The organism is Pristimantibacillus sp. Z349TD_6, assembly GCF_056173205.1.
On the sequence record NZ_CM149662.1, the window covers coordinates 3,633,503 to 4,556,248 of the forward strand.

Here is a 922,746-nt window from a genome sequence, read left to right on the forward strand (position 1 = left end):
GCATTCTTATCGTAGACGACGCAGCTTTCATGCGCATGATGATTCGTGACATTTTATCAAAGAACGGCTACGAAGTCGTCGGTGAAGCCCAAGACGGCGCACAAGCAGTGGAGAAGTACAAGGAATTGAAACCTGATTTGACAACAATGGATATTACGATGCCTGAGATGGACGGAATCTCCGCTCTGAAAGAAATTAAAAAAATTGATAGCAATGCTAAAGTAATTATGTGTTCAGCAATGGGTCAGCAAGCAATGGTAATTGATGCGATTCAAGCAGGCGCAAAGGACTTCATCGTCAAACCGTTCCAAGCTGATCGTGTAATTGAAGCGATCAAGAAAACACTCGGATAACGGTTAGACATTATGTTTAACATAGCTTCGCGCATTTCAATGGTGTCTGCTCTTGGGATGGCGATTTGGCCACAATTTGCGGCTGCTGCGGCACAAGGCGGCAGCAGCGCAAACGATGAAGGACAAATGATGTTTACCGGAACAAATGATCTAGCGGGCAACATGATTTGGGTTATCGTATCGCTTGCCATCGTTATCGTATTAATTATTTTAGTCATTAAATGGTTGTCGCAGCGCAATCGCATGTGGGGAACGAATCGATCGCTTCGTTCACTTGGCGGTATTGCGCTAGGACAGAATAACTCGTTACAAGTCGTCGAGATTGCTGGTCGGATTTATATCGTTGGCGTCGGCGAGAACATAACTCTAATTGACAAGCTAGATGATCCTGAGCAAGCAAGTGCTGTTATTTCAGCGCTGGAGCGTCAACAGGAATCGGCTTGGTCAAAGGATCTAGTTTCACAAATACTTAAGAAGTTCAAAGATCGCAACAATCCGAATGGGTCTGATCCTACGAACGAGCAGTGGAACAAGACGTCTTCCTTTCAGGATTTGTTGCAAAATAAGCTTAGTCAGCAAGCTGACCGCAAGCAGCAATTGGAATCGTTATTGCATGAATCTAAATCAAATGAACGGTTGATGGATGATGAAAAATAAGTGGTGGATATCAATCGTTGTTGTTCAATTGCTTGCGATGTTATTACATAATCAAGCATTTGCCGAGCCGTTACCCGACGTATCCATCAATATTGGCAACGGAAGCGGTGACACGCCCGATACTAGCGCATTATCCATTCTTCTATTAATTACAGTACTAAGTATCGCACCAGCGATTATGGTGCTAATGACAAGCTTTACTCGAATCGTTATCGTTCTGGGCTTTGTAAGAACATCGCTTGGAACACAGCAAATGCCACCCAATCAAGTGTTGATTGGACTGGCAATGTTCCTAACCTTCTTTATCATGGCTCCAACGTTCTCTCAAGTAAATGATGTTGCATTGCAGCCCTATTTAAAAGGTCAAATCTCTCAAACAGAAGCTTTTAAGGAAGCCTCCGTTCCGATGAAGAAGTTTATGTTCTCTCATACGAGGGAAAAGGACTTAATGCTTTTTATGAATTATACGAAAACAGAGAAGCCGGCTTCATTTGAAGAGATTCCGATCACAGTACTAATACCTGCATATGCCATAAGCGAGCTGAAAACAGCTTTTATAATGGGATTTATGATATTCATTCCGTTTCTAGTCATCGATATGATTGTCGCAAGCACATTGATGGCAATGGGGATGATGATGCTGCCTCCTGTTATGATTTCCTTGCCGTTTAAGATACTACTATTTGTATTGGTAGATGGATGGTATTTGATCGTAAAATCTTTGTTATTAAGTTTCAACACGTGATACTAGCAGGGAGGGACGTTTGATGAGTACTGATTTCATAATCGGGTTGGCCAGCCAGGCCGTATTCGTTGTTTTGAAAGCCAGTGCACCAATGCTCGTTCTTGCTTTGGTCGTAGGGTTACTAGTCAGCATATTTCAAGCAACAACACAGATTCAGGAGCAGACGCTGGCATTTGTTCCGAAAATTGTAGCGGTTTTCGTGTCCATCATCATTTTTGGCCCATGGATTCTAAATACGGTTATCGACTTCACTTACAATCTGCTGAACAATCTTCATAATTACATCGGTTAGGTTGTGAGTGTATGAACGCGATCGTACAGGGTTTCCCTATTTTTTTGTTAATCTTTTGTCGAATAACTGCGTTTTTCGTCGTAGCGCCTGTTTTTTCGTCGCGAGGCGTGCCGAATGTTTTCAAAATTGGGCTCGGATTTTTTATCTCGTTTATCGTTTTCTTAACGTACGGTGTGAAGCAGACGATGGTTCCGGACGCTGAATATATTTTGGTTCTGGTTCGAGAAATATTGGTCGGCGTACTGCTTGGGTATGTAGTCTACTTGTTCTTCACGGTCGTTCAGACCGCGGGAGCCTTAATGGATTTGCAGGTTGGTTTTGCAATGGCAAATATCGTAGATCCCCATACAGGTACGTCAGCCCCATTGCTCGGCAATTTTAAATACATGATGATCTTAGTTGTTTTCTTAATGATGAACGGTCATCATTTTTTATTAACAGGCCTTATGGACAGTTACGAATGGATGCCTTTGTCCAATGATTTATTTAGCCGAATAATGAGCGGCAGCATTACTGATTTTTTAACAAGAACATTCGCAAACACGTTTTTGCTGGCCATTCAAGTGTCAGCGCCTTTGGTAGTAGCGATGTTTCTGACGGATGTTGGATTAGGCTTCTTAACCAAAACCGCTCCTCAGTTCAATGTTTTTGTAATCGGGATACCTCTAAAGCTAATTATAGGCATGATTTTGCTAGTGTTGTTAATGCCAAGTCTTGCTGGCATATTCGAAAGATTGTTTTCCATCATGTTTGATGCTTTGGAGCAGTTATTCGGTATCGTGCAAGGACCGCCGCCTGACGTGAAATAGGAGGAAGCTTCCCATGCGAAATTACCGTCTAGAGCTTGATTTGCAGCTTTTCAGTCAAGAGAAGACTGAGGAAGCAACTCCGAAGAAAAAGGATGAAGCAAGAAAAAAGGGTCAAATTGCAAGATCGGCTGATTTGCCGGGTTCATTAATATTAATTTTTGTTTTTATGAGCTTCATTATGATGGGCAATTATTTCAAGACACATATCATGATGCTCTTCGGCAATCTGTTTGAAGACTGGCTGTTGATGGATGTTACGACAGGCAACATTATGTCGCTCTTCAATGATGTAGCAATTGAAATGCTGCTAATCTTACTGCCAATCTTTGCGGTAACCGTTCTTGTCGGTGTCCTCGGCAACGTTGTACAGTACGGTTTTTTGCTAACCGGTGATCCTCTAAAAATGAAATTAAGCAAATTGAACCCGATCAACGGCTTTAAGCAAATTTTTTCAGCTAAAACAGTAGTCGAATTTTTGAAAAGTGTTTTAAAACTGCTTATTGTAGCAGTGCTTGTATATATGACCATATCGAAAGAATGGAACCGTATATTAGTGCTTGCTAGCTTGCCAATCCAACAAATATTTAGTTTTACCGCTGGTTTAACGATAAAACTAGGAATAGAAATTGGTGTTGTGCTCGCCGTACTCGCATTAGCAGATTTTTTCTATCAGCGTTATGAGCATAACAAAAGCTTGAGAATGTCTAAGCAGGATATTAAGGATGAATACAAAAAATCTGAAGGTGACCCGATCATTAAGAGCCGCATTCGTGAGCGTCAACGCAAAATGGCCATGCAGCGTATGATGCAAGAGGTTCCTAAAGCGGATGTCATCATTACCAACCCTACACACTTCGCTATTGCATTGAAATATGATGCAACCAAAATGGAAGCGCCAAGAATCATCGCCAAAGGCATGGATCATGTAGCGCTTCGCATTAGAGAAATAGCGAAAGAAAACGGTGTTGTGACAATGGAAAATAAACCGCTTGCCAGAGCGCTTTATGAACGAGCGGAGATTGGGGATGTCATACCTCCAGATCTGTTCCAAGCTGTGGCTGAGGTGCTCGCATATGTATATAAGATGAAAGGCCGATTGAAATCATAACACTACGGGAGGTGGAGGCGTCATGAAAGCAAAGGACTTTGTAATACTATTTGGCGTAATTGGAATTGTACTCATGATGATAATCCCGATCCCAGTCCTACTACTCGATATACTCATCATTTTAAACATTTCGATAGCATTGATGATATTACTTATTGCAATGAATACAAAGGAAGCTCTTGATTTCTCTATATTTCCGGCAATTCTACTAATCACTACCTTATTCCGACTTGCGCTGAACGTTTCTACCACTAGAAATATTTTGTCACATGCGGAAGCAGGGGAAGTCGTTGCTACGTTTGGCAGCTGGGTTGGCGGTGGAGAAATTGCCATTGGATTTATCGTCTTCCTCATTCTCGTAGTCGTGCAGTTCATCGTTATTACGAAAGGTTCTGAACGGGTAGCGGAAGTTGCAGCACGATTCACGCTCGACGCGATGCCGGGTAAACAAATGAGTATTGATGCAGATTTGAACGCTGGTTTGATTAATGAACATCAAGCGAAAGCACGTCGTTCCAAAATCGAACGTGAAGCGGACTTTTACGGGGCAATGGATGGTGCCAGCAAGTTTGTAAAGGGTGATGCGATTGCTTCCATTATCATTCTAGTCATCAACTTAGTTGGCGGATTTATCATTGGTATGGCGATTCATGGCTTGAGCTTTGGCGAGTCGCTTTCGACGTTCTCGATCCTGACAATTGGTGACGGTCTCGTCAGCCAAATACCTGCATTGCTTATTTCCACAGCTGCTGGCCTTATCGTAACTAGAGCAGCATCAGAGGGGAATTTGGCAGAGGATGTAACCGCTCAGCTATTCAAATACCCGAAGCTGCTATTTATTGCAGCTGGAACAATCGCTTTGCTAGGCCTTACACCAATCGGACCATTAAGAACTTGGCCATTCGCTATTATGCTGGCCTTTGGCGGCTGGTATATGCAGAAAGCTATACATAAGCAACAAGAGCAAGAAGAAATGCTTGTCGAAGAACAGCAAATTGAAGAGGTTCGCAGTCCAGAGAGTGTAATTAGCCTCTTGCAGGTCGATCCGATTGAATTTGAGTTTGGTTATGGTCTTATCCCACTTGCGGATACGCAGCAGGGAGGAGATTTGCTTGATCGAATCATTATGATACGCAGGCAATGTGCGCTGGAGCTTGGGCTCGTCGTACCAGTCATCCGGATAAGGGATAACATTCAACTGAAGCCAAATGAGTATGTCATCAAAATTAAAGGCAACACCGTCGCTCGGGGCGATTTGCTGCTTAATCATTATTTGGCCATGAGCCCGGGATTTGAGGATGATTCGGTCGTTGGTATTGAAACAACTGAACCAGCCTTCGGATTGCCTGCGATTTGGATTGATGAGCAAATGAAGGAACGTGCCGAACTTTCCGGCTATACAGTCGTTGACCCGCCTTCAGTCGTTGCTACACATTTAACTGAGATTATTAAGCGACATGCACATGAGCTGATTGGACGTCAAGAAACGAAGCAGCTCGTAGAAAATGTAAAAGAGTCTTATCCTGCGCTTATTGATGAACTTATACCGTCTATTCTTACCATTGGTGACGTACAAAAAGTGTTGTCGAAGCTTCTAAGAGAAAAGGTGTCTATACGAGATCTTGTTACTATCTTTGAAGCATTAGCGGATCATGGAAACTATACGAAAGACCCTGATATATTGACAGAGTATGTACGTCAGTCGCTATCAAGACAAATTACACAGCAGTTTTCATCTGGTAGCGATACGTTACGAGTGATAACAGTAGGACCGCAGCTTGAGAAAAAAATTGCTGAATCTGTGCAGCAATCGGATCAAGGCAGCTATATTGCACTAGATCCCGTTTCCACTCAACAGATTTACCAGAAGCTCAATGAGCATGTAAATCGTCAGATCCAAGCTGGCCAACAGCCTGTTGTGCTCGCATCACCTACCATTCGGATGTATTTGAGACAAATTGTGGAGAGAACGATGCAGGATGTACCCGTACTTTCTTACAGTGAGCTTGAACCAAATATTGAAGTTCAGAGTGTCGGGGTGGTGAATCTATGAGAGTAAAACGATATGTCGTCAGTGCATTGCCAGAAGCGGTCTCTCTGATTCGAAGCGAGCTTGGGAAAGATGCAGTTATATTGAATACGAAGGAAATTAAAGTAGGCGGCTTTATGGGGATGTTTCGTAAGAAAAAGATGGAGGTTATCGCCGCTATCGAATCGAATCAAGCGAATCAATCGAGTCCCCAAGCAAAACCTCAGCGAAACCCGGATCCTCAAGTGGATGCGGTCGTTGAGCAAATTTTGCAAACGGCGCAGCGAACAGCAACGGCTGTAATGGAGCCGCCAAGCGTTCAAGCAGTTTCTTCAGTACCGATTGCAGAGCTTCAGAAGGACAAAATAGAACGAGAGCAATTCATCATCGATGAGATTCGAGATTTAAGAGAATACATGTTAAAACTCTCGAAACAGCAAAACAATCTTATTTCTATGTCAGAGCACTTGATTGCACTGAGAGAACACTTGATAGAACAAGAAATGGAATTGCAGTGGATTGAGCGTTTGATACAAGCTATTTCTGACAAAGAATCCGAAGCAAAAATTGTCTTTTCAAAGGAACAAATATGGGAGCATGCGGCAGAGCTGCTGCAAGAGTGGCTGCAACCCTACAGTGGCAGCAGCATTAGCAGCCAAGTAAGAGTGGTTCATTTTGTTGGTCCAACCGGTGTTGGCAAGACGACGACTATTGCGAAGCTTGCAGCTGAACAAACAATCAAGCAGGGCAGGAAAGTGGGGTTCATTACTTCGGACACCTACCGAATTGCAGCTGTGGATCAACTCAGAACTTATGCCAATATCTTGAACGTGCCGCTAGAGGTCGTTTTCTCGCAGATGGATTTGCCCCGTGCTTTCAAGCAGCTTGAAGAACGAGAACTCATTTATATGGATACAGCTGGGAGAAACTTCCGCAGCGAGCTTCATGTATCAGAGGTCAACAGCTTGCTTCAAACGACCGAGGCTAACGAAACGGTGCTTGTGCTTAGCATGACTGGCAAGACGAAAGATATGTCAGCAGTAGCCAATCATTTTTGCAAATACGGCGTTCGAAAAGTGTTGTTTACAAAGCTTGATGAAACATCGGTTTACGGAGCAATTTTTAATCTAATTATGAATTTTGAATTGCTTCCTACCTATATGGCGAGTGGGCAGACCGTTCCGGACGATATCGAGAAGTTTCAAGTGGATTCATACGTTAAGCAACTGCTCGGGAGCAATAGTTTATGATGGATCAAGCTGAAGCATTACGTAATTTAGTCAAGCAGCAGGAGCTTCAAGATGAAGGCCGCACGACTCGTGTAGTGACGGTAACGAGCGGTAAGGGCGGAGTTGGAAAGTCGAATTTCAGCTTGAATTTTGCATTAGCGCTCCAACGATTGGGTAAAAAAGTGCTCGTTTTTGATGCAGATATCGGAATGGCCAACATTGATGTGCTTATGGGCGTTTCGTCCACGTACAATTTGTATCATCTGCTCAAGCAGGAGAAAACAATTTGGGAAATCGTGCAGGAAGGTCCGGAAGGGCTGAGCTTTATTGCAGGTGGATCTGGTTTTAGAGATTTGATGGATTTGTCTACAGAGCAGCTTGACCGTTTCGCTGATGAGATTAGCAAGCTGCATGGCAGGTATGATGTAATCTTGTTTGATACTGGCGCAGGCCTATCGAAGGAAACGGTTAAATTTATAACTGCAGCGCAAGAAACAATCGTTGTGACAACGCCCGAACCTACTTCAATTACAGATGCTTACGCATTAATTAAGATGGTTAAAGCGATGGAGGTGGATGTTCACTTCAAATTAATTGTCAATCGAGCCGCTGATTTCCGTGAAGGAAAACAAACCGCTGATAAAATTAGCATGGTTGCACACAGGTTTCTTCAATCCGATTTGCCGCATCTTGGTATTTTGCCGGATGACCCAAATGTGTCAAAAGCTGTGAAGCGTCAAGTGCCCTTTACTGTAGCCTATCCTGGAAGCGAAGCATCCGTTGCTATTGACCGGATCGCTAAGCAATTTCTTGAAATACCACAGAATACTGCAATTAACGGCGGTGTCAAAGGATTTCTGCATAAAATGTTCAGACTCTCAAGATAATCCTTTGGAAGTGAGGAGGAAATGGAATGGTTCCTTATCGCGTACTAGTTGTAGATGATTCCGCATTTATGCGAAAGATCATTAGTGATTTAATCATTCAAGATTCACAGTTTAAGATCGTAGCTACAGCTAAAAACGGTCATGAAGCAATAGAAGCAGTTCGTGAATGGAAACCGGATGTCGTTACCTTAGATCTTGAAATGCCGTTAATGAACGGAATTGACGCATTGCAGATTATTATGAAGGATCATCCAACTCCTGTAATAATGCTCTCAGGTATAAGCGAAGACAATACAAGAGAAACGATTAAAGCACTCCAATTTGGTGCATTCGACTTCATTAGAAAACCTTCTGCAACGATCTCAAATGATATTCGCCAAGTTGGAGAGGTTCTGCTTGAGAAATTGCGTATCGCAGTATTAACGAAGCGTTATCAGCCAGTGATTACGATTAGCGAGAAACAAGAAACAAAAGCAGATGATAGCAGCTTGCCAAAAGCGAAAAAAGAAGTAGTTTCGAACAACATTTTACACCATGAGGAGCTGCCGTTTGAAGCCTTGTCTACTTCTGCTAAAGATCGGAACAAATTGCCGTTCAAGAAAGCGGAAGATAAACAAGGGCAACAACGCTCGGTTCCCCCTTTACATAATAAGCTTATAAGCAATATGCAAGATGAAGCAAAGCCTAACGATGCCAAATCTAAGATTGCACCTCGCAAATCAGTCGAAAAGGTACCGCAGGCTGAACCTAAATCTCATTTCACTGAGCCACCTTCAACAAAAAAAGCAAAGACAGTCCAGACAGCTTCTACCTTTAAACATATCGTAGCCATTGGAACTTCGACAGGCGGTCCTAGAGCATTGCATGAGGTAATCACTTCTTTGCCAGCTGATTTCCCAGCACCGGTGCTTATCGTACAGCATATGCCTCCCAAATTCACCAAATCGTTAGCTCAGCGGCTAGACAGCTTTAGCGAGATTCATGTCGTAGAAGCAGAGCAGGGAGAGAAAGTAGTTGCTGGCGTTGCCTATATCGCACCTGGCGGCTTTCATATGGAGCTTGTCAAAGATGCTTCTAGCTACTCGATTGCCCTCACTGAACAGCCGCAGCGCAACGGACATCGTCCTTCTGTAGATGTATTGTTTGAATCCTTGGCTGAATATCGCGAACTGAAGCGTCATGCGGTCATAATGACAGGCATGGGCAGCGATGGGGCGAAGGGGATGAAGCTGTTATCCGAATGTGGAATTGAAACGACCATAGCAGAAGCTGAAGAAACCTGTGTCGTTTATGGAATGCCGAGATCGGCTGTTGAAGCTGGATGTGTGAGTAAAGTATTGCCACTGCAGCATATTGCATCGCAACTGAAGCAAGCAGTGCTGAAATAGATAGGCTAGAATGGCTTCACCATACTAACAGGAGGTGCTAGGAAATGGATATGAATGCCTATTTATCGATGTTTATCGATGAATCTAATGATCACCTGCAATCCTTGAATGAAAATTTGCTTCGTCTGGAAAGCGAGCCTGAGGAGCTAAGTATCGTTCAAAATATATTCCGTTCAGCGCATACGCTCAAAGGAATGTCAGCTACGATGGGTTTTGAAGATTTAGCAGCGCTGACGCATGAAATGGAAAATGTGCTTGACCTCGTTCGCAACAGCAAGCTAAAAATGGACAGCTTTATTTTTGACACTTTGTTTAAAGGGTTAGATGCGCTTGAAGCAATGGTTCAGGATATTGTGGACGGCGGTACAGGAAAAGCGGACGTTACCTCGATCGTTGAATCGCTGCAAATCATCTTGAAAAGCGATTATAGCGCAAGCAAAGCGACTCAGGCTCCAACCGTAGCGGCTAATGCACCAAGTGCTGCAGAATCAAGCGCATCAGGGGCGATGCTGCTTGATGAGTTTCAATCTTCGATTTTGCTTCAATCGATAGAAACAGGACATAACGTTTTTCATATTCAAATCGCTATTCGCGATAATTGCTTGCTAAAAGCCGTTCGTGCTTATATGGTATTTGATTTGCTAGAGCGCAATGGTGAAGTTATTAAATCAGATCCGTCCGTTCAAGACATTGAACAAGAAAAATTCAATTTCACTTTTACGGTGTTTACGATTTCACGCTTGCAGCAGGAAGATCTTCAAGCACAGCTGCTCAATATTTCAGAAATTGAATCCGCTGTTGTCACTTCTTTGGATGCAGAGTCTTTAGCCGTGCTCGGCCAATCTAACGCAGCTGCGGCAGTAGAGGTTGTCGAAGTTGCTGAACCTGCTGCACCGCAATCCGAAGCGGCAGTTACATCTGTTGAAGCAGCAAAAGGACAAGCTCGATCGGCACCTGCTGCCAGCACACCAGCTAATGTGTCGAAGACGATTCGTGTAGACATTGAGAGACTCGATACGCTCATGAACTTGTTTAGCGAATTGCTTATTGACCGGGTTAGGCTGGAACAGCTATCTAGTGAAATCAAACGCAGTGATTTGACTGAAACTGTGGAACATATGGCGCGCGTGAGCTCTGATCTTCAAAGTATTGTACTTAAGCTTCGCATGGTACCTGTGGATTCTGTATTCAATCGTTTCCCTCGTATGATTAGAGATTTAGCAAAATCGCTAGACAAAAAAATCGATCTTGTTATTACAGGAGCCGATACGGAACTTGACCGTACGGTTATCGACGAAATTGGAGATCCGCTTGTTCATCTATTGCGCAACTCGGTTGATCATGGAATCGAAACGGTGGAAGAGAGAATTGCAGCAGGCAAGCCAGAAACCGGTACGATTTTCTTGCGCGCGTTCCATAGCGGAAATCATGTCTTCATTGAAGTGGAAGAGGATGGCCGCGGCATACACCATGAACGAGTTCTAAAAACAGCCATTAAAAATGGCGTCGTCACGGCTGACGAAGCAAAACTGCTGACGCCGGATGAAATTAATATGCTTATTTTTGCGGCAGGCTTCAGTACCGCAGATAAAATTTCGGACATATCCGGACGCGGTGTTGGTCTAGACGTCGTTCGTTCAAAAATTACTTCTCTAGGCGGAAACGTAACGATAGATTCTGCATTTGGTAGAGGAACGAAATTTTCTGTTCAATTGCCGCTTACGCTATCCATTATTTCCGCAATGCTGATCAAGCTGGGGTCGGAGAAGTATGCTATCCCATTGTCTTCGATCGTTGAGACAGGCATTATCCGCAAAGAACAAATTCTTCAAGTGCATGGCAACAAAATGATAGAGTTCAGAAATACCATCATACCTCTAGTATCGCTAAGCAAAGTGCTTGACTCTCCTGATTTTAATGAGAATGACGAGCTTGAAACGGAAATTGTAGTCGTTCGTAAAGGCGAGAAGTGGGCAGCAGTAATGGTCGATGAATTTATTGGTCAAAGTGAAATCGTGCTAAAAACGCTGGGCAAATATTTAACGAATATTAAAGCAATTTCCGGCGCAACGATACTTGGCGATGGTTATGTCGCATTGATTATCGATCCGAATGCACTTATCAAATAGGGAGGTTTTTACGATGGGAGAAGAATTAAAGGTTATCGTGTTTGCACTAGGCAGCGAAGAGTATGGAATTGAAGTAGACAAGGTCCGTACGATTGAAAGATTGTCTCCAATTACACGCGTTCCGAAGACAGCTACTTTTATTAAAGGGGTTATTAACCTTCGCGGTGTGGTCGTTCCTGTCATTGACCTGAGAGGCAGATTCAATCTAACGGAAACGGCAACTACAGAAAACTCAAGAATCATTGTTGTTTCAGTGGCTGACATCGAAGTTGGATTCATCGTAGACTCGGCGAATGATGTCATCGACATTGATACAGATACGATTGATTTGCCGCCCGAAATTGTTGGAGGCATTAAAGCTAAATACTTAAGAGGCATTGCAAAGCTTGGTGAAGGTCGACTTCTCATCATGCTGAACTTGTCCGAAGTGCTCAACAAGAATGAAATAATTCAACTTGAGCAGCTTGAGGTATAACTTGTGAACCTTTTTAGCCGCTTTGAAGCATTTGAATTAGATGTATTGAAAGAAGTCGGCAATATTGGAGCAGGCAATGCTGCTACGGCATTATCCCGTTTGTTAGATAAGCCAGTTGATATGGCGGTGCCGAAGGTAAGTTTGCTTCCATTTGAAGAAGTGGCGGAGCGTGTTGGCGGTTCGGAAAAAATCGTCATTGCTGTTTTTCTTCGAGTGGAGGGAGAAGCTCCCGGCAACATGTTTTTTATCATTGAAGAAGATTCGGCAAGGCGATTGTTGCGTCAACTGCTTTCCTTAAATATTGAAGAGCAGGACGGTTATTCAGAAATGGAACTGTCTGCTCTTTGTGAGATTGGCAATATTTTAGCAGGTTCTTATTTATCTTCATTAGCTGATTTCACTCATTTAGCAATGGCCCCCTCCGTACCCGCTATAGCAGTAGATATGGCAGGTGCCGTGCTTAGCTACGGTTTAATGCAATACGGAGAGATGGGGGACTCGGCCCTACTTATTGAAACGACCTTTTTGGAGGATTGTCAGTCGCTTGAAGGACATTTTTTCCTCATTCCAGATCCAGAGTCGTTTGAGAAAATTTTTAGGGCTTTGGGAGTCGTTAGCGAATGATACAACAAAATTTGGTCAAAGTCGGCATGGCAGATTTAAATATTGCAACGGATGGGGCGATACTCAAAACGACCGGCTTAGGTTCATGTGTTGGACTTACCTTGTATGATCCAACGCGAAAAATAGCCGGTATGGCACATGTCATGCTGCCATCTTCAGACATTGCCCGTGAGACCAAAATGAATCTAGCTAAATATGCAGATACCGCCATACCCGAGCTGCTTGATCGAATGATAGCAGCAGGTGCATACATTGAACGCATGAAAGCTAAGATGGCTGGTGGAGCTCAAATGTTTGCTATGTCTGGACACAGTGATTCGCTAAGAATTGGCCCGCGCAATGTTGAATCCTGTACAGAAATGCTTAGAAGATTCAAAATTCCGATTATCTCTCAAGATACGGGCGGAAATTTTGGTAGAACGATAGAGTTTGACAGTACTAGCGGAATGCTTTCCATAAGAAGTGTGCAATTTGGAACAAAGGAGATTTAAAAATGTTCGGAACATGGCGATGGAATGTCGTATTTGGAATTTTCGGCACCGTGCTTACGGTAGCTTTCTCAATCGGTAACAATCCGATTACTGTTATGCTGCTTAGAAGTATGTATGCTTTCATCGCTTTTTTTGTTCTTGCGTATGGAGTACGGGCAATATTGGCATACATCCTTCAACCGCCAGCACTAATAGGCTCGGAAATTGAAGATGAAGAAGGAAAAGGCAGTCAGCTAGATTTACAGACACCTGATGAGTCAGAAGATATCAATCAATTGTTGAAATCACAGATTAAAGATGGTGCCGGCAAGCAGCCAATCGAAACACAGAAAGATGATGCAAGCGATTTTCGTCCGTTAAATCCTCCGCAATTGTTAAATACAAAAAATACACAGCCTGAAGAATTGGTTAAAGCCATTCGTCACCTGACAGGAGAGTGAGTCGATGATTGAGCAGAAGACCCCTCATTTGACAAACTTGCAGATGTGGCAAGCCTGGAGAGAACAAGGCGATTTGGAAGCGAAAAAGACGTTGATTGAACAATATTTGCCGCTGGTTGATTATGTAACGAATCGAATGGCCATTGGACTCCCAAAAAACGTCATTAGAGATGACCTTGCAAGCAATGGCGTAATGGGTCTTATTGACGCAATTGAAAAATTTGATTACGGCCGCGGCTTGCAGTTTGAAACGTATGCATCATGGCGCATTCGCGGCGCTATAATAGATGGCTTAAGACAAGGCGACTGGGTCCCGCGTTCTGTGCGAGAGAAGGCCAAACGAGTAGAAGAGGCATATCAGCATTTAGAGCAGCAATATTTGCGTTCTGTGACAGATGCAGAAATTAGCCGCTACCTTGATGTAACGGAGAAAGAATTCATTAATATGCTGCAAGATATTGCGGTAACAACGGTCTGCTCATTGGAGGACCCGATTCGTGAAGAGGAATCGGAGACAAGAATGTCTTTGCTAGTGGACGATAAGGCGAAAAACCCGGATCATAAGGTTCATGAGTTTTATTTGAAAGAATCATTGGTTAAAGGGATTGAAAGACTTACGGAAAAGGAACGAACAGTCGTTTCTCTCTTCTATTATGAGGAACTATCATTAAGTGAAATTGCTGAAGTAATGTCACTATCACCGTCGAGAATATCCCAGCTCCATTCTAAAGCGATTTTGAGGCTGCGAGGAGCTTTGGCTAAGCATAAAGATCAACTCATGCAACATTAAAAGGGGGGAGCTACGTGGAAAATCTTCAATTAGAATCATACCTACGCATACAGACATCTGCCGATAATTTGTCTGCATTTTTAACCTTTAGCAGGATTTCGGACGAATTCGAATGTAACGGCGATGAGCTAGAACGATTCTTGCATAGCAAGGGGATCGTTTTTGGCCTTCGTAAAGAAGTTCTGAGTCAGATTGGCACTAATCCTCTCGCATATTTCAAAGAACAAACACTTGTTGCGCAAGGGCAGTCTCCTACACCTGGTAAAGACGGATATGTGAAGCTAGTTTATGATATGGATAAAAATGTGAACGCCCCAACGGAGCTCGAGGATGGGAAGGTTGACTTTAAAGAAGTTGTTCAGTTGAAAAATGTCAAGCGTGGACAATTGATTGCTGAGCGATTCGAGCCTACAGCAGGTCCTGTTGGCAGGACGGTAACGGGAGAAGAAATTGCTCCAAGGCTTGGCAAGCACGTTAGATTTAAAGTAGGCAAAAATGTCGTTTTGAACAATGAGCAGACGGCTATGTATTCGGCAATTGACGGCTTGATTTCGCTTACTGAAAAAGAAAAAATTAATGTGTTTCCTGTTTACGAAGTAAACGGCGATGTGGATTACAGTGTCGGCAATATTGATTTTGTTGGTACAGTAGTCATCAGAGGCAACGTTCTTAGCGGATTCAGGGTTAAAGCTTCGGGCGATATCCGAGTTATTGGCGGAGTTGAAGGGGCAGAAATCGAATCAGAAGGCTCTGTTGAAATTACAGGCGGAATATTGGGAAGCAACAAAGGTTTTGTAAAAGCTGGACGAAACGTCCGGAGCTCATTTATACAAGAAGGCAATGTTATCGCGGGCGAAGAGGTGCTGGTATCTCAGAGCATCATGCATTCGCATGTAAAAGCCGGAAAAAATGTTGTGTGCTCAGGCGCAAAAGGATTGATCGTAGGCGGACTTGTACAAGCAGGTGACCTTGTCAGCGCGCGAACCATTGGCAACTCGATGTCCACAGCCACAACCATTGAAGTAGGCGTAAACCCTGAATATCGTTCGGAGCTGCTCGAGCTAAGAACGAGGCTAAGGCAGAACATGGATAATTTAGATAAAACGGATAAAGCGCTAGTTATTTTGGATCAATTAGCTGTGACAGGGAAATTAACTCCTGAGAAGCTGGCATTGCGCGTTAAGCTGACCGCCACAAAACGTCAGACCGTACTTGAGAATGATGAGACGAGAAGCCGTATTCTTGAGATAGAGAAAACGCTGGAGAACACAGATCGATCGAAGATCGATGTCAGCAATATTGTATTTGGCGGAACAAAAATTGTAATTGGCAGGTACACAAAGTTTGTGAAGGATTCAGCGCAGCGGGTGACCTTCCGTTATTCCGAAGGGGATATCGTCTTAGTTCCTTATACCAAATAACGCTTGAAATTGATGAATGGCGCAAAGGGGTGAGCAGATATGACGTTCAAATCCATTGATTTGCAGATGTCTGTACCACGAACGCAAGAATTCAGCGGCATGCATGGACAAGCGATGCATAAACCTGTAGCTGATCAGAATACGTTGGCCAATCAGTCTGCCAAACAAACAGAGCTATTAAGAGGGAAAAACACAGCGATCGAGCAATCAAACGGCCTTCATATTCGCAGTGATCAAGAAGGTCAACAAGGTAACGCTTATCAGCAGGCAAAACGTAAGCGTACACAGTTATCCTCGGATGTTGATGAACAGGAGGCGGCTCCTACACATCCGTACAAAGGCCATAGGCTTGATATTAAGTTATAAAATGAAGGCATCCAATGAAAGGCAGGCTATGAACGATGCAGCCATACTTGCAATATATCGTATTACTAGGAGCGGTTGTTATTGTCGGTGCCTTTGTAATGCCTCGTAAGAAGCAGGATACAGCTCTACCGTCACAATCGATGCAAAACATGGAAACCGCGCTGGAGCAGTTTATGGAGAACATGGAGAAGGACAATGAGGATCTTGTGCTCCTCGTTAGAACTGCTCAGCAAGAATCGAAATTAGATGCGGATCGCAAGGAGCAGCGTATTGTAGAATTGGAGCGGAAATGCGAACAGCTCACAGAGCAGCTGCAAAAGAAAATGTCCGAGTCCACGGCCTATGTGCGTCCAGTGGAACCCCCATTGCCAGCGGTCTCATTAAATTCGAATCAACAACTTGTTAAAGATGCGCCTGTTGTTGAACATATTATAGAAGAGACAGTGCGGATGAACACCATCCAGGACAGATATAAAGAGCTGTTTACACTTTATGAGCAAGGGAAATCGATTGAAGCGATATCCAAAAAGCTTGGTATGAACAAAGGTGAGGTACAGCTTATTATACAGCTCGCTAAGCAGGAGGATTCTGTCCATGCTTAAAAGTCGAGTATTTCTTATGGGATTAGGTGCAGGCATCATCATTGGCGCTTTGTTGTTCCAGCTGATGCTCTCTGGCGAGCAAAGCAGGCAAAGGCTTAGTGACTTAGGAAAAGAGTCAGATGAGAAGCTTTACACTCAACTAGAAGTTGATGCTTTGTTAAAGGCAAATCAAGACTCGCTTCAGCTTAATAAGGACAACACAGGGGGACAGGAGACTAAGCCTGCTGATGATTCTGACAAGGCTAAGGAGCAGACAAGCGAGGCGAAGACTGATAAAGCTGCGCCTACGGCAGTCCCTGTTCAGGAACAGTCAAAGGTCAAGCATGTTATTAGAATTAAAGCAGGCTCTAGCCTGACGAATACAGCAGAGCTTCTTGCTTCAAATAAAATTATTAAAGATAAAACCGCTTTTGTATCAAAAATGAAAAAGTCAAAGAAGCTGGTTCGCGCCGGTTATTTTTTGTTTCATGAGGAGATAACGGTTGAAGAAGCCATTCGGATCGTAACCGGTGAGCCTTTAACATCTTCAGAAGTAAATCTTCTAACTGCCAACAAAAAATAGCTATCCTATCTTTTCTGAAACGATTGTTGCATGCGATGTGTATTTATGGTATATTAATTCACGGTGTTAAAAACGCACGCAGGTCAATTTTGTCAAACGGTGCTTCCGCCCGGCGGAAGTTTTGACGAAAGATGCGACTAGCGGAGGAGCACTAAAAAAACCATTATAGGAGGTGTTGGAGAAATGGCGGTTATTTCCATGAAACAGCTACTAGAAGCTGGGGTACACTTCGGTCATCAGACTCGTCGTTGGAACCCGAAGATGGATCGTTATATCTTCACAGAAAGAAACGGGATTTACATTATTGATTTGCAAAAAACGGTGAAAAAAGTTGACGAAGCGTACAACTTTGTTAAATCGATCGCTGCAGACGGCGGCACTATGCTGTTCGTAGGTACGAAAAAACAAGCTCAAGATTCCGTTAAAGAAGAAGCAGAGCGTTGCGGCAACTTCTACATCAACCAACGTTGGTTGGGCGGTACTTTGACTAACTTCCAAACGATTCAAAAACGTATTGATCGTTTGAAACAACTTGAAAAATGGGCTGAGGACGGCACTTTCGAGGTTCTACCTAAGAAAGAAGTTATCATCCTTAACAAAGAAAAAGACCGTTTGGAAAAATTCCTTGGCGGTATTAAAGGAATGAAAGGTTTGCCAAGCGCGTTGTTCATTATCGACCCACGCAAAGAGCGTATTGCTGTTGCAGAAGCTCGCAAACTTGGTATCCCAATCGTTGGTATCGTTGATACGAACTGTGATCCAGACGAAATTGACTACGTAATCCCAGGTAACGATGATGCAATTCGTGCCGTTAAGTTGTTGACTTCGAAAATGGCTGATGCAATCGTTGAAGCTAACCAAGGCGAACAAACAACGGCTTAATTTAAAGGCTTTAATTAGTCAACAAAGGGTGGTCAGATGGTGATAAACCTCTCACTGCCCTTTTTTTGAATGTAAATCACTAAAAAAACAATTAATGATTCTCGAAGCTACATAGACTTCGTGAAACCTATAGGAGGGCTTACAATGGCAGTTAGTGCTAGCGCGGTAAAAGAGCTTCGTGAAAGAACTGGAGCTGGAATGCTTGATTGCAAGAAAGCTTTGGACGAAACAAACAATGACGTTGAAAAAGCAATTGCAGTACTTCGTGAAAAAGGTTTGGCGGCAGCAGCAAATAAAGCTGGTCGTATTGCAACCGAAGGCGTAGTTGAATCGTATATTCATGCAGGCGGCCGTATCGGCGTTATCGTTGAAGTAAACTGTGAAACGGATTTCGTTGCAAAAACGGATCAATTCCGTGAGTTTGCAAGAGACGTAGCTATGCAAATCGCTGCAGCTAACCCTAAATTCGTTAGCCGTGACGAGGTTTCTTCTGAAGAGCTTGAAAAAGAGCGCGAAATTTTGAAAGCTCAAGCACTTAACGAAGGCAAGCCTGAAAAAATCGTTGAAAAAATGGTTGAAGGCCGCATCTCGAAATACTACGAAGAGTTCTGTCTTCTTGAGCAATCGTTCATTAAAGACCCAGACAAAACAATCTCCGTATTGCTTAACGAAAAAATCAGCAAAATTGGTGAAAACATTTCCATCCGTCGCTTCGTTCGTTATGAGCTTGGTGAAGGTCTAGAGAAAAAAGTTGACAATTTCGTTGAAGAAGTTATGGCTCAAGTTAAACATTAATCCGAACGCACAGGCGGGGCGGGGCGTCCGCCCCGCCTGCTTGTATGATTAGAACATATTTGAAGGACCTCATTTACTGAGGTGCATGATGGAGGTATTAACGTTGGAGCATCCTGTGTATAAACGTATCGTTTTGAAAGTAAGCGGTGAATCATTGTCTGGTCAGGAAGGTTATGGCATTGAAGCGACGGTCATATCTTCGATTGCTGATCAGGTGAAGGAAGTCGTAGCACTTGGCATAGAAGTAGCCATCGTTGTCGGAGGCGGCAACATTTGGCGTGGAATTGCAGGTTCTGCAAAAGGCATAGACCGTGCAACAGCTGATTACATGGGAATGCTGGCTACTCTTATGAATTCACTTGCACTTCAAGATGCACTGGAACAAATCGATGTACCTACTCGCGTACAAACATCGATCGCGATGCAACAAATCGCTGAACCGTACATCAGACGTCGTGCTATCCGTCATTTGGAAAAAGGACGCGTCGTTATCTTTGCTGCAGGAACTGGTAATCCGTTTTTCTCAACAGATACAACAGCAGCGCTTCGCGCAGCTGAGATCGAAGCAGAAGTAATATTAATGGCGAAAAACAAAGTGGATGGCGTATATTCTGCTGATCCATTTAAAGATAGCACAGCTGAGAAATTTGAGGAGCTTACATACCTCGACATGCTTAACCGTAATCTAGGCGTAATGGATTCAACCGCAGCTTCACTTTGCATGGATAATAATATTCCTCTTATCGTATTTGCGATTACAGAGAAAGGGAATATTAAACGCGTCGTGCTGGGTGAGAAAATCGGAACGATAGTGAGAGGAAGTGCGAAATAATGCCACAAGAGCTGAAAAAAAACGCAGAAGAACGTATGGATAAAGCGATTTCCGCGCTAAAACGTGATTTGTCGTCTTTGCGCGCTGGTAAAGCTAATTCATCTTTGCTTGACCGTATTCAAGTGGAATACTACGGCGCAATGACGCCTGTCAATCAACTTGCTAACATCAGTACGCCAGACTCTCGTACGTTGTTCATTCAACCATGGGACAAATCGTCGATGGCGGCAATCGAGAAAGCGATTATGAAATCGGATCTTGGACTAACACCTTCCAATGACGGTGCATCGATTCGTCTTTCTATCCCACCGCTTACAGAAGAGCGCCGGGCAGAGCTTGTGAAAACTTCGAAAAAGCTTGGCGAAGATGCAAAAGTAGCTATTCGCAATATTCGTCGGGATGCTAATGACAGCGTGAAAAAACTTGAGAAAACAACAATTTCTGAAGATGAATCACGTGGTCACCAAGAGGATATTCAGAAGGCAACTGATAAATTTATTGCTGAAGTAGATAAAGTGCTTGTTGCCAAAGAAAAAGAAATTATGGAAGTATAATAATCTCTGGGCCCCTCCGATAGGTGGGGTTTGGTTTTGATTTCGGTTGGGAGGAAGTAAGATGATCGAGCGACTTTGGGCCAAATTAGGCAAATCGTCCTTACAGCCGACTGATTCTGTGGCCTCAGAAAATGTGCCTGAGCATGTTGCAATTATAATGGATGGGAACGGCCGTTGGGCTAAAGATCGTGGATTGCCACGTATGGCTGGTCATCATTCCGGCATGAAAGCGGTCAAACGTATTACCATTGCAGCGGATCGGTTAGGCGTCAAATATTTGACGTTATATGCGTTTTCAACGGAAAACTGGAAGAGACCTAAAGCTGAAGTGGATTTTCTTATGAAGCTTCCGCAGCAATTTCTTGAAATTGAATTAGAAGAATTGATAGCCAACAACGTGCAGGTTCGCATGATGGGGCATAAAGAGGATTTGCCTTCATTTACGATTAGTGCAGTTGAAGAAGCCATTATAAAGACCGCTAACAATACAGGGCTAGTTCTAAACTTTGCCTTAAACTATGGAAGCCGTAAGGAAATGCTTGAAGCTGTGAAAAGCATCGCATCAGAGGTTCAGCAAGGAAATCTTGCAATCGACGATATCGATGATAAAGTAATGGCTGATCGTTTGCTTACAAGTGGATTGCCCGATCCAGATTTGCTCATTCGTACAAGCGGTGAATTGCGTTTAAGTAATTTTATGATGTGGCAGCTTGCTTATAGTGAATTGTGGTTTACGGATGTGTATTGGCCTGAATTTACGGAAGCGCATTTTCAAGAAGCGATTTTGGAGTATCAGCGCCGCGCGCGTCGATATGGTGGATTGTAGCTTCAAGCGACGGAGTGTGACTTTTCATTGAGACAACGATTGATTACTGGAATTGTAGCAGGTGCAGGCTTCATAGGTTTAACAATAGCAGGCGGATGGTTGTATACAACTCTCCTCGTATTGCTAGCTATTATTGGTTTTACTGAATATGCGCGAATGAATGGTGTAGCATGGTCGCATCCGTCAACTTTGCTCGGATATGCGGGTGTGCTACTGTTTGTGCTTCCATGGTCTGATTGGGGAATTGTTATTCCATCTTTCCTGACTATTGTTTGGATGCTGGCCTTCTTGCTGCTTGCCCTAACCGTGATTACCAAAAATAAAACGACAATTGATGGCGCCGCACTTATGTTGCTAGGCGCTTTATATGTAGGTTACGGCTTTTCAGCAATGGGCGAAGCTCGTCAAATTGAGGAGCATGGCCTATTGTGGACGTTTTTGTCCTTTGGCTGCATTTGGGCTTCGGATATCGGTGCTTATTTTACTGGACGAGCCATTGGGAAAACGAAGTTATGGCCATCAATCAGCCCGAACAAAACGATCGAAGGCGCCTTAGGCGGCGTTTTGTTATCCTTAATCGTATCGGCAGTATTCGCACTCACAATGCCCGATTTTATTGATTTGCCAAAGGCTTTGCTAATCGGTTTAATTGCCGCTGTAGCTGGACAGTTTGGGGATTTGATTCAATCTGCTTATAAACGTGTGAGAGATATAAAGGATACAGGTACGCTTCTGCCAGGACATGGCGGAGTGCTGGACCGATGCGATAGCTGGCTAATCGTGTTTCCACTGTTAGTGCTTACTGGGCTGCTGCCTGTATAAGTCAGGAGGATTTTGTGTGAAAAAAATAAGTATATTAGGTTCGACAGGTTCAGTCGGAACACAAACGCTAGACGTTATTGCCCATGATCCTGATCGTTATCAGGTTGTTGGCTTGTCCGCTGGTGCGAATGTCGATTTGATTATAGAGCAAGCCAAACAATTTAAACCTTCGCTCGTTAGCTTGGCTTCCAAAGCAGACGCAGAAGCCGCTCGTCCCCATATGCCGCCTGGAACAAAGGTTGTCTATGGCGAAGAAGGACTTGTTGAAGTAGCCGCTGGGACGGACGCTGATGTCGTTGTGACAGCAATTATGGGAAGCAGAGGGCTGCCGGCAACTTTGGCGGCGATTGATGCGGGGAAAATGATTGGTTTGGCGAACAAAGAGACACTCGTAACAGCAGGTCATATCGTAATGGAACGTGCGAAAGAGCGCGGAGTATCGATTTTGCCGATAGACAGTGAACATTCCGCGATTTTTCAATGCTTAAACGGCGAAGATCGCAAATCTATCAATCAAATTACATTAACAGCCTCCGGCGGCTCCTTTCGTGATCGCACAAGAGAACAGCTTGAGGGTGTAACCGTAGCTGAGGCGCTAAATCATCCCAATTGGTCGATGGGCGCAAAAATTACGATTGATTCAGCGACTATGGTTAATAAAGGGCTAGAAGTTATTGAGGCAAGATGGCTGTTCGATGTTACATACGATCAAATAGGTGTCATTATTCATCCGGAGAGCATCATTCATTCTTATGTGGAGTTTACCGATCACAGCATAATCGCGCAGCTTGGAATGCCGGATATGCGAGTACCGATTCAATATGCGTTGTCATATCCGCAGCGGAATGTAACCCCGACAAGCAGGCTGAACCTGGCACAAATCGGAAAGCTGCATTTTCGCGAGATGGATTTTGAAAGATATCCATGTCTAAGGCTGGCATTCGAGTGCGGGAAGCTAGGTCAATCAGCTCCTGCAGTATACAATGCTGCAAACGAGGTTGCGGTGGCACGGTTTTTGAAAGGTGAAATTACGTTTCTTGACATTGAACGGATATTGGAAACGGTCGTTGGCAAGCACGAAGCAGCTGATATCAATGATTTGCAGATGATCTCAGAAGTGGACGCTTGGGCAAGACAGCTGGCCCAATCCGTATAATATCGGTTAAATTCCGGTTCTCTTGTATCGGACGGGAGAATAATGATAATCTATGTACAGGCCGTAACGAACAGGAGGCTTCAGCTTAATGCACATGATTCAAGTTGTTTTCTTGACCATACTCGTTTTTTTCGTGATCGTAACGATCCATGAATGGGGTCATTACTATTTCGCAAAACGCGCAGGCATATTGGTGCGAGAATTCGCAATTGGCTTCGGGCCGAAGCTTTTTTCGGTAAAACGTGGCGAGACGAGATATACGCTTCGATTAATACCTGCCGGCGGTTTCGTTCGAATGGCGGGAGAAGATCCAGAAATTGTTGATGTCCAGCCCGGTCAAACGATCGCGGTTCGTCTGAAAGACAATAAAGTGACTAGACTTTATTTGGATCGTCTTGATGACCGCAGCGGTGTTATTCGCGGAGAAATCGTTGCCATCGATCTTGAGCGCAAGCTATCTGTTACACTTGACGTAGAAGGGGAAAACGAGATTTTCTCGGTACACCCTACTGCTTTGATGATCACAAAAGGCAAAGAAACACAAATCGCGCCGCTTGACAGACAATTTGGCAGTAAAACAGTAGCGCAGCGTGCACTTGCTATTTTTGCTGGCCCTATGATGAACTTTGTGCTCGCATTTGTATTGTTTGCTACCTACATTCAGCTAGCAGGTGTTCCTGTTGAGTCTCCTGATAAGCTGCTTGTTAATGAAATATCAGAAGGCATGCCAGCTGATAAAGTAGATTTGAAAAAGGGCGATGTCATCGATGCTGTCAACGGGATCAAAATCGGAGCTGATTTTGATAAAATGATCGCGATTATCGGTAAATCACCGAATGTTCCTGTTAAAATGGATATTATTCGTGACGGCAAAGCTCAGCAGGTTGTTATAACACCTGAACCGAACAAAGAGGGTGTAGGCAAGGTTGGGATCAGTGCGGCATTGCCAACACGTCCGGCTACTTTCTCTGAAACGTTCACAGGCGCAGGCAAGCTCATGAAAAATATGACAGTAAGCATTTTTGAAGGCTTCAAGAAGCTTATTTTCGGAGAGTTCAAGCTTGATGATCTTGGCGGACCTGTGCGAACAGCAGAAGTAACGAGCCAGATTGCTCAGCAAGGCATTGCACAGTTAACATCTTGGACAGCGCTGCTAAGCTTGTATTTAGGAATATTTAATTTGCTGCCGATTCCTGCCCTTGATGGAAGCCGCCTCATATTCCTCGGAATTGAAGCGATTAGACGTCGGCCGATTGATCCGAACCGTGAGAGCATGGTACATTTTGTCGGTTTCGCGCTCATCATGTTATTAATGCTCGTAGTAACTTATAATGATATTTTACGATTGGTAAAAGGGGAGTAAATAGTCGCTTATGTCTAAGGATAAACAGTTTGTTACAGAAATCACGCCTCAAAGCGAGGATTTCTCCAGATGGTATATTGATGTTATTAAAAAAGCCGAGCTTATGGATTATTCGCCTGTAAGAGGCTGTATCGTGTTCCGTCCTGAGGGCTATGAGCTTTGGGAAAATATTCAGCGTGATCTGGATCGCCGCTTTAAGGAGACGGGACATCGCAATGCGTATTTCCCGCTCTTTATACCTGAGAGCTTTTTCCAGAAAGAAAAAGAGCATGTTGAAGGCTTTAATCCCGAGCTGCCTTGGGTAACTGAAGCAGCTGGTGAGAAGCTCGAAGAACGCCTTGCAATTCGTCCAACATCGGAAACGATGTTTGGGCACATGTATTCCAAATGGATTCAATCGTACCGCGATCTTCCGCTGCTCATTAACCAATGGGCAAACGTCGTTCGCTGGGAGAAGCGCACAATGCCATTCCTTCGTACGAGTGAGTTTTTGTGGCAAGAAGGCCATACTGCGCATGAAACAGAAGAGGAAGCGCGTCAAGAGACGATGCAGATGCTTGATGTTTACACGCAGTTCGTTGAAGAATTTCTTGCTATCCCTGTAATCAAAGGTGAAAAAACGCCTTCTGAGCGGTTCGCTGGTGCGGTTGATACGTATTCGATCGAAGCGATGATGAAGGACGGGAAGGCTGTTCAAGCCGGAACATCGCATTATTTGGGTACGAAGTTTGCAGTCGCTTTTGATATTAAATTCCTTGATCGTGAGAATACATTGCAATTCGCTCATACAACTTCTTGGGGCGTGAGCACAAGACTAATCGGCGCCCTTATTATGGTTCACGGCGATGATCGAGGTCTGGTGCTTCCTCCTAAAGTTGCTCCAACACAAGTGGTTATGATTCCAATTGGCCCTGCAAAAATGCGCGAGCAGGTTGTTGGCCGTGTGGATGAGCTATATGCAGAGCTTAAGAAAGCCGGTATTCGCGTACGCGTGGACGATCGTGCTGACGTGAGCCCAGGCTGGAAGTTTAACGAATATGAGATGCGCGGTGTTCCACTACGCCTTGAGCTTGGACCGCGTGATATGGAAAATGGACAAGTTGTGCTTGTTTCCAGAGTTACTGGAGAGAAGCGTATTGTACAGCAAGCTAATCTTCTTGCAGAAATAGAAGCTATGCTTGAAGAAACGCATCAAGAAATGTTTAATCGTGCGAAGCAGTTCCGTATTGACAACTCTCGTTCGGTTGAAACGCTTGATGAAATGAAAAGCTTTTTGGAAGAACAGCGCGGCTTCGTAGAAGCTGGCTGGTGCGGCTCTGCTGCTTGCGAGAAGCAGGTCAAGGAAGAAACTGGAGCGACAAGCCGGAATATTCCATTTGCCCCGGAATCGCACAAAGAAACATGTCTCGTATGTGGAGATCCATCCAAACATACTGTTGTATTTGCAAGAGCTTATTAAGGACTGAAGCTAGTTCGGTTCGGATCTTAAGGAGTGGTATTTTATGAGCCAAACCGCAAAAAAACGGCAGAGTTTTGAAATGCTTTTACAGCATATTCAGCTGCCGCAAGAACTTATACAAACCTATTTTCAAGATGGATATATAGATCAAGTTATCGTTAGCAACAGCAATCAAGAATGGACGTTTTGCATCCGCAAAACGTCCATGGTGCCTTTACAGGCCTATAACGGGCTATGCCAAGCGGCTAGAATGAAGTTTGAGTCTATCGCTGCAGTCAGTTTCTTGCTGATTTATGATCCTGTTGTAGAGACTGAATCCATTGTGCTGCAATACTGGGGCTTGTTCATGGAGTGGGCACAGCGCGAGGTCGCTTCCGTAAATGGATGGCTGCAGAAATCTTCGATCAATGTTGAAGGTGACTTGCTAACGCTGTCTCTTCTTGACAATACGGGATTGGATCTCGCTCGGAAGAAACGATTGGATGAAGAAATTATTCGTTTCTTTAATGAGAATTTCCAGCGCGCATGCAAAGTGAAAATGATCGTCAGCGAATCCAGGCAAGAAATTTTGGATGAATTCTCCCTTCGTATGGTGCAGGAAGAGCGGGAATATGTGCAGGAGCTGATGGCGAGCGCGCAATCCGAGTCTGAGCTCGTCGATGAGAGTGAAATCAAGCTGGCGGTTGGTTATGATATTCGGGAAGAGCCGGTTCCATTGATGAATATCATCGAGGAAGAGAAAAAAATTACAGTACAAGGTGCGGTATTCGGCCTCGAAGTGAAAGAGCTTCGTAACGGAAGCACATTGTTTACGTTTAACGTAACTGACTTCTCCGACTCTATCGCGATGAAGATGTTTGCGAAGACGAAGGACGATGTGAAAATATTGAACCAGCTTGCCAATGGCAAATGGGTCAAAGCTCGCGGCCGCATAGAATATGATCGCTTTATGCAAGAACCGGAGCTTGTGATGATGCCGAATGATTTGCATGAGGTCAGAACACCTGCTGAGCGTATGGATAAAGCGGAAGAAAAGCGTGTCGAATTTCATCTCCATACAACCATGAGCGCTATGGATGCGGTAACTCCGGTAGATGTCTATATAAAGACGGCTGCCAAATGGGGACATAAGGCGATTGCAGTAACGGACCATAGCAATGTTCAATGTTATCCGGATGCGAATAAGTCGGCCAAAAAACACGGCATAAAAGTGCTTTTTGGTGTTGAAGCGAACATCGTGAACGACGCAGTGCCAATGGTGCTGGAATCAAGACCTGAGCCGCTTGCGACAGCAACTTATATTGTTTTCGATATAGAGACAACGGGCCTTTCCGTTATTAATAACAAAATTATCGAGCTTGCCGGCGTTAAAATGCGTGATGGCAAAGAGATTGATCGTTTCTCTACCCTTATTGATCCGCATGAGAAAATTCCTTACCACATTACGCAGTTGACTAACATCAATGATGATATGGTAAAAGGGCAGCCGGATATTGAGCCTAAGCTTAGAGAATTTATTGAATTCATTGGTGATGATGTTCTCGTCGCCCACAATGCAAGATTTGATATTGGTTTTATTCAAGCCAACTGCAAAGCTTTCGGCATGCCGGAAGTGAAAAATCCAGTGCTCGATACGCTGGAGCTTGCTCGATTTATTTTTCCAACGCTCAAAAATCATCGTTTGAATACGTTAGCAGATAAATATAAGGTTAGCCTCGACAACCATCACCGCGCTGTAGACGATTCCCTTGCTCTTGGCGGCGTGTTGTATGGCTTGATTGCAGATGCAGCTGAGCGAAATATTACGAATCTACATCAGCTAAATGACTATGTGGGCATTGATTTATCTAATTCTCGGCCTTTCCACAGCAATATTTATGCACTTAATGCGGTTGGGAAGAAAAATTTATTCAAGCTTATTTCTATTTCGCATACAGAACATTTCAAACGGGTAGCTACAATTCCAAAAACGAAGCTTGTTGCACACCGTGAAGGCTTGCTCGTTATTTCTGGTTGTGAGAAAGGTGAATTTTTCGAAACGGTTCTAAATAAGTCGTATGAGGAAGCGCTGGAGGTTGCACGTTTCTATGATGTGCTTGAAATCCAGCCGATTGATTTCTACATGCACTTAGTTGAGAAGGGGCTAGTAGGCAGCCGAGCAGAGATTGAGCAGGCGCATCGCCGGATTTGCCAAATCGGGGATGAGCTGGGCAAGCCGGTTATTGCTACAGGAAACGTACATTACTTGAATCCGCGCGACAAAATGTATCGTGACATAACGATTCATGGGATTACCGGTTTTAGCCCGCTTAAGAGTATACGCAAACCAGATGCTCATTTTCGTACAACGGAAGAAATGCTGGAGGAATTTGCATTTTTAGGTGAAGCTAGAGCACGTGAGGTCGTCATTACGAATACAGTAGAGCTTGCTGATCGATTTGAGCCGTATGATATGTTCCCGACGGGATTATTTGCTCCAATTATTGAGGGTGCCGACGAGGAAATTCGCAACACCTGTTATGACACAGCGAAGTCGATGTATGGGGAAGATCTTCCTCAGGTCGTTATCGACAGGCTGGAGAAAGAACTTATTCCTATTATCAAATTTAAGTTCTCTGCCAACTACTTGATCTCGGAGAAGCTTGTTAAGAAATCCAATGCAGATGGTTATTTGGTCGGATCAAGGGGATCGGTTGGCTCCTCGGTCGTTGCGACATTCCTGGGTATTTCAGAGGTTAATCCGCTGCCTGCCCATTACTTGTGCAAAAACTCGGATTGCAAGCATAGCGAATGGTTTTTGGACGGAAGCATTCCAAGTGGATTCGATTTGCCGGACAAATTATGCCCGAAATGCGAGAAGCCAATGAAAGGTGAAGGACAGGATATTCCGTTCGAAACCTTCCTAGGATTCAAAGGCGATAAAGTTCCCGATATCGATTTGAACTTCTCCGGGGACTATCAACCGATAGCCCATAACTATACGAAAGTATTGTTTAGCGAGAAGTGTGTGTTCCGCGCAGGCACGATTGGTACGGTTGCAGAAAAAACCGCTTATGGCTTCGCGAAGAAATATGAGGAAGAACATAGCAAGAAATGGCGCGGTGCGGAGCTTGCGAGACTTGCGAGCGGCTGTACCGGCGTAAAACGAAGCACGGGACAGCATCCAGGCGGTATCGTCGTTGTTCCCGATTATATCGATGTTGAAGATATAACACCGGTTCAATTTCCAGCAGACGATGTGAATGCGGAATGGAAGACAACTCATTTTGACTATCACGCGTTTGATGAAAACTTGCTTAAGCTCGATATTCTGGGGCACGATGATCCGACAATGATGCGGATGCTGCAGGATTTGACTGGCGTTGATCCAACATCAATTCCGATGAACGATCCTAAAGTCATGAGCATGTTCAACTCCACCAAAGCACTTAACGTGCCAGGCGAGCAAATTCGCTCTTCGGTAGCTACTTACGGAGTGCCGGAAATGGGAACGAAGTTCGTTCGTCAAATGCTTCAAGAGACGCAGCCTTCATCGTTTGCCGATTTGCTGCAAATTTCCGGATTGTCTCATGGCACGGGAGTTTGGCTAGGAAATGCACAAGAGCTGATCAAGAACGGCACTTGCAACATCAAGACGGTAATTGGTTGCCGGGATGATATCATGTTGTTCTTGATCTATAAAGCTGGAATGGACGCTGGACTTGCATTCAAAATTACGGAAAGCGTTCGTAAAGGTAAAGGCTTGACGCCAGAGTGGATCGAAGAAATGAAGCGATGCAAGGTGCCGCAGTGGTACATTGATTCTTGCCTGCGCATCGAGTATATGTTCCCGAAAGCACATGCCGCGGCCTACGTAATATCGGCAGTTCGCACCGCCTATTTTAAGCTTTATCATCCAATAGAGTATTACGCTACTTACTTTACAGTAAGAGCGGACGATTTCGATTTGGAGCTGCTTTGCCAAGGATATGATGCGATCTTGCGTAAGCTGATCGAGATTGAAGCCAAAGGATTTAATGCGCTCCCTAAAGAGAAAAACATGGTGTCACAGCTGGAAATGTCACTTGAGATGACAGCGCGCGGCTTCTCCTTTAAGCCGATCGATCTATATCGTTCTGACGCGACGAAGTTTCTTGTAGATGGGGATTCCCTTATTCCTCCATTTGCTGCGATTGCGGGAATTGGCGATAACGCCGCACGTAATATCGCAGCCTCAAGAGACGATGGCGAGTACTTGTCAATCGAGGATTTCCAAATGAAATCGAAGGCGACAAAAACGATTATTGAGGTTCTTGGAAACATGGGCTGCTTCCGTGGATTGCCTGAATCTAATCAGCTTTCACTGTTCTAGAAGCGGCTTGAATAGAAAAGATTTCTTGTCACTATAGTGCGGTTATGTTATAATTTTTCTGGCAATGATGATTATAAAGACTTTGATGCAGAAGAGTGGGGAAACCCACTCTTTACGTTTTGTTAATGGCAAAATGGCATAGTGCGTATAAACAGGAGGTCAACTGAATTTGAGTACATCCAAAATCAAAGCCGCTGTCCAGGAAATGGTTTTACCATACCTCAGCAGCAATGGATTTGAACTGGTTGATATTGAGTATGTAAAAGAAGGAAGCAATTATTTCCTTCGTATTTTCGTAGATAAAGAAGGCGGCATCGACATCGATGACTGCGGTCGTATCAGCGAATTCATAAGTGAGCAATTGGACAAAAACGATCCAATTACAGATGTTTATTTCTTGGAAGTATCTTCCCCAGGAGCAGAAAGACCGCTTCGGAATGAAGATGAAGTACGTAAAGCAATCGGTAAGCACGTTTACATAACGACATATGAACCGATTAGCGGCGCTAAAGAATTTGAGGGGCTGCTACTTGCATTTGATGGAGAAAATGCAGTCGTTCGTACAGCCAAAAAGGAATATACCATTCCTTACGATAAGGTGGCTGGCGCCAGACTCGCAATCGTGTTCTAAATATTCGTTTCTATATTGAAAGGGGGAAATCCAGTCCAATGAGTATGGATTTTATTGAAGCACTACAAGAAATAGAAAGAGACAAAGGGATTACCAAGGATGTGCTCCTTGAAGCCATTGAGGCTGCTCTTATCTCCAGCTACAAAAGAAATTTTAATACCGCTCAAAATGTACGCGTCGATATTAACCGTCATACTGGTGTTATCAAAGTATACGCCCGCAAGACTGTTGTTGATGAAGTACTAGATCCGCGTCTGGAAATTACAGTGGAGGCTTCAAGAGAAATCAATCCTCATTATCAGCTTGACGATATTGCGGATATTGAAGTTACGCCGCGTGATTTCGGACGTATCGCTGCTCAAACAGCGAAGCAGGTCGTTACTCAGCGTATTCGTGAGGCTGAGCGCGGACTGATTTATAATGCTTTTATCGATAAAGAGGAAGATATCGTTAACGGTATCGTTCAACGTCAGGATGTTCGCAATTTATTTGTGGATCTAGGCAAGGTTGAGGCTGTATTGCCTTTGACTGAACTTATGCCAACTGATAAGTTTAAGCATGGAGACCGCGTGAAGTCGTATATCACGAAAGTTGAGAACACGACTAAAGGTCCTCAAATCATTTTATCCCGCACGCATCCTGGCCTTTTAAAACGTTTGTTCGAGCTTGAAGTGCCTGAGATCTATGACGGAGTAGTAGAAATTCGTTCGGTTGCTCGTGAAGCTGGCTTCCGTTCAAAGATTGCGGTTCATTCCCGTAACTCCGAGGTTGATCCAGTCGGTTCATGTGTTGGCCAAAAAGGACTGCGCGTTCAGACGATCGTAAACGAGCTTAAAGGTGAAAAAATCGATATCGTTCGTTGGTCTGAAAGCGTGGATGAATATGTTGCGAATGCTCTTAGCCCTTCAAAGGTGCTAGAGGTTATCGTATTCGAACAAGAGAAGATGGCCAGAGTAATCGTGCCGGATTACCAACTATCGCTTGCGATCGGTATTAAAGGTCAGAATGCAAGGCTTGCTGCCAAGCTGACTGGCTGGAAAATCGATATCAAGAGCGAAACGCAGGCAGAGCAGGAGTATGGACGTCCGAAATCAATGACTACGGTCATGCATCAGGATTCAGTATCCATCGACTAATCTGAATTTTTCAACAGATACGCGTCAATTCAGCTGGCAGAGGAGGGGTGTACAATGAGACCGAGAAAAGTACCGCTTCGCAAATGCGTCGCTTGTCAGGACATGATGCCGAAGAAGGAACTCATTCGGATTGTGCGGACACCGGCCGAAGAGGTGCAGATTGACCTGAAAGGCAAACAAGCTGGCCGCGGTGCATATTTATGCGGTAAAGTCAGTTGCTTTAAATTAGCGAAGAAATCCAAGGCGCTTGATCGAGCACTGAAGCAGCATGTTGGTGAACACATTTACGATCAACTTGAGCAGGATTTTATAGCGGTAGAGGAACAGTTTATTGCTGGTAAGGAGCTGATAAGCGATGAAGCAGAATAAGAGCTTATCACAGCTTGGCATGGCAATGCGTGCCGGAAAGCTGATTACAGGCGATGAAATTGTCCTCAAAGCTGTAAGAAATAAACAAGTGCATCTCGTTATCCTTGCAGGAGATGCTTCAGACAATACGAAAAAAAAGTTTCGTGACAAATGCAACACCTACGGAATACAACTCGCCGAAGCATTCGACCGTGAGCAACTAGGAAAGGCGATTGGTAAGCCAGAACGGGTTGTAATAGCGGTAACCGATGCGCAATTCGGAAAAATGATTGCGAGTCATCTGAGCCATAATACGGAGGTGGATCATATTGGACAATAAACAAGACAGCAAGGACAATAAAGATAAGCTGCGCGTTTACGAGTATGCCAAGTCACTTAATATGAGCAGCAAAGAAATCATAACGATCCTAAAAAGACTTGATTTGCCAGTCAATAACCATATGAGTGTCATGGAAAACGAAATGGTAAATAAGGTTGAAGGTTTTTTCCGCAATATTAAACAAAATGCAGCTGCAAAGCGCGCGCAAGAAACAACAAATGTAACGGTTTCTTCCGCTCAACCTACTGCCAACAAGCCGCAATCGCAGCAGCCACAGCAGCAGGAGAAGAAGCCGCAGCCAGTACAAGAAAATAAAAATACGAATCAAGACAGACAGGGGCCTATGAATTCTATTAATACGAAACCACAAACAACCCAACAGCAGTCAGAACAAAGACCAGCAGGACAACAATCAAGTCGTCCAGCATCACAATCAAGCAGCAACCGTCCTTCACAAGGCAGTTCTAATTCGAGCCGTCCAAGCCAAGGACAAGGCGGACAAGGCAATCGCCCAGCGGGTTCTAACGCGGGTTCAAGCCGTCCATCACAAGGTCAAGGCGGTCAAAGCAGCCGTCCAGCATCATCTGGACAAAGCCGTCCTTCACAAGGCGGACAAAGCAATACAGGCAGCCGTCCAAGCGCTCCGCGTTCAGACGCAAGCAGCCGTCCAGCACCATCGGGCCAAAGTCGTTTCGACTCAAAGCCAGCACAAGGACAAGCGCGTGGTAACGACAACAGAAACGCAAGACCTGGCCAAAAAAGATTTGAAGACGGCAAACCAGGCGGCTTCAGAGGCAACAATGGCCGTGGTGGTCAAAAAGGTCGCGGCGGCAAGTTCCAACAACAACCGCCACGCGAGAAAATTGACAATACGCCAAAGAAAATTATTGTACGCGGTACAATGACTGTTGGCGAATTGGCAAAATTGCTGCATAAGGATGCATCAGAAGTTATTAAAAAACTGATTTTCCTTGGCGTAATGGCTACGATCAACCAAGAAATCGATATGGATGCGATTCATTTGATCGCAACAGACTACGGGGTAGAGGTTGAAGTGAAAATTCCTGTTGAGGAAGACTCCTTCGAGACCGTAGAAGAAACAGACGAAGATGAGAATTTGGTTACACGTCCACCGGTTGTTACTATTATGGGTCACGTTGACCACGGTAAAACAACTTTGCTTGATGCCATTCGCAAAACGAATGTAACAGGCGGAGAAGCCGGCGGAATTACACAGCACATCGGTGCTTACCAAGTCGAAATTAACCATAAAAAAATTACGTTCCTCGATACACCTGGTCACGAAGCGTTTACGCTTATGCGTGCACGCGGTGCACAGGTTACGGACATTACGATCATCGTAGTAGCAGCTGATGACGGTATCATGCCGCAAACGGTTGAAGCCATCAACCATGCAAAAGCAGCTGGCGTTCCTATTATCGTAGCGGTTAACAAAATCGATAAGCCAGAAGCGAATACAGAGAAAATCAAACAAGAAATGACTGAATATGAACTCGTTCCGGAAGAGTGGGGCGGCGACACTATTTTCGTCGAAGTTTCCGCAAAACAAAGAATTGGTCTTGAAGGCCTTCTTGAAATGATTTTGCTCGTTGCTGAGATGAATGACTACAAAGCTAACCCGAACAAACGCGCTCGCGCTACTGTTATCGAAGCTGAGCTTGATAAAGGTAAAGGTCCTGTTGCACGTATTCTCGTTCAACACGGTACTTTGAAAATTGGAGATGCTTTTGTTGCAGGTAACTGCTTCGGCCGTATTAGAGCAATGGTTAATGATAAAGGTCGTCGCTTAAAAGAAGCAGGTCCTTCTACGCCAGTAGAAATTACTGGTCTAACAGAAGTTCCATTAGCTGGAGATCCGTTCATGGTATTTGAAGATGAACGCAAAGCTCGTGATATTGCTGAACGTCGTTCCATTAAACAACGTCAATCGGATATGGGTGCGAATACACGCGTAACGCTTGATGATCTGTATAACCATATCAAAGATGGTGAAATTAAAGATCTGAACGTTATTATCAAATCCGACGTTCAAGGTTCTTCCGAAGCACTTAAAGGCTCGCTCGCAAAAATTGAAATCGAAGGCGTTCGCGTAAAAATCATCCACAGCGGTGTTGGCGCGATTACAGAATCGGATATCATTTTGGCGTCAGCTTCCAATGCTATCGTAATCGGATTTAACGTTCGTCCTGATCCACAAGCAGAAGCAACGATTGCACAAGAAAAGGTTGACGTTCGTATGCACCGCGTTATCTACAACGTAATCGATGAGATTGAACAAGCAATGAAAGGCATGCTTGATCCAATCTACAAAGAGGTTGTTATTGGCCACGCTGAAGTTCGTAACGTATTTAAAGTGACTAAAGTTGGCGCAATTGCAGGTTGTATGATTACTGACGGTAAAATTTCTCGCAACGCTGAAGCACGTTTGGTTCGTGGCGGTATCGTTGTCTTCACAGGCAAAATTGAATCCCTAAAACGTTTCAAAGACGATGCTAAAGAAGTTGCAGCAGGCTATGAGTGCGGTATCACGCTTGATCGTTTCAATGATGTTCGTGAAGGCGATATTATCGAAGCGTTTGTCATGGAATCAGTAGAGAGGTGAGTAAAGCATGGCAAAAATCCGAGTAGGGCGGGTCGGCGAACAGATTAAAAAAGAGCTGAGCCAAATTATACAAACAGAGTTGAAAGATCCTAGAATCGGATTCATTACTGTAACAGGTGTCGAAACTTCGAGTGATCTTTCACAAGCAAAAGTATATTTAAGCGTGCTTGGCAGCGAAGAGCAGAAGGAAGCGACGCTTAAGGCACTAGCGAGCGGAACTGGATTTATTCGCACAGAGCTTGGCAAGCGCATGCGCCTTCGCCATACACCCGTATTGCTGTTCAAGTTTGACAGCAGTATTGAATATGGCAGCCGCATCGAGGCATTGCTTGAAAACATCAATAATGGGAATTCAGCTCGATGATGAATCAAAGCAGCTATTCGATGCAGCTAGATGAAGCGCTGGCGTTCATGAAAACTTACGATCATTTTTTGGTCGTATCACATGTACAGCCTGACGGTGACGCTATTAGTTCTACTGTTGTCGTAGGCTGGATGCTTGAGAAACTTGGAAAGTCGGCAGTGCTGATTAATGAAAGCGAGCTGCCGTCCAGACTTCGTTTCTTGCATCAATTTGATTCAATTCTAAAGTACAAGCGCGATGAAACTCAGCAAACTTTTGATGCCATTATTTCGATCGATTGTGCGGATTTCAAACGCATTGGAGAGGTAGCGAGCAGCTTTGCACCAGATGCAAAGCTGCTTAATATCGATCATCATCCAACAAACAATGGATTTGGCACCGTAAATGTTATACGAGCAGAAGCTGCGGCTACTGTTGAAATATTGTATGATTTAATCGAGAGGGCAGAAATCGCCTTAGATGTGAATTGCGCAACAGCAATCTACACCGGTTTATTGACCGATACAGGCGGGTTTCGTTATTCCAATACGAGTCCGCGTGTCATGGAGATTGCCTCGCATTTGCTCGCTTTAGGCGTGTCCGGCAATGAGCTCGCTGATCATCTTCTTGAGAAAATGACCATGGCTAAGCTCAAGCTTCTCCAGCTCGCGCTCAATCGCCTCACATTTACGGATAACTTAGAGATCGGCTGGGTCTATATTGGCAAAGATGATTTGCGCAATACAGGTGCTGTTCCTGAAGATCTAGAAGGAATCGTGAATTATGCGCTTAATGTGGATGGAGTTGAAGTCGGCATTCTATTTAAAGAAACGGAAGACGGTGCAGTCAAAGCAAGCATGCGTTCAGCAGGCAAAGCCAATGTAGCCGCAATTGCGCAAGCATTCGGCGGTGGCGGTCATGTGCGTGCAGCAGGATGCCGGATTGAAGGTTCTTTAACGACCTCGATTGAAGAGCTAGTGGAAGCAGTAAGAAAGGCGTTGATTTAAGCGATGGACGGCATTTTGGCAGTTTGGAAGCCTGAAGGCTGGACTTCTCATGATGTGGTTGCAAAAGTACGCCGAGTGCTAAAGATGAAGCGAATTGGTCATACAGGAACGCTTGATCCTATGGTTACGGGTGTATTGCCGCTATGTCTTGGGCGTGCAACGAGAGTAGTCGAATATGTGCAAGAGCGGCCTAAGTCATATGAAGCCGTATTGCAGCTTGGCATTGCAACAGATACAGAGGACATAACGGGTACAGTTATTGCGCGGCAATCGCCAATATCGGTTACAGAAGAAGATGTTCGCCATGCACTGTCGCAGTTTTTAGGCGAGATCGATCAAGTACCTCCCATGTATTCCGCTGTCAAAGTTGATGGCAAGCGATTGTATGAGTTAGCTAGAGAAGGAAAGACCGTTGAGCGCAAATCGAGAAAAGTAACGATTCATCAAATAGATCTCATTGACACTCAGCTCGATCTTGATCAGCCTCAGATTTCGTTTTCTGTCGTTTGTTCAAAAGGTACATATATTCGCACGTTATGTGTGGACATCGGCAAAGCACTAGGTGTTCCTGCTACGATGGCCCATTTGACGCGAACGATGTCAGGCGGTATTACAAAGGAAAGCTGCTTGACGCTTGAGCAAATCGAGCAATTGCAGCAATCCGGTGAATTAAGCGGACATATCATTTCCGCCGATGAAGCCATTACCCATTTGGATCGTGTGACGATTCCAGAATCGTTTGGGAAACTTGCACTGCAAGGACAGAAAGTTAGTCTCAGCCATTCCGTCGAACATGCAGCATTGATTGTAGATGGACAACTTATACGTCTTTATAATGATCAAAGCTCGTTTCTAGGTATTTTTCAGATTGATTTGAATACAAATGTTTTCAAGCCAATCAAAGTGTTTTCGGCTTAGCTTATCGTTGTAGAAAGTTAATAGGAAATGCAGGTGCTTCAGCGTTGGAAATTATTCCATTAAGTTTTCCTTTAAACGGTTTGTCCACGTTGTCGCTGGACAAACCGCTTTCCATAGCAATCGGTCATTTTGACGGGGTTCATCGCGGACATCAGAACGTGATTCGCCAAGCTGTAAATGCGGCGAAGGAATCCGAGATGCTATCAGCGGTTTTGACATTTGATCCTCATCCGAAGGAAGTTCTCGGACAAGGTGAGCAATATTATCGTTGCCTTACGCCTTTTGATGCGAAGACAGCGTTATTTGCAGAGCTTGGCGTAGATCTTGTATTCATTATGAAGTTTGATCTTGAGTTTGCTTCAGTATCACCTGAGCGCTTCGTTAATGAGGTTCTGCGTACACTCCGTGCTAAGCAGGTCGTTGTTGGCTTTGATTTCAACTTCGGCCATAAAGGCTCAGGTAGTGCAGAGACTTTGAAGCAGCTGGCAGAGCCTGATATTTCTGTTCATATCATTGAGCCTTTGATCGAGAACGGTGTAAAAGTAAGCAGTACTTATATCCGTGAAGCACTTGAGCAAGGTGATCTTGAACTGGCAGAACGATTGCTTGGCAGGCCATATGAAGTTGAAGGGATCGTTGTTCATGGGGACAAAAGAGGTCGGACGATCGGGTTCCCAACAGCAAACCTGCAATTTAATGCCCCATATATCGCGCCAAGGCTTGGCGTTTATGCGGTAATGGCTTGGATTGGTGATACCGCATACCCTGGTGTTTTAAACTATGGCTTAAAACCAACCTTTAATAAAGATGAGCTGAAACCTGTAATGGAGGCTCATTTGTTTGACTTCAACAGCGATATATACGGTGAGCAGATGCGTTTGCAATTGCTATCGTTTATCCGTTCGGAGAAAAAATTCAATTCCATTGCCGAGCTTGTTGAGCAGATTGGATCTGATTCTGAGCAAGCGAAGGCGATCCATGGTTACAACTAACTGATCGTATAAACCATTTGTGTAAACGAATGTTGGGCATTCTTTATTTATGATCCTCGACATTCGTCTACCTTATGTGTTATACTATACAACGTTGTAAGTAGTCATACATTTTGTGTGACATACGGACAAACTTAACCTTAGCTTGGATGTCCGATCTCACCGACGGCTTCGAGGCTAATGGCGATTATCAAGAAGGAGGTGAATTAGGATGGCAATTACACAAGTACGTAAAAACGAACTGATTGAGACGCATAAGACACATGCAACTGATACGGGTTCCCCGGAAGTTCAAGTGGCTATCCTGACTGAAAACATCGTTAACTTGACTCAACATTTGCGGGAGCACAAGAAAGATCATCATTCCCGTCGTGGTTTGCTCAAGATGGTAGGTCAGCGCCGTAAGCTGCTTGCATACCTTAAAAACAATGATGTTAGACGTTACAGCGCATTGATCGAAAAACTCGGCCTACGCCGCTAAAACATGCGTAAAGAAAAGCAACCTGGTTGTCCAGCCGTCCGGGAATAACGGATGAGCGGATTCGGGTTGCTTTTTGTAATAGGGAAACACTCGGAATAAACTGCCAATTAGCAGTGAAATAGACTAATCGAATAACTATTAGGAGGGATAAAATGGTACAACGAATTGAGATGATGGTAGGCGGAAGACCGCTATCCATTGAAACCGGCCGCCTTGCGAAGCAGGCGAATGCAGCAGTCACTGTTCAGTATGGTGATACTGTCGTATTGTGTACGGTAACAGCTTCAGCAGGTCCGAAGGATCTGGATTTCTTCCCATTGACTGTTAACTATGAAGAACGTTTGTATGCTGTTGGTAAAATTCCAGGTGGATTCATTAAACGTGAAGGCCGTCCAAGCGAGAAGGCGATTTTGTCCAGCCGACTTACGGACAGGCCTATTCGTCCGTTATTCCCTGAAGGCTTCCGGAATGACGTTCAAGTTATGAACATTGTAATGAGCGTGGATCAAGATTGTTCACCAGAAATTGCGGCTATGATCGGTACTTCTGCTGCACTATCCATTTCTGACGTTCCTTTTGACGGTCCAATTGGCGGAGTAAATGTGGGTCGTGTTAATGGCGAATTCATAATTAATCCGACGGTGGAGCAAAGCGTAGAAACGGATATTTTTGTAGTTGTCGCAGGAACAAAAGATGCGATTATGATGGTGGAAGCAGAAGCAAACGAAGTTTCTGAAGCAGTAATGCTTGAAGCGATTATGTTTGGTCATGACGAAATCAAAAAGATCGTTGCAAAAATAGAAGAGCTGCAAGCTGTAGCCGGCAAACCGAAAATGGAAGTTAAGCTACATACTGTAAATGAGCAAGTGAATGCTGATGTTCGCGCTTATGCTTCTGCTGGTTTGGTTGAAGCGATTAAGGTTGAAGAAAAGCATGCTCGTCAAGAAGCAATTGACGCAGTTAACAGCGCAGCAGTTGCTCACTTTGAAGAGCAATATATCGATACGCCAGAACTTCTCTCTGATGTTAAAGAAGTTCTTTATGACATCGTGAAGGAAGAAGTACGTCGTCTTATTTCTCATGATAAAGTTCGTCCAGATGGCCGTTCGCTTGATGAAATTCGTCCAATCGATTGTGATGTGGCAATTTTGCCTCGCACACACGGAACAGGGCTGTTTACTCGTGGACAAACACAAGCACTAAGTATTTGTACGCTTGGCGCAATGGGCGACGTTCAAATTTTGGATGGCATTTCGCCTGAAGAAACAAAACGTTTCATGCATCACTACAACTTCCCGCCGTTCAGCGTTGGTGAAGCTCGACCGCTTCGTCCGCCAGGTCGTCGTGAAATCGGGCATGGTGCTCTCGGAGAACGTGCACTTTCCAAAGTTATTCCATCTGAAGCTGATTTCCCTTACACGATTCGTCTTGTTTCGGAAGTTTTGGAATCTAACGGTTCTTCTTCACAAGCAAGCATTTGCGCAAGCACACTTGCTATGATGGATGCAGGCGTACCAATCAAAGCGCCAGTAGCTGGTATTGCTATGGGTCTCATTAAAGATGGCGACCACTTTGCAATTCTTTCTGATATTCAAGGGATGGAAGATCATCTCGGCGATATGGACTTTAAAGTTGCAGGTACAGCTGAAGGCGTTACAGCTATTCAAATGGATATCAAGATTGCCGGCATCAACCGCGCTATTTTGGAGCAATCGCTTGAACAAGCTCGCCAAGGCCGTATTTTCATCCTAGGTAAAATGCTCGAAAGCTTGCCGACTACTCGTCCAAACTTATCGAAGTATGCACCGAAAATTTTGACGCTTCGCATTAATCCGGACAAAATCCGTGATGTTATTGGCGCAGGCGGAAAAATCATCAACAAAATCATTGAAGAAACTGGCGTGAAAATCGATATCGAGCAAGACGGAATGGTATTTATCGCTTCTTCAAACGAAGAGATGAACCAAAAAGCTAAATCGATTATCGAAGGTATCGTTAAAGAAGTGGTTGTTGGTGAAATTTATATGGGTACGGTTAAGCGCGTTGAGAAGTTCGGTGCTTTTGTTGAAATTTTGCCGAACAAAGATGGACTTGTCCATATTTCTCAATTGTCGAATGAACGTGTTGCAAAAACAGAGGATGTCGTTAACATTGGCGACCAAATCAAAGTTAAAGTAACCGAAATTGACGGACAAGGCCGTATTAACTTGTCTGCCAAAATTTTGATGACGCCAGAAGCATCGCCGCAATAAGCTTTTAATGCTTGGCGGTCCTATAAATAAGAAGAAAAGAGACAGATTTGATCTGGCTCTTTTTGTTTTTTAAAGCGACATCCGATCACCCTCTTGCCCAGTCGCTGCATATTCTCGTCCTACTTTTCATACATATGAATTAACATGCCGAAATAAGGTCAAGCTTAGGAAGCGTGCGAGGACTTATATGGGAGTGGGAATAATGATGCTTAGAAAAGCAGCTGCAATTGCGGCAAGCATGCTTCTAGTGCTTGCATTCGTCAGTATGAACGACGACATATCAAAATTTCTCTCTTCTTTAAAATATGATAATAAAATGGTTTATGCACAATATTCTTATACGCAATCGGAGAAGCAGAGGCTGCTGAACATTATTTCAGAAGAAGCAGATAAGCTGAACATTGCGCCAGTAGACGCGCGGATTGATCGCGTTTGGAGAGCTATTCCAGGGTATAACGGCTTGGAAGTCGATGTGGATAAAACGCTCGAAGCTGCATTGCTCGCTCCGCCTTCTCAAACCATTCCTTATGTATATAAAGAGGTTGAACCCGAAATCAGTCTTAATGATCTTGGACCACATCCGATTTTTCGCGGCAATCCCAACAAAAAGATGATATCGCTTATGATCAATGTCGCTTGGGGCAATGAGTACATAGATTCCATTTTAAAAACACTTAAACGTGAAAAGGTGAAAGCTACCTTCTTCCTTGATGGCAGCTGGCTAAGTAAAAACGCTGATGTTGCTAAGCAAATACAAGCTGAAGGACATGAAATGTCTAATCATGCGTATACTCATCCTGATATGAGTGCGATTAGCAGGGAAGCGCAGTACAATCAAATAGCCAAAACCGAAGCTTTATTAAAATCGAGCTTGAACGTAAACAACAAATGGTTTGCTCCGCCTTCGGGCTCTTTTAATCAAGCTACTGTCCAGATCGCCGAGGAGCAGGGGTTAAAAACGGTGCTGTGGACCATTGATACGGTTGATTGGCAGAAACCGCCGGCAGATGCCGTTGTGCGCAAAATTGCAGCGAAATTGGAGCCTGGAGCGCTAATATTAATGCATCCTACAGCCACAACAAGAGATGCGCTGCCTGGCATAATTGCTACAGCTAAATCAAAAGGCTACGCGATAGGAACGGTTAGTGAGACGCTTTCCTCCAAGCGGATTCCCGTTGAAGTTGAGGGAGCGGACTGATTCTGCTATAGTAAAAACATTCATGTTTAGAGTCACATGTATATGATGTCAGTTTTGTAAGGCAAAATGATGAGACGTATAATAATGATAATTTTGCTGCACAAAACATGAGGAGGACTACTGATGAACAAATACACACTTAGCAATGGATTGCGTGTTGTCGTTGAATACATACCGACAGTAAGATCAGTATCGTTTGGCATATGGGTCAAAACGGGCTCACGCAATGAGACGCCAGAAAATAACGGCATCTCCCATTTCATTGAACACATGCTGTTCAAAGGCACTGAAAGCCGCACATCAAAGGACATAGCGGATTTATTCGATGGTATAGGCGGAAATGTCAATGCGTTTACCTCGAAGGAATATACGTGTTATTTTGCCAAAGTGCTAGATGAGCATTTGCCGCTTGCTGTGGACGCACTCTCGGATATGTTTTTTAATTCCCAATTTGATCCGGAAGAATTGGCGAAAGAAAAAAATGTTATTCTAGAGGAAATATCTATGTATGAGGATACTCCGGATGATAAGGTGCATGACGAAGCTTCTCGCGCAGCATTCGGTGAGCACCCTCTGGCTTATTCAATACTGGGGCTTGAGGATCGTTTGACTGCCATGACCTCCGATACGCTTCGCGGGTATATGAATGATACGTATACACTTGAGAATGTAGTAATCAGTGTTGCGGGCAATGTTGAAGAGCAGAGCTTGCTTGCGTTAATGGAACAATATTTTGGAAGCTTTAAGAATAGCAAGCCAGCTTCATCCATCATTACGCCTCCTTCATTTCATGGCGATTATTTGTTTTACAAAAAGAAAACAGAGCAAAACCATTTATGTGTCTCTTTCCCAGGTTGCTCGATTACCGATTCAAATTTATATGCCATGATTCTTCTTAACAATGCGATAGGGGGCGGAATGAGCTCGAGGCTGTTCCAAGAAATAAGAGAGAAGCGCGGACTCGCGTATTCTGTCTATTCCTATCACACTTCCTATGCGGATACTGGCTTGTTTACTTTATATGCTGGAACGGCGCCTAAGCAAACGAAGGAAGTGCTTGATTTAACGATGGAGCAGATGAACGAGCTGTCTGTAAAAGGATTAGGCGAGGATGAACTGCACCGCGGCAAGGAGCAATTGAAGGGCAGCTTGATTTTGAGCTTGGAGAGCACGAGCAGCAGAATGAATCGATTGGGCAAAAACGAGTTGATGCTCGGTCATCATTACACGCTTGATGAGCTGTTGAAGCGTATCGATTCGGTGCAGATGTCAGATGTAGTTGATGTTACGAAGCGTATGTTGGCTGCTCCTTTCTCCGTTGCAATGGTCGGAACGAATGATAAAGCAGCAGCAGAGCTCAGGAGGGATCAATTTGTATCAAGTTCAGTTTAAACGATTAGAAGGAAATGAAGATATAGCCATACCGAAAAAAATGTCCGAATGGGCAGCTGGCTTTGATCTGCAAGCTTCTGTAGGAGAGCCTGTTGTATTGCAGCCTGGCGAGCGTAAGCTTATTCCTACCGGCTTTGCAATGGCAATGCCCGGGGAGCTTGAGGCGCAAATTAGACCGCGCAGCGGCCTTGCGTATAAGCATGGCATTACTTGCTTGAATTCACCAGGAACGATTGATGCGGACTACCGAGGAGAAGTGAAAGTACTGCTCGTCAATTTAGGCGATCAGCCGTTTACAATTACGCGCGGGGAAAGAATAGCTCAAATGGTATTCCAACTCGTGCCGGCAGTTACGATTATAGAAGCTGACGAGCTGTCTGACACCGTAAGAGGTGCCGGCGGGTTTGGACATACTGGCGTTTAAGCGATTTGAATTCATAAATTAGTATTAAGAAGATCGGGCATATGCCCGATCTTTTTTTCTTTTTCACCCCGCTCTGGGCGCAAGCATAAGATGATCTAGAGCTATTAGCAAGAAAGGAGTGAAGCTTAATGCTAACAGGCGTTCAAGTGTTGCTGCTTGGTGGTGATGCAAGGCAGCTGGAGGTAATTCGAAAGCTGACTGAGCTTGATGCTGCTGTCACAGTTTCGGGTTTTGACGGCTTGCATTCGTCACTCGACGGGGCGGTACAGGCGGAGTTCGAGGAACAGCTTTTTGAATCCGTCGATGCGTTGTTATTGCCTGCCGTAGGCACTGATGATCAAGGGATCATCCAGAGTGTTTTTAGTGACCGACAAATGCAGCTGGCAGACAGCCATTTTGCCAAGCTGCCAAATCATTGCACTGTATATACAGGAATGGCGAAGCCTTATTTGCGTCAGCTATGCGAGCAGTATTCACTGTCGCTCGTTGAGCTGTTTGATCGTGATGATGTTGCCATATACAATTCAATTCCGACAGCGGAAGGCGCCTTAATGATGGCCATTCAGAATACGGATATTACGATTCATGGGTCTTCTTCTATGGTGCTTGGTTTCGGTAGAACAGGCTTTACAATGGCACGAACACTCCAAGGTTTGGGGTCCAAAGTGAAGGTCGGTGTAAGGCGTTCAGAGCAGTTCGCAAGAGCGGCAGAGATGGGTTTTGAGCCTTTCTACATCAGTGGTTTATTGCATCATGTGAGCAATATTGACTTGCTTTTTAATACAATTCCGACTATGATAGTCACAGCACAAATTATCGCAAATTTACCTTCGCGAGCCGTCATTATTGACCTCGCATCGAAGCCTGGCGGGACAGATTTCCGCTTCGCTGAGAAGCGTGGCATTAAAGCGATGCTCGCACCCGGACTACCCGGTATCGTCGCACCGAAAACAGCTGGACGTATCATAGCGGATTGCTTATCTCAGTTGATTTTGGACGATACGATTAAGCGGGGGAATGGGATATGAATTGGTCTGGAATTACGGTGGGTTATGCGTTGTCAGGCTCACATTGTACGTTTGCTGAAGTTATGCCTGAAATTAAGCGGTTCGTCGATGCGGGGGCCAATGTGGTGCCGATCGTTTCGAATACACTTATGACAACGGACACTAGATTTGGAAAGTCCGAGGATTGGCAAACACAGTTAAAAGCGATTACCGGAAATGAACTTATTTCGACCATTGTGCAGGCGGAGCCACTTGGGCCTTCTAAGCTGCTGGACGTTCTCGTCATAGCACCTTGCACAGGAAATACGACAAGCCGACTTGCAAATGCGATAACCGACAGCGCAGTACTTATGGCTGCTAAAGCCCAAATGCGCAACGGCCGTCCGCTGGTTCTTGCTATTTCGACAAATGATGGACTTGGTTTAAATGCCGCTAACATAGCGAAGCTATTAGTGGCTAAACATATTTATTTTGTACCGTTCGGCCAAGATAACCCGGTGCAGAAGCCTAATTCGCTTGTTGCCAGAATGGATTTGGTCTTGGAAGCATGCGAAGCTGCCCTCTCTGGCAAACAGCTGCAGCCTCTGCTTGTCGAACGTCATTCATGACACACGGATAGAGGGGAGACGACAACAGATGTCGTATCAGAGATTGTTTAACGTTGCAGTTGTTGGTGCAACAGGCGCAGTAGGAGAACAAATACTGAAATTACTTGCTTCCAGAAACTTCCCGATCCGAAAGCTTAAGCTGTTGTCGTCTGCTCGTTCAGCCGGCACAAAAATTACATTTAATGATCAGGAGCTTACGGTTGAAGAAGCAAAACCGGAAAGCTTCGAAGGTATCGACATCGCATTGTTTAGTGCAGGAGGCGATGTTACTAAAGCATTGGCTCCACATGCAGTTAAACATGGTGCAGTATGTATTGATAACACGAATGCATACCGCATGGACGAAAACACACCGCTTGTCGTTCCTGAGGTTAATATTGAGAAGGTTAGCGAGCATAAGGGCATAATCGCTAATCCGAACTGCTCGACCATTCAAATGGTAGTAGCTCTTAAACCGCTACAAGACCGTTTTGGCATTTCGCGTATTATCGTTTCCACTTATCAAGCGGTATCTGGTGCTGGAAATCTTGCCATTGACGAGATGCTTCGTCAAACTGCAGCTTCACTTCAAGGTGAAAAGATAAACCCAGCTATTCTTCCCGTAGGCGCATTGCCGGTTAAGCATCAAATTGCATTTAATGCGATTCCGCAAATTGATAAGTTTCAAGAGAATGGTTATACGCTTGAGGAAATGAAGATGGTTCGCGAAACGAAAAAAATTATGGGTGACGAGTCTATTCAGGTTACAGCTACATGCGTGCGAATTCCTGTCGTTTACGGTCACTCGGAATCTTTATATGTTGAGCTCAAAAACGACTACGATTTGGAAGAGGTTAAGCAGCTGCTTGCAGATGCACCGGGCGTTACGCTCGTTGATGATCCTGCTAATCAGCAATACCCGCTTGCGACTGATGCCGCCGGTAAGCCGGATGTATTTGTTGGTCGCTTGAGACGTGATCTTGGTTCGGATCGCGGACTTAATATGTGGATCGTCTCCGATAACCTGCTCAAAGGAGCAGCATGGAATGCTGTTCAAATCGCTGAACATATCGCAAGAGGTTAATATATTAAGTAAAAGGTAGTAAAGCTTGCTTCTTCCCTGGATCGATCATGGAGGATTATAATATGCGCATCCTGATTCAAAAATTCGGGGGCACCTCTCTTTCTACCGATCATGCCAGAGAACACGTAATTAGTCATATTACCAGAGAACGCAGCAGTGGCTTTGCTGTAGTCGTAGTCGTTTCTGCTATGGGGCGTAAGGGAGATCCTTACGCAACGGATACCTTGCTTCAGGTTATACGTGATAATGGCGACAGGCTGCCAGCGCGTGAGCGAGATATGCTGCTAGGCTGCGGAGAAATTATTTCCGCAGCCGCTTTATGCAGCTTGCTCATTGCGAGAGGCATTCCTTCCGTTGTCCTAACCGGAGGACAGGCGGGCATGATTACTGACGAGCAGTATGGGCAAGCCCGAATCAAAGAGATTCGGCCAGATAAGGTGCTTCATCATTTACGTGAAGGAACCGTAGTAATCGTAACAGGTTTTCAAGGAAGCACAGCATTAGGAGATACGACAACACTTGGCCGCGGCGGAAGCGATACTTCAGCTACAGCATTAGGTGCTGCGCTGCGCGCTGAAATGGTCGATATTTATACGGATGTTAACGGAATTTTAACGGCGGACCCTAGATTAGTCGAGGAGGCGAAACCGCTTCCTGTCGTAAGCTATGCTGAAATATGCAACATGGCAAGGCAAGGAGCTAAGGTTATCCATCCTCGTGCCGTTGAGATTGCTCAGCAGGCTCGTATACCGCTCCGCGTTCGTTCTACCTTCTCAAATGAAACAGGCACATTAGTAACTGATTCAGCTGAGCTTAAGGCTGAGCTGGCGGTTAAGGATCGTCATGTTACAGGAATTGCCCATGCATCAGGGATTACTCAAATATCAGTAAAGGCTATTGAAGGCCGAAATGATGTGCAGCTGCAAGTGTTTCAATCTATGGCTAAGCATCATATTAGTGTTGATTTTATTAATGTAACGCCAAGCGGTGCAGTTTATACCGTATTTGATCATGATGCTAAACGTGCAGTTGATGTACTGAAGGAATGCGGCTTTGCACCTTCAGCTATTAAAGGCTGTGCTAAAGTATCCGTCATCGGCGGTGGTATGAATGGAGAGCCAGGCGTTATGGCGCGTATCGTGGAAGCGCTGACGGAGCAGGGCATTTCAATCATGCAATCGGCTGATTCTAATACAACGATATGGGTGCTCGTACGTGAAGCGGATATGGTAGAGGCACTTCGTTCTCTGCACGCGAAGTTCGAGCTTCATCGATAGAGCAACTTTTTTGGGAGGAATTCAGATGGAATTTGGAAGACTAATTACCGCAATGGTAACCCCATTTGATGCGGACGGTCATATTGATTGGGAAACGACAGCAAAATTAATTGATTATTTGATTGAGGAGCAGCAAAGCGATAGTCTTGTCGTTTCAGGTACGACTGGCGAATCACCGACGCTCTCCGATGAAGAAAAACTGGAACTGTTCCGATTCGCTGTTAAGCATGCGAATGGTCGTTGCAAAATCATTGCTGGTACGGGCAGCAACAACACAGCCCATTCCATCCATCTGACAAAAGACGCAGAAGCAGCTGGCGTTGATGGCATTTTGCTTGTAGCTCCATATTATAACCGTCCTAGTCAAGAAGGACTTTATCAGCACTTTAAGGCTATTGCTGAAGCAACAAAATTGCCTATTCTTTTGTATAATGTGGAAGGTCGTACGGGAGTCAACATCTCTGTCGAAACGACGCTTCGCTTAGCACAAATCGACAATGTTGTGGCGACAAAAGATTGTGCTTCAACAGATCAATTAACTCAAATTATTAGTGGTGCTCCTGTAGGTTTTAAAGTATACAGCGGGGACGACAGTGCTACACTGCCTGCTTTAGCTATTGGAGCTTACGGAATCGTTAGCGTTGCGGGACATGTCGTTGGCGCGCAAATGAAACAATTAATCGAAGCCTATGTGAACGGAAACGTTCAGGAAGCTGCTCGAATAAATGGTATTTTACATCCAATTTTCAGAGGTTTATTCTATTGTCCTCATCCTGTACCTAATCCTGTGGCCGTGAAATTTGCACTTGGCTTAAAAGGTTTGCCAGTTGGAGGAGTTAGACTTCCGCTTGTTACTGTGACCGAGGCTGAGGCCGCATTCTTACGCAATTTACTGGTGTAAATACACGTAATCGTTGATTGCAGCCGGTGCATCCAGCATCGGTTTTATTTTTTTGGGAAGCATATTGCATAATAGCAATATCGTGTTTCACTTGTATTCCAGCTTTTTCTTCATGTATAATGATTTCAAGTGACTGGGTGCGGCAAATATTTGGAAATGAAATTAACGTCAGAGCGGCATCTGACGATAACAACGCATAGGTAAACAATGTTCGGCATTAATTACCTATGGATCCGTACAAAATAAATATTGCTTTTCCATATTACGACAATCTTACGAGGCCATTATAGCTTCGCAATAATAATTAGATGCTTACGGAGCCGTTCGCTTCGAAATATTTAAGAAAATGCTTACAAAGCTATTTTGCTTCGAAAATTAACCCAATGATTACGAAGCGAATTTCGCTTCGCAAAATTTTAAGGAGGAAAACACTTGTCTAAGAAGAACAACCAGGATAAATTGCTCATTTTTGCACTAGGCGGAGTTGGCGAGATCGGGAAAAACATGTACGTCATCCAATATAACAATGATATCGTTGTAGTTGACTCAGGACTTAAGTTCCCTGAAGAGGACATGCTCGGAATCGATATTGTTATCCCAGACATCTCTTACCTAACGGAAAATCGCGACAAAGTTCGCGGAATAATTATTACACATGGTCACGAGGATCATATTGGCGGTTTGCCTTATGTACTAAAAAGCTTAAATGTGCCATTATATGCAACAAAACTAACACTCGGACTTATCGAAGGAAAATTGAAGGAAGCGGGCTTGCTCGGGGAAACGAAACGTATTCTCATCAATGCAGATAGCGAAATTCAATTAGGCACGATTCGTGCATCCTTCTTCAGAACGAACCACAGTATTCCAGATTCCGTAGGTGTTAGCTTGGATACACCGGAAGGTACTGTTGTTCATACAGGTGACTTTAAATTTGACCATACGCCGGTGAATGAGCAATTTGCTGACTTGCAGCGTATCGCTGAGATTGGCAAACGCGGCGTTTTGGCTCTATTGTCAGACAGTACAAATGCTGAACGTCCAGGATACACACCATCTGAAGCACAAGTTGGCGATAATCTAGAGGATATTTTCCGCAAATCATCACAACGCGTTGTCGTAGCAACTTTTGCTTCCAATGTACACCGGATTCAACAAATTATAAATGCAGCTATTGCAACAAAACGTAAAATTGCGGTTGTTGGCCGCAGTATGGTTAACGTTGTAGGTATTGCTTCTGATCTTGGCTACTTGAATATTCCAGAGGGAATGATTATTGAGCCGGAAGAAGTAAACAAATTAGCTGCTGATCGTGTTGTTATTTTGTGTACAGGCAGTCAAGGCGAGCCGATGTCGGCGCTTACTCGCATGGCACGTTCGACACATCGCAAAGTAGATATTTTACCAGGCGACACCGTCATTATTGCGGCAACACCGATTCCGGGCAACGAAAGATATGTTGGTCGTACTGTTGATGAATTATTCCGCCTTGGTGCAAATGTTATTTACGGAAATGGTTCCGTTTCAGGCGTTCACGTATCTGGTCACGGCAGCCAAGAAGAACTTAAGCTTATGCTTAACTTGATTAAGCCAAAATACTTCATTCCTATCCACGGTGAATATCGTATGCTTCGTCAGCATGCGAAGCTTGGAGAAGCAATCGGAATTGAGCGTGAGAACATCTTCGTTATTGATAACGGTGATACAGTTGAGTTCCAGAACGGCAGCGGCCGCAAAGGCTCGAAAGTACAAGCAGGAAACGTATTGATTGATGGATTGGGCGTAGGCGATGTTGGTAACATTGTATTGCGTGATCGCAAGCTTTTGTCGCAAGATGGCATTTTGGTCGTTGTTGTTACATTAAGCAAGCAAGATGGCGCGATCTTGTCTGGTCCAGATATTATTTCTCGCGGTTTCGTTTATGTTCGTGAATCCGAAGGTCTTCTTGATGAAGCCAATCGCATCGTAACATCGACGCTTACACGTTTGATGAATGATAAAGTAAATGAATGGGCATCGCTCAAAACGAATGTGAAGGATGCGCTGGGTCGTTTCTTGTACGAGCAGACTCGTCGTCGTCCAATGATTTTGCCAATCATTATGGAAGTTTAACATATAAGTAATTAATGAAAAGAATCGCTTGTCCTTTCCGCAATTGCCGCGGCGGACACAAGCGATTCTTTTTTTATGTAAAAACCGAAACCGTTTCTGCTTGGTTTGTCAAATCAAGAGATCTAGACTGTATTTTGTATAAATTTTTGACCAGACCTCATACTATGACGAGCATCATCATAAGAGGGGGATATTTAAATGAATGGTCACACAAACATGCAGTTTACTTCAGAGCAGCCTGAACAGCCTATTCCAGACGATAAAAAAAAGACGAATGCTGTTGTCGAAACGATTCAGCAGCTTGGTCAGACAGCGGTTCCTGCATTGACGGAATCCAATATCTTTTGTATGACCATCATTGGGCAAGTGGAGGGACATCTCGTTTTGCCTCCGCAAAATAAAACGACAAAATATGAGCATCTTATTCCACAACTCGTAGCAGCTGAACAAAATCATAAAATTGAAGGTGTGTTTATCGTTCTGAATACTGTAGGCGGCGATGTTGAGGCAGGACTCGCAATAGCTGAAATGATTTCATCACTCAGCAAGCCAACCGTAACGCTCGTGCTTGGCGGAGGACATTCCATAGGTGTTCCGATTGCCGTAGCTGGCGATATGTCATTTATTGCAGAGACAGCAACGATGACGATTCATCCAATTCGTCTAAATGGTTTAGTGATCGGTGTACCACAAACCTTTGAATATTTGGATAAAATGCAGGAGCGCGTCGTACGATTTGTAACTTCGCACTCGAACGTGACGGAACATACATTTAAAGAGCTCATGTTCAAGACGGGGGAGCTTACTCGGGATATAGGAACTACGGTTATTGGATCTGATGCAGTCAAGCATGGTCTGATTGATGCCGTTGGCGGCTTGGGTGAGGCGTTAAAGGAATTAAACCGAAGAATTGAGGCTTCCAAGCTCGGCAGAATTGAGGTGAATATCCAATGACACTTTATACGAATATGCCTCTTGAGGTTGTGCTGGAGGGCTTTAATGACGAAATGGAGCAATCGCAAGAGGTATGGTCAAATGGTGTAAAGATGCAGGTGACTCCCATCGCACCGGGAATGGGGAAAATTATTCGATTATTAGATTGCAGCCTCGACGATTATCTCAATCCAAATTTAATGCCGGGCACCATTGTGAATTATAAATAAGGAACAAACAAATGTTCGTGCAAATGTCTCATAGGAACATTTGCCCACCTATGGTATAATCTTTTACCAGAGGTGACGGATTTGGCAAAGAAAAAGAGACGTAAAAAATCAATTGGCACAAACTTAAAATATGAAGTATATGGTATTTTGCTTATTACAATTTCAATTATTGCCCTCTCTGGAGAGGCGGCTGTCGGGCGCTCGTTATCCAAGCTGTTTGGGCTTGTGCTCGGCAAGTTTTATTTTGTATTAGCACTAATTGGGATTGTCATTGGACTTGCGGTCATGATCAAACGCGCTTGGCCTAAAGGATGGACGAACAAGCGAACAGGCTTGTTTATCATGGTGCTGGCGTTTACACTCATGAGCTCCATATCTGAAATTGATCAAAAGCTGAGCCCTACGGTTGATTTGACAGGGTCGAGTATTTTTAATCAGCTTAGCAGCGATTTGAAATTATCTTTAATAAGTGTACCGGCCGAAAATGATTTACCGATCAGAGACAAAGAAATAAGCGGTGGTTTTGTAGGCGCTATTCAATATTCATTATTTTTCTCTTTGTTCGGGTATTATGGCGCGAAGCTTATTATGTTTGTTATGTTCGCGATCTCTATCATGCTTATGACAGGTAAGTCGTATGTGGAGTTAGGGAGATTGGTTACGACTCGTGGCAATCGTATGTTCAAGCTGCTTGCAGCTAAATGGGAGAAGAGGGCTTCCCTGCGTGCTGCCGCAGCAGCACAAGCGAGTGCCAACGTTGGACAGGCTGATTTCGATGATGATGATGAAACAATTGATGACGATCATGAAAGTTATGTTGCTGCTCCTCCTAAGAAGAAGAAGAGAAGATCCTTGTTTTTCTCTTGGAGACAGGATCAAGATGAAGAAGAGTCTGATATATCCAGTCATCCGCAGGATGAATGGGTGTTCGAGCCAAATGGAACGGATACACTTGCAAGCGCAAAGCCTGCCTGGCAAAATGATTTCGAACCGCCTTGGGAGAAATCCGGCGCTGATTTACATACAGATTTGACTCCAGATATACATGAGCATGACAGCACGCCGCCATGGGAAAATGCTGGTGATGGTCTTATAATCGACCATGAGCCGCTTGTACCTAATCGTGATGAAGCATGGAACCAAACGAATCCTATTCAGGAATTAGCCGATTCAGAGCTGCTTAACGATACTCTGGAAGAGGCTGAGGATGATGATACGGATCTATTGGAGCCTGAAATAATCGCGGCTGGTGCTAATTCTTCAGAAGCGCTTGTGTATGAGGAAGATGTGGAGCAACCGATTCCGAAACGTCCTATTGCCGAAGAGAACGCACCTAAGCCTTACCTGCTGCCGCCTTTTACGCTGCTTACTAAACCGAATTTAATGAGTAAAAATGCAGATGCGTCCGACATGTACGACTCTCGCCGAAAGCTGGAGGCAACGCTGGAAAGCTTTGGCGTACGTGCCAAGGTACTGGATGTTGTTCGCGGGCCAGCAGTAACGCGATATGAAGTTCAGCCAGCAACGGGCGTTAAGGTTAGCCGAATTGTTGGTTTAACGGATGATATCGCTCTTGCGCTAGCAGCTAAGGATATTCGGATGGAAGCGCCGATTCCGGGGAAATCAGCCATAGGGATAGAAGTACCAAATATGGAGGTCTCCGTCGTAACGATGCGCGAGGTAATGGAAACCACTGCGTTTCAAAATGCTGCATCCAAATTGTCTATCGCGTTCGGCCGAGATATATCGGGACAGACGATCGTAGGCAACTTAGCCAAAATGCCCCATTTGCTTGTAGCAGGTGCTACAGGTTCGGGTAAATCCGTTTGTATTAACGGCATTATTACGAGTATTTTGTATAAGGCTGCGCCAGACGAGGTTAAATTTCTTATGATTGACCCAAAAATGGTTGAGCTGAACGTATACAATGGGATTCCGCATTTGCTCGCTCCTGTTGTTACGAATCCTAAGCGTGCTTCTCTGGCTCTAAAGAAAATTGTTGTTGAGATGGAAAGCCGCTATGAGCTTTTCTCCAAATCCGCAACTCGCAATATCGAAGGCTACAACAATTTAATGGCCGATAATCCTGCAGCTGTTCTTCCTTATATCGTTGTTATTGTGGACGAGCTTGCTGACTTGATGATGGTTGCTGCAAACGATGTAGAGGACTCCATTGCAAGGCTTGCTCAAATGGCGCGTGCAGCTGGCATTCATCTTATCATTGCAACGCAGCGGCCATCAGTCGATGTCATTACGGGCGTTATTAAAGCGAACATTCCTTCCCGCATTGCTTTCGGCGTATCTTCTCAGGTAGACTCCCGAACCATTCTTGATATGGTTGGAGCGGAAAAGCTGCTTGGTCGCGGTGATATGCTTTTCTTGCCAGTTGGAATGTCGAAGCCGATCAGGGTGCAAGGAGCCTTTTTATCCGATCAGGAAGTAGAATCATTAGTAAACTACGCACGCGGTCAAGCCGAAGCGCAGTATAAAGAGGATCTTGTACCGGAAGTTGAAGAGGAATCAACGGATGGGAACGAAATGCTGGACGAGCTTTATGATCAGGCAGTGCAAGTGATATTGGAAGCGAAGCAGGCATCTGTTTCCTTGCTGCAGCGGCGGATGAGAATTGGCTATACTAGAGCGGCAAGATTAATCGACCAAATGGAGGCTCGCTCTATTGTTGGTCCTTATGAAGGCAGTAAGCCGCGGGAAGTATTAATTACACTCGATCAATTTCAAGCTGGAAGAGCTAGCTCATAATTTCCGAAGTTTGCAGAAAACGGAACGAAGTGCATAGAAGTGGGATCAACTTCTCATACTAAAGTTAGGTAACGCTACCTTAAGCGAACTAACTTGCAAGAGAAAGGCAGATCCCATCATGAGAAATCGTTTGATTTTGGTGACCTCGATTATCGTGCTGTTGTTGTTCGGTTCCTTTTCGTTACTGAGCGGAAAGCATGACGGAGTAAAGGAAACGTTCAGCAACGCCACCTTAACGGTAGGCTCAACTGGACAAGACGTAAAAGAATTGCAAGGACGGCTAAAGCACCTCGGTTATTTTAAAGGTGATATAGACGGGAAGTTTGGATCGAGCACAAAAAATGCAGTCACATGGTTTCAATGGAAGTTTGGGCTTAAATCGGACGGTATTGTCGGTGCCAAAACAAAGCTGAAGCTTTGGGAAGCAACAAAAAAATGGACGCCATCAGCAGCAGCCCCGCCTGCTTCCGGTTCTAATTCTGGCGGTAAAGAAGATGCTGGTTCTTCCGGCAATAAGGCACCCATTGGAGGTTCTAACCGATTAGGCTTGTCGGAAAATGACATACAGATAATGGCTAATGCCGTATACGGTGAAGCAAGAGGTGAGCCGTATGAAGGCCAAATCGCGGTTGCTGCGGTTATCATTAACCGTATGAAGTCTCAAAGTTTCCCTAACACGATTTATGGCGTCATCTTTCAGCCTGGTGCCTTTACAGCGGTTGCTGACGGGCAAATTTGGCTCACGCCTAATGCGAAAGCGCGCGAGGCAGTTATGGATGCCATTAACGGCCAAGATCCTTCTGGCGGTTGTCTTTATTATTTCAATCCAGAAACAGCAACCTCGAAATGGATCTGGACAAGAACACAAATTAAAACAATCGGCAAGCATATATTCTGTATGTAACTATAAGCCATTCTCGAAAGGAAGCAGCCGTTACTGCCTAGTGCAGCAGTGGTTGCTTCTTCCATTTCCTATAGGTTAGAATGGTATAGTGATTTGTTTAATGGAATAGATTTACTCTATAACGCGCCGTTGAAAGGAGCAAACCGAGTGTCCACATTTGAAAGAGGGCAGCTGCAGCGCATTCGTCTGCATGTATTGCCTACAAAACGATTCAAAACGTTTGCCATTTCGTTATTTGCGGGACTTTCACTTGAAGAAGCAACAGTAACACCGGTTGCTCTTATTCCGTTTGTACTGAGAAGAGGCACGGCGAAATTACCAGAAACGATTACTTTTCGTGAGAAGCTTGACGATTTATATGGAGCAGGCTTTGGGTTTGATGTATATAAAAGAGGCGACTCTCAGATCGTCCAATTTCGAATGGATGTCATAAATGATGAGTTTGTTTCATCCGATACTCCACTTCTTGCAGAATCGCTGCAATTTCTAGGTGATGTAATAACAGATCCGCTCATAGATCAGAATGGTTTCCATCAGAAGTATGTAGATGCCGAGAAAACGACGCTCAAAAAACGTTTAGAGGCGATCGTAAATGATAAAATTCGATACGCCGCTGAGCGCTGCTTGGAAGAAATGTGCGCGGATGAGCCTTATCGTTTGCATCCACTAGGCAAGCTTGCTGAAATCGAATCCATTACCTCATCTTCACTTTATGATTCCTATTTGCAGTGGCTGGATAATGCAGCGCTCGACTTGTATGTCGTTGGAGATACGACGCTTGAGGAAGTAACGAAGCTTGTGTCGAGCGCCTTCAAGCTGAAGGATGGTTCACCATCTGCTTATTCAACGCCTAACATCCACCACCCTGTTAAGGAAGTAAAACAGGTTACAGAACGGATGGAAGTGAGTCAAGGTAAGCTGAATTTAGGACTTCGTACGGGAGTCGGGTATGTTGACGATGCTTATCCAGCTGCATTAATGTACAACGGCATCTTAGGCGGATACCCTCATTCGAAGCTTTTCTTGAATGTCCGCGAGAAAGAGAGCTTGGCTTATTACGCTGCATCCCGTCTTGATGGACATAAAGGGTTATGCACAATTCAATCCGGAATTGAGTTTGCAAATTACGAGCGAGCGGTTGCGATTATTAAAGAGCAGCTTGAAAGTATGCGTCAAGGAAATCTCTCGGAGCTTGAGATGAACCAAACCAAGGCGATGATATCCAATCACCTTCGTGAGCTTCAAGACTCAGCATATGAGATGATTGCTTATGATTTTAATGGCGTGTTAACGGGTAAAGATCGAAGTGCAGAGCAGTTGCTTGAACAGGTTCAAGCGGTAACAGCTGAGGATATCGTTAAGGTTGCAGAGCAAGTACAGCTCGATACGATTTACTTTTTGCGCGATCGAAAGGAGGCATAAAAGGTGCAAACCCTAAATTATCCAAATGTTCAGGAAACTTTGTATCGTGAAGTGCTTGATAATGGACTTGAAGTTATCGTGCTTCCGAAGGAAGGCTTTCATAAAACGTACGCGACATTTTCAACAAAATATGGTTCCGTTGACAACCGTTTTTCAGTTGGCAGCCAGCCGCCTGTAAAAGTGCCGGACGGTATTGCACATTTCTTGGAACATAAAATGTTTGAAGAGCCTACAGGCGATATTTTCGCAGTATTTGCCTCTCAAGGTGCATCGGCTAATGCCTTTACGAGCTTTGACCGAACCGTATACTTGTTTTCGGCAACGGAGCAAATCAACGCTAATTTAGAGACGCTTATCAATTTTGTTCAGAACCCTTATTTTACGGATACAAATGTGGAGAAGGAAAAAGGGATCATTGAGCAAGAAATCAATATGTACCGCGACAATCCGGATTGGAGAGTCTATTTTGGATTGATTGATGCGCTTTATCATGAGCATCCTGTTCATATTGATATCGCCGGCACTGTCGAGTCCATCAGACAAATAGATAAGGAAACGCTATATCGCTGTTATGAAACGTTTTATCACCCATCAAATATGTTGTTATTTGTTGTTGGCGGAGTGAAGGCGGAGGAAGTATTCCAGCTTGTCCGCGACAATCAAAATAGCAAGTCGTTTGAACCTCAAGGACCGATTGAACGTTATTTCGAGAAAGAGCCGGAAACAGTGAAAATTGCGCGCAAGGTAACGGAGCTTCCAGTATCATTGCCTAAATGCATGCTGGGCTTTAAAGAAAAGCAGACAGGTCTTGAAGGGGAATCGCTTCTTCGTCAAGAAGTAACGACCAAGCTGATGTTGGATGCTTTGATTGGACCTAGCTCTAAGCTTTATCAGCAGTTGTATGAAAATGATCTGATCTCTGATTCATTTGGAAGCGAGTATAATTCGAGCACGGGTTATGCTTTCTCCGTTATCGGCGGAGATACTCCAAATCCTGATGAGCTTATTAAGCAAATCCGAACAGCGGTTGAAGCCGTTTTGGTAAGCGGTATTGAGCCTACTGCTTTTGAAAGATCCAAACGTAAAAAAATCGGTGGATATTTGCGTATGCTTAACTCCCCAGAAGCAATTGCCGGTGAATTTACAAGATATCGATTCCGTGACAGCGACATGTTCGACGTCCTCGATTTCTATGAGAAATGTACACTTGAACAAGTGAATGAACGGCTCCGCGAGCATTTTGATTTCGATCAGCTTGCAGTTTCCATTGTGGAACAGCCTTCAAAATGAAGACGCTCCAACAGATGACGGTTCTTATTACGGGGGGAAGCCGCGGCATCGGAGCAGCTATTGCTAAACGATTTGCAGCGGAAGGCGTAAATATCGTTATCCATTACTTGCAATCTCATGAGACAGCAAATGAAACGGCGCGGATGTGTATGGCTCTTGGCGCGAATGTGTTAACCATTTCTGCTGATCTGCGCTCTAAGGAGCAGCTGGAGCGGATGCGGGAGAAGCTGGAGAGCCATAATATGCTTCCCGATATATTGGTTAATAATGGCGGAATTTCACATTATGGCATGTTAATGGATGTGACAGAGGAAGAATGGGATGATGTGATGGCGGTCAACCTCAAAGGAATGTTCCTTTGTTCGCAGCTATTTATGCCGAATATGATTGCACAGCGCTTTGGCCGCATCATAAATGTTTCTTCTATTTGGGGAATGTCAGGAGCTTCGTGCGAGGTTCTCTATTCCACGACGAAGGGTGGCATGAACGCCTTTACTAAGGCGCTGGCGAAAGAGCTGGCGCCGACAGGCGTTACGGTCAATGCGGTTGCTCCTGGTGCAGTTGAGACAGAAATGATGGATGGATTCAATGCGGAGGAAAAGGCAGCTATTCAGCAGGAAATTCCGGTTGGACGTTTTGGTTCAACAGATGAAATTGCCTCACTTGTTTATTTTCTTGCACTGCCGGAATCTTCCTATATTACGGGCCAAGTCATTAGTCCGAATGGCGGATGGCATACGTAGTCGGTGGCTGCTGCTTCTTGGGACAAGCTTGTTGCATAATTAGAACAGTGTTTACGCATCATATGACTGTTGATGATTTTTTTCTATACCCTTAGGAGGCGAAGAAACATGTCAACCGTACTTTCTAATTTTGCAACATGGAAGCAATTTTTGGCAGAGCGCGTATCGCAAGCCAAAAAAATCGGCATGACGGAAGAAACGATTTCAAGCTTAGCTTACGAAATCGGTACTTTTCTCGACGAGAAGGTCGATCCGAAAAATGAGGAAGAACGCGTATTGAAGCAGCTATGGGACGCTGGCGATGAAGCAGAACGCAAAACACTTGCATGCTTAATGGTCAAGCTCGTTCAGGAAACTTAGCAGCAATCGTACGAAATCGTCATCTTCCTTAACAGAAGCAGAAACAGAAGAGCCTCCTCTAGGAGGCTTTTCTGCAATGTTTCTTTTTGGGTTGCAGGATTGTGACGAAACTTGTAGAATTATGTTTCATGATGTATGTAATCTTCTTTTACATACTTCTACAAGAACAGGTTTAGGACGGTGACCGCATTGGAATCGAAACAATGGTACATGGAATACAAAATACATAAAAACCGCCCGGGATTACTTGGAGATATCGCCTCATTGCTCGGTATGCTTGAGGTTAATATTATGACAATTAACGGTGTGGAAGATAGAACAAGGGGCATGCTGCTTCAAACTGACGATGATGAGAAGATTGAATTGCTTGGCAAAATGCTGCAAAAAGTAGATAATATTACTGTTAACAAACTGAGAACGCCTACAATTGTAGATATTTTGGCAGTGCGCCATGGACGCTACATTGAACGTGATTCTGATGATCGCAAGACGTTTCGTTTTACACGCGATGAGCTGGGCATTTTGGTCGATTTTTTGGGTGAAGTGTTTAAACGAGACGGCAATCAGGTTATAGGAGTAAGAGGGATGCCGCGAGTTGGGAAGACGGAATCCATTATTGCAGGAAGCGTATGCTCGAACAAACGATGGTCCTTTGTGTCCTCCACCTTATTGCGCCAGACGGTTAGAAGCCAGATGTCAGAGGACGAAATGCAGCCAAATACGATTTTTATCATTGATGGCATCGTCAGTACGATTCGTTCAAATGAAAAGCATTACAGCTTGCTTCAGGAAATTATGGCTATGCCATCAACTAAAGTAATTGAGCATCCGGACATATTTATTAAGGAATCCAATTACGATTACAGCCATTTTGATATTATTGTTGAATTACGGAACAACCCAGATGAAGAAATTTCTTATGAGTCCTTTACAACTAACTATACAGACGATTTCTAATCGGAAGGAGGCCGTCTCATGTCTGACTTAGGAGAATTGCTTCGCAAGGCGAGAGAGCAACGTGGATTAACGCTTGACGATATTCAAGAAACGACAAAAATTAGAAAACGGTATTTGGAAGCGATTGAAAGTGGAGACCACACGGTTTTGCCTGGTCCTTTTTATGTACGAGCATTTGTGAAAAATTACTCAGAAGCTGTTGGGCTTGATCCGGACGAAGTGCTTCGTTTGTATCAGCATGAGGTGCCTGCAGCGCCGGTAGAACAAATATCTGAGCCGATTGTATCAAGATCACCAAGACGTGTGCAGTCCCAGTCTTCAGAAAGACTAGGGAAAATCGGCTTCAATGTGATGATGTGGTCGTTTCTTATTTTAATTGTTGTCGTCATCTGGGTGTATGTTATTAATAATGACACAGGTGGTGCCAAACAAACCGACAACAATACCAATATCACGGAAGTTTCAAAACCTCCAGCTACGAATGAGGGAGGAACCGCGGGTGGCAACGAAAACACGCCAACCGACAATCCAACGCCGCCAACACCAACACAAGCACCAACGACGGTTACTTTCGGAAGCAAAGTAGGCAAAGCGGATCAATATGATATCGGTCCTGTTGGCGTTGCCCATAAGGTTGAGGTTAAAGTGAGCGGCGGAAGAAGCTGGTTAGAGGTACGTTCAAACAGCAATCAAGGCGAGAAGCTTTATTCTGCGAATGCTGAGGACGGCAGTGTTGAAACATTTGAACTTACGGGTCCGCTTTATATCAATGTTGGTAGAGCAGATTTAACGGAAATTAAGGTTGATGGGGTTATTGTTCCTGACGGGGACAGAGCGGGCTCGAAGAAGCTGCTGCTTAAACCTCTAATTGACGAAAACGCTGCAACAGGTGGAAATACTGATACTGGAACTGAATCTGGCACTAACACAGATACAGGTACGGGAACGAATCAAACGAAAACGGAATAATGATTACCGTAACAAAGGAGAGATTAAATTGGCATCAGAAAATGCATTTGATATTGTATCCAAGGTGGATATGCAAGAATTAGCCAATGCGATTAAGCAGGCGGAGCGGGAAATTGAAACACGCTTTGATTTTAAAGGCAGCAAGAGCTCCATTGCACTTGAGAAGGAAGATCTTGTTGTTGCTTCAGAGGATGAGTATAAGCTTAAGAGTGTGCTGGACATTTTATTATCCAAAATGGTAAAACGCGGAGTTCCAATTAAAAATATGGACTACGGGAAAATTGAGGGTGCTTCCGGTAATACGGTTCGTCAGCGTATTAAGCTAAGACAGGGTATTGAGCAGGATGTTTCAAAAAAAATTAATATTCTTATCCGCGATTCAAAGCTGAAGGTAAAAAGCTTGATTCAAGGCGACCAACTGCGCGTTTCCGGAAAAAGCTTAGATGATTTGCAAGCTGTTATGAAGCTGCTTAGGGAAGCAGATTTGCCTGTAGAGCTTCAATTTACTAATTATCGTTCCTAACAAGCAAAAACGCCTTCAGCGTCCTCTGGATGCTGAAGCAGCTTTGGCGAAGAAATATAAGATGAGTAGGTACAAAATATATACTTTCTTATATTTAAAAAGGCTTCGTTTCATCGGTTTCCGAGAAACGGAGCTTTTCGTTTTGGTAAAGCCAAAGATGAAAAATGAGGCTTTAGCCGCTTTTGACACGTGTAATGGCATGTATTATACTTATTTAGACAGCTTTACAGTTGGATCTGGGGGATACATAGATGAGAGAAAAAACACATGCGGTCACTCAAAGCTGCTTAACAAATGAATTGCAGCTGGGACAAAAATCTGATTTTTTTTACAAACAAAGGGTTCGCGTAACGCACACCTATGAGTTAGATCGATCTGAGGAGGGAATTGCGTGAATCTGGCGAACCGCATTACACTAGCCAGAATATTTTTGGTGCCGGTTATTATGTTTTTTCTGCTTATTAAAGTGGATTTGGGGTCGTTCACGATTTCTGACTTCTCCATTACATACAATCAAATTGCAGCGGCACTCATTTTTATTGTGGCAGCAAGCACAGACGGTCTAGATGGTTATATTGCAAGGAAAAACAAAATTGTAACTAACCTCGGCAAGCTGCTTGACCCTTTGGCGGATAAGCTTCTCGTGGCGGCAGTTCTCATTTCACTTGTTGAAATGGATAAACTTAATGCGCTGATTGCCATTGTTATTATCAGTAGAGAGTTTGCTGTTACAGGCCTTCGTCAAATCGCACTTTTAGAGGGTTCTGTTATGGCTGCCAGCACTTGGGGGAAATGGAAGACGGCGATTCAAATTACGATGATTATCGCTCTTCTTATTAATAATTTCCCATTCAATTTTATTGATTTTCCATTCGATGTTGTTGCAAGCTGGGTAGCAGCTGCTATTACAGTTTACTCAGGCATTGATTATTTCTTGAAAAACAAACATCTGATTCCGGTAGAATAATGGTAAAGCATCTTTCCGTCAAAAAGGGGAGATGCTTTTGCTTATATGTCTTTAATTACTCATACATTTGAATATGAAGGAGAACTTGAATCATGAAAGCAGAAATTATTGCAGTCGGGACAGAGCTGCTGCTCGGGCAAATTGTTAATACGAATGCTCAATACTTATCGCAGAAGCTTGCAGAGTTAGGTGTAGACGTCTATTTTCAGACTGTAGTTGGGGATAATTCTGCTCGCCTGAGGCAAGCCATTGAGATCGGCAGAAGCCGTGCGGATTTGCTTGTTTTTACTGGCGGACTCGGACCAACACAAGATGATCTTACAAAAGATGTATTAGCTGATTATTTGAACCGTGAGCTGAGTATTCATGAGCCGTCTATGTCCGCAATTGAACAGATGTTCAGCTCCCGCGGTATTCATATGGTGGAGAGCAATCGTCGTCAGGCTTTGATGATCGATGGCGGGGTTCCGTTGGAAAATACTACGGGCTTAGCTGTTGGCAACGGTTTGTCTGTTGATGGAACACTTTATTTGCTGCTGCCGGGACCGCCGCGTGAAATGAAGCCGATGATGGAAGATGCCGGTGAACGGTGGCTGCGTTCGATGTTGGGAGAGGCCAATCCGCTTTATTCTCGCATTTTAAAGTTTGCGGGGATAGGTGAATCCAATCTCGAAGCTAAGCTTCTGGATCTGATTGATGGGCAGCTTGACCCTACGATCGCACCATATGCAAAGGAAGGCGAGGTTTCGATACGCGTATCGACCAAAGCGAGCTCTTCCATTGAGGCTGATCTGAAAATCGATAAAAGTGTGCAGCAGATTAAGGATCGGGTAGGCGAATATTTGTATGCAGAGCAGGATATCCCTCTGGAGGAGGAGGTTATACACCTGCTGAGAGCCTCAAGACGCAAGCTGGCGAGCGCGGAAAGCATTAGTGGGGGTTTGCTTGCCGAGCTAATTACAAACGTTCCTGGAAGCAGTGGAGAGTACGTAGGAGGGGTTGTCACCTACACCAATATAATGAAGCATCATTTGCTCAGCATTCCGATGACTCAACTTGAAGGCGAAGGGGCTCCTGGAGCGATTAGCGATTCGACTGCCGCTTTAATGGCAGAGCGGGTTCGAGAACTCTCCGATGCTGATTTTGGCGTTTCTTTGACAGGGGTTGCTGGACCAGCGCAATCAGAAGGCAAGCCAGTGGGGCTTGTCTATGTAGGAATTGCCGAACGCGGCAAACCGACCGCTGTTCATACGCTGAATTTGAGCGGCGGCAGAGGCATGATCAGAATGCGAGCAGTAAAGTCTGCTTTGTATCGTTTGTGGCTTGCGCTGCAAGCACGGTAATTTTGCTGATTAGGAATGGCAGAGGCATGTTTGGCAAATGGATGATTGCCATAAATAATGTTTGTCAATTGACGGTTTGACCGTTATAATAAAGCTTAGTTATCGGAAGAACCGTAGCGAAGATTACCTTTGCTGCGGTTTTTTTATGTCCATTTAAGGGGGCGAAGCGAAAAGGCGAATGTATGTTCGAAAAAATGCTTGTCAACCTGCCGGAAAAAAGGTATCATAAAATTATAAATAAAGAAGGATGTGAGTTTCTTGTCGGATCGTCGCGCTGCACTAGAAATGGCTTTGCGTCAAATTGAGAAACAATTTGGTAAAGGCTCCATCATGAAATTGGGAGAATCCACACACATGCAAGTTGAGACCGTGCCTAGCGGTTCGCTTGCTCTAGATATTGCTTTGGGAATAGGCGGATTACCGCGTGGACGGGTTATCGAAATATATGGACCAGAATCTTCTGGTAAAACGACAGTAGCGCTTCACGCGATTGCTGAGGTTCAAAAAATTGGCGGACAAGCTGCCTTTATCGATGCCGAGCACGCGCTTGACCCGCTTTATGCAAGTAAGCTTGGTGTAAATATTGATGAACTATTGCTTTCGCAGCCTGATACAGGCGAACAAGCTTTGGAAATTGCCGAAGCTCTTGTAAGAAGCGGCGCGGTAGATATTATCGTTATTGACTCCGTTGCGGCACTCGTACCGAAAGCTGAAATCGAAGGCGACATGGGTGATTCTCACGTAGGTCTTCAAGCTCGTCTGATGTCTCAGGCTTTGAGAAAACTATCGGGAGCAATTAGCAAATCGAAAACAATTGCGATCTTTATTAACCAATTGCGTGAGAAAGTCGGCGTTATGTTCGGTAACCCCGAGACAACACCAGGCGGACGCGCATTGAAATTCTACTCGAGCGTACGTCTTGACGTTCGTCGTATTGAGACGCTGAAGCAAGGCAATGACATGATAGGTAACCGTACTCGTATTAAGGTTGTTAAGAACAAGGTTGCTCCACCGTTTAAGCAAGCTGAGGTGGACATCATGTACGGCGAAGGTATTTCCAGAGAAGGTACGCTTGTTGATATCGGTGTTGAGATGGATATCGTTCAGAAGAGCGGAGCATGGTTCTCTTACAATGGCGAGCGTCTGGGCCAAGGTCGTGAGAATGCGAAGCAATATTTGAAAGATCACAAGGATGTTGCCGAAGTTATTGAAAAGCAAATTCGCGATGCGAGCAACTTGTCTGCAGCAGCAACTCAGGCTAATTTCAAACCTGATGAAGACGATGAAGAGTTCGAAGATCTAGAATAAATTGTCCGGCAATTATACGTGTTGATGCTTCGCCGTCCTGTTAGGGACGGCGAAGCTGTGTTTAGAGAGGATGTACCGTATGACCCAAAGCCATTCAAGAACCGAAGAAGAATGGATGATATTATCCGTTAAGCAAGACAAAAAAGAACGGAAGTTATACCATCTCTTTGCCGAGTCAGAGAAAGCTATTCTGTCTGTGCATGAAGATATATTGATTCGTTATCGATTGACCAAGGGACAAGTTGTAACCGAAGCTCAGGCCGATGAAATACGAATGGAAGATGAGCGTTATCGGGGATATATAATGGCTATCGCATATTTGGGAGCTAGACCGCGAACGAGAAAGCAGATTGAGCAATATTTGAATCGCAAGTTTTTTGAAGCTGACAATATTCAGTATGCCCTTGACCGTTTAGAAAGAGAGCATATTGTGGATGATGAACAATATGCACGCCAATTTGCGACCAGCCGGCTTAAGAATCGCTTAAAGGGTCGACGGTTCATTCAGCAAGAGCTGCAGCAGCGAGGCGTGTCGAAAGAAGCCGCAGCAGAAGCAATCGGTTCACTGGACCAGAAAGTGGAATTAGCATCTGCTAAGAAGGCTGCGGAGAAGAAATGGCGATCTTTAAAAGGCGAACCATTTGAGAAAAAACGTAAGCTTATGGGGTATTTAATGCGCAGCGGCTTTCCGGGAGATATCGTGAAAGATGTGATAAAGTCGATCGATCTGGATGGGGAAGAAGACTCATTCGAGGAAGATGATGGGCTTTTGCTTGACAATTGATTTTACGAAAAGATAAAATGAGGTTGTATTCCTTCATTATTGAATCAATTTTCCTTCCAAAAGTTGATTCAATACGATTATTTTCGTCAAATTAGTAAATGTTTAAACGGTTTGAAGCCGGTTGAAAACCTAATATCATCCCAAGCAGTGCCTTGGTGTATGCAACAAGGAGGTGAACAAGATGCCTAATGAGATCATTTGGATCTTGATCTGTCTCTTTGTTGGCGCAATATTCTTTGGGATTGGTTATTTTATTCGAAAGTCGATTGCCGAGGCCAAAATTTCAAGTGCTGAGCAAGCTGCTATTGTAATCGTAGAAAATGCGAAAAAAGAAGCGGAAGCTCAGAAGAAAGAAACTGTGCTAGAGGCAAAAGATGAAGTCCACAAACTTCGTTCCGAAGCCGAGAGAGACATTCGTGAACGTCGCAACGAGGCTCAACGTCAGGAAAGACGTTTGCTCCAAAAAGAGGAGTCGCTGGATAAAAAGTTAGAAGCGCTAGAACGCAAAGAAGAAACTGTAGCCAACAAAGAAAAACGGATCGAAGAAACGCAAGAGCAGATCGACTCCATTTACAAGCAACAGTTAAGTGAATTGGAACGTATATCGAGTCTGACAACGGAAGATGCGAAATCGATCATTTTATCCAATGTTGAACAGGAAGTACGACATGAGACAGCACAGATGATTAAAGAGATCGAGCAGCAAGCGAAAGAAGAGGCCGATAAGAAAGCCCGTGATATTATATCACTAGCTATTCAGCGCTGTGCGGCAGATCATGTGGCAGAGACGACGGTTTCCGTCGTAACCTTGCCTAATGAAGAAATGAAAGGCCGTATTATTGGGCGTGAAGGCCGTAATATCCGTGCTTTGGAAACATTGACTGGTATCGATCTTATTATCGACGATACACCGGAAGCGGTCATTTTATCTGGTTTCGACCCGATAAGACGCGAAATTGCCCGCACTTCTTTGGAAAAGCTTGTGGCTGACGGTCGTATCCATCCTGCCCGCATTGAAGAAATGGTTGAAAAATCTCGTAAAGAAGTGGATGAGCGTATCCGTGAATACGGTGAGCAAGCTACTTTCGAGGTTGGCGTTCATAGCTTGCATCCGGATTTAATCAAGATTTTAGGTCGATTGAAATATCGGACAAGTTATGGTCAAAACGTGCTGAAGCACTCAATGGAGGTCGCTTACTTGACTGGATTGATGGCAGCAGAGCTTGGTCAAGATGTTACGCTCGCAAGGCGTGCAGGCTTGCTGCATGATATCGGCAAAGCGCTTGACCACGAAGTTGAAGGATCACACGTTGAGATCGGCGTTGAGCTCGCTAAGAAATACAAGGAGCATCCTGTCGTTATTAACAGTATTGCCTCCCATCACGGTGATACGGAAGCCACTTCCGTTATCGCGATGCTTGTAGGAGCAGCAGATGCATTGTCCGCTGCACGCCCTGGAGCTCGTCGTGAAACGCTTGAAACGTATATCAAACGTCTGGAGAAGCTAGAAGACATTTCCGAATCGTTTGAAGGCGTTGAAAAATCGTACGCGATCCAAGCTGGCCGCGAAGTGCGCGTCATGGTGCAGCCAGAGAAAATCGATGATACAGAAGCATTCCGACTCGCTCGTGATATTACGAAAAAAATCGAGAGCGAACTTGATTATCCGGGACATATTAAAGTTACGGTTATTCGTGAGACACGCGCGGTTGAATATGCAAAGTAAGTAAACAAAAAAATATAAGCTTTTCAGAAAAGTGGCTGCTAGTTAGCCACTTTTCTGTTTGCAGGCGTACAAAAAAGGAAGTGTAAAGAATGAACGTATTATTTATCGGCGATATCGTAGGCAATGTAGGAAGAAGCGCGTTAAAGCGAGTACTGCCAGCACTTAAAAGTAAATATAACCCTCATATTATTATTGCGAATGGCGAGAACGCCGCTGCTGGGCGTGGGATTACAGCAACCATTGCTAAGGAATTTTTCGAATGGGGAATCCATGGCATAACGATGGGCAACCATACGTGGGATAATAAAGATATTTTTGAATGGATCGACGACGAGCCGCGCTTGGTTCGCCCAGCAAATTATGCAGAAGGCGCTCCTGGACAAGGCATGGCTTTTATTAAGGCTGGCGGAAAGCAGCTTGCTATTATTAACTTGCAAGGCCGCACCTTTTTACCGCCAATCGATTGTCCATTCCGCAAAGCGGACGAATTGATCGAAGAGGCAAAAGAGCAAACGAACAATATCCTCGTTGATTTTCATGCGGAAGCAACCTCGGAGAAAATCGCGATGGGATGGCATCTCGATGGCAGAGCTTCTATTGTGCTTGGCACGCATACGCATGTACAAACGAATGATGATACGATCCTGCCTGGGGGCACGGCTTACATAACAGATGTTGGCATGGTTGGCCCTAAAGAAGGAGTACTTGGCATGGAGCGAAACGCCGTTTTGCATAAATTTATTACGCAGCTGCCGGTTCGTTTTGTAGTGGATGAAGGAAAGTGGCATTTGCATGCAATCTCTGTTCAAATCGATGATGCGACGGGTCAGGCACGGAAAATCGAGAAAATTCGTCTTACGGAAGATGAATGGCTTCTGATGTAATACTATGATTCTAGTGAAAGTTCTGACAATTCAGAACAGTTTGTTAATATGCGGAATAAAAGCAGGAATTTTTTAAACTCCCTCGAATACTATTTAAAAGTGGAATCCATCCAACAGTCCAAGGGGAGGTTCTTTTTATGGATGTATTAAAAGTTTCAGCAAAGTCCAATCCAAATTCCGTTGCAGGTGCGCTAGCTGGCGTTCTTCGTGAACGTGGTGGTGCGGAGCTGCAAGCCATTGGTGCTGGTGCGTTAAATCAAGCGATCAAAGCAGTTGCGATTGCTCGTGGATTTGTCGCTCCCAGCGGGGTGGATTTAATTTGTATACCGGCTTTTACTGACATTGTTATCGATGGGGAGGATCGAACAGCAATCAAATTGATTGTTGAACCTCGGTAGCAAGTCCAAGCGGCGTTAAGCTGTAAGCCAATTGGATTAAAAAACAATCGTTCGCCTGTTTACGTCGTAGACAGGTTTTTTTGCTGCAAATTATAAACGGTGAGGTGCGTCTATGAAAGTGGTAGATTTCCATTGCGATGTGCTATGCAAACTGTTGATTGATGAAAATTTATATTTTCAAGGCAATAAGCCCGGCAAATTAGATGTTACATACGAGCGTTTAAAGGCTGCAGGAACGATCTTGCAAACTTTTGCAATCTATATTCCACAATCAATGAATGGTCGACTAGAGCCGATTTTGGAGAGTGTAGATCGTTTTCACCAAATGGTGTTAAGCTGCGAGGACATGGTGTGGGTAAGGACAACCCATGACTTGGATTCTTGTATTAAGGATGGAAAAATCGGAGCATTACTGTCGCTTGAAGGTGTTGATGGTCTTCAAGGCCAAATGTCGCTGCTTCGCATCATGCATCAATTAGGCATACGTGCAGCTGGAATGACATGGAATCACGCGAATTGGGCTGCGGACGGAGCGATGGAGCAGCGCGGCGGGGGCTTGACCGCAAAAGGGAAATTGCTAGTAGAAGAATGCAATAATTTGGATATACTAATAGATGTATCACATTTATCTGAGCGTGCGTTCTGGGATGTTGCTGAGCTTTCCAAGAGACCGATCCTAGCTTCTCATTCAAATGCAAGAGCAATCTGTGATCATCCACGTAATTTGAGGGATGCCCAAATTGAAAAAATAATTGAGATGCAAGGAGTAGTCGGGGTTACTTTTGTGCCTTGGTTTGTATCCAGCGCGGAAGTCGTTGTCATTGATGATTTATTGCGTCATATTGAGCATATTTGTGAGCTAGGCGGAGCATCGCATATAATGCTCGGCTCTGATTTTGACGGAATTGATAGTTATATGAAACAATTAACGCATCCTGGAGAACTCTTTAATCTTCAAGAGACACTTCTCAAACGTTATTCTGAGCAGCAAACCGAACAGTTTATGTCCGGTAATGCACTTCGTTTTCTTCGGGAAAATCTCCCTTTTAACTAAAATGAATTCGATCTATTTGCGGTATGGGATTGATCGAAACAAACTATGCTTATATTAAGCGTTTACATCTTGATTTTTATAGATATGCGCTTTAAACTTGTTGTGACTGTTATGAATTATACTATATAATTACTTGATGAAATAGAATATTGCACGTTTTAGACAAAGAGGAGTTGGGCATTTTGATTAGTCAATTGTCTTGGAAGATCGGGGGACAACAAGGTGAAGGCGTCGAAAGCACAGACCGGATTTTTTCCACGGCGCTAAACCGTTTAGGCTATTATTTATATGGATATCGTCATTTCTCCTCGCGGATCAAAGGCGGACATACGAATAACAAAATTCGTATAAGCACGAAGCCGATTCGTGCTATTTCGGATGATTTGGATATTTTGGTTGCTTTTGACCAAGAAAGCATTGATTTGAATGCGAAGGAATTGCGTCTAGGCGGCGTTATCGTTGCAGATGCAAAGTTTAACCCAACGATACCTGAAGGCATAGATGCTAGACTGTTTGCAGTTCCGATTACGAAGATGGCTGAGGAGCTAGGCACTTCATTAATGAAAAACATGGTTGCCTCAGGCGCTTCTTGGGCGCTTCTTGGTCTTCCGCTTGAAGTATTCAATAAAGCGGTTGAAGAAGAGTTTGGACGCAAAGGCGCAGCTGTTGTAGAGAAAAATATCGAAGCAGTAAAAAGCGGGGCTGAGTTTGTGCTGGAGCAAGCGGGCGGACCGCTTGACGAATTTAAGCTAGATGAGGCTGACGGGCAGCAGAAGCTGTTCATGATCGGCAATGAAGCAATCGGTCTAGGTTCTTTGGCAGCTGGTTGCCGTTTGATGGCGGCTTACCCGATCACACCAGCTTCCGAGATTATGGAATATTTAATTAAAAAGCTTCCGAAATTCGGCGGAACAGTCGTGCAAACGGAGGATGAAATTGCAGCGGTAACGATGGCGATTGGTGCAAACTATGCTGGCGTTCGCACAATGACCGCTTCTGCGGGTCCTGGGCTGTCCCTAATGATGGAGGCTATTGGACTTGCAGGCATGACAGAAACACCGCTGGTCATCGTTAATACGCAGCGTGGCGGTCCTTCAACGGGTCTACCTACGAAGCAAGAGCAATCGGACTTGAACGCAATGGTTTATGGTACACATGGAGAGATTCCAAAAATCGTCATTGCCCCTGCTTCGATTGAAGACTGCTTCTACGATACGATTGAATCGTTCAATTTGGCTGAGGAATATCAAGTACCGGTCATTCTGATGACAGATTTGCAGCTGTCGCTTGGCAAACAATCTTGTGATCAGCTTGATTACAGCAAAATTGAAATCAAGCGCGGCAAACTAGTCGAGAATGTGCCTGCACTTGAAGGCCACGACTTGTTTAAACGCTATGAGCTAACAGAAGACGGCATTTCCCCACGTGTATTGCCAGGCGAGAAGGGCGGTCTGCATCATGTGACAGGCGTAGAGCATGATGAAACTGGACGTCCATCGGAGAATGCAATGAACCGTCAGCACATGATGGATAAGCGGTTGAATAAGCTGAATGATATGTACATTCGTGATGCTATTCGTGTTGACGCGCCTCATGAAACGCCTGATTTGCTTATAATCGGTATGGGTTCTACTGGCGGCACGATTGATGAAGCTAGAAGCTTGCTTACTCTAGATGGCGTGAAAACGAACCATATCACGATTCGTCAAATTCATCCGTTCCCAACTAAACCTCTGCTTCCTTACTTGCAAAATGCGAAAAAAGTAATTGTCATCGAAAATAATGCAACCGGACAGCTGGCAGGACAAATTAAAATGCATGCTGGTTTTGCAGAAAAAATCGATAGCTTGCTTAAATACGACGGTAACCCATTTTTACCTTCCGACGTTCACAAAGCATGTAAGGAGTTGAGTTTAGATGGCAACGTTCAAAGAGTTTAGAAATAATGTAAAACCTAACTGGTGCCCGGGCTGCGGAGACTTTTCTATTCAAGCGGCGATTCAACGTGCAGCAGCTAACGTAGGTCTAGAACCTGAGAACCTAGCAGTTATATCAGGTATTGGATGTTCAGGCCGGATCTCTGGCTACATTAACGCATATGGATTCCATGGCATTCACGGCCGCGTGCTGCCTATCGCACAAGGTGTAAAGCTGGCTAATCGCGAGCTTACCGTAATCGCTTCAGGCGGAGACGGAGACGGCTTCGCTATCGGTATGGGGCACACGGTTCACGCGATCCGTCGCAACCTGAATGTGACTTATATCGTAATGGATAACCAAATTTATGGCTTAACCAAAGGTCAAACATCACCGCGCAGCGCGGAAGGCTTCAAAACAAAATCGACGCCGGAAGGCTCGATTGAGTCGACGCTGTCACCGCTTGAGATTGCATTGTCTGCGGGTGCGACATTTATTGCTCAATCATTCTCGAGTGATTTGAAGCAGCTGACGAAATTAATCGAAGAGGGAATCAACCACGAAGGTTTCTCCTTGATTAATGTATTCAGCCCATGTGTTACCTTCAACAAAATCAATACGTACGACTGGTTTAAGGAAAATATCGTGAACTTGGAGCAATTCCCTGATTACGATCCAACAAACCGCGTGCAGGCGATGAACAAGATTATGGAAACAAACGGCATGCTTACAGGACTTATCTATCAGAATAAAACGCGAAAAGCCTATGAAGATTTGATTACAGGCTTCAAGCCCGAGGCTCTAGCTAAGCAAAATATCAAAATCACCCCAGAAGAATTCGATAAGCTTGTTGCCGAATTTAAATAAGTGGTATGATAAGCATGCGGCCAAAAGGCCGTATGCTTTTTCTTTCAACTCTGTGGAAAACAACAAAATTAAATCAGGAGAGTGACAACATGATACATAGAGGAGTACCAATCGGAGTATCTGCAAGACATATTCATTTATCACAGGAGCATGTTGAAATATTGTTTGGGGCAGGTTATGCATTAACTGAAATGAAGCCATTGTCTCAGCCAGGACAATACGCTGCGAATGAAACGGTAGCAGTTGTTGGTCCAAAAGGAACATTTGGAAAAGTAAGAATTCTCGGACCTGCACGGAAAGAGACGCAGCTCGAGGTATCGCGTACGGACGCATTTGCGTTAGGCGTTAACCCGCCAGTTCGGGAATCCGGTAATACAAAAGGCTCTGCAGGCATTAAGCTTCAAGGACCTGCTGGAGAGGTTACAATCGAAGAGGGCGTCATTGTAGCGGCTCGTCATATTCATTTCCACACAAGCGATGCTGAGCGGTTTGGTATTGCGGACAAGCAGTCGCTGCGGGTTCGTTTCGCCGGCGAGCGCGGTGTCGTATTCGAAAATGTTGTTGCACGTGTATCTGATCAATTCGCACTTGATATGCACATCGATACAGATGAAGCAAATGCAGCAGGCGTGAAAAACGGAGATATGGCTGAAATCATAGATTAGTCAATAAAAAAAACAGCTTCCCTGTCGTCATAGACGATGAGGAAGCTGTTTTTTTTGTTTGTAAAAATGGAATTAATGTCCCATCATCATGGATACTTCAGGTTTATTCTCAGCATTGGTGCCATCCTCTTGCTTCGGTCTGCGAAGCAGGAAGGCAGTGAGGGCGCCAACGATTGAAATGGAAGCCAAGATGAAGAACGTATCTCCGTAAGAGGAGTACACTACATTTGGTCCTGGGTTAGTTACGCTGTAATGCTCTACTCTGCTAGCGAGAATCGTCGACAAGCCGGCGATTGCAAAGGAAGTCATAACCTGCTGCGCAGCTGCTGTCAGCGAGGTTACGCGACTAACGAGCTCCTTAGGAGCGGATTGCATAATATGTGTGTTAAGCGGCATCATCGACAAGCCCATACCTGCACCGAGAAGAGCAATCGGAATCATAAGAGTGAGAAGAGTCGTGTCCGCTGAAAGCTGGCTAAGGATGAAGCCTGCAATCGTAACAATGGATAAACCGGCAATGACGATTGGACGAGCTCCGAAACGGTCAAACAGCTTGCCGCCGATCGGCATGAAGATACCTGCTGCTAAAGCTTGTGGAAGCAAAATAAGTCCAGTATCAAATGCGGAGTAACCTTTGGCGATTTGCAAGAAAATCGGAATCAAGAATAATGTTCCGAATAATGCGATTTGAACAATCCACTGCAAAATAATGCCGCGTGTGAAATTGCTTGATTTAAAGACGCGAAGCTCAAGCAACGGTTCCTTGCGCTTCAGTTCTATGATGATGAAGAGGATAAGCGAAATACCGCCTACTATCATTCCGATCAAAGCTTCAGGCGAAGTCCAGCCGCTGCCTGCGCCGCCTTCACCGCCGCCAGCAGAGCTTACGCCATAAGCAAGACTGGCAAAAGCAAGTGGGGCAAAAATCATACCTAAAAAGTCTAGGGAAGGAACATGTTTGCGTTCAATTTTTGGCAAGGTGCGAAGCCCTACGATAACGGCAATGACACCAATCGGAAGATTGATAATAAATATCCAATGCCAAGATACATAGTCAACGAGCCAGCCTGCTACTACAGGGCCAAGAGCGGGAGCTAACAGCATTGGAATACCGATCATACCCATAACTGCTCCTTGTTTGCCAGGAGGGCTGAGTCTAAAGGTAAAGGCCATTGCGATTGGAGCAACCATACCGCCGCCAAGACCTTGAATGATACGGAATACGATAAGCTGTTCAGCGGTTGTTGCTAATGCACAAAGGCCGGAACCAATCGTAAACATAATGATTGAGAACAAAAAGACTTGTTTGGCGCCAAAACGATCTGACATCCATCCCGCAAGCGGAATAACAGCAGCTTGTGCAAGTGCATAACCCGTAATGGTCCACTGAACAAGTGACATCGAGCTTTTGAAGTCGGCCATTAAACCTGGCATAGCGACATTCATTGCGGTGCCGTCCAAAATAACCATGAACATACCGACGATAATGGCAATCAGCGGTGCAATAATATTGCGCATGGACATCGGATCACCAGCAGGTGAAGCTTTTTTTGAAGCTGAAGCCATTTTATTTCCTCCTATCCAAATATGAGGGTCTATCCAACTATTGTTGACCTCTGTGTACCAGCAGGCTACAATGAAAGGTGACCGCTTCTATGAGCGGACAATTGTCCGCATTACTGAATAATAAAGACGAATGGGGCAATTGTCAATCGTAAGATTTGTAAACGCGGAAAAAGGAGATAGGAACGATGACTGCACCAGAAAACAGCAGAACGAAACAAGCGCTCAGCAAAGCGATTTTGCGTACGGCTAATCACTTGTTTACGGAGCATGGGGTAGAATCGGTCAGTATGCATCAAATCGCCAAATCAGTCGGTATTGGACAAGGCACCTTGTACCGGAGGTATTCAAACAAAGGTGATTTGTGTATGGATATGATGAAAGAGAATTTTGAAATTTTCATCAATGAGATCGACGCGTATTTGACAGAAGGGGCTATGCTGTCCGTACATGAGCGATTGAGCGGAGTTATGCGCAAAATTATAGCGTTTATCGATAAGGAATCGAAATGGCTTGGCGTGATGCAATCTTTTAATAAAATTGAACTTGAACATCCTAAAGGTGATTTTTTCCAGTCACCGCCTTATCTTTATTTGCATACTGTTCTGCGCAGCTTGTTTGAGGAAGCAATGGAGAAAGAGCAAATTAAGCCTATTGATCCTTGTTATGCTGCTCATTCCTTTATATCCATTCAATCCCCGCATACGTTTAGGCAATTGCGGTACGTGATGGGCTACACTTGTGAAGAAATACAGGACCGGTTTTGCAAGACATTTATTGATCCTTTATTTCGTTAATTGATTAGTAATGTAAAAGAGAGGACAGCGTATATATGCTGTCCTCTCTTTTATTTGTCTTGAAATTATAGCTGATGCGCAGTCAGCACTGGAGAAATAATGAATAGTGTATCTTCGTTGTTGGTCGGCCTAACTAAGATCGGTTTATTTTTTCCTGTAAATCGCAACATCACTAGTGTGCTGTCAATCGCTTGCAAAATATCTCTCATATATTTTCCATTGAAAAAAACAACAAGCGGCTCACCAAAAATAGGGCTAATGGCAAACTTTTCGGAGACATCGCCTATCTCAGCTGCTGTAGCAAATAATTCGACTTCACAAGATGAAATGCGCATCCCGATGGCATGTGTATCACTAACGAGCAAGCTGACGCGTTGGACGGCCCGAAGAAAAGGTGCAGTGTTCATCGTTATTTCGGTTGAAAAGGTTTGTGGCACCAATCTTTCAATTATAGGAAATGTGCCTTGAATAAGCAGCGATTGCATACTGAAATTTAATGTGTTGAAGGAAATGACCTGGTCTGAAATTGAAATTTGTGTTTTGCTAGATCCATCTGACAGCATTTTGGAATAATCGGACAAATGTTTTGCTGGAATAACAAACGGAACTGAATCTAAGCTGTTTTCACTTAGATTTGAGGTGCTTGTAGCAAGCCGAACGCCATCGGTAGCAGAAAGCCTTAGCTTTCCATTAATGGTTTGACAAGAAATGCCTGTCAATATCGGTTTCGCTTCAGAAGTGGAAGCTGCAAACGAAACTTGCTTCACAATCTTTTTAAATTCTATATTATTGATTTGAAATTTAGCTGTATTCTCCAAGCTGCGCATATCTGGAAATTGTGAAACATCCATTGTAGCCAGACTGTATGTAGAATGATCTGATTCAATATGTATGAAATTATGTTTTAACACTGCGAGTTTCACTTTGCTTTCAGTTGAAAAACTGCGGACAATATCGAGCAAAAGACGAGCGGGGATAACTGTACTTCCTTCTTTATCAATTTTAAGCTGGTCACAATGACTAGGGATAACATATTGAAGAGCCATTGAAGCATTGCAGGCTGTGAGAGAAAGACCGCGAGCTCCGGCTTGCATTTTAATCCCTGTAAGAATAGGGGAAACTGCTTTTAATGCCAAACCAGCAGCAATATGCAGAAGTCCAATATGCAACGATTGCTGTCTCACTTCAACAAACATGGTTGTCACCCGTCTTTACAATAATTTGTCGTGTGTATTTAATGATGACTCTATTATTCCGCGAATTACTTCAGATCTGGAGAGACCAGATGTTTTGCAACGATTTTCAAGCTCGCTCCAGACCTCATTGGTGAGCGTTAAAGATATCTTTTTAGTCTCCCCAAATCCCTTTCTTCCGGCACCAGTACGAGGTCCTCCACGGGAAAACATGATGGAAACCTGTCCTTCTTCGTCGGGCACAGCAATTTTTATTTTTTTTCCTGCCATAAAACTACTCCTTTTTCGTTTGAATAAGGTTACTCCAATCAATAATTTATATATTAACTTTAGCATGTAAATTATGACATTGCAATGTGGGTTATAAAACATAAATCAAGGGCCATTTGAATAACTGCCATTTGGCTATACATAGCAATAAAAAAGATAGTAAAAGAAAGAAACCATTTCTATAAGCTTTTTTTGATTTGCTTGTGATGGATTAGGCGGGGGCGTTATGATATAATTTCTAATTGATATGTTCAAATGAATAAAAATAATTAATAATGGAAATTGCAGATAAAGGAAGTGAATCCCCATGACGAAGGAGACCAAAAGCACACCAGACTTAAAATCTGGCACGGGTGTTAAGGACTACTCCAAGTATTTCGATTTTTCGGATGCAAAGATTTTACGAGAAGAAGATGGCATGACTACCGTTCGAATTAAAGGTCGGAATATACAAATCAACTCTGCTCCCAATCACAAGGATGAGAAGAAGCGTGGCAAAGAGGATATCGAGGTGCATTATGACTTTGCGATTCCTGCTGAGCTTCGATCGATGGGTATAGGTAAGTTTTATTTAATCCAAACGTATGGCTGCCAAATGAACGAGCATGACACCGAAGTCATGAAGGGCATGTTCGAAGAAATGGGTTATACAGCTACGGAGGATCGAAATCTTGCAGATGTAATCTTACTTAATACATGTGCCATTCGTGAGAATGCCGAAGATAAAGTGTTTGGCGAGCTTGGCCATTTGAAAGCGCTGAAGACGGAGAAACCGGATTTGCTGTTAGGTGTTTGCGGCTGTATGTCGCAGGAAGAATCGGTTGTAGGACGTATTTTGCAAAAGCATTCTTTTGTAGATATGATCTTTGGTACGCATAACATTCATAGACTTCCGTACTTGCTGCAAAATGCTTATTTCAGTAAGGAACTGGTCGTTGAGGTATGGTCCAAGGAAGGCGATATTATCGAAAATATGCCTAAGAAACGCGAAGGAATGCGCGCTTGGGTTAATATTATGTACGGATGCGATAAGTTTTGTACGTATTGCATCGTGCCATATACACGCGGGAAAGAGCGCAGCAGACGTCCAGAAGATGTCATTGCTGAAGTGCGCGACTTAGCTAGACGAGGATTTAAAGAAATTACATTGCTTGGGCAAAATGTTAATGCTTACGGCAAGGATTTTGAAGACATCAACTATCGCTTTGGCGATCTGATGCATGATATGTCCAAAATTGACATTCCGCGTATCCGCTTTATGACGAGCCATCCGCGTGATTTTGACGATCATTTGATTGAGGTGCTTGGAACAGGCGGCAATTTGGTTGAGCATATTCATTTGCCTGTTCAGTCCGGCAGCACCGAAATATTGAAACGAATGAGCCGCAAGTATACTCGCGAGATGTATCTAGAGCTGGTTGCTAAAATTAAAAAAGCAATACCGGGCGCGATGCTCACTTCAGATATAATCGTCGGTTTCCCTGGTGAAACAGACGAGCAGTTTGAGGATACGATGACGCTGGTGAAAGAAGTTGGCTTTGATTCGGCTTATACTTTCCTTTATTCTCCGCGTGAGGGTACACCTGCCGCTAGTATGGAAGATAATGTTCCGCTAGAGGTGAAAAAAGCTCGTTTACAGCGTCTCAATGCACAGCTAGCTGCAAATGCGAGAGAAAAGAATGAGCAGCTTCGCGGTGAAATTGTCGAGGTTCTCATTGAAGGCGAAAGCAAAAACAACGCTAATGTCCTTTCCGGACGGACGCGTACGAATAAATTAGTTCATTTGGAAGGTCCAAAGGAATGGGTTGGCCAGTTTATTATGGCTAAGGTTACCGAGGCGCAAACTTGGTATATCAAAGCCGAAAGTATAGAACAGGATGCACAAGAAGCCGTTAGCTAACGGTAAAATAGGAGAGATGACAAATGGCAGAGCAGCATACAGCAGAAAATCAAGCAGAGCAATGTGACCATGATCATGAGCATGGCGAGGGCTGTGGAATTCCAAGTTTCCATACTCGGGATCTCATCGTTCGCGAAGATATTTCGAAAAAAGCAAAAGAATTAGCGAATCTCATCTTTACTTCTGAGGAAGTACAGCACTACCGCCGCGCAGAGCTGCAAATTAACGGCAATGAGCGTGTGCAGCAGTTGATTACAAAAATTAAGAAAAAACAAAAGGAAGTTGTTGCTTTCGAAACCACTTTCAAAAATGCAGACATGGTTAAAAAGATCGAAGGCGAAATGGAAGAGCTGCAGGACGAGCTTGACGGCATTCCTATCGTGTCCGAGTTCCAACAAAGTCAAAGCGACATCAATTATTTGCTTCAGCTCGTTATTTCGATCATCCGTGATACTGTGTCTGAGAAAATCAACGTTGAGGATGCGTCAGAGCCAGCTCCTGAAGAGTGCAGCGACTAAAATAAGCTAGACCAGCGTTATAAGCCGTATGTTTTGCAGCTCCTTTTTTGGGATGCAGACATGCGGCTTTCATTTTTACATATGAAATGTTACTTTTTTCAAATTAACATAACTGGCGGAAGGGATTAATCCAAATGAAGTATAGACAAATAAACCAAAACACTGAAGAAGATTTTCAAGATTTAGAATTTGACATCATTGAAAGTCATGAGATAAATCATCGAAATTATTTTCTTGTGCATGGTCAATATGGAAATGAAATTGTTGGCTTTGAAGTGCTAATAAATAATGATATGATTCCTGGATGGAATCAGGGAGAAATCAATCAAGAGGCATTTTATTTTGAAGGAATAACGCTTAAATCAATTGGTAAAGAATCAGATGCGTTCATTAAGGCTTTGTTGGAGCTTTATGGCTATGAGGGAGAGTTAAAGTGTGATGATGAAATCTCATTTACATGTTTTGCACTAGAGGGTGACCCTAGAAATATTGCAAATGAAGATATTAAATTTAAGGTCTTTTTCGATGATAATAATGAGCTTGATTTGTATTGCGAAATATATATGAATATATCGGTACAGAATAAGGTTTTTGAATTGAAAGAAAAGGATACTGAATATCGCGGGAACATTTTAAGAACTTTAGGAAAGTAACTCGCGAGGCATTTCAAAGTAGATGTCTAAAACAAAAACCGCTTTATTCCGATTCAAAATGTATAATCGGAAAAAGCGGTTTTTTGCTTTCATAGCGCAGCGGTTTTAAACGTTAAATGTCGTTTTCTCTTCGCTGTTTCTTACGGTTGACGAGCGTATGTGGACAATGTAAGGTGTTAAAGAGGTTGCTAAAATAGCGCCTGCCAATGATTTTAGTGCATCACCGATAATGAACGGATAGAATCCGACCGTCATCGCTTTCTGGAACGAAAGGTCCAGAGAATTCATAAGCCATGGAATGCCTGGAATGTATGAGGTGATGGAGCTGAATAGCTCGAAAATGATGAAAAAAACAATAAAAGCTAAGGCTTTATTTCCTTTGGACGTGTTACTGCGTAGAAATCCGCCAATCGCTAGGCTAACCAATAGCGAACAGAACGGGAAGGCGAATATAAAGCCGCCAGTAGGTCCTGTAAGATGAGGGATACCGCCTTGCCCGCTAAATAGCGGCAGGCCGATAGCAGCAAGCAAAATGACGATAAATATGCTGAGGAAAGCGTTGCGCGGCGTTAGAAAGAGACCGGCTAATCCAACAGCTAAGGTTTGAAGAGTAATCGGGACGAATGAGCCGCCGAACTTAATTGTCAAAGAGCTCATGACGATAAACAAAGCTGCGAACAAAGAAATAAAGACGAGTGAGCGAATGTTGCTGGTTTGCATAATGATGCTAGTCTCCTTTATGTACTTGCGATAATATTGTTAACCATTTATATTTAAAACAGGTTAACAAATCGAATTGTAGCATAGCCTATCGTTTTCGGGAAGAGGTTGGGTGAAATTTTTTGAGTCAGAGCATTCAGGTACAATTGAAGCAGGTTACCGTTACGCCTCCAGCAATAGGTGAAGGACAAAAACGGAAACCAATAATAAGAGATATTTCGCTTGTTATAAAAGAGGGAGAATGGATTACTCTGCTTGGCTGCAATGGAAGCGGGAAAAGCACAGTTGCGAAAGTAGCTGCTGGTTTTCGGGTAGCAGGCGTCAGCGGTCAAGTCTTAAGGAACTTTCATACTGCTGCAAAGGGGAAGCCGATTCCAATTGTTATGCAGCAGCCTGAGGCAGCGATGATCGGGGCAACGCCGCTCGAGGATATTATTGTCATGCTGGAGCAGAATGAGCAGGAAGCGGCTAGTATTCGATCTGAAGCCGAACACGCGCTGCAAAGAGTAGGCATGGGTGAGCGAATGCATCAACCGATTGAAACCCTATCCGGAGGGCAGAAGCAGCTCGTTGCGATAGCTGGGTGTTTGGCACTAAAAGCGCCAATGCTTGTGCTTGATGAGGTAACAGCGATGCTGGATCCAGAAGCAGCCATCTCTGTGCTGGAGCAAACGAGAAGTTTGCAGCAAGCCGGAATTACGGTCATTTGGATTACGCAGAAGCTGGAGGAGCTGCAGGCGGGAGATCGAATCGTTGCGATGAATGCCGGTACGATTATGTACGATGGCGGGGTAGAAGAATGGTTTGCTAGATCGGCTGCGGGAGCAAGGGATAGTTTTTGTGAGCAGCTTGGTTTGGAGGCTCCTTATTGTGCTCAGGTGGCATGGGAGTTAGAGGAGCAGGGTGTGAAGCTTTCTCCTTTTCCGTTCACAGCAACTATGCTGGCAGAGGCGGTGAAGCAATATGGGCGCTGACTGGCAGTTAAACGGCGTTAGCGTGCACGCGGAGAATGACAATGAAAAACAGCTGCTAAAAGAAGTACATACGTCCTTTAAAGCAGGTGAAATCACACTTTTAATCGGGCGAAATGGTGCTGGTAAGTCAACGCTGCTTGAGACATTGGCGGGCATACGATCGATTCAAAGCGGAAATATTGAGCTTGGCACCGATCAGCTATGGATGGAGAATGGCCGCCGCAGCCGTCTAAATCCAGAAGTGGTGCTTAAGCTTGGCATATCGATGCAAAATGCGGAGTCACAGTGGTTTGCGTCATCTGTACGAGAAGAAATGGTTTATTCTCTTAAGCCATATACGCTCGATTCATCCATAATCGAGGAGAGAATCGCGGAAGCTCTTGCGAGAGTAGGGCTTCCAGTGGAGCTGTTGGAGCGAGATCCATGGACGCTCAGCGGCGGTCAGCAGCGACGGCTGTCACTCGCCTGCTTATTGGCGTGTGAGCCGGATTGGCTGCTGCTGGATGAGCCGACGGCGGGGTTAGACGCCGGCGGTATTCGCCGCTTGTGCGCGGTGCTGGAAGCGCACAGGGCGGCGGGGTGCGGAGCGGTCGTGGCAACGCACGACCTCGACGCGCTGCTGCCGCTGGCGGACGCGGTCGCCGTTGTTGACGGCGGCACGGTCCGCGCAGCGGCTAAGGCGGCGGCGATAGCGCATGCCGCCTCTGCGCCGCAGGCGCTTCGCGCGCTGGACGCGCTGCGCGAGGAAGCGGCTATGCCGCTGGAGCAGTTCATCCAGCGCGCAGACGCGGATGAGGCGCCTTGGCCGGCGCCGCAAGAGCTCGCTGCGGCGATTTCAATTGCACTCGCGAGTCGAGACAGCCAGAAATCAGGAGCAGCAGGCGTTGTTTTAACAAATGCTTTAGCAAGCAGCATAGATACTGAGCACAACAAGCCAAACACGTTTTCAAAAGAAGAACCAAAAGGTAAACTCGCTGAAAAAACGTTAACAGAGGTTTCTCAATTAGGAGCCGCCAAACCATCGGTTTTGCTTCGTTCAAATTATTTTGATCCTCGTGCGCTTATACTCGTTTATTTATTTCTATCTGCGAGCATTTTTGCGCAAAAAACAGCATTGGAGCTAACGGTCGCAGCTGTTTCAACGATATTGCTTTTAATTCCGTTTCGAACACTTATTTGGCCTTGGAGACGAGTCATTCGCGCGTATGCCATTATGATTATTATTTTTTGCGTAATAGCAGGCATTGGCATTCGTCCGCTTTCCTTTGATTTGGACAAGGTTTGGCCAATAGTTATCCGATTAGGCAAGCTTTTGTTAATTATGCTTTTAGGCCTGCCAATGCTAAAGCTGATGACGCCTTTACGACTTCAGCGCTCGCTTGAGCAAACCTTTGGTTTCCTAGAGAGACTGAAGGTGCCCATTCATTCCTTTGCAATCATCGTCACTCTTATTTTTCGGTTTATTCCTTTACTCACAGGAGAATGGGAACGGTTTGCGAAGCTGGCTCATGCGAGAGGAAAGGCAGTTACGCCTCTTAAGACGGTACCGATGAAAAGGCTTCTACCGATTCTGATTCCCTACGTACGTTCAATATTGCGTCTTGCGGAGCAAATGGCGGATGCGCTTGAAGCACGCGGCTTTGGTTATGCGAAGCGAAAGCCGACGTATAGCTTTCGGCTTCGCTTCGGACGAGCAGATGCTCGTTTAATGAGTATTGCAGCAGCAGCAGGCTCATTTCTATTTCTTATTGCTGTATTGTTTTAAAAGAGGGATAACCTGTGAAATCCAACGTCCATCTTCATCAGCAAGCAGCGTATGCCATCCGTGCAGTGCTGCTTGCTTTGTGTTTTTAGGATGATCATCAACAAATAAAACAAAGCTGTCAGGCGGCAGCTGTTCATTTACTTTGTCAAAAATAGCCGGATGAGGTTTTTGGAGTGCTGCTTCGCTTGAGATCGTAATACTTTTCAAATAAGGCTTGATAGGTGTAATGATGGGTTCAACCCATGCAGGTAAATGATTGCTTAACACATGAATATCAGCAACAGCATTCCAATTACCGATTTCTGCAAGGGCAGGGAGCGGCAGTAGGCATCTATCGATAAAACTTCTGGTTTGCGCACTAGTTAAGTTTGGCGTATATTCAGCAATCCAGCTCCAAAATTGTTTCTCTGTTATTTGGCCTGTCCATAACCGCTCGCTAATTTGCTGTTTATATTCGGAGTAAAGTTGTTCTTCAGAAACGATCGCTTCCGCAGCTAGCAGCTGCCAGAAGAGCGGCGACAGGTTTGTCGCCAGCACGCCTCCAATATCGAGAACGAGCTGCGGCTTAATCATCCGCTTACCTCCTCTGCATGATTCGTGCGCGCGGCAAACTTAGCTTTGCGATCTGACATCGCCCACTTGATTACAAGTGCAAATGCGACAGCTCCAAGCAGCGAGCCAAATAGGAAACCTCCGTTCAAGCCCCAGCTTTCATTTAACCATCCAGCAAGGAAAGGTCCAGAGAACATTCCAATGGCATATAGCGCTTGATATAAGCCCATTGCTGTTGCACGGCCAGGAAGCTCGACATCTCGAATCGCCAGTCCCAGCAAAAGCGGCATATGTAAGCCTTGCGCAAAACCATTAATCGCCTGCGTTGCGACAAGAACGCCAAAAGAATCCGCAAACACCATAGCTCCTGTACAAATGGTACTCAATATAAAGCCAGTGCCAATCGTACCCCAATAGCCGAATTTAGGCGTAAACCACCTCGCTGTAACGAGTGAGGCAAAAGCATGGGGGAGCATAAAAGAAAATACGAGCAAGGTGAGCTTCAGACCGTCTGCACCCATTTCTTGTGCTTTGAGAGGTGTAAATCCGAACATCGTTATAAAAAGAATGCCATGAGCAAGGATGGACAACAAAGAAACCTGCAGCAATGTTTTAGTTTTTACCACATTTTTGATCATGGCAAACGACATTCCTGGCTGTTCCTTCAGCTCCGAGCGGGGCTCTTTCAGCATGAAAGCAAGCACTAGACCAAGGACAGCAATGACAGCGCCTACAATAAATGGAGCACTTGAGCTAAAACCATCCGTTAACCATCCGCTAAAGAGCATGCCAATCATTTGTCCGGATACCGTCATCACGCTTATATTGCCCATAGCACGACCTGTCTGCCCGGCTCCAAAATAGCTGGCGTAAAGCACAGTGAACGCGACCCAAGTAGATGCGCAAACGCCTGCCATCAATCTGCCAGCAAGCGGCCATACCCATGAATCAGGGATGAGGAACAGCAAGCAGCTTATTGCTGCGGTTAACATTCCTAATAGGATGAAAGGCTTGCGCTTTCCGAAACGATCTGACAAAATGCCAAGCGGAAATCTTACGAACATTTGGACAAAACCATAGCTTCCAAGCACGATGCCGATAAAAGGCAAGGACAATCCCCGATCACTAAGGTAAGGTGAAAGCGTAGGGACATATACATACATGGAAGTCCAATATAAAATGGTTATAGTAGTAAAAAGCAATCTTTGTGCTCCAGAGATTTGATTCATCGTTGTGGAAGCCCCCTTCGCTTTCACTTTATCGCAAGTCTGGTTCGGTTGTCACTTCCTATTTTGGACGTTATAATGAAAACTTTGTACAGCAAAAAACGTATTAAGCAGACAACTATGATTATTATTACAAGAAAAAAACACTAACTGATGAGGAGAATGTTCATGCAAACAGAAAAACGCAAAACAAAAAGCTGGATGAAAGAAGTAAGAGAATGGGTCGTCTCACTTGGTATTGCCGTTGTTGTAGCGCTGCTGTTCCAAAACTATGTCTATGCTCAATCGGAAGTACATAATGTATCTATGCAAAATACACTGGTCGCTGGACAACGATTAATCGAAGACAAATGGTCTTACCGGCTTCATGAACCTCGTCACGGCGACATCGTTATTATTAGCGGGCCAGAGAGCGATTTGCGTTTAATTAAACGTGTCGTAGGCTTGCCTGGCGACGTGGTTGATATACAAAACGGGGAAGTATATTTGAATGGCGAAAAAATCGAAGAGCAATATGTTAAGGGTCAGACCGTAGCTGGCAGTGTTTCAGTGCCTTTTACAGTTAAAGAAGGACAGCTGTTTGTTATGGGTGACAATCGCGAGCATAGTATGGATAGCCGTGAACTTGGTCCAATTGCTAGATCCAGCATCGAAGGAAAAGCCGTATTCCGGATATGGCCGCTGCCTAAGTTCGGTACATTAAGCGAATAATTATTTTATATCATTAAATAAAAACGTCATTAATTAAATGAACAACATCATCAAACGTAATACTTTTGTAAGAAATGGTTACAAATTCGTTTAGAAATAGCCGTTATGATTAACCATAGAAACAACGACAGACACATACTTAACAAAAAAGCAGCAGCGAGGCGTGAACAGGATTGTCCATTCGAGTAAAGCTGTATATGTCATACTTGGCGATGATTTTTGTACCGATCATATTAATGAGTGCTTTTATGATATTTATCTTTTATGCTCGCGGAGTTGAGGATGTTCGCCATTATTATGAAAATGAGAACAGAGAGCCTTATCTTCAAGCCTTGGTGTATGGCGAATTATCCTACGTGCTTCGCAACGATTCCGGCGAGCTCGAGAAGAAGGAATACGTAGCCGAAATTCAAGAGCGATTAGGCAAGCTATGGGCTGGACTTCTTATTTCCAGGGATGGGAAGATTACTTCTGTAGCGCCTTTCTTGGAGCAGACAGCTGTTCATGCGGATTGGCAGCAATTATTGGACGAGCCGCCTTTGAAGGTTGCATTTAATTCATTTCGATTCGAAACGAGTACCGTCGATTTTATTTATCCTGATGGAGGAGAAGGTCGTGCGGTTCTGTTCCGGCGAAATGATACGGTTCCTATCTATTGGAGACCGGTCGGCACAGCTTTCAGTTTAGCTTTTATTGGATTAACGAGCTTGCTGCTTACTTACTTTGTATCACGCAGCATCATTCGTCCCATTAAGAAACTAGAAGCCGCAGCTCTGCAAATTAAGGATGGCGATTTGTCGCACAAGGTTGAGGCCACGACGAAGGGTGAAATCGGACAGCTAAGCATCGCGTTTGAGGATATGAGGGTAAGATTGAAGCAGTCGATTGATCAAAGCCTTCAGTATGAGGAAAACCGAAAAATGCTGCTCTCGCACATCTCACATGATTTGAAAACGCCAATATCTGCGATTAAAGGGTATGTTGAAGGGATCATGGACGGCATTGCGAACACGGATGAGAAGCGGAAGCGCTACATGGAGACGATTTATCGTAAAGCTACAGATATGGATCAATTAATTGATGAGCTGTTCCTATTCTCGAAGCTTGATCTTCAAACGGTTGCCTTTGATTTTAAAGTGATGGACATTAAACGTTACTTGGAATATTTTTTGGATGAGCAGCGGTTTGATCTGGAAAAATCAGGGGTAGGATTGCATTATATCGAGCATGGTTCTGATCCGCTGATGATCGCAGCCGATCCTGACAAGCTAAGCCGTGTTTTAACTAATATACTGAACAATTGTGTCAAGTATATGGGACAATCTACTGGTCTCGAAAAACATAACATCGTTGTTCGAGTAACAGAACTGGAGGAGCACGCTCTGATTGAAATTGAGGATTCAGGTCCCGGCATTGAGAAGGATGATTTGCCTTATATCTTCGATCGTTTCTATCGCGCGGAGCAATCACGCAATTTAGAGACAGGTGGAAGTGGTCTCGGTCTTGCAATCGTCAAACAAATTATTGAAGGGCACGGCGGTACGGTCTGGGCGGAAAATGCAGAGCATGGAGGTGCGTTGTTCTGTCTGAAATTGCCTAAGTCAGTATCCGTCAAAACGGTGGGTGGTCATGAAGAGCATACTAATTATTGAAGATGAGAAAGCCATTGCCGAGTTGGAACGAGATTACTTGGAAAGTTACGGTTTTAACGTTCAAATTGAAGGGAGAGGTGATATAGGGCTTGAAAAAGCGCTCGAAGGAAAGTTTGATCTTATCATTTTGGATGTAATGCTCCCCAAAATCGACGGCTTTGAAATTTGTCGACAAATTAGACAAACGATCAATATTCCAGTGCTGATGGTAACCGCGAAAAAAGAGGATATTGATAAAATACGAGGATTAGGACTTGGCGCTGACGATTATATGACCAAGCCCTTCAGTCCAAGTGAGCTGGTAGCACGCGTGAAAGCTCATTTGGCTCGTTACGAGCGTTTGACAGCTGACAAAGGGGAGCGAGGCGAGCATATTCGCATACGCGGATTGTTTATCGATAAACCTTCACGAAGAGTCATGATTCATGAGCAGGAAGCGATGCTTACTTCAAAGGAATATGAGCTTCTTCTGCTTTTAGCGTCACACCCTAATCGCGTATTTGAGAAAGAAGAGTTGTTTGAACGAATTTGGGGGCTTGATTCAAATGGAGACGCAGCTACGGTTACGGTTCATATTCGAAGGCTGCGTGAGAAAATTGAGCATGACCCGTCCAAACCTCAATATATAGAAACAATTTGGGGAGTGGGCTACCGTTTTAAAGTATAGATAGAAGATGAGGAGTGGAAGAGATTGAAGAGCATCATCCGATTTTCGCTTAATAACAAATTTGCTTTGTGGATTTTGACGCTGCTTGTGTTATTTGCTGGTCTTTATTCAGGAATGAATATGAAAATGGAAACATTGCCCGATATTACGGTTCCAATCGTAAGCGTCACAACGGTATTGCCGGGTGCTGCACCTGAAGAGGTAATGGAGAAAATTACGAAGCCGATTGAGCAGCGGACTCGCAATCTTAAAGGTGTTAAAGTTATTAGCTCAACATCCTATGAAAATGCTTCATCTGTCGTTATTGAGTACTCCTATGAGACAGATATGGAAAAGGCGGAAGCGGAAGTTAAAAATATCCTCTCCGAGATTAAGCTTCCAACAGGAACGCAAACCCCATCCGTTTCACGGATCAGCTTGAATGCATTCCCTGTCCTAGCGATGAGTATCTCCAATGAAAAGATGAATTTGGAGCAGCTTACGAAGGAAATCGAAGAAAATGTATTGCCGCGCTTTCAAGGCATTGAAGGTGTAGCGAGCATTCAAGTTTCTGGACAAAATGTTAAGGAAGGTGAACTATCCTTCAAAACGGATAAGCTAAAGCAAATCGGCTTAACCGAAGAGATGGTGAAAGGCATCATCCAAGCGTCAGCCATTTCTGTACCGCTAGGTATTTATGAATTTGGCGAGACAGAGAAGGCACTGGTCGTTGATGGGAACATAACGACAGAGAGTGATTTGAAAAACTTAGTCATCGTGCCGGGTGTTAAGCTTAGCGATGTTGCTGATTTAAGCATCGTAGGCAAAGCAGAGTCTATTTCTCGTACGAATGGCAAAGACTCCATTGGATTTAACGTCGTCAAAGCGGCTGATTCCAATACGGTTGACGTTGTTAATAATGTTAAAGCAGAAATAAAAGAACTTGAAGGCAATAATGATGGTTTGTCTATTGTAACGACACTTGATCAAGGCAAGCCGATCGAGGATTCCGTTCACACGATGTTAAGCAAGGCGGTAATCGGCGCATTGTTCGCTGTCATTATCATTATGATATTCTTGCGCGATATTCGTTCCACGATTATTGCTGTCGTTTCGATTCCACTTTCCATCCTGATCGCTCTCCTGATTTTGAGCCGGATGGATATTACACTGAACATTATGACACTTGGTGCGATGACCGTTGCAATTGGGCGGGTAATCGATGACTCGATTGTCGTTATCGAGAATGTATATCGACGAATGGCGCTCCCTACAGAGAAGATGAAGGGCAAGGAATTAATTCTTGATGCGACGAAGGAAATGTTCGTACCGATTTTGGCTTCCACAATCGTAACGATTGCCGTATTCCTGCCTCTTGGACTTGTTTCGGGCATGATTGGTGAAATGTTCCTGCCGTTTGCATTAACGATTGTATTTGCTCTACTAGCATCATTGCTTGTTGCCATTACGGTTGTTCCAATGCTGGCGCATATGATGTTCCGCAAAGGGATGAAAGCTGGCAAGGCGCATCACGATAAGCCGGGCCGCTTAGCGGAATGGTACAAAGGTGTACTTCGCTGGTCGCTTGATCATAAATTGGTTACTTTTGGTTTAGCAACACTTCTACTGATCGGAAGTTTGTTCCTGCTCCCAGTGATTGGAACGAGCTTCATCGCAGGCGACGAACAGAAAATGATGATTGTTTCCTACAATCCAGCACCTGGAGAAACACGTGAACAGGTAGAGAAAATGGCTCTTGAAGCTGAAAAGAAATTGCTCGATCGTGAAGGTGTTTCAGTCGTGCAATATGCAGTTGGCAGCCAAAATCCATTTAGTCCTGGAGCTTCAAAACAAGCGTTGTTTAACTTGAGCTATGATGAGGATTATGCTGGTTTTAATGCTGAGAAAGAAAAAATTGTACCTATGCTGCAAGAGCTAGGCGGCAAAGGCGAATGGAAACAGCAGGACTTCGGAGGCGGAGGTCTTGGCGGATCGGGCATATCGATGCTTGTGTATGGTCCGGATATGAACACGGTCCAACCGATCGTGGATGACCTTATGAAGAAGCTTGCAGATCATAAGGATTTGAAAAATATTGATTCCAGCTTATCAGAGACGTATGAGCAGTACCGCCTTGTAGCTAATCAAGAGAAGCTTAGTCAAAACGGATTAACAGCAGGCCAGATTGCAATGGCGCTTAGTCCGGTTCGCGAGCGTCCCGTTCTGACGACAGTTGAAGTGGATGGCGAGGAATTTAACGTTTATGTGAAGGTTGATACTAAAACCTATACGAATAAATCAGATCTAGAGAATGTGAAGTTGACTACTCAGTTAGGTACTGAAGTTGCTTTGAAAGATGTCGTGACTATCGAAGAAGGTGAATCACCGAATACGATAACAAGACGTGATGGTCGTATGTATGCTGAGGTTTCAGCAGATGCAACTTCATCTGACGTCGGCAAGGTTTCGACAGAATTGCAAAAAATGATTGATGAGACTGATCTTCCTGCTGGCGTCGATATCGAAATGGGCGGAGTAACAGAGCAGATCAATGAGTCATTTATGCAGCTAGGCCTAGCAATGCTTGCAGCGATTGCTGTCGTTTATCTCGTGCTTGTCATTACATTTGGTGGAGGACTTACACCATTCGCAATTCTGTTCTCTCTTCCGTTTACGATTATCGGTGCACTAGTAGCACTGTTAATTGCAGGAGAAACACTGAGCGTTACCGCAATGATTGGTGCCCTGATGCTCATAGGTATCGTAGTTACAAATGCGATCGTCCTTGTTGACCGTGTTATTCAAAAAGAGAGAGAAGGTCTTTCCGTCCGCGAATCACTTATTGAAGCAGCGGGTACACGTCTTCGTCCGATTCTAATGACGGCGATTGCAACCGTTGGTGCATTGCTTCCGCTTGCATTTGGATTTGAATCAGGCGGTTTGATTTCTAAAGGTATGGCGGTTACCGTAATTGGCGGCTTAACGAGCTCAACACTGCTCACGCTCATTATTGTACCTATCGTTTATGAGTTCTTGAACCGTAAACGCAAACCACGCACTGCAGAAGAAGCATAACGATTCGAGATAGCAGAGAGGCTGTCACAAGGTCATTGACCTTGTTGACAGCCTCTTTTTTTAGTTGTTCCGTTTACATATTGGGCGACTGGGTAATTGGATTAGTAACACTAGCGGAGCTTTTTTCATACGTATATGTCATGAACGATTATCGGCATATGACCAGTTTGGGTTGTTCTCATTTTCATTTCCTATTTTGTGAATGCCGATGATCATCACATGAACATATAACGGAGGCTACTAAGATGAATGAATTTAAGAATGATCTTCAAAATTTGAACACGGATGCATTTAAATCGAGTGGAATGACGCCGAATGCGAGTCAAGGCCAAATGGATCCCAATAATGCTCGGTTGTGTATTGGATTTTGTATTGGATTTTGTATCGGCTTTTGTTCATGCGGCGGCTGTGGCGGCTGCGGAGGTTGTGCAAGATGCGGTGGCTGTGCTCGCTGCGGAGGCGGCTGTGCCCGCTGTGCTGGCTGTGCCCGTTGCCGTTAGTCAACTATTGAGATGTAAATAGAAGGTTCAAGACACCCCTGCAAACGCTTTTCGGGATGCAGGGGTGTCTTTCTATGCGAGTGCAGGTATGACGGACAAATAGCCTTACATATCTTTATAGAGGAACTCTTGTTACGAAAAGCCAGATTTCAAAATAAGGAGGAATGAATTTTGGATCCTTCTATGCGCCTTAAAGTGAGAGGAGATACTTTTTTTCTCCCGAGCTCGGACGGAAGTGTCTATTTCCGCAATAATATCGGTTCATTTCGGATGGAAGGCAGTACGATTGATCAATGGATAGAGAAATTAATTCCGGTGTTTAATGGCGAGCATTCGATGCATGAAATAACGGATGGATTGACAGATCAATACCGTGATCATGTTTATGAGATTGCAAAAGTATTGTATACGAATGGTTATGTCCAAGATGTGAGTCAGGATAGACCGCATCAGCTTCCGAGCCATATTGTTAAGCAATATGAGGCTCAGATTGAATTTTTGGACAGCTTTGATGGGTCTGGGGCATACCGTTTTGAGCTGTTTCGAAAGTCCAGCGTACTTGTTGTTGGGAACGGGAATTTTTTGGTGTCAGTAGTGAAATCATTACTTGAATCCGGCCTTCCTCAGTTTCACTTCATCAATATGAACACGGAAACGAAGGGACCTAGTCGAATTACGGAGCTGGTACACCATTACAGACCATTCGATTCAGAGGTCAAGGTGGACGAGATCAGCTTGCCGAAGGATGGCGGAGTGGAATGGTCGTTAGTAATACAGCAATACGATGCAATATTTTATGTGTCAGACACAGAAGGGGAAGCTGAGCTTCAATCTCTTAACCAAGTATGTCGACAAAATAATAAAGTGCTGCTGCCGGCTGTAATTCTAGGTCAGGCAGGTTTAGCTGTTCCGCTTACGTATTCAATTCCGGAGGGTGACTGGGAATCAGCAAGGCGCAGAGTCCATTATGCTTCTATTTATGAGGAAACAAGTGATTATGCTGGTTCATCTGTCGCGGAATCGCTGCTCGCTAACGTGATCGTTTTTGAATGGCTAAAAACAGCTGCAGGTGTAACGAAATTAGAAAATAATAAACTGTTTCTGCTGAACCTAGAGACGCTGGAAGGCAAGTGGCATCCGTTTCTTCCCCATCCGTTAGTCAATGAAAAACAAATGGCGAAGAAGGTTGAAGATTATGAGCTTCTGTCGGAAGAGAGCACAGGAAAACGTGATCCAAGCGGTTTGCTCCCTTTCTTCAGTCAGTTAACATCCATGGAGACGGGCATCTTTCATATTTGGGAGGAAGGAGAGCTGCGTCAACTGCCGTTGTCGCAATGCCGGGTTCAGTCCGTTGATCCGCTGTCAGAAGGCCCAGCGCTGCTGCTCTCGGAAATTATATGCAACGGTATTAGACATGAGGAGGCACGCAGAGAAGCGGGGCTAGCTGGAATTGAATCTTATGTGTCGCGTATGGCCAACATTTTCATCAGCCAGACGTCTGAAAATGGCTCTGCATTAGAGCCTGTGCTTATGAGCGTAGGAGCAGGGGTAACGATCGAGGAGGGCGTCTGCCGCGCTTTGCAAAAGTATTTATCCGAAGAATGGATAAGGCTATACGAAGCAGAACCTCCTTCGATCACACCGATTAAGCTTAGTCATATTGAGGATGAACGATGTCGTTACTATATAAATGCGCTAACCACGATGCAAGGATCACCTTCCTTTGGCATCAGTGAGACTGTAATTGGTTTTCCAGTTGTATGGCTGAGAACAAACGGTTGCTGGTATCACGCAGTTGATTTAAATGAAACGAGAGCACTTCGCAGAGTTTTATTGGGCGCTTTGCTGGACATTCAGAACAAAGAATCTCTCTTTAAAGGGAAAATAAATCAATTGGCTTCTGTAAATGTGAAGGAAGACGAAGTGATGAACCTCTCCATAACCGAGTGTGATCCATTTGAACATCGAGAGGTTCTGAAGAATGCATTGATGCATCTACAAAATAACCAAAAGCGTCTTCTTGTGTATAACTTAACTTCGGAAGCTTTTTTCAATGAGGAGCTAGCGGGAGTATTCGGCATCTCGCTCCGAGAGGAGACAGAAGAGTGAGCGCTAAAATGGCAATTGTGGGAGAAGGGCTGCTCGCAGATTACGTAACCGATCTATTATCTGAATTTTGTCAGGTTGAACGAGTGAGCGATCTGTCGTTTGGTGTTCCAGAAACGGCAGAGCTTGCGCTCGTACTGAGTGATGGCTATGATTCAGCTTCTCATCTGATGGCAGAGGAAATGTTTAAGCAATCGGGGACTCCATGGCTGCGCGGCTTTGTATCCTTTGGTGAGGGCGTAATTGGTCCGCTTGTCATTCCCGGGACAGCAGGCTGCTCGCAGTGCGCTGATCTGCGGCGTTTGATGGCTGGAAATGATCGGAAAGAAATGTGGGAGCTGCAGCATCTTTTTATGCACGGTGAAGTTTATCCGGATATTTGGTCTTCTCGAAGCGCTCTTCTGCATGTGGCTCATCATATTGCTGTTGAAGCTGAACAATTCCTCCTTAAAAACAAGGCTCATCTTGAAAATCGTGTAAAGCTGGTACATTTGCAAACGCTCAACAGCTCGGTTCATTTTTATTTGCCTGATCCGCTTTGTACGATTTGTGGAGAAATACCTGATGATTCGGCTATAGGTTCGCGAATTAAGCTGCATCCAAGCCCAAAAATTAGCGAAAATAGCTATCGAACTCGTTCGATGAGTGAGCTGAAAGCTGTATTAGCCAATGATTATTTGGACAATCGCACAGGGTTTTTGAACGGAAAAATGATTGATCTGATGTCGCCATTTGCGGATTCGAGCATTATTTTACCGATGTTTTCGGGAGATGAAGGCTGCGCTGGCCGTACAAATTCTTTTGCAGACAGTGAAATGACAGCAATACTAGAGGGTTTAGAACGTTATTGCGGTATATCGCCTAGAGGAAAGAGGACGGCGGTTCATGACAGCTATGAGCATTTGAGTGAGATTGCTCTTGATCCCGTTCGGGTAGGCGTTCACGAGAAGGAACAGTATGAGCGTCCCGATTTTCCGTTTCAACCATTCGACCCGAGCAGAAAAATCGATTGGGTGTGGGGTTATTCGTTTTTGCAGGAGAAGCCTATTCTCGTGCCGGAACTGCTCGCTTATTACAGCTCTGGCTGCGGCCATGGATTTGTATACGAAACCTCAAATGGCTGTGCGTTAGGAGGCAGCTTGGAGGAAGCTATTTTTTACGGAATACTGGAAGTAGTAGAACGGGATTCATTTCTCATGACCTGGTATGCACAGCTTCCGCTAGTTCCTATAGATCCTTATTCCTCCGGAGATCTGGAATTAACCTTAATGGTGGAGCGTTTACGTGATGTCACCCAATATGATGTCCATTTATTCGATTCGACGATGGAGCATGGCATTCCGAGTGTATGGGTGCTTGCCAAAAACAGAACGGAAAATGGCGTTAATATGATTTGTGCTGCTGGGGCGCATCCCGATCCGGTGCGGGCAGCAAAAGGAGCCATCCATGAGATCGCGGGCATGCTGCTCGCTTTTAATGAGAAGTTAGAAGAAAACCGTGAGCAGTATGAACGCATGCTTCATGATCCTTTTCTAGTACGGCAAATGGATGATCATTCGATGCTGTACAGCTTGAAGGAAGCTGAGGAACGGTTGAACTTCCTTCTTCAAAATGAGAGGCCGCTCCGTACATTCGAAGAGGCATTTAAACCAAGGCCAAAGCATGCGGATTTAACAGATGAATTAAACGTATTCCTCAAAGTTTTCCGTGAATTAAATTTAGAAGTTATCGTTGTTGATCAAACGACGCAGGAAACGCTGAGAAATGGGCTCCATTGTGTAAAGGTGCTCATTCCAGGGATGCTCCCGATGACGTTTGGTCAACATCTTGTCCGCTTGAGAGGACTTGAGAGGGTGCTGCGAATACCAGCTGAGCTGGGTTACGTCAAGGAGAGGTTAACGCATGAGCTGCTTAATCCTTATCCGCATCCGTTTCCATAAGCACTATCTGCTGTCATGCAGTGGATCTCGGCGAGTTGGCACTTAGGAGGGGAGATATGAGTCTGAAGGCTTTTTTGCACCAATTGCAATATGATCCAGACAAAACCAAACCTCAAGATGTGGAAATCGATTGGGATAACGCTCCTCTACCGTACAAATTATATCGTCATGTACCGGTATTTCCTCTCGCTTCGGATGTTCCGCTTACTTTAACGGGCAAACGGGAGCATACGATGCCAACGCTACGGGATATAGGACATTTTCTTTGGTATACGTTCGGGATGACACAGCTTAGCCAATCTGTTCTTGAACAACATACAGGGGAGGAATGGGAGGACTCCTTGCAGCTTTGTAGACGTTTTGTTCCATCAGGCGGAGGGCTGTATCCAAGCGAAGTATATCTTTATTTGAAGCTGGAAGAATTACCTAACGGAATTTATCATTATGATGTGGCACATCATCGTTTGGTGCTGCTGCGTGAAGGCCAATTTGATCGGTATTTGAGTAATGCGTTAGGTGATCGGTGCGACATAACAAACGGCTTCGGAGCTGTATTTGTGTCTACTTTTTTTTGGAAAAACTTTTATAAATACAATAACTTCTCTTATCGATTGCAGGGATTAGATGCTGGCTTGCTCGTTGGCCAGCTGCTTGAAGTAGCGAAACGTTTTGACTTTGAGGCGGGTGTTTACTTTCAGTTTCTTGATGGTGCCATCAATCATATGCTTGGGCTTCCTGATACAGAAGAAAGTGTTTACGCTGTGATTCCTCTTGCGATTGATGCAAATATGGAATGGTTCCACCATGGTGATAGCGCTGAAAAAAATATTTCTTCAGATGAATTATGCAGTATGCTTCCGTTAATTAGACATGAGCACTACATCCGATCAAAAAAGGTATTGGAATATCCGTTGCTGATTAAGCTAAATGAAGCCTCCATTATGGAATCCGCACGCGCGTTTAAACTGCTTGAGGCGCAGCAAATACTAGCCAGCAGTAGCGATGTTTTTGCTTTACCGAGTGTAAATCGAATGACGTATGATTTAGCATCGGTATGCAGGCAGCGCTACTCGCCAGAAAATGAATATGTATTGCATACCGTGAGTCTAACAGATTTGGCAGCACTATTGCAGGAGATCATGATTTCTTATAGGTATCGTAATGATTTGGATAGTTTAGTGCGAAGTCCATCGTCGCGCGTCCATTTATATGGCTGTTTTTATGGTGTTGATGGGATTCAAGATGGAGCGTATTACTATGATGACGCGGCTCACGCGTTGCAGCTTGTCCGTGTGGGTGACCAAAGGCCATGGCTTCAGTATGGCATGTCTTTGGATAACGTAAATTTATTCCAGGTGCCGCTTACTTTTCATGTGGCAGGTAATCTGGAGCATTTTCATAAGGAGCTTGGCTTTCGCGGCTATCGTATTCAACAAATGGAAGCGGGAATGCTCGTTCAACGTTTGCTGATTGCTGCTTCCGCATTGAGGATGGAAGGTCGACCGTTGCTAGGCTTCGATGTTAGCTCCATGAATGAGCTTTATGGATTAACGCCAAATGGACTAACGAGTCTTATTCAAATCCCTATTGGCCCATGTCGACCTCGTTCACGACTCGAAGGCAGTTTGTCGCAATAGTTGATGAGGAGACAAAAGGGCAGATTGAATGATGGCAATCATTCAATCTGCCCTTTTTATGTTTTGCTTTTTTAACCGTTTGGCTGCTCGGCTGCCGCTTTCTTCTGATGCTCCCCGGCTGGTTGGCATGTAACTGGGAAGCAAACATGGTGCGGATGGTGATGCATCATAGGGTGGAACCAAGCATGATGATAATCTAAAGTTGAGAGCTCCCATCCATCATGAGGATGATGGTGATCGTAGTGCATATGCTCATCCCACATCTCATGCATCATGGGATGATAATCATCCATCATGTGATGAAAGTGATGCATATGGTGGAAATCCTCCATCATCGGATGAAAATCATCCATCATGGGATGGAAGTGATGCATGTGGTGAAAGTCATGAAAGTCGTGCATGTACGGATAATGATGCATTAGACTCAAATCAACACAGCAATGAGCTGGAGCGGGAGCCGTCTGTGCATTCACAGTTTCCGGTCCCACATTGGCCTGGGCAGGACTTGTTTGCATTTGTTGATAGTACTCAGGCATAACAGCCGATTGTGGCATATAAGATTGATTGCGTATCATGGTGTGCCTCCTTTTTATCATACTCTACAATATGCTTTGAATGAAAAAAGGGCACTTATCCCTATAAATTGGGCTGCAGCCTTTAGAAGTGAAGAATAGGACGAAGCAAAGAGGGTGACGCTAGTACCATCTCAATCCATGAAATAGGTGGTTGCAAAATGATAATTAATATTGTAATTAAGGCTGTGTTCGCACTGCTTAGCTTTACGCATACGGAAGTGTTTGCGACAGAAGCGGTTCAATTGCATGCGGAGCCGTCCTACGCAAAGTGGGGAAAGCTGGCCATGCAAGAAACGTCAAAAGCATACGAGGATGCTTCGATTGTCAATTACAAATACGAAGGAAGAAAAAAGCTTGCTAATGGAGAGTCAGAGGAAAGTTTTGTTCTAATGTTAAATAAAGATGCCAAGCAATTCGCTATTCGCGTTACGATTAGAATAAACACGATTACGGACAGACTCATAGATGTGGAATTGAAAGAGCTAATGAATGGAACTTAATTGAAACAAAACAGCTGCCAGCTTCGTAATATAAGCAAATGTTTTAAATACACGCTTCTTTATGAAGCGAGAGGAGCATAATGATGCTAATTTCAACAACACCAACAATAGAAGGCCGTCCAATTCAAGATTATATAGGAATCGTAACAGGAGAGGCGATTATGGGTGCAAATGTCGTTCGTGACTTTTTTGCATCAATTACAGACATCGTTGGAGGACGCTCCGGTGCGTATGAGAGCAAGCTGAAGGAAGCACGTGACGTAGCCATTGATGAGATGAAAAATCAAGCCGCTAAGATTGGAGCAAATGCAATCGTTGCGATCGACATTGATTATGAGGTTGTGCGTGAAGGAATGTTAATGGTAGCTGTCAGCGGAACAGCAGTACGCCTGTAAAATAATTTACCGTAAAATTGGAAAACGATAAAACTATGATCATCTTAAGCACAGCTTATATGATCAAGTTTTGTCGTTTTTTTTTTGTATTTTATGATTATTTAGAAAAAGAAGCAACAATTCAATTGTAAAATCCGTTAAAATAAGGATGTGTATAAATGGAAGATCAAGTAAAGAGAGGGGTCAAATGGTGAACTGTTTTATTCATTTAAGAAATCGAACCATCGCATACGCGGTCATGATTAGTTTGATAGCAGCTTTCTTAGCGGGAACTGGCAACGCACAGGCAGCAGCAACGGAGAAGGGAATTTCATTGGAAACGAGTGTCGGATTTCAGGGCTACATGAAACAATCCGAATGGTATCCTGTACGGCTTACTCTGACAAACCAGACAGCTGAGGATTTGAAAGGTGAAGTGGTTATATCTATAGTAGGGTCTAATGACTTGATCATACCCACAGAGCTGCCTCTAGGCACATCCATACAATTAACAGCATCTATTCAAGGCGAGCTTCTTAATCGGAGCAACAGTAAAATACGTTTTTTTAAGGACTCCTATAAATCTGGCAAACTTATTCCGATTTTCGGCAACGATTACATAAACGCAAGAACAGCCAACAGCTACACCATTGGTGTCATATCTCGTGACCCGGATACTTTGAATTTTATGCCATCGTTAAATCAACGAGGCTACGAAATAACGGTCATTCCGATTGCGCAGAAGGAACTGCCCGGCGATCCCATTTTACTCAAAACATTCAATACGATCGTTATCAATGATATGCCAACCACGGGCTGGGAAGAAGCACAGGTTAAAGCCATAACGGATTGGGTACAGCAAGGCGGTACACTAGTGTTAACTGGAGGAGTAGGCTATGGCAAAACGGCAGATGCCTTTAAACAGATTGCACCATTAGAATCGTCAGGCACATCGACCATATCCAGCGCGGATTCACTTGCCAGCTTCGGAGGTACCGCACTTGCACTTGAAAAACCTTTGGTCGTCTCGACAGGTCATATAATAGATGGCAAAACGGAGCTTGCTGAGAATGGCCTGCCGCTTGTCGTATCCCGTGAACATGGATTTGGGAGCGTTATTTATATCGCTTTTGATCCATCACTTGAGCCTATGTCTACATGGACTGGCAGCGCGACGCTATGGGCGAAGGTGCTTAAAAAAAATTTGACGCCGCTTCAGCCTGGCATGGTGAACATCAACAATAATATGAAATGGAATATTGAAAGTATTATAGATGAGTTCCCGTCGATTAAACCGCCCAACTTTATGCTGCTAATGTGGATGTTTATCGGCTATATGATCATCACAGCGCCAGTACTGTATATAATTTTAGCTAAGGCAGATCGCAGAGAGTGGTCGTGGTGGCTTATCCCTGCTTTTTCTGTTATGACCGGTTTTGCAATCTTTTTCTTTGGCGCTGAAGATAAGCGGAATTTATCAGCCCATACGATTGAGATCATAGAGTTGACTGGACAAGGAGACGCCGTACGATCGGGCGCAACTGCGGTGTTCATTCCAACTGGGGGTACAGTGACTGCGGAATTTGATAAAAGAGTAAATTTATCTTTTTACACCATTTACAATCAAAGTGGAAATCAGACTATGGATGATAAAACGCAATTGATTTCCGAAAATGATTCGACTACAGCATTATGGCGCTCCGTTCCCTATTGGTCGACAAGGAAACTATGGATAGAAAAGCAAACGATGAGCAGTGATACGGGGCAGCTAACCCTTGCTTATAAGCAGGTTAGACATGCAATTGAGGTAACTGCTACTAACAATACGACAACTAATCTTACGAATGTTTCTATGCTAATCAATGGGCAAGCTCAGCTCTTTGGCGATTTGAAGGTCGGCGAGAGCGGGCAAACGACGATTACAACGAGTACGGTTAATCAATCAGGTTATTTCCCTTATGGACAGATGATGTTTCCTAATCCAACTAACAGAGGCAATGACGGGTATAATCGAGAGCGACAGCTTATAGACAGCTTTGGGAATCGAAACAATGGCGGCATTGTCCCGCCGGAGCCTATAGTGGTTGGCTTTAGCACTGATCATGAGCAGAATTACAAGGTAAACGGCGAAACGATAAAGACTGATAACTTGAAGCTGTGGGTTCAAAAGGTCGATACCTCTTTTATCGATGGGAATCGTGTCATCGTGCCAGCAGGTCTTATTAATCCCATTATTACAGAGAATGCCACGAGTCAATTGCAGCACTACGGGAACGGTTCTTATTTTGTAGGCGATGGCGAGCTTATATTTGAATATATTTTGCCAAATGATCATGATGCTGTATATGATCATCTCGAAATCCTATACAACAACAGTACAACTGCTTCAAATCTCACATTGACTGTCTGGAACGAGAAAGAAGGAAATTGGACAGATCCAAGCAAAGCTGCAGCAGCGCCAAAAGAGTATTTGATTAACAATCAAATTGTTCGTATGAAGTTTTCGGTCATTGGTTCTGTGGACATGACTTTACCGCAGATTGCTTTAGAAGGAGAGATACTGAAAAAATGAGCAAAAATCACGAAATAGAGATCATTAATGTGGAAGTGCCTAAAACGGAACCTGCGGAACAACCATCAAATGATGCGCCTCTGGTTCCGATGATTGAGATCAAACAGCTTTCCAAAACATTCGGAACGTTTCAAGCGCTTAAATCAATTGATCTAACGATTCCAAAAGGAACGGTATTTGGTTTTGTTGGGCCCAATGGGGCGGGAAAATCAACGACGATGTCTATTCTTGCGACATTAATGATACCCACCTCAGGCATTGCAAAAGTAGACGGATTTGACGTGACCAAACATCCGCATGAGGTGCGTAAGCGAATTGGATATATGCCGGATTTTTTTGGTGTGTATGACCAATTCAAAACGTTAGAATATTTGCATTTCTATGGCGCCAGCTATGGTATACCGAAGGCGGAGCGGGAGCAGTTGATTCCGCAATTGCTGGAGCTGGTCAATTTGAGCGATAAAAAAGATGCTTACGTTGACTCGCTGTCTCGGGGTATGAAGCAGCGGCTTTGCTTGGCACGCTGCCTCGTTCATGATCCAGAGCTCCTTATTTTGGATGAGCCTGCTTCCGGCCTTGATCCTCGAGCACGGATTGAGATGAGAGAAATATTGCGAGAGCTGAAGTCAATGGGGAAAACGATCATCATTTCTTCACATATATTGCCTGAGCTCGCCGAAATGGTAGATGAAATCGGCGTCATTGAGCATGGTGAAATGATTGCGATCGGAAATGTCGCAGATATTCAAAATAGATTGCGTGTCAAACGTTTCCTGCATGTGAGATTAGTTGATCGGGAGTCAGAAGCGGAGTTGTTTTTGCGTGAACGCCCTTATGTTAACCGAATTTTCCGAGATGATCGTGGAATACAAATTCACTTTGGCGGACAGGATGCCGAGCAATCGCTGCTCCTTCATGAGCTGGTTGCAGCAGGTTTTCAGCTGATATCCTTCAGTGAAGCGCAGACGAATCTTGAGGATGTGTTTTTGGAAATTACGAAAGGGGGAGACGGACTCGAATGAAGGAGCAATCCGCGGCAAGAGATGGCCGAACGAGCTGGCGCCACCAGCTTATCAATCCCGTACTCAATAAAGAGTTTAAGCTTAGAATGAGGACGCCTCGCGCGATGTGGACGCTGTTCTTTTACTTATTTGCAATCGGCTTAATGGCTTTAAGCGCTATTTATTTAACTGAAGTAACTTCTGGACGAGGACAGTCCTATAATCCTGAGCAAAGCAAGATTTTGTTTTATTTTATGAGCATGGCACAGCTTGGTTTGATTGCTTTTATGGCACCGGGCCTTACTTCTGGTGTTATTAGCGGCGAACGCGAGAAGCAGACCCTTAATTTGCTGCTCACGACGCAGCAGAGCTCAGCAACGATTGTGCTTAGCAAGCTTGTATCGTCACTAAGCTTTATGGTACTGATTGTGATCAGTACGATTCCTGTATACAGCATGATCTTTTTGTATGGCGGAATCTCGCCAGAACAGCTCTTTCTCGTTTTCTTGTTTTATTTATTTATTATGTTTGTACTCGGTTCCTTCGGCATATTATTCTCGACATTATTCAAGCGAACAATGATTTCTGTCATTGTAACGTATGGCGTTACGTTGTTTATGTTTGGCGGAACAGCATTATTATTTATTGTACTCGTAGGCGTGATGGAGCAAATGCCGCAAACGACTACAAATGCTTATAGCTGGATCGGTCATATTATTGCCTTGAATCCTGCGGCTGCTTTGTACAGCATTTTAGATCCGCTCGTCTCAAATCAAGCCTTTTCTGTGAATTCGATTGGACAGAAAGGGTATAATGCGCCGCTTGCATTGTGGCAGGAGTTCATTATTATCTATACGCTTCTCTCCATCCTTGCTCTATGGCTCGGCATTCGTAGACTTCGTCCTCGTTTGAGACGGAAATAATGCTTGAAAAATAAATTATAGTTACGAAAGTGAGAGCTGTGAAGCAAATCATGCTGTAGAGTAAGGTTTTGCTGCGCAAATGATGCTTACGAAGTAAAGTTTTGCTTTGCAAATAATGCTTACGAAGTAAAGTTTTACTGCGCAAAACTTATAGGAGGGCCAGTTATGCAAAGGAAGTCGTTGGTTGAACTGCTCCAGCCTGTTAGACGCAGGTTGACAATGTTTACAGTGAGCCGTTATGCGCTGATAGGTTTACTTGGAAGCAGTGCTGCTGGCCTTTTGCTGCTTGGTGCAAGCAGGCTGTGGCCTATTCTGCATGTTCGACTGCTTGTGTTCATCATTGCTAGTTTAGGTTTCGTTGCTGGTGCGGGCATTGGATTATGGAAGCGTGCTTCCTTAAGGGAAGCAGCTAGAATGATGGATAAACAAGTAACTGAGGATGCGATATCGACAGCTCTTGATGGGTTAATGCGTGAAGAAAATCAGGCTCATCCGATCGTTATGATGCAGCGAGAAGTGGCAACAGAGGCTGCTGATAAATATGTGAGCGGATTACATTCTTCGCTGCCGTGGCCAGACTGGCGAAGCTGGCGTTTACTCATCTATAGCGCAGCTGCTGTATGGATCGTTTTGGCGATACTGCTATTCCTGCCTAATTCTCTTGACGAACGAGCGGAAGCGCTCGCAGTGGCTAAGGAAAGGCTTGTGGCGCTGGAGCAAGAAACGGAGAAGCTTACTGATCTCGCGGAGGCAGCAGAGCTGCCAGAGGATCAGAAGCAGGAGCTGCTTAAACCACTGAAGGAGCTTCGCAGCAAGCTCGATTCGCTGGGCAGCGATGGAATTGAGGCGCTAGAGCAGCTGGAGGCTGCGATTAACAAGCTGGAATTAGCAGCTGAAGCGGCGCAAAAAACGGCGAAGCGGTTGGAAGCTGCGGCGAATGCGATGAGCAATGAGCCAAGCCTGCGGCAGCTCGGCCAAGCTTTACAGGACCGAGACGCCGCAGGCATGCAGCAAGCGATCGACGCGATGCGATCGCAGCTGCACCAACTGTCGCCAGCGCAGCGTGAAGCGCTGGCGAGTGCACTTGAGCGGCTGGCGGCAGAGCAGCCGCAAGAGCAGAGCGCCGCACAGCTTGCTGCGGCGCTTGAACAGGCGGCGCAGCAGGCGCGCGCCGCAGGTGATGCCGGGGCGGACGGCGGAGCCGCCTCGGATGGCGAGAGCGCCGGCGATGCACTCGCGGCGCTTGAGAAAGCGCTCGCCCGCGAATTGTCGCAGGGCGAGCTGGAGCAGTTGGCCCGAGGTATGGCGGGCCAGCTCGGGCAAAGCGGGCAGCAGCTGGCACAGCAGCTTGCTGCGGAAGGCGCCGCGGGCGTAACGCCCGGCACTGGCTCTGGCTCTAATGCTGCATCCGGCACTGGCAATGGCACTGGATCTAGCTCTGGCTCTGGCTCTAGCTCTGGCTCTGGCTCTAGCTCTAGCACTGGCACTGGATCTAGCTCTGGAACTGGAACTGGCTCAGGTTCTGGCACTGGCACTGGATCTAGCTCTGGCACTGGATCTAGCTCTGGAACTGGAACTGGCTCAGGTTCTGGCTCTGGCTCCGGTTCTGGTTCTGGCACTGGCTCTGGTTCTGGTTCTGGTTCTGGTTCCGGATCTGGCTCTGGCTCCGGTTCTGGTTCTGGCACTGGCACTGGCTCTGGTTCTGGTTCTGGTTCTGGCACTGGCTCCGGCTCTGGACCAGGAGCTGGCACAGGAGCCGGCGGCAGAAATTTGATCACAACGCCTCGTACGATGCAAGGCTCCGGTAATGTGCAACAGGATGGTGGTCCTTCATCAGGGGGGCAGATTGTTAATGGCGGTCAATCCCCGATGATCGATGGAACGACACGTCCTTATGAGGATGTCTATAACGAATATGCAGCAGAAGCGAAGCAATCGCTAGGACGCTCTCAGCTGCCTGATAGTATGCAGGAGAAGGTTAAGCAATATTTTGATCAAATTCAACCGAACCGATAATGGAGATGATCCGATATGATTGAATCCAAAGCACAGTTAGATGAGGCAGCCGCGCGGATTGCTGCATTGAAAGAAGAGATTGGCCGTGTCATCGTCGGTCAGCAAGCCGTTGTGGAGCAGCTGCTCTGGTGTTTGTTTGCCGGGGGTCATGCCCTTCTCGAAGGAATACCAGGCCTTGGAAAAACGATGCTGATCCGCACTGTTGCGGATTGTATCTCTTTGCAGTTTTCTCGTATCCAATTTACGCCTGATTTAATGCCTTCGGATATTACGGGTACAACATTGATAGATTTTGGTACCCAAGGGGCAGCCGCACATCGGTTTCAAGCAGGGCCGATTTTCGGAAATTTAGTGCTCGCTGATGAAATCAATCGGGCGACGCCCAAAACACAAAGCGCATTGCTGGAAGCTATGCAAGAGGGTACGGTAACAGCAGGCGGGGAGACGCATCAGCTGCCAAAACCTTTTTTTGTGCTGGCTACCCAAAATCCGATAGAACAAGAGGGAACCTATCCGCTGCCTGAAGCGCAGCTTGATCGTTTTTTGCTCAAAATCGGAGTGGATTATCCAAGCCGCGAGGAGCTTAAACAAATCGTGCTCCGCACAACTTCAATTACTCAGCCCAAAGTATCGGTTGTTCTTTCCGCGGCTGAATTAATGGATCTGCAGATGTCCGCTAAACAGATTTTAGTCGCCGATGAGGTGCTTGATTTAGCGGTTAAGGTTGTTATGATGTCGCATGCTGACGAGCCTGACGCACCTGAAGAGGTGAAACGATACGTTCGATTCGGAGCGGGACCGCGTGCTGTTCAAGCCATTATCGCTGTAAGTAAAGTTAGAGCATTGTCAGCTGGAAGGCTGCATATTTCTTGGAATGACATTCGGCAAACGGCTTTGCCGGTGCTTCGGCATCGACTCGTGCTTAGCTATGAAGCACAAGCGATGGGCATGTCGAGCGACCAGATGTCCGAAGCGATTTTAACAGCTGTGGAGGCCGCGCGATGAGCGTGAGCAACGAATCAGCAAACTCATCACAGAATGGCTATTCTCCATCTGCCGGACTTTCGAATCAGGAAGCTTTAAAGCTATTATTTCCTAATCTATCTTTTCTAACGGAGCTTGAACGAATGCGTATTCGTGCAGGCAACCGCATCAAAGGCATGCTGGCAGGCAAAAGGCGCTCCAGCTCGCTTGGCGGATCGCAAGAATTTGCTGATTATCGGCCTTATTCATCCGGTGATGATATCCGCCGAATAGATTGGAATGTTTACGGCCGAACAGGCAAAGCGTTTATTCGGCAATATTGGGATGAACAAGAGCTGCAGGTTAGCCTCTACATCGATGTATCTCAATCCATGGCTTTTGGGCATTCAGATACAAACAAGCTTCCATATGCATTAAGACTAGCTGCATGTTTAGGGCATATCGCACTTTGCGGAGATGATCGAATATCGGTGCGTTTGTTTCGTGATACGATCATTAGAGAGCTGCAGCCGCTGCATGGGCGTGTTTCTTCATCAAAGCTTTTTCATTTTTTAGCAGATGCCATGCAGCAGCTGGAGAGGGATAGCGATTCTTCTTCCCCTGCCGAAACAAAATTCGTTAACATGGCAGCACCATTCCAGACGGCAGCTGCATTGCCGAGGCGTTCTGGTTCAGCGTGGGTACTTACAGATGCTATGTTTGAACAGGGAATCGAAGAGACTCTCATTTCGTTAACAGCAGCAGGTCAACAGGTTGTGCTGGTACATCTATTGTCGCCTGATGAGTTGAGCCCCGATTTGAGCGGAGAACTCAACCTAATTGACAGCGAGCTGGGGACGGGAAAGGAAGTAGCGATAGGTCAAAAGCTGCTTCAGGAATACCGCAGTGCGGTTGCAGGCTATCAAGATGAACTGAAGAGCATATGCGCAGCACGCGGCGCCTCTTATATTTTCGTGAATACTGGCGTTCCATTAGAGGAAACGGTTAGACACGCTTTTTTATCCTCGCATGTACTTAACAGCTAGTTCTAAATTTACTGCTTTATAAGGTTTTGGCATATGTACTTTCCTAGCTCTCTTTAAAGCATGATTAGAATGGATTGGAGGGTATTGGATGCAGTTTTTGTCCGTGGCATCGGCTTGGTTTGCATTTGCGTTGCCAGCTATCGCTGCCATGTATATCCTAAAGAGAACCTATAAGAACCAGCATATCGCTAGTCACCTTTTATGGAGACGGGTATTGCAGGAGCAGGAAGCGAATCGGCCATGGCAAAAGCTCCGCAGCCGCTGGCTTCTCATTTTGCAGCTGCTCGTTGCGATAATACTCGTTTTCGCTTTAATGGAGCCAATAGTCTTGAGGCAGGCAGCACCAGCTGGTCATGCTGTCCTCCTTATTGATCGTTCTGCAAGCATGTCGGCAAAAACAGGAGACATCAATCTTACTGCAAATACAAGCCTTGAATCAGCAATAGAAGCAGCAGAGATCTGGCTTGACAAACAATCAAGTGCTCGGTTGATTACGATTGTTGCCACAGGCGCGCAGCCTGAAGTGTTGACGAATCGCCAAAGAAACAAAGAGCAGATGAAACGACAACTGCAAGCGATAACTCCTTTTTATGGAAAAACAGATCATACCGCAGCCCTTTCGTTAGCAGATTCTTTGTTGCAAGAGGATTCAAATGGAGAGGTCGTAATTTTTACAGATGGCCAGTGGTCAGATGCTGCAGAAGCCAACAAGCTCAACCTGCATGCAAAAGTTGAGCGTGTAATCATAGGACAAGCGAGCTCTGACAGCAATGTATCGCTTTTATATTTTGGCATCAAAGCAGATTCGAACGATAACGGTAAAAGTGTGGGTATGATTACGATTCAAAATGACAGCAAGCGGGAGCAGACAGTAACGCTTGATGTATTCGCTGCAAATGATGAGAGTGACGTAAAAAAGCAGAATCTAGCTGCAAATCGAACCGTTATTGTTCCAGCAGGCGAGTGGGAAAGCGTGGAGATCGTCGATCTTCCTCCAGCCCTTTATTACAAGGCCAGAATTGAACAACGCATGGATGCTGTTGTCATTGATAACACGGCATTTCAATTCCCGACAATTCCAAGTGCTAGGCAAGCACTTCTCATTTCGGAAGGAAATTTGTTTCTGGAGAAAGCACTTCAGCTGGCAGGCGTACAAACGGTAAAAATAAGTCCAGACAGCGCCGTTCCAACAGGTGAGCAGGTTAATAAGCTGGATTGGATTATTTTGGATGGGATGAATGAACGGCTGATGGCCGACGCTGAATGGTCCCTGCTGCTTAATTCAAAGCCGCTATGGATGATTGATCATCCCGATCAATCGGGTGAAACAGCAAGCATTCCAACGAACACGAGAGTAGAGAAGAAGGAGCATCCCCTTACGACTTATATCACATTTGCTGATACGCATATTGGTCGAATGGAGAAGCCTGATGCTTCAGAACTCTCATGGGGAGAGCCGGTACTTAGCTATGGAGGAATTCCGGCAATTTATGCAGGCAAGGAGAATGGCAAGGCGAAGCTGCGCTTTACTTTTAATTTTCAAGATACAGATTTGCCGCTTCGGCCAGAGTTTCCGATTCTTATCCTTCAAGCTGCACAGTGGATGAGCGGCGGTTCTCACCTTGAGCTTGGTTCTGTCATTGTAGATCAGTTAATGGAAATTTCTCTACATACGAATACGGTCAAAGCGGTTTGGGAGGCGGTTGAGCTTACAGGAGGAGACTCCCGAGCTGAGCGTGCGCTGCTTCGTCAGTCAGCAGAGCTTGATTTGGATTCAGCTGGATTATATATCGCACCCTCCATTCCAGGGTTATACCGCCTCGTGGAAAGTGACAAAGAACAAATGGCTGTAAGCAGTCGGTTGCTCGCTGTCACAGTTGATCATGAGGAGCTTCAGAATAATGGAGCCGATGTAGGGGTGTTTTTGCCGAACGCAGCCTCTGAGCTCGCTCCAGCTCCCGGCATAGATCGTTCAACAGAAGAACAGCAGATATCATTGCAATTGTATTTTGCGATTCTATTGCTTTTCATAATGGCAGCTGAATGGGAGGTGTATCGCCGTGGGCTTTCAGGCTGAGTTCCCGCTCGCGTTTTTATTGCTGCTTCCTTGGCTTTTATATATCGTTTGGATGTTCAAAATGACCCTTCGACTTCGCGGCCGCAGAAAAATAATGTCTATTGTCACACGATCAACTATACTGTTACTCCTGATTGCAATTGCGGCTCAAGTCCAGCCGTTTATTGAGCGTGAGCAGCGCAGCCTCGTTTTTGTCGCTGACAGGTCAGAGAGCATGCGAGCCGATAAGCGTATAGGCAAGTGGATAAATGAGGCGTGGACTGCTAAAGAAGAAGCTGATCGGGGAGGAATCATTTCTTCTGGGTTGAATGCGGCAGTTGAACGGACGTTTACGGATAAGGGCTTATCAGTGGATGACGAGTTTAATTTCCAAGCGAATGTCAATCGGAACTATACCGATCTGTCACAGGGGCTTCAGTTAGCAGGAGCTATACTGCAAAAAGAAGGCGGAGGACGTATTGTTCTGCTCTCTGATGGTGCAGAAACTACAGGTGATGTGCTTCGACAAGCACGTATGCTCAAAAATGCAGGTATTTCAGTCGATGTGGTCCATATCAACACTTCGGTTGTAACGGACACCTCGATTGAAGAACTGAATGTACCGGCAGCTCTTAAGCAAGGGGAGACCTTTACCTTTGAGATTGCCATTAACAGTACATTTGCGGGTCAGGCGCAGCTGCGACTTTTTGCAGATGATACTGAGCTTTCTGTATCGGATATTCAGCTTGAAAGAGGCGGAAATCGTTATTCGCTGCAAAGTGTTGCACTGGACCCGGGCTTTCACCGTTTTAGAGCTGAAATATTTACGGCAGGCGATGAACAGCCGGCAAATAATACAGCACATGCCTTTAGCCGGGTAAGTGGTCCACCAAATGTATTAATTGTGGAAGGCGTCCAGGACTCCTCAGCTAACATAGAAGCTGCGCTGCAAGCTTCCGTCATCCGTTACGAGACGATCATGCCAGAGCAATTGTCGGTCGAGCTAGCACAATATGCAGCATATGACAGCATTATTTTGAATAATGTATCCGCTGCGCGAATAGCGGAGAAGCCGATGGAATGGATTGCAAAAGCCGTTAGCGATTATGGGGTAGGCTTGATGATGGTCGGAGGTGACGAAAGCTTTGGGCTTGGCGGTTATTTCAAAACGCCAGTTGAGCGTGCGTTGCCCGTATATATGGACTTGCAAGGAAGAAAACAAATTCCATCGCTAGGACTTGTACTCGTCATTGATCGATCTGGAAGCATGTCGGATGGCAAGCTTGACCTTGCGAAAGAAGCTGCCATGCGAACGATTGAGCTGCTGCGAGATACAGATACAGTAGGAGTAGTTGCGTTTGATTCTTCGCCTTGGTGGGTTGTAAAGCCGACGAAGCTTACTGATCGCCAAGCTGTCCTTGATCAAATCCAAAGCATTCAGCCTGAAGGAGGCACCGAAATATTTTCAGCGCTGAATGAAGGTTATGAAGGTTTAAATAAGCTTGACGCACAGCGCAAGCACATGATTTTGCTGACGGATGGTCAATCTTCAACGAATGCCAACTACAATACGATTACAGATGCAATGAATGAGAAAAAAATGACGCTGTCGACAGTTGCTGTAGGAGAAGGTGCCGATCAAAAACTGCTTGAGCAGTTGGCGAAAAATGCCAAAGGACGGTATTACTTTACGAAAGACGAAAGCACGCTTCCCGCTATTTTTAGCCGAGAGACCGTGATGATGTCTAGAACGTACGTCGTGGAGCAAACCTTCACCCCAAGTATCGGTAAAGCAGGAGAGTGGTCTTCCCTTTGGCGCAATGGATTGCCTGCAATCCATGCCTATATAGCAACTACGCCGAAAAAAACAGCTGAGATTGCATTATGGACACCCGAAGGCGATCCACTTCTCGCACGTTGGTCTTATGGTTCTGGAAGGGCAGTTGCATGGACAAGCGATTTAAGCGGAAAATGGTCAAGCCAATGGGTGCAATGGGCGGAACTTCCTAAAGTTTTCGTTGATTGGGTAAAATGGACGTTTCCCCAGTTTGAGCGTGCACCCTATTCCATTACTGCACAAGTGATTGGTAATGAAGCAAAGCTAACCGTTCATTCACAGGCGGAGGGAGTAGGGGCTGACAGCAAGCTTTCCGCAGGCATCCTGAATCAAGAGGGAGAAAGCGAACGGAAGCGGTTAATGCCAGTGGCACCTGGTGAATTTGAAACGAAGCTAACGGTTACTGAACCCGGTGTTTATTTGGCGCAGATTGGCCAAGGGGATAGTCATTCGTCTATTCAAAATGGGAATACGGCAGGATTTGTGATCCCTTATTCGCCAGAATATCGAATCGCAAATCAGGATGGATTAAAGCTGCTTGAACAGGTGGCCGCCACAACTACTGGAAGAATTTTAGATCCAACAGACCCAAAGCAAGCCTTCCAATTTGAACCTGATCGTACACGGCAAGTTTATAACTGGACACATAGCCTTCTCGTGGCAGCACTGCTGCTATGGCTGCTTGATATCGCCATTCGCAGATTGTCTATTTCATGGAATCGTGGCTTTCAGCTGCTTATCCAAACAATTCGTAGAAAAATGAAATTATCAATCGAGCGAGATAACGAAAGAGCTTTAAGTGACCATTCGTCAAGCTCTGTGAGTCGTTTAAAGGAAAGAAAGTCAGAAGCAGTCCGTTTTTATAGCGGAGATAACCCTCCACGAAATCGTGAAGAAAAAGGTCAATCGGGAGAGGCTTCGGGCAAACGAGACGATGAGAAAAAAGTGAACGTTTCTATTGCAAGGAACACGAGCTTACAAGTGCCAACCAAAGAGGTGGAGCGCGCGCAAGAAAATGATCCCCGTGTTGCAAGAGAACTAGATTCGAGTCGAGCTAATATGCAAGGCAAAGCAGATAACGGAGCCACGATCAATCGTCTGCTTGCAGCGAAAAACAGAAAGAAGCGTTAGTATACTACTATTAATGCGGAGGAGGTGCCCAATTGAACACAATAAAAAAAGAGCACCGAATGGAAAGTATTCGTTTTTTTGTCCAAGAATTGATTTCATCAATCAATAATGAGGCAAAAAAACAAGAAGCGTCTATTCATCTATTCGGCGTTGCTAGCTTGGCCTCCATGTTGGCAATGAAAAGAGGACAGGATGCCGAGCTCGCTTCAATCGCAGCATTGCTTCATCGATATTATGATTACAAAACCGGTATTAGTGAGTTTTCTGGTCTTAACAGTGCGGAGTCCGTACGACCTTTTATTCGGGATTTGGATCTGTTTACGAAGGAAGAGCAAAATACAATTCTTAGAGCGATCTTTTATTATGAAGACAGAAGCAGAAGCCAAGGGCCGTATGAAGAAATTTTAAAGGACGCCTATTTATTGCAATTGTATCTTCACCAGCCAAATCATTGTTTTGGTCAGGACGGGAAAAATAGGCTTGAAAAGGTATTAAATGAACTTATGATTCCTGCAAGTTTTGTTGGAGCGTTAATAAACTGTGATACTGGCGGGACGGATGAGCGTTCAACTACGCGCGAGCTGCTTGCTGACATCGCAGAGTCGCTTGCGGGTAAAGATATTATTGGCGTGCCTGGCGATGAAAGGTATAGAGAAATATGCCGATATTGGCCGGACTCTGATATCCATAAAGTGTTGAAAAATAGCTGGTGCGCTGCATTTGTTTATTATTGCTGCAAATTAGCCGGCTTTCGTCTCCCCATTCGTTACCCGAATGGTGTTTGTCGTTTCGCGGGTGTAGCTGCTTGGCTGGAATGGGCACAACTGCCTGAAACCGGTTTTTTTTATAAGGATGGGCAGAATGGATTTACACCTCAGCGAGGCGATAACGTCATTTACGATAAGCTGCTATCTGATGAGCCTCATGATCATATTGGCATTATTTTGAGTCGCGAGGATACTCAGATACTCGTAGCCGAGGGTAATCGAGACAATCATAACTACTCAGATGTTTTTTACAGGGAGAGACAACGCTTTATACTGGGATACATACGGATAAGCAATGACTACCAGTATGAATGGTGCGGCGAGTACATTCCAATTACTTAATGCTATTAATGATTAAGTAGGTTAATCAAGATAGACATGAGCTGGCCATAGCGTTACAATGCTTGTAAATGAAAATTTAAATGCAGCGCTTGAAGGGATGGGTAACATGTACTCAGAGATTACGACAGCCGAGTTAGAGAGCCAGTTGAAGGAAGGTAAAACCTTAAATCTAGTTGATGTTCGTGAAACAGAGGAGTGGCAAGAAGGCCATATTAAAGAAGCACGCAGCATCCCGCTTTCGGTGCTCCAAGAGCGGATTGATGAGTTTCAGCAAGGGGAAGAAGATATCATTATTATTTGTCGCAGCGGCGGCCGCAGCGGGAAAGCTTGTGATTACCTCGAATCTCAAGGTTATAAAGTTGTAAACGTAGCTGGCGGCATGCTTCAATGGCAAGGCGAAGTAGCTACTGGAGAATAATAGAATAATAGGTTTCTAAAAAAGCCCATTGCGGGCTTTTTTTATTTGCATATTCGAATGAAGGAATAGATCACCTGAGGTAAAAGTATCAAATGAATATATCTATTGTTTCTCTTGCTGCGATTAACGAAATCAAGCTATATTTAATCCGAATTATAGGGGGGCTTGATTATGTCGCACACGAAACCGAGCGTATCGATTCAAGAAGTGAATACGGTGCTGCAGCGTCACTTTGGAAGCGAAGCAAGCCATATTAAGGCTAATGAGGGCGGTAATTTCAGCAGCGTTTTTTTCTTCGAATGGGCAAATGAACCATATGTGATACGCTTCAATTCATCCAAGGAATCATTTCTGCAGGAAGAGACGATTTCAAATCTGCTTTCTTCACAAGAGCTGCCTTATCCGAAAGTTTGTGGTATCGGTGAAGAGCGGCATTTCTCCTATTGTATTTCAGAGCGAAAGCTTGGAATCGTACTGGCGGATTTGCAGGCCGAGCAAAAAATGGCCGTTGTCCCCGATTTGGTTCATGTCATTTCCAAGATGAATCAGGTTCAATTAGGACAAACAACAGGATATGGCCCGGTCGTCGACGGAAAAAATGGTCAATATGCGGATTGGGAGTCATTTGTAGCAGCGTTTTTTGCAGAGAATCAGGAGGGAACCTTTTGGGAAAACTGGCATGAGCTGTATCAGAAGACCTGTTTAGAGCGTGATGTTTTTGAAGAGATATATTCGAGGCTGATGGCATTTTGCAGCTATAACGGAGCGCATAGACATTTTGTTCATAATGATTGTCATGAGTGGAATATTATTTCTGATGGCAGCAGCATTACCGGAATTATAGATGCAGGGTTCATCTACGGGGACTTTATGATCGATATAGCGACGATAGAAGAAGCAGTACCTGGTATAGATTTGGGCGAAGCATTCCGTGTTCATTATGAGCATTTAGGCAAACCAATTGAAAACTTTAAAGAACGGCTTATTGGAGCACGATACTTTAAAGGTCTGGACGGTCTTCGTTTTTTTGCGAAAATGGGCTGGGATCATGCTTATATCGAGCTTCGCGATAAGCTGCTATCTCTCCCTAAAGGGTAAATCATTAGAATGCCTCTCTACACACGCAGAGACATTTGCACATATAATGAGAACACGCAACTGACAACATGCTGACGGTTTTTGTGCAGTTTGGATATATTTTTATCACCATTTGAGGTATCCTTAGAATCACATTGTTTTTTAGAAAAATACTTCAGGCATCATTGTCCATGAAGTAAAGGATTGGGTGATTGAAATGATTGTTATCAAGACGAATGAAGAAATAGCAAAGATGAAAAAAGCTGGTGAAATTTTAGCTGCTTGCCATAGGGAGCTGCGCACATTTATTCAAGCAGGCAAAACGACATTAGAGATTGATAAATTTGTCGAAGCTTTTTTGCAAAAGAATGGAGCAACTCCTGAACAAAAAGGATATCACGGCTACCCTTTTGCAACATGCGCCTCAGTTAATGATGTAATATGCCACGGTTTTCCAAGTGAGCGGGCATTAGTCGATGGTGATATCGTAACCATTGATATGGTAGTCAACCTAGACGGTTGGTTAGCAGATTCCGCTTGGTCTTATGCAGTCGGCAATATATCGGAAACATCGCAAAAGCTGCTTGATGTGACAAAGGAATCCATGTATAAAGGGATAGAGCAGGCTGTAGTGGGAAACAGAATCGGCGACATATCTCACGCGATTCAAGTTTTTGCTGAAGCACAAGGCTTCTCGGTTGTAAGAGATTTTATAGGTCACGGAATTGGTCAGAAAATGCATGAGGAGCCTCAAGTGCCTCATTATGGCCCGCCGAATCGTGGTACACGTCTAAAAGCCGGGATGGTTTTGACAATTGAGCCTATGCTTAATACTGGGAAATACCACAGCAAAATCGATGAAGACGGATGGACGGCTAGAACGATCGATGGCGGTTTATCTGCGCAATACGAGCACACGCTTGCTATTACAGAAAATGGTCCGATTATTTTAACCGAGCAATAGATGTAATAAATGAACAGACTATAGCAAATTAATATGGCCTAAAGGCCACTACTATAAATTTCATTGTACTTGGCCTGCGTGCCTGTTTGTTTCTAGTGGAACAACGGGTCACAGGCTTTTTTATTTTGTAGAACAAAATTCTAAGTTTAGAAACTGTCCCTAAAAGGGCGTGAGTGAGCGGACTTTTATCGATGCAGAAAGAACCTTCCAAATCACTGTGAAAGTGGAAATAAAGGTTCTTTTTTCGATCATTAATATATGTAAAACTTGGTTATGGATTCCGAAGTTAACTTTTTGGAACACCCTTCTTTTGAAACATTTTTTAATGACAGGTTACTTTTTTAATAGAAAGAGTGTCTTATTACATATCTGGTAGAAGTGAGGCTTCATGCATATTTCGGATAAACGCATCGATATTCAGATGAACATCTTGAAGAGAGGGATGAGCCATATTGAGCAAAAAAATGGGATATATGTTATTGGGTGTTTTCTCTTTGCTGCTTGTCATTTTTTTATTCAACTGGCTTAGAACAAATACTGACAATTTCGGAATGCTGCAGAGCTTCTCTGTGACGATTAATAATCAATCAGATTATGATATCGTTTCGGTTGAAACTGGAATTATTTCAAGCCTTGAAAAGCATAGCTATGCAAAAATAATTAAAGCTGGCGACACGGTTCGAATAAAACCGCAATTGAAATTAACAGGTGAAGGTGCCGTATACTTGAAATATACCGATGACAGGGGAATGACGAAGGAGACTGTTGCTTGCGGTTATACTGAATCCCTTTCTGGGAGCACGAAGTTAACCATTGATAATAATGGAGTTGCAGAAAATGAACAAAAGTGCATGTAAAACTTGTTGAACTCTCAAATGTGCAGGTTCCGTATTTACAATTTTTAATTAAACGTAATGATAATAATGGTTAAACCTTTTTTTCTCATTTGTGAGATAAGGGTCTTTTTTGTGCGGATAATTGCTGACTACGTTGGGTGGAACTCATCCCTTGTAAACTGTGAATCTGTGAATGAAGCCATAGCAGTCTTAATTGCAGCAGTGGAACTGTTTGAGAGCAAAGTAGAGAAAGCTGCTATTTCGAGTGCTAAAGCTGGATTGTTGAAATTCCAGGCTAAAGCCGTGGATAAGGCGAAGCAGGTCGCTTTCAAAATTTCTGCTGAGCAAGTACAAGCTGCGAAAACGGCAGGTATTTCTGAGGATAGGAAGCTTGAAGTACTTAAGAATATAAGTACAATTAATGGCATGGGCAATGGCAGCTTTGCACCAAATCAAACGGCAAGCCGTGCACAAGCAGCTGTTATTTTATATCAGTTGCTGAAAAATTTACGAAATAACTTCTATGAATTTCTATTAGAAATGAGTTAAAAAAGAGCCGATAAGATGTTTGTTGGGATATGAGTGCTGGACCCATTCGGGGGCCGCCCATATACAACTCTTCTTAACGGCTTTTGGTTTATTTTCCAACTAGAACGAAAACGTTGCCATCAGGGGCTTCGAATACAGCGACATGCCCAGACTCCGTAGCAAAGGGTGTTCTAATCCATTGAATTTCTTCATTTTTGCTTAACTCGTTGTGTGCTTCACGGACATCTTCAACCAGAATTTCAACTTCAGTAAATTTGTTGTCAGGATGATTGCTAAGAACAAGTTCAGAGCTGTCCTTCATTGGAAATTTTAGACCGATAATTTTCCAAACAAACCCATCCTCTAATGCTCGTTCTATTTTCCAGCTTTCTGTTAGACCCATCGCAGTGTAAAAGGCAAGAGATTTCTCAATTTCGATCGTGTGAATGCAAACGCACTCTAGTTTCTTAAACATCAGGTCCAACTCCTTTGTTATTAACAGGAACATATGTTCTATAAAAGATTCTGCTATTTTCCATATTGAAAAGCAACCATTAGCAGTATTATACTTTTTATGGATTGGGGGGAATGTAGGCATGCTTGAATTCTTGTATCACTACTATGATGAATCGACGGGTCCATTCCGCAATTTATCAGACTTAAATCCAGAGGAAGCAGATCGTGTTTTAAACGAAATCATTGTTCAAAATAAAGGCTTCGCCAGCAAACGGTCCGCGGATTATCTGAAAATTCGACGGAGTCTCGAATTAAAAGCAAGAGATTTATTTATAGATAAAGGCGGTATGCCCATTCGGAAGTTTCCCCATTATATGACTCTCGGGGAATGTCCATGGCTCTTAGAATGGTATCCAGCAGGTAAAGTACTGCAAGTTCCAATTTCGAATTTCGAGTCAAATACGATTAGTTTTACTTATGGAGATTTGTTTCCAACGATGAGGTTCCAAGACAGAAAGCCTTATCGAGGTCAGCTCTATACTATGAACGAGATCTTTGAAGTAATAAGAGAATTTGGATTGCCACAAGAATGGAATGCCAAGGGAGAAAGAGGACCAGAAAGATACATCGAAGTGCAAGTGTGGGATGATGAACCGTTGAACAAATGGAAGTTATAGTTCGAAAAATGCAGCGAGACTTGACACCGCCATACACTTCCTGTATAAATACTTCTAAGCATATGAGTTAGAAATAACAACATTAGCGATTGGGACAGTAGTCTAGGACCGATAGTTGCAGCGAGCCGGATTAGTGGAAGCCGGTACGGATGTCTTAGATGAAGCGGGCCCATGAAATGGTTTGCCGAAACGAACGAAGTTACTTAGTAGGCAAATCCGGTCAATGACCGTTACGAAAATGAGGGGTCAAGCTGCTTATCAGGCTTGGCACTTAGAGTGGTACCACGGGATCTTTATGGCTCTCGTCTCTTATTTTAGAGACGGGGGCCTTTTTTATTTTGATAATAGGAGGAATTACAATGATTCATAAGCTGATTATTGGAGCAATTGAAGAAATAACGCTAGGCATGCTGGAAGAGGGACGTACAGAGCGACCTGAAAATCTCAAAATTGCGGTCGAGCATCCCGTTAACTTAGCGCATGGCGATTATAGCAGCAATATTGCGATGCAGCTTGCTAGGCTTTTAAAACGTGCGCCTTCATTGATTGCAGACGACTTCAAACAAAAATTAATCAAGCATCCAAGTCTTTCCTCATCCATAAAAAGGATTGAAATTGCTTCACCTGGGTTTCTTAACTTTTATGTGAATTGGACTTGGTGGGCAGTCAATACAGATCAGCTATCTTCGCAGAAAACGACAGTTAACAAAAAAGTGCTTGTTGAGCATACATCTATCAATCCAAATAAATCAGCGCATATTGGTCATTTACGTAATTCCTGCGTAGGCGATACGATTGCGCGAATGCTGAGAAGGACGGGGCATCAGGTTGAGGTGCACAACTACATTGATGATCTAGGCAACCAATTAGCGGATACGGTGGTAGGCATTCTTCAGACAAAGACGGTGCTGCCTTATGAGCGTTTTGGAGATTTTTGCTGGGATACGTATTCAAGCATTAATCGAGCTTATAAAGAGCAGCCAGAATTGCTTGAACAACGTACCAAGGTTCTTGCAGAGCTGGAAGAAGGGCATTCGAATTTAGCATGGATGGGCTTGTTGGTCGCAGAAAGAATTGTACGCGAGCATGTCGAGGAAATGAAGCAGTTTGGCATCACGTATGATGTTCTGGTATGGGAAAGCAATATTGTGCGTGAAGGCTTCTGGGCTCGCGCGTTTGAACTGCTGCAGTCAACGGGAATATTCCGCAAGGAAACAGAAGGGAAGCTGAAGGGCTGTTATGTGCTGAAGCATTCTGATGAAAACGGAGAACAAGAGGAACAATCGGATTTCCACGCAGATAAAGTGCTCGTTCGCTCAAACGGAATTTTGACTTATACGGCTAAAGATATTGCTTACCATCTGTGGAAGTTTGGATTGCTAGATAACGATTTCCGTTACCAGAAGTTTTCTGATGGCCTGTGGTCAACGCATACGAGCGGTGTAAGGAAAAAAATCGGTCATGCGGATATGGTCATAAATGTAATTGATCAGCGCCAAGAGTATCCGCAGGCTATGGTTAAACAAGCATTGCTCGCTTTAGGTTTTCAGGAGCAAGCAGAGCAGTTAAAGCATGTCAGTTATGGTGTTGTCGCATTAAGCCCTAATACGGCAAATGGTTTAGGTATCGATACGTCAGATGGCAAGCATGCGTATGCGATGTCAGGCAGGCAAGGAATCGGCATAAAAATAGCGGATTTCTTAGTAAGAATGGAACAAATCATAGACGCAAAAAGATCCCGTAAAGGCGGCTTGGCAAGTCGTACGATAGCAGCAGCATCGATTCGTTATTACTTGCTTCGTTTTCATTTGCAAACAGAGGTTGTGTTTGATCTTGATCAAGCAACCGAAATATCCGGCAATACAGGTGTTTATCTGATGTATACGTATGCTCGCTCCAGCAGTATTTTGAAGAGAGCAGGCGACACTGAGTTTAACCCACAAGCTCTAGCTGAAATTAGCGATCTTGAGATGCAAGAGCATTCATTGCTGAGACAATTAGCTTATTGGCCAGAAACGCTGGAAACTGCCGCTTTGGAGCTGTCACCTAATCAGCTTTGTACGTATGTATATGAGCTTTCCGCATTGTTTAACCATTTCTACGCTACATGTCCTATTTTGAAGGCTGAAGGCTCAGCGAAAAGCTTGCGTATTTGGCTTACCGAGCGTTATAAGCAAACGATGCAGGATGCACTTCACATACTGGGGCTTCCAGCGCCAAATAGAATGTAAACAGATGTTCCAATCATGCAATTGGCTTGCCCGTCATATAGTTTAACGCAGAGGTACAGGCATTAACAGCGATGAACGAAGGGCGGGTGCTGCAAATGGAGCAGGTACATGATAATCAGGTAGAGGATAGCGACCTTACGATAGATTTTGCGGTTCAGGGCATGAGCTGTTCAGCTTGTGCGGCAAGAATAGAGAAAGCAGTCAGCAAAATGGATGGTGTTCAAATGGCTGCCGTCAGCTTTCCGCTTCGCACCGCTTGGGTGCAGTTTAAGCCTGAGCGGCTCGGAGCGAAACAAATTGCTGAGCGTGTCAAGCAATTAGGTTTTGAAGCGATGCTTAATGAGACAGCTAAAGAAGGCTTGCACAAGGAACATCGTATTTTGAAGCTGCGACTCATTGCTTCAGCAGTGCTTACGTTGCCGCTATTAACCGGGATGATGCAGCATTTGCCATTTTTAAGGCCGATGCTTGATTATTTGCCAGCTTGGCTCACTATTCCATGGCTGCAGCTCATCCTTGCGACGATTATTCAATTCGTTATAGGCTTGCCTTTTTATTTCGGTGCATATCATGCGGTACGCGAGCGAAGCGCCAATATGGATGTGCTTGTTGTCATTGGAACGACAGCCGCTTATTTGTACAGCCATTATGTGGTATTTCAGAACGGCTTGTTTCGGCCGCTCTCAGAGGTGGCTGCTCATGCACCGCCATTGTATTTTGAAACTTCTGCTGTCGTAATCACAGCTGTCCTGCTGGGTAAATACATTGAAGTTTCCGCCTCGCTGCGTGCGCAGCGCGGATCGGACGGCTTCGGCAAGCTGCAAAGTCAGACGGCGGCTGTTGAACGGGCAGGTGAAGTGTTACATATTCAGACCGAATTTGTTAGAGCGGGCGATATTGTTATCGTACAGGCTGGTGAAACGATTCCGGTCGATGGCATTGTATGCGGCGGTCACTCCGCAACCAACGAATCATTGCTAACAGGCGAGAGTCTGCCGATTGCAAAGCGGGAAGGCGATCAAGTGTGGGCGGGAACTTGGAATGAAAGCTCACAGCTTCGCATTCGTACGAAGGCGGCAGGCCATGATACAATGCTTAACCGCATACAGGAGCTTGTCCGTCAAGCACAACGCTCGAAATCAGCCATTCAGCGAAATGTAGATGCGGCTGCAAGCTGGTTTGTTCCTGTTATGCTTTTCTTCGCCGTAGCAACGATTTTTATGTGGGGATTATATCTTGAGCCGGGGAATTGGAGTCGAGCATTCATATGCGGCATTGCTGTTTTATTAGCAGCTTGTCCATGCGCGCTTGGTCTAGCCGCACCGATCTCACTTGTCATTGCAGCCAGCAGACTTGCGAAGCAAGGCATTATTACGAAGGAAGCGGGTGCGCTAGAACGTTTGGCAAGTATACAAACGATCATTTTTGATAAAACAGGAACATTAACGGAAGGCAAGCCTCATATAAGTGCTTCACTAGCTATTAAAGGAAGCCGTAATGCTTTGCTGAGATTAGCGGCAGCTGCTGAAGCGGACTCCACACATCCGCTTTCAAGAGCAATTGAGAAGGAGGCGGTCAGACTAGGGCTTATTATTCCAGCTTCTAGTCATCATGTTTTCACGCCAGGCGGAGGCGTTGAAGCGATAATTGAGGAGCAGCGCTTCGCTATCGGGAACGCTCGTTTTGCAGCAGAACGCCAATGGACTATGAGCGTCGATATCATTGCTTTCGCAAGGCAGCGCGAGGATTTTGGAGAAACCGTGCTATATGCAGCAATAGACGATCAGATTGCTGGTGCAATCGCATTTAGCGATAAGATAAAGGAAAACGCGAGAGAGACAGTGAAAGAGCTTAAAAATTTAGGGGTTTCCGCTGTTCTAGCGACAGGTGATCACAAGGCGCCGGCATTTGCTGCTGCAAAAGCGGTTGGCATTACAAGCATCCATGCTTCCATGCTTCCCGAGGGCAAGCTGGCACTGGTGGAGCAGTTAAAGCGTCGCGGCAAACGAGTCGCAATGGCAGGGGATGGATGGAATGACGCACCGGCATTAGCCGCAGCCGATGTTGGCTTAGCAATGGGTGAAGGAACAGATGCAGCGCTTAGCGCAGGCCATATGACGCTGCTTTTCTCTCGTCTGCACGCCATTCCAGAAGCGATTCGAATTAGCCGATTAACGATTCGAAATGTGCGTCAAAATCTAACCTTTGCTTTCCTATACAATGTTATCGTCATCCCTTTTGCTGCTTTTGGTTTGCTTGAGCCTTGGATGGCTGGAACAGCGATGGCGCTAAGCTCTGTTTCTGTTGTAAGCAATGCGCTTCGGCTTTCTGGTCAGTTGCAAAGCAAGAGCCGGGTTGGTGCAATAAGATGACGCTGACTTGGCAACTGATTGGATTCATTATTTTAACAGGCTTATTCAGCGCACCTCATTGCATTGGTATGTGCGGGGGGATTGTATCAACCGTCTCATTAAACTCCTCAGCGCCAGTCAAAAAATCAATGCTTCTATATAATACAGGTCGCATTCTCTCTTATTCCTTATTAGGGGCTGTAATGGGAACAGTAGGTTCTTTTGTGGATGTCGCAGGTAAATTTGCAGGGGTTCAAGGATTGGCATCCATTATTGGCGGCTGTTTCTTGCTGCTCTGGCTTTGGCGGAGATTTCAGCTGCCGCTCATGAACCGATTGTCTAGCTTTCTGCACAAACGGTTAGTAGTCGGTACTTCTCGCTCTGCTAAGCAGGAAACGTTCCATTTGCTGGCAACTGGAATAGCCTTCGGATTTTTGCCGTGCGGCTTAACTTATGCGATGCAGATGACGGCAGCCTCCACTGGTTCAGGACTTGAAGGCGCGGCTGTCATGGCCTTGTTTGGGCTATCGACTTTCCCTGCTTTAGCGGCAGCCGCGTCCATTGCTGCTTTTGCCAATAAGAAATGGCGGCGATTTATGCGTAAAGCAAGTGTAGTCACGGCGATTGCTGTGGGTGTCATCTCAATTTTGCGCGGTCTTGCGGTGAATGGTGTCATACCGTCGATTAATCCATGGCTTTGGTAAATTGCTAATATGCTAATTTGCTAATGAACCGCTCGCAGTAATCGGTCGATGGTATACGTTTGGTCAACCGTCTTGAGTGTTAGAGTCGCTTTCCATGTGCCAGCCATCAGTGGTACGCCTTCGCCCGTATACGTTCCAGGGTCAGCTTCCGTCATTTTAAACTCGTAATCGCCGCATACCATATCCATCATCTCAAGCTTGACTGATAGCTCAGCTCCTTGTAATGGGGCGCCCGATAGATCTGTAAGCTCGATTTTAAATAAATTATTGTGAAGCACCTTTGCTGGATAACCATCGATGGACCACTTAGCTTCGCCTTTGTCGAAGAGATGCTCCGTCATGGGCGGCGTTAATTCTTCGCCTTTACGTAGCCAAGTAAAAACTATGCCAACGACGATTGCTATAACCAGTAAAATGATAGTGAATTTTAGCAGGTTATAATTTGGTTTGTGTTCTGCTTTCATATTTAGGAAAGAACCTCCTTTATGAGTTGCATATTCTTTAGTTAGATTCATAAAAAGAATGAGTGTTGTAAAGGGATGTATTAAATGCTATTTGCTATCAACTTGCGATACGAATGGTAAGAAAAAAAGCATAGCATGGGCGAAGAAGTTGCAAGGAGAGGTAACGGACATCAGATACGCTATTGTGCTTATTTTGACTTTATACGTAACCGTAACGGACATAGAAGCCCTTATTTGGCTTCACAAGTTGGTTTTTAGCTTCCATTTGCACAAATAGCGGATCCTATGTCCGTTAGACTCAAATATGGGCCTTTTTGTTGAAAATAACGGAATATATGTCCGTTAGGAGGTAGCGAGAAGCTAACGTACACCAGATACGTTATTTGATCAATTTGGCTGTTTTCGCAACTGTAACGGACATAAAAGCCCTTATTTGGCTCCACTAGTTAGTTATTAGCTCTCTTTCGCCTAAATAGCGGATCCTATCTATATAGCCCCCTAATCCATTTGGACACTCCCACTCCTTTCAGCTACACTAAATTTATGGTGGGGGAATGACCAGTGAAAAGACGATTTAGATGCCCGGTTGAAGCGAAAAAGGAGCTTGTTGTAGAAGTGTTAGCTGGTTACCGTACGGAGGTTGTGGCCAGAAAACACGGTATGTCTCCTAAGACGCTTAGCTGTTGGGTTCGTCAATATCAGGATGAGGTGGGGGAACTTATGGCGAAAAGACATGACGATGAAAATAAACTAAAAAAGGATGCAGCCAAGCTGGAAGCCTTGCAGCTTAAATATGATCAAGCAATAAAACAGCTTGGAGAGAAAGAATTGGAACTAAGCATTCTCAGAGATTTGGTAAAAAAAAAGCACCCAGACTGGAGACAGCGTTAACATGGATTGAGCGAGGCTATCCCGTCCGAACGGTATTGCGCATCTGTGACCTACCTCGTTCAACGTATTACTACCGCCTTCAACATCCAGATCGATGTCATCCCAAAGGAAAGGGGCGGCCAATTCCGGGCTATTCCTATGATAAAAGTGGCAACGTCGTCTTGGATGCTCGCATTAAAGGCTGGCTTCGTGTTCTCATCAAAGGACCTAATGCTGCATTCGGCTACCGTAAACTAACCGTCCTATTACGTCGAAAATACCAACTCGTCATTAATAAGAAGAAGATCTATCGACTGTGCAAAGAGCTCCAAATCCTTGCTCCTCAGCGAGAGGCAGCGAATCCCGTACCGAAACGAATAGCCAATAACCGCGTAGTGGACGGTCCTAATCAACTATGGCAGCTGGATATTAAATACGGCTATGTAGCTGGTCAACGGCGACACTTCTATCTGGCAAGCATAATTGATGTATTTGACCGTGCCATCATCTCGTATCATCGAGGCAAAGCCTGTAATACGAACGACATAATAACGGTGGTACAAAAGGCGATTTTGAAGCGCAACATCCACGAGCAAGCACACAAATTGGTTATCCGAACCGACAATGGTCCGCAGTTTATAAGCAAGGCTTTCTATACGTATTGTGAGCAAGCCCCGCTTGAGCACGAACGTATTCCGAACCGTTCACCTAACAAGAACGCCTACATCGAATCGTTTCACAGTATTTTGGAACGAGAATGTTACCAACGTCATTGCTTTGAGACCTACGAAGAGGCATTCACGGAAGTAGATCGGTTTATCCGTTATTACAACCAAGTCCGTATTCATGGAAGTCTTCAGGACTGGTCGCCTTACGAATATTTACAGTTGATACTTTCTGAAAAACTAATGCCTAAAAAAATTGCATTATAATGCGATTGAAAAAGAATGAGTGCGCATGTGTCCAAATTTAGGGGGTTAACCCGCTATGTCCGTTAGACTCAAATATGCGCCCGATTCTTGAAAATAGCGGAATGTATGTCCGTTAGGAGGTTTGAAGTGACTATTGTGAAAAGTTAACGGACACCAGATACGTTATTATGCTCATTTTGGCTGAATACGCAACCGTAACGGACATAGAAGCTCTTATTTGGCTCCAAGAGTTAGTTTTTAGCTCCCTTTTGCCTAAATAACGGATCCTATGTCCGTTAGACTCAAATATGCGCCCGATTTTTGAAAATAGCGGAATGTATGTCCGTTAGGAGGTCTGAAGTGACTATTGCGAGAAGCTAACGGACATCAGATACGCTATTGTGCTCATTTTCGCTGTTTTCGCAACTGTAACGGACATAGAAGCCCTTATTTGGCTCCACTAGTTAGTTATTAGCTCTCTTTTGCCTAAATAGCGGATCCTATGTCCGTTAGACTCAAATACGCGCCCGATTGTTGAAAATAGCGGAATGTATGTCCGTTAGGAGGTCTGAAGTGACAATTGCGAAAAGTTAACGGACATCAGATACGTTATTGTGATGATTTACGCTACTTACGCTACTTTAGCTGCAACGAATATAGAAGCCCCCCTTATTCGGCTCCATGAGTTAGTTTATAGCCCCTTTTGCCAAAATAGAGGAGGATTCTATGTCCGTAAGATCCCAATATGAGCCCGTTTTTTTGAAAATTAAATCTTGCTGCTCAGTTAAGTCCAAGGCTAATCGCACTTGTCATGGTTAAAAAAACGCGCGCTAAGAAATAGACCCATTACGTTACCTATGCGGCAAATGAGTGAAGCAGAACGTCGATAATTAGGATGAGTATGGCATGGATGTCATTAGACAAATAGAACAAGACGTTGTATAGTAACAACGGATCATTTTATAGATGGTGGAAGGGGATAGATGCACCATATCTTCACCTGCATGATCCGATATTGTTGGAGAAGCTGTTCGCTTAGCCTAATTAGAAAAAGCGTATACTAGCATTTCTGACTCAAGGTCGGGGATGCTATTTTTAATATGATATATGACGCAGGAGGAGTAAGGAAAATGAAAAGGTTACATAAAAGCACAATGAAAACGCTAGTAGGTTTGCTGCTCGTGATGATGCTCGTATTCACAGGAGCATGCGGTGCAAATAAGGACACGGTTAACGAGCCGGGAAAAACAACGAACAATGCTGGTCAGGCTGCAACTAACGAGCCATCCACGGCGAATGATTCGACCGTTTATCCGCTAACTTTAAAGGATGATACAGGTACGGAAATTACGTTTGAGCAACAGCCAACTAAAATTGTCTCGCTTGCTCCTAGTGAAACTGAAGCTATTTATGCAATCGGCTCTGGTGATCGTGTTGTAGGTGTTGACGAGTCAAGCAACTATCCCGAGGAGGCAGCAAGCAAGGCAAAGGTTGGCGATATGACAACGAATATTGAAGCTGTTGCAGCTCTCAATCCGGATCTCGTGCTGGCGTCTTCTTCAATGAATGGAGAGGCAATCACGAAGCTCAGAGAACTGAAAATTCCAGTCTACGCGACAGACCCTCTCACGTATGATGCAGTTATTGCCAAAATCGAAAATTTAGGTCATATTATGAATAAACAATCCGAAGCGGCTGAGGTTGCTGGCCACATGCTTTCTGTGAAGCAACAAGTTTCGGATGCAGTTAAGGATGCAGTGAAAAAGAAAGTGTATTTAGAATTTTCCCCAGGCTGGACCGTTGGATCTGGCACATTCCTTGACGAATTGCTAGTACTGGCTGGCGGCGAAAATGTTGCTGGAGCTGCCCCAGGCTGGTATGAGGTGAGTGCGGAGTCGATTGTTACTCAGAATCCCGAGCTTATTATATACCCTGCATTGAAGGAGGACCCGAATCCGATTGTTGTTGGCATTGAAAGCCGTCCAGGCTGGAATGTCATTGATGCGGTGAAAAATAAGCAAATGCATGCAGTAACGGAGGACCCGCTTGTTCGTGTAGGGCCGAGACTTGCAGATGGTTTGCTGGAGCTTGCGAAAGTGATTCACCCGGATCTCGTAAAATAATGATGACCTATAAATTAGTTTGGTATGGAGGAGCAGCTATGCTCCTTCTTGCTGTTTCTATCGTTGTAAGTTTGTCGATTGGCTCGGCTGGTATTTCCATTCGAGATGTTTGGGGTATTTTGCTTCATCAGCTGCCCTGGCTTGCCGATAACTCTGTCCCTTATACAACTGCCGAAATAGCGATTGTCACGCAAGTACGTCTATCGCGTATTTTGCTTGCCGTCCTCGTTGGAGCTTGTCTTGCACTTGCTGGCACGGGCTTTCAAGGGGTTCTTCGAAACCCGCTGGCTGATCCCTATACGCTAGGAGTATCTTCGGGGAGCTCGGTTGGTGCTTCGTTCATTATTCTATTCGGCTTGCAGTCAGCGATTGGCATGTGGACGATACCGCTAGTTGCTTTTGCCACAGGAACCTTGACGCTGCTTGGTGTTTTTTGGCTGTCACGCAACAAGGGTGTTATACATATTGAAACGCTTATTTTATCAGGGGTTATCATCCAGTCTTTTTTAGGCGCTTTTGTATCCTTCATGGTGTCCGTCTCAGAGGGCGTCGTGAATCAAATTTTGTTCTGGTTAATGGGATCGCTTGCGATGAGAAGCTGGGAACATGTATATATGCTTATTCCTTTTCTCGCGGTAGGCTTTCCACTTCTGCTTGCATATGGGCAATCCCTCAATTTATTTGTGCTCGGTGAACGCCATGCAGCGCATCTTGGCATCCATGTCGAGAGAACGAAGCTGATCGTCTTAATCAGCTCGACCTTGCTGACGGCAGCAGCAGTCTCTGTTTCTGGTGTAATTGGTTTTGTTGGGCTCGTGGTTCCACATCTCATTCGTTTGCTCGTTGGCCCCGACTATCGATTAATTACCCCTTTATCGGCTATCGGCGGGGGTATATTTATTTTATGGGCTGATACGCTTGCGCGCATGGCGCTGACGCCTAAGGAAATACCGCTTGGCGTTGTTACGGCTCTGCTTGGTGCGCCATTTTTTGCGTATTTGCTGCATCGGCGAAAGCTGAAGCAAGGAGGGGCGTTATGATTGAGGTGCGCAGCATCGTTCAGACGGTGCAAGGGAGGACGGTACTCAATAAGCTTTCCTGCTCATTTCAAAAAGGGCGGATGTACGGTGTTATTGGACCTAATGGCGTAGGCAAATCAACGCTGCTGCATGTATTGTCAGGCGTTGAACAGCCGGTGCAAGGTGAGGTTTTATTCGAGGGGCAGAGCATCTCCGCATATCCAAGAAAACAAATTGCACAAAAGATGGCGGTTTTGCAGCAAAGCGGGTTGCCTCAGGTAGGATTCTCTGTGCGTGAGGTGGTTAGCATGGGAAGATACCCTTTCCAAAACTGGCTTGGCAGCGATATACATGATTCAGAGGAAATTATAGCTAAAGCGATAATGACCATGGGACTCGAAGAGCTGTCGCATCGCAAAATGGATCAACTAAGCGGCGGTGAACGTCAACGTGTTGCCTTGGCAAAGGTTATGGCGCAGGAGCCCTCTATTATATTATTGGACGAGCCCACGACTTATTTGGACATTGGTTACCAAATTCAGCTTTTGGATACGGTACGTGCTTGGCAGCGTGAACGTGAACTGACCGTTATTGCTGTCCTGCATGATCTTAATTTGGCTTCGCTATATTGCGATGAGCTTGTCGTTCTTCATGAAGGCAAAGTTGCAGCAGCTGGAACACCCAGGGCGGTCATAACTGCTGGTCTAATCAATCAGGTTTATCAGGCCGATACAATTGTAATTGCCCATCCTGTTACGGGTGCACCGCAAATATTGCTCCAACCGAATATGAAAATATAAAATATTATAAAACGTTTGAAGGAGTTATGAAATTGAAACATGCATTGGAAACTCAGCTTGCAGAGACGATCAAACAAATCAAACCATTTAATGAAGAGGCCGCAGAACTAGCTGTGAAGCATTCAGATTCATTGACGAAACCGCCAGGCAGCCTCGGCAAGCTAGAGACAATCGCCAGGCAGCTTGCAGGCATTTCAGGCGAGCTGTGGCCGGATTTGTCACGTAAAGCCGTTATTGTCATGGCGGGTGATCATGGAGTATGCGATGAAGGAGTCAGTGCGTTTCCACAAGCGGTGACACCACAAATGGTGCTCAACTTCCTCAGCGGAGGAGCTGCTGTCAATGTGTTGGCAAGACAAGCCGGCGCAGATGTTGTTTGTGTGGATATTGGTGTAAATGCGGATTTGGAGCATGAGATGTTAGTGAGCCGTAAAGTGGTGCGGGGGACGGCTAATATGGCCAAGCAGCCCGCGATGACACGCGAAGAAGCCGTCCAAGCTATTATTGTTGGCATTGAAGTGGTTAATGAGCAGGTGCAGCGCGGCTGCCGTTTGTTTGCAACAGGCGAAATGGGTATTGGCAATACGACAGCCAGTGCGGCGTTAACGACCGTATTGACGGGCCTATCTCCTGAGGAATCAGTCGGCCGAGGAACCGGCATAAATGATGAAAGCTGGGCAAATAAAGTACGGGTAGTCAAACGCGCAATTGCTGTCAACGAATTGGACCGCGCTAGTGTCGATCCAATCGATGTGCTGGCTAAGGTTGGCGGTGCAGAAATCGCAGGACTTGTTGGCGTTATTATCGGAGCTGCAGCAAACGGCTGCCCAGTCGTCATCGACGGATATATTTCATCTGCTGCGGCGCTTGTCGCATCGCGGATAGCGGAGCAGACGCTTCCCTTTATGATTGCTTCTCACCTCTCTCAAGAGCAAGGTCATTTGAAGCTGCTTGAATCAATAGGCTTGCTTCCGATGATGCAGCTGGAGATGCGGCTTGGCGAAGGCACTGGTGCTGTATTATGTTTTCATTTTATAGACGCTGCGCTCCATCTCATGAATGAAATGGCAACATTTGAGAGTGCAGGCGTATCCAAAGGTTAGGTGAGCGTGAATGACAATTCTAGTAACGGGCGGAGCAAGAAGCGGGAAGAGCGGATTCGCCGAGCAGTATGCGATGAGGGTTGCAGCCCGTGGATTTTATATTGCGACCTGTCAGCCTTATGATACGGAGATGCGCGAGCGAATAGGAAAACATCGCAAGGATCGTGAGGATTCAGGCTTCCGCTGGCAGACCATCGAGGATCCGCATGAAGCAGCAAATGTGCTTTACAGATTGAAAGAGCAAATGGATAAAGAAATTTCAAACGGACAGCAGCCTGCTGTCGTCTTGCTCGATTGCTTAACGTTATGGCTGACAAATTGGCTTATGCGAATAGAACAAGAATCGTATGAAGATACGAGGCTGAAAATGGAGCAGCAGAAACTTATCGAAGCTATTTCCAACTATCCATATCCATTAATCATTGTCACCAATGAGGTAGGAGATGGCATTGTTCCGGCATATCCTCTAGGCAGGCTTTTTCGAGACGAGGCGGGGAGGTTCAACCAACAGATTGCTGCGATATGCGAGCGGGTTTTTCTCGTCACCGCAGGCATACCAGTTGAATTGAAATCGCAAGCTTTTAACTGGGATCAATTATGATGATTTATTCAATAAAGGAGCTCCTGCTCCTCGCAGCGGCAGCCATTGCAATAGATTGGATCGTTGGCGATCCGAAATGGCCAACTCATCCCGTCATATGGATAGGCAGGCTCATTCGACTGCTGGAACGTTTGCTTGCTCCAGAACGATTGAAGGAACATCCGGCTGCTGTAAGAGGCTTAGGTGTAGTGTTGACCTTTGTCACACTCGTTGTCAGCTGCGGCGCAATGTGGTTCATTATTTGGGCGGCAGATGCTATACATACTTGGTTAGGCTATGCGGTGAGCGCATGGTTTATTTCGACAACGCTAGCTGTGAAGGGATTAAAGGAAGCAGCCATGCTCGTCTATCAGCCATTAGTGGAAGGCAGATTAGATGAAGCACGTAAATATGTTGGTTATATCGTTGGCCGAGATACAGCAAAGCTGGATGAGCGAGAGGCATCGCGCGCTGCAATTGAGACGGTTGCTGAAAATACGGTAGATGCGCTCGTTTCACCTTTGTTGTTCGCTTTAATTGGAGGCGCACCGCTTGCAATGCTCTACCGAGCAACGAATACGCTGGATTCCATGGTCGGATATCGGAATGAAAAATATAAGTATTTTGGCTGGTGCTCTGCACGGACGGATGATGTATTAAACTATATTCCTGCCAGAATAACTGGCGTTTTGCTTACGTTGTCATCGCTGTTTGATCAGAGAATGAAGGCGAAGCAGGCGTGGCTTGCCATTCGTACATTTGCACATTTTCATCCTAGTCCCAATAGCGGCATACCGGAATCAGCGGTTGCAGGGGCGCTAGGCATTGAGCTTGGCGGTATGAATTCGTATTTTGGTGTAATCAGTGAACGAGCAAGGATGGGATGGCCAACTCGCCAACTGGAACCAAACGATATTGTACTAAGCGTGCGATTACTGTACAGCGTTAGTTTTATATTATTTGCGGGGGTGATCGCCGTATGGTTCGTCGTGAATTAAAGCTGCATTTTCAAGCACTTATTGCTGCTTTTCAATTTCTAACTCGTTTTCCAATTCCCATCACTGTTCCTTTCCAAGGATCTGTTCTCTTGCGAAGTGTCGTCTATTTCCCTGTAGCTGGTGCGTTTATCGGTATCTGTCTCCTTGCATGTACGTGGCTGCTAGCATTGTTTGTCCCTGCTTGGCCAAGTGCTGTACTGATTCTTGCGATATGGACTGCATTAAGCGGGGGGCTGCATTTGGACGGTTGGATGGATACAGCGGACGGCGTGCTGAGTCACCGCTCACGCGAGCGTATGCTAGAGATTATGAAGGATAGCCGAGTTGGAGCGATGGGCGTCATTGCCGCAGTATTGCTCCTTCTTCTCAAGGCGTCGTTATTAGCAGAACTGCTGAGAGGTGACCATTTTGAGCAATATGGACCATTGCTTGTCATCGTGCCGATTTGGAGCCGTGCTTGGATGAGCGCAGCTATTGCTTGGTGGCCGAATGCCCGTAAGGGTGAAGGGATTGCTGTTTTATTTAATGAGGTCAAATGGCCGCAGGCGACTGCTTCTTTTGTGATGGCAGCCATTCTTTCTGTCCTTACTTTTTGGATCGCTGGCATAGGTGCAAACGTAGCATTAATAATGCTGCTTATTATCGTCATCTTAACGATTTGCTGCGGTGGTTTCATAGCAGCATGGTTAAATCGGAAGCTTGGCGGATTAACTGGGGATACATATGGTGCGATGAACGAAGCGATTGAAGCGTTATTGCTGCTTGCGGCGGTCATCTGGTTATATGCGCAATAGAAAAGGAGTTGTTTTTGTTAAATGTTAGAAAGATATGGTCATGGCGGCGATTTGCGGACCGCGGAAGAAGCGTTCGATATACCTGCGCATAAATTTGTTGATTTCAGCTCGAATATGAATCCGCTAGGTGCGCCATTAAGCGTTAAACAAGCGCTTCTTGCCTATGCAGATATGATAGAGCAATACCCTGATCCAGCCGTTCGCGGCCTAAGAAAGAAGCTTGCTGAACTACATAATATTGATGCTCAATCCATCGTAGTAGGAAACGGAGCGGCAGAACTAATCGATCTTATCGTCCGTACGCTGCAACCAAAGTTAACGACGCTTGCCATTCCGTGCTTTGATGAATATGGCGATGCCATTCGGAAAATCGGCGGAGCTGTGTATGAAATTAAATTATCATCTCACATGCAATTTAAGCTTAGCTTGGATTCCGAGCATTTATGCGAAGCGGCCGCCACAGGATCATTAGTTATGCTCGGTTCGCCAAACAATCCAACGGGTCAGCTTGTAGATCCAGAACTAATTCGAGCACTCTTAAGTAAAGGCGCCTACGTCGTAGTTGACGAGGCGTTTATGGATTTTGTGCCTGATGAAGCACAGTACAGCCTTGTTCAAGAAGCAACTAGGCATGAACGGTTGTTCGTTATCCGCTCAATGACAAAATTTTATGCGATACCAGGCATTCGACTTGGATATATCGTTGGCATGCCTAGAACGATAAGCGGCTTGCGACGCTTGCAAATACCATGGAGCGTTAACTCTTTAGCGCAGCTGATTGGCGAAGCGGTGCTGGATGACAAGGATTATGCAGAGCGTACACTCGCTTGGTTAGAGCAGGAAAGACCTTGGCTCATGTCTGAGCTTGAAGCGATTGGCTTTGAAGCTAACCCAAGTGCGGCCAATTATTTGCTCATTCGGATTCCGAGCGATGCGGGTCTCAGTGCCAGCATGCTTCAGCTCGAGATGGGCAAGCAAGGGGTGCTTATTCGCGATGCATCGAGATTTGCAGGGCTTGATCATACGTATATCCGGGTTGCTATTAAACTTCGGCAGCAAAATGAACAGCTAATCGCTGCTTTTAAGCATTGCTTGAAATGGAATGAAAACCAAGGCGGTTAAGGGGATTTGAACGAATTGCAAATTTCCTACCCATTACAAATTAAACTCATGTAAAGCTTCTGTGACAGCCAAAGGAGGGAAAGCAATGACACAGCCCTTTCGTAAAGACCAGCATTATTATCAATCACAGCTGTGGTGCGGCGTAAGCTTGCAGCTCCTTGAGGACCGCATTGAAGCAAGCAGCAATGTTTCTTTGTATGCGCTAAGCAGCGCGATTCATCCGGGCGGCTTTTCTTATACCAATCGTATTGTGAATTGGAAAGTTCCGCTTACTTATCAATGTGAAGATCCTGTTCTCGACATCATTAATCAATGTACGCAATGGGGCTGCGAACCAGAAGCTACTGTAGGATTATTAACAGCAGCGAAGCTGACACATGCATCCATCACTGAAATGGAAGGTGATCGCTTTAAGCTTATCTGCTGTACGACGGTAGGCACACGAAATGCAGCAAGATCTGGTATGCCTCGAAGTACCTTCTCTGCTTATTCTCCGGGAACGATCAATATTGTTATTTTAATCGATGGTCAAATGACTGAATCAGCTATGGTGAATGCGGTCATAACAGCAACTGAAGCGAAAACAGCAGCATTACAGCATTTAGGCATCGTTGAGATGGAAACAGGACAATCAGCTACAGGGACGACAACGGATGCCATTGTCGTAGCGGTTAGTCAAGCAGCAAGCTGGAATGCGGTACATGCGTATGCTGGTGCAGCTACGACAATTGGGTGCGCGATTGGAGAAGCGGTCTATGAGACCGTGTTAGAAGCAGCACGAACGCAGCATGATGACTAAGGATTAATGACCTTCGCTATAATGACTAAATGGAGGTTTGCGAATTGGAATTTTGGATACGGAAAGCGACGATCGATGATCTTAAGCTTCTCTCTCAAATGAACAAAGAGCTTATCGAGGATGAAGGCAGCCGTAATCCAATGACTCTCGCGCAGCTTGAAGACAGATTTCTTGGGTGGCTGTCAAGCGATTGGGAGATTTCATTGTTTGAGAAGGATTCTGCTATTTTAGGTTATGCGGTATATCAAATCAGCGCAGATGTTTTTTATCCAGAGGAGTCAAATGTTTATCTCAGACAGTACTATATCGCTCGACAGCAACGGAGCCATGGTTATGGAAGCGCAGTATTAAAACAATTAATCCGCGACTCATTTCCTAGCGGTGCCAAAGTGACGATTGATGTGTTGGCCTCCAATCCGCGCGGGCAGCAATTTTGGACGAGTTGTGGTTTTGAACCCTATTATACGAACATGCAGCTTAAACAATGAAGCAGCGTACTGCTTTGACTTTTACCGACTACCGACTACGCCATGCCGGGAGACAAGATAACAATGGGGATGTTAATTGAAATTGTCTTTGAGTTTATTGCCGATTTATTTATAGCGGACGGAAACGGGAAATGGGAGAGGCTCAAACAGACAAAGTATGAGAGAAAGCTGCGAAAATGGGCAAAAGAATACGAATGGTTTGAGCATTTATCCGCAATCTAGACTTAAACTTGGAAGCAAGGCGCCAATTAGAGGGAATGCTCATCGATAAATATAAAAGAAGCAGCGGAATAAAATAGCGGAGTTACATTACAGCGATTGTGAAATCGTGTAAAATGATATAGTTGAACAATCGGTCATAAGATCGATCGTGTGCCGCTTAGAACGGAGGAACTTCCTTTGATTAAAATAGTAGGTTATACAAAACAAAAGCAATGGTTAACTGATTTAACGATAGAAGATCTAAACTCGCCTGAGCTTGACTGGTATTGGGTCGACTTTAGTAACCCGAAGGAAGAGGAGTGCAGACTGCTCGATACCTTTTTTCATTTTCATCCGCTCGCTATCGAGGATTGCTACCATTTGCTTCAGCGGCCGAAAGTAGATCATTACGACGATATTCATTTTTTTGTGCTGCACGAAATTGAGCGTAAGACGTTGACCGTAAATGAAATCAATATGTTCATCGGTCCATCGTTTATTGTTACGTTTCATTATGAGCGATCACCAGAGATTGAGGAAGCTCAAACTAAGCTATTATCGAGCACGAAGATCGGCGAGAAAGGCCAGCTATATGCGGCATATCTCGTAATAGACAAGCTGGTTGATCAATATTTCCCTGCGGTTCATGAGCTGGAAGACCAGCTTCTTGATATGGAAATCGGTAGTGGTGACGAACAAAGTCAAACCGCTATGAGCGATATTTTCAACATACGTTCTAGGCTGCTGCGTTTGCGCAAAACGATTGTCCCTATGCGTGATTTATTGTATCGCATAACGAATTCCGATCGCATTGACGGGCTGAAGCCTTATATGGCCTTTTATCATGATATTTATGATCATTTGCTCAAATTGACTGAAATGATGGATTCAAGTCGAGAGATGACGGCAGATCTTCGTGACAGCTTCATTTCCTTTAACTCCAATCGGATGAACTCAATTATGAAAACTCTTACCGTTATCACGACGATCTTCATGCCGCTCACTTTTTTGGCAGGCATTTATGGCATGAACTTTCAAAATATGCCTGAGCTGGAGTGGACGTGGGGTTATTTTGCTGTCATAACGATTATGCTCGTCATCGGGCTTGGCATGTATGCTTGGTTCCGAAGCAAAGGTTGGTTTAAATGAATGTTAAGGAGCTTGGAGAGCAATGGAAATGAAAGAACCTGCTCGGATGAGCAAAAAGCGGCTGTTCACCATAGTCGGAATTATGGCAGGCATTATGCTTGTACTCGTCTTGATGCTATATTTAATGATTATTTCACTTGGAAATCGCAATGCGGTTAATCTCTCAAAGTCTGAGCAAGTATTGCATTACTCCTATTTTTCAAAGACTTCAACTAGTGGGGTAAAGCTGCACGTACTGCAAACAAAGCCCGCCTATGTCACGCTTGAAACGATTAATACAAATGTTACCCTTACTGGTAAGGTCGGCATTAACGGCGGATTTTTTTACGGCAACCAGCTGTTAAGCATCGGAGTCGTAAATAGCATTCCGGTTAATAAGGAAATTGGCAATTTCGGAACGGGAAGTGAGAACGTAAAATATGAGCGAGGCACACTCGTCTGGGATGGCGCTTCTGATTCATTAAGCGTTCAAGTTGCAAGCCAAGCGTCCGAGATAAAAGTGAAGGATCACACACGTTTCTGGGCACAAGGCGGCATTAGCATGAGCTTAGGCGATGATGCGCATTGGATCGAGCAGTCGGTTAAGGAGAACGCGCCGTTCCCAGATGACAATCGCTTGCGATCGGCAGCGGTGTACGATCAAGCAGGGGCGTTATATTTAATTGTTAGCGAAACGAAAAACTCGCTTGCCGTATTTAGAGAAGCGATTATATCAAGCGTTGGCGATGGAAAGCTGGTTGATGGCATATTTCTAGACGGTGACGGGTCGTCCCAGCTTTTTGGCAGCAAGGCATCGTTGCCTGGGGATAACAGACCGGTTGTACAAATGATTCGAATCGTAAAATGAGTTGAGATAAGATAAGGAGCAATCAGCATGAATCAACAGCAATTGCCGATTGATCAGGTATTGCCGGAACTGCTATTGGCTCTCCAAAGCGGTGTGAATGCGGTGCTGATCGCAGAGCCGGGAGCCGGAAAGACGACACGAGTTCCGCTTGCGCTGCTTGATCAGCCATGGCTGGGAAGCAAAAAAATAATAATGCTTGAGCCGCGCAGACTCGCCGCAAGGTCAGCCGCACAGTTTATGGCAAAATCGCTAGGCGAGCAGGCTGGTGAAACGGTTGGTTATCGGGTGAGATTAGATTCTCGGGTTAGTTCGCAAACACGTATTGAAGTGGTGACGGAAGGTGTATTTACGCGCATGCTGCAGGAGGACCCCGCACTCGAGCAGGTTGGGGCGATCTTGTTCGATGAATTCCATGAACGACATTTGCATGGCGATCTTGGCTTAACGCTTTGCTTGCAATCACAGCAATTGCTGAGAGATGATTTACGCCTCGTTATTATGTCAGCAACGCTGGATGCAGAGCCGATTGCCGAGCTGCTTGAGGATGCACCAATTATTAGCAGTGAAGGCCGTGTTTTCCCTGTTGAGACACAGTACATGAAAGCAAAGCTTACGGGGCCTATAGAGCCCCACATGGCACAAACGATTATGGAAGCGCTCCGTTCGTTTGATGGAGATGTATTAGCGTTTTTGCCAGGTGTTGCAGAGATACGCCGCACAGCCCGATGGTTAATGGAGAGCGGCGTATCTTCATTTGCTCGAGTAGAGGAACTGCATGGCAGCTTGCCGCTCGAGAAACAAGATGCGGCTGTTGCTCCATGTGCTGATGGCGAACGCAAGGTTGTGCTTGCAACTTCCATTGCAGAATCAAGTCTGACCGTTGAAGGAGTTAAGGTTGTTGTAGACAGCGGCTTAATGCGAGTTCCCCGGTTTTCTCCAAGAACAGGCATGACTCGGCTGGAAACATTGCCGGTTTCGATCGCTTCCGCGGATCAGCGCAGAGGGAGAGCAGGACGGTTGGCTAAAGGTGCTTGTTATCGGTTATGGACAGAGCAAGAGCATCTATATTTGCCGAAACAAAGTACACCCGAGCTGCTTGAGGCAGATCTTGCTGCCCTTGCCCTTGAGCTAGCCATTTGGGGAATAAAAGATCCGCAGGAGCTTAATTGGTTGACGCCGCCGCCTGCAGCTGCTTATGAGCAAGCGGTTGCTTTGCTGAAAGAGCTAAACGCAATAGACGGTGACAGTAAACCAACAGCCGCGGGAGTGAAAATGGCACAGTTTGGTTTGCATCCGCGGCTCGGTGCCATGATTTTGCAGGCTTCAGAGCTAGGTTCTGCGCGACTGGCATGTGATGCAGCAGCTTTGCTAAGCGAACGTGATTTACTTCCACAGGAGCGCAATGTAGATGTGCAGCTTCGGTTGGATTTGCTATATCAGCTGTCCGGAAAAGATGGCAAACTGCTGAAGGGCGGCAGCTCCGAGCATCCTAGCAGAGGCGCAGTACGCCGAGTTATCGCGCAAGCGGATCAATGGGAGCGGAAATTGTCAGCGCAAACCGCTGTCGAGACAGCTTCTGAGAAAACAGCTCAGCACAAGTCGCCTATTCCGATTGGCATTTTGCTGGCATTTGCGTATCCGGACCGAATCGCTCAAAGGCGCAGCGATGGCCGATACTTATTAGCTAATGGCAGAGGAGCCGTACTGCCTGAACTTCAGCCGCTATCACGTTCAGCCTATCTTGCTGCTTGCGAGCTCGATGATACAGGCTCCGAAAGCCGGATACGGTTAGCAGCTGAACTTCATCTAAGCGATATCGAGCATTATCTAAGTGGTTATATAACAGCTGAAGAGGTCGTAGAGTGGGATGCTGCTGCACAAGCTGTTCGTGCAAGGAAACGATTGCGACTTGGCAGTATTGTGATGAAAGAAAGCATTCTTCAGAAACCGGATGAACAACTTGTTGCGGATGCTTTGATTTCTGCGATTCAGGAAACTGGATTTGTAATGCTGCCAATGAGCAAGCAAGCGCAGCAGTTGAAAGCAAGGATGAAGCTGATGGCGCTGGCTGGCGATGATTGGCCCGATGCTTCAGATGAAGCGCTTCTCGGCACGCTTGATGAGTGGCTGAAGCCGCATCTATTCGGGATGAAGAGCCGTGCTGATTTACAAAAGCTCTCCATGCTTCAGCTGCTTGAAGGCAAGCTTAGCTGGAAGCAAAAACAGGAGCTTGATGAGCAGGTTCCTACCCATATCGTTGTACCTAGCGGTTCTCGCATACCGATAGACTACAATGATCCGGAGTCGCCAGTGCTCGCCGTAAGGTTACAGGAGCTATTCGGTCTAACGGATACACCACGACTAGCAAGGGGAAGATTGCCGGTTACACTGCATCTTTTATCTCCGTCGCAGCGACCGGTTCAAGTGACGCGTGATTTGCGCAGCTTTTGGGAGAATACGTATTTCGAAGTAAAGAAGGATTTGAAAGGACGTTATCCGAAGCATTATTGGCCGGATGATCCTTACACAGCGATGCCGACGAATCGAGCGAAGCCGAGAAACACATAAGGGACTCAGCTGTTTCTGCCAAAGCACGAGTAATCTCCCTATTCTGAGAGGATGTGTGCCAAAGCAATGATCATTTATTTAGTCATACTATATTTGCTGTTTATAAATACTTACACGTTTGCGCTTATGGGCTTTGATAAGAAAAGCGCTAAGAAGCAGCGCAGGCGTGTTCCCGAAAAACGATTGTTTTTGCTGAGTGCCATTGGCGGTGCAGGCGGAACATGGCTTGCGATGAAAAAATGGCGTCATAAAACAAAACATCGCTCGTTTACAGTAGGAATTCCTTTTCTGTTTGTCTTAAATATATTGCTCATTCTAGGAGCTGCCAAGCTTATTGGAATGACTGTAAACTCTTGATTGCTTTGAGAAGCCTTCCTATGGTATATTGGGGCTTCTCTTTTTTTTTTGCACACCACAAACTTAGGAGGTAACTGACATGACCGTTCAAAGTGCCTATCAAGAAGAGCAGGATCGATTAACCGAGTCGCTGAATGATATTGTAAATCAGCTTCAAGAAATTGGTCCGCGCTACAAAGGCGATGATTTCACAGAGCAAATGCTCGATTTACAGCAAGAGGAACGTAGACTTAGACTTGAAATATCGAAGCGTGAGCCTTATTTCGGCCGCATTGATTTTCAAGAGTTGCCAGTGGGCGAAACAAAGCCCTTATATATTGGAAAAGCCGGCGTGGCAAAGCAAGGCAGCAATGAGCTGCTTGTCATCGATTGGCGTGCGCCAGCAGCAAGCTTGTTTTATTCCTTCACAGGCGGAGAAGCGCCAGCTTCCTATGAATCGCCTGACGGAGAAATTGAAGGATATGTCCATTTAAAGCGAAATTTCATGATCCGCCAGGGAGAAATCATTCGTCTGGTTGATAGTTATGTACGCGGCCAAGAAGAGGGCTCGGTAACGGATGAATTCCTTTTGTATCGCTTAGGAGAGAACAAGGATAATAAGCTGCGTGATATCGTTTCTACGATTCAAGGCGAGCAAGACCGTATTATTCGTGCGGATCGTAACAAAGCGTTGTTTATACAGGGCGTCGCGGGAAGCGGTAAAACGACCGTTGCGCTGCATAGACTTGCTTTCTTGCTTTATCAGTACGCCGATCGGATGCGAGCGGAGCGAATGATCATCTTTGCGCCTAACCGAATGTTCCTAGACTACATATCCGGTGTATTGCCAGAGCTAGGCGTGGGTGATATTCAGCAAACGACATTCAGTGACTGGTCTCTTGAGCTGCTGGAGAAAGCAGTAACCGTCAGCGATCCTTCCGATACGATGGCTTATTGGTTCGAAGAACGCAGAACCGCTTCAGAAGTGGAGAATGCATCCGGACGTTTTAAAGGGAATCTCGATTTTAAAGCAATTATTGATGAGCGGATCGCCAACTTTGAGCAACGAATTGTGCCAACGACATCTTTTATGCCAATTGACGGGCTTGAGCTCTCTTCAGAGCAAATCCGCGAGTGGTATGATACCGATTATGGCGAAGAGACGCTCATGAAGAAACGAGATCGACTGGTTAGTCGGATTCGTCGCTGGATGGAGTCCGAGCTGAAGATGAAGCGGATTGTTGATAAAAAAATAAGAGCGAAGGCGCTCACTAAGTTTAATAGCTACACCAAAAAAATTCCGGCCTATACCTCTTTACAGCTATATGCTTCGTTATTCAGCGGAAAACTGCTTGAGAGCCGTATTCCTAAGGTTATCGCAGCTGCAACTGCCGAACGTTTGAAGAAAGAAATGGCTGCTGCGGAGGATTTGGCACCGCTCGCCTATATCCAGCTTCAGCTATTTGGATTGCCGAAGCAGTTTTTCGATCATATCGTTATAGATGAAGCACAGGATTATTCTCCCTTTCAGCTGGAAGTACTGCGGCTGTGTCAAAGAACAGCATCGATGACCGTGCTAGGCGATTTGCAGCAAGGAATTCATGCCTACGCAGGCGTACAAAGCTGGACAGAGCTTACCACTTTGTTTAATGAAGAGCAGATTGACTTTTATGAGCTCAATCGAAGCTATCGTTCGACAATGGAAATTATCGAATTTGCCAATAAAATTTTAGGAAGCATGATCGGCGAAGTCAAACCTGCGGTGCCTGTTTTCCGAAGCGGAGATGCCGTTCTTGCAGTGCCAGTTGAAAACGATAATTGGTTAGCTTCCATTGAAAGTACTATCCGTGAATGGCAATCGAAGTCAGAATATGAGACGATTTCTGTCATTGGCCGTACAGCGATTGAATGCGAAGAAATTTATAACTTCTTGATTAAGCAAGGTTTGGACGCTTCGTTAGTGCAGAGCAAGCAGCCTGCATATGGCGGCGGCCTGTCTGTAGTACCTGTCTATTTGTCTAAAGGTTTGGAATTCGATGCGGTTTTGGTAGCAGATGCGAGCGAGGAAGCTTATTCTGAGCTTGATGCGAAGCTATTGTACGTCGGATGCACGCGCGCCTTGCATAAGCTTAAGCTGTTTTATCGCGGAAAACTCACATTACTGCTGGGCGACGAAGCTTAATTTCGATATAATAGGCAGCAACATAACGTCTATCCGGAGGCTACTTATTTATGAACTGGGACGAATGGCTGCCGCCAGTATGGCTCTCTTTAAGAGTATCTATTATTGCTAGCATTATCGTTGCCATTATTGGAATGCTTGTAGCGCGCTTCATGTCACGGCATTCTTTTAAAGGCAAAAGTATCGTAGAAACCTTCTTCATGCTTCCGCTGGTCCTCCCCCCAACCGTCGTTGGATTCATTCTTCTCATTACGCTTGGACGAGGAAGCTGGATCGGTAAAGCATATGAGTGGTTATTTGCTCAGCCTATCGTTTTCTCATGGATCGCCGCGGTTATCGCGGCGGTCATTGTTGCGTTTCCGCTCGTTTATCAGACGATGAAGGTTGGTTTTCTTTCCGTCGATCGCCATCTTGAGGATTCTGCACGTTCAGCAGGAGCCAGTGAGCTGCAGGTGCTGAGATATATCACGCTGCCGCTTGCTAAACGATCACTGACTACGGCATACCTGCTAGGATTTGCTCGAGGCCTTGGCGAGTTTGGCGCAACCTTGATGATTGCAGGAAATATACCAGGTCGCACGCAGACAGTACCTACTGCTATTTACATCGCTGTTGAGACGGGTGAAATGGGAATGGCTTGGGCATGGACGATAGCTATTATTTCGTTCTCTTTTGTCATGCTGCTGTTTACGGGACGCAAATTGGAACAATAATGTGAAGGACGAATCCGAATCCAGTTTTTCTGCGTATTACTTGCGGAGAAGGAGCGTGCCCGAAGATGCCTACTGTCATGGATTCACCAGAAAATTTGAAATCTGCTTTGCTTGAAATAGAGAAATGGGAAAAAGATCAGAAGGATTTATGGTTTTGGGAAAAGCTTGGGCGTTTGCCATTTATGCTGCTCGACAAAATTACTCCAAAGTTTATACAGGAAAAACTTGGACTTGCAGTGGATGAGATCGGAAGCTATATTCAAAATGGCGGGAAATATTTGATTTCGGAGCGTTCGGTTATTGATAAACTGCATCAAAATGCTGCTCAGAACGATGTGCTTCTTGGAGCCGATCATAAAGAGACGACCATTAACGATGTGGCTGAGATGCCGTTGTCTATTTTAAACTTAACTGCTGAGCAATTGGCATCCAGTCGTTCGAAAATGGCCACGCTTCAAGGGGCAACGACAGGAATTGGCGGCATTTTTACATTAGCGATCGATATTCCAGCAATACTCGGCTTATCGCTGAAGATCATTCAAGAAATTGCGATTTGCTACGGATTTGATCCAAAAAGCAAGGAAGAACGTGTATTTGCAGTTAAAGTAATGCAATTTGCTTCTTCAGATATTGTAGGAAAAAAAGCGATACTTGATGAGCTCGGTGCTTATGAGGAAGTGAACCGAAGCAATCAAATGCTGTCGCAGCTGCAGGGCTGGAGTGAAGTGGTTGCTGTTTATCGGGACAATTTTGGCTGGAAGAAGCTATTTCAAATGATACCTGTGGCAGGCATGTTATTCGGAGCGTTCATCAATCGGGGCATGCTGAAGGATGTTGCAGAAGCAGCAACCATGCTGTATCGGAAACGCAGAGTATTGATAAAGCTGGGGGAAAATGAGGCGAAAGCATAATGACGACGAGCAGCATGAGAAAGAACATAGCCGAGCAAGCGATTGCTTTCCTAGGTGAAGCGTATTATGAGCTTGGAAAAACCGAAGATGAAGCGAAGCGGCGAATTGATGAAGTGCTGAAGCAATTAGAGGATACTGGTTATTATACACATACGTATGAAGAGCTTAAGCATGGTGCAAAGATGGCGTGGCGGAACAATAACCGCTGTATCGGTCGATTGTTTTGGCAGACGCTGGAAGTATTCGATGCACGCGATATAGTGGATGAGCTAGACGCCGCAAAACGAATCTTCCAACATATGAGCTATGCAACAAATGGAGGTAGGATTAGGCCGGCTATTACGATTTTTCCGGCCAGCCACTCCCAAAATAACGTAAGAATTTGGAATCATCAGCTCGTACGTTATGCAGGTTATAGCGAAGGAGACGCTATTATTGGCGATCCTGCCTCCGCACCCTTTACAGCTGTTTGTGAGAAGCTGGGCTGGAAGGGTGAAGGTACTCGATTTGACGTGCTTCCGCTAGTCATTTCGCTTTCTGGGAAATCGCCTAAATGGTATGAGCTGCCTAAAGAGAACGTGCTGGAGGTTGCGTTGACGCATCCTGAGAATCAGGAGTTCGAGCAGCTCGCATTGCAGTGGTACGCCGTTCCTTTTATATCCGATATGGAGCTTGAAATTGGTGGAATCATGTATAAGGCTGCTCCTTTTAATGGATGGTACATGGGCACAGAAATCGGAGCGAGAAACCTATCGGACACCAGTCGCTATAATCAGCTGCCGAATGTTGCAAAGCTTTTTCAATTTGATATGTCAACGAATACTTCGTTATGGAAGGACCGTGCTTTAACGGAGCTAAATGTAGCTGTATTGCATTCATTCAAAAAGCAGGGCGTCAGCATTGTTGACCATCATACAGCATCGGAGCAGTTTCTGCGTTTTGAGAAGCAAGAGCAGGAGCAGGGGAGAGCGGTGACCGGTCGTTGGTCATGGCTTATTCCCCCGATGTCACCCGCTACAACAGGCATATGGCATCGCAGCTTTGATGATACGGAACGAACGCCTGCTTATCGAGCACAAGCTGCTCCATATTAAGCAAATAATGTATGAAATGTAGTAAGATAAATAGAGGAATGTTAGTTCATGAATTGGGCTAATCTCCTCTATTTTTTTATTTTAAGCATGTAGAGGTCAAATCTTAAGATGAACTGGCTTTTGCAGAGAAAATTATGAATGCCTGATTGTTTTAATAGGAGACTTAAAAAATAAGGAGGCTCTTTTATGGGAAAATTTATTAGTCATGTACAGATTCCAGTGAAAAACTTGGAGGAAGCAGCTTTATGGTATATTACCAATCTCGATTGTACGTTACATGCTAATTTCGGTAAATTTGCTATTATAGGCTTTAAGGAAGATAAAACACATATCTTTTTATGGCAGTCTTCAGATAAGGAATCATCAACGTTTTCAGTTAACGGTGAACCGTTTCCAAGCATCGGATTTCAGGTAGAGGATATGGATGAGCTTTGCAGAAAGCTATCTGAAGCCGGCGTTAAGGTACACGGTAACCCACAAGCACCGCCAGGCGAGGAAGGTAGAAGGTTTTTGAAGTTTTTTGATCCTGATGGCAATATGTTGGTTGCACATACTATTTAGGAATGTTAATTTTGGTAAACTGTAACCAACTTACACAAATTGTTGAGCAGGCGCTAATGAGCTTGCTCTTTTTATTGCCCTTAACTATTACTAATAGAAGCTTTCATCGAGCGAATCTTAGCAGGAGATCCTTAGTTTACGCAACATAAAATTATTAATATACGTCGAAGTAGATGTGTGTACTTTTAATTTGACTGTTAGAGAGGCAGGGGGTTCTTGTGCAAAAGTTTGTCTGCTTGATGTTGTTCATTGCGGTTTGTATATCTGGTTGTTCCACAAAGTCTGATCCCGCAGCGTCAGACCGAACTACCGAAAATACTGTAGTTGAAGAAAATTTGCCATTGGCACAATTGCCAGTGAATGAGATAAAGGAAATTGTTATCATAGAACCTGATGGCATAGATTTAGAGCAAATGCCTAAACCATTAGCGACGCTTACCGAGAAAAATGAATTTCAAGCATTTTCAGATGCAATAAAAGATGCGGTTAGAGCTACAGGGGAGGTTGTTGCTATCGGACCGAACTACGACATTGTCGTAAAATATGCATCCTCGGAGCAACGATTTCGATACTGGAATAGCAAACCTCTAAAAATGATTACAGATCTTGAAGTACAAAAGTCATATTTCTTAAGTGAAGAAGCGATCAATCAAATTGATGAGTTAATCAACAAGCGGCTGACAAATGGTGTAAAGGATTAGGTTAACAATGATCTGAACAATTAACTGAACGAGGCAGCAGGTAGGATGACAGCCTTGCCGTGCTACTTTGAGGTTTAGTTCGATTTATTTTAAGGGGAAAATGGAGGCATTACAAAGGTGAGGAAAAATATGAATATCGTACTAATTGGTATGTCAGGAGCGGGTAAAAGCACTTTAGGTGTGCTACTTGCAAAAGCTTTAGGAATGGATTTCATCGATACAGATCTTGTTATTCAACAACAAGAAGGTAGGCTGCTGCAAGAAATAATTGATCATGAGGGTATCGACAAATTTATGGAAATCGAAGAGAAAATCGTTTCTGAATTGGAACTGGAAAATTGTATTATTTCTACAGGTGGAAGTGTTATCTATTCAAATAAAGCAATGAATGCCTTGAAACAGGTAGGGCACATTGTTTATTTGCATGTCCCGTATGAAGAAATTCAAAGGCGACTCATAAACATAACAACTAGAGGGATTGTAATGAAGAAGGGAAATAGCCTGAAGGACGTTTATGAGGAAAGAGTGCCGCTATATATGAAGTATAGTGATAAAACTTTTGATTGCTCAAATAAGGATATCGAACATTGTGTTAGTGAAATTATAGAGAGCATAAAGAAATAAAGGAGCGGAATAGCGCACCCAATGTTTAACCTGTATTACATAATTACACCTGTAAGGGGAATAGAAACAGCTTGAGGCCGTACGGGAGAATCATATTCATCTCATTTCGGGCCATGCTGAAGATGATTGCTAAATCGTATTTTTAAGCTCTTTCGCCTGCATATCCAGCTGCCGCGCCGCTTCCCCAATGCTCATGAATTCATCGACAGCCCGTTGAATGCGCAGCTGGCTTTCCGCAACGACCTCTTGTGATAGTTTGGTGCCGTTTACGACCTCTTGAACATGGTTTACGATATCTTCTACATACCCATTTACTTCTTTGGTTGCTTCCTGGACTTGGCCAGCTAGCTTGCGGACCTCTATCGCGACCACATTGAAGCCCCGGCCATGCTCACCGGCATGTGCTGCTTCGATTGCCGCATTTAAAGATAAAATATTCGTTTGCGAAGCAATATCGCGGATGGTACGAACGATTTTACGAATGAAGCTTGTTTGTTGTTCCAGCAGGTGAAGGACAGTCATATTATCGCCTGCACCTACAGCCACTCTTTCAATAGCCGCTTCCACTTCTTGGCTGTGTGATATCCCTTCTTGGGCACGGCCGAGCAGCTCCTCGGACATTTTCAGCAAATTCTCTGTCATCTGAGAAGTAGCCTGCTCGCGGGCATTAATATCGGTTGCCATTTTTAAAATCGCAATGACTCTGCCTTCTTCGTCCCTAACCGGCATGTAAGTGGCCTCCAGCCAAATTGCATTTCCGGTTTTTGTAATCCGCAAAATTTTATTCTGAAAAGGTAGTCCATTGCGCAAGTCTTCCCAGAGTTTGGCATACGCAGTGCTATTCACAAATTGTTGCGAACAAAATTGCTTATGCAGCATGCCTGGCATCTCTGTGGAGTGATATCCCATGGCTTGCGCAAAATTTTCGTTTGCCCATAAAACCTTCCCTTGAACATCGAATTCAATCATGGCGAGCGACTGCTCAATAGCTGTAAGAACAGCTCGCTTGTCCAATACCTGGGTACTCGTATGTAGCATGGTGTTACGTTCTGTCATGTCGAGATTCTCCTTCATTCGTTCGAATGCTTATAGTAAGCAAAAATAGCCTTCACAACATTCTACAAACATTGTACATGTTGTGCAAGATATTATTATCAAGGGTTTGAAATGCACTTGGAACATGTTTGAAATTCTATCAGATTCAGATGAGAGATTAATGTGATTGGCTCTCTCATCTGATGTCGCGAAGAGGCGAGATATGCTATTCTAAGTAGATGACATCAGCTTGCTTGGAGGAATTATAAACGTGGATTTTAATATGCAATATTTATCCTTTTTCGTTATTCATACCGATGGTGAAGAGAGTGCCGCATCATCAGGAAAACGGTTTAAACATTATCAGACTTTAGAAGAGGACACGTATGAAGATAGTGAAATTCAAAGGTTTTTGGATGATGAATTTAAACGGATCGTCAAAAGAAAAGTAGAGCGCAATCCAAACTCAGCAGGCGCGCCAACGAAGATTGGACGATTTATGGTTGAGCCCGGTTATGAACTCGGCAGCAATCAGAACTACAATTTATTTCAGCGGCTGCGTGACGCGGATTCAAAGGAGCGCTTTATCGGCATTGCCGACGAGCTCGTTCGAATCTACATGGATACGAGTGCAGTAAGGGGAGGCGCATTTATTATTGCGTTATCCAAGCTTAATACGTATTTCGATGAGCCGTTTTTATTTTTGCTGAAATGTGATTTTGAGCCTAAGATTGCTCGTATTTCAGATGAAAAAAGCTTAATCTCCCAGGTGGAGATGGCAATATCTGCTCGCAGCATCAAATCGATTCAGTATCCGCATATGCCGGAGGAGGGCATGCTAGAGCATTGGGAGCTAAAAATTCATCAGGCATCGCATGCACGTTATTTTGAAGATTTCTTAAAATATGTTTCTTATGAGAAGCCTTTGCCTGAGGTCATGGGTGAGCAAGTGGTGGAGATGGTTCATCAATATATTGCGGATAAGTGGCAAGAGGATGAAAGCTCAGAGCGCCGTGAGGAGGAAAATGCGGTTGAGGTGTGGGCGGCAAGCGAGAAGCGCGACCTTCAGGAGTGGTGGACGCCTGAGCAGGTAGAAGTTGCAGCTGCGGCATTAGTTGAGCAGAAGCCGGATTTACCTTTTACATTTAAACTAGGCGACGTTACTGTAAAAGGACTGCTTGCTGACTTTGGCGACAGCATCCATTTTGCCAAACATAATGGACGTTACGTCGTCGTAATTGAAGGTGATTCCTTCCAATTCGATAAGGGCATGTCGCCGGTTGAGCTCGTCCAGCCGCTTGATCTCGTTGATGTTATGCCGCGTATCGGAAGCAAGAAGCCTGCTGAGGATGCGGATTCCGGATATAGCTACACCCCTGCTGGAGAAGGCTCAGGCAATAACGATGATGTTCCATGGTAAGTCATCTAGTACGTATGAAATTTCACTTTGAAGGAGAGGATATTTAAGTGGACAACTTATTTTTTATAGAAATAGGCATGGGATGCGATCTACACGGTCAAAATATTACAAAGGCATCGGTGCGCGCGGTACAAAACGCGATTCATCATAACTCGATGCCCGGACTGCGATCCGTACTGCCAGGAGGAACGCTTGATAACATGAAGGTGCGGGTAAGGCTTGCACTTCCTTGTGATCATGAGCTTCTTGACGTTGAGCAGGTAAAAGCAGTGCTGCCGTATGGACAAGTGACTGTAGAAGTCATACACGGCGGCATGCTGACGACTAGCGGTGTAGTACTGCCGGACAAAGATGATAAAAACGATTTGATATACATCGTTAATGCATCAGTTGAGGTGGGCTACTAGTAGCATCTCCATTGCAAAAGGGAGAAGACGATGGTTTTAAAGCTTGCACTATTCGTATTATTGCTTGTATTTACAGCTTTTTTTGTCGCGACTGAATTTGCAATTATTCGCATGCGATCAAGCCGCGTCAATCAGATGGTAGCAGAGGGCATGAAAAATGCTAGAGCGGTTGAGCAGGTAACGAGCAAGCTTGACGGTTATTTATCTGCCTGCCAGCTCGGCATTACGATTACAGCGCTTGGCCTCGGATGGTTGGGAGAACCAACGATTGAGCTTATATTGCACCCGTTATTTGATCGGATACATATTGAGGGCGAACTGAGCTCGGTGCTTTCGTTTGTCATTTCCTTCATCATTGTAACGTACTTGCATGTCGTGCTAGGAGAACTTGCTCCCAAAACGTTAGCCATCATTAAATCGGAAGAAGTCAGTCAGTTTACAGCTCCGATTATCATCGTTTTTTATAAGGTGATGTATCCGTTTATTTGGCTTCTCAACGGATCTGCGAACTCCTTGGTAAGATTGCTGGGCTTAAAGCCAGCGAATGAGCATGAGGCTCATTCCGAAGAGGAAATCCGCATCATTTTGTCGGAAAGCTATGAGAGCGGGAAAATTAATAAAAGTGAATATGGCTATGTCAACCGGATTTTTGCATTTGATGAGCGGCTTGCGAGAGAAATTATGGTTCCTCGGACGGATATGGCCTGCTTGTATGTGGATCAAACTCGCGCGGAGAACCTCGAAATTATAATACGAGAACAATACACACGTTTTCCTGTTGCCAAAGGAAGCAAAGACAATATCATTGGGATATTAAATACAAAGCAATTTTTTCTCCGCTATGAAACAAACCGAGATATCGACGTAACATCTCTGCTTCAGCCCGTTATGTCGGTTCCTGAAGTCATGCCGATCAATAAGCTGCTCCGCAAAATGCAGCAGGAACGCGTTCAAATTGCAATTCTGTTGGACGAATATGGTGGAACGGCGGGGCTCATTACCATCGAAGACATCATAGAAGAAATTGTAGGGGAAATCCGTGATGAGTTTGATGAGGATGAAGTGAAAGAAATCGAATATATTGAGCAGCAGCGTTATTTGGTTAATGGCAAGGCGCTGATCAGTGATTGGAACGAGATTGCAGGAACTGATCTTGAAAGTGAAGAAGTAGATTCTGTAGGCGGTTGGCTTTTTAATCAGAAGCCCGAGCTTCCTATCGGTGAGCCGTGGACCTATGGGAATATGACCTTCATTATTCGTGAACGTGACGACAATCGAATCCGAAAAATCGAAATTCATACCGATTTGATCGAAAATGAAATGGGAACCTACGGACATGCATAGGCTTGTATAGAGTGAGTAATTTTCAGTCTATTTCTAGGAGGAGATTGGGCGTTGGGCGATCTAATTAATGCGATTATTATGGGTATCGTGGAGGGCCTTACTGAGTTTTTACCAGTTTCATCAACGGGTCACTTGATTTTAACAGCGGAGCTGTTGAATTTCACAGGTGATCGAGCGAAAACCTTTGAGGTGGTCATTCAATTTGGCGCAGTGCTGGCTGTGCTTGTGTTATACCGAAATCGGTTTGCGAGTTTACTTAATTTCAAGGTAGGCAAAAATTCGGGTTTGAATGCTCTTCACATCATTATTGCAATGGCACCGGCGGGAGCATGTGCTGTTCTGCTTCATTCGTTTATAAAAGGCGAGTTGTTCGTTGCTGAGAAGGTGCTGATTGGTCTTGTAGCGGGTGGAATACTGATGATTATCGCCGATCGTATACGAAAGAAGCCGACTGCAGAGGAGCTTGATGATATTACCTACAAGCAGGCCTTTGCTGTTGGATGTTTTCAGATACTCGCATTATGGCCGGGCTTCTCGCGTTCAGGCTCGACGATATCTGGCGGCATGCTGTTTGGTGTAAGCCAAAAGGCTGCGGCAGAGTTTACTTTTTTAGTATCCGTCCCAATTATGGCTGGAGCGAGCGGCATAGACCTAATTAAGAGCCGAGAATTTCTCACGATGTCGGATTTGCCTCTATTTCTAATTGGACTAATAGCTGCATTTGTTGTAGGCATGATTGCGGTCGTAACGTTCATAAACATGATGAAAAAAATTAGGCTTTCATGGTTTGCCTATTATCGTTTTGCGCTCGCAGCACTTTTTTATTTTATTATTTTATAAATGGAGAAAACACTGATTTTCGACAAAATTATCGAGAATGATTTTCAACTACATATAATGTAGCAAAAATTCGCTTGGATCAACTATCATTAATTTATATCCAATCGATCATTTTTTCTAATAAATCCGAGATAATCAGGGCAAATTGCCCTGATTTCTTTGTTTTGTGGATGAATTACGATCTTTTTCCATAAAATTGTAATTTAGGAGCATGAAATCATCGTTGATGGATTTGTCTGATTATGTTAGGTTAATAATTATTGAAGCACTTCTGAAGCACTAATTTTAAAATATGACTATGAAAACTAATGATGATTTTATGTTTATGAGAGGTGGATATTGTTGCAACTTCAGGTAACGAACAGTCCTTTTAATCAAGAGCAAGTTGACCTTCTGAATCGCCTTGTACCATCACTAACGGAGTCTCAGCAAATTTGGCTGACAGGTTATTTGTTTGCTCGTCAAGCATCAGCAGGTCCGTTAACGATTAGTGCGGATGTGCAGGCTGTCTCCGAGGGAGCAGCAGTTGCAGAAGTCATTTCGGCTATCAGTCAACCAGCGGTTTCCCGCGAGGTTACTGTATTGTTTGGCTCTCAAACCGGCAATTGCCAGCGGGTAGCTACCAGCTTATCGCGCAAGCTGGAAGAACAGGGTCTGCAAGTGACACTTGCGCCAATGAACAAGTTTAAGACAAACAATTTGAAAAAAGTTGAAAACCTGTTTTTGGTTGTCAGTACTCATGGTGAAGGGGAACCGCCGGATAATGCGAAGAGCTTCCACGAGTTCCTTTACAGCAAGCGAGCTCCGCAGCTAGAAAACGTTAGCTTTTCTGTCTTGTCGCTTGGCGATACGTCGTATGAATTTTTCTGTCAAACGGGTAAAGACTTTGATCAACGTCTTGAAGAGCTTGGTGCAAAACGTCTTGTTCCTCGTGTAGATTGTGATCTCGATTACGATGAGGCTGTTGCTGGCTGGTCAGCAGAGGTTATCAGCTCATTAAATGATCGTTTGAATGCTGCCTCGGGAACGACTGCAGCTATAGCGCAAACAAGCAGCGAAACAACACCAGAACTATCCGCCTATTCGCGAAACAACCCTTTTAAGGCTGAAGTTCTTGCGAATATTAACTTAAATGGCCGCGGATCTGATCGGGAAACTCGTCATTTGGAGCTGTCGCTTGAAGGCTCTAATTTACAATATGAACCAGGGGATAGCCTTGGTATTTATCCTGAAAATCATCCAGAGCTAGTGGATGCAATTATTAAGCAAATGAATTGGAACGCTGAAGAAGTTGTTCCGATCAATAAGAGCGGTGAGCAAGGCTCATTGCGTGAAGCTCTACTTAAGTATTATGAAATTACAGCTCTAACGAAACCGCTGATCACGTTAGCAGCCGAACTGACTTCAAACTCAGCACTTCGTGAACTGCTAGCTCAAGGGCAAGAGCAAGCGCTTAGAAGCTACATTAACGGTCGGGATCTACTTGATTTATTGCAGGATTTTGAGCCTTGGCAAGGAAGCGCAAAACAATTTGTTGCTATCTTGCGTAAGCTGCCAGCAAGACTTTATTCCATTGCCAGCAGTTTTAAAGCGAATGAGGATGAGGTTCATCTTACCGTGAGAGCTGTTCGTTATGAGTCTCATGGTCGTGAGCGTTATGGGGTATGCTCCGTACATTGTGCAGAGCGTGTACAACCAGGCGACAGTCTGCCGATCTACATTCAACAAAATCCGAATTTCAAGCTGCCTGCGGATACGAATACTCCAATTATTATGATTGGTCCAGGTACTGGTGTTGCTCCATTCCGTGCTTTCCTTGAAGAGCGCGAGGAAATTGGCGCAGAAGGAAAATCATGGCTGTTTTATGGAGATCGCCACTTTGTTACGGATTTCTTATATCAGACCGATTGGCAAAGAATGCTTAAAGACGGCGTCTTGACCAAACTTGATGTGGCTTTCTCCCGCGATACGGAAGAGAAGGTATATGTACAGCATCGTTTGCTGCAGAAGAGCCGTGAACTATTCGAATGGCTTCAAGCTGGCGCTTATGTTTATATTTGCGGTGATGAGAAACATATGGCACATGATGTCCATACGGCTCTATTAACTGTCATAGAGCAAGAGGGCGGATTAAGCGCTGAGCAAGCGGCTGCTTATTTGAATGATATGCAGGATCAACAACGCTACCAACGTGATGTTTATTAATAAATAGATAACAACATGAGTACTTGAATGATTGCGAGAGGAGACAGCAACAATGGCGAAAGAGCAGTTGGTAAAACCTATCGGTGGACCGCCAAGTGAAGTTGAGCATATCAAAAGCGAAAGCAACTATTTGCGCGGCGCATTAGTAGAAACGATGAGCAATCCGATTACAGGCGGTTTGCCTGAGGATGACAATCGGTTGTTGAAGTTTCATGGAAGTTATATGCAGGATGACAGAGATTTGCGCAACGAACGTGAAAAGCAGAAGCTGGAGCCGGCATTTCAATTCATGATCCGGGTGGTACTGCCAAGCGGTGTAGCAACCTCTGATCAATGGCTTGCCATGGATGAACTAGCTCACAAGTACGGCAACGGGACTTTGCGACTCACGACACGTCAAACGTTCCAAATGCATGGCATTTTGAAATGGAATTTGAAGCCTACGCTTCAAAAAATCAATAGCGAGCTGATGACTACACTTGCTGCCTGCGGTGACGTCAATCGGAACGTTATGTGCAGTCCAAATCCTTTTCAATCGAACCATCATGAGGAAGTAAGCTACTGGGCACGTCAAGTGAATGATCATTTGGCGCCGCGTACTCGCGCTTATCACGAAATTTGGTTGGATGGAGAAAAAGTAATCGATGGTAAAGAGGATGGAGCGGAAGTAGAGCCGATCTACGGACCTGTATATTTGCCGCGTAAGTTCAAAATTGGATTTGCGATTCCCCCTTTTAATGATGTGGATGTATTCTCTCAAGACATCGGCTACATTGCAATCGTGGAAGATGGCAAGCTGAAGGGCTTTAACATTTCCGTTGGCGGCGGTATGGGGATGACACACGGCGATACAACGACTTATCCGCAGCTTGGTAAAGTGATTGGCTTCTGTCCGCCGGAGCGTATTGTCGAGCTTGCCGAGAAGACCGTTATGATTCAACGTGACTATGGCAACCGTTCGGTTCGCAAAAACGCTCGGTTTAAGTATACGATTGACCGTCATGGGATTGAATGGTTCAAAACCGAGCTGCAAAACCGTCTTGGCTGGCAGCTTGAAGAGGTACGCCCTTATCAATTCCAAAATAACGGAGACCGTTATGGCTGGTTGAAGGGAAGCAACGGCAAATGGAATTTGACGTTGTTTATCCAAAGCGGACGTATTGAGGATCAAGAAGGCAACCCACAAATGACGGGTTTACGCGAAATCGCCAAAGTTCATACAGGCGACTTCCGCATTACTCCGAATCAGAATCTTATTATCGGTAATGTCAGCAGCCAGAAGAAACGCAAAATTACGGAGCTAGCAGAGCAATATGGACTTACGGACGGTACGCAGCACTCTGCGCTGCGCCGAAGCTCATTATCTTGTGTTTCGTTGCCGACTTGCGGTCTTGCTATGGCGGAAGCAGAACGGTACCTTCCAACACTGATCGATAAGCTGGAGCCGATTATTAATGAAGCAGGGCTGCGTGACCAGGAGATCAACATTAGGATGACTGGATGTCCGAACGGCTGCGCAAGACCAGCGCTTGGAGAAATCTCATTTATCGGCAAGGCACTCGGCAAATACAATATGTATATGGGCGCGGGCTATGCAGGTGATAGACTAAACAAGCTTTACCGTGAAAATATCGATGAGACCGAAATTCTCGATACTTTAAAACCGATTATTAATCAGTATGCGAAGGAACGGGAAACGGGCGAGCATTTCGGAGATTTCGTAATCCGCGCGGGTTATGTAAAGGCTGTTCATGATGGTCAACAATTCCATAACTAATATAAGTATAATTTAAGCAAAAGAAGACTAGGGCGATATGCCTTAGTCTTCTTTGTTATGAAGAGCACGACGAATCATCGATGAAATAAGATTGACCCTATTCATTAAATGTGTTAATTTGGTAAAAATCATCGGAGTGGAGCGTGCTTATGCCAAAATCAGCGAGATTAATTAAACCAACGATCGAATACCGCGACGCGTATATATCCTTTTATGAGGACTGGATAAAGAGCGGTGAAGATATGGTGCCGTGGGTCATTGAGAGAGAACCGGAAGATTTTAATGCCATGATAGATTTTTTGTATGCTGAAGATAATGAATCTAAAATATCAAGCAGTGATCGTGTTCCACATTCCACTTATTGGCTCCTAAGTGAGGACAACTTAATTGTAGGAGCGGTTAATATTCGGCATCGCTTAAATGAAAAACTGCTCAATCAAGGCGGCCATATCGGATATGGCGTTCGTCCATCGGAGAGAAGAAAAGGGTATGCCAATATCATATTATCAAATACGTTGGAGCTGTTAAAAGGTTGGGGCCATCAAAAAGTGCTAGTTGTTTGTGATAAAGGGAATATCGGCTCAGAAAAAACGATTTTAAAAAACGGTGGCATGATGGAATCAGAATTCGTAGAGGAAAATGGCAATATTATTAAAAGGTTTTGGATAGACCTATAATCAATGCAGCTAGCTATTTTTGTCAGAAGAAAATAAAGTTTTAGACTGTGCAAATAAAGTATTAGATTGACGATGTTTCATTAAGCGACGGGCAGGATAGTGCAACTTAGTGAGTATGTTTACGTTTATTAAAGGAAGAGCCTAAAAAATAAAGGGGGTGTGTAATGAAGCGAAAAATTACTGTTGTACTTGCTGCATTTGCAATAATTCTAAGTGTATTCTCTATTTGGTACTTGATACCTAAGCAGTACTCAGAGACCATCAATGGTGTATATTATCAATTAGGAACGGAAGGAATAACCGAGCATATAAACGTACATCTTGATGGGAAAATACAAAATCATATAAATGGAAAAAGAAGCTTTAAAGGTGAAATTGACTTTGAAGGAAGTAAGGTTCCTCAAATTCCTAAAGATAGAACAAAATTAGAGTTGCATTACGATGGTTATAATTTTACAACTATTTCTTCCGGTTTTCGAATCATAGATGATAAAGGTAGAATAGAGTCTAATATTTTTACTTACGGTTTGGTATATACTGATAATAAATTCTCTGAATTTACAATTAAAGTTATGAATGATGATGGCCAGTGGTCCCCATCAAACGGATATATGATTACAGCACCAGCGAAAGACAGGCAGGAAGCAATGAAAAGGTCCCAAGGGTTAATCAAGAAGTTTGAAGAAGAAAGTAGGAAATGATTGAACTAACGAAGAGCGATAGTTGAATAACGCTCATGAAGAGCAGGCGCTACAGTGGCCTGCTCTTCTTATTAAGCTAACAGGCAGGATAACGTGGTGTATGCCTTGAATAAATGCCATTTTGAACGGAGGGCTTTATGAGGTTTGAATATGAACTAACAGGTATTGGTTGGGCTAATGGTTGTATTGAAATGAACTCAAGTACAGTTTACTTCGCAACAAGCTATATAACTGATGCTCTTAATGACATGTTAAAGGCACTAAATGCACTTATTCCAGAAGTCAGTTTATATCCTGTTTCAGAGACTCAATTTGAATGGAACGAGGAGCCTAGTGGAACCATTTGGACATTAAGTAAGATTGTGATGATACCCTACGTGTACAAATTATATCTTTTGAAGATTTACGTAACAAGAAAAAGCAAGTTATTGGACTAGATGAAACTGGTTCTATACTGGAATTTACAAGGGCAGTTGTTCAAGCACTGGACTTATTGTTAAAGCAACATGGACGGGAAGGTTACAAAGAAAAATGGATTAATTATAAATACCCTATGGATAAATACTTGAAGCTAAAAGGTTTCACATCGAAAAAAGGATTACGCTAACGGATTACGATAGTTGAACAATCATGGAGCAGTTTGCTGCGGCAGCAGCTCCATTTCTTTGTTAAGCTAACTGGCAGGTTAGCTCAAAAGCGAACTATACTAGGGGGAACGAATGAAATATTTCACTAAAGAGTCGTATGAAGAGACGCAGATAAGAAGTTTTTTGATTTTTCATAAAACGGAAAAGGATTGGGAAGACGACATTGCTTGGTATGAATCTGAAGGTTTGAATTTCAAAGAAATTTGTAAGAACAGCTTGGAGGATAATAGAACTGATTTACTCAAATTTCTCCCAGCATACTTTCATCCCTATATTCAAAACGGAACGCTAAAATCAGAATTTCCATCTGAAGAACTTAGAAAAATGGCTGACCAATGGCTATTGGAGTATGATGAGAGAGTGAATGCAAAAGGGATTGCGTATCGGAACTACTATAACTCCATAAAAAGTTTATTACCCGAGAATGTTATTCAGTTGTACGAGAAGTCCTTACACGATGCACAGATAACCTCGATTGAGCAGCCTTTGAAAGACACGTTTATCATGACATTGGATTGTAGAGGCGGCTATCATTATTTAACGGATATCAGGATAACCTTTGCGGGAGTACAGAATATTCAACCTACTAACTTAAGCGTAGGAAGTAGCTGGCTTTATGATGAAGTTTACCTCACAGATACTGGTTTTGAACTTCATGTGCTATTAGATGGTCCTTTAATGGAGTTCACTATATCTGCTGAAAACGTAAATATTGAGGTTATTTCATAATTCATTGTTAAGCTACCGGGAGACGATAGTTGAATAACGCACATGAAGAGCAGGCGCTACAGTGGCCTGCTCTTCTTATTAAGCTAACGGGCAGCATTCCTATAATGAAGAAATACGAGTTTTGAGAAACAAAAAGACTCCTTGTTATGATGTATGAGGGTCCCAGATGCTCGCCAGCGACCGGATCCAAATACAAACCAAGGAGACTACAAAATGAATTCTACTCAAAATGAACGTATTAATCAAATTACTTCTTCTACCTTAATTGTCGGTGTAGACATTGCTATATTCAAACATGTGGCCAGGGCACAAGACTACCGCGGAGTCGAGTTCGGGAAGCCCATTACGTTTGAGAACAATTGAGAAGGCTTCGAAATGTTCGTAAGTTGGTTCGAAAAGATTGCAACGGAGCAGGAATTCCAGAATGTCGTTGTTGGCATGGAACCGACTGGTCACTACTGGCTGAACCTGGCCCATTTTCTAAGAGAACAGCACGTTACGTGCGCTGTGGTTAATCCACTCCACGTGATGAAAAGCAAAGAATTGGATGACAATTCACCAACCAAGAATGACATAAAAGATGCCAAAGTCATCGCACAGCTCGTCAAAGACGGGAGATACGCCGTACCCAACCTTCCCCAGGGCATCTATGCCGAACTAAGGGAAGCGATGAAAATTCGCGATCATCTGTCGACTGACCTGCGTGTGGTGCAAGGCCGCGTCCATAACTGGTTGGATCGGTACTTTCCAGAGTTCCTCACGGTATTTAAGGACAGGGAATGCAAGTCAGCACGCCAAATGCTCAGTCTTTGTTTGTTGCCGCATGAGCTGGTTTCTGAGTCTGAGGCAACCTTGCTAAGTCACCTCAGAAAGGTTGCCAAGCGAGGTCTCGGCATGGAGCGTATGAGAAGTCTGAAAGCAGCGGCAAGCCGTTCTGTTGGTTTACGAGAAGGGACCGCACTAGCAAAACTAGAGCTTCAACTATTGTTAACGCAGTACGAGTTGCTTGAGAGTAAGTTTGAAGAGCTTGAGGCAAGGCTGGATGAGCTCTTGGAGCAAATCCCCCATGAGAAGCAATTACTGGACATAAAAGGCATTGGCCGGGATAGTATAGCCGGTTTCCTCGCTGAAATTGGTGACATTACGTATCACCGGCATCCGAAACAAATCATTAAGCTCGCCGGCTTGAACCTAAAAGAAAACACGTCCGGTAAACACAAAGGACAAACGAAGATCACGAAGCGAGGTCGTAAGCGACTACGAGCGCTGCTATTTCGTGTCATGATGCCACTGGTGGCTAAGAACTGTGCGTTTAAGGCATTGCATCAATACTATACCAAACGACTAGATAATCCCTTGAAAAAGATGCAGTCGATCATTGCACTATGCAACAAGCTGATTAGAATTCTATTTGGGGTCTTAAAGAAGGGGCATCAGTTCAGTGAAAAAAAGATGTTGCAGGATATCCCAAGGTACACGGCAGTGTCGTTAGCAGCTTAGATTCAAAGTTTTCATAGACGTCGAACATCAATAAAAGGTACAAACAATTGAAGCACGGATGAGTCGGAACAGAACTATCATACGGACGAAGATCCTGCCCTCGCAGCAATATCCGACCTCCACCTCATGGACAGGTTGAATGAAGGAATGTGGGAGCGAAGACTCTGTGAGACATGGGAGGGTTGACCGCCATGAGCTTAAGTGGAGATCCAAAGGAGCGATCATATATCTCCAGAATGTCCACTTTTTAAAACGAGTGGTCTGGATGGATATATTTTTGCACTTTCTTCGCCCTATATTTTACATCCTCTACAACCTTATTCCATTCAGTGGTTGTCTGGGGTACGAAAGAAAAACGTTCAAAACCTACGAAAACAAGCGAATTTAAGAGAAAAACTATTCTCCATAGAGGGAGGATAGTTTGAAGCTCGCGTAGAATAATCCATTATAGCAAAACCATATTTTGGTTAATTTAATAGTGCGAAATGGGGTTGATACAAATGTTTTTAGTAAATTCTCGTGCCATAATTGAAAGAATAGTAAACGGAACATTAGAAATAGTAGTACAAACAAGGGATAAAGCGGGTGAAGCGAAAAAAATTGAACTTCCTGGTGGCAGAATTGAGCAATATGAATCTTTAACACAAGCTCTAATAAGGGAAGTTAAGGAAGAGACTGGACTGGATGTAGTTGAAATTGAAGGCGAGGATACACGGGTCGATACAACAGGAATCGACCCAGAATTCCACGTGGAATGTATAAGACCGTTTGGAGCTTATCAAACATTAAAGGGTCCTTTCGATTCAGTTGGAGTTTATTTCCGGTGCAAAGTGCAAGGGGAGTTATTATCTTCCGGTGATGATACTAAGTACCCACGATGGATTTCAGTAAACGAATTAAGACGTTTGATGGATGATGAACCTTTGCAATTTTCTAATGTAGACAGAGCAGGGATAATGTTTTACTTAAAATCACTTAAGTAGAAGGTTTGATTGCAAAGCTCGTTACGCTAACGGGCAGGCTAGCGTAAACAAATTGATCAAAAGTATTAACCATACGTAGTTAATTACATTTTGGGATTAGCGCAATGATTATCGGCAGCTTTGTTTGGTTAACGGGGTAGTTTAAGTAAATGTAAATATTTACTTGCGAACTAGTGTTCGGTATAATGAACTTGATTCCATTACAAAAAGGAGATGTTGGATATGTATAAACACATTAAAGATTTTACCGCAACTTGGCAGAATGAAACGGAAGCAACAATGCGGACACTGGAGATGCTGACCGATGAGTCTCTTGGCCAACAGATATCAAGCGATCATAGAACGCTTGGACGTGTTGCATGGCACCTTGTACAGACGTTGCACGAAATGCCATCTCGGACGGGACTGTCTTTCGAAGGACCGGGCGAAGATATGCCGGTGCCAGCTTCGGCAGCAGACATCGCGTCAGTCTATAAGAGGACCTCACAAGCGCTCCTTGATGCTATACAGTCCAGTTGGAAAGATGAGAATCTGCTTATCATGAGCGATATGTATGGTGATCAATGGCCAAACGGCTTAATGCTGGATATTCTCGTAAAGCATGAGATTCATCATCGTGGTCAGATGACAGTCCTGATGCGTCAGGCAGGCCTTCGTGTGCCGGATCTTTACGGCCCGACAAAAGAGCAGTGGGCCGAGTATGGAGTGCTATCTCCAGTAATTTAGAGTAAGATTATATCCGCTTTGGCCGTTTGGCTATAGTGGGATTTATAAGTATTTTATCATAGGATTGAAAGTGGTGGCTTGAATCATAGACAAGAGGATACCATCGGACTGAAACTGTTGATTCTATTGAACTAACGGGTAACATTAGTTTAATTTCAAAAGCGGCAGTCTAAGACTTTATTTATCAAGTCTTGGTCTGCTGCTGCTTTATATTAATGGTGCAGTCTAAATCAAATTTTTCAAAAGCTGACGATTCTTCAATTCAAAAAATTTGCTAGACCAACAACTCCAGTCCAACACTTTATTTTCAACGAAAAATTCTGCTAGCATTTGCAAACCATCAGCTGGTTTCCGTCGGGGTCTTTAAAGCTGAAAAAGTGACCATGTTCAATTTCACTTACAAGCTCTACATTCTTATCACGCATAAACTGAAAAGCTGCTTGGATGTCATCCGTATTGAAATGAAAAATAGGTGTTCTTGCATAAGTATCTTCTGTATAGATTTTACTGTCTAAAACAAGGTTTTGGCCGTTGTTATCTAAAGGAATACAGCATAAATGACCTGCAATGATATCATAGGTAGGCTCCAATTCAAGAATGGAGCAATACCATTCACGAGCTTTTTCAATATCGCTAACCGTAACGAAGATTGCTCCTACTCTATTCATAATAATACCCATCATGAAACACTCTCCTTTAATTTTACATTTATTCTATCATGCTTTGAGGGCTAGATCACATCATTTCTTCCATTATTATCAAAAAGAGGTTATTCCACTTGCTCGGAATAACCTCTTTAACTTATTGATCGCGAAGCAGCTTCTTATCAAGAATAAATGTGCCAAACGGAAGGAAAGCTGCGATAAACGCTGCTGCTGCCTTGAGAATCGACCAGCGGTGTTTAATCCATACATGGAAGACAGCAAGGATATAAAGAACGAATAAGAGGCCATGAAGTCCGCCTACAATAGTCACGGGTTCTGGAATATCAGCCCAGTATTTGAGGGGCATTGCTATTAAAAGTAGTAATAGAAAAGATAACCCTTCGATGAAACCAACGACCCGCAGACGACCCATTGCGGTTTTAAGCATTAAATAACCTCCAATTAATAAGATGGCGAGCGAGGCTCTAATCCTGCCCACAATAGTTCTACGATTTCGAACGCGGCTTGTTCCACTGTTTTTTCATTATTAATGATTTCTTTACGGTTTCGTACCGTTAACATAGCTGTAAAAACATGAGCAAGCAGCATCGAATCACCCCGTTTGATTTCGCCCTCGTCCATTGCCTTCTGAAATACACTCCCAATTAATTCGTGTATCGCTTGCTCGCTCGTACGAATGCTCGTAATTTGCTCCTCAGTCAAACCGCTGGAAGCTTCCCGCATCATCGTTTCAAACTCAACATGAGCATTGTTCATATGGCGTTCAGCAACAACAAGCATTCTTTCCTTCAGCGACCCGGTGCTGCTAACAATTTTTGAAGTTTGATCATAAGCCATCTTTAGAACAAATTGAAGACATTCCGTGAACAAAACGCTTTTATTATTAAAATAATAATAAACGCTTGCTTTAGTAACCCCGCATGCTTGGGCTACACTTTCTAATGAAACTTTTTCGAAACCTTGCTCCATAAATAAAAAGGCTGCTGTGCGCAAAATTTGCTGCATCGTCTGAATTGAACCTGTGCCTTTGGGCCGGCCTGGTTTGCGTTTTATTTGGTCCTCGCTCATCGACATGCCCTCCATTCATCAAATTGTAATAAATATGAATTGATTAATTAACCTTTCGGTATATATAATTAAATTATCGCTTGAGTTAATTTTAAACGATATTAGTCGTAATGTGAAATGGAGGATTTGTCAAATGATCGAAAGATTAGCAGGAATGGTCGCTGGACGACGTACAAGGTGGATAACATTAGTTGCGTGGATTGTATTAGCCGGGCTGCTAACTGTATTTCTGCCAGCTGTGGGCGACAAAGAAGTAAGCAATGCTCCAAACCTAGAGGCTGACAGCCCGTCCGTTGTCGCTGATCAATTAATAAAGGATAAGTTTCCAAGCTCCTCTGGCATTCCAGCATTGGTGGTCTGGCATCGAGAAGGCGGCTTAACAGAAGCGGATTATGCGCTTATTCAAAAAACGACGCAGAAGATTGTTGAAAATCCGTTGAAAGAGCAAGGCGAGGTTATACCTCTTCATCAAATGCCTTTACCTGCTTTGCAAAAATTTGCTTCAGAAGACGGAACGACACTCGTTCAGCCGATTCAGTTCGGTGAAGCAACAGAAACTGAAGTTTTGAAGGAAAATATTGAGTCCATTAAAGCTATCATCGGAGAAGCATCAGGTAAAGAACCTTTTTCCGTACCCATCGATGATGATGCTGAATTAAGCGTGCGTGTCAGCGGTCCTGTTGGGATTTCGGTTGATGCAACCGATTTGTTCAAAGGAGCGGATGTATCACTGATGATCGCAACAGTACTTATCGTACTAGTCTTGCTGCTCCTCATTTACCGCTCACCGATTCTTGCTATCATTCCACTCATTGGGGTTGGATTTGCTTATGCTGTTACAGGACCATTGCTTGGCTTTATGGCAGGTGAAGGCTGGATAACGGTGGATGGTCAAGCTATATCCATTATGACTGTGCTCTTATTCGGAGCAGGTACTGATTATTGTTTATTTTTCATCTCGCATTTCCGTCAAGAGCTTACTCGTGAAAGCGACAAAATGAAAGCACTAAAACGATCGTTCAAAGACGCATCGGGTGCTATTGCAATGAGCGGCTTTACGGTAGTTCTTTCTTTGCTTGCTTTGCTTGCGGCAAAGTACGGTGCTTATGATCGGTTCGCAGTTCCATTCAGCTTATCGATCCTTATTATGGGAATCGCAAGTTTGACGCTGGTTCCGGCATTGCTTTCGATTATTGGAAGAGCCTCATTTTACCCGTTTATCCCGCGTACAGATGCGATGGGGCATGCATATGCGGACAAAAAAGGAAAAGTGTACCGCAAGCCGAATTCGGAGAAAAAGCTAGGCTCCAAAATTGGAAATCTCGTGATAACGAAGCCTTGGATGGTCGTTATCACCTCTGTTTTGATATTAGGAATTTTCGCAAGTTTCTCCAGTCAAATTAAATTTACTTATGATTTATTGTCTTCTTTTCCAAAGGATATGCCTTCAAGAGAAGGTTTTGAAGTGATTTCGAAGTCATTTACGCCAGGAGATTTAGCACCGATTACAGTGGTTGCTGCCACGGATGGTGCAGTACCTGAGTTAGCAGAAAAGCTTGCTGCTGTACCGCTTGTAGATCATGTTCAGGAGCCGCAGCCGAGCGTTAATGACCCTAATTTACTTTCGTATACGGTCATCTTGAATACGAATCCATATTCCCAGGAAGCAATGGAGACGATTCCGTTACTCCGAGCTGCAGCAGAAGCTGCGCTTACGAATGGAAACGATGCTGAGGCTGATCAAAAAGTATGGATCGCTGGCCAGACAGCTACGCAATATGATTCCAAGGTGCTGACGGATCATGATAATAATGTCATTATTCCTTTAGTTATCGGACTTATCATGATTCTGCTGTTTGCTTATTTAAGATCCATTACTGCAACATTATACTTAATCGGCACTGTATTGCTGTCGTATGCAGCTGCACTTGGCTTAGGCTGGGTGATCCTGCATTACATCATGGGCGTTGATGCCATTCAAGGTGCAATTCCGCTCTATGCTTTCGTTTTCCTCATTGCGCTTGGTGAAGATTACAATATATTTATGATCTCAAGCATTTGGAAAAAGAGCAAAACGCTGCCGCTGAAGCAAGCTATCAAAGAAGGCGTTAGTGAAACGGGTGGCGTTATCACTTCAGCAGGACTTATACTTGCCGCTACGTTTGCTGTGCTTGCTACGCTTCCTATCCAAGTGCTTGTCCAGTTTGGCCTCATTACAGCGATTGGGGTATTAATGGATACCTTTATCGTTCGTCCATTCCTCGTACCGGCTATTACGACTTTACTGGGCAAGAGAGCGTTCTGGCCAGCAAAAGTATCACTTGTAGAGGAAACAAAACAAAAGGTAAAAGGATAACAATCAAAAAAAGCTGTTTCGACCGTAGCTTCTACTACGGAGAAACAGCTTTTTTATTGCTATAAATGAAACATTTTCCCAAAAGAAACCGTCTTAACCTAAAGGCATAAATGCCTGCTATAGAGAAAAGGTTGGGGGAGTAGATATGATCAATAAAAAACTTATACTTACAGTTGGAATAATTTCTATATTCTTTATCAGCAGCTTATTGATTATCCCATCGAATGTCCAAGCCTGTTCTTGCGTAAAGCCAGGTACGGTGGAGGAAAGCAAAATCAAAAGTGACGCAGTGTTTGAAGGAACGGCAACTTCCGTTAAAACATCCTCACAATCCTTGTTTCGCTCCTCTGAGAGAGCGGTCAAAGCCAGCTTCCAAGTCAATGAAGTGTGGAAAGGACATGTTGCTCCAACGCTTGAAGTGAAAACCGCTGAAAGCAAAGACAGCTGCGGCTATACGTTTAAAGAAGGAGAACGTTATTTGGTTTATGCAAAAACAACTGGAAAATCGCTACAAGCACTCTGCAGCGCAACATTATTGCATAGTGAAGCAAATGAACATATCAAGCTGCTTGGTATTGGTTCATTGCCGCCGCAGCCGGAGATTCCCTTGCAGAAAACGGAAAGCTCATTAACACAAGGCTGGTACATAGGGCTTGGCGGTGTTGCAGTAGTATCACTCATCTCCGTATTTTATCGTCAACGAAAGCGATCTAAATCAAGAACATAGCAACGATCGTTGTCACACAAAGACCGATGAGCACCGGTTTTAAATTGCGACGCGCAAGCTCAAACGGATCTACCCCGCAAATGGCTGCAGCAGGGATAAGCGCCCAAGGGATGATTGTACCGCCGCCTACCCAGATTGCAGCAACTTGACCCAGAGCCGTCAAAGTGGCAATCCCGGAGCCTATAGCGTGGCCAAAGAGCTGCGCGATCGAGCCTGCAAGCGAGATACCAGAGAAGCCTGAGCCATCAAGGCCGGTCACTGCTCCGACTACTGTTAACGTAATCGAGCCAACAACTCCATTAACGGGCACGACATGAGCAAGGGCAATGCCGAGGTCATTAACTATTCCATGCGACGCTTCAGGAAGCTTGTCGCCGAACATGGCCAGAAATCCAGAGTCGCCCAAGTAAAAGAAAGCCGCAATCGGAATAACCGGTCCAAATACTTTGAAGCCGAATAGGAAGCCTTCAATTAAATAACTAGTCGTTTTCTCGAACCCTTTGCCACGGTGTGTCAGCATTGTAATGAACAGCATAATGAGTATGGCTGTTCCGCCAATCAGCGCAGTGGCATCACCGCCTTGAAGCTTAAGCACGAACATGGCTGCCACATCAAGTGCGAATAACAAAGGAATAAGTGCTGCGAGCCAGCGCTTTGTACTCAGTGATAGCGCATTGCGGTCGGCATCGAAGCTAGGGTCGTTTGATGAATCTGGCCCTGCGGCTGAAAGGACAAGTCCATCACGCCATGTACCAAGTTTCTGATCACGTCGCATGATCCAGTAGGCAGCAACGGTTGTGACAACCCCCATGACAATGACTAACGGAATGCTGGCCTGCATGACGGAGCTGACAGGAATACCTGCAGCATCTGCAGTAAGCTTCGGTGCGCCTTGGATGATATAATCACCAGACAAGGCGATGCCATGTCCGAATAAATTCATAGCGACTGCCGCTCCGAGTGCAGGCAGCCCAACACGTAAAGCTACAGGGAGTAAGACGGCACCGATGAGTGCAACCGCTGGCGAAGGCCAGAAGAAAAATGAGGTTACCATCATAATTAAGCCGATTCCCCAGAAGGCGAGCGCGGGTGTTCTAAGAAAACGGGTAAACGGAGATATCATAATCTCGTTTATACCGGTTCGAATAAGGATACGACTCATGGCGACGATGATGGATATAATTAAAATCGTTCCCAGCAATTCTTTTATGGCAAAGATAAAGCTGTTAAAAATACCGCTTACAGAACCGCTTGCCGATGTGGTTGCTAGTATTCCAATACCTAAGATTCCGGCAATACAAATAAGCGTTGTATCGCGTCGCATCAGCATGAATCCAATGATTGCGATAATGAAGGTCAAATAAACCCAGTGAATCGCCGATAAATGAATATCCATCTCGATCATCTCCTTGTGACATACACGAAACCAGCATGAGCTGTTAATCGTACAGTAATGTATGCATCAACTCGAATAGGCGTTCATCTCGGTAGTAGGATGATTATGACAAGGAGGTTGCTTATGATTAAACGAGGCGTTTCGATAATATTGCTCTCCATAATGCTAATGACATCTGGGTGTGGTATTATTGATCAAGTAGGTCAAACGGTAAATTTTGCAACAGAAACGACGGATTACTTACAAACGTTAACGGATTTCGGACAAGATATGAATACACTTGCAGAGCAAGCAGTGACGGATTTGGACAAAAGAACGGATTTAAAGGAGAAGCTTCTTGCTTTGAAGGAACAGGTTGTCCATTATGAAGGACTGCAGGTACCTGATTACGCAAAAGATATCCATCAATCGATTGCCGATTACAACGCGACGCTGCAGCAGGGTATCGATCAAGCTCTAACGAATATTGAGCAGGGTAGAGCCGCTTTTGAATCGACGGGTATTCCAGATACGATCAACAAAATTAACGAGCTGTTAAATCAAATCAATCAGCTCGCACCGTAATGAACGATGAGAAAGGAAGAACAGAAGTGATTAACATCAATGTAATACAGGCTACTATGACGTATTCGAAAGAAGACGGTTACGTAGGCAATGTTCAATTCGGGGTAGAAGGACATAAGAATGAGTATGAAATTGCACTGCACAGCAAGCGAGGCAAAGAGTGGGGTTATGGCTTGTTTTTCCTTCATGAATCAGGCAAGGAAGAAGAGCTGCTGGCACTTGAGGATTTGTTAGAGGAAGATGACGAGCTGTTTGATTTCTTCATCGATACAGCCAAGGAAAAGCTAGTTAAGGAAGAAAAACAGGAATAAAAAATGATTAGAAAAGCTCATGCTAGCACACCGACAGGTGCACTTGCATGAGCTTTTTTTGTTAATGACCGCCTGTTGAAGTTAAGCCCAAATGACGTATAATTAGTTTGCTTTCCTCATTGAGCCCCGTAAATGAAACTTTTTTGTTCAGCTGCTCATATTTGTTTTTAACCTTCGCTATGGCGGTCACTGCGGATTGATCCCATACATGCGAGCCGCTAAAGTTAATGGTCACATGTGTTGGATCATCTTTATAATTAAAAAGAGTCACAAAACGACTGGTTGTCCCGAAAAACAACTGTCCGGTTACGTGATAAGTAAGATTTTTCGAGCGTTCGCCTGCGATGGAAACACGGATTTTCGCCATTTTACCAACGAATACAAATGCACTTAGCACAACTCCAGCAAATACGCCTTTTGACAAGTCATGTGTGATAAGAACAATTACTACTGTAACGATCATGATAAGCGCATCGGTACGTGGGACTTTATGAATATGAAATACTGATTTCCAATCAAATGTGCTAATAGATACCATAATCATGACGCCGACTAAAGCAGCCATCGGAATTTTATTGACGACATCGCTTAATACCATAATAAGAAAGAGCAGGAACGAGCCAGCTACGAAGGTGGAAAGTCTAGTTCGGCCGCCTGATTTCACATTGATGACCGATTGACCAATTAATGCACAGCCTGCCATTCCGCCAAAGAAGCCTGTCACCATGTTTGCAATGCCTTGACCGCGTACCTCTTTGTTTTTGTTGCTTGTGGTATCTGTCATTTCATCAAGGACCGAAGCTGTTAAAAGCGACTCCAAAATTCCTACGATAGAGAGTGAGAAGGAATACGGCAATATGATCCACAACGTATGAAGCGAAAATAACGTATCCGGAATATGGAACAGCGGCAATGTGCTTTCGATTAAACCTCTGTCGCCAACGGTTTTGAGATCCGCGCCGATGGCAACGGCTATAATGGAAACGATAATAATTGCAGCCAGTGGTGAAGGTATAACCTTTGTGAATTTAGGCAGCGTATAGATAATGACTAATGTTAAAGCAACGAGTGCATACATGATCCAAGTAGCACCCACAAAATGAACAAGCTGGGTAGTGAAGATGAGGATGCCTAATGCATTGACAAAGCCGAGCATGACGGATTGCGGAATGAATTGAATAAGCTGCCCTAGCTTGAGCACGCCCATAATATACTGCAATACACCCGCCAAAATCGTAGCTGCGAACAAATACTCGATGCCATGATCTTTAACTAGAGAGACCATCAGTAACGCCATCGCTCCTGTCGCAGCGGAAATCATTCCGGGTCTGCCGCCAACTATGGAAATAATGACAGCGATGCAGAAGGAGGCGTACAATCCAACCATTGGCCCGACACCTACCATTAAAGAAAAAGAGATAGACTCCGGTATGAGCGCCAACGCCACTGTAATGCCCGCCAAAATATCACCGCGTACATTTGAAAACCATGATTTTTTTAGTTGTTCAAGCAAAGCAAATAAACCTCCCAAATTGCAGTCATTTGTCTAATTTTATTGACACCAATAACATGAAAATGATATTGGTTGACTTTCCTCTCGCAGAAAAGTCGGGGCCGTTGCACACTGTTCGTTATTATACAACAAATAAAGTGAAAACAACGTGGCTCGATATCTTGAGAAAGCGATTACATCCAGTGAATTCGCCAGTTATCTTGTATTATCTAATTTTCAGGCATAAGGCTAGGAATAGAAAAGAACCACCGCGGCTTGCGATGGTTCTTGAATCTGTAACGGCTACATTGGCCGTTCGATATGATCCTTTTGTTGTTTGCTTTTATAATATTTATAAATGATAAAACCAACAACGATGACAATGATGGCATAAATGACCCAGATTAAATATTTGTAAATGTGATCAGAGAGGTCTTGCACTTGATCTCCTACGAACGTACCAATAATAAAGTAGATGAGTGTCCATACAAATGCGGATGGGTAAGCGAAGATTGCGAATCTTTTGTAAGGCATGCGATTCATCCCCATAACATAAGGAGTGACATGTCTTAAAAAAGGAAGACAAAGGCTAAGGCTAATGGCGTAGCCACCGTACTTTTCACTTAACTGTTCGGATTTAGCGACAAATTTACTTATGTTTTTCTTCTGGCTGAACCAGTTGGACAACTTGCTTCCTGCAAATCTACCGATGCTATATCCAAAGGTCATAGCGGAGCAAATACCTAGACACGTCATAATAAAAGCGGGTATCGGCGATAATACACCGGATTCTGCTAAGGCTCCGCCAGTCATCACGACTGCTTCATTAGGTATGGGCAAACCGATTAAGCCAAGACATAAAACGAGGAATAAAGCGAAATAACCAAAATCATCTATTATGTTCAATAATAAATCATACACTCGGCAACATCCTAACCTACCAAAAAATAGAATTTTTATTATTCCACTTCAAACATGTTAACATATCCGAATCCGAAAGGATACCATACATACGATTGGTGAGAGGAAAGGATTCAAATTTAACCATTTCGTAACTAATTGCTTTTCAGGAACAGTTACAATAGGGAATAGGTTTTATGTGTATGAAGGGGCGACTATTCTCATGCTGGATTTCCAAAAAAAGGTGGATGCTTTACGGCGATATGAATCGCTATGTTTTACGGTTTGCGTCACAATCTTAATAGAAGAACATGCTTCATATAAAACAGCTGAACAGGCTTTATGTCAGCTTTTTGGCGATCGTGAATTTTGGCGTACAGCTGAAGTTGATCGATCACAATATATATTGCGGGTTTGTACTAAATTATGCATGCAAAAGAAGGAGATTCGTTTATCGCGAACGTCTTGATTGAAATAAATACGTTGATATTTCATGCTTCCAGCGACCATAATAGAAAGGTCGTGTGAATATTTTTTTATTTATCATGTTATTCACAGAAAGGATGAACAATGAACGCTAATCAGACACGGAAAAAAGTAACCATTGCATTATTCGTCGCCACATTTCTTGCTGCTATCGAGGGGACGATCGTAAGTACAGCCATGCCTAGCATTACGGGAGAACTTCAAGGAATCCAGCAGTACAGCTGGATCATTTCGATCTATTTGCTTGCAACCGTTATTACTACTCCTGTTTACGGCAAGCTATCCGATCTTTACGGTCGAAAGAAAATATTTATTATCGGGGCATTGATCTTTCTTGCCGGCTCCATGCTATCAGGTGTAGCGCAATCAATGAATCAGCTTATTATGTTTCGTGCTTTGCAAGGACTCGGAGCAGGTGCGCTCACGACGATACCTTATACGATCATTGGAGATTTATATCCCTATGAACAGCGTGCGAAGGTGCAGGGCTGGATGTCAAGCATATGGGGGATAGCGGGTATTTCAGGCCCATTATTTGGCGGTCTGTTGGTCGATTACATATCCTGGCGGGCAATCTTCTATATGAATTTGCCGTTTGGAATCGTTGCTATTTATTTGCTCTCCACTTCACTGCGGGAGACATTGGAGAAGAAAAAGAGACATATCGATTATCCTGGCATCGTTACCTTTACGATCGCTATGTTCAGTTTCTTGTATGCGATGACGCTAATTCGCGATGCCGATGGTGGAAACGGCGGAAAACTAACGATTAGCGTTTTATTCGGTGTAGCTGTACTATTTTTCGTCATTTTTGCTCGTATCGAAAAACGTTCTCCAGAACCGATCATTCCATTCCAGCTATTTCGGAATCCGATTATTAGCATGGCGAATCTTAGCAGTTTCTTATTGTGTGTGATCAATGTCGTCATAATATTTTATTTGCCTTTATGGATTCAAGGCGTTTACGGCAAACCGGCTACCTATTCTGGACTTGCCATGATTCCACTGTCCGTTGCATGGCCGCTTGGCTCAATATTAGCAGGAAATTGGATAGCCAAAAAAGGATTGCGTTTTATTAGTGTCGCGGGTTCTTGCTTCTTGTTCGTCAGCAGCATTGGTTTCGCTTTTATGACAGCTTCTACATCCATTGTATTATTTATCATTTATACGTTTTTGGCAGGACTTTCGTTTGGCCTTTCTCTTACATCCATAACGGTAGCCGTATCTTCAGCTGTCGGCTGGGAGCTTCGTGGATCTGCTGTGGCGAGCAACAATTTCATTCGTACACTCGGCCAGACAATTGGGATTACTGTGTTTGGTTTGCTGCTTCATACCGGTCAAGCTGATCGAATTGAAGCAACGGTTCTTGCAGGAAGCTTGCATACGATATTTATATGGGTAGCGGTATTATCTGTTTTTGTTGTATTTGTATCAATTGGCATGCCTAAGATTAAGCAGCCTGAACAGCAGCAAAGAAATGCTTCTTAGAAAGGTCGATTAAACAGATGAATCCTGTAGATTTGGAAGCAAGTAACAACCTGTTAGCCGAATGGAAAATGAAATCTGTTATCGTGCTTAAAGGACAAAAGCTGCTTGGCGAATGGTATGAGAGCGGACAGGATTCAATCGGTCCGCTCTATTCTTGTACAAAAAGCATCTTATCCGCGTTAATTGGAATCGCGATTGATAAACATTTTCTTAAGAGTGTGGACGAGCCCATTACGAATTATTTGGACCATCCGCAGGAAATAAGCGAAGCGCTCAGCCAAATCTCCATCAAGCATTTGCTGACCATGACGCCTGGGTTTGATTGGCCTGACTTTGACAAGCCTTATAAAGCCTTGAAAGCAGCGAAAGATCCCATACAATTTGTATTCAATCAGCCGCTGATTTCTGAGCCTGGAACAGCTTTTGCTTATAACTCGGGTGGATCCCATCTGTTGTCTGCGATATTGACTTCAGCAACTGGGATGCCTGCTCTTTCGTTTGCCAAAGATTATTTGTTTGCTCCGCTTGGCTTTCGCAGTGCGAGATGGATGGAACGGGCAGGTATTAATGAAGGCGGAACCGGACTTCAACTGTATGGCAGAGATCTTGCGAAGATAGGCAGTTTATTTGTAGGTAGCGGACAGTTTGACAACGAGCAGCTGCTGTCAGCTTCATGGATAGCAGAATCGACTCAGCTCCATCATCGCGGGTTGATGCAGTATGAACCGCCGATATATGGCGGCTATGGCTATCACTGGTGGTATTCGCCGGAGAGTCACAACGGCCAATGCGATTGTTATTTTGCTTTTGGCCATGGCGGTCAATATTTGCTCATCGCGCCTGAGCATGAGCTTGTAATCGTCGTTCGAAAACAAATAACGAAACGAAATGAGGCCATATGGTCAAGACGCCTTATATTTGAACATATTATTCCTTCTTGTTTAGGAACAAATAAACAATAAACGGTATGTGAATAAATCAAAAGCCGCTCCAAACGCGATTTTTCCGTGTTTGGAGCGTTTTTTTGTTCTTTTTGCGAATTGAATTTATTTGGTGGAATATTTATGTCACATTAATGTTAAGTGGTTACGATATTTCGCAGTAAAGCATATAAATATTTAAAGAAACGTATTGCCTAACGATCAATTCTGCATTATTATGTTAGATAACCTTACGCATAGAAAGTGAATGACTGCATTGTCTTTCTGTTTGTAGGATGACGGTGATGCTGTAATTAATAAAGGCAGAATATTTGGTGAATTTAACATACTAGCACTTAAGGCATGAGGGGGATTTTTGAATGACAACTATACTTATTCGGAACGCAGTAGTTATGACTATGAACCATGACAATCAGATTTTCACAGGTGATGTCTTAATAGAGGGAAGTCGAATTGCCCAAATGGGCGAACGGTTGGAGACACAGAATGTTGATCGTGTTATTGAAGCAGGCGGCAAAGTGCTGCTGCCCGGGTTTGTACAAACGCATATCCATTTATGCCAAACGCTGTTTCGAGGGAGGGCTGATGATTTATCGCTCATTGAATGGTTGAAGGAAAAGATTTGGCCGCTTGAGGCTGCTCATAGTGAGGATTCTGTTTACTACTCAGCCATGCTCGGGATTGGTGAACTGATTCGCAGCGGTACAACGACAATTCTAGATATGGAGACGGTTCATTATACAGAATCGGCTTTCCAAGCCATTAAAGAAAGCGGCATTCGAGCTCTCTCTGGAAAAGTGATGATGGATCATGGTACGGAGGTGCCGCTTGCTCTGCAGGAAAATACTCAAAAATCGCTGCAGGACAGTGTGGATCTTCTCGAAAAATGGCATGGTGCCGAAAATGGGAGAATTCAATACGCCTTTTGCCCGCGTTTTGTTGTTTCATGTACCGAGGAATTGCTTATTGGGGTTCGTGACTTGTCTGCCAAGTATGGCGTAATGGTGCACACGCATGCATCGGAAAACCAGGGCGAAATTGCAATGGTCGAGGCGGAACGCGGAATGAGAAATGTCGTCTATCTCGATCATATTGGACTTGCGAAGCCGAATCTCATTTTGGCACATAGCATTTGGTTAGATGAAGAGGAAAAAAGAATTATACGGGAGAGGGGAGTCAAGATTACTCATTGCCCGGGCTCTAATATGAAGCTTGCGTCAGGCGTTGCAGAAATTCCGCATCTTCTTGAGCAAGGGATTGATATTGGCATTGGTGCGGATGGCGCGCCTTGCAACAATAATTTGGATATGTTTCAGGAGATGCGCTTAACCGCTTATATGCAAAAGGTGAAGCATGGCCCAACGATTATGAATGCAAAAACGGTGCTGCGGATGGCGACGATGGGCGGTGCGAAGGTGCTTGGCTTAGAAAATGAGATCGGCAGTATTGAGACTGGGAAACTCGCAGATTTGCAGCTGCTTGATTTGGAGGATTTCCATGTGTATCCATCATTCGATGCAGATTGGTATTCAAGAGTTGTTTATGCGGCGACAAGAGGCGATGTTGATACCGTTCTTATTGATGGGCAAGTGGTTATGGAAAACAAGATTGTGAGAACGGTTGATAAAAAAGTTGTCTTAAAGGAAGCGGATCGCTCGCTCAAAAAATTGATTGCTCGATTGTAGTTGATAGGTTGAAGGCTAAGCTGATGATTACGCTGCGAGGGTTAAATGCGCTAATGCTAATGGAGGGATAGCGGATGGATATGCATGATGTATTGGAATCGTTGAAGGCAAGCGACGAGCCGAGTGTGCTCGCTACCATTGTATGTGTTGAGGGTCATTCCTATCGTAAGACCGGAGCGTCGATGTTGTTCAGATTCAGCGGTGATCAGATTGGATCGGTTAGTCCTGGCTGCTTAGAGCAAGATTTGTTGGAAAGGGCGGCGGGTGTATGGGATTCCGGTCAATTCATTTGTGTCGATTATAATATGAAGCCTGAAGAGGATGCTATATGGGGTGAGAGTGTGGGCTGTGGCGGCGAAATTCGCATGTTGCTGGAGCCTGTGGAAGGGCGATTGCGGACGCTTTTGCTTGAAGCGAAAGCAAAAAATGATGCCGGTATTTCCGTTAAGCTAATGCGAAGCTGGGATGAAAAGGAAATCAGCTACGCTCTTAGTGATAACCTTGGCGATCACTCACTGGTGGACTATGAAGATGAAATGAACAACAACTCCAATCAAATGTCGATCGTAATTACGCCTAGACCTCGTTTGGTGTTATTCGGGCTAGGAAAAGACGCAGAAGCTATCTATTCGTTAGCGATTCAAATTGGCTTTCGTGTTGTAGCAGCGGATTGGCGGCCGGCGTTATGTACGAAGGAAAGGTTTCCACACGCCGAAAGTGTGATTGGATCTCCTGTACAAATTATGGAGCAGGTGCAACTCCGTCCAGATGATTATTTAATCGTATGCAGCCATAATTTGTCTCAGGATAAGGAGATGATTAGGCTTACATTGCCTCTAAAGCTTGTTTACATCGGCGTTCTTGGTTCAAAGAAGCGGATACGGATGCTATTTGAGACCTTTCTCATTCCATCCAATGTACACGCTCCGATAGGTCTCTCGATTCATGCAGATGGACCGTATGAAATAGCTGTCAGCGTTGCGGCTGAATTAATTGCCATACGTGCAGCAAGGAAAGGGAGCCTGCGCCAGGAGGGGAGCAAACATGCGAATATCAGCCCTTTATTTAGCAGCAGGACAGAGCAAACGTATGGGAGTTCGAAAGCAATCGCTCGAGCTGTCGAAGAACAAGCCGCTGGCACGGATGGGGCTGCTGGCTCTGTTGTCCAGCGATCTTCATGAAATAAAGGTTGTTGTTAATCCCGAAGATTCAAATGACTGGATCGGGGCAGAGGATAGTGCTGTGAGTGCTGCTCATCATTTTCAGTCAAGCGGCGTCACTATGATTGAATGTGCGGATGCGCAGAAGGGAATGTCCTATTCAATCCGCTGCGGCCTTGAAGCGCTTCTGAGAGAGGGAGCTGCGCCTAATGCAGTTGTGGTTGTACTCGCTGATCAACCCTTTATTACTTCCGGAATGATTAATAGGCTTATCCGCTGCTGGAGTGAGCGTCCGGAGCTGGATTTTGTCGCAACCGCTGTGCATGAAGCGAATGAAGGGGAAATTGTTCTAATGCCTCCGGCGATATTATCCCGCTCCATGTTCGATTCTTTATTCCAATTAAAGGGCGATGTTGGAGCTCGTAAGCTGTTCGGATCAACTGATTTTCAAGGCTATGGGCTGCTGGCGTTAGATCGTGAGACATTATTTGACGTAGATACGCCAGCTGATTTTGCTTTAGCTAAAAAACGATATTTGGGTTTATCTAAAGAGTGTTAGAAATGCCTTTTATAGCAGATCACTTCGGGCCAAACAAATGGTACGCAGGCTTGCAATGACCTTGTTTGGAGCGGGGGTACGCACTTATTTAGATGCAAACAGATCGGGGGAGTAATGTGAACATGAATGCTCAGGAGATCATGTCATCTCCTCTTGTATGGCATCCTCAGACGGCCGCAGAGGCTTGGCTGCTTAAACAAAGCTATGGGCTTGATGGATTATATATTTCAGGTGGAACCTTGCTTCGAACGCAGTGGGAATCTGGTGTTTCCGCTATCCCGAAACATTTGATCAATTTGAGTACGATTCGTGGATTAAACGAAGTGAAAATCGGCGAATCAGGCGTCATTATTGGCGGCCAAGTGACTTTGCAGGCTTGTCGGACAAATGCATTCCTACAGCGGAATTTCCCACTAGTCACCGATGCTGTATGCGCAATAGCAGCGCCGTCCATCCGGCATTTAGCAACGATCGGTGGCAATGTTTCCTCCTTAGTTGGTGACGCTATTCCCGCTCTCCTTGCCTATGATGCAGAAGTGATTTGGTACAACGGTGCAATAGAGCAGCGCGCTCCTTTATCCAGCTATTTGCTTCTAGCAAACGATCCGGCACAAGGATGTGAGCGATTGCTCCTCAGCATCATCCTGCCTTTCACACGATTTAAGGAAGAGAACACGGCGTGTTGGGATGAAGAGGAAAAAACCATTTCGAAAATCAAGCATTTTGGCGCTTACCATAAAGTAGGACGTCGTGAAGCATTTACTCCGTCTATTGTAACTGCAGCCATTTTAGGTGCGATCTCCTCCGCTGGCGTGCTCATAGAACTAAGAATCGCGCTTGGAGGAGGACAAACGCTTCCGCAAAGGCTAGAACGATTAGAAGCAGAAATCGTAGGAGCGGCTGTGGGTCATCAGCTTCTTCAGCAAGCCTATGATTGTATTTTGCAAGAGTACGAACCTAGGGAAGATTTATTCGCATCAGCGTCGTATCGGAAGATTACAGCAGCTAACGTCATCGCAGCGGAGCTTTGGAAGGCAGCTAGAGATTGAGGAATGACAGGAAGGAGTGAGCGTATGCTCTTAAACCGCACAAGCAGCGGAGGTAGATGGCGAATCCGTCCTGATGGTCCAGGTAAAGTAACAGGCAGTCTGGCTTATTTAACCGATATGACTAGGGAGCATATGCTTTATGGCCTTGTTCTACGAAGCGAATATCCTCATGCGCGTATTCTGTCCATTCATACAGATAAAGCCAAGCAACTAACCGGCGTCTACGCCGTGCTTACCTTTGAAGATGTCCCTGGATTAAATGCTTTTGGCATTGCGCATCCTGATCAGCCTGTTTTATGCGAGGAGCGGGTGAGATATGTGGGTGATGCAATAGCGATAGTAGCTGCTGAATCCCTTGCCATTGCACAAAGAGCTATTGCACTTATCGAAGTTGAATATGAAGTTTTGCAGGTAGTGGATGATCCTGAGCACGCGCTGCGGGATGATGCACCTCTGCTTCATCCAAAAGGCAATGCGATGCACCGGGCATCCTTTCATAGAGGGAACGCTGAGGCTGGATTTGAGCAATGCGCTTATATCGTAGAGGAAACCTATTACACGCCGCGCCAAATGCACACCTATATGGAAACGGAAGGCGGCTTGTTCGTGCCGGAGGCGAATCATCGGTTAACGGTATATTCACCAACGCAGCACGGCTTTATGGATCGTATGCAATTATCACGAATTTTAGCTGTGCCACAAGAGGATATTCGGATCGTATCCAGCCCCATTGGAGGCTCGTTTGGCGGGAAGGACGAGTTGAATGTGCAGCCTTATGGGGCACTGCTCGCCACTTACACAGGTAAACCTGTCAAGATGCATAATTCGAGGCAGGAATCGGTTCGTGCTGGCTTAAAGCGGCATCCGATGAAAATTACGATGAAAACGGGCACTGACGCTGCAGGGAAATTAATTGCTCACCAAGTCAGACTTATTTCTGATACGGGCCCCTATTCAACGCTTGGGGCCGAGGTGCTTAATTTTGCTGTAGAGCATGTTATAGGTCCTTATAAATACGAGCATTTGGACGTTGAAGGCGTATCGGTATTTACGAACAACGGCATGTCGGGTGAATTCCGAGGTTTTGGCGGAAATCAAGCTATCTTCGCACTTGAGGGGCAATTGGATCGACTGGCTGAGCAGGTTGGCATTGAGCCTTGGGCATTTCGCCAATTAAATATGCGCCAAATGGACGATTTAGGACCATTTGATCAACCGATCGTGATGACAGAAGGTGCCGAGCGAGTATGGAATGCCATCACAAACAGCCCATTGATGCAGGAGAAATTGCAAAACAAGTCACATAGCAAAGATGGCGCAGAACCTTGGGTGAAAACGGGTATCGGAGCAGCTTTTACGATGCATGGCGCAGGACTTGGAGTTGGTATTCCTGACCCTGCAGGCGGTCGCTTAGAGCTTGTGAAAGACGGGAAGATTGAAGCTGTATTCGGTTATGAGGAGTTTGGGCAAGGTCTCATTGCATCGCTGGAGCAGATGCTCATTGAGCAGTTCAAGTTAGGAGCAGATGATTTGCGGATCATTATCGGCGATACCGATGTCGTGCCAAACAGCGGTTCAACTACGGCTTCGCGCGCAACAGCAATGATGTGGAAATCACTTCAAAAGTTAAAACAGCCATTTACAGAGCAGTTGCTAAAACGAGCTGAAGCAGTGTTAGGAGAGTCAGCTCAGGAGCTGCAATTGGGTGAAGGCGGCATAAGAGAGACGTCGAGCAACGCACTGCTGCTTACCTACCAAGAGCTTGCCGAAGCTTGCGATTCCCCTATTCGCTGTGAAACTTCTTTTTCATTTCCAACCTCACCTACAGAACGTGTAGGCGCACATTTTATGTATACCTATTCGGCAGTAGTTGTAAAGGTTGAGATTAATACGCTGACAGGGCGAGTCAAGGTGCTGCAGCAGTATCATGCGGTAGCGGCTGGACCTGTCATAAATCCACAAGGCTTCCTCGGTCAAATCGAAGGAGGCAGCAGTATGGCTCTTGGTTTTACACTTATGGAAGATGCGATTATGGAAAAAGGACAATATGTTACGCGAAATTTGGATACGTATCTTGTTCCGACGATCATTGACCAAAAAGGGTTAGTAGACGTGGAAGCCATTGAGCATTTGCCTGAGGGGGATGATTATGGGCCACGCGGTATTGGCGAGGTCGGATCGGTCACTCTAGCACCTGCTATTGCAGCTGCTATAAGGCAAGCTTGCGGGAAATGGGTGACTAAACTGCCGATAGACCCTGCTTTTTTGCAAGAAAAGCCATTTTTTCTTATGAAGGGGTGAACGGAGATGAGCGATCATACTGCAAAAGTTCAAACACCGTTTGCACTCCAATGCTTCATTAATGAACAGGAGCTTAAGCTTGAAACGGCAGCTTCCACCAGATTGCTGACCATATTGCGTGATGACTTGGCGCTTACGGGGACGAAGCGATCATGTGATATCGGCAGGTGTGGTGCCTGTATGGTACTGATTGATGGCCAGGCGGTCAATTCTTGTTTAACGATGGCTTATCAATGCACCAGCAAGCGGATTACGACGATAGAAGGTATTTCGTCAGAGGGGATCGACCCGATTGGGCAAGCCTTTCTAGAGGAAGGCGGCTTTCAATGCGGTTATTGCACACCGGGAATGATCGTTTCCGTTAAAGCGCTGCTCGACCACCAGCCAGAGCCGTCAGACGATGAAATTGCAGAAGCCTTGTCAGGTAATTTGTGTCGCTGTACTGGATATGGCGGAATATGGAGAGCTGTGAAACGAGCCATTGAAGGGAGGCGTCAAGCGATATGAGAGATAGGCATGAGATCGATTCACGAGGGGTACTGGAAATGAGAATAAATATGGATCAAATCAATGCATGTACACGCGAGCAGTTCATTGCTTGGCTTGGAACGATATTTGAGCATTCGCCTTGGGTGGCAGCATCGGCAAGTGCAGCGCGTCCGTTTGCTTCGGTCGAAGCGCTTCATGACGCGATGATGAACGTTGTGCGGGAATCACGAGTAGAGACGATTATCGATTTGTTCCGCGCCCATCCCGACCTTGGAACAAGGCTTTCGGTTGCCGAGTATTCCGCAATAGAGCAGCAAGGTGCTGGTTTGGATCAATTGACGACAGATGAATACGAGCTCTTCCTCGGATTAAATCAAACGTATGTAAAATCCTTTGGGTTTCCCTTTATTTTCGCAGTAAGAGGAAAAAAGAAAGAGGATATACTCGCAGCGATGGAAGCTAGATTATGGCATTCTGCTGCTGAAGAAATAGAGCAAGCATTGCGAGAAATTGAGAAAATTTCCGGATTTCGTTTAAGAGATCTCATCATGGAGTAGAGAAAGGAACGATCATTATGCTAAAATTACGCAGCGGACGAACATTATATTATGGCAAAGGCGATGTGCTGAGCTACCGGACATACGCAATACCGCTTTCTGTTAAATCGATCCCTCAATCAACGTATACGGGTGATCCTAATATTATTTTTGCTCATAACATCACCTTTTCCGTGAGCAGTGAGGTGCTGCTTACCTCCTTTACGGAGGGTGACAATGCGCAGGTCGTAGCTACTGACTCGATGAAAAATTTTATATTACGGCAAACCGCTCATTATGAAGGAAGTACAACAGAGGGACTGCTAGCTTTCATAAGCGAGCGATTTATGGAGCGTTATTCGCATATCGATGCGATTGAGATTCGTGCGGATCGGCTGCCTTTTAATTCCGTCACGATTGCCGAAGGCAGCAGCTGGAACGATAGCCAGCTTGTGTTTCGAAGATCGCACAACGAGCATGCGAGCGCTTCGCAAAAATGGATACGTACAGCTAATAGCTTGCAACTCGCTGAACATGAAAGTGCTTTGTCCCATATTCAGCTAATTAAGGTGAGGGGCAGCTCATTTTATGGATTTGTTCGCGATGAATATACAACGTTGCCTGAAAGCTATGATCGTCCTTTATTTATTTTCCTTCATATCTTTTGGACTTATGAGCATGCAGAGGATGCATTGGACAGTCGGCGCGGAAATTATGTTCCATCCGAGCAGATTCATGATTTAGCCCACACGTTATTCCATCTTGCAAACTCACCTTCCATTCAGTATTTAATCTATCAAATTGGAAAAAGCATTCTTACAACCTTCCCGCAGCTGTCTGAGGTTCGATTCGAGTCGAACAATCGGACATGGGAAACGGTAATGGAGCCTGAGCATTCCGCAGCAGCAGGCGTGTTTACTGAACCACGTCCGCCTTATGGCTTCCAAGGATTCACTCTTACAAGAGCTGACCTGATTGAGGGGGAGTGATCCGGAGTGAACGGGAAAGTTACGACGCATGTTCTTGATCTTGCTGGAGGCAAACCGGTAGTTGGCATAACCATAGAGCTATGGTATTTGGGTGAGGAGAGTGCGGAAGCCGCAAAGCAGCCTAGGCTCATTGGTTCTTATAAGTCCAATGAAGATGGACGCGTTGATGAGCCATTGCTTCTGGGTGAAAATATTCAGTGCGGAACCTATGAGATCGTTTTTGCAGCAGGAGAATTTTTTCGGCGATCGGAACATTTGTCAGCGATAGAAGAGAGCATATTTGATGAAATTCCGATTAGGTTCCGCATTCGCGATAAAAACTCGCATTATCACGTTCCATTATTAGTTGCTCCTGGCGGCTACAGCACCTATCGTGGAAGCTAGCCCATTTTGCGCTTATGTATACAAACTATCAGGTTAGTGTATGAATATACCGAAAGGGGATTTGACGATGGCGTTAATGAATGAAAAAACTGCAGCTATGACAACGTTATTGTCGCAGCTGCCTAAGGTTGATTTGCATGTGCATTTGGATGGGAGTGTAAAGCCGGAGACCATTAGAGAGCTCGCTATCGAGCAAGGAAATCCTTTACAAATAGACTCGGAAACGGAGCTTCTGTCTCATATGCAGGTTGGAGAAACTTGCGAGAGCTTAAAGGAGTATTTGGACAAGTTTGGTTTTGTCTTGCCGTACTTGCAAACGGGATCAGCGTTAGAGAGAGTTGCTTATGAGCTTGTTGAGCAGGCTGCAATCGATAAGGTAAGCTATATTGAGGTTCGCTTTGCTCCTCAGCTGCATCGCACACAAGGCTTAACTATTCAGGATGTCATCCAGCATGTGATAATTGGCTTAAAGCGCGGTGAGCAAGCATTTGGCACGGTAGCTAGAGCAATCATTATTTGTATGAGGCATCATTCCTATGCGCTCAATAAGGACGTTGTTGAAGAAGCAGCGCGATTTTATAATAAAGGTGTCGTTGCCGTCGATTTGGCTGGTGACGAGGCAGGATTTCCCGCCAAGCTGTTCCTTCAGCTCTTTGAAGAGGCACAGCAGCTGGGGCTGCCGATTACGATCCACGCGGGAGAAGCGGCAGGTGCGGAAAACGTCCGAGTCGCTATCACGGGCTTAGGTGCTGTACGTATCGGCCACGGCATTCGGATGCAGGAAGACCCGGAGGTCGTTGCTCTCGTGAGGGAACGACAAATACCTTTGGAGATGTGCCCGCTCAGCAACATTCAGACAAAAGCTGTTCCAAGCTGGGACGCGTATCCGATCCGCCGTTATTTGGAGGATGGGATCATTGTTACAGTAAATACGGACAACCGAACGGTTTCGAATACGACGATTCAGAAGGAATATGAGCAGCTGGCTGAGCATTGCGGCTTAACGATGAATGATATCGCCAAAATCGTGCTAAACGGCGCAAAGGCTGCTTTCTTAGAGGAAGCAGAGAAACAATTATTGATTGCTAAGCTGGAAAATGAATGGGCAGCAAAAGGATTTAAGGTTTAACAAAATATAAGGTAAAAGGCTTCACGTCGGATATTGACGTGGAGCCTTTGTTTTTGCTCCTAAATCCTTGAATTTATTGAAAATGTTTCATCTGAGCATTGACAGATAGACATTACTCCCAATCGCAACCATTTTCTGCTATATCCTGTGCACCTTGGGCTTTGTAATCCCTTACATCATGAACTAAGATGGAAAAAGTTATTAATTGTGTTTCGGGAGGGATTCACATTAGTCCAGTTAAACGATATTTACTATGGGCAAAACCTTACTGGTGGTCGATAGGACTTATCATTTTGTTAGGTATGGTTCAATTCGTTGCACCTCTATCAACACCCATCTACACGCAAATTTTGCTCGACGATGTACTTGCAGGCAAAGGGAACTGGGGGCTTTATCAAATTGTAGGCATCATGGCTATTATTTTATTTTTTGGTGTTATTGTCAGCTTTTTAAGAAATTATTTCTCGGCGATGCTTGGCAATCGGATGATGAAGGATCTTCGCGAGCAGCTGTATCATCATCTGCAAAAGATGCCTGTCAGCTTCTATGATCAAAGGCAAGTGGGAGGAATATCCTCTAGAGTCATTCATGACATCGGAGGGGCTCAAAACTTGATTGGCGGGGGCATCATTAACCTTGTTCTCGATTTGTTTATGGTGCTTTTTGCGGGGTTTCTGTTATTTCGGATGAATGTGTACTTAGCATCGCTTTCACTTATTATTTTGCCTTTTTATTACTTGTCATTTACGAACATGAATGTGCATATTCGGCTTGCATGGCGTTCCGTTCATCGGCAGATGGAGCGTATCTCAGGCACTCTTGTCGAGCGTATGGCGGGAATACGGATCGTGCAAGCATTCAACGGTGAAAGACAGGAGCGGGCCCGGTTTGGCAAACAGACAAAGCAGCATTATAACCATACGGTGTACGCTCATTTATTCTCAAATGTGCTTGGCAGGCTTAGTGAATCGTTTGCCCATATCGGCGGCATTATCATTTGGCTCGGCGGAGGCAGCTTAGTACTTGCAGGTAAGATGACAGCAGGTGAAATCATCGCTTTTCAATTGCTGCTGGGCAATCTTTATGGACCGATACAGCGATTCGCAGATGTTAATGTCACCATTCAAAACTCGATTACAAATATTGAACGAGTGTTTGAAATGCTGGATGAGAAACCTTCGATTAAGGAGTCAGAGGATGCGCTTCCTATGCCAACGTGTGAGGGGCATGTCGTTTTCGTTAATGTTACCTATAACTATAAGACACGAAATATAATACCAGCACAAACCGTTAACGGTACTGAAGACACGGATATCATCGAACGTGAGAAGGCGACTAAACGGTTTTATTGGAAACCAACGAATGTACATCCATTCCCGCCGGAAGTTACGATTGAAGAAAGACAGGGCATAAAGGACATTACGTTTGAAGCGCGCTCCGGCGAAGTGATTGCGCTTGTGGGGCCAAGCGGCGCAGGCAAATCGACGTTAATCAACCTTATTCCGCGATTTTATGAGCCTGTAGAGGGTACGGTGTTTATTGACGGCGTCGATGTGCGTGAATACAATCTGGATGATTTGCGAAAGCATATTGCATTGGTTTTACAGGAAAACATTCTTTTCTCGGGCACGATCAGGGATAATCTGGTTTATGGTCGACCCGATGCTACGGATGACGAGGTTGTCGCAGCTGCCAAAGCAGCAAATGCCCATGATTTCATTATCGCGTTTAAGGACGGTTATGAAGCTGTCATTGGCGAACGAGGCATGCGATTGTCGGGCGGACAAAAGCAAAGGCTGGCCATTGCAAGAGCGATTTTGAAGGATCCCAAAATATTAATTTTGGACGAAGCGACATCTGCTCTTGATTCCGAATCGGAAGCTATGGTGACAGAAGCGCTTGAGCGCCTCATGGTCGGAAGGACAACATTTGTCATTGCGCATCGTTTAGCTACTGTTGTTCGCGCCAATCAGATATTGGTTATCGATGATGGAGAAATTGTACAAAGAGGAAGCCATCGCACGCTGCTTCGGGAAGGCGGGCTTTATCGCAAATTGTATGAACAGCAATTGAAAGCAATGAAACCTGAAGAGATGACAGGACTGGCGCAATAAAGAACATAAGAAGTGGCTGTCCTTCAAGGTCTAGATCTACATTGACCTTGAGGGACAGCCTTTTTTGTTACGAGGCATTTATTGTACTCATTCGAGGTTTGAAAGCAATTGGCTTAGAGCAGCCTGAATTATTTCAAAAGCCATAGCGAAGGAACATTGGAAGGTTCCCAGCCTACAAGCGAGGTATGAGATTGACGACACTCGTATGTGGAGCCATTGTACGAAACAAGTGTACCTGTTGTGTATGCTGTATTGGCTGCCCAAGGTGCAGCCGAGGAAGCGGCAGCAGTTGTTCCAGTAACTGTGCTTGCAGCGGAAACATTGCCGGCAGCATCGATCGCTTGAACATTAAATGTATAAGCTGTGCTTGCGCTAAGTCCTGTAACCGTGTAGAAAGTTGCAGTGCCGGCTACTGTTGTAACTAACGTTGTTCCGTTATAAATGCGGTAACCTGATACCCCTACATTATCAGTCGATGGGTTCCACATAAGCATTAAGCTGCTGGATGTTGGCGCACCCATTACATGAAGGGCGCCTGGTGCAGTTGGCGCTTGTGTATCATTGCCGACTGGAGCGTTTGTTGTAACTGACAGCGAGTTGCTTGCACTCGATTCATTGCCAGCATTGTCGATTGCTTTGACGCTGAATGTGTAAGCTGTATTCGCAGCTAATCCCGTTACATTGTAAGCAAGAGTTGTTCCAGAAACGGAACCAGTTAAAGTGCTGCCGTTATATATCCGGTATCCGGTAACGCTTACATTGTCCGTCGAAGCATTCCATGCCAAGGACACGCTGTTCGTTGTTTTCGCTGTAGTCGTTAAAGCGGAAGGTGCTGTAGGTGCTTGCGTATCAACAGGGTTGCTGCCGCTGAAGTTTGCATCAATGACATTGTAGAAAGCGTTCGGTGTGTCAGCGACTTCCCAAACCGCCAAAATGATATGATATCCGCTGCGTTCAGGTACGTTGCAGCTGTTCGAATAGGAGAATGGAGGCTGCGTGCCGCCATAATTTACAGAACAGAATGGCGTTAAATCAAAGGAGTCCCGAGTTAGTGCAGCATTTGGATTCCAATTTGGTTTCGTTATATAGTATTTCCAGCTAGCTGTTGCATGATTAGCAGTCAGCTTCCAAGTAAATGTATTTGGACCGGAAGACATATTCACTTTCGACCAGCGAGTAGCGGATTGCTCATCAAGTTTAGGGAAAGCGCCATTAGCGCTAGCTATTTTACCGTCAGCAGGACCTGCTGCGGGGAAACCCTTAGGTGCTTCAAGGCTTTGAGGCTCATAAACGATTGGACCACAATCAGTATTTTGACCAGATTTACAAAGTGCAGCACGGCTGGCAGGCCCTTCAACATAACCATGTGCAAAAAGCTGTTGTGAGAACAGCGTCAATCCTAGAGCAGTAATAAGCAGAATGCCAATGTAAGTACGAAGATGTTTTACCTTAAAATGTGATGAACGAATAGTTGACAATGCAGTAGCCTCCTTCAAATTTGGGGAAGATGGAATTGCCGTCACGTCTAAGAGCTGGTATGACCAACGCTTATTCGTTTCGTGTTGCATTTGAGCAAACGTGCGGGAACAAACCTCCTGTTCATAGAGATTGTATATATAAACTCTGAAGAGTTCATATCCAGTTTAGTTTGTGTATTCTGCGCTGTTCAAAAGGGCAATTGGCTCTAGATTGATGAATGGCTAAATCATTTTAGGAGGTCATTACGGGTGTTTAGGGGGGACAAATGTATAATGTCTTTGTCGCTGAACTCAGTGTACTACATTTTCGCGACAATTATGAGTGTATTTTGGAGCATTTAATCAAACTTTTGATTGAATATCACAAATAAAGGATTAAAACGATTATAAAATGACGCTTATGCCGCATGGATAAAGGCTTTTTCATTGAATTGTGTAAGGTATTATTATCATTTTTACATTGATTTTGGAAGATATTCTAGGACTTTGGATAGGAGAAAAATCTCTTTTTACTAAAAAACCCAGCAAAGACAGCCAAATTGCAAAAAAAATGATTTGACTATGAATACGATTGAATTAGCTTACATATAGAAAAGCATAAAAAAGGCGAACTTTCATTCCTAATAGAATGAAAATTCGCTTTTAACATTTTAGATATATTTTTTAATTATCAGTACATTATTTCATTGCAGCAGCTGCGCTATAAACAACAGGGAAGTGCTCGCCTGATAAAATATCTCCTTCATTTACCGTTACATAAGGCACCATGGGATGATTGCTTGTTGGCGAATAGATGGTGTGGCCAGGCATGTAATGAACAGCGATAGCTCTACGTTTAAGCTCGGAACGGTTGTGCGGGCTGCCATGCCAAGTGAGGCTGTGATGGTAGCCGACCTGCCCTTTCTTAATCTCGAACGGTACAGCTTCAACGACTGCGCCTTGAGGCAGCAACTCGGGCTTGCGATGAAAAGGCATAAAGTCAGGCGTACTTGCGAGATATTTCTGGTGATCGCCCCATCTATGACTGCCGGGTACCATCCACATGCAGCCGTTTTCGATGACTGCATCGTCAAGGGCAACCCATGCACTGACGAGGTCAGCTGGCTGAATAACCGGCCACAGCGGATGATCCTGATGCCATGGTGTCGGTCCACCCGTTACCGGTGGTTTATACTGGATCTGATCATGCCAGACACGAAGGGTATCGGTTTTGCATAATTGTGCGATCTCTTCGCAAATGACCGAATGTCCGGCATGCTGCAAATAAGCATCGCTAGCCATCCATATATTTACGATTTGGACTACCTTTTCACTGACGCTCATCTTCATGCCTTTGTATAAAGAGTCAGCTTCTTCCTCTCGCATATTGTGGTTAAGAATTGGTTTCTTGACCGCTTTTCCTTCCATAACCAAATCTAGTTCCTCGCGTAAACGTTCAACCTCAGCATCGTTTAAGACCACATCGCCTTTCAAAAAACCATTTTTCTCGAATTCAGCTAACTGTGCAGCATTCAACATACTCTTGCACCTCTCCTCAAGCTTGATTATGATTGTTGATAACCTAATCATAATGAAAGCGTGAAGCATTGTATTTTCCTAAATCAATGAATCATTTGTGTTTTTCTTATAATGTGGAGAAAAGGAGCGCATATGTCTACTATCGAGCTTGAGAAAATAGCGCCAACAGTCAACTTCGCCGTTAGACAAACGGCGGAAGCAGGGGAGAATTGGGGAGTTCGAGTCATTCCCGACTGCCAAATCATGAACGTCATTACGGGCTGTGCCGAGCTATATATCAATAATCAGGCCTATACGATCGGACCTGGAGAATGCGTGTACTACGGTCCTGATTGTCAGTCCTATTTGAAAGCAACGGAGAAAACGGACTTTTACAGCATTCATTTCAGTTGGCAGCATGATTCTCCAGAGCCTGTGCATCCTGGACTTGGCATTCGGTTTTTCAATTCATGGCCGCCTCAGGGTGTTTCTAACAACCCGGTACTTGTGTGCGGGACGGCAAGCCAGCTTCTTATGCCCACATTGTTTGAAGTGCCTGGGCTGGAAGCGATATGGACGCGTATGGTTAAGGAGTACAAAGGGGAGCAGCCGGGGTATACCATGGCACTGCGTGCCTTAATGATCCAAGCAATCACGGTTATGTATCGGCATATGCTGGAAGGCAGTTTGTCGGCTAATGCCAATCATAAAATAGAACCTGCTATTCAAGCGATGCAGCTGCAGCCCGATTACAACTGGTCGGTAGCGGAGCTTGCTGCATTATGCGGCTATCATCCTATCCATTTCTCTAAACTGTTTAAGGAAGAAGCGGGTCTTACACCGAAGCATTTTATTATTAGAGAACGGATTAAGAGGGCGAAGCAGGCTCTTCTTCTAGGGGAGAAGATGGAGTCGCTTTCGATAAGGCTCGGCTTCAAAAGCATACATTATTTCAGCCATCAATTTAAGGAAGTAACGGGGCTTACGCCGTCGCAATTTCGCATGCTGGGACAAACGAAGAAAACAATAAATGATAAGAAGCAAGAATGAGGTATCGTAATCATCGTATAGTTGCTATACTAGTTGGACATTTGTTTATAGGTATAATTTGAAGGTGGAGATAGAATGGTAGACACGAATAGTCGTGCACATGAGTTATTCATTGCCTACTACGGCAATTATTTTCAAATGCATCGCGCGGGAGAGTTAGAGGAGTACAAGTCTTACGAGATTGCAAAAGAAACGGAAACGGCATGGTACGATGTTATGATTGCCAAAAACGCCAGTGAGCTGTCCATTAGAAACTGGGACGCTGTTCTTGAGCTGCTGTCGATCGCCAAAAACAAACCAGATCCAATAATAGTTGAGCATGTTATGTCTTTCGCTAATCGTCACGTAAAGTCGTCCGATAGTATCGTAAAGCTGATGTATGCTGAAAATATGATCGAAATAATTAAACTAGTTAGAAGTAAAGCGAGTACCGTGCTGCTTCATCAAGCGTATAAATCAGCCGCTCAGCTTCTGGATGACGTTATGTCGAGTGCGTTGATCATCGATCCGGGTCATGATTTAAAATCGTTAAACCTAAAGGACAAAAAGTCCTTGAATCATAGAGCAGCAGTAAATATTGAGATAATAAAAGAAATGCTTGCTGAGGATCAACAAGCTTAATTTTGGAGGTAGATATGAAAAAGACTAATAGGCTTGTTACCATCGGAATGATCATATTGCTTTTGTTTGCATTAGCGGTATGGAATTCTTACTCAAATGTAACAGGAGCACAGGTGAAAGTGATTGAGGTTCATGAAACAGCCATCAAAATTCAGGACTTGAGCGGACAGCAAGACATGATTCAAATTCCTAAAGGCATCTATAAACTAATTGAAGTGGATCATGATTATTATATTAAATATGAACATCGAAAATGGGAAAGACCTACACTCATTTCCATTGAGCCATAATAAATCTAAAGGGATTGCTCGGCGCGAGTCAGCAAATCCTTTTTTTTTATATACCCATTAATTATGCGATACCTTTGTAAAATTTTGTTGCTTCCACTTCATCGTTATGTCAGGATTTAAGTATACCTATCAATATTACCCAGTACGCCACATAAAAAGAGAGAGGGTTATTTTATGGATGAGAGGGTAGCGAGAATTAGAGAGGAAGAGAAAAAATATCACGAAGCCTGCTATGATGATTATAAATTGTTTGAGGAAGGCTCGTGGCTGCATAAGCCTGTGCTGACGGTTATGAAAAATCTTGACTTACTTGATCAACCAGGCCCACTATCTGTTCTTGATTTAGGCTGCGGAGTAGGTAGAAATAGCATACCGATAGCGAAGGTATTGCAAGAACATCATATTCAGGGACAAGTGGTATGCGTGGATCTCTTGGAGTCAGCCCTTAGTAAGCTAATGAGTTATGGCGAGCAATTTGGCGTGCATCATCTACTAAAGCCGGTTGCAAGCGATATAGGCAATTTTACAATTTCAGAGACAGAATATGATTATATTGTAGCAGTATCCTCGTTGGAACATGTGAATACTGAAGCGATGTTGCGTCATACACTGCATCATATGACTGCGGGTACAAAAGATAATGGAATCAATTGTATCATCATAAACACCAATATTCGCGAAACAGATATACGAAGCGGCGAAAGTCTAGAAGTTCTTATTGAAGTAAATATGGAAACACAAGCGATGGAGCATTTGTTAAGCAAAGCATATACGAGCTGGGAAGTTATTGACCACCATGTCAAACAGTTGGAATTTGCAATCGTTAGAAATGAAAGGGATATTTTGCTGAGCAGTGATTGCATCACTTTTGTCGTCCGAAAGATAGGATAAGTTATACGTTGACAACAACATGGAGGAGGTTGAGCATATGAATCTTAAACCGATGAAGTCTTTCTATATGGGGCTTTTGACAAGTTTTGTACTTGGCATGAATGCCGTTATTCAATTTATAAACATTTATATGAATGATGGCCCTGAGGTTCTAGGTTTCTTTTTCTTCTTTATGGGTTTTGTAATGATTGTTTTTTTTATAGTATACGTCGTGGATGTATTCAACAAAAACTACCAAATTATCCATGCCAAAATGGTTAGCAAGCATAAAAATATTATTTATGTTTTAAACGAAAACGGCAAAGTGAAACGAATTAGAATCATCTATCCTGAAATTTTAAATGAGTTAGTTCCTGGGCAGCATCTCGAAATCACATTGTCATCGACACTATCGATACCGCTTCATATTGTTACAGTTGGCAAATCTAATGAAGGGCATTTACATAACCATTTTGTGAAGTGTTTCCAACATATCGCATGGGCGAATGCTCAAGTTATTATGGCGCTCAAATTGAGTGACATTCCTATGGAGAAGTCATTAAGCTTGCTTAGTCATGTTCTTGCTGCCGAGAAGGTATGGCTAACCCGTATTAATGGAGAAGATAGTGCGGGGATGGCGATTTGGCCGACGCATACCTTAGAGCAATGTGAACGTTTCGCTGAGCAAAATAAAGCGGACTATGAAATTTTGTTCTCCAAGCTGGTTGAATCGGACTATGGGAATGAAAGTAATTACTCAGACAGTAAAGGAAATCCGTTTACTACAAAAATAAGCGATATCCTTACGCAGGTTGTTTTGCATGGAAGCTACCACCGTGGACAAATCGCTTTATTGCTTAGGCAAGCTGGAGCAGAACCGATACTTACAGATTATATTATCTATGAGCGACAGGCAGCTTTAATAGAAAAAAGTATGCCAATTTCGAAATAGAAGTTGAATATGACGAAGCGAATCGTTAGTATAGAACAATGATATGAGAATGATGTCGAGGTGACAGTCATGATTATATGGATTAATGGCGCGTTTGGCGCTGGGAAGACACAAACTGCGTATGAACTGCATAAAAGAGCGGAACATTCATTTGTATACGATCCAGAGAATGTTGGTTATTTTATTCGTAAAAATACGCCGCGTTCAACTCATACGAGTGATTTTCAACAAAATCCGATGTGGCGTGACTTTAATTATGCGATGCTGAAGCATCTCGATGAAACCTATGATGGCATCATAATCGTACCGATGACAGTCGTAAATCCGCAATATTTAGAGGAGATCATTGGTCGCCTGCGGGGAGATGGAGTGGAAATTATTCACTATGCTCTGTGTGCAACGGAAGAGACTTTAATGAAACGACTTCGGGGCAGAGGAGAGCGGAAAAACTCTTGGCCGATACAGCAAATAAAGAGATGTGTGGCAGCTCTTTCGGATGAAAGGTTTGGTCACCATCTGCAAACGGATCATTCATCCATCATGGATAATGTGGAGCATATCGCTGCGCTGTCGAATATTCAATTGCTGCCCGACCAAAGAAACTCGTTAAAAAGATCGTTTGACCGCGTGATCACGCAGGTGAAGCACATTCGATTTTAAGAAAAAGAACTTAGGAAACTGGGAGGAACATCATGTCTAACTTAATGAACAACAAAGTAATCGTAATTATGGGTGTAGCCAATGAACGCAGCATAGCTTGGGGAGTAGCTAAATCACTTCATAATCAAGGTGCTAAGCTGGTTTTCACTTACCGTAAGGAAAGATCATTGGAAAAACTCAAAAAACTGCTCGAGCAGCATCAAATAGAAGCGTTGGAAGCTGTTTCCTGCGATGTGCTTGATGACAATAGTGTTATTGAGGCATTTAAGCAATTGGAGCAGAAGGTTGGCGTTATTCATGGCGTAGTTCATTCCGTCGCGTTTGCTGAGAAGGATGAGCTGCAAGGGGAATATGTAGACACAACAAGAGAAGGTTATCTGCTTGCGCAAAACTCCAGCTCCTACTCGTTAGTTGCCGTTGCGCGTGAAGCGAAGAAGCTTATGACCGAAGGCGGAAGCATCGTTACGCAAACATATATCGGCGCAGAACGAGTGGTAAAAAACTATAATGTTATGGGCGTCGCGAAAGCTGCGCTTGAAGCCAGTGTAATGTATCTTGCTGAGGATTTGGGCAAATATGGCATTCGTGTTAACGCGGTATCTGCAGGTCCAATTCGGACGCTTGCTGCAAAAGGCGTTTCAGGCTTTAATGACATTATGTCCACGATCGAAGAAAGAGCGCCGCTTCGTCGCAATATAGATCAGGATGAAGTTGGAGATGCAACGATGTTTTTGCTTAGCCAGTTGTCGAGAGGCATTACAGGGGAAGTTCTTCATGTGGATGCCGGTTATCACATTCTTGCTTTGTAATTCGTTCAAATAAAATATGGCTCAGATCTCATAACGAGGTCTGAGCTTTTTTTATGGATGTTTTAACCTATACGGTAGAGTCGATTCGAAGTTTAGGTAGATTTGTCTTTTGCAATTCACTTTATTTTGATTGAATAGCGGCTTTGATTTGAAGATTGACAGCTTTTACATCTATAGAAGGTAGTGTTTTATCTTCAAGCTTATACTTTTCTTTTAAGCTTAAAATGCGATAAACGCTTTTATCCAGCATATCCCTTGAAATAACGCCGTCGCGTGCATTTTTTTTGAGCGATTGGAGGACGGATAGCTGCGTTTTGTAATCATGTCCGATGAGGATGATATCACTTCCAGCCAAAATCGAGGTGACTGCAGCTTTCCCAACATCAAAATGCTCCGTTATGCCGCCCATCGTCATATCATCAGTCATAACGACTCCTTCGTAACCGAGTTCCTCGCGCAATAATTTCGAAATCATCTTTTTGGAAAGGGAAGCAGGGTAGTCTTTATCGATCTTCGGAATTAACAAATGGGCAATCATAATCGCATCGGTATCCTGCTGGATCGCTTCGACGAATGGAAGCAGCTCAAATGCCTTCAGCTCTGCCAAGGATTTATTCACGACAGGCAGATCGAGATGAGAATCCACTGAAGTGTCGCCGTGTCCTGGAAAATGCTTGACGACTGCAGCCACTTGCTTAGATTGAATGGCTTTCATCGTTTCTAGGCCATGTGTAATGACTGCTTCTGCGCTCGACCCATAGGATCGATTGCCGATGACAGGATTTTTTGGGTTGCTGTTAATATCTAATACAGGCGCAAAATCCATGTTAAATCCGATGGAGCGAACTTCTTCACCAAGCGCTTGTCCAATTTGAAATGTGTAATCGGTATTGCCAGCTTTACCAACCTCAGCGGGGGGAGGAAGCTTAATGTACTCTTCGGGCATACGATTCACTTTTCCGCCCTCTTGATCGACACTTAGCCATAAAGGTGTTTGGTTTTTTTGATTGGTTTCTTTTAGCTGATTAAGCAGTTTTAATATTTGTGCGGCATCGTTCATATTGTCCTTATACAAAATAAATCCGCCGACGCGGTATTTTTCAATCAGCTCTTTTGCCTGCTTGTCCATTGAAGTACCTTCAAGACCTACAATCACCATTTGGCCAATTTTCTCATCTAAAGTCATGTTGGCGATTTTTTGTTTAAGCGGATCATTTTGTTCCGCTGGCTTGTCTGTCGATTTGTCAGTCGGTTTCGGGCTAGGCATAATCGTTGGCTGGTCACTTGGACTTATTGTTGGTGATGGAGATGTTGAAGTGTTACCCGTGCTGCAACTTGAACAAATGATTAAAAGGGTTAGTAGTGTAACTGCTTTTTTTATCATCATAAATTCCTCCCTCGTTGCATGATCACCTTTATTGGCACGACTTATGCCTGCTGACAATTTGAATATTCCTCATTTTCCCATCATAAGCTGTATAGGTTATGAAAGCTACTACACTTATTTTAAAGTCGAGGAGGACTATGATGGAGGATCATCCCCAAGATCCAAATAGCAGCACAGTTATCCCTCAGCCCATTCGAGCAAGCGATGGAACAGGAAATATAGACCAAGGTCCGCGTGATATTATGCGTGATATTGAAAACCCGAACATGCTCGTTCCCCCCGTTACCGATTCGGGTTTGCTTCCTAATTTGAAATTTTCATTCTCTGATACACATATGCAATTAAACAAAGGCGGCTGGTCACGCGAGGTAACCGTTCGAGACTTACCGATTGCAACAACTCTCGCGGCAGTCAATATGAGTCTCACAGCAGGCGGCGTTCGAGAGATGCACTGGCATCAGCAAGCCGAATGGGCTTATATGCTGCTTGGTAAAGCGCGAATTACTTCAGTTGATCAAGCTGGACGCAATATGATCGCTGACATCGGTGAAGGAGATCTTTGGTATTTTCCAGCAGGCATCCCTCATTCCATTCAAGGGCTTGAGGGCGGCTGCGAATTTTTGCTTGTTTTTGATGATGGCACCTTCTCTGATTTGAATACATTATCCATATCCGATTGGTTTGCACATACGCCAAAAGACGTGTTGTCTGCAAATTTTGGCGTTCCCGAAAGTGCTTTTCAACATATTCCTTCCGATCAGGTTTATATTTATCAAGATAAGGTGCCAGGGTCGATTGAAAGCCAAAAGGTGCAATCTCCATATGGTGAGGTTCCATCTCCTTTTACACATCGCTTGTTGGCGCAGCCACCACTTAAAACTCATGGCGGAAGTGTGCGGATTGTGGATTCCTCGAACTTTCCTATCTCGAAAACGATTGCTGCCGCCCTCGTAGAGATACTTCCGGGAGGAATGCGTGAGCTTCACTGGCATCCAAACAACGATGAGTGGCAATATTATCTTGCTGGACAGGGTCGTATGACCGTGTTTGCTGGAAACGGTGTCGCTCGAACCTTTGATTATCGTGCAGGTGACGTTGGATACGTACCATTTGCTTATGGACATTATATCCAAAATACGGGCAGCCAATCACTTTGGTTTTTGGAGATGTTCAAAAGTGATCGCTTTGTTGATGTGTCATTGAACCAGTGGATGGCGCTAACTCCGTGTGAACTGGTTGAAAGTAATTTGCATGTCGGTCCGGAACTGATGGATGCCCTACGCAAAGAGAAATGGCCTGTTGTCAAATATCCAAACTTCTCCTATAAACCGAAGTAAACGATGACAAAGAAGATTTTCTGAAAAGTGCTTTCTTGCTTTTTGGGAAATCTTCTTAATTTTGTGGACATGTTCTCTTCTAAAACAGCAATGTGGTAAAGTATAGCTATGATGATAGGTAGGAATAGTACAAATTTTATATAAGAACACGAACATAGGAGAACGATGATGCTGAAATATAATATTTGTTTTATTAAACGCGCAAATGAAATATTGTTGCTTAATCGAGAGAAATCCAGCTGGATGGGCTGCTGGAATGGGATTGGCGGCAAGCTCGAAGCGCAGGAGTCTCCGAGGGAAGCGATGATTAGAGAGATTGAAGAAGAAACGGGTATTCGTCATTACGATTTGCATTTTAAAGGATTAGTTACCTGGTCTGGCGATAACTTTGATTTTGGCGGCATGTATGCGTATATAGCAGAAGTGCCGGCTTCCTTTGAATATGCGACACCTAAGAAAACAGATGAAGGGATTTTAGATTGGAAAACATTCGAATGGATTATGGATAAAAACAATGTCGGCATCGTGTCCAATATTCCAATCACACTGCCTATGATGCTGAATGAAGCCAATAGTTACGATCATCATTGCGTCTATAAAAATGAGAATTTAATCGATATTATGCATAAAGAGATTTCTTCCAGCATCGAATCAGATACTTCTAATAGAGAGCTATATTTAAGCAGTTACGCGATCAAACAAGAATCGCATAGATAATGAATGTACTATAGAGAGGATGAGTCGATTGATTAAAGCGTTAGTCTTTGATTTTGACGGTCTTATTATTGATACGGAAACGCCATCCTATTATGCTTTTCGTCAAGTTTATGAGGAGTATGGAGTAGAGCTGCCAGTGTCGCTGTATGCCAAATGTGTAGGGACGTCGCTGGATCAATTTAACCCTTATACTTATATTGCCGATTGTGTAACTGAAACGATAGATTTAGCAGCTGTTAAAGCAAAATTTAAAGAAGTGTATGCAGAGCTTCTTAAGTCAGCTGATATTCGCCCAGGCGTGATGGACTACTTGAATGAGGCGAAGCGAATGAATCTCAAAGTTGGTCTTGCATCCAGCTCTCAGCTTTCTTGGATAAAGCCATATTTGATTAAACATCAATTGGATCATTATTTTGACAGCTTCAGTACGGCTGATGAGGTCGAACGGGTCAAACCTAATCCGGAGCTGTATTTGCTGGCGCTGCAGAAGCTTGGAGTTGAAGCGAGTGAAGCGATTTCATTTGAGGATTCTCTAAATGGCTTTTTGGCAGCTAAAGCAGCTGGACTACATACAGTGATCGTTCCAAACGAGCTGACGAAGGATTTTGCTTTCATGGATTATGATTTACTCATTCCTTCAATGGCAGATAGAAGCTTGTCTGAGCTTATTGAAACGATAGAATTAAAGGCACCACGTATAGTGGAGAAGCGTTAAGTAATAAAACCATCAAGATTTCGCAGCATTGTTGATTTACATAGAGGATTAGGTTATTTTTCATATAAGAGAATAGTCATACTTACAACATACAGAATTGAGGAATGAAAATTGAAATTTAGACCTTGTATCGATTTGCATGACGGTAAAGTGAAACAAATTGTCGGTGAAACGTTGAATGCCGAAATTATAGAGAACTTTGTATCCAAACAAGATTCTGCTTATTATGCAGAACTGTTCAAGAAAGACGCGCTTACGGGCGGTCACGTGATTATGCTCGGCGGCGGAAACGAGGAAGCGGCAGTTCGGGCTCTTGCGGCATATCCCGGCGGCTTGCAAATTGGTGGTGGAATTACTGCGGATAACGCTGCTTTTTATTTGGAGAAGGGCGCATCGCATATTATTGTGACCTCATATATTTTTAAAGATGGTCAGCTGAATGAGAATCATCTTGCGAAGATCGTCGCTGAAGTGGGGAAAGACCGTTTAGTAATCGATCTAAGCTGCAAGGAGAAGGACGGGCAATGGTTTGTTGTGACGAATCAATGGAAGCAATTCAGCGAGTTCGTTGTTAACCAACAAAACATCTCATTCCTTGAGCAATATTGCAATGAGTTTCTTGTTCATGCTGTTGATGTGGAAGGCAAGCAGAGCGGCATTCAGCAAAGTCTCGTTCGTTCATTAGCTGATTGGGTAACGATTCCGACAACCTATGCCGGCGGGGCAAGGTCGATTGCGGATATGGATCAATTTAATGAGCTTTCAAATGGCAAGCTGGATATTACAATCGGCAGTGCGCTTGATATTTTTGGCGGGCAGTTATCCTATGAGGAAGTTGTTGCCTACAGTAACAAGGCTTAGAGAGAAAACAGCAACGAAGCTGGCTAACTGAGACTTCGTTTCCTAGGTGGTGTTAAGGATGGATGTGGAAGAATATTATTGCAGGTTAAGAAACACTTTTCCAGCAAACCCAGAACGCGAGCCTATTTTTTTATCCATGGAACGGATCTGCGACATATTGTCTTGTACACGCAGAAATGTACAAATACTTTTGACAAAAATGATGGAAAAGAGCTATATCGAATGGTTGCCCGGTCGTGGCCGCGGCAATCTCTCGCAAATCGTATTTCTTGTTTCATACCGTGATATCGTACTCGGCAAAGCGAAGGGGCTAGTCGAGAAAGGGAAGATCAACGAGGCTTGGAGCATGCTTGAGATGCTTCAGGATCCAGCTGTGAAATCCGAAATTATGACATGGTTGTCTGAATTGTTTGGCGTGAAGCGGGATATGGAGGAGAAGGATGTACTGAGGTTTCCCTTTTATCGTCCTCTCTTGCGCTTAGATCCTGCTTTCGTCTGTCGCCGCATGGAGACGCATTGGATAGAGCAGGTTTTTAATACATTGGTCAGATATTCAAATCAGGATGGTAAATTCCACCCTCAGCTTGCTCATTACTGGGAAAGCAACGTTATGAAAACGAGCTGGACGTTTTTTTTGCGCAAGGGCGTTCGTTTTCACAATGATAAGATAATGACCTCGCGAGACGTCGCATTTACTTTTCAAAGACTGCTCACAAGCTCGCCTGCGGAGTGGTTAACGTCCAAGATTAAGGAAATAAAAGAAACGAGCAAATACAGCATTACCTTTGAGCTAAACGAGCCTAACGCGTTGTTTCTTCACTTTCTTTGTACGGAACGTTATTCCATTGTGCCTGAAATGCTCGATGGTACTGGTTCTGATGAGCAGTTTGCCGTCATGCCTATTGGGACTGGACCGTTCAAGATTACTAAAAACAATGAGTCTATGCTCGTTGCAGAAGCCAATGAGTTTTATTTGGAAGGTTGTCCTCATCTGGATCGCATTGAAATGTGGGTGTGGCCAAACTATGAGGAAAATCAAGAGAAGCTGCAATCAGACGGTGAAGATCAACTGGTTTATTTTGAAGCGCAAATCAAGGAGAGTTTAAGGCCAGCGCTGGCCCAATTGGAGAAAGGCAGCACTTTTATTACCATCAACACAGCAAAAAAAGGCATCACGCAGCAAATGAAGTTTCGCCAGGCTTTGCACTACGGAATAGATCGGCAGCAAATGATCCACGAATTAGGCGGGATTAGGCACCAGCCTTCAACTGGCTTTAATTTAGAGGATACAGATAAGGCTTTCTATAACGATTATGATACGCAACTAGCGACAACATTGCTTGAAGAGTCAGGATATAAGGGCGAGACCATTACGTTATATACTTATGAAATGCCTGCGAATGATCAAACTTCGAAATGGCTGCAAAGGGTATACAAGCATTTAGGCATTTCACTAGAAATCGTAAAGCTTTCGCTCGAAGAGCTAGCTAATCCCGAAATCATAATGAAAGCGGATTTGATCCTTAGTGGGGAAGTACTCGGAGAACAGCCCGATATTTCACTTATTGAGATGTATATGTCAAAGAACAGTTTTATTACGAACCATCTGGGTGCGGTTGACAAGATGAATATCAATCAACAAATTTCGAATTGTTTGCGGTATGAGAATTCAGATATTAGAATGGGTTATTTAATAAGCATACATGAGGAGCTCAAACGAAATTTCAGCTTATTGTTCTTATATCATAGCCTGCAGATTGTAGGACATCATCAAACGCTGCAAGGAATTTCGTTAAACGCATGGGGTAAAATCGATTATAAAAACGTCTGGTTAAGAAATACGTGATGATCAGATTGTGTTTAATTGGATTTGCGAGGTGAGATTATGAATGAGCAGGAGCTCATCGACAACATTGTCAAAGGTATAGACACACTTCATGGCAGCAGTCGAATTTCAAAAATAAATAAAGGTTATTCGAATGATCAAAAGTTTCTAGTCGAGAAGAACAGCCAGCTCTATTTGCTGAAATGTTTTGCGTTGGATGAGCTTGCAGCGAAGCAAGCTGAGTATGAAGTGCTGCAGCGTATGCAGATATATGACGTTAATTGCTCCAAGCCAATCGAAATGAGTACTTTGCCAAATACAGAGATGGGTTACATGCTACTAACGTATATTGATGGCGATGAGGCTACCGAAGCTATTCCTGCCTATTCCGCTGAGGTTCAATATACAATTGGATTGGAAGCGGGGCAAGAGCTTGCTAAGATGCATAAGTGGCATGCTCCTGCTTCAGTCTTGTCATGGCATGACCGTAAGCTTGCAAAGCATAAAAGCTATATCGAGCAATATATGGCTAGTGGGGCTCGAATGAAAAACGATGCGAAGATTCTATCTTTTATTGAACAAAATCTGTATTTGATGAAGGATCGGCCAAACGTTTTTCAGCACGATGATTTCCATGTGGGCAATTTAATTGTAAATGAAGGCAGATTAGCCGGCGTCATTGATTTTAATCGATGGGACTGGGGAGATCCGGTACATGAATTTCTGAAGGCCGGGATGTTCAGCAGTGAAATCAGCATTCCATTTACGATTGGTACGATTAAAGGATATCATGGCGATCGAGAGCCTGATGAGAAGTTCTGGACCTTATATTCTCTTTATCTTGCGATGACGATTATCTCCTCAATCGTTTGGATATTGAAGGTGCGACCAGTTGAGCTGCCTATTATGGTAGAGAAGCTGGAGCGAGTGTTAGAGGATCATCATTATTTTGACAGCATAGTTCCACGATGGTATTTGGAGGTTCAAGAATATGAGACCGGATCATTATAAGCTTATGTACGAATTTGTAAAATGGGCAGGCGGGCATTCGCATATTACAGGTATTGCCTTGGTTGGGCCTTGTGCGGACGATGAGAGTGAAGAGGATTCGAATTTAAGCTTTCTTCTCGTTACCGATAAGAAGCAAAAAACAGTAGATGCCATTTTATATCAGTTCCAATACGAGGCTATAGAGCAAGCGACGAAAGAGGAATATGTTTTGCTAACCTCTCTAAAAATAGAGTATGCAAGTGGAATCGAAGCTGACTTTGGTGTTGCAGATACCGATTGGCTGCATAGACCTTTGGAGCAGGGATTGGGTGACTTATTAGTGCAAGGCTTCAAAGTCATTTGGGAACAAGAAGAAATGTTCGATGATATTTTAAAAGCGATTGCTAGACATGCTGTTGAACTAGAGAATGGGGCTCTTTAATATAAAGCAGGCTGTACCTAATGGTCAAAAACCTTTAGATACAGCCTGCTTTTTTATTAAGAACGAAATGTGAAAGAGACTAGCTCTGCTGTTAGTACATATTTGGTTTCTAACGCAGTTGTCGTTATGGTCAAAAAGTTAGCGTTAAATGCCATTAACTGGCCTTCTTCATTTCCTGTTGAGGTCGTTATATAAATAATGCTGCCAATATGGCGCTTGAGTAAACTATAAATAGCAGTACCTGGAAGAATCTGATTTCCATTTGAAATAATAGACATCGCAAGCCTACTCTCCTTAGAATCTTGTTTATGAAGCTGCTGGATTCTCGTGGACATAAATAATGTTTGCATAAAAGATTCGCAGCTCGTAAAGAAAACGATCTTGATCGAAGGAAACGAGTATAAAGTCGTTACCGACCTGATCGAGTCTTCCGATTACAGCAAGCTGACCAAAACCATTCGTCATGACAAACACTTCTTTGCCGAGTAAAGCGATCAAATCGCCCGAAAGCGTTGTTGACATGAGCACAAACCTCTTCTCATAGGGAGTTATGAAATTGTTTCAATGTTCGTGATGAAGGAAAACGGGATAAACATCAAAGTGCCTGCGACCGTGTTTAATTGGACTAATGTTGATTGTACGCTGATTACTGTTCCAGTGAAGCCGGTCGGCTGTCCCGGTGTCATGACATTAATGAGAGTACCAACAATAAGGTAGCCGTTAAGCAGTGTAATGAGCTCTGTAAAGTCAAACCCGCTTGACGGTCCCGGGGGACCCTGAACGCCTTGAAGACCCTGAAGACCTTGAAGACCCTGCGGTCCTAATGGACCGGGGACGCCTTGTGATCCTTGTACGCCTTGTAGTCCTTGAATGCCTTGAGGACCAACAGCACCAGCCGCTCCTTGTGCTCCTGCTGCGCCTTGAGGACCTGTAAGGCCGGATGGACCGGCAGGGCCTTGCAAACCTCTTTGCCCGCTTGCACATCCCTTTTTCTGTACTTTAAGGTGACAGCGATCGATCTTTCTTTTTTTGTGTTTCCGCACAACTTTAGGTTTACATTCCGTATTGCTCAGACTGCCATTGCTATGATGTAAATGCAGCTTGCCATGAATAACGACATTTCTCTTTTTACTCACTATTTTTTTCCGTTTCTTGCTCACAGTCTGAAGCTGCACTGTGGGCGAATTTGCAGAAGCTAGCAAAATATAATCCCTCCTATAAAGCTATCGCTCCTATATATGTATTTCTTTTTGGCAGAAAAGGGACTAGGGATTACCCCAATTATGCTAGTCAAGAGGATAGATAGGCGTATTTTCATAGTTTTTAAAAAGATTTGAATGGTAAAAGGGATGATAAAAACAATCTACCCTATAATCAACTTAAGATGTATAATCATGGGAATCAATAAGCAAAGGAGAGAGGAATAGTTATGATACATTATCAGAACGATAAAAATTTGTCCGCGCAAGACTTGTCGCAAGTATTTGCGAGCTCTGGGATTAAAAGACCCTATCAAGATTTAGAACGTTTGCAAAAGATGATCGATCACGCAGATATCATTATTAGTGCATGGGACGGTAATAAACTGGTCGGAATAGCGCGGGCGATTACAGACTATTCCTATTGCTGCTATCTGTCTGATTTGGCAATTGATCACGACTACCAAAGATTAGGCATCGGCAAGGAGCTGGTAGAGCGACTTAGGCAAACACTTGGCGCGCAAGTGTCACTTGTTTTGTTGTCTGCGCCTTCAGCTGTCGACTATTACCCGAGAATTGGATTTACCTCTACGGATAAAGGCTTTGTTATAGCAAGAGAACGTTAAGTCTAATTAGAAACGTAGAGAGGGGGAGAGTCAGTGATCGAGTCGAAAATCGCTATAAATCAAGATGTTCATATTCATTATTTAGATTCAAAACCAGATGCCGATACAAAGTTAATCCCATTAATCATATGCCCAGGGTTATCGGAAACAGCTGAAGAATATGAGGATTTATTGTTATATTTATTGCCTCGAAGAGCAATCGTTCTCTCGTTCCGCGGGAGAGGGCAAAGCGATACGCCGTTTAATCATTACGATCTAAAAGATCACATAGCAGATCTTTCAGCTGTTGTTGAAGCTGCAGACGTGGATCGCTTTCATCTGATGGGATACTCTCGCGGTGTATCTTATGCGCTTGGTTATGCTCAAACGAACGAGCATCACTTAGAATCACTTATTTTAGAAGATTATCCTGCAGAGCATAAACAAATGTCGGCTGAATGGCGTCATGATTATATTTTTAATTATTTGAAGCCGATGAAGCGGGAAGAGAAAATAAGAGAACAAGCGGTTATCGGCATTGAGCGGGACTCTTCACAGCTGCAGCTGGATGTAAAGCTTAAGCTGCCTGTTCTTGTTATGAGAGGGATGCTAGAGGGATCTTTGCTTAGCGATGCGGAACTAAATCATTACAAGCAGCTGTTCAGCGATATAACGGTTAAAGAGTTCTTTGAATCCGCTCATAATATTCGCGGTACCCAAAAGGAAGAGCTATATCAAACAATCGAGCAGTTTATCAAGCATCGTTAGAAAAAGTAGGACGGTTGCGGTTCAACTTGAAAACCCAGTTGACAATGAAAATGATAATTGTTATCATTAGGTGACTTTTGAGGTGAAACCATTTTTACTTCACAGCCATATATCGTCATACAGGGGGAACTATCGTGATTAACCGCAACAAGAGATTTGTACTCGTATTTATGAGTTTGATTGTCCTATCCATTTCGCTAGCAGCTTGCGGAGGTAATAAAACAAATAATACACCTGCTGCTACAGTGGCTCCAACAGAAGCGCCAACAGATGCCCCAACAGAAAGAAAACTAACAGATGCATTAGGTAACGAGGTTACCATTCCAGCTAATCCTCAGCGCGTCATCGCTTCTTATTTAGAAGATCACTTGGTAGCTATAGGCATTAAGCCAGTTGCTCAGTGGTCCGTTCCTAACGGTATTCAAGATTACTTGCATGATTCGCTTGCTGATGTTCCAACTATACCGTATGATCTTCCATTCGAAGCTGTAACAAGCTTTGAACCAGACCTAATTCTTATGGCATATGATGCGAATGTGGAAGGCGATAAATTTGCGCAATACTCAAAAATTGCTCCAACCTTCACCATTGGCGATAAACTGATTGCAGACTGGCGTGCTACTTTGTTGAAAGTCGGAGAGGTTTTTGGAAAGAGTGCAGAAGCGCAAAAAGCTTTGGATGAGTATGATGCAAAAGCAAAAGCTGCTAAAGAAAAATTGCAAAGCGCAATCCCAGGTGAATCAGCTGCAGCTCTTTGGTTTGTACAAGGCAACTTTTATATCGTAAGTGAAAAGCTATCGAGCGGTGATCTTCTTTATAATCAATTAGGTTTGACTGTTCCAGAGGTTGTAAAAGAAGTTTCTGCAACAGGAACGGGCAACTGGAACGCCATTTCTTTAGAAAAACTAGCTGAACTTGATGCTGACCATTTGTTCCTCGTTAACAGCGGCACAGATGCGGATTCGCAAGCATTAAGTGATCCAATCTGGAAAAATATCCCTGCTGTGAAAAACGGTAAAATTTATGAGTACCCAAGCACATCAAGCTGGTTGTACGCAGGTACGATTGCTTACTCACAAGTCATTGATGATGTATTGGAAAGCATTGTGAAATAATAGCAGTAGAGTTGAACAAAGGGCTGTACCTCCGCGCGAATTGTGCATTGGGGTACAGTCCTTTTCTCTATGGCAAGCCTTCCGTACCTTTTGAAATCCATGTATAATCATGGAAGATAGGACGATGGACAAGGAGTTGTATAATGATGACTTTTCATATGAAATCAACCGTACCGATTCTTCGCATGTTTGATGAAGCGAAAGCACGAGACTTTTATTTCAATTTCTTGGAATTTAAATGCGATTGGGAGCATCGTTTTGAGCCAGACTTGCCGCTCTATATGCAAATCTCTAATGGAGATTGTGTCATCCATTTATCGGAGCATTATGGCGATAGTACGCCTGGTTCAGCAATCCGCATTGAAGTCGACAATGCCAAGGCGCTTCAAGAGCATTTGTTAGCCAAAAAATATAATTTTGCTAGACCTGGCTTTGATGAAGAATGGAATCAAGTGAGCATTACAGATCCATTTGGCAATCGTCTGCACTTTTATTCTGCTAAGCCTGAGGAAATTAGTTAGATACGGTTGAATAAGAGACATGTGAAGGGGCTGAAATATTGGATCAGTTGATTTTAAATACGGCTAGAGAGGTTGCTATTGCTGCAGCTTATGAAGCGGGCCGGTTTACACGTGAGAAGTTTGGAACATTGGATCATTATGAAGAGAAAGGCGACCATGGCGATATCGTTACGGAAGTCGATTATCTGGCAGAGAGCATCATACTAAATAAAATTAGTAGCGTATTCCCCGATCATCGCATTCGATCAGAGGAATATGGCGAGAATGATCTGACTAGCGAATGGCTGTGGTTGGTCGATCCCCTTGATGGAACTAATAATTTTGCGGTAGGATTGCCGTTGTTCGGCATCTCGATCACGCTCTCTTATAACTTAAAGCCTGTGTTAGCGGTCATTTATGAGCCGATGACAGATCGTTTGTACGTGGCAAGCTCAGGCGAAGGCACTTTATGCAATGCTAAACCAATACATATGAAACAATCAAAGCCTTTTGCAAAAGCGAGAGTTGGCTGGATACAAGGTCATGCGGTGCAAAATGAACAACGTGCCGTGACGCTTAGACATTACATAGACGTTAACACGAAGCGGATGATGCGGCTGTGGGCTCCAACGCTGCAATGGACGATGCTTGCCAGAGGGGATTTGGATGCAATTATCGTTTATAACTCGGAGGGCGAGGATCTATATTCAGGTATCATAATGGTTCAGGAAGCGGGCGGCGTTGTCATTGATTACGATGGCAATCCATTTAAGGGCGTAAATGAAGAGCCTTATTTAATTGCTTGTCACCCTGATCATCAATTGTATTTTATGAACCTTGTTAAAGAAGGACTGGCAAAGTAAGAAAAGGATGGAAATCGCTTTATTCGTATAAAATAAGGAAAACAGTTTTTGGGTAGTGTTCGACCCGCTAAGGAGAGACAACATGGTAGAAGCACTCATAGGAAGCTTTATTTCTGCAATGGCTACTGTGCTAGGCGCGGTTCCGCTGCTCTTTGTCAAAAGTCTTTCGGAAAAATGGAAGGATATATTGATTGCTTTTACAGCAGGCATCATGGTTTCTGCGTCTACCTTTGGCTTGCTGCCGCAAGCTCTCAAGGAATCTGGGCTAATCCCACTTACGTTAGGACTTTTAATTGGCGTAATTGCGCTTGACCTCATTGAAAAAAATCTACCCCATATCGATATTGAGCAAAAAAGAGGAATCTCATCCTTTGACAGCAAGTCGCTGCTCGTCATATTTGCATTAATCATCCATAACATTCCGGAGGGCTTAAGCACCGGCTTTAGTTATGCAAGTGCGAATGGCGGACTTGGACCGATGGTAGCTATTGCAATTGGGGCTCAGAACATGCCGGAAGGGCTCGTCCTTGCCATCTTCCTTATTCATTCCAAGGTGAGCAAGCTGAAGCTTATGCTAATCGTAACCTTGACGGGTCTAATGGAGGTTGTCTCTGCGATAGTCGGTTATTTTGCCGCAAGTTATGTGGCTGGGCTTATTGGCTACGGACTTGCGTTTGCATCCGGTGCTATGTTGTTCATCGTCTATAAGGAGCTAATTCCTGAGACACATGGACATGGTTATGAACGTTCTGCAACCTATTCCTTTATCATCGGGCTGCTTGTGATGGTGTATATTAGTCATTTCTTTGGTTAATCATTCCAAAACCAAGATGTAATTTTGACGGGAAGCACAAACTTTATATTTTAATTGGTTTTTCAAGCTTTATTCGTTTACAATGAACGATAGAAAAGGGAGGTATCATAATATGTCGAAGATAAACAGGATGTTGCTTGACGTTGATACAGGCATTGATGATGCTTTAGCCATCTTATATGCACTGCTTTCACCAGAGATTAAGGTAGAGGGTATTACGACGGGATTTGGGAATATCGACGTTGAACAAGCTACGGAAAATACGCTGCGTGTCATTCAAGTTGCAAATTGCGGTTATGAGGTTCCCGTTGCGAAGGGTGCTTCAGGTCCGCTCAAGCGTGTGTTCCCAGGCGCTGTCGCTCATATTCATGGACATAATGGCATCGGCGATGCAGAATTGCCGTCAACTCATCAGAAGCCTCTAGAGGGTATATCTGCTGCGGAATTCATCGTTCAGAAAGTGAATGAGAGTCCAGGAGAGCTTATTCTTGTAACTGTAGGCAGACAAACGAATCTAGCTCTTGCTCTACAGCTAGATCCTTCCATTGTAACGAAATTCAAAAAGGTCGTTATTATGGGGGGAACAATATTCGCGCCAGGCAACATTACACCAGTGAGCGAAGCAAATCTGTACGGTGATCCAGAGGCAGCAGCGCTAGTATTCGAATCAGAGCTTCCAATTACAATTGTCGGCTTGGATGTAACACAGAAGACTCGTCTTACAAAAACACATATGGAGCAATTATCACGCGAGATTGCTGATGATAAACATGAAATCCTTGATTTCCTAAATGTCGCTTTAGAGCGTTATTTTGAATTTTATGCATTTTCCAATCACTTTGACGGCGAATGCGCAATGCATGATCCGTTAGCTGTTATTGTAGCTATTAATCCTTCTCTCGTGAAAATAGAAACGATGAATGCGGTTATTGACTGCGGTGAAGGTTTGACAGCAGGGATGATCATTACGGATCGCAGAGTACGTTCGGTTGTAGGCCGTCCTGTGGATTTCTGTTTGGAAGTTGAGCAGGAAAGAGCGATCTCCCAGCTATTATCCGTATTTAAAAAAGGGGAATAATCATCAATGGAGCAGAGGCATTCACGCGAGTCCAGATGTTACAAAACGGCAAGAGTATTTCCACCGGACGTCAACAATCACAATACATTGTTTGGCGGGAAACTAATGGCTTACATCGACGATATTGCTTCGATTGCAGCAACCAAGCATTGCCGGCGTTCAGTCGTGACCGCCTCCACAGACTCTGTTGATTTTTTGCATCCCATCAGGCCTTCAGATTCGGTATGTTTAGAAGCATTCGTAACGTGGACAGGCCGAACCTCAGTAGAAGTGTTTGTGAAAGTAATCAAAGAGGATTTATTAAGCGGCGAACGTAAAATTGCAGCAACCTCTTTTTTAACCTTTGTTGCACTGGACGAGAATCGGAAGCCCGTTCCTGTACCAATCGTTGTACCGGAATCGGATGAGGAGATAAAACTGTTCGAGACAGCGGAACACCGAGCGGACATGCGCAAGGTGAGAAGAGATGAAAGCAAAAAGTTTGCTGGCTTTTTGACGGTTACTTATCCTTGGGATTAACTTTTGATTTCTCAAAAGACTGCGTCAGCATAATAATTGCTGTCGTGGTCTTTTTTTTGATGAAATTTAATGTTTAGCATTATATTTGTTGAATCGCTTGCTGTTTTTTTGGGGGTATTGAGAGAAAATACAGCATATTTGTATCGATTTATGTATAAAAATGATCCGAAATACGGGTGTAGAACAAATGTTCTCATACGAATTTGCCTAATTAGATGATATTTTTCATCATCTTGGGCAAAATTGACTTTAATGCCAACCAAATAGAAGATATTGCATTAAAAATTGGGTGAATTGACTAAAACTAATGGTTTTTATCCCCAATATGCTCATTTTGCGAGCAGGGAACATTTGTTCCCTTTTTATATTTAAGCGTTCAGATAGTAAAGGCAGCTCTTTTTAACGGAGCTGCCCAAACATTAGATTAGCAGCTTTTGTCCTTTTTCTTCGGTATAGCTTCGTCGTTTCTGCTTTGTTTATCGCCAAATTGATCGAGCCTGGATGGACTTGAAGCTGGTCCATCATTATCAGGTTTATTGTTTCTTCCTGTCAATGTCATCACCTCCAGCATTATAGGGTGAGCAGGATCTGTCCATTTCATACCCACAAAAAGTCGATGAATTGGAGCCTGTTTGTCCAATTAGACGTAGTAGTGTATGTACATCATTTTTTAAGTCTAATTATTCAGAGTATGGAGAGTGCTGCAGGTTGAATTTTACTTTCGTTTTTACACGTGCATTTTTGTTAAGTTTAATGGGTGCAATCGGGTTCATATGGATATCCATTTGGATTGGCGATCAGCGAATTGCAAATTTTGATCAGAGTATCATTAGTAAAGTTCAAGGAGCGGAATCTGATACTCTTACAGCGATAATGAAGTTTTTTTCGTTTATTGGATCAGGAGTTATGGTTTCTGTTTTAGCCATCATCATGTTAGTCGTATTAGCAAAGTTGCAATATAGAAGAGAACTGTACTTCTTTGCAGGAATCTTAATTGGATCAACCATTTTAAATAGTGTGCTGAAATTGAGTTTTCAACGTGTTAGGCCTACGATTTACCGGATTATTGAAGAAAATGGCTATAGTTTTCCGAGTGGACATTCCATGGCCGCTTTCACTTTTTACGGGATTATCATTTTTCTATTATGGAAGCATATTCCGAAGGCGTATTGGCGTGTCATTTTGATCTTAGTTGGTTCAGTTATGATTCTGGGGATAGGGATTAGCCGGATTTATTTAGGGGTTCATTTTCCAAGTGATATTGTTGGTGGATATTTGGCTAGTGGGACTTGGCTTGCTGTATCGATTGGTTTGTATCAGTATGTACTCGATAGACGGAATCGGAAATTGAAAAGTTAACGATAATGACGAAGCATTGAGGAGTAAATATGAATTGTATTGCTATCCAGCGTTATTATAAAGTGAAGAGAGAAATCACAAGTGTAGAACAAAAAACAATAGTGGATGAACGTCTTATGTATTTATACAAAGAGAAAATTGTTACGAAGTACCGCGAGTTTCCAATAACAGAAGTATTCGATTTATCGTATAAACCGATTGGCGGGGATGGCGGTATTTTCTATTTGCACACGCTGCAAGGTGTTTTCTCGTATATGATATCCGCGGATCCAGCGTCTTTTATAGAAGCGTTTAAGGAATTAAGCAACTCTTCTCCAAAAGAATGATTCAAGTTGAAAATGAACCAAATAGCGTTGCAATTCTTGATGAGACCGTCTTTGATTAAAGGCGGTCTTTACATGTTTAAACAGGTATGGATTTCGCCGAATATGAAGAAGAACGAACCTATCTGCTGTAATCTTAGCTGTAATCTTAATGGAAGCTTAATTGTTGGCTCCAATTACGAATAAGAGTTAAGGTCTAGTTAAAACTGAGTTACACAAGATCTAAGAGTGGTTTGTTAGAATGAGGAAGACAAAAGCAAAGCTATATAAATAAGCAGGTGATTTATCGGAGATTCAACTGAATGGGTTAAAACAAAGAATGTAGAATAAGGGGAGAAAATGAATGATGAAAAAAATATTGAGATTTTTACTTAAAGCTGTAATTGTAATTATTATAGCTATAGTAGTTTTTCTAGCCGTCGTTTTTATCGTTAATATCATCAGCAATAAAACGGATAAAGATAAAATCGTATCATATGGTCAGCTTGTACCTGTAGACGGAAAAAATATGAATGTTTTGATTCAAGGGGATGGCACAGAAACGGTTGTGCTGCTGCCTGGTTACGGAACAGGAGCGCCAGCGCTTGATTTTAAACCACTAGTTGATGAGTTGGCACCATTTTACAAAGTAGTCGTGATTGAGCCATTTGGGTATGGCTTAAGTGATGTTACAGAAAAAGAACGTACTACTGAAAATATAGTGAAAGAAATTCATGAAGCGCTGCAACAGCTAAATATTAACCGCTACACGTTAATGGGCCACTCTATAGCCGGTATTTACGGTCTAGATTATGTGAACAAATATGAGAATGAAGTTACAGCATTTGTTGGGATAGACAGCAGTGTTCCAACACAAGGCGGTTTGGATGAACCATTTCCATCAGATGTTTATAAAATACTCAAAAAGACTGGTTTCTTGCGATTGTTATCGAAACTAACCGACGATCAGCTTATTGCCCCAGAAGTTAATGATGAAATGAGAGAGCAGATTAGAATAATCTCTCTCAAAAATATGATGAATCCCAATATCATTAGTGAAGGGGAAAATTTCAAGCCTAATTTTGCCGCTGTTGAGAATTCGAAATTCCCGAAAGACCTTCCTGTTATTTTCTTTTTAGAAGCGAATAATACGGATGTTGAAGGCTGGGAACAATTGCATGAAGAACAGATAAAAGATTTAGTGCATGGAAAATTGATGACATTTGAAGGCACGCATTATCTACACCATACAAGGTCCAAAGAAATCGTGGAAAACTATAGGAGCTTTATGGAGGATATAAATAAAGGCCAGTAGATAGTTCCAGCCATATACAATTGAATATAAAGCAGGCGCTCCTGGACTACTGCCGGGAGCGCCTTTTTTAGTGTTAAGTGTGATAATACATAGAAGAAACCCCGATTTTGTATCCTTCAGCTTGGATTTGAAAAACCTGAAATCATCTTCTACCTTTCTATACAAGAGTGAACAGCCGGAATGAGAGAAGTAGGGAAATAAACAGCAAGCGTGATCTTTCCGGAGCTTATGCTTTTAGAAAGGGCTGGGTTAATCAGTAGCTTGGAAGAAAGGAGAAATAGAAATGAAGCATTGGACTTTGTGATATAATATGGTAAAATCTTCAACTCCAAAAACCCAGAGACTATCCCACATGTAGCGTTATCTTTCAGAGAAATTATCTCTCAATAACCGTTGTTCCGGAGTTCCTAGATTTGAAGACATCCCAAGAGGAGGAAAACAGAAATGAAGAAGAAGGTTGTTACGACTTTATGCGGTACCATGATACTTTTGGTGGGCATGGGTACAGGTGCTTTCGCGAGCTCGAATCTCCAAGAAATTAAAGCATTGTTAAACGGAGATTTAAAAATCAGAGTGAATGGGGAGATTACTCCTCTCAAAGATGGCAATGGCAAAGCGGTACTTCCTATTACTTATAAAGGAACTACATATCTTCCGGTACGATCTGTGTCTGAGCTGCTGGATGTTCCGGTGAAATATGACGGGACAGCCAAAGAGGTGATTATTGGCGAACAGCAGGCGGGCATTCCCGTGAATCAGGAAGATTTTAACACCAGTCTGCATACCAAGGACCCTGCACAGACCAAATACGGCGGCAAGAATTATAAGGAAGTTCTATACAGCGCACCTAATTCCAATATTAAATATACCGCGCTCAGCCCTAACGGCAAATATCAGAAGCTTGTTCTTCAATTCGCTGCAGTCGGCAAGGAAGTGGAGTCTCTTGAAATTAGGGATAATGATAAGAATGTGCTCCTTAAAAAAGTAGAGAAGATTTCGCCTAATAGTGATCTCCAGACGATTGAGGTAGATATTTCTGGAGTAAAGAACATCGCAATAAATGTGACACAAGCTGTTGACGGCGGGTTCATTATTCCGCTAGATACTTCAATTTACAAGTAAGATTAAGCAGAGAAGCCCACAATGCCCGTATAGGCGTAGTGGGCTTATTTTCATGTGAAATTACAATAGATTTTTCTCGATCTTTTGGTTTGAATGACAGACTCATTCTTTAAAATAGGGCGTAATTCCGCTTGAATATAGGTTCTCCACTAACTTGAAAAATTGTTCTGACGATAAATCCTTTTGACGCTGGAGCCAAAGGCGAAATAAAGAAAGGGAAGTTGTCAGGTAAAACTCAATTAAGTATGGCGTTATGGAATGGTTTTGCGGAACGTTTAATTTTAATTGATCCAATGTGATTTCATTTTTAAGCGTTTTAAAAAACGGGCACTTCCATAATCACCCAAAATGGCATTAAGAACCAGGAGATGTTCTCTTTTGTCCAGACAATAGAGCGTTTCTTGAACCGTATTCATCGATAACTCTTTATTCGCCAATTCTTTTTTCATGTCATTCAATAAGTCATTTTCAACAGAGTCTAACAATTCGTAAATGTCGATAAAGTATTGATAAAAAGTGCTGCGGTTATATCCTGACTTATTCGCAATTTCCTGAATCGAAATTTTCTCAATCGGCTTTTGGCTATATAACTCACAAAAAACTTCTACAAACTTTTGTCTTGTTTTCTCCGTTATTTGAGGTTGCTTGTTCATGTTACCCTCCTACTAGCGAATAAGAATATCATCCGACAAATAATAAAAAACTGATGGTTGATCAAGGAATAATGAAGATTTATAATCACATCATACAACATGTTGTCTGATAATCGAAAGGAAATGTTAATAAGTAGGGGTGGTTTTAATGCCAGCAAAACAAGAAAGAATTTTAATTTTTGGTGCAGGTGTCATCGGGAGCATGTACGCAATTAAGCTTATTGAAGCAGGGTTTGACGTCAGCCTGTTTGCACATTCTAATAGATTTAAATCATTAAGAGAAAACGGCCTGCAATATATAGAAAAAGGTACAGTTAGATCGATACAAGTGAATGTCATTGACACGCTCGAAAATGACGATGTATACGATTTTATTTTCGTTACCGTTCGTTATGATCGGTCCGAATCCGCGTTGTTAGCGCTAAAAGATAATCAAAGTAAAAATATAGTTACGATGTCTAGTAATTCATTTGGATTTTCTTCGTGGCTGCATATCGTAGGGGATAGACTTTTACCAGCTTTCCCCGGCTTCGGCGGACAGATTAAAGATGGAGTATTGCATGCTCGATTTCTACCAAAGATAATAATGGCAACAGCATTTGGTGAAATTAATGGTGTAGTGACAGAACGCATAGAAAACCTAGCAAAATTATTTAAAACAGCAAAGATTCCCTACGTTATTAAAAAGGATATGCAGGCGTATCTAATCACTCATGCCGTATCAGACATTGCCATGTTGAGCTTTTTGCATTCTGAGAATAAGATCATTGACAAAAAAACAGCCAGATCCAGAAAAACGGCACGCAAAATAACAGTCACTTTAAAAGCGCTTCTAAGGGCAATACAAAAAGCTGGTGTTTCAATAGATCCACCAATGCTTAAAATGGTGCTTAAATTTCCAAACTTATTTTTGGATCTTTTCTTTATGACATGGCTACGAACTAAAATGGTTAGGGATATGATGTTGCCGGATTATGCGAATAATGCTAACAATGAGATTGTGCAGCTGAGTAATGATTTAATGAAATTTTTAAGTCAAAATGATATCAAATCGGAAATATAGGTTCAGTAATTTTTTTAAAAAAATATTATGGTACTTTTTTTCAGCAATTAAAAGAGAAGAAAGCAAAAAGCAGATATACTTTATTAATGCATGTTTGTGTCGTAACATAACAAATCGATTATCTAGCATGAAAGTATTTTAAAGAAGGTTCACCTCAGCCAACGAACGGGCAGTTTAATGGAAATGATTTGTAGAAAAAACCTATAGATGAAAGCGACAAAAGTAGTGTAGGTCGGGAGGATTCCAGATCTCGTACATGCTGCGGGATTTTCTGGCAACCTCTCTGGCGATTTTCATTCAGGACAATTCTACCGGTAGTTGAATAAAGCGGATGTGACAATTCAACCAACGCTTGATAGAATCACGTTTGCGGAAATGCTATGCTGTATTTGACGGTGCGCACTGTACATTTTTTTACGGAGGTAATACGATGCTCGACTTACGTAAAATTGGAGCTTATATTTCGAAACTACGCAAAGACCAGGATCTGACCCAATTGGAACTTGCAGATCAACTGAATGTCAGTCATCAAGCGGTATCGAAATGGGAACGGGGCGACTCGCTACCGGATATCGGAACGCTTCCACAGCTTGCGAGGTTATTCGGAAAAACGGTAGACATCATTATTAATGCAGGAGAAAACGCAGAAAATCGGGAGCACCAGCACCTAGGAACGATCGTTGAGGAGATTGCAGAAAACAGGCCAGAACAAGTTGCAGCGATGGTCAATACCGGAGAGGTGGAGGTGGAAGAGCTTGTAGAAGTAGCACCGTTTGTAAAGGCAAGCGTTCTAAATAAGGTTACTGAACGATTAGACAGCAACGTCTTTAAGTTAGACATGATTATGAGGCTGGCTCCGTTCCTTGGAACTGATACATTGGATGAACTGGTTCGTCAGGCAGAAGAGGGCGAGATTGTGTGGAATGTCATTACCGGACTCGCTCCGTTCGTCAGCAGTGACACATTAAACCGACTGGTGGATAAATCGATTGACGGTTCCTTAGAAGTGCACAATCTTGTTGGAATTGCTCCGTTTCTTGGAAGAGAACATATAGATCGATTGGTACAAAAAGCAGAAGAGGGCAGCTTGAGCTGGCATTCCGTTCAAGGTCTGGCACCCTTTATTAGCAGAGAGACATTAAGTCGTTTGGTAGACCGGGTTGTAGACGGCACCATCGATGCGGACCGGATCATTAGCCTCGCACCTTTCCTGGGTAAGGAACATGTAGATCGGTTGGTACAACAAGCAGAAGAGGGCAGCTTGAGCTGGCATTCCGTTCAAAGTCTGGCACCCTTTATTAGCAGAGAGACATTAAATCGTTTGGTAGACCGGGTTGTAGACGGCACCATCGATGCGAACCAAATCATAAGCCTCGCACCTTTTCTGGACAGGGAAAATCTAGAGAAGTTGATTGGTGGAATATCCAAGTAGAGCAAATCAATTCGAATCAGATATGATGATCAATAATTTATTATACAAGAGGGCTCATTTTTATATTAAACATGGATGCTTTTCTTTTGAATTGATTGGTAGGCAAAATGACACAGAAGATTATGTGGTTGGAATCTGATTGGAGAAAGTAATTGTTTAAATAATTTTGTGTAATACTTAAATCGTAATGGTCAAAATAAAGATCATGCAAATATAAACGCTTATTGACCGGAAATCGAAAAGGTTGTTGCCGTTTAACAAAATTATTGGATTTAAAACTGGATTGAATCAAATATAACGTCCGAAATGTCATATGCAAGAATAAAACAAAAAGAATCACCTCAAAAGGTTGATCTTCAACAATGAAGATCAACCTTTTGTTATAAGAGGTAATCGAGAATCTGCGTGGCAGCCCTTTGTCGTTACGCTAAGTGACAGAATAAGGAGAGAGAGCGAGTAGACCTTATTGGTTTGCTCGCTATTTTCGTTTATAAGTTGACCAAACAGTTCGCTTATACAGCATACTGAATTGGGAGCTGCCTACTCTATTAAAATTACTGCTTGCAAAGGAAGAACAACTCCCTTTAGAAAGTCGAGACCAATGGAAATGAAAAATTCAAACCAGTGATTATTACACAAATTCTATTGGTTGTGCTTAGCGGCATAATTGTCAAGTTTTTGCAGGAACGAGCCGATTTTCCTTTCAGATGCAAGCGCCCATTGCAACCAGCTTGTAGTTAAAGGAAACCTCTCAAAAGGAGATAGCACCAAGTACGTAGTGTACGGAAACCGTAACCAGACTTGAATAAGTTCGTAATCGGTTTTACTAAGTTTCGCTACCTTGCGGTAACCTGTTAGAATAGCCTTAGCAATCTCGAAATTCCAATTGTAATCTTTGCACGAATTATAGATGACTCGAAACAGGTCGTAGGCGCGCAAATCGACGTGTAGCGTTTCGAAGTCGATAAGATAAGTTCCTTTCTCATTTAGAATAAAATTGCTGGGACCCCCATCGCCGTGTGATAGTACTCCGGTTTGGCGCGGATTACGGCTGTAAGATCGATATCCGCTGCTTCGCAGCAACGCTCCCGCTTGGTTCGAATAATGCAAGATTTCCGAGCGGTGCTGTTTTACAAAGCGGTTAATCGGCGGACTGAAACCATTTCTAATTGCCTTGGTAATCTTTTTTTGTAAATTCCGTTGCCGATAACGAAGAGTAGAGTGCCATGATCCGATCCTACTATAAGCGAGTTTACCCTTAAGTCCGGAATGTCCAGCCAAATGAAAATGTGCTAACGCGACGCCACATGCTCGCATATCGCTTAAAGAACGAGGAGAAGGCTCTCTCCCTGAGATCCAGGGTGTAAGTACGTAAGGCTCTCCTTTTTGCGAGATTACATAAAGCCTTCGTCCTTCTGGCATTTGTGGATTGCGCCAAGCAAGAAGCGGCCCGCTATTTTGGACACGTCGCAGGACTCGGTCGGTCCACTGTAAACGCGCAAGCTGCTTTGGCATTCGTTTCAAGCTGAATATTTTCCCGCCAGGTGTTACGACCCGATAAATTCCTTTCCGAATTTTCTTTATTCTGCTTGCCTTTATCCCAAATCGTTTTGCGATACTAGAAATCGGTTGCTCACTCAAGGCGAATTCACCTTCCTCAGGTTCATAAATAATGATTTGTAGCGGCGAGCGATTGTAGGCCATTTATAACGAGCGGCAGTCGAATGGGCGTTGGTCAAACGCTGCTTTTTCTTCGCCGGATTTTTCCACAGCGCTGCGATTGCACCGGCGATAGTGGAGCTATCAACGGAATGAATAACTTGGGCATTCCGAGTGTTCACAAATTCCTTTAGCCCGCCCGACAATGTGGATACAAGCGGTACGCCGTTCGCCATCGCTTCAAGCGCGACAAGGCAGAACGACTCTTTTTTACTCGGAACAATAACGGCCCCATAAGTAGCGTACATCCGCTGTACCGCATCGTTCGGCTTCTTTTTAATCCAACGAATGCGTCCAGCAATGCCATGTCGTTTTGCGAGGGCATGTAGACTGCTCTGATAAGCCACTGAGCCGCTTCCGACGATTGTTAAACTAACATTCTTGTGATTTTGGTATAACAAAGCAACAGCTTTGATTAAGGGGTTAATACCTTTCGAAGGAAGAAGTCTTCCGACATAGAGCAAGTTGGTAGGAGAACCTTTAGTTTGCCTCGACTTGGATTTCACACCGTGAGGAATGATGGTTATTCTGCCTTGTTTACGGGTATTCAGCCGCTTGATTTCATTTGCTTGCCACCTGCTCGGAACGACGATCCGTTTCGCGGTGAGAAACAGCTTGGCTTGGTTTTTTCCAGACGACGAAGTGATCCCTTTCGAAGCCAATGAATGGCATGTATAAATGATCGGGATACGGTACAAGCTTCCTGCTGCCGAAGCAACTGCGGCGAAATCCGTACTATGAACATGAATGAGGTCTGGTTTGCCGAAGCCCATGGCTACTGCCGCCCGTAGAACGGTACTCGCTTTGAACGCTCGAGAGTAATGACTATAGTAACGTGAGTTTTTGGGAATCCTGATGATTCGCAGTCTGCCGTCAGGTTTCGAAAACGAAAGTTGCTTAAAGCCACTGGAACATAACACCATAACTTCTACGTCGATCTTGCTCAGCATTTTAGTCAGACTGGTTGCGACAATACCGAGCCCCCCAACAATATTTGGATGAAATTCATTTGTCATGACCCATACTTTAAGTTTCCTTCTACTTTTCATTAGGGTCCTCCTTTCAACGAATATTTTATGAAACGGGCCCTTAGAATGGACTTTCTCATTAATGATATGTTATGAGTTAACGAATGGATGTTACACAATTAATAGACATTGCTGTTGTTCAGGAAACAAATTGTCTCGTCACGCTTATCGTCGCGTCTCTCTTTGCGACCAAGGACGTTGCAACGACAAGCGATTATTACCAATAGAATGAAAAGCACCAGAATCGTGCCAAGGTTATTGTGTATTATTTAATTCGCCTCCCTGTGTTTTGAATTCCATGTAGAGTATGTGCTAATAGAACGTAGTGATTGGATGTTTGTTCTGGTATGATACTAGCCTTATATAAAAGGATTGGACAGTCAAACATTTGTACCGGAAGGTTATGTTGCGATATCAACTAATTTGAAAGTTTTGAAGTTATAAACACCGTCTGATTAATGAAATGAAGGCTATAATCACGAACAAAGTGAAAAGTGCCAGAATAATAACACTATTAGAACCACTTGCAAATTCACTCATCAAACAATTACCTCCCAATTTTTAAACGCTATGTAGATTATGTGCGGATGATGCTTTGGGATTGGACGTTTGCTTTGCAGTAATGAGTGACCAGATTGAATGTTGAAGATCTAGATATGAATTATTAGAATGCAAAAGACCCATAGAATGGGCCTTCTGGATAGAACCTGTTTGAATAATTTTATATTTTGTAAGAAGGTAAAGGTGGAAATTGAGCTGCTAGTTTAATAGTCTCAGTAATTACAGCCTGTGTTGACACCTTCAACTCTTCTTTCATCATTTCTTTCTTCTCTTCTCTCATTGCGGCCAAGGACGCCACAACTACAAGCAATAATCACTAATAGAATGAAAAGCACCAGAATCGTACCAATATTATTGTGCATTATTCACTATACCTCCTTAAGTCTTGAGTATTTTGTAAATTATAATAGTTGGCGTACACAGTTTTCGTCTATAGATTAGTAATTGCTACGGTTACGGTCGCGGTTGCAACTACAAGCGATGATTACTAATAGAATGAAAAGAACCAGAATCGTGCCAATGTTATTGTGCATTATTCAATTCACCTCCCTGTGTTTTGACTACCATGTAGAGTATGTATTGATAGAATGTAGTGATTGGATTTTTGTTCCTGAATGATATTAGCCTTATATAAAAGGATAGGACAAACAAGATGTTTAGAATGTACTGAACAGCCTAGAGGTGGTCGAATATTAGGGCGGGGAAGGCTGCTGCATTTAACGAAGAAACTCGTTCGAAACTCTGTGCTGTTGGGGTAAGGGTTGAATTATTAAATCACACTGAGACGATGAAACGTTTTGTATACCCGCTCTCGCTTTTAACGAGGGGTATTGCAACGAACATTGAAATGGAGAATTCGCCTTGTGAGGTCCACTGGACGACTAGTTTTGCTATAGAGTTCTTAACGGATAAAGGCATTTTTACGGTTGTTGAATGATTACCTAGAGAGTTTGAACCACAGTTTTTCCAGGGACGGACAGCATTGAATGTTAAGTTTCATTGGAAAAAGAAAGCCCATAGAATGGGCCTTCTCGTTAATGTTATTTTAGAAATTAACGAACTGAGGTTACGCAATTAAATAAAAAATGGTAGTAAAAAGGGTATCTCTTCGAGTCCTTCTTCTCGTCTATCTTCCCGACGTACATCACTTCTCACGTCACTTCTCTCGTCGCGTCGCACATCGCGTCGCACATCACGTCGCACATCACGGGTGAAGACGCCACAACTACAAGCAATGATGACTAATAGAATGAAAAGAACCAGAATCGTGCCAATGTTATTGTGCATTATTCAATTTACCTCCTTGTGTTTTGACTACCATGTACGCTATGTATTGATAGAATGTAGTGATTGGATGTTTGTTCCAGTATGATACTAGCCTTATATAAAACGAGCGACGATTGGGACGGACTGCTCTCTGATGCAGGAAGCGAAATGAAAGACTAAGCTTTTGAATTTCATGCTAATGTATGTGATCTAAGCAATGATAAGGTTATCGAAGCTGCTTTGCAGACCCAGAATGAGAAGAATATGTATGCCATGGATTGGAGTAAAACACAATGTCGCTATTCCGTGCGGTTAATGGCATCCAGCGTGATAATGTGATTTATGCAAAATTACTAGAGGTTCCCGTTGGTACGTATTGCGGCCAGACGAAACAAGTCAAATCATCTGACGTGTACACGCTGACTTCAAGTTCCGCTATCGGGTAACGATAGTGTAATAGCACACAACGCTGCCTTTTTTTTATTAAGCTCCCTCGAAATGATTTAGTTTCCTCACTCGGACTCATGAATTAGCAGGTTTTCATCCTATAGTTAAAGAAATAAGAGGAGGATGAAGAAGGCTGTGGCTGGGGGATGGAGAATTGGGCATGCGGAAATAAAAGGTGGATAGGAATCACCTATATTGTTCCATAATGCGCACGTCTCCACTTCGCCCTAGTGATTCTCGCTCCCATGTCTCAACGGGTTTTGTCATCCTGCGAATGCATGAGCCGATGAGGATTAATTTTATATGCTTGCGGGAATATCTTGATCGGTTCGTAAGCAGTACTGCTTTTAGCCAAAGCGACTAGCATTCGCGCTACTTTACCACATAACTTCATACTGGATTTGCGACGGAGACGAGGGCGACCCTGCTTGATGATACCCATTTCCGTCACTGACTTCAGTTAAGTTTACTTCTCCACTGGCTTTGATATTGGTGAAGAAGTAACAATAAGCAGCAGAGAAGGCATCGGGAGAATGCCTTTTCTTTTGATTGCCGAACGATGTATTGATAAAAACGAAGTGTCAGCGGTGATTAGTTTTTTATTTTGTAATCGGGAATCAAAACTGAGGTGAATCATTGAAGCTGTGTTCGGCTTGACCAATCTTGAAACCTTTACGTTTCCAACTTGTTTTGTCGGCGGGGGTGCTCACTCGCCCTTCATCGCACTTTAGAGCTTCCTTAAATGAGGTTAATATTTATTCAAAGGCGTATTACATTTAAAGTCGAGGGAGTGGAGGATGAATATGAAATTTGCTCCACTGTCCCAACTTCCAGTACAGCTACAATTCTCTCTTGCAGATCTATCTTAAGAGGTATCGGTAGCCGTCGCTCATATATCCATTCCGGCATGGTGCGACGAACATACCAGCCTTTAGAGTTGGCCAACAATTGAAAGTTCTGAATCAAACAACATGCTGCAGCATAATCCTCCCCTTGCTTGTGCGGGTCAGCTTCTTTTTTTGCCAATACGATAAGTAATGACTGCGAGGTATTCCCATGTGAAGGCGCGAGTTTAGCAACGGCTTCTTCGCCGGTCACATAAATAAAACGCCATGGTTCACGAAGTCCATCATTCGGTGCCCAAACAGCGATGTTTAATGTTTCCAAAATGTCTTGAGAAGATATATATCGATCTTCATTAGTTAAATGCGGTTTTGTATCTGTTGTGAATTCTGTCCAGTTCATTTCCGCGGGTGTCCTTTTTCGGCCTTTAGGTGACCTATCAAAGTATCCAATATTTAAAATACCGGCAAACTTCTCCCCTGTCTTCAGGCCAATTTCATTAAAAAATGACGGATTGTTCAGCAATGGGTCCGTGTACCAGAGCATCCCCAAACCGTTTTCCCAACCAACCAATTGAAGGTTTTGCATAATGCTGCAGACGGCGGCATAATTGTTGTCACGCTGTCGATGATTTTCTGAAGATGCCGCAATAAAAACCAGATGAACCGGCGGCGTATTAAGAACGGATTTGGTGAGAAATCCCGTTAATTTTGACGGGATCAATTTACCAAGCTGACTGTCTATTACTTTGGCAAACATGCTCTCTGCCAGTCGCAAACGCGATTCCATGGAGTCATAATAAATGCAACGCCAATGTTGAGGCGCTTCGGATTTCCATAAACTTGAAGCTTGTTTGAGCAAGGAATTCATCAATTCGAATGGGACGGGCTCTGCTTTAAACTTGCGAATGGTTCGACGTTCTATTATCGTTTTGGCAATATTCACAGTCATACCCCCTCGATCGTAAATGCATAGTCTTCAGTTGGCTGAGTGGATGAATCGGAACGAGTCAAACGCAACACCTTCTTTTTATTATTGTTAACCATGAAACTATAATATAAAACCGGAATGGCTGTCAATATCTCTTTATATTCGGTGTTTCAGGGTTGATCCCTATGAAATGACGTGATAAAATAATTTATAAGTGAACAATAAGGAATAGGGCTTAGACAATCTTATAGCGTTAGCCCGCATATTAAAATCGCTAGGGGCAATTCGCTTTTGTAAAGGGGAAGTTAACATCATGTCTGAGGGGTTAAAGCGAACATTGTACGAACGTTTTCTTCACTTTGTTCATCTAACCGAGCAAATGTTTACAGCAGAGATTAGCGAGTTTACTGGCTTGGCACAGTCACATGGGATTACATCCATTCCGAACAACTTGACAAGCGTACATGTGATTGATTGCATTGGAAACAATGAACCTATTAACAATACGTCGATTGCAGAAAAAATGAATTTGTCCAAAGCCAGCATTTCAAAAATTAGTAATAAGTTACTGCAAGAGGGTTTTATCAAACGAAACCAGATGGTTGATAATAAAAAAGAGGTCTATTTTACCCTTTCACCCAAGGGCAAAAGGATTTATGAATTACATGCGACCATGCATGAATTGATGGAGGATAGATTTATATCGGTTTTAAATGATTTGTCGGAGTCTGAAATCCAGGCCTCCCTGAAATTTTTTCAAGTGATGATTGAAAAACGTGATGATATGTTTAAGGGAGAAGCATAGACATTGAAAAATAGTTAGAATTTAACATCAAATTTTGGATTGGTCGCATTTACAGCATTTACACCGCGAATCTCAAGCAGTTTCTGCGCGTATGGAATGCGCCTCAGAATATGATGAAGCTCATGTTCAATTTGCTCAAGCTGGTGGTGCGCCAAGTCGTATTCTTCGAGTAAATAGGCTAAAAGCTTGTAGGCGTGAAGTGCCTGCGTAGCGCCAACGCTGCGTTTAGACAGCACAATGAGCTGCTCGGCTCGATGAAATCCTGCATGGCGTTTCACATATTTCTTCTAGCCGGCAATGACTTTCTCTGTCGTTAAGCTGCTAATTTCCTTCGGAAGAGGAAACAGCCTTAACGTAGCAATGGCGCTGGTGCAGGTAAGGATTTTAAAGACGTGCCATAGTTCAGGGAAGACAATATCTACCCATCGATGAATCTGATTAACAGCGCTGTTAAGTCGTTTGGTAACCATGTCACGGTTGGCCATGAGAATCCGGAGTTCCTCATAGGCTTCTGGGTTGAACCTGACAGGGGAATAGTAACAATTTTTGACCATATCTGCGATGACGAGTGCGTCTTTGTGGTCGCTTTTGGAAGGGGTATTGTCGCGGTTTTCCTTGTTCTTTTTGACGAGGTGGGGATTTACGAGAACAGCCTCAATTCCTTTTGATGAAAGCCAGCGAGCCAGGCTGAACCAGTAGTGGCCGGTAGGGTCCGTACCGACGATAACTTTGCTCAGCTTGAATGATTTGAGCAGATCTTGTATTCATAGGCCGAACGCCCCAAACCCATCATCATGACTGTCGAATTCTAGCGATGACCCCAGAGAAACACCACGATAGCTGACTGCACGAGCGACATGATTCTCCTGGGCAATATCTACTCCGACAATAAGATGGAATGAGGAAATGTTTTCAATGCGTTGATTTTGTTTATCCTGTGATTTAAACTTCACAGTAGAGCGACCTCCTGATGGTGAGATTAAAGGGCTGTAGACCCGTTTCCAACTCCCATATTACAGAGGCGCTCTTTTTCATGCAAAGTCCAAAATATTCGTTTTACAGGAATTCTAAAGGCAGGATAGTTTAAACATTTTCGCGATTAACTTCAAGTAGTGGGTTCATAAATATGTCCGTATCTCGGCTCAAATTTGAAGGAGGAACAAATAAGCCGTAGGGCTTATTTTTTTTATAACTTGTTGGGTTTAACGAAGGAAACAATGTATTTTTATTGTAAAACGATAAATAAAGTGATAAAATCAAAAATGAGGTGAAATAGATGAAAAAAGAGACGCTCTTTTTAAAAATTGTTCTGGTTGTTATGGCAATTCCTGCATTAGTGATGTGTTTTTATGGAATCCCAGCGATGGCGCATAGTATGATGCCGGATTTCCCGGATATTAAAGTTTATCTTTCCGCTTTGGCTGCGTATGTGGCTTCTATTGCGTATTTATTTACTCTACTTCAGGCATTAAAGCTTCTCAGGTACATTGATACAAATACTGCTTTTTCGCAAACCTCTGTTTTAGCACTTAAGAAAATAAAGCAAGCGGCGGTTGTTGTATCACTCATGTTTGCATGTAATCTCCCGCTTTTCTACTTTGTAGCTGACGGCGCCGATGCACCAGGCGTCATGGTCATCGGGCTAATTATAACCTGTGCGCCAGTCGTAATCGCAGTATTTGCCGCAGTTCTTGAGAAATTGCTCAAAAACGCGATCGAGCTCAAAGAAGAACAGGAGTTGACCGTATGATAGTGGTTAACATTGACGTCATGCTTGCAAAGCGGAAAATGAGCGTTACTGAGCTATCCGAGAAAGTCGGCATTACAATGGCGAACCTGTCGATACTTAAAAATGGAAAAGCGAAAGCCATTCGAATCTCAACACTCGAAGCGATCTGCAAAGCACTCGCTTGCCAGCCTGGAGATATTCTCGAGTATCGGCAGGATTGAATAAAATAAAAAAACCGCCGTATATTGCGGATGTAAGTAATGATGAAGAGTTCGAAGTTATATCAATCCTAACGACTACATACACTTCGCCTTTGAGGCTAACGGCAATATGACACTATTCCATAAGAATAACTCATCAATAATAATGCTTGCTCATAACCATTGTTTAATTGGGTGACAAGAACATAGTAACATTGCAAGCCGCATAAATTGCGGCTTTTTTATTTTATGATATCAAGTTCTTGCCAAAATGATATGAAATGAACGTGATAACATTTCTGATGAGTGACAAGAACTTTGTAACAATCCCTATAAGATCTTTCAATTGGACAGCTGCAGATAACAAAATCAGCGACAGTGTTTATTAAACTAACTGGCAGTATGGATTAACCAACTGTAGGGTGAATGTTCAATATCTATAGTAATAAAAATGAATAACAAAAGGAGAATACATAATGGATAAATATGGAATTATAGCATTCTAAAAAAGGATTGGGAAAATGGTTTAGTTTCTTATGAAATTTATTATGAGAATGACATACCTGAGTCATAGATTTGGGATAAAAATGTACTTAGCGGTGATTCATCTCAAATTAAGTTTCTTGGCTTCAATTAGATTAACGGATTAATGACGATGTACAGATACTGATGCTCATCCAGAAACTGAACAACAGGGCTATGATAATGGCCTGTTGCCTCCATTACAATGCAAGGGCTCATTTCCACTGCTATAACATAATTAAGAAAAGATGATAATCCCTCTAGATCATGATTAAATCTAAAGATTTTCCCATGAGGTACTCCACGGTCTAAAAAAGCTTGTTCATGACTCGCCCATATAAAAAGGAGGTCGACCAGAAAGATCCGGTGACCTCATAATACGAACGGGGCAGATCAGCGTGGAATAACGATTGAGTGTTAACTTCTTGGAGCCATAGCATAGGCAATCCAATGAGGGGGAATAGGCTTTACTGGATGACTCCGAGTTCTCCGTCCTCGGATGGTAGGTTTGGATGACTAAAATGTATCAGATTTATTTTTGTTAAAGTGGCCCGGTTTCGGGTTCCAGGGCTATTTAACATATGCCAAGCGGTATACTGTTCAGCATAAGGATTGAGAGCTGACATTCCATCAACTGGAATAATGACATTGTATCCCCGGAATGCAGCGCTAGTGGCTGTATGAAGGACTGCGCCATTAGCGGCATAACCGGTAATCAGAATGGTTTTAATGTCATGCTCATGCAATATTTGTTCTAAATCAGTTTTGTAGAACTTATCAACGTTTGATTTCACAACAGGATCACTTGGCAAGGGAGCTATTTGCGCGGCAATATCCGAGAGGCTTCCCGTTCGTGTAAGGCTATAGACGACAAGCATGCCGCAATCACGACTTCTCTCCAATAGTTGATTAATTTTAGAGATGGAGGCAATACAACGAGGATTATTGCATATAGAGGTCTCCATATCCAAAACTAGGAGTGCACTTGTTTTGGGGTCCACTGAAACGGATTGTAGCTGAGGAGGAGGAGGAGCAGGAACAGCGTTCCATTCATCTATGATGGTTGAATCCTTTCTTCCAGCGTAATAGTTCACATGAAGCCAGTGACTACGTGGCATGCAGTATTCACGCCAAACACCGTACTGGGGACAAAAATAGATCATCCTAATCCACCTCTGGGCTGCATATTTGGTATTAGATTATGTACGCAGATAGGAAAAGGTGAGGCGGGAACCGTTTTAAGAGTAGTCATGCCCATTCCCCAATAATCATTGAATGTAGACGTGTACAGATCAAAAAGGTCTTCCTTAAATCTCACCAATAGCTGTTGGTGGGCAAGAACATATATCGTATGCGGAGTTTGTACAATACATTATTGCCTATAGCTCGGTCTGCATCTATAAAATCATTAATTGGTTTGGAATAGATTAAGAAAAAATCCACTATTAAACATAGTGGGACATCTGTCGTTCATACGCTTTCTTATGGTATTAACCGTGAGGAGGTCTCCACTCGTATGCCCATAAAAGTAAAACTTCAAAAATACGTCGATAGTCTGCCGATTCCCAAAACCATTTTCCCGATAAAACGAGACAATAAAGGTTCGTATTATGAAGTGACCATGAGGGAATTTACCCAAAAACTACACCGTGATCTTGGGCCTACCCGTTTATGGGGTTACAACGGAATGTACCCGGGTCCTACTTTCGACGTGATAAAGGATGAAACGACATATGTCAAATGGGTGAATGATCTGCCTAAAAAGCATTTTCTCCCCATCGATACAACCATTCATGGTGCAGAAAAAACACTTCCACAGGTTCGGACAGTGGTTCATTTACACGGCGGAAAACAGCATGACCATAGCGATGGGTACCCTGATGCTTGGTTTACGAGAAATTTTGAACAAACTGGACCTAAGTTTCAAAGAAAAGTATGCGAGTATCCCAACCTTGAAGCCACTACATTATTTTATCATGACCACACCATGGGTATTACGAGATTGAACAATTATGCGGGACTTGGAGGCTTTTTTATCATTCGTGATGAGCATGAACAATCCCTGAATCTGCCGGTGGGAAAATATGAAATCCCTCTTATGATTCAGGATCGCTCGTTTAACCCGGATGGTTCGCTCATGTACCCTGCTACTCCCGATAATAACAATCAACGTCTTCCTTATCCTTCAATTGTCACACCTTTTGACGCAGATTACATTTTGGTAAACGGCAAAGTATCCCCCTATCTTGAAGTAGAACCGCGAAAATACCGATTTCGGATGTTAAATTACTGTAATAGTCGAGCTATTACATTCAAACTGGACTCTGGACAGCCATTTTATCAAATTGGAACAGATCGCGGCTTACTGGAGAAACCAGTGAAAATGAATGAGATCCTCCTTCTAACGACCGAACGTGCGGATGTGATCGTTGATTTTTCTCGATCCTTTGGCAAGACGATTATTCTTAAAAATGTCTTCAAGGGTGCCTCGCCCGAAACAACCGATGTCATGCAGTTTAAAGTAACCACTCCGTTAAAAGGCAAAGATGCCAGCTCCCTTCCTGATCAATTAACGAAAATTGATTTCCTTTCTAGAGAGATGTCAACAAGAACAAGAAATCTCACACTCGAAAGGGTGGAGGATGAATATGGTAGATCGCTGAATTTACTTGATGGTAAAAGGTGGAATGATCCTATATCCGAGAAAATGGACTTAGGGACTATTGAGATATGGCGATTAATCAATTTGTCAAAGGATGACCACCCCATTCATCTACATGTTGTTGACATGCAAATTCTTGAGCGCCAGCCTTTTAACGTTGCTCATTTTCATGCCACTAGAGAACTTAAGTTTACAGGGCCAGCAGTTCCTCCTGAACCTAACGAAAGAGGATTTAAAGATACGATTCGTGCTCCCAATGGTTACGTTACCTCTTTTATTGCGAGATTTGCTCCTTTTACTGGAACTTTTGTATGTCATTGTCACATGCTCGAACATGAAGATTACGAGATGATGCGACCATTTGAAATCCTAAAGAAAAAAAATAGACTTAAAAATATACTAATGAGAATGATTAACGGGAAACGATAGCACCATGACACAGGAGGAGGGCAACAAATATGGGCTTTCACGGAGGCTTGGAGGTTTTGAGGACAAAGGTTTTGGATGGAGGTTACAAACTATGCAATCACCATATCCTGTATATCCCTTTTTTGGTTATCAAACCAAGTTAGTACAGAAACCTATAGCATTTCCACCACAGCACCAGGATGAAGTTCCTGGTCTGGAGTATCTCATGGTGCCGCGTCCAATTTTTGATTACCCTGGGTATGTCGGTAGCTGCAAGCTAAAAGGAAAGGTTGCGATCATTACTGGAGGCGATAGCGGATTTGGACTTGCAATTGCAGCTGCTTATGCTAAAGAAGGAGCCGACTTGGTTATTGTATATTTGAATGAACATATTGACGCGGAAGAAACCAAAAAGTATGTTGAGCAATTCGGCGCTCGCTGTCTGCTTTTGGCCCGAGATCTTCGCGATCCAGCTAGTTCGCCAGATATAATAGCTGAAACGCTCCGTCATTATAATAGACTGGACATCGTAATCAATAACGCTGCAGTTCAGCCTTTTACAAGAAGTATTATGGACATTTCCAATGAACAACTCGAAAACACTTTTCGTACCAATATCCATGTACGTCACAGGTCAAGTGATTCATGTAAATGGAGGATTGATCCGTTACTCATAATTTTATGCAACATTAAAGCGTGGAGGAGATGAAAAAAATTCAACAAAATCGGGGGATTTTGTTCATAGGTTTATCGGAAGAGACTTTAAGTATGTATGAAGAAAAGGCGTGTGAGATCCCCACTCGAAGCCTTTTCTTGTTGGATAAAGGAATTACCATACAAAAAGTGAGAATCCGGCATATCCTCCGACGGCGAACCTGGCGTGAACGGGTCGGGCACACGGCAGGGAAGGACCAACTAGTCTGTCCAAAATGTGAATGTGACTATGAATACAAGGGGGAGGTCTGTCTACAGGAGAGGAAATTGCGGGTGAAGTATGCCGTAGCCGGATAACCCACGTTTGTCTAGAAAGGATGATTCGTTATCTCACCGGTGTCTAAGAACCGCAAACCAGCCAAAACGAATAAAAAGAACCCACTCACAAACGGGCAGATAAATACATATGCCTCAACTGCAACGGAGAAGAACGCATTCCCCTTCAGATGGTACGGGACTTTGACCGTATGGACGGAGGGGATCCCCTTCCTTTTGCCCCTCAATTCTCATGCGAGGATTGTGGAGGAGAGATGTACCCGGAGTATTAGAAAGGAATTAAAGGATATGTGTACAACATTTCCGATGTGCGCAGAACCTAAAGGACCGTCAGGGAGATCTACCCTGACGGTTTTTGTTAATTATCGGAAAGGTTAAAGCTTCGTCCTGTCGCCGATAAGGAGGGTGTTAGCCGCTTCTTCTTTTGTTGACAAAAACAGTTGTTCTGTATATAGTTGTTTAAACAACTAATTAAGAAGGAGGATGGTTATGACGGCAAATGAAAATGTGCTTGAACGATCGCTTGGTGCTTTGATGGGCATCACGTACCGTAAGATGACGAATGTCCTTCAGACCCGCCTTAAGGATTATGAGATTACAACGGAGCAGTGGTCGGTGCTGTTCCAGGTCGATCAGACAGAGGGTTTGATCCAGAAGGAAATTGCCGAGTTGGCGGGTAAGGATAAGCCGACGACGACCCGGATTCTCGACCATTTGGAAGAAAAGGGGCTGATCTGCCGCAAGATGGCGGAGAACGACAGACGTTCCTTTCAAGTACACAGCACAGAGAAAGGCGCTTCGCTGATCATGGAGACCCTCCCGGTTGAAATGCAGGTAAACCAGGAAATCAAACAATGCATGACGGTTGAGGAGCATGAAATGATCATGAAGCTTCTTCTGCGGATTAATCATCATGTGAGCCAATTATCATAATGTCCGGAAGGAGCATAAAAATATGCAGTCCCAAGAAAGTAGTTCCAGGCTTTGGACCAAACAGTTTCTGATTCTGACCCTTAGCACCCTGCTGTTGTTTTTGAATTTGCAGATGCTGCTTGCGGCTTTCCCGGCCTATGTGAAATCCGCTTTTCAGGCTGACGATTTGACCGTAAGTCTAATCATTAGCGTGTTCGCTGGTTCAACAATTATTACCCGGTTATTAACCGCCCAACTTATGCGTAAAGTGCGTCGCAATGTGATTTTGTATGCGGGACTTGCTGCCGCATGTCTGTTCACCGTAATGTCTGTTGCCGCGGGTTCAGTCGGTATGCTGCTTGTCATGCGGGTTGGTTTTGGGATCGGGTTCGGAATGGCGAGTACGATTATTCCAACGCTGGTATCTCAAATTATTCCAGGCAAAAGGATGGGGGAAGGCATCGGTTATTTCGGCCTTTCAACCAGTCTGGCTATGTCTGTTGGACCGATTATCGGATTAAGCGTGATGAAGCATGCAGGATTCACGACACTTGCTATGCTTGGCACGGCGACCATCCTGCTTATTTTTCCCATTCTGCTGCTATCGCGGGCGATTCCGCCTGATACCAGCAAGAAAACAGCGCCTGCAGCAGGCTCCGCTTCCAAGCAATTATTCCATGCCAAATTATTAATCCCCGGACTGCTTAATGTTATATTGGCTGTGACCTATGGCGGTCTGCTCAGCTTTATCGCCTTGTTCGGGGAATCTGTTCATTTGGAGCAGGTCGGCCTGTTCTTTTTGTTCAATGCGATTGCAGTGATCATTATCCGGCCCGTTTCAGGCAAATTATTCGATCGTTTCGGACATGCTGCTGTTCTCATCCCTGCCGCGATCAGCGTTGTGTCTGCGTTAATGGTTCTATCCTACACAACAACGATGCCGATGCTGATTTTGTCCGCCCTGTTATATGGACTCGGCTTTGGGTCCATTCAGCCCACGCTGCAGGCATGGATGCTTCGTTCCGGCACGCCGCAGCAGTACGGCATGGCCAACAGCATGTTCTATAATACGACTGATCTGGGTATAGCGGTCGGAGCCTTGATTTTGGGTGCCGTTTCATCCATGTCCGATTATGCTTTCATGTACCGGATCTCGGCCGGATTCATGGTCCTGTTTCTGATACTTTATATAGTTGTTCGGTTGTTATCAGCGGTCAGATACAAATTCAAACAAAGCGCCGGGCAAACAACATAACTTCCTGCAGGGACGGTAAATCGCATATAATAGATGATTTACCAGGGAAAGAAAAGTGGACTGTTCATGAATACGCTAGAGCAGCCGCAGAAAATAATCAGACGCCATGTCATCAACATGCTGGAGACCGTGAATGTTCAGACTAGGGAGCGCATGGTATTATTCCTATTCGACGATCTGATTGAAGCGCCCAACTGAACCCGCGACGGCAAGACGATCATTTATTACAGTTTGGGAAGAATATTTGCTCTTGATATCGCTTCTCGTACAAGAACTGTCATCGAGTCGGGTATGCCACACAGTGAAACAACGATCATGTTCTTTCACCTGATAATTCCCATCTTGCAGTGAGTTAGCATACACAGGAGGACGGCAAGTCCCGTATCTATGTATTTCCTCTGTAAGGGGGAGATCCTATTCTTCTAACAGCCTTGCCCCAGTTATTTGCACGGCTGGTCCCCGGACGGAATAACCCTTTCCTACTGCGCCGAACGCTATGGACAGTATGCGCAAAGTAGATGTCGTGCCGGACGACCATCCGGCAAATAAAGACGTGGAAATCAGGTTGATGCCAAGCGGCGGTGAAACAAAAACGCTTGTCCGGTTATTCGGCGGTCAAGGAACGCTGATTGTAAATTCATGGTCGCCGGACAGCAGCCAGCTGGCTTTTGTAAGTTATCGCTTCAAGGACTGATGCCATACAATAAACGGACCCAAAGACGATCCCCCCGGATTTTCGGCGGGGCCGTTTTTTTGGAACTAGCCGTCAAGGACGCCATAAGGCGTTTTTCTTATTTTGCGGATATATGTTCTTGTCCAAAGCGAAAGACAAGAACATATATCCGCAGCCGTATTAGGACAAGAACATTTAATCATAGCCGATTTTTTTGGCCAACAGCCACAGCACACTTGCGTAGTACGATCGTACGTATATTATTGGAAAAATTAACAAACAATAAATAGGCCAAGCGTTACAGAAAAGATGTAAATATGGAGGAATAAGAAAATGGATGATATTCGTGAAATTCCACAGCCAGGAAAAGCAGATCAGACCAAAGAATTTCCTGTAAATACAGTGAATCAAACGAATTCAACCACGAACGCAATCATGTAACTAAAGCGCAAAAATAAATGGCATCTCAAGAGCCTTTGTTGCGAAGCAACCGAATTGCCAAAGCTGATGGTAGAATCGACAGACTTATACCTTATACAAAATAGTGGAATTAATTGACAGAGCAAGTTGAGTGTGATAGCATTGTTTTAATTTAAAACGAAAAGGCTATGATGAGAAATAGTAGCTATTAGGGATCTCACAGAGAGAAGATGGTTGGTGCGAATCTTCATTGATCTAATAGTGAAGCAGTCTCGGAGCTGTGAACCGAACAGAGGAATCTTAGTAGGCTTCAACGGAGTTCCACCGTTATTCAGGAAACAATATCGGAGATATCCCGTATTGATAGAGTGCAGAGAAATCTGAAATTAGGTGGTAACACGGACATAATAGTTCGCCCTAAGTTGACAAGAAATATGTCAGCTTAGGGCTTTTTTTGTTTTATTTCTTCTCGTTTGAATATTTGCATAATAATTTATGGGAATAACTAACAATTGAAATGGAGGTATTGAGCATGATGAAAATGACACCAGATGAGTTAAGAAAATCATATATTGATTTTATGAAAGGAATAGGGGCTAGCCAAGTGCCTTCTTCTAGCTTGTTACCAGAAAATGATCCCTCAACGTTGTTTACAGGAAGTGGAATGCAACCTATGGTTCCATATTTATTAGGGGAAAAGCATCCGATAGGTAATGATATTGCTAATATTCAGAAGTGTTTAAGGACAGTGGATATTGATGAAGTAGGAGATACGTCGCATCTGACATTTTTTGAAATGATAGGTCGATGGGAGTTTAAAGCAAATGAAAATAACTATAAGAAAAAGCAAATCGATGCCATTTGGAATTGGCATATAATCGAATTAGGAATTGATCCTGGCAGGCTGTATATCAGTGCTTTTATAGGAAGTGATGATTTGAATATACAGAAAGATACGGAAGCCATTCAAATCTGGTCAGAAAAATTTAAATCAGTTGGTATAGAACCTATCATTGAAGATGATCCCTATCAATATGGGGCATCTAGAGGTGGGAAAATATTCTTATACGATGAAAAAGAAAATTGGTGGAGTCGAGCTGGAAGTCCATTGGATATGCCTGTTGGCGAACCGGGAGGGCCTGATAGTGAAATGTTCTATGATCTTGAACCGGGCGGTAATTCACTGGATCATCCTGCTTCTGTAAGCGAGAGGTTTTTAGAAATTGGGAACAACGTATTTATGTGTTACAAAAAAGAAGACACAGGATTTGTAAAAATGCAAAATCCCAATATCGATTATGGAGGCGGATTAGAAAGGGTTGCAACAGCCCTTAATGGTGACAAGGATATTTATAATACGGATTTTTTCCTTAATCCCAAGAAAAAATTGATGGAGTTAAGTGGTAAACAATATACTGACGATTTAAAGTCATTTAGAATCATACTTGATCATGTGAGAGCGGCTACTTTTCTAATTAATGATGGTGCTGAGCCAGCGAATAGTGATGCAGGGTATATAACAAGAAGGTTATTAAGAAGGGCGATTCGTGCAGGTAAAAAAATAGGTATACAAGGAAGTTTTGTGGGTGAGTTGTCTGAAGTTTATATAGATGAAGCAACAGTTTATGAAGATTTGATCGGTAAAAAAGAGAAAGTTATCGAAATAGTAAATAAGGAAGAAAATCTTTTCTATAGAACTTTACAGCAAGGAGAATTTGAAATACAAAAACATCTTAAGAATAAGGGTAAAGTTACAGGTGCAGATGCCTTTTATTTTTACGAAACATATGGGTTTCCCTTGGAGTTGACGGAAGAGTTTCTAACTGAAAGTGGATATAGTATGGAGGACAAGGAGTCTTATATAGAGGCGGCAAAGAAACATGCTGAAAAGAGCAGAACTGCTTCTGCGGGTAAATTTAAAGGTGGATTAGCTGAACATTCAACAGAAACTACAGCCCTGCACACGGTATCTCATTTATTACTTGCTGGTTTAAGGGAAGTTTTAGGCGATCATGTTCATCAACAAGGAAGTAATATTACTTCAGAACGATTACGGTTTGACTTCAACCATGATGAAAAACTTACGCCAGAGCAAATAGCTGAGGTGGAAAAGTATGTGAATGATGCGATTTCATCAAAAGCAGTCACCATTATTTCAGAGCTGCCTAAAATTGAAGCGAAAGAAAGTAATGTTGAAGGGAATTTTTGGGATAAATATCCGGATATCGTTAAGGTGTATACAATCAAAGATAACGAAGGGAAAGTTTGGAGTCGAGAAGTATGTGGAGGACCTCATGTAGAAGATACAACAAACTTAGGAAAGTTTAGTATTAAAAAAGAACAATCTTCTGCTGCTGGAGTTAGAAGGATTAAAGGAGTAATTGATAAATATTTCAAAAACGCGGAACAATAGCTGATGTTTTAGGATTGCCATTTGTAACAACGCTATGAGTTGCCGGGAATCCAGGATAAATGATAAATCCCGCAATCGAAGAGGGTTTGACATCGCTTGGCCTTTCCGTTGGCGGTACCGGAGCACAGTATTCAAAGAAAAAGCAATTCGGATTAAATCCGAATTGCTTTTTTACTGCAAGAAAGGGGAACTTATATAAAACATAACGAAAATCGAGCTATATGGTGTATGACACTAGACAAGCCAAGCCAAGCCAAGCCATGTAAATTGTCGGATGACAAGAATATGTACCGATTGCCTATTCAATACCCTAACGTCACGGCGGATGTCATTCCAAATAGAATAGAAGCAAAGGTGTAAAAGGGGTGGAACAATTCATGACATGTCATAATCCTAGCGGTAATAATTGTCACCTCATTTGGTACTGGAATCCCAAAAGGTCCCAAACAGAAGGCTAAGAATAGTACGATGTAGCCATAATGACTTATCATTGTCAAAATTTGATCCACGTAGGTTCCCCATTTTATGAAAATGACTTGTGTGCGCCCCGATAATGACAACAACACCTAAGCTTTTTTTAAAGAAAGAAATGCTCGCCTAATTCATAGGCGAGCATTTCTTTTAGATTATTTAATTAAGGTACCTTTAGAATTCCTGTAAATTGATTAGGTGCAACTCTATTTTTCAATTATAAGACTAAGTGAAAATTTATATGTTCAACTGGTGGATTAACTTCATGTCACAACATATTAGAATTCATCATCTGCAAACGTATTAAAGATAACCATGTCATTTAATAGTAATCATGGGGTTCGATGTCAAACTGTTCTTCCGCGAGGAAATGCGCATGATTAGCGAAATCCGACTTAAAGATACAGCGAGCGAGCTACTCGTTCTATGGATCTGCTCACCCTCCATGTCTCATAGGTTCATGACGAGCCCCAGCCGTTTAGTCCTTCTTGCCCAGAGAGATGTACTGATCCTCGGAAGTGCCGAAAGGAGTGTGCAGTAGCGCGCTCATCAAGCCGAAAGCGACCTCGGACTTGGAACGAGTGAAAACGAACTTTGTGACTTGCTCGGGAAGGAGTTCCGGGCATTCCGAGGTGCAGACGACGACAAGGTTCTCCGGGCTCAGGTACTTCATTACCTGCAAGGCCAAAAATTCGTTGAAGACGACGAGGGGCTTGTTCTCGTGCTGCTGGATAAATTGCTTGAGCGACTCTTCGTCGCTGGTGGCTGCGAATACGAGAGATTCATCCAAACCCGAAGCGGATCGAACGATCTCATGATACCGCTCGTTCGACATGTGTTCGTGAATGAGCGCATAAGGCTGTCCGGTCGGCAATGACGCGTTCAGATCGCTGAACAATTGTTGGAAATCAGGATTGACTTGCCGGAACAAGGAATCGTCGATCAAGCTGTCCACGATAACCAGCGGCGATCCATATTGCAGATTCCTCGATATCGCATGGAAGGATTGGACCATAGCATCGATCAGAAAGAAGCCGTCCAGCTTACGCTCGGCGATGATCTCGAAATTGGGTTTGGCCGGATCGATTTGGGATACAAGGAGATGATAACCCTTCTCCCGGCATCGGCGCTCCAATCCGTCAAGGAAAACTCCGTAGCTGACCGGCTTTGGAATGCGGGCGTCGCCGGTGCTGACGAATAGCACGCCAAGGACATTGGTTTTGCCGAGTGAGAGTGACTTGGCCGTCAAATTCTGAACGTAATGGAGCTTGCTCGCTGCTGTAAAGACCCGCTGCCGCGTCTCTTCCGGAATCGTCTGGGTGCTCACGTTATTAAGAACATAGCTTACCGTAGCGACGGAGACGCCGGCTTCTTTGGCTACGTCGCGGAGTGTCGTTTTTTTCATCATATCAGTAACCGCCTCGTTAGGATCAAAAGTTTAGATAATCATAAGTCCGAACTTGGAAGGATGTCAAACTTGCCGTTGACAAGCCTCAGGAAACGCCCTATACTGAAGCCACTTAACCGGTTAAGTTAAAGCTTGAAGAATGAAGTTCTCAGAAGGGGCTATGCAATATGGAAAATTCGGCTCAATCGAAGCTGATCGTATTACCCGGGGTGCACGCATCCCGGCTGGGGAACGAAAGAGACATCTACATTTATTTGCCTGCGGGCTATGACGATGATCCGTCCGTAAGGTATCCCGTGCTGTACATGCACGTAGGCCAGCACGTATTCGAGCCGAGCAAGCCATCCGGAGAGTCCTGGGGCATGCATCGCGTAGCCGACCGACTAGTGGCGGAAGGGCTGGTTCGGCCAATTATTATCGTGGCGGTCGAACATAAGTACGAGGACGGAACCAGTGAATATTTCCACGACCTGTACGCGTATCCTATCCGCTGCGTCGGTGAGCTCTACGAACATTTTCTGATCGAAGAGCTGAAGCCAATTGTAGATCGCGGATTCAGGACACTGCCGGATGCGGAGCATACGGCGTTAATGGGCTCCTCGGCAGCCGGCATCGCAACGTACAACATTGGGCTCCGCCGTCCGGATGTATTCGGCATGCTGGGCATCCTGTCGCCTTTTTTCGTCCAGGTAGATCCCGGCACTCTTGAAGAAACGCCGCAGTATCGTCTGTATCCTTATAACGATGGGCAAAAAATATGGATGGACATTGGTGGGTCGGAGGGGTTCTTCATGCCATCCCACGTGCGGAGCGTCGCTGAGAATATGCAGCAAGCTGGCTGGAAGCAAGGTGAGGAGCTTTATTATTATCTGGACATGGAAGCCGCGCATTCCGAATGGGACTGGAGCCGCCGGGCGCACATGCCGCTGCTGCACTTCTTTGGCGAAGCCGCCGATGTGTCGGTACTCGCGCTTGAAGGGGACGGTATCGTCGGTGTCGACGGGCCTGTAGTGGTCGTTAATGCGGTTGCCACTCTTCACAACGGCATACGCTTCAGTTTGCTCAAAGCCGATTACCAGACGGATAATCCGGATGTCCTCGGGATTACGTCAGACGGAAGGCTGCTTCCACGGAAACCCGGCACTGCGACGATCGTCTGCCGCTATGGTGGCCAAGAAGCGGCCAGAATGTATACTGTCGTGGAACGGCTATCTGAGACCGTCGACGTCGAGATTGAAATTCGCGTGCCGGATACAACGCCGGAAGATGCCGAGATTTATGCGACGTTCGGCGTTCCGAAGCTCGGCAAAGGATTGTATGGCGGAACGGTCAGTTTGTCTAGAGGATTAACGTTCGATTTTCTCATCACCCGGGGCTACGATAAGGAAGAGGTCGATCGGGATTTCGGGCGGATGCCTTACAGAAGGATTGTCACGGACGAGGACAAGAGAGTCGTTTACACGGTTCATAATTGGATAGACTTAAGGCCAGATACGGGAAGAGAGGAGGAGATTTGAATGACGCAGCCTTCGCGAGTGGAAACCATCGCGAATTTCCGATCGGAAATTATGCGCAACGAAAGGGACATTTTCGTTTATTTGCCGCCCGGCTACGGGGTGGAAGCGGACCGGACGTATCCGGTACTTTATATCCATGACGGGCAGAACGTATTCCATGAAGCATTTAATGGGCAGTCATGGAACCTGCACCGCGTATGCGACCGTCTGATTGCGGAAGGACGCATTGAAAAATTGATCGTCGTGGCTGTCTCGAATAAGGGGATGGAGCGAGACAGCGAGTTCGCGCATCAAGGCCCGTTCGCAGAGGAGCTCGACTACCCTTGCCGGGGAGAGTTCTATGAGCGTTTTCTGGTGGAGGAGGTGAAACCCTACATCGACCGTACTTACCGGACGAAGCATGAGAGCCGCCATACCGCACTGATGGGTTCGTCCAGAGGCGGGCTCGCTACTTACCATATCGGTTTCCGCCGTTTCGACGTTTTTGGCAAGCTGGCCATGCTTTCTCCTTATTTCGCCCAATACAATGAGGTGACGATGACGCATCTGCCCATCGTTCAGACTTTCGATGGGAAAGGACCGTTTCAATTATGGATAGATGCGGGCGGCATGGAAGGCATGACTGTGCGTGTCGATCACGTCAGGCACATGGCGGAGCATTTCGTGAAGCTAGGCTACCGGTCTGGAGATGACCTCGTGTTCTGCTACGAACCGATGGCAGAGCATAACGAGGGGGCTTGGGAACAGAGGGTGTACGCGCCGCTTGTCTTCTTCTTCGGAGACAATGGATCGCCAGTCTCAGCCGAGTTGATCGGTGATTCTGTCGCCGGGATCGAGGGAGCCGAGGCATGGGTGTACCCGCTTGTCACATATGAAAGCGGTTTAGTGTCGGTCGACCTGGACGCAAGCTTCCGCGTTACGCCCGAAGGCGCAGCGGTGGTCGATACGACAGGCTTGATCCGGGCAGTCAAGACGGGGGAATGTGAGATCGTGTACAGCGGACATGCGCTGACCGCATCGACAACAATCAGGATCGTGCCGGAATTGTCCGAGGAGATCGAAGTGGAGCTGGTAGTTGTCGTACCAGACGATACCTCGGCAACGGCGAGAGTATACGCGGGGGCGGAACTGGAGAAGTCCGGACCACGCTCCTACCGAAGGCGGCTTTTTCTGCCGAGAAATACGGGATTTTCTTTTCACATCTCAGAGCATTCTGGTCTAAGGGAAGCAGGCCCGGAGGGGGCGGACGTCCCGAAGCGGCGGTTCGTCGCCGACTGCAATAAGACGTTGCATTATGAAGTCCAAAATTGGATGCTAAGTCAAACGATATGAATACGGGGAATCTCCATGAAGACGAAAACACTGACTCGCGGCGCGAAAAAACTACCATTGTCTTTCTTAACGCTATCGCAGCTCGCCGCAGCCGCTTACTCCAACGGCACAATATTTTTTTCAATTCGAATCGTTCCAGCGATCCTACAACTGAAACAATTGGTTTCAAACTTCCAATAACAAAACATCCATTGAAGTACAAATCAATAACTGATTCCAATAAATATAATTAGTATTAAAATGCTGAGTCCAGGTAGGGTATGGATTCAGCTTTTTTATTAGAAGAGGTTTAATCAAATGCCAAAATCACTAACTTAAGAGGAAGTGACAAAATAACAATGCTGAGAATACAAGATAGATTGTGACACAAGCTAATGTCGGATGACAAGAATATGAGCCGATTAATTACCGCGTAAATCGCGGTTTTTTTATTTTATCGGTACATATTCTTGGCAATGTGCAATGTCAAGAATATGTACCGAATGCCGAAAAAGGCCAAGAATGTATAGCGATTGCCGATGAGCTATTTTATCAAGTGTTCTGCATATTTCACAATCAAACCAAAATCGTCTACAAAGAGAAAATGGTAAAAAGGGACTTTTCATTTATATAGTGCTTTTTGGAATTCGTTGATAATACCTTCAATTAGCATTAATTGAATTTTGTAACTATGTTCTGCAGGCCATTTAGCTTACGGGCAGGATAGTTTAAGATCAAACGCGGTGAACCGTACCACAAATAAGGGCAAGTTTTTTTTGGTGAATTCCTTGCGGCGTATGGGTTTGAATATATGTGCTTAGGTCACATGCGAAGAAACGAGAGAAAGGTGCATCGGTTGATTTTTTTGATTTGTAAAAAGGTGTATATGAAAGTAAACAAAAATCTATTTCCAAGCATAAAATTGCCTCATAGAATTAGTCGTAAAGAGGCCGTTTGGAGCTTGGATAAAATGGACACTCGGATCAAGACCATGTACCAGACTTGTTAAAATCATTTAAACCTAAGAAATGGGGATGAAAGATGAAGCGAAGTCAGAGGTATCCAAGACGAAGTTCCTTGTTGTTATCATTTTTGTTAATCTTATCGATTGTTTTTTCTGTTCAACCATCAGTAGTGAAGGGAGAAGGGGATAGGTCGCCGAAGATTTCGCAGGGGCAGGAGGATCAAATGCCTTTACTTCAAGTTCCTAATCAGCAGGGACAACAAGAAAAGTCCGATCCTGATCTCGAGCAACAACCCCAGTCTAACTTAGAACAGCCGCTTGCCGCTGCTGCTGCAACAGGATATTTCCCACCAAATACCGCGGCATCTGGGAATGTGAAGAACATGGCCTTGCTTTATACTGGATATTACGGTGGACGAACGACATACGAGGGAAGAGAAATCGGCACGTATGACAAGAATACGCTTTTGCCCTATGTTGCGCACTACAACAGTAATAATGTGATGGATGACACCTTTTTCGATTCATTTCTATTTCTAGGAATCAACACATCTGACTATAGAGATTTTGGTGATACAGCGGACCCTGCCAAGTGGACCTATAAGGCGGATTGGGAATGGTATATAAACCGCATTTTCACCGCTAATCAACAGCTCGATGCCCTCAACCAAGCAACCCAGCAAGTTGCAACCACACTAAACCTAACAAATTACAAATCCAAAGTATATATTATGATGCCTTATCCTAATAGTGAAATCACCAATTTCGGAGATGTCGATAACGACGGAATCAGCGAAAATCTGAATTCGACGCCTAGCAATATGACGAAGGTAACCAAATGGTATATCGACACCGTATTAAGCAGATGGAATCAAGCCCAATACAGCAACCTTGAATTAAAAGGCTTCTACTGGTTCCATGAAGATATTGATCACGGCAATCCGGGTGAAGTAAATGCAATTAATAACTCTGGTAACTATCTTCATACGCTGGGTCTGAAACTTGCCTGGATTCCATACTTTGGTGCCGGACAAAGCAATAACTGGAATAATTATGCAATCGATTTTAGCATCCAGCAGCCCAATCACTATTTCGTTCCGGAGACTGATTATTCGAGAATGACGAATGTATCGACCCAAGCTCAAACATATAATAAGGGCATCGAAATGGAGTTTGACGAAAGAGCGATGTTCGACCCCGATTTTAAAAACCGATTCGATAATTACTTAAAGGCCGGCGTAGAATACGGATACATGACAGGAGCGGTCAAGGGTTGGTATCAAGATATTTTTGGGATATATAACTTGTATAAAAACAAGAATAACAACGGTGAAAACGGAATTTATGACGGGAGACAGATGTATGAAGATATCTACAAATTTGTTAAAGGAACGTATACCATTCCAGCTAATCTTGCAAGCGGTAAATCGGCAGTAGCCTCTTCCAACCAAAGCTCTTCTCTATCCGCTGCTAAAGCTGTTGACAATTTGCCGGGTACACGGTGGTCAAGCCAACAGTATTCAAGTACAGAGTGGATTTACGTCGATCTCGGGCAAGCCTACAACATCAAACGCGTCAAACTTAACTGGGAGTATGCTTACGGCAAGAGCTACAAAATTCAAGTATCGAATGATGCGGTCAATTGGACCGATGTGTACTCGACAACGACAGGCAACGGAGGTGTAGACGATATAGGCTTTGTGCCTACAACGGCAAGATACGTGAGAATGCACGCAACAGAGAGGGGCACGAGCTATGGTTACTCTATTTATGAGTTTCAAGTATATGGAGACAGCGTCGGATCCGCTACTACAACAAATTTGGCGTTAAATAATACAGCTACGTCATCTTCCAATCAAGAGGCAGCTCTTTCTCCGAATAATGCGGTTGACGGTAATGTGGCGACAAGATGGGCCAGTCAGTTTGCAGACCCGCAATGGATTACAATCGACCTTGGGCAGGCTTATAACATAAATCGAGTTATATTGAATTGGGAGCTTGCCTATGGCAAAGGCTACAAGATTCAAGTATCGAATGACGCTGTCAACTGGATGGATGTGTATACGACAACGAATGGAGACGGGGGGATTGACGATATATTCTTTACTGCCGTAAATGCAAGGTATGTAAGAATGTACGGAACCCAGAGAGCTTACTCCTTCTATGGCTATTCCTTATATGAATTCCAGGTTTATGGCAAACCGAATCTAGCGTTAAACAAATCGGCAACATCCTCTTCCAACGAGACATCCACATTAACGGCCGATAAAGCGGTGGATGGTAATGTAACGACAAGATGGGCCAGCCTGTTTTCAAATCCGCAATGGATCTATGTAGACCTCGGACAGGAAACCCGCGTCAACAATGTCAAACTCAACTGGGAGTATGCTTATGCTAAGAGCTATAAGATTCAGGTGTCGAACGATGCAACCAACTGGACGGATATAAACATGACAACGAATGGAGACGGAGGTATAGACGATATCTACTTTGAACCGGTAAATGCAAGGTATATAAGGATGCATGCGACAGATCGAGGCACAGGCCACTGGTATTCTCTTTATGAGTTCGAAGTTTATGGCAGCTGAACCATTAGCATAACGTAAAGCCTAATATGGGGTTCTCATCCCAAATAACAAAACAAGCCCATGCACGAAACTGAAGTGCACCCCTTATAGTAGACATTGGAAAAACCCATATGGGAAACCGATGATACTTTAGGGGTGTATTTTTATGAGGAAAAGAGAGCAACCGAATAAATTGTATTCATATGAAGTAAGGAAAGAAGCCGTACGTTTACACGAAGAGGATAGATGGATGTACATGCAAATTACAGAGAAGTATGGAATACAAGATAAAGATAGAGTTCGTAAATAGGTGTATAAATTTAGGAAAAAAGGCAATTACGGATTATTGGATAACAGAGGCCGCCGCGAAGAATATAAAGATATGGATCGTTACAACCAACAACTTCAACGGGAGAATACGGTTTTGAAAAAGTGATTAGAAATCTGGAAACGGGAGGTGTGAAAGGCAAGTATGCAATTATCGAGGAGTTATCTGATGTTTACCCAGTGACCCTGCTATGTGAATTGCTTGATGTATGGAGAAGCGCGTACTATTGATATCTTAAGCGTAAGCAAGCAGACCCTGATGGCGAGACCAAGCAGCGGATCAAAGCGATTTATCTACAGCGTGAGCGAACGTACGGTTATAGGAGAATCCAAGGTGAGTTAAGTTCTTGTCATCCGACACGGTTGGTGTCGGATGACAAAAATATGAGCCGATTAATTACTGTGTAAATCGCGGTTTTTTGTTTTATCGGTACATATTCTTGGCAATGTGCAATGTCAAGAATATGTACCGAATGCTGAAAAAGGTCAAGAATATATTCCCATTGCCGTTGAACAATTTTGATTTCTCACAAAGGCTCACTTATTTGTGGAATTTGTCAGAATGATAGATAACACTCTACAGGAATGCTAACGGGCAGGATAGTTTAATTCACTTCACGAATACCTTAAATATGGAAAGTTCACTAAGTTCGTAATTTAGACGGTAGTTGAAATACCATGAAAATATGAGAAAAAGGAAGATAACATGGATTATTTTTTAAATTCTTGGGGGTGTATATCAATCGAAAGTCCACCTTTGCAAATCAATACAAAACAAACATCTAATTATTAAAAATGGTAGAACTGAATTGAAAGTACATTTCGATGATTTTAAAAGAATTAAAGAACCGAAGTATCATTTCGATGAACAAGTAGATGTCATGTATTTAGAGAAAACAGGACATGTCGAAGATATTTATTGGCATTACAAGTCTGAAAAACACATTTATCTTTCAATCATTGATTGAAAGATAAAATCAAGACGATTTTACGAGGAAGAGCTCATGTAATTAAATAATTGAAGATGCTTACTTCAAATAAAACCATATCACGCTTGAGTCCATTCTTAATTCTTGATTGAATTTATAGGATTGATTATGGTAAAAAGAGATGGCGAGACAATAACCATTAAGAAGGTGAAATGAATGAGGAAATGGCTTGTTGTTACCTTGCTGGTTTTTCTTGTAAGTGCTAGTATCGGTCTTCATCGCACTTCTGCTGCCATGAAAATCTTTCCTTACATTCTGTCGATAGATGGGAAGAAGGTTGAGTTTACAAATGCCAATCATCCAGTTGTACTGAATGGAACAACAGTTGCTCCGTTTCGACCGGTCTTTGAACGACTAGGGCTACATGTGAAGTGGAAACCAGAGAGCAAACAAATCATTGGGGAGAGTTCTGATTTAACAATCACGTTGACGGTTGGCTCCACAAAAGCAATCGTTAATGGCAAGCGCGTAGACATGCCGGCAGCACCCGTTATAATAAAGGGTTTCACCTTTGTTCCCTTACGATTTATTAGCGAATCAAGCGGCGGAGAATTACAAGTTTATGGTGAAGAGGGCGGTAATAATGCCTGGTTACTTTCAGCAAAACAAGTTCAGTTAAATAAGGCAATCATGGATAATGATTTGAAGGCAACTGAAAAGTATTTGCAACAAGGTGCTGACCCAACTGTAGGGGTCGGACCGTTAGGGCCAGCAATAGACAGTTTTGTTCCTTTTTATGGAGATAACCTTGAGATGGTTGTACTCTTCCTAGAATACGAGATGAATGTTAATGCCCGAGAAGAATTTAATGGTACAACTCTACTACATAATGCGGTATTATACAGCAGATACGAAATGGTCAAGTACTTATTAGAACACGGTGCTAATCCTTCTATAGAGTCTAGAATTGGCACACCTTTGGAAATTGCACAAAGCCCAAGTTTCCCCGAAGACCAACAAAATGCTGATGCGATTGCAGAATTACTTAAGTCTTACTTGCAAAATGGGTAATTTTGCTCGACTTGAACGATGAGTTCTTCATATCCCGAACCCCCGAGAACCTTACAATCTAAAATTGCGAGCGCTCTTAAAAGCATGTGAAGATCGGTGCTTTCATTAACATTGAATTCTAACATCTGTTGTAGCATCACGGATTGACTATGCTGGATTTGTAATTTATCCTGTGTTCGGTAAATGAGGACATGTTCTAATGAAGAGGATAACAAGATTACTCCGGGCGGGATACGTAATATCATGAGAGAAATAAGCCTAATCCATATCGGAGCAAAAAGATCTGCTATTGCAGCGGATCTTTTTGCTCCTTACACAAGTGTTGCGAATTATGACTGGTAGTTAATAACCATTTTGGCAACCTGTTTCTCCCATGAATCCGATCCAGACAATTCGACCTTCAGGTATTGAGTACCTGCAGGCAGTTCGTTTTGTGGTGAATACGTTTTCCTATACCAATTGCCAAAAGTATAGACACCAACTGTACTGGTATGAGACACTTGTGTCCAGTTCACATTATCAGGTGAGGTGTAGAATGCTATACCATTCCATACACTGGCATGATAAACGGTCGCAGTAAAGTTGGTGATATTCTGTAAGTTATACACAAAGCTTGCTGTTGTTCCTGTTAACCGTTTAACGCGTGAGGTATCATTATTGAAGTAAAGTGCGCTATTTGTCGTGTCAAATGCTAGATTGCTAGTATGAGAGCTTGTTTTGGACCAGTTGTTCAGATCGTCTGTAAGCGTTTGCGGAGGAGAGTCAGGTGCAGATCCGTTTTCACCAACAAACGTTATAACGCTCTTAGCTGGAATAACGGTCTTGAACTTGCCTCCTGCTAAAGGCACATTAGGACCTTTTGCCATATTTAAGTCACTGTTAGTTGTATAAGGAGTAAGCTTGCCAGCTGTGAATCCGCTTGGGTTGAAGTTCACTTCTGCTGAACTGTCGCTGTCATTGACGGCAACGATTGTGAACTTTCCAGTTGCTGGGTCTTTAAAGGCCGACGCATATACACCTGATTGAGGATTTTCGGATGCACCGATTCTGACATATCCCGGTTTAATAAATTTGCTGAAGTTACCGAAAGCATAATATCTTTTTGTTAATTGGTAAGTACTCGTTGCTTTGTTTACGTTGATTAAGCCTTCGTCATTATTGCCTGGGATTGCTCCTGTCCAGTACAACCACGCATTAACATTCGCCTTCGTAACGAAATCATGAATTTGTTTAGCGAATTTTAAGCCTGAATTAATGCCTGGATCATAGGAATCTACCTTAGATACTTCGGTCATCCATACTTTTTTGCCTTTGGACGCAGCTGTAGTAAAAGGATTAGTTGGCAGCTCAGCGTTAATGACCGGAACTGGATAATTGTGACCGCCAACAATGTCGATACGCTCTGCTGAAGCCGGATCATTGAGAGCATCCTTCACCAGATCCTCGGACCACCATGAAGATTCACCAACAATTACTTTCTTATTCTGAACCCCTTGGTTAATCATAGCTTGTTTCAAATAATTTTTGAGGAATACTTGGATGTTCGTCGAATTCCATTCGCTGGAATTCCAAGAGAGGAAGGTCATAGAGTTCGGCTCATTTGTCAAGGAAACACCGTATAGATCGATACCGAACTGAAGTTTATATTCCTTAATAAACGTAGCCATGAGAGTTGCAAAATCACCATAATTTTCGGATTTGAGGAATCCGCCATTCGTTGTGGAGTTATTCGTTTTCATCCATGCAGGTGGACTCCAGGCGGTTGCGATAATTTTGTCAACGCCTCTAGCCTTTGCTTGCTGCATTACCCATACTTGGTCAGGTCTAGCATTAAAATCATACGTTCCTGGAGCTGGATTGAATTGTGGGAAAATTTCGCCCCTAAGGATGGATAACCCGATACCTTTATCTTGCGTAAACAGCAGATCCATGACTTCACTGCGCGCCGGCTCCGCCAAATCATAGATAGCATCTGACCATCCTGCTTGTGATACTCCGAAACCATCGATTTCTTGTTTAACGTCATTCCAATTCACAGTAACATCCGATGCTGCATGGGCAGTAAGAGGTAATACTATCAATGTCGAGAGCACAAGACTCATTACTACACTAGCACTTGTCAGCCTTTTAAAAAGATTCCGTTTCATACCTAACCACCTTTACTTGAATGTTGGTACTTTCGCATGTATATCCTGACTTTTTAAAAAGCTATGCTGCTTATGATTTTTTTGTGTGTATCATCTAAGTATGATTTGTATTGTTGTGCAATTAACTGTGTAGATTATCTTGCTCACTATTATCAAGCATTCTATCAACCACGGCGCCGAGGCTTCCGAATGCTGCAGATCACTCCCTTCATTGCACTGTATGTCAAGACCTCTGAGACAGCACCTCTGTGTTATTATGACGGATTCCTATTCTCAAGCTGATGGAAAATTTACAGGATTGAGATGGAATATATCGCCATTCAGATGGATTTTAATTGGATATGGTTTGAGTGTCAATTGACAGAACATCATAATATTCACGCATTAGTTGTTTTTGTATTGATTTGATAGGTCGTTTAACCCAACTAATTGGATATTATTTGAATGTCAATGAACAAAACATCATAACATTCACGCATTAGTTGTTTTTGTGTTGATTTGACAGGTCGTTTAACCCAATTAATTGAATGATGTGTTAGATCCGGATGGTGAAGGCATCCATCTTAATACGCTCCGTAAAAATAGCGAGCTCCATGATTATTTCGTTCAGCATCAAATTTCCAAGCCATATAAGCCACGTAATAGGGCTGTAAAACAGCTTATGGATGATATGGATTCATTCATCAAACAGATCAAGATTAACCGTGACCTAGAATGTGTTAAACAGCGTTATATGCAGTCCACAAAGTCCGAACTGGTGGAGCATCTGATAAGACTTGAACAATATGCTGCTCATCATAATAAGTGAATCATAGGAGAAAAAATGGCCGCAACTATCAGCTGCTTTTTGTTCATTGAAAGATCTCGGCGGAGCAGAGCCGGAGCGCGAAAGGAGGGCGAAACCTTGGAAATTATAATTTTGATATCTGAAAAAGACATATATAATGTATGACAACCGAGGGATGAATCTATATAGGATAAGGCCTAAAGCCAATACATTGACATATGTACAAAATACGAGTTTTGTGAATAAGTAGTAATGAAATTATCATTAATGATTAGTTCGTCTTTAATTTGCTGTTACTTTACTTACTCTTGCCTTCATTTTATGGACTTCAATTATAATGATAAATTCCATACAACTTCCGCTTCAAATTAAACGGTTTGCTCTTGTGAATTAACACTAATAAAAACTAGAGTTTAATTTCATTAGTAATGCTACAATTCAGCTGTCGTAATTATCCGTAGAGTTAATTTTAGAGTTAATCCTTAAAGTTTATTTGCTCATCATGAATGTAATTCTAAACTCATGTAAAGTTTCCATTGTAAAATCTAATTATTTCCATATATTTCAATGTTCAATACTTCAGTCATACCACAATGTTCTTCTATAATACTGCAGCTGCAATTTTCTTAGACGGATTGATCATTGAACTTGCATTGGAACTTAAAAAAATAACCAATATGACGCATGTATTGGTAAATAATTTCCTTTTAACAGTCCCGTTAGTTCATTGATTTTCTTTTCAAAATGGTGATGTAGTCTATTTCTAACCCAGTTATATTTTTGATTACTTCCTCTTCTATACCTTCTGCTAGTGCTTTTCGTGCAAATCGTAAGCGATATTTGACTGCTGCCAACATCAGATTGTCTCCTCAAATGGACGAAGGTAAATCGTTTTATTTTTCTGATGCCCTGCTTGATCTAAAATAGTCTTTAGCTCTAACGTCAAGAGTTGCTTATAGAAGACCTTTGTTGTTTTACCATCTGCACCTACCTCTACTGCTAGAAGCAGCACGCCTTCTCGACTATAATAGTTCCGGCAATCAGCTAATTCTAGTGAGAATAGCGGCTTCTTTTGGTAAAACGATATCTACCTGACAAATAGCTTCAACATTTTTAGATTAAGCAGAGCCAACATAAATAATTATCTAATTCAGGAATCGAGAGTGGTGCAACTTCTCCGCTTGTTAGGGCACAAACGTACAGCTAATCATAATTTTCGCATAGGATGAACCAATTTAATTGAGCTTATGAAGTGTGCCGTTCTTATGTTCCTTGAGCAACTTCGAGAATAGCTCGCTTGAGTAATCAATCCTACGCTCAGGGAATTCACCTGTAAGTACAATCTTCAACATATGAAGCAGACGTTTACCCGTTAGTTCAGTAGGCCCAATAGACCATTGTCTAATACTGGGATATAAATATATCAAGCCACTGTAACGAAATGCTACCCTCAATCTTTCATAAAAATCATCATAACTAAGTGATATACCGTTTGCAATTAATTCGTTGTAATAAAGTTTAGCATGCTCTAGGTTAAAATAACTGGCCAGGTCAATATAAAAAGGCGCATAATAGCTCCACCCGAAATCAATAAAATATGGTTTTCCATTATAATAATGTATATGGGGACCATCTACCGACTGCAAATCTCCATGTGTAAGAGTCAGGCTTTCCCTCTCATCGTACAAAGCCTCCATATCACGAGCAAAAGTGTCGGCTTTTTCACGCAGTGATGGCAGATAAGCACCAAATTCTCTGCAAAACTGGGAATTTTGATCCATAAGCGTTTCAAAATGATCCACAGAAATTTTTGTGACCAAGTTTTTCCAATATTGACCGTCAGCATGTGGTAGCCATAGCATCTCCTGACCTCTATGCATATTACGTGCGTGGATTCTAGCTAATGCTTCCGCAACCCTTGGCGACCAATCTACGCTAGATGGAGGTGATTTAACACTTCCCAAATCTTCTATAGCCATCCATCTAGGCTCATCTGTTTCTAAATCAAGTGAAAATGCGGCGGGCGTGTTTAGACGGCCTTGGTCAGTCAATGTTTTCATCACCATGCGTTCTTTTAGAGCGGCTTCTTTAAATATCATGCTCTCCTTTTGTCCATTTTCGTAAGTAACCTCTATACGACGTACTTCCGCACCAGACCACCCACGTTCAGCATCTGTCATATACCCTTTCTCTAAATGACGTACTTTTCCGCGTTGAAGTACTTCGGCTAAGCCTTGAGCAATTATGATCATTTTATGTTCCAAATTAATCTACCTACCAATCTATTTATTTTTGGTTTACTCAGTAGCGCATATTACGTGCTCCAATTGCTCTCTCCCCCATTATTTTATAAAACAAAAAAGGGGCAGAAAATGAACATATCGTTCATCTTCTGCCCCCATAGGGAATTGACTAATGGATAACATGATGTCCCAATTCAAACGAATGTCAAAACAAATGAATCTTGACATTTAGGGCATAATGTAAAAAAACCGTGCATGAGAGCACGGTTCCACAGTCAACTAGAAGTAGTCGATGTCCCATGTTCTTAACTATTGCTGGATTATTCTATTTATTTCATGAAAAAATAAACCACTTCAATAAGTGGACTTCTGAAATTTAAATGGAATAAACCTAATGCAATTAACTAGTTAAGAACAATAGCAGACACTTGATACATCCCCCTAATATTGAAACTGGCTAAAGTATAAATTAAAACTAGGAAATAGTCAAAAATACTATGCATCAGATCCGGAAATCGTTATAGACCAAGGCAGGATCTTAAGTTTGATCCACTTGCGGTTTTAGAATACGAAAAGTTATGGCTGCGGCATCTACTCGGTTCCTAGCTTTTGAACTTTTTTTGTCAATTGTATAAGCATCATCTTAAGCCGGGTACAATAACCTCGGAGAGGGAAACATGAAATGTTTTTGCTGCGAAAAGATACGGCCTCCAACAGAGAAATTCCCGTATCCTTATTCAACATATGAAGATCACTTGTCGTCGCATTGATTGCAGTCACATTTAAATTGGACGGCCATTCGGTTGTTACAAGCCTTGATTTTACAACGGATTGCCGCATTTCTTGTGTAACTTTAGATGAGTGCCTTTTAGCGATATCACCAAACATTTTTCCTATTTTTTTAGGATTGCTTCCACCCATGAGAACAGCCCTAATCCATTAAACGATTAAGTAATGATGAATATGATTGTGTCACAATTCATTGAGGTGTGAAGTAAGTATGCTTGTTACCCTGGAACCACGTTAACCTGCCCGTTCGTATTATGAGGTCACCAGATAGTGCAACGAGGCTGCCGATCCATACCGGCAGCCTCGTTCTAGTTGTTTATTGAGCTATAGTGTCCCGTTAGTTCAGCAGATTTTTATTTTTCACTAGATTGTCTGTTTCGTGGATCAGATCATGTAACAGGCTTAGAGCTTTCTCCAAACCGGCTTGCTCTTCTGTCACTAAGGTCAATATCATGTTTATTCTATGAGAGTAATTGCTTGGGACCATGCTAAAAGTATCGACCATAGCAGCAGCTCCTTTTTCGTTCATCCAATATGTTTCATTAAGTGCAAACAAAACCTGATTTAAACAAGAGACTGATCTGAAACAACATCCAGCAAAGTAAGATAAATCATTTTTATAGATACCTTTTTTCCCATTCTCTAAGGAGAAATTCGCTTCCCATAGAAATTTTTGAATTACTGCTTTTTGCAAAACGTGCGAGTATGGACTTGTTCTAGACTTCATTTCTCCAACAAGACCTGTTGGATCCCATAAAATCCTACACAACGCAATTTCAGCTAAATATATAGAATTGATAAATCCGTGAGGATGTCCCGGTTGATAGTCAATTGTAAGATCCCCATTGAGACATTTGTCAATTACTTTTGATACTATATTAAGATCACGGTATAAAAAATCGACCGGTTGTTGATGCACTTTCAGCCAACCACCACCATTAATCCATGGCCCCCATCCACCGATTTCTGTTATTAAATTGACTCTATTATCATCATCCAAGGTGGAAGCTATCCGATCAAGGTGGGAAATATCTAACCCATTGTTTAGGTTATAATAAATTCCAATATCAATATCAGAGTTGGGGTTTTCAGTCCCCCTAGCTCTTGAACCACCTAGAACCAAAGCCTGCACACCATCGATTTGCTTAAGACAATCAATAATTTTGGAAATAATACTTTGCACATCCATACCTCTCACTCCGTTCGAATATGTCTAAAGCTGCCCGTTATCTTAATGCCTATCAGTACATCTATTCAAAAACCTTTATTTTGTGAAGATGTACAAGGAGCTGACGAGACAGCTCCCTATCGTTAGTATAGAACACCAGAGGATACTTGCTTTCGCTGCCCTTGCTTAGCCTGGCATATGCCATTTTGACTTCTGACTCATCATCATAGTTCAAAACAAGACTGATGCTGCGGTTATACGAAACCGGCTCGAATGAATCGGAAATCATTAACGGTTCTCTCTTGTTGAATCTATGCCTGAAGGGCTTCAACACGTAATCTCGCAGTAAGAACCGAAACCCAACCGAAGGCAACAATTCCAGCGCTCCCCATAATAACGCCGATCCAAGTGCCGATACTTGAGCCTAAAATAATGAGCACTGGCGCAAGGATACAAGATGCAATACAATAGATACTCCAACCACGCTCGCCTTCTGTAGCAAACCGACGTGCAAAAATAATGCTTGCCGCAATTAGACAAATAAAAGCCGTAAAGAAAGCCACGGAATGGAGTGCTGCATGAACGCTCATCGATGTTGGCATTCCGGCAGAGGCACCTGGGGGAAAGCTGAGGCCAGGATCTGGGCGAAACAGACCTGCCAGGATCATGCCAATCCCATAGATTCCAATGAGCAGCGAACCCCACTTGCCTCCCATACGCCCTCGCAGCAAACGGCGCACTCCAATCGCTGCACATACAGAAAGCAATCCTGTCATGAAGAAATTTGCGCTTTGAATCCATCCCAAATCCCCCAACGTAAGGGTGCTGATGGCGTGGCGCCTGATATCGAATCCTGTACGTGTAAACGATTGAATAATGGCTGCTATGTAGAATAGCGGTGTGGAAACAACGCCACCCATTAGAAGAAGACGAATCGTCCTCGTATTCCGCATATTTGTAAACATAATAATCTTATTCCCCTCTCATTGTCCATTTTATAATCTTGTACAGTCCTTTGAAGTTACTGTGTGCATCGTACGTCTCTTTTTCAGTTAATACTGCTTTTATTTTGATTGGCATCTGAATGGGTAAAAAGACGTCCCATCTCCACTTGCACAACGATGATGGAGACGTCTCTGGTTGAATGAATTCAGATGGCTTTGTTGTTAATTGCCTAACTCGGACTGGTAGATGTGAATCGCGACACCTGTGCTTAGAGTTTTGGCGTCCATGAGGCGCAGTGCAGACTTCTCGATCCCCTCTCTGAACAGCCGTTGTCCCGCGACCTAAGATCACAGGATGGATCCAGAGCCGGTATTCGTCGATGAGATGATACTTCATCAGCGTTTGTGCAAGATCGCCGCTGCCTACGACAAGCAAGTCTCCGCTGAACTCCTGCTTGAGTTTCGCTGCTTCTTCTGCCGCGTCGCCATGGATGATTGTGGCATTCCACTCCGCATGGCTTAGGGTTCTCGAAGCCACGAACTTCGACATGCCGTTCATCCGATCGGCCAGCCCACGCATGCCGACCGCTGACGGCCATGTTGCCGCGAAGGTCTCGTAAGTTTTACGCCCCAGAAGTAGTGCTTCAACCGTGTGGGCCTGCTCGACAATGTGTGCCAGGTGCTCCTCGCCAACATAGGACCGCTGCCAGCCCCCATACTCGAATTCATAGAGTTCGCCAGGCGCCTGCATGACGCCATCCAACGTAATGAATTGCTGCATAATGATTTTCCCCATTTTTATCCCTGTCCTTTCGTGTCGTATAGTCGATTCCGACCGTTGCGTATCTCCAGGATGTCTTTCATCTAGGATCAGCTGAACTTTGCCGTTATAAAGACAACGAACGAGTGAACGGCAAATCGACATACACGAGTCAGTAATAATTGGAACGTTGATACTCGGCTTGTTGAATGATCGTACCGTTTCAGGTTAAAGTAAGAAAAAACGCCAAGCCGGATTCAGGGCTTAGCGTATATTTTGGTTAATTACGCGGTAATTAATCGGCTCATATTCTTGTCATCTGACAATATTAAAGTTCGTGATGTGTCACATTTCGTAGGTCGTGATAATTACAAACAAAAGGAGCCTCACTGGCTCCTTTTGTTCTACGAACATTAAAAAATCCCCTTTTGGGGATTATCATAATCTTTTTCGGTCTTCAATACCTTGATATAAACGTTCAATACTGTAACAAGATTAATTGTTGTGCTCTCGATCCTTTCAACTATTTATTCTTCTGCTTTGTAACTTGCTTACCGCCGATGATAAGCATCATAATACCAATTATTGCTAGAATGATCCGAACTAAGAATGGACGCAATGTAAATACAGTTTCACCTTGCCATTGCAATCCGAACAACGTTTCATTCAGCCCCACAATCGCCAATAATGGCTTAAAAAACAAACTCAGCGCTAATAATGCTATCCCCCAAATCATTTTGCTATTCATTGATTCAAAACCTCTTTTCCAATTAAGATAAATGAAGATTAGTTCACAAAAATTATAGCACTGAGGTCGTTGCGACCAGAATGTTCTTTAGGATCTACTTACCCTAAGCGGCTTACTCATTGTGACACTAACCATCAAACCTCAGTTAAATCAAGTCTTTTATGCGAATTTATGCATATGAAGATTACATACTATTTTGTACATATGTATGTATATCGATTTTTTCTATGGCTTGTGTCACAATCGTCGATATTTGAACAACAATTTCAAATTTAAATTATAGATTTCTCTTCGACCTATCACCCTAGGACTTTGCTTTATCTTTTAATGTTTCAATTATACCTTTGGTTATCGTTCTATATGTCGTTAATTCAAATCTCATTCCAGGGCTGCATTAGCCGCTAACCCAAACCTGAGGTGGCGTAAAGTAATCATCATATTCTTTTAAAGCTTCAGGAGATTGTTTCCTTCTCCACTCCCACATATAAGTTAAATATGTTTCACCTTTACCCATTCTCCAACCAATGCTAAATGGATGAATGTCTGGAAACGTAATCCATTGAGGAAGAAGGAACTCTGGCTCATAGTTCTCCATATTATTTCTGATGTTCATCAACAAATTGCCTAACATGTTTTTTCCTTGCCCGTCACCGCCATCTCCCCAATATGAATCATTGGTTGTATGTTCAACAATAATACAATCTCCTGTTGATAAGAGAATGGACTTAACTTTTGGATGATGTTCTATTTTAGCGACAATAGCTTCCCGCATAATGTTAACTTTGCACTCTTCCCAATCTTTACGGAAACGTGATTGAATGTTTCAAAAATTCGAGAAACAACCATATGGCTTATTTATTTCATAAAAATTGATTACCTTCTTATCAGCATTTCTGCTTAAAAGATTCCGTTTATTTTCTTCAATATTCTTTAATAATTCTTTTGTATTTTTTACAATCTCATCCAAGAAACTTCCCCCATTCTTCATTCGACTTATAAACGATATTTCTATTTTTCTAAATTTATTCTAGATGTGATTGAGCTATCCTGCTCGTTGGCTTAAAGAAGTAACGTCAGTCTAATTCTTTATTTTATTCTGACAATGGCGCTGCATACTGTCGAACGTTTACCCCTGATTGCGGAGCGGGCATTTACTAAGTAAACCGCAGGATGCATGACAGGAATGCCATACTTTGCTGTTTCTTTTATAAGATTCGCTTCTACAGCCAGAAGTAGAGTATAGTAGGAGAAGTTAAAAATTTATTCCAGGAGGCTACAGCCATGTCACAGGAGATTTGGATTAACCTACCAGTCAAAGATGTTGAGAAGTCAACTGCCTTTTTCAATGAGATTGGATTCCATGCGGTGAGCGTTGGTAACGAGAGAGCCAAGCTTGCCATAGGCCAAACAACGATTCTGCTGTTCCCGGATGCCGCGTTTGAGAAATTTACCGGTTCAAAAACCGCAGATACTTCCCGTTGCGCAGAAGTAATATTTTCCATTGGTGCTGGAAGCAGAGAAGAAGTAGATGCCTTTATTCAAAAAGTAGAGTTTGCCGGAGGAAGCATCTTTGGCAAGCCGAGTGAAAATGAGGGCTGGATGTACGGCGCAGGATTTGCCGACTTGGACGGTCACCGTTGGAATCTACTGTACATGGATGAGAGTAAAATGCCGAAACGCTAATATGGTAGCGCCGGTCACCTGCTAAAGGTCACCGGCGTTTTTGTCTTATTTCAGACAGTTTTTTCGATTTCCTCTAAAAACTCTGGAGAAATTGCCCACCCATTTTCGTCCCATAGAAACATAATACAAAATAATGACCGGCACCTTGCCCGAGAGTACCTTCAATTCATCAAGCAATTCTCCCAGTCGTTCAAAACCGTTCTACTCATGCGCAATACTCTCCAATATCCCGTACGGTTGGTTCCTTCGTAGAAAAGCCTAAACGACGCTGGCTCCTTTAGCCACATCTAATTCTACAATAGACTCCATAACACACTCCAAAATTATAAAGCTGCCGTTACTCCCACAATGATCCCAAACCAATAGCTTCGCTACTGATTTATTGAGCTATCGTTTCCCATCAGATGAACAAACCAGGGTTCATTTACAATTGTCTGTTAGAGTTTTAATATTCAAGAGCAAGAAAATGTTAAGCTTACCAATCGTGTCGTGGACATACAATCATCGAACAACCCAAAGCTCATCAACTGGCCCATATTTCACGTGAAATCCTACTCTCTTCATGCCTTCTCATGCATGTTCGTGAGTTTATTTCCTATTGTAAAGTCTTCGGGGATGAGTCAATATAGTAGTCAATAAGTGGTAAAATTTGACGTCGTGCGGTCTTTCAGCAAAAATATAGCTAAAAAATTATGGAGGTGAAGGATACCTATGAGGGAAGCTACAGAGGGACAACATGAGCACAGTGAGATGCTGCCCTTGTTCTCCACCACGGATAGAGGCGGACGAATGACTGCGCTGCTGCCGGGACGTGGCGTCGGACGCGCGACTCCGCTGCTGCCGTGGCTGTTCGCAGCTGCTGCACTGTGGGCGCTGACAGGCTCCGTGCCGTTTGGTGCTCTACTCGGTCTTGCGCCAACACCGGCAATCAGCATGCTCCTCGGTCATCCGGTCACGGTGGGCGTCGCCGTGGTGTTGCTGTTCGTCGCAATCGGTGTGACTGGCGGAGTGTACACGCGAGCGGTAGAACAGTTCGGACAGGCAAGGGTCGCCGGCCTCTTCGTATCGCTAGCGATTGCAGGAGGACTCGTCGTAATCGCTGGAGTCTTACTGATCTGGACGCTGGCGAGCGATCCGTCGCGCCCCTTCAACCTTGAGGCCATTGGGACGTCGCCGACGATCCCGCTAGAGCTTGGCGCTGTCATCGGAGCCTGCTTTGCCCTCTGGGCCGCCATTTCGCTCTTACGGTTGCCCGGATCGATCACACATGCCCGGCTGCGTCAGAGTGACATCGAGCGCCTCCGAGTAGAGGGCAACTCATTCATCGGGACACTGACCACCGTGAGCTTCACGAACTGCTGGCTCTTCGATCTTCCGATATTCAAGGTCGAGGTAGGTTACATCGTCGCCGGTACTCCTCGGGTCGTCTCAGCGCACATGCGCACCAGTGCCGACCGCGTTCCCCTCGTAGGCTCGCGCATGCTCGTGCTGACCGATGATCGCGGAACTTCCCACGTGGAGGTGGACCTGTCCAATGGAGCGACATTTGAGCCGGACGTGACGAAGTACGCCGCACCGACCGACTGAAGCTTCGGCCGGTGCACTCTCCACGAGCTTCACTTCCGCTTACTCCCGTGCTCATATCATGCAGTTTTCCTGCACAACACGAGCACACTTGCTCGTCTTCGCTTTTTTGAAGGTTCAATTTCATTTACAGGAGCGGTCAAGAATTGCTTTGCTTGATGGGATCATGGTGATACCTCCAAATTTCAAGAAAAAAAAGCTGAGTGGTTCGTACTCATCCACTCAGCTCATAGCGTTATTTTACAATAATTTGTATAACATCACTTACCGTTGTTCCGCTTCCATTCATAAATTCACCGCGATATTGATAAATGCCAGGAGCTTTTCCCGAAATTTGTGTATTAGCCGATTGGGCATTTGGTGAGTGTGAAGATAAAGATTGCGTTTCAATAAGTTCGTCATTTTCATATAATCGATACTGTGCTGCGTTCGTGCCCCACCACATATTTGCAGTAATGGTATAGTTCCCGTCTTGATCCCAGTTGTCACTGGATAACACAGGTTTGCCAGGATTCGCATCAGCCACGGTGACGGTATGTGGATCACATGAAGTCGTTCCATACAAATTCGATAACTCACATGTATACACATAGGTTCCATTTGGCTTGCCTTGAATTGGAATTATGGAAGTTTGGGCAGTTGGCGAATCAACGGGCAATGACTTCGTTTGGATCAATTGGCCATTCTCGTACAACTTATACAGAGAGCCATTGGTCCCCCACCACATATTCATCGCAATGTCATAATTGCCATCATGTAAGCCTGTCGCAACACCGCTATTATTCGAAAGTATCGGTTTACCTGGAACCTCATTCACAATCAGCTCAGGACTAACGGAATGCCGTTCGAATTTGACTGCATCAACCCTCGTATAGATCATATCGGCAGGAAGTGTTGGCGGGTCTACCGTTGTAGGAGTAACCCTGGTTAAACGAACATACTCGCTGCCGTCTCCTGCAAAGTCGAACGTTCCTAGATTAACCCAACCCGATGAGCCAACTGTTGCATCGATATATGTGACCTCGGTACCTGATTGATGCTTCACTTCCACTTTGACATAATTATCGTTTGCCGTCGTATGGACGATCTTGTAGATGGAGACCGTATATTTTCCCTCTGGAAACAGGCCTTTCCACGTTGCTGATGATCCTTGAACGGTAGAGTAACGGGACTTAACCCCAATTTTGTATCCGGCTAAGTTGCTTTGGCTCCAAGACCCTTCTGTCGTGTACAACCCCGTTGTATTTGTACTGTCGACGATAACCGTTAGGTCCTTGATCGTGATGATCAAAGGCGGTGTTGTTAAGGTCACTCCGTCAATCGTTACAGTCGCCCATACCTCAATGTGATCTGTGTCTCCATCGAGATTTAGAAGGGTTAACCTACCGCTGCTGTCTACTTCAGCCAGATCCGTACGATCAAGGAAATACTGCACATTGGCCTGTGTTAGATCACCGATCAAACCATTATCCAAATAGCCGGTTACGCTCAGTTGTGCGGTTTGAGTCATCTGCAGCTCGTTCCGATCGGATAGGATCACTGCAGCCTCCAATTGCGGCATCCTGTTCGGGTCCACCCACATGATCGCATCGGCAACGACACGAGACTTATTGGCCTTATTGGTTAGTTCCACGTACCCGCTATCCCCTGCTGCAAAAGGATAATCGCCTAGGTGCACCCAAGTACCATTCGCCGCTGTCTCATCAACGGTAACCGAATCAGAGCCCCCGCTATAATAAACGGCAAATGAGGCATTCGTTGCCCAGCTTTCACTCGCTGTGGTTATTTGCGGAAGCTTGTAATACACACTGTAAGTAACGGTATCCGGCAGCTCCGGCCGCCAAATAATTTTGCTTGTCGCTGTGCCGGTTGTCGATTTGGCATACACATAGTTATCGTAGTAATAGTCGTTAGCCGTTGAATCCCTTATCTAGACCCCTTCTGTCTCCGCCTCCGTATTATCTATAATGATAGATGAACCCTCCTGCCAATCCGGTTGGACTGGAGTTTCGGATACTTTATCAGGCAGATAGAGTGTCCGTTTGCGAGTTTGTTTCCCGTCTGATTCCACGTAATATGTGAAGGTTTGAGATAAGTCGTTCACCCGTATCGACCATTCCATCGGATATATCGTATCTGGGATGGTTGTATACGTAGCCCCGCCATCCAAGGAATAATGGATTGTCGCTGGTTTCGTCGTTTTTGCCTGTACATAGGCATCATAAACCGTTTCGTCGGGCTTGACGATTAGCATCCCTTTAACCGCATCGATTGGACTATGGATATCAAAGAAATAGCTTGCATCCGATGTATCAGCAGCTCTAACCTGATGCAGCGGCACATCAATCTGGAGTCCCTCTACAATGATAGCGGTTATCCCTTTGCTTGAAACCGTAGCTTGAATGATTCCGTTACTCATAACCGCTTGTTCTGGTGTGCCATTATCGCGGATGATGGTTACGGTATAATCTTGTGACGGGTTGAACCCAATGATTTGCGCATTCAATTCAATCGAAGTCTGAACTTCATCTGACGATGCGTTGCTTAGTCCGATATAAAATTTATCCCCGCTCTCTCCCGTTATCCAGTTCAATTGAGGATCGTTCGTCTGGATAATGCCCTTGGGCATCCAGAGCCAAACGTCGGAATTACCGTAGAAATGACCTGGTTTATTGCCATAAAGGTGATATTTGAACCATAAAAAATTCGTTTCGAATACGGAAGGAAATGTAATACTCCCATTTGATTTCAATGATTGCTCGCTGATCAAATAATCCATTGTTTGCCCGAGCTGCCCCGGTATATGGTGATAATAGATAGATGTAGCCCCGCTAGGACCTTCCAGAGGAAAATCCGGTTCAAGTTGGCTAACGGCAAATCCCTTATAGTAATAACCTGGATAGCTGGAATATCGACCAATAACCGAATTATGAGCGATATCCTGCAGTAGTTTATCACCTGTATAGAGCGACAATCGCAGCATAAATGGAGCTTCCTGAGCATTCATCCGATAATAACCGGTTGTGCTTCCTGCTTCAAATGTTAATCCGTTCGGTGAAACGAGCCAGCTATCCGCTTGTACGCCTCCTGCTACATCTTCTGGGAGCTTGCTCCTAGGATATTGGTATTTACCGCTTTCCGGCCAATGGAACGACTCCGCGTAATTATACGTTTCAGGCTGCGGAATCATAACGGTACCTTCAGGAACTGGACGAGCAACGAACATGGTGGCATACCGTTTGGCTTCCTTATAAGCGGCATTCAAGTATTTGGGATCCTGTGTTTCCTCGTAAAGCTCCAAAATCTCCATCCACAGCTTGCTATAATAATAAATGAATTCATTTTTACTCACATTTACGGATTCAGGAGTATCGATATGCTGCATGATATAACTGTCAGCTGCATCCTTGGCAGCCTGTAAATACTGCGCATCTCCCGTCATCCGATACATCATCAGGGGCTGGATGACAGGACCTCGGTCTTTCTGGTCAGGATCACGCACGAGGTACTCTTCCTGTGCCAGCGCTCCAATTCCTGCCGAAGTGCCCATCATCTGATTGACAGCGGCTACGCTTGAAACATCGAACGGCAGGGTGGCCATTTTCCATAACGAAGGCACGCCATATACTTTCTTCTGCGTTGGCGACCAACCGATACCATTTCGCGATACGCCATACTGGACGGACGGCAATGCTCTCGTATCGTAAAGCTGGTCATCCCCAGTCAAATAATAAGCCCCCAAAAGAACTGCATTCGAGCTTGTTCGAACGCTATCTTCGTTTTCGATATCAATAAAGCCCTTGGCTCGGCTCCACCACCCGCTGGGTGACGGGACATACTGAACGGAGTCGTCCCCTTGCGGCTCTATCTTAAGCAGATCGATCATATTGAACATCGCGTCAGTAAACGACTGATCTGATACATTTTCCCGGTATGCCGAATAACCGTACTCATTGCGAAGAATATCTGCGTAGGACTCGTAAAGATTGCTTTTTTGTGCGATTAGCCCCATATGAAATTGATAGGTGTTTTCTGCGCTCATTTGTGAATAAGTCCCTAACTGAGGAGCATATAGAATTGGCTGCACGCTGCCTTCATTATTGACAAGGCTCATGCCAAGCCGTTGTTTCGTAACGCCGCCCGTCGGTTCAAATTCAACCGGAAGCTCTTCCGAAGGTACAAATACCCCATACGTCAATGGATTCCCCGCGCCGTCATTCTTCTCAACCAGACTCATCGGAGCGCTTAGCTCCCGAAGGCTTGTGGATTCCACCGTACCTACCATTTTTGCATGCGACCTAAATCCATTTAATACTTCCTTGACGCCAGAGATTTGCTCTGTTGTGAAGGACTGATATCCAATCACATAATTGCCATCGCGGCGAGGCGTGAAGGCGAAGGAAACATCTGGTTTATCCCCTGCCATGGACCAGTTCACTTCAAAATCGTAATCACTGCCATGCATAGAATCGGTTAAAACCGCCGTGTGGCTGTCTGGAAAATGGATCCCGTCGAATGTAATCCAGCGTTTGTTCATCGTATCGTAGTAATTGGTTCGGCTCCCCGCATTCCCATCCAATAAAACCCATTGCTCCTCAAGTCTTTCCGACACATTATTTATTGGCATCCAGCTCCCTGTGTCCGTGTTCTTGTAGAACATGTCACGAACGATGGATTTGCCTCCATCCCATGCTGCCTCATAGAAGGTCGCCTTATAATTTGCATTTTCGATGCTGCCTTTTTCTGTGTAACTGAGATTCGCTAATGTGCGGCTCCGCAGCGCGGGCAACGGCGGAGCTTGCTGACGGATATTCCCTTCAAATTTGACTGCATCGGCCCGAGTAATAATCGTGCCCGTCGTAGGTTGCATTCGAGTCAGCCTGACAAATTCGGTATCATCACCACTAAAATAATACTCCCCCAAATCCACCCATCCGACCGATGGACCCGACGTAGGTCTAAGATCCATAAACAAAACATCCGTAATCCCGTTGTGAACAATCTCAATCTTTACATTACTATCTGCTTTATCCGCCCAATCAAGCTTATAGAACGATATTCTCGCCGTCCCTGCCTCCAAGCGTGGATTCCAAGTGATGCTTCTACCTACTGCGTCCGTATATTTGGAACTGGAATTATTGTATCCCTTCACTCCCGCACTTGTGGTCCAATAAGGCGAGGAGAATCCATTACTCGCGTTACCTGCATCTACGGTGACGATATGATCAATCGTGAGGCTTCCATCATCAATAATGATCGTCTTATGCGGCTCTTTCTGCTGAATATTCCCTTCGAACTTGACCGCATCAGCTCGCGTAAGTATCGTACTCGTGGTGCTGGTAGACCGTGTCAATTTAACGAATTCTTCACCAACTCCGGAAAAATAGTATTCTCCCAAATCAACCCATCCCGCAGGAGCGCCAGATGAGGGTCTCAAATCCAGATAGACTACATCCGTCGTTCCATTATGAACGATTTCGATTTTTACATTGCTATCAGCCTTATCCTCCCAATTAAGCTTGTATAACGATATTTTCGCTGTTCCTGCTTCCAAGCGCGGATTCCATGTTATCGATCTGCCAGCTGTACTCGTATATTTGGAGCTGGAATGATCATACCCCTTCACCCCTGTGCTTGTGGTCCAATTTGGAGCCGAATATCCATTGTTCTCGTTACCCGCATCAGGTGTCACAACATCATTGATCGTGATGCTTCCATCATCGATGATAATCGTCTGATAAGGTAAGGTCTCCGCATAAGCGGTCGTTATTCCAACCAGGCTGAAAGGAACTACTATCGTCAACATGAAAACGATGAAGAAAAACAGCTTCCTTTTGACCAAACCACTCACAGCCTTTCCTATAAATGATAACGCTTCCAAAATAATAATGCCCCCTTTGCTTGAATGTTCGTAAAAAGCAATTAGCCTTTTCCATCAGCTAATCCAGCTCCTTCGTTTTTATCATAGCACGTCACATCATCTTGAAATTTCTTTCATTTTAACAATTTCTTATAAGATTTTAAGCGATAAGAAACGGCTTCGCCGTCATATGTAAGTGGAGGGTATCCGTTTCTCATAGAAATAGAATAATACTTTATCGCCTAAAACTTATAAAGTCTTCTATCAAAAATTCATATGTCTAAAAAAGAAACCTACATCCTAATTGACCGCTCAATCGCAGTCAGATAGAATGTAGGTTTTCCAAGTGGACAAATCTATTATAATGGCGGCTGCACCACTAACAGCTTCCCAAGCTGAATGACCGTTTGATCATACCAAGCTGGATGCTGCCGAACATGCTCCATACTTTTAGCATTGCCGCTTTCCTCAAACACGGCCGCTTTGTCTGTCTTCTCGTGATCGACTTCGAAGCGAACCGTATGTTTCCCATTCGGCAGCTCCGGCAAGAAAACATATTGATTTCGATTATGATCGTTATAGGGTGTGAATCGATCGATAAGGAAGGGTTCGCCTCCATCAACTGACACCTTCAATCGGCCAGAATCAGGCCCCCCGATATCGAATAATCCTATATGGGTCCCCTCGAATTGCACCGTGATAGCCTCTCCAGGATCGACAGCTCGCCATAGGCCAGGGAACAACCAACTATATTCGCGCACTAACGCAAAATCATCGGGGGTCATGTAAGACCATCCTTCCGAAAAAAGAGTAAGATTATCCAGCGGCAGCATGGCTGCATACTCCCAAGGATTAGCCGGGACCAACGGATTCCGAGGCAAGTGATATTCGAGTCTTCCCTGATGATCGCGAAGCTCGCTTATTTTCTCAAATGACCGGGTAATCGTATCCGTATAAATCTGATGCCCTTCGGGAATTGTCGGATGGACCGAATCATGTGTAAAAATAACGGCTCCTGGATTGGACTGTTCTGCCCTTGAGGTGAAAATGAGCTTTCCATCGGATACCAATTGACTGACCGCTACGCCCAGATGAATGGAAGGAATACCGTAATAATCGGCCACCTCCTCTTGCATAATAGCCCCTTTCTGGTATTCGCCGGCTTGAAATAAGGCCACATCTCGCTCCTTTATCGTATAAACGAACAAAATGTCGGTGAACGGGCTTCGCTTGCGGATCTGTCGGACAATGCCTTCGATCCGCGCCTTGGATTCAGGGACTCCGCCATCGTTACCAACAAATTCGACAAACACAAGATCAGGCTGATGACGCAGTACATCCGTCTCCAAGCGTGCGCAGCCGAGGTCTGATCCTGTCCCATCAATGCCTGCATTCACAGAGCGGATTTCCGCATTGGGATATTTACCTCGAAGCCAATCTCCCGTCATGACTCTATATCCTTGAGAACGCGTATTGCTGCCGCCAAAATAGACGATTGTCACGGTTTCCCCATGTTCCAACTTCGAAATGACATTAGGCAGCCCTCTTCGAGGGAATAGTTCCTTCATCGCGACTTCACCTGCCCTCACTTATTAATTTCGGAGCAAAGCATTTCACAGCAAACACTTCATAGTAAGGAGAACCGTAGGTTGCGCAGAAATGAATCCGGATTCGGGTTACGCGTTTCGCATCCACCTTATGTTTATTCAGCGTGAGATAATTACCGCGGATGATGATTTCACTCTCGGTTCCGTCTTCGAAGGTCAAGGTCACATCATAATCTTGGATAAGGAGCTCGATCGGATCGTCGAAATGCTCCAAATCCAGCCGTGAATTGAACACAAGATGGATTTCTTCCACATTTTTGGGGCTTGCAAAGCAGAATTCCAACCATTCCTGTCCTTCTGTACGTTCAGATATCCAACCGTTCGGCTGACCATAAGGTCTGGAGAAGCCATTAACGACATTCTCTGGGCTATACATATTTTGGGATGGCACCAGGTCTTTGAAGCAAATGCTTTTATTAAGCTTCTTCAGCTTTGACGGAACTTCTGGCCTATAATGGAAGCTGACCGCTCCTGTCAACTTCTCTTCATTTCCGTATACAGCAAGGCTCGCCGCACCTTCCAGTACAATGTAGATTTTGTCGTCAGCCGGCTTCTTGCAGCTGAGGTCCAGCGTTATCCAGTCGTCATAACCGCCTGCAACAACCAAGGGATAGTCTTTCAGCTCGCTGGTGGGAATATAGTTTTCCTTCCGATCTCCGCCAAACAGCTTGACTTGCAAAGTCTCCGGATGCTCGGACCTATTTTTAATATTAATCCGCACGCTTTCAGCTACGGATGTCTGAATCGGCAAGACCAAACATAACGCGTTCTCCAAGGAAATATCTTCGGTTGAATGAAGATTATCATAGCTACGCTGAGACGAGGCATGAATCGTTAATCCGTCAGCGAAATAAGGATCCAACTCCTCTTGAAGCCCTACAATCGTTTGCCCGTCTCGAAGCAGCTGCGCTTGAAGCTCACCCATATGGGCTGTGACTATTTCCGCGGGGTCTGCCTCGTATTTTAAGCATAACGCAGCAGCCGTTCCTACCGCCTGCCCCATACAACCGCAGGTTGCCATAACCCTTGTAGACCCGAAAGCGACATGGGTAGCGCTTATATTGCGGCCAGCGAACATGAGATTAGCAATATTGCGTGAAAATAAGCTGCGGAAAGGAATATTATACAATCCCGGCACGAAATTCCACGCTGTAGCCGGTCCCTCATCGTAGATGCCTTTATTCGCATGCAGATCCATATACCAGCCTCCAACGGATACTGCATCCTCGAAATGAGGTTTTGCTGTAAGATCGTTCTGAGACAGCATATGCTCCCCTATGAACCGCCTCGACTCCCGCTTTCCCGGAATCGGGCATACATAATCCAAGATGAGATTGTCCACATCATCAAACTCGCCGCTATTTTTGATATAATCCCAAATCCCGTATACCAATTTCCGTAGTTCCAATGCGATGTCTTCGTTATTCTTTATAATATCCATATGCCCGCCGTATTCGAGCCACCACAATCCGCCAAGTCCGTTGATTTTCCTTGGAAAAGAGCGATGGTTTAAGCCTTTTCTGATACTATCGAAAAAGGGCAACTTCGTAATATCATACGCAAAGCCAGGTCTTTTGTAAGGAACGGAATAGTCTACGTTACGGGCTTGAAATAGAATCGTATCGCCCATGGTGTAATGGTCCGCCACTTCGGGAGCCAAATCCTCGTTGTATTCATGCTTCGCCTCTCTTCCCCATCGGAAGTGAGCACCTGCTTGATATCCAACAATGCCATCGCCGGAGCAATCGATATAGGTTCGGCTTTCAAAACGAAATTTTCTTTCAGAAGCGAGTTGAAGGCCTTCCACCCATTTAATTCTGTCGTTTTCCATCCCCGTTTCATGCACGCATGTATTGAGGAATAGAGAAATAGTAGGCTCAGCATAAACCATGTCGAGCAAGACCGTATCCGAAAGCGAAAGCATAAGCTTCTTGTTGTATAACGGATTATAATGAAAGATCTTCAGCTTGAGTTCTTCTACCAACCCGCCCTCACGAGCATAATAGGATGGACTGTTTCCGAGATATGCCGACCCGTTGATATGAACCCGGACCTCGCTGCTCGCATTTCCCCCAAGAACCGGCCGATCATTAATTAGTGAAACCTGCAGCCCTTGGCGTGCGGCAGCAATAGCAGCACAAATTCCAGCAATACCTCCGCCTACGACGGTTACATCTGCTTTTATAAGCTCCATTTTGATAACCTCCATGATTAGATCCTTCTATCATGGTAATTGTTTTGATCCCTTTTTTTTTACATGATTTCGCGAAAAAATCATACATTCTTTGCAACCTTATTTGGATTCGTACCGTGTCATTTTTATCCGGTATTGCTTAGGTGTCTCACCCGTATACTCTTTAAATAGTTTGCAAAAGTAACCTTCATTTACGATTCCTACTTCCTCGCACAATTCCAATAAAGAATAATCCTGAACATTTAACAGCTCTAGAGCTAATTGGATTTTTTTACGGTTGATGTAGCTGATCACGCCTTCGTTCATCGTTTTTTTAAATAAGCTGCTAAAATACGACGGAGCCAAATTTACATCCTCGGCAATAGCCTCCAGCGTTAAACGCTGTTTCAGATTTTTCTCTATAAACTGCATAGCACTCATGATTTCTGCACGATGTAATAGTTGTCCAGCATGTACATATTCGAATGTGAAGTCGCCAATATAGGCAAGCTGGTCCTGAAATGCCATAAATTCCATGGGGAATTCAGCTGCTTCTGTGGCCAGCTTGTTCCCTGATTTAAACTTCAACGTAATGTCTCTATACAAGTCTCGAAGCATGGGTGCCATGATAGACTTTTGGATTTTATGGTCTGAAATAAATTGGTTCAAATCAGCAAGTTCTTTATCCAGCTCTTCCTTGGAAATCTTCCTTTTCAACCATATAAGAAAATCAGCCAGCTTCTGCTGAAATTCTGCTTTTTTGTCATTATGGTATTGGAACCGATGCATGGGTGTTTTTACGACTTTCTCAGTATGATAGTAGAAATCCTCACTCACATTTTTAGCTTCCGTGTACGCTTGTTTGATCGATTCCCAGCCTCGATGCGGACCTCCGAAAGCGACGGATACCCGTTGATTCAAATATTGTTGCAAATGAGAGACGATCTGCCCTCCTAATGATTGGCAAGCATATTCCGTTTCCATATCACTGCGGTTATTTTCCCAGGAAAGAAAGCCAATAAAACGATTATCGGACAGATCCGCAGCTACGCCGCTTCCACCATTCATCACCGTTTCCTCGATTACATTCGTCATCGCATATTTCAAGATGTTTTGATCAGCTGCTGAGTATTCGTTCCGGAAACTTTCATACGTATTCATTTCAACAATGAAGCAGCAATAGTTGGCTTGAAAGAAATGGAACTGCATGCGATTGGCAAAATCCGATGCCCGATGGGAAGGAATTTCGCCTCTGATCAGTTCGTTAAAAAATTGCTTGCGGACTCTATATTTATTTTCAAGCACGGATACGTTTAACGATTGAAATTCCGCTTCTTTTTTCTTCACCTCATTTAAAATCCCAGCCGCCTTAGATAAGGCCCGATCCAAATCCGCTTCCCTCAGCGGAACTTTAACAATGTACTCCAATACGTTGGCATGAATAGCTCGCTGAGCGTATTCAAAGGATGAATAGGCGGTCAAAAGGATGTATTGGGTATGGGCGAGCTCCGGCTTTAGCTGCTCAATCATGGAGATTCCATCCATTTTCGGCATAACGATATCGGATATTACGATATCCGGCTTAAGCTTTAAAATTTCCTCAATCCCATTCAGCCCATTATTCGCTTTTCCCACTAGAACAAATCGCTTATCCCTATGGGAGAGCTCGTTAAAAAATAATTCCAATCTTTGAATGATTAGGTCTTCATCGTCAACAATGAAGCAGGTATAGTTTCTCACCATTATGTTTCTCCTTTTAGCAAGTCTGCTGGGAATATGGCGCGTACACGGGTTATTTTCTTAGGTATGCTAACGATTTGGAGCCCGTATTGTTCTCCATAGTGAAGTCTAATTCGGCCATGAATATTATTTAAACCGATTCTTTTCCTTTTCACTTCCACATCACTCGGTTCTGAAACTAAAATACGCTTTATTTTATCAGGTGGAATTCCCTCGCCTTGATCAATGACTTCGATGATGACGATGCTGCCCTCCCTGTACGCATGAATCGTTATCGGGCCTTCGATCCCTCCTCCGTTATAGCCATGGAAGATGCTATTCTCCACAAGGGGCTGCAGCAGCATTCGAAAAACGGGGAAATCTATTAACCCTGCTTCGATATTTTCAATCAAGTGGAAGTTTCTGTTATAGCGGATGTTCTGGATTTCGATATAGTCCGTTACATTTCGTAACTCCTGGTGTAGCGAAACCTTCTCTGAAGCGTCATCAATCCCGTATTCCAATAATGAAATGAGCGATCCGATCACCACATCTACTTTCTCTATTTGTCCGAGACGAATAACATTGCTGATCGAACCAAGCGTGTTATACAGAAAATGAGGGTTGATTTGAGACTGCAGCACTTGAATCTCCAATTTCCTCTCAAGCTCATTATGAACCTCCGCTCGTCGTATCAATTCTACAATTTGCTGCAGCATACGGTCGAAGGCTCGGGAGAGATCTCCGAACTCATCGTTTCGGTTAATCGTTATTGTCGTTGTAAGGATGCCTTGTTCCACTCGTTTCATTTTTGATTTGAGCGCAAAGAGCGGAGTCCTTATATACTTGGCAATAAAAAAAGAAACGAACAAACTTAAGAGAAGACCTGCGGCTAGAAGCTCGATATAATAGGTTTCCAATCTGGACAAGGCGGCTTTCAAGCGTGATTCATCATTGATCGAGATAATGGTCCAATTGAATTTCTCCGTCGGTTTTTTCAATAGGGAGACCGGCAGGCCATCCTTGGTATGCAGTTGAAGGGTTGTTTCTGCCGTATCCAGAATTTGTTCTGCTGACGTTTCCCCGATTGAAAAAGTATGATCTTGAACATTCAGCGGTCCTCTATTTTCCGAAAATCCGGCAATGATCTTACCCGATGCGGTGATCAGAGCCAAATTCATTTGTTCCTGCTTATTAATCTTGAACAAGGTTTCTTCAATAGCATTTAGATCCAAATCTACGGCAATGGCCATCGGAAATGGAGCGCCATTCAGATATCGAACCATCGTAACTGTCCAGCCGGAATACTTTGATTTGTAAGGATCACTGACGAAGGTCGTCCTTCTGTTCTTGTCGGCCGCATGAAATAAAGGCTCTCTTTCCGCTAACGGTTCATCAAAAATACGGGTAGGCGTGCTTCCGCCTACAATGGATAAATCGCTTTTGATCAAATAAATATTACTGACGTAATTGCTGTTGAGTTCATATAGCTCTCTTAATTGCTTTTTGATTACTTCCGTATTGTCTAAGTTGGCTTTCACCGATGTTTCGACCGAGAACAGGATCGTCTGGAAGGAGGAAAAATTAACGGTGAAATACTGATCGACCTTGTCAAGTATTTGATTGGTGTAGAAGATGTCATTGGTTCTTATTTCCTTTTGGACATAGCGATAGGACAATTGGCTTATCAAGATTATGCAGCCTAATACAAACGCAAACACGATAAAAAATAATTTTAAAGGCAAGCTGATTCTTCTTCGCATTGCGCATCTTCCTTTTTGAGTCTGTATTAAAATGACAATAAAGAGAGGGGCTACGAATAGCCACTCTCTTCGTTCATTTACTTGATTAAGCCTGCTTCTTTAAATTGCTTGATTGCTGTTTCCTTATATTTCTTCATGTCAAACTTGGTATCCAACGTTTGGAGGAAATTGTCCCAATTGGATAGAGGGTCTTTGCCCGTCATAAATTTGACTAAGCTTTCATTAATGAAACGCGAACGGTCAGTTGCCAAGGTATCGCTAGGGTCTGCGGTCAATAAGTTTCCAGGCAACGTTGGCCCCACATATTGCTGATTGTTCACGAAAGCTTCTGCCGTCTTAGGATTCTGGAAACTGAAGTACTCGGCATCGTCACCACGGCGCGGCATTCTGTAATGATCGACCCATAAGTACTTTTCTTTCATTTCCTTCGATAATTCGGACGTTTTATTTTTGATCTTGCCGTCCACTACATCCCAATGAATTCCTTTGATTCCGTATGCAAAATTCGGATAGGCTTCTTCGTCCGTAAAGAGATAATTCAGCATGGACAAGATCCGAATGATTTTGTCCTTATCCGCTTTCTTGGAGATGGCCCATGAATTGCCTTGGAACGATTTTCTCTCTACGATTTGATCGCCGTAAGGACCTACCATTGGAGGAATCACGATCCATTCCGGCACCTCTCCGCTGATTTCTTTCATTTTCTGCTGATAATCCGGCTCCAGCCTGCGCGCATCCCTGATCATGAAGCCGACTTTCCCTTTAAATAGCTTTTGGTCCAACAAATCAGGCGAGGTCATCGTCACCCAATCGGGGTCTACCACATTGGCTGCCATCATTTTATTAATGTAAGCAAGCGCTTCTTTCATTTTGGGATCGATAAATAGAAATACCGGTTCATTATCTTTTACTTCAATGGCTGATGGAGGATTGACGCCAAACATCCACATCAAGCTATCGAAGCCGTAAGTTTGCAAACTGCCCTCTTTATTCATGCCGCCGATGAATCCGTACGTATCGTTTTTGCCGTTTCCGTCCGGGTCTTTCTCTGTAAAGGCTTTCATGACTTCAAACAGCTCGTCAGGTGTCGTTGGCACTTCCATATTCAGCTTTTTCAACCAATCATTGCGGATGAAGAAGCTTCGACTGATACCGTTTACATTATCATAACCTGGAACTCCAATGGTTTTTCCTTGATAGGACATCGCCTCCCAGGAGTCGCTGCTAAAACGTTTCTGAAGTTCAGGGAATTGATCCAGATACGGTGTCAAATCCGCAAGAACGCCTTGGTCATAATATTGCGCGAGATCGGACCGACTCTTCAAGAAAAGCAAATCTGGGATATCACCGCCTGCAATAAGCGTATTTAGTTTGGTTGTTGATTGCCCAGCCTGAGGAATCGTCATATCCAAGTCGATGTTCATTGCCTTCTCCAGCATTTGCCGTTGAATGTCTTCATCGCGTGGAGGAATCGGAGCAGCAGCGTTGAACGTGCCTTGGTTAAACATCGTGATTTTCATTTTTTTCGCAAACGGGTTATCCGTAGATGGTGAACTGCTCGAAGCTGTAGGCTTAACCTCCTCTTCTTGATCCCCACATCCCGACAATAGCGTTCCGAGCCCTACAATAGCAGCCAGAATGGCAAATGATATCTTTGTTCTTTGCATATTGACCTCTCCTTTGCTTGTATATTATCACGGTTTCCCGTAACAACCTAGATAAGATTTGCTTTTTAACCTTTAATCGATCCCATGAGCATACCCTTGGTAAAATGCTTTTGCATAAATGGATACACGATCAAAATGGGGACTGTAGTCACAACAACAGCGGCCATTTGAACAGCGAACTGGCTAACCGTTCCGGTATTGGCCATCGACTCAGCACTTTGATTTGCAATGTTAAGCAGAATGTTGCGCAAGACAACTTGAAGTGGCATTAAATTCGCATCATTGATATACACAATCGCATCGAAATAACTGTTCCAATGCCCTACTGCGTAAAATAGGGAAATCGTGGCGAGGACAGGCATGGAAAGCGGTAAAATGATTTTCCATAGCGACTGAAGTTCACTTGCGCCGTCAACTCTCGCCGATTCCTCAATTTCAGCAGGCAATTGTTCAAAAAAGCCTTTAATGATCACCAGATTAAATGCACTAATGAGATGCGGAATAATTAAAACCCATGGACTATTTAACATCCCCAAAGAGCGGATTAACAAATAAGTCGGAATTAATCCCCCGCTAAACATCATGGTAAACACAATGAATAATAAAAACGGACTGCGTCCCGGCAAATATTTTTTGGATAACGGGTACGCCGCGATTACCGTAAAAAACACATTTAACGCCGTGCCTACAATCGTTCGGAACAGCGTTATTTTATACGCCTGCCCTATACCATTAGAAATGAATACTTCCTTATAGGCTGCAAAGGTAAAGGATTCTGGTATAATCACAATCCCTCTTCTTAAAACTTCCGATTCCGGTGTTACCGAAACAGCGACCACATATAAAAAGGGTAGCAAGCAAAGCAGCGATAGCACAATAAGAATAAAATAAACGGTTGATTGCCATGCCTTTTCCCCGATCGTCAGCTTAACCATATCTCATACCACCTCACCAAATTTGACCATCGAATTTTTTGGCAATCTTGTTTGCAGCCAATACTAAAATAAATCCGATGACAGCTTTAAACAATCCCACAGCAGTTGCGAGGCCAATCTTAAGACGCTCCAGCCCCTCGCGGTATACCCATGTGTCGATAATATCGATTTTTTCCTGGTTAAAAGTATTGGCAAACATGAAGATTTGGTCAAAACCAGCGTCCAGAATATGGCTCAATTTAAGAATGAGCATCAGAATAATGACTCCTCGAATGCCGGGCAACGTTACATGCCAGAGCTGTCTCGATTTGGAAGCGCCATCCATTCGAGCTGCTTCATATAAGCTTGGGTCAATCCCTGATAATGCGGCAAGGTATAGTATCGCTCCCCAACCGATGTCCTTCCATATTTCAGACGAGATGACCAGCAGTCTTCCCCAAGCAGGCTCCGTTAAGAAGGAGATGGGATCAAAACCGTTTTCCTTCAAAATCATATTAAAGAGGCCATCACCCGGAGCCAACAATGCAACCATCAATCCATAAACAATGACCCAAGACAGAAAATGGGGTAAATAAGTAATGGTTTGTACGATTTTCTTAAACCATTGGGTATGAACTTCATTAAGAAGCAAAGCAAGTGCGATGGGAGCGGAGAAACCGAACAATAGCTTATACAACGATATAATTATCGTGTTTCTCATGATGTCCCAGAAATAAACGCCGTTAATAAAATCTGTAAAATTTTTAAATCCGACCCACGGGCTATCCCATAACCCCAAAGCCAGATTGTAGTTTTTAAAAGCAATAATGATTCCGGCCAATGGGATGTATTTGAATACGGCAAAATAAACCAATGCCGGAATTAATAGAAGGTACATCACTTTATACTTTTGTATGGTCCTTAACCACGAATTCCGCTTTTTGGAGAGGGGAATAGCTTCCGCTGCCAATTTCGATTGCATGTCATCACCTCTTCTTTATTTATATTTGTATAATAGCACCCCCCTATCTGATAAATTTCTGTCATTTCAAGAATTTCTTATAAGATATTAAGTAAGTGGGCCTTCGATAGTTCTAAGTAAAAGATTTCTACTGAGATCTGCCAAATAAAGTAATTCTCTACTGTGCTTTACAACGAAGGTGAAGGCGCCAATCGATTATTTATCCCTTAAAAATAAAAAAAAACCGCCTTATAGGCGGCAAAACTTCTATTTGCACTATTCATCTGTTCGTATCAGATCAGAGGTGTTTATCAAATTCCACATCGTATTTATTGAAGATGGCCTTATATTTATTTTCGAATATAGTCCATCGCTTTTCTGTTCCGTACTTTTCCTGCAATGCCTTCAAATAATGTTTAGCCGCTGCTATATCATTGGATTGTAACAGTAAATGAAAGCTCTCTTCACCCAGATGTAAAAAAGGACCTGAAGTGTAATAATCAACAACGGATCTGGCACTGGTCATCGTATCATAGAAATGAATAACCTCTTCTACTCCACTTAAAAGCATTTTTCTTAAATCATCCATATTCGTATCAGGAGTGATTGAAAATCGATCTGGAACAGACTCAACAATTTCTCCAATTCTTGCTCGGAAGTGACACTCCGCTTCTTGTGGAGCAGTCAGAATTTCCCTCGATTGTATCAGTGCCAAATCCGGTGCATAAATACCGCAGTTTACATAAAACATTACATTGTCCGCTGAATTGCCAGAAGACTTTTGAAAATTGAACATGTAGATAAGGTTTTCTGTCGTCTTATTGAAATTCAAACTCTTCTTCACGAAGCCACGCTTGGAAAGGAAAGGCTTAACGTCAAGCTTAATCATATCGTTAAATAGCTGCTGCAACATGATCCCTCCTATAAGATTAATCGTTTCCATTACAATTTTGTTAAGAGTTTCAAAGATATTTTCTTTTATTATGTCTACTAAATACTTCTGCAAATAAAACGGAAGATAATTATTGAATATTACTTCATAATTTTCCGCTTGTCCAAACATAAAATTGATTTGCTAATGAATTTTCTCCACATAGTAAACAAATTATTTTACAAAGTATTTGTTGACACTGAAATAATTGTGTAATACATTTGTTTATATACTTTATATACATATATATTTATAAAGTTAGGAGTGAAAATGGATAGGTTTATGATGGGTGGTCTTTGCAATAGGTTAGGCTGGCATCTGAGAAAGAAATGTATTTGAAGTAAATACTTAGTAAGCGAGTTAGAGGAGAATTTAGATGGCTTTATTGCTCAAAAATCGGGGAGCCATGCTGCTTCTGATGTTTAATTTATTTTTGGTCTTTGCTGGTATCGGACTGGTCATTCCCGTTATAACTAAATACATCACAATGCTTGATATTAACGGTAGCACTGCCGGCTTGCTTACCGCCTCCTTCGCATTTACACAGCTGGTTTTCTCACCACTGGCGGGACGGTTATCCGATTCCTTCGGACGCAAGCGCATCATTGTTGCTGGAATGATGGTCTTCGCTTGCGCCGAAGTTATATTCGGTTTGGCTGATTCTGCTCTGCTGCTCTTTGTCTCCCGGATGATGGGCGGCATTAGCGGAGCGTTCATCATGCCCGCAGTTATGGCCTATGCGGCAGATGTTACTACCGAGGAAGAACGTGCCAAAGGGATGGGATTTATCAATGCTTCCTTTTTGACTGGCTACATTATTGGTCCTGGTATTGGAGGCTATCTTGCGGAGTTCGGCATTCGCGTACCGTTCTATGCTGCCGGGATTGCCGGCCTGGTCGCTGCAGTTCTTACAACAGTTGTTCTGCGGGAATCAATGCCATCTACTGTAAAAAAAGATGAGATTAGCGAAGAGGCAATGTTTAATCGGGAGCCCCAAAAGAGTCTGCTCCAACAGCTGCGTTTCGCATACCGCGAACCCTATTTTATAAGCTTGATCCTTGTTTTCGTCATGTCCTTTGGGCTTGCCAATTATGAAGCAGTATTCGGCCTCTTTGTCGACCATAAGCTCGGCTTCACACCGAAGGATATTGCCTTCATATTCACCTTTGCCTCCATTGGAGGCGCAGTCATTCAGTTATCCATTTTCGGCTGGCTCATCAACCGTTTCGGCGAAAAGCGAGTCATTACACTTTGTCTGCTCGCTTCAGGGGTGTTCGTCCTGCTGACGTTGTTCGTTCATCAATATTGGCTGATTTTTGCAGTTACTTTTGTTATATTTTTGTCCATTGATATTTTACGCCCCGCTATCAGCACGCAAATGTCCATGGTCGCGCAAGAACAGCAGGGATATGTGGCAGGACTTAACTCTGCCTTTACCAGCCTGGGCAATATTATCGGACCGATAGCAGCCGGAATACTGTTCGATGTAAATGTAAACTTTCCATATGTGGTTGCCGGAATCGTCCTCATACTAAGCTTCGGGCTTACTCTGTTAACAGGAAACAAGCGTGTACAGCGTACGAGTAATTTAAGAAAAGAGCGGAATGCCGGGCTATAGATTGTGTGAAGAACCTTGAAATTTCGTGGAGTGCCTCGTTGGTAATAACCAAGAGATTCGGAATCAATTATATGTTACTGTTCTCTTTCACCAGACGAAATACATGAAAAACAAAGACCTACCATCTCTGTCTCTTATTATCTTTACAATAAAAATGGACATATCCGCTCTTCTAAAACGGATGTCCATAAATGGTGTATAACACAATATGAAATTACAGTAGCTTAGACTTTTCAAAATCTGCCCCTCAATATCATCCAGTGAGGCTGCCGTGTAATATCGGCAGCCTCGTCTTATCGTAGAACCAATGATTATATAAGCTATACGACTTCCTATCGGTGTTGAATATGCAATAAAGCGCCTGTTAAAGTAAGGTTATTTCGTCAGAACCAGTGGCAAATGATTAACCCCGAACATCATCCAGCTGTCCAACCGCTCCAGCGTGTGCGAACGATCTCTTGCGTAGTCAGGAAACCTGCTAAGAAGTGTTTGAATGGCGATCTTGCTCTCCAAGCGGGCAAGCTGAGAGCCCAAGCAGAAGTGTATGCCGTGTCCCAATGCCAGATGCGGATTCGGGTTGCGATGGATATCGAATTGTTCTGGAGTATCAAATTGGTCTCCATCATGATTGGCCGACCCGATCCAGAGGTTGACCATTTGTCCGGGCGAAAGCGTTTGGCCGTGCAGAACAGTCGTCTTTTTAACGATTCGAATCATCGTTTGAACGGGAGAGCAGTAGCGCAGCACCTCTTCGATGGCTTGCGGAATCATGGAAGGTTCCTCGATTAGACTTTTCCTCGCCTCTCTGTCGCTATCTAGGCACAGTAAGGCTGACGTTATAAGATTGGTCGTCGTTTCATTCCCCGCCACCAGCAGCAGAATGCAGAATCCGATGATCTCCAAGTCACTTAATTGCTTGCCTTCGACCTTTGCATGAACGAGATTGCTGATGAGATCATCCTGCGGGTCAAGCCGTCTTCGATTCATGATGTCAGAGAAATAGTCGCTCATTTCCTTCTGACATTGAAAATAACGTTCGCCGTCATTCCCAACTAGCGAATCCGACCATTCCTTGAACCGGTCGCGATCCACGGACGGAATGCCCAGCATTTCGACGATGACGATGATCGGAAGAGGACTCGCATAATCGAGAAGCGCATCCATCTCCCCCTTCTCTTCTGCTTGATCGCACAATTGCTGCGCAATCGATTCAATTTTCGGTGCGAGCGCTTCGATTGCCCGAGGCGTGAAAGCTTGCGAAACGAGCATACGCAGCTGTCGGTGTTTAGGTGGATCTTGCCTAAGAATGCTTGAGTTGATCGGCTCCATGGCGCTTTCCGTCCCTTTTGAAGAATAATGCTCATGATCGGCAAATATCTTCTTTACATCTTCGTACTTGTACACGTCCCAAGTATTTTTCTCCGAATTGAACATGACAGGGGAAGAGTTTCGCATTTCTTTAAACCAAGACAAAGGTATCAGTTCGCTATCTGTTTTCCAATTCATACGTCGCATCGCCGCTTTCCGCTTAGAATGAAATCAGTTCAACATACCATCTGGCTTGCCGCCTGGGGTCAAAAACAATCCGGTCGTAATAATCTGATAAAGAAAATGTTCAAGATCGTCGCGGTTCATACTACTGCCATAGGTTAGAAAGTAATCGCAGGAACCGTTGAGCAATCCGACAATCCCCGCAGCAGCCAAGCTGCAATTGACATTGATCATTACCCCCTCTTTCCGGCTTCCTTCGAGCACCTCTGCTATAAAACGAATATAGCCGAGACTCAGTTCATTCAATTCCTCTAGTACTTCCTGATCGATTCCGTTCGACAATTCGTTGAACACGATATGTGCGAATCCGCTGGAATCCAGAAACAAGTCGAGATTGTGCCGGATGATTCGCCTGATTTGCTCTTCCAACGAAAGATCAGTTTGCAGCTCATTCCGTATTCGATCGGTAATGACCTGCAGTCCATCCATTACGATCGTCTTAAACAGCTGTGCTTTTCCTGGAAAATGATAATACAGCGTCCCTTTGGCGACTTTTGCTCTAAGCGCGATATCGTCCATACTTGCTCGGTGGTATCCATTCTCCGAGAAAACATCTATTGCTGCTGACATGATTTTCGTTTTGCTCAATGCGTAATGTCTCTCCTTTTCGTAATAAACTGACTAGTCAGTACAACTAATATGTTTATGCTAACACTTGGTAAAATGATTGTCAATCATAATTGCCTTTTTCGGTATTCGGTACTAATTCATGACATAGCACATTGCTAAGTATATGTACCGAAAAAAACAAAAAAACCACGATATACGTGGTTTTTAATAGCTTGTCTTCTATTTATGCATGCTCAAGAGATCCGTTCAGATTTCTATTTTTTCAAGTTTTTCAAAAACACCATCAACCCATTCTTGGTCTTCCCATCGTTTTGAATCATGAAGTTTTCTAACAGCGGGATGTCCAGTTACAATCGTATCTACACCATCTTTGTTTCCAAAGTACAAATCAACGATTTTTAATATTTTATTTTCTGTTTGAACTAGCATCTTAAAGCTCATACCAGATCCTTGGTTCGAAAAAGGTAAATTTACATAGTAGAGATTTTCATCTAGTTGCTTGAATTCTGCTTCCGTAAATTCATTTTCCAGACCGAAAATAACACTAAACTCTCCTTTTAATTCTTTTCTTTGTTCTAGCTCTAGCATTTTATTTGTGTATTTTAGAAGATTCTCGTTAGATATGTAATTTTTAAATGTGACTGCTTTTTGTTCTGCAATAGCACCGGTATACAAATTCACAAAAGCTTTTCCAAATGTGACAACGGTTTCTTGATCGTCATCACTAATTTGATCTCTTTTAATTGAAAATTGCAGATTGGCTAGGTCACTTAATATTTCCGCTGCTGATTTCTCTGGTAGTTCCAAAGAAGCACGGATAATATCAAGAAGGCTACTGGCTTAATAATATGATCATATCGTTTAATATGAGTCTGTTCGTGCAATAGAATATAGCTGCGCTCCTCATCATGAAGCCCATTAGGTAAATAAATCTTTGGTCGTGGAAATAGTGATGGCCTTCTGTCTATTCTAAAGTATTAATCCACGCATTGACGCTCAAAACATCGGCTTGTCGTGGGAACACCTTCTCCATAAGTACACGGTGAACCTCCGGATCAGCATCCAGACAAGCATCTGAAAGCACACTAATGGTAAAATCTTTATCTGCTGCCTCTCGCAAAGTGGAAAGAATAACCCCGCTTGTAACGATACCACTGAGTATCAACGTGTCAATTTGGCGGGCACGGAGGATAACTTCAAGGTCGCTGCCAGCGAATGCACTAACGCGACGCTTCGTAACAATCGGCTCACCTGGCTGAGGCTGTAAAGAGTCATGAATTTGTGTAGCTGTATCATCTATGGTCATGCCGCCAAATTCAGCAATTCGCGAGAAAGACTTGTTGCGAGGACTGATCTCTGGATAACTTTCACGGAAGGCGACCCTCACAAAAATAACCTGTATGTTATTTTGACGTGCTGCATGTAATGCTTTCTGAAAAGGAACAAGTGCCTCCTCGTTATCTGAGAAACGGGAAACAAACCCGTTCTGCATATCCATTAGCAATAGTGCGGTAGTAGCATGTTTATTTTGCATAAGGTGTACGCTCCTTAATTTGATTTGTAGTCTCCTATTTATATATCAAAAATAAACGGAGAGGTCTCCATTTAATTCTAAGTGGAGGACTCTCCGTTTGTCAAGGCGGGCCGTAAATCAAACCAGGAATAGCTTCTCCTATTATTTCTTGTGCTTCAACTTTCTTTTAATATGAACACCGATTAAACCGATAATTATAAAGCATCCTCCCGTAACTATCATGCCGAGAAAATTAGTCAAAATTAAATCAGGTTTAGGACCATTTCCTACTGGACCAACTTTAGGTTTATAAGCATCAAAATAATAAAAAACAGCCATTAATGTCATTAGGGTACCTACTGATATATTAAATACTGATATCCACAGTTTATATTTATCTGGTTGTGTTATGAGTAAATAAATATTTTGGATGATTACGAAAGCCAAGAATATCCCTTTGTAGATCACCAATAAATTACCTTTCCTCAAAATGTAATCGTACCTATTAAAACCTAGCGTGTTTTACATACTACCTATCCTGTTCCTTTATCACCTGCTCAATCCCCTTCAGAATCAGCTGCATGCCGAATTCAAACGCTCCATCGGTCCCTATCAGATTGAATAGCCCATTTTTGTACATCCCTCGAAACATTCCCGCATCTGTCTCGCTCATGGAGTCCAGAAGACTGGTTATCTCTCCATCGCGTAGCCCTCCCTGCTCCTCTAGCATAGTGGATACAACGCGCTCATGCTGATAATTGTCCAAAACGAAGTAGAAGACATAGTTTACCAGCGTAAGCACGGCTTGTAATTTTTGCTCTTGCTCAAGTGGCGTCGATTCCATGCAGAGCAGCATTCGGTTGGTGAACCGGATCATGTCTGGTTCGTGTGGCAGCGTCAGCATCATGAGCTGCGTGGAGCAGGGATATCGTCTGAGCACACTCCGTACGGTTACCGCAAATTCTACTAGCTGCTCCCTCCAATCCCCCTCAGAGTGAAACTCCTCCAAAATGATCTTCGATACATAGTTGGCCAGGCGCTGATAGAGATTCTGCTTGCTCTTGAAATACCAGTACAGAGAGGGAGCCTGAATGCCCAGACGATCGGCCAAGCGTCGCATGCTGAATTTCTCAATGCCTTCCTCTCCAAGAAGCTCCCACGAGGTTTCCAAAATTTTATCCTCCGAAATCTGAGGCTGCTTTTTTTTCATTGGTATCCGTCCTTTTTATCTAACAGTGTAAGTTTTTGCTTTACAGGTTTATAGGTTCATGATATCATCTAACACTGTAAGACACAAACTAACGCTGTTAGATTGAAGGTCGAAATAAATAAAGAAAGTAGTGATACACATGGATACAGAAAACCTCCATTATTTTGAAAAAGCACCAGTCTCAAAAGCTGTAGCTCACTTCGCTGTACCGATGATGCTAGGCATGTCAATGAGTGTCATATACTCCATCTTGAATGCCTATTTCCTTGGTACACTCCACAATACAGCTATGTTGACTGCACTCGCACTCACCTTGCCGTTATTCGCGGCCATTATGGCACTAGGTAACTTGATTGGCATCGGTAGCGGTGCATTCATCTCTCGATTGCTGGGAGAGAAAAAATATGATGATGTTAAGCATGTGTCTTCATTCGCCTTTTACAGCAGTTTAGTTCTCGGTTTTATCGTGATGGCCGTTAGCCTCCCGTTGATTGATCAAATCGTTCATGGCCTCGGGGCAACGCCTGACTCCTTTGGATTTACAAAAGACTATGTCACGATTATGCTTATTGGTTCACCTATCGTCGTATTATTTTTCACGCTGGAGAATATTGTGCGCTCGGAAGGATCAGCTACCACGTCGATGATCGGTATGATTATCAGTGTTGTCGTAAATATTATTCTAGATGCGCTAGTCATCTTCGTTTTCCATTGGGACGTAATCGGCGTTGCGTCTGCTACAGTCATTTCTAATTTGGTTGCGAGTATATACTACGCCTTTCATATTAGATATAAAAGCCAATTTTTAACCATTTCGATAAAATGGTTTAAGGCTACCAAGGACATTCTAAGCAATGTATTCAAAATCGGAGTTCCCGTTTTTGTTATGAGTATCTTCATGGGGGCAATGTCGCTCATCTTTAACCATTTTCTTGTCGAATATGGGGAGCAAGCTATAGCGGGGTTCGGTATTTCATCGCGTTTGCTGCAATTTCCAGAGTTTATTTTGATGGGATTATGTGAGGGAGTCGTGCCAATGATTGCTTTCTCTTTTACAGCGAATAAATTACGCATGAAGCATACCATTACATTCACAATTAAAGTGGTTGTTGCGTTAGCAGTCGTGTTCGGTGTTATCGTCTATCTGATTTCCGACCATTTAATTGGTATATTTACGAATGACCCGCAATTAATTGAAATGGGCAGCTACATTCTGCATGTGACGTTCTTATCCTTGTTTATTACAGGAATGACCTCGTTGTTTACGGGAATTTTCCAAGCAACAGCGCAAGGAACCGCCGCGTTTATTATGTCAATTATTCAAGGAATTACTCTGATTCCTGTGTTGTTTATAGCTAATCGCTTGAATGGCTTTCATGGGGTGGTCTGGTCGCTTGTTATAGCGGATGCCGTCGCGTTCCTTGTTGGAGCCATCATGCTGTATGTCTTACGGAATAAATTGCAGCCGGATTTGGAAAGTCTAGTGCAATAGTAACGAATAATACGCATGAGGCAGGATAAGGGCACTCCTTGATCTTGCCTTTCTTCGAGTCAAATCGTAAATTAAACCCAGTACCGATACAGTACTGGGTCGCACTTCTTCATTTAAAACCGTTTTTTATAAACCCTCATCGCAAAGAAGTAAGCTACAAACAAGATCCCAACGCACCATGCAAGCGCAATCCACAGATCATTGCCCACCGGCTGGTTTGACAGCAACGCTCGAATGGCTTCAACGATGGAAGTTACCGGCTGGTTTTCGGCAAAGGCACGAACGACCGAAGGCATCGATTCGGTAGGCACAAATGCCGAGCTAATAAACGGAAGGAAGATGATCGGGTAGGAAAAAGCGCTTGCCCCATCCACCGATTTTGCCAACAATCCTGCAATGGCAGCGACCCAGGTTAATGCCAGCGTAAACAGCATGAGAATGCCAGCTACTGCTAGCCAGTCTAGTATCCCGGCCGAAGAACGAAAACCCATAATCAACGCTACGAGAATGATAACGACAACCGAGATAGCATTGGATACCAATGAGGTCAGCACATGCCCCCATAGTAAGGTAGAACGCGAAATCGGCATGGAATGAAACCGCTCGAAAATACCTCGCTGCACATCGGTAAACAGACGAAAAGCCGTGTAGGATATCCCGCTAGCAATCGCAATGAGCAGTATTCCGGGCAATAGATAATTAACGTAGTTATCCGTACCAGTTTGAATTGCACCGCCAAACACATAGACAAACAGCAGCATCATCGCAATCGGAGTGATGCAAACCGTGACGATGGTGTCCATACTGCGGGAAATATGGCGCATCGAACGTCCGAGCATAACACCCAAATCGTTAAAAAAATGTTTTTTTACCGTCTCCATTTATGCTCCCTCCTTCTTGCCAATAATGGAGAGGAATATCTCTTCCAATGTCGGCTGCTTCTCAATATACTCCACTTTCGTTGATGGAAACATCTTTTTTAGCTCCAAAAGCGTGCCGCTGGCGATGATTTTACCCTTGTGCAGAATAGCTATTCGGTCAGCGAGCTGTTCTGCCTCTTCCAAATACTGCGTAGTTAGAAATACCGTAGTGCCGCTGTCTGCAAGCTCCTTCACGATCTTCCAAACCTCGATGCGTGCCTCGGGATCAAGGCCAGTGGTCGGCTCGTCGAGGAAAATAACCTGCGGTTTCCCTACAAAGCTCAATGCGATGTCGAGCCTGCGGCGCATCCCACCCGAATAAGTAGATACCCTTCGGTTGGCGGCTTCTGTCAGGCCAAAGCGTTTAAGTAAGTCGTCCGCAACTTGCCGCGGATTACTCAGGTATCGTAGTTTGGCAATCATGATTAGGTTTTCTCGACCGGTCATTAGTTCGTCTACGGCGGCAAATTGTCCGGTTAAACTAATCGCCTGCCTCACATGATCAGGTTTGGTCGCCACATCGAATCCCTCAACGACGGCGGTACCACTGTCTTGTTTGAGCAGCGTGGTGAGGATTTTGACAACCGTCGTTTTACCTGCACCGTTTGAACCGAGCAGTGCAAATATACTGCCCTGTTCCACTTCGAAATCTACTCCCTGAAGGACGGCAAGCTCTTTGTAAGACTTTTGCAGACCTATAACTTGAATTGATTTCTTTTTCATGTTTTTTCCCCTCCTTATCGAACTGTAACCTTAGACAATTCGGCTCCCATGCCTTTAAGCGCAGCATAGGTAAGTTTATCCATGACTGCATCGTCAAAGCAGATGGTTTTAATGGAGCGGTAATACTTATTAGTCAAGGAAAAAAATGCTTGAAAAGAAACATTCTTGAGTGTAGCGCCCTTAAATGAAACTTCATTTATAGCAGACTTATCAAACTTAACGCCGATAAAGGTTTGCCCGTCAAGACATAGCCCACTCAGGTCACAATATTTGAAGTCCACGCCGTCAAAGATACAACCTTCAAAAATTGTTTTTTTAAGGTCGATCTTGTTTAGCGTAACGTCGGTCAGTTTTACACCTGTAAATTTTGCTCCTTCCATCCCCGAAATGCTGAAGTTGGTACGTACAAGGATCGATTTATTGAAGCTCGCATTGGAAAGATCATTGACAGATAGGGTACAGTCGGTCAGATTTGCACCGTTAAAATTGGCTTCACGTATGTCGCTGCTCTTAAATGTGCTTCCGGTCAAATCTGCACCTGCAAAGTCAGATCCGTGTAATGCACTCGAGGTGAAATTTCCTTTATGCGCAATAACACCTGCAAAGTCACTCTTTGGCAAATTGCTCGCGCTAAAGTTTGTCAGTACTTGCCTCTCCAGCGAGCGGGAGAGATTGGCGACTTCCAGTATCGTTTCCTCGATGTCGCCGATGCTCTCAATGGTCATATTAAACGCTGTTTCATCGTCTTTGCCCTCGGCTTTAAGTTCACGGTACCTCTCCTGTAAATCGGAGAGCAGGTCTGCTTTTAATTCGGTGACGCTTTTCACCCCATCGTATGGTGTAAAAACGTCGTTCAAATAATTCGTCAATTTCTGATTCATCACATCAAACCTCCTATAATAAGTTTTCAAGCACGCGTTTTGCATACTCCCAGTTGCTGTTGTTGCGGGCATAGGTTTCCTTGCCCTTCTCGGTAATTCTAAAATATTTGCGCCGTCCGCCCTGTGATTCATCGCCCCAATACCACTCGATATCACCGTCTGTCTCAAGACGTCTGACACTGGAATACATGGTCGCTTCTTTTAGTTCATACTCACCGCCTGAGCGCTCCGCAATCAATTTGACAATTTCGTATCCGTAGCGATCAGCTTCGGATAATAGTCGCAATATCATCGTATCGGTATGTCCGCGCAGCAGGTCGGATGTAATTTTGTTTTCACTCATTTAATCACCCCGCAACTGTATAATACGATATACTACTGTGACTGTCAAGGTACTATTTTAATCAAAATACTGTTCCTGTGATTTTTGAAGCTTGGAGAGGCAATATTGTGTGTTCTTAAGATAATGAATGCCTCTAGCCATATCGATAGCAGTTGTAAAATGAAAAATGAACCCAAGGCTCCCCTTGGGTTCACGCGATTAGTTGACTTGTGTGTCTTTGCAGCATGGCATGTGACATGGTACCCCCCCACAACTTAACTGTGTGAAAGTATCTTATTTCAATTCATTCTCATTCAAGCCGGTGGAATACTTTGAGGATTGTTGAACACATTATTTGGATCATACTTAGCTTTTACTCTACGCAGCCTAGGAAAGTTTTTACCATAATAAACAGGACCAGAACATTTGATGCCTTGGTCAGGGACATTGATATACGAGCCTACGATATATGGCTGCAGCTTATGCCTTGTGTTCCGTGCTAAGGCAATATTTTTAGCGGCATGAGATGGCTTAACCCATGAGCTGTTCCATTCGACATAAAATTGAGCCTTACGCCAGTAGAATGCTGTAGCTTTAGGTGCGATACGGCTTATGGCACCACCCCAGTTAAGGAAGAAGAAGCCGGCCGGAGTCCCTCCCTCAGCGTTTTCTAGAAACTCGCGCATAACTTTATAGGCCTTATCTGGAAAAGGACGTCTACCGAAGCCGCTGGAAAACTGGTTGCTGAACTTTTGTGTCAGCACTGGATCGGGAGCTAACAAAAACTTTGTAGCTTCAATATATGGCAACAATCGGATGGTTTTTTTCGTAGGCGTCCCCACGCTTAGAATAGGCTCTAATTGACGCAGGGCTTCCGTTTTAGATCCAAGAAACAGACCGAGCATGCTAACATTTCCACCTTTTTTGGGACCGACACTTAATTCGCTGCCCAATCTGGTGCTGGCATGAGGAGCCCAGACTTGCCATTTCTTTACGACTTTTTCGAACTGCTCCCATGGCCACGTAACGCTGAAGACGGTAGCTTTGGCTGGAGCACGCAGTACTTTGAATTTGTATTTTGTGTATACGCCAAAGTTACCGCCTCCTCCACCGCGGGAAGCCCATAGGAGATCGGAATTGCGTTTTTTGTTTGCCCGGATTACTCTTCCCTTAGCGTCAACCATTTCTACTCCAATTAGATTGTCGCTAATGAGGCCAGTCGTCCTTTGGAGTGGACCAATCCCTCCACCTAGTGTAATTCCGCCGATACCAACCGAGGGACTATCACCAAACGGTGCGATAAATCCTTGCTGTGCCAGTTTGTTTACGACTCTTCCTACCCGATTGCCCGACTCAACCACAACAGTTCTGCATTTTTTATTTAATTTGATTTTCTTCATTTCGCTAACATCGATGACAATGCCTCCGTTAACTTGAGAAAGGTTGGTCTCCAAGGCGTGTCGTCCACTTCTCGGGCGAATCGGAACATTATTTTTGCGAGCCCATCTTATAGCGTTTGCAACATCCTGTGTTCTTTGGGCAAAAACAAAAACTTTTGGAAATCTGTCGGTATGAGGATCCCAATTCTTACGAGCCGCTTCATAACCAGGGTTTCCCTTGAAAATCACTCGCCCCGTAAGTTTCGTTATTGATTTCATGTATCCAACTCCTTTGTTCATTTCTCCCGCAATTTAGACAGTTGCCATGTATCGTATGATAGGTGTAACCGGTTGGTATAGACTACTGCTGATAAAGTATATTTAAAGCAGATCTCGAATGATCATGGTTTTCATTATTTGTTACTTTACAAGTTGTTGCTGTTCTTGTTACTGTTCCAAACTAAAAACAGTGACAGTCATGGACCAATAAATAATGTCCTAGACTGTCACTGTTTGATTGAAAATACAAGATTATCATTACGATGTTTTCTTGCACTTTATAATTAAAAAATGGATTGGAGGTGCATTTTTTGTGTTCTTATTTGGCTCGTCAATTTCTGAAATCTCTACCAGTCCATATTTTTCAAAATCCTGTTTTATGGAGTCAGCATCATAAAAATACATTTTCACGCCTTCCATTATCTCGAAATAGTCTTTAGCCAATTGTTTACCCTTGCCAAACATCGGGGCTTTTTGTGAAACCGTTGTAAAAACCAAATATCCATTTGGCTTTAACTGATCATAACAATCTTGAATAAATTTTTCTCTCTCGCGATTATCCAATAAGTGAATAAGCGCATGACTGAATATACCATCATAGAGCTTGTTATCAAAGGGCATATCCGTTACTGAACCATGTAAAATACTAATATCAAGCCCGTTTTCCTTCGCCAAATCAATCGCTGTTTTTGAAATTTCTATACCTGTTACCTTTATTCCATTGTCAATAAAAACCTTTGCATTTCTGCCATAACCAATACCTGGTATCAGTATGTCCTTAACATTCTTTTCAAGGAAAAAGTCCTTTGTTACGATTGCGGAGTCTGTAGGTTCAAATCCCCACATCGTTTGTTTTTCTATAAAACTTGATTCCCAAAATTCCGTCATATCTCTATCTCCTTTATGTCTTAAATTAAATATTATCTTGCTAGCCATTACAAGATCTCGATATACCCTTCAGTTCCATGCACTCGTATTCGTTGTCCATCTTTTATCAAAGTGGTAGCATTCTCCACCCCAACTACTGCTGGTAAGCCATACTCACGCGCGATAACTGCCCCATGGGTCATCAGCCCACCAACTTCGGTAACTAGACCTTTAATGGATACAAACAAAGGTGTCCAGCCAGGATCAGTAAAGGAGGTGACTAAAATATCTCCATCTTCTAAGTCAGCATCCTCCATACTTAAGATAACACGTGCTCGTCCCTCGATTACTCCAGAAGAAACAGGCAGACCTGCAATAGCGTCGGTTGGGAGATTTTCCCGTTCATACTTCCCTGCAATGATTTCGCCATCAGAAGTAATAACACGTGGGGGAGTCAGTTTTTCATATCGTTTATATTCGTCTTTTCGATTGTTGATGATCTGGTAATCCAGTGAATTTGTGGCTACGACATCGCGAAATTCTTCAAAAGTAAGATAGTATACATCATCTTTTTCATGAATAATGCCTGCTTGTACGAGCTGTTCGGCTTCATTCAATAAAGCTTGCTTATATACGAAATATCGACTAATCATACCGTATTTTGGATATTCACGATACCCGCTGAAATTTTGGATTAAGCTGATCATTTGTTTGGTCTCTGCGGCTTTTTGATTACCATCCGGTAATTGTTTTAATCGGTCTAATAACTCTTGTTCTTTTTCCAAAGCTTCCTGTCGCCCTTGCTCGAATTTTCGATTGCCAGCATTAGGCTCAAAGTTTTTGATGTTGGCTAGAATCATCGAGACAAGTGTAATTGGTTTTTCACTCCAACGAGTTTTAGTCATATCGATTTCACCGGCACATCGCATCCCATATTTGTCGAGATAAGCAGAGATAGCGTCTTGAGTCTCCTTCCCACCGTTAAGCTTAACCAGATCATCCAAAAAGTTATCTTCTTTTACATGTTGCAAATAATCAATTACTTCTGGATAAGGACGAATCACATCAGCGACATCCATTAGCGCCAGACCCATTGTCGAAGTAATATTGTTTGGTACAGATTGCGAAAGCGTATCTGCTGCATTTTTTTCACCTAACCACTTGTTCATTTTTTCATTAATCCATGATGAAGCATCCATCCCAGTCATAATAACAGCCGAACTTTGTGGGTTAAATAGCGTTTTCTTTAATTGCTGGATATCTTCTAAAATATAATCAAATAAATCTGATCCTGATTTCGTTTGGATGTTTTGTTTTAACTCTTCTATCGATGTTTGACTACTTTTAATTAAATCAGTAACGATTGTCGGGTTATTTTTGATTTGTGCTTGAATATCAGAAAACGTCTTAGCTTTACTGCTTTTAATGGGACTGGGTACTTGTTTAACATCAGGAGTTGATTTTATAAAATCTTCTCGCTCTACGATAGTCATAAGCGCGTCTTTTATGAGGGGATCGGATTTTCCCAAGGCATCTATTACAATATTGCTACTGACAGGGGAAGCCAGGCTATGTGTGATATCAACAAACAATCTTCCACCAGCTGTTCTCATGGTTGCTGGGGTCGTTAACAGGTAGAAAGACAGTCCTAGTGGTTTCATGGGGTCGGTCATCATTTGTTGATGACCAACTGATACATAGACATGATTTTCTTTATCATTCACTTCAGGGATCGGGTATAACGTTGTGATTGGACGACTCTGTACAATATAAAATGTATCATGGGCCAAACACCATTCAATATCTTGTGGACAACCAAAATAAGCTTCGATCTGTCTTCCAATGAGTGCCAATCGTAAAATTTGTTGTTCAGTAAGTGTTTGTGTATCCTGTAGATTAGGATCAATTTGCTTTGTCTCTGTTCCTCCTTCTTTTAATCCATAGATAGCGACTTTTTTGGTTGCTATCCTTTTGTTGACGATTTCCCCTCCCTGTACGATATAACAATCGGCAGAAACTAGGCCAGAAACCAACGCTTCTCCAAGTCCAAAGCTGGCATCGATGGAGAGCAGCTTTCGGTTAGAGCTGATCGGATCAGCAGTAAATAAAATGCCCGAAGCCTGTGGGAAAACCATCCTTTGAACGATAACGGATAAATAAATTTGACTGTGGTCAAATCCATTTTGCATACGGTAGATTACCGCGCGATCCGTAAATAGAGATGCCCAACATTTACCGATATACTGAATGATTGCTTCTTTGCCGATGATATTTAAATAGGTGTCATGCTGTCCAGCAAAAGAAGCATGTGGTAAATCTTCAGCAGTCGCACTAGAACGTACGGCATAAGCATGTTCATCACCAAATTGTGAGAGATAGTGAGTAATTGCATTCACAACTTCAGAAGGGATTTCTACCTCCATAATGATTTGTCGAATCTTTCTGCTGATTTCACCAATCTGGTCTCGATCTACTATTTTTAACGTTGTCAGTTGATCCAACAATGCATGGTACGTTTCGTTATGCTCGAAGGCTCTTTGATAAACTTCAGTTGTAACGCAAAATCCCTCTGGTACTTGAATTTCTTCGATTTTTGATAATTCCCCTAAATTCAACCCTTTTCCTCCAACGAGTGAAAATTGCGTTTTTTCCATTTCCTGAAAACCGAGAACTAAAGTACTCATTCAATATCTCCCCTATCCAATAAACTGAGAAAAAGATTTGACAAGAGCTTGCCAGCGTGATAAAATAAAATTGTAAGATGTAACATTTATGTTCATATTTCTTTTGAAAGACGTGAAATGATTATATCATCGTGCTTGTTTATATGCAAATGTTTAGAACCTGATTAAATTATCGAGGTTCTTTTTTGATTCCCTCTAACATCATCGCATTAAAATCAGAGTTCGTGCCGAGCTCCGTCACTTCATATCACCTTCGGGTCCTAATAGGATATGAATTGTTCTCTTCCACTCTATCGTCCCAATAATAAAAAAGTTATTGTAAAATTACCGATGATAGCCCTCTTAAAGTTAAACTTCGATATCAGGCAGCTATAAAATCACATACAAACAACCAAGTGTATTGCTTCCTATCAAAATCATTCTATGTTATGGAAAAAGCCTGCCATCTCAGAAAAGGCCATTTGTGCGGATTGTTCATTGTATTTGCTAGAATACGGGTCACTGAAGCCGTGTTGTCCGCTGAATTTATGGATTTCATTCGCATCGTTTTTACTTAAAATCGAAATTAAATCATCTACATGAAATGACAATTCTTCTTGTGGGAAAAATAGTATCGTTGGACATTTAGGCAATAATTTCGTGTAGTTTCTAATGCGTGAACCATAGTATGCTGCTATCCCATCAACCTCCGGTTCCTCTGAACATAACCATGCAGTTGTTGCTCCTACGCTAAATCCAGCAAGAAAAACTTTTTTATAATTAGCCCTCTTGTCGGATACGAGATGCTTAATTTGGTTCGAAGCCTTAATAAAGCCTACATTTTCTACGAAATGACGATATGCAGTTTCCTCTTCGGCATAATCGTAAGGTACTTCTTGTTCCAAAAGATTTGGACAAATAACATCAAAATCGTGATCCGCTAGTGATTGACAAATATGTTGCATATGACGGTTAATGCCATAGATTTCATGAATGACTATGATTAAAGTTTCAGAACCGTTAATTATGCTAATCATTATTTCAGCCGCCTTTGTTAATTGTTTTTGTTTGGAGTGTCAACATATTGTTGAAGCTTCGAATAGTCATAAATATCAACGATAGCGTCATGTTCAAAATGCTCTGTAAACAAAAACGCTATTATTTGTTGTGCGGTTTCTTCTGGTGTCGTCAGCATGCCGGCATCTTTGGCCATTCCGAATAGCTGTGCAGACGGGAAGGTAGCTTGGTCTTGAGTTCTTGCTTCCTTTTGCAAATTGGTATCAATCATTCCAGGCCATATTGAAATAATACCGACTGGTGCTTGGGTGTGGCTTTGTTCAAGACCGACACATTGAGTGAATACGTCCAAACCTGCTTTGGAAGCCGAATAAAGACTCATGCCAGGGTGGTGATGTTTGGCTGATGAGGATGATATATTTAAAATGCGCTTATTGCCTAAAAAGTCTTTCGTATGCTTCATAAATGTAGAAGCCAGTAAAATAGGTGCGAGCAGATTAACATGAATATTTCCTGTGATTTCGTTAACAGCAGCTGAATCCATAAATGCAACAGGAGCTATCATAGAAGCATTGTTTATGAGATAAACCCCATTGGCTCTTGACAGATCAATTTCTGAAAAAATCCGAATCATTAACGCCTCGATTTGATCAATGTCGTGTAAATCAAATTCCAAATAGGTTATGTTCTTGCTTTTGTTTGTTAACGAATGATTTCTTTCGCGTGAAATACAAAATAAATAGTGCTCTGATGAGATAAGTTGCTTTGCAATAGCTTGTCCAATTCCTCTTGATGTGCCGGTTATTATAAAATAGTTCATAAATACGCGCCTCCAATATTAAAGTTTTGAATTAGGAATTCAAAGATACCTTTTAATCAACTTCATCTAAATTAATATTTAATGCTATGGTCTTACTTTCACCATTAATCGAAAATATGGTTTCAGTGTAAAGAAATTGATCTTCAGGTGTAATATTAGATATTTGGTCCCTCCGCTATCTCATTCTGTAGCCTGAATATTATCAACTTTAATCAAATTTGTAAATATTGGATCATTTAGAAAATTAGAAAATAATATTTGGTTTTGTTTCCGAATAAAATGATCATTTGAACGATAGCTTATCGGTTAATAATTCTCGATACTTACTCGTATTTTTCTTATCTAGTTCAATTCCAACGCTCCATTACTGGGAACAGAAAGCCGCTTAGAATTCCGGGTACGCAGTAGAAGTAATTCCATTCTAATTGGCCGACACAGAGGGAATAAATCATTGTGGAAATCATCAACCCGGTAAATGCGTGAGCAAGCATGGACGAAATTAATCTCCTTTTCTTAATTCTGAGTAACAGTTAGTACCCTGTCATTTTTCTCTCTCTATTCTTTAAAGATAAAAAAATAAGCAGCCCGTCGAAGCGTCTGCTCATCCAAAATTATCATTGTTCTTAGCTATCCGTTAGTTCAATAAGAATCGATTTTCGAATCTTTGTCTTCTTCTATGGTGTAACACAGAAAAAGCCAGGATAATCTCCTGACTTTATCATGGTTAATGTAAGTTTTAATCGAGTATCTATTCTTTCTCTTGGTCAAGGAATGACTGGAGATCGTCAAGCTTGCCGGACCAGAAATGACGATATGACTCCAGCCACCTATCGACTTCTTGAAGCGGCTCTGGGCGTAAGGAATAGATGTTTTTTTGGGATACAGATCGTACCTCTACCAATCCAGCTTCACGCAATACTCTTAGATGCTTAGAAACGCCCGGTTGACTCAATTGACAATTATCTACAAGTTCTCCAACTGATCGCTCGCGAATGCGCAATAGATCCAGCATAGACCGTCTGTGCGGTTCCGACAAAACTTCAAATATATTATTACTCATCATTTGATCCTCTCTACTCGAATGCGCAATAGACAATGGATTTTAATTTGATGTTCTAATCGCTCCAAGAGCATCAGTATTGTCTTCCATACAACTCAATTCATTATCGAAGCATATTTCTTGTGCAAGTCTTTAAATCGATCCAAAGGGTAGTCGACATGCTTTTCATGAAGAATCATATCAATCATGTCTAGATGCACATGCCAGCCTGCCAGAAAATCAGCAACTTCAGCGGACTCGTAAAACGTATGAGTCAGATGAAGATGGCATCCTTTATCATCGTCATGCAGCTCCCATCGAACCACTGATTCTCCTGAAGACTTCTCTATCCAAGTGTACTCGAGCTCATTTGGGGGATTGACCATAGTGAACTTTCCATGAACCAGATCCCCATTCTCCCAACGAAATGTAATCTTTCCGTTAACAATCAGATCAAATTCAGCATGCGCAGTTAACCAATTGGCAATCTGATTGGGACTTGTTATCGCTCTCCATACTTTTTCTATCGGATGATTCAGAAAACGCTCGAACCGAACTACACTTCTTCCTTCATATTGTAGAAGTTTACCGTCCATTCAATCCCCTCCAGAGTTATAATTACCATATTATATTATATACATTACCATATGGTTATATAACTGTAAAGGAATTAATGTTTCTCCATAATGTAGTTTTTCAAGAAGTCGTTGCAAAACTTTCCTTGAGGATCGTTTTGAAGTAGTAATTGCCGAAAGTCAGGCAACTTCTCATATAGTGATTGAAGATGGGCTGGCGGCGTGGCAAACAGCTTTGCCCAATGTGGACGAGCATGGAAAGGCGCAATCTGTTCCTCGATCATCGGTAGAATTTGTCTGACTGCCTCCCAATCCGCCTTCCATGTAAAGTGAAAAGCAACGGATTCCTGCTTATAACAAGGACTCATCCACAAATTGTCTTCCGCAATCGTACGGACCTCTGACACATAAAGATGTGGCGATATGAAATCACGTATCCGGTCAATCGCACATAGTGCTTGATAGGCATCTTTGCGCGGCACAAAATATTCACTCTGTAGTTCCTCACCAGCACTTGGCGTGAAATCCATGCGGAAGTGCGGTAGCCTTTCATGCCATGGCCCGGGAATACCAAGCTGCTCACTGCAATTCTCTGCAGAATAACCTGGCACTGGATGTCGTGGTACACTTGAGAGCTTGGATCCAAAAAATTCAGATTCCACTTCAGCGTGTTCAAAACCTGGTAACTTATGCTTTTGCCAGACTTGATTGAATGTAGAAGTTTTCCAATCCGTAAAAAGACTAACACTATAAGCGCTAGAGAATATTTCGTCAAAATGGTCTTTAAGTTGAACTAAAGGCAAATGATCAAATACAAATTGACTCATCTGGAATGTAGGGATTATATCTAGAGTGATTTTCGTAATCACCCCGAGCCCTCCAAGCCCCACTACCGCCCCGGCAAAGAGTCCATCTTGTTGTTCACGGGAGAATATGACCTTATTCCCATCCGCTTTGACAACTTCCATGGAATGAATCGCCGAAGCAAGATTAGCGTTCTGGTCACCGGAACCATGTGTGGCCGTTTGGCATGCGCCTGCAATAGTAATATGGGGCAACGACGCCAAGTTGTGCAAAGCATAACCGAATTCATACAGATATTGACACAGATCTCCGTATCTAATACCTCCCTCGACTGTAACCTTATTGTGTTTAGTGTCTAATGCAAGGATTCGGTTAAACTTTTGAAGAGAGATGAGGTTCTCGTTACAATCAGCGATTCCATTGAACGAATGACGAGTGCCAAGTGTCTTAATTCGATTGCTTCGTGCTACTATTTCTTGTATTTGCTCCAATGTTTCCGGAACAAGGAGTTCTGATGCGCTATACCTATAGTTACCTGCCCAATTTCGATTATTTTCCATAAACATATACCCCCACTACTTCTGATGAAAGATTTGTCAAAAATATCGATATGTTATAAAAACATTCTATATATTTTGGAAGTATCCTGCACGCAGAGCCGTTCTGGTGAACATTACATCAATTATACCTGTAATGCCCCTAGGTCTCTCATGCTTAGAAGCAGCTTTAGAAAAAAAAGGTACAGCTCCTCATATTTTTAGAGGGGCTGTACCTTTTCTCGGAATAATTTGAGTATTAAGCTTCGGTGTACCGTTTGCAACATGAAGTATGCTAAATACTAAGACCATAATTAATCAAGCCAATGTATCTTAACATTTGTAAATGTAAAATAGTAGAGACGTACTTTCCCGAAGGATAGCTGTCCTTCTCTTTTTACGTTAATATTAGAAACCAATCATTTTAAGAATAAATGGCACCTTAATGTCATCGGCCTTATAACAATTTTCAAACTTGCCTTTTAACAATAGACTTCGACAAGCAGCGCCCGATTCTTCATAAATATCGGACTTCACATTCAACTCTATATTCCGGACTTTCATTTTTAATTTTAAGAACTTCTGCGGAGTTCCAATTCATAGAAAAAATGTCTTTATGATTGCTTGAATAAATCGTTTTTTTCTCGCCTGTTTGGCTCTCTTCAACCTCGACAAGATACAAAACGCCACCTGCTGCGCCACCATAAGGGATATAATATGCACTTGCATTATATTCACCATTCGGAGATTTGGTCGGGCCACTAAATATGACAGCATTATTATTAAGAGCTTGAAAACTATAAAAGTATCGATTATAACCTATTAATAATAAAATACTGATTGCAATAAATAGCAAGAAAGCATATCTTTTTTTCATAAATCCTCCGATCTATTTCGATTCCCGTGTAAGTTGAAGCCTTTAAAGGTTGGCAGTAACATTATTTTTCACAGTCGTACTTTGATACTTTGCAATCGCCCAGTCGATAAAAAAACCTGCGCTCATAAAGAAAAGAAACACATTCGGGTAACCATACCTATTGAATGCGACAAAGGGAATATAGATCACAGTAAAGTAAGCCAATGAAAGCAATAAAAATAAATAGGCAATTTTCTTTTGCCGGAAGGCTCGTTTAAGTGTAAGCAGTAAACCTGCTGCTCCAAATAGCATAAATACGACATGATAGATGCCCGCGATCCAAATATTTAAACCAAATACCGTTTTCCAATAATAAGGAGCCGCATATAATCCAAATACTTTATCAATCGTATACCATTTCAAGTATTTTAATGGTTGATTTTTAAAGCCGAAGCTTACAATCTTTTGTGCTGTTTCGGCTTGAGCAGCGTCAGAGCCTGCAAATAAATTTTCACTGATGCCCTCGTATTCTAGATGGGTGTCGAAGAAGGCCTTTGAAGGTGCCTTGTTGTTAATAAGTGCGCCTAATAACATCGGATTGCCTGCTGACTGCGTGAATGGAATGAATTTATCAAATGTGACGTAATTCCGTATCCACCATGGTGATAGCAAAAGGATCAACGTTAGCGAAATAACTGATGTATACTTCACTATAATTTTCCAAGATATCTTTTGCACAAGCCATAAAATGAACCAGACAACGGGAAAAAGTACCGCATGCGGTTTGAAATAACATGCTAGCCCAACAATAGCGGCCGAAATAACGTAATACCTCGTTTCCTGTCTCCTTAAGGCAAGAAGGCTAAAGCAAATAAGCAATATGAACAGCATGCGGAACATTGTCTCCGACAAAATGGCGCCTGAAGAAAAATAATCGGGCAAATAAAGCGCGGTTGCGATGCTGGCTATAATAGCAGCTCTACTATTAAACAGCTGATTAGCCGCTATAAAAATCAAATAAATCGAGAACGCCTGCATGGCTGCCATTAGGACTCGGAATGCCACAACCCCTCCATCTCCTTGTCCGAAGATGAGCATGAGACCAGCCAGTACAACTGGCATTCCTGGCATGATGAAAGCAGACGGCTCATCGCCGCTGTTATAAGTAATCGTGTGCTTATTCAATAAAATTTTAGCGCTATTTACATATTTGACGTCGTCATTATTTTGTTTATCATATGACCCAATGAGAAAGTGATCGCCATACAATAAAACAGATACGGTGCTTATCGAAAAAACGAGAACGATAATAATGAATAAAGTAGTGCGCATAGGACGAGAGACATGATTAAGCTTAAACAGGATTTACACACCTTTCTCTTACAAATACGAGGGGTACAGACTATTTTTATCTTCTATCACTATGACCAAGTATTAGAGCCATACGGTCCTTAATTTTAATAAATAATAAAGAGCAGCTGCCATGGCAAACTGCTCCAGAACTAAAGTATAACTATCGATTACCCGTAATTCAAATAGTAACTATTGATATATCTATCTCACAAAAGAAATATAATCAATATTGACAGGTTCAAAAGCATTTGCTCGAATTTGTAAATTAATTTGTCCTCGATGATACTGACCATGTAGTGCTACATGAGTTAAAATATCTCGTGTGGAAGTTATAAACTCGTTACCTTTACTGTTTGAATATGATACTAAGTTATCTAAGTCAGCGTTTGTGATTTTAGTGAGAATATTTTTGAAGCTTTCTTCATTCTGTTTAATAAGTGTTGCACAGGATTCTAGATCACCATCTGACCAGATAGGCATTTGTGAACTGTCCATTCCTTGTATTCTAGCAATCCAAACTTGTTCGGCATATAAAATATGAGAAAATAACCGCACGAGTTGATCCTCGACTTCTACATTTTGCAAAGTTTCTAGAATACGTTGATTTGCCCAGTTTAGATGATCATACATCTTTTGGATTGTTTTCATTGATTCCATCCTTTCATTAACTTCACTTTATCAAAGAGTAAATGTTTGTATCATAAGCAATACCATTTTGATACATATAGTTTTTCAAAATTCCTTCTTTTTCGAAACCTAGTTTTGTTACTAATTGATTGGATTTTTTATTATCAATAAAAACAATCGCGCCAATTCGTGTTAACCCAAGCTCGCTAAAACCATATGCTATAACTTTTGAAATGGCTTCTGTTGCATATCCATTTCCCCAATAATCAGGATGAAGCTCATAGCCTATCTCAGCTCTCTTATGTTTTAAAGACAAAACATTAAAACCGATGGTCCCGATCATTTCTTTTTTACCTTTTATTTCAATTCCCCATCGAATGCCTCGATTTTCTTGGTAGCTTTTCGCGAAAAACGCAATGAACTGTTCTGCTTGTTCGATATTTGTTAACGTATCTTGTCCAAAATATCGTGTCACATCATGATTGGAAAAGCAATGAAAGATGCTGTGAGCATCTTCTTTAACGATTTCTCTCAATTGCAATCTTTCTGTCTCTAGAATCGGAAACACTCTATCACTCCATTTATATAATATTAAAATGTATTCCTATTAGATGGTTAGCGCAGCAGTGATTGCTCATGCTTTGGATAATATTCAAAAAACAAATATTTCCAATCACTCATGAAGTCACTTTGATAAATTCTATTGTAAAAGCAAATCTGTTCATCCCAGAAATCTACAGAGTTGCATTTGTATTTACCTAAAATGAATGATGGATAATTATGGACTGAACTAGCCATAATGCTTATTTTTTTTGTATCCTGAAGATCAATCACATGTATTAAACTTTCTATTATGTATTTGATCGGGCCCATGCTCTGATATACCCTTTCTATGTTATGAACCCTATTGTACAACCTTATTCTTTTGAGTTTTGAGATAATAGTTGCTTTATATCGAGGATCTTCAATTAAATTCAATTCATTAAGTAACCTCTTAATTGAGCGAAAATTAAATTTGGTTTCTTCATGTAACCAGCATCGATACTTAAGTAAAAGTTGAAAAAGTAAAGGGTTCGTTGGATCAGTCCTAATAAAGATGAAAAGATAAGTCAATGAATCCATTACGTTTGCAGCATACATCTTCTCAAAAATGATAATCACCTGCTTAGTAGGAATTCTATAATTTCGAGTCCTTTGAGAAAGGCCGAAACTTCACAAAATGAGCCTATCCAGACCAATTGCACTAATTAAAAGCCGCTCTTTCCTGCTGCCTAACATATTTTGTGTCCAATCTACAAAACCGCCATCGCCAATAAAATACTCCGTTTCGCCGATTACTGTCTTTAATGTGAATTGTAATCCTTTGTAATACTGGTTTTCCATATTCGGCTCACCTGTACTTACCGACACATTCATTGACAGTTCATTTCCGTGTTTTATAATCCTTGAGACTAAGCCAGCTGAATCTTTGTAACCACTACGTTCACTTAAAATGATCTCGATGTCAGATCCAAACAGCTTTTTAAATATACTTTGGTACACTTTTATATGCTCCCATAATGATTGTTTTTCGAAGCTATAGGAACCTTCATCAAATCCAGACGTCACCATACAAAATAAATGGAAATGAGGCAGCATCCCTGGAGCATCTCCAAAGAATTGCGCTCTGACATGCCTATGGGTTGTACAGAAGCGAATAAAATTATCTCTCTTATCATTTGACTTATTTGATTTAAGTAATTTACTGATATGCAGGGCTAAGAGATTGGTTGCATCTGATACAACCTCCGTTCCTCTTAACGCGGAAATTGCTTTGTTTTGATCAACTGTTCCTAGCACAGAAGCACAGCCCAATGGTGCTACGGGAGATAATTGAATTGGTGAAAAAGAATGTTTTGAAGCAATATCTAAAACATCCAACTCCAACCTCTTAAGCAATAGCACATCGACGTCAGCTGGGTGTACAAAACGGTTATTCTTGTATCTTTTAAAAAGATCATTTGGAGAAGATGTTTTTGTTTTCTCGCTGAATACTTTTAAGAGAAGTGAATTCAAGTCACTGGGGGATATCCGATCAACTAAAAGATTAATTAAATCAGCTTGATCAAGTTTTCGCAGTATTCTTTCAAGATCGGCTGTAAGGGTAGGTTCCATTAACTTCACTCTCCTTGATCACATTCTATTGGTTATTAATGGATAATTATATGGGTGACATTACCTTAGGTCAAGAACTAAACCAATATTGTAAATGATCAATCTTTTAGCTTGAAAAATGACGATAAGTTTTCTTCAGTTTTTCAACAGTGCTAATCATAAAAATCCCGACGGAGAAGCTCCCGCCGGGATTTAGTGGAAAATACGATTTAAATTTAGATCAATAACTAAATCGCTTCCTTTACTGGTTCGAGTTATTTACTGAATTTCCAAATAATCAATGTAAACATCCCATGTCCCGTTATCGGAGGTGCAAACGAGCTCAATTTCTTGATTACCGGTTCCATGGCTGACATTGCTTATGGTATAGACCGCGGGACTACTGCCTCCGAAGTAGAAGGTCCCCTTCGTCACCCCGCCTATTTTCAAGTCAACTCTTGCCATATTGGAATTATTTGAAGCACCACGGAGTGAGAAGCTATGAGTTCCGCTCGTGAAACTCTGTGTGTATTTGACCAAATCATTGTTGGCGTATAAAGCAACACCAGCGAACGGCGAGCTGATATTCCCGGTGTACTGACCAGCTTTGGTCATGCTTTCGGCTTCCTTTTTTGTACTTGTGCTTGGAGGAGTAGTTGTACCGCCACCGTCAGGCGCAACCGCTCGGCCGGTGCTTGTTGAAATCATACCAGGGCAAAGTCCACGGCTCTTAAGGTTCTGAGCAATCTGGGGGATTGCTTGGAGCGTAGTCTGGTATTGATCATGCATCAGGATGACATCGCCGTTCTGCAGTCTGCCCGCAGCAGCTACGATCTGTGCGGTGGTGGCGCCATTCCAGTCCTGTGAGTCAACGTTCCACAGCACCTCGGTTAGACCATTTTGACTCTCGATTGACTTCAAAGTTGCGTTAGTTTCGCCGTACGGCGGGCGGAACAATTTTGGTGCAGCTCCGGTAGCTGACTGGATCGCTTGTTGTGTCCGCGTAATTTCTGATGACATCTGCGAGCTGCTCAATGTGGTCATGTGAGGATGTGTATAAGAGTGGTTCCCGACCCACATGCCCGCATTCACTTGGTCCCGCACGAGTGAAGGGTTATTTTGGGCGTTTTGCCCAAGGTTGAACATCGTTGCACGCAAACCAGCCTGCTTCAGAGCATTGAGCAGAGATGTAGTGTTACTGGCATTTGGGCCATCGTCGTATGTCAGACCTACATATCCATTCGGGCAGTTGGCATCGGCTGCACTGGCAATAGGCATTATCGGGATGGAGAACAACGAACTGAAGAGTGCTAGGGCCGCTGCCCCTTTTATTAGTTTTGCTTTGAACATGGTAGTACCTCCTCGTATTAAAATACGAGTATGGTTGTTCGCGTCACTCCGTACCGCTTAACTCTCTCTACTAGATTTGGGGTTTTTACTGAATTTCTAAATAGTCTAGGTAAGCGTCCCATGTCACGTCATCGGAAGTTACAATTATTTCATCTGTATTCCTCCTCTTTTTTTAAATTGCAATTAGTCCCACATGATGCTGTACAGCCTGCAATAGGCTGCTCAAGCCTCACGCCCTTCCATATATTAATTTGAAAGCGATTACAATAATTATCTTAACAAAACGTTTCTTAATCGTTTACCTGTAAGAATTTAGTTCCTACTGTAAAAAACTTAGTTTTTGGTGGTTGACACTGGAAATGGAGCGATCCCAAAAAGCATTTACGCTGAGCGGTCTTTTTTTTGATATTTGATCGTCTATTTTATATAATGCAGCTAGCAAAAAACCGCATCCATAGGAGGATGCGGTTAGTATGTTAACAGCAGATAGATCAAAAATTATTGAAAATGACGTCGGCTGTTACCTTTCCGCTCGTGACGTCTCCCGAGGTGAAGCCAGATACCGTGTTGCCCACTTTAAATTCCTTGCTTACCAGCTGCTCTGAAATATCAGGAGCAGTTGGGCCTGTTATGCCGTAAGTCGTTTGTTCCGTAACTATCACCCACAATTCGCCAATTCGAAAGCTTTGGCCGTCGGTACTTACCTCATCAATCACACCATCAATGTTTACCCTGTGTTTTGCTGAGGTCGCTGGTCCAGGACCTTTATTCTCAACGGTGCCGCTTGGATTGTTCGTGACCGCACCAGGGGTAGTACTGCCTGCGTCTTGGTTTACTGCATAAACGCTTAGAGTCAATACCGCACAAGCCGCAATGCTGGTTGCCCAGATCATCACTTTGTTTTTCTTTACTTTAGAATTAATTGTTTTCATAGGAATCTCTCCATTTCGTATGCTGTTATTATTGTTGTCAATTTGTTTGTGCTTCTCCTGGCTTAAGCGTTCAAGTGTACGTTCTTGAAAGTCTTCACTTATTTTCACTTTGGACATGGCCGATTTATAACTTGATTTTTTCATTCTCACAAATCACCGCCTATCACTTCTTTAAGCTGTTTACGCCCTCGAGCGAGCCAAGTACCTACCGTCGCAGGTTTGGCATGAAGTATATCCGCTATTTCTTCCAAGGAATAACCTTCGTAATAATGCAAATGGATCGGGACCCGATATTTTTTATCCAATGATAATACAGCCTGCATGACCATGTATTCATCCTTCGGTAGGTTAGACAGGTTGTCCGGTATGGGGTTTCGACTCTTAAACCACCCCGTCTTGAGCAAGTTTTTACATTTATTGATCGTTGTACGGATTAACCAGGCTTTCTCATGTTCACCGCTATCAAAGACGGGGGATTTTTGGAGATAGGCTAGAAATACTTCTTGCGCTACTTCCTCCGCGTCAGCAATATTTTTGAGATAAGCAAAAGCTATCTTGACCAGGCTGTCGGAATAGTTGACCACGGCTTTGCGGACGGATTCATTGAGCTCATATGAATCGTTCACTTGATGTCCCCCTTTCACTAGTAATACAATCGAGCAGCCCGTTATTTTTCACGCTATAAAAAAATTTGGGGAAATTGCTTTAAAAGGGAGCAACAAGTTTTTTATTAGTATGTCCTCTCACCAAAAATGGTAACATTCAAGCAAGATTAACTGCAGCACCTGTAAATTCAATAAAAAAAGAACCTTCAATCTATAATTAGATCAAAGGTTCTATATTTATTTTAATGATATTAAATAATTCACATCAGAAAAACTAACTAAAAGCCAGCTCTTTTTCACTCAGACCTAGCGAGTCAGCTGTAGAAGTATGAATTTCGTGCAGAAGCTCTGGATTTTGCATTAGTGAAACGCCATAAGAAGGAATCATTTCTTTAATTTTGGGTTCCCACTCCTTGATATGTTGAGGGAAACATTTTTTAAATACTTCAAGCATAACGTGAACAGCAGTTGAAGCACCTGGCGATGCGCCTAGCAATGCTGCAATCGAACCATCAGCAGCCGTTATAACTTCCGTACCAAATTGAAGTGTTCCTCTGCCGCCAGCTTCAGTATCTTTGATAACTTGCACACGCTGACCAGCTGCTACTAAATCCCAGTCTTCCGTTTTGGCGTTAGGGATAAACTCGCGCAACTCATCCATGCGCTTTTCTTTGGATAGCATAACTTGTTCAATTAGGTATTTTGTCAATGACATGTTTTTTGCACCTGCGGATAACATTGTGATGAGATTATCCGGTTTTACGGAAGTAACCAAATCAAACATTGAACCGGTTTTCAAAAACTTAGGTGAGAATCCGGCAAATGGACCAAACAGCAAAGATTTTTTATTGTCGATAAATCTTGTATCCAGATGCGGGACCGACATTGGAGGAGCTCCAACTTTGGCTTTGCCGTAAACTTTTGCATGATGCTGTGCCACAACATTCGGATTATTACAAACCATAAATATTCCGCTTACTGGGAATCCGCCAATATGTTTACCTTCAGGAATACCGGATTTTTGCAATAAATGCAGGCTTCCGCCTCCGCCTCCGATAAAAACAAATTTTGCAGTATGCCGTTCGACGTTGCCGCTGCCATTGCGTACTTTCAATTCCCACGAGCCGTCGCTAGCACGTTTAATATTATCAACGCTATGTTTATATTTGAGATCAACGTTTTTACTTTTTAAGTGGTCAAACAGAATGCGCGTTAAAGCACCAAAGTTGACATCCGTACCAGAGTCAATTTTGGTTGCTGCTATAGCTTCATTTGATTTACGATCCTTTATAATAAGTGGGATCCATTCCATCAATTTTGCAGGGTCATCGGAAAATTCCATCCCTTTAAACAATGGATTAGTAGACATGGCTTCAAAACGTTTCTTTAGAAACGTTACATTTTGTTCTCCTTGGACCATACTCATATGAGGTAATGGCATAATAAAGTCTTGTGGATTACGGATTAGCTTACTATTTACAAGGTAAGACCAAAACTGCATGGAAAGCTGGAACTGTTCATTAATTTGAATCGCTTTGCTAATATCTACAGATCCGTCTGGCTTATTTACAGTGTAGTTAAGCTCGCACAGTGCTGCATGCCCTGTTCCTGCATTATTCCACTCGTTAGAGCTTTCTTCTCCAGCACTCTCGAGCTTCTCAAACACGGTAATTTTCCATTCCGGTACCAATTCTTTCAGAAGTGTCCCTAAAGTCGCACTCATGATTCCGGCACCAATCAAGATGACGTCTGTTTTATTTTCTCCGTTGCTCATTTTTACCATCCTTATATCCTAAAATTTGCATAAAGCATGTAGGCGCTTCTGTATAGGCGTTACACTAAGCCAATGCTCGACCCAGTCACACACCTTTTCTGTTTCAATTAAAACCATATCATATTGTTTTGTAATTGATTATAGATTAAATGATCTGCGATTATCAGATAATTATAAGCTATTTGAAAGCTGGTGAAAAGTGAAAAGTCCGTTTACAAGGCTCTAGGAACACACAAAGCAAAGGCAATAACAAAGCTTAATGGATCGATTGAAGCTTTTGTTTGCCGCCATGTGTTACTAGCATCATTACATTTTTTCCGATACTTGCGGTATGGTTCACTGTATTTGATGTTAAACTAATCTTCTATTAGTTTCAATCTAAACGTTGCTACTTCTCTGCTTCTGAGATTTTCAAGTATACAAATTGTGAATAATCTGCAACGTTTATATGAAGGAGTAGATATATTTCACAAAGTTGTTCAGCTTCCCCATTAAATTCCTTTAGAATTTCAACAATTTATATTCATATCTTATTGAGGCTGGAGCCTTTTTGACAACATTTAAGGTAATTTTCTGTTTGTTTTGCCTGTCTGTCGTATTCTGTATGTATTGTATATGTATTTAAGAAGAAATCATCACTTTGATCAGTTAAAGTAATCTTGAAAACAAGCGAAAGACCCATAAGGCAACCGCTTCATTTGCGAAGCGTTGGCTCTTACGGGTCTTTTTTAAAATTTTAGAACTATTTTTTGGAACGTTTTTTGGAAGATATTTTAGCACGTTTTCTGCGTTTTAAGCCTGAAACCATGACATTTTTTTCTGATTGCGTGTAATAATGCTGATAGACAGGACAACAATGATGCTTCTTCACCGTTTCAATATTTTGAATAACATTTACAAGCTGCGGATGGTAGATGTCCTCATATTGCGTAATTGGAGGATCATAAATCGTTTGTGTTGGACAATCCGGACAAAAGTTAGCCGAATTCGCACCTTCTACCATACTCATGTTACTACCCATATTACTACCCATGTTCATGTTATTACTCATGTTATTATAATCGTTACGGTTCACAGAATTATCTCCTTCCTGTTTTGGAATACACCATATTGTATTCTCAAGAAGACAAAACGACCTGTACGATTGACATGGAAGACGATGGCCTATGCTGTTCCTGCAGGATGTAGAGCATGATATTTACCTTGTACTGATAATGTTTGAAAAAAGCGTTTCATTATGAATGAGAAGTTAATGGAAACAAAATATGTTCTGTTTTATCTTCCAATGAAGGACGCACAAACAATGTGTCCTCACTCTCTGCTAATAACTCGACATGAATGTTTTCATTATCGTAATCGGGTGTAAAGTAAAAATGAATAATCTCCGTATCGGCAGTAACAAGGCTGTTTAAAATAACATCATAATCAACTTTTTGAACGCTGATGATATCATAAAGATGAAGTTGTTTATCCTCGTGCTTAAAAATAACAATGGCATCAACTTCCTCGACATAATATATCGCATCATTGAATGCTAAGATAAAATAAAACAGCAATAGATGTTCATTGTTTTTTACACCCATTATTGGGGATACAGGTATTCTTTCCTTAGCAAACAGCTCCATCAACCGATAATCATTGGCGTTATTCGTATGTAGCTTACGGTAGGGACGGGTTGCTTCTGGTTTTAATTCTAAACCTGAAATGTTTAGCGTAAACCTACTTTCTTGCGTTTTATTAAACCCAAATCTAGGATAATAGTCTAGAACCGAATCATTAGCAAACAAGTAGATAAAGTCATATTCTTTTTCATATTTCTCGATAATATGGTTCATCAGTTTGCCTGATAATCCTTGATTTCGATAGTCGGGATGCGTCATAACGGTACCGATTTGAATGGCTTTGTACTCTTCACTGTTACATATAACCGTCATCTTGCTTGCTGAGGCATTGGCAATGACTTTACCTTTATCGATAAAGGAATAACATATATAATTTTCGTTCCAGCCCCCTTTTTCATCCCATTTTTCGAAATCAAGTCCAAATACCATTTTAGCCAACTCATTAAAGCTTTCTTTGTAGGTTGAATTGTCTTTATAGTCATTAATGAATTGGTAATTAGTCATATTAACTTCGTTCACTTTATCTTCCCCTTCCATCCTCATCAACCTTTTGCTGACTGTTTCAAACACCATTAAAAAGAAAAAGCAGTCTCACAGTGACCATGTGTCACCGATGGACTGCTGTTTGCTTATTCAAATTGTCGCACTATCTAACATGATCGCTCGAGTCTTCCTCAAGGCGTTCGAATTTAATTTAAAAATCCCGACTTATAATATAATTCAGCAGTTGCTTTAGAAAAGCAGGATTACGTGGCATCTCCTTCAATGCTTCCATTGCAAGGCAGAAGTGTTCCCACATCTCTTTTCTAGCTCCATCAAGACCAAGGATGGTTACAAAAGTCGAGTTGTTGTTCTCTACATCCTGGCCAATAGGTTTACCGAGTAACTGTAAATCTCCTTCCGAATCAAGCAAATCATCTTTAATTTGAAAGGCTATGCCCGCATGATAGGCGTACTTTTTCAAAATCGCAATTTCTGACGGTTTAACCTGAGCGAGAATAGCAGGCATAACAAGTGAAGCTTCAAATGCAATTCCGGTTTTGTAAAAGCACATCATATTCAGCTGCTCCAATGTTAATGCTTTTCCTTTGGAATGCAAATCCATCGCCTGCCCCATGCACATTTCTCCAGCTCTTTGGGACGAATATTGCATTAAAGTAAGTACGGTTTTAGGATCAAACTGTTCAAGCGATGATTGCTCTTCAATCGCCTTCTGGGTAAGAAATAGGCCGGTTAATTCCGCGGTGGCACTATCATGGACCTGGTGCAGCGTAGGACGCCCTCTGCGAGTAGAGGCATTATCCTGCGTTGGGAGATCATCGAAGATTAAAGATGCGGTATGCATATACTCTAATGATTTTAAAAGCGGCACGATCGTCGAAGCATGCAGTCCATATTCATTTATACCCATGACCCAAGCCAATATTGGCCGTAATCGTTTGCCATCTCCTTCAAGACTGTAGTTTGCAGCATCAATAAGCAGCTCTTTCATTGGAGGTATTTCATTACTTTTGTGAATCGGCAATAGATTGTTGATTTGCTCGCGAGCAGCTTTGACAGTTGAAAGGAATTGTTCCTTTTCATTGCGATTGCTTTTTAACGCCGTTACCATCTGATCCCGGAGCAGTTTATCGAAGAAATCCACATCATCCGCTTTTTGAACCACATGTTGGATAAGACGATTGAAGTCTGGATCTCCTGAAGCAAACACCGCCATAATTTCGTTATATTTCTCAGTACCTATACGTTCTTTCAACCTCTTTAGACCATTGAAGGCACGATCAAGAATCACTTCTCGGGTTTTGGCATCGGAGTAGTATACGCTGTGAATTAAATAAGAGATGACGGACCAGTATAACTCGAAGGGATTGATTAGATCTGAGCGCTGCTCATGGTATTTCAAATAATAGGTATAGGGTGTTACCGCCCCGTCTTTCATATCATCAAACATATCTGCTAAATCATCTGCCAGCTGATTATAAATGCCATAATAAAATGTTCGATTATCAAAGCCTTCATCCAATGAAGCGCTAATGACGGAACGGACGATGAGCCTTGAAGATGAGGATTTTAAAATGATAGGCAGGTAAAGGTCTTTGTTGGTGTAAGTTACATTCGTTAGATCCTTGACACGGTCCAAATCCTGAGAATGAAAAAACACGTAGGATTGCTCGAAAAAGGTTTGTTGTGTTTCAGGTCGTTGATATTTTTTAATATACTCAAAAGCGTCACTAAGCTCCGCGTGTACGTATTGGACAAATTTAAAGTTATTGCCGGACCATTCACCTAATTGTGGAACAGATCCGCTTAGAAGTGAGGTACGGATCATATCGGAATATTGTTCTTTCTCCTCAGCCTTTAGAACACCAGAATCAAGCAGATCGTCGATAAAAGGATAGGTTAGTCCATAGGAGTAACCAAGTCTGACGGATTCGTCTAGTCTCCGGGCACGTTCAGCAGGCAATACTTGATCATCCATTTCTTCAATTACATGAAGCATTACGCCGATTATGATTTTGATCAGCTTGCGCACCGCATGCTCGGAACTCATTTCCTTTGGGATATTAGAGGATACGGACTTTAGTTTATTTATTACCCAGATTATGGCGTTTTCTATGCCTTCCTTCTGTGCCCACCGATACAGCCCCGCCAAGGTCATAAAATCAGGCTGCTCTCCCCCGTTAGTTGAAGAGGGTTGAATAAAGTGACTTTTGACGTCAGCAACCACTCGTTGAATTCTCAATGTTGTCTCTGGAGAATCCAAAGCTTTGCCTAAATCCCTCATATAAATATAGGAAACGCTTCGATCCAAATATTCATCCAGTTTTCCCGAATAATTCAGCCACCATATGTATCTATGATAATCCCGAGAATCCGGTTTTTTCTTTCCTTTCGAAAAAAAGGATAACAATGAATAATGTTGGATATGGTTCTTTTTCCACAATTGAATATCTTCGGTTAGTGTAGTTACATAAGTTTTATTTTTCACTTGTTCATTCAATGTTTCAAAATATTGGGCTGCCTTTTGCTCTGCAAGCTGGTACCAAGTATCTGCTTGAGCTGTATACTTATCATTCATACGACGCATAACCTCGACTTATAGTTATAATAAAATGACTGGGAAATGAAACAAAATAACTGATTTGAAGCCTTAGTATAGTTTCCTGAAGCACATAAGACTAAAAATTATGTTGACTCACTTCCTCCGAGGAATTTGGAACTATATGCGTCGAGCAAATAAGTTATATTTTACACGATTGTTGGTGGTTCAACAATTTTTTGGTAAAAATATGTAGCGAGAATATCAAGTTGCACATGTTGTACAAAGTACTGAGATACATTACGCAAAAAGGCTCGACCCCGTTCCATTTGAGCCCAACTAACAAAAAAACAACAAAGGTCAGGATGATCATCAACAATGTGAGATCAAACTAACCTTTGTCGTTAAGAGTTTTTTTTGTATCACGTTAACTAGTTGGTTTATACCATTAATAAGTAATCTGCCAGTTGATTAAACGTCACTTTATATCCTTCGTGAACCATATCTTGTGATGCCTCTAACGTTTTGGCTTCCTCTTCAGTTGGAGATACTGCTTCCCCTTCCATAGTAAGAATGGTTTTGTCTCCATCTTCACTGAAAATAAAAGTGACTGAAAATTCAAGAGGCCAATTGGCGTCAAAGGGTGCACGCACGGTGTTACCTTCCTCATCAGAAAAGGAATTGGTATACACAATTTTCTCAGGTGAATTAACTTCATGATAGATAAACTTGACCCACATCTCGGTTCCGTCTGGTGCGGTCTGTTTGTAATGAAATAAACCACCTGGGCGGAGATCGAATTTTTTAATGTCAAAAGCCCATCCTTTTGGTCCCCACCAATTCAGTAAATGTTCTGATTCTGTAAAAGCCTTAAAAACAAGGTCACGAGGAGCATTAAACGTATGAGTCATTTTAATTTTTGTAGTCATCTGAATCCTCCATTGCGATTATATTAACCTTTTGATAGGTGAGTACTACACACCTGTTTCCTCTATCATGAACGATTAAGCCTATAATGCGGGCTATTATTTAATATAACCAGAAATAAATTGTTCCAAGCCTTCTACTGTAAGGACTCCGCTCCTTTTATCAACAGGTATTCCATCTTTAAAGAGGATTGTAGTAGGTATACTCATAATTCCAAATTGTGAAGCCATCGCTTCACTAACATCCACATTTACTTTCACAATTTTTACATTATGGCTTCCTGCCGAATTAAATGTTTCAAGAATGGGCGCGAACATAAGACATGGTCCACACCAAGGAGCCCAGAAATTAACTATGGTTAGCCCCTCGTTTTGAATTTCATTTTTTAGTGTTGTATCCGTTCCATGTATAATTGTCATGGTTATGTCTTCCTCTCCAGTTAGATGATAGATTTGTTTAATTCGAATTGCTTAAGCTGCTTATCATGTCAGTTGCTTTAATTTCCTTTAAGTATGAAATCGTACATTCATCGACTCCAAGCATTAATTTCGCTAAGCTGTCATTTATAGATGTTGTCCATTGACAGAATGTAACGGTTTGGCTTTTCTTTACCTCTCTTACTGCATCGTAAACATCAGCCAATGTTATATCAGATCCAGGATGCTTTAGTTTATATCCGCCGTCTTGACCTTCCTTAGCTTCAACCATCCCAGCTTTCTGCAATGCGGACATGATTTTTCGTAAATAAGCGGCATGGACATTCAGCTGTTGTGCCATTTCTGAGCTAGTCAACGTTCCACCATGCTCTGTAAGTAGCAAGATGACACATAAAGCTGCCCGAAATTTTGAAGACCCAATCAAATGATTTTTTATTTGCAAATAGTGCTCCCTCCTATCGTAGTGTGACTGCATTTAAGTTTCGTTAAATGAAGTCTTCTTCTGCTAACTCCAAATTTACGCTCATCGCTATTCGACTGCCGTCAGCCGCAGCAAAAACCAATTGGGATGGCATGAAATAGGAAGCATCACCAGCGATATAAAGACCGGGTACTGAGGTTTTTCCCTTTCCATCCGTTTGAATTCCTCCCAACTCCGTTTTATCACAGCCCAATTGTTCTCCGAACCGCGTGCTTGAAATAAACTTAGGAGTAACGAAACCACCAGCTCTTTCGATGGTAGTCCCATCTGAGAAACGAATATGCTCAAGCTTCCCATTTTGTCCGACGAATGCTGCAATGGGCTGCCCCATGATTGCGATCCCCTTTCGTTGGAGCTGTTTTTTTTGTTCGTTCGACAGGTTTTCATTCCCGTTTGTACAGACAACTAAATCCTTGCTCCAATTGAGAAGCAGCTTCGCTGTATGAAAAACAGCCGGATATTCCGAAACAACGACAAGCGGCTGATCACGCAGCTCCCAACCGTCGCAATAAGGGCAATTAAACAAGCTTTTTCCATAAAGCGGGTAAAAGCCTTCGATCTCAGGAAATATTTCTTTTACTCCTGTTGCCAAGATCAATTTACGTGTAGGAATGCGTAATCCAGATGAATCAATAAGCTCAAATCCGGCTTCAATTTTGCTGACCGAAATCACCTCATCTTGCCTATGATCGACTGATGGATAACTCAGCACCTCTTCATAAGCAATGCGGCGAAACTCAGCTGGTGTAACGCCATCTCTTGTTATAAAGCCATGCGATGAATGAGTAACAGCATTTCTTGGACGATTGTTGTCGATCAAAGCAACGCTTCTCCTTGCCCTGCCAAGCATAAGTGCGGCATTTAACCCTGCTGGTCCTCCGCCAATAATGGCACAATCATAATTCATGTAGCTCATCTCCTACTAATGGGATATTAAAGACTCTTTATATCTATAATAATGCAAAAAAACGCTTATTATCAAATTTAAATACGACATTGAAGACTCGCTATATCTACAATTGATTCGAAAAAAGGATTTAATACGATGTTAATTGTACTTCTCCTTTTTCAGAAAAATGTTCTTAACTTTTAAGTTTGGTTTGTTTTTTTGCAATGTCAGCTAATTTCGTTTGTTTCAGATGTTGTTCCATCTTCTCTTCCGCTTCTTTCATTGCAGCTTGAATCAAGCATTCTTCACCATGAACAAAATCACATTCAAATAATGATGTTGTTCCTTCAATAGCGTGGATAATATCCAAAAACGTAATGTCGTCCTTTTTGCGTGATAGCCGGTAACCTCCGTTTGCCCCAGAAACGGATTCAATCATCCCAGCTTTGACGAGTCTCGTTAAAATTTTGGAAAGATAAGTAGGTGAAACGTTTTGGGATTCCGCCAGCTGCTTGACGCCTATGGGCTTCAAATTGGAAGCTTCTACAAGCATGAGCATGGTGTGAAGTGCATAATTGGTCGCTTTGGAAAATTTCATGTTCTCACCTCAATTACAGACTTATTATGTCTATAATACCTACGAAGTCGCTAATATGTCAAGTTGTGAAATATTATGATGTAACAAAGTAGGCTCTTGGTTATTAGACTTTATGATTATAATCCTCTAAATGTATTTAATTACAATGCTTCAAAAAATGCTGCTAATTTTTATAAAATAACGAATGAGCTTGACGCAAGCGTCATTAGAGATTTATTTGCAAAAGTTTAATGTACATAAGAAAAACCTCGCTACGAATAACGAGGTTTATTTTTTAATGAGATGCCGAATATTCTTCTAGCTCGGAAGCTGGATCAAACTTCTCCTTGCTCATCGCAAAGGCAGCTAACAGAGCAATGACGGATGGAATAATAGCCCAAGCAAAAGTATGAACCAGTGACGAGGACAGTGATTCGGTTATTTTATCAAGAATCTGAGAAGGAATGTTCTCCCTTGTATCAGGTGTTAAAATTTTACTTGGATCATTTAGATCAATGAACTCCGACGTTTGACCGCCGCTGCCGAACGATGAAGAAAGTTTATTTGCAAATAAGTGACTTTGAATAATACCGAATACCGTAATCCCAAGCGTCATTCCCAGTTCCCGAGTGAAGCTAAGTGTAGAGCTTGCAGATCCTCGCTGCCTAGCAGTAAATCCATGTATGGCGGAATTGCTTAGCACAGAAAACGATGAGCCGATGCCAAGGCCAACTAAAATCATAAAGATTGTAACCATAAATCGGGATGAATCGGGTGTTAAAGTAGTCAGTAGAGCCATGCCGCCCACTAGCAGAAACAACGTCGAAATCATGATGGAGCGATAACTAAACTTGGAGAGCAGAATACCGCCGCCAGCAGCGGTAACAACAGATCCGACCATCATTGGAAGCAACACGAGCCCCGAGTTGGTAGCTGAACCTCCAAGTACCCCTTGAACATAGATTGGGATATAGACGGAAGCTGTTATAAACGCTGCGCCGCTAAAAATAGCCATTAAATTACTTGTGGAATAAAGCCGATTTTTGAACATGCTGAAAGTGATGATTGGTTCTTGTGCGCGCCGTTCAATAAAGATAAAAGTGATCAATAATACGACAAAAGCTAAAAACAAACCTACGATCGTGAAGGAGTCCCAGTCGTATTTTTTACCTCCTAGCTCCAGCGCGAACATGAGACAAAGAATTGAAGTTACGAGCGTTATTGCGCCCATGTAGTCGATTTTTTGTTTAGAATGCTCAACAGACTCTTTGTAAAAATAAGCAATCATTACAAATGCAATGATTCCTATTGGTAAATTGATGTAGAAAATCCAGGACCAATGAACATAATCTGCAATATAAGCGCCAATTAGAGGCCCGAAAATGCTTGAAATACCATATGCAGCGCCAAATAATCCGCCTATCTTCCCCCGTTTTTCAGGTGCTACCACATCGAACATAATTGTAAATGCAATAGGTACTAGAGCTCCGCCGCCAATACCCTGTATCGCGCGATAAATACTCAGCTGTACAATAGATTCCGCTGTACCGCATAAAGCTGAACCAATCATAAATACGATAATTCCGAATACAAAGAAACGCTTGCGACCATACATATCAGATAACTTACCAAATATCGGCATACCAGCCATCTCTGCGATCATATAAGCAGAAGTCACCCACATTAATTTGTCAAACCCGCCAAGGTCCCCTACGATTGTTCCCATCGCAGTTGCTAATATGGTGTTATCCATCGATGCCATCAGTGTAGCCAGCAGAAGTGCTGCAATGATTACACCTACTTTATTTCCTTTTGCCATTTCCATTGTTTCTCGTTCCCTCCACTTTGTTTAATTGACAATGTAATTGCCACTCCCATTGTTTATCTCGACAACCAATTGTCTTGAATTATTTTAATTATAGTTATAAGTATCTTGATAATCAAGATAAAATTATAGGGAGAGAAGTTTCATTTTTGTGTCAAGCAATCAGAATCCACCGTCAGATCAATATGAATATTTCAATTCAATTATCTGGATTCGAAACGTTGAATTTTATTGGATGGGAGATATCAGATTGGATTGGAGGGTCACAAGGCTTGAGGGTCACTGTACGATTGATGTAATCACGATTAGAAAGGATGACAACATATGATTTCCTTCTTAACTTTATGTGCGTGCTTCGTTGGCGGCATTATTTATATTTTATACGCAGGAGTAGGTATCATTAGAGATGACGAAATTCAGCAAGACCAAATAATTAGCAATTTTAAATGAAAAAGAAGCAAGCCCTGAGGGCTTGCTTCTTTTGTATTATAGTTATAAATGGCACAAAAACAGTTCCTAAATCATCGAATATATTCGTAAGTACATAACTATTACGGTTTGTTACTTCCCTTCTTTCACAAACAACTCAACTCGATTTTTTATCGAATCACGGACCTCTGCGAATGTAGTTTTGATTTCTTCTTCTGAACCTGTCGCTTTTGCGGGGTCGTCGAAGCCCCAATGCCATCTTTGCGCTTTGTCGTTACTTACAACCGGACAGTTATCGTTAGCATGACCGCAAAGCGTGATGATATAATCTGCTTGTTTTAAAATCTCAGGATCAATGACATCCGAAGTATGATTGGAGATATCGATGCCTGCTTCTTTCATGGTTTGAACCGCACGGGGATTTAAGCCATGAGCTTCTAGACCGGCACTCCTCACTTCATATTTATCGCTACCCAGTGCCTTCAAAAATCCATCGGCGATCTGGCTTCTGCAAGAGTTTCCAGTACACAAAAAATAAACGAGTGGTTTGTTGTTCATTATAATCGGTCTCCTATATTCTCGAGTTAACTTTTACGATCTCTTCTTGAAATTTCGTTTTGCCCATTTTCGAGCTAATCCAAGCATTTATTAATATGGCGATTAGAACCAATATTGCTGTAATTACGGCAATCAACACCCATACATTAATGTTTGTTGTATGGATGAAATGCAGCCACAAATACAACCCTGTTAACGTGATAAAGAGCGTTGGGATCGTGAGAATGATACCCGTTTTAAAATAATTTCCCCATGTGATTTTTACATCCTTACGCGATAATACGTGCAGCCACAAAAGTGTCGCGAGCGAGCCGATCGGTGTCATCTTAGGTCCCAAATTACTGCCGATAACGTTGGCATACACCAAAGATTCACGAATCACGCCTTGCGTTGCTGTTCCTTTTATGGCTAGAGCATCGATCATCACGGTTGGCATATTGTTCATGACCGAAGACAATATCGCAGCAAGGAATCCCATACCGATAGTGGAGATGAATAGTCCCTTGTCGGCGATGGCTTGAATGACTTTTCCTAGTTCATCTGTCAGTCCCACATTACGAAGTCCATAAACAACCACGTACATGCCAATGGAGAAGATGACAACTGCCCAAGGAGCGCCCTTGACCAGCTTCCAAGTTTGAATAGCCGGGCTGCGGCGAGCAGCTAAAATAAACAAGATTGCAGCGACGCCTGCTATGACGGAAATTGGAACATGAATGTATTGAATTACAAGGTATGCGAGAAGTAACATGGCTAAGATTACCCACGAAATTTGGAACAGTTTCTTATCTTTTATGGCTTCAGACGGCTTTTTGAGCTGTTTTAAATCGTAATGACCTGGGATGCTTTTACGGAAGAACAAATACAAGATCAGAAGGCTCGCCAGCAGCGAAAAAAAGTTCGGAATAATCATCCGGCTAGCATACTCGATAAAGCCGATTTCAAAAAAATCAACGGAAACGATATTAACGAGGTTGCTGATTACAAAAGGGAGCGAAGTCGTGTCTGCGATAAAACCGCTGGCCATAATGAAAGGCAAAATCATTTTCTGATCAAATTTGAGTGCACGCACCATCGCAAGCACAATAGGTGTTAATATAAGCGCCGCGCCGTCATTGGCAAAGAATGCCGATACTGCTGCACCAAGAAGAACGACATAAACAAACATAAGTTTTCCATTGCCATGTGCGAGCCGCGCCATGTGAAGCGCCGCCCATTCAAAAAAGCCGATTTCATCTAAAAGAAGCGATATTACGATAATAGCAACAAAGGCAAGGGTAGCATTCCATACAATACCCGTAACCGTACCAACATCAGCAAAGTTTACGACGCCAAACAGAAGTGCCAGAATAGCTCCGGCAGCTGCCGACCAACCAATACTAAGTCCTTTCGGTTGCCAGATTACAAACGTGAGTGTAAGCAAAAAAATTAAAACGGCAATGAGTGTCATACTTCCCCCTGTGCATCACAGCTGTTATTTTTTAAGCCTGCTATTTTTTCTTTCATGGAAGGCAGGTACGGATAAACGCACTGTACATAGGCTTCCGCATCCGGATTAAGGGAGTAATATACCCACTGCCCTTTTTTCTTTTCATTTAGAAGTCCGGCTGATTTTAATTTTCGTAGATGCTGGCTGGCATTTGGCTGAGACATCCCGATAATATCAGTGATATCACATACACATAGTTCCTTTTCTTTGAGCAGTGCTACGATGGTTAACCGTGTTTTATCGGCTAATAATTTATAAGCCTCGGCCATTTCCTGTATCTTTTGCTCCATATGTAGTACCTCCCTCTGTTTTCCCCCGTTGGCTTCTTTCGACTTCATAATTATATAACCAACTACTTATATAATCAATGGCGAATATAATCCGATTTGAAAATTTTGAGCGTTTATAACCATTCAAAGTCGCCCCTTCTTCCTAAATAAACAAAACAAAGGGCATTAGATTGAATAAATGCCCTTTGTTTTAGGTTGTTTGAAGTAGAACGTTGCTCATACTGGCTACGAAAGTAGACGGAAACATTTCGGTACTTCTAGAATACTTGGCAAATTACTTGCTGGAACATCGTATATTATTTCTACTTTTGATCTGGTCCACAGCAACTGTCTCCGCCGCCGACACCAATGCTACAAACACCTGTCTCCGGCAATTCCAGCTCTACTTTACGAGCAGACTCCATATCCCCCAATAAAGCGGCTACAATCGATCTAACTTGCTCATAGCCGGTTGCCATTAAGAAGGTGGGTGCTCTTCCATAGCTTTTGGCACCAACAATGTAAAAATCTTTTTCAGGTTGACGTAATTCGAGTTCACCATGAGGTCTAACTGTACCGCAGCTATGAACGTTTGGATCGATTAGTGGCGCTAACTCATATGCACTTTCAAGACTCGGGTCCGTCATCACTCTTACTTCACGGACAAATGATAAATCAGGACGTGAGCCCGTGTTGCATACGATCTCGTCGACACCGTCAATAAAAGCTTTCTCTGATCCAACCGTACCGATAACATGAATTTTCCCGTTGCTCTGTTTTAATTCTTCAATATAAAACGAGGTCATCACATTCAAGATTCCCGATTCAACTAATTTTTGAATTCGTTTTCCGAGTTCACCCCTAGCCGGTAATCCATCTAACTCACGTCCGCCATAAACATCCTCAAGATTATGTTTTCGTATTGCCCATACAATTTCAGTCTCATTAGTTTGCTTTTGAAGTTCGCCAAGTTCCAAAAGTGTATTAATAGCGGAATGACCGCTTCCAACGACAAGGACTTTTTTTCCGCGGTAACGTTCTTCATCCTTTCCGAGCAAATCTGGGATGCCATAATATATTTGATTGCTAAGCGCTTTTTCTTCTATTAAGAACACACCATCCGTACGAAGCGGGTTTGGATTTGACCATGTTCCCGTAGCATCAATAACCGCTCTTGCTTCAAAAAGATGGTGGCTGCCATTTTGGGTGGCGTGAATGGCAAAAGGCAAATCATCACGACCATTCGTTTTGACTTTACTTAAACCCTTACGGCTAATGGCAGTCACTTTCATATTCAAATGAATAGATGGATTTATTTCAGAGAGCGCTGACAGAGGCTTTAAATATTGTTCTACGAGTTCTTTCCCAGTTGGAATATCCGTATTTTGTGGTGCGATCCAGTCGGTCAAAAGCAACAAATGTTTAGCTGCCTTATCGATGTTATATTCCCATGGGGAAAAGAGTCTTACATGCTCCCATTTTTTAATATTTGCTCCGATATCGCAACCAGCTTCTAAAAGTAAAAATGACTCTCCTTTTAAACTTAAATGTGCAGCTGCCGCAAGACCTATCGGTCCAGCTCCTATAATTACAATTGGCAAATTGCTTTTTGCGTTATCATTTACCTCACAGCAGTTAATTTGGTTAACAGGAATACTTTTCATCATCTTATTTCCTCCTCTATTTTATTTGCAAAATGCAAGTATTAATGATTTTTAAAGGGATAAATAATTATCCCAGTGTTGTACAACATACTTTCGATTTTGCCATGCTGTCGTTAAGCAATTTTATCGAGTTTATGACCATGTCTTGTTCAAATTCAGACATATGCGAAAAGACCTCTTTTAAATAGTCATTCATTTGACCATCAATGACTGTTGAAATGTACTTGCCTTCCGTCGTTAACGTTAAAATATTGATTCTCCGGTCTTCAGGAAGTTGTGTTTTCTTCACCAATCCTAACTTCACAAGACTTTGAACTTGGCGGCTAAACGTCGTGATATCTATGGATAGTGAATCCGCCACCTGCTGAATCGATGGATTATGTTTTCGATCGATCTCATAAATAATATGGCTTTGAATTAATGAGATATCCACTCCACCCGCTGTGCAACAATTTTTATGCAGAAGCCCAAACCGGCGAGTCATCATTTGAAACATCTCTCTTGTGTTCTCCACTTGTTTCACCTCTTGATTTATTTATAACGTAATTGTTTGCAAAATGCAAGTAATAAATAAATCTAGACCTTTTATTAATTATCTTAAGAAATAACGCAGATGAACACAAAAAAAACAGTAACAACAATGCCCTTGTCGTTACTGATTTCCACTTCCTGTGCTATTTGTTGTTTTAACTCAGACTTTTTCGTTTAATTATTTAGGTTGCTGTCATCATGATCTTCCCAACGTCTTGAATACGCTTTGTTCGTGATCCAGAATGTAATCCATGAAAGAATGGCTACGATTATAAAAGATACGATCCATACGCCGATAGGTACTTGCATATGATTTCCCCCTATATGTTAGCAGTATATTTTTGATCCCTAATACGTGCAATTCATTGAAATGTGAATTAACGTTTATCATAAAATAAAAAGCGAAAAAACGAACCATCCAAATCGGATGAATTACTACCATCCAATTCTTCATTTAACTGTCATAGTTAGGTTGAAAACAGCCTCTTTCAGTTTGAAAATCAGTGGTATGATAATCATGACTATAATGTTTTATTTACAAGCAAGGGATGTGAACTTGATGTGGGAACTTGAGAGGAAAAGTAAAATTCCTATATATAAACAAATTACCGATCATCTAGAAAGACGGATTTCCTACGGTGAATTCCCTCCTGGCAGCTTGCTTCCATCTGAGAGAAAACTGGCTGAACAACTGGGCGTCAACCGCAGTACTGTCATTTTGGCGTTTGCCGAGCTTCGATCGATGGGGATTATTGAAAGTCAGACAGGCAGTGGAACGCGTGTATCCAAAACAAAATGGGGAGCCACTCCCAAGCATACGCCAAATTGGAGTCGGTACGCTGAAGGCGGCAGCTTTCTACCTAACTTGCCCTTTATGCGGAGAATTCGTGAAGCGCTCAATCAAAACCCCTCTCTCATCGATTTTGCTAGCGGCGAGCTGTCGGCTGATTTGGCTCCTAATGATGAAATTACAACGTTGATGAGCGAGAATAAATACACTTCATATTTGGGTTATGATAATCCACAAGGGTATATTCCGCTTAGACAAGCGTTGGTATCCTATCTTGATCAACATCGGGGTATTAAGACAACGGAATCATCGATTTTGATCACATCGGGATCTCAGCAATCGTTATATTTAATAACCCAGTGTTTGCTGTCGCCTGGCGACGCGGTTGCAATTGAAGATCCTTCCTACTGCTATTCTCTGCCTATGTTTCAATCAGCGGGGCTTAGGTTGTTCCGACTTCCTGTAGACAATCAAGGGGTATGTCCTGAGGACATTCGAGCCTTATACAAAAAACATCGGATCAAAATGGTGTTCATGAACCCCAACTATCAGAACCCAACAGGTACAGTGTTCGGTGCTGAACGTCGCAAACAGCTGCTTGACGTTGCAAGCGAGTTGGCGCTGCCTATTGTCGAGGATGACCCGTTTAGCTTAACGGACTATGAAGGTTCACCGCCTTCACCGCTGAAATCAATGGATTCAATTGGGTCTGTCCTCTATATCGGTTCTTTTTCCAAAATAGCTGCATCTGGCATGCGAATTGGTTGGATGGTTGCCCCTAACTCCATTGTGGAGAGACTTGCTGACGCAAGGCAGCAAATGGATTTTGGACTTAGCGTTATACCGCAGCAGGTAGCGGCACAATTTTTGAAGTCCAATTACTTTGAACCTCATCTAGACCGCTTGCGAATGCAGCTCCAATATAAACGAGATTTACTTATTGAAGCATTGCAGAAGGAACTTCCGGGATTGGTTACGTTCACTGCTCCACAAGGTGGACTTCATCTTTGGTGTAAGCTAGTTCCGGATGTTCACGATGGAAAGCTGCTGGAGGAGTCCATTAAACGAGGGATTGTTTTTGTTCCTGGAAGTGTGTACGGATCGGATTCTGGATTTGTAAGATTTACTTTTGCTCGAGCAAAAGAAGCTGAAATTGGTTTAGGAATCTCCAAATTTGCAGATGCGCTGCGTGAGCTTATGAATAGCAAATAGCTATATAGTAATTAGAAATAACCGCCGAGGTCTATACCTCCGCGGTTATTATCAACTCGTTAACATGATTTGGCAAGGCGAAACCCAAGGTCGTCAATACAAAATGACGGATGACTGCGACGACGACAAGTAGCTCCGCAGCCTCTCGCTTCTTCAGCCCAGCTGCCGCCTCGAAAAATGCGATATGAGCCATATACCTGCTCATCATATAAATCCCAGCACCATTCCCAAACGTTTCCTAACATATCATATAAGCCCCATGCGTTGGGTTCTTTTTTACCTACTTCATGAATGCTGTCTCCCGAATTTCCATTGTACCAAGCGATTTTATCAATCTCTCCGTATTGGTAGCCAGCTGTTCCTGCTTTACACGCGTATTGCCACTCTGCCTCTGTCGGAAGGCGATAGCCATCAGATTCCCAATCACATTCAATATGATCTCCATCCTGACTGAATGAATAACACTCCGTTAATCCAGCATTCAGGGATAGTAAATTACAAAAATAGATGGCTTCATTCCAAGAGATATTGACCACTGGTCTTTGATTACTACTCAAAGAAAGAGGAGATTTTTTGGTTACAGCTAAATACAATTCCATCGTTACGGGATAAGGTGAAAGATAAAAGGTTTTTATTTCAGACTTCCATATTCGCTTCGTCCGGTCATCTCTTAATTCAATTTCTCCAGCTGGAATGATTACCATTGGATATTCATTATGATTATTTAGAGCATTAGAAACGGCGATCTCCTCCTTTGGTTTTAATGTTTTACTACTGTAATTTACCATAAATTAGTTATTTATTAAAACAGTAATTGATGATTCGTTTCCTTATAGAATAGTTAACAAAAAAAGTACTGTCAGCATGACAGTACCTGCAATACGTATTGATTCAAAGATAAATTGGCAAGCTATAATCAATGCCCTTAAGCCAACATTTCTTTTAAAAACATACCCGTATACGACTCTGCGACTTCCGCTACACGCTCAGGAGTGCCTTCTGCAACTAATTTGCCGCCGGCTGCGCCCCCTTCTGGGCCGATATCGATAACCCAATCGGATTCTCGTATCAGTTCCAGACTATGCTCAACAACGATTACCGTATTGCCTGTATCAACCAGCTTGCTGAGTAAAGTATGGAGCTGCTTAATGTCAGATGGATGGAGGCCTGTCGTCGGTTCATCAAGCAGATAGAGTGTATGGTTCTTTGAAGGCTTGCTCAGCTCTTTCGCCAGTCTGATCCGCTGTCCTTCGCCGCCAGATAACGTTTTGACCGATTGCCCCCATTTCAAGTAGCCTAGTCCGACTTCACAAAGCATCTCGATTATTCCTGTTATTTTAGTTTCTTTTTTGAGAATAGCTAGGCTTTCTTGCACAGATATATTCAGCAAATCCGATATTGAGTAACCATCATACTGAACTTTCAAAACTTCATCCGTAAATCTTTTTCCTTTGCAGTCTGGACACTTTACCTCCAGATCAGGCAGGAAGTTCATATCAACGGAAAGCACACCTAGCCCCTGACATGTCTCACAACGACCACCAGAGGTGTTAAATGAGAAATGTTTGGTTGTCAGTTTTCTTTTTTTAGCTTCAGGTAAACCAGCGAACAACTGGCGCAGCTGCGTAAACACATCCGTATATGTTGCTACGTTGGAGCGCTGAACTCTTCCCATTGGTGTCTGGTCAAATATAACGACATTTCCGACATGCTCCAAGCCCGTTATTTCCTTGCACCCTATCCGCTCCAATTCCTTCTGACTTCCTTTTGCAAGGATATCAAACACAAGCGTAGATTTACCGGAGCCAGATACTCCTGTAACGGAAACGAGACAGCCAAGCGGGATTGACACAGTCGGAATCTCAACATTGCGGAGTTTAGCCTGCTCGATTGTAATAAACTGACCGTTGCCTGTTCTGCGTACGCGTAGAGGAGTTGAGCCATTCTCTTCTCTCAAATAAGCGCCTGTAACCGAAAGCTTACTGGACATTAAATCCTCCAGACTTCCTTCGCCTACGACGGTTCCTCCGTGCAAACCAGCCCCTGGACCTATATCGATGATATGGTCAGCAGCACGCATCATCTCAACATCGTGCTCGATTACGAGTACTGTATTGCCTAAATCACGAAGCTGCTGAAGTACTCGTATGAGACCGGATGTATCACGGGGATGAAGACCTGTGGTCGGTTCATCCAAAATATAAAGTACCCCGGTGAGGCCAGAACCGAGCAGCGATGCGAGCCGCAGCCGCTGTGCTTCGCCGCCTGATAATGAAACGGTTTGCCGATTCAGGGAAAGATAGCCTAGGCCAACATCAATGATTCGTTTTAGCCTAGTAGGCATATCATGCAAAATAGGCTCGAGCAGATAATGACCTTCAGGCGGGATCAACTCTTGTAATTCCTCGGTCCACTTAAATACATCACTGAGCGACCATTCCGATACATCGGAGATGGTTGAGCCGGCTACTTGAATAAGACGAACCTCTTTCTTAAGGCGTGCGCCTAGGCATTCCGGACAAAGCTGTTCATGAAAAAAACTTCCCTCTTTTTCCGATGCGCCTGTTTCCCCTTCTTTTTCTTTGTATCGCCGCCATAAACCAGGGATGACACCTTCGAATTTTGTACCTTGGACAGGCTTCACATTTGGATAATGCCGCTTGAAGGCTTCACTCTCGACACCATAATATAACAAATCGCGCTGTACCTCTCCGAAATCCTTTAAAGGCTGATCCGGATCAAATGTAAAGCCGTAATGCTTTCCTGCCGCCATCAAAATACGAATTTGAATATCGCGATGAACCCCGTTCAGAGAAGCCACTCCTCCATCGCGCAGACTGAGCTCCGAATTGAAAACGGCTGCTTCATTAATGCTTGCCACATGCCCAAGCCCACTGCAAGCTCCACAGGCTCCTTCTGGCTTATTGAAGGAAAAGTGTGACATTCCTAGCTGTTCAAGCGCTGCTCCGCAGTGAGGACAACCTATCATTTGACGATCCATTTCCTCATCTTCATCGGCGATTGCACCTATGGGCTCAAATGAAGGAGCTATGTGACCGCTGCAAGAAGGGCAAATCCGCTCGCCTAGTCGCGAGAAGATAAACCTTACAAACGTATAGATATCGGTTACTGTTCCGACTGTTGAGCGTGGATTTCGATTGGTAACATGCTGTCCAACGCTGATGGACGGTGACAATCCTTCGATAGACTCAACCTTCGGCTTCCCTATTGAATCCGAAGTCATGCCCATGGAGTCCAAATACTGCCTTTGGCATTCTCTTTGAAGTGTATCCATTGCCAAAGTTGATTTTCCAGATCCTGATGGACCTGTAAGAACGACCAGCTTGTACTTTGGAATTGAAAGGGAAACATTTTTCAGGTTGTTTTCACGTGCACCTTTAATAAAAATGGTATCTTTCATAAAAATCCTCCTCATAATAATTAATTATTCTATGTCTTGTAGCATTCCGATCTCAAATAGGGGTTAAAATTGTTTAGCCATCATGACTATAGTTTTTGCAAATTACGAATGAATTCGATAGAATGAACTTGATTAAATTCATTTCATCTAATATCTTTATAACAAAGTATCTCGAAATCTGAGATAACCATATCTTAAAAGGAGGTTTGTCCTTTGTCAAGCGAGCAACAAGTGCAAGCGACCGATCAGCAAGAACAATTCGTCGCCCGTATGCGCGGACTAGGAAGCCGAACCGTTTTGTACCAACAAAATGTAGCTGCTGCTCTCGGCTTATATAATAATGATTTTTTATCTGTGGATATTTTACGTGAAAAAGGTCCGATCACAGCCGGTGAGTTGTCCAAATTAACTGGTCTTGCTACTGGAAGTGTGACAGCATTAATTGACCGCCTTGAAAAATTCGGTTACGTACGCAGGCAAAACGATCCCAATGACCGTCGCAAAGTGATTATTGTTCCGCTATATGAACAGAAAGAAGATGTCAGCAATACGTATATTCCCCTTCACAACGAGATGGTGAAGCTGGCTTCCTCCTATACAGATGCTGAGCTGGAACTGATTACACTGTTTCTAGAGAGAGCCGGCAAAGTACTTGAGGATCAAATTGATCACCTCAGCTCTGCAAAAAGCACTAAGTCTTCATCTTAAATATATGACATACCAATTTAAAAGGACGATATCCAGAAGTCTTATGACCTCAGGATACCGTCCTTTATTGTAATTCACAGTATAATCCGTCTATTACTCGTGTACATGAGCAGCCTTTAATCGAAGTAGATCGTTTTGCCGGTTTCGGCTGATAAGTATACCGCTTCCAGAATAGCCGATACCACCATCGCCTCTTCAGGCTTAACGAGCGGATCGGTGTCGTTCACAATACTGCTGATCCACTGCTTGGCTTCATACTCAAAATCAGTCATGTTTTCTCCATGGAATTGCTCTCTCTCGGTTGCTTTCACGTCGATGACATTTAGAAATAAGCTGCCGTCCCTCTCGCCGTTAATGCGCAGACCTTCGTGAAAATCAGCACCGCCCTTCGTACCGCACAAATACGAGCCTTCAGATTTGGCGATATTAAGTGCCCAGCTGGTTTCAATTGAAACGACAGCACCATTTTTGAATTTTACATAACCAAAAGCGGAATCTTCTACTTCAAACTGCGCTGGGTCCCATGATCCCCATTCATTAGCTGCATTTTCTGTATCCTTCAGCTTCTGGAACACACTGCCTACTACACTGTGAGGCTCATAATTGTTCATCAGCCATAGGATGAGATCCAGTGAATGGGTACCAATATCGATCAAAGGTCCGCCGCCTTGTTTCTCTTTATCCAGAAATACTCCCCATGTCGGAACCCCTCTACGCCTTGTTGCAACCGCTTTGGCATAATAGATCTCGCCAAGCTCATCATTCTCGATCATTTTTTTTAACAGCAGCGACTGAGCTTTGCTTCGGTTCTGGTAGCCAACTGTCAGCTTCTTACCGGTTCTAACATGAGCTTCGTACATCGCTTTCGCTTCGGCACTGGTCTTTGCCATCGGTTTCTCACACATAACGTGTTTGCCTGCTTCCATGGCATCGATTGAAATGACAGCATGCGAAATATTTGGCGTCAATACATGAATGACTTCAATATCCTCCATGGCTAATAGCTGCTTATAATCGGTAAAAATCTTCGCGCCGGGAACTCCATACTGCTCAGCAGCTTCGCGCGCTCTTTCTTCGATTAGATCGCAGAATGCGACCATCTCTACATTACCCACCTTGGCTAAGCTTGGCATATGTTTGCCGCCTGCAATCATACCGCATCCGATAATACCTACCTTTACTGTTCGCATCTCATTAATTTCCTCCTTGCCGTTTAAAATCTACCGTTCTTCTCTCGCGATGAGCGATATATGCCGTTTCAAGAAGTTCCGTCAGCTTTGTTCCGTCCTCGAGTCCAAATGGCATCGGCTTGTCGTTCAGAATGCCATCTACCCATTGTGTTAGTGGAAGCGGCTGCTCCTTAGGAAGCTGACGAGGTGAAATCCAGCCTTGGAGCGGTGAATCTGTATGTTTGGACGCAAATTTAACATCTTCCCCGGATATGATCAGTGTCCCTTCCGTTCCATATAGTTCAAACGCAGAAGGCGTTGAGTATGTAACAAGGCTGGTCTCCAGCAGTGCAACCGCGTTGTTAGCAAACTCAATCGAACATTGTGCATTATCTTCAACAGCCCGGCCTGTAAAATAATTAAACATGGAAGTAATTCGTCTTGGCTCACCAAGCAGCCAGCTTGCCAAATACATCGGATGGCAACCAAGATCCATCATAGCTCCGCCGCCTGCCTGTTTCTCATCGTACCAGTATTCAGGCAGCCAATTGTTTAATGCTCCGTCGTGACCATTTCGGATACGCAGCAGCGTAACGGCGCCAAGCAGCCCATCATCCAGAAGCTGTTTAGCGAATAAATGGTGAGGCCTTGTTCGAGCGGGAAAAGATATACAAAACTTCACGCCGGATTTTTGTACAGCAGCCGTAATTTTGTCGCATTCGGCTACTGTAAGTGCCATTGATTTTTCTGTGAAAATATGTTTTCCAGCTTGGGCAGCTGCAACCATGACTTCTGCGTGCATGCTGGTAGGAGCATCGATGACAACAGCGTCTACATCTGCCCTTTGAAGCAGCGTATCCAGATCAGATTCAAAATCAGCTCCGAGCTCTGCTGCCCACGTTCGCCCTCTCTCCGTTATTTCATCCCAAACTGCTGTTATGTTTACGTTTCCAAGTGATTGCAGGTGTTTTGCATATCCATCAGCATGAACATGCCATTTGCTAATCATCGCGACATTTAACATTCGAAAATCCCTCCATTATTCAAATATTTGCTTAAGCGGCGAATTGCTAATCTTTAAAAGCCGTTGCGGGGTACCCGGCGCCAAATGGCGCGTCTGGCCGCTCATATTCTCCTGCTAAATAACGGCGCATAGGCGTTGTACGCTCCAAATAGTCCTTGTTGTTTGCAAAGCGATCGGAGAATCGAACCCAAGGCGGACTATAAATGTAATGTGCGGTATAACGGTCGTAATCTCCATCATGAAAATATGTACGATGCCAAACCGCGTTATGGAAGAGCAATACAGAGCCGGCGGGTGCACAAATGACATGTCCTACAGGCAAGTCACCTTTGTCGCGGCGAATGTCTGCCGGGAGTGGAACTTGGGCTCTATGGCTTCCTGGAATCATCTCCATGTTGCCCATCCTAGGCAGCGATTGGTCAGTGAGCAAATAGGAAGCGCGCAGCTGCAGCAGAGGAATCGGATAAGCTAGTTGATTAAAATCGTAAGCTCCTGAGCCATCCTGATGCCAGCCGCCTGCTCCTCCAAATGCCGGCTGCTTCGTGCACCAAGCGGATTGAAGAATAAAACGATCGCCATATAATGCTCTCACTTTTGGGAGCACCGCAGGGTGATCAATCAACTGATCCAGCGTGGGTTCGCTTTCAAATCCTCGGCCAACCTGAGCCCATCCAGTTGTCCCTTCTCTCTCATGCAGGCGAATAGATGCCTCCAAACATTGCTGTGCTTGGTCAGCGGATAATACATTAGGAATGATCAAATAACCCCACGACTCGAACATGAAACGGTCAAGCTCTGTGAATTCACCGGGTTGCGAAATGGCATTAAGTCCTTGACTGTGCTCGGCATTCATGCGATAACCTCCTGCTTTCTGGAGTGAATTGCTTCTTTTATATATAAAATATGAACGGTAATTCATTTAATGCATAGAATGCTTGGATTATTCCGATTATTTTTATTTAAATCATGAACATTTTGGTTAACTAAACGCTTTGTGTTATCTAATTAACGGCGTTATCAACTAATTGCTCATATAATTGTTCGTTTTTCTCATTCATTTTCTAAAATCGTATATATTTAATATGTATTTTGAGATTCTCCATTTTCGTTTTATATCTTTGATAAACATAAAAAAAGTGGAGGATTTCCGAAGAACTCCCCCACTCAGCCATCTCTCGATCTTACTGAATGATCAATCTGTTACTGAATGATCAAACCAAATCCATTCTGGATGTAATTCGTGTTGGGATGAGCGATATTGCTAGTCGTCAGGTTGTTAAACGTTGCTGATCCATTCCCCGTATAGGTGTAAATTGCCGCACCTGGATGCGGTGATGTGAAACGCGATGTAAGGATTCCATCACGTCCCGTACCATTAATATTGATATTGTTGAACACGATATTTTCAAAGCCGCCGCCATATCCAAACTGGATCGCACTGCGCTGCGTATTGATAATATCGATGTTGGTGAACGTCACGTTTTTGATGGAATCGTTAGATGCCTCCAAATCGATAGCTCCGCGTTCGCCATTGTAGAGGTCTTTACTAGTTCCGCTGTTTATAATCGTTGTATCCGAGAACAAAATGCCGGTATTGTTCTGGAAATGGTAGCCTGGGAATACAGTGTTCATTCGAATGCCAGATCCGCCGACAGTGTCGATGATCAAGTTGTTAGTAGCCTTATGTCCACCCCCGCCGAAAAATGCAATAGCAGCCGCACGCCAGTTATTCTCAATCGTATTAAACGAGAAGGTATTGTTGACACCCGCGCGGGCACCATTTACATTACTCGTCCATACGGCAAGACCATCATCACCGTTATTTCGCACGCTGCTGTTGCGAACAGTCGAATTGCTCGTTCCTTGGGCGAAGTTGACACCGTCAGCAAGATTATTTCGGATCCGGCTATTTTCAATCACAAGCCCATCCGCATAAATTGCTGGTGTATGTGCATAATCCCCTACCCAAAAACCGCATTCAAAGTGCTCAACCCATACATTATGCACCTTTGAATTTTTTCCGAGATTGTCCATAAAGCCCTTGTATATAGCACCCTCGTGATAGCGCGACCGCAGCTTGGAATTCATATAGATATTGCTAAAATCAAGTTTGCCTTCGACACGGAATGAAATGCCGCCCGATGCTACATTAGGGTTCGTAAACTGGATGTTCGTATGCCAGATGCCTGCACCCATGATCGTAATATCATTAATCATGTTACTGACAGAACCGACCTTCCACATGTTTCCGAGATGGAAGGTTCCTTCCGGTATATACATGATTTTTCCAGTAGAAATCGCTGATGTTACAGCAGCTTCGAAGGCCGCAAGATCATCGAGGCCATCGTTTGCAACAGCGCCAAAATCTGTTACAGAAACTGAGTTGGCCGGGCGTGCAATCGCAGCAGGAACCTGCTCGATTTCAAGGAAGTCTACGCCATATTCGAGATTGTCAGCATTGCTTTTTTGGATACGTATGGTATCGCCAGGTTGAAGGGCTGTATCCAGTTTCCAGTGCAACTCATCAAATCGGAAGAGCGGACGTCCTCCGGATGGTGTATCGGCTGGTTGATCACTCGCGAAATACTGCCAGTTGTAGTAGGAAGTGAGCGGGATAGTCTTGGCTTTGACTCCATTGACGTAAACATCAAGTGATCCGCTGAGTCCCATGCCATCTGACGAGTCAGGCATCGTAAATCTCATCGTAACGCCTGCTCCGCCCTCCCCTTGCCTTACGTTCCACTGAAGATATGAGCCATTCGTTGGAAGTGACACGTAGCTCTGACCAGATGCCTCGGATGCAATTAACGCCTGATCGAATGTCGGTGCAGATTGTAAAGTTGCTCCTCCACCTCGAGTCGCATCCTGCGTATCGTACCTGTTGTAAGGCATGCTAGCACCTCGAGCAGAATATACGACTAGACTTGTTGAACTCGTGTTATTTGTTTGCTTAATTGCTAATTCATTTGCATCTACAGCAACAATCGTGGTTACGGTATAGTTGCCTGTTACTGCTGTCCATGTCCCAGGAATACTGACATTTGCAGATGCGCCAGCTGCTAATGTACCGCTGTATGACCCGTTATAGGTCTGAATGGTAGAGCCGGCAGAATTTTTAAGAATAACGGTTACGCCATGTGTGCCGCTTGCTGAAGAAATGTTTCCTTGATTGTTAAGGAGAACGTTAAAAGCGACTGTATTGCTGGCAACTGGATTACTTGGTGTCCAGGATACAGCTCCAATTAAATCGGAACTGGCAACAGGAGCGACAATAAGTGATGATGGATTCGTATAGCTGTTGTTGGTATCATTTTGCTCAATAATTGCATTGTTCTCATCTACCTTCGAGCTTACCGAGTAGGTGGCTGCGGTTTTGGCACCAACATTAAATGGTACCGTTACTGAAGCACCGGCCGCTAGTGCGGCTGCTGGAGCAGAGCCGGCAAGCGTGTTGTTAAGGTAGAAGTTGACTGTAGTACCCGGGGCACTGGCGTTGCCGATATTTTTAACTGTTGCGTTCAGTGTAATTTCATTTGACTCTATTGGTGAGACAGGTGCCCATGACATGCCTGTAATCGTTAAATCAGGGTTTGGAGCAGGCGTTCCGTATACTTGAAACTCAGCGATTTGACCGCCAGGTGCGCCGGAGTTCGTCGTAATATTCAACTGCAGACGTTTAACCGTCGAGGTAATCGGAATCGTTACCGTATTGCCCGAAGCTGGATTAAACATATAAGCTTGCGCCGACACTAAGCTGCTGAAGGTTGTTGTGTTTTGGTTATGGCCAAGTACTTGAATCGTTTGTGTACGAGTGCCCCATTCTGTAGAGGGATTCAGCTTCAGCACGATGGATGTAATGTCATGATTCGCCCCAAGATCGAGAGTTAAGGTGCTCGAAGCGCTGCCGCCTTCCCAATAAGTGGCGGTGTTATTATCGTTTGCATTCGCTGCGATAAACGTTTGTGTGCTGGATGATGCGCTAATAGCTTTGCCAATTGCGATGTTTCCACCTGGAGGAGTCGTAGGCGTTGCTGTTGGAGTTGGTGTCGCTGTTGGAGTAGGAGTTGCCGTTGCTGTAGGAGAAGGTGTAGGTGTAATGATCGTTGAATCAACCGTGATTTGGTCAAGATTGACATTGCCGGAATCACCTGCATCGTATTTATAAGCAATCGTATTGGAGCCTGCATTTAAAGTGAGAGCTTCTGCTTTCGTTCCCCATGTATCCCAGTTCGCAAGGTTAGGAAGTGAGGTTTGGCGGATTTTTGTTCCGTTTACGTAGATGCTTATCGTTTTTGTGCTTCCGCTAGCATTGGCGTACTTGAGTGTCACGTTGCGGCTGCCTGCCGCGGCTGCATTGACCGTAAACGTTGTTGTTGCACCTTGTGCTAAGTAGCCGTCAACAAATCCAGTGCCGGCATAGCCGGTATGATCCGTATTTACGCTCGCTCCCCCGGACAATGCAGCAGACTCAGCCTGATAGGTGCCCGTAGGCGTTGATGTAGGAGTAGGTGACGGTGTCAGCGCAGATCCATAAATTTCGAATTCGGATAACTGTGCCGCTGGCCAGCCCGTATTGCCTGTAAAATTCAAGCGAACATAACGTGTGTTTGTTGAAGTGAAGTTAATTGTAACCGAATTGCTTGCAACCGACGGATTAAATACATAACCGGTAGAAGCTGCAATATTCGTAAACGTTGTTCCATTAACACTGCCTTGAACCGCAAGCGTTTGCGTCCGTGTTTCCCACCCTGCAGGCAGCTTTAATACGATCTGGTCGATGCTAGTATTTGAGCCGAGATCGATTTGGATCCATTGTGGAAATGCGTTATTTGCGCTTTCCCAATACGTTCCTTGGTTACTGTCTTTCACATTGCTTGGATTGTAGGTTTGAGATTGGCCGCTTGCTGTAATGTCTTTGCCGATCGACAGATTTGATCCACCTGCAGCAGAAACGGGAGTAAACGGTCCAGTAGATAGGAGCAAGGTCGAGAATAGCATGGTAACGATGAGCGACCATGCAACATACTTATTGCGCATTAAATTCCTCCTCAATAATGTGGGGGTGCGAGAAAATGTGCGATCTACCGAAAAACGTACGAATGGCAGCGTTTACAAAAAAGATTGTTTCACTTTTATGCGATTTCCGTATAGCCTTCCGTTCACTTTCCTAGTTCATTACAGAATGATAGACATCCCTCCTCTCGTTGTCACACCCTTACATTATAAAGACATAATTGACCGAGCTATAAGATGTAATATTACGGAAATCGTATGCGATTCAATGATAATAAGACAAATCTAAGCTTCTTTCCTCTATAACAAAAAACCAGCTCAACACATGGGATGTGTTTAAACTGGTTATGTTCATTTTCTTATTTTGAAACTTATTTGCGGCTCACTTTAATGTCAAATGTATTTCCTGATTTTTTCCATCCCATACGACATTTGCACCCAGTGCTTGTGCAACGAATCGCAGCGGAATCATCGTACTGCCTCTAACGATTTGAACAGGGGCGGTTAACTTTACAACATTGCCATCAACCGTTGCCTGGTTCTTCCACACTTCCATTGTGATTGAATGAGAACCGTATTTTACCGTTACGAAGTCATTTGAGTAGTTGACCGTACCCCCGAGAGATTCAATAAGTCCCCTTACGGGCACGAAAATGGATCCATTTATAAAAGCTGCTTGTGCGTCCATTAAGTGGTATTTGTTATTTAAGCGTATGCCGATGCCTTTAACCACTTTTTTAGGTATGATCTTATAGTTGTATTTGTATTTATCGTCACCGTAATACTGACTCAACTTGCCCCAAGAAGAAACCGTTCCATCCTTATGCAAAGCTGTACCTGCTCCTTCTCCAATTGCGCTGACCATCTTGACTTGATCTAGTCCTTTCACAGGATACAGCTTCTTATCTTGTACAGGCCAAATCCAGTACGATACTTTGCCATCCTTCGTAAGTACAAATGAAAAGGCGTGAAAATCTCCCACCCCATCAACAAAGCCTGATACAGCTGAAACGTTTGGCGCCAGTTTGGCCAGATTGAAGCTAGGCTCGGTCAGCCCATAAAGAGAATATCGATTCATAATATAAACATTCCAAGAAGAAGTTACGAGTGTTCCATTAGAAATAGAAGTGATACCATTAGAATTGTCTGTTTTCATGCTGCTTTTATCAAGCACTGGAATAGGTAGAAAGGGATCGCCATATTTATCGTACCCCCAAATCCACACTGTCCCATCTTTTGCAAGTGCAATCGGAAAATAACCGTTTCCTTCAATCGCAGCAATATTCTCTAACTCGCCAATACGGCCGGGTCGAAGCTGATCTTCCTTACTACTGCCTTCACTGCATGTATCATTTTGAATCTGAAATTCACATAATCCACCGAGTGACCATACGGTACCATCTGCTTTTAATGCATAATTGCCTGAAATATCAATGACTTTGTCCAAACCTTCCACCTGTGAGGGTTGAACATTAGAGAGGCCTGACGTCGTTCCAGGTTTTCTCCCCCATGTCCACACACTGCCGTCCGTTCTTATTGCGGCATTGCTTTCCGAGATTTTCTTTACTTGATCCAAGACGGGAACGGCTTCAAATGTTTTTTCATTCCATGACCAGAGCACACCTTTTTTATCCAATGCATGATTTCCATCAATGCTGATAATGCCATCTAGAACAGGTAACTGCGCCGCATTTACGGATGCTGGTGTCATAGATAATGATACAGCACTTATAATGAGTAAAATAAGCAAACGCGTTTTTAATCCTCGCAAATCATCACCTCATTGTTTTATTTACAAGGATTAGACGCCATTATTTGTAAAAAAGTTTCGTTTTTCTGTATAAAAAAAGACGATTCTCTCTACTATTGAGAAAGAATCGTCGTTTGGTCAGAAACGGTTGGTCACTTCGGTGAAAGCTCGCTTTCCGTTACCCATTTATGGTTTTTCATTTTTTCTCCCCCAGTGGTTGGAACGTAATCAAACATATAAACCGTCGTTTGCTCTGCGGAATCAATTGTTGCGGTTGCGCCGTTCATACCCGCCATATGGTCTGCTTGAAGGATTACTTTTGTACCTGGCTCATAGGGTTTGTCGCCTGCATCTTTAATTTCTTCTTGAATAACCCACTTATGATTGGTCACTTTTTCGCCGCCCGTTGTTGGGGTATAAGATACGGCGTAGGCTGTAGTCGTATAGGCGCCCACAATTGTTGCTGTAGCTCCATTCATTCCTGCCATGTGGTCTGCTTTTATAATCGCTTCACTCCCCACCTTGTAGGTTGGATTCGTAGCTTCTTTTAACCCTTTCGGAAGCTGGCTGCTATTGGAGTGATTCATTTGCGAGTGGTCTTCACCTTGATTGCTGGTCATCGCGTTCTCAGCATTTTCGTTTTTACCGCATCCACTTAAAATGATTACCGCAGCAACACTAAGTAAAACCAATTGTTTTTTCATTTTATATTACACTCCTCTGTTTATTCGTTCAGCATGTTATTTGCATTATACCCCCAATGGGTATTTTGGAAACGTTTTTTCATTTCTATTTTTCAAATTTGTTCTTTTGTCCTCCTATCCACTATTCCTTATCCTCATTGTAACCAACACTTTTGAAGAACTTGTGTAGACTGCAATCAGTGATACTGGAAGAAGCAAATCACAACAAAAAAAGAAGCATCAGAATTTCTGATGCTTCTTTTCATTTTATGATTCATGTTTTCCAATAAAGTTGCTGAAGAATTTCTCTAAAACGGTGACATCCGTTATATTTGCGTTGCAGGCTTTGCTGTTAACGCACATATAATTTCCAATCGCCTTGTAGTAATCAGGTGAAGCATTAGCAGGCCTTGATTTCGTAATGGCCGTGAATAACGCAACCTCTTCATGTCTATTGCACAAAAAACAGTTGCTTTTCTTATTTGTTGGCGTAAACTTTCCTTCAATGCCGATAAGCTGTCCGTCTTGACGGTAAATAAGAAACAGCTTATTAGATGCGATATCGGTCCAACCCATATACGTAACATAACGGTAGTCAATATCATCTAAATCGGGTACCTTTAGCTTTTTGACTTTTGGGAACAGCTTTTTTATTTGAGCTGCCGTTACTTGAGTGAATTCCGACATCAATGGCTGCAGCGATTGCAAATAGGATTGAATTTCTTCCGTCCTATTTAACGTTGCAAGCTTCTCTAACTCATGCTTTTGAAGATCAGTTGCGTCCGGGAATGCTTCGGAAATCTTTGTTTGCGTACTATACCTAACCGCTTCAACTACTTTCGGATCGGATACCGTGTTACACGCAGTTTGAAGCAGATGTGCTTGTTTCTTAATCAAATTATATTGATGGTTTCTAATAAATGGTTTATTCATAGCTGTTCAGCCCCTTATTTTTAATGAAAAAAAATATAAGGTGCAAAGCTTTTATTAGAAACGATATGAGCTCCATTGGGCGAAAATATTTCAGTCCGGCCCCACGCAAAGTATCGCCCTAATATTAGGCTTTGCATGAGCAGTTACTTTTCCCGGCAATTTGATTTGCCATTCCTATCACCTCCCTGCCTCTTTACATTATAAAATGAATTCAGATGTTGTTACAACGTGTGAATTCCTCTAAATTTACATTTTGATTAAGTATGCCACTTTTTCCGGATTTCCTCCACAGTGGCCAAAGCAATGATATCTTGCAAAATATCGCCAGGCTTGTTGCCTCTCCCAAGGATGTAACCTGCAAAATTTGTGCCCGTATAGCTGAAAATATATTGAAATTGCTGAACAAGCGGAATTCCTTTCAGATGGGGCTCGTCATCTCCTATACCGATGACCCAGGCTGTTTTTGACGCAAAACTAGATAGAAACTCGGTCTTATTCTCTCTTAATGATTGAGACCATCTGTCAATGAATGTCTTCGTAAGGCCTGATGCGCCATACCAGTAGATAGGCGTCGCGAACACCAATACATCTTGTGCCTTTACGCGTTCGATCAGATGATGGTAATCATCATTTGGGTAAGGCTCTTTCTCAGAATGCCGGTAATCGACAATAGGCTCGATATTATAGTCAGATAAGTGAATTTTATCTGCTTCAAATCCTTCAACTAATAAATTCGCTAGTTGATCCGAGTTTCCATTTTTGCGGGAGCTTCCATAAATCACTGCAATTCCCATTGTGAATAATCACCTCCACATTTAAAAGTATTAAGCCTTTATTTTGAAAAGTCCTGACCAAGCCAATCCGTGCTAAGCTTTGCGAGGGTTCCATCCGCTTTCATTTCTTTTATCGTTTGATCCACAGCGTCGGCAAGTTTCTTTGACTCGGGGTCGTCTTTACGGAGTACATACTGGATATGCCCCTCATTAAGCGCATCTCCTACTGCTTTGAGCTTGCCTTGCGGATCTTTGATCGGAAGAAGGAAGTCTGCGCTTATTGTTGCGTCAACCCGTCCGTTAGTGATTTGAAGAACTTCATCGTTAGCATCGTTTTGCTGGTACACGATTTTTATTGCGCCATCATGCTCCTTATTGTAATTTTCAAGGATTTGAGCTTGAGCGCTGGTCGGGCCGATCAGCACTTTTTTTCCTTTCAAATCATCTAAAGACTTGATCGATTCATTGTTTACTGCTGCAATAATAATTTTGTTCCGCCAATAAGCGTAAGGTTCTTCGTTAAAATAAAACTTTTGTTCACGCTCAGGATTTTTCTCGAATAGATGCGCGGCTATATCGATCTTTTTCGTTTCTAGACTTAATAGAATGTTGGAAAATTCCATCGTTTGAAACTCAAATTCATACTCTTTCAGACGTTTGTCTATCTCTCTGATCACCTCAACGTCGTAACCTGTTAACTTTCCGTTATCATCGAGAAAAGCGACTTGCTCGAAATCATTGCCAGTGCCGACAATTACTTTTTTAACCCCCGCGGCTGATTCTCCTTTATTGCTGCTGCCATTATTGGAGCACGCTGTAATAACAAATAAGAAAACAAGGGCAAACGCAAATACATTAAACTTTTTCAAAATCGTTTCCTCCAATTTGGTTGTGTATTAAACGCATAATCCCTACGGGTTAAGTGAGGATTAAAGGCTGAGATAACTGTAGCATTCACACCCGCTTGAGGTCAATTGATTACATAATAGATAAATTTTATATAAGAAACCAAAAATGCTATATAAATATAAATATTGTAAAAAATCCAAAGACCCTCGCCAATTGAATGGGAAGGGTCTTTGAACTTTAATCGTTTGTTTTAGTTTTGGCTATCCTCACCAATCACAATGACTTCTGTTTCTAAATCTATGCCAAAGTTTTGTTTTACCGTCGTCTTAATAACTTCGATCAAATCAATGTAATCTTGGGATGTAGCATGATCCACATTTACAATGAAACCTGCATGTTTCGTGGATACCTCAGCTCCTCCGATTCGTTTCCCTTGCAAACCGCTGTCTTGTATCAGTTTTCCAGCAAAGTATCCAGGCGGGCGTTTGAATACACTGCCGCATGAAGGATATTCCAATGGCTGTTTACTTTCTCGCGCAAAAGTGAACTCATCCATTTTTTGTTTAATATCGGCATATTCAGCTTGTTTAAGATTAAATACAGCTTCGAGCACAACATATTTATTTGCAGAAATATTACTCTTCCGATAACTTAATGACAGATCCTCACTTGATAATGTGAGAAGCTCGCCTGCTTCATTCATTACTAAAGCTTTGACTAATACATCCGAAATTTGTCCGCCATAGGCTCCTGCATTCATATACAATGCACCACCGACCGTACCTGGGATGCCGCATGCAAATTCAAGTCCAGACAGATGCTGTTCTAATGCTTGCCTAGACACATCTATAATCGAAGCTCCAGCTTGCGCAATAATTGTACTATTTTCGGTTCGAACTTCATTCAAGTTTTTTAAATGCATCGTAATCCCGCGAAGGCCGCCATCCTTCACGATAAGATTGGAGCCATGCCCCAAGAGGGTTACTGGAACATTCTCTTCTTTCGCAATTTTATATACAGTGCTTATTTCATCATATTTATTTGGAGTAATGAATACATCTGCATTCCCCCCTAATTTTGTATATGCGTGATTTTTAACGGGTTCAGCAAGCTTAATATTCAAGTCGGGCAGTTGATTTAATATACGTTTATAAAGGTTCAATTCATTATTCATAAAAGTTGTTCCCATTCGTTCATTATCATTCGTTTCACCTTTTCTTGTTGTTGTTAAAGCTTTGAAATTTCAACTTTAAATTATAGCACATTTTTCCGATTAATATTACCCTTTAATCAAATGTTGTTATTTAAAAATGTAATCAATCCTATTTCCCACATATCATTAAATTATCGTTTCTCCTTATTAAATATGCAACAAAAAAGAGCAGGATACGATCCTGCTCACTTTTTTAATGGCTTAATCTGAAGCAACCATTGCATGTCCTCTCATAAGCCTTAATGTCATATCATTTATTTCTTTATTTCAATGACAATATCATCTAATTTAATTTGTTCTCTACCTCTTCCTGATTTTTTAGGCATTACAATTTCTTTTGAACCTTCATCTCTCGTTATTTCTAATGATCCATGATTTTCGGCAGTGTGTTCATACAAGTTTATCTGAGATGTCAGTATAAGCTTAGTAGCATTAGGGTCTAATTTTTCAAAAGTTTTACTCCAGTTCATGTTATAGCCGCCTCGCTCACCTGCTCCTCCATTGCCTTTACCTACATAATGATTGCCTAAGTCGTCTTTAATTTCGATATCCACATCTACAGCATCCCATTCATTTCTTGTCTCATCCGAAATCACTTGATTGTAATAAACGATAAAGCTCATGGGGGCCTCCAGCATAATCAACTCTTCTTCTGCCGATTTTTCGGAGCTCAATTCCATTTCATTAGTGGTGAATTCTACTCTTTTACTATTTTTTCTGTAATAATCAATAACCTTAAACTTGGCTATAGCACAAATCCATTTCCTGAAATCAGTCGAATCGCCATGGAATTTATTCGAATTGTTCCATATGGATAACAAAATATCGTTCATACATTCTTCAATAACTCCCTCGTTCTCAAGCGGGGACAGCACTTTATAAGTTACCCCTTTTATTAAGGGCAAATAGGTATCAACGATATATTCTAAAGCATCTTCTTTTTGTCGCTTTAATCGTTGGATGAAATTTTTATCATTAGACTTCATTAGCGATTCTCCTTATTTTTTTGTAAAAGCTTTTACACTATATACAACGAAGTTGGAAATTTTTATTCTCATGTTTAGATTAATTATATTTTTAGGCCATTTATAATAAAAAAGTCGATCCCTTAATCGTACAGGAAATCGACTTTTTATGATTGAGTTTTTATGAGTCTGCTTTTGAAAATATGGCAATCGGCTTCTTATCCGTAGCTTCTACTACTCGCTGCTCAAATGTTGGTCCTGCTTCTGAATAGGAATCATATTCAATAATGCCTACATTCAGCATTCTGAACTTCTTTCTCATGACCTGATAGAACGTCGAATCATGTGTTGAGATAATAAATTGTTTATGATTTTGCAATTTTGAATCAGCTAAATTACGTATAAGATCAATTAATGCAGCCACATTCAAGTCATCCATGCTTTGCACAGGGTCATCCATAGCGACAAAGGACAGTGGTGACCAAGATTGCGTAAGCGCCATGGCCAAAAAGAATGAAATCGCAGTGGCATTCACCTGGGCTGCGCTAAATATGTACGAGGGATTTGCTTCTTGGTGACCAAGGGCCGCATCTTCTCTCGTCATCACTTTGAGAAATAAGCGATTGCTGTTGAATTTTTTCCCCGTATCATAATCGATCTCGGTGAACACGGGATGAGAGTTGATTCTGACAAAGATGGAACGCATAGTATCGAACATTTGATCCATGACTCGTTCATTCAAGCCGCGAATGGCATCTGGCACGGCCTGCTCGGCATCCTTTAGAGCGGCAACCAGGTCTTCGATGGTTCGAAGACCTTCTTCCACTCGTTCTATGACCTTATGCTTGGCAGTTTTTTGTTGCTGTAATTGTTCGAGCAGTGCGAGATCTGCGTTTGCTCGGAAAGCATCTAATAATTGTGTTGCTGCTCCGTGCTTACGAGTATTTTCGAGCAATGACTCTTCAATCAAGCTAGCCTTTGCGTCTAACTGTTCTGCAACTGCGCTCCAATCCGTTGTTTGAGCACTGGCACCCATAATTCCTTCTGCCGTTAGCTTACCTAGCCAAACAACGACATCATCTTGTAGATGCTTAAGTTCTCTCTCTTTGCTCTCCCTTGGCAGGGATGAGAACGATGTAGCAATCGTAATAAGCTGCTTGCGTAAATGATCTACTTGTTTATTACCTTCATCCAGCTTAGTCAGTAACTGCTCTTTCAGAGCTGACGTTTGAATAGGGATATCCAACTCATCAGCCAATGCTTTGAAATCATTGTAGCTCTTGTCCATTAACTGCATTTTTTTGTGCAAATCGTAGTGCTTTGCTTGTAAATCTGCCACTTGATCGAGCAATTGGGTATGCAGATCACTCCATTCCTGCATGGTGGCATGAAGATTGATTAGACTTTCTTTAACATTCGCTTTTGCTTCAAACAGCTGGTCATGATAGATTTGTCGTTGTAATTCAAGCTCGAGGCTCTTCTTTTCTGCGCTAGCTAAATCGGGATGAATGGCATCCATCTGGACGCTGACATAGTTTTGCAGGCGTAAAGAATCAACATCTTCTATTCCACAGGCAGGGCAGCAATCTAGCTCTGGCTGTTCAATAGCAACCTGTAGAACATGCTTTAGAAAAGCTTTATGTTTCTTTTCATGAAGCACAAGCTGCTGTACAAATTCCAACTGCTGCTTGTGTAAACGATCAGCCTCCAAAAAAGCGTTTTCCAAATCTGTTTGTTCACGACACCGCAGCTCTAACTCTCGTAATGAATGATAGAGTGCGAGTCGAGGAGTCTCCTCTAAGCGTGGATAAGCCATGGCAAAGTTACCGCTCATCCCATCAAATTTTTTACGGTTGTTTGCCTGAAGCCATAATTTTTTCACTTCATTTAACGCTTCAAATAAGTGATCGGCTCTATGCTGAATTGCCGTTGTTTGCTGCTGTAAATCCTCATTCAGCTGTTCGTTTTGGAGCTTGATCTGTTCGTTTTGCAAAAAACTATCTGCTTCTTCATTGAGCCTGAGCAATTTTTGAATTGTATTTAAGAGTTCATCTAGCGTTTGAGTAAGGCGACTTTCTCGTTCCCATTGCATTAGAAGTGGAAGCTTTTCCTGTAATGAGGTCATAGCATCTTTTGCTAGATCGAGCCGTCTGATTGTATCATTTTCCAAAAGATTTCGTTCCTGAACGAGAGCTTCTATTTGCTCCTCGGCTTCTTTGATCAATGAAATAACCTGATCTTCATCTTCTGAAACAGCTGTTTTTTGAAAGATATCTTCATAGTTATGAAGTGCTGTTGACCATTGATTGTTTCGTGATGCAGGCGAGAATTCCGAGATTTCCAGCTTAATGCCTTGAATGCGGTGCTCCAGCGTATCTTCCTCTGCAATCAGCTGCCCACGCTTTTGGCTAAATGCCAGTTTTCTTTCTTCCAGCTCCACCCTTGCTTTATGTACGAGTTCTCCATAGCTCGCAAATTGCTCTGTGCCGAAAATTCGGGAAACCGAATTGTAGCGATCCTTCTCCTTCATGCCTCTTAGAATGCCATTCATCCGTTCTTGACATAGAAGATGAGTAAGAAACAAGCTTTTGTTTAAATCCACTTTATCGAGCCATTCCGCGTGGACGAGCTTCTCTTTTAAAACGTCTTCTGCCTCCTTGTCAGGTACCTTCTCACCATTAATCTCAACTTCAAGCAAATGGGCTCCGCTATCTGTCCTTACATTCGTATTGGCGATTCCCGTACGTGTTACTGTGATTTGCAAGTCTGAATTTCCTAGCTCAATGATTACTTTTGGAGCTCTATCCCCGGCAAAATGATTCCCGATGTATCGATATAATTTTCGTTCGGGGTCTTGCTCATAACGATAAATACTACCTGTTAATCCCCATTCGATCGCGTCAAAAAAAGAGGTTTTTCCGTAACCATTTGGGCCATGTAAAATGACAATGCTTGTATTGGGAAATTCAAATCTTCGCTTCTCATTAAACCCGCGGAATGCTTCTATTGTGATTGCATTAATCCTCATGGCTGAGCACCTCTGCTAACACTGGAATATTTAAAGATGATAATAGCTTGTCCACAGATTGGTCTTCAGCTTGAAACAAAGCTTTACTTAACCGTTCATTCGTCGATTGTTGAACACAGGATTGCCATTGCTGGAGAAAATGCCGATCATGAAACCAAAGGCGCTCGAGCTGGTGCTCGGGCAGCTTAGTTTGAAAGTCTAAAGGCAGTTTTTCAGCTAAACGATTTAAATCAGAGCTCGTGATGATAATCTTGCGAAAGAAAAAGCGGTTTGACTCGATGCGCTTTTTCAAAGCATTGCTTATCTCTTGCGCGTCTACAAAGAGGACTAAATACATGTCCCAACGCAAATCATCTAGTTCGCCGGGCAGCTGATTCTGTACCCGGTAAGCAAATTGATAAGCTGCTCGCTCCCAGTGGTTCTCGAGTGATGATGGAGAATCATAGGAAACGACTGCAAAAATTTGCTTCGCAGAAAAGTAAAGGGCATCTATGTGCCTAATCGATACATTTGTTAGTTTCTCAAGGTCAGATTGTTGGTCAAAAAAGTCAAATATCTGTTGCACCATTTTCAAATCACACTCCTTAGTCGCGTGCAAATTTCTTCATAACTCACTTCATGTCTAACTTCACGCAAGCAAGAGGAACAACTGATACTGACCGTTCCGGATAAGCGATTGGATTCTAAACCTTCGAAGATGGTTAACTTCGTGTCTTGAGCAAATTGTAGTAATATTTTGGAAAAGTCAGCTTTACGGCCATTGTTGCAATGCTCGCATAGGTTTTCTGGGTTGCCTTTTGCGAGTGATTCCGAATTAATATTCTCGAGCAGCAAGCGATAGGGGAATAAGTCCGAATGGTCTCTGGACTTCATATAAGATTGAAAAGAATTGGTATAAAGTTTAGTCATAAATCCGATGACGACCTCAGGCATCGTTTCTTTAGCCTGGGAGTAGAGCATACGCACCCAGCGATCGGAATCCAGCTGAAGATTGGACAAATGAACCCATTCCTCAGGATCGATAAAGTTCCAATCGGGATATACCAAATTTACGAGTGCCAGCAGCTCCCATAGCTCGCGCAGACCGGCTTCTCCTTCAGGAAGACGAATGTTTGCAAATTGGTACAGCTTTAAAAACAGCTGCAATCTGCTTTCTTCCATCTCCTTCAGCTTTCGAAGAACATCATTCATAGAAGCAATAAGTTTTGTTCTTATTTCGTCATCATTTTTGAAACGTCGTATGAAGATGGTATCCAGTGCTTGTCGGTGAATCTCAAATTGATCGTTTAAGCGAGCCTGCATCTTAGATACATTAGCTGATCCTGCTGGCTTGTCCGACTGGTCTAAGGAAGTTGTAGGCTCTGGGCGGTTATCATGGATACCAAACGGTGGAGGATCAAAAGTGCCTAGTACGTCTAGTAATAGTCCTTTTAGAATATCGTAGTTTGTTGAGAGATGTCCTTGCAGCAGATCTAGAATGGTGCCATGATCACCGGGCAGCGACCTGGCAAGCGCGTACTTGGTTGAATGTCCCATAGTAGGAACAGCACTTCCCTCCTCGACTACGGTATCCTTGTCTCCGAAGCAGTAAATGGACGTGAAGAAGCTCTTAAGTTCTCCTTGAGCATCAAAAAAGCTGCGGTTCATATCATCCAAAAAAGCGTTGTTTGAACGCAGCTGTTCGATTTGCTTATGATTCTGAAAGCGCTTTATTAAATGGTGAAATTCAGCGAATTTAGAGCCGTTATAAGGTGTTGCATAGCTAATAAAGCCACCGATCCGTTCTAATCCTTTTTTACGATGCAAATATTCGTTGAGTAGGAATCGTTTACCGATTAATCCTCCCATACTGTGGCCAACGATAACGATTTTCTCATATTTTCTATAGGTATACCCATCCAAAATAGCCTTTAATTGAATAGCAAGCTGGTCTATGGACAGAGGACTTTTTTTACTGACACTAATTTTTTGACCTAAAACGTCAAACTCTCCTTCGATTCCAAAAATGCTGCTGATGAGCTTAGAGGTGTCATATGTAACGATACCAATATCCGTATCCGTGATGTCCGGATCTGATGCGATGAGCTCTGCCCAGTCTCTGCCTGGCTTTACCCACGTTTCAGGAGCGCCCAAACCATGAATCAGCAAGACAAGCATCTTGCCATTGCTTCCCGGTTTTCTCGGTTTCAGTTCGATCTGCATCGACATGTTCAGCTTCCCCTTTCTCCTAATGCTTTCCTATTATTTTATATCAAGCATATATGGTTTCCAAGGGTTGTACTACATGTTCTGGAAGATCTTTTTTTGTTATTTTCCATTTTATGAGTATTGTAATTGATTCGGATATGTGTATAATACAAGGTAATTGAATAAATGAAATGTTTTCTAGGGTTCCGCAGCATAACTGTTGGTCTGGTCCGAGAGAAAACTCACAGCGATGCTGTGTCACGGAAGGATAAAAGCCTGGGAGAAACTGTTAAACAGTTTACTCTTAGGCTTTTTTTTTATGTTTTTTGGCAACAATAAATTTGGAGGTGTATTTTGGTGAATTCGAATTGGATTAAAGTATTTATTGCCGCTTTTTTCGAGGTTTTTTGGGTGATTGGCTTAAAACACGCGGATGACTTCTTGACGTGGACAGGAACTGTTATTTCTATTATTATCAGCTTCTATTTAATGATCGCTGCAGGCAAAAAACTGCCCGTCGGAACGGTATATGCTGTTTTTGTAGGAATGGGTACGGCAGGAACTGTTTTTTCTGAAATCATATTTTTTGGAGAACCATTTAAATGGACCAAAATGTTGTTGATTTTACTTTTATTAGCTGGAGTCATGGGCTTGAAATTAGTTACGAAGGATAAAGATCAGAAAGGAGCTGTATCCTAATGGCTTGGATTTCTCTTATATTTGCAGGATTGTTTGAAATGTTTGGTGTTGCGATGATTAATAAATTGCATAAGGATCGCAATTGGCAGTCCGTTGTATTATTAACGATCGGATTTTTAGCAAGCTTCCTATTTCTTGCTTATTCCATGAAAACACTGCCTATGGGAACAACATACGCCATTTGGACGGGGATTGGAGCGTCAGGCGGAGCTATATTGGGAATGCTTTTATATGGAGAATCAAAAGACTGGAAAAGGGTTGTTTTTATAGCAATGGTATTAGGTTCAGCCGTAGGGTTGAAGCTTGTCTCTTAAAGGCTGTCATTTGATATGATCATTCGTGGAATTATAGCTTCATTCTATTTATGGAAGGAACAGGCTCATAAAGAGCCTGTTCCCTGCTTATTCAGACTCAAATCTTATCTTAGGTCTACCCCGCTGCACTCTCTGTTTCTAGCTGCTGATACACGACCGTTAACGTTTCTTTCAGGGCAAGGGCTAGTTCTTTCGCTTCTTGAGGGGTGTTGCCAACTGTAATGAAGTATCCCAATCGATCATCCGAGCTTTTTGCTTCTGAGACCAAATCTCCTTCAGCTGCCGTTAGCTGTGCTCGGATAACATTTATATGTTGTTCTAAATCGGCAAAGCCTTCAATTCCATCAAAAATACCCTCTCGATCGGCGGTCACATAAGCAATTGAAGCTGCGCGGTTAAACCGTTTCTGAATATTGATCGGTTTGTCTAAATAATAGTTAACGGTCGCTTCAAATATATCGACACCGAACGCTTGCACTAATAAATCCGATGAAATGTTGTCGCCTCCTGGCCTGCCGTTCACCTCGATAATTCGTGGACCCGTATTTGTAAGCTTCACTTCTACGTGACTTGGTCCATTCACTATCCCAATAGCTCTCAAAGCATCAACAGCCGTACGAATGATGTGATCCTCATGCTCTACATGCACTGAAGTAGGTAATGTATGAAGAATTTCAACAAAATAAGGAAGCGGTGAGGTCAATTTTTCAGTAACGGCCGAGAAAATCGGTTCACCCTCTTTAACGAATAATTCGACACTAAATTCTGGACCATCCAAGTACTCTTCAATTAAATACTCATCGCGGACTTTAAAGTCCATATAAGTTACTTTAAACGCTAAGATCGTATCAATAGCATGCTTCAGTTCATTTTCATCAGTTATGAAATAAACATTTTGACTGCTTGCGCAATTCGTCGGTTTTAATACGATAGGAAATCCGATCTCTTCCGCAGCTGCTAATGCATCTTCGTAAGTTCTCACTTTTTTGAATTTTGCACTCGGAACTTGATGTTCAGCATAAGCTTCTCTAGCCAAATCTTTGTTTCGCGACTTTAAAGCTGCTTCGTATGGTACTCCTCTAAGTCCAATCCGCTCTGCTACCTTCGCAGTTACGTGAGAGGCGTAATCCGTAGCAGGAATTAACGCATCCAGTTGATTCGCATAGGGGGAGCTAACAATCGCTTGATAGAGTGACTCTTCATCTCGAATATCTGCGACAATCAAATCATGGTAGATCCCTTCATATCCATACTTTTGCGGATTTTCCGTGGAAGAAACGATGGAAATAACTTTATGTCCCTGTTCAAAAGCGACTCTCGCAAAACTAACGCCGTAGAAACTTGGTTCAACAAAAGCAACTGTTTTAATTGCTGTCATCTTTTTATCCTCCTTTAATAGTTATGAAATAAGTGGTTAGCAATGCAAATTTCAAGCTTCCAGTTTGCTTTTTTGTGTCGCTTTACTATTCATCACAAAGTACACAATAAATCCGATGAACATCAAGCCGCTCATACAGATAAAGCCCGCGCCTGGAGAGAAACGATCAATGACAAGGCCAAGCCCTGTGGCGGACAGGGTCTGCAAGAGCAAGGAAATCGCCATCCAGACCGAAGTCGCTCGACCCATGTAGGATTTGGCTACCGATTCCATCAGCGTCGTTGTCATCAAAATACGTAACGAAGAGTTCGTTAATCCAATCAACACACTGCCAAGGTACAAAAGCAGAATCAAATGGTTAAACGCTACAGCGAGCAGGCTCAGCACGGATATCATAAAAAATAATAGTATCGTTCCATGTTGTGATATTTTCTTAGCTAAGGGTGCTGCAATAAAACCTGACAATAATCCCCCAATGCCATAAAACATATCTGATAAACCGAATACAACGGAATCACCTTGCACCGTGTTGCTTACATAACCAGGTAGAACGACGTTGTATATCATCGTAGAAACGAGTGGAACAATCGATACAATACCAAGCAAGAAAATAAATGGACGTTCCGCCAGATACGTTAGGCCATTCTTAAACGTTGCAAAGAAGGACTCTTTATCATTTTCAAAAGGGATAGGTGTATATTGAATTCGACTAAGGAAGAAGCTGCTCACGATAAAGGCGATCGCATTTAGAAGAAGAATGATCTCAAAACCAACGAATTTGTACAACACTCCTGAAAGTGCACCAGCCATAAACATCCCTACTTGCAAGCTGATTTCAATTAAGGAGTTTCCATTAATGAGGTCCTTCTCCGATAGGATTTCTTGAACCAGGCTTCGAGAAGCCGTCATATACACGGTCCAGCCCATCCCGTTAATAATGGCAAAGGCATAAAGATATTCAATTCGGAATCCCGTCCATACAAAAGCACCTGTTATGATTAACAAGGCAATCGCCCGAATGCCATTGGCCCATAAGATTATCGTTTTTCGATTCCATTTATCGATTAGGGTGCCTACGAATGCGGAGATGAGAAAACCAGCAATAACATTTAAGGAAAGCATGTACCCTATGGCGGTAATCGAATTTGTCTGATCCATGAGATACCAGTTCGCACCAATCGTACTCATGCCTACGCCGAATCCGGAAATAATATCAGCGAAGGAATAATGGCGGAAGTTTCTTTGTTTAAGTACGCTAAAAACCATCCTTACCTCCTAGAATATTCTGGATTTGTTGTTGCAGTGGTTCAAACCCAAATCCTAAATAGTCTAGAACTTCAGCATGCGTACCGCCGTAGATCGGCCATTTCTCACCGCAATGATGTGAGTGAACTTGATGCTTAGGCAATAATAAGGCTAGATAGGACGCCGTACTGCCGGTTGCTCGATGCTCCTCAACGACCAGAAATTGGTCAGCTAAACCGCTTAAGTGTTGAATATAGGGTTTCAAGCTTTGAATGTCGACGTAACATAAATGCGCATGTACGAGAGTGTCGTCCTCTTGAACGATCTGCTTGCAAAGTTCTGTTGCTTGTTCACCCACGGAAATTAAGCATAGTTTGGATCGATCAGTACGTGCTCCACCTTCTACAATTAAGTTTCTGCAGCTCTCGTCCTCTGCTCGATCAAGGCTGTCAAAGGCATCATTTCTAGAAAGTCGAATATAATACGGCTCCTCTGATGCTGCTGCTTCACGTATCACTCTTCGTGTTTCCTGCTCGCCATGAGGGCAAGCGATCCGTATGTTTTGAAACGCTTGGAGGACAGCGATGTCCTCCAAGGCATGATGTGTCGTTCCAAACCAGCCGCCTGATACCCCTCCATACGCAGCTACAACCTTCACGTTTTTCCCCATATATCCCATTGTCAGCTTAATGCTTTCCGCTGCTCGCAATGCAGCAAAGGAAGCAAAAGTTGAAAAGAATGGCACATAACCTGCTTCAGCAATACCGGCTGCCATATCAATACCGGCTAGTTCTGCAATGCCAAGATTAAAAAAACGCTGGGGATGCTGCTGTCCAAAAGGATGATTTTTGCCTCCTAGATCTGCTTCAATACATACAATTTGCTCGTTGCTGGAAGCAAGCATAGTCAGCTCATCTTTATAGGCATCTCTACCTGACTTCTTGGTCATAATAAACTCACCTTCCATTTATGGGCGAGCTTCTCCGGGATTTTAACATAATGCGCTTCGGGGTTTCCTTCAATCGCTGCAACACCTTTTCCTTTTATCGTATTGGCTAGGACGGCTACTGGTCTATCTGGATCTGGTTCAATTGCGGCAAGGATTTCTTCGAAATGATGGCCGTTGATTTCCTTGACAGCAAAGCCAAACGCTTCAAATCTTTGCCGGAGATTGCGAAGCGGTGATATGTCATGCACATAACCATCGTTTTGGCCTCCGTTGCAATCGACGATATATACAAAATTAGTGATCGACTGGGCTTGGACAATCTGTGCGGTTTCCCAGCACAATCCTTCCTGCAGCTCCCCATCTCCACCGATCACAATCCCTAGTCCATTCGTTTGTTTCATCTTTTGTGCCAGTGCCCAGCCTGCTGCGTACGGAATGCCATGTCCCAAACTGCCTGTAGCGAAGGGGATGCCTGACAGTTTATGATTAGGGTGACCTGTGAACAAAGAGCCTGCTTTCCCATAGCTATCCGCTGGGTTATCCTTGATCATCCCGTATACATGGAGCGCGGCATATAATGCTGCTGCAGCATGCCCTTTGCTAAGAATGATGAGCGTATTTGGATCTTCCACATATTTCGAATACGCACCAATCAATAAGTCAATCGCAGAAAGACTTCCGCCGATATGGCATCCTGTAGGTGATGCAGCCATGTCAATGATCAGTTTCCTCGCTTCTTTCGCCTTATTAACCAGCATAGAAATTTCTTCCCTTTGAATATCGATTGCCAGCTCCATTTATTCCTCCAATCTCAGCCGAAACCATTCGTTTACAGCTTCTTTTAAAATCGTTCTGGTCTGCTCTACCTCACCATAATGTAAATATTCATCATTCGTATGATCCAAGCTGGAATCACCGGGACCATAAGCTACCATAGGGACGGAATCCCAAGTTGTGGCCAGCGTATTCATGTCGCTCGTTCCACGTTTTTTGATATAGTGAATGGATTTCTCCTGCTTAGCGAAACTGCGAACAAAAGCTTTGACTAAGGAGCCTGTGCGAGAGTTCGAAAATCCTGGTGTTGCACGCAAGATGTCAACAGTCACATTTTCACCAAATGACAAATCAATTTTTTTCTGATAATCGTTGCCTGCCGCTGGTGATATTCTAAAGTTTAACGTCCCTTTTACCGTCAAAAAGCCTCGTTCATTGTGATGCTCGATATCAATTAATGAGGATAAGGAATGTGGATCGATATCACGTACGAGAACACGAATGTCCGATACAACACTGTACAATTCGTCGATAACACTCTGGCTATCTTTGGCAGCGGTATGCTCCTGCGCGCGATGAATGGTAATTTCCAGCTTAAAGAGACCGTAATAACCGAGGGTCAAGCTCTCTACCCCGCTCGGTTCCCCAATAATAACCGCATCCGCCTTGTAGTGATCTCGAATGAAATGAGCACCTTTTGAAGATGATATTTCTTCTTCGACTGCACCAATTACAAGTAATGATCCCTGTTCTGGCACCTCAACTTCTTGCAGCAAATGAATGAAATTAACAAAGCAGCCTTTAGCATCCACGATTCCCCTGCCCGTAATGCCTTTGGAGTCGGATCGAACAGGCCAAACATGCGGAACCGTATCTATATGCCCTAATAAGAGCAGCGTGTGGGGGCCATTCCCTTTGCGGAAAACGATGTTCCCAGCGTGGTCTATTTCCGCTGAAACCGAAGGCTGCTTAATCGTCTCTAATAAGTAGTGTGCAAGCACATGCTCATCTTGAGAGACCGAAGGAATGCGGGCCACTTTATTCAATAAATCGAATGCGCCGAGCTCCCGATCCATGTTCCAAAACCACGTTTTACCGGGTGCTTCCAAGGTATGAGGACCGGTTATATTTACATCACAGATGCCCTGCTGGATTGCTAATTGGGCTGCGCGCACTTTTTGCTTCATGCGCCCTTTTACAAAGCTTAATTCATCATTCGTATAGACATTTTGTATCGTTGAATGTTTATCTTCAATATCTTCCAGTAAACCTGCAGTTCCAGTAACAAAGCGCAGGTGATGCGCTTCTAAGTCCACTGCTAAGTGAGCAGCGAGCACATCTGCATCGATGTTTATGTACACATCCAGTTCTGGATCTAATATTGGTGGAGAAACACATACAACATCAAAGGCCTGTAAAGCAGATTTCAGAAATGCCACATGACTGCCCACGAAATGACCGAACAACGAATCACGGACAATGATCGTTTTTTGATCCTTAATCACTTTAAGGGGTTTTGCTTTCTCGCCATAGACAAGACCTTGATCTCCACCAAGCTGTGAGTAGACAGAAAGACCGTATGCCTTCAGCTGTGTATGTATAGTGGGCAAAATAATCTCATGATAGGCTGCACGGATAATCGGCATCTCTTCGGGTGAACAGTACCGTACTTCATCCCCAGACGGCAATGTAAGAAAAGGCATCGCACGAGGAATGGATTCATATTTTTGCTTAATGGCTTCGGCACCGCCTGCCACAAGCAGCACTTGATTTCCTCGCTTAACGATACGGCTAATTTCTTCAAAAATGTGAGGATGGTTTACAATCGTACTGCTGCCGAGCTTGATTACATATAAGCTGCCGCTGCTCATCAGGGCCACGCTCCCTCAAATTCAAATGTCAATCCCGCCTCCTCAGAGTATCCAAAATAGTTGTTTGCTGCCTGTATGGCTTGCCCTGCAGCTCCTTTAATTAAATTATCGATGGTTGCGATGGAAACACAATTTCGTCCATCCACATAAGCACCGATTTCTGCATAATTTGTTCCTGCTACTGTTTTGATCATAGGTGAACCATTTCCCGAGTTAAAATAATGAAGAAAATTTTTGGATGAATACGTGCCGTAGAATGCTTTTTTTACATCTACATCTGTTACGTGCTCCTTTAGCAAGGAATACGAGGTTGCCATAATTCCTCGGGGAAGATCAAGACTATAGACCGAAAACTGCAAATCTACCAATTGATTCAAATGATAGGATAATGCATGCACGACTTCGGGCTGATGACGATGACCATGAACTTTATAAGCTCTGAAGTTATGGGAGCGCTCCGCATGATGCTCTGTTGTTGATTTTCCGCCGCCGCTGGAGCCCGTCTTGGCATCAGTGATTACACGGCCTTCAATTAAGCCATGCGCTACAAGCGGATAAAGTGTATACAGCGTCGCCACCGCCATGCAGCCCGGAAGATTGACTACTTTTGCTTCGAGATTGATTTTGCTGAACTCTGGAATATAGTAGTGCCAACCGCCTTCAAATGCATGTTTTAATGTTTCTGGATAATGTTGATGTAATATATCGGGGTCGGATATACGATAATCCCCGCTTAGATTAAAGATATAGTCTGTATGCTCTGCAACATGCTGGATAATCTTAGGCAAGGAGCCTGTAGGCAAACAGGAGAAAATCGCATCGTAATGACCTTCTAAATCGGATATTTTGTTGAACTTTAGCGAGCTGAGCTTCTTTTTATGAATAGAACCGATATAGAACTTATCCACCGGGTATCCCGCCTTTGATTCGGAGGACACAAACTGAACTTCAAAATGAGGATGCTTATTGAGCAGCCTGTATAACTCAGCGCCAGTGAACCCGCTGCCGCCTAAAATGGCTACTCGTTTCTTTTGTTGTTCTGCTGTACTCATCCTAATCTAGCGTCTCTTTCATACAGCACTTTAAGATCGCTGCCTCGCTCTACCAGTTCACGAATCATATGCGGGTTCGCATCAATTTTTTTGAAAGCCAAGGCGTAAGCTTGAATTCGCTCATATTCTATAGGCGTTCTTAATTCTCTGCATATCGTTAAGCTGTTTCTAAGCATCTTCAATGTTTCAGGGAAATGGTTCAAATCGTAACCAAAATCTTGACGGTCCGATAACGTAAACGGATAACCATTTCCAAAGCCTTTTCGATTTTTGAATGGCAGATGCCCAGGTATCGGTACATTTTGCCACTCTCTAGCAAATACGCCTTCAGAATTAATGAGCTGCTGAACGGCATCTTTTACAAGATAATCCTCCAAGTCCTCAAGCCCAAGTCGCTCGGGTGAGAGTTTAACGCGATACATATTATAACTGTGCTTATACCCATCCGGTACGAATGGACCGCTAAACAGTTTTGTTTCTGAAAGCTCTTTCGTTAGATAAGCTGCATTCCGTGCTCGAATGGCATCATAATAAGGGAGGCGGGAAAGCTGGCTCAAACCAAAAGCAGCTGCAATCCACGACATGCGGTAATCAATGCCTGATGAATCAAGGAACGCGAGTGCGCGCTCATAATCCTCTTTTTCTTTGAAAAAAGCGATGCCTCCTTCCCCGCCTACAGGAAAGTTTTTATCGGCCATTAAGCTTTGCCCTGCACTGTCTCCAATCGAACCGGCGAGTTGTTGATGGATTGATGCGGAATGCGCATGAGAAGCATCCTCTACAAGGCGAAGCGAATACTTGTCAGTCAGACATCTCAATGCAGGTAAATCAGCAGGCAGGCCATGTACATGCACGGGCATGATTGCCTTTGTCTTTTTCGTTATGGCTTGCTCTGCTTTTAGTGGATCTAAGCAATAGGTTATAGGGTCAATGTCCACAAAAATAGGGATCGCTTTCGCTGCAACAACAGCTTGAGCGGTTGCAATGAATGTGAATGCAGGCACGATCACCTCATCCCCGGGCTGTACACCTGCCCCAACTAATGCGAGGTGCAGGCTGGATGTACCGCTTGCTGTAGCAATCGCATAATTCGCCCCTACATAATTGCGGTACGTTTCTTTGAACTCATCGACAACTTGCTCTCCATCCTGCTGGATGGAGATAAGCATTTGGATGACATCTTCCTTCGTAATGATTGGGAAATTCGTCTTCCTTACATCCTCTGGAATAATAGATGGTCCTCCCAGAAAGGCTAAAGGTGCTTGAACCCAATCATCCGAAGGCAGCGCTAACGGCTTGCGAATAAAATCCGACTTCATCATGATTGGTTCCTCCTTAAGAGTGTTAACTTCACACATGCTGCTACGAGCGGGCTAAGCCTGTAGTTGAACTGCAAGGCTGGCTGCAGGTCAGGTTCACTTTCTTCCTGTGTCCACATCGTTTGTAAATCAAAGGCACCAAAAATCTTCAAGCGCTCTGCTTTTTTCCAAATATTATCATCATTTGCAGCGATGGCAGCAACCGGTCCAAAACCTAATCCCGTAAAATCCAAAACGAGAACGGGAGCGCGGTCGCTGGCTTTAAAAATGATCTGGTCCAACTGATGAAGATTTTTCCAATTAACCTCAACGGTCGCATAAGCCTGCTTTACGTGTGGATCTGAAATGAGTGTGATTCCTAACCAATGAATAAACTTTTTTTCCTGCTCATTCGGATGATCCAGTCGTGCAGAAGTATGGTAGCCTAAGTCCTGTCCCCACAGCGCACCGTGAATCGCACCGGTGTAACTATTAAATAAGGAGACATATTTCTTGTTGGTCAGCTTGGCTATCCCTTTCTCCAATCCTTTTAATTCAAGATCATTTTTTTCAATACTCATAATGACGCCTGAATTTAGTACTCTCGATAATACAAATGACAATGAAAAATAGTTTTCTTTTTGGATGACAGATTCTGGTTTCGTTAACGTTTCTCCCATTTCCTATTTAACCTCCCTATTTACCGCGATATGACAGTTAAGTTGGCCTTGTTTTTTCGTTCAATCGCAGCTTTTACATATTGTGCAATATGGGAGGCCACATCGACACCATGAATTTTCCAGGACTTTGCGAATTCTGGGTTTTGATTCACTTCACATACGACGTACCGTTGCTGCTTGTAATCAAAAAACAAGTCTGCACCATAAATGCCTTCGCCCAAAACCTCGATTATTTGTTTGCAAATGGAGGCCATTTCATCATTAATTTCTAGAGGATCAATTTCTGCACCTAAATGCGTATTTGTTTTCCAGTTGTCTGCTGAAACTCGGCGGAACGCAGCAATCGGTTTGCTGCCTACGATGACAACACGGATATCAAAATCACCTTTTTCCACATATTCTTGTACTAATACAGGGAACGATTGATGCCCAGGGTCTACAGATTCCCTTGCAGCTATCCAGCCATCTAAGCATTCTTTACCGGTGATTCTAGCTATTCCCCTTCCCCAAGATGAGGTTGCCGGCTTAATGACACATAAATCTCCAAATGTCTGCAAAGCTTGGAAGAGCTTCTCAGGTGTAAAAGCTACTTTATATTGGGGCTGGGGAATGCCATGTTTTTGAAACACAATCGCTTGATGTATTTTATTTGTACAAATAGTAATTGCTTTGACCGAATTCAACGTTTCAAGACCGGCTAATTCAAGCAGATGGGCTCGATTCAACGCGTTTTTCTGTGAGAGACAACGAATGAGAGCAATTCCGAAGGAATGGACATCAGGCTCACCTAATGGTAATTCCATGGAATCCAAGTTCACCTGCACTTGTACGCCTAAATCTCGAAGATGATCGATTATTCGTTGTTCTTCTTCCCGCAACTTTGTAACACATAATAAAATCGCACGATTCTGCTCCATGTTCGGTTCCTACTCTCCCCAAGTTTCTTCTATTTCTGGAGCTAGAGCGATGCTTACGAGATTGGATTCGACCTGCACTTCATGTTCTTGACCGCATGAACCGCATTCCAAAATTTCACCCGTCGTTACACTCTCTTCCACCTCGATATCCGACTTGCATACAAGACAATTCAAATCTGCCATTATCCTTGCACCTCCTATAAGTTTTGAAAACATATATAAATGGAATAAATTTCGTAAAACCGAGTAATAACTTCATGACATGCAGCTTTTTTAAAAACGTGTGCTGCTATTTCGTTTCTATATCCCACTGGTTTACATTATTGAACGTACCTAGATTAAGCGGTTTACCAACCAGAACGTTTTTTGATACGACCTGCAAACGTTTCTCGGAATAAACAGCTAAAGTGGCAACCTCATCATGCAGTACCTCTTGCAATTGGTTATAAATCTCGTGACGTTTTTCCTCTATAATTTCTTGTTCACCCTTTTTAATCAGCTCATCGACTAATGGATTCTTAAATCGAATCACACTCTCGGGATCATCACTTTTATAGGTTGTAAAATAGAGGCTCGGTTCGATATAGTAATCTCTTGTGAATATGGTAATGTCATGCTCGCCCTTCTCCACTTTATCGATTAACGTTGGGAAATCGAATTTCTGAACGTCTACTTTAATCCCAACAGATTCTAAGTTTTGCACGAGAATATCAGCAGCCTGCTCACGAACCTTATTCCCAACTGGAATAATAAATGTAATGGTACGCTTGGGATCCCAGTTCGCTTCTTTTAAAAGCTCTTTTGCTTTTTCAGGATTGTAATCATAATTGACAATATTTTTATTAAAATAAGGATGCGAGCTTGGGATGCCTCCATCAATAATTTCGGCCTGCCCTTTGAGCAGCTGCTCCACGATGAGCGGACGGTTCAACGCATAGGCGATCGCTTGGCGCACTTTTTTATCAGTCAGCTTCTCCGTATTGAAGAATATTTCTGCTGGCTCAGAGGCTGGAGCTGAGGTTACATTTACATTCTCAAAACCCTTCACCTTATCATAATCCGTAATCGGTACAAGCCCGACCGGCAAAGAATTCATTTGAATTTCTCCCGTCTGCAGCTGTGCTACAAGATTTGCCGCGGGAAGCACCTTTATGAATATCGTGTCAATCTTAGATACATCGAGGTAGTAATTTTCATTTTTCGTCACCTCAACAAATTGGCCCTGCTCATAATTCGCAAACTTATAGGGACCAATGGTGACTAATGGTTTTTGGAAATATTCGTTCGTTGAAAGCTGCTCTGGATTGGCATCTTTCAGAATATGCTCGGGCAAGAAATTCACCTTAACACCGAAACGTTCATTAAATACGAGCGGATCGATTGGTGTTTTTGTTTTGATCTCGAAGGTCGTTGGATCGATAATTTTCAATCCGGATAGCTCTGTTTTCCCTTCATCCAGTTTCCCAATGTCATTTAAGCCTTCGATAAAATCTAACTTGAAGGATGATTCTACTTTGGCATGAAGGGCAAGCTTTAAGGTGAAAGCCACATCTGCCGTTGTAAAAGGGGTGCCATCGTTCCATTTGGCATTCGCTTTAAGCTGGATACGGTAAGTTTGCTTATCCTGCGTCTCGATAGATTCCGCCAGCTTCGGTATAAATTGTGCGGTATCCGTTACATCGAGCAAAGAATCATTAAGTAAATTAATAGGGGCAAGCGACGCCGAGCTTCCTTGCGTATTGATTTGATTTAAAGTAACAGGAGCATTAACAATACCAATGTATAAGGTTTTTTTGGCTTTGGCATCGTTGGTTGTTGCCTTAACAGAAACATCTTCCTTCGCTGGTTCTGCTGTTGCTTCTACCTTTTCCTGCTTTGTTTCACTGCATGCCGATAGGAAAATCATTAAGATGGTTAATAATACGAATCCTGGTACTTGAAACCTTGTTTTCATTCGTTTCTCTCCTTTTGTTTTATTGCTTTATCTATTTAAAAAATTAAATAGCAGATTCATATACTTAAGCCCTCGCATCAAACGCATCACGAAGACCGTCCCCTACAAAGTTAATCGCAAGAACTGTAATAAGAATAACGAGGCCGGCAGGTACCCATAACCACTGCTGCTCAGTTAAAACCGTTAGCGATTGTGCATCGTGCAGCATATTGCCAAGGCTCGCCTGAGGGGATTTGACCCCCATCCCAAGAAAGCTAAGTCCTGCTTCACTTAGGATCGTGCTGGCAATGCCAAAAGTCGCATTCACAATGATAGGTCCCATTACATTTGGCAAAATATGCTTTATTAGTATTCGCGGGGTGTTGTATCCAAGCGCAACGCCGGCGCGGACAAAATCCATTTGTTTCATGGATAATACGCTTCCCCTGACAAGCATTGCTATCGTTGGCCATTTGAACAGTGCGAGAACAAGGATGATCGTGGATGCACTTGCACCAAGCACGCTCACGATGACCAATACGACCATCATGTATGGAAAACTTAAGAAAATATCAGTCAAACGCATAAGTGCCATATCCAGCCATTTGCCATAGTAACCAGCGATTAGCCCAATGAATGTTCCGAAGGTTACGTACAAAGCAACTGTAAAAAAACCAATCATTAAGGATACCCGAGTTCCAAAAATCAACCGGCTTAATACATCCCGCCCTACTTGATCGGTGCCTAACCAGTGTGTAAGCGAGGGATGGGCTGAGAACGCATCTGTAATTTCATTAGGATGACTTGGTGCAAGCCACGGAGCAAAAAGCGCGATACTAATCAGCAGCAAGGTAGTTGCAAGTCCCCATATCGCCAGCTTGTGCTTGATAAACTTACGCCTCACTAATTGGGCTTGACTCTCCATTACATCCATAGACAGTTCGTCTTCATCGCTTTGATCTGAGGAAAAAGCATCTTTTCTCATCCAAGGCATTTCACTAACGGACATTTGCAATCCCCTCCAATCAGCTGTATTTAATGCGTGGATCAACCATTGAATAAACGATGTCGGTGAACAAATTCGTGAAGAGTATAACGCACGCAGCAATCAAATTAATGCCCATTAAAGTCGGATAGTCGCGTGAGAGAATGGCTTCCATCGTTAATTGCCCGATACCCGGCCATTGAAATACTTGCTCAATAATAATGCTGCCGCCTAATACCAAAGGAATTTCTGCACCGATGATCGTTATGATCGGGATTAAGGCATTGCGGAGCGCATGCTTATTTGTAACCAGAAATTCACTAAGGCCTTTCGCTCGAGCTGTGCGCAGATAATCCTGATGCAGTACATCGAGCATACTGGCGCGAACATACCGAACCTTTTTACCTGCAATCGTAATACCAAGCACCATGACAGGAAGAATCATATGCATGAGGATATCTCCAAAGCTGCCAGAGCCTCCTAACGTTGACATTCCCCCCGTTGGAAGCCACTTCAGCTTAATTCCAACCAAATAGATAAATCCAAGGCCTAGGAAAAAGGGAGGAATCGAGGTGCCTAGAAAGGATAACCCTGTCATGAAATAATCCAATTTTGAATTCTGTTTGACAGCACTGATCACCCCTACGGGTACGGCAATCAATATCCCAACCAGCATCGATGCTGCAGCCAGCAGCAAGGTAGGTCCGATTCGGGCGCCAATCAGCTGTGATACAGGGGTGAAGCTGCTAAATGAATAGCCTAGTTCTCCTCTAAAAAAACCGCCCAGCCATTTTACATACTGTATATACAATGGATCGTTCAGTCCAAGCAGCTCTTTTTTAATCTCTAGCAGCTCTTTCGGGATATTAGGATTAATTAACATATCCACGGGATTACCGGGAGCCATATTCATGATGAGAAAATTAAGCAATGTGATTCCAAGAAATACCGGTATGGAAATCAGCAGCCTTCGAACGATATAATGGCCCATCGATGCCTTCTCCTTTCCTAGCCTTTGTGCTATGCAAGCGGATAATGGCATGCAACAGAGTGATGCTCTTCCGTAATAATCGGTTCCGCTGTTCGGCACAGCTCTTGCACATAAGGACAACGAGTATGAAAACGACAACCAGTGGGAGGCTCCGCTGGACTAGGCACATCGCCTTGAATGATGAGACTCTTCGTTGTTCGAAGCGTCGGGTCCGGCGGAGGATACGCATTTAATAGAAGCTGCGTATACGGGTGCTTCGGCTTGTGGAATAGCTCCTCTGTAGGGGCCAATTCTACGATTTTTCCCAAGTACATGACGGCGATTCTTGTACTGATCTGTTTAACTGCTCCAATGCCATGGGCGATAAATAAATACGTCAGCTTTAACTCATTTTGCAAATCCTGCAAAAGATTTAAAATTTGAGCTTGGATGGAGACATCAAGCGCTGATACTGGCTCATCGCATACGATCAATTTGGGTTTGAATGAAATGGCTCTAGCGATTCCGATCCTCTGGCGCTGCCCCCCGGAAAATTCATGAGGATATCGATTGGCAACCGAACGCGGCAATCCAACTAATTGAAGCAGGTTATCAACCTCACACTGCACCTCATTGCGCTTCACCAGCTTGTGAACAATTAATGGCTCAGCAAGCGTATCGTATATTCGAAGCCTTGGATTTAAGGAAGCATAAGGGTCCTGAAAAATCATTTGCATTCGTGTCCGCAGTGGCTTTAACTGTCGCTGAGAGGAATATATTATGTTTTGATTTTCAAATAAAATACGCCCAGCTTGCGGATTCTCGAGTCGAATGATTGAACGTCCAATCGTCGACTTGCCGCATCCCGATTCGCCAACTAAACCGACGGTTTCCCCTTCATACATCGTTAGGCTCACATCATCAACCGCCTTGATATGGCTGACTTGATTTGAAAATACCCCACTACGAATCGGGTAATACATTTTTAACCGTTCGATTTGCAATAGTGTGTTGAGGCTCATAAGCTAACCGCCTGTGCATGTTTATCATTTGAAACGTTTGGAGGGTCCATCAGCCAGCAGCGGACATGATGTCCCTGTCCATTCGTCGTAAGATCAGGCTGCTCTTGCTGGCATCGTGCGATTTTATGCGGACAGCGTGGGTGAAAGCGGCATCCTGCAGGCATTTTCTGGAAAGAAGGAACTGAACCTGGAATTGTCTGCAGCCGCTCCCTGTTGACTTGATCGAGTCGGAGGGTTGATTTCATTAAGCCTTGTGTATATGGATGCTTTGGTGCTCGAAAGAGAGTAAAAACGTCAGCTGATTCTACGACTTGCCCCGCATACATGACGACCACCGTATCAGCCATTTCAGCTACAACTCCTAAATCATGCGTAACTAGCAGGATAGCAGCACCGCTTTCTGCTTGCAGCTGCTTCATCAGTGCAAGGATTTGTGCTTGAATCGTAACATCGAGTGCAGTCGTTGGCTCATCGGCAATGAGCAGCTTGGGCTGGCATGCCAGCGCCATTGCAATCATTACCCGTTGTCTCATGCCTCCTGAAAGTGCGTGAGGGTATTCCTTTATAATCGTTTCAGCTCTAGGAATCCCTACTTTCCTTAACAAATCTACGGCTAAGCGCTTCGCTTCCTTTCGAGACAGGTTCAAATGCTGACGAATCGTTTCTTCAATCTGCTCTCCGATTGAGAATACTGGATTTAGAGAGGTCATCGGTTCTTGAAAAATCATCGCGATTTCGCTGCCTCGAAGCTTACGAAGCTGAGCTTGCGAGCAGTTGATTAGAGATGAGCCGTTGAACTTGATTTCTCCTTGATTAACTGAACCATTAGCTCCGAGCAATCCCATGATGGAAAGGGATGTTACACTCTTTCCGCAACCGGATTCACCAACAATAGCGATGGTTTCCCCATGTTCAAGTGTGAAGCTCACATCATCTACAGCGATCACTTCTCCTTGATCAATCCGAAATGCCACCTGTAATCGATCAACTTCTAATAGCTGTCCTATTGCATTCACCAACTTTTTATCATTTGGTATACGTACTTTACAAGTAATCCATATAATTCCTATGTGTTTTGTGAACTTTGATTAACCCTAGCATACAGAATTTTGAAAAGTTTGAATAATAGAATAATTCTATATATAAATAGAAAATTGTTCCAATCCATACATAAATAGCTACGGAAGCTCGTTATGACTAGCTATTTAGCGGGGTTATTCGGATGATCTGGAACATAAAAAAGTGCCGCAATAAATCGTCGCGGCACTTTTTATAAGTTAAATGATGAAATTGATTTTGATTCCAATTTAGTTTTTAGCGGTGTGTTTCTTAATTGCGGGCATAATTTCAGTAGCGATAAGTTCTATATTTTTTGCAATTTTATCAAACGGAACACCGCCAAAATCAATTTGAGCCATAAAACGCTGATGTCCATATAATTCATATTGGTAAAGCATTTTTTCAATGATTTGCTGCGGACTGCCCACCATTAGAGCATCACGATGATCGGTCGACTGTGCAAACTGCTGTTTTGGATATCCGCCTCCACGCAGTGCTTGCATTCCAGCGTTAAGATGTGGATAGTACTCACGTAAAGCGTCTTGTGTCGTTTCCGCCATATAAAATAAACTCGTGGTTGCTATAGGTAGAACTGCAGGATCAAAACCTTTGCTAAGTGCAGCTTCACGATAAGCATCTACCGAAATATTAAAGTTGCTTGCAGGACCACCAAGCGTCGTCAGCATCATCGGTATTCCGGCATTTCCTGCTTTAATAGCACTTGCAGGAGGTCCGCCTACTGCTCTCCAGATGGGCATATGTCCATTTTTGGGCTGCGGCAAAATCGATGCTTGCTTAAGAGCTGGTCTAAACTGACCTTCCCATGTTATCGTTTCTTCATTGTTTAATTTCATTAGAAGCTCTAGTTTCTCTTCAAATAGTTCTTCATAATCCCGAACATCAAAGCCAAGCAAACTATACGCCCCGACACGTGAGCCCCGTCCTGCCACAATTTCCGCACGTCCCTTGGAAATTAAATCGATCGTTGCAAAATCTTCGTATACTCGAACAGGATCAGATGTACTTAGCACTGTTGCTGAGCTGGCAATCTTAATGTTTTTTGTGGCCTGAGCGATTGCTCCTAAAATCACGGTATGGGCTTGTGTCGTGAAAAATGTTTGATGACTTTCCCCTATAGCAAATACATCTATTCCTGCCTCATCTGCCAGCTTGCTTGCATCGATGAGCTCTTGAATACGATGTTCAGCACTTATCATAGTACCCGTATGCGGGTTAGACAAATGATCCCCGATGGAATACAATCCGAATTCTAATCCTTTATTTTTATCTATTCGATATTTTTCCATGCGTACTCTCCCCTTTTGCGTATTAATTCAGCGGTACTAATTTTGCTTCAATATCCGCTCGTCTAGCTTCTAAAAATGGCGGTAAATCCAGTGCTTTACCTAGCTCTGCGACGGATGAATCTTTCGTAAACCCAGGCCCATCCGTCGCTATTTCAAACAAAATGCCATTTGATTCTCGGAAATATAAGCTTTGAAAATAATAACGATCCACGATGCCTGAGGAGTGGAAGCCGCGTTTTTTAACGACCTCATCCCAATAACGCAGCTCTTCTTCATTTTTAACACGGATAGCTAAATGATGAATGCTTCCTCTTCCAGGCTTCTCAATTGCGCCATCTGCTTGTTTGACCAAAATTTCTCCATAGGAACGGCCGGCAACAGATTGATAAATGGCTTCATTTTCCGTACGTGACACTTCGCTATAACCTAACATACTCGTCAATGTAGCGGCTAAACGATCTAAAGAACGAACGGTAATTTCGACAGTTCCCATGCCAAGAATGCGATGATCTTGCAAGGCGATTGATTCCTCCCATGCTGCCCATTTCTCAGGAACCTTCTCACCGTTATTGTTTAGTAGAACCATTCGCAAACCTTCTGTATCTTCAAAATGGAGCGCATCTCGCCCTGCATATTTTGTGATTTCGCCGTGCTCTACCTTTAATAATTCAAAACGTTTTTTCCAATAGGCCAAACTTTCTAAAGAAGGCACGAGCAAACCAATTTGCGTTATCGCGTTTGTGCCACGCACAGTTCTACCTGCATTTGTCATTTCAAAAAAGGATAGCTCCGTTCCCGCACTGCCCGTTAAATCTCCGTAAAATAAATGATACATGGATGGATCGTCTTGATTTACCGTCTTCTTCACTCTGCGCAGTCCTAGTACTTCTTGATAAAAATGATTATTAATTTTTGCGTTTTTTGTAATCATCGAAATATGATGATGTCCAGGAATGGTATACATAATTGTTCCTCCTCTATTTAACTTGACTAGTCAATTGATATTGCAAAAAAATTACTCTGACGGCAATTTCTTTTTTTGGCTATGTTTATGGATTCGAGTCATCAATGAGTATAGTGTTTTTTGTTCGTCCTCATTTAATACATCTTCAAAAAATGAAGTTTGAAAAGCAAGCTGGCTCGGCATTGCGATATCCAATATGGCTTCGGCCTTTTCTGTTAAACTAATCGTTTTGGTTTTCCAGTCTTGCTTGCGCACAATATAACCTTCGTTCTCAAGTCGTACGAGCATGCGAGATATACCGCCTTGCGTTACGGTTACTTTCTCGGCCAAAACCATTTGGGTTAGAGGCTGATAGACACGAATCTGCATGAGTACATCAAATTGAGCAGTCGTTAAATCAAATTGTTTTAAAAATTCATTTGACATCTGGTTGCTCTGATTCGTAAAACGCATCAGCCGAAGCCATATTAACGAACCTAACGTATTATTCTGCATTTCGTTCCCCCTCTCAATGACTATGTCGTCACTTTACTACTCAATTGATAAAATGGCAAGTGTGGATGTTTAAGTCTAAAAAGCTTCAATTAATGGAAAGATTAATGCACTTAATTAATTATAGTTACTTGACAAAGAAAATTATATTCGCTATTATTATCTCATATTAAAGATACTCAACATAAAGGAAGTTGGCGTATTTTTATTATTCATCTTTCGTTAAGAATAACCCTTCCTTGTTTAAGAAATACTGATCATTAACTATTTTTTATTCTAAGGACGGTCCTTGTTCTAAATCTTTACAACATGATTTGGCAGTGTCTGCAAAAGGTTTTCTAGACAAATGATTTGGTAGAACAACTATTGAGGAGGAAAAAACAGTGTCAAAATTAAATATCGGTATTATTTTAGGAAGTACTCGTCAAGGTCGTCTTAGCCCGCAAGTTGGTGAATGGGTGAAGAAAATTGCTGATCAACGCGGAGATGCTAATTATGAAATCGTTGATATCGCGGATTTTAAGCTCCCGCTCTTGGGAGAAAGCGATGCTACTGAGCAAGCAACAGCTTGGAATACGAAGCTTGCAAGCTTGGATGGATTCGTATTTATCGTACAAGAATACAACCACAGTATTTCAGCATCACTGAAAAATGCGCTTGATTATGCTCGTGACGCATGGAACGATAAAGCAGCAGGTATTGTAAGTTACGGTTCTGTAGGCGGTGCTCGAGCAGCTGAGCATTTACGTGGAATTTTGGGCGAATTGTCTGTAGCTGACGTTCGTGTACATCCTGCATTGTCACTCTTCACTGATTTTGAGAACGGTTCTGTTTTCAAACCAGCTGATCTTCATCTTACTAATTTGAACGGCATGTTAGATCAAGTACTCGCTTGGAGCGGTGCATTGAAAACATTGCGTTAATCGTCACTACCAACTACCACCTCTTTATGAAGAGGTGGTTTTTCTTTGTGTCATTTAATGGAGCAGATCATTGCCCGGTGAAAAGGGATATAAATTTCCTTCCAAGCTGAAGGAAGCTTGTCCGGTTTCTTCTGATACGATGATAACAAGCGCATCACTTAATTCTGATAAACCAAGACCGGCACGATGTCTAGTTCCAAGCTTCTTCTGCTCGCTGTCTCTTTGCGTTAACGGCAGGACATTGCCGGCAGATATAATTTTATCATTTTGGATTAAGACTGCGCCGTCGTGGAGCGGACCGCCAGGCGTGAAAATAGATTCTATTAACGAATGCGTCAGCATGGCAGAAATCAAAACGCCATGAGTAATATACCTATCGATTGCATCTGATCTTTGCACGACGAGAAGCGCCCCATGGCGCCGTTTCGATAAATGGGATATTGCATGGGACAGCTCGTCATATTTAGCGGTATAAGGTGCAAGATAACATTTTAAATAAAAGGTTGTTGCAATCGATTCCGTCTCAAAAACTTGTTCTTTCATAGAATGGAACTCATTTAACAAGCAGTTGCCAGCATCATGATCCAAATCCTTTATCAAAGCTTCAAGGGATTCACGCAAATGTAGAAGCTTGCTTTTCACTCCAACTTTCATTGGAGAGAAATCACATTTTATATCATCCATACGTCCACCCCACTTAAGTGACTACCGCAAATTAAAGCTCAATACTTCCTTTATTTTGCTTAGCCCCTCTTTTTTTATACATAATGGCTGTTGGCAACAAAAAGACTGGCCCTATAATAGGAACCAGTCTTCTTATCGTTCTTGTCAGCATATCTGCGATTGCAGCTTACTGATTGTTTTCAGGAATGCTTAATTTTTTGGACCATGTTTTGCCGCCATCGGTTGTTCTGTACACAGCAGCATTAGATAGGCTTGTATCGGCCATCCAGCCTAGCTCTTTGCTTGTAAATGAAATAATGCTTTCTCCCCCAGCGATCGGTGTAAGATTATTCCACTTTTTTCCTGAATCAATCGAACGACCAACGCCAATGACTCCAGCGGCTGGAGAGTAACCTCCGAGTATCGCAGCTCCATCAACAAGCTCCATATTGCTAGGGTGTCCGCCAGGCGCAGCCGGTCCTTCCTTAATAAGTCCTGCAGCACCGCCCGGTGCAGGTCCGCCGCCTGCTGTTTCCTGGCTAATTACTTTCCTCCAGCTTGAACCATCATCTGCAGAGGCATAAAGGGAATAAGATTGCTGGGACATCCCAACCCCTCCGTAAAATTGAGCCCATATTTGATTTCCCTTTGTGTAAAGCTTTCCGCCTATGCTCTCCTCAGATTTAACCGTTAGTTTCGTGGACCAATGTGTACCACCATCTGTTGTTTTTGATAGTCGATAGCCAAATCCAGGTACTACGATAAGTGACCATCCATGCTTCACATCTGTAAATTCTGCATAGCGGTTATTGGGAGGCGTAGAGATTTTAGTCCATGTTTTCCCGCCATTTGATGTTTTATAGGCAAAAGCCTTCGTATAGCCGAAGCCATTTGAAGCATCCACAAAATGAATACGTTCAAGCGCGAGCGGACTGGTTACTATTTTGGTGAACGTTTTTCCGCCATCCTTGGTGTGAATAAGGGCATTCGTTCCGGAAGCAGAAGATTTTGCCAATGCCCATCCGGTTGTGTTGGAAATGAAATCAAGCTGTGTAAACTGCCAAGTACCCTTATAGATCGGTTGCCATGTTGAGCCGGCATCAGAAGTTCCAATGAGAAATCCATTGCCAGCAGCGCGTCCGGTTGTTCCGCTCAAAAATTGAATATCACTGAAATGGTATGTCGTATCCCCTGCTGGTGTACCGCTGAAAAGATCCTTTGCTGTGGTTGTGCCTGCTGCTTGCGTTAACGGTGCAGTTGCTGTTAGGCCAATCATCAGTGCTGCTGCTACAAGACTGTACTTAAGTTTAGCTTTGATCATGTTTTTCCTCCTCCTGCTGCTAAGTTAGTATTAGAGCCTTTATAGAAGAAAATACCCTGATTTGATCAAAATGAATCTTAATGAGTATTGATCGTTATGCTGTAGCTTTCTTACGAGCACCGCTTATTTTAAATACAATGATGCCACAGACGATTACAAGGACACCTAACCCTTTATTCGTTGTGAACGCTACTTTTTCGATACCTAGCCACCCTTGCGAGTCCCACAATAAAGCAGTTCCCAGCTGTGCGGTTAGAACGATAGAGATGGCATACGTCGGACCAAGCCGTCTAATGCCTTGTACCAGACAAGTAACAACGCCTACGCCGATTAGACCGCTGAACCAGTACCATGGCTTCATATTTTGTAATGCAAATAACTGTTCGCCTTCGAATAGGAATCCGATAACAAATGAGGCAAGGAAGCCCATGCCTAATACTAACGCAGTAGTTGTCCATGTATTTATTCGTTCATTGACTTTGCTATTGAATATATTTTGCAAACTGACCAAACAACCAGTGAGAACTGCAAATATAAGTCCAATCATCATGTTTTCTACTCTCCCATTGGCTTATTGTTTTGAAATAGCTCATGATATTGTTTTACTCATAAATATTTTGGCTGGCGAGTGCGCGTAGTCCATCCTTGTTTTTCACAAGAATGCCTCCATTTTTTCGCTCAATTAAACCCTTTGCACAAAATTGCTGGACAACCCGATTGAGATGTCTATAGCTCGTTCCGATCAAGTTAGCCGTATCCTTTAAGCTGATAGTTTTTCGCTGTCCTTTCATTAGATATTCCGAATCATCATAGGAGACGGACAATAGATAGCTCGCCAATCGAACCTCCACAGGATGCAAAATATTGAAGCTTAATGCGTTTGAATTTTTCAAAAATTTCCGAGCTATAATTTTCAATAAAAATTGCAGCAGCGGTGAATGATCTTTGCCGTATTTATTCAACCACTGATGATGAATCCCAATCATATATACAGTCGACACGGCTTCGACCGTGTTGATAATGTCAATGTCTTGCACATATTCAATATCCCCCACGACATCAAGGGAGGTTTTGAAAGTAAGAATAAGTGTTTTCCCATCTTTCGAGGTTGTGTAGATCTTTATCTTTCCTTGGACGAGGAAATAGAGATATTTTGAAGATTGACCTTGGGAACAAATAAGCTCCTCATGATCAAAGCAAAATAGTGACAAGTGGGGTAATAGTTGTTCCCCGAATGTTGCTTCCAACTGATGCACCTGTAAAAAATGGTGGAGCTGCTCGCGATCTTTAATTTCTTGCATCTGTACGAATCACCTCCAGAGGAATACGGTCAAGGGCTTGGTATATTTTAATTATTATAACCGCAATATGACCACCCCAGCTATCATCATCCCGATACCGATGAATTGAGGCAGCCTCATCTTCTGCTTTGCAACCCCAAACCATCCTTGACTATCGACGATAAAAGCCAGGCTTAACTGGGCAATCAGCATGGCAGATATGCTAAGTGTAACGCCAATTTGTTGAATAGCAGTGACATTGCTGAAGATGATAATAGCTGCAAAGGAACCGCCGATTAGATATAAGGGTTTTACTTGTTTAAAACCGGACCACTGTTTATCCCTGACGAATAACAGAATAATTAAGGCTGCTATGAAGCCGGTGAACTGGGTAATCGTTGCGGTTTGCCAAGTGCCGATATCTTGACTAATTCTTGAATTAGCAACACCTTGCAGTGTAATTAAGACCCCGCCTAAAAATGCAAAAATGCTTCCTTTCATATCATTTCTCTCCTCCAAATCAATCTTTCCATCATTAAACGATACATTTCAAGGTTTAGGAAAGGACATATGTCCTAAATCGATGTAAAGCAGTTTTTTTGCATAAAAAAAGAACGAACGCTCGATCACTGTTCGTTCGATCTATTCGTTTTGGATAGCCTCCTACTCGCTCCAACGTATCTTATTGCGGAACCCCAGTTCTTTGGAGATGAGATCCGCATATTTTTTTGCTTGCTGGCCGTAGCTCTCGATTTTACTTGGCGTAAACCGTATCGCAGGACCAGCTACATTCAGTGATCCAATAACGGTATTATCATAAGAAAAGATGGGAGCACCGATGCCAGTTGTTCCCTCCGTTGCTTCTCCTGATGTAATGGCATAACCTCTGGAGCGAATCATCTCTAGGTCTGCCTGAATCATTTCTTTGGACAATGGAATTAGCGATGGTACTGTTGTCCAATCCACGCCTTGCAATATAGCTTCCTGCTTAGTGGATGGCAGATGAGCAAGAATAGCGCGATTAGATGCTCCAATATAGAGTGGCAGCCTAAGTCCGATAGGTTCGGAAATTTTCAACATTTGCGGCGAATCAATGGAATCAATGTAGACACCTTCTTGGTTCTCTCTAGTAGCCAAATAAATTGTTTCTTTCGTTTTTTGCGATAGCTCGGCCATGAAGGGTCTAGCCAGTGACCTGAACATTAGGCTGTCCCACATCAAAAAACCGTATTTCATAATGGAAAGTCCTAATTTATATTTTTTTGATTTTTTATCTTGTGCAACAAATCCATGTTCGGATAAGGAATGAAGAATCCGATGAGCGCTTTGTACAGGCATGCCGAGTTCCCTGCTGATTTCTGTCGCACTCATTTCTTTCTCACTGCCATGCGGTACAAGCAGATCCAATATGTGAATAGCTTTTGAAATGACCCCGGACATTTGCTGCACCTCCGATTAGGAATTGATGTTATATTGCTTAACATGATTTTAGCATGTTGATTCTAGCAACGGATACTCGCATGACATCGAAAAAAGCGAAATGATAGTTTTGTTTTCTTCTCTTTTTATTCCTCTTTTTCGTAAGTATAATCATTTGCAACAGTACGAGAATGAGGAGAGAAATCACATCATGCAGCTCTTAAAGCAATTTGCAGAGCCGGCTGCTCCAACCTTTATTCAATTATGGCGGCATCCAGGATTCCTTATTCTGTTTCTAACAGGTGGAATTATCGCCTTTGGCAACAAAATGTATGAGCTGGCGCTGCACAGTAGTATTTTGGCTAACTGCTCTAGGAAACCTGCTCATTTTCAGCTACTTTAGATTAAGCTCATTATGGTGTAATTGATGGACGAATGATCAGCGTAATAAGCAGCACCTAATCTCAATAAATAACACGTACCTCCGATCGGAAAAGCATCAACGGTACGTGTTTTTTTATGCTATTCATTTATAAACGTTCTCACTGAGGTTAGTAAAAGCTTCTGCAGTTTATTGTCTTGTGAAGTAAGACTTGGCTTGAATTGTTTGACTTCAATAGCAGCATGTTCATTTCATTCATCTACAAATAGACTCTTTATTTAGTTATTCTTTACTGTATTCGGTAAATACACATGAAATAAAGTCCCTTCATCACTTTCTGCCCAAATTTGTCCTCCGTGAAGTTCGACAAGCGTTTTCGTAATAGCAAGTCCTAAGCCCCCGCCTCCCGATTTCCGGTTCCGTGATTTTTCCACACGATAGAAACGTTCGAATACATGCGCGAGCTGCTCAGTTGGTATTCCGATTCCAGTATCCTTAACGGTTATTTGAACACCTTGTTGAACTAATTTCCCATATACCGATACCTTTCCACCATTTGAAGTAAACTTTAGAGCATTCGATAATAAATTCGTCCATATTTGAATGATTCGGTATTCATCAGCATGGATAGTCATTTCAGGGATGAAACCTCTTTCCAAAATAATTCCTTTGTCTGAAAAGGAGGGCTTCATCAGATCTATAACTTGTTCTATAGATTTTGTTAAAGGAACATCTTTTAAGGTTAACTGCTGTGCTGTTGATGTAAGTGTTTGCAGTTCTTCCAAATCATTAACCATTTGGACTAAACGGTAAATTTCTTCTCTACATGATTGAATGCGTTCAGGTGTAGCTTCCCAAATTCCATCTTGAATCGCTGATAAAAAACTATTTAATGTCGTTAAAGGTGTTCGGAGTTCATGAGCAATATTTTCGGTCATCGTTACCCGTAATTGTTCTTGCTGTTCTAGCTGTTCGGCTAAATGATTGATAGAGGCAGCCAGTTGATCGACTTCATCTTTTGGAGTGCCTTTTAAAGGAAGACGAGCATCTCGTTTTCCTCTTGCCATAACGAGTGTTATGTTCTTCATTTTAACTAAAGGAGACGAAATTTTTTTAGCGATGTAAATGCTCATAATAAGCGTAATAATGAGTGCTCCGCCTACTGTCAGTCCTATGGATTGAAGAATCGCTTGCTCTAAATGTGAATTTAACGACTCTGTCCTATCGTGGCTGCCTTGCGCGATCTCTTCACCATAAAGCTGGAAATGATGATGAGTGGCTGTAGCTAAAGCAATGGAAGCAATGATTAAGATGGCTGTTGTATAAAAGATAAGAATAATACTAATCCGATAGGATAGTGTTTTTTTCATTTGCCTCCTCCATGAAAGCGATAGCCGGCCCCAAAAACCGTCTGAATGAACATTGGATTTTTAGCATCCACCTCTATTTTTTGCCGTAAATTTTTGACATGCTGATCAATGGTACGAGCATCCCCTTCAAAATCGATTCCCATCACCATATCAATTAATTGTTCGCGGGAAAATGTTCTTTCCGCATTTCTAGCCATAACAACAAGCAGTTTATATTCATTGGGTGTTAAACTTATTGGATCTTGATTGATGTAAACCTGTTTAGCTTGGCTATCCAAGCTCAATCTTCCATTACCGTATTCCAAACGATCAGCGAGAAGCTCATGATGATTGGTACGCCGCAGGACGGAACGAACTCTAGCTAGCAATTCATGGGGATCAAATGGTTTCACGATATAATCGTCAGCTCCAGCAGATAACCCTTGGATGCGATGATTTAGAGAAGCTTTAGCCGTTAGCATGATGATGGGTACCGGATTAGTTCCTCGTATTTTTCTGCACAGCAGCTCTCCATTAATGTCAGGGAGCATCAAGTCAAGAATGATTAAATCAAAGGGCTGCTTATCGATTTCATGCATTGCACTCTGGCCATCACTAGCTGCACATGCACGATAACCAGCCTTGTTTAGATAAGCGATTATAACCTCTCTAATTTTATCTTCATCCTCTACAACTAAAATTTTACTCATAGTTGCTCATTCCATTTCAAAGTTTTTAGTTCGTCTAGTGAAATTCGATTAATAAATTTGCTGAACTTTTCCTTTCCTTTAGCATGTTCTTTATAATAGTTAATGAGATTAATTATTGATGGTATTAACTTCTCTTCCGATAACCCTGAAAGTAAAAGCTGGGCAAAGGAAGGTTTTATTCCCTTGGGCTCTCCGCCGACATAAACGTCAAACACATTCCGCATTTTTACGACCCCAATATCTTTTAATAAAGGTTCACTTGTACCTAATGCGCAACCAGCATAACCGACTTTCATTGGCGTTGGTGTTCCGATTCCCGCAATTGCTTCGTTTAATTTAATGGCAATATCTAAGCCGGCATCCTGGGCTCCTTTGCAAAAGTTGCATGCATTCAAGCTTTTTGTCGTAAAGCCTGAAGGATTAACCTCGAGGCCGACTGCTCGTAATTGTTCGGTTATTTCATTTTGTTGATCTAACGGTATTTCCACATAAAGCTGCTTAAAAGGTGTCATCTCTATATTTGCTTCTGTGTCCATAAGTGAACCTATGGTTACCAGTTGATGAGGTGTGAACAGGCTGCCTCCAACCTGAATGGCCGGTGAGACTGCGATTTTTATTTTATCATTCATTTGGCATCTCTCCTTTACATCATAACTATTATAATATACCCCCTAAGGGTATGTAGGTCAAGAGTTTTTACTATACCCGGGTTAAGTATCTTGATTAGTTTTAACGATGTCATTGCATCAGTTTAATTGTCTGCACAAAAAAAAGAGCGAGGCGAATAGTCGACTCACTCTGTATAAATATCACTAATGGCTGCATTCAAGTTGTTTGCTTATTCTAAACCAAACTTGACCATATAATTTGTTTGGTACCAAGTACCGATTCAGGTATCCATGAGTAAATGGAAGGCACCATGAATACAACAACGAGCTTCTCAACCGGGTCCACAAAAAATCCGGTTCTTCCTGAACCCTCCAGCTGGTAGGTGCCTACTGATTCATATGAAAGATGATGAATAGCTAAATCTAAACCAAGAGCATGGCCTTTATCTTTGATTTTACCTCCCCAATGATAAGCCGGAACGTTAAACAGATGTCGGCGAGTCAACAGATCTACCGACTTTCTGCCAAGGATACGTTGACCTTCAAAGGTTCCGCCATTCAACAGCATTTGTCCGAATTTCCACATATCAAATAGTGTTGAATAAAGTCCACTATCCGAACGAGGCGGCATAGGGGAACCGTCATTTTCTCTGCTTAACCTTTCGATATCCATCCGATCTACACTGCATACTTCAGAGTGCAGATGCTCAGGCACATCAAAAAAAGTACGTGTCATTTGGAGTGGTTCGATAATGTTCTCCGTAATGTAATCCTCATACTGCTTACCAGATACTCTCGAGATGATCTCGCCCAGCAGAGCGAAGCCCACCGTAGAATAATTATAAGCATCCCCAGGTTGGCAAACGAGCGGGCCTTGCAGCACTTTTCGAATCCAATTATCCATGCCGCTAGCCCCCCACCATTCTCGAGGATAGGGCTCATTATAATATCCGGTGACTGGCAAAATACCAGACGTATGCGTTAATAAGTGGAACAAGGTGATATCTTTATGTACAGGATTATCGAATTCCGCCAAAATGCTGGCCACAGGCAAGTCGATATATAGCTTACCGTCCTCTATGAGCTTCATGATCGCAACACTTGTGAATGCTTTCGTTATGGATGACATTTTACGCAAGGAATCCGGCTGCAGTTCACCTTGGTCTGTGAAGCCATGAAGTCGACCCATTGATTTCCATGCGGCGATCTTTCCTTCTCGTGCAACGAGAAAACTGGCTGCTTGAATTTTTTGCTGTGCGATCAGATTCAGAAAGTGATTATCCAGCTTATTCAATTGATGGGAGCTGAGTCCAACCTCTTCGGGCAAAACATCCAATTGGCCCTCCGTTATTTTCCACTCGCTTAGCAATTCATTCATATGTCTCGATCCCCTTCCATTAATTAGGAACAATGAATCCATACTACACGAGCTGCTCTAATTTCGTCCATAAGGATGTAAAGACTGCCGTTAAAATTATAAAAGATTGTTCGTTTGTATCAAGTTTAGAGCTGCTTTCCATTCGTATGTTTTCTCATCAAAGATCCTTTGTTTTCGTATGCTTTACCTTTTTTAATATTTCATTTATAAAATCAGTTTTACCTGCTGTATAACCGGACCGAACTTGAGCGTGCAATGCCAATTCCTTTTTTAGCTGTTCATACGCAATGACCGCTTCGGGATTTTCCCTAAGATAATCGCGGAATGCCAAATGTCTTGCTAATTCTTCGCTATCACGATTGCACACGTACAAGTGGTGCTCCATCCATTTTTCACGCTGTTTATGCCAAGGAACCGACATATCTTTTCTGCCAAAGGCCTCTCTTCCTTCAAAACTCCATTCTTGTTGATGGAAATAACCAATCTTCTCAAGCGCTTGGATGATCAGAGGCAGCATACTATAATCTTCAATGACGATATCTATATCCAAGATGGGCTTAGCACCAAGTCCTTTAACAGAGGTGCTTCCTACATGTTCAACTGACCTAATGAATTGCCCAACTTCAGCTTCGATAGTAGTTCGTATTTCACAAAATTCGTGCTCCCAAAGAGGATTATAGCTTTCAATCTCAACTATTGTACTCATCATACTGATTCCTTCCTCTGCGCGGCAAAACCCATTCTGCACATCGACCAATTAAAGCTTGAGGTTGCAATTTTATCATTCAAATCCCACAAATTATCGATCATGCGAACCTCGACATTTCTGCGTATGAGTTCTCCAAACAAATCATGAACAATTATTTTATTGATGGGAATCTGTGTTTTTTCGCTCACATAGTAACCAGCACTTTTATCTGCGCTATAGAAATCAGTCGTATCGAATTCATATAAATACAACGTGGTTTGCCTCATGATTTCAAACCATTTATGCTCAATCGCAACAACATGGTCCAACGAATTTGAGCTTAAATAAAGTTTTTTATGCTCATCTGTGGTCGTTTCATGACTATGATAAGTTACTCTAGGACAATTGCGAGGTGTTAGGAAATTCGGCAAGCATTGTTCATTTATTGCCCATACCAAACCTTTGTTCTGATCCATATCCACTCGAGAAGGTATTCGAGGTTCAAAAAGTGTAATATCACTTTCTTCGCTCACATGAAATAATCTCAACTGATCCCTGCTTTCTGATATGAAATAGTTGTGCACGAACAGCATTATTTTCAACATACGAGGAGATTGTACCATAATCTGGTTTAGAGGGGACGCAAAAAACCGCGATATCCGCGGTTCATCAGTCACTTGAAAAGTTATCTATGCACATTGTTGGTTTCGTACAGTAAAAAGCTGGCTGAAACCATGTTTTTTAAGGATTTTCGCAGCTTTTTTACTTTTATAGAAACTGTCCGACAAAATTAAGACGGAATCATTTGGTGCAAGCTCTTTGTTCCATAAATAAGGGAGCCGACCAATTGATATATTAATCGAACCATCCACATGACATTTCTCATAGTCAGTTGAATCGCGGACATCGAGTATTTTGCTGCTGTCAGGTATAACGCCTTTTTCATTTAGCGCTTTTTCGTCGACATAAGTTAAATTTTTTAGGGGTGAGAATCTTCTATAAATGAACCACATCACGAATAAACCAGTTAGAGCAAGTAAAATCAACATATCCCAACCTCCCCAATCCGTTTAATAAAGTACGCATATTCTATTACAATATGGATGACCACACTTTAATCGCTGTGAAAATGAGTAATACAACAAGCCCATATCGCAAATATTTCACGTTTATTTTAGAGCTGATTCTAGATCCAATTGGTGCACCAATCAAGCTGCCCAATACAACAAATACAGTTGGCCATATCGGAATGGATCCAGCGGCCAGCTTGCCGATTACACCGCCAATTGCCGATACAAACACGATCGCTAATGATGAGGCAATGGTTGTCCTTGTCGGAATTTTTAAGACCGTCAACATTATTGGGATTAGAATAAAAGCACCACCTGCTCCAACAACTCCTGACACGATGCCAACAATGAAAGCTGACGTTACCGCAATGAGCTTATTAAATGTGATTTCATTTATATTTAATTGTTGTTTTCCCCGGTTTGGAACGAGCATTAAAACAACAGCAATAACCGATAATGTTCCGTATATAATATTAATGGCATCTTCATTAAGAAAACGTGAGCCGAATCCGCCAATTAAACTGCCCATTAATATACTGCTGCCCATATAAACAACAAGACCTTTGTGAATGACTGCTGTTTGATTGCTTTTTTGACGGAAAGCGATAATCCCAGCTAACGAAGCGAAGAAAACTTGAAACATGCTGATGGATGCCACTTCTTTTGCCGTAAACTGCGCTAAGCCAAGACTGGATGGAACATATAATAAAAGTGGAAAATTTATTATGGCCCCGCCTATGCCAAGTAATCCCGAAAAAAAGGAACCGACAAAACCGAGCAGCGTCATGATGATGTAAAGGATAATGTCCATAAAAACTCTCCTTGTTGGAATACAATAAGTAAGGTATAATTAAAACCAAGTAACTTCATGTGAAATGAGGTATTTATAAAATGAAAAGTATTTTCAAAAAAATATTTGAAGATAAATGCCCGACCTGCAATGAACCCTTGCTGTCGATCAATGAAAGCTTGTCCAGCACCAAGTATTGTGAGCATGGACATTACAAAGAAGAAAATTACAGCTCCCTAGGTGTACGAATTATATATGACGTCTTAGAATAAGCGAACACGCTCTACCGTGTTCGCTTATTTTTGTTATCGATCAATTACAAAAAAATCTCCAAAAGGCCTATTACAATGAGTATCATACCGCCGATGAGCGTAGAATATTTACCTAACCATGTTCTAGCAATCTCATGTCCAATCCGCAATCCGATAGCAACGGTTATTAGTGAAAATATACCAACTGAAATTGCAGTCATTATCGGTGACGCACCACTAACACCTGCTCCAAATCCTGTAGCGATACAATTTAATGATAAAGCAAAACCTAATGAGATCGTTTCCTGCCAAGTAATAGATCTTTCCGGATCATTAGTCGCACGTAATGGACTTGTTGCAACTCTTGTCCTTTGGTTAGGCAATATGCTCCAAAGACCTAGAAGTATGATGACAGAACCACCAATTAAATCTGCATGCTTTTGACTCATAAAACCAGATATAAGGTGACCCATTGTTATTGCTAAATATGCTGCAGCCATGGCCAATATGGCAATAAACAAGTTTGAGACAATTGGAATTTTTGTTGATCGTGTGCCAAAGGATACACCAATTCCTAAATTATCAATATTAGAAGCAAGTCCAATGAGAATGATTGAAATTATATGCATAACTATACCTCCTCTACCATCCATTCTACTAAGTAGAGTATGCTAGAGAAGGTTATTAAGCTTGTGTTTTTTTACCGACTTTTCACGAGCAGCTCAATCGCTTCTTTAACCAGCTTATTCGTATCGCCGCCAGCGGACTGTTCTTCAATAATACATTGATGAAGGTTTTCCGCAACAATTTGGGCCATAGCTTTATCTGCTGCATTGCGTACTGCTGACAGCTGGCTCACTACGTCCTTGCAGGATTGCTGTTCATCCATCAATCTCAATACGCCTCGAACCTGACCCTCTATTCTTCTTAGACGTGTTTTCATTTCATCGGTATAAACATATGCCATGTTCCTAACCTCCCATTCGTTAACGTGTACATGTATGGGTATATTATAAACCAAAAAAGAGTATCATTTCATTGATTATATAAATAAGTTCACTTTTGCATCGGTGGCGTCGCCTAAGTAACCAGCTACACCGGCAAGTTGAATGTCATCGATTAGCTCTTCACGCTGCAAACCAAGAAGATCCATTGTCATTGTACACGCAACAAGCTTAACCCCTTGCTCCTGCGCAAGTTCAATGAGCTGCGGCAGTGATAACGCATTATGCTTCTTCATAACATGTTTAATCATTTTAGGTCCCATGCCGCCAAAATTCATTTTGGATAAGCCTAGTTTTTGCGGTCCTCTTGGCATCATCCAGCCAAAGGCTTTTTCAAGAAGCCCTTTTTTGGTATGGATTGCTTCATCCTTGCGCAAAGCATTTAGTCCCCAAAAGGTGAAAAATATAGTTACCTCGTGATCATAAGCAGCTGCTCCATTTGCAATAATAAAAGCAGCTATCGCTTTATCAAGTTCCCCGCTGAAGAGGACAATCGTTGTTTTTTCAGTTACAGCTTCCATATATGTTCTCCTCTCCATAATAAAATTCAGTTAAATTTTTTTCACTAGAAATGTGAACACGCCGTTTTCTTCCGTATGCTGCACGAGTTCATGGTTTGTTTTTCTAATCCAAGCCGTAAAATCATTTAAAGAACCTTTATCGGTTGATAATACCTCTATAAATTGTCCAGGCTTCAATCCATCCAGCGCTTTTTTTGCTTTTACGATTGGCATCGGGCAAGCCAGCCCTTTGGTATCAACGATTAGATCAGCTTTCATTATTCATTTCCTCCTCTAATTATCATGAACGGCACAACGATTTGGACCGATTTCCATTTCGCGCTGCTCTTCTTCGTTAGGTGTGATTTTACCCATATTCGTTTGGCGTATTTCTTGGTAAGCGTTCGGATGCTGTGGCAGATTGTTGGTCACCATGCTGCGAAACGCAGCTTCATCCGATATTTGCAAGCCTGTATTGTTTTTATATACTTCGGATAAAACAGCGGCTACCCGCCCATCTTCTCCAAGCTCCGAGAACTTGCCGAAGTGTGCTGGAAGTACAATTAAATCCTGAGACAACTCCGGATAACGACTATATAATGTTCGACGAAGATCACCAACCCAATCTTCAGCGAGTCCAGCCAAATCTGGTCGTCCAATGGATTCAATAAATAAAATGTCACCAGTCAGCAAATACTGATCGTCTACTATAAACGATGTACTGCCGATCGTATGACCAGGTGAATAAATGGGTTGTATTTTTAAAGTAGTATTGCCTACCTCAATATCGTGACCGTTCTCAAGTTTTGCATATTCAAATGTGACTTCTGCTGCATCTTTTGGAGGAAGCCAGTACGCTGCAGATTGTTGTTCTGCAAGCTTACGGCCGCCCGAGATATGATCCGCATGAAGATGGGTATCTATCGTATGCATAATGCGATATCCATTGTCATTCGCAAATTGCTCCAACACATTCGTCATTCTAGGGGCATCTACGACAGCAGCTTCACCGTCTGAAACGATCATGTAGGACAAACAGCCTTTACCCATTCGTACAAACTGAAAAATAGTACCGCCTTGGCGCAAATCGCCAATTTTTACGGGCTCCAAATGCTCGCTCCACGACTTCATCCCGCCCTGCAAGTAATAAACATTAGACCTGCCTGCTGCCACGAGCAACTCTCCAACAAATATAGAAGAACCTTCTTTGGCGCATACAACGAGCACTCTTTTGTCTAATGGAATTTGTTCGATTATCTCCTCTACTCCCTCTAGCAGTTCAAAGTAAGGAATATTGAGAACCTCTATTCGACTTCCTTCGATTTTCCAATTCGCAAAGTCGCTTTCACTACGTACATCAAGGATGAAGAGGTCTTCTTTTTTGCTTAAAATAAGTTTTGCTAGCTGCCCGGCACTCATTTCATTTAACTGGTTTGATGAACTCACGGTGTATTCCTCCTCCTATGATGAATGAGTGGTATTACTGTACATCATTCTCTAGTGGTCCTTCCCATTCGGACATACCTGGCAAGACATTGTACACGAGTTTGAACCCTTTATCAGCTAATAGCTGGCAAGCGATATCGCTGCGGGTGCCAGTGCGGCACACGATATAAAGCTCCTGATCAGGATCGAGTTCACTCGTCCGCATGTCAAGCTCTCCTAACGGAATTGATTTGGCTCCTGGAATGTGGTTAAAAACATACTCTGCAGTCTCACGTACATCTAAAATCATCATGTTCTCATTTGAAATAAGCTTCTTCATCAGATCTCCGTTACTCGATGTCTTCAAATAGTTGATTTCTTCTTTTATTTCATTCGGATTGGACTTTCTAAGGTAATGCTTCAATACCTCGCCATCCATAAGCGTACCCAAGTATTGATGCCCCGCATTTCTGCTCCACCCTTGGATGTCTGCCAATGATCCTTTATCCGTAGCAACTACTTCAACGACTTGTCCAGAAAGAAGCTCATTCATTGCTTTTTTCGTCTTGATGATGGGCATAGGACAAGCCAAGCCTTTGCAATCTATTGTTTTGTCTGCTTGAATGTAATTCATCATTTCTTGAACCTCCTTTGCGTTTATTAATAAATCATTCGAAATACATACCCATTGGGGTATCGAAAAAGGTGAAAAAATAACACCGTACATATACCCCTATAGGTATAAGGTGTTGATAGAAATATACATGTTTTAAATGCAGATGTCAACGTGGCATCGCAATAAAAAAGACCGCCAATTCAGCGGTCTTTTAGTAATCTCTTTCTTTATCCCTTTTTCTTCTTTCCTGATCTCTCTTCAAAGCACGCCTCAATTCATCTTTGTTTAGATTTCTTTTTGGCAGCTTTCCGTTTATTTCAAATAATAAAATAACAATCATCGTTAGCAGTAAAACGATTATAAACTCCATCTCTTTCCTCCTAGGATAAAGCTATACTGGGCATCGCTCTGAACATTAAAAGGTGAAATAAACAATAAAAGATCTACTCTTTTTACCAACGGACTCAGATCGCATAATGAAAGCATAAGCAATGATTGGTAAGAGGAGGAATGGATCATGTTGTTTCATAACTATGTAGCAGAAAGTTTATGGAGGGATCAGCAGCAAGCTTTGGATAAGCGAATTCGTAGAGGGGATTTTATTGATCATGATATCAAAGCAGCTTCACCCGATAAATCAATGATTAAAAGATGGTTATTGACACGTAAAAAAAAAGGGGTTAATCCTCAAGTATGAAGATTAACCTTATTGGCAATTAGGACGAACGATTAATCATCCAGCAAGGATTTCACAAAACGTAGGGCGAACAAAATGATATTTACCAAATCAAGATAAATATTAACGATCATCAGTGGAATATCTTTGTCTTCAAAACCTTCCTTGGACATACGGCTAAAGTCATAAAGTGTATAACCGATGAAAATGAGTAATCCAAAGCCGGCATAAATGGTCTCCATCATCCCTCCGAAAGGGAAAATAAATTGCATAAGACCGATAACGATGAGCCCTATTAATGATGCGAACAAAAACCCGCCGAGAAAGCGAAAATCCTCTTTAGAGTATGTAGCGTAGATCGCAAGGCCTGCATAAACGAGTACAGCAACGGCAACGGTTTGAATGACGACCGATGTACCCATTGAGGCGATATAATAGCTTAAAGAAAACTGCAAGGTTGCACCAGATACAATCATAAACACATACATCAGTGAGTAGCCAATTGCTGTTGATTTACGCAAAAACATGATGGCAATGATTAATCCAATCTCGACAATAAACAGTGGAATACGTGCGGCGCTAGGAAGCATTGTTCCTATGTACATGCCGCCTACTGAAACAATTAAGGCAAAGAAAAAGGTTAGCATTAATTTTTGCATCGGTTTACCATAACCGCTTGACTGCGTATAGCTCATCTTATTTTTCTCCTGTCATCCATATTTATGGATCAATAATAGCATGAAAAGCATGAATACAAAATGTTCTTTTTATTTTTTCATAATGGATCTCGTCCATGCGATATGTAATCCGGCTCTTTCCATATTATGTTGGCTGCTAGATCCGAAGCTAGCCTGTGCTACGACGAGCTCACAGCCTGCAAGATGCGCTTCATGCAGACGCCTATTTAATAGTGCTGTTTGCAGACCTTGGTTTCTAAATGTAGGGGCAGTAGCCGCTAGAGCACACGATGCGATTCCATCCTCATTCATATGCATGACACCTACACCTGCAGGTATGTCATTTAAATACGCGAGATAGATTTTCCACCCTTTTCGATTCAGTAAACCAATATTGTTATTAACAAAGTGGTGTTTATCGGACAATGACATGCCTGATCCTAGGCAGTGGATTTCAGCATAATGATCGAACGCCTCCTCTGTAACGACTTCCGAAATCGTGATATGAGGATGCAAAACAGGTTTATCTTCACTTGGCAGTCCATAAAGAACAGAATGAAAGCCATTTTGTCGAAAACCGAGCTCTGCCAATTTCCCGAACAGAGCAGTAGTGCATTGTATAGGATCCAAATCGATCTGAAAGCTTCTGTCTCTTGCTTCATAAAACTTGATAATCTCCTCCAGCTTGTCGCTGTCCTCATCGCCCAAACCTTTTACTGAATTAAAAATGCCCCAAGGCATTGTTTTTATATAGTAAGCTGCAGCTTTGCCATAATGATTAATCTCGACTCCTTCAGGATTGCCTGGTCTCTCCCCTATGGAACTAATTCTTGATGTAAGATATTCCATTTCTGATTGCTGTATTCGTTTAATTAACGTTTCGTTCAAAATGGGAAGTTTCATCTCCATCCATCCTTGCGCATTATAATGGGATTCATCTGAAGTGTGAAATCTGCTTTAACATTCATAAAGAATATTTCCTGTCTGTGATAGGTCATAGCCGGAAATAGCTGCAAGCTCCTGTTGAAATGAAGCGGATTTCAGAATTTCGATAATCAAGTTAATGAGATCGCTATTCCCCGAATTTTTCATAATGACAAGATCATAACGTTCACTAACTAAAGGAATAAAGTCCACTCCAGTTACGATCGCTGCTGCTTTTTCTATCCCAACGCCAACATCTGCCTCGCCACCCGCCACTTTGGCTGCAACGCCTAGATGATTTGTCAGTTCGTCCTCATAGCCGAGAAGCTCGCGTGCCGAAATTTGATGTAATCGAAGCTGTTCATCTAACAATACACGAGCCCCGGAACCTTTTTCTCGATTAATAATACGTAAGTCTGGTTGAGCAAGATCGCTCCATCCTTCTAGGTTTTGTGGATTCCCCTTTTGGACAAATAGCCCAGCTTTCCTAGATAGCAGATTAATAACAACATATGAGGAGCCGACAAGCAGCTTGCGTATGTACGGAATATTATATTCGCCCGTGTCGCCGTCTAACAGATGGGTGCTTACGACATCGGATTGCCCATTGTACATGGAGATCAAACTGTCTAGACTGCCGGCATTAGACCGCAGTGGGCGCAGTGTGTGTGTATATTTCTCAATATGCCTTCCGAGTATGTCCAGGCTGATGTCTTGTCCTGTGATGACAATGGAGCGAGCCCCATGGCTCTGGCGTGCTGTGCTTGCAGCATCTGGTTGAACAATTAAAGCGTCACGCAAGCTTTGCTGGTTCCCCTTTGAGCGCTGCTTATAGGCTTCTAAATCTGAAGCGTCCACTCTCATTTGTTTGCCTACTCGGTATGAGGCCAAATCACCTTTTTTAATGAGATCATAAACGGTTAATTTGGATATTTTGAGCAGCTTAGAGATTTCCTCTGTCGTATAGGAAATATTTTCAGATATGTTGATCACCTCTTAAGGATTGTTTGCAGTAATCATTATTGTAGCATAAACAACGGAAATACTGTGGTGATTCGCTTTACAAATCTATTTCCTTAACCTTATAATCGGAAAATGGATTATATCTATTTATATCTAAACATAACGAAAGAGGGTATTAAATGATTAATTTACTTAAAAAAAGCTATGTTTTATTGTATTTGGTTATGATTATGGTTGTTGTAACGGCGTGTGGTTCGAATCAAGCAAATCAACCAAGCTCCACCAATCAAGCAGAAGCAACAGCAATTAGCACGGAAGCCCCTGCTGAAAATGTTGATTTAACGATTTCGGCAGCTGCAAGTTTAACGGATGCGTTAAAGGAAATTGAAACACAATTCAAAGTAATTCACCCTAATGTGAAACTGAATTTTAACTTTGGCGCTTCAGGCGCTCTTCAGAAGCAGATTGAAAGTGGTGCTCCTGCAGATCTGTTCCTCTCTGCTGCTTCCAAAAACATGAAGTCTCTCGTAGATGCGAAGCTGATAGCTGAGGACAGCCAAACAAACCTTCTATCCAATGGTCTCGTGCTCGTCACTTCAAAAACGTCAAAAACGCAGCTTGCAACGGTTAATGATCTGTTGAACGCAGATGTTAAAACGATTGCAATTGGCATTCCAGAGAGCGTACCTGCTGGAAGTTATACGAAAGAAGCCTTGGAACAAGCGAAGCTATGGGATAGTTTGCAAACGAAGGTTGTTCAAGCGAAGGATGTCCGTCAGGTTCTCCAATATGTTGAAACAGGCAACGCTGATGCGGGTTTTGTTTATAAGACTGACGCCTTAACATCAGATAAAGTCGATATTGTCCTTACTGTTGATCCTGCAACATACACGCCGATCACCTATCCGATTGGTATCGTAACAGCAACAAAGCACCTTCCAGAATCAAAGCAATTTTATGATTATCTTCAAACGGCAGAGGCAATGGCTGTATTTGAAAAATTCGGTTTTTCGAAGCCATAATGCAGTTTTAAAAAAGAATTACTTAAAAAAACCTCTATTCTTCCACTGGGAAGAACGGAGGTTTTTTACTTATGTCTGCTATTTTATTAGGGGTTTAAAATAAGCTTAAGTCCTTCAATTTTGAGCTGATCCATACGAATAACCCAATTTTTAATGGATTCGCAAGTTTCTTCGTCTAGATTAAGCAGCTCTTTCATATCCTTTGTTAATTCTTTTTCATCGTCATTGTAGTCGCCGTCAGCGAATATGAGAAGCAGAATTTCTGCGAAAAAGATTTTTTTTACATGATCATCATTAATATTTCCTAGTATATCTGCTAACTGCTTTTCGGATGAAAAGCTTATTACGGTTTGCTGCATATCCATCTCTTGCATATACGATTGAAGAAATCCTTGTTCTTTCTTGTGAATGAACCCATCAGCATTTGCTGCAAGATGTGCTAATTCGAGAAATGCTTCTTTTTGCTCCTTGGTTTGTAGAAAATGTAAAAACATAAGGTCCACTCCCTTCATTCGAAAATATTTACTCATACTCTTATTCGACATGATTTGACTATTTCCTACTTGCTGCTTATCTTTTCTATTTCAATAAATGTTTTGTACCCTTCTATTTTGTTTAGTTTTATATCAAAAGGATGGTGGTCTTGATGAGTAAAAAATTCAACACGATGCAATTTATAAAATGCTTATACAGCCGTTTTCGTGAGGATGATGTACCTGCGCTTGGCGCACAGCTGACGTATTATTTGATCTTATCGTTTTTCCCCTTTCTTATATTTATGGTCAGCTTGCTTAGCTTTATCGAAATGTCTGGCGATAGCGTGATCGCAGAGTTTATTCGCCTTCTACCTGCAGAAGCAAGTGATACAATTAGCGGAATTCTTGCTGAAGTTGTAGATAACAGCAGCGGAACACTGCTGTCATTCGGTATGATTGCAACCATTTGGTCTGCTTCAAACGGTATTAATGCGATTTTGAAAGGATTGAACAAAGCGTACGATGTTGAGGAAAAGCGGCCGTTTTGGAAGGTACGAGGTATTTCGCTGCTATCAACCATTTTTTTAGTGGTCGTTATTGTTTTGGTCATGGTTATGCTTATTTTCGGTAAAGCTATTGGCGAATACTTATTTAAGTGGCTTGATTATCCGAATGGATTCGAATGGATCTGGAATGTATTGAAGTATGTAATACCAATTTCCGCAATGACAGCCGCCTTTTCCTTGCTTTATTGGATTGTTCCTAACAGAAGGCTGAGCTTAAAAGAAGCTGTGCCAGGTGCTTTATTTGCAACGTTTGGTTGGATTGCGACTTCGCTTGTTTTTCAGTTTTATATGAACAATTTTGGGAACTATTCGAAAACATACGGCAGTCTTGGCGGAGTAATCATCCTGTTGATTTGGCTCTACATTAGCTCTATCCTCATCATGCTTGGCGGTGAAATCAATGCTACGCTTGCTTCAGCAAAAAGCAAAATTCCACCCAATAACTCGGCTAGACATCGTTTTCGCATTCCGCTTAATCAGAATAAGGATATTAAAACGATAACATAAGTGGGAAATTTGCAGCCTTGTACAGATACTGGGCGATTATTAACCTTAAATGGATTATAGGCATATGCTGAACAATCTGATTTTGAGGAGTAATGCTGCATGTATCAAATTGAACAAAACACGATTAACTACGCATATCCATACTCGGATGTTTTCGCAACCAGTGTAAGATTGATGCAGAGCGAACAGCCGCTCACTTTTGTTCTCGTTCATGGCTCCTGGGCGGATGCGAGCTTTTGGAATGGCATCGGTTATGAATTAACCAGTATGGGCCATACCGTGTTCGCGCCTGAATATCCCGGGCATGGTGCAGATCCTAATAAAAACGTCACTCATGAAATGATAAGTCATTCTGTTGCTGCTTCTATTGCGTCAAGAAATCTTCAGCAAATCATACTTGTGGGTCACAGCTTCGGAGGCTCCGTTATCCAAAAGGTTGCAGAGCTGATTCCAGAGCGTATTAGGAGGCTCGTGTTTTTGGATGCTTTTGTATTAAACGACGGTGAAATGGTCGCCGATGAGTTTCCAGCCCCTGTAAAAGCTAGTTTCCAGCAGCTTAGGGAAAGCTCAAAGGATGATACGATCATGCTGCCATTTTCGCTGTTTCGTGAAACATTTGTTAATTTGGCAAGCCTCGGCTTAGCGGAGAAAATGTACAGTACGGTAAGTCCAGAACCAGCAAAACCTTTTTATGAAAAACTCGATCTTAAAGTATTTTATAGTTTGAATATGCCGAAAAGTTATATTTTCTTAACGGAAGATAATGTTCTTCCACAGTACAACAGCGAATATGGATGGCATCCGCATATGTCCAACCGACTGGGCTTGTTCCGATATATCCAAGGTCATGGCGATCATATGTCAACTGCAAAGACGCATCCTCAGATGCTTGCTCATCGTATCTATGAAGCTGGAAGAGATTAACCGGATAAATCAGAATGAAGAAATGTTATTCCAAAAGCATCAAGTGAAACATAACAAGCGCGTGCCGATTAAATATCGGCACGCGCTTGTTGTGTTGCTTTCTCTCATAAATGTAAAAGGTTATTTAAGGAACGAATTGCTGGACGATGCGTACGATTTCCCCGTTCTTGATCGTCATATGATAAGGAAAGCTCTTCATATCGAAGTCGTCTTCCGTATTGATGAGTTCAATAAACTTTTTAACTGAAATCGGTTCATTCCAAACAATATCTGCATCATTAATATTGCCCGTTCGATTATAGATTTGCATAAGCACCTCAGCGTTATCGGCTATTGGTAAGTCACGCAATGTTTCATCATCATTCTCAATGTAATAACCATCTGGCGGGGCATCGAGCCCAGAATCCTTTTCACGCTCAAGGAAAATTTTTGTCGCTGCATCACCCTCGTACCAATCGATTTGGTCGATAGATAATGTGTAATGATTATTTTCCCCTTTTGTCATTGCAACGTAGCCAGTTATCATATCCGGTGTTTGTTCTACCGGTGTATATTCACGGCCTCCCGCCGGCGCAAAGCTAAAGGCCGTGAGACAAGCTATCGCAACAGTTGCGATCAATACATATTTTTTCATAGCGCAGACGCTCCTTCTATATGGTATATATTCTTATTCGGCTTACTTATACAATATAACGAAATGGGGGTGCAGAAAGTTACAGAAAAGCTACAAAAAAATATAGATTTTAAAAAGAAAAACCTGCGCTGTACGCAGGCATTCAACTAAATAACAAATAGTTCCATAAACTGCTGTACGGGCGTGTTCTCTAATACGTTTTGGTCTTGGCAAAGCTCTAATATCGTTTGTGTTTGCTTGGATGGGAACCTGCTCTTCAAACTGGCATCAAACTTCGCAAGCAGAAGCGGTATGGCTTCCTGGCGTCTGCGCCGATGGCCGATTGGGTACGTAATTTCGATCTTCTCAGAAGATGTTCCGTCTTGGAAAAACACTTGTATGGCATTGGCAATCGAGCGTTTATTTGCATCCAAATAATCATGTGAGTAAGTGATATCTTCAGTCGTAATCATTTTCTTGCGAAGCTCATCGATACGACTGTCACACGCATAATCATCCTCATAATGATCGGCAGTTAAATGTCCATGAATCAGGCTAATCGCGACCATATATTGAATGCAATGGTCACGATCCGCAGGATTATGGAGCGGTCCTGTTTTGTCGATGATTCGCAGTGCGGATTTATGTGTAGTAATGATTATTTTATTAATTTCATGCCATCTGTCCTTCACACTCGGATGCAGCAAAATAGCAGCCTCTACCGCTGTTTGGCCATGGAATTCAGCCGGGAAAGATATTTTAAACAATACGTTTTCCATAACATAAGCTTCAAAATCCCGTTTAATGGAAAAGGAATTCCCTTTAAACAGCACATCATAAAATCCCCATTCCGGCGTAGTTAGCGCAGCGGGATAACCCATCTCTCCTTTTAGTGCCATCAATGAAAGCCTAAGTGCGCGAGCTGTGGCATCGCCGGCTGCCCATGACTTTCTCGAACCTGTATTTGGCGAATGACGATAAGTACGAAGCGGATGACCATCAATCCACGCATTGGATAAAGCATCAATAATTTCATCTGTCGTCCCGCCTAGCAGCGCAGTCACTACAGCAGTTGAGGCAATCTTCACGAGAATAACATGATCGAGCCCTACGCGGTTAAAGCTGTTTTCAAGTGCAAGAATGCCTTGAATTTCATGAGCCTTGATCATAGCCGTAAGCACATCTCTCATGACAAACGGCGGTTTGCCCTCGGCTATGTTTTTCCTGCTTTCATAGTCCGCAGCAGCTATTATGGCTCCAAGATTATCTGAAGGATGTCCCCACTCCGCTGCAAGCCAAGTATCATTATAATCGAGCCAGCGGTTCATACATCCAATGTTAAATGCAGCAGTGATCGGATCAAGCTGAAATGAAGTTCCAGGAACACGAGCTCCATTCGGAACAAGAGTTCCCGGTACGGCCGGGCCTAGCAGCTTCGTGCACTCGGGATACCTAAGCGCTAACAACCCGCAGCCAAGCGTATCGATGAGACAATAGCGAGCGGTATTATAAGCTTCTTCGCTAGCTATCGTATAATTTGCAGCATATTGTGCAATAGCAACCAACACTTGATCCGGCTTTGGCCTCTCATTACTCTTTAAAGTGGACATTATTTTCGCATCCTCCCCCTCATTTAGGATCGTTGCTCGATAGGCAGCCAAGGCAGCAAATCACTGCCGATATAATCGGCATTTGGACGAATGATTCGATTGTTTGCACGTTGTTCAATGATATGGGAAGCCCAGCCGCTGGTACGAGAAATAACGAAGATCGGTGTAAAAAGTGAGGTTGGAATGCCCATAAATCGATAGGCTGACGCGCTGTAAAAATCCAAATTAGCAAATAGTTTTTTCTCTTGCAGCATTATTATCTCTATAGACTCGGAAATTGGATAAATGATTGAATTCTCAGCCCCTGCTGAGAGTCTTTTTGACCAGTATTTAATAATATCGGATCGTGGGTCAGAAACAGAATAAACACGATGTCCAAAGCCCATAATTAATTTTTTGTCCTTCAACATTTGTCTAATCCCGATCTCGGCTTCGCTCACGCTGCCGAATTGTTCAATCAGCTCCATCGCGGCTTCGTTGGCACCGCCGTGAAGAGGGCCGCGGAGTGTGCCGATGCCAGTCGTAATGGCGGAATATATATCTGATAAAGTAGATGCAGTAACACGTGCTGCAAATGTAGAAGCGTTGAATTCATGCTCCGCATACAATACAAGAGATACGTCAAAAGCTTTCTCATGAAGCTCGTTAGGACGTTGATCATGAAGCAGCTGCAGAAAATGTCCAGCAACACTTTGTTGATCTGTCTCTGTATCAATCCTTCTCCCACTCTTCTGATAATGATACCAATACAATAAAATAGAGGCGCTGCAGGCTATTAATCTATCAGCGATGTGGTAAGCGTCACGCTCCTCATTTTCTGGTTCGAACGCAGCTAACGCCGAAACACCCGTTCGAAGCACATCCATTGGGTGTGTGCTGCTTGGCAGCTGCTCCAATATGTTTAATACACCTGCTGGCAGTTGTCTAAGGGAGGCAAGCTTCTCCCGGTAATCTTTTAACTGGACATCGTTTGGCAGTGCTCCATATAACAGTAAAAAAGCAGTTTCTTCAAAGCTGCCATGAAGGGCGAGATCATCAATTGAATAACCTCGATAGGTTAAGCCCTTTCCTGCTTTCCCGACTGTCGAAATCGAGGTCTGTCCCGCTATAACGTCGGCGAGACCGCCTTGTTTTTTAGTTGTCATGACGGTTCTCCTCCTCTTTGACTCCATAAAGCTGATCCAGCTTCTCTTCATAGCTCAAATAATCGAGGAAATCATAAAGCTCCGCTCTAGTCTGCATCTCATTTATGACATTTTTCTGTGTTCCTTCCTGTTTTATCGATTCATAGACATGAAGAGCTGCTGCTGACATTGCGCGAAAGGCGGACAATGGATAAAGAGCTAAGCTGACGCCTGCATCCTCAAGCTCTTTTATCGTAAACAGCGGAGTTTGCCCGAACTCTGTAATGTTTGCGAGTATAGGAACCTTCACCGCATCAGCAAAGGCTTGATAATCCTCAAGTCTTGTAATCGCCTCAGGGAAAATCATATCTGCTCCGGCCTCCACACATGCGCATGCCCGTTCAATCGCTGCTTCTAAACCTTCTACCGCAATCGCATCCGTGCGAGCCATAATGACAAACTGATTATCTTCTCTTGCGTCTGCAGCTGCTTTAATCCGATCAACCATTTCCTCCTTGCTTACGATCGCTTTGTTTGGACGATGTCCGCAGCGTTTAGCTATGATTTGATCTTCAATATGAACGCCGGCGGCTCCCGCGCGGTTCATTTGCTTAATCGTTCGCGCAATTTGGAAAGCTCCTCCAAAGCCCGTATCAACATCTACGAGCAGCGGCAGCTCTGTAACACTCATTATTCTTCTTACATCCTCAAGACAATCCTGCAGCGTTGTAATCCCAAGATCAGGCAGACCAAACGACGCATTAGCAACACCTGCACCAGATAAATACAAAGCTCGAAACCCTGTTCTTTCCGCCATCATTGCCGAATAGGCATTTATAGCGCCTGCGATCTGCAAAGGCTTCTCGACTTGAAGCGCCTCGCGAAATCGCGTTCCGGGAGTACGACCCATCTCGCCACCGCCTTTTTAAAAATCATAATGATTTGAGTATTTTGCCGCTAATTACGATTCGGTGAATTTCGTTCGTTCCCTCGTAAATTTGAGTGGCTTTCGCATCTCGGAACAGTCGTTCTATCGTTGATCCTTGCAGGCAGCTGTCTGATCCGAGCATTTGCATAGCCTGGCTAGTCACTGCAACTGCTGTATCAGATGCGAACATTTTGGCCATGGATGCTTCCTTCGTACAAGGCAAACCTTCTTGATGCAAATACGCCGCGCGATAAACGAGCAATCTCGCTGCCTCTACTTTAGCAGTTATGCCAGCGAGTTTAACTTGCTGAGGCATTGCCTTCTGACCAGGCTTTAACAACTTAGCAGCCTTCGGTTGGAAGTGCTCATTCAGAATATTTAGCGAAGCTTGCGCAATTCCGAGCGCTTGGGCGCTGATTCCGATACGTCCGCCATCAAGGGAGCCTTTGGCTATGGTAAATCCTTTGCCTTCTTCGCCAAGTCTCTGGGAAACGGGTATCTTTAATTGATCAAATATAAGCTCACAAGTATTCGATCCGTGCAAACCTAATTTTTTTTCTTTTCTTCCGATCGTTAGCCCTTTTGTTTCACTTTCAATAATAAAAGCGGTAATGCCGTATGCTCCTTTGCTTGCATCAGTCACTGCAAATGCAACATAAACATTGGCTGCGCCGGCATTCGTGATAAATACCTTTGATCCGTTCAGAACATAATATTCTCCGTCTAATACTGCTGTTGTTCGAATAGAGGATGCGTCCGAACCTGCGTGAGGCTCTGTCAAAGCGAACGCGCCTAAGCGCTCACCCGAAGCAAGCTTGGGAACATAACTTGCTATTTGAGCTTGCGTACCATAATGCAGGATCGGCAAAGTGCAAACCGAAGTATGAACAGATAAGATGACGCCAAGCGCTGCACTTATCTTTGATAATTCGTTAACCGCAGCAATATAGGAAATAAAATCGCAGCCAGCTCCTCCCCATTGCTTAGGAATTGGAATGCCCATTAAGCCAGCTTGTGATAGTTTTTCAATGAGGAGGCTGGGAAATTGATCGGATTGCTCCATGATCGGCACAGCGCTGGCTACTTCTGACTCTGCAAAATGTCGTACCGCATTTTGCAGCTCTAACTGTTCCTTTGAAAGTCGGAGTTCCATCGCCCGTCTCCCCTTCGGATATACCTATCCCTTCTCATTCGAGTACACATAAAAGCCGCGTCCTGCTTTCTTGCCTAGCCAGCCAGCCTGCACATATTTGCGTAGCAGCGGGCAAGGTCTATACTTTGAATCGCCGAATCCAGCTTGCAGCGTCTCCATGATGGCTAAGCAAGTATCGAGTCCAATAAAGTCGGCAAGCGTAAGCGGACCCATAGGATGGTTCATGCCTAGCCTCATCACTTGGTCTACAGCTTCAGGCTCAGCGACCCCCTCATACACCGTGTAAATCGCTTCATTTATCATAGGCATCAGAATTCGATTGGAGACAAAGCCGGGGAAATCTTGAACCTCAATCGGCGTTTTTTTGATTGTGTGCGTCAATGCTTTTATTTTTTCAAATGTATCGCTCGAAGTCTCAAGCCCTTTAATAATTTCGACTAATGGCATCATAGGTACGGGGTTCATGAAATGCATGCCGATTACACGCGGTGCTCTTTTTGTTGCTGAAGCTATTTCTGTAATCGATAACGAGGACGTATTGGTAGCCAAAATGGCATTTGGTTGACAAATTTGATCAAGCTTTTCAAAAAGCGCTTTTTTCATCGCCATATTCTCTGGCGCCGCTTCAATTATTAGATCAGAGCGATTGGCGCACATTAAGTCTGTCGAAAGTGCGATGGAATTTATAATTTGAGATTGCTCATCTTTGCTTATTGCTCCTTTGGCGGCAAGTCGAGTCAGCGAAGATTTAATTATGGCAATCCCCCTTGCCACGGCAGCTTGCTCAATATCGTAAAGTGTTACCTGCAACCCATTTTGAGCTAACGTCTGTGCAATTCCGCTGCCCATTTGCCCAGCTCCAATTACGGTAACGGTTTGGATAATCATGAGCACCCCCTTTGCCTTAGCCCTCCACCTGAATGAGCATGGCATCACCTTGGGCTCCGCCGCTGCAGATAGCAGCAATGCCTAAACCGCCGCCGCGGCGCTTCAATTCATAAATTAAAGTGAGTAAAATTCTTGCGCCGCTTGCACCGATTGGATGGCCAAGCGCGATCGCACCGCCATTCACATTGACCTTCTCTTCATCCCAGCCTACTATTTTCCCGCAGCTTAGGATGACGGAGGCAAACGCCTCGTTCACCTCAAATAAATCAATGTTTTTTAAAGGAATGCCCGTTTTTCGCAATAGCTTTTGGATTGCAAGCGCTGGAGCAGCAGCTAAATTAGGAGCACTCGCACCAATGGCGCTATGTCCGATAATTTTGGCGAGCGGCTTGTGTCCACCTCGTAGCGCTTCTTCCTCCGACATGAGGAGCATAGCGGCGGCGCCGTCATTCACACTCGGAGCATTCCCAGCTGTAATCGTACCGCTCGGACCATGAATCGGTTTTAGCAGCGCAAGCTTCGACAAATCCGTATTAAAACGTGGTCCTTCGTCGATAGCCAAAATAGCGTTTGCAGAAGTGTAGTAAGGCTCAACTTCATCCTCAAATAATCGCAGATTAGCAGCAGAGCTTGCTCGGTCATGACTTCTTAATGCCCATTCATCTTGTTCCATTCGGCTAATATGATGATCTGTTGCAATTTTGTTGCCATAAACAGCCATCAGTACATCTTCGAAAGGACAAAGCAGACCATCATGAATTAATAAATCCGTCAGTTCGGCATTTCCCAGTTTGTTTCCCCATCTAGCCGTTCGAACAGCAAATGGCGCCTGACTCATGCTCTCCATTCCGCCAGCTATTATTATGTTTGCATCTCCAGCACGTATGACCTGATCTGCCATAGAGATGGCTCGCAAGCCCGAAGCACAAACTTTGTTAATCGTTTCCGCTGGAACGCTCCAATCGATTCCGGCAAGAATGGCAGCTTGTCGAGCTGGATTTTGACCGCAGCCCGCTTGAAGCACCATTCCCATCATGACGGCATCAGCTTGACTTGCGTGTATGCCTGCTTGCTGCATGGCTCCTTTAATGACGGCAGCGCCCAGCTCAACGGCTTTCTCATTTTTAAACATGCCGCCGAGCTTTCCGAATGCTGTTCGTTTCCCTCCTATAATAACGGTCTGGTGCATGGTGATATACCTCCTACTCCTTCAGCATCCGATGGATGCAATCCACTTCCATCCCGCCCATTCCAAGCCCCGTTTCCACACATTTTGCATCCCTTAAAAATCGTTCCATCCGATATTCTTGCATATAGCCATAACCGCCAAATATTTGTACAGCCTCAATCGCAACGGCAACAGCCATTTCTGCCGCGAACTTACGTGCGATGGCGGCTTCCTTTGCAAAGCTTAAGCCTCCATCCTTGCGCCACGCCGCTTGATAAGCGAGAAGCCTGGCTGCTTCCAGCTGAGTTGCCATATCTGCAAGCTTGAAAGAGATGCCTTGCTGCTTTCCAATTAATTGACCGAATTGCTTGCGCTCCTTGGCATAGGCAGCTGCAGCCTCAAAAGCTCCTTGGGCAATGCCAATGGATTGCGCAGCTGCGCTCAAATGCCCGATATCGATGGAATTCAAAATGATTTCAAACCCTTGACCATCTTTTCCGATTTTGTTTGTGTCCGATAACTCACATTTATCCAGCTTTACATTTGAAATGTGGAAAGAACGCAAGCCCATCGTTCGTACTCGCTGCCCAATTTGCCATCCAGCTGTACTCGTTTCTATTAAGAAAGCAGTACATAACGATTTTTTTCGTTTTAACTCCGTCTTTGCAATAACAATGCAATAATCCGCAATATCTCCATGAATGACAAATGTATGCTCGCCGCTTAACTCCCAATGATCTCCTCGTCGACGTGCTGAAATGCGGCTGCTCAATCCCTCGTTCCCCACTACAGTAGATGGTAGAGCGCATCCACCCAGCTTTACACCTTTTGCGAGGTCCTTAAGATACAAAGCTTTTAAAGCGTCGCCGCCAAAAGTGAAAATCGGCATAGCAGCATAAACCGTATGGGCGGCAAGCTGAGCAGCTGTAGAAGCGCAGACACGAGCCAGTTCTTCTATTACAATAATGAAAGTCATCCAATCGCTGCCGGCACCGCCATTTAAGTCATCAATAGGTATGCCTGTTAAGCCCAGCTTAGCCAGCTGGTCAAATAACGATCGATCAAACTGCTCCTTCTCATCACGTTCGACTGCTCTAGTTGCAACCTCGCTTTCTGCAAATTCCCTTAACACTGCGCGAGTCATTTCCAGCTCATCGGATATAGAAAATTGCATCTCACTCCACTCCTTCTTATACGAGGCATGGTTAGTGGACAATGTTCGACGGTATCCGCACGTATCGTAGTATATGAAGACAGACAGCTGAAAAATGACTTCGATCTCCCGCCATATATGCAGCTTATCTTTAACATTTGAGCTCGGATAAACAAAAAAAAGCCAACCCCATTAGGTTGGCTTATACTATGTTTTGCTGTGAGCTATACACTTTGTTGAGTAATTACTCCACCCGGTTCGAAGGTCAGCAGCTTTGTAGCTATTTTATCAATGAAGAAACGATCATGGCTAACGGTGAGTACAGCTCCAGGGAAATGAATTAACGCCTGCTCCATCACCTGTATGCTGGTCAAATCCAGATGATTGGTAGGCTCATCCAATATGATTAGTTCGGCGCCGGACAGCAAACATTTTGCGAGTGCCACACGTGCCTGTTGACCGCCGGATAAGCTTCCGATCACTTTTTGAAGGTCAGCTTCCGAGAACTGCAGCATAGAAAGAAATTTATTCACTTTCTTGCGAGGGGCGTTAAGTCCAAGGCCATAGATATTCACTGCATGGCTTACCGTATCCTTCTGATCGAGCTCGTCCCACATGCGATTGAAATAGGCGTAGCTTACGCCTTTGCTAAACTGCACGGAACCTGAATCAGCCGGCTCTTGTCCTGTTAGCACTTTAATTAAAGTGGATTTTCCGCTACCATTTGAACCGATAATAGCAATCCGGTCTTCCTTCTGGATGTCAAAGCTGACATCTTGAAAGATAACACGCTCAGCATAGTTTTTGCTTATTGCATCGACAGTGCATAAGTTGTCTGGAAAACGCAAATTTTCATAAATATCAGTAATCAGAACGTTTACAGGATGCGGCTCTACTCTTTTTTTCATATCAGCCAGCTTCCGCGACAGACGATCTTTGGAAGATTTCCTGCTCGAACGGTTGTCGATTTCCTCGGCTTCCATAAGCAGAAGCTCCTCTTCCCATTCGAACTGCCGATCAAGTTCTTTCTTGCGAAGCTTCTTCTTCCGAATATAATCGGTATAATTGCCTTCGTATTCTTGAAAATGATAATTTTCAATCTCAATCGTACGAGTTACTACCCGGTCAATAAACTGCCGATCATGAGATACCAAAATCATTGTGCCGCTAAAGCGATTTAACCATTGCTCCAGCCAAGCAAGACCATCGAGGTCTAGAAAGTTCGTCGGCTCATCAAGAAGTACGACGTCTGGCAGCTCAATTAACATTTTGGCTAGTGCGGCGCGGTTGCGCCAGCCGCCTGACAATTGATCGATTGGTTGTTGACGTGATTGCTCATCAAATCCAAGCTTAGTGAGTACGGTATCGATCTCTACAGCAGCATTCCAGCCATTATGATGCTCCATCTGCTCGAAGAGATCTGCTTGACGATTCAGCAACTGATCCATTTCATCAGCATCAACGGTAATACCAAGCTTTTCTCCGATTTCCTGAAGCTCGCGTTCGATGCTCCAAATATGCGCATAACAAAGCTCCAGCTCTTGTTTGACGGAACGATTGCCGCTCAATTCTGAGAACTGTGAGAAGTAGCTCACCTTGACCTTCGGATCAACCTCTACCTTTCCTGCCGTTGGCTCTTCTCTGCCTAAAATAAGTTTAAATACGGTCGATTTTCCTGCGCCGTTACGGCCGATAAGACCGATTCGTTCCCCTTTGCTGATACGAAAATAAATATCTCGAAAAATAAGTGTATCTTCATACTTTTTCGTTACGTTCTCCAACCGAATGACGCTCATGTCGTTCACCTCTGTATATGGTTGTAAACCACTTTCGGGTGATGTGTCAAGCTAAGTGCAGCATACATCTATTAGACATCATTTACAGCAGCTTCACTGTACCATTGGCATAACCTACGATGACCTTAGTTGCCATGCCGATAAACAATCCGTTATCGACGACACCAGGTATGAGATTCAATGTACGTTCCAGCTGTTCTGCTTGTGAAATGGTACCAAACTGACAATCTACAATATAGTTGCCATTATCCGTTACAAATATTTGATTGTCTTTCGTTCTAACTGTCGTCTCAGCTCCAAGATTACGCAGTTTTCTTATTGTCATTTCGTAACCAAACGGAACGATTTCTACCGGGAGCGGGAAACGTCCCAATTGCGCGACATGCTTGCTTTCATCTACGATGATAATTAGCTGCTTACTGGCGGCAGCTACGATTTTCTCTCGGAGCAGCGCGCCTCCTCCGCCTTTGATTAAGTTCCATTCGTTATTTACTTCATCAGCGCCGTCAATTGTCACATCAATTTGTTCAATCTCTGCGAATGAAAGCATCGTAATGCCAAGCTCTATCGCAAGCTCTTCAGAAGCTCTCGACGTGGCGATTGCTTTAATTGATAGGCCTTCCTTTACTTTTTGGCCGATTTTTTGAATCGCCCAATATGCGGTTGATCCTGTTCCTAATCCCACGACCATTCCGTCCTTAAGAAACTCGACAGCTTTTTCGGCAGCTAATTTTTTTGAGTCCATTTATACAGCTCCTTCACTTAATCAATCGTATTTTGTAAAAAAATATTGTACTCACTATATTAATGGAGAGTCATCTCAAATGAACGCTATTTATGTCGTTAATTATTAAATTTCACATGCACCAACCGACAAACATCACATCACGAATCTGATAGACTAGCAATTAGGTTGTCCCACCACAGAATAGGAGCGCTGATTATGCACACAATTTCGAATGAACATTTTACGAATGAAACGATTGCTTTTGACGGGTTTAGCTTTATCGGGTGTACCTTTTCGAACTGCGTCATCATTATCACTACGCTGGACTTTAATTTTGAACGATGCTCTTTTTATGATTCTTCCCTGCACGTCAACCCGAAACTTCCCATATTTGCGATCTCTCACAAGCTTTCACAGTCTACTTATGATTCAGACACGAACTGTTATCAGAACGATTATAAGTATCCCCAAACCGTTGTAGAATTGCCGGAAGCCGTCCATCGCTGATTCGGTTTAATTTTTCTAAACATACTATTCCCTAATAGGGAATGCAAGTCTGTAATCATAGGATGCCCTATAAAAAAAATCGCACTTCTTATCGAAGTGCGATTTTTTGTGCTATTCCTTAATCTAGTTAACGATTCGACTAGCCAATCGTTCGATTCTCAGCACAAGCTCCTGCATATGAAATGGCTTAACGACGTAATCATCTGCACCAATTTGAAGTGCATTGACGATATCAGAGGTATTATTGCGGGCCGTCAGCATGACGATCAACAGCTGTTGTTCAGGATAATTGAGGCGCAGCTCCTTTAATACCTCTAATCCGTCCAAATCAGGCATAGAGCCATCGAGCAGTATAATAAACTTTTCACTCTCTTTGTACCAGTTGGAGGACAAGAACGTTCTACCGTCTGCATAACCTTCTGCTTTTACCTTCGTATGATTCGTAGGTTTCCAGTTAAAAAACCGATTGATGATAATTTCTCGGATTAATGGATCATCATCAACGACAATGATGTTTAATATCGATTCGTTTTTGGAATGGTTTAACGCCTTGGAATAAACAACCGTTTGGTTTCTTCCTCCGCGTTTCCCACTGTATAAAGCTTGATCCGCTTCATCTACCAGTGTAGCAGAATGGCTATTAAGTTCCGTTATTTCCGTAATTCCTGATGAAAATGTGACTTGGAAGTTAGAATCACTCGTTTGAAATTTAATAGCATTAAATTTAATGCGTAGACGCTCCATAAGATAAGCCGCTTGAACTGCATCCGTATTCGGTAAAATGAGAGCAAATTCTTCTCCGCCATATCGGCATAAAATGTCTCTTGGCCTGATCGCATGTTGTGTAGTTGCCACAAAGGCTTGAAGCACCTCATCCCCTTGAAGATGACCATAGGTATCATTTACAAGTTTGAAGTAATCCAAATCAATCATAACGAGCGAGAAAATATCGTTTGAGCGCTTAAAGCTGTCGATATGCTGCCGCATCATTTGATTGAAATGCTTGCGATTGTAAGCGCCTGTTAACTCATCAATAATGATCGAGCGTTCCCAGTCCATCTTCATCGCAAATCGATTGTCGATGAGAGCCTTAAGCAGCTCAACATCAAACGGCTTGGCAAGAAAGTCCATCGCACCGGATCGATAGGCGTTAACTTGATTTTCGACGGATACATTCCCGCTGACCATAATAATCGGAATATGCTGCTGCTTCGCCTTATCAACGATTTGATTAAGAACATACATGCCGCTTCGATCGGGCAACACGATATCAAGAAGGATGAGATTAGGCTTCCATTCGTAGAACAGTTTTAAACCGCGCTCCGCATTCAGAGCAATGCTTACGGGATAATCATTTTTCTCTAAAACTTCTTTGACATAGGTTACAAATTCAACATCATCATCAATGACAAGTACACGATTGTGATGCTTTGAATGATCATCAAGGGAATCGGCCTGATCTTCATTTGCATTGTCGAGTCCGTCTAGCAGCTGCAGTACTTGAGGAAACATGGCCGTTAGTGGCAGCAAATGCTCTGACCACTCCTCGCGTATGTACGTTTTTTTGCTTTTTTCAGAAAACAATTGCTCTTTGAATTCCGAAAACTTTTCAACCTCATGCAATCCAATCGTACCGCTTGTTCCTTTAAGATTATGGAAAAATCGATGAATATCTTGTTCCTCAACTGCTGTTTGATTGGACCAATCATCGATCGTCTGTGTAATTCGCTGTTGAATCAGTTGTTTATATTTTTCCGTCTTCATATAAAGGGGCTCCCCCAATTATCGCAGCAAACGAGAGATTGCTGCACTTAGTCTGCCGGGTAAATAGGGTTTCACAAGGAACTCATTAATTCCCCATTGTGCAGCTTTTTCTTTTTCTTCAAAGGCGCTCGAAATGATGATTGGCGTATTTAGCAATACATCAGATTTCTTGATTTTGCTAATAATATCCCAGCCGGTAATTCCTGATTCCAGCATCAGATCGATGACCACGATATCAGGTTTGAGCTGTTCAATTGCTTTAATAGCCAACCCACCTTCTGTGAACAGGTGAACATGATATCCACTAGACCTCAATTCATCACGGAGTAAAGTGGACAAATTAAGGTCATTTTCAATCAGCATCACTTGAATGGACGTCTCAGAAGAAGCATTTTCCTTCAACTCATCGTTTTGTATTCGTTCTTGCTGCTTAGCCAGTGGAAGCGTCACGATAAAGGTACTTCCATGTCCGAACTCGGAAAAAACTTCTATTTTACCGTCATGTCTTGTAACAATCTCTTTTACGATTGCCAAGCCTAAGCCAGTCCCGCCAATTTCTCTTCGATCTGAATTATCGACACGATAAAACTTGTTGAAGAGATTAGGCAGTGCATCCTTTGGGATGCCAAGTCCCTGATCTTCTAAACGAATGACGATCATATCTTTGTTAATGCTGCTAAACAAAGTGATTTGTCCGCCATTTGGCGAGTATTTAATTGCGTTGCTCAATAAATTAATGAATACCTGAATGATTTTATCTTTATCTGCAATTACGATAGCTTCTTGTGCATCATTTTGCCACGTTATTTGATGGATGCTAGCCGACATTTGCTGCATTTCGATTGCTTCTTTAATTAATGGCGTTAATGATATACTTTTCATTTCATACGTTTGTTTGCCTGATTCCATTCGTTGCAAATCTAAAAAGTCATTAATTAATGTCGTTAATCTTCTCGCTTCTTGATAAATCGTCGATACATATTTCCGCTGGCGCTCCGGCTTCAGTTCCCGGTGAAGCAGCAGCTCTGCGAATCCAAGAACACTTGCAAGCGGCGTCCGCAGCTCATGACTAACTGTACTTACAAACTCAGATTTCATCCGGTCAACTTCGTACTCCTTCGTGATGTCACGGTGAACGAGCAATAACCCGAATTGTTGACCATTGCGGTACAAGGGCTCGCAATAAATTTGAATGAATTTTCTATCTGGTTCTGCAATTTCATAGTTCATGCTGCGCAAGCCATTATAATGTCCATTTGAGATAAGCCCAGTCATAAATTGAATTAACGGTTCAGATTCAACAACAGAGGATTGGACAAAACCTTTGAATTGCTCAAAAGGCATATTGATTGTCCCTTTTTCATGATTAAAAAACCCGAATATCTCAGCCATTTTGTGATTGATTTGAAGCGTGCAGCCATCTAGATCCAGCAATTGTATGCCTTCTTGAATGGTGTTCAGTATATCTCCAGTCATCAATCGCTGCTTCTCCGACAGCTCGTACAAATGCAGTTTATCGAAGGCTAATGATACTTGTGTCATCATGCCAACGATCTCTTCTTCCTCTTGCTTCGTAATCGTACGATTGACCTTCGTAATAACTAGGCAGGCAACCATTTCTTCTGATGCATTCAAAATGGGCAAGATTAAATCGGTAGCTTTCATAGCAGAATCGTGATATCCCTGTTCGCCAAGTGAACATTCACGAATCATACTGTATGCTTGTTTGGTCTGTGAGGCACGTAATACGATGCCATCCTCCATTTGCTCAATAAACTGTTTGGCTGAAGCATTGGAAATCCCTACGGATGCGCAATCATGCTCTCTATTCATCATCACAATTAAGCCTTTATCGGAATCAGTGATAGCGACAATATTAGAAATGATGCTTTGCAGCAGCTCTTGTTTGTCGAGGGTATTAGAGAGGGATTGTACAAGCTGGTTGCGCTTCTCCAAATATTTCTCATTTTGCTCCATTACGCCTACGGCAACCTGCAGCTCTTCTTGCTGCGCCTGCAGCTCATCCTGCTGCGCAATAAGCTCTTCGTTTTGAGCGAGAAGCTCCTCTTCTTTACTTTGGATTTGCGTCATCATATTCTTAAAGGTTCGTGCCAGCTCTCCAAGCTCATCTTCTCTTGTGAGATCCTCCGGCTCCGAATATTCACCATTCGCGAACTCACGTGCATGGTTCGTCAGTCTCATAAGCGGCACGCCAATATCTCTAGCCACTTTTCTCGTAATAAATGAAGATATTATTAAGATAAGAATGATGTAGGTTATTAATAAAACGGCTTGAAGCGTCAAGCTGCGAAATAATTCATCGTTTTTTTGCTCAGCAAGTAGCTGTACTTGCTTCTCAAAATCTCGTGAATAGCTAATTAAATTATTTACAGGGTTATCCTCACCTGCGGATACGAGGACACGAAGCGCTTCATAATTTTGAGCTTTCGAAAATTCAATCGCTTTAGGCAAAATGTTTTCAAAGTAATCGACGAAAAAGGACTCAATATTGTTCATCACTTCTTGTTCCGTTGCATTAATCGGATAGGTTTTGATTTTTGCTAGAGATTGATCCAGCAGCTTCTTCTCAGAAAAAATCTGCTTATATTCGAAATCTGTCAAATAGACATAGTAGCCGCGGGCTCTCAAAATAATATCATTGGAATGATCGGCAATTTGCGCGACAAGCTCTTGCTTCTCTCTCATTTGAACGGTTTCGGATTCATAATTTTTTAATATAATAACCGAGCTTGACAGCACGGCAACAGCCCCGATAAGAATAAGCGATAAAGCGAGCACCATCATCGCTACGAACTGTCGTGTAATTCTTTTCTTATAGAAGAGACGCAGCTTACCCACGTAACATCTCCTCTACCTTATCGATTAGCTCAAGCGGACTGAAGGGCTTAGACATAAAGCCATCGGCGCCAGCGAGCAGCACTTTCTCTTGTTCGGCTTGCTGGCTCTTCGCTGACAGCATAAGAATGCATGAATGCTTGCGATCCTCCAGCAGCCTTGTTTTCTCAATAACTTCAATACCTGTCATCTTAGGCATCATGTAGTCTAGAATAATTAAATCAAAGTTAGTGTCCACAATTTTTTGTAACGCTTCTTCCCCATCAGCCGCTTCTTCAAGCGCATAACCTTCATCTTCGAGCGTATCCGTAATAAGCATGCGCAGAACCGGCTCATCTTCTGCAATTAATAAAGTTTTCATTTTCTTAATCCTCCACTGCCATTTGTTCTAGTGTTCATTCGACATCTATCGTCAAAAATACATCCATTAACATTTCGACGTTCGACAAAAAATCCCTTTTAAAGGTTTGTCTTAGTTTTGTCAATCCTACTTTTTTCTCAATATTGACAACAAAAAAAGCAGATGCTCGCGGCAATCTGCTTTTTTTCAATATGTTTTCATTATCGTGATTTAACAATGATCTTACGAATGCTTTCGCACGATAAATGATATTTCCGCTCTAGATCAGCAACAGTCCAACCATTCGAATAATACAGGTAAATTTCTTTGTTTCGTTCGGCAAGCAGTTTCCGAGTGCCGCTTACCTCACCCCAATGCGCACGTTTCTCCGCAAGCTTAGGCACATAGATCAAATCACCTTGAATGTATTTTTGCAGCTCTTGCAATAGACTAGGGGGAAGCACGTCTCTCCCATTTTTGTAGTTCACAATAAATGTCCTCCTCGAACAAGCTAATCTTTTTAGAATTGTTTGCAGCAGTAGTGTTAATCAACATTTTTTGCTTCCTCCTTTCGATTTTTGGTAACGCTGAGTTTTTGTTGCAAGCAATAAAAGCCATGGATGTTATTCCCTCCACTTGAACTTCTTTCTTGTTGCACTTTCTTATTATATTGTAAGCATTTTCAGATGACAAGAAATGTTTAACAATAATTCCATTAATAATGGTTAGAACATTTTTAAAAGTAAAAAGGAGACCTTGCGGTCTCCTTCTAATGAGCGATCTCCGTTAAACGGAGATCACCTCCAGGTTGTTAATCAAATCGATCAGCTCCTTTCCTCAAGATTCGTCGGCCCGACTTCATCAGTATATATCCTGTATCCAGCTTGGCGATAGAGTAAAAACACTTATAAATGAACTTTACCAAATGGACAGCTGTCAAGTGAGAAAAAGTGAGTATTTTATCATCACTTTTTAATAAAGTTGTTTTTATTCAGCAGCAGCAAGGGTTTGCTTCCTCATAGGTAATTAGTGGGCATTTAATCTATGTTATGGTATTTCTAGCTCAACACACAGACTACCTAATTTCAAGGAGGAACATCATGAATAACACAAAGAACAAAAAGATTAGTAGACTTATCGCAGGTATTGGAATCAGCTTATCTATTGCCATTGCCAGCGTACCTGTCATAGCGCCTCAAGAAGCAAACGCAGCAACGGTATCAAGTACGTCCAAAGCAAACAGCATCACTGCAACTGGAAAAAAATATTTGGGCGTGCCTTATAAATTTGGTGCAAAATCAGGGATTACTAGCGCGTTTGACTGCTCGTCTTTCACGCAGTACGTATTTAAGAAAAATGGCATTAGTCTGCCAAGGTCTTCTAAGCAGCAAGCGAAATCTGGCACTTATGTTTCTAAAAAAAATCTTAAAGCAGGCGATCTTGTTTTCTCTGACACGAATCGTGATGGCATCATCAATCACGTAAGCATATATATTGGTAACGATAAACTCCTTCACACTTACAGAGTTGGAGTAGGCGTTACGATCTCCAAATTCTCAGGCAGCACATGGGACAAGCGTTATGTAACTGCTAGACGCGTAATTAAATAGAACGATAAAAGGCAGATCTCTTTCTAAGAGATCTGCCTATTTTTATTTTTCGCATCGAAAGCTTGCTTCCGTTATTCTTTTAATAAACCAAGCATGCGCAGGCCATACATGATGCCATCCTCCGTTACATCCTTCGTGACATAACGAGCGGCTTGCTTCACCTCATCGGGTGCATTGCCCATCGCAACGCTGTGATAGACATATTGCATCATTTCCAGATCGTTTAAACCGTCGCCAAATGCATAAATATTTTCACGGTCGAAACCGGATCGTTCAACAAGAGCATGAATTCCTTTTGCCTTTGAGCCACCAGGAGGTAAAATGTCACTGCCAAATAAATGCCAACGAATGAAGCCAAGCTCAGAAAAATTTTCCTTGTAGCAGCCCTCATCCTCTTGCTTGCAATAAAGCAGGCACTGATAAATATCTTTTCCTACATAATAATCAGGCTCCATAGGCGGCAGCTTCTTTTTTAACGGTTCGTGGGCATCCTCTAAATAAGCGGTTTCATGTGTGCTGGAGCGCATACCTTCCGGTGTCATATAGACTAAAGGATGATTATTATTTAGAGTAATTTGTGTAAGCTCTGCAAGCCGGTCAGGATCAATCGAATGGCTATACACAACTTCTCCATTGTACACCACGTAAGAGCCATTAAAGCTAACATAGGATTCTATGTTTAATTGTTCGCTAATGGGCTTCAGCATAAAGGGCCCTCTTCCCGTCGCGATAACGATCTCATGGCCAGCTGCTTTCAATTGCTCAATCGCTTGCTGCGTAGATGGCGGTATTTTCTTCTCGTGATCAACCAAGGTACCGTCAATATCAAAAAAAATAAGCTTGCGAGTCATCATTGTTTGCCTCAATCCTTCATATACTATTCCTCTATTATAGCTTATTTCATAAAATTCTGCGTGGAGCAGCACACAGCAAATAAACCGACGCCTGCTGGCATCGGTTTATTTGGTTATTGCTTATGCAGCCATTTGCACATTCACTGGGCTTGCAGCAAACAGATGTGCTCCACTTCTTGAGGCTTTGCGTTTATTATTCTGTGCGATACCTACAAGGATTGGCGCTTCAGAAATATCCCGCTTCGCAAGCTCAACTAAAAGAGCAACATCCCCCGTCTGATAAGCAACTGCCATCGCTCTTAGGAAGCTTCGCAAATACTCATCATCAGGTAAAATAACGGCCTCTGCCTTCAGTTCCCGCTTGACTGCTTGCAAGGCTTCACGCGCGCGGTAATGGGCAGCCTTTATTGCACCAGACGTCGTATTTAGCCGCTCGGCGGTTTCTTCGATTGAAAAATGTAGCACATCGCGCAATAGAAACACGGTTCGTTGTAAAGGTGACAGATGTTGTATGAGCGCGTACATCGCTTCTTCATGGTCAAGACTGCTTGAATAAGCTGCTATATCCAATGGCTTCGCTTGCTGGATGAGAAGTTGATATTGATTTTTTCTTCTTCGCTGATCAATCCATGTATTTTTGGCGATGCGCAGCAGTAAAGCTTCCGGATTATTGTGATTTGAATCAACTGCTGCACGCAGCCCTTTTAGCCATGTATCCTGCACTAAATCCTCTGCATCCCATTTTGATTTTGTTAGAAACAAACAATATCGCTCAAGTGTTTTTTGAAGCTGATCAAGGTCAGTCTCCGTGCTTTTTACTACTGTATGGGGTAAAGATTCCAGTTCATTCATCATTATACCTCCTCGGCTTTTTCCTCTCTCCATCTCGTCAAATAGGAGAACATCCTTACTAAAGTAAACGAATGAGATAAGAAAAAAGATACGCTTTTCTCAAAAATTTTTCCCGTATCCTTTTTTAATTGTTATTCGTTTACTAATCGAAACCAAACAACATCCATTTGGAGGTAAAATACGATGAGTAATTATGTACCTTATGTAGTCGAGCAATCCAGCCGCGGTGAAAGATCTTACGATATTTATTCGCGCTTACTGAAGGATCGTATCATTTTTTTGGGCTCTGCAATAGATGATGTAGTCGCTAACAGCATCGTTGCTCAATTATTATTCCTTACCGCAGAGGATTCTGAGAAAGAAATCTCGATGTACATTAACAGCCCAGGCGGCTCCACTTCTGCCGGATTCGCCATTCTTGACACGATGCAATTTGTGAAAGCACCAGTACACACGATCTGCACGGGATTCGCTGCTTCTTTTGCTGCTATACTTCTGCTTGCTGGCGAGAAGGGTCATCGTGCTGCGCTGCCTAATAGCGAGATTATGATTCATCAACCCCATGGCGGTGTCCAAGGGCAAGCCAGTGACATTGCGATAAGTGCAAATCGGATTTTGAATATACGCTCTAAATTGAACCGGATTAGTGCAGAAAGAACAGGACAGCCTATAGAGAAAATCGAAAAGGATATGGATCGTGATTATTTTATGTCATCGGAAGAGGCATTGGAATATGGAATTATCGACAAGGTCATTACCTCTATGTAGATAATAAGCTCTTATGAATCCATATTGCCGCTTGGCTGCCATCCCCCATTGCTATGGTTAACATTTCAGAATGCGCAGTTACGTCTCCAGCGGCCCAAATGTCTTCGACACTTGTAAGCTTTGTACGCGGGTCAACGACAATATGATTGTTCTCCATAACCTCTACTCCAAGCTGCTTGGCAATGGAGGAACAAACCTCATTACCGCCAAATGCAACAAAACAGCGCTGACGATAAATAGATGATCCATCCGCAAGGATTATCCCTATAAATTGTTCGCGCTCAATCAGAACGGTTTGAATAGCCTGTTCAATATAGGGGATTCTTTTTTGGTCTAGCTTGAGGCGTAACTCTTCATTAATTGGTGTGAGCTCATGATTAACATAAATGAGCTCCTCCGTCCAATGCGTAAGTGTTAGTGCCATTTGCGCTCCGGCATTTCCAGCGCCGAGTACAAGCGTCGGCTGATCTCGTACTTCGTATCCATCGCAGTCTGGGCATACGTATACGCTCGTTCCCAAACATGGAATAAGCATCTCCAAATTCGGAAGCCGATCCTTCACACCTGTCGCAATAAGCAGCTTCTTACCATGATAAGTTTTCATATCCGAAGTTTTCAGAAGAAAAGCCTCATTTAATCTTTCCGCCTGTACAACTTCAGCTTGTATGAAAGTGACTCCAAGCTGCTCTGCTTGCTTTCTCCCTGCAAGGCGAAGCTCCGCCCCGCTAATGCCATCAGGAAAACCGATCAAATTATGATAGCTTCTGCATACCGAAGATCTTCCATTACCGGAATCGATAACGGCAACTTGATGACGATATCTTCCTAATTGTATGGCAGCCTGTAATCCTGCAATGCCGCCGCCTACAATTACACAATCATAGATCATCAAATGCCTCCCAGTAATAGGATTAGTGTACACAACATCAGTTGATTATATATTATTTATAATTGGCTCTCCACTTATACGAAGGAATAAGGATACGGCTAGAAATAGTCTCTATTTCAAAAGAAGCCAGCTGCTCTAATTCAGGGCAGCTGGCTTCTTTTTCATATATGTGATTATTGCACGCTCAATCTTCTTCGCTTCATTTTGATGACTTCTGGAAGCGCAATACCTATGAGTACAACGATGACACCAGCCCATTGCAAGGCGCTGACATGTTCATTCAGAACGAAGGATGAAAGCAAAACAGCGACCGGAAGCTCCGACGCACCCAAAATCCCTGCCATCCCTTCTCCGACATGCGGCACACCGATTGCAAATAGCACGGGTGGAATAAACGCACCGAACATGCCAAGCAAGAAACCGTAAAGCATCAAATCTCCAAAAATGAGTCCATTAAACAAAAAGGTTGGAGGGAATAAAATAAATACAAGTACCATGCCCCCGGTAATCATCCATGCGCTTCGATAAGCAGGATGTACAGAAGGAACTGCTTTTCCGCTAAAGAGAATAAATAGTGAATAACTAACTGCAGATAACAGGCCGAGTATAACTCCCATTATATTGAACTGTCCTGTGCCCTGCTCGATGATGCCTGCTGCAAGCAAAGTACCGCCGAATAAGATGGCAATTGTAAAAAACATAATGCCGTTTGGACGTTTCCGCTGTCCTACCGCTTGAATTAATACACCAATCCAAGTGAACTGAAATAGCAATATAATCGCAAGCGATGCTGGGATGTAGCGAAGAGATTGGTAATACAATAAACCTGTAATAGCGGTTGGAGTTCCAGCGGCCATTAGAATGAAACGTTGTTTCCATGTCATGCTGCTCGTGCGAATAGATGTATTAGCCTTACTTTGATTAGTTGAGCTCTGGCTGCGCTTCTCACGCCATTTCATAATGAAAGTGAGTATCCAAGCGAGCAAAAAACCTGTTAACAATTGACTGCCTACAACTTCACCAAGCTCATAGCCGCGGCCATAAGCAAGCACAACAATAGTGGACAAAATGCCATAGCTTGCAGCACCTAGAAAAACCGAAAAAATATACTTCATCTGTGTGAATCCCCCTCATGAAAATTTGGAAATTTGCGCATAAAAAAATCCCAACTGCGAATATAGGATCAATGATGATTGATCTCATATTCGTAGTTGGGAAGTAAGGCTTCCCGTAGAAACCCTCACCCTGTTCAAGCTGTAACTCCGTGAGGTTATACGAATTATTTAGTTGTGGAATACGTCTTAAGCACATTGAATATTACATGACAAGTAAAGTGCTGTCAATAGATAATAAACTGGAAGTTCGGAAAACAGGCGATTTGCACATCACTTTTTGCATCTTGCTCCCTACGCTGCATGCGATTATGCTATGATAATACGACGTGAATATGGCTGTTATATGGAGTGAGATAGATATGAGCAAATCAGTAATAAATGGTACTGTAAAATCGGTTTGCCCTTTTGATTGCCCGGATACTTGTGGTCTGAGCGTCACCTTCGAGGAAGGCAAAATAACGAAAGTAACAGGTGATGCAGAGCACCCGGTAACCCGCGGAGCAATTTGCAATAAGGTAAGACAATTAAATGATCGCGTGTATCATCCTGAAAGACTGCTCTACCCTCTTCGCCGTGTAGGTCCCAAAGGCGAGCATTCATTCGAACGCATATCTTGGGAAGAAGCCTATGAGGAAATTACCTCACAGATGAAAGGGATTATTTCCGAGCATGGAGCGAGTGCCATATTGCCTTATAGTTTTTATGGCAATATGGGTGTTTTGAATGCAGAAGGAATGGATCGACGGTTCTTTCATCGACTCGGCGCAAGTCAATTGGACCGCGCAATATGCAACGCTGCTGGATCAACAGGTTATGCTTATACGATGGGCGCTTCCAGAGGCATTGATCCCGAAGAAACGATACATACGAAGCTGTTTCTTATATGGGGCTGCAATCTGGTATCAACAAATATGCACCAAACGATGTTGGCAACGGAAGCACGGAAAAACGGAGCAAAGGTTATTCATATTGATGTGCATCGCAATCGTACCTCTACTTGGGCGGATCAGTTCATTCATTTGCGTCCGGGAACGGATGCAGCGCTCGCTCTTGGCATGATGCATGTCATCATCCGTGATGGGCTGACTGATCAAGCTTTTCTCGAGCAGTTCACGCTCGGTTTCGAGGATCTCGCGAAGCAAGCTGCTGAATATACGCCTGAACGAGTGGAAGCTATTACGGGCGTACCGGCAGCGGAGGTCGAGGAGCTTAGCAGGCTGTATGGAACGACCACTCCCTCTTTTATCCGCATTGGCAACGGACTTCAGCACCATGATAATGGTGGAATGATCGTGCGAACAATTTCATGCTTGCCTGCATTGACTGGGCAATGGGATGTTCTTGGTGGCGGTGCAATGAAAGGCAACAGCTGGTATTCGCGGCTCAATGGTGAGAAAATTGAGCGCCCCGATTTAATGCCTGATCCGGATGTCCGCACGATCAGCATGAATCAGCTCGGAGATGCTCTTCTAGATGCCGCTCCTCCAGTAAAGATGCTGTTTGTGTATAACAGCAATCCAGCAGTCGTAGCGCCTGACCAGAACCGAGTGCGCGAGGGATTGGCTCGTGAGGACTTATTTACGGTTACACATGATTTGTTCTTAACAGACACCTGCAAGTATTCGGACATTGTATTGCCTGCAACTTCTCATTTTGAAAATTTGGATTTATACACTTCCTACTGGCATCTGTATTTGCAGCTTCACCAGCCGATTATGGAACCGATGGGTGAATGCAAATCAAACTTTACGCTCTTTAAGGAGCTTGCGCTTAAACTTGACTTTGAGCCTCATCTATTTGACATTTCTGAGCAGCAAATGATAAGCGAGGCGCTGGATAGCGAGAATAATCCACTTCTTAAAGGCATTACTTTTGAGGCGCTGCAAGCTAATACGTGGATGAAGGCTGGCGGTAATGAGCTTCCTTCCTATACCTCGATGATTCCGACTCCTTCCGGTAAAATCGAGCTTTATTCGGAGAAAATGCTTATGAACGGCTTGTCTCCAATACCCAATCATACGCCGCTTAGAGAGCCGGAGACGTATCCTTTTTGGCTGACGACTGGCCCGAATCACAGCTTCATTAACTCGACCTTCGCTAACCAAGAAAAACTGCAAAAGCTTGAGAAGGAGCCTCTCCTTCATATGCATGCGGATGACGCAGAAGCACTTGGGCTCCTTAACGGTGAACGTGTAAAGATACGCAATGACCGTGGTGAACTGGAGATGACGCTGCGCGTTGGTCAAGATGTACTGCCAGGCGTACTCGTCACGCAAGGCTTATGGTGGGAAGACAAGAAAAAAGGCCATCAAGCCGTGAATACACTGACGCCGCAGCGGCTCGCAGATATGGGCGGCGGTGCCACATTTTTCTCAAATCGCGTTGAAGTTTTGAAAGCTGATGCAGCTCAATAATAGATAACCAAAAACACCTGAGTCCCTATGAAAAGTAGGAACTCAGGTGTTTTTACCTTTTTGCCTATGATTAATAGCTAATCCCAACACGTTCTCGCACATAAGCACCGTTAAAATATTCCGAAACAGCGAATTCAGCCGTATCTGCAAAAGAAATCGATGCACCTCCAGAGGGCAGGATCTCCTTTCGCACACGATAATCGCCTCGCAGATCCTCTTGAACGAGCCTTGTGGGACAGACGATGGTCCAGTCCAAATCAGTGTTAGCGAGTGCCCTATGAGCCTGCTCATGCTCTTTGGCCGCATCATGGTTTAAACGTCTGTTTTCACTGGATTGGTATCTAAGCAGCTCTGGCTGCAGCTCACTCTGCAAGATGCCCGCTGTACCAATCGTAACGATTCTTTTCACTCGGTAATGCTGCATTGCGGCAATCAAATTTGTGATGCCGCTGACAAGCGTTCCGTTGCCTTCCGTATTTAACGCACAAATGACTCCGCTCGCATCAACCATGGCTTCAAAAACATCATGCTGATTACGTACATCTCCGAGGTAGCTCTCATCGATCATTTGCTCAGGCAGTCTTACAAATCGCTTGAATGGAACGTTCCTATCTTCAAGATAACTCGCAATAAATTGACCGGTCTTGCCTGTAGCTCCGAGAAGTAATAACTTTGAAGCTGTCATGATATGTACCCCTCTTATTAAAAACGTTTATCCTGTTAAAGCAGCTCGTCAACGATGTTTGGAGGGACTTGTCCAGTTAACGCGTTTACTATGTTTTGAGCCGCTAGCATAGCCATATCAAACCTTGTATCCGAAGTGGCAGAGCCGATATGAGGCAAGGTTAATACATTAGCCATCGTCAGAAAAGGATGATCCGCTTCAATCGGTTCTTTTTCGAAAACATCAAGGCCAGCAGCTGAAATCGTACCCTGCTCGAGAGCTTCAATCAAAGCTTGCTCATCCACCGTTTGCCCTCTCGATATATTAATGAAAATCGCTGATGACTTCATTAATTTAAACTCTTCTGCTCCAATTAGCTTAACCGTCTCTGGTGTCAGAGGTGCAAGCAATAATACAAAATCTGAATAGGCAAGCAGATCATTTAATTCAAAATAACGAACGCCTAGCTTCTCTTCCGCTTCTGGCTTGCGGCTGCGATTATAATAAACGACATCCATGTCAAACCCGAACCTAGCGCGACGGGCAACCGCCTCACCAATTCTCCCCATTCCAATAATGCCAAGCTTAGCGTGGTGGACATCTTTACCGAACAGCTTGACACCATCGCCTGTCTTCCATTTGCCATCCTTAACGTATCGATCCAGCTCTGCAACACGCCTGGCTGTTCCCAGAATGAGTGCGAGTGCAAGATCCGCTACAGTGTCATTCAGGACATGCGGCGTGTTCGTTCCAACTATCCCTCTTATACGCATTGCTTCAACATCAAAATGATTATAGCCGACGCTTATGCTGCTTACGACTTTCAAATGCGGCGCATGGTCAATTAATTCAGCATCAATTTTTGCTCCTGCCGTTAATAAACCATGTGCACTCGCCATCTTCAGAAGCAGCTGCTGACGGGTCATGGGTGTTTTCTCTTCCCATTTGTCTATTATACAGTGCTCTGCTATAAACGCCTCTACTTCAGCGGGGATCTGTCGATCAATGAAAACAGTTGGTTTCATTAGCAATCTCCTCTCAGCATTTGTCATTTATAAGCATAGCACAGTTTATCCATTCATTGCTGCTTGGCGCTTGATTAGATCTTCAATAACGATACATGCCATCGCTTCTACAACGGGAATAATACGAGGACAGATACACGGGTCATGTCTGCCAATGGTCTCGATCATCTTCTCTTGACCGTGGATATCAATCGTATGCTGCGGCAAAGAGATGGATGAAGTGGGCTTAACCGCTATACGAAAAACAATTTCTTCACCCGTGCTGATGCCGCCGACAATTCCGCCTGCGTTATTGCTTAAAAACCCGTTTTTGCTCATAGCATCATTATGCTCGCTACCGAGCATCTCAGCAGCAGCAAAACCAGCCCCAAACTCAATGCCTTTAACAGCCCCGATGGATAGCATTGCTTTCGCAAGCTCAGCGTCCAGCTTATCAAATACTGGCTCGCCAATCCCAGGTAAAACGCCTCTTACTCTGCATTCCACGATACCGCCGCAGCTGTCTCCAATAGCCGCTAAATGCTCGATTTTCTCGATCATACGAACCGCTGCTTCCGGGTCACATGCTCTTACTGCATTTTTTTCAATCTCATCCTCGACGTACGTTTCGCATTTAATACCGCCTATTTCCTTGGTGTAAGCAACAACACTTATTCCTCGGTTCTCTAACAGCTTGCGGGCAACCGCTCCGCCAGCAACACGGCCTGCAGTTTCTCTTCCCGAGGCCCTCCCGCTTCCGCGGTGATCACGCAAGCCGTATTTTTTCAAATACGTATAGTCGGCATGTCCTGGACGAAAGGAATTTTGTATATCATTATAGGCTTCAGGCTTCATATCTGTATTATGCAGCATAATGAAAAGTGGCGTTCCCGTAGTTTTCCCTTCAAACATGCCAGACATAATACGAATGACATCATATTCTTTGCGCGGGGTAGTTACAGAGGATTGACCGGGCTTTCTTCGATCCATTTGTGTTTGAATATATTTCTCATCCAGCTCGACCCCAGGTGTCACGCCATCTACAATGACGCCAACGGCTTCCCCGTGTGATTCTCCGAATGTCGTAATTTTAAAGCTTTCCCCATATGTGCTTCCTGCCATTATGTTTACCTCCCGATTGAATGCTTTGACGCATTCGTTATTTGTCTATTATAATTTTGAATATGAAATAAATGAAATCGGAATTTTTGAATGATGTCATAGAGAGGAATTATATCATGCTAATGAATATGGAATGGTATCGCATTTTTCTCCATACCGCCAAATTAGGTAATTTGACAAAAGCAGCACAAGAGCTGCATATTACACAGCCTTCTGTCAGCTATGCAATTAAGCAATTGGAAGCGCAGCTTGAAGTGAAACTGTTTGATCGATTGTCCAAAGGAGTAAAGCTTACTCCGGAAGGATTGGAGGTTCTCGCTTATGTAGAGAAATCGTTTACGATACTGCAAGCAGGTGAAACCCAGTTACAAGCGCTCAAAAACCTTACGGCAGGCGAGCTGCGCATTGGGGCTAGCGGACCTGTAATCAAGCATTTGCTGCTGCCGCTGCTCGATACGTTTCATGCGGAGCATCCCGATGTACGCATTCGGCTTTCTCAAGGAAAAACATCGGATATACGGGACCGATTGTTAGATGGTCAAATCGATATTGGTCTTGTTCACCTGCCCCTCTCTGATCATGAACTTGTCGTTTCACATCTAACGGAGATTCAGGACTGCTTTGTTGTTGGAGAAGCGTATCGCCATTTAGTCGATACCCCCTTCTCGGCTCAAGCCTTAGCACAATTGCCGCTCTTGCTGCTCTCTGAAGCGAGCAGTACGCGATTGTTTATTGAGCAGTGGTTTGCTTCGCAAGGCATAACGCCAGATGCGGATATGGAGCTGTCCAGCATGGATATGCTGATTGAAATGGCTATTCGCGGTTATGGGGCAGCATTTGTTACACAATCCTTTATCGATCAGGAGCTTGAGAATAAGAAACTATTTCGGCTTCATACAATAGAACCCATTCCATTACGTTCTGTAGGTTTTGCCACTAGGCGCAATTCTTCTCTTCCCATCATCGCAAACCGGTTTATTGCGTTGCTTGAATAACAAGAAGAGCCTCTCGGCGTCCAAGAGGCTCTTCTTATTATTGGCATGATTATGATCAGTATGCCCTTTCATATTGCTTTGCTGGCAATGCCTCACCTTTTACAGCCTGAATTGCATGTAATGCCCAATAAGGATCACGAAGCATACCGCGAGCAACAGCTACTAAATCTGCATCTTCACTCGCAATCGTCGCTTCAGCCAGCTGTGGATCCTCCAGCTTGCCGACGGCAATGACAGGTACCTGCAGCGCTTCTTTCAGAGCACGTGCCAAAGGCACCTGATATCCAGGATAGTTGCCCGGGCGCCGTACTCCGACTGGACCTTCCCCGCCGCTGGATACATGAAACACATCAACTCCAGCATCTCTGTAGCGTTTGCTGAACTCGATGCTATGGTTCAAATCATAACCACCATCCATATATTCAATGGCAGAGATTCGCATGATGAGCGGCATGTCTGCTGGCATTACGCTTTTCACCGCTTGAACGACCTCTACCCCAAATTTAGCCAAATCCTGACCGTACTCATCCTCACGGGTATTAATGCCAGGAGACTGGAATTGATGCACCAAATAACCATGAGCACCATGTATTTCAATTGTGTCTACACCCGCTTCTACTGCTCTTCTAGCTGCTTCTTTAAATTGATTCACAATAACTTTTATTTCTTCCACAGAAAGTGGTTTAGGTGTTTTATAGTTTGGTCCTGCTGGGATGGCAGATGGACCAACGGGCTGCTCAGCGTCCTCTGCTTTACGCCCAGCATGGGCGATTTGAATGCCTATTTTCGAACCATGTTTGTGCACTTCTGAAATAATGCGTCTGAAAGCTGGAATATGCTCATCTGACCAAAGCCCTAAATCATGATCTGTAATGCGACCATCTGGATCAACATCGGTCATCTCCATTAGGATAAGACCCGTACCGCCTATCGCACGTGAAACATAATGAACATAATGCCATTCATTAGGTATCCCGTCCTTCGCGTCTACAGAGTATTGACACATAGGTGCCATTACAATTCTATTTTTAAGCTTAAGACTTTTGAGTTCAAATGGTGTATCTAAATGTTTAAACGTCATGATCTATGCACCTCTTCGTTAATTAGAGTGGGTAGTTATTACTCTATTTTTACCACAGTTAGTATAAAAGCGAAAGTAGTGAACTTTTTTTCATATAGTTTCCCTAAAGTTACTTTTGTACTATACTTGAAGAAATGGAGTTAAATTAGTTGAGGTGATCTGATGGATGAACGTGAACAGCTCGTTCTAGAGCGAGGTACTTATGGTATTCCTTGCGTTATAGGTAAAGTACTAGACATTATCGGTACGAAGTGGACCTTTCTCATTATTCGTGACCTGCTGGTCGAAGAAACGATGCGCTTTAGTGAATTGTTGAAATCACTCGAAGGCATCAGTCCGAAGACACTTTCCCTTCGGTTGAAGGAGCTTGAAGACCAAGGCATCGTTAGTCGAACCATTTATGCTGAGGTCCCCCCAAGAGTAGAATACACCATTACTGAAAAAGGTAAACGATTGGAACCCATCTTTATTGAGCTTAAGCGATTTGGACTCACTTTATAATGATCATACAGCAAAAAGGATCGTCTCCAGCCGTCGCTTAAGAGACAATCCTTTTTTCATTTAGAAAAATTAAATCAATTCTGATTTTTGTAAAAGCCGTTGAAGGAGCGCTGCAACTTCCGCTCGAGTCAGGTTTGCTTTTGGCGCCAGCTGATGATCTGTTTTTCCATTAATAAGACCACTTCGCAAACAATCCGCGATACCGCTTAAAGCCCACTCTGCAAACATTGCTCTGTCCGTAAATCCTTGCAGCAGCGTATCGGTATCTGCACCCACTAGTTTGTCCTTTAATCCTGTAACCTTCATTGCTTTGGCTGTGATCGCCATTGCCTGTTCACGTGTCATGCTGATGCTTGGACGGAATGTCCCATCCTCGAATCCTTCAATCAGGCCATAAGCATATGCGGTTTGGATTGCCTCCGCATACCAAGCCGAGCTATTCACATCTGTGAATATTTGCGCTGCCTTGACAGGTTTGAGGCCGAGCGCCCGAACGAGCAAAGCCGCAAATTCAGCTCGCGTAACCTCCTGATTAGGCAGATACTTATTATTGTCCACACCTTTTATGATGAGTCGTTCACTTAGATCATTAACGGCGGTTGCTGCCCAGTGACCCTCTATATCCACGAATACGGTATCATAATGGACAAGCGCATACACGCTGTTTGTCAAACTGCTAATTACTGCTATATAGTTGCCATTCTTATGAACAATTTTGGTAGGTACATGGCGTACTGATCCGTCTGGGTCAATGACAACAGCTGTCGTCATTTTAGTTTGATCCACATCGTCAGGAAGTATCAACGCCCTTTCTACATAAGCGTCGAAGCTGTCGATATTTACTTTGGTTCCTCCATAATTGGCGGTAACCGTAAAATCATATGCCGTATCAACTAATGAAAACTTGCCGATTATAGCAGCTTCGTCTAGCAACTTTTGAATCGCTGCTTCCGGCTTGCTGATTTCGATATTAATCTCTATGGCTGACGGCTCTGTAGAAGGATTAATTTGCCCTATCAATGCTTTTAAATTAATATGCCGCGCAGGCAGCGTATAGATTGTTGCATCGGTTTGCAGCATAATTACCGCATTTTTCTGCTGAAGATTGTCCAGTATTTCCGCAGTCAGCCCAGCTAGGAAACGATCAGGCTGTGTTCGTGTCTGTATCGCAATGACCGAATGCTCTTGCTCACTGGCCAGCTTATTCGCCAGTTTAACAGAATCAAGCTTGAACTGAGTAACCGATTGTCCATTTATTGTTGAAGTTTCTGCGGTTCCAAGCTGCTCTTCCTTGCCATTGATCAACACAGCAAACTCTGCATTAGAAGGCTTCACAGGCTGCGGAGGATTAATAGGCGAGATAGGTCCTGATTCACCTATTGGAACTGCGCTTATTTCATTAGAAGCTGAGCTTTCTCCTGCCCCATTGTAAGCCTTTATTACAAAATAATATGTTTGACCATTGCTCAAGCCTTTCGCTAGATAGTTATATACAGAGCCTGTTACGGTTGCTGCCTCTTCCGAATAAACGCCTGGCGTCGTGCTGACAAAGATTTTGTAGCCATCTGCACGATCCACGGCGTTCCAGCTTAAGCTCGTTTCCCCATTGCCCGCCACTGCCTCATATAGTACTGGCGGTAAAAGCGACTCCCCTGGTTCAGTTGGATCAGTTGGTTCCGTCACCGTTACAGCTGCCGAAGTACTTAAGTCGCCGTTTTGTGTTTTCGCCGTAATGTTGGCCGTCCCCATCCCTATGGCGGTAACAAGCCCTGTCTGGCTTACCGTTGCAATATTGCTGTTGCTTGATGTCCACGTTATATTTTTGTTCGTCGTCTGCTCTGGCATAAGCGCTGCGCTTAGCTGCTCCGTATTGCCAGTCACCAGCGTAAATGCTGATTGATTCAAAGTAATGCTGTCCGCAAACACTTCGGGTCCATATACCTCAAGCTCCCAGAGCGAATAACCATACACTGTCGCTCTTACCGTTCCGTACATCCGCACGAAGCGGGCGTTGACTTCATCAAACGAAACCGTCTCGATGCCGCCCTTCCCAGTCGTCGTACTGTACACCGTCTGCCAGCCTGCTTCGCTGCTTACATCGTTGGCCACTTGGATCTGATAGCTTTTGCCATAGGCACTCTCCCAGTACAGCTTCACTTGATCAATTGTCTTGCTCTCCCCAAGATCAATATAAATCCAGCTCGGATCGATGCCTCGCTTGGAGCCAAAGCGGGTCGCGAGATTACCGTCATTAACATATCGCGACGTATCCTCGACGCCGTCATTCGATGAGCCGACCGCGGGCTGCCTCAGCGCCAGATTCGTCCGCGTCCTAGGCTCCGGATTTTGCACGGGCTTGATCGTTACACCGCTATAATGCTCTTTGCTCAGAAAGTTCATCTCATGGAGATTTTTTGCAGGTTCGCTTTTGCCCGGCATATACACGTTTTCGAACGTAATATTTGTAATCTCCGCTCCCTCCATGCCCTTCAGCTTGGAGAAGCCTTCGCCAATGTCTCGTACTGTAATGTTTTTTACGGTTACGCCTGTGATCGGTCCGACACCTGCATAGCCGCCGTTTACTGTAAACATTGTCATCCAAGCGCTGTTGTCTTCATTGCTGCCGCTGATATCCTCTACATCCATATTTTCGAAGGTAATGCCGCTTACCTTGCCCGATCCATATTTATGATGAATGGCAAAACCAACCGCTGCCCTATACACGACACCGTCCTTGAACGTAATATTTTGTTGGTCCTGCATGACGCCTTGACCCATTTTGAAGCCATAACATAGAGTCCAAGAAATCGCATCCTCGAAGAGCACGTTTTGCACCGGCTCTGGACTTCCTGGCCATGGTACCTTCCCGGATGCGATATCCGTATCCTCCCGCCATGCTTTGGTGGAATACGGATCATCCAGCGCGATGCCAATTGAATTTCTAACGACTACGTTTTGCGATTCGCAAATGTCGATGCCGTCATTTTCGCCCATGCCCAAGCTGTTGAACATTTTCAAATTCGTAAATTCTAAATCATTGGATCTTGTCGGTACGATCGCCCAGCCAGCCGATTCCCGAACCATGATGCCATCCATCTTAAAATTGGATGTAGCGATAGGCACGATTAGATTGTTGATCATACCTTTGCCGTTCGTACTTTTATCATCATGCAGCGCTTGACCGTTGCCATCGATCGTGCCGCGACCGTAAATTTTAATATTTGTCGAATGAAAGGCTGTAGAAATCCACCATGTGGCGGGCCTTCCCATCGAATCCTTAAACCAATGCTCGGTATAATCTGCCGTCTTTCCCGTAGCAACAAATGTTGCTCCAGGTTGCATGTAAAGCGCCGTGTTGCTCTTCAACACGACATTTCCAATGTAATACGTACCGCGCGGAACATAAACGATGCCTTGCTTCCCATTCCCCTGCGCAGTTCCATAGCTGCTCGCATCATTAATGGCTTGCTGCAAGGCAGCTGTTCTCGCTGCTACTCCCGTTTTCTCCCCTGTTGTCGTCACCAGATAAGGCGCTGCAGTCACATTATAGATCCCCTCGCCGGTGGCATTCGGAATATCCGTCTCCGCCGGATCAGCCGCGATAACCAATCGGGTAGTCCGGTTGTTCATCATGATGATCAAATACTCATCCTTCTGCGTCGTAAACGTGATCGTTCTGCCAACCACGGAGTCAGCTTGAATACCGAGTTTCTTCGGACTGATCGAATATTCATGCACCTTATCCGTATTCAAGATTGTAAGTTCATAGGTTACCGGTCCGCCTCCCATCGAGAAGCTCGCATAATCGTAGTCGTTGAAGCCCTTAACCACCGGAATTTCTACTCCATTAGCCTTAAGGCTATAATTCGTTGAAACCGCATATTTCGCTGAAGGCTGATACGAATAAATGATAGCTGGACCCACTCCCGCTCCCCCCACTCCTTCTGATGCTGCCTTCACACTTGGGGCTGAAACAAATACCGATGATGCCAAAATCGCAACTGCTAACGCAAAACAAAACCATTTTCGAGTCGTGAATGTCATTTCCTTTCCCCCTTCTTCACTTTTGAAAACCCTTACATTTATAAGTATAGGGGGAATGTACGAACCCTCTAATGCGGTAAATCCCACATTATGGACAGCAATCTTAAGCAATTTACTAATAAAAGAATGGATTAGTCCAGTGGTCGTTATTGAATAAAGGCTTATAAATAGCAAAAACCCCCTTAACGGGGGCAGGAGTACATATACAATTTATATTTGTTTCAACCATCTCTTATTTAACGGTGATGACAAATGGCACCGTCAGCACCTCGCCTTTAAATTGAAATTGCCCCCATAACTTGTAGATGCCTTTCTCAGGAAATACCGTGTGGAACATGATGTTTGCACCACCACTCATCGCTTCCATTGCATGTGCATGCACGAATTGGTCAACTGTGCTGTTCAAAATAACACAATGGCCGGAAGTGCCGAGAAATGGCTCTATCTCCTTAATCGGCTTTCCCGTCTCTTTATCTATAATTCGGAATAGCAACATAACCATCTGTCCCGCTTCTATTTCATCAATACCGGGGCTTGCCGATAATGAAACTTCTAAGCCGCTTACACTTTTTATCCATGTGGTGTCAGGAACTATTGTTTTGTTAGATAATGGCTCGCCAGCAACCTGTATCCACTGCTTATTAATGACAACATTTTGTTTATGAGGCTTGAATTCAGTCGTTACATAAAACGAGCCTGCAAATGGTAAATTAAGCTTTGTCCGAAAAACATTGTCTTTCATATAATCGGGATGCACATGCTGAAACGATGATAAATCTTTACTAACGACGATCAGATGCATAAGCTTGGTCATATCTTCTGTAAATTTCGTTACAGGCTGCCCATACGCGGTGGTGACTTCCAATTGTAATTCCATTTCTCCTACTTCTACTGGATTGCCATTTATTTCGCTTACTTTTACAAGATAACCTGAAGCTTCTGGTAATGGCATTTGTTCATTCTGAAGAGCTGCCAGCAATCCTCGCTTAGGCGGTTCTATATCGACGTTCGTAAGGTTCGTAAATGTATCCGAAGCACAGCCAGTTGCAGCTAACAGGATAACAATCAAGCATATTAAATTCAGTCCAATGGAATTTAATCGTACGCTCATTGACTTACACGCTCAGGCGATTGGGCTAAAAGGCTAAGGCCGAGCGACAGCAGCGAAGCTTGTACGATTGAGCCTACCCACAGCTCGGGCTCCCAGCCAATCCCGCTCGTCGCAGCCATCCAGCCAAAGTAACTACCCCAAAGCACAATAGGCGTAATGGTGGCAATCAGCCTGCTGCTTCGCCTGCGATTCAGATCAGAGCGTCTTAAATGCAGCAATAAGTCACCGCTCAGTCCTGCAGCAAACGAGACGATCAAACTATGTATTTGGGTAAAACCATCGATTACACCCATTAGTGCGCTAATGAGTAAGAATACAAAAGTAATCGCACCAAAAGGAGGCTGCCAGCGCTTTAGCATAAATAAAATGGGAAACATAAATACGATCGTATTTAATAAGATAAACGTTAATCCTCGTACCTCGGCATCATCTACCATCCGGTGCGCAAATAAAGTGCTGGAATTGTTCATATACCAAGCAACTACTTTTGGCGCAGGCAAATTATACCGAAACATCCACACATACATGAGAAAGAAACTGACAGTACCTGCTGATAACGCTAAGGATAATAAGTATGGGAAAAAGCTTCTCCAACCTATCTGATCGCCACTGTGCTCCCTCCAGCCTGCTCGAAGCGGACTTGATAAGATGAGAATGGCACCGAGCATTAATGCTAAATGAGAGGGACTAAGCAGCGCTTCAAGATTCACTTCAATTCCAAAAATAATATGCCAAGCCATATCAGCTAAGCCGCCTGCAAGAAAGATGATGACGCCAAGCAAGCCAAGCTCATATCCACTAGGAATGGCTTGCTTCCACGAGCAGCCCATTCTTTTTTTCACATATACAATCATTCCAAGTATCCATGCTGCGCATGCAAGAAACCCACTATACAAAATCGCATGCCAAGGGGTGAAAAACGTTTCGACTACATCATGGTTATGGGCATAACCGTCTATGAATATACCGAGCACTAGCCATGTGCCAAGCAGCATCGTTACGAAGTGGCTTTTCGTAGAAATAGCGTATGGTTGCATGAAACACTCTCCCCAGTTATCAATGAATAAACTGCTCGGCTATGCTGGTTAATTCTGCTTTGGTCATGTCTAGATCGGAACTGCCAATCGTGTATAGTATCGTTTCATCCGCTAGTGAATCCATCCAAAAGACGGATTGATACTGATCCGTATCACTGTACAGAAACGGCTTTGCTAGAGCATAGGTAGCAGCTTGTTGACCAATAACGATTTGCTCTTGCGCCTTTAGATTTGAACGTAATTGCACATTGCTCTTATCCGAGAATACCTCCATGGTGATATGAATAATGTCAGTGGATTCGTTCTCATAAGTCGTCGTATAGACAGGATGATCTACACTCTCTACTACAGGTCTGGGCAGAGGCAGCCAGGTCTCCTCCGGTTTCTCATTCTTCACGAGTTTCTCCAGCTCATGAAGCGACTCCATGTCTGCAGCGGATAATGAACCGCCAAACGGTTGAGCCTTCTGGCCTCCAACAAACGTCAATGTTTCTGTTAAGGAATCAGGCATTTGAAGATCTGGATTTGCTTCCGTCAATTGCATCTCCCAATCTTTCTCCACCTTCCACACGTATGGATTGGTGACGATTGCGATAGGTATAGAACTTGTTTTCGGCAGAAGACTTTTTAATTTTTGCGAATACAATATCGCCTTCCCCTCGGTAGGAAGTGTTTGTTTAACCTCTTCGAGCGACTCGCGCATTTGCTTAGCCAACATCGCATCATACGTTCCTAATTGACCATTATGCAGCATGTAATCAATAATCTCGTCTTTAAAATGAAAAATAAAGGGTGTAGAGAAACCCATGGAAGTAAGGAGCAGTCCCGCTACGATGATTCTGAGCGTCCATGATTTTTTTACGGCGTGCAGCTTGGTCTGCTTTTGGAAGCTCTGCTTTCGGTACAGCTGTTCGATTCGAGCATCAAGCTCCTCAGGGCGTTTGATTCTCGTTGCGGATTGTTTGTAGGCTTGTGTTAGTTCTTGTTCAATCGACATGATTAAACACCTCCTTGAAAAATTGAGAATGTAAGGTTCGATTTCGCAGTTTTTTCAAAGCCTCATGATGTCTGGATTTGGCTGTGCCTAGTGGGATTTGGAGCGTGCTGGCAATCTCCTCAAAGGAGCAATCCTGATAATAGCGAAGTACGATTATTTGTTTATGCTTGGCAGACAAGCTGTTTACGAGCTGAAGTACTTGGTGTTTTTCTTCCTCTTCGACCGCTAATTCATCTGGCCTCTTCCATGGCTGTACGCCATACAATTGCTTATTGCGATTAATTAAACGTAAAAATCGCCAGCCTTTTCGATTATAATGATTAACCTGATTAATGATGAGGCCGTTAAGCCAGGCTCGAAATGGTCTATTGTAGTCGTAGGCAGGCAAAGCGGAGAGCATAGCGATGTAAATCTCACTAACGATATCATTGACTTCGTTTTTGTTCGTGACCAAATAATAGACGGTACGATAGATATGATCTGCCGTTTTCTCATACACCAAGCGGAAAGCTTCCGGATCTTCATCCAGAAGCGAAGCTAACAAGGGTTGTATGTCCGAATCCTTCAATACGGAAACCTCCTCACGCCACAAGAGTACTCATGTGCCAATTTCAATTTCTATTTCGTTTCAAAAGGGATAATTCACTCATCATAATGCCGGTTACCTTTTCTTGATCTACCATAAACTCGAGTACCCATTCCTTCTCTTTATCGATATAACCTAGTAGTTTTAAATCATCGTGTTCTCTATTATAATAGGCATCCCCATACATGTCCTTAACAGATTGTATATAATTTCCCAGTTTAGTCCCTTTATGGGTAGCTTCATCTGGAAGCAGATTATAGCTTGCGACCTTGCTTTCAGTTACCGTATATGTAGCGTTAAAATACTCCCATGACTGAACAGGCACATCATAATCATCTGCTTTTTTCATTTTAATATCGTATTTCCCTTTTGGCTGACCACGTTTATCCGTAAGTAATTGTACCGAATCCCCAGGCGATATCCCGCCAGTATGCTCCTTGCTTAAATCCGTACTTTCGATATTAGTTAGAAAATCCTGAGGCACGCTTGGCTGTTCGGTGGAACAAGCAGCTAGTACCAAACATATCAATATGACTATTATCCCTTTTTTCATATAGCCCCTCCTCTATTTGCTTTCGCTATACATTGGTTTCGTATATGAAAAAGGTTCAAAAAAGGTTTTAAGTTGAAATTATTTAAAATGTCAACTATAATATAGAATGCTTTTATTTGTTTACCGGAAAGGAAAGACTACGATGAGTGAAGCTAATCATTTTCGAGTTTTATTGTATTATAAATTTGTAGCTGTACCGGATGCTGAGCAGTTTGCTGCTGAACATCTTGCATATTGCAAGGAATTAAACGTAAAAGGCCGTATCTTAATTGCTGATGAAGGAATTAACGGAACGCTCTCAGGAACCATCGAGCAAACTGAACAATATATGGCGCATATGCGTGCGAATCCTTTATTTTCGGATATGGTTTTCAAAATCGACGAAACCGATAAACATGCTTTCAAGAAGATTTTTGTACGTTACAAGAAAGAGCTAGTGACGCTACGTTATGATAAGCCTTTAGATCCGAATACATTAAGCGGCACTCGTCTATCACCAAAAGAATTTCATGAGTATTTGCAAAGAGAAGATGTTATCGTACTAGATGGCAGAAGCGATTATGAATACGATCTTGGTCATTTCCGCAACGCGATCAGACCCGATCTTGAAACATTCAAGGAGTTTCCTGAATGGCTTCGCGAGAATATGGCGGAATTCAAAGACAAGCCGATCATTACCTATTGCACAGGAGGCATTCGCTGCGAGAAGCTTACAGGCGTTATGCTAAGCGAAGGCTTTAACGACGTCTATCAGCTTGAAGGCGGTATTGTAACCTACGGCAAGGACGAGGAAGTACAAGGCAAACTGTTTGACGGCAAATGTTATGTATTCGATGAGAGAACATCCGTTGTCATTAATCAAACAGACGAAGCGGTTGTTGTAGGCAAATGCCACCACTGCGAGCAGCCTGCTGATACCTATATCAATTGTGCAGATGACTCCTGTCATTTGCAGCATATCGTATGCAAGGAATGTGAAGAAACGAAGCACGGCTTCTGCTCTACAGCATGCGAAGAGCATGTTGTTAGCTTAAAATAATGAGCAAGCAGCTATAGATTTTGGTTATTTTGCTGGAACATGGTTAACCTAAGCTAGCCTCGGAGTTTTAGGCAATCACGCTAGTGGAGGTTATTGTGGATGGCTCACAACAAAAACAAGTCGATTCCAAGCAAAAATCAAGCCTTTGAAGACAGCTCCAAGGAAGCGGAAAATAATTCAGCTTCGGCCAGAGCAGAGAATATCAATCAAAAAGGCCATGTTCCGAATAGCCCATCAACCGGCTAGACGAATAATCGTTTTGCAACAGAAAAAAGAGCTGCCCATGAGTTTTACTCGCGGACAGCTCTTTTCTTATGTATTCCAAGGTTTATTTGGTGACAATTGCTTCCCAGCGATGCTGATATTGTAAGAGCCGTGGATGCAGCTGTGCAGGCTCTTCCGTCAACAAAAGCCTGATTTTCACGATCCATTCCTCGAATGATGAGAACGAAGCGAACATATTCGCCATTTCAGCCGTCATGAGTACAAATAGCGGTTTCGGATAGGTTTCGGCCAAATGTCTTAAAGCAAAATCGATTGGCGTATACTTCTTGCGTTTGATTTCAAAACGTTCAACAACGATATTCGTCTCCGCTCGATCCCGCTTCCATTCATGCAGACGATCTTCCCGCTTATAGAATGGGCTGACGTTCTCTTTCGACATCCTCTTGATGCTCAGCTCATGCAGTGGATAGAGAACAAGCTTGCGAAAGGAACGTGCCTTCACCCAATCTGCGGCTAGATCAAGCTCTCGTTCCGTTGTATGCTCAAATGTATCATAGTATACAATCGTTCCTTTAAGCTCATCTACAGGCGGCTCATAGCCGAATGGCATTTTCTGCACGTTATCCACCATTTATTTGCAGCCTCCTATTATCCAAGTCGTCAAATGCTTAGGAGCCTAAAATAACATACTTGGTGGGAAATTGCCATGTCAGAGCTTCCTGTAGTCACTTTTCATTATATTTTTCACTAAACTTGACCATTTGGAGTTGGCGGGACAATATTTTCGGGCAACCTTCTCAATGGTAGTCAGTCCCTTGCCCACATAGTTTTTGGATAAGAGCTGTCCAAACTTTCGTACACTGTCCCCTTTGGTTTCAAAGCTGAACGCTTTATTGTATTTATCGCCATCTATCGCATTGAGGCCAAATAAGTTATTTTTGCTCTTGGCCAGCCGGCTTTTGCCATTTCCACTCTCCAGCTTCATCACGGCTATTGTAAAATAAGCATTTATGCCGTATTCATCTTCCACTTCAAGGATAGCTTGTTCCAAATCATGCCCGGATAGTGCTGTTCCTTCGAATATTTTCTCAATATGCTCGATCGTAAGGCCAGAATCAGACTCTACAGCAGATGTTGGCTTCATAAGTTCTTCCTCTACTGCTTCTTCTAAAATTTCTATTTTATCTATGCGTTGCTCCTCACTTTTTGCCTTAAGTGCAGTGGCAGGCTGACGATTAACATCAGCAGCAAGGGATAACACGGAAACTTCACTTTTCACCTTTTTGGCATATCCGCCATGTACGTATCCACCATTTTGCAGCTTAAGCCAACCATTGTCCGTTTCTTCTGTAATTTCAAGCTTTGATCCCTTTTCTACAACCTTTATAATATCCGAAGTGGCGCTCGGTTTTGTTCGAATGTTAAGGTAATACGCGGTAACCTCATATGTATTCGTTAGTTTTTTAGCGATGGCTGGCGGTTGTTCAACTTCAAGTGTCGTTTCAAGCGGGTTGGTTGGAGGTTGATCAGATGCGTTAACTGTAGCTGCGCTAATCTCGTTGAATGTTACAGGTATAGGTGCTGGAGTGGGTGAAGCGATGACTTTTTCATTGTTCTCTAAGCTGTCAACAACAAGCGGCGTTAGGTTAGTTAAGGAAAATGGTTCTGCTGCAGACGATTCTAAAGCTTGTGAATCCGGTTCGTTATTTAAAGGTTGGACGTACATGCCTAAAGTAATGACTAACGATAAAATGAGCAAGTAAACAAATAAATGCTGATTCAACTTTTTTCGCATGATTATACCTCTCCCTTAAGTTAATGAAGTATACCTGTTACGATATAAGTTAGATGGCGAGAATAAGCAGGCATCAAGAAAAAGTGGACGGTCTGTGAAGATTATATGTCGCTCATTCCATCAAAAGACGAGTTTTTATGCTTCTTGTAAATTATGAGAAATTTTTTAGCATCTAGGGATAGAGGTTTAAAACACAAAAAAAGCGCTTCATCCCTAGAGGATAAGCACTTTTTTTGCACTTATAAAAATCGCTAAAAAATTTTTTTTATTTCTCTAAATGTACAGCTTAAAATCTATATTTTCGTCATTTGCTTACGCTTTATTTTTTAAATCCGGCTGCATGAGCAGCGATAATCGTATCCATCTGCTCGTTCCAAGCATCATCTTCGGTGCATCGCTCAGGGTGAGCCTCAAACCAAGCAACCGTCCGTTTAATCCCTTCTTCAAAAGAAAGTTCTGCTGAAAAATCGGGAACTAAGCTTTTGATTTTGCGGTTATCAAATACGCTCGTGACAGATTTATCGCCAAGCAAGCCGCCCTCGAGATCAGGGTCATGCGAAATAAGAAACTCGGAAGAAATATGGACAAGATTCGGCACTACGCCTGCGGCTGAACCTATCGCTTCATAGATTTGATTCCAGGTAAGGACTTCGTCTGAAGTAATATGATACGCCTCTCCGATCGCCTCAGCACGTCCAAGCAAGCCGACAAAACCTTTGGCAAAATCGGTATTATGTGTCATCGTCCACAAAGAGGAGCCATCACCATGCACGATAACTGGCTGTCCCGCACGTATTCTTGCGATCAGAGACCATGGATGCTGCCAGCTGTTTAAGGCTGCGGGTATCATCGTATCGCCATAGGTAAATGAGGGTCTTACGATAGTAACTGGAAAACCTGATGACGCCTGTTCATCAAGCAGCAGCTGCTCACATGCAATCTTGTCACGCGAGTATTGCCAGTACTGATTTTCGAGCGGTGTCGCATCCTCTGTGATGATATAGTGTTTAGGCGGTTTCTGATAAGCAGAGGCTGAACTTATAAATATGTATTGATTCGTGCGTCCACGGAACAACGCAATGTCCGTGCTGACATGCTCCGGCGTGAAGGCAATCCAATCGACTACCACATCAAACTGATAGCCTTCAAGTGCAGCAGCAGCCTGCTCAGGGTCGCGTATATCACCCTTGATGACCTTTGCCCCTTCTGGTACAAACTCGTCTCGTTTCCCTCTGTTAAAAAGATAGAGTTCAACTCCGCGTTCTAACGCGAGCTTAGAAACAGCTTCACTTATTAATCCTGTTCCACCAATAAACAATACCTTCATCGACAATCGCTCCTTTTTTGTATCTTGGCATTTGTTACGATTAAACGGGAGAGCTTACGGCTTAAACGATCTAAATCGTCAATTAATAGTACCATATACGTTACTCTTTTAATATTTGAAAATGCTATAATAAAACCAATTAATAGAAACAAGGAGCTGCTATATTTGAAACGATTAGCCCAAACCACACTCTATTCGGTTCTGCTCTCTTCGATGCTGCTCAGCGCATGCAGCAGCCAAACAAATTCAGCTGGATCAGCAACGAACGCACATGAAGCAAATGGCGGAAATCATGGTGATCATCAAACAGCATCTGGCGATTTGCAAGAGACGACAGCATCGCTTGATATTTTACCAGCTTTTCTAGATGGCGCCTCTGACAACCTGCGTATCGCCTATCAAACCGCTGCAACGGTTACGGATGTATTGCCCTATATCCCTTGTTACTGCGGGTGTGGCGAAAGCGCGGGACACCAAAGCAATCTCAATTGCTTTATCGCCGAAATAAAGGAAGACGGCTCAGTAGTTTGGGACGATCATGGCACTCGCTGCGGCGTATGCATTGAAATTGCTGTAACAACCGCAGCGATGAAGTCTTCAGGGATCGAAGTAGATCGGATTCGCCAAATTATCGACGAAACGTATAAAGAGGGTTATGCCAAGCCAACGAAGACTAAGCTTCCCCCTGCTTCCTAGTTTGTTCATCAATGATTTAAACAAATGACAGTCCAGAACAGGAGTAATCGTTCTAGACTGTCATTTTTTTTCGGAAGCTCCCAAGTCTATCAATCTACCTACTCTTCTAAAACATTATAAACCGTAGCAAATGATTGATCTGTTTTCGTAACGGTATATCGGGAATTCTCGCGATCAATCATACTGCTGCTAACCGAGAAGTCAGCTATTGCTCTGTCCAGAGTAGTATCAAACACCACTTTATCCTTTTTCACAAAAACCAGTTTATGTACCGACTCATCCAGCAAAGGATATTGTCCGCTTATCTTTCTATCTATCCAATATCCGGCGTAGGAGGCTTCATTGGTCCACTCTCGTCCGACTGTTCTTTCCATCTCCTCTCTTGAGCGATAAGCTTCAAAAACAAACATTTTATCCCAATCAAATGGCGCGACTTCCTTCATATCAAATGTGGTTCCCTTATGTACAGCTGCTTTAAGCTGCTCGGTGAATAAGGCTTCATAATCGTTATTGACTCTAGTCATTCGATAGTTCGAGTAGCTCAAAATAAACGGAACAAAAATAATCATTAGAAGCGTGATGAAAATGAATTTTTTTATTTTGCGCATGGCTTTCCCTTCCATTTGGATTCCTATTCGCTCTTAATAACGAATGCAATCATAGCGTTGTTGCAGTATTGGCGGATTATGCAAGAAATCAAACAAAATCATAAATTTACAGCATCGCTATGCTTGAACCAAAGTAACTAAAATAAGGCTATATACATCATTTTATGTCTGTTCCTTGGAGGGGATCTATGCGATTGCCAAATAAGGTTGTATTTATTACGGATTCAGACAGTGACAGCGGGAAAGCGATCATTCGACGTTTAAAGGAAAGCGGAGCTCATTTTATTTTGAATAGTCATTCAGGAGGGTCTGCGATTGGGTCAGAATTAAAGCTAGTACAGGAGGCAGGCTTGCAGGCGGTGGTAGTCACCATTGACCTTTGTAAAACGGCTGAAGTAACGGATATGCTTCTATTCACTAAGCAGCAGCTTGGTACGGTTGATATTCTCGTTCACAACAACAATGAGATTTCTTCAAGCACAATTGAAGATGGTGATGAAGCGCTTTTTCAGCAAAGCATCGCAGTAAACGCCAAATCGGCATTTATTTGTACGCAGGCTGTCGGCAATCAAATGATGATGAAGCAAGCTGGGAAAATCATTTATGTTTCATCCATCCATGCCGAGAAGCCGACTGGTTCAGCGTTTACCTACAGCATTGCAAAAGGTGCGGTCAAAATGCTGTCCAAAGAAGCAGCACTTGTATTAGGACGATATGGGATCAGTGTCAATACCATTGAAGTGGGTTCTGTTGCTGGCGATGATGAGTTGTTTCACAGTCAGCTATCCACCTTGTACAACGATTACGAATATAAGGTGCCTAATGCTGTTTTGTGCAGCAATGAAGATATCGCCGAGCTTGTGAATTTTCTCTCTTCCGATGAGGCGAAACTCATTAATGGTGCAGATATAAGGCTGGATGGCGGTTTTTTGCTTCATTATATGAATTTCAAAATGAAAAAACCGTAATCGCCGGTCTGGAGGTGAATAATGAGTATCGTTGGCAAAATCGCTTTAGTTACCGGCGCAGGAACAGGAATTGGCAAAGGCGTTGCAATCGAGCTTGCACGGCGCGGGGTTATGGTTGCCATTCATTATAATCAGAGCGATGTCGGTGCGCTTCATACCAAACAGATGATTGATGATTTCGGTGGCAGCTCGATGATTGTGCAAGCGAATATTTCGCAAAAAGATGAAATTGAACGGATGGTCTCCAACACTGCAGAGCATTATGGCGGCATTGACATTTTGGTTAATAATGCGGCCTTGCAGCTGAATTATGGATTTTTTGAGCATGATGAATCTTCTTTCGATCGCATGATGAACATTAATTTAAAAGGCTACTGGCAATGCATACAAGCCGTCGTTCCCTATATGAAGGAAAAGCACTTTGGACGCATCATTAATATGTCTTCTGTTCATAGCAAGCGCCCCACCGACTTCGATGCCGTATATTCCATGACCAAGGGCGGTATTCGCATGTTAGGCAGAGAAAGCGCAATTGAGCTTGCAAGGTATGGAATTACCGTTAATACGATTGAGCCAGGAGCCGTTGATGTCGGCAAGCAAAGTGCCCGAGAATCGAAGCCAATCATGTCCGCCGAGGATGTCGCGAAGCATAAAAAAACGACTCGCTCATTACATGATAAATTCCCGCTTGGCCGTGTTGGCCGTCCACTCGACGTAGCTCAGCTCGTATGCTTCATTGCGTCCGATGAAAGTGAATTCATGACCGGTTCAGCCATTCGACTCGATGGCGGCAGCATGCTGCTCTAGCTTAGCTAGATGAATGTGTGCAACCCCTTTCAATACCTAACTTATAAACAAGGAGTGACCTTCGTGTCCAACAATCCTTCTTATGAAGAAACGTTAGCCCATGTGAGCAAGCATGCAAGCCCTTCCGCACTGCGGATTACGGATATTCGCTTCACCGATATTGTAGGCGGTCCGTTTCATAGCAGCTTGATTAAAGTGTATACGAATCAAGGCCTAATCGGATTTGGTGAAGTGCGTGACGGAGCTGATAAGGTTTATGCGCAAATGCTGAAAGGCCGGTTGTTAGGCGAAAATCCATGCAATATCGATAAGCTGTTTCGCCGAATTAAGCAGTTTGGCGGTCATGCTCGTCAAGGCGGTGGTGTGAGCGGGCTTGAAATCGCTTTATGGGATTTGGCTGGCAAAGCATATGGCGTACCGATCTATCAAATGCTCGGCGGCAAGTTCCGTGACAAAATTCGAATGTACTGCGATACCGAGGTCGTCGGCAAGGATACCGGCACCGCCATGGGGCTCGCGCTTCAGAAGCGTATGGAGGAAGGCTTCACTTTCCTAAAGATGGATCTTGGCATCGGTCAAATTATTAATGAGCCTGGTACGTTAAGTGCTCCGATAGGCTTCATTGATGAAATGCGAAATGCTTCCAAAAACCGTTACAGCGCTAACCAAGACACCTTAACCGAAGAAGAAATTCGTGATATCCGAAATCAACATTATGATATTCACAACATCCCCCATCCTTTCACGGCGATTCATGTAACGGATAAAGGGCTTGATATGCTGGAGCAATATGTGGCGGATGTACGCGCTGTAATTGGTTATGAGGTTCCGCTTGCCGTAGATCACTTTGGACATATTGGTCTTGAAGATTGCATTAAGCTTGGACGCCGCGTCGATAAATTCAATTTGGCTTGGATGGAGGATATGCTTCCATGGCAGTATACCGAGCAGTATGCGAAGCTCGCCCGAGCTGTTGCAACGCCGATATGTACAGGTGAGGATATTTATTTGAAAGAAAACTTCAGGCCGCTGCTTCAAGCTGGCGGAGTGTCGGTCATTCATCCAGACGTTCTGACGACTGGCGGCATTTTGGAAACGAAAAAAATTGGTGATATGGCACAGGAATACGGTGTGGCCATGGCGATCCATATGGCTGAGAGCCCTATCGCCTGTCTCGCAGCAGCACATGTAGCAGCAGCGACAGAGAACTTTATGGCGCTAGAGTATCATTCCTGTGAGGTGCCATGGTGGGATGATATTATCATTAGCAGCAAGCTTCCGAACAAGCTCGTTCAGAATGGCTTCATTCATATGACAGATGCGCCTGGTCTGGGCATTGACGATTTGAACGATGAGGTACTCGCACAGCATCTGCATCCAAAAATCCCAGGGCTGTGGGAGCATACGGACAATTGGAATCATTACCATTCCAATGATCGGCTTTGGAGCTGATTCGTTGCGACAGTCATTATGACGGATAGGATAAATACGGGACGCATAATTGCGTTCCGTTTTTCATGTTTTGAAGTAACGATCGCGCTTTGAGCAAATATGAGCATTATAAAAAGCACCTCCAGTTCCACACGATATGTGGAGTTGAAGGTGCTTGCTTTATGAACGTATGGAGATTATCCCGAAATGTTAACACTCGTCTTAGCTTCATTTGTTAATCGAGCAGCAGCAGCTGCCTCCATTAAACCTCGGATATAACCGATACCGTATAAGCGTCCCAACAGCTCATATCCGGGATTCGCATTATCCTCGCCTTCCATCGTTGGCACATGATCTGGCCTTGCTGGCCCGTTAAAGCCTACTTCATAATACGTATGCATGGCCTCGAGCATATTGGTTTGCCCGTCATCGTGGAACGTTTCCTCAAACTTTTCCGGCGTTCCTTTCACATCACGGAAATGGACGAAAAACATTTTATCCTGCTTTGCAAAATGACGGATGACGCTCGGAATATGTTCTCCAGCCGTTGCGAGTGTTCCTTGGCATAAGGTAATGCCATTATAGGCGCTTGGAACTAAATCAATCGCTTGCTGCAGGGCTGCTGCACTTGTCAAAATACGAGATATCCCTCTAATAGGCGTGATCGGAGGATCATCGGGATGCAGCGCGAGCTTCACTTTTGCTTTCTCTGCAACAGGGACGATTCGCTCCATGAAGTATTGAAGATTTTCCCAAAGCTGATCTTCACTAATAAGGCCAGCCTCGGTAAGCGGCGCGTCCTTTATGAGGTTGTGATCGTAGCTGGACACTAGTGCTCCGCCCCGCGTCCGTGTGGTGGTCGATGTTCGAAACCAATTGAACTGAGCCATAAAATTGTAGCAAAGAACAGGAATTCCGGCTGCACCCATATTCGTAATAAATTGCTGGAACACTTCGATCTCGGCGTCTCTTCCTGCCGTTCCAAGCTTAATCTCATTGCTTGGAGGCATGGATTCGATCACGTTAAGCGTAAGTCCAGCATCAGCATACCTCTGTTTCATGCGAATAAGCGGCATCAAATCCCATGGTTTCTCCTGCTTTTCTTCCCATGGAAGCCCTCCAACTGCGTATTCAATGCCAAGCTGCTTTGCCAAAAGCCATAATCTTGCTGGCTGCGATGAGAAAAACTCTGCTAGCTGCATCCAGATACCACCTCCATAGTTTATTAACCAGCCACTTTTGCTGCCAATTCCTTGCCCATTTTGTCTATTTTCTTGTAGGCATCTTCAATCGATTGCTGGCCGAAGGTTACAGCCTCCATCTCCTTCTTATACGTATCAACCCATTCGGAGAAGCCTGCTGCCGGCGGATAGAACGGCAAAGCCTTGTCTAGTGAAAGGTCATATATTTCTTTGCCGAGCTTATCTTTAGTCTCAAGAGTTGGCTCCAGCTCTTTATAAATGTCAGGGTTGATCGGAATGCCGCGTGTGAGACCAAGCGCATTGCCTGCGTCCTTATCGGTAACGAACCATCTCAGAAATTTTTTCGCTTCATCTTTATTTTTGGAATTCGCGCTTACGCTTAAGAAGATGGTTGATTGCGCCCAGCCGCCACCCGCAGGACCAACAGGTAGATTGACTACGCCTACCTTTCCTGGCATAAGCTGCTCTAAAGCGCTGACAGAGCCGGTTGTTGCACCTCTTGTCATTACGACGCCAGATGCCATTGGATCTGCTTGCGGGTCATTTTCCAGAAATGAAGCGGCTTTTTCTGCAGGAGGTACGATTTTCGCTTTGCGGAACTCTTCATACGTTTGGTAGAAGGTCATAAACAAATCCTTATCAAGCGTAAATGTTTTCCCGCCATCGGACATAACGGGCGGTTTGCCCATCGACGTCTGGTAATAGTTGAAGCTATCCCAAGTGGTTGTATCACCTATCGGATATTTCCCATCAGGCAGCTTCGCCCGAGCGTCTCTTGCCCACTGGAAAAATTCATCATAGGTCCAATCCTTATGCGGAAGCGTGATCCCGTATTGCTCCAGCTCCGCTTTGTTGTAGGCTAAGCCTTGCGCATTCTGACTGAGTGGAATACCGTACAATTTTCCATCTATTTGCAAATTAGAAATAACGGATGGATCAACAATGCCGCTTAGGTCAATATCAGAGAGATCCACTAGCTGACCGCGCGATACATATTCTTGAATGTAGGCAGCATCCATTTGCAGTACATCTGTTATGGACTTCGAAGCAGCAAGTGTCGGAAGCTTTTGCCAGAATGCATCCCATGCCATAAATTCCGGCTTAAAAGATACGTTCGTGTTTTGCTGGGAGTAAATGTCTAACGCTTTTTTTGTTGCCTCGTGCCGGGCATCCGGCCCCCACCACATAATGCTGAGTGTTGTTTTAGCACCAGCTTCTTTGCCGCCAGCATCATCCGGCTTTGCTGTGCTCTTCGTTCCTTCATTGTTTTGCTTCCCTCCATTGCTGCTTCCGCCTCCGCTGCAAGCAGTCAATACGAGCAGTAATGCCAGCATCAACAGCCCCAAGCTTCTTGACCCGTTTTTGTTCATCGTCTTACATCCCCTTTTCCTTTGTGAAATGAAATGACTTACCCTTTTAATCCTGTAGTAGCTATTCCTTCGACAAAATGCTTTTGTGCAAAGAAAAAGATGATAACCGAAGGAAAGATCGACAGCAAGGACATGGCTAGCAATTGCCCCCACTGAATGTCGAATTGATCGATGAACATGCGCAGTGCCAGCCCAACAGTAAATTTATCAACGGAGCTTAAATAAAGCACTTGTGCAAAAAAGTCGTCCCAGCTCCATATAAAGGTGAAGATAGCTACGGTAACAAGTGCGGGCTTCAGCAGTGGCAGGATCACTCTCCAAAAGATTCCGTAAACGCTTGCTCCGTCAATCGTTGCGGCTTCATCCAAATCTTTCGGAATACCGCGAATAAATTGCACAAGCAAGAAAATGAAAAATGCGCCGCCTCCGAAAAAATGCGGAAGCACGAGCGGTACGTAGCTGTCCACAAATCCTAGCTTATTGAACAAAATGTACTGCGGGACAACAGTTACCTGTCCTGGAAGCATCATGGTCAGCAGTAAAATGGAAAACCAGAAGCCGCGCAGCTTGAAGTTTAGCCTTCCGAAGCCATAAGCTACAATCGCAGCCGTGGCAACGCCGCCAATGACATTGCCCAGCTCCATAAGCAGTGTGTTGCCAAAAAAATGAGCAAATGTATATTCCGATGAGAAGTGCCAGCCATCCCAATAATTGCTCCACATGGGTGTCTTCGGCCAGATCGTCGGCAAGCTTAGCTCCTCTGTCTTTTTTAAAGAGGCTCCTGCCCACCAGATGACGGGATACAGCATCAGAATAGAGAACAGGGATAGGTACAAATGGCTCGTCAGCTTCGAACGCAGCGAATTCATTTGGTTTTCCCCCCATCTGATTCGTAGAACACCCAATATTTCGAGGCTGCGAAGTTAATTAGCGTGAGAAGCGCTACAATAGTGAGTAATATCCAAGCAAGTGCAGACGCATAGCCCATCTGATAATGCTTGAACGCTTTCTCGTACAGGAACATGGCGTACATATAGGTTGAATTAATAGGACCGCCCTTTGTGATAATGAACGCTGAGGTAAACGTTTGAAAAGATCCGATAATGCCCAGCACGAGATTAAAGAACATAACCGGTGAGAGCATCGGCAGCGTAATGCTTATAAACTTCCTAACCTTGCCGGCTCCGTCTACAGAGGCTGATTCATAAAGTTCTTGCGGCACTTGCTTAAGCCCAGCTAGAAAAATAACCATGGTTGATCCGAATTGCCACGTATTGAGTAAAATCAATGTGCCAAGCGAGGTATCCGGATTGGATATCCAGCCTACCCCCTCAATCCCAAACCAAGCGAGCACCTGATTGATATAACCGTCTATCCCGAACATATTGCGCCAAAGCGCTGCTACCGCAATGCTTCCTCCAATTAAGGATGGAAAATAAATTGCCGTCCGATAAATATTCATGCCTCGAATGTTTTTATTGAGTGCCAATGCGACCATAAGGGAGAAAAACAGCTTTAATGGTACGGAGAATAATACAAACATAAACGTCACGCTTAGCGATTTCTTGAAAGTGGAATCACCAGTAAATATTTTGGTGTAGTTGTCCGTGCCGGTCCATATTGGGTCCTCCAGCAAAGAATATTCGGTAAAGGACAAATAAAACGATTGTGCAATGGGCCAAAGCGTCAACAGCAAAAAACCGATTAGCCAAGGGGATATAAATATGTATCCGGCTAAATGAGCAGCTCCTTGTTGTTTGCGTTTTGTTTTTATCTGCTTTTGTTTGGGTAAAACAGTTTCTGTCTTCACTCTAATCATCTCGTCCCCTTTCCTAGATAATGTTCCTTTACTTTATACGAAAGCGGTTACATGAATGAAGGTGAAGAAATTATGAAATCGTTTGATTTTATATAGTGTGAAAAATTCATAGATTGCCTCATAAATACCTTAAGAAAGTCGCATCGACAAATATGTGAATGTCCCTAACAATAGACTTAGAAAGCAAATAACAGCAGCCTTCAAACATACTATTGCGAAAGAGGTGCTCAGATGAAATTTGACAATCCGGAAGATATGATCCAGCTTACGCCGCTTTGGGAGGGTGAACGCTTTCCGAATGGACGTCCTAAAGTATCCGAAGATGTTCTAAGGCGCATGCGCAAAATCACTTTGGAGGAGGCTTGGGGCCCTCTCTGGAACCGAGGTTATGCCTTTCAGTTCGAAGGTGATTTCAAAATTGTCCACCCGAATAAAATAATGGTTGGACGCGCTGTTACAGCTGTAATGGTCCCTAAGCGACCTGATCTGCATGAAACGCTGCTTAACTATGGACATGAGCAAGAAAATCGAAAAGGCTTTTTCAACCAATGGGTTATTGATTCGCTAGTGGAAGATGATGTCGCGGTAGTGGATATGTTTGATAAAGTTCATCTTGGCACTTATGTAGGCGGGAATTTATCTACAGCTATTTCCACACGCACGAAGCGCGGCGGTGCTGTCATTTGGGGCGGCATTCGCGATAATCAGCAAATCGTAGAAATCGATAATATCAATGTCTACTATCGCGGCAGCGATCCTACTGCGATTGCGGACGTTACAATGGTAGGCATGAACGTTCCAACACGCATTGGCAAAGCTATATGTATGGCTGGTGATGTAGTACTCGGCACTCCTTCTGGCGTTATTTTCATTCCGCCTCACTTAGCTGAGCTGACGGTCGTACAAGCGGAAAAATCCCAAGTACGTGATGTGTTTGGTTTCGTTAGACTGCGTGACAGCGTATATTCGACAGCACAAATTGATGCCGGATGGGACGTTGCGCTTTGGACAGATTTCTTGAATTGGTTCGAAAATGATGCCGCAGCCGAGGAATATCGTCATTTAAACTGGGATGCTGAGCTTGAGGAAGCACAAATGAGGGATCGAAACGGACCGCAAAGCGATGTTCGGCTCTAGGCAATTCGTTCGAACTAGCAATTGTGGTTTAAATATGAGAAAAAGGACTCTAGCAGGGTCGCGCCGCCGCTAGAGTCCTTTTTCTATGAGACGCTTTTATTTACCAATCGTTTCCCGGTATTCACTAGGCGAGAGCCCGACCTTTTTCTTAAAGATTTGACTGAAATACCGCGGGTCTTGGTAGCCGACCTTCTCTGCTACCTCATAATTTTTGTAATGGGTGCTCTTTAGCATATCTTTCGCTTTATCCATCCGAATGTCCGTCAAATGTTCGATGAACGTTTTTCCTGTATTCATTTTGAATAGCAGGCTTAAGTAGGTTGGCGTCATATACACTTTCTGTGCCACACTTTGCAAGGATACATATTGGCATTCCTGCTCCATATGATGAATCGTTTTTTTGATAATGCTGCGGTGGCTCTCCTTCTGGTTGTACGAGAACACCTCTTTCAGTCCAATTAAAAAATGAATGACATACTGTTTAATTTCATCCAAAGTCGCAAGCTTCACGATCGACATTACGTCAAACCGCTCATACATGCTAACATGCTCTGTCTCTGATAATACACGTTTTTCTATTCCGACGAGAAGCCTAACGGTCACATCATATACGCTCTGTGTATCAATCGGTCCATGATGAAGCAGCTCGGTATAAAAAAAGTGTACACTTTCTTCAATCTCTGCTGTCGTCTCTGCCGCTTTGTAAACATCAAAAAGCTGCTTCTCCTTATCAGATGGGTATGTCTGCAGCGATTCCGAGCGTCCCAGCTCGCTGAAATAATTGATTTTGCCCGTTCCACTATAAAACTTATACTGCAGCGCTCGCGCAGCCTGCCGATAGGAATGAACAATATCATATAATTGACTGCATGGTTTGCCCACCCCGACATTAAAGGAATGAAGAAATTGCTCTTTAAGCATAGTCTGCATCTTCTCGATAGATTCCTTCGATACCCATGAGAAGAGCATGCCAATTCTGCCCTCCTCATCCACAAATACGACGCTGCCCTCGGTCATTTTTTTTTGCATATAATCCCGAATTTGCTCCAAATAAATGATTTTTTCATGCTCATCTTCAAATGGGATCGTCGGTTCTACCAAAGCCATAACAGGAAAAGTGTAATAGGGATTAAGCTGAAGCCTGGATAAGCTTTCCTTTAAATCCGACTTCATTGCACGGGCATTAGACACCAGGTTCCGCAAGAAACGCTCCCTCATCCACGTAAGAATGACATCTTCTTTAAATAATAACCCCTCGCTTAACATTCTCCATTTCCCCCTCTTGTAAGGTCGACTTGTGAAATGAATGACTTTAATTGAGATGAATCATTTTGTAAGAGTGCATATGCAAAGTAAAGGCTTCTTCTGCTAGTGCAGCGTCGCCAGTGCGCAGAACGTCTACGAGCCGAAGATGCCAATCCGCCAGCTCTTCTGTGGAGTAATGACGATTGGAAATAGCCATGAACCGCATCACTTTGATTCGCATCCGATTCCAAAGATCGAGAATCATATGGTTATCGCAGCGCCTATAAAAAAAGCCATGAAACTCCATATCAAGCTCTAATATGTTCAAAATATCGTTTTGCTCATGAGCGAGATCCATTTGACGAATAAGATCTTCTAAATAGTTAAAATCATTTTCGTTTAGCTGCTTCATAGATTGCCGTACCGCAAAACCTTCTATGATCTCTCTCAGCTCGAAAATATCTTTTATTTCCTTGTCGGTTATGTATGAAACAATTGAGCCTTTGTTGGGGATGCTTGTACTAAACCCTGCTGATTTCAGTCGTTCCAGCGCTTCACGAACCGGTGCTTGGCTGATATTGAATTTCTTTGCAATCTCAAGAACTAACAGCCTAGCTCCCGGCTGCAGCTCGCCTGCTAGAATTTCCTTCTTTAATGCTGTGTAAACCTGATCGCTAATGGAGCTAACCGAAGGAATTGACATGTTCTCAAACATAACATTCACTTCTCCGTTTCCGATTATCGATTATCGATAATCTGCTTTGTAACAAGATTATAGAACTTATTCCCATCTATGACAACCGATTATTTTGTCGAAAACTGACAAATATACTGCGATTTGGTTGTGAATAATCATCTGATCAAAACGAATGGTACATAAGATTAAAATGACTTATAAAATATTTTAAGACTTTATCTAGTCATGCAAATTCCTAGAGCATATAATAGAGATTGATTAATATCCGATATAATTACTTGGACAAATGGAGATTCAAATATGAATGTAAAAGTACCTACAATAAAAAAACAAGTTTTTGATCTCATCATTCGCGATGGACTCGTTTCCAAAGCTGCTTTAATGGCGCGACTAACGATAACATCCACCAGCTTGTCGCGATTGCTGGAGGAACTGCTAACGGATGGTCTAATTCTTGCTTCAGAGCTGGGACGATCTACAGGCGGGCGAAAGCCTATATTGTATCGCGTCAATCCAGATCATCGTGCTGTGTTTGGGCTAGAAATATCCCGCTTCTCCTCCTCTATCGGTTTATATGATTTGAATTTAAAACCGCTCGCGTTTGAACGATGGAAGATGGATGAAAGAATGACGCCAGAAACGCTTGTGGGCAAAATCACACAAATTGCTGAGCGTATGATGAGTGACTTTCACATTGATCGCAACAAAGTGATTGGGATTGGGATTGGCGCTGTTGGCCCTTTGAGCCGTGAAGATGGCGTCATGCTAAAACCCCGTTATTTTCCTGCGCGAGGCTGGATTGATGTTCCCATTTGTGATTGGTTAGAACAACGGCTTGGCATGCCTGCCCTGCTCGATAATGGAGCGAACACAGCTATTATTGGCGAACATTGGGCGCTGCGCAATGAAGAGGTTGAACACATGCTTTATGTTCATGCGGGAGTTGGTCTGCGTACCTCGATGATGTCAGGTGGACAAATCGTTAGAGGCGCAGTAGATATGGAAGGCTCGTTCGGTCAAATGATCATTCAGACTGACGGTCCAAGGCTTGGCGACGAAGGAAATTATGGCGCGCTTGAAGCGCTTGTTTCCATTCCCGCGTTGGAGAAGAAAATACGCTCTCAACTGAAGCTTGGCCGATCAAGCACGTTAATGGGTATTCCGCCAGAGGAAGTTCAATTTGACGCGTTGCGGAAAGCGTATTTGCAAAAAGATGCATTCATTACGGAGCAATTTCTACAAACGGCTACCTATCTCGGCATTGGTATCGCCAATCTCATTAATATTTTGCATCCCGAGGCTGTCATTTTAGGCGGCCCGCTCGTCAATGTCGATAAAACGATTTATGAAACGGTCATTCAAGTAGCGCGGAGCAACATTTATTATTCACAGCAATATGAACCGAAATTTTCGCAAGGACAGCTGACTGAGGATGCCGTTACCGCAGGGGCAGCCATTATGCTGCTGCAGGATTGGGAGCTTAATTAGAAACAAAAAACGATGCTGGCTTTGGCCTGCATCGTTCTTGTTTTTAGGCTATGGCGGGAGAACTAACATCGTACAAATGAAAATTTGAGGTGGGGATTTATTTGCATCCAATAACCATATTTGAAATTGCAGCTTCGATTGGGTTTGTCATGATTATGTTTGTTATTGCATTACTTTTACCCAAGAAGGTTAGAAAACTGAGTTTATGTATGTCTTGTTCATTAACTGTACTTTTGCTATTACTTTTTGTTATTCGTCCCTACTGGATTGATTATCAAGTTTCAAATAAAACAAAACAGCTAAATCTATATTTGGAGGAACGGTACCCTAATCAAGAATGGGAAATTAGTCGACAAGTAGGTAGACAATATAACCCTTATCACTTAAACGTTAATTTTATAAACGAAAAGGGTTGGACATATACCTATTCAGTAGTTAATGAAAAAAACATTTTCCAAAGCTCTTGGATGCCGCCAGAAGGAAAGTTTCCCGATGCAGGGAAACATTACGAATGAAAGATTGATCCAACATTATATGATAACAGCTTTTTTAAAGTAGTTGCAGCAGCTCGTTTAAATGATGAATTTCATACGTTGGATTAATGCTTGTACGATTTGGCTTTCGCTTTGGATTATACCAGCATGTATCGATGCCATAATTGATGCCGCCCTGGATATCAGATGTTAATGAATCACCGACCATAAGCACATTTGACTTATTGATCAGATTCAGCTTCTCGAATGCAAAATCAAAAATTCCGGTTTGCGGCTTTGAAAAACCAGTGTCCTCAGAAACGATAATGTGCTCGAACGAATGAGCTAAAGCAGACCTGCCAATTCGACTATGCTGTGTCTGTTTGATCCCATTTGTGATGATTGCAATGCGATGCCCATTATGAAGAACCTGCTGAATAAGAACATCCGAGCCCTCGATTAAGAAGGAACCCTCTCCCAAGTAATGAACGTAGCGCTCGCTAAAATGCACAGCATCTAGCTCGACTTTAACTTCTGCAAACAGTTTTCTAAATCGCTCATGCCGCAAAAAATCAAGAGTAATCTCACCCTTTTCAAAATCATTCCACAGCTGCTGATTAACTGAGCGATAAAGTTCAATATGTGATTGTAAAAGGTCAACTTGAAACTCCAAGAAAACACTTTTAAGGGCGTGTGCCTCTGCTAAAGAATAATCAAATAAGGTATCGTCCGCATCAAACAAAATAACTTCGTATTTCACTAGAAAATCCTCCTGTTAACCTTTTAAGCATGAATGGATCATAACCTAAATTCTTTGTATGTTTCCATTAAAGCTGAATTTGAAATTGCATCAATTGCGTCGTCTTAATATCGTAGGGTCATATATTTCAACGAATCCGCATTGCATGCAAGAAACAAATAAATAATGTTGATATTGAATGTTTAGAAGCTTGCTTAATCCCGCACCTGTCATAGCCAATTCATTAATATCGCACTCATTATGATTACATTTTGTGCATTTGAATGAATTCGTTATGCTGTTGTTTATATCATACTCATCCAGCTCGAGTTCTGTTTCTTCAAGCTCATTCTCTTGCTCATCAACAAAGGAATCTAAATGCTCATCAAGAACCTCTTGTTTACATTCCGGACAACAATTATGCTCGAGTATAACGCTGTTGCCGCACCAAGGACATTCAATCATGGCGATGCTCCTTCCTATCTAATACGTTCTCAAAACGTAAGCTTAAGGGAACGATCCTTATTTTCTCAACATGTAAACATATTCGTTGCTGCGCTGTCTTTTCCTCTCCTTTCATACAAACACGAAAAAAAAGACAAAACACCACTTTCGATGTTTTGCCTTCTAACGTTACGAATCTTTGGATCGGTTAGCCATATCGATGATCATTACGATAAGCACGAGTAGTTGAATGAGCAGTTCGTTACTCATTGCAATCCCTCCCAGCTGCATGTAATGCTCCTTCGCTGCGGCTTCTCCTCTCGTTCATTTGCTTAACGAACATCTCCCATTACCATATCTATGGTCGAAACTTAAATTTTATGACGGATATTCGTACGGCGAGTGCTGCCATAACGATAGATGCAAGACATACAGCGACAAAATGAATAAGGCTATTTGTGATGAATAAAGCTTCCAGCTTCACGAACTCAGCTGCTCCTCGAACGAGTACGATAGCGATAGGATGCAATATATAAATCCATACTCGCCACTCCCTAAATGCTTTTCCAGACCGGCCTTTCCAGGATAACGCCCAGTGGAACAAGAAGTAGGTTGTTGGCCAAGCAAATACGTACATACTGTCGTGCCGCGGAAATTGTAGAGCTTTCAGAAAGGAAGCTTCGGCTATCATTAGTGCTAACGAAATCAGAAACAAACACGCGTAGTTTATTGGCGTTCTAGCAGGCTGTGGACGTTTTGCTGCCCATATGCCTAATATGAGATAAATCGGTGCATAGAATATACCATTGCGTGTGTAATCAAAAAATTGAAACAGCCATTCATAGAAATGTTTTAGAACAGCTATGTTTTCCGTAATTCCATAATAACTATCTCCGAAGAGTCCTACTATATAGAGCAACAAACCAACAACGAGCAGCATGGAAAGCGACATTTTCTGATGCAAATAATACGTAAGAACAAGTCCAATAATTAGCGCAGGCAGATACCATAGATGATAAAACGTACCATCAAAAACAATATCTCTTATAAAGGAACCAAAGGTAAAATGAGTAGAGAAATCACCTTTGTACATATTCAAAGGAATGTACAACAAGATAGCAATCAAATATAAGATTCCGATTTTCTTTAAATACATGAATAGCGCCTTCTGATCTTTAACTTTATCTCCTGTCAGCTTTCGGAAGAAAAAGAAGCCCGTTGACATAAAAAATATAGGCACCGCTAATCGCGAGATGATTCCGCTGAATAGAAAGTCAAAATATTCGTTATACGAGAGCAATGGACTGGTGTGATTGGCAATAACGAATAGGGCCGCTATAAATTTAAGCCAGTCGAGCCCGCTATAATTGGGTTTAGAGACCATGTGATCTTTGCCCTTTTCCAGTAAAAGCCGTAACGATAAAACCATCCCTATTATTTCCTGATATTCGATATAGATCACCATTTAGGATGGGAACAGTCGTGGAAGGTCCATCCTCTGCCGGCACATAATAAATCTGCACGAGCATGCTATCCGTTTCTACGGTGAGATAATTCCCGCCATAAGTAAATTTTCGGACAAAATCGATGTACTCCTCCAAGCAAAAATCATGCTGCTCCATAATTTCGGCATGAGGATAACCGACATAGCGAAAATGCCATGGCTCACAAGAGATGTTTGTAATAGCCTCTTTTCCTGCTTTGTACCGCTGAATAAAGCCATTTTTTGCAGCAAGCTGCTTGAATGCCATGTAGATGCCGCTATCTGGAAAAGATGGCGCAATAAAGTCGACATGCTCATCTATTTTCCCAACATCGATGGCAAGTCCCGTTTGGTGCTCGCTATGACCAGGCAAAGCCACATAACAAGCGGTATACTCGTCACCATTTTCCACTAGAGAGGTTTCATAGATTTGCTCCTGCTCCTCTCTCGAGCGATAAGCGCTAACTGCAATAATATCATTCATGGCTTGAGATTCATTTAGAAGTATATTGAAATGCTGCAAGCATGTTTTCTCTAGTAACAAACCTTCCTCCAGCAATCTTATGTCAGGATTAGTATGAAGCGGGATCAGCTTGTCGAGTGAAATGGACTGTTTTATAGGGTTGGCTTGATTAACCAATACCAGATGACCTTCATACATTTCTGCACGACTAACTTGAACAGCTGTATGCTTTACATAACCGCTTTCTTGAATGGTTTCAATTTGGTTTTGTTGCCCCAATTCGTCCAAGCCTCCTCTACGTCCTTGTATTTCCTTGTTACTCTAGCTGTTAGCGACGTTGATATTTCCTGTGCTACGCTCCCAATATGGGCGGCTAGCTCTGCAAATGTGATCTCTTCTGCTCCCTGTCGTCCGATTAAAGTCACCTGTGTTCCTTCCGCACAAGGTCCTGGCAGCTTTACCATGAGCTGATCCATACATATTTTGCCGACGACTTTTGCCCGTTGTCCATTGACCAGCACCTCGGAATTTTGCATGCTTTGTGACCAGCCATCTGCATACCCAATCGGAACTGTGCCAATCCATTGCTCTTCTTCTGCCTGATAGGAATTGTCGTATCCTAGGTACTCATCTTTGTGCAGCTTCTTTACTTGTATGAGCTTGCTGTGCAAGCTCATAACAGGCTTGAGCTTCACAGATTGCACAAGCTTTTCTGGATAAAAGCCATACATCGCCGCCCCTATGCGTACCATATCCAATGCAAGATTAGGAAATCGGAGCGCAGCTGCACTTCCCGCACAATGATAATGGCGAATAAGGAGACCTGACTTTTTGCTCCATTCCATCATCTCCATAAAGCGGCTCGTTTGCAGCTCAAGAAATGTCGTATCTGCTTTGCCCGCGGTCGCAAAATGAGTGTAAAATCCATCCACTTCGATATCTTGCGCTTTTAGCCATGGCACAAGCTTGTCCCACTCTTCTATTGATTGAATACCAATTCTCCCGAGCCCCGTATCCACTTTCACATGGATAAGAAGCTTCTTGGAAGATGTAGACGGTTTGTATTTCCTCATTTCCTTAAACCATGTGGCATTTGTAACGGTTAACATCAAATCATTCTCGATGGCTAAGTGTACATATTCAGCGTCGATTGGTGTCAAAATAAGGATAGGCAGCTTTATGCCAAAGGATCTAAGGCGAAGCGCCTCTTCTAAATAAGCAACAGCTAGAACATCAGCGCCTGCTTGTTCAGCCATATGCGCAGCTTCAAGATCGCCATGTCCGTAGCCATTTGCTTTCACAACAGCCATCAGCTTGACATGGTTTGGCAGCGTTTCGCGAATCTGTATAAGATTGTCTTGAATATGATTCAAATGAATGTCAGTCCAAGTATCTCTAAGCATATCGATCACCTCGTGTACTGAATCGATTGTTTTTCAGCATGACGCATGATAGCATAATCAATTAATTTCTCGACAAGCTCCGAATATCGAGTTCCATTCGTCCGCTCCCACATGACCGGATACATGCTGTAATTCGTAAAGCCGGGCAGAGCATTGATTTCATTCAAATACAACTGTCCCTTGCCATCTAAGAAAAAGTCTACCCTTGCAAGACCCGAGCAGTTATGAGTATGGTAAGCTTTGATGGCTAGCTGCCTAATTTGCGACGTGATTTCTTCGGATAGATGTGCTGGAATCGACATTTTTAGCTGCTTATCCATGTATTTGGACTCGAAATCGAAGAAGACATGATCATGGATGAATTCGCCTGGCAGTGAGGCAAGCGGCTTCTCATTACCCATAACAGCCACTTGAATCTCTCTGCCTATTACTTCACGCTCAAGCACAATTTTGTTGTCATACTTAAATGCTTCGGTAATGCCAGCAACCAGCTCTTGTTTGTCGTGGCATCTGCTGATGCCAATGCTTGATCCAAGTGAGGCAGGCTTCACATAACATGGATAACCAATGGTCTCCTCTGCCATTTGAAGTACCTTCGAATGATCTTCCAGCCATTGATCATATCGATAAAAACGATAGTCGACCTGATGAATGCCAGCTTGCGCTAATAGCTGCTTTGAGATGGCTTTGTCCAGTGTAAGCGCTGAGGATAATACACCATTCCCAACATAAGGAACATTAAGCAATTCCAGCAGCCCTTGTACGGTTCCATCCTCTCCATATGAGCCATGCAGCAGCGGCAAGACAACTTTTTTTCCTGGCAATGCCAATTGATTCATTAAAACTTGTCCAATGGACTCGGCTTCACTCCTATGCTTGGGCAAAGCTATAAGATCGGATATTTGAAGTCCTTCTTGATTTAACTTGTCAGGCGTACACCATAGTCCTTCTCGCGTAATATAAATGGGGAATACCTCAAATTTAGAATCATCTATGGATTGAATAACGGTGTATGCTGTTTTTAATGAAACCTCATGCTCGACGGATTTGCCGCCGTATAGGACATAAAGTTTTGTTTGCATAAAAAAAAACCTCCCAAAATCGACTTGTTATCTATTACTAAAGATAACAATCAATCGTTAAGAGGCTTGTAAGTAAAGTTTAATTAAAGCTTAAGATTCCATAAACTGTTTATAAGGTTTATTTGCCCGATGGATCAATTGCGCTAGCAAGCTCCTGCAAATCTCGCCCTTGCAACGCACCAGCGATCAGCTCTGGAAGTCGGTCCGGCGTACAGCCGAAGCATGGAATGCCAAATGTGGACAGCTTCTTAGCAAGCGCAGCGTCATAAGAAGGAACTCCGCTATCCGACAAGGCTAACAAGCAAATTACGCTAACGCCGGATTGCCGCATATTTTCCATCCGCCTGATAAGTGATGCTTGGTTGCCGCCTTCATAGAGATCTGAAATTAGAATAAACAATGTTTTCTTCGGGTCGCTAATAAACTGCTCGCAATATTGAACCGATTTGTTAATGTCTGTGCCGCCGCCGAGCTGAATGCCAAACAACATATCGACTGGATCATTGGCACATTGCTCGCTTAAATCGGCAACTTCAGTATCGAAGGCGACAACATGTGTATCCAAGGCAGGCAAGCTCGCAAAAATAGAACCAATAATAGAAGCATAAATAACCGAATCCGCCATCGAACCGCTCTGATCGATATCGAGAATAACGGTCCATTCCTTACTTCGCCGAGCACGTTCAAAAAAATAAAACCGTTCTGGAATAAGCTTTTGGCTATCCAAATCATAATGCTTCAAATTTCTGCGGATTGTCGTTTTCCAGTCGAGCCCTGTCATCGAAGGCAGCGGTGAATGTTTTCTTCGGTTCAAAGCGCCTGTAACGGCACGCCGTATTTCATGCTCCAAACGAGCTAAAATTTCATCGACAACCTCGCGAACGAGTAATCTTGCTGTTTCTTTTGTTTTCTCGGGGATACGGCCTTTTAACGCAATGAGTGTCGCAACCATCCGAATATCAGGCTTCACCTGACTAAGCGTCTCCGGCTCGAACAACAGCTGTGTCAAGCCCTTCCGCTCAATGGCATCCGCTTGGATGACCGACACAATATCAGATGGAAAGAAGCTGCGAACGTCACCTAGCCATTTGGTTAGTTTGGGCGATGATGCGCCAAGATTAGCTGAACGACCACCGCTGTTTTTGGGTTTGTCCGTCATAATTTCAGTTGATTCATCATAAATGGCTGCAAGAGCTTGGTCCATCAAGCTTTGTTCATTATCGAGCAATTCCTGACCATTCGCCATGTCAGACAGCTTGTCGTTTGCAGAATGTCCCAAAATGAGGCGCCAACGCTTTAATTGTTCGAAATGCTCATTATCGCTCATGTTATAAGTCTCCAAAGTCGAACTCATTGAGCTCATCTATTTTTTGTTGCTCCTCACTGCTCAGTGGGCGCTGCAATACATCGGCTGCCTCTAAGGATCCAAAACCCCATACATCACCTAATAATTGCGCAATCGCGTTTTTTTCTCTAGCTTCGAAGGATGAAAAAGCTCTTCTAAGAAAAACAAGCGATCGTCTGAACTGCTCATCATCAAGCGATCTTGTATATAGGTCGAGCTGTTCCCATAATTGCCTCCGAGACAGCAGCACATAACGATTGCGGAGTGACATGCCTTCAAACCAGCCAGCTCCGATATCAGCAGGTATCCCCGGGGATAATCGTCTCGACACCTCTCGTGCTAACCGTTCATGATCGATTAGGTTGCGCTCAAGCAGCAAAGCGAATGCTAGACCTGACAGTTTAGCATTCCGATCATCGCGATAAGCAAGCTCCTCTAGTTGCTGTACCCATCGCTCGTCATCCACCACCTCAAAGTGCTGCTGTGATACAGCATGCATATCGATGATCGCTGAAGCCATATTTGCCGCGGCATCGTCACTGCAAATCGACGAATCAACAAGGAGCAGCGTACCTCTTAAAAAAAGCTGTTGAAGAAGAGGTACTAACACATCCGTATTTATTTTTCGAACATCGCCAAATTGTACGAGAATAGACAATTCACGAAGTGTCCCTGCGATTTGAGTATAGTCACCAGCTTCTACAGCCAGCTCTTGCAGTGTGCGACGGGCATCTTCCATTGATGCGGGGAGTCCGCATTGCCATGCCGCCTTAACGAGCGCCGCAGCGTCTAATAGGTTAGTGCTCTGCGCTAAAGACTCCTTAATGGAGAAAGCAGCTGCAAGTTCGATCGTCTCCCCTTTCATAATGGACTCAACGATCTCAATCTCGGCTTCTGGCGTCCAGCAGAGCACCCAGTGTTCTGCCCATGTTGCGCTGTCCTGCCTGACTGCGCGTTTCTTAGCAAAGCTAATCGATAGGAGCTGAAGACGCTCAAGAAAAAAAGATCTTCTTAAATCAAGAAAAGCAGCATCCTCGGATTTCACTCTTCTGTTCTCTCGAAGATCCAGCTCAAGGTCAGTTGCTACCGTCGTTTTATATTTTTCCAGCTTCAACGATTTCAAGTTTCGATTCAGATCCTCTTGAATAGGAGTTTGGCTAATTCCGTCGGGTAAAGCACCAATAGCAGTACCAATATTCGTTCTTGCAAGCGCGTCTGCTACAATCGAAAGCTCGCCATATCCAAGACAAGTAATGGCGGCATCTTGAAGATCACGCAGCGTCGGCAATCTTCCTCCGTGCAGGGATGCCAGTGATTCAGCAAGTCTTACTGCTTCGATAACGGAAGCTGCGGAACGGAAATTCCCGCTCTGCCGCATATAACCTGCAATCGTTGCTAGATAAGCGGAAGACAACTTTCCAAGGTCACCACTGACTAAGCATTGCCAAGCAAGCTCAAAATAGGACGGAGCCGCGTTACCCGCTCCATAGCCTGAATGACTGGATAACTTATAATACGAATAGGGCATAAGCGTCAGCTTGGTCTGAATCTTAGGCAACGCTGCTGCTTCTTGCTCAGTCATGCCATCCAATTCCGCTTTGAGTGCTGAAACATGATACGCTCCGGTAACAACTACAATTCGCTCAGCTGGAATGCCTCCTTCTAACGCCTCAGCAATTCGTGCACGCATGTATGCTTCACGAATTTCATTGTGTGCAGCCTCTAGCGGTGTATATATCCGTTCATCCGTCTCAGATAGCTGCCTCATCTCACGTGAAAAAGCATGAATAGCATGGCGGTAGGTATTAGGCTCGCTGCTATGTTCAAACGAACGTTCCCAATAGGTTTCGTAATCGGATTCTCCTGCTGATATAGCCACTTGCTCATAACGGTCATTGATTTGTTCACGATGCGAGCGGGCACCTTCGGCATAATCTTCTTTTTCACTAGCAGCACTTAATTTCAAGTGAAGGCTAACCGATACATTAGAAGGCAAATCAATGAATCTGGCTTCAACGCCATTTCTAGCTGCCCATACGAATGCTTGATACTCAGGGGAATACTCTGCTAACGGAAAAACAAGCGTACGGATTGGTAATTGATCGGTATAGGCTAATATGGCAATGGGCGGTTTTACACCCTTTAATGTGATTTGACTAATGAGCTCCGTTGCATCTGATGGCCCTTCTACAAGTACCAGCTGCGGCTTTACTTCTTGGAGAAAAGTTTTTAAATGAAATGCCCCGGTCGGTGAGAGATGCCGTACGCCGAACAAATGAACGCCGTAATTGGATACGGCAGCCGTACTCACGAACTCAGCTCACGGCAAGCACGATATAGCCTTCGCCACTCGGCTCCCCGTTTTTTCATCACATTTTCCAAATATTCCTTCCACACCGCATCATCTTTTGCTTCATCCTTAACGACAGCTCCAAGCAGACCGGCTGCGAGATCCTCCTCTGCAACCTGCCCATCCCCGAAGCTGCTTGCCAGCGCCATACTATTAATTAGCAAGGATATCGCTTCCGCAGTTGAGATTGCACCACTTGGCTGCTTCAGTTTCTCTTTGCCGTCTAGTGTCATCCCGCTGCGCAGCTCGCGGAAAATGGTCACAACCTTGCGTACAGCTTCCTCTTCAGGAACAGCCTCACCGAGCCGATAATTGGAAGCAATCTCGCTTACCCGTTTGCGCACAATGGCTACTTCCGTATCCAAATCTGATGGTGCCGGCAGCACAACGATGTTGAAACGACGCTTCAAAGCGGCGGACATATCGTTGACCCCGCGGTCACGCGTATTTGCGGTTGCAATAATGGAGAAACCTCTTGCAGCGGGAATGTCTCTGCCTAGCTCAGGTACAGAAATCGTCTTCTCCGATAAAATGGAAATCAAAGCATCCTGTACCTCTGAAGCGCAGCGTGATATTTCTTCAAACCGCGAAATTCCTCCTGCCTCCATTGCACGATAGATCGGGCTTTTGACAAGAGCTTCCTCGGACGGACCATTAGCAAGGAGCATCGCATAATTCCATGAGTATCGTACCTGTTCTTCACTTGTACCAGCGGTTCCTTGAATAACCTTAGATGAATCGCCATGAATGGCCGCCGTCAAATTTTCCGAGAGCCATGACTTTGCAGTTCCCGGCTCACCTATAAGCAATAAGGCTCGGTCAGTAAGCAGTGTCGCAATCGCAATTTCAACGAGTCTTGTGTGACCAATGTATTTTGGCGTAATATCTACCTTGCCAGCACGGCCACCTGTAATAAAAGTTAATACAGCCCGCGGTGACAGCTGCCAGCCTGCCGGTTTCTCCCCACTGTCATGTTTCTTCAGTGCTTCGAGTTCATGTGCATATAACTGCTCTGCAGGCAACCTTAAGATAGTTTGTTTTTGATCCATGCTAGAAATCCCGCTCCTTCTGGTTTCGATTCAAGCTCCGCTGGCTTAGCGGCAATGTGTTCGGCTAGCTGCTTTAATTGGTCGCGAGAGTACTCGCTTGACATCTTATCCGCGATTTGCTGAAGCCTATCCGCAAATTCCCCCGGAAGCATAGCAATTAATAGCTGCAAATCTCGGTCCATATAATAAAAAGATTTTTGCGTAGAAAGCTCCAGTGATGACATTAGCATCTCTGGCGTATCAGTATGTCCGAGCCGGAATAACGTGTACAAAATATGAATTGATCGATGCTTCATCAGTTGCGGCGCTACTTTCGCTTTGTCGACTAAATAATGGATTGCCCTCTCATTAGGGCGTTCCACTAATCGGCATACAAGCTCTTCCTCATTTAATGTGATAAAGCGATCTGCCCATCTCGCATCCCAGCTCCATTGATTTTGATGTTGTGTAAATGCGGCTTGCACAACCGTATGAGGAGTAAGTTCATAAATGGCTTGTATTAGCTCGCGTGCAGCTTTACTCTTTTTCTCTTCTACATAGCCTTCATACCTGTCAAAAACATCTGCAGCGCTTAATACTTGTCGTGCGGCTTTGAAAGAATACGCGATCAAATAGGCGCGGCGATTGCGAAGCTCATGAAGAAACACTAATGCCTCATCATTATTGGAATCTAATAATAGTTGAGCTGCTTGACTCATCATCGGTTCCATTTCTTTGAAAGAAAGGAGATCATTATCTAGCATTTGCATCAGAAATTCTCTAACGGTTTGAACATCTGCTTTGGATTGAAAGCAAGAGATGACGCTGCTGAACTTTTCTTGGAAGCCTGTATCTTGTTTAGCTGAAACGACATGTTGAGCCAGCTCTAAACCATAAACCAGTAATTGCTCGGTTAATGCAGGAAGCTCACACGCTTGAATGGGAGCAATGGCGATGTCTGTATCTTTTTTCTTTAGTGATTCCATGAAACGGTCAACGACTTGTGTAGAATCGAAGCGGGACAATGCCATTAAAGCTGCGCTGCGAATCTCTTTTTTTCGATCATGCGACAGATCAAGCAAATGTTCCTCGAAGCTAGGCAAACCAGCCGTAAGTGAAATTGCAGCTATACGTACCGGCAATCCTCCATCCTTCTGCGCTGCCAGTAGAGTTGGCCATAGTTCCTTCTCGTCATTCGCCAGCTTATAAAGGCATACGAGCATTCTCGCGTCGCCGCTGCCTCCCTGCATATCGAATTCCGAATGCAGAATTGGCAAGGCAGCTGAACCAAGAAGCGGGATGACATGATCTGCGACATATTCAGCGATTTCAGAATAGCTGTCTCTCAAAGCGTTGACGGCTGGTGCGAATGTTCTTACATCGTGGAACAGTCCTGCCTCAACCCCTTGTTTAATGGCTTCGAGCCGGTTGGGGCCGCGAAGCATCAGCGAATCAATGAGCGGCTTAAGTTTTCGATAAGGGACCGTCGTGACTGTTTGGTTATTTGCTGCTTCTATTCCAACGGGTAGCAGCTCACCAGGCGCTTCAATAGAGCTTTGTGTATGCAGGACCGCTTGCAGCAATACCGTTAAATCCAGCAGCTTGTCAGCCGCATTCTCTGGCTCAGCCCTCGTAACGCTATCCACTTCTTCTGCAATTCGTTTGAAAATGGGTGCCTTTTCACCAAATTGCTGCAGCTGTGGGAGCGATCGTTTCAAACGCGCATCATCTGCCGCCATGCCCGCACCTGCTATAACTAAACGGCGAACATCTTCATACAAATCTCGCAATAATGGAATACTCATATTTTGCTCCTTCGTCAACCATTAATAGAATAAGCGGATCATTTCTTGTTCGGTAATTAGAGCCAAAGGCTGTGCCAGCAGCCTTCCTTCTGCGAGACGATCCTCGAACATGACGAGTACCGCCACATTTGCAAGCAGCTCTTTATCTAAATTACGGAGTAATGGCAATGTAGGATGATTTAGCTTGGAGATTGCATCAAGTGGAAGCCTAGCTCCTTGCTCATCAACTAGAACATATCCGCCTTCCGAATTTGCCACCTGAGCAGCATGAAGCAGCATAACCGGGTTGCGGTCTGCTAATGGATTTTTGAGTTGGTTTTTCACCGTTTTTACTGCCGATGAATAGGATCGCTCTGCATAAGAACGAATAACAACACGATCACTTGGAATCGATTCACGCATGGTCATCTCTTCCCAGCGAACCCTTTTATTCAAATCGCCTGGATAAGCGAATAACTCCTTCGTTTGGACGACCATAAAGCAGCTATCCTCTTCCTTCATATGTTTGGCTGCTCGGAAAGGCCGATAGCTGCGTGTGACAACGATTTCTCCATCTTTAAGCTGCATCCAAAATCCTTCATCTACATGTTCACCGCGTGCTTCGTCGGAATAGGAGCGGAAAGAAAGCTGTACAAGCTCAGCTGCTTCACGGAGAAGTCCATGCTCACGCAGCTCAGCTAACTGCCATGCATGACCAATTTTTTCTTCAAGAGGGCTTGAAATATCCATTGGAATGCTTGAATCTTCCATTCGCGCCTTCAAATAATCCCTGCTGCGCTTAATTAAAGCATGCATAGCAGCAAGCTGTTCACAAACCTCGGAGTAAATCGTCTCCGGATTATCACTTGAGCCTACTAAAACCAATATCTCTCGAAATGCAGCTTGGAGCCCTGGTACGTAGTGATTGCCAAGCTGTTTTGCTTGCTCCTCATACATGTGAAGAGAGCGTTTATCCAACGAAGCTAAACCGCTTTGCACGATTTGCTGCACAAGCTTGTGAACGAGCTCGACCCCTTCAAGCTGCGAAGCGAGTTTCTTGATAAGAGCGTTTTTGTTAACCTTGCGTTTAGTCTCTGTACCTGCTGGAATCGCGGCAGCTTCCTTCTTTTTCTCTTCACGCTTGTCCGCTTTCTCGCGCTTATCTGCAATATCCGCAGGTATCTCTTCCGTTGAAAAAGCCTTTCCTCCAGCATATGCATACAGAAGTCCTAATATATGTTTGCATGGAAATTGACGGCTTGGACAGGAGCAGCGAAATACAGGTTGTTCGGCTTTTACGAAGTCAACGGAGCAGCTGTAGGGCTCTTTGCCGCTGCCCTTACATTCCCCAAATAACAACAATCCGTCTTCCGTACGGCATAACTTCTGGAAGCTGTTTTTGCGTACGAGATCGTTACCGTTTTTGATTGCTCCCGCATTGGGCGCCATTGCATCGATGAAAGCTTCAGTAAGATGGGTCATAGTTTCCCTCACTCGTTAGGTTTGATTTCATTCGTTTATTTCCACAAAACACGTATCATTTCCTGCTTTTGGGGTCATTTACAGTGTTTAAAACAAAGAAAAACCCAGGCGTATGCGCCTGGGCTGGGTATTACCATGGAATATCTCCAATATTGTGCATAATAGCATCGACTTCAACTAGTTCCTCAGCTGTCAGTGGAGCACTCTCTAGTGCCTTTACATTCTCTTCAATCTGGCTTACGCGGCTGACACCGATCAAAGCAGATGTGACTCCACCTTCGCGCAGTGCCCAAGTCAGTGCCAATTGGGATAAGGTTTGTCCTCTTCTTGCCGCTAGCTGCTCTAGGCTGCGGAATTTTTGAACCCGCTCTGCCGTGATCGCTTCTGGTTTCATCGTGCTGGAAGCTGCACTCGATTCCGCTTCGATTTTATCGACATATTTATTCGTCAGCTGTCCTCTTCCAAGCGGGCAATAAGCGATCGAGCCTATGCCATTCTCAGAAAGTACATCCTGCAAACCATCTTCAATCCAACGGTTCAGCATGGAGTAATTCGGCTGATGAATCAAGCAAGGCGTCCCTAGCTGCTTCAAAATTTTCACAGCAGCGCTTGTCTGCTCCGCACTGTAGTTGGATAAACCAACATACAAGGCTTTGCCCTGTCTTACCGCATGATCTAACGCGCCCATTGTTTCCTCAAGCGGCGTTTCTGGATCAGGACGATGGGAATAAAATATATCGACATAATCAAGTCCCATTCTCGTTAAGCTGCGATCCAAGCTGGAAAGCAAATTTTTGCGTGAGCCCCATTCGCCGTATGGACCTTCCCACATGTAATAGCCCGCTTTTGTAGAAATTAGAAGCTCATCGCGATAGGGAGCCAAATCCTTCTTATATACAGCTCCGAACGTTTCTTCGGCAGAGCCGGCTGGCGGTCCATAGTTGTTCGCAAGGTCAAAATGATTAATGCCAAGATCGAACGCTTTTAACAGCATCGCACGTGAATTTTCAAGCGGTTGATTGCCGCCAAAATTTTGCCATAGACCAAGGGATATCGCAGGCAGCTTAATTCCACTTTTGCCAGCGCGTTTATACAACATATCGGAATAACGTGATGAATCAGCAGCATAAGGCATTTATCATATTCCCCTTTGTTTTTAGAATGATTTCTTTGGTTGAAACATGCTATAATGATTACTTGCTAACGTCATTGCTTTTAAAGTATAGCTTAATGCTGCTGCAATAAGGAATGTCCACATGCAAGTCATATATGTCATAATGTAATATGTTAGTGACCTACAATCAAGGAAGTGACAACGAATGTGCGAGCATTATGATCTGGTCTATTATTATCACGGGAAGCAGTTCTGCGAAGCTGGATATAGCTGGGGACCCGGCGTTAAGGATCATTACAAAATTTTATTTATTCATGAAGGCAAAGGCACCTATCAGATTAACGGAAAAACATATGACTTAAAAAAAGGACAAGGCTTTATGGTATTTCCGAATACGATATGCCATATGAAGGCGGATCTTCAAGATCCGTGGGTCTATTCGTGGATTGCTTTTCAAGGAACATGTGTTGACGGATTACTTGAACAGGTCCACTTAAGCAAAACGGCACCTTCATTCTCGTATGCTCCAGCAAATTGGTTTGAGCCTTGGTTAGAACAGTTTAATGATGCAGGGGAACTTGAGAAAAACAGCAGTCTTGTCGTTCATAGCCTGCTCTATCGCCTTATTTCGGATTGGATCGATATGCTAACTGCCCCTAATCAAATCGGTTATTTGCCTAAAGCAAAGGATGTTTATGTTCGCAAAGCGATCGATTATATCAAAATGAATTACTACACCAAAGTAAGCATTACTGAGCTGGCCAAACTCATTGGTATAGACCGCATATACTTATCCGCCTTATTTAAGGAAGTTGTAAATCAATCGCCGCAAACCTACTTATTGCATTATCGAATGGATAAAGCTTGTGATCTCATGAACAATCAACAGCTTTCGGTATCTGATATTTCCCACTCCGTCGGCTACAGCGACCCTCTTCTCTTCTCGAAAATGTTCAAAAAAGTGAAAGGGATATCTCCCAGTCATTATCGCAAAGAAATTGTCTAATTTCTCTAAAAAAAGAGAGCCTGCATAAGCAGACTCTCTTCATCATTATTATTTAATGTGATAAATCTTTAACCATCTTAACATGTGGAATATTCTCTTCCATAAAGACGGTGGATGCTACCTCATAACCTTGCTTCTCATAAAAAGCTGCTGCTTGAACTTGTCCATGCAGCTTCGCTTTCTTAAGCCCTTTTTCACGCGCGATCAACTCAAGCTCATCCATGATTGCTTTGCCGAGTTTATGCATGCGGTGTGAAGCTAATACGCAAATCCGCTCTATTTTTGCCATATCATCGACGATCCGCACTCTGCCTGTTCCAACAGGTACATTCTCGTAATATACAAGAACATGATCAGCGATTGCATCGTATTCATCAAGCTCTACTTCCTCCGCAACGCCTTGCTCTTTGACGAAGACTGTTTTTCGAATCAGGTACGCTTCTTCCATTTGCTCATCTGTCGTTACACGTTTTGTTTCCATCTTTCTCTTTCCTTCCATAAAGAAATCTCTATAAAACTGCGACTATTCAGCCTCTATGTTTTATTATAATGCTAATTTGCTAATTAGCCAAAACTTATCGGCATTTCAATCCGAAAAATATAATGGCCGTTGTCATGAATAACGCCAATCTCTCCTCCATGCATCTCTACTATTTGTTTGGCAATGGTAAGTCCAAGACCTGTACCAGCTGGCATTGAGCTGCGAATATCATTCGACTCCCGCTTGAAAAAACGATCAAACAATTGCGCTTCCTCTTGAGGATTAATCGGTACTCCTTCATTTTCAATGGTTAACCGAAATATATCGTTCGAGGCAGTTGCTTTTACCGTCATCACACTCGGTTTGATCGAATATTTGAGCGCATTGATTAAAAGATTGTCAATAGCTCTGACTATTTTCTGCGTATCACTCTCTACACATATCGGTCTTGCACAAAAGCTTTTCACCACAATGATTCCCTGCTCGGCAGCAACAGGCTCAAATTCAATAATAAGCTGCTCTACTAGTTTGTTGATATCTACGGATTGCTTAATGAAGTTGTGATCTCCGCCAGTCAGTCGTGTATATTCAAACAAATCATCGATCAATTTCTTAAGCTGCTGCGTCTTGTGGAAAGCATTGTCTATAAATCGCTCTTGCTCACTTGGATCTTGAAAGGCATGTGATTTCAATAAATCTAAATATCCGATAATGCTCGTAAGCGGAGTCCGCAAATCATGCGAAACATGTGTGATTAGCTCCATCTTCGACTGTTCGAGCATTCGTTCTCGCTCTAGCTGCGTTTGCAGCTGCTGAGCCATATGGTTAATATTTTGAGCAACGATACCCAGTTGATCCTGCCTTGTTAACGGAACGCGGTATTCCAAATCCCCACCAGCTATTTTGATTAGCCCATACGTTATTTCTTTGAAATAACTGACCACGCCACGCGTAAAAACAAAGAAGAAAAAAATAAATATACCGAAAAATAAAGGCAACGATATGAAATTATTGAGTATAAACCCAAACTGTGTTCGAGTAAAATGATCCATTCCTACAATAAAGAGCACGGCGATGAAAAAGCTAAGGACTGGCACCCACAGCATTAGTCCACGAATACTGCGCAGTCCCATTAGCATACTGCTCACATTATTTTTCAATCTTATAGCCCACTCCCCATACCGTTTTTATATATCTCGGTTCTCTTGGGTTATCTTCTATTTTTTCTCGAATATTGCGGATATGAACCATGACCGTATTTTCAGAGTAAAAGGCGGATTGATCCTTCCATACGTTCTGATAAATTTTATCGATATTGAAGACCTGTCCCCTGTACGATGCGAGCAGCAGCAATATTGCAAATTCGATAGGTGTTAGCGCTATTTCTTGGCCTTTTACTGTAACCAAATGCTGATCCTTATTGATGATAAGCGCATCTATCGTAATTTCGTTTGATGCACTCGCCGCTTGAACCGTCAAGCTTTGCCTTCGCAGCTGTGCTTTGACTCGCGCCAGCAGCTCCAATGGATTAAAAGGTTTTGTAACATAATCATCAGCCCCTGTGGATAGGCCTGTAATTTTATCGATATCTTCGCCCTTTGCAGAAAGCATAATAATGGGGACATCGTGTTCCTCTCTAATTTTGAGGCAAGCTTTAATCCCATCCCATTTGGGCATCATAACGTCCAGAATAATCAAATGGACGGGTTCGCGGTTGATAACCTCTACTGCATGCTGTCCATCGACCGCCTCCACTACACGATATCCTTCATTCCTTAAATAAATGTGAAGTATATCACGAATTTCCGGATCATCGTCAACAACCAAAATCGTCATGCTCACTTGTTTGCCTCCTTTAATGAAGTTTTGCGACATGCTTATAAAGGCTATTTTTTTCTACAAACGTAGACGCAAGCAGGCGGAACATTGATAGGTACAAAAATAATCTTTTCAATATGAAAATGTAAACTTAATTGCTTCTTCATTTGCTGCGAATACTGAAAGGCAACAAACCATCCATCATCCTTTAAGGAGTTTACTATTTGCGTGATCAGTATATCTCTCAGTGTCTGATGGAAATTAAAAAAAGGCAAGCCGCTAATGATACAGTCCAATTGCTCAATTCCTTCTTGCTGTAAGGCTGTTTGCAAGTTTGTCGTGTTCTCATAACATGCATAATTTGGGTAATTTTCTTCCAATGTTTTTAACATATACGGATCTGTCTCAAAAAGCAAAACTTTCGTTTGCTTGTGAGCAGCTTCCTGAATATGCTTTGTTATCGCACCCGTGCCAGCACCAAGCTCCGCTGCCGCTAGTACCTCATGCCATGGGACGCACTCGACCATCTTTTGGGCCAAATACTTGGAGCTCGGCATGACACTGCCGATTTCCCTAGGCTTATATAAAAACTTATACAGAAACAAACATTTTTCCTTTAACGATTGTTTTATTCCCATGATTGTTGGTCACTCCCTCGCTTCTTTTCCTCATGCTAACAAGAAATTGTGCGGATAAAGCGAGGATAATTATGAATTTATTCTGAAGAGCAATCATTCCTTAACTTCAATATCCCACATAAATGACCAACTAGAGGAGTAATATGCCAAAAGCGAAGCTTTTTTTCGGCTTGCTGCGTGCTATGCTAGCCTTAGGATTAAATAATATAGTAAAGGCGGGATATATGGTGTCATATCTATCAATTAGCACATGGAGCTTACATCGCAATCTTGGACCTCTTCACTGGACGGTATGGGATACCGAAACGAATACTCATCAAACGCGTGTACAAGAACAACCGCAGCTAACGGCTTTGCTAGACCTTCCAGCTGAAGCAGCTGCTAGAGGTTATGAAGCGCTTGAAGTTTGCCATTTTCATTTCCCTTCAACAGAATCGGCTTTTCTTGAGCAGCTTCGCCTCTCTTTCGAAAATGCTGCGATTAAGTTCGATACCTTGCTGCTCGACTATGGTGACATAACAACAGTTGATGCGGCTAAAAGAACAGCAGATCTTAGTTTCATACGGAATTGGATCGATGTTGCTTCACAATGCGGGGCGAAACAAATTCGTGTCATTGCTGGTGAAGCTTCACCTAGTGATGCTTCTGCCATTGAATTGTCCGCTTCCTCCTTGTCCGAGCTAGCTGAATATGCTGCTTCTAGAAAAGTTCATGTTATAACTGAAAATTTCAAAGCGCTTACGTCGACATCGGAAAGCAGTCTTAAGCTGCTTGCGCATGCGGGTAAAGCGGTAGGCTTTATAACCGACTTCGGTAACTATCATAGTACGGACAAAATCAGTGAAATCGGCGATACGGCACCGCTAAGCGTCTCTGTTCATGTTAAGCCTACCTATGATGATGCCGGTTTCCCTGATAAGGACGAGCTTGTCTCCTATCTTACTGAGGTTGAGCGAGTTGGCTTTAAGGGTGCTTATGTTCTTATATACGATGGCCCAGGAGATATGTGGGAAGGGCTTAACCGAGTTAAAGCAATTGTAGAGCCATTAATATTGACAGTCCGCTAGCCCCCTCCTATACTTATAGAGTGGAATAATGATAATCATTATCGAGTAAACCTACTCTATAAGTATATTTTGAGAAACCGAAATGGGGCACAAATAAATGGCACATGACATGGACTTTACACTTGTAGAAACATATTTTCACATTTCTCCGAAAGGTGCCGCTCATCCTTTGCTTGAGCTGCCAGCGACCAGCTTTTACGACAAAGAAACTGCTCATGCAACACTTATAAAAGCCGGAGAGATGGTGCAAGCAACGGGAATGCAACTAGCTGCTTCCTTTGTAGGCATGTCCTTCTTTAATCTGTGCATAACGAATCTATTTTTTGCTGCCCAATACAACCGTTATTTGGATTTATCACTACATAATTTAACTTATCAGCTTGAGAAACACGATGATCATGCTCATCTGGGCTTCAAAATTAATGAGCTTCGCTGGACAGATGTGCCAACCGAAGAACAAGAAAGAAAGCAGTTTTTAGAGAATGCATTCCGAACTAGCTTTAAGGATGAGATTAACGATATCGTCGAAGCTGTAGCCATAAGCGCTGATGTGAAATCCGCCATGATCTGGAACCAGGTCGGTGGACAACTGCAGGGTGTGATTGATTTTCTGAAAAATAATATGAATGATCAGTCACTGTTGACAGTTGTTCAGCGCGATCTTGAGGTCATTCTCGGTCTGCCTGCTGAGGTATTTAATCGGAAACGTAACCCTTTTGTTCACAAACCTCGGTATATCGATGATCCGTGGTCACCTGGAGGTCCACAAATCGTTCTTCGCTCTTCATGCTGTATGTACGATTGTCGTGTTGATGGTGTGAAATGTTATACCTGCCCTCGTATGCTGCCAGAAGAACGTGAAGAAAGACGCAAGCTGGTTGCAGCTGGCGTCCACTAATATAAAAAGCTGATGTCAGATCCTACATGTACCTGACATCAGCTTTTTTTGCTGCATTATTTTATAATTGCAATATTTGTTTACATAATTATTGTTATGTAACCTTATTCTGAAATTTCATTGGGATTTTGCTGGAAATGTTGTTCATCGCATTTCGAAGCTGTTTATTATCAATATGCGTGTAAATTTGTGTTGTTTCAATACTCGCGTGCCCGAGCAGCTCTTGCAAGGTTCGTATGTCTGTACCGCTGCGAATTTGCATCGTTGCAAAAGAATGTCGCAGCTTATGGCTCGATAACCTTTTATCCGCAAGCGCAGGCATCGTCTCCTTTAGCAGCTTGATCGTTTCATCAGCGACGGTCTGTATCATTCGTATAGATAATCTTCGTCCAAACTGCGATACAAAAAACGGCTGCTCCTTACCCTGCCTGGATTCCTTGCGCTCAGCAAGCGCTTCATTCAATACATGCTGAAGCGCATCAGGCAATGGGATAACTCGCCATTTACGCCCTTTCCCGAGAATATGAATCGATCCATCCTGCCTAAAATCCTGTACATTCATCCGGTGTACCTCACCGACGCGGAGACCGGCATAGGACATTAATAAAACAATTGCGACATTGCGAATATAATATTTCCCCTGTATGGCTTGCAGAAGCGCTTCGAGTTCATTTTCTTCCAAGTAAACTGGAATGCGATTTTTCTCCTGTTTGGACTTTGCGATAAGTGCAGCAGGATTGCCTTCCAAATGCTCCATCTCGATCAACGCTTTAAAAAATGAACGCAAAGAAGAAAGCTTGCGATTGCGCGCCTCATCCCCTGCCCCCTTCTCACGGCAAACGGCCATGTAGCGCATAATATCCATTTTCGTAATATTTTTTGTTTCGGTTGGATGTATCGTCTGTAGAAAAAAACGAACATCATTTATGTAGGCTTGATGTGTGGACTTGGTCATCCCTTTATTTTTCATCCAAATCGAAAATAAGTCCATTTCCAAGCCGTAGCTATCCGTCACCTCATGTTGTCCCATTCGTAAGCAAATCCTCCATAAAAAACCTATTTTCACGCTCTATTTAAGTGACCATTACTCTATTATGATAGCTTAAAAGTTGATATAAAAGCAAACTGCGTGAAATATGTATTTCACGCAGTTTTTTAAACGAAGAAATGATGGTTTTTTCGATAAAATTAGCGATCAATGCTTACGTTTTGCTCCCGTATCTGTAATTGCCAGTTTAATGCTATACGTAATCGGAATGCGACTGAATTCTTCATCCCAATCCTCTTTAACCTTTTGCCATACTTTTGGATGCGATATGCTTAGTTTAGTACCGAACCCCATAACGTCTGTCTTATATTCCTTTTGAATTTTATGCAGGGCTCTATTCACGAGTCGGCTTACTTCCTTCTCTGATGAATGTACAGCCTTGGTCACAAATTTGTGATCCAGAGGCTCGTTGTCAATTAACCACTCTTCAATAAGTCGACCATCCGATTGTATATTTACGTGAAAACTAATTTTTCCATTCTTGACCTGCGAAATAATTTTACTTTTAAGCGTTTTGATCTCATAGGCAATAACCTGCTTCGTTTCAGGATCATAGCTTTTTACTAAACCGCCTTTGCCTTCGCCAGTCAACCACATTATGCCTAACAATTCTTCCTCCGATAACAGTCCTTTGAATTTTTGGGTTTTCCCCTTAATAACGGCTGCACCTGAAAATTCAATCTCGCCATCAGCAGCTACGATATTTTGAAGTAAATAGCTGGACTTTGCATGCATCTTCCCCTCTACTGCAATAAGCGACATCGGAGGTATGATCTTCAATGTACGATAACGATTACCAATCATCTCAATTACACGGAACGAAGGTATAATGTTACTGCCTTTTGATTCAAATACATCTCTAGCCATGCCGCTGCTCATGACAATTAAGCTATTCGGCCGAATATTATTATCTCTCAACATAAAGCTAAGGAGATTATTCATGCTGTATTTTCGAGACAACATCTCATTTATTACGATCACCTTCAAATGATGACCGATGACAGGACGCTCCATTCGAGCTGAAAATCCTCTGACCATTTCAAAAAGTGAATCTCCTGTCTCCGAAACATTTATGTAAGGTTTAGCGGTTACAACACCTGAAGATTCACCGTCCTTCCCCTCTGATTGTTTATCTATAATTTGCAGCGTGTAGGTGATCAGATCCTTTTTCCGATTAGAGGTACTCAGCTTATCCATTTTTTTCTCAATTTCCGTTTTGCTGGCAACATCAAGCGCTATACCGACATATAGCCCAAGATCCTCAATCTCATCCTTGCTCCAACAACCCGTTTGGACAAGCAGCGTTAGCGTACATAGGCATGCTAGTAAAAATCGTCCCCGACTGTTGCTGTGGATCATCATCATTTTACACTCCCTTTTTTCCACTTCGTCAAACCAAACAATATAATGGTCATAGAGACAAACAAATAAAGAGCGGTATTGCCTAGCAAGCTGCCGTATACAAACAGAGCGCTCGTGTTTTTGGGAAGCGTGGAAACAAGAAACACAATGGGCAGCAATATATATAAGCATTTCATCATTTTTGCTTTGAAAACTTGTGACAATCCCAGGGCTGCAGCATAATACGTAATGACAAAAGAAGAATAGATTTGCATAATCCAAATAACAAGAAAAAACGATTCAAACCTTTCAAATATTAGTCCAGAAAGCTCAAAGCTGCGCACAAGATCGAGAGTTGGCCACGTCCGTGTAATGACTACATCTATCGATAGCCCGCCTACTACAATAATTACGGTCAGCAAATAAATAAAGAACGGAATCGCTGTTCCATAGACGACGGCTTTTACCGATTTTTTCGGATTATCCATAAATGCAGTTAAAATCAATATAATTTCTACGCCTAAAAAGGACAGAGAGGTTGTTTGGACTCCCCTGAGAGGAGGCATTATGCCTTGCCCTAATACAGGCCGCAAATGATCGATTTCGAATATCCGTAAAGACATTAACATGACTAATACGTAAATAACGATAGTTATCGGCAAAATGACCTCAAATAACCTCGCAATGGGATTAATGCCGCTGGTCATCAAATAGAAGCTAACCCAAATAAAAACCATGACAATGACCCATGGAGGCGTTCCTTCCAGCAGAAAAAATTCCGTAACTTCAGATAATACACGCACCTGATAAGCAGCTGTCATAAAAAAATAAATAACAAACGCTATGCCAATTATGCCTCCTACCCATTTTCCGAGAAGCTTCTGAGTAAACTGGTACACCGTTTGATTGATATGTAATTTTGCCAATGCAGCCATAAACACGCCTACTAATAAGGCAACCGTTCCCCCGATCAGAACCGATATCCATACATCTGGTGTCCCTACTTTTTCAACAGAAGCTCTAGGCAAAGTAAGAATTCCTGAACCCAGCATAAAGTTTGAAATGATCACAGCAGTTTGAACGGTTGTTATACGATCATTGGACATCTGTTTCATATAATGCCTTCTTCCAAATTCAATTCTTCGTGCGTGTATTGTCTTTCGGTTTCAGCATTTCAGGTCGTTTTTTCATCATAAATATCGGCATGCGAACAATAAAGTCTTTCCAATCTTTAACTCGGTAAGGAACTGCAGGGCTCGCATAGGGCACGCCAAAGCTCTTAAGTTTGACGATATGTGCGCATAACAGTAAGGAAAACAAGATTACGCCATACATACCAAATGCAGCAGCGCAGAACATAGCAGCAAAACGCAGCATTCTAAGTGCTATCCCAGCATTGTATTGCGGAATTGCAAACGACGATATCGCAGTTAGCGCAACGACAATAACCAAAATCGGACTCACGATACCAGCTCGAACAGCCGCTTCACCAATAATCAAACCACCTACGATTCCCATGGCCGGTCCAATTGGTTTTGGCAGTCGAAGTCCTGCCTCTCGCAATATTTCAATCGCTACCTCCATAATGAGCGCTTCAACTAGTGATGAGAATGGCACACCTTCCCTAGCCCCAACGATAGAAATTGCCAATTTAGTTGGGATAAGGCCTGGATGAAACGATATAAAGGAAATGTACATCGCTGGTGTCAATAATGAGATTAAAGCGGCAAGAAAACGCAGCATTCGGAGCAATGTGCCAACCATCCAACGCTCATAATAATCCTCCGGTGATTGCAGAAGCATGCTAAATGTAACAGGTGCAATCAGCGCAAAAGGTGTACCGTCAAGTAAAATAGCAACCCTGCCTTCCATTAATGCGCCAATGACCCGATCGGGCCTTTCCGTACTCTGCACCTGTGGGAATGGACTCAAAAAATTATCCTCAATCAGCTGCTCAACATACCCTGATTCGGGTAAATTATCAATATCGATCTTGCTTACCCTGCGCCTGACCTTTTCAACTAATTCAGGATCAGCAATATCTTTAATATAAGCAATGATGAGCTGCTTCTTTGCACGTGTGCCAACATGCATGCTCATGAATGATAGGCTGGCATTTTCACCATGTCTTCTTAGAATCGCAGTATTGTCGGATAAGTTCTCATTAAAGCCTGCTCTAGGCCCTCTAACTAATGCCTCAGAGATTGGTTCCTCAATATTTCGGGATTTGCTTCTTGCAGTGCCAATGATAATAATTTCATCAATGCCATCAACGAGCACGGCAGTAGCTCCCATTAACACTTTTGGCAGCATTTCTTCTAAAGAATGGACTTCACTTAATTGACTAACGGTTAATATTTGATTGGTCAAAAACGATTTTGTGACGGTTTTGCCTTCTCCTTGAACAGACATTAACGCTCTCAAAATATGCTGATCAATCAAATCGCAATCTGCTAATCCATTTACAAAAACGATAGCTGCGCTTATCCCCGTATCCCCAATAGAGCACTCACGCACCAAAACATCGGAATGAAACTCCATTTGTTCATGAATGGCTTTCAGCCGCACTTGAATATTTCCGCTCATCGAATTACTCATCATCAGCTTGGCTAGACCGTTTAAAAATAGATGAGATAAGAAGAGGAATCACGAGGCTGACAACAGCTTGTACGCATACCGTCCAATTAGGAATGTTTATCTGATCGTGTAAAGCCATAGCACATACACTCCTTGTTGTTTTTTGTCGAATTATTCCTATTTTTGCCGTAATGGGTAGGTTATAAACTTCTGTTCGTTCAAAGTGCAGGAATAAAAAAAGAGAAGGGTTTCCCCTTCTCCTTATTTGAACCTTATTCTCTTTTTAGGAATAACTTAAAGCTACACCTTTCGGAAGCACACCTTCCACTTGTTCACGCACATAGCTATCATTCATTTTTTGGCCAAAAATAACGATTTTCCCGCTGTCTTCACGTGTTCTAATCAAACGTCCAATGCCCTGACGTAATCGAAGCAGCATATACGGCATATCCACTTGTTCAAACGGTGATTCCGAGTCATTCCGTCTCGCTGCGAATAATGGATCATTTGGAGGAAACGGAAGTTCCCACACAATAACCTGGGAAAGGGATGGACCAGGAATATCTAAACCTTCCCATAGTGTCACCGCACATAAAATGCTGGCTTCATCCTGTTGAAATTGTTCGATCAAATAACTGATTTCGCTTGTGCCCTCATAAAAGAAAGTATAAGCCGCACTATCCGCATGCTTGTCCGATTCTGACTTGAATTGCTCTAGCTGCTCCATCGATGGGAACAAAATAAGCGATCTTCCGCCTGACTGCTTAAGCAAGCGATACGTTTCATTTACTTTATCGTTAAGCGCCGTAAACTGTTCAGCTTTTGGAATCTCCACAGTCATTTGCTGCTCATAGTCATATGGTGATGGAACCGAAAAAGATAAGGAGCTATCCATACCCAATATGTCCATCATATAATCAAATGAGCCGTTAACCGAAAGCGTTGCTGAGGAAAATACGATTGGCATTTTACGAGAGAAAACTTGCTCCTTCAACACTTCCTTCACCACTTTTGGCATGATGACGAGTGACGTTCCTTCTTTATCCTGCGAAACCCAGCTAATTGGTTTGTCCGCTTGCTTGAATAAGGAAAGCGCAAATTGAATCATTTCCAAATGCTCTTCAACGATTTTTAGCTGATACGTATCGATCGTGTATAAGCCGCTTTCGAATACGAGCTCTTCTTCTATAACCGAGAGCGTATCCTGCAAACGATTAATTTCACGAATTAGCTCCGCACTCCATATGATTTCCTTGCGATCCGAAGCAGGAACCTCCTGGCTGTGCTTATTCAACATTTTAAATAAAAATTCACTTTGGGCAATCGCATCCTCAACAGCTACAGCAAGAGTTTCACGAATCTCTTCTTGCAGCAGTCTTATGACGATTCCTTCAAAAACAGCATGATTCAGCTTGTAAGTCAGCGCTTGCTGTGCGGCTGTTTCAAGCAGATGGCCCTCATCAAATACTACAGAGCTGTACTCTGGCAGCAATGGAAGCTGGCCTTCACGTTTTCTTGCGTCATATGTCCATATATGCTCCATATAGAAATCATGCGAGCAAATAATGACATCTGCAGATTTGCGATAATGGTCGCGTGAGAGTGTTTGACCACAACGATGTCTAACGTCACACACTAAGCAGTCCTGAAATACATCCCAGCCCAGCTCGTTCCACTGCTCATCATTTAAGCTAGGATAGTCCTTGCGATTTCCATATGGATGGAAGCTTTGCATAGAATCCTGCTTATGGACGAAGCTTGGAAGTTCACGATATATATTGTCATAGAGCTCCGCGTCATCTTGTCCAGCTCTCGCATTATCCAGCTTTTTCAAGCAAATATATTGATCTGCTGATTTGCCTAACTTAGCATCAATCGTTAGATCCAAATATTTTCCGAGCTTTGCAATATCGCCTTCAGGCTTTACAAGCTGCTCAATTAAGGACTCATCGGCGCAAGCAATGATGGCTGGTTTTCTTGTGTACCGAGCATACGTGATCGCATACAACAAGTAAACGAATGTTTTGCCCGTTCCTACTCCAGCTTCAGCAAATATCGTTTGTTTATCTGCAAAAGCACGTTCCAATTGAAAAGCCATATAAATTTGTTCATCTCTAATTTCAAAACCAGCTTCAGGCAGCTTCTCATAAAAAACATCAGCGATCCAATCGCTAGCCTGCTGTATAAAAGGTTGTTTCGGGTCAAACTCAAATGGATATTTATTCAAGGTTGCTTGCCTCCATATAGTAGGCACAACCGGCTGTATGCGGACACACAGCCGGTTGTGAAATCTCCTGCACTAATCGTACACTCAAATATATCACTAGAGTGTATGCTTAGTCAAAGGTTATGATTAGTTTGCTTTATTACTCTATCCATTTCACCAGATTCGGCTTCTCATCCAAAATGGATTCATATTGTTCCTTCCAGCCATAAATCGCATCAGGATCAAGCTTCTTGTACCGGTCGTATTTATGCAAACGATCCTGCTCCCGCGCCCAGCCGAAATGTTTTACTCGCAGGTTTGATGTCTTGTTAGCAAGTGAATAAATGTTTTCTGGAAATCTCCCGCAGTGCTGAGGAGTTTGCTTCCACACATATGAAAATCCCTCTACATATTTCAATAGAAATGGGCGGTACACGCTATGGGCATTCCAGTATACATCCTCGCGATAATGATCTTCCGACCAAAAATCAAATAATCGAAACAAATAAGTGAAGGTTTCCGAATCGTTTAGCAGCACTGGCAGCTCTTCCTTAAATTTTTGTTCAAAATATTCATCCGCATCCATATTCAGAATCCACTGCGGCCGAATGCGGATCGTTTCCTCCCATTGCTGCGTTCTTAGCTTTACTTCATTATGAAATTGCGAGCTTTCGTTTTTAATATAGGTCAACGGAATGCCGGCAAGGCATTCATGAACGATTTCCCCGGTATGATCCGTGCTTCCATCGTCAATAATGACCGCATGATCTATATATTCCCTATGATGCTCAAGCACTTCCTTTAAAAAGCGCTCCCCCTCATTTTTTACGATCATAGATAACGTAAGCTTAGGACCTGCTGTGGGCACAATGATTGTAGGTCCTTGTGCTGGCAACATATTCGAATTTGTATATGCTTTGTCCTGCGTGGATTCCATAAACAATATTGCGCGCTCAATATCCGATTCTCGGTAGATATGAAAGGCTGGATATCTGGTGTCCACGTACAAATCGATGCCAAGGGCAACTGCTCGAATGCAGAAATGACGATCTTCGCCCCAAAATGATACATTCGAGATCGTCCGAAATGATATCGGCTTCGCCAGTGCTGAGCGAGCGATATACGTGCATGCACCAAGGCCGCCAACCTGATAAACTCCTGGTACTCTAAGCTTCATTAAAAACATGACAGCCGCTTCCGCACCGTCTCCGGCTTTTACTGTTCCATCTGACTGAAACGGCCAATACGTATCCTTCAGCCAAACCTGCGGCATTTCCATCGTATTAGGCTGCCACTGTGTCCAGAAAATAGTGGAAATGATCTCTTTCTCGGAAGATATCAAAGATTCAATTGCTTCCGGGTGAATCAGCAAATCTGAATCAATGAGGAATAGTCCATCATATTGCTGCTCTTTCGCTGTTTGGATCATATGATCCTTCCAACTTGCGATTTTATCAATTAAATCATTGCTCCAGTAATGAGTAAACTCATCCCTGGTATATGGCGTTATCGAATCGCCTCTTATTAAGATGGTTTCATTTTCATTGTTCTCTTTTTGCTTCGATATAAAATCGCTCAGCAATTGCGAGGACTGCTCGTTATCATTGTCGTCAATAAAGAAATAATCTACTTTAAAAGATCTTGCTTCGATTCGCGCAAGCGAGGCTAAAAAGTGACGCAATATGGTCGGTCTTTGGCGAATGGGACTTCCAATCAATATTCGCTTCAACGTTAGGCCTCCTTTATTCCACAGAAATTCCTTAGGAATGATAATCCATATGAGGCATATGCATCTATTATGCAAAACTCAGATCATTTTTTCAGAATGGAGGCTTAGTGGCCATCACTGCTCTCAAAGAATGGGACTTAAAACCGCTGCTGTTCGGATTGCTTTTTCTATGTTTTGCCGACGCTTTATTTACAGATGTAGGCTTGCGCCTATCATTAATCGAGGAGCTCAACCCGCTCGTACAAAAACTTTATGACTGGAATATCGTTAGCTACTACGGGATGAAGCTAGTGCTCCCGCTGCTGCTTATTCTCATTTATTATCGAATGAAAAATCGGTATTGGATCAACCCTTGTATTCTGATTACGGTATTGATCTACTTTCTCGTCAATATTTATCACCTGGTTTGGATTTCTTACGGTGTCCATGACGGCTGGTTTTCACTTGATTCGCTGATATGAATTTCTTTACCTCTTCCAGGAGTGTTGTATAATAGCTAATAGAAACAATACAACATATTCCTTCTCTCAGGGAGCCAATGAAGGAGTTCACACGAATGATCGATGTAAGGCATTTCGCACCGCTCACACTTGCCAAATATATGTTGAAATGGCTGTTCATTGCTGGAGTGATCGGCATCTTCTCTGGTTCTGCTTCCGCATTATTTCTAGCCAGTCTTGAATTCGTAACCGAAACGCGTGTACAACATTTGTGGTTATTGTGGCTTCTGCCACTCGGCGGTGCCTTCGTAAGTTATCTTTATCTCAAGTTTGGGAAAGAAGCAGGAAGAGGGAATAATCTAATCATAGAGCAAATACATACCGGTAATGGCTCCATCCCATTAAGAATGGCACCACTTGTTCTCATTGGAACTTTAATCACCCATTTATTTGGCGGATCTGCTGGTCGTGAAGGTACTGCAGTGCAAATGGGCGGCAGCTTAGCGGAATGGTTTGGTAAGCTTATTAAACAAAGCTCTCTTGATCGCAAAATCATTTTGATGTGCGGCATTAGCAGCGGCTTTGGGGCTGTCTTTGGCACACCTCTGGCCGGGACAATTTTTGGACTTGAAGTACTTGCAATCGGCGTCATCAGTTATGAAGCGCTGCTCCCCTGCTTCATCGCGAGTTATGTTGGCCATTTGGTGGCTACCTCGTGGGGAATTAAACATATCTCCTATTCAATGGGCGATGTTCCTCCGCTCGACTGGCTGCTCATTGTCAAAGTTGTCACTGCATCTGTGCTTTTTGGTCTAGCCGCATTATTATTCACTCAGCTGGTACGAGGATTCAAACGTTTATTTAGTAAATGGTTTAAAAGTCCTGTTCTCAAAAGCTTTTTGGGCGGACTATTTATAATTGCTCTCGTCTATGCGATCGGAACACGTGATTATTTGGGACTAGGCCTCCCGCTCCTAGAGCAGTCCTTTCAAGAGGCGGTTTCACCGTTTGTTTTTTTATTGAAAACACTATTTACTGCTATAACGCTTGGGACAGGCTTTCAAGGCGGTGAGGTGACTCCACTCTTTGTCATCGGTGCAACGCTAGGAAGCGCGCTTGCAGGTTTGCTCCATGTCTCCGTCCCCCTGCTCGCTGCCATTGGTTTTATATCCGTATTCAGCGGCGCTGCCAAGACGCCAATTGCTTGCTTCATCATGGGCATTGAAATATTTGGGGCTGAAGGTGCTATTTATATGTTTATCGGCTGCTTAATCGCATTTATATGTTCAGGTCGAATCGGCATCTATGAAGCTCAAAAACCAATGGAGTTACGCCCATAAATCGAAAAAAAAGCCTGCTCCTTATCATAAGGAAGCAGGCTTTTTCTATTGGTTAAAAATAAACGATATAGATTACAGCAGCAAGCACGATGCGGTATATCGCAAATGGTACAAGCTTGATTTTGTTAATAAGTTTCAAGAAGAAACGAATCGAAAGAAGTGCAAAAACGAATGCGCTTATGAAACCTGCGATAAAAAACGGCAATGACTCTAACGTGAAGTATTCCCAGTTTTTCGCCAAGGACAACAAGCTCGCACCAGCCATGATCGGCACAGCCATGATGAAAGTGAAATCGGCCGCAGCGCGGTGACTCATGCCTAGCAGCACCCCTCCGGAAATGGTGGAACCGGAACGGGAGAAACCTGGCCAGAGGGATAAACATTGGATAAGCCCAACGGAGAAGGCTTGCTTATAAGTGATCTGATCAACTGACTCGATCTTAGGTTTCTTTGGCCCAAAACGATCGGCAACAATCATAAGTATAGCTCCGATAACTAGACCAATTAGCACTGTACGTATCGAGAATAAATGCTCATCAATGTAATCGTCAAACAATAGACCAAGTACACCAGCTGGGATGAGACCAACGATAACATGTGTTAGCTTTAGCTTTTTCTTCGGTTGAGAAGAAGCTTGTGCCGCGTCCTTGCTGCCTCTGTTCAAGCCCAGCAAGTCAATAAAACGATTTCGGAAAATAATGACTACTGCTAAAATGGAGCCGAGCTGAATAACAATTTTGAATGTGTTCGCAACGTACTTCGTCAAGTACTGTTCCGTTTGAAGCCACATATCGTCAACAATGACCATATGTCCTGTCGAGGATACAGGTGCAAATTCCGTTAATCCTTCAACAATACCTAAAATAATCGCTTTTAAAATCGTAATAAAATCCATGTGTAGTTGAATCTCCTAACTCTCTGATTGATAGAAAGACGACAAAGAACAGCACGGAATAAATCATAACACAAAACGACCCCACTCAACAATTCCAACGCAATACCTATAATTCACATAACTTATATCATTAATAATCGTTACTATAGTTATTTTGTCATTCCAAACCGCCTTGTTGACCTACTCGCATAATCCTAGTAATCACCCAAAACGTTGGCGATAGCCGCATTTCCTGCACAGCTCCTCGACAGCTTCCCGTCTTGAGAATCCATCATAGAGATTAGTTGATCGCTCATTCTCAATAATTTCCGAGAAATGAGTATCATGAATGTTTCCTAAATTAATGACGCCCTCTCCGTCCAAACAGCAAGGAATGACTGTTCCGTCGATGAGAATGCCTGCCTGATTCCTTAAGGCATGGCAGAAGCCTTTTCCGTTATACTCCGGCTCTTTTAAATCCGGCCATTTGAACTCAGGATCTTGGTTTAGGTAAATGCGCTCCGCTATTTTGACGCCTGAGCCGGGTATGAATTTTTCTTCAATTTTATAATCGAGATTAAATGCCTTCTCAATCATGCCCAGGAGTTCTCGGTTTTTGTTTTTCTGCTGATTCGTTTCATTGTCCATATCTAAGTTCCATAGCCGAAACGAAATAATAATATTGCTGCTTGCAACTGCTTCTTTTACGAAGGATAAGATTTCAGCAAGGTAGCCTTCTTTATTCGTAGAACCGGCATGGCCGTCAAAGCTGTGCAGCGAAAAGTTAATTTGACGCAAGGCCGGCTTGTTCAGAAGCTTCTCCTTGTTTTTAGTAATAAGCGTACCATTAGAAGTAATATTTACTTTGAAGCCCTTCTCATGGCTAATATCGAGCAGCTCGTCCATCTTAGGATGCAGCATTGGCTCGCCTTTTACATGAAAATAAATATAATCCGTATGCGGCTTGATCTGGTCCAGTGTTTTTTTGAAATCCTCCACTTTAATGAAACCTTTCGCTCGCAATGTGGGCGGACAGAAGCTGCAGGATAAGTTGCAAATACTTGTCGTCTCTATATAAAACTTTTTAAATTTTTTCATTAGTCTAGTACTCCGTTTCCCATGGATCCAGCTGCATTTACCTCGTTAGCTTGGACCTGCTTATCGTGTCAGCTTCTATTATACAACGCCAAACACGAAAGTGACAAAAAGGAATAAACAGCAGCAGCCGTTTATTCCCTCTTCTCTTCACGCAATGGCCGAATTCCAATCGGAATCGCCTCATGACCGCTATTCACGAATGAAGCTTGGAAAGAGCCTTCATAACGGAAAATTTGGCCAAGGATAGGGTTCCGAACATCCACTGATATTTTGTAGCAGCGCTCCTCATCGTCATACCACTCATTCACTTCTGCTCTGCCAGTAAACAAACGAGGAAATCGAAATTGAAGCCACCCTTCATAGAAACGCTGCTCACCCGAAATGATTCGAATTCCGCCCTTTGTGGAAACTGCAACATCCAAATCGACTGCTAAATGCTGCTTATTGCCTAAATAATCAACGATAACTTCTCTTTCTCCGCTATACACCATCGTTGCGTCAAAATGGCGGATCGTCCTTGGAAACTTGAATTTGCGAATCCACGTGACGGTTTCACGTCCGAATGCATCTACATATGCATAGTTTTCTATTGAAAACGGGATGTTTACGCCGCCTTGGGGGAACATGATGTGGCGGAGCGTTCCAACAAACAATGGCAGTGCAGCAAGTTTGTTGTACCATATAAGCTGCATGACTCCATGTCCGATGGACGCGGTACGATCTTGACTGCAAAAGCCAAAACGCTTCTGAATGCGAGGATGAAGCTTCTGAAAATCAGCTCCTAACGCTTGTTCATATATAGAACGCATCGTAATTTCCCCCTTTTTCTAATCTAATTATTTAAATTGTCTTTTACAGCGGCTCGCTTGCGGCAAATGACGTCTGCTTAAATAGGCTGTTAAGCCTAAACCAATCATTGGCAACGTAAGCGTAATTGGATTAAAAGGCGACTTCAGCAATTCTGAATAAAATAGAAGCGCTGGCATTGTGAGTGAAATAAGTGCCAATACGTGAATGATATAAATCCATTTTCTCCTATGGAAACAAGCGATGAGCACACCAAGTCCCATTTCACCAATACCAATCAGTTGAACCATTTGCAGCTCCATTCCTTTAAACCAACCAACCTGCCTCATCATCGTCAACTCTCCCGTTTCTGGGAACAATAGCTTAGGCACAAAGCCTTCATAACACCAGAGCAGAACGATGAAGCAGACGCTCAAATAATGAAGCAAAGCTCTCTCTGCAACAACAGAAGGAGGGATGCGTTCCTCAAGCCATATTCGCAATCGATCGAAGCTCCATGCGGTAGCCCAGCCAAATAGGGGACGGAATAAAAAGCGATCCAAAATTCGTCCTGCAATACCGAAACGAGTCTGATAATTAAATAATGTTATAAAGGACTGTTTGTCTCCAAGATCCTTGTACTTCCAGTAACCGCCTCCGATTCGTATAAGCGACATTCGCTGCTCTGAAGCAAAAGTTAGCGTTGATACTCTTTCATTTCCATCTTTGAAAATTGTGCTGCTCGTTTCTCCTGTGCCTCTTATGTTTAGACCAAAACCAATTCTCGTTTCATACTGGAATTTCTGGATGTCGGATTCACTGTTTTTTGGTAAATATTGAATTTTCGAGAATCTGAGATCCCATTGCTCATGCAGCTGTGGGATTTGAGTATGCGCCCAAAGCTCATCCTGTGTTGCACGAATTTCGAGCTCGACGTAGATCGGTTTTCTATTCATTCATGCTCCTCCTATTCCATCGTCCAAAAATCTCTCTAATAACTCTGGTGTCGGGATGATGCACATTTCATGTTTCTCAAACCATCGATAGCGATTTCGCGCAATAATATGATAAACATAGTTTCTCCAAGCAAGCGGTACGAAGCGAAACCAATACAACAACCTCCACCAGCCGTCAAGCTTGCGAAATACTCGAAGTGCCGCTTCGGATTTGGTATAGTACTGGTTTGACTGCACCATTACAAACGTGTCAAGATCATCTATAGGCAAATTCCCATTCTTAAGTAACTCCTGACCCACAGGCGACTGAAGCGCAGCAAATCGAAAATATTTCTTTTTATCTCTCTTCACGACAAAGTGAGTAATTTTATTACATAACATGCATTTTCCATCAATGAGCAGCACAGCAGCTTCGTCGTAGTGTGAGGTTATTGCTTCCATGTTAAATCGCTCCCTCTCTCCTTTTATTTTAAACGCAAGCTGTATAGTAACGGCAGTTCCATCTTTCATAGAACGACAAACAAAGGGGTACTACGTTATGTAGTACCCCTTTGCCTTCTAGTTATGTAAAATAGGTTATTCCTTCTCATCCCGCTGGAAAATTCCTCTTCGCTTCACTTTTTCCACAGCTTCTTTGCTGCTGCGCACGCCAAGCTTCTTGAGCATTTTATTGACCTGATTTTTGAGTGTGCTCTCTGCCTTGTAGAGCTTCTTCTCAATTTGCGATTGCGTGTATCCGGCTTCAATAAGCTCGAATACTTCACGTTCTGCGCCAGTTAATTCCTTAAGCTGCTCCTCGCGCTTTAGCCGAGTCAGTTCGTTAAGTAATGCCTCCATGGGAGCAGAATGATGATAGGCATTACGAATCGTTTGCGGCAGCTCCTGGAAGCGTGTCTTCTCCAAATACTGTACAGCACCGGCTGTAAAGGCCTGAGTCATCGTCTGCTCATCATTTAATGACGTTAACATGATAATCTTGGCGGGAGAATGCTCATGCATAAGAATAGCTGTATGAATGCCGTCAAGCCTGCTGCCTTCCAGCTGAATATCCATTAGTACAACATCAAACGTAAGCGTTTGTGCAAGATATATCGCATCGGTAGAATTAGTTGCCGTACCTACAACAAGCAAATCAGACTCTTTATTCAAAAAAGTAGTGAGCGCTTTAATCCAATCTGTGTCATCCTCAACGATAAACACTTTGATATGACTCAAGGTTGCTCCCTCCTTCTCTACTCATTTTAAAATCTTTTTTCGCGGCCATATTAAGGCTGCACGTGTTCCTACACCTTCTTGGCTGGTCAGAATGACCTTTGCACCGCTCTTTTGCATAACATTATAAACATAAGATAAGCCAAGTCCGAAATTCCGTCCACTCTTCCCACTGCTATAGAAGGGATCAAACACTTGGCTTAACTTCTCCTCCGAGATGCCCATGCCACTATCCTGCACAGAAAGCTCCGCACCCTTCTTATACGCTGAAAGCCTTACTTCAATTGCTCCTCCATTTGGCATTGCATCACTTGCATTCATGAGCAGGTTACCAAATGCCTCGCTAATATGAATGGGATCACATTGGATGACAGGACGCAGCTCATACTTCGCGGTTAACGAAATACCTTTATTTTGCATCAGACCCTCATGCTGAAAAAGAACTTTTTCGATGAGCTGATCGAGTTGAACCGGCTGCTCCTTAAGTGTAATGTCCTTTATTTGACTATGAATACGGCTGATCATCTCAAGCATATGATTGGATGCATTCGTTATGATCTGCATTTGCTGCATAGATTGCTCATTCGATTCAGGCAGCAGATTTCTTAAATTTTCCGTACTGATGGCTATTTTCCCTATTTCATTTTTTATCGTATGATTAAGCATCGTAGTTCCAGTGCTAACTGCTCGCATCGTACTTTCCATTGGATCATGCTCAAAGCGGAGTTTAACACCAAGAACACCATACATGAAGGTACATAACAGCGCGACCGACAACGAATAAATCATAAAGACTGAAATATAATTAAAAAATTCAAAGTCTGGCGTAATCACCTTTGCCACATATATGAAGATTAGAACAGCAAGCAGTGTTGGAACCATTATGATTGTGGTGATAAAGCGGCTTCGCTTTATCTTTGGATCACGCTCTTTCCAAAAGGATGCGACTAATAAATAACAGGAAATTAAATAATAAGGCGCGCTCCATAGCAGCAAAAGATTAAAAAACCATTGCACATCAGAAGAAATCATAACAAACAAAGCCATCAAAAAAATCGGAATAGAAAGATAAAATTTCAGTTTTTTTCTCATTCGGTTATGGTCTAGAACAGACGCATAGAGCAGGCAGAATACAAAAACAGCATAAGGCGTGAATGTATAATTAAAAAATTGCAAGAGATCAGTTATTATGAATAACCCGATGTCTATTAAGACTTCTGAGAGTCCGCCAATTGAAGCACTGAACAAAAATAAAGCAGCCCAGCGATTCGATTCGCTCCTGCGATTATTTAAGATGACAATTACGGCTGCCGTAAATAATGCGACAAAATAAAACAGCATATAGGGTACCATCCTGTCATTGTTTGTATGTCTATCCTACCATATTTTTAGTCGAACGATTCTGCTGAACAATAAAAAAATCCCGATCCAGCTCTAATGAGAGGATTGGGATTTTTTTGAATAAACATTTTAATAGTCCGATTTCGGCTTACGTGGCTGAGGTTTCGGCTTATTCTGAACGGCTGGCAAATGCCTCATGCTTCTGAGCATTGGTCCTTTGCAGATCGGACAGGTTTGCTCTGTCGCAGCAAACTCATCTCTAACCCATGCTTTGCAGTCCGGATTTTTACATTTGAAAATTTTGGTCGCCTTTAATTTCGGTTTTTCTTCTTCGCTAGTAGCCACGCTTCTGTATTCCCCTTTTCTCTCTATGCTTACGTCATTAATTATTTACATCGTTAAATAAACAGGGATTACACAAACTGGCTTAGATAACGATACGCTATTCCCAGTGAAGGCCAATTGTCCACTTGATTTATTAACTTTGAATGTAACGATATTGTTTGTGTCTCGGTTTGCAGCAAGTAAATAATTGCCGTTTGGCGTCAGTGCAAAATGACGTGGATGTCCGCCTTCAACCGAAATGTGCTGAACAAGCGACAAAGCACCCGTTCGTTCATCGATTGCGAAAACAACAATGCTGTCATGACCACGATTGGAACCATATACATATTTGCCGTCTGAAGATACTGTAATTTCAGCACAAGAGTTTTCACCTTCAAAATCCGCAGGAAGTGTGCTAACGGTTTCTAAAGTCGTCAACTGGCCGGTCTCTTGATCGTATGTAAACGATGTAATTGTTGAATCCACCTCATTAATAACATAGACGAACTTACCATTCGGATGGAACGACAGATGACGCGGCCCTGCTCCTGGATGCAAAGAAAATTCGGCATGGTGAATAAGCTTATGATCAGCTTCATCCAAGCGATAAGTGACGATTCGATCCAGTCCCAAATCAGAAACGAACAGGTATCGACCGTCAGGGCTGTAGAATGAGGAATGTGGATGCGGACGATCCTGGCGTTCTGGATGCTGACTGCTTCCAACATGTTGTTTCACATCAAGCTCTTGACCGATAGCGCCCTCTTCTGTAATGCCGAAAAGTCCAATCATGCCGCCATGATAGCTAGTAACCGTCAAATATCGGCTATTCGCATCGCGCTGAATATGACAGGTCGTCGAAGCGACCGTCTCTTTACGGTTTATGAGCCGTAATGAGCCCTCCTTGGTATCAATGGCAAATGCCGCAGCCTCTCCAACCTTCAGACCTGATTGATTTACGGTTTCGGAGATCGTATATAATAGCTTGCGGTCTGCATCTACATTGAGAAACGTCGGATTTTTAAAATCAGCAACCGCGTCCGTCAACGTTAATGTACCCGATTGCTCATCGAATGCATACACGTACACGCCATTCTCCTCTGCTTCTGCATAAGAGCCTGCGAACACAAGCAAACGTTGTTGTTCATTTGTCACGTTTAAAACCCCCTAAGTATTTGCATGTCGTCGCTTCTTAACGAGCGTCTGACTTTTATACCGTTATCTATTATAAGTTGTGAAAGCTAATCCGACAAATACGTTTTTTTATACGATCATTTTACGATTCCAGCTGCTGCCTGTCCAGACAACAAAGTCGCCGAGGCTAACACCCTCAGCGACTTTCGTTAATGGCACTTCAAAACGTTTTTCATTTATCAAAATAAAAGCAGACATGATAGACAACTCGATGATTTTACCAATGCGCTCAATTTGACAGTTGCTTCCGAGAGTTGCATCCTCCATGAAATGTCCGCCCTTCGTAAGCTATTAAGACTTTGATGAATCAGGAACGCAATAACCATTCGAACATGTAACATCAGCGTCCCCTTCATTCACTTGAATAAAGGTTGGATGTTTTTCTTCCCACGCTTTATTTAATGTGTCCAAAAACACCTCTGGCGATTGTGCGCCGGAAACAGCATATTTACGATCAACTACATAAAAAGGAACACCTCGTATGCCGAGCTTGCTGCCTTCCTCTTCTTCTCCACGGACATTGTCAGCGAATTGGTTAGACTCAAGCATTGCAGCTGCTGTGGCAGTGTCAAGGCCAACTTCAGCAGCGATTTCTACAAGTCGCTCGCGATTCCCGATATTTACGCCATCTGTAAAGTAAGCTTTAAACAATCTCTCGGAAAGTTCCTTTTCCTTGCCCTGCTCAGCAGCAAAGTGAACGAGACGATGTGAGTCAAACGTATTTGTAGAAACCGTTCCTTCAAAATGGAATGTGATCCCTACAGCTGCAGCTTGTTCTGCTACGTTAGCTGTTGTTTCCTTTGCTTTCTCTACGCTCATTCCATACTTCGTTGCAAGCATGCTGTATGTGCTTATATTTGAATTAGGATCAGCACTTGGATCTAGCTCAAAACTGCGGAATACGATTTCGATCTTGTCTTTATGCGCAAATTTTGCAAGTGCGAGCTCGAACTTCCTTTTTCCTATATAACAAAACGGACATACATAATCCGACCAAATTTCAACTTTCAATGTTGGCACCTCCAGAATGTTTAAAAAAAGTATGATACTATCTTTCTTATTGTAACATGTTTGCATAACTTTTTGAAAACATCTCGCTGGTCAATTTGACAGATACAAAAAGATTCTTATCGCAAGTTACCTTGTCGATAAGAATCTTTTGTTTATACTGCAAATATATGACGTCCAATTTTTACGGTTTGCTTGCGTGACCAAATCCATTCTGATGTAGCTGTCTCTGGATTAAAATAATAAAGAGCTCCACCTGTTGGATCATAACCTTTGACAGCTTCCTGTGCTGCTTGATAGGCAAGTTTGTTTGGGGTAAGATTATATTGCCCATCATCAACAGCAGTAAATGCTCGCGGCTGTTCAATAACGCCTCTTACTGTATCTGGAAAACTAGACGATGCCAATCGATTCATAACGACAGCTCCAACTGCAACCTGTCCTTTATAGGATTCGCCACGTGCTTCTGCATAAATAATTCTTGCCAGCAAATCAAGCTCACCTTGATTCACGGATACACTCTTAAGTGTTTTCCAGGTCTGTGCGCCTGCGACGCCGTCTGAAGCCACACCAAAATCCTTCTGAAAACGTTTGAGTGACTCTAATGTTGTTGTGCCAAAATAAGCAGTTACGTCTTTATTAAAATAACCTAGCGTTTTTAACCGATATTGCAAATCTGGAACATCAGGTCCTGAGCTTCCTACCTTTAATGTAGCAGGCGGAGCAGCATGAGCAGCTTCGAGCGGAACCGAAAATGCCAGCATAAATATAATAATAAGCGCCATACTATGTTGTATGAATTTAGTGTTCATCATTTAAGAATGAACCTCCTTTTTCTATAGCGTACATACAAATTGTCCGCAATTTGGAAGAAGATTGGCAACTCTTCTACAGACTCGTTTGAGTTTAGCACAGTTAAAATGGAATTGTAACCGAATTTGCAGAATTGCATATATTTACTAATTTACAACATCGCAAAAATCTGAATCAAATAATGAAGCAATCTTAACGGTTTACTGTGACGTGATATAGAGGAATTCGGAATATTTAAAAGCTAATAAAAAGAAAAAAACTGTTGAGTTTCCTCAACAGTTTTTTTCTGATTTATAATGAAAATAGATTAGTTGTTATTTGTTGCAACCTTACCGTCATTGGATTCCTCTTTGTCGCTCGATAGGAACCAACCTATAACCGCGATCAGGACAAGGACAACATAGAAGGTAATTTTCCAAGCTGCTGAATGGGAGAATGATTCTGGAATGATCCCCAGTTTAGGGTGAGACAATGTGACAACAGCCAGCTTGACGCCTACCCAACCTACGATAACGAATGCAGCAACTTCAAGACCAGGCTTGCGCTCTAGCAGCTTCACGAAAGCTGAAGCAGCGAAACGCATAATGATTAGACCAATGAAACCACCGATAAAGATGACTGCAAAGTGACCGCCATCCATTCCGCCTATTTTCGGCAAATTGGTCGTTGGCAGCGCCATTGCAAGCGCAACAGCTGCCAAGATAGAATCTACTGCAAATGCGATATCCGCAACTTCTACCTTCAATACGGTAAACCAAAAGCCACTCGCTTTTTTGGTTTCTTTTTTGTCTTCAGTTGCATTATCGACATGCTTCTTGAAAATGACTTTTCGGAAAATATGGTTTAGCGCAATGAATAATAAGTACAACGCGCCAATTGCCTGTACTTGCCATACTCCAACCAGAAAGGAAATAGCGAATAACGAAGCAAATCTGAAAACAAATGCCCCTGCTAAGCCATAAAACAATGCTTTCTTCCGTTCTTTCTCCGGCAGATGTTTGACCATGATAGCCAGCACAAGTGCATTGTCTGCTGCGAGCAAACCTTCAATTGCAATGAGGATGAGCAGAACCCATCCATATTCCATTAACAAACCAAAATCCATACAAGATTCCTCCCTTTCGACTCTGCATAAGTAAATTTAACTTGTGCTTACACCCAAAAAATAGACCTTTGCCGACTAGTGGCAAAGGTCTCGCTAACAACGTTAAGTTGCCAATAAAGCCGGAGATCGTTAGATTCTCGTAATGACGACTTTACTGTAGCAGCTACTCCCCTTTGGAATGAAGCACGATGAAGTTATAAAAAGGTATACGGGCTGTTTATTAATGGGTTTCAAAAATAAAAAATAAAATAATTGAGATATTATTTTGTTTTTTTTAGAGTGACCATTATATAAATTCTTATACATCCAAACACCATAATCAACGTATGAGGGTCATAATGAGAAGAAGTCTCTGAGTTGAGTATTCTTTTTTTCCTATTACCCTTATATAACGTTGTACCCGCTTACTCTAATTGTTACAATATAACTATTCATCTGGTTATTATTACATTTTGTTAACATAATTATTATTATGTTTATTAAATGTCGTTAACTATTCGCACCATTAATTTTAGGAGTGACTCGCCATCAATATTATTAAACAAAAAGATCGTGAAGAGCTCGACAAAAAACTTCCTATGATGCCTTGGTATATTGAAAAATTTATTAATTACAAACTTCCGGATTTATCTCCTTCATCGCTTGTCGAATATATGAGAGACTATGAAACCTTTCTTAACTGGTTAATGGCTGAAGGTCTTTCTGAAGCAGCAACTATTAGAGACGTAGCTTTGCTTGAACTGGAAAAGCTGCATATGGACAGTATAGATGGCTTCCGTATGTATTTATCGACTCATAAAGTGGAACGAAACAGTAAAACGACGATCTCTCGCAAGCTTTCCTCCCTCCGCTCGTTATTTCATTATTTAAGTCAAATTGCAGAGGATGAGGAGTTTTATCCTCTGCTCAAACGGAATGTTATGGCAAAGGTTACGATTAAACGTACGCATAAGCCAAAGGATACAGCCGCAAAGCTTGAGGGAAAGCTCCTTCAAGAAGAGGAAATTTCCGAATTTATGGCTTATATTAAACAGCATTATGGGACGGATGTTGGCAAAAACAAGCAGGCACTTTACGCATACGAGCTTAATATGATAAGAGATGCATGTATCATTAGCTTTATTCTACATTCAGGCTTGCGCGTATCTGAACTCGTCAATTTGAACGTCGATGATATCGATCTCAAGAAGAAGCTTTCCTATGTATATCGCAAAGGTAAAAATGACGATACGTTTAAAACTCCTGTATATTTTCGCCAAGAGGCGGTTGAGGATTTGCAAGCTTATTTGACTCTCAGGGAACTCCGTTACAAGGCGCCAAAAAGAGAAAAAGCTTTGTTTCTGGCTGTTGCTAATGGAAAAAACGAGGGTTCGCGCATGACGAAGCGAGCCATTCAAGAAATGGTCCTGAAATATGCCAAACGCTTTGGAAAACCGTACTTATCTGTACATAAGCTCAGACATAGCTTCGCCACGGACTATTATCTGCGAAACGACATCTACAAAACCCAAGAGCAGCTTGGGCATGCTTCGCCGGAAACGACGCAAATTTATGCGCATTTAACGGATAAAACGATGGCACAAGCAATCGATCGTACAAAAAAAGAGGACGAGTCAAGCTAGCGCATTTTTTGCGTTAGCCTGACTTGCCCTCTTCTTTTATTTCATGCCATTAAGAACTGGTTTGCAAAATAACAGATTCCTGCATAGACAGCTGGGTTAGAACAAGATTGGAGTAGATGCCGCCTTTCTTCATCAGCTCCGGATGCGACCCCTGCTCGGCTACTCTTCCATTCTCAATGACGAGAATAAGATCAGCATCCTTAATAGTGGATAGTCTGTGCGCGATAATAAAAGCCGTTCTTCCTGCTAGCAGCGTGTGCAAAGCCTCTTGGATATGCTGCTCTGTTTCCATGTCAACGCTGGAAGTAGCCTCGTCTAATATGAGTATGCCGGGATCTGATAGCAATACACGGCCGAAAGCGAGCAATTGCCTTTGGCCTACTGAGAGTTTTGAGCCTCGCTCCTCCAACTGCGTTTGATACCCATCTGACAATTTGCTTACAACGCGGTCTAGCCTTACGCTCTCGGCTGCTCTAAGCAGCTCTTCCTCTGTTGCATGGTCGTTGCCATAACGCAAGTTCTCTTCTACCGTACCCGCAAAAATAAATGAATCCTGAAGCACGATTCCCATTTGCTTGCGTAGAGATTCGAGCGTTGCCTGCTTGACGTCCATCCCGTCGATTCGCACGGTACCGTCAGTAGCATCGTAGAAGCGCATCAAGAGATTAACGATCGTGCTTTTTCCAGCGCCGGTTGGCCCGACTAAAGCTACTCTTTGCCCGGGCTTAACGAGAAATGAAACGTTATGAAGCACATCAGGTTTATTTTCCTCATATCGAAAAGAAACGTTATCAAACTCAACCTCACCGCGAACCTGCGGCAGTTCTAAAGCATGTTTGCTATTTTTTACCTCTGGATCGGTATCCAGCACTTCAAAAATACGCTCGGCAGAAGCCATAGCTGACAACAGCTGGCTATACACCTTGGATAAGGCGCTCAGCGGCCCCCAGAAGCGCCATAAATAATTAATGAACGCCATAATGAAGCCAAGCGTAAGCGCGCCTTCAATGACCTTCGTGGCTCCGAACCAAACTACGATACAGGTGCCCAGCATTCCGATCATTTCAACCAGTGGATATACAGTCGATTCCAATGTAATTGCTCGCATAAATGCGCCTTTGTTGCGGGTATTTATGCCTTCAAATCGCTCATTATTTGTCCGCTGGCGTGAGAAGGCTTGAATGACACGAATGCCCTGTATCGTTTCGTTCACATTACCGTTAATCGATGACATCGTTGAGCGTGAACGCGACCATGAGCCTTCAATTTTTGGACGGAGCTTTGCAACGATGAAATAGAGCAGCGGCATCATAATAAATGATAGCAAAGCAAGCTGCCAATCCATCCAGATCAAAATAATGACGATGCCAAGTAAATGCGTAACCTCCATCACCATCGTTATCAAACCGCCGTTGATTAGCTCGCCAATTGCATTCGTATCATTCGTAATTCTGGACATAATTTTACCAGCGGGACGTCCATCAAAAAAACGAAAGGACAAGGTTTGCAAATGATTAAATAGTTGCTGACGAAGATCAAACAAAATACGTTGACCTGTAAAATTAATCCATCTGGTATGCATATAGCTAAACAACCAGCCTATTAGCTTAACGCCCAGAAGAATAGCGCCTAATACATGGATAACCGAATAATCTTTTTGGTTTATCCCTTTATCGATAATATATGCAAGAATAATTGGCTCGGATAAGCTTAATAACATATTAATAAGCACTATAATAATGACCCACGTCATTAATTTGCGATACGGGATAAGATATTGAAGCATACGCCGCATGTATTTCCCATTAAATGGCTTCTCTTCTACATCAGAATCCATATCCCACTCCACTTGACTCATGTTTTCACCTCTCTTCTATTGATGTGCAATTTGCTTCTGTCTATCGAACAATTGACGGAAAAAGCCACTGCCTTCGTTTAGTTCTTTATGTGTGCCTTCTTCAGCCACACGGCCATTTTCAAGTACAATAATACGGTCCGCATGCTGAATCGAGGAAAGCCGCTGCGCGATTATAAAAGTCGTACGACCTTTCATGACTTCTAATAAAGCTTCATGAATAGCTGATTCTGTTGCTGTATCTACACTCGCTGTCGCTTCATCCAATACTAGAATTGGCGGATCCATTAAAATCGCACGAGCAAGCGCCACGCGTTGTCTTTGTCCGCCAGAGAGCCCGACACCCCGCTCACCGATTCGTGTATCGTAGCCATTCGGCATGCTTTCGATGAAGGAATGGATTTGCGATTTGCGTGCTGCCTCCTCAATTTGCTCCTGCGTTGCATCCGGATGACCGTAGGCGATATTATCTCTAATCGATGCTGAGAACAAGAAGGTCTCTTGCGGTACAATTCCTATGCTTCGCCGCAGTCCATCAAGCTCATATTCCCGCACATCTACACCATCAATGAGTACACTGCCACCGGACACATCATAATAACGAGAAAGCAAGCCAATTAGACTGCTTTTTCCTGAACCCGTGGCACCGAGTACACCGATCACCTCACCTTGCTTCACTTGGAAAGAAACCTCATCCAATATCGGCTTATCCTTCGCTAAATCCTGATCGGAGAAGAAAAATGTTACGCGATCAAAAACGACATTACCGTGCATTCCGTCCGTATTTATCGCTTGTTCAGGGGTTTGAATATCAACCGGTGTGTCCAGTACTTCAAATACCCGTGGAGCTGCTTTAATGGCTTGCTGGAAAATATTAATTTGCCAGCCTAGCATATTCAGCGGCCAAATAATGCCCCATGTGTACCATTGAAACGCCATGAAGGTACCAATCGACATCTCTTCCCGAGCAACAAAAATAGCACCGATCCAGATCATCAAAACAAACGTGAGTCCTCCATAAAAGCCCATGAGCGGAAATGCTTTTGCCTCAAGCCTTGCCCGGTCCATATTTGTATCGAAATTTTGCTCATTTCGCTCAGCGAATTTTCGTTGTTCTACATTCTCCGTTGCAAATGATTTGACAACTCGAATGCCTGAAATATTTTCTTGAAGCGTAGTCGTTAAACGCCCCATTTGTTCGCGAATATTGGACCAAGCTGGTCCTACTTTGTGGTTAAAGCGAAATAACACGAGCAAAATAAAAGGAATTGTAATTAAGCTGATTAAAGTTACTTTCCATTGCATCGTCATCATGAAAATCGTCGTTCCGATAAATGTCAGCATGCCAGTAAATAGATTCATCGCTCCAAACCCGACAAAGTTTTTTACCGCATCAATATCCCCAGTCATTCTGGACATGAGCTGACCCGTCTGCGCACGGTCATAATAAGAAAATGATAAACGCTGCAAATGCTCATAAAGCTCTTTCCGGAGTTTAAATACGACATTTTGACCGACTAGCTCTTGGGAATAACCTTGTATAAACATGCCTAAGCTCTTTAAAGCTTGAATGCCTGCTAAAGCAAGTGTTAACCCGATCACGACGGACATATTGCTTTTTCCGATTCCTTCGTCAAATATTTTGGCTAATACCCAAGGAGCTACCAAATCGAATATCGTCGCAAAAATCATAATGATAACCGCTGTAAATACCCATTTGGCACTCGGTCTTACATAAATCATCAAACGTAACAGCGTTTTCATTGGATTGCCCCTTCCCCTATAGGAAACAAAAAAAGACCTCAAGCCATCATCGGCTTAAGATCTTCGTATAATAGCGTGCAACGGTCAAAAAAGCTGCGTTGACACCAATGAACGAAGGCAGCCCGATCGGCATGTTTGAACAACAAGATGGAAATTCATGCTAAACTGCGCGCCTTCGACATTCATTCCAATCTGATTGAAAAACATTCGTGAGCCCCCCTTTTCGTATCCATTTGATCATATTTTCCTAACCCATCCAAATCTTAACACCTGTTTCTGCCTTTGCGCAAAAGGTTATTACAAAAAAAGATTTAAAACCTGTCCGACTCATTCGGCAAATCAAAGTCGCTTGAGGAGATGCCTTCCTCTACCGCAAACTCAAAATCCTCAATATCGTAAATTTGTACAGGGACCTCTGCTTCTATCAGCTTATCTTGGAACTCAAACTGATCCGACAGCAATGGGACTTGCAGCTTCAGCCCTGTTAACAGCAATTCCGTTTCGATCGGATCGAACATCTCGCCATAATGGGCATTATCGACAGCATGCACGACCGTAAAATGAATCGTATCATTTAGAATGAGCGGAGAGCTTTCTCGCCAAGGCACTTGCATTGCCTTTTCAATTTTTTTGCGATTAAGAGCATCCTCAAAAAAAGCAATAAGTTCATTTATTTTGGTTTTTACATGCCCATCATCATCTGGATCATCCATGACGGGTTCAACTCCGTCTCTCATTTCATACAGCTCAGCTATGGATGAATAAGGAACGACAAAATCAATTGGACGACTCGGTACAAGAAGATGTCCATACGTTGCCACCAGTACTGCCTCTATTACAAAACGTCGCCGCATGTGATCTCCTCCTATCATTTTGTGAAATAAAGCTAGTTTCATAGAACCGGTATACAAATAAGAATGGTTACACATTATTATACAATAATATATTGCATGTACACGAGAGCCATAAATCCAGATTTGCACAATATGTACGCCTCGCAGTAAAATGATCGTTATATTAGAATTTATATCGCTTCGTTATAGTATAGGAGGGTAATACGAATGCAAAAAGAAAAAGCCATCATCATTGGAGGCGGTCCGTGCGGCTTGGCAGCAGCGATTGAACTCGAACGGATTGGTCTCCAGCCACTTGTGATAGAGAAACGCAACATTGTACATTCAATCTCGCAATATCCCACTTATATGCAATTTTTCAGCAGTCCAGAAAATCTTGAAATCGGCGATATACCATTCACAACGGCTAACGATAAGCCTTCTAGACTGGAAGCACTTAATTATTATAGAACAGCCGCGCAGCGCAAAAACGTTCGTGTGCAAGCCTATGAAATGATAAATAAGATTACGCCTGAGAATGGACAGTTTATTTTGCATGGAGAAGATCGTTTTGGCGAGAAGCGCACATACCAAAGCAAGTATGTCATCATCGCTACAGGTTATTTTGATCATCCGAATGAGCTGGGCATTCCCGGTGAGCAGCTCGATAAGGTTAGTCATTTCTTCCGCGAATCGCATCCCTACGTTGGCATGAAAGTTGCGATTATTGGCGGCAGCAACTCCGCAATCGATGCGGCATTAGAGCTAGAGCGGGTCGGTGCAGAGGTAACGGTCGTCTATCGCGGCAATGATTATTCCACCAGCATTAAGCCTTGGGTTAAGCCAGGCTTCCAGAGCAAAGTAACGAAAGGCTCCATTCGCATGCTGTTTCAGTCAACTGTAACCTCTATCGAAAACAATGACATCACTGTCCTAGGACCTGAAGGCGAGATCCGTTTGGAAAATGATTTTGTATTAGCATTGACCGGCTTCCATCCCGATCGAAACTTCCTTAACACAAGCGGCGTTACGATTGAGGAAGAAGGGTATCCAACCTTCAACGAAGATACGATGGAAACGAATGTTCCAGGCATTTATCTCGCAGGTGTCGTAGCCTCCAGACATGAAGCAAATGAAATTTTCATCGAATCCGGACGTTATCATGGCCATAAAATTGCCGAACATATTTTAAGCCTCACATGATTATATGGTTAAGCTTTGAATCATACACCAAAAAAAGGGAATCAGCCTATTAGGCTTGATTCCCTTTTTTTTCGAACTGGTTTTTAAAAGCGTTGATTTGTTGGTCATCTGGCTGTTTATCGCCATACCTTGCTTCTTCGTACAACTCAATAAATCGAGGCATATTGTCGAGCTTGCCAGCCTGCCATGTATTCAGGTCTTCTGACGTTTCGCGCGGAGTCATATGTTCTTTGACCGTATACCCCTGTTCGGCGCTGCTTCTCAATAAGCGAGCATATAAAAACCTGATTTTTTCTGTATTTGTTCGCAGCTCATTCCATTCCTGAGCAAAGGAGCGCTTCTTTGGCAGCAGCTGCTTCAGTTTATTGCCCATTTGCTCTCGCCATTTAGTTAATGTCATTAAACTTTCAACTTCGTCTGTAAAACCAACCCCGTTATTGCGGCTATCTGCTCCTCTTTCCTGCAATTTAGCAGCAAGCAGCTTCACCCATTGCATTACCTTTCTAGCAATAAAATAGAACAGAATACAGATAATGATGATGACTAACACGATGCCGATAATTTTCGCAATTTGCTCGAGTAGCAGCATCCAATCAGAAGGCGGCTTCGTTTCCTCCAAAGGCATCTCAGGTGTTGAAGAATCAATAGGTGGTTCTTCGACCGTTGTTTGCTCTCTTGACCGGTTTAGCCAATTCATTATTCGCTCAATGATCGAATGAAAGAAGCTCTCAATCATCTTCTGAATTTGGCGGAAAAGAGCAAGAATGCTAATGATGCTGACGATTACAATAATTAATAGACGATTTTGGCGTTTGAAAGCAAGAGTAGCTGACGTTTTCCCTGAATCTACGGTTTCACTGTTCAAATGCCGCTCATTTGCAAAAAAGAAAAATAAAATGACAGCAGCAATTCCGCAAACGATTAAAACACCGTTGTATTCCATCAGTTTTTTTAACGCAATTATTTTTAACGGCTGCACAGCTACATAAAGGAGAACACCAATCAGCATCTGTGTGTTGGGAAATGAGTTGAACCATCCGCGCAATTGCGCTGACATGCCCTTCATCGCTGCTATAGCTGCAGCAAGTCCGCATACAACCATAGGAACGATATCCACATTGCCTACCCATGCGATAATGAATAAACCGCTATGCAACGCCCCAATAGCGATAGCTAGAAGAAGCTTCACGCCGTATCGTAATCTTGGATATTTTCCGAGGATTAGCGATGCCGCCCAGTAACAGAGAGGAATCGTTGCTATCCATGGCCACAAGGCTCCAGCAGGCAGCAAGTAAACAGCTATCGCTATAAATACGGGCAAATAAAAGAGCAGTTCAATAAAACCTTGACCTAAGGGGTTTAAAGGAAAAGATCGCTTCTGTGGCTCATTCACGCGGTCACCTCTTCTCTGCCGCGACCTGATATCGCTTGTCCATCATCACTAATCGTGGGCTTAGCTTTATCTGTCAGCATCCAAACTGCGACTGCATTGCCGTTGTAGCGAAGCTGTTCAGCTTGTTTTTCCAGTTCTTCGTTCCAATAAGCCGTAATCATTAGCACATCTCGTTCACTGAAGCCGCTTCTTGCTTCGCGTTCCAACAAATGATGAAACAGCTCTGTGCGTTCAATATCGAGCTTCGCCATTTCCTCTAAAATAACGATTAATTGCTCATGCCCGCCTCTAGGTTCAATGTGAACGCTTTCCATCATGCCGGTCAAAGGCATATTGGATGCAAAACCAACTTCCATGCCCTGCTGAATGACAGCTTCAGCCGCCCCTGCTGCCCATTCAATGCCTAGCTCGATTAACGATAAATCAGTTACGCTTCGCCACATGCCCTCTACATCGTCCACATTCAAATAAATCATCAGTCTGCGGTCCGCGGTAAAATCATACTGATGGACTTGAAGGCTTCCTGTTTTTGCAGTAGCTTTCCAATTTATTTGCTTATACGTATCGCCCGCTTGATAATCACGAACGCCTGCAATAATGAATGGATCGTTGATGATCCAGCGACGAATCGATTGATCACCCTGCCAGCTGTGATAAGGCAGCTCATGAATGGGCACCTCGGCAGGCTTTGGATAAACAAGCAGTTCCCCTTGAAGCGCAATTTGAGCGGACGAATGGGTTAAACCAAGCGGATCACCGCCCGTTAACGTGACCGTTTGAAGCTTGTACCAGCCTCGCTTTGCACAAGTGATGCGGTGTGTGCGCGTAATTTTTGTATACGGCGATAGACTGAAGAAGCTCTTATGGTTCTGATAAAGCTGCCCGCTGCTCACAGAAAAATTATCAAGCTGTTGAAAATGAAGATGAGTGGAGAGCTGTGATTCCACGCGCAGCCAAGGCACCGGCAGCCATTTGGCGTTGGCCATCTCTTCTATCATCTCAACCTGCTCGCCGCTATAGCATGTTTTGCTCGTAAAACGCCGTTCATATTGGATACGGCGCAATACGAGCTTTTGAAATATTTTGCCCTGTAGTGACAAAATGACGATTGCAGCTAATATAAACCAAAATAAAATCATCAGGCTGCCTAACGAGCCGTTACGCCTGCTTCAGCAGGCACGGCCGTCAAACGAATAATGTCATCAATAATGGATTCCGCCTGATTTGCCGTACGATGCATGCCGCGAATGGCTAGTCGGTGGGACAAGACCGGCTTCGCCATTGCCTTTATATCATCAGGCGTAACGAAATCACGTCCTCGCAAAATGGCATGTACCTGGGAAGCGCGGAGCAGCGCTTGACTGCCTCGCGGACTGACACCAACAGAAACCTCCTCACGCCTTCGTGTTTGCTCCACGATTTGCAACAAATACTGGAGGATGTCATCGTTCACTTTCACCGCTGAATAGGCTTGCTGTGCCTTCTGAATGACATCTATTCCTGCAACTGGCTCAAGCTCCGCAAGCGGATCATGATCTTTAAACCGTTTTAATAGCTGCAAACCTTCTTCAGTCGTCGGATAACCCATCTTAATTTTGAATAAAAAACGATCGAGCTGGGCTTCCGGAAGTGGAAACGTTCCTTGATGCTCCACTGGATTTTGTGTAGCAATAACCATAAATGGACGTTCCAAATATTTGGTTTCACCGTCGATGCTGATTTGACGCTCTTCCATACATTCGAGCAAACTCGACTGGGTACGAGGCGTCGCACGATTAATCTCATCTGCTAACAGTAAATGAGTAAACAATGGACCAGCTCTGAATTCAAACTCGCTTATTTTTTGATTATAGAAATGAATGCCGCTTAGATCCGATGGAAGCAAATCGGGTGTAAATTGAATTCGCCGGAAAGATAAAGCCAATGATTTGGCCATAGATTTAGCGAGCAAGGTCTTTCCTGTTCCTGGCACATCCTCAAGCAGCACATGCCCTGATGTAAGGAGCCCGATGAGCATTAGTTCTACAACTTCCTCTTTGCCTACGATGACGCGTCCAATATTAGATTTCAATTGTTCGGATAGTAGTTTTATCGCTTCAATAGACATAAGTCAACTCCTTCGTTAGGTTGTAAAGCCTGTTCGAGCACGCTGCAGTTTTTGCAGTTCACTCCAGCGAATCATGCGGATGTTTTCTTTTTGCAACGTATTCTTGATCTCAGCATCACGGAATAATTCGAACTCCATTCCCCGCTTTAGAGGCTGCATGTGAAAAGCATTCAGCTCATCGGTTACAAGAGACGGATGTATAATAATTTCAGAAACGCCTGGTTGCAGACCCTCAAGTACCTGCTGCATGCTTGCCTTTAGAGAATCAAATGTTTCACCCTCCTCCAAGTGGAACGGCAAGCCGATTAAATAATCAAGGATAACAACACCCTTCGAATCCGCCAGCATTCCGAGCTGTTTGGCTTGCTCTTCCAGCTCAGGAGAAGCCACTTGACCAATATTTTGCCTTAAATTACGCGGCAAACGGAAAGGCAGGCCATAGGAAGCGCATACATCCAGAACGATAGATAAGAAATTTCTGCCCGTTGCTAACCCATACAAGCTTCCCATGTGATTGTCCGCATGCGATGGTTTCATCCCCATAGCTAAAGCCATTTCAATTTGTGCGATAAGTTCTTCTTTTACTTGCTCTGGATCAGCTTGCAGCTCAAAGGTTTTACTGTCCTTTGGGAAATAATTTTCATGGGTGACAAGCGAACTTGTGCTTCCTTTGCGGTTGACTGGACCCCAGCGGTACATATCCCATTCGCTAGTAAATGTGAAATGGACACCCACATCGATTTGCGGATGCCTTGCACTCCATAGTGCTGCTTCCCTTGCCCAGCCGCAAGGCATCATAATCGTCGCCGAGCTCACCGTTTGTTCTAGCAGCAGCTGCTGAATGCCGACATTTACCGAATGGCATACTCCATAGTCATCTGCGTTAATAATGAGCAGTTTTTCGTTCTCGCCGTATCCGAGTGCTTTGGCTAAACTCATGAAAAATCATCCTCCCAATGTTCATTAATCCAGCGGCAGCCAAATGCTGACTGATCGATAATGCCGCAAAGTATTTCCTCATCATCTAAATTATCTCTTAAGCGTATGGCAAAATGCAATGCTACATCAAGCAATCTTAATTTCATTAATATCGGCAATATCTTAATTTCATGAAGAGTTAACGGATTCGTATCCTGATATCCCTGCAATAAAAGCTTCACCTTCTCTTTTATATTTAGGTCATCTGGTTTTATGATATCGACAATAATGACAGCAAGCTCCATCGCTCTAACATCGACAGTCGTGAATTCAAAATCCAGCACGCCTACGATTTCATCACCTTGACATACCGTATTATTAAATACCAAATCACCATGGATCCATTGTTCCGGCAGCCCGACCAGTTGATTACAATCCTCTTTTAGCTTCAGGCGCTCCTCATGCAAGGCCATGAAGCTTGATTTTCTACCTTTAAGATCTACGGAAAGCTCCGCCATTGCAAAAAAGGCGTCCTCATCCATCAAGGCATATGTATTCTCCAGCATAAAATAAGGGCTATAAAGCGGTAAGCCTTTTGGGTTTATTCCGCTCATAGCGCTAGAAAGCCTCGCAGCTGTAACGCCTAGCGCATAAACATGCGCTGGGTTTGAAACCGTCGGTCGGTCACCATCAATAAACTGAAATAATGACGATAAGGTGCCGTCTGTTGCAACGCTAATCGTTTCGCCTTGTTTATTCTGAACGGGAATCGGCACCTTAAAGGTTAGCTTCTGTTTATTCAAGTCGTTCAGTACCTCATGTTCAAGCCTTACAATATCCATATCCTTATGGTTATTGTAAATGCGCAGGACAAATTTTTTATTTCCCGACGAAATGATTCGAGTCGTATTATTCATTCCGCTATCCCGGCTCTCAATATGACAAGGCTCGGCGAACGCATATGCATCTAAATACGTTGTAAAATCTATGGTGTCGGTCAAAGCAGACAAGCCTCCTTATTGATCAAGCTGCAATCTTGTCAAGCGAGCCCCTAGCTGTTCCTGCCAGCTCGCAGCCAATTCTTTCACTTCAAGCAGCTCTCTTATTCCCTTTATGTCATCTTTATCACGGTACATGACACGGTTAGCTTCCATAACCGTTTTACGGGCCGGATGTTTATATTTAATTTCAAACGTCATCCCTGCCTGTATATGGCCCTCTTGGAGTACGCGGAAATAAAGACCTGTGTAGCCTTCACGCTGAACATGTCCCGGCAATTCCGGCAGCTTATGCCGCAGCCCCAGCTTATAGCACGGCTGTCTTGGCTGACTTACTTGGAGGATCACATCACCTGCCTGGATTATATCGCCGATGCACAAATCTCCTTCTGTCCAGCTCGAGAGGGTAAAGTTTTCACCAAAGGCTCCGTAATCAAATGGCTCCTCGTATTTCTCACGCCAATAGGCGTATCGTTGCTCGAAATAGACGCATACCGCTTTGTCCGGTCCACCATGATGAATCGTATCGCCTTGTCCATCGCCCTCAAGTCCTATAGTGCTCAAAGCATGGGTTGCTAGTGAAGGCTGCTTATAGATTCCTGTTAATACTTCTTTGCTGCCATGTGTTATTGATTTCGGCATTCCTATATTTAGTGACACAAGTTTAGCTGTTTCTATATGATGTGTCATTCTCTTCGTTCCTCCTATAATGATCTCTCATTTGACTATTATAATCTTCTTAGGGAGATGTTGGCAAAGAGAGATGACTATATCAATAATTTTTGTGATTTTCCCTTTACCCGCAACGCTTTCGACACATTCTACTTGCGTTAGCCACTGGCTGTCGAAAACCTCTCTTTTCTGTTACTTATTGCGTTTCCCCGGGAAATGTTTTTTAAATAGTCCGACTATTTCCTGAATGAGCATATCATTATTTCCCGCAGCATCGATCAACAGATTAATTTAAAGGAAACTTTCTTTCCATAAAATAAAGCTCCTTGCGCGAACGATTAACTCTGCTCTGCAGGCTCATCTCATGTTTTTGCCGATACTTTAGCTCCATGAAAAAGATTAAAGTAAGGATGATAAAAGCTGCAATTGAGCCTCGATAATCGATGAATATAGCAGCCAATATCGTTGTTATGAGCAGCCAAGCTATAGAAACCACATGAATTGGGATACTCCAGCTGCCCAAATGCCACGGTGAAGCATGCAACCGTGTATGGTTCTTTCCCTGTTTTATTTTCCAGGCAATCGGTATGGCATAAGATGAATTTAAACATATTATCGCTGCAGTTAGAAGAAAAATGATTGTATCTTCTCTATAGCTGAAAAAAGCAATGAGAAGAATAGTTAGTGAAATGACCGCACACAACCAGACGGCAGGAATGGGCGTCTGATGCCGCTCCGACACGTTAGACCACCGTTGGCTCAGCGGCATGGCGCCATCACGCGCTAAGCTGTATACAATCCGCGAGCATACTGTCATCGTCTGCAGTCCGCTGCTCCATAATGATAGAATGACAAAAATAATGATTATACTGGTGCCGCCCCAGCCAGCAGCTGCCGTTTGTAGAAACGTTCCCAACCAGCTTGGTCCGTTAGACAATGGAATGGATATAAGCATAAAGCTCAGAAGTACAAAACCAATAACAAATGTGTAAGCAGTAGATAAAAAAATCGACCAAGGTGCTCGTACACGAGGATCAATTGTTTCTTCCGAGCCTTGGCTTGAGCCCTCCATGCCAATAAATAGCTTTAACAAAAGGAGCGTACCGCTGACGAATGATCCCGCCTGCACGGTACCATTCCACTCTGCATTTTGAAATTGATACATCAATACAGGAGAATAGCTGCCTGGCCATGCAAGCCAAGCTAGCCCAGCAATAATGAATAAAGCGATAAATACTTGCAGTATAACGCCGCCTGCTTGCAGCTTGCTTAACATCCGGTTTCCAAAGTGGTTCACAGCACCTTGGGAAGCAGTCAGCACTGCAACGACACACCAAAAAGTGAAATCCGAGGTTTGATAACCAATTCGAGCGGACATCAAACCGTCCAGTAAAGCTGCACATGCGCAGTTTAGCAGCGTAAGCATAGCTAAATGTCCAGCTGCTTGAAGCCAGCCTGCTCGCACTCCCCATGAGCGCCCGCCTAATGAGGATGCCGTATGATAAATCCCGCCTGCAGTCGGTGTCACAGATGAGAGTTCTGCGAGAGATGCACTTAAAATAAGTGCAAATAAAGCGATTATAGGCAAACCAAATCCAATAACCGACGGTCCCCCCTCTCCGATCGCTGGCCCAAACAAAAAAGCTGAGCTTCCAATTAGACCGAGCACATTAAACGATAAACCAAATGACGATAACCCGCCGAACCGCCGTCTAAGCTGCTGCGCTAAACCATAACGATGCAAATCATGTTTGTCCTGCAGCAACTGCGCCTGCAAGCCATAACCAATTAGATTCTGATGCTTAGATAATGAAATGGACTGTTGCGCTTTAAACGCAATGGCAATAATCACGGCAATGACAATCGCAAATAATAATAATCCCGCTAGCATTAAAATCATCCAATCACCCTCCTACGTAACTGTATGAGTGGTTTGGATGTCACATGCAAAAGGAAGAATGATTAAAGCGCATAACAAAAACTCGCATCCATCAAGATGCGAGTCGATTGATTTCTATTTTTTTCACTTAGCTTGATTAGAACTTTGCTCCAGTATTCCATAAACGAGTGATTTGAGCTCTATGATATCAAAGGGCTTCGTAAAACAATGTGTAATGCCAAGCGCAAGCGCCTCTTCCATTATGTCTGGATCTGCATATGCCGTTATGAGAATGACAGGCACCTCTGGCGACAGCATTCTTATCCCGCGCAAAATTTCTATCCCATCCATTTCGGGCATTTTCAAATCAAGCAGTACACAATTCGGCTTCTGCTTCTCGTAAATGTCCAAGGCGATACTGCCGCTTTCAGCTTCATAAACATCAATTCCCTGTGCAGCAAACAATTCAACAAGCATCATTCGAATAGCGGGTTGATCATCTACAACTAAAATCTTATAGAGCATATCTGCTGAATAAGGCATCGAGCTTATAGTTGCTTTCGCAGATGCCTCAGCAAGGGGTTGATCTGCTATTCGATTCGTAGATATTGACGTAACTGTCGCGGATGGTAAAACAGGCGTCCTTTCGATGGAGCGTTGCTGCTCCTTTTCCATTTTTCGTTGGTGAAAGAAGACAAACGACACCGCGACAATTAATGCTGCTGCGAATAATATGAGAAAATATATCAATGCGTCGTCTCCTTATGTTCTTAGGCTGAATAACTGCTAAGAGAAAATGGTTTCATTCAGAATTAGTCATTAACCAGCATCGGACCAAGTGGACCATCTTCATTAATGATATCTTGCAGTTCGTAGACGGATATTGGAAAATACAGAAATCCAAACACATAAGCCGCCAGCTCATATAGCTGGAAATAGACGACAAGTGAACGGTCCGCTACGTAATAGTCCTGGTCAGGTCTTATGGATTTGAAAGGCTCCAGCGTATCAATCTTTCTTGCCAAGATTTGTGCGCTCACGATAGCGCTTATCCGTCCCACATAATCCGACCCAGGCTTAAACAGCTGGGCCAGCGTATAGGTTTGTCCTGTCGATTGCTTAAAAGTAAGCGATTGCTGAAGCGTCAAGCCATGAGCTCCACCAGTAAAGGCATAATTGAACAAGGAAAGACTAAGATAATCCTTTTGATTATTTTTCTGTTCAAAATAACCTAGCATCTGCGCTCTCGGATCATCAAGCGAGCCTTGATTATGAACCATCTGCTGCACGGTATGATGAATCGTATGGTTAATCTTTTTATCTGCAGCTTCGCTTCTGCCTCCGCTCACATAAGGCAAAGACAGCTCGGCTTTCGGAAAATCAGCTTTTGCCGTTTGGATAACGACTGGCGGTTGAAATGACATATGAAAGACACCTTCCTATTCGGTAAGATGCTCCATTGTATGCAATACACGTCTCATCTCATGCCAAACGATTCCGCCATGCGTAGAAGCGGATACCCCTCTACGCTCAAATTGCTCCGATTCGTAGAACGGAATCAGATGCTCCTCGCACATCAGTATTATGGTTTCAATGCGTGATGATCTACATTGTTCAATCAGCTTCCTCAGCAACATCGTGCCGATTCCATGCCCGCGATAATGCGCATCAACTGCTATAGAAAGGATGCAAAAGTTGTTCCCCTCAAAAAAATCAGCTTGATTCCCCTTCATCTCATCTCCGCAATCAGTCTGTGAAGTACGGATGCCGTTTGTTATTCCAATTAATTGGTCGCCAAGCCAAGCTGACCAAAAGAATGAACGATAATGCTTATAGCGAAATTGAAACCCCGCCATGGTAGCAGCAGCTTCAGGAGAATAGCATTTTTGTTCTAGCTTAATAGCAGCGTCAAGCTCATCTTCTGTTATGAGACGTAGTACGATCTCGTTCACAGGAGTGCCTTCTCGCGTTCAGTCAATCTTCTGCCGCTTACGTTTAGAACAAGTTTACCGTCTTTCAAGCCGAGAATTTGATCAGCAAATCGCTCCGCCCAGTCCCCCTGATGCATAACAGCGATCACAATAACGCCTTGCTCCTTGCATAGCGCTTTCAAATCAGTTAGGACTTGATCCGCTGTATGGGGATCAAGACCCGAAACCGGCTCGTCGGCTGCAATGACTTTAGCGCCATGAACGAGTGCTCTTGCAATAGCCATACGCTGCCGTTCGCCCCCGCTTAGAGTGCTCGCCTTCTGATGTGCTTTATCAAGCAGGCCGCGTTTTTCGATCATATCCATTGCGCCCATATAATCATCATTACGTACCATCCCGGTCCATCTCCGCCAAGCAGGCGTTTGTGAAATTGAACCGATAATAACATTTTTTAATCCCGTCTTGTTCGGGAATAGAAAAGGTTTTTCTTCCACATAAGCAACCTCTCTGCGAACTTTAAGCTTGCCTTTGAATCCTTCTTTGAAAATATCTTTGCCATCAAATTGATAGGAGCCTTCACTCCACTTTTCTTGCAAAGCTAGGCACCGAAGAAGTGTGGACTTCCCGCTTCCGCTATCACCTTTAATGGCAATAAAGTCGCCAGGATAAGCCTCAAAGCTAATATCATCGAGCACCTTAGGCCCGCCTGGAATACGTCTGGATAAGTTCTTTACTTTGATCATTTTCCGCTCTCCTTCTGTTTGCAGCAACTGCTTCTATGAATCTAGTTTACGTTAAACAAAAAACAGTTTCCATACGAACAAATGTTTGGTATAATAAAAACAAGAACAAACGTTCTAATGATCGACGAATTCAACATTTTGAAGGAGGCCTGATCACCATGAATAACATCTGCGAAAATTTCCGATATGTAGAGAATGAACGTCCTGGACGCGACTTAACTTTTAAGTTTTACGCCGATGGACGGCTTATTATCATCGATAATGTTGCAGAGGAGGTGATCACTCCCAAAGATTTAAAGGGCGCCAGCAAGGACTTCTACGTTCGCAGGCGTATCGCTTTCATTAAGAATCAATTAAAAGCTTCACAGCTTAAATATGCATAACATGGATTAGAAGGAGAGCTGAAGCAATTCAAGCTCTCCTTCTGTGTTTTTAAAAACTTGCTTCATTAAGGGAGCTGTTTGTTAATACCGTTTAAGCTCGCAGGCCGCTTCGCGAATTTATCGGTTTTAAGCTTGCCTGACTGTCCACGCAAGGTAGAATGATTTTGACGAGATTCTCCATTGCCGTTTTTGTTGATAGCCATTGCAATCACCTCCACTATCATTATGCCGATATGATTGAATATGTATGTAAAAGCAGTTCCTCTCTTACACCCTACATTGACTCGACCCTGCCACTTGCGGTAGATTGATCATACAGTTTCAAGTTTTGCAAAGGAGATCGTATACATGAAGCAACAAATTATGTTTGACCTCGACGATACATTAATTCACTGCAATAAATACTTTTACTTGGTCATTGATCAATTTATTGATGCGATGACCACTTGGTTCGGCAGCTCTCCCCTCGTTTCAATACAAGCCATCCGAGACAAGCAAATGGAGATCGATATTGCCGGCGTAGCCGTATTCGGATTTAAAAGCGAGCATTTCCCACAATCGTTTGTTGATACTTACATTCACTTCTCTCATTTGACTGGTCGCAAGAGATCAACAAACGAAGAAAACTTTCTATGGAAGCTTGGCTTAAGCGTATATGAGCACGATACCGAGCCGTATCCAAATATGGAACAAACCTTGTTCTCACTAGCGGAGGCCGGCCATGAGCTTCATCTCTATACGGGGGGCGAGATGCCTATTCAACGACGCAAGATTGAGAAATTAAACTTGGAGCGTTATTTCGATTCCCGCATCTACATTCGCCGTGTCAAAAATAGCGACGCATTAGAAACCATTTTGTCCAATGGTGTCTTCGATCGCAACAGTACGTGGATGGTTGGCAATTCCATTCGAACCGATGTTGTTCCTGCATTAACAGCAGGTATTCACGCTATTCATATGCGTGCGATAACCGAATGGGAATATAACATCATTCAGATTGAAGTGGAACCAAAAGGTGCTTTTTTAACCTTGGATCATCTAAAGGATGTCCCAGGCGCAATTCATGGGTACGTTAATCGATAATGGAATAACAAAAACAAATAAACCCGAATTCGCCAGAAGCATCAGAGGACGAATTCGGGTATTTTCTATGTGAGAAAAATGGCCTCTACTGTTCGATTGCCAGTTCTCCGGTATCCACATTTCTAAGCACTATTTTTCCTTCTCCAGGCGTACCATCCGGAAGCTCAAGCTTCAGCTTAGTCGTCTTCCCCTTCTCGACTAAAGCTTTCACCTGGGTATCCGTCAAATTCCTGCCAAAGCTTTCTTTCCATATAACGAATTTACAACCTTCCTTATAGTGAGAACAGCCATAGCCTTTGCGCCCCATAAAGATGGAACCGCCACAGCCTGGCCTTGGACAAGTGGCAATAACAGTCGGGCTGCCTGATACAGTAGAAGCAGCTGATGCCGCTTTTTTTGCCGCTCCAGCCGTTTTAGTTGAGGCTGTACGGGTGCGAGTCGCTGTACCTGACTTCCCGCCAGAGCCCTTGCCGGAAGCAGGAGCTTCACTCTCAAATGATGTTTTGGCGGCTCGTGATTGAACGCGAACCTTGTCCACGATCATCGTCGCGAATTTTTTTACATTTTCCATGAATTGTCCATCCGAAGCTGTTCCTCGGGATATCTCGTTCAATCGTCGCTCCCACAACCCCGTCATCTCAGGAGAGGTAAGCAAATCAATACCAGCACCACGAATCAGCTCAATTGCCGTTCGTCCTTTTTGTGTAACTTGTATTTTTTTGCCCTGCATTTCCACATAACCAACGTTTTTCAGCCGCTCAATCGTAGCTGCGCGCGTAGCTGGTGTACCTAATCCTGAATCTTTCATTGCATCTCGGACATCCTCGTCCTCAATTTGTTTGCCTGCGCTCTCCATTGCTTTAAGCAGTGTACCCTCCGTGTAATGCTTGGGAGGCTGTGTGTCCTTCTCTTTCACAATGGCATCCGAACAGATAATCCCTGCATCTGCTGATATGGAGAACGGCTCATTTACTTCAATTTCTTCGTCCTCTGCTTCTTCCTTATCCTTGCTTTTGGCTGAAGGTTTTGCCTTCTCCTTCTTCTGGTCAGCATAGATGACCTTCCATCCTAAGCTAAGAAGCTCCTTAACCGTCGTTTTGAACATTTCGTTTTCTACCTCAGTCAAGACGGTGTGTACCTTATATTCAGCAGCTGGATAAAATTGCGACAAAAACCTTCGCACGATCAAATCATACAGCTTTTGCTCATCAGGGCTAAGTCCATTTGCTTTACGATTCGTTGGCAAAATGGCATGGTGATCCTCAACCTTAGTTGGGTTGCAAATAAATTTATTTCCCTTATGCACAAGGCTCCGATTAGCCCCTTTGACGAGATCATCATAGGCGGTACCTTGAAGTGCATTCAACGTTTTGTGCATTTCAGGAATGTTCTGCTCAGTCACGTAATTTGAGTTTGTTCTCGGATAAGAAATAACTTTATGCTTCTCGTACAAAGCCTGTGCTGTATCCAACGTTTTTTTCGCAGAAAAAGCATATTTGCCATTGGCTTCCCTCTGCAAAAGAGTGAGATCGTATAGCTTAAACGGATACTCCTTCGTATCCTTAACTTCATAAGACGCAATTCGTCCCGCCTTGCCTTTAACCTTTGCCGCAACGGCCTCAACTTTTGCTTGATCTGTCATTCTCTCGGCCTGCCACATGCCGCGGTACGTCATTTCATCCTGTGTGAAGTGTCCTTCCAGTTCAAAAAATTTCAAAGAGGAGAATGCTTCAATTTGCTTCTGCCGATCATATATAAGGGCAAGCACTGGCGTCTGAACTCTGCCAACCGATAGCAGCACATTATGCTTCGTTGTAAAAGCACGTGAACCGTTCATGCCGATCAGCCAATCCGCCTCGCTTCTTGCTGTTGCCGCGCGGGTCAAATTCTCATATTCGGCGCCCTCTTTCAATTCCTCGAACCCTTTTCGAATCGTCTCTGGTGTAAGGTCTGAAATCCAGAGCCGCTTAACGGGTTGGTTTAACTTAAGATGACGCTGGATAAGGGAAAAAATATATTGCCCTTCTCGCCCGGCATCACAAGAGTTGACAAGTAAATTACTGCGTTTTGCCAGATCACCGATAACCTTAAGCTGATCGATTGTTTTTTTGTTCGGTACGAGCTTGAACTGTGTCGGTATAATGGGAAGATCATTAATATTCCACTTTTTGTAACGATCATCATAGGCATCAGGCTCTGCAAGACCGATTAAATGACCGATCGCCCATGTAATAATATAATGCTCGCCTTCTATGTAGGAACGGTGATTTTTTGCTTTAGGATCGATTGCGGCTGCTATATTTCGTCCCATATCAGGTTTTTCCGCAATGATTAGTGTCTTCAAAAGATTATCGCTCCTTCATTAAGCTTTTCGAAAGTCTAACGTCTATCGCTCTCCACAATTAGCTATAAACGTTTCGCACTGTACAGCCACTAGAACATTTTACAGATTTCCGCGCAAAAAAGAAATGTTTTTCCCCATATCAAGTTTGAAATTTCTCCATAGAAAAAAGCAAACCCAAGTGGGAGAGTTGTCCCAATTGGGTTCACGGAAGGTCTGTGTTAATAGCCGGCTTCTCCATATAGGCAATGATTTTGGCGAAAATCGAACGAACACCGTCCGACCACTTCGGGTCTTCCGCATACTTTCGATTAATCCATGTAAAAGGATCTACTTCTGCCGGTCTATCCTTGCTTAAGTTAAATACGGTTCGCGCCGCAATTTCTGCCGATTGCTTAATATTGGTGTTAAAATCCTGCCAGCTATGAAAAACATTAAAAGGATTATTGGCAATCTCTTTATGCTGCTTATTCGTTTTTGGTACAAACCCTTGCTCTTGTCCAGTTATAGCGAATAAGACGGCCGGATGAATATCGAAGGCTTGCGCTGCCGTTATAATTGCTCCAAAATAAGGCTCCTCAGCTAGTATGGATGATTTCGTCTTTAAAAATGAGATCAACCGAGCTTGATCAATTTCTTGATAACGAAGCTCGATAGGCAGCCCGTCTACAGGAACAACAATAGGTTGAACTTGGTTCACAACAACGGGTGGCTGCAGCTTGTTGTCAGACGGAAAATTTAAAGACCAGCCATACAATAAAGTAGCTGCAATTAATAGAATACTTAATGTGCTGTATATATAAGTTCTCGTACTAATCCTACGTGCTAACGTATTGCTCCATATCGTTGCAGGTAATGAAATGACCTCTGCTTGAGTTGAAGCTTGCGTCATATTACGCGATTCAGCACCTTCAGTAATAAGCAATCCTCTCAGCTGCGTCAGAAGGCCATTATCAGCCTCATTTGAAGCTACACCCGATTGCTCCCCGTTTAATACGAGTTCGTCCATTACACGCTGCATGAGAGGCTTCTTGCAGCTTATGAGCAGCTGCTCCTCCAGCCAATCATGGAACGGATCATATATTTCTGCCGAGGTTCGATCTAGCTCTAAGCAGGCTTGAAAAATATCTTCCGCTCTAACCGGTCTTTGCCGCTCCAAAACAGCTGTTCTAATGAGCATTTCTGTGACGGAGCGTTTAATGCTGGTCTCGAAATTCGGTAATTGCTTATGTATTATGCGTTTGACTGCATCCGCTACAATTTCTGCTCGTTTTTCCCCAGGCAGCGCAGCGTATTTGTGTTGTACATAACTTCGAATATTTCGAACGTCTGTTGGTGACAAAACATATGCTTCATCGGCTGCCATGACGAATCGCCCCTTCGCGTCATCTCAATCCGATTTTACCACAAGTTTCCTTAGGACAGTGAGCTTAGTTTTTGAATTTCTTCTTGAATGTGCAGCGGCAGTATAAAAGCTGTGATTTGTTCCTTCTCGCTAACCGTAAATTGATATTTTACAATAAAAGCCTTCATCTGCGGGATAGTAATGACCCTATACACAGCAAGAAAAGCGCCCTAAGGCGCTTCTCATCCATCATAATTATTATCATACGTCCAATATTTAAGGAAGCATCGATGATCCCATCAAATATTTATCCACTTCACGAGCGGCCTCGCGACCTTCATTAATCGCCCAAACCACTAAGCTTTGACCACGGCGCATGTCGCCTGCAGCAAATACTTTATCCACATTTGTGTTGTATTTGCCATAAGTCGCTTTTACGTTTGTACGACGGTCTTGTGCAAGTCCAAGCTGCTCAATCAGCGTTGTTTCTGGGCCTTCAAAACCTACTGCAATAAATACAAGATCTGCAGGCCATACTTTTTCTGTTCCTGGAATTTCACTATATATTTTACGTCCAGTCTCATCAACCGTACGTTCAATTTGAACGGTATGAAGTTCTTTAAGGTTTCCATTGCCATCGCCAACAAATTTCTTCGTTAGTACAGAAAACGCTCGAGGATCTTCGCCAAATAGTGCTTTTGCTTCCTCATGTGCATAATCCAGCGTGTACACATTCGGGAATTGCGGCCATGGATTTTTATCGTTGTCTCGCACTAGCGGCGCTTTCGCATGTGTGCCGAATTGCGTAACCGACTTACAACCGTGACGCAGTGCAGTAGCCACGCAGTCCGATCCAGTATCTCCACCGCCAATAACGATAACGTCCTTGTCTTTCGCGGAAATATAGTTTCCATCTTCAAGATTCGAATCCAAATAGCTCTTAATTGTGCCATTCAAGTAATCCATTGCCATGTGAACACCGTTCAAATCGCGGCCTTCCATTTCAACGTCGCGAGCTCTTGTCGAGCCTCCGCATAGAACGACTGCGTCAAAGTTATTAACGAGCTCAGAAGCTGTAATATCTTTGCCGATCTCTGTATTCGTTACAAACTCAACGCCCTCTGCTGCCATAATATCAACACGGCGCTGAACCACATGTTTTTCAAGCTTCATTGTAGGAATACCATAGGTTAGCAAGCCGCCGATGCGATCTGCGCGCTCATATACGGTTACGGTATGTCCTGCTTTATTCAGTTGTGCAGCAGTTGCCATCCCAGCAGGGCCAGAGCCTACTACGGCAATTCGTTTGCCTGTGCGGACTTTTGGCGGATGTGGAACAACCCAGCCCTCTTCAAACCCGCGATCAATGATTGCTTGTTCGATCGTTTTGATCGTTACAGCATCACCTATTAAACCAACCGTACAAGATCCCTCACACGGTGCTGGACAAACGCGGCCTGTGAATTCAGGGAAATTATTCGTTTTATGCAGACGGTCTAGCGCTTCACGCCATAACCCGCGATAAATCAAATTATTCCATTCTGGAATGAGATTGTTTACTGGGCAGCCTGAAACCGAACCTGCCAGTTCAATGCCAGTGTGGCAATATGGTGTACCACAGTCCATGCAGCGAGCGCCTTGTGTTTTTAACTGCTCATCCGAAAAATGCTTATGAAACTCTTGCCAGTCTTTGATACGCTCTAGCGGGTCGCGATCGGCCGGCAATTCGCGCTGAAATTCCATAAAACCAGTAGGTGTAGACATGATCGCATTTCCTCCATCCATATTTCCCGTTAACACTGCTTAGATTCTCTTTAAAACTATATCGGGAATTCTTAAAATATTCAATAACGAACTTTCTGCGAAAACGAATATTTTGTCTAAAGCACTCGTTTACTATTTTACAACATCCTAGCATTCAAGTACTTATGAAGGTAATGGATTATGCGTACAATCATTTGCACTTTCTGACATATCGTTCGTCAAACGTTCGGTTTTACCTTAAAAAGCTATACTTCCGACCGAATAAACGTTTGAAACGTGAAAGCATACTTGTTTTTTTCATCACTATCTCTGCTCTCGCTTTCCACAAGCTTCCACTGCGAATCAGAGAATGCAGGAAAAAATGCATCTCCGCCTTCAATATCTGCTTCCACTTTTGTAAGCAAAATTTTATTAGCGAAGGGCAAGAACTGCTCGTAAATATCAGCACCGCCTATCACAACAAGCTCTTCAGCTGTATATAATTCTAGCGCTTCTTTAATCGAATGTACGATTTCACAGCCCTCAGGGTGGAAATCCGTTTGACGTGTCAATACGACATTTTTACGATCAACCAATGGCTTAGGCAGGGATTCAAACGTCTTACGGCCCATGAGTACTGTTTTACCAATCGTCATCTTCTTGAAAAAAGCCATTTCTGCTGGCAAACGCCATGGCAGCTTGTTTCCTATTCCTATAGTTCTATTGCGATCCATAGCGGCAATCAAAGTAATATTCATAATGGTTAACTCCTTTCTTCATTTTTAAAAAAGAATATGAATTTACACAGCAACCGGAGCTTTAATCGTTGGATGCGGGTTATAATCCTCAATCGATAAATCCTCAACTGCAAAGTCGAAGATTGATTTTTTGTCTGTGTTTAATTTTAACTGAGGGAGCGGTCTTGACTCTCTGCTGAGCTGAAGCTCGATTTGCTCCAAATGATTCGTGTAAATGTGGGCATCTCCAAGCGTATGAATGAAGTCTCCCACTTCAAGCCCGCATTCGTGTGCAATCATGTGGGTCAATAAGGCATAACTTGCGATGTTAAATGGTATGCCTAGGAAAATGTCAGCGCTTCGCTGATAAAGCTGGCATGAAAGCTTGCCGTTTGTTACATAGAATTGGAACATCGTGTGGCAAGGAGGCAGTGCCATGCTGGGAACGTCTTCTGGATTCCAAGCGGAGACGATCAGTCTTCTCGAATCCGGGTTTTTCTTAATCGTAGCAATGACATCCTTAAGCTGATCAATCGCATCCCCTTGCGTCGTCTTCCACTCTCTCCACTGCTTGCCATACACGTTGCCGAGCTCACCGAATTCAGCGGCAAACTGGTCATCCGTTAAGATGTTCTGCTTAAAGAGGTCCATTTGCTCGTCATATACTTTAGAGAATTCAGCATCCGTTTGCGACCGAAGACCAAAATTCGTCATGTCAGGGCCCGTGTAGGATGCGCTCTCCACCCATCTTTTGAACGCCCATTCATTCCAAATATTATTATTATGCTGCAGCAGATAACGAATGTTCGTATCTCCTTGAATAAACCAAATCAACTCACTGGCAATTAATTTGAATGGCACACGTTTAGTTGTAAGCATCGGAAAACCTTCGCTAAGATCAAAACGCATTTGATAGCCAAAAGTAGAGATCGTTCCTGTACCTGTTCGATCCTCTTTTTTTGTTCCATGCTCTAAAACATATTTTAACAACTGCAGGTAGGTTTGTTCGCTTTTGCTCATTTAGACATTGCTCCCTATCATGAAAAAAATCAGAAAAATAACAATAATTATATCATCAACTAGGGTTTCTGTCCTGTTTTCGTTTCTTTCGCAGCGCATGCCTCTCAGGAGCGGAAAGATGCAGCTTTATCTCCTCTTCTGTCTCTGGGACGACAGTTGGAACAATAGCAGGTTTGCCATGATCATCAATAGCAACAAAAGTGAAAAAAGCAGTAACTGTCGTTTTGCGCTCTCCTCTGAACAAATTTTCGGAACGAACGGACACGAACACTTCCATCGAGCTGCGATGTGTCCACGAAACAAAGGCTTCAACCTCAATAACTTCTCCGACCCGAATCGGCGCCAAGAAATCAAGACTGTCCGTTGATGCGGTTACAGCTTGCATCCGTGCATGTCTCATGGCTGAGATCGCAGCAACCTTATCCATGTACTCCATCAGCTTTCCGCCAAACATCGTATCAAAATGATTCGTATCCAAAGGAAAGATCAGCTGCGTCATAATTGTACGTGATTCTCTAGCCAGTTTCGTTAATTGTTCCATGCTCGTGTACGCCTCCTATTTGTTGGATTAAAGCTCTTGAAGCGCAAAGAGGCCCCGCCGGCTGGAGAGCCGCGTGACCTCTGTTGTCGCAAAACGATAGCATTATTGCGATTTATTTAATGAAAGTGTGGATCGGGTGGCCAAGTGCAACCTCAGCTGCATCAAGCACGATTTCACCAAGTGTAGGATGCGCGTGAATTGTAAGTGCGATATCCTCAAGCGTTGCGCCCATTTCGATAGCCAAAGCAAGCTCAGCAATCATATTGGAAGCCTCAATACCGATGATTTGCGCACCAAGTACAAGACCGGAGTCTGCATCGGATACGAGTTTAACAAAGCCTTCATTTGCATTAAGCGACATTGCGCGTCCATTGATTGCGAACGGGAATTTGCCAACTTTTACATTATGACCTTTGTCTTTTGCTTCCTTCTCACTGAAGCCAACGCTTGCGCATTCTGGATCAGAGAAGCAAACTGCTGGTACACATTTGTAGTCAATAACACTGGATTGACCCGAAATGGCTTCAGCTGCGATACGGCCTTCGTACATTGCTTTGTGCGCAAGCGCAGGTCCAGCAATGATATCGCCAATCGCATAAATATGAGGAATGTTAGTGCGGCATTGCTCATCAACTTCAACTAGTCCACGATCGGACAGCTTCACGTTAATAAGGTCAAGACCTAGCTCACCATCCGTATTTGGACGACGTCCAACCGTTACGAGCAGGTAATCCGCAGTTACTTTCTCTTCTTTATCGCCAACTGTATAAGTTACAGTAACATCTTTATCTGTTTGCTCAGCACCTTTTGCTTGTGCGCCAGTAATGATATCCACATTCGTGCTTTTTAGTTTCTTCGCAACGATGTTGGACATATCTTTGTCAAAGCCCGGCAAAATTGCATCGGAGCCTTCAATTACTGTAACTTTTGTGCCGAATTTGGAGTACATTTGACCAAGCTCGATACCGATATAGCCGCCGCCGATAACGACAAGGCTCTTCGGAATTTCTGGCAAGGACAATGCGCCTGTTGAAGATACGATACGGCCAGTGAAAGGGAAAGCTTTTAGTTCAATTGGACGTGATCCTGTAGCGATAATGCAGTTTTTGAAACGGTAGCGAGGCGCTTCTTGATCGTTGAATACACGCGCTTCGTTTTCGTTAATAAACATAACTTCGCCTTGGAAATATTGGACTTTGTTTGCTTTCAGAAGAGAAGCAACGCCGCCTGTCAATTTTTTCACGATGCCGTTTTTGAACTCTTGCACTTTAGTAAAGTCAACCTTTGCTTCTCCAACTTCGATACCGAATGCGGAAGCGTGACTGATTGATTCATATTGATGTGAAGCGGAAATAAGTGCTTTCGATGGAATACAGCCCACATTCAAGCATACGCCGCCTACATGTTCTTTATCCACGATGAGTACGTTTTGACCAAGTTGAGCAGCACGGATCGCTGCTACATAACCGCCTGGGCCCGCACCAATAATTAGAGTGTCAATATCTAGGGAAGCATCACCAACAACCATGTCTTATACCTCCATTATGAACAGTTCTGGTTGACCCAGAAGTGTTTTGATGTAATTCATAAAGTTTTGAGCTGTAGCGCCGTCGATAAGACGGTGATCGAAGCTAAGTGAAAGAGCCATTACAGGAGCAGCTACGATTTCACCACCCCGAACAATCGCTTTTTCAGTAATTCTACCTGTTCCAAGAATTGCAACTTCTGGGAAGTTGATAACTGGAGTGAAGAACATACCGCCAGCAGAACCAATGTTGGAAATCGAGATTGTGCTGCCTTTAAGCTCGTTGGCAGCAAGTTTACCGTCACGGCCGCGAGCAGCTAGATCACGGATCGAGTCAGCAATTTTGAATAGGTTTTTACGATCTGCATCTTCAATAACCGGCACGATTAGGCCGTTATCTGTATCTGTAGCGATACCGATATTGTAGAATTTGCGAAGAACGATTTCTTGATTAGCCTCATCAAGCGTTGCGTTCAAGATCGGGAACTCGCGGCATGCTGCCACAAGAGCTTTCACGATGAACGGCAAGTACGTAAGCTTGGAGCCTTTTTTCTCAGCATAAGGTTTATACTTAGCACGAAGTGCTACTAGCTCCGTTACATCAACTTCATCCATGATCGTAACATGTGGAGCTGTATAAACCGATTTCGACATTGCGTTAGCAATGATTTTGCGAATACCTTTGAATGGTACGCGCTCTTCCGGACGGTACGGTGTTCCAGCCGATACTGCAGCAGGTTTAGCTTCGCCAGCACCTTTAGCTGCAACTTCTGCGTTGCTTGATTGTTCAGCTGCAGGAGCAGATGCATCTGTAGCTGCAACAGCAGGAGCGCAGCCAAAACCAGTTACGTCATCACGAGTGATACGTCCGTTTTTGCCAGTTCCGCCTACTTGTGTTAGATCTACGCCTTGCTCGCGTGCAAATTTACGAACGCTAGGTGTTGCTAGTACAAGACCGCCAGTTGCTTTAGGAGCAGCTGCTGCTTGTGCTGCTGGAGCTTCAGCTTTAGGCGCCTCAACTGCTGGTGCTGCCGCCGCTGCAGGAGCTTCTGCTTTAGGTGCTTCAGCTGCTGCTGGTTCAGCTTGCTCTGGCAATTCGCCTTCTGCATCAATAATTGCAACAACCTCGCCAATGTGGCAAACTTGTCCGTCTTTTACGAGTACTTCGAGCACTTTACCATTTACTGGGCAAGGCACTTCGACGATCGCTTTATCGTTTTGAACTTCCATAATAATGTCATCATCTGTAACCGTGTCTCCGACTTTGATATGCACTTTAATGATTTCGCCTTCGTGCAAACCTTCGCCGAGCTCTGGGAAACGATATTCGAATTTAGCCACCGCTTTAACCTCCTTTAAAAGTTCAGTACTTTGTTAACCGCTGCAGAAATACGAGCTACCGTAGGAAGCCACGCATCCTCAACTAGAGCAAACGGATATACAGTATCCGGACCAGCAACACGCAGTACTGGAGCTTCTAAGTGCAGAATTGCTTTTTCATTGATTTGAGCAATGATTTCTGCTGCTGCCCCAGAAGTTTTTTGTGCTTCTTGAACGACAATAGCACGGTTTGTTTTCTTAATTGATGCAACGATTGTATCGATATCAAGCGGAAGCAGTGTGCGAAGATCGATAACTTCTACACTCACGCCTGTTTTTTCTAGTTCTTCTGCTGCTTTGACAGCTGTGTGAACCATAAGACCATAAGAAATGATCGTTACGTCGCTGCCTTCGCGAACAACATTTGCTTTGCCGATCTCAACTGTATATTCACCTTCAGGAACTTCAGCCTTGAACGCACGGTACAAGTTCAAGTGCTCCATGAAAAATACAGGGTCATTATCACGGATTGCAGAAATCATCAAGCCTTTTGCATCATAAGGGTTTGAAGGAATAACTACCTTTATACCCGGTGTTTGAATAGCAAGACCTTCTAGGGAATCCGTATGCAGCTCAGCCGCTTTAACGCCGCCGCCAAAAGGTGTACGGAATACGATTGGTGAGTTGTAGCGACCGCCAGAGCGGTAACGCATACGAGCAGCTTGGACAAACATTTGGTCAAGCGCTTCATAAATAAAACCTACGAATTGAATTTCAGCGATTGGACGGAAGCCTTGCAAGCCCATACCAACTGCCATACCTGCAAGAGCTGACTCAGCAAGAGGCGTATCAAATACGCGTTCTTCACCAAACTCATCCTGCAAACCTTCTGTCACACGGAATACTCCGCCGACTTTACCTACGTCCTCACCAAAGATGACAACGTTCGAATCACGTTTAAGTTCTACGCGCATCGCATCGCGAATTGCTTCCAACATATTCATTTGAGCCATGATCGTCTGATCCTCCTCTTCTATTGAAAATCGTCCTTTTGCTCTTCCAAGTATTGCGGTGTTGTTTCGAACATGCTATCGATCAAGCCTGCTACAGTCATTTTTTCAACTGCTTCAGCTTTTTTGATGTGCTCAGTTACAGTTGCTTTTGCTTCATCTTTCACACGGTTTGTGTCTTCTTCAGTCCACAAGCCTTTTTTCTCTAGATATTTACCGAAACGAACAAGCGGATCTTTTAAAGCCCATTCTGCTTCTTCATCTTTTGTACGGTATTTAGTCGTATCATCCGCCAAGGAATGCGGACGGAAACGGTAAGTTAGAAGCTCAATCAAAGTAGCACCTTCGCCATTGCGGCCGCGCTCTGCTGCTTCTTGAACAGCTTTGATAACAGCAAGTACGTCCATACCATCCACTTGAACACCTTTGATACCAGCAGCAACAGCTTTATGTGCAACAGACAAAGCGCCTGTTTGCTTGGAGTAAGGTGTAGTAATAGCATAGCCGTTGTTTTGTACAACATAAATGACAGGCAGCTTATAAGCGCCTGCGAAGTTCATGCCTTCGTAGAAGTCGCCTTCTGACGAACCGCCGTCGCCTGTATAAGTGATAGCTACACGTTTTTCATTCTTTTTCTTAAATGCCATTGCTACGCCAGTTGCGTGCAATACTTGTGCGCCAATAATGATTTGCGGCATTAGAACATGTACATCCTCAGGAATTTGACCACCTTGTTGGTGTCCGCGAGAATATAGAAAAGCTTGGTATAATGGCAAACCATGCCATACAAGCTGTGGCATATCACGGTATCCTGGGCAAATGAAATCATCTTTGTTTAGCGCGTACTCACTACCAATCATTGATGCTTCTTGACCTGATACTGGAGCGTAAAAGCCAAGTCTTCCTTGACGACCTAAATTAACAGCACGCTCATCCCATGTACGAGTAAATACCATGCGGTACATAACTTCTTTTAATTGATCATCAGACAAAGCCGGCAATAAGTCCGGGTTAACAACATCCCCGTCGAGTGACAAGACAGATAGCGGAGTTACCGGTTCCGTTTGAACTTCGTATGGCAATTTGCTCATTTTGATCGCTCACCTCAATTGAAATATTTGAAAATCGTTTACCTCTGTTATAGAATTATTATAAACCTGTTTAATGAAAATGGTCAAAGCAAAAAACACAAAAACCGTTGTTTTTTCGCTGATTCTCATCATTCTTTTAAGAAATTGTATATGCTACAGACTTTATTTATTAGTATAACAGCATAATACAACAAGACAGAAATAGATGTGATTCCTTTGATTGTCTTTCTATTGTTTACCCACAACAGATGTTTTCCATTCAATAAATTCAACCGATAGGAGAGAAAGAAATGACAGATGAGCGATATTTGAAGAGAACAATAGTAAAGGAAACCGTGCCAAGCCGATATTTGGCCGAACAAAGCCGCAATTTGCGTATCTTTTTGCCGCCAGGTTATAACGAGGTGCTTAGCTACCCGGTCGTCTATTGCCAAGATGGCGAAGATTTTTTCAACTTTGGGCGAATTGCTACAACAGCGACGCGATTGATTTTGGATGAGGGACTTGAACCCTTCATTATTGTAGGTGTTGATGTCGACAAAAAGCAGCGCACGGAGGAATACACTCCAGATGGCAACCGACACGAGGCATACATTCGATTTTTCGCGGAAGAGCTCATTCCGTTTGTTGAGGAGCGTTATGCGGTAAGACAAGACCCAGAGCATCGATTATTAGCAGGCGATTCACTCGGCGGTTCCGTTTCCTTGCATCTAGCTCTCTCCTACCCGCAGCTTTTTACACGTGTCATGTCCTTATCAGGTGCTTTTTATGGCGTATCCCAAAATATTATTTCCGCAGCAGGAGACCTTAGCTGGCTCAATATTTATATGATTGTTGGCCTGCAAGAGGATGCCTATGAAACGGACCGTGGCGTATTTGATTTTGTAGCTTTGAATCGCAACGCCAAGGCGCTGCTCGAACTCAATCAAGCTACTGTCTTCTATGAAGAAAAAGACGGCAAGCATCAATGGGGTTTCTGGCAAAAAGAGCTTGATAAAGCTCTCTACTATTTTATTGAGGTTGAATAATCAAAAGCAAAGCTGTCCAGCAAGCTCCTTACGGAACTGTTGGACAGCTTTTTTTAATGAATTTATTCATTTAATTTCAAATCTGCTTTTACCCGTTTGAGAAGCTCCTTACATCCGCTGTCGACTAACTTATAAACAAACGGAAAATTGTTTTCATAATAAGGATCAGGCACATCGGCTATTCCTTTCGCAGGCAGCAGCTCCATAAAAGTAAACAATCGCTTGGATTCCTCTGCTGTAGCTTTACCTTCTCCAAAAAACAGCTTGCGGACATCTCGTAAGTTGTTTGTGTCCATACATACGATATAATCAAACGTGTTGTAGTCATCAGGCGTAACTAATCGAGCTTTCATACCTTGATGTGAAATTTGATGCTGATCCAGCTGATCCCTTGTGCCCTCATGCGGCGGATGACCCAAATGCCAGTCACCGGTTCCTGCGGAATCAACCATAATTTGATCTGTCAATTTTGCTTGCTCTACCTGATGGCGCATAACAGCTTCAGCCATTGGGGACCTGCATATGTTTCCGAGACAAACAAATAAAATACGAGCTTTCATGATATTCCTCTTTTCTGCTGTTCATTAGAAGTATGAATATGTAACGTGCGTCTTGGCAGCTTCCACTTGAAATAGACAGATAGCATGCGGAAGCTAATAATAATAACGAATAAAACCAAGAGCTCCAAGGTTGATTTTATCCAACCTAGTCCAATCGCGAGACCTGCAAGCATAGCCCATACGGCATAAATTTCATCTTTTAGCACAAGCGGCTTGCGGCCTGCCAGCACATCGCGAATGATACCGCCGCCAATCCCTGTCAGCATGGCCGCAACAAGAACCGCACTGAGCGGATGCTTCATTTGCGTTGCATACAGCGCTCCTTGAATAGCAAAGGCTGATAATCCAATCGCGTCAAAAAACGCCTCGCTCCGTCGCCAGCGCTGAATCCAGTCAACAGGCAATAGAAAAGCAATCGTCATGGCAATGATAGCTATTTTGAGTAGGTATCCTTGATTCCAAAGCGATGTAACTGGCATACCTATCAACAGATTACGCACGACACCACCGCCAAATGCTGTGACAAGTCCAAGCACGAACACACCTAGTATATCGTATTCTTCCTCCATAGCGACAATCGCTCCGCTGACTGCAAAGGCAATTGTTCCGATAATGCTAAAAATACCAAAAATGTCCATACTCACAGCAAATGCTCCTCGCTTCCCGTACATGAACCGATCAATGCACCTTGACTTTCATTCATCATTTTAGCTGGGAGGATGTGGATACGCAACGACAAATTTCGTGAAATTCATTCGTTTATCCATACAGTTATTCCATTCCTCTGGTTTTTATAGAACAAAAGGCATTATACTGGAGTGAATTACATTAGATTTTGCCAAAAAGAAAGGAAAATTCATCATGCATCCTCGCATCGTCATATGCACGGGCGGCCAGCTTGGCGCCTGGGCACTTGCACATATAAAGCCCGATGATCTGCTTATTGGAGCAGACAGCGGTGCTCGCTTCCTCATTAAGAACGGACGACGTCCGGATATTTCGATCGGAGACTTTGATTCCGTATCAGAAGAAGATTTGTTAGAAATTCGAGAAAATAGCGGTCAAACGATAGCTTGTGACCCCATCGACAAAAACTACACCGATACGGAAATGGCCATACGTCTCGCCTTGGACTTGCAGCCTACTGAAATCATTTTACTCGGAGCGCTGGGCACTAGATTTGATCATTCACTTGCTAATGTCCACCTGCTCGCGCTTTCTTCCCAGCAACAGGTGAAAATGACGATCATCGATGACCATAATAAAATTTCTTTGATTAGCGATCAATTAAACATCGAGCAGCAAGGATATCCTAACGTTTCTTTGCTTCCGTTGTCGTTAAAAGTAGAAGGAATAACGCTTGATGGTTTTCAATATCCGCTGACTGACGCCGAGCTAACGATTGGTCAGTCACTCGGGATTAGCAATGTCCTTGTATCATCTAATGGAACCATCTCCATAAGAAAAGGCTTATTGTTGGTCATCCAAAGTCGTGACTAATGATTTTCAACAAAAGACCCAACCGAGGTAAATAATCCTTCGGTTGGGTCTTATGTTTGCGCGATTAATCCTTTAGAGAAGCTCATCCTCATTTGTAACAATTTCCAAGCCGTCTACATGCTTGCGATTCATCAGCTTGCGGGCTTTTCTATTCTCCTTTGATTCAAATACAATATCGAGATCATACTCCTCATTTTGACCCGGGTAAAGCTTCGTTTTGGCGATATACAGCTTCAACCGTTTATGATTGAATGTAAGCTTTTGCCCTTGAATTTGGACAATCACATTTCCTCTTTCATCTGCAGGCCGATATACTACACCCATTTTATTTAGAGGATAGATCCATACTGCATCACCTTTCTCAAAAGGTTTTTTTGCTTCTTTCGGGTTCTGTGCTTTCGTTTCATCAGCCTTTTTTAAATTTTTGTTAATAAAATCTGATGCTGCTGAAGATGACGTTTTCTGAGTTTCCTTTTCATTTCTTGATTGCTCACTTGTGTGTGTTTCATGAAATTGATTTTCTTTCCGCACGAGCAAATGTTCTGCACGCCGCATCACTTCTTCCGGTAGACCAAAGCGCCTTGCTATCGCGAATGCGTGACTCTCGCCTGCTTCCCCAATCTCTAAGCGATAAAGCGGCTTTAACGTTTCCGCATCGAATGCCATTTTCCCATTTTGACATCCAGGGGTGCGTGCAGCAAAAGCTTTAATTTCATTAAAATGAGTCGTTGCCCCTGCTAATGCTCCTTTTTTCAAAAGTTGTTCTAATAGTGCGATAGAGAGCGCTATTCCTTCTGATGGATCGGTACCCGCTGCCAATTCATCAAGCAGAAGCAGTGCTCTAGGCCCAGCCGCTTGAAGCATATCCTTAAGAACAGTGATATGAGATGAAAATGTACTCAGTGATTGCTCCAAACTTTGTCCATCTCCAACATCGGCAATAACGTGCTGGAATACGCCGATTTCACTCCCCTGCTCAGCTGGGACCAGCAGGCCAGATTGAACCATCAATACGAATAATCCAATGGTTTTCAAGGTTACCGTTTTGCCACCTGTATTCGGTCCAGTAATAATTAACTGTTTCCATTTGTATCCGAGCTCCACATGCAGCGGTACGCTATGTTGTCCTAGCAGTGGATGGCGTGCACCGACGAGTCTAACGACTGGCTGATCGGATAACTCGATTTTTTTGCCGTTATACGACCTAGAGAGCTTCGCTCTTGCCGTAATGAAGTCAAATGAAGCCATGGCTTCTACATTGCGAAATAGCTCAAAGGAGAACGACTCGGTATATTCAGACAAACGGGATAATATAACGGTACGCTCCCGCTCTTCATCCGCCTTCCATTGCTGCAGCTCCACCTGAAGCTCTGATGCGTCTAATGGCTCAACGAACAAGGTCTGACCACTAGCGGATTCATCCCATACTGTCCCTGGCACCTGCTTGCGATGCTCACGCTTTACTGCAATAACAAATCGATCATGTCGCTTGCTGATAACCGGCTCTTGTAGAGCAGTACGATATTTATGAAGCGCATTCTCCATTTTTTTCTGGATCTTGTCCTCCGCTGCATAGATATGCCTGCGGATGTAGGCAAGATCAGGGCTAGCTTGATCGGTCAGCTGGCCGTAACGAATACAACGTTTTAGTTCGTCCCTAAGTACGGGGCAATCGTACATAGACTCCGCATAAGCGGAAATCGTTGGCGCAATCTCACGTTTGCTGAACATGTACTTTTTCATTTGCACAACAGAGCTTAACCATACCGATAGCTGTTCTAGTTCCTGCTCATTATAAATTCTACCTTTGCCGAGCAGCGACAGAAACGAATCAATTCCGTCCATTGCGGATAATGGAATGCTTGCTCCGCTTCCGAGAAGTTCAGCAGCCTCGTACGTTTCTTGCAGCCATGCTTCAACTTGCCGCTGCTTCGTGCTTGGTTCAAGCCTTTCAGCCAACAATCGTCCTGCGGGTGATATCGTGTAGCTCACTACGTCTGCTTTTACCTTATCAAATTCTAATCTTCGCCAAGATGCTTCATTCATCTGTGTGGCCTCCTCTATTTTGAGTAAAAAAAAAGACAGAAACAGAACGCGGGCGCGTTCCATTCCTGTCTTTGATCGACAAATGCTCCAATACCATTTCCACCGCTAACAAAATCGTTAACATGAAAATGGATATAAAAAAACCGCGCTGCGAGAGCACGGTGATTGGGCCGCTGTCGAATTGCTTCAGGCGGAAATCCTCATGTCCAGAACTCTTGGCGTCAGATCACGAAATAGAGCCTTGCATCTCAGTGATTTCACACTGGGAATCGTCGCAAGACCAACGTTCATCTGACTCTATCCAATTTATGAGTTATGGACACCAGCAAACATTAAAATTTCCCCTTTAAGCATCATGTTAAAAGTTATAATCCAAAATAGGATTCTTAATAAATGTACATAAAAGACAAGCAGCTTGTCAAGCGAGACTTAATCTACTGTTTATGGCTATAATGAAATGGACATGCCTGTTCGTGCAAATTGAAGGTGATCGGGCAGCTTATAATCTCTCCGAAGATCAATATCATGCGACATATGTGTGAGAAAGGTTTGTTTGGGCTTCCACTTCTGAATAAGCTCGATAGCTTCAACCACATCATAGACAGAACGAGTTTCATAAGCGAAAGGCTCTTCGTAAAAGCTTGTTCCTAGTACAAGCAAATCAAGATCAGCCAAATGTTGCTGCTGCTCATCTGTCAGGCCTATGGAATCAGAGCAATATACCCATTTGCAGTTTGTTTCTGAATGTTCAAAGCGAAATGCGTAGGCATAGCCGTTTTTCCCGTGATTGACTCGCCAGCTATACGCTCGCCATTTGCCGAGCATAATAGGAGTGTCAAATGAATGGAACTCAATCTGCCGATTTAGCCAAGGAAAACGATCTAATATTTCTTTAATGACTTCAGTGGGCGCGTAAGCTTGACCTCTTTTTTTCGTCCAGCGACAAGCGTCTGCCCACTCCACCAATCCACCGATATGGTCAAAATGAGCATGTGTAATGAGCAGTGTGTCGATCTCACGCAGTGAGGCCATCTCTAATTGTTTTGCGAAGTCCGACCCACAGTCAATCCACACCGTTCCAGCTTCTTGGTCCTCCATCTGCAGCGACGATCTATAACGGCGGTTTTCCTGTGTTTCCCGTGCTTCCTCACAAACCTCGCATTCGCAATAAATGCGAGGCACACTCATGGAATCTCCAGTTCCCCTAAAAATCAGCTTCGTCATAGCGGCAGCAGCTCAAACGACTCCGATGCACGGATTTGTTCCATCATTTGAAGCCATTGTTCCGGCTTGTTTGGCAACGCGGCATAATAGCCTTCTAAGAATGAGGCGATAAGAGCTGCATTAATCGTTGTTTGCTCTTCATTTTTCGGAAGGAAACATAAGTCCAGTTCAGCAACAGCTTGGCCTTCATGGTCCCAAGAAGGATGCACATAAGGAAAAGCGATTCGCTTATAGCCGATATGTGACAGCACTTCGCGACGCACAAACGGATTCATAGGTGAAACTCCGCCAAATGCATGCTCACCTGCGCGATAAGGGTCGTATACCTCAGCAAACATGCCAAGCGAGACAGTACCGGACTGATCAGCTAGCTTCTGCAAATCTTGTTCTCGATTGCGGAGTAGAAAACGACCGATGCCAAGTGATGGTTTTCCGATAATCGTAAAATCAGTCATAGCAACGCGCAGCTCTGGATAATAACGATATTCAGTTGAACCAACGACTTCCCCCTCATGCAATGCAACATATACATGAATGCTTGGGTCTTCAAGAGGCTCGCGCCAAAGTTCATAAGCAAGAACTTCCTCAGGCGGAAAAATCGATTGAAGAAGCTTATGTAATGGTTCAAAATATTTGTCCTCAATGCTTACGATTCGATGATAGGTTAGCATATATGTACATCTCCTTATTTAAATGGATTACGCCACTCCATGATTGCAGCGCAGTTACCTGATTGCTCATCATCCAAGTAGTCATGAGCAACACCAATCGGCAGCCGTCCGCATCTAAGCAAAAAAGTAATGACAGGGTCTTTGAATTCTCCAATTAGCACTTTTTCCAAATAAGCTTCTGGCGTCATCTCCTGTAATAGCGCGCCATAACCAGGCATGCGACCGCCCCCAAGCAATCTCATAAGTCCCAGCTGAACAACCGTTTCATACATCGATTGCATGAGCCATTTGCCAATGCCTGATTTTCGGAACTCCGGTATGACACAAAGGTCTATTATATACAGAGTGTTCCCGTTTTTATTATGATTGCGAATATAACCACTGTCAGAAATCGTTTCCCAATTATGTGCATGGCCATAATCTTTCATATCGATAGTTACTCCGGTCATGGAGCCAATAATCATTCCATCAACCTCTGCGCATAAGGCACCTTCAGGGAATCGGTTCACATGTTCAGTTAATTGTTCTTTGTTCCACCAAAGCTCCTGTGGGTAAGGCGGGGGAAAGCTTAGCCGCTGAACTTCAATCAATCCATCAAAATCTGCTGGTTTATAATTGCGAATAATTGCTTTTTGCGGCTTTCCATCGATGAACAAGTACAGCTCCTTACGCATCACTGTCTCCCCCTTTCTTCGCTAAACAAGATAAAAATCAAGTCCAATCAGTATACAAATCGGTGCGACGGTCACGCCACGTCGTAACAGAACCCTTCAGCCTGACTTCCTCAAGCAAAGATAAGTCAAGATCAGCCACGACGAGCATATCATCATTGATGATACCTTCGCTTAATATACCGGCTGGCGGGAACGGAATATCGTTCGGAGCAATAATAGCAGCTTGTCCAAAATTTGCCCGCATCAGATCAACTTTACGAAGAGAGCCAACTGTACCCGTCGTTACAATGTATACCTGATTCTCAACAGCTCTAGCATGGCAGCAGTATCTTACGCGATAGAATCCATGACGATCATCTGTGCACGATGGACAGAAAATGACATCTGCACCTTTAGCGCGAGCCATTCGAACGATTTCAGGAAATTCAATATCGTAGCAAGTAAGCATCGCGATGGTACCATAAGCGGTCTCGAATACCTCAAGACCTTCACCTGCTGACATATTCCAGCCTTCTACTTCTGGTGGCGTAATGTGGATTTTATGCTGAACGTCAATTTTCCCATCGGGATGAAAGAGATGCGCAGCATTGCGCAAGCTTCCATCCGCTTGTTTGATCACGTGGGTGCCTCCAACAATGTAAACCTCATATTCAGCAGCTAGTGAGCGAAAGAGAGCAAGATAATCCTCCGTGAATTCAGGAAGTCGATCAATAGAAAGCGCAACGCCCTGCTCATCTCCAATGGACATCAATTGGGTTGTCAGAAACTCAGGAAACAAAATAAATTGTGCCCCGTATTCCGAGGCATTGCGTACATAATGTGTTACTTGCTCTGCGAATTGCTCAAACGAGTTAATATCAGCAAGCTTATACTGAACGGCTGCCGTACGAAACTTCATTCGTTAAATCCTCCAATCGTATCGTTATTGTTTGCGCTGTTTAAATTGCAAAGTAATCGTCGTGCCTAAATCCGGCAGACTAAACACATCTACCTTTCCTTCATGCAAATCAATGATTCGTTTGGCGATGGACAAGCCGAGACCTACTCCGCCTGTTGTGCGGCTTCTGGCTCCATCCACACGGTAGAAGCGCTCGAATAGATGCGGAATTTCGTTTTCTGGAATGCCCATTCCTTTATCCTTAACCTCGATTTTCACGATATGTCTAACGAGTGTAATCGTAATATCGATCGGGTCCTTCGAGTATTTAATCGCGTTATCGAGCAAAATGACGAGCAGCTGCCTGATTTTGTCTTTATCTCCAACCATACGAACAGCCTTGGACATCGCTTTCACTCGAATCGGTCTGCCGAACGTCGTTTGCAGCATCGTTGCTAGCTCATCAACCACTTGAACAACGTCAAACAGCTCCTGCTTCAGCCAATCCTCCTGCTCTGCCTCAGCGAGCATAAGCATGGATTTTGTTAAGTTTTGCAGACGATTTGCTTCTTTATCGATTGCTTCAATCGCTTCATTTCGCAAGCTCTCGTCATCACGTCCCCAACGCTTCAACATACCAGCATAGCTGCTGATAACAGTTAGAGGGGTTTTGAGCTCATGAGAAGCATCTGCTACGAATTGCTTCTGCTTAGCAAATGTGCGGTCAAGTCGTTCAATCATTTGATTAAATGCACGAACGAGCTGCAGGAGTTCAGCAGATTCCTCGCGGTTGCTAAGCTCAATTTGTCTAAGCTTCCCGCTTCGGTCAATTTCTCGCATCGTATTAACCATTTGCTGTATGGGCGCCGTTAGTCTTGAAGTAAACCAATACGTTCCGAATATGGCAAATAGAATGGCACCGCCGCTCGTGACGCTTAACGCTGCGACCAGCACCTGCAAATAATTGTCCAACTCATCTAGTATTCGATTAATCTCAAGCATTGCAATGACACGATTGCCGTCATATAGCGGAACTCGCATGAACAAAATTCGTTCTCCGCCCTTCGTGATCATCCCGGTATGGTGATGCACCTCAAAGGTCGCTGGCAGCTGCTGCAGCAGCTCATCCGTTCCTGTTATATTTACAACCCTGTTATTAGGCGCAATGATGCGAATCATTTCGTTTACGTTGTAATACTCATTGAGCAGCTCCGGATAGTTTAATCCTCGGCCGCTCTGAATTCGGGGATTCTCAAGCATGAGATTCACTTTATTCGCAATGACCTCTTCTTCACTTTCAGTCGTTATTTTGATCACATAGAAATACACAAAAATATTAAATAGAATCAAAATAAAAATAAGCCAAAAAATGGTGAAAAGCGTAAACCGTTTGCGGAGTGTCATGCATCGGGCTCCTTTATCATATAACCTACTCCTCGAACCGTATGAATAAGCTTATGACGATAACCCTTGTCCAACTTCTGACGCAAATAACGGATATAAACATCTACTAAATTTGTTTCACCGATAAAATCATATCCCCAAACTTCGGATAAAATATCTTCACGCGATTTCTCATCATTTTTGTTTTCCACAAGGTATACAAGCAGCTCAAACTCACGCGGCGTTAACTCGATCAAAATATCTTTGCGATAAACCTTACGCGTGCGCAGCTCAATCGTTAAGTCGCCAACCTTGATCATGTCGGATCCTTCCGCTTCTTTCGGATACTGCTGGAATATACGCAAAATATTGCGAACCCGCGCCAGCAGCTCCTCCATTGCGAACGGCTTAGTAATATAATCATTTGCTCCATGCTCGAATCCGCTTACTTTATCCGGTACGGTGTCGCGTGCAGTCAACAATATAATAGGTACAGGATTTCCTGCTTGTCGCAGTAATCGCAGCACTTCAATTCCGCTCATCTCAGGCAGCATGACATCGAGCAATACAAGCTCCCATTCACCTGTCGAAGCCATTTCATATCCGGTTCTGCCATCAGCGGCAGTTCCTACGGTATAACCCTCATGCTCAAGCTCAAGTTGTAAAATTCGGGAAATACCCGCTTCATCTTCGACGACTAGAATACGTTCTTTCATTCTAGAGGTTCACCTGCTTCCAGTTGTAAATAATATTAATGCCGTTAATCAACCATATCTTCTTCTATAAATACGGTTAAATTTATCATAATGAAGACCTATCACAAATGCAAGCAAGCCGATCTACAAGAAGAGTAGACCGGCAATTGCCACGGAGGGTGTTTATCTTCACGAAGATAAAGGATATTAAGCAAAAACCACTCCTAGTTTTGCATCGACCAGGCTTCCACATCCCATGTTTTGGTAGCCATATCCTCGTAAAATTCCGGTTCATGAGATACAAGCACAACAGTTCCTTTATAAGCCTTAAGAGCACGCTTCAATTCCGCTTTAGCCACAACGTCCAAATGGTTCGTCGGCTCATCGAACAGAATCCAGTTGCTCTCGCGCATCATAAGCTTGCAAAGACGAACCTTCGCTTGCTCGCCACCGCTGAGCTGATTAAGCGAACGTGTAATATGTTCATTTTTCAAGCCACAGCGTGCAAGGGCACCACGAACCTCTGATTGGGTCATGAAGGAGAACTCATCCCATACATCCTCAAGCGGCGTCATGGTCGGAGCTTTTGCTTCTTGCTCAAAGTAAGCAGGATTTAAATAATCTCCCAAATAGGTTTTGCCGTCAAGCGCTGGAATTACGCCTAAAATGGTTTTGAGTAATGTAGATTTACCAACGCCGTTACATCCTACGATAGCAATCTTATCACCACGTTCAATGACCATGTCCATTTTTGGCAGCAATGGTTTATTGTAGCCGATGACCATGCCTTCTGCTTCAAATACAGTCTTGCCGCTCGTTCTAGATTCTTTAAAGTTAAACGTTGGTTTTGCCGCTTCTTCCGGTTTATCAATTCGATCAATGCGATCAAGCTGCTTCTCGCGGCTTTTGGCACGTCCTGATGTTGAAGCGCGTGCTTTGTTTTTTTGGATAAAATCCTCTTGCTTCTTAATAAAATCCTTTTGTTTCTCGTATGCATCGATGTGCTGCGCCTTGTTCAGGTCAGCCATTTCAAGAAATTTATCATAATTGGCCGAATAGCGCGTCAGCTTCGTAAATTCAAGATGGTAAATCACGTTGACCACTTGATTCATAAAGCTCGTTTCATGTGAAATAAGAACAAAAGCATGCGGGTAGTTTTTCAAATAGTTAGTCAGCCAATTGATATGCTCTTCATCCAAATAGTTCGTAGGCTCATCGAGCAGTAGAACACCTGGTTTTTCAAGAAGCAGCTTCGCTAGCAGTACCTTTGTCCGCTGACCGCCGCTAAGTGCAGTAACATCACGATCAAGTCCAATCGCATTCAGACCTAGCCCGTTTGCCATCTCATCAACTTTTACATCAATTAAATAGAAATCGCCGATCTCCAGCTCTTCCTGAATCTCACCCATACGTGTAAGCAGCTCATCTAATTGATCTGAATCTGCATCGCCCATTTGAGCTGCAATGTTATTTAGCTCTTCTTCCAATAGCAGCAAAGGTAAAAAAGCATCCTTCAGTACATCACGGATCGTTTTACCTGCTTCAAGCTTCGTATGTTGATCCAAGTAGCCGTAACGAACACGCGGTGTCCATTCGACCTTTCCTTCATCCTTCAACAGTTTGCCTGTTAAAATATTCATCAGTGTTGACTTGCCTGTACCATTCGCACCGACTAGGCCAACATGCTCTCCATCCAACAATCGGAAGGCTACATTTTTAAAAAGCACACGATCTCCGAACGTATGTGATAATTGCTCAACTGTTAACAAACTCATTTGTCTTTATCTCCATTCATATATGAACCATAGTTATAGCTTGTGAAATGTGTCGTTTTGCCCGTATCATTGTACCACAAAAATGGTCATTTTGTGTTCATTTCCTTATAAAGGAGCTGTAAAATGGGCGAAAGCGCATGATTTAATCGTTTATTTAAGCGCGATTCATCCGTTGCCCAGAGCCCTTTCCATTGCAAAGAAAGCAGCGTCTCTTCAGGAAGTCGCGGCACGATGGCTAACGGCTTGTCAGGAAATAAGGAAAGCCACTCATTCCGACCATGGTAGTTCAGATCCTTGTTGGCGATATAAAATAATTTTCCGCCTGTGGCTTTCATTTTTTGCTTCAAGTCCATTAGCAACATTAATTCGCTCGCTTGCCACTTAACCACAGCAGGATCACCAATCACAAATACGAAATGCGACTGCTTCAGCATGGATAAAGCATTAGACTCCTTCCATCTGCCAGAGAAATCGAATAGCTGGTACATAGTTGGTGAAGTCCGAAGCATTTGTGCAAAAGACAGAGCATCATATTTAGCATCATCTGAGCTAAGTTCAGAATGAAATGAAAACCAATTTACTGCTAAATCATTATGTTTATAGTGGGTATAACGTTTATCCTGTATAAGCTGACCAGACTGTACATAATTACTGATGCTTTTATGCCCAGATAACCATGCATGCCATTCAGGCCTAGAATCGTCGTATTCGACTGCTGCTATAGAAGCGCCTTGCCTTCCAAGCAGGACAGCAAGTGCATGCGTCAAAAAGGTAGATCCTGCACCTGAGGATAAAGATAATAAGCAGATCAGCTTCTGATTTGATCGTGTGTGGGGTTTGCTTTTTTGTTGATTCCAGAACACCTTATTGTCACTATCAGGCTCAGCAAAAACCTCTAGCGCTTTCTCCGCTTCAGCAATAGTTGCATATCGATATTGGGGATCGGGTTGAAGCAAACGTTTTAGCACAAGCTTAAAGGCTTTCGGAACGTCTGGCTTCAAAGATGCAAATAAAGCCGACTCCGCTATCCAGCCCGTTTTTTGATGATAAATACTTCCCTCACTAGCCATAAAATACAGCAGCGCACCGAGTCCATAAATGTCCGTTCGCTCATCGCTTTGCCCTGCTCCTGCTTGCTCCGGCGCTGCGAATCCATACGTTCCAAGCTGAGTAGTATCTTTATCCTTGCCAATAATATATTGGCGTGAAATACCAAAATCAATTAGTTTTACATTTCCTTTTTTGTCAATCATCACGTTTGAGGGCTTCAAATCACGATGAATAATTGGAGGCGTATGTTCATGTAAGTAACGAATCGCAGAGCATAGCTGTAATCCGATATCGATTATGTTTGTAAAGGTTTGCTGTGCTCCGTTTGAACGAATTAAATCTGCAATCGTGCAACCTTCAATTAATTCCATTACCAGTGCTTCGAATTGCAGCTCATGCGGAGGGAAGTAGTCGATCATTGATGGAAGCTGCGGATGCTCCAGCCTCATCATCATTTGTGCTTCTTCCGCATATTTCAGGCCCCCTGGCAGCGGTGCGATGACTTTCATTGCTCTTCGTTTATTTGCGAGCTTCAAATCATCAGTGGCGTAGACAACTCCCATGCCGCCTCGCCCAAGAATGCCAACAATTCGGTATCGATCACCCACCATAGATCCTATTGCATAAGGTGAAAACAACTCATCCGAACCTTCCATATCGATCCCTCCAGCATAAAATACGAACAAAAAAAGACATCCCGACGCCGTTTGTAAGTTACAAACCGCATCAGGATGCCTTCCTGATTTCCTATCTATTAGTGCTACTTTAACATAGTTATTAAACTTGAAACAAGCAGCATTTCATTAAAATACACGTTTCTTGGAATTCAACAGCTCCGCTAAAAACGCAAGCACAAGTCCTTGCCCCCAGCCTTGCACCCGTTTGTGAGCCACTTCACGATAGCCCTGCAAATCATTCATAACTGCTGTACCGGCTGATACATTCAGCACTGCGCCGTCTTCCGTAATTTGGCTCAAAATGCCTTCAATCGAACGCTGAATGTATTTGTTGTATAAGGAGCCAAATGCGAATAATCCCGTCGCAATTCCTGCTGAACCCGACGTTTCATGATAGGAGCTATCGTCGTTTAGTACCGTGTGCCATAGCCCATTTTCGGATTGCATACGCACTAATGTACTAAGCTGGTCTCGCATCGAGCCTTCAATAATCATAAATGAAGGATGCTGAACGGCTATATGCGGCAATGCCTTTGCCATTGTAAGAGCAGCCCAAGAGTTTCCACGTGACCAGAAGATCGAGGACATATGATTTTGTGCGATATTGTCCCAGCCATGATAGTAGAGGTTCGTAACGGGATCTTGTAAAAAATGCTCATGACCGTGATACTGCTTCAAGCCATCTTCCAAATAGTCGTTTCGTCCGAGCAAATGTCCCATACGCACGAGGAAATAACCCGCCATCATCATCGTATCCACCCACGCTTGCTCAGGAAAATTATATGTTTCTGAATTGACTGTGTGCTGGAAAATGCCATCTGCGAATCGTACCGCATCATTTTTTAAGTATTCGGCCATTTGAATGGCGACATCTAAATATTTTTGCTCGTCAGTTGCTTTGTACAATGAAATTAAAGCATGACCAATGGATACTCCGTTGACTGATAGCTTCGGCAAGCCGTCTTCCAGCTTCTCATCAATCCATTCCTGCAAAAGCTGAATATAGCGTTCATTCCCTGTTGCCTCGTACGCTTCCGCAACCCCATAGAAAGCAACACCGCCTGGCCAATCCCAGCTAAAATCCATTCTGAATGTGCGATCTACAACACGATCTATAACGTCCTTAATATGATTTTCGTCAAATTGAAGCTGTGGCATTTCCATCTACCTCTCCCCTATTTCATTTTGAATGTCTATTTCAAACCGCTGGTGCTGATACCTTCAACAATATACTTCTGAAATGCGAAGAAAATGGCGAGAACCGGAATGAGGCTGACGATCGACATCGCGAACATGGCGCCCCAGTTGGAGACGGTATCGCTGTCCAGAAACATTTTCAGACCCATCGACACAGGATACAAACTTGGACGATTCAAGTACAATACCGGTCCGAGCAAGTCTTCCCAGCGCCAGTAAAACGAGAAAATTGAAGCGGTAGCCAGAGCTGGAACGACGAGCGGCAAAATAATTCGGAAAAACAAGCGGAACTTCCCGCAGCCATCGATCGTTGCCGCTTCGTCAAGCTCATTCGGTATGGTCCGGATGAACTGAATGAGTAAAAAGATAAAAAACGGAATGCCGAAATATTGCGGGATAACAATAGGTTTAATTGAGTTTAACCAATGAAGCTTCGCAAACAAAATATATTGCGGAACGAGTACAACATCATGAGGAAGCATGAGCGTAACCATCATGATTCCAAACCAAAACGTTTTCCCTACAAAATTAAGTCTTGCAAATCCAAAAGCGATAAATGCAGATGATAATACAGCTCCGATGGTAGAAATAACAACGATTTCTAGAGAATTCATAATAAAATTGCCGAATGACTGACCTGCTATGCCGACCCAGCCTATTTTATAATTTTCCCAAATCCAAGGCTGTGGTATAAGTGAATCAGCCGTTGCGAAGATGAGATTGCTTTGCTTAAATGAACTCATTAACAGCCATAACACCGGGTAAACCATGACTAGCGCGAGCGCTGCGACAAATATGTGGTAGATCGGCCACTTCAGCTTTTTGAATGTCATGTTTAATGGCCACCTTTCGACTCGTAATGAACCCATTTTTTAGAGGTATAGAACAAAATCCCTGTTAGGATAGCGATAATAATGAGCATTACCCACGCCATCGCTGAAGCAAATCCCATATCGAAATAAACGAATGCTTGACGGAACAAATAAAGGGAATATAGAAGTGTACCGTCTAACGGACCGCCCTCGCCTTTTGAAATAATGTAAGCTGGAACGAAAGTCATAAATGCTCCGATCGTTTGCATGATCGTATTAAACAAAATGATCGGGCTAAGCATTGGCAAAGTAATTTTGAAGAAGCGAACGACTGGCCCCGCTCCATCCACATTGGAAGCCTCGTACAATTCTGGCGGTATATTTTTGAGACCTGCTAGAAAAATAAGCATCGACGATCCAAATTGCCAAACGGACAATGTAATGAGCATCCACAGCGCAGCTGCAGGTTCAGCAAACCATCTCACGCTATCTAAACCGAGTGCATTCAGAAAAATGTTTATAACCCCTTCGTCGCCGTAAAGGTTGCGCCACATAATCGACACGGCAACGCTACCGCCAATAATCGAAGGAAGATAATAAACGGTCCGATATAACCCGATTGCTTTCGAGGCTGTATTCAATATCATTGCAATAAATAAAGCAAAGGCCAATCTAAGCGGTACACCGATAAAAACGTATAAAAAAGTAACCTTTAGAGATGCCCAAAACTTCGAGTCATCAAAAAACATCGTCTGGTAATTCTCTAATCCGATAAAGGATGGTGTCGATAAGAGATCATAATCGGTAACCGAGAAATATAACGATGCGACAGCGGGTACTAAGGTGAACAATAAAAATCCGATAACGAATGGACCAATAAAGGTGTAGCCAACCAAGTTGTTTTTAAGTGATAGCGATTTCATCTTATCCAACTCCTATACGAAGTCTAACGTGCCAAAGCATCTTTATTTATGAAAAAGCGATGGTCGATCTTACGACCAACCATCGCTTCTACTCAAACAATATTACTTGTTTTTCTTAAGAATAGCGGTTGCTTCGTCTCTAAACTTCTTAGCTGCGTCTTCTGGTTTAATTTTGTTGTAGTTCATTTGCTCTGCAAGGCTTGTGAGCGATTTGAATACTTCTGCAGAACCGATTGGATCAGCTGGATCCATTGGTGAGCTGTTCGCTTCTGCCCAAGCAACATAATCGTATACTTGGATTTGTGCTTCAGTAGAAACTGCTTTTAACGCTTCTTTCACTTTAGAGGAAACTGGTACGCCGCGATCGCCTAAAATCAATTTGTTAGCTTCGATATCATTTACGAAGAAGCTGATAAATTTAGCTGCTTCTTCTTTCACTTTCGAATTTTCCGATACGGAGAAGAACATACTTGGCTTAAGGAATAACCCTTTAGTCATATTTGGACCAGCCATTGGAGCAATCGCTAGCGGACGGTTAGCCACTTGCTGCAATCCAACATATTGGTTCGACCATTGCCATACGCCAATGCCTTGGTTCAATACAAGGTGGCTGTCTTCTGCGCCTTTGATTTGAGCTAGAACGTCTGGTGACGGTACTGCACCATCGATAACAAGTTTAGCTAGCATCCCGAAGAAATCGGTGAATAGTTGATCATCCTCGTAGCCAAGGCCATTGCCTTCTGCGTTAAACAACGTTTTATCAAGTGTACGAAGGTAGTAGCCGAAGAACACTTCTGGACGCATACCGTTGTCAAAGAAAATTCCTGCTGATTTTGCTTTTGCAGCCATTGCTACGTAATCATCCCAAGTGTAGTTTTCAGGAATGGAATCAATGCCTGCTTTTTTAAGTAGTGCTGGATCGTAGTTAAACCCAAGAGCATTTACGCCAAGGTTCATACCGTATAGTCCATCGCCTAATTTACCGCCATCAATTGCGTTTTGACTAATGTCGCTTACGTCAATTTGATTGCCGATAAATGGAGTCAAATCAGCCAATTGTTTTCTGCCAGCGTATTGCGAATAGTTTTGCGTATCGATTTGGATGATATCAGGAAGCTCGTTTGCAGCTGCTTGAGGAGCAAGCTTTTTCCAGTAGTCATCATAGTTTGCATATTCCATTTCTATCGTTACATGCGGGTTTTTCGCTTTGTACATCTCAATCACTTTCATTGTGTAATCATGACGCGGCTGGCCGCCCCACCATGCGATACGAAGAGTGACCGGCTTTGCTTCTGCTGGCTCTTCTTTCACTTCGTTTGTTGATTTTGGTGCGTTGGTCGCATTTGTTGGTTTTTCATTGTTTGCGTTTCCGCCGCAAGCGCTTACGAGAACTAGTGCAAAAGCCATGAGCATCAAAAGCATTTTCTTTGGTGCTTTCATTGTGTTACGCCCCTTCCAGACTCTTTAATGTTGTTTACAAGCTTTATTATAGGGTGAATGTCGAATCGTCGGAATTAAAAAAACCGCTTTCTTTGTTAAAAAAACAGAGGTCGCCATTATGGCGACCTTTTGTATTCGGAAGGCGTGAACCCTGTATGTTTTTTAAAAACTTGACTAAAATATTGCGGGTTATCGCCAAAACCAAATTTCTCAGCGAGTTCAAAAACCTTCACATCACCAGTTTTCTCGATCTCTTCCATCGCTCGCTCCATCCTTAACCGAACAACATAATTTGAGAATTTTTCTCCCATTTCCTTCTTAAACAGCTTGCCTACATAATCTGCGTTCATGTATAAGATCTCACTCGCTACCCAGTTGAGCGATAGATCAGGATTGGAAATATGCGCTTCAATGACTTGAATCATCTTCTGAATAATGGCGGAATGCTTATTGGTGTGGGTATGAAAGTTGTTCAAGCAGATTTGCTTCGCGCATTCGGTGACGAATTGCTGCGTCGTTTTTAGTGTTGTAAATTGATCAAATCCGGCAATCTTAGTTAAATATTCATTGATTTCTTCAGGTTTGCCTTGCCTAACGATAGATATGTAAAGCGGTATGACATAAGATTTCGAGAGATGCATGTCCATCCGGCTGTCGGCAAGCATTTCGAAATAGTTTTGCAGCTCCTGCTGAACAAACGCCCAGTCTCCTGATTTGACATGCATGCAAAGAGGCTCTTCATCATAGATGAAAGGCTTAAGCGCATTATCATCTCCTCTTTCGACATCCTTCTGCGTTATGATGCTACCTTCGCCTAAATAAAATTGATAATTTAAGCATTCCAGCGTATCGCGATACATTTTACGAGCATCGATAATTTGACCAGGATTGCTGACGGCCACCGTAGCATCCAATTTGTAATAGGATGAAAACGTTTGCTTAATTTCATTCAATTGTACAAATAAAATGTCAGTTTCGTTAATCTCTTTAATGAGCAGCAGAACATGTTTACCTATCGTCGTACTGAGGAGTACCGTAGGTTTCCCGAGAACATCCTGAGCGATATTTTTGACCGCAAACAGATGCTCAAATTCAAACACACCCTCAATTTGAAACAAAATCAACTGAACCTTCTCATTGTCTACTGTAATATGAAACAGGTTGCCATAATCATCCCAATCACGCTGGCCATATGTTTTATTGGTAACAAGCTCCTTAAGAAATTGCTCCTTCGCGTGAGGAAGCACCTTTGAAAGCTCTTTCTGGATATGAAGCATGAAGCTCTCTTGCGTTTGCTGTTTCCTCAGCTCTGTTATCACCTCGGTTAGTGCATCCGTAATCGTATTTTCATTGCAAGGCTTAAGCAAATAGTGTTTCACTCCAAATTGCATCGCCGTGCGAGCATAATCAAACTCACTAAAGCCGGAAAGAAGAATAAAAACGATATGCGGGTAGTTTTCGTACACTTTTTCCACCAGCTGCAGTCCATTCATACCCGGCATTTTGATATCTGAGATGACGATATCCGGCATGTGGCTCTCAATAAAGGCCAAAGCTTCAAGTCCATTTCGCGCCGTTCCTGCCAGTTCTGCCTCATATGCATTCCAGTTTACGGTACGCGATATGCCTTCTACGATGATTCGTTCATCATCAACCAACAAAACCTTATACATGGGAATCCCTCATTTCATAAGGAAGCATCAGCTTCACTTTGGTACCGCCGTTTGGCTTGCTCTCTACCATTAATCCATATGCTTCGCCATACAGCAGCTTTATGCGATCTTCGATATTTTTTAAGCCTAAGCCGGAGCCTTTCGTCTGCACTTGTCCGCTTAATAGCTTCGTGACAAACTCTTCTTCCATTCCCGGCCCATTATCCTCCACTGAAATAAACCACAGCTCATTTTCCACATAGGCATGTATTTGTATTTTACAGGTGTCAATCATTTGTTCAAGGCCGTAATTGATTGCATTCTCAACGAGCGGTTGAAGCGATAGCTTTGGAATACTGCAGTTAAGCAGCTTGTCCGGGACGTCAATATGGAAATCAAGCCGTTCTTCAAAACGGTATTTCTGAATCGTGACATAGTGATTAATGATGTCCAGTTCCTTGCTAAGCGGGATGAGCGGCTCCTTCAAATTGATTGACGTTCTGAGCAAGGAACCAAGCGCTTCAACCATCTGAGAAATATGTGTTTGGTTGCTTAACTTGGCGGACCAGTTGATCGACTCTAATGTGTTGTACAAAAAGTGCGGATTAATTTGAGCTTGCAGCGCCTTAAATTCTGTATCGCGAATCGTAAGCTGCTTCACGTAATTTTCATGAATGAGCTCATTGATTCGTTCAATCATTATTCGGAAGTTTCGATGCATTTGGCCAGCTTCATCCATTGCAAGCGCTCTCTCATTCGGCTCTTCGATATATTCAAAATTGCCGAGCTGCACCCTTTTCATTTTAGCATTCAAGCGTTCAATAGGCTCAGTAATACCATTTGCGAAGCCAACTGCAATGAGGAGAATGACGATAAATAATATAGCAAAAATGATAATAATCGTATTTTTGACCTTCACAACACGGTCAAAGATGTCATCAAATGGGATCAGCGTATAATAAGTCCAATCGGTGTAGGTTGACGCTATATAAGTAACAAAATATTGCTTCCCCTCATAACGTATAACTTTGTAGCCCTCATTGCCAGGCAACGCAGATAAGGACTCCATGGAAAAAGCGGATGCTTCAGGATACACCGCTTCATTGTTTTTCATAATGACCAGCTTCGCGTCGTTGCTGTTCATACCTTTAGCGAGATCTCTAAACAGTTTGTTCATATCGATGCGAAGCGCTAAAGTGCCAAGATAGTCTAAACTCAGCTGCTCAAACGAACGCACTTCACGCGCAGCAATTAAGGACTTGTCGTTGCTGTAGGGGGCAATCCACGTATTCCCTCCCTTTTTCACTGCTGTTGCATTTTTGAACGCATCCAGACGGTCCTGGTAAATCGTTATCGAATTTGCACCAACCGCATATTCATTATCATTTACGTCATAAAGCTGGGCTGAAAGCACGTATTTATCAAGCCCGCCGATATTGACCATTCGTTCCTTCACCGTTAATTGCACAACATAGTTATCATAATCGGACAGACCACTCTTGATGGATCTCAAATAATGCTGGATCGTAGAATCCGTTGAAAGCATAAAGGTAAGCTTCTCCATCTTTTTCAGCTCATTTTCGATACTGAGGGATGACAAACTGAGCGCTTTGGAAGATTGCTTATAAATTTCCTGATCATAAAAATCAAAAGCGTATTGCTGAATGATGATAGCAAGCATAGCAACAACCAGCATGATGACTGATATCAACACAAACATTTTGTGTTTGATACGCAAATTCATATAAAGCGCTTTCAAGCTCTGCATCGGCCAAGTCTCCTTCAAGAGATTTACAGCTATTATCGATTTATTAGTGGTTGGAAGACATACTCATTCTTTGCAAGGATTGTTTGCTGGATTTGAAAAAAGAGCGCCCTCCTTTTCATTAAGGGGGGCGACTCCTGTTATTTTTTGATCAAATAAAGTGTGATTTCTTCTCTATTATGGAACAGCTGCTTAGCTTTTTGAAGTTTAAATTCTGTCGAAAGTCTTGAAATCACGTCACGAATGGTTTGAAGCGGTTTCCGGTGCATCAGCTTAACTGTAATGATGGCTGTTGCACCCTTCGTTAGTGCAGGCTCAAGATCGAGAACGAGCTTGCACATCATCATCGGACTCCAGCTCATATCACAGACTAGAAGCTGGAATGAATCGGGATTAAATTTCACTTCGGATGCATTGCGCTTTAAGTAAGTTAACGTAGGATACGCCATTAGCGATGGATGCAATTCAGCAGGATCGATGGCTGTAACCCGCAGGCCGCGCTCAAGTAAAAGGGATGTCCAGCCGCCTGGCGCTGCGCCAACATCAAGAGCATTTTGAAACTGTGCGTAATTTAGGTTGAATTCACGTTCTGCTTCAAGCAGCTTAAATTTGGCACGCGAGACTTGTCCTTCTTCACGTTGGAAACGAACGGCGCCGCCCGGCCAATCCGAGAGCATCTCCGATGGTGAACCAAAACCGACATAAAGCTGATTGATCGCCGCATAGATCGCAATAATAACGTCTGGCTGCTGTACAACTGGTTCCGCGTCAATCTCTTCAAGTACCGCATCTATCACCGCTTTTGTATCCGCAGCCGAATATACAAACTCCGATTTCGACGTACGTCTAATATGAACGGCTACCCGTTTATTTTCCAACGTTAATACAGCATTTCGAACCATGCTGGACAATTGTTCTAAATCATTCGCATTTCCAGTAATTTCAATCGTCCGATCCACCGGCTGCACATGGCGCAAAAAGATCGGCTCCTGCTGATGAATAGCTTGCAGCGTTTCTTCCCTTGTTAGCGGGCTCGTCATTAAAAACACTTCGCCTGCTGCCAGCTGTGTGAAGGCAACGCCCTCAATCAGCCTCCGAAGCTCCTCCATCGCATATGGTGCATAAGTTTGATTAGCTGTTCCGATCCATTGACTCACGTATGTTAAACCTCTTTCGTGTTATATTACCCTAGATCCCTAGAGGGATTTATTCACCCTTGCCCTCGAGGGTTAACTCTAAACAATTACTACACCAACCCTACAAGCTTTTCGAACCCACCCAAACCCTCCCTTCCAAGGGAGGGCCCAAAGGGTTGCACCCTCTGGACACCCGCAACTCGACTAACGTTGGCGATAATCTGTGCAGATATGCTTGGCTTACTGTGGAGCGCTTTCGTCCCTTCGGGACACGCTGGAAGTTTGTTTGTTTTGTGTAAATGTTAATTGTGTCTTGATGTGTGAAAGCTTGAAGCCTTCTTAAATACAAACAATTACATAGATCAGAGATAATAAAAAACCATAGAAATGCCTGGAATTTAATTCCGGAACATTTTAGTACTATTTATATTTTTAGTCTTTGTTTGCATTATAACCGAATATGTCACATTTCGTGAAATTATTCGAGTAATTAACTCAAATATTATTTTTGCTAGTTATTATTCGAGTATAGCCATATGAACCATTGTTTTAGCCCATAAATAATGATTAATGGACAATGTCAGTGAAATAGATATAAAAACTAGACCTATTTCAACTAAATGAGCTCATAAAAACTAAATAAGACTAGAATATAGTCTTAAATCAGAGAAAAATAAATATTATTACTGCTTATTGTAAAATTGAGTACGAATAGAACTAAAATCTATACTTATTATCATCAAATCAATCGAATTACTCCAAATAGGTCTAAAAATTAGTCTTATGTGTAACTGGCTAAACAATATGTAGTTGATATTATTTATAAATCTATATCAATAAATAAAAACTGGTTATCCCACACAAGATCCTAATTGATAATGTAACATAATGAGATTGTTTATTAAGAAAAGGTGAAAGCCTCTCAGTGAAAGCATGTCCCAAAAGGACAAAAGCGTTCTTAACTCTAACCTAACTAATCAGCTCTGGTCAAACTTCCACTTTAGTCCAGCTGCTATCCAGAGGGTGCAAACTTTGATCCTTCTTGGGATGGTAGGGTTTGGGTGGGTTCGCATCTACCCTTGGGATTCCCCATCATTAGTGAAAGCGTGTCCCAAAGGGACAAAAGCGTTCGATGCTCTAACCAAACTCGCGAGCGTCGGTCAAGCTCCTACGTTAGTCCAATTGCAGGTGTTCATCGGGAGCAACCCTTGGGGCCCTCCCTTGGAAGGGAGGGTTAGGGTGTGTACGAAATACAATTGGAGTAACCTCTCATTAGTGAAAGCAAGTCCCAAAGGGACGAAAGCGTTCGATGTTCTACCCTAACTTATAAGCGCCGGTCAACCTCGCACGTTAATCCATTTTCAGGTGTCCAGAGAGCGTAACTGTCGAAGCCCTTCCTTAAAAATGTAGGGTTAAGGTGTACTCAGAGCCCCCTTCGGGTTCCCCATCATTAGTGAAAGCGTGTCCCAAAGGGACGAAAGCGTTCGATGCTCTACCCTAACTCTCAAGCGCCGTTAAAGCTCCCACGTTAGTCCAGTTGCGGGTGTCCAGAGGGTGCAACCCTTGGGGCCCTCCCTTGGAAGGGAGGGTTTGGGTGGGTTCGAAAAGCCTTTAGGGTCGGGAGTTTTAAAAATCCTCAAAGATTTCACTTTAAAAAAACTTTAAGGGTTTGGGTATAGTAGCCCTTAAAGGGTCTGGATTTAAAAAAACCTTAAGGGTTTGAGTGTAATAGCCCTTAAAGGGTCTGGGTTTAAAAAGCCCTTGAGGGTTTGAGTGTAAAAACCCTTAAAGGGCCCGGGTGCATATTATTGCCCAGCTATATTATTAATGAGAGCCTCCGGCATCGGACCATTGAACAGCTTGGTCTCTGCCGGCGCGTTCGTTGAAAGCATATGGTACATTTGCATGCGACCAGCGGCACTTGAGGTGTGTAAGTATATTTGGCTTGGATAACGACCCGTTTCAACAATGTGGCGCACGACTTCGTAGCCAGTCGGCTGTGACCAGCCTAAATCGTAATCAAGCGATAAAATATCAACTTCCTCAAGGTCAATCAGCTGCTTGCACTCTTCTGCGTTGCTTGCCAATACAAAACCTTTTGGACAAGTGCGATAATCGTCTAAATATACGTGAATCATAAATGAATCCCCCGTTCAACCGATAGACTCAAAGCGCGCTTAATCCCTCATCTTGTTGACAAGCAGGACAAGCATACGCTTTGCGGCCAGATACATCGATTTTCTCGATCTCAGCACCACAGCGTGAACATGGTTGACCTTCACGCTCGAAGACTTGAAAGTGATTCCGATGTTTTCCAGTTAAGCTATCTCCCTCAAAGAACGGATGCTCTCCCGTTCCACCTTGTGAAATCGCTTCCTTCAGTACATTATGCATCGCTGCATATAGGCGTTCCCATGCTTCGTTTTCTAATACCGGAACTTTAGTGTCAGGGCGAATTGCTGCTGCAAAACAAATCTCATCCGCATACGCGACAGCAATTCCAGAAATCACATTTTGGTCGCTAAGAGCGGTTCTGATCGCAACACGTTTTTTGGCAAATAGTGCAATGAAACGATCCAATGTCACTCTTTTGTCCAATGCATCTGGTCCTAGGCGTCCAAGTTTCCCTTCGACTTCCTTCACAGACAACAGCTGCAAATCATCCGCACGTAAACCGACTCCATACAATACGACTTCACCGAAATGCAGTTTCATCTGAACGTTGCGATCAGGTTTGTCAGTCTCGCTCCCTCTATACAAATAAGCCCCTTGCCCCAAATGAAGCAATAGACGTTTTCCATTATCTAAGTGTAATACTAAATGCAAACCTCTTCTTTCAACAAACCATACAACTTTACCAACAACGTCACGCTCAATTTGTTCTTCACTTGCTTGAAAAACTTTACCATTTGTTATCTCGATACCGGTAATTTGGGCGCCAGCGAATTGCTCCGCCAATAAAGCCCGATAATTTTCCAGTTCCGGCAATTCATGCATGAAAACTCGCTTCCTTCCTATTTTCTTCGTTATAAGTCTTAACAATCTCTATGATTAGATATATAAGAACGAAGCTCTTCTAAATGATTGCAAATGACAGTGGGTTTGCACCCTGCCTGCTCCATATAATACTCGATATTTTGCGCTGTTGTAAGCCCGGTCAGTACTAGAATCGTACCGCAGCCAGCAGCTGCTCCAAAAGCGATGTCTGTTGCCAAATTGTCGCCTACTACCCATGTTTCATCAGCGCTTAAGCCAATCGATCTTAATGAATAGCTCATAAGAATGGATGATGGTTTGCCTATGAGTATAGGCTCTTTGCCGCCTGCTGCCTTCAACATAGCTCCTATAGAGCCTGCTCCCGGAATGAGTCCATCACTGGATGGCAGCAGCAAATCAGGATTTGTCATAACAAATTCAGCCCCACTGTGAATATACCGAACGGCCCTCGTTAATCGCTCGTAAGTAAACGAACGGTCAATTCCTTGCAAAACAAAATCCGGTTGTTCCTCTGTAAGAATTAAGCCTGCTTCTTGCACAGCCTGTTTTAGTCCAGCCTCACCAACGACAAATACAGACGCACCTGGCTTAATTGAAGCGATATGCTCAGAAGCCGCTTGCGCGGATGTGCATACCTCTTCAGCAGCAGCTGGAATACCCATTTTCATTAGCCTTTCAGCTACCTCATCGGGTGTAGAAGAGGAGTTGTTTGTAACAAAGCGATATGGAAGCTTAATCTCTCTCAAATAAGTGATGAGTTCAGCTGCACCAGCAATTTGATGAGTACCATGATATAACGTTCCGTCAAGATCAATTAATAAGCCGCGCATGGCAGGCAGTCCAGTTGTCATCGTTGTTTTCCTCCCAAAGGTAAACGGCAGTCGCCACTATAGTGGTCAAGCTTACGTTTTCAGTTGAAAGATAAGCTATATAGTTGAGCTACAGCTGTCTGTTTACGCTTTTATCCTATTTTAAAAAGTAGCTTCTTAATGAACATGTTTGGTTGATTTGCGGCGCAGCCTAGCTATTCGATTACGCAAAGCATCGAGCTCCGCTCTTTTTTTGGCATCAGGCCGAATGATCTGCGATTGATGCAGTGCACGTTCAAAAGCTGCATTCGCATATCCTAAAGCTGACTCAAAATCTTTGATCTTATGCTCATAATACATGGCAAGCTCAATGCTTGCTTCATGGGCAGCAGATCCAAAATGATTAGAAGAATGAATAATAGCCTTCTGCCACAATAACACAGCACGATTCCAATTTCCAGCCTTCTTGTCCCGCGCGGCAAGCATGACTAGTGTAGAAGGTTTTGAGTTCTCTTCCTTCATGGCTAAATCGAATAAATGATCAGGAAGCTCCATTTTACCCATACGCTCTAGCCAAAGACCTGTGCGCACCATCTCCTCAGGCTCATCGGGCAACGGAATATATAACTTAATCGTTCCGTTTAACAAATGACCAAATCGAATCGCTAGACAAGCTAGGGATAACATATCTATTTCGTTATGGCGAAAAACGCCCTCAAGCGGTGCTGGATCTCCATTCGCCAGAAATTGAAAATAAAGCTGAGGAGCGAGTGAACCTGGAACGTCATCCTCCCGGTGAATACCGAGCCGCTCTTCTTCAACATGGCTCAATTTACACGAAACGAGCGTATTACGCCATATCGATCTTGCAGGATGCAAGAAATCAAGATGCTGAGGCTCCCACATTTTTTGGCCAAGTCCATTCATAATAAAACGATTTTGAACGAGCGGCCAATCGAAGGTTTTTCCGTTGTAAGTGGACAAAAAAGTATAATCGTTCAGCTTCCCCATCAAATAATGAAGCATTGCCCGCTCTTCAGCAGGATGCCTGATCAACGCTTGCTCGATGACAAATTGGTCCTTTGACAAATAGCCTATGCCAACCATGAAAGGAACGTTCCCTGCTCCAACGCCTAAACCTGTCGTTTCCAAATCGAGAAACATGATTTGTTCCGCAGATGTTAATGAATCAGGATGAAATGCTGATAAGGCAGGTGCAGCCTCTTGCAGCTCTACTAATGCATGATGACCATGGCGATAATCTGACGGATAAATGATTTTTCGGAGCAAAAAGCTTCCAATTTCATTCGTAACCAGCTTGACATCGAAGGTCTCCCACACGGGTGAAAGCCATTCTTCATCATCTTCCGGCTGTTGTACCATCTTCTCTTCAGTGGCAGGAACCACCGCCGCTGGCTGGTTCTCTTCCTCACGAATGTTTCCCCGCAAACGATTCATTTTATCGCGTAATAAGCTCATCGTTTGCCCTCCGCTTCATTAAGAAGATAACATGTTTGCTTTCGTACACCAATCTTATGAATCGGTCCAAGCGGAGCGCGATGAGCGAACTGTATTTCGTAATTGCTAATATAATCCTTCATAATCATAATGACCTCAACAGATCTAAGCTTGTTTGTTTTGCATGAATCCCATATATTTCAGTGCCAATACAAGACGGACAACCATCTTCGCATGGACATTTTCGGATTAATTTTATTGCCGCTTCTTTTACTTCATCAAACCGTTTATAAACGTCCTCGGCTAGTCCAATGCCCCCAGGGTAATGGTCATATATGAAAATCGTAGGAAGCTGCGTATGCTCGGCCCTGATTTGAGAAACGACATGAATATCATTTCGGTCACACATCACATGAATAGGTACAATATGCCTAAGCACGTTCGCTATTCCAAGAAGCAGTTGTTCTAGTGTTTTTGTTTCAATCGCTGGGTCTACCTCTTTCAATTCTATCCAGGTCGCGCTGGTATGCAATTCATCTTCCGGTAGATTTACTTGGCCGTATCCGATATTTTCAAAACTCGTCAATCGAATTTTCTTAAACAGCGTTGCGAGAAAATTTACTACAACATCTCCATATATTATGGATGAAGATCGCTTGCTCTCAATCCTATCCTCTGCTAATACTTTAAGTTTTACCGCTAGATTCGCGTCTGTATAATACTCTACATCGACTTTTCGAACATAAGCCTTCTTATGCTCCCAGTCCAGCTTTTCAACTTGGAATTGTACACCTTCATGTAAATAAATGGCTTCATCATGCAAAAGAGTCATAGCGCTAAAACGGTCCATTTCCCCAATGATTTTCACGTTCGCAGTTTCTGACTGGTCGATGATAACTACATTTTCCTGTGCGGCAGAACGCAGACTTACCTCACTAGCTGGAAAAGCCAGATTAGCCCAATAAAACGTATCAGCTGCTTGAGTGAGTACCCGTTCTTCTACCAGATACTCCAATATGTCTACTATTTCTATTGAACCGAATTGTTCTCCCTTTTTAAATGGCAGCTCATAGGCGGCACAACGAACGTGATCAACTAGAATGAGCAAGTTTTCTGGATTGATTCTAGCGGATTCTGGGGATCGATCAAAGAAGTATTCGGGGTTTTGGACAATATACTGGTCAATAGGCGTATTGCTTGCTACCATTAATACAAGTGCTTCCCCATGTCGTCTTCCAGCTCGTCCAGCTTGCTGCCATGTACTTGCAACGCTTCCTGGATAACCTGTCATAATACAGACCTGCAGCTGTCCAATGTCTACACCTAGTTCTAAAGCATTTGTGCTGACCACGCCTAATATTTCGCCATTTCTTAATCCTCTTTCAATTTCACGTCTTTGATTTGGCAAGTAGCCGCCACGATAACCTCGTATGGATTTAGTGCCGATTTCATTTTTAACCAGTTCCTGTATATGGCTTAAAATAATTTCTACTCTTACCCGGCTGCGAGCAAAAACAATCGTCTGTATTTTGTTCGTCAAAAATTCCTTCGCTAACTGATTAACCTCTACAGTAGAGCTTTTTCGTATATTGAGCGGTTTATTTACAATCGGCGGGTTATAAAAAACAAAATGTTTCCGTCCTCTTGGAGCGCCGTTATCATCAATTAATCGCATAGGATTCCCTGTCAATTGTTCTGCTAGTTCCTTAGGGTTGGCTATTGTGGCAGATGTACAAATAAACAGTGGATCGCTACCATAAAACTTGCATATGCGTTTGAGCCTTCGAATGACATTCGCTACATGACTTCCGAATACGCCTCTATACGTATGAAGCTCGTCAATAACGATATATTTAAGATTGCTAAATAAACTTACCCATTTTGTATGATGCGGAAGGATAGCGGAATGCAGCATATCGGGGTTCGTGATGACGATATGTCCTACATTTCTTACAATCGTTCGAATAGCAGGCGAAGTGTCGCCGTCATAGGTAAAGCTTTTAATATCAATTCCCATTTCGTTTATCATTTCAGTTAATTCACTTTTTTGATCTTGCGCAAGAGCTTTCGTTGGGAATAAATATAAAGCTCGACTGCCGTCGTCTTCCGCTATCGCTTGTAACACTGGAAGGTTATAACAAAGCGTCTTTCCAGAAGCGGTCGGAGTTACAGCGACTATATTTTCACCTTTACGTATCGTTTCGTAGGCTGAGTGCTGATGTGTATATAACTGCTCTATTCCTCTTTTTGCGAAAGCCGATTTAATTCTTGGATCGACGCTTTCTGGCAGAGATTTTGTTTTTGCCTCTTGAGGCTCTATTTCAGTCCAATTTATAATATTTTCATTGGCTCTTAAATTTTGGATCATTTCTGAAAGTGATTTCTTTTTTATCATTTCTTAGCACCTCACTATACCCTATATATTAGCGAATATCTGTTCCCTTTACTAGTCTTTAGTTCTGGATATATAGTGCCAAAGAAAAACTGTTAACTTGCCATAAACTTGTTGACGTCGCACCTATCAAATTGACACACGAAACAAAAACCAATATAGTAAATTTATATTATAATTAGATGGTTGTTTAAATATCTAACGACTTCAAAAGTCAGCTGGAAAGGACAGCTTGCATGTCAATCAATTTAGCCTTTAAGGCACTATCTGACCCTACTCGCAGAAAAATTTTAGAACTATTGCGAGAACGTGACTTAACTGCTGGAGAAATAGCCGACCATTTTCAAATGACTAAGCCCAGCATCTCTCATCATCTTAGCTTGTTAAAGCAAGCAGACCTTGTATCCGATGAACGGCAAGGCCAGCATATTTATTATTCACTTAACACAGCTGTCTTCCACGACTTAATGGACTGGATGAATTCCTTTCAACAGAGCGAATCCGAAGGGATTGTAGAGAAATGAAAGCAAGTATCTTCTCTTGGATTATTGTTGCCATTGCATTAGTCGCGAGCATCGTAACCTATCCCGATTTACCCGAGCAAATGGCAATTTACTGGGATATGAACATTGAATTCGATGGATTGGCGCATAAAGCATTTACCTTGCTGCTTTTACCAGCTTTTATGGTCATCTTAATTGTCATCCTTCCAAAAAAACATGCTTCCCAAAATCAAAAGCCTAATCTTCACACGGTTCAAAATGTAGTCTTGATCAGCTTGCTCGTGCTTCACGGTGTTACCATTGCATCTGGTTACGGACTCATTATTGATATCACCAAAGTCATCATCACTATCATTGGTATTATTTTCACAGTGGCAGGCTTGTATATGCCACATTTTCAACCAAACAGCTATATTGGAATAAAAACCGTTAATACGCTTGGCAGTGAAGACGTTTGGAAAAAAACACATCGAGCAGCATCCAAATTTTATGTGGTTGGCGGATTGCTGATGATTGTCTCGTCTTTTATTCCAAACCCTTACCAAATGTTCATATTTTTCGGTATTGTTGTCATCATCGTATTAGCTTCTGTATTTCTATCCTTTCACTTTGGCAAAGATAACAAATAAAGCAAAAACGCGAGGAAATCCTCACATTTTTGCTTTTTTTTATCCTGTATGAGTCGCACGTTTTATTTCGATATGTAAAAAATCTGTTGCTGCTGTGACAGGTGAGAAGTGTACGCCAGCCTCTTCTTCAAGCTGTACAAGATCCTCATTGCTATAGCGTCCGCTAAAATGGGTCATCACCAGCCGCTTGGCGTTTGCTTTAACAGCTGTTTCTGCCGCCTCCGCCGTCGTACAATGTCCAAACTCATGTGCTTTCTCTTCCATGCCTGCAGCAAAGGTCGCTTCGTGAACGAGCAGATCAGCATCTTTCGCTAAGGTTATCGCATTATCACATGGCTTCGTATCACCAAGCACTGTGATTACTCTCCCGATATAAGCAGGGCCGGTAACATCCTCAGTGTGAATGAGCAATCCGCTCGGAGATGTAACCGACTGCCCTCTTTTTAACGCCCCGTATAGCGGACCTGCTTCAATCCCATACTCCTTCAGCTTGTGGACGAGCAGCTTGCCGGGCTGATTTTGTTCAGTTACGCGATAGCCGAAGCAAGTCACTCGATGCTCAAGCGGCGCTACTTCAACCTTAAATCGATTATCCTCAAAAACAACACCTTCATTTCCCGTTAATTCGTGGATAATGAGCTCATAATCGAGCTGCGTAGCACTAATCGCAAAGGTTGTCTCAATATAGCTCCTAATTCCAACAGGACCAAAAAGCTGTACAGGTGTGATTCCGCCATCGAAAGAGCGACTGCTGAGCAAGCCAGGCAGCCCATAAATGTGATCACCATGCAGATGTGTAATAAATATGTATTCAATCTTATTCAGTTTAAGCGGTGTTCTCATAAGCTGATGCTGCGTTGCCTCTCCAGCATCGAATAACAGTAAACTGCACGTTGGCTCAGGAAGCTGCAGCGCCACGGCTGTTACATTGCGATACTTCGAAGGTCTTCCTGCGCCCGTTCCCAAAAACCACATATTCATATTATTATCCACCCCTGCGGCCTCGACTTCTGGAATTGAAACGAAGAGCCCTCTCAAGCTCGTTATTACGAACGCTCAAGGGCTCTTTGTTATTATACGCTATAGCTTCTCAACATTAAAATATTGTGCTTCTGGATGAGCGAATACCATTGCAGATACGGATGCCTCTGGCTCCATCATGCAGCCTTCAGTCAATTCGACGCCAATATCTTGAGGTCTCATCAAATCGAACAATGGCTCCTGATCCTCCAGGTTTGGACATGCCGGGTATCCGAACGATACACGAATGCCTTGATAACGAGCCCCATGACGCTGTTTCATCGTCATCTCCGCAGGATCTGGATAACCACAGATATCACGCATAATATGGTGGACACGTTCTGCCATTCCTTCTGCAACCTCAAGAGCTACGGACTGAAGTGCATGCGAGCGCAAATAATCGCCGTTATCCTTCCATTCATTCGCAATTTCACGAATGCCGTGTCCAGCGGTTACGACTAGGAAACCAACATAATCCATAACGCCGCTTTCCACTGATTTCAAGAAGTCAGATAAGCATAGGTAAGGCTCCACCTGTTGACGGGGGAAGGTAAACCGCTTAATTTCCTGACGCGGGTCCACTGGGTTGTAAATAATTATATCATTGCCTGAAGACTGCGCTGGGAAGAAACGGTACATTCCGTGGGTTTTTATAATGCCATCGGTTGTTCCTTTTTGCAATATTTCATCAACGGTAGCTTTAAGCTGCACTGCTTTTTCATTGCCATCCTTCAATAATTGATCAACATTGCCTTTTAGTCCGAGGTGATGACCAAGCAGCATCTGCATGTTGACATAAGGTATGACGTGAGGAAGCGGTACATCACGCAGAATATGCCGATCCAAATCCGGCGGCGTAAATACAGGCGCATCCGGTGAAATTTTGGAACGAACAGCCCGCGTCAATTGCGGCAATGGTTTCTTCTCTTCTTCGTATACTCCGCCAGACGCTTTAAAGGCGGCCATTTCATCTTCAAGCCGTGATCGATGCTCAGGGTCCATTAGCTTGTTGGCGATATCAAGTCCGTCCATTGCATCCTTTGCGTATAGAACAAGTCCATCATATTCTGGGCCAATTCTCGTTTTCGTAAATTTCCGTGTCAGCGCCGCGCCGCCAACAAGAATCGGTGCATCAATGCCGGCTGTACGCAAATCCTGCGCCGTAATAACCATTTGCTGTGCGGATTTAACGAGCAAACCAGACAAACCGATGGCATCGGCCTTCTCATTGCGATAAGCTTCAATTAATTGCTCAGGCGGTACCTTAATGCCTAAATTTATAATTTTGTAACCGTTGTTTGATAAAATAATTTCGACTAGATTTTTTCCGATGTCATGAACATCGCCTTTTACGGTAGCCAAAATAATTTTACCTTTGACGGAGGATTCATTTTTTTCCATAAATGATTCAAGGTAAGTTACCGAAGCTTTCATTACCTCAGCGCTTTGAAGCACCTCTGCAACGATGAGCTCATTGCCATTGAACAAACGGCCAACTTCCTCCATCCCGCGCATTAGCGGCCCGTTTATGACTTCCATCGCCGTATATTTCTTCAACGCTTCATCCAGATCCGGGATAAGCCCCTCTTTTGTACCTTCGACTACGTAGGAGCCTAAACGTTCCTCAAGCGATAGATTCGAAATCTTTTCTTTCTTCTCTACCTTCTTGTCACGGAATGCGGCAACGAACGCAGCAAGCGACTCGTCCGTCGTGTTATAAATTAGCTCTTCAGCCAGTTGACGCTCTTCATCAGGGATCGATGCATAACGCTCCAGCTTCTCAGTATTTACAATGGCATAATCTAGCCCAGCTTTTGTCGCATGGTACAAGTAAACCGAATTGAGTACTTCCCTACCTGAATCTGGCAAACCGAAAGAAATGTTGCTCAGACCTAAGATCGTTTTGGCACGCGGGAACTTCTCCTTGATCATCCGAATTCCTTCCAGCGTCTCAACAGCTGAACCGATATATTGCGGATCACCCGAGCCAACAGGGAACATATTGGGGTCAAAAATAATATCTTCCGGATTCATCTTATATTTCTGAGTTAGAAGATTGTAGGAACGTTCCGCAACTTCCATCTTCGCTTCACGCGTTACCGCTTGGCCGCGTTCATCGATTAGAATCATAACAACTGCTGCTCCATAACGATGGATTAATGGCAAAATCTTCTCAAACTTGGATTCTCCATCCTCCAAGTTAATGGAGTTAATAATCGCTTTACCTTGCGAATATTTCAGACCCAGCTCAATAATATGATCATAAGTCGAATCCAGCATAAGCGGTGCTTTTATTTTCTTTACGACTTGCGGCAAAAATTGATGTACCGCATACGCTTCATCAATATCGGTATCCTGCAAATTGATGTCGATGACATGGGCGCCGCCCTTCACCTGTGCACGCGCAATCTCAGAAGCCTCGTCAAACTTCTCTTCCTTAAGCAGACGTTTAAACTTCCGCGAACCGGATATGTTTGTTCGTTCCCCGATCATGATCGGGCGATTTTCCGGTTCAATAAATACCGTCTCTATACCTGAAACCGCATCTGGATGCTCGCCCATCTTCGTGCGCGGAGCATACTTCGCCATGGTTTCAGCCATCACTCGTATATGGTCAGGTGTCGTTCCGCAGCAGCCGCCGGCAATGTTCAACCAGCCCTGTTCAGCGAATGCTGACATTTTCTTAGCCAGCGACTCTGGAGATTCATGATAATGCCCGTTCTCATCCGGCAAGCCTGCATTTGGATAACAGCTAATTGCAGCGTTTGCGATTTCACTCAGTGTCCGCAGGTGATCCCGCATAAACTCAGGGCCTGTCGCGCAGTTGAGCCCGATGGAGATCGGCTTCAAATGCTCTAACGAAATGTAGAACGATTCGATGGTTTGACCAGCGAGCGTCGTTCCCATCGGCTCAATCGTACCCGAAATCATAATCGGCAGCTCTTTGCCAAGTTTGTCAAAGGCGTTGCGAATACCGATGCTGCCTGCTTTGACATTAAGCGTATCCTGTGAGGTTTCAAGCAATAATGCATCCACATCAGCTTCGATTAAAGCAAGCGCTTGCTCATAATAGCTCTCGACGAGCTCATCGAAAGTTACCCCTCCGGTTACGGATAAGGTTTTCGTCGTTGGTCCAAGTGCGCCAGCAACGTAACGAGGCTTGTCTGGCGTGCTGTACTTATCACATGCATCACGCGCTAATTTTGCAGCTGCTAGATTGATCTCTCTCGCTTTTTCAGGAATATCATAATCATCGAGTACAACGCTCGTCGCACCAAATGTATTGGTTTCCAAAATATCTGCGCCAGCCTCAAGGTACTGCTCATGAATAGACTGTATAACGTCAGGACGTGTCAGTACGAGTATTTCATTACAACCGTCCAGCTCCGCTCCACCAAAATCATCTTCAGTTAATCCAGCTTGTTGAATCATCGTGCCCATTGCGCCGTCCAAAATAAGTATGCGCTCCTGAAGCATTTGTTGTATGGTCGGTTTTGACAAAATACTACACCCTTCCCAAAAATCATTAACACATAGTTTATCAGAATACCTGTGTGGTGAAAAGGTAATCCATCGACAATCCATTTGATTTGTTTTATAATCATTATATCATTTAATCTCTATAGGAAAAGAGGGAATGTTCATGGCTGAAATTAGAATTCGCAATACAGAAGAACGGATTCAAGGGGAAGAGGCTGTTCGTGCATTTCTAGAACAGCAAGAGGTGCTTTACGAGCATTGGAATCCAAGCAAGCTAGCAGAAGATTTACAGCAAAAATTCGTTCTCTCCGATGAAGAGAAGCAGCAAATTTTAGCGACATATGACGAAGAAATTAAAGATTTGGCACAGCGTCGTGGATATCAAACTTGGGATATTATCGCTTTGTCCGATGCTACGCCTAACTTAGACGAGCTGCTCAAAAAGTTTGAAAATGTACACACGCATACAGAAGATGAAGTTCGTGCGATTACAGCAGGACGCGGCATCTTTATTATAAAAGGTACTGATGATGTTGGTTATTTCGACGTTGAGCTTGAAGCTGGCGATGTCATTTCCGTTCCGGAATACAAACCGCATTTCTTCACGCTAATGGATAACCGCCAAATCGTAGCCGTTCGTCTCTTCATTGAGACAGAGGGCTGGATCGCTCATCCGTTTGCTGACGACAAGTTCGCTGCTAATCAGGCCTAATATTAAATCAAAAATAATGCAAGCCCCTCTTCAGCAGCACAAGCTGTCCGCGAGGGGCTTTTTTGTTGCAAGTTTAAACTTCAAGCAAAGGAAGAAGCTCTTCCAAATGTTTAATTTCATATGATGGGACAATCTCGTCATTGCGAACAACGCCGTGACGGTTAATCCAAACTGATGTCATACCAATCGTATTTGCGCCAAGAATATCCGTTGTCAGCTTATCTCCAACCATGATCCCATGATCCGTCTCTACGCCAAGACGCTCAAGCGCATGCTTGAATATCGATGCTGCCGGCTTTCCTTCTCCAAATTCACCTGAGATTATAATATGATCGAAGTATGGCACAAGTTCCGGTACGCCAGCAAGCTTCTCACGCTGCAAATCAGGCGAGCCGTTCGTAAGCAAAAGCAGCTTGTATTTTCCTTTGAGAGCATCTAGAACGCGGAATGTTTCTTCATATACGATAGGACGCAGGCGGCGCTCAGCCGGGAATTGCTCAGCCAGCTTCGCACCTAGTTCCTCGTTATCTACGCCAAGTGCTTTCAAGCCTTGTGTCCAAGCTGCTTTCCGATAACCCGGAGCGAGTGACTCAAGCTTGCGGAATTCCTCCTGTTCACCTTCAAGAAACGGTGCCCAGAGTCCTTCGAAAGGATTGATCCCGATCATCTTAGTGAACGAGAACGTTTCATAGGATTCGTAGAGAGCTCTTGCCTCACGGCGAACGGATTCTTCAAGCTCGCTCGGATCAACCCCGCATTCTGCTGCTGCCGCTTGGCATGTAGCTTCAAAAGCTTCCTTAACGCTGCGGTCATCCCACAGCAATGTGTCATCCAGATCAAATAATACTGCTTGTTTAGCCATCGTTGTTCGAACTCTCCTGCCTATTTATTTTTGCTGAAAAGCGATTCCATTAGCATTTGCAAATAATTTCAGCTTCTCGCCAATTTCATCGGTTGGAAAACGGTTCGTCAATTTAGAGAACACCCAGTTTCCGCCTTTTTGCATCTCCACGACCACATAACCTTTTTGCACGCTGAAGCCTTTGATCGATGTTGCTGGAATACGCTTGTCCCCCGTTAGACGACGTGATTGAATGTAGTCTTTGCCGATCGTAATATACGGTCTGCGGAAAAAGAACAAAGCCGCAAGCAAAATGTAGCATCCTACCGTAATCCAAAACATCGTATCCATTTTAAATGTAGAGGAGCTAGACATCAAAATGACATACATGCCGATAAACAAAATCAAAAGAATTGGCGCAATAAAATTGCGGCCTACGATTTTTTCTGATTTCTCTGCATTAAAAACGATTTGACCATTTCCTTGCTTCTTGCGCTGCTTATTTACGACATCCATATTTTTGCGCACTTTGCGCTCCCAGGAACGTGACAAACAAATTCTCCTCCTAATTAAATACCTTATTCAAATGGTCTGCGAAACTTTTCTATAAAACGATTAGGGTAATCTTCCGGAAGTGCACTTATTTGCTCCAAACGGTTCCAAACCTCACTAGGCATTTCCCAGCCGATGGCGCCAATATTGTCTTCAAATTGCTCCAGCTTGCTGGCACCAAAAATCGGTGAAGTAATGCCTTCTCGCTGAATGAGCCATCTTAAAGCTACCTGAGCAGGTGATTTATCCAGCTCTTTCGCTGCTTCCAGCAATGCGTCGAGAATTTCAAAGTTTTTATCATTAGACCGCAGAGTCCACGCGCTCTCGCCTACTTTGGAAGTTAGACGCCCTTCCTTTGGCTCTTCCCTTGTATAGCGTCCAGTTAGAAAACCGCCGCCAATCGGAGCCCAAGGAATAATTCCGACTTTCTCTTCTAAACAAAGCGATAGCATTTCACGATCCATCTGTCTGCTCACTAAGCTGTATTGAGGCTGAATCGATACAAAACGCACATATCTGCTAGCATCGCTATACGCTAGTGATTTCATCAGCTGCCAAGCAAAAAAATTGGAACATCCTATGTAACGAACTTTACCGGAAGTAACGAGGTCATCCAGTGTGCGCAGCGTTTCCTCTATCGGAGTCGCATGATCCCATACATGAACTTGATACAGATCGATATAATCTGTCTGAAGCCGCTTAAGACTAGCTTCTACACCGTCCATAATATGTTTGCGAGATAAGCCTACACCATTAATATTGCTGGATGTAGTCATTCGCACTTTTGTAGCAAGAACGATGTCAGACCGTTTGTTTTTGATCGCTTTGCCGACGATTTCCTCGGAACGACCGCTCACATAAACGTCGGCCGTATCGAGAAAATTGCCTCCGCGATCAACAAAACGATCGATCATCTCGATCGAATCTTCCTCACTTGTCGTATTGCCGAATGTCATGGTGCCTAAACAAAGCTCAGAAACAGCTAGTCCACTTTTGCCTAATAGTTTGAAATTCATCTAATCACCCCATCTTGGATATTAAATGATTACACAGTACATTCATTAATGCTTACACAGTACATTCATTAATGCTTAACATTATCTTTGTCATCAACGATTTCAATCTTATCAAGCTGTTGACGGAAATTGCTTTTGAAAACAGTCAAGTATTGCTTGCGAAGCTCTTCTCTCTCAACCGTTTCCTCATCGGATAAACCTTCCGATTTATTTTTACGAGCCAGCTCGTTAATACGTTCTATAATTTTATCGAATTCCATTACTTGCTCTACTCCTCTCATGATGAAAAAAACTCTACTCTCTACTTTTACATTTCCACCAATCAGTTGTCAAGGCAACAGAGCTCATCTCGAATAAAGTAACGACAGACTGCAACATTCGTTATTGCAAAACAACTTGATCGCCTGGCTTCAATCCTTCAAGCACTTCTGTTTGTTCTGGCGTTTCGAGGCCAATCTTTATTTCTTTACGCTCATATTGTCCATTGCCTGTATCGAGCATTACGAAATGTTTATCTTTCTCGCGAATAATCGCAATCGATGGCACTGATATTGCATTTTCCTTGCGTTCAGTTTCAATAGCACCGCTGAGGCTAAGGCCGGCAATTAAATAATCGTTAGGCTCAAGCACGATTACGACTTCAAACTGTGCGGCTTGATTTAAATTGTTTTGATCCGTTCCCGTTTTTGCAAACTTAGAAACTTTAAGCACTTTGCCTGAAAGATTCAGCTCTTTCATCGCATTCATCTTTACCTTGACCGGCATGCCCGCTTTAATTCGAAAAACATCCTGCTCGCCAACTAAAGCGATAAATTGTAATTTATTCAAGTCAACGACTTTGCCGACATACTCATTGACGGTCAATGCCTGTGGCCGTTTGTTAGGATTATCGAATAAAAAGATTCCCGTTGCTGGTGAACGAAAGCTGGATTCATTAAGCATTTTTTTCTTTTGCTGCAGTTCCTTGGCTTGAATGCTCGCTGTTACTTCATTAACATCCTTGGATAAACGTGCGATTTCTCTTTCAACGAGCACTTTTTTTCGCGCCTCTTCCGTTGACTCCATCGCCGCTGATTCGTCATTCAATTGATTGAGGTAATCGTTTAACTCAGCCTCAAGCTTTCCCTTACGCAGAACTGCCTCCATTTGCAAAATATCGTTTTGCACGGCTGTCTGATCCAGGTTAAACAATATATCACCCTTTTTCACCTGCTGCCCGTCTTCTACCGCCCACTGTTTAACCTCGGAGCCATAAGGTGCATAGATGAGTGTTTCCTGCTCATACAATGATTTTCCCTTTACTTCAACCGTATTGGCTATCGTTTCGTTCGTCACTTGGAATGTAATTGGTTGAGAATCAGAAACGAATTCTGTTTGCCTTGGAGGATTGCCTATCTTGTATAGTCCAAAACTTATTCCAATAATAATAATACCGATTATTCCCCACTTTATTTTTCTTTTCATATGTAAGCTCCTTCTTCAACCATAAATTAATCGCGTCTAATCGCTGTTAAAGCATCCGTACGTGAAGCGCTTATTGCTGGATAAATACCCGATAGTATACCTGTAGCAAGCGCAAAAGCCATGCCTATTGGAATCGTTATAAATGGAATAAAAATAATAACAGAGTCCGTCTCGCCGGATAAGTTATAAATGAGGGCATTTATACCCCATACAATCCAATAGGAGAAAAGTACACCTAACAATCCACCAAGCAATCCGAGCAGTGCTGCCTCTATGATGAACATGTTGCGGATTTGAGCCAAATTTGCACCAAGTACCTTCATAATCCCAATTTGTCTACGTCTCTGATAGGTAGACATCGTCATCGCTACTACGATCGATATCGAAGCTATGATTAGAATAAACACACCAATACCAAGTGCCGCAGCTTTAATAATTTTAAATTCATTTGCGAGCTGTTCCTTCTGCTGTAGATTTGTTCGCGTGGTAACGACTAGTTTCTGCAGCTGCTTCTCTACTTGTTCAATCTTTGCTTGGTTATCTACTTTTACAATAATAGAGTTATAAGCTTCCTGCTCATCACTCCCTAGCTTCAGTTCTTTCCTCAGGAGCTCCGCTGTCTCTAATGAGACATATCCTTTTTTGTCATACATCGACTGCTCATCACTGACTCCAGCTGGCTTCTTGAGCACACCTATTACCCGGAGGGGGCCGCTCAACACGACTTGACCATCTGGTGAAGAGGAGCGAAGCTGTATTTGCTTCTGATATAAAGCCCCTGGTACACGATTTAACTTCTCAAATTGCTGATAAACCGTTTCATCATAGGGATTGGCATCGATTTGCTCTCGAATTTTACGTTTCGACTCTTCATCAATAAATCCCATTGTCGCCCCATAGTTAAGAACGATGGTCCCTAATACATTCGTTGCTTCTCCTTGATTGATGTCATTTCCAAAAGCGGAAAGCATCTCAATATCTGTACCTATAATTTCAGTTTGAATTTGTGAAGTAAGTCCATCTAACGTCATCGTCTCCACATAGTTAAGCTGTTGATATGGTGAAGCAGCTTTGACATGCTCGATTTGTCTCATAATGTCAAGCTTCTGCTTTGTTAACTTGCCTTTCTGCAAAGAATCTTCATCTGCTGTGGATGCTCCGCCGCCGGCGTATGCTCCTGTACTCGCCGTTACCGTTATTTCATCCATCTTCAAGTAACTATTCATTTGTTTCTCAATGTAAACTTGAGCAGATTCACCGATACTGAGTGCAATTATAATTGCAGCACATCCAATAGAAATACCCGCAGCGCATAATGCCGTTACAACCTTTCTACGCCTTACCTGATCCCATGATAATCTTGTAATATCACTAATTCTCAATTTGAATTCCCCCCGCAAGCATACTTTCTCGTGCGGCTTCCTGATCCGTTACGAGATAACCATCTCGCAGCGTGATAATTTTTTCCGTTTGTGCTGCTACCTCACGTTCATGGGTTACGATAATAAAGGTAGTATCCATCGTTTTATTCAACTGCTTCAAAATCATAATAATTTCTTCCTCTGTTTTGGTATCCAAATTACCGGTAGGCTCGTCCGCAAAAATAACCGATGGCTCTGTTATCAATGATCTTGCAATACTGACACGCTGTTGTTGTCCTCCCGAGAGCTGCGATGGGAATAATTCTGCTTTATCAGGAATTCCCACTTGCTCTAATAACGAAAGTGCTTTTTTCTTCCGTATTGAAGGATGCATTGATTGAAATACAAGCGGAAGCTCCACATTTTCCCTAACCGTCAAGTTGGCTATCAACTCATACGCTTGAAAAATAAATCCAATATGTTTCCGTCTAAACTCTGCCAAGCGGTTTTCATTCATCGTTACAATATTATGGTCCGCGATAAAGATTTGGCCTTCTGTAGGCTTCATTAAGCCAGCCATTAAGTTCAGTAAAGTAGATTTACCGGAACCGGAGCTCCCTAACAACGCAATCATTTCTCCCTTATGTACGTGAAAGCTTATTTTCTGCAGTACAGCGGTTGTTTCATGCCCATTCATAAATGAGTGGGATAACTCTTCAACTCGTAACAAAATAGCATCTCCTTTCAGTCCCCTTTAATAGACGGCTAAACCAAGGGTTAACCCTGCAGTAAACATAAAAAAACTTTCTAAAGAAGTAGATTGGCCTGCATCTACTTTAAATAGAAAGTAATTTTTTGTATGAACTATTGAATTGTAATGGAAAATCAAGCTAAATGCTAGGAATAATTAACTTCTGTCCTGGCTTTATAACTGTTGATTGCAGATCATTCCGATCTTTAATTAAATATACGATATATCTGATATCATGGCTGCCATCTGAAACTTGTTTTGCAATATTCCAGAGTGTATCGCCTGATTGCACCCTAATAATTTGTTCTTCCGCGGAAGCGGCTTCGGGAGTATTACTCGAAGCGTATGTCCCCATAAGTAGGAAGCTTGTGAACAATAAGAAAAACACAGCAGTGCAAACGACGAGCTTAACAGTATGACGCTTTATGAAATGCCTTATCAAGCGGTTGACCTTTTTTGCTTTGTTCGTATCTTGTTTATGAATGGTTCTATAAAAACTTGGACTGGTTATCATTTATCAACACCCCAAACGTTTGTTCTGTTTTTAGATTACACGAACAAACGTTTGGTGTCAACGAAAAAATACGAACCTTTGTACTTAAGAACTTATGTTTGTACGAACTCGAGTTCTATGTTATAATTTTTTGCAAACCTACTAATGGAGTGATTGCAGTGTCGAAGATTTCTAACCGACAACATTCAATTCTTGAATTTATTAAGAATGAAGTTCGGGAGAAAGGCTATCCACCCTCCGTTCGAGAAATCGGCGAAGCTGTTGGATTGTTGTCCAGTTCAACCGTTCACGGTCATTTGGACCGTCTAGAGAAAAAAGGTTTAATACGCCGAGATCCTACTAAACCGCGTGCTATTGAAATTTTGGATCAAGAAGGCTCTGATGGCATTATCCCGCTTTCCGTAGCTAGAGTACCTATTGTTGGTAAAGTAACCGCTGGTGTGCCGATTACTGCTACAGAAAATATTGAAGAATATTTCCCGCTTCCTTCCCATTTTGTTGGTGACAGCAGTGTTTTTATATTGAATGTCATGGGCGAGAGTATGATTGAAGCAGGTATTCATGACGGGGATTATGTTATCGTTCGTCAACAGCAAACAGCAAACAATGGTGAGATCGTAGTTGCAATGACTGAGGACGATGAAGCAACAGTCAAAACATTTTACAAAGAGAAAAATCATATTCGTTTGCAGCCGGAAAATTCCACAATGCAGCCTATATTACTTCAAAATGTAACGATTCTAGGTAAAGTCATTGGACTTTTCCGTGATATTCATTAATACCAACTTATATGTACATAAAGAAAAGGCTGAATCAACGTATTTGCATCGTTGATTCAGCCTTTTCTTTGACTATTACATTAACTTTTTTGATTAAAGATTTAGTAACGTCTGCCATTCTCAAACCTTTCAACAAAATTCTGATTAGTGAGTTCTCCAATGGCATGGGTCCAAAATTGTTGTGCGGGAACATTTCGTTCAAGCTGATACAGCTCCCACTCTCCGCTATGCTTTTGTATAACTACCATTGCTGCTTGTTCACCAACACCAGATCTTCTATATTTTCGCATAATAAAAAAATGTGCAAGTCAATTATAGTGTCTGTCATTTTCATTTACTTTTTTGGTTATTGCAATGCCGGCGATCTCATCGTTCACAGTTACGAAATCATGAATTCATCAGCTAATGACAAACACCCAATCACTATGAATTTAACAAGCATAACATACTGTGTATTCAACTCGTAAGGAGGTGCATTGAAAAATGTCCGGTTACGTGGGTGGAGCTTTCTCAAGCTTAGGAATCATCTTAGTATTATTCATTCTACTGGTGATCATTGCTTGCAGTTGCGGCGGCTTTGGCTTCGGATATTAATTCATATTTGAGCCATTCTTAATATTAGCAAAAGAAGATCCATTTGATGGATCTTCTTTTTGCTTTTCAGACTCCTTCCAACCATTAGTTTTTTATTTAAATGGAGAGATGTTAAATTACACGTTTTCTTAACAGTATGGCTGATGTTCTTAAATTAGAAATTCGTATTAGCTTCTTGCGGTCAAGTTTCGGATAATCATAAAGTAAACCTTCATACACGATTTGCATTTGCTCATGTTTAAGAAAATCATGAGGTGTCACTTGCGCGGATGGTCGTTCCCACAAGTTTATACCGCTGCTCCGCATGGCTTCAGCAACAAACTGGGAGCAGAAATACGAATCTGTTGGCTCAATATTAAGCTCAAGCAGTACACCTAACAATCCGATTAAATTGTATCGGTAATTTTCTTTATTTTTTTCAAACTCACGAATGTATTGAAGCAATGCGGCATGTTGTTTTTCTGATAAAGTAATCTTTAGAAGAACACAGCGCGTATTAGGGAAATATCGAAACGTTCCAGTATAGACATTTTCTTTGACAAATCCAGCGATTAACGGGTTGTTTGCACGTTTACGCCCAAAGCTGTATATATTCTTCAGATTAACATCCAGTGCAAGCGAAGCGTGATTATAGGGTGCACCAGTAAATAATTTGATCATCCGAGTAAACCATGTTCCTGTGTCCGTAAGCAACACATAAATACTGCTATTGGTTTCTTCATCTATTCTAGTTTCTGTCATGCTGCTCACCTCATTTATCGTTGATTATCCAGGTTAAAGTAGGGTCGTTTTTGAGTCTATAATAAATATAACGATTTCGTTTATTAGTTTGGGTCGATTAGCTGTTATGAATATAACAACAATATTACCACTCGAATAGTACTAACTCTATGTGGTACTGGCTCTAGTCAACCTAAAATGACCAGCCACGAACACATTAACCATGTGTTGGGCTGATCCTATAAAAGTTTATTTTATAAATGACGCATATATATCATCTTTATACAAGCACTAGACCGTAGCTCTTAGACCTGTATACTTTTCTTTAGGCGCGTTTTGAGTCCACTGCTTAAATATGGCTATGATAATCTCTAAAACCAAACTCAGCGCATCATAGACGTTGCTGAGCGATGATATAGGTTACTTGTAGACATATGATAAGCATAGGCCTGTGCCTTCACTTCATTAGGCTTTATTTTAGCTGTATAACTGAACGCAAAAAAGAAACCTCAACGCCAGCAGCGTTGAGGTTTTTGAATTTTAGTAAAGCGTCAAATACTGATCGCGTTCCCATTGGTGAACTTGTGTACGGTACATATCCCACTCGATTTCTTTAAGCTCGTAGAAATGTGCAAGAGCATGATCACCCAGCGCATCGCAGATGATATCACTTCTGAGCATTTCATCCAGTGCTTCTTTCAAATCAAGCGGTAAGCTCGGGATGCCTGCATCCTGACGCTCTTCCTCTGTCATAATATAGATGTTCCGATCTGTTGGTGCTGGTAAAGGTAGCTTGTTTTGAATGCCGTCAAGACCAGCTCTCAGCATTACAGCAAGTGCCAAATACGGGTTGGCAGCTGGATCTGGATTCCGTACTTCTACACGTGTGCTAAGACCGCGCGAAGCAGGAATACGGATCATTGGCGAGCGGTTGCTTGCAGACCATGCTACATAACAAGGCGCTTCATAACCAGGCACAAGACGTTTATAGGAGTTAATTGTTGGATTCGTAATAGCAGCCATTGCACGCGCATGAAGCAGGATTCCTGCCATGTAGTGACGAGCAGCAGCACTTAGGCCAAGCTTGTCCTTCTCATCGTAAAACACGTTCGTATCGCCTTTAAACAACGATTGGTGACAGTGCATACCCGAACCGTTCACGCCAAACAACGGTTTAGGCATAAATGATGCATGCAATCCATGCTCGCGAGCAACTGTTTTTACGACTAGCTTAAATGTTTGAATTTGGTCAGCCGCTTTAATGGCATCGGCATATTTAAAGTCGATCTCGTGCTGTCCTGGTGCCACTTCATGATGGGATGCTTCAATCTCGAAGCCCATTTCTTCAAGTGTCAAAACGATTTCACGGCGACAGTTCTCACCCATATCCATAGGTGCTAAGTCGAAGTAACCGCCTTGGTCATTAAGCTCAGTCGTAGGTTCGCCGCGCTCATCGGTTTTGAACAAGAAAAATTCCGGTTCTGGACCAACGTTCATTGCTGTGTATCCTAGATCTTCTGCTTCCTTCAATGCACGTTTCAAAATACCGCGCGGATCTCCAGCGAATGGCGTTCCGTCTGGCATGTAAATATCACAGATCAAGCGAGCAACACGATCTTGTGTTACCCATGGGAATACAACCCATGTATCAAGATCAGGATACAGATACATATCTGATTCTTCAATTCGTACATAACCTTCAATAGAAGAACCATCGAACATCATTTTGTTATCCAACGCTTTTTCAAGCTGGCTTACAGGAATTTCAACATTTTTAATTGTTCCGAGCAAATCCGTAAATTGCAAACGAATAAATCGAACATTTTGTTCCTGTGCTATACGTCTAATATCGTCTTTAGTGTAACTCACAGAATCATCTCCTTAGTTTGCGAAGCAATAGTTATCATGTTAAATTAGCGCTTATTTAAGAAACGAGTCAATTGTCCTTGAATTAGCGAAGCTTGTCCAGGTCTCTTCTCCAGCAATTGCTGTTTAAGCAGTCGGTGAAGCTGCTGATCGGATAGCTCACGGCGCTTCACTTCCGATTGCTCACTGACAATTGTCGCATCATCAGATTCCTTGGATACAGGATTCATTACTTGCTTAATGCCGGCGATATTAACGCCCTTCTCAATTAACGATTTAATTTCCAAAAGCCGTTCTACGTCATTAAATGAAAATAACCGCTGATTGCCTGCTGTTCTTGCAGGAACGATTAGTTCATGCTGCTCGTAATAACGGATTTGGCGGGCTGTTAAATCCGTCAGCTTCATAACGATGCCGATGGGAAATAAGGCCATATTTCTGCGAATATCATCAGCCATGTCGCATCAACCTTCCAGTCGCTCTTTTATATGTTCATTCTAACCGTTACAACGCAAATGTGTCAAGTTATGTAAGGTTTAATCACAATTAAACCACTGTCTACAAGGCGATATAATGCGGTTAAAACACCATATTTAGCGTGAGCATACGTCAGTCCACCCTGCATATATGCAATGTAAGGTTCGCGTATTGGAGCATCAGCTGATAGCTCTAAACTGCCTCCTTGAATGAAGGTTCCTGCCGCCATAATGACAGCATTCTCATATCCAGGCATATCCCAAGGCTCGGGAACGACATGCGAATCAACAGCAGCTGCCTGCTGTATCCCCTGAACAAAAGCGATTAAATGATCAGCTTGTCCAAAACGAACCGCTTGGATGAGATCTGTACGCGGCTCATTCCATCTCGGTTTTGTTTCGAAGCCAAGTTCTTCAAATAAAGCTGCAGCAAGCACACTTCCTTTGATAGCCTGTCCGACCAAATGAGGGGCTAAAAATAAACCTTGGAACATGGAGCGAAGCGTGCCTAACATCGCGCCTACCTCGCCGCCGATGCCCGGAGCAGTCAAGCGGTAAGCAGCAGCATCGACAGCAAAAGCTTTCCCGGCAATATAGCCACCCGTTTCAGCCAAGCCACCGCCTGGGTTTTTGATAAGCGAGCCTGCCATTAAATCTACTCCAACTTGAGTAGGCTCGAGCAGCTCTGTAAATTCACCATAACAATTGTCCACAAAAACAATCAGGTCCGGCTTTATTGCTTTTACCCTATTTACAATAGTTTCAATCTCCGAAACGGTAAATGAAGCTCTCCAATCGTAACCACGCGAGCGCTGGATACCGATGACCTTCGTTTTTTCCGAGATCGCTTGCTCAATTTGAGCCCAGTCCAATCCACCATCCTCAAGGAGCGCTACCTCAGAATATTTCACGCCCCAATCCTGCAAGGAGCCCATGCCGTCTCCAGGCTTCCCGATAACTTTATGCAGCGTATCGTAAGGTCTTCCCGTAACGTACAGGAGCTCATCCCCAGGGCGCAGCACTCCGAATAAGGCACAGCTGATTGTATGTGTTCCAGAAACGAAATGCGGCCTAACAATAGCCGCTTCCGCTCCCATTACCTCTGCGTAAACAAGATCAAGTATTTCACGTCCGCGATCATTATAGCCATATCCCGTTGAACCGGTAAAATGAAAATCGCTTACTTTGTGATGTTGAAACGCTTCTATGACCTTCCACTGATTCCGCTCAGCTATCTTGTCAATGCTGCGAAAAGCTTCTGAGGCAAGCACCTCGGACTGCTCTGCTAGCTGCTCTAGGTGCTCCCATAGTCTTTGGTTTACATGTTGCCTGTTCATTATGATATCTTCTCCTTAAAGTTTTGCGCAGCAAAACTGCTTCGTAAGCATAAGCCTAAGTTTTGCGCAGCAAAACTGCTTCGTAAGCAAACCCTACTCAATATATTGTTTCAAACGATGACCGTGCTGCTCGTATTCCTGCTTACTCACATGAACGGTAAGTCGTAAACTTTCTTCATTCACTTCTTGATTGATGACCTCTCCGCTTCGATAAGCAAGTGCGATCAAATCTCCACGCTCTGCTGGCACGTTAAAGACTACTACGTCGCCGCTGAGCTTATCCTGCACGGTTTGCTTCATCAGCTCTAGATCACCAGCATCGTAGGCGCTGATGACAAGATTGTCGCCGCTAGTAATCGGCAAATCTGCTAATGAACCGTTATTTACACACATATCCTTCTTATTGTAGACCATAACATACGGTTTATCCGCAGCGCCAAGCTCACCTAAAATTTTGTTAACGACTGCAATTTGCTCATCCCGCATTGGAGAGCTGCTGTCGATGACATGAAGCACTAGATCAGCCTCGCATACCTCTTCTAGCGTCGCCCGAAATGCTGCTACAAGATCTGTCGGCAAGTTTTGAATAAAACCTACCGTATCTGTAAGTATAATTTCTCGGCCATTTGGCAGCTCAAGTGTTCTTGAGGTGGGATCAAGCGTTGCGAACAATTGATTTTCTACATACACATCTGCATGAGTAAGCTCGCGAAGCAGCGTCGATTTCCCGGCATTCGTATAGCCAACAAGAGCTACTTGAATGGCGCCGGATTTTTTGCGACGCTCGCGATGCAATTTACGGTGGCGGACAACCTCGTCAAGCACCGTCTTCAGGTCAAAAATCCGATCACGAATATGACGGCGATCCGTCTCGAGTTTCGTTTCACCTGGACCACGTGTACCAATGCCTCCGCCAAGTCGTGACAAGTTTTTGCTTTGTCCAGATAGACGTGGCAAAAGATAGCTAAGCTGCGCCAGCTCAACCTGAATAATACCTTCGCGCGTTTTGGCACGACCTGCGAAAATATCCAAAATCAGCTGGGTACGGTCAACGATTTTCAAATCCAGTGATTCTTCCAAATTGCGAACCTGAGCGCCGGACAACTCTTGATCAAATATAGCCGTTGTAGCGCCCAGTTCATCAGCTAGAGCCTTAACCTCTTGTACTTTTCCTTTTCCGATAAACCATTTGGAATCGACAGTTTCTTTGTTTTGCGTAATGGTCGTCAGCACTTCAACCCCTGCTGTTTCCGTCAGCTGTACAAGCTCCTGCAGCGACAGCTCGGGGTCTCCGCCTTTCCGTTTGTCTTTTGACGTAACTAAGCTAATCAGTATCGCTTTTTCAATCATGTTCGTATTCGTATCGAATGTTATCTCGCTCATCTCATACTCCTTCTAAACTACGCAATCATATTGGTTTCGTGTCCCACTTTAAATCATCTGGTCTAATCGTCATTAATTCCTGCTTTGCGGGAACGGAACTGGCATACTGCGTAAGCAAACGAACGGCTTGAAACCTGATCGCTTTCTCTATCACATTTCTAACATACCTGGCATTGCTAAACGAGAACATGGTGTTTAGCTTTTCCTGCATTAAATGCTGTCTTAGTTTAAATATGGTCTGAGGCTGCAATATATAATCACGGTCCTTAGCCATGAGCTCACTAATCTGAATCAGTTGATCAACCGAATAATCTGGAAACTCAATTTGGATTGGAAAACGTGACGGCAAGCCTGGATTTGTGAGCAAAAAATCGTCGATTTCGGCAGGATAACCCGCGAGTATGAGCACAAAATGATTTTTGTGATCCTCCATTGCTTTTACAAGCGTATCGATCGCTTCCTTGCCAAAATCTTTTTCTCCGCCTCGAGCTAAACTGTACGCTTCATCAACAAACAACACTCCGCCGATTGCTTTTCGAACGAGATCACGCGTCTTCTGGGCGGTATGTCCAATATATTCGCCAACAAGATCAGCTCGCTCCACCTCAATCAAATGTCCTTTGGTAAGTACACCCATCTTTTGAAACAGCTTCGCGACGATGCGGGCGATTGTTGTTTTTCCAGTCCCTGGATTGCCCTTAAAAATCATATGATACACATGAGAGCCGCCAAATAATCCTGCTTCAGAACGCATTCGGCTAATATAAAGCAACGCATATATTTCGTACACAAGAGATTTCACATTGTCCATGCCGATCATCGGTTCAAGCTCTTTCTGAATGTCAGCATAATGATCGACGCCCGGCAGCGGCTTCACTGCAGGCAGCGGTTCTGTCTCTAAAGCAGGAGCAGAGGCCCCCGTCTGAAATGTTTCTTGCGTTCTTAGGACCACATTAATTTGACGGGAAGGCCTTGCATTGCCATTGCCGGGTCCCGATTTGACGTGTCCACTCATCTGTGGCATCACCTATCCTTTGCTTCGAAAGCTGTAGCGGCTAACCGCACTACAAGTTTATTCTACTTTGCAGCAGCATATTAGCAGATTTACAGCTTCGAATCGGAAGAGTGAAATCCGAGACTAAGCAATAGAGAGTCGAGCTTCCACTTTGTAAAAGCAAGTACTTCACGCGACTCATTATAGACAGGATTTAGCACCTTTGATTTTGTACCAGCGACTTGAAACTGAACAAAATCAAGCTTTTTTGCTATCTCCGTTGATCTTGCAGCATGATAATCATGGGTGATGACAATTAGTGTTGACAGGCCTTGCTGCTCTGCGATCTTCTTGCTGAATTCAAGATTTTCGTACGTGCTGGTCGCCTTATTTTCTAGCAACAGCTTGTCAGCTGAAATACCTTTTGTTATAAGATAGTCCCTCATACCCTCGGCTTCTGTTTTCTTTGAACCGTTGCTATCCAATCCACCTGTCAAAATAAGCTTGTCTACCGTACCCGCCTTGTATAATTGCCAAGCAAGGTCAAGCCGTTCCTTTAGTGCTGGACTTGGCACATCATTCCACAAAGCAGCACCAAGAACGATGCCTGCATCAGATGGAACAAGCGGTTTATTCGTATCGAAACCATTAATTAACCACAGTAAATATCCACACCAGAACACGCCTGCACATATTAACCAGGCAACAACACGAAACAAGAGCAGCCACGGACGCTTTTTCTTCGATCTTCTGCGCGGGCTGCTCCTTGAGACGGTTGCCTTCCTCATGATTCGCTTAATTCCCCGGTTTTTGCAAGCAAGCTCTTGCGATGCTTAAGGCTCAGCGTAAAATACCGGAACCGTCCGTTTCGTATGCTCGATAGTAATTTCCCTGCTGTTTTGCGTGCAAGTGCAACATCCTTGCCATTAACATCACCTTGCCTTAAGGCATCCTCCAGCTCATCCTCGTCCATGAGAAATACCTCGCCGCTAGGCAGCACAACCACGTCCAAATATAAATCATCGAACCAAGGCACCTGCTGATCGGTTAAGCCTTGCGTTTTGCAAACATCGATATACCATTGCACGACGCGTCCCTTGTCATCAAACATCGTCGTGACGACAAAATGCTCGCCTCTTGGAAAATGCTGCATCCACAAGTATCCGCGATCTGCCAAACATAATCTACGTCCGTTATATTCCTTCCATAACGGCTCACGCAATTCATGAATCCGGTAAAACGTCACGAGACCTTTGAACTCTTCACCGTCCAGCGCTAGGCACGTATAGCTCTTACGCAAGATACGCCGCCAGTTAGCTCGGTCTGAAAATTTTCTCTTCATACGGAACGTACCCTTCCGTTCATTTGGGAAAAGCTCGCAAGCAACCTGCACAGCTCTTCTTGGCTTTGTTTACACAACGAACATTTTGCGACCAACGACAGTTGAAATTTACCTATAAAAAAAGATTACCATAACTTAACGTCCATCTCCAGCCGACAGCCAAAATAAACCAAGCTCTTTGCGATAAAATAAAAAGAATACCGCCCCGAAAGGCGGTATTCCTCTTATTGCTCAACGATTTCAATCGAATCAATGACGATATTTTCAGTTGGCAAGTTGTTTTTCAAAGGTGTCTTCGAAATGGCTTTTACAACATCCATGCCATTCTCAACCTTGCCGAAAATCGTATAATTAGGCTCGCGGTTTAAATTTGCAGCATCAGGTCCCGTGCAAATAAAAAATTGGCTGCCACCCGAATTAGGCTTGCTTGCATTTGCCATCGCAACAATTCCTTCTTCGTATTTCATTTCCGAACTTAGTTCATCTGGAATCGAATAACCTGGAGTACCGTATCCATTTCCTTTTGGATCTCCGCCTTGAATCATGAAAGACTCAATAATACGGTGAAAAGTTAATCCATCATAAAAGCCTTCTCGAGCGAGAAAAACAAAATTGTTCACCGTTACCGGCGCGTCTTCCGTAAACAGCTTGACTGTAAAATCGCCTTTAGTCGTTTTAAACTTTGCTAAGTACGACTTGTCGAGATCAATCTGCATATCAGGCATCTTGTCCCAGTTCATCAACTTGGCTGAAGCTGAAGCACTATCCCTTCCTGAACCATCCTTGCCGCAGCCAGCTATAACCATAACTGCTGCGACAACAAGGATTAAATACAAGAATGGTGTTCTCTTTCTATTCGCCATTGCTAACCACCCGTTTCTTACGTATTGCCGCCGGTTTCAGTATTTCCTAGAGCATTGTTGCTGTTGTTCGTATTTGTGCCAGTGTTTGGAGTTGGCGTTGGTGTTGGTTCACCCGTTCCGTTTCCAGATCCTGGTGGTTCAGTTGTTCCTGGATCTGTACCATCAGTTGGAGGCAGCGTCGGTTCTCCATCACCGCCTTCTACTGGAGGTGTGGGCTCCACTCCGCCCGGCTCATCTGGATTCGGCTCCATTGGCACATCCGGATTCACTTCTGTTTCCGGAATGCTGATCTTAACTTTTTGAGATGGAGCACTTTCCAAATCCTGCTCAGCATCATAAGCCACAACATAATATTCATAGGTCATTCCCGGGAATGCACTCATATCATCAACCCCTGTGGAAGTGAGCGAGTCTACGAAGCGGATGAAGTCACTTTCTGAAGCTTCCTTGCGGTAAACTTGATAAGTGACCTTTCCATCCTGATACGGATCCCACGACAATTGAACCTTCATTTCTTCTGGAATAAATACTGCTTTAAAATTTGTTATCGTTGCCGGCGGTTTATTTTCTTTAATGCCTTGCGGTTTCTTAAAGCTTGACTTCGCGACATCCTTCATTGCAGGTTTCATAACCTTGGAGAACATGGAAGCAGCTTGACTACTGCCTGTCTTAAGGATATGTTCCACATTTGTCTTATCGTATCCCATCCATACCGCTGCTGTCCACTCCGGCGTGTAGCCAACAAACCAAGCATCCCGGATACCCGAGCCTTTGTAGCCTGGAATACCATGCTGAGTAGTACCCGTTTTCCCTGCCAATGGACGATCAATTGCTGCTCTTGTACCCGTACCGCCCTTTTGTACGACCGTCTGCATCATCTCGGTCAAATAATAGGCAGTGCTCTCAGACATGAGCTGCTTGGAAGGTGGAGCTTTATATTCGTACTTATAATTATTTTTGCCTTCAATCTTCGAAATCGCATGAGGATCAACAGATCTGCCGCCGTTCGCAAATACGCTATAAGCTGTTGCCATTTGCATAGGCGTTGCACCTTTGGACAAGCCCCCAAGTGCAGCTGTTAAATTACGATCATCTTTCTCAAGCTCGATGCCAAGCTTGCTTGAAAAAGCAAAGCCTTGCTTCAAGCCTACTTGATTCAGCATCCAAACGGAGGCAAGATTTCGAGAATCCTTAATCGCCTGCTGCATCGTTACTGCAGTTGCTCCCCATCTATCCGTTGGGCAATAGCTGCCGTAACATTTCTTGTCATTTGCAAGTACAGTCCATGGATAATACTTGCCCGTTTCAAGAGCAGGCCCATAAGAGATAATCGGTTTGAAAGCTGAACCTGGCTGGCGAGGAACCTCTACCCGGTTAAGTCCCTTTTTCACGTAATCTCTTCCGCCTGTTAAGGCTTGAATCGTGCCATCGCGGTGATCAATAATGATCATTGCGCCTTGCACCTGTTGGTCATCCTTGCTCTTCTCAAAGTTGTCATCATCGTTAAACTGTGTATCCATCGTATCCTGTGCTTGCGGGTTTAGCGACGTATAAATCCGGAAACCGCCGATCCGAAGCTCTTCCTCGGATTTCCCAGTCTTCTCCATCGCTTCTTCAACCACATAATCAATAAATGCTGGATACTTTTCGGTATTTCTTTCTTCATGATTTTTAGGAATTTCATACACGACCGCTTTCGCTTCTGCCATCTCTGCTGCCGTAATCAAGCCTTGATCGTACATTAGCTTAAGCACGACTGCTCTCCTGTTCATCGAATCCTCAGGATGATTGATTGGGTTGTAGCGGTTCGGCGCTTTCGGCATAGCGGCAATAGTAGCAATCTGCCAAAGCTCCAGCTTATCAAGATCAGTGTCAAAATAATACTTGGCTGCTTCCTTAACGCCATGCACTCTTTTGCCAAAAAATATTCGATTCAAATACATCGTTAATATTTGTTCCTTGGACATTTTGTGCTCAAGCGCTACCGCAATAGAAGCTTCCGTTGCTTTACGGAAAAACGTCTTATCCGCGGTTAGAAATACGTTTTTGGCAAGCTGTTGGGTAATCGTACTCGCTCCCTCAACAGCGCTGCGTGCGATAACGTCCTTCACAACAGCACGTCCGATAGCAAAAAAATCGATTCCTGAATGTTCATAGAAACGTTGGTCCTCTGTTGCTACAATAGCATCAAGCAATTGCTTTGGAATTTCCGAAAATTCAGCAATCTCACGATTTTCATTTGGATCGGACAATCGTGAAATTTCATTCCCATTCACATCATAAATGATGGATGCTTCACCCATAGTCAGTTTGTTCGCATTTTCAGTCAGAACTCGTTCACCGTTCAGCACGATTAGCAAGTATCCGATCAAGCCGCATACGATGGCGATTACAGCGGTGAAAAATAATCCATAAAACCATTTCTTTCCTGATATCTTCTTTTTCTTCTTTTGTTTAGAAGTTTTAGGTGCAGTTGTTTTGCTCGGTCGTTCAGCCATAGCCGACTCCCCTCCTGTTGTTCAATTGTCTGTCTAATCTAGTTTTACCACAAAATGAAAAGAGCAACCCAGCTTGGAGCGGGGTTGCTCTTGCCTGCCGCTATCTAGTTAAACGAGACACGTTATAAGAAAGTTTCACTAACTGATTAAGCCTATGAATCGGAACTGTTATGATCCTGCTGCATAAGAGAAACATTCCGCTGCGGGGTGAACGTCGAAATAGCATGTTTGTATACCATTTGCTGACGACCTTCGCTGTCGATGATAATCGTAAAATTATCGAACGCTTTAATAACGCCCCGAATTTGGAAGCCATTCATTAAAAAAACCGTAACCGGTATGTTGTCTTTGCGAAGCTGATTCAGGAACGTATCTTGAATATTGATCGATTTGTTCATTGGACGTTACCCCCGTCTTAAAAAGATTGATTAGAAGTATATTCAAGATTAACTTGAAACTTTCCTGCTATTATATCATGAACAGATTGCAAATTGTTGTGAAAATTTTCCCCCATATCAATCCAATGAATGTCTTTCATATGACGGAACCAGGAAAGCTGGCGTTTTGCAAACCTTCTCGTATCTCTTTTCAGTAGCTCTACCGCTGCTTCCAATGAGCATTCTCCCTGTAAATATTGTGCAATCTCTTTGTAGCCAAGACCCTGCATAGCAACCGCTGCAGGCGGCAAATCTCTCTCAAGTAGTCGCCTCACCTCATCTACTAAACCTAGCTTCATCATCTCATCTATCCGCAGCTCTATTCTACGATACAACTCCGCACGGTCCATAGTCAAACCGATGATGCAAAGCTCATATGGAGATACCTTAGTTTGGCCGGCCTGCTGATCAGAGAAGGTTTGTCCAGTCATGTGAAAAACTTCCAGCGCACGGATGACGCGGCGCATGTCATTTGGATGCAATCTCTGCCCTGCTTGAGGGTCGATAGCAGCTAAGCGCGCATGCAAAGCTTCTGCGCCAAATTCAGCCGCATAATGCTCTTGCTCTTGCCGGAATGCAGCATCTGAACCAATTTCAGCAAACTGAAACTGATAACAAACGGACTCCACATATAAGCCAGTACCTCCAACGATAAACGGCAGCTTTCCTCGCTCCGATATTTCCGCGATCGCTTTCGTTGCTCCAGCTTGAAAATCAGCAGCGGAATACGCTTCATCCGGCTCACAAATGTCGATAAGGTGATGAGGAATGCCTTCACGCTCTTCAAGTCCGATTTTGGCAGTACCAATATCCATGCCGCGATAAACCTGCATGGAATCGCCCGAGATGATCTCCGCATTCCAGGCTTTTGCAATATCTAAACTCATTCGTGTCTTGCCTACAGCTGTAGGACCAATGAGGACTAGTAAAGGCTGCTTGCGATTCGGATGCCCTTCTTGATCTAACTGCGTATTGTTTATTTCTTCACTCAAAGCTTTATCACTCCATATGCAATTTTCGAAGTATTCACATGCTTGCGTTCAAATCCGAGTCTTGCAAATTCACCGCTAGCTTGATGCTCCTTTAGAACTACGCTTTTTCTTGCTACACGCTTCGCTTGCTCAATCACTTCATCCGACAAAGCGTCCATATTTGCAATGCCCCGAAGCGGCTCCATCGAGCTGGATTCGTTAATCGGTTTCCGGAACATAGGGTCAAAATAAACGATATCTACACTATTGTCAGGCAATCCTTTTAAGTATTCCAAATGATTCATGCACTTCATGTCAATACGTCTCATTGCCTCATTCACATCAGGAAGGCTTGTTTCATAACCAGCTAGACCCTCTCGAACGATAGCGCATAAGATGGGCTCGCTCTCAATAGCGGTAACAGCTCCTTTAGGACCAGAGGCATATGAGAACACAAGGGAATCCGAAGCAAGGCCTGCTGTGCAATCAATAATTTGATCCCCTTCCAAACATCCCGAAAGCTGGATAAGTGGATCAGTTTCACCGCGCCGCAGCCGTTTTACCCGTACATATGCCATGCTGGGGTGAAAATAAAGCGGCGTCTCTGATTGTCCGTCATAATAACGAACCTCTTCTTCGGTTACGACGATTAACTGACTATCATTGCTTAACGATAATAGTTTGTTAACTGTTAAGTTGCCGCGTGTTTTGAGCGAAGCGGCTAGCTCTTCAGAAAGCCGGCTTGCTTGCTCCAAAGCTCGTTCTGAAGGCTTAGCCGTCGTTGTAACAATCAAGACATCACCCGCTTGAACATTTTTTCGAGCTGATAGGTCGATAGATGCACGATGATTGGACGGCCATGCGGACAAGTATAGGGCTGTTTGCAGCTTGCAAGTCTTGTCAAGAGTGTCTCGCCTTCCTCACGGTTCATTCGATCATTTGCTTTAATGGAGGCTTTGCATGCGCACATAATGGCCGCCTTTTCCCTAAGCTTTCCAATATCAATCGTTTTTCGCTCGGAGATGAGCAGTTCTGCCATTTCCTCAAGCAAGGATTGCTCCTCGCCTTGAGGCATCCATTCCGGGTAGGAACGAACGAGAAACGTTTGAGGACCGAAGGACTCCAGCTCCACGCCTGCTTGCGAGAACATAGGAATAAGGTCCTTTAATTGCATCGCTTCTCCTGCTGTAAATTCAAGCGTCAACGGAACAAGCAATTGTTGGCTAGCTGCCTCAGGATTTCCGAATTTTTGAAAGAAATATTCATAATTGATCCGTTCATGCGCAGCATGCTGATCGATTAAATAAAGACCATCCTCTGATTGCGCTACGATGTAGGTGCCGTGGTGCTGTCCAATCCAGTGAAGTTCAGGAAAGGATGGTTGATCCTCAACTGTTTCTTCTTCTGATGGCAGCTCAGCGATCATGGCTTGAACTACTGGCGCCTGCGCCTGATCAAAAGGGTTCTCTTGCGGCACATCCGCCTGGTAAGCTCGAGCCTCAGCGAATTCAAGGGTCACAGCGGCTTCTTGAGCAGCGTTCTGTAACGAAGCAGAGTCTAAGGCTGTTTCAAGTGATTTTAGATTAGACTCCTGCTCCATATGCGCGGGAGCTTCACGGACGGTAAAGTTGTCAATAGGAAACGTTGGAGGAGGAGCATAAAGCTTCTCTGCCGCATTCCTAGGAACATACTCCCGATCAATAACCGGCGGCTTGTAAGGCGTCGATGATGTCTTATTTGTCGCTGTTGGTTGGTAAGGCTTAAACGATTCCGCCATGGGCTCAGGGCGATGGAAAGAAATCGCATCTTGAACGAACAACGGTTTTGAACGCTCCAGCTTATTGCTTGATTCTGGGCCGGGTATATGCCGCTGGCGACCTAACACCGCTTTAATCGCATCCTCTATCATCGTACGAAGCTCTGGTTCTTTACTGAACCTTACCTCCATTTTGGATGGATGAACGTTTACGTCGAGCAAGCTTGGATGCATTCCTATTTCTAATATCGCAAGCGGAAAGCGATTGATCGGCAGCAGCGTATGATAAGCCTGCAGCAAAGACTGATTAATCGTATGACTGCGAATGTAACGTCCATTAACGATTGCAGTAATCCCATTTCGATTCGCACGCGTGAGTTCCGGCTTCGAGATATAACCGCTTAGTTCGTAATCTGAAGTTTCTGCTTCGATCTTGAGCATCACCTTCGCCGTATTTGAGCCATAAACGGCCGCAATAACCTGAAGTCGATCGCCGGTTCCTAGCGTACGAAGCAGTACATTTCCGTTATGCTTGAACGTAAATGCAATGCCCGGATGAGCAAGTGCGATGCGGTTAATATAGTCGGAAATATGTCCAAGCTCCGTCTGAATTGCCTTCATATATTTAAGGCGCGCAGGTGTATTGTAAAATAAATCCCGCACGGTCATTTCCGTGCCCTGCGGCGCATTTGCTGGTTCATCTATGGTAACCTTGCCGCCCTCTATCACAATCCGGCGAGCAAGTCCTGTCGACGTTTCCGAAGAGGTGCACTGCAGCCTCGAAACAGCTGCAATACTCGGCAGCGCTTCTCCGCGAAAGCCGAGGCTCGCAATACGGAACAAGTCGCTTGCTGTAGAGATTTTGCTCGTCGCATGTCGCTGAAATGCAGTTACGATATCGGCTGCCTCTATGCCGTAGCCGTTGTCGATGACCTTTATAAGCGATAAGCCGCCCTCTTCAATCATAATATCGACCGTTGTACTGCCAGCGTCTACCGCATTCTCAACAAGCTCTTTGACGACTGAAGCAGGCCGCTCTACCACTTCTCCTGCGGCTATTTGGTTGGCTAGCTGCTCGTCCAATATATTAATTTTTGCCATGACGTTGCTGTTCCCCCTTTCACGAAACTAGTCATTTAATTTCGATTTCATATCGTTAAGCCACTGCATAGCTTGCATTGGCGTCAAATTAAACAAATCGAGCTTGCGCAATTGATCCGCAAGCTGCTCCGCTTTCGGATTCGCTTTCTTCCGCACGGGCTCTGCTTCCACAGCAGCTGCTGGCTCATCAAAAATCGATAGCTGTACCATTGCACTAGTTTCCTTAACTCGCTCATTGCGAGTGCTAGTATTGGAAAACACTGAAGAGTCCTCCGGTACTGGGTAAGTGAAACGATTGCTAGAAACAGCACTTTCAATGCCAGCTGTTGCTTTTGGAGCTTCATGCGCTATTGTCTCATCTAGCAGCTCATACGCTCGTCCAATGATCGATTGCGGCAATCCAGCAAGCTGTGCACAGTAAATTCCGTAACTAGTGCTTGCTGCACCTGGAATCAGCTTTCGTAGAAACGTTACATTATCGCCGCTTTCCTCAACCGCCATACGTGCGTTAGTCAAAGATGGCAAAGATTCCTCGAGATGCGCCAGCTCATGGAAATGCGTGGATACCAGTGCTTTGCATCCAATATGATGGTGGACGTACTCAATAACCGCTTGTGCGATTGCCATTCCTTCACCCGTTGAGGTGCCTCTGCCCAGCTCATCAATGATAACAAGGCTGTTCGCCGTTGCTTTCTCCGTCATTAGCTGGATATCCTTCATCTCAACCATGAAGGTGCTTTGCCCGCCGATAAGATCGTCAGCCGCACCGATTCGTGTAAAAATGCGATCAATTAACGGAATAACCGCTGACTTAGCAGGAACAAAACAGCCCATCTGAGCCATGATGCAAATGAGTGCGACTTGGCGCATGTATGTGCTTTTACCAGCCATATTAGGCCCTGTGATCAGGAGCATCCACTGCTCGTCCTTATGGAGCGCAGTACCATTAGAAATAAATGGCGTACCATCCATCATCGCCTCTACGACTGGATGTTTTCCATCCTCTATGTGCAGATCATAATTCTCAGTCACGCGCGGACGTGAAAACCGACGTTCAGCACTGACCATCGCCAGCGATTGGTAAACATCAAGCTCAGCGATAATGGCAGCGGCCTTCTGCAGCCGATGAAGGTGTTGCGATAAATGATCACGCAGCTCGATGAAACGCTCATACTCCAGATCGACCATTTTATCCTCTGCTTCGAGAATCAGCCGCTCCTTCTCTTTGAGCTCAGGAGTTACAAATCGCTCTGCATTAGCCAAAGTTTGCTTGCGCTCATATCTGCCTTCAGGCAAGCTTGATAAATTTGCTTTAGAAACTTCTAAGTAATAGCCAAAAATGCGGTTATAGCCGATTTTTAAATTTTTAATGCCTGTTGCCTCGCGCTCTTGACGCTCGAGCTCAGCCAGCCATTTTTTCCCGTTCGTGCTTGCCTCGCGCAGCTGATCCAAATAGTCATCATAGCCAGCTCGGATCAGTCCGCCTTCTCTAATGGTAACTGGAGGATCGTCGACTAACACGGTTTCAATCAGATCAGCTAAATCGGAGCAATTGTCTGTTCCGTCCACAAGTGCTTTAAGGACTTCTGAGCCAGACTGTTCACACAAAGCAGTCAACTGCGGAATGCGACGAAGCGAACTGCGAAGTGCATTTAAGTCGCGCCCGTTTGCGCTGCCAAAAGCTACTCTGCCGACAAGCCGTTCAAGATCGTAAATAGGCTGAAGCTCTGAGCGTATGTCATCTCTCAAAATTAAATTAAGGTATAAGGTCTCCACTGCATCCAAACGAGCTTCAACGGCAGCGCTGTTTAATAACGGTTTGTCGATCCAGCGGCGCAGAAGCCGCGCTCCCATTGACGTTTGTGTACGATCAAGCAGCCATAAAAGCGAGCCCTTCTTGTTGCGATCGCGGACCGTCTCGGTTAGCTCCAAATTTCTACGTGTATAGTGATCCAAAATCATATACTGATTCGGCTCATAGCTCGTTATCGAACGTACATGTCCAAGCGAGCGTTTTTGCGTCTCGTCCAAATAACCCGTAAGTACACTTACCGCCAGCAGCCGTGCTCCAGATATTTTGGCAAGCTCCTGCTCTCCGAACTGCTCAGCAAGCTTGTCCGCATCCATGGGCTCGCGGGCCGTTAGCAGCAGCTGCTTATTCCACACGGCTGCAGCCTGAACACGATCAAGCAATTCCTTGTCCCCGACCAGCTCCGATGGCTGATAAACATTGATTTCATCAATCAGCGCTTCGACATGCTCTTGGAAAGAGGTTACATAAAGCTCACCTGTCGATAAATCACAAGCCGAAAGCCCGAACAAGCCTTGGGAGCGAACGATCGCAGCAATAAAGTTGTTCGTATTTCCGTCAAGCGCCTTCGATTCCATAACGGTTCCGGGTGTAATGATCCGAACAATTTCGCGGCGGACAACTCCCTTTGCTGCTGCCGGATCTTCGACCTGCTCGCATATGGCTACCTTGTAGCCTTTGTCCACTAGTCTGCTAATATAATTTTCAGCGGAATGATAGGGTACACCGCACATCGGTATTTTTTGCTCGCCGCCGCCCTCTCGGCCTGTCAGCGTAATTTCTAGCTCGCGCGAAGCGGCTATTGCATCATCAAAAAACATTTCATAAAAATCGCCTAATCGAAAAAATAAAAAAGCGTCTTTCGCCTCTTCTTTTATAGCTAGGTATTGCAAAATCATTGGAGTATATCCAGCCATTCCGATCCTCCTCAAAAACGTAGGCAGCATGCTGCTCCGTATATGCTCAAATAATTAATATCGTTAATTACATGCGTGCGAGAATATAATCCTTTTGCGCCCATGCAGTAAACAGTAGATATTCATTATAACAAGCGGAACAGATGTGCGCCATAAGTGAAACGGCTTGTTGGTGGTTTTGTTTGTTTTGTGGGAGGCGGTTTGGTGGAGGGTTGTGGGAGTTAACTGCTGGGAGCTATTTAAAAGTGAGACTTCATGGGAGCGGGGTTTGTTGATGGTTACTAGTAGCATTGTATTTGTTAGCTGACTTCGGAGCGGAATGATAAAAATTTGTAACTGTATAGAGATGAGGTAACTTGTGAGGTGGGAGAAAGGAGTAGGTTTAACGGACACTAGATACGCTATTATGCTCATTTTTCCTTTATACGCATTACTAACGGACATAGAAGCCCTTGTTTAGCTCTGTGAGCTAGTTTATAGTTCCCTTTTGCTCAAATAGCGGAATGTATGTCCGTTAGGTTCAAATTTGTTCACGATTCCCCAAAATAGCGGATCGTATGTCCGTTAGGATGTGTGTTGTGACTATTGCGATGAGCTAACGGACATCAGATAAGCTATTATGCTCATTTTGCCAGTTTACGCATTACTAACGGACATAGAATCCCTTATTTGACTCCATTAGTCCGTTTTTAGCTCACTTTTGCTCAACTAGCGGAATGTATGTCTGTTAGAAGGTTTGAGGTGACTTTTGCGATGAGCTAACGGACATCAGATACGCTATTATGCTCATTTTGCCTGTTTACGCTTTGCTAACGGACATAGAATCCCTTATTTGGCTCCTGGAGCTAGTTTTTTGCTCTCTTTTGCGCAAATAGCGGAATGTATGTCCGTTAGATTCAAATTTGTGCTCGATTCTCCAAAATAGCGGATCGTATGTCCGTTAGGAACATACCAATGTTATCGCAAGCCGACACATTCGCTTCATACGCTGTTCAATATGGAGCTCAACTCCCCTTTCGAACCTCTTCTTGCAGCAACAGTAAATAACACATAATAAAAGACAAGTGCAGCGTGTACCGACGAGTTAATTAACACACTCAGAAGCAACAACTCAAACTAAAGCGACTTATAGATGCAACTTCACTACGTCTATCTTCTTAATCGCAGTCTCCATTTGACACGTATATCTGTGCTTTCATCCCAGGTCTTGCCTTTTCTTGCGGCATCAAACAATGGCTCGATGTATGGTGCGAGCTCAGAGTAGCTTGCTGTAGCCGCGAGTGCTGAAACGAGGCCATCCAAGCAGAACGCTAGTTCTGCGCGGTCGCCGGAATAATATGCTGCTACATAACGCTCCTGTAGGGACGGCATGTAGGATAGATTTTGTTCTTCACGGGCGCATATAAGCGCGAGCGCGAAGGAGGCTTTGGCTGCCGCAGGCGATACAAGCCAGCTCGGCAGCGTGCGGTATTCGAACCCGCCATGCGGCTGCAGACGGAAGTCTCCAAGGGTTCCATACCTTGGACGGCGGGCCCGTCCTGCGGGGTCCTCGACAAGTGCGAGCGGGAATGCCGCGTAGCTGTCCAGTAAGCGGAGCAAGCGACTCGTCAGCGGCGCTCCGCTAAGATGAATGTGCCCGCCGAGCGCAAGCCCCGGCACGGGCATAGCTCCAGCGGCCCAGCGCAGCGCCGGGTCGCTGATGCGATCGGCGGCGCGCAGCAGCAGCCGCCGCACATTCGCGGCAAGCGCGGCCGGGCTATCGGCCGGCTCGGGCCGCAGCTCGGCGACGGGATACAGCAGCCGTCGCCCTACGAGCAAGGCGTCGGCACCGGCTGCCCCGCCGACGCCAGCTCCAAAAAACCGTGACGCCGACGCGATCTTCCCCGCTGGCGTCACAAGCACAAACTCAGGATCGGCGCCAATAAGCAGCTGCTGATCCACAGTCTCCGCTCTCGCCGCGGCATGCCACGCGGCGAATCGCCTTAGCGAAGCAGCCTCCAGCCTCGTGTCCCTCAGCTTCGGCCAAGCATCACGGACGGCTGTTCGCCCGTCCCCGCCAAGCCACACCTCGGCCTCGCCAATATCGAGGCCAAGTGCATATAGTGCCGCTACAGCGGTACGCGCCACTCTTCGCAGCGCTGGATCATCAGGCCAACCGCCGCTGATTGGCAGCAATGACTTATACGGCATCACTTTCCCCGATGCATCAATTCGCAGCATTTCGACGGGCTCCAAATGGACGACGCTGATGCGATACAATCGTTCACTCTGAATAGCAGGACCGCCGCACAAGCCAGCTCGGCGCCAAATGCGCTGTTTCTCCGAATCAAGCAGATTTGTGGCAATGTGACCGTTGACATTAAGAATCCACATCCCTGTGAAACGGCTGCTATCGATTGTGCGGGCGTCTGACCATGCGAGCACAGCATCCCCTGCTCTCACTGCTGACCAGTGCTCGGCATGCAGCGGCTGCCCATTGCGCTCGCCTGAGGTATGCTGCTCGTTGGCTTCGTATGTAATTTTCTCCAGCCGATCGTAGCTGCCCCGCCATATCCACGTCGAAGCCATTGCTTTCCCGCCTTTAAACTAGGGATGTATACATAAATTTTCGCTTTTTTTATAATTTCAAAAAAAAAGAGGGCTTTCGCCCTCGAATTTACCGCTCGCGCAGCATATGATACCTTGACAGCAAAGCTTCCCGGCTTGCTTACAACTCATCGTCCAGCAGATCTGGATCCAAATCCTCATAATCATTATCGCCGAGGCTGAACTCCAAATCCTTGCCGTCCAGGTCGTCGCAACCGCCTGGAAGAACCGCTACACAAACCTTAGTCTCGGCGACTAGCTCTACCGAAAACTCACGCTCTACACGAATCACGACGCCTGAACCATTCGAAGAAATATTCGCTTCGATACAGTTTGGCTCCTGAACTACCTCGGCTGACACTTCCACCGTAGAAGGCCGATGTTTCGGGTCTACATAGGATAGATTGACATGCTCGACGTAATGCACGGATTCCTTAGCTACGTCTGTTTGCGAGTTTTTGCTGTACGAATACCAAATGTTGATATCGTAAGTACCAATTACCTCAATGCCGTCGCCCGAACGAACCGCTTCATACTGATGGTTGATGATCCATGCTCCCAGAATACTGGTTGGATTATGAGGCGGCGTTACGGTATGGGTTACAGTGGAAAACTTACGACCTTTGCCGCAGACAGCTTTCGTAATTATTTCTCTGTATTGTAGCTGTTTATCTGCAATAGTCATTGATTTAACCTCCTCCATACAATCATTCATTTAAAGTGTATGCAGGACATTCGTCTAGGGTGACTGTTTATTTTCTCGAAATATAAGATTATATAAGTTTTATACTTATAGCGATCCATATAGATCACTGCGGAACGGATGCTAGAGCCGCCTGACGCCCGGAAATAGCCGTTACGCTTGAAATATAAGAATACATAAGTGCCACACTTATAACGATGCTTATATTTCTCAGCTAAACGTATGCTGTGCCGAAATGGCTTGCAGAACTGCTTGCGATTGATATGCATGCGATTATAGCTTTTATCTCTACAATCACGCTCGCATATGTGCGCAAAACGATAGTTAGGTTTGCCAATGTCGCCACAGCCGTTTACGCTAGAAATTCAAGCGGTTATAGCTTAAAACCTATAAGCCACTCGTATTTCAACGTGATACGATAGCTATGTCTACGAATGCCGCCACAGCCGCATACGCCAGAAATTCATGCAATTACATTATTACGCCATAATCGCATTTGAATTTCTAGGCGGTACAATAGCTATGTCTACGAATGTCGCCACAGCTATTTACGCTTGCCTCGCAACGAATTTTTCCCTTTACATTCTATGGTCGAAGTTCGGACGTCATGACTTTTCTTTTTTTTAATCGCTTCGCGATGCCTAAATACCGTTCAAGTTCTCTTAAAAGCATGAGCAGCGAAGCGCGAACCTCGAACTCGTCTCTTGTTTTTGGCAGCTCCATCGCTTGAAATAATCGAGACAGCTCTAGCAGCCGTTCTCCAACGCTGCCTTTATAAACATCTGATTTCACATCGCTAGACAGCTGATCAAACAAATCTGCGATCATAATCGCTTGAGGAAACTTTTCATATACGAAAGCAAGCTTAACCATCATTTGCTGGATGGATTCAAGCTGCTGACGTCTCATTTCAAAATAAGTGGACCAATATTGCTCTTGGCCCCAAAGCCGATTTTCGCGATTGCGAACGGAGCGCTGGGCTCCTTCCTCAATCGCGTTATAGGCTTCCAAAATTTCGCCGCCATTCCATATATGCGATGGATCGCGCAGCGTCAGCGACATTTCTTGAAAGATGACGGCAAAGTTTTGCTCAATTGAAGAACGAAAGAAGCTAAGTTGATGCTCATCCTTAGGCATATAAATGATGTTCACGATGGTTGCCCATCCCAAACCTGCAAATAAGAGCATAATTTCGTTTCCAATAATGTCGGTTGTCACCTCTGCCCGATTGAAAAGGTGGAATACGATAACCGAGCTTGTAACGATGCCATCCTTCAATTGGAAGCGCGACAATATTGGAAAAGTAATGAGAATGAATATAGCAACTGCCCAAATGTGAAAACCAAATACAGTAAAGATAAGCGAAGCAAAAAAAAGTCCGAGCACAGAAGCGATAAATCGCACAAATGCGCTCTTAATCCCTTTCATCCTCGTCACTTCAACGCCAAGTATGGCAAGAATGCCGGCGCCAAGCGGCGGCTCCAATCCGAGATAGACTGCGGTATAAATGGCTGCAATGGCGGCCAACGCCGTTTTAATAATACGAATGCCCATGAAATAACCTCGCGTTAAGTAGGATTTATTTCTACATCCTACCGCTCGCGCCAACCCTCAGTCAACTTTCTCTCCAGCATTGCAACTAATTGATACATAACCGTAGCGACTACAGCGATCACAATCAAGCTTGATAGCACTAGTGTGAAATTGAAGACTTGGAAGCCATATATGATTAAATAACCTAAACCTAGCTTTGCGACGAGAAACTCACCAACGATGACGCCGATCCAAGCTAGCCCGACATTAACTTTCAACGTTGAAATAATGACAGGAAAGGAACCCGGCAAAATGACTAGCTTGAATAATTGCAGTCTAGAAGCACCAAACAGCCTTACGACCTTAATATAACCGGTGTCAATCTCACGAAATCGATTATAAATGTTCAATATCGTTATAATGACAGTGATCGATAGCGTAATGGCAACGATCGACATAAAGCCTGGTCCAAGCCCAACGATAAAAATAGGTCCAAGCGCCACTTTTGGCATACTATTGAGTACGACCAAATAAGGATCGAATACACGAGATAGAAATGGGAACCACCATAGCAAAGCGGCAATCGCAGTGCCTAAAATCGTACCGAGCAAGAAACCTACGACGGTTTCTGTCACGGTCATGCCAACATGGGGCCATATGGAGCCGTCCGCCATCGTCTTCCAAAGCTGTAGAAACATCTTGGAGGGATAGCTGAACAGCAAGGGATCAATCCAATTTTTGCGACCAGCTGCTTCCCATAGACCAATAAACAGGAGCAGCAGCACAAACTGTGTTGTGATGACCGCAGCTGTAATACGCCGTTTGTGTTCTTTGAACCGAGTGTGCAGCTCGCCCATCCAAGTCAGGCGATCCTCTTGAATACCCGATACAGCAGCTTTACCTGTTTTGTCCTTATTCAATATATCCTGCCCGCTTCGTTCATCCACCATTTCCACCCCCTTCCATGTCGTCCTCATCAAGCTCCTCCCATAAGCGATCAAACAATTGTTGAAAGTCTGGGAGCTTGCGAGCCGCCATCGGGGTTGCTTGACGAATCTCTTCCGGTATTTCCACTTCACATCGAATATGTCCGGGGTTTCTGCCTAGCACGATAACACGGTCACTCATTGCAGCAGCTTCTGCCAGATCATGTGTGACAAGAACCGCTGTTTTGCCAAGTCTCTTCAATGTCTGATGAACCAAGTCCTCGAGTTGGAGCTTGATATGAAGATCAAGTGCTGAGAAAGGCTCATCGAGCAGAAGCACTTCCGGCTCTGTAGCTAAAGTTCTTGCAAGTGCGACTCGCTGCCTCATCCCGCCTGATAGCTCATGAGGGTATTTGCGCCCGGATTCCGGCAGTCCAAGCTCAACTAACAGCTCATCTACCGCTTGAAGCGCCTTTTCTGATTTGCGTCCGCTTATTTCAAGTCCAATTGCGGCATTTTCTTTGATAGAACGCCATGGAAATAAATAATCTTGCTGCAGCATGTAGCCTACCTTGGGCGAAGGTCCCACAACCCGCTCACCATTTAGCAGTACTTGCCCCTTAGTCGGTGGAAACAAGCCAGCTAACAGACTAAGCACCGTTGTCTTGCCGCAGCCGCTAGGACCAACCAAGCTGATAAACTCCCCGCGGTTAACTGTCAGCTCAATTTGTTCGACCGCGAGGGAGGCTCCTTTTTCATTCACATATACATGTGATAATTGCTGCAGCTCAAGCACGGGTACATCCATCATGCCTAAGCCTCCATTTCATGCCGGCAGTTATTTCACTGCTTCAATTGCTTTTTCGGCAAAGCTAGTATCTACAATTTCACTATGCTCGGTACGCTTCTGAAGTTCTCCCGCGCTCGTAATAACGTCAAGAAGGTTGTTCCATTCCCCTTCATCAATGATCGGATCTGTAGCGAAGGAGCCTTGTTTTTTGTAACGGTCAATGGAGCTGATAAGAATATCGCGATCCACATTTTCAAAATATGGCAGCACTACATCGGCAATTGCTTCTGCATTGTTGTCCTGAACCCAGAGCTGCGCTTTATGAACTGCGTTCGTGAACGATTGAATAGCTTTTTTGTTTTTGTTGATATAGCTTTTCTTAGCCATAAACACCGTGTAAGGAAGGTGACCGCTTTCCTCACCGAACGACGCTACCACATGCCCCTTGCCTTCCTTCTCAAAAATCGAAGCTGTCGGTTCAAATAGCTGGACATAATCGCCAGTACCCGATGCGAAGGCTGCAGGTATGTTTGCAAAATCAACGTTTTGAATCAGCTCCAAATCCGCTTTCGGATCGATGCCAAGTTTCTTTAACGCAAACTCCCCCGCCATCTGCGGCATTCCGCCTTTTCTTTGGCCAAGGAATACTTTTCCTTTTAAATTATTCCAATCGAAGTTTGCATCAGCCTCTCTAGCTACAAGGAAAGTACCATCGGTTTGAGTCAATTGGGCAAAGTTAATAATCGGATCATCCGTCCCCTGCTGATACACATAAATGGAAGTTTCCGATCCAACCAATGCAACGTCGATCGCATTCGAGAGCAATGCCGTCATCGTTTTGTCACCGCCCGGTGTAGTCGTTAATTCCACATCGAGCCCTTCCTCTTTAAAGAAGCCTTTCGCGACAGCTACGTATTCTGGTGCATAAAATAATGAGCGCGTTACTTCGCCGATACGAATCTTCACATTGCCTGAATCGCCTTTCCCGCATCCAGCAAGTACACTTGTCATGACTAGCACTGAGGCGAGCAGCATCGTCAATACCATTCGTTTTTTCATTTTTGAGTCCCTTCTGCAACTATGCGTTTAATAAATGTACTTCAGCCTATGCGCTTTAGCGAAGGGCGGTGAATACATGCACAAAAAGAAGGCTGCCCTTTATCGTCATTGGACGATTGGACAGCCTTCTCATCTTGTTATTAAATTTAGCTGCTTATTACAGCTTGTAGATGTCAGTATATTTTTTCGTTAAATAAGCAACCAAATACTGTGGATCAAGCGGTTTGCCAGTAACGCTCTGGATAAGCTCAGATGGCGTTCTCAGTTTGCCGTATTTGTAAATGCGCTCGCTAAGCCATTGCTTAATCGGCAGTAAATTCCCTTTTTCTACACTGCCCCAGAAACCTTGTAGATCACGCTCCATCGTATCTGCGATTTGTGCTGCATACATATTGCCAAGTGAATAGGAAGGGAAATAACCAAAAGCTCCACCTGACCAGTGAACATCTTGGAGAACGCCTTCTGCATCATTTTGCGGAGTCACGCCTAAATACTCTTTGTATTTTTCATTCCAGATAGCTGGAAGATCTGCAGCTTTCGCACCGCCATTAAATATAAGCTTCTCAATCTCATAGCGGATAATGATATGCAGATTATAAGTCAGCTCATCTGCTTCTATTCTAACTAACGATGGCTGCACAACATTATTCCCACGATAAAATTGATCAACGCTCACATCAAGCTGACCAGGAAACCGTTGTTGAAGCTCGCCGAAATAACGATTCCAGAAAGGTCTGCTCCGGCCAATAACATTTTCCCAGAAGCGGGATTGCGATTCGTGAATACCCATGGAAGTTCCGGTGCAAAGCGTTGTGCCGATAAGCTCTTCCATAATATTTTGCTCATACAGCGCATGACCGCCTTCATGAATTGTACCGAACAATGCGCTTGTTACATCGTCCTCCAAATATCTTGTCGTAATTCGAACATCTCCGGGATTAAGTCCTGTGGCGAATGGATGAGCGCTCTCATCGAGCCTGCCTGCTTCAAAGTTGTAGCCCATTTGCTCCAATATGTATAGACTAAATGCTTTTTGAGACGATTTATCATAGTTTTGCTTCAGAAATGAAGTATCTGGCTGATGCGGCGAGTTTGCGATCGCTGCTGCTAGTGGTACGAGCTGCTCGCGTAAACCGCCAAACACTCGGTCAAGTTCAGCAACGGTCATGCCCGGTTCATATTGATCGAGAAGCGTATCATAACGAGTCTCTTTCGGTCCCCAAAGATCAATAAATTGATTCGTATAGGAAATGACCTTCTCCAAATAGGGCTGGAAGCTTGCATAATCATTGTTTTCCTTCGCTTCTTCCCATTTGCTTTCGGATTGCGAGGATAACACCACATATTCTTGATAGAGCTTCGGTGGTATTTTGATGCTGCGATCATACTCCTTGCGAGTTTCCGCAACTAAACGCTGATCGATTTCGCTAAGCTCTGTATATACAGAACGATCCTCTAGAATGGACAGATTTTCTCCAAGCTCAAGTGATGTAGCCAGCTTAAAATGGTCGCCAGATAGTACGCCTATGACTTCTGAACGATTGTCCATTCCTTTGCGCGGAGCGCCTGTGCGCAAATCCCAATATAGAACTCCGAGTGCTTCCTCATAGCTCGAAATTTTGCGAATGGTTTCTCTGAAACTTTGCAGAGCTTCCGTATGTTTTGTAGACATCATTGTTCCACCTTCCTGCTTCGTTTTTACATTGATTATGATTCATGGGATCTTTACTTGATCTTACTTATTCCAATCCTTATAATCATCTTAAACCTGCAAGACATCCAGTGCAAGAGATAGAAAGAGAGGAAACCATATGCATATCATTTTTTCCAAAGCAGCTACTGATCGGTTAACTCCTTATTTAAAAGAGGGGAAAAACCAATTAAAACTGCTTCATGATACAGAAGGATGCGGTTGTGTCGTTAGCGGCGTTCCTGCCCTTCAGTTGATTAGTGAGCCCACGGTGGACGACAAACTCGCACAAGGCGATCCTTTGCCCTTCTATTATGAACCTCGCCATGAAATATATTATGAACCCCAGCTGCGTGTTGATTACAATGAGGAACGAAGCAGCTTTAGTCTCAAGAGCGACAGCCAAATCTATACGGTAAACCTTCGTTTTCTAAGCGGAGGAGCAGCATGAACAAAATTGATGAAATTTTAAATTACAATAAAGAATTTGTTGAGAACCGGAAATACGAGAAATATTCCACGAGCAAATATCCAAACAAAAGAATGGTCATCGTTACTTGTATGGATACAAGGCTGACAGAAATGCTGCCCAAAGCTATGAATCTCAAAAATGGCGATGCCAAAATCATTAAAAACGCTGGTGCTATCGTAACCCAGCCTTTTGGCAATATTATGCGTAGTGTCCTTGTCGCCTTATATGAGCTGCAAGCTGACGAAGTATTTGTCGTTGGCCATAGCAATTGCGGGATGACTGGTCTCAACCCTGAACTCATCATTCAGCATATGGAAGAGCGAGGCGTCTCCAATGAGACGATTACAACCTTGAAGCATTCAGGTCTTAATCTGATGCGCTGGCTGACTGGCTTCGACAACGTCAGAGACAGTGTTCTAAACAGTGTAAGCATCATCCGCAATCACCCCCTGCTGCCTGCTAATATTTTAGTACATGGATTGATTATTGATTCCGAAACTGGTGAACTAGAGCTTGTAGACGCTGCAACGCCTCAATTGTAAACAAATAAAACGGGAACACAGCGGTTAATCAATCATACCGCTACGTTCCCGTTTTTTTGCTTCATAAGCTGCAAGTCTTGCTGCTATCACATCGGATCTGTCTCTCTTTGAATGCCTGTGAATGATTGCATCATCATCTAATGGGCTCGTAGCTCCCCAAATCAATCCTCTTTGGTCACACATTTGCTTACACAATAAAATGACGTCTTCGTTTACAATTTGCAAATTAATATCTGTATAGGGAGTTACATCCTCTGCCTGCAAATAAATCAATCTTGCACTTAATTGCATCTGCAAGCTGTTCTTACCTAAACCAAGCTCATCAAGCGGTGCTGCAGTCAGTCTGCGGTCTGCTTGCGTTAGCATCTTGACTGCACCGCGAACATTGCCTCTGCGCTCGTGATAGAGGCCAACAGCCAGCTGAATAAGTCCGACCCAAGTATCTGCAAATCGATCACCGGGATTCTCTTTCCAGTACTCCTCCAGAAGCTCGTGACATTCGAAATAATCTCTGGATGCATGGAACTCCACTAAATAAGCAATATACGCTTTCGGAAAAGAAATCATAAAAACCTCCAAATGACTTGTTCCAATCGAATTCATCGTTTCATTTATAATAAAAATATTAGCATATGTCGCTTATACTTTCATACATTTAAACCAATCCTATAGAAATAAATGAAACCATCATGTCTATTAGGCGTATATTATCTATGTTTGTAAAGAATGTATTAAAGATATCAGGAGGAGAACACACAGATGAAAAAGGGATTCATGGTCATGCTGGCACTCACACTATTCATCACACTAGGTTTCGGACAGTATGCCGATGCAAAACCACGAGGCGGAATGAAATCTCCGAAACAAAGCGTTACGCAAAACCCTAAGAAATCGGATAACGTTAATCAATCGAACCCAGGCAAGAAAGCTGGAGCAACTACTGGCGCTACAAAACCTGGATTTTTTAGCGGCGGCGGCTTGATGAAAGGCCTAATGATTGGCGGTTTGGCAGGCTTGATGTTCGGCGGTTTGTTCGCGGGCATGGGCGCATTCGGTAATATTCTTGGTCTAATGATTAATTTAATGGCTATCTTCGCCATCATCATGCTCATTCGTGTAGCATTCGTATATCTGCGCAGCAAGCGTAACCCGCCAGATCAACGGAGACCCTACTAATCGTGCGCATCTATACAGATGAGATTATAAACGCTATCTGCCTTCATATGTCTGAACGACGGGGAGTTAACCCTACCGATGTGGAAGTGCAGCTCTCATGGGAAGAAGAGTATGGGTATACGGCCGAGGTTTGGGTGAAGGGCCGCAGCCAGTACATCATTGAAGCGAATATCCTCGAGGCTATCGAGCAATATATGTTCACACAATATAATCGGCGCGTTTTCCGCTCCAACATTACGCTCGATGCGGATGAAGAATTTTGGGCAGACATTTCCGATTAGCATAAAAAAAGCATCCAATAGCTTGCATTATCTTACGGATAAGCAGCTAGCGGATGCTTTTTTTTGTGCTGAAATATGCTCTCCCAATAATTACTAGAGAAATATTAATAGATTTCCAGCAACATCCTCGTCCTCCCTGCGTCTAATCATTAGACTAGAGAGGAGTGTATATGACAAATCTATGAGAAAAAAAATGAGTACAGCGCTGCTTTTGCTTTTCTTTTGCCAAACAATCATGACAGCAACGGCAGGCATTGCAGATGCTGCAGCAAATCAAATGACAAAATTCCGTGTTTATCAAAATGACCAAGTGCTCCGTGAGTTCACTACGGAGGCGCAAGCGATTTCCTATGCCGGGAAATTCGGTTACAGTCATGTCGAGAAAATTGCCGATCGTGCTTGGGTATGGGATAACTTCCCTCGTTACAAGGTTTATCAGAACGGTCAAACTCTCCCAAAATGGGAGTTTAGCACTTACAATCAAGCATTATCTGTTGCTAAAAACCTTACAAACGTACATATCCGTGATCTTGAAAACATTGGCTGGAGTTATCAATCTTACTCCAAGTTCAAGCTTTATCAAGGCGATAACACTCGTGACAATTGGTCCTTCCTTACACTTGCTGCCGCTAAGCAGGAAGCCAAAAAATGGGGCAATGCCCATGTAATCGATTTAACAACGAACAAATGGGTTTGGGGAAATCAGACAGCTGCACAAACTAAAGCACAGCGCGCTGCTGCACCCGTCTATCAAATTACTGTGGATGGGGCACCTGTAGAAGAGTTACCGCTTTATTCCTACCTTCTCGATGCTATGAATGCCTCATATTCCATTTCTGGCAGTCAGGTATTAAATACAGCAACGAGTAAGATCGTTCATTCGAATGTACCCGCTTATTTAGTAAAACAAAATGGTGCCGTGGTAGGCTCTTCTATTAGCTTAGATGGGGCTGTACAGCTTGCGAAAAAAACACCAAATGCAGAGGTTACCTTCAATGAGAAAGTATATTGGTCCGGTATTCCTTATTTAGCCGTTTATCAAGGCGACAAAAAATTAAGAGCCTTTAATACAAAGACTGGTGCAATTGCGTATGCGAAGGGTTTTGCGAACAGCACCGTTCAAACGAGCGAAGGTCGTAAAATTTTCAGCAATACCAAAAGCCTAGTTTATATGGGATGGAATGGCAGCGCAACAAGCGCAACGATTATCAGCCATGTCGCTAATACGCAAGGATTGTCGATTGACTCCCCTACTTGGTTTGAGCTCTCCGCTGCGGATGGCTCAATGATCGACACTTCAGATCAAGTAGTCGTAGACACTTTCAAAGAACAAGGAATTAAGGTAATGCCGCTCGTTCACAATCAATTTAACAAAAAAATGACGACGGAGTTTTTAAAGAACAATACCGCCCAGCAAGCATTCATTAAGACGCTTATAGCGAAGCTTACTCAGCTCGGTGTTGCAGGCATCAATCTTGATTTCGAAGAGGTCGCTGGAACGGATCGGGCTGCCTATACCGCCTTTGTTACAGCACTTTCTAAAGCCGTGCATGACAAAGGTATGCAAATATCTATCGATTTGCCACGCGGCAGCTTAAGCTGGAATGATAGAACCGCTTACGACCATACCGCTCTTTCGGCGGTCGTCGATACAATTATCATTATGGCTTATGATGAGCATTGGAAAGGAAGCGAGGTGCCTGGTTCTGTTGCTGGCCTCAACTGGGTTGAAGAAGGCGTTAAGCAATTTTTGAGCTATGGCATTCCGCGTAACAAGCTTATGCTTGGCATTCCTTTTTACGTACGCGAATGGAAGCTTGACAGCACGAATAAGCTAGTCAGCAACCGTGCCATCTTTATGAAGGAAATTCCTAAGCTTATTGCAGATACGAACGCTCAAGGTGAGATGGACCCGGAATCTGGACAGATGAAATATAAGTATACCAAAGACGGCTTCACCTATTTATTCTGGGCTGAAACCGAAAACACGGTCAAAGCTCGTATCGATATAGCCAAAACTTACGATTTGGCTGGCGTTGCAGCATGGCGCCTCGGTTATGAAAGCTCTGATTTGTGGACGATGATGCTTCGCAATAAATAATATGAATAGCCCCATTCTCCTATGGAGAATGGGGCTATTATTCATTTAAAGACTTATTTCAATTGATCTACGGCAGGGAATTTCAGCAATACCTTTGTCCCCATTCCAAGCTCGCTTTGAAAAGCAATTTTACCCTTTAATGCTTCGACAATCCGAAAGGTTACCAAAATGCCTAAGCCAGTCCCCGTTTCCTTTGTCGTAAAAAAAACGGTACCTAATTGCTCTAATTCCTCTCTGGATATGCCCTTTCCAGTATCAATGATTTCTATACAAATTTCCTCTTTGTAATAATAGGCATTGACAGTCACTTCGCCTTTATCTGGGATCGCTTCTACCCCATTTTTAATTAGATTTAATATCACTTGAGTCAGTTTCGGTTTGTCTGCCCTTATATAAAGATCCGTTTGATTACAGTTTAAGTGGATTTGCACATTTTGAATTAACCCGTAAGAATTCATAATTTCCAATGTATGTACCAGAAATTCGGAAATCTCGATTACTTCCAGCTGATCGGCTTGCGGCTTAGCAAGATTCAAATAATCAGAAATAATATACTCTGCTCTATCCAATTCAGATAAAGCAATATTCAAGTAATCCTTTTTTTTGTCATCGACAGATTCCTTCAATAGCTGTAAAAATCCTTTCACTACCGTCAGAGGATTTCGCACCTCGTGAGCAACGGAAGCAGCAATTTGACTTACGATCTTCAATTTTTCACTACGCTCCAGCTCATTTTTCAAATATGCCGTTTCGATAAAATGCTCTTTCAGTAATATAGAGACACCCATTCCAATAAATGATGCTGCAGCTAAAATCGAAATGATGAAAATACAGTCTGAATGAATCTCGTTTGTGTAGGAGTTAATCTCGAGATAGACAAAAAAAGATAAAATGAACACAATAACGGAATAAATCGATAAGTTCATACAAATCAGCATGCGTCTGGCAGCTTGTTTTTTACGCAACGACTTTAAAAAGAAGAAACAAGGCCCCACACTTAGCAACAATGTTGCTGTAGAAAGGAAGACATCATCCCCTCCCATACACAAGCAGTATATGATGGCAGCAGCAAGGGCAATAATGCCAGGTAAAATGTACTCGTAGCTATAAATGATCAGAACAATTAAAGGAATACTTCTTAAATCGCCATGAAAGTTGCCCATCACATAAATAGGATAAGCCATACAAAGGATAGAGGATGCTCCAAACACAAATCCATTTAGAACTTGATAAGAAATTCTATTAATTAATTTATTTCGAGAATAAAAAAATTGTTGGATAAAGATCGGAAAACATATGATAATTAGATGAATTAATAATTGATTTATCATATCTAGATATCAATTCCCTCTCCTTTTTGCTATTTTTTCTTCATTCTTTCAAACGATCTTGTCCCCTGTATAATATCATAAAAAATAGAAAATAATCATGAAATTTTTGGAAGAAATCAGCAAAAATGAAAAACCCATGTCATATGACATGAGCTCGTTAAGGATATTAGGAAACTATGCGTAAATTCTGTGCTTTTCCCTTTTTTTGCTGCCATGAAAAGAACCTATATATTCCTTATATTTTTATATATACATTCATTGAGGAATAAGTAAATCTACGTAGGCTTGGTATCCAATAATTGCTACAATCAGTGAACCAATAAAGAAAAGAACGGATCCACCTAACGTAATCTGCCAATAAGTGTTATTCTCGCCTCATCAATCTGTTCCTTACTGTTCATTTATTTCACTCCTTGTGGACGTATACCCCATTATATACAATCTTTAAAAATAGGTTCTAATCTCCACAAAAATGACCTCAGACAATACTTGGCTTACGAATCAGTTTTGACAATGTCCTCAATGCTCTTAATTCCGTTCTTGTTCCTACCGTTTACGTTTCAGCCCTCAAATAACCCCATTTCCGGCGCTATCGTCAACTTATTATTATGAAGTACAAAGAGCAGTTCATTAGCGATGACAATGGACCAAATAACGCCATGGAACTTCATATAATGATTCATCACAAACAGAGTTGGAATAAAAATAACTCCCTGTTGAATTCAGCTCTTGAACGATCGTGAACAAGGTTCCCACCGACACTGACCTTCCTTTTTCAATCCTCATATCCTACAAGTTACTTCAACTTACTTATTTATTACTTTAAAATACTTAAATAATACTTCCATTTACTTAAAAAATGCGTTAAACTTACTTACAAGGAGGTGTTCATCATCTATCAAGAGCAGAGATTATTGAAAATACTCGAATATTTAAAAGAACATCAAACGATGAGTGTCATGGATATTTGTACCCATCTCGGTGTATCAAGGGATACAGCTCGGAGAGATATCGTTAAATTAGTGCAAGAAGGTGTAGTCAATCGGACACATGGTGGAGTAGCCTCTCCTCAATTACAAAAGGAGCTTGCTTCCTATCAGGAACGGCTAATAGATGAAACAGATAGCAAAATCAATATTGGTTTGGTTGCAGCAAAGCTCATACATGATCATGAGACGGTCATATTAGACGTTTCTACAACGGTGCAGGCAGTAGCCGAACAAATCTCCGCGAAAAATATTACAGCTATTACTCAGTCCATAGACATCGTAAGAATTCTCTCTGATCGGGATGATCTGCAGGTTTATGTACTCGGAGGTTATTTACACGTGAAGAACCGCTTGCTGTATGGTCCCTCCGTCATTGAAAAGCTTCGTGAAATGAGAGCTGATAAAGTGTTTATTGGCGCCGCGGCGATTCAATCAGATGGTCTCTACTACCCGTTTGAAGAGGATGCTCATATCAAAAAAGAGATGGCACGCAGATCAGACCAGGTTATCGCTGTAGCTGATTTTACGAAGTTTAAAACCAAGTCGGTTTATCGTTTAGATTTTGACTATATTGATATTTTAATTACCGATCAAGAAGTGCCTAGTGAAATAGAAGAAATACTTGATCAGAAAAACATAACAGTTATTTGCTCTGAGATAAACAACAAACTCGAGGAGGAAAATAAAGATGAATAATAAAATAGTGCATAACGTTCAAATCGTTCAGCCTGATGCTATTTTACCAGCTAGTACCGTCTGGATTAGAAATGGAATCATCGAAAAAATAGAAAATAATCATACTCCCCTTTTGCCCCTTCCAGATGAGGAATATGAGCTTATAGATGGGAACGGGCAATGGTTAATCCCTGGCATGATCGATGTGCATATACATGGAGCTAACGGGTTCGATATGATGGACGGAACAGAAACGAGTATTCAAGAGGTTTCTCGGGCTTGTGCTGCAACGGGCTGCACCTCGTTTCTTGCTACATCAGTAAGCTCAACAATGGATGAATTATTAGCTATGATTCGTAGTGTTAAACGAGTCGTTGGGATTGAGGTCGGCGCCAAAATTGCTGGACTTCATTTAGAGGGACCTTATCTGAATCCGAAGCGTAAAGGGATGCAAAATGAAAAGTATTTACGTCATCCGCATCTTGGTGAGATGAAGCGAATCTTCGAAGAAGCAGATGGACTTATTAAAATGGTAACGATAGCCCCAGAATTACCCGGTGGAATGGAACTCCTCACTTATTTGAAAGAAATGGGAGTTATCATTGCTGTCGCACATTCCGATGCATCGTATGAGGAAGCTAAGTTAGCATTTGATTCTGGAGCTAGCCATGTTACACATTGCTTTAATGGCATGCGTCCGATTCATCATCGGGATCCCGGGCTCGTCGCTGCTGCTTTTGAAGCAGATCATGTGAGTATTCAAGCCATTGTCGATGGCGTCCACCTCCATCCTGCTATTGTTCGTTTGATGCATCGCATGAAAGGACCCGAAAACATGGTACTGATCACAGATGCATTACAAGCCATGGGTTTAGGAGATGGCAGCTATCTCTTTGGCGGCCATCAAGTAACAGTAACCAATGGCGTTGCGCAGCTAGCGGATGGAACATTAGCCTCTAGTGTAGTTACGATGAATGAAGCACTCCGCTTCACGACCGAAACCGGTATTTCCTTGCTGGACGCTATTCAAATGGCCTCAACAACTCCTGCACGAATATTAGGTATGGATCATAATACAGGTACAATCAAAACAGGATTAGATGCCGATCTTGTTTTGTTGAATGAACATTTCCAAGTAGAATGGACCATGATTAAAGGTAATGTTATCTGAATGAGCGGAGATTGAGAAACCATCTTTTACAATAACAAGAAATGAAGAAAACACTCTCTTAATGTAATTACTCTACTATAAAATAGTAAACTTACTTTAGGAGGGAATTTATGAAATTTGTTAAACAGAACGGAATTAAGGCCGCGATTGTAGGTACAGCAGCTACTGCCCTTCTGATTACGAGCATTATCAGTACACAATCGCCTAATCAAGTTGAAGCTGCTTCTACAAAAACGAAAAATGTCATTTTGTTTATTGGTGATGGGATGGGAATGGCTCAACGTGATGCTATCCGCCTTGCTACCGTCGGCTTAAAAGGCAACCTCGCTATGGATTCAATGCCTTACGTAGGTTTGCTGCATACGAGCTCTACTGTTCCTGTAACCGATTCAGCTGCATCAGCTACGGCATATGCCAGCGGTGTGAAAACGTACAATGGTGCAATTGGAATGGATGCCAATAAAGTAAAAGTAAAAACGATCATGGAATACGCCAAGGAATCTGGAAAATCAACTGGAATTGTAACAACAAGTCAGGTAACTGACGCTACGGGAGCTGCTTTCGGCGCACATGTAGATGATCGTTCTAAACAAAGTGAGATCGCTTTGCAGCTATTGACACAAAGCAAAGTTGACGTCATTCTCGGTGGAGGCGAAGATTTCTGGTACCCAGCTGGAGAGCCTGGTAAATTCCCAGATGAGCCGAGCGAAGATCCTTCTGAAAAAAGCAAAGGAACACAAGGAAATCTTGTAAATAAAGCAAAACAATTAGGATACAGTTACGTTTCAAGCAAAACAGAAATGCAAAAAGTGAAAAAAGGCAAGCTGCTTGGTCTGTTCGCTAATGAAGAAATGTTCCAACAAAAGCCTGAAGGCGAAGGCGATATTTATAACCCCGTTGTTTCTCTAGCAGAGATGACTAAAAAAGCGATAGATACACTCGCTACAAATAATAAAGGCTTTTTCCTAATGGTTGAGGAAGAAGGAACGGATGAGTTTGCTCACCAAAACAATGCCAAAATGACAATCAAAGCCGGTCAAGAATTGGATAAATCCGTTCAGGTCGCCAAAGATTTTGCCAAGAAAAACCCGAATACACTTGTCCTCGTATTAGCCGATCATGAAACTGGCGGTTTCTCCATCGAAGAAGTGAATGCCGATGATGAGTCCGGCGACGGAATTTCCAAAGAAGATGGTCCTTTCGCCGTTGCTAACAGCAAATTTAACTTTGTTGTGGATTGGACAACATCAGGCCATACTGCCGTAGATATTCCGATTACAGCTATGGGTCCAAATGCTGAGTTGTTTACAGGAATCTACGAAAATACAGATGTATTTCATAAACTCATGCAAGCTTTAGGACTTAAAATTAAAAAATAACAACAAATTGTCTTCCCATAACAATTGAATACAGCACAAAGCAGAAATGCCGCCAGTGATCTGGCGGCATTTCTCACAATTGTATGACTTTAGTCTGTGCACCCGCGAAGCCGCTGGGTGTTATGCCTACAGCAGCTTTAAATGAACGACTAAATAAATAAATACTGGAGTAACCTACATTTTCAGAAATTTCTGTCACGGTATACTTCCCTTCCATGATCAGTAATTTTGCATGCTCAATTCTAATATGCGTTACATATTTATGAAGGGATATCCCAAGCTGCTGCTTAAACAAATGAGACAAATGATTCGTAGACACCCCGGCATATTTACTTATAGAAACATTATTTAAACAAGGATCTTGATAACTGTCATGGATAAAATGGATTGCTCTTTCAATGAATGCCCAGCCTTTAGTCCATTTCCCTTCATTGCGATCCGTTTGATTTTTAAAAAATAAATATAACAGCTCCAAGCAGATTGATTTTGTTAATAAAAAATGTCCAGCTCTTTTCTCCTGGAAATGTTTGTGAAGCTGCAAAAACTTCTTTTTCAGCTCTATCCTGTCTGCCAACTGTATGTGTGAAATGGGAACAATGGAAGTTAACTGCATTTCCTTATCCACAGTGTAAGTATTATGAATTTTGGAAGCTGTTGTGAAATCCAATAAACTTCTTTCCGCATCATAATATAGATCAAAATGAAAAATATATTGAATTAATGGTTGATCGGAGATCGATCGAATAATGTGAGGCATAAAGGGATGCATCAACAGCACATCGCCTTCTTGAGCATTATATTTAACACCGCGCAAGAAAAACTCAGCTTCGCCTTGTTCAATATAGGTAAATACATGATCGTGATCCATCCATTCACCGGCTAAGGATGAAGTCGTCATCACTCTCACCGCCCTTACGAAAGGCGATATGCTGTTCATCCAAAACTCATCCATAACTTTCACCCCTGCTATCGTAACGCGTCTATTCATCCTCCTCCCATTATAATTGAAGCATATTAAAATTACTCATAATTAAATCTGTTAATCCGCATGAATAGATCATTCAGCCGTTATCCGCTTAAGACCAGTCAAACAATACACCATTATACTGATCTTTATTGACTCTTAGTCCCTCGTACGCTTCTTGTGCTTGCTCCGGCTTAATCACATGACTTATTAATGGTTCGATCTGCAGCCTTTTTTGTTTCATAAGCTCAAATACAATTATTGAATTTCTAACTAAAGAGTGTTTAACAAACTCATTAGGTTCAACCGGATAACGCCACTCATGCGCGCCCTTAAACGTAATACAGCCTCGCCCATAAAGATGACAATAGTTTAAAATATCAGTAACATCTGTGTTGTACTCTCCGCGAGGACTTCCCAAGAAAATGATTTCACCAAGCTTAGCAATCCACTTCAGACTGTCAACTCCGACCGCAGGTACGCCAGTTGCCTCAATATGTGTGGATACACCAGCACCCTTGGTTAACATTGATATCCGTTGCTTTGTATCTTCTACTCCACCATCAATCGTGTAATCCACGCTGCATGTCTCTGCAGTCCGAATTCTTTCTTTCGATAAATCGACCCCAATAACCGTAGCTCCCTGAAGCCGAGCTAGCTGAGCAGCCAAATTACCGACTAATCCAAGCCCAGTCACACTTACAAAGTCACCAATTTCAATTTCAGATACACGTACCGAAGTGAAGGCGACTGTAGCCATGCGGGTAAATGGCACCCATTTTAAATCCAGATTTTCAGGAACTTGAATACATAGCTCATTCGTGTTAACAACTTGATATTTGCTATGTTGTCCATAATGAAACACGTTATCGCCTGGCTTCAAATCTTTAACGCCCTCACCTGTCTCCATTACTTTGCTTACGCTCGCATATCCCGGACATAGCGGAAGCTTAGCCCATTCTTCTTTACCTGTTAACATTGCTAGTTCAGTTCCTGGGCTAATGAGGGAATATATCAATTGTACAAATATTTCATTCTCATTTAATTTTTTTAGAGTGTAATTCTCTTTAACCGTCTCAACTTGTAAGGGGCTCACGAACATGACTTTTGTATTTTCCATCGAAATCACTCCTCTGTAAATGCTTTCACTATTAATATAAAACTTTGTGATGTCGATGTCTTTGCTCGCCTAAACGATTTTTTATCTAAAACACCGAAAATAATATGAGCTGCTATGTTTGTATTCTATAAGGCTATTATCATACCAGTACAACCATCCAATCACTTCGCTCTATCAATACATAATTTATAGTGTAGTCAAAACACAGGGGGTGAATGTTTGATGGAAAATATCGGTTTTATTCTAGTTCTGTTCATTTTGTTGGTTATTATCGCTACTCACTGCCGTGACCGCGCTTAGGACAAAAACTGTCTAGATAACAAACCCTGTTCTGTCATACGTCGAATGAATAAAACCTTAACAGCACCTGCCACAATGTATGCTCATTTAACCTATAACATCTCATAGTAAAAAAGAGAAAGTCCATGCCATGGGCTTTCTCTTTACTTACAAACAGCTTATTGGGCAAACATCCTTACAGAACAAACGTCCAATCATACCGTACCATACGCACATAAACTACAGTGTACTTTAAACATTGGAGGTGAATGTTTGATGGGTGGATTTGTTGGTGGTGCTAATCACAGTATTGGTATTATCCTGGTTCTGTTCATTTTGTTGGTGATTATAGCTTGTAGTTGCGGCATCTTTGGCGGCGGCTGTGGCTACTAATCAGAATGCTTAATGCCTTCCATCTATTCAGACAGTGAGTATTTTCTTAAATAGCATGAACACAAAAAGCCCATTTTATGGGCTTTTTGTGTTTATTCCCTTATCGAACGGGGAAATGTTGGATATGAGATTGTTTAATAAGAATCATGTTCAACTTAAAAATAATGTAATTACTGTTTAAATGAAATAACAACTTTCCCAAAGTATGACCCCTTCATCAAGTACTGAAGAGCATCTACCGCACGTTCAAAAGGATACACTGAATCAACTATGGGATGAAACCTGCTATGTTCAATAGCAAAATTCATCGCTTCAAACATGTCCCGGCTGCCTACGTTGATCGCTTGCAGGCGCGCTTTTCTAACAATTGCAGGGATAATGTCAAATCCTTCTACACGAAACCCCGATAAACCGCCGATTATGCTGATATGCCCACCTACACGGAGTGCTGAGATCGATCTGTTTAACGTAGCTGATCCGCCAAGATCAACAACATGGTCTGCTCCACGTCCCTCCGTCAGTGCAAGTACAGCCTTATCCCATTCGGGTGTTTGCTTATAGTTAATGCCGAAATCCGCGCCAATTTCCTTCGCTCTATTAAGCTTATCGTCACTGCTTGATGTTACAATAACAGTTGCTCCATACAGTTTTGCGAATTGAAGTGCGAACAAGGAGACGCCACCTGTCCCCTGTACGACAACGGTATCGCCCGCTTTAATCTTGCCTTCCTCAATGAGAGCATGCCATGCTGTCACGCCTGCACAAGGCAGGGTTGCCGCTTCTATATCCGTCAATCGATCAGGTACATGAACTAACCCTTCTTCTGGAAGCACAACAAATTCCGCGAGCAGTCCATTCAAGGGACTGCCTAGTGTACTTACCCAGTTTTGTTGTGTCGGCTCACCAGTAATCCAGCTTTGAGTGAAAATTCCACTTACTCTATCCCCAATTTTGAATTTGTTTGAGTTTTCTCCCAGAGACACAACTTCACCTACTCCATCTGATACTGGAATTAATGGCGTACTTAAATTGGGGTTATAAAACCCATCAATGACGCCCAAATCTCTAGCGTTTAAAGAAACCGCATGCATTTTGATAAGAACTTCATTTGAACGGGGCACTGGTATTGGGCGGTCGGATGCCTTCAATCGATCAATTCCAAATTCACCGTTAATTTCGTATACTTTCATAATATTCTCTCCTTTATGGATTATATAGACATACAATAATATACAAACTAAAATAAAGTAAGAAGGCACTTTAAAGTTTCCAATGAACCAAAAAGTGCATAAGGAGGTCCTAAAATGAAAGCATCATCCTCACTTAAAACCGTTCAACCCGACATTTCAATATCTGAATGCTCATACAGCAAAGTACTTGAAATCATTGCAAACAAATGGTCAGCATTGGTTATTTATGCATTGGAAGACGGTATTATTCGATACGGAGAAATTAGCAAACGGATTGATGGAATTTCAAAAAAAATGCTAACGCAAACCTTGCGGCAATTGGAACGTGACGGTTTGGTTCAGCGAGATATGACTCCGTCTGTTCCACCAATCGTTGAGTATTCGCTCACCAAGCTGGGCGAGTCTTTGCTCGAACCACTGAGTGCCTTGAAACAATGGACGAGAACAAATTATTCTCTTGTTGAATTGGCTAGATTATCATTTGATCAAGCAAACAAAAAGGAATAATACAACACAAAAAACCACCAACTGAGCGTTAGTGTCCTTATGCAAATAACTGCTCTTTGTAGCTGGCCACCTGAAACTTGCATTTATGTGTATTGCAGCGCCTTTAAACAAGCAAAAATAAAAGAAATGACCTCATATGTAATTGAAGTATCATAAACGCTGCGAGAAACTTTCTAACGGCTTCACAAGTTTTCTCCAGTTCTCAGGTAATCCATTATCATGATCAGCATAAATGACCTGTACATATTGATCAAGATTTATAACTTGGTCCTTGAACAGCAGCTCATGTATTTCAGAAGCTTTCACTGGAACAGTGCTATTCCGTTTTTTCTGGAAATCATCTAACGAAAGAAACATCTCTAAACTTTTCTTGTACTTGCAGCTCTTTGGAAATCTTGGTGAACTCCCCGAATCGTATTTAGACAATTTAACATCCGAATAATGATCCATCAATAATGGAAAAGCTTCGAACTGCAAAATAACAAATGCTTCATCCGGTTCTCTTCGTTTGTATGTATCCAACATTTTGCGACAATCCTTTAATGTGGGCCAAAAGAATACATGTTGATCAAGATAAGCCCGAAATTGTTCATGTGTACAATTCGCATCCATCATACTCTCAACAATCCTTAGATGTGCATTAATGACAACCGTATGTTCGAAATATTTAACTTCTTTGACCTCTGATCGCCGCTCGCCGATATGGAATGGATAAAGATGCTTGCTCGACCAAAGTGCATTATGATGTACAATTGCAGGCAAGTTCCTTACGCGTGTAAAATGGTAAAGGCTTTTCCTGCCTTTTGATTTTGTTATCGCTGAAACGATCGTTTTCTTATCCACTATGCCCTCTCCTTCTGCTCATATGATTTCACGAATCCGATTGAACCATTCCCATCATTAGAGTAAAAACATAGATACAAAAAAAAGGTTGCCGATGGCGACCTTTTTTAAGAACCAATTTTAATAAAGATTCTTTGATTAATATCGAATTTTTTGCTAGTTATACTTTCATCCGCTGCAAACGAAGTGCATTTAACACAACGGATACGGAGCTAAGTGCCATAGCAGCGCCTGCGACCCATGGGGCTAACAATCCGATTGCTGCAATAGGTATACCCAACGAGTTGTAAGCCAGCGCCCAAAATAGATTTTGTCTAATATTGCCCATCGTTTTGCGGCTCATAAAGATGGCATCAGGGATGCTATTCAGATCACCGCGCATTAGTGTAATATCAGCAGCCTCCATCGCAACATCTGTACCTGTACCAATTGCCATTCCAATATCCGCCATTGCTAAGGCCGGTGCATCATTTATCCCATCACCAACCATCGCTACTTTTTTGCCTTGTGCTTGTAATTTCTTCACTTCTTCAGCTTTGCCTTCTGGAAGTACTTCTGCCAGCACATGATCAATGCCAACTTGCCGTGCGATAGCTTGGGCAGTACGTTCATTGTCACCAGTAATCATAACGACTTGAATCCCCATTTGCTTCAAACGAGAAACGGCTTCTTTTGACGTCTCCTTAATGGTGTCAGCAACGGCTACCATGCCTGCATATTGTCCATCAATCGCGAACAGCATCGTAGTTTTTCCTGCTTGCTCTAGGATGGACATTTGTTCATAAGCATGCTCCGCTTGAATATTATATTTTCCCATCAATTTCCGAGTACCGGCTAATATCTCTTTGCCATCCACAATTGCCCGAATGCCATACCCTGGAATCGCTTCAAATTCATCAGCGTTTGGAAGCTCAATATTTTTAGCCAATATGCCGGATACAATTGCTTCCGCAAGCGGATGCTCTGAATTTTTCTCAGCTGCGCCGACGAGACGCAAGAAAGCTTCTTCATCCATCGACTCCACAAATACATCCGTTAATTCGGGCTTGCCTTTGGTCACCGTTCCTGTTTTATCCAAAATAATCGCATCAATTTTATGCGTTGATTCGAGATGTTCGCCGCCTTTAAAGAGAACTCCAAGCTCTGCAGCACGACCAGAACCTGCCATTATTGACGTAGGTGTTGCAAGACCAAGAGCACATGGACATGCGATGACAAGAATCGCAATCGCGATCTCTAAAGCATTAGCGAAGTCACCAGGTCTTATCCAAAAGTACCATACAACAAAAGCTGCAAGTGCGATTCCAACAACGATTGGTACAAAGATACCAGAGATAACATCAGCAACACGCTGTATTGGTGCTTTTGAACCCTGCGCTTCTTCTACCACTTTGATAATTTGCGCTAAAGCCGTTTCTTTGCCGACCTTTGTTGCTTTCACTTTCAACCGACCATTTTTGTTAATCGTCGCTCCGATTACATGGTCCCCAATTTTTTTATCTACTGGAATACTCTCACCAGTCAGCATGGACTCATCCACCGCTGAAGTACCTTCGATGACTTCACCATCCACCGGAACCTTCTCACCCGGTTTTACCAGCACAACGTCTCCAGTAAGCACTTCCTCGACAGGAATTATTAGCTCTTGCCCATTACGAACAACTAAAGCTGTCTTGGCTTGTAATCCCATTAGTGTCTTGATTGCTTCAGAAGTACGCCCTTTCGCCAAACCTTCAAATAGTTTACCGAGAATAACGAGAGTAATTAAAACTGCGCTTGTTTCATAATACATGGATGGACTGTGGTGCATATTTCCAGACATCGTTGCCCAATCTATTGTCAGGTATAGGCTATAAAAGTAAGCGGCTGACGTGCCTAGAGCTACCAGAACATCCATATTGGCACTTTTGTTGCGAAGTGCTTTGTAGGCTCCAACATAAAAATGTTTTCCGACATAAAATTGAACCGGAGTTGCAAGTGCAAGCTGAAACCAAGGATTCATAAAAATTTCTGGCATCCAAATCCATGATGTAAATGAAAAATGAGTCACCATGGACCAAAGCAGCGGCAGCGACAAGATGGCAGATATGAGAAGCTTGCGTTTTTGTTGTTTAATTTCTTTTTGACGATGCTCAGCCGGATCGCCAACCTCTTGTTTTGGCACTGCTTTGTACCCGAGTTTCTCGACTCGTTTTTGCATATCTGACAAAGTTACATCTGAAGGATTGAATTCTACATGAGCAGTCTCTATTGCGAAATTAACGGTAGCATTCGTGATGCCAGGCAGTTTATTTAATGCTTTCTCGATTTTAAGTGCACAAGCTGCGCAAGTCATCCCAACTAACTGCAAATCAACGCTTTCCTTCGCCGTGCTGTACCCAAGCTTCTGTATGCTTTGTTCCATATTTGCAATGTTTGTTTTGCTTGGATCATAAATAACGGTAGCACGTTCCATTGCAAAATTTACATTCGCTTCCGAAACACCTTCAAGCTTATTTAATCCTTTCTCAATCCTATTCGCGCAAGCTGCACAAGTCATCCCAATAATTTGCAGAGAAGTTTGCTTCGTATCTGAGCTAGTCGCTTCCATGATGATCACCTCTTTTTTTCTCGATTAATGAACTTCATACCCTTGTTCTTCTATGGTTTCCTTGATCGTTTCAAGTGTTAGCTTACTTTCGTCGAACACAACTTGAACCGATTCACTCGCCAGATCCACTTTTCCTTGTGCACCTATCGTCTTTAATGCTCCCTCGATCGAATTAACACAGTGATTACAAGACATTCCTTCAACATTCAATGTTACATTTTTCATTGTTCATATCTCCTTTATGTGAATGATTTATTTTTATCTTCGTATTGAAAATACCTACGCTTAATATTTGTATGCTCTTCTTCATAAACACACTATACCCCCCTACCGTATATTGTGTCAATCTTTTTATCTCTTTTCTTTCTATATTGTGTCATTGACCATTTGCTTACTCCTTCTGAAACAGAGAAATTTGCACATAATGCGTAGTATGTTATCCCTTTCGATTATTTCATTTACAAGTTAAACTGGATGAAAATAATAAAACGCCTATAACAAAAAAAGAAAGCATCACTTAAAACGATGCTTTCTCTTCATTTCGATGAAAGTCCTTGTTAAAACGGCTTCATCCCTAATGTATCAATTTTCTCGCCTTTGATATCAATCCCCATGCTGCTTGTTATATCACGATAGTGGCCAGCACGACGTTTGACTGAGCTGCCTTCCGTCTCTCCCAAATTCGCTTCCAATCCATTAAGGACCATGATGGTAACGCCAAATCCTGGCTGCTTTAAACCTTTTGCAATATCCTCTTTCGATGGCTTCCATTTGTTCACGATAACATCATGAGCTGAAGGCTTAGGCGCCTGCGGTGTCATCCAAAATAAAATAGCAGTCATGAAACCAACCTTACCATCCGCTGCGACGATTTCTGGATTGCTAAGAAGTACGTTTTTGTCTCCATAAATAATAGAGCTGAACAAGCCGTAGTTGAAATTCCAACTCAACATGATCGGTCCGCGTCCATAATAACGGTTGCCCGTTACACCCGGATATAGAGTACTGCTTGCTTCATCCACGAAAGCGGATTCATTTACACCCGTTCTTCCAGCAATATTTTCATTCCAGAACAGTCCCCATTTCAGTTCACCGCCAGGTGCTGTAGCGCAGCCTCCGCCAGTTTCATGTGCAAGATTGGCAAGAAATGCGGCGAGCTCACGCTTACGATCTTTCTTAAAACCCTCCTTGAGGAATGTGCCAAAATCGATGATTACCGTTTCAATTTCCTTCTTCAAATTGTCTGGCGAATTAAACTCAGCCGAACGGGAGATCAGTGTCTCGATTCTAGCATCCTTATCCAATCTATGTATTTCTTGAGCGCTGTTGACTCCTTTGCGTGTGCTAACCTTTAACTTAATATTTGACACCTCAGTTAAACAGTTCTTACCTCCTGCAAAGAAAATGATATCGTTGATTATTTATGATAATTATTTTAAACAGCTCGATTTTTCAAGTATTCTGTCAGATTAAATCTTTGTCATGGATAAAAAAGTTGGCTTCAGGAAACATTAATCGACGAAAGCGATCAAAGATTTTTTACATGCAATTCATAAAGAAACAAACGAATTTAACATCAACAGTTGGAGGTTCTTATGACTTACTTGTATAGCTTCGGGCTTTTATTTGGAGGATTGTTTGTAGTTAATTTTATTTTTTCTTATCAAGGGAAACATATCGAGCCCCAATTTTGGTCAACTTTAAAGTTTCAATTGCTAATGTTACCCTTCTTTTTAATGGCTAATTTGTCTATTGGATATGGTGTAAAGTATGGTCTCAAATCTTCCGGGAATCTTAGCTTTACTTTAGTAGCCGCTAAGTGTTTGGAAATATTAATTTCGTTAATTATGGGGTACTTGTTTCTAAAAGAATTCCCCAATTGGAAAAATTGTGTTGGCTTAGTGATTATCGTTATTGGGCTGTTTCTCGTTAAACAAAAGTAGGCACTTCCATAAAAAACAATGATTTATGACTTCTATAACAGGAAAATGGGGTTTTCTGTCGAATTGTAATGACGTCTATGGAAGAGGAGGAGATTTTCATCAAACAATTTATGATCGGGCAATACGGAGGATTCGATGACCGTAAATATGAAAAGGATTTTAGAGATAGTTTTTACGGGATTGAAGCATGTTTGTTCCATACCCATGAAGATTACTTAAAGCTTGTTGAAGAAGCAAAAAAAAGAGGGTTTCATATCGGAGTTCATTTTCCAATGCGAGCTAATGCTTCAAGACTAAGAGATGCATTAATTTTATCCTTAGATGATGAGATTAGAACTGACGCATTCAACAATATCGAAGAAGAGTTGAATTATTTAGCAACAGCGCCACTTGATTATATTTTGTTCCATTATCCAAAACCAGTCCTATTGGATGACAGCGTCAACTGGGATACATGGAAATTTACGAATAGCACGGAATACATTTTAGAAAGCAATTATTCTTTTGAGCAATTCGTTGAAAAAAGCGAATACCTTTTTAACTGGCTTACGGCAAAAAGCGAGCAATATCATTTCACCCCATTACTGGAGTTTGACGCACTAAATAAGTATATCTATGATACGGATTTCTTGGAAAATTTGCTTATAAAATACCCGAAAATTAAGCTTTGCCTAGATACAGCAAGACTATTTCATCAAGAGTGTATAGATCCTTCGTTAGATGCAAGAAAAATATTTAGAAAGTATACGAAATATGCTGCTTCGATTCATTTGTCAAACATGCAAATTACCGATACCATTCAAAATAGACACCATCCGGCACTCCCCGAACTCAGCCCCGATGAGGGATGGGCACCGATAGAAGATTATTTGAACATTATTAGAGAAGAAAATAATAAAGTAAGGATCATGTTCGAGCACAGGTCTGATCGTATTAGCGATCAACAATTAGAAAGCTGTTACTTATGGGTAGATAGCATTCTAAATAAATAATATACACTTATAAGCTGCCATACTAATTAGAGGCAGCTTTTTAAATTGCCTTATGGAATGACATATGTACGCAAATTGAAAACCTGACTAGAAGCCATCGTTATTTTCAGCATTTGACGCGAAATTTCTTCCTCGGTTTGCCGCATCCCATTTTGCAGCCAGTATTTATATATTCCTATAGCCCCTCCAACAATCCAGTTTACAAGCAGGTCTGATTCAATTTCCGGATTCTGCTGCCCCATCCGTCGGACTAATTGAAGCAAAGATTCAAACATTTGATCATGTAGTCGATCCGAAAAGTTAAGAACGCCATTTCCAAGCAGCATGATGCTATAGAAATCGGAATGCTTTTTTATATGTCCAACGGATAACCTGATCGTCTTCATATATTCAATGGATGGTCGCTTCGACGCCGGAAATTCTGTAACGCCTTCAATAATATCGGCGTATTCAGTTAGCACGTCTTCAATAAGCTCCATAAGGAGCTCATCTTTCGTTGAGAAATGATCATAGTAGGTCACGCGGTTTACACCCGCTATTTCTGTTACTTCTTTAATTTTTATTTGGTTATAGCTTTTGACAGCCATCAGTGATAACAGCGCTTCTTTGAGAAATGTGCGGGTGCGGACACCACGTACATCTAAGGTATTGTACACTTTTGTCATTTGCTCAGCCCCTCGTTCATTCACATGCTTGTTGAACTAATTTATTCCTTAAACGACATTTTGACTCGAAATGTCATAGTAATAATCACTTAACTTGTTATCCTAAGTATATACGACAGGACGTCGTCAAATAAAGAAAGAACCAATCTGCCTAGTCGAGAGGATGATACAAATGAAATTACAAGGAAAAACAGCCGTAATCACAGGTGCAGCGTCAGGTATGGGCAAGGAAATGGCTTTATTATTCGCACAAGAAGGTGCTCAAGTAGTTGTAGCAGATATTAATGAAGCGGCAGTAACTTCTGTTGTTGAGGAAATTAATTCATCTGGTGGACAAGCCAAAGGCGTCGTTACAAACGTTACGAAGGAAGAAGACATTGCCCGAATGATTGACACTGCAGTAAATGGTTTTGGCAAACTTGATATATTAGTAAACAATGCAGGTATTATGGATCAAATGCTGCCAGCAGAATCCGTTACCGATGAAATGTGGAACAGAGTAATGGACATTAACGTGACTGGTCCTATGAGAGCTATTCGCAAAGCTATTCCCCTCATGACGAAGCAAGGCCATGGCGTTATTATTAACACAGCCTCTGTCGGCGGTCTATTTGGTTCACGCGCAGGCATTGCTTACACGGCTTCCAAGCATGCTGTTGTTGGCATTACCAAAAATGTAGGATTCCAATATGGCAAGCTTGGCATTCGATGTAATGCTATCGCGCCTGGTGCTGTTGCAACAAACATTGGTGCTGGTATGACACATGCTGATCCATTTGGTATCGAACAAGCTATGGCTGGTATGTCCTTACAGCGCGGAGAAGCGGCAGATCCGAAACAAATTGCGAGCGTTGCTTTATTTCTAGCTTCTGATGATTCTAGCTTTATCAACGGCACTGTAGTTACCGCAGATGGCGGTTGGTCAGCATACTAAAACACTAATGAATAGCAAAGGAGCCATCACTTGTGATGGCTCCTTACTTTAATAGATATGAAGATTACGAAATTATGTTTACTCTAATACAGCTTAGTTAAACCCAGGAAAATCAGATAAATCGGATAGTCGGATAAAAAATAGTACAAAAGATAAGACACCTACGAGAATGATTGGGAAAGTTTGTTTGAAAGAATCTTTTACACGTACATGAGTTAATGTACCTCCGATAGCTGTAACGCCAAGCAGTAACGCGCCAGCCGCAGCCCAACTGTGCTCCCAGTATCCAATAATTAAAGCAATGGCAGCTATTAATTCAACGACACCCGTTACAACTCGGAACCATTGCGGCAATCCCCATTGTTTAAAGCCGTCAACATGCATCTTCGACCCCGATACTTTACCGAATCCAGCCATCAAAAACATCAAACCCAATAGTCCCTGCAATACCAACGCTAATATTTCCATTGTAGACTCTCCTTTTTTTCTCGTTTAATGCAACCTATGAAGGCACATTATAAAACAGACTAAACTTTTCAAATATTTAATACTTACTGTGTTATTTCCGATTTAGGTCATACCCCCATAATCTCCAAAGTTAACTGTGCTTGTCATAAGCACATATAATACAAAAATAAAAGTGCAGTGTTAACTGCAACTCATTTAAGCACATTATAATTCGTTTCAAAACGTTTGACTAGTACTTTGTTGAAAAAATTAAACGACAAAAAAATCTACACGTTCCATCACATCATTAATAGTATACTGTCGAAGGTAATCAATCGTTTTTTGTTCAGCTTCAAACAGAATTTTTTCCAGCTCTACGTCCAGTTTATGGCCTGTTTCTCCACATTTGCCATCACCTTCTGGTTCCGCTGAACATGTATTTACTGCCGCGTAAATGTCGCCTAATGTAATTTCATTCGCCGTTTTCCTTAAAATATATCCGCCTTCTCTTCCGCCCTTTGACTCCACAATGCCGGCTGCCGCTAATGCTTGCATGACTCTTCTCATAAAAGTTGCATGCGAATTCACCTGATTCGCAATCATCGCACTTGATAAAATGCTGCCGCTTTGCGCTAACCAGACAATGGAATGAACCGCTATTTTAAATCTAGGAGGTCCGATATTAACTCCACGATTTGCAGTACTCATATCACTCACTCCTTCAGCCACTTATGCGGCTTAAACATCATATTATGAATTGTATTTCTATTAAGCACATTATAAAGTAATGCATTTTCATGTTCAAGTTTGTCATCCCAACGACATCCATACTTCTTTTTTCGCTTCTGTCTAACCTATAACTAGGCTAATGACATGAATCATTTGACTACGTAACAAACACCCAATCAACAAATACCCATCCAGCATAAATTACACAGTACACAAAACGTAAGGAGGTGCATTAAAAAATGTCTGGTCACGTTGGTGGAGCTTTCTCGAGCTTAGGAATCATCTTAGTCCTCTTTATTCTCTTGGTGATTATCGCTTGCAGTTGCGGATTTGGCGGTGTTGGCGGATACGGTGGGTACGGTGGCGTTGGCGGAGTTGGCGGAGTTGGCGCTGGTTATGGTAAAGGATACTAAAAAGAAGGTCTAACCCGTATCGGTAATAGACGTTTATTTTATCCACAAGGACCATATCGTGGGCCTTGTGGTCTTCCTTTTTCCATTACATAAATCAATAACAATAAGGAATTTATTCCATTTTATTAGTCTGCTTTAGCCTTTTATCATGTACAATAAAAGAAATACCGATTATCTATTTTTAACTTTCTTAATTACTTCATTTAATCGCGAATACACAAATAAGGGGCTGATCCTTGTGGTATTATTTGCTATCCTCTTTGTCATCATTGCATTCCTTAATATCTTCTTCCCTAAGTTCGGTTGGCACATGAGATACGGCTGGATGGTTAAAGGAAATTCAGAACCTAGCGATGCTTACATACTAATGAGCCGGATAAGCAGTATCATTATTCTTATTGTTTTTCTATTTGTTATCCTGCCTAATCTTTTCTAAAATAACATCTTAAATTTTCAAAAAAAATTTGATTCCAGACCATCTAATGATACAATTGGAATGAAAATATTGGTGCAATAATGAGCCAATAATCATGAAGGAGTGAATAAAATGGCAGTTGATGTTTATTTGAATTTCAATGGGAATTGTCGTGAAGCGGTCGAATATTATGCGCAAGTGTTTGGGTCTGAAATTACAAATTTCACTACTTTCAGCGATATTCCACCAAACCCAGAATATCCCCTTCCTGAGGAAGCAAAAAACTTAGTCATGCACGCTCGCTTAAACATTTTAGGCAGCAATGTTATGTTTTCTGATGTATTCCCTGGAATGCCCTTTATTGAAGGAAACAATATAAGTCTTTCGATCGTCAGCAAAGATAAAGATGAAGTAACATCACTATTTCATAAGCTGAAGGAAAACGGTACTGTCCTAATGGAACTCCAAGAAACGTTCTGGAGCAAATGCTACGGCCAAGTAAAGGACAAGCTTGGCATCTTGTGGCAACTGAACGTTGAAGATGAAGCAGCTAACGGTTAATAAACATTAATGTTAAAAAGGATTGGGGTCTATTCTTTTTATAAGAATAGTGCCCTATCCTTTTTTTCGTTCTAACACTGTACTTATTTTAATGCTTTTGCGATCGCATCAAGCTTCATAATTGTTTTCCAGTTTCGAGCTGTAGCTGGCATTAAACTTTGAAATTTTTTGGGCAGCTTGGAATCAAGAATACTGTTTCGATAAAGCACATAAATTTCTTTGCCGCTTATGTAATATTCGTCATTGCCTACGTCTACTTCAGGCAAATTATTAATTTGTTCTTGTGTAGGCGCTTCTTTTAATAAAGTGAGATGTATACTCTGACCTTCGGTTAGCTCAGCTGCATTGAATGGTGATTTATCAATAATGCTTACAAGTTCATCCGCCGTCCTCAGTATTACAGCGATATTAAATCCAAACACTTCACTAATCTGCTTCTCAATTTTCTCTTCAAGGTTGTTTGCATTCTCATTTGATACGAAAATGACATTCCCGCTGTTAATATACGTCTGCACACGTGCAAAGCCAAGCTCCTCAAACATTCGTTTAAGCTCAGCCATTTTTATCATGTTATTGCCGCCTACATTAATTCCTCGTAAAAGCGCAAAATAAATGCTCATCTACAAACATCCTTTCTTTCAGCTGCTGATGTTATTTGACATTTATAGTATAACTGATTTTCCCATATATCAAGTACGCCATTATTCGTCAAACAATCCTATAAATCGTTCCTACCGTTTGACATACTTTTCTGATAAAATCGTATATTCTTGTCTTGTTCTTATGCAAGCATACACGCTAATATGACAATTATTTTTATAAAGAAAGAGGAGATGAACCATGTTGATCAAAAAGAAAAATGATATTGCATTTATTTTAGAAAACTTCAAGCAACTAGCCCAGTGGGATGCAACCGGACAAAAATTTTATTTTGTATTCGCAGATCGCAAACGCGGAGGACAGTGGACTCTAATGAATAACAGTGAGGATCGATTCAGCGTACATGGATTAGGTGAAGATTACATGGATGAGCAAGAGTATTTCTTTGATGAGCCTAGCCAAATTCACTCATTCTTATGGGAAAATCGAGCTGCTTTTAATGCCGCCTTAAAACCTGCCACGATGTGCAGCTAGACGTAGATTAACATAAATAACACAAAACACACCTTTTTAAGCGTGTGTTTTGTGTATTGATTCTATAGATTATTTTTTAAAGCTCAGCCGCTGTTGAAGCAGCGCAGCAAGGTCCCCTGCATCATCCCATATCATTGGCCTAATGGACGCCGGCTGAACGCACAGCTCGTCCTCCTGTGTGCTATTCATCGTCCACACGACATCAACATTTGCGCCAAGCGCATACCCAGCTGCAAAATATACCTCCGGTGAATGGCTTGTTATATCCGCAATGATAAGCTTGCTTTCAGCTAGCTTCGTTATGGAATGGTTTTCGTGGCCGCCAGTATCTGATTGTTGAAACATAAACGGCAAATAACCAAACTGCTCTAATTTGGGAAATACATGCTCAAACCATTCCGCTCGCAATGGCTGATTGTCTGGGAGCAGTACACCGCAGGTTTTCAACTTCCTTCCCCCTGCTCTTGCTGCCGCTTCGTTCCATCCCTTCTCCGTAAGCTTGAAAGTAATCCCTTCTCTAACAATTAGTTGAGCTTCCCTTAGTTTCTCCACAATGTACACGAGCTCTTGCAGGTTTGGTGAATAAGTTAAATTAAAATTTTGCGAGAGCGGCTGAATGATGATCGGTTGTCCAGGATCATCGGAATGCCGATATAAATATTGAAGAAGCCGTGCTTCTTTATCTTCAATTGAAAGCGGAATATGTGGTGCTTTTTCAATCGTTTCCAAGTCATCAATTGTAAGAGTAATCTTTTCACCACAATCTAATTGTTCTCGAATGTACCCCGATATAATGGGAAAACGTTTATTTTTTATAGGATAGGACAATGAATTAATAGCAAGGTAACTATCTCTTAATAAACTGTAATAACTTCCCGGTGCGCAGTTGCAGCCCAAATAGCGCTCATACTCACCTTTTTGTTCGATGGGTACGATCTCAGAACAGAATAAGCAGCGTTTCTTTTCCATGATCATATAACCTCCCTGTTTACATATCTTTCGCATATCTTATATGAATTCAGGGGCATAACGTCATTAATATTTATTAATATGGCTGGTAATATTTTCTGATCATCCATTTCACTGCTTTGCCCATTCTAATCTTCATGCCTATTTCCGCACTTATTCTGCTTGCATTCTGTGCATCGTTCAGTACGATCCTCCGAGTAAATACCTTGTTCACGATTTCGAATCATGCGGTATAATGCCTCAGTTTCCCCATTCCAACAATCAATTTCACGATAAATGTCTACAAGAGGTGGCGGCGATTCTTTTTCATATGTCCACTCGCTAAATATTTCGGTTTCTCGCCTGTCTAACCGATATTTATGATCACCTTGTGATAAAGAATGCGAGTAGCCGCTAATTTTCACAATAACATGGAGAATCAACGCAGAAATAAGCATAACCATTCCGGATTTCACATTATCCGTCAAGCATAACACCAGAATGGAGAACAAAATTGCGGGAAAAATAAAAAGAAGCGAAAAAAGATGAATGATCAGCTTAACAAATAAAGTCCCTGCATTATGCATCGCATGCTCCTTTGAACGAATTTTTGCTCGTTATAGGATATGCGGCAACAGGTTATCCCTATTTTCAAAACAATTTATCACCCAAGAAAAAGAAAAACTGCTGTAATAATTTACAGCAGCCTTGTAATATTAATTATGCATTTACCAGTCCGAGCCCCAAGCAGATTCGTAACCTTTATTAATGGAATGCTGCGGAACGGATTTGGATTGCGCTTCTTTAAAAGCATAATCTGTTCCCATGTAGTTGGCAAAATGCTTGCTCTCTTGTCTTCGTATACGTCTTGCCTCTTTCCTATCAGGCGCAGTAGAGAACAATAGCCGCTCTTCATCTGATTCGGCTAATACGCCAGGCACAACCGTTGGTTTATCGTCATCACCTAATGCAACAAACGTCAGGAATGAGGTAGCGCACACCTTGCGACCGCCTGTAAGCAAATCCTCCGTCACTACTCGGACAAACACCTCCATAGACGTTTTATGTGACCAAGTAACGAAAGCCGATAAGCTTACTGCATCGCCTTTTCTTACTGGATGAAGAAAATCGACGGAGTCCGTAGAAGCCGTAACGACTGGACGACGAGCATGCTTCGTTGCGGCTATCGTAGCCACATCATCTATATATGCCATAAGCTTTCCACCAAAAATCGTTCCGTGATGATTGGTATCTGGCGGCAGAACAATCGATTCCTTAATGGTTAGTGATGCTGATGCTGGTCTTGATGATAAAGGGACAGCTAATTTTTCTAATACGTTCATGGTAACACCTTTTTTCTTCATAAAATTTTTCGATAACGCTAAGTTTACACCCATCTTATATATAGGTAAAATACATATATCGCATAGTTTTCATTCCTTTTCACTATAGGTGCTCATAAAGCAGATTATCGAATGATTCCTGCTCTAAAGCTGAAGGAGCAATATAAATGGATCTTAAACATTTAAATTATTTTGTCGCGGTTGCTGAAGCGGGTAGCTTCACACAAGCCGCACGCAAGCTGCATGTAACCCAGCCCTCATTATCAAAAATGGTACGGTTGCTTGAAGAAGATCTTGGTGCACAGCTGATAGATCGCTCCTCCAAGCAGATCGAATTGACGGATGCCGGCATATCGATTCTCCGTTCAGCGAAACAAATTATACAATCCTTCGAGGATATGTCGAGTGAACTGGAGGAAGTTGTAAAATTGAAAAAAGGAACGCTGCGCTTAGGCATTCCTCCCATGGTAGGCGGATATTTTTTACCGCTCATTATTGAGAAATTTTTGTCTCATTATCCTCAAATTCGATTGCATGTCATTGAACAGGGAGGGAAAAGCTTGGAACAAGATATTCTCCATGGAGAACTGGATTTCAGTATGGTCATTCTTCCCGTAAAGGACGTGGAACGGTATCATGTCCTTCCCTGCATCAACGAGAATTTACGCCTTGTTGTTCATGCTGAACACAAGCTTGCTGGTCAGAGCATGATCGAGATGAAGCAGCTAGAATCAGAGCCATTTATTATGTTTCGCAAAGATTTTACGATCCATCATTTAATTAAAGAACATTGTGAAGCAGCAGGCTTCGAGCCCAAAATCGTGTTTGAGAGTTCGCAATGGGATTTCATGACGGAAATGATTGCAGCTAAATACGGTGTAACGCTATTGCCTGAGGGCATATGCCGACAGCTGGACAAAAAACGTTTTGCTTCGGTTTCCGTTGTTCAGCCTGTAATCCCATGGCAATTATCGATGATATGGCGCAAAGACAAGTACTTATCCTTCGCTTCGCGTGAATGGATTCGTTTTATAGAAGCAGAGCTTCAGAAGAAATAAGCAAAAAAGTTCGCAGAATATTCACTGCGAACTTTTTTATGCTTTGTCTATTGGATTGCCTTTCCATGAGAACAGTCTTACTTCGGTTGGTGTCTTCCCCATCTGTTTTTTAACCATCCTCGCAAAATGGAAGGTTGATTTGAAACCGCATCTTATTGCAATCTCAGTAATGGACAAACCAGTATGGGTTAAATATTCAACAGCCTTTAACACCCGATAATGCCACAGGTACTTAATCGGGGTCGTTTTTTCGCCAATTCGAAACAATCGAACAAGATGTTCTGGCGAGACTCCTGCATGCTCAGCGAGCATAGTCAAAGTTATCTCCTCGTGGTAAGTACTATGAATCAGACTTTTTGCCGTTAAAATAGACGGATGAATCTCCTCAAGTGCTCGAGTCCGCGACATTTCAGAGACATATAACAGGATCGCCGACATACCCAAGCTGCGAAGCAGATCACTTTCGGATGGATGAGCATATTGCACAGAGAGCATTAAATCTGTTAATCGATTCATCTCCTCCGAGATGCGCTGATATAGCGGCAGTTCCTCGAAGTAATCTTTTTCCGCCTCCGATAAGTCCTCAATATGAATAGATATCCAGCGATGCCAGGTTTCACCCTTGCTCGAGAATATAAACTGTTCATGGTGCCCTGGCTTTAGCAGCACGACAGACCCAGGTGTGATCTCATGAACTTCATCATCGATCTCAATGCTCATCTCGCCCGAATGCAGCAGTACGAGCTGTATATCCTCTTGTACACGAGGGCCATAACGACCGTTAGCCGGATAAATAACTGTGCCAGCGTAAGCCGATCTGATTCGGTTGAACGTTACAGTATTAGCCATTAAATCAACGAATATTTCTCGCGCAGATCTTCACGCAATGTAACTGCTGAATCCTCACGAATATAATGACAAACATAAGAACGACGCCAGCGGTCAGTGCTCCGATTACGGTTAGAGGAATGAATTAATAGCTCATGGAAGAAAAGAATATCTCCTTTTTCCATAATAACAGGAATCTGTTGATTTAAATCGATGCCCTCTGTCTCGTCCGTCCATTCTTCATGCTCATCGACATTTTTTACCTTGCCATGCGGCAAAAGCCCAAGCTTATGCGTGCCAGGAATAACCCATAAGCAGCCGTTTTGCACATCTACCTGCTCTTCCATCGCAATCCAAGCGGCAACCATTGTCATTGGATCGTTTTTAATATAGTAGTAGTCCTGATGCGCAGCTTGACCAGGTGAACCCGGCTCTTTATAGAAAAACATACTTTGTACGCAAACGGCCTCCTTCTCCATCAGCTGAGCTAGAGCCCCCCTAACGATCGGAAGCTTCATCACTTGTCGCGAGAAGCTGTCATGCTGGTGCGGGTTGAACAGCCGAGTAGAATAGCGTGCCTTCTCGGAGGTGCGTGCCCAATCCGGCGTTTCATCTAGTGGCGTAGAACGCAGTTCATAAATATGTCTATTAAAGGCATCGATTAAATCCGCGCTGCAGCCTTTTTTGATGATAATAAATCCGTCTTTATGATATTGCTCCAGTTGTTCGTTAGATAGCGGCTTTAAAAGTTCGCTTTGTGTTGTAAGCATAAAGATAATCCCCTCTCCATTATTCGAGTGTCATTGACGCTGCTTGCAGTTGTCTTGCTATACTTGTATATTACTGCGCCGATCCTTCTTCAACAATGGCTCTGATTATCATATTTGTGTCTAGAATTGATATACACGTCATTATAAAAAAAGACTGCTAACCTCAGCATTACCTGCATGGTCAACAGTCCTTGCTCATTGGACTACAAATTTATAAGCGTCTATTTCTATTCCAACCGCACTCTTACACTGTAATCTAAAAAAACGTTTATATTTCAGCAACCGCTTCCACATTGTAAAAAGCCAGCATCGGCAAATAAGTCCCCGTATCAATCAGCATCTGAGATGCCGGATTCGTCTGATATGCACCGTGAACACTAAGTTTGCCGCTAGGCTTTCTCGTTAATTTAAGCAACACTTCATTGCTTGATATAATTGTCCAGCCGTTCAATAGAATAGCACCCTCTTCGTCCTCTATACCAAACAAATCCGCTTGTGGATTTATCGCAAATAGTCGTTCCGATACATGCTTAAAGCGCAGCTTAATGGCATGTGAATCCGATTCATGTTCCTGTATGTAAATGGCATATTCCAAATTAGGCGGGTACGCCTGCCGCTGTAAACCATAAACCACTTGCAATGCTATATTCGCCGCACGGCTCCCAATTATTAAATTTCCTGCAGGACTGTTGTGAATATCGTCAGACATCGGACAATCAAGTGAAGGTATGACAGAAACCGAGGGTATGGATAATGCAGCTTGCCGCTGTGCTTCGCGTACCTTCCCCCATTGTTTGTCGTGATGCTCTTTGTCTTCTTGAATATTGGTGAAGCGGTTAAGCTGGACCGTTACAAAGGGAAGCTCAGCTATGTTCAATTCCTTACGCCAATATTGAACAACCTTTGTAAAACGCTCCAAGTAAGTATCGGCGCTTTCAGAATTGCAGTCGGAACTGCCTTGGTTCCATACCACGCCAGCCACTTTGCCGCCGCAGCGCTGCACCGTTTCGATCATATTTCGATAAAGATGACCTTCTTCATCAGGATTCCAAGCACGAAGCGCAGAGCCGCCAAGAGCCGTTTGTACGAAACCAATAGGATAATGGAGCTCATTTTGCAACAACTTGCCAAAATGCAGCCACGGACTATGTGCTGGATTTACCAACTCCATATTCACCTCATGGATCGTTGCCGTGGAGTCGTTGAACGGATGCGCTGCGAGATCCCACAATCCGTTATTTCTTAGCAAATGAACCCCTAGCATCGGACTATCTTCTACCGTTCCTCTTCCATAACCTGCCGCATTGCTTTGACCGGCTATGATCCATAAATCTCCGACACCGATATGATGGATCATATCTCCGCGAATCGCTCCTGAACCAAGTAGCGCATTCTGATCATGCTGCAAGCAAGTTTCCAACCGGTATAAACCACCAGTCGGAACATGTAAGGTCACTCGCCATCCATTCTCACCCACCATTTCACATGGTGTCCAGCTTAATACATCTCTACCGTTATGCTCATGAACTACTCTTGCAAACACCTGGAATGGACCAATGAGCACTGCACGGTCCACTTCCCAAGTGCCCGATAACGCAAGCTTGCCTCTTCCGTCTTCTTGCTGAATAATTTCCCAAGCTAAAGGACTTTTCTCCAAAAAAACGCCAAATGACATGATCAACAAAACCGCCTTTCCTATTTTGTTCTCCTTACAATAGTACTCTTCTTCTTGAATGACTTATATAACAAGTTGGCAATTATTTATTCATTAGTTATTTCTTTATGCGCGGCCAAATGTTTTGAAAAAAAAAAGTGAAACAAAAAATGGAAATTTTTCGTTTAGAATATAACATACATCATCGGCATCTATACATTCGGACCAATTTAATACCCCTTCAAACAATTGTAGTAGCCTAAATGCTTAATAAGGAGTGCTAACCTTTGAAAAAACGTATTTTCACGAAAGTATGCCTTGCTGTTTTATTAGCATTATCACTAACACCTCTCAGCAATTTAAAAGCTGCAGAAAGCAGTTCCAATTCGCTTGCAGGATTTACTCAGGTCGAAATGGCTGGTAACGTAGCAATAGCGTTAGACAACCAAGGAATGGTATGGGCATGGGGCAATAACTTTGCTGGACAACTGGGAGATGGAACAATTGGTTTCAAATCAGCTGCGGTACCTGTATTTAGCGACGTTACTAAAGTTCAAGTCACAGGCTTTTACAGCCTCGCACTCAAAAGAGACGGTACCGTTTGGTTTTGGGGCGGGAACGGTGATGGCGTAAGCGGTTTTGATACCTATGATACAAACGCACAAGCTATTGTAACAAAACCTAAAATGGTTAATGGTCTTTCAGATGTCATCGACATTGCTGCGAAAGAAGACCATATTCTAGCATTAAAATCAGATGGCACGGTATGGACATGGGGGAACGGCGGGTTGGGTCAATTGGGCCGCATGGACATCAGCGCCTATAAGCCTGAAGATTATCGCAAACGCGTCAGTGAACAAAATATTCCAAAGCAAGTTGCAGGACTAAAAGATATTGTCTCCGTCCACGCAGGAAGCTTCCTTTCAGCAGCAATTAATGCGAAAGGAGAAACATGGATTTGGGGTCATTACAATGGATGGGGCAGCGATACAGGAGATTTGATGAGCCCATTTAAGCTACCTGGCATTTATGCTAAAAAAGTTTCTGCCACATGGGAAAAATCGATTATACTCGGTACAGATGGTACGGTTTGGGAAATAAACAAAGGTTTAAAACTCAATAAACTTATAACATCGGCTTCTGATATAAGCTGTGGAACATTTAGCTGCGCAGCACTTCATTCCGATGGAACGTTATGGGGTTTATATAATAATTCCAAGGATCTAGTTGATCCATCACCCATTGCAGGCATTTCAAATGTGAAACAATTTGCGATCCATTCACTTAATCAAGATTCTTTTATTATTTTGAAGGCAGACGGAACTCTATGGTCTAAAGTGCCATTCGGATATGGAACAGGCAGTGAAACCATTATGGACTATTACAATCAAATGAATATTCCTTCAAGTGAAATGGTTTCAAAGCTGCGCCAAGTGAAGAAAGCCATCACCGTTAAGCTCGACGGAAAGACGATAACGCTCACTTCTAATCCCTATATTTACAAAGGCGTTACTTTCGTTCCGCTTCGCAGTACATTTAATGAACTAGGTGCAAAAGTGGAATACGTAAAAGGGAAAATGACCATATCGGATACTAACCATACACTGAATCTCACCATAAGAGAGAAAGAAGCATTTATCGATGGCAAGCCGATAACATTAGACTACCCTCCAATGATTATTGATACGATGACCATGGTTCCCTTGCGTTTTGTTATTGAAGGCCTTGATCGTAAAATTGATTGGGATCCCGATAATCGAGTTATTTCCATAAGTAAATAAACAAAAGCCACCAGACCTATTGAGCTGGTGGCTTTGATTTCCATTGTCGTTACTGTAAATAAAAAATGCTAATTAATTTGGTCTAACGATCCTCTTCGCTTTTGCAGCTTCCAACCAGCTCGGAAATTCGTTTAACAGCTGATCATACAATAATTCATCCGATACAGCTGCTATATCATCCAAATGTATAAAGTTTGCGTTATCGACAATCCGACCTTCCATGGTGTCTAGCTGTTTCAACACTTCAAAATCGGAATGACCAAGGCCAACGAACTGCCAGAAAATCGGCTGAACCGCTGCGGCAGTTATGACCTTTTTAATTGGTTTGACGACGCCGCCATCGTTAATGAATATAATAAATACCGGTGTGGCCGCTTCCTCTTCCACCGTATATTTACGAATGACATCTTCCATAACTGGAGGTTCATTGTTGCGGCCAAACTTATGTATGTGGTTATTATCCAAAATCTTACGTTGGACGTATTGATCAAAATCTTTTTCTGAAACAGAAGGCAATCGGCTAAAATGAGTATCATAAACCCAGACATCGAGCATCCCATTATCATCAAATTTACTGGCAACCGCGAGGATTCGTTCCACTACCTCCTGTACGGTGCCATTTCTGTATAATGACTGCATAGAACCTGAAATATCAAGTACAATGCCTACTCTAGCCGCAACACTCGTTAATTTTTTCTTCTCCAACGTAATTTGGACGATCTTTTTCCGCAAATCAATGGATGATAAAGTCATTTCGGCTGCAGCAGCGGCTACCTCTGCTTCTTCCCTCTCAATCTCTAGACCGTAGCTTGTACATAACGCTTCAAGCCCTCCGTAAAAACCGCTCCCTATTGCGTTAAACTTCCACTCACCGTTATATCTATACAATTCACCGACGACTACGGCCGTTTCCTTTGTAAACGCCAAGCCATAATCAAATCGGAACAACTCTTCATCTGTACTTCCATTTACTAGTCGAATATATAAATGCGATACGTTTTGCATAAAATGGCCAAACCGTTCGCCCTCATGAATGGTCACTGTAAAAGCTATTTTTTCCGTATTTTCACTCAGCCGCTTCAAGTGTATCGTGATTGCTTCCTTGTCACCGCTCTTCTCTGTCACATCATGCGAAATAGATCCATCCTGTGCTTGTGGATTACCATAAAATATAAAATGTTCATCTCTCTCGCAGATATTTCGATCAGATAATAGAAAAGCAGCAGCATCGATGCTCATCGATGTTTCTCTAGTCGTCCAACCAAATTGAACTCTCACAGATGTAAGTTCGCGTCCTCTAGTGATATCTACCTTTTGACCCTTCGACAATAACATGCATCCCGCTCCATTTCGATTTAACTAGTATTCTTCACTCTATTATCTACGAAACTATGGCTAAAGTCCTCCTCCAAACTATCCATTTTCTTCAATTTGTTCGTTTACAAAAGGATATAATTATTATAAAATTCTTTATAACGAACATTAAGTTCGCCATTAGAGCGGGGACGGGAGGTGTTGATGTCATGTCCAAATTCAAAAAAATCTTATCACTTACGTTGCTGATCACCATCTGTATGTATCCTGCTTCCGCATTTGCTGCATCCAGTAAAGAACCATACGATGAAAAGAAAGGTTTTTTATCAAGTATCTTGTCTGTGTTCTCCATTACGAAAAGTACAAATAACAGCAGCAACAACAGCAATAATAACAAGCAAAACAACAACAAGAATAATAATAACAATAATCATTCAAACCAACCAAGCAAAAATAAGAACGACAAAGATTGGGACAAGAAAGGCTGGTTTGACTGGTTCGACAATGATGATTGGTTCGACAATGATGATTGGTGGGAAGATATCTGTTGGTGGGATAAGCATAAGGACGATTCATTCAAAATTTGGGAGCGTTATTATTGTTATTAATACCAGCTTGTCCGGTAACCGTTGGTTAAAACCAGCGGTTATTTTTTATTTATACTCCTATAGGAAATTTATATGGAATATATTGTCGAAATAGATTCGCTCAAATCGTATAAGCTTTCCGATAAGAGGACGGGTTCATGCCAAACGATTTCTTGAAGCTTTTGCTCAAATGATGCTCATCCGTAAATCCGCATTGCTCCGATATTTGCGCAAGCGTAAATGAAGAATTGACTAGCATAAGCTTAACCTTATCCATTCTTAGATTGGCGGCGTAAGAACTTGGTGTCGTTTGAAATTCCTGCTTAAACAGCCTGGTCAATTGCACTTGGCTGAGGCCGAGCTCCATCGCGATCGCCTTCAAGGAAACGCCCTCCTCCGCTTGCTGCTCAAGCATATGTACCACGCGCTGCAAGACCTGGTTCTCGCTATATAAATAATTTGTTTTACGATTCATGCTTTCGATCTGATAGACATACATCAAATCCCTTAACAGATGTTTCTTGTATTCTAGCACCAGATTATCCCTCACATAACGAGCTTCGCGAAGCAAAGAAAGTGTAGAACTCATTCTTTTTTTGTTGAGTAGAATAAGCTTTCCTGTAGGGGGCAAAGTGGTGTTGTCCTCCCCGGCAGCGCTATCTGCATTCCGCCACTGAAACCCGATGAGGTGAAATGACAAGCCATCTGTTTTGCGGTAAAAGGTCATATGGGGTGGACAAAGCACCATCTCCCCTTTTACAGCTCTCTCGCTCCTCGAATTTCCCATTCTATACTCAAAGCCGCCTTCTTCAACAATGAATAAAGCCCAGTGATCGTAAGTATCCTCTGTCTTCTGAAAATGCGCAGCATCCTTCACGAACACATGGTAAATCAGCTCGGGCTCGCGAAACCTAGGCTTGTCCAATCCCATCATTCCTTTTATGAAATTATTTACAAGAAAGTTGATTGATCTATACATTATACAACGAAAATTTGTCGCATATAATTAAATTAATTACAAGAAGGAGGAGAAGCTAATGCGTACAGCTTCGCTAAATATTCCAGAATTAATGAGCCGTTTTCATGAACAAGGATACTTGGTTTTACCCGATATACTTTCACAGGAAAAGGTATCACTCCTGAATGCAGCTATCGATGAGGTCCTTGCAGAGGAGGAAGATACGTTTGCTCATAATATTTATAACAGCGTCTCTCGGCATACTGAAATTGCCTCATTGATCGATCACGAAGAAATCCTTCCCTTAATCGTTAATTTGCTTGGACATAATATTCAGCTGCATATTTCTCATCTGACCGTGAGAAAACCAAATCCTAATGATATAAAGACGGCTTCCCATAGCTTTATCGATTGGCATCAAGACGGCCCTCATCCACAGTTTCCGGTTATTGCAGGCTTAACAGCTACTTATTATATAAAAGTCTGTTACATTTTGAGCGATATGACACAGCCGAACCGCGGCAATACAAAGATTATTCCGGGCAGCCACAGGCAGCCCTATAATCCTAACCATAAGGATGTGCGCCAGCAATTGGATGGCGAGGTACAAGTGTGCGGAAAGCCGGGTGATGTATTCATTTTCGCACAAAATTTATGGCATGCCGGATCGATCAATCAATCCGAATTTACGAGAAGGCAGCTCTTTCTCGGCTATAGCCCGATCTGGATGCGTCCAATTGACTATCATCAGGCAGACGAGCATCTATTAATGGATGCAGATCCGATCCGCCGTCAACTGCTTGGACAAATCAGCGACAATAAATTCAAATTTTATGTCCCGGAAGAATCGATGGTACCGCTCAAAAAGATGGTTATCGACAGTGTCTAATATTCGGCATCAAATCGAGAAGGAGGGGCGGCTAGCCCCTGACCTCTGTCGCCATTGTAGTGACAGTGAGCAGACCGCCATTAAGGCGAACTGCTCATCTCCTGCCTTTCAACGTGTATCTATTAAGCTCCGTTCTCTTGCGCTTTAGTCTTTGGCTCCGGAGTCACTGGATTCGGAGCTGCTTCAGGCTTTCCCGGCTCTGGCGTTTCACTAGGTACTGGCACTACCGTTTCACTAGGTTCTGGCGTTTCTGTTGACCCAGGCTCCACGATTTCAGTAGGCATCGGTGTCTCCACCTCCGGATCAACGACTGGAGCAGATGTGACTGTAACGATGCAGCTGGCTGTAAATAAACCATCCATCGTCGTTACCGTTATCGTTGCCGTACCCACTCCGACAGGCGTAACTTCCCCTGCATTTACTGTCGCAACATTCGGATCGCTTGTTGTCCACGTAACCTCTTTACTCGCAGCATTCTCTGGCGTCACCGCTGCAAGAAGTGCAACTGCAGGGTCACCCGCAGTCATCTCAAGTAGGCTCCTGTCAAGCGTCACACCGCTAACGCTTGCTGAACCAGCGCCGCCGATCAACATAGGCTTAAATAGTTTAGACTGTTTATTGGACCCGATGCCTCCGCCCCACTCCAGCCATCCTTTGCGTCCATTGCCGTCATTCTCATTCACAAGAGCGGAGAAGCTTAGAATCCCGTCACTCGGAATAATCGGCGACAATTCCGTCCAAGGCAATGCGAGCCGGTAGATCGTATCCTTATTTGTTTCATCTCTCGTAATCTGGAGCTGGCGATTTGTAACCGGTCCGGTCAATACACCACTCATCGCCATCCACCGATATAATTCCGGTCCGTCTGGTGTCAGCGCCATTCCGTATTCATACCATTCCGCCGCCTCTCCCGGCGTTCCCAAAGAAATAGCGAATTGAATGCTGTCTCCGCTCCAAATCGCATCTCCTGATTTGGTTTGCGAGAATAGATCGTCATGGATCTTTGCCGACAGATAGAGATGGTCATTATCATACGTAACCCATAGCTTACCGCTCAAATCCTCCGGCCCATTATGCGGCACCACTCTTGAATGGCCTTCCTCAAACAGGTCGATGCCAGGGAGATCGGTTACATCGTCTATCGACCCATCCACCTGCACCGTGCGGTTAATGATGGGCGTCATACTTGCGATAGTGATATTGCTCAAGTTGCCTGAAGAAGACAATACGGTGCCATCATCCAAATTGACGGTAAGCTGGTGAGGCGTTAAAGTTCCCTCTATCAATGCAGGAATTGGAAGATCAATTGTATAATCCGTAAAACCAGGCAGCACCGTATTATAAGTTTCTGATTCGGTGTTCGCACCCACCTGCCAATTGATCTGTGTTAACCGCCTATCGACCGGTTTTGTATTATCGATTCGAACTCTCAGGAAGTTACTGCCCTCCTTCAGGACATGTTTGACAGAAAGCTCCTCTGATTGCTTGATCACCACTGTATTTTTTAAGGCGCCGATTTTTTTGCCGCCAACGACAAGCTCCGCCGTTGCTGTGTAGCTGCCAGGCTCACCTATTCCTTGAAATACGGCAGGATAGGTACCGACAGAAGAAGCCTGTATATTTTGAACTGCTCCTTGCAATTGAATGCGAGCGCTTAGCGGATTCCAAGATGATGCTTTGTATACGGATAACGTTACGCTGATAGGATCACCAGTAAAGGATGGTTCGCTCTTCAGCCTATATTTGCTTCCTTGAATGACTTTATCGATTTTCCCTTGGATGAATAGAGGTTCGCTTGAAGCCGTAATGTAAATTTCCCCGTCCTTCGGCGTATAGGTAGCTGAACGGCCCATCATGTCCGTTACGACCAGCGGTCCATTTGTTTTCAAAGTCAGATCGGTTTCGGTATCCGTCCCTGACCAAAGCACATGAATCGATTTCTGGTCCTTCTTAAATTTATAGCGATAGATGCCGTTTGTAATCTCCTGACCGGTTAAGCTTGCGCCAGTCAACTGCCGCGCTACCGTCGCTAACGCCACATAACCCGGTTTTGGCGTATACGCGCCGAGCGGATCACCGCCATTATGAATAATACCGAAGTTATGCTCGTTATATTTTTTATCCGTTCCGTCGTCCATCAGATCGTACCAGAAGATTTTCTCCACTCCTGCTGCCATGCCAAGTACATAGGTGCGAATCAAATAGGCAGCCTGCGTCTTCTCATCCACCCCGCGGGGGTCAAGCTGCGTCGGCCATCCAATTTCCGAGAACCAGATGGGTTTCGTCTGTCCGTTGTTATAGGTTTTCACCAGTTCGTTTAACGAGGTTACCTCGTTAAGCAGTCCTTCCGGCTTGTCGGGATAACGGTAAGGATGTACCGATAAGGTGTCCATGTAGTTTAACCCGCCGAGCTGGAACAAATCTTCAAGCCACTCGGCTGGAATACCTGCGGTCGCGCCTCCAAGCACATTCAGATCGGGGCGCACCGATTTGGCAGCCTCATAACCTGCTTTCATTAGATTGTAGTATACATCGGGCTGTGATGCAGCCGGCCCATTCCCTCCAAATCCGGGCAAGTTGAACTCGTTCCACATCTCTCCCCATTTGATTTGGCCGCCGAATCGGTTCAGTACGGATTTCGTATAATTCGCATAGGCGGCGTGAGCTTCTGCTGAATAAGGCGTTTGGAAATTATCATAAAATTGATTGGAAAAAGCGAAGGTCATCAGCGGATCGATGCTGTTCTCCAGTAGCCCCTCCATATAGAGTGTAAATTTGGGGTTATAGGTGTAGATGCCTTTTTTTAGCTCGATCTCAGACCAAAACATCGCATCCCTCACGCTTTTGGCTCCTGCATACTTGACCAAAGGAAGCATCTCGCGGTTCCAGCTATGTGCAAAATGTGTCTGTACGCCAAACGGTGATGCCGTCACCGCTGTCAAATCAAACGTTGGCACCGCTGCGAATGTCGTCTCTGTTGTTTTAAGCAAAGTCCCCGCTTGATAAGCTGATAGTTTTAAACGATAATAGCCATCTGATTGTACCGGCACCTCAAGCCTGATCTTTCCTCCGGTAACCGGCGAGCGACCAGTTAAACCGGGCTCACTCCAAGCATCATAGGTTTGCCATGTGACGGTATCCCCCGTTGTTAATACATCAAAAGTGCCTTTGCTTGCACCAGCAAATACGTTGCCAACCTGCGTTTGAGCGATGGCTAGGTCAGGTACGGTCACCTTGATTCGGAGATCGTCGAACCATACCGAGCCGCTCTTAAGCCCCGTGCGCAGTCCCGCCCGTGCTACCTTGATCGTCATCTTCTTAAGCGACGGATGAAAGGCTCCGTCATTGGCGCCTCCCCAGTGCGTATATTCGCTGCCGGCATTAAAAGCATTTACGGTAACCTTCTGCCAATCCGTTGTCGGCTGAAGCACCAGCCTTTGCGAGTGGTTTTGGTTCGTTCCGTCCATTAGTACAATATAAATCGATGCAGCATCCGCAGTTTTCACCCAAAAGGATAAGCTTACCGCATCCGCCGGAACTATTCGTTTCGTCAGATACCGCTCCAGTGCAACGTAAGAGCCGCCGCCATTAAAATCGCCAGTCACCTTGGCCGCAGAAAGACCTGTTTTGAATACAGTCTGATCTCTTGTAAAGCTTCCTTGCGCACCGGGAAATTCGGCGCCCAGCAGGAAGTCCCATACTTCGTCGGAGCTCTCATAATCGCCAGCTTGCAGCTCTGCGACCACCGCTTCTGCAGCCGCTGCATGTTCTTTTTTGCCAAGCGTACCGGATGCCGTCATGATCAATGCAAAGACGAGGAATAATGAAAAAACTTTTTTCATGGTCATCATTTTCCATCCATCCTTTGCTACTCGGATCGGCGATTAACCCTTCCCGAAAAAGTAATGACCGCATTCGGGAAGGGCCTTCCCCTCTACTTCAGATGCTCTTTGTTCGTTTCATACCACTCCTGCACTAGCTTCTCCACATTTTCACCGCCCAAACGCTTCCATTCCTTGCGAATATCCTCCATTCCAGCCTGCGGTGTAAGCGCGCCTCCTCCAGTTACGATCTTGGCTTCAATTTGCTGCGCAATCGGAGCGAAGGTAGCAATCAGTTGGCTGACCTCAGGCAGATCAGGATTATAGGCAATGTCCCGTCTGTATTTATTTTTCATCGCAATCTCAAGACCTGCAGCTTTAAGCACGGCCTGCTCTTGAGAAATCGGATCCTGTGCCGCCATCACCGCATACCATTCCGGCTTCGGATCCCATTCGTTCAAGATCGCATACTCTCTTGCATAAAACACTTCCTTCTTGAACTTATCAGCGTCGGTCTTCTGCGGAACTTCTCCCACGAGTTTATAATGAACGTCCTTCTCTCCGATTCTGAGCGGCTCCCAGCCCTTCTCCAACATCCAGTCCAAAAATTTGACGCCTGCTTCGATTTTGTCCTCTTTCATATTCGTATTAAAAGCGATATACATATTGGCCGGCACTTCCTGATAAAGGCCATTTTTTCCATACTTCGAAGCGACAGGCTCCAAAGGCACAACTTTTGCATCCGGCACATTTTTTTTCAAATCAACAAACTCTGCGCCCATTGACCATGAGCCAAGATAAATACCAGACTTTCCTGTCGTCCAAAGCTGCAGCGAGCGCTGAAAATTCGTATCCGTAATGTATTCCTTATCAATTAACCCTTCGTCAAAAAGCTGCTTCTGCAAAGCAAGCGAATCGGTATACCGATCCAGTATCCGGCCGAAAGTGAGCTTGCCATCTTCCAGATACCATTGGTTCTCGTTATTGAAGAAAAGGGCTCTTAAAATTTGCACTCCGTTGTAATTAAAGGTGATTGGAACCGTGTCCGCCGTGCCGTTGCCGTCCAGATCGCCCTCTTTGAACTTGCGTGCAACCTCAATTAATTCTTCAACAGTTGTCGGAGCTTTCAAGCCCAGCTTATCCAACCAGTCCTGACGAATCATAATGCCATGATTGGCTATCGTTTCTTGTCCACGTGCGCTTGCAATCGCATACATTTTTCCATTAATCGTTAGGAAAGGTTTAAGCTCTGGATGCTTAGCCAAATAAGCTTTGTACGTTTTGCTGTATTTTTCGATATATTCGTCAATCGGCTGAATCGCGCCTTGTGCAGCGAGCTGGCTAATATAGCTGCGGTCATATTCCCATATGAGATCCGGCGCCGTACCCGATGCGATCAGCGTGTTTAATTTTTGCTGTACCTGCGTACGCGGCACGGGTACCCATTTGACCTTTGCAGGAGCATTTTCATTGATCCACTTCGTCCAGCGGTTGTTTTCGTAGCTGCCTTCATCCGACGACACTTCGCCCCGGTCAAGGATCGATACGCTAATCTCTTTCTTTTGTTCTACCACTGGTGCTGGCACATCGGTCTTATTCGGTACAGCAGAAGGTTTATTCGGCTCGGTTTTCCCCGTGCAGCCAGCCAGCAGTACAACAATTAAACTAGCCATCATGATCAAATGGCGGATTTTGTTCCATTTCATCAAATACATCATCCCCTTTTCCTTATTAACCTTTAACCGAACCGATCAAGACACCTTTTACAAAATGTTTCTGAAGAAACGGATATACGCATAGAATCGGCGTGACCGCAATGACGATGGCCGCAGCTTTGATGCCTTCGGGCGTTAACAAGATTTGCCCCGCACCCTCGCTTCCCCCAGTATTGTTAAGCAGGCTTGCATCCACTTGATTAATCATCTGATATAGCTTCACCATCAAGGATTGTGACGTCGTTTTTGTGATATAAAGAAGAACGCTGAAATAGGAGTTCCACCAGCCAACGGCGTAGAACAGCGACAAGGAGGCGATGATCGGCTTGCACAGCGGAAGCATGATCTGCATTAAGACCCGCCAATCTCCAGCTCCGTCCATAGCAGCCGACTCTTCAATTTCATCAGGAAGGCCTTCCATAAACGTTTTCATCACGAACATGTTATATGTGCTGACTAGCCCAGGAAGCCATAATGCCCAGTATGTGTCCATTAAGCCCAGCGTCTTGACGAGAATGAAGCTCGGAATGATCCCAGAAACGAATAACATCGTGAACGTAACAAACATTAGCAGTCCGCTGCGTCCCATCAAGCGGCGTCTTGAAAGCGGATAGGCAGCAAGTATCGTCATGATCATGTTCAACGCGGTACCAACAACTGTGATCAAGACCGTATTTCGCAAGCCGATCAAAATTTGTCCGTCATCAAAAAGCCGATCGTAAGCATGCAGGTTGAATTCAATTGGCCACAGCATCACTTCTCCGGCTGTAATTGCCCGGCTGCTGCTAAAGGATGCCGCCACCTCGTACCAAAGCGGGAACAGAGCGATTAAGGACGAGAGGCCAAGAAACGTATAAAGGATGATTTTGCTAATCGATGACAGCACAAAAGATGCGGCAGCATTCCTTTTCACCGTTACCATAACCCCCTTTCGCCGAACTTTCGGATGAGCCCGTTAACGCCTACGACTAGAATAAACCCAATCAAGGATTGGAATAACCCAAGCGCTGTCGTGTAGCTGTAATTCATATTTTGCAAGCCGACCCGGTATACGTAGGTGCTGATGACATCCGCGACATCCAGCACGGATTGGTTTTGAAGCACCAGCGTTTGTTCAAGGCCAACATCCATCATATGCCCCATCCGAAGGATCAATAAGATGGCAATCGTGCTGCGAATGCCGGGAAGCGTAATATGCCAAATTTGCCGCAGCTTGTTTGCACCGTCGATTTTGGCTGCTTCATAAAGCTGGGGATCAATTGAAGCCATCGCTGCTAAATAGAGAATCGTCCCCCAGCCCGCTTCGCGCCAAATACCGGATAACGTATACACAACAGGCCACCAAGTCGAATCCGCCATAAAATAAACGGGCTCGATGCCAAATTGTTTTAAAATCAGATTCACAACGCCTGTGCTCGGCGATAGGATCGCAATAACGATTCCGCCTAGCACAACCCAAGAAATGAAGTGAGGCAAATACAACAGGTTCTGGATCGTCCTTTTGTACCATTCTCTGCGCACCTCGTTAAGCATCAGGGCAAGGAGGATAGGTACCGGAAAACCAAATACGAGACTATAGATGTTCAGCAGCAGCGTATTTCTAAGAATTCTCCAAAAATCCAAGCTTGCGAACAGCATTTGAAAATGATGAAAACCAGCCCATTCGCTTCCCCATATTCCATCAATAAACCGGTAATTTTTGAATGCGATAATCTCGCCCGCCATCGGTGCGTATTTAAAGATGACATAAAACAAGATGACAGGCAGAAGCATCAAATATAAGTGACGATCCCGCTTAAGGCGTATCCAAATCGTCCTCCCCCCCTTTATGTTCCGTCTACAATTCGATCGTACACAAAGCTCGGGAAGCTGAATATAGACATGTTCTGTGCCAGGTGTCTTTTATTGTGAAAAGGCCCAGTCACCTTTCTTGAACAGGTTCATTCTTTTGCTGTGAAACGGAAGAAATCCCACCATTACAAGTAAAAACACCTTCAGCATCCTCTGGATGTTGAAGTATATTTGATGGAGAAATATAAGCTCTCTATAAGCTGACAAACTTATAAATTCTTATATTACAATGAAAAAACCGGAGCAACGCCTCCGCTTTGGAAGTGTGCCACCGCTCTTACGTTCGCTCTGTGTCTTGCCCTGGTTGTTTGCTGATGGCTTGCTCGCGGAACTCTGTCGGTGTCATCCCTGTAAATTTTTTAAACGTCCGCAGGAAGCTGCGGGTATTCATATATCCAATCGCTTCGGCGATGTCGTTCACCTTTTTATCCTTATGAGCAAGCAGTGCTTTCGAGGCGTCAATTCGAATTTCGATTAGATAGTCGATAAAATTTCGCTCGGTATATTCTTTAAACTGCTTGCTAATATAGGTTGGGCTCAAATGAAACTGTTCAGCGAGCCGATCGAGCGACAAATCATTTTCGTGGTAATGGGCTTGAATGTAGGTAAGCATCCGCTCAATCGTGTCATTTTTCCCTCTCAGGCTTCGTTTGCTCGTAAGCTTAGCAGCCAGCTCCTCAAGAACAGCGAGGACGAGGGACTCTGCTTGCTTCCAATCCTCACTGTGCTCTATCTTCTCATAAATGCTGTCCAAGTTGCCCATCGACTCCTCAGGACCGATTCCGATTGCATCCGCAACCTGCAGTGCCTTCACGATTAAATCGAACGAAAACTGGCGGATGAGGTCAGGAGGCAAGCCTAGTTCCACCGCCTTCTCGAAGGCTTGATGCACATCCTCCTTTATTTTATCCGTATCCGTCTGCTTGAGCGCCTCCATAATTCGAGTTGCCTTCCGGTTCAAACGGTAATAGTCTTGACTGTCCGGCGGTTGCAAATCCTCGATTGAAATGACGGAATGGCTGCCAAAAAGCATCTTGTAGCGGAGCGCCTTTCGCGACTCGCCGTAGGAGCTTTGAATATCGCCGAGTTCCTTGACTCCTCTGCCAACACCCACCGTGGCGACTAAGCCGAATTGCTTTTTAATTACCTCAAGTATCCATTCCAAAATTGCGAGCGCGCGCAAATGGTTTTGTTCTGCTTCGCCTTCTGCGAAGCTAAAGACAAGCGCCGCTCGTCCGCCGCCTAAATCGATTGCGACTCCAGCATCCTCTTTGCCCATCATCTCCTCCGCCACGTTGCAAAACACATACGTATACAACGTTTCATCACGCGGGCTTAAGCAGCCTTCTGGTTTGCCTATTTCTGCTGTACATACAAGGTAGCGCTCTGAATAGAGTTTAATGCCTGTAAATTCAAAGTGATGCCGCAAAGCTTGGTAGTCCGTTCGGTAGCCGGTCAGCATATCCATAATCAATCTCCATTTGAGCACGGATTTGGAATCCCGCACATGCTTCTCCAAATGCTCCCGATCCTCCATCATTTGCTCAAAGACCGTCTCCAAATAAGTGAACCCCGCCGTATCAAATCCGCGCTTCTTATCCGGTTGATAGGTGCCTGAAAGCTTGCTGACCAGTCGATCAAGCGGCTTGAAAGTTAATCGATTGACGTAGAACAATACAATTAGCGCTAGAACGATCATTACGCCAGCTAATATAAATAAAAGATTGCGGGTAATCTGAAGCGGCTCGTAAATTTGTGATTCCGGCATGATGCTGACCATTTTCCACCCCGTATAGGCGGAAGTCCTGTAAAATACGGTTTGCGGTTCGCCGTTCAGCTTGACTGATAGGGAGCCGCTGCCTTCTGCTGCGAGTACATTTTTCATATAGGGCAATTGCTTAAAATTTTGGTAAAGGAGCGTTTTGTCATCGTGGCTGACGACTTTTCCATCTGTATCGAATATAAACAAATGTCCAGCCGAGCTTTCCTCATACACCGATTTAATCATATCATAGAGAACAACCTCGTTAATGTTAACGGCAACGATGCCGTTGCGATAACCGGGACTGCTGAGCGTTGGGTAGGAGCGCACTAGTGTGACAACGTTTTGAGTTGTCGTTCCATCCCACACCGGATGGGTCGTCATCCACTTGAAATAACCCGGCATGTCCATATAATCAGCCAGCCAGTTGTCTACCGATGAAATATCATTCATATAAGCCTTTTCGGTCAAAATATCGCCGTTTACAGCAGAGTAAACGAAAATGGATGAGAAAGTGGGATTGGCGTTAATAAAGTTTTTTAATTTTGTCGTAAGCCCATAATAGTTGCTGTATTTTTGGGCATCGTCATTGTAGCTATCCAGCATGAAGTAAACGAATTCGAGCTCTTCCATAAGCGCGAGTAAATCTTTCTCGGTTTGACGGAACGCCACTTCAATCTTTTGGTCAACTTGCTTGAGTAGCGCGAGATTCGTATTGGTCAGATCGGCCTCAAGCGGACCGACTGTACCCCGGTAGGACAACCAAAAGGTTAAAACAATAATCAGCAGAAAAGTGCTTCCGTAAATGATCATCACTTTTCCCGAAATGCTGGATTTCATTCCAAACCTCCTCACGGGATGCAGCTTGTTCATTACTATATGCATCATATGAGTTTGGCATTATACATTCATAGCTTCTCTATCAGGATTGAATACAAATTCTTCTGCTTCTATAAAAACTGTGGAAGGGTATCCTACTCGCCTTAAGCGATATGGAAACTTCCAAAATACAAAAGCTAATTGATGCGTTCAGAAGTTAATTGCGTATTAGTTATGATTTCTTAAATACGAATCAATTTGTATCTATTGTACATGAGCTAGAGTGGCATATTAATGCGCTTTCAAGAAGGAATGCTCTGTATTCAAATAAAAAACCACAGCCACGTTATCGAAATATCGATTGCAGATGATGGAATAGGAATGGACGAAGAAGAATTGGGGCAACTGTTGGATGAGAAGTATAACGAACAACGAGGAATAGATTTATTGAATACGGATCGCCGATTAAAACAGTTATATAGTCATGGACTTGTCATTGCAAGCAAACATAATTTTGGAACCACGGTAACATTCCAGATTCCCAAAAATGAATAAATAAAAAAAGCGACATTGCCCACCAAGGGTAAGTCGCTTTCTGTTTATTTGCCAAAAGTACCTGGTTTGATTTTTTTTACATCATACATATTTACCGATGAATCAACGATATATGAAGGACGCTGCTCATCTTTTTTGTTCCGATGGCCAGCAATATGGACGGGATCTTTCTCCCAATTTTTCCAAGCTTCATCAGACTCCCAACGGATCATAATAACAACTTCTTCCGTTTCTTTTGCTTTTCTATTCACCATAATATTAATATCGATAAGACCTTCCTTGCCATCAATATAGCCCTCTTGCCCAAAATTGTCGACAACTTGCTGTGAATTTCCCTTTTCCACTACAATTGATCTCAATTGAATGAACACAGAAATCCCTCCTATATCATTTTAAAAACTACCATTTAACTATATCGATAACGATTCTCATTGTCAAATATACATTGTTAAAATGTTCCTATTCAGGCGACTTATTTTTCTTCCCTCCCCTTCTTATTTAAATAAACGACTAAAATTTTATTAATCGTCAGCAAGTAACGACTAACATGTCAAAAAAATGATAAAATAGATGATGATAATACCAAAAAGGCGGAGATTACATGGGACATCCATTCATTATTGAACCGATATCGTACATTAGCTTCGAAAACGAAGCAGAGCAAATAGAAAAATGCAAGGAATGGGGTTTGCTTTCTGAGAAGGCTGCCAAAACAAAAGTATTTTTCTATAAAGGAAACGGCGTGAATCTCGAATGCACTATTATTGGATATGTGGATAAAATGACTGCTGTCATTTCGTTTGAAAATGAACAAAAGCATTGTATTCACCCCTCCTACTTAAAGGAAATGCAAGCTTCTAGTTATGGCCAGAAGACTTCCAATGCAGTTGAAGAGATTGCACCTGTACAAGAGATTGAAGCTGATAAAATTGACGTTCTGCTAGACACATCACAAAATAATGATGCAGCAGCGATTTCGGAGACAATACCAGCGCCTGATTCCGTTGAAGAAGTACATAAAGAACCTAAAGCAGCAGCTGCTCCAAAGGAAAAAACCAAAAAAGAAAAGGCACCAAAACTGCAGCTCCCTGAAGATAAGATCAAGATGGTCGCAACAGTAAAAGAATTTACGACTGTACCTAACAATTTTTCTGACACAGATGACGAGGTTGTTATTTACAACGCAGTAGCCATTCAAGATCCTGCTATGGAGATCGGCGATGCGTGGTCCAGCCATAGTGCTACTCTCAAAAAGCTAGAGCTGGCAATCGGCGACATCCTTCATTTTGAAGGAAAAATAGTCGCTAAAAAGCTTACTAAGCACCCTGTTCCTTACAAAATCAATAACCCTGCAAAAATTCAAAAAGAAAAATCAGAATAAACCCATTCATATTTGAGGTATACCATGAGCTTTGCTTCTAACCTACAGGAGTAAAGCTTTTTTCTGATCCAATTTTATAGTTTAAAACTATAAAGTAGATAGGAATAATATATTTCACTTATATACAATCTTTGTGTGAGAATATGGTTACCAATAGTTAGGGGATGATATTATGCCTTCCGGCCAATTTTGGAAAACCGAATTATATGACAACAAACTGGGTTTTGTATCTGAGTACGGGAAGGAAGTTGTTGAATTATTAAGTCCTGCCCCAGGCGAGAAAATATTAGATGTAGGGTGTGGCACCGGAGATTTGGCCTATGAAATATCGAAAACGGGAGCAACAGTTGTAGGCATGGATTTTTCTACGGAAATGATTGAAAAAGCACGAGTGAAATATCCAACCATTCATTTTTTCACTGGAAATGGTGAACAGTTTCAGTTAGATGAATCATTTGATGCTGTATTCTCTAATGCGGCATTGCATTGGATGAAAAATGCGAAACAAGTGGTTGAAAATGTGTGGAATGTGCTAAACAGCGGCGGCAGATTTGTTGCTGAGTTTGGCGGCAAAGGAAATGTTAATCGAATAGTAAAAGCAACAACAGCTGTGCTTGATGAGGATTATGCTATTGATGCAGAAAAGTTAAATCCTTGGTTCTTTCCGAGCATTTCAGAATATAGCGCTCTACTTGAACAACAAGGCTTTCGAGTAACTTATGCCGTTCTTTTTGATCGGCCTACGAAGATGGAAGACGGTGAAGAAGGACTAAATCACTGGTTATCTGGTTTCGCAAATCATTTTTTCGCTAATGTATCGGAAGAAGATAAAAAGTTACTATACGCTAAAATAGCCACAAGAGTAAGAAATGATTTATTCCATGATGGTACATGGTATGTGGATTATGTGCGGATTAGAGTAAAAGCTATTAAGCCATAACTTTAAAGCCCCTATAAATAGAGAAAAAACTGCTGCTTAACCTTGTACGGTTTTAAGCAGCAGTCTTCTCTATTAAGAAGCAATCAGATGATAGGATGATTAACGAATACGATAGCTGAGATCGTTCCAACGAAGCTCGTTGCGAACACTGCGTACCGTTGAATGCTTATCGATTACTACGGTTTCAATGCCAACTTGATCCGCCCAGTCCACAAGCTGCTCAGTCGTTACGACATATGAGAATACGGTGTGATGAGCGCCGCCAGCGTAAATCCAGCTCTCTGCTGCTTCTCGAAGCGATGGTTCTGGTTTCCACAACACACGAGCTACTGGAAGCTTCGGCATTTCATGAGTAGGCTTCACTGCATCCACTTGGTTAATGATCAAGCGGAAACGATTGCCTAGATCGATGAGTGAAGCATTAAGCGCAGCACCAGAGCGTCCATCGAATACAATCCGTGCTGGATCCGCTTTGCCGCCGATGCCAAGCGGATGAACTTCGATTTTTGGACGGCTATCCGCGATTGTAGGACATACCTCAAGCATATGTGATCCAAGTACGAGCTCGTTGCCTTCTTCTAGATGATAAGTATAGTCCTCCATAAATGAAGTACCTTTGTTATTGGCAATCAACTTCATCATACGAGTAAGTGCAGATGTTTTCCAGTCGCCCTCGCCGCCAAAGCCGTATCCTTGCTCCATCAAGCGCTGAACTGCAAGACCTGGAAGCTGCTTCATGCCATGCAAATCTTCAAATGACGTAGTAAATGCGGAGAAACCGCCCTCTTGTAAAAATGCTTTTAAGCCAAGCTCAATGCGAGCTTGCTCGCCAATGGAAGCCCATGAAGCCGCATTGCCTCGTGTCTCTGACGAGATATCGTACTGCTCGTTATATTCCTCAAGCAGCTGCTTCACTTCTGAATCTGAAACTTCATTCATACGAGCAACAAGATCACCAATGCCATAACCATTAATCGACCAGCCGAATTTGATTTGCGCTTCAACTTTGTCGCCTTCCGTAACCGAAACTTGACGCATATTGTCTCCGAAGCGAGCAACCTTAAGATGACGGCCTTCATTAACTGCAATTGCCGTTCCCATCCAGCTGGCAATGCGGGAACGAGTAACGCCATCCTCCCAGTGACCCGTAACGACTTTACGCTCAAGTCCTAGACGGGAAAAAATATGTCCGAATTCACGGTCGCCATGCGCGGATTGATTCGTATTCATAAAGTCCATATCAATCGTTTCCCAAGGAATGTCACGGTTGAATTGAGTATGAAGGTGTAGTAATGGCTTACGCAGCTCAGACAACCCATGAATCCACATTTTTGCCGGTGAGAAGGTATGCATCCAAGTGATGATGCCTGCACAGTTCTCATCCGCTTTCGCTTCTAAGCAAAGCTTGTAAATTTCTTCTGGAGTTGTTACTACAGGTTTAAATACAATTTCGGATGAAATAACAGAATCATCATTCAACGCCGCAGCAATAATACGTGAATGCTGTGCAACCTCTTCTAATGTTTCTGGTCCGTACAAGTGCTGGCTGCCGGTAACAAACCAAAATTGATAGGGCTTAACTTGTAACATGGAATGGTTCCTCCTCAAGTTTTGCGAATGCAAAACAGCTCCGTAAGCATCCGCTTCAAGTTTTGCGAATGCAAAAACAGCTACGTAAGCATCCGCTTTAAGTTTTGCGAATGCAAAACAGCTACGTAAGCATCCGCTTTAAGTTTTGCGAATGCAAAACAGCTTCGTAAGCATTCACTGAGTAATAAACGTAATTTTAGAGATAACGCCTCTTCTCAACTTGTACGGACATTAGTGCTAGTTATCACTGGTATGACGATGCACTTGTACATACAACTTGACTCACGTTTATCATACTCCGAACCATAAATGTTTTCAATATGCAGCCTCTATAAAATTTCTAAAGAAAATCAAATTTGTTCCAGTCGGTATGTATAGCCGCAAAATGAACAACGAAATAATACGCTTTTATCGCCAACTTTGATAGTAAGCCTCTCGTCGTCCTCGATTTCAATGTACTCTCTGCCCTGCTCGTCCCGATCTCCCGTAGCAAACATTACTGTTTTATTCCCGCACTCGCACTCAAAACTCATCATGATATTGTTGCTCCTCTATTATTGTAGATTTACTAAATTATGCTCTTTTTTACACTGATTTTTGCTCTGTCAGCAACAGCATTTACTTATTCGCTGTAATAAACAGCCATTTTCATAACTTACGAATAAATACCAGCCTCTAAATGCGTCGGTTTCATTGCTTCATTGTGTTAGCTTCGATATAATTATCGTTGACATTATTATATTACAAAAACAAGGTCAAGGAAGGGTTACGAATAACATGTACATAGCAGATAAATGGGTAGACTACGAGGTTATAGATACAGGAGACGGAGATAAGCTCGAACGTTGGGGCAATTATACACTCCGCCGTCCAGATCCACAAATTATTTGGCCGATCACAAATGAAACAGGTCTTTGGAAAAATGCCGATGGCCATTACCATAGAAGCAATTCCGGTGGCGGTCAATGGTCGATGAGCGAATCATTGCCTGAGCGCTGGACAATTTCTTATGGCGAACTAAACTTCCATATCAAGCCGACAAACTTCAAGCATACAGGATTATTTCCAGAGCAAGCCGTTAACTGGAGCTGGATGATGGACAAAATCCGTAATGCAGGACGTCCTATTCGTGTCTTGAATCTCTTTGCCTATTCGGGCGGTGCCACCGTTGCAGCCGCAGCAGCAGGTGCTGAGGTATGCCACGTTGACGCAGCTAAGGGTATGGTCCAATGGGCAAAAGATAACGCCCAGCTGTCTGGACTTGAGTCCGCTCCAATTCGCTATATTACGGATGACGTGTTCAAATTCGTTCAACGCGAACAACGCCGTGGCAAGCAGTATGATGCGATTATAATGGATCCACCTTCTTATGGACGTGGCACGAATGGTGAAACATGGAAGCTCGAAGAAAATTTGTTTCCATTCTTACAATCCTGTACATCGATTTTGTCTGACAATCCATTGTTCCTACTCATCAACTCCTATACAACTGGATTATCGCAATCTGTTCTGCACAACCTGCTGCATATGACAATGAATGCCAAGTATGGTGGCGAGATCAACTGTGGAGAAATCGGATTGCCGATTACGAAATCCGGCCTTAATTTGCCGTGCGGAATACTGGGACGTTGGGAGTCTAAGTAATGACGATCAAGGTTCTGTTCGAGGACAATCATGTAATAGCTGTCGTTAAACCGCCTGGCGTCCTCTCACAAGAGGATGACACCGGCGATGCAGATATGCTTACCCTGCTTAAGCAGGATATAAAGGAACGATACAACAAGCCGGGAAACGTCTTTCTCGGCCTCGTTCACCGTCTTGACCGTATGGTTGGCGGCGTTATGATTTTTGCCAAAACCTCAAAAGCTGCGTCCAGATTATCCGAATCGGTTCGCAGTAGACATTTTGGCAAAACTTATGTTTGTGTTGTACAAGGTACGCCAAAACAAACTCAAGCGCGTTTAACTCATTATATTGTAAAGAACAGCAAACAAAATCAAGTAACCGTCTATAACAAACCCATGAATGAGGCTAAAGAAGCGATTTTGGATTACGAGGTAGCAGCTGTATCTGGCCGTTATTCATTGATTGCGGTGAAGCTGCATACCGGAAGGCCTCATCAAATCCGTGCACAGCTTGCTCATATCGGCTGTCCGCTCGTAGGTGACCTGAAATACGGCGCGAAACCAACAAGCGGCATATCCGAAATTGCGTTATGGTCAACCTCGGTTTCAGTCCCTCATCCTATAACAAAGGAATGGATGAGTTTTCGTTCTGTTCCAACCGGCTCTGATGTTTGGAATTGGTGGACTAGTTCGCAGCTAGAAGACGCCTCCAGTATGCTAAGCAATACGTAACAAGGAAGGACGAAATACTAATGCGCCGTAAAAGGCACCGAAAAACAAATTCTATACTATTATTACTAAGTTTACTTGGCTTACTGGTTATATTTTTAATGCCCTCCATTTACGAGAGGGCTTCTGCACCTGCCAGCTCGCTTCCTACAGCTTCAATTGACCCCACTCCTACTGAGCAAGCAGTCGTAACCCCTTCACCATCTCCTGAACCGACAGCACCACCAGAGCCTGTTTTTGCCGATGCCGTATGGATGGCCGTAGGCGACATCATGATGCATACGCCCCAGCTGCCCGGAGCTTTTGACAAGAAGACGAATCGATATAACTTCAAGCCGTTTTTTGCAGAGGTTAAACCGATTTTGGAGCAAGGTGATTGGGTTATTGCCAACCTAGAAACACCAATTGCTGGTGTGGAATATGGCTATACTGGATACCCAACGTTTAATGCGCCAACCGAACTTGGAGAAGCGATCAAGGATGCTGGATTTAACTTAATAACAAATGCCAACAATCATTCACTTGATAAAGGCGAGTCAGGTGTGTTTCGCACTCTCGAGAATTTAAAGAAGCTTGGTCTTCCAAGCAAGGGAACAGCCGCATCACAAGAAGAAGCAGACCAAGCTGTCCTATCCGAGAAAAATGGCATCGTGATGGGATTGTTAGCTTACACCTATGGAACAAATGGCATTCCAATTCCTGAAGGCAAACCTTACCTCGTTTCGCTTATTGATGAAGAGAAAATTAAAGCAGACATCATACGGCTGCGTGAAGCAGGTGCTGACTTTATTACCGTTTCTCTGCATTTCGGAACTGAATATCAGATTATACCGAACGAAGAACAAAAACGTCTCGCTCGTTCGCTTGTCGCTGCGGGTGCAGATATTATTGCCGGTTCGCATCCCCATGTTGTCCAGCCCTATGAAGTGCTTGAAACAACCGATGAGAATGGTCATGTAAAAAAGGGACTTATTATTTATTCTATGGGAAATTTTATTTCTAATCAGCGGGGCGAATCGAAGGATTACGGAGTTATTTTTAAAGTTAATGTTCGTAAAAATATGACAGAAGGCACAGTTACTATCACTGATGTTGAATCCATTCCGACATGGGTGCATCGCTACAAGCCAGATCGTTCCTTTCGATATCGCATCTTGCCAATCGAAGAAACATTAGCTGCTTCAAATGATACCTTGCTAACGCAAGCCGACTACGAGGTGCTCCAAAAAAATTACGATATGCTGCGCAATCGGCTCGATTCTATGAAATAAGCGTTGAATAGCGAAATCAGATTACAAATTTGCTACTTTGCCCAACAAGTAAACCAGCAGCTGCTGGTTATGAGAGGAAATGCGGTCCAGCGATTGTTCGATCATTTGAGTCCGAATCGTTGTACCGCGCTCCGCCTCCGCTTTGCCCTTCTCCGATACAGAAACCCAAACAATTCTTCGATCATGATCATCTCTTGTACGTTCAATGAGCTCATTTCTTTCCATTCGATCCAACAGTGTTGTAATTGCAGCAGGCGTAGTCGCTAAATATTGGAGCAGATCAGATGGCTTCATCGGTTGGTGCTGAAGCATCAGCTCTAATACATTCAGCTGCCCTTCTGTCAAAGGAGCAAGCGATTGTTCCAAGTTATTTTTCCATTCACGCGAAAGCTTCGTCCATAATCGAGTAAATTCTCCAGACACCATACTCCCACACTCGCTCTCTGTCAATTTCCATCTATTTGCTATTTATTATAGCAGTCTTTATTGTCGAATAAAAGATTAACCCAATTAATAATTTGCGCTATTAATCGATATATTGTTGAACATTATGACAGCGTTAGACATACAATAAGGCGAAAGCCCAGCGCTATGTCTATTCATGCTTAAACAGTAAGGAGCGTGCACCCAGTGGAAGAAAGAAAAGCTGTAATCATTCAAAAAATTAAAAATTATGGCATTATAAAAGACCCACAATGGCTGGACCGCCCGGATGAGCTGGTACCATTGTGGGTCATGCTTGAAGCTATTTTGGAAGTCATTGAACGGTTTGATCCGCCTAATCGACCTTTTGATTAGTGTCTGTTATGGAACGGGCAAGCGTGCTCGTAATAACGTCGGTTTTCTCTACTGGGAATATGAGCTTGCCTATCGATTTGCGATCTTCAATTGGTGCTTTCTCCGATGTAGCAGAAAGCTTCGCTCCTGATGAGGTAATCGCTACGATCTCTTTGGCTGCCTTGCAATAATAAGCCCCAATCAGTGACGAACCGTTTGGACGCACTCGTTTGCCTTCTTTAAATTCGAACGTTTGAACACCCTTGCCGCCTCTGCCCTGAATTGGATAATCCAGCAGCAAAGTACGTTTGGCGTAACCGATATCGGTAATGACGAGTAATTCGCCTTCATCCTCAGCAACCCATTCCGCGGTGACAAGCTCGTCTCCATCCTTAAGCTGGATACCTCTTACGCCTGTTGCAACTCTGCCCATTGAATTGACTTCGGACTCTGTAAACCGAATACTCATTCCCTGCTTAGTAATAAGCATGATTTGCTTCGAACCATCACTCAAAACAACACGAATGACTTCATCGCCCTCTGAAACCTTGCAGGCTGCAACCGCAGTGGATCTTGTAGTTGCGTATTCCTTAAGCTCCGTACGCTTGACTTGGCCACGTTTCGTTATGAAAACAAGTGATGCTGTAGATGCCAAAATATCTTTAATTGGAATGACGCTTACGATCGAATCATCCTTCGGAATAGGTACAACATTCACTATCGCTGTTCCGGTATCTTTCCATTTGAATTCTGGAATCTGATGGACCGGCAGCAAATAATATTGACCTTTGCGCGTAAAGAGCAGCAAATTGTCAATCGTATTGACTTCAAGCAACTCTCTTACGAAGTCGCCTTCCTTGACGCCTGCGTTTTGCAGCTCGCCTCCGGATCTCGTAAACGAGAGCATGCTTGTCCGTTTTACATAACCATCCTGGCTTAATGTAACTAGAACATCCTCTGGTGTAACAAGAACTTCGAGGTTAACTTTCAGCTCTTCGATCTCACCGCGCAGAACAGAACGGCGATCAATGCCATATTTGGTTTGAATCTCAAGCAGTTCATCCCTAATAACACCAATCAGCTTCTTCTCGCTAGCCAAGATCGATTTCAAGTAAGCAATCTTCTTCATCGCTTCCTTAAGCTCTTTCTCAAGCGTCGTAATTTCCAAGTTCGTTAAGCGATAAAGCTGTAAAGTAAGGATGGCATCTGCTTGACGAGCGGAGAAATCGAACTTCGCAACCAAGTTGTCTTGTGCATCCCCGCGATTTTTGGATGCTTTGATCGTCGCTATAACTTCGTCTAATATGTTGAGCGCTTTGACAAGTCCTTCTACAACATGAGCGCGATCTTCCGCCTTCTCAAGATCATATTTCGTGCGGAAAGTTACTACTTCCTTCTGGTGATCGATATATGCCGATAATATTTGTTTAAGACCAAGCTGCATCGGTGTTTTGTTCACGATTGCGACCATATTGAAGCTGTAAGCTACCTGCAGATCCGTTTTCTTGAACAAATAAGCCAGAATACCTTGTGCATCGGCATCCTTCTTAAACTCAATGACGATGCGCAGACCATTGCGTCCGCTCTCATCACGCACCTCTGCAATGCCTTCGACCTTCTTCTCTAGCCGAATGTTTTCCATCGCGGTAACCAACCGTGACTTAACGACCTGATATGGAATTTCAGTAATGACAAGCTGCTGCTTGCCTCCGCGCACATCCTCGATAGCCGTCTTAGCACGAATGTAAATGCGACCTTTACCCGTAGCATAAGCGTCTCGAATGCCTTCTTCGCCCATAATAATGCCGCCAGTAGGGAAATCCGGACCTTTTACATAGGTCATAAGTTCTTCTTGCGTCAGCTCTGGGCTTCCCATAAGGGCGATACACGCATCAATAACCTCACGCAGGTTATGAGGCGGGATTTCCGTGGCAAAGCCGGCAGAGATGCCGCTGGTCCCGTTTACGAGCAAGTTGGGGTACCGCGACGGCAGCACAACCGGCTCCTTCGTTGTATTATCGAAATTATCCTTGAATTGTACCGTTCTTTTCTCTATGTCACGAAGCAGCTCCATCGCAATTGGCGATAGACGCGCTTCCGTATAACGCATAGCTGCAGCTGGATCATCATCCTGAGAACCCCAGTTTCCGTGTCCATCAACGAGCGGATGTCCCATTTTCCAAGGCTGTGCCATCCGTACCATGCCCTCATAAATCGATGAGTCACCATGTGGATGGTAGTTACCCATAACGTCACCGACTGTTTTAGCTGATTTGCGGTATTGCTTGTCCGGTGTATTTCCTGAATCATACATCGCATATAGAATACGACGCTGCACGGGCTTCAAACCATCGCGAACGTCAGGAATGGCACGGTCCTGAATTATATACTTTGAATAGCGTCCGAAGCGGTCGCCTACCACTTCCTCCAAAAACGCCGGTAAAAACTGTTCCAGCATACTCATGCAGAAATCCCCCTATTCCTCATATTCCATAAAATCGACATTCTCAACAATCCAACGTTTACGCGGATCTACCTTATCTCCCATAAGCGTTGATACTCTGCGTTCTGCTTTGGCTGCATCCTCGATTTGTACCTGAAGAAGCGTTCTTTTCTCTGGATCCATCGTCGTTTCCCACAATTGATCAGGATTCATCTCACCAAGCCCTTTATAACGCTGAAGCTCATAATTTTTACCGTATTCCTTCAAATAGTTTTGAAGCTGCTCATCTGTCCACGCATAACGAATCGTTTCCAGCTTGCCTGATTTACGTGTAATTTTGTAAAGCGGAGGCTGAGCGATATAAACGCGTCCCAAATCGATTAACGGCTTCATATAACGGTAGAAAAAAGTAAGAAGAAGCACTTGGATATGAGCACCGTCTGTATCCGCATCAGTCATAATAATAATTTTATTATAGTTGCATTCCTCAGCGACAAACTCAGAACCCACACCTGCCCCTATTGCAGAAATGATGGCCTTGTACTCGTCGTTTTTCAAAATATCGATGAGCTTGGCTTTCTCCGGATTCATCGGTTTTCCCTTAAGCGGCAGCAGCGCTTGATATTTCGAGTCACGGCCCTGCTTAGCTGAACCGCCAGCTGAATCCCCTTCCACAATAAACAATTCCGTGCGAGTAATATCTTTTGACTGTGCAGGAGTTAGTTTGCCATTTAGATTTGAGCTCTCGCTCCGCTTCTTGCCGCTGCGGATTTCCTCACGTGCTTTGCGTGCTGCTTCTCTCGCTTTCGAGGCTTGAAGTGATTTCTTTAACAGCATTTGTGCGATTTGAGGGTTTTCCTCAAGAAACACCTGCATCTTCTCCGAGACGATTGCGTCAACAGCGCTTCGTGCAGATGAGCTTCCGAGCTGGTCTTTTGTTTGTCCGACAAACTCAACCTCAGACATTTTGATATTAATAACGACCATCATGCCTTCGCGCAAATCGTTGCCTTCAAGGTTTTTGTCTTTCTCCTTAAGCATCGCAGCTTTACGGGCATAGTCGTTCATGACGCGAGTATATGCGGTTTTAAAACCGGTTTCATGCGTACCGCCGCCGCGTGTCGGAATGGAATTGACGAAGGAAGCAATCGTCTCCGTGTATCCGTCATTGTATTGGAGGGCTACCTCCACCTCAATATCATCGCGCTCACTAGCAAAATGAATAACATCGTGCAGTACGGTCTTTTCTTCATTCAAAAACTGAACGAATTGACGAGCTCCGCCTTCATAATGAAACACATCCTGCTTGCCGCTGCGGTCGTCTTTAATTGTTACCTTTAATCCAGAGTTTAGAAAAGCAATCTCTTGCAAACGCTCAGCCAGCGTATCATAACTTAATGTTGTGCCATTCTGGAACACGCGGCCATCCGGCTTAAAAGTAACCTTAGTGCCTGTCCGATTCGTAGTGCCAATAATCTCAAGTCCGCGTACGGGCTCACCAACATGCTCACGTCCCGCTTCATCGATCCAATATTCAAAGCGTTGTCTGTGAATTTTGCCGTCTCGGTAAATATCAACCTCAAGCCATTCTGACAAAGCATTTGTAACGGATGCGCCAACGCCGTGTAGACCGCCGGATTTCTTATATCCGCCGCCGCCAAATTTACCGCCCGCATGCAAAATCGTAAATACGACCTGCGGTGTAGGAATACCGGTCTTATGCATGCCGGTAGGAATACCACGCCCGTTATCGTGTACCGTTACTGCTCCGTTCTTGTGCAGCGTCACTTCAATGGCCGAACAAAATTTAGCCAAATGCTCATCGACTGCATTATCGACAATTTCCCAAACGAGATGATGCAAACCCGAACTGCTTGTACTTCCTATGTACATGCCCGGTCTTTTACGAACTGCTGTTAACCCTTCAAGCACCTGTATATCATCGGCCTCATAATTTCGGTCTGCGGCCGCTGTATTTGCGAAGAGATCTGTTTGCTCAGACATGAGCGTCCCCCTATCTATAATCACGTTTCCGTATCTTCAAGCTATTTTAATTCAATTTGTCATGTTTCGTAAAGTCTCCAAAAAAAACGATTAGTGCAATTGAACGATCTTCAAGCCTTATTTTGTTAATGGTCATAAGAGATACATATAAGGATAACACACTATCCTTGCTTAACAGAACCTTCCAACGTTTTGTTGTGAGGTGTTCTATAGTTTCCTGTCTTGTTTCAACAGCAGCATTACTTATTCATAACCTACAGCTCAGCGTATGTAATAATCGGAATAAGCGCAAGCATAATTAACACAATAACAAAAAAACTTTTTTTGTTCCACAATTTCTACAACTCATTTTCAATAAAACGCTTAATTTATTCGTGTATATCCACGGTTTGAGCATTTCTACCAGCTTCGACCACGAAACATTGCGTTATACGCTTGTCGTACATGGAGAATTTACTGCAATGACATTAGCTAAATCCTTCGAAAATAAAATGGAATGCACACATCACTTTAATAACTGTTGTTAGCATGTTTTGCAGAATCAATAGATTTATGTATGCGTGGTAACAATTTGTATTAAAAAAAGCGATTGTGAGGCTCAGCCTTGCCTAATTAATCGATTAGGATTGACTTTAATGCTCAACCTTCGTAATATGGTTTACGATTCAAATCTACACCCAAAATCATATTCGAGGTAGCAGAATGAATACGAATGAACGCATTGATTGTTTGAAATGCAAACATTATTTTATTACATGGGAGCCAAGTGCACCTAAAGGCTGCAGAGCTTTTGGATTTAAAACAAGCGTACTGCCGAGCATAATGGTTTTTCGCTCATCTGGCAAACCCTGCATGCATTTTGAAACAAAAGAAAATCATAAAAAATAAGATTATATCAAAAGTTTTGAAATTAGTGTATTAGGGATATTCCGAACAAAAAAAGCACCCTAAGGTGCTTTTTTGAGAACAATGCGAACTACGACTTTCTTCCTATTACTTATGCTTCGACCAGTTAGGGTCGCTATTCTCAAGCAAATAAGAAAAATCGTTTTCCAAACGCTTTTGCTCCTGCTTCTTCTTTTCTTCTTCCTGTTTGCGAAGTTCTTCTTTACGTGATGCTTCAGCCTGCTTCATATCATCCGCTTGTGCTTTTAGCTTGCCTAGCACCTCATTGCTTAATAAATCCTTAAGCGTCAAGCCGTTTTCCGACTCATTTTTCGGAGCATTTTTTGATGATGTTCTAGGAGCTGAAGACGTTATTTTTTTCTGTTTTTTACCCATAGCTGCTGCACCTGCCTTAAAATAAACTTTCTATTCGTTAGTATACGATACGTAAAGAGCTTCTGCAGCTTTACGAGCTAAATCTCGTGCTTGCTCTACATCAGGAGCAGTGCTCAGCGCAACGGCCATTCTTCGTCCAACCTTCGTTTCTGGTTTTCCAAAAACGCGAACCTGTGTATTAGGAACCGACAAAGCCTCTTCAATACCGCCAATACGGAAATCGGAAGATTCACGGTCTGCTTTCAACGTATGTGATGCACCATGTGACAGCAACCGAATTGTTGGAATTGGAAATCCTAAAATAGCTCTTACATGCAGGGCAAACTCTGAAAGATCCTGAGTCGCCATCGTTACCATGCCTGTATCATGTGGACGCGGCGATACTTCACTAAACAAGACGCCATCCTTTGTAATGAATAGCTCCACTCCGTAAATACCAAAACCGCCCAGCTCATCGGTGATGCGTTGCGCTATGGACTCCGCTTGAGCAATTTGTGCCTCAGTCATATGATGCGGCTGCCAGGACTCGATATAATCGCCATCCTTCTGCACATGACCAATTGGCGGACAATAGCTTGTACCCGAAACTGATCGTACGGTAAGCAGTGTAATTTCAGATTCAAATGTTACAAAGCCCTCCACGATAACACGCTGCTTCTTGGCACGTCCACCTTCCATCGCATAGCTCCAGCATGCTTCAAGCTCCGCTTCAGATCGGCAAACGCTTTGTCCTTTGCCTGAGGAGCTCATAATTGGTTTGATGACACATGGGAAACCAAGCGTTTCGGCCGCAAGAGCAAGCTCTTCAAACGTATCTGCAAATCGATATGGCGCGGTAGGCAGCTCCAATGTCTCAGCAGCTAAGCGGCGAATGCCTTCGCGGTTCATCGTCAGCCAAGCTGCGCGTGCTGTAGGAATAACGCGATGTCCTTCCTTCTCAAGTTCAAGCAGCGTTTCTGTAGCTATTGCTTCAATTTCCGGAACAATATAGTCAGGCTGCTCCTTCTCAATAATACGGCGAAGCTCAGCCCCATCCAGCATATCCGTTGTATAACTGCGATGTGCAACCTGCATAGCTGGTGCTTGATCATAGCGATCTACTGCAATGGTCTCGATGCCAAGCCGCTGAGCCTCCAATACAACCTCTTTACCAAGCTCACCAGAGCCTAGCAGGAGCAACTTGCGAGCATTCGTTGTTAAGGGTGATCCATACATAAAGAAAAAGAACCTCCTGGAAGCAAATCGAATCGTCAGCTCTGTCCTAAAGGCAGAGACTAGCGTTTCGGTTCGTTTTTTCTTCCATTGTGGAGGTTCTAAGCTTAAAAATCAACTATTTTATAAGCATTTGCTGAAATGAATGATGCTCACGTTTTAAAGAAAACGGTACTGTGCTTCGATCAAGCCGTTGTAAACGCCGCGCTTTGCAAGCAACGCTTCGTGATTGCCTTGTTCAACGATTTCACCGTGGTCAAGCACGATAATTTCATCCGCGTGACGAATCGTCGACAATCGGTGAGCAATCATAAAGGATGTACGTCCTGCTAGAAGAATTTTAAGAGCTTCTTGAATTTTCAGCTCCGTTTCAGTGTCAATGCTGGCTGTTGCTTCATCCAAAATTAGAATTTGCGGATCAGCTAGCAATGCTCTGGCGAACGATAACAGCTGACGCTGACCCATGGAGAGTACATTGCCTCGCTCCTCAACCTGCGTATCATAGCCATCTGGCAGCCCCATAATGAAATCATGCGCGTTAACGGCTTGAGCTGCTGTTACGATCTCCGCATCGGTTGCATCCAAGCGGCCATAACGGATATTGTCACGAATCGTGCCTGCAAAAATAAACGTATCCTGGAGCACGATGCCAACCTGTGAGCGCAGGCTTTCGATCGTCACATCACGAATATCGATGCCGTCAATGAGGACACGGCCTTCAACCGGATCATAGAAACGGCATAATAGGTTGATGATTGTACTTTTTCCTGAACCAGTATGCCCGACGAGCGCTATCGATTGGCCTGCTTTTACATCGATGGTGATGCCCTTGAGTGCTGGCCTTCCCTTCTCGTATTCGAACACGATATGGTCGAACTTTACAGCGCCAACAATTTTCGGAAGCGGCTTTGCAACCTTTAGTTCAGCTACAGTCGGTTCTTCATCAATAAATTCAAAAATCCGTTCTGATGAAGCCATCGCAATAAGCAGCTGGGAGTACATTTGTCCTAGTCGGTTGATCGGGTCCCAGAAGTTACCGATATAGTTGGCATAACCAACAAGCAATCCAACGGTAATCGCACCTATTTGAATGAGGTGGGAGCCATACCAGAATAGAATAAAAGTACCGATTGCTGAAGTGATCTCGATTACAGGGCCGAACGTTTGGTTAAGGGATGACGCTCGGTTCCATGATTTATTGTTGATCGTATTCATATGATCGAAGAAACTCATATTGTCTTTCTCTTGCACGTACGCTTGCGTTACCTTCATCCCTTGAATACTTTCATTTAAATGAGAGTTAATACGGGACTGCTTAATGCGCACATCCTGCCATGCAAAACGAATCTTTTTGCGCAGAGTCGTCGATACAATGAACATTAACGGTACGGTTATCATGACCGCAAGGCCAAGCTTAAAGTTCCATACGAGCAAAATAATGACGATACCGAACAATTGCACACAGTCCATCAATAAGTTGACGACACCGTTTGTAAACAAATCCTGCAGTGCATTTACGTCATTCGTGACACGAACGAGTACTGAGCCTGCTGGGCGCTTGTCGTAAAAACGGAAGCTTAGCTTTTGAATATGCTGGAATAAATGATTTCTGAGATCATAAATAACTTTTTGCCCAATGATATTCGTATATTTGATTCGGTACGTATTGGATGCCCATTGAATAACATATAAGACCAGCATAATGCTTGCGATAGTAATCAACTTTGGTACACTTGTTTCACCTTGCTCAGGAGCAATCGCTTCGTCAATTGCCAAAATGACGAGCGCCGGCACGCCTAGGCGTGTCAACGTACCAAGAATCATCATAACGATGACGGGCATTAATTGTTTGGTGTAAGGCTTCATATATCCGAATAGGCGGCGCAATTGGCCCCAGTTAAAGGGCTTTTCAATCAGCTCATCGTCTTGGTATATGAAGCGTTCATTTTTATTGCTAGCTTTTGCTTTGGCACTCGTACTCATTATACGGTACTCCCTTTCCGCTCATTCGCTTGCGCAGCTATTGCAGCATCATCAAGCGGATAGTCAGCATATTGAATGTTGTAGGTGTCGCGGTATGGTCCTTGCTGCTTAATCAACTCTGCGTGTTTACCACGCTGAACGACATGGCCTTTGTCTAATACGATGATTTCATCGGCATGTCTAAGCGAAGAAATCCGATGTGCAATAATAAAGGTCGTGCGGCCAGCCATCAGCTCCTTGAAGCCCGCTTGAATTTCATGCTCGGTTTCCATATCTACCGCGCTTGTTGCGTCATCCAAAATTAAAATTCTAGGATTTTTTATGAGTGCTCTAGCAATGGCAATCCGCTGTTTTTGTCCACCGGACAAGCCCATTCCTCTTTCGCCGACGATCGTATCGTAGCCTAGCGGCAGCTCCAAAATAAAGTCATGCGCTTTAGCCAGCTTAGCTGCGTGCTCGATCTGCTCTGGCGTTACATCCTTCACGCCATAAGCGATATTATCGCGAATCGATGCCGAGAATAAGAACGTTTCTTGAAACACGGGTGCTATTAATGAACGAAGACTTGCGACATCCAAATTTTTAATATCGATCCCGTCTAGCGTAATTGAACCTGTTTTTACATTATAGGCTCTCATTAACAATTGAATAATCGTTGATTTCCCTGAGCCTGTCGCACCAAGAAACCCAATGACAGAGCCTGCTGGCGCATCAATGACCAAATCGGTTACCGCCGGCGTTTTGTCAGGATAACTGAACGTAACATGATCGAAGCGTACATGACCTTTTACGGTACCGCTGCTAACCTCAATCGCGTGCTCAATATTTTTCACATGAACATGTTCATTCAGCAGTCCTAGTACACGCTCGCCTGAAGCTTTGAACTGCGTGTAGTTGTTAATATGGAACCCTAGGCCCCACATCGGACCGATAATGTACCAAATCAAGCTGAAAAATGCGACAAATTCACCGAGCTGCAGTGATCCGTTAATGACAAGAATACCGCCTGTTACAAGCAGGATAACTGCGCTTAAGTTCGCAACAAGCTCCATTACAGGGAAAAATTTCGCCCAAATCTTTGCTGCGCCAACCTGATTCGTTTGATAGGCTTCACTGCGTATGGAAAATTTCGATACCTCATGCGATTCACGTGCAAATGATTTAACCGTGCGTACGCCCGTAATATTCTCTTGAACCGCTGTCGTTAAATTACTCATCGCTTGGCGCATTTCGCGGAACGCTGGATGAATATTGCGTTCAAACCGAATGGCTGCGAAGCCTAGCAGCGGTATCGTTACTAATGTAATCAATGTTAGCTGCCAATGAATAGAGAGCATCATTGCGCCGCCGAACAAGATCATCAACACCATATTCAAGATTTGTGCAAAGCCGAAACCGATAAAGTTGCGAATCGCCTCTAAATCAGCTGTTAAACGTGACATCAAATCGCCTGTTTTTGCTTTGTCATAATATTGAAATGACAGCGTCTGCAGCTTGTCGTACAGTGCATTCCGCATGTGGAATGCCACTTTGTTACCAAGCCGTGCACCAAAAAAACCATGTAAATACTGCATGCATCCTTTAATGATAATGACTCCGACTACTGTAAAAGCAAGCGTCGGCACTAACTCGAATTTTTTCGGCGTGATGACATCATCAATCAAGTATCGCAGTAAATTCGGATAGACAAGTCCGAGCGCCGTAGCGCACATTAAGCAAAATATCGAGGTGAACATAAACTTTCGTTCCGCCCAATAAAATGCTTTCAACTGCCTTAGTACGTCCAAGTAAATCCATCTCCCCGTATCTATTTTGTAAGCATGAATGAATATTATCAGCATCATCAAATGCGAGCAAACAGTATAAATATGCATATACCTGTTATAAACCGCTTATTGACTCGTTATCTAAATTGGAAACGGTTAATACTCCCAATTGGTCGCGAATCATGACAAATATGTGCCTATTACTCAATTTTTGCACAAAAACACACTAAATAAAAAAAAGCTTTTGCAAGCGTTTTACACGCTCGCAAAAGCATTCAGCTGTTAATGCGATAGAACAATCCGTATTCATTGACAATTAGATATGAATCAATTGATTATACAGCTGCTTCAGCTCAGCCGTGTCCGCACTGCCGGACAACGAGATTCGTTTGCCACTTTCATAGGCAAGCATATCGTCTTGCAGCTGTTTACCAGCTTGATCAGCCGCTTTCTGCCAAATTTGCTCGTAAAGCGATGTCCACAAGAGCGTTTGCTCGGACATCCATCCATTTAATGAAGGAGCAAGCAGCGCTTCAAGCTCTTTGCGAAGAATCGATTTGCCTTCGCCTTCAAAAAATTGACGCGGTGATTTGAAACGGCTCCAAAGCAGCTTCGTATCAACGTTATCCGCTTCCCAAGCGGTCGGCTCATCTGGCGTTGGCAAAGCAGCTGGCGCATAAGGAACAGCACTATACGCGGAAATTGAATTTTCTAAACGCTGCGCAGTATGAATATATTGCTTTTGCAGCTGCGTATGAATGCCTCGCTCCATACGAAGCGAGGTTGCCAGCATCTCCTGTGACAGCTCCAGCTGGACGAGCCGCTGCAGCTCCAGCCAAGATGTCCAAATGGCTTTGCGCAAGTCACGTCCATCATCCTGCAAGGAGGCCGGATTAAAGGCTAAGTTATAAAACTCACCAAAACGGTATTGGATACGCTGAACGACATAATACAATAGCTCACTAAGCTCCTGCTTTAGCTGCTCAGGGATCGTTCCGGTTTGAAGCGCTGATATATCGATCTTCGCTTCATTCACCGCTTGCAGCAGCGCAACAAGCTCAGCTTCACGCCCAGCTGCATCGCCCTCTGCGCTTTGAAGCCAGCCGGCAACTGTCGCTGCCGCTCGTTTCAAGTCCTGCTCAGCGGCATCAATAGCTAGCCGTCCGAGATCGTTCTGAATAAAGGAAAGAAATGATTGCTCGAAAGCTTCAATGCCGGAGCGTTGCAGCAGCTCTGCATTTCCATCTAGTTTACCGTCCAGCGCCTGCAAGCTCGATACAGGGAATAAGCGAGGAGAGCGAATTGCATGCTGCAGCAAATTCGTCTCTACATGCTTTAGCACTCCTGTAAGCTCCTCCTGATCTGCCGCCAAATCGGCTGCGTTAACAAGGAAAAACATTTTATCAAGCTCAAACTGATCCTTCACCCTGCCAAGCTGCATCAGAAACTGACGATCAGCTTGCGAGAAGGCGTGATTGTAATACGTGACAAACAAAACTGCATCGGCGTTTTTAATATAATTGAAGGCTACGCCCGTATGTCTAGCATTTACAGAATCCGCTCCTGGCGTGTCAACGAGCACGATACCCTGCGCCGTCAATGCGCAGTCATAATGTAGCTCAATTTCACTCACGAAGCAGGAACGAGATTCCTCAGCAACGTACTTTTCGTATTCCGCTTGATCGACCGACAGCTGCTGACCGAGCAGCGGTTCATGCTCTGCCCAGCCTGCACGGGCTGCGCGCAGGAAGCTGAAATGCGGGCGACCGCCAGCTCCGATGGAATCCGGAGATAGGCGATCGATCGCCCGCATGAGAGCAGCGTCATCAGACTGCTGCTCTTTTTCACCGAGGAGCGCTAGGGAATAGCGCACATCATCGATAATGGCAGCGCGCGTCTTCATGACAATGCGCGCTGTACCATGACCGTGCTCCGCCGTAGGGGGCACGAGTCGGTTGATCGCTGCCGTCGTCGGATTAGGAGAAACCGGCAGCACCGGTTCTCCGATCAGCGCGTTCGCAAGCGATGATTTGCCGGCGCTGAAGGCGCCGAATAATGCGATGGTGAAGCGGCTGTCCTGCAGCCGCTTCGCCTTATCGCTCATCGCTTGCGCAGCAGCCGCAAGCGCAGCATGCGGCGCCAGCAGCTCCGCGGCGCTGGCTAAGCGCGCTGCAGCGCTGTGCTGCTGCGCCAAAGCTGCTCCGCCAGCTAGGGCGCTTCGCCCTGCTGCCGTATGATGCTGCCCCGCTTGCGCGCTTCGCCCGCTCTCGCTCGCAAGCACACCCCGCGCTTCAGCAGCGTCGCTGCCAGCTTGCGCGGCAATACCCCCGCCAGCCACAGCTGCACGCGGTGCTGGCAATGCCGGCCTTGCCGGCGCCTCAGGCAGCGCGGCAGTTAGCCGCGCCTTATGCTCCTCGGCGCGCTTCGCCAGCGCCGTAAGCGCATGAAGTGCACCAGCCTGCGCGCGAAGCGCAGCAAGCTGTGACTCTGCCTCAGCGGCGGCAGCTTCGCCTACCGCCGCTGCATGGTCTGCCAGCGCATCGATAATCTCAAGCGCGCGCTGGCGATAAACGGCCTTCACATCCGCGGCTAGATCGCGGCTGAACGTCATCGTATATTCGTTGCTGATGACGGCGCCAGGTTTCACCCTCGCAATAAGCCACTCCGAATCCGGCAGCCAAGCCAAGTTCCGCGCGAGCTCCGATTCCAGCAGCTCGCCATCGTATGATATACGCTCTGCTTCCGTACGGAGCAGATGCTTCACATGCCAGTCGATCGAAGCGCTAATTAAACTGTTTAATTCCTCGCTGAACGCCAGCAAGCGCCGTTCCTGCTCAGCAGCAGTCTTAGCTGCCGCAAAAAGCAGCCCCGCTTTAAAACCAGGCTTACGGCTCTCCAGAAACGTTTGAGCCAAATCACGCAGTCCCGCTGGAGTAATATTCGCATTATCCAGAAGCGTTTGCAGCTCTTTGCGAAGCTGCGCCCGGTAAACCTCTTTCTGCTCTGAAACATGCCGAATCTTCTGTTTCAGCTGATCCATTTGTGTTGTGACAAGGGCAACAGCTTCCACGCCGCCTGCCTCAGCAAGAAGCCGTTCACGCTCAGGCTCCGCTTGCTGCTCGCTCCATTTCAAATGTCCATCAGCTACATGGCGCAATGACGCATCTACACTGTACACACAAAGCGGTTTGCGGATCGTTTGCAGTTTATCTAGCAGCTCAAGCAGCTGCTCCCACTCTTGATGAGGATGTTCTGGCTCGCGCAACGACAAATAAACGATCCCCGCCGGCTCCAAGTGCCAAGCGTGAAACGCATCCTCAACGCTTTGACGATAGCTTGCGAAAGAAAGCTCGCGATCACGATGCTTATCAATCTGATTCACAATAAAATATAAGGGCTTTCCCCAATCCTTCAATTGCTTCGCAAAAGAAAAATTGATTTCAGACTGCACATGATTATAATCCATGACATAAAAAACGACGTCTGCAAGATGCAGCGCGGATTCGGTTGCCATCCGGTGTGCATCATCAGTTGAATCAATGCCAGGCGTATCGAGGAGCACGGTATGATCTCCTAAAAGCTCGGACGGATATACGATCGATACAGAAGTAAATTGCTCGCCATCGACACAATAACGGTCAAGCTGGTCGATCGGAACTTCCGCTTTGGAAGCCACACCATTCTTTACGGTTTCAACAGCTGCATAAGCACGATCCCCGCCGCGAATAGACACAACGTTCGCGCTTGTTGGAATTGGACTTGAAGGAAGCAGCTTAGTTCCGCATAAACGATTAATGAGAGTTGATTTGCCAGCTGAAAAATGTCCACAAAAAGCGACAGTAAGCCGACCATCGGTCAGCTTACTGTTTAGCTCCTGTGCTTGCTTGGCATGTAATGTATCTCCTGCAGCTGACATTAAACCAGCTGCTTCGGATATAGCTCCTGCTATGCTTTGCACGGTTGTTTCTGTCATTTGCTTCTCCTTAAACGGCTTGCTCTTCTTCAGACGGCAAACAAATTTCAAATACGTTGCCATGTTGCAAGATCATAATGTTGCGCTCTTTATCTCTCATCACAACAACCTCAGGTTTAATGCGCATACGCTCGATGTATTGATCAGGCACATCGCCTGAGCCGCTAACTGTAATGCCTTCTACAAGGATATCCTCGTGCTCCTCTGGCGGAGACTCAAGCACTTGCTCATAAATATCAGAAAAAAGCTCAAAATTGTTTGTGTACACGGAAATACAGTTCATGTTCATCATCCTTCACTGGCTATTTTAGGTTTTATACTCTTATTTTTGGTTTTAAAACCTGGCTTCATACGTTGTTTACCTTCTTTGCACAAATCAAGCAGCGGACAAATTGGACACTGCGGGCTTTGCGCTTTACAGTGATAGCGGCCGAAAAAGATGAGTCTGTGGTGGGTTAATGTCCACTCCTCGCGCGGAACGAGTTTCATCAGCTTCTTCTCTACCTCTAGGACACTGTCTTCGGCCTTAGCGAATCCCAGTCGCTTCGTTACACGATCCACATGCGTATCAACAGCGATGGCAGGCACACCAAATGCATTAGACATGACGACGTTAGCCGTCTTCCGCCCTACACCTGGCAGCTCGGTCAGACCTTCATGGCTTTCAGGCACTTTCCCGTCATATTTATCTATGACAATACGGCAAAGCTTTTGTATATTTGATGCTTTACTTCGAAACAAGCCGATGCGGCGAATGTCCTGCTCTAGTTCTTCCAGCGGTACGCTCAAATAATCCTCGGGGCACTTATACTTTTGAAATAAGTTCACCGTCACCTTATTGACCGTCTCATCCGTACATTGCGCAGACAGCAGTACTGCTATTGTAAGCTCAAACGGATTGCTGTGATTAAGCTCACAGTGTGCATCTGGAAACATGTCCGCAATAATGTCTAGCACATGACGCATTTTTTGTTTCGCAACCATCGTCCTCTCCCCTAATCAAACACTATCGTTCAAAGTGTAGCGAAATTTGTCACGCTTCGCAACCGTAAACAAGCATATTCTATAAAAAAACTGCCCCTAAGGGCAGTTTTTTCACAAAAAATGAATATCTCGGCTTATAATTGATGAAAATTTCGTTAAAAAGCTACTTGACGATTGCAATTGCATAGTTTCTAAAGCCATAGATTGTAATCGTGTCGCCTGACTTGAAAGCTGTGACTGAAACCGAATTTCCATTTAAAATGTATTTGGTCTGGCTGTTTACATTAAAATAATTCCGGTTATCCGCATCTGTTGTTTTTTCCGTCCACACTTGTGATGCAGTCGCATTGAAGTTCGTAAATACACGGCTCTCGCCAACAGCTACAGTCAGTTGCGTTTTGTTGCCTTCCAGCTTCTGAACCTCAACATAGTCCCCCACAGTAAGCAGGCTCGTTGCTGTTCCTTGCGTGGCTCCTTTTACGATAACGAACCCAGCATCTCCATTATAAGCAACAGTTTGACCTACAAGGTCTACAATAGTGACACTGTTTGCTGATATGGATTGTACCTTGCCATAAGTAACAGAAATAGTGCGTGCACGAACGGCTTCTTTTCCTAAGTAGTTAACAGTAATAATAGAGCCCGGAGTAATCTGTTCAATCGCAAGCTTCGCTCCAGCTTCGTTAACCAATTCTGTACCTAGCACATTTAGATCAAATGCGGATGTCATTGCATTTTTAACACGAATTTTTTTGTTGATTACGTCTACAGACATCACATCATATTGAGCATTTGTATGGACTCTAATCGTTGCAACACGATCTTGGTTGCTGCTCAAATCAAGCGTAAGTTGATCGCCTGCCTTCAGATCGCTGTAAGCTGCATTTGCTATGGCAGCATGCTCAACGTATGCAGTATTATATGGAAGCGACAATGTAGCGCCGTTCTCCAATTTAATGTTCATCAAGTTGCTTTGTGAATTCATTGATAATAAAGTACCTGTATATTTAGTTAAAAATTGCAGGGATACGATCGAATTTCCTGTATAGCTGATAACAATTTTTCTGTTCACGGTTAGTAAGCTATTAGCAGAAGCTAATGAAATAACGTTGCCGCTGTATTCAATTCGAGTTTTATCCGTAAAATAAAGCGCTTGGGCGTTGTTACCATTTGCATCAAGAATGGTCAATAACTTTTTATCGTAAACAAAAGCGGCGACCTGCGCACCAGCAACGACTTTCACATTGCGGTTAACTACTTTCACTTTTGTTACTTTATCTGCATCATTAAGCGTAAGCTCTACTTGATCTGCTTCTTTAATTAAATCGCCGATTGTTGCTCCATTAATGCCTTCAATTTCAACGGAAACCGTATCTGCCATCAATTTAGATACAAGTGTTGTACCCTCCATGACAGTGATCAAATCACCTGTCGAACCGTAGAATGTACCTTTAACACTCGTTGCCGACGCCTGCGTCGATGCAATAATTTTTAGTGTTGCCGGCGCATCGCGGAAGCTATCTTGTACGATGCTTATTTGGCTGTCTCTCTTAATTGAGGTTAATGCTAGCGGTTTGCCATCCGTATCAACGACGACTACTGAATCATTATAGAAAAATTCAACAGGCTTATTGTTAATCCATACATATAACTTCTTCTCATCTGCGATAACACGATCCAACGTTCCAGACGTCGTTTTAGTGTAAGTCTTATCGCCTTTCACTTCAACGTAAAGCGCCTTTCCATCCTTCGCAATGACCGTTACATCTCCGTATTCAAGAAGCTGCTGTCTTGTAATCGGTGTTTCTGTATTGTAGTGATAAAATAAAGTATCTGAATTGATGCTATAGTTGATTTCCTTCTTGTCGCTGTAAACAGTAATTTGAGTATCTGTTATTTTAGTTGCAATCCCGTTTACTTGACCTTCATATGCAACCGGGAACAGCTTCTCCGCACGGCTGAACATCGTAGCCAGACTCGCACGATCCACATTCGCTTTAGGAACAAATTTGTCTGCCGTTACACCCTTTACAAGCTCAAGCTTGGAAGCGGCATTCACATAACCCTTATAAATAGAAGTGATTTGCGCTGCATCCGCGAAAGTCGAGGCTGTATTTTGCAAACGTACCGCTTCTTCCTCTTGCTGAATGGCACGAACCATAAGCTTCGTTACCCATTCACGGGTAGCTGGCTTAGTCCCCCAAGCGATTTTAGGATCTTTAGCTGCGATTCCGAACTCTTCCACCTGATCAAGCAGGCCTTCTTGGAAAGCTAACGTTACATACGGCTTAAAATATGTGCTTACGGAAAAAGAATTAGGAAAACCGATAATTGCATCTTTATCTGCTTTTTTATCCAATCCTGCGAATCGAAGAGCCATAAGCACAGCCTCTTGCTGACTCACATTTTCTTTCGGACGGAATATAGCAGCTCCGCTTGATGTCTTATTTCCTTCAATAATTCCTTGCAATGCAAGCTTAGCAATATGCTTCTCTGCCCAATGACCACTGCTTACATCGGTAAATGGTGTTGTATATCCGGAGGCTGCTGAGGCATATGAAGCAGGAATGATTACCCCGCTTCCTGCAACTAGAGAAAACGCTAGCGCTCCAATCAAAATCTTTTTGCTCGCAAATTGCATTGTCATAAGTAGATATTCCCCCTGATTAGTATGTAATAACTCATGCAGAACGGCTTCGCCAACCTATTGCTAGGATGGAACGAAGCCATTCATAATTTTTGCTTATTGCTTGTTCATTGGATATTCGAGCTCGACATGACCCATTAGCGTTTCAACCTTTTGTCCATCGACAAGCAGATTGATTGATTTTACAGCATCGAATTGAAACAATGTTTTTTGAAGCGTCTGAATGACAAACGTCTCGCCTGGCGCGCCAAGCCGCGCTTCATCAGGCAAATGAATATCCAGTGTAACAAGCCCGTCTGATAGTTGTACGGATTTAACCTCAATCCGTTTCCATAAAGATAATTTATTCTCGTCAGCATCTTTTTGCAGTTCAGCAATTGCTGCTTTGACCAGATCAATATCCGTTTCATAGGTTAGCTTGACTGGATGCTCTACTGTTTCAGTTAGCTCAGCATCGGTTAAATAAATAATAGCATCTAGTTCGTTTAATACGGGAGTTGGCTCAGGAGAAGGCGAAGGTGAAATTGTAGGCGATACCGTGCTGCCTGGTTGATTTCCCTGCTTATCCTGAACTCCGCATCCTGCAAGCGCAGCGGATAATATAATGACAGCAAGCAGCCCGCGTGCTTTGAAAGTTTTCATAACACTGAACACCTGCTTTCTATTTTACATTTAAGTACTCTTTGATGCCTGCAACCAGTTCAGCAGCTATTTTGTTTTGCGCCGCATCATCAAATAACATTTTTGCATCGTTTGCGTTGGATAGGAAGCCTGCTTCGATTAGTACGGCTGGCATCGTCGTTTGTTTGATCACTTTATAAGCTTCTTTCTTGACGCCGCGGTCTTTAAGACCGGTTGCCGCAATTAGATGCTTGTGAATAACACTAGCAAACGCTTTGCTGTTATCACGATAATAGTAGGTTTCAGTTCCTGTTGCGGAGCTTACACCACTATTGGCATGAATAGACATAAATAAATCAGCTTTTATGCTTTCTGCAAACTTGACGCGATCATCTAATGTCGGGTAAGTATCCCCCGTTCTAGTTAAATGAACTTTAATTTTGCTTTCTTTGTCAAGCAACGCCTTCATCTTAAGTGCGATACTAAGCGTAAATTCTTTCTCCGGTTTCTTCAATACACTCGCTGCACCCGGATCTGAGCCGCCATGTCCCGCATCAAGAACAACGTTGTAGACTTTGGATGATGGAGGAGTTACTGGATCTGTAATCGGCGGAGTACCAGGAACGTCTGCAGCAGACATTAAGCTAAACTGAATTTTTCCTGCTTCCTCAGTCATCACATAGCCGGTATTATCGCCAATAAGAATGACTAAGCGAGCGGTAGCCGGCGTGTTCGAAAATAGGGAGTAACGATAACCTTGCAAATAAGTGCTGTCTGTTACATTAACCTCAACTTGTCCATTCAAAAACTGTGAAGATAAGTTTGATGAATAGTTAGTATTCGGAAAATCGAACACAATGCGCTTTGGGTTCTCGAGCAGCATTGGCTTGTTGGCCTTAACTGTGCCTTCATAATTAAGGGTCATGCTGCTTCCGCCAGAGTAATAAATGTCTGTTATCTGGCCTGCTGCTTCCACAGGAAGATTCGGGTCTGGATCAATAGGTTCTGTCGGATCTGTTGGTTCTTTGTTCTGCTCGTACATATGTACTTCTTTCTCAACAGCTTTCCATTCAAAATCCAATCCAAACTGTTCACCAATAAAGCGAAGTGGAACTAAAGTGTAGCCTTTAATGATAGAAACTGACGTGTCCATTTTAACCTTTTTGTCATTGACTACTGCCATATTATCATTCAGCTTTAGCTTTATGACATTATTGGCATGTGTTACTGTCGCTGTTTTGGTCGTGTTATCCCAATCAATCAGGTAGCCTAATCCTTCTGATACCGTCCGCACAGGTACAACGGTTGCATTATTAATGATTTGCGGATTAACATCAGATTTCAATTGCTGACCATTCAAGAAAAGCTTGGGTACGACCTCTGCAGCTTGTCCTACTGCGGAGAACATCGTGAAAAAAATCGACATAAACATTAATACGGATACAAATCTTTTCATTTCCCACCTCGATGACTGAAATTGCCCGCATCGAATGAGTGCATTCGACTTTAACAGACGCAAATATAGACGCAGCTTGTCAGAAAAAGTTGCGTTTAAAGGAAAAAAGAGGACGAATCATCCAGAGTGGCTGATTCGTCCTCTTCATTTCGTTTTAATTACACAAGACGAGCAATATGTTTTTGCTCATAAGCTGTAATTTTGTCTTCATGTTGAAGAGTCAAACCGATATCGTCAAGACCTTGCAGCAAAAATTGACGACGGTGCTCATCAAGATCAAATGCGATCGTTAGACCATACTCATCCGAAAGCTGTTTGTTTTCCAAATCAACAGTAAGCTTGTAGCCGTCATGCTTCGCTGTACGCTTAAATAGCTCTTCCACTTGCTCTTCGCTAAGCTTGATAGGCAAAATACCGTTTTTGAAACAGTTGTTATAGAAAATATCCGCATAAGACGGAGCGATAATAACTTTGTATCCATAATCAAGAATTGCCCAAGGAGCATGCTCACGGGATGAGCCGCAGCCAAAGTTGGCACGGGAAACGAGTACAGATGCGCCCTCGTAACGCGGCTTGTTTGGTTCAAATTCAACGTTCACATCACCATTTTCGTGAAAACGCCATTCGAAGAATAGAAATTGGCCAAAGCCGCTGCGCTCAATACGCTTCAAAAATTGTTTCGGTATAATTGCATCAGTGTCGACATTGACCCGGTCGACCGGGGCTACGATGCCTGTAAGTTGTTTAAACGGTTCCATATCTTATATACCCCTCTCGCGTTCAATTCGTTCTACACTACGGATTTAATTTCCCAATCGCGTACATCTGTGAAATGACCTTTTACTGCTGCTGCAACTGCCATCGCAGGCGATACAAGATGCGTGCGTCCGCCGCGGCCTTGACGTCCCTCGAAGTTACGGTTAGACGTTGATGCACAACGCTCGCCCGGTTTCAATACGTCAGGGTTCATTGCAAGACACATCGAGCAGCCAGCATCACGCCATTCAAAGCCCGCTTCAGTGAAAATTTTGTCTAAACCTTCTTTTTCGGCTTGAATTTTTACTCGGCCTGAACCTGGTACGACGATAGCCGTTACACGATCGCTAACTTTGTAGCCTCTAGCGATTTCAGCTGCTGCACGCAAATCTTCGATACGGCCATTTGTACATGAACCGATGAATACATAATCAATTGGGATTTCGTTCATTGGTGTTCCAGGCTTAAGATCCATATATTCAAGTGCTGCTTCAGCAGCTTTACGCTCATTCTCCGTTGGGAGATCAGCAGGGAAAGGAACTTTAGCTGTGATGTTAGTACCCATGCCTGGGCTAGTTCCCCAAGTCACTTGCGGGATTAGAGCGTCAACGTCGAAGTGAACGACTGTGTCATACTCTGCACCTTCATCCGTAGTAAGCTGTTTCCAAGCTTCAACTGCTTCTTCGTAGTTAGCTGGCGCATATTGACGGCCGCGAAGATAGTTGAATGTTGTTTCATCTGGAGCGATGAGGCCAGCGCGTGCGCCTGCTTCGATTGACATATTACAAACTGTCATCCGCTCTTCCATAGTCAAGCTTGTGATGGCTTCGCCAGTAAACTCAATAACATAACCAGTTGCGAAATCTGTTCCGTACTGAGCAATAACGCCAAGAATCAAATCCTTTGCTGTTACGCCAGGCTTGCGAGTGCCGTTAAAGCGAACCTCAAGCGTTTTTGCTTTCGATTGCTGCAAGCATTGAGTAGCCATAACGTGCTCAACCTCACTTGTACCAATACCGAAAGCCAATGCGCCGAAAGCACCGTGAGTAGATGTGTGGCTGTCTCCACAAACGATTGTTTTACCTGGATGTGTTAGACCCAGCTCAGGACCCATTACGTGAACGACACCTTGGTCAATGCTGTCAAGATCAAACAACGTTACGCCGAAGTCTTTACAGTTTTGTGTAAGCGTGTCAATTTGTTGTTTGGAAATTGGATCTGTAATGTTGAAGCGATCCTTCGTTGGTACGTTGTGATCCATCGTTGCGAAAGTAAGATCAGGACGACGTACTTTGCGGCCTGATAGACGCAAGCCTTCAAACGCTTGCGGAGATGTTACTTCGTGTACAAGCTGCAAATCGATATAAATGACGCTTGGCTTGCCTTCTTCTTGATTAATGACGTGATTATCCCAGATCTTTTCAAACATTGTCTTTTTCGTCATTATGTTCACCCCACCGTTTCATTGAATCTTCTGCTTTTCTTAACTGAAACTACTATAACATTTCTTTCTTCATTGATCCAAGATATAATATCTATAACGTCTATAGGTAATAACTATAATAGTAGATTCCTTACATAATAAACAATTGAGAGGAAAATTTATATGGAATTGAGACAATTAAATTATGTTATTCAAATCGCCTCAGAGAAAAACTTTTCAAGAGCAGCGGAAAAACTTCATATCGCTCAGCCCTCGCTTAGTCAGCAGCTCTCCAAGCTTGAGCAAGAAATCGGCGTACTTCTGTTCCGGCGAACAACAAATTCTGTAGAACTAACGCAAGCTGGACAAGTATTCGTTCATAAATCACAAGCAATTCTTGACGCTGTTGAGCAGTTAAAGCAGGAAATGGACGATATGGCGCAAATGAGGCGCGGACGACTTGTTGTCGGTACATTGCCGCTAACAGGCTCACATATACTGCCGCTTGTTTTGCCAGTATTCGGTGAGCAATATCCGCAGATTGAAGTCGTTCTTGTTGAAGAAACGACTGCAAAGCTTGAGCAGCTTACCGCGAGCGGCGGTACCGATTTAAGTCTGCTCTCGCTGCCGCTCATTGACAACTCTCTCGCATGGGAACCATTCTTGGAGGAAGAAATCTGCTTAGCCGTCCCTCCACAGCACCCTCTTGCACTAAGAGAAGGCTCAATCTCGATTTCTGAACTTGATAAAGAGCCATTTATTGGACTTAAGCGCGGACAAGGCTTTCGGCAAATTACAGTCGAACTGTGTGAGCAATCAGGTTTCACTCCGCAAATTGTATTCGAGAGCAGCAATATGGAAACCATACAATCCTTAGTGGCAGGCGGAATGGGAATAGCCTTTGTCCCGCAAATGCTGACGCGAGTCAAAGGCTCTGATTTTATGCCTGTTTACCTTCCATTGTCGTCCAAGCCTACAAGAACGTTAGTCGTGGCAAGCCGCAAAGGCAGATATTTATCCAAAGCTGCTGAAGCATTTATCCGTACACTCAATATTACAATAAGCAGTTATCGGTAATTAAGCTTCATAAATAGAAGGTCTGCGATCTTCAAAAACAGGAATTTTTGTGCGAACAGCATCAACTAAATCCAAATCGATGTCTGCGTATATAATCGTTTCCTCTTCGCCCGCTTCTGCTATCGTCTCTCCCCAAGGATCAAGCACGAGCGAGTGACCAAAGAAATTAGTGTCACCGCTCGAGCCCATCCGGTTGCACGCGATCACGAACATTTGGTTTTCAATTGCGCGTGCCGTAAGCAAAGTACGCCAATGATGAAGTCTAGGATGCGGCCATTCTGCTGGAACGAATAGCAATTTGGCTCCATCAAGCGCAAGCTTGCGAGCTAGCTCAGGGAAACGGATGTCATAACAAATCATCATACCTGCTTTTGTCCCTTCTATCTCAAGCTTGCCAAGCTTATCTCCCGCAGCCAAATATTTCTCTTCATCCATTAGACGGAATAAATGAATTTTTGAATAATCGGATACAACATGGCCTGAACGATCAAATGCATACATTGTATTCAGCACTTTGTCTTCCTTAAGTTCCGCGATTGAACCTCCAATAATATGAACGCTGTGCTTCTTGCTGAAATCAGATAAAAAAGCACGAGTACGTTCGCCTTCACGATCTGCAATCGTTTTTATTTCAGTTAAAGCGTAACCTGTGTTCCACATTTCCGGAAACATAATGACATCCGGTTTATTCGTTTGACTCACCGCTTCTTCAAGCATGCTCGCCAGCTTCGTGAAGTTAGCTTCTGGATTTCCTGCTTCTATATGCATTTGCAGCAATGCAAGCCGCAATGGTTTACTCATATGCCGTTCCTCCTGTTGATCCTTTTTTCACCTAATGATACCCTGTCATGGTTCTGTGTCAAGATGGGAAACGTAACAACGAGGGATTTACTACTTTACGAACATAAAGGAGAATGTCTGTTATGCTTCCAAAACGAATAGCTGCAATGCTTCTTGCTTGCTGCTCGATCTTCCTGTTTGCCAACTTCGCTTCTGCTCATCAAGCACTTAGCGGCGCTCCTAACCCAGAAACAGGGCTTAAGCCAGTTCAAGTATTCGATGTAGCCGCCGGCAAAGTAACAAAGACAATCCCAAATGACGCCAAATATCAAGAGATGGCTTCTTCATGGGTTGGTTCAATCACTGGTCTTGCTCCACAAATGACAAATGATTCAAGCTGCAGCTATGTGTATCGTGTACCTCTTGAGAAGGCCGTTACCATCAAAGCAAATGACGTTTCCGTTTCATCCGATGATCTTTTTCTCTTTTATTGTAAGGATAAGCCTCCTCTCTTGCTCGTGTTCGATGAGAAGCGCAGACCTTTTTTATTCCTGTTCAAAGCCGATATTAAACCCTTTATTGACAGGGTAGGCATTCCGGCTGCATAACCAGCCGCTTCTCATCTCCCGCTATTCATGCTACATTAAAGCTATTGCCTAAATAGATAGCGATTTTGTCATGTGGAGTGTGAGGTATGGAAACACAAATCGGTCAACACCTTATTCAACCTGCGGAACGGATGAATGTACTTCCGACGCAATTTTTTGCCAAGCTGGTCGCCAAAGCAAATGCTCAAACGGCCAAAGGACGCGATGTCATCAATTTGGGACAAGGCAATCCGGATCAACCGACTCCTCCCCATATTGTTGCGAAGCTACAGGAAGCTGCAGCTAATCCGTTGTACCATAAATATCCACCCTTTAGCGGCTACCCTTTTCTAAAGGAAGCCGTGGCGAAGCGGTACAAAGAGGATTATAACGTAGATATAGATCCCACTACTGAAGTCGCTATCCTCTTCGGAGGAAAAACTGGCCTTGTCGAAATTAGCCAATGCCTGCTTAATCCCGGCGATGTCTGTCTCGTGCCGGACCCTGGTTATCCTGACTATTGGTCTGGAGTGGCGCTTGCAGGTGCCGAGATGTCATTTATGCCGTTAACAGAACAAAACAGCTATTTGCCAGACTATAACGCCATAAGTCCAGAAATAGCCGAGCGCACAAAGCTAATGTTCATGAATTATCCGAACAATCCAACAGGTGCTGTTGCTAATGCGGAATTTTATACACAAACTGTGGAATACGCAAAAAAGCACGGCATCGTTGTTGCAAGTGATTTCGCTTATGGCGCAATTGGCTTCGATGATAATCAACCGATCAGCTTCTTGCAGACGCCAGGCGCCAAAGAAGTAGGCGTTGAGTTTTATACGCTGTCCAAAACCTATAACATGGCTGGCTGGCGTGTTGGCTTTGCGATCGGAAATGCTCAAATCGTCAAGCTAATCAATTTAATCCAAGATCATTATTATTGCAGCCTATTCGGCGGCATTCAGGAAGCAGCAGCACTTGCACTGACGGGACCGCAGCAATGCGTCGCTGAACTTACAGCAATGTACGAAAGCCGTCGCAATGCCCTATTTACTGCCCTTGACCAAATTGGTTGGAAAGCCGCTCGACCAGGAGGATCTTTTTTCTGCTGGCTGCCTGTACCTGAAGGCTATACATCAGAATCTTTTGCGGACCTTCTGCTTTATGAGGCTGATGTTGTTGTCGCTCCAGGCGTAGGGTTTGGTACCCATGGTGAAGGCTTTGTTCGGCTTGGTCTTCTTACAAGTGAAGAACGCCTGCAAGAAGCGGTTGAACGGATTGGAAAACTAAATTTATTTTAGAATATATCCGCCATTTACCTTGCTTTACAGCAGCATGGGATCGTGATATGCTTGTAGGAATTGAACATGAAACGTGATGACGGGACAATTAAGCAAGATGGGTCGCGATCAGAGAGTAAATTCCATGGGCTGCAAGAATTTACCGAAGGCCGCTTGCTGAACCTACCTCCGAGCGGCCGGCTATGAACCGGACAGCGCCTTCTGTTATAGGCTTAAGCTGGATAATTCTATTAAAGGATTATCAACAAAGGTGGTACCGCGGAAGCAAAGACTTTCGTCCTTTATGGACGAAAGTCTTTTTTGTTGTCACCAAACAAGCATAGGATGGGATTAATGATGACAGAACGTATTGTCGTAAAGATTGGCAGCAGCTCGCTTACCTCGGAAGAAGGCGGACTAAACCGCGAGCGTATTCAATATTTCGCATCAGAGCTCGCTTCCTTGCATAAAAAAGGAAATGGCGTGATGCTCGTAACTTCAGGTGCTGTTGCAGCTGGCTTTCGTCAAATCGGTTATGCTGCAAAGCCAAAAATCGTTCATGAAAAACAAGCAGCCGCTGCCGTAGGGCAAGCGCTGCTTATGCAAGCTTATCAGGAAGCCTTCAGCGGTTACGGTATAGTAGCTGCACAAATTTTGCTTACGCGTGCGGATTTCTCCAATCGACGCCGTATTCAAAATGCCCTTATGACAATCGAAGAGCTTCTGCGGCTTGGCATCATTCCGATTATTAACGAAAACGATACAGTGGCAACCGACGAGCTTGTTCCTAAATTCGGAGATAACGACAGCTTATCAGCGCTTGTCGCTGCGATGACGAAAGCTTCACAGCTGATCATCATTACCGATATGGACGGCTTATACACAGAGGACCCTCGTAAAAATCCGCAAGCGGTCAAGATCGAGCGCGTCGATCAAATATCTGAAGATATTATGAAGCTCGCAGGCGGAGCTGGCTCTTCCGTCGGAACAGGCGGCATGCGTTCCAAAATCGAAGCAGCACGCATCGCCATGCGGGGCGGCGTACATGCTTTTATCGGTAAGGTGCAGCAAGAAGGCGATCTGAAGCTAGCTGTGGAAGGCAATGGCCGCGGTACATATTTCGATACGAAGCTGAACAGCCTTCCGATGAAGAAGCAATGGCTTGGCTTTCACTCTATGCCGCTAGGCAAGGTTTTTGTAGATGAAGGCGCTGTTCAAGCCTTGCTGGAAGGCGGCAAAAGCCTCCTCCCTGCCGGCGTTAAAGAAATTCAAGGCGATTTCCATTCCGGAGATGTCGTCGAAGTCATTAATCCGCAAGGCCAAACCATTGGCAGAGGCGTTGTCAATTATGCAGCATGGCAAATTCAAGCTGTGGCCGGCCTCACTACTGAAGAAGTTAAACGTAGAGTCGATGTATCCCGTATCGAATTTATTCATCGAGACGAATGGATTACATTAAAATAATAAGGGGGATTCCGCTATGATCAGTGAAGTGAGAACAAAAGCAACTTTAGCTCAAGATGCAACTGCCATTATGAATCGTTTGTCCACAGAACAAAAAAATACGGCTCTATCTCGTATGGCTGATGCATTAATCGCCGAGACTAACGCAATTATTACTGCGAATGAGCTTGACCTGCAACGAGGTCGCGAGCAAGGCACAAGCGCTTCCATGCTCGATCGCCTTGCTTTAAATAAAGATCGTGTAGCATCCATTGCTGAAGGACTTAGACAAATTGTTGAGCTCCCGGACCCTGTTGGTGAGCTGCTTGAGCATTTCGATCGTCCTAACGGACTAAAAGTAAATAAGATCAGAGTTCCAATCGGCGTAATTGGCATGATCTATGAAGCTCGTCCAAATGTTACAGTCGATGCGGCTGGCTTATGTTTGAAAACTGGCAACTGCGTCGTGCTTCGCGGAGGATCAGCTGCTATCGAGTCAAATCGCAAAATCGTAGAGGTATTAAAAAATGCTCTTTCAAATACGGCAATGCCAGCTGATGCCATTCAGTTAATAGAGGAATCAAATCGTGCCTCGGTTAACGAAATGCTAAAGCTTAATGGCTTGCTTGATGTTGTCATTCCTCGTGGAGGCGCATCGCTTATTCGAAATGTCGTTGAAAATGCCACTGTACCGGTCATCGAAACAGGAGCTGGTATTTGCCATACCTTCATAGATGCCAGCGCTGAATATACGATGGCTGTCGAGATTGCCTTTAACGCTAAAGTACAACGGCCATCGGTTTGCAATTCCATGGAAACATTACTCGTTCACGAAGCTTTTGCAGAGCAGCATTTATCCGCGCTAGCTGATCGTTTTGTTCAAGCAGGCGTTGAGCTCCGTGGCTGCGAAAGAACGGCTTCCCTGCTCACAGGCATCAAACCAGCAACTGATGAGGACTATAGTACAGAATACAATGACTACATTATGAATATCCGCGTCGTTTCAGATCTTGACGCCGCGCTTGCGCATATTCGCCGTTTCAGTACAAAACATTCCGAATGTATTGTGACCGAAAACTCCGAAAACGCTGAGCGATTTATTCAAGATGTTGATGCGGCTGCCGTTTATCATAACGCCTCTACTCGCTTTACCGACGGATTTGAATTCGGGTTCGGAGCTGAAATCGGCATAAGTACACAAAAGCTTCATGCGCGCGGTCCAATGGGATTGCCTGCATTGACGTCTACTAAATATCTTGTTTATGGAACTGGACAAATACGGGGCTAACAAGACAAATTCAGTCCAATATCAATGGAACAACGGAGGAATACTTCATGACACAGCTTACACAAACTGCAATTGCAAGTCAGCAAATTTGCTTCTATGGTGCCGGATCGATGGCGGAAGCCATTGCACGAGGTCTAATTAACAAAAAACTCATTTCACCTAATCAGATTTCAATGCTCAATCGACAAAATAAAGATCGGCTCTCTGAGCTAAATGAGCTGTACGGTATACAAACCATCGTGCAAGGCTCCTCTAATGAAGCTTATTTAAAAGAGGCAGACATTATTTTTCTAGCCATGAAACCTAAGGATGCTGCTGAAGCGATCGCATCCATTAAGCCGTTCATTTCCTCTAAACAGCTTATTATATCGGTCATTGCCGGGTTATCGATCAAAGCAATCGAGCAGCTGCTTGGTGGGCAGGCTTCCGTCGTACGCGCGATGCCGAACACATCCAGCACCATTGGGCTTGGAGCAACTGGAATTAGTTATTCAGATATTGTGACCACTTCGCAAAAAGCTCTTACTGAAGCAATCTTCAGCTCTGTTGGCATAAATGCAATTGTAGACGAATCACTTCAGCAAGCAGTCACAGGCGTATCTGGCAGCGGACCAGCTTATGTCTATTACTTTATGGAGTCGATGATCGATACCGCAATCCAACTAGGCTTTTCAGAGACAGCAGCAAAGGAGCTTGTCGTTCAGACGGTTCTTGGCGCAGCGGAAATGGTTCGTCATACCGGCGAAGAGCCAGCAGAGCTTCGCCGCAAGGTTACATCACCAAATGGGACGACGCAGGCTGCTCTTGAGCTGATGGCCGAAAATCATTTTTCAGAAACAATCAAGAAAGCTATCCACCGCTCAGCAGAACGTGCAGGCGAGCTTGGAGAAGCTATCGAGAGGAGCATTAACGAATGATTGGAGTTTGTGTTGCAACGTATCGTTCTTATGATGATCGTGCGGATTTCAATAAAAAGGCTCTTTCGATTGCTGTTGGCTTAACCGTCGGCAGCTGGACTGAGCTTCCTGAAGCGCAAAAGGCGAATATGGAAAAGCATCTTGGAAAAGTATTGTCCGTTACTGTCCATGAGCCCGAAAATGCTGTTCCCGGTGAGCGCTATGCCGACATTCGAATTGCTTACCCAGACATCAACTTTAGCCGAGACCTCCCTGCTTTGCTAGTAACTGTATTCGGCAAGCTGTCCATGGACGGCAAAATCAAGCTTATGGATCTCGACGTTTCCGAAGATTTTGCATCTGCTTTCCCTGGTCCTAAGTTTGGACTAAACGGTGTTCGCGATTTGCTTGGCGTTCATGATCGTCCGCTGCTAATGAGTATTTTCAAATCAGTTGTCGGATATGATCTAGCCAGTCTTCAAGATCAGTTCTATAAGCAAGCGCTTGGCGGTGTTGACTTAATCAAGGATGATGAAATCCTATTTGAAAACCCACTTACCCCTCTTGAGAAACGTGTGGAAGCTTGTATTGATGCAGCGCGTCGCGCTGAAGCAGAGACCGGACAAAAGCTGCTTTATGCCGTTAACTTGACAGGGCCTACCTCAGCTCTTGCTGCGAATGCTCGAAAAGCGATTGACGCCGGTGCCAACGCGCTTCTATTTAACGTTCTTGCTTATGGCTATGATGTGCTTCATGAGCTTAGCAGTGACAAATCCATTAATATCCCTATAGCAGCTCACCCTGCAATGGCTGGAGCGATGTACCCATCGCCTCATTATGGCATTAGCGCTTCTCTTCTACTTGGGAAGTTAATGCGTCTTGCAGGTGCCGATCTTGTGCTCTTCCCTTCACCTTACGGCTCGGTTGTTATGCCAAAAGAAGAGAATTTAGCGGTTAAGGAAGCTTTGCTTGCACCGCTTCACGGACTGAGAACGAGCTTCCCTGTACCATCGGCGGGCATTCATCCTGGACTGGTGCCTCTAATTCTAAAAGATTTCGGCACCGACGTAGTTGTAAATGCTGGCGGGGGTATTCATGGTCATGCCATGGGAACTGCAGCTGGCGGACAAGCATTCCGTCAAGCGATTACTGCTACACTAAATGGAGTACCTCTTCGAAATGCCGCAGAGCAACCGGGCAATGAAGCGCTGTTGGCAGCGATTGAAGCATGGGGGATCAAAGAATAATGACTGAAATGAATACAACTAAGAAACGCATCGTGTTTTGTGATTTTGATGGAACGATTACCGTTAATGACAACATTATCGCAATTATTAAACATTTTAATCCAGCAGGCTGGGAAAACATTGCAGAGCGCACGATTGCGCAAGAGATATCAATTATGGATGGCGTTGGACAAATGTTCCGCCTCCTTCCTGCTTCTATGCAGAAAGAAGTTATCGATTTCAGTATTTCCAATGTACGCATTCGTGAAGGCTTCGCTGAATTTCTAAACTATTGCAAAGAGCAGCAGATTGATTTTTACGTAACAAGCGGCGGCATTGACTTTTTTGTTTATCCTATTCTTGAAGCTTTCGACATACCAAAAGATCATATTTATTGCAATGGCAGTGATTTCAGCGGTGAGCAAATCGAGATTTTGTGGCCAAATCCGTGTGATGCTCATTGCACCAACAACTGCGGCATGTGTAAAACAACCATTATGCGTCGTTTCCCTGAAGAGCAATACGAGCGCATCATTATTGGCGACAGCGTAACCGACTTTGAAGGTGCTAAGCTGGCTGATATCGTCTATTCCCGCTCCCACCTTACGGTGAAATGCAAGGAGCTCGGACTGCCGCATCACGAATACGAAACATTCCACGATATTATCAACACTATGAATGCTGAAAGGAAGTCAATGAAATGAGTTTTGAGCAAATTGCTTTAGAAGACAAACAGCGCGCTTTATCTGAACTTCGCGACGTTAAGGAGCTGTTCGCTTCACGCGGCTGGTTCCCTGGCACCAGCGGCAATTTATCGATCCGTGTAGGCGACTATAACCCTGATGAATTTCAATTCGCTATTACGGCAAGCGGTAAGGACAAAACGATTCATACACCAGAGGATTATTTGTTTGTTGATCAAGATGGCAAGCCATGCGAAACAACACGCTTAAAACCATCCGCTGAAACACTGATCCATTGTGAAATTTACAAATTAACTGGGGCTGGCGCTATTTTTCACGTGCATACCGTATTTAACAGCGTAATCTCAGAGTATTTCTGGGATCGCAAGTCTGTGCCGGTAGATGGCGTTGAGCTGATCAAAGGGTTTAACATTTGGGACGAGGAAGCACACATTGATATTCCAATCGTTTCCAACTTTGCACATATCCCTTCTATCGTACCGGAAATAACGGAGCGTATCGTGAAAAACATACCTGGCATCGTGCTGCGCAAGCATGGCATTTACGCTTGGGGAGCAAATGCATTTGAGGCAAAACGCCATCTTGAAGCATTTGAATTTATTTTTGAATACGTATATCGTTTGGAATTGCTGCAGCGTGGTAACGCTTAAGCATTTTCCAGCTTGATCGTTACATTGTTTAGAAGGATTTTCTCCCGGTAATCAGCTCTTTATATGTTTCACAGCTCTGATTACCTGGAGATTTTCCAGCTAGATTATAACCCACCTAAAAATATGATTATCAAAATGATTACTCCGCCTTAACGATAGGCAATCCTCGCTCTTCCCTTTCGATCAACTGTTATTGGATAACTGTTCCAGCAGTATACTCCCGTCTTTCCCTCGACGTTTCATTAATCCAAACCATTAACTCATTTTTGCTAATATAAAATTTCTCACCAACTTTTATGTAGGGGAACATAACGCCAGAAAAGGACCCTGCTGTAGTCAGCTGAATTTGCTCTGTATGAATGATTTGTTTAATTTCGTTTTCCGATAAATGCAAATAATTTGCTGCCTCTTCTATCGTTAGCAAAGGTTTTTCCACGCTTATCGTGATATCGGACTCCTCTTTATTTGGCACTTCGTTTTTCTCCAAAAACATACAGCCCACTATAAAAGATACTCCAAGAATAAAGCTTGCTGCTATCATTGATTTGCTGTTTGAAATAACAATCTTCCTCCTTCGTTGTAAGTACATTCACTCTTTTCCATAGTAAAAATAAATCTGCCCCGCCGTCTCTGATATCCGTTCGTTTTTAAAATAAATGCCTGAAGCATCATCTATCCCATAACCCGTTGACAAGTTGGTTTTGGAAAGTGCAGCCAATAAGTTCTTTTCCTCATCCCATTTTGAAAAATGTGCACTAATGACGCAATGATTTATTAATCCAAGACCTTTGAGGAAAAGGTGTTCATTCGCTCTGTTGTCGATGGGCGGAATTACACATACAGTAGGACTGATTAATGCGCCAGCCGAAAAACCTGCAACTGGCACGCCTTCTGTGTATAATGCTTTTATTATTGTGCCGAGCTTTGTTTCCACGATATAATCTCGATAAAGCTCGGTATCACCGCCGCTTATAATCACTCCTGTAGCTGATTGAAGCTGTTCCACTAAATCGGTTGATGGTGATGCATCCAAGGCGAAATACACAAACTGATCAACATCATGCAAACCTATTTGATCGGTATATTTCGTCATGTATTCTTGCCAACCCTCTTGCTCAATAAATAAGATAACAACTTTGCTTAACCCTTTTGATGCCAAGGCACCAAATTTTTTTGCTAAGCTTTCATTGAACGGTGCTCCACCGCCAAACATAAATAAATGTTTATCTGACATAAATATCCTCCTTGTAGTTAATGCTTCAGCGGGAATAAGTCGAATCACTTTTATCGTAACCTAACTATAAACTATTTTTTAAATGATTTACCATATTTATCTGCTTATATTAGTAAACTAGGAACAAAATATTGTCAATAATAATCATGTTAAAATCCCCATATAACATGAAAAACGAAGTCTACTATATTGACTTTAACGTAACGTAAACGTTCATAATGGCAAGAGGAGGTGACAATATTGAAGGTGCATGAAGCAGCAAAACAACTCGGTGTCACGCCGCGTACACTGCGTTTTTATGAAGAAAAAGGTCTAATTCGTCCATATAAAGCAATAGAGAATAAATATCGCGACTATTCCATTGAGGACGTCATTCGGCTCCGCTGGATCATATCGCTAAGAGAATTGGGCTTATCCGTATCTGCAATACAAGATGCTCTAAACGTGATCAATGAGCCGGACGCTTTTATTCGAAGTGTGGATGGCGCTCGTGCATTGCTGTATGAGCAGTGGATCACAGCAACAAAAGCGCTGCAAGCGCTTGATGAAACGATTTCAGCATGGAACAGAAAAGGAGCAGCTGAGCTGACACAAGCAGAGCTGGCCGCTGAAGAAATTAAACAAAATCGGCTATCGCGAGCCTCTTGGAGCGATCAGTGGAATTACGATGAGATAGCGATTCAGCACGGATATAAGGCACCAATCATTACACTTAGCGGTGTTCTTACGGAGGAGCAATATAATATGGCACTGCTGCGAACCGTTGAATGGCTTGATCCGCGGTTTGATGAGCTTGGCCTAGAAATAGGTGCAGGCAGCGGCAATCTCTCCAGCATGCTAGCTGCGGCCGGCACGAAGCTTACCGTTGTCGAGCAATCGACTGAAATGCTCTCGATCATAAGAGAAAGGCTTCCTGCCATTGATGCAAAACAAGGCAATTTGCTCGCACTGTCTCTCGCGCCATCCCGTTATTCTTTTATAGGCTGCAGCTTTGCTATGCATCACTTGAATCGTTCACAACAGCTTCTGGCACTAGAAGAAATGGACCGCGTTTTAATCAATGGGGGACGGCTTGTGATTACGGGGTTAATGGATGAGGACGTGGTTGATGATGATAAAGTTCTTTCTGAAGAGATAGAAACAAAGCTTGTCATACCGCCTAACTGGCATCTTTCCTCTGTATCCGAACATGTGAACTGGTTCAACAAACGTGGTTATTCCACTGTCATCAACCGGCTTACCCCATATGTTGGATTACTCTACGCGATCAAACCTTAGCTATGTATAATAATGTGACCCTTTTACATAAAAAAAGAGCTAAGCCGCATGGCTTAGCCTCTTCCTCCACGAAATTTTTGCGCATGTGCACGAGCCTCGTCTGCATTCGTTACTCGATTGCGGCTCCACTCGATAAGTATCCGATCAATATAACGCAAGCTAAGCTTGCCCGCAAAGACGGCTTCTTTTAGAGCAAAACGAATAATTTCGTCTGTATATCGATCATGATCAAGCCAGCCTGAAATTGTCTCGCATTCTATTGGAGATAATAAGCGTCCAAACTCTTGCTCGAATACACTGAATAAGTCCGATGATGGCGCCGCTTGCTGCTTGACTGGCTGACGCTCTGCCTTCCGCGATTCACGCTTCTGCTCCGCAGTTAACGCAGCCGCCTTAAGCAGCCAGCCTGTCCAGTTATAACGCTCTGACTGCATCCCCGTAGAACTGTCAACGTACTCGTCAATCGTAAGAAAATCTTCTTTCATCAGCCGGCCAAGGGATTGTCCAACTTCTCTAACACTCAGGCCCATCCGCTCAGCCAATTGTTCTGGCGTCGGGAAATCATTCATGTCCGCTTCCATATAGACCATGATTTGCAAAAGCAGCATCGCTTCTGTATCCGACAGCTCCAGCTGGCGGTAAGTTCGCAGCAGCATCGCCGATACATATACGCCGCCTTCCTGCAGCGCAGCAGCCATACCATGCGAGTAAGCTTTCCATATCTCGTTGTTCACTGCCAGCTGCCTCCTATACGACTACGCCTGTGCTGACGTATCCTTTTGCTTAACTAAGTTGTACGTGTCTCTTGCGATGAGGAGCTCCTCATTCGTAGGAACAACTAAAACTTTAATGCGTGAGCTGTCCGTCGTAATCTCACGAATATCTTTGCGACGCTCTGAATTGCGCTCTTCATCTAGCTCAATACCCAAGAATGAAATGCCTTCGCATATCGCTTTGCGTAGAGCAACAGAATTTTCACCAACTCCAGCAGTGAACACAATCGTATCTACACCGTTCATCGCCGCGGCATATGCGCCAATATATTTTCTAACTCGGTAAGCATACATGTCAAAAGCAAGCTTTGCGTTTTTGTCGCCTTCAAGCATCGCCTCTGTTACCTCGCGCATATCGCTGCTAATACCGGAAATCGCCAGCATACCGCTATGTTTGTTCAGCATAGAATTAACTTCATTTAAAGTCAATTCCTCTTTATTCATAACAAATGGCACGATCGCTGGATCAATATCTCCGCTTCGGGTACCCATCATAAGACCTTCAAGCGGGGTCATTCCCATACTTGTATCAAAGGACTTGCCGTTCAAAATGGCTGTACAGCTTGCACCGTTTCCGATGTGACAAGTAATCATTTTGATTGATTCCAATGGTTTTTGCAAATACTCTGCTGCATGAGCGCTCACATAGGAATGAGACGTTCCATGAAAACCATATCTGCGAACCTTGTGACGACGGTATAGCACAGTAGGAATTGGATATAAATACGATGTATTCGGCATGCTTTGATGGAATGCCGTATCGAATACTACCGCTTGAGGTACATCAGGCAAATTTGTTTCTACTGCCAAAATACCCATCATATGCGCTGGGTTATGAAGCGGCGCCAAATCAAACAATCGACGAATCTCGAGCTTAACCTCTTGTGTTACAAGCACTGAACTGCTAAATGCCTCGCCGCCATGAACGATACGATGGCCTACAGCTTCGATTTCGTTCAGATTAGCGATCGCTCCGAACTCCGGGTTGGTAAGCATATTGATAACCTGCTTAACAGCAGCAACATGATCCAATATTTCACTAACTTTACGAACCTCGGGCTTATCAACTGGTTCATGAGTAACAATCGAAGAATCCATTCCGATACGTTCCACGCGTCCGCTTGCCAGAACTGATTCGTCACGCATGTTGTAAAGCTGATATTTTAAAGAGGAACTTCCTGCATTAATTACGAGTACTTTCATTTAAATCCGATCCCCATCCGTATCATATTTGAAGAAGCCGATTCCTGATTTGGCTCCGAGATGTCCAGCGCGCACCATTTTTTTCAGCACGATCGAAGGACGGTATTTCAGCTCGCCATACTCGCGGAACATTCTCTCAAGGGCTGCCAACACGGAATCAAGACCAAAACGATCACACATCTCAAAAGGTCCATGCTGGAAGGAATAGCCGATACGCATTGCGCTGTCAATATCCTCAGCCGAAGCGACCCCTTCCTCGAGTACATGCAAGGCTTCGTTAATAAATAAGCAAATGAGTCGTGTAGTTACGAAACCAGGAGATTCAAATACCATAACTCCTTTTTTATGAATAACCTCTTCCACAAAATGTTTCGTACGTAGAAATGTTTCCTCTGATGTCTTAAGGCCACGAACAATTTCCACCAGATCAATTTTGAATACTGGATAAATAAAATGCATGCCAATTACGCGGCTCGGCTGCTTCGTAAAGCTGGCTAGCTCAGTTAAGCTTAGAGTAGATGTATTGCTCGCTAAAATAACATTTGGACCGCAAATTTGATCAATTTGTTCAAATACAGCTTTTTTCAATTCCAAATCTTCAGTTATCGTTTCAATAACAAGCTCACAATCCGCTAACTTCTCGTAGCTTGTTGTCGCCTCTATTCTATTCATAATCAGCTTCTTCTCGGAATTCGTGAGCGCCCACTTCTCGATTTGTTTATCCAAGCTTACTTCAATCATTTGTTTACCATAATCTAGGCGATCGTCCGAACGCTCGATAATGATAACATCCAATCCTTTGGAGGCTAGCATTTCCGCGATCCCTTGACCCATCGTGCCTACTCCTACAACTCCAACTGTTTTGATATGCAATGTATTAGCTCCTTTAGTGTGGGGAGAATTCTTCTTAAAACATAATAGAAGTTTCCTCTGCAAAGATAGTTCAATCTTATTATAACGAATTTCATCAAAAAAAGAAGGCGGACGACAACTCCGCCTTCAAATTGTAATATTGTAAACGCTTCATGCTGCTGTATTGGAAGAAAAGAACTTTCTAAACTCATCTCCGCTCAATGTTTCCTCACGCAGAAGCGTCTCAAGAGACTTGATAAACACTTCTCTATTCGACTCAAGCAGACCTTTTGTTTGCAGCATCAGCTCATCCAAAATGGTTCGATTGATGCTTGCCCATCCATCTTTTGTCATCATCGAAGAATCAATAATGCCAAGATCAGTCAATCCCGATTCCACTAACGTTTTGACGATATTCATCGATTGTTCGAAGTCACCTCTTGATCCAGTGCTCCGATCACCATAAAACATTTCCTCAGCAGCGGCTCCGCCTAATGCAATCATAATTTGACCGTTAAGGAACTGTTTTGTGTACAAATATTGATCCTGCTGCGGATTGTGACGAACATAACCTAACGCTTGACCGCGCGGAGACAAAGCAACCTGTGACACGCTGCCTGGACGCATTAGTTCTGCCATAATTGCATGTCCGAGCTCATGAAGCGCAATCCGTTCACGCTCTTCTTTTGATGCCTCACGATCCGTTTTTTCACCCATCATAACCTTATCAATAGCCATCGATAAATGCTGTTCAGCGATGGTTTCACTGCTCTCACGCATCGCATAAATCGCCGCTTCATTCATGACGCTCTCTAGCTGCGCACCTGAGAAACCAAAGGATTCACTTGCAATGCGTTCTAAGTTCACGCCTGATCGGATAGGTTTATTTTTTGCATGGATGTTCAAAATATGCAATCTGCCCTTTTTATCAGGAAGTTCAACACCGATGTGCCTGTCAAAACGGCCTGGACGGAGCAAAGCGCTATCGAGCATTTCCTTACGGTTAGTAGCCGCAATTAACAAAATACGCGGTGATTCATTTGCATAAATACCGTCCATCTCTGTCAATAGCTGATTCAAGGTTTGATCATACTCGCGCTGCTGACCGCCATCTCGTTTACCGCCAATAACTTCAATCTCATCAATAAAAATAACAGCACTGCTTTTTTTCGCTTTATTCGCTTTTGTACGCGCCTCTTTGAACAGGTCGCGAATACGTCCTGCACCTACACCGACATACATTTCAACAAACTCACTGCCGGATGCAGCCAAATAAATCGAATCTGTATATTGAGCAGCTGCCTTAGCAAGCAGCGTCTTTCCTGTTCCTGGGGGGCCTGACAGCAGGATGCCTTTTAACGGGCGAATACCAAGCTTAGCAATTTGTTCTTGATGAACGAGAAAATCAAGCGCCTCTACAAGCTCCTGCTTGGCACGCTCCTGACCTCCAATTTCCTCAAAGGTGAGTGGTGTCATTTTCTCTTCAGAACGCCGCTTCTGGCTAGACAACGCGGTCAGCTTGCCTCTACCACGTGCTGCATAAACTACGGCAAAGCCTAACACGCCCAGCAATACGATGGGAACAACATTTTGTCCAATATATATAAAAAAAGCAATAAGTACAGGAAGTACGCCTATCGCAATTTCTTTACCATATTTCATCATATTACCATGCCTCCAATTGGTTAGGCGTGCGTGGCAGGACGATATATTTCACCGCTTCACTATTTTTAATCGTAATATACACATTCGTATCATCCATTTCAGTTGTCACGGTGACATCTTTCATGGATTTTGCAGCTTCTTTCATCGCATCTGGAATATGAGAGTAGGTTTTGCGCTCCATCGCCTCTGCAACTTCAAACATCGAAGCATACCACAGATCTTCAAGCTGCTTATTCGATTTTTCTTCTATATTAAGCTCAAGCTTACGGTTGCCAACTACATCTTTTCCGTTAGCTGCAATACTTTCATAGATGTCCCGGAGATTCGCATCCGGCGTTAATTCAAGAGAAATAGCTACTTTATTGCGATCCATAACAGGCTTTTCTGAAGAAACAATACCTTGAATGCCTTTTGTTACTTTCTCTAATGGAGCTGCTACAGCCACTTGATTATATACAGCCCAGCCTCCGAATAAAACGGAAGCGGAAATAGCAGCAGTAATCACGATTGGAATCACACGTGGTCTCATCATTATGAAAATCCCTCCTGCAATATATTTATGAACACTCCGTATATCAACTCCGCTATACGAAAGTATATCATGAAATTATGCAAGAATCGTCCATCAATAAAAGGAAACGGAGCCTTACGGCCCCGTTTTTGCTGGTAATGTATAAGAATCAATGAATGCACCGTCATCAAAGCGGTAAAAATCATATCGGTAATGATCAGGCTTTTCACCGTCATTATAATAGATTTCCCACACCGTTTTGTCATCAAGCAGACCTGGCTGAATTCTCTTTATTTCTGCCAATGGCCTCTTGTTGATGAAATCATCTTTGAGTGACTTCTCAGAAATGCCTTCCGACGCTTTCATGATAACTGGTTGCTGCTCCTCTGTCAGCCATACATATACATGTTCATCCTGTTGATTAATGCCTTCAACGACCCAACTGTTTTTTTGCCATATATGATGATGTACCTTTTCTATCTCCGTAAGATCAGCTGCTTTAATCGCTTGTTCCTTCGCCGCACTAATTGCTGTCCACTCAGGCGACTGAACTTCACGGAAATAGATAAAGGAAACGGTTAAAAGCAGCAAGAGGAATGCTGTAATTAACAACAACCATCGCTTAAGTGTCATAAACGGCTTGCGTTTCCTTGCTGTTGCTCGCATTAAGCTTGCAGCAAGCGATCAAAGCTCGCTTGTGCCTCGTAACGAATTTTCTCCTCATCAAGCCAAGTACATTCGCCGTTTTTCAATACTTGTCTTCCATCAATCCATACATGCCGCACATCGCGGCCTGAACCTGAGTAGACCAAATGTGATACGATATCCGTCTGAGGGTAGAAATGCGGCTGTTCAATATCAATAGCGATGAAATCTGCCTTCATGCCTGCTTTTAGGCTACCAAGGCTCTTCTCTTGCCAAATGGATTTTGCCCCATTCACAGTACCAAGCTTCAACGCTTCCAGAGCAGGGATAGCAGTAGGATCTCCAGATACACCTTTATGAAGCAAAGCCGCGAATCGAATTTCCTCAAATAAATCAAGATTGTTGTTGCTTGCCACACTATCTGTTCCAAGCGATACTGTAACACCTGCGCGAATCAAATCAGGAACGCGTGCAATGCCGCTAGCAAGCTTTAGATTGCTTACAGGATTATGTGAAACCGCAACTCCTTTAGCAGCAAGCAGCTCGATCTCCGCATCATTCAGATGCACGGCATGCGCAACAAGTGCAGGACGTGAGAAGAAGCCTAACCGATCCAAATGTTCGACCGGACGAAGTCCATAATCACGCACGTTTTGTTCTACTTCCGCTATCGTCTCCGACATATGCGTATGCAAAGGCAAATCAAAATCATGAGCCGCTTGTACAAATCGTTCAATATACGCTGGTGGACATGTATAAGGCGCGTGCGGAGAAATCATTGTAGTGATACGTCCATCGGCTTTCCCGTTCCAATCACGAGCAAAAGCAATTGCTTCAGCAAGCTTTGCTTCTTGTACATCAGGAGGGCATAGTCCGATAACTCCTCTTGTCAAAACACCGCGGATACCGCTCTGCTCAACCATTTGAGCTACTTGATCCATGCGATCATACATATCAACAAAAGCTGTTGTACCTGATTTCAGCATTTCAACGATCGCCAGAGCACTTCCTGCACGTGTATCTTGATCAACATATTTGCCTTCCATTGGCCACATTTTCTGTTCCAGCCAAACCTGCAAATTTTGATCATCGGAATATCCGCGAAGCAAGCTCATCGCCGCATGTCCGTGAGTATTAATAAGACCTGGCATAAAAGCAAGCTTGCTGCCGTCTATTTTTTGCACCGTGTCAGAAAGCTGCTCAGGAACAGCCATACCTATATAACTAATTCGATCATCGGTTACGACCATATGTCCTCTAAATGATGGATTTTCATCATCCATCGTTATAAACAAACCATTTTCAATCCAAATCTGACTCATCCTGCGTCTCTCCCTCTTTGGCTAAATAATAGGCTAAGCTAAGCAATTCCCTTGTGAAATCAGCATTATGTATTCGCATTTCATCCGGTACTCGTAGAATAGCAGGGGCAAAATTCAATATTCCTTCTATGCCTGCTTCGACAAATTGATTAGCTACATTTTGTGCTTCAAATGCTGGAACGGTAATGATGCCGATCCGAATATTTTGCTCTGCAACCGTTGCAGCAAGCTCGCTCATCGGCATTACAATCAAATTATTAATGCTCGTTCCGATTTTGCTCGGATGTACATCGAACACGGCGGTAATCTGCATATTATCCTTGGAATATTTATTGTAATTGCATAAGGCATGACCTAGATTGCCCGCTCCAACCAACGCAACCTTTATCGTCTGATCAACCTTTAAAATTTGACGTATCTTCTCAATTAAATATACAACATCGTAGCCTACGCCTTTCCGTCCAAACTCTCCGAAATAAGCGAGATCTTTACGAATCTGAGCAGGATTTAAATCAAGCTTTGTGCCTAAATCCTGCGAAGAAATGGTCTGAATCTCACGATTAAGCATTTCATTTAGTACTTGCAAATAAACGGGAAGCCTTCTGACGACAGCCTCCGATATTTTCGTCTGCTTCATCGTTTTTCCTCCTCTTCGCTAGACACAGCTTGATTTTCCTGCGGCAATGCTGCATTTTCATCCGTTAACCATTCTCTCATTCGCACGACCATTTGATCCATATGCATCGTTTCGATTTTTGGCCCTGGCAGTGAATATAAGAAGTGTTTACCGTAGTAAGTGTCAATTACTCTTGTATCATATATGATTACAATCCCTTTGTCTTGTGAAGTCCTTACTAGGCGCCCAAAGCCTTGTTTAAAGCGAATGACGGCTTGGGGTATCGACAATTTCATAAAAGGATTTTGTTTCTGCCGCTGCAGCATCTCGGCTTTTGCCTCCACTAAGGGGTGATTAGGCGGTTGGAATGGCAAACGAACGATGGCAAGGCAAATCAGAGCTTCTCCGGGTATATCTACACCTTCCCAGAAGCTGCTCGTGCCGAGTAAAACGGACTCTGGCGTTTGACGGAAACGTCTTGTAAGCTTCGTGCGGTTGCCGCTGTCTATTCCTTGTCCGAGCACTTGAATACCTGCAACGCTTAAAAGCTCTTTAAGCGGCTCGTAAACCTGCCTTAGCATGCGATAAGACGTGAACAGTACAAGCATTCTGCCCTTCGTTTCCTTTGCAGCATCGGAAAGCGATTTTACAAGCATATCCAAGTAGGTGTCATCTACAGCTGCTCCCTTGAGTACTGGAAAGTTGCGTGGAATGACAACTAATGCCTGTTCCCGGTAATTAAACGGTGATGGCAATTGAACGGTTTTAAGCCTGCCCTGCTGTTCGTATCCAGTTAACCCAAGCTGCTCCTCCGCATATTGAAAAGATTTTTGCACAGATAACGTTGCAGAAGTTAATACGATACTTTCTTTGACATCAAAAAAATATTTTTGCAGCTGAGCGCTTACATCTACTGGGACACCGTATAGCTGTACAGATCTGTAGCGGTAAACACTGCTTGCCTCGATCCAAAATACGGATTCCGCAAGCTCTAAGGTGATAAACGTTCTAAGCTCATCCTTAAGCCGAGACAAATCTCGTACCGCGCCATTTAAATCCGTTATTATCGCTTGAACACCGGAATCGTCAACACGGTCTTTAATATCGGTAACCATCTTATCGACAGTTCGAATGACTCGGTTAAGTTCAGTGTGGATATTTCCTTCAACCGTAACGCCGTCCTCCCAACCTGCAGGAAGCTCGTTTTTCTTAAGCCGGCATACCGACTGACCATTCTCAGTTGGTCCATCCGATGAAGTTGACGTAAAGCTATAAAACATTTCAAACAGCTTATCCCAGTGCTCCTTAATCTCTTGAAAAATAGGAATAACGGTATCAATCGTCTCTAACCAGGAAGCTTGATGTGCGTCATCCTCATACATAAGCTTCTGGCGAAGCCCAGGCAATAATCCGGAGCGCGCATCTTTATAAAGCCGAAGAATAGCCTGCGTCAAAGAGAAGTAGTTAATTTGCATACCTAGATGCTTGCCGGCTACCTCTTCCACATGATGTGCTTCATCAATAATGAGATGAGTATAGGAAGGCAATAATCGATGATCTGCTTGAACATCCGTAAATAACATGGAATGATTCGTTATCGTAACATCAGCAATGTTTGCTTCATGCTTCGCGCGATGATAAAAACATCTTTTGAACCAAGGACAAGCTCGATTTAGGCAAGAATCCGTATCGCTCGCTACCGTAGACCAAAACTCAGCTCCCTTATTGCCGAAGTTAAGCTCTTCCTGATCGCCAGTTTCCGTTTCTCCAAGCCATACGACCATTTGAGCAGCTGTAACCGTATCCTCAATCGGCGATACAAGATCTTTTGTGTTGATTTTGCCTTCAAATTTACGCAAGCATAAATAATTCCCTCTGCCTTTAAAGATTGAAGCTCTAAACTCAAATGGCAGTATTTCCTCAAGCAATGGCAAATCGCGTTGACGAAGCTGCTCCTGCAAATTGATTGTATGCGTACTAACGACAACTTTTTTGCCGTTCTGAATGCCATAATAAAGCGCAGGAATTAAATAACCAAGCGACTTCCCTGTTCCTGTACCTGCTTCTATAAGTAGATGCTGATTCTGATTTAGAGCGCTGTACACCTCTTGAAACATGGCTACCTGCGCTTCTCTTTCCTCATAATTCTCAAATTTCTGTTCGAAGCGTTGTCTTACATCAGCTAAATAATTGTCAAATGAAACATCTGTTAATGGCAGCACGCTTGTACCGCCTGAGCGCGGAGGCTGTTCATCGCTCCATTCGCGAACCTTCAATGCAAATTGATTAAAATAGTCATATTCATTCGATTCAAATACGGTACTATATTCCATCTGCTGCCCAGTATGCTTAATAAACCAGCTCAAATCGCTGCCGTCATCTACAAGCGTGGAAAGCCGCTGCAAAGTAAGCAGCGGCAATTTGCGAAGCTTTTTTACCGTTTCAATTAGCAATAGCGCAGTTGCATTTGCATCGCTGTCCGCGCGGTGATGTTGATCATGAGGTATTCCAAAGAGCTCAGAAACTGCTCCAAGCTGATACGTATTAATAGTAGGATATAAAATTCGTAATAATTCAATGGTATCCAGCCTGCGTCCTGCAAAAGGTCGCCGACCGCATCGTGCTAATGCCTGGTTCAAAAAACCGGCGTCAAAGCCAACATTATGAGCGACCAAAACGGCATCATCCAATAACGGAACCAGCCCTGCAATAACCTCTTTGAGAGTTGGGGCATCCGCAACGACCGTTTCATCTATGCCTGTTAATTGTGTAATGAAGGCCGGTATCGGGATATTAGGTCGAACAAAGGAGCTATACGTATCGATAATTTCAAGCTCCTCTGAAACGATGACTAGCCCAACCTGCAAAATATCATCATCCGAGCTGTGTCCCGTCGTTTCTAAATCCAATACTGCAAATTTCATTTATTCCCCGATCCTCTCACAAACAGCACAGCTCCGTGCTTCCGAAATATAACGATAAGTGCTTGGGTGTTTCTTGACATGATTTCAAATTGTTTAACGGATCCTTAAAGCTGGGACAGACCTCATAAGCTTTCATAAATAATTGCTCTGCTTGTGCCAAATTCATTTGCACCGCTTGAATGCATCCTAGCGCATTATAGCCCATTGCAAGCCATTTGGGGAAGTCCGTCAATACAATCAGCAATTGAAAATGCCGCTGAGCTTCACTCCAGTTCTGGAGGTGCATCTGAGTCATGCCCAAAAACAGTCTAGCCAAATTACATTCCGGCGATTGTAAAATAGCCGCTTGAAATTGCACTGCTGCTTGCGAAAACATAAATAACTTGTAGTAGCCCTGTCCTTTGGAGATGACCGCAGCCAGCTCGTCCGAAATTTCAAAATCTGAAGCTGGACTGCTGACTGCGACACTTACAGGCATACTTGATTGAACCACCTCTTCTGAGGCTTTTTCCTGAATTTGCGATGCTGCTGCTTGATCGCCTTGCTGCTCCTTGAACTCAGAAAACTTCTCTTCAAATTCAAGCCATTGTTCAATAAACGTGTCACTTACTTTTTTGAGCTCAAGCATTTGCTGTTCGAACTGCTGCTTTTCACTTGCACCTGCACCATCGTACTGTTCAATAATTTGATCAAGCATTTCGTTCATGGATGAAAACATATGCTGGAACATACCGCATCCCGCCTTCGCCAAAGAATTAAGGAGTGTTATGTTCATTTTTTGTTTCAACGCCGCTTTTCATACAGCATCCCATTCGTTACATAATACAGGGATTAACGTAGTGAAAGATCAAATTACAGGATTGTTGCGTGCAGCTCTTCGTTTAAAATGGTCAAGGGACGATTGTTCGCATCCAAAATCGTTACAATCGGTTTGTGTGCTTTAGCATCAGCGTCAGTCATCATCGCATAAGAAATTATAATAACTTGGTCACCTGGTTGAACCTGTCTAGCGGCTGCGCCATTCAAGCAAATTACGCCAGATCCGCGTTCACCTGTTATGACATAAGTCTCAAAGCGAGCACCATTATTATTGTTAACGATTTGAACCTTTTCATTTTCCCATATGTTAGCCGCATCCATCAAATCTTCATCTATTGTAATGCTACCGACATAATTCAGGTTCGCTTCCGTTACTGTTGCCCGGTGCAACTTGGATTTCATCATCGTTCTGAACATGCTGGTTCACCTCCGCTATCTGTAATATCCGATTATCTATAAGCCTTGTTGCGCCAAACTTAACAGCTAATGCCAAAATTAGCGGTTGCTGAATCGTATTTAATAAAACTTTTGCATCCAGCACCTGCAGGGATGGATAGTGAAGCAGCTCCACATAATCAATTACAGCTTCACTCGCTTTCACCAATTGCAGCTTCACTTTAACCTCCAGCCGCTCAGCCGTCATATCAGGCTCATTCATCCAGTCGGCAGCCTGCTGCAGCGTTTTGGACAATACGACTGCCTGCTCACGCTGCTCCGCATTAAGAAAAACGTTTCTTGAGCTTAAAGCAAGACCATCTGGTTCTCGAACGATTGGACTTGGCACGATTTCCACTGGAAAATTAAGATCTCCAACCATTTGCTGAATAACAGCAACCTGCTGAGCATCCTTCATGCCAAAATAAGCACGATCAGGAGCAACCAAATGAAACAGCTTGCTAACTACCGTTCCCACCCCGTCAAAATGACCAGGTCTGGAAGCGCCGCATAAACGATCCGTTACCTGATTGACAATGACCATTGTCAGCGGCTTATTCGGATACATTTCTTGAACGGAAGGAATAAACACAATGTCGATACCGCATTCTTCTGCAAGCGCAAAATCGCGCTTCTCATCTCGCGGATACCGTTCCAAATCTTCATTAGGCCCGAATTGCAATGGATTAACAAATATGCTAAGCACTGCGGTATCATTTTCGGCATGTGCTTGGCGCATTAAGGAAGCATGACCTTCATGCAAATAACCCATAGTTGGCACAAAACCAATGCTTTTATTTTCCTTGCGCACAGCAGTTAACTGCTGCTTTAGCTCAGCTTTCGTGCGGCAAATGATCATTTCAATTTGACCTCCTTATTTGCGAGGTCCTTATTTTCAGTTATGTTAAGAGTGCTGCTCTCAGAGGAGCCGCCATACAAAGAAGGAATATGGGCTGGTTGTGCATTAAATACATGCTCTTCTGCAGGAAACTGGCCTGTTTTCACATCGTCTACATAAGATTGAATCGCACTTCTAATGGTTGTTCCAATATCTGCATAGGTTTTTACGAATTTTTTCTCAAAATAAGGAGATGAATATTGCAAAATATCATGATATACAAGCACTTGGCCATCGCAGCCGCGTCCTGCGCCAATTCCGATAATCGGAATGGAAAGCATTTCGCTGATCATTGTAGCGATTGGTTCAGTTACTAGTTCAAGAACGATACTGAAAGCACCTGCTTCTTCCAGCGCCTTCGCATCTTTGACTAGCTGCTCCACTTCGGCATCTAATTTACCTTGAACTTTGTACCCGCCAAGCTGATGAACCGATTGTGGCGTCAGGCCGATATGCCCCATAACAGGGATGCCTGCTTTGACAAGCGCGGATACATCAGATGCAATTTCAACGCCACCCTCCAGCTTTACAGCCTGAGCACCGCCTTCTTGCATAATTTTCGCAGCATTGCGCAGTGTTGCTTCACGTCCAATGCCATAAGTCATGAAGGGCATATCAGCAACGATAAATGTTTGCTGGGCACCCCTAGCAACTGCTCTTGTATGATAAACAATGTCATCAATGGTTACCGGGATGGTAGTCTCATATCCAAGTACAACGTTCCCGAGTGAATCTCCAACCAAAATGACATCAATTCCAGCTTCTTCAGCAAGCTTGGCTGAAGGATAATCGTAAGCTGTCAAAACGGAAATCGCATTGCGGTCCTGCTTCATCTTCTTAATTTTTGTAATCGTCAGTCGTTTCCTCATCAGCTTTCATCCTCCCGTTCAATGATAGGATAAACACAAAAAAACCTTTTAGCCGCTGCCAAAAAGGTCCCCAAACTGAAAAGGAAACGTTTGCTTGTTGTGCTTCCTTCTGTCTCGGTCCCTACGGCTCAGAGCAGAGTGTGCATTCCCAACCATTTACATCGTATTTTTTATCATCAGTGCAGCTTCCTTAGAATACCGCCTGATGACTTTAGTTTACCAAACTTTTTTCATTACGTAAACGACTTGTAATGCGTTATAGAGGTTCGCCCATCTCTGCAGAGAAAACAGGCTTAATGGAGCCGTCCTCCAGTTGTATGCGAATAGCGCCGCTCTCTTCTAGTCCAATCGGAATTCCAACCAATTCGCCTTGTGGGGTTGTAAGGCGCACCGTTTTGCCCAAAGATACGGACAATGCTTCCCATAACGTTACAATCGGGCTAAAGCCTTGCTCCTGATAGAGGAAATACAATTGCTCCCATTCCTTCAGAAAATCAGCAATAACTTCTTCTCTTGACCATTTCTGCTTACCGCTGATACGAAGTGATGTTGCTTTCTCCAGCAATTCCGCTGGGTAATCAGCTTCTTCTAGATTTACGCTAATGCCTATCCCAGCAATAACATATCGAAGTCTTTCGTCTTCTGCGGCTGATTCAAGCAATATACCGCTAATTTTTTTACCTTCAATTAGCAAATCATTGGGCCATTTAATTCCAATCGGCAGACCGGTTAAACGCTTCAAGCTGCGGCATAACGCTACTGCTGTCAATAAGGTAAGCTGCGGTGCAAAATGAATCGGTACGGAAGGACGCAGCACCATGCTCATCCAAATGCCTTTGCCGCGCGGCGAAATCCATCCTCGTCCCATTCGGCCGCGGCCTTTAACCTGCTGCTCAGCAACAAATAAGGTACCCTCCAAGGCGCCTTCTTCTGCTGCAGCACGAGCAAGATTTTGAGTGGATTCGACCGTTTCAAAATAATGAATATGCTGTCCAAATATGTTGCCTTGCAGCTGATTTTCAAGTTTCTCTACAGACAGCATGTCCGGTATGCTTAGAAGTCGATAACCAAGCCGCCTTGAAGCTTCAAATTGATAACCTGCCGCTTCAAGCTTTCGAATATGCTTCCATATCGCCGTTCTGCTGACGCCGAGCTCTTGGCTAATGTTTTCTCCTGACACGTATTCACCTGGTTTGTCTATAAACAATTGAAGCAAGAGCTCCTGATTCATCTGCGCGTGCCTCCTAAAATAATGCAAAACAATCTGCTGTGAATGTTATTGTTCATCGCTCGAGCGACGCTTGCTCCAGCAAAACATTTCGTTCATTCTCAATCTCACCAAGTGCTGTTAGCAATAGTAATCTGCTTAACGTTTCACTAACCCATGGTCCAGCATCTCGATGCAAATGATTTGTTAGATCCTTGCCGGTCACTTTAAGCTGCTTAAGTGATGAAACGGTCATTAAATCAATCCAGTTCTCCAAACGTCTTAGAAACGCAGCAGTGAAGGCTAGCTCCTGCTTCTCTAGCGTTCGCATAACTTGAATCCATTCGCCGCAAATCCCTTTTCCATAACGAATGACAAGGCTTAACCAGCTCGAGTGAAGTTCACGCTCATTAGTTTGCGTCGAGACAACTAGCATTTCATTATGTATCGCTACAATTGAATTTATGGTCTTGCTGCGCGTATTTGAAAATTTCAACGCTTGCAGCGCCTGCTGCGCTGCCTCGACAGATAAATGCAACCCTATTGCCAGTGCCGCCCAGCGAGAATCAACAGCTGTCAGCTCATGCAAGCGAGAATAATTTATTTGCGCTTGGTCTCCGTGTCCCATCTCTTTCAGCGATATCAATGTTTCTTCATGGAAGGACTCCTTCAAATGAAACAAAAGTCCGCTTGCGGAAACAAAATGCAGCGCTCTTTGCGGAGCAGCTCCAGCTACCATTTTATCTAGCTCGACCTGCACACGCTCCATCGCAATATATTTTAACAGCTCGCGATAACGAATGACTGCTTTCCATGTTCGCAGCGAAGGAGTGAGCCCGTAGACGCCAATAAATCTGACCGCTCTTAACATACGAAGCGCATCCTCTTGAAAACGTGCGTTCGGATCGCCGACAGAGCGGAGCCTCTTGGACTGTAAATCATAAATTCCGTCATAGGGATCATAAAGCGTGCCATCGCTATAAAGCGCCATCGCGTTCATCGTAAAATCACGGCGCAGCAAATCACCGTCAAGTTCGGTAATATAAAGGACACTTTCTGGCTTGCGATGATCCTCATATGCGGATTCTTGCCTAAAAGTCGTTACTTCATATGTGATGTTGTCTTGTATAACCGTTATCGTGCCATGCTGCAAGCCCGTTGGTATGCATCGCTCAAACAGCTCAAGCACCTGCTCTGGACGAGCAGATGTAGCGATATCAACGTCTTTGATTGGTATATCTAAATACGTATCACGAACTGCGCCTCCCACAAAAACGGCTTCGAAATGATGCTCTCGAAGCCGCTCAATGATAGGCAATGCAGCTATGATCGGTGTTGATAATGAAAGCTGCATGTCATACACCTCTTCTTGCAGGGGAAATGATTAGCTATCGCTGCAAACAGCGATTGGCAAATCTGCCTCTATGCCGAGTACCCGATAATAGATCTGCTCATATTGTGTTGTAATTACGTCATTACAAAACTCATTTCTTGCTCTAAACATACAAGCCTGCTTAAACTGCTCATGCAGCTTCTCATTCGTAAGCAGCCTCTCCGTATTTTTAGCCATATCTTCGACATCGCCGATCTCTGACAAAAATCCAGTTTCTCCATGAGTAACAAGCTCAGGAATACCACCAGCGTTAGAACCAATAGTTGGAACGCCGCAAGCCATTGCCTCAAGCGCAACAAGCCCGAAGCTTTCTTTCTCTGATGGAAGCAACAGCACATCTGCCATTGAAATGACTTGTGCAACATCCTCTTGCTTGCCCAGAAAATGGACACGGTCTTCAAGGCCAAGCTGGCGAATGCGACATTGAATTTTTGAGAGCTCAGGTCCTTCACCAACTAAGAGAAGTTTCGAAGGAACCTTCTCGGAAACGCGAGCAAATATTTCAACTACATCCCCAACCCGTTTGACCGGACGGAAATTAGAAATATGCATCAAAATTTTCTCATTCGGAGCCGCATAATCAGCTCGCAAGGAAACCGCATCGCGTGGATAATAAACACGTTTATCAACAAAATTATAGGTTAAATCGATTGGTGTCGTAATATCAAGCAGCTGTCTAGTCTCTTGAATCAGATCCTTTGAAACGGCAGTTACAGCGTCGCTTTGATGGATCGCAAGACGAATTAAATCTTTTAACGATTCATCCTGAGCCAGCACTGTTATGTCCGTGCCATGCAGCGTTGTGACCGTTTTTAAGCCATCGCCATTCATCTGCTTCGCCAAATAGGCGCAAACCGCATGAGGCACCGCATAATGGACATGAAGTAAGTCAAGCTGCTGCATTTTTGCTACCTGTGCCATTTTGCTTGCTAAAGCTAGATCATAAGGCGGGTAACGAAACACATAATAATCATTAACTTCTACCTCATGATAAAAAATATTTTTATTAAAGTGTCCCAATCGAAAAGGAATACTGTGTGTAATAAAATGAATTTCATGACCACGTTCTGCCAGTAATTTACCTAGTTCGGTTGCAACTACGCCCGATCCGCCCAAGGTAGGATAACAGGTTATACCAATCTTTAATTTTCTCGCCACTGTTGTCGCACCTCCTGTGTTCGTTACGTATAACTATTGTATTACACAAGAGCTGTACGAATTGTCAAAAATATTGTATGGCGTGAGGACGCTTAATTGCGAATCCCTCTGCATATGCCCAGCCTCTTGCTTGTCCAAGCAATGAATCACGTGCTTCTACTCGTTCTATGTAATGATTCGTTAATGGCGTAGCCACTCGGTCGGAGCCTGCTGCCGCATCGAATTGTGAACGGTAAGCAAGCAGCGCATTTCTTTTGGTTGCTTGAAAATCACTAATATCAACGGTTAACGATACTTGATCCACATCATTTATATAGTAATAAATAAGCTGTGATACTTGTACGGCAGGCAGCTCCGGCATATAGCGGCGCAGCTTGGCGTTAAACACAGCTTCTTCAATTAATCTACTGCAAGCCACATGATCGGGATGACGATCTACCCAGTAAGGGGCAAATACAACCCGCGGCTTAAAATAACGAATTTCTGCTACAATACGTTCGATTTGATCGCGTGAAGGCTCCAAACCTCGATCAGGCAAACCCAAATTAGTTCGAGCCTGCAGTCCTAGCACTTTGGATGCTTGAGCCGCTTCTTGTTTCCTCAGCTCGACCGTTCCGTTTGAAGACATCTCTGCCATCGTTAAATCACATATGCCGACCTTATAGCCAGCTTGTACATGTTTGGCGATGGTACCGCCCATTCCAATTTCAGCATCATCCGCATGAGCGCCAAAAACGAGAATATCGAGTTCTGTCGTCATTATTCAATACCTGGTTTATATTTATGGACAAGCTCTCGCCATGCAAAATCACCACGTTCAAGTGCTTTAACCAGCAGTTCAGCAGACGCTACGTTAGTAGCAACCGGTATGCCTTGTACATCGCATAAACGCAGCAAAGCAATAATATCCGGCTCATGAGGTTGCGCCATTAATGGGTCACGCAAGAAGATAATTAAATCCATTTCATTTTGGGCAACCATCGCACCGATTTGTTGATCGCCGCCGAGCGGGCCTGACATGAACCGATGAATGGACAAGTTTGTTTGTTCCATTATTCGTGTTCCCGTCGTGCCAGTAGAGTATAGCTTATGCGGTACAAATACTTTCTCATAAGCGATTACGAAATTAACGATTTCTTCCTTCTTCCGATCATGCGCAATAAATGCAATATTCAACATGCGGTTCCCCTCTCCTGCTGCCTAATAATCTAATCCATAATATGTTCAAATCCGTAAATTAAACCGCTGTATGTCATTACCTTCTTCACAGCCACGTTTACACCAGGCATATATCCTGCGCGATCATAGGAATCATGACGAATTTTGAGCGTTTGTCCATGGCCGCCAAACACAACCTCTTGTTGAGCAAATACACCAGGAAGTCTAACGCTATGTATACGGAATCCGTTGTAATAGCCGCCGCGCGCACCTTCAATGACTTCTTCCTCATTCGGGTTGCCCTGACGAAACTCTTTACGCACTTGCGAGATCAACTCCGCTGTTTTTATGGAAGTGCCCGAAGGCGCATCCAGCTTTTGATCTCCATGATATTCAATAATTTCAACATGGGGCAAATATTTTGATGCTTCTGCAGCGAACTTCATCATCAGAATCGCTCCGATGGAGAAGTTAGGGGCGATTAAACCGCCGATTCCTTTTCCGAGGCAAAGCTCGTCCAGCTCCACGATCTGTTCAGGCGTAAAACCCGTTGTCCCCATAATAGGACGTACTCCAAATTCAATTGCCGTTTTCGTATGGCCATATGCCATCAGAGGAATGGTGAAATCAACGAGTACATCGGCTTGAGCACCTTGAAGTGCTTCCTCAAGTGTTGCACTAACTATAACTCCAGTATCTGCTTTCCCTGCAAATATACCCGCATCTACAGGACCAGCAGATGGAGCGACGGCCGCCACCAATTGAAGCGACTCGTCCTCCAGCACCATTTTTACAACTTCGCGTCCCATTCTTCCACTTGCACCAGCTACTGCCACGCGTATTTTTTGTGTCGTCAACTTTATCACCTGTTCCTTTTTCTTTTTGCATCCAGTTGAAATCGCAGCATACGCCTCTTACGATTAACGTCAGCAAATAGCCTTCTCGCTGCCGAATGGCTGGGATCAAGCCTCATTGCTTCCCTCGCATTAATGACTGCTTTATCGTATTGGCTAAGCGATGCATACAAAACGCCAAGCGTATAAAATGCATCGAAGCTTAAGGGGTCAAGCAGTGCTGCTCTCTCAAGTAACGGTGCTGCCTCATGGAGCTCAGGCGGTACTTTGGTCAGCAAAAAATTAGCCTCCGCTTGCAAAATTCCGGCTTCTACGGTTTGAAGATGATATCTATACTCCGCAAGCTCGGGCGCAAGCCTAACGGCTGATTCTGCATGCTGCTTCGCTTTTGTCCATTTACCGCTTCGTGCGCAAGATACGGCGCATGTATGATAATAGAATGCATTTTCCGGTTCAACCTCAATGGCTTTCTCAAACCAATATATCGCTTGCTCGAAATCACTATTAAAGATGAATTCATAAGCCTTTTTCATGCAGCTCTCTCCATCCATCCGCCCATCCTCCTTGTACACAGGTTGATGGTACAGCATATGTATGGAGCTTGTTTACTGTTCGGTTATTTTCTTCGTCCACCGATTCGCGTCGCGAGTAGTGAATTTATGCATAACCTTATTATGCGCTTCGGTTAAATCTATATTGAGGGAATTAGCGAAGCAAGAAAGAATAAATAAAATATCACCAAGCTCCATTTCAACGGAATTATCCGCTTCATCGGCTTTTTTAGGTTTTTCGCCGTAGAAATGGTTTACTTCACGAGCAAGCTCGCCCACTTCTTCGGACATTCTAGCCATCAAAGCAAGAGGACTGAAATAACCTTCTTTAAATTGAGAAATATAATCATCAACTTCTCGCTGAATATCTGATAACGTTTTTTCCGACATCTGTACATTTCCTTTCTGTCGATAGCTATACATTCATATGTTAACTTAAAGACGCAAATAAAATCAATGTTTTTAAATTGCTTTCTTTAGATAGCAAAAAAGTCGTCTATTGCATCATTCAGCAGCAGCTAATTTGGCTGCTTAAAATGAATGTGCGCAATATCGACTTTCAGGTCTTTATTCTATTCATCGCTTTAAAAAACAATGCATTTACTTATCATTTAGGATCTATCATCTACCCATTAGGAAATTGGCTTGACTCCAAAAGGATTTTCTTTATATTTTCTCCAGCCTGTATAAGTAAGAATGGCTGAAATAAATGCGCCTAATAAAAGTGTCCAGCGCAAGGGATTCGAAATAGGCACTGCTGCGACAACGGGAACATCCGCTTCTAATTGATTCTGATTAAACATTCGAGTGAGAGTATCCTTTAGTTCCAGTATGGATCGATTAATGCTGGCGACATTATTTTTATCTTTTCGAGATGCTTCCAGCAGTCGATTCGTATATTGGATCCGATCCATCAACTCTGTTTCATGCTTATTCCCGTACATCATACTGACAGCAGGTTTAATACGATCTGCATGTTTTTCCATGCTTATCATTACAGCTCGTGCTGCTATAGCTCCATCATCAGTTTGGCGCTTCCAAGCTTTTTCCACACGCGAAAGATCATCCAGCATGATTTTCTCATATTGCAGCCACAATGCGTTATTAGGCCTTGCAAGAGCATCAGCAGTTAATTTAATTCGGGCTGCCTCTACAAACCAGCTTGTCCCAAGTGAGCCTTTAACGAGCGTTTTCTCAATTGTATTGGCATCTCGTTCAACAGCTTGCCACCCTTCGGCATTACCAGCTGCATATTTAAGTTCTCCATCAACCAATTGCTGAAGCTGTTGGACATATTGATAAGCTGCTTGTCGATTATTTGTATAAGCCGCTTCATATAATGAGCTTGCAATATTATCCATCCGTTGAACCTGTTTACTTGGATCTGGCGTCAGCCGGGACGCAAAAGCTTGAAGACTAGCTCCGCTGCCCCAGACTAAATTAGCATAACCTATCGTCATGACGATACATACGACGAATGGAATAATAAAACGTATCTTCATGGACATCCCCCCATAATACAACTTATGAAGGGATGTCCATCGTTATACCTTCTTTCTAAAACGCCATACGAGTAATCCAGCTGCCAAACTAAAGAAGGATAAACCGTAGGTAAATGCGCGAACCGCATCCAAATCATCGTATAATTGATCGGCAAGGTATGGAAATATACCATAGGTATAATCTACTGTGTCATTTAGAAGAAGCCATCCTGTAGCTACGATAAGCGAGACAGCTCCTGCTTTCATAAATCTGAAAAAAAGCAATGCCTCAAACGCCATTCCAAGATGTGATGCCATAAGCATATAATGCTGCCAGCTCAGCTCAGACCCCTGCCATGCTCCCGCTACAATCATCGATACAGCCCATATGCCGTATTTGACTGAGCATACCACAGCCAAACCTTCAATGATGTAACGAAAAATTGTAACAAGGCCGTTTGAACGCTTAGGCGGGAACAAAAAATATAGCAAAGCAATCGTAAAAAACAAACTTGCTGTAGGTGAATCGGGTACAAAAACAATTTGCCATATGGGGTGGGTCTCTAGTGTTGCTGCTAATTGTGACTCGTACCAGATGTAGCCATAAACCGTTCCAAAAAAATTAACAATAAAAAGCAACCATAAAAATGGTCGGCTTAGTAAAAATTCACGGCTCCAAAAAATAGCGAGCATGATGAATCACTTCTCCTTCGCTTTATCATTAAAAAGGACTTATATTCGAAGAAAAACCTGACCGTGTAATACGATCAGGTTTTTTTCGATGATTTATTCTGTTGCCGCTTTTTGTTTGGACAGCCAAGTCGTCAGCTGATCAATTTCTTCGGCAGATAAAGTATCAGCGAAAGCTGGCATGCCGTTACGACCATTCGTAACTACTTCTACAAGCTGCTCTTTCGACAAAACGTCACCAACGCCAACCAAGCTAGGAACAGATCCTTGGCCCTTTAGGTCAGCTGCATGACAGCTGATACATTTTGCTTGCTCAGCAATTTTCATTGCTGGATCATTCGCATCAACAAGTGATGCTTCTACTGCTGGTTTCGTGTAGTTCGGACGTTCTTGGCCTGCTAGTGCAGCCTCACGCGCCTTCTCTTCACGCTCAATATGTTCCGGTACTTGTCCGTTAATTTCAAGCTGATGCTGGTAGTGATCCCAAGAAACAACTGTCAAGTAAACGCAAGCTACAAGTGTTAGCCCCATCAATGAAGATGCAATCGGACGACGGTAGAAGCGGCGTTCCTTGCCAGTGTCGAGGAATGGTGCTAGCAACAATGCGCCAAACATGACTCCGGGAATACCTACAGTTCCGAGCAAGATGTAATCTTGCGAAACATATGGGTATTTCAAAAATTGATACAAGAACAAAAAGTACCAGTCCGGCATCGGTATAAATGCCGCATTCGTTGGATCTGCTGGATAACCTAGTGGTGCTGGCTCAGCAATAACCCATACAAGAAAACCAACCAAAACGACACAGCCGACCATCCATTCCTTAAGCAGGAAGTTTGGAATAAACGCTTCCGATTTACCTGGAAAAGACGTGTAGTCCGGAGGAATGTTCGGATGGTTGTTTTTCTTAACACGCGAGTCGCCTACATAGACAACCTTCTCGTTCGAATTATGACCATGCGCCATAAGTATGCCTCCCTTCGCTTAAAGTGGTCCCGAAATACCTTGTTTCCGAATCATGATAAAGTGCGCTGCCAACATTGCAATCAAAGCGCCAGGTAAGAAGAATACATGGATCGCGAAGAAGCGAGTTAGTGTTTGTGCGCCTACGATATCGCCGCCGTAAAGGAATGAAGCGAGATACGGTCCGATTACCGGTACGGATTCAGCAATTTGGACACCAACTTTTGTTGCGTAGTAAGCTTTGTTATCCCAAGGAAGCAGGTAACCTGTGAATCCTAGGCCTAACATAATGAAGAAAATCAGCATTCCGACAACCCAGTTCATTTCCCTCGGCGCCTTGTAAGAACCGGTAAAAAACACTCGAAGGGTATGTAAGAACATCATAACAATAACTAAGCTTGCCCCAAAGTGGTGCATGCCTCGAACAATTTGTCCGAATGCAACCTTGTGCTGCAGGTAATCAACGCTTGCATATGCGTTGATAATGTCCGGCACATAATACAGCGTCAGGAACATACCTGACAAAATTTGAATTACGGTAATAAAAAATGTCAAGCCGCCGAAACAATATACGAATGCGGAAAAATGATGCGCTGGGTTAACGTGCTCAGGCACTTCATGGTCAGCCACATCTCTCCACAGAGGCGTAATGTCAAGACGCTCGTCGATCCAGTTGTAAACACTTTTAAACATCTGTCATACGACCTCCTTATTTCATTCTTGTATTCGGCATTACTGGACCCAAGTACACGAAGCCGTCTTCAAGCTTCACTTCGTACTCATCCAATGGGTTCGGGGCAACTGTAATGTTTTTCCCGTCTTTCGTGTAGCGCGCATCGTGACAAGGACAATCGTATTCATTTTGACCTTTTGTGTTCCATCCGATCGTACAACCTAAGTGTTTGCATACTGGTGAAAGTGCAAAGATCTTGCCGTTCGCATCCTTCGAAATCCAAGCTGCAAGCTCTGGGTCACTTACATACCAACCGTCGATCTGATGAATTTTAAATTTGAATTCTTGCGGTTCGGTCGTAATTTTGCTCTCTTCCACAACTTTTACGTATGTACCCTCGCCTTTTTTCTCAAGGAGTGGATCCACTGCGAAACGAACCATTGGTAATACCGCGCCGCCCATCATAAATGCAGTTGTGCCGCCAAGCGTATATGACAAAAATTGACGCCGGGACATTTCTTTGCGCTGAACCGGTCGATGCGCGGTCTCGTGTTGTTCATGGTTACTCATCTTCTGTTCTAACCCCCTTTGCCAACCATATCTCGCGTCTTGCCGCAGGGCAAAAACACATGACGAACTAGGACATAACTTATAATAGCCTAGGTGCTTGGGAGCGTCAAGAATATGGCTTCATATTTGAACGTTTATCAAATTATCGTTCAATAATTTGTTATCATTTTGTCACATTTGACCTTGTCTGGCATTTGTTTTCCCCGAAATCTAACTATATTATACGACAATTTTATGAAATTCATGTAGTCTGTCCACTCCATAAACTCCGTATCGCATTAGAAACATCAGATTGCTGCGGAATCTCACCATCTTGATTCGGACCAAACCATAAATCCACTTCTGGACACTCGGCAATCAATTGATTATTTGCAGTTACCGCAATAACATAACGAAACCCGCCGCGCTTCGCCGCAGCACACCACTCATTTAAATGCTCTGAGAGACGCTCGCTGTCGGAGATGTAATGCCATGCAGGATAAGTGACCACTCTCCCTTTAAAAGGGATTTCAATTAAATCCATTATGTCCCTAAGCTGCTCAAGCCATTCTGTTGCCTCATACGGCTTTGCTGCATTCGGCATTCCAGTCACAGGAAGCAGGCAAGTATCCAAATATGGACTTAATTCATCCCATTGCTCTTTCGTTATTTCACTAAATTTCATCGTTTACATTCTCACTCCTTAACATAATTGCAGCCTATATCAACATCACTGCTTCTATGTTAACTCCATTTCCTCTCATTGCCAAACCAAATGTACAGAAAAAAGCCTCCCTGTGTCAAAACGGAACAGATTCGTTCGCATTTAACTGGGAAGCTTCCTCGCTCAATCGTCATTTTAACAAAAAAGACGATACGCGTTATTTTTTTAAAGCATTTAGCTGTTTTGCGAGACGGTAAAACGTATCCTCGTCACCAGCGGCCAATGCTTTGTCAATTGCCGTATAAATTTGGTTGGTTTGAAATTTCAATACCGCTTCGTCAAGCACAAATTCTGCGGCCAAACCTAGCATGGCTTCATACGTTACTTTCATTTTGTCCATAGGATACACCTCCAAACCGGCGTTAAGAGATCCTATATTCTATTCCCTTTGTCACGTAGCTCTCCATCGTTTTTTTCATACGCAGTAAATCGTCCTCTGTTAACTCTCTTACGACTTTGGCGGGTGATCCGATAGATAGAGTATAGGATGGTATTTTTTTGTTCTCTGTAACAATCGAACCGGCTCCTATTAAAGCATATTCACCAATGTCTGCGCCGTTAAGTACGATTGCCCCCATTCCAATTAATGTGCCTCTGCCTATCGTACAGCCGTGTATTATAGCGGCATGGCCGATAGACACCTCATCAGCTAGAATCAAAGGTTGATTCACATTCAAGTGACCGACGACTCCATCTTGAATATTGCAGCTATGACCGATTTGTATAGGTGCAAGATCCCCTCGCAGTACTGCATTAAACCAAACGGTGCTTTTTTCAGCAATCGTTACGTCACCAATTATTTTTGCACCTTCAGCTATGTATACATCTTCATGAATCTTTGGCATTACGCCTTTGTATGGGATCAACAATTTTCTTCAGTCCTCTCCAAGCGATCAAATATAACAAGCCATTTCTGTCGTATTCTTATACTGTAGCTTATATTTGATCTTACTCCAAGAGCGCGATTCCCAAAATCAATGAACCACTATTGGACCTGATTCCTCAAGGCTGACGCCAGCAACTACAGCTCGTCCTGCCTTGGTCATACGGACTACAGCCCCATAAATCGGATGCTCTCCAAGACGAAGCAGCCCCAAATGAACCATCATAGCCATAATTCTCTGTTCCAAAATCGTATTTGCATCATCGTAAAAGTAAGGCTTAATGAACGGAACAAGTACCGTTCTAAGTGACTCAACCGTAACCCACTCTATAGCGAGGGTGTTAATCCAATGCACGAGCGACAGTAAATGTGTAATTGGCCCCTTGTAAAGCTTGAGCCAATATCGGTAGATTTGCTCTGCTTCGCTTGAAGGCCTGCTGTTCATGCGCTCTTCACCTGGACCCGTGACTGTCAAAAGCGTCTGATTTTCATTAATATACTTTGCGTGATAACAGTAATCGTATACGAATGAGAAACGATTCGGATATTGGTTAAAATGTCTGCCATATCCAAAACGCCATGCTCCTTTTGCAGGCAGCTCCTCTTGCACGCCAAAACGATCAAGCAGCTGCAGCGTAAATCGCTTGTACATCGACCCATCAGCTGTTAGCTGGATTTCATTGTGGTACGTGTAATGAAGCAGATGAGTTATATCGTCATGAATAAGCATTTGCTCATCCCGGTAAATAGGCGGCTCATCCGTATACTGCAGATCGGCGGCAAACCTCCTCGCAAGCGTATCGCGGAAGCGCGTCTTCAAATCGTTTGGAACCTGAAAGAGATATCTGCTTGGGCCGCTGAAGCCATTGAACAACCATCCGTGATGCTTGAATTTAGCTATCATTTCTCGCGGGCTAAGCTGCTTTTCGACTGCTTCTGTCTTTTTTTTGCTGCGTTTTGTTTTTTTCGGCGGGTCTAACTCCGGTTTGATGATCTCTTCTCCAAATCTGCTGTGCTGCACCCGAGCGAGCAAATCCTCTAAACTAAAGGAGTTTCTTGCTTCGAATAGCAAAGAGTTTAGGAATCGTAAATCTTCCAACTTCATGCTGCTTATTTGCGCTTCAAAAACATCATTTCGACTTACGGTAGAGAGAATGGATTGGATCAAATCGTTTTTGGAATGCCCATTGCATTCGCAACGGTAAACATCTGCAATTCTGCTAAGTTGTTGAATATCAGCGTACCCTAGCATATCCGATAAATTCATAGCTCTCTCCTTTCTACAGAAGCCGCCTTATCACTCAGGCGCCCCGCTTCGTAAGGGTATTGTGTAATGAATAAGCGTCAGTTGATATCATTATGGGAAAATATCTATTGTTTTATAACCTAGATTACAAGGAGTTTATACAAAAAAAGCTTCGCCTTTAAAAAATAAAGGCGAAGCTCGTATGCGATTCCTATGCTTCATTTAAATGGATCGTGCAATTATACAGCTGAGGATGCCATTTCTCATCTCGCAGCTCCAGGATAGAATAAGACAAGTTGGATAAATATTGATCCTCAAGACCCGAACATATCTCTTCCATGATTTGAGCCAAAAAGCTGCCATGAGAAACGACAAGCAAGTTGCGCTTTGGATACTTCAGCTTCCATTCATTAATTGCGCTCAAGCCTCTTGCTCTGACCTCAGCATTAGACTCTACACCTTCAGCAATTTCTCGCCAATTCGTTCCCCAGCGCTCGTGACGCTCTTGCTCCTTCGTGCCTTCAACCTCGCCAAAATACCTCTCTCTCAAGCGCGGCTCACTTTCAAGCAAAGGAATATTTAACTTCGAAGCGATAATCTGTGCAGTCGCATGAGCCCGCTGCAGATCACTCGATATAACAGCATCCCATATCTGGTCTTCACGGCTTAATCGCTCTGCCAATGCTTTGGCTTGCACAATACCTACTTCATTCAGCGGTATATCCGTTTGTCCTTGAATCTTTCCTTGTTCATTCCAGTCCGTCTTACCGTGGCGCACTAATCCAATTAACAAGCCGTATTCAGCTCCTTTATATAGTAGACATAACAAAAGCTCCCTAGGGAGCTTTATCATACATCAACATTAGCTTCGTGTTCTAGAAAGCCAGTTCAAAATTAGCAGCGTCATAATAAGTCCAAGCAAGGACAATGCAACATAATATTGCGGGAAGGCCGGCATAACCTTTAGAACGAATGGCTCGCTAATGCTGGCAACCGGAACCTCTGCATAAAATCCTGCTGTAATTACACCATCGCCAGACGCATTTGCTGTGTCCATCAATCCGCTTAGCTCGGCGATTTCAGCTTGTGAAACACCGCCATCATTATCAAATATGAATACAAAGAATGCACTTGCAAACAAAGCCATGCAAGCTGCAACGATCAGCGCGATATTACGGCGAAACGACTTCGAAAACTGATAGCTTTTGTGCGGAACAGGCATTAACCAAGATTCCTCAGCGTAAATGCGATCCATCACATTTCGATTCACATGCTCCATAGGACCGAGGCTCTCATCTTCCTCCGATAAGAAACGAATGATATCCTCGCTCTCTTCCCACAGCTCAAACTGCTCCGCACATGTCTTGCACTCAAGCAAATGAGTGTCTATTGCTATCCGCACTTCATCGTGATCAGCTAAATCCCAATATTCGCCGAATTTGTCTTGCGCATCGTTGCAATTCATCTCGTATTCATCCCTTCGAATTCCTCCATCAGCGGCGATTGTCCGAAATACGGCTCCAGCTGCGTTTTTACGCTTGCTCTTGCTCGGAATAGCAGTGATTTAACAGAACTGACCGTTTGTCCTAAAATATTAGCAATTTCTTGATAGTCCAGCTGGTCATATTCCCGAAGAATAAGCGCTGAGCGTTGTTTTTCTGGCAAGTTGTTTATCGCTTCTCGCACCATCGCCATACGTTCATTTCTCAGCACATGCTGCTCTGGAACCGCATCAAGAGCTGCGACAGGCTCGAATCCCGATTCATCAAGCGATACATGCGCTGATTTTTGCTTGCGAAGCTCGCTAAGTACTGTATTTCGCGCAATTGTATATAACCACGTCGAAAAAGAAGCATCCAATTCGCGAAACGAATGAAGGCTGCGGTAGGCTTTATAGAACGTCTCAGAACACAAGTCTTCGGCCATAAGCTCGAGCTTTGCACTCTTCAGCATGTGATAAATAAACGCTAAAATTTTTCGTTGGTAGCGCCGCATAAGCTCGGAGTACAGCTCGACATTGCCATCCTTTATCTCTCGTATCAACTGGGAATCAGTCATGACAGGCGAACCTCCTCCACCTGCGGATTATTCCCGGACCGCTATATATCATTGTACCGTCCCGGGAACGAAAAGTTGCGGTGTTTATCATAATTAATTCAAAAAACACGAATATACATATAATTCGTGTTTCGAGGGCAAATTCCTGCCTCTTTCGACAAAAGGATAAAATACAATATTTTTACAAATGTGGATGCGCAATTATAGGTTTTGAACGCAAGCTGATCCATAACTATGTATTGGAAATAAAGTTTTATTCTACTCGCCTTACAGAGTTCTTGCAATATAAATCGCTTTCTTTAGGCTGGAAAAGGTTCACATTCATGATTATTGGCTCCTATGGAGAACATGACAAGGCACAATAATATAAACAACAATTTGGAGGTAATAACAGTTATGAAAAAAACAATTATCGCCGTTTTCTCAGCATGTTTAATCTTTAGTGCAAGCTCTGCTGTGTACGCTGCTGCTCCTGTATCTGAAAAAGAAATGCATATGAAGAAAGTGGAAGAAAAGAAAAAGCATAATATGCATGTGAAAAAAATGGAAGCAAAAAAGAAACATAAAATGCATGCTAAAAGCCTTCATGCAAAGAGTATTCACACTAAAAAAGCGCATGAAAAAAGTCTTCACGCAAAAAGCATGAAAGCAAAAACCTTGAAAGCAAAAAACTTAAGAGCAAAAGAGATTACTAAAATGCCGAAAACCGGCTTCGGCGGCGCCAGCGAACAAGCTGAATAAACAGTAAAAAACGAGGGGACCTACTTTCCCCTCTTTTTCTAACTTTGAAAAAGTTCATATTGCAAATGATAACTGCAGCTATTTTTGCCGGGAGTACAGCCTGCAGCTACTCAAATGATCAAGATCATAGTAATAAGCCTCAAATAACAATAACAAAATCTGATTATAATGAACCCATTGTAAAAGCAGAAACCATGTCGAGTCCACCACCTACAAATGATAATCCAATCATTTCGAATACAATTTCTAAAGTAAAATTAGAGGGAATCGTACCCATTAAATTATCCATTCCCGCTTTAGAAATCGATGCGATCATAGATCCAGTAGGCATAACAGAAAACGGCCAAATGGATGTTCCATCAAGCACCAAAAGGGTAGGGCTATTATCTAATGGCATTCTTCCTGGCATGGTCGGCAATTCAGTTATAGATGGACATGTTGACAGCCATACAGGACCAGCCGTATTTTACAGATTAAAGAACATAAAATTAGGTGACATGATTTCAATAAAAAGTAAAGAGGACTGCACCATCGATTTTATAGTGGAATCGATTGAAATATTCAAAACATCCGAGGCTCCCCTTTCGAAAATTTTTGGTCCCGCGGATGAGTCTCGTTTAAATTTAATTACATGCACTGGTAAATTCAATCGTAAAAATCAAGAATACTCAGAACGGCTCGTCGTTTTTGCAAAACGACACTCCAATAAAAAAATATGCAAAGCTGCAAGCAGCGAAAACCCATGATCTGATTCAGTTGTATAGTGGATGTCAAAACGACGCCATTATTTGAATCATTGATGGGTTTTTTCTATCGTATTCATACTTCTAACCGCATATGTACTTTTACTTTTTTGTCATTTCCCTCCCCTTTCTATTTCCTTCTACTAGTCACTTGACATAGAAACTATGCCTCTGTAACAAACACACAAACACTTAAATAGATACAAACATATCTTATAGAGCAGTCAAATAAGAGGAGGTTTTTAAATAATGGCTCATAATATCGGAATTATCCTCGTTCTTTTCATTCTATTGGTTATTGTCGCTTGCAGCTGCGGTGTTTTCGGCCGTAATGAGAGAAACGATGACAGAGAAGAAGACAACTATGTACGCAGCAATGAAAACAATAGAGTAAGCGACAGAGGTTACAGCGGTGGTTGTGGAGTAGGCTATTAATCCCTCAATTTCGCTTGAGACATGGATAATTTGTATTTCCCTGCCAAACAACCAATAACTATACGGCATCCATGTATAACTTATTTTCTAAACAGCAGCAAGGAGGTGAATTTCTTATGTCAGGATCAGTTGGCGGTACTCACAATAACATTGGTTTTATTCTCGTGTTGTTTATTTTGTTAGTCATTATTTCTTGCAGCTGCGGTATTTTTGGTGGCAGATACTAGTCGTATATTAGATCCAGCTTAACAAGCTTCCATTAGATTATTTGCTCTATCTTCATTTACTAGTCTAATGACATTGAAACTATGTCTATGTAACAAACACACAATCAAAAAATGAGAGTCAATCATACGTTATATAGTAGTTAAATAAGAGGAGGTTTTTATATAATGTCTCATAATATCGGTACGATCTTGGTTCTTTTCATCTTATTAGTCATTGTTGCTTGTAGCTGTGGCGTATTGGGCCGCAATGAAAGAAGAAATGAAAATCGAGTTGAAAGTGTCAACGAAAAAAGAAATGACAGAGTGAGCGACAGAGGTTACGGCGGCTGTTGCGGAGGCTACTAATCCTATTTTCACCACTTTGCTCGTTCTATGAGATGGATAAACATACTCTCTCTACCCATTATCCTGTCTTATAGCTATAGCTTTGACTAACTTGCTCTATAAGATAATACAAGGAGGTGAATTTTTTATGTCAGGATCAGTTGGCGGTGTAAATAATAATATTGGTTTTATTCTTGTACTCTTCATTTTGCTCGTGATTATCTCTTGCAGTTGCGGAATTTTCGGTGGTAACAACTACTAATCATTAGCTACTGGATACGACTTATTCACTTGTCCTACAGACTGCAGAGTATCCTGAACGGTCTTTCTTATAAAAAACCTCTAATCCCCTATTATAGGTTAATGATACTGGGCATATGTCACCCCATGACAAATATCCAGTCACTTAGCTTTTGCAATGCATACCTTACAATGTATTCAAGTCGCAAGGAGGTGGATGTTTAATGTCAGGATTCGTTGGTGGTGCTAATAATAGTATTGGTTTTATTCTGGTACTGTTTATTTTGTTGGTGATTATCTCTTGCAGCTGCGGTATTTTCGGTGGAGGTTACTAATAAATAATAATTGAAGGGCTTACTGCTGCTCTCACGCATTCAAAATGCTGAATACACTTAAGCCTCTCCAGAAGACCCATTATGTGGGTCTTCTTTTTTTCATTCTGTATCTAGTCCTTGCTTACATACTCAAAAAAAGCCTACACACGCTCTTTCAGCTGCAGCCCTCATGAATTGAATTACCTTTTTTATGAAAGTATTGACAAAATAGTAAAACCACTAAATAATAAAATTAATACATTAGTTAGTAAATTAATTAATTTGAGGAGGTCTTTTATTGAAAATATTCATTACAGGAGTTACTGGGTATGTTGGCTTCGCAGTAGCTCAACAATTCCTATCCCATGGTTATCAAGTTTCCGGATTAGTTCGGACACAAGAAAAAGCTGAGCAATTAATAAAATTAGGCATCTCCCCTGTAATAGGCGATCTTGCTGATCTGATTTTGCTGGCGGAATGTACTCATGCTGCTGATGGTGTCATTCATACTGCTATTTCGCATAATTCTGACATGGAAAAACTAGATGTTCTTGCAGTTGATTCCATGTTAGAAGGTTTGGAGGGCACTGGCAAAACATTCGTATATACGAGCGGAACGTTAATCTATAACGATACGCATCATGATGTCGTTGATGAGGATTCGCCTGTAAAGCCTCTGCCATTCCTGCAATGGAAAGCAATTCAGGAGCAAAAAGTGCTAACAGCTGCTGAGAGAAACATTTGTACAGTCGTCATTCGACCAGCTCTCGTTTACGGACGTGGAGGTGGTTTAGTTGGGGCAACTATTCAAAGAACGAAGCTTACTCAATTCGCCAAATACGTTGGTGATGGACTTAACGCGTGGTCAACCATTGATGTAGATGACTTGGCTAACCTTTATGCATGCGCTTATTCATTTGCATCTCCTGGATCGTTATTTAACGCAGCTTCCAGGGAACTCATTACGACCAAAGATCTCATGATAGCTATAGGCAAAATTGCCGGCGTCGCTGAAATTGAATCGTGTAGTTATGAAGAAGCTGTTCATGTTTTGGGCCCTGCTGCTTGGGGAGCGAGCATTAACCAAAGAATATCTGGTTTGCGTGCTGAACAACAGCTGCAATGGAGTCCCTCTGCCAACTCGATCGTCAAAGAAATGGAGAAAGGCTCTTACCAAGCTATGGCAAAAATAAAACGATAGTCCGTTACCGGATTATCGTTTGGATGCTGCGCTATCTTCATAAGTATTCAGAAATTTTATGGATTTAGCTAATATTCGGATGAGTTGCTCGGTGTCATCTGCACCTAGATGTTCTCGCAAGTGCTGAAAACGTTCAAATAGCTCTGTCTCCCTTGCTCCAACAAATTCATGTCCAGCTTCCGTTGCTGTAACAAGAATGGATCGTCGATCACTTGCATCCATCGTACGAGTAATATACCCGTTCTGTTCAAGAGATTGTATAACATGCGTCACAGCAGCTGAGGTTATTTTCAACTGTTTGCTTAGATCGGAAACTTTGATGCCATTAGAACCCGGCGGACATAAATACGTCAAGTAAACAAGCAAGTTTGATTCGCTCTGCCGGAGCTCCTTAGAAGGACTAAACACATGACCGACACGCTTCAATTGTCCGAATACGAGTGCAAGTTCCTTCGTTAAGTGATCTATATTCGTTCCTTGAAAGTTATCGTCATTACTCATACCATTATGAGCCCCCATAAGCTTTTTCCAATTTATTTTTAAATTATTTACTAAATTAATAATGATGTCAAGATGGAAAGTCAAGCTTCATTTGAATGGATGGATCAACGTTAATCCTTTCCTTATCTTTCATTTAACGGTTTAAACGTCCTGCCAGCGATGAGTATGTACTGTAACTCGTTTGGCTGAATGATCGTGCCTCCGCCTGCGTTTAATTGTTTTTTGATGATGGCATCCTTTTTAACAGCTGGTCTTGGCCTATCCTTTATATCCACTGTAGAATCATCTGCATCCATGACGGATGAGTGTTCAAAATATACGATGGTATGCAGATCCTCTTGTCCCTCAGGTATATCTTTCCCAGTACTATTTTTGGCAGTTACAGTTAGATCGATTAGCGATACTTTATTTTTCACAAAGACATTATATGAAATTTCTATAGGCTGGAACGCATTGGGGTCTGCTGTTCTTGCTATCCCTACTCGGTCATCGTCAGAAAGGTACTTCAGTTTTCCTTGCTTTAATAATCGTTCGTCATTCAAAGTGATCACATTATTTTCATTCGTGACTTTAAAAGAGAAGGAATCAAAAAGTATACGAGCTGGAACGAGCAGAAAACCTTTTTCCACTACTGCTTTAGTGTCCATCTCTACATTTTGACCATTAACCTTTGCAGTCTTATTGCCTGCCTGAATTTGAACAATGTTCTCCCCTTCTTTAATTTCGGCTGTTTTCGTTTGGTTATTATAAGAAACTGCAGCACCCAGCAATTCACTTACAGATCTTAATGGTAAAATCAATCGATTCTGTTTATCAACATAAGGTTCCTTTGGATAGGTATATGCTACATAATAGTTGTTCATTTTCAAAATAACGGGTGTACTTTTTTTTGGTGCAGCATAACTGACAGCTGTTATGGAAAACATCATTACACCCGCAATGGTCAATTTTATTAATTTTCTCATCATTTAACAAACACTCCTTTTTTAGCATTTATCGATAAAACGTATTTCTCTAACCATTTGTTGCACTAAAGCCCGAATTAGGTAATGCTTTTCAAATTTTGAAATGATATATTGAAATTATTAGCTAGGAAGGGATGATTACCGATGTTATGCATCTTTATCGAATACTTCAAATTTACAGATGTTAAAAATCTACCTATAAATCATAAGGATGGTCCTATTTGAAAATTAACAATAGCAATAATATCCCTGTCCGTTTTTTCATAAACGACAAAATTAAGCTTGAAAAAAATGCTTTAGCAGAACTTGATCAGCTCCTCACCGTAAATGAATCTGTAGAAACCCTGAAACAGCACACTAGCGGTTATTTTACGAACGAAAATGCAAAAATTGAAGAGGTAGCGATCACTCCCGATTTCCACAAAGGCAGCGGCATTCCGATTGGTACAACTATCTTCACCAAAGGATTTGTTATCCCTCAAGCTGTAGGCAATGACATTAATTGCGGCATGCGGTTATACACGACATCGCTGAAGGAAGATGATATCCGGTCGAATCTTAAACAAATCGAATCCGATATTCGTCATATTTTCTTTGAAGGCGGACGCCATATTCCAATGACAAGGGTGCAGCGTGAAGCTATTCTCAAAGAAGGATTAATGGGTATTCTCATGACACAGAAATCGATTAAGTGCAATGGTTTGTGGGAATTTTATGATGCGAAGCAGCAAGAGGACGACCTTTTAAAGGTAAATCGATTTGGTTCATTTATTACGGATAAAGTAGATGGACTGGACAGTTATTTAGGCAGCGATGATTTGTCCTACGATAGTCAGATTGGATCGATCGGCGGCGGCAATCATTTTGTAGAAATTCAGAAAGTAGTGAATATACGCAATCATGCTTTGGCAAAGGAATGGAATATCAAAGCTGGCCAAATCGTCGTTATGATTCATACAGGCTCTGTATCTATCGGACATCACGCAGGTCTGAACATCAAAGAAATGCTGAAAGAAATTTACCCTGCCTCTCTTAAGCATCCAAGCAATGGGATCTATGTCCTGCCTCATTCCGAACAATATGAATATCAATGGAATCGTTATTGGAACCTCCTTCATAACGCAGCAAACTTCGCTTTTGCTAATCGCTTATTTCTGGGGCTTATGCTTCAAAAGTCTTTGTCCAAAAGCTTAAAGGATTTTGAGTATAAATTGCTTTACGATGCCCCTCACAACTTTGTATGGGAAGAAACGATTGATGGCAGCGAAGGTTTTATCCATCGCAAAGGCTCTTGCACAGCAAAGTCAGCAGAACAAATGGCCAACACCCCTTTTCAATTTACGGGCGAGTCGGTCTTTATACCTGGTTCCATGGGAGCGAAAAGCTACATCATTGCAGGACTTGGCAATCGTGAGAGCTTATTCAGCGCTAGTCATGGTGCTGGTCGAAGCCTTTCAAGAGGAGATTCAGTAAAAGTAGATGATGCTTTGTTTCGCGAGTTTATTTCCAAGTTTAATATTGTTACACCTATTGATCCGAACCGTAACGATATTAAATCCAGACAGGATATACTCAAGAAATGGGAAGAAGAGTTGAAGAAAGAGGCTCCATATGCTTACAAGGATATCAATGCGATCATTGAATCACATGAAGAACACGGCATGGCACAAATTGTTGCAGAAGTTGAACCTATTTTAACGATAAAAGGGTAAAGCTTTTTATATTGAAGGTTTACTTGTTTAAAATTAAATAATTCATTTTTAATAATCATAACAGCAAAAGGCCACGTCCTTGTGACGTGGCTAACTGACAACGCTCTATTTTAGACAGCTTTATTTTAACCATGCATCCAATAAGTGTGAAACAGGATTATAAATGTAGATAATCCCATCCAAAGGGTTGGGGAGTCCAATATGTAAAGCTTCAGCAATACCTATTAAGGTTCCAAACAGCAGAAGAATGGAAAATATCCATAATTCTTTTTTGGATTTTCCTCTTAATAGCGCAGGAACATCAATGGCGATAATTAAAGCGACCGCTACAAGGATCACTATGATAGGTACCATATGTGCATCTTCACTCCTCTTTCCTCATCTCTTCCAGAAAGGAATTAGACACCGTACCTAAATGTCGAATCTTATGATTTACCTTCACGTTTACTGGCATCGTCTCAAACGTGTGATCCCAATTTTTTTTGAGCTTTCTCCATTCTTTAGGATTCGATCGATGAATAACATCCCCAAATCCAAAAATATCAACTTTGTATTTCTTCTGCACTTTTTTTACTGCCGCGTCAATGAAACCTTCCACTTTGCTGTTTGCTAGCCTTTCTACTTCAGCAATATTTTTCGTCTCCAACAAATCTATCGAACATTGTACTTCCCCTATATTAATTTCTAATCGTACTTCGATATCGATCTGAGGTTGTCCATCCTTTACGCTGCCTTTGACCTTCGTCTTAGACCGAATGACCTCGAACGTAATTTTGCCACCTTGTGGACAAGTAACATAACCAACTGTGCTTTTAATTTCATCGCTAATATAGTTGTATGCTTTGCTTTCAGTTTCATTTAGCCAACCAATCAACTTATCCTTCTTAAATACCGCTAGTCCCGAATATTGTAATGTAGTTGGGGTCAGAACCTTTTCCATATTTCTCTTTTCTTGCCCTACTTGCTCGTCCCCCAAAACGACAAGACCTGTTAATACAGGATCTCTTCCTTCGCTCACGAGTGTAGTAATAAGCTGATCCAAGGTAACCGTTGTTGTTGGAGCCCATTGCTTCTCCGAAGTCTGAAGGGTAGAGAACAGACTCACAGCGGGGATCGTTTCCAGCTTTGTTAATACTTTTAGCGTATTCTCGGCAGTCGTATGCTTTGATACAACAATAAAGAAATCAGTACGAATTTCTTCATCTCTAGATAAGAGATCTAACGCCTGACCTATACCTTCCTTAGCTAAGGATTCGCCAAGAACCACAATGCGCAGATGGGAAGGATAAATCTTACGTGGGTTAACAGTAGTCATTTTGCGTATCGCTTCGAAAATGGTATTTGCCGTGATTTGATATGTTGTGACGGGTGTCTTGTCGCCGCCCTTCTTCCCTGCTACTTCAGTCGGCTCGACGACTTGAACGGAAACCTTATATTGATTTCCGACCTTGTCTATTCCCAAAGCTACGGCGATTGCCAGCTCATTCAACTCTCGGCCTTTCCAACAACCTGTGACAAATAGGAGCGAGATGACAATTAAACAGAGTAAACTTCTTTTACGCTTCATCGATTATCCACCTGCATTATCACGCGTCGGTTCAGAATGATTACTTTGTTCGCGAACGATGTTGTTTTTATTGATCAATCTAGGTCGCGTTAGCATTGCCCAGCGGGGAAATCGGAAAATGGTATCCTTTTGCTCCTCAAGATTAAATGGTGCAAACGGACTCAGATAGGGAACACCAAATGAACGCAAACTGCACAAGTGAAGAACGAGTGCAAAAATCCCTACAATAATGCCGAACAACCCAAAAGAAGCTGCAAGTATCATCAAAGGAAAACGAAGCATTCTAAAGGTCATGGACATATCGAAGGCGGGAAGCACAAAGCTGGCAATCCCCGTTAGTGCGACAACGATTACCATGGCAGCAGATATAATCCCTGCCTCAACAGCCGCTGTTCCAATTACCAATGTTCCGACAATGGAGACGGCCTGTGCAATCGCCTTTGGCATTCTTAAGCCAGCTTCCCGTAAAATTTCAAACGTTACCTCCATCATGACGGCCTCGATGAACGCTGTAAAAGGTACCCCTTCTCGTTGAGCAGCCAAGCCGATCAACAGCTGCGTAGGCAACATTTCCTGATGAAATGTAGTGATAGCAATATAAAGGGACGGACCTAACAGAGAAATGAAAATACAAAGAAAACGAAGCATACGAATAAGTGTGCTAATGTCCGCGCGTGTATAATAATCCTCAGCAGCCTGTATAAACGAGATAAACAATGCAGGGACGACCAAGACAATCGGCGTTCCATCAACCAAAATGGCTACTTTTCCTTCCAAAAGCTCAGCTGCTATAACATCCGGACGTTCCGAATGATATAACGTAGGAAAAGGAGTATAGGTTTTTTCCTGAATTAATTCCTCAATGTAGCCGCTCTCCAATATGCTATCAATATCAATCCGATCGAGACGACGATGCACTTCTTCTACTATCTTGTCATTTGCAATTCCTTTGATATACATGATCGATACATCGGTTTTTGTTACTCTGCCAATTGACTTCGTTGTGAGCCATAAATTAGAATCTTTTATTTTGCGGCGGATTAACGCCGTATTGGTTCGAATACATTCTGTAAAACCTTCTTTTGGTCCCCGAATGACAGTCTCTGTCGTGGATTCCGTGACTGCACGGTCTTTCCAGCCTCTCATGCCGATGATGAACCCTTGGGCGCAACCATCCAATAAAAGAATGACATCTCCAGACAACAAAGCAGTTGTCAAAGAACCAAATTCAGAAACATCCTTAATAGCTCCGACCGTTAGAATTTGATCCTTCACAACTTGAAGGATCTTATCTGGGCTAGATACGTTTGGGTTAAGCTCTTTATTAGGGATGCTTGGCATTAACGATTCGATGATGAATTTCTGGACAGATTGCAGATCCGTTAAACCATCTGTATAAAATATTCCAGCTTTAAACTTCTCTCCCGCTCCAATCTGAATTTCTCTGATCACAATATCGCTGCTATGACCTAGCATATTTTTTACATATTGAATATTATCATCAAGGCTTAAATTCAACCTTTTTTCTTGGGCAGCTTTATTGGAATCTGTTCGCTTGCTTGCAGTAAGCTCCATATCGTTTTTGGATTGATTATTGAAAAACCCCATTTGTCTATATTCCTCTCTGCTATGAAATAGGGTGAGTTTTGCGAAAAGATCTTTTACATTTGTTAACCAAACTCCGTTGATTCATACATTCATTGAATGGGGAGAGTGTCTAGGGCCAGTGTTTATCCAACTGAGTAAAAGGCAACAATTAGAAGATGCTACAATGCTTTTGTCAAAGCTAATGGGGAATGGTTTTTACGGACTAAATAATATAGCGCGGATAACATAGAAAGAGGCCAAAAATGGTAAGAGACATCAAAATAAATGTGCGTCAATTTACAGTGTTAGTCATATTGTATTCCGTCGGTACTGCTGTCTTAATTATTCCATCAACATTAGCTGAAATCGTCAAACAAGACGCTTGGATCGCAGCTGTTCTTGGCGTGGGATTAGGGATGTTACTCGTATTATTGTACAATGCCGTAGGCAATATTTATCCAGATATGACCCTAGTTGAAAAAAATGATAAACTTCTCGGACGCTGGCTTGGCAAGGCCGTTTCTATTACCTTTATTTTTTTTGCATTCATTACAGCGGCAGATCTTTTGTATTATATGGCGGATTTTATAACAACACAGATCATGGCCGACACACCAGCGCAAGCTATTCATATTCTTTTTGCTTGCGTAGTCATCATGGGAGTTCGTCTTGGTCTTGAAAATCTAGCACGGACAGCGGAGTTTTTTTTCCCTTGGTTCGTTTTATTATTTATCATATTAGTCATATTCATCTCGCCGCAAATCGACTATCACAACATTCAACCCGTATTTGATACTGGAATAAAACCGATGATTCGTTCTACCTTAATCTTCACAAGTATTTTCTCTCTATCCCCTGTTATTTTTTTAATGATTTTCCCTGTTTCAGTGAATCAACCTAAAAAAGCTCAAAAAGCTTTTTTGATAGGTACATTTATAGGGGGAATCATTTTAATTATTATTATTGCTTTGGCTGTTCTAGTTCTCGGTCCTGATACAACGGGAAGACATATGTATCCAAGTTTTGCACTAGCCAAAAAAATAAACACAGGAAATTTTATACGTATTGAAGCCATAATGGCTGGCATATGGTTTGTCACGATTTTTTTTAGAACATCACTGTATTTTTACGCTGCTGTAATCGGTCTTGCACAAACGTTGAAGTTAAAAGACTACCGCTCACTTACGTTACCTTTAGGGATGATCATGGTCGTATTTTCCCTCATTTTACATCCTAATGTCCTTCATGGAAGTGAATTCAACAAAGGAGCATGGATACCTTATGTCTCGACATACGGACTCATTCTTCCTTTGATTTTATTAGGAGTTCATGCGTTTCGAAAACAGTTTTTAAAAAACTAAAGCTTGAAAATAGGCTGTCCAACAAGTCATTTAGACGATTGGACGGCCTATATTAATTTCCCTCACTTACTCCAGCAGTGTTCATCGATTCGTTACATTTCACCCTCCATATAGCTCTATCGAGTCATATTATTTTCACTTCATAAAGGGCATACTGATTTAAGCCCAATTGGAAGCTGTAATCATTTGTTCATTGTGAAATACATCACATAGTTTGAAAGCGAGTGAAACCATGAAAGAAAATAAACAAAATCGTTCAAAACAACAGGAAAAAAAATTAATTATGTTATGTGCGGTTGTAACGCTGCTCATGCTGCTGTCGATCATCCGTAAATTTATGAGCTAGTTCAAACAAAAATCAATCATCTAAGGAGTGAATCCCATGCTGCTTAACGGCTATGATCCCGTTGTATTCAGTCGTATACTAACCTCTCTCACCCTTGGCTTCCACATCATCTATGCCACGATAGGTGTCGGCATCCCGCTGATGATAGCACTAGCCGAATGGATCGGCATTAAACGAAATGACTTTCATTACCTGCTGCTTGCAAGGCGCTGGGCTCGCGGCTATGTAATCACCGTTGCAGTCGGAGTCGTGACAGGAACAGCTATTGGCCTACAGCTAAGTCTGCTATGGCCAAGCTTTATGAGAGTTGCTGGACAATCTATCTCCCTGCCTCTTTTCCTTGAAACCTTTGCATTCTTTTTTGAAGCCATCTTTCTCGGTATTTACCTCTATACTTGGGATCGCTTTAAAAATAGGATGACGCATTTTTGGCTGTTGATTCCCGTCGTTATTGGTTCTTCAGCTTCAGCTTTCTTCATTACGATCGTGAACGCATTTATGAATTACCCGGTTGGATTCACTTTAGTTAATGGTGAAATCGCGGACGTTAATCCTATCGCAGCAATGCTTAGTCCGGCCATGCCGACTAAGGTAGCACATGTGCTCTCTTCAGCTTACTTAACCTGCGCATTCATACTCGCAGCCATTACGGCATGGTCGCTGCTTAAAGGAAAAAAACATATTTACTATAAGAAAGCTTTAAAGCTCACAATGGTTTGCGCTTTTGTATTTATGATTTCTACTGCGCTTATCGGCGATTTGTCGGGAAAATATCTTGCAAAATATCAACCCGAGAAGCTGGCTGCAACGGAGTGGCATTTTGAAACGATGGGCAAAGCGCCGCTTATACTCGGAGGTATCCTTACCGAAGACAACGAAGTGAAATACGGACTGAAAATCCCGTTTGGCCTAAGCATCCTCGCTCACAGCAATCCGTTTGCTGAGGTTACTGGATTAAATGAATTTCCTGAGGATGAGCATCCGCCTCTATGGATTCATTATCTCTTTGACATCAAGATGGCTTATGTAGCCTTTATGGTGCTGGTCTCCCTTCTATTTATTATTGAAATGGTTCGAAAAAAAGGGAATACATACCGCCGCTGGCTTCTTTGCGCCGTTGTTATTGCCGCTCCAGTAGCGATACTCACCATTGAGCATGGTTGGATTTTCTCAGAGGTTGGCCGGCAGCCGTGGATCTTAAGAGGCATTATGCGTACTGCGGAAGGAGCAACGACATCCGATCATGTTGATTTGATGCTTTTGCTATTTGCTCTGCTTTATCTTGTGCTTGGCATTTCTTCTGTAAGAGTTCTAATAAAAATGTTCCGAAATAATCACGCTGAAGATGAAATAGCTGCCTACGAGAAGGAGGCTCATGATCCATTATGAGTTATGAAGTCATTGGTATTACCGTGCTCTGGACTTTTCTGTTTGGCTACCTCATTATCGCTTCTATTGATTTTGGCGCCGGTTTTTTCAGCTATTACAGCTCCATTACTGGAACGAGGCATCTGATCCATTCCATCATTGATCGGTATTTGTCCCCAGTATGGGAGGTCACCAATGTTTTTCTCGTGTTCTTTTTTGTCGGGTTTATCGGATTTTTTCCGGATACCGCCTATTATTATGGAACTGCGTTGCTTATTCCGGGTAGCATTGCCATCGTGCTGCTTGCCATTCGCGGGGCTTATTATGCTTTTAATCATTACGGCTCACGAAGTCGGAAAATCTATACACTCATGTACGGGGCTAGCGGCTTGCTTATTCCAGCTGCCTTATCAACGGTACTAACGATCTCAGAAGGAGGATACATCAAGGTTACAGACGACGGAAAAGTAATATTTCTCGTTAACGAACTGTTTAGAAGCAGCTATTCCTGGTCCGTTGTTCTGCTCGCCCTTGTAAGCGTGCTGTACATATCGGCTATGTTCTTAAGCTTCTATGCTCATAAAGCGGGCGATGCTCCTGCATTTAAGATCGTTCGAACATACGCGCTCGTATGGAGCTTACCGACAATACTTAGCAGCCTTCTTGTTTTCTTCGCTATCCATGACCATAATCGTGAGCACTATGAGAAAATGCTGGACAGATCATGGATGTTCGCTTTATCCTTTCTCTTTTTTATGTTAGCCGTTTACTTGGTGTGGAAGCGCCAGCGACTTGGATTATCGTTTATCTTCGTCATTTTGCAGTTTGCTTTCGCGTTTTATGGATACGGCTCAGCTCATCTGCCTTACATTCTGTATCCCTATTTGACCATACACGATAATTTCACAAATGATTCGATGGCTATAGCGCTAATCGTAGCATTTGTACTCGGCTTGCTGCTTCTGATCCCTTCACTATACTTGCTGATGCGTCTGTTTTTATTTAACACAAAATACGTCAAAGGCAAATAAATACCGTAAACGAAAGCAGGTGTACGATATTGGAATTTACTTTAATTATGATCGCCCCCCTTCTCATAATAGTCATCGCAGTTGTGTTCCTATTTGTTTGGGGTGCTAAAGGCCAGACTTCCCCCAGGGAATAATATCAATAAAAAACGCGCCTTTTCCTTCTGGATTTGGGCGCGTTTTTTTATTTAGATCTGTATTTACGATGATAGTATCGCTTCTGCTACAAGCTGCCCGGACAGGGTCACCATCGGTGTTCCCCCGCCTGGATGCGTCGTGCCTCCGACAAACCATAAACCCTTTAGATCAGCTTGATTGGAGGGCCTTGCAAAGGTTTGCCGCGCTGTATTGGAGGAAATGCCATATATAGCGCCGCGGTATGCTGATGTCTGCTCTTGCATATGGTCAGGAGTGTAGACTGCTGAGATCTCTGAATCATCAATTAAACCAGACAAGCCATATGTTTCAAGTTTCGTTAAAATGCGTTTCTGATACGATTCGGCTTCTTGCTCCCATTTTAACTGCGGAGAAGTGTATGGAGCGTTAGTCAGGATAAACAGGTTGCTGCCTCCAGCAGGGGCCATCCCATCCTCTGAATAACCTGAATGGCAAATATAAATAGCAGGATCATGAGCTGCTCTTCTTTGCTGGAAGATGTCGTCAAACTCACTGCCATAGTGTTCTGGGAAAAACACAGTGTGATGAAGCAGCTGGCTATAAGTCTTCTTACTGCCAATGAGGGAAACAAAACCTGATAACGATGGCTCATACGATGAGATTTTGGCGTTGCTCATGCTTGGTCGTTTTGATTCTTCCAGCAGATTTTTGCAAATAGCCAGCACATCACCATTTGCGATGATGATATCAGCTTTATAGTCCGCCTTGCTCGTAACAACACCTGTGATGCGACCATTCGCAGATGTAATCTGTTGAACTCTCTCGGACGTATGAATCGTTACACCTAGCTCCTGAGCAAGGAGACCGAATGCCTCCACAATCTGGTAAGTGCCGCCCCTCACTCCATAAATGCCTAACTGCAGCTCCAAATGAGCAAGCATTGCAAAAATAGACGGAGCCGTCCGAGGCGCTGATCCAACATAGGTCGCATATCGTCCAAAGAGTGCAAGTGTATGCGGATGCCTAAAGTAACGGCGAAGCAGCCGTTCCAATGTCAGCCATGGACGAATCCGCAGCAAACCCGCAAGCAGCCTTACGTCTGCTTTATCCTTCCATGACAGCAGCAGCCGATTCATGAAGAGCTGATCAGCTTGTTGATATAACGCAGAAGCCTCTTTCATGAATGAGCGATACTGCTTCGCATCCTCTGGACTATAAGCAGCAATCTGCGATTCCATCACGCTGAAATCTGAGCATAAATCAACCGTCGTTCCGTCTGCAAAATGATTCCGCGTGCCCGGGATCAGCGGATAAAAGGTAACGTAGTCTTCCATCCGGCGTCCAACGCTCTCGAATACCTGCTGAAATACATGAGGCATCGTAATCGTGCTTGGTCCACGATCGAAGCGATAACCGCCAAGCTCAATGCGCTGAAGCTTTCCGCCGAGTGCTTCCTGTTGTTCAAGCACAGTGACGTGATAACCCGCATTTGCCAATCGAATCGCTGCAGATAATCCGCCTAAACCTCCGCCAATGACAATGACTTGCTTCACGAATACCTCCTCCCTTTCCATTCATAACCAGTGCCATTTAAGCTCGCCCGCCACGAGGCCAAGGCAATCGCTGACAGCAGAAATATACTTGCCGGTAAACAGAAGGATAAGTACCAAGGCTGTCCACTTTTCCTATCAATGATCCTCTTCAGACAAACACCTAGCAGATAGCAGAGCGAGCTTGGCAATAAAACAGTGGTAAGCCATCCTTCCGGATAGGCATGCAAGAGAAGCCCAGATAAACAAATGATCATCATTAACGGAGGCAGTATATAAAGCAGGGTGTACATAAACAACATAATTCCAAGCAATAAGCTGCTGCGACCTATACCTGCAAATATATTTTTCTTATAGCCGTTCCAAACCCCTGCAGTGTTCTGATACATACGCATCGAAATTTGGGGGCAAACGTAGGCTAAAGTGACGGGAAGCCCGGCTTTTTTAACAGCACCAGCAAGCTGCATATCATCGACGAGATGACCTTTGAAGCCAGCATGGCCGCCTGTCGCCCAGTAGCTTTCTGCTGAAATCATCAGAAAAGCGCCGTGTGCGGCGACGAACTTTGGATCTGGCGATTGCCGAACAAGTCGTATCGGCAGATGGCAGGCAATGGAGAAGCTCATCATCGGGACGATGAGCTTCTCCATCCATGTTCCAGTTTCCTGCTTAGGGAAACCGGTCACGAGCCCTTGACCTTGCGCTAGCGCGGTGTCAAGCGCATCCGCGAGCGCACCCGGCTCAAGCCGCGCATCGGCGTCGAGGAATAACCACCATTCGCCGCGCGCCGCTTCTGCGAGTTGATGACATGCGTGCGACTTGCCAAGCCAGCCGAACGGCAGCACATCACCAGGCAAAACGCGAACACGGCTGTCGCCTGCTGCTGCGAGCCGCGCAGCTTCTGCTGTTCCGTCTGTGGAACGATCATCCAGCACCAGCACCTCGATAAATATGGAAGGCTCCAGCAGCACCGATTGTATACATGCGGTGATGTTATCCGCTTCATTACGCGCTGGAATAAGAACCGACAGCCGTGGTCTAGTTGTATTTCCGTGAGCATGTGGAGCATCAGATTGAATGGACACTGCCCCTCCTGACAGCCAAACTCGTCCTTTGCCGCTGCCTCCCAGAGAAGGCATCTGCGAGAGATTCCATAACACAAATAATAGCTGCAGCATCAGGGCTGCAGCTACCGTCCAAAAAAAGATTTCCACCTTGTCACCCCGTTCATCCAAGCATCAAAAACCTCATTCGTTGACCGTTTCGCCTTCAACATTGATCGATACTCGGCTGTCTCCCCGCGAGCTGCTGCTATTACTGCAAGGCGGTGTTCATTCAGTTGATCCTCCAAAGCCGATTCAAGCATTCTCGTAATGGTTTTGCGTCCCAGCTGCTGCCATACTCTGTGGATAGGTTTACCGAATTGGAGACTGACTTCTGCCTTTTGATGAAGTCCTAGCGAATAATATGCGGTTACGGGCTGAACAATCGTTTCCGGACAGCGCTCCAATAAATAGCCCGCGCCGGTTTGAAATCTTAAAGGTCTACGCTCCAGATGCTCGATATCTCCTTGTGGAAATAACCAAACTCCATATCCTTGATTTAATACATTCTCACTATATCGAAGGGAAGCAACGATCGCTCGGCTTGACTTCTTATCAATCGAGAAAGCTCCTATTTTGCGAAAAAATCGATACCGCTTCATTTGCTCTTCATCCATCATCATATAGTGTTCACGCGCTGAAGCGTTTGCGATCGCATGATATACAACCATTCCATCCCACCAAGAGCTATGATTCATAAGATAGAGCACAGGCTTTCCTTGCGGAGCTGGATCGATCTCACCGCTCAGCTGAAACGCGTGAAAATGCCGTCTTAACAAATAGTTTTCATTGTATTGCGCGAATACTCGTTTAAACCACTTGCTTGAGCCCGCTGCGATCAATCCGTCCCGCTCCTTCCGCCACAACGATAGCTGCCAATGCGATGATGAACGGCATCATTAAACCTTCTTTGGCCCCTAAGAGACCAAACATAAGCAGCATCATTTGCGTGAGTCTTACAGCCTCGATTCGAACGTTCGCCGATACTTCTCTTAAAGGGAACAAAAAGGAAATAGCTGCTGATATAACGAACCAACTGATGAAGTTTGCTGCCGGTATCCCGTAGAAATCACCTGGCTCATGCCAAATCCAGAACTGCCTAGCGAAAGCCACTGGATCAAGTACTAGGTCAAAAACAACCGTCCATAAGCCGGTATGAAGCGCACGCGTCCAGCGATTCGAGAAGGCAGTCATTCGCATCACAGTAACAATGACACCGATCCACGCACAAAATATGGCGAGGGGTACTCCGCCAAGCGAGATGCCAAGTAAAGATGTGTATTGGTAGTCTCCAAACGGCCATCCCATCGTCACACCAAACCATTCAACAGCAAACGTAAGTACCCCAACGAGCATGATTCTACTCCAGCTGCGACGGCGCTCCTCGCCCATCATGCCTTCAATATGAATGGCATACAGGGCAAAAAAAACGAGAAACAAACCATTGGAAAAGGAAAGCCACGTTGGAACGCCAATGGTCAGCATGAGGATTAGCCCGATGCAATACCAAAAAATAAATAGGTAGCGGATCATAGCGATACCGCATTGCTGTCATTAACCTCTGATACGAGCGTATATTTCATTTTTATATTCGTATAAAGCTTTAATTTATTTAATGAGCTGACGATAGCTCGCTTCTTATAGACTTCGTAGTTTGCAGCCTTTACTTCATCCAAAATCGCTGCATAGAAGCTTGCGGCCAGCTCAACTGAAAAAGCGCTGCTGGCAGGATATGTTTCAAGCCCGCGCAAGCCTCGTGCGAACCAACTGCGTGAAAGTGTGTCCAGCTCTTGCACAAGATGTTGAAATCGTTCATCGACAACGCCCATATTGAAGTCACTTTCGGTATAGTCATGACGAGCGAGCAGCTCAAGCGGAAGGTATCGACGCCCTCTGCTCTGATCTTCGCCAACGTCGCGAACAATGTTTACTATTTGCATGGCTTTGCCAAGCCATATTCCCGCTTCTATTACTTGAATATCTGGCTGATCATGCAAGACTGGCAGAAGCATCTCCCCAACAGTTCCAGCAACCAAGTAGCAGTAGTCCTCCAACTGCTCCATCGTCTCATAGTGGGTGAAAGATAAATCCCGGCGCTGTCCCTCCATTTGTCTGAAAAAAGGTTTTTTACTGAGCGGAAAAGTATCAAACAGCCACCGTAAAGAAGGCCATATGAAATGATCCGCTGCCTGATCCAAACGGTAAAAATGTTGTTCAAGCTCATCAATGTTATAGGGAGAACGTTGCGGCTCATCTACTGAATTGTCTATCATGCGGCAGAAAGCATAAATAACGTAAACGGCTTCGCGCCTTGGGCTAGGCAAATAACGAAAAGCTTTGTAGAACGATGATGATCCTTTCTGAATCATCGCTTCACATTGCGCCAAACAGACAGTGGGTTCCATATGGTTACTCCTTTAACAAATAGTTGGCTAGCAGCCTTGCACCTTGCATAACAATCGGTATTCCACCGCCTGGATGCACCGATGCCCCTACAGCAAACAAACCTTTTATCGGATATGGCACGATTTGAGGACGGAACACTGCCGACTGTCCAAATGTTGGCGCAATGCCGAAGCTGCCCCCATGATAGAGACCATCCGACTCCGCGTCCTGCGGCGTCCTTATTTCCTTCCATTGAATCGCGGCTCTCAAGCCGGGAAAGCCCCTCTTCTCAGCTTCATCAATTACATGCTCGACTAACGCGGGCACTTCATCCTCCCATGCTACGGAGCCGTGTGGCGGAGCGGGAATCAGCATATACATGACGCTCTCACCCGGAGGTGCTGCATCAACATCCATAGCTGACGGATAAAATATATAAAAGGATGGATCTTTCGGAAGCTGATTGTTTTGAAAAATTTGTTTTAATCCGCTCTGTAAATTGTCAGGTAAAAAAAACTGGTGAACGGAAGCCTGATCCCACTGTTTGTTTAGGCCTAAATAGATCAAGATTGTTCCAGAAGACGGCTTATAGGCTTTCATTGGAACAGTGTTCTTAGGCATCAATGAAGCCAGATGTGGAAAATCACCGTTATACACAATCGTATCATGCAGCGTTTCCCTGCCGCATTCGTCTATCACGCCAATGCAGCGTCCATTCTCAAGTACCAATTGCTCAATCTGAGTTTCTGTCTTGATTTGAACTCCTCTACTCCTAAGCTCCTCTTCCAAGATGGAAACGATTCCGGCATAACCTCCTTTTACATACCAAATGCCATACGCATGTTCAGCGAAGGGCAATAACGTATACAATCCCGGAGATTGAAAAGGAGCGCCGCCTATGTATAAGGTTTGTAAAGAGAACGCATCAAGCAGCTTCTCACTTCGGAAGTATCGTCCTGCAAAGGAACGCACGCTTTTGTAGGCTTTAAGCTTCGTTAATAACGTTAAGTTTCGAAAAGTATAAAACTCTCGTTTTCGCAAAAATGGACGTTCCAGAAAAGCTTCTTTTCCTTGTTTAAAAGCCACTTCCATGTCCGCCATATAACGCCGAAAGCCATCGACTTCCTCTGGAAACATTCGCTCAAGCTCTTCGATCTGGCGCTGCTGATTCCGCCATTTGTGAAACACGGTGCCGTCTGCATAATGAATACGGTAAAGCGGATCGCATTCGAGCAGCGGTATGCGTGATCGCTCGATTCCCGCTTCCTCCAAAATACTAAGCAGCATTTCGGGCAAGAGCACAATTGTAGGACCCTGATCGATCCGATAGCCTCCGCCTTGCTGATAAGCTAATCTACCGCCAAGCCGGGGGCCTCTTTCATAAATAGTAACCTGCTTGCCTTGCTTTCTAAGCAGCAGAGCTGCTGTTAAACTGCCTATTCCACCACCGACAAAAGCTACTCCCACCGAATGGCCTCCTTCTGTGGGTGGATGACTGCTGAAGCTCCGCCAACCCGTATACGTTCACTTTCATCTTGCGCCATAAGTAGACGGGTACTGATGCGCGCTGATTCGAAGATCGTCGGCAAGCCGCTGCCAGGGTGAGTTCCTCCCCCTACAAGCCAACAATTAGCGAGCTCTTCAAAGCGGTTATGAGGACGAAGTTTCATCATTTGATCCAGTGAATGTGCTAGATTAAACGTTGCTCCTTCATAAACATGATGATCATTTCGCCAATCTAATGGCGTGATGATGGCTTCCTCCTCGATGTCAGCCGAGAAACCTGCTAACTCTGGCTCCTGCTCCATACGCTCGATCATCTTTTCTCTAACGAGTGTCCGCTGCTCCTCCCAACTGACATTCGCAGTCAGATTCGGTACCGGCATAAGTGCGTATAAAGCGGTTTTCCCTGGAGGAGCGAGCGTTGGATCGTTAAGTCCTGGATTATGTATATAAATAGATGCGTCTGAAGACAGCATCTTTTTTGTCATGATTTCATGTACGTTTTGGCGATAGTTGTTGGCAAATAAAATGTTATGGTGCGGCATATGTATTTCACGATTTACTCCGAGGTAGAGCATATAGGTAGAGCAAGAATATTTCTTTTTGGCAAGCTTTGCCGGACTATATTTCTTAAGCTCTCCCGGTTCAAACAAGTGGTTCATAGCGGTTGCAAAATCAGCATTGATGATGATATGATCCGCTTCTATTTTTTCTCCATTTTCCAAAAGCAGGCCCACTGCTTTTCCGCTCTGGCTCAGCACTCTTTGCACACCGCAGGAGGTAACAATCTCGCCATCGTACTCACGAATCACTTCAGCCATTGCCTCGCAGACGCGGTTAACGCCTCCCACTGGATGAAAAAGACCAAATTTATGTTCCAAATATGCGAGAATTGTAAATGTACCTGGGCATTCCCATGGCGACATGCCTAAATATTTCGCTTGGAAAGTAAACGCATATTTAAGCCTTTCATCTGTAAAATAACGTGAAAGTCTGTCATACACACTTCCTATCGCATTCAGCCGCGGCAGCGCTTGAAACACATCCCGAGAAATATAGTCGCTTAGCTTGCTGAAAGGCCGCTGCAGCAGCGGGGAAACCTTGTTATATTTCTCCCCCTCCTCCTTCATAAATTGAAGATAACCTTTACCGTTGCCGGGAAATAGCTCCTCGATCCTCTCAACCATCTGCTTCTCGTCCCGTGTTGGTGAAAATGCAACATCGCCGAATTGCAGCCTATATAGCGGATCAAGCGCAATGAGCTCAACATAGTCGTACAAGGAGCGATTTACAGATTGAAACATTTCTTCAAGCAGGTGCGGCATCATGAAAAACGTAGGTCCTCGATCAAAAAAATACTCACCCAGCTGAAGCCTGGAGGTCCTCCCACCTATATAGGGCTGCTTCTCATAGACGGTAACTCGGTAACCTCGGCCAGCCAGCTCCATGGCAGCTGCTAAACCGCCAGGGCCTGCTCCAATAACGGCCACGACTCCCTTGTCCATACCAATTCCCCTTTCCAAAAAAACGAATTAACTATACAAACATTATACAAACATAATACATACTCGATAATAGTCTGTAAAGTTAATTTATTCATTAGAATTGGAAACTTAACCCTAAAACCTTATCTTTAAACCATCTTTCCCATTCTTCTTGATTGCCATTCGGAAGCACCCAATCTGAATAAGGTTCTGGTACGCCTTGGAAACCTTGTCCACCTAAAACAATCTCCAGATCAACATGATGAACCAATAAACGGTTTATAAAAGCAAAAGTGGGATCCATTAAATTTGCGTCAGTTAACGATATACACAAGACTCGAATTTGCTGCGACTTAATCAACTCTGCAATGCCATCCTCCGGAGTATCTGGTCCAAGATACAGCACGTCTGCTCCTTTTTTACGTAAAAATAAAGAAAATAAAAGGAGTCCTGCTTGATGATGTTCTCCGGATGGACATAAAGCAAGCATGCGGGGCACTCGATTATCAATCGGAAAAAGCTGAAAAAAACTAAGACAACGCTGAATCACGAACTGTGTAATGAAATGCTCCTGCGCGACAGAAGCTCTGCCTTCTTCCCACTCCGTGCCGGCTTTAATCATTACTGAAAATAAGATTTGATAGATCATAATGTCATAGCCATACATGGAAAACCCTAAATCCACCATCGTTTTTGCTTGTTCCGTACGAAAGTTGCAAAGCGTGTTATACAAGCGCTCTACCATCTCTTGATGAGCCTCTTCAGCCCCAACTTTAGCTTGGGTATCTGTCTTCGCTTCCAACATGCGCTCGCGCAAAAGCTGCTGCTCCTTTAGCAGTCTAACAGCTTGCGAAATCGTTACACCTTTCTCATCCGTCTGGTTTTTGAGGAAGCGTAAATCCTCCATATTTTTATCATCAAAGAGGCGATAGCCTGTTTCTGTGCGAATGGGCTTAATCGCTTCATATCTTGTTTCCCAAGCACGAATCGTAACCGCAGGAATACCTAGCAGTGTTGAAGCTTGTCTGATTGTGTACATCATTACATTTCACTCTTTTCCTTCAGTTTCCAAAAAATGCGCTGCAGCCGAAAACGGTTATAGCGCTGTACAATGATAAATGGGACATTGGCGACAATGGCATAAACGATCATGATCCAGCCATAAATGCTTTCGTTCCATAGGAAAAATAGCGGCGCAGGCAGCATTGATATGATGTGAGTCCACTCTCCGCGCCGCGTTTCAAGTATAAAGGTCTGCAAGTAAGCTTTCTCAAGGACAGCTAATTTTTTCTTGGCAAAGCCTCCTTGAAACAAGCTTCCTCCGTCTGGCAGTTTGTCTTTCCAAACGCGAATGAATAACAATCGTTCATAAACCATTTCTTCTCTGCGCTTCTTTGCCTGAGGCTTCATGCGATCAGCCGTGCGACTGAACCAAGCATCAGGCATTTTCAAAAACAAATAGGACACGCCCATATGAACAAGCAGCCATGCAAAAATATTTACAACCAATGTCCAAAACGGTGAAAATTCAAAAATTCTCACTTTCGCCCGCTTCCCTTCATAGTTGAAATCGAGCGACCTTTCCATGTGACCTTGCGGCGAAAAAAGGTTTGCAGCGTTGAACTAGCGAAGATCCCCATAAAAAAGAGAAGCGGAATAGGAAACAGAAAAGCCGTCTGGAAACCAAAATTTCCAGCTCGACTTAACTGTATATTTATTAGCAAAACGTAAGCGAGGTAGCTGATGATTCCTATCGTTATTTGGTCGCTTGATCGCCAAATTTGAGGATTCGTCCATTGTGTAACAACCGTAATCGAACCAGTCAGCCACCAGATTATAGCTAGTAAACGCAGTGGTGTCGTAGAAGATGCACCTGATGCGAAGCTTTTACTCCAGCCTGCACACAATTGCCGAATGCCTTCCGGGTACATTCGGAAAGCAATAACGCCCTTTCCGCTACAATTTCGAACCGTTTGTTGCTCAGCAAATAGAAGGCCTAAGCTGTAATTTTCGAGAATACGCTCACGAACAGCCTCGTGCCCACATGTTTGAAAATATGATTCTCGGGTACAGACTATACAAGGACCGAAAGCGCCTACAGCTTTCTTCTTTGTTGCGGCAGCAGTTTGAGGTGCTCCAACCGCAGCTAAGACGATGATGTTGAAGAAAGCTGACAACCATTCATAGGGCCGCTTCATCTTGTGGTAAGGCTGGATCGAAAGCAGCCCGTTCTGCTTTGAATGGGCCTCAGCCAGCACTGCCAACCCAGCATCCTCTAAACAAGTATCTGCATCAAGGAAAATAAGTAAATGACCGCTTGCTGCCTGCGCGCCATTCCAGCACGCCCAGCTTTTACCAAGCCAACCATCCGGAAGCTCGCCCGGATTTACAACTATTGCACCAAATGATTCGGCGATGGCTGCTGTACGATCAGTTGATCCGTCATCTACTACAATCACTTCAAATGGAGCGGGTTGTTGCCCCTTAATTGATGGCAATAACTGTGTCAGGTTTCTCTCTTCATTTCTAGCTGGAATGATAACTGAAATGCTTGGGAGACTCTTTCTATCGTTCTTTGTGAAAGGCACCAAATCCTCTTCTAATGGTCGGATTTTGTTCAGCAGCCATGCACCACAAATAAGTCCGCCAAGCAACAGCACAACATTTCCAATCATAGATCTATTCCTCTGTCCAATAGGTACCAAAATTCCTTATATGACTCGTTATTCCATGTTTTCTTATACAAACAGCTCATTTTCCCCAAAGTTGTGTACCACCTTTCACCAGGCTAATTAGGTCATTCAATTTGGCAGTTGATAATGGTTATACAAACTTACAACCACAGCCCTATCTTTGGTGAAAATGATGGCATTCAAACTATATGAGCCATTATTCGCTTTTTTTATAGCCTCATTCTCGTCGTTTAACGACGAAATAGCAGGAGCTATCCGAAGATTTGATCCTGCAAATGCTGCATGTTATAGGTAAAATTTGTTAATACTGAAAGTGAAAAAGTGATGGTTAAATGCAAATCCCGTATTCTACTTATTGCATTAACCTTTTACGTTAGTTCTACAACGATTATACGATTGTGTATATAGTTTGTCATCTGCATCGTTTCGGCTAAATGACCAATGTTGAGAGGAAGTGCTCCTATGAGCAAAAAGATTATTGTCGTTGGAGGCGGTCTCGGCGGACTATCAGCTGCTATTCGCCTCTCTGTAGATGGGCATCAAGTGACCATATTAGAAAAAAATGAACGCGTAGGCGGCAAATTAAACGTAAGATCAGGGCAAGGCTACACTTTCGATACGGGCCCTTCTATTCTGACGATGCCTTGGGTGCTGGAGCAGCTGTTTGAAAGTGCAGGCCGCAATCTAGAGGACTATATGAAGCTGGTCCGTGTTGAACCTCAGTGGAGAACTTTTTTCGAAGATGGGGTAACACTTGATATAACAGGTGACTTCCCTGACCTAATCAAGCAATTCGAACAAATCTCACCGGTTGATGCGCAGCAATTCCTCTCTTATTTGGATTATTGTCAGCAAATGTATCAGCTCAACACAAAAAGCTTTTATAACAAGAGCCTTAGTGGCCTGAGCGACCTGCGGCGTCACCACAGTATGAAGGAACTGTTAGCGATGGACCCGATGAAGACGATGCATCAGACGACAAACCGCTTTCTGAAGGACAAGCATTTGCGTCAATTGTTCGATTTTTTCATCATGTATATTGGTTCCTCGCCTTATGCTGCTCCCGCTGTGCTGTCACAATTAATCTATGTACAAATGGGGCTTGGCATCTATTATGTGGAAGGCGGTATGTACCGAATTGCTGAAGGAATGCTTAGGCTGCTTGATGAGCTCGGTGTGGAGGTTCGCACTTCAGCTCCAGTTGCTCAAATGAATACAGTCGGCCAAACCGCAACAGGGGTAACTTTAGAAGATGGCAGCGTAATAGAAGCTGATCTGATTGTGTCTAATCTTGAGGCTATACCAGCGCATCAGACACTGCTGCAGCATCATCCGAAATCAGCCGACCGCGTAAAGGATTTAGCTAAATACGAGCCTACTGTATCAGGGCTTGTGCTGCTTCTTGGCGTGGATAAAGTGTATGATCAACTTATGCACCATAATTTCTTCTTCTCTGAAGATCCAGATAAAGAGTTCAACGATATATTTGTCGAAGGCAAACCTACAGACGACCCAACTGTATACATAGGGGTTTCAAGCAAAACCGATCCTGGACAGGCGCCGCAGGGCAAAGAAAATCTATTTGTGCTTACTCATGTGCCGCCGCTCAGAGCTGGAGAAAGCTTCGAGTCACAGAAGGCGACTTACAGAGACCTAGTTCTGAATAAGCTCGAACGTATGGGACTAACGGAGCTGAAACAGCATATTGAGTTTGAATATACCTTCACTCCAGATGATATCCAGCAGCTTTATGGTTCTAATGGCGGTTCCATCTACGGCATTGTAACGGACCGCAAGCTTAACGGCGGCTTCAAAATCCCAAGCAAAAGCACGCTGCTCGATAATCTATATTTCGTTGGCGGATCTACGCACCCCGGTGGCGGCGTCCCAATGGTCACTTTATCCGGACAACTCACCGCTGACCTCATCAAAGAGCAATTGAGCATTGCTGCAAAATCCGTCATGTAGGTAGATTCAATTCATATAAAAAAACCTCTAATCCGTTATCGCGGATTAGAGGTTTTTATCAATTGTTTAATTATTAAATAAGTTCAAGGGCCATTCCGCCTAATGCACCGGCCACAACAATCATCCAAGGTGGAAGCTTCCAAAATACAAGCATAATAAACAATATGGCAGCCAGCATAAAATCACCGGACTCTACGATCGCGCTAGTCCAAAGCGGATCATACAGTGCAGCAAGCAATATGCCAACTACAGCGGCGTTAATGCCAATTAATGCACCTTGGATTTTTGAGTTATTTCGCAACACATTCCAAAACGGCAATGTTCCAGCAACGAGAAGAAATCCCGGCAAAAAAATTGCAGTAGTTGCAACAATGGCTCCAGTTAATCCACCAGAGAGAGTACCAAGATAACTAGCGAATGTAAAAAGTGGTCCAGGCACAGCCTGCGCAGCGCTATAACCTGCTAAAAAATCCGATTCATTAACCCACCCGGTAAAGACAACTTCGTTCTCAAGAAGCGGCAGAACAACATGTCCGCCTCCAAACACCAATGAGCCTGCACGATAATAGCTATCGAACATCGCAATCCATTCCATATTTCCCCATTGCCTTAGAAATGGCAACATAATTAGAAGCGTGAGAAATATAACGAGGCAGGAGACCGCAAGGGAACGGCTAATCCGAATGTTCAAATCAGGAGTTCCCTCGACTGTTTTCATACGATATAACCATACCCCGATCAGTCCAGCTGCAGCAATAATGATCACCTGACTATAGGCCGCTTGCCAATATAACGTTATCGCAGCAGCGATGACTGCTATCGTAGCTCTATTCCGATCCGGTGTTAGTTTCTGCCCCATCCCTAGAATAGCATGAGCAACGATGGCCACCGCTACAATTTTCAATCCATGAATCCAGCCTGTGTTTCCAAGATCAAATCCTTGCAGCAGAAAAGCAAAGGCCACTAATGCAATGATCGATGGCAGTGTGAACCCTAACCAAGCCACTAGTCCGCCCAATAACCCAGCCCTAACTATCCCTATACCAATCCCAACTTGACTGCTGGCAGGTCCGGGTAGAAACTGACATAAAGCAACGAGGTCTGCATAACTTCGTTCATCCATCCATTTACGGCGACGAATATACTCATTGTGAAAATAACCTAGATGGGCTATCGGACCCCCAAATGAGGTAAGCCCTAGTTTAGTGGATACAGCTAGTACCTCTACTAAAGATGCGATTGTTCCTCTTTTCAATCCTATAGCCTCATTCCATTACTCATGTTATTTACATTGTAAGCTTGCGAATAATTGGCGTACAACCCTTTAACAAATACTTAATAAATGGTTGCATAAAAAAAACCACCTCGTAAGGTGGTTTGTAAAATCATTAAACGTTATTTAGACTCCATCATCGCAGCAAATGTATCTTCCGAAACGACACGCCTTGCTGTTACATAACGTTTTGCGTAATAAGAATCGTTAAGATTTGTAATCGTAACCCCTTTGCTTGTAGAAGAATGAGCAAATTTCCCATCCCCAATGTAAATACCCGCATGAGAAACGCCTTTGCCGCTTGTGTTGAAGAACACAAGATCACCCTCACGCAGTTCGTCTTTATTGACCTCTGTGCCTGTGTCTGATTGCGATTGCGATGTTCTAGGCAGCTTTACAGCAAATTGATTAAAGATATGTAGTATAAAACCCGAGCAGTCAAACCCTTTGCTCGTTGTGCCTCCCCATTTATAAGGAGTTCCAACAACCTCGCTTATGGAATCCGTAAGCACTGACTTGTCCGACTTATCTGCAAGCACGCTTCCTCCTCCAGTAAGCAGCAGCAAGCAGGATAGCAATAAAATAAAACCCTTCTTCAAAACAACTTCTCCCTTCGGTGCCTACGAGGTTAGCTTATGGGTTCGGTTGAAGATCCCTATGCTTAAAAAAATACATTAAGCAATTCACCCTGGGTGGTTCCCCCGTTTCCGATATACAGAACTCGGCATGTCAATAAACCTTATAGTATCGTTAAATTCGATTGTTTTTACCATAATCCTGCAATTGGATTATTAGAATACTTTCATTTTTCTTCATTATTATTATTTATTTAGCTGTTCACTACATGATTTTTGTTAAAGGTGCTGATTTTTTTGTAATTATAATAGATGAATTTCCAATCACAATTTCAAAATATAACGGTTTAAACACAAAAAAAGAGTATCCGTATTTAAACTGGTACCCATACACTGGACACTTTGAAAAAAGGGTTTAGTGTATGGGTACCTTTTTTTGTATACTAGAGTGAATAGTGGGGGCGGTCATATGAGTAAAAAACACTTTAATCAATATGAACAAGAACAGTTAGCTAACAACCCGTATGTCTTACGAGTCAGCGAAAAATCAATTACGTATGCTGATGAATTCAAACGTGTGTTCATTGACCAATATGTATCGGGACGAACTCCGAGGGAGATTTTTGAAACCAGTGGATTTCAAGTGGAGATCCTCGGGTTGAAGCGGATCGAACAATGTGCAGATCGTTGGAAGAAAGCCTACGAAAAAGATGGGATTACGGGACTTGCGGACTCGAGAAAAGAAGCGGTTCTACGTCCATCAAAACGAGATTTATCTCCTGAAGAGATTATTGCCAGGCAGGATGCAAAGATTAGACTTTTGGAGGCTCAACTGGCATACGTAAAAAAGTTAGACAGGAACGAAAGGAGGCTAACAGCAAACGGAAAGATCCTAAATCCGAGTGATTGTTTTAACCTTATTCAGGAAGCTGTTCAACAAGGTTTGGGGCGAATGACACGTTACCTTTGTCAACTGCTTGACGTGTCACGCTCTGGCTTTTATAACTACCTTCACTCTGCTGACAAGCGTCAGAAGCGTACGTTAGCGGATGAGCAAGCAGGTGCACTTATCAAGAAAGCCTTTCATCGAAGAGGTTATAAAAAAGGCTCCCGATCCATTAAGATGACGCTCCAGAGCGAATATGACACCTGTTACAATCTAAAGCGAATTCAAAGGCTAATGAAAAAATTTGACCTCGTTTGTCCTCATCGAAAACCTAACCCGTATCGACTTATGACCAAAGCTACACTCGAACACCGCACGCTCCCAAATAAGCTGCAGAGGGACTTTAAGAAGGGAATCCCAGGCCTTGTTTTACTCACGGATATCACCTATCTTCCGTATGGAAAATCACAGACGGCTTATTTGTCGACCATTTTGGACGCCTCTACAGGGGAGCTTCTAGCCCGAAATCTCTCCGTATCCCTCCAACTGCCTTTAGTCACAAATACCATTGAATCGTTAATGAAGCAGAAGCGCGTAAAACTTCATAAGAAGGTCTTTATCCATTCCGATCAAGGGAGCCATTACACGAGCCCTACCTACCAGAAATTATTGAAGAGTAAGGGCCTTGGACAATCGATGTCACGTCGTGGAAACTGTTGGGATAATGCACCTCAGGAGTCCTTCTTCGGTCATATGAAAGATCATGTGAAGAGTCAAGACTGTACAACCTTGGCTGAATTAGAACGAGAAATTAATCGCTATATTCGTTATTACAATCATCATAGATATCAGTGGAAACAAAAAAGGATGACTCCTGTTCAGTACAGGAATCATCTCTTAAGTGTGGCTTAGTGCTCTTTTTTTCAAAGTGTCCTTGACTAAGGGGTCAGTTTAATTTTCATACAGTTACTCTTTCTAGTTAAGCAAGTTTCGCCAAAATATCGACCTTCTGCCAAGAACGTCTCCTCCATCTGTAGAGCATCAGTAAAGCTCTTATCCATTCATCGAATGAAAATGCCAGCCATATTCCTACCAACCCCATGTCGAACACGATCCCGAACACGTATGCCAGCGGCACACTAATCCCCCACATGGATACTAACCCGGCAGCAACTGGGAATTTCACATCTCCAGCCGCATTTAGACAACTGATAAGCACCATGTTGCAAGCCCGAGCCGGCTCCAGCATAATCGATAACAACACGAGCTGCTTGCCTAACAATATAATTTCCGCATCATTAGTAAAGAGGCTGAGCAATAGACCTGAGAAGCTATAGATGCAAATACCAAGCGCAAGCGAAATGACGAACGCCAGCTTCAAACTTTGAATACTGGATCGATAAGCATCATCCTTCTGATGGGCTCCAATCAGATGTCCAACAATAATTTGTGTTCCTTGACCAATTGCCATTGAAAAAACAAAAACAAAAGAAGTTATGCTCTGCGAATAAATTTTTGTCGTTAACGCTGTCGTACCGATCAGCGTGACTAGATATGTGATTACAACCTGTGAAAGATTATAAGAAACATGCTCACCTGCCGAAGGAATACCTAGTTTAAATATAAGGCCAATATTTTTTCTTTGAAACTTAAATGGACTAATCAAGCCAACCTTATACTCCAAGCTTCGAATACATAAAATCAAATAAGCGATCATCCCTATGGCACGGGTTATCCACGTGGATGCTGCTACTCCTTCTACACCTAAATTAGGTAAGCCGAAGGGCTCCATCAGCACCAGATAGTTTAAAGTAATATGCAGCACATTAATACCCAAAGCGATGAGCATCATTTCTTTCACAATACCGCGGCATCGTAAAATAGTACCTAACGTCATGCTTATTGCAGTAATGAAGACGGAGCTGCCAACAATCGATAAATAGCTGACTCCTTCTGCCATCACGTCCTCGGGCACTTTAAAAAGAGCTAAAAACACGTCGGCATAGACAATCAATCCTACGCTAGCTATTAAACCGAGCATAACATTCAAAGTAAGCGCCGTTCTCCCGATTCGATCAGCGCCATGCAAGTTGCCAGCGCCGAGCCATTGATTGAGAATGACACTTGTACCCACCGTAACAAATCCAAACATCAAGCCCACTACAACTAAAATCTGATTAGCTATCCCAACCGCTGCCACTGCTCCATCAGAGTAGCTGCTTAGCATCATCGTATCGACCGTTCCAATCAGCATCCCAAATAAAGCTTCAATAAAGATAGGCCATGTTATCGAGATGATGCTCTTTTGGCGCGGATCAACCTGTTTACTCATTCAAATTCACATTCTTCCTGTTCATGTACTACCCTGCTGTTATCGTCAGACTACTGTTATCATGTATGAGAGTACACCCTATCCAACAAGTAGGGGTTGAGAGAATGCGCCAAAACCGCCTTCCAAATAAACTGCCGCCCTTACGTAACCTTCATCACCACGACACTTGTAACTAACGCTATTGAAACGACCGGAAGTTTCGTATAATACATTTCCGTCTTTGCCGAACAAAGTTGCATATTTGTACATCCGGTCCAATCCTTCACTTGCAAGCAGCTTAAACTCGATCGTCCCATCGGCTGCATGAATCGACTCAAACCCATAGCCTGTGGAAACATAGAAGCTTCCGGATTTCATCGCTGAAGTAATACTCTCATTGGTGTTTTGCTCTGCAAGCACCATATTCCAAGTGCGTTTCTCTTGCCCATACACATGAAAATCGTCTCCGCCAAACCCCCATACTACTCGCCCAGCTGAGAGCAGGGCATCCCATTTGTCGAACGCAATGTCGAACGCTGGATTTCCTTCGCCATTTACGATCTCGATTCCGGTATAGTCCCACATCGCGAGCATATCTTCAATCGGCCAATACTGCGAATAATAACGATTCGGATGAACGAGTACGCTCATTCCCCCTTGCTTCGTGCAAAGGTCAGAATACTGCTGATACCGTTCTACCGAAAACTCGTTGGAATAGCTGTCCATCATCGATCGCGGAGGGTTAATGAGAAGCATATGCCTTTGCGGACTGCTAACCTCCATCGCTTCGAATACGGTCTTGATTGAACGTTTCCCTTCATGAACGGTAATGAAATCGTGGTCGGAAATGCCGAGGAAATCGTATTGCCCATACATCCGGTAAACCGTCTCAAGCGTTTGAGAGCCGCAAGCACTATTTGTCGTATGATTATGGAAGCTCCCTTTCAGCCACATGCCCTCTTGTTTATCATAAGGATTTGAAATGATTATTTGTGTCATTCACTATGTTCCTCCGTTCCTGCCTTATTCTTTGACCGAACCGATCATAACGCCTTTGGCAAAATACTTCTGAATAAATGGATAAATCATAATTATCGGTGTGATGACGATAATAATCGTCGCCATTTTCAGCGAGTTTCCTGTCACCTGAATTTTGTCCAGCATTTCATATTGCGTCGAACCAGCCGCTTGCTCGAGCGTATTTCGAAGCGCATCTGCCCGGGTCAGCATTTCCTGCAGCAATGTCGATAAAGGCCGCAGATTGCTCTCTCGAACATAGAAGGCACCTGTAAACCAATCATTCCAATGCCCCACTGCGTTAAATAACGCGATGACAGCCACAACCGGCCTGCTGAGCGGCATGATCACCTTCATGAAAATTGAAAAATCATTATATCCATCAATTCTTGCAGATTCTTCGAGGCTTGGACTGATCTCTTGGAAGAAAGTCCGCATAATTATTAAATTCCACGCACTATACAAGCCCGGAATGATATAAACCCAGATTGTATTCGTCAAATGCAAGTCTTTCAACAACAAATAGTATGGAATGATGCCGCCGCTAAACAACATGGTGAAAAAAATAAGCATGGTAAAAAACCGAACGCCTGGCATCGCTTTTCTCTTTAATGCGTAAGCTGCCATCGCCGTCAAAAAGACGCTCGCTAATGTCCCGACAATCGTTCGGAACATCGAAATGCCGAATGCACTTACAATATTGGAGGATGAGAAAACTTCCTTATAGTTTTCAATAGACCATAATCTCGGCCACAAATAGATGCCTCCTCTTTCCGCATCTTTGCCTGAATTAAACGACAAAGCAAAGATGTTCAGAAACGGAAGAATGATAGATAAACATAAAAGAATAATCAATACATAGATGGCAATCTGAACTAATTTTTCTCCTGTAGAAATCTTATAAAATGGTTTATCCACGTTATTTGCACTCCTTCAACATTTGCGAAGCAAAACAGCCTCGGAAGCATGTCTTTAGCGTTAGTGGTCCGTCTCATCGCAGTACAATTCATGTACGAATGAAACAGACCACCAGCAGCTTTAATGAATGTTATAGTTCTACTTTTGTATTTGGATCGCTATCTTTTTTCTCAAGCAATGCTAAGTAATCATCCAAGCCTGCAGCCTTTAATTGTTCAGATGCTGACTCCAATATTTTCGTTACTTGATCCTGGCTTTTAGCATAATAAGCACGTTTGAGGCTCTCGTCATAATTATCAAGTGCAGCTTTTAATTCCGTTTCCTTCGCAAACTCGCCAAGGAAAGCCGTTGGAGCATACGTATCTGAGATTATTGCATTCGCTCTTTTTTTATCCCACTCCCAATACTCAGCAATCTTGAGCGGTCCCTCATTGATATTAGGTTTGGCAGCATTACCGTATTCTGTTTCACCAAAATCCGCTATACGATCAACGTCTGTATTGCCAAGAATTTCGCCCCAATAGTTGCCTACGCCAGCAAACCCAAGCGCTTTCGCGGCTTTCGAATCTTTATCTTTCAATTCCAATACTTCATTTTTCACAATCGGGTTGCCCTTATCATCAAGTGTGTAGTCTCTTCCTTCAATTCCGTATTGCCAGAGCAGCTTGCCTTCGCCGCTCGCCAAGAAGTCAGCGAATTTGACGATATCTTCAGGATTTTTGGTTGAAGAAGGAATTGCCCAAGCGCCGCCAGCTGTTTTATAGCTCAGCTTCATTTGGTAAGGCTTGTCAGCTTCATTTAACGGACCAATCGGCAAGTAATGCATGTCCTTATTAAATTCAAGGTAGTTATGCATATCAGCAATGATCGCGAAGGAGCCGTTCAAAATACCTTCTGTTGCACGATTTTCTTCCATCGTATAAAACTCAGGATTCATTAGTTTTTCTTTCAGCAGCTTTTGAACAAATGCTACACGCTTGAGCGGGTACTCCGTTTGACTCTCGTGTACAATTTTACCTTCCTTATTCCGTACAAAGGTTTGGTTCACATTTACAGTCAAGTCACTATACAACGCTTTAACTTCTGTTCCACCCCAGTATCTTGGGCCAATAACGCTGGCAATGTCTTTTCCATTGTTGTCTTTGAAATTTCCAGCTTTAATTTTTTGTGCCGCCTCATACAACTTCTCGGAAGTTGTAATCGTTTTTGGATCGATACTAAGCGCTTCGGCAATATCCTTGCGAATAAATGGTCCGCCTAACATTTTCCGCGTTTCATAGCCTGTTTCTCTCGAAATATTCATGTGCATGAAGTAGGCAGAGCCGTTAAACTCTGGACGGAACATGACGCCGTTTTTTGTATCAAGCGGCAGATAGCCATCTTCTAGATACTTGCTGTATACTTTCGTATCCTTCATAAACGGAGTCAGATCTGTGAACATGCCTTCGCGAGCAGCTTTTAGTACAACCGGCATTTCTGGTCGACCGCTATGATTCAAATAAAATCCGATAAAGTCAGGCAAGTCACCCGAAGCTAGTCCAGCAATTAAGCCGTCGAGCGAACGATTGGCCGGCATTATATTAATTTGATAATCAATTCCCGTTTTCTCTTTAATTTGTTTTAATACTTCCGGGTTCATCTCTTCCGTATAATCGTCTGCCCCCATAAAGATTAAGCCTTTAATTTTGCGGTCGGCAATCCAAGTCGCAGGTTTAACTTTGTTATCTTTGACGCCTTCCTGCTTGTTCCCTGAATTTGTTGAATTTGTTTCTTTGGCCGCACAGCCTGTAATTAACAAGGAAGCTATAATCGGAACCGTCAACAGTCTTGCCCAATTTTTGTTCTTAAACATGATATCTCCATTCCTACCTTCTCTTTTTAATTTATATGGAAAAACGCGGTTAAGCGTCTCTCTTCAAGGAAAAATGCTTCTATCGAACAAATTACCAAACCGATGTGCCGGACACTTTTCGTGCGAAACGATTGGCAGTGACAACTAGAATCAAAGCGATAACACCTTGCATCATACCGACTGCCGTCGCATATCCGTATTGGCCTTGCTGCAAGCCCACGCGGATCACATACGTATCCAGAATATCTACCAGATCACTATTTCCTGGCATCTTGAGCAAATATAGCTGGTCGAATCCCGCTGACAAAATGCTTCCAAGCGATAGAATAAACACGATGAGAATGGTCGGACGAATCGACGGAAGGGTGATATGCCATATTTCCGCCCATTTGCTTGCCCCGTCAATTTTGGCCGCTTCATACATGTCTTGATTAATTCCAGCGATGGCTGCCAAATAGATAATCGAATCCCAGCCGATTGTTTTCCATATGTGGCTGCCGAACATGATTTGATAAAAATATTTGGCTTCATTCATAAAGAATGTGCTGCCGTCTCCCCCAAAATAGGTGATCGCTTCATTAAGCAAGCCAGTATCCGGCGCCAATGTTCTTTGTACTAAACCAATAACGATGACCCATGACATAAAATGCGGTAAATACGAAATACTCTGGGCGATATTTTTAAAAGCACGGTTTTTAATTTCATTGAACATTAGCGCAAGTAAAATCGGGAACGGCAAACCGAGAAATAGCTTCATTGAGCTGATGATGAGTGTGTTTTTGATCAGCGTCATACTTTGAACATCGTTGAAAAACTTTGCGAAATATTCGAAGCCGACCCACGGACTCTCAAGTATGGTTTGATTAAATTTGAATTCCTTAAACGCCAGGAGCAATCCGCCCATTGGGATATAGGAAAAAATTATGAAGGACGCTAGACAAGGCAGAAGCATGAAATACAAATAGCGGTATAACCATATTTTTTTCAATAAATAAACAAAACGCTGTTTTTTTCGATTTCCAGCTGGAACTAAAGCCACTTTGGTTTGCAATGAGGGCTTCTCCCTTCGTTATCATTTTTGGGGTAAACCATACGATTAACCTGTTTCCAGCTTTAATTGTTTCAGCAGATTAACCTCGTTTGTCGTTATTTCGTCGACACCTAAATGAATCATCTCGATAAGAGATTCCCTATCATCAACGGTATAGACCCACACTGCCAAACCCAGCCTATGTGCGTATTCCACCAATTCGCTGCGGCAAGTCCGGTAATTCAGGTTTAAGCCGTAATAACCGCCCACATTTGCCCATTCGCAAACGATTCGCGCCCATCCGATATAGTCGAGCTCCTCTTGTTCAGTAAGTACATCCGGCGTGTTATAAAGAACCTTAATTCCCCGGTGGCGGTTCGTAATATCGTCCGAGCAACCCGTAATGAATACAAGCTCCTCCATTTCAAAATTCCTGATGCTCCTAATCGCAGGTTCAATTACCGCTTTTGTTTTGATATCCAAATTGAGCTTTATGCCGTATTCTCTTGCCAAGCCTAGAACTTCATCGAGTGTAGTAATGGTGTGGCTTTCGTAAACAGGGCTGAGCTTTACGCGGTTTTCCGGCCGATTCAATTGCTCGAATGTCAATTCGGCAAGCAGCGGGCTATGGTCATGCAGCAATATCACCTTACCGTCCTCTGTCACCCTAAGATCAACTTCTGCTACGTCTGCACGCATAGCTATGCTCTCCAGAAAGGAAGCCCTTGTGTTATCCGGTGCAGCACCGCTCCCTGTATGGGCGCAAATGAGCGGAAACGCTCGACAAGTCATAAACCATTCTCCTATTCTTCTAATTTCAAAATTTCTCTAATGAGTAATTAATGAAGCTCTTATTACTGTTGTTGTGATATTTATAGTGTAGTTAAAGATTGTTATCGTGGTATTTTCGTAATAATAAGGTATCATTAAGCCCGATGTTGTTGTTTGTTGTATGATTGTTCGATTTCAAGCCAAAAATCCAGCCGTTCCTATTATTTGAAGCTAATCATTTTCGCAAAATAAAAAAGAAGAACCGGAGCTGCGTCCGATTCTTCTCGCTTAATTCATTTGACTTGCGTTAATCCAAGTAATTCCTTTTATTTCGAGCTCTTGTGCCCATGCTTCAGGATGATCCTTCTCACATACGACAACATCAATCGCTTCTAGAGGTGCAATATGGCAAAATGCCTGTATACTAATCTTGCTGTGATCGGCTAACACGATCACTTCCTTCGCCTTCAATATAATCATTCTTGAAATGACGGAATCATTCATATCGTAATCGCTAATTCCTGTCTCGATTGAAATACCGCCTACGGAAACAAAAGCTCTGTCCACGTAAAAGTTTTTAAGTATTTCCTGTGATATATGACCGCTGACTGACTGCTGCTCTGGCGAGATTTCGCCTCCCAAAATAATGACTCGTCCGTTAAACAATCCTTGCGTTAATGATTCCGTTAGAAGATTCGCTACCGTTAAGGAGTTGGTAATAACCGTTATCCTTTTTTTGCCTCGCAGAGCTCTTGCCATTTCATGAATCGTTGTTCCAGTATCCATATAAATCGTGTTCCCGTCATTGATCAGATCTACCGCTCGCTGCCCAATCACCTGTTTAGCTTCAAGATTGAGAATTTGACGCTGCTGATAGGGCGGCTCGCCTTTCTCATATTGCACCTTTACAGCTCCGCCATATACACGTTTAAGTTTTCCTTCCTCCTCCAGCACAAACAGATCACGTCTAATCGTTTCAAGAGAAACCTGAAGCTGTTCTGCTAACGAAATGACCTGCACCTTCCCGAAGGTATCCAGCTGAACGAGAATATACTGCTTTCGATCTTCTGATAAAAGAGACATTCAAAGATCACTCCTTTTCTAGCCTTAAGCTATTATTCACAAAGGAAAACCGTTTTTTAAAATCAAATGAAATGGTAAACGAATCATATTTTCCTGTTAAATAGCGATAATCCGGATAGGTCAAAGCTTCGCTTTGCCCTAACATGTCCACCCAAGGTGAATAGGTTTGAAAACAAATATGATTGTCGTTCTCGTTAAATTGAGCCAATCTCATCCAGCCGTTTCCGCCGCGGTAGCTGTCTTGATAATTGATTAGCAGCTGTATAACCTCGTGACCTGAATTATTTTGCCTAATTTGATGAAAATTGCCGTTATAATGCCCATTAGCTGTCATGAATACTTGATTATAGGGTGCAACCAGCTCATCCCATATGATTTTCCCGTTTTCCGATTCATGTGAAATTAAATTGTGACTATCACCCGTTGTATACAAAATATCATGCGAAACAAGAATAGTTGGCATATCGCTATGCTCTTCAAGCACGATTTTACACCATGCCAAGTCCTTTATAAGATGCTGCATATCTACCATTAACCATAAATAATGATAGCTTCCAGCCTGTACAATGCCAAATGAACTATATCTTGATGGTGAACTGCCCTTATAATAATGTTTGCTGAGAAAACGTTCTGGGCCAAAATAATTCAAATAAGTATCTTCCTCATTATAGTCATGATTTCCAGCTGTCATCAAATACGGAGTACGTGACTGATCCATAGCAGAGATTGCACTGGAAGAGCGTTCCCACTCCTCTAAGGCGTCACTATGATCAACAATATCACCTACATAGGCAGTCATTGCAATTTTACTGTTCAACTCATTATTCACAATCCAATCAACCTGTGCTTCAAACATTTCCGGATTTAAGTAGACCAGCTTCTGAGCATCTGGAATAAAAGCGAAATTGTAATTGGTTTCCTGCTGCAAAAGTGAAACATGCTCATTCGTGCCTTGAAGAACTTGCTCTGGACTAATGTTTTGCAACCAATCTGCTCTATCCAGAGGCTCATTAGCAATACGGATTTCTCGAATGGTTCCGGAAAATAATTGATCCAATTGACCGCCCCACTCCGAAGCTCCAATATTCCATCCTTTGCCTTCAACGCCAGAAACGCCGACAATTGATTTAGAAGGACTGCTGTAATCACAAATTCCGTTCACATACATGAGCGTTTGTTCCCTATCGTTCACAATGGCGATATGATGCCATTGTCCTGGATTCAAATAACGCGACCAGCTCGTTACCGAGGATAACCGATTCGTTGGATGACATATCCATTGGTATTCCTTGCAGTTCGAAACAGACAATGTCGCGAGCAGCTCATTTTCTCCCGAGTTGCCGATGTCAACGCCCCTGCCCTGTCTCGTAAGCACACCCATCCAGCTATGTTTATCCTCATGAAATGGCTCAGGCAATTGAACGATTGCTTCAATCGTGTATCCATGTTCTAATCGGTCAAAGTTAATGGGAGCATTCTCCACTGTTTGAAAATAACTACCGCTACCTTTATTGCATCGATCATTTTGAAATGTTAATCCCGCTTCGTCACGTCTTCCTGCCATCCATCCAAGCAGAACCTTATCAGGCTGCTCCAAAACATCCTGCGTTGAAACCATCTTAATATGATTCCCGCTGCCGCTTACATCGTTTAGGACCAAATTCTTATCCTCAATCGAACCAGACAATGTGTTCACGGAATCAAATATCCAATGAGTCAACACATTTACAGGCTGCTGCCGCTGCGGAATGTGCATGACACGTCCTTGCTCCATAGTGCTCATCCATCCTTCTCTACATTAAGATCGTCTGTTTGTCGTTCCTTGTCCATGAAATAGTCCCTTACTTCACCCCAGTTATGCACCCGAACATACCCGGTCTTATGAATATTGTGCGGAGCATCGTAAAGAATGCCTTGCCCTCGAAAGCGTTCAAGCTGCTTTACATTGTCATCAATCAAATAATCAGCGTGAATCACACTCTTATTTCCGCAAAACACAAAATTCATATTGTTTAGAAAACTAAAGTGCTCGAGTAACCACTCGTACTTGGCTTTAAATGATGCCGGAACCTCCATCGCTGCAGTCGTAATATAAATCTCATAAAATTGACTGAGCTCGCGTATGACTTCTTGGCTATGTTCAATAACTTTTAGTTCACGAAAAAAAACTTCATTGTCAAAACAACGGTCTATTTCTTTTTTTAGTTGAGGCCTCAATTGCGACAAGGTTGTTCCATGCAAATCCGTAATCAGCAGGTTATCGTTAAAATCCCTGTTGTACCATTCCAAATGTGCACCCGCAGTATCCGCCATTACCTCATCCATATCAATCGCTATCCGTTTCAATCCAATCACTCCTTGTTCAAAGCATTTAATTGTTCAACAAAACAAAACGAATCGGTAACAAACAGTCTACATACCACAATTATAGGCACGAATTGTTTTCACCATCTCAAATACATATTAACTTACTGTAAATCTAATGGCGTTGAAAGCAGCTAATAAAAACACAACTCGTTATATAAAAAAAGACCATCCCGAAGGATGGTCTTTAATCATAATGAACCTGTTAATCATTTTATAAAGCTTATGCATTGTTCTACTTTGCTTGAATGTAGCCTTCTGCTTTAAGAAGCTCGGCAATCAGCACAGCACCGCCCGCAGCTCCACGTATTGTATTATGAGATAGTCCTACAAATTTATAATCGTATACAGAGTCTTCACGCAATCTTCCGGCTGAAACGCCCATGCCCTGTTCAATGTCACGATCTAGTCTCGTTTGCGGTCTGTTCTCTTCCTCGAAATACGTAATAAACTGTTTCGGTGCGCTTGGCAAGCCAAGCTCCTGAGGACGACCTTTGAATTGCTGCCAACGATCGAGAATTTCTTCTTTCGAAGGTTTGTTTTCAAATGATACAAACACAGTTGCCAAATGTCCGTCCAATACGGGAACGCGGATACACTGTGTTGAAATTAAAGGTGCGTTCGCTTTTACGATTTCATTGTTTTCGATACTGCCCCAAATACGTAGAGGCTCCTGCTCGCTCTTTTCTTCCTCGCCGCCAATATATGGGATGACGTTGTCTAACATTTCAGGCCAATCGGTAAAGTTTTTGCCTGCTCCAGATATCGCCTGATACGTCGATGCAATGACAACTTGTGGTTTGAAATCAAGCAGTGCATGAAGTGCAGGTACATAGCTCTGGATGGAACAGTTGGGCTTAACAGCAATAAATCCAGTTTCTGTTCCAAGGCGCTTTCTTTGTGCTGCAATGACTTCCAAATGACCAGGATTAATCTCTGGAATGACCATTGGAATATCAGGCGTCCAGCGGTGAGCTGAATTGTTGGATACAACAGGCGTGCCTGTTTTTGCATAAGCTTCTTCCAACGCTTTGATTTCATCTTTTTTCATATCCACTGCACAAAAAACAAAATCGACCTGATTAGCAACTTCCTCTACTTTCGAAGCATCCAGAACGACAATATTTTTTACAGCTTCAGGAATAGGGCTGGTGAGCTTCCATCTGCCTTGTACCGACTGCTCGTAAGTTTTACCTGCCGAGCTGGCGCTAGCTGCAATAGCTGTAACCTCAAACCAAGGATGCTGATCCAGCAGGTCAACAAACCGCTGGCCCACCATGCCTGTTCCTCCAACAATACCTACTTTTAATTTTTGTGTCATTAGATATTCAATCCTTTCTATATCGCTTAATCATTTTGTAACTAACGATTCGAATATTTAAATTGTTATACCTTATATACAATGTACGCTGAGCAATCTTTGCACCAATAAAAAAAATCCCACCCCCAAGACTATGGTAAGTCTTAGGGACGAGATTATTATGCTCGTGGTACCACCCCAGATTCGTCAATATGTCGCCATATCAACCTCTTCAAGTACGGCTATGCAAGCGCATGCTTATACTCTAGCTCTGTAACAGGAGCTCCTGTCACACCATCCCCATAACTCGGTTCCGATGTGCTGCTCTAAGTCTTTGTTCAATAAGGAACTCTTACTCCTTTTCAGCTAACGGAGCTCTCTGTGAAAGAATTCATTTATTTACTCATCTCTTCATCGCATTTGAATGTTGCGATTATATTATCAAAAATCTGTTCTAACGTAAACAATAATTTTTGAAAAGTAGAAAAAATTACACATTTGAGTAACTGTGCTCCGTTTAACACAAGTCCTCGAGATGCTGTTTTTTGCCCAAAATGGTGCAATGCTCTCTTCAAATAATCTTTTCATGAAGCTAGGACACTGTTATTTTTTGAGCAGTAAATAAACAAAATACGGGCCGCCGATCAATGAAACCATGATACCGGCAGGTATACCGTCAGGATCGACAATATTGCGGCCAATCGTGTCCGCCACCAACAGCAGTAATCCGCCGAGCAAAACAGCAACAGGAATGAACAGCTGATTGCGTGGGCCAACCAATGCTTTCGCAATATGCGGAGCCATCAATCCAACAAATGCGATTCCTCCCGTAACAGATACAGCTGATGCAGATGCGGCAACAGCGGTTAAAATCAACACGAGACGTTCCCGTTCAAGCTTTAGACCGACACCAACCGCTGTTTCTTCGTTCAATGAAAGTAGATTGAGCCGATGTGACTTATACAAGGTGAACGGAATGAGTAAGCACAGCCACGGAAGCAAAGCCCAGATGAACGGCCAATCCGCCCCCCATATATTACCTGCAATCCATTTTGCGATAAAATCGACCTTCGAGCGTTCTGCTGAGGAAATAATGACGATCATTATCCCCGACAGCGCCATCGAGAAACCGACACCGACTAGTACCAGGCGAATGGGGTCAAGCCCGCGCGTTCGGCTGTACGAGAAAAAATAGATTAGAGCCGCTGTGAGCAATGCGCCAACGAAAGCGACTAACGGCAAAATATAAACGAATGTTCCTACATCGATCGGGACGTAGAGAAAAAAAATCGCGATCGCCACGCCTGCTCCAGAATTGATGCCGATTATTCCAGGATCTGCGAGATCGTTGCGAGTGACGCTTTGCAATATTGAACCAGCCAGTGCAAGAGCCATACCCGACAGCAAGGTGATCAAAATCCGCGGCAAACGTACGGAGAACAAGACAAAATCCTCTTTGAAGGTGCCATGGCCAAGCAGCACAGGAAGCAGTCTGTCAAACGACAGCTTAGAGTACCCTACACCCATGCTGATGATAGCCGTAACAACAATCAGTACAAAACTGGCTAGCAGAATCAAACGTTGTTTGCGTATGAGAGCTGTCAAAGTCATGAGAATGCTTTCCCTCCTTTACGCACAACAAATAAGAAGAAAGGCAAACCCAGCATAGCAACTATTGCTGCTACAGGCGTCTCATAAGGTGCGTTAATCGTCCGGCTCAGCATATCAGCAAGCAGCATGAAGATTGCTCCTGCAAAAGCGGAGAAGGTCATGACATGCCGATAATCGGTACCTACGAATCTGCGCACGATATGCGGAATCATCAATCCTACAAAGGCCATATTGCCAACAAGCGCAACCGAAGCGCCAGTAAGTACAATAACTAAAACGAACAAAATCGCTTTGATCATCATCAGCTTTTGTCCAAGCCCCATCGCTACCTCATCACTCAGACTCAGTATGCCTACTTGGTTCGAGAGAATCAAAGCTGCCGCAATGCCAATAAGAATGACCGGCGCAATGGCTTGAAGCTGCCACCAAGTTGTTCCGATTAATCCTCCAGCAGTCCACATCGTTACATCCTTGGAAATTTTGAAAAAGATGCTGACGCCATCTGAGATCGCGTACAAAAAAGCTGAAACGGCTGCTCCAGCAAGAATAATTCGCATCGGAGACAATTTTCCTCGCCGAGTCGCGCCAAGAGCCATGACCAGCGCTGCTCCAAGAGCAGCTCCGAGGAAACAAGCGAGCATGATACCGAAATAATTCAGCCCCGGTATGAACACGAAAGCAAGCGCGAGCGCCATGTTGGCGCCGGAAGTAAGACCTAGCAAGCCTGGATCTGCAAGTGGATTGCGCGTGACTCCTTGCATGATAGCGCCGGATACGGCGAAAGCAGCTCCGATCAATATCGCTGCTATCGCACGAGGCAGCCGGATCTCGCGAAGGACGAGAATATTATCGTCCTTCACGTTGGTCGTGATAGCCAGCCACAGCTCTCGAAATGTCGTATCCGCTGCTCCGAATTTCATGGATAGAAAGAAGCTCAGAACAAGCATGAGTAAGCAGCCTATGAGCTTATATGAAATTAAAACAGATTGTCGTTTACTTTTCATTGGACTCTCTTCTTTACTTTATTTTCCTAGAAAACTTTGAATGAAAAATTCTAATTGATATTCCATGCTAAGCGGGTCATTAAAGTAGAACGCTTTGGCATCAGCTTCAAAAACGTGTTGGTTTTTTACAGCAGCAATATTTTTGTACGTCTCTGTGTCTTGGAACGTATTGTCTTCATCTGCGTTTTTGCTGAAAATGACATAATCCCCACTGTAGTCCTTCAGAACTTCCGTTGAAACTGCGAAAAATCCTTCTGCTTTCGTCGCTTCTTTAACTTTCTCAGGCATGCCTAGCCCGAATTGTTGATAGAGGATTTCCGTTCCGCGGCCGAAATTGTCACCATAAACATAAAGCTGCTTATTGAAAGTTTCGATAACCGAAACTGTCGCATCCGCACCGATTTTTGCTTTGATTTCTTCGCCAACTTTTTTCGTACGCGCGTTAAAATCATCGACCCAATTTTTAGCTTCCTGCTCTTTATTCAACAGCTTCCCAATTTCAATTTGTTGCGTTAAGAAATCTACTTTGCCGTAAGTATAAGTAACTGTAGGAGCAATTTGCTTAAGCTTGTCAATGTTTTTAATATCGGATAGTCCAATAATAAGATCTGGATTCAGCTCGATAATTTTCTCAAGACTTTCATCTGTAACTGCTTCTGTATTCGCTAGCTTTTCTTTAAAGTTTGGGTTATCCTTGGACATTTCATCCACGCCGACAAGCGGCACACCTAACGCCATAACGTTACCTGTTAAGAACCTTGTAATTACAATGACGCGCTGCGGATTGGTCGGAACTTCCACAGGTCCATTTTCTGATTGATAAGTAAAGGTGCCCGAATCTGAGGTTGTTGATGGTGACGCCTCATCTTTCGGTGCATCCGTGGATGATACATCAGGCGTGCTGCTTGCATTATTGTTTTGATTGCCGCCGCAAGCGCTCAGAATAAGAACTAAAGATAGAACGAACGGAACAAAAAGCTTTTTCATAAGATGACTCTCTCCCTTTTCTTTTGCTATCATGTTTAGGCATTGAAAATAATTATCATTTTCATTACCATAACGTTATTATAGGGATGCATTATGCTCTGATCCATGCCTTTTTGTTGGGAAATTAACTTGGACTATTAGTTGCTTGTGAATAAAGATACAGCGCGTTGAAGCTGCAAACGAATTGAAACGGGATTGTAGGGAATCCATTCATCATGGCTGAGCAGATGTACATTACCATGCTGTACGGCAGGAAGCTGACTCCAATAATTAGATTTGAATATTACATCTGAATGAGCAGTTGATCCTTTCGCATCAGGAAAAACAATAACTAATATTCGATCCCCAGCATATTGTGCAAGCTCCGATATCTTAATCGGAATGGAATGAAATTTATCGCCAAGCTTCTCCATATCCTCTTTAATCCGTGCAGGAGGCTGTAATCCGAGCGATTGATAAATCACACATCCGACATTGCGCGCTCCATAAACGAGCAAATGTTCAGGCTTAATGACGAGAATCGTTATTATTTCTTGCGCGGCTCTGCTTTGCTGAACCAAGGAACGCGCGTGCTGTTCCTCTCTCTGATACTCTGTTAGCCACTGCTCTGCTCGATCTCTTCTCTGTATAACTTGAGCGATAAGACGAAGATGCTCTTTCCAGCCTAGTTCCATCCACGATATTTCCACAATAGGCGCAACTGCCCGTAATTGTTCTGCATTCAGCCCATACTCATCCAAATGCTGATTTGCCGCAATAATCAGCTCAATGTTGTTTTCGAGCAATAACGATTTCACTTGTTCTGCCGAACAGTAAGCGTTTATAAACATCATGGTTTGAGGTGATTGAAGTCCGGACGTATTCAAATATTCACTGCTGTCTGAGATGATTACCGCCGGCTCCAAACCAAGTAAGAGCAAATGGCTCGCATAAGGTGTCAGCAATACAGCCACTCTCTGGAAAGTGCCTCGGTTGTAAACCGAAGGTGCTGCCCCTGTTTCCTGTTTAAAACGTCGGCTGAGATAAAATTCATCCTTGTAGCCAACCTTAAGAGCAATTTCCCTTAGCGTGCCCGAACCGCTAATCAATAGCTCCTTGGCACGATGCACACGAAGGCGCGATAAGTAATCGCTAGGCGAAAACCCGGTTAACTGTTTAAAGAGAATGGAGTAGTGAGACCGACTTACACCTGCAATTTCTGCTAATTGCTCACGCGTTATTTTTTCACTAAAGTGGCTCTCTAAATAAGCAATGCTGCGTTCCATAGATGGTTTTTCGCTTGAAGCAAACTTAGCCTCTTGCCCCTCCAGCAATTGGAGAATAATTTGATGAAACACAATTTGATTCTGTACGTGGCGGATTTCATTTCCTGGCAATCGGTGAATAAATAGCTCCTCCACAGATGCTGCAATCGCAGGTTCATTTGGAAAAAAATGAACGCTTGAATTGGAAGCTGCCTCACTTTTTCTCATCATTGTACCTGTTGACTGAGAGTTCGCCTGCTCACGGGTATTTATAGCAAGCTTGTACATATGAAGAGGATGCATCATATCTGCACTTAGTACTGCCTCCGTGTTCGCTGGTACGAGGATAACGCTGCCTTCCATCAGCTCGTAGAGCTGATCCCTGATCCGAAGGCTGCCTTTGCCGCTGACAATTGCAATCAGCACCGTTAAGCTCTCGTTTATTTCATACATTGGGCGATTCGTCGTACTATAAATCGAATCAATACTATCAGCCGTATATAATGGAAAGTGGGATTCTGCCCACTCCGAGTCAACATTTTTTTTCACAAATAAAGCCTCCAATAGTAAAAGTGAACACTTGCAGCGTATTCAGAACATACAAATGTGATGATACTGAAAGTCCTGATTTTATTGTACAACCATTAGGATAATATCATTTACACTACGGTTTGGAAACTAGATGCTCTTAATTATAAACGCAAAATAACCTCCATTCGTATGGAGGATTTTGGCTGCAAAAGCGCACACTTCAATGACGGCTTTCTAATCACACTTTAAGATGCTAATATGAATAATGAACTCAATCAAAGTAAGTACATGCTTATATGTACTATAGTATACATAAAAATACTGTAAGGTGGAACGAAACAAAATGGACAAGCAGCCCGAGTTATGTAATGTAAATGATGCCCTTAGTATTTTAGTAGGCAAATGGAAACCCCTCATTTTGTTGCATCTTATGCATTCGGGCACCAACAGATTCAGCGAGTTGAAACGTAATCTACCTGGAATAACGCAGAAAATGTTAACCCAACAGCTGCGTGAGCTCGAAGAAGAGGACATCATCTCTCGAAAAGTATATGCTCAAGTACCGCCAAAAGTAGAATATTCCATAACGGAATACGGCAAGAGCATAGAACCTGTTCTGGATATAATGCACGAATGGGGTACCAAGCACACCTTGTATAAAATGCAAAAAAAGAATCAAACTAGCCTTTAAGTAAAAAAGATGAACTCTGCAGTTCATCTTTTTACTCTATGGCACAGCGGGACTGCAACGTTTTCAAATAGCTGTCTTAAAAATCGTACTTTTCTTCTTTCTGTTCACGAATCTTGGTAAATGTGTCGGTCAATACAACGGTATCCTCCACCAAACGCTCAATTCGAAAGATAACATCGTCATTCACAATTTCTTTCCTCTGAAAGTCCTTCTCTTCAATAAACACATAGGTTTGCACGATTTGAGCTTTCATATAAGCTAAAATTGGCTTCAATTGTTGTTCTGCAATTAAATAGTGCTTGGATGACCCAGCTGTTACAAGCATACTCACAATTTTATCGCGAAAAGCATTAACGGGCAGCAAATCAAAAATATTTTTTAAAGTAGCTGGAATGGAAGCTTGAAAGACGGGTGTCCCAATAATAATGGCATCTGCATCCATAATGGTTTTCGTAATGTAGCCCGTATCACCTTCATATTCCAAGTAATTACGACCATCGCTGAATTGAATCGTATAATCGGCCAAATCAATTAACGTCACTTCCGCATCAGGGTATTGCTTTTTGACCGATTCCAAAGTGTAATTCATTGCTGTTCTTGTTTTTGAGCCCACGATTGATCCCGACAAACCAACGATTTTCATAATGAATCCCTCCTATTATTTCGCTGCTGTATATTTTTTTATTGCGGGTAAAATAACAGTGCCAATGGTTTCAATCATCTCCATGATTTTTTCAAATGATACTCCGCCAAATTCGATTTGAGCGAGAAAACGCTGGTGACCAAATAGCTCATATTGATATAGTATTTTTTCAATAATTTCTTGAGGACTTCCGACCATCAAAGCATTGCGAGTATCGGCACCTTGAGCAAAATGCTGCTTCGGAAAACCGCGTCCGTTAGAAAATTCCATACCTTTGTTAACATGAGGGTAAGCTTCCTTCATCGCTTGTTGTGAGGTTTCCGCTACATAAAACAAGCTAGTGGTTGCAACTGGCAGCGCTGCTGGGTCAAAACCACTTTGTTCAGCAGCTCTTCGGTAGGCGTCAACTGATAATTTAAAGCTTGATGACGGACCCGCTAATGTCGCCAGCATCATTGGCACCCCTGCCATTCCAGCTTTTATCGCACTTGCTGGCGATCCGCCTACTGCACGCCATATCGGTAAAGAGCCGTTTAACGGCCGTGGCAATATTTTCGCATCGTTAAGAGGAGCGCGAAATTGTCCATTCCAAGTAACAGTCTCCTGATTATTGATTACATTTAACAGCTCGAATTTCTCTTCATACAGCTCTTCATAATCACGAAGATCATACCCAAGCAATTGAAACAATCCGATTCGTGATGCCCTGCCAGCTACAATTTCTGCTCGTCCACTCGATATCAAATCGATCGTCGCAAAGTCTTCATAAACACGAACGGGATCGGAAGTGCTTATAATCGACGCTGAGCTTGATATTTTAATTTTATCTGTTGCCTGAGCGATAGCGCTCAGAATAACTGCATGGGCTTGGGATACAAAGTATTCCTGATGACTTTCACCAACGCTGAACACATCAAGACCTGCTTGTTCAGATAATTTGGCCGCTTCAATGATTTCTTTAATGCGCTGCTGTGCAGAGATCCGCTCACCCGTATGCGGGTTGGGCAAATGATCCCCTAGCGAGTAAAGCCCAAATTCTATTCCTTTGCTTTGATCAATACGATATTTTTCCACTCTATATCAACCTCTCTCTTATTTAATTTAAGTTAATTACTTTTTGTTATGACCCTATTATTACTCTTTTAAATAGGTAATGGAAGTACGTACTTTCGAGGAACAGGGTATCTAAAAGTATACTATTGTGATATTTACACCTTTTTTAGATTTGAAATATTTGAAATGATAGCTCTATTGAGTCATCCGATGTTATCCTTCATGACGTTATAATAAATGAGATTTTATTATTACAGGAACGGGGTAACGTTTTATGAGCAATATGCCAGTTGAAAAATTAAACACATCTGAACCCGGGATGAAAAAACGTGCGTCAACAGGAATACGCCAAGCCATTCATCAGTCTGTGTGGAGATGGCATTTTTACGCAGGCATTATTTTTGCACCCTTCTTGATTGTTTTAGCATTCAGCGGTTCCGTTTATTTATTCAAACCGCAAATCGAGGGATATTTGTACAAAGATATGCTTACTGTTCGTGAAGTTGGAACAACCAAGATGCCGCCTGAAGGAATTATTGAGAAAACAACAAAAGCTTATCCAGGTACTATAGTATCGTCGATTACGCTCGACGATGATCCTAAATCAAGCTACAAAATGTCGGTAAGCCGGAATGGAACCTCCACAACGATGTACGTGGATCATTACACTGGTAATGTACTTGGCATGATGAACAGTGACAAAACATTTTCCGCTTTTTTCAAAAAAATGCACAGCGAGCTAGTTATAGGCGGTACCTTTGCCAACCGGCTTGTAGAGCTTGCAGCATGCTGGGCGATCATCATGATATTGACCGGTTTATTCCTTTGGTGGCCACGCAATAAATCTGCCATATGGGGAACTATTCTTCCAAGGCTCAGTAAACCCGGAAGCCGTATTTTCTGGAGAGATTTGCATGCGGTTCCTGCATTTTGGATATCCCTCGTTTTGTTAGTCATTATAGCTGGAGGACTGCCATGGTCTGGGATTATGGGTGGACAAATCGATAAGCTGGCTAATTCAACGAACACGAATACGCCTCCCTTCGCTTCCATCTTTGGCGCAAAACCTGAATCCGTTACGGTCGCCAAAGATATTGCCGAGGATTTGCCTTGGGCAGCAGAAAGTTTACCCGTTCCTGCTTCTGTACTAGGCGGTTATGTACCTTTAAGCATGAATGAAATGGAAGCTATTGCTGAACAGCGTCATGTTCTGAAACCCTACACGATTACAATCCCTATGGGAGAGAGCGGTGTTTTTACTGTATCCACATCACATCCCACACCGGGTAAGGATGCAACGCTTCACATCGATCAATATAGCGGAGCAGTGCTGACAGATGTACGCTTTGCAGATTATGGAATGATGGCCAAAGCGATTTCATATGGCATCGCTTTTCATGAAGGCACCCTATTTGGCTTAGCCAATCAGCTGCTTGGATTAATTGCCTGTATGGGACTTATCCTGGTAGCCATAAGCTCTTATGTCATTTGGCGCAAGCGTAAGCCTGAAGGCAAACTTGGCGCTCCAGCCAAACCAAAGAGTAGAAAAATAACGATTGGCGTACTGATCATCATGTTGGCTTGCAGCGCTTTAATGCCCTTAGTTGGCTTATCGATTCTTGTAGTTCTTATCCTCGATTTATTCATCCTCCGCAGAATAAAGTCGCTACGGCACTGGTTCTCGGTCTAAGCTTAAGGAGAATGTACTTATGAATGTAACCATCCGCCGTTTGTATAAGTCTGCATTGCCGCTTCTTCTTGTCGTATTGTTATGTAGCTGCACTGCCAAATCTGCTGAAGTTGACGAGAGCGGTCTACCGCCTCATCTAACCGTTAATCTTCTTTTGCCTGAGAACCTCGAAATTGAAAAACCAAACCATTTCTCCGTAGAAGTCCTTAAGAGCGGTAAGCCGATGATAAACGCAGATCAAGCACAATTCATCATCTGGCAGGAAGACGACCAGTCTTCCGCCGTGACCATACAAGCAGAACAATTGTCGCCTGGCGTATATAGTGTCACGCATCCAATTGCCAAGGAAGGCCTTTATGTTGTCCAATCTCGCATTCATTTTGCAAACGATCAGGTTATGCCGGCCAAGCGCTTTGCGATTGGCAAGGACGCGATTGAAAAGCTAGCAATGCTGGAGAGCGCACAACATTCTGGTGAACCTGCACCTGTGGAGAGCGGACATCATCATTAAAGAATAGATGCAACAAATCCCCCGCCTAAACAGGTCGGGGGATTTGTTTTGTGTATGAGGGAATAATTAAAATCCGTTAAGGGTGCCCGTTAATCCAAACCACTCTGCGAATGCATCCTGAAGTCCTCTCGCGCCTAATTGCTCCCGAATCTGTACAGAAGAGCCTTCAAGCTCAATATGACCGCCTCTTAACAGAGCAATTCGGTCTGCAAGCGCCTCTGCCACATGAAGCTGATGGGTTGAAAAAATAACTGTTTGGCCATTCGCTGCGATTTCTTTCACCATACGTACGAAGGTTTCAATCCAGTAAGGATCGAGACCATTTGTAGGCTCATCCATCAATACAATGGGCGGCTTGGCCAATAAAGCCTGTGCAAACAATATACGTTGTCGCATTCCTTTCGAGAAGGAGGATACTGATTTTTTCCCAGTATCCGCAAGGCCTACTTCCTCCAGTACTTCCCGTACTCTATGTTTTGGTACCCCTCGCAGCGATGCCCAAAACGCAAGTGTTTCATAAGCCGTTAATCCAGTACCAAACCGAAAATCATCCGGCATGTAACCTATAAGCGCAGCATAACGCTTGCGATCATCTTTCCAGCGCAAGCCTTGAACAGCAATAATACCGCTGTCAGGCTGTGATATACCTGCGATCATTCTTAAAATCGTACTTTTGCCTGCGCCATTTCCTCCGCACAAAGCCAAAACTTGACCTCGTTCCACGTTCAAATCAAGCGCATTAATGACGACTTGTTTCTTTATTGATTTCTTGACGCCTTCAAGCTTCACTAAAGGATCAGGCACGTGATCGCCTCCTCTCCCAAATGAACTGTGCAGCTGTGATCACGCATCCTATCCATAGAACAGCTGTAAAAGCGAAACCTATACTCCCCGCAGGCTGCTTGATCCATTTGATCCATTCATAATATTCCGGACCTAATATGGCTCCCCCGCCAAGCTTCACTACTGTAAAAAGCCTGGAAAGCTCTGCCGGATTAACAAAAGTGAGTACAGTAACTGCTGGCTTAATCACGGGATATGGCATGAAGCCAAGGACGGAAATAAGCAATGGCGGCCAGCCGATAATAGCAAAAAACCAAATGGCTACACCAATCGTTAAAGCTTGCCAGCGATTTTTCGCGAGTGTACCTATGAGCAGAGCAATGGCAAGAAAAAACAAAGCAATGCTGGCGGAAAAGGATAGCAGCTGCACATATGTCAGCAATCCAAAGCCTGATCCAGCAGCTAAACCAAGAAGACCCGCAGCGCCAAAACCTACAAACACGATGACTAGCAGCACAACTGCAAGCCCTAAGTATTTTCCGAGCATAAATGACCGGGTGCTGATAGGATATGTCGATAATAACTCCCAGCTCCCGTCCTCCTTCTCTGCGGTCAAAGAAAACGAGCCGAGCAGCAAGGACATCAATGGCAATAAATATAAGACTAGATTAAGCGTTGTACCGGTAATGCCAGAATAGCCCTGAACATAACCTTGCGCGTTAATTAAAAGCAAGCAGAGCATAAATAATGCAAAAAGACCCATAAACGAATAGGCCCACGGAATGCGAAACCCTAACTTCAATTCCCTTATGGCAAAATAAATCGTCTGAATCACGACGGGTTACCTTCCGTTTCATGGCCCATGTCCATCTCATCTTTGCTTCCATCGGAATGCATGCTTTCATTGTGCTTCTCCATGTCTTCCATATTCATCATTTCCCGGTTAACTTCCCATTTATGATGAGCAAGCTCATCCGAGCTAAGGAGCTGTCCCATACCTTGCTCATCGATGTAAGCTTGCGCAGAAGCTTTATCCTCAAAGGCAATAACGCCATAAGCCATCGGGGTAATATACGCAGCATCGTAAGCATAATAAGCTTTCTCATATTTAACCCAATCTCCGCTATTATGATCTCTAACAAACTCTGCACCTAATGTTTCGGTTCCGTTCTCAACTTTCCACTTATTCATACATCCGATGTCATCAAATTTTAAAGACTGACCGTCCGTCGTGATGATTTGGGTTGCGTAAGGATCATCCTTTACCGCCATATTGCAGATGACGCATTTATCCGTTTCTTCGTTAATTGCTTGCGGCTTGTATTCCTTGGCTCCACAAGCGCTTGCCAGCATCAAAATAACAAGTAAAAAAAGTGCTGCACCTAATCGTCCCGTTTTCATCTTTTTCTTACCCCCATATAAATGATAAAAAACACCAAAATCAAAAGTCCAGCGCCGACTAATGCAGAATGCAGCAGCGTCTGGGTCGGTAATATAGCATTCAGTTCCCCATTTGGCCGCATCAACGGAGAAAAATCTGTTGACCAGAGCTGTCTATCCGACTGATAGAGATCTTCGAGAAAGATCATTCCTGGCGACTGAAAAAACAATTGAAAACCTGGCTTCGCTTTAATAAGACTTTGAAAAAAAGGATTTAATGCATAGGCTATTTCGCTTCTGCCATCGCCATCCGTATCAATGCCTTGGAAGGAATCCCAGTAGTTACCGTCTAGCGCATTGCCAATACTATTTTTTGCCTCTGCGCTTGCCACATTACCTACAAACTGATTTTTAGTGATCACATTATTTTCAGCATCAAGCAGCTGTATCCCAATAAAATTACCGATTACATCATTGTCTTCTATTTTGTTTTGCGTGGATTGTTCTACATAAAGCCCGACGCGGTTTCCCTCGACATGATTGCCTATGATTGATGTATCATGTGCGTCAAACAATAAAATGCCTTGGGAATTAACATTTTCACTTTGTTTATTGAATCGGTTTCCAGAAACCTCGACATTGCGAACAGCCATAATCATTGCTCCAGTAATGTTCAGATTGCCGTAATTATTGCGAATGACCGTCCCTTTTGTATACATGCAATGCACACCATAGCGCAGCAGCTCAAAATGATTATTTTCGATTACATTATCATCGCTGTTCTCCATATAAATACCATCGTGCATAGAAGAAATCGTATTTCCATTGAAGTTATTTCCATTCGATTCATACAGATCTATTCCATTTCCTTTGTCAGATAGTTTCAATGGACGATTCTGAGCTACGCCAACCCATTCAATTCTTGTGTTTCGAACTTCACCGTTATTTGCTTTCCTCATCTTGATACCAAAGGAGCCGGTGTGTATTTGCAAACCATCCAGTAAAACGCCATTCGCTTGCACTAAAATAGTAGGGTCTGTCTTAATCGTCTCATCCAAAATGTGAATTCCAGTGATCGAAACGTTATTAGCCTTTATTTGTATGGCTGATTTTTCAGATGTATTTTTAATCGTAACCTCTGCGCCAGACTCTGCTGCCAGTTGTAACGGTTTATCAATAATTATGGGCCCTTCATATGTTCCTGAAGAAAGCAGCAGAATATCGCCTGCCTGGGCCTCATTAATCAACATCTGCAACGATTTCGCCGTTGCTTCAGCCTTTACACTGCTTGCCCCAATCAAAATAGGCAGCATTGCCACAATTAAACCAAACATTAATTTCTGTACAGCTGCTCTCATTGCACCTCTACCTGCTTCTTTTTCGTCACATGGATATCGTCAGTATACAGATGCATGTACACCTCGTATGTACCCGGCTCTGGAAATGTGTACGTGCCGCTAAATACATTTTGTCCTTTCTTTTTTGCCTCAATAAACACAGGCTCCTCTTTCACGCGGACTTCAAATGTCATCCCTGAGGAATCGGTAAGCTCAGCTCCCGTGAAATCTGCCATAAGATCTATCGGCGAGCCTGATAATGGCTTGTCAGGATCTGTCCTCAAGTCCACCTCAATGGCTGCAGGGTCGTTTGTCACTGGAGCCGAAGCAGAGCAAGCTGCTAAGCAAACTAGAATGAAACACAATAACCCCGCTGCTATAATTATTTTTCGCAATGGTTCACCTACTCTCCTAAAAGTACTTCTCTTATTCTAACAACGTATACTTTTAACCAAATGACTCGAAAGAGTCATCTATAGTGCATAATCATCTGTTTACAAAACAAAAAAAGCTGCTTCAAAAGTAAGTAGTTCTACTTTTGAAACAGCCTCTACACAAGGTCACAGCATCATTGGTTAAGCAAACAATTCTTTTAATCCTTTTGCAATTTCGTTCATACAATCTTCCGCTTGCGGATATAGCCCTATTTTGTCCATAAAAGCATGGTCTACACCGTTGTATCTGATCATCTTCGTCTTGACACCTGATCTGATTAATTTTCTGGCATAAGCCTCGCCTTCCAATCTCAGATAATCATATTCCGCTTCAATAATAAGGGTTGCTGGCAAACCGCTCAAATCGTCTGCTAACAACGGTGATACATAAGGATCGGTTACTTTAGTATTTCCATCCAAATAAATGTGCTCAAGCCCCGTAGAACTGCCTAATGCTCGTATGATTCCCTGAATAAGTTCGTGGTTATGTTTAACGGTATACTCTTCCATATTCCATTCAAAATCATCGGCAGCAACGCCGCTCATGCTAACCGTAGGGTAGAGCAGCGCCTGATATTTAATCATACCGGTTCCTAAATCCCTATCCATCAGAGAGCACACGGCTGACAAATTCCCGCCTGCACTGTCGCCTGCCACTCCGATTTGTTCCGGGTTGACATTAATTTCAGCTGCATGCTCATATACCCATTTGACCGCATCAAAACAATCGGTAAGTCCGGCAGGATAAGGATTCTCCGGCGCTAAGCGGTAGTCCACGTTCACCACAACGGCCCCTGCTTTTTCTGCCAAACACTTGCACGGGTTTTCAACACTATCTACAGAACCTCCGATAAAGCCTCCACCATGGAAAAACACAATTGCTGGCATAGGCCCGCTCTTTTGCGGCGAATAGATACGGATTGGAATCGGACCGTCTTTGCCATCAATCGTTTTATGTTCCGTTTCTATTTCGGTAACGGTAACATCTACGTTTGGCCATCCCATCATAGCTCTGATTTGACCGATGTTGTCTGCAGCGAGTGAACGAAAATCCATCTTAGGTCCGGAAGCCATCGCCTTCAGCATATCCAAAGTAACATTCATCACCCTTGGGTCCAAATCCCCTTCTACATCGGAATCCGGAATTTTTTTAATGACAATATCAAGCCCTTTATGCTTATTGACCTCAACTCGTTCTTTCATCAAAGAAACTAATTTTTTGTACTCTTCATCTATAACCATGATTTGTTCAGCTCCCTTTTCTTGTTTACACATCTGTTTAATTTTATCAACCAGATCATTCAGACGTTCGTTCCACACGTAAAAATGTAAGCGTTATCAAAACTTAATTGAGTCTGATTGCAAAATTTAAATATTCCGCTTGTCAACTATTCCTCCTTCAACAAACGTGATTGGATAAGAGCTCTTATGTATGTATAATAATAGGCAAAGTCGACGCAAACAATGTAATTGTTCCTGTATACGGAATTATAAAATTAAAATATAAACCGGAAAATGGGGTTTCAACTCGTGCCGAATACAAATCCTCAGACGCTCTCTTCTGTTAAAAACGCACTACGATTATTAAAATTGTTTACTGTGAAAACACCTGATAAAAGATTAACGGAGCTGGCCAAAGAATTAGGTCTAGGTAAAAGCACTACCAGCCGCCTGCTGTCTACCTTGCTGAGCGAAGGTTTTGTTTTTCAAGATCCAGTTTCTCATAAATACAGACTTGGCCAACGCATCGTATCGTTATATCATGTTATGGTTATGTCCTTTGAGGACTTAGCTGAAGCAGCAAGCCCTTTCATTGAGCGTCTCGCGCAAGAAACCTCCGAAGCACTCCGAATAGCTGTATTGGAGGAAAATGAAGTAGCTTATATTTATCAAAGAGAGGGTTCAAGTAAAGAAGACATTGGTTCTTTCGTGGGAGGGAGAAATCCGCTTCATTGCACGAGTTCCGGAAAAATGCTTTTAGCTTTTCAAAATGAGCTTGATATGAACAAAATGTTGAACCAACCTCTTAGCAAGTTTACTTCAAAAACAATTACTGACCCCTCCCTGTTGAAAGAGGAACTGAAACGTATTCGGAAACAAGATTATTGCGTCGTAATTGGGGAATTCAACGAAAACTTAGTTTCCATTTCATCTCCAATTCGAGACTCGAACGGTCAGGTTATTTCAGCACTTACTTTAATTAGCTCCATACATCGTATGGATGAAAATCGAATCATTTCCTATACGAATAAAGTCTTAAAAACGGCTAAAGAAATTTCACGGCAGTTTGGTTATTTGAAATAAACACAGATCGCTTTGTATTATTTCGAAGGGTCTTTATGGTTTGTAACAGAATACTTCTCAGAACTCGAATGCACAATATTCAAGTCAATTTTGACTCCATTAATTGGATTTTCTTTTAACAGCAGTTCCCCTGCCGGAGAGTTGGCTTTCCACTGACGGTAATGGTGTCGATATAAATCATGTTCAAGATTTAAGACATCTGTCTTCATCTCTTTTCCTGTACGGAATAACTCAACAATTTCTTGATCGATCGTTTTTTTCGTCTCGTCAGTTAATTGCTGCAGCCCAAGAAAGCTGTTCTTGGTCTGGCTTACAATATAAGCTTTCGCTTTTATCTCAATATTATATTTAGGTTTTCCTTCCGCGCTTACAAGCTTCAGCTTGGTTTTAGGATTTTCAACAACAATTTGAACGGTTTCCTGCGTATTTTTAGGTACAGATACACCTGCACGAATTGTACCCTGTTGCATCCAGCGCAGTCCGGACAGCTTTTTTAATGGGATATAGCTTTGATAAGCTTCGTTTTTGAGAAATATAGCCCCATCAATCATCAGTTTGGGCTCGTCTTGGTTTTTTTCCTTCCATTGCTTGTTGTTTAAAGCTAGCACTGGAATACAAGAAGTATAGCCAGGTTCATATATCTCTCCGATTAATCGGTGGAGCTTAATCGGTTTTATAGTAGAGCTTTGAGCATAAATTCCTTCCGGTTCATGGAGAATGGTGCTCAGCGGAGACTGTCCTAGAAAACCACCTGTGCTTAAAATATCCTTTACCGATTCTCTTGTCCCGAATACCCAAGGTGTTAAACGAAATTCATAATATCGAACAATACTATCGTAGATTTCACCAAATCCTCTTTTGAAAGCCGCTTCGCTCACGATAACAGAAGTCAAATGCCCCCAATAAATTCGTTCTTGCGCGGTTTGATATAGAGCAAAGAAGGACTCTTCAAAAGAGCTTCCTACCCCCTCGCCCACCCAAATTTTCGCTGTTTGCTTCTTTCCTTCCGTCGATTTAGCGATCGATTGAAAATCAACAAACTGGATATAACCGTGATATTTTCCATCCTTGTAATCCACGCCAATTGCCGATGCATAATTCAATTTCTCAATATCCTTAACATCCGAAGCACAGCCTGAGATACATAGCGAGAGGACTATCAGAACAAAAGTCAATCGAAAATTACGCATCATTTCTCTCACCTTTTCCTTTTGTTTAACATCGCCGAAGAGAAACGTGACCTTCTGAACGGATCAGCAAGCAACGCAGATAACCAGTCTTTCATTCGCAAGGAGGATATCGGTTCTAGATAGGAAAGCCCAAACGAATCGAGCCTGCATAAATAGATCAGAATCAGAAACATGCACAGAAAGAAACCGTAAATGCCAAGCATAGAGGAAATTAGCAAAATAAAAAGTCTGAGCAGGCTGACTGTTCCTGACAGCGACTGATTGACCAAACTAAATGTAGCTACCACCGAAATTGCAATAACAACAAGCAATGTCGGTGAAGCAAGTCCAGCCTTTATTAAAGAGTCTCCAATAATTAAACCGCCGACGATTCCGATGGTTTGTCCAACAGCTTTAGGCAGACGAACGCCCGCTTCTCTAAGCAATTCAAATTGAAATAACAGCAGCAATGCTTCAAGGAAAGAAGGCATAGGAACACCTTCACGAGATATGACTACTGTTGATAATAAGGAAAAAGGGATTTGATCCAGATTTACGGTTGCAATGGCAATCCAGAAGCCAGGTAAAAAAATACTTAGTATGAGCCCTATAATGCGAAGGGCTCTTTGAAACATGACATAAAAATAGGGGAAGTGGACATCCTCAGGTGATTTTAATAACTCAAAAAAGTTGCTCGGTCCGATCAGTACCATGGGTGATCCGTCTACAACAATGATAAATCTCCCCCGCAGAAGTGTTTCGATAACAAAATCAGGACGACCAATATAATCAATTAATGGAAACAGCGAGAAGGTTCGATCCGATAACCATTGCTCCAACTGCCCACTGCTTACCACACTTTCCAAATCAATGTTATTCAATCGTTTACGTGCTTCGGCTATCATTTCAGGGTTTGCTTTGTGACTAAGATAAAGCAAAGATACTTCGGTTTTGCTAATGTTCCCAATGAAGAACTGCTCACTGAACAGCAATCCCGTTTGCATCCGTTTCCGAATGAGTGAGATATTCGTAAACAAATCTTCCGTGAAGGCGTCTTTGGGCCCCTTAATTGAAATTTCTGTATTCGATTCCTGCAACGACCGCTGTGGAATCTTAGAAATGTGAACAACCCAAAAGTCCACTGCTCCTTCACAATATATAATTAAGCTGCCGCAAAATAAATGAGACACCATATCTTCAGCTGTCGTTTTTATTGCGAATAAAGGTAATTCGTCCACTTGAATCTCTACTTCATCCGTACCGCTTAACATGGCGTTTATATACTGGCACATGCGGGTGAAATAGATGTTCAACTCCGTTTTATCGACCATTCCTTCACAATAAAATGCCGTCAGCTTATCCTGCATCTCCAGTTGCGGCAATGCGGGAAATTGTACATCTGAGTAATTGGAGAATACATCTATCAATTGGCTCTTTCTTAGGCTTCCACTGTGCAGGCTAGTTTCCAAATCAACAAAAAGCTTTGATTCCTCAAGCAACTGATTCATTGGGCTTCCTCTCTTCGATGTGGCATATAGGTGATCATAAAGAGTATCGCCGTTATGGCTACTCCAAACCAAAGTGAATAGGTATAGAAGTAGCGCTGAATGAACGCCTGCATGCTAATATCACTAATCATTAATAGCGAAGGTATAGAAATGACAACTGTTATGCAAATCATAATCGTTTTTGAATATTTCTCAGAACCACGTCCAATAAGTTGAGCTAAAAAATAGATGATAAGGGCCGTTCTCACAATACTTCCGGCCATTAATTGAAAAGCTGCAAAAAAGTCTACATGCGAAATATGTCTTCCGATCATCACCAGCCTCCACTGCTCAAAAGCGGGAAACCGAAAATTTTCAGCTTGGATCGGCCCAAAAGAAGCTAACGATCCTATTGTAGGTCCCATGATCAATCCCACTAATAAGGTAAGCAGCACAAAAACGGTGCTATAATTAAAAGGTTTCTTCAATTTATGCTGTAATAGAAGCAGCACCATGAGGTCTATGCTCCCGCCAAAAACGACCACTATTCCTCTCAGGTCTGGACCTATTCCTTCAGTTAAAATGGGTTGCAGCATGCCGTAATCTTTGCTGTTCTTTGTCATAATAGCTACGCCGATTCCCAATATCCAAACGACAGGCAATAATACTGTAGACATATAAACGATGGTTTTGAGTCCCCCTCTAGCGGCGCAGTAAGCCAAGAAAATAAAGCTGAGGATAACGATAGCACTCGCTGTTCTCGGGAGGAAATAAATATTGACGTTTTTGGTTGTATCAAAAACAATCATCATGCCGGCTACGATTAAATATAGAGCGAAACCTCCGCCAATGACATTAAAACCGATTTTTCCGATTCGGCCTTCAATCCAGCTTTGAAACGATAAAGTACTCATCGATTTTAAAATCCAATATAAGATCAGGCTCCAAACAATCAATCCAACATAAGCGAGCAGAATACTAATCCAGGCATCGCGTCCCGCTGCTTTTAACAGATGCGGAATGATTAGTACATGATTCGATATTCCGAGTGATAACAACAATAAAAAAATGATTTGTAGTCTAGAAAAGGATACTTCCACTGTTATTCACCTCCATTTTCCGGACAATATTTCATTTGGTATAATTACCCTCGAAGAGCCCAATTATGCATGGAGATGGAGCTTTATCCCATTTCACATCAATAGACCAATAATATGTATACAAGATTTAAATGAAATGTAAAAAAGCATGCTGCATTGTGCAGCATGCTTACTCACCTATTATTTCCACCTGACAGAGCGATTAATATCCTGACTTAATTTAATGTTTTTAATGCCTCTGAAGTAAATGGAATCAGCTCGTCTGTCCGGCCGTCTCGAATTTTGGCTGCCCAAGCCGGATCAACCAGTAGTGCGCGTCCAATAGCCACCATGTCGAACTCTTCACGTTCGAGCCTTTGGATCAATCCTTCAAGCCCGACGTTAGCGGCACCTTTTCCTTCTTGGAAAAGGCTAATGAAGTCACCATCAAGACCAACAGATCCAACGGTAATCGTTGGTTTGCCTGTAAGCTTTTTGACCCATCCGGCAAAATTAAGATCAGAGCCTTCGAATTCAGGCTCCCAGAAACGGCGAGTGGAACAATGGAATATATCTACGCCTGCTTCAACGAGCGGGGCTAGGAACTGTTCCAGCAGTTCCGGGGTTTCTGCTAATTTTGCTGTATATTCATTCGATTTCCATTGGGATAATCGCAGCACGATGGGGAATTCTGCTCCGACTGCCAAGCGACAAGCTTTGACAACCTCTACCGCAAAGGTAGTGCGTGCCAGCATGTCCCCGCCATAACGATCCGTGCGCGGGTTAGTCTTCTCCCAAAGGAATTGATCAATTAAATATCCATGCGCGCCGTGCAGCTCAATGCCATCGAATCCAATCCGCTTGGCTTCCAGCGCTGAATGTGCGAACGCTTGGACGATTTCAGCAATTTCAGCTTCCGTATAATCGCCTACATGTCCGCGTGCACCCATATGCCAAATTTGCGGAATTATCTTTCCGCCTGCTTCATGTACCTCAGTCACCACGTTTGCCCAGCCATTTAAGGCTGCTTCGCCGTAAAAATGGGGAATGTTTTGCTGGTTGGATGCATCTGGGTGATTGATAATGGTTCCTTCAGTCACAATCAGTCCTACACCGTTCTCTGCTCTGTGACGATAGTAGGAAGCTACATTTGCACCTGGCACGCCGTTAGGTGAAAATTGACGGGTCATCGGTGCCATGACGATCCGATTAGCTAATTCCAAATTTCCTAACTTGAAAGGTTTAAACAGCGGTTCTACGGTTTGAGTATAGTTCATAATAGCCTCCAAAATTAATTTTATAATGTTACGTAATATAACAGGCAGTCGCCTGCAGCAATCATCGCGATTTAAATGTGAATGTTCAACCAAAGGGAATTGCCTGCCCACCACCTCCTTAAGGTTGTAGTGTTTGTTTATCATCTGAATTTATTTCATATTCTTGACTCATCGGTCAAAATCTTGGCAAAAAAAATCAAGGCAAAATCATTGCAAAAGATATACGCAAGACCGCCTCGATTTGTTCCCGAGCTGCGCCTGATTTCTCTAAAATTCTAGCGCCTGAAATAGCGTTGTTCAAATAAGCTGCAAGCTCTTTGCTGGAAAAACGGGAGGTGATCAATTGCAGCTGCTGACCGCTGCTCATGATTTTCTCTAGGACCTGTTCGGCTTCAAGGAACATGAGCTCGATTTCGCGAGTGACCTGCTCGTCCTCTTTTCCGAACTCCAGAGACGAATTCACCATTAAGCATCCTCGGCACATGGCTTCATCGTTTAGAAGAGATCTGCGTAATGAGTCGAGCTTCTCCAGCGGAGAAATGTTCTGCTCCTCCAGCTCTTTCAGTAACGAAATGCTCTGTTCACGATAATGTGCTAAAGCCTTCAGGAACAAGGCTCTCTTGTCATGAAATACACAGTATAAGCTTTGCTTCTTGACTCCCGTCATACGGGTTAGATCCTCATAAGAGGTGGACTTAAACCCTTTGGACCAGAACACTTCCATGGACTGGTGCAAAACACGATCGACATCAAATTCTCTTGGTCTGCTCATGAGTTAACCTTACCACGTTCTTGACTGTGAAGTCAAGAACGTGAAAAAATACTTAGAGTCTTGCGGTTTTAGGCGGTTGCTCTTTTTGCTTTTTTCATAATGACGAGTCGCCAGCCTGTCAGAATTGCACATGCTAAGCAAATGGCCGATGACGTCATGAATACGACATGCATGCCGGATAGGAAAATAGCAGGTTGGCCTGGAATCAAGTCGGTTACCCGGTATCCGGCTTTGCTGCTCATTTCGTGAAATAAAATAGTAGTGGCAAGGGTAATGCCGACAACCATGCCCACGTTGCGGACCAGTGAGTTGACACTGCCGGCAGAACCGAGCTGTGTGCGTGGAACCTTGGACATGATTAAAGAATTGTTTGGCGGCTGAAATAAACCGCTGCCGATGCCGAGCATAGCGATCCATACGCCCACGAGCACAACAGAGCTGCCGTCATGCAGGCGGGCTAGCCCAAATTGTGCAATGACCATCACGATTAGTCCAGCGAAGGTGAGTGCTTCAGAGCCAATCTTATCCGATAATGCACCACTTATCGGAGAGATGACGACCATACAGATCGGAAATAACATAAGCAGGAACCCTGCATAGAAGGGGGACAGCTCCAGCATATTCTGCGCATAGAAAGGTGCAATAATGTTAAAGCAGAAGTTAGCTACAAACACAAGAAAGCCGCAAACAATACTGAGTGAAAACAAAGAATTTTTAAATAGCGAAAGCTGCAACAGCGGATGAGAAATGCGAAGCTCCACTCCTATAAAAGCGATGAAAGCAGCACCTGCTACGATCAATGATAAAATAATTAGGCTGTCTCCATACCCTAATTGCTGACCAAGCAGCAGTCCAGCAAACAGCGCGATAATGAACACGGCGAACAAAAGACTGCCGGGAATATCGATTTTAGATTTTACCTTGATAAAGTCCGTAGGCAATACCTTCCATCCGAGGATAATGGCAATCAGTCCGATCGGAACGTTCACCCAGAATATATATTCCCAGCCTAAGGTCGAGACAATAATGCCGCCTAAGCTAGGTCCCGCAATACTGCCTAACGAAACAAAGGTACCGATCAGCCCAATCGCTTTGCCCCTCTCTGTGGACGGGAAAATATCGGTGACAATGCCCTGGCTGTTTGCCATAGTCATCGAAGCCCCAATCGCCTGTATAACCCGTGAAGCGATGAGGAAGGTTAGGGATGAGCTTAGTCCGCAAAGCAGTGATCCGAAAATGAAAACGACCATGCCAATTTTGAAAATTTTTATTTTGCCTGCAATATCCCCTAGCTTTCCAAAGAAAAGTATGGCCGAACAAATCGACATTAAATAGATGGTCGTCACCCACTCTACCTGCGCTAGCGGCAAATGCAGCTGCTTGACCAGCACAGGCAATGCGATATTGACAATGCTGCCATCAAGCGTCGCCATAAAAGTGAATAAATTTAATACGATCAGGATCATCCAGCGTTTTTTCTGGATCGCCTCATCCTCTTGATAGGTTGCACCGATTGTACTCATAACTAGCACCTCATGCCTCTTTATTGATATATAGTTGCGAACGCAACCAAATAATACACCCAGTGTACTACAATGTAGTTGCGTACGCAACCAATTTCATGTAGTGTTTGAAGAAAGGTTAATCGACTTTTAGAAATTTATTTAAAGAGGTGCACATGATGAAATCGAACCATGAACCGATCGCCAAGCTGATCTCTCAGCTTCATCGCCAGAATCAAAAAAAGCTCGCGGGTGAGCTTTTGCCCTATGGTATCGGTAGCGGCGGGCAGCCAAGCTTCCTTAAGCTGATTCTGAAACAACCTGGCATTACACAGGACCAAATGACCAATGAGTTGAAATTTGATAAGGCAACAACGGCTCGTTCAGTAAAGCAGCTGGAGGAGTCCGGATATATCGAGCGGAGAGTTGATCCTAAGGACCGCCGCTCTTCCCTGCTCTACCCGACATCGAAGGCAGTTGAGTTTGCTCCGGTGCTCCAAGCGATTCTTGCGGAAATAAATAACACGCTTGCTGAAGGATTATCAGCAGAAGAGATAGAGCTATTGGTTACTTTGCTCCAAAAGATCAATAAGAATTCTGCGAACCTATAAGTGCGTTACGGAACGCACGCCAATGGAGCAGCTTCATCAAGTGAGGCCTAAGGCGGTCATGAACGATTCTTATTTTGAATGAGAAAGAGCTCCTGAACTGAGCAATGTCATTAAGTTATGCTCAGAGATAAGCTCTGGAATACAAATGGAATGCGAAAAAAAAGAGCGGGTTATCTTTTCGATAACCTGCTCTTTTCCTTGATCTTTGAACCTGTGTCTTAATTTTAAGCATAACCATTATTTTTCATAATCTATTACAAAAATGCTATTCTATGCGCCACTCGTCGAGGATCATTTGGGCAACTGCCGCTAAAGTACGAATGTCAATTGCATGTATGCCTAGCACATCTGCTTTCTCAATTTCGGACCAGTTCGGATCTGCTGAGGTTACACCGTAGAACTTCGCAATAATCGATAGATCTCGAATCGTAACCTTCGTTTGTCCCTCGATTAATGTCACGATCTTCGCTGTGAATACTTGAACAGCTTTGTTTAGCAACGTTACAGCTTCATCCACCTGCCACTGGCTGTTGCCAGCGTTTTTGGCTGTATTGATGGCTGCTTGAAGCGTCGCTTTTGATCCTGCAGCATACTTCCCAACCTTAGTCCCTTCAATCGCCCTGTCATGTTTCGTCTGTGCTGCTGCAATCGCAGCGTTCAATACGGTTCTGTCCACAGGAATCGATGGAATGACCGAGTCGGCAAACCGTTTCATAGCCGCATTCAAAGCATTAAGCGCACCAGCAACTTCCTCACCTGTCGCATTCGCATCATTCTTGACGGCTGTCGCGCTGAGGATTGCTGCTTGCAATGCTGCTTTAGCTCCAATTGGATACTGACCAGGTAAAGCTCCTTCCACCGCAGCTTCATGAGCGGACTCCGCTTGCTGAATTGCTGCATTCAGCGCCGTTTTATCAGCAAGATTCACTTCGATCAATAGCGAAGCTTGGGATACATTCATTATCGTTCCTTTGCCATTCATCGATACTTCGAAATCAGACAACGAGACGGTCGTGCTGCCTGCCTTCGCACCTGCCTTCACCTTACCGTGGAGGCTGAACAAAGGACCACCGTCGATGCCGCCTTGCTGCTCACCCGTGGTTGCCATAATGATTCGAATTTGGCCAAGCTCGGGTTTAACCGCACTCCCGAATACAGCGAAATTCGGCTTCAACGATTGAATGGCTGACGGATCTAACGCTTGAGATACGCCTTCTTTCACTGTCTGGAATTCAAACTTCTGCGGATCATAATGAAAAATAACATCAAGAGCCGTGAAATTTGAACTTATATTGTCCGTTCCAATCGTCCACTCTGCCTCCTGCTCTGCTAATACCATTGCAGTACCTGACAGTGTGGCCATATCTTTTTCTGAAGCAACTGCGGTTACCTTGACATTCAGCGCAGCTGTTTTTGCACCATCTTCCGTCGTCGCCGTTATGAGACCCGTTAATGCTTCCGCTCCCTTATTGGTTGCCGTAACGGTTGCTTTGGTTACTGCACTAGCCTCATCATAATGAACATTCGTGACTACGATGTTCTCATGATTAGAGACAAAATGCACATTTTTGTTTGTTGCATTCGCCGGAAAGACGGTAGCAGAAATTTCAATGCTTTCACCATCCTTCAATTCGATGGAAGAACGATCCAGATTTAGTTCAGTAACAGGGATATTTGCGCTTACTTCGAAACGCTTGATTGCTTGCGTCGTTCCATTGCCTGCAACCACTGTATAAGTTCCCGAAGACGCATCTTTTTCTATTAAGTAGGATTCGCTAAATACACCGCCAGGCAATTCTTTATTGAACAACATTGCTTGATTCGGCCCTAGTACCTTTACCTCCACTTTATCGAGCGTCGTATACCCCGCTATCGTTATGGAATCTCCAGCCACTCTAGCCGGAATATCCTGTAATGAGACATATTCTGCGTTCAGCGGCATCGTCCAAACGTCGGCAATCGAAGGATCATAATTGCGTCCTTCTTCATCTTCTTGGAACCGAACAGTCACCTTTCCATCTTTTGTTAAAGAGATATCATCAACAACAAATTGATAGGTCACAATACCTCGGCTGTCTTTTTCATTCACGCGGCTGAGCACTTTCGTTCCGTTTACCAACACATAATAATCTTTCAATTGTGCCCGATCATACGTTTCGATTGCCCTAATGATGAAAGGTTTGCCTGGCTCAACGGTCATATCAAATTGGAAATAACCATTTGCGTCTCCATGATTAACATACCTTCTCGTTAATCCCTCCTCCACATTTGCACCGGACTGAGCGGAAAACTTTACATTATGTTTTTGTTCAGAGCCTTGTTCGCCAACGTCTACATGATCGTAGAAGTCTAGCGGCGGGTTTTTATAACGCACTTGAATGGCCGTACTGCTCTTGGCTGCTTCAGCTCCATTAAAAGAAGCAATCGCATGCAGCTCAGCAGCCGTTTCAACTGCAAGAAGCGGAGATTTTACCTCAAAACTAATATTCTTTTCTTCACCAGCTTCAAGGCTATAGGCTTGGCGTGCAGGGGAAACCGTCCAGTTTAAAGGAGCACTTAGCTCTATAGATCCTTCAACGGAAAAGCTTCCTTTATTTTGAATGGTTGTATTAACCGTTGCTGTACCGCTAGGCTCGATTGTTGCTGGTTCTGCCTTTAATGCTTTGATAATGATTGGCGAATCGATCTTTATTGTCGTCTTCAAAGGCACTTCCACTGATGCATCATTTATTTTGTAGCTTCCGCTGCCAACTATATTAAATAGGCTAGTGGGTTTTTGTTGCTCCGACACTTTCACACGGAATGCAGCAGCAAACGTTTCACCTGGTTTAATGACAGCCGTTTGGTTATCTCCTATCGAAGTGACTTCCCATCCTTCGGGTTTCTGGAGAGTATAACGCACATCATTAATGCTCGCATCGCCATCGTTAGTTGCTTTCACTTCAACTGTAAATGTGTTTCCGGGCAGTACGGATACCTCGGAAGGGCTAATTAACCACTTTATTCCTAGCTTTTCATTGCTAATGGCTGACAAAAACGTTGTTGCGTTTGAAATGAGATTTGCTAAATTTTTAACAATAGCATCGTTTATTGACCCAGCATCGCTTTGTTCTTGCAACCATTGCTGTAAACCGTCTGTTTCATATAAAGCATGATGAACTTGCTCGATAAAGAGAGCATCATCACCGGCTTTGTACGCCTCAATACTTGCTTCAATTCGGCTAGCAAGCGCCTCGCCTTTACCTGAAAGTGCCTGGGTTTGTTCGCTGGTGAGCTCTCCATTATTGGAATAGCTTATTACTTCATTTTGAAATTTGTCCGCCTCATCAAGGGCACTGCCTAAATCTCCAATAATAGGATCAACTACAAACTGATAATCACCCGAACCTACTGTGAATACCGCATTTCCTTCCTCCATACCAACAAATTGTACCCCTTCCACCGACAATGCAAATTGGCCGCTTTCTGTTACTGCCCACTTGCTGTCAGCAGGGATATAGACCGTAGCCGTTGTATTTGCTGGAATCGTGACATGCTGGCTAAAAATATCCCCTTCTTTTTTCCAATCGCTTACAATCATGCCGTAAACAGAATTGTACGATCCTTTGGCACTAGTCAAATCTCCACCAGGTCGAGGTTTAATCAAAATATGCTTATAACCCGGACTTGCAGGGTCCTGTTGAATGCCGGCAATATTTTGATACATCCAATCTCCGACTGCTCCATAAGCGTAATGGTTAAAGGAGTTCATGCCAATATCTTGGAAACTGCCATCCGGCTTAATAGAATCCCAGCGCTCCCACATCGTAGTCGCACCATTTTTGATCTGATATCCCCATGAAGGATAGGTGTCATTGTTGAGCAATCGGTAAGCAACATCCAAATGTCCCGTTTCGCTCAATACCGGCAATAAATCTCTCGTGCCAAGAAAACCGGTTGATAAATGCCAGTCGCGCGCTTTAATCAGCTCTACCAAATGATCCGCGGCAGCTTGACGTTTCGATTCGGGAACCAAATCCATGTACAAAGTTAACACGTATCCCGTTTGGCTATTTCCTTTAACTTTTCCATCTTCGCTAACATAGGCTTTAATAAACGCTGCTTTCACTTGCCCATAAAGCTGCTCGTACTTGTCAGCATCCTCTTGACGGCCGATGGCATGCGCCATTTCGGATACCAGTTTTGTACTGTACGCAAAATAAGCGGTAGAAATTAAATCGCCTGGCGTTGGATCATTCACATCCAGCCAATCACCATACATGGACGACGGACGAATAAGTCCAGAGCTATTTTTTCTCATATATTCGATCCAGTGAACCATTTCATCATAATTTTCTTCAATAACACGAATATCTCCGTAACGCTGCCAAATGGTATACGGAACGGTAACGCCAGCATCCCCCCAGCCGGCATTGCCTCTTTCTCCGAGAACATTAGGCGCTACATCGGGAAAAGCACCGTTAATTGATTGTCCATCTCTCAAATCTCTCATCCATTTGCTTCCTATAAACTTTGCCACGTCCATATTAAAAGCAGCAGCTCCAATAAAGACATTGATGTCACCGGTCCAACCCAAACGCTCGTCACGGGCAGGCGTATCGGTAGGAACCTCCAAGAAATTGCCTCGCTGTCCCCAAGTAATATTGCTTTGCAGTTGATTCAACATCGCACTAGAAGTTTCTAACTTGCCGCTAAACGGTGCTGCTGTATGCATGACCAGCCCTGTAACGGCATCCATACTCGGCACGCCGGGATAACCCGTTACCTCCACATAACGGAAACCATGAAACGTAAACTTCGGCTCATATACTTCATCTCCGCCGCCCTTCAAGGTATATCGGTCCGTTGCTTTTGCCGCGCGCAAGTTTGCTGTATAGAAGGTCCCGTCCGGGTTTAATACCTCTGCATGTCGAAGAGTAACCGTTTGACCCGCTTCACCGCTTACTTTTAGCCTTACGGTTCCGACCATGTTCTGTCCTAAATCAAACACATATTTGCCAGGTTCCGGCTCTGTCATCTTAATCGGCTTCATTTCTTCAATTAATTGAACCGTTGGGCCATCCTGAGCGACTAGCTTCCCAGTCACTTCTTTCTCTAATTTTTGAACCGAATCCCAGCTCGTTGCATCGAAGGCAGGTGTATCCCATCCGTCTAATTCCTTCGTTGCATCATAGGTCTCTCCCATCAAAATACTAGAAGATACAATTGGCCCTGCTGCCCATTTCCATGATTGATCCGTTCCAATCGTTTCAGTTGAACCGTCTGTGTACTCAAGATTCAATTGCATGAACAAATAGTTGCTATCGCCATAAATGTTCGGACCAATAAAACCGACATGTCCGGAATACCATCCCTCTGCCAATATAGCGCCAATGACGTTGTCACCGTTTTGAAGCAAATCAGTTACGTCATAGGTCTGGTATTGAATATGCTTGGTGTAATCTGTCCATCCTGGCGTAAATAAATCTCCGCCTACACGTTTGCCGTTAATGCTAGGTTCATATATTCCGAGAGCGCTGGAGTAAAGTCTTGCTTTTGCAATGGACTTCTCTAAAGAGAAACCTTTGCGAATGTAAGGAGGCGAAGCTGTAATTTTTACATTTTCCCCCCACGGCGACTCTCCATAGGATGCGACGATCATCGCAGCTGACCAGCTGCTGTCATCAAAATCTGATTTCTCCCATCCCTCCATCTTTACCTTGGCCGCTTTCAAACCTTGATCCATATTCAATTGAAGTGGTGTTCCTTCCTCGAATACCACTTTCAAGCTGCCAAGCAGACCAGCAGGTCCGCCATCGTTTGATGTTTGGATTGCAATCGTATTAGCTCCAGGAATGAGTGCACTTGAGACATCTACAATTTTGCCTTCTTTCCATGAATCGACCGCTTTGATAGAACTGCCCATTCGCTTCCCGTTAACATATAGCACGAACCCATCATCCGCAGTTAATAAAAATTTCCCTTGTGTTATTGTCCGGTCTAACGGCAATTGAATGGTTTTGCGAAAATAGCGATCTCCTGCAGGAGCATTTGAAGCCGGATTCCCTTCCGGAAACCAAACCCATTTAAGACCTTCTGTTGTCATATTGTTCGCGTCGCTCATACCGATCCATTCTGCTTGCCAATCCGAATCATGGAGAAGACCCATTTCCCACCAAGCAGGATCACTCCATTCTGATGCCTTCTCATTGTTCAAGTCCCATACTTTTACTCTCCAAAAGTAACGTTTGCCGGACTCCAGAGGTTTGCCGTCATAAACGACATTTACCGATTGATTCGTATCAACTTTATCGGTATTCCACACATCCGGTTGATTATCCAGCAATTTCTGTTTGGTGCTGGCTACCTGAATGGCGTATGCTGTTTGAAGCTGTCCACGTTTATCGGACTGAAGCTTCCAACTCATCCTCGGCTTCACCACATCAATTCCGATCGGATTGTTCGTGTACTCCGTCGTTAAATCGGTTACCGCCATCGTTGCTCCCGTTCCACCCGCTTCGCCATACGCCGTACTAGTCATAGGCAAGCATAATGTGAAGCCAATCACCAAAGCTAATAGAAGACTCATGGTTTTCCTCATACTTTTTTCCCCTCGACTTTCCTTTGTTATTGTTTATCGTTCTATTTTTGCTTCAGCATTGCAAGGATGACGACTACCGACTCCGCCCGAGTAGCATGCTCATGAGGTGCAAACCGATTACCATTTCGCCCTTTAATTATTCCTGTCTCCACAGCTGCAGCTACGTAACCAGTCGCCCAAACAGGAATTTCTAACGCATCCGCAAACTGCAGCTTCGTATTTTGGTCTGCTTTTAGATCAAGAGCCCTCACGACGACAGCAACCATTTCTGTCCGATTAATTAACTGGTCTGCGCGGAAGCTTCCGTCATCATAACCTTTTAATAGACCTGCCTTAACCGCTGTTGCGATATACGGTTTCGCCCACGCAGCTATTCGATCGCTATCGTTGAAGGCAAGTTTACTATCAGCTCCAGGTTCTAGATGAAGCGCCCGAACCATCATAGCTGAGAACTCCGCACGCGTTACTGCGCGGTTAGGAAGGAATGTTCCATCGGCATATCCCGTAACAAAACCGAGCTCAGCCGCTTCCCTAATCGAACTTTCCGCCCAATGTCCTTTAATATCTTTCCAATCCATAGTAATAGATTTTCCAGCTACAGTTACCTGCAGCACAGGTTTCAGTTCATTCATCTCCAATTTCGAATTAACAAGCTGCACAGCTTGAAGGCTGACCTCAGCATTCCCCTCAGCCATTCGCTCGAATTTCAGCACTACCAACTCATTGTCCCCTGTCTCGCCAGCTGAATTGCCTGTCTTCGTATGGGCAAACCGAATGGTCCCCTTCTTTACGATCGGATCGACAGAAAAACCTGTCAAAGCAGTACGTGCTCCAACAAATTTCAATCGAGTGGAATCGTATTTCATCGAAATATCATAGGCAAATACATCGGTTAAGTTTTTTCCTACTACTGTTATTTCAGTTTTGGCTTCTTGACTAGTAATCTTTAGTTCAAAAGAAGCAGCTGCCTTATCCGCCATTGCCGAAAAAGGCATTAAACTGAACATACTGATTAAAATTGTGAATATTATCGCCATTCGTTTTGCATTCGACATATCGCATGAATCCTTTCATAGCAGAGTTTATGAGGCAGGTTAGTGTGCCTGCCTCCTATTCGAAATTCGTATGTCTATTCCAAGCTCCACTCTTCAAGAATCATTTGCGCAATAGAAGCTAATACACGAATGTCGATTACATTTGCGCCGATCACATCTGCTTTCTCAATTTCAAACCAGTTTGGATCTTTGGAGGTGACACCATAGAAATTCGCTATGATCGACAGATCTCGAATCGTAACCTTCGTTTGTCCCTCGATCAGTGTCACAATCTTCGCTTTGAAAACTTGAAGAGCTTTGTTTAGTGTCGTTACAGCCTCATCTATTTGCCACTGACTGCTTCCTGTATTCTTGGCTGTGTTAATGGCTGCCAGCAGAAGCGCTTTTGATCCCGCAGCGTACTTGCCGACCTTTGTACCTTCGATTGCCCTGTCATGTTTTAATTGTGCTTCTGCAATCAATCGGTTTAACTCCGTCCTGTCACCAGGAGCTGATGGGATCACCGATTCGTTAAACACTTTTACTGCTGCATTCAAGCCGTTAAGCGCTGCGGTGACTTGCGTAACTGTGGCATTCGGATCATTCTTCACATCAATCGCACTGTTGATTGCTGCATGCAATGCCGCCTTAGAACCCGTTGGGTACTGGCCCGGCTGCGTGCCTTCCATTGCGGCATCATGTAACGCCTGCGCTTGTTCGATTGCCGTATTCAGCGCTGTTTTGTCAGCGAGGAGCACTTCCATCGAGAGCACAGCTCGCGATACATTCATCATTGTTCCCTTCCCACTATCCGACACTTGGAAATCAGACAGAGATACCGTTGTATTGCCTGCTGGCGCACTCGGTTTCACCTTCGCGTGGAGGCGGAACAGATAGCCACCGTCAATACCTGCTTGCTGCTGGCCTGAGGTGACCATGATGATCCGAATCTGGCCAAGCTCGGGTTTAACCGCCGTTCCAAACACTTCGAAATTCGGCTTCAACGACTGAATGACCGATGGGTCCAGCGAAAGGTAAGTACTCTCCCCAACCGTCTGGAATTCGAATTTCTGCGGGTCATAATGAACAATAACATCTAGTGCTGTGATGCTTGAGCTAACATTTTCTGCACCAACCGTCCACTCCGTTTCCTGTCCTGCTATGACAGTGTTACTTCCTGATAAAACAGCCATATCTTTTTCTGCGGAAGCTGCGGTTACCGTAACATTTAGCGAAGCCGTCTTGCTGCCATCTTCTGTCGTCGCAGTTATGACGCCATTTACTTGATCTGCTCCCTTATTGGTTGCTGTTACAGTTGCTTTGGTAGTATCACTTGCTTCATCATAATGAACATTTGTGATGATAATGTTCTCGTGATTCGACTCAAAATGTACACGCTTATTTGCAGCATTTGCCGGAAGCACTGTCGTAGCAATTTCGATGCTTTCTCCATCCTTCATTTCGAGCGAAGTACGATCCAAGCTTATGCCAGTAACGGGCAAACCAGCCTGATTGTTATATACCTCCAGCTCAGCTAATTGGAGCCTATAGTAAATATCGTCTGCTGCCATTTCCCCAAGCTTATTAACTGACAGCCTCACATATCTAGCGGTTTGGTTTTCAAACGTATACAGCTGTGGCAGCATCAACGGATTCGGCTCTCCAGTCATCCTCTTTACTTCTATATAATCTCCTCCATCAGCCTTAACCTGAATAAGGAAATCGATAGGGTAGGAAGCGGTTCGTGAATCTTTTGTACTGGAGTCCGTTCTTGGATACAACACCACACTATTCAGATCTTGATTGGCACCCAGATCAATCTCTACCCAAAGCGGGTTGTTTTCCTGAGATTGCGAAGGAGATCCTGTTGATGAATATTTTCGCGCCAAATTGCCGTCCGTGAGCCCTGCTGCCCCCCACTCTGGCGAAATCTCCAACGTTTCGCGTGCGGTTGCCTTTTTGCCTAACGCCAGATTCGCCCCGGTAACTACGATCAACTTAATAGAGGAAGTAAGCACAACTTCTCCTGATTTTACAGTTGCCGTAATTTCTGCGGAGCCGGGTCCAACTGCAGCTGCGATTCCGTTATCAGCAACCTTGATCACATTAGTGTTGCTGCTCTCATACTTGATCTCAGCGTTAGTGAAATCGGCTTCCAGGCCATTATCCATACTTCCGCTTAATATAAGCTGAGTTTGTTCACCTTGCTGCAGCTTCGATGCTTTGCTGCTTAAGTTGATGCTTTCCAGCTTTAAGTTGGAATCAGCCATCGTACTAGCGAACGAGTATGCTCCAGATCCGACCGAATAGACCGCTTTGTCCCCTTCCATTCGCAAAAACTTGACACCAACGGCTTCTTCAGCAAGCTGTCCGCCTTCGCTCACGGATGCTTTATCTACCGCTGGTATGTATACAGTCGCTGTTGTATTAACTGGAATCGTCACATTCAGCTTGAAGGCTGAGCCCTCCTGCTCCCAGCGGCTCTTGATCAAGCCATAAATAGACTTGTATTCTCCATTCACATGGCTAAACTCACCTCCAGGTGTAGGCTGAATGATAATATGTTTGAATCCGGGCTGCTCAGGATCTGCCTCGATTCCTGCCGCATAGCGGAACATCCATTCTCCAACGGAGCCAAGCGAATAATGGTTAAAAGAGTTCATTCCTGCGTCACCGAATCCATTCTCCTGTGTATAGGAATTCCATCTCTCCCAAATGGTCGTTGCGCCATTTTTGATGCTGTATCCCCATGAGGGGTACGTATCGTTCGTCAACAAGCGATAAGCAACCTCTGTATAGCCCGCTTCTGTAAGTACCGGCAGCAAATAACCTACACCAAGAAAACCAGTCGACAGATGCCAGTTTTTACTCTTAATATTGTTAACTAGATGCTCAGCAGCTTTCTTCTTGATATCTCCATCCAATAAATCCATGTGCAGAGCAAACACATAACCTGCTTGCGTATTGCCTTTGATCTGTCCGTCCAAACCAACAAACGCGGTGTTAAAAGCAGCTTTAATATCTTTGAATAATTGACTATATTTCTCCGCATCGTCTGTTTTCCCAATAATCGCTGCCATTTTGGACAACAAATTCGTGCTATATGCAAAATAGGCCGTATTCACCACATCCGTTGGTGTGGTTTCATTCACGCTCAACCAGTCTCCGTAACCACCGGCTGGCCGAATGAGCTTGTTGCTGTTCGTTTTGAGAAACTCGATCCATTTCGCCATCGCATCATAATGCTCTTTGATAACGGAAGTGTCGTTATAAGCTAAATACAATGTCCATGGGATAATAACGCCTGCATCTCCCCAGCCGTTGCTTCCGTTACCCATCCCGCTAACATTTGGCGCAACGTCCGGGAACGCTCCATTTGCCCCCTGAGCATCAACAACATCCCGCATATACTTCTCGTAAAACCCTGGAACTTCCATGTTATAGGTAGCAGTACGAACGAACACCTGCGCGTCTCCTGTCCAGCCCATTCGTTCATTACGCTGCGGACAGTCTGTTGGAACGCTTAAAAAATTTCCGCGTTGTCCCCAAGTGATGTTGCTGTAAAGCTGATTGACCATCGGATTTGAGGTTTCAAATGTCCCGGTCTTCGGTGTATCGGTGTGAACAACAATCCCCGTTATGCTATCTAAAGCAGGTTCACCCGGATATCCGGTCACTTCTACGTAACGGAAACCGTGGAATGTGAAATGCGGTTCATATTGCTCAAGACCACTTCCATTTAGGACATATTCATCTGTTTGTTTAGCTGTACGCAAGTTCTCCGTGTAAAGCGTCCCATCATCATTCAGCATCTCGGCAAACCGCAGCTTCACTTTCGTTCCGGCAGTGCCTTCGACTTTTAACCTTGCCCAGCCAACCATGTTCTGTCCCATATCAAAAATGTAAGTGCCGGCACTTGGCTGCTTCACTGAGATCGGCTTCAATTCTTCCGTCGCCTTGACGGTAGGACCTACCTGTGCAACCAGCTTCCCGCGGAAATGGCTGACCTCTTTTACATCGTTCCATGATGAAGCATCATAATTCGAACGGTTCCACTTATCCATTTCTTTGCGAGCGTCATATGTCTCTCCCATCAGAATGTCGGAGTAGCGAACGGGTCCCGAAGTCGTTGAATGCCAAGAAGAATCGGTCATTACCGTTTCACTTGTGCCATCCTCGTATTCAATTTTTAATTGGAATAAAAACGACAGCTCTGTTCCGTACTGATTTGGACCAACATGTGCCACATTTCCCGCGTACCAGCCGTCACCCAGCATTGCCCCAACCGCATTTCCTCCTTCAAGGAGCATGTCGGTTACATCATAGGTCTGATACTGCAAACGCTTATTGTAATCCGTCCATCCTGGATTAAAGTAATCGCTGCCTACTCGTGTCCCATTTAGGCTGAGCTCATAAAGTCCAAGCGCCGTCGAGTAAACAGTCGCTTTACGCACTGGCTTCGCTATTTCAAAATCTTTCCTCAACATAGGTGAGCTTCTACTCTCGACTTTCTGATAAAAGGTGCCGTTCTCTACGAGAAGTTTTCCATCTTCCGTTAATTGCCCCCCTTCAAAGCTTGCTGCTTCCTTATCATCAAAATTTGCTTGAAACAACTCCTTGCCGTGTTCATCCTTAATGACGATATTGTCGAACAAGGCGCGCTCATTCGTCCTTGCGTCTTTATGCTGGCGGAATCCAATAGGACCGAACGAAATATTGTCATTTTTCATCGTGTCGATTAACTCATTGTTGATATAGGTTTTGATTTCTTTGCCATTCACTTCAATTTTCAGATGATAAGCAACATTCAATTGCTTGTCATTCGGAATGACCCGTGAAATATCTACTTCCTTCATAAGCTTCGTACCGCCGACATTCGTGTGTGGCCGAAACTGGGCATATGCTTTTTCTTTTACATTAAACTGCCAGAAAAAATTATTGGAGGCATTAGATCCGCCAAACAAAATGGCAGCCCCATCATTTAATATTGTAAAATCCAGCTCGATGGAATAGCTTGACGGCACGGTCGCAGGTGTGGAGGCGGCAATCCACTTGGCTTGCCAATCAGCTGGCGCGAGCAATCCCATTTCCCACGAGCCCGGTTCACTCCATGCTGAAGCGTGATCATTGTTATCCCAAACCTTCACTTTCCAGAAATAACGTTCTCCAGATTGTAAAGCTTCTCCTTTGTATTCCACATTGTTGGAATCGCTGGACATGATTTTGCCAGAATCCCATATGTCTCCTTCATTGCCAGCCAAACGGCTCTCTTCTGAAGCGACGATGATTTGATAGGCAGTTTGCATCTGTGCTCTCTCTGTTGATTCAAGCAACCAGCTGATTCTCGGCTTGGTGTTATCGATTCCGATTGGGTTATGGCTATACTCTGTATGTAAGTCGTATGCAGTCATTTGGCCCGTTCCTTCTGCTCCTAATGCGGCTACTGGCTGTAATAATGCAATGACAAGAACAGTTGCTAAAAATAAACCAAGCAGCTTCTTCCTGAACAAACTACTCATTTGCCAAAACACTCCCTTTTTCATTACATTGGTATCGCTTTCAATTTGGAATAATAAACATAAATCCATAAAAAAATAGCCGGGAGTACAAGAAAGGATATCCTGCTTGCTGCAGGTCCTTCAACGACTACCCGGCCAATCTTCTCATTCTTCGATTATGTGTAATGATGAAAGGTTGTTTTAATAAACATCCTTCCATTCAGCGATGTTAGAGGAATCGAATTTGAAGGGATCGCCAAGCATAATTTGCGTGCCTTCACCATCTTTCACGACTTCTTTCTCACCTAGTTTGCCAGCTGTCAGTTTATCCCCAACCGCACCTGTAATCTTGCCATTCACTAATGCATCTGCTGCATAACCGGACAAGTAACCAACATCAATCGGATTCCACAAATACATCCACTGACATACGCCGCTCACGATATATTCCGCCATTTCACTTGGCAGGCCAAGACCGGTCAATTGCACTTTTCCAGTGAGACCCTTATCCGTTAAAACCTTGCCCGCAGCCGCGATTCCTACTGTCGTCGGTGCAATAATACCTTTCAGATCCGGATAAGATTTCAAGAGCGCCTCTGTCTCAGACACGCTTTTATCACGCAAATCATCACCATAAGCCACTTTAACGAGCTTGATTTTACTGTATTTCGAATCCTCCAGCTCTTTCTTCATCCATTCGATCCAAGTGTTTTGGTTGGTCGCTTGCGATGTCGCGCTCAGGATCGCAATTTCGCCTTCGCCGCCAATCATTTCCGATACGCCTTGAATTAGTGTGCGGCCGATACGCTCAGGATCTGCTTGATTTACATGAACCATTCGACTGGCTGCGTTTACCGCTGAATCTAAAGAAAGGACTTTAATTCCTTGATTCATCGCCTTCTTCAGCGCCGGCTGGAGCGCATCCGGATCATTTGCCGCAATCGCGATCACGTCCACCTTTTGCGAGATAAGCTCTTCAATCATTTGAATTTGTGCTTCTGCTGTCGGCTGATCAGGCGCCTTCAAAATCGCTTCATATCCGAGCTCTTCAACAGCATTTTTGTAGCCTTCCATTTGCTTCTCACCGTATGGATTGCCCGTGTTTTTAAAGATAATGGCATATTTCTTCTTTTTCGTGCTGTCCGTTGTGTCATTTCCCTTGTTTTTCTCTGTAACTTCGCTCTTGTTGCTACCCGTATTTTTGGAATTGCTGCCGCTGTTGCCTCCTCCGCATGCGGTTAACATCGAGATCGTAAGCAAAACAGTTAAGCATACGGATAACACCTTGTTTCTTTTCATTGTTTTTCCTCCCTTTTTTTGTCCAATCCTTTATATACAAAACAGCCGATCGACTGTATTGCACCAACTTAAGTTTTCTTCGTACGACTCCGACCTACTTTAAGCCTCGGAACAGCGACGGCGAATATAAGCAGCAAGCCTATAATAATGAGCAGAATTTGCGCTTGTACGTTGACTAATCCTAAACCATAACGAAGGAAACCTATGAGGAAGACCGCTAGTATGGCTCCTACCATTCTTCCTTTTCCTCCAGCCGTGCTAATGCCGCCAAGAACAACCATGGCAATGACATCGAGTTCATACCCCATCGCAATATTAGGACGCGTGCTTCCCATACGGGAAGTTAGAAACAAAGCAGTCACAGCGGACATCAGTCCTGCAAGCGTAAAGACGATTACTTTTACACGATCGACATTCACGCCTGAGAAGCGTGCCGCATTGATGTTATTCCCCATCGCGTACAATTGCCGGCCGAACACGGTTTTGTGCAGCAGTAAGCTAAACACTATGGCAAATACCGCAAAAACGATCAAGATAAACGGAATCGGTCCCACGTACCCCCAGCCCAAATAGCTAAACCACTCTGGAAAAGATCCTGCTGCTTGATCCTCCAAAATAATGTAGGCGATTCCCCGATATATAATCATCGTTGCCAAAGTAATGATGACCGCGGACAATTCCTTGTACTTCACAATGAGGATGCCGTTAATCCATCCGCAAAGGGTGCCCACTGCCAAACAAATGACCATAGCTAGCACAATAGGGACACCATTATTGAATAAGTCCGCCATAATAACAGACGATAGAGCCACAATCGATGCGACGGATATATCGATATCTGCGAGGATGATGATGAACACCATAGGGAGCACGATAAATGCTTTATCCAGAAAACCCATTGTTGCATCTCGCAAATTATCGTAATCCCAATAAAACTCTGATAGATTCATATTCATGACGGTTATGGCAAGAAACAATACAACCAACATCCATTCCCACTGAAGGAAAAACCGTTTGAAGGAAAAATCCTGCTTATTCGTAACAATTCTCGGCTCCATAGCGTTAGATTTTCCTCCTCATAAGATTGTTGCGATCAACGCCCCGCTTGACGATTGCATTAATAAGGACCGCGATCAAAATAATTGCGCCTTGAATGCCGTTCTGCCAAAATGGCGATACGTTAATCAAAGGAAGTGCATTGTTCAAAATACCTAGCAATATAGAGCCAAGGATGATGCCAGATATTTTGCCAGAACCGCCTGCAATGCTCACACCGCCTAGTACACACGCAGCAATTACGCTGAGCTCATAACCCGATGCCGTATCTCCTTGCGCTGATGCAAATTTGGACACCCATAGCACACCCGCTAAGCCGGAGAGACCGCCCATAATGGAATATACGAGCCATAATATTTTGTCTACCTTAATGCCGCTTATGACAGCCGAATCTGGATTGCTTCCAACAGCATAGATTTGTCTGCCCGTACGGGTATGATTAACGAAATAATAAGCGACGAAATAAATGAGGATTGCAATAAAGATAAGATTATTGATTCCGAGCGTTGTTCCCGTTGCCATCGCTTTGAAACTTGTAGGCATTTGATGTGCACTAACCCATTTGCCCCCACTAGTTAGATAAGTAAACCCGCGGAACACGTTCATCATCCCTAGTGTGGCTATGATGGGCAGGATACCGATTTTGGAAACCAGAAAACCAATGATCACACCGCTGACAAGTCCCGTTAAAGTGCCGATCAGAAGGGCGACGACAGCTGGAATTTCTGGAAATGCACTGACTGTCTGTGCCGCGATCATGCCTGAAAGAGCCAATGTTGCACCGATGGAAAGGTCAATTCCGCGGGTAACGATAACGAGCATCATCCCCACAGCCAATATGCTTAATATTGCGGTGTTCGTCACCATATCGTTTATATTTTCCAAGGTCAAAAAGCTGGGATTGCGAAGCTGAACGCCAATGGAAAGCAAAACAATAAATCCGAGTAGTCCTAGCTCTCTGAATTTGGCGATCTTAGCGCTGAGCGTGCGCGTTGGCCTTGTAGCTCTAAGCGAAGCTGCGGTTATACCGTTCGTACTGAGTTCTCTCTCCTGCATGTGTCATGCCCACCTTTAATGTTGTTGTATAAGAGGGCGATCGTCAGCCATTGATGCTTGAAGAATCGCTTCCTGCGAGATCGAATCGCGATCCAGAAAAGCCGTTATCCGGCCCTCGCGCATGACGGCTACCCGATCACACATCCCAATCATTTCAGGCATCTCGGACGATACCATCAGAATTCCATACCCTTGACATGCCAAATCGCTAATCATTTCATAAATGGCAGATTTGGCGCCAACATCCACACCTTTGGTTGGTTCATCCAAAATGATGACATCCACATCAGCAGTCAGAAGCTTTGCAAATACAACCTTCTGCTGATTGCCGCCTGAGAGCGAGCTGGCCAAATCAAATATGCTTTTTGCTTTAACATTTACCTTCTCAGCTAACTGCTTAGCGATGCTCGCTTCCTTATCGGTGTTAAGAACACCCTTGCTTGATATCTTCTCAAGCGATGATAATGTAATATTTCTACCGATGCTCCACTGTAGAACGAGCCCCTGCTTCTGCCTATCCTCCGGCAAGTAGCCAATCCCCATACGCATCGCATCGATCGGTTTTCGGATGTTTACTTCCTGCCCCTTGAAGAACACCTTCCCTTTATCGCTTCGCTCAATGCCGAAGATGCTTTGGCAAACCTCAGTCCGTCCTGCCCCAACGAGCCCAGTCAACCCTAAAATTTCCCCTCTTCGCAGCGCAAAAGAAATATCAGCAAAGTAGCCTGTTCTGCCAAGTCCTTCAACCCGAAGCAATTCTTCCCCAATCTGCGCTTCCTTCTTTGGAAACAATTGCGTAATTTCACGACCTACCATCGCAATAATTAGATCTTGGTTCGATATTTCATCCACATTCCAAGTTCCGATGTATCTGGAATCCCGGAATACGGTCACCTTGCTGGCCAGTCGATACATATCCTCGAAGCGATGAGAGATAAAAATAATAGCTGTTCCCTTGTCACGCAAACGCTCTGTAATCCGGTATAAGTCTTCGCTTTCCCTATTGGTAAGAGCAGCTGTTGGTTCATCCATAATAATGATCTTCGCATCAACAGAAAGCGCCTTCGCAATTTCGACGATTTGCTGCTCAGCTACACTTAATGCTCCCATTTGCGTTTTGGGGCTGAATGCTGCGCCAAGCTCCTTCAGAAGCTTATCGGCCTCCTTATGCATTTCGTTCCAAAGAATCCGCTTAGTTCCTTTTTGAATTTTCTCATGCCTCATAAATATATTTTCTGTGACGCTTAAGTCAGGATAACAAGTAACATGCTGATAAATGGCTGCAATACCCATCCGCTTCGCATCCGTAGGATTTTTAAAATCCACGCGTTGTCCATCAAAGAGGATCTCGCCGACATCTGCAGGGTGGACACCGGTAATCACCTTAATAAAGGTTGATTTCCCCGCTCCATTTTCGCCCATCAACGCATGAATCTCACCGGGCTTTAGCTTAAAATAGACATTATCAAGCGCCTTGACGCCTGGAAAAGTTTTTGTAATTCCCTCTAGCTCCAAAATGTACTCGGCCATTGCCGAATCACCCTCCATCCTTCGCTGTTCTCTACATGCTGCTGCTTCTTGCTTCCTTCTAGCTCTACCTTACCGAAATTGCAGATCGTGAAGAAGGAGACATTCGTTACTTATGGGGGAGTGTATTCGCTTTGTATATGGAATCCACATTGTATGGCTGTTTGTGAACAAAATAAAAAGGCAGGCGCTAGGCCTACCCTTTGGTTCATTTATCATAATGACGATCATTTCGAAAACTTCTGTTCTCGATATTTAGATGGCGTCTCCCCAGACCATTGCTTGAATAGCTTGCTGAAATACTTCACATCCTGATAACCAACCTGAACGCTTATATCGTAGAGCTTTAATTGTGAGTCAATGAGCAGCTCCCTTGCTTTCTCCATTCTAAGACCCGTGATGTAATCGAGAATCGTTTCGCCTGTTTGCGTCTTGAAATGTCGGCAGAAATAAGAGGGATTCATATAAACTTGCTCAGCTATACGCTTAATCGTTAAGTCTTCTTGTAGATTAGCTATGATCCAAGCTTTGGCCTGCTCTATCGGCTTCATGCTGCCGCTTTGACGCATTCGCTTCATTTCCAGAACAAGCTGAGCGATCTGCTGATCGAGTTCCACTTTGAGCTCATTAAGATTTATCGCCCGTTTAATCGTTTGAAGTCGGCTCTCGAGCGAATCTAACATTGGCGTATTCACTTTCATTTCAACGCCGACCGAATGGATAAGAATAAATGCGTTCATTATTGCTCGTTGAATCGCGGCAGGCGAATCCATTTTTTCAAGACGAGCAAAAAACTCCTTCGTAAACTGAACCGCTGCTTGCTCATTTACTTGTTCGACTGCCTGCTTCATTCTCTGCGCAATATGTACAAGCTCATTATCCATTTGGTCTGAAGAACTCTCCGTCTTGAATTGAATGCCATCTCGGCCAAACAACTGATTGCCGCCATATAATAAACGATAATACATTAATGATAAGGCTTGATCCTTTGCTTCTGGCAGCAAATATAAATCCTCAATCGAGCTGCCGCATGAAACCGAAACTGTAAATGGCGTGTAGGACTGAATCGCTGAACGAATTTGACCAGACAGCTCGATCGATGTTTTTTCTAATAAACCGTTGTTTTCGCCATAAGCCTCGGAAAGATGCAGCAATATCCAAAAATTCGAATCGTCCCCTCTCCAGCACCATCCTATGATTTCTGATTCATTCGAACATTTCTCTACCATTTCTTTGATGATATTCTCAAGCACATAAACATAAGCTTCCCAGTCTTTTGGGGTATAACTTCTTGTCTTTACAGGAAGAGCATCAAGGCTTACATATTGAAGGACGTACCGGCCTTTCGGAAACTCATCCACCCAATATCCCAGCCGCGAAATATCGAGCCCTGCCGAAGTGACATAGCTTAACAGTTGCACTTGCTGCGATGTTTTTAGCTCCTCTGATTTTCGTTCCATCTCATTCCATTTCATATGCTGAAACCGTCCGCTTTCGATTTTCACCTTGATTTCTGCCATTCGATTCTTAAACTGTTCCCGGTCAATCGGCTTTAAAAAATAATCAACAGCTCCTTCTCGAAGCGCTGTCTGAATATATTGAAATTCATCATAACCACTAATTACAAGCGGGAAGAAGGAGTAATGGCGTTTGCCCTCGCTTATTAACGTTAGACCATCCATCACAGGCATCTTCACATCCGTAATAAGCAAATCTACTGCTCCTTGTGACTGATGCAAATAATCCATTGCTTCTTTGCCATCAGTCAGCGTCGCAACGATTTCCCACCCCTCACCGCAAGAGCGTATGAGTCTAGCAATGCCGTTTCGAATCATTTCTTCATCATCTACAATCAATGTTCTGATCGCCTTGTGCATGCTTACTCCTCCTTGCTTTTCGATTTTTCTGCCACATCGTTTAGGGTGATGACAGGAATACGGATAATAACCTCTGTTCCCTTGCCAAAAATGCTATGAAGCTGCAACCCATACTGCTGGCCTAACATAATCATAATTCTAGCGTTTACATTGCTTAGCCCAAACCCAGAATCCTTGTGGGCTAGTGTCTCCGATCTGAGTGACCTCTCGAGCTTCTCCAATCGATCATGATCGATACCCGGACCGTTGTCCCATATGCGAAAAACGATATCTTCCTCACCTGAACGCGCACCAAATTCACGACTAATGCTTAGCCGAATATCAAGTCCTTTACGGGTTTCAAGACCATATTTAATGGCATTCTCAATAACCGGCTGCAAAATAAATTTGGGTGTATAAAAGGATTCGATGTCCGTTTTTTTATCGATTTCAAACAACAGCCGATCATTGAATCGATATTTCTGAATGGTCAAATAATTACTAATATGCTGGACTTCATCCGCAATCGCTACAAATTTGTTTTTGTTGCTAACCGAAAAACGAAGCATACGGCCAAGCAGTGTAACCATCTCGACAACCATTTCCGATCTGCCGTCCTCTACCGCCATGTTAATGGTCTCCAGCGTATTGTACATGAAGTGCGGATTGATCTGAGACTGCAGGGCGTACAGCTCTGCTTCCTTCTGTCTAATTTTGATATCAAAATTCGTTTCGATCAGCTCATGAATCGTAGCTACCATCGAATTAAAGCTGCGCGCGAGTGCTCCAATCTCATCATTGCTTTCGACCTTAAGGTCCACCTGAAACCTGCCCATTTCTACATCCTTCATTAGACGGGAAAGCTTCTTGATCGGCCGCGTTACATTCATTGCGAAGAAAATCGAAATGATCGAAGTAATGAGGACAAAGCAAATAAATACAAAAATGGTCACATTCATAACCAAATCTGTACGCTCTGTTAAATATTTTAGCGGTATGCTATGAGCTAGTATCCAATCAAAATCATTCGATTCGCTAAGGCTGACGATCACCGCTTTTTTCCCTGACCCTTTTCGAAAGCTGCCGTTAAGAATGGGATATCGATTTATTTCTTGATCAAAGTCTCCTATTTTCTCCTCATCTGTATGAAAGATGATTTCGCCCTCACGGTTCATCAGCCATAAATCCGCTGTATTATTTTGTTCAAACTCCCGCAATATGTTGTCAATAAAAGAGAGCTTCACCGCAACCAGCATCGTCGCCAGGCTTTTGCGGTTATCCACATCATTCATCTGTTTCATGATCAGTACATAGGGTTCGTTATTCTCGAATGTCAGATTGATTTGGCTAGGAAGAATAATTTTCGCTTTTCCCCGTAAATCAAGATCCTGGCCATAAGGGATAAAAGCATTATCCGCATTAAGACCTGTGAACTTTGACCTCGCACTGTAAAAAAACCTGTTTTTCGAAAATATGAAAACACCCATAACATCGGGGTTCCCCGTATTTAAATAAGTACGTGCTAAATAATTGTTTACCTCGAATTGGTCCTGATTCAGCTGTGAACGGCTCTGATAGGAGTCGCGACGCAAAATAGCGATCATATTGTCCGAGTTGAACATTAACGTATGCAGCTCTGCAAAATCCTCCATATGCTTCGTAATATTCGCATTTGCTTGATACAGAAAACGCGGCATATATTCACCAATTTGTTCTTCAATTGATTTTGTGTACTGCAAATAAGAAAAAGTACCGAGCAGCGACATGGGGATAACGCTAAGCAGTAAATAAACTAATATAAGCTTGGAGCTGAGCCGATAGTTTCTGAAGCGCAATTGCTCTGGAAATTTAAAAATCATATTGATCCACATTCTCTGCTGTAAAATCGATCGGTTCTCCCATAATGACCGTATCCCCGTTCACCCTAATAGTGCCGACATTATAAATGTCTTGACCATCATACGGCAGCTTGCCTTCGAGTAGATTTTTTGCAAGCACAACAGTTAAATATCCAAGTTTTTTGGGGCTCCAAAGTGTCGACATTTGTGCAGAGCCGTCCTTTAAATAATCGCGCATCAAATTCGGCGTGGAGAGACCGACAACTTTGACCTGACCTGTCTTACCAGCTTCTCTTACAGCTTGTGCTGCAGCTGGTGGCCCTACAGAAGAATTGCCGATAATGCCTGCAAGATTCGGGTACTTGGCTAACAGTTGTTTTGCTTTCTCATAAGCCTTTTGCGGATCATCTTCCGTCTCTACAATATCAATCAGCTTCATTTTGGGATAAAACTCACTCTGCTGATGTTTGATCCATTTCAGCCATTCATTATGATTAGAAGCAGAGAAAGCTCCTGTCATAATTGCGTATTCGCCAGTTTCCTCGGTGTTCCATGCAAGCGTATCCAATAAATGGCGGCCTAATGTCTCTGTATCGACCATGTTGACAAAAAAATCTCTGCCTTCTGGATTCGTATCTGCATCCCACGTAATGACCTTGATCCCCTTGCTTTTGGCTTCCAGAATGATGGGCAGCAGCTTTTCTGGATCGTTTGCAGAAACTGCAATCGCATCTACCGACAAATTGATAAGATGTCTAATCACATTAATCTGCTTTGATGCATCTGCGATTGGTGGCCCTTCATAAATGACATTAACGTCTAAATCATTAGCTGCTTCCATCGCACCTTCTTCTGCGACATTAAAATAAGAAATCCCCATCACTTTTGGTACGATGCCGATGGTGTACTTTCGATGATCTTCCTGTTTCTCTGAGGTTGAATTCGATTTAATGGAATGGATCACGTCATATTCACTTTGTGAGTAACGCCCCTGACATGCGGTTGCAGTAAAAAATAATAACAGGATAACAATCATTTTCCTGAACATGCCTTCACCCTTTTCCATTAACCGTTTGCGATAGTTTCATTAAATGATGACAAAAAATTCGTAGTGGCTTAACAACTGCCTTAGCATTGAAAGCGTTTACCTAAATCAATTGAATTCTTCTTTTTATTGACGCCACCCCTCGCTGGAATTCATAGCTACTCTATTCTACATTCAGCTTAGCTATCCTCCCATTAAGTAAAATTGATAATAGTTAAATTCAATACTAACTCCTACACTGAAATTGTTTGGTACATTGCTCACATGAACGAAACATATCGGACACATTTAGCAAGGAAATGACTACTTCGAGCTATTATTTTCAGGCACCATTTCCTTTTATAATGATAGGACTAACGAAATAGATTCAGAAAGGAGAAATGAAACATGCTGTATTGGATTATTTTAGGAGGATTATTTCTGTCAGGCGGCTTATATCTCATGCTGAATGGAGCAAAGCTTGTTCAAGAAGACAACATAATTCAGGATAAGATGGCGAAATCATATGTATCAACACCTCATGAGGATGTCATTTCGTAAGCATACACCACATTTGATGCTGCAACAAAAAACTTAATAAAAAACAATTGGATCATACGGTGACCGCTCTCCTGCTCGTTGGTGCGAAGCAGCCCATTCAAAAAAACTTGTCGTTTGGGCGAGGAAATGGTCATCCACTTATCTTGATAAATATAAATAAACACTCGAAAGAAAAAAAGTGTTTAGAAACTCTATGTTAAGAGATGAATAAAGGGTCTACTCTATAAGTCACTTTGACTTGTGGAGTAGACCCTTGTTTTTCTTTGTTATAGGCTGAATCTATTGATTAATGGTTCTTTGGAATTTATTTATGTTCAGCCAGCCATGCAGCCAAACTTTGAATCTGTTCCGTCGTTAAGCTGCTCTCGAACTTTGGCATACCCTTACGACCATTGGAAACAACATCCACTATTTCCTCTTCTGTCAGCTTGGCCCCGACCTGCTGTAAATTAGGGCCGGCTCTTCCCTGCAGCTCCGTGCCATGACAAGAAATACACCTTTTCTTATAAAGTGCCACCGCCTCGCTGCTCTCTGTACCTTCACCGCTGTTGCCCTTATTTGGCACTTCTCCTGTTGTTCCCCCGCCGCAAGCAGATAATAACAAGACGAAAACAATCACAGCACCTACTGAACACTGTTTTAAACTACCCATTTTAGGTTTGCCTCCTCTCATTTTTGTCGTGGTAACATTACATTTTGATAAAATCCCCTTCATAGGTTTATCCGCCGAGTCGGGCTCGGTGATTCACATGAAGGTTGTACTAGTGTGCTTGGATAGCTTTGATAGCTTTGATAGCTTTAAAAGCTTCAAAAGCATCGATTGCTTTAATATCATTTTCTTTTATACTTACTTGCTTACGCATGACTCGATAGAGCTATTGCTGGATAAAGTCATATCTTTGTAATAAAGTTTACGATAAATAGCCACATTGAAGCATTTCTCACTGTCCACTTTTCATTCCTACAGGTATAACAAATCTATTCCTCTTCACTTGTCCTTGCTCATCTACGTGTATGAATTGAAACAATCTCTATTAGCAAAATGATATTACAGGCACTTATTAAGAAAAATACGAAGAAGCGGAAGTCGCAAAAGTAGAACAGTCAGTCCTTATTCCATAAACATCAACTTAAAAGGACAGCTGTATTTTGATAATGATGCAGCTTTATTGTCTTTCATAATACAATCATTGGCTCATTTCGTTTTCACTTTTCTAGCCAAAACAGAAAAAGGCTCTCTCAAAAGTAGATTTGTCTACGTTTGAGACAGCCCCAATTTAATAGTGCCATAGGATGAAGAATGATTAATACTTTGAAACTCATTATGTACTGTCATTTATCCAAATTCACGAAGCAGCCTAAAATTTAGACGCTCAAAAACCTTTGTCCACAGCTGTTATTATTAATGGATAAATCGCTTACGAACCCAGCAGCTCTTATATAGACCTTTTGTAGTGAATTTATTTTTTAACGAACTCCACAATCGTTATTTCGTGGAAAATCACGCCTAACACCCTTTACAGTATGAAATAACGACGTTACGGTTCGTTAAAACTTTAGAAGAGTAATTTTCTGCATAATAAGGTTGATACAGTTCGTTAGCGAATTGGGCATCGGATGGTATGCGCTGACGGTCAGACAAATGATAAAACACAAAAGCCTATTCAAGCAAAAAAAATATCTTGAGATTTCACTTTTCATGCATCTAGGCTTTCTAAGTAGTAAACTACGACTGGGAGGCTCTGTTTACCCTATACGCAGCAGCTCAAGTTCGCTTGCACACAGAACCTCCAGCGAAGGATTCATCCGTCATATGCAGCAACGTATTTCTCTCCTCAAAAGTTTTTGCATATGTCGATAACTTTCATAAAAGATGTGGTGAGTCATTCAAGCTCATACATAGCCTTATTGAAATATCGTGATGAAATCGCAGTTTCTTCAATCAAGCACTAGTAGTGTCAAGTGCTCCTCGCGTATTTCGGCTTGTACATCTTCCCTAACAGCCAAGCCGATCAGAAACACTAGACGATGAAATAAGATAAAGTTACACCAATAACTAGAACGAGAAGTGTAACTATATATTCTTTTGATCCTTTTAGAAACTTCCAATCTACAAATGATTGAAAGCCCGCAATGATAAAAATGAACAACATACAAAACCATTTCAGAGCATTTCCTTCTAAATCAATAAAAATAATAATTGCTGTTGCTACGCTTGCTGCTACGATCATTCCCCACATACTCACTTTTTTACCCTTATCTGAAGTTTCTTTTTTTGCGGTTCCAACTATCCATTTTCTTAAAAATAAACTAGCAAAAACGAGTAGTATGCCTACTAATCCAATTTGACCACCCATTAAATCACTCCCTCGTACTCAATCCCATACTTCCGACCACTTGAGCCTCCAAAATGACCTTCGCTACTGATTTATCCTAAAATATTCTCATCGTAAACATTCAACATATAAATTCTTAGACGAAATATCTTTCCCATTATCTTATTATCAAATTTCATATATTTAGCTTCAACAATCATGGTGCTGAATAAATAAAATAATTTCCCTGACACGGTTCGGCTGATTACAGTTGATCCTTTTATCAAAGCTGTATAACAGCCTAATTTTTCATAAAGCTTATTGAATAGTTCTTCATCTATCCTCTTCTTCGGCCGCAGATCAAAAATAATTTGTTTTATTATCAAATCCAATTCTTTTTCCAATTCGAGTAAGCGATCATCGATCATTATGTATCCCCCTCAAAATACAAAATGTAAATGTTAGCGATATCCCCCCTTGTTTACATCAAATGAAATCAAAACCCATTTCATTTGTTTTTGATCCATTGTGGAGAATAAATTTGGCCAACTCATCATTATTTAAACCAAGAACAAATTCCGTGTAATTGTAAGTAACATACTACGTTTATGAAGCTCAAAAGGGAAGGAATGATTATGCGATTGTTAAGTCGCTCCAGTTTTATTTCATAAAGTTTAATTATTTCATTTGCAGGGTAATATACACACAATAAATTAAGCGAGGTGAGGCTAACGAATGTTCTCTTCATTAAAAAGGTTTTTAATCGGACGACCATTAAAATCAACGGAATTAGGCGAGCAAAAACTGAATAAAACAAAAGCTCTTGCCATTCTTTCTTCAGATGCCTTATCTTCAGTGGCATATGGTCCTGAGCAAATATTGTTAGTCTTGATCACCGTTAGTGCAGCCGCTTTTTGGTATTCCATACCGATTGCCATTGGTGTATTGATTTTATTATTAGCACTTATTTTATCCTATAGGCAAATTATTTTCGCATATCCTCATGGCGGAGGAGCTTATGTTGTATCCAAAAAAAATCTAGGTGTATACTCTGGGTTAGTAGCCGGAGGCTCACTGTTAGTTGACTATATCTTAACGGTAGCGGTAAGTGTATCTGCCGGAACAGATGCCATTACATCTGCTTTCCCAAGCTTGCATCCTTATAATGTGATCATTGCGATTATTTTTGTATTATTTATAACCATCTTGAATTTAAGGGGAGTAACGGAGTCCGCTTCAATATTAGCCTATCCGGTTTATTTATTTGTTTTAGCCTTATTCATTTTAATCATTGTAGGCATTTACAACATTCTATTAGGCAATGTCTCGCCAGAATTACATACACCTATTGGAACGCCAGTGGCGGGAATCAGTTTGTTTCTGCTGCTGAAAGCTTTTTCCTCCGGAAGTTCTGCTTTAACTGGGGTTGAAGCTATCTCGAACGCAATACCCAACTTTAAAAGCCCGTCTCCAAATAATGCTTCCAAAACGTTAATTGCGATGGGATCGCTGCTTGCCATATTATTTTCTGGAATCGTATTTTTAGCTTATTACTATGGAATTAGTCCGAGGGAAGAAGTCACCGTTGTTTCAGACATTGCTGAACATACGTTTGGTCGGAACTTTATGTATTATTTTATTCAAGGAACAACCGCATTAATTCTGATCCTTGCTGCTAATACGGGATATTCTGCTTTCCCCTTGCTGGCAGTCAACTTAGCCAAAGATAAATTCATCCCTCGAATGTTTACCATTAGAGGAGACAGATTAGGTTATTCCAACGGCATTATTATTCTAGGCGTTTTCTCAATCCTGTTGATTATAGCATTTGAAGGCCGAACTGAGCATCTCATCCCGCTTTATGCCGTAGGTGTATTTATCCCCTTTACCCTCTCGCAGACGGGTATGATGGTAAAATGGATTCGTGAAAAACCGCAAGGCTGGATATCGAAGCTAATCATTAACTCAACAGGTGCGGTTATAAGCTTTATCGTCACCATGATGTTCTTTTTAACCAAATTCGCACAGGTGTGGTCCGTATTAGTTTTTCTTCCTCTTATCATTTTGCTCTTTCACCGAATTAGAAAGCATTATGAATCTGTAGCCGATCAACTGCGAATTACGACCTCTGAAGCAGCGATACCAATTGAGGGGAATGTGATCATACTTCCTGTGGCTGGTATTACACATGTGGTTGAGAACTCATTGAACTATGCTAAATCGCTATCTGCTCACCAGATCATTGCTGTTCATATTCCATTTGAAAGAGAGGATGAATTCACTTTCGAAGAAAAATGGAAAACGTGGCAGCCTGATGTGAGACTTGTTACTTTACATTCGCCTTATCGAAGCATCATTCAACCATTAACTAAATTTATTGATACCGTTCAGCGCAAGGCGAGTGAATCAAATTACAAAGTAACTGTCATCATCCCGCAGTTTATTCCAAAGAAAGGTTGGCACAATATGCTGCATAACCAATCCAGTTTATTGATTCGTGCTCACTTGTTATATCGAAAAAATGTGATCGTCACTACAGTACCTTATCACTTAAAAAAATAATGACTTGAACGATTATGATGCAATGGTTCCATGAATAAAAGGCTGCCGATGGCAGCCTTTTATTGCTATCTAGTTGCTGCGATCAAATGACCATTGTTATCCATGCCTCGAAAAACAAATCCCCTATTGTCCTTAGGATTTATTTCTTGATAAGAAACTGCATACCCATTTCGTACAGGTAATTCAATATATACCGTTGAGTCGCTCTTAATAAATTCCAAATTGTCCTCTTCAACATTGCTAAAATTATCATTGCTAATAATGACTCGCTTTATCTCTGGGTTAACCGTAGAAAATGCAAAAATAATATCGTACATTTTGTTGGCATTCAATTGAGCTGACCATGTTCGTTGAATCGTATTCGGTTCATTAGCGCTTGGTGCTAATGGAGAGGTCTCGGATAAGCGATATAGAAATCCCCATTTCTTCGTAACGAGCTTAACATAATCCATATCCTCCATTTTCCATATTACTAGTTTATCCTTCCCGAATGCTTGCTGATACACCGCTTCTCCGTCTGCACGAGCATATGCTTTTTTCAGTGCTTTACTTTCACTAAAAACATACCCGCTTCTATTTCCAAAATAAACTAGGAGAAGAAATACACATACAGAATAAATAAGTAATCTTGACCGTTTTGGCTTCATCTTGTCTCCTATTCGTGATTAATGATCTTACATAGGTTAGATTTCTTTCTAATTTTATGTTTTCAAAATAATCCCATAATTTACAGACGTGTAATATGATTGAAAGTTGCGCATAACAGATCGTTCCTTTTACAAAGAAAATAGAAACTGTATACTTGTATCCTCCCATGAACACAAAAAAGTTGAGCAGAAGTTTTCCTTCTACTCAACTTTTTTGGGGCTGCGCATGGGTTACTCCACGCCGTCCTTGAAGTTTTTAGTATAGTTTTTATCACCTTTGTGCTCCAGGTCCTTCACCGTTTTCTCAAGCGTAGACACAATTTCTTCTTTAACCTGTGTCAGCGTTTCGTAAAACAACGCCTCTTCCGTACCTATGATTTTGACGCCGCTAATGGCCTGCATGGATTGAAAGCGTCTGTGCTGATCAGCAAGATCGTCAATCGCTTTCAACGTGTGCATCGTTTGCAGAAATAGATCCTTATGTTGCTGGTTGGAAAGTCGATCCTCAAGTTGTTTCATTCGTGTGTTCATCGGCACTCTTCCCTTCATTTACAATATGAGGATGGCTACTTCAAGCAGTTCCTTACTTCCATTGTATAATTTTCCTTCTGTCAAAAACAACTTTTATCCTTCGCACTCCAAAATCACTGTCTCCATACGCCATCTGAAACAAAAAAACTCCTACACAGATAACATGAAAAATGAATTCATGATTATCTGCTAGGAGTTTGTGTTGGTTTTAAACGTTATTCGTTATTATCCATCCATTGAAAGTGGAAGCTTCCTTCTTTATCAAGGCGCTGGAACGTATGTGCTCCAAAATAATCCCGTTGCGCTTGCAGTAAATTAGCAGGAAGTCTTTCAGTACGATAGCTGTCATAATACGCTAATGCGGATGCAAACGCTGGAACCGGAATACCTCTAGTTACGGCAATAGAAATGACTTTTCTCCAAGCCTCCTGATAGTTCTCAACAATATTGCTGAAGTATTCATCCATCAATAGGTTGTTCAGAGCTGGGTTGCGGTCATAGGCATCCTTAATATTTTGCAAAAACCTTGCACGAATAATACATCCTCCACGGAAGATCATCGCAATGCTGCCATATTTCAAATCCCAGTTATAAGCGTCAGAAGCAGCTCTCATTTGGGCAAATCCTTGCGCATAGGAAGCGATTTTGCTTGTGTACAGCGCTTTGCGAACAGCTTCAATAAATTCCTGCGGATCACCGTCGTAGCTGGATACCGCTGGGCCGTTTAATTTTTTGCTGGCAGCCACACGTTCTTCTTTCATAGCGGAGATAAAGCGTGCGAACACGGATTCCGTAATGATCGACAATGGCACACCCAAATCCAATGCACTTTGGCTAGTCCACTTGCCAGTACCCTTTTGTCCTGCTGAATCGAGAATGACATCTACCATTGGTTTGCCTGTTTCCGGATCAATTTTCTTGAAAATATCAGCCGTTATCTCGATCAAATAACTATCCAGCTCGCCATTGTTCCATTCCGTGAAAATGTCATGAAGCTGGCTAGTGTTCAGGTTCAACACATCTTTAAGCAGGTGGTACGCTTCGCCGATGAGCTGCATATCGCCGTATTCGATGCCGTTGTGTACCATTTTGACATAGTGCCCAGCGCCGTCAGCACCGATATAAGTGCTGCACGGATCACCATTCACTTTTGCTGAAATAGCTGTCAAGATTGGCTCTACAAGCTCGTATGCGTCTCTTTGTCCGCCTGGCATGATGGCTGGTCCGTTAAGCGCACCCTCTTCGCCGCCAGAAACGCCGGCTCCGATAAAGCGGAAGCCTAATGCTTGAAGTTCTTTGTTTCTACGCTGTGTATCTGGAAAATAGGCGTTTCCGCCATCAATTAGAATATCTCCTTGATCCAGATACGGCACCAACTGATTGATCGTATCATCTGTCGGTTGACCCGCTTTCACCATGATAAGAATTTTACGCGGCGATTCCAGTGATTGTACGAATTCTTCCACACTGAATGCGCCGACAAAATCTTTTCCTTGTGCCTCCGCCAATAGTTCATTTGTTTTCTCTGCTGAACGATTATACACAGCAACCGAGAAACCTTTGCTTTCTATATTCAAGGCTAGGTTTTTACCCATTACGGCCAAACCAACCACGCCAATTTGTTGTTTTTTCATGATAACTGCCTCCCTGTCATTACTATCCTGTTGTAGATAAACATTTATGGATTAACGTTTGGAAAACGCAGCTTATTGCTGCGCCGTTTTCTTCCAGTCAGCTGCGAACTTCTCCATGCCTTGATCCGTTAGAGGATGTTTGGAGATTTGTTCGATTACAGAGAACGGAATCGTTGCTATATGTGCTCCAGCCATCGCTACACGAGTAACATGATCCGGGTGGCGAACAGATGCAGCGATGATTTGGGCATCCAGATTGTGCGTGCGGAACAATTCAGCAATCTTCGTGACGAGCAGAACGCCATCTTCCGAAATATCATCCAAACGACCGAGGAATGGAGAAACGTAAGTCGCTCCAGCGCGAGCAGCCAAAAGTGCTTGGTTCACAGTGAAGATCAATGTTACGTTTGTTTTCACGCCTTTTTTGGTCAAATAACGGCAAGCTTCTAGACCAGCTAGCGTCATCGGAAGCTTAATGGTAATGTTTTTATCATTGTTGTTGATTTTGATCAGTTCATTTGCCTGCGCGATCATTTCTTCAGCAGTTTCTGCATCAGGTGTTACTTCTGCTGATACCGATTCAACCTCAGGCACTTCGCGGAGAATTTCTGCTATGCGGTCTTCGAATTTCACGCCTTCTTTGGCAACCAAAGATGGATTCGTTGTAACACCAGACAATACACCGATTTTATAAGCTTTTTTGATATCTACCAAATTCGCAGTGTCGATGAAAAATTTCATAATTAAAACCTCCGTTTTTTTTATTAAATTTTTATTGTATTCATGCGTTGCTTAATGTAATTCTTTTGCCATTCGAACCACATTATCTACCGAAAATCCGAAAAACTCTAAAACTTCACCACCTGGTCCAGAAGCGCCAAACGTATCGATGGACAATACGCTGCCGCTTGGTCCTGTGTAACTATCCCAGCCTAACGAAATGCCAGCTTCAATAGCTAAACGTTTCGTAACAGATGCAGGCAGCACTGATTGCTTATATTCTGCCGATTGACGGTTGAACAATTCACGGCTTGGCATAGCTACTACACGAACTGAAATATTTTCCTTCTCAAGTTCAGCTTTTGCGCCAACTGCCAAGGAAACCTCAGAACCAGTACCAATCAGAATAATGTCAGGCTTGTCGTTCGTCTCTGTTAGAACATAACCGCCGCTGGCAACCGCAGCGATATTGCCTTTAGTTTCTTCATATATAGGCAAGTTTTGTCTGCTTAGTACTAACGCCACTGGTCCTTCATTTTGCTGCAAAGCATATGCCCAAGCATTAGCCGTTTCATTAGCATCAGTCGGACGGATGACTGTAAGCCCAGGAATCGTGCGCAATGCGGTCAAATGCTCAACGGGCTCATGAGTAGGTCCATCTTCGCCAACAGCGATGGAATCATGTGTAAATACGTAAATGACAGGAAGCTTCTGCAGTGCAGCCAAACGAATGGACGGACGCAGATAGTCGCTGAACACGAAGAATGTACTTACAAACGGTTTTACGCCGCCGTGCAGTGCCATACCATTACCAGCAGCGCCCATAGCATGCTCGCGAACGCCGAAGTAAATATTACGTCCTGCATAAGATTCAACAGCAAAGGTTTTTTCACCGTTAATATCGGTCATCGTTGAATGGGACAAGTCTGCGCTGCCGCCAAAAATTGAAGGCACCGTTTTAAGATAATGATTGATCGCTTGACCGCTCGCTACACGTGTAGAAACGGTTTTGGAAGCATCAAAAGTAAGAAGATCTGCAGCATCGATGACAACAGAACCTTCAATGACTTGCTCAAGCTCCGTACCAAGCGCTGGATGCTGTTCTTTATAAGCAGCCATTAGCTGATTCCACGCTGCTTCTTTTGCTTCGCCTTTTTGTTTCAACTGTGCAAAGTGAGCTTGAACTTCTGCTGGAACGGTAAATTCTTCCTCATGATCCCAACCGTAAACCGCTTTTGTCGCTTTTGCCTCTTCTTTGCCTAGCGGATTGCCGTGTACTTTATTCGTTCCCGCTGCCTTGCTTCCGTATCCGATTACCGTACGAACTTCGATAATGGTCGGCTGCTCTTCATTGCTCTTCGCTGCTTCAATCGCTTTCGTGATTTGTTCGATATCATTTCCATCTTCCACTCGCAAATAGTGCCAATTAGCAGATTCGGCTCTCTTCTGCATGTTTTCCCCGAAAGAAAGATTGAGGTCGCCGTCCAAGGAAATATCGTTGGAATCATACAATACAATGAGTTTATCGAGCTTCATATGTCCAGCCATAGACATCGCCTCGTAAGAAATTCCTTCCATTAAGCAGCCGTCTCCGACAAGTGCATACGTGTAATGATCAACAACCGGGTATCCGTTTTGATTAAATTTTGATGCTAGGTGAGCTTCGGCCATTGCCATACCTACAGCCATCGCAAGTCCTTGTCCCAGTGGCCCTGTTGTTGCATCAACGCCATCTGTATGGCCATATTCAGGATGTCCAGGCGTTTTGCTGTTTAGCTTACGGAACTGCTTCAAGTCCTCGAGCGATACGTTATAGCCGGATAAATGCAGCAGGCTGTAAAGCAAAGCCGAGCCATGACCCGCTGATAAGACGAAACGGTCACGGTTGAACCATTTTGAATGGCTCGGGTTATGATTAAGATGGTTGCCCCAAAGTGAGTACGCCATAGGCGCCGCTCCCATTGGAAGCCCCGGATGTCCGGAATTTGCAGCGTTTATAGCATCGATAGACAGTGTACGAATTGTATCAATAGATAGTTGTTCAATTGTTTTTGTGTTAAGCATATTGTTCTCCTTTTATGGTTTCGATTTCTTGTTCGGTCTTCTCATCGAACCACCAATGGAAGCCGTCTTGTGCGAGCAGCATATCAGACTCAGCCGGTCCGTATGTGCCAGCGGCATAACGATGCAATGGAACTAAGTTTTCTTCATAGGCTTCCAAAATGGGTTGAACCCATTTCCATGACAATTCGACTTCGTCCCAATGCGCGAAAAATGTAGAGTCGCCGTGCAAAGCATCGTGAATCAAATTCTCATAAGCTTCAGGCACATTGTCTCTCGTCGCATGAAAATCGATATTCATGGGCTTGAATTCGCCCTTGTGCTGAGGGTCTCTCGTATTTAATTGCAATCTGATGCTCTCATCAGGACTGATCTCAAATACAAGCAGATTAGGCATTTTACTATCATCGTTTGCTGCAGCCTGCTTTATTGGTTCCTTGAACTCGATCACAATTCTTGTCGATTTGTCCTTCATTCTTTTGCCTGTACGGATATAGAAAGGAACGCCCCGCCAGAAGTAATCATCGATTTGAAGTTTAGCCGCAATAAAGGTGTCGTTCATGGAGTTTGCAGCAATGTTTGGTTCGGCGGTATAACCGACTACCGATTTCCCTTGGATCACTCCTTCTCCATATTGTCCCCTTATCACTTGGGAGTTGACATCCTCTTTTTGCAGCAGCTCCAGCGATTCCATGACCAGCTTCTTTTTGAAACGGACATTTTCTGAAGTACTGTTGTTCGGGAGGTGAATGGTCAACATCATGAGCAATTGAAGCATATGGTTCTGGAACATGTCTCTGATTGCACCAACATGATCATAATAGCCAGCTCTTTCTTCCACGCCTACAATTTCGTTTGCCGTAATTTGAACGTTGGCAATGTAGCGTTTGTCCCATAGTGCTTGAAGGACTGGATTGCTTTGCTGCAGAACCTCAAGCTTCTGAACCATCGGCTTGCCAAGATAATGATCAATGCGGAAAACTTCTTCTTCCGCAAACGATTTGCTCAGGTTTTCATTCAATTCCCGAGCAGACTGCAAATCATGACCAAATGGCTTCTCGATTACAAGCCGCTTCCAACCATTTGCAGAACCAAGCCCGCTCTCGTGAATGTTAGCTGCAATCGGTTCAAAAAATTCAGGTCCAACCGACAAGTAAAACAAGCGATTTGGTGCAATGCGCAGCTCTTCTTCCCGTTTCTCAATCAGATGAAGAAGCTTATGATAATCTTCTTTGCGGCCAACATCCAATACACTATAGCGGAATGCTCGCAAGAATTTTTGAATCAATTCGGGATCATTTGCTTCACGCCTGGAAAACATACGAAGAGATTGTTCGACATTGTCCTGAAAGGTTTTATCGGATAGCTCTCTTCTACCGAGGCCGACCACGGAGAAGAACTCCGGCAGCTTTTGATCAATAAATAAATTATACAAAGCAGGGTAAATTTTTCTTTTTGCTAAATCCCCTGTCGCTCCAAACAAAACAAATGTGGTAGCCTCCATGTTCTTTCTCCTTCCAGCAGTGCTTTGTAGTTAGTACTGGTTTCTATTTCCTAATTCCACTATAATACGAATATGACCTATACAAGTAATTCATATTTTTCACAGGAGCTATAGATACTGTCTATGATCAATTATGAGCTATACAAAGTTTTTTACTGGACGGCGAAGAAGGGAAGCTTATCCCAAGCCGCAAAATCGTTGTATATCACGCAGCCGAGCGTTAGCCATGCCATCAAACAGCTGGAAGACAGCTTAGGCATCATTTTGTTTTACCGGAATTCAAAGGGTGTTGCTCTGACGCAAGAGGGTGAAATCCTTTATTCCTATATTGAGAAATCTCAAATTCTCATCTCACTAGCCGAAGAAAAGATGGCGGCGCTTAAAAATTTGGACAGCGGTGAGCTGCGGATCGGTGGAAGCGATTCGTTGTTCAAGCATTATTTGCTGCCTTATTTGGAAACCTATCACGAAAAATATCCCGGTATCAAGCTGCATCTGAATCATGGAACGACACCGGAAACCATCGCTTTTCTGAAGGAAGGCAAAATCGATTTGGGCGTCGTTCGTATGCCCATCGTCGATTCTCAGCTAGAAGTTATGAAGGGTATTCAGCTGCAGGATTGTTTTGTAGCAGGAGCACGTTATGCTGAGCTTAAGGACAAAGTGCTTTCACTAGAAGTGCTGCTTCAATATCCAATTATCCTGTTCTCTCGAAACAGTCGTGTACGAATGGCGATTACCGAACTATTCCAAAATTATGGGCATCAGATCAAGCCTGAAATTGAGGTAGGAAGCGTTGATTTACTCATCGAATTCGCGCGGAAAGGCCTCGGTATTTCTTATGTGACTAAAGAATTTATTGCCAAAGAATTGGAAGAAGGTTCTCTCTTTGAGATTCAATTGGATATTCAGATGCCTCCTTCCCAAGTAGGCTTTATGATCATGCACAATATGCCATTATCCAATGCGGCAAGCAAGTTTTTGGAGCTAGTGAAATAGCAGCTTATGGAAGAAAAAAAGGTCAAGCATGTCGGTTTTTCACCATGCTTGACCTTTTTTCTATCTATTTTTACGGAACCAATTTCTTATTAGCGGTTTTATGTCGTTAATTTATATCTTCTTGACAATTGCTTTATTAATGTTTAAAGCTTTTTAGTTCCTTTTTAATACATCACAATGAAAGGACGGCTTTAGCATAGCTAACGTTATCTATAAATAAAATTGAGAACTCTAATTTTTCGGATTGTAATCAATGGATATTGACCTTTTATTAGAACCTATATTACCACTTAAAAAAATGTCAATATCCGATCCAGTGATTAGTTCTACTAAAAACCCTTTATTAATTGACTGTTGATTTTCATCCTGCTCAATATAGCTATAGCTTTCTATTTCCCCATTGTATTGTAAGCTTTTCAATTCTTTCTCGTAAAAGGAGTAAAATTCTTTGTCATCAACATAAGTTGAGTAAAAAGGAGAACAGCCATCGGATTTCCCATGAAACACAGTTCTTTTCGGAAGTGGAATAGAAATATTAATTTGGTCTTCCATATAGGATTCACACTCATAGATTTTACTTGGAAATAAGTAACTATGAATATAATTGTTAAATTCTAAATTCCAGAAGTAAATTTGGAATAAAGCAATAATTGGTATGGTATAAGCTAAAAATTTTTTAGTTGATCCCTTGTCTTTTTTTATTCCGATTATTACTACGCAAACAATAAAAGCTAAAATCATAATAACAGTATAGGGAATGTATAATATATTACCCGCCATAGAGCCACATCCCTTATTAGCAATTTACCGCTATTACGATCTTAATATTGTAAAAATATCGACAACTAGGCAGTTTTCACCCAAATTGTCGATACCTGATATTTTATATAAACTCACTTAATATCGCATCTCTAAAACGCATATGATGCAGCTTTTCCCAATAAATCCTTCTATTAATCCACATCTTGAAGATGAGCACTAGTGCTTCTATATCGTATCATGAAAAATAGCCGATTCATATGATCAACAATGATAACCGTACAAAATAATGACTTTTTCTATTGCCAAACCCACACGTATTTCCAATAACAAAATTACTTAAGCTTCGACAGACCAACAATCCAGTCCGCCAGCTCCTTCGTTTGTGCGAGGAGAGCGATAGGATCACGATACCATGAACGTTCTTCATTCCAAAGGAAAATTCGTTCTTCACGTACCGCTTCCAGAGAACCCCATATCGGATCTTTTTTGAGCTCTTCCAGCGATGACTCGGTCGTTAGGACGATAAAGTCCCCTGCATACTCCGGAAGTTTCTCTATTGATATTTTCGAATAAGTATTAGCTAATATATTTTCAGGGATTGCAGTTGGAGCAGCAAGGCCCAGCATCTGATAAATATTTCTCCCTCCACGACCTGATTTGGGGCCAAATGCGAAAACTTGTCCATCATACTCCTGGAATACAGAAAATGTAGAACCTTCTGGTAAAAGCCCTGCAATTTTCTCCTTCGCTTCAGCTGTATGGAGATCATATTGTTTCAACCATTCAGCCGCCTCGTTTTCTTTGCCTAATACTTCTCCAAAATAGGTTAATTCTTCATGAACACTATTGAAGGTATTAGAGGCGATAGACACCGTCGGTGCAATCTCACTATATTTCTCATAAGCCTCTGGCTTGGTCGTATGTGTAATAATAATATCCGGTTCTATAGAAAGGAGCTTCTCTATTGAATCACCGACATCTTCCACACCTTCCAAATGACCCTTTAAATACGGGCTATTCAGCAGCACATTATTGGAACCGATCGGTTCAACGCCAAGAGCAATTACAGTGCCCAAATAGTCAATAGATGCAACTCGCTTTGGATTAATTGGAACTTCCACATCACCAAAATGGGTAGATACTATTTTTGTTTCATTCAACTGCGCAGCAGTTGTAGAACTATTGGCAGACTGATTGTCTGATGTTTTCTCTGTTCCTGTCGTATTGCCCGAGCTCGCGTTTCTCGGGGTGTTAGTCGCTGCTGAGCACGCACTAACCATAATAGCAAAACAGAGCCATAATGTAGACAGCATTACCGTTTTGGAGCCTTTGTTCATTGTGTAATCCTCTTCTCCTATTAATTGAGAATGTTTTTCATTCTCATTATAAATATAGTTTTGAGAGGTTTGATTAACAATGGAGTTTTTTAACGCTTTTTTTGTATGATTAGAACCCTGACCTTGATCGGACAGATGTTTATTTCGAAATTTTCCAGGTGCAATACCAGCATATTTTTTGAAAATACGATTGAAATAGAACAAATCTGAATATCCCACATTCAATGCGATTTCTTGTAAAGTAGCATCTGTCGTAAGCAATAAAAATTGTGCTTTCTCTATTCTCAATTTAATGACATATTCAATCGGACTGAATCCTGTCTGCTCTTTAAATTTGCGCGTAAGATACTGTGGACTATAATTGAGCTCCAAAGATAATGATTCCATTGATTTCGGCTCTTGATATCTATCGGATAAAAAGCGCAATACTTGCTCTGCTAGATTATTTTGACTAATCGCCTCAGAGCTTTGCAGCATTTGACGAAACAGCCTATGTACGAATTGATAAAATACCCCTCTAACCTGCAGCATGTCCAGCTTGTTTGCTTGAATCCAATCTCTATGCATCATTTGCACAAATTCCAAAAGTGCCAGCCCGTCATATGGCGTATAGCTGTATGACTTTTCGAATGGATTATCACTTTGCATCAGTAATTTAAAATCAAATAGACAGTTTTGCGGCAATACTGCCTTATATAAAATCAGAAAGTATTCAATTGCCGTTTCTGCTTCGATCTCCAAGCAAGCTCCTTTCCCTCCGTGCAACACATAAAACCTGTCGGCAAAATGGACATCTCCATCCAGCCAAAGCCGACCTCTGCCGCGAACAATATAAACAAAGGTGCTGGTGGGCAATGGATACTTTTTTAAGCATTTTCCTTGCTCTAACGTGTTTTGTCTAACATCTAAAACCCTTACAATTGCCTGATCCCATAATTGGATATGGTCATTAATGTTCATTTGCTTGATTCAAATCCTCTCTTTACTCTCGCAACGATCAAAGTGTAAAACTTTTTGCTTTTATAGCAATATACCTTTATATAAGTGTATTTATTGAGAATTGTTCTCATTGTTATTGTATAGGAAAATAATAGAACTTTCAATTTGCAATCATGAACACTTTCAGCGATTCCATTTTTCCAGCATGGATAAAGCTTCTATCTATTCATTAATAAACCTCCCTTTGAATATGAATGCCAAATCGAAAGTCCTTTCATAGAAAAAGCAGGTTTCAAATGTTTCTAGATAAATTTCTGAAAAGTGTAATGCCCATTAATGACCGACTACTCATAGTCTATAAATTTTGTACTTCTGTCACTTCAAAATGTGTTAAAGACTACACAACATATACAAAGTTATGTATTTAATGATTAACACAAAAAAGGCAGTCAATAAATCTTGACTGCCTTTCCGCGATTATCACAGTTTTTATTTTCTGTATATTTAATCTAAACTCACATAGCTGAAGAAGAAATTTTTTATAAAAAATTTAGAAGTAAAACCATCACTAGTTATACACCTCGTGTACGCACCGACCATGCTTTCTTCGCCATAATAGGAATAAACGATACGATCAGAATAAAACATAAAATATACGAAAGATTCATTTGAATTGAATATAAGAGGGTTCCCAAAATCGGGCCAACAAACGATCCCACGCCTTGAACCGCAGCGACGATGGATGCAACGGGTGCTTGTTCCTTCTCATTAACGGCAAGAGAAGCGGCAGTCGTATAACCAGGCATTACAAATCCGATGCCGATACCGAAGCTAGCAAAAGCAAGCTCATAGTAGTGCGGGAGAAGCAAAAACAATAGAAATCCTGCTCCAAGAGCACTTAAACCAACGCTCATAAGCTGACTTGGCTGCCATTTCAAGAAACGACCAATCAGTACTTGTGCAGCAACAACAAACAATCCTGCAGTGGAGAGCCCTAATCCAGTCATTCGTGTTGCCGCTTGTACAGAAACAGAAAGCCGATCCTGAATGTAGAATCCGCTGGTCACCTGCAACATAATCATTACAGTGGACAAAATCAACCCTATCGTAATGTACAAACGAATTCGAGAATCAATCGGAGACAGCTTCGCAGCACTATTTTGTACGGAAACGACCTGATTGCCTGGAATGATTATCATGAATACAACAATTACAATCAGTAATAATCCTGCCGAGACATAGATAGGAGCTGTTAGCCCTGCGGATGTTAAAGCAGCTCCCATTGCCGGTCCAACTACAAAACCAAGTCCATTGGCTGCTCCGAATAAAGCCATCCCTTTGGCTCGATTGTCCGCTGTCGTCCAGTCCATTAAATAGCTCTGAGCCATCGCTGGAATCGCCCCGAAAAAAAAGCCGGCAAACGCACGAAGACCCAGAAAAACCCAGAAAAGCAGCTCAGTTGATAAGCTCTCCCTTTGCGCTGCATCTGCGACCCATGCAAACGCCGTAACCATAACTGCATACCCCAGCAAGGCCGAAATCATAATAAGCTTTCTGCCTATTCGAGCCCATCTCCCCCATACAAAGCTACCTAAGATCCAGCATATTCCCGTAATAGTAACCAAGCTGCCCGATTCGATTTCCGTTAAGCCCAAGCTCCGTGCAAGCGGCCCAAGAATGGGATTAAATGTTGCGATCGAAATCATAGCCGTTAGAACTGTGATGAAAATAACGACAAAGTACTTTTTCATAATCATCTCTCACTCCTCTTCCTGTAAATAATTATCACAAACGATAATCTCGCTATCTACCTGCTGAAGATTTTTATTCACCTGCTGAAGACCAAATAAAAAAACGACCTCAGCCTACAAACGGCCAAGATCGAATTTTTGTGGAAAGCTTAATTATAGGTTTGTTTTGCCTGTTGCAAAAAATCACTGGGATTACAGCCATAATGTTTCCGAAATGCGGTAGCAAAGTTGCTCGGATTGCTGTATCCAACGGCTATGGCTGCTTCGCACACCTTCATTTGGTTCGTTTCCATAAGCCAGGCCCCTTTTATAAGCCGCTGCTCTCGAACAAGCTCAAATATCGTCATTCCGAATAATTCACGAAAACCCTTCTTTAGTTTTGTCGTGCTCAGCCCTACTATTTTGGATAATTCATGGATGGAGCGCGGATGCTCCAAATGATTGACGATTACTTGCCGAGCCATATGCAGCTTTTCTAAATCATTCCTGCCCTGTATTCTTGTAGCATTCAGAGAAGTGCTTACTCCTCCATGTTCGTGCACAAATAACAAAATAAGCTCCAAAGCTTTACTTTCCATATATAAACGCTTAAGTGGTCCTTGATAAGTGCATAACAACATATCAGAAACAATTTTTGCAATTTCAGGGGAAATGGCATAATTATGAACCGTATTTTTATAGTAATTCAATAATCGAACAAGCCGCTCCCGTTCTTCTTTTTCCTCAAAATAGAAGCTCAGTTCCTCTGGCCGAAGTCTTACTTTAATCCCATAGCTTTTGGAATTAGAGCTTGTCTCATGATAAACCTTCGTATGGTCTGTGAAGAATACCGTATTCCCCGGGGAATTTGAGATGGCTATCGGCGTACCGTTCCACTCACAGTAAACCTCTCCGCTAAGCTGATATGCAAGACCAAGAACTTGGCATTCTTGTTCAATATACAGCTTCAAGTTTTCGCGTAAAAACAAATCTTCAACCAAAATTTCCATGCCCGGTCTAATCTTCATGCGTGAAATAAAACCGCTTCCCACACTTTCCGGTAAATCCAGACGCTGTTCCCAGCTTGAGAAAGAAAGCTTACGATCCATTCCTTCCGATAAAAGATCTATATATTCATGAACATCTGCTAATTTAAATTGATGTCGCATAAGACACTGTCCTTTTCAACTTTTAAATGAAAACGATTCTCAATATAATCTTATAAGAAATGCAGTTGAAGATCAAACTTAATTTAGCAAATTCCATGAAACTTTCATAAGATTAGCTTGATTCGAATGGAAGCGATTCTGCATGAAGAGACGGTTTCTTTTGTAACAAGCGTTTCGCAAAAAGAGTAAAAAGAATCAAGGAAATCGCGACGGACAAAGCACTGACGACGAACAACACTTTATAGCTTGCATACTGAGAGACAGAGCCTAACATGATCGCGCCAAACCCAATACCAAGGTCATTAGCAGTTGAGATGGAGGCGTTCGCGACTCCTATACGATTCGGGTGAGCCAAACGGATCGTAGCTGCTTGAAGAGCTGGCTGCGCGGAACCGAAGCCAATACCATATAAAATCGCCGACAGGAGTACGCCCATCAATCCGCTCGAGAGGCTCAATACTATCAATGCAATAATCGTAATTATAAGTGCCGGAACAATGACAAAAATTTCTCCATACCGATCAGATAGTTTTCCCGAAATGGGACGGCTTAGGGCAAGCGTTGCAGCAAATGCTAGAAAAAACGCTCCGGAATTAACCTGAATCGACTCAGCGAATAGCGGAACAAAGGTTGTAATGCCGCCATAAGCAATAAAGAGAAAAAAGACCGAGGCCGCAACGGGCAAAACCGATTTTTCGAATAATTCAATTTTTCTCGTGCCAGCTTTTGGCTGGAAAGGCATTTTTGCACCTAACATTAGGAGCAGTGCTCCTGCAGAGAGGACCACAGCGATTAAAAACAAATCGTTGTATGATCGATTTTGAGCAACCCAGATGCCGAACATTGGGCCGATTGCCATAGCCAGTGTCATGGATGTGCTAAACCACCCCATTCCCTCACCACGCCGGGTGGACGGGATCATGTCTGTAATCGCCGTCATCGTAGCGGTTGTAGATACTGCCCAGCTCATGCCATGCAATATTCTGAGCCCCAACAAAACAGCAATTCCCCCGACCCAGTTATACATATACATTGCTAAGATGAAGAGAATCAGTCCCCAAATGATAAACGGACGCCTGCCGAACCGGTCTAGCAGCCCGCCAACAAGCGGCCGTAAAATAACAGCAGACAACATAAACGCACCCATCGCCAGACCGACCTGCGATTCATTGCCTCCCAGTTGTTTGATGAACAACGGAAGCGTCGGATACAGCATATAAAATGCATTAAATAAGAACAGGTTACCTATAGTCATGAGAATAAACGACTTCGTCCATAGGCGTTCCATATTTCATTCCTCCTTAGGTGCAAAAATGTTTTGATTTTTACTGATGAACAATAAACAGGAAATACAGATGATATAAAAAAGCTTAATCCATGGAGTGAACTCCAAGTCAATACATAAATCCCACTTGCTTCGGAGCAAAAATGTATGGCCAATTACAATGACGTAATAATAATCATTGATTCATTAATGAACACTTGTCTATAATTATAAGCAGATGTAAAACATCTGCAATTGTTAACTGAACGCGATTTGTTAATTAATGAACAACTTCTGTATATTTGTTAATTATTTACGAAAGCTTGGTGACCTGAAATTGGCTAAAGTAGATCGAAGAATACAAAAAACGCAGGATGCGTTAAAAAAAGCGGTTATAGATCTGATGTCAGAAAAAAAATTTGATGATATTACAATTCAGGATCTTTCCGACAGGGCGAATGTGAGCCGCGGGACCATCTATCTTCATTATTTGGATAAATATGATCTGCTGGATAAACTCATTGAAGAACATATTGATGTGCTAAGGGTAACGTGCAGAGCGGCTGCGGAATTGGATTTTACCGAATCGACACTAATCTGGACTGAATATTTTGAACGTCATTATTCATTTTTTTCCATGATGTTGGCGAGTAAAGGCGCTCCTTACTTTCACGGTCGATTTCTTGCATTTCTTATCGAAGAATTTAAAAATGAGATCGATGTAACGAAAGGAAAAAATGAGGGGTTAAATGAAGATCTTCTCGTGAGGTTTGTCGCTTCCTCTTTTGTTGGAGTAGTGGAATGGTGGTTCATGAATGAAATGCCTGTCCCCCATCATGTCTTAGCAGAACAACTGGGGACATTGCTGGAGAGGAATGTATAATCGTTATAAACGAACGGCGTACATTATCTTGCTAAGCTCGTCAGTACATTAACTTCAGTGCTCTCTAATATCTACTAAATAAGGCTTGCGTATTAAATCGAATTTATAAACGAAAAAATATTTATTATCTGCCTTTATTAGATTCCAAGTTGTTAATGGAACTTTAATTTTATCCGTACGAGTTTGGTCAGCATATATAATATTTATAAAATGATTTCCGCCTTTACTCTCCTTGCTTTCAATCGTGCCAACTGTGATACGAGTAGTCTCTATCGGCTTATAGATCCAAAATATGATGAAACTTACGAAAACAATCAAAACAACAATATACTTGTTTCTCATCAATTTAAGCATTGCTGCAGACCGCCCTTTCTAGTCTAATCGGTATTTTTTTGTTTGTAGAAGTTAATTATGGAAGTAATTTCACGTATTTGAATTTTGTTACAAATCATAAAACTAATTAATACTTTAGTCAATCATCTTTTCTAAGTAGACGCTTCACTTCCAATCAATAAAATAGCCACCGCAATGGGTGGCTAGTACAATTATTTAAAATGACCCTTCGGCTTTTTGCCGCTCCATCTTTCGTCAACCTTCTCAAAGGCCGATTGGTATCTCGCATCCACACTAATTCGGTATTGATTGGTTGTATTCTCCAGTGAGCAGTGCATTAAAAACATGCCAAAAATGAGTACATCGCCTGCCTGAAACTGAGTTGTCGCCCACTGACCACCGAACTTCTCTGTAATAACAAGCGGATCATCCGTGTAATGTCCCAAACCATCACGATCCGAATCTTTGGAACCATACGATTGCTTCAGCTTTTCAAATCGATGCGAGCCGAGGCAAATCGCCAGTCCCCCCATTTCATACGAAACATCTCCAAGAGGAGACCATACGGTATAGACATTCGGGGTACCTCTTCCCATGTAAACAATGTCGTAGTGCGCTCCTGTAAAATCACCTTTGCCTACCGCACGAAGCCACTTGTAATGATAAGTCAGTGACTGTTCTCCGAGAAATTCGTCGAAGAAACGCATGATGTGCTCCCCATTCAAAACATTAAGCAGTGCAGGTAGATCCTCGTTTGTTCCTCCAAAAAAAATCGTTTTGCTTCCATCTGCCATTACGCCATCTTCTAATTGCGTATCCCGATCTAGCTTTCCCATCTGTTTCATCTTTTCCAAAATATTTGTTCGAGCCTGCATCACCTTATCGCGATCATGAAACCCGCGGATCAGTAAATAACCGTCTTCCTCCATCCGATCGCGCAGCGCCTGAACATCATGAAAAATATCATTTGAGCTTCTGAGCTCTGTGAGCTCTTTTCCATCCATTTCTAATTCACGGCTTCCAACTTTAAGCTTCATTTCAATTACACTCCTCTACTCGGTATTTGTTCTAAGTGTAGAGGAAAATCATCTATGCATCCATGGATACATGTATTCACATCATGTATAATTGTACATATTATACATAGAATTCACGGTAATTTGTGAAATTAAATGTATATTAGAACAATGGAATGGAGTTGATTAATATGACCTACATGAATATTCCTTATATCCTTGGAAAAGAACCTATCAGCTTCCCTCAATTTAATTCGATTTGGAAAGTGCAGGCTGACGATGCATACAACATTATAACCAGTGAAGGATTCGTCGTTCCCGGTCTTTTTATTACTTATGAAGGTAAGGGCATCCTATCCCAAGGGAATGACCGCTATGAGCTGCAAGCAGGCACTTTCTTTTTCGTTCAGGAGGGAATTCCCTCCGAATACAAGTGTCAGGATAATAACTGGAAATTTTATTATCTTGATTTCAATTCCCTGGACGCCATTCGAAATCTGCAGCTCCCTGTAAGCAAGGTCGAAACAACAGGAAAAGTTGCAGAGGCAGTACTGCTGTGCGAGCGTATCATTGATACTTTGATTGCAGAATCCTTCGGCTACGCTTATTCTTCGAATATCTTCCTGCAACAATTATTGGTACTCTTTGCTAGAGAGCTTGAGTCAGGTCAGACCTCGCGCCAAACCGAACTCAACAATATATTAATCTATATCCATCGGAATATGGATAAGGGTATTCGGGTCGAAGAACTCATCGAACGCAGCGGCTTGTCGCGAACGTCCTTTTTTTCGCGCTTCCGCGCATTAACAGGCCAATCACCCAGCGAGTATATGCAAAATTTAAAGCTAGAATCGGCCAAAGTATCGCTGGAAACAACAAGCCTGTCAGTGAAGGAAATTTCATCCCAGCTGCAATTTTATGACGAGTTTCATTTCTCTAAGCTGTTTAAACGAAAGTATGGTCATTCTCCAAGCAATTGGCGGTCTTCCAGAGGAACATGAATCCTAGCTGAATGATGAATCGTTTTTTGTCCGTTCCGCTTTTACATGTTTCAGCTGGGCGACGATAATGACACTAATGATTGCCAGAAGGAACCATGAGCTAATCTTACTGAAACTGACCAGCTGCCAGGTTTGATTCTGATCAGGATATTTCCAAGCATTAAAAAATGTGGCTATATTTTCAGCTAACCAAATAAAAAAACCTACAATAATAAATGAAAGGGTTAAAGGCATTCGATAAGTTATAGCTCTGACCCTAAATATGATCCATGTTTTCCAGAATACAATAAATACAAGCGCCGTCAGCCACCAGCGAAAATCAGGAATAAAATGATGTGTGAAAAAGTTGAAATAAATGGCTCCTCCAAGCAGCGCCGATGGTACAAGCCCAGGCCAGCCCGTCATGTCCATTCGTAGTCTCCGCCAAACCTGACACATAAAGCTTGCAACACTTGCATACATAAATCCGCTATAGAGCGGGACACCAAGCAACTTTGTAAACCCTAGCTCCGGGTATGACCAAGAGCCCATCCTGACCTTATAGATCTCAAGCAGCAAACCAATGATGTGAAATATACAGATTACTTTGATTTCATCACGTGTCTCTAATCCGCTGCGATACATGAGATATTGCACGCCAAGCAGTACAAGTAGAATGGCATCATAACGATGAATGAAAGGTATTTCTACGATGTTAGAAAGAGCTAATGTTCCAAAAATCGCAATTGGAAATATGCAGCTCATCGCCTGATGGTAGCCAAAATGCAGTAGTTGTAACATTGATTTCAATTTGTTTCTCTCCTCACCATGACCAAAGGATAACATTTCACGACAGTGTCAACGTTCAACAACTGTCCTACGAGATAGAGCTCCTGCCATGTTAAATAAAAAAACAATTTCCTTTTCTACTCAGGAAATTGTTTTTTATTTTATTTTATTGTTCTATAAATTATGTTTATTTTTTTGATCATAGAAATGACAGCGAGCAACAATAATAAAATAATTCCACTTAAAAATAATAGATAACTTAATGGAATTAAAAAGAACAATGGTTCTATTAGCGTACCATCTGGAGCTACTTCAGATTTACCCATCATTCCGATAACTAGACAAATGATTCCCAAAAAAATTGGGATAGAAGCTAATTTTAACCACGCTGATAATCCTTTCTGTCTCATAAAAACCCTCCTCTTAGCTAACTATGAAAATAATATCGTCAATATCCGTGTAAGTCAATATAAATTTATCGCAAAACAATAAATGCTTGTTGTTTTAATTACTTTCAATGTTTTCCACTTTCGTATTTGTAAGCTCTCGCTCAAATCGTTTAGCTCAACGCCACAAATTCGTAACAACTTGCTCATTGTGCATCATTGCCCATTGGGCAATAATATAAGCAGGGATTATTTTTGAAAAAGCTTCCATTCTATTTAAAAGGGGTGAACGCTTAAGCGTTACATGATGAATAAACAAAGCCTACGCGATATCAAAAGAGAAGCAACCGCGAATGCGCTTGCCGATGCAGCTTTCGCTCTTGCTCTGGAAAGGGGAATGGATGGTTTCGTCGTCGAAGATGTCGTGCAGCGCGCCGGTTACTCCAGAAGAACGTTTGCCAACCACTACTCCTGTAAAGAGGAAGCGATAGCTTCGGCAGCTCTCATCTTTAAAGGCGCCGACGAAATTGGGAATTGGATCAAAAGCTTAAACGAGGACATGTCCCCACTCGACATTCTTCACCAGTTGATGAAGCTGCATCTGACAGGAGAACATATTGGAAAACTGCGACAGCTTGTATCATTTTCGAGGCAGCACCCTACGCTTGAGCCTTACATTTTAAGCGGACTGCGCCGTTTGCAAATTATGGCTCAGGAAACTTTAGATGAGTTTTCCCATGAACGATATCCCGATGGGTATACCCATCTCCTCGCCGGAGCTGTTTATGGAGCCATGCTCCCCATACTGGATGGCAGCCTGAGTGTGCTGTTACCAGGTCAATCAGCCGCTGAGACCCCAGAGGCCGTAACGTTCGATCAATATTTAGATACTATGTTTGGTTACTTGCGAAACGGATTTTAGTACACTACCTCACGTTATTCCTACATGCAAAGGAGAATCATTAACAGATGTCAACTTTTCTGTACAGATTGGGTAAGTCAGCCTATACCAAGCCATGGTATTTCATTATTAGCTGGATCGCAATTCTCGGAGTAGTGCTCGCTATACTCGGGGTCAATGGAATCCATGTAACGTCCGATATGAAAATTGAGGGAACGGAATCACAGAAGGTATTAGATCAATTGTCAGCGGAACTGCCAGAAGCTTCAGGCGGACAAGCCAGCATCGTGTTTACGGCTCCCAAAGACGAACGACTAGATACACCAGAGCGTTTGAGCGCAATTACTAAAGCTGTTAATGATGTTTATAACCTTGAATATGTTATTAATGCTGCTGAATTGGCTGCTAAAGCCGGCGCTTCAGCTCCAGAAAACGCTCAAGGGAGCGCACCACAACAAGGGGATGGAACAGCGCAAGCAACCACAGGTGAATTACCTCCCTTCGGCCCTCTAATGGTCAACGGTGTTCCGGTACCTGGCGTGATGCTTGCCTCTGACGGCAGCGTTGCCCTATTCCAATTCCAATTCACCGTTCAGCAAATGTCGCTTCCTGAATCGGTACCCGATTCCGTCATTGATGCCGCCATGTCTGTTGAACAAACGGGTATTCAAGCATTGCCAAGCGACTCGCTGTCAACTAAACCTTCCATTGGATCAACAGAAGCTATCGGTATTGCCGTAGCTGCCGTTGTGCTATTCATGACACTTGGTTCGGTTGTTGCAGCTGGCTTGCCTCTTCTAACTGCCTTAATGGGAGTAGGAATTAGCGTAGGAGGAGCATACGCCTTCTCAAAATTCATCCATATGACTGATCTCACTCCTGTTCTAGCGCTTATGGTTGGGCTTGCCGTCGGAATTGACTACTCGCTGTTTATCGTAAATCGTCAACGCCGCATGATTCTTGATCAGGGATTAAGTGCGCGGGAAGCAGCCAGCAGAGCAGTCGGCACTGCCGGAAGTGCAGTGTTTTTCGCTGGCTTGACCGTTATTATTGCTTTGTGCGGCATGCTTGTCATCGGAATTGGCTTCTTGTCTGCCATGGCGCTTGTTGCTGCGTTGGCTGTCCTCGTCAATGTTCTGGTTGCTTTAACTCTACTGCCGGCTCTGCTAGGTTTGCTTGGTGAACGCATCTGCTCGACAAAAGCGCGTACAAAGAGCAGCACCCAAACGAATAAAACTACTCAAGGGTTTGCACACCGCTGGGTAACGGCTGTAGCGAAAGGACGCTGGCTAGTTATTATTGCTGTTATTGTCATTCTTGGCGCAGCAGCACTACCAGTCGCAAAAATGGAAATGGGCATCCCTTCAGGTGCCACGGCTAACTTAGATACACCATCAAGGCAGAGCTATGACGCCATTTCAAACGGTTTTGGCGAAGGCTTCAATGGCCCGCTGCTCCTAGTAGCAAAGCCAAAAGGCGCATCGGACAAAGTGACGCCGGAATTGCTGAATGGTCTAGTGCAGGATCTAGGGAAGCATGAAAATGTTTCGCTTGTGACACCTATGGGCGTAAACAAAACCGGAGATATGGCGATTATTAGCCTCATCCCCAAAACAGGTCCAACGGATGCAGAAACCAAAAACCTAGTTCGTGAGATTCGAGCTTCTGATTCCAGCATGGCGCTAACGTATGATGTCACGGTTGGCGTTACTGGGTTCACAGCAATTAACATCGATATGTCATCAAAGCTGGCTGAGGTGTTCCCTCTCTACGTCGGCATTATCGTCATTCTATCGCTTATTATTCTGCTGCTCGTATTTCGCTCAATCATCGTTCCACTCAAAGCTACGGTTGGATTCCTTCTCAGTGTGCTCGCTACATTCGGGATTACTACGGCCGTATACCAATGGGGATGGCTTCACTCCCTCTTCGGCTTTGATACCGGAGGTCCGCTGCTCAGCTTTATGCCAATTATGGTTACCGGCATTCTTTACGGGCTGGCAATGGATTATCAGGTGTTCCTCGTCAGCTCCATGCGCGAGTCTTACGTACATGGTCATCACGGAACAGAGAGTGTCGTTCACGGCTACAATCAAGCCAGCCGTGTAGTAGTAGCCGCTGCCGTGATTATGGTGTCCGTGTTTGCAGGCTTTATTTTCGCACATGATATTATGATCAAGCAGATCGGATTTGCGCTCGCAATCGGCATTCTTATTGACGCTTTCTTCGTTCGCATGGCGCTTGTACCAGCTGTCATGGCTGTCTTTGGCGACAAAGCTTGGTGGCTGCCGAAATGGTTAGACCGCATGCTGCCGAACCTGGATGTCGAAGGTGATAAGCTTCTAGCTGAACTGAAGAGCCAGGAGAGCGCTGCTAACATTAAGGCTAAACCTCGTCGAGCATATTGATTCAATTTTCGCTAATTTGATTTACAAAAAAGGCAAACCAGATCATCTGGTTTGCCTTTTTTTACATATAATCCCGAAGTCATGCATCGGGAATTGTAGAAGAATTATTGAACCCATTAGATTGACAAAATTATGATTGAGGATTCGTTGGGGTATACTATCACGTATTGAGATTAAAATTCACTTTTTTGTATATTTTACAACATATTCTGAAATATTTTTTCTCATTTGCATTCACTTCCATTGCTTTGTATAAAGTTATTAGTGTATTATTTGTCCTTAGAATACAAAAAAATAGAACCGTAGAGGACGTGTTTACATGCAAGCAAAAATTACACTTCAAGAAGGTCAAAGACTAATTACGAACAAAGATTTTGAAGTTGCCATTGCTCAAAAAGCAATAATCAAACCAATGCAAAACGGCATGCAGATTAGACCAGCTTCAACCATAACAGGATATAACGATGATTCCGTTCGTATGTCAGATGGAAGCATTATTCACAGAACAGCAAATTCATTTTTCGTTTAAAAAACAATGTCTACAAGGCCGATGTAAAAATCGGTTTTTTTATTTTTTATATGACCCTTAACATTATGATTAACAACTGAATGTGAGCATGGAACAAAAAAAAGCAAGGAAACTTCCCCTGCTTTTTTTACTTTATTTAATTGATTTATAATACTCCGCAAACACGTCAGCGAAAGCTTCTGCAGTTTGGAGATTTTCTTCTAACGTATTATTTACTCCCCCAAATTCCAGAAGCAGGCTTCCATTAGAGACGGACTGGTTGTACTCGGCATTCCCCTGGTGGGCGCTTTTCATAAGAACTCCCCTCGATATGCCAGGATACTTCTTGTTCAATAAAGCGTTTAACGCTTCGGCGAACTTTTTGTTTTCCTTATGTGCAGGATTAGCGTCTCCAATGACGAACATAATGCGCGCATACGTTTTACCATTAATGACAACCGTTGTTTTGTTGCGCGGAACATCAGCGTCACGGTGAATATCGAAGAAATAGGATAGTGATGAATTAGCCTTCATCGCCTTGTCGACTGCTTTACGCGATTCAACGTAGGCTTTTGTGTAGCTTAATTTCTGTTCATTCAATCTTTCAGTAAAGTCGGTCTGTTCAACAATGGAGGCTATCCCTTTTTTCTGAAGACTCTCAGCAAGCTTCTTGCCTACAAGCGTAATGTTCACTTTGGCATCGTCGACGGAGGTCCCTTTTGAATTACCTAATACATTTCTCCAGGACTCCCTATTATGCGTATGATAGATATACACTTTACTGCCGCTTTGTTTGTTACTCCCCGTGTTCACAACCCAATTAGCAACGTAAGCGGTTCCTCCACTAGGCAGCGATACTTTATACCAATCTCCTTCTAGTCCGACGACAGGAAAGGTTTCTCCCGCTCTCGCCTTGGCAACAATCTCATAATCTAAACCAGGGCCTTTGCGCAAATTAGTAGTATCTACGATATTTACTATAGCTTCCTTATCTTGACCACCACTCGGCTTGTTGGTATTTTCCTGGTTTTGTCCATTATTTGAAGTAGGTTGGCTGCCACTACTCTCAACCGTCTCCACTACCCAATTTGCAACATAAGCCGTGTTACCGCTGGAAAGAGTTACTTTGTACCATTCCCCTTTCGATCCAACGATTGGATAAGAAGTGCCAGCCTTCGCTTTGGCAACAATCTCATATTCAAGTCCCGGTCCTTTGCGCAAATTGGTAGTATCCACAATTTTAGCGATTGTTTCTTTCTTTTGAACGGTTTGAGCGTACTGTTGTACTCCCTGGCTTAGCTTTTTTCCTGCCGACAAGTTCTGAATTGACGCATAGGCAGAATCGGATCCCCCTGCTAATAAAGAAAGAATGATCGTTCCACCCAATAGTTGATTTCTTAATCTCAAAGCTAACTTTCCTCCATTTCAAATACTTATTCTACGAATTTCGACAGCAATGGAGGAAAATCCTTCTAATCTATTTTCTAGAACGCGAAAATGAGCGTAAATTCCTAGTAGAGTCATTCAAAAGACATGACAGATAAAGACAAATCAATTTATCAAGCACTCATATGTAACTATATTTTTTACGAGCACCTATTTTTTCAACTGTGACACTATTGTTTTTAACTCAATTAAGTCATCTATGACGATATCTGCCTGAGAGAGTTCGTCTTCTTGTGCAAAATCAAAGTTGCATCCAATGGCAACTAAACCATTTTCTTTGGCTGCATTTATATCCGATAGACGATCTCCTACTACAACTGCGTTGGTAATACCGTATTTCTCAATGATGCTTTGAACTAAATCTGATTTATTCAGTGATTCAATTTGTTGAATACTAAAGGCTTCAGTAACCCAGGTATCCAAATGATAATAACTAACGATTGCTTTTAAATAATCCGTTAAACCATTGCTAGCTATGTATATTGAAAATCCATTGTCTTTTAGATAACTAAAAACTTCTTTTACATTAGGATATAAAGCACCATTCCCGCTTCTAATGTTTTCAATTAATCGTTCTAGAAAGTATAAGTCCGTTTGTTCCCTTATTTCTTTGGAATGGTTGGGCAAGAGAGTTTCCCAAACCTTCGGTAAAGGTATACCCATAATTTCGCGGTATTTATCAATAGGCGTTGCGCTGTCCCATTCATTTATTGACCTTAACTGATCAAACGCATCTTCAAGTGATATTTCTAAAATTTTATTTGTTTGAAATAGTGTTCCGTCCATATCAAAGATTAGTGATAGTGACATTTCTTCCTCTCCCTTTATAAAATACATGATCATTCCCACTTTAACACAAATCATTGAAGTTAACTGCTCAATTACAGTACGAGGCTGCCGATTCATACCGGCAGCCTCGTTCATTTTAAGCTATAGTAACCCATTCTTTCTTTCCATTAATGAATATTCAATAATCTGATCCAACAGTTGGCTGAATGAAATTCCCGCAGCTTTGGCGCTTTTGGGCAGAAGGCTATTTTTCGTCAAGCCAGGCAATGTGTTCACTTCCATTACATAAGGAATTCCATCTTTAATCATCATGTCGATTCGGGCGTAAACGCTGCATTTTAATGTCTTGTAACAGCCCAGTGCAGAAGCACGAACCCGTTCGAAAATCTCAGGAGGCAGCTGAATCACTTGTTCATCGGCTCCACCGTCATCATACTTGGAAGAATAATCAAAAAATTCGGATTGAGAACGAATAGCGATGATAGGAAGAAGTTTACCGTTTAAAATGGAGCAGGTTATTTCCTCGCCTTCGATGTATTGCTCGATCAATACTTCATTATCCCATCGAAAGGTTTCTAATATCTCATCAACTAACGTTTCTTTGTTTTTTATTATTTTGACTCCTAAACTCGATCCGCCTGAATTTGGCTTCACGATAACCGGATAACCCAGTCGTTCGACATATTCAACACATAATTCATCTGCACTATTCAAATGAATCCAGTCAGGAGTATCGATGCCGTCATGACGAAAAAGCTTTTTGGATATATTTTTATCCATGCTCAAGCTGCTCGATAAAACACCGCACCCCGTATAAGGAACGCCAAGTGTTTCAAGCGCCCCTTGAATCGTTCCATCCTCTCCATACTTCCCATGAAGCGCAAGCAGAGCTACATCAATATTTTTCACTTTTTCAATGAGTTCATCTTTTCGATTGATTTCAATCGGATACAACTCATATTTTTCTCTATCCAAATTAGCAATCATTTCGCGTCCAGTCATAAGGGATACTTCTTTTTCTGATGAAATACCCCCCATTATCACTCCAACTCTCATAGCTGTCTCTCCTTCATCATTTGTTTAGCCGTATCACCTATAATTTGAATCCCTTTTATGATGTCCTCATCTACTACTCGTGAGAAACCAAGCCGCATCGTATGATGACCTTTATTATCTGTAAAAAAAGTGTTGCCTGGAGTAAATATGACACCTTTGTAGCGACAGTATTCTAATAAGACATTGGTATCAAAGTTATCTTCGAATTCAATAAAAACATGAAGCCCTCCGTCGCCTGAAAGGCGTCTTAACGGAATAAACGCTTTACAGCACCGAATGACTAATTCACATTTTCGTTTATATTCAGATTTGGCTTTCTTCAAATACTTCTCGAAGTTGCCATTATGAAGATATTGATAAAGTAAGGATTGATCTAACGTGGAGGTGTGGATGCTTCGCGCACGCTTTACACTTTCCAGATAATAAATGAGCTCTTTCTCAGCCAAGACCCATCCAACCCGGAGGCCAGGGAAAAGGATTTTCGAAAAACTGCCCAGATAGATGACACTATTTCCATTTCCATTACATGCAAGTAAAGGGGCAATGTGGTCTCCTGAAAACCTTAGCTCCTCGTTGAACCCATCTTCAATAAGCGGGACTTGATATTTATGGAGCAGCTTGATGACTTCCATTCGTTTATGGGGAGACATCACAATACCCGTTGGATTATGATAAGAAGGTACAAGATAGGTTAAATCAAAGGATCGTTCTGATAATGCTCTCTCCAGCTCCACAAGATTAATTCCGTCTTGCTCCATTTTGATACCCTCAATATCAAATCCATGCATCTTAAACAGTTTAATTGCCGCATGATGGGTAGGATTCTCGCAAAGGACACGACCATTTTTCTTAATTAAAGCCGATAAAATGAGATCTAATCCTTCTGTAAAACCGTTCGTAATCAGAATATCCTTACCCTCTAGATTTACCCCTTTATTCTCCATATATCGAAGTAAATATTCCATTAAAGGCTTGTAGCCTTGTGCATATCCATAGTTTAAGATGATTTCACCCTCTATGGACATCCGATCTAAAAATGCTCGTTTGACATTATCGAGATCAAACAGTTTCCCATCCGGTGCGATACTTGTGAAATTGATTTCTCCTGTGCTCGAACGTATCCCGTGCTTGCTAAGATCCATTTCTTCAGCAATCTTCGTTTGTTTACTAATATTTTGCTTCCAATCAAGCTGCCATGAAGGGTCAGTTGCTGCCTCACCGAATTTTTGAGCAACAAAGCTCCCTTTTCCTTTATCTACATACACAAAACCTTCGTCTTTCAAGTCTGCGTATGCATTAACTACCGTATTTCTACTGACATTCAGCATAGAACTGAGTTCGCGCGTGGACGGGAGCTTCTGATTCGCTTGCAATACACCTAAAGTAATTAAACTTTTCATGTAATCTTTTACTTGGGTATAGGCAGGGCTGTCATCCGTCAAATTGAATTCAGTAAACATCCAATCCCCCCTAGAAATATAATGACATACATTAATCAATATAATAAGATCCACGATGTCTGATTTTCAGGCTACCTGTGGATAGGAATAACCCATCAGAAATATCAACAATCGCGCTCAAATGACAGGGATGATACTTCCCCATAACGCAAACGTTCGTATTAATCTTCTTTAATAAGCTTCCATACCTTTTTTGAATAAACTAACCAAACCTTGTAATCCCTAATTTCTTTTCTAAAATCGTATACGCTGTCCATATCAATGTCATGACCAATAAAGGTTACCGGTATTCTTAATTCAGTTTTACTTTTTTGAATTTTTGACAAGTCAATCAATAATCCATCTCTTGTCCATTCTAAAAGTACCGATGATATGTCCTTTGGAATTTCTTGAACCTGCCTACCGATTAGTTTATGAAGCTTAAAAGTAATCACTTTAGCTAAAAGAACTTCATAATCATATAAATCTGTAACATAAAGCTTGTTAAACCAGCCATCATCATGTGCAAAATAAGCAAACCTCAGCTTTGGTATATGATGCAATGGCTCACCCATTTGGCCAAAAAACAATAATTCAGCGATTTGATTGTTGCTTAAAGCATTTAATTCCTCTTCTTTGGAGAAATCTACCCAACAAAAATCTCCATAGTCATACACGTTTTCTTCAATTAATTCATCCAATCCTTGCTTCAAAACATAATGAAGTCTAGCATGCCGATTCGTCTGTACGTTATGAAAATCATGTTTAAGAAGTATAAGGTTCTCCGGCCTATGATGTACACAGTTCATAAATTCATGAAATTCGATTCCATAGGAGCAAAAATAATTCGTTTCATGCTCCCCGCTTACATATATTAAATCCCTAATTTGCTTACTTTTCTTCATTAAATTTACCCCTCAAAAGGAAAGAATGGTTCCTATTTCTATAGTACTACATCCTGCATAGGCGTTACTCAAAACAATGCAAAAACCCCGACCTCTTTTAAGGTCGGGGTTTCACATCACTTACTTTTACTCCTATGCCAATGCTATGAATTTAAAATATAATATCAGTTTATTTACTAGCCAAAAACTCATCCAACTGGCGCTGAATCTCAGCTACGTATTCATCAATCCCTGCTGCTTTTAGCTTCTTAATCGCTTTCGGATATTCCGTTTCAAAATCAACAAAGCCTGAGCGTATAGCCGCTAAGTCCTTGCCTGCTACTTCTTTTAGGGCAGTCTCAATCAATTTTACTTTCTCATTATTAAATCGGAAGCCGAGTGAAGCGGAAGTTACTGCCTCGTCATCCCACGTTTTATAATGATCAATAGATTCTTGTGCTACGTCCGGTCCAAACAATTGATAATTCTGGTTTCTAAACATCCATTCATAGAAAAACTCATTAGCAGTCAGCTTTTTGATTCTTCCATCTACAATCTCGTAATCCTTGCCTTCAACGCCATAGAGCGCTAATTGATAATTTTCTTTGGATTTATAAATCCAATTCACAAATTTTATCGCACCCTCTGGATTAGGAGCCGTTACCGGAACGCCAAGAACTTCTCCTCCTGTTGCAGTAATATAACGAGGTTTCTCAGGTGCCAAAAGATAAGTCTTCACTCTAGCATCAGGTGCATTTGCTTTTATTGCATCTATAATTTCCATTTCTTTGCCTAACGAGCCTTCAACCCATAAGTATAGACCTGTCTGCATGCGAGAATCCCGTTCATTGTATTTGATAGTCAGATCCTCTGTATAAAGCCCTGCATCATACATACTGCGGTTAAATTTCGCTACTTTTTGGAAAGCTTCTGATTCATAATAGCTATGTGCTTTTTTACTGTCTTCGCCAAATACGATTAAGTCTTCTACTGCAATAAAGTTATACTGCTCTTCTGTAAAATATCTGGTGAGAGGTTTAAAGACAATATCAGCTGGCCCTTTCATTTCCGGAAACTGTTTTTTCGCTTTGGTAGCAAACTCTTTTAAATCTTCAGCTGTTTTTATTTCGTTCATCCCAACAGCCTCTAGTATATCCTGACGTACTGCTACCAGTTGATACATGGCTGATGACGGAGCATACGCCGATGGAATCCCATGAATTTTGCCGTCAATTACCGCACCCTGAAACTGTTCCATCGGCAGCACTTTGAGCATATCCTGGCCATACTGCTTAATTAGATCATCCAACGGCATGCTTTGCTTCTTATTCACAATGGTAGAAAGGTCGGGAAGACCATCCCAATAAAGATCAATCGGTTCATTTGCAGCGAGCATAATATCTTTTTGCTCCCAGTACTGAGCCCATGGCACAAAAATAACTTTCAACTTTAATCCGAGATCGGCTGCCATTTTCTCTGAAAATTCATTTCCAAGAAATTCAGTCATACGATCACTTTCGTCCCCCGGGTACAAGATGGTGAGTGTTTCGAGCTTCCCCTTTCCTCCAACCTCTTCCTTGTTGCTACACGCTGCAAGAATTGAAGTAGAAACTAGCATTAAAACCAAAAAGATAAGCATTTTACTGGATTTCATTGATAACCCTCCCTATTTAATGGTTAATGTATGTTAGGCCTAGATAGGCTACAAACCATGTATCGCTTATTCCTTTACTGCGCCCGCCATAATGCCATGAACGAAATACTTTTGAATAAAAGGAAATAGGAAAATAATAGGACCAATTGTAATTACGGTAATTGCCATCTTTACGGTTTCTGCTGGCAGCGTTATGTTACCGGAAGCCCCAGAGGGAATACGGCCGGAGCTGATCGCATTTACATTCGATAGAATGTTGTAGAGATAGTATTGCAGCGGAAATAGATCCTTATCGTTGATGAAGATGAGTGCATTCCACCAATCATTCCAATAATTCAGCGCATACATTAATCCCACTGTGAGCAGAGCAGTCTTGCTTAAAGGAAGAGCTACTTTTAAATAAATGGTAAAATAATTAGCTCCATCCATCTCCGCTGCTTCGTATAAAGACGGTGAAATGCTAGAAAAATACGTTCGCAGCAAAAACATATTCCATACGCTAAAAATAGAAGGAAGGATTAATGCTAAAATACTATTTTTCAAACCGTAATAATTCACGCTAACCATATACCACGGAATCAAGCCGGCCGAGAAAATAATCGTAAAGTTGCTAATGAATGCGATAATATTGCGATATCTCAGCTTTTTTACGGATATCGAGAATGCAATCATACTTGTAATCAGCAATGCGCTTACCGTACCAATTACAGTTACAAAGACGGTTACGCCATAAGACTTCAATATCTTCATGCCACTATTCACATAGATATATTTATACGTATCCAAACTTGGACTCAGCGGGATAATCGAATAACCATTTTTGACAATGGCCTGCTCAGATGAGAAGGAAACACTTAAGGTCAATACAAGCGGGTATAAACAAACGAGTGCAAATAAGCCAATAAAACAGTACGCCAAGCTCTTTACGAGTTTATCTCCAAGCAATCGATTAGTTTCCATTATTAAAATAGACCCTCTCCATCGTTTATTTTCTTAGCCGATTTGTTAGCTGCAGAGATTAGAATTAATCCCATTAGAGACTGAAATAATCCGATTGCAGTCGAATAAGAAAAGCCCAACGTACGCATAGACTGGTAAACATAAGTATCGATGACGGTAACCTCGTCAATAAGTACCGGGTTATTGCCGACAATGCCGTATATCATACCAAAGTCACCATAAAAGATCCGTCCAACGCTTAGTAAAGTTAAGACAATGATCGTTGGTTTTAACATAGGAATCGTTAAGAAAACAATGCGCTGCAGCTTATTCGCGCCATCTACTTTCGCTGCTTCATACAAGCTCCCATCAAAGTTAGCCATTGCAGCCATGTAAAGAATCGAGCTATACCCGCTCCACTTCCAAACACTCGATAGAATAATGATCCATTTCCAATACTTCGGTTCTGAATACCATCTAATCGGATCTGCCCCAAAAAATTCCAAAATATTGTTGGCAACACCTACATCCGTTGAGAAGATCCCATAAAGAATAGCGCCTACTACAACCCACGATATAAAATAGGGAAAAAACATCATGCTTTGAGCAATCCGCTTAAACGATTTATTGCGTATCTCGTTTAAGAAAACAGCGATACTGACTGGAACAATAATGCCTAATATGAGGCTGAAAAAGTTAATGTATAAGGTGTTATAGGTAACCTTCCAGCCCATGCTATTTTTAGAGAAAAAGTAAGTGAAGTTATCAAGACCAACAAATTTACTGCCAAATATGCCGTCAACTACATTAAAGTCGGTAAATGCCATCCATATTCCTGCAAAAGGGATGTAGCTGAACATGATTAATACAACAAGCGCAGGCACGCACATGAGATACAATATTCTGTTTTTCTTTATCTCATATAAGAAACCTTTCACAACTGAACTCATTACATCACTACCTTTGCATCGTTATCGAGCGGCTATCGCGTAATGTTTCTTGCAGCTCTTCCTTTAAATGATCGATATCAATTACTGTACCTGTAACCCTTGCTCTCTCAGCTGCATAGGCCATAATGTGACTTTCTACTGATCTATCAATGGAAGATCTGCTGTTGCTGTCCTCATTTTCTAAATTGTCCAAGAAATCGATCATCAGTCCTGTATCCCCGCCATTATGTCCGCCATTCATCGCAGCTGGCCGGATCACGGTGTGCTCATATTGTTCAGACATATTGGATGTGAACCGCGTTACTTCAATGATATTTAAGCTGTCATCACCTCTAATTTCTCCATGCTCGCACATAATTTTAAGCGTACGATACATCTTATTGGTAAAACCGCTTAAATTAAAGGTGACCGTTACGCCATTTTTGAACTCAATAATGGATGCTTGATGGTCACAAACATTATTATCAGACCGATAAACACAACGTCCATAAGGGCTTGTTTCCAAAGCCTTCAATAATCCCTCTTCAGTCTGATCCACTGAAATTGTTGTAGCCGGCCATTGTCCTCTGATAGGAAGATAAGCCTTTCTGGCATCGAAGCGGCAATCTGCGGCAACTTTACAGTCTAGGCATCGATCAGCGCTATTAGCTGGTGCATTCTCTTCTTTAAAATAAGTCAGGTCCCCATAGGAAGAAATCCGCTTCGCATCACTGTCCACAAGCCATGCCAATATATCCATATCATGACAGGATTTCTGCATAATAATTGGGCTCGCTAGGTCGCTGTTTCTCCAATTCCCCCTTACAAAAGAATGAGCCATATGATAATTTCCGACGTTTTCATTATGCTGAATGGTTATGATCTTTCCCAGCTCATTGCTATCAATAATTTTTTTTATTTCTGCGAAGAAATTTGTATATCGGAGCACATGACAAACGATAACTTTGCGACCTTTTTCATTTGCTTTTTGTTGTATTCTTAAACATTCCTCCGGACTTGGCGAAATTGGTTTTTCCAACAGAATGTCATAACCAAGATCAAGCGCTTCCATCGTTTGCGTATAATGGTCTCTGTCCATCGAAGAAATAATAAGAGCGTCGCAAATTTTTCCCAATCGATAAAATTCATCTACAGATTGAAATTGATTCTCCAGAGGGATGCCGAACTGATCGGCTGCTACCTTTCTTCTATTGTCATTTGGTTCAACTACCGCAACAATTTCTACTGTTTTGCTTGCGTATTCTGAATAAATCATGCCTCTTTGCCCTGCTCCGATTAATGCAAGTTTCAAATCAACTACCTCCAGCGTATGAGTTTTTATCCAAGATGCACTCTATTACTATTCCGGCAATTTAGGATCTTCCAATGGATAATATCCTTCGGGATAATAGGTATCCCATATATTCAAAAGAGGATCTTCACTTGTGATTTCAACGTTCACAGTACCTGCCTCGTAATAACCGTCCTGCACGTTGCTTTGTATATTCAGATTGATGAATGTTCGGTCTTCGAAAAACAAGCCAAAGCTTAATGTATAATTTCCCGGCGGCATATCCGGCAATTGTATAATCTCGTTATGGACAAGATCCCCCGTTAACCATGACTCCGTTGCAGCGTGGATGGGAATTTCATACGATACATCCCCTTGCACTAATTTCACCCACAAACGAAATTCACGGTAATTTCTTGAAGTCCCTGTGTTAACAAACCAGAACCGAAGCGGTAAGCTGCCCCCGCTAGAAACGTTCTCTGGATATGTCAATCTTCGTAGAGTAAGGTCATACCCAAGCTCTATTTCCAAATTAGAAAGGCTTGCATGCCATCGATGCGCCTCACGCCTACTATTAGGACCGCATACATTATCGGTAAAATGCAGGACGACCGGATAACTCTTCCATACCTGCTGCAGCTTCTGTTTGGCAAATGCTTCACAGCATGTTATCCAGTTATCTTCACTGCAATTAACGATCAATCCAAACCCACGACCATGTTCCCTTAAGTATTGAATTAGTCTTGCATTGTGCAGATCAGCAAGAAGCGTCGTGAATTCAAAAGAATCCATATAGGCATTCCATTCTTCCTTACCGTCAGCGAGAGTCGATATTACAACTCCTTCAAGTCGACTATCTGAATCTATATAACTCCCAACTTTTCTTATAAAAGCAGCAAAACATTCATCAACATGACCTTTCACCCATAAAGGTAAGTCCGGTTTGATCCTAAGTATTGGATTTCTTGCTGATTTAAGTGCTACCTTCAGCTGTTCGAGTTTGTATTCCCCTCTAGTTGGCTCTAGTTCATTCCATGAATAAGAAACATATTGGAAAGCACCATTTCTTGATTGAGCGTCATTACTCGGTAATGGATAAGGCCGGAATTTTACGGTTTTATACTTCTCGTAGTTTTCAAGCGAATATTTACCCATCCCATTACCTCCTCTGTAAATGGCAGTCAACGGTATTAAAGAATTGATCAATATCCACATCTGAAATATAGGGCATATTTCCAATCTGTTCGATTTCTTCCTTCAAAACAATCATGCTTAAAGTGTTAAATCGCGCTCCCGTCTTCATATAAGTTGCAGCAGCTCTTTGCAACGAGGTTTTGTACTTCACATCGTTCTGGACAGGATCTGCCTCCCGATCTCCAAAGGCTTCATAACGCAGCATGCTGTCCCCTTCAAATGTGGGATAATTATAAAACTGCCTTTGAACCAATACGATATTGCTTTTTTCATTGTCCAATATTAGTGATAATCTCGTATCATAAAGCCAGCTTGCGCTCCAGAAGCCTTTTATATTTAACTCCGGAAAATAATTAGCATATAATTCAATTGCGAGTGACATCGAATGTTTCAGCCTTTCGGGTGTATAGCCAGGTCCAGATGGAATATGCAGCGCTAAAAGGGTATCTCCTCGCTGAAGAGCCGGTTCCCATTCCTTCTTTGCTATAGAAGTTGGTTCTCTTTCAACGTAGCCCATTGGATTAATCCGATTAGCGATAATGTGATCATCATTCTCCTCCCATTTCGAAGTGAAATGTCCCCCAGGATCAAATACACCATTGATTCCATTCCTTTGCCCATCGCTGCGAAACTCTTCTCCCGCATGTCGAAGTGCAATAACCTCTTCCGTTTGAACATGACGATACATCGTAAAAGGATCTTCAAATTGATAAGGTATAAAGAGAAATCGATCTAATCGAAATATTGAACAAGTATAAAAATTCATATCCCACGGAAAGTCACGGACTTTAGAATCACCGTATGCAACTAATTTTTCCAACTGAGCTTTAAGTGGCTGATGAGGGATATTCTCGTAATACGGTTTAGGAATTCCGCGCTTTTCCACCATTTCCATAGAAGGGACTACACAAGCAAGCAGCAAAAGAAAGGAATACAAATCACCATATTGCTTCATACATCCCGGAGTCATATTCGTATAAAAATCTTCATCACAGCGATTGCGCAACGAGCACATGTCATCTACTAAAAAGGTCGTGAATAGAAATAATATTTCATCCTTTTCTATCGCTTCAATTCCGCCAACCAGCCACTGTTTGGTATGCTCAGGGAGTTGATATTGCTCAAAAATTCCATTTAAAAACTTACGTGGAATGAGTATAGTCTTGTTACTCGGTTCGTAGCTTTTATATTTGACTTCTAAACCTTCGGGTAGATAATCAAAATTGCAGTACGCAGCAGCCGTTTTAAAATCCAACCGTATCGACATTCGTTACTGATCCCCTTTTATTAAAAGTTTTCCCATCTCGTAATAACCGTCCTTATTTCCGTCAATCGCCAGCTTAACATTTCCAATCTCATGTACACCTGTTTCTATGCCAATTTCTAAACGATACTCTCCTGCTGGCACATCGCTCGGAATCGAAAAACTCTCTTCCCAAGCAATATCTTCATCCGGCAGCCATTCTCTTATATCTTCTCTGCTATAAAGTGTATAAGTCTGTTTATTGCTTGTTAGCTTCAAAACAAGCGGATAGCGATTATAAATTGGTGCAACTCCGACATTAGCCCACAAAGCAGCAATATCTAGATTCCCGCCTGCCTCAACTTCAGCATCATAAGTGAACTTTCTTAATTCAAAGCGGTAGCCCATCTTGTTTAGCCACTGCTTCACATGATCTTTCCAAGGCTCCGGTACGATTGTCCCTTTGTTGTTGAAGGAAGAAATATGCCATTTGAGCGTTTCTTGAATAATGTAATCAATATCCCAGCCCTGAATATACCAGTCATTCATATGCCAGCATGCTTCAAATAAAATTGGAGCTTTCTCCCAAGCATTTTCCATTTTAAAGTTCTGTATATTCTGAGGGTAGAAATCGGTCATATGAGACCATCGTTTGCCATGAAAACCGCCCATGTCACCGAGACAATCGACACGAAAGCCTACTTTGGCTTTGCGATCCGTTATAATCTTCATTGAAAGCGGATCATGTAAAAGCGCTTGCAAAGGTGTTATTTTAAAACCATCCAAATAAGCATCTGTAATACATTGAATGGCCTCTGGCTCTAAAAACTCTGTGCCCCCGCCTTCCCCCCATGCTCCTACAATTGTCAAATCAATAGAGCTTATTACGGGATGCCCGTCATACTTCTTTGCAAAAGCTTTTATAAAATCAGACCAATACTCCACATACCTCGTTGTCTCAGGATCTACTCTCCAAAAAGGAAAATCGGGCTCCTCCGGACTTTCCGCTCGAAACCATTCCGGTATATCATCTTCTTCACTTAGTGCATATGGCGAACAACGTACCACCGCAGTACATCCCATGGATTTGGCATACTCCAGCTTTTCCTCAAGCACTTCCCACCTGAAAACACTTTTTGCAATTTCTATATCCCTCCAGCGAGCACTGCAGAAATAGACTTTGCTATCCGGATGATTGTATGTCCTGCTGTCTTGCGTAAATTTATATTTCTCTTTCTTTTCCCCTCTATTGTCAAACACATCACCGATGTCATCCATTAAACCAGGTGCTGAAGTAAAACCAATGCCAGGATTGCTTAGTAAGCTATCCACGATTACCGGGTACACGGTCATCGCTTTATTCATGTCTCATCATCTCCTAACGAGGTATTCTCATTAAATAAACAACATTTGCTATTTTGTTACGTTGTGTGTTACGTTATATATGCGTGATTGTTTAGTAATCTTATGGTGCAATTATAACATTTCTAACCAATCCTGCAAGAGGAAATTACATCGTTCTCAAATAAAATTTAATGTGAGACTACGCATCATTCGTATGTTACTATATAGATTAGTAGGCATACATACAGATAAATAGGTATGGACGTAATTTTCACGTAACAAAACATAAAAGCGCTAATGACGAATCACAACGTAACATAACGATCATTAGCATTTTCAAAAGGAGACTATGCATAGCTATGAGTACGATTAGGGATGTTGCTAAATTAGCGAATGTGTCCACGGCTACCGTATCTAGAGTTTTAAATCATGATACGAAGTATAAAATCACAGATGAAACACGAGAAAGAGTCTGGCAGGCCGTTACACAGCTTAACTATAAAATTACTGATAGCCCCAAGCATCAAGCAGCAACGAAGGATCATTCGGCAAACAAAGCTCAAATCAAAATAGGGTGCGTATTAAGTGTGACAAAAAACAAGTATAACGATCCGTATTTCATGTCTATATTATCCGGTGTAGAAAAGAGATTGCTTCAATCAGGTTATAATATTGCCTTTATTCGTACGGGTCCTGAATTAGATGATAAGAAGATTTTGTTTAACACGTTTAGTGAATCGATTACAGGGCTTATCCTAATGGAATCCTTAAATAGCGAAACATATGAATATGTTCGCAAGCAGGTACCTCATATTGTTGGCATCGATACAGAACGCTGGGATATTGATAATGTAGGTTATGACCATTACAATGTTGCTTCTCTAGCCGTGAGCCATCTTATTGAAAAAGGACATACGAATATTGGCTATATAGGTGGAAGCGGCTTAAAAAGCAACTTAAAGGAAAGCCGGCGCTATCAAGGGTACTATTCCACCATGCATGCTGCTGGAATGAATGTAAATCCCGAATGGCTTATTGATTGCATGTGGGATGAGGTTGTCTGTATCGAAAAAGTCAATCATTTATGCCAAACAAACAACTTGCCTACCGCCTTCTTTGCAGCCAGTGATTTGATGGCTATGGCAACCCTTAACAGCTTATATAACAACGGGATCTCTGTGCCTGATGAAGTAGCTGTTATCGGCCTATCCAACATTGAAGTATCCAAATACTCCAATCCGCCTCTATCTACCATTGATGTGCCAACCGAGGAAATTGGGATGGTCGCTGTTGACTTATTATTAGAACGAATGAATGGGAATAGCTTGCTGCCGAAGAAGGTTATTTTACCTACACATTTGGTCGTTCGCAGTTCGACTTAAGCAATTCACATTAGAAAGACCAAAAGCAGCCCCTCCTCTAACGAGGAAGAGCTGCTTTTTGGCGTTTTTACAATTGCTGCAACAATACTAAAAAAGTCTAATACGATGTTTACCAATAAGGCTGTATTAATTGCTTATTAATTGGACGGAATGATCCGAATATCCTTATCCAAATTGGCTAGCATCATGTAATTGTGATTGAAAGTAAAGATACGTTTCACCTGATAATAGGACATAGTCACAGCGGTTAATGCTTCGCTGAGAGAGAATCGGAGCTCAGGCCTGTTGATAAGCAATCTACGCGATTCCCCCTCAAACTCAGGGCCGCTGGAGATGACCGCCAGCTTGCCTTTACTGACTGCCTTATCAATCGCATTTAGAAAATATTCTGCCTGCTGATAGCTGTATTCATTGCGAAGCCATTCGTGAAGATCAAATAAAATAGAGTTGGTCGTTACATAATTACGTTCAAGATCATGCAAATCCAAAAACAGGGAACGAGCTTTCACATAATGAGGATCCTCTGGGTTCATCAATGCAGCAAAAGCTGTTTCATCCAAAAATATTGTATCTTGAACATTCAAGTGGTTATCCATCTGTCAGCACTCCTTAATCCTCTAATTTGCAAATACCATCCAAATACAAAAGCGGGTTATCTTCCTTCTGGCCTAACGTGATCGGGGCTATTTCGTATGGAGCGCTTGCCAAGTGTTGGACTATGATGCCATCGATAATCGCTTGCACGGTCGTATGCTGCTTATCGGCGATTGCTTTCAGCTCAACATAATGTTGTGGATTGAGTTCTATAATAGCTTTTTCTTCTTCTTCATTCCTTGAAGAAATAAGCTCGGAAGCGGTAGACTTTGCTTTTTCGAATTGATTTTGAATGAAGCGTTTGTAATTATTCACCATCGTTATTCACTCCTTATGTATTGCTTTTATAAGGTTTCGTCGCGTTTTATTGATTTCAGGGGGGCATGTAAATGAGAAAATCTTAACAAGATTATCCTATTCATGCTGTGCTAGAATAAACGCTCAATGCCATCCAATCATTACCTATCATTCGCATCAGGAGGGATTTATTCATCATGAACAGATTTTTGACTCTATTTGTCCTACTCGTACTAGTTACCGCAACCGTATCCAATCACAAAGTTGAGGCTTCACCCGTGTTGAAACTTGGCAGCAAGGGACAGGACATTACAGATCTGCAGTTTCGGCTTCAAACAATGGGTTTTTACAATTTTCCCATCGATAACAGTTTTGGAAAGGCTACCCGCACTGCGGTTCAAGTCTTTCAAAAAAAGAACGGTCTCCAGGGTGACGGCGTTGTAGGTCCAAAAACTTGGGCGAAGCTCAAAAAATTGTCGGTCAACAAAAAGGAACTTTCCATGCTCGCACGTGTCATCTATGCCGAGGCTAGAGGAGAAGAGTATAAAGGTCAAGTGGCGGTTGGGGCGGTTGTCATGAATCGACTTCAGTCTTCAAAATTCCCGAATACAGTAAAAGAAGTCATTATGGAGCCCAATGCGTTCTCTGCCGTAAAAGACGGACAGTACTGGCTTATTCCGAACCAAACGGCATTCAAAGCCGCTAAAGCTGCTGTAAAAGGGAATGATCCTACTGGCAATGCGTTGTTTTTCTTTAATCCGATAATTACCAATTCGGCTTGGTTCAAGACGCGTACAGCCACTAAGAAAATAGGCAGTCATCAGTTTACACTTTAGGTTTTGCCGATAATGAAGAACGCCTATCGAGAACAGGAGAATATAGGAATGCGCATGGATACGAAGGAAAGGCATCAGGCTAGGGTTGAATTGGTCATTGATATTATTAAAGGAATATTTGAAAAAGAGACGATTTCGGAAGCACTCAAAGAGAAGTTAAATCAAATGAGTTATGATGATTTAGGGGATTTTGTTTTAGATATCGCCAAAAACAGATCTCTCGATAAAATTGAATAGTGTGAGGTAGGGCTATATCAACAAAAAGAGCAAACGCTGCAGCAGCGTTTGCTCTTTTTATCTTAACAGCGCACAAAAAATGATAGCTGTAGTTCTCCCCTTATTTAGACAGCGAATTGTCACCATACCACTTCCTAAGCAAATTAATATGAGCTTGATGATAGCGGCTATGGTCAGCCATATGCCATAAGCCCCAACGTATCGTTGCATGCTTTTCATTTTCATGTCCAAATGTAACAACTTTATCTAGATCAGCATCTGTTAATTGTGCACATGAATCATTTAACATTTTTAATACATCATCATATTTGGACATTAACGTGTTCAAAGATATCCCTTTAACCATTGGAAGTCTATTGTTTTCATCTATCATAGGGCCATATAATTCCTTTAATGACTGTGGAAGTGGTTGACCCTTTAATCTATAAACCCAATTCAGATCAACATACATGATGTGTTTGATTAACTGAGCAGTACTATTAAAATTGTGATCAGGTCCCTTGTAATCTACTTCTTCTTGTGACATGCCACGAGTAATTAGTTGCAGCCGTTGGTTATTCTCTTTTACAGCGGAAAATAACATGCCCACAATAGTTGACTTATTGGCATCAGCTTTTAAATCGTATAGCATTCTAGTCTAACCTCCCTAGCTTAATATGAACTGCGAACGGTTTGATGTGAAAATTATCATTGCCGATAAGCATAGAGTATAATAAAGCTACTAAACAACTATGAAAACTAATAAGGCTCATCATCATGATCATCCGGCATTATACCTGATATTTCGGATAACGTACACGTTAGTCATAGCGAGAGGAGTTTGTATGCCACAAATTAAGAGAGTTCTCAGAAGCAAATGGCTATTATGGACGACCGGTATTGTTTTAATTATGATGATTGCGTTCTCTACGGTGTCCTTTCTGCTGGTAAACTCCGTTTCTGCTGCTTTTAAGACGGGCAGCGTGGAAGAGAAATATGCGTCATCTGGAGAATTTGAAGTAGAAACACAGGAGGTTTTAGATGAGCAAGGAGAAAAGCAATATAAAGTCTACTCCCCGATTTCAGAAGGATCAATTCATCCGCTCATTGCTTGGGGCAACGGAACAGGAGCGCTGCCTGAGCAATACGATGAACTTTTTCATCACTTAGCTAGCTGGGGATTTGTAGTTATTGATACTTTTAGCACAACAACTGGAACGGGAAAAGAAATTGTTGCGTCCATTGATTATATGTTAGCACAAAACGATATGCCCGGCAGCCCGTTCTATCAACGAATTCAAAAAGATCAAATAGGCGCTGCAGGTCATTCTCAAGGCTCCACAGGTGTAATAAACGCCCACACCAACTTTGAACATGGCGATCTCATCAAGACGGTTGTCTCAATCGCGCTCCCGAAGCTGAAATATTGTGATCCAGAGGATGTCTACGACACATCAGCGTTAAAGGTACCTTTTTTTGTAATGAGTGGAACGCGTGATTTTATTATCTCTCCTTCATCCTCCAACAAAGTAGAGATTAGTAAAGCAAACCCACATATTCCGGCAATGATGGCGATGGCTAAAGGAGCGGCACATACGGCGATTGAACAAGATGGCGGTCAACATAGAGGATATCTGACCGCATGGATGAGATATTGGTTAATGGACGATTCACAGGCTATGACCGCCTTTATGGGCAAAGGCGCTGAAATTATAATGAACCAACGCTGGAAAGATGTTTATTCAGCAAACATGCAGCAATAATAGCTGTTCATAGCGAATGTGCGTTCAAATATCGTTCAAATAAAGAGGCTGCCTCAAATCGTAGTTAAACCTACTTGACTTGAGAGCAGCCTTTTCTATTTTCATGGGGACGTTTACTTAAGAAATATTTATGAACGGACCGCTTGAATATATACAGATTCTCCGCTAAATGAGGTAAGTCTGCCCGATTCATCAGTTTGGATAAAGAAAAAATCCTTCATCTCCTTTGGGGTTTGCAGCATTTTTGTCTCAAGTAAAGCCTGCTCCGCTTCGGGAAGATCTGACCGTTCACACCAATCTTGGAATTTAAACGGTTTGGGGAAACGAACCATGATGTCAAGGCGAAACCCGCTATTCTCCAGCAGGTTAATCCATTCTGACTTTTTCCAGGCACGAACATGGCTAGGGTCCCTTTGCTTTTCAACCTGATTGTAAAATTCATCAAACGCTTCATTCTCAGGAGCAACATTGTCAATTAGAAGCAGCTTGCCGCCCGGCTTAATGACGCGAAATGCTTCTGAAGCGAAAGCAGGCACATTCGGAAAATGATGCGCTGCAATTCGGCAAGCTACCAAGTCAAAGGATGCATCGGCAAATGGGAGCAGCTCGGCATCCCCCTGTACGAAGTCGACGTTAGAATGTCCATTTCCATGAATAAATTCCGCAGCCTTCTCTAACATCTGTTCTGTCAGATCATAAGCAATCACATGACGGACGAGCGGTGCAAGCGCATTGGCCACATGCCCGCCTCCTGTTGCAACGTCAAGTACCTCCATCTCCTTGTTGGCTTGGGATGACGAAACAAGAAAAGCCAAATCTTCGCCTTTGGCATGGCGGCTGCTTGTTACATATTTTGCAGCATTTTTTCCAAATTGCTTCTGTACTTGATCTTTTATTGATTCTCCCATTGCTGCTCCTCCTTTTATAAAATGAGTATTTTGTTTCATTGTATGAAACACCATTTCATAATGTGAAACTACTTTCAATTTATCATAAGTTCCTGAGGTTGTAAATGCTGCTTTTTCCATCCAAAAAGCAGCTCAGATTTCAGCCAATTGCTCGTAGAAAAAACAAATGCCAACCAAGAACATCTGGTTGGCATTTGTTTCCGTTATAATCTCTCGTATTTGACTTTTACAATCTACATACTAGAGTGCCTATACGAGTTAAGTCCGCTTCTTATTTCTGTTTCTAACGAGAAAGATAACCAAAATGGCTAACAGACAAATAATGATCACATTTCTCACTAAACCTGAGTAATCAGTATTCTCTCCTTTGAATTTTCCATCTCGGTTTGCTTTTATAAACTTCCCATCTTTATGTTGAACTGCGATCGCTTCATCTGTACTAATACCTTTAATTGAATAATATTTAGTGCCCTTCTTATATGAGTTAGAGTAATTGCCAATATAGGTTTCCATATCTGAATATACAGTGACATGCCCAATCTTTTTATGTATATCTGTTACGTACTCATCACTTATTACATAAACATAACCATGCCAAACAACAAATTCATTTGCCCATGAAGTTGCTGATAAATTACCTGAAAACAATAATGAAGTGATCAAAATAAAGAAAATAAAATGCTTTCTCCTCATACAATACCTCCCTTTTTATAAATCAATCGTTTCGAATTGATTACTTTAATTTCACGGCTGTCCTCCAAAAAGGGCAGCAATTAAGTATCCAAAAAACATAAAAATAAAAACACTGATGGTCATTAGTGCATTGGAGATCATTCCCCATTTACTTCTTCCAAGCAGCCCAAATAAAAATCCAATAGGGTTTATTAGAAAGGTGAGCAACCATAATTTGTACATATGATCAAATAAAATATCAGTCAACCAAGCTAACAATCCTAAGAGAAAACAGATAACTGATAAAACAATCCAATTTTTCTTCTTGATCATTGCTCCCCTCCAATACTCCCAATACGAACGAATTGTCAACAAAGTTGTTTTCTACCATATTATACCTTAACTTAGACAATTACTTCCTCCTATTTCAATATTCCCGTTGAAACATGAAAAAAAGCGTAAGCACATTTGTGCCTACGCTCTTGCTCACTGGTTAGTAAATATATTTCACTTCAGTTTGGATAGCCCTGAATATCCCGAGTGCGAATAAGCTAATTTTCATGTTAGGTTTTATACTACCGCCAAAAAGTCGAACAGTCTGCCTTATCCAAAATATTGAACTCGATTATTTTCTCAAGTAATAAGAAATCGACCGGACTAGCCCACGGGATACGTATCAACTCCTTGGTGTGGTCATAACCTGATTGCACAATTTCCTCAGAAAAACGATTAATGCCTGCTTTTTCAGGGGCAACAGCCATATGTTGTTTGGCTACGCTAAAGCCAATAATAAATGTGTCGTGATCGGTAAACATAGGCTGCTTCCAAGCGATTTTTGGCTTTAAATTCGGAAATTTCTTAGTTACCCAAGTTAAAACTTCTTCCGCTCGGCTCCGATGTTCAAGGTTAACGATAGTTGCTAAATACTCTTCAAAAACTTCCATATTGTGCCCTCCTAAAAATAATAAGTTATCTTTCAGAGAAGTCTTTCATCTCTTACATTCTGGTCCTTGATACGGTCGATTTTTTTCCCTTTGCTTAGATAAATGGACAGTTGCTTTTAGATTCCATAATGATTAATTAATTGATATTAAATATTCGCGAAGAAGTTAAACTATCCTGCATTTTCGTTTTATGCAGTCGTCAGAACTCCATTACCGGACTTTGTCCATCTGTAGGGTTTCAAGCAATCGGATAATATCATTATCCTGTCATGTACTCGCTACAAATGCTTAAAGAGGATGCATTTTTGCATCCTCCCTGTTGACCATCAATATTTTAAACCTTATTTCTCAAGAAAACCTGTAGAAGGGTTCGTTATGAAGAAACCTTCTTCTGGCACATAAAAATATTGAATCCAAACCCCGTCTAATAGCGGTTCACGTTTATCTAATACAATTTCAATGTCTTTGTCTGTTTTTACAATTTCATCATGTTCAGTAGGTGTATCCAGCTTTATATCATAATGACCATGATCTCCATGATTCTGAGTTATAAAAACACGAATCATCTTCCCTTCAGATTCATTACTGCTCAACATCTTTTTTAAAACGGTTGCTGCATTTCGATTAATTTTGCATTTCATGCTTTATGTCCTCTATTCTTTTTTGACTTACTGTAATAATATTAGTTACAGAATGGGATGTCAAGTTTTGAGTAATCGAAATTAAAAAGAGAGCAATGCCATCATTACAAATGGCATTGCTCTCTTTCAATTGTAGCATTTTAATCCTCGTTATATAACTTATCGTGGCTTCGGCATCAGCCAAGCGTGATCCGGATCGTTATAAAACTTCCAAATACGAACTGGCCCTGCCATTACGTTCAAATAATATACATCATAACCTGGAGGAGCAGATACAGGATGGTAGCCTTTAGGTACAAGTACAACTTCACCGTTGCCTACAGTCAACGTCTCGTCCAACGAACGATCGTCTGTATAGACACGCTGTACTGCAAATCCTTGCTCTGGCTGAACTTGATAATAATAGGTTTCTTCCAGAAGTGATTCCTCAGGCAAAAAATCACGGTCATGCTTGTGCGGCGGGAAACTAGACCAATGACCGGCAGGCGTAAACACTTCTACGACGAGCAGACTGTCTGCATCTGCGGTTTCTGGCAAAATATTATGAACGAGCCGCTGCGTACTGCCTTCGCCACGATTTTCAACCCCAACATGACCAGGTTCGATCAATCTTGCTGCGTGCGTACCGCTGCCAGGTGCCCAGCATACAGCAATTTGCAGGTCAGTTAATGCGGTAATCGTGAACTTATCCTCAGATGGAACATACAAGGAATAAGGAGGAATTTTCTCAAAAACATTCATCCTGCGGCCGATGCTCTTCCATTCTGACTTCTCTGTGGAAACGTCAGCCTTTCCTCTAAGCAGGACAACGCAAGCTTCCCGCTCCTCTGTCAGACGGCTAAGTGATTGTCCGGGATCTAGCGTAAACACTTCAAAACCAACATATTCCCACCCTGCAGATTCTGGAGTAATCCGAAGGGTATTACCTTCCTGATCCGGAGTTTGGTTCGGTTTTACAATCAGTTCACTCATTTTCAAATGCCTCCCCTCGGGTATTTTGATCCATTGTCCATACATTTTAACAGGAGGATCAGAATCAACCGATCCTCCTGCTAACGAGCCGCTTACCAGCGGGAAGTGACCATTTTCTTCCTCGTAAAAAACTCGACACCGTCTGAACCGTTAGCATGCAAGTCACCGTAGAATGATTTCTTCCAGCCAGAGAAAGGGAAAAATGCCATTGGGGCAGGTACGCCCAAATTCACACCCAGCATACCAGCGTCGATCGTTTCACGGAATTGACGAACATGACTGCCATTTTGAGTGAAAATGCACGCTCCATTTGCTAGTTCTGAACGATTGGCAAGTTCAATCGCCTCTTCCAGCGTATCCACGCGGACAATCGACAGCACGGGAGCAAATATTTCGTCCTTCCAAATTTTCATCTCACTCGTCACATGATCAAAAATTGTCGGGCCGACGAAATACCCTTCGCCATTTGATGCCGCATCCGTACGTCCGTCACGGAGCAGTACCGCTCCCTCTTCTGTACCTGTCGCAATATAGCCCAGCGTACGTTCCTTGTGCGGACCGCGGATGACCGGCCCTAGAAAAACATCTTTATCCATGCCATTACCAATGATTAGCTTATCAGCTGCCGCGACCAATTTATCAATCAACGTTTCAGACGCTCTCCCAACGGAAACGACGACAGCGCATGCCATACAGCGCTCGCCCGCAGAGCCAAATGCCGCGTTGATGATTTGAGTCACCGCTCCGTCCATATCAGCATCCGGCATGACGATGGTATGGTTCTTAGCGCCGGCAAGCGCCTGAACCCGTTTCCCTTGCGCAGTTGCGGTTTTATACACATATTCCGCGACGGGCTGGGAGCCAACAAACGAAATCGCAATGACGCCCGGGTGCTCAATCAGACCATTTACGACATCATGTGAGCCATGTACAAGATTCAGCACGCCATCCGGCAAACCCGCTTCTTTAAATAGCGCCACTAGACGATTCGCAAGAAGCGGCGTCCGCTCGGAGGGCTTCAGGACAAACGTATTGCCGCAAGCAATTGCAAGCGGGAACATCCAGCAGGGTACCATCATTGGGAAGTTAAACGGTGTAATTCCGCCCACAACCCCAATCGGATATCGGAACATACCCGACTCCACATTTGTAGCGATGTCTGGAAGCTGTTTTCCCATCATGAGCGTTGGCGCCCCTGCAGCGAATTCAACACATTCAATCCCGCGCATCACTTCCCCGTGAGCATCTTGATAGTTTTTCCCGTTTTCCAAGGTAATGATCTGCGCAAGCTCTTCCCAATGTTCAACTAACAGCTGTTGGTATTTGAAAAGAATTCGAGCACGGCGTGGTACCGGCGTTTTACTCCATGTTTTAAACGCTTCTTTCGCATTTCGGACAGCTTGATCAACTTCATCCTTAGACGACAGCGGAACATAAGCCAAAATTTCTTCGGTTGCTGGATTGAATACGGGTTCCGTCTTGCCTGAAGTCGAGGCGATCCATTCGCCTCCAATAAAATTCGATAAAGGTATAAGTGCTTGCATTTGGGTCATCATTGTCGTTCTCCTCTCCAACTACGCTTGTTTGGAAGAAAGCATATATTGTTCAATCTGCTCCACTGTCGGCATGGCGTCCGAGCAGCTATGACTGGAAATAACAATGGAAGCTGACGCGCTCCCGAATGTCATACTGCGGCTGATATCCCATCCCTGCATAAGTCCATAGATAAATCCTGCTGCATACGAGTCGCCGGCTCCGAATGTCTTGATAACCTTAGCCGGGAAAATAGAACCCCGCTGTGAGCTGCCGTTTTTGCCATAAGCAATCGATCCTTCTTTGCCGTGCTTAATGACGACGATCTCGGCGTGGTAACCGAACCATTGCGCCGCAGTTACTTCGTCGCTGCGTTCGGTGTTGCCGTCGAACCGCTCCAGCATATCGAATTCCTCGCGCGTGCCAATAATAATATCGCTTTTCTCCGCTGCCAAATGATAATAAATGGCCGTTTCCTCGGGAGATGCCCACGAATATGGCCGATAATCGATATCGAATATCACCTTCGTACCGTGTTTACGTGCGTAACGAAGCGCAAGAAGCACCGCCTCGCGGGATGGACTCTGTGCCAGCGCCGTACCGGATACGAGCAGCACTTTGCTTCGCTTGATCAACGATTCGTTAACTTCTTCAGGCGCGAGCAACAAATCTGCCACATTGCTGCGGTACATCAGTATGCTGCAATCCTCTGGGCTTTTGATTTCTGTAAAAGCAAGTCCGGTAACCGCTCCGGTCTGATCCGTTGTGATACCTGAAGTGTCTATGCCGTTATTTCGCAAGTATTGATCAATGAATCGGCCCATCTGATCATCAGCAATCTTGCCGATAAACGCTGTTTTCATGCCCAATCGCGACATACCGATGCAGATGTTGGCCGGTGAACCGCCCACATATTTGGTGAAAGTCATCGTTTCTTCCATAGGACGATTGATTTCGTTGGCATTCAAATCAATGCATAGGCGGCCGATTGCTACAAAATCCAATTCCTTATCGCCTGCAAAAGTAATCGTATCCATCATATCCCTTCTTCCCAATTAATAAGGGCGCGCCGCACTGATGTTTTGCTGCATCTGCTCATGCGCCTTCCTCACTTTGTCGCTCACAGACACCTCAGGTACGCCGACATTCCACCATGAGTCATAACCATCCGTATTCGTTCCCGGTAGCACCTTAATTTCCACCAGCACAGGTCCTTGTTCCGCTTTCGCGTCGTGCAGCGCTTGCTCCAGTTCTTTCGCTGAGGCAGCTTTATATGAGGCAGCGCCTAAGCCGCGGGCAAGCAAAGAGAAATCAATCGGCATAAACGGTCCATCTAACCTTCCCGTCTCTTTGGATCGGAAGCGGAATTCATTGCCGAAGCCGTCGCTGCCGTGACCGCGCTGCAAGTTATGAATGCATTGAAACCCGTTGTTGTCGAATAGTAAAATGGTCAGCTTCACGCCCTCTTGGATTGCAGTAATCAGCTCAGAGTGCAGCATGAGGTAGCTCCCATCACCAACTAACGCATACACTTCACGATCCGGTTCCGCTAGCGCGACGCCAAAAGCACCGCTTATTTCATAACCCATGCAGGAAAAACCATATTCCAAGTGATAAGTGTTCGGTTCAGTTACACGCCAGACACGGTGCAAATCGCCCGGAAGGCTTCCAGCGGCGCCAACGACAACATCCTTCGATTCGATGAATCCATTAATGATACCGAGTGCTCTAGTCTGGGTTAACCCATTGGCGCTCTCCAAGGCGTAGAGACGATCAACTTCACTGTCCCACTCCGCTTTCAACTCTTGAATATAACCGGCAGCATAGCTGGATCTGAATCTGCGATTCGTTAATTCCAACTGTAGTGCGACAATCGCCAACTTTGCGTCTGCTGTGATCGAATTCGCTTCCATCTTAACCGCATCAAATGAACTAACATTCAAGTTCAGAAATGCAGCATCGGAATTGCGAAAAGCGGATTTGGATGCCGTCGTGAAATCAGAAAATCGTGTACCGATTCCGATGATCAAGTCTGCTTCGGCAGCTACCCGATTCGCCGCCAGTGTGCCGGTTGTACCAACTCCGCCGAGGCCAAGCGGATGATTCCACGGCACCGCGCTTTTGCCCGACTGCGTCTCAGCTATCGGAATGCCGAATGCTTCTGCAAATGCGAGAAGCTCTTTCGTCGCATTCGCATAGTGAACGCCTCCCCCTGCGATGATCAAAGGTTTCTTCTTGCGCATGATCAAATCTGCGGCACGTAAAATGGCATCCTGTTCCGCTGGACGGCGCTGCAGGAAATGGATTCGCTTCTCAAAGAAGCGTACTGGATAATTATAAGCCTCTGTTTGAACGTCCTGCGGCAGCGCTAACGTAACCGCTCCGGTGTCAACTGGATCAGTCAGCACGCGCATCGCCTGTAGAAGCGACGACATCAGCTGTTCAGGGCGGACGATGCGATCCCAAAACTTGCTGACTGCCTTGAACGGATCGTTTGCAGATATGGAGTAGTCACTCGGAACCTCCAATTGCTGCAGTACGGGGTCAGGCTGTCGGGAAGCAAAGTTATCGCCTGGCAGAAGCAGCACAGGTATGCGGTTAACCGTTGCGGTTGCGGCGCCAGTCATCATATTAAGTGCTCCTGGGCCGATTGAAGTCGTGCAGGCAAAGATCTGACGGCGGTTCTTCTGTTTAGCGTAAGCTGTAGCCGCGTGAACCATACCTTGTTCGTTCTTGCCCTGCACGAACAATAACTCAGTAGTTTCTCGCTCTAGAGCTTCGCCGATACCTGTGACGTTACCATGTCCGAAGATACCCATAACACCACGAACGAACTTTATCTCTTCTCCGTCTACAGACAAATACTGTTGATCCAAAAATCGCAGCAAAGCCTGCGCCATAGTAAGGCGAATCGTTTTCATCAGCAAAACCTCGATTCATTATAGATTGGATAAGGAAAAGCCCGCTGTTCCGGTTATTCAGATGCGGGCTTCAAGGTTAAACGAGCGTTTTTTCCAATTTCAATAAGTATTCCAGGCTAGCAGCCAGACTGTCCAACGGACTTCCTGTGCAGTAATCCTGCTCTACCGCAAACCACTCAACGCCGCTTCGCAATCCCCATTGCAGGATTGGAGAAAAATCAATAACTCCTGATCCGATCTCAGCAAAAGTCTCTCTGCTGTCCGCAGTCATGTCCTTCAAATGAAGAATCGGCATACGATTCGCATAGTTCTGGATGAAGGACAGAGGATCTTGCCCAGCTTTGCGAACCCAGTACGTATCAATCTCAGCGTAAATGGCTGGATCATCAAGCAAGTACTCCAGTGCAAATTTACCATCTATGGATGTATGAAATTCAAAATCATGATTATGATAGCCAACGCGATATTTCGTGCCCTTAACTTTAGCAGCCACTTCAAGCAAGTCTTTCTTCACGCTTGCATACCCTTCTGGATTTTGCAGCCCATCCGGCAGGGAGTGACAGATAAAGTCTTTCGTATCGAATAAGCGAGCCTCTTCCAGCACAGCATCTAAATCAAACTTCATTCGCTCCAGCCCTACATGCATGCCAGCGGTACGTAATCCGAGTTCCTTCATCACCGCAGCAATTTCTCGTGCTTCATATCCGTGCAACCCGTCGATTTGAACGGCCGCCCATCCCATTTCACTCAATTGCTTCAGCACCGCTGGAAAATCCTTCTTTACTTCGTTTCTCAAAGTGTAGAGCTGAGCCGCCAATTGATGTTTGATCATTCCGCAATCTCCTCCTTTTTCAAATCCAGCCATTCGACTTCCCCGGCAGTTAATGGTAGATTCATAGCCATAACCGAATCATGAAGCTCATCAAGATTTCGAGGTCCGATGATTGCGCATGTTGGGAAAGGTTGATGAAGAACATAAGATAATGAGATTTGAATCGGCGTTACCTGTTTCAGCTCCGCTAGCTTCACCGCTCGTCGGTATCGCTCCCAGTTGTTGTCGTTGTAATACACTCTCACCATTTCCGAATCAGAGAGATTGTCTGGTGTAAAATGGCCTGAGAAAAACCCGCCTGCCTGCGAAGACCATGACAATAGCGGTAGTTGGTTGCGCTCATGCCAATTGCAGGTTTCCTCATCAGCAGACACACAGCCCTCCCACCTCGGCTCTTTCGCTTTGGCAAGACTCAGGTTCGTACTGCTAAACGTAAAACCTACTAGCTGATGCGCCGCCGCGTATTCGTTCGCTTCCTGTATGCGCTGATGCGACCAATTCGATGCGCCAATCGCGCGAACCTTCTTCGTTTCAAGCTGCTCATTTAGCACTTCCATGATTGGCCCAACCTCGACGGTCGGATCATCTCTATGAAGCGCATATAGATCGATATAATCTGTTCCCAGCCTCTCCAAGCTTTCGTCCAGATCCTTTCGGATGGCTTGCGGATTCACCCGTGGGCCTGGACTCCCATCATCGTGGTGAGCGCCTTTGTTCATAATGACTACTTTTTCCCTGATCTTCTTCTCCGCCAGCCATTGTCCCAAAATCTTCTCTTTTCCTCTGTACTGATGGGCAGTATCAAACATATTGCCGCCTGCTTCAATGTAAGCATCAAGCATCAACCGTTTTGCATCGTCCAATACTCTCAGGTCTCCCGTTCCCATAATCAACCGGGACATCGGCTTGTTCACACCTTGCATCTCCATCATTTCCATATGAACACTCCTTTCATGCTGCACTTATTCTGTTCTTCCTCTTTCAATAGAGGCATCAATCGAAGTTCGAAAATGTCTCCAACAAAACGTTTTAAACAGCTCATCATTTTTGTTCAACAATCTGTATGGTAGCGATACCATAAAAGGACAATCATGTTTTCTGGAATCGCTACCATACGGTAATTGAAGTCAGTATAATAGATTCTACCCCGTTTTACAATAGCCTCTAAAAATTACTTTCCTCAACTAATCCGAAAATATTGAAAACCCTTTCATTAAACATGAAGTACTGTGCATATTCAGTCCTTGCAAAAAAGGAAAAGCCGCCCTGTTGAGCTCGAGCGGCACTCCCCCATTCATTATTTATTGATCATGTTATACAAGATTACAGCCGATTCTGCTCTAGAAAGTGGAGCAAGCGGAAGAATGGAATTCCCATTTCCTTTGAGAATTCCATTTTCAATCAACGCCGTCAAGCTTTCCATCGCATAGCTCGCAACTTTTGCTTTGTCGTTAAAACGATCCAGCCCAGCTGACGTGCCTTCGTTCAGCTTCATACCGGCAGCCTTCATCGATTTGTGGAGTAGAACGAACGCGTCCTGTCTCGTAATCGGTTGAAGCGGATTAAATTTATTGTCTCCGCTGCCATTAGTAATGCCAAGCTTTTTGGCGATCATCACTTCATTATAATAATAGGAAGAAAAACTGACGTCGTCGAAATTCGTATCGATTGGAGCTGTTAATTCAAGCGCCTTAACAAGCAGGACGATAAAGTCCGCTCTTGTTATAGTGGCTGAAGGATTGTATTTTGTTACAGACGTGCCATTAATAATTCCTTTGGATGCCAGCACTTCGATTTGCTTTTTAGCCCATTTCACGTTCTCGAGATCATCGAATGTTCTATGAACAAACATGACCGCATATTTGCTGAAATGAGTTGTCGTAAAAGCAACCGTTTTTGTAATTGGCTCATATTTGCTGTTCGGTACTGTGATCACTTTACCAATGTTATTAATGTACCCTGCTACAATATGCTCCGAATCGGCTAACTCGGCATCCGATGCTGTATATGGAACTGAAATTTTCACTCGAGCGTGTGGATTGCTCCAAGCAACCTTAGCTCCATCGACATACACATCAACCTCAATAATTGGTCTATCGCCAATCTGTTCCTGTAAAGCTGGATCAAGCGATGTTTTATCTACGCTCGCAATAACTAGCGCAACCGTCTTCGCTCCGGACAAATCCTGTCCGCTTAGCATATTGGCAGGTATCGTTATTGTTCCAATTGCAGTCGTTATCTCGATCAAATGCGTCGCTAGATCAGAATGGAGTGCTGCTTTCGGAAGCTCAACGACATACGCTTTTGCTTTATCCGCTTTCTGCACCTCGACTTTAACCGTTTTCACACCATCATCATCAGCTGAAGATGTGCTAAGCGCTTTGTTCCAGTCTCGCTCTTCAACCACGGCCTTTGCTTCTCCCGTTCTAGCATCAACTTTAGGCACTAAGTTAATTAAACCTTTGTCGTTTGTCACGTCGGGAGTGACGACATCAACGACATCATTTTTTGCAAAACGAAATCTGCTGCTGAAATCAAAGGGAATGTTGTACATATCTCCGGGACCAATCAAGAATTTCGTGTCCAGGTATGAACGCTCCCCTACCGGAATGCTATCAACATATGGCGAGAACGTCTTCACACGAATCTCCTTTGACTTTTCATCAAATTCAAAAAAAGATGTCCAACCGTTGCCGCCAGCGATATCCGATTGATAGTCAGTTAACACTTGCAAGACTTCATTTCCATTAGCCTTCTTCTTCACATTCAGACCAGCACCGCTAATATGTCCGCCTACCATCATGAATACTTGATCATAGTTCTCGACAAGGTCTCGCCAAAATAAGCTGCCCTGACCGCCTTCGCTTACTTGGCCATTCCCATCGATCGTCATAATATTATGCGAGAAGATGACGGTTGGCATTTTCGGGTTCTCATTAAGCACCGTTTTGGCCCAGTCTCTTTCTTTTGTATTACTCGAATTGTTCCCCACTGAGTCTACCGCAAGGAACATATACTTATAGCTGCCGGCTGTAATGATCGAGTAGGTGCTTAATCCCGAAGGCGAAGCGCCCTTGAAATGTTCCGTGCCAGCAAATCTATTGGGGCCCATGGTATCCAGATAGCCAGAGCCATTCAAATCGTGATTGCCGCGAGTAACAATATAAGGCACATTAGCTTGATCTAAAATCTTATAGGCCTTATCGGCAGAAGCCCATTCCTTGGCTGCACTGCTTTGTGTCGTGTCGCCAACATTTACAGTCATCGCAATATTCTTGCTAACATAATTGTCTGCAATAAACTGTAGCTGCTTCTCAAGAATTTCCGGTTTGGATTGCACCACATACTGTGGATCTGGAATGATCGCAAACGTATACGTATCTTGTGCAAACATCGGAAGATCATTATTAGTGCCGTAATCTACCTTATAATTGAACTCCGTTTTAATGAATTGGTCATTCTCCAAAGCTTTACTGGAGACCCTGATATGTTTGATTTTCCCTAAAAAGAGACTGCTTGGCGCTTTATCCCACTCATAAGCTCCGACATTCCACCCCATGCCCGCTTCGGCTGCGATTCCATTTATGATTTCGTCCGTTTCAGGATTGCGAATGGATTCTACACCATTTAGGAATAATCGAGTCTTTGAGCCATCATTCACAATTGCAACGTGTGTATAGCCATCTGACTGTGCCCAAGCTTTAATAGCTGAAAGTGAGTTCGACCAGTTCGATTGGATCTCGTTCGAGCTCGAGTTCCCATGCGTACTTGCCCATTGAACTTCGCGAATGCTTGAAATGGAGAGCGTTGATAGCGGCTCCTGTTCCCCTGGATCATAAGTGTTATTCCCTTGACGGGTAAAAATTCCCATCCAGTTATTAATACTGGAGCCAAGCTTAAACTCTGCCTCAATCGTAAAACCTTTATCGAAACTTTCCCTATTGATTGGTGCGCCTGCTACTGTCGTCAAATATTGGCCATCTTTTTTATCATTTGCAAAATCAAGAGCACCGTCTTCAGTAAATGACAGCCTATTGTCTCCCGGAGTTCCAGCAACGGCCATTTTAAGATCATTGCCCATGCCGCTCCTATCTTTTATAACCAAATTGCCTGCTTCGATAGATGTTCCGGGCTGCACATTTGCTTGGGAAAATACCCAATCAGCAATTACGGAATTCTCAGGATCAGTACCAGGTATTTCGCCTAAAGTCAGTTCAACAGGCTCTGCTGCCTCCTGCTCATTGTAAAGCTCAAACTCGCTGATCGCATATTTATGATCGGCATTTAAATTCGCTGCCCATAGCAGCAAATAAATGCCTTTCAACCCCTTATAACCTTCACCGTAATATTCCTTATAATTGGGAAGATCAATGGTTACACTCTCGTAAATGTCTGGACTGTCTGTCTGCCATGTCGGTTTATAGGCTTTAGCATTAAGCTCCTGCCATGTGTTGCCATTTACAGAAGTTTCAGTATCGATGACGGTTATACCTTGCTGCTGTGCATTATTGACAACAAGAACTAGTTTATTAAAATCTTGAAGATTGTCGTCGTCCCATTGCAGCATAATCCGATGCGCAGGATTAAACTCTCCTTTAGGGTTTAGGTTTGTAATAGCAGCACTTTGGAAATACGTCTCCTCATCCCCGTCAGCAAACTTGAGCGGAGAATGCTCACTTGAGTTATCGTAATCATTTCTAATTAAGTTAGCTGGCTCTCCATCTTTATTCAAATATGTCGCACTTACAACCGTAGCTTCAAGCGCTACATTTTTGTTTCGTTTTACCGTTAGCGTATAGGTTTTTGTCGTCATGCCATCCGCTGCTTTGGTAACGAATACGATCTTACTATTGCCCATCGGCAGCTTCGCTGTAATCTTCTGTCCGCTGACGACAGGAATATCGTTAACTGTCATCGTGCCTTTTTTGTTTTTCAGCCGTGGCTGAATCGTAATGGCATCTACTTTTGTATTAACCCTTGTTGTATAATCGTATATTTCGCTATGAAAAACAATGTTCTCTTTTCCTCCACTAACGACTAACTCCGACAATGACGCTTCGCTGTTTGCATACAACACCGTTATTGTACTTTTAGCGACAAATCGTCCGTCTAATGTTCTGGCCGAAATCTCAGCCGAGCCCGGTAATTTCGCAAATACCTTACCGCTCTGATCCACGGCAGCTACATCAGCGTTGCTGCTGAACCATTCATATGCTTTGTTCGTTGCATTGCTTGGTAAGATCTCAGCAGTCAGCTTCATCGTATCATTCGTATAGAGCGTTCCGGTTGAGGGGGAAACCTTAATGCCAGTTACAGGAACAACGTCACTAGTAGCCGTGATGCTAGTGGTTGCCTTTTTGTTGCCATCAACACTAATTGCCGTAATAACTGCTTTCCCTCCAGCTATTGCAGTTACTTTTCCATTGTTGTCTACTGTCGCGATCTGCTCATTCGATGTGTACCAATTAACACTCTTCTCGGTCGCTCCTGCTGGTAAAACAACCGCTTCTATTGCTTCCGTATCTCCTACATCCATTGTAAGTGTCTCTGGAAGGCTTATAGCATTCGCAGCAATGTAGTCAAGATTTACTTTTGTTTTATCCAATTGGAATAAATCCGCTACTCCCCCGTTAAGGACGACTTCTAGTTGATAGAGGTTTCCGCCAATTGGCGTCAATTCAACAGGTTCCAGATCTCCTGTAAGTCTACTTACTCTCTTAATCGCATCCTTATTGTATTTTGCTAGATTTAATTGCACCGTAATCGTCTGTTCCGTATCTGCACCCTCTCCGTGCTGATCCACCGTTTTGCCGTTACCTGATGTCAGTCCATTCATGACCATAAAATATTCCATGTCTGTGGAGTTGAAAAACGACTCTGTATCTGGCAGAGGTTCAAAAAAACCAAGCATTACATCGCCATTAAGTCCACCTTGAACGCTGGAGTTTTTCGAAACTACGCTCCTTAAATAAGGATGCTTTAGCTGAGTATTCTTATCGAATATAGGTGTTTCTCTAGGTGTTAGGTTTTTAACGATTCTTCCGTTTGAATCCTTATGCTGCCCCGGCAAAATAGAGACATCTGTGCTATTGAGCCGTACAAGATGCGGTCCAAGGTTGTTTATTTGCCTTGCCATTTCGGCATATTGCTCATATTGCCTTGTAGGTTTACCGTCCTTGTCAAAAAACAAGAAAGTGTTGCTGTCATATTCCCAGCGGAACATGCTGAGCCATTTGCCGCCCATCGTCAATGTGGCGAACGGAACGCCATATATTTGAGATTCAGTTATAATATATGGACCTACATCTGCAGGAATCTCACCTGTCTTGAAGCCAAGCAAATATTGCCCGAAAGCGATCGGACTTTGCCCGGTTCCGTCATAGCCCTTCAGTGCAATCGTTCTTTGGTCATTAATGTTATTGACGATTGTTGTAAATAGATTGTTGTCCGAGCCTCTCGTTGAGAATAAATAATCGTCGAAAGTGAGCAGGTCAGGTTCGGCCGTACGAATGTATGTTTCATAATCGTCCCTTTGCCATTGACGCGATTGTTGGTTGCTGTGAGCGAGGACATCCGGATAAAGTTTGTGGCTTAGCTTGAACCAATCCGTAAAGGTTTTCAAGATCGCATTGTTGTAGTTTTCTTCATCTCCAAATGATATCGTAATCAGCTTATCTATATTAGCTTTTTGCGCGTCACTCAGAAATCCCGTCATATCTTTTTCTTTCGGGCCGCCTCCCAAGCCATCTCCGAATGCCCCTTTTACAAACGACCATTGTGCTTCTGGCACCTGGTTATGGAACGTTTGGTTATAGCCCGGATATTCGTAATAGGTCGCCGTAGTAAAATGACTGTTTTTCCATTCCTCTGCATTAGCGTATTTCCGACCTGATTGATCCGTTGTCATCCACGTCTGCATTTGCAGCCCCTTATCAATTAAAACTCTGCTCGCGCGAGATAACGTTTTTGGTGGAATAACAGTTACAGTCCTCACTTTGGTAACCGAATCTCCTGCTTGGTTAGATACTGTATAGTTCACCTTGTAGATGCCGCCTTTACTCGTATCGACAAGACCAGTCGTTTGAATATCGGCCGTAATATCTCCGTCCTTTGAATCGAATGCTTGTGCTCCGCTCTCCACATAGGTATCGTTCAAAGATAAACTCAATTCCGAATGACCGTTTAACGAAATAATAGGCCAATCAAAACCCGGAACCTGTTTCATTTCCTCATCTGTCAGCGCCTTGTCATAAATTTTGAATTCGTCGATGAGCCCCGGCCACGCATTTGTCACTTCCGGCTCTCGGTCAGCTCCAATCCGAAAATCACCACTATTCGATACTAATAACGTATCGTCCGTAGCAGCTTCGAACGCACCATTGACATAAAGCTTAACCTGGTCACCCTCTCTGCTTATGGCAACATGGTACCACTTTTTAGGTTCAATTAATGTTGCTCCGATAGTCGTTTTTCCGCCAAGAGAGGATTGTAATCTACCATCTGCTCTGCGTGATAGCAGTGTTTCTCCGCCCTCACCTTGCTGCTGAACAATAACAACGTCTCTGTTTGTATAGGTTGAATTGAAATTGACAAGCAGGCTCATGGAGAAATCGCTGCCTGTATTTATTAAATTCTGATTCGGTACAGTCGCGTAACTAAGATAACCATTTAACAATAAAGCTTTTCCTACCTTGCCGCTTCCTATTGCAGCATCGGTAAGGATAGCATTGTTCCGCTTCAACGTGTCCGGAGATATGCCATCCTTCGACACTTCATCAAATTTCCATTCACCAACTAAACCGGAAATCGACGTAGGTTGACTGCTATCATCAGCATAAGCAATAGCATGAGGAAAACCGATACTGATACAGCTAATCCACAAACTCATAACCAAAATCATGCTAACCAATCTCTTATTTCTCATAAGTAACATAAATAACCTCCTACATTCATTTGATAGAATAATAAATTCAACGCTCACCCACTTGTTGTTTAATGTTATATATGTATTTGTTTGCGTTTACAAAATATAAATAAAGAGGAGGATTACCCTCCTTTTTATCTCGACATCACAAACGAAGCCAACATTCTCGCGCCGAAACCAGTCGCACCGATAGCCTGCTGGCCACTCGCGGAGGATGAATCTTTTGGACCATTCATGTCGATATGTGCCCATTTCAATGAAGGATGGACAAACTTGCGTAAGAACAGTGCCGCTGAAATCGCACCTCCGCCATCACCGCTGCTAATGTTGCAGACATCGGCATATGTGCTATCCAGATACGATTCGTATTCATCTAGGAGTGGCAGCTGCCATACTTTCTCGCCAAACGGCTCACCTGCATTTTTACACACCCCCACCAACTCGTCGTCGCCGAGTATACCTGCAATCTTCGTTCCTAGTGCGCCGACGACAGCGTAAGTTAACGTCGCCATATCGATCGCTTCCACTGCCCCTATTCGATGAGCATGGATCAACGCATCAGCGAGTATGAGTCGGCCTTCCGAATCGGTATTGCCTACTTGAACAGTAAGGCCGTTCGCGTATCTTATCACATCGCTTGGCAGCAAGCTGTTCCCTGATATAACGTTCTCTGCAGTCGGCACCAACACCGCTATGTTGGCAGACGCACCGCTCTTAACGACGATATCCAACGCTCCAAGCACACCTGCCGCTCCGGCCATATCCATCCTCATACTGCTAATATCGTAATCTTTTTTAAGGCTGATTCCCCCGGTGTCGAACGTAATTCCTTTGCCAATTAGAGCTGTAAGCGGTTTTGACGCATCCGTACAATATCGAAGTTCGATAAATGCAGGCGAATATGCACTTCCTTTACCAACCGCTATTACGCCGGCAAAACCTTGCTTCTCCAACTCCTCGCCAGTATAGACATTAATCTCCACACCAGTTCCGGCAAAACGCTCCATCACTTTGTCCGTTAGTACTAACGGGCGCAAATAGTTGGCTGGTTCATTCGCAAGATCGCGCGCCCAGATCGTACCTTCAGCATGAATTTCCCCTTGGCGAATAGCCTCCTGGATCTCCAAACCGGTCTGTCCATCGAAAGAAAGGATCGGGATTTCCAGCTTATCTGACTTCGTCTTATATTTATCGAAGGAATACGTACCCAGTTTCCAACCTTCCACCCATGCCGAGATTGCTTCTGCTTCTTGATCGGATGCTATATTGGCATCCCACAACGCTTGAAAAGAAACATGCACACGACCACATTTCTCTTTGGCTGCTGCTCTTCCCGTATTGCCGGCTGCTTCCCTAATCCGAACAGGGTGAATTAGCGAGGCATTACCCATACCTACGATAACAACATCCGGTTGTCCTAGACGACCATAGAACCACGTTATTGCATCTTTGGCGCCCATATGTGGTCTCAATACCGACACATCGAACAGATGCCGGACTCGCGGCAGATCCAGAATCCGTTCTACATTATGTTCATAAACCGGATAAATTAAGGTTTGTGTATTCTTTTCTGTTTGCTGATCGATACTCACAGGACAACCCTCCTTATTGTTCAAATTCAATACATAGGCTCGCGACGCCAAAAGCCATAACCTCAAAACCTATTTGTGATTCATTAATGAATACTTCCCCTTCAACTAGAGGACGTTCTAACGTATCGACAAAATAAGATTTGCTCACCTTGCGGCATAACTCCAGCTTTACCGAGGATGTGTTTCCTTCGGTTTCATACACGCGAATAATCAAACGATTAACAGCTTGATTGTCCTCAGGCATCTTGATCGCAGAGATGGCAATCGTACCTTCAATTAATTGCAAGAAGCTTTGTGTTGTCGGCCAATCTCCATTACTTGCAGCCGCTGAGATGTATTGGAGCGGAAGATGATAATGGGAGGATTGTTCAATCAATGGCTGGTTTTTAGAAGCATCAACTACACAAATACTTAAACGAATGCGATGAACCCCTGTATTCGGATAAGCATCCGGGCCATAAGAGCCCCGCAGCAGTGTGACGGAAAGTGCTCGATCCGTACCTCGGAAACCATATTTACAATCCGATAGAAGCATAATTGCTCTACCCTTCTCATGGTTCGAAGGAACCCCGAGAGCCCAACTGTTGGCAGGTACGTCTAAGTCGAGTGAAGGTCGTTCAATCGTACCGAAAGCCATATTGTATCGATAGGAATCGCTTTCATAACCAAAAGGCGCATAAAACTGTAACTGCGGCGTAAATTCCTTTTCATTCCCGTACTCATGCCAATCACATTCCACATTGTAATCGAGCCTGCTGCTGCCCTGATCCAGAGATACCGTAACTTGCAATTTCGATCTTCGAAACGGGACGCTGAACGTAATGGATTGCCGCAGGAGCTTGCTGCCTAACTCACTGCTTTCGATTTTGATGCCTTCAGTGAGCTCTTCAATTTTGCGGTATCGACCTACCAGCCATGCATTGCCACCTCCTTGAAAAGTATCCTCCTCGATGAATCGGAATACGCCTGCGGGTCGGCTGCTATCGATAAGCTGCTGTCTATTCTCTTTATTGATTAATGAAATAATCGTAAGCTTTCGCACATCAAGAACTGCCTTTAACAGCTCGTTCTCGAGCACAAACGTATACAGTTCCACAGGCGGAAGGTTTTGACCCGTGAGATAGAAATCATTTGCCGTAAGAGCTGCCATATCTCCTGCTTTTTCCGTCATGATATAGGTGCTGTATCCTAATGCTGGAACTTTTACAGGCAGTAATACACGCAAGAAAAAGTGCCCCCAATGCTCGGCAAATCCACGATCCACAAATTGAAAATCAAGCGGATTTACCTCGTCGTCTTCGAAACCGATGCTTTGGATATTTCCATCCCAATCCCAAATGGTAATCTCGGCTAATTCTTTACGTGCGGTTGGAGCACTGTTGAACACATTAAATATCCGTGTTTTCCCGCGTCCGCGGTCACTTTCACCCGTTCGAAACTGATGCTTTATGCTGACACCGACTCCAGCGCCTGCTCCTTCGGAAAAGCTTTCTTTCAGGTCCTCGCCCTCAACAAGAAAACGTGAGGTATCGATGCGCGCAGCAAGACTACGCATAGCAGCGCTTCGTTTGCTATTAGCCATGGCCGATATTTCTTGGAACGCTCCAAGTGCATGATCACGCGTTTCTGGAATGCCTGTTCCCGGCAATATATCATGAAATTGATTAAATAAAGTTTTTCTCCAAGCTTCTTCTAATTGCTTGCCATAATACTTGGACGAAGTCCAAAGCGCGGACACACTAGACAATGCTTCCGCTTCATACAGCAGGTTCTCCGAAACTCGGTTCGCTTGTTTCAAACGTGCTTCCGAGCTGTAGCACCCTGTAAAAATAAAGTTCAGCTCGTTTTGCACAATCGGGAGTTGATCGGCTATTTGCTCTGTTAACGCGAAGTATTCTGCATACTTTCCGAAGCGAATGGTCGGAAAAATCGGCCATTCCTTCATATCAAGTATGCGCTCTATGTCACGCCGCGTCGGACCGCCGCCATGATCACCTACCCCATATACTTTCATCATCGTATTCAAGCCTGTTTTCTGACAAAACTCCGGCACCGTAAGCACCATTTCACCCTCAATGCGGGAATCGTACCAATGGGGCTCTTTATATGCGATTACCGATCTCCCTGAGGGCGCCATCCAGCGATAGAGGTGATGTCCCTCATGGTTATGACCGCGGCAATAGTAATAATATTTGATGCCCGCGTGATGCAATGTTTCCGGCACATTAAGCGCATGACCGAAAGTGTCCGGCTCAAAATCGATTTGCAAATCATCCAACTGCAATCCGAACAACTGTGTAAGATAGTTTTTGGCATATAAGAACTGCCGAGTCATACTTTCACCGTTTGGCATGTTCTTATCCGCTTCAACCCAAGTTGATGCCGTTACTTCCCATCGTCCTTCTTGTACACGGACTTTTATTTCTTCTAGCATTTCAGGATCATAGGTTTCAACAATATGATAGGCTGCTGCTTGAGAATGGGAAAAGCGAAAATCAGGATACTCCTGCAGCAGATCCAGCATTGTTCGGAACGTGTTAAGAGTCGCGGACACCGTCTCATCCCAGCCCCAAAGAAAATTCATATCCAAGTGGGCATGAGCAGCACAAATCAAATGGTACGACTTCGCTGCTGCTGCCATTTCAGACAACCGCTGTTCTGCACTGCGAACCGTTTGCTCCCCGATTATGCCTTCTTGATCTAATGTATTCAGCAGATCGATAACAACAGGATCGATCAGATCATCATACTGACCTCCCATCACCTTTGAAACGCGATTAGCATATTCCAATTCCGCAACGATGCGTTTGCCCCATTGCCCATCCGACACACGAGTTTTCAGCTTTACGAGATTTGCGTTCATTTTCTCGACTTGTATGATGTCCACTCTCCTAAAACCCGCTTATAGTCTCATACATAAACCATCACTATGAATCATTAGATTCATAGTGTGGTTTCCAGCGTTTCTTTTGTTTCTCCAATTCGATCTGCGATAAATTTCTCTAGCAGCTCTATGTTTGTCGTCCCTGTATTTCCACCATATTCACTTACAGACAGTGCGCCGCAAGCATTTCCATATATCAAACATTCCTCTGGATTTTTCCCTGCCAAATATCCATAAATATAACCGGCATTAAAAGAATCACCCGCTCCAGTCGTGTCGACGACTTGGACGGAGAAGCTCGAACGATAGGACTGCTGCCCGCCTACTGATGTCACCGCACCTTTCGAACCCAATTTGAGCACGATATGGCTGCTGTGTTTAGAAAGAACTTCAAGACTTTCTTCTACCGTTGTACAACCGGTATAGTGTATAGCTTCGGTTTCGTTCATGAAAAAAACGTCGATATCCTTCATTAATTCAAAAATGCCAGGATACCATTCCCCAGTGTCATCCCACCCCATATCAATAGAGGTCGTTACGCCTAGTGCTTTAAGTTTTTTTACGGTTTCCAAAAATTCAGCATGATTGCGGCTTCCCTTATAACAAGTCAAATGAACATGACGTCCTAATAAAACACTATTCATGTCAAGCTGCTGCAAGCTTAGCTCGGCGTTTGACCCTGCATACGTAATAAATGAACGATCATTTTCCGGATTAATTGCAATGGAAATTCCTGTATTGCTGTTGCTCTTTTTAATATATCTGGTATCGATTCCATATCGAGAAAATTGATCTTTTATAAGCTGACCAAATCCGTCGTCACCTAGAACCCCGTTAAAGGCAACCTTCAAACCTAGCTTGGCTGTTGCCAAACTAAACAAAGCTGCCCCTCCGCCGACGTGGATGGTCATATTTTGAACAAATACCTCTTGTCCGGGTGCTGGCAGCTCGTTGCAGCCCTCAACAACTAAATCAATATTCGCGTCTCCAATCACGATGACATCGTAATTTTTCAATGGTGCCTCATCTCCATCTATTTCCGATATGCACTGATGTGCTGTGCTCTCTTATCCTTATGAATCTCTTCTTATGCAGCTTTCACGGACAACTAGTTTATGCTCCAAGATAATATCCTCGGTTGAAGTTTCCTTATTCGTAATCTGTTTCAACAGCGCTGCCATCGTCACTTTGCCCATGTCTTGAATAGGCTGCTCCATTGAGGTTAACCTCGGACGGGCAAGCTCGGTCAGTTGACTTCCGTCAAAGCCCATAATGGAAATATCCTCTGGAACTCGAAGGTTATGATCCCAAATGCAGTTCATCGCTCCAACAGCCATATCATCACTTACGGCAAATACAGCCGTAGGCGTTTGTTTATTGCGAAGAATATCCTTCATTTGCTCGTATCCACTTTTCACTTTATAATCACCGAACCGGATATTTTCATATATGATTTTAATGGAATGGTCTGACAATGCATTTCGATATCCGCTATAACGGTTTTGTCCCGATGTAATATCGCGCATGTCGCCGCCGATAAACCCGATTTCCTCATGGCCAAGCTCAATCAAATATTTTGTCGCATCGTAAGCAGCTTTGTAGTCATCAATAATTACAGAAGCGAACTCCTGGTCCATCGGTTTAACACTAGAAAAAATAACGGGAATGTTCATCTTATGAATCAAAGCACGGATTTCCTCATTAATTTTCTCATGCATAATAATGATGCCTTCTACCCGCATTTCCTGAAACACATTGATATATTTTAATTCTTTATCTATATCCTCGATGATATTGCATACCAAAAGGTTATAATCATTAGTGCTAGCCGCTTCTTCGATGCTGCTTAAAATTGTCGAATAGAAGCTTGAGGTAAGGTCTGGCACAATTACCCCAATGAGATTCGTTTTGTTGCGTACCAAGCTTCGGGCGATATGGCTTGGAGCGTATCCCAATTGATCGATGGCTTGATTCACCTTTTCCTTGAGATCGTCTTTCACATACCTCTCGCCATTTAGCACTCTGGACACAGTCGTAACCGAAACTCCTGCTACCCGGGCCACATCTTTGATTTTTGGTTGCACATTATTCACCCTTCGTGGAAGTATATTTCGTTCATATATTAGAATTATATAAGATATACTTCAACTTCGACAAACTTTCTCATCATTTATTCTTAAGTATCATTCAGCTGAGAGACTAATCCTCATCAACTTAGTTCAATTTCGCTATTTCTATCCTTGTATCGAACTCCCGTTTTCCTTCGAATAACGTAATGATTCTTGCTCCACGATCAAGCTCTCCGTATGTGTTGAAGCCCGTGGCACGTCCATAACACAATCGGATGCCATGAAGCTCTCCTACGTAATCATTATCATGATCATGTCCGGCAAAAGTCCCCATGACATCACCCTGCTCCAGCATTGCCGTGAATAAACCGCTGTTCAATTTCGGACAGCAGACCTCCTCGCCTTTATTGCCTATACATTTGCCTTCCTGCCAGACTTGCTCATATTCTGGAATTGGAATATGGAAAAAAGCGAGTCCAGGCAATGCACTGCCATTCTTCTGAGCAAGCTTATTCGATTCGCTGCAATACCAGTGAACCTGATCTGGATGTATCCATTCATATCCACCAACGGATTCTGGTGCTGAATCCCCGGAATCAAAAAAGTACAGAACAGCCGTATCTTCTTCACTCGCAGAACCCGCAACAGTCAGTACATAATTCCCAACTCCATGGATGTCCTTAGGACCATCCTCAGATAAGTTATTACTATACTCCTTTAAAACTTCATTCAATCGTTGACGCGTAATACCTTTCTCTGAGTCGTGATTGCCATAAATGACAGCGAACGGAATGCCAGACTGGACAACATCCGCAATCGCACGGCGAAATGCTGCTTCTTGATTCTCTGTATCATAGCTGGATATGACATCGCCAGTAAGGACGATCAAATCGGGATTTTGCGACGCAATCAGTTGCTGAACAACAGCTAACGTTTGAACATCCTTATCAGGTTCAATTCCATTCTTGATATGCATATCGGTAAATTGAATGATCGTAAATGTCCCGTCTGATCGGAATCTTAACTTGCTGTGCTCCACCATAACTCCTCCTCGACCTAAAACCTGATTAATCTTCAATAAATAATGGCTGAGAAAAAGCGGAATACCCGCCTTCCAAATAAACGGCTATACGGACGTATTTTTCGTCTCCATTACACTCATATTCAGCTTGCTTGATTCGTCCTGTTGTTTCTTTAAGCACCTGTCCGTCTTTACCGAAAAACGTGACGTATTTGTACATTTTATCAAGCAAATCATTAGAACGAAGATCAACAACAACCTTGTCGCCTTCTACTCTGATCGCATCAAACCCATACCCCGTTGATACATAAAAGTTGCCTTCTTTGATCGCATCAATGATAGCATCGTTCGTATTTGCCTTTGCTCTGACCACGTTCCAAGCGCGCTTTTCTTGTCCATATACATGCGAGTCGTCATTTCCGAAACCCCACACTTTACGACCGGCGGATAGAAGAGCATCCCACTTGTCGAACGCGATATCGTACTCCGGATTGCCGTCTCCGTTATAGACTTCAACCCCAAGATAACGTTCCATCTTAAACATATCTTCTAGTTCCCAAAAATTCGAGAAATACCGATTCGGATGCACGAGCACTGCAAATCCATCGTTTGTCGTTGTTAGATCCACAAAGCGTTGATAGTTCTCAATCGTAAATGCATTGCTGTAGTTTTCCATAATCATTTGCGGCGGTTTCACGAGCAGCATATGTGTTTGCCGACTGCTGACTTCTATGGCTTCGAAAACATTCGGTATCTCTCTTTTGCCTTCGTGTTTCGTAATTTTATCGTGGTCAGAAATACCGAGAAAATCGTATCCACCGTACATTTTGTAAACCGTTTCGAGCGAAAACCAACCATCGCTGTTCGTCGTGTGATTATGAAAGCTTCCTTTAAACCAAGTCCCCGACTCTACGTATGGATTCACTATTTTCATTTTTCCCCCATCCTCTCCTAGGCTGATTTACTCTTTAATCGATCCGATCATAATGCCCTTGGTAAAATAGCGCTGCACAAATGGATAGATAAGAATAATCGGCGTGACGACGATAATGATCGTTGCCATTTTAAGCGAGTTTCCTGTAACCTGCATTTTTTCGATCAAATCGTATCTAAGTCCGGCAGCCTGATTGAGCGTATCCCGCATCGCTTCCGCACTCATCAACATTTCTTGTAGAAGCGTGGACAGCGGGCGCAAAGACGATTTTCGAATATAAAATGCACCAGTGAACCAATCGTTCCAATGGCCAACGGCGTTAAACAAGCCAATAACCGCTATAACCGGCCGACTGAGCGGCATAATAACGCGCAAGAAGATCGAAAAGTCGTTATACCCATCAATTCGCGCCGATTCTTCCAAACTCGGATGAATTTGTTGAAAAAATGTTCGCATTATGATGATGTTCCATACGCTATATAAGCTTGGAATGACGTAAACCCAAATATTATTCGTCAAATGAATGGACTTAAGCAGCATGTAATAGGGAATGATTCCCCCTCCAAACAACATGGTGAAGAAAATGATCATCATGATGTATTTCCCGCCAGGCAAGGTTTTGCTCTTTAATGCATAAGCTGCTGCTGCAGTCAGAAAAACACTTGAGATCGTTCCTACGACCGTTCGGAAGACTGAAATCCCAAAAGCAGTTGTAATATTGGACGTTTCAAACGCTTTTTGGAAGTTTTCCAAGGACCAAATCCTCGGCCAGAAGTAAATGCCGCCTCTTTCCGCGTCTTTACCGGGATTAAAAGCAAGTGCAAAAATATTAAAAAAAGGTAGAATGATCGATAAACACAGCGCGATTAGAAGCAAGTAGTTAATGACTCTGAAAATTCTTTCACCCGTGCTGAGCTTATAAAATTCGTTTCCCACTTTCTCCCTCCTCCGTTGAAGGAAAGGCGTTTTTACCCAGCTGCGGATAAAATCGCCTTACCTCTTCCACTAATTTTCTGCTTCTAAATGTTGAACCTATTCTCTAATCGTTCAGGTTTACGTCCGTTTTTGGATCGGCATCTTTTTCTGCGAGAAGCTTCAAATAATCGTCCAATCCTGCTGATTTCAATTGTTTCAAGTTGCTTTCCAACATTTTCTTAGCTTCATCAAGACTCTTGCCGTAATAAGCGCGGATCAAAGTTTCATTGTAAGCATCCAAAGCCGCTTTAAGTTCTGAAGATCTGTCGAATTCACCGAGGAACGCAGTAGGTACGTAGCTGTCAACGATCTTCGCATTTTTGTACTTTTCCTCAAAGTTCCAATATTCGATTAGTTTTAGAGCACCGTTATTGTCTTCTTTTTTCAATTTGTCGCCATACTGCATTTCCCCGAAATCAGCCAAGTTATCGGTGTCCGTGCCGCCTAGAATATCGCCCCATGAGTTGCCGACGCCTTGGAATCCGAGCTTTTTCGCTTCGTTCGGATCTGTTGCTTTCAGATCCAACACTTCTTGTTTCACAAGTGGAAAACCGTCTGCGCCGAGCGTATAATCGCGGCCCTCCAAACCGTATTTCCAAATAAGTTTTCCTTCCTTACTAGCTAAGTAGTCCGCAAATTTAACAATCTCTTGCGGGTTTTTCGTAGTAGTCGGGATCGCCCAAGCGCTGTAGCCGGACTTAAAGCTAACCTGCATTTGGTAAGGGCCGTCTACGTTGTTAATTGGTCCAAGCGGGAGGTAATGCATATCTTGGTTGAACTCTTGATAGTTGTGGGCATCACCGATAATCGCCCATGAGCCATTCAAAGCGCCCTCTGTTGCGCGGCTTTCGTCAATTGTAAAGTACTCGGGATGAATAAGTTTTTCTTTAAGCAGCTTTTGGAAATACTCTACTTTTTTCATCGGATATTCGGTTTCTGCTTCATGAAGGATTTGACCGTCTTTCGATTTTTTGATGCGTTGGTCGTCTTCGCCCCACTGCAGATCCTTGAAAGCAGCTGAAACATCTTTACCACCCCAAAAAGATGGACCGATTGGAATTACTGGACTGCCATTGTTGTCTTTGAAGTTACCCGCTTTAATTTTCTTAGCCAGCTCATACACTTCATCCGACGTCTTGATTGTGCGCGGGTCGATTCCTAGTGAGTCAGCAATATCTTTACGGATATAAGCGCCGCCTACGTATTTGTTAGATAGATAACCGCCTTGTCGATTGATATTCATATGAACGAAGTAAGAAGAGCCGTTAAACTCAGGACGGAACATTACGCCGTATTTCGTATCAAGCGGCAAATAGTCATCTTGCAAATATTTGCTGTACACTTTCGTATCTTTCATTAGCGGAGTCAAATCAGTGAACATACCTTCGCGTGCCGCTTTCAAGACAACGGGCATTTCCGGTCTACCACTGTTATTGAGGTAGAAAGCAACGAAATCCGGCAAGTCGTTTGCAGCGATGCCTGCAATCAAGCCATCGATGGATTTTTCGGCTTTCATGATTTCAATTTCAAAGTCGATCCCCGTTTGCTCCTTTATCTTCGCTTTAATTTCCGGGTTCATATCTTCTGTGTAATCGTCGGTCCCCATGAATACAAGACCTTTGATTTTACGGTCAGCAATCCATGTAGCCGGTTTCCCTTCCGTTGTAGGTGAAACCCCATCTGTGCCGCCAGGAGCAGGTGTTTCATTATTGTTCTTGTTGCCATTCGAGCAGCCGGCGATCAGAAGCGCTGTCACCAAAGGTATTGCGAAATACTTTGCCCATTTCTTACTCATGCGATTGTTCCCCTTTTCTAAAATGATTTTATGAAACACGCCAGAAGACGTCTCCCACCAAGTGGATGGTCATGCAAACCTTTTCGCATAGCAACTATGGTAACGTTATCAGAATGAGCTACCATAAGGATGTTTCAGAAACCTTTCGCGAAACTCGGTTCGCGAATACAACCAAGATCAATCCAATTAATCCTTGCAGCATGCCAACGGCTGTCGCGTATCCGTACTGACCGCCTTGCAAGCCCACTCGGATAATGTAAGTGTCCAAAATATCAGAGAGCGGTGCATTACCCGGTGTTTTGAGCAAATAAATCTGGTCGAACCCAGCGGATAATATACTGCCCAGAGACAATATAAAGAGGATTACAATTGTCGGTGTGATGGACGGCAGCGTAATATTCCAAACCTCTCGGAATTTGCTTGCCCCATCAATTTTAGCCGCTTCGTACATTTCGGGATTAATTCCTGAGATCGCTGCGACATAGATGATCGAATCCCAACCAATAGACTTCCATACATGGCTTCCGAACATAATCTGGTAGAAGTAATCCGAATCCATCATAAAAAATGTACTTCCGTCGCCGCCCATATTCGTGATTACCTGATTCAACAAGCCAGTATCGGGAGCGAGTATACGTTGAACTAAGCCGATGACGACAACCCACGAGAGGAAGTGCGGCAAATACAGTAAGCTCTGAGAAACATTTTTGAACCATTTTGAGCGAACTTCATTAAACATAAGTGCAAGAATAATCGGAAACGGCAAGTATAGAAACAATTTCATACAACTTATGATGAGTGTGTTTTTAATCAACTCTCCGCTTTGATAGGAATTAAAAAATTGCTTGAAATAATCAAGGCCAACCCATGGGCTTCCTAAGATGCCCTCATTGAACTTGTATTCCTTGAAGGCTAACAACAAGCCGGCCATCGGAATATAGTTGAAAATGATGAAGAATACAACACATGGCAACAACATGAAATATAAATATTTGTGAGCCAACATTTTTCTCCATAAAGCGATGCCACTGTTTTTCCGCTTCATTGGTACGGTCATTTGCTTCATAAGTTGAAAGTCACCTTCTTTCTGATTACTGTCTGGAAGCGATACCATATAAAATTTCAAATACATAAATTTTAACCAATCACCCTCTTATCCGAATAATAATTTTGCATCCTAAACCGATTGTATTAACAAAAACTTGTTTATTAAACCATTATTTGTTATCTATAGGTAAATATTTTGTTAAGATTCATTCACTCATTGGTATCAAGAGCTGCAACAAAATTCACCTTCTTCCATGTTGACTATGAGCGTCTTAATCTGAAACTGCTTTTTCTGGAAGCGATACCATGAAGATTAAAATAAAGTGCGCCTCTTTAAGTAAGCGCTTACCATGAACGGATTATACCAAACTTTTTTTCACTTGGCTACAGTTAATTTCATTCTTTTTTTAGTGCGATTAGATCTATGGGTGCACGGGTAGTAATGGCGTCAACTTTCATCCTCAGAAACCATTCCATTGCTGAGCGAAAGTTCACTGTATAAACCCATACCTTTAAACCTAAAGCGTGCGCTCGAATTACGATAGGTGGAAGACAAGTAAAGCCATTCATATTGAGCCCTGCGTATCCAGCTTGCTTAGCTTCCCTGCAAACAGCCTCCGCGAAGTCGCCATATCGCTCCATTTGTTCCAAAGACAAATCGTCCGGTGTATTCAGCATGACTTGAATATCCGGGTATCTTATCGTAATGTTATCGGAACATCCCGTAATGAAAACCCGATTTTGCGCTTCAAACTGGTGAATTAGCCTAACCGTCGGTTCAATAGCATCTACCGTTTTTATATCCAAATTCATTTTGATTCCTAGCGAAGCCGAAAGTTGAAGCACTTGTTCCAACGTCGCAATTTCATGATCTTTATAAATCGGATCGAGCAGCGGCCGTATATCCGGATTATTCAACTGTTCGAAGGTGTGTGAGTGAAGATAAGGTGAATCATCATGCAAAAGGATAGCAATACCATCTTGGGTTATGCGCACATCGACTTCTACGATATCTGCACCGAATTTAATGCCTTCTTCAAATGATGCCATTGTGTTATCTGGATAAACACCACATCCCGTATGGGCTGCTACCATCGTGTTATGCATGCCATGTCTCCTCTTTCTAAAATTAAAATGATTCCGCTTTCAAATTAGGCCGAGACGCCTTCCGTTTCTAAGCTTACTACCCCATCCATATGAGCTAACGCTGCGATAGATACCTCATAGTTTTTTATTTTCTTTAATTTCAACTGAATGCGAATCGTTAAATGTCGATCACTTAGCCGCTCCTCCTCTTCGTCGTTGTTTATCGTGAGCTTGCTGATTTGCAGTCCACTTTGATTCAAGTGCATCAAAACAAGATTTAGACCAGCTGATGTTTTATCCATTTTTATTAACAACTCGCGTACTTTTTTCGTTCGGGAGAAAAGTTTCTCAACCTTGTTCAATAAAAACAAACTCACCACCACCAAGAAGGTCGCTATGACAGCGCCGTAGTAAAATCCTGCACCTGCAGAAAGTCCAATTGCTGCCGATACCCACAATGAGGCTGCCGTAGTCAATCCGGAAACACCAAACCCATTTCGCATAATGGTACCCGCGCCGAGAAAACCGACGCCACTGATTACTTGAGCTGCCAACCGAGCTGGATCTAAACGAACATTCGGTTCTGCGGCGAAATCAGAAAATCCATACATGGATAACAATACAATGACTGCCGAACCAAGACAAACCAAAATGTGCGTCCGGAAACCCGCGGAATGTCCGCCAAGCTCACGTTCTAGACCAATCAAACCGCCAAGTACTAAAGCCAATAATAGTCGTAGCGTCATCTCAAATAAACTAATTTGCCATACAGTCGGATCATATTGGAGATCCATCGTGTTCCACTTCACCTCCTATGCGCTGGTATCGATATTAGTTTTGAATAACCACTCATTATTTGGTAGCTGGTTAAATGGTATTATTTACACTACAAGATTTCCATCTTTTTCTCAACAGATTTTTCTCAGGCTTACCGAAGCGTTTGATAAGTGCCCTAAAATAATTCAATGACGAATCATCAATCTACTACTTGCATTTTTTTACATCTCTATCTGTCAGCAAATGTAACACCACCCGTAAAACTATGCCAGTCTTCTATTTCAACTGCTGGTTTCCTAGCGAGCGATATAAAAAAAGAATGGATTTGGGCTGTTTCCCGTCCATCCACTCTTTTATTGTTCGTGTGCTATACCTGCAGAGTAGCAGTAATTGGATAATGATCTGATGGGTATTTGCCATCGTACTTGCCCTTGTCGACATTCGCTGACACGATCCGAATATTCGGCGTAACGAATATATAATCGATCGGTTCACCTTCTTCGCCGCCCTCAAAACCATGATAAGTGCAGCCAGGATGTATATCAGAATTGGTGTATGTATGATGCAGCCCTGCTTGGATCAGAGTTTGAATCGTTTTGGTTTCCGGTTCACAATTGAAATCACCTGTTAGAATCGCCGATGCTCCACTGGTAATATTCATCTTATCCAAGATGAGCATAGCTCCATTTATTCTTGCTTCCTCGCTTATGTGATCCAGATGTGTATTCAGAATCAAATATTCCTGCCCGTCGGTTTGCCCCAGCCTCACCCAAGTGCAAATGCGCGGACAAGCAGTATTCCAGCTTTGAAAGCCAAGCTGCTCCGGACGTTCAGACAATCCGAATGTACCGCTTTCGACTGGCTTAAGCCTATCTTTCTGGAAGAAAATCGCGCAAAACTCACCCTCTTCGCCGCCGAGTCTGCCCTCCCCGATCCATTCATATTCGGGAAGCAGCGCATTCAAGCTCTCCAGCATGGGGAAGCTTCCTTCTTGCGTGCATACAACGGCAGATCCAGACGCTTTAATCGCTTCTGCAGCCGCTTCTACACGGTTAGGCCAAGCATTTTCCCCATCCTCAGCGACATGGATACGAAGATTAAATGACATAATTGATAATTCCATAATGATCCCTCCTAACATGAGTGTAAGATAAGCATATGGCGAGTTGACGGGATAATCAACCCTTGGTTAATGTGACATTCTATCTATAATAAAACGTCATTTCCCAAAAGAAATGCGCAATAAAGCTTTCATGACGCCGCTTTACAGGTTTATCTTTTTGCTAATATAGAGCCATTTATTATAATAAATCCATTGGTATTAAAGGGTTAGGAATGCAAGACAGCTATTCAAACGATTTTGTTGGCGACCTTTTAGGCTGTACATAAATTGGAATGGCTCTGCTTAGAATAACTCCTTAAATAACAGAATTGACAAAAAGCTTCTTCCGGAATAGAATAAACACATAGTTAATGTTAAGTAATCTAACATGAACTTCTCTTGTATAAGCTCATAAATTGGTGTGAGCGTCTCGACCAGGCAACCGTAAATTGCCCCAGGCTACAAGAGGCCGTTAGTGAAGATACTCTAATTTTTTTATTTCAGAAAAATTAGATCTATTTCACTACGCGCCTCTTCAGCCTGGGGTTTTATTGCGTTTAGCCTAATCATTCATTCTAAAGGAGCGATTGTGTATGAATAAGTCAAACTCGCATGTTGAATCCGCATTGCAATACCCTCGTGATTGTACATTTACTCTAAATGATTGGAATGTTCTTTCTCAGTTCTGGTATCCTGTGGCCATTGCTGAAGAAGTAACAAATAAACCAGTTGCTGTGAAGCTGCTTGATGTAAAGCTCGTTTGTTACCGCAGCAGCCAGGGCAAAGTCGTAATGGCTCGTGATCTCTGCTTTCACCGTGGAGCACCTCTGAGCAAGGGTTGGATTGAAAACGATGAAATCGTATGTCCTTACCATGGTTTTCGATATAACTGCGAAGGGATATGCACTGCCGTTCCAGCCCATTCTGACTCCAAAATATCGCCCAAACTCAAATTAATCATGTATCCGGTTATTGAGAGATATGGGCTGATCTGGACATCTTTAGCCGCTGTAGACGAACAAATTCCGCCGTTCTCTGGGTGGGACGATCCGGATTTTATTAATATATTACCTCCAAGCTTTGATATTGCCGGTTCGGCAGGACGCCAAATGGAAGGATTTTTAGATGTTTCACATTTTGCATACGTGCATACGGAGACGTTCGGAGACCGCAATAACACAGAAGTCCCACAATACAAAGTAACGCGCGACGGGAATCAGCTTCAGGCAGACTATTGGAGCACCGTCAGCAATTACGGTAAAGGCCAAGATAATCCCGCTCCTGAAGGATTCATGTGGCTTCGCGCGTTTCGTGTATTTGCACCTTTCGCGGCCTCACTAACTGTACATTTCCCAAATGACGGCAAGCTCATGATTTTGAACTGCGCATCTCCAGTCTCAGCACGTTACACTCGTTTATTTTGTCCAATCTCACGGAATTTTGATAAAGATCTTCCGATTGAAGATACGATTAAATTTAATTTGCAAGTTTTTCAGGAAGATCGAGAAATGGTTGAATCCCAAACACCAGAAGATCTACCACTCGATTTGATGGCCGAAGCCCATATTCCAGCTGATCGCACTTCAATTGCCTATAGGCAGTTGCTTACACAACTTGGCCTTGGAAGAACCTACACATCTTAAAAAATATGTTTACAGCTGATTTCTAAACAAATCCTTGAAAAGAAAGATCACCAAGTTACCAACAAAAGGCTGCCGATATGCTCGGCAGCCTTTGTAGTTACTCTGTAGTTTCAACTATATTTTCCATACCTACAGTTAATCAACGGTTAATAATTGCTCAATAAAACCGCCAATTTCCAGCTTCCTGTCCACAAAATGAATTTCCAAAATCCAATCGCGAGGCTTACCATTCGAATCCGGATTTCTCATAGGAATATGATTATCAGGATGAATATAGTTTTCAACGGATTCTCCCTGTATTACTTCATGAGGGAATTCACCAATAAGGTGACCCGCATGCGGCCCTCCAAACTCCCATCCGTATTTTAAAGCTAAATGACTCACATAGGTATAAAGTTCACTGCCTGTAATCGCAGATTGAGACTGAAAATAGGCCTTCCCTTCATCCCAGGCCTCAACAATATCATTTTTCAGTTTTATTTTTGCTGGATCATCTCCTAGGACGAAGGTTCTTCCGAAATCAGCTTCCCAATCTTCAAAAATTGGGCCGAAATCCAGAAATATAATATCATCTTTGGAAACAATCAGATCAGGCGGGTTTTCTCTATATGGAAACAACGTGTTTTTGCCAGCTCGCACGATTCGTTTATGCCAGTATTTCTTGATACCAAACATCTCGAATGCCAATTGATAGATTTCACGATTTATTTGCTTTTCAGTCACATCAGGACGAATAACTCCTTGATCTTCGATCGCCTTGAATAGTTGTTCCGCCTTGCTTTCAGCCTCTCGTAGCGAGGCATGCCGTTTACTTATAGATTGATCCATCTCTCATTCTCCTCTCTATTTTATAAACCTTCTGAAGAAAGAGTACTTACCATATCTTCTCAAAATAATTCTAACGTTTTATTGCATCAATTCCAAATGAAATTAGAATCAATCATTCAATTCGTAAACAGATTAAAAAATAGTCGGTACCATTCCCCCATCCATACGGATTGGAGAACCTTTAAATGCGGATGCATAAGGACTGCATACAAATGCAACTAGTCTACCTATTTCAATAGGTTTGATAAATCGCTGTATTTCAGATTGAGGCAGGTTTGTAGTCATAAAATCTTTCTCTTTTTCTGAAAAAGTCATATCTTCATTTGAGTATATGCCCTCAATGATTTGATGCACATTTTCAGAGAGTGTTGGTCCTGGCAGGATCGTATTGACTGTAACTTCTGTTCCAACTGTTAATTTGGATAAACTTTTGGACAATGATAATAGCATTGATTTTGTCATGCAATACTGAGGCATTTGTCCTGAAGGCATAATTGCTTCCTCACTCGCAATAAAGATAATGCGGCCGTAATCATTTTTCAACATTTTAGGTAAATAAAATTTAGATAATCCATTTGCTGCAAGAACGTTCGTACGGAAGTATTTTTCCCAAATCTCATCGTCAACGTCTTCATATTTCATCATTTCATAGATGCCCATACTATTTACTAATATATCAATATTGGGGTATTTTTCGAATAAAGCTTCTCTTTGCACAATATCCACAATATCGGCTGTAGCATTTTGAGGTGAAGTAGCCGGGAAATCTGATTTGATTTCATTTACAGTTTGTTCCACATCTTCGTAATTTCGGCCATTAATGAGTACATGGACACCTTCTTTAGCAAGTTCAATAGCAATTGCTTTACCTATACCCTTCGTTGATCCTGTAACTAAAGCTGTTTTATTTTTCAATCCCATATCCATATTAAATTTCTCCCTTTTCATTTACTTATTCATTCACGACAAGCTGATTAATAGTCATGATTAAAACAGTCTTGTAATGAGGATAGTGATAATATTACCTTGTCTGAATGGGATAGTAACTAGCATATCGCGCCAATGTACTCGTTTAACACGCCAAATAAAAAAACGCAATAAAGAATAGCTCTCAATAAATTTATATGGTTGGGAATTCTATATAATCGACAATTCTAGCCGTCATTCTGCTAACGGGTTTGTACCTAAATGTTCCGTACGCCAATTTGTAGGAGTCTCACCTTCCCAAAGTCGGAAGGCACGGTAGAATGAATTTTGGTCTTCATATCCAATCAAAAAAGCGACTTCCTTAATATCAAGCGAGGGATCTGCCAAGTACTCTAGTGCCTGCTCATGTCTAGCTTGTGTTAAAACATGCTTAAAACTCGTGTTTTCGTCGGTAAGCCGGCGCTGCATGGTACGATTGCTCATACCGAGTTCCTTCGCGACAATTCGAATATCGGGACGCCCTCCAGTAAGGCTGCGTTTTAGAATCCATTTGGCCATTTCAGTAATAGAGCGGCTGCTATGCTGTTCATAGAGGGATCGGTCTAAAACAGGAGTCAGAATCTCCAGCAACTCTTCGTTGTACGTGACAAAAGGACGATCCAAATCGCTTCGATGCAGCGTCAAACGGTTACATTTTGCATCCATTCGGATGGGGCAGCCAAAATAAGCTTCAAGAGCTTGTACATCGCCCATTGATTGTGAAAATTCGACAACCCGCGCTTTAAGCGGTTGACCTGTTCCCCGGCGCCCTAACTCCAGAAGGAATGCCAAAGTGATCCCCACCAGCAGCGGCGGGCCTGCTTGTTCCGTATGCAGCCATTCCAGTTCGATTGTACAATGCTCTCCCTCCTCAGTAATACGCAGGCTTTCGGGTGGGCACATTTGTTTGTACCGAGCCATTCGGTTTAAAGCGTCACGATAGTCGCGAGCGTAGTAAGTAGCTAAGACGGTCGGTGGATATTGCGCTGTTTCATAGATGGTCGCAAGCTTGATAATTCCATCCGCAGTGTCGCCAATGAGATCGGAATAAGCCTGCCAGATCGCGAAATATTGAGCGGTGGTGACTACTGGTTCAGTAACAATAGTGAGCGGCAATCGTGCTTTACGAGCTACGTCATGAGGGGCAATTCCTAATTGACGTAGTCCTATCCAAAATCCTGACGGGATTTTAATACGGTCAGCGGTATGAGACTTCAAACATAAGGACCTCCTCTATCTATTTTTATATATTCATTAATATTAGTTGTGATTTGATGCCTGCCTTTTGCCAAATACAGCGAATATTAAGTACTCATAAGAATAGTCTTAAGTTCGGTAAAGTGTCAAAATAAACGTAATAAGCTGCACTAAACTGCCCATTAGTTTAACAAGAAAATAGCCATAATAACCAGCAACCATCAACAATGAGTCGGTTGATCCATTTATCCGAAACTGAGGCATTTTCATAATTATGAATCACTTATTTTTTTAAATTTCAATCCAACAAACAAGCAATGTTATCTTAATTTAACATAATCGGACGAGGACAATTGTATAAACCATTCACTTCTTTGAAATTGATATAATTTCCACAATCCTTTTCAGAATTTGCATAATGAAACATTAACTGTGAGATCATAATCAACGTGTTCAGGTTGTTTAGAAACGATAAAGGAGTGATTGTTTTGTACTATTACAAAGAAGAACTAATCAATGTAATTAAACCAGATAAACCAGATCCAGCAGCTGCAAAAGTTCTTCAGGAAGCGTTAGGCGGCCAATTCGGTGAAATGCGAACCATGATGCAATATTTTTTCCAAAGCTCTAATTTCAGAGGCAAAGACAAACAATTTCGCGATCTATTGAGAGGGGTTTTTTTAGAAGAAATTGCTCATGTCGAGCTCGTTCAGAGTACGATCAATCAACTACTTAATGAATCTGGACTAAATAATCCCGGAGATGCTGGAATTGATAAAGCTCCGATTGACGAGGCGGTTAAACACGGAAACCCCCACCACTATATTATGGGAGCTAAAAGTTCTTTACCTATAGATGCGGGCGGAAATCCATGGAATGCATCGTGGGTTTATAGTCATGGCAATCTTGTTGCAGACATGTTAAACAATGTCGTACTTGAGTCTACTGGTGTTCTGCAGAAAACACGGATTTATGAGATGAGCTCAAATCAAACATTCAGAGAAACGTTAGGATTTCTCATTGTCCGTGATAATGCGCATCAGAACGCTTTTGCCAAAGCACTTGAAACACTTGGCGTTGATTGGGGGAAAGTGTTTCCAGTACCGAACTATGATATCAACAAATATCCTGAGTGCAGAAAGTTCGTAGATATGGGCTATCACAACATGCAATTTAATTTCCGCTTAGATGAAACATTAATTTCTAATATTTTTCAAGGTGAAAGCCCAAGCAGGAATAGTGGAACACTATCTGTAACTCCTCCTCCTCAGGGGTTTCCAGTTCCAGAGCTTCCTGATATGCCAAATGAGCATAGCCCAGGAGTTGCAGATTTACTTAGATAATAAGTTTAAGTTACAACGGTTTTGGGGAAAGGTTAATCCATTTCTTACAATTAGCACTTCTCGACTCTTGAGGCTTATCAGAAAAGTATCCTAAGTGTTAATAAATGCGTTTAATGCAAATAAAACATGATGAGCAAAGTTTGAAATCGCTTTTATCAAAAAAACCACATGGAGTTGTTGCTCTCCATGTGGTCAATCATGTTATAGTCTTTCTCTTTAAATAAACTCCTATATACTTCTGTAGAAAGGGAATAAATAGTTTTACTGCCGCCTCTAGGTTCTAATACTCGCGTGAGAATTCGTGACCAATACCCTAATAAAACGAAAACCCAGCATAAGGTAGCTGGGTCTTATTTATAAATTTCTCTCTTTTATATCGTTTACAATCACTAACGCTTCGCGTAAATTCTCCACGATCCCATCGTCATTATATTTCTCCACTAATTCTGCTACAAATAACATATCATTCGAAGCCCCGTAATCATTTACCGTGTGTGCTAACGCCTCATATACGACAGGTCCAAGGGCGTGGCTATCGAAGCGGGTTATAAACGTTCCGTCATTCGAAATAATTCGCTCTAGGCGCTCGCTTGCCTCTTCAAGTGATAAAGTCGGTGCGGGTTTGCTTGCGAATGCGTCGGGCATATAGGTTTTAAAGGCGATTCCACCAATAATGAACACGGTTAGAATAATAGCGATTACATCACGTTTTAAGCCCGTAATCATAGAAACCTACCTCCTAAAAGTCTGAAACGCTTTCGCACCTCACTTACATATATTGCAGGAAATTCCGGCTTTTCTTGTAATAATCAAGACTTTACTTTCCTCCTTTTGTTATCTGTGCAATCGTTGATCTTTATATTCTTAAACTACTTAAATTGCTTACCTGTAAATTTAAATCCATTACTTCCTGCCTTATTTTTTCAAGTTTATTGTACAGCTCTTCGAATTTTGGATCAGTGATTTCTAAGGAAAACGCCTCCTTTTCTGCTTGCTTTAATTCCTTGTCTTTCTGCTCAATAGCTCTCAATAGAAAATCCATATTTAGTTTGGTCACGTTTCATTTCTCCTTTAAACGTAGAATCAACTTCAATCCCGTTAGTTCAAAAACTCTATTAAGACCAAATTAGTAGACATACCCAGATAGCCCCCCAAAAAGTAATGATGTAATAATAGTCAATTGAGTACTGTTTTCTTTATTAACAAGAGCACGGAATGTACTTAAGAAAAACAACATAAATAAAAAAGCCAATATAGCAAATAAAAAAGCCATTAGTTTTTCCCCCTAACTTTGAAACTAGTAAAAAGTTATCCGACTCTTTGGCATAAACTCTCGATTGTTACATAATACGGATTCACCATTCAATAATTGTATGTATAAGCACTTCCCAAATTATAATACCACATATTGGAATCTACTAGACCAATTATACAATTCTTATTACGCATGACTGTCTATTAGCTTAATAAAATGAGCAGGCCGCCGCAGCGCCTGCTCATCAATGTTTTATTCAAGTTTTGCTACAAATTCTCGTACGTCTTTCCGTGACTTTAAAATGATTATTTTCTTTTCATTCGATAACCTTTGCAGTTTTTCTGTTATCTTCGGCTTTTGTTTGTCTGGGTATTCCCAGACCCATTTCAAAAATTCCAAACTGACCCTTTCTTCGCAACCTTCTGCCATATCCATTCTCTTCTTGTTGCGGTACTGGAACCTTCTCTTCAACACGCGAACAATGCAGATCCATCTTGATAGGTCAACAAATATGATTGTATCAGCCGCTTGTAACCTAATATCTAAAGTGCCTCCATAATTACCATCAATAATCCAACTATCATGACTTATGAGCTCCTCTTGAACAACTTTTTGCTCGTTTTTAGACGTGCTAATCCAACCCGGTTTCCAAAAAATTGAATCCAAATGATGAACTTTAATCGATAATATTTTGCCCAGCTTGCTAGCCAACGTTGATTTGCCTGAACCTCCAGAACCAATAAGTGCAATTTTTTTCATATTGGCCCCCCATCAATGATTCTTATAAACTGATTGTTCCTTAAAAGATAGTTTTAGTCATCACGCCAACCTGACTTTTTTCTATTATAATGTAGCCTTGTGTTGACAAATCCCATTCATTCTCAAAAAAAACCATCCCGAAGGATGGTCCATACTTATGATGAGCACTATAAGGTTTGGATTAGAGTGGAGTGTCCTATCCTAGACCTTTCGCTTTTTAATATAACATACATTTGTATCTCTCTATTTCATTCTATCGTCGTTGTTAACATAAAAGCCACCGAGATTGTTTTATTATTTATAATAAGGTTTAGCGATAAGCGATTGCTCCCGCTCCCTTCTCCAATCACGGTCTTCTTATACGGCTCCACTAGTAAGGAGTCCTATTATGAAGTCCCATGTGGTTCTGCGTCGAACATACAGGAAGCGCCGATAAAGGTATGGTGCAGCGCATTGTCGAGGGCTTCGACTTTAATACCGAGTGGTGAAAGCTTGCGAATGAGGCCTTCTCCGAACAAATCGAAGCTTTTGGCGATCTGGCCTCCGATCATGAGACGGTCAGCCTTAAAATCTATTAGGAATGGCAGTAGAAATTGCCCCAATTCATACCCGAATGCCCGGAACAGCTCGCTCATGCGATTCTCGCCCTTCCGGACAAGCTCCGCAAGATCCTTCACATCCATGCCATCATGCAGACAGCCGGCATCCCGGAATAGCTTAAGAATTCCTCTCCGTGAAAAGCATTCATCCGCAGCCACGCCTTGATGAGGTAGGTTATATAAATAGCCATCTTGCGGTACGTGATCACCTTCGGTGACAAGAGTTCTGCAATCAATAAAAGCTGAACCAATGCCGGTCCCAAGCGTAATAGCCAGTATTCGCTCATTTGGATAGAGCTTGCCGGTTCCCAAACCAAACAATCTGCCATCATTCTGGAACCGGATGTCCAAGAAATCTGTATTCTTCCCGAAGCTGTTTGCACGCAATGCTTGCATGAGCTTTTCTTTCACGTTTACACCGTAAAGCGATTCGAATTTATCCAGTTCACGAATCCAGCTCACGCCGTTTTCATAATCAAATGGTCCAGGAAAGGACATGCCGATGCCGATGGCTTCGGGTGAGAATGAATGCGGAAACCGCTTGTATTTCTCAAGCAAGTCTAATAGGATAGCTGCCAATCCGCCAATGATGACTTCTTCCGATCCCTTGGCATTTGCAGCATAATGAGAGATCGTGCCTTCCTTTACTTCCCCGCGTTCTACTACGCATCCCTTGACATAGGTTCCACCCACATCCAAAGCAAATATGAGATCAGCGTTCAATCAGGCTCACGTTCCATTCCGGAGATACTCCCGCTTTAATCAGTTTGCACGGCGTTTCCGTCAAGTTTACGATTTTGTAAGCACCGAATACGGAAGGTAAAATATAAGATTCTGCGTAGTTCAACTCGACGAATATTGATTCATCCGCAATGGATACGATGCGTACGCTATCTCCCTCCACAAGATTGTACATAACAAACTCGCCGTCCGTCTGGTCTAGCCATTCCGTCTGCAGATGGATCCGTCTTACGTAAAACAGTAGATCGTCTCGTTGACCGAGCAAATACTCTTCGTTGCCGCCTTGGCTCTGCAGCAGCTGCGGCTCAGGGATGAGGTTTTGCTTAACCCATGATGTCGTTTTGTCGTAATCGATATTACGGAAGCCGTGATCCGCGTTGATCGGACGCGGTTTGCCATCTAGGTCCTTACGCAAATAATCGTAGAGCTTGAACGTAAACCACCAAGTCGTAGATGAGACTTCAAGCACAAGATTATCGATGCCTGAAGCATGAACGGTTCCCGGCGGAATGAGGAACAAATCCCCTTTGTTTGAATCAAATTCGTTGACATATTCAGTGAATTCCATCGGTACGCCTGTTTCCTGTGCCTGCAAAACGGCGTTTTGGAAATTCTCTCTCTCCGTTCCCTCCGTAAGGCCGAGGTAAACCTTGGCATCCTTTTTCTGTTCCATGATGTAATAAGATTCCTGCTGTGTCATAAACTCGTTGAAATGTTCACGCACGTAGTCCTGCTTCGGATGCACTTGGCAAGATAGTTTGTCCCCGTTCATCGTATCAAGATAATCGAACCTTACAGGAAAATAATCGCCGAACAACGACACCGGTCGTTCGCCCATGATAGCTTTATATTCAAGGGCCATGACGATCAGGAATGGTACTTCGATCACGTCGCCTCCATATCCAATCAGAATAGAATTCTCTGGTGCGATCGGCTCGAAGCTCCATGCACAGTTCACCCACTCCTTAGGAAGGTCGGCCATGTCTTTCAAATATTGTCCACCCCAAATACCAGGGGCGAAAAACGGCTTGACGCGAAGCGGACTTTGGGCCACGCTTCGGATCATTGCTTCAAGGTCAGAGATGGTCAAGAATACAGGCTCTTCCGGCTTGTTCATGTCCAAGTAGAGATCGATGTTCTGGAAAATACGTTTACGGTACGTTTCCAGTATCGGCCATTCCACGAAATAACTAATTTTATACTTTTCGACGGAATCGCGGTTCCATGACATACCGAAATTGAGCAGTTGCTTTTTATGCTGGATTTGCTGATATTCCCTAGAAACATCCAGAAATAAGACAGTGCCGCTCCGCTCTCCCGCAAGCCAATAAGCGCCTGGGCCGAACACGATAAACGCCGTTCTCCCATTTTGTGCTTTCAATCGCTTCGCGAGCGTTTCTCTTGCGTCCAATACGAAATAAGTCTCGATTTCATCTTCAGTCACGTAACCGAACGCTCTATTTTCTGTGATGTTGCGGTCGAATTTCTCACGCAGCGTTTCGCCGGATTTCAAGTAACCTGCCGTGCTTTGAACGTTCAAGCTCCATCCTTGCTTTTCGATTGCAGAAGCAGCATGCTGTATGAATGACTGGAAGTCAGCGCCGTGCGCTCCGTCCACGATAATAAGCGCTGGGGTGTCCGTCTTCTCGTCCAAGCTCGCTTTTAATAGCTCCGTCAAGGCTTCGTACCCTTTTGAGATTGGCTGCTCCGAGAATGGCTGCCTGACTGGATTTATAGGATATTTATTAAACATGGATCATACCTCCTTCAATAATCGCCGCCATATGTTTGATAAAAAGGGCTGTAGTTTTAATGAACTAACTACTGTTCTAAATAATGCCTTGTTGCAAAGCCTTCCATACCAAATGGGCAAACTGACTGTTTGACCAAGCAAACCAATCCCTCGTGAAGTTGGTAGGATCATCCTTATGGAAGCCTTCATGCATAAAGCCGGTGTCAGCATCCGTTGCCTCCATGATATCGATCATTTCCCTGATTTCATCCGGATCCACGGCGGTCAAACCTTGCATTGAATAAGCGAGATGCCACACGAAGTCCGTCGGTGTATGAGGGCTGCCAATACCGCTAAGGCTCTCGCCTTTGTAATAGTAAGGATTATCTTCGCTCAAAATGAAAGCTCGCGTGTTCAAATAGATAGGATCGTTTGCATCCGCGAAGCCGATATAAGGCGCAGATATCAGACTTGGCGTACCCGCGTCATCCATCAGGACGTGATTGCCGAAGCCGTCTGTCTCGAATGCGTACATGCGTCCGTACTTCGGATGTTCCACGATACCGTACAATTCAATAGCATGCCGGATTTCTTCTTCCATTACAGCCATGCGAGCTGCAAGCTTCTCATCTCGGTATACGTAACGGACGATTTCGCCCATGTCGCGAAGGGTTACAGCGGCGAACATATTAGACGGAATGTTGAAATGGAAATCGCAAGCATCGTCGCTTGGACGGAATCCTGACCAGATCATGCCAGTCTCGTTGACCAGCATACCGCGCCCTTGCCTCCGCAGCGTATCGATCATGATTCCATTATGACGCTGGAACCTGTACGTCGAGAGCTCACCATGCTGCTGCTCGATCTGCCAAACGTCCAGCATCGCCAGCAAAGAAGCTTTGAATTGCTCATTGAATATGCCCGTCCGGCCCGTTTCCTTCCAATAATGATAGGCTAGACGGAAAGAGAAGCACATGGAATCGAGTTCGAATTTGCGTTCCCATACCCAAGGCGAACTTTCCGTTTCGTCTCCGGAGTTCCAATGCCAGTCATTGGCGGTTTCGTTAAACGCGTTAGCATAAGGATCAATGCTAATATAGAACATATGACGATTAATGACTCCCTCCAGAATACGCTGTAGCTCGGGGTCTTCCTTGGCAAACGGGACATAATGCATCACTTGCTCCACGGAATCCCGCAACCACATAGCGGGGATGTCTCCTGTTAGGACAAAGGTAGTCCCGTCCTCCAGCAGCTTTGTTGTCGTCTCCAGCGTATTTGGGAAGCAGTTCTGAAATAATCGGTTAAGCTTCGGCCGATGAGCGAGCAGCTTCTCCGCTTCCTCCATCGCCTTTACGATGGAAGGCGGCAGCTTCAGCTCGGGGATATCAATTTGTGGCAAACGATGGTTTTTCATAGTGTTGTTTCATCCTCTCTCCATACTTATTCGGGTGGAAGTACATGCAAGTCGACCCCAAGGAGCGACTCCGCGTGGCCGCCTATTTGGATACGGAACTGACCCGGTTCGACGATGCGGCGATAGTCCCTTCCTACGTATTGCAATTGTTCCTTTGCGATCGTAAACTGGACGGTCGTCGATTCGCCAGGCTCCAATTGAATTTTCAGGAAGCCCTTCAATTCCAAAGCTGGCCTCGTTACGGAACTGACAACATCCGTTACATAAAGCTGAACGACCTCCTGTCCCGCCATTCCGCCGATATTCGTGACGTCAACGCTTACGGCGCAGCTCTCATCCGGCTTTATATTAGTTTTGCTTAGCTTGATGCCGTCATACTGGAAAGATGTGTAGCTAAGGCCATAACCGAATGGATATCTAGGTTCTAGGTCTGTCTCCACATACCGCTTGCCTTTGGTCCGCTTCGTATTGTAATAAATCGGAAGCTGTCCCGAGTGCTTTGGAATCGATATTGTGAGCCTGCCGGACGGGTTGTAATCGCCGAATAGAACGTCCGCGATTGCATTCCCGCCTTCCTGTCCGGGATACCAAGCCTCTAGAATCGCATCGGCGTGTTCGTCGATCCACGGTTCTACGATCGGCCGTCCGTTGATATAGACGACGATAAGCGGTTTGCCTGTCTTGTGAAGCTCTTTCAGCAATTCCAATTGAACGCCTGACAAACTCAGTTCCGCTCTGTCAAATCCTTCCCCGCAATCCATATCGCTTAAGCTTGACTGATCGGTAATAATCGCAGCACCCGTCTTCAAATCTATCGTTCCTTCGCCGAAGTCCCTTGCGCTGGAACCGCCAACTACGGCTATGATCGCTTCTGCAGCCTGCGCGATTTGGAATGCGTGCTCGAATCCTTCCTTCGACGGATCTTTAATGCGGCAGCCCGGCGCATACATGACCTCGCTTTGGCCAACGCATTTCCGCTGAATGCCATCCAGCACCGTCACAATTCCGGAGCGCTCCTGCGGCGATGTATAATCACCCAATTGATTATAGATGTTGTTCGCGTTAGGTCCGATGACCGCGATTTTGCTCAAGTTTGTTGACAACGGCAGCACCTGATTGTGGTTCTTGAGCAGGATTATGCTTTCTTGCGCCATTCTTCCCGCCAACTTGATGTGGCTTTCTTGGCCGATAACCTCCGAGGCCCTGTCTGGGCTCGCGTATGGTCTCTCGAACAAGCCTAGCTCAAATTTCTGGTGAAGGATGCGGCGCACTGCAAGATCAATATCGTCTATAGAGACCTTTTGATTGTGTACGGCATGCAGCAAATGCTTGCCGAAGCTGTCACCGGACATTTCCATATCGACGCCCGCAAGCAGCGCCGCGCATGCTGCATCCTCTTCACTTTCTACTACTTGGTGGCCGCCGCAAAGCATATTGATCGCTCCGCAATCGGTAATGACGAATCCATCGAATCCCCACTTTTCTCTCAAAGTTCGGGTAAGCAGCTCATGATTTGACGTGCATGGCACGCCATCAATTTCGTTGTATGCCGTCATGATCGACAGCGCACCGGCCTGCACCGCTCGCTCGAAAGGCAACAAATCCTTTTCGAGAAGCTCCCTCGCGCCGATTCGAGCGGGCGCCGCATTGCGTCCTCCTTCGGAGCTGCCGTAGCCGGCGAAATGCTTGAGTGTTGCGATAACGGTATCATCAGAAGCGATGGACTCCCCTTGCAAGCCTTCGACTGCCGCTACCGCCATCTCTCCGATAAGATACGGATCCTCGCCGAATGTCTCTTCCGTCCGTCCCCATCTAGAATCGCGGACGACGTCGAGGACAGGGGAATAAGTGACCGTTCCCCCTTGTACCCTCGTCTCTGCTGCAATCGCGCGGCATACTTCTAGATACAGCGGCGTATTCCAGCTGCTGCCCATCGCAAGCGGCACTGGGAATACCGTTGCACCGATGGCCATATGCCCATGGGAGCATTCCTCCCCGAACAAGATTGGAATACCAAGCCTTGTATGCTCAATCGCGTATTTTTGAATCAGATTAATAACTTCCGCCCCTTCGCGGGGCGATAATCCCGACTCCAGCGTTACTCCTGTCCAAGGATCAGCTCGCAAAACGCCGTAGAGTGAGCCGACGCTCCCCCTTTCGATATAGGCACGGAATGTTTCCGTCAGCTCTATTCCGTCTTCCGTTCGTTCGTATGCCTGCCAGCCAAAGGGTTGGATAAGCTGGCCGATTTTTTCCTCTAGCGTCATGCGGCCCAGCAGATCATGGACCCGCTTTTCCGTCGATATTGAAGCATCTAAATACTTTTTCACTTTCATCATTTCGATCTCCATGCCAAGATACCCGCATTCATGCTGCGGCAAGTGGTCATCGCTGATTCAGGCTTATTGAGCGCTTCGCCCCATGCGACAAAATATCGGAATTCATAGAAGCCGCCTAACGTTGCCGTAAAGTTAGTTTCCCAATAATTGTTCATTGCCCATGAATAGAGATGGCCTGGATCCTGCTCCAGCTTCTCGTCCCCGTTCAGTAATCGGAAGCCATGTTCAAGCTTACCTAGTTGAATAAGCGGTGTATCCGGCATCGCTATTGACACGCCACCTTGACTTCCCATGTAAGCGACGCCTTCCCCGATGCAATAATAATCGGCTAGACTTCCCGGCAATTGATCCTTGCGCGGACGAGCTAGCGAATCCATTTTATCCATCCACAACTCCTGCTCGCCGTCCATAATGGGACCTCCGAAAGGCAAGGAAATATACAGATTCTCCGGATCCCATATGCTGTCCTTATGCATACGTACAGCCACATCCACGCGAGGTCTGTCTGTATATGCCGTAACTAGCAATGAATAATGGGAGCATCCCGCCACCTCGAACGTCAACTGAACTGTACCGTACACATCACCCTGCGCAATTACTTCCGCACTCGTCAGTACCCCTGTCGAGACAATCGCATCGGCTCCTTTACGGTTGCGGCCCATCTTGCGTCTAACTTCATACATATCCTTAACGCTGGAAGCACGGGTTATGTCATATACCGGCGAGAAGGCATGGTGATTGCGGTCAGAGCGCAGCATTTCCGCCCCAGTACGCTTGTCAATCCAAGATGTAATCCCATCGCCCTTCTTCCATTCCATCCGGACAAATGGCGTTTCCAAATAAGTCGAGGTGAAGTGGAATGTTTTCTCTACATGCGATACGTCGATATCCATCATCCTGTCAGACCCTACGTAATCCGTCGTGTATGCTGTCTTTGCTTGACCATTCTGCACAGGATGAATCATCAATATTTTCTCTTCTCCGGCTTGAAGTGTCACTGGTATGCTGACGATAACACCCCTCGGCGCAACTCTTAGCTGAGCAGGATATACTTCTCCACTTCCTTCGACACGTGCTTCGAATCCGTCCTTGATCAGGTCGTAGTGCCAACCTTCCATAATTAGATGGGCAACGTCTTCTTGTGCAAAAGGATTAGGATTGTGCAGTTTGAACCGCATCGGCCGGTCTGGCGCGAGCAGCGCATCCCCTTTATGTTCCAAAATATCATACAATGCGCGATGTGCGAGCGTGCTCGCATTGGCGGCAAACGCCTCCTTGCGGACACCCAGCTCCTGCACGAAGGGATTCCAAGGCTCTGTCACAGAGGAATGGTAGCCCCAAGTATGCTCGGCGAACAACGTCAGCTCGTATTCCATCGCTCTCATCGCCTCAGCAGTCACAATCTCTCCGTTTGGATCAAGCTGCTTCACTTTCCGATGGACGCGCTGCGCCTCTCGGAATACTTGCACATGCTTCGGCGTTGAACCAACGCCATCCGTCCACCAATCTGGCCAATCGCCCCGGAATACTGGAATATCGTCGGGATGCTGTTCTGCATGACCACGTACCGCGTCAAAAAATTCATCCAACGTACACGGTACGATTTTGATTTTTTCGCTATGCTTGCTGTTCCACTGGTTCACGAAATCCATAAGCTGGGCATTCGGAGAACTGTTGTCCGTCGGTAGCCCGGACATCATAACAGGTGCGAATGGGAACGGATAACCGTCCGCACGCAACCGTTCCAAATACCTCGGAATACGTGCTTCCGCAATCTCGAACGTAATGCCCTTGGTCGTATCGAATTCATCCTTAATTGTATAAGAGCCACCGATACCTGGAATTAATCCCAAGTCGTTGCCGAAGACGTAATGCTCCCCGTTCCATGTCAGAAGCCTTTCGCCATTTGGCATCTCCCACCAGAAAGGCTGCTGCTTCTTCCATAGTGGATACATCGAATGATGAGTATGGATGCAGGTAATCAAGTTTTGAATACCCGCATTGAGCAGCACGTCGCCATACCCCCAGCTAAAGCCCGTAATATCAGCTGTCATGGCAGACTTCACCGGCATTCCAATCGATTCTCCGTAAGTACGAACACGATTAATCATCGCTTCAAGCAGATCTTTGCCGACAAGCTCGCTCATATTAAGATAAGTGCCTGAAAGTCCGATATCTCCGCGTCTTACCGCTTCAGCAAACTCCAACTTTTCCTGCTCTGCAGCCTTTTCGAGGAACGCCTCAATTGGCCAAAACGTTTCGCAGACCCATTTAAATCCATTCCATTCAGGGCGACGTCCAGCCTGAATTTCGCGAAAAATATGAAGTGCCTGCCGTATAAAATCGACGTGATATTGTTTGATCTTCTCTTGTCTCTCCGTGTACCCCACATCAGTATGCGAGTGATGAATCGCGTAAATTGTCCAAGGTTTAGTTCCAGTCTCCATTAGCAATCGCTCCTTTAATTATTCTTTTACCCCGCCCAAAACCATACCTTTCACGAAATACTTCTGCAGGAATGGATAAAAAGCAAGAATCGGCAGCGCACCTACGAAAATTTGCGCGGCTTTTACTGTTCGGTCCGACACGGAGGCTAAATTCGCCAGCTGCTCCGCGGACATGTTGGTCAAGCTCGATTGAACGATAACGGTTTGCAGGTAACTCGACAGCGGATAGTTATGCTGCGAATTCATAACCACAAGTCCATCAAACCAGGAATTCCAATGCATAACGATCGTGAACAGCATAATCGTAGCAATGGAAGGCATCGACAGCGGCACAAATATACGCCATAGCGTAGTCCAGTGTGTCGCGCCATCTACAAATGCCGCTTCTTCCAGTTCTTTGGGCAGCCCTCTAAAAAAATTCAATAATAAAATGACATTGAATACAGGAACAGCTCCAGGAATAACTAATGCCCATATGGAATCGAGTAGCCCGGTCGCGCGAATCGTCATATACCAAGGAATCAATCCCCCGCTGAACAAAATCGTAAAGACGAAGAACCACGCGTAACCCGTCCTGAATTTCAGCTCCTTGCCGGTTTTGGACAGCGGATAAGCAATAAGAATGGTTAAAACCATGCTAATGACTGTGCCTAGAACAACCCTCTCCACCGTAATCCATAACGAAGTAAGAAACTCACTCTTGGATAACACGAATTCATAGGCTTTGAAAGTCATTTCCTGAGGCCATAGCTTTACGATCCCAGCGCTTGCCGCTACATTTGAGCTTAGGGATACCGCCAAAATATGAATAAGTGGTATCAAACAAGATAATGCGATCCCAATAAGAAAGACATAATTGAGTGTGTGAAATAAGCTTCGTCCAAATGATTTACCTTCTACCAAATCGGTTCTCTCCTTTCCTAAAAAATGCGGTAATCAGCAATTTTGTATGCCAGCCAATACGAGATAGATACAAGCGCAAAAGAAATAATTGATTTGAACAAGCCAAGTGCGGTAGCTACACCGTACTGCATATCCATTAACCCAATTCGATAAATTAGCGTATCCAGAATATCTCCACTCTCGTAAACTAGCGGACTATATAAATTAAATACTTGGTCAAACCCTGCATTTAATACATTTCCTAAACTTAATGTCGCCATCAAAATGATAACCGGCATAATACCTGGAAGGGTAATATTCCATGTTTGCTTCCATCTGCCCGCGCCATCGATCATGGCTGCTTCGTACAAACTAGGATTAATCGTTGTCAGTGCCGCTAAATAAACAATCGTACTGAATCCGAATTCCTTCCAAATATCCGAAACGATCAAGGTTATCGGAAACCAAGTATTATCTCCTAGGAAAAAAATAGGTTTAATTGAGAAGATGCCTAAAAACTGATTCAGCAATCCGTTGGACGGTGACAAAATATCGATGAATACGCCGCCCAGAATAACCCATGATAAAAAGTGAGGAAGGTAAATTAGCGTTTGAACCCATCTCTTCACATACATTTTGCCAACCTCATTTAGCAAAATAGCGATTGTAATCGGAACAAGAAGCCCAAACACCATCTTAAGAACAGCGATATAAACCGTATTCCAGAGAACCTGCCCGAAATCAGGCATTTGAAACAAATATTCGAAATTTCTAAATTCTACCCATTTGGAATCGAACAAACCTTTTGACGGAATATACTTTTGGAACGCCATCAATACCCCGACCATAGGAAAATAGCAATAGATCAATACGATCACGATGCCCGGTATTAACATCAAGTGCAACGGAAGCTGCCTGAGTCCCTTATTTGTGTGCAAGATGTCCACTTCCTTATTTCGAATCTCAATTTGTCTGTATAGAAGAAAAGGGGCAAGCCATAAGTATCTTACCCCTCACACTTGGATTATTTCTGTGAAGCGTTCCATTCATTGACTTCTTGTGTAATTTGATCGCCGCCAAGTGCTTTCCAATCCTCAACGAACTTATCGAATTGATCGATCGAAGCAGCGCCGTAAACGATTTTCGTGAAGATTTCAGTCTCCATCTTCTCCAATGTAGCTTTTTTCTCACCCATCGTATCGGTAGGAGCTCCGCCGTATCCTTCAGCGATCACTTTGCCTTCATCCGACAGCTTCTTCAGCACCATCATCGCTCCTTCTGGACCGTTCTGGTACATTTCACCGTAGAAATTCAAGTCTCCGCCTTCAAATGCCTTGATTTTATCGTAGGTTGATTTCTCTTCCGGGTTCAGCTTGGACGGATCTCCGATCTTGATCGCTTCCGCTACGTTCACCGAACGGTTGATATCCTTATCCGGCGCAAACAAATCCACCATCGAATATTTAGCAACCGTAATACCGCTGCTGTCTACTCCATATTTCAAATAATCTGCAGTTTCTCCATACAGCTTCTCCATGAAGAGATTTGCCATCTTGACCGCAATTTCAGGATGTTTCATATCCTTCTTGACTACATAGTAGAATGATGCGCCAAATGGCATTTGCACGGTGGCATTTCCGCCATCGACGGACGGGATCGGAAACGCTCTCCACTCTGCGGCACCGTTTTTCTTTTTGTTATCTTGAAGCGGCCATTGTGAAGCCCAGCTTGGTCCAAACAACATCCCTATACGGTCGCCGACCAGCGATTCCGCAACTTTCGAGCCGTCTTTTACGCCAAATTCCTTATCCAGTTCGCCGTTCTTGTACAGTTCCGCAAGCTTGGCAAGCGCTGATTTGACTTCTGGTTGGATGCTTCCGTACACCAAGCTGCCTGATGCATCTTTTTTCCAAATCCGAGGATATGCGCCGTAAGCATTCAGGAATCCATTCAGGGAAGGATATCCGTTAATGATATCTTTGCTTAGCGCGATGCCGAATGTATCCGCTTTGCCGTTTCCGTCAGGATCTTTGGTCGTGAAGGCATTCGAAATTTGCAATACTTCTTCCCAAGTTTTCGGCTCGGTAAGACCCAGCTTCGTCAACCAGTCCGTACGCAGCCATAGCAACGGTGTTTGCGCGCCGATCATCGGCTCCGTCTTCGGAATTGCATATAATTTACCGTCGAAAGTAACGGATTGCAAAGCCTGCTTGTCCTGCTCGAAAACGCTTTTTACAGCTGGAGTTGCATATTTCTCATAAACCGAAGTCAGATCCTCCAACATATCCGATTCGACCAATTGCTTTAATTGAGAGGAGTTAACCATCATGAGATCGGGTATTTCGCCGGAAGCGATGGATAGGTTAAGCTTCTGGAAATATTGTGCGTCTGTGCCTTTTACAATCCAATCGTATTTTAGATTAATACCCATTTCTTTATAGAGATCTTCCCAGGCGTTTTTCGACTCCGATTGACCTTCCGGATATACCACGTCTTGCGTGATAAATTTCGCCGCCGTGACATCAATAGGAGGATCATATTTGCCAAGCGGTTCAATAACAGCTTCTCCTGTCCCTTGATTTCCAGAATTAGCACTCCCGCTTTGTTCGATGCCATCGTCTTTGCTGCCGCAGCCTGCCAGCACAACGGAACATACCAAGATGTTTGCGAGAATGATACTAAATTGACCTTTTCTCTTCATCATGAACACCCTTTTCTAGTTAGTTTTCTTTGCTACGGCTTCATTATAAAAGTAAAGCGAGTACGCTAACTAGTTTCCATTCGTGACATTTGTATCTTTTATTTACACGTTTGAATCCCTCTTCAGTTCGCGGTATTCCTGCGGCGTTAGATGCGTCGCTTTTTTGAAAAAACGATGGAAATACTGGGAAGACAAGAAACCGAGCTCGGATGCAATCTCATGCACCTTGTAACCATCTTGTTCCAGCATACGCTTCGCTTTCTCCAGCCTAATTTCGTTGATATAACTGGACAAACCTTTACCCGTCAGTTTTTTGTACAACCTGGAGAGATAGGAAGGGTTGTGCCCCACCACCTCGCCAATTCTCGACAGCGATAAATCCCCAGAAAGATGGCTCGCTACGTAATGCTGGATTTTCTGTATGAGTTCATGCTCTTGAACGACCATGCCGGCATGCTGCCATTCAAAAATATTTTTGGCGTAAGATGTGAATTCTTCGCAAATTTGATGCCAGGAACGGTATCTTTCGAACTGCGTAAACCGTCCCAAATCCTGATCGGTGTGAGCGTCATTACTCGAATGCAGCAAGCCATGAGGCAGGAATACTGCGACAAGCAAATAGTATAGCTCCATCTGCACAGCGCTTGGGAAAGCTCCTGAATGCGACGCGAAAGCAAGCAGCTCCTCCAGCGTTTCAATTGTTGCTTCCTCCTGTCCGTTCTCCATGCAGGACTTCAAATAGGAAATTTTATTAAAATGAACCGAAGTAAGACGCATCTCGGCGCTACTGTTCTTAGTTTGGGGCATAAATTCAGGCTCCAGCAAAATCAGCTCGCTTCCGAATCCAAGTCCGCTATGGAAGAGCAGATTAAGCCGCTCGAACTTATGCGGAACGTCATACCATTCCGAGAAGCTGTTCGCAAGCGCCAGAGACAGAGGCAGCTTTAGCAAATTAAGCGATGTCAGTTGAATTTGTTCCAACATTTCGCGAACGAACAGGAATGTTCTTTTGAAAGCGCCTTGATCAGTTGGAGTTTCGGAAGGCTGAATAAACCAAACCATTTTGTTTTTGTCATAACTCATAGAGATTACTTTCGTGAGCGGAGATAATAATTCGTTCGTCATATTGTCCAGTGCAAATTGGAACAGTGTTTTGTCCATCAAGCTTTCCCGTTGTCCCCAATCATCGATGCGCACAATCATGAGCAAGCAAGGAACGCCAGCATCCAGAGGAATCTGCAGATCTTCGAATTTATCACGAAGCGAATGCAGCGACCTATCGTCCCCTTGTATCAGCTCGTTCAAATACTGCTTCTGAATATACGGCAGCGCGACCTTCCTTTGCCGGCTCGCCTCGATGAGCTGCATATCCACTAATTGCTCTTGATCAAGCTGATTGGCAACAGCGAGAATGCATTCCACGATTTTGGCATTGCCTTCCGTCTTTAGAATATAGTCCGCACTGCCATGCCGAATCGCTTGCTGAATATAAGCAAAGTCGCTGTGACCGGTCAAGAAGATCACTTTGCACCTAGGCCACTGCTTCACAATCTCGCCCTGAAGCTCCAGACCATTCATGCCAGGCATCCGAATATCCGACAACACAATGTCTATTTTTACTCTTCCGAGCCACATCAACGCCTCCTGCGACGTACCCGCCGAATAGATCTCCAATTCGGGTTCCGTCAACCGGCTGCATAACTTCGTAAGCCCCTGCAGAATAAAAGGCTCATCATCTACGATTAATAAGCGGTACATCTTACTCCTCCTCTATCTTGACAGGTATTTTCATCGCAACACCCAAGCCGCCTAGCTCGCTTCGGAATACGTATAGCCCAGCCGATAGGCCAAACTTGATCTGCAGCCGCCTATGCACATTGACAACTCCCGTCGTTTCAAGTTCTGAAGCATCCTGAAGCTTGAACTTGAGCCGCATAAGCTCGTCTTCCGTAAGCGCGGTGCCATTATCTTCGAAATAGATACAAAGGAAGTTGTCCCGCAATTCATTCGTTATTCGCAAATGACCATTTGATATTCTGGACTCCAGTCCATACTGGTAGGCATTTTCAATGATAGGCTGCACGATGAGACGCGGTACCAGCAATTCCTCCCACCTCGAGGGAATCGGTTCCAACGAAACATTGATCCTGCTGCCGAACCGCATCATCTGGATATTCAGGTACGCTTCAGCATGCTTCATCTCTTGCCCTAGTGACAGCTCTGACTTTGCATCTCTCGTAATAAACTGAAAGTAGTTGCCAAGATAGTGTACGAACTTCCTTGCATTATCCAAATCCTCGAATTCGATCAGCTGATGCAAAATAAAAAAGCTGTTGTACAGAAAATGCGGGTTGATCTGCGACTGCAGCTGTCTTAGTTCAGACTGCTGACTCCTAATTTGTTGCTCATATACTTCTTGTATCAAGGATTGCAGCTTAGATACCATCTTATTGAACTGTTCCGACAGGTCCGAAAATTCGTCATTACTCCTCTGTGAGACCCTAACCGCTAGCTGGCCCTGCTCTACTTTTCGGAAGGCCTTTAACAGGTTGCGAACGGGATTCCGAATCGCTTTGAAAATCCAATACGAGAACAGCGCCATCACAATGATGGACAAAGCGAACAAGATCCAGAACAACGCATTATATTTGTCAAAGTCGCGCATAATGACGTCTTCCGGCGTGTATATTCCTAGCGAAAAATCATATCCTGACGATTGCCGTAGCGAAACCAAATATTTTTTCCCTTGGTTCTCGAATATGACGCTTTCAACTTCACCGCCTGACTGCCGAGATAATAATCTTTCGATTTCATCGGAAGTATTGGGCAACCCGTGATTAGTAATAACACGACCCTCCTGCTTGAAATAGAGGTAAGCTCCTCCTTGATCGGACATACTGCTTAAATCATCCATGATCATCCGCTGATTGATCTCGATCTCGATCAAGAAGACGGGAGCCCTGTTTTTGATCACGCTTTCCGGGTAATAGGAGCCCATCAGCAGCTTGTCGCCATGCCATACTAATGGAGATAATTGCTGCTGCATCTTGAATCGAATCGTTTCCAGTTCTTTGATCGATACGCCCTCGATGTAGCTTCCGGACTTTATTTGCTTATCAATCATCGGGATATAAAGAGTTGCACTCGCTATATAAGAGCTGGAGTCCTGCAGAAGAGCCACCTTTCTCTCCAACCGCAAAATCGCTTCTCGCAGCTCGTTTTCCGTCAAGGCCGGAGCTACTGTGCTTAAAGCCATAAGATCCTCGTCCACCAGTAAGGAACGTTTGAAATTTTCGATATTAACAATTTCATTCGTCAGTGATGACAAATAAAATTTCACATTGGTTTGCATGGATTGCAGAATTTGATCCCGCAAACTGCTGGCCACCTGCTTGTTCAAATAAATGCCCAACATGTACACAGGCAAAATCGCGATCAAGAAGCCCAGAAGCAGCTTAGGAAAAATTGTAAATCTTCTCTTTTGAAACCACATATCATTTCCTCCTGCCGAGCGTTTGCATCGATATCCATGATGTACTTACCATTCTCAGAAAAAAATCAATTGTTTGAACCCGTAGAAGCGTTCCATCATTGGAAAAACCCGACCGCAAAGGGTCAGGTTTTCATTAAATATATGGGTGAGCTTTACCAATCTTATTCTTGCCATATGCTGCATCGCCTGTAGGCGGCATGGAGTCTCCTGCTAATACATTATAGGGGGAACGCTAAAAGCGACATCATTACTGTTGTTATAAGTGCTTTTCTTCTTATTCTCACCGATCTTTCCTCCAAATAGTTATTTAGCCCTTAGAGATTCCTTAAGACAAATGGGGCTGGTATGACGGACAGACAGATCCTGCATTCACAAGTTTTATTGTTTCATTTTACAAAAAGTAATCGTTTCAAGTCTTTGAAAGATAAAGTCTTATTTTTGCACATTTCGGACAACTAGTTGATATTCACTTAGCTATTTATTTTCCCCCAGCAACTCCTTCGTCTTCGTTATTTTCACCCCCGTAATAAAATCGGATAGTCCTTCACCCGTTATGCGTTTATATAACCTAGATAAATAAGACGGATTATGGCCTGCCACCTCGGCAATTCGATTCAAGCTAAGATCGCCTGCCACATTGTGCTGGATATAACGCTGAACTTGACTTACAACATCCATCTCCTATACCCTTGACCCGATGATTTGTGCTCAAAAATCACTTCAGCCAATTTCCTCATGAACCTTCCAGCGATTCACGTACGATAAGAAAATAGAAATGAGCGTAAAATATATTTCACTTCTAGTACTGTCTGATTTCCCTTCAATCGTCCGCATGCCACTCGTCCCGGCGGTCATGGCAATCTTCGGCGATAAAGCTTGGTGGCTGCCTAAATGGTTAGACCGCCTGCTGCCGAACCAGGATGTCGAAGGTGATAAACTGATTGCACAGCTTAAAGATCAGGAGAGTACCTCCAAAATCAAGTCTAGCTCTCGTAAGGCATACTAATTTTATTAAATAAGGGGCTGTCTCAAAAGCAGTAAGCTCTCTAGCGAGATTACCCGCTCTGAATGATAATGTTGAACACCATGAATAAATGGCTGTACAGGAGACTATGCCTGTACAGCCATTTTACTATTCTGATCTATCGTTCCCATCATTTCTCCAATTACACTTTCCGATTCAATCATCCGCCGACCACAAGTTAGTAGTTGTATCTACTTTCGAGACTGACCCTTATTTTCACTTATGATTTCGAAATTGTCTTCTATAATCAGTCGGTCCAAATTCAGCATATTTTTTAGATTCTTCTATTAAATAGAGAACATTCGAATATCCAATACATGACAAAAGTGAACTCATAGGGATGTTCCTCTCAGAAAATTGTACTTTTGTATCGGGTTTTTTGTACATTTCTTTCAAAATAGTTTGAATATATTGGAATGGTAGTAGATTTCAACTGAAAGGAGATGTCTGAATGTGAAGGTGTAACGGTTGTTGTACCTATCATCATAATCGGACAAGTCATTAAGGCTAGTATCATAATAAAGGAGATGTCGCTCATGTTAAATATCCTTGATTTTGAATTTGAAGAGGTCCCTATCGGAGGTGGGTCTTTGCCCTTGGCTGTAAATGCAGGGGCTTCCGAACTACCACTAACTGAAATTTGGCTTAGTGTCACCGGCTCTAATCAGTATATCTTCATGTACTCTACCATTGGATGGCAAGCACAAATCACCACTACGTCTATTGCTCCCGAGCTTGTCTTCCGCATTCGGCGCGGCGGATTTGGAACGAATTCTCCGATTGTGTTTCAAACATCGGATTCTGCTTTGCTAATTGGAAACACGGCTATCAGTATGAATATTGGAATGACTACAGCATTTGATCACACGGAGCTCCCACCAACGTCAGTAATAGGAGTAGCACAACAATATTTCTTAACCGTTCAGAATATAGGAGTTGGCAATGCTTCCATTGTCGGTCCTGTAAATTTAACAGGGTTTGTATTAGGATAATTGAAGAATACAGCCAATGAAATCACCATAGTCTACAATAGAGGAGTTGTGATTTAAATGCTCAATATCCTTGACTTCGACAAGGAAGAAATTCCAATTGGTTCAGGGTCGCTCCCTTTAAATTTAACCCCAGGCCCCGAACTTGCCTTGACTTCAATATTCCTCAATATTTCCAGCACAAACGTCAACTTATTAATATCTGCTACCGTAGGATGGGAAGTACAACTGCTGAATCAAACCATCATACCTGAACTCATCTTCCGAATTCGCCGTGGAGGTTCGGGATCGAGCTCCCCCATCGTCTTTCAGATACAAGATTCTCAGTATTTACCGGACTTCCAACAATTCATTATGCCTATCAACTTTAATACTTCATTTGATCATTCTGAGAATCCTAGCCCATCAATCGTAGGTAGTTATCAACAGTATTATTTGACTGTTCAACAAATTGGCATCGGAAATGTATCAATTATTGGTCCTGTCAATTTAACTGGCATGATTCTCGGTTAAAAGCAGGGTCACCGATGTAATCTAAAAAAAGTGAGGAATAGACCTATGCCAAGTATTTTGCAATATGCTACACAGGAGGTTCCCGCAGGCGGCGGATCGTTGCCCCTAGGACTAACGCAGGGGGTTGAGATTCATTTAACGTCAATATGGTTAACAGCCACAAGCTCAACGAACCAGCTTCAATTCTGGGGAAATGTCGGTTGGGCGTTACAACTTCTCAATCAGGCTGTATCTCCCCAACTAACTTTTCGTATTCGTACGGGAGGATTCAGCCCAACAGATCCTATCGTATTTCAAACCACGGACTCCGAGCTATTTCCTGGTAACATGGGCTTTATAACTCAGGTATCATTTAACACTTCCTTCACTCATACGCAAGTACCAAATCCAACGTTAATTGGTGTCGCTGTACCCTACTTTTTGACCGTTTCCTATTTTGGCCTCGGAAACGTGGCCATTACCGGACCGATAAACCTTACAGGGCAAGTTCTAGAATAATAGAAGAAAACAACTTGTTCCTACAGTTTGTAGGTGACAAGTTGTTTTTCTCCATTTATAAAATCTACCATGAGGAGGACATCTATTTGACGAACATACCGGTTACTATGGGTACGCAATCACAGCAAGAGCCTTCCATTACCGTTAATACTTTGAACAACTTAACCGTCATTGTTACATCTAGCAGCATTTCTACAGGAACTTCCAGAATCAATGTATATGTGTCGCAGGATGGCGGGTTTACGTACCCAACCAGTCCGACGCTGACTCTACCTGTCGGTTTTACTACCCAAGGTAATGCTATAGGCACCTATGGCTATCGCAATACATTTATGATAGCCTGCACCGCACTGAACACGAATCCGGTCATGGATTCTTCTATCACCGTCTATACTTCTACAGATAATGGAGTTATTTTCTCCGCTCCGGTTATTACATGTGAGGGCTTTGGACAGCAAATATATAATGATAAACCCTTCATTCAACTCGATAACTCTAACGGAAGTCCTTATCTCGGTCTGGCACATGTTGGCTTTACACGATATTATGACAATTTCGCCACCTCAGGCACTTTTTATCAACGTTCTCTCGATCTAGGACAAACGTGGTCGATTCCCATTCTTTTGTCAGATCAAACGACAGGAACCGCCGTGTTCGGCACGAATGTAGCAATAGGACCAACGGGACAGGTCTATGTAGCATGGGCGCAGTATGCACCAGGTAATCCTCAATTCCTCATTCGACGATCCGATGATGGAGGTGCGACCTTTAATCCGATTGTTGTAGTATCGAATATTTCCCTCGTCCCAAGTCCCCTTCCCGTACCCGGATTCGCTTTCCGCGTCTTGACCAGCGCCTTCCTTGCGGTAGATATTTCGGCCAATCTCGGCCAAGGAATACTATACGCCGTTTGGCAAGGTTATCAGACTGGCTTCTCGCACATCTACTTATCGAGGTCAACCGATCAAGGAAATACTTGGTCGACACCGATTCAAGTGGATGACAGCCCCACTGGTACGCAAAATTTTTATCCGAATATTGCGGTTTCTCGTAGTACGGGACTCATCCAAATTGTGTATTACACGAATCGCGTCGACTCCAGTATGCTTGATGTTTATGGCACAACTTCAGGAGATGCAGGCGCCACTTTTGCTGTTAATACCCGCCTATCAGACACTTCATTTGATCCTAACGCAGATCCGAGTTATGGGGAGCCTTGCCCGTCTTTAGGAGACTATATTGATGTTGCATTCACATATCCCGACAGACAGATTACGGTATGGACAGGAATGATCAACAACATACAAAATATTATTTCAAACCTATAACCTAAATAAGCTATTTGCATTAGTTAGAATCTTGGTACCCGGAGCAACGTTCATAATACCGGCAGGTTTGTCATCCACATGGAGGGGCGCAATATATGCCGCTCCATTATTATTTCTGCTGTCAAATTGGCTATAACCTAGGGTATGAATACATATTCCAATCCCTTTTTTATGCATATGATGAATCAAAACGTCATAGTGGGGAGTTGTGTTATGAAAGCTTTGGTTACAGGAGGTGCAGGTTTTATTGGTTCCCATCTTACTGATATGCTTATCGATAGTGGCGCTGAGGTACACATTATCGACAATCTTACAACTGGATCAATAAAAAATGTAAATCCTGCAGCAATATTGCATATTGAAGATATAAATAGCGATTCATCTTCTCAAATCATTCAAACAGTTAAGCCTGATGTTGTGTTTCATATGGCAGCTCAGGTTGATGTTCAACGATCGATAGCCGACCCTGCATTCGACGCTAACGTAAATATCGTTGGTACCGTGCAGCTTATTCATGCTTGCAAGCAAGCTGGCGTCGGAAAAATCATATTCTCCTCTACGTCGGCCGTATATGGTGTCTCAAAAAAAGAACGCGCATCGGAGGATGCATTACCTTCTCCGATTTCCTATTATGGTTTATCTAAACATGCAAGCGAGTGCTATATTAGATTGTTTCATGAATTGAACGGCATTAACTACACGATATTACGTTATAGCAACGTATATGGTCCTCGTCAAACTGCAAAAGGTGAAGGTGGCGTTATTGCCATATTTATGAGCAACCTGCATAAGGGGCTTCCGCTTTTTGTGCATGGCAGCGGCAATCAGAATCGCGATTTTATTTTTGTGCAAGATGTTGTAAGAGCAAATATTGCTGCGTGCCGTCAAGGGAATCAAGAAACGATCAACATAAGTACAGCATTGCCTACTTCGATTAATAACTTAGTGCATAGATTAAATATGATTCACGGCTCAACCATAGATGTTGCACATGGCCCAGAGCGGCCAGGTGATATTATGGACAGCTGCCTCGATAATTTGAAAGCTGAACAAATATTGGCTTGGCGGCCGAAAGTTAGCTTGATCGAAGGATTAACACAAACTTATGAGTATTACCGTAAATAATAGGCTAAAGCGGCGATCGTTTCTCGGCATTCAGCCTGAGAGCGATCGCCTATTTTTTTCATTTCATGGCAACAAGAACCGTTGTAAAACCATCATCACGGCCTATAATAAGCTCATACGTCTCATTATCTTGTGTACATACCTGTTGGATACGAAAGCCACAATCCGTTAACAAGCTGGACAATTCATTAGGTTGATAATGGCGATAGTGATGAGGATTTACACCACCTAGGAAGTACGGGTTGTTCAAATGCGGAATAACCTTTTCATTTGGTGCTGAGATAAGAAGAATGCCGTTTACATTAAGAGAATCATATAGCTTCTGGACGAATGACCGATCATCCTTCATATGCTCGACGGTTTCGAAGCAGGTAATAACATCGAACTTTTGGATAGGAAGTTCTTCTCGAAACAATCCAGATAAGTCGCTTTTCACATAAACGGTTTTGTCGCAGTAGAAATGATCAATCGCCCAATTTAATGCATGATCCGATCGATCCACACCGACAGTCAGTATGCAAGCAGAGTTTGTAGCCAAGTAATGAGTGCCATACCCTGAGCCGCAAGCCGCATCCAATATATAATCTCCACGACGAATGTAGTTCAATGCAAAATGATATCGATAATGATGATCCATCATGACATCTTGGAAGGACGTCGCGTACATTCGTTCCATCTTCGTAATTTCGTCATCCATTCTCTTTCCTCCAATAACCAAAAAAATCAAACCTTTAAACGGGTAAATCTATCCGTGTCCGCGATATGAATCTATGAATCTACTATAATGTAATATCCAATTGAACAGGAAAGGAGCTGCGTAAATGGCTCAATTGATTGATTTTGCATCACAAGAAGTTTCTATTGGACAAATGTCGCTTCCTCTTAATTTGCCAGCTGGAACAGAAGTTTTGCTGACATCTATCTTTCTTAATATCGCTAATGCAAATGTGGAAGTGGAACTATCTGCTACCGTCGGCTGGGAGGCTCAACTATCACTGCTGCCCCTTGTTCCTGAAGTCATCTTCCGTATCCGCCGCGGTGGATTCACACCAGCTAGCACCCTCATCTTTCAAACTACAGATTCCGTTTTTCTCGGAGCTGGCAACTTGATACCGGTACTGACTTCTGACTTGACTACATCCCTTCAGCGTTCCGACTCTCCTGATACCCCTACAATTGCGGGTACCTATCAACAATACTTTTTAACAGCACAACTGAGCGGTACGGGCGGAGCGACGATTAATGGGCCCGTTACATTATTAGGATCAATTATCGGGTAATTAACTAATAAAAAGGAGTTGAGAATATGGCATTTTTAGTTGATTTTGCGTCACAAGAAGTGAAGCAAAACACACAGTCATTACCATTATTGCTGGCTGCCGGTACCGAAACGTTATTAACATCCGTATTTCTTAATGTCACGAGCACAAGCAATAAATTAGTATTGCAAGCTACGGTCGGTTGGCAAGCTGAATTACTTTTGCTTCCCATTGTACCCAAACTCACATTCCGCATCCGACGCGGGGGTTCTACGGTTGCATTCCCTGAGGTCTATCAAACAACAGATTCGGAATTTTTAGGAACAGGCGGGTTGATCTCGAACATCATAACAACAACTTTAAATCACGTAGAATCGCCTGATCAAAGCCTTGTCGGTTCGTTTCAACAATACTTTTTGACTGTACAAAGCAATGGACTCGGAACGATTACGGTTGTTGGTCCGGTTACCTTAATGGGTACAACGATTGGCTTTTAAATATCCCCATTCATACTTTTCTAAATAGGAAAGGAGGTGAAAGCTATGGCTGTAATCATTAATGACTACCAGTTTCAAGAAGTTCCCGTTGGAACAGGGTCTCTCCCCCTTTCTATTTCTCCCGGTTCGGAAGTGCTGCTGACATCTATCTTTCTTCAAGTTACTAGTGTAAACAACCGGATTGAGTTAAAAGCAACCATTGGCTGGGAGGCGCAATTACTCGTCCTGAATATCGTACCGAAGCTTCTCTTCCGCATTCGTCGCGGCGGAACGAGTGCCCCCGCGACGGTAGTCTTCCAAACGACTGATTCCGTATTTTTAGGAACCGCAAGTGAAGGTCCATGGGTACCGCTCGATTTCACGACTTCTTTCCAACACACCGAGACGGCTATTCCTGCTATCGTTGGCACATTCCAGCAATACGCATTAACTGTTGAACATATCGGTCAAAACGTTGCTACGATTATTGGTCCAGTTCAT

Annotated in this window: 848 protein-coding genes, 4 pseudogenes, 4 riboswitches and 3 other annotated features (2 of these 859 only partly in view); of the genes and pseudogenes, 328 read left to right on the forward strand and 524 right to left on the reverse strand. The window is 43.3% G+C overall.

Going from position 1 to position 922,746, the window contains the following annotated elements:
- The 73 genes from AC0VYE_RS15620 to pduL all read left to right on the forward strand — a co-directional run.
- A protein-coding gene (locus AC0VYE_RS15620; protein ID WP_076269158.1) for a response regulator crosses the window boundary here: on the forward strand, positions 1-353 show its 3' portion. It extends 10 nt beyond the left edge of the window; 353 of the gene's 363 nt are visible here — the last part of the coding sequence; its start codon lies beyond the left edge, outside the window; the stop codon is at positions 351-353.
- Positions 354-410: 57 nt separating this feature from the next.
- On the forward strand, positions 411-1,010 hold the full coding sequence (locus AC0VYE_RS15625) for a flagellar biosynthetic protein FliO (protein ID WP_179089830.1): 600 nt from the start codon (positions 411-413) through the stop codon (positions 1,008-1,010).
- A 37-nt stretch (positions 1,011-1,047) separates the two neighbouring features.
- Complete coding sequence (gene fliP, locus AC0VYE_RS15630; RefSeq protein WP_372239010.1) at positions 1,048-1,755, forward strand: flagellar type III secretion system pore protein FliP; 708 nt, start codon at positions 1,048-1,050, stop codon at positions 1,753-1,755.
- Positions 1,756-1,777: 22 nt separating this feature from the next.
- Complete coding sequence (fliQ, locus tag AC0VYE_RS15635) at positions 1,778-2,047, forward strand: flagellar biosynthesis protein FliQ (protein ID WP_054028974.1); 270 nt, start codon at positions 1,778-1,780, stop codon at positions 2,045-2,047.
- 11 nt (positions 2,048-2,058) lie between these two features.
- A complete protein-coding gene (gene fliR / locus AC0VYE_RS15640) occupies positions 2,059-2,856 on the forward strand; it encodes a flagellar biosynthetic protein FliR (protein ID WP_076269160.1) in 798 nt (265 codons plus the stop codon).
- A gap of 13 nt (positions 2,857-2,869) precedes the next feature.
- The gene (gene flhB / locus AC0VYE_RS15645; protein WP_076269161.1) at positions 2,870-3,964 is read left to right on the forward strand and encodes a flagellar biosynthesis protein FlhB; all 1,095 of its coding nucleotides are present in this window, start codon (positions 2,870-2,872) and stop codon (positions 3,962-3,964) included.
- A gap of 22 nt (positions 3,965-3,986) precedes the next feature.
- On the forward strand, positions 3,987-6,017 hold the full coding sequence (gene flhA, locus AC0VYE_RS15650) for a flagellar biosynthesis protein FlhA (protein ID WP_076269162.1): 2,031 nt from the start codon (positions 3,987-3,989) through the stop codon (positions 6,015-6,017).
- On the forward strand, positions 6,014-7,243 hold the full coding sequence (flhF, locus tag AC0VYE_RS15655) for a flagellar biosynthesis protein FlhF (protein WP_475449025.1): 1,230 nt from the start codon (positions 6,014-6,016) through the stop codon (positions 7,241-7,243). Before flhA ends, flhF begins: the two co-directional genes overlap by 4 nt.
- Complete coding sequence (locus AC0VYE_RS15660; RefSeq protein ID WP_076269164.1) at positions 7,240-8,109, forward strand: MinD/ParA family protein; 870 nt, start codon at positions 7,240-7,242, stop codon at positions 8,107-8,109. Before flhF ends, AC0VYE_RS15660 begins: the two co-directional genes overlap by 4 nt.
- Before the next feature lie 26 nt (positions 8,110-8,135).
- Positions 8,136-9,497, forward strand: coding sequence for a protein-glutamate methylesterase/protein-glutamine glutaminase (locus AC0VYE_RS15665; RefSeq protein ID WP_475449027.1), 1,362 nt, complete (start codon positions 8,136-8,138; stop codon positions 9,495-9,497).
- 44 nt (positions 9,498-9,541) lie between these two features.
- Entirely contained in the window at positions 9,542-11,626 is a 2,085-nt protein-coding gene (locus tag AC0VYE_RS15670; RefSeq protein ID WP_475449029.1) for a chemotaxis protein CheW, read from the forward strand.
- Between the two features lie 13 nt (positions 11,627-11,639).
- A complete protein-coding gene (locus AC0VYE_RS15675) occupies positions 11,640-12,101 on the forward strand; it encodes a chemotaxis protein CheW (protein ID WP_076269167.1) in 462 nt (153 codons plus the stop codon).
- Between the two features lie 3 nt (positions 12,102-12,104).
- Complete coding sequence (locus AC0VYE_RS15680) at positions 12,105-12,725, forward strand: chemotaxis protein CheC (RefSeq protein WP_076269168.1); 621 nt, start codon at positions 12,105-12,107, stop codon at positions 12,723-12,725.
- Positions 12,722-13,216 carry a chemotaxis protein CheD gene (locus AC0VYE_RS15685; RefSeq protein WP_076269169.1) on the forward strand — a complete coding sequence of 165 codons (495 nt, stop codon included), beginning with the start codon at positions 12,722-12,724 and terminating at the stop codon, positions 13,214-13,216. The genes AC0VYE_RS15680 and AC0VYE_RS15685 overlap by 4 nt, the downstream gene beginning before the upstream one ends.
- A 2-nt stretch (positions 13,217-13,218) precedes the next feature.
- Complete coding sequence (locus tag AC0VYE_RS15690) at positions 13,219-13,656, forward strand: hypothetical protein (protein WP_076269170.1); 438 nt, start codon at positions 13,219-13,221, stop codon at positions 13,654-13,656.
- Between the two features lie 4 nt (positions 13,657-13,660).
- Entirely contained in the window at positions 13,661-14,446 is a 786-nt protein-coding gene (locus AC0VYE_RS15695; RefSeq protein ID WP_054028962.1) for a FliA/WhiG family RNA polymerase sigma factor, read from the forward strand.
- A 14-nt stretch (positions 14,447-14,460) separates the two neighbouring features.
- Positions 14,461-15,867 carry a DUF342 domain-containing protein gene (locus AC0VYE_RS15700; protein ID WP_076269171.1) on the forward strand — a complete coding sequence of 469 codons (1,407 nt, stop codon included), beginning with the start codon at positions 14,461-14,463 and terminating at the stop codon, positions 15,865-15,867.
- Positions 15,868-15,906: 39 nt separating this feature from the next.
- Positions 15,907-16,233: a hypothetical protein gene (locus AC0VYE_RS15705; RefSeq protein ID WP_076269172.1), complete on the forward strand. Its 327-nt coding sequence runs from the start codon at positions 15,907-15,909 to the stop codon at positions 16,231-16,233.
- A gap of 35 nt (positions 16,234-16,268) precedes the next feature.
- A complete protein-coding gene (locus tag AC0VYE_RS15710) occupies positions 16,269-16,835 on the forward strand; it encodes a DUF6115 domain-containing protein (protein WP_076269173.1) in 567 nt (188 codons plus the stop codon).
- Positions 16,828-17,397: a hypothetical protein gene (locus AC0VYE_RS15715; protein WP_475449034.1), complete on the forward strand. Its 570-nt coding sequence runs from the start codon at positions 16,828-16,830 to the stop codon at positions 17,395-17,397. The genes AC0VYE_RS15710 and AC0VYE_RS15715 overlap by 8 nt, the downstream gene beginning before the upstream one ends.
- A gap of 183 nt (positions 17,398-17,580) precedes the next feature.
- Positions 17,581-18,279: a 30S ribosomal protein S2 gene (rpsB, locus tag AC0VYE_RS15720; RefSeq protein WP_054028957.1), complete on the forward strand. Its 699-nt coding sequence runs from the start codon at positions 17,581-17,583 to the stop codon at positions 18,277-18,279.
- Between the two features lie 120 nt (positions 18,280-18,399).
- On the forward strand, positions 18,400-19,074 hold the full coding sequence (gene tsf, locus AC0VYE_RS15725; RefSeq protein WP_339208950.1) for a translation elongation factor Ts: 675 nt from the start codon (positions 18,400-18,402) through the stop codon (positions 19,072-19,074).
- Positions 19,075-19,177: 103 nt separating this feature from the next.
- A complete protein-coding gene (gene pyrH / locus AC0VYE_RS15730; protein WP_053377774.1) occupies positions 19,178-19,906 on the forward strand; it encodes a UMP kinase in 729 nt (242 codons plus the stop codon).
- Positions 19,906-20,460, forward strand: coding sequence for a ribosome recycling factor (gene frr / locus AC0VYE_RS15735; protein ID WP_076269176.1), 555 nt, complete (start codon positions 19,906-19,908; stop codon positions 20,458-20,460). The genes pyrH and frr overlap by 1 nt, the downstream gene beginning before the upstream one ends.
- 61 nt (positions 20,461-20,521) lie before the next feature.
- Positions 20,522-21,286: an isoprenyl transferase gene (locus AC0VYE_RS15740; RefSeq protein ID WP_076269177.1), complete on the forward strand. Its 765-nt coding sequence runs from the start codon at positions 20,522-20,524 to the stop codon at positions 21,284-21,286.
- A gap of 27 nt (positions 21,287-21,313) precedes the next feature.
- Positions 21,314-22,108, forward strand: a complete 795-nt coding sequence (locus tag AC0VYE_RS15745) for a phosphatidate cytidylyltransferase (protein WP_430054928.1) — start codon at positions 21,314-21,316, stop codon at positions 22,106-22,108.
- 16 nt (positions 22,109-22,124) lie between these two features.
- Positions 22,125-23,264, forward strand: coding sequence for a 1-deoxy-D-xylulose-5-phosphate reductoisomerase (locus tag AC0VYE_RS15750; RefSeq protein WP_475449038.1), 1,140 nt, complete (start codon positions 22,125-22,127; stop codon positions 23,262-23,264).
- 88 nt (positions 23,265-23,352) lie between these two features.
- The gene (rseP, locus tag AC0VYE_RS15755; RefSeq protein ID WP_076269180.1) at positions 23,353-24,627 is read left to right on the forward strand and encodes an RIP metalloprotease RseP; all 1,275 of its coding nucleotides are present in this window, start codon (positions 23,353-23,355) and stop codon (positions 24,625-24,627) included.
- Positions 24,628-24,637: 10 nt separating this feature from the next.
- The gene (proS, locus tag AC0VYE_RS15760; protein WP_076269181.1) at positions 24,638-26,086 is read left to right on the forward strand and encodes a proline--tRNA ligase; all 1,449 of its coding nucleotides are present in this window, start codon (positions 24,638-24,640) and stop codon (positions 26,084-26,086) included.
- 43 nt (positions 26,087-26,129) lie between these two features.
- A complete protein-coding gene (locus tag AC0VYE_RS15765; RefSeq protein ID WP_475449041.1) occupies positions 26,130-30,437 on the forward strand; it encodes a PolC-type DNA polymerase III in 4,308 nt (1,435 codons plus the stop codon).
- 169 nt (positions 30,438-30,606) lie between these two features.
- On the forward strand, positions 30,607-31,068 hold the full coding sequence (gene rimP, locus AC0VYE_RS15770) for a ribosome maturation factor RimP (RefSeq protein ID WP_339208958.1): 462 nt from the start codon (positions 30,607-30,609) through the stop codon (positions 31,066-31,068).
- Between the two features lie 38 nt (positions 31,069-31,106).
- Positions 31,107-32,204 carry a transcription termination factor NusA gene (nusA, locus tag AC0VYE_RS15775; protein ID WP_054028947.1) on the forward strand — a complete coding sequence of 366 codons (1,098 nt, stop codon included), beginning with the start codon at positions 31,107-31,109 and terminating at the stop codon, positions 32,202-32,204.
- 54 nt (positions 32,205-32,258) lie between these two features.
- Complete coding sequence (rnpM, locus tag AC0VYE_RS15780) at positions 32,259-32,573, forward strand: RNase P modulator RnpM (protein ID WP_076269184.1); 315 nt, start codon at positions 32,259-32,261, stop codon at positions 32,571-32,573.
- Positions 32,560-32,892 carry a L7Ae/L30e/S12e/Gadd45 family ribosomal protein gene (locus AC0VYE_RS15785; protein ID WP_054028945.1) on the forward strand — a complete coding sequence of 111 codons (333 nt, stop codon included), beginning with the start codon at positions 32,560-32,562 and terminating at the stop codon, positions 32,890-32,892. Before rnpM ends, AC0VYE_RS15785 begins: the two co-directional genes overlap by 14 nt.
- Positions 32,882-35,515, forward strand: a complete 2,634-nt coding sequence (gene infB / locus AC0VYE_RS15790; protein ID WP_076269185.1) for a translation initiation factor IF-2 — start codon at positions 32,882-32,884, stop codon at positions 35,513-35,515. Before AC0VYE_RS15785 ends, infB begins: the two co-directional genes overlap by 11 nt.
- Positions 35,516-35,522: 7 nt before the next feature.
- Entirely contained in the window at positions 35,523-35,879 is a 357-nt protein-coding gene (gene rbfA, locus AC0VYE_RS15795; protein WP_054028943.1) for a 30S ribosome-binding factor RbfA, read from the forward strand.
- Positions 35,876-36,865, forward strand: coding sequence for a DHH family phosphoesterase (locus tag AC0VYE_RS15800; protein ID WP_475449045.1), 990 nt, complete (start codon positions 35,876-35,878; stop codon positions 36,863-36,865). Before rbfA ends, AC0VYE_RS15800 begins: the two co-directional genes overlap by 4 nt.
- Before the next feature lie 3 nt (positions 36,866-36,868).
- Positions 36,869-37,783 (forward strand): tRNA pseudouridine(55) synthase TruB, encoded by a 915-nt coding sequence (gene truB, locus AC0VYE_RS15805; protein ID WP_475449047.1) that lies wholly within the window; start codon positions 36,869-36,871, stop codon positions 37,781-37,783.
- A 44-nt stretch (positions 37,784-37,827) separates the two neighbouring features.
- Positions 37,828-38,775, forward strand: a complete 948-nt coding sequence (locus AC0VYE_RS15810) for a bifunctional riboflavin kinase/FAD synthetase (protein WP_076269188.1) — start codon at positions 37,828-37,830, stop codon at positions 38,773-38,775.
- 211 nt (positions 38,776-38,986) lie between these two features.
- Entirely contained in the window at positions 38,987-39,256 is a 270-nt protein-coding gene (rpsO, locus tag AC0VYE_RS15815; protein WP_053375765.1) for a 30S ribosomal protein S15, read from the forward strand.
- Positions 39,257-39,408: 152 nt separating this feature from the next.
- Positions 39,409-41,508, forward strand: a complete 2,100-nt coding sequence (gene pnp, locus AC0VYE_RS15820) for a polyribonucleotide nucleotidyltransferase (protein WP_475449049.1) — start codon at positions 39,409-39,411, stop codon at positions 41,506-41,508.
- A 202-nt stretch (positions 41,509-41,710) separates the two neighbouring features.
- On the forward strand, positions 41,711-42,706 hold the full coding sequence (locus AC0VYE_RS15825) for a polysaccharide deacetylase family protein (protein WP_076269190.1): 996 nt from the start codon (positions 41,711-41,713) through the stop codon (positions 42,704-42,706).
- Between the two features lie 123 nt (positions 42,707-42,829).
- Positions 42,830-44,098 carry a M16 family metallopeptidase gene (locus AC0VYE_RS15830; protein ID WP_475449052.1) on the forward strand — a complete coding sequence of 423 codons (1,269 nt, stop codon included), beginning with the start codon at positions 42,830-42,832 and terminating at the stop codon, positions 44,096-44,098.
- Positions 44,043-44,522 (forward strand): dUTP diphosphatase, encoded by a 480-nt coding sequence (dut, locus tag AC0VYE_RS15835; protein ID WP_372239008.1) that lies wholly within the window; start codon positions 44,043-44,045, stop codon positions 44,520-44,522. Before AC0VYE_RS15830 ends, dut begins: the two co-directional genes overlap by 56 nt.
- A gap of 128 nt (positions 44,523-44,650) precedes the next feature.
- On the forward strand, positions 44,651-45,550 hold the full coding sequence (gene dpsA, locus AC0VYE_RS15840; RefSeq protein WP_475449055.1) for a dipicolinate synthase subunit DpsA: 900 nt from the start codon (positions 44,651-44,653) through the stop codon (positions 45,548-45,550).
- Positions 45,547-46,137: a dipicolinate synthase subunit B gene (locus AC0VYE_RS15845; protein ID WP_076269194.1), complete on the forward strand. Its 591-nt coding sequence runs from the start codon at positions 45,547-45,549 to the stop codon at positions 46,135-46,137. Before dpsA ends, AC0VYE_RS15845 begins: the two co-directional genes overlap by 4 nt.
- A 28-nt stretch (positions 46,138-46,165) precedes the next feature.
- On the forward strand, positions 46,166-47,200 hold the full coding sequence (locus AC0VYE_RS15850) for an aspartate-semialdehyde dehydrogenase (protein WP_475449057.1): 1,035 nt from the start codon (positions 46,166-46,168) through the stop codon (positions 47,198-47,200).
- 62 nt (positions 47,201-47,262) lie between these two features.
- Positions 47,263-48,477 carry an aspartate kinase gene (gene dapG / locus AC0VYE_RS15855; protein WP_475449059.1) on the forward strand — a complete coding sequence of 405 codons (1,215 nt, stop codon included), beginning with the start codon at positions 47,263-47,265 and terminating at the stop codon, positions 48,475-48,477.
- A gap of 25 nt (positions 48,478-48,502) precedes the next feature.
- The gene (gene dapA / locus AC0VYE_RS15860) at positions 48,503-49,378 is read left to right on the forward strand and encodes a 4-hydroxy-tetrahydrodipicolinate synthase (protein WP_475449061.1); all 876 of its coding nucleotides are present in this window, start codon (positions 48,503-48,505) and stop codon (positions 49,376-49,378) included.
- A gap of 432 nt (positions 49,379-49,810) precedes the next feature.
- Complete coding sequence (locus AC0VYE_RS15865) at positions 49,811-51,490, forward strand: ribonuclease J (protein ID WP_053375776.1); 1,680 nt, start codon at positions 49,811-49,813, stop codon at positions 51,488-51,490.
- 216 nt (positions 51,491-51,706) lie between these two features.
- Positions 51,707-52,444 (forward strand): ClpP family protease, encoded by a 738-nt coding sequence (locus AC0VYE_RS15870; RefSeq protein WP_076269378.1) that lies wholly within the window; start codon positions 51,707-51,709, stop codon positions 52,442-52,444.
- Positions 52,441-52,653: a YlzJ-like family protein gene (locus AC0VYE_RS15875; RefSeq protein WP_076269198.1), complete on the forward strand. Its 213-nt coding sequence runs from the start codon at positions 52,441-52,443 to the stop codon at positions 52,651-52,653. The genes AC0VYE_RS15870 and AC0VYE_RS15875 overlap by 4 nt, the downstream gene beginning before the upstream one ends.
- Positions 52,654-52,734: 81 nt before the next feature.
- On the forward strand, positions 52,735-55,413 hold the full coding sequence (locus AC0VYE_RS15880) for an FtsK/SpoIIIE family DNA translocase (protein WP_475449063.1): 2,679 nt from the start codon (positions 52,735-52,737) through the stop codon (positions 55,411-55,413).
- A gap of 118 nt (positions 55,414-55,531) precedes the next feature.
- Positions 55,532-56,317 carry a spore cortex-lytic enzyme gene (gene sleB / locus AC0VYE_RS15885; protein ID WP_076269200.1) on the forward strand — a complete coding sequence of 262 codons (786 nt, stop codon included), beginning with the start codon at positions 55,532-55,534 and terminating at the stop codon, positions 56,315-56,317.
- Positions 56,318-56,464: 147 nt separating this feature from the next.
- A complete protein-coding gene (gene yfmF / locus AC0VYE_RS15890) occupies positions 56,465-57,739 on the forward strand; it encodes an EF-P 5-aminopentanol modification-associated protein YfmF (RefSeq protein WP_475449066.1) in 1,275 nt (424 codons plus the stop codon).
- Positions 57,740-57,742: 3 nt separating this feature from the next.
- Positions 57,743-59,029, forward strand: a complete 1,287-nt coding sequence (gene yfmH, locus AC0VYE_RS15895; protein ID WP_475449068.1) for an EF-P 5-aminopentanol modification-associated protein YfmH — start codon at positions 57,743-57,745, stop codon at positions 59,027-59,029.
- Positions 59,026-59,772, forward strand: coding sequence for an elongation factor P 5-aminopentanone reductase (gene ymfI, locus AC0VYE_RS15900; RefSeq protein WP_076269202.1), 747 nt, complete (start codon positions 59,026-59,028; stop codon positions 59,770-59,772). The genes yfmH and ymfI overlap by 4 nt, the downstream gene beginning before the upstream one ends.
- 108 nt (positions 59,773-59,880) lie before the next feature.
- Positions 59,881-60,132: a DUF3243 family protein gene (locus AC0VYE_RS15905; protein WP_475449071.1), complete on the forward strand. Its 252-nt coding sequence runs from the start codon at positions 59,881-59,883 to the stop codon at positions 60,130-60,132.
- Between the two features lie 189 nt (positions 60,133-60,321).
- Complete coding sequence (locus tag AC0VYE_RS15910) at positions 60,322-61,089, forward strand: DUF3388 domain-containing protein (protein ID WP_076269204.1); 768 nt, start codon at positions 60,322-60,324, stop codon at positions 61,087-61,089.
- Between the two features lie 18 nt (positions 61,090-61,107).
- Positions 61,108-62,058, forward strand: a complete 951-nt coding sequence (locus AC0VYE_RS15915) for a helix-turn-helix domain-containing protein (RefSeq protein ID WP_475449073.1) — start codon at positions 61,108-61,110, stop codon at positions 62,056-62,058.
- Positions 62,059-62,086: 28 nt separating this feature from the next.
- A complete protein-coding gene (locus AC0VYE_RS15920) occupies positions 62,087-62,581 on the forward strand; it encodes a YajQ family cyclic di-GMP-binding protein (RefSeq protein ID WP_076269206.1) in 495 nt (164 codons plus the stop codon).
- A gap of 251 nt (positions 62,582-62,832) precedes the next feature.
- Positions 62,833-62,976 (forward strand): hypothetical protein, encoded by a 144-nt coding sequence (locus AC0VYE_RS15925; RefSeq protein ID WP_179089831.1) that lies wholly within the window; start codon positions 62,833-62,835, stop codon positions 62,974-62,976.
- Positions 62,973-63,548 (forward strand): CDP-diacylglycerol--glycerol-3-phosphate 3-phosphatidyltransferase, encoded by a 576-nt coding sequence (gene pgsA / locus AC0VYE_RS15930; RefSeq protein WP_076269207.1) that lies wholly within the window; start codon positions 62,973-62,975, stop codon positions 63,546-63,548. The genes AC0VYE_RS15925 and pgsA overlap by 4 nt, the downstream gene beginning before the upstream one ends.
- Positions 63,549-63,640: 92 nt before the next feature.
- The gene (locus AC0VYE_RS15935; RefSeq protein ID WP_475449076.1) at positions 63,641-64,891 is read left to right on the forward strand and encodes a competence/damage-inducible protein A; all 1,251 of its coding nucleotides are present in this window, start codon (positions 63,641-63,643) and stop codon (positions 64,889-64,891) included.
- A gap of 258 nt (positions 64,892-65,149) precedes the next feature.
- Entirely contained in the window at positions 65,150-66,199 is a 1,050-nt protein-coding gene (gene recA / locus AC0VYE_RS15940) for a recombinase RecA (RefSeq protein ID WP_054028920.1), read from the forward strand.
- A gap of 79 nt (positions 66,200-66,278) precedes the next feature.
- Complete coding sequence (locus AC0VYE_RS15945) at positions 66,279-66,983, forward strand: regulatory protein RecX (protein WP_475449078.1); 705 nt, start codon at positions 66,279-66,281, stop codon at positions 66,981-66,983.
- A 181-nt stretch (positions 66,984-67,164) separates the two neighbouring features.
- Positions 67,165-68,709: a ribonuclease Y gene (gene rny / locus AC0VYE_RS15950; protein WP_076269209.1), complete on the forward strand. Its 1,545-nt coding sequence runs from the start codon at positions 67,165-67,167 to the stop codon at positions 68,707-68,709.
- A gap of 89 nt (positions 68,710-68,798) precedes the next feature.
- Positions 68,799-69,593, forward strand: coding sequence for a TIGR00282 family metallophosphoesterase (locus AC0VYE_RS15955; protein WP_339208984.1), 795 nt, complete (start codon positions 68,799-68,801; stop codon positions 69,591-69,593).
- Positions 69,594-69,730: 137 nt separating this feature from the next.
- Positions 69,731-69,991, forward strand: coding sequence for a stage V sporulation protein S (locus AC0VYE_RS15960; RefSeq protein ID WP_006036664.1), 261 nt, complete (start codon positions 69,731-69,733; stop codon positions 69,989-69,991).
- Positions 69,992-70,103: 112 nt separating this feature from the next.
- Entirely contained in the window at positions 70,104-71,045 is a 942-nt protein-coding gene (locus AC0VYE_RS15965) for a dipeptidase (RefSeq protein ID WP_475449081.1), read from the forward strand.
- 182 nt (positions 71,046-71,227) lie between these two features.
- Positions 71,228-72,985 (forward strand): 2-oxoacid:acceptor oxidoreductase subunit alpha, encoded by a 1,758-nt coding sequence (locus AC0VYE_RS15970; RefSeq protein WP_475449082.1) that lies wholly within the window; start codon positions 71,228-71,230, stop codon positions 72,983-72,985.
- The gene (locus AC0VYE_RS15975; RefSeq protein ID WP_076269213.1) at positions 72,963-73,829 is read left to right on the forward strand and encodes a 2-oxoacid:ferredoxin oxidoreductase subunit beta; all 867 of its coding nucleotides are present in this window, start codon (positions 72,963-72,965) and stop codon (positions 73,827-73,829) included. Before AC0VYE_RS15970 ends, AC0VYE_RS15975 begins: the two co-directional genes overlap by 23 nt.
- An 89-nt stretch (positions 73,830-73,918) precedes the next feature.
- Positions 73,919-74,494: a phosphate propanoyltransferase gene (pduL, locus tag AC0VYE_RS15980; protein WP_372239009.1), complete on the forward strand. Its 576-nt coding sequence runs from the start codon at positions 73,919-73,921 to the stop codon at positions 74,492-74,494.
- 72 nt (positions 74,495-74,566) lie between these two features.
- Here pduL and AC0VYE_RS15985 read toward each other — a convergent pair whose 3' ends face one another.
- On the reverse strand, positions 74,567-76,060 hold the full coding sequence (locus tag AC0VYE_RS15985) for an MDR family MFS transporter (RefSeq protein ID WP_475449085.1): 1,494 nt from the start codon (positions 76,058-76,060) through the stop codon (positions 74,567-74,569).
- A gap of 185 nt (positions 76,061-76,245) precedes the next feature.
- Between AC0VYE_RS15985 and AC0VYE_RS15990 the strand changes: the two genes are divergently transcribed.
- Positions 76,246-76,854, forward strand: coding sequence for a TetR/AcrR family transcriptional regulator (locus AC0VYE_RS15990; RefSeq protein ID WP_441911369.1), 609 nt, complete (start codon positions 76,246-76,248; stop codon positions 76,852-76,854).
- Between the two features lie 65 nt (positions 76,855-76,919).
- Here AC0VYE_RS15990 and dnaN read toward each other — a convergent pair whose 3' ends face one another.
- Both dnaN and AC0VYE_RS16000 read right to left on the reverse strand, forming a co-directional pair.
- Positions 76,920-78,050, reverse strand: a complete 1,131-nt coding sequence (gene dnaN, locus AC0VYE_RS15995) for a DNA polymerase III subunit beta (RefSeq protein ID WP_475449087.1) — start codon at positions 78,048-78,050, stop codon at positions 76,920-76,922.
- Positions 78,051-78,065: 15 nt separating this feature from the next.
- Positions 78,066-78,317, reverse strand: a complete 252-nt coding sequence (locus AC0VYE_RS16000) for a ribbon-helix-helix domain-containing protein (protein ID WP_475449089.1) — start codon at positions 78,315-78,317, stop codon at positions 78,066-78,068.
- A gap of 307 nt (positions 78,318-78,624) precedes the next feature.
- Here AC0VYE_RS16000 and miaB point away from each other — a divergent pair, with 307 nt between their 5' ends.
- The 3 genes from miaB (at position 78,625) to AC0VYE_RS16015 (ending at position 81,388) form a co-directional block, all read left to right on the forward strand.
- A complete protein-coding gene (gene miaB, locus AC0VYE_RS16005) occupies positions 78,625-80,217 on the forward strand; it encodes a tRNA (N6-isopentenyl adenosine(37)-C2)-methylthiotransferase MiaB (protein WP_475449091.1) in 1,593 nt (530 codons plus the stop codon).
- A 23-nt stretch (positions 80,218-80,240) separates the two neighbouring features.
- Positions 80,241-80,735: a YlbF/YmcA family competence regulator gene (locus AC0VYE_RS16010; protein ID WP_441913137.1), complete on the forward strand. Its 495-nt coding sequence runs from the start codon at positions 80,241-80,243 to the stop codon at positions 80,733-80,735.
- Between the two features lie 134 nt (positions 80,736-80,869).
- Positions 80,870-81,388 carry a hypothetical protein gene (locus tag AC0VYE_RS16015; RefSeq protein WP_475449094.1) on the forward strand — a complete coding sequence of 173 codons (519 nt, stop codon included), beginning with the start codon at positions 80,870-80,872 and terminating at the stop codon, positions 81,386-81,388.
- A gap of 105 nt (positions 81,389-81,493) precedes the next feature.
- Here AC0VYE_RS16015 and AC0VYE_RS16020 read toward each other — a convergent pair whose 3' ends face one another.
- The gene (locus tag AC0VYE_RS16020) at positions 81,494-82,108 is read right to left on the reverse strand and encodes a biotin transporter BioY (RefSeq protein WP_475449095.1); all 615 of its coding nucleotides are present in this window, start codon (positions 82,106-82,108) and stop codon (positions 81,494-81,496) included.
- 122 nt (positions 82,109-82,230) lie between these two features.
- On the opposite strand from AC0VYE_RS16020, the gene AC0VYE_RS16025 reads away from it, so the two are divergent.
- Both AC0VYE_RS16025 and AC0VYE_RS16030 read left to right on the forward strand, forming a co-directional pair.
- Positions 82,231-83,082 carry an ATP-binding cassette domain-containing protein gene (locus AC0VYE_RS16025; RefSeq protein WP_475449097.1) on the forward strand — a complete coding sequence of 284 codons (852 nt, stop codon included), beginning with the start codon at positions 82,231-82,233 and terminating at the stop codon, positions 83,080-83,082.
- Positions 83,072-84,847 carry an ATP-binding cassette domain-containing protein gene (locus AC0VYE_RS16030; protein ID WP_475449099.1) on the forward strand — a complete coding sequence of 592 codons (1,776 nt, stop codon included), beginning with the start codon at positions 83,072-83,074 and terminating at the stop codon, positions 84,845-84,847. The genes AC0VYE_RS16025 and AC0VYE_RS16030 overlap by 11 nt, the downstream gene beginning before the upstream one ends.
- On the opposite strand, the gene AC0VYE_RS16035 is transcribed toward AC0VYE_RS16030, so the two are convergent.
- Together AC0VYE_RS16035 and AC0VYE_RS16040 are read right to left on the reverse strand one after the other, a co-directional pair.
- Positions 84,821-85,420 (reverse strand): HAD family hydrolase, encoded by a 600-nt coding sequence (locus tag AC0VYE_RS16035; RefSeq protein ID WP_475449101.1) that lies wholly within the window; start codon positions 85,418-85,420, stop codon positions 84,821-84,823. The genes AC0VYE_RS16030 and AC0VYE_RS16035 overlap by 27 nt on opposite strands.
- Positions 85,417-86,628 carry an MFS transporter gene (locus AC0VYE_RS16040; RefSeq protein WP_076269243.1) on the reverse strand — a complete coding sequence of 404 codons (1,212 nt, stop codon included), beginning with the start codon at positions 86,626-86,628 and terminating at the stop codon, positions 85,417-85,419. The genes AC0VYE_RS16035 and AC0VYE_RS16040 overlap by 4 nt, the downstream gene beginning before the upstream one ends.
- Before the next feature lie 165 nt (positions 86,629-86,793).
- Between AC0VYE_RS16040 and lepB the strand changes: the two genes are divergently transcribed.
- The 8 genes from lepB to AC0VYE_RS16080 all read left to right on the forward strand — a co-directional run bounded on the left by lepB (position 86,794) and on the right by AC0VYE_RS16080 (position 98,892).
- Entirely contained in the window at positions 86,794-87,336 is a 543-nt protein-coding gene (lepB, locus tag AC0VYE_RS16045; protein ID WP_339209012.1) for a signal peptidase I, read from the forward strand.
- 173 nt (positions 87,337-87,509) lie between these two features.
- On the forward strand, positions 87,510-88,988 hold the full coding sequence (locus AC0VYE_RS16050) for a sensor histidine kinase (protein WP_076269245.1): 1,479 nt from the start codon (positions 87,510-87,512) through the stop codon (positions 88,986-88,988).
- Positions 88,966-89,655: a response regulator transcription factor gene (locus AC0VYE_RS16055; protein WP_076269246.1), complete on the forward strand. Its 690-nt coding sequence runs from the start codon at positions 88,966-88,968 to the stop codon at positions 89,653-89,655. The genes AC0VYE_RS16050 and AC0VYE_RS16055 overlap by 23 nt, the downstream gene beginning before the upstream one ends.
- Positions 89,656-89,679: 24 nt before the next feature.
- Positions 89,680-92,709, forward strand: a complete 3,030-nt coding sequence (locus AC0VYE_RS16060; protein WP_076269247.1) for an efflux RND transporter permease subunit — start codon at positions 89,680-89,682, stop codon at positions 92,707-92,709.
- Between the two features lie 305 nt (positions 92,710-93,014).
- Positions 93,015-93,209: a hypothetical protein gene (locus tag AC0VYE_RS16065; protein ID WP_475449590.1), complete on the forward strand. Its 195-nt coding sequence runs from the start codon at positions 93,015-93,017 to the stop codon at positions 93,207-93,209.
- 171 nt (positions 93,210-93,380) lie between these two features.
- Positions 93,381-95,318, forward strand: a complete 1,938-nt coding sequence (locus AC0VYE_RS16070; protein ID WP_475449105.1) for a putative thiazole-containing bacteriocin maturation protein — start codon at positions 93,381-93,383, stop codon at positions 95,316-95,318.
- Positions 95,315-97,255, forward strand: coding sequence for a TOMM precursor leader peptide-binding protein (locus tag AC0VYE_RS16075; RefSeq protein ID WP_475449107.1), 1,941 nt, complete (start codon positions 95,315-95,317; stop codon positions 97,253-97,255). The genes AC0VYE_RS16070 and AC0VYE_RS16075 overlap by 4 nt, the downstream gene beginning before the upstream one ends.
- A 56-nt stretch (positions 97,256-97,311) precedes the next feature.
- Positions 97,312-98,892 carry a SagB family peptide dehydrogenase gene (locus tag AC0VYE_RS16080; protein ID WP_475449109.1) on the forward strand — a complete coding sequence of 527 codons (1,581 nt, stop codon included), beginning with the start codon at positions 97,312-97,314 and terminating at the stop codon, positions 98,890-98,892.
- Between the two features lie 71 nt (positions 98,893-98,963).
- Here the strand turns inward: AC0VYE_RS16080 and AC0VYE_RS16085 are convergent, their stop codons facing one another.
- Positions 98,964-99,467: a hypothetical protein gene (locus AC0VYE_RS16085; protein ID WP_076269251.1), complete on the reverse strand. Its 504-nt coding sequence runs from the start codon at positions 99,465-99,467 to the stop codon at positions 98,964-98,966.
- A 158-nt stretch (positions 99,468-99,625) separates the two neighbouring features.
- Between AC0VYE_RS16085 and AC0VYE_RS16090 the strand changes: the two genes are divergently transcribed.
- The 16 genes from AC0VYE_RS16090 to AC0VYE_RS16165 all read left to right on the forward strand — a co-directional run bounded on the left by AC0VYE_RS16090 (position 99,626) and on the right by AC0VYE_RS16165 (position 118,839).
- Positions 99,626-99,967 (forward strand): DUF3889 domain-containing protein, encoded by a 342-nt coding sequence (locus tag AC0VYE_RS16090; RefSeq protein ID WP_475449111.1) that lies wholly within the window; start codon positions 99,626-99,628, stop codon positions 99,965-99,967.
- 83 nt (positions 99,968-100,050) lie between these two features.
- The gene (locus tag AC0VYE_RS16095) at positions 100,051-100,362 is read left to right on the forward strand and encodes a YbjQ family protein (RefSeq protein ID WP_076269253.1); all 312 of its coding nucleotides are present in this window, start codon (positions 100,051-100,053) and stop codon (positions 100,360-100,362) included.
- Positions 100,363-100,549: 187 nt separating this feature from the next.
- Positions 100,550-102,913: a hypothetical protein gene (locus AC0VYE_RS16100; RefSeq protein WP_475449113.1), complete on the forward strand. Its 2,364-nt coding sequence runs from the start codon at positions 100,550-100,552 to the stop codon at positions 102,911-102,913.
- Positions 102,914-103,002: 89 nt separating this feature from the next.
- Positions 103,003-103,935, forward strand: a complete 933-nt coding sequence (locus AC0VYE_RS16105; protein ID WP_475449592.1) for an ABC transporter ATP-binding protein — start codon at positions 103,003-103,005, stop codon at positions 103,933-103,935.
- On the forward strand, positions 103,932-104,837 hold the full coding sequence (locus AC0VYE_RS16110; RefSeq protein WP_475449115.1) for an ABC transporter permease: 906 nt from the start codon (positions 103,932-103,934) through the stop codon (positions 104,835-104,837). Before AC0VYE_RS16105 ends, AC0VYE_RS16110 begins: the two co-directional genes overlap by 4 nt.
- 165 nt (positions 104,838-105,002) lie before the next feature.
- Positions 105,003-106,853, forward strand: a complete 1,851-nt coding sequence (locus tag AC0VYE_RS16115; protein ID WP_475449117.1) for a hypothetical protein — start codon at positions 105,003-105,005, stop codon at positions 106,851-106,853.
- Positions 106,854-106,868: 15 nt separating this feature from the next.
- Positions 106,869-107,858, forward strand: a complete 990-nt coding sequence (locus tag AC0VYE_RS16120) for an AAA family ATPase (RefSeq protein ID WP_475449119.1) — start codon at positions 106,869-106,871, stop codon at positions 107,856-107,858.
- Positions 107,855-108,862, forward strand: coding sequence for a DUF58 domain-containing protein (locus AC0VYE_RS16125; RefSeq protein ID WP_475449121.1), 1,008 nt, complete (start codon positions 107,855-107,857; stop codon positions 108,860-108,862). Before AC0VYE_RS16120 ends, AC0VYE_RS16125 begins: the two co-directional genes overlap by 4 nt.
- 88 nt (positions 108,863-108,950) lie before the next feature.
- The gene (locus tag AC0VYE_RS16130; RefSeq protein WP_475449122.1) at positions 108,951-110,939 is read left to right on the forward strand and encodes a vWA domain-containing protein; all 1,989 of its coding nucleotides are present in this window, start codon (positions 108,951-108,953) and stop codon (positions 110,937-110,939) included.
- Complete coding sequence (locus tag AC0VYE_RS16135) at positions 110,923-113,886, forward strand: VWA domain-containing protein (protein ID WP_475449124.1); 2,964 nt, start codon at positions 110,923-110,925, stop codon at positions 113,884-113,886. The genes AC0VYE_RS16130 and AC0VYE_RS16135 overlap by 17 nt, the downstream gene beginning before the upstream one ends.
- Before the next feature lie 32 nt (positions 113,887-113,918).
- Positions 113,919-114,995 (forward strand): CHAP domain-containing protein, encoded by a 1,077-nt coding sequence (locus tag AC0VYE_RS16140; protein WP_475449125.1) that lies wholly within the window; start codon positions 113,919-113,921, stop codon positions 114,993-114,995.
- 106 nt (positions 114,996-115,101) lie between these two features.
- Positions 115,102-115,413 carry a rhodanese-like domain-containing protein gene (locus AC0VYE_RS16145; RefSeq protein ID WP_076269386.1) on the forward strand — a complete coding sequence of 104 codons (312 nt, stop codon included), beginning with the start codon at positions 115,102-115,104 and terminating at the stop codon, positions 115,411-115,413.
- 171 nt (positions 115,414-115,584) lie between these two features.
- A complete protein-coding gene (locus AC0VYE_RS16150) occupies positions 115,585-116,511 on the forward strand; it encodes an aminoglycoside phosphotransferase family protein (protein ID WP_475449127.1) in 927 nt (308 codons plus the stop codon).
- 196 nt (positions 116,512-116,707) lie between these two features.
- Entirely contained in the window at positions 116,708-117,454 is a 747-nt protein-coding gene (gene map / locus AC0VYE_RS16155) for a type I methionyl aminopeptidase (protein WP_475449129.1), read from the forward strand.
- A 452-nt stretch (positions 117,455-117,906) separates the two neighbouring features.
- On the forward strand, positions 117,907-118,311 hold the full coding sequence (locus AC0VYE_RS16160) for a hypothetical protein (RefSeq protein ID WP_076269263.1): 405 nt from the start codon (positions 117,907-117,909) through the stop codon (positions 118,309-118,311).
- Between the two features lie 111 nt (positions 118,312-118,422).
- On the forward strand, positions 118,423-118,839 hold the full coding sequence (locus AC0VYE_RS16165; protein ID WP_475449131.1) for an S-layer homology domain-containing protein: 417 nt from the start codon (positions 118,423-118,425) through the stop codon (positions 118,837-118,839).
- Between the two features lie 88 nt (positions 118,840-118,927).
- Here AC0VYE_RS16165 and AC0VYE_RS16170 read toward each other — a convergent pair whose 3' ends face one another.
- Positions 118,928-119,293, reverse strand: coding sequence for a VOC family protein (locus tag AC0VYE_RS16170; RefSeq protein ID WP_339209049.1), 366 nt, complete (start codon positions 119,291-119,293; stop codon positions 118,928-118,930).
- 121 nt (positions 119,294-119,414) lie between these two features.
- On the opposite strand from AC0VYE_RS16170, the gene AC0VYE_RS16175 reads away from it, so the two are divergent.
- From AC0VYE_RS16175 to AC0VYE_RS16190, 4 genes are all read left to right on the forward strand, one after another.
- Entirely contained in the window at positions 119,415-119,951 is a 537-nt protein-coding gene (locus tag AC0VYE_RS16175) for a hypothetical protein (protein ID WP_475449134.1), read from the forward strand.
- A gap of 76 nt (positions 119,952-120,027) precedes the next feature.
- Positions 120,028-120,264, forward strand: a binding site (T-box leader).
- Positions 120,265-120,310: 46 nt separating this feature from the next.
- Positions 120,311-122,182 carry an arginine--tRNA ligase gene (locus AC0VYE_RS16180; protein WP_475449136.1) on the forward strand — a complete coding sequence of 624 codons (1,872 nt, stop codon included), beginning with the start codon at positions 120,311-120,313 and terminating at the stop codon, positions 122,180-122,182.
- 95 nt (positions 122,183-122,277) lie between these two features.
- Complete coding sequence (locus AC0VYE_RS16185; protein ID WP_475449138.1) at positions 122,278-124,554, forward strand: heavy metal translocating P-type ATPase; 2,277 nt, start codon at positions 122,278-122,280, stop codon at positions 124,552-124,554.
- Positions 124,551-125,237, forward strand: coding sequence for a sulfite exporter TauE/SafE family protein (locus AC0VYE_RS16190; RefSeq protein WP_475449140.1), 687 nt, complete (start codon positions 124,551-124,553; stop codon positions 125,235-125,237). The genes AC0VYE_RS16185 and AC0VYE_RS16190 overlap by 4 nt, the downstream gene beginning before the upstream one ends.
- A gap of 20 nt (positions 125,238-125,257) precedes the next feature.
- On the opposite strand, the gene AC0VYE_RS16195 is transcribed toward AC0VYE_RS16190, so the two are convergent.
- Entirely contained in the window at positions 125,258-125,701 is a 444-nt protein-coding gene (locus tag AC0VYE_RS16195) for a FixH family protein (RefSeq protein ID WP_475449142.1), read from the reverse strand.
- Positions 125,702-126,262: 561 nt separating this feature from the next.
- On the opposite strand from AC0VYE_RS16195, the gene AC0VYE_RS16200 reads away from it, so the two are divergent.
- From AC0VYE_RS16200 to AC0VYE_RS16315, 24 genes are all read left to right on the forward strand, one after another.
- A complete protein-coding gene (locus tag AC0VYE_RS16200; protein WP_475446268.1) occupies positions 126,263-126,592 on the forward strand; it encodes a transposase in 330 nt (109 codons plus the stop codon).
- A gap of 5 nt (positions 126,593-126,597) precedes the next feature.
- Positions 126,598-127,503 (forward strand): IS3 family transposase, encoded by a 906-nt coding sequence (locus AC0VYE_RS16205; RefSeq protein ID WP_475449501.1) that lies wholly within the window; start codon positions 126,598-126,600, stop codon positions 127,501-127,503.
- 1,109 nt (positions 127,504-128,612) lie between these two features.
- The gene (locus tag AC0VYE_RS16210; protein WP_083682211.1) at positions 128,613-129,605 is read left to right on the forward strand and encodes an ABC transporter substrate-binding protein; all 993 of its coding nucleotides are present in this window, start codon (positions 128,613-128,615) and stop codon (positions 129,603-129,605) included.
- Positions 129,606-129,607: 2 nt separating this feature from the next.
- Positions 129,608-130,645: a FecCD family ABC transporter permease gene (locus AC0VYE_RS16215; RefSeq protein WP_475449594.1), complete on the forward strand. Its 1,038-nt coding sequence runs from the start codon at positions 129,608-129,610 to the stop codon at positions 130,643-130,645.
- Positions 130,642-131,424: a heme ABC transporter ATP-binding protein gene (locus AC0VYE_RS16220; RefSeq protein ID WP_475449144.1), complete on the forward strand. Its 783-nt coding sequence runs from the start codon at positions 130,642-130,644 to the stop codon at positions 131,422-131,424. Before AC0VYE_RS16215 ends, AC0VYE_RS16220 begins: the two co-directional genes overlap by 4 nt.
- Before the next feature lie 26 nt (positions 131,425-131,450).
- A complete protein-coding gene (gene cobT, locus AC0VYE_RS16225; RefSeq protein ID WP_475449146.1) occupies positions 131,451-132,527 on the forward strand; it encodes a nicotinate-nucleotide--dimethylbenzimidazole phosphoribosyltransferase in 1,077 nt (358 codons plus the stop codon).
- Between the two features lie 10 nt (positions 132,528-132,537).
- Complete coding sequence (gene cobU / locus AC0VYE_RS16230; protein WP_475449147.1) at positions 132,538-133,128, forward strand: bifunctional adenosylcobinamide kinase/adenosylcobinamide-phosphate guanylyltransferase; 591 nt, start codon at positions 132,538-132,540, stop codon at positions 133,126-133,128.
- Positions 133,125-134,105, forward strand: a complete 981-nt coding sequence (gene cbiB / locus AC0VYE_RS16235; RefSeq protein WP_475449149.1) for an adenosylcobinamide-phosphate synthase CbiB — start codon at positions 133,125-133,127, stop codon at positions 134,103-134,105. Before cobU ends, cbiB begins: the two co-directional genes overlap by 4 nt.
- Complete coding sequence (gene cobS / locus AC0VYE_RS16240; protein WP_475449150.1) at positions 134,087-134,899, forward strand: adenosylcobinamide-GDP ribazoletransferase; 813 nt, start codon at positions 134,087-134,089, stop codon at positions 134,897-134,899. Before cbiB ends, cobS begins: the two co-directional genes overlap by 19 nt.
- A 21-nt stretch (positions 134,900-134,920) precedes the next feature.
- Positions 134,921-136,021, forward strand: a complete 1,101-nt coding sequence (gene cobD, locus AC0VYE_RS16245) for a threonine-phosphate decarboxylase CobD (RefSeq protein ID WP_475449152.1) — start codon at positions 134,921-134,923, stop codon at positions 136,019-136,021.
- A gap of 85 nt (positions 136,022-136,106) precedes the next feature.
- Positions 136,107-136,820 carry an adenosylcobinamide amidohydrolase gene (locus AC0VYE_RS16250; RefSeq protein WP_475449154.1) on the forward strand — a complete coding sequence of 238 codons (714 nt, stop codon included), beginning with the start codon at positions 136,107-136,109 and terminating at the stop codon, positions 136,818-136,820.
- Positions 136,821-136,864: 44 nt separating this feature from the next.
- Positions 136,865-137,308 carry an N-acetyltransferase family protein gene (locus AC0VYE_RS16255; RefSeq protein WP_475449156.1) on the forward strand — a complete coding sequence of 148 codons (444 nt, stop codon included), beginning with the start codon at positions 136,865-136,867 and terminating at the stop codon, positions 137,306-137,308.
- A 63-nt stretch (positions 137,309-137,371) separates the two neighbouring features.
- A complete protein-coding gene (locus tag AC0VYE_RS16260) occupies positions 137,372-137,530 on the forward strand; it encodes a hypothetical protein (RefSeq protein WP_475449158.1) in 159 nt (52 codons plus the stop codon).
- A 177-nt stretch (positions 137,531-137,707) separates the two neighbouring features.
- Positions 137,708-138,658, forward strand: coding sequence for a magnesium/cobalt transporter CorA (corA, locus tag AC0VYE_RS16265; RefSeq protein WP_475449160.1), 951 nt, complete (start codon positions 137,708-137,710; stop codon positions 138,656-138,658).
- Positions 138,659-138,680: 22 nt separating this feature from the next.
- Complete coding sequence (locus AC0VYE_RS16270; RefSeq protein ID WP_475449162.1) at positions 138,681-139,505, forward strand: hypothetical protein; 825 nt, start codon at positions 138,681-138,683, stop codon at positions 139,503-139,505.
- A gap of 27 nt (positions 139,506-139,532) precedes the next feature.
- Positions 139,533-142,073, forward strand: coding sequence for an ATP-dependent helicase HrpB (hrpB, locus tag AC0VYE_RS16275; protein WP_475449164.1), 2,541 nt, complete (start codon positions 139,533-139,535; stop codon positions 142,071-142,073).
- A 66-nt stretch (positions 142,074-142,139) separates the two neighbouring features.
- Positions 142,140-142,430, forward strand: coding sequence for a DUF1294 domain-containing protein (locus tag AC0VYE_RS16280; RefSeq protein WP_475449166.1), 291 nt, complete (start codon positions 142,140-142,142; stop codon positions 142,428-142,430).
- A gap of 79 nt (positions 142,431-142,509) precedes the next feature.
- Entirely contained in the window at positions 142,510-144,591 is a 2,082-nt protein-coding gene (locus AC0VYE_RS16285; protein ID WP_475449168.1) for a HelD family protein, read from the forward strand.
- A 50-nt stretch (positions 144,592-144,641) separates the two neighbouring features.
- The gene (modB, locus tag AC0VYE_RS16290) at positions 144,642-145,304 is read left to right on the forward strand and encodes a molybdate ABC transporter permease subunit (RefSeq protein ID WP_076269284.1); all 663 of its coding nucleotides are present in this window, start codon (positions 144,642-144,644) and stop codon (positions 145,302-145,304) included.
- Positions 145,305-145,369: 65 nt separating this feature from the next.
- Positions 145,370-146,215 (forward strand): EcsC family protein, encoded by an 846-nt coding sequence (locus tag AC0VYE_RS16295; RefSeq protein WP_475449170.1) that lies wholly within the window; start codon positions 145,370-145,372, stop codon positions 146,213-146,215.
- Positions 146,215-147,309 carry a nitric oxide synthase oxygenase gene (locus AC0VYE_RS16300; RefSeq protein WP_475449172.1) on the forward strand — a complete coding sequence of 365 codons (1,095 nt, stop codon included), beginning with the start codon at positions 146,215-146,217 and terminating at the stop codon, positions 147,307-147,309. The genes AC0VYE_RS16295 and AC0VYE_RS16300 overlap by 1 nt, the downstream gene beginning before the upstream one ends.
- Before the next feature lie 186 nt (positions 147,310-147,495).
- Positions 147,496-147,870, forward strand: coding sequence for a VOC family protein (locus AC0VYE_RS16305; protein WP_076269287.1), 375 nt, complete (start codon positions 147,496-147,498; stop codon positions 147,868-147,870).
- A gap of 218 nt (positions 147,871-148,088) precedes the next feature.
- Positions 148,089-148,571, forward strand: a complete 483-nt coding sequence (locus tag AC0VYE_RS16310; protein ID WP_475449174.1) for a YhfM domain-containing protein — start codon at positions 148,089-148,091, stop codon at positions 148,569-148,571.
- A gap of 129 nt (positions 148,572-148,700) precedes the next feature.
- Entirely contained in the window at positions 148,701-149,195 is a 495-nt protein-coding gene (locus AC0VYE_RS16315) for a shikimate kinase (RefSeq protein ID WP_475449176.1), read from the forward strand.
- 129 nt (positions 149,196-149,324) lie between these two features.
- Here AC0VYE_RS16315 and AC0VYE_RS16320 read toward each other — a convergent pair whose 3' ends face one another.
- Positions 149,325-150,251, reverse strand: coding sequence for a methyl-accepting chemotaxis protein (locus AC0VYE_RS16320; protein ID WP_475449178.1), 927 nt, complete (start codon positions 150,249-150,251; stop codon positions 149,325-149,327).
- Between the two features lie 250 nt (positions 150,252-150,501).
- Here AC0VYE_RS16320 and AC0VYE_RS16325 point away from each other — a divergent pair, with 250 nt between their 5' ends.
- The 12 genes and pseudogenes from AC0VYE_RS16325 to AC0VYE_RS16380 all read left to right on the forward strand — a co-directional run bounded on the left by AC0VYE_RS16325 (position 150,502) and on the right by AC0VYE_RS16380 (position 164,186).
- Positions 150,502-151,650: a DUF3900 domain-containing protein gene (locus AC0VYE_RS16325; protein WP_475449180.1), complete on the forward strand. Its 1,149-nt coding sequence runs from the start codon at positions 150,502-150,504 to the stop codon at positions 151,648-151,650.
- Positions 151,651-151,697: 47 nt separating this feature from the next.
- Complete coding sequence (locus AC0VYE_RS16330) at positions 151,698-152,057, forward strand: Lin0512 family protein (RefSeq protein ID WP_076269289.1); 360 nt, start codon at positions 151,698-151,700, stop codon at positions 152,055-152,057.
- A 30-nt stretch (positions 152,058-152,087) separates the two neighbouring features.
- Complete coding sequence (locus AC0VYE_RS16335) at positions 152,088-153,401, forward strand: hemolysin family protein (RefSeq protein ID WP_076269290.1); 1,314 nt, start codon at positions 152,088-152,090, stop codon at positions 153,399-153,401.
- Between the two features lie 51 nt (positions 153,402-153,452).
- Positions 153,453-154,241: an undecaprenyl-diphosphate phosphatase gene (locus AC0VYE_RS16340; protein WP_475449183.1), complete on the forward strand. Its 789-nt coding sequence runs from the start codon at positions 153,453-153,455 to the stop codon at positions 154,239-154,241.
- Between the two features lie 342 nt (positions 154,242-154,583).
- Positions 154,584-156,446, forward strand: a complete 1,863-nt coding sequence (locus AC0VYE_RS16345) for an assimilatory sulfite reductase (NADPH) flavoprotein subunit (protein WP_475449596.1) — start codon at positions 154,584-154,586, stop codon at positions 156,444-156,446.
- A gap of 52 nt (positions 156,447-156,498) precedes the next feature.
- Entirely contained in the window at positions 156,499-158,223 is a 1,725-nt protein-coding gene (gene cysI / locus AC0VYE_RS16350) for an assimilatory sulfite reductase (NADPH) hemoprotein subunit (protein WP_076269293.1), read from the forward strand.
- A 149-nt stretch (positions 158,224-158,372) separates the two neighbouring features.
- Positions 158,373-158,900, forward strand: a complete 528-nt coding sequence (locus tag AC0VYE_RS16355; protein ID WP_475449185.1) for a GNAT family N-acetyltransferase — start codon at positions 158,373-158,375, stop codon at positions 158,898-158,900.
- 164 nt (positions 158,901-159,064) lie between these two features.
- Complete coding sequence (locus AC0VYE_RS16360; protein ID WP_076269295.1) at positions 159,065-159,601, forward strand: hypothetical protein; 537 nt, start codon at positions 159,065-159,067, stop codon at positions 159,599-159,601.
- Positions 159,602-160,320: 719 nt separating this feature from the next.
- A complete protein-coding gene (locus tag AC0VYE_RS16365) occupies positions 160,321-160,977 on the forward strand; it encodes a DUF4085 domain-containing protein (RefSeq protein WP_475449188.1) in 657 nt (218 codons plus the stop codon).
- A 213-nt stretch (positions 160,978-161,190) separates the two neighbouring features.
- Positions 161,191-162,477 (forward strand): annotated as a pseudogene (locus AC0VYE_RS16370) (IS110 family RNA-guided transposase).
- Between the two features lie 500 nt (positions 162,478-162,977).
- The gene (locus AC0VYE_RS16375; protein WP_076269296.1) at positions 162,978-163,460 is read left to right on the forward strand and encodes an NUDIX hydrolase; all 483 of its coding nucleotides are present in this window, start codon (positions 162,978-162,980) and stop codon (positions 163,458-163,460) included.
- A gap of 222 nt (positions 163,461-163,682) precedes the next feature.
- A complete protein-coding gene (locus tag AC0VYE_RS16380; protein WP_076269297.1) occupies positions 163,683-164,186 on the forward strand; it encodes a DinB family protein in 504 nt (167 codons plus the stop codon).
- Between the two features lie 323 nt (positions 164,187-164,509).
- Here the strand turns inward: AC0VYE_RS16380 and AC0VYE_RS16385 are convergent, their stop codons facing one another.
- The 3 genes from AC0VYE_RS16385 to AC0VYE_RS16395 all read right to left on the reverse strand — a co-directional run bounded on the left by AC0VYE_RS16385 (position 164,510) and on the right by AC0VYE_RS16395 (position 165,919).
- Positions 164,510-164,869: a VOC family protein gene (locus AC0VYE_RS16385; protein ID WP_475449191.1), complete on the reverse strand. Its 360-nt coding sequence runs from the start codon at positions 164,867-164,869 to the stop codon at positions 164,510-164,512.
- Positions 164,870-164,987: 118 nt separating this feature from the next.
- Positions 164,988-165,278 carry a DUF3817 domain-containing protein gene (locus tag AC0VYE_RS16390; RefSeq protein WP_076269299.1) on the reverse strand — a complete coding sequence of 97 codons (291 nt, stop codon included), beginning with the start codon at positions 165,276-165,278 and terminating at the stop codon, positions 164,988-164,990.
- A 14-nt stretch (positions 165,279-165,292) separates the two neighbouring features.
- Positions 165,293-165,919, reverse strand: coding sequence for a TetR/AcrR family transcriptional regulator (locus AC0VYE_RS16395; RefSeq protein WP_475449193.1), 627 nt, complete (start codon positions 165,917-165,919; stop codon positions 165,293-165,295).
- Between the two features lie 133 nt (positions 165,920-166,052).
- Between AC0VYE_RS16395 and AC0VYE_RS16400 the strand changes: the two genes are divergently transcribed.
- Both AC0VYE_RS16400 and AC0VYE_RS16405 read left to right on the forward strand, forming a co-directional pair.
- Positions 166,053-168,275 (forward strand): MMPL family transporter, encoded by a 2,223-nt coding sequence (locus AC0VYE_RS16400; RefSeq protein ID WP_475449195.1) that lies wholly within the window; start codon positions 166,053-166,055, stop codon positions 168,273-168,275.
- 145 nt (positions 168,276-168,420) lie between these two features.
- Complete coding sequence (locus tag AC0VYE_RS16405) at positions 168,421-169,002, forward strand: hypothetical protein (RefSeq protein ID WP_475449197.1); 582 nt, start codon at positions 168,421-168,423, stop codon at positions 169,000-169,002.
- Here AC0VYE_RS16405 and AC0VYE_RS16410 read toward each other — a convergent pair.
- Positions 168,986-170,398: a hypothetical protein gene (locus AC0VYE_RS16410; protein ID WP_076269303.1), complete on the reverse strand. Its 1,413-nt coding sequence runs from the start codon at positions 170,396-170,398 to the stop codon at positions 168,986-168,988. The genes AC0VYE_RS16405 and AC0VYE_RS16410 overlap by 17 nt on opposite strands.
- Positions 170,399-170,521: 123 nt before the next feature.
- Here AC0VYE_RS16410 and AC0VYE_RS16415 point away from each other — a divergent pair, with 123 nt between their 5' ends.
- Positions 170,522-170,962, forward strand: coding sequence for a DUF6376 family protein (locus tag AC0VYE_RS16415; RefSeq protein ID WP_076269304.1), 441 nt, complete (start codon positions 170,522-170,524; stop codon positions 170,960-170,962).
- 26 nt (positions 170,963-170,988) lie between these two features.
- Complete coding sequence (locus tag AC0VYE_RS16420; RefSeq protein WP_475449200.1) at positions 170,989-171,273, forward strand: hypothetical protein; 285 nt, start codon at positions 170,989-170,991, stop codon at positions 171,271-171,273.
- A gap of 61 nt (positions 171,274-171,334) precedes the next feature.
- Here AC0VYE_RS16420 and AC0VYE_RS16425 read toward each other — a convergent pair whose 3' ends face one another.
- Both AC0VYE_RS16425 and AC0VYE_RS16430 read right to left on the reverse strand, forming a co-directional pair.
- Complete coding sequence (locus AC0VYE_RS16425; protein WP_475449202.1) at positions 171,335-172,786, reverse strand: SulP family inorganic anion transporter; 1,452 nt, start codon at positions 172,784-172,786, stop codon at positions 171,335-171,337.
- A 282-nt stretch (positions 172,787-173,068) separates the two neighbouring features.
- Positions 173,069-173,686 (reverse strand): DedA family protein, encoded by a 618-nt coding sequence (locus AC0VYE_RS16430; RefSeq protein WP_076269307.1) that lies wholly within the window; start codon positions 173,684-173,686, stop codon positions 173,069-173,071.
- A gap of 549 nt (positions 173,687-174,235) precedes the next feature.
- On the opposite strand from AC0VYE_RS16430, the gene AC0VYE_RS16435 reads away from it, so the two are divergent.
- From AC0VYE_RS16435 to AC0VYE_RS16495, 13 genes are all read left to right on the forward strand, one after another.
- Positions 174,236-175,639 carry an MDR family MFS transporter gene (locus AC0VYE_RS16435; RefSeq protein ID WP_076269309.1) on the forward strand — a complete coding sequence of 468 codons (1,404 nt, stop codon included), beginning with the start codon at positions 174,236-174,238 and terminating at the stop codon, positions 175,637-175,639.
- A 17-nt stretch (positions 175,640-175,656) separates the two neighbouring features.
- Positions 175,657-176,601 (forward strand): serine hydrolase domain-containing protein, encoded by a 945-nt coding sequence (locus tag AC0VYE_RS16440; protein ID WP_076269310.1) that lies wholly within the window; start codon positions 175,657-175,659, stop codon positions 176,599-176,601.
- A 338-nt stretch (positions 176,602-176,939) separates the two neighbouring features.
- Positions 176,940-178,265 carry a 5'-deoxyadenosine deaminase gene (locus AC0VYE_RS16445; RefSeq protein ID WP_076269311.1) on the forward strand — a complete coding sequence of 442 codons (1,326 nt, stop codon included), beginning with the start codon at positions 176,940-176,942 and terminating at the stop codon, positions 178,263-178,265.
- Between the two features lie 74 nt (positions 178,266-178,339).
- The gene (locus tag AC0VYE_RS16450) at positions 178,340-179,446 is read left to right on the forward strand and encodes an XdhC family protein (RefSeq protein ID WP_475449205.1); all 1,107 of its coding nucleotides are present in this window, start codon (positions 178,340-178,342) and stop codon (positions 179,444-179,446) included.
- Positions 179,355-179,984, forward strand: coding sequence for a nucleotidyltransferase family protein (locus AC0VYE_RS16455; RefSeq protein WP_475449207.1), 630 nt, complete (start codon positions 179,355-179,357; stop codon positions 179,982-179,984). The genes AC0VYE_RS16450 and AC0VYE_RS16455 overlap by 92 nt, the downstream gene beginning before the upstream one ends.
- 122 nt (positions 179,985-180,106) lie before the next feature.
- Positions 180,107-181,033, forward strand: coding sequence for an FAD binding domain-containing protein (locus AC0VYE_RS16460; protein ID WP_475449209.1), 927 nt, complete (start codon positions 180,107-180,109; stop codon positions 181,031-181,033).
- Positions 181,034-181,057: 24 nt separating this feature from the next.
- Positions 181,058-183,334, forward strand: coding sequence for a xanthine dehydrogenase subunit D (gene pucD / locus AC0VYE_RS16465; RefSeq protein ID WP_475449598.1), 2,277 nt, complete (start codon positions 181,058-181,060; stop codon positions 183,332-183,334).
- Between the two features lie 6 nt (positions 183,335-183,340).
- Positions 183,341-183,841: a (2Fe-2S)-binding protein gene (locus tag AC0VYE_RS16470; protein WP_475449211.1), complete on the forward strand. Its 501-nt coding sequence runs from the start codon at positions 183,341-183,343 to the stop codon at positions 183,839-183,841.
- Complete coding sequence (uraD, locus tag AC0VYE_RS16475) at positions 183,838-184,380, forward strand: 2-oxo-4-hydroxy-4-carboxy-5-ureidoimidazoline decarboxylase (RefSeq protein ID WP_475449213.1); 543 nt, start codon at positions 183,838-183,840, stop codon at positions 184,378-184,380. Before AC0VYE_RS16470 ends, uraD begins: the two co-directional genes overlap by 4 nt.
- A 17-nt stretch (positions 184,381-184,397) precedes the next feature.
- Entirely contained in the window at positions 184,398-185,348 is a 951-nt protein-coding gene (pucL, locus tag AC0VYE_RS16480) for a factor-independent urate hydroxylase (RefSeq protein ID WP_076269317.1), read from the forward strand.
- A 6-nt stretch (positions 185,349-185,354) separates the two neighbouring features.
- Positions 185,355-185,732, forward strand: a complete 378-nt coding sequence (uraH, locus tag AC0VYE_RS16485; RefSeq protein ID WP_475449215.1) for a hydroxyisourate hydrolase — start codon at positions 185,355-185,357, stop codon at positions 185,730-185,732.
- Positions 185,733-185,799: 67 nt separating this feature from the next.
- Complete coding sequence (gene add / locus AC0VYE_RS16490) at positions 185,800-186,861, forward strand: adenosine deaminase (RefSeq protein ID WP_256710958.1); 1,062 nt, start codon at positions 185,800-185,802, stop codon at positions 186,859-186,861.
- Between the two features lie 188 nt (positions 186,862-187,049).
- A complete protein-coding gene (locus AC0VYE_RS16495; protein ID WP_076269319.1) occupies positions 187,050-188,975 on the forward strand; it encodes an ABC transporter ATP-binding protein in 1,926 nt (641 codons plus the stop codon).
- A gap of 128 nt (positions 188,976-189,103) precedes the next feature.
- Here the strand turns inward: AC0VYE_RS16495 and AC0VYE_RS16500 are convergent, their stop codons facing one another.
- Together AC0VYE_RS16500 and AC0VYE_RS16505 are read right to left on the reverse strand one after the other, a co-directional pair.
- Positions 189,104-190,453, reverse strand: a complete 1,350-nt coding sequence (locus AC0VYE_RS16500; RefSeq protein ID WP_076269394.1) for a lytic polysaccharide monooxygenase — start codon at positions 190,451-190,453, stop codon at positions 189,104-189,106.
- 678 nt (positions 190,454-191,131) lie between these two features.
- The gene (locus AC0VYE_RS16505; protein ID WP_475449218.1) at positions 191,132-191,971 is read right to left on the reverse strand and encodes a phytanoyl-CoA dioxygenase family protein; all 840 of its coding nucleotides are present in this window, start codon (positions 191,969-191,971) and stop codon (positions 191,132-191,134) included.
- Positions 191,972-192,103: 132 nt separating this feature from the next.
- Here AC0VYE_RS16505 and AC0VYE_RS16510 point away from each other — a divergent pair, with 132 nt between their 5' ends.
- From AC0VYE_RS16510 to fabI, 7 genes are all read left to right on the forward strand, one after another.
- Positions 192,104-193,000: an AraC family transcriptional regulator gene (locus AC0VYE_RS16510; protein WP_475449220.1), complete on the forward strand. Its 897-nt coding sequence runs from the start codon at positions 192,104-192,106 to the stop codon at positions 192,998-193,000.
- A gap of 75 nt (positions 193,001-193,075) precedes the next feature.
- Positions 193,076-193,621, forward strand: a complete 546-nt coding sequence (locus AC0VYE_RS16515; protein ID WP_475449222.1) for a hypothetical protein — start codon at positions 193,076-193,078, stop codon at positions 193,619-193,621.
- Between the two features lie 14 nt (positions 193,622-193,635).
- Positions 193,636-193,911, forward strand: coding sequence for a hypothetical protein (locus tag AC0VYE_RS16520; protein WP_076269323.1), 276 nt, complete (start codon positions 193,636-193,638; stop codon positions 193,909-193,911).
- A gap of 174 nt (positions 193,912-194,085) precedes the next feature.
- Positions 194,086-194,802: a class I SAM-dependent methyltransferase gene (locus AC0VYE_RS16525; protein WP_475449224.1), complete on the forward strand. Its 717-nt coding sequence runs from the start codon at positions 194,086-194,088 to the stop codon at positions 194,800-194,802.
- Positions 194,803-194,839: 37 nt separating this feature from the next.
- Positions 194,840-195,733 carry a DinB family protein gene (locus AC0VYE_RS16530; RefSeq protein WP_475449226.1) on the forward strand — a complete coding sequence of 298 codons (894 nt, stop codon included), beginning with the start codon at positions 194,840-194,842 and terminating at the stop codon, positions 195,731-195,733.
- A gap of 69 nt (positions 195,734-195,802) precedes the next feature.
- Positions 195,803-196,393, forward strand: a complete 591-nt coding sequence (locus AC0VYE_RS16535; RefSeq protein WP_475449228.1) for an AAA family ATPase — start codon at positions 195,803-195,805, stop codon at positions 196,391-196,393.
- 32 nt (positions 196,394-196,425) lie between these two features.
- The gene (gene fabI / locus AC0VYE_RS16540) at positions 196,426-197,202 is read left to right on the forward strand and encodes an enoyl-ACP reductase FabI (RefSeq protein ID WP_076269326.1); all 777 of its coding nucleotides are present in this window, start codon (positions 196,426-196,428) and stop codon (positions 197,200-197,202) included.
- 121 nt (positions 197,203-197,323) lie between these two features.
- Here the strand turns inward: fabI and nagZ are convergent, their stop codons facing one another.
- Complete coding sequence (gene nagZ / locus AC0VYE_RS16545) at positions 197,324-198,589, reverse strand: beta-N-acetylhexosaminidase (RefSeq protein ID WP_475449230.1); 1,266 nt, start codon at positions 198,587-198,589, stop codon at positions 197,324-197,326.
- Between the two features lie 137 nt (positions 198,590-198,726).
- Between nagZ and AC0VYE_RS16550 the strand changes: the two genes are divergently transcribed.
- The 7 genes from AC0VYE_RS16550 (at position 198,727) to AC0VYE_RS16580 (ending at position 205,476) form a co-directional block, all read left to right on the forward strand.
- The gene (locus tag AC0VYE_RS16550; RefSeq protein WP_475449232.1) at positions 198,727-199,926 is read left to right on the forward strand and encodes an oxalate decarboxylase family bicupin; all 1,200 of its coding nucleotides are present in this window, start codon (positions 198,727-198,729) and stop codon (positions 199,924-199,926) included.
- 165 nt (positions 199,927-200,091) lie between these two features.
- Entirely contained in the window at positions 200,092-200,643 is a 552-nt protein-coding gene (locus AC0VYE_RS16555) for an NUDIX hydrolase (protein WP_305953896.1), read from the forward strand.
- 28 nt (positions 200,644-200,671) lie between these two features.
- The gene (locus AC0VYE_RS16560) at positions 200,672-201,358 is read left to right on the forward strand and encodes an HAD family hydrolase (RefSeq protein WP_475449235.1); all 687 of its coding nucleotides are present in this window, start codon (positions 200,672-200,674) and stop codon (positions 201,356-201,358) included.
- 111 nt (positions 201,359-201,469) lie between these two features.
- On the forward strand, positions 201,470-202,219 hold the full coding sequence (gene hisA / locus AC0VYE_RS16565; RefSeq protein WP_475449237.1) for a phosphoribosylformimino-5-aminoimidazole carboxamide ribotide isomerase: 750 nt from the start codon (positions 201,470-201,472) through the stop codon (positions 202,217-202,219).
- Between the two features lie 58 nt (positions 202,220-202,277).
- Positions 202,278-204,065: an ABC transporter substrate-binding protein gene (locus AC0VYE_RS16570; RefSeq protein WP_475449239.1), complete on the forward strand. Its 1,788-nt coding sequence runs from the start codon at positions 202,278-202,280 to the stop codon at positions 204,063-204,065.
- A gap of 39 nt (positions 204,066-204,104) precedes the next feature.
- The gene (locus tag AC0VYE_RS16575) at positions 204,105-205,055 is read left to right on the forward strand and encodes an aminoglycoside phosphotransferase family protein (RefSeq protein WP_475449241.1); all 951 of its coding nucleotides are present in this window, start codon (positions 204,105-204,107) and stop codon (positions 205,053-205,055) included.
- Positions 205,036-205,476 (forward strand): hypothetical protein, encoded by a 441-nt coding sequence (locus tag AC0VYE_RS16580; RefSeq protein WP_475449243.1) that lies wholly within the window; start codon positions 205,036-205,038, stop codon positions 205,474-205,476. Before AC0VYE_RS16575 ends, AC0VYE_RS16580 begins: the two co-directional genes overlap by 20 nt.
- A 56-nt stretch (positions 205,477-205,532) precedes the next feature.
- Here AC0VYE_RS16580 and AC0VYE_RS16585 read toward each other — a convergent pair whose 3' ends face one another.
- Genes AC0VYE_RS16585 through AC0VYE_RS16595 form a run of 3 tightly spaced genes read right to left on the reverse strand, consistent with a single transcriptional unit; the run spans position 205,533 to position 206,678 of the window.
- Positions 205,533-205,754 carry a DUF2642 domain-containing protein gene (locus AC0VYE_RS16585; RefSeq protein WP_076269334.1) on the reverse strand — a complete coding sequence of 74 codons (222 nt, stop codon included), beginning with the start codon at positions 205,752-205,754 and terminating at the stop codon, positions 205,533-205,535.
- 28 nt (positions 205,755-205,782) lie between these two features.
- Positions 205,783-205,998: a hypothetical protein gene (locus AC0VYE_RS16590; protein WP_076269335.1), complete on the reverse strand. Its 216-nt coding sequence runs from the start codon at positions 205,996-205,998 to the stop codon at positions 205,783-205,785.
- Between the two features lie 26 nt (positions 205,999-206,024).
- Positions 206,025-206,678, reverse strand: coding sequence for a hypothetical protein (locus AC0VYE_RS16595; RefSeq protein ID WP_475449245.1), 654 nt, complete (start codon positions 206,676-206,678; stop codon positions 206,025-206,027).
- Between the two features lie 227 nt (positions 206,679-206,905).
- Here AC0VYE_RS16595 and AC0VYE_RS16600 point away from each other — a divergent pair, with 227 nt between their 5' ends.
- The 8 genes from AC0VYE_RS16600 (at position 206,906) to AC0VYE_RS16635 (ending at position 212,937) form a co-directional block, all read left to right on the forward strand.
- On the forward strand, positions 206,906-207,301 hold the full coding sequence (locus AC0VYE_RS16600) for a GNAT family N-acetyltransferase (protein ID WP_441885733.1): 396 nt from the start codon (positions 206,906-206,908) through the stop codon (positions 207,299-207,301).
- Positions 207,302-207,334: 33 nt separating this feature from the next.
- Positions 207,335-208,048, forward strand: a complete 714-nt coding sequence (locus AC0VYE_RS16605) for an alpha/beta fold hydrolase (protein WP_475449248.1) — start codon at positions 207,335-207,337, stop codon at positions 208,046-208,048.
- A 134-nt stretch (positions 208,049-208,182) separates the two neighbouring features.
- A complete protein-coding gene (locus AC0VYE_RS16610; RefSeq protein WP_475449250.1) occupies positions 208,183-209,163 on the forward strand; it encodes an ABC transporter substrate-binding protein in 981 nt (326 codons plus the stop codon).
- A 143-nt stretch (positions 209,164-209,306) separates the two neighbouring features.
- Complete coding sequence (locus AC0VYE_RS16615) at positions 209,307-209,684, forward strand: glyoxalase superfamily protein (RefSeq protein ID WP_256710959.1); 378 nt, start codon at positions 209,307-209,309, stop codon at positions 209,682-209,684.
- A gap of 38 nt (positions 209,685-209,722) precedes the next feature.
- On the forward strand, positions 209,723-210,526 hold the full coding sequence (locus AC0VYE_RS16620) for an inositol monophosphatase family protein (protein WP_475449252.1): 804 nt from the start codon (positions 209,723-209,725) through the stop codon (positions 210,524-210,526).
- An 82-nt stretch (positions 210,527-210,608) separates the two neighbouring features.
- Positions 210,609-211,340 carry a ZIP family metal transporter gene (locus AC0VYE_RS16625; protein WP_054024887.1) on the forward strand — a complete coding sequence of 244 codons (732 nt, stop codon included), beginning with the start codon at positions 210,609-210,611 and terminating at the stop codon, positions 211,338-211,340.
- Between the two features lie 112 nt (positions 211,341-211,452).
- Entirely contained in the window at positions 211,453-212,418 is a 966-nt protein-coding gene (locus AC0VYE_RS16630; RefSeq protein ID WP_475449254.1) for a nucleoside hydrolase, read from the forward strand.
- 6 nt (positions 212,419-212,424) lie between these two features.
- The gene (locus AC0VYE_RS16635; RefSeq protein ID WP_076269341.1) at positions 212,425-212,937 is read left to right on the forward strand and encodes an acyl-CoA thioesterase; all 513 of its coding nucleotides are present in this window, start codon (positions 212,425-212,427) and stop codon (positions 212,935-212,937) included.
- Between the two features lie 424 nt (positions 212,938-213,361).
- Here AC0VYE_RS16635 and AC0VYE_RS16640 read toward each other — a convergent pair whose 3' ends face one another.
- Complete coding sequence (locus AC0VYE_RS16640) at positions 213,362-213,490, reverse strand: hypothetical protein (RefSeq protein ID WP_256710960.1); 129 nt, start codon at positions 213,488-213,490, stop codon at positions 213,362-213,364.
- 155 nt (positions 213,491-213,645) lie between these two features.
- Here AC0VYE_RS16640 and AC0VYE_RS16645 point away from each other — a divergent pair, with 155 nt between their 5' ends.
- The 4 genes from AC0VYE_RS16645 (at position 213,646) to AC0VYE_RS16660 (ending at position 217,035) form a co-directional block, all read left to right on the forward strand.
- Positions 213,646-214,296 carry a phosphatase PAP2 family protein gene (locus AC0VYE_RS16645; protein WP_475449257.1) on the forward strand — a complete coding sequence of 217 codons (651 nt, stop codon included), beginning with the start codon at positions 213,646-213,648 and terminating at the stop codon, positions 214,294-214,296.
- A 29-nt stretch (positions 214,297-214,325) separates the two neighbouring features.
- Positions 214,326-214,622 carry a hypothetical protein gene (locus tag AC0VYE_RS16650; protein WP_475449259.1) on the forward strand — a complete coding sequence of 99 codons (297 nt, stop codon included), beginning with the start codon at positions 214,326-214,328 and terminating at the stop codon, positions 214,620-214,622.
- 340 nt (positions 214,623-214,962) lie between these two features.
- Complete coding sequence (locus AC0VYE_RS16655; RefSeq protein ID WP_475449261.1) at positions 214,963-215,913, forward strand: alpha/beta fold hydrolase; 951 nt, start codon at positions 214,963-214,965, stop codon at positions 215,911-215,913.
- 444 nt (positions 215,914-216,357) lie between these two features.
- Positions 216,358-217,035, forward strand: a complete 678-nt coding sequence (locus tag AC0VYE_RS16660; protein WP_475449263.1) for a stalk domain-containing protein — start codon at positions 216,358-216,360, stop codon at positions 217,033-217,035.
- A 281-nt stretch (positions 217,036-217,316) separates the two neighbouring features.
- On the opposite strand, the gene AC0VYE_RS16665 is transcribed toward AC0VYE_RS16660, so the two are convergent.
- The gene (locus AC0VYE_RS16665) at positions 217,317-217,688 is read right to left on the reverse strand and encodes a TetR/AcrR family transcriptional regulator (RefSeq protein WP_475449265.1); all 372 of its coding nucleotides are present in this window, start codon (positions 217,686-217,688) and stop codon (positions 217,317-217,319) included.
- Positions 217,689-217,836: 148 nt separating this feature from the next.
- Between AC0VYE_RS16665 and AC0VYE_RS16670 the strand changes: the two genes are divergently transcribed.
- The gene (locus AC0VYE_RS16670) at positions 217,837-218,751 is read left to right on the forward strand and encodes a ketopantoate reductase family protein (protein ID WP_475449267.1); all 915 of its coding nucleotides are present in this window, start codon (positions 217,837-217,839) and stop codon (positions 218,749-218,751) included.
- A 430-nt stretch (positions 218,752-219,181) separates the two neighbouring features.
- A complete protein-coding gene (locus AC0VYE_RS16675) occupies positions 219,182-220,183 on the forward strand; it encodes a helix-turn-helix transcriptional regulator (RefSeq protein WP_475449269.1) in 1,002 nt (333 codons plus the stop codon).
- A 642-nt stretch (positions 220,184-220,825) separates the two neighbouring features.
- Here the strand turns inward: AC0VYE_RS16675 and AC0VYE_RS16680 are convergent.
- Together AC0VYE_RS16680 and AC0VYE_RS16685 are read right to left on the reverse strand one after the other, a co-directional pair.
- Positions 220,826-221,824 carry a phosphotransferase gene (locus tag AC0VYE_RS16680; RefSeq protein ID WP_475449271.1) on the reverse strand — a complete coding sequence of 333 codons (999 nt, stop codon included), beginning with the start codon at positions 221,822-221,824 and terminating at the stop codon, positions 220,826-220,828.
- Positions 221,821-222,951 carry a glycosyltransferase family 4 protein gene (locus AC0VYE_RS16685; protein WP_475449273.1) on the reverse strand — a complete coding sequence of 377 codons (1,131 nt, stop codon included), beginning with the start codon at positions 222,949-222,951 and terminating at the stop codon, positions 221,821-221,823. The genes AC0VYE_RS16680 and AC0VYE_RS16685 overlap by 4 nt, the downstream gene beginning before the upstream one ends.
- Before the next feature lie 83 nt (positions 222,952-223,034).
- On the opposite strand from AC0VYE_RS16685, the gene AC0VYE_RS16690 reads away from it, so the two are divergent.
- Positions 223,035-223,157 carry a hypothetical protein gene (locus tag AC0VYE_RS16690; protein WP_475449275.1) on the forward strand — a complete coding sequence of 41 codons (123 nt, stop codon included), beginning with the start codon at positions 223,035-223,037 and terminating at the stop codon, positions 223,155-223,157.
- A 546-nt stretch (positions 223,158-223,703) separates the two neighbouring features.
- Here the strand turns inward: AC0VYE_RS16690 and AC0VYE_RS16695 are convergent.
- The 3 genes from AC0VYE_RS16695 to AC0VYE_RS16705 form a co-directional block, all read right to left on the reverse strand.
- Positions 223,704-223,853: a hypothetical protein gene (locus tag AC0VYE_RS16695; protein WP_179089840.1), complete on the reverse strand. Its 150-nt coding sequence runs from the start codon at positions 223,851-223,853 to the stop codon at positions 223,704-223,706.
- A gap of 75 nt (positions 223,854-223,928) precedes the next feature.
- Positions 223,929-224,024 (reverse strand): sporulation protein YjcZ, encoded by a 96-nt coding sequence (gene yjcZ, locus AC0VYE_RS16700; protein WP_144376804.1) that lies wholly within the window; start codon positions 224,022-224,024, stop codon positions 223,929-223,931.
- Positions 224,025-224,565: 541 nt separating this feature from the next.
- Positions 224,566-224,778, reverse strand: coding sequence for a hypothetical protein (locus AC0VYE_RS16705; RefSeq protein WP_475449277.1), 213 nt, complete (start codon positions 224,776-224,778; stop codon positions 224,566-224,568).
- A 272-nt stretch (positions 224,779-225,050) separates the two neighbouring features.
- Between AC0VYE_RS16705 and AC0VYE_RS16710 the strand changes: the two genes are divergently transcribed.
- Positions 225,051-225,203: a hypothetical protein gene (locus AC0VYE_RS16710; protein WP_475449279.1), complete on the forward strand. Its 153-nt coding sequence runs from the start codon at positions 225,051-225,053 to the stop codon at positions 225,201-225,203.
- Between the two features lie 760 nt (positions 225,204-225,963).
- Here the strand turns inward: AC0VYE_RS16710 and AC0VYE_RS16715 are convergent.
- Positions 225,964-226,992, reverse strand: a complete 1,029-nt coding sequence (locus AC0VYE_RS16715; protein ID WP_475449281.1) for a nitroreductase family protein — start codon at positions 226,990-226,992, stop codon at positions 225,964-225,966.
- A 298-nt stretch (positions 226,993-227,290) separates the two neighbouring features.
- On the opposite strand from AC0VYE_RS16715, the gene AC0VYE_RS16720 reads away from it, so the two are divergent.
- Entirely contained in the window at positions 227,291-227,782 is a 492-nt protein-coding gene (locus AC0VYE_RS16720) for a MarR family transcriptional regulator (protein WP_475449283.1), read from the forward strand.
- A 14-nt stretch (positions 227,783-227,796) separates the two neighbouring features.
- Here the strand turns inward: AC0VYE_RS16720 and AC0VYE_RS16725 are convergent, their stop codons facing one another.
- The 3 genes from AC0VYE_RS16725 to AC0VYE_RS16735 are packed head-to-tail and all read right to left on the reverse strand — an operon-like array spanning position 227,797 to position 228,735.
- Positions 227,797-228,060, reverse strand: a complete 264-nt coding sequence (locus AC0VYE_RS16725) for a hypothetical protein (RefSeq protein WP_475449285.1) — start codon at positions 228,058-228,060, stop codon at positions 227,797-227,799.
- Positions 228,061-228,069: 9 nt separating this feature from the next.
- Positions 228,070-228,546 (reverse strand): IS110 family transposase, encoded by a 477-nt coding sequence (locus AC0VYE_RS16730; RefSeq protein WP_475449600.1) that lies wholly within the window; start codon positions 228,544-228,546, stop codon positions 228,070-228,072.
- Entirely contained in the window at positions 228,547-228,735 is a 189-nt protein-coding gene (locus AC0VYE_RS16735; protein ID WP_475449287.1) for a hypothetical protein, read from the reverse strand. It lies immediately after the preceding gene.
- 323 nt (positions 228,736-229,058) lie between these two features.
- Between AC0VYE_RS16735 and AC0VYE_RS16740 the strand changes: the two genes are divergently transcribed.
- Entirely contained in the window at positions 229,059-229,532 is a 474-nt protein-coding gene (locus AC0VYE_RS16740; protein ID WP_076269355.1) for a DUF2975 domain-containing protein, read from the forward strand.
- Positions 229,529-229,732, forward strand: a complete 204-nt coding sequence (locus AC0VYE_RS16745) for a helix-turn-helix domain-containing protein (RefSeq protein WP_076269356.1) — start codon at positions 229,529-229,531, stop codon at positions 229,730-229,732. Before AC0VYE_RS16740 ends, AC0VYE_RS16745 begins: the two co-directional genes overlap by 4 nt.
- A gap of 586 nt (positions 229,733-230,318) precedes the next feature.
- Here AC0VYE_RS16745 and AC0VYE_RS16750 read toward each other — a convergent pair.
- Together AC0VYE_RS16750 and AC0VYE_RS16755 are read right to left on the reverse strand one after the other, a co-directional pair.
- A pseudogene (locus AC0VYE_RS16750) lies at positions 230,319-230,596 on the reverse strand (IS110 family transposase); the annotation flags it as partial.
- Between the two features lie 104 nt (positions 230,597-230,700).
- A complete protein-coding gene (locus tag AC0VYE_RS16755; protein WP_475449289.1) occupies positions 230,701-231,351 on the reverse strand; it encodes a cysteine hydrolase family protein in 651 nt (216 codons plus the stop codon).
- 398 nt (positions 231,352-231,749) lie between these two features.
- Between AC0VYE_RS16755 and AC0VYE_RS16760 the strand changes: the two genes are divergently transcribed.
- From AC0VYE_RS16760 to AC0VYE_RS16790, 7 genes are all read left to right on the forward strand, one after another.
- Positions 231,750-233,324 carry a multicopper oxidase family protein gene (locus AC0VYE_RS16760; protein ID WP_475449291.1) on the forward strand — a complete coding sequence of 525 codons (1,575 nt, stop codon included), beginning with the start codon at positions 231,750-231,752 and terminating at the stop codon, positions 233,322-233,324.
- Between the two features lie 91 nt (positions 233,325-233,415).
- The gene (locus tag AC0VYE_RS16765) at positions 233,416-234,012 is read left to right on the forward strand and encodes an SDR family NAD(P)-dependent oxidoreductase (RefSeq protein WP_475449293.1); all 597 of its coding nucleotides are present in this window, start codon (positions 233,416-233,418) and stop codon (positions 234,010-234,012) included.
- A gap of 770 nt (positions 234,013-234,782) precedes the next feature.
- Positions 234,783-235,226, forward strand: coding sequence for a MarR family winged helix-turn-helix transcriptional regulator (locus AC0VYE_RS16770; protein ID WP_076269362.1), 444 nt, complete (start codon positions 234,783-234,785; stop codon positions 235,224-235,226).
- A 22-nt stretch (positions 235,227-235,248) separates the two neighbouring features.
- Positions 235,249-236,460 (forward strand): MFS transporter, encoded by a 1,212-nt coding sequence (locus AC0VYE_RS16775; RefSeq protein WP_475449296.1) that lies wholly within the window; start codon positions 235,249-235,251, stop codon positions 236,458-236,460.
- 66 nt (positions 236,461-236,526) lie between these two features.
- Positions 236,527-236,658, forward strand: coding sequence for a hypothetical protein (locus tag AC0VYE_RS16780; RefSeq protein WP_256710964.1), 132 nt, complete (start codon positions 236,527-236,529; stop codon positions 236,656-236,658).
- A 298-nt stretch (positions 236,659-236,956) separates the two neighbouring features.
- Positions 236,957-237,154 (forward strand): hypothetical protein, encoded by a 198-nt coding sequence (locus AC0VYE_RS16785; protein WP_475449298.1) that lies wholly within the window; start codon positions 236,957-236,959, stop codon positions 237,152-237,154.
- A 578-nt stretch (positions 237,155-237,732) separates the two neighbouring features.
- Positions 237,733-237,976: a binding site (T-box leader), on the forward strand.
- A 109-nt stretch (positions 237,977-238,085) separates the two neighbouring features.
- Positions 238,086-239,966: an alanine--tRNA ligase gene (locus tag AC0VYE_RS16790; protein ID WP_475449300.1), complete on the forward strand. Its 1,881-nt coding sequence runs from the start codon at positions 238,086-238,088 to the stop codon at positions 239,964-239,966.
- A gap of 949 nt (positions 239,967-240,915) precedes the next feature.
- Here the strand turns inward: AC0VYE_RS16790 and AC0VYE_RS16795 are convergent.
- On the reverse strand, positions 240,916-241,845 hold the full coding sequence (locus AC0VYE_RS16795) for a LacI family DNA-binding transcriptional regulator (RefSeq protein WP_076269366.1): 930 nt from the start codon (positions 241,843-241,845) through the stop codon (positions 240,916-240,918).
- Between the two features lie 167 nt (positions 241,846-242,012).
- Here AC0VYE_RS16795 and AC0VYE_RS16800 point away from each other — a divergent pair, with 167 nt between their 5' ends.
- The 5 genes from AC0VYE_RS16800 (at position 242,013) to AC0VYE_RS16820 (ending at position 250,531) form a co-directional block, all read left to right on the forward strand.
- The gene (locus tag AC0VYE_RS16800) at positions 242,013-243,362 is read left to right on the forward strand and encodes an alpha/beta hydrolase (RefSeq protein WP_475449302.1); all 1,350 of its coding nucleotides are present in this window, start codon (positions 242,013-242,015) and stop codon (positions 243,360-243,362) included.
- Positions 243,363-244,694 carry an alpha/beta hydrolase gene (locus tag AC0VYE_RS16805; RefSeq protein WP_475449304.1) on the forward strand — a complete coding sequence of 444 codons (1,332 nt, stop codon included), beginning with the start codon at positions 243,363-243,365 and terminating at the stop codon, positions 244,692-244,694.
- A gap of 15 nt (positions 244,695-244,709) precedes the next feature.
- Entirely contained in the window at positions 244,710-244,874 is a 165-nt protein-coding gene (locus AC0VYE_RS16810; protein WP_475449306.1) for a hypothetical protein, read from the forward strand.
- A gap of 987 nt (positions 244,875-245,861) precedes the next feature.
- Positions 245,862-248,225, forward strand: a complete 2,364-nt coding sequence (locus AC0VYE_RS16815) for a discoidin domain-containing protein (protein ID WP_475449308.1) — start codon at positions 245,862-245,864, stop codon at positions 248,223-248,225.
- A 1,451-nt stretch (positions 248,226-249,676) separates the two neighbouring features.
- On the forward strand, positions 249,677-250,531 hold the full coding sequence (locus AC0VYE_RS16820; protein ID WP_475449310.1) for a stalk domain-containing protein: 855 nt from the start codon (positions 249,677-249,679) through the stop codon (positions 250,529-250,531).
- A gap of 329 nt (positions 250,532-250,860) precedes the next feature.
- Here the strand turns inward: AC0VYE_RS16820 and AC0VYE_RS16825 are convergent, their stop codons facing one another.
- From AC0VYE_RS16825 to AC0VYE_RS16870, 10 genes are all read right to left on the reverse strand, one after another.
- Positions 250,861-252,678: a glycoside hydrolase family 30 protein gene (locus AC0VYE_RS16825; RefSeq protein ID WP_475449312.1), complete on the reverse strand. Its 1,818-nt coding sequence runs from the start codon at positions 252,676-252,678 to the stop codon at positions 250,861-250,863.
- Positions 252,679-254,184: 1,506 nt separating this feature from the next.
- Positions 254,185-254,322 (reverse strand): hypothetical protein, encoded by a 138-nt coding sequence (locus AC0VYE_RS16830; protein ID WP_179089843.1) that lies wholly within the window; start codon positions 254,320-254,322, stop codon positions 254,185-254,187.
- A gap of 378 nt (positions 254,323-254,700) precedes the next feature.
- Positions 254,701-255,729, reverse strand: coding sequence for a phosphotransferase (locus tag AC0VYE_RS16835; protein WP_475449314.1), 1,029 nt, complete (start codon positions 255,727-255,729; stop codon positions 254,701-254,703).
- 1,105 nt (positions 255,730-256,834) lie between these two features.
- Positions 256,835-257,686: a nucleotidyltransferase domain-containing protein gene (locus AC0VYE_RS16840; protein WP_475449316.1), complete on the reverse strand. Its 852-nt coding sequence runs from the start codon at positions 257,684-257,686 to the stop codon at positions 256,835-256,837.
- A 61-nt stretch (positions 257,687-257,747) separates the two neighbouring features.
- Positions 257,748-257,954 carry a hypothetical protein gene (locus AC0VYE_RS16845; protein ID WP_475449318.1) on the reverse strand — a complete coding sequence of 69 codons (207 nt, stop codon included), beginning with the start codon at positions 257,952-257,954 and terminating at the stop codon, positions 257,748-257,750.
- 22 nt (positions 257,955-257,976) lie between these two features.
- On the reverse strand, positions 257,977-258,630 hold the full coding sequence (locus AC0VYE_RS16850) for a DUF998 domain-containing protein (protein ID WP_475449320.1): 654 nt from the start codon (positions 258,628-258,630) through the stop codon (positions 257,977-257,979).
- Between the two features lie 7 nt (positions 258,631-258,637).
- Positions 258,638-259,390: a dihydrofolate reductase family protein gene (locus AC0VYE_RS16855; RefSeq protein ID WP_475449322.1), complete on the reverse strand. Its 753-nt coding sequence runs from the start codon at positions 259,388-259,390 to the stop codon at positions 258,638-258,640.
- 502 nt (positions 259,391-259,892) lie between these two features.
- Positions 259,893-260,117, reverse strand: a complete 225-nt coding sequence (locus AC0VYE_RS16860) for a hypothetical protein (protein WP_475449324.1) — start codon at positions 260,115-260,117, stop codon at positions 259,893-259,895.
- Between the two features lie 394 nt (positions 260,118-260,511).
- The gene (locus AC0VYE_RS16865; protein WP_475449602.1) at positions 260,512-260,937 is read right to left on the reverse strand and encodes an NADAR family protein; all 426 of its coding nucleotides are present in this window, start codon (positions 260,935-260,937) and stop codon (positions 260,512-260,514) included.
- Between the two features lie 3 nt (positions 260,938-260,940).
- Positions 260,941-261,084: a hypothetical protein gene (locus tag AC0VYE_RS16870; protein WP_475449326.1), complete on the reverse strand. Its 144-nt coding sequence runs from the start codon at positions 261,082-261,084 to the stop codon at positions 260,941-260,943.
- Positions 261,085-261,398: 314 nt separating this feature from the next.
- Between AC0VYE_RS16870 and AC0VYE_RS16875 the strand changes: the two genes are divergently transcribed.
- Together AC0VYE_RS16875 and AC0VYE_RS16880 are read left to right on the forward strand one after the other, a co-directional pair.
- Positions 261,399-261,800, forward strand: coding sequence for a VOC family protein (locus AC0VYE_RS16875; RefSeq protein WP_475449328.1), 402 nt, complete (start codon positions 261,399-261,401; stop codon positions 261,798-261,800).
- Between the two features lie 789 nt (positions 261,801-262,589).
- Positions 262,590-263,387 carry a hypothetical protein gene (locus AC0VYE_RS16880; RefSeq protein ID WP_475449330.1) on the forward strand — a complete coding sequence of 266 codons (798 nt, stop codon included), beginning with the start codon at positions 262,590-262,592 and terminating at the stop codon, positions 263,385-263,387.
- Positions 263,388-263,619: 232 nt separating this feature from the next.
- Here the strand turns inward: AC0VYE_RS16880 and AC0VYE_RS16885 are convergent, their stop codons facing one another.
- The 10 genes from AC0VYE_RS16885 to AC0VYE_RS16930 all read right to left on the reverse strand — a co-directional run bounded on the left by AC0VYE_RS16885 (position 263,620) and on the right by AC0VYE_RS16930 (position 281,111).
- Entirely contained in the window at positions 263,620-265,314 is a 1,695-nt protein-coding gene (locus tag AC0VYE_RS16885) for a golvesin C-terminal-like domain-containing protein (RefSeq protein ID WP_475449604.1), read from the reverse strand.
- Complete coding sequence (locus AC0VYE_RS16890) at positions 265,315-269,265, reverse strand: golvesin C-terminal-like domain-containing protein (RefSeq protein ID WP_475449332.1); 3,951 nt, start codon at positions 269,263-269,265, stop codon at positions 265,315-265,317. It lies immediately after the preceding gene.
- A gap of 338 nt (positions 269,266-269,603) precedes the next feature.
- Positions 269,604-270,812, reverse strand: coding sequence for an SGNH/GDSL hydrolase family protein (locus AC0VYE_RS16895; protein WP_475449334.1), 1,209 nt, complete (start codon positions 270,810-270,812; stop codon positions 269,604-269,606).
- A 7-nt stretch (positions 270,813-270,819) separates the two neighbouring features.
- Positions 270,820-273,045: an FAD-dependent oxidoreductase gene (locus AC0VYE_RS16900; RefSeq protein WP_475449336.1), complete on the reverse strand. Its 2,226-nt coding sequence runs from the start codon at positions 273,043-273,045 to the stop codon at positions 270,820-270,822.
- Positions 273,046-273,144: 99 nt separating this feature from the next.
- Complete coding sequence (locus tag AC0VYE_RS16905) at positions 273,145-274,767, reverse strand: AraC family transcriptional regulator (RefSeq protein WP_475449338.1); 1,623 nt, start codon at positions 274,765-274,767, stop codon at positions 273,145-273,147.
- Positions 274,767-276,506, reverse strand: a complete 1,740-nt coding sequence (locus AC0VYE_RS16910) for a sensor histidine kinase (protein WP_475449340.1) — start codon at positions 276,504-276,506, stop codon at positions 274,767-274,769. Before AC0VYE_RS16910 ends, AC0VYE_RS16905 begins: the two co-directional genes overlap by 1 nt.
- Before the next feature lie 77 nt (positions 276,507-276,583).
- Positions 276,584-278,173, reverse strand: a complete 1,590-nt coding sequence (locus tag AC0VYE_RS16915; RefSeq protein ID WP_076266052.1) for an extracellular solute-binding protein — start codon at positions 278,171-278,173, stop codon at positions 276,584-276,586.
- Positions 278,174-278,238: 65 nt separating this feature from the next.
- Complete coding sequence (locus AC0VYE_RS16920; protein WP_076266051.1) at positions 278,239-279,108, reverse strand: carbohydrate ABC transporter permease; 870 nt, start codon at positions 279,106-279,108, stop codon at positions 278,239-278,241.
- A 13-nt stretch (positions 279,109-279,121) separates the two neighbouring features.
- Positions 279,122-280,069 carry an ABC transporter permease gene (locus AC0VYE_RS16925; protein WP_441907724.1) on the reverse strand — a complete coding sequence of 316 codons (948 nt, stop codon included), beginning with the start codon at positions 280,067-280,069 and terminating at the stop codon, positions 279,122-279,124.
- 277 nt (positions 280,070-280,346) lie between these two features.
- Positions 280,347-281,111, reverse strand: coding sequence for a DUF4304 domain-containing protein (locus AC0VYE_RS16930; RefSeq protein WP_475449342.1), 765 nt, complete (start codon positions 281,109-281,111; stop codon positions 280,347-280,349).
- A 244-nt stretch (positions 281,112-281,355) separates the two neighbouring features.
- Between AC0VYE_RS16930 and AC0VYE_RS16935 the strand changes: the two genes are divergently transcribed.
- Positions 281,356-282,597 (forward strand): MFS transporter, encoded by a 1,242-nt coding sequence (locus AC0VYE_RS16935; protein ID WP_475449344.1) that lies wholly within the window; start codon positions 281,356-281,358, stop codon positions 282,595-282,597.
- A gap of 375 nt (positions 282,598-282,972) precedes the next feature.
- Here the strand turns inward: AC0VYE_RS16935 and AC0VYE_RS16940 are convergent, their stop codons facing one another.
- The 7 genes from AC0VYE_RS16940 to AC0VYE_RS16970 all read right to left on the reverse strand — a co-directional run bounded on the left by AC0VYE_RS16940 (position 282,973) and on the right by AC0VYE_RS16970 (position 287,441).
- Positions 282,973-284,112 (reverse strand): cytochrome P450, encoded by a 1,140-nt coding sequence (locus AC0VYE_RS16940; protein ID WP_475449346.1) that lies wholly within the window; start codon positions 284,110-284,112, stop codon positions 282,973-282,975.
- Positions 284,113-284,136: 24 nt separating this feature from the next.
- Complete coding sequence (locus tag AC0VYE_RS16945) at positions 284,137-284,736, reverse strand: TetR/AcrR family transcriptional regulator (protein WP_475449348.1); 600 nt, start codon at positions 284,734-284,736, stop codon at positions 284,137-284,139.
- Between the two features lie 228 nt (positions 284,737-284,964).
- Positions 284,965-285,525, reverse strand: a complete 561-nt coding sequence (locus AC0VYE_RS16950; RefSeq protein ID WP_475449350.1) for a hypothetical protein — start codon at positions 285,523-285,525, stop codon at positions 284,965-284,967.
- Entirely contained in the window at positions 285,489-285,602 is a 114-nt protein-coding gene (locus tag AC0VYE_RS16955; RefSeq protein WP_475449352.1) for a hypothetical protein, read from the reverse strand. Before AC0VYE_RS16955 ends, AC0VYE_RS16950 begins: the two co-directional genes overlap by 37 nt.
- Before the next feature lie 80 nt (positions 285,603-285,682).
- A complete protein-coding gene (locus tag AC0VYE_RS16960; RefSeq protein WP_475449354.1) occupies positions 285,683-286,252 on the reverse strand; it encodes a cysteine hydrolase family protein in 570 nt (189 codons plus the stop codon).
- Between the two features lie 141 nt (positions 286,253-286,393).
- Positions 286,394-286,579: a hypothetical protein gene (locus tag AC0VYE_RS16965; protein WP_144376669.1), complete on the reverse strand. Its 186-nt coding sequence runs from the start codon at positions 286,577-286,579 to the stop codon at positions 286,394-286,396.
- A 181-nt stretch (positions 286,580-286,760) separates the two neighbouring features.
- The gene (locus AC0VYE_RS16970) at positions 286,761-287,441 is read right to left on the reverse strand and encodes a TetR/AcrR family transcriptional regulator (protein WP_076266043.1); all 681 of its coding nucleotides are present in this window, start codon (positions 287,439-287,441) and stop codon (positions 286,761-286,763) included.
- 139 nt (positions 287,442-287,580) lie between these two features.
- Here AC0VYE_RS16970 and AC0VYE_RS16975 point away from each other — a divergent pair, with 139 nt between their 5' ends.
- On the forward strand, positions 287,581-288,933 hold the full coding sequence (locus tag AC0VYE_RS16975; RefSeq protein WP_475449356.1) for an MATE family efflux transporter: 1,353 nt from the start codon (positions 287,581-287,583) through the stop codon (positions 288,931-288,933).
- A gap of 113 nt (positions 288,934-289,046) precedes the next feature.
- Here AC0VYE_RS16975 and AC0VYE_RS16980 read toward each other — a convergent pair whose 3' ends face one another.
- From AC0VYE_RS16980 to AC0VYE_RS17155, 36 genes are all read right to left on the reverse strand, one after another.
- A complete protein-coding gene (locus tag AC0VYE_RS16980) occupies positions 289,047-289,814 on the reverse strand; it encodes an ABC transporter permease (protein ID WP_076266041.1) in 768 nt (255 codons plus the stop codon).
- The gene (locus AC0VYE_RS16985) at positions 289,815-290,576 is read right to left on the reverse strand and encodes an ABC transporter ATP-binding protein (RefSeq protein ID WP_076266040.1); all 762 of its coding nucleotides are present in this window, start codon (positions 290,574-290,576) and stop codon (positions 289,815-289,817) included.
- Between the two features lie 14 nt (positions 290,577-290,590).
- A complete protein-coding gene (locus tag AC0VYE_RS16990; protein WP_475449358.1) occupies positions 290,591-291,457 on the reverse strand; it encodes a pentapeptide repeat-containing protein in 867 nt (288 codons plus the stop codon).
- A 13-nt stretch (positions 291,458-291,470) separates the two neighbouring features.
- A complete protein-coding gene (locus AC0VYE_RS16995; RefSeq protein WP_076266038.1) occupies positions 291,471-291,800 on the reverse strand; it encodes a PadR family transcriptional regulator in 330 nt (109 codons plus the stop codon).
- Between the two features lie 293 nt (positions 291,801-292,093).
- Positions 292,094-293,437 carry an FAD-binding oxidoreductase gene (locus AC0VYE_RS17000; protein ID WP_475449360.1) on the reverse strand — a complete coding sequence of 448 codons (1,344 nt, stop codon included), beginning with the start codon at positions 293,435-293,437 and terminating at the stop codon, positions 292,094-292,096.
- 258 nt (positions 293,438-293,695) lie between these two features.
- Positions 293,696-294,325, reverse strand: coding sequence for a class I SAM-dependent methyltransferase (locus AC0VYE_RS17005; protein WP_475449362.1), 630 nt, complete (start codon positions 294,323-294,325; stop codon positions 293,696-293,698).
- A 47-nt stretch (positions 294,326-294,372) separates the two neighbouring features.
- Positions 294,373-296,988 carry a phosphoenolpyruvate synthase gene (ppsA, locus tag AC0VYE_RS17010; protein ID WP_475449364.1) on the reverse strand — a complete coding sequence of 872 codons (2,616 nt, stop codon included), beginning with the start codon at positions 296,986-296,988 and terminating at the stop codon, positions 294,373-294,375.
- A 416-nt stretch (positions 296,989-297,404) separates the two neighbouring features.
- A complete protein-coding gene (locus tag AC0VYE_RS17015; protein ID WP_076266034.1) occupies positions 297,405-298,004 on the reverse strand; it encodes a dienelactone hydrolase family protein in 600 nt (199 codons plus the stop codon).
- Positions 298,005-298,021: 17 nt separating this feature from the next.
- Positions 298,022-298,804 carry a (S)-benzoin forming benzil reductase gene (locus tag AC0VYE_RS17020; protein WP_475449366.1) on the reverse strand — a complete coding sequence of 261 codons (783 nt, stop codon included), beginning with the start codon at positions 298,802-298,804 and terminating at the stop codon, positions 298,022-298,024.
- 748 nt (positions 298,805-299,552) lie between these two features.
- Positions 299,553-299,867 (reverse strand): ArsR/SmtB family transcription factor, encoded by a 315-nt coding sequence (locus tag AC0VYE_RS17025; protein ID WP_475449368.1) that lies wholly within the window; start codon positions 299,865-299,867, stop codon positions 299,553-299,555.
- Between the two features lie 92 nt (positions 299,868-299,959).
- Positions 299,960-300,439 carry an SRPBCC family protein gene (locus AC0VYE_RS17030; RefSeq protein WP_475449370.1) on the reverse strand — a complete coding sequence of 160 codons (480 nt, stop codon included), beginning with the start codon at positions 300,437-300,439 and terminating at the stop codon, positions 299,960-299,962.
- A gap of 74 nt (positions 300,440-300,513) precedes the next feature.
- Entirely contained in the window at positions 300,514-301,782 is a 1,269-nt protein-coding gene (locus AC0VYE_RS17035; protein ID WP_475449372.1) for an FAD-binding protein, read from the reverse strand.
- Positions 301,783-302,275: 493 nt separating this feature from the next.
- A complete protein-coding gene (locus AC0VYE_RS17040; protein WP_475449374.1) occupies positions 302,276-302,635 on the reverse strand; it encodes a DUF5412 family protein in 360 nt (119 codons plus the stop codon).
- A 42-nt stretch (positions 302,636-302,677) separates the two neighbouring features.
- Positions 302,678-303,946 (reverse strand): glycosyltransferase family 39 protein, encoded by a 1,269-nt coding sequence (locus AC0VYE_RS17045; RefSeq protein WP_475449376.1) that lies wholly within the window; start codon positions 303,944-303,946, stop codon positions 302,678-302,680.
- 222 nt (positions 303,947-304,168) lie between these two features.
- Positions 304,169-304,615 (reverse strand): DinB family protein, encoded by a 447-nt coding sequence (locus tag AC0VYE_RS17050; protein ID WP_475442344.1) that lies wholly within the window; start codon positions 304,613-304,615, stop codon positions 304,169-304,171.
- Between the two features lie 22 nt (positions 304,616-304,637).
- Positions 304,638-305,162 carry a GNAT family N-acetyltransferase gene (locus tag AC0VYE_RS17055; RefSeq protein WP_475442345.1) on the reverse strand — a complete coding sequence of 175 codons (525 nt, stop codon included), beginning with the start codon at positions 305,160-305,162 and terminating at the stop codon, positions 304,638-304,640.
- Positions 305,163-305,806: 644 nt separating this feature from the next.
- Positions 305,807-306,748 (reverse strand): hypothetical protein, encoded by a 942-nt coding sequence (locus AC0VYE_RS17060; RefSeq protein ID WP_475442346.1) that lies wholly within the window; start codon positions 306,746-306,748, stop codon positions 305,807-305,809.
- 258 nt (positions 306,749-307,006) lie between these two features.
- Positions 307,007-308,077 (reverse strand): polysaccharide deacetylase family protein, encoded by a 1,071-nt coding sequence (locus tag AC0VYE_RS17065; protein WP_076266022.1) that lies wholly within the window; start codon positions 308,075-308,077, stop codon positions 307,007-307,009.
- 491 nt (positions 308,078-308,568) lie between these two features.
- Complete coding sequence (locus tag AC0VYE_RS17070) at positions 308,569-309,153, reverse strand: hypothetical protein (protein ID WP_475442347.1); 585 nt, start codon at positions 309,151-309,153, stop codon at positions 308,569-308,571.
- Between the two features lie 2 nt (positions 309,154-309,155).
- Positions 309,156-309,635: an RNA polymerase sigma factor gene (locus tag AC0VYE_RS17075; protein ID WP_441907699.1), complete on the reverse strand. Its 480-nt coding sequence runs from the start codon at positions 309,633-309,635 to the stop codon at positions 309,156-309,158.
- Between the two features lie 253 nt (positions 309,636-309,888).
- Positions 309,889-311,388, reverse strand: coding sequence for a malate:quinone oxidoreductase (locus AC0VYE_RS17080; RefSeq protein WP_076266019.1), 1,500 nt, complete (start codon positions 311,386-311,388; stop codon positions 309,889-309,891).
- Between the two features lie 742 nt (positions 311,389-312,130).
- On the reverse strand, positions 312,131-312,463 hold the full coding sequence (locus tag AC0VYE_RS17085) for a hypothetical protein (RefSeq protein WP_475442348.1): 333 nt from the start codon (positions 312,461-312,463) through the stop codon (positions 312,131-312,133).
- A gap of 160 nt (positions 312,464-312,623) precedes the next feature.
- Positions 312,624-313,529, reverse strand: coding sequence for a GNAT family N-acetyltransferase (locus tag AC0VYE_RS17090; RefSeq protein WP_475442349.1), 906 nt, complete (start codon positions 313,527-313,529; stop codon positions 312,624-312,626).
- 175 nt (positions 313,530-313,704) lie between these two features.
- Positions 313,705-316,098: a polyprenyl synthetase family protein gene (locus AC0VYE_RS17095; RefSeq protein ID WP_475442350.1), complete on the reverse strand. Its 2,394-nt coding sequence runs from the start codon at positions 316,096-316,098 to the stop codon at positions 313,705-313,707.
- 392 nt (positions 316,099-316,490) lie between these two features.
- Positions 316,491-316,979: an SRPBCC family protein gene (locus AC0VYE_RS17100; RefSeq protein ID WP_475442351.1), complete on the reverse strand. Its 489-nt coding sequence runs from the start codon at positions 316,977-316,979 to the stop codon at positions 316,491-316,493.
- A gap of 96 nt (positions 316,980-317,075) precedes the next feature.
- Positions 317,076-317,396, reverse strand: coding sequence for a thioredoxin (gene trxA, locus AC0VYE_RS17105; RefSeq protein WP_475442352.1), 321 nt, complete (start codon positions 317,394-317,396; stop codon positions 317,076-317,078).
- Between the two features lie 37 nt (positions 317,397-317,433).
- Entirely contained in the window at positions 317,434-317,856 is a 423-nt protein-coding gene (locus tag AC0VYE_RS17110) for an RrF2 family transcriptional regulator (protein ID WP_076266015.1), read from the reverse strand.
- Between the two features lie 43 nt (positions 317,857-317,899).
- Positions 317,900-318,802: an NAD(P)/FAD-dependent oxidoreductase gene (locus tag AC0VYE_RS17115; protein WP_475442353.1), complete on the reverse strand. Its 903-nt coding sequence runs from the start codon at positions 318,800-318,802 to the stop codon at positions 317,900-317,902.
- Positions 318,803-318,977: 175 nt separating this feature from the next.
- Positions 318,978-319,382 (reverse strand): Rrf2 family transcriptional regulator, encoded by a 405-nt coding sequence (locus AC0VYE_RS17120; protein ID WP_475442354.1) that lies wholly within the window; start codon positions 319,380-319,382, stop codon positions 318,978-318,980.
- A 274-nt stretch (positions 319,383-319,656) separates the two neighbouring features.
- On the reverse strand, positions 319,657-321,180 hold the full coding sequence (locus AC0VYE_RS17125; RefSeq protein ID WP_475449606.1) for an MDR family MFS transporter: 1,524 nt from the start codon (positions 321,178-321,180) through the stop codon (positions 319,657-319,659).
- 567 nt (positions 321,181-321,747) lie between these two features.
- Entirely contained in the window at positions 321,748-322,173 is a 426-nt protein-coding gene (gene arsC / locus AC0VYE_RS17130) for an arsenate reductase (thioredoxin) (RefSeq protein ID WP_179089730.1), read from the reverse strand.
- A gap of 13 nt (positions 322,174-322,186) precedes the next feature.
- Positions 322,187-323,623: an arsenic transporter gene (locus tag AC0VYE_RS17135; protein WP_475442355.1), complete on the reverse strand. Its 1,437-nt coding sequence runs from the start codon at positions 323,621-323,623 to the stop codon at positions 322,187-322,189.
- Complete coding sequence (locus AC0VYE_RS17140; protein WP_475442356.1) at positions 323,620-323,952, reverse strand: ArsR/SmtB family transcription factor; 333 nt, start codon at positions 323,950-323,952, stop codon at positions 323,620-323,622. The genes AC0VYE_RS17135 and AC0VYE_RS17140 overlap by 4 nt, the downstream gene beginning before the upstream one ends.
- 302 nt (positions 323,953-324,254) lie before the next feature.
- On the reverse strand, positions 324,255-325,595 hold the full coding sequence (locus AC0VYE_RS17145; protein ID WP_475449608.1) for an NAD(P)-binding domain-containing protein: 1,341 nt from the start codon (positions 325,593-325,595) through the stop codon (positions 324,255-324,257).
- 67 nt (positions 325,596-325,662) lie between these two features.
- The gene (locus AC0VYE_RS17150) at positions 325,663-326,109 is read right to left on the reverse strand and encodes a MarR family winged helix-turn-helix transcriptional regulator (RefSeq protein ID WP_475442357.1); all 447 of its coding nucleotides are present in this window, start codon (positions 326,107-326,109) and stop codon (positions 325,663-325,665) included.
- A 191-nt stretch (positions 326,110-326,300) separates the two neighbouring features.
- Positions 326,301-326,435, reverse strand: a complete 135-nt coding sequence (locus AC0VYE_RS17155; protein WP_256710766.1) for a hypothetical protein — start codon at positions 326,433-326,435, stop codon at positions 326,301-326,303.
- A gap of 250 nt (positions 326,436-326,685) precedes the next feature.
- Between AC0VYE_RS17155 and pdxR (AC0VYE_RS17160) the strand changes: the two genes are divergently transcribed.
- Entirely contained in the window at positions 326,686-328,128 is a 1,443-nt protein-coding gene (gene pdxR, locus AC0VYE_RS17160; RefSeq protein WP_475442358.1) for a MocR-like pyridoxine biosynthesis transcription factor PdxR, read from the forward strand.
- Positions 328,129-328,187: 59 nt separating this feature from the next.
- Here pdxR (AC0VYE_RS17160) and AC0VYE_RS17165 read toward each other — a convergent pair whose 3' ends face one another.
- Together AC0VYE_RS17165 and uvrA are read right to left on the reverse strand one after the other, a co-directional pair.
- Positions 328,188-328,832, reverse strand: coding sequence for a formylglycine-generating enzyme family protein (locus AC0VYE_RS17165; protein ID WP_475449610.1), 645 nt, complete (start codon positions 328,830-328,832; stop codon positions 328,188-328,190).
- 221 nt (positions 328,833-329,053) lie between these two features.
- Entirely contained in the window at positions 329,054-331,549 is a 2,496-nt protein-coding gene (gene uvrA, locus AC0VYE_RS17170; protein WP_475442359.1) for an excinuclease ABC subunit UvrA, read from the reverse strand.
- A gap of 270 nt (positions 331,550-331,819) precedes the next feature.
- Between uvrA and AC0VYE_RS17175 the strand changes: the two genes are divergently transcribed.
- Positions 331,820-332,257, forward strand: a complete 438-nt coding sequence (locus tag AC0VYE_RS17175; RefSeq protein ID WP_076266137.1) for a MarR family transcriptional regulator — start codon at positions 331,820-331,822, stop codon at positions 332,255-332,257.
- 116 nt (positions 332,258-332,373) lie between these two features.
- On the opposite strand, the gene AC0VYE_RS17180 is transcribed toward AC0VYE_RS17175, so the two are convergent.
- The 14 genes from AC0VYE_RS17180 to AC0VYE_RS17245 all read right to left on the reverse strand — a co-directional run bounded on the left by AC0VYE_RS17180 (position 332,374) and on the right by AC0VYE_RS17245 (position 351,865).
- Complete coding sequence (locus AC0VYE_RS17180) at positions 332,374-333,447, reverse strand: Gfo/Idh/MocA family protein (protein ID WP_475442360.1); 1,074 nt, start codon at positions 333,445-333,447, stop codon at positions 332,374-332,376.
- Positions 333,448-333,451: 4 nt separating this feature from the next.
- Positions 333,452-334,450 (reverse strand): Gfo/Idh/MocA family protein, encoded by a 999-nt coding sequence (locus AC0VYE_RS17185; RefSeq protein ID WP_076266005.1) that lies wholly within the window; start codon positions 334,448-334,450, stop codon positions 333,452-333,454.
- Positions 334,451-334,496: 46 nt separating this feature from the next.
- On the reverse strand, positions 334,497-335,303 hold the full coding sequence (locus tag AC0VYE_RS17190) for a phytanoyl-CoA dioxygenase family protein (RefSeq protein ID WP_076266004.1): 807 nt from the start codon (positions 335,301-335,303) through the stop codon (positions 334,497-334,499).
- 347 nt (positions 335,304-335,650) lie between these two features.
- Positions 335,651-339,487 (reverse strand): discoidin domain-containing protein, encoded by a 3,837-nt coding sequence (locus AC0VYE_RS17195; RefSeq protein WP_475442361.1) that lies wholly within the window; start codon positions 339,485-339,487, stop codon positions 335,651-335,653.
- A gap of 358 nt (positions 339,488-339,845) precedes the next feature.
- On the reverse strand, positions 339,846-341,234 hold the full coding sequence (locus AC0VYE_RS17200) for a stalk domain-containing protein (RefSeq protein ID WP_475442362.1): 1,389 nt from the start codon (positions 341,232-341,234) through the stop codon (positions 339,846-339,848).
- A 131-nt stretch (positions 341,235-341,365) separates the two neighbouring features.
- Positions 341,366-341,917, reverse strand: coding sequence for a YdhK family protein (locus tag AC0VYE_RS17205; protein WP_475442363.1), 552 nt, complete (start codon positions 341,915-341,917; stop codon positions 341,366-341,368).
- 246 nt (positions 341,918-342,163) lie between these two features.
- Entirely contained in the window at positions 342,164-342,829 is a 666-nt protein-coding gene (locus tag AC0VYE_RS17210) for a FusB/FusC family EF-G-binding protein (protein WP_076266000.1), read from the reverse strand.
- Between the two features lie 257 nt (positions 342,830-343,086).
- The gene (locus tag AC0VYE_RS17215; protein WP_475442364.1) at positions 343,087-343,623 is read right to left on the reverse strand and encodes a flavodoxin family protein; all 537 of its coding nucleotides are present in this window, start codon (positions 343,621-343,623) and stop codon (positions 343,087-343,089) included.
- A 38-nt stretch (positions 343,624-343,661) separates the two neighbouring features.
- Positions 343,662-344,471 (reverse strand): transporter substrate-binding domain-containing protein, encoded by an 810-nt coding sequence (locus tag AC0VYE_RS17220; RefSeq protein ID WP_475442365.1) that lies wholly within the window; start codon positions 344,469-344,471, stop codon positions 343,662-343,664.
- A gap of 230 nt (positions 344,472-344,701) precedes the next feature.
- Positions 344,702-345,625, reverse strand: a complete 924-nt coding sequence (murB, locus tag AC0VYE_RS17225) for a UDP-N-acetylmuramate dehydrogenase (RefSeq protein WP_475442366.1) — start codon at positions 345,623-345,625, stop codon at positions 344,702-344,704.
- Between the two features lie 293 nt (positions 345,626-345,918).
- Positions 345,919-346,650: a DUF5643 domain-containing protein gene (locus AC0VYE_RS17230; protein ID WP_475442367.1), complete on the reverse strand. Its 732-nt coding sequence runs from the start codon at positions 346,648-346,650 to the stop codon at positions 345,919-345,921.
- Between the two features lie 160 nt (positions 346,651-346,810).
- On the reverse strand, positions 346,811-349,657 hold the full coding sequence (locus AC0VYE_RS17235; protein WP_475442368.1) for an AAA family ATPase: 2,847 nt from the start codon (positions 349,655-349,657) through the stop codon (positions 346,811-346,813).
- Complete coding sequence (locus tag AC0VYE_RS17240) at positions 349,647-350,225, reverse strand: ABC-three component system middle component 1 (protein ID WP_475442369.1); 579 nt, start codon at positions 350,223-350,225, stop codon at positions 349,647-349,649. Before AC0VYE_RS17240 ends, AC0VYE_RS17235 begins: the two co-directional genes overlap by 11 nt.
- Positions 350,226-350,227: 2 nt before the next feature.
- A complete protein-coding gene (locus AC0VYE_RS17245; protein WP_475442370.1) occupies positions 350,228-351,865 on the reverse strand; it encodes an ABC-three component system protein in 1,638 nt (545 codons plus the stop codon).
- A gap of 166 nt (positions 351,866-352,031) precedes the next feature.
- Positions 352,032-352,129: riboswitch (guanidine-I (ykkC/yxkD leader) on the forward strand.
- Positions 352,130-352,201: 72 nt separating this feature from the next.
- On the opposite strand from AC0VYE_RS17245, the gene AC0VYE_RS17250 reads away from it, so the two are divergent.
- Positions 352,202-352,543, forward strand: a complete 342-nt coding sequence (locus AC0VYE_RS17250) for a DMT family transporter (RefSeq protein ID WP_475442371.1) — start codon at positions 352,202-352,204, stop codon at positions 352,541-352,543.
- Positions 352,543-352,857, forward strand: a complete 315-nt coding sequence (locus AC0VYE_RS17255) for a DMT family transporter (RefSeq protein ID WP_076265992.1) — start codon at positions 352,543-352,545, stop codon at positions 352,855-352,857. Before AC0VYE_RS17250 ends, AC0VYE_RS17255 begins: the two co-directional genes overlap by 1 nt.
- A 115-nt stretch (positions 352,858-352,972) precedes the next feature.
- Here the strand turns inward: AC0VYE_RS17255 and AC0VYE_RS17260 are convergent, their stop codons facing one another.
- From AC0VYE_RS17260 to AC0VYE_RS17345, 18 genes are all read right to left on the reverse strand, one after another.
- Positions 352,973-354,235 carry an ATP-grasp domain-containing protein gene (locus AC0VYE_RS17260; RefSeq protein ID WP_475442372.1) on the reverse strand — a complete coding sequence of 421 codons (1,263 nt, stop codon included), beginning with the start codon at positions 354,233-354,235 and terminating at the stop codon, positions 352,973-352,975.
- A 51-nt stretch (positions 354,236-354,286) separates the two neighbouring features.
- Positions 354,287-355,501: an MFS transporter gene (locus tag AC0VYE_RS17265; protein ID WP_475442373.1), complete on the reverse strand. Its 1,215-nt coding sequence runs from the start codon at positions 355,499-355,501 to the stop codon at positions 354,287-354,289.
- On the reverse strand, positions 355,491-356,429 hold the full coding sequence (locus AC0VYE_RS17270) for a transketolase family protein (RefSeq protein ID WP_475442374.1): 939 nt from the start codon (positions 356,427-356,429) through the stop codon (positions 355,491-355,493). Before AC0VYE_RS17270 ends, AC0VYE_RS17265 begins: the two co-directional genes overlap by 11 nt.
- Complete coding sequence (locus tag AC0VYE_RS17275) at positions 356,426-357,226, reverse strand: 1-deoxy-D-xylulose-5-phosphate synthase N-terminal domain-containing protein (RefSeq protein WP_076265988.1); 801 nt, start codon at positions 357,224-357,226, stop codon at positions 356,426-356,428. Before AC0VYE_RS17275 ends, AC0VYE_RS17270 begins: the two co-directional genes overlap by 4 nt.
- Positions 357,227-359,074, reverse strand: a complete 1,848-nt coding sequence (locus AC0VYE_RS17280; RefSeq protein ID WP_475442375.1) for a M20/M25/M40 family metallo-hydrolase — start codon at positions 359,072-359,074, stop codon at positions 357,227-357,229. It lies immediately after the preceding gene.
- On the reverse strand, positions 359,074-360,126 hold the full coding sequence (argC, locus tag AC0VYE_RS17285; RefSeq protein WP_475442376.1) for an N-acetyl-gamma-glutamyl-phosphate reductase: 1,053 nt from the start codon (positions 360,124-360,126) through the stop codon (positions 359,074-359,076). The genes AC0VYE_RS17280 and argC overlap by 1 nt, the downstream gene beginning before the upstream one ends.
- Positions 360,123-361,448: a DegT/DnrJ/EryC1/StrS aminotransferase family protein gene (locus tag AC0VYE_RS17290; protein WP_475442377.1), complete on the reverse strand. Its 1,326-nt coding sequence runs from the start codon at positions 361,446-361,448 to the stop codon at positions 360,123-360,125. Before AC0VYE_RS17290 ends, argC begins: the two co-directional genes overlap by 4 nt.
- Positions 361,445-362,104 carry a degT/DnrJ/EryC1/StrS aminotransferase gene (locus AC0VYE_RS17295; RefSeq protein ID WP_475442378.1) on the reverse strand — a complete coding sequence of 220 codons (660 nt, stop codon included), beginning with the start codon at positions 362,102-362,104 and terminating at the stop codon, positions 361,445-361,447. Before AC0VYE_RS17295 ends, AC0VYE_RS17290 begins: the two co-directional genes overlap by 4 nt.
- A 20-nt stretch (positions 362,105-362,124) precedes the next feature.
- Positions 362,125-363,021: a RimK family alpha-L-glutamate ligase gene (locus AC0VYE_RS17300; protein ID WP_475442379.1), complete on the reverse strand. Its 897-nt coding sequence runs from the start codon at positions 363,019-363,021 to the stop codon at positions 362,125-362,127.
- 9 nt (positions 363,022-363,030) lie between these two features.
- Positions 363,031-363,204: a lysine biosynthesis protein LysW gene (locus tag AC0VYE_RS17305; protein WP_076265982.1), complete on the reverse strand. Its 174-nt coding sequence runs from the start codon at positions 363,202-363,204 to the stop codon at positions 363,031-363,033.
- A gap of 106 nt (positions 363,205-363,310) precedes the next feature.
- On the reverse strand, positions 363,311-364,975 hold the full coding sequence (locus tag AC0VYE_RS17310) for an ABC transporter substrate-binding protein (protein ID WP_475442380.1): 1,665 nt from the start codon (positions 364,973-364,975) through the stop codon (positions 363,311-363,313).
- 64 nt (positions 364,976-365,039) lie between these two features.
- Positions 365,040-365,888, reverse strand: coding sequence for an oligopeptide ABC transporter permease (gene opp4C, locus AC0VYE_RS17315; protein WP_475449612.1), 849 nt, complete (start codon positions 365,886-365,888; stop codon positions 365,040-365,042).
- 91 nt (positions 365,889-365,979) lie between these two features.
- Positions 365,980-366,930 carry an ABC transporter permease gene (locus tag AC0VYE_RS17320; protein WP_475442381.1) on the reverse strand — a complete coding sequence of 317 codons (951 nt, stop codon included), beginning with the start codon at positions 366,928-366,930 and terminating at the stop codon, positions 365,980-365,982.
- 29 nt (positions 366,931-366,959) lie between these two features.
- Positions 366,960-367,931 carry an ABC transporter ATP-binding protein gene (locus AC0VYE_RS17325; protein WP_475442382.1) on the reverse strand — a complete coding sequence of 324 codons (972 nt, stop codon included), beginning with the start codon at positions 367,929-367,931 and terminating at the stop codon, positions 366,960-366,962.
- Positions 367,928-368,938 (reverse strand): ABC transporter ATP-binding protein, encoded by a 1,011-nt coding sequence (locus AC0VYE_RS17330; protein ID WP_475449614.1) that lies wholly within the window; start codon positions 368,936-368,938, stop codon positions 367,928-367,930. The genes AC0VYE_RS17325 and AC0VYE_RS17330 overlap by 4 nt, the downstream gene beginning before the upstream one ends.
- 300 nt (positions 368,939-369,238) lie before the next feature.
- Entirely contained in the window at positions 369,239-370,297 is a 1,059-nt protein-coding gene (locus AC0VYE_RS17335; RefSeq protein ID WP_475442383.1) for an LLM class flavin-dependent oxidoreductase, read from the reverse strand.
- Positions 370,298-370,319: 22 nt separating this feature from the next.
- Positions 370,320-371,261 (reverse strand): ring-cleaving dioxygenase, encoded by a 942-nt coding sequence (locus AC0VYE_RS17340; protein WP_475442384.1) that lies wholly within the window; start codon positions 371,259-371,261, stop codon positions 370,320-370,322.
- Positions 371,262-371,312: 51 nt separating this feature from the next.
- Positions 371,313-371,756 carry a MarR family winged helix-turn-helix transcriptional regulator gene (locus AC0VYE_RS17345; RefSeq protein WP_441883285.1) on the reverse strand — a complete coding sequence of 148 codons (444 nt, stop codon included), beginning with the start codon at positions 371,754-371,756 and terminating at the stop codon, positions 371,313-371,315.
- Between the two features lie 380 nt (positions 371,757-372,136).
- Here AC0VYE_RS17345 and AC0VYE_RS17350 point away from each other — a divergent pair, with 380 nt between their 5' ends.
- Complete coding sequence (locus tag AC0VYE_RS17350; RefSeq protein WP_076265973.1) at positions 372,137-372,676, forward strand: NADPH-dependent FMN reductase; 540 nt, start codon at positions 372,137-372,139, stop codon at positions 372,674-372,676.
- Between the two features lie 54 nt (positions 372,677-372,730).
- Here the strand turns inward: AC0VYE_RS17350 and cdaS are convergent, their stop codons facing one another.
- The 6 genes from cdaS to AC0VYE_RS17380 form a co-directional block, all read right to left on the reverse strand.
- Positions 372,731-373,360 carry a sporulation-specific diadenylate cyclase CdaS gene (cdaS, locus tag AC0VYE_RS17355; protein ID WP_475442385.1) on the reverse strand — a complete coding sequence of 210 codons (630 nt, stop codon included), beginning with the start codon at positions 373,358-373,360 and terminating at the stop codon, positions 372,731-372,733.
- 166 nt (positions 373,361-373,526) lie between these two features.
- Positions 373,527-374,660, reverse strand: coding sequence for a WD40/YVTN/BNR-like repeat-containing protein (locus AC0VYE_RS17360; RefSeq protein WP_475442386.1), 1,134 nt, complete (start codon positions 374,658-374,660; stop codon positions 373,527-373,529).
- A 94-nt stretch (positions 374,661-374,754) separates the two neighbouring features.
- Entirely contained in the window at positions 374,755-375,210 is a 456-nt protein-coding gene (locus tag AC0VYE_RS17365; RefSeq protein ID WP_076265970.1) for a DMT family transporter, read from the reverse strand.
- Between the two features lie 52 nt (positions 375,211-375,262).
- On the reverse strand, positions 375,263-375,961 hold the full coding sequence (locus tag AC0VYE_RS17370; protein ID WP_475442387.1) for a Crp/Fnr family transcriptional regulator: 699 nt from the start codon (positions 375,959-375,961) through the stop codon (positions 375,263-375,265).
- A gap of 54 nt (positions 375,962-376,015) precedes the next feature.
- A complete protein-coding gene (locus AC0VYE_RS17375) occupies positions 376,016-376,441 on the reverse strand; it encodes a DMT family transporter (protein WP_339209338.1) in 426 nt (141 codons plus the stop codon).
- Positions 376,442-376,603: 162 nt separating this feature from the next.
- Positions 376,604-377,380, reverse strand: a complete 777-nt coding sequence (locus AC0VYE_RS17380) for an IclR family transcriptional regulator (protein WP_475442388.1) — start codon at positions 377,378-377,380, stop codon at positions 376,604-376,606.
- Between the two features lie 190 nt (positions 377,381-377,570).
- Here AC0VYE_RS17380 and AC0VYE_RS17385 point away from each other — a divergent pair, with 190 nt between their 5' ends.
- Entirely contained in the window at positions 377,571-377,762 is a 192-nt protein-coding gene (locus tag AC0VYE_RS17385) for a hypothetical protein (protein WP_475442389.1), read from the forward strand.
- A gap of 257 nt (positions 377,763-378,019) precedes the next feature.
- Here AC0VYE_RS17385 and AC0VYE_RS17390 read toward each other — a convergent pair whose 3' ends face one another.
- From AC0VYE_RS17390 to AC0VYE_RS17460, 15 genes are all read right to left on the reverse strand, one after another.
- Positions 378,020-379,111, reverse strand: a complete 1,092-nt coding sequence (locus AC0VYE_RS17390) for a sensor histidine kinase (protein WP_475442390.1) — start codon at positions 379,109-379,111, stop codon at positions 378,020-378,022.
- Entirely contained in the window at positions 379,108-379,800 is a 693-nt protein-coding gene (locus AC0VYE_RS17395) for a response regulator transcription factor (protein WP_475442391.1), read from the reverse strand. Before AC0VYE_RS17395 ends, AC0VYE_RS17390 begins: the two co-directional genes overlap by 4 nt.
- Entirely contained in the window at positions 379,797-380,429 is a 633-nt protein-coding gene (locus AC0VYE_RS17400; protein ID WP_475442392.1) for a nitrite reductase, read from the reverse strand. The genes AC0VYE_RS17395 and AC0VYE_RS17400 overlap by 4 nt, the downstream gene beginning before the upstream one ends.
- Before the next feature lie 214 nt (positions 380,430-380,643).
- Positions 380,644-381,786 carry a serine hydrolase domain-containing protein gene (locus AC0VYE_RS17405; protein WP_475442393.1) on the reverse strand — a complete coding sequence of 381 codons (1,143 nt, stop codon included), beginning with the start codon at positions 381,784-381,786 and terminating at the stop codon, positions 380,644-380,646.
- Between the two features lie 157 nt (positions 381,787-381,943).
- Positions 381,944-382,492: a GrpB family protein gene (locus AC0VYE_RS17410; RefSeq protein WP_475449616.1), complete on the reverse strand. Its 549-nt coding sequence runs from the start codon at positions 382,490-382,492 to the stop codon at positions 381,944-381,946.
- On the reverse strand, positions 382,492-383,022 hold the full coding sequence (locus tag AC0VYE_RS17415; protein WP_475442394.1) for a DUF6886 family protein: 531 nt from the start codon (positions 383,020-383,022) through the stop codon (positions 382,492-382,494). Before AC0VYE_RS17415 ends, AC0VYE_RS17410 begins: the two co-directional genes overlap by 1 nt.
- Positions 383,023-383,163: 141 nt before the next feature.
- The gene (locus AC0VYE_RS17420) at positions 383,164-383,523 is read right to left on the reverse strand and encodes a rhodanese-like domain-containing protein (protein WP_430059124.1); all 360 of its coding nucleotides are present in this window, start codon (positions 383,521-383,523) and stop codon (positions 383,164-383,166) included.
- A 43-nt stretch (positions 383,524-383,566) separates the two neighbouring features.
- The gene (locus AC0VYE_RS17425) at positions 383,567-384,355 is read right to left on the reverse strand and encodes a sulfite exporter TauE/SafE family protein (protein ID WP_475442395.1); all 789 of its coding nucleotides are present in this window, start codon (positions 384,353-384,355) and stop codon (positions 383,567-383,569) included.
- Between the two features lie 295 nt (positions 384,356-384,650).
- Complete coding sequence (locus AC0VYE_RS17430) at positions 384,651-385,214, reverse strand: manganese efflux pump MntP (protein ID WP_475442396.1); 564 nt, start codon at positions 385,212-385,214, stop codon at positions 384,651-384,653.
- A 71-nt stretch (positions 385,215-385,285) separates the two neighbouring features.
- Positions 385,286-385,552, reverse strand: a complete 267-nt coding sequence (locus AC0VYE_RS17435) for a metal-sensitive transcriptional regulator (protein WP_076265957.1) — start codon at positions 385,550-385,552, stop codon at positions 385,286-385,288.
- A gap of 75 nt (positions 385,553-385,627) precedes the next feature.
- Positions 385,628-386,110, reverse strand: a complete 483-nt coding sequence (locus AC0VYE_RS17440) for a DsrE/DsrF/DrsH-like family protein (protein ID WP_339209355.1) — start codon at positions 386,108-386,110, stop codon at positions 385,628-385,630.
- 30 nt (positions 386,111-386,140) lie between these two features.
- On the reverse strand, positions 386,141-386,368 hold the full coding sequence (locus AC0VYE_RS17445; protein ID WP_475442397.1) for a sulfurtransferase TusA family protein: 228 nt from the start codon (positions 386,366-386,368) through the stop codon (positions 386,141-386,143).
- Between the two features lie 15 nt (positions 386,369-386,383).
- Positions 386,384-387,508 carry an MBL fold metallo-hydrolase gene (locus AC0VYE_RS17450; protein ID WP_475449618.1) on the reverse strand — a complete coding sequence of 375 codons (1,125 nt, stop codon included), beginning with the start codon at positions 387,506-387,508 and terminating at the stop codon, positions 386,384-386,386.
- Positions 387,509-387,569: 61 nt separating this feature from the next.
- A complete protein-coding gene (locus tag AC0VYE_RS17455) occupies positions 387,570-388,148 on the reverse strand; it encodes a sulfurtransferase TusA family protein (protein WP_475449620.1) in 579 nt (192 codons plus the stop codon).
- Positions 388,149-388,341: 193 nt separating this feature from the next.
- Complete coding sequence (locus AC0VYE_RS17460) at positions 388,342-388,500, reverse strand: hypothetical protein (protein WP_179089729.1); 159 nt, start codon at positions 388,498-388,500, stop codon at positions 388,342-388,344.
- Between the two features lie 147 nt (positions 388,501-388,647).
- On the opposite strand from AC0VYE_RS17460, the gene AC0VYE_RS17465 reads away from it, so the two are divergent.
- A complete protein-coding gene (locus AC0VYE_RS17465; RefSeq protein WP_475442398.1) occupies positions 388,648-388,827 on the forward strand; it encodes a hypothetical protein in 180 nt (59 codons plus the stop codon).
- A 32-nt stretch (positions 388,828-388,859) separates the two neighbouring features.
- Here the strand turns inward: AC0VYE_RS17465 and AC0VYE_RS17470 are convergent, their stop codons facing one another.
- The 3 genes from AC0VYE_RS17470 to AC0VYE_RS17480 all read right to left on the reverse strand — a co-directional run bounded on the left by AC0VYE_RS17470 (position 388,860) and on the right by AC0VYE_RS17480 (position 391,391).
- Positions 388,860-389,501, reverse strand: a complete 642-nt coding sequence (locus AC0VYE_RS17470) for a Bax inhibitor-1/YccA family protein (RefSeq protein WP_441907642.1) — start codon at positions 389,499-389,501, stop codon at positions 388,860-388,862.
- Positions 389,502-389,573: 72 nt separating this feature from the next.
- Entirely contained in the window at positions 389,574-390,386 is an 813-nt protein-coding gene (locus AC0VYE_RS17475; protein ID WP_475442399.1) for a GNAT family N-acetyltransferase, read from the reverse strand.
- Between the two features lie 54 nt (positions 390,387-390,440).
- Positions 390,441-391,391 carry a helix-turn-helix transcriptional regulator gene (locus tag AC0VYE_RS17480; RefSeq protein WP_076266131.1) on the reverse strand — a complete coding sequence of 317 codons (951 nt, stop codon included), beginning with the start codon at positions 391,389-391,391 and terminating at the stop codon, positions 390,441-390,443.
- A 158-nt stretch (positions 391,392-391,549) separates the two neighbouring features.
- Between AC0VYE_RS17480 and modA the strand changes: the two genes are divergently transcribed.
- A complete protein-coding gene (gene modA / locus AC0VYE_RS17485; protein ID WP_475442400.1) occupies positions 391,550-392,392 on the forward strand; it encodes a molybdate ABC transporter substrate-binding protein in 843 nt (280 codons plus the stop codon).
- A gap of 86 nt (positions 392,393-392,478) precedes the next feature.
- On the opposite strand, the gene AC0VYE_RS17490 is transcribed toward modA, so the two are convergent.
- Positions 392,479-392,886, reverse strand: coding sequence for a tellurite resistance TerB family protein (locus tag AC0VYE_RS17490; RefSeq protein ID WP_076265950.1), 408 nt, complete (start codon positions 392,884-392,886; stop codon positions 392,479-392,481).
- 152 nt (positions 392,887-393,038) lie between these two features.
- Between AC0VYE_RS17490 and AC0VYE_RS17495 the strand changes: the two genes are divergently transcribed.
- Together AC0VYE_RS17495 and AC0VYE_RS17500 are read left to right on the forward strand one after the other, a co-directional pair.
- Complete coding sequence (locus tag AC0VYE_RS17495) at positions 393,039-393,941, forward strand: YihY/virulence factor BrkB family protein (protein WP_475442401.1); 903 nt, start codon at positions 393,039-393,041, stop codon at positions 393,939-393,941.
- Positions 393,942-394,040: 99 nt separating this feature from the next.
- Entirely contained in the window at positions 394,041-394,865 is an 825-nt protein-coding gene (locus AC0VYE_RS17500; RefSeq protein ID WP_475442402.1) for an alpha/beta fold hydrolase, read from the forward strand.
- 124 nt (positions 394,866-394,989) lie between these two features.
- On the opposite strand, the gene AC0VYE_RS17505 is transcribed toward AC0VYE_RS17500, so the two are convergent.
- The 10 genes from AC0VYE_RS17505 to rpiA all read right to left on the reverse strand — a co-directional run bounded on the left by AC0VYE_RS17505 (position 394,990) and on the right by rpiA (position 406,043).
- Positions 394,990-395,499, reverse strand: a complete 510-nt coding sequence (locus AC0VYE_RS17505; protein WP_441907637.1) for a hypothetical protein — start codon at positions 395,497-395,499, stop codon at positions 394,990-394,992.
- Between the two features lie 146 nt (positions 395,500-395,645).
- Positions 395,646-397,088, reverse strand: a complete 1,443-nt coding sequence (locus AC0VYE_RS17510) for a bifunctional 2-methylcitrate dehydratase/aconitate hydratase (RefSeq protein ID WP_475442403.1) — start codon at positions 397,086-397,088, stop codon at positions 395,646-395,648.
- A gap of 23 nt (positions 397,089-397,111) precedes the next feature.
- On the reverse strand, positions 397,112-398,233 hold the full coding sequence (gene prpC, locus AC0VYE_RS17515; protein ID WP_475442404.1) for a bifunctional 2-methylcitrate synthase/citrate synthase: 1,122 nt from the start codon (positions 398,231-398,233) through the stop codon (positions 397,112-397,114).
- Complete coding sequence (gene prpB / locus AC0VYE_RS17520; protein WP_475442405.1) at positions 398,223-399,122, reverse strand: methylisocitrate lyase; 900 nt, start codon at positions 399,120-399,122, stop codon at positions 398,223-398,225. The genes prpC and prpB overlap by 11 nt, the downstream gene beginning before the upstream one ends.
- A 22-nt stretch (positions 399,123-399,144) precedes the next feature.
- Positions 399,145-400,293, reverse strand: a complete 1,149-nt coding sequence (locus AC0VYE_RS17525; RefSeq protein WP_475442406.1) for an acyl-CoA dehydrogenase family protein — start codon at positions 400,291-400,293, stop codon at positions 399,145-399,147.
- A 24-nt stretch (positions 400,294-400,317) separates the two neighbouring features.
- Positions 400,318-401,181, reverse strand: coding sequence for a 3-hydroxybutyryl-CoA dehydrogenase (locus AC0VYE_RS17530; protein ID WP_475442407.1), 864 nt, complete (start codon positions 401,179-401,181; stop codon positions 400,318-400,320).
- A gap of 16 nt (positions 401,182-401,197) precedes the next feature.
- Positions 401,198-402,370 carry an acetyl-CoA C-acetyltransferase gene (locus AC0VYE_RS17535; protein ID WP_475442408.1) on the reverse strand — a complete coding sequence of 391 codons (1,173 nt, stop codon included), beginning with the start codon at positions 402,368-402,370 and terminating at the stop codon, positions 401,198-401,200.
- Between the two features lie 13 nt (positions 402,371-402,383).
- Complete coding sequence (locus tag AC0VYE_RS17540; protein WP_475442409.1) at positions 402,384-403,523, reverse strand: acyl-CoA dehydrogenase family protein; 1,140 nt, start codon at positions 403,521-403,523, stop codon at positions 402,384-402,386.
- A 203-nt stretch (positions 403,524-403,726) separates the two neighbouring features.
- Entirely contained in the window at positions 403,727-405,298 is a 1,572-nt protein-coding gene (locus AC0VYE_RS17545) for an ABC-F family ATP-binding cassette domain-containing protein (RefSeq protein WP_475442410.1), read from the reverse strand.
- Positions 405,299-405,380: 82 nt separating this feature from the next.
- The gene (gene rpiA, locus AC0VYE_RS17550; protein WP_475442411.1) at positions 405,381-406,043 is read right to left on the reverse strand and encodes a ribose-5-phosphate isomerase RpiA; all 663 of its coding nucleotides are present in this window, start codon (positions 406,041-406,043) and stop codon (positions 405,381-405,383) included.
- A 198-nt stretch (positions 406,044-406,241) separates the two neighbouring features.
- On the opposite strand from rpiA, the gene AC0VYE_RS17555 reads away from it, so the two are divergent.
- Positions 406,242-406,532, forward strand: a complete 291-nt coding sequence (locus AC0VYE_RS17555) for a hypothetical protein (protein ID WP_076265938.1) — start codon at positions 406,242-406,244, stop codon at positions 406,530-406,532.
- A 123-nt stretch (positions 406,533-406,655) separates the two neighbouring features.
- On the opposite strand, the gene AC0VYE_RS17560 is transcribed toward AC0VYE_RS17555, so the two are convergent.
- From AC0VYE_RS17560 to AC0VYE_RS17575, 4 genes are all read right to left on the reverse strand, one after another.
- A complete protein-coding gene (locus AC0VYE_RS17560; protein WP_076265937.1) occupies positions 406,656-408,296 on the reverse strand; it encodes a GGDEF domain-containing response regulator in 1,641 nt (546 codons plus the stop codon).
- 18 nt (positions 408,297-408,314) lie between these two features.
- The gene (locus AC0VYE_RS17565; protein WP_475442412.1) at positions 408,315-411,155 is read right to left on the reverse strand and encodes an ATP-binding protein; all 2,841 of its coding nucleotides are present in this window, start codon (positions 411,153-411,155) and stop codon (positions 408,315-408,317) included.
- A complete protein-coding gene (locus AC0VYE_RS17570) occupies positions 411,148-411,513 on the reverse strand; it encodes a response regulator transcription factor (protein WP_475442413.1) in 366 nt (121 codons plus the stop codon). The genes AC0VYE_RS17565 and AC0VYE_RS17570 overlap by 8 nt, the downstream gene beginning before the upstream one ends.
- A gap of 200 nt (positions 411,514-411,713) precedes the next feature.
- Positions 411,714-411,980 (reverse strand): CD3324 family protein, encoded by a 267-nt coding sequence (locus tag AC0VYE_RS17575; protein WP_054024760.1) that lies wholly within the window; start codon positions 411,978-411,980, stop codon positions 411,714-411,716.
- A gap of 612 nt (positions 411,981-412,592) precedes the next feature.
- Between AC0VYE_RS17575 and AC0VYE_RS17580 the strand changes: the two genes are divergently transcribed.
- The gene (locus AC0VYE_RS17580; RefSeq protein WP_076265935.1) at positions 412,593-413,102 is read left to right on the forward strand and encodes a C40 family peptidase; all 510 of its coding nucleotides are present in this window, start codon (positions 412,593-412,595) and stop codon (positions 413,100-413,102) included.
- A gap of 71 nt (positions 413,103-413,173) precedes the next feature.
- Here AC0VYE_RS17580 and AC0VYE_RS17585 read toward each other — a convergent pair whose 3' ends face one another.
- The gene (locus AC0VYE_RS17585) at positions 413,174-413,956 is read right to left on the reverse strand and encodes a Cof-type HAD-IIB family hydrolase (protein WP_475442414.1); all 783 of its coding nucleotides are present in this window, start codon (positions 413,954-413,956) and stop codon (positions 413,174-413,176) included.
- A 120-nt stretch (positions 413,957-414,076) separates the two neighbouring features.
- Positions 414,077-414,811 carry an RNA polymerase sigma factor gene (locus tag AC0VYE_RS17590; RefSeq protein ID WP_475442415.1) on the reverse strand — a complete coding sequence of 245 codons (735 nt, stop codon included), beginning with the start codon at positions 414,809-414,811 and terminating at the stop codon, positions 414,077-414,079.
- A 180-nt stretch (positions 414,812-414,991) separates the two neighbouring features.
- Here AC0VYE_RS17590 and AC0VYE_RS17595 point away from each other — a divergent pair, with 180 nt between their 5' ends.
- Positions 414,992-415,576 carry an ATP-dependent Clp protease proteolytic subunit gene (locus tag AC0VYE_RS17595; protein ID WP_339209390.1) on the forward strand — a complete coding sequence of 195 codons (585 nt, stop codon included), beginning with the start codon at positions 414,992-414,994 and terminating at the stop codon, positions 415,574-415,576.
- On the opposite strand, the gene AC0VYE_RS17600 is transcribed toward AC0VYE_RS17595, so the two are convergent.
- Together AC0VYE_RS17600 and AC0VYE_RS17605 are read right to left on the reverse strand one after the other, a co-directional pair.
- Entirely contained in the window at positions 415,569-416,465 is an 897-nt protein-coding gene (locus tag AC0VYE_RS17600; RefSeq protein WP_475442416.1) for an NAD(P)/FAD-dependent oxidoreductase, read from the reverse strand. The genes AC0VYE_RS17595 and AC0VYE_RS17600 overlap by 8 nt on opposite strands.
- Before the next feature lie 173 nt (positions 416,466-416,638).
- On the reverse strand, positions 416,639-417,580 hold the full coding sequence (locus tag AC0VYE_RS17605) for an EamA family transporter (protein ID WP_430059076.1): 942 nt from the start codon (positions 417,578-417,580) through the stop codon (positions 416,639-416,641).
- A gap of 73 nt (positions 417,581-417,653) precedes the next feature.
- A riboswitch (purine riboswitch) is annotated at positions 417,654-417,763 on the reverse strand.
- A gap of 176 nt (positions 417,764-417,939) precedes the next feature.
- Here AC0VYE_RS17605 and AC0VYE_RS17610 point away from each other — a divergent pair.
- The gene (locus AC0VYE_RS17610) at positions 417,940-419,994 is read left to right on the forward strand and encodes a molybdopterin-containing oxidoreductase family protein (protein WP_475442417.1); all 2,055 of its coding nucleotides are present in this window, start codon (positions 417,940-417,942) and stop codon (positions 419,992-419,994) included.
- A gap of 70 nt (positions 419,995-420,064) precedes the next feature.
- Here AC0VYE_RS17610 and AC0VYE_RS17615 read toward each other — a convergent pair whose 3' ends face one another.
- The 3 genes from AC0VYE_RS17615 to aroC are packed head-to-tail and all read right to left on the reverse strand — an operon-like array spanning position 420,065 to position 422,784.
- Positions 420,065-420,679 (reverse strand): NAD(P)-dependent oxidoreductase, encoded by a 615-nt coding sequence (locus AC0VYE_RS17615; protein ID WP_475442418.1) that lies wholly within the window; start codon positions 420,677-420,679, stop codon positions 420,065-420,067.
- A gap of 35 nt (positions 420,680-420,714) precedes the next feature.
- Positions 420,715-421,683: a 2-hydroxyacid dehydrogenase gene (locus tag AC0VYE_RS17620; protein WP_475442419.1), complete on the reverse strand. Its 969-nt coding sequence runs from the start codon at positions 421,681-421,683 to the stop codon at positions 420,715-420,717.
- A 45-nt stretch (positions 421,684-421,728) separates the two neighbouring features.
- On the reverse strand, positions 421,729-422,784 hold the full coding sequence (gene aroC / locus AC0VYE_RS17625) for a chorismate synthase (protein ID WP_076265927.1): 1,056 nt from the start codon (positions 422,782-422,784) through the stop codon (positions 421,729-421,731).
- A gap of 116 nt (positions 422,785-422,900) precedes the next feature.
- On the opposite strand from aroC, the gene AC0VYE_RS17630 reads away from it, so the two are divergent.
- Positions 422,901-423,779: a LysR family transcriptional regulator gene (locus tag AC0VYE_RS17630; RefSeq protein WP_475442420.1), complete on the forward strand. Its 879-nt coding sequence runs from the start codon at positions 422,901-422,903 to the stop codon at positions 423,777-423,779.
- 55 nt (positions 423,780-423,834) lie between these two features.
- Here the strand turns inward: AC0VYE_RS17630 and AC0VYE_RS17635 are convergent, their stop codons facing one another.
- Entirely contained in the window at positions 423,835-424,860 is a 1,026-nt protein-coding gene (locus AC0VYE_RS17635) for an NADH:flavin oxidoreductase/NADH oxidase (RefSeq protein WP_475442421.1), read from the reverse strand.
- A gap of 162 nt (positions 424,861-425,022) precedes the next feature.
- Here AC0VYE_RS17635 and AC0VYE_RS17640 point away from each other — a divergent pair, with 162 nt between their 5' ends.
- A complete protein-coding gene (locus tag AC0VYE_RS17640) occupies positions 425,023-425,361 on the forward strand; it encodes a winged helix-turn-helix transcriptional regulator (RefSeq protein ID WP_076265924.1) in 339 nt (112 codons plus the stop codon).
- A gap of 69 nt (positions 425,362-425,430) precedes the next feature.
- Here AC0VYE_RS17640 and AC0VYE_RS17645 read toward each other — a convergent pair whose 3' ends face one another.
- The 6 genes from AC0VYE_RS17645 to AC0VYE_RS17670 all read right to left on the reverse strand — a co-directional run bounded on the left by AC0VYE_RS17645 (position 425,431) and on the right by AC0VYE_RS17670 (position 433,689).
- Positions 425,431-429,405 carry an S-layer homology domain-containing protein gene (locus tag AC0VYE_RS17645; protein ID WP_475442422.1) on the reverse strand — a complete coding sequence of 1,325 codons (3,975 nt, stop codon included), beginning with the start codon at positions 429,403-429,405 and terminating at the stop codon, positions 425,431-425,433.
- A gap of 232 nt (positions 429,406-429,637) precedes the next feature.
- Positions 429,638-430,516: a hypothetical protein gene (locus AC0VYE_RS17650; protein WP_475442423.1), complete on the reverse strand. Its 879-nt coding sequence runs from the start codon at positions 430,514-430,516 to the stop codon at positions 429,638-429,640.
- Complete coding sequence (locus tag AC0VYE_RS17655; RefSeq protein WP_475442424.1) at positions 430,513-431,553, reverse strand: hypothetical protein; 1,041 nt, start codon at positions 431,551-431,553, stop codon at positions 430,513-430,515. Before AC0VYE_RS17655 ends, AC0VYE_RS17650 begins: the two co-directional genes overlap by 4 nt.
- Positions 431,554-431,572: 19 nt before the next feature.
- The gene (locus AC0VYE_RS17660; protein ID WP_475442425.1) at positions 431,573-432,550 is read right to left on the reverse strand and encodes a hypothetical protein; all 978 of its coding nucleotides are present in this window, start codon (positions 432,548-432,550) and stop codon (positions 431,573-431,575) included.
- Positions 432,540-433,118 carry a sigma-70 family RNA polymerase sigma factor gene (locus AC0VYE_RS17665; RefSeq protein ID WP_475442426.1) on the reverse strand — a complete coding sequence of 193 codons (579 nt, stop codon included), beginning with the start codon at positions 433,116-433,118 and terminating at the stop codon, positions 432,540-432,542. The genes AC0VYE_RS17660 and AC0VYE_RS17665 overlap by 11 nt, the downstream gene beginning before the upstream one ends.
- Positions 433,119-433,161: 43 nt before the next feature.
- A complete protein-coding gene (locus tag AC0VYE_RS17670) occupies positions 433,162-433,689 on the reverse strand; it encodes a fimbrial protein (protein ID WP_475442427.1) in 528 nt (175 codons plus the stop codon).
- 142 nt (positions 433,690-433,831) lie between these two features.
- Here AC0VYE_RS17670 and trhO point away from each other — a divergent pair, with 142 nt between their 5' ends.
- Both trhO and AC0VYE_RS17680 read left to right on the forward strand, forming a co-directional pair.
- The gene (gene trhO, locus AC0VYE_RS17675) at positions 433,832-434,728 is read left to right on the forward strand and encodes an oxygen-dependent tRNA uridine(34) hydroxylase TrhO (RefSeq protein ID WP_475442428.1); all 897 of its coding nucleotides are present in this window, start codon (positions 433,832-433,834) and stop codon (positions 434,726-434,728) included.
- 99 nt (positions 434,729-434,827) lie between these two features.
- A complete protein-coding gene (locus tag AC0VYE_RS17680) occupies positions 434,828-434,974 on the forward strand; it encodes a hypothetical protein (protein WP_179089728.1) in 147 nt (48 codons plus the stop codon).
- Positions 434,975-435,056: 82 nt separating this feature from the next.
- On the opposite strand, the gene AC0VYE_RS17685 is transcribed toward AC0VYE_RS17680, so the two are convergent.
- The 3 genes from AC0VYE_RS17685 to AC0VYE_RS17695 form a co-directional block, all read right to left on the reverse strand.
- The gene (locus AC0VYE_RS17685) at positions 435,057-435,584 is read right to left on the reverse strand and encodes a hypothetical protein (RefSeq protein WP_076265917.1); all 528 of its coding nucleotides are present in this window, start codon (positions 435,582-435,584) and stop codon (positions 435,057-435,059) included.
- Positions 435,585-435,662: 78 nt separating this feature from the next.
- Positions 435,663-436,748 (reverse strand): SH3 domain-containing protein, encoded by a 1,086-nt coding sequence (locus AC0VYE_RS17690; protein ID WP_475442429.1) that lies wholly within the window; start codon positions 436,746-436,748, stop codon positions 435,663-435,665.
- A 319-nt stretch (positions 436,749-437,067) separates the two neighbouring features.
- Positions 437,068-438,075, reverse strand: coding sequence for an SDR family oxidoreductase (locus AC0VYE_RS17695; RefSeq protein WP_076265915.1), 1,008 nt, complete (start codon positions 438,073-438,075; stop codon positions 437,068-437,070).
- Positions 438,076-438,288: 213 nt separating this feature from the next.
- On the opposite strand from AC0VYE_RS17695, the gene AC0VYE_RS17700 reads away from it, so the two are divergent.
- Positions 438,289-438,771: a PCYCGC motif-containing (lipo)protein gene (locus AC0VYE_RS17700; RefSeq protein ID WP_076266127.1), complete on the forward strand. Its 483-nt coding sequence runs from the start codon at positions 438,289-438,291 to the stop codon at positions 438,769-438,771.
- Positions 438,772-438,869: 98 nt separating this feature from the next.
- Here AC0VYE_RS17700 and AC0VYE_RS17705 read toward each other — a convergent pair whose 3' ends face one another.
- On the reverse strand, positions 438,870-439,379 hold the full coding sequence (locus AC0VYE_RS17705; protein ID WP_076265914.1) for a hypothetical protein: 510 nt from the start codon (positions 439,377-439,379) through the stop codon (positions 438,870-438,872).
- A 188-nt stretch (positions 439,380-439,567) separates the two neighbouring features.
- Between AC0VYE_RS17705 and AC0VYE_RS17710 the strand changes: the two genes are divergently transcribed.
- The 3 genes from AC0VYE_RS17710 (at position 439,568) to AC0VYE_RS17720 (ending at position 442,606) form a co-directional block, all read left to right on the forward strand.
- Entirely contained in the window at positions 439,568-440,347 is a 780-nt protein-coding gene (locus AC0VYE_RS17710) for an SDR family NAD(P)-dependent oxidoreductase (protein ID WP_076265913.1), read from the forward strand.
- Positions 440,348-440,368: 21 nt separating this feature from the next.
- Positions 440,369-441,154 carry an SDR family NAD(P)-dependent oxidoreductase gene (locus AC0VYE_RS17715; RefSeq protein ID WP_475442430.1) on the forward strand — a complete coding sequence of 262 codons (786 nt, stop codon included), beginning with the start codon at positions 440,369-440,371 and terminating at the stop codon, positions 441,152-441,154.
- Between the two features lie 63 nt (positions 441,155-441,217).
- Positions 441,218-442,606 (forward strand): mandelate racemase/muconate lactonizing enzyme family protein, encoded by a 1,389-nt coding sequence (locus tag AC0VYE_RS17720; protein WP_339209419.1) that lies wholly within the window; start codon positions 441,218-441,220, stop codon positions 442,604-442,606.
- Between the two features lie 176 nt (positions 442,607-442,782).
- Here the strand turns inward: AC0VYE_RS17720 and AC0VYE_RS17725 are convergent, their stop codons facing one another.
- Genes AC0VYE_RS17725 through AC0VYE_RS17740 form a run of 4 tightly spaced genes read right to left on the reverse strand, consistent with a single transcriptional unit; the run spans position 442,783 to position 446,976 of the window.
- Positions 442,783-443,787 (reverse strand): mannonate dehydratase, encoded by a 1,005-nt coding sequence (locus AC0VYE_RS17725; protein ID WP_076265910.1) that lies wholly within the window; start codon positions 443,785-443,787, stop codon positions 442,783-442,785.
- Between the two features lie 23 nt (positions 443,788-443,810).
- Positions 443,811-445,157, reverse strand: a complete 1,347-nt coding sequence (locus tag AC0VYE_RS17730) for an ABC transporter substrate-binding protein (protein WP_076265909.1) — start codon at positions 445,155-445,157, stop codon at positions 443,811-443,813.
- A 38-nt stretch (positions 445,158-445,195) separates the two neighbouring features.
- Positions 445,196-446,026 (reverse strand): carbohydrate ABC transporter permease, encoded by an 831-nt coding sequence (locus AC0VYE_RS17735; protein WP_076265908.1) that lies wholly within the window; start codon positions 446,024-446,026, stop codon positions 445,196-445,198.
- Entirely contained in the window at positions 446,023-446,976 is a 954-nt protein-coding gene (locus AC0VYE_RS17740) for a carbohydrate ABC transporter permease (RefSeq protein ID WP_475442431.1), read from the reverse strand. The genes AC0VYE_RS17735 and AC0VYE_RS17740 overlap by 4 nt, the downstream gene beginning before the upstream one ends.
- A 231-nt stretch (positions 446,977-447,207) precedes the next feature.
- On the opposite strand from AC0VYE_RS17740, the gene AC0VYE_RS17745 reads away from it, so the two are divergent.
- Positions 447,208-448,113 (forward strand): RraA family protein, encoded by a 906-nt coding sequence (locus tag AC0VYE_RS17745; protein WP_475442432.1) that lies wholly within the window; start codon positions 447,208-447,210, stop codon positions 448,111-448,113.
- Positions 448,114-448,209: 96 nt separating this feature from the next.
- Here AC0VYE_RS17745 and AC0VYE_RS17750 read toward each other — a convergent pair whose 3' ends face one another.
- On the reverse strand, positions 448,210-449,379 hold the full coding sequence (locus AC0VYE_RS17750; protein WP_475442433.1) for a helix-turn-helix domain-containing protein: 1,170 nt from the start codon (positions 449,377-449,379) through the stop codon (positions 448,210-448,212).
- A gap of 46 nt (positions 449,380-449,425) precedes the next feature.
- A complete protein-coding gene (locus tag AC0VYE_RS17755) occupies positions 449,426-450,073 on the reverse strand; it encodes a GntR family transcriptional regulator (protein ID WP_076265904.1) in 648 nt (215 codons plus the stop codon).
- 282 nt (positions 450,074-450,355) lie between these two features.
- On the opposite strand from AC0VYE_RS17755, the gene AC0VYE_RS17760 reads away from it, so the two are divergent.
- Both AC0VYE_RS17760 and AC0VYE_RS17765 read left to right on the forward strand, forming a co-directional pair.
- Positions 450,356-451,543, forward strand: coding sequence for an ROK family protein (locus AC0VYE_RS17760; RefSeq protein WP_475442434.1), 1,188 nt, complete (start codon positions 450,356-450,358; stop codon positions 451,541-451,543).
- 101 nt (positions 451,544-451,644) lie between these two features.
- Positions 451,645-452,058 (forward strand): hypothetical protein, encoded by a 414-nt coding sequence (locus AC0VYE_RS17765; protein WP_076265902.1) that lies wholly within the window; start codon positions 451,645-451,647, stop codon positions 452,056-452,058.
- Positions 452,059-452,092: 34 nt separating this feature from the next.
- Here the strand turns inward: AC0VYE_RS17765 and AC0VYE_RS17770 are convergent, their stop codons facing one another.
- The 12 genes from AC0VYE_RS17770 to AC0VYE_RS17825 form a co-directional block, all read right to left on the reverse strand.
- Positions 452,093-452,776, reverse strand: coding sequence for a YjjG family noncanonical pyrimidine nucleotidase (locus AC0VYE_RS17770; RefSeq protein ID WP_076265901.1), 684 nt, complete (start codon positions 452,774-452,776; stop codon positions 452,093-452,095).
- A 90-nt stretch (positions 452,777-452,866) separates the two neighbouring features.
- Entirely contained in the window at positions 452,867-453,220 is a 354-nt protein-coding gene (locus AC0VYE_RS17775) for a zinc ribbon domain-containing protein (protein ID WP_475442435.1), read from the reverse strand.
- Between the two features lie 337 nt (positions 453,221-453,557).
- Positions 453,558-454,583, reverse strand: coding sequence for an acyltransferase family protein (locus tag AC0VYE_RS17780; protein WP_475442436.1), 1,026 nt, complete (start codon positions 454,581-454,583; stop codon positions 453,558-453,560).
- Positions 454,573-455,424 (reverse strand): D-alanyl-D-alanine carboxypeptidase family protein, encoded by an 852-nt coding sequence (locus AC0VYE_RS17785; protein ID WP_475442437.1) that lies wholly within the window; start codon positions 455,422-455,424, stop codon positions 454,573-454,575. The genes AC0VYE_RS17780 and AC0VYE_RS17785 overlap by 11 nt, the downstream gene beginning before the upstream one ends.
- Positions 455,376-456,548 (reverse strand): alanine racemase, encoded by a 1,173-nt coding sequence (alr, locus tag AC0VYE_RS17790; RefSeq protein WP_475442438.1) that lies wholly within the window; start codon positions 456,546-456,548, stop codon positions 455,376-455,378. The genes AC0VYE_RS17785 and alr overlap by 49 nt, the downstream gene beginning before the upstream one ends.
- A gap of 5 nt (positions 456,549-456,553) precedes the next feature.
- Positions 456,554-457,630 carry a D-alanine--D-alanine ligase family protein gene (locus tag AC0VYE_RS17795; protein ID WP_475442439.1) on the reverse strand — a complete coding sequence of 359 codons (1,077 nt, stop codon included), beginning with the start codon at positions 457,628-457,630 and terminating at the stop codon, positions 456,554-456,556.
- A 118-nt stretch (positions 457,631-457,748) separates the two neighbouring features.
- Positions 457,749-458,957 (reverse strand): VWA domain-containing protein, encoded by a 1,209-nt coding sequence (locus tag AC0VYE_RS17800; protein ID WP_475442440.1) that lies wholly within the window; start codon positions 458,955-458,957, stop codon positions 457,749-457,751.
- Position 458,958: 1 nt separating this feature from the next.
- The gene (locus AC0VYE_RS17805) at positions 458,959-461,286 is read right to left on the reverse strand and encodes a DUF5682 family protein (RefSeq protein ID WP_475442441.1); all 2,328 of its coding nucleotides are present in this window, start codon (positions 461,284-461,286) and stop codon (positions 458,959-458,961) included.
- Positions 461,283-462,374, reverse strand: coding sequence for an ATP-binding protein (locus AC0VYE_RS17810; protein ID WP_475442442.1), 1,092 nt, complete (start codon positions 462,372-462,374; stop codon positions 461,283-461,285). The genes AC0VYE_RS17805 and AC0VYE_RS17810 overlap by 4 nt, the downstream gene beginning before the upstream one ends.
- Entirely contained in the window at positions 462,350-464,158 is a 1,809-nt protein-coding gene (locus AC0VYE_RS17815; protein ID WP_475442443.1) for a hypothetical protein, read from the reverse strand. The genes AC0VYE_RS17810 and AC0VYE_RS17815 overlap by 25 nt, the downstream gene beginning before the upstream one ends.
- A gap of 21 nt (positions 464,159-464,179) precedes the next feature.
- On the reverse strand, positions 464,180-465,619 hold the full coding sequence (locus tag AC0VYE_RS17820) for an SWIM zinc finger family protein (protein ID WP_475442444.1): 1,440 nt from the start codon (positions 465,617-465,619) through the stop codon (positions 464,180-464,182).
- A 130-nt stretch (positions 465,620-465,749) separates the two neighbouring features.
- A complete protein-coding gene (locus tag AC0VYE_RS17825) occupies positions 465,750-466,754 on the reverse strand; it encodes an aldo/keto reductase (protein ID WP_475442445.1) in 1,005 nt (334 codons plus the stop codon).
- A 184-nt stretch (positions 466,755-466,938) separates the two neighbouring features.
- Between AC0VYE_RS17825 and AC0VYE_RS17830 the strand changes: the two genes are divergently transcribed.
- Complete coding sequence (locus tag AC0VYE_RS17830) at positions 466,939-467,739, forward strand: AraC family transcriptional regulator (protein ID WP_475442446.1); 801 nt, start codon at positions 466,939-466,941, stop codon at positions 467,737-467,739.
- Positions 467,740-467,791: 52 nt separating this feature from the next.
- On the opposite strand, the gene AC0VYE_RS17835 is transcribed toward AC0VYE_RS17830, so the two are convergent.
- The 4 genes from AC0VYE_RS17835 to AC0VYE_RS17850 all read right to left on the reverse strand — a co-directional run bounded on the left by AC0VYE_RS17835 (position 467,792) and on the right by AC0VYE_RS17850 (position 470,676).
- A complete protein-coding gene (locus AC0VYE_RS17835; RefSeq protein WP_076266124.1) occupies positions 467,792-468,220 on the reverse strand; it encodes a GNAT family N-acetyltransferase in 429 nt (142 codons plus the stop codon).
- Positions 468,221-468,303: 83 nt separating this feature from the next.
- Complete coding sequence (locus tag AC0VYE_RS17840; protein ID WP_475442447.1) at positions 468,304-469,380, reverse strand: HAMP domain-containing sensor histidine kinase; 1,077 nt, start codon at positions 469,378-469,380, stop codon at positions 468,304-468,306.
- Positions 469,370-470,056, reverse strand: coding sequence for a response regulator (locus tag AC0VYE_RS17845; protein WP_475449622.1), 687 nt, complete (start codon positions 470,054-470,056; stop codon positions 469,370-469,372). Before AC0VYE_RS17845 ends, AC0VYE_RS17840 begins: the two co-directional genes overlap by 11 nt.
- A gap of 50 nt (positions 470,057-470,106) precedes the next feature.
- Positions 470,107-470,676: a class I SAM-dependent methyltransferase gene (locus tag AC0VYE_RS17850; RefSeq protein WP_475442448.1), complete on the reverse strand. Its 570-nt coding sequence runs from the start codon at positions 470,674-470,676 to the stop codon at positions 470,107-470,109.
- Between the two features lie 143 nt (positions 470,677-470,819).
- On the opposite strand from AC0VYE_RS17850, the gene AC0VYE_RS17855 reads away from it, so the two are divergent.
- Both AC0VYE_RS17855 and AC0VYE_RS17860 read left to right on the forward strand, forming a co-directional pair.
- The gene (locus tag AC0VYE_RS17855; RefSeq protein WP_475442449.1) at positions 470,820-471,743 is read left to right on the forward strand and encodes a sugar phosphate isomerase/epimerase family protein; all 924 of its coding nucleotides are present in this window, start codon (positions 470,820-470,822) and stop codon (positions 471,741-471,743) included.
- Positions 471,744-471,840: 97 nt separating this feature from the next.
- A complete protein-coding gene (locus tag AC0VYE_RS17860) occupies positions 471,841-472,641 on the forward strand; it encodes a (2Fe-2S)-binding protein (RefSeq protein WP_076265889.1) in 801 nt (266 codons plus the stop codon).
- 94 nt (positions 472,642-472,735) lie between these two features.
- Here the strand turns inward: AC0VYE_RS17860 and AC0VYE_RS17865 are convergent, their stop codons facing one another.
- From AC0VYE_RS17865 to AC0VYE_RS17890, 6 genes are all read right to left on the reverse strand, one after another.
- Complete coding sequence (locus AC0VYE_RS17865; RefSeq protein ID WP_475442450.1) at positions 472,736-473,671, reverse strand: tyrosine-type recombinase/integrase; 936 nt, start codon at positions 473,669-473,671, stop codon at positions 472,736-472,738.
- 165 nt (positions 473,672-473,836) lie between these two features.
- Positions 473,837-475,054 (reverse strand): Ger(x)C family spore germination protein, encoded by a 1,218-nt coding sequence (locus AC0VYE_RS17870; RefSeq protein WP_144376665.1) that lies wholly within the window; start codon positions 475,052-475,054, stop codon positions 473,837-473,839.
- Positions 475,051-476,145, reverse strand: a complete 1,095-nt coding sequence (locus AC0VYE_RS17875) for a spore germination protein (RefSeq protein ID WP_076265887.1) — start codon at positions 476,143-476,145, stop codon at positions 475,051-475,053. The genes AC0VYE_RS17870 and AC0VYE_RS17875 overlap by 4 nt, the downstream gene beginning before the upstream one ends.
- A 19-nt stretch (positions 476,146-476,164) precedes the next feature.
- Positions 476,165-477,634 carry a spore germination protein gene (locus AC0VYE_RS17880; RefSeq protein ID WP_475449624.1) on the reverse strand — a complete coding sequence of 490 codons (1,470 nt, stop codon included), beginning with the start codon at positions 477,632-477,634 and terminating at the stop codon, positions 476,165-476,167.
- Between the two features lie 256 nt (positions 477,635-477,890).
- Positions 477,891-479,834, reverse strand: a complete 1,944-nt coding sequence (locus AC0VYE_RS17885; RefSeq protein ID WP_475442451.1) for an ATP-dependent DNA helicase — start codon at positions 479,832-479,834, stop codon at positions 477,891-477,893.
- Positions 479,835-479,973: 139 nt separating this feature from the next.
- Positions 479,974-481,542 (reverse strand): glycosyltransferase, encoded by a 1,569-nt coding sequence (locus AC0VYE_RS17890; protein WP_475442452.1) that lies wholly within the window; start codon positions 481,540-481,542, stop codon positions 479,974-479,976.
- A gap of 107 nt (positions 481,543-481,649) precedes the next feature.
- Here AC0VYE_RS17890 and AC0VYE_RS17895 point away from each other — a divergent pair, with 107 nt between their 5' ends.
- Together AC0VYE_RS17895 and AC0VYE_RS17900 are read left to right on the forward strand one after the other, a co-directional pair.
- Positions 481,650-482,003 (forward strand): DUF5658 family protein, encoded by a 354-nt coding sequence (locus AC0VYE_RS17895; protein ID WP_475442453.1) that lies wholly within the window; start codon positions 481,650-481,652, stop codon positions 482,001-482,003.
- 95 nt (positions 482,004-482,098) lie between these two features.
- Positions 482,099-483,322, forward strand: a complete 1,224-nt coding sequence (locus tag AC0VYE_RS17900) for a voltage-gated chloride channel family protein (RefSeq protein ID WP_475442454.1) — start codon at positions 482,099-482,101, stop codon at positions 483,320-483,322.
- Positions 483,323-483,374: 52 nt separating this feature from the next.
- Here AC0VYE_RS17900 and AC0VYE_RS17905 read toward each other — a convergent pair whose 3' ends face one another.
- From AC0VYE_RS17905 to AC0VYE_RS17965, 13 genes are all read right to left on the reverse strand, one after another.
- The gene (locus tag AC0VYE_RS17905) at positions 483,375-484,217 is read right to left on the reverse strand and encodes an undecaprenyl-diphosphate phosphatase (RefSeq protein WP_076265882.1); all 843 of its coding nucleotides are present in this window, start codon (positions 484,215-484,217) and stop codon (positions 483,375-483,377) included.
- Positions 484,218-484,418: 201 nt separating this feature from the next.
- Positions 484,419-485,294, reverse strand: coding sequence for a radical SAM/SPASM domain-containing protein (locus tag AC0VYE_RS17910; protein WP_076265881.1), 876 nt, complete (start codon positions 485,292-485,294; stop codon positions 484,419-484,421).
- A gap of 131 nt (positions 485,295-485,425) precedes the next feature.
- On the reverse strand, positions 485,426-486,103 hold the full coding sequence (locus tag AC0VYE_RS17915; RefSeq protein ID WP_475442455.1) for a DUF4166 domain-containing protein: 678 nt from the start codon (positions 486,101-486,103) through the stop codon (positions 485,426-485,428).
- 27 nt (positions 486,104-486,130) lie between these two features.
- Positions 486,131-487,036: a DoxX-like family protein gene (locus AC0VYE_RS17920; RefSeq protein ID WP_076265879.1), complete on the reverse strand. Its 906-nt coding sequence runs from the start codon at positions 487,034-487,036 to the stop codon at positions 486,131-486,133.
- Complete coding sequence (locus AC0VYE_RS17925; protein ID WP_475442456.1) at positions 487,037-487,477, reverse strand: thiol-disulfide oxidoreductase DCC family protein; 441 nt, start codon at positions 487,475-487,477, stop codon at positions 487,037-487,039.
- 135 nt (positions 487,478-487,612) lie between these two features.
- The gene (locus AC0VYE_RS17930) at positions 487,613-488,251 is read right to left on the reverse strand and encodes a response regulator (protein WP_475442457.1); all 639 of its coding nucleotides are present in this window, start codon (positions 488,249-488,251) and stop codon (positions 487,613-487,615) included.
- Between the two features lie 21 nt (positions 488,252-488,272).
- Positions 488,273-489,589 carry a sensor histidine kinase gene (locus tag AC0VYE_RS17935; protein WP_475442458.1) on the reverse strand — a complete coding sequence of 439 codons (1,317 nt, stop codon included), beginning with the start codon at positions 489,587-489,589 and terminating at the stop codon, positions 488,273-488,275.
- A gap of 129 nt (positions 489,590-489,718) precedes the next feature.
- Entirely contained in the window at positions 489,719-489,934 is a 216-nt protein-coding gene (locus AC0VYE_RS17940) for a cold-inducible protein YdjO-related protein (protein ID WP_076265875.1), read from the reverse strand.
- 45 nt (positions 489,935-489,979) lie between these two features.
- Positions 489,980-491,068, reverse strand: coding sequence for a lactonase family protein (locus AC0VYE_RS17945; RefSeq protein WP_475442459.1), 1,089 nt, complete (start codon positions 491,066-491,068; stop codon positions 489,980-489,982).
- Between the two features lie 108 nt (positions 491,069-491,176).
- Positions 491,177-491,374, reverse strand: coding sequence for a hypothetical protein (locus tag AC0VYE_RS17950; RefSeq protein WP_475442460.1), 198 nt, complete (start codon positions 491,372-491,374; stop codon positions 491,177-491,179).
- Positions 491,375-491,398: 24 nt separating this feature from the next.
- Complete coding sequence (locus AC0VYE_RS17955; RefSeq protein ID WP_475442461.1) at positions 491,399-492,118, reverse strand: DsbA family oxidoreductase; 720 nt, start codon at positions 492,116-492,118, stop codon at positions 491,399-491,401.
- Between the two features lie 152 nt (positions 492,119-492,270).
- Complete coding sequence (sleB, locus tag AC0VYE_RS17960) at positions 492,271-492,927, reverse strand: spore cortex-lytic enzyme (RefSeq protein WP_475449626.1); 657 nt, start codon at positions 492,925-492,927, stop codon at positions 492,271-492,273.
- A gap of 308 nt (positions 492,928-493,235) precedes the next feature.
- On the reverse strand, positions 493,236-494,033 hold the full coding sequence (locus AC0VYE_RS17965; protein WP_076265871.1) for a TerC family protein: 798 nt from the start codon (positions 494,031-494,033) through the stop codon (positions 493,236-493,238).
- Positions 494,034-494,560: 527 nt separating this feature from the next.
- Here AC0VYE_RS17965 and xerS point away from each other — a divergent pair.
- On the forward strand, positions 494,561-495,655 hold the full coding sequence (gene xerS / locus AC0VYE_RS17970; RefSeq protein ID WP_475449628.1) for a tyrosine recombinase XerS: 1,095 nt from the start codon (positions 494,561-494,563) through the stop codon (positions 495,653-495,655).
- A 49-nt stretch (positions 495,656-495,704) separates the two neighbouring features.
- On the opposite strand, the gene AC0VYE_RS17975 is transcribed toward xerS, so the two are convergent.
- From AC0VYE_RS17975 to AC0VYE_RS17985, 3 genes are all read right to left on the reverse strand, one after another.
- Entirely contained in the window at positions 495,705-497,513 is a 1,809-nt protein-coding gene (locus AC0VYE_RS17975) for an ABC transporter ATP-binding protein (protein ID WP_475442462.1), read from the reverse strand.
- A 15-nt stretch (positions 497,514-497,528) separates the two neighbouring features.
- Complete coding sequence (locus tag AC0VYE_RS17980; RefSeq protein WP_475442463.1) at positions 497,529-499,274, reverse strand: ABC transporter ATP-binding protein; 1,746 nt, start codon at positions 499,272-499,274, stop codon at positions 497,529-497,531.
- Positions 499,275-499,585: 311 nt separating this feature from the next.
- Positions 499,586-500,128: an ADP-heptose synthase gene (locus tag AC0VYE_RS17985; protein WP_076265867.1), complete on the reverse strand. Its 543-nt coding sequence runs from the start codon at positions 500,126-500,128 to the stop codon at positions 499,586-499,588.
- 207 nt (positions 500,129-500,335) lie between these two features.
- Between AC0VYE_RS17985 and AC0VYE_RS17990 the strand changes: the two genes are divergently transcribed.
- Complete coding sequence (locus AC0VYE_RS17990; RefSeq protein WP_475442464.1) at positions 500,336-501,310, forward strand: YpdA family putative bacillithiol disulfide reductase; 975 nt, start codon at positions 500,336-500,338, stop codon at positions 501,308-501,310.
- A 49-nt stretch (positions 501,311-501,359) separates the two neighbouring features.
- Here AC0VYE_RS17990 and AC0VYE_RS17995 read toward each other — a convergent pair whose 3' ends face one another.
- From AC0VYE_RS17995 to AC0VYE_RS18045, 11 genes are all read right to left on the reverse strand, one after another.
- The gene (locus AC0VYE_RS17995) at positions 501,360-502,703 is read right to left on the reverse strand and encodes a DUF4129 domain-containing protein (RefSeq protein WP_475442465.1); all 1,344 of its coding nucleotides are present in this window, start codon (positions 502,701-502,703) and stop codon (positions 501,360-501,362) included.
- Positions 502,700-503,842, reverse strand: a complete 1,143-nt coding sequence (locus AC0VYE_RS18000; protein ID WP_475442466.1) for a DUF58 domain-containing protein — start codon at positions 503,840-503,842, stop codon at positions 502,700-502,702. The genes AC0VYE_RS17995 and AC0VYE_RS18000 overlap by 4 nt, the downstream gene beginning before the upstream one ends.
- 8 nt (positions 503,843-503,850) lie before the next feature.
- Positions 503,851-504,810 (reverse strand): AAA family ATPase, encoded by a 960-nt coding sequence (locus tag AC0VYE_RS18005; RefSeq protein WP_475442467.1) that lies wholly within the window; start codon positions 504,808-504,810, stop codon positions 503,851-503,853.
- Positions 504,811-504,825: 15 nt separating this feature from the next.
- Positions 504,826-505,749: a polysaccharide deacetylase family protein gene (locus AC0VYE_RS18010; RefSeq protein ID WP_076265862.1), complete on the reverse strand. Its 924-nt coding sequence runs from the start codon at positions 505,747-505,749 to the stop codon at positions 504,826-504,828.
- Positions 505,746-506,729, reverse strand: coding sequence for a phosphotransferase (locus AC0VYE_RS18015; RefSeq protein ID WP_475442468.1), 984 nt, complete (start codon positions 506,727-506,729; stop codon positions 505,746-505,748). The genes AC0VYE_RS18010 and AC0VYE_RS18015 overlap by 4 nt, the downstream gene beginning before the upstream one ends.
- 15 nt (positions 506,730-506,744) lie before the next feature.
- Positions 506,745-507,416 (reverse strand): MOSC domain-containing protein, encoded by a 672-nt coding sequence (locus AC0VYE_RS18020; protein ID WP_475442469.1) that lies wholly within the window; start codon positions 507,414-507,416, stop codon positions 506,745-506,747.
- A 268-nt stretch (positions 507,417-507,684) separates the two neighbouring features.
- Complete coding sequence (locus AC0VYE_RS18025) at positions 507,685-509,298, reverse strand: amino acid permease (protein ID WP_475442470.1); 1,614 nt, start codon at positions 509,296-509,298, stop codon at positions 507,685-507,687.
- A gap of 123 nt (positions 509,299-509,421) precedes the next feature.
- Positions 509,422-510,027 (reverse strand): response regulator, encoded by a 606-nt coding sequence (locus tag AC0VYE_RS18030; protein WP_475442471.1) that lies wholly within the window; start codon positions 510,025-510,027, stop codon positions 509,422-509,424.
- Positions 510,028-510,089: 62 nt separating this feature from the next.
- The gene (locus AC0VYE_RS18035; protein ID WP_339202640.1) at positions 510,090-510,701 is read right to left on the reverse strand and encodes a DUF3298 and DUF4163 domain-containing protein; all 612 of its coding nucleotides are present in this window, start codon (positions 510,699-510,701) and stop codon (positions 510,090-510,092) included.
- A gap of 15 nt (positions 510,702-510,716) precedes the next feature.
- Positions 510,717-511,229, reverse strand: coding sequence for a GNAT family N-acetyltransferase (locus AC0VYE_RS18040; protein ID WP_475442472.1), 513 nt, complete (start codon positions 511,227-511,229; stop codon positions 510,717-510,719).
- Complete coding sequence (locus tag AC0VYE_RS18045; protein ID WP_076265856.1) at positions 511,226-511,951, reverse strand: phosphonate ABC transporter ATP-binding protein; 726 nt, start codon at positions 511,949-511,951, stop codon at positions 511,226-511,228. Before AC0VYE_RS18045 ends, AC0VYE_RS18040 begins: the two co-directional genes overlap by 4 nt.
- Before the next feature lie 158 nt (positions 511,952-512,109).
- On the opposite strand from AC0VYE_RS18045, the gene AC0VYE_RS18050 reads away from it, so the two are divergent.
- Positions 512,110-512,334: a hypothetical protein gene (locus tag AC0VYE_RS18050; RefSeq protein WP_076265855.1), complete on the forward strand. Its 225-nt coding sequence runs from the start codon at positions 512,110-512,112 to the stop codon at positions 512,332-512,334.
- 65 nt (positions 512,335-512,399) lie between these two features.
- Here AC0VYE_RS18050 and AC0VYE_RS18055 read toward each other — a convergent pair whose 3' ends face one another.
- Positions 512,400-512,537 carry a hypothetical protein gene (locus AC0VYE_RS18055; protein WP_179089726.1) on the reverse strand — a complete coding sequence of 46 codons (138 nt, stop codon included), beginning with the start codon at positions 512,535-512,537 and terminating at the stop codon, positions 512,400-512,402.
- A gap of 145 nt (positions 512,538-512,682) precedes the next feature.
- On the opposite strand from AC0VYE_RS18055, the gene AC0VYE_RS18060 reads away from it, so the two are divergent.
- Entirely contained in the window at positions 512,683-513,417 is a 735-nt protein-coding gene (locus AC0VYE_RS18060; RefSeq protein WP_076265854.1) for an HAD family hydrolase, read from the forward strand.
- Positions 513,418-513,502: 85 nt separating this feature from the next.
- On the opposite strand, the gene AC0VYE_RS18065 is transcribed toward AC0VYE_RS18060, so the two are convergent.
- The 10 genes from AC0VYE_RS18065 to pdhA all read right to left on the reverse strand — a co-directional run bounded on the left by AC0VYE_RS18065 (position 513,503) and on the right by pdhA (position 526,090).
- On the reverse strand, positions 513,503-515,761 hold the full coding sequence (locus tag AC0VYE_RS18065; protein ID WP_076265853.1) for a type IA DNA topoisomerase: 2,259 nt from the start codon (positions 515,759-515,761) through the stop codon (positions 513,503-513,505).
- 202 nt (positions 515,762-515,963) lie between these two features.
- The gene (locus tag AC0VYE_RS18070; protein WP_475442473.1) at positions 515,964-517,124 is read right to left on the reverse strand and encodes a hypothetical protein; all 1,161 of its coding nucleotides are present in this window, start codon (positions 517,122-517,124) and stop codon (positions 515,964-515,966) included.
- Positions 517,125-517,379: 255 nt separating this feature from the next.
- Positions 517,380-518,867 (reverse strand): glutamate synthase subunit beta, encoded by a 1,488-nt coding sequence (locus AC0VYE_RS18075; protein ID WP_475442474.1) that lies wholly within the window; start codon positions 518,865-518,867, stop codon positions 517,380-517,382.
- 245 nt (positions 518,868-519,112) lie between these two features.
- Positions 519,113-519,604 carry a dihydrofolate reductase gene (locus tag AC0VYE_RS18080; protein ID WP_076265850.1) on the reverse strand — a complete coding sequence of 164 codons (492 nt, stop codon included), beginning with the start codon at positions 519,602-519,604 and terminating at the stop codon, positions 519,113-519,115.
- 42 nt (positions 519,605-519,646) lie between these two features.
- A complete protein-coding gene (locus tag AC0VYE_RS18085; protein WP_076265849.1) occupies positions 519,647-520,603 on the reverse strand; it encodes a thymidylate synthase in 957 nt (318 codons plus the stop codon).
- A gap of 55 nt (positions 520,604-520,658) precedes the next feature.
- Positions 520,659-521,144 (reverse strand): acyl-CoA thioesterase, encoded by a 486-nt coding sequence (locus AC0VYE_RS18090; protein ID WP_475442475.1) that lies wholly within the window; start codon positions 521,142-521,144, stop codon positions 520,659-520,661.
- A gap of 112 nt (positions 521,145-521,256) precedes the next feature.
- Positions 521,257-522,672, reverse strand: coding sequence for a dihydrolipoyl dehydrogenase (gene lpdA / locus AC0VYE_RS18095; RefSeq protein ID WP_076265847.1), 1,416 nt, complete (start codon positions 522,670-522,672; stop codon positions 521,257-521,259).
- A 3-nt stretch (positions 522,673-522,675) separates the two neighbouring features.
- Positions 522,676-524,010, reverse strand: coding sequence for a dihydrolipoamide acetyltransferase family protein (locus AC0VYE_RS18100; protein ID WP_475442476.1), 1,335 nt, complete (start codon positions 524,008-524,010; stop codon positions 522,676-522,678).
- Between the two features lie 14 nt (positions 524,011-524,024).
- Positions 524,025-525,002, reverse strand: coding sequence for an alpha-ketoacid dehydrogenase subunit beta (locus tag AC0VYE_RS18105; RefSeq protein WP_441907543.1), 978 nt, complete (start codon positions 525,000-525,002; stop codon positions 524,025-524,027).
- 20 nt (positions 525,003-525,022) lie between these two features.
- The gene (pdhA, locus tag AC0VYE_RS18110; RefSeq protein ID WP_475442477.1) at positions 525,023-526,090 is read right to left on the reverse strand and encodes a pyruvate dehydrogenase (acetyl-transferring) E1 component subunit alpha; all 1,068 of its coding nucleotides are present in this window, start codon (positions 526,088-526,090) and stop codon (positions 525,023-525,025) included.
- A 290-nt stretch (positions 526,091-526,380) separates the two neighbouring features.
- Here pdhA and AC0VYE_RS18115 point away from each other — a divergent pair, with 290 nt between their 5' ends.
- Positions 526,381-527,118 (forward strand): alpha/beta hydrolase, encoded by a 738-nt coding sequence (locus AC0VYE_RS18115; protein ID WP_475442478.1) that lies wholly within the window; start codon positions 526,381-526,383, stop codon positions 527,116-527,118.
- Positions 527,119-527,180: 62 nt separating this feature from the next.
- Here the strand turns inward: AC0VYE_RS18115 and AC0VYE_RS18120 are convergent, their stop codons facing one another.
- Together AC0VYE_RS18120 and AC0VYE_RS18125 are read right to left on the reverse strand one after the other, a co-directional pair.
- Positions 527,181-527,678 carry a low molecular weight protein-tyrosine-phosphatase gene (locus AC0VYE_RS18120; RefSeq protein WP_475442479.1) on the reverse strand — a complete coding sequence of 166 codons (498 nt, stop codon included), beginning with the start codon at positions 527,676-527,678 and terminating at the stop codon, positions 527,181-527,183.
- Positions 527,675-528,316 (reverse strand): trimeric intracellular cation channel family protein, encoded by a 642-nt coding sequence (locus AC0VYE_RS18125; protein WP_076265841.1) that lies wholly within the window; start codon positions 528,314-528,316, stop codon positions 527,675-527,677. Before AC0VYE_RS18125 ends, AC0VYE_RS18120 begins: the two co-directional genes overlap by 4 nt.
- A 223-nt stretch (positions 528,317-528,539) precedes the next feature.
- Here AC0VYE_RS18125 and AC0VYE_RS18130 point away from each other — a divergent pair, with 223 nt between their 5' ends.
- Positions 528,540-529,178 carry a thiamine diphosphokinase gene (locus tag AC0VYE_RS18130; RefSeq protein ID WP_076265840.1) on the forward strand — a complete coding sequence of 213 codons (639 nt, stop codon included), beginning with the start codon at positions 528,540-528,542 and terminating at the stop codon, positions 529,176-529,178.
- A gap of 72 nt (positions 529,179-529,250) precedes the next feature.
- Here AC0VYE_RS18130 and AC0VYE_RS18135 read toward each other — a convergent pair whose 3' ends face one another.
- From AC0VYE_RS18135 to AC0VYE_RS18235, 21 genes are all read right to left on the reverse strand, one after another.
- Complete coding sequence (locus AC0VYE_RS18135) at positions 529,251-531,224, reverse strand: endonuclease MutS2 (protein ID WP_475442480.1); 1,974 nt, start codon at positions 531,222-531,224, stop codon at positions 529,251-529,253.
- A 447-nt stretch (positions 531,225-531,671) separates the two neighbouring features.
- Positions 531,672-532,448 carry an MBL fold metallo-hydrolase gene (locus tag AC0VYE_RS18140; protein ID WP_475442481.1) on the reverse strand — a complete coding sequence of 259 codons (777 nt, stop codon included), beginning with the start codon at positions 532,446-532,448 and terminating at the stop codon, positions 531,672-531,674.
- Positions 532,445-533,119, reverse strand: coding sequence for a GNAT family acetyltransferase (locus tag AC0VYE_RS18145; protein WP_076265837.1), 675 nt, complete (start codon positions 533,117-533,119; stop codon positions 532,445-532,447). The genes AC0VYE_RS18140 and AC0VYE_RS18145 overlap by 4 nt, the downstream gene beginning before the upstream one ends.
- A gap of 14 nt (positions 533,120-533,133) precedes the next feature.
- Positions 533,134-533,796 carry a GNAT family N-acetyltransferase gene (locus AC0VYE_RS18150; RefSeq protein WP_475442482.1) on the reverse strand — a complete coding sequence of 221 codons (663 nt, stop codon included), beginning with the start codon at positions 533,794-533,796 and terminating at the stop codon, positions 533,134-533,136.
- 34 nt (positions 533,797-533,830) lie between these two features.
- The gene (locus AC0VYE_RS18155) at positions 533,831-534,691 is read right to left on the reverse strand and encodes a carbon-nitrogen hydrolase family protein (RefSeq protein ID WP_076265835.1); all 861 of its coding nucleotides are present in this window, start codon (positions 534,689-534,691) and stop codon (positions 533,831-533,833) included.
- Positions 534,692-534,715: 24 nt separating this feature from the next.
- Positions 534,716-536,074: a HAMP domain-containing sensor histidine kinase gene (locus tag AC0VYE_RS18160; RefSeq protein WP_076265834.1), complete on the reverse strand. Its 1,359-nt coding sequence runs from the start codon at positions 536,072-536,074 to the stop codon at positions 534,716-534,718.
- Entirely contained in the window at positions 536,071-536,769 is a 699-nt protein-coding gene (locus AC0VYE_RS18165) for a response regulator transcription factor (RefSeq protein ID WP_076265833.1), read from the reverse strand. Before AC0VYE_RS18165 ends, AC0VYE_RS18160 begins: the two co-directional genes overlap by 4 nt.
- A gap of 203 nt (positions 536,770-536,972) precedes the next feature.
- Complete coding sequence (locus AC0VYE_RS18170; RefSeq protein WP_475442483.1) at positions 536,973-538,523, reverse strand: ABC-F family ATP-binding cassette domain-containing protein; 1,551 nt, start codon at positions 538,521-538,523, stop codon at positions 536,973-536,975.
- Positions 538,524-538,609: 86 nt separating this feature from the next.
- Positions 538,610-540,229 (reverse strand): serine/threonine protein kinase, encoded by a 1,620-nt coding sequence (locus AC0VYE_RS18175; RefSeq protein ID WP_475442484.1) that lies wholly within the window; start codon positions 540,227-540,229, stop codon positions 538,610-538,612.
- Between the two features lie 147 nt (positions 540,230-540,376).
- Positions 540,377-541,408 carry a glycoside hydrolase family 88/105 protein gene (locus AC0VYE_RS18180; RefSeq protein ID WP_475449631.1) on the reverse strand — a complete coding sequence of 344 codons (1,032 nt, stop codon included), beginning with the start codon at positions 541,406-541,408 and terminating at the stop codon, positions 540,377-540,379.
- A gap of 35 nt (positions 541,409-541,443) precedes the next feature.
- Entirely contained in the window at positions 541,444-542,280 is an 837-nt protein-coding gene (locus AC0VYE_RS18185; RefSeq protein WP_076265830.1) for a carbohydrate ABC transporter permease, read from the reverse strand.
- Between the two features lie 2 nt (positions 542,281-542,282).
- Entirely contained in the window at positions 542,283-543,182 is a 900-nt protein-coding gene (locus tag AC0VYE_RS18190; protein WP_076265829.1) for a carbohydrate ABC transporter permease, read from the reverse strand.
- A 102-nt stretch (positions 543,183-543,284) separates the two neighbouring features.
- Positions 543,285-544,622, reverse strand: coding sequence for an ABC transporter substrate-binding protein (locus tag AC0VYE_RS18195; RefSeq protein WP_475442485.1), 1,338 nt, complete (start codon positions 544,620-544,622; stop codon positions 543,285-543,287).
- 116 nt (positions 544,623-544,738) lie between these two features.
- The gene (locus tag AC0VYE_RS18200) at positions 544,739-546,295 is read right to left on the reverse strand and encodes a response regulator transcription factor (RefSeq protein ID WP_475442486.1); all 1,557 of its coding nucleotides are present in this window, start codon (positions 546,293-546,295) and stop codon (positions 544,739-544,741) included.
- Positions 546,288-548,042, reverse strand: coding sequence for a sensor histidine kinase (locus AC0VYE_RS18205; RefSeq protein ID WP_076265826.1), 1,755 nt, complete (start codon positions 548,040-548,042; stop codon positions 546,288-546,290). The genes AC0VYE_RS18200 and AC0VYE_RS18205 overlap by 8 nt, the downstream gene beginning before the upstream one ends.
- A 137-nt stretch (positions 548,043-548,179) precedes the next feature.
- Positions 548,180-549,196, reverse strand: coding sequence for an SAM-dependent methyltransferase (locus AC0VYE_RS18210; RefSeq protein WP_076265825.1), 1,017 nt, complete (start codon positions 549,194-549,196; stop codon positions 548,180-548,182).
- 1,784 nt (positions 549,197-550,980) lie between these two features.
- On the reverse strand, positions 550,981-551,313 hold the full coding sequence (locus AC0VYE_RS18215; RefSeq protein ID WP_076265823.1) for a cyclic-phosphate processing receiver domain-containing protein: 333 nt from the start codon (positions 551,311-551,313) through the stop codon (positions 550,981-550,983).
- Positions 551,314-551,341: 28 nt separating this feature from the next.
- Positions 551,342-552,172, reverse strand: a complete 831-nt coding sequence (locus AC0VYE_RS18220; protein WP_475442487.1) for an Fpg/Nei family DNA glycosylase — start codon at positions 552,170-552,172, stop codon at positions 551,342-551,344.
- A 38-nt stretch (positions 552,173-552,210) separates the two neighbouring features.
- Positions 552,211-553,023, reverse strand: a complete 813-nt coding sequence (locus AC0VYE_RS18225) for a TIGR01457 family HAD-type hydrolase (protein WP_475442488.1) — start codon at positions 553,021-553,023, stop codon at positions 552,211-552,213.
- A gap of 135 nt (positions 553,024-553,158) precedes the next feature.
- Positions 553,159-554,460: a ribonuclease H-like domain-containing protein gene (locus tag AC0VYE_RS18230; RefSeq protein WP_475442489.1), complete on the reverse strand. Its 1,302-nt coding sequence runs from the start codon at positions 554,458-554,460 to the stop codon at positions 553,159-553,161.
- A 124-nt stretch (positions 554,461-554,584) separates the two neighbouring features.
- Positions 554,585-556,831, reverse strand: a complete 2,247-nt coding sequence (locus tag AC0VYE_RS18235) for a DEAD/DEAH box helicase (RefSeq protein ID WP_475449632.1) — start codon at positions 556,829-556,831, stop codon at positions 554,585-554,587.
- 236 nt (positions 556,832-557,067) lie between these two features.
- Between AC0VYE_RS18235 and AC0VYE_RS18240 the strand changes: the two genes are divergently transcribed.
- Positions 557,068-557,355 carry an autorepressor SdpR family transcription factor gene (locus AC0VYE_RS18240; RefSeq protein ID WP_076265820.1) on the forward strand — a complete coding sequence of 96 codons (288 nt, stop codon included), beginning with the start codon at positions 557,068-557,070 and terminating at the stop codon, positions 557,353-557,355.
- Entirely contained in the window at positions 557,352-557,963 is a 612-nt protein-coding gene (locus AC0VYE_RS18245) for an SdpI family protein (RefSeq protein WP_076265819.1), read from the forward strand. The genes AC0VYE_RS18240 and AC0VYE_RS18245 overlap by 4 nt, the downstream gene beginning before the upstream one ends.
- A gap of 39 nt (positions 557,964-558,002) precedes the next feature.
- Here the strand turns inward: AC0VYE_RS18245 and rnz are convergent, their stop codons facing one another.
- Positions 558,003-558,944: a ribonuclease Z gene (gene rnz, locus AC0VYE_RS18250; protein WP_475442490.1), complete on the reverse strand. Its 942-nt coding sequence runs from the start codon at positions 558,942-558,944 to the stop codon at positions 558,003-558,005.
- A gap of 99 nt (positions 558,945-559,043) precedes the next feature.
- Positions 559,044-562,460 (reverse strand): methionine synthase, encoded by a 3,417-nt coding sequence (metH, locus tag AC0VYE_RS18255; protein WP_475449634.1) that lies wholly within the window; start codon positions 562,458-562,460, stop codon positions 559,044-559,046.
- A gap of 166 nt (positions 562,461-562,626) precedes the next feature.
- On the opposite strand from metH, the gene AC0VYE_RS18260 reads away from it, so the two are divergent.
- Complete coding sequence (locus AC0VYE_RS18260; protein WP_076265816.1) at positions 562,627-563,175, forward strand: 1,2-dihydroxy-3-keto-5-methylthiopentene dioxygenase; 549 nt, start codon at positions 562,627-562,629, stop codon at positions 563,173-563,175.
- A 73-nt stretch (positions 563,176-563,248) separates the two neighbouring features.
- On the opposite strand, the gene AC0VYE_RS18265 is transcribed toward AC0VYE_RS18260, so the two are convergent.
- From AC0VYE_RS18265 to yneA, 8 genes are all read right to left on the reverse strand, one after another.
- Positions 563,249-564,037 carry an HAD family hydrolase gene (locus AC0VYE_RS18265; RefSeq protein WP_441907523.1) on the reverse strand — a complete coding sequence of 263 codons (789 nt, stop codon included), beginning with the start codon at positions 564,035-564,037 and terminating at the stop codon, positions 563,249-563,251.
- A gap of 24 nt (positions 564,038-564,061) precedes the next feature.
- Entirely contained in the window at positions 564,062-564,568 is a 507-nt protein-coding gene (locus AC0VYE_RS18270) for a hypothetical protein (protein WP_475442491.1), read from the reverse strand.
- A gap of 26 nt (positions 564,569-564,594) precedes the next feature.
- The gene (locus tag AC0VYE_RS18275; protein ID WP_076265813.1) at positions 564,595-565,584 is read right to left on the reverse strand and encodes an aldo/keto reductase; all 990 of its coding nucleotides are present in this window, start codon (positions 565,582-565,584) and stop codon (positions 564,595-564,597) included.
- 68 nt (positions 565,585-565,652) lie between these two features.
- A complete protein-coding gene (locus AC0VYE_RS18280; RefSeq protein WP_076265812.1) occupies positions 565,653-565,844 on the reverse strand; it encodes a DUF896 domain-containing protein in 192 nt (63 codons plus the stop codon).
- Between the two features lie 121 nt (positions 565,845-565,965).
- Positions 565,966-567,048, reverse strand: coding sequence for an efflux RND transporter periplasmic adaptor subunit (locus AC0VYE_RS18285; protein ID WP_076265811.1), 1,083 nt, complete (start codon positions 567,046-567,048; stop codon positions 565,966-565,968).
- 26 nt (positions 567,049-567,074) lie between these two features.
- Positions 567,075-568,430, reverse strand: coding sequence for an ABC transporter permease (locus AC0VYE_RS18290; RefSeq protein WP_475442492.1), 1,356 nt, complete (start codon positions 568,428-568,430; stop codon positions 567,075-567,077).
- Positions 568,420-569,139 carry an ABC transporter ATP-binding protein gene (locus AC0VYE_RS18295; RefSeq protein WP_475442493.1) on the reverse strand — a complete coding sequence of 240 codons (720 nt, stop codon included), beginning with the start codon at positions 569,137-569,139 and terminating at the stop codon, positions 568,420-568,422. Before AC0VYE_RS18295 ends, AC0VYE_RS18290 begins: the two co-directional genes overlap by 11 nt.
- Positions 569,140-569,299: 160 nt before the next feature.
- Entirely contained in the window at positions 569,300-569,674 is a 375-nt protein-coding gene (gene yneA / locus AC0VYE_RS18300; RefSeq protein ID WP_475442494.1) for a cell division suppressor protein YneA, read from the reverse strand.
- A gap of 158 nt (positions 569,675-569,832) precedes the next feature.
- On the opposite strand from yneA, the gene lexA reads away from it, so the two are divergent.
- The gene (gene lexA / locus AC0VYE_RS18305) at positions 569,833-570,453 is read left to right on the forward strand and encodes a transcriptional repressor LexA (protein WP_054024635.1); all 621 of its coding nucleotides are present in this window, start codon (positions 569,833-569,835) and stop codon (positions 570,451-570,453) included.
- 101 nt (positions 570,454-570,554) lie between these two features.
- On the opposite strand, the gene AC0VYE_RS18310 is transcribed toward lexA, so the two are convergent.
- Positions 570,555-570,701, reverse strand: a complete 147-nt coding sequence (locus AC0VYE_RS18310) for a hypothetical protein (RefSeq protein ID WP_475442495.1) — start codon at positions 570,699-570,701, stop codon at positions 570,555-570,557.
- Between the two features lie 235 nt (positions 570,702-570,936).
- Here AC0VYE_RS18310 and AC0VYE_RS18315 point away from each other — a divergent pair, with 235 nt between their 5' ends.
- Entirely contained in the window at positions 570,937-571,047 is a 111-nt protein-coding gene (locus AC0VYE_RS18315) for a sporulation protein YjcZ (protein ID WP_083681511.1), read from the forward strand.
- Positions 571,048-571,158: 111 nt separating this feature from the next.
- Here AC0VYE_RS18315 and AC0VYE_RS18320 read toward each other — a convergent pair whose 3' ends face one another.
- From AC0VYE_RS18320 to AC0VYE_RS18425, 22 genes are all read right to left on the reverse strand, one after another.
- The gene (locus AC0VYE_RS18320) at positions 571,159-571,788 is read right to left on the reverse strand and encodes a hypothetical protein (protein ID WP_475442496.1); all 630 of its coding nucleotides are present in this window, start codon (positions 571,786-571,788) and stop codon (positions 571,159-571,161) included.
- A gap of 519 nt (positions 571,789-572,307) precedes the next feature.
- Positions 572,308-573,636 (reverse strand): type I glutamate--ammonia ligase, encoded by a 1,329-nt coding sequence (glnA, locus tag AC0VYE_RS18325; protein ID WP_076265805.1) that lies wholly within the window; start codon positions 573,634-573,636, stop codon positions 572,308-572,310.
- Positions 573,637-573,680: 44 nt separating this feature from the next.
- The gene (locus AC0VYE_RS18330; RefSeq protein WP_053376247.1) at positions 573,681-574,091 is read right to left on the reverse strand and encodes a MerR family transcriptional regulator; all 411 of its coding nucleotides are present in this window, start codon (positions 574,089-574,091) and stop codon (positions 573,681-573,683) included.
- Positions 574,092-574,153: 62 nt separating this feature from the next.
- The gene (locus tag AC0VYE_RS18335) at positions 574,154-575,446 is read right to left on the reverse strand and encodes a methionine gamma-lyase family protein (protein ID WP_076265804.1); all 1,293 of its coding nucleotides are present in this window, start codon (positions 575,444-575,446) and stop codon (positions 574,154-574,156) included.
- Positions 575,447-575,539: 93 nt separating this feature from the next.
- Positions 575,540-576,829, reverse strand: coding sequence for a GTPase HflX (hflX, locus tag AC0VYE_RS18340; protein ID WP_475442497.1), 1,290 nt, complete (start codon positions 576,827-576,829; stop codon positions 575,540-575,542).
- Positions 576,830-576,854: 25 nt separating this feature from the next.
- Positions 576,855-577,844: an AAA family ATPase gene (locus tag AC0VYE_RS18345; RefSeq protein WP_475442498.1), complete on the reverse strand. Its 990-nt coding sequence runs from the start codon at positions 577,842-577,844 to the stop codon at positions 576,855-576,857.
- Between the two features lie 89 nt (positions 577,845-577,933).
- The gene (locus AC0VYE_RS18350; RefSeq protein ID WP_076265801.1) at positions 577,934-578,611 is read right to left on the reverse strand and encodes a YdcF family protein; all 678 of its coding nucleotides are present in this window, start codon (positions 578,609-578,611) and stop codon (positions 577,934-577,936) included.
- Positions 578,608-579,165 carry a ribonuclease FAU-1 family protein gene (locus AC0VYE_RS18355; RefSeq protein ID WP_076265800.1) on the reverse strand — a complete coding sequence of 186 codons (558 nt, stop codon included), beginning with the start codon at positions 579,163-579,165 and terminating at the stop codon, positions 578,608-578,610. The genes AC0VYE_RS18350 and AC0VYE_RS18355 overlap by 4 nt, the downstream gene beginning before the upstream one ends.
- Before the next feature lie 224 nt (positions 579,166-579,389).
- A complete protein-coding gene (locus AC0VYE_RS18360; RefSeq protein ID WP_475442499.1) occupies positions 579,390-580,028 on the reverse strand; it encodes a peptidylprolyl isomerase in 639 nt (212 codons plus the stop codon).
- Between the two features lie 17 nt (positions 580,029-580,045).
- Positions 580,046-582,526 (reverse strand): transglycosylase domain-containing protein, encoded by a 2,481-nt coding sequence (locus AC0VYE_RS18365; RefSeq protein ID WP_475442500.1) that lies wholly within the window; start codon positions 582,524-582,526, stop codon positions 580,046-580,048.
- A 152-nt stretch (positions 582,527-582,678) separates the two neighbouring features.
- Positions 582,679-582,924, reverse strand: coding sequence for an RNA chaperone Hfq (gene hfq, locus AC0VYE_RS18370; RefSeq protein ID WP_076265797.1), 246 nt, complete (start codon positions 582,922-582,924; stop codon positions 582,679-582,681).
- Positions 582,925-582,941: 17 nt separating this feature from the next.
- Entirely contained in the window at positions 582,942-583,955 is a 1,014-nt protein-coding gene (gene miaA, locus AC0VYE_RS18375) for a tRNA (adenosine(37)-N6)-dimethylallyltransferase MiaA (protein WP_475442501.1), read from the reverse strand.
- Positions 583,952-584,728 (reverse strand): class I SAM-dependent methyltransferase, encoded by a 777-nt coding sequence (locus AC0VYE_RS18380; RefSeq protein WP_076265796.1) that lies wholly within the window; start codon positions 584,726-584,728, stop codon positions 583,952-583,954. Before AC0VYE_RS18380 ends, miaA begins: the two co-directional genes overlap by 4 nt.
- The gene (gene mutL / locus AC0VYE_RS18385) at positions 584,725-586,791 is read right to left on the reverse strand and encodes a DNA mismatch repair endonuclease MutL (RefSeq protein ID WP_475442502.1); all 2,067 of its coding nucleotides are present in this window, start codon (positions 586,789-586,791) and stop codon (positions 584,725-584,727) included. Before mutL ends, AC0VYE_RS18380 begins: the two co-directional genes overlap by 4 nt.
- A 27-nt stretch (positions 586,792-586,818) precedes the next feature.
- Entirely contained in the window at positions 586,819-589,518 is a 2,700-nt protein-coding gene (gene mutS, locus AC0VYE_RS18390; protein ID WP_475442503.1) for a DNA mismatch repair protein MutS, read from the reverse strand.
- Positions 589,519-590,667: 1,149 nt separating this feature from the next.
- The gene (locus AC0VYE_RS18395) at positions 590,668-592,086 is read right to left on the reverse strand and encodes a putative amidoligase domain-containing protein (RefSeq protein WP_475442504.1); all 1,419 of its coding nucleotides are present in this window, start codon (positions 592,084-592,086) and stop codon (positions 590,668-590,670) included.
- A gap of 139 nt (positions 592,087-592,225) precedes the next feature.
- Entirely contained in the window at positions 592,226-592,789 is a 564-nt protein-coding gene (locus AC0VYE_RS18400; protein ID WP_076265792.1) for an outer spore coat protein CotE, read from the reverse strand.
- 603 nt (positions 592,790-593,392) lie between these two features.
- Positions 593,393-594,361: an aromatic acid exporter family protein gene (locus tag AC0VYE_RS18405; protein ID WP_076265791.1), complete on the reverse strand. Its 969-nt coding sequence runs from the start codon at positions 594,359-594,361 to the stop codon at positions 593,393-593,395.
- Positions 594,362-594,399: 38 nt separating this feature from the next.
- The gene (locus tag AC0VYE_RS18410; protein ID WP_339209630.1) at positions 594,400-595,197 is read right to left on the reverse strand and encodes an ABC transporter permease; all 798 of its coding nucleotides are present in this window, start codon (positions 595,195-595,197) and stop codon (positions 594,400-594,402) included.
- A gap of 82 nt (positions 595,198-595,279) precedes the next feature.
- Positions 595,280-596,077 carry an ABC transporter ATP-binding protein gene (locus AC0VYE_RS18415; protein WP_076265790.1) on the reverse strand — a complete coding sequence of 266 codons (798 nt, stop codon included), beginning with the start codon at positions 596,075-596,077 and terminating at the stop codon, positions 595,280-595,282.
- Between the two features lie 27 nt (positions 596,078-596,104).
- Positions 596,105-597,115, reverse strand: a complete 1,011-nt coding sequence (locus AC0VYE_RS18420; protein ID WP_475442505.1) for an ABC transporter substrate-binding protein — start codon at positions 597,113-597,115, stop codon at positions 596,105-596,107.
- A gap of 157 nt (positions 597,116-597,272) precedes the next feature.
- Complete coding sequence (locus tag AC0VYE_RS18425; protein WP_475449636.1) at positions 597,273-598,787, reverse strand: carboxypeptidase M32; 1,515 nt, start codon at positions 598,785-598,787, stop codon at positions 597,273-597,275.
- A 139-nt stretch (positions 598,788-598,926) separates the two neighbouring features.
- Between AC0VYE_RS18425 and AC0VYE_RS18430 the strand changes: the two genes are divergently transcribed.
- Complete coding sequence (locus AC0VYE_RS18430; RefSeq protein ID WP_076265787.1) at positions 598,927-599,256, forward strand: iron-sulfur cluster biosynthesis family protein; 330 nt, start codon at positions 598,927-598,929, stop codon at positions 599,254-599,256.
- A complete protein-coding gene (locus tag AC0VYE_RS18435; RefSeq protein WP_441882522.1) occupies positions 599,253-599,819 on the forward strand; it encodes a beta-class carbonic anhydrase in 567 nt (188 codons plus the stop codon). Before AC0VYE_RS18430 ends, AC0VYE_RS18435 begins: the two co-directional genes overlap by 4 nt.
- Positions 599,820-599,843: 24 nt before the next feature.
- On the opposite strand, the gene AC0VYE_RS18440 is transcribed toward AC0VYE_RS18435, so the two are convergent.
- Positions 599,844-600,386, reverse strand: a complete 543-nt coding sequence (locus AC0VYE_RS18440; protein ID WP_475442506.1) for a DUF309 domain-containing protein — start codon at positions 600,384-600,386, stop codon at positions 599,844-599,846.
- Positions 600,387-600,578: 192 nt separating this feature from the next.
- Here AC0VYE_RS18440 and AC0VYE_RS18445 point away from each other — a divergent pair, with 192 nt between their 5' ends.
- From AC0VYE_RS18445 to AC0VYE_RS18455, 3 genes are all read left to right on the forward strand, one after another.
- Entirely contained in the window at positions 600,579-600,995 is a 417-nt protein-coding gene (locus AC0VYE_RS18445; protein ID WP_076265784.1) for a hypothetical protein, read from the forward strand.
- Positions 600,996-600,997: 2 nt separating this feature from the next.
- On the forward strand, positions 600,998-601,276 hold the full coding sequence (locus AC0VYE_RS18450) for a YxcD family protein (protein WP_076265783.1): 279 nt from the start codon (positions 600,998-601,000) through the stop codon (positions 601,274-601,276).
- Between the two features lie 193 nt (positions 601,277-601,469).
- Positions 601,470-603,377, forward strand: coding sequence for a glycosyl hydrolase family 18 protein (locus tag AC0VYE_RS18455; RefSeq protein ID WP_475442507.1), 1,908 nt, complete (start codon positions 601,470-601,472; stop codon positions 603,375-603,377).
- 53 nt (positions 603,378-603,430) lie between these two features.
- On the opposite strand, the gene AC0VYE_RS18460 is transcribed toward AC0VYE_RS18455, so the two are convergent.
- The gene (locus AC0VYE_RS18460) at positions 603,431-604,708 is read right to left on the reverse strand and encodes an ATP-binding protein (protein ID WP_076265782.1); all 1,278 of its coding nucleotides are present in this window, start codon (positions 604,706-604,708) and stop codon (positions 603,431-603,433) included.
- A 914-nt stretch (positions 604,709-605,622) separates the two neighbouring features.
- On the opposite strand from AC0VYE_RS18460, the gene AC0VYE_RS18465 reads away from it, so the two are divergent.
- The 3 genes from AC0VYE_RS18465 (at position 605,623) to AC0VYE_RS18475 (ending at position 608,922) form a co-directional block, all read left to right on the forward strand.
- Positions 605,623-606,393, forward strand: coding sequence for a DeoR/GlpR family DNA-binding transcription regulator (locus AC0VYE_RS18465; protein ID WP_256710758.1), 771 nt, complete (start codon positions 605,623-605,625; stop codon positions 606,391-606,393).
- Entirely contained in the window at positions 606,386-607,543 is a 1,158-nt protein-coding gene (gene nagA, locus AC0VYE_RS18470; RefSeq protein WP_475442508.1) for an N-acetylglucosamine-6-phosphate deacetylase, read from the forward strand. Before AC0VYE_RS18465 ends, nagA begins: the two co-directional genes overlap by 8 nt.
- 110 nt (positions 607,544-607,653) lie before the next feature.
- Positions 607,654-608,922: an alkaline phosphatase gene (locus AC0VYE_RS18475; protein ID WP_475442509.1), complete on the forward strand. Its 1,269-nt coding sequence runs from the start codon at positions 607,654-607,656 to the stop codon at positions 608,920-608,922.
- Positions 608,923-608,995: 73 nt separating this feature from the next.
- On the opposite strand, the gene AC0VYE_RS18480 is transcribed toward AC0VYE_RS18475, so the two are convergent.
- The 3 genes from AC0VYE_RS18480 to AC0VYE_RS18490 all read right to left on the reverse strand — a co-directional run bounded on the left by AC0VYE_RS18480 (position 608,996) and on the right by AC0VYE_RS18490 (position 612,868).
- Positions 608,996-609,910 carry an AraC family transcriptional regulator gene (locus AC0VYE_RS18480; protein WP_475442510.1) on the reverse strand — a complete coding sequence of 305 codons (915 nt, stop codon included), beginning with the start codon at positions 609,908-609,910 and terminating at the stop codon, positions 608,996-608,998.
- Positions 609,911-609,998: 88 nt separating this feature from the next.
- The gene (locus AC0VYE_RS18485) at positions 609,999-611,006 is read right to left on the reverse strand and encodes a zinc-dependent alcohol dehydrogenase (RefSeq protein WP_475442511.1); all 1,008 of its coding nucleotides are present in this window, start codon (positions 611,004-611,006) and stop codon (positions 609,999-610,001) included.
- Positions 611,007-611,848: 842 nt separating this feature from the next.
- Entirely contained in the window at positions 611,849-612,868 is a 1,020-nt protein-coding gene (locus AC0VYE_RS18490) for a zinc-dependent alcohol dehydrogenase family protein (RefSeq protein WP_475442512.1), read from the reverse strand.
- A gap of 114 nt (positions 612,869-612,982) precedes the next feature.
- Here AC0VYE_RS18490 and AC0VYE_RS18495 point away from each other — a divergent pair, with 114 nt between their 5' ends.
- Complete coding sequence (locus AC0VYE_RS18495) at positions 612,983-613,375, forward strand: winged helix-turn-helix transcriptional regulator (RefSeq protein ID WP_475442513.1); 393 nt, start codon at positions 612,983-612,985, stop codon at positions 613,373-613,375.
- A 150-nt stretch (positions 613,376-613,525) separates the two neighbouring features.
- Here AC0VYE_RS18495 and AC0VYE_RS18500 read toward each other — a convergent pair whose 3' ends face one another.
- From AC0VYE_RS18500 to AC0VYE_RS18515, 4 genes and pseudogenes are all read right to left on the reverse strand, one after another.
- Positions 613,526-614,218: a DUF7002 family protein gene (locus tag AC0VYE_RS18500; RefSeq protein WP_475442514.1), complete on the reverse strand. Its 693-nt coding sequence runs from the start codon at positions 614,216-614,218 to the stop codon at positions 613,526-613,528.
- Positions 614,219-614,378: 160 nt separating this feature from the next.
- Positions 614,379-616,808 (reverse strand): heavy metal translocating P-type ATPase, encoded by a 2,430-nt coding sequence (locus tag AC0VYE_RS18505; RefSeq protein WP_475442515.1) that lies wholly within the window; start codon positions 616,806-616,808, stop codon positions 614,379-614,381.
- Between the two features lie 24 nt (positions 616,809-616,832).
- Positions 616,833-617,033, reverse strand: coding sequence for a copper ion binding protein (locus AC0VYE_RS18510; RefSeq protein ID WP_076265772.1), 201 nt, complete (start codon positions 617,031-617,033; stop codon positions 616,833-616,835).
- A gap of 332 nt (positions 617,034-617,365) precedes the next feature.
- Positions 617,366-618,187 (reverse strand): annotated as a pseudogene (locus AC0VYE_RS18515) (chitinase); the annotation flags it as partial.
- Positions 618,188-618,403: 216 nt separating this feature from the next.
- Between AC0VYE_RS18515 and AC0VYE_RS18520 the strand changes: the two are divergent.
- Positions 618,404-618,751, forward strand: a complete 348-nt coding sequence (locus AC0VYE_RS18520; protein WP_475442516.1) for an EamA family transporter — start codon at positions 618,404-618,406, stop codon at positions 618,749-618,751.
- Between the two features lie 77 nt (positions 618,752-618,828).
- Positions 618,829-619,743, forward strand: a complete 915-nt coding sequence (locus AC0VYE_RS18525) for a sugar phosphate isomerase/epimerase (protein ID WP_256710756.1) — start codon at positions 618,829-618,831, stop codon at positions 619,741-619,743.
- Between the two features lie 50 nt (positions 619,744-619,793).
- Here AC0VYE_RS18525 and AC0VYE_RS18530 read toward each other — a convergent pair whose 3' ends face one another.
- Positions 619,794-620,408 carry a TetR/AcrR family transcriptional regulator gene (locus AC0VYE_RS18530; RefSeq protein WP_076265770.1) on the reverse strand — a complete coding sequence of 205 codons (615 nt, stop codon included), beginning with the start codon at positions 620,406-620,408 and terminating at the stop codon, positions 619,794-619,796.
- 172 nt (positions 620,409-620,580) lie between these two features.
- Here AC0VYE_RS18530 and AC0VYE_RS18535 point away from each other — a divergent pair, with 172 nt between their 5' ends.
- Complete coding sequence (locus tag AC0VYE_RS18535; protein WP_076265769.1) at positions 620,581-621,342, forward strand: SDR family oxidoreductase; 762 nt, start codon at positions 620,581-620,583, stop codon at positions 621,340-621,342.
- A 93-nt stretch (positions 621,343-621,435) separates the two neighbouring features.
- Here the strand turns inward: AC0VYE_RS18535 and AC0VYE_RS18540 are convergent, their stop codons facing one another.
- Both AC0VYE_RS18540 and AC0VYE_RS18545 read right to left on the reverse strand, forming a co-directional pair.
- Positions 621,436-621,810: a DoxX family protein gene (locus tag AC0VYE_RS18540; protein WP_076265768.1), complete on the reverse strand. Its 375-nt coding sequence runs from the start codon at positions 621,808-621,810 to the stop codon at positions 621,436-621,438.
- Between the two features lie 249 nt (positions 621,811-622,059).
- Positions 622,060-622,497, reverse strand: a complete 438-nt coding sequence (locus AC0VYE_RS18545) for an RrF2 family transcriptional regulator (protein ID WP_076265767.1) — start codon at positions 622,495-622,497, stop codon at positions 622,060-622,062.
- Between the two features lie 260 nt (positions 622,498-622,757).
- On the opposite strand from AC0VYE_RS18545, the gene AC0VYE_RS18550 reads away from it, so the two are divergent.
- The 3 genes from AC0VYE_RS18550 (at position 622,758) to AC0VYE_RS18560 (ending at position 623,907) form a co-directional block, all read left to right on the forward strand.
- Positions 622,758-622,931 carry a hypothetical protein gene (locus AC0VYE_RS18550; RefSeq protein WP_475442517.1) on the forward strand — a complete coding sequence of 58 codons (174 nt, stop codon included), beginning with the start codon at positions 622,758-622,760 and terminating at the stop codon, positions 622,929-622,931.
- A gap of 148 nt (positions 622,932-623,079) precedes the next feature.
- Positions 623,080-623,367: a DUF6199 family natural product biosynthesis protein gene (locus tag AC0VYE_RS18555; protein ID WP_475442518.1), complete on the forward strand. Its 288-nt coding sequence runs from the start codon at positions 623,080-623,082 to the stop codon at positions 623,365-623,367.
- Between the two features lie 111 nt (positions 623,368-623,478).
- On the forward strand, positions 623,479-623,907 hold the full coding sequence (locus tag AC0VYE_RS18560) for a VOC family protein (protein ID WP_076265765.1): 429 nt from the start codon (positions 623,479-623,481) through the stop codon (positions 623,905-623,907).
- An 83-nt stretch (positions 623,908-623,990) separates the two neighbouring features.
- Here AC0VYE_RS18560 and AC0VYE_RS18565 read toward each other — a convergent pair whose 3' ends face one another.
- Entirely contained in the window at positions 623,991-624,527 is a 537-nt protein-coding gene (locus AC0VYE_RS18565; protein WP_475442519.1) for a DUF1697 domain-containing protein, read from the reverse strand.
- Between the two features lie 220 nt (positions 624,528-624,747).
- On the opposite strand from AC0VYE_RS18565, the gene AC0VYE_RS18570 reads away from it, so the two are divergent.
- Positions 624,748-625,041, forward strand: coding sequence for a hypothetical protein (locus tag AC0VYE_RS18570; protein WP_475442520.1), 294 nt, complete (start codon positions 624,748-624,750; stop codon positions 625,039-625,041).
- A gap of 69 nt (positions 625,042-625,110) precedes the next feature.
- Here AC0VYE_RS18570 and AC0VYE_RS18575 read toward each other — a convergent pair whose 3' ends face one another.
- The 3 genes from AC0VYE_RS18575 to AC0VYE_RS18585 form a co-directional block, all read right to left on the reverse strand.
- On the reverse strand, positions 625,111-626,010 hold the full coding sequence (locus AC0VYE_RS18575; protein WP_475442521.1) for a hypothetical protein: 900 nt from the start codon (positions 626,008-626,010) through the stop codon (positions 625,111-625,113).
- Positions 626,011-626,138: 128 nt separating this feature from the next.
- Positions 626,139-626,576, reverse strand: a complete 438-nt coding sequence (locus AC0VYE_RS18580) for a hypothetical protein (RefSeq protein ID WP_475442522.1) — start codon at positions 626,574-626,576, stop codon at positions 626,139-626,141.
- A 141-nt stretch (positions 626,577-626,717) separates the two neighbouring features.
- Positions 626,718-627,332, reverse strand: a complete 615-nt coding sequence (locus AC0VYE_RS18585; RefSeq protein ID WP_076265760.1) for an acyl-CoA thioesterase — start codon at positions 627,330-627,332, stop codon at positions 626,718-626,720.
- Positions 627,333-627,499: 167 nt separating this feature from the next.
- Between AC0VYE_RS18585 and AC0VYE_RS18590 the strand changes: the two genes are divergently transcribed.
- Complete coding sequence (locus AC0VYE_RS18590) at positions 627,500-628,390, forward strand: LysR family transcriptional regulator (RefSeq protein WP_339202778.1); 891 nt, start codon at positions 627,500-627,502, stop codon at positions 628,388-628,390.
- A gap of 36 nt (positions 628,391-628,426) precedes the next feature.
- Here AC0VYE_RS18590 and AC0VYE_RS18595 read toward each other — a convergent pair whose 3' ends face one another.
- From AC0VYE_RS18595 to AC0VYE_RS18605, 3 genes are all read right to left on the reverse strand, one after another.
- The gene (locus AC0VYE_RS18595) at positions 628,427-629,239 is read right to left on the reverse strand and encodes a helix-turn-helix transcriptional regulator (protein WP_475442523.1); all 813 of its coding nucleotides are present in this window, start codon (positions 629,237-629,239) and stop codon (positions 628,427-628,429) included.
- Positions 629,239-629,988, reverse strand: coding sequence for a phytanoyl-CoA dioxygenase family protein (locus AC0VYE_RS18600; RefSeq protein WP_475442524.1), 750 nt, complete (start codon positions 629,986-629,988; stop codon positions 629,239-629,241). Before AC0VYE_RS18600 ends, AC0VYE_RS18595 begins: the two co-directional genes overlap by 1 nt.
- A 268-nt stretch (positions 629,989-630,256) precedes the next feature.
- Positions 630,257-631,663 (reverse strand): sialate O-acetylesterase, encoded by a 1,407-nt coding sequence (locus tag AC0VYE_RS18605; protein WP_475442525.1) that lies wholly within the window; start codon positions 631,661-631,663, stop codon positions 630,257-630,259.
- A 266-nt stretch (positions 631,664-631,929) separates the two neighbouring features.
- Between AC0VYE_RS18605 and AC0VYE_RS18610 the strand changes: the two genes are divergently transcribed.
- Positions 631,930-633,423: a stalk domain-containing protein gene (locus AC0VYE_RS18610; protein WP_475442526.1), complete on the forward strand. Its 1,494-nt coding sequence runs from the start codon at positions 631,930-631,932 to the stop codon at positions 633,421-633,423.
- Between the two features lie 72 nt (positions 633,424-633,495).
- On the opposite strand, the gene AC0VYE_RS18615 is transcribed toward AC0VYE_RS18610, so the two are convergent.
- Complete coding sequence (locus AC0VYE_RS18615; RefSeq protein ID WP_475449638.1) at positions 633,496-634,176, reverse strand: vWA domain-containing protein; 681 nt, start codon at positions 634,174-634,176, stop codon at positions 633,496-633,498.
- A 63-nt stretch (positions 634,177-634,239) separates the two neighbouring features.
- A pseudogene (locus AC0VYE_RS18620) lies at positions 634,240-634,758 on the reverse strand (TerD family protein); the annotation flags it as partial.
- A 188-nt stretch (positions 634,759-634,946) separates the two neighbouring features.
- Between AC0VYE_RS18620 and AC0VYE_RS18625 the strand changes: the two are divergent.
- On the forward strand, positions 634,947-635,345 hold the full coding sequence (locus AC0VYE_RS18625) for a hypothetical protein (protein WP_076265753.1): 399 nt from the start codon (positions 634,947-634,949) through the stop codon (positions 635,343-635,345).
- Positions 635,346-635,445: 100 nt separating this feature from the next.
- Here AC0VYE_RS18625 and AC0VYE_RS18630 read toward each other — a convergent pair whose 3' ends face one another.
- On the reverse strand, positions 635,446-636,249 hold the full coding sequence (locus AC0VYE_RS18630; RefSeq protein WP_475442527.1) for a helix-turn-helix domain-containing protein: 804 nt from the start codon (positions 636,247-636,249) through the stop codon (positions 635,446-635,448).
- A gap of 112 nt (positions 636,250-636,361) precedes the next feature.
- Between AC0VYE_RS18630 and AC0VYE_RS18635 the strand changes: the two genes are divergently transcribed.
- On the forward strand, positions 636,362-637,171 hold the full coding sequence (locus tag AC0VYE_RS18635; RefSeq protein WP_076265752.1) for a phytanoyl-CoA dioxygenase family protein: 810 nt from the start codon (positions 636,362-636,364) through the stop codon (positions 637,169-637,171).
- A 122-nt stretch (positions 637,172-637,293) separates the two neighbouring features.
- Here AC0VYE_RS18635 and AC0VYE_RS18640 read toward each other — a convergent pair whose 3' ends face one another.
- The 5 genes from AC0VYE_RS18640 to AC0VYE_RS18660 form a co-directional block, all read right to left on the reverse strand.
- Positions 637,294-641,022, reverse strand: coding sequence for an Ig-like domain-containing protein (locus AC0VYE_RS18640; protein WP_475442528.1), 3,729 nt, complete (start codon positions 641,020-641,022; stop codon positions 637,294-637,296).
- A gap of 83 nt (positions 641,023-641,105) precedes the next feature.
- Positions 641,106-642,698 carry an extracellular solute-binding protein gene (locus tag AC0VYE_RS18645; RefSeq protein WP_475442529.1) on the reverse strand — a complete coding sequence of 531 codons (1,593 nt, stop codon included), beginning with the start codon at positions 642,696-642,698 and terminating at the stop codon, positions 641,106-641,108.
- A gap of 25 nt (positions 642,699-642,723) precedes the next feature.
- Complete coding sequence (locus AC0VYE_RS18650) at positions 642,724-643,620, reverse strand: carbohydrate ABC transporter permease (RefSeq protein ID WP_475442530.1); 897 nt, start codon at positions 643,618-643,620, stop codon at positions 642,724-642,726.
- A gap of 2 nt (positions 643,621-643,622) precedes the next feature.
- A complete protein-coding gene (locus AC0VYE_RS18655) occupies positions 643,623-644,480 on the reverse strand; it encodes an ABC transporter permease (RefSeq protein WP_475449640.1) in 858 nt (285 codons plus the stop codon).
- Positions 644,481-644,835: 355 nt separating this feature from the next.
- Positions 644,836-647,160: a helix-turn-helix domain-containing protein gene (locus tag AC0VYE_RS18660; RefSeq protein ID WP_475442531.1), complete on the reverse strand. Its 2,325-nt coding sequence runs from the start codon at positions 647,158-647,160 to the stop codon at positions 644,836-644,838.
- A gap of 273 nt (positions 647,161-647,433) precedes the next feature.
- On the opposite strand from AC0VYE_RS18660, the gene AC0VYE_RS18665 reads away from it, so the two are divergent.
- A complete protein-coding gene (locus tag AC0VYE_RS18665; protein WP_475442532.1) occupies positions 647,434-647,694 on the forward strand; it encodes a sensor histidine kinase in 261 nt (86 codons plus the stop codon).
- A 44-nt stretch (positions 647,695-647,738) separates the two neighbouring features.
- Here AC0VYE_RS18665 and AC0VYE_RS18670 read toward each other — a convergent pair whose 3' ends face one another.
- Positions 647,739-648,065 carry an antibiotic biosynthesis monooxygenase gene (locus AC0VYE_RS18670; protein WP_076265747.1) on the reverse strand — a complete coding sequence of 109 codons (327 nt, stop codon included), beginning with the start codon at positions 648,063-648,065 and terminating at the stop codon, positions 647,739-647,741.
- Between the two features lie 230 nt (positions 648,066-648,295).
- Here AC0VYE_RS18670 and AC0VYE_RS18675 point away from each other — a divergent pair, with 230 nt between their 5' ends.
- Together AC0VYE_RS18675 and AC0VYE_RS18680 are read left to right on the forward strand one after the other, a co-directional pair.
- On the forward strand, positions 648,296-649,075 hold the full coding sequence (locus tag AC0VYE_RS18675; protein WP_475442533.1) for a hypothetical protein: 780 nt from the start codon (positions 648,296-648,298) through the stop codon (positions 649,073-649,075).
- 172 nt (positions 649,076-649,247) lie between these two features.
- On the forward strand, positions 649,248-650,015 hold the full coding sequence (locus AC0VYE_RS18680; protein WP_475442534.1) for a methyltransferase domain-containing protein: 768 nt from the start codon (positions 649,248-649,250) through the stop codon (positions 650,013-650,015).
- 99 nt (positions 650,016-650,114) lie between these two features.
- Here the strand turns inward: AC0VYE_RS18680 and araA are convergent, their stop codons facing one another.
- Positions 650,115-651,605 (reverse strand): L-arabinose isomerase, encoded by a 1,491-nt coding sequence (gene araA / locus AC0VYE_RS18685; protein ID WP_475442535.1) that lies wholly within the window; start codon positions 651,603-651,605, stop codon positions 650,115-650,117.
- A 350-nt stretch (positions 651,606-651,955) separates the two neighbouring features.
- Positions 651,956-652,141 carry a hypothetical protein gene (locus AC0VYE_RS18690; protein WP_076265743.1) on the reverse strand — a complete coding sequence of 62 codons (186 nt, stop codon included), beginning with the start codon at positions 652,139-652,141 and terminating at the stop codon, positions 651,956-651,958.
- Positions 652,142-652,382: 241 nt separating this feature from the next.
- Here AC0VYE_RS18690 and AC0VYE_RS18695 point away from each other — a divergent pair, with 241 nt between their 5' ends.
- Both AC0VYE_RS18695 and AC0VYE_RS18700 read left to right on the forward strand, forming a co-directional pair.
- Positions 652,383-653,249: a class I SAM-dependent methyltransferase gene (locus tag AC0VYE_RS18695; RefSeq protein WP_076265742.1), complete on the forward strand. Its 867-nt coding sequence runs from the start codon at positions 652,383-652,385 to the stop codon at positions 653,247-653,249.
- A complete protein-coding gene (locus AC0VYE_RS18700; protein WP_076265741.1) occupies positions 653,249-653,962 on the forward strand; it encodes an RluA family pseudouridine synthase in 714 nt (237 codons plus the stop codon). Before AC0VYE_RS18695 ends, AC0VYE_RS18700 begins: the two co-directional genes overlap by 1 nt.
- Positions 653,963-654,071: 109 nt before the next feature.
- On the opposite strand, the gene AC0VYE_RS18705 is transcribed toward AC0VYE_RS18700, so the two are convergent.
- Entirely contained in the window at positions 654,072-654,233 is a 162-nt protein-coding gene (locus AC0VYE_RS18705; protein WP_256710754.1) for a hypothetical protein, read from the reverse strand.
- Between AC0VYE_RS18705 and AC0VYE_RS18710 the strand changes: the two genes are divergently transcribed.
- A complete protein-coding gene (locus AC0VYE_RS18710) occupies positions 654,232-655,230 on the forward strand; it encodes a CapA family protein (protein WP_256710753.1) in 999 nt (332 codons plus the stop codon). The two genes, AC0VYE_RS18705 and AC0VYE_RS18710, sit on opposite strands and share 2 nt — an antisense overlap.
- Positions 655,231-655,251: 21 nt before the next feature.
- Here AC0VYE_RS18710 and AC0VYE_RS18715 read toward each other — a convergent pair whose 3' ends face one another.
- Entirely contained in the window at positions 655,252-655,656 is a 405-nt protein-coding gene (locus AC0VYE_RS18715; protein ID WP_076265740.1) for a MarR family winged helix-turn-helix transcriptional regulator, read from the reverse strand.
- Between the two features lie 204 nt (positions 655,657-655,860).
- Between AC0VYE_RS18715 and AC0VYE_RS18720 the strand changes: the two genes are divergently transcribed.
- Positions 655,861-656,028 carry a hypothetical protein gene (locus tag AC0VYE_RS18720; protein WP_179089723.1) on the forward strand — a complete coding sequence of 56 codons (168 nt, stop codon included), beginning with the start codon at positions 655,861-655,863 and terminating at the stop codon, positions 656,026-656,028.
- Here AC0VYE_RS18720 and gyrA read toward each other — a convergent pair.
- The 14 genes from gyrA to leuC all read right to left on the reverse strand — a co-directional run bounded on the left by gyrA (position 656,009) and on the right by leuC (position 678,577).
- Positions 656,009-658,471, reverse strand: coding sequence for a DNA gyrase subunit A (gene gyrA, locus AC0VYE_RS18725; RefSeq protein WP_076265739.1), 2,463 nt, complete (start codon positions 658,469-658,471; stop codon positions 656,009-656,011). The genes AC0VYE_RS18720 and gyrA overlap by 20 nt on opposite strands.
- 12 nt (positions 658,472-658,483) lie before the next feature.
- Positions 658,484-660,454: a DNA topoisomerase IV subunit B gene (gene parE / locus AC0VYE_RS18730; protein WP_076265738.1), complete on the reverse strand. Its 1,971-nt coding sequence runs from the start codon at positions 660,452-660,454 to the stop codon at positions 658,484-658,486.
- A 993-nt stretch (positions 660,455-661,447) separates the two neighbouring features.
- Positions 661,448-661,735 carry a YqkE family protein gene (locus tag AC0VYE_RS18735; protein ID WP_475442536.1) on the reverse strand — a complete coding sequence of 96 codons (288 nt, stop codon included), beginning with the start codon at positions 661,733-661,735 and terminating at the stop codon, positions 661,448-661,450.
- 30 nt (positions 661,736-661,765) lie between these two features.
- The gene (gene purT, locus AC0VYE_RS18740) at positions 661,766-662,950 is read right to left on the reverse strand and encodes a formate-dependent phosphoribosylglycinamide formyltransferase (RefSeq protein ID WP_475442537.1); all 1,185 of its coding nucleotides are present in this window, start codon (positions 662,948-662,950) and stop codon (positions 661,766-661,768) included.
- 156 nt (positions 662,951-663,106) lie between these two features.
- Positions 663,107-664,930, reverse strand: a complete 1,824-nt coding sequence (locus AC0VYE_RS18745; protein WP_076265734.1) for an ABC transporter ATP-binding protein — start codon at positions 664,928-664,930, stop codon at positions 663,107-663,109.
- Positions 664,930-666,717: an ABC transporter ATP-binding protein gene (locus AC0VYE_RS18750; RefSeq protein ID WP_076265733.1), complete on the reverse strand. Its 1,788-nt coding sequence runs from the start codon at positions 666,715-666,717 to the stop codon at positions 664,930-664,932. The genes AC0VYE_RS18745 and AC0VYE_RS18750 overlap by 1 nt, the downstream gene beginning before the upstream one ends.
- Before the next feature lie 295 nt (positions 666,718-667,012).
- Positions 667,013-670,669, reverse strand: coding sequence for a dynamin family protein (locus AC0VYE_RS18755; RefSeq protein WP_475442538.1), 3,657 nt, complete (start codon positions 670,667-670,669; stop codon positions 667,013-667,015).
- A gap of 10 nt (positions 670,670-670,679) precedes the next feature.
- The gene (locus tag AC0VYE_RS18760; protein ID WP_076265731.1) at positions 670,680-670,952 is read right to left on the reverse strand and encodes an NAD/NADP transhydrogenase alpha subunit; all 273 of its coding nucleotides are present in this window, start codon (positions 670,950-670,952) and stop codon (positions 670,680-670,682) included.
- Positions 670,953-670,957: 5 nt separating this feature from the next.
- Entirely contained in the window at positions 670,958-671,653 is a 696-nt protein-coding gene (gene nth / locus AC0VYE_RS18765) for an endonuclease III (protein WP_076265730.1), read from the reverse strand.
- A gap of 163 nt (positions 671,654-671,816) precedes the next feature.
- Positions 671,817-674,300: an S-layer homology domain-containing protein gene (locus tag AC0VYE_RS18770; RefSeq protein WP_076265729.1), complete on the reverse strand. Its 2,484-nt coding sequence runs from the start codon at positions 674,298-674,300 to the stop codon at positions 671,817-671,819.
- A 96-nt stretch (positions 674,301-674,396) separates the two neighbouring features.
- Positions 674,397-674,942, reverse strand: coding sequence for a GerMN domain-containing protein (locus AC0VYE_RS18775; RefSeq protein WP_076265728.1), 546 nt, complete (start codon positions 674,940-674,942; stop codon positions 674,397-674,399).
- Positions 674,943-674,961: 19 nt separating this feature from the next.
- Entirely contained in the window at positions 674,962-676,377 is a 1,416-nt protein-coding gene (locus tag AC0VYE_RS18780; RefSeq protein ID WP_076265727.1) for an N-acetylmuramoyl-L-alanine amidase, read from the reverse strand.
- Positions 676,378-676,535: 158 nt separating this feature from the next.
- Positions 676,536-677,135: a 3-isopropylmalate dehydratase small subunit gene (leuD, locus tag AC0VYE_RS18785; RefSeq protein WP_076265726.1), complete on the reverse strand. Its 600-nt coding sequence runs from the start codon at positions 677,133-677,135 to the stop codon at positions 676,536-676,538.
- Positions 677,136-677,167: 32 nt separating this feature from the next.
- A complete protein-coding gene (leuC, locus tag AC0VYE_RS18790; RefSeq protein WP_076265725.1) occupies positions 677,168-678,577 on the reverse strand; it encodes a 3-isopropylmalate dehydratase large subunit in 1,410 nt (469 codons plus the stop codon).
- Between the two features lie 162 nt (positions 678,578-678,739).
- On the opposite strand from leuC, the gene AC0VYE_RS18795 reads away from it, so the two are divergent.
- Positions 678,740-679,633, forward strand: coding sequence for a LysR family transcriptional regulator (locus tag AC0VYE_RS18795; protein WP_475442539.1), 894 nt, complete (start codon positions 678,740-678,742; stop codon positions 679,631-679,633).
- Here AC0VYE_RS18795 and AC0VYE_RS18800 read toward each other — a convergent pair whose 3' ends face one another.
- On the reverse strand, positions 679,634-680,434 hold the full coding sequence (locus AC0VYE_RS18800) for a carbon-nitrogen family hydrolase (RefSeq protein ID WP_475442540.1): 801 nt from the start codon (positions 680,432-680,434) through the stop codon (positions 679,634-679,636).
- Between the two features lie 122 nt (positions 680,435-680,556).
- On the opposite strand from AC0VYE_RS18800, the gene AC0VYE_RS18805 reads away from it, so the two are divergent.
- From AC0VYE_RS18805 to mtnB, 8 genes are all read left to right on the forward strand, one after another.
- A complete protein-coding gene (locus AC0VYE_RS18805; RefSeq protein WP_076265722.1) occupies positions 680,557-681,021 on the forward strand; it encodes a hypothetical protein in 465 nt (154 codons plus the stop codon).
- A gap of 86 nt (positions 681,022-681,107) precedes the next feature.
- Positions 681,108-682,298, forward strand: coding sequence for an aminotransferase class I/II-fold pyridoxal phosphate-dependent enzyme (locus AC0VYE_RS18810; RefSeq protein ID WP_475442541.1), 1,191 nt, complete (start codon positions 681,108-681,110; stop codon positions 682,296-682,298).
- Positions 682,299-682,634: 336 nt separating this feature from the next.
- Complete coding sequence (gene proB, locus AC0VYE_RS18815; protein ID WP_218639580.1) at positions 682,635-683,741, forward strand: glutamate 5-kinase; 1,107 nt, start codon at positions 682,635-682,637, stop codon at positions 683,739-683,741.
- A gap of 16 nt (positions 683,742-683,757) precedes the next feature.
- Positions 683,758-685,008 carry a glutamate-5-semialdehyde dehydrogenase gene (locus AC0VYE_RS18820; protein WP_076265719.1) on the forward strand — a complete coding sequence of 417 codons (1,251 nt, stop codon included), beginning with the start codon at positions 683,758-683,760 and terminating at the stop codon, positions 685,006-685,008.
- A 47-nt stretch (positions 685,009-685,055) separates the two neighbouring features.
- On the forward strand, positions 685,056-685,925 hold the full coding sequence (proC, locus tag AC0VYE_RS18825; protein ID WP_076265718.1) for a pyrroline-5-carboxylate reductase: 870 nt from the start codon (positions 685,056-685,058) through the stop codon (positions 685,923-685,925).
- Positions 685,922-687,151 (forward strand): 2,3-diketo-5-methylthiopentyl-1-phosphate enolase, encoded by a 1,230-nt coding sequence (locus tag AC0VYE_RS18830; RefSeq protein ID WP_475442542.1) that lies wholly within the window; start codon positions 685,922-685,924, stop codon positions 687,149-687,151. Before proC ends, AC0VYE_RS18830 begins: the two co-directional genes overlap by 4 nt.
- Positions 687,152-687,159: 8 nt before the next feature.
- Positions 687,160-687,834: a 2-hydroxy-3-keto-5-methylthiopentenyl-1-phosphate phosphatase gene (locus tag AC0VYE_RS18835; protein ID WP_475449642.1), complete on the forward strand. Its 675-nt coding sequence runs from the start codon at positions 687,160-687,162 to the stop codon at positions 687,832-687,834.
- Entirely contained in the window at positions 687,831-688,484 is a 654-nt protein-coding gene (mtnB, locus tag AC0VYE_RS18840) for a methylthioribulose 1-phosphate dehydratase (RefSeq protein ID WP_475442543.1), read from the forward strand. Before AC0VYE_RS18835 ends, mtnB begins: the two co-directional genes overlap by 4 nt.
- Positions 688,485-688,674: 190 nt before the next feature.
- Here the strand turns inward: mtnB and AC0VYE_RS18845 are convergent, their stop codons facing one another.
- Both AC0VYE_RS18845 and AC0VYE_RS18850 read right to left on the reverse strand, forming a co-directional pair.
- The gene (locus tag AC0VYE_RS18845; RefSeq protein WP_475442544.1) at positions 688,675-688,956 is read right to left on the reverse strand and encodes a helix-turn-helix domain-containing protein; all 282 of its coding nucleotides are present in this window, start codon (positions 688,954-688,956) and stop codon (positions 688,675-688,677) included.
- 117 nt (positions 688,957-689,073) lie between these two features.
- Entirely contained in the window at positions 689,074-689,718 is a 645-nt protein-coding gene (locus AC0VYE_RS18850) for a Type 1 glutamine amidotransferase-like domain-containing protein (protein WP_475442545.1), read from the reverse strand.
- Between the two features lie 246 nt (positions 689,719-689,964).
- Between AC0VYE_RS18850 and AC0VYE_RS18855 the strand changes: the two genes are divergently transcribed.
- Complete coding sequence (locus AC0VYE_RS18855; RefSeq protein WP_475449644.1) at positions 689,965-690,996, forward strand: MerR family transcriptional regulator; 1,032 nt, start codon at positions 689,965-689,967, stop codon at positions 690,994-690,996.
- Between the two features lie 53 nt (positions 690,997-691,049).
- Here AC0VYE_RS18855 and AC0VYE_RS18860 read toward each other — a convergent pair whose 3' ends face one another.
- The 33 genes from AC0VYE_RS18860 to AC0VYE_RS19020 all read right to left on the reverse strand — a co-directional run bounded on the left by AC0VYE_RS18860 (position 691,050) and on the right by AC0VYE_RS19020 (position 720,116).
- Entirely contained in the window at positions 691,050-691,730 is a 681-nt protein-coding gene (locus AC0VYE_RS18860; RefSeq protein WP_076265712.1) for a DnaD domain protein, read from the reverse strand.
- Positions 691,731-691,751: 21 nt separating this feature from the next.
- The gene (locus tag AC0VYE_RS18865) at positions 691,752-692,972 is read right to left on the reverse strand and encodes an acetate kinase (RefSeq protein WP_339202846.1); all 1,221 of its coding nucleotides are present in this window, start codon (positions 692,970-692,972) and stop codon (positions 691,752-691,754) included.
- On the reverse strand, positions 692,973-693,908 hold the full coding sequence (locus tag AC0VYE_RS18870; protein ID WP_076265710.1) for a 3-hydroxyacyl-CoA dehydrogenase family protein: 936 nt from the start codon (positions 693,906-693,908) through the stop codon (positions 692,973-692,975).
- Positions 693,909-693,995: 87 nt separating this feature from the next.
- Positions 693,996-695,489 (reverse strand): AAA family ATPase, encoded by a 1,494-nt coding sequence (locus AC0VYE_RS18875; protein WP_475442546.1) that lies wholly within the window; start codon positions 695,487-695,489, stop codon positions 693,996-693,998.
- Between the two features lies 1 nt (position 695,490).
- A complete protein-coding gene (locus AC0VYE_RS18880) occupies positions 695,491-696,021 on the reverse strand; it encodes a hypothetical protein (RefSeq protein ID WP_083681485.1) in 531 nt (176 codons plus the stop codon).
- Positions 696,022-696,135: 114 nt separating this feature from the next.
- A complete protein-coding gene (locus AC0VYE_RS18885; RefSeq protein ID WP_475442547.1) occupies positions 696,136-696,633 on the reverse strand; it encodes a cell wall elongation regulator TseB-like domain-containing protein in 498 nt (165 codons plus the stop codon).
- Between the two features lie 32 nt (positions 696,634-696,665).
- Positions 696,666-697,967 (reverse strand): amidohydrolase, encoded by a 1,302-nt coding sequence (locus AC0VYE_RS18890; protein WP_475442548.1) that lies wholly within the window; start codon positions 697,965-697,967, stop codon positions 696,666-696,668.
- Entirely contained in the window at positions 697,948-698,604 is a 657-nt protein-coding gene (locus AC0VYE_RS18895; RefSeq protein ID WP_076265706.1) for a redox-sensing transcriptional repressor Rex, read from the reverse strand. The genes AC0VYE_RS18890 and AC0VYE_RS18895 overlap by 20 nt, the downstream gene beginning before the upstream one ends.
- Entirely contained in the window at positions 698,601-701,507 is a 2,907-nt protein-coding gene (gene dinG, locus AC0VYE_RS18900) for an ATP-dependent DNA helicase DinG (protein WP_475442549.1), read from the reverse strand. The genes AC0VYE_RS18895 and dinG overlap by 4 nt, the downstream gene beginning before the upstream one ends.
- Before the next feature lie 16 nt (positions 701,508-701,523).
- On the reverse strand, positions 701,524-702,237 hold the full coding sequence (locus AC0VYE_RS18905; RefSeq protein ID WP_475442550.1) for a hypothetical protein: 714 nt from the start codon (positions 702,235-702,237) through the stop codon (positions 701,524-701,526).
- A 122-nt stretch (positions 702,238-702,359) separates the two neighbouring features.
- Complete coding sequence (gene panD, locus AC0VYE_RS18910; RefSeq protein ID WP_076265703.1) at positions 702,360-702,743, reverse strand: aspartate 1-decarboxylase; 384 nt, start codon at positions 702,741-702,743, stop codon at positions 702,360-702,362.
- Positions 702,670-703,620: a pantoate--beta-alanine ligase gene (gene panC / locus AC0VYE_RS18915; protein WP_475442551.1), complete on the reverse strand. Its 951-nt coding sequence runs from the start codon at positions 703,618-703,620 to the stop codon at positions 702,670-702,672. Before panC ends, panD begins: the two co-directional genes overlap by 74 nt.
- A complete protein-coding gene (gene panB, locus AC0VYE_RS18920) occupies positions 703,617-704,528 on the reverse strand; it encodes a 3-methyl-2-oxobutanoate hydroxymethyltransferase (RefSeq protein WP_475442552.1) in 912 nt (303 codons plus the stop codon). Before panB ends, panC begins: the two co-directional genes overlap by 4 nt.
- Before the next feature lie 256 nt (positions 704,529-704,784).
- Positions 704,785-705,759, reverse strand: a complete 975-nt coding sequence (locus tag AC0VYE_RS18925; RefSeq protein ID WP_475442553.1) for a biotin--[acetyl-CoA-carboxylase] ligase — start codon at positions 705,757-705,759, stop codon at positions 704,785-704,787.
- Between the two features lie 52 nt (positions 705,760-705,811).
- The gene (locus tag AC0VYE_RS18930; protein ID WP_475442554.1) at positions 705,812-707,089 is read right to left on the reverse strand and encodes a CCA tRNA nucleotidyltransferase; all 1,278 of its coding nucleotides are present in this window, start codon (positions 707,087-707,089) and stop codon (positions 705,812-705,814) included.
- A 30-nt stretch (positions 707,090-707,119) separates the two neighbouring features.
- Complete coding sequence (gene bshA / locus AC0VYE_RS18935) at positions 707,120-708,286, reverse strand: N-acetyl-alpha-D-glucosaminyl L-malate synthase BshA (RefSeq protein WP_076265698.1); 1,167 nt, start codon at positions 708,284-708,286, stop codon at positions 707,120-707,122.
- Positions 708,287-708,350: 64 nt separating this feature from the next.
- Positions 708,351-709,046, reverse strand: coding sequence for a bacillithiol biosynthesis deacetylase BshB1 (bshB1, locus tag AC0VYE_RS18940; RefSeq protein WP_475442555.1), 696 nt, complete (start codon positions 709,044-709,046; stop codon positions 708,351-708,353).
- Positions 709,046-709,465, reverse strand: coding sequence for a methylglyoxal synthase (locus AC0VYE_RS18945; RefSeq protein ID WP_339202866.1), 420 nt, complete (start codon positions 709,463-709,465; stop codon positions 709,046-709,048). The genes bshB1 and AC0VYE_RS18945 overlap by 1 nt, the downstream gene beginning before the upstream one ends.
- A gap of 29 nt (positions 709,466-709,494) precedes the next feature.
- Positions 709,495-710,301, reverse strand: a complete 807-nt coding sequence (gene dapB / locus AC0VYE_RS18950; protein WP_475442556.1) for a 4-hydroxy-tetrahydrodipicolinate reductase — start codon at positions 710,299-710,301, stop codon at positions 709,495-709,497.
- 5 nt (positions 710,302-710,306) lie between these two features.
- Positions 710,307-710,849 (reverse strand): tetratricopeptide repeat protein, encoded by a 543-nt coding sequence (locus AC0VYE_RS18955; RefSeq protein ID WP_475442557.1) that lies wholly within the window; start codon positions 710,847-710,849, stop codon positions 710,307-710,309.
- A 54-nt stretch (positions 710,850-710,903) separates the two neighbouring features.
- Complete coding sequence (locus AC0VYE_RS18960; protein ID WP_076265695.1) at positions 710,904-711,239, reverse strand: nucleotide pyrophosphohydrolase; 336 nt, start codon at positions 711,237-711,239, stop codon at positions 710,904-710,906.
- Positions 711,240-711,481: 242 nt separating this feature from the next.
- A complete protein-coding gene (locus AC0VYE_RS18965) occupies positions 711,482-712,351 on the reverse strand; it encodes a sporulation protein YpjB (protein WP_475442558.1) in 870 nt (289 codons plus the stop codon).
- A 42-nt stretch (positions 712,352-712,393) separates the two neighbouring features.
- Positions 712,394-713,026 carry a DUF1405 domain-containing protein gene (locus AC0VYE_RS18970; RefSeq protein WP_475449646.1) on the reverse strand — a complete coding sequence of 211 codons (633 nt, stop codon included), beginning with the start codon at positions 713,024-713,026 and terminating at the stop codon, positions 712,394-712,396.
- 90 nt (positions 713,027-713,116) lie between these two features.
- Positions 713,117-713,986, reverse strand: coding sequence for a menaquinol-cytochrome c reductase cytochrome b/c subunit (locus tag AC0VYE_RS18975; RefSeq protein ID WP_076265692.1), 870 nt, complete (start codon positions 713,984-713,986; stop codon positions 713,117-713,119).
- Positions 713,987-714,004: 18 nt separating this feature from the next.
- Positions 714,005-714,676 carry a menaquinol-cytochrome c reductase cytochrome b subunit gene (gene qcrB / locus AC0VYE_RS18980; RefSeq protein WP_076265691.1) on the reverse strand — a complete coding sequence of 224 codons (672 nt, stop codon included), beginning with the start codon at positions 714,674-714,676 and terminating at the stop codon, positions 714,005-714,007.
- A 16-nt stretch (positions 714,677-714,692) separates the two neighbouring features.
- Positions 714,693-715,226 carry a Rieske (2Fe-2S) protein gene (locus AC0VYE_RS18985; RefSeq protein WP_076265690.1) on the reverse strand — a complete coding sequence of 178 codons (534 nt, stop codon included), beginning with the start codon at positions 715,224-715,226 and terminating at the stop codon, positions 714,693-714,695.
- A 241-nt stretch (positions 715,227-715,467) separates the two neighbouring features.
- Positions 715,468-715,890: a DUF2487 family protein gene (locus AC0VYE_RS18990; protein WP_076265689.1), complete on the reverse strand. Its 423-nt coding sequence runs from the start codon at positions 715,888-715,890 to the stop codon at positions 715,468-715,470.
- 196 nt (positions 715,891-716,086) lie between these two features.
- Complete coding sequence (locus AC0VYE_RS18995; protein ID WP_076265688.1) at positions 716,087-716,269, reverse strand: IDEAL domain-containing protein; 183 nt, start codon at positions 716,267-716,269, stop codon at positions 716,087-716,089.
- Between the two features lie 22 nt (positions 716,270-716,291).
- Positions 716,292-716,798, reverse strand: a complete 507-nt coding sequence (locus AC0VYE_RS19000) for a gamma carbonic anhydrase family protein (protein WP_339202874.1) — start codon at positions 716,796-716,798, stop codon at positions 716,292-716,294.
- Positions 716,799-716,903: 105 nt separating this feature from the next.
- The gene (locus AC0VYE_RS19005) at positions 716,904-718,079 is read right to left on the reverse strand and encodes a hypothetical protein (RefSeq protein WP_475442559.1); all 1,176 of its coding nucleotides are present in this window, start codon (positions 718,077-718,079) and stop codon (positions 716,904-716,906) included.
- A 190-nt stretch (positions 718,080-718,269) separates the two neighbouring features.
- Positions 718,270-718,851, reverse strand: a complete 582-nt coding sequence (locus tag AC0VYE_RS19010) for a histidine phosphatase family protein (protein ID WP_475442560.1) — start codon at positions 718,849-718,851, stop codon at positions 718,270-718,272.
- Between the two features lie 69 nt (positions 718,852-718,920).
- Positions 718,921-719,523, reverse strand: a complete 603-nt coding sequence (locus tag AC0VYE_RS19015) for an anti-sigma factor family protein (RefSeq protein ID WP_076265684.1) — start codon at positions 719,521-719,523, stop codon at positions 718,921-718,923.
- Positions 719,520-720,116, reverse strand: coding sequence for an RNA polymerase sigma factor (locus AC0VYE_RS19020; RefSeq protein WP_076265683.1), 597 nt, complete (start codon positions 720,114-720,116; stop codon positions 719,520-719,522). Before AC0VYE_RS19020 ends, AC0VYE_RS19015 begins: the two co-directional genes overlap by 4 nt.
- 396 nt (positions 720,117-720,512) lie before the next feature.
- On the opposite strand from AC0VYE_RS19020, the gene AC0VYE_RS19025 reads away from it, so the two are divergent.
- The 7 genes from AC0VYE_RS19025 to AC0VYE_RS19055 all read left to right on the forward strand — a co-directional run bounded on the left by AC0VYE_RS19025 (position 720,513) and on the right by AC0VYE_RS19055 (position 724,341).
- Positions 720,513-720,857: a hypothetical protein gene (locus AC0VYE_RS19025; protein ID WP_475442561.1), complete on the forward strand. Its 345-nt coding sequence runs from the start codon at positions 720,513-720,515 to the stop codon at positions 720,855-720,857.
- A 65-nt stretch (positions 720,858-720,922) separates the two neighbouring features.
- Entirely contained in the window at positions 720,923-721,603 is a 681-nt protein-coding gene (locus tag AC0VYE_RS19030) for a class F sortase (RefSeq protein ID WP_475442562.1), read from the forward strand.
- Between the two features lie 246 nt (positions 721,604-721,849).
- Positions 721,850-722,035, forward strand: a complete 186-nt coding sequence (locus AC0VYE_RS19035; protein WP_076265680.1) for a hypothetical protein — start codon at positions 721,850-721,852, stop codon at positions 722,033-722,035.
- A gap of 116 nt (positions 722,036-722,151) precedes the next feature.
- The gene (locus AC0VYE_RS19040; RefSeq protein ID WP_083681479.1) at positions 722,152-722,262 is read left to right on the forward strand and encodes a sporulation protein YjcZ; all 111 of its coding nucleotides are present in this window, start codon (positions 722,152-722,154) and stop codon (positions 722,260-722,262) included.
- A 165-nt stretch (positions 722,263-722,427) separates the two neighbouring features.
- A complete protein-coding gene (locus AC0VYE_RS19045; protein ID WP_076265679.1) occupies positions 722,428-722,607 on the forward strand; it encodes a hypothetical protein in 180 nt (59 codons plus the stop codon).
- A gap of 443 nt (positions 722,608-723,050) precedes the next feature.
- On the forward strand, positions 723,051-723,161 hold the full coding sequence (locus tag AC0VYE_RS19050; protein WP_082360686.1) for a sporulation protein YjcZ: 111 nt from the start codon (positions 723,051-723,053) through the stop codon (positions 723,159-723,161).
- A gap of 277 nt (positions 723,162-723,438) precedes the next feature.
- A complete protein-coding gene (locus AC0VYE_RS19055; RefSeq protein ID WP_475442563.1) occupies positions 723,439-724,341 on the forward strand; it encodes an NAD-dependent epimerase/dehydratase family protein in 903 nt (300 codons plus the stop codon).
- 12 nt (positions 724,342-724,353) lie between these two features.
- Here AC0VYE_RS19055 and AC0VYE_RS19060 read toward each other — a convergent pair whose 3' ends face one another.
- Positions 724,354-724,842 carry a MarR family winged helix-turn-helix transcriptional regulator gene (locus AC0VYE_RS19060; protein ID WP_475442564.1) on the reverse strand — a complete coding sequence of 163 codons (489 nt, stop codon included), beginning with the start codon at positions 724,840-724,842 and terminating at the stop codon, positions 724,354-724,356.
- Positions 724,843-724,964: 122 nt separating this feature from the next.
- Entirely contained in the window at positions 724,965-725,810 is an 846-nt protein-coding gene (locus tag AC0VYE_RS19065; RefSeq protein WP_076265676.1) for a copper amine oxidase N-terminal domain-containing protein, read from the reverse strand.
- Positions 725,811-726,028: 218 nt separating this feature from the next.
- Here AC0VYE_RS19065 and AC0VYE_RS19070 point away from each other — a divergent pair, with 218 nt between their 5' ends.
- Complete coding sequence (locus tag AC0VYE_RS19070) at positions 726,029-727,519, forward strand: RtcB family protein (RefSeq protein WP_475442565.1); 1,491 nt, start codon at positions 726,029-726,031, stop codon at positions 727,517-727,519.
- Positions 727,520-727,639: 120 nt separating this feature from the next.
- Here the strand turns inward: AC0VYE_RS19070 and AC0VYE_RS19075 are convergent, their stop codons facing one another.
- The 3 genes from AC0VYE_RS19075 to AC0VYE_RS19085 are packed head-to-tail and all read right to left on the reverse strand — an operon-like array spanning position 727,640 to position 730,694.
- Entirely contained in the window at positions 727,640-727,873 is a 234-nt protein-coding gene (locus AC0VYE_RS19075; RefSeq protein ID WP_076265675.1) for a hypothetical protein, read from the reverse strand.
- Positions 727,874-727,883: 10 nt separating this feature from the next.
- Entirely contained in the window at positions 727,884-729,086 is a 1,203-nt protein-coding gene (locus AC0VYE_RS19080; protein ID WP_475442566.1) for a Ger(x)C family spore germination protein, read from the reverse strand.
- A gap of 3 nt (positions 729,087-729,089) precedes the next feature.
- On the reverse strand, positions 729,090-730,694 hold the full coding sequence (locus AC0VYE_RS19085) for a spore germination protein (protein ID WP_475442567.1): 1,605 nt from the start codon (positions 730,692-730,694) through the stop codon (positions 729,090-729,092).
- Between the two features lie 242 nt (positions 730,695-730,936).
- Here AC0VYE_RS19085 and AC0VYE_RS19090 point away from each other — a divergent pair, with 242 nt between their 5' ends.
- The 4 genes from AC0VYE_RS19090 (at position 730,937) to cydS (ending at position 734,913) form a co-directional block, all read left to right on the forward strand.
- Entirely contained in the window at positions 730,937-732,034 is a 1,098-nt protein-coding gene (locus tag AC0VYE_RS19090; protein ID WP_475442568.1) for a GerAB/ArcD/ProY family transporter, read from the forward strand.
- A gap of 382 nt (positions 732,035-732,416) precedes the next feature.
- Entirely contained in the window at positions 732,417-733,769 is a 1,353-nt protein-coding gene (locus AC0VYE_RS19095) for a cytochrome ubiquinol oxidase subunit I (RefSeq protein WP_475442569.1), read from the forward strand.
- Positions 733,766-734,779: a cytochrome d ubiquinol oxidase subunit II gene (locus tag AC0VYE_RS19100; protein ID WP_076265670.1), complete on the forward strand. Its 1,014-nt coding sequence runs from the start codon at positions 733,766-733,768 to the stop codon at positions 734,777-734,779. The genes AC0VYE_RS19095 and AC0VYE_RS19100 overlap by 4 nt, the downstream gene beginning before the upstream one ends.
- Positions 734,780-734,808: 29 nt before the next feature.
- Entirely contained in the window at positions 734,809-734,913 is a 105-nt protein-coding gene (gene cydS / locus AC0VYE_RS19105) for a cytochrome bd oxidase small subunit CydS family protein (protein WP_430058626.1), read from the forward strand.
- A gap of 63 nt (positions 734,914-734,976) precedes the next feature.
- On the opposite strand, the gene AC0VYE_RS19110 is transcribed toward cydS, so the two are convergent.
- From AC0VYE_RS19110 to AC0VYE_RS19155, 10 genes are all read right to left on the reverse strand, one after another.
- Positions 734,977-736,446: a phytoene desaturase family protein gene (locus AC0VYE_RS19110; protein WP_475442570.1), complete on the reverse strand. Its 1,470-nt coding sequence runs from the start codon at positions 736,444-736,446 to the stop codon at positions 734,977-734,979.
- A complete protein-coding gene (locus AC0VYE_RS19115; RefSeq protein ID WP_475442571.1) occupies positions 736,443-737,657 on the reverse strand; it encodes a glycosyltransferase family 2 protein in 1,215 nt (404 codons plus the stop codon). Before AC0VYE_RS19115 ends, AC0VYE_RS19110 begins: the two co-directional genes overlap by 4 nt.
- Positions 737,633-738,388, reverse strand: coding sequence for a lysophospholipid acyltransferase family protein (locus AC0VYE_RS19120; protein ID WP_475442572.1), 756 nt, complete (start codon positions 738,386-738,388; stop codon positions 737,633-737,635). Before AC0VYE_RS19120 ends, AC0VYE_RS19115 begins: the two co-directional genes overlap by 25 nt.
- Positions 738,357-739,079 (reverse strand): carotenoid biosynthesis protein, encoded by a 723-nt coding sequence (locus AC0VYE_RS19125; protein WP_475442573.1) that lies wholly within the window; start codon positions 739,077-739,079, stop codon positions 738,357-738,359. Before AC0VYE_RS19125 ends, AC0VYE_RS19120 begins: the two co-directional genes overlap by 32 nt.
- Complete coding sequence (locus AC0VYE_RS19130; RefSeq protein WP_475442574.1) at positions 739,076-739,951, reverse strand: phytoene/squalene synthase family protein; 876 nt, start codon at positions 739,949-739,951, stop codon at positions 739,076-739,078. The genes AC0VYE_RS19125 and AC0VYE_RS19130 overlap by 4 nt, the downstream gene beginning before the upstream one ends.
- Before the next feature lie 4 nt (positions 739,952-739,955).
- Entirely contained in the window at positions 739,956-741,398 is a 1,443-nt protein-coding gene (locus AC0VYE_RS19135; protein WP_475442575.1) for a phytoene desaturase family protein, read from the reverse strand.
- On the reverse strand, positions 741,389-742,939 hold the full coding sequence (locus tag AC0VYE_RS19140; protein WP_475442576.1) for a phytoene desaturase family protein: 1,551 nt from the start codon (positions 742,937-742,939) through the stop codon (positions 741,389-741,391). Before AC0VYE_RS19140 ends, AC0VYE_RS19135 begins: the two co-directional genes overlap by 10 nt.
- A 94-nt stretch (positions 742,940-743,033) precedes the next feature.
- The gene (locus AC0VYE_RS19145; RefSeq protein ID WP_083681475.1) at positions 743,034-743,960 is read right to left on the reverse strand and encodes a MerR family transcriptional regulator; all 927 of its coding nucleotides are present in this window, start codon (positions 743,958-743,960) and stop codon (positions 743,034-743,036) included.
- The gene (locus AC0VYE_RS19150; protein WP_076265662.1) at positions 743,960-744,460 is read right to left on the reverse strand and encodes a glycosyl-4,4'-diaponeurosporenoate acyltransferase CrtO family protein; all 501 of its coding nucleotides are present in this window, start codon (positions 744,458-744,460) and stop codon (positions 743,960-743,962) included. The genes AC0VYE_RS19145 and AC0VYE_RS19150 overlap by 1 nt, the downstream gene beginning before the upstream one ends.
- A complete protein-coding gene (locus tag AC0VYE_RS19155) occupies positions 744,457-745,593 on the reverse strand; it encodes a glycosyltransferase (RefSeq protein ID WP_475442577.1) in 1,137 nt (378 codons plus the stop codon). Before AC0VYE_RS19155 ends, AC0VYE_RS19150 begins: the two co-directional genes overlap by 4 nt.
- Before the next feature lie 480 nt (positions 745,594-746,073).
- Between AC0VYE_RS19155 and AC0VYE_RS19160 the strand changes: the two genes are divergently transcribed.
- Positions 746,074-747,579 carry a phytoene desaturase family protein gene (locus AC0VYE_RS19160; RefSeq protein WP_475442578.1) on the forward strand — a complete coding sequence of 502 codons (1,506 nt, stop codon included), beginning with the start codon at positions 746,074-746,076 and terminating at the stop codon, positions 747,577-747,579.
- A gap of 73 nt (positions 747,580-747,652) precedes the next feature.
- Here the strand turns inward: AC0VYE_RS19160 and AC0VYE_RS19165 are convergent, their stop codons facing one another.
- Positions 747,653-748,834 (reverse strand): chromate transporter, encoded by a 1,182-nt coding sequence (locus AC0VYE_RS19165; protein ID WP_475442579.1) that lies wholly within the window; start codon positions 748,832-748,834, stop codon positions 747,653-747,655.
- Positions 748,835-748,974: 140 nt separating this feature from the next.
- Complete coding sequence (locus AC0VYE_RS19170; RefSeq protein ID WP_475442580.1) at positions 748,975-749,451, reverse strand: C40 family peptidase; 477 nt, start codon at positions 749,449-749,451, stop codon at positions 748,975-748,977.
- 3 nt (positions 749,452-749,454) lie between these two features.
- Positions 749,455-749,589: riboswitch (cyclic di-AMP (ydaO/yuaA leader) on the reverse strand.
- A 307-nt stretch (positions 749,590-749,896) separates the two neighbouring features.
- On the opposite strand from AC0VYE_RS19170, the gene AC0VYE_RS19175 reads away from it, so the two are divergent.
- Entirely contained in the window at positions 749,897-751,225 is a 1,329-nt protein-coding gene (locus AC0VYE_RS19175) for an IS3 family transposase (protein WP_475442581.1), read from the forward strand.
- 67 nt (positions 751,226-751,292) lie between these two features.
- On the opposite strand, the gene AC0VYE_RS19180 is transcribed toward AC0VYE_RS19175, so the two are convergent.
- The 14 genes from AC0VYE_RS19180 to AC0VYE_RS19245 all read right to left on the reverse strand — a co-directional run bounded on the left by AC0VYE_RS19180 (position 751,293) and on the right by AC0VYE_RS19245 (position 768,354).
- The gene (locus tag AC0VYE_RS19180) at positions 751,293-752,645 is read right to left on the reverse strand and encodes an MATE family efflux transporter (RefSeq protein WP_475442582.1); all 1,353 of its coding nucleotides are present in this window, start codon (positions 752,643-752,645) and stop codon (positions 751,293-751,295) included.
- A 78-nt stretch (positions 752,646-752,723) separates the two neighbouring features.
- Positions 752,724-753,623 (reverse strand): CehA/McbA family metallohydrolase domain-containing protein, encoded by a 900-nt coding sequence (locus tag AC0VYE_RS19185; protein WP_475442583.1) that lies wholly within the window; start codon positions 753,621-753,623, stop codon positions 752,724-752,726.
- Positions 753,624-753,647: 24 nt separating this feature from the next.
- On the reverse strand, positions 753,648-754,559 hold the full coding sequence (locus AC0VYE_RS19190) for a carbohydrate ABC transporter permease (protein WP_475442584.1): 912 nt from the start codon (positions 754,557-754,559) through the stop codon (positions 753,648-753,650).
- A gap of 130 nt (positions 754,560-754,689) precedes the next feature.
- Positions 754,690-756,411, reverse strand: coding sequence for an extracellular solute-binding protein (locus AC0VYE_RS19195; protein WP_475442585.1), 1,722 nt, complete (start codon positions 756,409-756,411; stop codon positions 754,690-754,692).
- 91 nt (positions 756,412-756,502) lie between these two features.
- Positions 756,503-757,462, reverse strand: coding sequence for an ABC transporter permease (locus AC0VYE_RS19200; RefSeq protein WP_475442586.1), 960 nt, complete (start codon positions 757,460-757,462; stop codon positions 756,503-756,505).
- Between the two features lie 45 nt (positions 757,463-757,507).
- Positions 757,508-758,233 (reverse strand): glycerophosphodiester phosphodiesterase, encoded by a 726-nt coding sequence (locus AC0VYE_RS19205; protein WP_475442587.1) that lies wholly within the window; start codon positions 758,231-758,233, stop codon positions 757,508-757,510.
- A gap of 267 nt (positions 758,234-758,500) precedes the next feature.
- Complete coding sequence (locus AC0VYE_RS19210; protein WP_076265654.1) at positions 758,501-759,295, reverse strand: DeoR/GlpR family DNA-binding transcription regulator; 795 nt, start codon at positions 759,293-759,295, stop codon at positions 758,501-758,503.
- A gap of 7 nt (positions 759,296-759,302) precedes the next feature.
- Positions 759,303-761,069, reverse strand: a complete 1,767-nt coding sequence (locus AC0VYE_RS19215; RefSeq protein ID WP_475442588.1) for a LamG-like jellyroll fold domain-containing protein — start codon at positions 761,067-761,069, stop codon at positions 759,303-759,305.
- Between the two features lie 5 nt (positions 761,070-761,074).
- Entirely contained in the window at positions 761,075-761,650 is a 576-nt protein-coding gene (locus AC0VYE_RS19220) for a 5' nucleotidase, NT5C type (RefSeq protein WP_475442589.1), read from the reverse strand.
- Positions 761,651-761,894: 244 nt separating this feature from the next.
- The gene (asd, locus tag AC0VYE_RS19225; protein ID WP_339202930.1) at positions 761,895-762,980 is read right to left on the reverse strand and encodes an aspartate-semialdehyde dehydrogenase; all 1,086 of its coding nucleotides are present in this window, start codon (positions 762,978-762,980) and stop codon (positions 761,895-761,897) included.
- A 142-nt stretch (positions 762,981-763,122) separates the two neighbouring features.
- Positions 763,123-763,383, reverse strand: a binding site (T-box leader).
- 179 nt (positions 763,384-763,562) lie between these two features.
- Complete coding sequence (locus AC0VYE_RS19230) at positions 763,563-764,570, reverse strand: FecCD family ABC transporter permease (RefSeq protein ID WP_475442590.1); 1,008 nt, start codon at positions 764,568-764,570, stop codon at positions 763,563-763,565.
- Positions 764,567-765,574 (reverse strand): FecCD family ABC transporter permease, encoded by a 1,008-nt coding sequence (locus tag AC0VYE_RS19235; RefSeq protein ID WP_475442591.1) that lies wholly within the window; start codon positions 765,572-765,574, stop codon positions 764,567-764,569. The genes AC0VYE_RS19230 and AC0VYE_RS19235 overlap by 4 nt, the downstream gene beginning before the upstream one ends.
- Before the next feature lie 18 nt (positions 765,575-765,592).
- On the reverse strand, positions 765,593-766,561 hold the full coding sequence (locus AC0VYE_RS19240) for an ABC transporter substrate-binding protein (protein WP_475442592.1): 969 nt from the start codon (positions 766,559-766,561) through the stop codon (positions 765,593-765,595).
- A gap of 137 nt (positions 766,562-766,698) precedes the next feature.
- Positions 766,699-768,354 carry a helix-turn-helix domain-containing protein gene (locus AC0VYE_RS19245; protein ID WP_475442593.1) on the reverse strand — a complete coding sequence of 552 codons (1,656 nt, stop codon included), beginning with the start codon at positions 768,352-768,354 and terminating at the stop codon, positions 766,699-766,701.
- Between the two features lie 325 nt (positions 768,355-768,679).
- Here AC0VYE_RS19245 and AC0VYE_RS19250 point away from each other — a divergent pair, with 325 nt between their 5' ends.
- Complete coding sequence (locus tag AC0VYE_RS19250) at positions 768,680-769,027, forward strand: winged helix-turn-helix transcriptional regulator (RefSeq protein ID WP_475442594.1); 348 nt, start codon at positions 768,680-768,682, stop codon at positions 769,025-769,027.
- Between the two features lie 76 nt (positions 769,028-769,103).
- On the opposite strand, the gene AC0VYE_RS19255 is transcribed toward AC0VYE_RS19250, so the two are convergent.
- Positions 769,104-769,670, reverse strand: a complete 567-nt coding sequence (locus AC0VYE_RS19255; RefSeq protein ID WP_475442595.1) for an NADPH-dependent FMN reductase — start codon at positions 769,668-769,670, stop codon at positions 769,104-769,106.
- Between the two features lie 15 nt (positions 769,671-769,685).
- Positions 769,686-770,744 (reverse strand): LLM class flavin-dependent oxidoreductase, encoded by a 1,059-nt coding sequence (locus tag AC0VYE_RS19260; RefSeq protein ID WP_441875148.1) that lies wholly within the window; start codon positions 770,742-770,744, stop codon positions 769,686-769,688.
- A gap of 253 nt (positions 770,745-770,997) precedes the next feature.
- Between AC0VYE_RS19260 and AC0VYE_RS19265 the strand changes: the two genes are divergently transcribed.
- Entirely contained in the window at positions 770,998-772,413 is a 1,416-nt protein-coding gene (locus tag AC0VYE_RS19265) for a PepSY-associated TM helix domain-containing protein (RefSeq protein ID WP_475442596.1), read from the forward strand.
- A gap of 19 nt (positions 772,414-772,432) precedes the next feature.
- Complete coding sequence (locus AC0VYE_RS19270; protein ID WP_475442597.1) at positions 772,433-772,924, forward strand: FixH family protein; 492 nt, start codon at positions 772,433-772,435, stop codon at positions 772,922-772,924.
- A gap of 66 nt (positions 772,925-772,990) precedes the next feature.
- On the opposite strand, the gene AC0VYE_RS19275 is transcribed toward AC0VYE_RS19270, so the two are convergent.
- The 6 genes from AC0VYE_RS19275 to AC0VYE_RS19300 all read right to left on the reverse strand — a co-directional run bounded on the left by AC0VYE_RS19275 (position 772,991) and on the right by AC0VYE_RS19300 (position 778,100).
- On the reverse strand, positions 772,991-773,728 hold the full coding sequence (locus tag AC0VYE_RS19275; protein WP_475442598.1) for an ABC transporter ATP-binding protein: 738 nt from the start codon (positions 773,726-773,728) through the stop codon (positions 772,991-772,993).
- On the reverse strand, positions 773,721-774,542 hold the full coding sequence (locus tag AC0VYE_RS19280) for an ABC transporter permease (protein ID WP_475442599.1): 822 nt from the start codon (positions 774,540-774,542) through the stop codon (positions 773,721-773,723). Before AC0VYE_RS19280 ends, AC0VYE_RS19275 begins: the two co-directional genes overlap by 8 nt.
- Positions 774,539-775,108 carry a nitrous oxide reductase accessory protein NosL gene (locus tag AC0VYE_RS19285; RefSeq protein WP_475442600.1) on the reverse strand — a complete coding sequence of 190 codons (570 nt, stop codon included), beginning with the start codon at positions 775,106-775,108 and terminating at the stop codon, positions 774,539-774,541. Before AC0VYE_RS19285 ends, AC0VYE_RS19280 begins: the two co-directional genes overlap by 4 nt.
- The gene (locus AC0VYE_RS19290) at positions 775,105-776,445 is read right to left on the reverse strand and encodes a right-handed parallel beta-helix repeat-containing protein (RefSeq protein WP_475442601.1); all 1,341 of its coding nucleotides are present in this window, start codon (positions 776,443-776,445) and stop codon (positions 775,105-775,107) included. The genes AC0VYE_RS19285 and AC0VYE_RS19290 overlap by 4 nt, the downstream gene beginning before the upstream one ends.
- Complete coding sequence (locus AC0VYE_RS19295; protein WP_475442602.1) at positions 776,442-776,819, reverse strand: hypothetical protein; 378 nt, start codon at positions 776,817-776,819, stop codon at positions 776,442-776,444. Before AC0VYE_RS19295 ends, AC0VYE_RS19290 begins: the two co-directional genes overlap by 4 nt.
- A 180-nt stretch (positions 776,820-776,999) precedes the next feature.
- Positions 777,000-778,100: an alpha/beta hydrolase gene (locus tag AC0VYE_RS19300; RefSeq protein WP_475442603.1), complete on the reverse strand. Its 1,101-nt coding sequence runs from the start codon at positions 778,098-778,100 to the stop codon at positions 777,000-777,002.
- A gap of 288 nt (positions 778,101-778,388) precedes the next feature.
- Between AC0VYE_RS19300 and AC0VYE_RS19305 the strand changes: the two genes are divergently transcribed.
- The gene (locus AC0VYE_RS19305) at positions 778,389-779,162 is read left to right on the forward strand and encodes an IclR family transcriptional regulator (RefSeq protein ID WP_475442604.1); all 774 of its coding nucleotides are present in this window, start codon (positions 778,389-778,391) and stop codon (positions 779,160-779,162) included.
- Between the two features lie 17 nt (positions 779,163-779,179).
- Here AC0VYE_RS19305 and AC0VYE_RS19310 read toward each other — a convergent pair whose 3' ends face one another.
- The 6 genes from AC0VYE_RS19310 to AC0VYE_RS19335 all read right to left on the reverse strand — a co-directional run bounded on the left by AC0VYE_RS19310 (position 779,180) and on the right by AC0VYE_RS19335 (position 786,469).
- Entirely contained in the window at positions 779,180-780,355 is a 1,176-nt protein-coding gene (locus AC0VYE_RS19310; RefSeq protein WP_083681469.1) for a Ger(x)C family spore germination protein, read from the reverse strand.
- Between the two features lie 5 nt (positions 780,356-780,360).
- The gene (locus AC0VYE_RS19315; protein WP_475442605.1) at positions 780,361-781,839 is read right to left on the reverse strand and encodes a spore germination protein; all 1,479 of its coding nucleotides are present in this window, start codon (positions 781,837-781,839) and stop codon (positions 780,361-780,363) included.
- A complete protein-coding gene (locus AC0VYE_RS19320; protein WP_475442606.1) occupies positions 781,836-782,918 on the reverse strand; it encodes an endospore germination permease in 1,083 nt (360 codons plus the stop codon). Before AC0VYE_RS19320 ends, AC0VYE_RS19315 begins: the two co-directional genes overlap by 4 nt.
- A 215-nt stretch (positions 782,919-783,133) precedes the next feature.
- A complete protein-coding gene (locus AC0VYE_RS19325) occupies positions 783,134-784,174 on the reverse strand; it encodes an NADH:flavin oxidoreductase (RefSeq protein ID WP_475442607.1) in 1,041 nt (346 codons plus the stop codon).
- Positions 784,175-784,370: 196 nt separating this feature from the next.
- Positions 784,371-784,946, reverse strand: coding sequence for a TetR/AcrR family transcriptional regulator (locus tag AC0VYE_RS19330; protein ID WP_475442608.1), 576 nt, complete (start codon positions 784,944-784,946; stop codon positions 784,371-784,373).
- Between the two features lie 68 nt (positions 784,947-785,014).
- On the reverse strand, positions 785,015-786,469 hold the full coding sequence (locus tag AC0VYE_RS19335) for an MFS transporter (protein ID WP_475442609.1): 1,455 nt from the start codon (positions 786,467-786,469) through the stop codon (positions 785,015-785,017).
- A 158-nt stretch (positions 786,470-786,627) separates the two neighbouring features.
- On the opposite strand from AC0VYE_RS19335, the gene AC0VYE_RS19340 reads away from it, so the two are divergent.
- Positions 786,628-787,059, forward strand: a complete 432-nt coding sequence (locus AC0VYE_RS19340; RefSeq protein WP_475449648.1) for a MarR family winged helix-turn-helix transcriptional regulator — start codon at positions 786,628-786,630, stop codon at positions 787,057-787,059.
- A 265-nt stretch (positions 787,060-787,324) separates the two neighbouring features.
- On the opposite strand, the gene AC0VYE_RS19345 is transcribed toward AC0VYE_RS19340, so the two are convergent.
- The 10 genes from AC0VYE_RS19345 to AC0VYE_RS19390 form a co-directional block, all read right to left on the reverse strand.
- A complete protein-coding gene (locus AC0VYE_RS19345) occupies positions 787,325-793,639 on the reverse strand; it encodes a family 78 glycoside hydrolase catalytic domain (protein WP_475442610.1) in 6,315 nt (2,104 codons plus the stop codon).
- A gap of 41 nt (positions 793,640-793,680) precedes the next feature.
- Complete coding sequence (locus AC0VYE_RS19350; protein WP_475442611.1) at positions 793,681-794,694, reverse strand: S-layer homology domain-containing protein; 1,014 nt, start codon at positions 794,692-794,694, stop codon at positions 793,681-793,683.
- Positions 794,695-794,768: 74 nt separating this feature from the next.
- Complete coding sequence (locus AC0VYE_RS19355) at positions 794,769-800,192, reverse strand: family 78 glycoside hydrolase catalytic domain (protein ID WP_475442612.1); 5,424 nt, start codon at positions 800,190-800,192, stop codon at positions 794,769-794,771.
- A gap of 180 nt (positions 800,193-800,372) precedes the next feature.
- Positions 800,373-801,470, reverse strand: coding sequence for a rhamnose ABC transporter substrate-binding protein (rhaS, locus tag AC0VYE_RS19360; protein ID WP_076265629.1), 1,098 nt, complete (start codon positions 801,468-801,470; stop codon positions 800,373-800,375).
- 68 nt (positions 801,471-801,538) lie between these two features.
- Positions 801,539-802,528: an ABC transporter permease gene (locus AC0VYE_RS19365; RefSeq protein WP_076265628.1), complete on the reverse strand. Its 990-nt coding sequence runs from the start codon at positions 802,526-802,528 to the stop codon at positions 801,539-801,541.
- Positions 802,529-802,532: 4 nt separating this feature from the next.
- On the reverse strand, positions 802,533-803,582 hold the full coding sequence (locus tag AC0VYE_RS19370; protein ID WP_475442613.1) for an ABC transporter permease: 1,050 nt from the start codon (positions 803,580-803,582) through the stop codon (positions 802,533-802,535).
- A gap of 15 nt (positions 803,583-803,597) precedes the next feature.
- Positions 803,598-805,112, reverse strand: coding sequence for a sugar ABC transporter ATP-binding protein (locus AC0VYE_RS19375; RefSeq protein ID WP_475442614.1), 1,515 nt, complete (start codon positions 805,110-805,112; stop codon positions 803,598-803,600).
- 224 nt (positions 805,113-805,336) lie between these two features.
- Positions 805,337-806,986 (reverse strand): response regulator transcription factor, encoded by a 1,650-nt coding sequence (locus AC0VYE_RS19380; RefSeq protein WP_475442615.1) that lies wholly within the window; start codon positions 806,984-806,986, stop codon positions 805,337-805,339.
- Between the two features lie 2 nt (positions 806,987-806,988).
- Positions 806,989-808,824: a cache domain-containing sensor histidine kinase gene (locus AC0VYE_RS19385; protein ID WP_475442616.1), complete on the reverse strand. Its 1,836-nt coding sequence runs from the start codon at positions 808,822-808,824 to the stop codon at positions 806,989-806,991.
- Positions 808,814-809,851, reverse strand: a complete 1,038-nt coding sequence (locus tag AC0VYE_RS19390; RefSeq protein WP_076265625.1) for an autoinducer 2 ABC transporter substrate-binding protein — start codon at positions 809,849-809,851, stop codon at positions 808,814-808,816. The genes AC0VYE_RS19385 and AC0VYE_RS19390 overlap by 11 nt, the downstream gene beginning before the upstream one ends.
- A gap of 384 nt (positions 809,852-810,235) precedes the next feature.
- Between AC0VYE_RS19390 and AC0VYE_RS19395 the strand changes: the two genes are divergently transcribed.
- Positions 810,236-810,388 (forward strand): hypothetical protein, encoded by a 153-nt coding sequence (locus AC0VYE_RS19395; protein ID WP_475442617.1) that lies wholly within the window; start codon positions 810,236-810,238, stop codon positions 810,386-810,388.
- 304 nt (positions 810,389-810,692) lie between these two features.
- Here AC0VYE_RS19395 and AC0VYE_RS19400 read toward each other — a convergent pair whose 3' ends face one another.
- The 3 genes from AC0VYE_RS19400 to AC0VYE_RS19410 form a co-directional block, all read right to left on the reverse strand.
- On the reverse strand, positions 810,693-811,040 hold the full coding sequence (locus AC0VYE_RS19400) for a c-type cytochrome (protein WP_475442618.1): 348 nt from the start codon (positions 811,038-811,040) through the stop codon (positions 810,693-810,695).
- Positions 811,041-812,409: 1,369 nt separating this feature from the next.
- A complete protein-coding gene (locus AC0VYE_RS19405; RefSeq protein WP_076265623.1) occupies positions 812,410-812,745 on the reverse strand; it encodes a DUF4181 domain-containing protein in 336 nt (111 codons plus the stop codon).
- 71 nt (positions 812,746-812,816) lie between these two features.
- The gene (locus AC0VYE_RS19410; RefSeq protein WP_076265622.1) at positions 812,817-813,131 is read right to left on the reverse strand and encodes a hypothetical protein; all 315 of its coding nucleotides are present in this window, start codon (positions 813,129-813,131) and stop codon (positions 812,817-812,819) included.
- 307 nt (positions 813,132-813,438) lie between these two features.
- Between AC0VYE_RS19410 and AC0VYE_RS19415 the strand changes: the two genes are divergently transcribed.
- Positions 813,439-815,265: an APC family permease gene (locus AC0VYE_RS19415; protein ID WP_475442619.1), complete on the forward strand. Its 1,827-nt coding sequence runs from the start codon at positions 813,439-813,441 to the stop codon at positions 815,263-815,265.
- 65 nt (positions 815,266-815,330) lie between these two features.
- On the opposite strand, the gene AC0VYE_RS19420 is transcribed toward AC0VYE_RS19415, so the two are convergent.
- The 6 genes from AC0VYE_RS19420 to zwf form a co-directional block, all read right to left on the reverse strand.
- Positions 815,331-815,912, reverse strand: a complete 582-nt coding sequence (locus AC0VYE_RS19420; protein ID WP_475442620.1) for a hypothetical protein — start codon at positions 815,910-815,912, stop codon at positions 815,331-815,333.
- Between the two features lie 231 nt (positions 815,913-816,143).
- Positions 816,144-816,443, reverse strand: coding sequence for a hypothetical protein (locus AC0VYE_RS19425; RefSeq protein ID WP_076265619.1), 300 nt, complete (start codon positions 816,441-816,443; stop codon positions 816,144-816,146).
- A gap of 215 nt (positions 816,444-816,658) precedes the next feature.
- On the reverse strand, positions 816,659-818,077 hold the full coding sequence (gene gndA / locus AC0VYE_RS19430; RefSeq protein ID WP_076265618.1) for an NADP-dependent phosphogluconate dehydrogenase: 1,419 nt from the start codon (positions 818,075-818,077) through the stop codon (positions 816,659-816,661).
- Between the two features lie 72 nt (positions 818,078-818,149).
- Entirely contained in the window at positions 818,150-818,818 is a 669-nt protein-coding gene (fsa, locus tag AC0VYE_RS19435; RefSeq protein WP_076265617.1) for a fructose-6-phosphate aldolase, read from the reverse strand.
- A gap of 51 nt (positions 818,819-818,869) precedes the next feature.
- The gene (gene tkt, locus AC0VYE_RS19440) at positions 818,870-820,861 is read right to left on the reverse strand and encodes a transketolase (RefSeq protein ID WP_475442621.1); all 1,992 of its coding nucleotides are present in this window, start codon (positions 820,859-820,861) and stop codon (positions 818,870-818,872) included.
- Entirely contained in the window at positions 820,854-822,362 is a 1,509-nt protein-coding gene (gene zwf / locus AC0VYE_RS19445; protein WP_475442622.1) for a glucose-6-phosphate dehydrogenase, read from the reverse strand. The genes tkt and zwf overlap by 8 nt, the downstream gene beginning before the upstream one ends.
- 123 nt (positions 822,363-822,485) lie before the next feature.
- Between zwf and AC0VYE_RS19450 the strand changes: the two genes are divergently transcribed.
- Positions 822,486-823,361: a LysR family transcriptional regulator gene (locus AC0VYE_RS19450; RefSeq protein WP_076265614.1), complete on the forward strand. Its 876-nt coding sequence runs from the start codon at positions 822,486-822,488 to the stop codon at positions 823,359-823,361.
- 231 nt (positions 823,362-823,592) lie between these two features.
- Here AC0VYE_RS19450 and AC0VYE_RS19455 read toward each other — a convergent pair whose 3' ends face one another.
- The 5 genes from AC0VYE_RS19455 to AC0VYE_RS19475 form a co-directional block, all read right to left on the reverse strand.
- The gene (locus AC0VYE_RS19455) at positions 823,593-824,141 is read right to left on the reverse strand and encodes a hypothetical protein (RefSeq protein WP_475442623.1); all 549 of its coding nucleotides are present in this window, start codon (positions 824,139-824,141) and stop codon (positions 823,593-823,595) included.
- A 314-nt stretch (positions 824,142-824,455) separates the two neighbouring features.
- Positions 824,456-826,420 carry an AraC family transcriptional regulator gene (locus AC0VYE_RS19460; RefSeq protein WP_475442624.1) on the reverse strand — a complete coding sequence of 655 codons (1,965 nt, stop codon included), beginning with the start codon at positions 826,418-826,420 and terminating at the stop codon, positions 824,456-824,458.
- Positions 826,421-826,971: 551 nt separating this feature from the next.
- Entirely contained in the window at positions 826,972-828,156 is a 1,185-nt protein-coding gene (locus tag AC0VYE_RS19465; RefSeq protein WP_475442625.1) for an MFS transporter, read from the reverse strand.
- Between the two features lie 143 nt (positions 828,157-828,299).
- Entirely contained in the window at positions 828,300-829,298 is a 999-nt protein-coding gene (locus AC0VYE_RS19470; protein WP_475442626.1) for a helix-turn-helix domain-containing protein, read from the reverse strand.
- 112 nt (positions 829,299-829,410) lie between these two features.
- Positions 829,411-830,586 (reverse strand): MFS transporter, encoded by a 1,176-nt coding sequence (locus AC0VYE_RS19475; RefSeq protein ID WP_475442627.1) that lies wholly within the window; start codon positions 830,584-830,586, stop codon positions 829,411-829,413.
- Between the two features lie 313 nt (positions 830,587-830,899).
- On the opposite strand from AC0VYE_RS19475, the gene AC0VYE_RS19480 reads away from it, so the two are divergent.
- The gene (locus AC0VYE_RS19480) at positions 830,900-831,445 is read left to right on the forward strand and encodes a TetR/AcrR family transcriptional regulator (RefSeq protein ID WP_475442628.1); all 546 of its coding nucleotides are present in this window, start codon (positions 830,900-830,902) and stop codon (positions 831,443-831,445) included.
- A gap of 54 nt (positions 831,446-831,499) precedes the next feature.
- Here the strand turns inward: AC0VYE_RS19480 and AC0VYE_RS19485 are convergent, their stop codons facing one another.
- Both AC0VYE_RS19485 and AC0VYE_RS19490 read right to left on the reverse strand, forming a co-directional pair.
- Positions 831,500-831,799 carry a hypothetical protein gene (locus AC0VYE_RS19485; protein ID WP_076265607.1) on the reverse strand — a complete coding sequence of 100 codons (300 nt, stop codon included), beginning with the start codon at positions 831,797-831,799 and terminating at the stop codon, positions 831,500-831,502.
- 191 nt (positions 831,800-831,990) lie between these two features.
- On the reverse strand, positions 831,991-832,815 hold the full coding sequence (locus tag AC0VYE_RS19490; protein WP_076265606.1) for a phytanoyl-CoA dioxygenase family protein: 825 nt from the start codon (positions 832,813-832,815) through the stop codon (positions 831,991-831,993).
- Positions 832,816-832,985: 170 nt separating this feature from the next.
- On the opposite strand from AC0VYE_RS19490, the gene AC0VYE_RS19495 reads away from it, so the two are divergent.
- Positions 832,986-833,795 (forward strand): AraC family transcriptional regulator, encoded by an 810-nt coding sequence (locus AC0VYE_RS19495; RefSeq protein WP_475442629.1) that lies wholly within the window; start codon positions 832,986-832,988, stop codon positions 833,793-833,795.
- Positions 833,796-833,798: 3 nt separating this feature from the next.
- Here the strand turns inward: AC0VYE_RS19495 and AC0VYE_RS19500 are convergent, their stop codons facing one another.
- Both AC0VYE_RS19500 and AC0VYE_RS19505 read right to left on the reverse strand, forming a co-directional pair.
- Entirely contained in the window at positions 833,799-834,575 is a 777-nt protein-coding gene (locus AC0VYE_RS19500) for a DUF817 domain-containing protein (protein ID WP_076266087.1), read from the reverse strand.
- Positions 834,576-834,724: 149 nt separating this feature from the next.
- On the reverse strand, positions 834,725-834,973 hold the full coding sequence (locus tag AC0VYE_RS19505) for a DUF3955 domain-containing protein (RefSeq protein WP_076265604.1): 249 nt from the start codon (positions 834,971-834,973) through the stop codon (positions 834,725-834,727).
- Between the two features lie 280 nt (positions 834,974-835,253).
- On the opposite strand from AC0VYE_RS19505, the gene AC0VYE_RS19510 reads away from it, so the two are divergent.
- The 3 genes from AC0VYE_RS19510 to AC0VYE_RS19520 all read left to right on the forward strand — a co-directional run bounded on the left by AC0VYE_RS19510 (position 835,254) and on the right by AC0VYE_RS19520 (position 838,787).
- Positions 835,254-835,871: a TetR/AcrR family transcriptional regulator gene (locus AC0VYE_RS19510; RefSeq protein ID WP_475442630.1), complete on the forward strand. Its 618-nt coding sequence runs from the start codon at positions 835,254-835,256 to the stop codon at positions 835,869-835,871.
- 47 nt (positions 835,872-835,918) lie between these two features.
- On the forward strand, positions 835,919-838,258 hold the full coding sequence (locus tag AC0VYE_RS19515; protein ID WP_475442631.1) for an MMPL family transporter: 2,340 nt from the start codon (positions 835,919-835,921) through the stop codon (positions 838,256-838,258).
- Between the two features lie 319 nt (positions 838,259-838,577).
- On the forward strand, positions 838,578-838,787 hold the full coding sequence (locus AC0VYE_RS19520; protein WP_076265602.1) for a hypothetical protein: 210 nt from the start codon (positions 838,578-838,580) through the stop codon (positions 838,785-838,787).
- 132 nt (positions 838,788-838,919) lie between these two features.
- On the opposite strand, the gene spoIIP is transcribed toward AC0VYE_RS19520, so the two are convergent.
- The 12 genes from spoIIP to AC0VYE_RS19580 form a co-directional block, all read right to left on the reverse strand.
- On the reverse strand, positions 838,920-840,173 hold the full coding sequence (gene spoIIP, locus AC0VYE_RS19525) for a stage II sporulation protein P (protein WP_076265601.1): 1,254 nt from the start codon (positions 840,171-840,173) through the stop codon (positions 838,920-838,922).
- 189 nt (positions 840,174-840,362) lie between these two features.
- Positions 840,363-841,118 (reverse strand): HAD family hydrolase, encoded by a 756-nt coding sequence (locus tag AC0VYE_RS19530; RefSeq protein ID WP_475442632.1) that lies wholly within the window; start codon positions 841,116-841,118, stop codon positions 840,363-840,365.
- Between the two features lie 24 nt (positions 841,119-841,142).
- Positions 841,143-842,057 carry a D-alanine--D-alanine ligase gene (locus AC0VYE_RS19535; RefSeq protein WP_475442633.1) on the reverse strand — a complete coding sequence of 305 codons (915 nt, stop codon included), beginning with the start codon at positions 842,055-842,057 and terminating at the stop codon, positions 841,143-841,145.
- Positions 842,054-843,517 carry a MocR-like pyridoxine biosynthesis transcription factor PdxR gene (gene pdxR / locus AC0VYE_RS19540; RefSeq protein ID WP_475442634.1) on the reverse strand — a complete coding sequence of 488 codons (1,464 nt, stop codon included), beginning with the start codon at positions 843,515-843,517 and terminating at the stop codon, positions 842,054-842,056. Before pdxR (AC0VYE_RS19540) ends, AC0VYE_RS19535 begins: the two co-directional genes overlap by 4 nt.
- A 161-nt stretch (positions 843,518-843,678) precedes the next feature.
- On the reverse strand, positions 843,679-844,401 hold the full coding sequence (locus tag AC0VYE_RS19545; protein WP_475442635.1) for a hypothetical protein: 723 nt from the start codon (positions 844,399-844,401) through the stop codon (positions 843,679-843,681).
- A gap of 169 nt (positions 844,402-844,570) precedes the next feature.
- A complete protein-coding gene (locus AC0VYE_RS19550) occupies positions 844,571-846,034 on the reverse strand; it encodes an ABC transporter substrate-binding protein (protein ID WP_475442636.1) in 1,464 nt (487 codons plus the stop codon).
- A gap of 66 nt (positions 846,035-846,100) precedes the next feature.
- Positions 846,101-846,994: a carbohydrate ABC transporter permease gene (locus tag AC0VYE_RS19555; protein WP_475442637.1), complete on the reverse strand. Its 894-nt coding sequence runs from the start codon at positions 846,992-846,994 to the stop codon at positions 846,101-846,103.
- Positions 846,995-846,996: 2 nt separating this feature from the next.
- Positions 846,997-847,923, reverse strand: a complete 927-nt coding sequence (locus AC0VYE_RS19560) for an ABC transporter permease (protein WP_076265595.1) — start codon at positions 847,921-847,923, stop codon at positions 846,997-846,999.
- 7 nt (positions 847,924-847,930) lie between these two features.
- Positions 847,931-849,214 (reverse strand): Gfo/Idh/MocA family protein, encoded by a 1,284-nt coding sequence (locus AC0VYE_RS19565; protein ID WP_475442638.1) that lies wholly within the window; start codon positions 849,212-849,214, stop codon positions 847,931-847,933.
- Positions 849,215-849,262: 48 nt separating this feature from the next.
- The gene (locus AC0VYE_RS19570) at positions 849,263-850,348 is read right to left on the reverse strand and encodes a DUF4832 domain-containing protein (protein ID WP_475442639.1); all 1,086 of its coding nucleotides are present in this window, start codon (positions 850,346-850,348) and stop codon (positions 849,263-849,265) included.
- A gap of 4 nt (positions 850,349-850,352) precedes the next feature.
- On the reverse strand, positions 850,353-851,654 hold the full coding sequence (locus tag AC0VYE_RS19575; RefSeq protein ID WP_475442640.1) for an acyltransferase domain-containing protein: 1,302 nt from the start codon (positions 851,652-851,654) through the stop codon (positions 850,353-850,355).
- A gap of 3 nt (positions 851,655-851,657) precedes the next feature.
- A complete protein-coding gene (locus tag AC0VYE_RS19580) occupies positions 851,658-852,995 on the reverse strand; it encodes a DUF4832 domain-containing protein (RefSeq protein WP_475442641.1) in 1,338 nt (445 codons plus the stop codon).
- Between the two features lie 338 nt (positions 852,996-853,333).
- Here AC0VYE_RS19580 and AC0VYE_RS19585 point away from each other — a divergent pair, with 338 nt between their 5' ends.
- Positions 853,334-854,356, forward strand: a complete 1,023-nt coding sequence (locus tag AC0VYE_RS19585) for a LacI family DNA-binding transcriptional regulator (protein WP_475442642.1) — start codon at positions 853,334-853,336, stop codon at positions 854,354-854,356.
- 137 nt (positions 854,357-854,493) lie between these two features.
- Here the strand turns inward: AC0VYE_RS19585 and AC0VYE_RS19590 are convergent, their stop codons facing one another.
- Together AC0VYE_RS19590 and AC0VYE_RS19595 are read right to left on the reverse strand one after the other, a co-directional pair.
- Positions 854,494-854,952: a hypothetical protein gene (locus AC0VYE_RS19590; RefSeq protein WP_076265589.1), complete on the reverse strand. Its 459-nt coding sequence runs from the start codon at positions 854,950-854,952 to the stop codon at positions 854,494-854,496.
- A gap of 13 nt (positions 854,953-854,965) precedes the next feature.
- Entirely contained in the window at positions 854,966-855,268 is a 303-nt protein-coding gene (locus tag AC0VYE_RS19595; RefSeq protein ID WP_475442643.1) for a hypothetical protein, read from the reverse strand.
- Between the two features lie 176 nt (positions 855,269-855,444).
- On the opposite strand from AC0VYE_RS19595, the gene AC0VYE_RS19600 reads away from it, so the two are divergent.
- Positions 855,445-856,083, forward strand: coding sequence for a cell wall hydrolase (locus AC0VYE_RS19600; RefSeq protein WP_475442644.1), 639 nt, complete (start codon positions 855,445-855,447; stop codon positions 856,081-856,083).
- Positions 856,084-856,131: 48 nt separating this feature from the next.
- Entirely contained in the window at positions 856,132-856,320 is a 189-nt protein-coding gene (locus tag AC0VYE_RS19605; protein WP_076265587.1) for a hypothetical protein, read from the forward strand.
- A 100-nt stretch (positions 856,321-856,420) separates the two neighbouring features.
- On the opposite strand, the gene AC0VYE_RS19610 is transcribed toward AC0VYE_RS19605, so the two are convergent.
- Positions 856,421-856,951 carry a DinB family protein gene (locus AC0VYE_RS19610; protein ID WP_475442645.1) on the reverse strand — a complete coding sequence of 177 codons (531 nt, stop codon included), beginning with the start codon at positions 856,949-856,951 and terminating at the stop codon, positions 856,421-856,423.
- 193 nt (positions 856,952-857,144) lie between these two features.
- Between AC0VYE_RS19610 and AC0VYE_RS19615 the strand changes: the two genes are divergently transcribed.
- On the forward strand, positions 857,145-858,062 hold the full coding sequence (locus AC0VYE_RS19615; RefSeq protein ID WP_475442646.1) for a poly(ethylene terephthalate) hydrolase family protein: 918 nt from the start codon (positions 857,145-857,147) through the stop codon (positions 858,060-858,062).
- Positions 858,063-858,190: 128 nt separating this feature from the next.
- Here AC0VYE_RS19615 and AC0VYE_RS19620 read toward each other — a convergent pair whose 3' ends face one another.
- The 24 genes from AC0VYE_RS19620 to AC0VYE_RS19735 all read right to left on the reverse strand — a co-directional run bounded on the left by AC0VYE_RS19620 (position 858,191) and on the right by AC0VYE_RS19735 (position 890,712).
- Positions 858,191-858,970, reverse strand: coding sequence for a class I SAM-dependent methyltransferase (locus AC0VYE_RS19620; RefSeq protein ID WP_475442647.1), 780 nt, complete (start codon positions 858,968-858,970; stop codon positions 858,191-858,193).
- A 258-nt stretch (positions 858,971-859,228) separates the two neighbouring features.
- Complete coding sequence (locus AC0VYE_RS19625; protein ID WP_475442648.1) at positions 859,229-859,663, reverse strand: hypothetical protein; 435 nt, start codon at positions 859,661-859,663, stop codon at positions 859,229-859,231.
- A gap of 51 nt (positions 859,664-859,714) precedes the next feature.
- On the reverse strand, positions 859,715-859,975 hold the full coding sequence (locus tag AC0VYE_RS19630) for a hypothetical protein (protein WP_475442649.1): 261 nt from the start codon (positions 859,973-859,975) through the stop codon (positions 859,715-859,717).
- Positions 859,976-860,217: 242 nt separating this feature from the next.
- A complete protein-coding gene (locus tag AC0VYE_RS19635) occupies positions 860,218-860,586 on the reverse strand; it encodes an iron chaperone (protein WP_475442650.1) in 369 nt (122 codons plus the stop codon).
- Positions 860,587-860,927: 341 nt separating this feature from the next.
- A complete protein-coding gene (locus tag AC0VYE_RS19640) occupies positions 860,928-861,227 on the reverse strand; it encodes a heme biosynthesis protein HemY (RefSeq protein WP_076265580.1) in 300 nt (99 codons plus the stop codon).
- Between the two features lie 159 nt (positions 861,228-861,386).
- Positions 861,387-862,199, reverse strand: a complete 813-nt coding sequence (gene iolB, locus AC0VYE_RS19645; protein ID WP_475442651.1) for a 5-deoxy-glucuronate isomerase — start codon at positions 862,197-862,199, stop codon at positions 861,387-861,389.
- 92 nt (positions 862,200-862,291) lie between these two features.
- Positions 862,292-863,755 (reverse strand): CoA-acylating methylmalonate-semialdehyde dehydrogenase, encoded by a 1,464-nt coding sequence (locus AC0VYE_RS19650; RefSeq protein ID WP_475442652.1) that lies wholly within the window; start codon positions 863,753-863,755, stop codon positions 862,292-862,294.
- 18 nt (positions 863,756-863,773) lie between these two features.
- Positions 863,774-864,769, reverse strand: a complete 996-nt coding sequence (gene iolC, locus AC0VYE_RS19655; protein ID WP_475449650.1) for a 5-dehydro-2-deoxygluconokinase — start codon at positions 864,767-864,769, stop codon at positions 863,774-863,776.
- 18 nt (positions 864,770-864,787) lie between these two features.
- Positions 864,788-866,653 carry a 3D-(3,5/4)-trihydroxycyclohexane-1,2-dione acylhydrolase (decyclizing) gene (gene iolD / locus AC0VYE_RS19660; protein ID WP_475442653.1) on the reverse strand — a complete coding sequence of 622 codons (1,866 nt, stop codon included), beginning with the start codon at positions 866,651-866,653 and terminating at the stop codon, positions 864,788-864,790.
- 76 nt (positions 866,654-866,729) lie between these two features.
- Entirely contained in the window at positions 866,730-867,485 is a 756-nt protein-coding gene (locus tag AC0VYE_RS19665; protein ID WP_475442654.1) for a sugar phosphate isomerase/epimerase family protein, read from the reverse strand.
- Entirely contained in the window at positions 867,482-868,423 is a 942-nt protein-coding gene (locus AC0VYE_RS19670) for an aldo/keto reductase (protein ID WP_076265576.1), read from the reverse strand. The genes AC0VYE_RS19665 and AC0VYE_RS19670 overlap by 4 nt, the downstream gene beginning before the upstream one ends.
- A gap of 359 nt (positions 868,424-868,782) precedes the next feature.
- A complete protein-coding gene (locus AC0VYE_RS19675) occupies positions 868,783-875,418 on the reverse strand; it encodes a LamG-like jellyroll fold domain-containing protein (protein ID WP_475442655.1) in 6,636 nt (2,211 codons plus the stop codon).
- Positions 875,419-875,543: 125 nt separating this feature from the next.
- Positions 875,544-877,001, reverse strand: coding sequence for a leucyl aminopeptidase family protein (locus AC0VYE_RS19680; protein ID WP_475442656.1), 1,458 nt, complete (start codon positions 876,999-877,001; stop codon positions 875,544-875,546).
- Between the two features lie 13 nt (positions 877,002-877,014).
- Complete coding sequence (locus tag AC0VYE_RS19685) at positions 877,015-879,888, reverse strand: alpha-mannosidase (RefSeq protein WP_475442657.1); 2,874 nt, start codon at positions 879,886-879,888, stop codon at positions 877,015-877,017.
- 56 nt (positions 879,889-879,944) lie between these two features.
- Entirely contained in the window at positions 879,945-880,901 is a 957-nt protein-coding gene (locus AC0VYE_RS19690) for a carbohydrate kinase family protein (protein WP_475442658.1), read from the reverse strand.
- A 57-nt stretch (positions 880,902-880,958) separates the two neighbouring features.
- Entirely contained in the window at positions 880,959-881,969 is a 1,011-nt protein-coding gene (locus AC0VYE_RS19695) for a LacI family DNA-binding transcriptional regulator (RefSeq protein WP_339203046.1), read from the reverse strand.
- Between the two features lie 130 nt (positions 881,970-882,099).
- The gene (locus tag AC0VYE_RS19700; RefSeq protein WP_475442659.1) at positions 882,100-882,996 is read right to left on the reverse strand and encodes a metallophosphoesterase family protein; all 897 of its coding nucleotides are present in this window, start codon (positions 882,994-882,996) and stop codon (positions 882,100-882,102) included.
- 25 nt (positions 882,997-883,021) lie between these two features.
- Positions 883,022-883,909 (reverse strand): CehA/McbA family metallohydrolase domain-containing protein, encoded by an 888-nt coding sequence (locus tag AC0VYE_RS19705; RefSeq protein WP_475442660.1) that lies wholly within the window; start codon positions 883,907-883,909, stop codon positions 883,022-883,024.
- Positions 883,910-883,936: 27 nt separating this feature from the next.
- Positions 883,937-884,845: a carbohydrate ABC transporter permease gene (locus tag AC0VYE_RS19710; RefSeq protein WP_076265569.1), complete on the reverse strand. Its 909-nt coding sequence runs from the start codon at positions 884,843-884,845 to the stop codon at positions 883,937-883,939.
- A gap of 103 nt (positions 884,846-884,948) precedes the next feature.
- Positions 884,949-886,679, reverse strand: coding sequence for an extracellular solute-binding protein (locus AC0VYE_RS19715; protein WP_076265568.1), 1,731 nt, complete (start codon positions 886,677-886,679; stop codon positions 884,949-884,951).
- Between the two features lie 118 nt (positions 886,680-886,797).
- Positions 886,798-887,745 carry an ABC transporter permease gene (locus AC0VYE_RS19720; RefSeq protein WP_076266080.1) on the reverse strand — a complete coding sequence of 316 codons (948 nt, stop codon included), beginning with the start codon at positions 887,743-887,745 and terminating at the stop codon, positions 886,798-886,800.
- A gap of 377 nt (positions 887,746-888,122) precedes the next feature.
- The gene (locus AC0VYE_RS19725) at positions 888,123-888,833 is read right to left on the reverse strand and encodes a glycerophosphodiester phosphodiesterase (protein WP_475442661.1); all 711 of its coding nucleotides are present in this window, start codon (positions 888,831-888,833) and stop codon (positions 888,123-888,125) included.
- 44 nt (positions 888,834-888,877) lie between these two features.
- Positions 888,878-889,606 (reverse strand): MgtC/SapB family protein, encoded by a 729-nt coding sequence (locus AC0VYE_RS19730; protein WP_076265566.1) that lies wholly within the window; start codon positions 889,604-889,606, stop codon positions 888,878-888,880.
- A 350-nt stretch (positions 889,607-889,956) separates the two neighbouring features.
- Positions 889,957-890,712 carry an endonuclease/exonuclease/phosphatase family protein gene (locus tag AC0VYE_RS19735; protein WP_475442662.1) on the reverse strand — a complete coding sequence of 252 codons (756 nt, stop codon included), beginning with the start codon at positions 890,710-890,712 and terminating at the stop codon, positions 889,957-889,959.
- Positions 890,713-891,070: 358 nt separating this feature from the next.
- Positions 891,071-891,173, forward strand: a riboswitch (purine riboswitch).
- A gap of 111 nt (positions 891,174-891,284) precedes the next feature.
- Here AC0VYE_RS19735 and AC0VYE_RS19740 point away from each other — a divergent pair.
- Positions 891,285-892,334: a Rieske 2Fe-2S domain-containing protein gene (locus tag AC0VYE_RS19740; protein ID WP_475442663.1), complete on the forward strand. Its 1,050-nt coding sequence runs from the start codon at positions 891,285-891,287 to the stop codon at positions 892,332-892,334.
- A 135-nt stretch (positions 892,335-892,469) separates the two neighbouring features.
- Here the strand turns inward: AC0VYE_RS19740 and AC0VYE_RS19745 are convergent, their stop codons facing one another.
- From AC0VYE_RS19745 to AC0VYE_RS19755, 3 genes are all read right to left on the reverse strand, one after another.
- Positions 892,470-893,162, reverse strand: a complete 693-nt coding sequence (locus AC0VYE_RS19745; protein WP_475442664.1) for a M24 family metallopeptidase — start codon at positions 893,160-893,162, stop codon at positions 892,470-892,472.
- Positions 893,163-893,294: 132 nt separating this feature from the next.
- Positions 893,295-894,089, reverse strand: coding sequence for an SDR family NAD(P)-dependent oxidoreductase (locus tag AC0VYE_RS19750; RefSeq protein WP_076265562.1), 795 nt, complete (start codon positions 894,087-894,089; stop codon positions 893,295-893,297).
- Positions 894,090-894,323: 234 nt separating this feature from the next.
- A complete protein-coding gene (locus AC0VYE_RS19755; RefSeq protein ID WP_475442665.1) occupies positions 894,324-895,346 on the reverse strand; it encodes an AraC family transcriptional regulator in 1,023 nt (340 codons plus the stop codon).
- 467 nt (positions 895,347-895,813) lie between these two features.
- On the opposite strand from AC0VYE_RS19755, the gene AC0VYE_RS19760 reads away from it, so the two are divergent.
- Entirely contained in the window at positions 895,814-896,668 is an 855-nt protein-coding gene (locus tag AC0VYE_RS19760; RefSeq protein WP_372238943.1) for a manganese catalase family protein, read from the forward strand.
- A 354-nt stretch (positions 896,669-897,022) separates the two neighbouring features.
- On the opposite strand, the gene AC0VYE_RS19765 is transcribed toward AC0VYE_RS19760, so the two are convergent.
- The 14 genes from AC0VYE_RS19765 to AC0VYE_RS19830 all read right to left on the reverse strand — a co-directional run bounded on the left by AC0VYE_RS19765 (position 897,023) and on the right by AC0VYE_RS19830 (position 915,711).
- Positions 897,023-897,394: a hypothetical protein gene (locus tag AC0VYE_RS19765; protein WP_475442666.1), complete on the reverse strand. Its 372-nt coding sequence runs from the start codon at positions 897,392-897,394 to the stop codon at positions 897,023-897,025.
- Between the two features lie 130 nt (positions 897,395-897,524).
- Positions 897,525-897,725, reverse strand: coding sequence for a hypothetical protein (locus tag AC0VYE_RS19770; protein ID WP_475442667.1), 201 nt, complete (start codon positions 897,723-897,725; stop codon positions 897,525-897,527).
- Positions 897,726-898,175: 450 nt separating this feature from the next.
- Positions 898,176-898,682: a DNA topology modulation protein gene (locus AC0VYE_RS19775; RefSeq protein WP_475442668.1), complete on the reverse strand. Its 507-nt coding sequence runs from the start codon at positions 898,680-898,682 to the stop codon at positions 898,176-898,178.
- 386 nt (positions 898,683-899,068) lie between these two features.
- Positions 899,069-900,004, reverse strand: a complete 936-nt coding sequence (locus AC0VYE_RS19780; RefSeq protein WP_475442669.1) for an ROK family protein — start codon at positions 900,002-900,004, stop codon at positions 899,069-899,071.
- Complete coding sequence (locus AC0VYE_RS19785; protein WP_475442670.1) at positions 899,994-901,775, reverse strand: class I mannose-6-phosphate isomerase; 1,782 nt, start codon at positions 901,773-901,775, stop codon at positions 899,994-899,996. Before AC0VYE_RS19785 ends, AC0VYE_RS19780 begins: the two co-directional genes overlap by 11 nt.
- A 76-nt stretch (positions 901,776-901,851) precedes the next feature.
- Positions 901,852-903,171 carry a glycoside hydrolase family 125 protein gene (locus AC0VYE_RS19790; RefSeq protein ID WP_475442671.1) on the reverse strand — a complete coding sequence of 440 codons (1,320 nt, stop codon included), beginning with the start codon at positions 903,169-903,171 and terminating at the stop codon, positions 901,852-901,854.
- A gap of 26 nt (positions 903,172-903,197) precedes the next feature.
- Positions 903,198-905,507: a glycoside hydrolase family 3 N-terminal domain-containing protein gene (locus AC0VYE_RS19795; protein WP_475449653.1), complete on the reverse strand. Its 2,310-nt coding sequence runs from the start codon at positions 905,505-905,507 to the stop codon at positions 903,198-903,200.
- Complete coding sequence (locus AC0VYE_RS19800; RefSeq protein ID WP_475442672.1) at positions 905,507-907,957, reverse strand: glycoside hydrolase family 38 N-terminal domain-containing protein; 2,451 nt, start codon at positions 907,955-907,957, stop codon at positions 905,507-905,509. The genes AC0VYE_RS19795 and AC0VYE_RS19800 overlap by 1 nt, the downstream gene beginning before the upstream one ends.
- 18 nt (positions 907,958-907,975) lie before the next feature.
- Complete coding sequence (locus tag AC0VYE_RS19805) at positions 907,976-908,860, reverse strand: carbohydrate ABC transporter permease (protein WP_339203079.1); 885 nt, start codon at positions 908,858-908,860, stop codon at positions 907,976-907,978.
- Positions 908,861-908,877: 17 nt separating this feature from the next.
- Positions 908,878-909,735 carry an ABC transporter permease gene (locus AC0VYE_RS19810; protein ID WP_475449655.1) on the reverse strand — a complete coding sequence of 286 codons (858 nt, stop codon included), beginning with the start codon at positions 909,733-909,735 and terminating at the stop codon, positions 908,878-908,880.
- 128 nt (positions 909,736-909,863) lie between these two features.
- Complete coding sequence (locus AC0VYE_RS19815; protein WP_475442673.1) at positions 909,864-911,543, reverse strand: extracellular solute-binding protein; 1,680 nt, start codon at positions 911,541-911,543, stop codon at positions 909,864-909,866.
- A 99-nt stretch (positions 911,544-911,642) separates the two neighbouring features.
- Positions 911,643-913,298, reverse strand: a complete 1,656-nt coding sequence (locus AC0VYE_RS19820; RefSeq protein WP_475442674.1) for a response regulator — start codon at positions 913,296-913,298, stop codon at positions 911,643-911,645.
- 1 nt (position 913,299) lies between these two features.
- A complete protein-coding gene (locus tag AC0VYE_RS19825) occupies positions 913,300-915,033 on the reverse strand; it encodes a sensor histidine kinase (RefSeq protein ID WP_475442675.1) in 1,734 nt (577 codons plus the stop codon).
- Between the two features lie 474 nt (positions 915,034-915,507).
- Positions 915,508-915,711: an AraC family transcriptional regulator gene (locus tag AC0VYE_RS19830; RefSeq protein ID WP_475442676.1), complete on the reverse strand. Its 204-nt coding sequence runs from the start codon at positions 915,709-915,711 to the stop codon at positions 915,508-915,510.
- Between the two features lie 882 nt (positions 915,712-916,593).
- On the opposite strand from AC0VYE_RS19830, the gene AC0VYE_RS19835 reads away from it, so the two are divergent.
- The 5 genes from AC0VYE_RS19835 (at position 916,594) to AC0VYE_RS19855 (ending at position 920,510) form a co-directional block, all read left to right on the forward strand.
- Positions 916,594-917,049 (forward strand): hypothetical protein, encoded by a 456-nt coding sequence (locus tag AC0VYE_RS19835; RefSeq protein WP_475442677.1) that lies wholly within the window; start codon positions 916,594-916,596, stop codon positions 917,047-917,049.
- 57 nt (positions 917,050-917,106) lie between these two features.
- Positions 917,107-917,559 (forward strand): hypothetical protein, encoded by a 453-nt coding sequence (locus AC0VYE_RS19840; protein WP_441963371.1) that lies wholly within the window; start codon positions 917,107-917,109, stop codon positions 917,557-917,559.
- Between the two features lie 45 nt (positions 917,560-917,604).
- On the forward strand, positions 917,605-918,057 hold the full coding sequence (locus AC0VYE_RS19845) for a hypothetical protein (RefSeq protein WP_076265543.1): 453 nt from the start codon (positions 917,605-917,607) through the stop codon (positions 918,055-918,057).
- An 86-nt stretch (positions 918,058-918,143) separates the two neighbouring features.
- On the forward strand, positions 918,144-919,385 hold the full coding sequence (locus AC0VYE_RS19850; protein ID WP_083681453.1) for a sialidase family protein: 1,242 nt from the start codon (positions 918,144-918,146) through the stop codon (positions 919,383-919,385).
- A gap of 213 nt (positions 919,386-919,598) precedes the next feature.
- Positions 919,599-920,510 carry an NAD-dependent epimerase/dehydratase family protein gene (locus AC0VYE_RS19855; protein ID WP_475442678.1) on the forward strand — a complete coding sequence of 304 codons (912 nt, stop codon included), beginning with the start codon at positions 919,599-919,601 and terminating at the stop codon, positions 920,508-920,510.
- 58 nt (positions 920,511-920,568) lie between these two features.
- On the opposite strand, the gene AC0VYE_RS19860 is transcribed toward AC0VYE_RS19855, so the two are convergent.
- Positions 920,569-921,207: a class I SAM-dependent methyltransferase gene (locus AC0VYE_RS19860; protein ID WP_076265541.1), complete on the reverse strand. Its 639-nt coding sequence runs from the start codon at positions 921,205-921,207 to the stop codon at positions 920,569-920,571.
- A gap of 124 nt (positions 921,208-921,331) precedes the next feature.
- On the opposite strand from AC0VYE_RS19860, the gene AC0VYE_RS19865 reads away from it, so the two are divergent.
- The 3 genes in view from AC0VYE_RS19865 to AC0VYE_RS19875 are tightly spaced (at most 45 nt apart) and all read left to right on the forward strand, a layout consistent with a single transcriptional unit that may run on beyond the window.
- Positions 921,332-921,790, forward strand: a complete 459-nt coding sequence (locus AC0VYE_RS19865; protein WP_076265540.1) for a hypothetical protein — start codon at positions 921,332-921,334, stop codon at positions 921,788-921,790.
- Between the two features lie 26 nt (positions 921,791-921,816).
- A complete protein-coding gene (locus tag AC0VYE_RS19870) occupies positions 921,817-922,266 on the forward strand; it encodes a hypothetical protein (protein WP_076265539.1) in 450 nt (149 codons plus the stop codon).
- Positions 922,267-922,311: 45 nt separating this feature from the next.
- A protein-coding gene (locus AC0VYE_RS19875) for a hypothetical protein (RefSeq protein WP_475442679.1) crosses the window boundary here: on the forward strand, positions 922,312-922,746 show its 5' portion. 24 nt of this gene lie beyond the right edge of the window; only the first 435 of its 459 coding nucleotides appear in the window; its start codon is at positions 922,312-922,314; its stop codon lies beyond the right edge, outside the window.

Excerpts from the sequence above, each read along its gene's own strand:
- AC0VYE_RS17185 (WP_076266005.1), bottom strand. The coding sequence starts at position 334,450 with ATGTTAAATGTCGCGATGATTAGCAAATGGCATGTTCATGCTGATGGA.
- AC0VYE_RS18000 (WP_475442466.1), bottom strand. The coding sequence starts at position 503,842 with ATGATTTTATTTTGGTTTATATTAGCTGCAATCGTCATTTTGTCACTA.
- AC0VYE_RS17835 (WP_076266124.1), bottom strand. The coding sequence starts at position 468,220 with ATGGAAACAAAACGTGTAACGACAGATGAGCAAATGGAAGAAGCGTAC.
- tkt (WP_475442621.1), bottom strand. The coding sequence starts at position 820,861 with ATGCTTAACACAAAAACAATTGAACAACTATCTATTGATACAATTCGT.
- AC0VYE_RS15965 (WP_475449081.1), top strand. The coding sequence starts at position 70,104 with ATGAAAGTGGTAGATTTCCATTGCGATGTGCTATGCAAACTGTTGATT.
- AC0VYE_RS17445 (WP_475442397.1), bottom strand. The coding sequence starts at position 386,368 with ATGAAAGCTGATCTAATCGTTGATACCAAAGGGCTGGCTTGCCCGATG.
- AC0VYE_RS18230 (WP_475442489.1), bottom strand. The coding sequence starts at position 554,460 with ATGAGCTTATTACGCGATAAAATGAATCGTTTGCGGGGAAACATTCGT.
- AC0VYE_RS17060 (WP_475442346.1), bottom strand. The coding sequence starts at position 306,748 with ATGGAACCTACCCTTACAGCCGATCTTGAAAGAATACTGCGAAAACTT.
- AC0VYE_RS17235 (WP_475442368.1), bottom strand. The coding sequence starts at position 349,657 with ATGAGGATTAATGCAATCACAATAGAAGCATTCCGCGGGTTTAATGAG.
- AC0VYE_RS16320 (WP_475449178.1), bottom strand. The coding sequence starts at position 150,251 with ATGACAGAACGTAACACCATGCTACATACGAGTACCCAGGTATTGGAC.
- AC0VYE_RS19255 (WP_475442595.1), bottom strand. The coding sequence starts at position 769,670 with ATGAAAATCGTTGGTTTGTCGGGATCAATCGTGGGCTCAAAAACAAGA.
- dnaN (WP_475449087.1), bottom strand. The coding sequence starts at position 78,050 with ATGTTTGTTGAAGTGAGACAGCAATCGTTGCATATTGGACTTCTGCAT.
- AC0VYE_RS16740 (WP_076269355.1), top strand. The coding sequence starts at position 229,059 with ATGAAAAAAGAGACGCTCTTTTTAAAAATTGTTCTGGTTGTTATGGCA.
- AC0VYE_RS19595 (WP_475442643.1), bottom strand. The coding sequence starts at position 855,268 with ATGGTGAATAATTACAAACGCTTCATTCAAAATCAATTCGAAAAAGCA.
- AC0VYE_RS19795 (WP_475449653.1), bottom strand. The coding sequence starts at position 905,507 with ATGAAAGTGAAAAAGTATTTAGATGCTTCAATATCGACGGAAAAGCGG.
- AC0VYE_RS16905 (WP_475449338.1), bottom strand. The coding sequence starts at position 274,767 with ATGGTGAGAAACTATACCTGCTTCATTGTTGACGATGAAGACCTAATC.
- AC0VYE_RS17660 (WP_475442425.1), bottom strand. The coding sequence starts at position 432,550 with ATGTCGATTGAACAAGAACTAACACAAGCCTACAAACAATCCGCAACG.
- pucD (WP_475449598.1), top strand. The coding sequence starts at position 181,058 with ATGCTCTTAAACCGCACAAGCAGCGGAGGTAGATGGCGAATCCGTCCT.
- AC0VYE_RS18080 (WP_076265850.1), bottom strand. The coding sequence starts at position 519,604 with ATGAATATTACTTTGATTGCCGCTATGGATCGCAATAGAACTATAGGA.
- AC0VYE_RS16880 (WP_475449330.1), top strand. The coding sequence starts at position 262,590 with ATGACTGCGCTGCTGCCGGGACGTGGCGTCGGACGCGCGACTCCGCTG.
- AC0VYE_RS16505 (WP_475449218.1), bottom strand. The coding sequence starts at position 191,971 with ATGTTGAATGCTGCACAGTTAGCTGAATTCGAGAAAAATGGTTTTTTG.
- AC0VYE_RS15925 (WP_179089831.1), top strand. The coding sequence starts at position 62,833 with ATGAGAGAAAAAACACATGCGGTCACTCAAAGCTGCTTAACAAATGAA.
- AC0VYE_RS16745 (WP_076269356.1), top strand. The coding sequence starts at position 229,529 with ATGATAGTGGTTAACATTGACGTCATGCTTGCAAAGCGGAAAATGAGC.
- AC0VYE_RS18575 (WP_475442521.1), bottom strand. The coding sequence starts at position 626,010 with ATGGAAAAGAAACGCTGCTTATTCTGTTCTGAGATCGTACCCATCGAA.
- AC0VYE_RS19820 (WP_475442674.1), bottom strand. The coding sequence starts at position 913,298 with ATGTACCGCTTATTAATCGTAGATGATGAGCCTTTTATTCTGCAGGGG.
- AC0VYE_RS16695 (WP_179089840.1), bottom strand. The coding sequence starts at position 223,853 with ATGCACAATAATATTGGTACGATTCTGGTGCTTTTCATTCTATTAGTG.
- AC0VYE_RS16115 (WP_475449117.1), top strand. The coding sequence starts at position 105,003 with ATGCAAAGGAAGTCGTTGGTTGAACTGCTCCAGCCTGTTAGACGCAGG.
- AC0VYE_RS17505 (WP_441907637.1), bottom strand. The coding sequence starts at position 395,499 with ATGAAAAAATATGTATTGATCGCAACTGTTGCGATAGCTTGTCTCACG.
- purT (WP_475442537.1), bottom strand. The coding sequence starts at position 662,950 with ATGTATGGATCACCCTTAACAACGAATGCTCGCAAGTTGCTCCTGCTA.
- AC0VYE_RS16935 (WP_475449344.1), top strand. The coding sequence starts at position 281,356 with ATGGCTTTATTGCTCAAAAATCGGGGAGCCATGCTGCTTCTGATGTTT.
- AC0VYE_RS16130 (WP_475449122.1), top strand. The coding sequence starts at position 108,951 with ATGCAGTTTTTGTCCGTGGCATCGGCTTGGTTTGCATTTGCGTTGCCA.
- AC0VYE_RS17915 (WP_475442455.1), bottom strand. The coding sequence starts at position 486,103 with ATGCGTTCTATATATGAACAAGCGTTAGGAGCTGATTTTCAGAAGCTT.
- pdxR (WP_475442634.1), bottom strand. The coding sequence starts at position 843,517 with ATGTTTACTGAATTCAATTTGACGGATGACAGCCCTGCCTATACCCAA.
- AC0VYE_RS18890 (WP_475442548.1), bottom strand. The coding sequence starts at position 697,967 with ATGAGTCAGATTTGGATTGAAAATGGTTTGTTTATAACGATGGATGAT.
- AC0VYE_RS19840 (WP_441963371.1), top strand. The coding sequence starts at position 917,107 with ATGCTCAATATCCTTGACTTCGACAAGGAAGAAATTCCAATTGGTTCA.
- AC0VYE_RS17920 (WP_076265879.1), bottom strand. The coding sequence starts at position 487,036 with ATGAATAGAAAACCGATCTACGTCGAGCTCGAAATTCGTGCAACACAG.
- AC0VYE_RS17645 (WP_475442422.1), bottom strand. The coding sequence starts at position 429,405 with ATGACATTCACGACTCGAAAATGGTTTTGTTTTGCGTTAGCAGTTGCG.
- AC0VYE_RS16285 (WP_475449168.1), top strand. The coding sequence starts at position 142,510 with ATGACCGTTCAAAGTGCCTATCAAGAAGAGCAGGATCGATTAACCGAG.
- nusA (WP_054028947.1), top strand. The coding sequence starts at position 31,107 with ATGAGTATGGATTTTATTGAAGCACTACAAGAAATAGAAAGAGACAAA.
- asd (WP_339202930.1), bottom strand. The coding sequence starts at position 762,980 with ATGACACAAAAATTAAAAGTAGGTATTGTTGGAGGAACAGGCATGGTG.
- AC0VYE_RS18395 (WP_475442504.1), bottom strand. The coding sequence starts at position 592,086 with ATGGCTTCGACGTGGATATGGCGGGGCAGCTACGATCGGCTGGAGAAA.
- AC0VYE_RS17735 (WP_076265908.1), bottom strand. The coding sequence starts at position 446,026 with ATGAATTCGCTGCGTTCGAAGCTGACGAGCCATTTGTACCTATCCCTG.
- AC0VYE_RS19855 (WP_475442678.1), top strand. The coding sequence starts at position 919,599 with ATGAAAGCTTTGGTTACAGGAGGTGCAGGTTTTATTGGTTCCCATCTT.
- AC0VYE_RS17810 (WP_475442442.1), bottom strand. The coding sequence starts at position 462,374 with ATGGATCAAAAACAAACTATCTTAAGGTTGCCTGCAGAGCAGTTATAT.
- AC0VYE_RS16980 (WP_076266041.1), bottom strand. The coding sequence starts at position 289,814 with ATGGAGACGGTAAAAAAACATTTTTTTAACGATTTGGGTGTTATGCTC.
- AC0VYE_RS18930 (WP_475442554.1), bottom strand. The coding sequence starts at position 707,089 with ATGCAGCTTTCATTATCAACACCGATCATAGCTGCATTGCCTATCATT.
- AC0VYE_RS19215 (WP_475442588.1), bottom strand. The coding sequence starts at position 761,069 with ATGGAGCAAGGACGTGTCATGCACATTCCGCAGCGGCAGCAGCCTGTA.
- AC0VYE_RS18035 (WP_339202640.1), bottom strand. The coding sequence starts at position 510,701 with ATGTCATTTCAACCGCCAGTCGTTATCCAAACGGCAAAAGCTGATTTT.
- AC0VYE_RS16530 (WP_475449226.1), top strand. The coding sequence starts at position 194,840 with ATGAATCTTAAACCGATGAAGTCTTTCTATATGGGGCTTTTGACAAGT.
- AC0VYE_RS16965 (WP_144376669.1), bottom strand. The coding sequence starts at position 286,579 with ATGACATTAATGGCTGTTTTTTATTATTTTGATGCTTATAAACCTAAA.
- AC0VYE_RS17730 (WP_076265909.1), bottom strand. The coding sequence starts at position 445,157 with ATGAACAAAAACGGGTCAAGAAGCTTGGGGCTGTTGATGCTGGCATTA.
- prpB (WP_475442405.1), bottom strand. The coding sequence starts at position 399,122 with ATGGGTCGTACTCCCGGAACGCGATTTCGCGAGGCGCTTCAAGTCGAG.
- AC0VYE_RS17700 (WP_076266127.1), top strand. The coding sequence starts at position 438,289 with ATGCTGCTCAGCGCATGCAGCAGCCAAACAAATTCAGCTGGATCAGCA.
- panD (WP_076265703.1), bottom strand. The coding sequence starts at position 702,743 with ATGTTCAGAACGATGATGAAATCCAAGTTGCACCGGGCAACAGTAACG.
- hfq (WP_076265797.1), bottom strand. The coding sequence starts at position 582,924 with ATGAACAAATCGATCAATATTCAAGATACGTTCCTGAATCAGCTTCGC.
- metH (WP_475449634.1), bottom strand. The coding sequence starts at position 562,460 with ATGCTTCAGGAGCGCATACTTATTTTGGACGGCGCAATGGGCACGATG.
- AC0VYE_RS17975 (WP_475442462.1), bottom strand. The coding sequence starts at position 497,513 with ATGAGTCAAGTGGAGTGGGATATGGATTCTGATGTAGAAGAGAAGCCA.
- AC0VYE_RS19615 (WP_475442646.1), top strand. The coding sequence starts at position 857,145 with ATGCCACAAATTAAGAGAGTTCTCAGAAGCAAATGGCTATTATGGACG.
- AC0VYE_RS17610 (WP_475442417.1), top strand. The coding sequence starts at position 417,940 with ATGAGCAAATCAGTAATAAATGGTACTGTAAAATCGGTTTGCCCTTTT.
- AC0VYE_RS19870 (WP_076265539.1), top strand. The coding sequence starts at position 921,817 with ATGGCATTTTTAGTTGATTTTGCGTCACAAGAAGTGAAGCAAAACACA.
- AC0VYE_RS19545 (WP_475442635.1), bottom strand. The coding sequence starts at position 844,401 with ATGAAGAAAAGTAAGCAAATTAGGGATTTAATATATGTAAGCGGGGAG.
- araA (WP_475442535.1), bottom strand. The coding sequence starts at position 651,605 with ATGTTACAAGTTAAGCCCTATCAATTTTGGTTTGTTACCGGCAGCCAG.
- AC0VYE_RS18555 (WP_475442518.1), top strand. The coding sequence starts at position 623,080 with ATGTACAATAAAAGAAATACCGATTATCTATTTTTAACTTTCTTAATT.
- AC0VYE_RS17230 (WP_475442367.1), bottom strand. The coding sequence starts at position 346,650 with ATGAAGTCTAATGATAAAAATTTCATCCAACGATTAAAGCGACAAAAA.
- AC0VYE_RS19405 (WP_076265623.1), bottom strand. The coding sequence starts at position 812,745 with ATGGGTGGTCAAATTGGATTAGTAGGCATACTACTCGTTTTTGCTAGT.
- AC0VYE_RS17365 (WP_076265970.1), bottom strand. The coding sequence starts at position 375,210 with ATGATGATTGGACTTATATTTGCAGTTCTCACTGGTTGTTTGGTCAGT.
- AC0VYE_RS18960 (WP_076265695.1), bottom strand. The coding sequence starts at position 711,239 with ATGTCGGAAAAAACGTTATCAGATATTCAGCGAGAAGTTGATGATTAT.
- AC0VYE_RS16630 (WP_475449254.1), top strand. The coding sequence starts at position 211,453 with ATGTCGAAGATAAACAGGATGTTGCTTGACGTTGATACAGGCATTGAT.
- AC0VYE_RS18430 (WP_076265787.1), top strand. The coding sequence starts at position 598,927 with ATGCATATCATTTTTTCCAAAGCAGCTACTGATCGGTTAACTCCTTAT.
- AC0VYE_RS16895 (WP_475449334.1), bottom strand. The coding sequence starts at position 270,812 with ATGAAGGAACTATTCCCTCGAAGAGGGCTGCCTAATGTCATTTCGAAG.
- AC0VYE_RS17265 (WP_475442373.1), bottom strand. The coding sequence starts at position 355,501 with ATGGTTTTTAGCGTACTTAAACAAAGAAACTTCCGCCATTATTCCTTC.
- AC0VYE_RS16930 (WP_475449342.1), bottom strand. The coding sequence starts at position 281,111 with ATGTTTGGACAAGCGGAAAATTATGAAGTAATATTCAATAATTATCTT.
- AC0VYE_RS19130 (WP_475442574.1), bottom strand. The coding sequence starts at position 739,951 with ATGGAACCCACTGTCTGTTTGGCGCAATGTGAAGCGATGATTCAGAAA.
- flhF (WP_475449025.1), top strand. The coding sequence starts at position 6,014 with ATGAGAGTAAAACGATATGTCGTCAGTGCATTGCCAGAAGCGGTCTCT.
- AC0VYE_RS16210 (WP_083682211.1), top strand. The coding sequence starts at position 128,613 with ATGAAAAGGTTACATAAAAGCACAATGAAAACGCTAGTAGGTTTGCTG.
- AC0VYE_RS15670 (WP_475449029.1), top strand. The coding sequence starts at position 9,542 with ATGGATATGAATGCCTATTTATCGATGTTTATCGATGAATCTAATGAT.
- AC0VYE_RS18455 (WP_475442507.1), top strand. The coding sequence starts at position 601,470 with ATGAGTACAGCGCTGCTTTTGCTTTTCTTTTGCCAAACAATCATGACA.
- AC0VYE_RS19515 (WP_475442631.1), top strand. The coding sequence starts at position 835,919 with ATGTCAACTTTTCTGTACAGATTGGGTAAGTCAGCCTATACCAAGCCA.
- fliP (WP_372239010.1), top strand. The coding sequence starts at position 1,048 with ATGTTATTACATAATCAAGCATTTGCCGAGCCGTTACCCGACGTATCC.
- mutS (WP_475442503.1), bottom strand. The coding sequence starts at position 589,518 with ATGGCTGGATATACTCCAATGATTTTGCAATACCTAGCTATAAAAGAA.
- AC0VYE_RS17740 (WP_475442431.1), bottom strand. The coding sequence starts at position 446,976 with ATGATTAGAGTGAAGACAGAAACTGTTTTACCCAAACAAAAGCAGATA.
- AC0VYE_RS18800 (WP_475442540.1), bottom strand. The coding sequence starts at position 680,434 with ATGAGTAAACCATTGCGGCTTGCATTGCTGCAAATGCATATAGAAGCA.
- AC0VYE_RS18205 (WP_076265826.1), bottom strand. The coding sequence starts at position 548,042 with ATGCAGAGCTTGAAAGCGCTTTATATGAATTTGCGTATCAAACACAAA.
- AC0VYE_RS18640 (WP_475442528.1), bottom strand. The coding sequence starts at position 641,022 with ATGATGACCATGAAAAAAGTTTTTTCATTATTCCTCGTCTTTGCATTG.
- AC0VYE_RS19860 (WP_076265541.1), bottom strand. The coding sequence starts at position 921,207 with ATGGATGACGAAATTACGAAGATGGAACGAATGTACGCGACGTCCTTC.
- AC0VYE_RS16970 (WP_076266043.1), bottom strand. The coding sequence starts at position 287,441 with ATGAAAAAAAAGCAGCCTCAGATTTCGGAGGATAAAATTTTGGAAACC.
- AC0VYE_RS19670 (WP_076265576.1), bottom strand. The coding sequence starts at position 868,423 with ATGGAAATGATGGAGATGCAAGGTGTGAACAAGCCGATGTCCCGGTTG.
- AC0VYE_RS19355 (WP_475442612.1), bottom strand. The coding sequence starts at position 800,192 with ATGAGTAGTTTGTTCAGGAAGAAGCTGCTTGGTTTATTTTTAGCAACT.
- AC0VYE_RS19470 (WP_475442626.1), bottom strand. The coding sequence starts at position 829,298 with ATGCGACATCAATTTAAATTAGCAGATGTTCATGAATATATAGATCTT.
- pnp (WP_475449049.1), top strand. The coding sequence starts at position 39,409 with ATGGTACAACGAATTGAGATGATGGTAGGCGGAAGACCGCTATCCATT.
- AC0VYE_RS18055 (WP_179089726.1), bottom strand. The coding sequence starts at position 512,537 with ATGGCTATCAACAAAAACGGCAATGGAGAATCTCGTCAAAATCATTCT.
- AC0VYE_RS18350 (WP_076265801.1), bottom strand. The coding sequence starts at position 578,611 with ATGAGGAAGGCAACCGTCTCAAGGAGCAGCCCGCGCAGAAGATCGAAG.
- AC0VYE_RS18760 (WP_076265731.1), bottom strand. The coding sequence starts at position 670,952 with ATGAACTGTATTTCCGTGTACACAAACAATTTTGAGCTTTTTTCTGAT.
- AC0VYE_RS18820 (WP_076265719.1), top strand. The coding sequence starts at position 683,758 with ATGATCAGTGAAGTGAGAACAAAAGCAACTTTAGCTCAAGATGCAACT.
- AC0VYE_RS17685 (WP_076265917.1), bottom strand. The coding sequence starts at position 435,584 with ATGGTGGATAACGTGCAGAAAATGCCATTCGGCTATGAGCCGCCTGTA.
- uraD (WP_475449213.1), top strand. The coding sequence starts at position 183,838 with ATGAGAGATAGGCATGAGATCGATTCACGAGGGGTACTGGAAATGAGA.
- AC0VYE_RS16015 (WP_475449094.1), top strand. The coding sequence starts at position 80,870 with ATGAAGTATAGACAAATAAACCAAAACACTGAAGAAGATTTTCAAGAT.
- AC0VYE_RS19715 (WP_076265568.1), bottom strand. The coding sequence starts at position 886,679 with ATGAGTAAGAAATGGGCAAAGTATTTCGCAATACCTTTGGTGACAGCG.
- AC0VYE_RS19730 (WP_076265566.1), bottom strand. The coding sequence starts at position 889,606 with ATGGATCTCCAATATGATCCGACTGTATGGCAAATTAGTTTATTTGAG.
- dut (WP_372239008.1), top strand. The coding sequence starts at position 44,043 with ATGATAAAGCAGCAGCAGAGCTCAGGAGGGATCAATTTGTATCAAGTT.
- AC0VYE_RS15710 (WP_076269173.1), top strand. The coding sequence starts at position 16,269 with ATGCAGCCATACTTGCAATATATCGTATTACTAGGAGCGGTTGTTATT.
- qcrB (WP_076265691.1), bottom strand. The coding sequence starts at position 714,676 with ATGTTTAAAAGTGTTTACAACTGGATCGACGAGCGTCTTGACATTACG.
- AC0VYE_RS17450 (WP_475449618.1), bottom strand. The coding sequence starts at position 387,508 with ATGAGTGCCGGGCAGCTAGCAAAACTTATTTTAAGCAAAAAAGAAGAC.
- AC0VYE_RS16600 (WP_441885733.1), top strand. The coding sequence starts at position 206,906 with ATGATACATTATCAGAACGATAAAAATTTGTCCGCGCAAGACTTGTCG.
- AC0VYE_RS17295 (WP_475442378.1), bottom strand. The coding sequence starts at position 362,104 with ATGGGAGAAACGTTAACGAAACCAGAATCTGTCATCCAAAAAGAAAAC.
- sleB (WP_475449626.1), bottom strand. The coding sequence starts at position 492,927 with ATGAACACTAAATTCATACAACATAGTATGGCGCTTATTATTATATTT.
- AC0VYE_RS19025 (WP_475442561.1), top strand. The coding sequence starts at position 720,513 with ATGAAAAAAACAATTATCGCCGTTTTCTCAGCATGTTTAATCTTTAGT.
- AC0VYE_RS19620 (WP_475442647.1), bottom strand. The coding sequence starts at position 858,970 with ATGGGAGAATCAATAAAAGATCAAGTACAGAAGCAATTTGGAAAAAAT.
- AC0VYE_RS16670 (WP_475449267.1), top strand. The coding sequence starts at position 217,837 with ATGCCAGCAAAACAAGAAAGAATTTTAATTTTTGGTGCAGGTGTCATC.
- AC0VYE_RS17965 (WP_076265871.1), bottom strand. The coding sequence starts at position 494,033 with ATGGATTTTGGTTTGTTAATGGAATATGGATGGGTTCTGCTCATCCTC.
- AC0VYE_RS15785 (WP_054028945.1), top strand. The coding sequence starts at position 32,560 with ATGAAGCAGAATAAGAGCTTATCACAGCTTGGCATGGCAATGCGTGCC.
- AC0VYE_RS19530 (WP_475442632.1), bottom strand. The coding sequence starts at position 841,118 with ATGAATCGGCAGCCTCGTACTGTAATTGAGCAGTTAACTTCAATGATT.
- AC0VYE_RS19300 (WP_475442603.1), bottom strand. The coding sequence starts at position 778,100 with ATGGTTATAGATGAAGAGTACAAAAAATTAGTTTCTTTGATGAAAGAA.
- AC0VYE_RS19835 (WP_475442677.1), top strand. The coding sequence starts at position 916,594 with ATGTTAAATATCCTTGATTTTGAATTTGAAGAGGTCCCTATCGGAGGT.
- AC0VYE_RS18780 (WP_076265727.1), bottom strand. The coding sequence starts at position 676,377 with ATGAAAAGATTTGTATCCGTATTAATGTTTATGTCGATTTTTTTCACG.
- AC0VYE_RS17065 (WP_076266022.1), bottom strand. The coding sequence starts at position 308,077 with ATGTTCAAAGCAAAACTAATAAAAGGGGCAGCGGCCCTAGCACTCTTC.
- iolD (WP_475442653.1), bottom strand. The coding sequence starts at position 866,653 with ATGAAAACGATTCGCCTTACTATGGCGCAGGCTTTGCTGCGATTTTTG.
- AC0VYE_RS19270 (WP_475442597.1), top strand. The coding sequence starts at position 772,433 with ATGAATGTAACCATCCGCCGTTTGTATAAGTCTGCATTGCCGCTTCTT.
- AC0VYE_RS18405 (WP_076265791.1), bottom strand. The coding sequence starts at position 594,361 with ATGGGCATTCGTATTATTAAAACGGCGTTGGCCGCCATTGCAGCCATT.
- AC0VYE_RS15870 (WP_076269378.1), top strand. The coding sequence starts at position 51,707 with ATGCAGTTTACTTCAGAGCAGCCTGAACAGCCTATTCCAGACGATAAA.
- AC0VYE_RS17470 (WP_441907642.1), bottom strand. The coding sequence starts at position 389,501 with ATGAGCTATACGCAGTCAAGCGGTTATGGTAAACCGATGCAAAAATTA.
- AC0VYE_RS19330 (WP_475442608.1), bottom strand. The coding sequence starts at position 784,946 with ATGAGCAGACCAAGAGAATTTGATGTCGATCGTGTTTTGCACCAGTCC.
- opp4C (WP_475449612.1), bottom strand. The coding sequence starts at position 365,888 with ATGGATGTAATGGAGAGTCAAGCCCAATTAGTGAGGCGTAAGTTTATC.
- AC0VYE_RS17390 (WP_475442390.1), bottom strand. The coding sequence starts at position 379,111 with ATGAAAAAAACACTATCCTATCGGATTAGTATTATTCTTATCTTTTAT.
- AC0VYE_RS17440 (WP_339209355.1), bottom strand. The coding sequence starts at position 386,110 with ATGGAAGCTGTAACTGAAAAAACAACGATTGTCCTCTTCAGCGGGGAA.
- AC0VYE_RS18335 (WP_076265804.1), bottom strand. The coding sequence starts at position 575,446 with ATGAACAGGCAACATGTAAACCAAAGACTATGGGAGCACCTAGAGCAG.
- AC0VYE_RS16450 (WP_475449205.1), top strand. The coding sequence starts at position 178,340 with ATGGATATGCATGATGTATTGGAATCGTTGAAGGCAAGCGACGAGCCG.
- AC0VYE_RS16295 (WP_475449170.1), top strand. The coding sequence starts at position 145,370 with ATGCCTACTGTCATGGATTCACCAGAAAATTTGAAATCTGCTTTGCTT.
- AC0VYE_RS17255 (WP_076265992.1), top strand. The coding sequence starts at position 352,543 with ATGGCTTGGATTTCTCTTATATTTGCAGGATTGTTTGAAATGTTTGGT.
- pdhA (WP_475442477.1), bottom strand. The coding sequence starts at position 526,090 with ATGAGCAAATTGCCATACGAAGTTCAAACGGAACCGGTAACTCCGCTA.
- AC0VYE_RS19230 (WP_475442590.1), bottom strand. The coding sequence starts at position 764,570 with ATGACTTTGACAGCTCTCATACGCAAACAACGTTTGATTCTGCTAGCC.
- AC0VYE_RS19325 (WP_475442607.1), bottom strand. The coding sequence starts at position 784,174 with ATGAACTATACTCAAACCGTAGAACCGCTGTTTAAACCTTTCAAGTTA.
- AC0VYE_RS17395 (WP_475442391.1), bottom strand. The coding sequence starts at position 379,800 with ATGAGTAAAATTTTAGTTGTAGAGGATGAAGATAAAATTAGAGAGGTT.
- AC0VYE_RS17320 (WP_475442381.1), bottom strand. The coding sequence starts at position 366,930 with ATGGGCCATTATATCGTTCGAAGGCTGCTGATTTCCATACCGGTATTT.
- AC0VYE_RS19505 (WP_076265604.1), bottom strand. The coding sequence starts at position 834,973 with ATGAGACAGAAAGGATTATCAGCGTGGTTAAAATTAGCTTCTATCCCA.
- AC0VYE_RS17015 (WP_076266034.1), bottom strand. The coding sequence starts at position 298,004 with ATGATTAGCATAATTAACGGTTCTGAAACTTTAATCATAGTCATTCAT.
- nth (WP_076265730.1), bottom strand. The coding sequence starts at position 671,653 with ATGGTTGCGAAACAAAAAATGCGTCATGTGCTAGACATTATTGCGGAC.
- AC0VYE_RS18045 (WP_076265856.1), bottom strand. The coding sequence starts at position 511,951 with ATGATCAAAGTAAAGAACTTATCCAGACGTATTCCAGGCGGGCCTAAG.
- AC0VYE_RS18835 (WP_475449642.1), top strand. The coding sequence starts at position 687,160 with ATGAATACAACTAAGAAACGCATCGTGTTTTGTGATTTTGATGGAACG.
- AC0VYE_RS17190 (WP_076266004.1), bottom strand. The coding sequence starts at position 335,303 with ATGAATGCCGAGCACAGTCAAGGACTTAATGCCATTTCGCAACCCGGT.
- AC0VYE_RS18875 (WP_475442546.1), bottom strand. The coding sequence starts at position 695,489 with ATGATGAAATATGGTAAAGAAATTGCGATAGGCGTACTTCCTGTACTT.
- AC0VYE_RS18520 (WP_475442516.1), top strand. The coding sequence starts at position 618,404 with ATGACTTACTTGTATAGCTTCGGGCTTTTATTTGGAGGATTGTTTGTA.
- AC0VYE_RS19410 (WP_076265622.1), bottom strand. The coding sequence starts at position 813,131 with ATGATCGATGATCGCTTACTCGAATTGGAAAAAGAATTGGATTTGATA.
- AC0VYE_RS16145 (WP_076269386.1), top strand. The coding sequence starts at position 115,102 with ATGTACTCAGAGATTACGACAGCCGAGTTAGAGAGCCAGTTGAAGGAA.
- AC0VYE_RS18360 (WP_475442499.1), bottom strand. The coding sequence starts at position 580,028 with ATGGCGAATAGAAAGAGAACACCATTCTTGTATTTAATCCTTGTTGTC.
- AC0VYE_RS16305 (WP_076269287.1), top strand. The coding sequence starts at position 147,496 with ATGGGAAAATTTATTAGTCATGTACAGATTCCAGTGAAAAACTTGGAG.
- leuD (WP_076265726.1), bottom strand. The coding sequence starts at position 677,135 with ATGGAACCGTTTAAACAACTTACAGGCATCGTAGCCCCGGTCGACCGG.
- AC0VYE_RS18280 (WP_076265812.1), bottom strand. The coding sequence starts at position 565,844 with ATGGAATTCGATAAAATTATAGAACGTATTAACGAGCTGGCTCGTAAA.
- AC0VYE_RS19815 (WP_475442673.1), bottom strand. The coding sequence starts at position 911,543 with ATGATGAAGAGAAAAGGTCAATTTAGTATCATTCTCGCAAACATCTTG.
- AC0VYE_RS19195 (WP_475442585.1), bottom strand. The coding sequence starts at position 756,411 with ATGTTTAAGAACAAAAATTGGGCAAGACTGTTGACGGTTCCGATTATA.
- AC0VYE_RS15945 (WP_475449078.1), top strand. The coding sequence starts at position 66,279 with ATGACCCAAAGCCATTCAAGAACCGAAGAAGAATGGATGATATTATCC.
- AC0VYE_RS19015 (WP_076265684.1), bottom strand. The coding sequence starts at position 719,523 with ATGAATTGCAACGATGCGCAAGACAAATTCGGCGAATATTGGGATTTA.
- gyrA (WP_076265739.1), bottom strand. The coding sequence starts at position 658,471 with ATGAGTATGCTGGAACAGTTTTTACCGGCGTTTTTGGAGGAAGTGGTA.
- cobD (WP_475449152.1), top strand. The coding sequence starts at position 134,921 with ATGTTAGAAAGATATGGTCATGGCGGCGATTTGCGGACCGCGGAAGAA.
- AC0VYE_RS18435 (WP_441882522.1), top strand. The coding sequence starts at position 599,253 with ATGAACAAAATTGATGAAATTTTAAATTACAATAAAGAATTTGTTGAG.
- AC0VYE_RS17745 (WP_475442432.1), top strand. The coding sequence starts at position 447,208 with ATGAAATTTGACAATCCGGAAGATATGATCCAGCTTACGCCGCTTTGG.
- AC0VYE_RS18365 (WP_475442500.1), bottom strand. The coding sequence starts at position 582,526 with ATGGCTGAACGACCGAGCAAAACAACTGCACCTAAAACTTCTAAACAA.
- cobT (WP_475449146.1), top strand. The coding sequence starts at position 131,451 with ATGAAATTGAAACATGCATTGGAAACTCAGCTTGCAGAGACGATCAAA.
- dapG (WP_475449059.1), top strand. The coding sequence starts at position 47,263 with ATGCGCATCCTGATTCAAAAATTCGGGGGCACCTCTCTTTCTACCGAT.
- AC0VYE_RS17405 (WP_475442393.1), bottom strand. The coding sequence starts at position 381,786 with ATGAATGAATTGCTAAGCGAGTGGAAAATAACGGAGGGCCAATTGGAT.
- AC0VYE_RS18260 (WP_076265816.1), top strand. The coding sequence starts at position 562,627 with ATGGCTGAAATTAGAATTCGCAATACAGAAGAACGGATTCAAGGGGAA.
- AC0VYE_RS18050 (WP_076265855.1), top strand. The coding sequence starts at position 512,110 with ATGAATAACATCTGCGAAAATTTCCGATATGTAGAGAATGAACGTCCT.
- AC0VYE_RS19535 (WP_475442633.1), bottom strand. The coding sequence starts at position 842,057 with ATGAGAGTTGGAGTGATAATGGGGGGTATTTCATCAGAAAAAGAAGTA.
- AC0VYE_RS18175 (WP_475442484.1), bottom strand. The coding sequence starts at position 540,229 with ATGGAAGGTTCGGATGAGTTGTTTTCACCTTATGCAATAGGATCTATG.
- AC0VYE_RS18895 (WP_076265706.1), bottom strand. The coding sequence starts at position 698,604 with ATGAAGCAGACGAAAATATCGGAGGCTGTCGTCAGAAGGCTTCCCGTT.
- AC0VYE_RS18070 (WP_475442473.1), bottom strand. The coding sequence starts at position 517,124 with ATGGCAGCCGATGAAGCATATGTTTTGTCACCAACAGACGTTCGAAAT.
- AC0VYE_RS18170 (WP_475442483.1), bottom strand. The coding sequence starts at position 538,523 with ATGAGTTTGTTAACAGTTGAGCAATTATCACATACGTTCGGAGATCGT.
- AC0VYE_RS18090 (WP_475442475.1), bottom strand. The coding sequence starts at position 521,144 with ATGGAACAATTAACGAAACTGGCTAGAGAATCACGTACAATTATGACG.
- AC0VYE_RS15830 (WP_475449052.1), top strand. The coding sequence starts at position 42,830 with ATGAACAAATACACACTTAGCAATGGATTGCGTGTTGTCGTTGAATAC.
- AC0VYE_RS19450 (WP_076265614.1), top strand. The coding sequence starts at position 822,486 with ATGATCAATTATGAGCTATACAAAGTTTTTTACTGGACGGCGAAGAAG.
- leuC (WP_076265725.1), bottom strand. The coding sequence starts at position 678,577 with ATGACGAAAAAGACAATGTTTGAAAAGATCTGGGATAATCACGTCATT.
- AC0VYE_RS18240 (WP_076265820.1), top strand. The coding sequence starts at position 557,068 with ATGTCAATCAATTTAGCCTTTAAGGCACTATCTGACCCTACTCGCAGA.
- AC0VYE_RS19250 (WP_475442594.1), top strand. The coding sequence starts at position 768,680 with ATGGACAAGCAGCCCGAGTTATGTAATGTAAATGATGCCCTTAGTATT.
- AC0VYE_RS16655 (WP_475449261.1), top strand. The coding sequence starts at position 214,963 with ATGATGAAAAAAATATTGAGATTTTTACTTAAAGCTGTAATTGTAATT.
- AC0VYE_RS18830 (WP_475442542.1), top strand. The coding sequence starts at position 685,922 with ATGATTGGAGTTTGTGTTGCAACGTATCGTTCTTATGATGATCGTGCG.
- AC0VYE_RS18655 (WP_475449640.1), bottom strand. The coding sequence starts at position 644,480 with ATGCTTCTGCCTGTCATCTTGTTTTATGTCATCTTTAAATACGCACCG.
- AC0VYE_RS18595 (WP_475442523.1), bottom strand. The coding sequence starts at position 629,239 with ATGGCTAATACTGTAACGTTCAACCGAATCAGATCGGCTTACGCTGGC.
- AC0VYE_RS17545 (WP_475442410.1), bottom strand. The coding sequence starts at position 405,298 with ATGAGCGTCATTCGGTTGGAGAACGTAACGAAAAAGTATGAAGATACA.
- trhO (WP_475442428.1), top strand. The coding sequence starts at position 433,832 with ATGAGTGAAGCTAATCATTTTCGAGTTTTATTGTATTATAAATTTGTA.
- AC0VYE_RS16100 (WP_475449113.1), top strand. The coding sequence starts at position 100,550 with ATGGTGAACTGTTTTATTCATTTAAGAAATCGAACCATCGCATACGCG.
- AC0VYE_RS19625 (WP_475442648.1), bottom strand. The coding sequence starts at position 859,663 with ATGAGGAGAAAGCATTTTATTTTCTTTATTTTGATCACTTCATTATTG.
- AC0VYE_RS17900 (WP_475442454.1), top strand. The coding sequence starts at position 482,099 with ATGATCGATGTAAGGCATTTCGCACCGCTCACACTTGCCAAATATATG.
- AC0VYE_RS16840 (WP_475449316.1), bottom strand. The coding sequence starts at position 257,686 with ATGGATGTGCAAAGTATTATTTCCAAAATTATTGATTGTCTTAAGCAA.
- AC0VYE_RS15625 (WP_179089830.1), top strand. The coding sequence starts at position 411 with ATGGCGATTTGGCCACAATTTGCGGCTGCTGCGGCACAAGGCGGCAGC.
- AC0VYE_RS15660 (WP_076269164.1), top strand. The coding sequence starts at position 7,240 with ATGATGGATCAAGCTGAAGCATTACGTAATTTAGTCAAGCAGCAGGAG.
- AC0VYE_RS16445 (WP_076269311.1), top strand. The coding sequence starts at position 176,940 with ATGACAACTATACTTATTCGGAACGCAGTAGTTATGACTATGAACCAT.
- AC0VYE_RS16410 (WP_076269303.1), bottom strand. The coding sequence starts at position 170,398 with ATGGATATTCATTTATCGGCGATTCACTGGGTTTATTTGACCTTCATT.
- rpsB (WP_054028957.1), top strand. The coding sequence starts at position 17,581 with ATGGCGGTTATTTCCATGAAACAGCTACTAGAAGCTGGGGTACACTTC.
- AC0VYE_RS18945 (WP_339202866.1), bottom strand. The coding sequence starts at position 709,465 with ATGTTGAATATTGCATTTATTGCGCATGATCGGAAGAAGGAAGAAATC.
- AC0VYE_RS17710 (WP_076265913.1), top strand. The coding sequence starts at position 439,568 with ATGCGATTGCCAAATAAGGTTGTATTTATTACGGATTCAGACAGTGAC.
- AC0VYE_RS19600 (WP_475442644.1), top strand. The coding sequence starts at position 855,445 with ATGAACAGATTTTTGACTCTATTTGTCCTACTCGTACTAGTTACCGCA.
- AC0VYE_RS16690 (WP_475449275.1), top strand. The coding sequence starts at position 223,035 with ATGGATGTTACACAATTAATAGACATTGCTGTTGTTCAGGAAACAAAT.
- AC0VYE_RS18535 (WP_076265769.1), top strand. The coding sequence starts at position 620,581 with ATGAAATTACAAGGAAAAACAGCCGTAATCACAGGTGCAGCGTCAGGT.
- AC0VYE_RS16765 (WP_475449293.1), top strand. The coding sequence starts at position 233,416 with ATGCAATCACCATATCCTGTATATCCCTTTTTTGGTTATCAAACCAAG.
- AC0VYE_RS16000 (WP_475449089.1), bottom strand. The coding sequence starts at position 78,317 with ATGGCAGGAAAAAAAATAAAAATTGCTGTGCCCGACGAAGAAGGACAG.
- AC0VYE_RS17145 (WP_475449608.1), bottom strand. The coding sequence starts at position 325,595 with ATGAAAAGTATTCCTGTTAACCAAATTAACTGCTGTGAGGTAAATGAT.
- AC0VYE_RS16915 (WP_076266052.1), bottom strand. The coding sequence starts at position 278,173 with ATGCAAAGAACAAAGATATCATTTGCCATTCTGGCTGCTATTGTAGGG.
- AC0VYE_RS19145 (WP_083681475.1), bottom strand. The coding sequence starts at position 743,960 with ATGATGTACACAATCAGACAAGCTTCAACACTGCTAGGTATTCCTGCG.
- AC0VYE_RS18810 (WP_475442541.1), top strand. The coding sequence starts at position 681,108 with ATGGAAACACAAATCGGTCAACACCTTATTCAACCTGCGGAACGGATG.
- AC0VYE_RS18010 (WP_076265862.1), bottom strand. The coding sequence starts at position 505,749 with ATGAGTTTAGCCAAAGCACTCGGATACGGCGAGAACGAAAAACTGCTC.
- AC0VYE_RS17655 (WP_475442424.1), bottom strand. The coding sequence starts at position 431,553 with ATGCAACCATACGCTATTTCTACGAAAAGCCACTTCGTAACGATGCTG.
- AC0VYE_RS19490 (WP_076265606.1), bottom strand. The coding sequence starts at position 832,815 with ATGAAGCTTAAAGTTGGAAGCCGTGAATTAGAAATGGATGGAAAAGAG.
- AC0VYE_RS19740 (WP_475442663.1), top strand. The coding sequence starts at position 891,285 with ATGAATAAGTCAAACTCGCATGTTGAATCCGCATTGCAATACCCTCGT.
- AC0VYE_RS19375 (WP_475442614.1), bottom strand. The coding sequence starts at position 805,112 with ATGGCCGAGTACATTTTGGAGCTAGAGGGAATTACAAAAACTTTTCCA.
- AC0VYE_RS19510 (WP_475442630.1), top strand. The coding sequence starts at position 835,254 with ATGATGAATAAACAAAGCCTACGCGATATCAAAAGAGAAGCAACCGCG.
- arsC (WP_179089730.1), bottom strand. The coding sequence starts at position 322,173 with ATGAACAACAAACCACTCGTTTATTTTTTGTGTACTGGAAACTCTTGC.
- AC0VYE_RS17345 (WP_441883285.1), bottom strand. The coding sequence starts at position 371,756 with ATGCAGAATAATACGTTAGGTTCGTTAATATGGCTTCGGCTGATGCGT.
- AC0VYE_RS16220 (WP_475449144.1), top strand. The coding sequence starts at position 130,642 with ATGATTGAGGTGCGCAGCATCGTTCAGACGGTGCAAGGGAGGACGGTA.
- AC0VYE_RS16615 (WP_256710959.1), top strand. The coding sequence starts at position 209,307 with ATGATGACTTTTCATATGAAATCAACCGTACCGATTCTTCGCATGTTT.
- panC (WP_475442551.1), bottom strand. The coding sequence starts at position 703,620 with ATGATCATTTGCCGCACGAAAGCTGAGCTAAAGCAGCAGTTAACTGCT.
- AC0VYE_RS16030 (WP_475449099.1), top strand. The coding sequence starts at position 83,072 with ATGGGCGCTGACTGGCAGTTAAACGGCGTTAGCGTGCACGCGGAGAAT.
- AC0VYE_RS19485 (WP_076265607.1), bottom strand. The coding sequence starts at position 831,799 with ATGCTTAAATTGATGAGAAACAAGTATATTGTTGTTTTGATTGTTTTC.
- AC0VYE_RS19560 (WP_076265595.1), bottom strand. The coding sequence starts at position 847,923 with ATGAGTTCAGTTGTGAAAGGTTTCTTATATGAGATAAAGAAAAACAGA.
- AC0VYE_RS18615 (WP_475449638.1), bottom strand. The coding sequence starts at position 634,176 with ATGACTTTATCATCCATTGATTTGCGGAAAAAGATCGTCCAAATTACG.
- AC0VYE_RS19390 (WP_076265625.1), bottom strand. The coding sequence starts at position 809,851 with ATGTTCAGGAAAATGATTGTTATCCTGTTATTATTTTTTACTGCAACC.
- AC0VYE_RS18695 (WP_076265742.1), top strand. The coding sequence starts at position 652,383 with ATGTACATAGCAGATAAATGGGTAGACTACGAGGTTATAGATACAGGA.
- flhB (WP_076269161.1), top strand. The coding sequence starts at position 2,870 with ATGCGAAATTACCGTCTAGAGCTTGATTTGCAGCTTTTCAGTCAAGAG.
- AC0VYE_RS16990 (WP_475449358.1), bottom strand. The coding sequence starts at position 291,457 with ATGAATCAGAAATTGACGAATTATTTGAACGACGTTTTTACACCATAC.
- AC0VYE_RS18115 (WP_475442478.1), top strand. The coding sequence starts at position 526,381 with ATGACAGATGAGCGATATTTGAAGAGAACAATAGTAAAGGAAACCGTG.
- AC0VYE_RS18185 (WP_076265830.1), bottom strand. The coding sequence starts at position 542,280 with ATGACATTCAAAAAGCTGAAGTGGCCGATCTACCACATATTTGTCGCA.
- AC0VYE_RS19775 (WP_475442668.1), bottom strand. The coding sequence starts at position 898,682 with ATGAAAAAAATTGCACTTATTGGTTCTGGAGGTTCAGGCAAATCAACG.
- AC0VYE_RS17430 (WP_475442396.1), bottom strand. The coding sequence starts at position 385,214 with ATGCATATAATTTCAATCATTCTCATTGGACTTGCTTCTAATATTGAT.
- AC0VYE_RS18490 (WP_475442512.1), bottom strand. The coding sequence starts at position 612,868 with ATGAAAGTATACGAAATTAACGGTGAATTTGGAATTGATCGATTGAAG.
- AC0VYE_RS19520 (WP_076265602.1), top strand. The coding sequence starts at position 838,578 with ATGCAAGCAAAAATTACACTTCAAGAAGGTCAAAGACTAATTACGAAC.
- AC0VYE_RS19040 (WP_083681479.1), top strand. The coding sequence starts at position 722,152 with ATGTCAGGATCAGTTGGCGGTACTCACAATAACATTGGTTTTATTCTC.
- AC0VYE_RS16925 (WP_441907724.1), bottom strand. The coding sequence starts at position 280,069 with ATGCAATCGAAATTGGCAGCGGAAGCTATTCCCCTCTCCAAAAAGCGG.
- AC0VYE_RS18550 (WP_475442517.1), top strand. The coding sequence starts at position 622,758 with ATGTCTGGTCACGTTGGTGGAGCTTTCTCGAGCTTAGGAATCATCTTA.
- AC0VYE_RS16085 (WP_076269251.1), bottom strand. The coding sequence starts at position 99,467 with ATGATACGCAATCAATCTTATATGCCACAATCGGCTGTTATGCCTGAG.
- pucL (WP_076269317.1), top strand. The coding sequence starts at position 184,398 with ATGCTAAAATTACGCAGCGGACGAACATTATATTATGGCAAAGGCGAT.
- cobU (WP_475449147.1), top strand. The coding sequence starts at position 132,538 with ATGACAATTCTAGTAACGGGCGGAGCAAGAAGCGGGAAGAGCGGATTC.
- AC0VYE_RS16355 (WP_475449185.1), top strand. The coding sequence starts at position 158,373 with ATGCCAAAATCAGCGAGATTAATTAAACCAACGATCGAATACCGCGAC.
- proC (WP_076265718.1), top strand. The coding sequence starts at position 685,056 with ATGACACAGCTTACACAAACTGCAATTGCAAGTCAGCAAATTTGCTTC.
- AC0VYE_RS19705 (WP_475442660.1), bottom strand. The coding sequence starts at position 883,909 with ATGAAAATAGTGAATCCATACGTAGAGTCGGGGACTTGGTTTAAAGGA.
- AC0VYE_RS17650 (WP_475442423.1), bottom strand. The coding sequence starts at position 430,516 with ATGAGCGTACGATTAAATTCCATTGGACTGAATTTAATATGCTTGATT.
- AC0VYE_RS17275 (WP_076265988.1), bottom strand. The coding sequence starts at position 357,226 with ATGGAGCTGGCAATCGATATTCAAAGGGAAGAAATTTCTATGCTGGTT.
- AC0VYE_RS16820 (WP_475449310.1), top strand. The coding sequence starts at position 249,677 with ATGAGGAAATGGCTTGTTGTTACCTTGCTGGTTTTTCTTGTAAGTGCT.
- AC0VYE_RS17475 (WP_475442399.1), bottom strand. The coding sequence starts at position 390,386 with ATGAAACTTCCCATTTTGAACGAAACGTTAATTAAACGAATACAGCAA.
- AC0VYE_RS17050 (WP_475442344.1), bottom strand. The coding sequence starts at position 304,615 with ATGAAAACAATCCAAAAGATGTATGATCATCTAAACTGGGCAAATCAA.
- AC0VYE_RS17985 (WP_076265867.1), bottom strand. The coding sequence starts at position 500,128 with ATGCGGCGACGTTTTGTAATAGAGGCAGTACTGGTGGCAACGTATGGA.
- AC0VYE_RS17950 (WP_475442460.1), bottom strand. The coding sequence starts at position 491,374 with ATGGAGGATGCAACTCTCGGAAGCAACTGTCAAATTGAGCGCATTGGT.
- ppsA (WP_475449364.1), bottom strand. The coding sequence starts at position 296,988 with ATGAGTACTTTAGTTCTCGGTTTTCAGGAAATGGAAAAAACGCAATTT.
- AC0VYE_RS18440 (WP_475442506.1), bottom strand. The coding sequence starts at position 600,386 with ATGATTTCTTTTCCGAAAGCGTATATTGCTTATTTAGTGGAGTTCCAT.
- AC0VYE_RS18310 (WP_475442495.1), bottom strand. The coding sequence starts at position 570,701 with ATGGTAGTTATACAAAAGCATAGCGGAGAGTGGGAGCTGTATCAGCTT.
- AC0VYE_RS18665 (WP_475442532.1), top strand. The coding sequence starts at position 647,434 with ATGCGCTTTCAAGAAGGAATGCTCTGTATTCAAATAAAAAACCACAGC.
- AC0VYE_RS18885 (WP_475442547.1), bottom strand. The coding sequence starts at position 696,633 with ATGACACTTAAGCGATGGTTGTTGTTAATTACAGCATTCCTCTTGCTG.
- AC0VYE_RS18975 (WP_076265692.1), bottom strand. The coding sequence starts at position 713,986 with ATGGCGCATGGTCATAATTCGAACGAGAAGGTTGTCTATGTAGGCGAC.
- AC0VYE_RS18320 (WP_475442496.1), bottom strand. The coding sequence starts at position 571,788 with ATGACAGAAACTAGAATAGATGAAGAAACCAATAGCAGTATTTATGTG.
- AC0VYE_RS19475 (WP_475442627.1), bottom strand. The coding sequence starts at position 830,586 with ATGGAACGCCTATGGACGAAGTCGTTTATTCTCATGACTATAGGTAAC.
- AC0VYE_RS19415 (WP_475442619.1), top strand. The coding sequence starts at position 813,439 with ATGTTCTCTTCATTAAAAAGGTTTTTAATCGGACGACCATTAAAATCA.
- AC0VYE_RS17135 (WP_475442355.1), bottom strand. The coding sequence starts at position 323,623 with ATGACACTCATTGCCGTTTTAATTTTTTTGCTTACACTCACGTTTGTA.
- AC0VYE_RS16110 (WP_475449115.1), top strand. The coding sequence starts at position 103,932 with ATGAAGGAGCAATCCGCGGCAAGAGATGGCCGAACGAGCTGGCGCCAC.
- AC0VYE_RS16035 (WP_475449101.1), bottom strand. The coding sequence starts at position 85,420 with ATGATTAAGCCGCAGCTCGTTCTCGATATTGGAGGCGTGCTGGCGACA.
- AC0VYE_RS18625 (WP_076265753.1), top strand. The coding sequence starts at position 634,947 with ATGTCCAAATTCAAAAAAATCTTATCACTTACGTTGCTGATCACCATC.
- AC0VYE_RS16180 (WP_475449136.1), top strand. The coding sequence starts at position 120,311 with ATGATTCATAAGCTGATTATTGGAGCAATTGAAGAAATAACGCTAGGC.
- AC0VYE_RS17580 (WP_076265935.1), top strand. The coding sequence starts at position 412,593 with ATGAATAACACAAAGAACAAAAAGATTAGTAGACTTATCGCAGGTATT.
- AC0VYE_RS16650 (WP_475449259.1), top strand. The coding sequence starts at position 214,326 with ATGAATTGTATTGCTATCCAGCGTTATTATAAAGTGAAGAGAGAAATC.
- AC0VYE_RS19340 (WP_475449648.1), top strand. The coding sequence starts at position 786,628 with ATGAAATCGAACCATGAACCGATCGCCAAGCTGATCTCTCAGCTTCAT.
- murB (WP_475442366.1), bottom strand. The coding sequence starts at position 345,625 with ATGAATAATGAATTGAACCTTTATAAACGTATATTAAATCAACTGCCC.
- AC0VYE_RS16260 (WP_475449158.1), top strand. The coding sequence starts at position 137,372 with ATGGGGATGTTAATTGAAATTGTCTTTGAGTTTATTGCCGATTTATTT.
- AC0VYE_RS18155 (WP_076265835.1), bottom strand. The coding sequence starts at position 534,691 with ATGAAGTTTCGTACGGCAGCCGTTCAGTATAAGCTTGCTGATATTAAC.
- AC0VYE_RS19205 (WP_475442587.1), bottom strand. The coding sequence starts at position 758,233 with ATGACTTGTCGAGCGTTTCCGCTCATTTGCGCCCATACAGGGAGCGGT.
- AC0VYE_RS16095 (WP_076269253.1), top strand. The coding sequence starts at position 100,051 with ATGCTAATTTCAACAACACCAACAATAGAAGGCCGTCCAATTCAAGAT.
- AC0VYE_RS17845 (WP_475449622.1), bottom strand. The coding sequence starts at position 470,056 with ATGACGATTTTGGTTGTTGACGATGATCCGGAAATTCGTGATATACTT.
- AC0VYE_RS19800 (WP_475442672.1), bottom strand. The coding sequence starts at position 907,957 with ATGGAGACTGGAACTAAACCTTGGACAATTTACGCGATTCATCACTCG.
- AC0VYE_RS18795 (WP_475442539.1), top strand. The coding sequence starts at position 678,740 with ATGGAATTGAGACAATTAAATTATGTTATTCAAATCGCCTCAGAGAAA.
- AC0VYE_RS19020 (WP_076265683.1), bottom strand. The coding sequence starts at position 720,116 with ATGACTGATTCCCAGTTGATACGAGAGATAAAGGATGGCAATGTCGAG.
- AC0VYE_RS17070 (WP_475442347.1), bottom strand. The coding sequence starts at position 309,153 with ATGAAAAAATCAAGTTATAAATCGGCCATGTCCAAAGTGAAAATAAGT.
- cbiB (WP_475449149.1), top strand. The coding sequence starts at position 133,125 with ATGATGATTTATTCAATAAAGGAGCTCCTGCTCCTCGCAGCGGCAGCC.
- AC0VYE_RS18965 (WP_475442558.1), bottom strand. The coding sequence starts at position 712,351 with ATGAAGATACGTTTTATTATTCCATTCGTCGTATGTATCGTCATGACG.
- AC0VYE_RS15685 (WP_076269169.1), top strand. The coding sequence starts at position 12,722 with ATGATACAACAAAATTTGGTCAAAGTCGGCATGGCAGATTTAAATATT.
- argC (WP_475442376.1), bottom strand. The coding sequence starts at position 360,126 with ATGAGTACAGCAGAACAACAAAAGAAACGAGTAGCCATTTTAGGCGGC.
- AC0VYE_RS19350 (WP_475442611.1), bottom strand. The coding sequence starts at position 794,694 with ATGTCGAATGCAAAACGAATGGCGATAATATTCACAATTTTAATCAGT.
- AC0VYE_RS16770 (WP_076269362.1), top strand. The coding sequence starts at position 234,783 with ATGACGGCAAATGAAAATGTGCTTGAACGATCGCTTGGTGCTTTGATG.
- AC0VYE_RS18315 (WP_083681511.1), top strand. The coding sequence starts at position 570,937 with ATGTCCGGTTACGTGGGTGGAGCTTTCTCAAGCTTAGGAATCATCTTA.
- AC0VYE_RS17270 (WP_475442374.1), bottom strand. The coding sequence starts at position 356,429 with ATGACCAAGAAGTCAGGTAGAGATGCCTATAAAGATGAGCTGACTATG.
- gndA (WP_076265618.1), bottom strand. The coding sequence starts at position 818,077 with ATGAAAAAACAACAAATTGGCGTGGTTGGTTTGGCCGTAATGGGTAAA.
- AC0VYE_RS18775 (WP_076265728.1), bottom strand. The coding sequence starts at position 674,942 with ATGAAAACTTTCAAAGCACGCGGGCTGCTTGCTGTCATTATATTATCC.
- AC0VYE_RS17935 (WP_475442458.1), bottom strand. The coding sequence starts at position 489,589 with ATGCTGTTTTATTTTGTCGCATTATTTACGGCAGCCGTAATTGTCATC.
- AC0VYE_RS19050 (WP_082360686.1), top strand. The coding sequence starts at position 723,051 with ATGTCAGGATTCGTTGGTGGTGCTAATAATAGTATTGGTTTTATTCTG.
- AC0VYE_RS15690 (WP_076269170.1), top strand. The coding sequence starts at position 13,219 with ATGTTCGGAACATGGCGATGGAATGTCGTATTTGGAATTTTCGGCACC.
- AC0VYE_RS19675 (WP_475442655.1), bottom strand. The coding sequence starts at position 875,418 with ATGTTACTTATGAGAAATAAGAGATTGGTTAGCATGATTTTGGTTATG.
- AC0VYE_RS16455 (WP_475449207.1), top strand. The coding sequence starts at position 179,355 with ATGGGAGTTCGAAAGCAATCGCTCGAGCTGTCGAAGAACAAGCCGCTG.
- AC0VYE_RS18705 (WP_256710754.1), bottom strand. The coding sequence starts at position 654,233 with ATGATGTCGCCTACGGCCATCCATACGGCATCGGCAAAAACAGGCTCT.
- AC0VYE_RS15845 (WP_076269194.1), top strand. The coding sequence starts at position 45,547 with ATGAATTGGTCTGGAATTACGGTGGGTTATGCGTTGTCAGGCTCACAT.
- AC0VYE_RS17205 (WP_475442363.1), bottom strand. The coding sequence starts at position 341,917 with ATGAAAAAACAATTGGTTTTACTTAGTGTTGCTGCGGTAATCATTTTA.
- AC0VYE_RS17510 (WP_475442403.1), bottom strand. The coding sequence starts at position 397,088 with ATGTCCACTTTAAAGAGTAATGAGAGGCCAAAGCCGGATCAAGTGTTG.
- AC0VYE_RS19180 (WP_475442582.1), bottom strand. The coding sequence starts at position 752,645 with ATGAGTAAACAGGTTGATCCGCGCCAAAAGAGCATCATCTCGATAACA.
- AC0VYE_RS17260 (WP_475442372.1), bottom strand. The coding sequence starts at position 354,235 with ATGACAGCAATTAAAACAGTTGCTTTTGTTGAACCAAGTTTCTACGGC.
- AC0VYE_RS18995 (WP_076265688.1), bottom strand. The coding sequence starts at position 716,269 with ATGGACAAAATGAAAGTAACGTATGAAGCCATGCTAGGTTTGGCCGCA.
- AC0VYE_RS19155 (WP_475442577.1), bottom strand. The coding sequence starts at position 745,593 with ATGATTGGAAATGTTGTGCTGTTGCTTGGCGGACTTATTTGTGGTGCA.
- AC0VYE_RS19400 (WP_475442618.1), bottom strand. The coding sequence starts at position 811,040 with ATGGGTAGTTTAAAACAGTGTTCAGTAGGTGCTGTGATTGTTTTCGTC.
- truB (WP_475449047.1), top strand. The coding sequence starts at position 36,869 with ATGGACGGCATTTTGGCAGTTTGGAAGCCTGAAGGCTGGACTTCTCAT.
- AC0VYE_RS16055 (WP_076269246.1), top strand. The coding sequence starts at position 88,966 with ATGAAGAGCATACTAATTATTGAAGATGAGAAAGCCATTGCCGAGTTG.
- AC0VYE_RS17465 (WP_475442398.1), top strand. The coding sequence starts at position 388,648 with ATGTTGTTTCATAACTATGTAGCAGAAAGTTTATGGAGGGATCAGCAG.
- AC0VYE_RS19425 (WP_076265619.1), bottom strand. The coding sequence starts at position 816,443 with ATGAACACACGAATGAAACAACTTGAGGATCGACTTTCCAACCAGCAA.
- AC0VYE_RS19790 (WP_475442671.1), bottom strand. The coding sequence starts at position 903,171 with ATGAAAAACCATCGTTTGCCACAAATTGATATCCCCGAGCTGAAGCTG.
- AC0VYE_RS16520 (WP_076269323.1), top strand. The coding sequence starts at position 193,636 with ATGAAAAAGACTAATAGGCTTGTTACCATCGGAATGATCATATTGCTT.
- dpsA (WP_475449055.1), top strand. The coding sequence starts at position 44,651 with ATGCTAACAGGCGTTCAAGTGTTGCTGCTTGGTGGTGATGCAAGGCAG.
- AC0VYE_RS16910 (WP_475449340.1), bottom strand. The coding sequence starts at position 276,506 with ATGCGAAGAAGAATCAGCTTGCCTTTAAAATTATTTTTTATCGTGTTT.
- AC0VYE_RS16555 (WP_305953896.1), top strand. The coding sequence starts at position 200,092 with ATGATGCTGAAATATAATATTTGTTTTATTAAACGCGCAAATGAAATA.
- AC0VYE_RS17670 (WP_475442427.1), bottom strand. The coding sequence starts at position 433,689 with ATGAAAAAAGGGATAATAGTCATATTGATATGTTTGGTACTAGCTGCT.
- AC0VYE_RS19750 (WP_076265562.1), bottom strand. The coding sequence starts at position 894,089 with ATGGATATGGGATTGAAAAATAAAACAGCTTTAGTTACAGGATCAACG.
- AC0VYE_RS17035 (WP_475449372.1), bottom strand. The coding sequence starts at position 301,782 with ATGGAAAATAATCGAAATTGGGCAGGTAACTATAGGTATAGCGCATCA.
- AC0VYE_RS15695 (WP_054028962.1), top strand. The coding sequence starts at position 13,661 with ATGATTGAGCAGAAGACCCCTCATTTGACAAACTTGCAGATGTGGCAA.
- AC0VYE_RS16435 (WP_076269309.1), top strand. The coding sequence starts at position 174,236 with ATGAACGCTAATCAGACACGGAAAAAAGTAACCATTGCATTATTCGTC.
- modB (WP_076269284.1), top strand. The coding sequence starts at position 144,642 with ATGAACTGGGACGAATGGCTGCCGCCAGTATGGCTCTCTTTAAGAGTA.
- AC0VYE_RS19085 (WP_475442567.1), bottom strand. The coding sequence starts at position 730,694 with ATGGGGTTTTTCAATAATCAATCCAAAAACGATATGGAGCTTACTGCA.
- AC0VYE_RS17540 (WP_475442409.1), bottom strand. The coding sequence starts at position 403,523 with ATGCAATTTTCTATATCCGATGAGCTGGAAATGACTCGCGCAGTGTTA.
- AC0VYE_RS16850 (WP_475449320.1), bottom strand. The coding sequence starts at position 258,630 with ATGTTTACAAATATGCGGAATACGAGGACGATTCGTCTTCTTCTAATG.
- AC0VYE_RS17210 (WP_076266000.1), bottom strand. The coding sequence starts at position 342,829 with ATGAATAAACCATTTATTAGAAACCATCAATATAATTTGATTAAGAAA.
- AC0VYE_RS17360 (WP_475442386.1), bottom strand. The coding sequence starts at position 374,660 with ATGATCAAAGCTAAACTTAAGTACAGTCTTGTAGCAGCAGCACTGATG.
- AC0VYE_RS19315 (WP_475442605.1), bottom strand. The coding sequence starts at position 781,839 with ATGAATCAGTTGCTTGAGGAATCAAAGCTTTTTGTTGATTTGGAAACT.
- AC0VYE_RS16010 (WP_441913137.1), top strand. The coding sequence starts at position 80,241 with ATGGCAGAGCAGCATACAGCAGAAAATCAAGCAGAGCAATGTGACCAT.
- AC0VYE_RS18495 (WP_475442513.1), top strand. The coding sequence starts at position 612,983 with ATGAAAGCATCATCCTCACTTAAAACCGTTCAACCCGACATTTCAATA.
- iolB (WP_475442651.1), bottom strand. The coding sequence starts at position 862,199 with ATGAGTGAACTGATTGTAAAACCGAACCAAACTCCGGATCAGGAAGGT.
- AC0VYE_RS18445 (WP_076265784.1), top strand. The coding sequence starts at position 600,579 with ATGAAAAAGGGATTCATGGTCATGCTGGCACTCACACTATTCATCACA.
- AC0VYE_RS18560 (WP_076265765.1), top strand. The coding sequence starts at position 623,479 with ATGGCAGTTGATGTTTATTTGAATTTCAATGGGAATTGTCGTGAAGCG.
- AC0VYE_RS15740 (WP_076269177.1), top strand. The coding sequence starts at position 20,522 with ATGATCGAGCGACTTTGGGCCAAATTAGGCAAATCGTCCTTACAGCCG.
- AC0VYE_RS18130 (WP_076265840.1), top strand. The coding sequence starts at position 528,540 with ATGCATCCTCGCATCGTCATATGCACGGGCGGCCAGCTTGGCGCCTGG.
- AC0VYE_RS19240 (WP_475442592.1), bottom strand. The coding sequence starts at position 766,561 with ATGAAAAAGCTTTTTGTTCCGTTCGTTCTATCTTTAGTTCTTATTCTG.
- rnpM (WP_076269184.1), top strand. The coding sequence starts at position 32,259 with ATGAGACCGAGAAAAGTACCGCTTCGCAAATGCGTCGCTTGTCAGGAC.
- AC0VYE_RS17830 (WP_475442446.1), top strand. The coding sequence starts at position 466,939 with ATGTGCGAGCATTATGATCTGGTCTATTATTATCACGGGAAGCAGTTC.
- AC0VYE_RS17820 (WP_475442444.1), bottom strand. The coding sequence starts at position 465,619 with ATGACCCATCTTACTGAAGCTTTCATCGATGCAATGGCGCCCAATGCG.
- AC0VYE_RS18005 (WP_475442467.1), bottom strand. The coding sequence starts at position 504,810 with ATGTCTATTGAAGCGATAAAACTACTATCCGAACAATTGAAATCTAAT.
- alr (WP_475442438.1), bottom strand. The coding sequence starts at position 456,548 with ATGCTTAGAGATACTTGGACTGACATTCATTTGAATCATATTCAAGAC.
- uvrA (WP_475442359.1), bottom strand. The coding sequence starts at position 331,549 with ATGAAAGATACCATTTTTATTAAAGGTGCACGTGAAAACAACCTGAAA.
- AC0VYE_RS19720 (WP_076266080.1), bottom strand. The coding sequence starts at position 887,745 with ATGAAGCAAATGACCGTACCAATGAAGCGGAAAAACAGTGGCATCGCT.
- AC0VYE_RS17490 (WP_076265950.1), bottom strand. The coding sequence starts at position 392,886 with ATGTTTTTACATTTTCTACAAACCAAGGAGCAAAAAGAAGCATTTCTC.
- AC0VYE_RS19395 (WP_475442617.1), top strand. The coding sequence starts at position 810,236 with ATGCTGTATTGGATTATTTTAGGAGGATTATTTCTGTCAGGCGGCTTA.
- AC0VYE_RS16335 (WP_076269290.1), top strand. The coding sequence starts at position 152,088 with ATGGTTTTAAAGCTTGCACTATTCGTATTATTGCTTGTATTTACAGCT.
- AC0VYE_RS17115 (WP_475442353.1), bottom strand. The coding sequence starts at position 318,802 with ATGAATTATGATTGTGCCATTATTGGCGGAGGACCAGCAGGGTTAAAT.
- AC0VYE_RS16845 (WP_475449318.1), bottom strand. The coding sequence starts at position 257,954 with ATGATTTCCGATTCATTCGAGCCGGTTTCGTATAACCGCAGCATCAGT.
- AC0VYE_RS16415 (WP_076269304.1), top strand. The coding sequence starts at position 170,522 with ATGATTAAACGAGGCGTTTCGATAATATTGCTCTCCATAATGCTAATG.
- AC0VYE_RS16315 (WP_475449176.1), top strand. The coding sequence starts at position 148,701 with ATGAATATCGTACTAATTGGTATGTCAGGAGCGGGTAAAAGCACTTTA.
- AC0VYE_RS16660 (WP_475449263.1), top strand. The coding sequence starts at position 216,358 with ATGAAGAAGAAGGTTGTTACGACTTTATGCGGTACCATGATACTTTTG.
- AC0VYE_RS18530 (WP_076265770.1), bottom strand. The coding sequence starts at position 620,408 with ATGACAAAAGTGTACAATACCTTAGATGTACGTGGTGTCCGCACCCGC.
- AC0VYE_RS17500 (WP_475442402.1), top strand. The coding sequence starts at position 394,041 with ATGTATCAAATTGAACAAAACACGATTAACTACGCATATCCATACTCG.
- AC0VYE_RS16375 (WP_076269296.1), top strand. The coding sequence starts at position 162,978 with ATGTTTTTAGTAAATTCTCGTGCCATAATTGAAAGAATAGTAAACGGA.
- AC0VYE_RS18085 (WP_076265849.1), bottom strand. The coding sequence starts at position 520,603 with ATGAGCAAAAGCGAACAAACCTACCTGCAGTTGTTAAAATATGTTTTA.
- AC0VYE_RS17045 (WP_475449376.1), bottom strand. The coding sequence starts at position 303,946 with ATGCGCACTACTTTATTCATTATTATCGTTCTCGTTTTTTCGATAAGC.
- AC0VYE_RS17925 (WP_475442456.1), bottom strand. The coding sequence starts at position 487,477 with ATGGAAGCAATAACCTCACACTACGACGAAGCTGCTGTGCTGCTCATT.
- AC0VYE_RS17100 (WP_475442351.1), bottom strand. The coding sequence starts at position 316,979 with ATGACTACAAAAATTAAAATGACTCATACGTTTAATGCTCCTCGTGAC.
- AC0VYE_RS16815 (WP_475449308.1), top strand. The coding sequence starts at position 245,862 with ATGCCTTTACTTCAAGTTCCTAATCAGCAGGGACAACAAGAAAAGTCC.
- AC0VYE_RS16195 (WP_475449142.1), bottom strand. The coding sequence starts at position 125,701 with ATGAAAGCAGAACACAAACCAAATTATAACCTGCTAAAATTCACTATC.
- AC0VYE_RS18590 (WP_339202778.1), top strand. The coding sequence starts at position 627,500 with ATGGATCTTAAACATTTAAATTATTTTGTCGCGGTTGCTGAAGCGGGT.
- AC0VYE_RS17530 (WP_475442407.1), bottom strand. The coding sequence starts at position 401,181 with ATGATTATCCAAACCGTTACCGTAATTGGAGCTGGGCAAATGGGCAGC.
- AC0VYE_RS19635 (WP_475442650.1), bottom strand. The coding sequence starts at position 860,586 with ATGGAAGTTTTTGAAGAGTATTTAGCAACTATCGTTAACCTTGAACAT.
- AC0VYE_RS18105 (WP_441907543.1), bottom strand. The coding sequence starts at position 525,002 with ATGGCTCAAATGAATATGTTGGAAGCAATTCGCGATGCGATGCGCGTA.
- AC0VYE_RS17980 (WP_475442463.1), bottom strand. The coding sequence starts at position 499,274 with ATGAAAACGCTGTTACGTTTGATGATTTATGTAAGACCGAGTGCCAAA.
- fsa (WP_076265617.1), bottom strand. The coding sequence starts at position 818,818 with ATGAAATTTTTCATCGACACTGCGAATTTGGTAGATATCAAAAAAGCT.
- lepB (WP_339209012.1), top strand. The coding sequence starts at position 86,794 with ATGCAAACAGAAAAACGCAAAACAAAAAGCTGGATGAAAGAAGTAAGA.
- AC0VYE_RS17335 (WP_475442383.1), bottom strand. The coding sequence starts at position 370,297 with ATGGAAAAATATCGAATAGATAAAAATAAAGGATTAGAATTCGGATTG.
- AC0VYE_RS15825 (WP_076269190.1), top strand. The coding sequence starts at position 41,711 with ATGATGCTTAGAAAAGCAGCTGCAATTGCGGCAAGCATGCTTCTAGTG.
- AC0VYE_RS18420 (WP_475442505.1), bottom strand. The coding sequence starts at position 597,115 with ATGAAAAAACGAATGGTATTGACGATGCTGCTCGCCTCAGTGCTAGTC.
- AC0VYE_RS18480 (WP_475442510.1), bottom strand. The coding sequence starts at position 609,910 with ATGAATAGACGCGTTACGATAGCAGGGGTGAAAGTTATGGATGAGTTT.
- AC0VYE_RS15990 (WP_441911369.1), top strand. The coding sequence starts at position 76,246 with ATGACTGCACCAGAAAACAGCAGAACGAAACAAGCGCTCAGCAAAGCG.
- AC0VYE_RS16590 (WP_076269335.1), bottom strand. The coding sequence starts at position 205,998 with ATGTCAACAACGCTTTCGGGCGATTTGATCGCTTTACTCGGCAAAGAA.
- AC0VYE_RS19370 (WP_475442613.1), bottom strand. The coding sequence starts at position 803,582 with ATGCAGGAGAGAGAACTCAGTACGAACGGTATAACCGCAGCTTCGCTT.
- AC0VYE_RS17305 (WP_076265982.1), bottom strand. The coding sequence starts at position 363,204 with ATGGCAGATTTGAATTGTCTTGTATGCAAGTCGGATATCGAGGTGGAA.
- AC0VYE_RS19310 (WP_083681469.1), bottom strand. The coding sequence starts at position 780,355 with ATGATGCGTAATTTTCGATTGACTTTTGTTCTGATAGTCCTCTCGCTA.
- AC0VYE_RS19210 (WP_076265654.1), bottom strand. The coding sequence starts at position 759,295 with ATGTCTCTTTTATCAGAAGATCGAAAGCAGTATATTCTCGTTCAGCTG.
- AC0VYE_RS17535 (WP_475442408.1), bottom strand. The coding sequence starts at position 402,370 with ATGCACCAGACCGTTATTATAGGAGGGAAACGAACAGCATTCGGAAAG.
- AC0VYE_RS18415 (WP_076265790.1), bottom strand. The coding sequence starts at position 596,077 with ATGATGGATGTACCCGTGCTTGAGCTGCAGCAATTATCACATGTATAT.
- AC0VYE_RS17630 (WP_475442420.1), top strand. The coding sequence starts at position 422,901 with ATGCTAATGAATATGGAATGGTATCGCATTTTTCTCCATACCGCCAAA.
- AC0VYE_RS16635 (WP_076269341.1), top strand. The coding sequence starts at position 212,425 with ATGGAGCAGAGGCATTCACGCGAGTCCAGATGTTACAAAACGGCAAGA.
- AC0VYE_RS18990 (WP_076265689.1), bottom strand. The coding sequence starts at position 715,890 with ATGAAATTTAGTGAAATAACGAAAGAGCAATGGGATGAATTAAGTCCA.
- AC0VYE_RS17800 (WP_475442440.1), bottom strand. The coding sequence starts at position 458,957 with ATGAGCGATAATGAGCATTTCGAACAATTAAAGCGTTGGCGCCTCATT.
- AC0VYE_RS17385 (WP_475442389.1), top strand. The coding sequence starts at position 377,571 with ATGCAGCTCTTAAAGCAATTTGCAGAGCCGGCTGCTCCAACCTTTATT.
- trxA (WP_475442352.1), bottom strand. The coding sequence starts at position 317,396 with ATGACAATTATACATGGAACGGATACAACACTAAAAAATGAAATTCAA.
- AC0VYE_RS17850 (WP_475442448.1), bottom strand. The coding sequence starts at position 470,676 with ATGGGAATAAAACAATCGTTAAAGGAAAAATGTTTGTTTCTGTATAAG.
- AC0VYE_RS15985 (WP_475449085.1), bottom strand. The coding sequence starts at position 76,060 with ATGGCTTCAGCTTCAAAAAAAGCTTCACCTGCTGGTGATCCGATGTCC.
- AC0VYE_RS18475 (WP_475442509.1), top strand. The coding sequence starts at position 607,654 with ATGAAATTTGTTAAACAGAACGGAATTAAGGCCGCGATTGTAGGTACA.
- AC0VYE_RS15935 (WP_475449076.1), top strand. The coding sequence starts at position 63,641 with ATGAAAGCAGAAATTATTGCAGTCGGGACAGAGCTGCTGCTCGGGCAA.
- AC0VYE_RS18275 (WP_076265813.1), bottom strand. The coding sequence starts at position 565,584 with ATGAATTTCAAACTATTAGGCAAAAGTGGACTAGCTGTTTCTGAGCTT.
- AC0VYE_RS19465 (WP_475442625.1), bottom strand. The coding sequence starts at position 828,156 with ATGATTATGAAAAAGTACTTTGTCGTTATTTTCATCACAGTTCTAACG.
- AC0VYE_RS16250 (WP_475449154.1), top strand. The coding sequence starts at position 136,107 with ATGACACAGCCCTTTCGTAAAGACCAGCATTATTATCAATCACAGCTG.
- rpiA (WP_475442411.1), bottom strand. The coding sequence starts at position 406,043 with ATGGACTCAAAAAAATTAGCTGCCGAAAAAGCTGTCGAGTTTCTTAAG.
- AC0VYE_RS18675 (WP_475442533.1), top strand. The coding sequence starts at position 648,296 with ATGGGACATCCATTCATTATTGAACCGATATCGTACATTAGCTTCGAA.
- AC0VYE_RS19160 (WP_475442578.1), top strand. The coding sequence starts at position 746,074 with ATGAGCAAAAAGATTATTGTCGTTGGAGGCGGTCTCGGCGGACTATCA.
- AC0VYE_RS19460 (WP_475442624.1), bottom strand. The coding sequence starts at position 826,420 with ATGAACATTAATGACCATATCCAATTATGGGATCAGGCAATTGTAAGG.
- AC0VYE_RS19650 (WP_475442652.1), bottom strand. The coding sequence starts at position 863,755 with ATGATGACCCAAATGCAAGCACTTATACCTTTATCGAATTTTATTGGA.
- prpC (WP_475442404.1), bottom strand. The coding sequence starts at position 398,233 with ATGACAACTAAAAAACAAGGCGGTCTCGCCGACGTTATAGCGGGACAG.
- AC0VYE_RS17815 (WP_475442443.1), bottom strand. The coding sequence starts at position 464,158 with ATGAGTATTCCATTATTGCGAGATTTGTATGAAGATGTTCGCCGTTTA.
- AC0VYE_RS18145 (WP_076265837.1), bottom strand. The coding sequence starts at position 533,119 with ATGCTAACCTATCATCGAATCGTAAGCATTGAGGACAAATATTTTGAA.
- AC0VYE_RS17495 (WP_475442401.1), top strand. The coding sequence starts at position 393,039 with ATGAGTAAAAAATTCAACACGATGCAATTTATAAAATGCTTATACAGC.
- AC0VYE_RS16920 (WP_076266051.1), bottom strand. The coding sequence starts at position 279,108 with ATGGTTAAGCTGACGATCGGGGAAAAGGCATGGCAATCAACCGTTTAT.
- AC0VYE_RS17310 (WP_475442380.1), bottom strand. The coding sequence starts at position 364,975 with ATGAAAACAAGGTTTCAAGTACCAGGATTCGTATTATTAACCATCTTA.
- AC0VYE_RS16780 (WP_256710964.1), top strand. The coding sequence starts at position 236,527 with ATGAATACGCTAGAGCAGCCGCAGAAAATAATCAGACGCCATGTCATC.
- AC0VYE_RS15665 (WP_475449027.1), top strand. The coding sequence starts at position 8,136 with ATGGTTCCTTATCGCGTACTAGTTGTAGATGATTCCGCATTTATGCGA.
- AC0VYE_RS18580 (WP_475442522.1), bottom strand. The coding sequence starts at position 626,576 with ATGCATAATGCAGGGACTTTATTTGTTAAGCTGATCATTCATCTTTTT.
- hrpB (WP_475449164.1), top strand. The coding sequence starts at position 139,533 with ATGAATCAACAGCAATTGCCGATTGATCAGGTATTGCCGGAACTGCTA.
- AC0VYE_RS16550 (WP_475449232.1), top strand. The coding sequence starts at position 198,727 with ATGATGGAGGATCATCCCCAAGATCCAAATAGCAGCACAGTTATCCCT.
- AC0VYE_RS17585 (WP_475442414.1), bottom strand. The coding sequence starts at position 413,956 with ATGATGACTCGCAAGCTTATTTTTTTTGATATTGACGGTACCTTGGTT.
- AC0VYE_RS18165 (WP_076265833.1), bottom strand. The coding sequence starts at position 536,769 with ATGAAAGAACGTATTCTAGTCGTCGAAGATGAAGCGGGTATTTCCCGA.
- AC0VYE_RS17905 (WP_076265882.1), bottom strand. The coding sequence starts at position 484,217 with ATGGATTTTATTACGATTTTAAAAGCGATTATTTTAGGTATTGTTGAA.
- AC0VYE_RS19500 (WP_076266087.1), bottom strand. The coding sequence starts at position 834,575 with ATGTTACAACTACTGCATTTTGGCTACCATCAGGCGATGAGCTGCATA.
- AC0VYE_RS18425 (WP_475449636.1), bottom strand. The coding sequence starts at position 598,787 with ATGTCTACAAAACATACGGAAGCTCTGCAAAGTTTCAGAGAAACCATT.
- AC0VYE_RS17340 (WP_475442384.1), bottom strand. The coding sequence starts at position 371,261 with ATGTATACCATTCCTGGACATCATCATATTTCGATGATTACAAAAAAC.
- AC0VYE_RS17875 (WP_076265887.1), bottom strand. The coding sequence starts at position 476,145 with ATGAAACAGATGTCCAATGATCGTATAACAACCGTTCAAACTGCTGTG.
- AC0VYE_RS17325 (WP_475442382.1), bottom strand. The coding sequence starts at position 367,931 with ATGAGCCTCAACACACTATTGCAAATCGAACGGTTAAAAATGTATTAC.
- AC0VYE_RS19725 (WP_475442661.1), bottom strand. The coding sequence starts at position 888,833 with ATGCATAACACGATGGTAGCAGCCCATACGGGATGTGGTGTTTATCCA.
- AC0VYE_RS17155 (WP_256710766.1), bottom strand. The coding sequence starts at position 326,435 with ATGCAAGTACCTATCGGCGTATGGATCGTATCTTTTATAATCGTAGCC.
- AC0VYE_RS17525 (WP_475442406.1), bottom strand. The coding sequence starts at position 400,293 with ATGGAACTCCGACTTTCAAAGGAACAGTTAGAGCTGCAAAATGCGGTA.
- AC0VYE_RS18265 (WP_441907523.1), bottom strand. The coding sequence starts at position 564,037 with ATGGCTAAACAAGCAGTATTATTTGATCTGGATGACACATTGCTGTGG.
- AC0VYE_RS17725 (WP_076265910.1), bottom strand. The coding sequence starts at position 443,787 with ATGCAGCTAGCAGAGTTTTTCTCATCGCAGCCAGCAAGATTATGGCTT.
- AC0VYE_RS18570 (WP_475442520.1), top strand. The coding sequence starts at position 624,748 with ATGTTGATCAAAAAGAAAAATGATATTGCATTTATTTTAGAAAACTTC.
- AC0VYE_RS19605 (WP_076265587.1), top strand. The coding sequence starts at position 856,132 with ATGCGCATGGATACGAAGGAAAGGCATCAGGCTAGGGTTGAATTGGTC.
- AC0VYE_RS19100 (WP_076265670.1), top strand. The coding sequence starts at position 733,766 with ATGAGTTATGAAGTCATTGGTATTACCGTGCTCTGGACTTTTCTGTTT.
- AC0VYE_RS18410 (WP_339209630.1), bottom strand. The coding sequence starts at position 595,197 with ATGGGCGAGCTGCACACTCGGTTCAAAGAACACAAACGGCGTATTACA.
- proS (WP_076269181.1), top strand. The coding sequence starts at position 24,638 with ATGTCTAAGGATAAACAGTTTGTTACAGAAATCACGCCTCAAAGCGAG.
- AC0VYE_RS18225 (WP_475442488.1), bottom strand. The coding sequence starts at position 553,023 with ATGACAACTGGACTGCCTGCCATGCGCGGCTTATTAATTGATCTTGAC.
- AC0VYE_RS19735 (WP_475442662.1), bottom strand. The coding sequence starts at position 890,712 with ATGGAATTATCAATTATGTCATTTAATCTTCGTATCCATGTCGCTGAG.
- ymfI (WP_076269202.1), top strand. The coding sequence starts at position 59,026 with ATGAAGACGCTCCAACAGATGACGGTTCTTATTACGGGGGGAAGCCGC.
- AC0VYE_RS18330 (WP_053376247.1), bottom strand. The coding sequence starts at position 574,091 with ATGGCTGATGATATTCGCAGAAATATGGCCTTATTTCCCATCGGCATC.
- AC0VYE_RS16785 (WP_475449298.1), top strand. The coding sequence starts at position 236,957 with ATGGACAGTATGCGCAAAGTAGATGTCGTGCCGGACGACCATCCGGCA.
- AC0VYE_RS16755 (WP_475449289.1), bottom strand. The coding sequence starts at position 231,351 with ATGCCACGTAGTCACTGGCTTCATGTGAACTATTACGCTGGAAGAAAG.
- cdaS (WP_475442385.1), bottom strand. The coding sequence starts at position 373,360 with ATGGATGATATAAAATGTGATTTCTCTCCAATGAAAGTTGGAGTGAAA.
- AC0VYE_RS16675 (WP_475449269.1), top strand. The coding sequence starts at position 219,182 with ATGCTCGACTTACGTAAAATTGGAGCTTATATTTCGAAACTACGCAAA.
- AC0VYE_RS18660 (WP_475442531.1), bottom strand. The coding sequence starts at position 647,160 with ATGAAATCCAGCATTTCGGGAAAAGTGATGATCATTTACGGAAGCACT.
- AC0VYE_RS17400 (WP_475442392.1), bottom strand. The coding sequence starts at position 380,429 with ATGAATGATAAAATAAAAATCGCAGTCTCACCGGCCATTCAGGTTGGA.
- AC0VYE_RS17775 (WP_475442435.1), bottom strand. The coding sequence starts at position 453,220 with ATGATTGAATGTCCTTGGTGCGGCAACAGCGTTATACTCGAGCATAAT.
- AC0VYE_RS17410 (WP_475449616.1), bottom strand. The coding sequence starts at position 382,492 with ATGAGTACAATAGTTGAGATTGAAAGCTATAATCCTCTTTGGGAGCAC.
- AC0VYE_RS17380 (WP_475442388.1), bottom strand. The coding sequence starts at position 377,380 with ATGTCCGGGGTCATTTCAAAAGCTATTCACATATTGGATCTGCTTGTA.
- AC0VYE_RS18120 (WP_475442479.1), bottom strand. The coding sequence starts at position 527,678 with ATGAAAGCTCGTATTTTATTTGTTTGTCTCGGAAACATATGCAGGTCC.
- AC0VYE_RS16705 (WP_475449277.1), bottom strand. The coding sequence starts at position 224,778 with ATGCACAATAACATTGGCACGATTCTGGTTCTTTTCATTCTATTAGTC.
- AC0VYE_RS17460 (WP_179089729.1), bottom strand. The coding sequence starts at position 388,500 with ATGGAGTTTATAATCGTTTTACTGCTAACGATGATTGTTATTTTATTA.
- AC0VYE_RS17425 (WP_475442395.1), bottom strand. The coding sequence starts at position 384,355 with ATGGACATTATCCTTTACATCATCATGACGCTGCTCGGTTTTGTCGGT.
- AC0VYE_RS15705 (WP_076269172.1), top strand. The coding sequence starts at position 15,907 with ATGACGTTCAAATCCATTGATTTGCAGATGTCTGTACCACGAACGCAA.
- AC0VYE_RS16710 (WP_475449279.1), top strand. The coding sequence starts at position 225,051 with ATGTCGCTATTCCGTGCGGTTAATGGCATCCAGCGTGATAATGTGATT.
- AC0VYE_RS18195 (WP_475442485.1), bottom strand. The coding sequence starts at position 544,622 with ATGAAAGCACCAAAGAAAATGCTTTTGATGCTCATGGCTTTTGCACTA.
- rseP (WP_076269180.1), top strand. The coding sequence starts at position 23,353 with ATGCACATGATTCAAGTTGTTTTCTTGACCATACTCGTTTTTTTCGTG.
- AC0VYE_RS17245 (WP_475442370.1), bottom strand. The coding sequence starts at position 351,865 with ATGTCGATGCAGATCGAACTGAAACCGAGAAAACCGGGAAGCAATGGC.
- AC0VYE_RS17635 (WP_475442421.1), bottom strand. The coding sequence starts at position 424,860 with ATGACGTTTAAACATTTAGATACACCATTTGAACTCAAAAGTCTTAAG.
- AC0VYE_RS16385 (WP_475449191.1), bottom strand. The coding sequence starts at position 164,869 with ATGATGGGTATTATTATGAATAGAGTAGGAGCAATCTTCGTTACGGTT.
- AC0VYE_RS19290 (WP_475442601.1), bottom strand. The coding sequence starts at position 776,445 with ATGAGAGCAGCTGTACAGAAATTAATGTTTGGTTTAATTGTGGCAATG.
- AC0VYE_RS16515 (WP_475449222.1), top strand. The coding sequence starts at position 193,076 with ATGGTAGACACGAATAGTCGTGCACATGAGTTATTCATTGCCTACTAC.
- AC0VYE_RS19580 (WP_475442641.1), bottom strand. The coding sequence starts at position 852,995 with ATGAATAAAGCGATGACCGTGTACCCGGTAATCGTGGATAGCTTACTA.
- AC0VYE_RS16040 (WP_076269243.1), bottom strand. The coding sequence starts at position 86,628 with ATGAATCAAATCTCTGGAGCACAAAGATTGCTTTTTACTACTATAACC.
- AC0VYE_RS17860 (WP_076265889.1), top strand. The coding sequence starts at position 471,841 with ATGGCACATGACATGGACTTTACACTTGTAGAAACATATTTTCACATT.
- AC0VYE_RS18540 (WP_076265768.1), bottom strand. The coding sequence starts at position 621,810 with ATGGAAATATTAGCGTTGGTATTGCAGGGACTATTGGGTTTGATGTTT.
- cysI (WP_076269293.1), top strand. The coding sequence starts at position 156,499 with ATGGCGAAAGAGCAGTTGGTAAAACCTATCGGTGGACCGCCAAGTGAA.
- AC0VYE_RS17435 (WP_076265957.1), bottom strand. The coding sequence starts at position 385,552 with ATGGCATATGTTTATACCGATGAAATGAAAACACGTCTAAGAAGAATA.
- AC0VYE_RS19265 (WP_475442596.1), top strand. The coding sequence starts at position 770,998 with ATGAGCAATATGCCAGTTGAAAAATTAAACACATCTGAACCCGGGATG.
- AC0VYE_RS16525 (WP_475449224.1), top strand. The coding sequence starts at position 194,086 with ATGGATGAGAGGGTAGCGAGAATTAGAGAGGAAGAGAAAAAATATCAC.
- modA (WP_475442400.1), top strand. The coding sequence starts at position 391,550 with ATGATTAATTTACTTAAAAAAAGCTATGTTTTATTGTATTTGGTTATG.
- miaB (WP_475449091.1), top strand. The coding sequence starts at position 78,625 with ATGACGAAGGAGACCAAAAGCACACCAGACTTAAAATCTGGCACGGGT.
- AC0VYE_RS16570 (WP_475449239.1), top strand. The coding sequence starts at position 202,278 with ATGGATGTGGAAGAATATTATTGCAGGTTAAGAAACACTTTTCCAGCA.
- AC0VYE_RS17080 (WP_076266019.1), bottom strand. The coding sequence starts at position 311,388 with ATGAGCAACGGAGAAAATAAAACAGACGTCATCTTGATTGGTGCCGGA.
- AC0VYE_RS17140 (WP_475442356.1), bottom strand. The coding sequence starts at position 323,952 with ATGGAGCAAAAGATACAGGAAATGGCCGAGGCTTATAAATTATTAGCC.
- AC0VYE_RS15875 (WP_076269198.1), top strand. The coding sequence starts at position 52,441 with ATGACACTTTATACGAATATGCCTCTTGAGGTTGTGCTGGAGGGCTTT.
- AC0VYE_RS16150 (WP_475449127.1), top strand. The coding sequence starts at position 115,585 with ATGTCGCACACGAAACCGAGCGTATCGATTCAAGAAGTGAATACGGTG.
- AC0VYE_RS18880 (WP_083681485.1), bottom strand. The coding sequence starts at position 696,021 with ATGATGAGACCACGTGTGATTCCAATCGTGATTACTGCTGCTATTTCC.
- AC0VYE_RS16985 (WP_076266040.1), bottom strand. The coding sequence starts at position 290,576 with ATGAAAAAGAAATCAATTCAAGTTATAGGTCTGCAAAAGTCTTACAAA.
- AC0VYE_RS18805 (WP_076265722.1), top strand. The coding sequence starts at position 680,557 with ATGCTTCCAAAACGAATAGCTGCAATGCTTCTTGCTTGCTGCTCGATC.
- AC0VYE_RS16175 (WP_475449134.1), top strand. The coding sequence starts at position 119,415 with ATGCTTGAATTCTTGTATCACTACTATGATGAATCGACGGGTCCATTC.
- AC0VYE_RS19090 (WP_475442568.1), top strand. The coding sequence starts at position 730,937 with ATGGTAAGAGACATCAAAATAAATGTGCGTCAATTTACAGTGTTAGTC.
- AC0VYE_RS17570 (WP_475442413.1), bottom strand. The coding sequence starts at position 411,513 with ATGAAAACTTTATTAATTGCAGAAGATGAGCCGGTTCTGCGCATGCTT.
- AC0VYE_RS17715 (WP_475442430.1), top strand. The coding sequence starts at position 440,369 with ATGAGTATCGTTGGCAAAATCGCTTTAGTTACCGGCGCAGGAACAGGA.
- AC0VYE_RS18635 (WP_076265752.1), top strand. The coding sequence starts at position 636,362 with ATGCGTACAGCTTCGCTAAATATTCCAGAATTAATGAGCCGTTTTCAT.
- sleB (WP_076269200.1), top strand. The coding sequence starts at position 55,532 with ATGAGAAATCGTTTGATTTTGGTGACCTCGATTATCGTGCTGTTGTTG.
- aroC (WP_076265927.1), bottom strand. The coding sequence starts at position 422,784 with ATGGCAGGAAGCACATATGGGGAAAGCTTTAAAATTACGACATTCGGA.
- AC0VYE_RS16625 (WP_054024887.1), top strand. The coding sequence starts at position 210,609 with ATGGTAGAAGCACTCATAGGAAGCTTTATTTCTGCAATGGCTACTGTG.
- AC0VYE_RS16900 (WP_475449336.1), bottom strand. The coding sequence starts at position 273,045 with ATGGAGCTTATAAAAGCAGATGTAACCGTCGTAGGCGGAGGTATTGCT.
- AC0VYE_RS18345 (WP_475442498.1), bottom strand. The coding sequence starts at position 577,844 with ATGAGTGGACACGTCAAATCGGGACCCGGCAATGGCAATGCAAGGCCT.
- AC0VYE_RS18745 (WP_076265734.1), bottom strand. The coding sequence starts at position 664,930 with ATGAGTACGAGTGCCAAAGCAAAAGCTAGCAATAAAAATGAACGCTTC.
- AC0VYE_RS16960 (WP_475449354.1), bottom strand. The coding sequence starts at position 286,252 with ATGCAAAATAAACATGCTACTACCGCACTATTGCTAATGGATATGCAG.
- dapA (WP_475449061.1), top strand. The coding sequence starts at position 48,503 with ATGGAATTTGGAAGACTAATTACCGCAATGGTAACCCCATTTGATGCG.
- AC0VYE_RS18190 (WP_076265829.1), bottom strand. The coding sequence starts at position 543,182 with ATGAAATCGCTATCACTTAAAAACAACTTGGTTGGCTACACCTTTATT.
- AC0VYE_RS18585 (WP_076265760.1), bottom strand. The coding sequence starts at position 627,332 with ATGAACGTATTAGAAAAATTAGCTGTCCCTTTATCATCAAGACCAGCA.
- AC0VYE_RS18715 (WP_076265740.1), bottom strand. The coding sequence starts at position 655,656 with ATGGTGTCTGGAGAATTTACTCGATTATGGACGAAGCTTTCGCGTGAA.
- AC0VYE_RS16855 (WP_475449322.1), bottom strand. The coding sequence starts at position 259,390 with ATGCAGCAATTCATTACGTTGGATGGCGTCATGCAGGCGCCTGGCGAA.
- AC0VYE_RS18245 (WP_076265819.1), top strand. The coding sequence starts at position 557,352 with ATGAAAGCAAGTATCTTCTCTTGGATTATTGTTGCCATTGCATTAGTC.
- bshB1 (WP_475442555.1), bottom strand. The coding sequence starts at position 709,046 with ATGACGACAGAACTCGATATTCTCGTTTTTGGCGCTCATGCGGATGAT.
- AC0VYE_RS17865 (WP_475442450.1), bottom strand. The coding sequence starts at position 473,671 with ATGGGACAACATGAGGTGACGGATAGCTACGGCTTGGAAATGGACTTA.
- AC0VYE_RS16580 (WP_475449243.1), top strand. The coding sequence starts at position 205,036 with ATGAGACCGGATCATTATAAGCTTATGTACGAATTTGTAAAATGGGCA.
- AC0VYE_RS19640 (WP_076265580.1), bottom strand. The coding sequence starts at position 861,227 with ATGAAATGCAAAATTAATCGAAATGCAGCAACCGTTTTAAAAAAGATG.
- rpsO (WP_053375765.1), top strand. The coding sequence starts at position 38,987 with ATGGCAATTACACAAGTACGTAAAAACGAACTGATTGAGACGCATAAG.
- AC0VYE_RS16975 (WP_475449356.1), top strand. The coding sequence starts at position 287,581 with ATGGATACAGAAAACCTCCATTATTTTGAAAAAGCACCAGTCTCAAAA.
- AC0VYE_RS19345 (WP_475442610.1), bottom strand. The coding sequence starts at position 793,639 with ATGAGGAAAACCATGAGTCTTCTATTAGCTTTGGTGATTGGCTTCACA.
- AC0VYE_RS17300 (WP_475442379.1), bottom strand. The coding sequence starts at position 363,021 with ATGGAGCAGAATCGTGCGATTTTATTATGTGTTACAAAGTTGCGGGAA.
- nagA (WP_475442508.1), top strand. The coding sequence starts at position 606,386 with ATGAATAATAAAATAGTGCATAACGTTCAAATCGTTCAGCCTGATGCT.
- AC0VYE_RS18700 (WP_076265741.1), top strand. The coding sequence starts at position 653,249 with ATGACGATCAAGGTTCTGTTCGAGGACAATCATGTAATAGCTGTCGTT.
- yjcZ (WP_144376804.1), bottom strand. The coding sequence starts at position 224,024 with ATGCACAATAACATTGGCACGATTCTGGTTCTTTTCATTCTATTAGTA.
- AC0VYE_RS16760 (WP_475449291.1), top strand. The coding sequence starts at position 231,750 with ATGCCCATAAAAGTAAAACTTCAAAAATACGTCGATAGTCTGCCGATT.
- AC0VYE_RS18600 (WP_475442524.1), bottom strand. The coding sequence starts at position 629,988 with ATGCTTACAACACAAAGCGAACTTTTAAAGCCGCTATCTAACGAACAA.
- AC0VYE_RS17755 (WP_076265904.1), bottom strand. The coding sequence starts at position 450,073 with ATGTTTGAGAACATGTCAATTCCTTCGGTTAGCTCCATTAGCGATCAG.
- rny (WP_076269209.1), top strand. The coding sequence starts at position 67,165 with ATGCCTAATGAGATCATTTGGATCTTGATCTGTCTCTTTGTTGGCGCA.
- AC0VYE_RS19285 (WP_475442600.1), bottom strand. The coding sequence starts at position 775,108 with ATGAAAACGGGACGATTAGGTGCAGCACTTTTTTTACTTGTTATTTTG.
- AC0VYE_RS17795 (WP_475442439.1), bottom strand. The coding sequence starts at position 457,630 with ATGCAAACAAAACTTTATGTCCTATACGGCGGCAAATCCGTCGAGCAT.
- AC0VYE_RS18220 (WP_475442487.1), bottom strand. The coding sequence starts at position 552,172 with ATGCATGAATTGCCGGAACTGGAAAATTATCGGGCTTTATTGGCGGAG.
- AC0VYE_RS16575 (WP_475449241.1), top strand. The coding sequence starts at position 204,105 with ATGAATGAGCAGGAGCTCATCGACAACATTGTCAAAGGTATAGACACA.
- AC0VYE_RS17095 (WP_475442350.1), bottom strand. The coding sequence starts at position 316,098 with ATGCGTCGTATGAATGATAAGTATACAGCTCAAGCAGATACTTGGTAC.
- AC0VYE_RS17680 (WP_179089728.1), top strand. The coding sequence starts at position 434,828 with ATGGCTCACAACAAAAACAAGTCGATTCCAAGCAAAAATCAAGCCTTT.
- yneA (WP_475442494.1), bottom strand. The coding sequence starts at position 569,674 with ATGATAACCAGTCCAAGTTTTTATAGAACCATTCATAAACAAGATACG.
- flhA (WP_076269162.1), top strand. The coding sequence starts at position 3,987 with ATGAAAGCAAAGGACTTTGTAATACTATTTGGCGTAATTGGAATTGTA.
- AC0VYE_RS19140 (WP_475442576.1), bottom strand. The coding sequence starts at position 742,939 with ATGGACAAGGGAGTCGTGGCCGTTATTGGAGCAGGCCCTGGCGGTTTA.
- AC0VYE_RS18075 (WP_475442474.1), bottom strand. The coding sequence starts at position 518,867 with ATGTCTACACCTACTGGTTTTATGGAATTTCAGCGCGAATTGCCGGCC.
- AC0VYE_RS18545 (WP_076265767.1), bottom strand. The coding sequence starts at position 622,497 with ATGAGTACTGCAAATCGTGGAGTTAATATCGGACCTCCTAGATTTAAA.
- AC0VYE_RS16775 (WP_475449296.1), top strand. The coding sequence starts at position 235,249 with ATGCAGTCCCAAGAAAGTAGTTCCAGGCTTTGGACCAAACAGTTTCTG.
- AC0VYE_RS17640 (WP_076265924.1), top strand. The coding sequence starts at position 425,023 with ATGGATGAACGTGAACAGCTCGTTCTAGAGCGAGGTACTTATGGTATT.
- AC0VYE_RS18135 (WP_475442480.1), bottom strand. The coding sequence starts at position 531,224 with ATGAATGAAGCATCTTGGCGAAGATTAGAATTTGATAAGGTAAAAGCA.
- AC0VYE_RS16380 (WP_076269297.1), top strand. The coding sequence starts at position 163,683 with ATGTATAAACACATTAAAGATTTTACCGCAACTTGGCAGAATGAAACG.
- AC0VYE_RS18565 (WP_475442519.1), bottom strand. The coding sequence starts at position 624,527 with ATGAGCATTTATTTTGCGCTTTTACGAGGAATTAATGTAGGCGGCAAT.
- AC0VYE_RS16685 (WP_475449273.1), bottom strand. The coding sequence starts at position 222,951 with ATGAAAAGTAGAAGGAAACTTAAAGTATGGGTCATGACAAATGAATTT.
- AC0VYE_RS19365 (WP_076265628.1), bottom strand. The coding sequence starts at position 802,528 with ATGGAGCCGAGAATTGTTACGAATAAGCAGGATTTTTCCTTCAAACGG.
- AC0VYE_RS19630 (WP_475442649.1), bottom strand. The coding sequence starts at position 859,975 with ATGATCAAGAAGAAAAATTGGATTGTTTTATCAGTTATCTGTTTTCTC.
- AC0VYE_RS18770 (WP_076265729.1), bottom strand. The coding sequence starts at position 674,300 with ATGACAATGCAATTTGCGAGCAAAAAGATTTTGATTGGAGCGCTAGCG.
- AC0VYE_RS19665 (WP_475442654.1), bottom strand. The coding sequence starts at position 867,485 with ATGATCAAACATCAATTGGCGGCTCAGCTCTACACTTTGAGAAACGAA.
- AC0VYE_RS18510 (WP_076265772.1), bottom strand. The coding sequence starts at position 617,033 with ATGAAAAATGTAACATTGAATGTTGAAGGAATGTCTTGTAATCACTGT.
- iolC (WP_475449650.1), bottom strand. The coding sequence starts at position 864,769 with ATGGATACGATTACTTTTGCAGGCGATAAGGAATTGGATTTTGTAGCA.
- AC0VYE_RS16495 (WP_076269319.1), top strand. The coding sequence starts at position 187,050 with ATGGAAAAAGTTATTAATTGTGTTTCGGGAGGGATTCACATTAGTCCA.
- cobS (WP_475449150.1), top strand. The coding sequence starts at position 134,087 with ATGGTTCGTCGTGAATTAAAGCTGCATTTTCAAGCACTTATTGCTGCT.
- AC0VYE_RS16125 (WP_475449121.1), top strand. The coding sequence starts at position 107,855 with ATGAGCGTGAGCAACGAATCAGCAAACTCATCACAGAATGGCTATTCT.
- AC0VYE_RS19575 (WP_475442640.1), bottom strand. The coding sequence starts at position 851,654 with ATGTCGATACGGTTGGATTTTAAAACGGCTGCTGCGTACTGCAATTTT.
- AC0VYE_RS17290 (WP_475442377.1), bottom strand. The coding sequence starts at position 361,448 with ATGATGAAGTCGGATTTTATTCGCAAGCCGTTAGCGCTGCCTTCGGAT.
- AC0VYE_RS17370 (WP_475442387.1), bottom strand. The coding sequence starts at position 375,961 with ATGCAAGAAATTAAAGATCGCGAGCAGCTCCACCATTTTTTACAGGTG.
- AC0VYE_RS18710 (WP_256710753.1), top strand. The coding sequence starts at position 654,232 with ATGATGCATACGCCCCAGCTGCCCGGAGCTTTTGACAAGAAGACGAAT.
- AC0VYE_RS19235 (WP_475442591.1), bottom strand. The coding sequence starts at position 765,574 with ATGAAAAGTAAACGACAATCTGTTTTAATTTCATATAAGCTCATAGGC.
- panB (WP_475442552.1), bottom strand. The coding sequence starts at position 704,528 with ATGAGGAAACGACTGACGATTACAAAAATTAAGAAGATGAAGCAGGAC.
- AC0VYE_RS16405 (WP_475449197.1), top strand. The coding sequence starts at position 168,421 with ATGATCAATAAAAAACTTATACTTACAGTTGGAATAATTTCTATATTC.
- AC0VYE_RS15715 (WP_475449034.1), top strand. The coding sequence starts at position 16,828 with ATGCTTAAAAGTCGAGTATTTCTTATGGGATTAGGTGCAGGCATCATC.
- AC0VYE_RS17600 (WP_475442416.1), bottom strand. The coding sequence starts at position 416,465 with ATGATCTATGATTGTGTAATTGTAGGCGGCGGCATTGCAGGATTACAG.
- AC0VYE_RS17690 (WP_475442429.1), bottom strand. The coding sequence starts at position 436,748 with ATGCGAAAAAAGTTGAATCAGCATTTATTTGTTTACTTGCTCATTTTA.
- AC0VYE_RS18400 (WP_076265792.1), bottom strand. The coding sequence starts at position 592,789 with ATGACTATTGCAGATAAACAGCTACAATACAGAGAAATAATTACGAAA.
- zwf (WP_475442622.1), bottom strand. The coding sequence starts at position 822,362 with ATGGAGGCTACCACATTTGTTTTGTTTGGAGCGACAGGGGATTTAGCA.
- AC0VYE_RS19785 (WP_475442670.1), bottom strand. The coding sequence starts at position 901,775 with ATGTTTAATAAATATCCTATAAATCCAGTCAGGCAGCCATTCTCGGAG.
- AC0VYE_RS16665 (WP_475449265.1), bottom strand. The coding sequence starts at position 217,688 with ATGAACAAGCAACCTCAAATAACGGAGAAAACAAGACAAAAGTTTGTA.
- AC0VYE_RS18645 (WP_475442529.1), bottom strand. The coding sequence starts at position 642,698 with ATGAAATGGAACAAAATCCGCCATTTGATCATGATGGCTAGTTTAATT.
- AC0VYE_RS19095 (WP_475442569.1), top strand. The coding sequence starts at position 732,417 with ATGCTGCTTAACGGCTATGATCCCGTTGTATTCAGTCGTATACTAACC.
- AC0VYE_RS18955 (WP_475442557.1), bottom strand. The coding sequence starts at position 710,849 with ATGGATGGAGAGAGCTGCATGAAAAAGGCTTATGAATTCATCTTTAAT.
- AC0VYE_RS19810 (WP_475449655.1), bottom strand. The coding sequence starts at position 909,735 with ATGTTAATACCGGGCATCGTGATCGTATTGATCTATTGCTATTTTCCT.
- AC0VYE_RS16510 (WP_475449220.1), top strand. The coding sequence starts at position 192,104 with ATGTCTACTATCGAGCTTGAGAAAATAGCGCCAACAGTCAACTTCGCC.
- AC0VYE_RS15850 (WP_475449057.1), top strand. The coding sequence starts at position 46,166 with ATGTCGTATCAGAGATTGTTTAACGTTGCAGTTGTTGGTGCAACAGGC.
- AC0VYE_RS16215 (WP_475449594.1), top strand. The coding sequence starts at position 129,608 with ATGACCTATAAATTAGTTTGGTATGGAGGAGCAGCTATGCTCCTTCTT.
- AC0VYE_RS15975 (WP_076269213.1), top strand. The coding sequence starts at position 72,963 with ATGGCAACGTTCAAAGAGTTTAGAAATAATGTAAAACCTAACTGGTGC.
- AC0VYE_RS19075 (WP_076265675.1), bottom strand. The coding sequence starts at position 727,873 with ATGGTACCTATCATAGTGATCCTTGTAGCGGTCGCTTTAATTATCGCC.
- AC0VYE_RS18690 (WP_076265743.1), bottom strand. The coding sequence starts at position 652,141 with ATGATGAGTTTTGAGTGCGAGTGCGGGAATAAAACAGTAATGTTTGCT.
- mtnB (WP_475442543.1), top strand. The coding sequence starts at position 687,831 with ATGAGTTTTGAGCAAATTGCTTTAGAAGACAAACAGCGCGCTTTATCT.
- AC0VYE_RS19185 (WP_475442583.1), bottom strand. The coding sequence starts at position 753,623 with ATGACACAAATAATCATTTCAAATCCTTATGATAAACAAGAGGGCATG.
- AC0VYE_RS15675 (WP_076269167.1), top strand. The coding sequence starts at position 11,640 with ATGGGAGAAGAATTAAAGGTTATCGTGTTTGCACTAGGCAGCGAAGAG.
- AC0VYE_RS16875 (WP_475449328.1), top strand. The coding sequence starts at position 261,399 with ATGTCACAGGAGATTTGGATTAACCTACCAGTCAAAGATGTTGAGAAG.
- AC0VYE_RS16300 (WP_475449172.1), top strand. The coding sequence starts at position 146,215 with ATGACGACGAGCAGCATGAGAAAGAACATAGCCGAGCAAGCGATTGCT.
- AC0VYE_RS17560 (WP_076265937.1), bottom strand. The coding sequence starts at position 408,296 with ATGAAGACGGAAAAATATAAACAACTGATTCAACAGCGAATTACACAG.
- AC0VYE_RS16720 (WP_475449283.1), top strand. The coding sequence starts at position 227,291 with ATGTCTGAGGGGTTAAAGCGAACATTGTACGAACGTTTTCTTCACTTT.
- AC0VYE_RS19825 (WP_475442675.1), bottom strand. The coding sequence starts at position 915,033 with ATGTGGTTTCAAAAGAGAAGATTTACAATTTTTCCTAAGCTGCTTCTG.
- AC0VYE_RS19175 (WP_475442581.1), top strand. The coding sequence starts at position 749,897 with ATGAGTAAAAAACACTTTAATCAATATGAACAAGAACAGTTAGCTAAC.
- AC0VYE_RS16270 (WP_475449162.1), top strand. The coding sequence starts at position 138,681 with ATGGAAATGAAAGAACCTGCTCGGATGAGCAAAAAGCGGCTGTTCACC.
- AC0VYE_RS16995 (WP_076266038.1), bottom strand. The coding sequence starts at position 291,800 with ATGAGTGAAAACAAAATTACATCCGACCTGCTGCGCGGACATACCGAT.
- AC0VYE_RS19005 (WP_475442559.1), bottom strand. The coding sequence starts at position 718,079 with ATGAATTTATCGGATATGCTAGGGTACGCTGATATTCAACAACTTAGC.
- AC0VYE_RS19590 (WP_076265589.1), bottom strand. The coding sequence starts at position 854,952 with ATGGATAACCACTTGAATGTTCAAGATACAATATTTTTGGATGAAACA.
- AC0VYE_RS18355 (WP_076265800.1), bottom strand. The coding sequence starts at position 579,165 with ATGAAGAGAAAATTTTCAGACCGAGCTAACTGGCGGCGTATCTTGCGT.
- AC0VYE_RS19455 (WP_475442623.1), bottom strand. The coding sequence starts at position 824,141 with ATGGCGGGTAATATATTATACATTCCCTATACTGTTATTATGATTTTA.
- AC0VYE_RS19830 (WP_475442676.1), bottom strand. The coding sequence starts at position 915,711 with ATGGATGTTGTAAGTCAAGTTCAGCGTTATATCCAGCACAATGTGGCA.
- AC0VYE_RS17750 (WP_475442433.1), bottom strand. The coding sequence starts at position 449,379 with ATGTTAAGCGAGGGGTTATTATTTAAAGAAGATGTCATTCTTACGTGG.
- AC0VYE_RS16170 (WP_339209049.1), bottom strand. The coding sequence starts at position 119,293 with ATGTTTAAGAAACTAGAGTGCGTTTGCATTCACACGATCGAAATTGAG.
- AC0VYE_RS19610 (WP_475442645.1), bottom strand. The coding sequence starts at position 856,951 with ATGCTATACGATTTAAAAGCTGATGCCAATAAGTCAACTATTGTGGGC.
- rhaS (WP_076265629.1), bottom strand. The coding sequence starts at position 801,470 with ATGAAAAGAAACAAGGTGTTATCCGTATGCTTAACTGTTTTGCTTACG.
- AC0VYE_RS16795 (WP_076269366.1), bottom strand. The coding sequence starts at position 241,845 with ATGATGAAAAAAACGACACTCCGCGACGTAGCCAAAGAAGCCGGCGTC.
- AC0VYE_RS17760 (WP_475442434.1), top strand. The coding sequence starts at position 450,356 with ATGAATGTAAAAGTACCTACAATAAAAAAACAAGTTTTTGATCTCATC.
- AC0VYE_RS18905 (WP_475442550.1), bottom strand. The coding sequence starts at position 702,237 with ATGTTCCAGCATATGTTTTCATCCATGAACGAAATGCTTGATCAAATT.
- nagZ (WP_475449230.1), bottom strand. The coding sequence starts at position 198,589 with ATGATGATAAAAAAAGCAGTTACACTACTAACCCTTTTAATCATTTGT.
- mutL (WP_475442502.1), bottom strand. The coding sequence starts at position 586,791 with ATGGCAAAAATTAATATATTGGACGAGCAGCTAGCCAACCAAATAGCC.
- AC0VYE_RS19380 (WP_475442615.1), bottom strand. The coding sequence starts at position 806,986 with ATGCACAAGGCGATCAGAACATTGATTGTAGATGATGAAGAAATGATT.
- AC0VYE_RS19125 (WP_475442573.1), bottom strand. The coding sequence starts at position 739,079 with ATGATCCGCTACCTATTTATTTTTTGGTATTGCATCGGGCTAATCCTC.
- AC0VYE_RS16360 (WP_076269295.1), top strand. The coding sequence starts at position 159,065 with ATGAAGCGAAAAATTACTGTTGTACTTGCTGCATTTGCAATAATTCTA.
- AC0VYE_RS16390 (WP_076269299.1), bottom strand. The coding sequence starts at position 165,278 with ATGCTTAAAACCGCAATGGGTCGTCTGCGGGTCGTTGGTTTCATCGAA.
- AC0VYE_RS16805 (WP_475449304.1), top strand. The coding sequence starts at position 243,363 with ATGACGCAGCCTTCGCGAGTGGAAACCATCGCGAATTTCCGATCGGAA.
- AC0VYE_RS19700 (WP_475442659.1), bottom strand. The coding sequence starts at position 882,996 with ATGGTGGAGCACAGCAAGTTAAGATTCCGATCAGACGGGACATTTACG.
- AC0VYE_RS17990 (WP_475442464.1), top strand. The coding sequence starts at position 500,336 with ATGCAAAAAGAAAAAGCCATCATCATTGGAGGCGGTCCGTGCGGCTTG.
- AC0VYE_RS19030 (WP_475442562.1), top strand. The coding sequence starts at position 720,923 with ATGATAACTGCAGCTATTTTTGCCGGGAGTACAGCCTGCAGCTACTCA.
- AC0VYE_RS17375 (WP_339209338.1), bottom strand. The coding sequence starts at position 376,441 with ATGAAAGGAAGCATTTTTGCATTTTTAGGCGGGGTCTTAATTACACTG.
- AC0VYE_RS18505 (WP_475442515.1), bottom strand. The coding sequence starts at position 616,808 with ATGGAAGCGACTAGCTCAGATACGAAGCAAACTTCTCTGCAAATTATT.
- AC0VYE_RS17040 (WP_475449374.1), bottom strand. The coding sequence starts at position 302,635 with ATGAAAAAAAGATATGCTTTCTTGCTATTTATTGCAATCAGTATTTTA.
- AC0VYE_RS16400 (WP_475449195.1), top strand. The coding sequence starts at position 166,053 with ATGATCGAAAGATTAGCAGGAATGGTCGCTGGACGACGTACAAGGTGG.
- AC0VYE_RS15765 (WP_475449041.1), top strand. The coding sequence starts at position 26,130 with ATGAGCCAAACCGCAAAAAAACGGCAGAGTTTTGAAATGCTTTTACAG.
- AC0VYE_RS18865 (WP_339202846.1), bottom strand. The coding sequence starts at position 692,972 with ATGAAAGTACTCGTAATTAATGCAGGAAGTTCCTCTTTAAAATATCAG.
- AC0VYE_RS18460 (WP_076265782.1), bottom strand. The coding sequence starts at position 604,708 with ATGATAAATCAATTATTAATTCATCTAATTATCATATGTTTTCCGATC.
- AC0VYE_RS18925 (WP_475442553.1), bottom strand. The coding sequence starts at position 705,759 with ATGAATCAGGAGCTCTTGCTTCAATTGTTTATAGACAAACCAGGTGAA.
- AC0VYE_RS16280 (WP_475449166.1), top strand. The coding sequence starts at position 142,140 with ATGATCATTTATTTAGTCATACTATATTTGCTGTTTATAAATACTTAC.
- add (WP_256710958.1), top strand. The coding sequence starts at position 185,800 with ATGGCGTTAATGAATGAAAAAACTGCAGCTATGACAACGTTATTGTCG.
- AC0VYE_RS19080 (WP_475442566.1), bottom strand. The coding sequence starts at position 729,086 with ATGAAGCGTAAAAGAAGTTTACTCTGTTTAATTGTCATCTCGCTCCTA.
- AC0VYE_RS19420 (WP_475442620.1), bottom strand. The coding sequence starts at position 815,912 with ATGAAGCCAAAACGGTCAAGATTACTTATTTATTCTGTATGTGTATTT.
- AC0VYE_RS18755 (WP_475442538.1), bottom strand. The coding sequence starts at position 670,669 with ATGACAGAAACAACCGTGCAAAGCATAGCAGGAGCTATATCCGAAGCA.
- AC0VYE_RS16800 (WP_475449302.1), top strand. The coding sequence starts at position 242,013 with ATGGAAAATTCGGCTCAATCGAAGCTGATCGTATTACCCGGGGTGCAC.
- AC0VYE_RS17000 (WP_475449360.1), bottom strand. The coding sequence starts at position 293,437 with ATGAAATCAATAACGAAACTTACGGGGCGAGTGATTTTCAAGGGAAAC.
- pdxR (WP_475442358.1), top strand. The coding sequence starts at position 326,686 with ATGTGGGAACTTGAGAGGAAAAGTAAAATTCCTATATATAAACAAATT.
- AC0VYE_RS16065 (WP_475449590.1), top strand. The coding sequence starts at position 93,015 with ATGACGCCGAATGCGAGTCAAGGCCAAATGGATCCCAATAATGCTCGG.
- AC0VYE_RS16830 (WP_179089843.1), bottom strand. The coding sequence starts at position 254,322 with ATGTTGGCAGCAGTCAAATATCGCTTACGATTTGCACGAAAAGCACTA.
- AC0VYE_RS17825 (WP_475442445.1), bottom strand. The coding sequence starts at position 466,754 with ATGCCTTATGCTGCTGATTCATCACGTTATTCCGATATGTTGTATAAA.
- AC0VYE_RS17175 (WP_076266137.1), top strand. The coding sequence starts at position 331,820 with ATGCGCGGACTAGGAAGCCGAACCGTTTTGTACCAACAAAATGTAGCT.
- AC0VYE_RS15955 (WP_339208984.1), top strand. The coding sequence starts at position 68,799 with ATGAACGTATTATTTATCGGCGATATCGTAGGCAATGTAGGAAGAAGC.
- AC0VYE_RS19335 (WP_475442609.1), bottom strand. The coding sequence starts at position 786,469 with ATGAGTACAATCGGTGCAACCTATCAAGAGGATGAGGCGATCCAGAAA.
- AC0VYE_RS17180 (WP_475442360.1), bottom strand. The coding sequence starts at position 333,447 with ATGCGAACAGTAAAGGTAGGTATTATCGGATGCGGTATGATTGCAGGC.
- AC0VYE_RS18605 (WP_475442525.1), bottom strand. The coding sequence starts at position 631,663 with ATGTCATTTGGCGTTTTTTTGGAGAAAAGTCCTTTAGCTTGGGAAATT.
- AC0VYE_RS17595 (WP_339209390.1), top strand. The coding sequence starts at position 414,992 with ATGAGTAATTATGTACCTTATGTAGTCGAGCAATCCAGCCGCGGTGAA.
- AC0VYE_RS18850 (WP_475442545.1), bottom strand. The coding sequence starts at position 689,718 with ATGTCAGATAAACATTTATTTATGTTTGGCGGTGGAGCACCGTTCAAT.
- AC0VYE_RS18025 (WP_475442470.1), bottom strand. The coding sequence starts at position 509,298 with ATGATTTTAATGCTAGCGGGATTATTATTATTTGCGATTGTCATTGCC.
- AC0VYE_RS15905 (WP_475449071.1), top strand. The coding sequence starts at position 59,881 with ATGTCAACCGTACTTTCTAATTTTGCAACATGGAAGCAATTTTTGGCA.
- AC0VYE_RS17420 (WP_430059124.1), bottom strand. The coding sequence starts at position 383,523 with ATGTTGATTTTACTTGCTCTAACTGGTTTATTCGTGATGTGGTTCATT.
- AC0VYE_RS19495 (WP_475442629.1), top strand. The coding sequence starts at position 832,986 with ATGACCTACATGAATATTCCTTATATCCTTGGAAAAGAACCTATCAGC.
- AC0VYE_RS17280 (WP_475442375.1), bottom strand. The coding sequence starts at position 359,074 with ATGAGCAGCGGCAGCTTATATGTAATCAAGCTCGGCAGCAGTACGATT.
- fabI (WP_076269326.1), top strand. The coding sequence starts at position 196,426 with ATGTCTAACTTAATGAACAACAAAGTAATCGTAATTATGGGTGTAGCC.
- AC0VYE_RS19550 (WP_475442636.1), bottom strand. The coding sequence starts at position 846,034 with ATGAAATCCAGTAAAATGCTTATCTTTTTGGTTTTAATGCTAGTTTCT.
- dinG (WP_475442549.1), bottom strand. The coding sequence starts at position 701,507 with ATGAAATTTGCAGTATTGGATTTAGAAACGACGGGACACAGCTCGGAT.
- AC0VYE_RS16185 (WP_475449138.1), top strand. The coding sequence starts at position 122,278 with ATGGAGCAGGTACATGATAATCAGGTAGAGGATAGCGACCTTACGATA.
- AC0VYE_RS16460 (WP_475449209.1), top strand. The coding sequence starts at position 180,107 with ATGAATGCTCAGGAGATCATGTCATCTCCTCTTGTATGGCATCCTCAG.
- AC0VYE_RS19035 (WP_076265680.1), top strand. The coding sequence starts at position 721,850 with ATGGCTCATAATATCGGAATTATCCTCGTTCTTTTCATTCTATTGGTT.
- AC0VYE_RS17855 (WP_475442449.1), top strand. The coding sequence starts at position 470,820 with ATGCCAAAAGCGAAGCTTTTTTTCGGCTTGCTGCGTGCTATGCTAGCC.
- AC0VYE_RS16090 (WP_475449111.1), top strand. The coding sequence starts at position 99,626 with ATGATAATTAATATTGTAATTAAGGCTGTGTTCGCACTGCTTAGCTTT.
- AC0VYE_RS17195 (WP_475442361.1), bottom strand. The coding sequence starts at position 339,487 with ATGCGCAATAAGTATGTTGCATGGTCGCTCATCGTTACCATGCTATTC.
- rnz (WP_475442490.1), bottom strand. The coding sequence starts at position 558,944 with ATGAATATGTGGTTTTTGGGAACGGGCGCAGGAAGACCTTCGAAGTAT.
- AC0VYE_RS17030 (WP_475449370.1), bottom strand. The coding sequence starts at position 300,439 with ATGGACGGTAAACTTCTACAATATGAAGGAAGAAGTGTAGTTCGGTTC.
- AC0VYE_RS15960 (WP_006036664.1), top strand. The coding sequence starts at position 69,731 with ATGGATGTATTAAAAGTTTCAGCAAAGTCCAATCCAAATTCCGTTGCA.
- AC0VYE_RS19555 (WP_475442637.1), bottom strand. The coding sequence starts at position 846,994 with ATGGAAACTAATCGATTGCTTGGAGATAAACTCGTAAAGAGCTTGGCG.
- pduL (WP_372239009.1), top strand. The coding sequence starts at position 73,919 with ATGATACATAGAGGAGTACCAATCGGAGTATCTGCAAGACATATTCAT.
- AC0VYE_RS15800 (WP_475449045.1), top strand. The coding sequence starts at position 35,876 with ATGATGAATCAAAGCAGCTATTCGATGCAGCTAGATGAAGCGCTGGCG.
- AC0VYE_RS18060 (WP_076265854.1), top strand. The coding sequence starts at position 512,683 with ATGAAGCAACAAATTATGTTTGACCTCGACGATACATTAATTCACTGC.
- parE (WP_076265738.1), bottom strand. The coding sequence starts at position 660,454 with ATGTCTGAGCAAACAGATCTCTTCGCAAATACAGCGGCCGCAGACCGA.
- AC0VYE_RS19765 (WP_475442666.1), bottom strand. The coding sequence starts at position 897,394 with ATGATTACGGGCTTAAAACGTGATGTAATCGCTATTATTCTAACCGTG.
- AC0VYE_RS17020 (WP_475449366.1), bottom strand. The coding sequence starts at position 298,804 with ATGAACTATTTTATAATAACCGGCACATCAAGAGGAATTGGACAAGCT.
- AC0VYE_RS16120 (WP_475449119.1), top strand. The coding sequence starts at position 106,869 with ATGATTGAATCCAAAGCACAGTTAGATGAGGCAGCCGCGCGGATTGCT.
- AC0VYE_RS16790 (WP_475449300.1), top strand. The coding sequence starts at position 238,086 with ATGATGAAAATGACACCAGATGAGTTAAGAAAATCATATATTGATTTT.
- AC0VYE_RS16825 (WP_475449312.1), bottom strand. The coding sequence starts at position 252,678 with ATGAAACGGAATCTTTTTAAAAGGCTGACAAGTGCTAGTGTAGTAATG.
- AC0VYE_RS16440 (WP_076269310.1), top strand. The coding sequence starts at position 175,657 with ATGAATCCTGTAGATTTGGAAGCAAGTAACAACCTGTTAGCCGAATGG.
- AC0VYE_RS18485 (WP_475442511.1), bottom strand. The coding sequence starts at position 611,006 with ATGGAAAATACAAAAGTCATGTTCGTGAGCCCCTTACAAGTTGAGACG.
- AC0VYE_RS17165 (WP_475449610.1), bottom strand. The coding sequence starts at position 328,832 with ATGGTAATCATTCCAGCTGGAGAAATTGAATTAAGAGATGACCGGACG.
- AC0VYE_RS17455 (WP_475449620.1), bottom strand. The coding sequence starts at position 388,148 with ATGAATTACATTCAAGCAGACAAAACAATAGATTGCAAAGGCTTGGCT.
- AC0VYE_RS18285 (WP_076265811.1), bottom strand. The coding sequence starts at position 567,048 with ATGAAAAGAAAAATAAAGTGGGGAATAATCGGTATTATTATTATTGGA.
- AC0VYE_RS17695 (WP_076265915.1), bottom strand. The coding sequence starts at position 438,075 with ATGAAGGTATTGTTTATTGGTGGAACAGGATTAATAAGTGAAGCTGTT.
- AC0VYE_RS19745 (WP_475442664.1), bottom strand. The coding sequence starts at position 893,162 with ATGGATCAATCTATAAGTAAACGGCATGCCTCGCTACGAGAGGCTGAA.
- AC0VYE_RS16810 (WP_475449306.1), top strand. The coding sequence starts at position 244,710 with ATGAAGACGAAAACACTGACTCGCGGCGCGAAAAAACTACCATTGTCT.
- AC0VYE_RS18125 (WP_076265841.1), bottom strand. The coding sequence starts at position 528,316 with ATGGACATTTTTGGTATTTTTAGCATTATCGGAACAATTGCCTTTGCA.
- AC0VYE_RS16395 (WP_475449193.1), bottom strand. The coding sequence starts at position 165,919 with ATGAGCGAGGACCAAATAAAACGCAAACCAGGCCGGCCCAAAGGCACA.
- AC0VYE_RS15915 (WP_475449073.1), top strand. The coding sequence starts at position 61,108 with ATGTCTGACTTAGGAGAATTGCTTCGCAAGGCGAGAGAGCAACGTGGA.
- AC0VYE_RS16190 (WP_475449140.1), top strand. The coding sequence starts at position 124,551 with ATGACGCTGACTTGGCAACTGATTGGATTCATTATTTTAACAGGCTTA.
- AC0VYE_RS17120 (WP_475442354.1), bottom strand. The coding sequence starts at position 319,382 with ATGAAATTTTCCAAAGCGACCAATTATGCACTTCACACCATGCTCATG.
- AC0VYE_RS18160 (WP_076265834.1), bottom strand. The coding sequence starts at position 536,074 with ATGACACTCCGCAAACGGTTTACGCTTTTCACCATTTTTTGGCTTATT.
- AC0VYE_RS16080 (WP_475449109.1), top strand. The coding sequence starts at position 97,312 with ATGAGTCTGAAGGCTTTTTTGCACCAATTGCAATATGATCCAGACAAA.
- AC0VYE_RS19865 (WP_076265540.1), top strand. The coding sequence starts at position 921,332 with ATGGCTCAATTGATTGATTTTGCATCACAAGAAGTTTCTATTGGACAA.
- AC0VYE_RS16020 (WP_475449095.1), bottom strand. The coding sequence starts at position 82,108 with ATGCAAACCAGCAACATTCGCTCACTCGTCTTTATTTCTTTGTTCGCA.
- AC0VYE_RS18735 (WP_475442536.1), bottom strand. The coding sequence starts at position 661,735 with ATGGGTAAAAAACAGAAAAAAATAACGTCTTCAGCTCCTAGAACATCA.
- AC0VYE_RS17215 (WP_475442364.1), bottom strand. The coding sequence starts at position 343,623 with ATGGGAATTGCAGTGATTTATGGAAGCTCCCGCAAAAATGGAAACTCG.
- AC0VYE_RS19065 (WP_076265676.1), bottom strand. The coding sequence starts at position 725,810 with ATGATGAGAAAATTAATAAAATTGACCATTGCGGGTGTAATGATGTTT.
- AC0VYE_RS18680 (WP_475442534.1), top strand. The coding sequence starts at position 649,248 with ATGCCTTCCGGCCAATTTTGGAAAACCGAATTATATGACAACAAACTG.
- AC0VYE_RS19060 (WP_475442564.1), bottom strand. The coding sequence starts at position 724,842 with ATGAGTAATGACGATAACTTTCAAGGAACGAATATAGATCACTTAACG.
- AC0VYE_RS18140 (WP_475442481.1), bottom strand. The coding sequence starts at position 532,448 with ATGACGAAGCTGATTTTTAGGGGAACTGGAGATTCCATGAGTGTGCCT.
- hflX (WP_475442497.1), bottom strand. The coding sequence starts at position 576,829 with ATGAGCGAGATAACATTCGATACGAATACGAACATGATTGAAAAAGCG.
- AC0VYE_RS16470 (WP_475449211.1), top strand. The coding sequence starts at position 183,341 with ATGAGCGATCATACTGCAAAAGTTCAAACACCGTTTGCACTCCAATGC.
- map (WP_475449129.1), top strand. The coding sequence starts at position 116,708 with ATGATTGTTATCAAGACGAATGAAGAAATAGCAAAGATGAAAAAAGCT.
- rbfA (WP_054028943.1), top strand. The coding sequence starts at position 35,523 with ATGGCAAAAATCCGAGTAGGGCGGGTCGGCGAACAGATTAAAAAAGAG.
- AC0VYE_RS17910 (WP_076265881.1), bottom strand. The coding sequence starts at position 485,294 with ATGAAAAAATTTAAAAAGTTTTATATAGAGACGACAAGTATTTGCAAC.
- AC0VYE_RS17590 (WP_475442415.1), bottom strand. The coding sequence starts at position 414,811 with ATGATGAATGAACTGGAATCTTTACCCCATACAGTAGTAAAAAGCACG.
- AC0VYE_RS18985 (WP_076265690.1), bottom strand. The coding sequence starts at position 715,226 with ATGAGTAACCATGAACAACACGAGACCGCGCATCGACCGGTTCAGCGC.
- AC0VYE_RS17025 (WP_475449368.1), bottom strand. The coding sequence starts at position 299,867 with ATGATGAGTAATAATATATTTGAAGTTTTGTCGGAACCGCACAGACGG.
- proB (WP_218639580.1), top strand. The coding sequence starts at position 682,635 with ATGACAGAACGTATTGTCGTAAAGATTGGCAGCAGCTCGCTTACCTCG.
- AC0VYE_RS19845 (WP_076265543.1), top strand. The coding sequence starts at position 917,605 with ATGCCAAGTATTTTGCAATATGCTACACAGGAGGTTCCCGCAGGCGGC.
- frr (WP_076269176.1), top strand. The coding sequence starts at position 19,906 with ATGCCACAAGAGCTGAAAAAAAACGCAGAAGAACGTATGGATAAAGCG.
- lpdA (WP_076265847.1), bottom strand. The coding sequence starts at position 522,672 with ATGGTTGTTGGTGATGCTTCCCTAGATATTGACACTCTAATTATTGGT.
- AC0VYE_RS16105 (WP_475449592.1), top strand. The coding sequence starts at position 103,003 with ATGATTGAGATCAAACAGCTTTCCAAAACATTCGGAACGTTTCAAGCG.
- AC0VYE_RS18180 (WP_475449631.1), bottom strand. The coding sequence starts at position 541,408 with ATGCCACAGCTTCAATTTGACGAAAATCATATTAAGGACGTTATAGAT.
- AC0VYE_RS19585 (WP_475442642.1), top strand. The coding sequence starts at position 853,334 with ATGAGTACGATTAGGGATGTTGCTAAATTAGCGAATGTGTCCACGGCT.
- AC0VYE_RS17620 (WP_475442419.1), bottom strand. The coding sequence starts at position 421,683 with ATGAAACCAACTGTTTTCATTGATCGACAGATCCCCGCTGAAGTAGAG.
- AC0VYE_RS17870 (WP_144376665.1), bottom strand. The coding sequence starts at position 475,054 with ATGATGATGATCCACAGCAACAGTCGGGGACGATTTTTACTAGCATGC.
- AC0VYE_RS17125 (WP_475449606.1), bottom strand. The coding sequence starts at position 321,180 with ATGGCAAAAGGAAATAAAGTAGGTGTAATCATTGCAGCACTTCTGCTG.
- fliR (WP_076269160.1), top strand. The coding sequence starts at position 2,059 with ATGAACGCGATCGTACAGGGTTTCCCTATTTTTTTGTTAATCTTTTGT.
- AC0VYE_RS16535 (WP_475449228.1), top strand. The coding sequence starts at position 195,803 with ATGATTATATGGATTAATGGCGCGTTTGGCGCTGGGAAGACACAAACT.
- fliQ (WP_054028974.1), top strand. The coding sequence starts at position 1,778 with ATGAGTACTGATTTCATAATCGGGTTGGCCAGCCAGGCCGTATTCGTT.
- AC0VYE_RS16940 (WP_475449346.1), bottom strand. The coding sequence starts at position 284,112 with ATGCGACGTATGAATTGGAAAACAGATAGCGAACTGATACCTTTGTCT.
- AC0VYE_RS17005 (WP_475449362.1), bottom strand. The coding sequence starts at position 294,325 with ATGACGGAATTTTGGGAATCAAGTTTTATAGAAAAACAAACGATGTGG.
- AC0VYE_RS18525 (WP_256710756.1), top strand. The coding sequence starts at position 618,829 with ATGGAAGAGGAGGAGATTTTCATCAAACAATTTATGATCGGGCAATAC.
- AC0VYE_RS17605 (WP_430059076.1), bottom strand. The coding sequence starts at position 417,580 with ATGAAGTATATTTTTTCGGTTTTTCTAGGTGCTGCAAGCTATGGCATT.
- AC0VYE_RS17240 (WP_475442369.1), bottom strand. The coding sequence starts at position 350,225 with ATGGTGCAACAGATATTTGACTTTTTTGACCAACAATCTGACCTTGAG.
- AC0VYE_RS18200 (WP_475442486.1), bottom strand. The coding sequence starts at position 546,295 with ATGTATAAGGTTTTGTTGGTTGATGATGAACGAATCATCGTAGAAGGC.
- AC0VYE_RS16585 (WP_076269334.1), bottom strand. The coding sequence starts at position 205,754 with ATGTCTATTATTTCAAATGGAAATCAGATTCTTCCAGGTACTGCTATT.
- AC0VYE_RS17615 (WP_475442418.1), bottom strand. The coding sequence starts at position 420,679 with ATGACAGCTTCAAAGTTATTACTTCTCGGAGCTACAGGCAAGACCGGT.
- AC0VYE_RS16860 (WP_475449324.1), bottom strand. The coding sequence starts at position 260,117 with ATGAATAGCAAAATGATTTGGGGGATAGCATTATTAGCGCTGAGTTTG.
- AC0VYE_RS18020 (WP_475442469.1), bottom strand. The coding sequence starts at position 507,416 with ATGACACATCATATAGAAACAGCTAAACTTGTGTCACTAAATATAGGA.
- AC0VYE_RS19045 (WP_076265679.1), top strand. The coding sequence starts at position 722,428 with ATGTCTCATAATATCGGTACGATCTTGGTTCTTTTCATCTTATTAGTC.
- AC0VYE_RS18215 (WP_076265823.1), bottom strand. The coding sequence starts at position 551,313 with ATGATTCACGTATATTTAGACGATTATCGCACTTGTCCAAAAGGTTTT.
- AC0VYE_RS17705 (WP_076265914.1), bottom strand. The coding sequence starts at position 439,379 with ATGCGCAAAATAAAAAAATTCATTTTCATCACGCTTCTAATGATTATT.
- AC0VYE_RS19570 (WP_475442639.1), bottom strand. The coding sequence starts at position 850,348 with ATGGGTAAATATTCGCTTGAAAACTACGAGAAGTATAAAACCGTAAAA.
- AC0VYE_RS16365 (WP_475449188.1), top strand. The coding sequence starts at position 160,321 with ATGAAATATTTCACTAAAGAGTCGTATGAAGAGACGCAGATAAGAAGT.
- AC0VYE_RS19385 (WP_475442616.1), bottom strand. The coding sequence starts at position 808,824 with ATGATTTTTAAATTTCCAGAGCAATTGCGCTTCAGAAACTATCGGCTC.
- AC0VYE_RS17780 (WP_475442436.1), bottom strand. The coding sequence starts at position 454,583 with ATGGTCTCTAAACCCAATTATAGCGGGCTCGACTGGCTTAAATTTATA.
- AC0VYE_RS17555 (WP_076265938.1), top strand. The coding sequence starts at position 406,242 with ATGCACACAATTTCGAATGAACATTTTACGAATGAAACGATTGCTTTT.